749 protein-coding genes, 9 tRNA genes and 1 pseudogene (1 of these 759 only partly in view) are annotated in these 922746 nt (G+C 46.4%); 355 read left to right on the forward strand and 404 right to left on the reverse strand.

What is annotated here, in order from left to right:
* Positions 1–69: the 3' end of a hypothetical protein gene (locus GWR21_RS07225; RefSeq protein WP_162331077.1), read on the forward strand. It extends 522 nt beyond the left edge of the window; only the last 69 of its 591 coding nucleotides appear in the window; its start codon lies beyond the left edge, outside the window; it ends in the stop codon at positions 67–69.
* Positions 70–386: 317 nt separating this feature from the next.
* Complete coding sequence (locus tag GWR21_RS07230; RefSeq protein WP_162331078.1) at positions 387–1058, forward strand: YceI family protein; 672 nt, start codon at positions 387–389, stop codon at positions 1056–1058.
* A gap of 92 nt (positions 1059–1150) precedes the next feature.
* Here the strand turns inward: GWR21_RS07230 and GWR21_RS07235 are convergent, their stop codons facing one another.
* The 3 genes from GWR21_RS07235 to GWR21_RS07245 form a co-directional block, all read right to left on the reverse strand.
* Positions 1151–2626, reverse strand: coding sequence for a leucine-rich repeat domain-containing protein (locus GWR21_RS07235; protein WP_162331079.1), 1476 nt, complete (start codon positions 2624–2626; stop codon positions 1151–1153).
* A gap of 95 nt (positions 2627–2721) precedes the next feature.
* The gene (locus tag GWR21_RS07240; RefSeq protein ID WP_317165806.1) at positions 2722–3639 is read right to left on the reverse strand and encodes a helix-turn-helix domain-containing protein; all 918 of its coding nucleotides are present in this window, start codon (positions 3637–3639) and stop codon (positions 2722–2724) included.
* Positions 3640–3653: 14 nt separating this feature from the next.
* Positions 3654–4448 (reverse strand): SDR family oxidoreductase, encoded by a 795-nt coding sequence (locus GWR21_RS07245; protein ID WP_162331080.1) that lies wholly within the window; start codon positions 4446–4448, stop codon positions 3654–3656.
* Between the two features lie 136 nt (positions 4449–4584).
* On the opposite strand from GWR21_RS07245, the gene GWR21_RS07250 reads away from it, so the two are divergent.
* The 6 genes from GWR21_RS07250 (at position 4585) to GWR21_RS07275 (ending at position 9900) form a co-directional block, all read left to right on the forward strand.
* Positions 4585–5391, forward strand: coding sequence for a DUF5984 family protein (locus GWR21_RS07250; RefSeq protein WP_162331081.1), 807 nt, complete (start codon positions 4585–4587; stop codon positions 5389–5391).
* A 219-nt stretch (positions 5392–5610) separates the two neighbouring features.
* A complete protein-coding gene (locus GWR21_RS07255) occupies positions 5611–7776 on the forward strand; it encodes a pectate lyase family protein (protein WP_162331082.1) in 2166 nt (721 codons plus the stop codon).
* Between the two features lie 252 nt (positions 7777–8028).
* On the forward strand, positions 8029–8910 hold the full coding sequence (locus tag GWR21_RS07260) for an SRPBCC family protein (protein ID WP_162331083.1): 882 nt from the start codon (positions 8029–8031) through the stop codon (positions 8908–8910).
* Positions 8910–9374 carry a luciferase domain-containing protein gene (locus tag GWR21_RS07265; protein WP_162331084.1) on the forward strand — a complete coding sequence of 155 codons (465 nt, stop codon included), beginning with the start codon at positions 8910–8912 and terminating at the stop codon, positions 9372–9374. Before GWR21_RS07260 ends, GWR21_RS07265 begins: the two co-directional genes overlap by 1 nt.
* A gap of 182 nt (positions 9375–9556) precedes the next feature.
* On the forward strand, positions 9557–9709 hold the full coding sequence (locus GWR21_RS07270; RefSeq protein ID WP_162331085.1) for a hypothetical protein: 153 nt from the start codon (positions 9557–9559) through the stop codon (positions 9707–9709).
* Positions 9710–9726: 17 nt separating this feature from the next.
* On the forward strand, positions 9727–9900 hold the full coding sequence (locus GWR21_RS07275) for a hypothetical protein (RefSeq protein ID WP_162331086.1): 174 nt from the start codon (positions 9727–9729) through the stop codon (positions 9898–9900).
* A gap of 611 nt (positions 9901–10511) precedes the next feature.
* Here GWR21_RS07275 and GWR21_RS07280 read toward each other — a convergent pair.
* The 10 genes from GWR21_RS07280 to GWR21_RS07325 form a co-directional block, all read right to left on the reverse strand.
* Positions 10512–10585, reverse strand: a tRNA-Pro gene (locus tag GWR21_RS07280).
* Between the two features lie 204 nt (positions 10586–10789).
* Positions 10790–11380 carry a TetR/AcrR family transcriptional regulator gene (locus GWR21_RS07285; protein WP_162331087.1) on the reverse strand — a complete coding sequence of 197 codons (591 nt, stop codon included), beginning with the start codon at positions 11378–11380 and terminating at the stop codon, positions 10790–10792.
* A gap of 4 nt (positions 11381–11384) precedes the next feature.
* Entirely contained in the window at positions 11385–12974 is a 1590-nt protein-coding gene (locus GWR21_RS07290; RefSeq protein WP_162331088.1) for an ABC-F family ATP-binding cassette domain-containing protein, read from the reverse strand.
* A gap of 239 nt (positions 12975–13213) precedes the next feature.
* Positions 13214–13807 (reverse strand): hypothetical protein, encoded by a 594-nt coding sequence (locus GWR21_RS07295; protein WP_238430238.1) that lies wholly within the window; start codon positions 13805–13807, stop codon positions 13214–13216.
* Between the two features lie 244 nt (positions 13808–14051).
* Complete coding sequence (locus GWR21_RS07300; protein WP_162331090.1) at positions 14052–16562, reverse strand: phosphocholine-specific phospholipase C; 2511 nt, start codon at positions 16560–16562, stop codon at positions 14052–14054.
* Between the two features lie 20 nt (positions 16563–16582).
* A complete protein-coding gene (locus GWR21_RS07305; RefSeq protein WP_162331091.1) occupies positions 16583–19798 on the reverse strand; it encodes a TonB-dependent receptor in 3216 nt (1071 codons plus the stop codon).
* Between the two features lie 121 nt (positions 19799–19919).
* Positions 19920–20882: a FecR family protein gene (locus GWR21_RS07310; RefSeq protein ID WP_162331092.1), complete on the reverse strand. Its 963-nt coding sequence runs from the start codon at positions 20880–20882 to the stop codon at positions 19920–19922.
* Positions 20883–20939: 57 nt separating this feature from the next.
* On the reverse strand, positions 20940–21536 hold the full coding sequence (locus tag GWR21_RS07315) for an RNA polymerase sigma factor (protein WP_162331093.1): 597 nt from the start codon (positions 21534–21536) through the stop codon (positions 20940–20942).
* Positions 21537–22063: 527 nt separating this feature from the next.
* On the reverse strand, positions 22064–23236 hold the full coding sequence (gene rluF, locus GWR21_RS07320) for a 23S rRNA pseudouridine(2604) synthase RluF (protein WP_162331094.1): 1173 nt from the start codon (positions 23234–23236) through the stop codon (positions 22064–22066).
* A gap of 288 nt (positions 23237–23524) precedes the next feature.
* Positions 23525–24034 (reverse strand): hypothetical protein, encoded by a 510-nt coding sequence (locus tag GWR21_RS07325; RefSeq protein WP_162331095.1) that lies wholly within the window; start codon positions 24032–24034, stop codon positions 23525–23527.
* Between the two features lie 246 nt (positions 24035–24280).
* Here GWR21_RS07325 and GWR21_RS07330 point away from each other — a divergent pair, with 246 nt between their 5' ends.
* Entirely contained in the window at positions 24281–24562 is a 282-nt protein-coding gene (locus GWR21_RS07330; protein ID WP_162331096.1) for an RNA recognition motif domain-containing protein, read from the forward strand.
* Between the two features lie 220 nt (positions 24563–24782).
* Entirely contained in the window at positions 24783–25097 is a 315-nt protein-coding gene (locus GWR21_RS07335; RefSeq protein ID WP_162331097.1) for a hypothetical protein, read from the forward strand.
* Here the strand turns inward: GWR21_RS07335 and GWR21_RS07340 are convergent.
* The 9 genes from GWR21_RS07340 to GWR21_RS07380 all read right to left on the reverse strand — a co-directional run bounded on the left by GWR21_RS07340 (position 25090) and on the right by GWR21_RS07380 (position 37146).
* Positions 25090–26586 (reverse strand): acyl-CoA dehydrogenase family protein, encoded by a 1497-nt coding sequence (locus GWR21_RS07340; protein ID WP_162331098.1) that lies wholly within the window; start codon positions 26584–26586, stop codon positions 25090–25092. The two genes, GWR21_RS07335 and GWR21_RS07340, sit on opposite strands and share 8 nt — an antisense overlap.
* Before the next feature lie 320 nt (positions 26587–26906).
* The gene (locus tag GWR21_RS07345; RefSeq protein ID WP_162331099.1) at positions 26907–28685 is read right to left on the reverse strand and encodes an ABC transporter ATP-binding protein; all 1779 of its coding nucleotides are present in this window, start codon (positions 28683–28685) and stop codon (positions 26907–26909) included.
* Positions 28686–28799: 114 nt separating this feature from the next.
* Positions 28800–29702 carry a PD40 domain-containing protein gene (locus tag GWR21_RS07350; RefSeq protein WP_162331100.1) on the reverse strand — a complete coding sequence of 301 codons (903 nt, stop codon included), beginning with the start codon at positions 29700–29702 and terminating at the stop codon, positions 28800–28802.
* A 179-nt stretch (positions 29703–29881) separates the two neighbouring features.
* The gene (locus GWR21_RS07355; RefSeq protein ID WP_162331101.1) at positions 29882–30847 is read right to left on the reverse strand and encodes a DUF5996 family protein; all 966 of its coding nucleotides are present in this window, start codon (positions 30845–30847) and stop codon (positions 29882–29884) included.
* A gap of 147 nt (positions 30848–30994) precedes the next feature.
* Positions 30995–31786 carry an SDR family oxidoreductase gene (locus tag GWR21_RS07360; RefSeq protein WP_162331102.1) on the reverse strand — a complete coding sequence of 264 codons (792 nt, stop codon included), beginning with the start codon at positions 31784–31786 and terminating at the stop codon, positions 30995–30997.
* Between the two features lie 114 nt (positions 31787–31900).
* Positions 31901–32743, reverse strand: coding sequence for an AraC family transcriptional regulator (locus tag GWR21_RS07365; RefSeq protein ID WP_162331103.1), 843 nt, complete (start codon positions 32741–32743; stop codon positions 31901–31903).
* A 47-nt stretch (positions 32744–32790) separates the two neighbouring features.
* Positions 32791–33384 carry a YdeI/OmpD-associated family protein gene (locus tag GWR21_RS07370; RefSeq protein ID WP_162331104.1) on the reverse strand — a complete coding sequence of 198 codons (594 nt, stop codon included), beginning with the start codon at positions 33382–33384 and terminating at the stop codon, positions 32791–32793.
* Positions 33385–33540: 156 nt separating this feature from the next.
* Positions 33541–35826 carry a histidine kinase dimerization/phosphoacceptor domain -containing protein gene (locus tag GWR21_RS07375; RefSeq protein ID WP_162331105.1) on the reverse strand — a complete coding sequence of 762 codons (2286 nt, stop codon included), beginning with the start codon at positions 35824–35826 and terminating at the stop codon, positions 33541–33543.
* Between the two features lie 309 nt (positions 35827–36135).
* Complete coding sequence (locus GWR21_RS07380) at positions 36136–37146, reverse strand: SDR family oxidoreductase (RefSeq protein WP_162331106.1); 1011 nt, start codon at positions 37144–37146, stop codon at positions 36136–36138.
* Between the two features lie 343 nt (positions 37147–37489).
* Here GWR21_RS07380 and GWR21_RS07385 point away from each other — a divergent pair, with 343 nt between their 5' ends.
* Together GWR21_RS07385 and GWR21_RS07390 are read left to right on the forward strand one after the other, a co-directional pair.
* The gene (locus tag GWR21_RS07385; protein WP_162331107.1) at positions 37490–38839 is read left to right on the forward strand and encodes a glycoside hydrolase family 2 TIM barrel-domain containing protein; all 1350 of its coding nucleotides are present in this window, start codon (positions 37490–37492) and stop codon (positions 38837–38839) included.
* A complete protein-coding gene (locus tag GWR21_RS07390) occupies positions 38787–42572 on the forward strand; it encodes a glycosyltransferase family 2 protein (protein WP_162331108.1) in 3786 nt (1261 codons plus the stop codon). The genes GWR21_RS07385 and GWR21_RS07390 overlap by 53 nt, the downstream gene beginning before the upstream one ends.
* Before the next feature lie 66 nt (positions 42573–42638).
* Here GWR21_RS07390 and GWR21_RS07395 read toward each other — a convergent pair whose 3' ends face one another.
* The 6 genes from GWR21_RS07395 to GWR21_RS07420 all read right to left on the reverse strand — a co-directional run bounded on the left by GWR21_RS07395 (position 42639) and on the right by GWR21_RS07420 (position 53754).
* Positions 42639–44825 carry an alpha-N-acetylglucosaminidase gene (locus GWR21_RS07395; RefSeq protein ID WP_162331109.1) on the reverse strand — a complete coding sequence of 729 codons (2187 nt, stop codon included), beginning with the start codon at positions 44823–44825 and terminating at the stop codon, positions 42639–42641.
* Between the two features lie 79 nt (positions 44826–44904).
* The gene (locus GWR21_RS07400) at positions 44905–46371 is read right to left on the reverse strand and encodes a RagB/SusD family nutrient uptake outer membrane protein (RefSeq protein WP_162331110.1); all 1467 of its coding nucleotides are present in this window, start codon (positions 46369–46371) and stop codon (positions 44905–44907) included.
* A 21-nt stretch (positions 46372–46392) separates the two neighbouring features.
* Positions 46393–49734 (reverse strand): TonB-dependent receptor, encoded by a 3342-nt coding sequence (locus tag GWR21_RS07405; protein ID WP_162331111.1) that lies wholly within the window; start codon positions 49732–49734, stop codon positions 46393–46395.
* Positions 49735–50008: 274 nt separating this feature from the next.
* On the reverse strand, positions 50009–50956 hold the full coding sequence (locus tag GWR21_RS07410; protein ID WP_162331112.1) for a FecR family protein: 948 nt from the start codon (positions 50954–50956) through the stop codon (positions 50009–50011).
* Positions 50957–51199: 243 nt separating this feature from the next.
* Entirely contained in the window at positions 51200–53029 is a 1830-nt protein-coding gene (locus tag GWR21_RS07415) for an RICIN domain-containing protein (RefSeq protein WP_162331113.1), read from the reverse strand.
* 188 nt (positions 53030–53217) lie between these two features.
* Positions 53218–53754, reverse strand: coding sequence for an RNA polymerase sigma-70 factor (locus GWR21_RS07420; RefSeq protein WP_162331114.1), 537 nt, complete (start codon positions 53752–53754; stop codon positions 53218–53220).
* A 216-nt stretch (positions 53755–53970) separates the two neighbouring features.
* Between GWR21_RS07420 and GWR21_RS07425 the strand changes: the two genes are divergently transcribed.
* From GWR21_RS07425 to GWR21_RS07465, 9 genes are all read left to right on the forward strand, one after another.
* Complete coding sequence (locus tag GWR21_RS07425) at positions 53971–55230, forward strand: dihydroorotase (protein WP_162331115.1); 1260 nt, start codon at positions 53971–53973, stop codon at positions 55228–55230.
* Between the two features lie 15 nt (positions 55231–55245).
* Positions 55246–55785: a DUF4199 domain-containing protein gene (locus GWR21_RS07430; RefSeq protein ID WP_162331116.1), complete on the forward strand. Its 540-nt coding sequence runs from the start codon at positions 55246–55248 to the stop codon at positions 55783–55785.
* 51 nt (positions 55786–55836) lie between these two features.
* Positions 55837–56784, forward strand: coding sequence for a glycosyltransferase family 2 protein (locus GWR21_RS07435; protein WP_162331117.1), 948 nt, complete (start codon positions 55837–55839; stop codon positions 56782–56784).
* Between the two features lie 7 nt (positions 56785–56791).
* Complete coding sequence (locus GWR21_RS07440; RefSeq protein ID WP_162331118.1) at positions 56792–57925, forward strand: glycosyltransferase; 1134 nt, start codon at positions 56792–56794, stop codon at positions 57923–57925.
* 161 nt (positions 57926–58086) lie between these two features.
* On the forward strand, positions 58087–59106 hold the full coding sequence (locus tag GWR21_RS07445) for a GHMP family kinase ATP-binding protein (RefSeq protein WP_162331119.1): 1020 nt from the start codon (positions 58087–58089) through the stop codon (positions 59104–59106).
* Between the two features lie 27 nt (positions 59107–59133).
* Positions 59134–59709 carry a D-sedoheptulose-7-phosphate isomerase gene (locus GWR21_RS07450; RefSeq protein ID WP_162331120.1) on the forward strand — a complete coding sequence of 192 codons (576 nt, stop codon included), beginning with the start codon at positions 59134–59136 and terminating at the stop codon, positions 59707–59709.
* Positions 59706–60401, forward strand: coding sequence for a nucleotidyltransferase family protein (locus GWR21_RS07455; RefSeq protein WP_162331121.1), 696 nt, complete (start codon positions 59706–59708; stop codon positions 60399–60401). Before GWR21_RS07450 ends, GWR21_RS07455 begins: the two co-directional genes overlap by 4 nt.
* Positions 60402–60418: 17 nt before the next feature.
* Positions 60419–60958 (forward strand): D-glycero-alpha-D-manno-heptose-1,7-bisphosphate 7-phosphatase, encoded by a 540-nt coding sequence (locus GWR21_RS07460; RefSeq protein ID WP_162331122.1) that lies wholly within the window; start codon positions 60419–60421, stop codon positions 60956–60958.
* Positions 60959–61009: 51 nt separating this feature from the next.
* Positions 61010–61993: a hypothetical protein gene (locus GWR21_RS07465; protein WP_162331123.1), complete on the forward strand. Its 984-nt coding sequence runs from the start codon at positions 61010–61012 to the stop codon at positions 61991–61993.
* Positions 61994–62128: 135 nt separating this feature from the next.
* On the opposite strand, the gene GWR21_RS07470 is transcribed toward GWR21_RS07465, so the two are convergent.
* The 4 genes from GWR21_RS07470 to GWR21_RS07485 are packed head-to-tail and all read right to left on the reverse strand — an operon-like array spanning position 62129 to position 67884.
* Positions 62129–64672 carry a DNA gyrase/topoisomerase IV subunit A gene (locus GWR21_RS07470; protein WP_162331124.1) on the reverse strand — a complete coding sequence of 848 codons (2544 nt, stop codon included), beginning with the start codon at positions 64670–64672 and terminating at the stop codon, positions 62129–62131.
* A gap of 4 nt (positions 64673–64676) precedes the next feature.
* Positions 64677–65075 (reverse strand): hypothetical protein, encoded by a 399-nt coding sequence (locus GWR21_RS07475; RefSeq protein WP_162331125.1) that lies wholly within the window; start codon positions 65073–65075, stop codon positions 64677–64679.
* Positions 65076–65085: 10 nt separating this feature from the next.
* On the reverse strand, positions 65086–65949 hold the full coding sequence (locus tag GWR21_RS07480) for a DUF1835 domain-containing protein (RefSeq protein ID WP_238430240.1): 864 nt from the start codon (positions 65947–65949) through the stop codon (positions 65086–65088).
* Between the two features lie 21 nt (positions 65950–65970).
* Positions 65971–67884, reverse strand: a complete 1914-nt coding sequence (locus tag GWR21_RS07485; RefSeq protein WP_162331126.1) for a DNA topoisomerase IV subunit B — start codon at positions 67882–67884, stop codon at positions 65971–65973.
* 427 nt (positions 67885–68311) lie between these two features.
* On the opposite strand from GWR21_RS07485, the gene GWR21_RS07490 reads away from it, so the two are divergent.
* Positions 68312–68467 carry a hypothetical protein gene (locus GWR21_RS07490; RefSeq protein WP_162331127.1) on the forward strand — a complete coding sequence of 52 codons (156 nt, stop codon included), beginning with the start codon at positions 68312–68314 and terminating at the stop codon, positions 68465–68467.
* A gap of 223 nt (positions 68468–68690) precedes the next feature.
* Here the strand turns inward: GWR21_RS07490 and GWR21_RS07495 are convergent, their stop codons facing one another.
* On the reverse strand, positions 68691–69323 hold the full coding sequence (locus GWR21_RS07495) for a response regulator transcription factor (RefSeq protein ID WP_238430242.1): 633 nt from the start codon (positions 69321–69323) through the stop codon (positions 68691–68693).
* Positions 69324–69428: 105 nt separating this feature from the next.
* On the reverse strand, positions 69429–72494 hold the full coding sequence (locus GWR21_RS07500; RefSeq protein ID WP_162331129.1) for a sensor histidine kinase: 3066 nt from the start codon (positions 72492–72494) through the stop codon (positions 69429–69431).
* 204 nt (positions 72495–72698) lie between these two features.
* On the opposite strand from GWR21_RS07500, the gene GWR21_RS07505 reads away from it, so the two are divergent.
* The 4 genes from GWR21_RS07505 to GWR21_RS07520 all read left to right on the forward strand — a co-directional run bounded on the left by GWR21_RS07505 (position 72699) and on the right by GWR21_RS07520 (position 78087).
* A complete protein-coding gene (locus tag GWR21_RS07505) occupies positions 72699–73742 on the forward strand; it encodes a WD40/YVTN/BNR-like repeat-containing protein (RefSeq protein ID WP_162331130.1) in 1044 nt (347 codons plus the stop codon).
* A gap of 240 nt (positions 73743–73982) precedes the next feature.
* A complete protein-coding gene (locus GWR21_RS07510) occupies positions 73983–76376 on the forward strand; it encodes a glycoside hydrolase family 31 protein (protein ID WP_162331131.1) in 2394 nt (797 codons plus the stop codon).
* A gap of 541 nt (positions 76377–76917) precedes the next feature.
* Positions 76918–77304 carry a KGG domain-containing protein gene (locus tag GWR21_RS31340; RefSeq protein ID WP_202929067.1) on the forward strand — a complete coding sequence of 129 codons (387 nt, stop codon included), beginning with the start codon at positions 76918–76920 and terminating at the stop codon, positions 77302–77304.
* A gap of 195 nt (positions 77305–77499) precedes the next feature.
* Positions 77500–78087: a phosphatase PAP2 family protein gene (locus GWR21_RS07520; RefSeq protein WP_162331132.1), complete on the forward strand. Its 588-nt coding sequence runs from the start codon at positions 77500–77502 to the stop codon at positions 78085–78087.
* 192 nt (positions 78088–78279) lie between these two features.
* Here GWR21_RS07520 and GWR21_RS07525 read toward each other — a convergent pair whose 3' ends face one another.
* The 17 genes from GWR21_RS07525 to GWR21_RS07605 all read right to left on the reverse strand — a co-directional run bounded on the left by GWR21_RS07525 (position 78280) and on the right by GWR21_RS07605 (position 97484).
* A complete protein-coding gene (locus GWR21_RS07525) occupies positions 78280–78894 on the reverse strand; it encodes a toxin-antitoxin system YwqK family antitoxin (RefSeq protein ID WP_162331133.1) in 615 nt (204 codons plus the stop codon).
* Between the two features lie 249 nt (positions 78895–79143).
* Positions 79144–81084 (reverse strand): 1,4-alpha-glucan branching protein GlgB, encoded by a 1941-nt coding sequence (glgB, locus tag GWR21_RS07530; RefSeq protein WP_162331134.1) that lies wholly within the window; start codon positions 81082–81084, stop codon positions 79144–79146.
* Between the two features lie 269 nt (positions 81085–81353).
* Complete coding sequence (locus GWR21_RS07535) at positions 81354–83090, reverse strand: DEAD/DEAH box helicase (protein WP_162331135.1); 1737 nt, start codon at positions 83088–83090, stop codon at positions 81354–81356.
* 125 nt (positions 83091–83215) lie between these two features.
* Complete coding sequence (gene rimO / locus GWR21_RS07540) at positions 83216–84523, reverse strand: 30S ribosomal protein S12 methylthiotransferase RimO (protein WP_162331136.1); 1308 nt, start codon at positions 84521–84523, stop codon at positions 83216–83218.
* A 264-nt stretch (positions 84524–84787) separates the two neighbouring features.
* A complete protein-coding gene (locus tag GWR21_RS07545) occupies positions 84788–85663 on the reverse strand; it encodes a cupin-like domain-containing protein (RefSeq protein WP_162331137.1) in 876 nt (291 codons plus the stop codon).
* A gap of 216 nt (positions 85664–85879) precedes the next feature.
* A complete protein-coding gene (gene ftsY / locus GWR21_RS07550; protein ID WP_162331138.1) occupies positions 85880–86842 on the reverse strand; it encodes a signal recognition particle-docking protein FtsY in 963 nt (320 codons plus the stop codon).
* 232 nt (positions 86843–87074) lie between these two features.
* On the reverse strand, positions 87075–87248 hold the full coding sequence (locus tag GWR21_RS07555) for a DUF4295 family protein (protein WP_162331139.1): 174 nt from the start codon (positions 87246–87248) through the stop codon (positions 87075–87077).
* A gap of 127 nt (positions 87249–87375) precedes the next feature.
* Positions 87376–87558: a 50S ribosomal protein L33 gene (gene rpmG, locus GWR21_RS07560; RefSeq protein ID WP_012790733.1), complete on the reverse strand. Its 183-nt coding sequence runs from the start codon at positions 87556–87558 to the stop codon at positions 87376–87378.
* A 31-nt stretch (positions 87559–87589) separates the two neighbouring features.
* Positions 87590–87826: a 50S ribosomal protein L28 gene (gene rpmB, locus GWR21_RS07565; protein ID WP_012790732.1), complete on the reverse strand. Its 237-nt coding sequence runs from the start codon at positions 87824–87826 to the stop codon at positions 87590–87592.
* 248 nt (positions 87827–88074) lie between these two features.
* Positions 88075–88662: a carboxymuconolactone decarboxylase family protein gene (locus GWR21_RS07570; RefSeq protein ID WP_162331140.1), complete on the reverse strand. Its 588-nt coding sequence runs from the start codon at positions 88660–88662 to the stop codon at positions 88075–88077.
* Positions 88663–88755: 93 nt separating this feature from the next.
* Positions 88756–89310, reverse strand: coding sequence for a peroxiredoxin (locus GWR21_RS07575; RefSeq protein WP_162331141.1), 555 nt, complete (start codon positions 89308–89310; stop codon positions 88756–88758).
* 934 nt (positions 89311–90244) lie between these two features.
* Positions 90245–90979: a bacillithiol biosynthesis deacetylase BshB1 gene (gene bshB1 / locus GWR21_RS07580; protein WP_162331142.1), complete on the reverse strand. Its 735-nt coding sequence runs from the start codon at positions 90977–90979 to the stop codon at positions 90245–90247.
* Between the two features lie 40 nt (positions 90980–91019).
* Complete coding sequence (locus GWR21_RS07585) at positions 91020–91490, reverse strand: hypothetical protein (RefSeq protein WP_162331143.1); 471 nt, start codon at positions 91488–91490, stop codon at positions 91020–91022.
* Between the two features lie 156 nt (positions 91491–91646).
* The gene (locus tag GWR21_RS07590; RefSeq protein ID WP_162331144.1) at positions 91647–92267 is read right to left on the reverse strand and encodes a DUF4294 domain-containing protein; all 621 of its coding nucleotides are present in this window, start codon (positions 92265–92267) and stop codon (positions 91647–91649) included.
* Positions 92268–93404: 1137 nt separating this feature from the next.
* The gene (locus GWR21_RS07595; protein WP_162331145.1) at positions 93405–94409 is read right to left on the reverse strand and encodes an alpha/beta hydrolase; all 1005 of its coding nucleotides are present in this window, start codon (positions 94407–94409) and stop codon (positions 93405–93407) included.
* Between the two features lie 68 nt (positions 94410–94477).
* On the reverse strand, positions 94478–96994 hold the full coding sequence (gene ccsA, locus GWR21_RS07600; RefSeq protein ID WP_238430244.1) for a cytochrome c biogenesis protein CcsA: 2517 nt from the start codon (positions 96992–96994) through the stop codon (positions 94478–94480).
* A 97-nt stretch (positions 96995–97091) separates the two neighbouring features.
* Positions 97092–97484 (reverse strand): cytochrome c maturation protein CcmE domain-containing protein, encoded by a 393-nt coding sequence (locus tag GWR21_RS07605; RefSeq protein ID WP_162331146.1) that lies wholly within the window; start codon positions 97482–97484, stop codon positions 97092–97094.
* A gap of 319 nt (positions 97485–97803) precedes the next feature.
* Here GWR21_RS07605 and GWR21_RS07610 point away from each other — a divergent pair, with 319 nt between their 5' ends.
* The 3 genes from GWR21_RS07610 (at position 97804) to GWR21_RS07620 (ending at position 100969) form a co-directional block, all read left to right on the forward strand.
* Positions 97804–98862 carry an agmatinase family protein gene (locus GWR21_RS07610; protein WP_162331147.1) on the forward strand — a complete coding sequence of 353 codons (1059 nt, stop codon included), beginning with the start codon at positions 97804–97806 and terminating at the stop codon, positions 98860–98862.
* 160 nt (positions 98863–99022) lie between these two features.
* Positions 99023–99625, forward strand: a complete 603-nt coding sequence (locus GWR21_RS07615; protein ID WP_162331148.1) for a hypothetical protein — start codon at positions 99023–99025, stop codon at positions 99623–99625.
* A gap of 48 nt (positions 99626–99673) precedes the next feature.
* Positions 99674–100969 carry a radical SAM protein gene (locus tag GWR21_RS07620; protein ID WP_162331149.1) on the forward strand — a complete coding sequence of 432 codons (1296 nt, stop codon included), beginning with the start codon at positions 99674–99676 and terminating at the stop codon, positions 100967–100969.
* A gap of 79 nt (positions 100970–101048) precedes the next feature.
* On the opposite strand, the gene GWR21_RS07625 is transcribed toward GWR21_RS07620, so the two are convergent.
* Positions 101049–102188 carry an MFS transporter gene (locus GWR21_RS07625; protein WP_238430246.1) on the reverse strand — a complete coding sequence of 380 codons (1140 nt, stop codon included), beginning with the start codon at positions 102186–102188 and terminating at the stop codon, positions 101049–101051.
* 327 nt (positions 102189–102515) lie between these two features.
* Between GWR21_RS07625 and GWR21_RS07630 the strand changes: the two genes are divergently transcribed.
* From GWR21_RS07630 to GWR21_RS07640, 3 genes are all read left to right on the forward strand, one after another.
* Positions 102516–103400 (forward strand): hypothetical protein, encoded by an 885-nt coding sequence (locus GWR21_RS07630; RefSeq protein ID WP_162331151.1) that lies wholly within the window; start codon positions 102516–102518, stop codon positions 103398–103400.
* Positions 103401–103529: 129 nt separating this feature from the next.
* Positions 103530–105008, forward strand: coding sequence for a DUF5723 family protein (locus GWR21_RS07635; protein WP_162331152.1), 1479 nt, complete (start codon positions 103530–103532; stop codon positions 105006–105008).
* 87 nt (positions 105009–105095) lie between these two features.
* Positions 105096–106382, forward strand: coding sequence for a bifunctional folylpolyglutamate synthase/dihydrofolate synthase (locus GWR21_RS07640; protein ID WP_162331153.1), 1287 nt, complete (start codon positions 105096–105098; stop codon positions 106380–106382).
* Between the two features lie 70 nt (positions 106383–106452).
* On the opposite strand, the gene GWR21_RS07645 is transcribed toward GWR21_RS07640, so the two are convergent.
* The 5 genes from GWR21_RS07645 to fbp form a co-directional block, all read right to left on the reverse strand.
* A complete protein-coding gene (locus GWR21_RS07645) occupies positions 106453–107019 on the reverse strand; it encodes an NUDIX hydrolase (RefSeq protein ID WP_162331154.1) in 567 nt (188 codons plus the stop codon).
* A gap of 19 nt (positions 107020–107038) precedes the next feature.
* The gene (locus GWR21_RS07650) at positions 107039–107575 is read right to left on the reverse strand and encodes a YfiT family bacillithiol transferase (RefSeq protein ID WP_162331155.1); all 537 of its coding nucleotides are present in this window, start codon (positions 107573–107575) and stop codon (positions 107039–107041) included.
* A 36-nt stretch (positions 107576–107611) separates the two neighbouring features.
* On the reverse strand, positions 107612–108376 hold the full coding sequence (locus tag GWR21_RS07655; protein ID WP_162331156.1) for an ABC transporter ATP-binding protein: 765 nt from the start codon (positions 108374–108376) through the stop codon (positions 107612–107614).
* A 184-nt stretch (positions 108377–108560) separates the two neighbouring features.
* Positions 108561–109091 carry a CAP domain-containing protein gene (locus GWR21_RS07660; protein ID WP_162331157.1) on the reverse strand — a complete coding sequence of 177 codons (531 nt, stop codon included), beginning with the start codon at positions 109089–109091 and terminating at the stop codon, positions 108561–108563.
* Positions 109092–109189: 98 nt separating this feature from the next.
* Positions 109190–110194 carry a class 1 fructose-bisphosphatase gene (fbp, locus tag GWR21_RS07665; RefSeq protein ID WP_162331158.1) on the reverse strand — a complete coding sequence of 335 codons (1005 nt, stop codon included), beginning with the start codon at positions 110192–110194 and terminating at the stop codon, positions 109190–109192.
* Between the two features lie 179 nt (positions 110195–110373).
* Here fbp and GWR21_RS07670 point away from each other — a divergent pair, with 179 nt between their 5' ends.
* Genes GWR21_RS07670 through GWR21_RS07680 form a run of 3 tightly spaced genes read left to right on the forward strand, consistent with a single transcriptional unit; the run spans position 110374 to position 114319 of the window.
* On the forward strand, positions 110374–111639 hold the full coding sequence (locus tag GWR21_RS07670) for an aspartate kinase (RefSeq protein WP_162331159.1): 1266 nt from the start codon (positions 110374–110376) through the stop codon (positions 111637–111639).
* Positions 111640–111698: 59 nt separating this feature from the next.
* The gene (locus GWR21_RS07675) at positions 111699–111896 is read left to right on the forward strand and encodes a hypothetical protein (protein ID WP_162331160.1); all 198 of its coding nucleotides are present in this window, start codon (positions 111699–111701) and stop codon (positions 111894–111896) included.
* Positions 111897–111901: 5 nt separating this feature from the next.
* Positions 111902–114319, forward strand: a complete 2418-nt coding sequence (locus GWR21_RS07680) for an outer membrane beta-barrel family protein (protein ID WP_162331161.1) — start codon at positions 111902–111904, stop codon at positions 114317–114319.
* Here GWR21_RS07680 and GWR21_RS07685 read toward each other — a convergent pair.
* A complete protein-coding gene (locus tag GWR21_RS07685) occupies positions 114316–114756 on the reverse strand; it encodes a CBS domain-containing protein (protein WP_162331162.1) in 441 nt (146 codons plus the stop codon). The two genes, GWR21_RS07680 and GWR21_RS07685, sit on opposite strands and share 4 nt — an antisense overlap.
* A 193-nt stretch (positions 114757–114949) precedes the next feature.
* Between GWR21_RS07685 and GWR21_RS07690 the strand changes: the two genes are divergently transcribed.
* Positions 114950–116080: a glycoside hydrolase family 88/105 protein gene (locus tag GWR21_RS07690; RefSeq protein ID WP_162331163.1), complete on the forward strand. Its 1131-nt coding sequence runs from the start codon at positions 114950–114952 to the stop codon at positions 116078–116080.
* 40 nt (positions 116081–116120) lie between these two features.
* Positions 116121–118067, forward strand: a complete 1947-nt coding sequence (locus GWR21_RS07695) for a glycoside hydrolase family 97 protein (protein ID WP_162331164.1) — start codon at positions 116121–116123, stop codon at positions 118065–118067.
* A gap of 45 nt (positions 118068–118112) precedes the next feature.
* Here the strand turns inward: GWR21_RS07695 and GWR21_RS07700 are convergent, their stop codons facing one another.
* The 8 genes from GWR21_RS07700 to GWR21_RS07735 all read right to left on the reverse strand — a co-directional run bounded on the left by GWR21_RS07700 (position 118113) and on the right by GWR21_RS07735 (position 129902).
* Positions 118113–119918, reverse strand: coding sequence for a glycoside hydrolase family 35 protein (locus tag GWR21_RS07700; protein ID WP_162331165.1), 1806 nt, complete (start codon positions 119916–119918; stop codon positions 118113–118115).
* 183 nt (positions 119919–120101) lie between these two features.
* On the reverse strand, positions 120102–121535 hold the full coding sequence (locus GWR21_RS07705; protein WP_238430249.1) for a hypothetical protein: 1434 nt from the start codon (positions 121533–121535) through the stop codon (positions 120102–120104).
* A 780-nt stretch (positions 121536–122315) separates the two neighbouring features.
* Positions 122316–124013: a GMC oxidoreductase gene (locus GWR21_RS07710; RefSeq protein ID WP_162331166.1), complete on the reverse strand. Its 1698-nt coding sequence runs from the start codon at positions 124011–124013 to the stop codon at positions 122316–122318.
* Between the two features lie 76 nt (positions 124014–124089).
* Positions 124090–125787, reverse strand: coding sequence for a GMC oxidoreductase (locus tag GWR21_RS07715; RefSeq protein WP_162331167.1), 1698 nt, complete (start codon positions 125785–125787; stop codon positions 124090–124092).
* A gap of 51 nt (positions 125788–125838) precedes the next feature.
* Positions 125839–126414 carry a gluconate 2-dehydrogenase subunit 3 family protein gene (locus GWR21_RS07720; RefSeq protein WP_162331168.1) on the reverse strand — a complete coding sequence of 192 codons (576 nt, stop codon included), beginning with the start codon at positions 126412–126414 and terminating at the stop codon, positions 125839–125841.
* A gap of 161 nt (positions 126415–126575) precedes the next feature.
* The gene (locus GWR21_RS07725) at positions 126576–127331 is read right to left on the reverse strand and encodes a L,D-transpeptidase family protein (protein ID WP_162331169.1); all 756 of its coding nucleotides are present in this window, start codon (positions 127329–127331) and stop codon (positions 126576–126578) included.
* A 549-nt stretch (positions 127332–127880) separates the two neighbouring features.
* Positions 127881–129017, reverse strand: a complete 1137-nt coding sequence (hppD, locus tag GWR21_RS07730; protein WP_162331170.1) for a 4-hydroxyphenylpyruvate dioxygenase — start codon at positions 129015–129017, stop codon at positions 127881–127883.
* Between the two features lie 348 nt (positions 129018–129365).
* Positions 129366–129902, reverse strand: coding sequence for a TlpA family protein disulfide reductase (locus GWR21_RS07735; protein ID WP_238430251.1), 537 nt, complete (start codon positions 129900–129902; stop codon positions 129366–129368).
* Positions 129903–130324: 422 nt separating this feature from the next.
* Between GWR21_RS07735 and GWR21_RS07740 the strand changes: the two genes are divergently transcribed.
* Together GWR21_RS07740 and GWR21_RS07745 are read left to right on the forward strand one after the other, a co-directional pair.
* Positions 130325–130921 carry a TetR/AcrR family transcriptional regulator gene (locus tag GWR21_RS07740; RefSeq protein ID WP_162331172.1) on the forward strand — a complete coding sequence of 199 codons (597 nt, stop codon included), beginning with the start codon at positions 130325–130327 and terminating at the stop codon, positions 130919–130921.
* A 26-nt stretch (positions 130922–130947) separates the two neighbouring features.
* On the forward strand, positions 130948–132099 hold the full coding sequence (locus tag GWR21_RS07745) for an FAD-dependent oxidoreductase (protein ID WP_162331173.1): 1152 nt from the start codon (positions 130948–130950) through the stop codon (positions 132097–132099).
* A gap of 2 nt (positions 132100–132101) precedes the next feature.
* On the opposite strand, the gene GWR21_RS07750 is transcribed toward GWR21_RS07745, so the two are convergent.
* Both GWR21_RS07750 and GWR21_RS07755 read right to left on the reverse strand, forming a co-directional pair.
* A complete protein-coding gene (locus tag GWR21_RS07750) occupies positions 132102–132884 on the reverse strand; it encodes a fatty acid desaturase family protein (protein WP_162331174.1) in 783 nt (260 codons plus the stop codon).
* Between the two features lie 276 nt (positions 132885–133160).
* Positions 133161–134153, reverse strand: coding sequence for an aldo/keto reductase (locus tag GWR21_RS07755; RefSeq protein ID WP_162331175.1), 993 nt, complete (start codon positions 134151–134153; stop codon positions 133161–133163).
* A gap of 170 nt (positions 134154–134323) precedes the next feature.
* On the opposite strand from GWR21_RS07755, the gene GWR21_RS07760 reads away from it, so the two are divergent.
* Positions 134324–134530, forward strand: coding sequence for a hypothetical protein (locus tag GWR21_RS07760; RefSeq protein WP_162331176.1), 207 nt, complete (start codon positions 134324–134326; stop codon positions 134528–134530).
* A gap of 208 nt (positions 134531–134738) precedes the next feature.
* Entirely contained in the window at positions 134739–136649 is a 1911-nt protein-coding gene (locus GWR21_RS07765; RefSeq protein WP_162331177.1) for a WG repeat-containing protein, read from the forward strand.
* Between the two features lie 178 nt (positions 136650–136827).
* On the opposite strand, the gene GWR21_RS07770 is transcribed toward GWR21_RS07765, so the two are convergent.
* Positions 136828–137985: a homogentisate 1,2-dioxygenase gene (locus GWR21_RS07770; protein WP_162331178.1), complete on the reverse strand. Its 1158-nt coding sequence runs from the start codon at positions 137983–137985 to the stop codon at positions 136828–136830.
* Between the two features lie 863 nt (positions 137986–138848).
* Here GWR21_RS07770 and thrA point away from each other — a divergent pair.
* The 5 genes from thrA (at position 138849) to rpe (ending at position 145556) form a co-directional block, all read left to right on the forward strand.
* Positions 138849–141296 carry a bifunctional aspartate kinase/homoserine dehydrogenase I gene (gene thrA / locus GWR21_RS07775; RefSeq protein WP_162331179.1) on the forward strand — a complete coding sequence of 816 codons (2448 nt, stop codon included), beginning with the start codon at positions 138849–138851 and terminating at the stop codon, positions 141294–141296.
* 166 nt (positions 141297–141462) lie between these two features.
* Positions 141463–142398, forward strand: a complete 936-nt coding sequence (locus GWR21_RS07780) for a homoserine kinase (protein WP_162331180.1) — start codon at positions 141463–141465, stop codon at positions 142396–142398.
* 6 nt (positions 142399–142404) lie between these two features.
* Positions 142405–143712, forward strand: coding sequence for a threonine synthase (gene thrC / locus GWR21_RS07785; RefSeq protein ID WP_162331181.1), 1308 nt, complete (start codon positions 142405–142407; stop codon positions 143710–143712).
* 105 nt (positions 143713–143817) lie between these two features.
* Complete coding sequence (locus GWR21_RS07790) at positions 143818–144825, forward strand: tetratricopeptide repeat protein (RefSeq protein WP_162331182.1); 1008 nt, start codon at positions 143818–143820, stop codon at positions 144823–144825.
* A gap of 71 nt (positions 144826–144896) precedes the next feature.
* Positions 144897–145556 carry a ribulose-phosphate 3-epimerase gene (gene rpe / locus GWR21_RS07795; protein WP_162331183.1) on the forward strand — a complete coding sequence of 220 codons (660 nt, stop codon included), beginning with the start codon at positions 144897–144899 and terminating at the stop codon, positions 145554–145556.
* A 159-nt stretch (positions 145557–145715) separates the two neighbouring features.
* Here the strand turns inward: rpe and GWR21_RS07800 are convergent, their stop codons facing one another.
* Together GWR21_RS07800 and GWR21_RS07805 are read right to left on the reverse strand one after the other, a co-directional pair.
* Positions 145716–146096, reverse strand: coding sequence for a response regulator (locus tag GWR21_RS07800; RefSeq protein WP_162331184.1), 381 nt, complete (start codon positions 146094–146096; stop codon positions 145716–145718).
* A gap of 23 nt (positions 146097–146119) precedes the next feature.
* Entirely contained in the window at positions 146120–148333 is a 2214-nt protein-coding gene (locus tag GWR21_RS07805; RefSeq protein ID WP_162331185.1) for a sensor histidine kinase, read from the reverse strand.
* Positions 148334–148751: 418 nt separating this feature from the next.
* Between GWR21_RS07805 and GWR21_RS07810 the strand changes: the two genes are divergently transcribed.
* From GWR21_RS07810 to GWR21_RS07820, 3 genes are all read left to right on the forward strand, one after another.
* Positions 148752–149699, forward strand: coding sequence for a PhoH family protein (locus tag GWR21_RS07810; RefSeq protein WP_162331186.1), 948 nt, complete (start codon positions 148752–148754; stop codon positions 149697–149699).
* 213 nt (positions 149700–149912) lie between these two features.
* Positions 149913–150392 (forward strand): DUF4878 domain-containing protein, encoded by a 480-nt coding sequence (locus GWR21_RS07815; protein ID WP_162331187.1) that lies wholly within the window; start codon positions 149913–149915, stop codon positions 150390–150392.
* Positions 150393–150619: 227 nt separating this feature from the next.
* Positions 150620–151165, forward strand: coding sequence for an inorganic diphosphatase (locus GWR21_RS07820; RefSeq protein ID WP_162331188.1), 546 nt, complete (start codon positions 150620–150622; stop codon positions 151163–151165).
* A gap of 72 nt (positions 151166–151237) precedes the next feature.
* On the opposite strand, the gene GWR21_RS07825 is transcribed toward GWR21_RS07820, so the two are convergent.
* Entirely contained in the window at positions 151238–152011 is a 774-nt protein-coding gene (locus GWR21_RS07825) for a C40 family peptidase (RefSeq protein ID WP_162331189.1), read from the reverse strand.
* Between the two features lie 81 nt (positions 152012–152092).
* Here GWR21_RS07825 and GWR21_RS07830 point away from each other — a divergent pair, with 81 nt between their 5' ends.
* From GWR21_RS07830 to GWR21_RS07845, 4 genes are all read left to right on the forward strand, one after another.
* On the forward strand, positions 152093–152665 hold the full coding sequence (locus GWR21_RS07830) for a sigma-70 family RNA polymerase sigma factor (RefSeq protein WP_162331190.1): 573 nt from the start codon (positions 152093–152095) through the stop codon (positions 152663–152665).
* Complete coding sequence (locus GWR21_RS07835) at positions 152658–153761, forward strand: tetratricopeptide repeat protein (protein ID WP_162331191.1); 1104 nt, start codon at positions 152658–152660, stop codon at positions 153759–153761. Before GWR21_RS07830 ends, GWR21_RS07835 begins: the two co-directional genes overlap by 8 nt.
* A 154-nt stretch (positions 153762–153915) precedes the next feature.
* Positions 153916–154482: an RNA polymerase sigma factor gene (locus tag GWR21_RS07840; RefSeq protein WP_162331192.1), complete on the forward strand. Its 567-nt coding sequence runs from the start codon at positions 153916–153918 to the stop codon at positions 154480–154482.
* Positions 154483–154524: 42 nt separating this feature from the next.
* A complete protein-coding gene (locus tag GWR21_RS07845; protein WP_162331193.1) occupies positions 154525–154878 on the forward strand; it encodes an anti-sigma factor in 354 nt (117 codons plus the stop codon).
* 71 nt (positions 154879–154949) lie between these two features.
* Here GWR21_RS07845 and GWR21_RS07850 read toward each other — a convergent pair whose 3' ends face one another.
* Positions 154950–156197 carry a tetratricopeptide repeat protein gene (locus GWR21_RS07850; protein ID WP_162331194.1) on the reverse strand — a complete coding sequence of 416 codons (1248 nt, stop codon included), beginning with the start codon at positions 156195–156197 and terminating at the stop codon, positions 154950–154952.
* 128 nt (positions 156198–156325) lie between these two features.
* Positions 156326–158902 (reverse strand): DNA gyrase subunit A, encoded by a 2577-nt coding sequence (gyrA, locus tag GWR21_RS07855; protein ID WP_162331195.1) that lies wholly within the window; start codon positions 158900–158902, stop codon positions 156326–156328.
* Between the two features lie 404 nt (positions 158903–159306).
* Here gyrA and GWR21_RS07860 point away from each other — a divergent pair, with 404 nt between their 5' ends.
* Positions 159307–160632, forward strand: coding sequence for a saccharopine dehydrogenase C-terminal domain-containing protein (locus GWR21_RS07860; RefSeq protein ID WP_162331196.1), 1326 nt, complete (start codon positions 159307–159309; stop codon positions 160630–160632).
* Positions 160633–160750: 118 nt separating this feature from the next.
* Here GWR21_RS07860 and GWR21_RS07865 read toward each other — a convergent pair whose 3' ends face one another.
* Positions 160751–161443: an SIR2 family NAD-dependent protein deacylase gene (locus GWR21_RS07865; RefSeq protein WP_162331197.1), complete on the reverse strand. Its 693-nt coding sequence runs from the start codon at positions 161441–161443 to the stop codon at positions 160751–160753.
* 80 nt (positions 161444–161523) lie between these two features.
* Here GWR21_RS07865 and GWR21_RS07870 point away from each other — a divergent pair, with 80 nt between their 5' ends.
* Positions 161524–162375, forward strand: coding sequence for a phosphatase PAP2 family protein (locus GWR21_RS07870; RefSeq protein ID WP_162331198.1), 852 nt, complete (start codon positions 161524–161526; stop codon positions 162373–162375).
* A gap of 109 nt (positions 162376–162484) precedes the next feature.
* Here the strand turns inward: GWR21_RS07870 and GWR21_RS07875 are convergent, their stop codons facing one another.
* The 6 genes from GWR21_RS07875 to pdhA form a co-directional block, all read right to left on the reverse strand.
* Positions 162485–163462 carry a DUF4349 domain-containing protein gene (locus GWR21_RS07875; RefSeq protein WP_162331199.1) on the reverse strand — a complete coding sequence of 326 codons (978 nt, stop codon included), beginning with the start codon at positions 163460–163462 and terminating at the stop codon, positions 162485–162487.
* 66 nt (positions 163463–163528) lie between these two features.
* The gene (locus tag GWR21_RS07880; protein WP_162331200.1) at positions 163529–163942 is read right to left on the reverse strand and encodes an EVE domain-containing protein; all 414 of its coding nucleotides are present in this window, start codon (positions 163940–163942) and stop codon (positions 163529–163531) included.
* A gap of 24 nt (positions 163943–163966) precedes the next feature.
* Entirely contained in the window at positions 163967–164686 is a 720-nt protein-coding gene (locus tag GWR21_RS07885; protein ID WP_162331201.1) for a (Fe-S)-binding protein, read from the reverse strand.
* A gap of 120 nt (positions 164687–164806) precedes the next feature.
* Positions 164807–165298, reverse strand: coding sequence for a 6,7-dimethyl-8-ribityllumazine synthase (gene ribH / locus GWR21_RS07890; RefSeq protein ID WP_162331202.1), 492 nt, complete (start codon positions 165296–165298; stop codon positions 164807–164809).
* Between the two features lie 14 nt (positions 165299–165312).
* Positions 165313–166020: a tetratricopeptide repeat protein gene (locus tag GWR21_RS07895; RefSeq protein WP_162331203.1), complete on the reverse strand. Its 708-nt coding sequence runs from the start codon at positions 166018–166020 to the stop codon at positions 165313–165315.
* A 139-nt stretch (positions 166021–166159) separates the two neighbouring features.
* Positions 166160–167170 (reverse strand): pyruvate dehydrogenase (acetyl-transferring) E1 component subunit alpha, encoded by a 1011-nt coding sequence (gene pdhA / locus GWR21_RS07900; RefSeq protein WP_162331204.1) that lies wholly within the window; start codon positions 167168–167170, stop codon positions 166160–166162.
* A gap of 172 nt (positions 167171–167342) precedes the next feature.
* On the opposite strand from pdhA, the gene recF reads away from it, so the two are divergent.
* The 3 genes from recF (at position 167343) to GWR21_RS07915 (ending at position 170395) form a co-directional block, all read left to right on the forward strand.
* Positions 167343–168425, forward strand: a complete 1083-nt coding sequence (gene recF / locus GWR21_RS07905) for a DNA replication/repair protein RecF (protein ID WP_162331205.1) — start codon at positions 167343–167345, stop codon at positions 168423–168425.
* A 24-nt stretch (positions 168426–168449) separates the two neighbouring features.
* A complete protein-coding gene (locus GWR21_RS07910) occupies positions 168450–168737 on the forward strand; it encodes a DUF721 domain-containing protein (protein WP_162331206.1) in 288 nt (95 codons plus the stop codon).
* Between the two features lie 512 nt (positions 168738–169249).
* A complete protein-coding gene (locus tag GWR21_RS07915) occupies positions 169250–170395 on the forward strand; it encodes a papain-like cysteine protease family protein (RefSeq protein ID WP_162331207.1) in 1146 nt (381 codons plus the stop codon).
* A 255-nt stretch (positions 170396–170650) separates the two neighbouring features.
* Here the strand turns inward: GWR21_RS07915 and GWR21_RS07920 are convergent, their stop codons facing one another.
* The 6 genes from GWR21_RS07920 to GWR21_RS07945 form a co-directional block, all read right to left on the reverse strand.
* Positions 170651–171157 carry a DUF4252 domain-containing protein gene (locus GWR21_RS07920; protein WP_162331208.1) on the reverse strand — a complete coding sequence of 169 codons (507 nt, stop codon included), beginning with the start codon at positions 171155–171157 and terminating at the stop codon, positions 170651–170653.
* Positions 171158–171189: 32 nt separating this feature from the next.
* Positions 171190–171711, reverse strand: a complete 522-nt coding sequence (locus tag GWR21_RS07925) for a DUF4252 domain-containing protein (RefSeq protein ID WP_162331209.1) — start codon at positions 171709–171711, stop codon at positions 171190–171192.
* Positions 171712–171750: 39 nt separating this feature from the next.
* On the reverse strand, positions 171751–172257 hold the full coding sequence (locus GWR21_RS07930; RefSeq protein ID WP_162331210.1) for a hypothetical protein: 507 nt from the start codon (positions 172255–172257) through the stop codon (positions 171751–171753).
* A complete protein-coding gene (locus tag GWR21_RS07935) occupies positions 172247–172762 on the reverse strand; it encodes an RNA polymerase sigma factor (RefSeq protein ID WP_162331211.1) in 516 nt (171 codons plus the stop codon). The genes GWR21_RS07930 and GWR21_RS07935 overlap by 11 nt, the downstream gene beginning before the upstream one ends.
* Positions 172763–172943: 181 nt before the next feature.
* The gene (locus GWR21_RS07940) at positions 172944–173996 is read right to left on the reverse strand and encodes an ABC transporter permease (RefSeq protein WP_162331212.1); all 1053 of its coding nucleotides are present in this window, start codon (positions 173994–173996) and stop codon (positions 172944–172946) included.
* A 5-nt stretch (positions 173997–174001) separates the two neighbouring features.
* Positions 174002–175090 carry a BT_3928 family protein gene (locus GWR21_RS07945; protein ID WP_162331213.1) on the reverse strand — a complete coding sequence of 363 codons (1089 nt, stop codon included), beginning with the start codon at positions 175088–175090 and terminating at the stop codon, positions 174002–174004.
* A gap of 84 nt (positions 175091–175174) precedes the next feature.
* On the opposite strand from GWR21_RS07945, the gene folP reads away from it, so the two are divergent.
* Positions 175175–176041 carry a dihydropteroate synthase gene (folP, locus tag GWR21_RS07950; RefSeq protein WP_162331214.1) on the forward strand — a complete coding sequence of 289 codons (867 nt, stop codon included), beginning with the start codon at positions 175175–175177 and terminating at the stop codon, positions 176039–176041.
* A 29-nt stretch (positions 176042–176070) separates the two neighbouring features.
* On the forward strand, positions 176071–176883 hold the full coding sequence (gene cdaA / locus GWR21_RS07955; RefSeq protein WP_162331215.1) for a diadenylate cyclase CdaA: 813 nt from the start codon (positions 176071–176073) through the stop codon (positions 176881–176883).
* Positions 176884–177007: 124 nt separating this feature from the next.
* Here cdaA and GWR21_RS07960 read toward each other — a convergent pair whose 3' ends face one another.
* Together GWR21_RS07960 and GWR21_RS07965 are read right to left on the reverse strand one after the other, a co-directional pair.
* The gene (locus GWR21_RS07960) at positions 177008–177892 is read right to left on the reverse strand and encodes an FKBP-type peptidyl-prolyl cis-trans isomerase (protein WP_162331216.1); all 885 of its coding nucleotides are present in this window, start codon (positions 177890–177892) and stop codon (positions 177008–177010) included.
* A gap of 27 nt (positions 177893–177919) precedes the next feature.
* On the reverse strand, positions 177920–178924 hold the full coding sequence (locus GWR21_RS07965; RefSeq protein ID WP_162331217.1) for a DHH family phosphoesterase: 1005 nt from the start codon (positions 178922–178924) through the stop codon (positions 177920–177922).
* A gap of 161 nt (positions 178925–179085) precedes the next feature.
* On the opposite strand from GWR21_RS07965, the gene GWR21_RS07970 reads away from it, so the two are divergent.
* From GWR21_RS07970 to GWR21_RS07980, 3 genes are all read left to right on the forward strand, one after another.
* Positions 179086–179505, forward strand: coding sequence for a nucleoside-diphosphate kinase (locus GWR21_RS07970; RefSeq protein WP_162331218.1), 420 nt, complete (start codon positions 179086–179088; stop codon positions 179503–179505).
* Positions 179506–179609: 104 nt separating this feature from the next.
* Positions 179610–180515, forward strand: coding sequence for a site-specific tyrosine recombinase XerD (gene xerD, locus GWR21_RS07975; RefSeq protein ID WP_162331219.1), 906 nt, complete (start codon positions 179610–179612; stop codon positions 180513–180515).
* Between the two features lie 161 nt (positions 180516–180676).
* Positions 180677–181648 (forward strand): phosphatidylinositol-specific phospholipase C, encoded by a 972-nt coding sequence (locus tag GWR21_RS07980; RefSeq protein ID WP_162331220.1) that lies wholly within the window; start codon positions 180677–180679, stop codon positions 181646–181648.
* Between the two features lie 144 nt (positions 181649–181792).
* On the opposite strand, the gene GWR21_RS07985 is transcribed toward GWR21_RS07980, so the two are convergent.
* A complete protein-coding gene (locus tag GWR21_RS07985) occupies positions 181793–182659 on the reverse strand; it encodes a hypothetical protein (protein ID WP_162331221.1) in 867 nt (288 codons plus the stop codon).
* A 433-nt stretch (positions 182660–183092) separates the two neighbouring features.
* Here GWR21_RS07985 and GWR21_RS07990 point away from each other — a divergent pair, with 433 nt between their 5' ends.
* From GWR21_RS07990 to GWR21_RS08010, 5 genes are all read left to right on the forward strand, one after another.
* Positions 183093–183500 (forward strand): hypothetical protein, encoded by a 408-nt coding sequence (locus GWR21_RS07990; protein WP_162331222.1) that lies wholly within the window; start codon positions 183093–183095, stop codon positions 183498–183500.
* Positions 183501–183644: 144 nt separating this feature from the next.
* On the forward strand, positions 183645–184196 hold the full coding sequence (locus GWR21_RS07995; protein WP_162331223.1) for a hypothetical protein: 552 nt from the start codon (positions 183645–183647) through the stop codon (positions 184194–184196).
* Positions 184193–184996 carry a sensor histidine kinase gene (locus GWR21_RS08000; RefSeq protein ID WP_162331224.1) on the forward strand — a complete coding sequence of 268 codons (804 nt, stop codon included), beginning with the start codon at positions 184193–184195 and terminating at the stop codon, positions 184994–184996. Before GWR21_RS07995 ends, GWR21_RS08000 begins: the two co-directional genes overlap by 4 nt.
* Before the next feature lie 136 nt (positions 184997–185132).
* Positions 185133–185792, forward strand: a complete 660-nt coding sequence (locus GWR21_RS08005; protein ID WP_162331225.1) for a response regulator transcription factor — start codon at positions 185133–185135, stop codon at positions 185790–185792.
* A gap of 69 nt (positions 185793–185861) precedes the next feature.
* A complete protein-coding gene (locus GWR21_RS08010) occupies positions 185862–186704 on the forward strand; it encodes a DUF2911 domain-containing protein (RefSeq protein WP_162331226.1) in 843 nt (280 codons plus the stop codon).
* Between the two features lie 52 nt (positions 186705–186756).
* Here the strand turns inward: GWR21_RS08010 and GWR21_RS08015 are convergent, their stop codons facing one another.
* From GWR21_RS08015 to GWR21_RS08035, 5 genes are all read right to left on the reverse strand, one after another.
* Entirely contained in the window at positions 186757–188460 is a 1704-nt protein-coding gene (locus GWR21_RS08015; RefSeq protein ID WP_162331227.1) for a sodium:solute symporter, read from the reverse strand.
* 267 nt (positions 188461–188727) lie between these two features.
* The gene (locus GWR21_RS08020) at positions 188728–188892 is read right to left on the reverse strand and encodes a hypothetical protein (RefSeq protein WP_162331228.1); all 165 of its coding nucleotides are present in this window, start codon (positions 188890–188892) and stop codon (positions 188728–188730) included.
* Between the two features lie 24 nt (positions 188893–188916).
* The gene (locus tag GWR21_RS08025) at positions 188917–191394 is read right to left on the reverse strand and encodes a PIG-L family deacetylase (RefSeq protein ID WP_162331229.1); all 2478 of its coding nucleotides are present in this window, start codon (positions 191392–191394) and stop codon (positions 188917–188919) included.
* Between the two features lie 80 nt (positions 191395–191474).
* Entirely contained in the window at positions 191475–191804 is a 330-nt protein-coding gene (locus tag GWR21_RS08030) for a DMT family protein (protein ID WP_162331230.1), read from the reverse strand.
* A gap of 970 nt (positions 191805–192774) precedes the next feature.
* Positions 192775–193089, reverse strand: coding sequence for a carboxypeptidase-like regulatory domain-containing protein (locus GWR21_RS08035; protein WP_162331231.1), 315 nt, complete (start codon positions 193087–193089; stop codon positions 192775–192777).
* A 383-nt stretch (positions 193090–193472) separates the two neighbouring features.
* Here GWR21_RS08035 and GWR21_RS08040 point away from each other — a divergent pair, with 383 nt between their 5' ends.
* The 3 genes from GWR21_RS08040 to GWR21_RS08050 all read left to right on the forward strand — a co-directional run bounded on the left by GWR21_RS08040 (position 193473) and on the right by GWR21_RS08050 (position 198625).
* Positions 193473–194015 (forward strand): RNA polymerase sigma factor, encoded by a 543-nt coding sequence (locus GWR21_RS08040; protein WP_162331232.1) that lies wholly within the window; start codon positions 193473–193475, stop codon positions 194013–194015.
* Between the two features lie 144 nt (positions 194016–194159).
* On the forward strand, positions 194160–195167 hold the full coding sequence (locus GWR21_RS08045) for a FecR family protein (RefSeq protein ID WP_162331233.1): 1008 nt from the start codon (positions 194160–194162) through the stop codon (positions 195165–195167).
* A 14-nt stretch (positions 195168–195181) separates the two neighbouring features.
* Positions 195182–198625: a SusC/RagA family TonB-linked outer membrane protein gene (locus tag GWR21_RS08050; protein WP_162331234.1), complete on the forward strand. Its 3444-nt coding sequence runs from the start codon at positions 195182–195184 to the stop codon at positions 198623–198625.
* Between the two features lie 103 nt (positions 198626–198728).
* Here GWR21_RS08050 and GWR21_RS08055 read toward each other — a convergent pair whose 3' ends face one another.
* A complete protein-coding gene (locus GWR21_RS08055) occupies positions 198729–199670 on the reverse strand; it encodes an aspartate carbamoyltransferase catalytic subunit (RefSeq protein WP_162331235.1) in 942 nt (313 codons plus the stop codon).
* A gap of 85 nt (positions 199671–199755) precedes the next feature.
* Complete coding sequence (pyrR, locus tag GWR21_RS08060) at positions 199756–200277, reverse strand: bifunctional pyr operon transcriptional regulator/uracil phosphoribosyltransferase PyrR (protein ID WP_162331236.1); 522 nt, start codon at positions 200275–200277, stop codon at positions 199756–199758.
* Positions 200278–200412: 135 nt separating this feature from the next.
* Between pyrR and GWR21_RS08065 the strand changes: the two genes are divergently transcribed.
* Positions 200413–200892: a peroxiredoxin gene (locus GWR21_RS08065; protein WP_162331237.1), complete on the forward strand. Its 480-nt coding sequence runs from the start codon at positions 200413–200415 to the stop codon at positions 200890–200892.
* A 219-nt stretch (positions 200893–201111) separates the two neighbouring features.
* Here GWR21_RS08065 and pruA read toward each other — a convergent pair whose 3' ends face one another.
* Positions 201112–202746, reverse strand: a complete 1635-nt coding sequence (pruA, locus tag GWR21_RS08070) for an L-glutamate gamma-semialdehyde dehydrogenase (RefSeq protein WP_162331238.1) — start codon at positions 202744–202746, stop codon at positions 201112–201114.
* A gap of 279 nt (positions 202747–203025) precedes the next feature.
* Positions 203026–204115, reverse strand: a protein-coding gene (gene prfB / locus GWR21_RS08075; RefSeq protein ID WP_202929068.1) for a peptide chain release factor 2 whose coding sequence is annotated in 2 segments (ribosomal slippage) — positions 203026–204054 and positions 204056–204115 — 1089 coding nt in all. Because the reading frame shifts where the segments join, the coding sequence is not laid out codon by codon here.
* A gap of 89 nt (positions 204116–204204) precedes the next feature.
* On the opposite strand from prfB, the gene GWR21_RS08080 reads away from it, so the two are divergent.
* Positions 204205–205008: a tryptophan-rich sensory protein gene (locus GWR21_RS08080; RefSeq protein WP_162331240.1), complete on the forward strand. Its 804-nt coding sequence runs from the start codon at positions 204205–204207 to the stop codon at positions 205006–205008.
* A 156-nt stretch (positions 205009–205164) separates the two neighbouring features.
* Positions 205165–206817, forward strand: coding sequence for a glucose-6-phosphate isomerase (pgi, locus tag GWR21_RS08085; RefSeq protein ID WP_162331241.1), 1653 nt, complete (start codon positions 205165–205167; stop codon positions 206815–206817).
* Positions 206818–207045: 228 nt separating this feature from the next.
* On the opposite strand, the gene GWR21_RS08090 is transcribed toward pgi, so the two are convergent.
* From GWR21_RS08090 to GWR21_RS08110, 5 genes are all read right to left on the reverse strand, one after another.
* The gene (locus tag GWR21_RS08090; protein WP_162331242.1) at positions 207046–207471 is read right to left on the reverse strand and encodes a DUF3276 family protein; all 426 of its coding nucleotides are present in this window, start codon (positions 207469–207471) and stop codon (positions 207046–207048) included.
* 159 nt (positions 207472–207630) lie between these two features.
* Complete coding sequence (locus GWR21_RS08095) at positions 207631–209427, reverse strand: ABC transporter ATP-binding protein (protein ID WP_162331243.1); 1797 nt, start codon at positions 209425–209427, stop codon at positions 207631–207633.
* An 80-nt stretch (positions 209428–209507) separates the two neighbouring features.
* The gene (locus GWR21_RS08100; RefSeq protein WP_162331244.1) at positions 209508–210437 is read right to left on the reverse strand and encodes a phosphoribosylaminoimidazolesuccinocarboxamide synthase; all 930 of its coding nucleotides are present in this window, start codon (positions 210435–210437) and stop codon (positions 209508–209510) included.
* Positions 210438–210571: 134 nt separating this feature from the next.
* Positions 210572–211942: an exonuclease domain-containing protein gene (locus GWR21_RS08105; RefSeq protein WP_162331245.1), complete on the reverse strand. Its 1371-nt coding sequence runs from the start codon at positions 211940–211942 to the stop codon at positions 210572–210574.
* 170 nt (positions 211943–212112) lie between these two features.
* The gene (locus tag GWR21_RS08110; RefSeq protein WP_162331246.1) at positions 212113–212694 is read right to left on the reverse strand and encodes a DUF4142 domain-containing protein; all 582 of its coding nucleotides are present in this window, start codon (positions 212692–212694) and stop codon (positions 212113–212115) included.
* Positions 212695–212995: 301 nt separating this feature from the next.
* Between GWR21_RS08110 and GWR21_RS08115 the strand changes: the two genes are divergently transcribed.
* Both GWR21_RS08115 and GWR21_RS08120 read left to right on the forward strand, forming a co-directional pair.
* A complete protein-coding gene (locus GWR21_RS08115; protein WP_162331247.1) occupies positions 212996–213568 on the forward strand; it encodes a TetR/AcrR family transcriptional regulator in 573 nt (190 codons plus the stop codon).
* Between the two features lie 56 nt (positions 213569–213624).
* Positions 213625–214659: an alkene reductase gene (locus GWR21_RS08120; protein WP_162331248.1), complete on the forward strand. Its 1035-nt coding sequence runs from the start codon at positions 213625–213627 to the stop codon at positions 214657–214659.
* 334 nt (positions 214660–214993) lie between these two features.
* Here the strand turns inward: GWR21_RS08120 and uxaC are convergent, their stop codons facing one another.
* The 8 genes from uxaC to GWR21_RS08160 form a co-directional block, all read right to left on the reverse strand.
* Positions 214994–216427 (reverse strand): glucuronate isomerase, encoded by a 1434-nt coding sequence (uxaC, locus tag GWR21_RS08125; protein ID WP_162331249.1) that lies wholly within the window; start codon positions 216425–216427, stop codon positions 214994–214996.
* Between the two features lie 29 nt (positions 216428–216456).
* Positions 216457–218121 carry a UxaA family hydrolase gene (locus tag GWR21_RS08130; RefSeq protein WP_162331250.1) on the reverse strand — a complete coding sequence of 555 codons (1665 nt, stop codon included), beginning with the start codon at positions 218119–218121 and terminating at the stop codon, positions 216457–216459.
* Between the two features lie 12 nt (positions 218122–218133).
* A complete protein-coding gene (locus GWR21_RS08135) occupies positions 218134–219579 on the reverse strand; it encodes a tagaturonate reductase (RefSeq protein ID WP_162331251.1) in 1446 nt (481 codons plus the stop codon).
* A 51-nt stretch (positions 219580–219630) separates the two neighbouring features.
* Positions 219631–221523: a glycoside hydrolase family 88 protein gene (locus GWR21_RS08140; protein WP_162331252.1), complete on the reverse strand. Its 1893-nt coding sequence runs from the start codon at positions 221521–221523 to the stop codon at positions 219631–219633.
* A gap of 18 nt (positions 221524–221541) precedes the next feature.
* Positions 221542–223737 carry a glycosyl hydrolase family 28 protein gene (locus GWR21_RS08145; protein WP_162331253.1) on the reverse strand — a complete coding sequence of 732 codons (2196 nt, stop codon included), beginning with the start codon at positions 223735–223737 and terminating at the stop codon, positions 221542–221544.
* Positions 223738–223757: 20 nt separating this feature from the next.
* Positions 223758–225407 carry a RagB/SusD family nutrient uptake outer membrane protein gene (locus GWR21_RS08150; protein ID WP_162331254.1) on the reverse strand — a complete coding sequence of 550 codons (1650 nt, stop codon included), beginning with the start codon at positions 225405–225407 and terminating at the stop codon, positions 223758–223760.
* A 25-nt stretch (positions 225408–225432) separates the two neighbouring features.
* Entirely contained in the window at positions 225433–228393 is a 2961-nt protein-coding gene (locus GWR21_RS08155) for a SusC/RagA family TonB-linked outer membrane protein (protein WP_162331255.1), read from the reverse strand.
* Positions 228394–228722: 329 nt separating this feature from the next.
* Entirely contained in the window at positions 228723–230351 is a 1629-nt protein-coding gene (locus GWR21_RS08160; protein WP_238430254.1) for a glycoside hydrolase family 43 protein, read from the reverse strand.
* Between the two features lie 62 nt (positions 230352–230413).
* Here GWR21_RS08160 and GWR21_RS08165 point away from each other — a divergent pair, with 62 nt between their 5' ends.
* Positions 230414–231436, forward strand: coding sequence for a LacI family DNA-binding transcriptional regulator (locus GWR21_RS08165; protein WP_162331256.1), 1023 nt, complete (start codon positions 230414–230416; stop codon positions 231434–231436).
* Positions 231437–231445: 9 nt separating this feature from the next.
* On the opposite strand, the gene gap is transcribed toward GWR21_RS08165, so the two are convergent.
* Together gap and GWR21_RS08175 are read right to left on the reverse strand one after the other, a co-directional pair.
* Complete coding sequence (gene gap / locus GWR21_RS08170; protein ID WP_162331257.1) at positions 231446–232453, reverse strand: type I glyceraldehyde-3-phosphate dehydrogenase; 1008 nt, start codon at positions 232451–232453, stop codon at positions 231446–231448.
* A 21-nt stretch (positions 232454–232474) separates the two neighbouring features.
* Positions 232475–233479, reverse strand: coding sequence for a GlxA family transcriptional regulator (locus GWR21_RS08175; protein WP_238430256.1), 1005 nt, complete (start codon positions 233477–233479; stop codon positions 232475–232477).
* Between the two features lie 709 nt (positions 233480–234188).
* Between GWR21_RS08175 and GWR21_RS08180 the strand changes: the two genes are divergently transcribed.
* Positions 234189–234261 (forward strand) — tRNA-Phe (locus tag GWR21_RS08180).
* Here the strand turns inward: GWR21_RS08180 and GWR21_RS08185 are convergent.
* Together GWR21_RS08185 and GWR21_RS08190 are read right to left on the reverse strand one after the other, a co-directional pair.
* Entirely contained in the window at positions 234262–235107 is an 846-nt protein-coding gene (locus GWR21_RS08185) for a hypothetical protein (protein WP_162331258.1), read from the reverse strand. It lies immediately after the preceding tRNA gene.
* 15 nt (positions 235108–235122) lie between these two features.
* Complete coding sequence (locus GWR21_RS08190) at positions 235123–235668, reverse strand: hypothetical protein (RefSeq protein ID WP_162331259.1); 546 nt, start codon at positions 235666–235668, stop codon at positions 235123–235125.
* A gap of 82 nt (positions 235669–235750) precedes the next feature.
* On the opposite strand from GWR21_RS08190, the gene GWR21_RS08195 reads away from it, so the two are divergent.
* A complete protein-coding gene (locus tag GWR21_RS08195; protein ID WP_162331260.1) occupies positions 235751–236581 on the forward strand; it encodes an AraC family transcriptional regulator in 831 nt (276 codons plus the stop codon).
* 78 nt (positions 236582–236659) lie between these two features.
* The gene (locus GWR21_RS08200; RefSeq protein WP_162331261.1) at positions 236660–237670 is read left to right on the forward strand and encodes an NADP-dependent oxidoreductase; all 1011 of its coding nucleotides are present in this window, start codon (positions 236660–236662) and stop codon (positions 237668–237670) included.
* A 72-nt stretch (positions 237671–237742) separates the two neighbouring features.
* Here the strand turns inward: GWR21_RS08200 and GWR21_RS08205 are convergent, their stop codons facing one another.
* The 10 genes from GWR21_RS08205 to GWR21_RS08250 form a co-directional block, all read right to left on the reverse strand.
* Complete coding sequence (locus tag GWR21_RS08205; RefSeq protein WP_238430258.1) at positions 237743–238864, reverse strand: glycoside hydrolase family 76 protein; 1122 nt, start codon at positions 238862–238864, stop codon at positions 237743–237745.
* Positions 238865–238904: 40 nt separating this feature from the next.
* On the reverse strand, positions 238905–240704 hold the full coding sequence (locus GWR21_RS08210; RefSeq protein ID WP_162331263.1) for a RagB/SusD family nutrient uptake outer membrane protein: 1800 nt from the start codon (positions 240702–240704) through the stop codon (positions 238905–238907).
* 18 nt (positions 240705–240722) lie between these two features.
* Complete coding sequence (locus GWR21_RS08215; protein WP_162331264.1) at positions 240723–244100, reverse strand: SusC/RagA family TonB-linked outer membrane protein; 3378 nt, start codon at positions 244098–244100, stop codon at positions 240723–240725.
* 94 nt (positions 244101–244194) lie between these two features.
* A complete protein-coding gene (locus tag GWR21_RS08220; protein ID WP_162331265.1) occupies positions 244195–245130 on the reverse strand; it encodes a FecR family protein in 936 nt (311 codons plus the stop codon).
* Between the two features lie 342 nt (positions 245131–245472).
* Positions 245473–246066, reverse strand: coding sequence for an RNA polymerase sigma factor (locus GWR21_RS08225; protein WP_162331266.1), 594 nt, complete (start codon positions 246064–246066; stop codon positions 245473–245475).
* A 61-nt stretch (positions 246067–246127) separates the two neighbouring features.
* The gene (locus GWR21_RS08230) at positions 246128–247120 is read right to left on the reverse strand and encodes an MBL fold metallo-hydrolase (RefSeq protein WP_162331267.1); all 993 of its coding nucleotides are present in this window, start codon (positions 247118–247120) and stop codon (positions 246128–246130) included.
* A 45-nt stretch (positions 247121–247165) separates the two neighbouring features.
* A complete protein-coding gene (locus GWR21_RS08235) occupies positions 247166–248236 on the reverse strand; it encodes a serine hydrolase domain-containing protein (protein WP_162331268.1) in 1071 nt (356 codons plus the stop codon).
* 10 nt (positions 248237–248246) lie between these two features.
* Positions 248247–249371 carry a lactonase family protein gene (locus GWR21_RS08240; RefSeq protein WP_162331269.1) on the reverse strand — a complete coding sequence of 375 codons (1125 nt, stop codon included), beginning with the start codon at positions 249369–249371 and terminating at the stop codon, positions 248247–248249.
* Positions 249372–249534: 163 nt separating this feature from the next.
* A complete protein-coding gene (locus GWR21_RS08245; protein WP_238430260.1) occupies positions 249535–251100 on the reverse strand; it encodes a M1 family metallopeptidase in 1566 nt (521 codons plus the stop codon).
* Between the two features lie 19 nt (positions 251101–251119).
* Positions 251120–251542, reverse strand: coding sequence for a secondary thiamine-phosphate synthase enzyme YjbQ (locus GWR21_RS08250; protein ID WP_162331270.1), 423 nt, complete (start codon positions 251540–251542; stop codon positions 251120–251122).
* A gap of 133 nt (positions 251543–251675) precedes the next feature.
* Here GWR21_RS08250 and GWR21_RS08255 point away from each other — a divergent pair, with 133 nt between their 5' ends.
* The gene (locus tag GWR21_RS08255; RefSeq protein WP_162331271.1) at positions 251676–252521 is read left to right on the forward strand and encodes a universal stress protein; all 846 of its coding nucleotides are present in this window, start codon (positions 251676–251678) and stop codon (positions 252519–252521) included.
* A gap of 130 nt (positions 252522–252651) precedes the next feature.
* Complete coding sequence (locus tag GWR21_RS08260; RefSeq protein ID WP_162331272.1) at positions 252652–253845, forward strand: PAS domain-containing protein; 1194 nt, start codon at positions 252652–252654, stop codon at positions 253843–253845.
* A 67-nt stretch (positions 253846–253912) separates the two neighbouring features.
* Here the strand turns inward: GWR21_RS08260 and GWR21_RS08265 are convergent, their stop codons facing one another.
* Together GWR21_RS08265 and GWR21_RS08270 are read right to left on the reverse strand one after the other, a co-directional pair.
* On the reverse strand, positions 253913–254653 hold the full coding sequence (locus GWR21_RS08265) for a metallophosphoesterase family protein (RefSeq protein ID WP_162331273.1): 741 nt from the start codon (positions 254651–254653) through the stop codon (positions 253913–253915).
* Between the two features lies 1 nt (position 254654).
* Positions 254655–255398, reverse strand: coding sequence for a nucleotidyltransferase (locus GWR21_RS08270; protein ID WP_162331274.1), 744 nt, complete (start codon positions 255396–255398; stop codon positions 254655–254657).
* Between the two features lie 179 nt (positions 255399–255577).
* Here GWR21_RS08270 and GWR21_RS08275 point away from each other — a divergent pair, with 179 nt between their 5' ends.
* Positions 255578–256048, forward strand: a complete 471-nt coding sequence (locus tag GWR21_RS08275; protein ID WP_162331275.1) for a hypothetical protein — start codon at positions 255578–255580, stop codon at positions 256046–256048.
* 130 nt (positions 256049–256178) lie between these two features.
* Here GWR21_RS08275 and GWR21_RS08280 read toward each other — a convergent pair whose 3' ends face one another.
* The 5 genes from GWR21_RS08280 to GWR21_RS08300 all read right to left on the reverse strand — a co-directional run bounded on the left by GWR21_RS08280 (position 256179) and on the right by GWR21_RS08300 (position 262282).
* Complete coding sequence (locus GWR21_RS08280) at positions 256179–256988, reverse strand: alpha/beta hydrolase (RefSeq protein ID WP_162331276.1); 810 nt, start codon at positions 256986–256988, stop codon at positions 256179–256181.
* A gap of 144 nt (positions 256989–257132) precedes the next feature.
* Positions 257133–258092 carry a LytTR family DNA-binding domain-containing protein gene (locus tag GWR21_RS08285; RefSeq protein WP_162331277.1) on the reverse strand — a complete coding sequence of 320 codons (960 nt, stop codon included), beginning with the start codon at positions 258090–258092 and terminating at the stop codon, positions 257133–257135.
* 99 nt (positions 258093–258191) lie between these two features.
* Positions 258192–258737, reverse strand: a complete 546-nt coding sequence (locus GWR21_RS08290) for a DUF4269 domain-containing protein (protein WP_162331278.1) — start codon at positions 258735–258737, stop codon at positions 258192–258194.
* A gap of 152 nt (positions 258738–258889) precedes the next feature.
* Positions 258890–259768, reverse strand: a complete 879-nt coding sequence (locus GWR21_RS08295; protein ID WP_162331279.1) for an ATP-grasp domain-containing protein — start codon at positions 259766–259768, stop codon at positions 258890–258892.
* Positions 259769–259792: 24 nt separating this feature from the next.
* The gene (locus tag GWR21_RS08300) at positions 259793–262282 is read right to left on the reverse strand and encodes a glycoside hydrolase family 95 protein (RefSeq protein ID WP_162331280.1); all 2490 of its coding nucleotides are present in this window, start codon (positions 262280–262282) and stop codon (positions 259793–259795) included.
* Between the two features lie 436 nt (positions 262283–262718).
* Between GWR21_RS08300 and GWR21_RS08305 the strand changes: the two genes are divergently transcribed.
* Together GWR21_RS08305 and GWR21_RS08310 are read left to right on the forward strand one after the other, a co-directional pair.
* Entirely contained in the window at positions 262719–266798 is a 4080-nt protein-coding gene (locus GWR21_RS08305) for a hybrid sensor histidine kinase/response regulator transcription factor (RefSeq protein WP_202929069.1), read from the forward strand.
* A gap of 10 nt (positions 266799–266808) precedes the next feature.
* The gene (locus tag GWR21_RS08310; protein ID WP_162331281.1) at positions 266809–267378 is read left to right on the forward strand and encodes an SMI1/KNR4 family protein; all 570 of its coding nucleotides are present in this window, start codon (positions 266809–266811) and stop codon (positions 267376–267378) included.
* Here the strand turns inward: GWR21_RS08310 and GWR21_RS08315 are convergent.
* Complete coding sequence (locus tag GWR21_RS08315; RefSeq protein WP_162331282.1) at positions 267375–268451, reverse strand: TolB-like translocation protein; 1077 nt, start codon at positions 268449–268451, stop codon at positions 267375–267377. The two genes, GWR21_RS08310 and GWR21_RS08315, sit on opposite strands and share 4 nt — an antisense overlap.
* Positions 268452–268609: 158 nt before the next feature.
* Between GWR21_RS08315 and GWR21_RS08320 the strand changes: the two genes are divergently transcribed.
* The 5 genes from GWR21_RS08320 to GWR21_RS08340 all read left to right on the forward strand — a co-directional run bounded on the left by GWR21_RS08320 (position 268610) and on the right by GWR21_RS08340 (position 277873).
* Positions 268610–269080, forward strand: a complete 471-nt coding sequence (locus GWR21_RS08320) for a VOC family protein (protein WP_162331283.1) — start codon at positions 268610–268612, stop codon at positions 269078–269080.
* A gap of 349 nt (positions 269081–269429) precedes the next feature.
* A complete protein-coding gene (locus GWR21_RS08325; RefSeq protein WP_162331284.1) occupies positions 269430–272285 on the forward strand; it encodes a TIM-barrel domain-containing protein in 2856 nt (951 codons plus the stop codon).
* Between the two features lie 102 nt (positions 272286–272387).
* Positions 272388–275498, forward strand: a complete 3111-nt coding sequence (locus GWR21_RS08330; RefSeq protein ID WP_162331285.1) for a SusC/RagA family TonB-linked outer membrane protein — start codon at positions 272388–272390, stop codon at positions 275496–275498.
* Between the two features lie 18 nt (positions 275499–275516).
* Positions 275517–277079 (forward strand): RagB/SusD family nutrient uptake outer membrane protein, encoded by a 1563-nt coding sequence (locus GWR21_RS08335; RefSeq protein WP_162331286.1) that lies wholly within the window; start codon positions 275517–275519, stop codon positions 277077–277079.
* A 29-nt stretch (positions 277080–277108) separates the two neighbouring features.
* Complete coding sequence (locus tag GWR21_RS08340; protein WP_162331287.1) at positions 277109–277873, forward strand: hypothetical protein; 765 nt, start codon at positions 277109–277111, stop codon at positions 277871–277873.
* Between the two features lie 105 nt (positions 277874–277978).
* Here the strand turns inward: GWR21_RS08340 and GWR21_RS08345 are convergent, their stop codons facing one another.
* Positions 277979–278365: a hypothetical protein gene (locus GWR21_RS08345; protein ID WP_162331288.1), complete on the reverse strand. Its 387-nt coding sequence runs from the start codon at positions 278363–278365 to the stop codon at positions 277979–277981.
* A gap of 99 nt (positions 278366–278464) precedes the next feature.
* Positions 278465–280465 (reverse strand): glycoside hydrolase family 19 protein, encoded by a 2001-nt coding sequence (locus GWR21_RS08350; protein WP_162331289.1) that lies wholly within the window; start codon positions 280463–280465, stop codon positions 278465–278467.
* Between the two features lie 471 nt (positions 280466–280936).
* On the opposite strand from GWR21_RS08350, the gene GWR21_RS08355 reads away from it, so the two are divergent.
* From GWR21_RS08355 to GWR21_RS08380, 7 genes are all read left to right on the forward strand, one after another.
* Entirely contained in the window at positions 280937–281797 is an 861-nt protein-coding gene (locus GWR21_RS08355) for an alpha/beta hydrolase (RefSeq protein WP_162331290.1), read from the forward strand.
* A 112-nt stretch (positions 281798–281909) separates the two neighbouring features.
* The gene (locus GWR21_RS08360) at positions 281910–283163 is read left to right on the forward strand and encodes a PAS domain-containing sensor histidine kinase (RefSeq protein ID WP_162331291.1); all 1254 of its coding nucleotides are present in this window, start codon (positions 281910–281912) and stop codon (positions 283161–283163) included.
* A 21-nt stretch (positions 283164–283184) separates the two neighbouring features.
* A complete protein-coding gene (locus GWR21_RS08365; RefSeq protein ID WP_162331292.1) occupies positions 283185–284243 on the forward strand; it encodes a response regulator in 1059 nt (352 codons plus the stop codon).
* An 88-nt stretch (positions 284244–284331) separates the two neighbouring features.
* Entirely contained in the window at positions 284332–284715 is a 384-nt protein-coding gene (locus tag GWR21_RS08370; protein WP_162331293.1) for a hypothetical protein, read from the forward strand.
* 96 nt (positions 284716–284811) lie between these two features.
* The gene (locus GWR21_RS31875) at positions 284812–285240 is read left to right on the forward strand and encodes a MauE/DoxX family redox-associated membrane protein (protein ID WP_394367265.1); all 429 of its coding nucleotides are present in this window, start codon (positions 284812–284814) and stop codon (positions 285238–285240) included.
* An 88-nt stretch (positions 285241–285328) separates the two neighbouring features.
* Complete coding sequence (locus GWR21_RS08375; protein WP_162331294.1) at positions 285329–285547, forward strand: hypothetical protein; 219 nt, start codon at positions 285329–285331, stop codon at positions 285545–285547.
* Between the two features lie 62 nt (positions 285548–285609).
* Positions 285610–286674: a hypothetical protein gene (locus GWR21_RS08380; RefSeq protein WP_162331295.1), complete on the forward strand. Its 1065-nt coding sequence runs from the start codon at positions 285610–285612 to the stop codon at positions 286672–286674.
* Here the strand turns inward: GWR21_RS08380 and GWR21_RS08385 are convergent.
* From GWR21_RS08385 to rmuC, 8 genes are all read right to left on the reverse strand, one after another.
* The gene (locus tag GWR21_RS08385; RefSeq protein ID WP_162331296.1) at positions 286671–287957 is read right to left on the reverse strand and encodes a RagB/SusD family nutrient uptake outer membrane protein; all 1287 of its coding nucleotides are present in this window, start codon (positions 287955–287957) and stop codon (positions 286671–286673) included. The two genes, GWR21_RS08380 and GWR21_RS08385, sit on opposite strands and share 4 nt — an antisense overlap.
* 80 nt (positions 287958–288037) lie before the next feature.
* Positions 288038–291280: a SusC/RagA family TonB-linked outer membrane protein gene (locus tag GWR21_RS08390; protein WP_162331297.1), complete on the reverse strand. Its 3243-nt coding sequence runs from the start codon at positions 291278–291280 to the stop codon at positions 288038–288040.
* Positions 291281–291332: 52 nt separating this feature from the next.
* Positions 291333–292556 carry a FecR family protein gene (locus GWR21_RS08395; protein WP_162331298.1) on the reverse strand — a complete coding sequence of 408 codons (1224 nt, stop codon included), beginning with the start codon at positions 292554–292556 and terminating at the stop codon, positions 291333–291335.
* A 43-nt stretch (positions 292557–292599) separates the two neighbouring features.
* Positions 292600–293112, reverse strand: coding sequence for a sigma-70 family RNA polymerase sigma factor (locus GWR21_RS08400; protein ID WP_162331299.1), 513 nt, complete (start codon positions 293110–293112; stop codon positions 292600–292602).
* A 139-nt stretch (positions 293113–293251) separates the two neighbouring features.
* Positions 293252–293632, reverse strand: a complete 381-nt coding sequence (locus GWR21_RS08405) for a response regulator (RefSeq protein WP_162331300.1) — start codon at positions 293630–293632, stop codon at positions 293252–293254.
* A 28-nt stretch (positions 293633–293660) separates the two neighbouring features.
* On the reverse strand, positions 293661–297272 hold the full coding sequence (locus tag GWR21_RS08410; protein WP_162331301.1) for a response regulator: 3612 nt from the start codon (positions 297270–297272) through the stop codon (positions 293661–293663).
* An 86-nt stretch (positions 297273–297358) separates the two neighbouring features.
* The gene (locus tag GWR21_RS08415) at positions 297359–298039 is read right to left on the reverse strand and encodes a basic secretory family protein (protein ID WP_238430262.1); all 681 of its coding nucleotides are present in this window, start codon (positions 298037–298039) and stop codon (positions 297359–297361) included.
* 73 nt (positions 298040–298112) lie between these two features.
* A complete protein-coding gene (gene rmuC / locus GWR21_RS08420; protein WP_162331303.1) occupies positions 298113–299534 on the reverse strand; it encodes a DNA recombination protein RmuC in 1422 nt (473 codons plus the stop codon).
* 353 nt (positions 299535–299887) lie between these two features.
* On the opposite strand from rmuC, the gene GWR21_RS08425 reads away from it, so the two are divergent.
* Complete coding sequence (locus tag GWR21_RS08425; RefSeq protein WP_162331304.1) at positions 299888–300493, forward strand: porin family protein; 606 nt, start codon at positions 299888–299890, stop codon at positions 300491–300493.
* A 313-nt stretch (positions 300494–300806) separates the two neighbouring features.
* Here the strand turns inward: GWR21_RS08425 and GWR21_RS08430 are convergent, their stop codons facing one another.
* Genes GWR21_RS08430 through GWR21_RS08440 form a run of 3 tightly spaced genes read right to left on the reverse strand, consistent with a single transcriptional unit; the run spans position 300807 to position 304770 of the window.
* Entirely contained in the window at positions 300807–302501 is a 1695-nt protein-coding gene (locus tag GWR21_RS08430; protein ID WP_162331305.1) for a DUF885 family protein, read from the reverse strand.
* A gap of 11 nt (positions 302502–302512) precedes the next feature.
* On the reverse strand, positions 302513–303760 hold the full coding sequence (locus GWR21_RS08435) for an NAD(P)/FAD-dependent oxidoreductase (protein ID WP_162331306.1): 1248 nt from the start codon (positions 303758–303760) through the stop codon (positions 302513–302515).
* A gap of 8 nt (positions 303761–303768) precedes the next feature.
* The gene (locus GWR21_RS08440) at positions 303769–304770 is read right to left on the reverse strand and encodes a 4-hydroxyproline epimerase (protein ID WP_162331307.1); all 1002 of its coding nucleotides are present in this window, start codon (positions 304768–304770) and stop codon (positions 303769–303771) included.
* A 191-nt stretch (positions 304771–304961) separates the two neighbouring features.
* Here GWR21_RS08440 and GWR21_RS08445 point away from each other — a divergent pair, with 191 nt between their 5' ends.
* Positions 304962–308573, forward strand: a complete 3612-nt coding sequence (locus GWR21_RS08445; RefSeq protein ID WP_162331308.1) for a PAS domain S-box protein — start codon at positions 304962–304964, stop codon at positions 308571–308573.
* Here GWR21_RS08445 and GWR21_RS08450 read toward each other — a convergent pair.
* From GWR21_RS08450 to GWR21_RS08465, 4 genes are all read right to left on the reverse strand, one after another.
* Positions 308497–309225 carry a hypothetical protein gene (locus GWR21_RS08450; protein WP_162331309.1) on the reverse strand — a complete coding sequence of 243 codons (729 nt, stop codon included), beginning with the start codon at positions 309223–309225 and terminating at the stop codon, positions 308497–308499. The two genes, GWR21_RS08445 and GWR21_RS08450, sit on opposite strands and share 77 nt — an antisense overlap.
* A 34-nt stretch (positions 309226–309259) precedes the next feature.
* The gene (locus GWR21_RS08455; protein ID WP_162331310.1) at positions 309260–309577 is read right to left on the reverse strand and encodes a hypothetical protein; all 318 of its coding nucleotides are present in this window, start codon (positions 309575–309577) and stop codon (positions 309260–309262) included.
* A gap of 328 nt (positions 309578–309905) precedes the next feature.
* Positions 309906–312062, reverse strand: coding sequence for a DUF6055 domain-containing protein (locus GWR21_RS08460; protein WP_162331311.1), 2157 nt, complete (start codon positions 312060–312062; stop codon positions 309906–309908).
* 213 nt (positions 312063–312275) lie between these two features.
* The gene (locus GWR21_RS08465; protein WP_238430264.1) at positions 312276–314630 is read right to left on the reverse strand and encodes a TonB-dependent receptor; all 2355 of its coding nucleotides are present in this window, start codon (positions 314628–314630) and stop codon (positions 312276–312278) included.
* Positions 314631–314928: 298 nt separating this feature from the next.
* On the opposite strand from GWR21_RS08465, the gene GWR21_RS08470 reads away from it, so the two are divergent.
* The 4 genes from GWR21_RS08470 (at position 314929) to GWR21_RS08485 (ending at position 319126) form a co-directional block, all read left to right on the forward strand.
* Positions 314929–315624 carry a response regulator transcription factor gene (locus GWR21_RS08470; protein WP_162331313.1) on the forward strand — a complete coding sequence of 232 codons (696 nt, stop codon included), beginning with the start codon at positions 314929–314931 and terminating at the stop codon, positions 315622–315624.
* A gap of 159 nt (positions 315625–315783) precedes the next feature.
* Positions 315784–317229, forward strand: coding sequence for a circularly permuted type 2 ATP-grasp protein (locus GWR21_RS08475; RefSeq protein ID WP_162331314.1), 1446 nt, complete (start codon positions 315784–315786; stop codon positions 317227–317229).
* Between the two features lie 20 nt (positions 317230–317249).
* Positions 317250–318191: an alpha-E domain-containing protein gene (locus tag GWR21_RS08480; protein ID WP_162331315.1), complete on the forward strand. Its 942-nt coding sequence runs from the start codon at positions 317250–317252 to the stop codon at positions 318189–318191.
* An 8-nt stretch (positions 318192–318199) separates the two neighbouring features.
* Positions 318200–319126 (forward strand): transglutaminase family protein, encoded by a 927-nt coding sequence (locus GWR21_RS08485; protein WP_162331316.1) that lies wholly within the window; start codon positions 318200–318202, stop codon positions 319124–319126.
* 1 nt (position 319127) lies between these two features.
* On the opposite strand, the gene GWR21_RS08490 is transcribed toward GWR21_RS08485, so the two are convergent.
* The 3 genes from GWR21_RS08490 to GWR21_RS08500 are packed head-to-tail and all read right to left on the reverse strand — an operon-like array spanning position 319128 to position 322943.
* A complete protein-coding gene (locus GWR21_RS08490; protein WP_162331317.1) occupies positions 319128–320546 on the reverse strand; it encodes an APC family permease in 1419 nt (472 codons plus the stop codon).
* Positions 320547–320560: 14 nt separating this feature from the next.
* Complete coding sequence (locus tag GWR21_RS08495) at positions 320561–322009, reverse strand: aldehyde dehydrogenase (NADP(+)) (RefSeq protein ID WP_162331318.1); 1449 nt, start codon at positions 322007–322009, stop codon at positions 320561–320563.
* A gap of 1 nt (position 322010) precedes the next feature.
* Positions 322011–322943, reverse strand: a complete 933-nt coding sequence (locus GWR21_RS08500; protein ID WP_162331319.1) for a dihydrodipicolinate synthase family protein — start codon at positions 322941–322943, stop codon at positions 322011–322013.
* A 326-nt stretch (positions 322944–323269) separates the two neighbouring features.
* On the opposite strand from GWR21_RS08500, the gene GWR21_RS08505 reads away from it, so the two are divergent.
* Both GWR21_RS08505 and mgrA read left to right on the forward strand, forming a co-directional pair.
* Positions 323270–324145: an AraC family transcriptional regulator gene (locus GWR21_RS08505; protein WP_162331320.1), complete on the forward strand. Its 876-nt coding sequence runs from the start codon at positions 323270–323272 to the stop codon at positions 324143–324145.
* 114 nt (positions 324146–324259) lie between these two features.
* A complete protein-coding gene (mgrA, locus tag GWR21_RS08510; protein ID WP_162331321.1) occupies positions 324260–325255 on the forward strand; it encodes an L-glyceraldehyde 3-phosphate reductase in 996 nt (331 codons plus the stop codon).
* A gap of 105 nt (positions 325256–325360) precedes the next feature.
* Here the strand turns inward: mgrA and GWR21_RS08515 are convergent, their stop codons facing one another.
* Together GWR21_RS08515 and GWR21_RS08520 are read right to left on the reverse strand one after the other, a co-directional pair.
* Positions 325361–326134, reverse strand: coding sequence for a phosphosulfolactate synthase (locus tag GWR21_RS08515; RefSeq protein ID WP_162331322.1), 774 nt, complete (start codon positions 326132–326134; stop codon positions 325361–325363).
* A gap of 67 nt (positions 326135–326201) precedes the next feature.
* Complete coding sequence (locus GWR21_RS08520; RefSeq protein ID WP_162331323.1) at positions 326202–327146, reverse strand: EamA family transporter; 945 nt, start codon at positions 327144–327146, stop codon at positions 326202–326204.
* Between the two features lie 116 nt (positions 327147–327262).
* Between GWR21_RS08520 and GWR21_RS08525 the strand changes: the two genes are divergently transcribed.
* Positions 327263–327901, forward strand: a complete 639-nt coding sequence (locus GWR21_RS08525) for a CGNR zinc finger domain-containing protein (protein ID WP_162331324.1) — start codon at positions 327263–327265, stop codon at positions 327899–327901.
* A gap of 50 nt (positions 327902–327951) precedes the next feature.
* Here GWR21_RS08525 and GWR21_RS08530 read toward each other — a convergent pair whose 3' ends face one another.
* From GWR21_RS08530 to GWR21_RS08550, 5 genes are all read right to left on the reverse strand, one after another.
* Positions 327952–328818: an aldose 1-epimerase family protein gene (locus GWR21_RS08530; RefSeq protein ID WP_162331325.1), complete on the reverse strand. Its 867-nt coding sequence runs from the start codon at positions 328816–328818 to the stop codon at positions 327952–327954.
* 50 nt (positions 328819–328868) lie between these two features.
* Positions 328869–329078: a hypothetical protein gene (locus GWR21_RS08535; RefSeq protein ID WP_162331326.1), complete on the reverse strand. Its 210-nt coding sequence runs from the start codon at positions 329076–329078 to the stop codon at positions 328869–328871.
* 49 nt (positions 329079–329127) lie between these two features.
* Positions 329128–330537, reverse strand: coding sequence for an MBL fold metallo-hydrolase (locus tag GWR21_RS08540; RefSeq protein ID WP_162331327.1), 1410 nt, complete (start codon positions 330535–330537; stop codon positions 329128–329130).
* A 95-nt stretch (positions 330538–330632) separates the two neighbouring features.
* Positions 330633–331040 carry a response regulator gene (locus GWR21_RS08545; RefSeq protein ID WP_162331328.1) on the reverse strand — a complete coding sequence of 136 codons (408 nt, stop codon included), beginning with the start codon at positions 331038–331040 and terminating at the stop codon, positions 330633–330635.
* Positions 331033–331659 carry an ATP-binding protein gene (locus tag GWR21_RS08550; RefSeq protein WP_162331329.1) on the reverse strand — a complete coding sequence of 209 codons (627 nt, stop codon included), beginning with the start codon at positions 331657–331659 and terminating at the stop codon, positions 331033–331035. The genes GWR21_RS08545 and GWR21_RS08550 overlap by 8 nt, the downstream gene beginning before the upstream one ends.
* A 215-nt stretch (positions 331660–331874) precedes the next feature.
* Here GWR21_RS08550 and GWR21_RS08555 point away from each other — a divergent pair, with 215 nt between their 5' ends.
* The 3 genes from GWR21_RS08555 (at position 331875) to GWR21_RS08565 (ending at position 336549) form a co-directional block, all read left to right on the forward strand.
* A complete protein-coding gene (locus GWR21_RS08555; RefSeq protein WP_162331330.1) occupies positions 331875–332933 on the forward strand; it encodes a sensor histidine kinase in 1059 nt (352 codons plus the stop codon).
* A 156-nt stretch (positions 332934–333089) separates the two neighbouring features.
* Positions 333090–333803: a LytR/AlgR family response regulator transcription factor gene (locus tag GWR21_RS08560; RefSeq protein WP_162331331.1), complete on the forward strand. Its 714-nt coding sequence runs from the start codon at positions 333090–333092 to the stop codon at positions 333801–333803.
* Positions 333804–333939: 136 nt separating this feature from the next.
* Entirely contained in the window at positions 333940–336549 is a 2610-nt protein-coding gene (locus GWR21_RS08565; protein ID WP_162331332.1) for an outer membrane beta-barrel family protein, read from the forward strand.
* Between the two features lie 79 nt (positions 336550–336628).
* Here the strand turns inward: GWR21_RS08565 and GWR21_RS08570 are convergent, their stop codons facing one another.
* On the reverse strand, positions 336629–337030 hold the full coding sequence (locus GWR21_RS08570) for a hypothetical protein (RefSeq protein ID WP_162331333.1): 402 nt from the start codon (positions 337028–337030) through the stop codon (positions 336629–336631).
* Between the two features lie 137 nt (positions 337031–337167).
* Positions 337168–337590 carry a Dabb family protein gene (locus tag GWR21_RS08575; protein WP_162331334.1) on the reverse strand — a complete coding sequence of 141 codons (423 nt, stop codon included), beginning with the start codon at positions 337588–337590 and terminating at the stop codon, positions 337168–337170.
* 189 nt (positions 337591–337779) lie between these two features.
* On the opposite strand from GWR21_RS08575, the gene GWR21_RS08580 reads away from it, so the two are divergent.
* Genes GWR21_RS08580 through GWR21_RS08590 form a run of 3 tightly spaced genes read left to right on the forward strand, consistent with a single transcriptional unit; the run spans position 337780 to position 341119 of the window.
* Positions 337780–338979, forward strand: a complete 1200-nt coding sequence (locus tag GWR21_RS08580; RefSeq protein WP_162331335.1) for a glycosyltransferase — start codon at positions 337780–337782, stop codon at positions 338977–338979.
* A 35-nt stretch (positions 338980–339014) separates the two neighbouring features.
* Positions 339015–340112 carry a glycosyltransferase gene (locus GWR21_RS08585; RefSeq protein ID WP_162331336.1) on the forward strand — a complete coding sequence of 366 codons (1098 nt, stop codon included), beginning with the start codon at positions 339015–339017 and terminating at the stop codon, positions 340110–340112.
* On the forward strand, positions 340109–341119 hold the full coding sequence (locus GWR21_RS08590) for a glycosyltransferase family 4 protein (protein WP_162331337.1): 1011 nt from the start codon (positions 340109–340111) through the stop codon (positions 341117–341119). The genes GWR21_RS08585 and GWR21_RS08590 overlap by 4 nt, the downstream gene beginning before the upstream one ends.
* Here the strand turns inward: GWR21_RS08590 and GWR21_RS08595 are convergent, their stop codons facing one another.
* Entirely contained in the window at positions 341120–342556 is a 1437-nt protein-coding gene (locus GWR21_RS08595) for a glycoside hydrolase family 130 protein (protein ID WP_162331338.1), read from the reverse strand.
* A gap of 290 nt (positions 342557–342846) precedes the next feature.
* Between GWR21_RS08595 and GWR21_RS08600 the strand changes: the two genes are divergently transcribed.
* Both GWR21_RS08600 and GWR21_RS08605 read left to right on the forward strand, forming a co-directional pair.
* On the forward strand, positions 342847–343686 hold the full coding sequence (locus GWR21_RS08600; protein WP_162331339.1) for an AraC family transcriptional regulator: 840 nt from the start codon (positions 342847–342849) through the stop codon (positions 343684–343686).
* An 82-nt stretch (positions 343687–343768) separates the two neighbouring features.
* The gene (locus tag GWR21_RS08605) at positions 343769–345142 is read left to right on the forward strand and encodes a glycoside hydrolase family 47 protein (protein ID WP_162331340.1); all 1374 of its coding nucleotides are present in this window, start codon (positions 343769–343771) and stop codon (positions 345140–345142) included.
* Between the two features lie 59 nt (positions 345143–345201).
* Here the strand turns inward: GWR21_RS08605 and GWR21_RS08610 are convergent, their stop codons facing one another.
* Positions 345202–347628, reverse strand: a complete 2427-nt coding sequence (locus tag GWR21_RS08610; RefSeq protein ID WP_162331341.1) for a CshA/CshB family fibrillar adhesin-related protein — start codon at positions 347626–347628, stop codon at positions 345202–345204.
* Positions 347629–347931: 303 nt separating this feature from the next.
* On the opposite strand from GWR21_RS08610, the gene GWR21_RS08615 reads away from it, so the two are divergent.
* Entirely contained in the window at positions 347932–348837 is a 906-nt protein-coding gene (locus GWR21_RS08615) for an ADP-ribosylglycohydrolase family protein (RefSeq protein WP_162331342.1), read from the forward strand.
* A 5-nt stretch (positions 348838–348842) separates the two neighbouring features.
* On the opposite strand, the gene GWR21_RS08620 is transcribed toward GWR21_RS08615, so the two are convergent.
* The gene (locus GWR21_RS08620) at positions 348843–349580 is read right to left on the reverse strand and encodes a DUF434 domain-containing protein (protein ID WP_162331343.1); all 738 of its coding nucleotides are present in this window, start codon (positions 349578–349580) and stop codon (positions 348843–348845) included.
* A gap of 368 nt (positions 349581–349948) precedes the next feature.
* On the opposite strand from GWR21_RS08620, the gene GWR21_RS08625 reads away from it, so the two are divergent.
* On the forward strand, positions 349949–350704 hold the full coding sequence (locus GWR21_RS08625; protein WP_162331344.1) for a hypothetical protein: 756 nt from the start codon (positions 349949–349951) through the stop codon (positions 350702–350704).
* 126 nt (positions 350705–350830) lie between these two features.
* Positions 350831–351295 (forward strand): DUF4268 domain-containing protein, encoded by a 465-nt coding sequence (locus tag GWR21_RS08630; protein WP_162331345.1) that lies wholly within the window; start codon positions 350831–350833, stop codon positions 351293–351295.
* On the opposite strand, the gene GWR21_RS08635 is transcribed toward GWR21_RS08630, so the two are convergent.
* Genes GWR21_RS08635 through GWR21_RS08650 form a run of 4 tightly spaced genes read right to left on the reverse strand, consistent with a single transcriptional unit; the run spans position 351288 to position 354866 of the window.
* On the reverse strand, positions 351288–352034 hold the full coding sequence (locus tag GWR21_RS08635; RefSeq protein ID WP_162331346.1) for a lycopene cyclase domain-containing protein: 747 nt from the start codon (positions 352032–352034) through the stop codon (positions 351288–351290). The two genes, GWR21_RS08630 and GWR21_RS08635, sit on opposite strands and share 8 nt — an antisense overlap.
* Before the next feature lies 1 nt (position 352035).
* Positions 352036–352512, reverse strand: a complete 477-nt coding sequence (locus GWR21_RS08640) for a sterol desaturase family protein (RefSeq protein WP_162331347.1) — start codon at positions 352510–352512, stop codon at positions 352036–352038.
* 37 nt (positions 352513–352549) lie between these two features.
* A complete protein-coding gene (locus GWR21_RS08645) occupies positions 352550–353377 on the reverse strand; it encodes a phytoene/squalene synthase family protein (protein WP_162331348.1) in 828 nt (275 codons plus the stop codon).
* A complete protein-coding gene (locus tag GWR21_RS08650; protein WP_162331349.1) occupies positions 353361–354866 on the reverse strand; it encodes a phytoene desaturase family protein in 1506 nt (501 codons plus the stop codon). The genes GWR21_RS08645 and GWR21_RS08650 overlap by 17 nt, the downstream gene beginning before the upstream one ends.
* Before the next feature lie 261 nt (positions 354867–355127).
* Between GWR21_RS08650 and GWR21_RS08655 the strand changes: the two genes are divergently transcribed.
* Complete coding sequence (locus GWR21_RS08655; RefSeq protein WP_162331350.1) at positions 355128–356009, forward strand: MerR family transcriptional regulator; 882 nt, start codon at positions 355128–355130, stop codon at positions 356007–356009.
* Positions 356010–356065: 56 nt separating this feature from the next.
* Here GWR21_RS08655 and GWR21_RS08660 read toward each other — a convergent pair whose 3' ends face one another.
* Positions 356066–357052 (reverse strand): NAD(P)H-quinone oxidoreductase, encoded by a 987-nt coding sequence (locus tag GWR21_RS08660; protein WP_162331351.1) that lies wholly within the window; start codon positions 357050–357052, stop codon positions 356066–356068.
* 194 nt (positions 357053–357246) lie between these two features.
* Here GWR21_RS08660 and GWR21_RS08665 point away from each other — a divergent pair, with 194 nt between their 5' ends.
* The 4 genes from GWR21_RS08665 (at position 357247) to GWR21_RS08680 (ending at position 359676) form a co-directional block, all read left to right on the forward strand.
* Positions 357247–357813 (forward strand): chemotaxis protein CheB, encoded by a 567-nt coding sequence (locus GWR21_RS08665; protein WP_162331352.1) that lies wholly within the window; start codon positions 357247–357249, stop codon positions 357811–357813.
* Positions 357814–357847: 34 nt separating this feature from the next.
* Entirely contained in the window at positions 357848–357991 is a 144-nt protein-coding gene (locus GWR21_RS08670; RefSeq protein WP_162331353.1) for a hypothetical protein, read from the forward strand.
* 142 nt (positions 357992–358133) lie between these two features.
* A complete protein-coding gene (locus GWR21_RS08675) occupies positions 358134–358988 on the forward strand; it encodes a helix-turn-helix domain-containing protein (RefSeq protein ID WP_162331354.1) in 855 nt (284 codons plus the stop codon).
* 91 nt (positions 358989–359079) lie between these two features.
* The gene (locus GWR21_RS08680) at positions 359080–359676 is read left to right on the forward strand and encodes a short chain dehydrogenase (protein ID WP_162331355.1); all 597 of its coding nucleotides are present in this window, start codon (positions 359080–359082) and stop codon (positions 359674–359676) included.
* A 68-nt stretch (positions 359677–359744) separates the two neighbouring features.
* On the opposite strand, the gene GWR21_RS08685 is transcribed toward GWR21_RS08680, so the two are convergent.
* Positions 359745–360638: an SDR family oxidoreductase gene (locus GWR21_RS08685; protein ID WP_162331356.1), complete on the reverse strand. Its 894-nt coding sequence runs from the start codon at positions 360636–360638 to the stop codon at positions 359745–359747.
* 151 nt (positions 360639–360789) lie between these two features.
* Between GWR21_RS08685 and GWR21_RS08690 the strand changes: the two genes are divergently transcribed.
* Positions 360790–361356, forward strand: coding sequence for a Crp/Fnr family transcriptional regulator (locus GWR21_RS08690; RefSeq protein ID WP_162331357.1), 567 nt, complete (start codon positions 360790–360792; stop codon positions 361354–361356).
* A 9-nt stretch (positions 361357–361365) separates the two neighbouring features.
* Here the strand turns inward: GWR21_RS08690 and GWR21_RS08695 are convergent, their stop codons facing one another.
* The gene (locus GWR21_RS08695) at positions 361366–361623 is read right to left on the reverse strand and encodes a hypothetical protein (protein ID WP_162331358.1); all 258 of its coding nucleotides are present in this window, start codon (positions 361621–361623) and stop codon (positions 361366–361368) included.
* A gap of 170 nt (positions 361624–361793) precedes the next feature.
* Here GWR21_RS08695 and GWR21_RS08700 point away from each other — a divergent pair, with 170 nt between their 5' ends.
* Complete coding sequence (locus GWR21_RS08700; RefSeq protein WP_162331359.1) at positions 361794–363950, forward strand: GH92 family glycosyl hydrolase; 2157 nt, start codon at positions 361794–361796, stop codon at positions 363948–363950.
* A 123-nt stretch (positions 363951–364073) separates the two neighbouring features.
* Complete coding sequence (locus tag GWR21_RS08705) at positions 364074–364748, forward strand: DUF4253 domain-containing protein (protein ID WP_162331360.1); 675 nt, start codon at positions 364074–364076, stop codon at positions 364746–364748.
* Positions 364749–364768: 20 nt separating this feature from the next.
* Here the strand turns inward: GWR21_RS08705 and GWR21_RS08710 are convergent, their stop codons facing one another.
* A complete protein-coding gene (locus GWR21_RS08710) occupies positions 364769–365215 on the reverse strand; it encodes a YqgE/AlgH family protein (protein WP_162331361.1) in 447 nt (148 codons plus the stop codon).
* Positions 365216–365224: 9 nt separating this feature from the next.
* Positions 365225–365593: a winged helix-turn-helix transcriptional regulator gene (locus GWR21_RS08715; RefSeq protein ID WP_162331362.1), complete on the reverse strand. Its 369-nt coding sequence runs from the start codon at positions 365591–365593 to the stop codon at positions 365225–365227.
* A gap of 139 nt (positions 365594–365732) precedes the next feature.
* Here GWR21_RS08715 and GWR21_RS08720 point away from each other — a divergent pair, with 139 nt between their 5' ends.
* Both GWR21_RS08720 and GWR21_RS08725 read left to right on the forward strand, forming a co-directional pair.
* Positions 365733–366704, forward strand: a complete 972-nt coding sequence (locus tag GWR21_RS08720; RefSeq protein WP_162331363.1) for an MBL fold metallo-hydrolase — start codon at positions 365733–365735, stop codon at positions 366702–366704.
* A 57-nt stretch (positions 366705–366761) separates the two neighbouring features.
* Positions 366762–367967: a DUF1624 domain-containing protein gene (locus GWR21_RS08725; RefSeq protein ID WP_162331364.1), complete on the forward strand. Its 1206-nt coding sequence runs from the start codon at positions 366762–366764 to the stop codon at positions 367965–367967.
* A gap of 172 nt (positions 367968–368139) precedes the next feature.
* Here GWR21_RS08725 and GWR21_RS08730 read toward each other — a convergent pair whose 3' ends face one another.
* From GWR21_RS08730 to GWR21_RS08790, 13 genes are all read right to left on the reverse strand, one after another.
* A complete protein-coding gene (locus GWR21_RS08730) occupies positions 368140–370143 on the reverse strand; it encodes a GxGYxYP domain-containing protein (protein WP_162331365.1) in 2004 nt (667 codons plus the stop codon).
* A 312-nt stretch (positions 370144–370455) separates the two neighbouring features.
* A complete protein-coding gene (locus GWR21_RS08735) occupies positions 370456–372081 on the reverse strand; it encodes an alpha-amylase family protein (protein WP_162331366.1) in 1626 nt (541 codons plus the stop codon).
* Between the two features lie 52 nt (positions 372082–372133).
* Positions 372134–373735, reverse strand: coding sequence for a solute:sodium symporter family transporter (locus GWR21_RS08740; RefSeq protein WP_162331367.1), 1602 nt, complete (start codon positions 373733–373735; stop codon positions 372134–372136).
* Positions 373736–373741: 6 nt separating this feature from the next.
* Positions 373742–374761 (reverse strand): GntR family transcriptional regulator, encoded by a 1020-nt coding sequence (locus tag GWR21_RS08745; protein ID WP_162331368.1) that lies wholly within the window; start codon positions 374759–374761, stop codon positions 373742–373744.
* A 36-nt stretch (positions 374762–374797) separates the two neighbouring features.
* Complete coding sequence (locus GWR21_RS08750) at positions 374798–376978, reverse strand: alpha-galactosidase (RefSeq protein ID WP_162331369.1); 2181 nt, start codon at positions 376976–376978, stop codon at positions 374798–374800.
* 9 nt (positions 376979–376987) lie between these two features.
* Positions 376988–379003, reverse strand: coding sequence for an alpha-galactosidase (locus tag GWR21_RS08755; protein ID WP_162331370.1), 2016 nt, complete (start codon positions 379001–379003; stop codon positions 376988–376990).
* Positions 379004–379065: 62 nt separating this feature from the next.
* On the reverse strand, positions 379066–380628 hold the full coding sequence (locus GWR21_RS08760; RefSeq protein WP_162331371.1) for a RagB/SusD family nutrient uptake outer membrane protein: 1563 nt from the start codon (positions 380626–380628) through the stop codon (positions 379066–379068).
* Between the two features lie 20 nt (positions 380629–380648).
* Positions 380649–383774, reverse strand: coding sequence for a SusC/RagA family TonB-linked outer membrane protein (locus GWR21_RS08765; protein ID WP_162331372.1), 3126 nt, complete (start codon positions 383772–383774; stop codon positions 380649–380651).
* 588 nt (positions 383775–384362) lie between these two features.
* Positions 384363–385094: a hypothetical protein gene (locus GWR21_RS08770; protein WP_162331373.1), complete on the reverse strand. Its 732-nt coding sequence runs from the start codon at positions 385092–385094 to the stop codon at positions 384363–384365.
* A 9-nt stretch (positions 385095–385103) separates the two neighbouring features.
* Entirely contained in the window at positions 385104–386744 is a 1641-nt protein-coding gene (locus GWR21_RS08775) for a hypothetical protein (protein ID WP_162331374.1), read from the reverse strand.
* A gap of 568 nt (positions 386745–387312) precedes the next feature.
* Positions 387313–388356, reverse strand: a complete 1044-nt coding sequence (locus GWR21_RS08780) for a sigma-54 interaction domain-containing protein (protein ID WP_162331375.1) — start codon at positions 388354–388356, stop codon at positions 387313–387315.
* A 184-nt stretch (positions 388357–388540) separates the two neighbouring features.
* Complete coding sequence (locus GWR21_RS08785) at positions 388541–390535, reverse strand: sigma 54-interacting transcriptional regulator (RefSeq protein ID WP_162331376.1); 1995 nt, start codon at positions 390533–390535, stop codon at positions 388541–388543.
* Positions 390532–392841: a sensor histidine kinase gene (locus GWR21_RS08790; protein ID WP_162331377.1), complete on the reverse strand. Its 2310-nt coding sequence runs from the start codon at positions 392839–392841 to the stop codon at positions 390532–390534. Before GWR21_RS08790 ends, GWR21_RS08785 begins: the two co-directional genes overlap by 4 nt.
* A 359-nt stretch (positions 392842–393200) precedes the next feature.
* On the opposite strand from GWR21_RS08790, the gene GWR21_RS08795 reads away from it, so the two are divergent.
* Positions 393201–393587: a nuclear transport factor 2 family protein gene (locus GWR21_RS08795; protein ID WP_162331378.1), complete on the forward strand. Its 387-nt coding sequence runs from the start codon at positions 393201–393203 to the stop codon at positions 393585–393587.
* 76 nt (positions 393588–393663) lie between these two features.
* On the forward strand, positions 393664–397248 hold the full coding sequence (locus GWR21_RS08800; RefSeq protein WP_162331379.1) for a DUF4450 domain-containing protein: 3585 nt from the start codon (positions 393664–393666) through the stop codon (positions 397246–397248).
* A gap of 76 nt (positions 397249–397324) precedes the next feature.
* Here the strand turns inward: GWR21_RS08800 and GWR21_RS08805 are convergent, their stop codons facing one another.
* Positions 397325–398083: an SDR family NAD(P)-dependent oxidoreductase gene (locus GWR21_RS08805; RefSeq protein ID WP_162331380.1), complete on the reverse strand. Its 759-nt coding sequence runs from the start codon at positions 398081–398083 to the stop codon at positions 397325–397327.
* A 599-nt stretch (positions 398084–398682) separates the two neighbouring features.
* Between GWR21_RS08805 and GWR21_RS08810 the strand changes: the two genes are divergently transcribed.
* The 8 genes from GWR21_RS08810 (at position 398683) to GWR21_RS08845 (ending at position 403360) form a co-directional block, all read left to right on the forward strand.
* Positions 398683–398763: transfer RNA gene (locus tag GWR21_RS08810), tRNA-Leu, on the forward strand.
* Between the two features lie 97 nt (positions 398764–398860).
* Positions 398861–398948, forward strand: a tRNA-Ser gene (locus tag GWR21_RS08815).
* 7 nt (positions 398949–398955) lie between these two features.
* Positions 398956–399039, forward strand: a tRNA-Ser gene (locus GWR21_RS08820).
* A gap of 226 nt (positions 399040–399265) precedes the next feature.
* Entirely contained in the window at positions 399266–399694 is a 429-nt protein-coding gene (locus GWR21_RS08825; RefSeq protein WP_162331381.1) for a cupin domain-containing protein, read from the forward strand.
* A 334-nt stretch (positions 399695–400028) separates the two neighbouring features.
* A complete protein-coding gene (locus GWR21_RS08830; protein ID WP_162331382.1) occupies positions 400029–400583 on the forward strand; it encodes a hypothetical protein in 555 nt (184 codons plus the stop codon).
* A gap of 127 nt (positions 400584–400710) precedes the next feature.
* On the forward strand, positions 400711–401217 hold the full coding sequence (gene msrA / locus GWR21_RS08835; protein WP_162331383.1) for a peptide-methionine (S)-S-oxide reductase MsrA: 507 nt from the start codon (positions 400711–400713) through the stop codon (positions 401215–401217).
* Between the two features lie 394 nt (positions 401218–401611).
* Complete coding sequence (locus tag GWR21_RS08840; RefSeq protein ID WP_162331384.1) at positions 401612–402799, forward strand: chymotrypsin family serine protease; 1188 nt, start codon at positions 401612–401614, stop codon at positions 402797–402799.
* Between the two features lie 54 nt (positions 402800–402853).
* Positions 402854–403360 carry an immunoglobulin-like domain-containing protein gene (locus GWR21_RS08845; RefSeq protein WP_162331385.1) on the forward strand — a complete coding sequence of 169 codons (507 nt, stop codon included), beginning with the start codon at positions 402854–402856 and terminating at the stop codon, positions 403358–403360.
* A gap of 90 nt (positions 403361–403450) precedes the next feature.
* On the opposite strand, the gene GWR21_RS08850 is transcribed toward GWR21_RS08845, so the two are convergent.
* Both GWR21_RS08850 and GWR21_RS08855 read right to left on the reverse strand, forming a co-directional pair.
* Positions 403451–404449, reverse strand: coding sequence for a 2-hydroxyacid dehydrogenase (locus GWR21_RS08850; RefSeq protein WP_162331386.1), 999 nt, complete (start codon positions 404447–404449; stop codon positions 403451–403453).
* 352 nt (positions 404450–404801) lie between these two features.
* Complete coding sequence (locus GWR21_RS08855) at positions 404802–407066, reverse strand: tetratricopeptide repeat-containing sensor histidine kinase (protein ID WP_162331387.1); 2265 nt, start codon at positions 407064–407066, stop codon at positions 404802–404804.
* Positions 407067–407355: 289 nt separating this feature from the next.
* Here GWR21_RS08855 and GWR21_RS08860 point away from each other — a divergent pair, with 289 nt between their 5' ends.
* Positions 407356–408906, forward strand: a complete 1551-nt coding sequence (locus GWR21_RS08860; protein WP_162331388.1) for a T9SS type A sorting domain-containing protein — start codon at positions 407356–407358, stop codon at positions 408904–408906.
* A 120-nt stretch (positions 408907–409026) separates the two neighbouring features.
* Here GWR21_RS08860 and GWR21_RS08865 read toward each other — a convergent pair whose 3' ends face one another.
* Positions 409027–409629, reverse strand: a complete 603-nt coding sequence (locus GWR21_RS08865; protein WP_162331389.1) for a hypothetical protein — start codon at positions 409627–409629, stop codon at positions 409027–409029.
* Between the two features lie 52 nt (positions 409630–409681).
* Here GWR21_RS08865 and GWR21_RS31665 point away from each other — a divergent pair, with 52 nt between their 5' ends.
* Positions 409682–409804, forward strand: a complete 123-nt coding sequence (locus GWR21_RS31665; RefSeq protein ID WP_262888486.1) for a hypothetical protein — start codon at positions 409682–409684, stop codon at positions 409802–409804.
* Between the two features lie 38 nt (positions 409805–409842).
* Here GWR21_RS31665 and GWR21_RS08870 read toward each other — a convergent pair whose 3' ends face one another.
* Positions 409843–410922 carry a hypothetical protein gene (locus tag GWR21_RS08870; RefSeq protein WP_162331390.1) on the reverse strand — a complete coding sequence of 360 codons (1080 nt, stop codon included), beginning with the start codon at positions 410920–410922 and terminating at the stop codon, positions 409843–409845.
* A 534-nt stretch (positions 410923–411456) separates the two neighbouring features.
* Positions 411457–411663, reverse strand: coding sequence for a hypothetical protein (locus GWR21_RS08875; RefSeq protein ID WP_162331391.1), 207 nt, complete (start codon positions 411661–411663; stop codon positions 411457–411459).
* 277 nt (positions 411664–411940) lie between these two features.
* On the opposite strand from GWR21_RS08875, the gene GWR21_RS08880 reads away from it, so the two are divergent.
* Positions 411941–413245, forward strand: coding sequence for a hypothetical protein (locus GWR21_RS08880; protein WP_162331392.1), 1305 nt, complete (start codon positions 411941–411943; stop codon positions 413243–413245).
* A gap of 687 nt (positions 413246–413932) precedes the next feature.
* Here GWR21_RS08880 and GWR21_RS08885 read toward each other — a convergent pair.
* From GWR21_RS08885 to GWR21_RS08895, 3 genes are all read right to left on the reverse strand, one after another.
* Positions 413933–414685, reverse strand: a complete 753-nt coding sequence (locus GWR21_RS08885; protein ID WP_202929071.1) for a hypothetical protein — start codon at positions 414683–414685, stop codon at positions 413933–413935.
* An 87-nt stretch (positions 414686–414772) separates the two neighbouring features.
* Positions 414773–415816: an NADP-dependent oxidoreductase gene (locus tag GWR21_RS08890; protein WP_162331393.1), complete on the reverse strand. Its 1044-nt coding sequence runs from the start codon at positions 415814–415816 to the stop codon at positions 414773–414775.
* A 201-nt stretch (positions 415817–416017) separates the two neighbouring features.
* On the reverse strand, positions 416018–416923 hold the full coding sequence (locus GWR21_RS08895; protein WP_162331394.1) for a helix-turn-helix domain-containing protein: 906 nt from the start codon (positions 416921–416923) through the stop codon (positions 416018–416020).
* Between the two features lie 272 nt (positions 416924–417195).
* Here GWR21_RS08895 and GWR21_RS08900 point away from each other — a divergent pair, with 272 nt between their 5' ends.
* Positions 417196–420462 (forward strand): leucine-rich repeat domain-containing protein, encoded by a 3267-nt coding sequence (locus tag GWR21_RS08900; protein ID WP_162331395.1) that lies wholly within the window; start codon positions 417196–417198, stop codon positions 420460–420462.
* Positions 420463–420536: 74 nt separating this feature from the next.
* On the opposite strand, the gene GWR21_RS08905 is transcribed toward GWR21_RS08900, so the two are convergent.
* Positions 420537–421496, reverse strand: coding sequence for a helix-turn-helix transcriptional regulator (locus GWR21_RS08905; RefSeq protein WP_162331396.1), 960 nt, complete (start codon positions 421494–421496; stop codon positions 420537–420539).
* A gap of 205 nt (positions 421497–421701) precedes the next feature.
* Here GWR21_RS08905 and GWR21_RS08910 point away from each other — a divergent pair, with 205 nt between their 5' ends.
* Positions 421702–422268, forward strand: a complete 567-nt coding sequence (locus tag GWR21_RS08910) for an HAD family hydrolase (RefSeq protein ID WP_162331397.1) — start codon at positions 421702–421704, stop codon at positions 422266–422268.
* Positions 422269–422369: 101 nt separating this feature from the next.
* On the opposite strand, the gene GWR21_RS08915 is transcribed toward GWR21_RS08910, so the two are convergent.
* The gene (locus GWR21_RS08915) at positions 422370–424778 is read right to left on the reverse strand and encodes a S9 family peptidase (protein ID WP_162331398.1); all 2409 of its coding nucleotides are present in this window, start codon (positions 424776–424778) and stop codon (positions 422370–422372) included.
* Between the two features lie 226 nt (positions 424779–425004).
* Here GWR21_RS08915 and GWR21_RS08920 point away from each other — a divergent pair, with 226 nt between their 5' ends.
* Together GWR21_RS08920 and GWR21_RS08925 are read left to right on the forward strand one after the other, a co-directional pair.
* Positions 425005–425688 (forward strand): Crp/Fnr family transcriptional regulator, encoded by a 684-nt coding sequence (locus GWR21_RS08920; protein WP_162331399.1) that lies wholly within the window; start codon positions 425005–425007, stop codon positions 425686–425688.
* Between the two features lie 13 nt (positions 425689–425701).
* Positions 425702–425908, forward strand: coding sequence for a hypothetical protein (locus tag GWR21_RS08925; RefSeq protein WP_162331400.1), 207 nt, complete (start codon positions 425702–425704; stop codon positions 425906–425908).
* Here GWR21_RS08925 and GWR21_RS31755 read toward each other — a convergent pair.
* Positions 425880–427814, reverse strand: coding sequence for a sigma-54 dependent transcriptional regulator (locus GWR21_RS31755; RefSeq protein ID WP_162331401.1), 1935 nt, complete (start codon positions 427812–427814; stop codon positions 425880–425882). The genes GWR21_RS08925 and GWR21_RS31755 overlap by 29 nt on opposite strands.
* 8 nt (positions 427815–427822) lie before the next feature.
* Here GWR21_RS31755 and GWR21_RS08935 point away from each other — a divergent pair, with 8 nt between their 5' ends.
* The 8 genes from GWR21_RS08935 to map all read left to right on the forward strand — a co-directional run bounded on the left by GWR21_RS08935 (position 427823) and on the right by map (position 436414).
* Positions 427823–427999, forward strand: a complete 177-nt coding sequence (locus GWR21_RS08935; RefSeq protein ID WP_162331402.1) for a hypothetical protein — start codon at positions 427823–427825, stop codon at positions 427997–427999.
* 109 nt (positions 428000–428108) lie between these two features.
* Positions 428109–429110, forward strand: a complete 1002-nt coding sequence (locus GWR21_RS08940) for a SphA family protein (protein WP_162331403.1) — start codon at positions 428109–428111, stop codon at positions 429108–429110.
* 130 nt (positions 429111–429240) lie between these two features.
* Positions 429241–430269, forward strand: coding sequence for a VOC family protein (locus tag GWR21_RS08945; RefSeq protein WP_162331404.1), 1029 nt, complete (start codon positions 429241–429243; stop codon positions 430267–430269).
* Positions 430270–430312: 43 nt separating this feature from the next.
* Positions 430313–430741 (forward strand): nuclear transport factor 2 family protein, encoded by a 429-nt coding sequence (locus GWR21_RS08950; protein WP_162331405.1) that lies wholly within the window; start codon positions 430313–430315, stop codon positions 430739–430741.
* Positions 430742–431039: 298 nt separating this feature from the next.
* Positions 431040–433307 (forward strand): tetratricopeptide repeat-containing sensor histidine kinase, encoded by a 2268-nt coding sequence (locus GWR21_RS08955; protein WP_162331406.1) that lies wholly within the window; start codon positions 431040–431042, stop codon positions 433305–433307.
* Between the two features lie 163 nt (positions 433308–433470).
* Positions 433471–434511, forward strand: a complete 1041-nt coding sequence (locus GWR21_RS08960) for an alpha/beta fold hydrolase (protein ID WP_202929072.1) — start codon at positions 433471–433473, stop codon at positions 434509–434511.
* A gap of 97 nt (positions 434512–434608) precedes the next feature.
* Complete coding sequence (locus tag GWR21_RS08965) at positions 434609–435304, forward strand: class I SAM-dependent methyltransferase (RefSeq protein WP_162331407.1); 696 nt, start codon at positions 434609–434611, stop codon at positions 435302–435304.
* Positions 435305–435649: 345 nt separating this feature from the next.
* Positions 435650–436414: a type I methionyl aminopeptidase gene (gene map, locus GWR21_RS08970; RefSeq protein ID WP_162331408.1), complete on the forward strand. Its 765-nt coding sequence runs from the start codon at positions 435650–435652 to the stop codon at positions 436412–436414.
* 150 nt (positions 436415–436564) lie between these two features.
* Here the strand turns inward: map and GWR21_RS08975 are convergent, their stop codons facing one another.
* Complete coding sequence (locus GWR21_RS08975) at positions 436565–436948, reverse strand: hypothetical protein (protein ID WP_162331409.1); 384 nt, start codon at positions 436946–436948, stop codon at positions 436565–436567.
* A 131-nt stretch (positions 436949–437079) separates the two neighbouring features.
* Here GWR21_RS08975 and GWR21_RS08980 point away from each other — a divergent pair, with 131 nt between their 5' ends.
* Positions 437080–437271, forward strand: coding sequence for a hypothetical protein (locus tag GWR21_RS08980; protein WP_162331410.1), 192 nt, complete (start codon positions 437080–437082; stop codon positions 437269–437271).
* Between the two features lie 138 nt (positions 437272–437409).
* Here the strand turns inward: GWR21_RS08980 and GWR21_RS08985 are convergent, their stop codons facing one another.
* Both GWR21_RS08985 and GWR21_RS08990 read right to left on the reverse strand, forming a co-directional pair.
* Entirely contained in the window at positions 437410–437682 is a 273-nt protein-coding gene (locus GWR21_RS08985; protein ID WP_162331411.1) for a DUF4242 domain-containing protein, read from the reverse strand.
* A 128-nt stretch (positions 437683–437810) separates the two neighbouring features.
* Positions 437811–438383, reverse strand: coding sequence for a hypothetical protein (locus GWR21_RS08990; RefSeq protein ID WP_162331412.1), 573 nt, complete (start codon positions 438381–438383; stop codon positions 437811–437813).
* A gap of 275 nt (positions 438384–438658) precedes the next feature.
* Here GWR21_RS08990 and GWR21_RS08995 point away from each other — a divergent pair, with 275 nt between their 5' ends.
* The gene (locus GWR21_RS08995; RefSeq protein ID WP_162331413.1) at positions 438659–439219 is read left to right on the forward strand and encodes a hypothetical protein; all 561 of its coding nucleotides are present in this window, start codon (positions 438659–438661) and stop codon (positions 439217–439219) included.
* Positions 439220–439345: 126 nt separating this feature from the next.
* Here the strand turns inward: GWR21_RS08995 and GWR21_RS09000 are convergent, their stop codons facing one another.
* The gene (locus GWR21_RS09000) at positions 439346–439714 is read right to left on the reverse strand and encodes a hypothetical protein (protein WP_162331414.1); all 369 of its coding nucleotides are present in this window, start codon (positions 439712–439714) and stop codon (positions 439346–439348) included.
* Between the two features lie 463 nt (positions 439715–440177).
* Here GWR21_RS09000 and GWR21_RS09005 point away from each other — a divergent pair, with 463 nt between their 5' ends.
* The gene (locus tag GWR21_RS09005; RefSeq protein WP_162331415.1) at positions 440178–441314 is read left to right on the forward strand and encodes a TlpA disulfide reductase family protein; all 1137 of its coding nucleotides are present in this window, start codon (positions 440178–440180) and stop codon (positions 441312–441314) included.
* 124 nt (positions 441315–441438) lie between these two features.
* Here the strand turns inward: GWR21_RS09005 and GWR21_RS09010 are convergent, their stop codons facing one another.
* A complete protein-coding gene (locus tag GWR21_RS09010) occupies positions 441439–441693 on the reverse strand; it encodes a hypothetical protein (protein WP_162331416.1) in 255 nt (84 codons plus the stop codon).
* A 145-nt stretch (positions 441694–441838) separates the two neighbouring features.
* On the opposite strand from GWR21_RS09010, the gene GWR21_RS09015 reads away from it, so the two are divergent.
* Positions 441839–442879: a hypothetical protein gene (locus GWR21_RS09015; protein WP_162331417.1), complete on the forward strand. Its 1041-nt coding sequence runs from the start codon at positions 441839–441841 to the stop codon at positions 442877–442879.
* 39 nt (positions 442880–442918) lie between these two features.
* On the opposite strand, the gene GWR21_RS09020 is transcribed toward GWR21_RS09015, so the two are convergent.
* From GWR21_RS09020 to GWR21_RS09030, 3 genes are read right to left on the reverse strand one after another with little or no spacing between them, the layout of a single operon-like run.
* Complete coding sequence (locus tag GWR21_RS09020; protein ID WP_162331418.1) at positions 442919–443692, reverse strand: LytR/AlgR family response regulator transcription factor; 774 nt, start codon at positions 443690–443692, stop codon at positions 442919–442921.
* Positions 443643–444680, reverse strand: a complete 1038-nt coding sequence (locus GWR21_RS09025; RefSeq protein WP_162331419.1) for a sensor histidine kinase — start codon at positions 444678–444680, stop codon at positions 443643–443645. The genes GWR21_RS09020 and GWR21_RS09025 overlap by 50 nt, the downstream gene beginning before the upstream one ends.
* A 2-nt stretch (positions 444681–444682) precedes the next feature.
* On the reverse strand, positions 444683–445348 hold the full coding sequence (locus tag GWR21_RS09030) for a hypothetical protein (RefSeq protein ID WP_162331420.1): 666 nt from the start codon (positions 445346–445348) through the stop codon (positions 444683–444685).
* A 167-nt stretch (positions 445349–445515) separates the two neighbouring features.
* On the opposite strand from GWR21_RS09030, the gene GWR21_RS09035 reads away from it, so the two are divergent.
* The 4 genes from GWR21_RS09035 (at position 445516) to GWR21_RS09050 (ending at position 451733) form a co-directional block, all read left to right on the forward strand.
* Positions 445516–446226 carry an ABC transporter ATP-binding protein gene (locus GWR21_RS09035; protein WP_238430269.1) on the forward strand — a complete coding sequence of 237 codons (711 nt, stop codon included), beginning with the start codon at positions 445516–445518 and terminating at the stop codon, positions 446224–446226.
* Entirely contained in the window at positions 446223–447353 is a 1131-nt protein-coding gene (locus tag GWR21_RS09040; RefSeq protein WP_162331421.1) for a hypothetical protein, read from the forward strand. Before GWR21_RS09035 ends, GWR21_RS09040 begins: the two co-directional genes overlap by 4 nt.
* Positions 447354–447820: 467 nt before the next feature.
* Positions 447821–450388: an alpha-L-arabinofuranosidase C-terminal domain-containing protein gene (locus GWR21_RS09045; RefSeq protein ID WP_162331422.1), complete on the forward strand. Its 2568-nt coding sequence runs from the start codon at positions 447821–447823 to the stop codon at positions 450386–450388.
* A 4-nt stretch (positions 450389–450392) separates the two neighbouring features.
* Complete coding sequence (locus GWR21_RS09050) at positions 450393–451733, forward strand: glycoside hydrolase family 27 protein (protein ID WP_162331423.1); 1341 nt, start codon at positions 450393–450395, stop codon at positions 451731–451733.
* A gap of 16 nt (positions 451734–451749) precedes the next feature.
* Here the strand turns inward: GWR21_RS09050 and GWR21_RS09055 are convergent, their stop codons facing one another.
* From GWR21_RS09055 to GWR21_RS09070, 4 genes are all read right to left on the reverse strand, one after another.
* Positions 451750–452634 carry a helix-turn-helix domain-containing protein gene (locus tag GWR21_RS09055; protein ID WP_162331424.1) on the reverse strand — a complete coding sequence of 295 codons (885 nt, stop codon included), beginning with the start codon at positions 452632–452634 and terminating at the stop codon, positions 451750–451752.
* A gap of 122 nt (positions 452635–452756) precedes the next feature.
* Positions 452757–453785: an AAA family ATPase gene (locus GWR21_RS09060; protein WP_162331425.1), complete on the reverse strand. Its 1029-nt coding sequence runs from the start codon at positions 453783–453785 to the stop codon at positions 452757–452759.
* A complete protein-coding gene (gene pnuC / locus GWR21_RS09065) occupies positions 453778–454407 on the reverse strand; it encodes a nicotinamide riboside transporter PnuC (RefSeq protein ID WP_162331426.1) in 630 nt (209 codons plus the stop codon). Before pnuC ends, GWR21_RS09060 begins: the two co-directional genes overlap by 8 nt.
* The gene (locus GWR21_RS09070; protein ID WP_162331427.1) at positions 454407–456416 is read right to left on the reverse strand and encodes a TonB-dependent receptor; all 2010 of its coding nucleotides are present in this window, start codon (positions 456414–456416) and stop codon (positions 454407–454409) included. The genes pnuC and GWR21_RS09070 overlap by 1 nt, the downstream gene beginning before the upstream one ends.
* Positions 456417–456612: 196 nt before the next feature.
* On the opposite strand from GWR21_RS09070, the gene GWR21_RS09075 reads away from it, so the two are divergent.
* The gene (locus GWR21_RS09075) at positions 456613–457245 is read left to right on the forward strand and encodes a tetratricopeptide repeat protein (RefSeq protein WP_162331428.1); all 633 of its coding nucleotides are present in this window, start codon (positions 456613–456615) and stop codon (positions 457243–457245) included.
* Positions 457246–457464: 219 nt separating this feature from the next.
* Entirely contained in the window at positions 457465–459300 is a 1836-nt protein-coding gene (locus tag GWR21_RS09080; protein ID WP_162331429.1) for a glycoside hydrolase family 9 protein, read from the forward strand.
* 156 nt (positions 459301–459456) lie between these two features.
* Here GWR21_RS09080 and GWR21_RS31760 read toward each other — a convergent pair whose 3' ends face one another.
* The 6 genes from GWR21_RS31760 to GWR21_RS09110 form a co-directional block, all read right to left on the reverse strand.
* Positions 459457–460596 carry a TlpA disulfide reductase family protein gene (locus tag GWR21_RS31760; protein WP_162331430.1) on the reverse strand — a complete coding sequence of 380 codons (1140 nt, stop codon included), beginning with the start codon at positions 460594–460596 and terminating at the stop codon, positions 459457–459459.
* A gap of 159 nt (positions 460597–460755) precedes the next feature.
* Positions 460756–461178: a DUF1801 domain-containing protein gene (locus GWR21_RS09090; protein WP_162331431.1), complete on the reverse strand. Its 423-nt coding sequence runs from the start codon at positions 461176–461178 to the stop codon at positions 460756–460758.
* 34 nt (positions 461179–461212) lie between these two features.
* Positions 461213–461995 (reverse strand): MBL fold metallo-hydrolase, encoded by a 783-nt coding sequence (locus GWR21_RS09095; protein ID WP_162331432.1) that lies wholly within the window; start codon positions 461993–461995, stop codon positions 461213–461215.
* Positions 461996–462148: 153 nt separating this feature from the next.
* The gene (locus GWR21_RS09100; RefSeq protein ID WP_162331433.1) at positions 462149–464182 is read right to left on the reverse strand and encodes an OmpA family protein; all 2034 of its coding nucleotides are present in this window, start codon (positions 464180–464182) and stop codon (positions 462149–462151) included.
* Between the two features lie 36 nt (positions 464183–464218).
* Positions 464219–465196, reverse strand: coding sequence for a PorP/SprF family type IX secretion system membrane protein (locus tag GWR21_RS09105; RefSeq protein WP_162331434.1), 978 nt, complete (start codon positions 465194–465196; stop codon positions 464219–464221).
* Positions 465197–465281: 85 nt separating this feature from the next.
* Positions 465282–473744: a DUF7933 domain-containing protein gene (locus GWR21_RS09110; protein ID WP_162331435.1), complete on the reverse strand. Its 8463-nt coding sequence runs from the start codon at positions 473742–473744 to the stop codon at positions 465282–465284.
* A 488-nt stretch (positions 473745–474232) separates the two neighbouring features.
* Here GWR21_RS09110 and GWR21_RS09115 point away from each other — a divergent pair, with 488 nt between their 5' ends.
* The 5 genes from GWR21_RS09115 (at position 474233) to GWR21_RS09135 (ending at position 478301) form a co-directional block, all read left to right on the forward strand.
* A complete protein-coding gene (locus GWR21_RS09115) occupies positions 474233–474838 on the forward strand; it encodes a LuxR C-terminal-related transcriptional regulator (RefSeq protein WP_162331436.1) in 606 nt (201 codons plus the stop codon).
* A 140-nt stretch (positions 474839–474978) separates the two neighbouring features.
* Positions 474979–475368 (forward strand): hypothetical protein, encoded by a 390-nt coding sequence (locus GWR21_RS09120; protein WP_162331437.1) that lies wholly within the window; start codon positions 474979–474981, stop codon positions 475366–475368.
* A 15-nt stretch (positions 475369–475383) separates the two neighbouring features.
* Entirely contained in the window at positions 475384–475959 is a 576-nt protein-coding gene (locus tag GWR21_RS09125) for a hypothetical protein (RefSeq protein WP_162331438.1), read from the forward strand.
* Between the two features lie 263 nt (positions 475960–476222).
* Complete coding sequence (locus GWR21_RS09130; RefSeq protein ID WP_162331439.1) at positions 476223–477173, forward strand: bifunctional helix-turn-helix transcriptional regulator/GNAT family N-acetyltransferase; 951 nt, start codon at positions 476223–476225, stop codon at positions 477171–477173.
* Positions 477174–477233: 60 nt separating this feature from the next.
* Positions 477234–478301: a saccharopine dehydrogenase family protein gene (locus GWR21_RS09135; RefSeq protein ID WP_162331440.1), complete on the forward strand. Its 1068-nt coding sequence runs from the start codon at positions 477234–477236 to the stop codon at positions 478299–478301.
* A gap of 39 nt (positions 478302–478340) precedes the next feature.
* On the opposite strand, the gene GWR21_RS09140 is transcribed toward GWR21_RS09135, so the two are convergent.
* Positions 478341–480479, reverse strand: coding sequence for a glycoside hydrolase family 97 protein (locus GWR21_RS09140; RefSeq protein WP_162331441.1), 2139 nt, complete (start codon positions 480477–480479; stop codon positions 478341–478343).
* 243 nt (positions 480480–480722) lie between these two features.
* Between GWR21_RS09140 and GWR21_RS09145 the strand changes: the two genes are divergently transcribed.
* Both GWR21_RS09145 and GWR21_RS09150 read left to right on the forward strand, forming a co-directional pair.
* A complete protein-coding gene (locus tag GWR21_RS09145) occupies positions 480723–482339 on the forward strand; it encodes an alpha-amylase family glycosyl hydrolase (protein WP_162331442.1) in 1617 nt (538 codons plus the stop codon).
* Between the two features lie 131 nt (positions 482340–482470).
* Positions 482471–483313, forward strand: coding sequence for a universal stress protein (locus GWR21_RS09150; protein WP_162331443.1), 843 nt, complete (start codon positions 482471–482473; stop codon positions 483311–483313).
* A gap of 95 nt (positions 483314–483408) precedes the next feature.
* Here the strand turns inward: GWR21_RS09150 and GWR21_RS09155 are convergent, their stop codons facing one another.
* The 4 genes from GWR21_RS09155 to GWR21_RS09170 all read right to left on the reverse strand — a co-directional run bounded on the left by GWR21_RS09155 (position 483409) and on the right by GWR21_RS09170 (position 486067).
* A complete protein-coding gene (locus tag GWR21_RS09155; RefSeq protein WP_162331444.1) occupies positions 483409–483813 on the reverse strand; it encodes a DoxX family protein in 405 nt (134 codons plus the stop codon).
* 100 nt (positions 483814–483913) lie between these two features.
* Positions 483914–484825, reverse strand: coding sequence for a class I SAM-dependent methyltransferase (locus GWR21_RS09160; RefSeq protein ID WP_162331445.1), 912 nt, complete (start codon positions 484823–484825; stop codon positions 483914–483916).
* 113 nt (positions 484826–484938) lie between these two features.
* On the reverse strand, positions 484939–485481 hold the full coding sequence (locus tag GWR21_RS09165; protein ID WP_162331446.1) for a DUF4199 domain-containing protein: 543 nt from the start codon (positions 485479–485481) through the stop codon (positions 484939–484941).
* 112 nt (positions 485482–485593) lie between these two features.
* Entirely contained in the window at positions 485594–486067 is a 474-nt protein-coding gene (locus tag GWR21_RS09170) for a helix-turn-helix transcriptional regulator (protein WP_162331447.1), read from the reverse strand.
* A 125-nt stretch (positions 486068–486192) separates the two neighbouring features.
* Between GWR21_RS09170 and GWR21_RS09175 the strand changes: the two genes are divergently transcribed.
* Complete coding sequence (locus GWR21_RS09175) at positions 486193–486777, forward strand: phosphatase PAP2 family protein (protein ID WP_162331448.1); 585 nt, start codon at positions 486193–486195, stop codon at positions 486775–486777.
* A 351-nt stretch (positions 486778–487128) separates the two neighbouring features.
* Complete coding sequence (locus GWR21_RS09180) at positions 487129–487437, forward strand: hypothetical protein (protein ID WP_202929073.1); 309 nt, start codon at positions 487129–487131, stop codon at positions 487435–487437.
* A gap of 34 nt (positions 487438–487471) precedes the next feature.
* Here GWR21_RS09180 and GWR21_RS09185 read toward each other — a convergent pair whose 3' ends face one another.
* The 6 genes from GWR21_RS09185 to GWR21_RS09210 are packed head-to-tail and all read right to left on the reverse strand — an operon-like array spanning position 487472 to position 492235.
* Positions 487472–487957, reverse strand: coding sequence for a hemerythrin domain-containing protein (locus GWR21_RS09185; protein ID WP_162331449.1), 486 nt, complete (start codon positions 487955–487957; stop codon positions 487472–487474).
* 3 nt (positions 487958–487960) lie between these two features.
* On the reverse strand, positions 487961–488362 hold the full coding sequence (locus GWR21_RS09190) for a group III truncated hemoglobin (RefSeq protein ID WP_162331450.1): 402 nt from the start codon (positions 488360–488362) through the stop codon (positions 487961–487963).
* A gap of 9 nt (positions 488363–488371) precedes the next feature.
* Positions 488372–488785 carry a cytochrome C gene (locus GWR21_RS09195; RefSeq protein ID WP_162331451.1) on the reverse strand — a complete coding sequence of 138 codons (414 nt, stop codon included), beginning with the start codon at positions 488783–488785 and terminating at the stop codon, positions 488372–488374.
* Positions 488775–489050 (reverse strand): hypothetical protein, encoded by a 276-nt coding sequence (locus GWR21_RS09200; protein ID WP_238430270.1) that lies wholly within the window; start codon positions 489048–489050, stop codon positions 488775–488777. Before GWR21_RS09200 ends, GWR21_RS09195 begins: the two co-directional genes overlap by 11 nt.
* A gap of 18 nt (positions 489051–489068) precedes the next feature.
* Positions 489069–490055: a cbb3-type cytochrome c oxidase subunit II gene (locus tag GWR21_RS09205; protein WP_238430272.1), complete on the reverse strand. Its 987-nt coding sequence runs from the start codon at positions 490053–490055 to the stop codon at positions 489069–489071.
* Between the two features lie 29 nt (positions 490056–490084).
* Positions 490085–492235, reverse strand: coding sequence for a cbb3-type cytochrome c oxidase subunit I (locus tag GWR21_RS09210; RefSeq protein WP_238430274.1), 2151 nt, complete (start codon positions 492233–492235; stop codon positions 490085–490087).
* A 292-nt stretch (positions 492236–492527) separates the two neighbouring features.
* On the opposite strand from GWR21_RS09210, the gene GWR21_RS09215 reads away from it, so the two are divergent.
* Both GWR21_RS09215 and GWR21_RS09220 read left to right on the forward strand, forming a co-directional pair.
* A complete protein-coding gene (locus GWR21_RS09215) occupies positions 492528–492962 on the forward strand; it encodes an RrF2 family transcriptional regulator (RefSeq protein WP_162331454.1) in 435 nt (144 codons plus the stop codon).
* A 121-nt stretch (positions 492963–493083) separates the two neighbouring features.
* Complete coding sequence (locus GWR21_RS09220; RefSeq protein ID WP_162331455.1) at positions 493084–493371, forward strand: DUF542 domain-containing protein; 288 nt, start codon at positions 493084–493086, stop codon at positions 493369–493371.
* A 263-nt stretch (positions 493372–493634) separates the two neighbouring features.
* Here GWR21_RS09220 and GWR21_RS09225 read toward each other — a convergent pair whose 3' ends face one another.
* Positions 493635–494138 (reverse strand): GNAT family N-acetyltransferase, encoded by a 504-nt coding sequence (locus GWR21_RS09225; protein WP_162331456.1) that lies wholly within the window; start codon positions 494136–494138, stop codon positions 493635–493637.
* 114 nt (positions 494139–494252) lie between these two features.
* On the opposite strand from GWR21_RS09225, the gene GWR21_RS09230 reads away from it, so the two are divergent.
* From GWR21_RS09230 to GWR21_RS09240, 3 genes are all read left to right on the forward strand, one after another.
* Entirely contained in the window at positions 494253–494564 is a 312-nt protein-coding gene (locus GWR21_RS09230; protein ID WP_162331457.1) for a hypothetical protein, read from the forward strand.
* 50 nt (positions 494565–494614) lie between these two features.
* The gene (locus GWR21_RS09235) at positions 494615–495070 is read left to right on the forward strand and encodes a DinB family protein (protein WP_162331458.1); all 456 of its coding nucleotides are present in this window, start codon (positions 494615–494617) and stop codon (positions 495068–495070) included.
* Between the two features lie 130 nt (positions 495071–495200).
* Entirely contained in the window at positions 495201–497480 is a 2280-nt protein-coding gene (locus tag GWR21_RS09240) for an alpha-L-rhamnosidase-related protein (RefSeq protein ID WP_238430276.1), read from the forward strand.
* 6 nt (positions 497481–497486) lie between these two features.
* Here the strand turns inward: GWR21_RS09240 and GWR21_RS09245 are convergent, their stop codons facing one another.
* A complete protein-coding gene (locus GWR21_RS09245) occupies positions 497487–498248 on the reverse strand; it encodes a helix-turn-helix domain-containing protein (RefSeq protein WP_162331460.1) in 762 nt (253 codons plus the stop codon).
* A gap of 293 nt (positions 498249–498541) precedes the next feature.
* Between GWR21_RS09245 and GWR21_RS09250 the strand changes: the two genes are divergently transcribed.
* From GWR21_RS09250 to GWR21_RS09260, 3 genes are read left to right on the forward strand one after another with little or no spacing between them, the layout of a single operon-like run.
* Complete coding sequence (locus GWR21_RS09250) at positions 498542–499264, forward strand: protein phosphatase 2C domain-containing protein (RefSeq protein WP_162331461.1); 723 nt, start codon at positions 498542–498544, stop codon at positions 499262–499264.
* A 50-nt stretch (positions 499265–499314) separates the two neighbouring features.
* On the forward strand, positions 499315–499761 hold the full coding sequence (locus GWR21_RS09255) for an AAA family ATPase (protein WP_162331462.1): 447 nt from the start codon (positions 499315–499317) through the stop codon (positions 499759–499761).
* Complete coding sequence (locus GWR21_RS09260; RefSeq protein ID WP_162331463.1) at positions 499751–500518, forward strand: tRNA(His) guanylyltransferase Thg1 family protein; 768 nt, start codon at positions 499751–499753, stop codon at positions 500516–500518. Before GWR21_RS09255 ends, GWR21_RS09260 begins: the two co-directional genes overlap by 11 nt.
* 51 nt (positions 500519–500569) lie before the next feature.
* Here GWR21_RS09260 and GWR21_RS09265 read toward each other — a convergent pair whose 3' ends face one another.
* Complete coding sequence (locus GWR21_RS09265) at positions 500570–501469, reverse strand: EF-hand domain-containing protein (protein ID WP_162331464.1); 900 nt, start codon at positions 501467–501469, stop codon at positions 500570–500572.
* 322 nt (positions 501470–501791) lie between these two features.
* On the reverse strand, positions 501792–503396 hold the full coding sequence (locus GWR21_RS09270) for a Na+/H+ antiporter (RefSeq protein WP_162331465.1): 1605 nt from the start codon (positions 503394–503396) through the stop codon (positions 501792–501794).
* A gap of 218 nt (positions 503397–503614) precedes the next feature.
* Here GWR21_RS09270 and GWR21_RS09275 point away from each other — a divergent pair, with 218 nt between their 5' ends.
* Positions 503615–506137, forward strand: coding sequence for a GNAT family N-acetyltransferase (locus GWR21_RS09275; protein ID WP_162331466.1), 2523 nt, complete (start codon positions 503615–503617; stop codon positions 506135–506137).
* A gap of 39 nt (positions 506138–506176) precedes the next feature.
* Here the strand turns inward: GWR21_RS09275 and GWR21_RS09280 are convergent, their stop codons facing one another.
* From GWR21_RS09280 to GWR21_RS09305, 6 genes are all read right to left on the reverse strand, one after another.
* Positions 506177–507673: a T9SS type B sorting domain-containing protein gene (locus tag GWR21_RS09280; RefSeq protein ID WP_162331467.1), complete on the reverse strand. Its 1497-nt coding sequence runs from the start codon at positions 507671–507673 to the stop codon at positions 506177–506179.
* Between the two features lie 239 nt (positions 507674–507912).
* Positions 507913–508509, reverse strand: a complete 597-nt coding sequence (locus GWR21_RS09285; protein WP_162331468.1) for a GNAT family N-acetyltransferase — start codon at positions 508507–508509, stop codon at positions 507913–507915.
* Positions 508510–508620: 111 nt separating this feature from the next.
* Complete coding sequence (locus GWR21_RS09290) at positions 508621–511143, reverse strand: YfhO family protein (protein WP_162331469.1); 2523 nt, start codon at positions 511141–511143, stop codon at positions 508621–508623.
* Positions 511144–511330: 187 nt separating this feature from the next.
* The gene (locus tag GWR21_RS09295; RefSeq protein WP_202929074.1) at positions 511331–513043 is read right to left on the reverse strand and encodes a cytochrome-c peroxidase; all 1713 of its coding nucleotides are present in this window, start codon (positions 513041–513043) and stop codon (positions 511331–511333) included.
* 5 nt (positions 513044–513048) lie between these two features.
* Positions 513049–514611 carry a purple acid phosphatase family protein gene (locus GWR21_RS09300; protein ID WP_162331470.1) on the reverse strand — a complete coding sequence of 521 codons (1563 nt, stop codon included), beginning with the start codon at positions 514609–514611 and terminating at the stop codon, positions 513049–513051.
* 144 nt (positions 514612–514755) lie between these two features.
* A complete protein-coding gene (locus tag GWR21_RS09305) occupies positions 514756–515274 on the reverse strand; it encodes a 3'-5' exonuclease family protein (protein ID WP_162331471.1) in 519 nt (172 codons plus the stop codon).
* A 303-nt stretch (positions 515275–515577) separates the two neighbouring features.
* On the opposite strand from GWR21_RS09305, the gene GWR21_RS09310 reads away from it, so the two are divergent.
* Together GWR21_RS09310 and GWR21_RS09315 are read left to right on the forward strand one after the other, a co-directional pair.
* Positions 515578–516918: an AAA family ATPase gene (locus GWR21_RS09310; RefSeq protein WP_162331472.1), complete on the forward strand. Its 1341-nt coding sequence runs from the start codon at positions 515578–515580 to the stop codon at positions 516916–516918.
* Positions 516902–517504: an RloB family protein gene (locus GWR21_RS09315; protein ID WP_162331473.1), complete on the forward strand. Its 603-nt coding sequence runs from the start codon at positions 516902–516904 to the stop codon at positions 517502–517504. The genes GWR21_RS09310 and GWR21_RS09315 overlap by 17 nt, the downstream gene beginning before the upstream one ends.
* A 62-nt stretch (positions 517505–517566) precedes the next feature.
* Here the strand turns inward: GWR21_RS09315 and dusB are convergent, their stop codons facing one another.
* From dusB to GWR21_RS09335, 4 genes are all read right to left on the reverse strand, one after another.
* Positions 517567–518604, reverse strand: a complete 1038-nt coding sequence (gene dusB, locus GWR21_RS09320) for a tRNA dihydrouridine synthase DusB (RefSeq protein ID WP_162331474.1) — start codon at positions 518602–518604, stop codon at positions 517567–517569.
* A gap of 116 nt (positions 518605–518720) precedes the next feature.
* Positions 518721–520049, reverse strand: coding sequence for a hypothetical protein (locus GWR21_RS09325; protein ID WP_162331475.1), 1329 nt, complete (start codon positions 520047–520049; stop codon positions 518721–518723).
* 187 nt (positions 520050–520236) lie between these two features.
* Positions 520237–521346, reverse strand: a complete 1110-nt coding sequence (locus GWR21_RS09330) for a suppressor of fused domain protein (protein WP_162331476.1) — start codon at positions 521344–521346, stop codon at positions 520237–520239.
* 53 nt (positions 521347–521399) lie between these two features.
* Positions 521400–521543 (reverse strand): hypothetical protein, encoded by a 144-nt coding sequence (locus GWR21_RS09335; RefSeq protein WP_162331477.1) that lies wholly within the window; start codon positions 521541–521543, stop codon positions 521400–521402.
* A gap of 61 nt (positions 521544–521604) precedes the next feature.
* On the opposite strand from GWR21_RS09335, the gene GWR21_RS09340 reads away from it, so the two are divergent.
* Positions 521605–522924: a DEAD/DEAH box helicase gene (locus GWR21_RS09340; protein WP_394367266.1), complete on the forward strand. Its 1320-nt coding sequence runs from the start codon at positions 521605–521607 to the stop codon at positions 522922–522924.
* A gap of 227 nt (positions 522925–523151) precedes the next feature.
* On the opposite strand, the gene GWR21_RS09345 is transcribed toward GWR21_RS09340, so the two are convergent.
* Both GWR21_RS09345 and GWR21_RS09350 read right to left on the reverse strand, forming a co-directional pair.
* Positions 523152–523883 carry a hypothetical protein gene (locus GWR21_RS09345; RefSeq protein WP_162331479.1) on the reverse strand — a complete coding sequence of 244 codons (732 nt, stop codon included), beginning with the start codon at positions 523881–523883 and terminating at the stop codon, positions 523152–523154.
* Between the two features lie 21 nt (positions 523884–523904).
* Positions 523905–524915 (reverse strand): App1 family protein, encoded by a 1011-nt coding sequence (locus GWR21_RS09350; protein WP_162331480.1) that lies wholly within the window; start codon positions 524913–524915, stop codon positions 523905–523907.
* Positions 524916–524966: 51 nt separating this feature from the next.
* Between GWR21_RS09350 and GWR21_RS09355 the strand changes: the two genes are divergently transcribed.
* Both GWR21_RS09355 and GWR21_RS09360 read left to right on the forward strand, forming a co-directional pair.
* Positions 524967–525872 carry a diacylglycerol/lipid kinase family protein gene (locus GWR21_RS09355; RefSeq protein WP_162331481.1) on the forward strand — a complete coding sequence of 302 codons (906 nt, stop codon included), beginning with the start codon at positions 524967–524969 and terminating at the stop codon, positions 525870–525872.
* Between the two features lie 153 nt (positions 525873–526025).
* Entirely contained in the window at positions 526026–528476 is a 2451-nt protein-coding gene (locus GWR21_RS09360; protein WP_162331482.1) for a carboxylesterase family protein, read from the forward strand.
* 320 nt (positions 528477–528796) lie between these two features.
* On the opposite strand, the gene GWR21_RS09365 is transcribed toward GWR21_RS09360, so the two are convergent.
* Together GWR21_RS09365 and GWR21_RS09370 are read right to left on the reverse strand one after the other, a co-directional pair.
* Positions 528797–529636, reverse strand: a complete 840-nt coding sequence (locus tag GWR21_RS09365; RefSeq protein ID WP_162331483.1) for a hypothetical protein — start codon at positions 529634–529636, stop codon at positions 528797–528799.
* A gap of 22 nt (positions 529637–529658) precedes the next feature.
* A complete protein-coding gene (locus GWR21_RS09370; RefSeq protein ID WP_162331484.1) occupies positions 529659–530471 on the reverse strand; it encodes an alpha/beta fold hydrolase in 813 nt (270 codons plus the stop codon).
* Positions 530472–530710: 239 nt separating this feature from the next.
* Between GWR21_RS09370 and GWR21_RS09375 the strand changes: the two genes are divergently transcribed.
* Entirely contained in the window at positions 530711–531415 is a 705-nt protein-coding gene (locus tag GWR21_RS09375) for a DUF4397 domain-containing protein (protein WP_162331485.1), read from the forward strand.
* A gap of 74 nt (positions 531416–531489) precedes the next feature.
* Here the strand turns inward: GWR21_RS09375 and GWR21_RS09380 are convergent, their stop codons facing one another.
* Complete coding sequence (locus GWR21_RS09380; protein WP_162331486.1) at positions 531490–532257, reverse strand: hypothetical protein; 768 nt, start codon at positions 532255–532257, stop codon at positions 531490–531492.
* 321 nt (positions 532258–532578) lie between these two features.
* The gene (locus GWR21_RS09385) at positions 532579–533346 is read right to left on the reverse strand and encodes a 3-keto-disaccharide hydrolase (protein WP_162331487.1); all 768 of its coding nucleotides are present in this window, start codon (positions 533344–533346) and stop codon (positions 532579–532581) included.
* A gap of 322 nt (positions 533347–533668) precedes the next feature.
* On the opposite strand from GWR21_RS09385, the gene GWR21_RS09390 reads away from it, so the two are divergent.
* The 11 genes from GWR21_RS09390 to GWR21_RS09440 all read left to right on the forward strand — a co-directional run bounded on the left by GWR21_RS09390 (position 533669) and on the right by GWR21_RS09440 (position 550877).
* Positions 533669–534301: a hypothetical protein gene (locus GWR21_RS09390; RefSeq protein ID WP_162331488.1), complete on the forward strand. Its 633-nt coding sequence runs from the start codon at positions 533669–533671 to the stop codon at positions 534299–534301.
* A 3-nt stretch (positions 534302–534304) separates the two neighbouring features.
* Entirely contained in the window at positions 534305–535456 is a 1152-nt protein-coding gene (locus GWR21_RS09395) for an AAA family ATPase (RefSeq protein WP_162331489.1), read from the forward strand.
* Positions 535429–536157: a hypothetical protein gene (locus GWR21_RS09400; RefSeq protein ID WP_162331490.1), complete on the forward strand. Its 729-nt coding sequence runs from the start codon at positions 535429–535431 to the stop codon at positions 536155–536157. Before GWR21_RS09395 ends, GWR21_RS09400 begins: the two co-directional genes overlap by 28 nt.
* Entirely contained in the window at positions 536157–538676 is a 2520-nt protein-coding gene (locus tag GWR21_RS09405) for a hypothetical protein (RefSeq protein WP_162331491.1), read from the forward strand. Before GWR21_RS09400 ends, GWR21_RS09405 begins: the two co-directional genes overlap by 1 nt.
* Positions 538654–541485: a hypothetical protein gene (locus GWR21_RS09410; RefSeq protein ID WP_162331492.1), complete on the forward strand. Its 2832-nt coding sequence runs from the start codon at positions 538654–538656 to the stop codon at positions 541483–541485. The genes GWR21_RS09405 and GWR21_RS09410 overlap by 23 nt, the downstream gene beginning before the upstream one ends.
* Before the next feature lie 139 nt (positions 541486–541624).
* The gene (locus GWR21_RS09415; RefSeq protein ID WP_162331493.1) at positions 541625–542251 is read left to right on the forward strand and encodes a TetR/AcrR family transcriptional regulator; all 627 of its coding nucleotides are present in this window, start codon (positions 541625–541627) and stop codon (positions 542249–542251) included.
* Between the two features lie 7 nt (positions 542252–542258).
* A complete protein-coding gene (locus tag GWR21_RS09420) occupies positions 542259–543581 on the forward strand; it encodes an ABC1 kinase family protein (protein ID WP_162331494.1) in 1323 nt (440 codons plus the stop codon).
* Between the two features lie 695 nt (positions 543582–544276).
* The gene (locus tag GWR21_RS09425) at positions 544277–544852 is read left to right on the forward strand and encodes a discoidin domain-containing protein (RefSeq protein WP_162331495.1); all 576 of its coding nucleotides are present in this window, start codon (positions 544277–544279) and stop codon (positions 544850–544852) included.
* An 80-nt stretch (positions 544853–544932) separates the two neighbouring features.
* Positions 544933–548049, forward strand: coding sequence for a SusC/RagA family TonB-linked outer membrane protein (locus GWR21_RS09430; protein WP_238430278.1), 3117 nt, complete (start codon positions 544933–544935; stop codon positions 548047–548049).
* A gap of 64 nt (positions 548050–548113) precedes the next feature.
* On the forward strand, positions 548114–549928 hold the full coding sequence (locus tag GWR21_RS09435; RefSeq protein WP_162331496.1) for a RagB/SusD family nutrient uptake outer membrane protein: 1815 nt from the start codon (positions 548114–548116) through the stop codon (positions 549926–549928).
* Between the two features lie 10 nt (positions 549929–549938).
* Positions 549939–550877 (forward strand): hypothetical protein, encoded by a 939-nt coding sequence (locus GWR21_RS09440; RefSeq protein ID WP_162331497.1) that lies wholly within the window; start codon positions 549939–549941, stop codon positions 550875–550877.
* An 83-nt stretch (positions 550878–550960) separates the two neighbouring features.
* On the opposite strand, the gene GWR21_RS09445 is transcribed toward GWR21_RS09440, so the two are convergent.
* From GWR21_RS09445 to sppA, 4 genes are all read right to left on the reverse strand, one after another.
* Positions 550961–551458, reverse strand: a complete 498-nt coding sequence (locus tag GWR21_RS09445; RefSeq protein WP_162331498.1) for a DUF2911 domain-containing protein — start codon at positions 551456–551458, stop codon at positions 550961–550963.
* Between the two features lie 105 nt (positions 551459–551563).
* Entirely contained in the window at positions 551564–552106 is a 543-nt protein-coding gene (locus tag GWR21_RS09450; RefSeq protein ID WP_162331499.1) for an SRPBCC family protein, read from the reverse strand.
* 58 nt (positions 552107–552164) lie between these two features.
* Entirely contained in the window at positions 552165–553328 is a 1164-nt protein-coding gene (locus GWR21_RS09455; RefSeq protein ID WP_238430280.1) for an ABC transporter permease, read from the reverse strand.
* 107 nt (positions 553329–553435) lie between these two features.
* Positions 553436–555199, reverse strand: coding sequence for a signal peptide peptidase SppA (gene sppA / locus GWR21_RS09460; protein WP_162331500.1), 1764 nt, complete (start codon positions 555197–555199; stop codon positions 553436–553438).
* A gap of 90 nt (positions 555200–555289) precedes the next feature.
* On the opposite strand from sppA, the gene folK reads away from it, so the two are divergent.
* Together folK and GWR21_RS09470 are read left to right on the forward strand one after the other, a co-directional pair.
* On the forward strand, positions 555290–555781 hold the full coding sequence (folK, locus tag GWR21_RS09465; protein WP_162331501.1) for a 2-amino-4-hydroxy-6-hydroxymethyldihydropteridine diphosphokinase: 492 nt from the start codon (positions 555290–555292) through the stop codon (positions 555779–555781).
* 16 nt (positions 555782–555797) lie between these two features.
* Positions 555798–556421: a deoxynucleoside kinase gene (locus tag GWR21_RS09470; protein WP_162331502.1), complete on the forward strand. Its 624-nt coding sequence runs from the start codon at positions 555798–555800 to the stop codon at positions 556419–556421.
* Positions 556422–556529: 108 nt separating this feature from the next.
* On the opposite strand, the gene GWR21_RS09475 is transcribed toward GWR21_RS09470, so the two are convergent.
* On the reverse strand, positions 556530–557771 hold the full coding sequence (locus tag GWR21_RS09475) for a BaiN/RdsA family NAD(P)/FAD-dependent oxidoreductase (RefSeq protein ID WP_162331503.1): 1242 nt from the start codon (positions 557769–557771) through the stop codon (positions 556530–556532).
* A 171-nt stretch (positions 557772–557942) separates the two neighbouring features.
* Here GWR21_RS09475 and GWR21_RS09480 point away from each other — a divergent pair, with 171 nt between their 5' ends.
* Both GWR21_RS09480 and GWR21_RS09485 read left to right on the forward strand, forming a co-directional pair.
* Positions 557943–560396: an MG2 domain-containing protein gene (locus GWR21_RS09480; RefSeq protein ID WP_162331504.1), complete on the forward strand. Its 2454-nt coding sequence runs from the start codon at positions 557943–557945 to the stop codon at positions 560394–560396.
* Positions 560397–560474: 78 nt separating this feature from the next.
* The gene (locus tag GWR21_RS09485; RefSeq protein WP_162331505.1) at positions 560475–561614 is read left to right on the forward strand and encodes a lipase family protein; all 1140 of its coding nucleotides are present in this window, start codon (positions 560475–560477) and stop codon (positions 561612–561614) included.
* A 508-nt stretch (positions 561615–562122) separates the two neighbouring features.
* On the opposite strand, the gene GWR21_RS09490 is transcribed toward GWR21_RS09485, so the two are convergent.
* Together GWR21_RS09490 and GWR21_RS09495 are read right to left on the reverse strand one after the other, a co-directional pair.
* Positions 562123–563328 carry a hypothetical protein gene (locus GWR21_RS09490; RefSeq protein ID WP_162331506.1) on the reverse strand — a complete coding sequence of 402 codons (1206 nt, stop codon included), beginning with the start codon at positions 563326–563328 and terminating at the stop codon, positions 562123–562125.
* Between the two features lie 440 nt (positions 563329–563768).
* Positions 563769–563912, reverse strand: a complete 144-nt coding sequence (locus GWR21_RS09495) for a hypothetical protein (RefSeq protein WP_162331507.1) — start codon at positions 563910–563912, stop codon at positions 563769–563771.
* An 18-nt stretch (positions 563913–563930) separates the two neighbouring features.
* Between GWR21_RS09495 and GWR21_RS09500 the strand changes: the two genes are divergently transcribed.
* Positions 563931–564455 carry a YciE/YciF ferroxidase family protein gene (locus GWR21_RS09500; protein ID WP_162331508.1) on the forward strand — a complete coding sequence of 175 codons (525 nt, stop codon included), beginning with the start codon at positions 563931–563933 and terminating at the stop codon, positions 564453–564455.
* 60 nt (positions 564456–564515) lie between these two features.
* Here GWR21_RS09500 and GWR21_RS09505 read toward each other — a convergent pair whose 3' ends face one another.
* On the reverse strand, positions 564516–564980 hold the full coding sequence (locus GWR21_RS09505) for a YbhB/YbcL family Raf kinase inhibitor-like protein (RefSeq protein WP_238430282.1): 465 nt from the start codon (positions 564978–564980) through the stop codon (positions 564516–564518).
* A gap of 116 nt (positions 564981–565096) precedes the next feature.
* Positions 565097–565558: an NUDIX domain-containing protein gene (locus GWR21_RS09510; RefSeq protein WP_162331509.1), complete on the reverse strand. Its 462-nt coding sequence runs from the start codon at positions 565556–565558 to the stop codon at positions 565097–565099.
* A gap of 202 nt (positions 565559–565760) precedes the next feature.
* Between GWR21_RS09510 and GWR21_RS09515 the strand changes: the two genes are divergently transcribed.
* The 7 genes from GWR21_RS09515 (at position 565761) to GWR21_RS09545 (ending at position 581732) form a co-directional block, all read left to right on the forward strand.
* Entirely contained in the window at positions 565761–567125 is a 1365-nt protein-coding gene (locus GWR21_RS09515; RefSeq protein ID WP_162331510.1) for a right-handed parallel beta-helix repeat-containing protein, read from the forward strand.
* 389 nt (positions 567126–567514) lie between these two features.
* Complete coding sequence (locus GWR21_RS09520) at positions 567515–568714, forward strand: Gfo/Idh/MocA family protein (protein ID WP_162331511.1); 1200 nt, start codon at positions 567515–567517, stop codon at positions 568712–568714.
* A 29-nt stretch (positions 568715–568743) separates the two neighbouring features.
* Positions 568744–569334: a phage tail protein gene (locus GWR21_RS09525; protein ID WP_162331512.1), complete on the forward strand. Its 591-nt coding sequence runs from the start codon at positions 568744–568746 to the stop codon at positions 569332–569334.
* Between the two features lie 11 nt (positions 569335–569345).
* Positions 569346–570509 carry an ABC transporter substrate-binding protein gene (locus GWR21_RS09530; RefSeq protein ID WP_162331513.1) on the forward strand — a complete coding sequence of 388 codons (1164 nt, stop codon included), beginning with the start codon at positions 569346–569348 and terminating at the stop codon, positions 570507–570509.
* Between the two features lie 11 nt (positions 570510–570520).
* Entirely contained in the window at positions 570521–579166 is an 8646-nt protein-coding gene (locus tag GWR21_RS09535; RefSeq protein WP_162331514.1) for an Ig-like domain-containing protein, read from the forward strand.
* 20 nt (positions 579167–579186) lie between these two features.
* Positions 579187–580107, forward strand: coding sequence for a PorP/SprF family type IX secretion system membrane protein (locus GWR21_RS09540; RefSeq protein ID WP_162331515.1), 921 nt, complete (start codon positions 579187–579189; stop codon positions 580105–580107).
* Positions 580108–580748: 641 nt separating this feature from the next.
* The gene (locus GWR21_RS09545; protein WP_162331516.1) at positions 580749–581732 is read left to right on the forward strand and encodes a fatty acid desaturase; all 984 of its coding nucleotides are present in this window, start codon (positions 580749–580751) and stop codon (positions 581730–581732) included.
* Positions 581733–581785: 53 nt separating this feature from the next.
* On the opposite strand, the gene GWR21_RS09550 is transcribed toward GWR21_RS09545, so the two are convergent.
* Positions 581786–583741: a heparinase II/III domain-containing protein gene (locus GWR21_RS09550; RefSeq protein ID WP_162331517.1), complete on the reverse strand. Its 1956-nt coding sequence runs from the start codon at positions 583739–583741 to the stop codon at positions 581786–581788.
* Between the two features lie 202 nt (positions 583742–583943).
* Between GWR21_RS09550 and GWR21_RS09555 the strand changes: the two genes are divergently transcribed.
* A complete protein-coding gene (locus tag GWR21_RS09555) occupies positions 583944–584492 on the forward strand; it encodes a hypothetical protein (RefSeq protein WP_162331518.1) in 549 nt (182 codons plus the stop codon).
* 43 nt (positions 584493–584535) lie between these two features.
* On the opposite strand, the gene GWR21_RS09560 is transcribed toward GWR21_RS09555, so the two are convergent.
* From GWR21_RS09560 to GWR21_RS09595, 9 genes are all read right to left on the reverse strand, one after another.
* The gene (locus GWR21_RS09560; RefSeq protein WP_162331519.1) at positions 584536–585666 is read right to left on the reverse strand and encodes a glycosyltransferase family protein; all 1131 of its coding nucleotides are present in this window, start codon (positions 585664–585666) and stop codon (positions 584536–584538) included.
* 333 nt (positions 585667–585999) lie between these two features.
* A complete protein-coding gene (locus GWR21_RS09565; protein ID WP_162331520.1) occupies positions 586000–586527 on the reverse strand; it encodes a class I SAM-dependent methyltransferase in 528 nt (175 codons plus the stop codon).
* Between the two features lie 40 nt (positions 586528–586567).
* Positions 586568–586765, reverse strand: a complete 198-nt coding sequence (locus GWR21_RS09570) for a hypothetical protein (protein WP_162331521.1) — start codon at positions 586763–586765, stop codon at positions 586568–586570.
* Positions 586766–586887: 122 nt separating this feature from the next.
* Positions 586888–587463: a hypothetical protein gene (locus tag GWR21_RS09575; protein ID WP_162331522.1), complete on the reverse strand. Its 576-nt coding sequence runs from the start codon at positions 587461–587463 to the stop codon at positions 586888–586890.
* Between the two features lie 156 nt (positions 587464–587619).
* On the reverse strand, positions 587620–587754 hold the full coding sequence (locus tag GWR21_RS31675; protein ID WP_262888487.1) for a hypothetical protein: 135 nt from the start codon (positions 587752–587754) through the stop codon (positions 587620–587622).
* A 24-nt stretch (positions 587755–587778) separates the two neighbouring features.
* Complete coding sequence (locus tag GWR21_RS09580; protein WP_238430284.1) at positions 587779–588753, reverse strand: OmpA family protein; 975 nt, start codon at positions 588751–588753, stop codon at positions 587779–587781.
* Between the two features lie 233 nt (positions 588754–588986).
* A complete protein-coding gene (locus GWR21_RS09585) occupies positions 588987–589277 on the reverse strand; it encodes a carbohydrate-binding protein (protein ID WP_162331524.1) in 291 nt (96 codons plus the stop codon).
* Positions 589278–589424: 147 nt separating this feature from the next.
* Positions 589425–589498: transfer RNA gene (locus GWR21_RS09590), tRNA-His, on the reverse strand.
* Between the two features lie 295 nt (positions 589499–589793).
* Positions 589794–589867 (reverse strand) — tRNA-His (locus tag GWR21_RS09595).
* A gap of 107 nt (positions 589868–589974) precedes the next feature.
* On the opposite strand from GWR21_RS09595, the gene GWR21_RS09600 reads away from it, so the two are divergent.
* Entirely contained in the window at positions 589975–590535 is a 561-nt protein-coding gene (locus GWR21_RS09600) for a DUF445 domain-containing protein (RefSeq protein ID WP_162331525.1), read from the forward strand.
* 93 nt (positions 590536–590628) lie between these two features.
* Positions 590629–593112, forward strand: a complete 2484-nt coding sequence (locus GWR21_RS09605; protein ID WP_162331526.1) for an outer membrane beta-barrel family protein — start codon at positions 590629–590631, stop codon at positions 593110–593112.
* Here the strand turns inward: GWR21_RS09605 and GWR21_RS09610 are convergent.
* Positions 593107–593763 carry a protein-L-isoaspartate(D-aspartate) O-methyltransferase gene (locus GWR21_RS09610; RefSeq protein ID WP_162331527.1) on the reverse strand — a complete coding sequence of 219 codons (657 nt, stop codon included), beginning with the start codon at positions 593761–593763 and terminating at the stop codon, positions 593107–593109. The two genes, GWR21_RS09605 and GWR21_RS09610, sit on opposite strands and share 6 nt — an antisense overlap.
* Before the next feature lie 199 nt (positions 593764–593962).
* On the opposite strand from GWR21_RS09610, the gene GWR21_RS09615 reads away from it, so the two are divergent.
* Positions 593963–595687, forward strand: coding sequence for a phospho-sugar mutase (locus GWR21_RS09615; RefSeq protein WP_162331528.1), 1725 nt, complete (start codon positions 593963–593965; stop codon positions 595685–595687).
* 78 nt (positions 595688–595765) lie between these two features.
* Here the strand turns inward: GWR21_RS09615 and GWR21_RS09620 are convergent, their stop codons facing one another.
* Positions 595766–596263: a phosphoribosyltransferase family protein gene (locus GWR21_RS09620; RefSeq protein ID WP_162331529.1), complete on the reverse strand. Its 498-nt coding sequence runs from the start codon at positions 596261–596263 to the stop codon at positions 595766–595768.
* Between the two features lie 118 nt (positions 596264–596381).
* Between GWR21_RS09620 and GWR21_RS09625 the strand changes: the two genes are divergently transcribed.
* From GWR21_RS09625 to GWR21_RS09645, 5 genes are all read left to right on the forward strand, one after another.
* Entirely contained in the window at positions 596382–597704 is a 1323-nt protein-coding gene (locus GWR21_RS09625) for a (Fe-S)-binding protein (protein ID WP_162331530.1), read from the forward strand.
* Between the two features lie 27 nt (positions 597705–597731).
* The gene (locus GWR21_RS09630) at positions 597732–598511 is read left to right on the forward strand and encodes a (Fe-S)-binding protein (RefSeq protein ID WP_162331531.1); all 780 of its coding nucleotides are present in this window, start codon (positions 597732–597734) and stop codon (positions 598509–598511) included.
* Positions 598512–598577: 66 nt separating this feature from the next.
* Positions 598578–599003 (forward strand): 4-fold beta flower protein, encoded by a 426-nt coding sequence (locus tag GWR21_RS09635; protein WP_162331532.1) that lies wholly within the window; start codon positions 598578–598580, stop codon positions 599001–599003.
* A 24-nt stretch (positions 599004–599027) separates the two neighbouring features.
* Positions 599028–599651 carry an FMN-binding negative transcriptional regulator gene (locus GWR21_RS09640; protein WP_162331533.1) on the forward strand — a complete coding sequence of 208 codons (624 nt, stop codon included), beginning with the start codon at positions 599028–599030 and terminating at the stop codon, positions 599649–599651.
* Between the two features lie 44 nt (positions 599652–599695).
* The gene (locus GWR21_RS09645; RefSeq protein WP_162331534.1) at positions 599696–600202 is read left to right on the forward strand and encodes a hypothetical protein; all 507 of its coding nucleotides are present in this window, start codon (positions 599696–599698) and stop codon (positions 600200–600202) included.
* A gap of 64 nt (positions 600203–600266) precedes the next feature.
* Here the strand turns inward: GWR21_RS09645 and GWR21_RS09650 are convergent, their stop codons facing one another.
* Positions 600267–600998, reverse strand: coding sequence for an alpha/beta hydrolase (locus GWR21_RS09650; protein ID WP_162331535.1), 732 nt, complete (start codon positions 600996–600998; stop codon positions 600267–600269).
* 294 nt (positions 600999–601292) lie between these two features.
* Here GWR21_RS09650 and GWR21_RS31880 point away from each other — a divergent pair.
* The 3 genes and pseudogenes from GWR21_RS31880 to GWR21_RS09665 all read left to right on the forward strand — a co-directional run.
* A pseudogene (locus tag GWR21_RS31880) lies at positions 601293–601397 on the forward strand (hypothetical protein); the annotation flags it as partial.
* 121 nt (positions 601398–601518) lie between these two features.
* A tRNA-Gly gene (locus GWR21_RS09660) sits at positions 601519–601591 on the forward strand.
* 113 nt (positions 601592–601704) lie between these two features.
* Entirely contained in the window at positions 601705–602880 is a 1176-nt protein-coding gene (locus GWR21_RS09665; protein ID WP_162331536.1) for a tyrosine-type recombinase/integrase, read from the forward strand.
* A 463-nt stretch (positions 602881–603343) separates the two neighbouring features.
* Here the strand turns inward: GWR21_RS09665 and GWR21_RS31680 are convergent, their stop codons facing one another.
* On the reverse strand, positions 603344–603586 hold the full coding sequence (locus GWR21_RS31680; RefSeq protein ID WP_162331537.1) for a helix-turn-helix domain-containing protein: 243 nt from the start codon (positions 603584–603586) through the stop codon (positions 603344–603346).
* Positions 603587–604291: 705 nt separating this feature from the next.
* Here GWR21_RS31680 and GWR21_RS09675 point away from each other — a divergent pair.
* The 5 genes from GWR21_RS09675 (at position 604292) to GWR21_RS09695 (ending at position 609035) form a co-directional block, all read left to right on the forward strand.
* Entirely contained in the window at positions 604292–604600 is a 309-nt protein-coding gene (locus GWR21_RS09675) for a hypothetical protein (protein WP_162331538.1), read from the forward strand.
* A complete protein-coding gene (locus tag GWR21_RS09680) occupies positions 604548–605207 on the forward strand; it encodes a hypothetical protein (RefSeq protein ID WP_162331539.1) in 660 nt (219 codons plus the stop codon). Before GWR21_RS09675 ends, GWR21_RS09680 begins: the two co-directional genes overlap by 53 nt.
* Positions 605208–605965: 758 nt before the next feature.
* Entirely contained in the window at positions 605966–607279 is a 1314-nt protein-coding gene (locus GWR21_RS09685; protein WP_162331540.1) for a reverse transcriptase domain-containing protein, read from the forward strand.
* A gap of 107 nt (positions 607280–607386) precedes the next feature.
* Positions 607387–607812 carry a hypothetical protein gene (locus GWR21_RS09690; protein WP_162331541.1) on the forward strand — a complete coding sequence of 142 codons (426 nt, stop codon included), beginning with the start codon at positions 607387–607389 and terminating at the stop codon, positions 607810–607812.
* Positions 607809–609035: a hypothetical protein gene (locus GWR21_RS09695; RefSeq protein ID WP_162331542.1), complete on the forward strand. Its 1227-nt coding sequence runs from the start codon at positions 607809–607811 to the stop codon at positions 609033–609035. The genes GWR21_RS09690 and GWR21_RS09695 overlap by 4 nt, the downstream gene beginning before the upstream one ends.
* Before the next feature lie 145 nt (positions 609036–609180).
* Here the strand turns inward: GWR21_RS09695 and GWR21_RS09700 are convergent, their stop codons facing one another.
* The 3 genes from GWR21_RS09700 to GWR21_RS09710 form a co-directional block, all read right to left on the reverse strand.
* Positions 609181–610335, reverse strand: coding sequence for a hypothetical protein (locus GWR21_RS09700; protein WP_162331543.1), 1155 nt, complete (start codon positions 610333–610335; stop codon positions 609181–609183).
* Positions 610332–610844: a DUF4365 domain-containing protein gene (locus GWR21_RS09705; protein ID WP_162331544.1), complete on the reverse strand. Its 513-nt coding sequence runs from the start codon at positions 610842–610844 to the stop codon at positions 610332–610334. Before GWR21_RS09705 ends, GWR21_RS09700 begins: the two co-directional genes overlap by 4 nt.
* Before the next feature lie 87 nt (positions 610845–610931).
* Positions 610932–611150 (reverse strand): histidine kinase, encoded by a 219-nt coding sequence (locus GWR21_RS09710; protein WP_162331545.1) that lies wholly within the window; start codon positions 611148–611150, stop codon positions 610932–610934.
* Positions 611151–612249: 1099 nt separating this feature from the next.
* Between GWR21_RS09710 and GWR21_RS09715 the strand changes: the two genes are divergently transcribed.
* The 12 genes from GWR21_RS09715 (at position 612250) to GWR21_RS09770 (ending at position 627505) form a co-directional block, all read left to right on the forward strand.
* A complete protein-coding gene (locus tag GWR21_RS09715; RefSeq protein ID WP_162331546.1) occupies positions 612250–612945 on the forward strand; it encodes a hypothetical protein in 696 nt (231 codons plus the stop codon).
* Positions 612946–613130: 185 nt separating this feature from the next.
* Entirely contained in the window at positions 613131–614978 is a 1848-nt protein-coding gene (locus GWR21_RS09720; RefSeq protein ID WP_162331547.1) for a type VI secretion system Vgr family protein, read from the forward strand.
* A 14-nt stretch (positions 614979–614992) separates the two neighbouring features.
* On the forward strand, positions 614993–616387 hold the full coding sequence (locus GWR21_RS09725) for a DUF3289 family protein (RefSeq protein WP_162331548.1): 1395 nt from the start codon (positions 614993–614995) through the stop codon (positions 616385–616387).
* Entirely contained in the window at positions 616384–616872 is a 489-nt protein-coding gene (locus GWR21_RS09730; RefSeq protein WP_162331549.1) for a hypothetical protein, read from the forward strand. The genes GWR21_RS09725 and GWR21_RS09730 overlap by 4 nt, the downstream gene beginning before the upstream one ends.
* A gap of 6 nt (positions 616873–616878) precedes the next feature.
* Positions 616879–617661: a hypothetical protein gene (locus tag GWR21_RS09735; RefSeq protein WP_162331550.1), complete on the forward strand. Its 783-nt coding sequence runs from the start codon at positions 616879–616881 to the stop codon at positions 617659–617661.
* Between the two features lie 7 nt (positions 617662–617668).
* The gene (locus GWR21_RS09740) at positions 617669–621562 is read left to right on the forward strand and encodes a PAAR-like protein (RefSeq protein WP_162331551.1); all 3894 of its coding nucleotides are present in this window, start codon (positions 617669–617671) and stop codon (positions 621560–621562) included.
* 16 nt (positions 621563–621578) lie between these two features.
* Positions 621579–622694, forward strand: coding sequence for a hypothetical protein (locus GWR21_RS09745; protein WP_162331552.1), 1116 nt, complete (start codon positions 621579–621581; stop codon positions 622692–622694).
* A 146-nt stretch (positions 622695–622840) separates the two neighbouring features.
* The gene (locus GWR21_RS09750; protein WP_162331553.1) at positions 622841–624406 is read left to right on the forward strand and encodes a glycoside hydrolase family 28 protein; all 1566 of its coding nucleotides are present in this window, start codon (positions 622841–622843) and stop codon (positions 624404–624406) included.
* A 50-nt stretch (positions 624407–624456) separates the two neighbouring features.
* The gene (locus tag GWR21_RS09755; protein ID WP_162331554.1) at positions 624457–625197 is read left to right on the forward strand and encodes a hypothetical protein; all 741 of its coding nucleotides are present in this window, start codon (positions 624457–624459) and stop codon (positions 625195–625197) included.
* A 109-nt stretch (positions 625198–625306) separates the two neighbouring features.
* Positions 625307–625987 (forward strand): aspartyl/asparaginyl beta-hydroxylase domain-containing protein, encoded by a 681-nt coding sequence (locus GWR21_RS09760; protein ID WP_162331555.1) that lies wholly within the window; start codon positions 625307–625309, stop codon positions 625985–625987.
* Positions 625987–626937, forward strand: a complete 951-nt coding sequence (locus GWR21_RS09765; RefSeq protein WP_162331556.1) for a hypothetical protein — start codon at positions 625987–625989, stop codon at positions 626935–626937. Before GWR21_RS09760 ends, GWR21_RS09765 begins: the two co-directional genes overlap by 1 nt.
* Before the next feature lie 4 nt (positions 626938–626941).
* Positions 626942–627505, forward strand: a complete 564-nt coding sequence (locus GWR21_RS09770) for an adenylyl-sulfate kinase (RefSeq protein ID WP_162331557.1) — start codon at positions 626942–626944, stop codon at positions 627503–627505.
* Here GWR21_RS09770 and GWR21_RS09775 read toward each other — a convergent pair.
* The 3 genes from GWR21_RS09775 to GWR21_RS09785 all read right to left on the reverse strand — a co-directional run bounded on the left by GWR21_RS09775 (position 627450) and on the right by GWR21_RS09785 (position 630472).
* Entirely contained in the window at positions 627450–628400 is a 951-nt protein-coding gene (locus GWR21_RS09775; protein ID WP_162331558.1) for a hypothetical protein, read from the reverse strand. The genes GWR21_RS09770 and GWR21_RS09775 overlap by 56 nt on opposite strands.
* A 441-nt stretch (positions 628401–628841) precedes the next feature.
* Positions 628842–629717, reverse strand: coding sequence for a helix-turn-helix domain-containing protein (locus GWR21_RS09780; protein WP_162331559.1), 876 nt, complete (start codon positions 629715–629717; stop codon positions 628842–628844).
* Between the two features lie 260 nt (positions 629718–629977).
* A complete protein-coding gene (locus tag GWR21_RS09785; protein WP_162331560.1) occupies positions 629978–630472 on the reverse strand; it encodes a lysozyme in 495 nt (164 codons plus the stop codon).
* Positions 630473–631051: 579 nt separating this feature from the next.
* Here GWR21_RS09785 and GWR21_RS09790 point away from each other — a divergent pair.
* From GWR21_RS09790 to GWR21_RS09835, 10 genes are all read left to right on the forward strand, one after another.
* Positions 631052–631924, forward strand: coding sequence for a sensor histidine kinase (locus tag GWR21_RS09790; protein ID WP_162331561.1), 873 nt, complete (start codon positions 631052–631054; stop codon positions 631922–631924).
* The gene (locus GWR21_RS09795; RefSeq protein ID WP_162331562.1) at positions 631908–632528 is read left to right on the forward strand and encodes a response regulator; all 621 of its coding nucleotides are present in this window, start codon (positions 631908–631910) and stop codon (positions 632526–632528) included. The genes GWR21_RS09790 and GWR21_RS09795 overlap by 17 nt, the downstream gene beginning before the upstream one ends.
* 85 nt (positions 632529–632613) lie before the next feature.
* On the forward strand, positions 632614–634035 hold the full coding sequence (miaB, locus tag GWR21_RS09800) for a tRNA (N6-isopentenyl adenosine(37)-C2)-methylthiotransferase MiaB (RefSeq protein ID WP_162331563.1): 1422 nt from the start codon (positions 632614–632616) through the stop codon (positions 634033–634035).
* Positions 634036–634107: 72 nt separating this feature from the next.
* The gene (locus GWR21_RS09805) at positions 634108–635367 is read left to right on the forward strand and encodes a sigma-54 interaction domain-containing protein (RefSeq protein WP_162331564.1); all 1260 of its coding nucleotides are present in this window, start codon (positions 634108–634110) and stop codon (positions 635365–635367) included.
* Positions 635368–635421: 54 nt separating this feature from the next.
* A complete protein-coding gene (gene lptE, locus GWR21_RS09810) occupies positions 635422–635937 on the forward strand; it encodes an LPS assembly lipoprotein LptE (RefSeq protein ID WP_162331565.1) in 516 nt (171 codons plus the stop codon).
* Positions 635938–635985: 48 nt separating this feature from the next.
* Positions 635986–637326, forward strand: a complete 1341-nt coding sequence (locus GWR21_RS09815) for a hypothetical protein (RefSeq protein ID WP_162331566.1) — start codon at positions 635986–635988, stop codon at positions 637324–637326.
* Positions 637327–637337: 11 nt separating this feature from the next.
* On the forward strand, positions 637338–637685 hold the full coding sequence (gene secG, locus GWR21_RS09820) for a preprotein translocase subunit SecG (RefSeq protein WP_162331567.1): 348 nt from the start codon (positions 637338–637340) through the stop codon (positions 637683–637685).
* 65 nt (positions 637686–637750) lie between these two features.
* Positions 637751–638809, forward strand: coding sequence for an endolytic transglycosylase MltG (gene mltG / locus GWR21_RS09825; protein WP_162331568.1), 1059 nt, complete (start codon positions 637751–637753; stop codon positions 638807–638809).
* Between the two features lie 13 nt (positions 638810–638822).
* Entirely contained in the window at positions 638823–639785 is a 963-nt protein-coding gene (locus GWR21_RS09830) for a YihY/virulence factor BrkB family protein (protein ID WP_162331569.1), read from the forward strand.
* 788 nt (positions 639786–640573) lie between these two features.
* The gene (locus GWR21_RS09835) at positions 640574–641176 is read left to right on the forward strand and encodes a redoxin domain-containing protein (protein ID WP_238430286.1); all 603 of its coding nucleotides are present in this window, start codon (positions 640574–640576) and stop codon (positions 641174–641176) included.
* A gap of 76 nt (positions 641177–641252) precedes the next feature.
* On the opposite strand, the gene GWR21_RS09840 is transcribed toward GWR21_RS09835, so the two are convergent.
* The 3 genes from GWR21_RS09840 to GWR21_RS09850 all read right to left on the reverse strand — a co-directional run bounded on the left by GWR21_RS09840 (position 641253) and on the right by GWR21_RS09850 (position 647186).
* The gene (locus GWR21_RS09840) at positions 641253–643766 is read right to left on the reverse strand and encodes a M14 metallopeptidase family protein (RefSeq protein WP_162331570.1); all 2514 of its coding nucleotides are present in this window, start codon (positions 643764–643766) and stop codon (positions 641253–641255) included.
* Between the two features lie 68 nt (positions 643767–643834).
* Entirely contained in the window at positions 643835–644239 is a 405-nt protein-coding gene (locus GWR21_RS09845; RefSeq protein WP_162331571.1) for a toxin-antitoxin system YwqK family antitoxin, read from the reverse strand.
* A 172-nt stretch (positions 644240–644411) separates the two neighbouring features.
* Positions 644412–647186 (reverse strand): TonB-dependent receptor, encoded by a 2775-nt coding sequence (locus GWR21_RS09850; RefSeq protein WP_162331572.1) that lies wholly within the window; start codon positions 647184–647186, stop codon positions 644412–644414.
* Positions 647187–647384: 198 nt separating this feature from the next.
* Between GWR21_RS09850 and ggt the strand changes: the two genes are divergently transcribed.
* From ggt to GWR21_RS09880, 6 genes are all read left to right on the forward strand, one after another.
* Positions 647385–649085, forward strand: a complete 1701-nt coding sequence (ggt, locus tag GWR21_RS09855; protein ID WP_162331573.1) for a gamma-glutamyltransferase — start codon at positions 647385–647387, stop codon at positions 649083–649085.
* Between the two features lie 21 nt (positions 649086–649106).
* Positions 649107–649637, forward strand: coding sequence for a DUF1572 family protein (locus GWR21_RS09860; RefSeq protein ID WP_162331574.1), 531 nt, complete (start codon positions 649107–649109; stop codon positions 649635–649637).
* A 5-nt stretch (positions 649638–649642) separates the two neighbouring features.
* Positions 649643–650071 (forward strand): hypothetical protein, encoded by a 429-nt coding sequence (locus tag GWR21_RS09865; RefSeq protein WP_162331575.1) that lies wholly within the window; start codon positions 649643–649645, stop codon positions 650069–650071.
* Between the two features lie 7 nt (positions 650072–650078).
* The gene (locus tag GWR21_RS09870) at positions 650079–651125 is read left to right on the forward strand and encodes a pyridoxal phosphate-dependent aminotransferase family protein (protein WP_162331576.1); all 1047 of its coding nucleotides are present in this window, start codon (positions 650079–650081) and stop codon (positions 651123–651125) included.
* A gap of 2 nt (positions 651126–651127) precedes the next feature.
* Positions 651128–652006 (forward strand): TraB/GumN family protein, encoded by an 879-nt coding sequence (locus GWR21_RS09875; protein WP_162331577.1) that lies wholly within the window; start codon positions 651128–651130, stop codon positions 652004–652006.
* Between the two features lie 260 nt (positions 652007–652266).
* Entirely contained in the window at positions 652267–656982 is a 4716-nt protein-coding gene (locus tag GWR21_RS09880; RefSeq protein WP_162331578.1) for a translocation/assembly module TamB domain-containing protein, read from the forward strand.
* Positions 656983–657119: 137 nt separating this feature from the next.
* On the opposite strand, the gene GWR21_RS09885 is transcribed toward GWR21_RS09880, so the two are convergent.
* The gene (locus GWR21_RS09885; protein WP_162331579.1) at positions 657120–658322 is read right to left on the reverse strand and encodes a bifunctional 3,4-dihydroxy-2-butanone-4-phosphate synthase/GTP cyclohydrolase II; all 1203 of its coding nucleotides are present in this window, start codon (positions 658320–658322) and stop codon (positions 657120–657122) included.
* Between the two features lie 369 nt (positions 658323–658691).
* Between GWR21_RS09885 and GWR21_RS09890 the strand changes: the two genes are divergently transcribed.
* Positions 658692–661994, forward strand: a complete 3303-nt coding sequence (locus GWR21_RS09890; RefSeq protein ID WP_162331580.1) for a TonB-dependent receptor — start codon at positions 658692–658694, stop codon at positions 661992–661994.
* A gap of 91 nt (positions 661995–662085) precedes the next feature.
* On the opposite strand, the gene GWR21_RS09895 is transcribed toward GWR21_RS09890, so the two are convergent.
* On the reverse strand, positions 662086–663285 hold the full coding sequence (locus tag GWR21_RS09895) for a M12 family metallopeptidase (RefSeq protein WP_162331581.1): 1200 nt from the start codon (positions 663283–663285) through the stop codon (positions 662086–662088).
* A gap of 359 nt (positions 663286–663644) precedes the next feature.
* Here GWR21_RS09895 and GWR21_RS09900 point away from each other — a divergent pair, with 359 nt between their 5' ends.
* From GWR21_RS09900 to GWR21_RS09930, 7 genes are all read left to right on the forward strand, one after another.
* On the forward strand, positions 663645–664517 hold the full coding sequence (locus tag GWR21_RS09900; RefSeq protein WP_162331582.1) for a hypothetical protein: 873 nt from the start codon (positions 663645–663647) through the stop codon (positions 664515–664517).
* A gap of 15 nt (positions 664518–664532) precedes the next feature.
* Positions 664533–665372: a hypothetical protein gene (locus GWR21_RS09905; protein WP_162331583.1), complete on the forward strand. Its 840-nt coding sequence runs from the start codon at positions 664533–664535 to the stop codon at positions 665370–665372.
* Positions 665373–665518: 146 nt separating this feature from the next.
* Positions 665519–666226 (forward strand): alpha/beta fold hydrolase, encoded by a 708-nt coding sequence (locus GWR21_RS09910; protein ID WP_162331584.1) that lies wholly within the window; start codon positions 665519–665521, stop codon positions 666224–666226.
* An 83-nt stretch (positions 666227–666309) separates the two neighbouring features.
* Positions 666310–667425 carry an ATP-grasp domain-containing protein gene (locus GWR21_RS09915; protein ID WP_162331585.1) on the forward strand — a complete coding sequence of 372 codons (1116 nt, stop codon included), beginning with the start codon at positions 666310–666312 and terminating at the stop codon, positions 667423–667425.
* A 276-nt stretch (positions 667426–667701) separates the two neighbouring features.
* Complete coding sequence (locus GWR21_RS09920; RefSeq protein ID WP_162331586.1) at positions 667702–668802, forward strand: carboxylate-amine ligase; 1101 nt, start codon at positions 667702–667704, stop codon at positions 668800–668802.
* 17 nt (positions 668803–668819) lie between these two features.
* On the forward strand, positions 668820–669668 hold the full coding sequence (locus GWR21_RS09925; protein WP_162331587.1) for a type 1 glutamine amidotransferase: 849 nt from the start codon (positions 668820–668822) through the stop codon (positions 669666–669668).
* Positions 669669–669710: 42 nt separating this feature from the next.
* Complete coding sequence (locus tag GWR21_RS09930; protein ID WP_162331588.1) at positions 669711–670910, forward strand: hypothetical protein; 1200 nt, start codon at positions 669711–669713, stop codon at positions 670908–670910.
* On the opposite strand, the gene GWR21_RS09935 is transcribed toward GWR21_RS09930, so the two are convergent.
* The 5 genes from GWR21_RS09935 to GWR21_RS09955 all read right to left on the reverse strand — a co-directional run bounded on the left by GWR21_RS09935 (position 670905) and on the right by GWR21_RS09955 (position 675638).
* Positions 670905–672536 (reverse strand): FAD-dependent oxidoreductase, encoded by a 1632-nt coding sequence (locus GWR21_RS09935; protein ID WP_162331589.1) that lies wholly within the window; start codon positions 672534–672536, stop codon positions 670905–670907. The two genes, GWR21_RS09930 and GWR21_RS09935, sit on opposite strands and share 6 nt — an antisense overlap.
* Positions 672537–672901: 365 nt before the next feature.
* Complete coding sequence (locus tag GWR21_RS09940) at positions 672902–673210, reverse strand: rhodanese-like domain-containing protein (RefSeq protein WP_162331590.1); 309 nt, start codon at positions 673208–673210, stop codon at positions 672902–672904.
* Positions 673211–673269: 59 nt separating this feature from the next.
* Positions 673270–674085: a PASTA domain-containing protein gene (locus GWR21_RS09945; protein ID WP_162331591.1), complete on the reverse strand. Its 816-nt coding sequence runs from the start codon at positions 674083–674085 to the stop codon at positions 673270–673272.
* A 36-nt stretch (positions 674086–674121) separates the two neighbouring features.
* On the reverse strand, positions 674122–675111 hold the full coding sequence (locus GWR21_RS09950) for a D-alanine--D-alanine ligase (RefSeq protein ID WP_162331592.1): 990 nt from the start codon (positions 675109–675111) through the stop codon (positions 674122–674124).
* A gap of 179 nt (positions 675112–675290) precedes the next feature.
* Complete coding sequence (locus tag GWR21_RS09955; RefSeq protein ID WP_162331593.1) at positions 675291–675638, reverse strand: 4Fe-4S dicluster domain-containing protein; 348 nt, start codon at positions 675636–675638, stop codon at positions 675291–675293.
* Between the two features lie 92 nt (positions 675639–675730).
* Here GWR21_RS09955 and GWR21_RS09960 point away from each other — a divergent pair, with 92 nt between their 5' ends.
* Both GWR21_RS09960 and GWR21_RS09965 read left to right on the forward strand, forming a co-directional pair.
* Entirely contained in the window at positions 675731–676723 is a 993-nt protein-coding gene (locus GWR21_RS09960; protein ID WP_162331594.1) for an acyl-CoA reductase, read from the forward strand.
* Between the two features lie 323 nt (positions 676724–677046).
* Positions 677047–678585, forward strand: coding sequence for a trypsin-like peptidase domain-containing protein (locus GWR21_RS09965; protein ID WP_162331595.1), 1539 nt, complete (start codon positions 677047–677049; stop codon positions 678583–678585).
* Between the two features lie 149 nt (positions 678586–678734).
* On the opposite strand, the gene GWR21_RS09970 is transcribed toward GWR21_RS09965, so the two are convergent.
* From GWR21_RS09970 to proS, 3 genes are all read right to left on the reverse strand, one after another.
* On the reverse strand, positions 678735–679496 hold the full coding sequence (locus tag GWR21_RS09970; RefSeq protein WP_072363242.1) for a LytR/AlgR family response regulator transcription factor: 762 nt from the start codon (positions 679494–679496) through the stop codon (positions 678735–678737).
* Positions 679493–682387, reverse strand: a complete 2895-nt coding sequence (locus GWR21_RS09975) for a sensor histidine kinase (protein WP_162331596.1) — start codon at positions 682385–682387, stop codon at positions 679493–679495. Before GWR21_RS09975 ends, GWR21_RS09970 begins: the two co-directional genes overlap by 4 nt.
* A gap of 104 nt (positions 682388–682491) precedes the next feature.
* A complete protein-coding gene (proS, locus tag GWR21_RS09980; protein ID WP_162331597.1) occupies positions 682492–683967 on the reverse strand; it encodes a proline--tRNA ligase in 1476 nt (491 codons plus the stop codon).
* A 233-nt stretch (positions 683968–684200) separates the two neighbouring features.
* Between proS and GWR21_RS09985 the strand changes: the two genes are divergently transcribed.
* Both GWR21_RS09985 and GWR21_RS09990 read left to right on the forward strand, forming a co-directional pair.
* Positions 684201–685214: a hypothetical protein gene (locus GWR21_RS09985; RefSeq protein ID WP_162331598.1), complete on the forward strand. Its 1014-nt coding sequence runs from the start codon at positions 684201–684203 to the stop codon at positions 685212–685214.
* Positions 685215–685307: 93 nt separating this feature from the next.
* Positions 685308–686894 (forward strand): OmpP1/FadL family transporter, encoded by a 1587-nt coding sequence (locus GWR21_RS09990; RefSeq protein WP_162331599.1) that lies wholly within the window; start codon positions 685308–685310, stop codon positions 686892–686894.
* 107 nt (positions 686895–687001) lie between these two features.
* On the opposite strand, the gene miaA is transcribed toward GWR21_RS09990, so the two are convergent.
* From miaA to GWR21_RS10015, 5 genes are all read right to left on the reverse strand, one after another.
* Entirely contained in the window at positions 687002–687913 is a 912-nt protein-coding gene (gene miaA, locus GWR21_RS09995) for a tRNA (adenosine(37)-N6)-dimethylallyltransferase MiaA (protein ID WP_162331600.1), read from the reverse strand.
* A gap of 100 nt (positions 687914–688013) precedes the next feature.
* Positions 688014–688595 carry an IS1096 element passenger TnpR family protein gene (locus GWR21_RS10000; protein ID WP_162331601.1) on the reverse strand — a complete coding sequence of 194 codons (582 nt, stop codon included), beginning with the start codon at positions 688593–688595 and terminating at the stop codon, positions 688014–688016.
* Positions 688596–688714: 119 nt separating this feature from the next.
* On the reverse strand, positions 688715–690148 hold the full coding sequence (locus GWR21_RS10005) for a CCA tRNA nucleotidyltransferase (protein WP_162331602.1): 1434 nt from the start codon (positions 690146–690148) through the stop codon (positions 688715–688717).
* Between the two features lie 30 nt (positions 690149–690178).
* Positions 690179–690748 (reverse strand): L-threonylcarbamoyladenylate synthase, encoded by a 570-nt coding sequence (locus tag GWR21_RS10010; RefSeq protein ID WP_162331603.1) that lies wholly within the window; start codon positions 690746–690748, stop codon positions 690179–690181.
* Between the two features lie 3 nt (positions 690749–690751).
* Positions 690752–691882 carry a glycosyltransferase family 4 protein gene (locus tag GWR21_RS10015; RefSeq protein ID WP_162331604.1) on the reverse strand — a complete coding sequence of 377 codons (1131 nt, stop codon included), beginning with the start codon at positions 691880–691882 and terminating at the stop codon, positions 690752–690754.
* Positions 691883–691972: 90 nt separating this feature from the next.
* On the opposite strand from GWR21_RS10015, the gene GWR21_RS10020 reads away from it, so the two are divergent.
* The 3 genes from GWR21_RS10020 (at position 691973) to GWR21_RS10030 (ending at position 694365) form a co-directional block, all read left to right on the forward strand.
* Positions 691973–692785 (forward strand): 2,3,4,5-tetrahydropyridine-2,6-dicarboxylate N-succinyltransferase, encoded by an 813-nt coding sequence (locus GWR21_RS10020; RefSeq protein WP_162331605.1) that lies wholly within the window; start codon positions 691973–691975, stop codon positions 692783–692785.
* 171 nt (positions 692786–692956) lie between these two features.
* Positions 692957–694108, forward strand: a complete 1152-nt coding sequence (locus GWR21_RS10025; protein WP_162331606.1) for a glycoside hydrolase family 76 protein — start codon at positions 692957–692959, stop codon at positions 694106–694108.
* 173 nt (positions 694109–694281) lie between these two features.
* Positions 694282–694365, forward strand: a tRNA-Leu gene (locus GWR21_RS10030).
* A gap of 362 nt (positions 694366–694727) precedes the next feature.
* Here GWR21_RS10030 and GWR21_RS10035 read toward each other — a convergent pair.
* The 4 genes from GWR21_RS10035 to GWR21_RS31345 form a co-directional block, all read right to left on the reverse strand.
* On the reverse strand, positions 694728–695786 hold the full coding sequence (locus tag GWR21_RS10035; RefSeq protein ID WP_162331607.1) for a sensor histidine kinase: 1059 nt from the start codon (positions 695784–695786) through the stop codon (positions 694728–694730).
* Positions 695779–696444, reverse strand: coding sequence for a response regulator transcription factor (locus GWR21_RS10040; RefSeq protein ID WP_162331608.1), 666 nt, complete (start codon positions 696442–696444; stop codon positions 695779–695781). Before GWR21_RS10040 ends, GWR21_RS10035 begins: the two co-directional genes overlap by 8 nt.
* Before the next feature lie 361 nt (positions 696445–696805).
* A complete protein-coding gene (locus tag GWR21_RS10045; RefSeq protein ID WP_238430289.1) occupies positions 696806–697288 on the reverse strand; it encodes a toll/interleukin-1 receptor domain-containing protein in 483 nt (160 codons plus the stop codon).
* Between the two features lie 353 nt (positions 697289–697641).
* Complete coding sequence (locus GWR21_RS31345) at positions 697642–697782, reverse strand: hypothetical protein (protein ID WP_202929075.1); 141 nt, start codon at positions 697780–697782, stop codon at positions 697642–697644.
* A 527-nt stretch (positions 697783–698309) separates the two neighbouring features.
* On the opposite strand from GWR21_RS31345, the gene istA reads away from it, so the two are divergent.
* Positions 698310–699656 carry an IS21 family transposase gene (gene istA / locus GWR21_RS10050; RefSeq protein ID WP_162331610.1) on the forward strand — a complete coding sequence of 449 codons (1347 nt, stop codon included), beginning with the start codon at positions 698310–698312 and terminating at the stop codon, positions 699654–699656.
* 15 nt (positions 699657–699671) lie between these two features.
* Here the strand turns inward: istA and tnpC (GWR21_RS10055) are convergent, their stop codons facing one another.
* The 5 genes from tnpC (GWR21_RS10055) to tnpA (GWR21_RS10075) all read right to left on the reverse strand — a co-directional run bounded on the left by tnpC (GWR21_RS10055) (position 699672) and on the right by tnpA (GWR21_RS10075) (position 703744).
* Positions 699672–700439, reverse strand: coding sequence for an IS66 family transposase (gene tnpC / locus GWR21_RS10055; protein WP_162331611.1), 768 nt, complete (start codon positions 700437–700439; stop codon positions 699672–699674).
* 101 nt (positions 700440–700540) lie between these two features.
* Positions 700541–701770, reverse strand: coding sequence for a group II intron reverse transcriptase/maturase (ltrA, locus tag GWR21_RS10060; RefSeq protein WP_162331612.1), 1230 nt, complete (start codon positions 701768–701770; stop codon positions 700541–700543).
* 500 nt (positions 701771–702270) lie between these two features.
* Positions 702271–703005: an IS66 family transposase gene (locus GWR21_RS10065; protein ID WP_162331613.1), complete on the reverse strand. Its 735-nt coding sequence runs from the start codon at positions 703003–703005 to the stop codon at positions 702271–702273.
* 49 nt (positions 703006–703054) lie between these two features.
* Positions 703055–703411 carry an IS66 family insertion sequence element accessory protein TnpB gene (gene tnpB / locus GWR21_RS10070; protein WP_262888488.1) on the reverse strand — a complete coding sequence of 119 codons (357 nt, stop codon included), beginning with the start codon at positions 703409–703411 and terminating at the stop codon, positions 703055–703057.
* Positions 703412–703744 (reverse strand): IS66 family insertion sequence element accessory protein TnpA, encoded by a 333-nt coding sequence (tnpA, locus tag GWR21_RS10075; RefSeq protein ID WP_162331615.1) that lies wholly within the window; start codon positions 703742–703744, stop codon positions 703412–703414.
* A 44-nt stretch (positions 703745–703788) separates the two neighbouring features.
* On the opposite strand from tnpA (GWR21_RS10075), the gene GWR21_RS10080 reads away from it, so the two are divergent.
* From GWR21_RS10080 to GWR21_RS10090, 3 genes are all read left to right on the forward strand, one after another.
* Complete coding sequence (locus tag GWR21_RS10080) at positions 703789–704058, forward strand: hypothetical protein (protein WP_162331616.1); 270 nt, start codon at positions 703789–703791, stop codon at positions 704056–704058.
* 20 nt (positions 704059–704078) lie between these two features.
* On the forward strand, positions 704079–704819 hold the full coding sequence (gene istB, locus GWR21_RS10085) for an IS21-like element helper ATPase IstB (protein ID WP_162331617.1): 741 nt from the start codon (positions 704079–704081) through the stop codon (positions 704817–704819).
* Positions 704820–705235: 416 nt separating this feature from the next.
* On the forward strand, positions 705236–705571 hold the full coding sequence (locus GWR21_RS10090) for a hypothetical protein (protein ID WP_162331618.1): 336 nt from the start codon (positions 705236–705238) through the stop codon (positions 705569–705571).
* 127 nt (positions 705572–705698) lie between these two features.
* Here the strand turns inward: GWR21_RS10090 and GWR21_RS10095 are convergent, their stop codons facing one another.
* Together GWR21_RS10095 and GWR21_RS10100 are read right to left on the reverse strand one after the other, a co-directional pair.
* Positions 705699–706244 carry a hypothetical protein gene (locus GWR21_RS10095; RefSeq protein WP_162331619.1) on the reverse strand — a complete coding sequence of 182 codons (546 nt, stop codon included), beginning with the start codon at positions 706242–706244 and terminating at the stop codon, positions 705699–705701.
* Positions 706244–706708, reverse strand: a complete 465-nt coding sequence (locus GWR21_RS10100; RefSeq protein ID WP_162331620.1) for a hypothetical protein — start codon at positions 706706–706708, stop codon at positions 706244–706246. The genes GWR21_RS10095 and GWR21_RS10100 overlap by 1 nt, the downstream gene beginning before the upstream one ends.
* A gap of 166 nt (positions 706709–706874) precedes the next feature.
* On the opposite strand from GWR21_RS10100, the gene GWR21_RS10105 reads away from it, so the two are divergent.
* From GWR21_RS10105 to GWR21_RS10140, 8 genes are all read left to right on the forward strand, one after another.
* Positions 706875–707417, forward strand: a complete 543-nt coding sequence (locus tag GWR21_RS10105) for a hypothetical protein (protein ID WP_162331621.1) — start codon at positions 706875–706877, stop codon at positions 707415–707417.
* 1128 nt (positions 707418–708545) lie between these two features.
* Positions 708546–711086 carry a DEAD/DEAH box helicase gene (locus GWR21_RS10110; protein WP_162331622.1) on the forward strand — a complete coding sequence of 847 codons (2541 nt, stop codon included), beginning with the start codon at positions 708546–708548 and terminating at the stop codon, positions 711084–711086.
* 330 nt (positions 711087–711416) lie between these two features.
* Positions 711417–711749, forward strand: a complete 333-nt coding sequence (tnpA, locus tag GWR21_RS10115; RefSeq protein ID WP_162331623.1) for an IS66 family insertion sequence element accessory protein TnpA — start codon at positions 711417–711419, stop codon at positions 711747–711749.
* Positions 711750–712106, forward strand: a complete 357-nt coding sequence (gene tnpB, locus GWR21_RS10120; RefSeq protein WP_162331624.1) for an IS66 family insertion sequence element accessory protein TnpB — start codon at positions 711750–711752, stop codon at positions 712104–712106.
* A gap of 49 nt (positions 712107–712155) precedes the next feature.
* Positions 712156–713646 (forward strand): IS66 family transposase, encoded by a 1491-nt coding sequence (gene tnpC, locus GWR21_RS10125; RefSeq protein WP_162331625.1) that lies wholly within the window; start codon positions 712156–712158, stop codon positions 713644–713646.
* A 115-nt stretch (positions 713647–713761) separates the two neighbouring features.
* Positions 713762–713995, forward strand: a complete 234-nt coding sequence (locus GWR21_RS10130; protein WP_162331626.1) for an IS3 family transposase — start codon at positions 713762–713764, stop codon at positions 713993–713995.
* The gene (locus tag GWR21_RS10135; protein ID WP_162331627.1) at positions 713964–714299 is read left to right on the forward strand and encodes a transposase; all 336 of its coding nucleotides are present in this window, start codon (positions 713964–713966) and stop codon (positions 714297–714299) included. Before GWR21_RS10130 ends, GWR21_RS10135 begins: the two co-directional genes overlap by 32 nt.
* A 464-nt stretch (positions 714300–714763) precedes the next feature.
* Complete coding sequence (locus tag GWR21_RS10140) at positions 714764–715726, forward strand: hypothetical protein (protein WP_162331628.1); 963 nt, start codon at positions 714764–714766, stop codon at positions 715724–715726.
* 576 nt (positions 715727–716302) lie between these two features.
* Here GWR21_RS10140 and GWR21_RS10145 read toward each other — a convergent pair.
* Both GWR21_RS10145 and GWR21_RS10150 read right to left on the reverse strand, forming a co-directional pair.
* Positions 716303–718183 carry a DUF2075 domain-containing protein gene (locus tag GWR21_RS10145; RefSeq protein ID WP_162331629.1) on the reverse strand — a complete coding sequence of 627 codons (1881 nt, stop codon included), beginning with the start codon at positions 718181–718183 and terminating at the stop codon, positions 716303–716305.
* 34 nt (positions 718184–718217) lie between these two features.
* Positions 718218–718547, reverse strand: a complete 330-nt coding sequence (locus GWR21_RS10150) for a nucleotide pyrophosphohydrolase (protein WP_162331630.1) — start codon at positions 718545–718547, stop codon at positions 718218–718220.
* A gap of 375 nt (positions 718548–718922) precedes the next feature.
* Here GWR21_RS10150 and GWR21_RS10155 point away from each other — a divergent pair, with 375 nt between their 5' ends.
* Positions 718923–719531 (forward strand): DinB family protein, encoded by a 609-nt coding sequence (locus GWR21_RS10155; RefSeq protein ID WP_162331631.1) that lies wholly within the window; start codon positions 718923–718925, stop codon positions 719529–719531.
* A 168-nt stretch (positions 719532–719699) separates the two neighbouring features.
* Entirely contained in the window at positions 719700–720224 is a 525-nt protein-coding gene (locus GWR21_RS10160) for a DUF2004 domain-containing protein (RefSeq protein ID WP_162331632.1), read from the forward strand.
* Here GWR21_RS10160 and GWR21_RS10165 read toward each other — a convergent pair.
* The 3 genes from GWR21_RS10165 to GWR21_RS10175 form a co-directional block, all read right to left on the reverse strand.
* Entirely contained in the window at positions 720221–721126 is a 906-nt protein-coding gene (locus tag GWR21_RS10165; protein ID WP_162331633.1) for an alpha/beta fold hydrolase, read from the reverse strand. The two genes, GWR21_RS10160 and GWR21_RS10165, sit on opposite strands and share 4 nt — an antisense overlap.
* Before the next feature lie 23 nt (positions 721127–721149).
* Positions 721150–722034 (reverse strand): NmrA family NAD(P)-binding protein, encoded by an 885-nt coding sequence (locus GWR21_RS10170; RefSeq protein ID WP_162331634.1) that lies wholly within the window; start codon positions 722032–722034, stop codon positions 721150–721152.
* Positions 722035–722108: 74 nt separating this feature from the next.
* Positions 722109–722708, reverse strand: coding sequence for a Crp/Fnr family transcriptional regulator (locus GWR21_RS10175; RefSeq protein WP_202929076.1), 600 nt, complete (start codon positions 722706–722708; stop codon positions 722109–722111).
* 224 nt (positions 722709–722932) lie between these two features.
* Between GWR21_RS10175 and GWR21_RS10180 the strand changes: the two genes are divergently transcribed.
* Positions 722933–725494, forward strand: a complete 2562-nt coding sequence (locus GWR21_RS10180; protein ID WP_162331635.1) for an ATP-binding protein — start codon at positions 722933–722935, stop codon at positions 725492–725494.
* A 119-nt stretch (positions 725495–725613) separates the two neighbouring features.
* On the opposite strand, the gene GWR21_RS10185 is transcribed toward GWR21_RS10180, so the two are convergent.
* A complete protein-coding gene (locus GWR21_RS10185) occupies positions 725614–726213 on the reverse strand; it encodes a short chain dehydrogenase (protein ID WP_162331636.1) in 600 nt (199 codons plus the stop codon).
* Positions 726214–726323: 110 nt separating this feature from the next.
* Here GWR21_RS10185 and GWR21_RS10190 point away from each other — a divergent pair, with 110 nt between their 5' ends.
* A complete protein-coding gene (locus GWR21_RS10190) occupies positions 726324–726665 on the forward strand; it encodes a winged helix-turn-helix transcriptional regulator (RefSeq protein ID WP_162331637.1) in 342 nt (113 codons plus the stop codon).
* 172 nt (positions 726666–726837) lie between these two features.
* Here the strand turns inward: GWR21_RS10190 and GWR21_RS10195 are convergent, their stop codons facing one another.
* The 6 genes from GWR21_RS10195 to GWR21_RS10220 all read right to left on the reverse strand — a co-directional run bounded on the left by GWR21_RS10195 (position 726838) and on the right by GWR21_RS10220 (position 731537).
* Entirely contained in the window at positions 726838–727737 is a 900-nt protein-coding gene (locus GWR21_RS10195; protein ID WP_162331638.1) for a helix-turn-helix domain-containing protein, read from the reverse strand.
* A gap of 158 nt (positions 727738–727895) precedes the next feature.
* Entirely contained in the window at positions 727896–728429 is a 534-nt protein-coding gene (locus tag GWR21_RS10200; RefSeq protein ID WP_162331639.1) for a VOC family protein, read from the reverse strand.
* Positions 728430–728692: 263 nt separating this feature from the next.
* The gene (gene purE, locus GWR21_RS10205) at positions 728693–729187 is read right to left on the reverse strand and encodes a 5-(carboxyamino)imidazole ribonucleotide mutase (protein ID WP_162331640.1); all 495 of its coding nucleotides are present in this window, start codon (positions 729185–729187) and stop codon (positions 728693–728695) included.
* 5 nt (positions 729188–729192) lie between these two features.
* Positions 729193–730311 (reverse strand): 5-(carboxyamino)imidazole ribonucleotide synthase, encoded by a 1119-nt coding sequence (locus tag GWR21_RS10210; RefSeq protein ID WP_162331641.1) that lies wholly within the window; start codon positions 730309–730311, stop codon positions 729193–729195.
* Between the two features lie 770 nt (positions 730312–731081).
* On the reverse strand, positions 731082–731291 hold the full coding sequence (locus tag GWR21_RS10215) for a hypothetical protein (RefSeq protein ID WP_162331642.1): 210 nt from the start codon (positions 731289–731291) through the stop codon (positions 731082–731084).
* A gap of 39 nt (positions 731292–731330) precedes the next feature.
* Complete coding sequence (locus GWR21_RS10220) at positions 731331–731537, reverse strand: hypothetical protein (protein ID WP_162331643.1); 207 nt, start codon at positions 731535–731537, stop codon at positions 731331–731333.
* 109 nt (positions 731538–731646) lie between these two features.
* Here GWR21_RS10220 and GWR21_RS10225 point away from each other — a divergent pair, with 109 nt between their 5' ends.
* The 7 genes from GWR21_RS10225 to GWR21_RS10255 all read left to right on the forward strand — a co-directional run bounded on the left by GWR21_RS10225 (position 731647) and on the right by GWR21_RS10255 (position 738365).
* Positions 731647–732096, forward strand: a complete 450-nt coding sequence (locus GWR21_RS10225) for an SRPBCC family protein (protein ID WP_162331644.1) — start codon at positions 731647–731649, stop codon at positions 732094–732096.
* 336 nt (positions 732097–732432) lie between these two features.
* Entirely contained in the window at positions 732433–733263 is an 831-nt protein-coding gene (locus GWR21_RS10230; protein ID WP_162331645.1) for a hypothetical protein, read from the forward strand.
* Positions 733264–733456: 193 nt separating this feature from the next.
* Complete coding sequence (locus GWR21_RS10235) at positions 733457–734311, forward strand: hypothetical protein (protein ID WP_162331646.1); 855 nt, start codon at positions 733457–733459, stop codon at positions 734309–734311.
* Positions 734312–734562: 251 nt separating this feature from the next.
* Positions 734563–735429 carry an ABC transporter ATP-binding protein gene (locus GWR21_RS10240; RefSeq protein ID WP_162331647.1) on the forward strand — a complete coding sequence of 289 codons (867 nt, stop codon included), beginning with the start codon at positions 734563–734565 and terminating at the stop codon, positions 735427–735429.
* 4 nt (positions 735430–735433) lie between these two features.
* Entirely contained in the window at positions 735434–736999 is a 1566-nt protein-coding gene (locus tag GWR21_RS10245; RefSeq protein WP_162331648.1) for a hypothetical protein, read from the forward strand.
* Positions 737000–737142: 143 nt separating this feature from the next.
* Positions 737143–737754 carry a hypothetical protein gene (locus GWR21_RS10250; RefSeq protein WP_162331649.1) on the forward strand — a complete coding sequence of 204 codons (612 nt, stop codon included), beginning with the start codon at positions 737143–737145 and terminating at the stop codon, positions 737752–737754.
* Positions 737755–737984: 230 nt separating this feature from the next.
* Entirely contained in the window at positions 737985–738365 is a 381-nt protein-coding gene (locus tag GWR21_RS10255; protein WP_162331650.1) for a DoxX family membrane protein, read from the forward strand.
* 7 nt (positions 738366–738372) lie between these two features.
* Here the strand turns inward: GWR21_RS10255 and GWR21_RS10260 are convergent, their stop codons facing one another.
* The gene (locus tag GWR21_RS10260; protein ID WP_238430291.1) at positions 738373–739896 is read right to left on the reverse strand and encodes a DUF6377 domain-containing protein; all 1524 of its coding nucleotides are present in this window, start codon (positions 739894–739896) and stop codon (positions 738373–738375) included.
* A 488-nt stretch (positions 739897–740384) separates the two neighbouring features.
* On the opposite strand from GWR21_RS10260, the gene GWR21_RS10265 reads away from it, so the two are divergent.
* The 4 genes from GWR21_RS10265 to GWR21_RS10280 all read left to right on the forward strand — a co-directional run bounded on the left by GWR21_RS10265 (position 740385) and on the right by GWR21_RS10280 (position 746829).
* Positions 740385–743375, forward strand: coding sequence for a SusC/RagA family TonB-linked outer membrane protein (locus GWR21_RS10265; protein WP_162331652.1), 2991 nt, complete (start codon positions 740385–740387; stop codon positions 743373–743375).
* Between the two features lie 18 nt (positions 743376–743393).
* Positions 743394–745130 (forward strand): RagB/SusD family nutrient uptake outer membrane protein, encoded by a 1737-nt coding sequence (locus GWR21_RS10270; protein ID WP_162331653.1) that lies wholly within the window; start codon positions 743394–743396, stop codon positions 745128–745130.
* A 308-nt stretch (positions 745131–745438) separates the two neighbouring features.
* Positions 745439–745762 carry a hypothetical protein gene (locus tag GWR21_RS10275; protein ID WP_162331654.1) on the forward strand — a complete coding sequence of 108 codons (324 nt, stop codon included), beginning with the start codon at positions 745439–745441 and terminating at the stop codon, positions 745760–745762.
* A 62-nt stretch (positions 745763–745824) separates the two neighbouring features.
* Positions 745825–746829, forward strand: coding sequence for a helix-turn-helix domain-containing protein (locus GWR21_RS10280; protein WP_162331655.1), 1005 nt, complete (start codon positions 745825–745827; stop codon positions 746827–746829).
* Between the two features lie 96 nt (positions 746830–746925).
* Here GWR21_RS10280 and GWR21_RS10285 read toward each other — a convergent pair whose 3' ends face one another.
* Positions 746926–749904 (reverse strand): hypothetical protein, encoded by a 2979-nt coding sequence (locus tag GWR21_RS10285; RefSeq protein ID WP_162331656.1) that lies wholly within the window; start codon positions 749902–749904, stop codon positions 746926–746928.
* Positions 749905–750153: 249 nt separating this feature from the next.
* On the opposite strand from GWR21_RS10285, the gene GWR21_RS10290 reads away from it, so the two are divergent.
* The gene (locus GWR21_RS10290; protein WP_162331657.1) at positions 750154–752223 is read left to right on the forward strand and encodes a CehA/McbA family metallohydrolase domain-containing protein; all 2070 of its coding nucleotides are present in this window, start codon (positions 750154–750156) and stop codon (positions 752221–752223) included.
* A 101-nt stretch (positions 752224–752324) separates the two neighbouring features.
* On the forward strand, positions 752325–754244 hold the full coding sequence (locus GWR21_RS10295; RefSeq protein WP_162331658.1) for a TonB-dependent receptor plug domain-containing protein: 1920 nt from the start codon (positions 752325–752327) through the stop codon (positions 754242–754244).
* A 58-nt stretch (positions 754245–754302) separates the two neighbouring features.
* On the opposite strand, the gene GWR21_RS10300 is transcribed toward GWR21_RS10295, so the two are convergent.
* The 5 genes from GWR21_RS10300 to msrA (GWR21_RS10315) all read right to left on the reverse strand — a co-directional run bounded on the left by GWR21_RS10300 (position 754303) and on the right by msrA (GWR21_RS10315) (position 757286).
* Positions 754303–754842 carry a DinB family protein gene (locus tag GWR21_RS10300; protein ID WP_162331659.1) on the reverse strand — a complete coding sequence of 180 codons (540 nt, stop codon included), beginning with the start codon at positions 754840–754842 and terminating at the stop codon, positions 754303–754305.
* An 87-nt stretch (positions 754843–754929) separates the two neighbouring features.
* Complete coding sequence (locus tag GWR21_RS31685; RefSeq protein WP_262888489.1) at positions 754930–755064, reverse strand: hypothetical protein; 135 nt, start codon at positions 755062–755064, stop codon at positions 754930–754932.
* Between the two features lie 117 nt (positions 755065–755181).
* Positions 755182–755907: an SDR family NAD(P)-dependent oxidoreductase gene (locus GWR21_RS10305; protein ID WP_162331660.1), complete on the reverse strand. Its 726-nt coding sequence runs from the start codon at positions 755905–755907 to the stop codon at positions 755182–755184.
* A 142-nt stretch (positions 755908–756049) separates the two neighbouring features.
* Positions 756050–756562, reverse strand: a complete 513-nt coding sequence (msrB, locus tag GWR21_RS10310) for a peptide-methionine (R)-S-oxide reductase MsrB (protein WP_162331661.1) — start codon at positions 756560–756562, stop codon at positions 756050–756052.
* A gap of 22 nt (positions 756563–756584) precedes the next feature.
* A complete protein-coding gene (gene msrA, locus GWR21_RS10315) occupies positions 756585–757286 on the reverse strand; it encodes a peptide-methionine (S)-S-oxide reductase MsrA (protein WP_162331662.1) in 702 nt (233 codons plus the stop codon).
* 610 nt (positions 757287–757896) lie between these two features.
* On the opposite strand from msrA (GWR21_RS10315), the gene GWR21_RS10320 reads away from it, so the two are divergent.
* The gene (locus tag GWR21_RS10320) at positions 757897–758436 is read left to right on the forward strand and encodes a hypothetical protein (RefSeq protein ID WP_162331663.1); all 540 of its coding nucleotides are present in this window, start codon (positions 757897–757899) and stop codon (positions 758434–758436) included.
* Positions 758437–758538: 102 nt separating this feature from the next.
* Here the strand turns inward: GWR21_RS10320 and GWR21_RS10325 are convergent, their stop codons facing one another.
* The 3 genes from GWR21_RS10325 to GWR21_RS10335 are packed head-to-tail and all read right to left on the reverse strand — an operon-like array spanning position 758539 to position 760185.
* Entirely contained in the window at positions 758539–758769 is a 231-nt protein-coding gene (locus tag GWR21_RS10325; protein ID WP_162331664.1) for a thioredoxin domain-containing protein, read from the reverse strand.
* 6 nt (positions 758770–758775) lie between these two features.
* On the reverse strand, positions 758776–759660 hold the full coding sequence (locus tag GWR21_RS10330) for a dihydrodipicolinate synthase family protein (protein WP_162331665.1): 885 nt from the start codon (positions 759658–759660) through the stop codon (positions 758776–758778).
* A 21-nt stretch (positions 759661–759681) separates the two neighbouring features.
* Positions 759682–760185 carry a cupin domain-containing protein gene (locus tag GWR21_RS10335; RefSeq protein WP_162331666.1) on the reverse strand — a complete coding sequence of 168 codons (504 nt, stop codon included), beginning with the start codon at positions 760183–760185 and terminating at the stop codon, positions 759682–759684.
* A gap of 100 nt (positions 760186–760285) precedes the next feature.
* Between GWR21_RS10335 and pdxR the strand changes: the two genes are divergently transcribed.
* The 7 genes from pdxR to GWR21_RS10370 all read left to right on the forward strand — a co-directional run bounded on the left by pdxR (position 760286) and on the right by GWR21_RS10370 (position 767814).
* Entirely contained in the window at positions 760286–761707 is a 1422-nt protein-coding gene (pdxR, locus tag GWR21_RS10340; protein ID WP_162331667.1) for a MocR-like pyridoxine biosynthesis transcription factor PdxR, read from the forward strand.
* A gap of 225 nt (positions 761708–761932) precedes the next feature.
* The gene (locus GWR21_RS10345; protein WP_162331668.1) at positions 761933–762691 is read left to right on the forward strand and encodes a hypothetical protein; all 759 of its coding nucleotides are present in this window, start codon (positions 761933–761935) and stop codon (positions 762689–762691) included.
* 432 nt (positions 762692–763123) lie between these two features.
* Positions 763124–763834, forward strand: a complete 711-nt coding sequence (locus GWR21_RS10350) for a hypothetical protein (protein WP_162331669.1) — start codon at positions 763124–763126, stop codon at positions 763832–763834.
* A 30-nt stretch (positions 763835–763864) separates the two neighbouring features.
* Entirely contained in the window at positions 763865–765025 is a 1161-nt protein-coding gene (locus tag GWR21_RS10355; protein ID WP_162331670.1) for a DUF3095 domain-containing protein, read from the forward strand.
* Between the two features lie 132 nt (positions 765026–765157).
* Positions 765158–766180 (forward strand): sensor histidine kinase, encoded by a 1023-nt coding sequence (locus tag GWR21_RS10360; RefSeq protein ID WP_162331671.1) that lies wholly within the window; start codon positions 765158–765160, stop codon positions 766178–766180.
* A complete protein-coding gene (locus GWR21_RS10365; RefSeq protein WP_162331672.1) occupies positions 766161–766931 on the forward strand; it encodes a LytR/AlgR family response regulator transcription factor in 771 nt (256 codons plus the stop codon). Before GWR21_RS10360 ends, GWR21_RS10365 begins: the two co-directional genes overlap by 20 nt.
* Positions 766932–766941: 10 nt before the next feature.
* Positions 766942–767814 carry a helix-turn-helix domain-containing protein gene (locus GWR21_RS10370; RefSeq protein ID WP_162331673.1) on the forward strand — a complete coding sequence of 291 codons (873 nt, stop codon included), beginning with the start codon at positions 766942–766944 and terminating at the stop codon, positions 767812–767814.
* A gap of 145 nt (positions 767815–767959) precedes the next feature.
* Here GWR21_RS10370 and GWR21_RS10375 read toward each other — a convergent pair whose 3' ends face one another.
* From GWR21_RS10375 to GWR21_RS10385, 3 genes are all read right to left on the reverse strand, one after another.
* Positions 767960–768742, reverse strand: coding sequence for an alpha/beta hydrolase (locus GWR21_RS10375; protein ID WP_162331674.1), 783 nt, complete (start codon positions 768740–768742; stop codon positions 767960–767962).
* A gap of 154 nt (positions 768743–768896) precedes the next feature.
* Positions 768897–769673, reverse strand: coding sequence for an MBL fold metallo-hydrolase (locus GWR21_RS10380; protein ID WP_162331675.1), 777 nt, complete (start codon positions 769671–769673; stop codon positions 768897–768899).
* 110 nt (positions 769674–769783) lie between these two features.
* On the reverse strand, positions 769784–770902 hold the full coding sequence (locus GWR21_RS10385; RefSeq protein WP_162331676.1) for a Gfo/Idh/MocA family protein: 1119 nt from the start codon (positions 770900–770902) through the stop codon (positions 769784–769786).
* Between the two features lie 265 nt (positions 770903–771167).
* Between GWR21_RS10385 and GWR21_RS10390 the strand changes: the two genes are divergently transcribed.
* Positions 771168–773576 carry an ABC transporter permease gene (locus tag GWR21_RS10390; RefSeq protein WP_162331677.1) on the forward strand — a complete coding sequence of 803 codons (2409 nt, stop codon included), beginning with the start codon at positions 771168–771170 and terminating at the stop codon, positions 773574–773576.
* 59 nt (positions 773577–773635) lie between these two features.
* On the opposite strand, the gene GWR21_RS10395 is transcribed toward GWR21_RS10390, so the two are convergent.
* Both GWR21_RS10395 and GWR21_RS10400 read right to left on the reverse strand, forming a co-directional pair.
* On the reverse strand, positions 773636–775240 hold the full coding sequence (locus GWR21_RS10395) for a glycoside hydrolase family 71/99-like protein (protein ID WP_162331678.1): 1605 nt from the start codon (positions 775238–775240) through the stop codon (positions 773636–773638).
* 210 nt (positions 775241–775450) lie between these two features.
* Positions 775451–776800: a vanadium-dependent haloperoxidase gene (locus GWR21_RS10400; RefSeq protein WP_162331679.1), complete on the reverse strand. Its 1350-nt coding sequence runs from the start codon at positions 776798–776800 to the stop codon at positions 775451–775453.
* Positions 776801–777026: 226 nt separating this feature from the next.
* Between GWR21_RS10400 and GWR21_RS10405 the strand changes: the two genes are divergently transcribed.
* The 4 genes from GWR21_RS10405 to GWR21_RS10420 all read left to right on the forward strand — a co-directional run bounded on the left by GWR21_RS10405 (position 777027) and on the right by GWR21_RS10420 (position 781364).
* Complete coding sequence (locus GWR21_RS10405) at positions 777027–777812, forward strand: M15 family metallopeptidase (RefSeq protein WP_162331680.1); 786 nt, start codon at positions 777027–777029, stop codon at positions 777810–777812.
* 265 nt (positions 777813–778077) lie between these two features.
* The gene (locus GWR21_RS10410; RefSeq protein WP_162331681.1) at positions 778078–778824 is read left to right on the forward strand and encodes a class I SAM-dependent methyltransferase; all 747 of its coding nucleotides are present in this window, start codon (positions 778078–778080) and stop codon (positions 778822–778824) included.
* Between the two features lie 113 nt (positions 778825–778937).
* On the forward strand, positions 778938–780545 hold the full coding sequence (locus GWR21_RS10415; protein WP_162331682.1) for a T9SS type B sorting domain-containing protein: 1608 nt from the start codon (positions 778938–778940) through the stop codon (positions 780543–780545).
* 159 nt (positions 780546–780704) lie between these two features.
* Positions 780705–781364 carry a helix-turn-helix domain-containing protein gene (locus GWR21_RS10420; protein WP_162331683.1) on the forward strand — a complete coding sequence of 220 codons (660 nt, stop codon included), beginning with the start codon at positions 780705–780707 and terminating at the stop codon, positions 781362–781364.
* 61 nt (positions 781365–781425) lie between these two features.
* On the opposite strand, the gene GWR21_RS10425 is transcribed toward GWR21_RS10420, so the two are convergent.
* Entirely contained in the window at positions 781426–781950 is a 525-nt protein-coding gene (locus tag GWR21_RS10425; protein WP_162331684.1) for a hypothetical protein, read from the reverse strand.
* Between the two features lie 368 nt (positions 781951–782318).
* On the opposite strand from GWR21_RS10425, the gene GWR21_RS10430 reads away from it, so the two are divergent.
* The gene (locus tag GWR21_RS10430; RefSeq protein ID WP_162331685.1) at positions 782319–782513 is read left to right on the forward strand and encodes a hypothetical protein; all 195 of its coding nucleotides are present in this window, start codon (positions 782319–782321) and stop codon (positions 782511–782513) included.
* Positions 782514–782773: 260 nt separating this feature from the next.
* Here the strand turns inward: GWR21_RS10430 and GWR21_RS10435 are convergent, their stop codons facing one another.
* The 6 genes from GWR21_RS10435 to GWR21_RS10460 form a co-directional block, all read right to left on the reverse strand.
* Positions 782774–783532 (reverse strand): LytR/AlgR family response regulator transcription factor, encoded by a 759-nt coding sequence (locus GWR21_RS10435; protein WP_162331686.1) that lies wholly within the window; start codon positions 783530–783532, stop codon positions 782774–782776.
* 11 nt (positions 783533–783543) lie between these two features.
* Complete coding sequence (locus tag GWR21_RS10440; RefSeq protein WP_162331687.1) at positions 783544–784644, reverse strand: sensor histidine kinase; 1101 nt, start codon at positions 784642–784644, stop codon at positions 783544–783546.
* A 126-nt stretch (positions 784645–784770) separates the two neighbouring features.
* Positions 784771–786174 carry an efflux transporter outer membrane subunit gene (locus tag GWR21_RS10445; RefSeq protein ID WP_162331688.1) on the reverse strand — a complete coding sequence of 468 codons (1404 nt, stop codon included), beginning with the start codon at positions 786172–786174 and terminating at the stop codon, positions 784771–784773.
* A gap of 6 nt (positions 786175–786180) precedes the next feature.
* The gene (locus GWR21_RS10450; RefSeq protein ID WP_162331689.1) at positions 786181–789360 is read right to left on the reverse strand and encodes an efflux RND transporter permease subunit; all 3180 of its coding nucleotides are present in this window, start codon (positions 789358–789360) and stop codon (positions 786181–786183) included.
* Between the two features lie 23 nt (positions 789361–789383).
* On the reverse strand, positions 789384–790520 hold the full coding sequence (locus tag GWR21_RS10455) for an efflux RND transporter periplasmic adaptor subunit (RefSeq protein ID WP_162331690.1): 1137 nt from the start codon (positions 790518–790520) through the stop codon (positions 789384–789386).
* Positions 790521–790708: 188 nt separating this feature from the next.
* On the reverse strand, positions 790709–791359 hold the full coding sequence (locus GWR21_RS10460) for an NAD(P)-dependent oxidoreductase (RefSeq protein WP_162331691.1): 651 nt from the start codon (positions 791357–791359) through the stop codon (positions 790709–790711).
* A gap of 219 nt (positions 791360–791578) precedes the next feature.
* On the opposite strand from GWR21_RS10460, the gene GWR21_RS10465 reads away from it, so the two are divergent.
* The 7 genes from GWR21_RS10465 (at position 791579) to GWR21_RS10495 (ending at position 797496) form a co-directional block, all read left to right on the forward strand.
* Positions 791579–792460: a helix-turn-helix domain-containing protein gene (locus GWR21_RS10465; RefSeq protein ID WP_162331692.1), complete on the forward strand. Its 882-nt coding sequence runs from the start codon at positions 791579–791581 to the stop codon at positions 792458–792460.
* A 107-nt stretch (positions 792461–792567) separates the two neighbouring features.
* Positions 792568–792900: an ArsR/SmtB family transcription factor gene (locus GWR21_RS10470; RefSeq protein ID WP_162331693.1), complete on the forward strand. Its 333-nt coding sequence runs from the start codon at positions 792568–792570 to the stop codon at positions 792898–792900.
* A gap of 57 nt (positions 792901–792957) precedes the next feature.
* The gene (locus GWR21_RS10475; protein WP_162331694.1) at positions 792958–793800 is read left to right on the forward strand and encodes an arsenite methyltransferase; all 843 of its coding nucleotides are present in this window, start codon (positions 792958–792960) and stop codon (positions 793798–793800) included.
* 24 nt (positions 793801–793824) lie between these two features.
* Positions 793825–794241, forward strand: coding sequence for an arsenate reductase ArsC (locus tag GWR21_RS10480; RefSeq protein WP_162331695.1), 417 nt, complete (start codon positions 793825–793827; stop codon positions 794239–794241).
* 2 nt (positions 794242–794243) lie between these two features.
* The gene (gene arsB, locus GWR21_RS10485; protein ID WP_162331696.1) at positions 794244–795323 is read left to right on the forward strand and encodes an ACR3 family arsenite efflux transporter; all 1080 of its coding nucleotides are present in this window, start codon (positions 794244–794246) and stop codon (positions 795321–795323) included.
* A gap of 310 nt (positions 795324–795633) precedes the next feature.
* On the forward strand, positions 795634–796566 hold the full coding sequence (locus tag GWR21_RS10490; protein ID WP_162331697.1) for an AraC family transcriptional regulator: 933 nt from the start codon (positions 795634–795636) through the stop codon (positions 796564–796566).
* Positions 796567–796653: 87 nt separating this feature from the next.
* The gene (locus tag GWR21_RS10495) at positions 796654–797496 is read left to right on the forward strand and encodes an oxidoreductase (protein WP_162331698.1); all 843 of its coding nucleotides are present in this window, start codon (positions 796654–796656) and stop codon (positions 797494–797496) included.
* Positions 797497–797548: 52 nt separating this feature from the next.
* On the opposite strand, the gene hxsC is transcribed toward GWR21_RS10495, so the two are convergent.
* From hxsC to GWR21_RS10580, 17 genes are all read right to left on the reverse strand, one after another.
* Entirely contained in the window at positions 797549–798673 is a 1125-nt protein-coding gene (gene hxsC / locus GWR21_RS10500; RefSeq protein ID WP_162331699.1) for a His-Xaa-Ser system radical SAM maturase HxsC, read from the reverse strand.
* Positions 798673–800175: a His-Xaa-Ser system radical SAM maturase HxsB gene (gene hxsB / locus GWR21_RS10505; protein ID WP_162331700.1), complete on the reverse strand. Its 1503-nt coding sequence runs from the start codon at positions 800173–800175 to the stop codon at positions 798673–798675. The genes hxsC and hxsB overlap by 1 nt, the downstream gene beginning before the upstream one ends.
* A gap of 2 nt (positions 800176–800177) precedes the next feature.
* Positions 800178–800546 carry a His-Xaa-Ser system protein HxsD gene (hxsD, locus tag GWR21_RS10510; protein WP_202929077.1) on the reverse strand — a complete coding sequence of 123 codons (369 nt, stop codon included), beginning with the start codon at positions 800544–800546 and terminating at the stop codon, positions 800178–800180.
* Between the two features lies 1 nt (position 800547).
* Positions 800548–801270, reverse strand: coding sequence for a peptidoglycan-binding domain-containing protein (locus GWR21_RS10515; RefSeq protein WP_162331701.1), 723 nt, complete (start codon positions 801268–801270; stop codon positions 800548–800550).
* A 166-nt stretch (positions 801271–801436) separates the two neighbouring features.
* Entirely contained in the window at positions 801437–802174 is a 738-nt protein-coding gene (locus tag GWR21_RS10520) for an SDR family NAD(P)-dependent oxidoreductase (protein WP_162331702.1), read from the reverse strand.
* A gap of 443 nt (positions 802175–802617) precedes the next feature.
* Entirely contained in the window at positions 802618–803700 is a 1083-nt protein-coding gene (locus GWR21_RS10525; protein ID WP_162331703.1) for an alpha/beta hydrolase family protein, read from the reverse strand.
* 68 nt (positions 803701–803768) lie between these two features.
* On the reverse strand, positions 803769–805745 hold the full coding sequence (locus GWR21_RS31500; protein WP_162331704.1) for a TlpA family protein disulfide reductase: 1977 nt from the start codon (positions 805743–805745) through the stop codon (positions 803769–803771).
* 33 nt (positions 805746–805778) lie between these two features.
* Complete coding sequence (locus tag GWR21_RS10535; protein ID WP_238430294.1) at positions 805779–807155, reverse strand: RagB/SusD family nutrient uptake outer membrane protein; 1377 nt, start codon at positions 807153–807155, stop codon at positions 805779–805781.
* A gap of 19 nt (positions 807156–807174) precedes the next feature.
* Entirely contained in the window at positions 807175–810828 is a 3654-nt protein-coding gene (locus tag GWR21_RS10540) for a SusC/RagA family TonB-linked outer membrane protein (protein WP_162331706.1), read from the reverse strand.
* Positions 810829–810877: 49 nt separating this feature from the next.
* Positions 810878–811900 carry a FecR family protein gene (locus GWR21_RS10545; protein ID WP_162331707.1) on the reverse strand — a complete coding sequence of 341 codons (1023 nt, stop codon included), beginning with the start codon at positions 811898–811900 and terminating at the stop codon, positions 810878–810880.
* Between the two features lie 163 nt (positions 811901–812063).
* Positions 812064–812636 carry an RNA polymerase sigma factor gene (locus GWR21_RS10550; RefSeq protein WP_162331708.1) on the reverse strand — a complete coding sequence of 191 codons (573 nt, stop codon included), beginning with the start codon at positions 812634–812636 and terminating at the stop codon, positions 812064–812066.
* A gap of 124 nt (positions 812637–812760) precedes the next feature.
* On the reverse strand, positions 812761–813861 hold the full coding sequence (locus tag GWR21_RS10555) for a DUF695 domain-containing protein (protein WP_162331709.1): 1101 nt from the start codon (positions 813859–813861) through the stop codon (positions 812761–812763).
* Between the two features lie 196 nt (positions 813862–814057).
* Positions 814058–816493, reverse strand: coding sequence for a zinc-dependent metalloprotease (locus tag GWR21_RS10560; protein WP_162331710.1), 2436 nt, complete (start codon positions 816491–816493; stop codon positions 814058–814060).
* Positions 816494–816522: 29 nt separating this feature from the next.
* On the reverse strand, positions 816523–817947 hold the full coding sequence (locus tag GWR21_RS10565; protein WP_162331711.1) for a RagB/SusD family nutrient uptake outer membrane protein: 1425 nt from the start codon (positions 817945–817947) through the stop codon (positions 816523–816525).
* Between the two features lie 18 nt (positions 817948–817965).
* The gene (locus tag GWR21_RS10570; protein ID WP_162331712.1) at positions 817966–821580 is read right to left on the reverse strand and encodes a SusC/RagA family TonB-linked outer membrane protein; all 3615 of its coding nucleotides are present in this window, start codon (positions 821578–821580) and stop codon (positions 817966–817968) included.
* A gap of 250 nt (positions 821581–821830) precedes the next feature.
* Positions 821831–823012: a FecR family protein gene (locus GWR21_RS10575; RefSeq protein WP_162331713.1), complete on the reverse strand. Its 1182-nt coding sequence runs from the start codon at positions 823010–823012 to the stop codon at positions 821831–821833.
* Positions 823013–823102: 90 nt separating this feature from the next.
* Entirely contained in the window at positions 823103–823669 is a 567-nt protein-coding gene (locus tag GWR21_RS10580) for an RNA polymerase sigma factor (RefSeq protein WP_162331714.1), read from the reverse strand.
* Between the two features lie 234 nt (positions 823670–823903).
* Here GWR21_RS10580 and GWR21_RS10585 point away from each other — a divergent pair, with 234 nt between their 5' ends.
* Positions 823904–825016: a glycoside hydrolase family 130 protein gene (locus GWR21_RS10585; protein WP_162331715.1), complete on the forward strand. Its 1113-nt coding sequence runs from the start codon at positions 823904–823906 to the stop codon at positions 825014–825016.
* Positions 825017–825083: 67 nt separating this feature from the next.
* Here the strand turns inward: GWR21_RS10585 and GWR21_RS10590 are convergent, their stop codons facing one another.
* Positions 825084–826607, reverse strand: coding sequence for a family 43 glycosylhydrolase (locus tag GWR21_RS10590; protein WP_162331716.1), 1524 nt, complete (start codon positions 826605–826607; stop codon positions 825084–825086).
* Between the two features lie 546 nt (positions 826608–827153).
* Between GWR21_RS10590 and GWR21_RS10595 the strand changes: the two genes are divergently transcribed.
* Complete coding sequence (locus tag GWR21_RS10595) at positions 827154–828101, forward strand: ADP-ribosylglycohydrolase family protein (protein ID WP_162331717.1); 948 nt, start codon at positions 827154–827156, stop codon at positions 828099–828101.
* A 79-nt stretch (positions 828102–828180) separates the two neighbouring features.
* Positions 828181–829485 carry an alkaline phosphatase family protein gene (locus GWR21_RS10600; protein ID WP_162331718.1) on the forward strand — a complete coding sequence of 435 codons (1305 nt, stop codon included), beginning with the start codon at positions 828181–828183 and terminating at the stop codon, positions 829483–829485.
* A 57-nt stretch (positions 829486–829542) separates the two neighbouring features.
* Here the strand turns inward: GWR21_RS10600 and GWR21_RS10605 are convergent, their stop codons facing one another.
* The 3 genes from GWR21_RS10605 to GWR21_RS10615 all read right to left on the reverse strand — a co-directional run bounded on the left by GWR21_RS10605 (position 829543) and on the right by GWR21_RS10615 (position 831602).
* Positions 829543–829863 (reverse strand): hypothetical protein, encoded by a 321-nt coding sequence (locus GWR21_RS10605; protein ID WP_162331719.1) that lies wholly within the window; start codon positions 829861–829863, stop codon positions 829543–829545.
* Between the two features lie 90 nt (positions 829864–829953).
* Positions 829954–830772 carry an LA_2272 family surface repeat-containing protein gene (locus GWR21_RS10610; RefSeq protein ID WP_162331720.1) on the reverse strand — a complete coding sequence of 273 codons (819 nt, stop codon included), beginning with the start codon at positions 830770–830772 and terminating at the stop codon, positions 829954–829956.
* Positions 830773–830849: 77 nt separating this feature from the next.
* Positions 830850–831602 (reverse strand): LA_2272 family surface repeat-containing protein, encoded by a 753-nt coding sequence (locus tag GWR21_RS10615; protein ID WP_162331721.1) that lies wholly within the window; start codon positions 831600–831602, stop codon positions 830850–830852.
* 241 nt (positions 831603–831843) lie between these two features.
* Between GWR21_RS10615 and GWR21_RS10620 the strand changes: the two genes are divergently transcribed.
* Positions 831844–832674: an SDR family NAD(P)-dependent oxidoreductase gene (locus GWR21_RS10620; RefSeq protein WP_162331722.1), complete on the forward strand. Its 831-nt coding sequence runs from the start codon at positions 831844–831846 to the stop codon at positions 832672–832674.
* Positions 832675–832786: 112 nt separating this feature from the next.
* Here GWR21_RS10620 and GWR21_RS10625 read toward each other — a convergent pair whose 3' ends face one another.
* Together GWR21_RS10625 and GWR21_RS10630 are read right to left on the reverse strand one after the other, a co-directional pair.
* The gene (locus GWR21_RS10625) at positions 832787–833251 is read right to left on the reverse strand and encodes a hypothetical protein (RefSeq protein ID WP_162331723.1); all 465 of its coding nucleotides are present in this window, start codon (positions 833249–833251) and stop codon (positions 832787–832789) included.
* Positions 833252–833514: 263 nt separating this feature from the next.
* Positions 833515–837693: a two-component regulator propeller domain-containing protein gene (locus GWR21_RS10630; RefSeq protein ID WP_162331724.1), complete on the reverse strand. Its 4179-nt coding sequence runs from the start codon at positions 837691–837693 to the stop codon at positions 833515–833517.
* A gap of 118 nt (positions 837694–837811) precedes the next feature.
* On the opposite strand from GWR21_RS10630, the gene GWR21_RS10635 reads away from it, so the two are divergent.
* From GWR21_RS10635 to galB, 6 genes are all read left to right on the forward strand, one after another.
* Positions 837812–840745 carry a SusC/RagA family TonB-linked outer membrane protein gene (locus tag GWR21_RS10635; protein WP_162331725.1) on the forward strand — a complete coding sequence of 978 codons (2934 nt, stop codon included), beginning with the start codon at positions 837812–837814 and terminating at the stop codon, positions 840743–840745.
* Positions 840746–840762: 17 nt separating this feature from the next.
* Positions 840763–842355 carry a RagB/SusD family nutrient uptake outer membrane protein gene (locus tag GWR21_RS10640; RefSeq protein WP_162331726.1) on the forward strand — a complete coding sequence of 531 codons (1593 nt, stop codon included), beginning with the start codon at positions 840763–840765 and terminating at the stop codon, positions 842353–842355.
* Between the two features lie 23 nt (positions 842356–842378).
* A complete protein-coding gene (locus tag GWR21_RS10645; protein WP_162331727.1) occupies positions 842379–843437 on the forward strand; it encodes a SusE domain-containing protein in 1059 nt (352 codons plus the stop codon).
* A gap of 37 nt (positions 843438–843474) precedes the next feature.
* Positions 843475–844503: a glycoside hydrolase family 53 protein gene (locus GWR21_RS10650; RefSeq protein ID WP_162331728.1), complete on the forward strand. Its 1029-nt coding sequence runs from the start codon at positions 843475–843477 to the stop codon at positions 844501–844503.
* A 141-nt stretch (positions 844504–844644) separates the two neighbouring features.
* Positions 844645–847179 carry a cellulase family glycosylhydrolase gene (locus tag GWR21_RS10655; protein WP_162331729.1) on the forward strand — a complete coding sequence of 845 codons (2535 nt, stop codon included), beginning with the start codon at positions 844645–844647 and terminating at the stop codon, positions 847177–847179.
* Positions 847166–849607 carry a beta-galactosidase GalB gene (gene galB / locus GWR21_RS10660; protein ID WP_162331730.1) on the forward strand — a complete coding sequence of 814 codons (2442 nt, stop codon included), beginning with the start codon at positions 847166–847168 and terminating at the stop codon, positions 849605–849607. The genes GWR21_RS10655 and galB overlap by 14 nt, the downstream gene beginning before the upstream one ends.
* 391 nt (positions 849608–849998) lie before the next feature.
* On the opposite strand, the gene GWR21_RS10665 is transcribed toward galB, so the two are convergent.
* From GWR21_RS10665 to GWR21_RS10675, 3 genes are all read right to left on the reverse strand, one after another.
* Positions 849999–850493 carry a hypothetical protein gene (locus tag GWR21_RS10665; RefSeq protein WP_162331731.1) on the reverse strand — a complete coding sequence of 165 codons (495 nt, stop codon included), beginning with the start codon at positions 850491–850493 and terminating at the stop codon, positions 849999–850001.
* A 199-nt stretch (positions 850494–850692) separates the two neighbouring features.
* Positions 850693–852540 (reverse strand): glycoside hydrolase family 2 protein, encoded by a 1848-nt coding sequence (locus GWR21_RS10670; RefSeq protein WP_162331732.1) that lies wholly within the window; start codon positions 852538–852540, stop codon positions 850693–850695.
* Between the two features lie 362 nt (positions 852541–852902).
* The gene (locus tag GWR21_RS10675) at positions 852903–853661 is read right to left on the reverse strand and encodes a nuclear transport factor 2 family protein (protein WP_162331733.1); all 759 of its coding nucleotides are present in this window, start codon (positions 853659–853661) and stop codon (positions 852903–852905) included.
* A gap of 103 nt (positions 853662–853764) precedes the next feature.
* Between GWR21_RS10675 and GWR21_RS10680 the strand changes: the two genes are divergently transcribed.
* Entirely contained in the window at positions 853765–854622 is an 858-nt protein-coding gene (locus GWR21_RS10680) for a serine hydrolase (RefSeq protein ID WP_162331734.1), read from the forward strand.
* A 181-nt stretch (positions 854623–854803) separates the two neighbouring features.
* Here GWR21_RS10680 and GWR21_RS10685 read toward each other — a convergent pair whose 3' ends face one another.
* The 3 genes from GWR21_RS10685 to GWR21_RS10695 all read right to left on the reverse strand — a co-directional run bounded on the left by GWR21_RS10685 (position 854804) and on the right by GWR21_RS10695 (position 857064).
* Complete coding sequence (locus GWR21_RS10685; protein ID WP_162331735.1) at positions 854804–855052, reverse strand: hypothetical protein; 249 nt, start codon at positions 855050–855052, stop codon at positions 854804–854806.
* 121 nt (positions 855053–855173) lie between these two features.
* Positions 855174–855923, reverse strand: a complete 750-nt coding sequence (locus GWR21_RS10690; RefSeq protein WP_162331736.1) for a M57 family metalloprotease — start codon at positions 855921–855923, stop codon at positions 855174–855176.
* 400 nt (positions 855924–856323) lie between these two features.
* Positions 856324–857064, reverse strand: coding sequence for an SDR family oxidoreductase (locus tag GWR21_RS10695; RefSeq protein WP_162331737.1), 741 nt, complete (start codon positions 857062–857064; stop codon positions 856324–856326).
* An 82-nt stretch (positions 857065–857146) separates the two neighbouring features.
* Between GWR21_RS10695 and GWR21_RS10700 the strand changes: the two genes are divergently transcribed.
* The 3 genes from GWR21_RS10700 (at position 857147) to GWR21_RS10710 (ending at position 859442) form a co-directional block, all read left to right on the forward strand.
* Positions 857147–857746 (forward strand): Crp/Fnr family transcriptional regulator, encoded by a 600-nt coding sequence (locus tag GWR21_RS10700; protein ID WP_238430296.1) that lies wholly within the window; start codon positions 857147–857149, stop codon positions 857744–857746.
* A 104-nt stretch (positions 857747–857850) separates the two neighbouring features.
* On the forward strand, positions 857851–858594 hold the full coding sequence (locus GWR21_RS10705; protein WP_162331738.1) for a hypothetical protein: 744 nt from the start codon (positions 857851–857853) through the stop codon (positions 858592–858594).
* Positions 858595–858692: 98 nt separating this feature from the next.
* Positions 858693–859442: a lysophospholipid acyltransferase family protein gene (locus tag GWR21_RS10710; RefSeq protein WP_162331739.1), complete on the forward strand. Its 750-nt coding sequence runs from the start codon at positions 858693–858695 to the stop codon at positions 859440–859442.
* 84 nt (positions 859443–859526) lie between these two features.
* On the opposite strand, the gene GWR21_RS10715 is transcribed toward GWR21_RS10710, so the two are convergent.
* Positions 859527–862148: a putative LPS assembly protein LptD gene (locus GWR21_RS10715; RefSeq protein WP_162331740.1), complete on the reverse strand. Its 2622-nt coding sequence runs from the start codon at positions 862146–862148 to the stop codon at positions 859527–859529.
* A 359-nt stretch (positions 862149–862507) separates the two neighbouring features.
* On the opposite strand from GWR21_RS10715, the gene GWR21_RS10720 reads away from it, so the two are divergent.
* The 8 genes from GWR21_RS10720 (at position 862508) to GWR21_RS10760 (ending at position 872827) form a co-directional block, all read left to right on the forward strand.
* Positions 862508–864169 (forward strand): N-acetylmuramoyl-L-alanine amidase family protein, encoded by a 1662-nt coding sequence (locus GWR21_RS10720; protein ID WP_162331741.1) that lies wholly within the window; start codon positions 862508–862510, stop codon positions 864167–864169.
* Positions 864170–864376: 207 nt separating this feature from the next.
* Positions 864377–865375: an MlaD family protein gene (locus GWR21_RS10725; protein WP_162331742.1), complete on the forward strand. Its 999-nt coding sequence runs from the start codon at positions 864377–864379 to the stop codon at positions 865373–865375.
* Between the two features lie 8 nt (positions 865376–865383).
* Positions 865384–867480, forward strand: coding sequence for an OstA-like protein (locus tag GWR21_RS10730; RefSeq protein ID WP_162331743.1), 2097 nt, complete (start codon positions 865384–865386; stop codon positions 867478–867480).
* Complete coding sequence (locus GWR21_RS31355; RefSeq protein WP_202929078.1) at positions 867477–867755, forward strand: Na+/H+ antiporter NhaA; 279 nt, start codon at positions 867477–867479, stop codon at positions 867753–867755. Before GWR21_RS10730 ends, GWR21_RS31355 begins: the two co-directional genes overlap by 4 nt.
* 69 nt (positions 867756–867824) lie before the next feature.
* On the forward strand, positions 867825–868280 hold the full coding sequence (locus GWR21_RS10745; RefSeq protein ID WP_162331744.1) for a hypothetical protein: 456 nt from the start codon (positions 867825–867827) through the stop codon (positions 868278–868280).
* Between the two features lie 47 nt (positions 868281–868327).
* Entirely contained in the window at positions 868328–868849 is a 522-nt protein-coding gene (locus tag GWR21_RS10750) for a hypothetical protein (protein WP_162331745.1), read from the forward strand.
* A 108-nt stretch (positions 868850–868957) separates the two neighbouring features.
* Complete coding sequence (locus GWR21_RS10755; RefSeq protein ID WP_162331746.1) at positions 868958–870502, forward strand: NAD(P)H-hydrate dehydratase; 1545 nt, start codon at positions 868958–868960, stop codon at positions 870500–870502.
* A gap of 87 nt (positions 870503–870589) precedes the next feature.
* The gene (locus GWR21_RS10760) at positions 870590–872827 is read left to right on the forward strand and encodes a sodium-translocating pyrophosphatase (RefSeq protein ID WP_162331747.1); all 2238 of its coding nucleotides are present in this window, start codon (positions 870590–870592) and stop codon (positions 872825–872827) included.
* A gap of 177 nt (positions 872828–873004) precedes the next feature.
* Here GWR21_RS10760 and GWR21_RS10765 read toward each other — a convergent pair whose 3' ends face one another.
* The gene (locus GWR21_RS10765) at positions 873005–874006 is read right to left on the reverse strand and encodes a helix-turn-helix transcriptional regulator (RefSeq protein WP_162331748.1); all 1002 of its coding nucleotides are present in this window, start codon (positions 874004–874006) and stop codon (positions 873005–873007) included.
* Between the two features lie 450 nt (positions 874007–874456).
* Between GWR21_RS10765 and GWR21_RS10770 the strand changes: the two genes are divergently transcribed.
* The 6 genes from GWR21_RS10770 to GWR21_RS10795 all read left to right on the forward strand — a co-directional run bounded on the left by GWR21_RS10770 (position 874457) and on the right by GWR21_RS10795 (position 882353).
* Positions 874457–876835, forward strand: a complete 2379-nt coding sequence (locus tag GWR21_RS10770) for a TonB-dependent receptor (protein ID WP_162331749.1) — start codon at positions 874457–874459, stop codon at positions 876833–876835.
* Positions 876836–876856: 21 nt separating this feature from the next.
* Positions 876857–877726, forward strand: coding sequence for a DUF4249 domain-containing protein (locus GWR21_RS10775; RefSeq protein ID WP_162331750.1), 870 nt, complete (start codon positions 876857–876859; stop codon positions 877724–877726).
* Between the two features lie 74 nt (positions 877727–877800).
* Positions 877801–878418, forward strand: coding sequence for a hypothetical protein (locus GWR21_RS10780; protein WP_162331751.1), 618 nt, complete (start codon positions 877801–877803; stop codon positions 878416–878418).
* 269 nt (positions 878419–878687) lie between these two features.
* Positions 878688–879080, forward strand: a complete 393-nt coding sequence (locus tag GWR21_RS10785) for a BlaI/MecI/CopY family transcriptional regulator (RefSeq protein ID WP_162331752.1) — start codon at positions 878688–878690, stop codon at positions 879078–879080.
* 33 nt (positions 879081–879113) lie between these two features.
* Complete coding sequence (locus GWR21_RS10790; RefSeq protein ID WP_162331753.1) at positions 879114–881120, forward strand: M56 family metallopeptidase; 2007 nt, start codon at positions 879114–879116, stop codon at positions 881118–881120.
* Positions 881121–881225: 105 nt separating this feature from the next.
* Complete coding sequence (locus GWR21_RS10795) at positions 881226–882353, forward strand: C1 family peptidase (RefSeq protein WP_162331754.1); 1128 nt, start codon at positions 881226–881228, stop codon at positions 882351–882353.
* A gap of 135 nt (positions 882354–882488) precedes the next feature.
* On the opposite strand, the gene GWR21_RS10800 is transcribed toward GWR21_RS10795, so the two are convergent.
* The 14 genes from GWR21_RS10800 to GWR21_RS10865 form a co-directional block, all read right to left on the reverse strand.
* Positions 882489–882764, reverse strand: coding sequence for an acylphosphatase (locus GWR21_RS10800; protein WP_162331755.1), 276 nt, complete (start codon positions 882762–882764; stop codon positions 882489–882491).
* Between the two features lie 154 nt (positions 882765–882918).
* Positions 882919–883521 carry a 2'-5' RNA ligase family protein gene (locus tag GWR21_RS10805; RefSeq protein WP_162331756.1) on the reverse strand — a complete coding sequence of 201 codons (603 nt, stop codon included), beginning with the start codon at positions 883519–883521 and terminating at the stop codon, positions 882919–882921.
* Between the two features lie 298 nt (positions 883522–883819).
* Positions 883820–884581, reverse strand: a complete 762-nt coding sequence (gene tpiA, locus GWR21_RS10810) for a triose-phosphate isomerase (RefSeq protein ID WP_162331757.1) — start codon at positions 884579–884581, stop codon at positions 883820–883822.
* Between the two features lie 32 nt (positions 884582–884613).
* Complete coding sequence (locus tag GWR21_RS10815; protein WP_162331758.1) at positions 884614–885783, reverse strand: putative sugar nucleotidyl transferase; 1170 nt, start codon at positions 885781–885783, stop codon at positions 884614–884616.
* 66 nt (positions 885784–885849) lie between these two features.
* Positions 885850–886101 (reverse strand): type B 50S ribosomal protein L31, encoded by a 252-nt coding sequence (locus tag GWR21_RS10820; RefSeq protein WP_162331759.1) that lies wholly within the window; start codon positions 886099–886101, stop codon positions 885850–885852.
* 159 nt (positions 886102–886260) lie between these two features.
* A complete protein-coding gene (locus GWR21_RS10825) occupies positions 886261–886752 on the reverse strand; it encodes a YajQ family cyclic di-GMP-binding protein (RefSeq protein WP_162331760.1) in 492 nt (163 codons plus the stop codon).
* 160 nt (positions 886753–886912) lie between these two features.
* Positions 886913–887653: a head GIN domain-containing protein gene (locus GWR21_RS10830; RefSeq protein WP_162331761.1), complete on the reverse strand. Its 741-nt coding sequence runs from the start codon at positions 887651–887653 to the stop codon at positions 886913–886915.
* Positions 887654–887704: 51 nt separating this feature from the next.
* Positions 887705–888790, reverse strand: a complete 1086-nt coding sequence (locus GWR21_RS10835) for a hypothetical protein (RefSeq protein WP_162331762.1) — start codon at positions 888788–888790, stop codon at positions 887705–887707.
* Positions 888774–889325: a hypothetical protein gene (locus GWR21_RS10840; protein WP_162331763.1), complete on the reverse strand. Its 552-nt coding sequence runs from the start codon at positions 889323–889325 to the stop codon at positions 888774–888776. Before GWR21_RS10840 ends, GWR21_RS10835 begins: the two co-directional genes overlap by 17 nt.
* The gene (locus GWR21_RS10845; RefSeq protein ID WP_162331764.1) at positions 889325–889891 is read right to left on the reverse strand and encodes an RNA polymerase sigma factor; all 567 of its coding nucleotides are present in this window, start codon (positions 889889–889891) and stop codon (positions 889325–889327) included. The genes GWR21_RS10840 and GWR21_RS10845 overlap by 1 nt, the downstream gene beginning before the upstream one ends.
* A gap of 182 nt (positions 889892–890073) precedes the next feature.
* Positions 890074–892536, reverse strand: coding sequence for an outer membrane beta-barrel family protein (locus GWR21_RS10850; RefSeq protein ID WP_162331765.1), 2463 nt, complete (start codon positions 892534–892536; stop codon positions 890074–890076).
* Between the two features lie 300 nt (positions 892537–892836).
* The gene (locus GWR21_RS10855) at positions 892837–893262 is read right to left on the reverse strand and encodes a hemerythrin domain-containing protein (protein ID WP_162331766.1); all 426 of its coding nucleotides are present in this window, start codon (positions 893260–893262) and stop codon (positions 892837–892839) included.
* A 2-nt stretch (positions 893263–893264) separates the two neighbouring features.
* Positions 893265–894563: a prolipoprotein diacylglyceryl transferase gene (locus GWR21_RS10860; protein ID WP_162331767.1), complete on the reverse strand. Its 1299-nt coding sequence runs from the start codon at positions 894561–894563 to the stop codon at positions 893265–893267.
* Positions 894564–894744: 181 nt separating this feature from the next.
* Entirely contained in the window at positions 894745–895158 is a 414-nt protein-coding gene (locus GWR21_RS10865; RefSeq protein WP_162331768.1) for a BrxA/BrxB family bacilliredoxin, read from the reverse strand.
* A gap of 231 nt (positions 895159–895389) precedes the next feature.
* Here GWR21_RS10865 and GWR21_RS10870 point away from each other — a divergent pair, with 231 nt between their 5' ends.
* Together GWR21_RS10870 and GWR21_RS10875 are read left to right on the forward strand one after the other, a co-directional pair.
* On the forward strand, positions 895390–895845 hold the full coding sequence (locus tag GWR21_RS10870; RefSeq protein ID WP_162331769.1) for an Hsp20/alpha crystallin family protein: 456 nt from the start codon (positions 895390–895392) through the stop codon (positions 895843–895845).
* Between the two features lie 181 nt (positions 895846–896026).
* Positions 896027–896836: a hypothetical protein gene (locus GWR21_RS10875; RefSeq protein WP_162331770.1), complete on the forward strand. Its 810-nt coding sequence runs from the start codon at positions 896027–896029 to the stop codon at positions 896834–896836.
* A 505-nt stretch (positions 896837–897341) separates the two neighbouring features.
* Here GWR21_RS10875 and GWR21_RS10880 read toward each other — a convergent pair.
* Together GWR21_RS10880 and GWR21_RS10885 are read right to left on the reverse strand one after the other, a co-directional pair.
* The gene (locus GWR21_RS10880) at positions 897342–898739 is read right to left on the reverse strand and encodes a type III PLP-dependent enzyme domain-containing protein (RefSeq protein ID WP_162331771.1); all 1398 of its coding nucleotides are present in this window, start codon (positions 898737–898739) and stop codon (positions 897342–897344) included.
* Between the two features lie 231 nt (positions 898740–898970).
* Complete coding sequence (locus GWR21_RS10885; RefSeq protein ID WP_162331772.1) at positions 898971–899606, reverse strand: WbqC family protein; 636 nt, start codon at positions 899604–899606, stop codon at positions 898971–898973.
* A gap of 337 nt (positions 899607–899943) precedes the next feature.
* On the opposite strand from GWR21_RS10885, the gene GWR21_RS10890 reads away from it, so the two are divergent.
* Positions 899944–900399, forward strand: a complete 456-nt coding sequence (locus GWR21_RS10890) for an LEA type 2 family protein (RefSeq protein WP_162331773.1) — start codon at positions 899944–899946, stop codon at positions 900397–900399.
* A gap of 74 nt (positions 900400–900473) precedes the next feature.
* Here the strand turns inward: GWR21_RS10890 and GWR21_RS10895 are convergent, their stop codons facing one another.
* Together GWR21_RS10895 and pyrE are read right to left on the reverse strand one after the other, a co-directional pair.
* Positions 900474–900845, reverse strand: a complete 372-nt coding sequence (locus tag GWR21_RS10895) for a heavy-metal-associated domain-containing protein (protein WP_162331774.1) — start codon at positions 900843–900845, stop codon at positions 900474–900476.
* 68 nt (positions 900846–900913) lie between these two features.
* Complete coding sequence (gene pyrE / locus GWR21_RS10900; protein WP_162331775.1) at positions 900914–901561, reverse strand: orotate phosphoribosyltransferase; 648 nt, start codon at positions 901559–901561, stop codon at positions 900914–900916.
* Positions 901562–901599: 38 nt separating this feature from the next.
* Here pyrE and GWR21_RS10905 point away from each other — a divergent pair, with 38 nt between their 5' ends.
* Positions 901600–902226 (forward strand): NUDIX hydrolase, encoded by a 627-nt coding sequence (locus tag GWR21_RS10905; protein ID WP_162331776.1) that lies wholly within the window; start codon positions 901600–901602, stop codon positions 902224–902226.
* Between the two features lie 26 nt (positions 902227–902252).
* On the opposite strand, the gene GWR21_RS10910 is transcribed toward GWR21_RS10905, so the two are convergent.
* The 4 genes from GWR21_RS10910 to GWR21_RS10925 are packed head-to-tail and all read right to left on the reverse strand — an operon-like array spanning position 902253 to position 904606.
* On the reverse strand, positions 902253–902687 hold the full coding sequence (locus GWR21_RS10910) for a hotdog fold thioesterase (protein WP_162331777.1): 435 nt from the start codon (positions 902685–902687) through the stop codon (positions 902253–902255).
* A gap of 30 nt (positions 902688–902717) precedes the next feature.
* Complete coding sequence (coaD, locus tag GWR21_RS10915; protein WP_162331778.1) at positions 902718–903188, reverse strand: pantetheine-phosphate adenylyltransferase; 471 nt, start codon at positions 903186–903188, stop codon at positions 902718–902720.
* A gap of 6 nt (positions 903189–903194) precedes the next feature.
* On the reverse strand, positions 903195–903746 hold the full coding sequence (locus GWR21_RS10920; RefSeq protein ID WP_162331779.1) for an RsmD family RNA methyltransferase: 552 nt from the start codon (positions 903744–903746) through the stop codon (positions 903195–903197).
* Positions 903737–904606, reverse strand: a complete 870-nt coding sequence (locus GWR21_RS10925; protein WP_162331780.1) for a DUF3822 family protein — start codon at positions 904604–904606, stop codon at positions 903737–903739. Before GWR21_RS10925 ends, GWR21_RS10920 begins: the two co-directional genes overlap by 10 nt.
* 61 nt (positions 904607–904667) lie before the next feature.
* On the opposite strand from GWR21_RS10925, the gene GWR21_RS10930 reads away from it, so the two are divergent.
* The gene (locus GWR21_RS10930) at positions 904668–905999 is read left to right on the forward strand and encodes an MATE family efflux transporter (protein ID WP_262888496.1); all 1332 of its coding nucleotides are present in this window, start codon (positions 904668–904670) and stop codon (positions 905997–905999) included.
* 3 nt (positions 906000–906002) lie between these two features.
* Here GWR21_RS10930 and GWR21_RS10935 read toward each other — a convergent pair whose 3' ends face one another.
* The 4 genes from GWR21_RS10935 to GWR21_RS10950 all read right to left on the reverse strand — a co-directional run bounded on the left by GWR21_RS10935 (position 906003) and on the right by GWR21_RS10950 (position 909471).
* Positions 906003–906755 (reverse strand): tetratricopeptide repeat protein, encoded by a 753-nt coding sequence (locus tag GWR21_RS10935; RefSeq protein ID WP_162331782.1) that lies wholly within the window; start codon positions 906753–906755, stop codon positions 906003–906005.
* Positions 906756–906858: 103 nt separating this feature from the next.
* Positions 906859–907209 (reverse strand): dihydroneopterin aldolase, encoded by a 351-nt coding sequence (folB, locus tag GWR21_RS10940; RefSeq protein WP_162331783.1) that lies wholly within the window; start codon positions 907207–907209, stop codon positions 906859–906861.
* Between the two features lie 224 nt (positions 907210–907433).
* Positions 907434–908378, reverse strand: a complete 945-nt coding sequence (trxB, locus tag GWR21_RS10945; protein ID WP_162331784.1) for a thioredoxin-disulfide reductase — start codon at positions 908376–908378, stop codon at positions 907434–907436.
* Between the two features lie 235 nt (positions 908379–908613).
* Positions 908614–909471, reverse strand: coding sequence for a sigma-70 family RNA polymerase sigma factor (locus GWR21_RS10950; RefSeq protein ID WP_012793808.1), 858 nt, complete (start codon positions 909469–909471; stop codon positions 908614–908616).
* A gap of 329 nt (positions 909472–909800) precedes the next feature.
* On the opposite strand from GWR21_RS10950, the gene GWR21_RS10955 reads away from it, so the two are divergent.
* From GWR21_RS10955 to GWR21_RS10965, 3 genes are all read left to right on the forward strand, one after another.
* Positions 909801–910820 carry a threonine aldolase family protein gene (locus tag GWR21_RS10955; RefSeq protein ID WP_162331785.1) on the forward strand — a complete coding sequence of 340 codons (1020 nt, stop codon included), beginning with the start codon at positions 909801–909803 and terminating at the stop codon, positions 910818–910820.
* A 412-nt stretch (positions 910821–911232) separates the two neighbouring features.
* Positions 911233–913881: a valine--tRNA ligase gene (locus GWR21_RS10960; protein ID WP_162331786.1), complete on the forward strand. Its 2649-nt coding sequence runs from the start codon at positions 911233–911235 to the stop codon at positions 913879–913881.
* Between the two features lie 99 nt (positions 913882–913980).
* Complete coding sequence (locus tag GWR21_RS10965) at positions 913981–914445, forward strand: hypothetical protein (RefSeq protein WP_162331787.1); 465 nt, start codon at positions 913981–913983, stop codon at positions 914443–914445.
* Here the strand turns inward: GWR21_RS10965 and GWR21_RS10970 are convergent.
* From GWR21_RS10970 to GWR21_RS10995, 6 genes are all read right to left on the reverse strand, one after another.
* The gene (locus tag GWR21_RS10970; protein ID WP_162331788.1) at positions 914442–917249 is read right to left on the reverse strand and encodes a hypothetical protein; all 2808 of its coding nucleotides are present in this window, start codon (positions 917247–917249) and stop codon (positions 914442–914444) included. The two genes, GWR21_RS10965 and GWR21_RS10970, sit on opposite strands and share 4 nt — an antisense overlap.
* Positions 917250–917424: 175 nt before the next feature.
* On the reverse strand, positions 917425–918858 hold the full coding sequence (locus GWR21_RS10975) for an L-serine ammonia-lyase (RefSeq protein ID WP_162331789.1): 1434 nt from the start codon (positions 918856–918858) through the stop codon (positions 917425–917427).
* Positions 918859–918985: 127 nt separating this feature from the next.
* Complete coding sequence (locus tag GWR21_RS10980) at positions 918986–919492, reverse strand: FKBP-type peptidyl-prolyl cis-trans isomerase (RefSeq protein WP_162331790.1); 507 nt, start codon at positions 919490–919492, stop codon at positions 918986–918988.
* Positions 919493–919536: 44 nt separating this feature from the next.
* The gene (locus GWR21_RS10985; RefSeq protein ID WP_162331791.1) at positions 919537–920043 is read right to left on the reverse strand and encodes an FKBP-type peptidyl-prolyl cis-trans isomerase; all 507 of its coding nucleotides are present in this window, start codon (positions 920041–920043) and stop codon (positions 919537–919539) included.
* Between the two features lie 107 nt (positions 920044–920150).
* Entirely contained in the window at positions 920151–921785 is a 1635-nt protein-coding gene (gene groL, locus GWR21_RS10990; protein WP_162331792.1) for a chaperonin GroEL, read from the reverse strand.
* A gap of 58 nt (positions 921786–921843) precedes the next feature.
* Positions 921844–922125 carry a co-chaperone GroES gene (locus GWR21_RS10995; protein WP_162331793.1) on the reverse strand — a complete coding sequence of 94 codons (282 nt, stop codon included), beginning with the start codon at positions 922123–922125 and terminating at the stop codon, positions 921844–921846.
* Between the last annotated feature and the right edge of the window lie 621 nt (positions 922126–922746).

Consider the following 922746-nt stretch of genomic DNA (forward strand, 5'->3'; position numbering starts at 1 on the left):
AAAGAAGCACTGGAGCAAAGTAATATACCGGGCGTGCGCATATCTCCCTTTCTGGGATACGGGTGCTGATTCGATCATTCTTTTACACAGCATTTTCCTTATATAAGTGTAAAAATCACTACCTTATATTCCCAAACTGTGGCAGGGCACATGTGGGTATTGTAACAACCGATACACGAACAATGATATACAGGCACACTATGATGCGTTAACTACAGCCGATAAGGCAATAGGTGATAAGCTGCCCCCTACACAGTTGTTTTGACCATATCTTATCGCATTTTTGACGGTTAAATGTTCCTTTTTCATTCATCGCCCTTGTTGGTTGAATACAATTAACTAATTTAGAGGCTTATATATACTAATTAAATTAAATTTAGACATCTATGAAGCAAACAGTACCTGCTTTTATCCTGCTGCTGACTATGGCAGCTTGTGGTGGCGCCTCTACTGATCAGGCGAAAACCGAAGAAAAGAAAGAAGCAGCTGCAGCCACCGGCGTAGCTTACACTATTGACACTACTGCTACGTCTGTTCAATGGCGCGCTACTCACAAAGGCGGTTTCGCGCCTCGTTTTGGTACCATCAAAGTTACTGACGGTAGTCTGAACGTTGAGAACGGAGCACTGACCGGTGGTAGTTTTGAAGTAAACCTGAACAGCCTGACGACAGATCCAGCTTCTGTTACTGAAAAAGACAAAAAATCTACAGATCTGGATGGTCACCTGAAAAGCGCGGATTTCTTTGATGCGGCTAACCACCCAACTGCGAAATTCGTTATTACAGGTGTAACCGCTTATGACAGCACGAAAGAAAAAAGCCTGCTGCCTGGCGCTACTAACCTGATCAGCGGTAACCTGACCCTGAAGGACAGCACCCTGAACATCACTTTCCCTGCACAGGTAACTATCGCTGAAGGCGACGTTACTGCTAAAGCAAAGTTCATCATCGACAGAACTGCCTGGGGTATCAACTATAAAACTGAAGGTAGCCCTGAAAACTGGGTGATCAGCAAAGAAGTTGAGATCGGCTTCGACCTGAAAGCTGTTAAGAAATAATTGCTTACAGTTGGTTATAAAGAACCGCCTGGTACGATCTTGTACCAGGCGGTTCTTTTTGTTTATGAACGGCGGATGCTATAATCCTGTTTTCATTGTACTGTCACCCTTCCTTTACTCAACAGCTCTATGGAGGAACCGCCGTATCGCTGCAAAGCCTGATAGTAATCCCTGCCCACTCCTTCAACATGCAGTTCGGTTATAAATGGTAAAGCGGCAATTCTGCCCAACACTTTCTCCCAATTCACATTACAGTGATCAAAAGACCAGCGCTCCACCGTGGTGAAGATATCTGCTTCTTCAGGAACATCTTCCAGATCGCTATAGTACATGTCCAGAGAAGGCACGTAGATCCTGGGAGGCATTTTACGCCTGACTTCATTATGACGGCTGGGAAGCACTGTACCTTTTTCGAAAATATAACCATTAATACTGACAGCTGTCAGCATAAAAATAATCTTATCCACCGCAGGATGACCTGACATACGGTCCAGGAACTTATTCCTGTAAACAGGCGTATCAAAAAAGGTAGCATTATGCGCATTCGCCCATATCCTGAAATCGAATGAACCGAAGCGTTGATACAATTCTCCTGCTATCTTACGGATCGTTCTGTCGGGATGCGAACGCCATACAGCAGCCAATCCGGATAAGATGATCCTGTTAGCGCCTTCCTGCTCTATCTGTAAGAGGGCATTCAGACAATCGTCTGTATTACGGCTGATCAGTGATCGTAGTAATGCACGATTCACCATAGCATCTGTATTCCTTCTCAGTGGATATTGCTCCTCGTCCAGCATCACCTCATGCAGATGATCCACTGTGATCAATGGAATGCCCTTTCTGATATAGTGCGGGGATCTGTGCATGGCCAACGGGCTCAGAACCGCCATGACATCTGCCGCATTTTCATCTCTGGTTATATGAATGTTATACCTGGACAACTTTTGACTGATCTCCTTATCTCGTCCGAAGATATATTTCTGTTCCAGCAGCAGGTTGACTGGCTTTCCTGCCTGGATTGCGTCTTTCAGCCTATTTGGCCATTGTACATTGCGACATCGATAATCTGTCTGCAGATTGAGCCGTTCCAGCCGGCTTAGCTGCTTTGCCAGCGCTGGTGTAATCGCTGTAGCAAGGTCATATGCACTTCCCCGTAACGTCAGTTGTTGCAACTGCGGCAGCTTACGTTCAAGATCTGCCACGTCAGGTATATTTTTTAGTGGTACCTGCAGGCTTTGTAACGCACTCAGTGCAGCAAGACTATCTGCTTCCAGCAAGGTGCTGGTTTCCGTTATCGCAAGTAATGCCAGCCCCGGTATCGCACGTAACTTCGGCAACTCAGTATTCAGGTCCATTTCCTGATTAGCGATCTTTAAATATCTCAGGCGCTGTAAACTCGTAACAGACGATGGTAGCGAAGTCAGTTTAGAAGACCGGATATCCAACTGAGAGAGCCTCGGGAAACGTTTAAATATATCATCATGCAGGAGAGACAGGTCGTCGTCGGTGATCTTTATTGAGTGAGTATATTCACCGGCGGTTTCTATATCTGTAAAGTAGGACATTCGGGTATAGCGGATTTTCTAAGGATATATAGGTGTAAGTTAGTAATTTAATTCTGATTGCATACCGGACATCGCCACCTGTAGGACCACTGATATCAGTTAAATGACTGGCGGTATTCCAATGGAGACTGACTGGTTTTGTTCCTGAATAATTTACTGAAGGACTGCGGATGTTCAAATCCGAGTTCGTAGGCGATCTCACTCACTGATAAACTGGTCGTAGACAATTTCTCTTTTGCTTTCTCTATCAGTTTTTCATGAATATGCTGCTGTGCGTTCTGCCCTGTCAGCGAGCGTAGCATATCGCTCAGATAACGCGGTGACAACAGAAGTTGTTCGGCTATAAATTCCACCGTAGGCAACCCTTTACTGATAGCATCTGCTGTATCGAAATATTCATTCAATAATTGTTCCATGCGTGCCAGCAGGTCATGATTCACTGCTTTCCGGGTAACAAACTGCCGTTTATAAAAGCGGTTACTATGGTGTAGCAGCACTTCCAGGTAGGATATTACCAGGTCCTGGCTAAAGTCGTCAATAGGATTATTCAGTTCTCTTTTGATATGCTCCAGCACTTCCAGGATGGTTTGCTTCTCTCTTTCAGAAAGATGCAATGCCTCATTTGCTTCGTAGGAAAAGAAACCATAGTTCCTGATGCGCTGAGCCAGGGGATAATTGCGCAGAAAGTCGGGATGAATGAGGAATGTTACACCAAAGAACGCTGCATCTTTTTCAATGGCGATGATCTGATGAGGAGCAGTGAATACCATGCCACCCTCCTGATAGTCATAATAGCTTTGTCCATAACTCATCCGGCCTGTCATCAGTTTTTTATAAGATATCTTATAAAAATCAAGTACAAACGTTTCCGGTAACTGATCCACTGCGGTAGCGATCGTATTGTTGTCGATCAGGCTTACCAGCGGATGCAATGGACCTGATACGCCTAACAACCGGTGCAAGGCGGCAATAGTCTGTATTTTATGCGGAACAGCAGCGGCTCTTTTCATCATGCTAATTTACGGAATTAAATACCCAATATATTGCTGCGCATTTCCCGCCTGAAAGCTTCACTTCCAACTTCAAGGCGTCTTTCATATAAAATCTTCGCATCTTCACCTGCCACATACCTTACCTGGTCTTTTCCATCGGTAGCGGCCTCGTATACTACGGCGGCGATCTGTTCGGGCGTAGAGAACTTTTCCACGTCAAATAAGGCCCATAATTTCTTCATGTCTTCGTCATACGCCGGAAGTGACGCCGAGTCTATCGAACGACCACCAAAATCGGTCGCTATGCCTCCTGGAGCAACCGTCTTAACCCCTACATTGAACAGGCCCATTTCAAATGAAAAGCTTTCACTCCACCCTTCCAGGGCGAACTTGGTTGCATGATAGATGGACCCGAAAGGGAATCCGAATAAGCCCCCCATCGAAGTTGTAGTAATGAACAATCCACTCCTTCTTTCCCGGAAATAAGGTACGAAAGCCTGGCTGACACGCAGTACGCCGAACAGGTTCGTGTTCAGCTGACGTTCTATCTGTTCGCTGGTCATTGCTTCCACAGGTCCCATGAGACCATAACCTGCGTTATTGAACACCACGTCTACTCCAAGTGTAATTGCCTGCTGCACTGTCTCCGTCACCTGCGCCGGGTTGGTCACATCCATGGGCAGTAAGGTGACATTTTCCAGTGCTGCCAGTTCTTTTTCTTCTTCCGGTCTGCGCATAGTAGCAATAACATTCCAACCTTTCTGGTGAAATAACTGAACGGTTGCTCTTCCTAATCCTGTTGATGCGCCGGTAATAAATATTGACTTCATTATTATTGGTTTTGTGATACAAAGTTGCGCCGGATGGAAAAACCGGAGTAAGCCAAAATGCAGATAGATGAAGCCAAAATAACGCAACCGCACTTTTTATACTACCTTGCCGGTACTTTGACTTTTAATATTCTCTATGGCGCTCATTAACTTCAAACTCAGACATCCGGATAATATCATTCCCTGGGACGACGATACTGATACTACTATACATTGGCAGGGACTCACAGAAGGTGAATACTGGCTTGATCTGAATAAGGCTACGCTTTACGAATACACCCCTGAAGTGCTGGCTGGCGGTGATACAGACGATTCTACATATGTCGTTTATCAGCTTGACCGGCTGATAAACGACTGGACGGGCATATTCGAATCCATTGCAGCACCTGTACCAGACGCCTTTTATACCATTTCACGGAATCATCATTATTTATACCGGTTTTATGGAGCTGCTATGCACTGGTTCGACAGATTATCCGCGGATCCCTCTATGCATGCAGAAACCGATTATGAACAATATGATAAGACCATTGAATGGATATATAGCAGAACGCTGACCGCTCCCTATCTGGCATCCGACCCAGGCATCAGTTTCTTCAGGAACGGTGATTATCTTTCCATTGTCTGGCAGGCCGATCATGTGACGCCAGAGAATATTCCTGTATGGACGGCGCAAAACGGAGAAGTAGAAATGGCATACGACCTGTTTGTACATGAAATGGAAGATTTCGGCAAGCGCTTCTTTGACGCTATGGATGTACAGGTCCGGATAGCCGTAGAAAAAGACTGGGGAGCTACCCGCATCAATAAAGAGGCACTGGTAAAAGAACAGGAAGAAAGAAAAGCTGCATTTCAAAGAAAGCTGGGTATATTAAAGGGTCCGCCAGTTAAACATACAGATTGGGAATTGATCAATACCCTGGTAACGAAAATGTTTAGTTAACGCTTATCTGCCGTGGCAGCACCTGCGATGCGCTGGAAAGTAAAGACGATGTCTCAGTTGACGCATCTGTATATAAAAACGCCGCTATGATTAGAGCGGCGTTTTTATATACAGCACTGGCTGACTAGATAAATTCAATATAAAACTGAAGATTTATAATAACATGTTAGAAAATTATTTACCATCTTGGGAAACCTTAAAAATCTAATATTACACCACGTGAGAGCTACAAAAATAATTACCGCATTCACCGCATTGATATGGCTGCTATGCAGCTTTGTACCTTTTCATTCCCCTGATGCAACAAAGGAGGAGACTACAATAGCACATAAGATCATTTACAATAAGAAGAAGCATAGCATGACCCTGTCGTGGTCAGCATTCGGCTCTTCCGGAAACTATATAATTAGAAGGGGTGGCAGCCGGCTGGCAACTGATTTTGCGCAAGTAGGTTCGACTTCCCGACTAACATTTACAGATAACAGGCCCCATCCAGATAAATACGAAAATTATTATAAGATCACCCGTAATGACATCACTATCGTCGTTTCACTAGAGCAACAGCTCTTTGGTGATAATATGTATTTCTATGACAGGAAATATGAGAAAGCCGAAACCGCGCGGGACGAAATGAATGCGCATTTTGGCACGATTGGTCTCGGCGGAGCAAATGGCGAGTGGACTACAAAGCGTCAGGCATATTATTTCAAGTCCAATGTAAATGGTCAGACCTACGATCCAGGTGGTACCGGTTCGGCATCATCTGCAGCAGCTAATGCGATAGAACTGGGTTTCTATTCTCATATCGGTGGTTTAGGTAAGGTACCGGGAGATGTTAAACTGGGAGCTATATTCACCAGACCTCATCTTTCAGGTGGAGCAAATGCCACCTGTACATTCTGGCGTTCTGTAGAAAATGTGACCGTAATGCGGGATTTCTCCTGGACAGTTTCCCAGTCGACCAGTGCGCGGAGAATGCAGATTGAAAGCACGTCTAAATATATCTCAGATATTGGCAGCAATAATTTCTGGGGTAGTGGCGGATTTATCGCTGACGCTCATTATACGTCATCCAGGCCTAACTGGGGAGGACAACAACAATGGTATACGCGGAATACCGTTTTCCCGGCAGGATCAGGTGTGATGGGAGGTTCCTACAATATGGTCTGGCAGGGCTGTGTCAATCCACCACAAGCCGACAACGCTAACTCCCCTATTGCGGTAACACCTGTTATCAGGGAAAAACCTTTCCTTTTCATAGATAGTGATGGTGAGTATAAAGTGTTTGTGCCGGCCTGGCAAAGGGACAGAACCGGCCTTTCCTGGTCAGCGACCGATATGGGTAAAGGCAGGGTGCAGGACCTGCTTACCAACTGGTATATCGCGCGGGAAGGAGACACGGACGCTGAGATAAACAGGGCGCTGAGAGCTGGCAAAAACATCTTCTTCACACCAGGACACTATTCCCTGAACGCCCCCATCCAGGTGAATAGAAAAGATGCCATACTGTTGGGCGCAGGTATCGCATCGGTAACGCTGGAACCCACGGAGAAAAATACCTGGGGATGTATCTATGCTGATGATCAGGACGGTATTATCATTGCCGGCCTTTTGATGGATTCATTCAATAGTACAACATACCAGGTCAGAGTAGGTAATGAAGGAGCTGACGCAGATCATGCTGCAAATCCAATCATGCTCACCGATATTACCTGCAGGGTAGGCGGCGTACAGGCAAAAAACATCCAGATCCATACTTCCATGCAGATAAACAGCAATCATGTAGTGGGCGACCACTTCTGGCTGTGGCGGGCTGACCATGGTTCACAACCTGGCGGTAGTGCCCGTTGGGTAAGAGATCGCTGCAGGAACGGACTTATTGTTACAGGTGATGATGTTACATTGTATGCCCTGTTTGCCGAACATTATCAGGAATATGAAGTATTATGGCTGGGCGAACGTGGCAGAACCTATTTCTTACAGAACGAACCGCCATACGATGCGCCCAATCAGGCAAGCTGGAGCAGTCAGGGAGGCCGTGTAGATGGTTATGCTGCATTCAAAATCGCTAACACTATAAAAGAACATCGCAGCATAGGAATGGGGTCTTATGCAGTCTTCACGGGAACTGACGGCCACGTAAACAAGAAAAATGGTTTTGAATTACCTAATAGTCCCGATGTGATACTTGAAAAGATGTGTATTACCCGTTTTGCAGGTCCAGGTAATATACTGAACGTTGTAAATGGCACGGGAGGAAGCACCGCAACAGGTGTACAGCGTGTGGCATCGTACAACAATGGTACGGGGGCACAACCTTATGATGAAACATTTGATCTACCCGATCGTACATCCTATCCTGCCTATATTGTTATGGATAAATAATAACTGCAAGCAAATATTATATATCAAACGGCACCGTTTCACTAACGATGGTGCCGTTTGACATTTCTCCAGCCAGCTGACATTCCCGAATATGTACATGATGAGAAAAGAACAACAGACAGCTAATTGATATTTTCCAGCAGCCATTGGCCTATGATAATCAAGCACTATCAGCCATACAAAGTATTTTATTTTCAATAATTTCTGAAAGTTTGGAATAATTAATACATTTGAGGTATAAAACGCTATACGATGAAAGGCTACCTCATTTCAAACGTCTTTGCAGTTTGTGTAATGTGGCTTACCAAGCTATTTGTAATTGATGTCAATACACTTGTTTTCTCTGAATTTGTGACGCTTCCTATTCTAATGGGATTTATCTGTGCCTGGTTCTGGCGTGATAAGCAGCTTAGCACCAGACAGTTAATTGGCAGAGCGGTGTTAAACGCCGCTATCGGCATCGCATTAAGTGCTCTCTTCCTGGGAGAAGGCTTCATATGTCTGCTCATTGTCTCTCCCCTGATTATTGGATTCGTGATAACTGGTGTATTTGGAGGCAGAAGTATCTTTAAGCGCCGTAATGATACGCTGCACGTAAGTCTGTTCCTGCTGTTGCTCGTTAGTTTCTTCGCCGACGTTCGCATACATCATCATTATGAAAATATGGTAGCTGATACGATGGTTATAAAGGCGCCGCCATCTGAAGTCTGGAAATATGTTGTGGCATATGAAAAAATAGAAACGTCCGACAAATACTGGTTGTTCAGAATCGGCATGCCAAGCCCTGTGCAGGCAACGGCCTCTGGATATTATGTAGGAGCGGAACGCAAATGCATTTTCAGCAATGGCTATACATTTGATGAAAAGATCATTGCCTACGACGAGGAACGCAACCTCACCTTCGCTATTACGCAACAGCCGCGTGACCCTGAAATCATGGGACATATCGATATTCTGAAAGGCCAGTTTATCCTGCAAGATAATGGCGACGGCACCACCACACTCACTGGCAATAGCTGGTACAAGCTGCATGTATTCCCTGTGTGGTACTATGATATATGGGCTGAAAGCATTACCCGCAATGTTCATCTAAGGGTAATGGAACATATTAAAACACTTAGCGAGCAACACTAATGTTCCAGTTCGTTGTCAACTATCTTGGCTTCTTAAAATTCGTACCAGGCCTTCCACTGGTATTTGACGCCTGGCTGAAGCTATATATATTCATTACACACGCGGAACTGCTTAACTGGATGGATGAGATCTCCGGGGAAGTACAGCAGTGGCCCGGCGTGATTAGCCACCCTCATAAATATGGCGGTATACAGTTCGATTGTAAACACAAAGAAATAGGTCATTTACATAGCAACGGCCTACTGGATATGCCGCTCAACCGGCGGCTGAAGGCTATGTTAATACAGGAAGGACAGGTAGAAGACCATCATATGTTAAAAGGTACCGGATGGATTAGTTTTTACATTCGTACCGAAAAAGATAAGCAGTATGCACTGCGACTTTTAAAACTCGGATATGAGTGGAGGAAAGGAAATGGATTTTCTCCAATCGGATTAGATGGACAGGCGCTTAGCGGGTTTTAAGGCACAGGTGGTATCTGGTAGGTTTGAGAAATTGCAAGCCAGCCAACCTGCATGACAAATCAGGCTATTTTCGTAATTTGGCTGTACAATTTAAAAGCGAATTTTTATTAGATGGAACGACTTTATAATGGGCAGGATAAGGATTTATTATTACAGGTAGAACTGGAAAAATAAACTGGGAAATGATCAAGACGGGCTTTGGCGGCGGCAAAAAACTACCTGTTGCCATTCATGGCCTGCTTTCTGAAGATGAGGCTATTGCAGCCGCAAGCGAACAGGAGATCTGGAGGGAGATAGGGCAACGTGGATTTGTGTACGAATCTACTTACAAGTAGCCGCAATATTGGTGCGTATGCTACCACTATATAATCATTTACCGGCAGTACAGGCACGCCTTCGTGTGTTCTTCTTTGAGATATTGAGTTTGTTTTACATAGGGAAGAATGAAGCCCTGTTTACGGAACTTATCAAATCTTTTGAACCCGCATTACCACTCCCTATGGAATGGGCTGTTGACCAGCATTGAGAAACAGCCCGGATCGCACAATTCATACTGATACGTACCGGTAAGACCGAAGCCACTGAAAAATCACTGATGCAGGAAGGGGAGAATACTACACATTTCTCCGCAAGAAGAGGATACGCCATATTTTCATTATGCGCTTTTTACGAAGAACAAACAAATTGATAAGCTGGTTGATATTTTCGGTAATGCTTTTGTTAAGGAAACAAACGTATTCCTCCGGTTTGCAATGGCTGCACACCTGCTACTGGCAACCGGAGAAGAGGCGCTGGATAGCTGGCTAACCGAGTTACTGCTTGTATTGGCTGACCCAAAAACCATAGAATGATTTCAGCAGCATGATCCCCTGGGCAGGTAATGGCGACATTGTGGAGTACATTATGTTCCTACTTGAGAGGGCCAATCCTGCTACACTGGAAACGATCAAAAGCCGTCTGCATGAAAAATCATAATGTATTAATTCCGCGCCTGAACTACAGAAAGCAATAAAGAACAAATAGATTGTATCAAAATCAAAGGAAGGCCCGCAGAATAGCTTAAACGACTACCTGCCTTTAACGTACCCGAACAAAAAGAGGCTGTCTCTTACTTTTGAGACAGCCTCTTCGTGCTTGTCGGGACGACTAGATTCGAACTAGCGACCTCTTGCACCCCATGCAAGCGCGCTACCGGGCTGCGCTACGTCCCGAAACCGGTATCCGTTGATAATATCGACGGGATGCAAATGTAATAATATTTTTCATCTTTCAAAATTTAAAAATACTAATTTTTTGAAATCTACCGCTTCTTACGAATTGACAGTCAACGAGGTAGTCGAACTGTCCTACGTAAAACTACCAACTGCGTTTCCCGCGCAAAGCATCCACACATCCAGGGAAATACTTGCTAATTACTAAACCTTAAACAACATCCCCATAATAACCTTTCCCCGCTCATCTATCAGCTTCTGAAAATCTTTCGCTGATATCCTGAACATCTTTTTATAAAGCGGTGCCATGATCAATGGATAAGACAAAAGAGAAAACAAGTTCATCAGAAAATGGATGGGATTCATTTTCTCGATATTCCCCCTCTCCATTTCCTCAGCTGCTTCCTTTAAGTAAGATTTTACAGGGTCTGACTGAATATTAGTGATCAGCTTCTTACCAAAAGTATTCATCTCCGTGATCAGAAAAGTTTCCTGATACGGAAAAGCGATCATATCCTTGAGGAACACCTCAATGATATTCTCCGTCTTAGCTCTAAAAGTTCCTTCAGATACCATGCATTCGTCTAGGCGTTGGCTCAGTGCCTGCATCGCATCCTGAAATATGGCAGCAATCAGCTGATCTCTCGAGCGGAAATAATAATGTAATGCAGTTCTGTTAACGCCTGCTGCATCTGCTATTTCCTGGGTCGTAGCATGCAATTTTCCTTCCGCAAAAAGCAATTGTTTTGCGGTATCTTTTATAAGCTGTTCAGTGCCTGTATTTTTAAGCGGCATTTTTTTAAGTTAAACTGATCCTGTAATCAATTCCTATTTCGTCAATGAAATATTCGTCATGCGAAATTACTAACAAAGTACCTTTAAAATTCTTCACTGCCAGGGTAAGTATTGCTAAACTCTGAATGTCAAGATTATTCGTTGGTTCATCCAGGATCAATACTTCAGGCGCCTGTTTACCGGCCAGTAAACAGCTCAGTGATAATTTCATTTTCTCCCCCCCGCTCAATCCAGCACATTTTCTATCGAAACTCTCCCGGTCAAACTGTGCACATACCAGCAGTTCTTCTAATTCCTCTCTTACTAATCCACGTCTGTTATACTCCTGCATCTGCTCATAAATGGTCATTTCCGGATCAAGCATAGCATACTGCTGATCCAGATAAAAATACGAGAAGTCAGCACTGCTGTAGGTACCTTCCCACGGTTTCAGTTCGCGCGTGATGATCTTTAGCAAGGTGGTTTTCCCGCTCCCGTTCTCACCTTCGATCCTTACCCGTTCACCGGACCTGATCTGAAAACTGAGATGACTCCATAATGCGCTTTCAGTGTACCGGAAGTTAATATCCGTTATATCTATTAATAGCTCACCCGGGGTTATTTCGGGATTTCTAATATCGATTTTCAATGTTTCATATTCCTGTATCTGTGCTTTGAGCGCTTCAATATTATGAAGAAGGGTGCTTATCTTCTCCTCATGTGCATTTAACATTCTTGCCGTACTACGTTCAGCCTTGTTTTTTAAGCCACCGGCAATAATTTGTGGTATTGAATTGCTCAATCCATACGAACGACCCTTCAATTCCTGTTGTGCCCTATGATCAGCCATATCGCCGGCCTTGCGCGCTGACTCTTTCAATGCCCTGGACTGCTCGTTCAAACGCGCACGCAGTGCATTTACTTTTTCCATTTTTTGCTGCTGATAAAAATCAAAATTGCCCCCAAATACTTCAATCCCCTTTTCGCTTAGCTCTAATGTCTTATTCATAAGATTGAGCAATCTTCTGTCATGGCTAACAATAAGCATGGTAGATTTACTGTGGAGGATCATATCATACAACTTCGCGCGCATTCTCACGTCCAGGTGATTAGAAGGCTCATCCAATAAAATCAGGTCCGGGCTGTTCATGTCCATAGCAGAAAGAAAGACACGTGTTTTCTGACCACCGCTCAGGCTTCCTAATAACCGGTTCTCATTTATATTACCTAGTCCCCATTTTTCAAGAACCTTCCTGACGCTATTTTCAATATCCCAATCATCATCCAGGGCGTTAAAATAGCAGGGGTCAGTATCACCGTTTAAAATGGCATGTAACGCTCCAAGTTTTGTATCCGCCTCCATCGCCTTCGCAACAGACAATGCATCGAACTCTCCCAAATGCTGAGGTACATACCACGGCTTTTCGGACCAGCTAATCTCTCCGGATGTCGGCTGAAGCGCGCCTGAAATGAGACGCAGTAACGTCGATTTTCCAGCGCCATTTATTCCCACCAATGCCGCCTTTTCTCCATCATTTAAAATAAAGTTCAAGTCGTGGAAAAGCTCCGCATTATCCGGGTGAAGATAACTCAGCGATCTTATGATTAAACCCACAGGACTGTTTTGGATTTTAACAACTATGTCATTCTAAGAATGCAAATATGGTTAAATATTTATTTTGTTAGACAAAATTGTTTAAATAAAAATATAAATAACTGTAAATCAATACCCATACAACAATAGCGAACTAAATATCTCAAAAGTATATGTCAGAAATAAACTATCTGGCTCAAAGGAGAAGCGACATAATGAATGTCCGTTATCATTGGCATACCGTTCCCAACCGGGTCCATTCAAGAGACCCATGACCTCACGCTCTCACGAATATGCCACCGGTTATTATATTTTTCGATAACCAATAATTCTCCCTTACCACATTGGCGACCACATCTGAACTCATAATAAAGAATGCCCCTGGTCCTTTCCTCATTCATCACCAGCTTAGATATGCGCAAGATCCCTATCTCACAATCAGCATAGTGTTTATCTACCTCGGTAATTGGCAAAAGTCTCGATGTACACAAAGAAAAACCAGCGGGTCCATATTTAGTCTGTACCTGGTTCAAACTATCAATAACGGCCTGTGTATTACCGGAGACGCTCGAAATGATATCTATAAATTGTTTACTGTACTTGCCCGTATCCGCTTCATAGTATGCCTGATTATTGAAACGTGGTGTCATTATCGTATCCAGGTACAGAACGCATAATCTTAATGTATCTCTATAAATCTCATTCTGAAGGCGAATAACGTCCCGCCGGATGCTGACGCTATCTGCCGGTTGCTCTACCTGAGCTTTAAAGATCCTTTCTTCATCCTTTCCGAGGTAAAGATTGTAAAATCTCCTTTCCACCAGCTCGTTCATGACATCACTGTAAATATGCAATTGCTCGTCTGTCGTTTTACAATTACAGTATCGATATTCATCGCTGCACGATCCTAACACAAAAAATAATAACAGCAAAAAGAAAAAATTTCTCATGGTATAAATTACAATTCAAACATAAGATGCGGTTGCCAGAAAATTCCATACAAAAAGAGGGGCCTCCAATATTACATTGGAAGCCCCCTCTTACTACATTGATTTTCTGATATTTCTCACATTAGGACAATGGCCGCATCTTTATCACCTACACCATTCCTCCCATCAAAGGATCGGTCTGACTTACCTTTCCAGTTTCCACATGCCCGGCAAATACCTCAAACATATCCGTACCAGGTACACTGACCGTATAGTCATACCATTGATGGCTTCTTGCCAGGTTGAGTACTACTTTTACCGTCTCCTGTGGCGCAACTGTGCGTTTCACAGTACCGTTCTTATAGCTGTTATCCCTGATCTCTATGGCAACAGCCCTTGTATCATAATTGGTAATATTCACCATGATACTTCCTGTCAGTTCCGACTTGCTCTTCTTGCTCTTTTCATAAAGCGTCTCTATCTTCAGCTGCGGATTATTCCGGTTGCCCGCAAACTCACGATAGAAGCCATTGGGTGCATACACCCTGAGATGATAACGACCATCCTGAAAATCATTCAGTGCCCACTCATCTAACAGGGTATCACCGGGGGCAGCAGCATATTGCCATGTACGCAGCGATTCATGCTGATAAGGTTGCATAGCATACACCATGAACGGTGCACCGGCAGCACGTTCCCCAAAAGCGGTATTATCTGCGTTAAAGCCAATACTGTAGGTATTCTTCGCTTTGTTGAACTGACCATTCACCAGCAGCTCATACGGCGCTGCACAGGCCTGTCGTGTACCTTTCTCCTGCTTAGGGAAGTAGGGCGACTGTAAGTGGTCCTTGTTGATCTGATCTACTTCCCCTTCGGTCAGCGCTTTGAAGTTAGCCGGCACTTGTTTAAATTTGGAACTATAGATCTTCTCCATAAATGCCTGTTTATGAAGAAACTCCGGGCTTGCGATCTTCTCTCCTTTATAGGGTCTGAATGCAGACGTCAGGTCTCCGCAAACCGTTCTTCTCCACTGTGTGATATTCTCCTCTTTGATGTGTTTGTTGAACTTCTTTGCGAGGAAGTTTTCCAAAAACTGTAAAGAAGAAGTGTGATCGAACAGTTCAGAACAAACAAAACCACCTCTTGTCCAGGGGGACGCAATGATCATCGGTACCCGGTATCCGAGACCTATAGAACTTTCACGGATCCGGTCAGCTACGGCGGATGGATTGGTCTGCTGGTCTTTGGTCACAAAGTCCATCTTCGGATCAATACCCGCAGATACTTTACCGCTGTTCTCTTTATAGGGATTCGGTACCGCATATGGCGGTATATGATCAAAGAAACCATCATTCTCGTCATAGGTCAGAATGAAGATCGTTTTTTTCCATACCTCCGGGTTCTGCAACAGGATCTCCATCACTTCATTCACGTACCACGGACCAAACCACGGCTCGCCAGGGTGATCAGAGAAGTTAGCAGGTGACATCAGCCAGGATACGGTAGGCAGCGTACCATTCTTCACATCTTCGCGGAACTGATACAGGATATCGCCTTTTGGTACATTAAGGGCTCTATGCTCACCATCCTCCTCATATTTAATAGCAGTCAGCTCATGATAGTGAGGATCTTTACTGTTGACAGTAAAGGCCCTGGCATTCAGCTGACGCGCTGCTTCGGTAAGGTGGTGGTATGCATCCATTGTATACTGTTGCCTCTCCTCCTCTATTTTGGCCAGCAGTTTCTTTGCTGCTGCCAGTTTAAGACTGATCGCATCGGATACAGGTTCTTTTTCCAGTCGCGCTATCTCCTGCAGCATATTCTCTTTCTTCAGATCGAGATTGGTAACACTACCAGGATGCAGCCGGATATTATACTGTTTATAATATTCCAGTACATTGGTACCGAAATTACTGAGCCAGTCGTTTTCTTCTCCCTTGATGCCGAAACCCATCGTTACCTCGTTCTGGTACACTTTCCAGGAGATGCCATTCTCTTCAAGGCGTTCCGGATAAGTTTTCCAGTCCAGTTCAGGCGTTGCATAGTTGCTGACATTCCACAGATGCGCAATACCCGCAGGTTCGTTCTTTTCGCGCACAGTGCCTGTCATCCAGTAATGACGGTTAGGATGAGTACCGGTAATACTGGAACAGAAGTTATGGTCACAAATTGTGAAAGCATCTGCCAGTGAATAATAGAAGGGAAAATCAGCACGGTCGCAGTACCCCATGGTTAATGGTATATCAGCGTACTCTTTCCGGGAGGTCTTCTTTACATCCAGCCAGCGGTCATACTTGCCGTCATTACGGGCATCTGTCTGATCACTCCATCCATGTGGTGTAGAGCCCATCCAGGGCACTTTGGTGTCCATCGTGTTCAGACGGAACGGTACATAGGTCTGCCCCTCTTTGTTCGATTGTAACCATACCTTGTTCTTATTGCTCAGGCGGATAGCCCGGGGATCATTGAAACCCCGTACTCCCTGTAATGAGCCAAACAGGTGGTCGAAAGACCGGTTTTCCTGCATCAGGAATACAACGTGCTCAGCATCATAAAAGGTGCTGCCGAGTGCCGGATCAATAGCCAGTGCACGCTGTATTGCCGGAGGCATGGCACTGCCAAGGGCAGCACTGCCAGATAACAGTGCTGCCTTTTTAAGAAAATCTCTGCGGGTATCCATATTTTTCAATTGAACTTACTTTAGAATGAATAGCGAGCTCCCAGCTGTACCTGATATGGTGTACCGTTCTTAGTGGTCACACCCACGTTCTCATTTACACGATACTTATATGTTTGCGTAGCCTGATCAAATCCGTTTACAAAAAGCAGGCTCTGGTTACCGAGGTTATAGTTTACACCCCAGTTCTTGTTAAGGAGATTAGCAACGTTAAAAACATCAACACTAAAGGTCAAGCCCTGTGTTTTAAATGTTTTGAAAGTTTTCTGCAATCTCACATCAAAGGTACCTGCAAACGGATTAGAACCACCATTACGGTCAGCAATTTTGCCAAGGCTGTTACGGATATATTTTACTGCCCGGTTCTCCGGATTCGCGAGCACCTTCTCCATTGACGCCTTAATATCGGCAGGCGTGTTAGGGTTCGAAGGGTCGAATACAAAGGCCAGGTCATTATCGTCACCAGGACCACCCACAAAGTCGCCGTTAATATCTGCATCTACGGTCATAGAGTAACGGGTACCGCCGATACCTCTGAAAGTACCTGCAAATACGAAACCTTTCAGACTTGGTGTGGCGCCATACAGGACAAGCTTATGCCTGAACTGGTTATCTGAGTAGTTCATTTCTGTCATATCACGCGGATCAGATTTCACAGGTCTGAAGGTAGAGGTATTGGCAACGTTACCATTATAGGATGAGTTGTCTTTTGCATCGTTCAGGGTATAGCTTACGTTGAAATAGCCATCCTTATAATACCTGATACTCGCATCCACAATCATCGCTGCCTGTCTCAGCTTAGCCCCGTTCGTCAGCATCAGTGTTCTGCCTACTGCACTTGTTTTCCTACCCAATACGTTGTTAGTGGTACCAGTAGCCGTGATCGTATTGGCAGGCACGAACACTGCGCGGTTAGCCTCGTTTGACAAACGGAAAAACGGCTGGTCCACCAGGTTCTGATCAATGTATACATAATTGTTGCTGGTGTATGAATAAAGGAAATTCACCCCTACACGCAGCCAGTCACCTAAGATCCTGTTATAGCTCAGGTTACTTTTGAAGATAGAAGGCATCTTCAGATGCGGATCATTCAGATTAATGGTAGAGACGGTAGGAACGCCCGAGATCAGGCCGGGAGCAGTACCAGGATCTTTTCTGTAGGAAGGGAAGTCAGGTACCGGCACGAGACTGGGACCACTAGCCGGACGCGACACATCGACAGAAGCGACCATAGTACCGCTGTTCTGAATATTATTTACCTGTGCATAGTTTACCGGATAGGCTGAGAACATGCCGGCACCTAAACGTATAATATCGGTTTTGTTACCTTTCACATCCCACGTTAACTGTAAGCGCGGTTGAATTTTACCGGCATCAGTGATCTTACTGTCAGTACGCAAGCCGAAGGCTTTGTCAACGGCAGGATTATAGTCTGCCTGACTCAGGTACCCGGTGATGTCCCATCTTAAACCGATTAATGCTTCTACATGCTTTACCGGCTCAAACTGCACCTGTCCGAACACGGAACCATTCACAACCCATTGCTGCACGGATGGTATCCCTTTTAAAGGCACCTCTCTCGCGTAACGGGATGGATTTAGATTAGCGAAGTCTTCCAGGCTATTGAAGATGAAACGGCCGTTCTGCTCACTGGAAATATAGGTATCCAGGTAGGTGAGCGTATTATCCGTACCAAAGGTAAAACGGTATTTCCCTTTCGTCAGATAAGATGTATTCACCAGTTGCACCTGGTTCTCCAGGTTGCTCTCCGGGAAGAAACGTTGTCCTCCCAGCTGCACGGTTGTATTACCGAAAGTTCCATTCGGCAGAAATGAACGTACGGTAACAATTGCACGCGGAATGTTGGCAGCAGGCAGTTCGCTGTTAGGATAATAGTTACGTGTGGCTGTCTGGTACTGTACTTTCAGCTCATTGAGGAAGTTCGGCGCGAACTGTGTACGCAGAGATGCCAACGTACTGTTCTCTCTTGACTTAAAATTACCCCACACTTCAAACAAGTTGATAGTCGAGTTATCGCTGTTGCTATTGGGATTCTTCCAGTCGCTATAGTTATTACGGATAGTCAGACGGTTCTTTGCGTTGATCTGCCAGTCCAGTCGGATGAATAAGGTATTCGCCAGTGTCTTACGCTGAAACTCTCCTACCTGCTGATTATTACTCAGTCCATATTTCGTTCTTGCGATATTGAGCAATGTGTCCAGCGCGCCCCTGCTAATGCGATTTGCGATCACATCGTTATCGTCCTTCAGATCTGCAATATAGAAAGGTAGCTTCTCGTCCTGTCTGTCAAAAGCGGTAAAGAAATGCAGTTTATCCTTGATGATAGGACCACCCAGGCTGAAACCATATTGATTAGTCGTAAACTGCTGCTGACGCTTATTCCCGCGGATATCATACTGGCTGGCAAGGAAATCAGAACGGTAGTAATCAAACACGCTGCCGGTCAGTGTATTGGTACCTGACTTAGTGACCACACTTACAGCACCGCCACCCTGACGGCCCTGTGTCACATCATATACGTTGGTGATCACCTCAAACTCGCGGATAGCTTCCAGGGAAAGGGAATAAGGTCCGCTACCCAGTGCACCGGAAGTCAGGTTGTTCCTTGCGCTGGCGCCATCTATCAGGAAATTCGTAGAGGATGCCCGCTGTCCGCTGATATTTGTACCATTCGTAGTAGGCGCCAGGGCAGACAGGTTGTTAAAGTTCCTGTTCTGTGCAGGCAACTGCTGGATATTCTGTGCCGTGATGGCTGTACTGGAACCCAGGCGGTCGATTCTTTTAGTCAACGTATTCGCGTTGATGGTAATCTCCTTCAGATGGCTCACGGACTCCCCCATCACGAAATCAATGATGAGGTTATCGCCCTGGTTAACAGACAACTGATTTTTGATCTGTGAAGTGAAGCCCACAAATGCGGCTTTCACTGTATAAGGCTTTCCCAGCGGCAACTGGATAAAGGAGTATTTACCTTCCTTATTTGTAATAGTTACAGACTGGAATCCTGTAGACTCATTCCGTACAGTGACGGATACGCCAGCCAATTCCCTGCCATCCCTGGAGGTGATCTTACCGGAGATAGAGGCGTCAGTCGATTGTGCAGATGTACTGCCGGCAATGACCAGAAGAAGGAACACTACAGCTATATGGGCGATAAAGGAGTGAGAATTAATAAAACCCCTAAAGCGTTTTATCATTCTTTGCAGAAAAAATTGCATCTTGTGATGTTTTAATTAATTTTTTAATCAGTTAGTTAATTAAAATACAGGAGGTGGCTTCATGACCTCTTGCCAAAGCAAAAGTGTGTCACCACTTTTGCTTTGTTATTTGTATGTCCGCTTATTCCATGTGTCCTGCTGTTTTTGGTTGGATAATCAGATGTTGGCCATTCACGATCGTATAACTAAAGCTTGTCTGCTCCGTCAGCGTCTTTAATGTTCCTTCAAGGGATCTTTGACCGAGGTCAACAACATAAGTGGATGTGTCATTATCCGGATTGTTTAACTGTACGAACAGGTTGTATTTATCTCCCAGTACCCGAGCGATCTGCTGCAGTGTCAGGTGCCTGATTGTACTAACGGGCTTAATTTTGGAATTAACAACATTTGTATGCTGCACTATCTTGTAATCAGCCGAAGCCAGATCAACGGTCAGACACTGGTCTTGTGCCATTCCCTTTGCCAGTATCTTCGTACCTGACGGACCATCCTGCTCTACCCTGATCTTTCCGCTTACCACATCTATCTTAAAATCCGGCCGGTCGCTGTATGCAGAGATATTAAAAGAGGTACCCAGTACCTTGATACGAAAACCCTTTGTATACACAGTAAAAGGCCTTGAGGCATCCCTGTGCACATCGAAGAAGGCCGCTCCTTCCTCTAACGTTACATGACGCGCCGTTCCTGCCAGGAAAGCCGTTGCATAGCGGATAGTGGAATTGCCTTGCAGACGAATAACACTACTATCTGGTAAGGTGACGTTCTTAACTTCATTTTCGCCGGAACTAATTGTTGTCCATGTGGGTGTTGCGGGTACAACAGGATGCTGAAAATGTCTATACACCATCATAGTACTGATGATGAGCGCGAGTACTGCCGCTGCTATTTTCAAAGGAAGGAAGGAACGTTTACTTCTATATATAATATTGCGCTGTATACGGTCATAGATCTCATTACCTATCTCCGTTTTACGCATGCTACTACCGAATGCATCATAAGGCTGTGCATCATCTGTCTGATCATACCATGCTTTGGCCTGCCTGTCCAGTTGGTCGTCCTGCAAATAGTTGTTATTATCGTCCATATAATAACTCAACCACGCCGAACGAAAAAAGTACTTCGACCGAATGTTATCAGAATGTTACGGCTTTGTTAACAGAATGACAGCAATGCCTAAAAGATTGGCTGGTTCTGAATAGAACAACTGTGTTTTCTTACGTAACCGGTCAAGCGCCTGCGAGATATTATTTTTGATGGTCTGTTCGGAGAGTGATAGTTCTGTAGCTATTTCCCGGATAGATTTATTCTCCTGCCGGCTTAATACAAATGCCCGGCGCATTGTATCTGACATCTGAGAGATTTCATTATTGATAACTGCTTCCAGCTCTTTGGCCTCCAGGTCTGATTCGGGGGTATACTGTACCTGCTCATGCTGGAAATAGGTTTCTCTTGACAGGGAAGCGAGGTTCTTTTTATAAAAGCTGATAGTCTTATTACGTACAGCACGGTTGAGATAAGGAGCAAGACTGGTTGCAATAAAGATCTCTTTCCGCGACGTCCAGAGATTAACAAATATATTCTGAACAATATCTTTTGCAGCTTCTTCATCACCCAGCCTGCGATAGGCCATCGTGTACAACTCTGTCCAGTAACGCTCATACAGTACCCTGAACGCAAATTCATCACCCTTTCTCAAAGCTGTCAGCAACGAACTGTCTATATCTTGAACAACATGCATATGGTGCTCAAATATAGAGCTTGGGTAAAGGTTTATTATATTAAATTAAGGTTAAGTGATCTATCAATAAACAGGTTCGCTATGAATGAATCATGGTGAGATAACAGGCCAGCACAGCTACAACGCCTGTGTTATTTATGCCATAGGATATTCCAATACCTTTGCTCATTAATTACGTAGCGTTATCATAAGAAGGTATTAAAGATATCCTTGGTTTCTATGGAGGTTACTGTAAATACTCCATTGGATATGTTACCTCTATCAGTGAGGGCAAAACGAAGTACTTTGAAATAGAGATGAGCAAAAGTGATGTCATGGAAATATATCGGAGGAAAGGGGCAAACTTACAGAGCCTCATAAATGAAATAGCAGCCCTCAAAGAAGAGAAAACTACCCATCAAAATGATACCTGGCGGCGAAGGATAAAAGAGGCCGGTAAATCGTCTTAAAACCGTCATCGCCTCTAATACAACGCCCCGGTACGCAATGAAGCGGTACCGGGGCGTTATAGTTATACGTTATCAGTCCTATCTCCTTTTTTTCCTGGCTGCGTCTTTTGCTGGCTTTGCCGGACCAGCAGGCTTTCCTCTGCGTGATGAAGCTGGTTTCTGTGCCGGGCCTTCCTTCTTCCAGGACTTCTCCTGTACTTTACCTTTACCGCCAGACTGTGGCTTACCATCCTTAGCCGCCGGCCCCTCTTTCTTCCAGGACTTCTCCTGTGGCTTTCCTTTACCGCCAGACTGTGGCCTGCCGTCCCTAGGCGCCGACTTTCCTGCATCAGGCTTATGAGCAGCAGATTTAGTCCCCGCGTTGAAACCTGATTTGGACGGTTCCTTACCACTTTTCGGCTGTTCCTTTGTCTCAGCAGTGCCCCTGGATTTATGCGTGGATGTCCTGTTAAACCTGGAAGGCGCCTTTTCCTTTTCCGGAATAGGTGCTGCCGTCTTCTTTTTCCGCGCAGACGCACTACTGTCATCTGACACCTTACTGGAATCGGACACGCTGTCTTTCAGCTGTGCAACTTCAGCATCACTCAGGTAACGCCATTTACCTAACGGCAGTTTGTCAAGGCGAACGTTCATGATACGTACGCGCTGTAACCCTATCACCGTATAGCCAAGGTATTCACACATACGCCTGATCTGCCGGTTCAGTCCCTGTGTAAGGGTGATACGGAACGTCTGACGTCCCATCATCTGCACTTTACAGGGAAGCGTACGGGTATCCAGAATAGGAACACCCTGCGACATTTGTTGCAGGAACATTGTATTGATAGGCTTGTTCACCCTCACCACGTATTCTTTTTCGTGATTATTGGCAGCGCGCAGGATCTTATTGATGATGTCGCCGTCATTGGTCAGGAAGATGAGCCCTTCGGAGTCTTTGTCAAGACGACCGATAGGGAATATTCGCTGGGGATGATTAACGAAGCTGATAATATTATCCTTGATGTGCAACTCAGTAGTGGTCGTGATGCCAGGTGGCTTGTTAAGCGCCAGGTAGATACGCTTCTCTTTTTTGGCAGCTGTAATAAGACTGCCATCTACCTCAACAGTATCTCCGGGTTTATACCGGTTACCCAGCGAAGCCGGCCGGTCATTTAGTAGTACCCTGCCCTGTGTAATGAGGTTGTCGGCTTCCCGGCGTGAACAATAGCCGGTATCACTGATGAACTTATTTAAACTGATTGATTGGTCCAATGATGTAGTATATTTTAAGATGGCAGGCGAATACCTTCCAGATGCAAAAGTCGGTATTTGAAAGGAAAAAAATAAATCCTTTCAACGAATTGATTATCAATATAAAATATCAAAATAATGATCCCTCCATCTGTAAGCAACCGGCCGGACAGGATATAAAACACCACTGCCAGCTGCACATAACACATTAAACAACAAAGGGTGCCACACAATGCGACACCCCTTTGTATATAATTTCTCAGGCACCCTTGACGGGGGCTCAAATAAGCCGATGTTCCGGGAAAAGGATCATCTACGCAGCCAGTTCGTTATATGCGGATTTGAGATCCCTCCCCGGCCTTTTTTCCCGGCCTTTGCCATACCAACACTCTGCAGCATAAACATACCAATATACTCATTCTTACCGCAACTTTCCATTATATCATGGCTCCCACCTCTATAACCGTCGATATGAAAAACATAAGCAGGATCTATTCCCAGATGCATGCAGGCAGCATATGACCAGGCTATCGCCATTACTTCTTCCGCTTCCCGGTCCTTTCTTTTAATGATCGTCTCTGCAGTCAGGCGGGGACGGTCCACTGAAGGCACTACCGCAATATGCCCCGCTTCATGCAGGATATCTCCAGGATGCTGCAAACTATCTTTATCAATAACAATGTTACCGTTTTCAATCAGGAGCCCTGGCAGGAAACTCTCCTCGCCTATGCTTCGAAATGACGTTTGGATACCTACCTCATTCAGGAAAGCAACACATTTATCAAATGTGGCTATTTGGTCTTGTTCGTTGTATTCCATAACATGGAAGGTACGATTACAAATCCATATTGTTGCGAACACATTTGTATCAAACTGCCCACTATCGTCCACATCCATAACATCGGAAAATAAATAAATTAGGCAGGGGAATTAATAATACCTACCTTTAGGCGGATCAAATGTTTGAGTCTACCGGCACTTAGTAAGTAAGTTTCCTTTTTAGCCTTCTTTTTTACCACCTGCGTTACCTCAATCAACTAATTTTAATAATTAAAATCTCAAGAAATGGATATTTATGTATCTAATCTGAGTCCTTATGTCGCAAATGAGGATCTGATAAATCAATTCTCTAAATTCGGCGTAGTTAATTCAGCTAATGTAATCTTTGATAAATTTACTAACCGCAGCAGAGGCTTTGGTTTTGTTAATATGCCTAATGATGCGGAAGCACAAAAGGCCATTCAGGAAATGGATGGATCATCCGTTGAAGGAAAAACAATCGCTGTTAGTAAAGCCAGACCAAGAGAAGAAAGACCAGCAAGGTCTTACAATAATAATCAATGGTAAATTGATAAGGGGAAAGGGAGCATCTCTCTTTCCCTCTTTTATTTCATATCTGACCACGTTGCAGTAGCTATACCTTTTGTTACCCTCCTTCAGTTTATATTTCCGGCAATATCCTCCTACTAAGCCCACATAGCTACTGATAGACGCTATCGACCATTTATGATAACTATTCATTTCCGGTTGAAAAGACAGCCTTTTTCACACTAATAAACTAATACATATGTACAACAGAGATGAAAATCTTCTAAACGTCTTTGGCAATACAGCACTCTCCTTCCTGAATGCTGTTTACGCGGAGTTCCTCTTCTCCATCAAATACGTTGACAGAAGAAAAAACGAACATCTGGTACAGTCATCGACGATGAAATATATGGACAAACTGCGGATGAAGCTGGAAGAAAAAGCACGGGAGTACATTGCGACTAACAGAGACCTGTTAACCATTGACTGGTTTCATAAGAAACTCGTGTACCTCATCAAACAATATCTCCAGGAATTCCTGCAACGGACCCAATATTTAGCTGTTGCTATTTAATGAAGTCCAGCCAGTCACTCCCCTCCAGATAGTCATCTACCGGTGTTGCTATATTTTCCATTGAAAGATTGGATATCAGGTGAGCTATGTCCACCTTCATATTGCCAATACAACTCTGTACAAGATCCGACCTATAACCAACATCCTCCATTTCCAGTGTATAATCTGTACAAATCAGCCGGCTGATAATCCTACCCAGGTCTACCAGTTTCCGCTGTGTAAGTGTTTCTGAGATATGAAAGTCCAGCTGCTCCCTGAAATAAGGGGAGGAACGCTTTGTGAGCCTGAATGCTGACAAGAAAGCATACAGGTTCCTCACTTGCCCACGTTTCATATCTTTCATGACCATTTCCGCAATCTGGGTGTATAACATTTCATTAGACCCCTCGAAGATCTGAAAGGGTCTGCTGTCTACAATGCCCCGTCCTGCGATATGATTTATTTTATACCCGTTGGCCCCGGACAACTGCAGACATAACTGTGCCGATTCATGCATGAGATCTGTCACCAGCGCCTTCATACTGTTTGCCTCCAGTCCCTCGCCTGCAAGGCTATGCTCAATGCCACTCATGCTGCTGCTCTTATAACACATGGCCGAACAAATTGTAAAGGCAGTCTGAATACGGGACAACTGAAACTTAATAGAGTCCATTGCAAATAAATTGCTGGCGCCTACCATCCTGCTCTTCGTGTGGTCCATCGCCTCATCAAGCATACGCTTAATAAATCCCATTCCCATACCCGGAAACTGCATCCGGCTCCTGTGCAGTATGTCCAGCATCATCTTAATGCCAGTTGTTCTCTTGATCAGCTGGTGCGTTTTCGGCACTTCAATGTCAATCCTGTTCAATCCATAAGGGATCATGTACAAACCCAGGTTATTGAAATAAGATTCAACAATGACCTCCTGCTCCGGCGCACTGTTATCCGCAAGGAAAAAATCTATGTCTCTTGACAGATTGCCATTTCCCAGGTCCTTCCTCGCCGCTATCAACCAAAAATTGGCCTGACCGGTCAATCCCTGCCAGTGCTTCAACCCTTTCACAGTAAACGAATCTGTCAGTTCACGATAGGCAGTCGCCATATTCAGTGCATCACTGCCGAAATCAGGTTCCGTGATCATCAATCCACCCATACTTTGCTTGTGCAGGAAACTGTCAAATACCTCCTTCTTGATTTCGACATTCCCATATTTCGCTAACGGCTCCAGAAATAAGGCGATGTTAATACCAAAAGTTAAGGACAACGGTAAGGACTCGTAAGAAGCGGCTGACAGCAGGGATAAACATTCTTTTACAATACAACCACGGCCGCCATATTCAGTTGGTATCGCGACCGATAATGGCACCATATCCATGATATCCTTCCACATATGATCAGGTAAACCCCGCTGCAGGCTTAGTTGGTTGATATCATTAGACTCATAGAATATCTGCCTGAGTCTATATTCAAAATTTGCTATAAAATCATTAAGACTTGCATCTCGCATTACGGTTATCTTTAATTATCTCGGAATAAATTCAACTACAACGGCTAAAACATCTCTTTCGGTTTACAATACCAGGTCATTCACTGGTAATAATGTTCCCCTTCATATCACTAGCCGAAATAATGTGCCAGTTTTCCAGATAACCCTTTAGTGACGATCACGCCATGTGGAACAGCCCATTTTTAATACCCATGTAAAAACAAACAGGAGTATCAGCAGGATCAGTGCAGGCCACAAACTGACTTTACAGAATAGTGTAATAGTTGTAGGTTTAAGCAAGCATGGTCCGGCATTCCTGCCAGACCTTTGTTTTATAATTCTTACAGGAAATGCTTTCCCATGGTCTCCTTCTGGTGTTTCCATAATTCCTGGAAAACAGGGCTGTTCTGCCGTAAATCTTCAAAAGTGCCCTCCGCTACAATCCTTCCCTGTTCGAGCACATATACATAGTCAAAATGCGTCAGCAAATGCAGACGGTGAATTGAAGATATTACAGCTTTATCTGCAAATGCGCTGAACAACTTACTATAGATCATGACTTCCGTCTTCGGATCCACGCTACTCGTTGGCTCATCCAGCAATACCACCTCACTCTCACGTGCAGCGAGTATCCCACGCGCGAGTGCCAGCCGCTGTTTCTGCCCTCCGGAAAGGTTGACTCCCTTCTCGCGGATATCCGATTCCAGTCCCAGTGGCAGTTGCCTGATCACTTCCGTAAAATGCGCGCTTTCACATACCTCCTCAATATCGGCCTCACTGAATGGCAGACCAAGTGTAACATTATAGGCGATGGTATTCTCAAATATCTCCGGCTCCTGCGGAAAAAGCGTCACGGTTTCATTGAGCGTATCCAGTTCATATGATTTCCCGTCTACCGTAAGCTGCATACCGGGCTGCGGATCGTATAATCCACGGAGCAACGACAGGAGCGTACTTTTGCCACTGCCACTCTCTCCTATCAGCGCAATGCGTTTACCTCTGGGTATGTTGATATTCAACTGGTGTAAACTTTGCGGAGCGTGCTCACTATCATATGCGTCACGATGAGAAAAGCTCAGGTCTTTGATATTGATCTCCCGCCATGTATCTGGCAGGTCCGTCGGTGCATCCGGACGATGCTGTCTTTTAAATGCCTCGTCAATATTGGCCGCCGTTTGTACATAGGTGTTATACTGCGTAATATCCGTATATTGCCAGGCAAAATCATAAAACACACTGGTGAACTGATTGACATATCCCAGTAAAGTAACTAGTCCCGCTACGTAAAATACCGTTCCCGGCTTCCAGTATTGCAGAATGTAACCCACTGCTACCACACAATAAATGACCGTAATCAGCATATCTGCTACAAACCACTTCCATTCATTTACACGGATGTTCTTTTTAAACGGTGGTATTATATTATGTACCTTGGATAACAGACCGGTCTCCATACTCTTCTCCAACCGCAGGGTGATCACCGTCATAATGTTAGACAGACTGTCGAACAAGGTGGAAGACACCACATGCTCCTTTTCGTTGACCTCATCCAGTGTACGGATGAAGGGCTTGTCAAATTTAAAGAGTACCCAGATCGTGATCACGCCCAGCAAAATACCGATCGTACCAAATAAAGGTGAAAAATATACAATAGCGACAACTGAAAAAATGAGCTTCCCTACGGCCCGCAGGTACATAAAGCCATGATCAAAGAAGGTCTTCAGTGCATCGTACGCTTTACGTATACGATTAATAGTAGCACCACTGTGATGGTCCTGGTGCCACTTTACCGGCAGGTGCAATACCTGATGATACCTTTCCTGTAAAAAATTACGGCTTAGATTAAACGCGAGCTCACGTTCCATGATACGGGCAGGACCGTGAAAGCACCATTCAATAAATTTGAGCACAAAATAGCTGGCAGCGTATAAGAAGGCATAATGCAGGACCTGTTGTGTGTCCTGCTGGATCTTACTGATAAACCACCCCAGCAGCACCGGATATAAAGCGTTGATAATTGAAGAGACAACGAACATCGCATATACCAATACATATCGTTTTCTCTCTGTCCGCGCGTAGCGCCAGGCTGTGCGCAGCAGGGATACATATGGGTTTGCCATAGCAGGGAAATGTTAGAATAAAAATGCAAAGATATAAAAAGCAGCCAAAGTAGGCCGGTAGACCGGCACATCAGCATAGCTGAATCATCCCGCTTCGTTTAGGCAACCACAACGTTACCTGAAGGTATCTATAACGCGGGCATCTATCCAGTAAATATCCCTGCTGCTGGTGTAGAACAAATACTTTCCGTCTGCCGTCACAAAAGGACACAGCTCGTGCCCCGGGGTATTGATCCTGTCTCCCATGTTCTTTGCGTTCGTCCATGTACCATCACGCTTTCTGAAACTAATGTAAAGATCCCCCGCACCATATCCATCAGCACGCGCAGCACAAAAGATAAGATAGGATTCATCACCTGCTACAAAAACATCTGCTTCATAAGCTACCGTATTAATGGCGTCCGGCAAAGGAACAGGTTGCCCGAATTCGTCATTTACACAGGAAGCGGCATAGATATCAAAGTTGTCCGTTCTCTTCTCGTTCGCATGGCTATTGGATGAAAAATACATAGTGCCGCTATTTGAGAAAGATACGTAGTATTCATGCCTGCCGGAATTGATAGCTTTGCCTGCATTAACAGGTGCTGACCAGCGATCCCCTTTTCTTTTCACATACCAGATATCGTAATCCTTTTTATCGGCCGATCCGACTACTGGGCGATCAGATATAAAGTATAGCCTGTTTTGATCCGGAGACAACATAGGGTCATTATAACTAAATAAAGGATCAGTAAGTATTGTTACCGGTTTTGTCCATTGTCCCTTCTTCAGCTGCATGTACCTGATCTCCGCCCTGCCCTTTATATCAACAGCATAATAGCATTCGTGTCCGTCACGCGAAAAGACGGAACCAAATTCATGCTGATCCGGCAATGATATAACGCCAGGCGCAAATTTAACGGGCGTCATACCTGGTGGTGTTTCGCCTAAATATGCTGTAGATGACTTTATTGTTGTTTGCGCAAAGGCTTTGATTTGAGAGAGCAGTATGAGCACGAACAAAACTAGCTTCATCATGTATATATTGATTTTGGGGAATTAACACCTTATCGGAACCGGCAATGGCGACCTGCATCATTACGACCTGGTAAATGTAGTACTTTTTCTATATGCACTGATATACTGTAACAACCAGTAGATTTCAGGCCGAATAGCCACCTTAAGATCTACTAAGGATCATTCTTCTCCAAAACGGCTTATACCTGCTTAAAACAGCCGTATTCCTTTTCATATTTAGAAAGGTCACATTCCAGTGCTTCACGATCCCAGTTGGCCGTATTGGCACATGCCTCATAAGTAGATTCCAGAAAGGCCAGTAACGTCTCTTCAGGATGATCTGCCTGTTGTACCACATCGTAATGCAGCAGGTACTCCCCCATCTCTTTACTATAAAAAGCGCCGGCTGGCTGAACAGGCTGCTCTCCGAATGCCTCATTACCCGGATAACAATAAGAGTAGAACACCGGATGCGGATATTGCTCACTGCCTGACCAGAAGCCACAGGAGCTGACTTCCTTTGAATAAGATTCCTGCATCACCTCCGCCGGCATGTTAGGTGCCTGACCATGGTGCAAAGGCGCATCCCTGCCTGAGAACCTGGTAACCGCCAGGTCAAAAGCACCCCAGAAGAAATGTACCGGACTACACTTACCAGTAAAGCCCGACCTGAAACGCGTCAGTACATTGTGTACCCGTACCAGCGCCTGCCAGTAATCCTCCATTTTCAGCTTATCGTACGGACGCTGTTCATGATCCTCCTCGAAAGGGGTCGCCCCTTCCAGTTCGTTAGGCGTTGTGTAGATCGATAGCGTTACACCCGCCGCCGACAGCTTTCTGAACACCTCTTTGTAAAAGTCTGCCACTGTCCCTGGCGCCAACGCAACTGTTTCCCGGTTCCCTTTACTGGTGGTAATGATCAGCTGATGTTGCTGAAAGTCGAAATCCATCTGAAAGATCCCATGCTCATACGGCATACTGCCTGAGCTAAGTCCATGAGCCGTCACATACAATGTCACATGCCACGAATGATTTAACCAGGGCATCTTCCGGAGACGGATCTTTCCCACTATCTGCGTCCATAGATGGACCGCCGCCAATGTACCTTTCAGTTCGTCAAATTTCAATACAGGCCAGTTGTCCTGTTGTAAAAGTGATCCTTTCATAACTTAACTTTGAAAGTAAACAGTATCGTCTTACTGTAGTAAGTTACTGAAAAACAGAAGCATTATCTCAAATCACATCAACAGCAGGCCAGAATAAAAAAGCCGCCGCGCATTATGCGAGACGGCTACCTCCAGTATTACGACTCATTACACATTACCATAGCTGTTTGATTGTCCGCCGTCAATGGCTATTACCTGTCCGCTCACGTAGCTACAATCGTCGCTCAGCAGGAATACCACCAGCTTACCTACTTCCTCGGGTAAACCAAGACGTTTAGTAGGATTCGCCTGTGCATATATTGTTTCTGCTGCTTTCGGATCCGCAGGATTTACCTGTTTGAACGCCTCCGCAACCATTGGCGTCAGGATAGCGCCAGGAGCGATCGCATTCGTAAGGATGCCATCTCTGCCATATTCCAGTGCAGCGTTCTTCGTGATACCGGCAACTGCATGTTTCGTAGCCACATAGGCTGTCTGATTCATCACGCCTCTTATACCACCTACTGAAGCCACATTGACGATCCTGCCATACGATTGTTGCTGCATCACCGGAATGATATACCTCAACCCATAATAAACACCCATCAGGTTAATATCAATCACTTTCCTGAACACATCCAGGTCGTACTCCACCATTGGTGCCTGCCGCCCCTCAATACCTGCGTTATTATAAAATCCGTGTATAGTACCAAATTCCTTCACGGTATCGTCCACATACTTTTTTACAGCAGCTTCATTGGAAACATCTGCCACCGAAGTTAATATCTTTATATCTGGGTATTTACTCAGCAATTCTGCTTTCGCCTTCTCCAGGGATTCCGCATTATAATCCACCAGGGATAATATTGCACCATTCTTTGCAGCCTCTGATGCGGCTGCCAAACCAAGTCCCATTGCTGCTCCTGTAATTACGACTACCTTATCTTTTAAACGTCCCATCTATTTAGTTTTTATTGTGTGAAACAAAAGCTGATAAGGGACTAAAGTTCCCTGAAAAACAACGAAAAGTGCCGCACAATCTGCACGACCATTAGCACAATCTGAACATGATGGTTAAGATGGTATCCGGAAGCGGGGACTTTCCTTTTCTCTGAATTCCTCCGGCGTTATGCCGGTATGCTTTTTAAAAAACCGTGCGAAGTATGACTGATCGGTGAAACCAAGTTGATAGGCAATCTCCTTGATGGACATTTTACCATGAAACAATGCACGCTTTGCTTCTATCAGCAGTAACTGGTACAACAGCTGACTGATGGTCATCCCTGTCCTCTCCCGTAGGATCTCATTGGTCCTCTTAGGCGTCAGCCCGATCTGCTGCGCATAGAAGCTGGCAGATCTTTCCTCTGTATAATGTTCTTCCAGCAGGTAGAATAATTTGATGATGCGGCTGTCTTCTCCTGCGGTAACTGTTAACTGATGATTGGCAAAACGGTAAAGATGCCACAGAAAAACGGTAGTATATTTCAGGAGCAACGTAAGGTCGGACGGTCCGTTATTCTCCAGTACGATCAGATTGAACAGCTCAGCTAATGGTCCACACATCTGATCGGGGATAGCTATGCCATCATTGGCGAAAGGCAGGAATAGCTGCCGGAGGAACGGCTCTTCTATACGATGGAAGAATGAGGCCGAGAAGACGATCGTTTTTGCTTTAGGCAGCACTTTGGACGGAATGGAATGTACCTGGTGCTGCCCGATCAGGTATACCGCATTCTTCTTTATGGGGTAAGATTCGAAATCTATAAAATGTACGTCACTATCCTCCATAAACCAGATGATAGCATAAAAATCGATCCGGTGGCTGGGCCAGTGTTCTCCGAATGCCGTCCGCTGATCGGACGCGAGAAAAGGGAGCGCCGGTAAAGTATGCAGCGGAATATCGCGGGAATTTTTCATTGACTGCCAATTCCCCCGAAGGTAAATAATCTTCTGCCTAATCAATATTAATCATCAAGCCCCTCTCCATTGAGGATCTTCTGCAGGTATTTATCTATCCGCGACTCCCGCGTCTTAGACTGTTTTGCCTGAGAGAAATAAAACAGGTATCCACGTTGCCGGCCGGGCGTCAGCGCGTTAAAAGCCTTCTGCAGGGCCCCATTAGTATCCAGTCGTTGCTGAAACTCTGCCGGTACGGCATAATCTGCCGTCTCTTTCATGGCAACTTTCACACCTGCCTTCTCCAGGGCTATGGCTTCCTTTATATAGGCCTTGATGTCCGCTTCCTGCTCCCTGATCTGGCTGATGTCTGTAAATCTGAGCTGACGGGCTGACTGCACATTCTCTGTCTGCTGAATTAAGAGCCCTTTAGCATCCTTTAACAGCGCGCCTTTATGGAATAACAATGCACAGTATTCCTTAAATCCGTGAATAAGCACCACATTGGCGGACTGAAATGTATAACAGGGATGCATCCATTTATAATCCTCCCTAAGCAGGTTAATGTCAAGTATGATCTTTCGCAGCAAAGTCATTTCCTCTTTCCATCTGTTGGTTTTCGCCAGGAACTGATCAACTCTTGGATCTGTATTGTTTTTCATGATAGTAGTTAATTAAAAGGACAATACCATTAGTAGCCATTTGACTACAAATATATGCGTAACTATGTAACTAAACTACACATCGGTACTGATTTGTTTATGAAACGGAATTAAGGGGTGTTTTGCGAAGAAAGATAAATATGGGAGGGGCTGATATTAAACAACCTGACTGTGCCTGACAGACACACCTGCCGGATCTGTTGACAGATCGGGATTGGTGTAGAACTGACAGCCTGCTGCAAACCGCAGATCAAAACAAAGACCTTTGTTGTTGCGTACTTCCAACACGCCATCCAGCTGCTGGCTCAGCCCATAGATCAGGCTCATACCCAGTGACTGACTGGTACTGATATCATAATCTTCGGGTAATCCGATCCCATTATCTGCCACTTTCAGTATATACTCATTCTTTTCCTGCTCCAGGCTGATCACAATATTACCGCCACGTCCACCCGGAAACGCATACTTTATCGCATTACTTACTATTTCATTCAGTATTAGTCCCACAGGTACTGCCTGTGCAACGTCAAATTCAGCGGAGATAACCGCGAGGTTGAAATGTATCTTACCGGATGTATCGAAACAATCTTCCATGTAGTTCACCAGCTCCCTGACATACCATTGCATATTGATGGTGCTTAATCCTTCGGTCTGATAAAGTTTCTGATGTATCAGCGACATCGCATACATACGGTGCTGACTGTTTCTGATAGCCGTGATAGCAGCGTCGTTGTCCAGAAAGGCGCTCTGACTGTTCAGCAGACTAATGACCATTTGCAGGTTATTCTTCACCCTGTGATGAATTTCTTTCAGCAGCCATTCCTTTTCGTCCAATAGTTTTTTTAACTGCACCTGCTGACTTTCCAGTTTCCGGTTGGAATCTTTTTTCATGCCATATGCCTTATACAGTACAAGGCAAAAGGCAAATAACAGTATTACGGCGCCGATGATCACATAGCGGATAGTCCGTTCGCGATGCAGACTCTCCTGCTGAATACTATTCATGCGCTGCAGCAACAAAATGTCCTTATCTTTTTTCTCTGTTTCGAAGGCCATTTGTAGCTGCCCGATCTGGCGGCCGGTGGTCAGTGCCGCCAGCGAGTCTGATAATGTTTTGTATCGCTGATAGTGAGAAAGTGCACCACTCATGTTACCCGTTGCTGAATCAGCTCTGGATGCACAAAGTTCATATATCAACGTCCGGTTAATAGTACTGCCATATCGCTCGCGATCCTCTCTAAAGGCATCCAGATAAGGATACGAAGCGCCGAACCGCCCGCAAGCCTGAAGATATTGAGCGAGCGCCACACGTATCATCTGCTTTTGTACCCCGCTGATCATACGTTGATGATAAAACATAAGCAGGTTTCTGTAATAAGGTGAGGCGCGGTTGACATCATCCATCAGTAGATGAATTCTCATCGACAGCATATTAGAAAATATAGTATCCGGCAAGTCCATCATTGTATGGATCTTGTCAGCGACCTGCAAAGTATCCAGTGCCTGCTGATAATTACCTAAAAACTGGTCGCATTGTGCAATATTCAAGAGGAGATTACGTATAGCCGGAGAATCATTGGTGTTGCGCGCAGAGCGGAGCCCTTTCAGGTAATATCCCATTGCCTGATGAAGCGACCGGATATCGAAATAATTCATACCAAGCCGGTTATAGATAGCCGTCATCAACGTTGTCGTGGTATCCCCCAGCTCTTCAGCAGTCGAAACTGCCAGCTGATTATAACGTAATGCCTTCAGAAACTCTTCTGACTCAGCGTATACTGCCCCCATCAATGCATATACGCCCTGTATACGGGAGTGATTGATCGACTTATAGAGACGTAATGCCTCATTCAGTAATTTAATCGATTGTTCATATTGTCTTTGAATATGATAGAGATCCGCCACAAATTCGAGTATACGGGCCTCTTCTAAAACATGGTGTTGCTGATGATAAATGTTCGCTGCCGATGAATAGAACCTTATCTTTTCCGGCAGATCTGCCATGCTGTTGGAAAACGTTCCTCCCCATTCTATGAGTGCACTCGCATGTTCCAGCGGTCTGCCATTGGCACTGAGCATTTCCAGTGCACTTTTTGCCTCCACTTTTCCCTCCGCCGCCTTTCCTGAGAACCTCTTTCCTTTTGCCTGCATCAGCAAATACAGCCCCCTACCTCGCTGGTATTGATGCCTTTCACTGATCGTGCGTATGTATTCCGCTACCATCAGCAGACTGTCGCCTTCCCTTGGGCCCGCGTTATTTTTGGCGGCATAGTATTCGCCCTGTCGCCATAACTGCGAGATCAATGACGTGTCAAGTCTGTCCGTCTTAACACGCGCGGCCAGTCTGGTAAGATCATCACCTTTCTGGGCCACCACACCAATATTAAAGCATATCAATAAAAAAGAAAGCAGGTAAACTGTTCGGAGAGCAGTCCGATTCATGCGCATCCAGTTAGTCTTATGGTAATTTTGCAAGGTACATCGATCCCCGCGCATAGTATAGTCCTTGCTAATAGTTTCACTTGTCGCTTTCAACAGATTTCTTGTAATAATTACGGTTACATCTTCACCCCTTCTCCAACACATTCACCCCATTCACATCCAGGTTCCGCTCTCCCCTTAAACGACTACCTTCTTTCCCTATCGAATCTGCAACACCGTCTTTTCACGCGAATTGTTGCAACAAATCAATAAGGGCCGGTAGTTACCGGCCCTGTTGAGATAATAGGATGTTGTCTTAATGATATCGTCTTATGGCTGCCCGTGTCCCCCGGAAGAACCGTAGATCTGTCCGGTAGCATAGCTATTGTCACTGGCTGCCAGCTGCACATAAATAGAAGCCAGTTCAGCCGGTTGACCGGGACGTTTAAAGGGCGTATCTCCTCCGAAGTTCTTCAGCTTTTCCATTGTCGCGCCCCCGCTTACCTGCAGCGGCGTCCAGATAGGACCAGGTGCTACTCCATTCACGCGAATCCCTTTTTCTGCGAGTTGTTTCGCAAGAGATTTTACGTAGCTGGTAGTGGCTGCTTTGGTCTGTGCATAATCATACAACTCTGCTGACGGGTCTGATGCCTGCACGCTTGATGTAGCAATGATCACGGCTCCTGGTTTGAGATGAGGCAGCGCTGCCTTGATCGTCCAGAACGGTGCATAGATATTCGTCTTCATCGTGGCATCAAAGGCCTCGCTGGTGATATCCATAATACTCGCCTGCGTTTGCTGACGTGCAGCATTATTCACCAGTATGTCCAGCCCACCCAGCTGACGTACAGCTTCGTCTACCATCTTTTTACAAAAGGCTTCATCGCGCAGGTCACCGGGAATAGCGACGGCTTTACGTCCGGCTTTCTTGATCAGTTCGATCACTTCCCTTGCATCTTCTTCTTCTGCCGGTAAATAGTTGATGGCGACATCAGCACCTTCCCTTGCATAAGCAATAGCTGCTGCTCTTCCCATACCGGAATCTCCTCCGGTGATCAGCGCCTTCCTGCCGGCAAGTCTGTTAGCACCTTTATAACTGGTTTCACCGTGGTCGGGTCTGGGCTCCATTTTAGACGCCAGTCCCGGCCAGGGTTGCTGTTGTTCCTTAAATGGCGGTTTGGGATATTTGGTTGTAGGATCTTCTATCCCTCCTGCTGCCACTCCTCCTGCACCAGGTGCTCCCGCTGCACCGAGTCCGGGTGTGGCAACCATCAGCGACGCCAGTCCTGCGCTAATGCCTCCAAGAGCCTGGCGACGGGTATACAAATTTCTGCTGTCCATACAATAAACTTTGATGAAAGAATCACTGTTCTACACCAATAGCATTCAAAATATCGTACCAGCAGCAATGAATAGACCGAACACCGGCACCGGTCCGCTTATTTGTAGAAAACAATACCTATCAGCGTTTACAAGCAGCTACACTGTCACTGCAAATCGGCGTACGATCTCCCTGCAAACCAGTGAGCTCATCGGCATGATCGCGCGGGTTGTGAAGAACCATTTGTGCCTGTCAGTCTGCCAGCAGCCCGGCAATCTAACTATGGTTTTCCTGATGATTTTCATTATATTTATAGCACCAGTGAATGCTTGAAGTTGCTATAAAACACTTATCAGCTCCCGAATGACACCAAACAGAATCAAACGGTGCTTACTGTTACCCTGTATCCTCCTGTTCCTCGTGTATGGATGTAATGATAAAAGTACGGTCAGGTCTTCCGGAAAAGTGCATATATCCAGGGAAAATGGTAAGTACGTATTGTATAGGGACGGCGCTCCATTCATCGTAAAAGGAGGCGCCGGGTACACGAATATGTCCGCGTTGAAAGCAATAGGCGGTAACACCATCCGTACATGGGATACCACCAACCTGCAGGCCATTCTCGACGAAGCTGCTGCCCATGGGCTCGCGGTGATTGCCGGCTTTTATGTACCGGAAAGTAAATACATGTCGTCATTTTACCAGGACGACAGGAAAGTCGCCGCCCAGTATAATGCCTTCCGTGATGTCATTAAACGGTATCGCTCGCATCCGGCCCTGCTCATGTGGTGCCTGGGAAATGAAGTGGACTTCCCGTATAAACCGAATTACAACAGGTTCTATACGATCTATAATGCACTCCTGGATATGATACACCAGGAAGACCCCGACCATCCTGTTACCACCACCATGGTCAATTATCAGTTCCGGAATATTCTGAATCTCCGCCTGAAAGTGACGCAGCTGGACCTCATCTCCTTCAATACCTTCGGTGACCTTAAGAAACTGGAACGTAAGCTATCTATAAACAGCTGGCTGTGGAGTGGCCCTTTCCTCATCACTGAATGGGGCATCTACTCTCCCCAGGAATCCGGTACGACTGCCTGGAGTGCCCCCATTGAACCTTCCAGCACCCTAAAGGCTAAACATTACCACGAACTATACGCCGACTACCTCCCGGTAAACAATCCCCGTTTTTTGGGGGCAATGACCTTTTACTGGGGACAAAAAAGAGAAACCACTCCAACGTGGTACAGCATACTGGATCAAAACGGGACTAAAACAGCTATTGCCAGGGAAATGGAATACTTCTGGGCCAATAAGACCCCACCTCACCCACCTCCGGCAGTCGATCTGCTGCTGCTGAACGGGAAGAAGCCAACAGACAATATCTTTCTGCGTCCCGACACTGTACAAACCGCTGAACTGCAGCTGACCAACGCTGACAGTTCCCCGCTCCGCATTGTATGGAAAGTCACTGATGAAGATTTCGATCCTAACAACGTAATACCCCCGCTCGAATACGCCGCCGATATTACGCCGCATAACAGCGCCCGGATCACATTCCGCTCCCCGGGGAAGGAAGGCCCCTACCGCCTTTATTCATGGGTTTATGATAATTATGGAAATGTAACCACCGCCAATACACCCTTTTACGTAATTGGAAACAAAAGTAAAAACACCGGCCCGCATACTACGGCCTACAAGAACTGAACTGCTCATCCTCCGGTCCATCATCATCACCGGTATGATCAGTATGGGGGTACTGCTGTACCACCTGTTCCATGCTGCCAACATCGGGAATAAAACACTGTATTGGCTGCTGATGTCGGGCATCCTGTACTTCTGCCTGAAAATACTGCATGAATGGTACCACTATTTCTGCATTTCCATCCCACAGCCGCCCCCTTCTGAAGCAAGACCAACCGTCGATATACTGACCACCTTCTGTGCCGGTGAGCCGTATGAGATGATCCTGGAAACGCTGACCGCTATGCAGGCCATTACCTATCCCCATACCACCTGGCTATGTGATGAGGCAAACGACCCGTACCTGAAAGAAATGTGCCGGCAAATGGGTGTCCGCCACTTAACAAGGAACAACCGCAAAGACGCCAAAGCCGGTAATATCAACAATGCCCTGCAATACGCCACCGGTGAACTGTGTGTTGTAATGGACCCCGATCACGTACCTTCACCTGACTTCCTCGACCGCGTCATTGCCTATTTTGATGATCCCAGCATTGGCTTTGTGCAGATCGTACAGGCATACGGCAACGTCGGCGATAATATCATTGCCAAAGGCGCTGCTCAACAAACCTTTCAGTTCTATGGCCCGATGATGATGGCCATGAACACCTATGGCACCGTACAGGCAATCGGCGCTAACTGCACCTTCCGCCGGGCTGCACTGGATTCCATCGGCGGACATGCAGCCGGGCTCGCGGAAGATATGCATACCGCCATGCAGCTACATGCCAAAGGCTGGAAGTCGGTGTACGTACCGGAAGTACTGACGCTGGGACTTGTCCCCTCCACACTCTCTGCGTATTATAAACAACAGCTGAAGTGGGCGCGTGGTACTTTCGAACTGCTGATGGTCACCTATCCCAAACTATTCAGCAAATTTACCTGGCGACAAAAACTGCATTACGGCACCCTGCCTTTTCACTATTTATCAGGACTGATGTTCTTCATTAACTTCCTGGTACCGGTACTGTCATTAACGCTCGGCATTATTCCCTGTCAGTTCGATCTGCTTTCCTTCGGTATCGTCAGCCTGCCCTTTGTTACCAGTACCATCCTGGTACGTCACTTCGTACAACGATGGGTGATGGCGGAAGAGGAAAGCGGCTTTCATATTGTAGGCGGCCTGTTGCTGATGGGTACCTGGTGGATATACGTGTTAGGTCTTATATATACTATCATCAGGAAAAAGGTGCCCTATATTCCTACGCCCAAAGATGATAAGGAAGGCACCAGCTGGAAACTCTTTATTCCCAATGCCAGCATACTGCTGGTATCACTGGTGGCGATCATCTACGGCTTATGGCTGGACTGGAACCCCTATGCATGGGTGATGGCAGGTATCGCCTCCGTGAACTGCGTCATTATGCTGTTCAATATTCTGGCAGGTATCTGGAAAGGACGCATCACAGATGTCGCCCCGCAAACAACGATGGAGTTTTTCTATCACCATTACTATGCAACAAAGATCCGTCTCTGGAAATTCAGGCATGCGGCGTATGTGATCATGCGCCAGTGCGCCCTCTCACTGATGCTGCTCATTTGCTGCTGTACGGCCTGGCTCATCTACCAGGAAAGGCAACTTCCCGGCGGCGATAAGGCACCTCCGGCATACAAAGAAGCTGTCTTTTATACCGGCATATTCAGTCCGCTGGATACAACCGGCAATACCGCTATGGCTGCCCTGAAACATTACAACGTTGTTAAAGGCAGTCCTTTCAATATCGTGTCCTGTTACATCCCATGGGGCGACACGCCGGCCTGTTTACCCGACGATTCACTGATGCAGGTTATCTTTGCAGCGAATGCTGTGCCGATGATCACCTGGGAACCCTGGGCATCGCTGTTTGAAGATACCTCCGGCAGGCATTCCGCAGCAAAGGAACAACAGGTCATGGCCCGTATATGCAAAGGGGAATTTGATCATTACCTGTCTCAGTTTGTACAGGCGATGATCCATCTCCAGCGCCCCGTCTTCCTCCGGTTCGCTCATGAGCCGGACAATCCCGCCTATCCCTGGTCGAATGCCGGTGGCAACACGCCTGCTGATTATATAGCCGCCTGGAAATATGTACACGACTATTTCTTACAGGCAGGCGCCAGAAATGTGATCTGGGTATGGAATCCATGGAAAGCAACGGCGGTCGGGAAATACTTCCCGGGAAGGGAATACGTGGACTGGCTGGCCGTTACCATCCTTAATTACGGCAGGATGAACCCTGACAGGAAATGGTATAGTTTCAGCCAGTTATATGCACCTTTTCACGCGCAACCACTCTTCCGCTCCGGACTACCCGTCATGATAGCAGAAGCGGGGTCGCTCGCCACTGAACCGGGACAGAGCGGCTGGTTACAGGACGCCTTTGCTGACATGAGCAACCGTTTTACAGAAATTAAAGGGACGGTATTATTTAACAGCCGGTATGACCAGAATATGCCCGGCGCTCAGCGAGGTGCACTGGACTGGGAACTGATGGACCCCGCAGCTCCGTTATCATTGATCGATAACCTGCAGCAAAACAGTAGCGGACCTGTCAACGCCCGCGTCCTGTTACCTGCCGTCCATACTTCGCCATCCCCGAGGAACGCGATCCTGAGCGACACGATCCGGGGCGTTGTTTATTCAAAAGGCATTCCGTGGCTCCGCAATCGTCATACATTAACCAGACAGGTTATCGCGGCTGATTTCACACAGATGCGGCAACTGGGCATCAATACTATCCGACGATACGGTCCGGGGGTGTATGACCATAATATCTTTGCCATTGCTGAAAAGCTGCACATGCAGATACAATACGCCTTCCGCATGCCTGTACCTGAAAGAATAAACGGAAATGAAGAATGGCCTGAAAGCTTCATCACATCCGTAGTGAAAACTGTCAATGCCAATAAAGACAACCAACAGATCATCGGATGGCACCTGGGTAACAACTACTGGCAGGAACTCGACAGTATGTACATTAAACCATCCCTGCTATATCACCAGGACCTGTATATACAATGGCTGCAAAAGCTGGTGCGGCAGATCAAAGCTGCCGATCCGGAAAGACCTGTTACATTAGACCTTCCCGCAGGCCGGCAGTTTGCACTTACGGTGCAAACTATTGCTGATGCAATTCCGGAATTATCTGCTATCGGACTCACCGGCAATACAGATAGTAATCTCGTCAAAGCTGGTGGAGAGATCCCCTTTTTTCCCAGCGGTATCGGGGTAGATCGTTATATAGCCGGCAACAAAAAAGGCCCCGTCTATATTGATGCCTGGCAGGATATGCAAACCAGAGACCTCATCACATTTAACGGGCTGACTGATCTCCAGGGAAACTATAAACCAGCTGCACTACAACTGGCTCAAAAATGGAACCCTGCCTTCAAAGGTGCTACTCTGCCTGCTATTAAAATACTGAAACCGACAAAGATCACCGAGCCCGGAGCTGTTCTCATCTATCATGCACTGGTAGCTGAAAAAGGCACCTGGAACCTGGACGGCTATTTTGATCCGGCGCTTCATTTTGACTGGTACCTGTGTAAGGTTAATAGTGGTGGATACCCTGTCTATATGCGGCATGTAGGGTCGGGAGCTACCTTACACCTGTCAGTTCCGGATATGCCCGAAGAATATAGACTATACCTCGTAGCCGGTAAAGGAGCATTCGTTACCACCGCCTACGACAGGTTAAATACCCCATGGATAAAATAACACGCAAAAAAATAGCCACCCCAGGAATGGGGCGGCCTGTCCTAGATTAAAACAGAAAAATCTTTCTTACATGAACTTTCTATATTTCTGATGTAACTGTATCGCTTTCTTCACCGCGTCTCCCTGTGGCTTCACCGCATATTTATCATGCCCGTTCGCCCACTTCCATTCAAACTCCTTCACAGCTGTTTCAAATGCCTTTAAATCGGCCGGCTGTCCGCTTTTAAGGCTCGACTCCAGCAAAGTAAAGAACTGCTGCCAACGGGGCTTATAAAAGCCTTTAATCAGCCCATTCCACTGACGATTGGAATATTCATGCACCGGACTATGTTTATCACCCCATAAAGTGACCAGGTCCTTCGCATTGAACTCATAGAGATCACGCTCTGCATCGGTGATACCATTGCTGCGCGCATCACTCACCCATTTACCTAACAGGAAGCCTTCCTGTGTACCTAATAGTGCATCCATGTCATCCAGCAGACCGATAAACTGTGTGCTGTACTTTTTGAATGCGGCCAGGTCCTTTGCCTGATAGGCAGCGGCTATTTGCTGTTGCAGCGGACTGGCATAGTTGCCTAATGCCTGACGGGTCACATCAACGAGATCATATCTGAATCCTTCCGTTGGTTTCACCTTCGCTGCTGCGCTGATGAACAGGTCCCAGGCCGGGAGCATTTTCTGCCAGTCGTAGTTCAGTTTTGTCTTCACTCTTTCTGCGGCAATATCCAGTGTCGGTCTTGCCACAATGATAGACTCAGGCGCGCCTTCCGTAGGACCACCACTGTACACGGTATGATACAGTATCTGCCAGGCCTCGTTGATCGCCGCGTTCTCTGTATTATAACGCTGCCTTGCATACGATTGCAGCCATTCATCTACATTGATCGGCTGATCTCTCCATACGTTGTCTATCATCAGCTGGTATAAGGCAGGGTTCTGCTCTATACCTTCCGGTGTCAGACCAATACCATACATCTTGCCCGAAGCAGGATCGTGTAATGCATTTGCGGGATCGTGCGCAGCAGCGTCCATGCCGCCCCACATACCCGTGTTACCACCGAAGTTGTGCAGCATGTTCCAGATCCATGGCTTACCGTAGTACGCACTGGTATTCTTCCATTCGGGATGACTTTCGCTATACAGGTCCAGCACGATCATATGCTCGTTCGGCACGGCATTCAGTAATGCCTGGATCTGCTGCTGATGCCAGTAGCTGGAATTATAATGGAACATCCATCCCTGCATCACCCAAACCGCTTTCGGATCAGCAGCTACCATCGACTCATACACCTTACGGCTCATCGCATCCAGGTAGGTTGAATCACTGGTAGGCGGCACATTCTCATTGAACGTATCTGCTGAATAAAAATGGTCTGTCCCAAACGCTTTGGTTTGTGCTGCAAGGAACTTCTGTCCGATCTTATCAAACATCGGACTGTTCGGATCGAGTATATATACATCCGGGAAACCGGCGTCCCAGTTAGTTGGCTTCACGATCTCATTCGGATATTTCTCTTTAAATGCCGGCGGTACGTGTCCGGTAAATGCAGGTAATACCGGTGTCATCCCCATACTCCGCTCTGCCGCCAGGATCTCCTGCTGCAAAGCCTTATGACTATCTTTCCAGTGTTGCGGCAGCGGACCACCCCATTCATCAATATTACCCATCCACAGCCAGGAGAAATAAGCAGGACCACTGAAAAATTTGTCCAGTTCTGCATCCGTAAAGCCCATCTCTTTATAGACTTCCTGCCAGATAGCTTCTTCTCCGGTCAGCGCCAGCGGCATGTTGATGCCGTTCATGGCCATCCAGTCTATTTCCTGCTGCCATCTCTCCCGGTTCCACCAGGCCATACTATACTGGAACGTACAGTAGTTGATATAATAGCGGTACTTATATGGTGTGGTGTGGTGCTCTTTCACTTTCACGGCAGGGAATGTTGCCGGCAGTTGCAGATTGGTCCCGTTCCAGGTAATAATAGAATTACAATAGTTTCTGAGATAGTAGTTCAATGCTGACGCTACACTCACGCCGTTGTTACCACGCAGCACAATACTGCTGCCCTTACTTTCTATTTCAAATACATCCTTTCCATTGTCCGCAGGCAGGTATTCACAGATAAAAGAAGTGGCCCTGTCTTTCACTATTCTTTTTACGAACGCTTCTGTAGCGGCCTTATCTAACTGCGCTACAGCTGGTAATCCGGCTGTGCTGAGCAGTAAGGCTGCAATGATCTTTTTAAATTGCATGAAGAAACTACTTTAAAGGAAAACGGCGATACTGGCTACCGGCTGTTTTCACCTCCCGTTTGACGATTATTAGTTGTGATCAATAATTACTGTTTTGTATCAGCACTCCATTACTCTTGTCGATTTCAGTCTGAGGCAAGGGAAAATAATAATGCTTTGGCCGCACAAAGGTACGCGCTGGCACGAGAATATTATTATCCTTACCATATTTTGGCTTATTATAATAGGTCGTGATGTCGATCAACTGTGCTTTGTCCCAGCGCATCAGGTCCTGATGTCGTTCATTCTCACCACTTAATTCCATCCGGCGTTCATGGATCAGCGCTGGCATTCCCGCACCAGCTACAGGGTCCAGTCCTGCTCTTTTACGCACTTTGTTGATCTCCGCATCTCCTGCTCCGGCACCGGCTGTCCGTATTTTTGCTTCTGCTACCAGCAACATGATGTCCGCACTTCTCAGCAATGGTGTCTTCAGCGAATAGTTCAGTCCTCCGTTAGGTTTCCAGTAAGAGAACTTACGGAAGTGATAACCCGTTTCTGACATGTTCGCATTATAGGTAGCGATGGTGGTACCTATATTGATCTTATCACCAGGAGACATAATAGACACGGCCTTACGCTGATCATTCGCCTCAAACTCATCTACCAGTTCCTTCAGTGGCTGATGGAAGTTCCAGCCATTCCACTCGCGTGGGGTATAGTAAGTGGTAAAGTCTGAATAGCCCCAGATATCGCTGGTCTGCACAGCAAACAGCATCTCATCATTATTACTGGTCTCAGGAGTGAAGTTGGCTACATATGTCGGCGCCAGGTCATACCGGCCGCTGTTGATCACCTTCTCACCATAAACGATGGCCTGGTCCAGCTTTTCCCAATACATATACAGTTTACATAACAGACCCCAGGCAGATCCTTTCGTCAAACGGCCCCTGTCTGCACTCTCATAGGTATCCGGTAACAGGTCGGCCGCCGCGAGCAGGTCCGTCTGTATCATACTCCGCAGACTATCTATGCTTACCTTTGGTTTATTATAATTACCGGTCAATACATCATCTTCCGAGACCACTGGTGCTTCGCCATAGATCAGCATCAGTCGCCAGTACGCAAACGCACGCAGGAAGCGCGCTTCTCCCAGACAACGGTTCCTGATCGCATCATCCATCGTGGCGATCTTCGGAATGTATATCAACGCACTGTTCGCACGATTGATCATCTCATACTTCCATTTCCATCCAAAACGTACCTGTGCATTACCTGCATCATAGGTCAGGTTTTCAATGGCCACGTCTTCTGAGTGGTCACCGGCACGATACTGATCATCCGAAGGATCATCAAAGGTAAATTCCGCATGCCCGGTGAAGTCCTCTTCCAGTAATACGTTATAGATACCTGTCACACCGTTTATGGCATCTGACTGTGAGCGCCAGTAAGTAGCGGTTGTATAGGTACCTTTCGGTGTTACATCCAGGAGGCTGTCGCAGGACGTCATAGACGTGAATAACACTGCGGCTGTTATTAAAAGTTTATTACGGTTCTTTTTTGTCATGATCAGCTGGTTAAACGAAACTTAAAAATTCATTGAAGCGCCAAATGTGATACTTCTTGCCTGCGGATAGGTAGCCACATCCACCCCTCTCTGTTTATTCCCGTCGGTATAACCCAGTTCAGGGTTCAGACCGGAATAATTCGTGATGATGAACATGTTCTGCCCTGCCACGTACACCCGGATACCGGTGGTTGATCTGCTACCCCATACTTTGGCAGGAATAGTATAACCCAGTGACACATTGCGCAGCGCGAAATAGTTACCTTTTTCAATGAACCTGTCAGAAGTACGGTAGTTACCGTTATTATCATTCAGCGTCATGCGGGAGACGCTGTTGCTGGTACCTTCACCATGCCAGCGGTTCAGCTGTTCTGCATAGTAGTTATAGGAATAGGTCGGATCAAGCCCCTGCATTTTATCGGCATTGTACAGTTTTAATCCTGCTACACCGGTAAAGGACAGGCTCAGGTCGAAGCCCTTAAAGTTACCGCTGGCCTGCAAACCATATTGCATACGCGGATTAGGGTTACCCAGGTACACACGGTCGGCCTCTGTAATGGCGCCATCATTGTTGATGTCTACAAAACGTACATCTCCGGGTTTGATATTTCCTTTCCTGTTGTCTTTGGCGATGTAAGGATCATTGTCGATCTGTGCCTGGTTCTGATAAAGACCATCTGTTTTCCATCCATAGAAAGAAGCGATCGGCTGCCCTTCATAGGTACGGGAGATCTCCTGGTTCTGACGACCATAGTTGGATGAACCGATATAGGAATTGCTGGAGTACAGTCGGGTCACTTCATTCTTTAGCAGCGTCGCATTGGCGGCTACGAAATAAGTGAACGCTTTCTTACCACCCTGGTAAGATACTTCAAACTCCCAGCCGTGGTTGTTCAGGCGACCGATATTCTCATCCGGTACGGTAGATGTACCGTGCAGGTCCGGCTTGGCAGCAGGCACCAGCATGTCGATAGTATTTTTATTAAAGTAGGTGATCGTAGCATTCAGGGCATTGTCCAGGAAACCAGCTTCCAGGCTGATGTTCGTCATATGCGCCTTTTCCCACGTGATAGCCGTATTGGCCAGACTACTATTCCAGATACCGGTATAAGGGTTATCACCGAAGTTGTATTTACGGTTCTTGATGATAGTAGCGAGGTACTGGAATTCAGTCACGTTCTGATTACCCAGCACACCCCATCCGCCAGTCAGTTTCATGTTGCTGACAAAGTCCACATTGTTTTTAAAGAAGGCTTCATCAGAGATACGCCAGCCGGCAGAGATAGCCGGGAAGTAACCCCAGCGGTTGCCCGGTGCAAACTTAGAGGAACCGTCCGCACGCATGGTAGCGGTCAGCAGGTATTTGCCTTTAAAACTATAGAAGCCTCTTACGAAACTGGAGGCCAGGATGTTCGTCGCATAATAGTTACCCGCTGCATTATATACAATCGAACCATTGTCCAGTACCAGTACGTACGGTGATTCATCATCAAAGCCGTTACGCTGTGCACTGAAATAGTTACCGGTGTATTTCTGATAAGATACACCACCGGTCAATGTCAGCTGGTGCTTCTGTGCGAGTAGTTTATTATAGGTAAGGAATGCCTCCCCCAGGTGCTGGTTGGTGCTGGTGTTCGATTGTGTTAATTCCGCATCATCGCGTGTACGCACCTGTGTCAGCGTTTTAGGCAGGAAGTTGAAGGAGTTGCTCAGTGTTCCATCGAATGCGTAGTTCAGACGCAGTTTCAGGTCACGGACGATCTCCACTTCTGCGAACGCATTCGCCAGTATACGGTAGTTCTTCGTCCAGGCTTCTGTTGTTTCAGCGGTGAACAATGGGTTGTTGATATCACCCAGTTCATTACTACCCTGCGCGGAACCATAGTTGCCCAGTTCATCCTTTACAGGAATGGCCGGATTGAAACGCAGGGCGCTGAATACAAGACCGGTTTGTGAAGAGTAGGTATCCAGTGCATTGCCTTTACGGGCAGTCAGCTGCAGGTTCTCTCCTACTTTCAGGCGGCTGTTGATCCGGTGTTCTGAGTTAATACGTACAGTGTATCTTTTGAAATAGGTATTTGTGATGAGGCCTTTCTCATCGTAGTACCCCATGGAGAACAGGTAATTGGAGAAAGCGCTACCACCTTTGATAGACACGTCCGCATTGGTCACATGCCCCGTATTGAAGAGGGCCTTCTGCCAGTCCGTACGCTGTACGCTATAATATGGGTCCTGCCAGATAGCCGGTATGGACAGACCGTCATTGGTATAACGCTCTTTCTTCAGCGTCACCAGGTCCGGGGCCGTCAGCAGCGGCAGGTACCTGCGTACATTGGACATGCCACGATAGATATTGACAGACGTGTTCAGCTTTTCATTGTAAGTACCTTTCTTGGTGGTAATGATGATCACACCGTTAGCGGCGCGGGTACCATAGATCGCAGAAGAAGAAGCGTCTTTCAGTACTTCCATAGAAGCGATATCGTTATTGTTAATATCACTCAGGCCGGAAGTAGTGGCAGGTACACCATCGATCACCAGTAAAGGTTCAGAGTTATTGATCGTACCTGTACCGCGGATACGGATACTTGGTGTAGTACCGGGAGATCCGTCGGAACGAACGATATCAACACCTGCTACGCGTCCCTGGATGGCCTGGGCTGCATCACTTACCGGCAGGTTTTTGATATCCGCGCCTTTCACTGTGGAGATAGTACCGGTGAGGTCGCGTCTTGTCTGTACACCATAACCTACTACCACTACGTCATTCAGACTGGTGGTGCTGGTAGCGAGGGTGATATTACTCAGGTTAGCGAAAGCACTGAGTGTTACAGGAGAATAACCAATGGTCTTGAATATGAGAGAGTCACCTGGTTCCGCCTTGATCGTGAAATTACCATTGGGATCAGTCGTTGTTCCCCTGTTCTTTCCTTTCACACCTACTGTCACACCGATCAGTGGTTGTCCATTATCATCCTTCACCTTACCTTTTACGGTGATAGCGGTATCCGCAGGCAGGACCAGCATTTCATTGTCGCTGGTCAGTATGCGGATCACATTGTCCGTTCTTTTGGTAATGATGATCTGGGTTTTGTTCTGCTCAAAATTAAAGTCGGCGGAATGCAGTAACTGTGCCAGTACTTTATCTACAGGCATATTGGTCACCTGTATGCTTACCGGTGCGGCAGCCTTGATCTGTGATGAGTTATATACAAACCGGAAGGGCGTCGCCTGCTGGATCTTATCCAGGACGACCGACAGTTTCATGTTACTGGCAACCAGTGTCACCTTTACGGCCCTGATGTCCTGTCCGTCCGTACTATTAGCGAACAGGGAGAAAGAGCAGGTAAAAGCGATTATCAAAATATAAACAGAACATCGCATGAGAAATAATAAGAATTGGATACACGGCACCCGTGTATGCGCTGTTTTTTCCATAACTTTAGTACGATTTATTGTTAGTAAATAGTGAATCCAGGGTATGCAGGTTTGGCGACATGAAATACCCTGTGCAAGCGTTCCCTGTACTACGGTGCAGGGACGTTTTACATGTTTATGTACTGTTAATACTCTGCGGCATATGTATGTCCTGATGGTTTTTCGACTTCCTTAATTACATGACAATCCGTGGCGATGGTCACTGACAACCTTCCCCTTCCAGCGTTACAACACTACTGTCGGCACTAAAGGTGTAAGTGGCGTTGTTGATCTTACACAACAGATCTATTACACGCGAAACGGCTGATTCTTTTTCAAAACTGGCAGTGATCATACACTGTTCCAGTGCATTGCTGGCAAATACAACTCTTACATTATACTTTCTGTTGATGGTGCGGGCAATCTCTCTGAAAGACTGATCATAAAACTCCAGTTGTCCGCTCGTCCAGGCATGTGCCGTACCCGATTGTACCTCTTTCAGTACGGGCGATTGCCGGTCCGTATATTTTAGTTGTTTGTTGGATGTCAGTACTGTTACATTCTTTGTTTGTCTGTCTTCCAGCTTCACCTTCCCACTTGTTACGGTGATATAGAAGGGTTCATCCGGATACGCTTTGATATTGAAGGCAGTGCCCAGTACCTGTGTCGTCATGTTGCCTGACTGTATCACAAAGGGTTTCTCCGGATCACTTGCTACATCGAAATAGGCTTCCCCTGTAAGGTCCAGCCTGCGCTGGCCAAAGAACGGCAGATCAGTATATACCAGTTTGGTAGCAGCATTCAGCCATACCTTACTCCCGTCTTTCAGTGTCACAAACTGCGGACGCTGCTGTGCCCTGTAAACGTGCCTGTTGCTGAAGAACACCGTCAGCAGTGCTCCCGTAACCAGCAGGATACCGGTCGCTGCTACCTTCCATCGGGAGAGATGCTTCAGTAAAGACGGGCGTGACTGCTGTTGTGCGATCCGTTGGTCTATCCGGCTTTTCATCCGGGCTTCCAGTGCCATGTCCTTCTCCTCTGCTACTGTTATGGTCAGTTCCTCCTGTTCAAACGAATAATACCAGCTCTCCAGTAAGGCTTTTTCGTCGGCAGTAGCGGTACCGTTCAGGTACTTTGCAGTTAAATCCGTCAGCTGTTCTTTGGTCATAAAGTAAGGGCTCCCTGTTATATAGTGTAGGAAAATAGGGAATACCCTACCCTGGGGAGAAAAAAAATAAGGAATTAAGAATTAGGAATTAAGAATTAGCTGATAGAATGTCCTTTCAACTGGATAACAGGTGATACAGTTGAAGGATGATATTATCTGATATCTATGCAGTTCCTGGAGCCAGCATGTAATCAATCGTCTGGCAATTAAAGCCAATTCCTAACTCTTCCGGGACATTTTATGCTAGTTCTTAACGAACTTCTTCACTATTGTTTGATCATGCTGCCTGATAACGATCGTGTATACGCCCGGCGTCAACGCAGATACATCAATACTGTTAGTCAGCATGACCGTATTGATGATGTGTTGTCCGTTTATGTTGATTACAGATATGCGGGCACCTGCGACTTGGGGAGAAGAGAAGTAAAGGGTCTCAGTAACAGGGTTAGGATACAATACGAATGCTGTATTTCCAGGGACAGTCATCTTTTGTAAAGCAGGTATGGGCACTAATCTCCATTGCCCGCAGGTCTGACTGTTATTTCCCCACTGGCGAACATTGGCGCCATTCGAGAAGCTGGCGTCCGCTACTTCCACCAGTTTGCCGCTATGCTTCGGAATGATCTTATAGTAACCATCTCCGCTGCTGACGAATACAAATTGCTGGTTCAACCCGTTTACATTATCCCATTGATGCACATTGGCACCTTCATCTTTGCTTACGGCGTCTACATCTACCACTTTTCCGCTGGCTACTGCGGTGATCTTATAGGCACCATCGCCCAGATGTGATAACTGAAACTGCTGGTTATTACCACCTGCATATTCCCATTGCTGAATGTTTCCGCCATTTTCCAGTACCCGCTCCGCTGCCAGGTCCATATACTTACCACTGTTGCGGTTCTGAATAAGCCAGGTACCATCTAAGCCCGTTGAGCCGGTTGTTCTGATACGTAAGGAAGTAGTTTTGTCGTTAAAGCCATCCGCAACAAGGCAACTGACATTGCCCCTGTAAGTCCGGGAAGCGCCGGTAAAGTTCAGGTTTTCGTACACCGTTACCTCAAATCCTTCGGCTACGGTAAGACTGGATAACTGGTCATTTCCTATTCCCAGTGACTGTAACCTGCTCAGATCATAATCGCCTGCCTCCAGGCCATTTGCAAATCCCTTGTAATCACAATCATTATAGAAATTGGCCACTTCCTGCTGATTCTTAACACGGATACCGAAGATGGTGTTCACTCTGCCGGAAAGCTCCCGCAGGTTGATATTGTTGTCGTTGTACACCCAGTAAAATCCGCCTTTGGAGTTGCAGTTGTTTCTGGCACTGCTCATTTTATCAATGACTGTGGTGGCATTTTCATAGTACAGATCCCCGGTATGCAATTCGATGTTGTTGATATTCCAGTTACAGGGATTGTTGCCTGCACCACCTTCATACCACTGCAAATAGATCTTATCAACGGCTCCGCTACGCTGATTGTTGACATTGGTGGCCAGGCTTTGCCAGTAGGTCTTATTCATGTAAGGCGCCAGGGTCGTTTTATACCCGATGTCGGCAAGCATGACATGAAACGCTGTAGCCGAATTAACGTCATAGGCTTCTTCATCATCATTGTTGATGGCGTCTACGGATGGTATAGCAGCTTTTAACGCACTAAAATTACGGTATAATATACTGGCGGTACCGGTGCCCTGACTATTCACCAGGTTTCTGATATTGGTGTATGAATGACTTCCCCAGCCGCCGATGCAGGTTTCTACCCTGGTAATAGAAGTAACGCCCGTTTTAAGTGCATTGACATCAGCAATGTAATTCGGGTTAGTGGCACCAAATACATAGGTACCATTTGTACAGATGGTCTCTCCATCAGTCGTCAGATCACCGTTGGCCTCTACGGTGACGTTAAACAGGATGACATAGGTAAATCCTGAGGCTTTCAGATCAGCGATCGTATGGTTCCTCTCTCTGCGAAAATGCCCACCGACGTAGATGCCTGATTGTGCAAAGACGCACTCGCCGATGAACGCAGCCAATAATAATAGCAATAAGGGTTTGAAATTGATTTTCATAACGTTATATGAGGGATTTTAAAAAATCGGAAATTGAGAATCAGCAATTAGCTCGTGGAATGTTCTTTCTCCTGAAAAACGGGTTTTACAAAACTTATAACAATAATACAGAAACCTACGCAGTTCACATAATCAGGCTATTGGTCAATAGTCCGGCTATGGACGCCAATTCCTCCTCCCTGATTAACTTACAGCATCATATGCCTCAGCTGCACCTTCAACTGCCGTAACGCCCTGGTGATATGCTTCTCCACCGCCTTCACCGAGATGTTCAGTTTCTCGGAAATATGCTTATTTCCCATTCCCTGCTCCCTGCTGTAATGAAACACCAGGCGACATTTCTCGGGCAGGCGGTTGATCTCCCGGTTGATCTCGTCCCTGAGCAACCTGCTTTCGGCATCGGGCATTGCTACTGGTAATGATAACAGTTCTTCCAGGGAAGCGGTCTTAGTGGATGGCTGGGCAAAATGATGGAAAACGGCATATTTGGTCGCCGTAGCGAGATAGGTGTACAGGTATTGGATGCCGGCATGTTCGCGGGAAGCCCACAGGCTGGTAAAGATCTCCTGTACAATGTCCTCGGCGGCCTCACTGTCTTTCAGATGATAGAATGCTATAGCGTATAATTTACGCCAGTAACGCTGGTAAATTTCGTCGAAGGCTTTTGCGTCAGATTGCCTGACTTTCTGTAATAATTCATTGTCCTCCAATACGCTGTATGACATAGGCGCCCGTAAAAGTGCCTCAAAGTAGCAATAATAATTTTCAATTCCAACCCTGGCCTGGTCCGGCAGCGGCTGCTATCTCCTGCTACAGGCGTTTATTCCTATAAAATGAAAGTAAAATGTATGGATTTGCTCGGCCTAATACGAATTTCTCTTACTTTTGCAGCCGGTATTTTTTCCAGGAAAAGGTATAGACACAGTTAGCACAAGTAAAGCATGCAAATATTACTCAAAAACATTCAGGTAGTCGCACCATCGTCCCCATTTCACGGACAGCAGCAGGATATTTTAATCGAAAACGGCATCATCCGCCAGATCGGAAAGGACATTTCCGCTGCTCAGGCCCGGGTGGTATCGGGAGATAATCTGCACGTATCCCTCGGATGGACAGACCTTTTCGCTCATTTCAGCGATCCGGGTCAGGAATACAAGGAAGACCTGCAGAGTGGAGTTGACGCTGCTGCAAAAGGCGGATTCACCACCGTCATGATCGTGCCTAACACCCAGCCGGCCCTGCATACAAAAGCACAGATAGAATACGTGTTGAGCCGCACCCGTTACAGCGCGGTACAGGTATTGCCGATCGGCGCCGTGACCAAGAACCTGGAAGGTACTTCCCTGGCTGAGATGTATGAAATGAAGCTCGCCGGTGCAGTCGCTTTCTCCGACGGCCTGAAGCCGATCCAGTCTCCGGGCATCATGCTCAAGGCCCTGCAATATGTAAAGGCGGTTAATGGTACAATTATCCAGCTGCCTGACGATCTGAGCATCTCCGCACACGGTCTGATGCACGAGGGTATTTACAGCACCCAGCTGGGTATGCCGGGAAAACCTGGCATTGCCGAAGAATTAATTATCCAGCGCGACCTCGAGCTGGCGCAATATACCGACTCCCGTATCCACTTTACGGGCATTAGTACACGTAAATCAGCAGCACTCATCGCTGACGCGAAAGGTAAGGGTATTAAAGTGACCTGTTCCGTGACGCCTTATCACCTCTCGCTGACCGATGCCCACCTGGTTTCCTACGACTCCAACCTGAAACTGAACCCGCCGCTGCGCACCGCTGAAGATGTGCAGGCCCTGCGGGATGCAGTGAAGAATGGTGTGATCGACTGTTTTGCCACCCATCACCTGCCACAGGACTGGGATGCCAAACAGGTAGAATTTGAATATGCAAAGAATGGAATGATCGGCCTGGAAAGTGCCTTCGGCGTATATCGTAAGTACCTGCCGGAAGTATCTGTCGAAAGACTGATCGATATGCTCTCTATTCAGCCAAGGAAGATCTTCGGACTGCCGGAATTGTCACTTTCTGAAGGAGCGGCTGCCAATCTGACCATATTTGATCCTGAACAGGAATGGGTACTCACCACCGGGCATCTGGCCAGCAAGTCTAAAAATTCAGCGTATATTGGCGCGGATTTGAAAGGCAGTGTGAAAGGAATCATTAACGGCCAATATGCCCAACTTTAAAATAGTCATTCGTGTATGAGTAATGCAACATATCCTAATCCCGGTATCAAATGGGGACTGATCGCTGGTGCAGCGGTCATTGCTACCGGTCTTACCCTGTACAAAGTCGATGAACGTACTTTTTTCAGTCTGAAGTTCAGCGTTATCCAGCTTGGTATGTGTGCGGTATTCGCGCTGCTGGCCGGATGGCAAAAGAAACAGCAACTGGGAGGATTTATAGGATTCAAAGATGCATTGCAGCCTATCTTTACCACCTTCGTGATAGCTACGCTGATTGGCACGATGCTTACCTATGTCGTTGTCAACTACGTCGATCCGGAGTTACCAAACCGCATGAAAGCACTTGATATCAGAGATTTTGAGGCGATGAGACAGGCGAATAAAGCAGCTGGTATCAACAATGCTGATCTTAACGATGCCTTGACCAAGCTGCAGCAACAGGACTACCACATTACCTTCATAGCAAGCATGCTATCCTATTTTACCGGATTATTCCTTGACTTTGTGATATCTGCAATACTGGCGGCTATTATCCGTAAAAAGCAATTTGCGTAGATTGGCACTTAATTAGATAGACAAGCATTCTAAACACATTGTTATATAAATATGGATATTTCCGTAATCGTTCCCTTAAAAAACGAAGAAGAATCACTGCCTGAACTGACTGCCTGGATTGACCGTGTCATGCAGGAGCATCACTACTCCTACGAGGTGTGGATGATCGATGATGGCAGCACTGATAATTCCTGGGATATCATACAGCAACTGGCCGCATCTAACCCTAGCATAAAAGGTATCAAGTTTCAGCGTAACTATGGTAAATCCGCCGCCCTCAATGAAGGCTTCAGAGCCGCGCAGGGTGATGTGATCATTACCATGGATGCAGACCTGCAGGATAGCCCTGACGAGATCCCGGAACTATTCCGTATGATCAAGGATGACGGCTTTGACCTGGTAAGTGGCTGGAAAAAGAAACGCTACGACAGCGCCCTGACTAAAAACCTCCCTTCCAAACTATATAATTACACCACCACCCGCATGAGCGGTGTCAAGCTGCATGACATGAACTGCGGACTTAAATCATACCGCCGCAAGGTCATCAAGAGTATAGAAGTGTACGGTGAAATGCACCGATATATACCTGTTATCGCCAAATGGAACGGCTTCAGGAAGATCGGTGAGAAAGTGGTCGAACACCGTGCCCGTAAATACGGTACAACCAAGTTCGGTCTGGAACGCTTTATCAATGGCTTCCTCGACCTGGCTTCCATCATGTTCATCAGCAAGTTCGGAAAACGTCCGATGCACCTCTTTGGCGCACTGGGCACCCTTTCCTTCATTATAGGTTTCGTGATCGCTTTGTACCTGGCTTTTCAGAAATTTGCCTACGACCAGTTTAAGATGACCGAGCGTCCTATCTTCTTCCTGGCCCTGCTGGCAATGATCATAGGGTCCCAGCTGTTCCTGACCGGCTTCATCGCTGAACTGGTGACCAGGAACGCGCCCGAAAGGAATGAATACCTCGTGGAATCAATCCTTGATCTTACTAAATAATTAGCAGATGGGTAAAAAGAAAATCCTGTTTCTCGGACCCGCCTGGCCTTACAGAGGCGGATTATCAGCTTATAATGAACGACTGGCAGAAGAACTACAGAAGGATGCAGAAGTAGAGATCTGGACATTCACCGTGCAGTACCCGTCTTTTCTGTTTCCAGGAAAGAGTCAGTTTACGGATGCTCCGCAGCCAACGCATTTGAAGATCCGCAGACTGATCAATTCCGTTAATCCGCTGAACTGGATCAAGGTCGGCCGGATGATCCGGAAATGGAAACCGGATCTGATCGTTACCAAATACTGGCTACCCTTTATGGGTCCATGTCTGGGTACATTATTACGCCTCGGTAAAAGTAAACATACCAAAGTCGTTTCCATTCTTGATAATGTGGTACCACATGAGAAAAGACCCGGAGATGTAGCCTTCACTAAATATTTCCTGAAACCGGTCAATGCATTTATTGCCATGAGTCAGTCCGTACTGGATGATCTCAGGAAATTTGAACCCGGTAAGCCTGCGTCACTCATCCCCCACCCGATCTATGACAACTACGGTACGCCCGTATCAAAATCAGTGGCAAGAGAAACGCTGCAACTGCAACAGGATAAAAAATACATCCTGTTCTTCGGATTCATCCGCAAGTACAAAGGGCTTGACCTGTTGATACAGGCCATGGCCGATGAACGGATGAAGAAAGCAGATATTCACCTCATCGTCGCTGGCGAAGCTTATGAAGACCTGACGCCCTACAATCAATTGCTGGATACTCTGCAATTAAGAGACCGGGTGACCATGAATACAGACTTCATCCCTGATACCGCTGTAAAGAATTATTTCTGTGCTGCCGACCTGGTCGTGCAACCTTATAAAAGCGCTACGCAAAGTGGTATTTCTCAGATCGCTTATCATTTCGATAAACCAATGATAGTCACACGTGTAGGCGGATTAATAGAAATGGTGCCGGATGATATCGTTGGCTTTCAATGCGAACCAGATCCTGCGGATATCGCCACTGCTATTGAAAAATACTATGTCAACAACAGGGAGGCCGATATGACCGAAGCTGTGCGCAGGGAGAAAAAGCAATATTCCTGGGAACGGCTGGCAGGTGAAATTAACAGACTGGTAAGCAACAAATAAGAAAATATTTCAGTTTCACTAACCGGAAAGGCCTTTCAGGTCATTCCGGTTATTTTTTTGCGGATAAGACATATAGAATATTTTAACTTCTTTTAAACAAGATCGCGAAATATGCATGCGCAATTGTTTTATCTTGCAGCACTTATAAAAACGGAATTACTGTGATCTATCGTAGCAAAGCACCATTACGCCTGGGCCTGGCCGGAGGCGGAACAGATGTAAGCCCCTACTCTGATATGTATGGTGGCGCAATCCTCAATGCCACTATCTCCCTCTATGCCCGTGCAGCCATCGAGCCTATCGCCGAAAAGAAAGTATACTTCGAATGCGCTGACAGGAACGAGACACTGGTATGCGATGCTACCTTCCCGCTTCCGCTGGATGGTAAACTGGAGATACTGAAAGGAGTGATCAACCGTATCCACCAGGATTATGGTATTCCGTCCGGCTTTAAACTGACCACCTTTGTAGATGCTCCCGCAGGCTCTGGTCTCGGCACCTCCTCCACGCTCGTGGTGGCAGTGCTGGGCGCTTTTGCAGAGTGGCTGAAACTGCCGCTGGGTGAATACGATATGGCCCACCTCGCCTATGTGATCGAAAGAGAAGACCTGAAGCAGGCTGGTGGTAAACAGGATCAGTATGCAGCAACCTTCGGCGGTGTGAACTTCATGGAGTTCTACCACGATGACAAAGTGATCGTAAATCCACTGCGCATCAAGGAAAAATACCTTGATGAACTGGAAAATAATCTGGTACTGTACTATACCTCTACCAGCCGTCTGTCCAGTAGCATCATTTCCGAACAACAGAAGAACGTACACGAGAAAAAAGAAGCCAGCATTGAAGCCATGCACCACCTGAAAGAACAGGCTGTCATGATGAAGGAAGCCCTTCTGCGTGGCAGCATCGATAAGATCGGTGACATCCTCGACTTCGGTTTCCAGCATAAAAAGAATATGGCTAAAGGCATCACCAACACCCAGCTGGATGAGATCTATGAGGCAGCGAAACGTGCAGGTGCTTCCGGCGGTAAAATATCCGGCGCCGGCGGTGGTGGCTTTATGATCTTCTATTGCCCTGGCAATACCCGTTACAATGTGGTAGCAGCACTGAACGCCTTCGGCGGACAGGTAAAACGTTATCACTTCACGCACAACGGTGTGAACAGCTGGTGCATGTAATTCTACAAACGACAACTAGTTTATTCTATGAGCAACAATATCATCAAAACAATCCAGGAAAGCATCGCCGTAAAGCAGGCCATCTGTGAAGATGCGAACCTTGTCAATACTATACAGCAGGTATCCAATGTAATCACCAGCAGCCTGCAACAGGGCCATAAGATCCTGTTCTGTGGTAACGGTGGCAGCGCAGCAGATGCCCAGCATCTTGCCGCCGAGTTCTCCGGCCGTTTTTATAAAGACAGAACGCCGCTCTACGCAGAGGCACTCCACTGTAATACTTCCTACATGACCGCTGTCGGCAACGACTACGGGTATGACCAGGTTTATGCCCGTATCCTGCGTGGTATCGGTCAGCCGGGTGATGTACTGGTGGGTATCTCTACCTCCGGTAACTCGGTGAACATCCTCGAAGCATATAAAGTAGCGAAAGCCAAAGGCATGATCATCGTCAGCATGACAGGACATTCCGGTGGTAAAATGAAGGAAGACAGCGATTATCTGCTGAACATGCCTTCTACTGATACACCACGTATTCAGGAGTCACACATCACAGTGGGACATATCATCTGCGAAATCGTTGAAAATAATCTCTTCCCATGATCCAGGAGTGTATTGTTCTCGCCGGCGGACTAGGCACGCGTCTGCGCAGCGTAGTAGCCGACAAACCTAAATGTATGGCGCCTGTCAATGACCGGCCCTTCCTGTATTACCTGCTGCAATACCTGATCAAACAGGGTATTACGCATGTCGTACTCTCCCTGGGATATAAATCAGAACAGGTGATCGAGTGGTGCGAACAGGCCAACCTGCCGCTGACACTCTCCTATGCGACCGAACCTGCACCTCTGGGTACCGGCGGCGCTATCCTGAATGCCATCTCCCATATCAAGGGAGATGCGTGTTTTATTGTCAATGGAGATACCTTCTTTGACGTGTCTCTGGCGGACTTTTACAAGGTCCATCAGCAGGTACAAAGCAAACTGACACTGGCCTTAAAACCGATGAAACAGTTTGAACGCTACGGCAGTGTACAACTTGATGCACAGGGACGTATCACCGCTTTCCTGGAAAAGAAATACTGTGAAGAAGGACTGATCAATGGCGGGGTATACCTGACCTCCAGGGAATACCTGCAAAGTCTGGGTCTGCCACAGCAGTTCTCCTTTGAAAAAGAAGTGCTGGAACCACAGGTAAAAAATAATCAGGTATTCGGCTTTGTAAGCGATACCTATTTTATAGACATCGGAATACCGGCTGATTATGAGCAGGTACAAACAGATTTCCGCTCATAAAAGCCAACAAACAACATATGCAGATCGATGCTTCATGGACACTGTTCCTCGACAGAGACGGCGTGATCAACAATGAGATCAGGAACGGGTATGTACTGAGCTGGGATATGTTCCGTTTTCAGGAGGGTGTACTGCCGGCATTAAGCAAACTCGCGAAGCAGTTCAGCCGGATCGTACTGGTCACTAATCAACGCTGTATCGGCAGAGGACTGCTGACAACAGAAGGCCTGGAGGCCATCCATGCAAAAATGCTGGAAGCGATTACAGCCAGTGGCGGCAGGATAGATAAAATATACTATTGCCCGGATATTGACAGTGATAGCCCCTGCCGTAAGCCGAATGGTGGTATGGCGATGCAGGCGAAAAAAGATTTCCCGGAAATAGATTTCTCCAAAGCTGTTATGGTAGGTAATACCCTGAGTGATATGCAGTTCGGTAAGAACCAGGGCATGACCACCGTGTTCATCCCTTCTACCAAACCTGAACTGCCATTCCCTCATCCGCAGATGGATTACCGCTGTAACGGACTGCTGGAATTTTCTGCGCTCATACAATAATTTTGTATCATATAACGTAATAAGCGGGTAGTTTTCATCTTAAATTAGATTATGATCAGAGTCTGTTTTCTATTGTTATGCTCTTCCATCCTCACTGCTACCGGCCTGAAAGCCCAGCTTGTCAGGATCAGTGCTGCTAACGAGGCTATTATGCGTTCACAGCAGGATTCACTGAAGCTTCTTTCGGAAACCATCCTCCGCGGAAGAGACGAAGGTGCCAGACAGGTAGCGAATGACCGCTTTATTCCAAAACTGGTACAGGCGCTGAAAACACCTGGTTCCTTTTATTTTAAGTTCGACTCGCTGACCACTATTTCTATTCAGTATCCATCAGACAGCTCTTTCCGTATCTTCTCCTGGGGACTGGAACAGGAAACCAGCTTCTATCATCACTATGGCGCGATACAGATGAGAACCGACTCTGGCAACCTGAAACTGTTCCCGCTGTTTGACCGTTCAGATTACATCAATAATCCGGATACGATCACCAGTAATAAGGCCTGGTATGGTTGTATGTATTATAAGGTGCTGCACCGCCGCTACTTCAACAAGGACTATTACACGCTCTTTGGCTGGGATGCGAATAACATCCGCAGTCAGAAGAAGATGATCGATATGCTGAGCTTTAAAGATGGCGAGCCGGTATTTGGCGGACCGTTCTTCAGTTTTGCAGAAGACACTGTGCCTAAAAGGACACGCAACCGCTTTATACTGGAGTATAAAAAAGACGCGACGATCAGTCTGAGTTATAACCCGCAAATGGATATGATCGTGTACGATCACCTGATCTCCGAAACCAATCAGCCGGCCAAGCCTTCCACCTTCGTTCCTGACCTGGATTATGAAGGTTTCAAATGGAAAACAGGCAAATGGGTGCACATCGAAAAGGTCTTCCACGACGCACTGCCGCAGGGTCAGGTACCGGTCAGCAAGCCGATGAACCAGAAAGAGAAACGGATGACCAATCCGCGTACTGCGGAGGACATTAACAAAGAGATCCTGAAAAGTCAGCAGCAGAAAAGTAAAAAGCAATAACAACTAAAGGGCGCATCGGTAACAAGTGATGCGTCCTTTTTTTATGCGGCAAATACAAGCCGGGGGACTATTCCTGGCGAATGAAAAAGCCGTCCCGCGTTATGCGGGACGGCTATATGGATTGATAAGATATTATCAGAACAGTTCTCCCTGTCCCTGTGCGGTACCGCTTTCATCAGGTTCTTCTTCTTCAGAAGCCAGCTCTGCGCTGATCAGTTCTTCGCCTGTCAGGCGTGTGCCGACCGTTCTGTAGTTAGTGATTTCCACGAACTCGGCCAGGTTCACTTCTTCTTCATCGGGATTACGTTTCTTACCTGTTTTGAGCAGTACTACCGGTTCGGAGTGGGTAGTGACCATTTCCAGGTAGTTACCAGCACCTTCCTTGATGAACAGGAACTTGTTGTTCATCGTCTGCGTTTCGATCCTGAAACGTTTAGCGTTGAACTGTTTCTTGTCAGCATCGAAGTAGATAGCGGATACTACTTTCTCAGGATTGAACTTTTCGATGTATACCAGTTCATTTGGATCATAACGGTTGATCAGATCGAAGTTGGTCAGTTCATACGTACCATTTTTGAATGCTACAAAGATCTTATCATCACCATCGAAAGAACCGATGTAGACACCACGTTCTTCGGTGTTCAGACGGCCGATCTCTGCGTCGTACCAGAGTTTCTGGCCTGACAGGGTAGATACGCCCTTCTCTTTGAACTTGACGTTACGGATCGGGTATTTCGTTACCTGGTTACCCTGGGAGTTACGGCCCTTGATAGCGATGGTCTCGAAATACAGGTCAAACTCCTTGTTACGGGCAGCACAGTTAGGACTCAGGCGGATGCTTACTACTTCGGCTTCACCATTCGGATTGGCAGAGAAGTAATGCACCTTGGAGTTCTTCTCACCTTTCACGGTCAGGTCATATTCCTTATCACGCGTAATACCGGTTACATTAAAGCGTTTGGCATAGCTCATACCCGTCTTGCCATCCACATAGATCATGTTATAGGTAGTACGTTCATCATTCTTCCTGAATACATCGATATGGATAATATCCTTACCCACAAAGACTTTATCGGCGACCTTGGTAATGATCATCTTACCGTCTTTTCTGAATACGATGATATTGTCAAGGTCAGAACAGTCGGCGACAAATTCATCCTTCTTCAGTGAAGTACCGATGAAGCCATCTGCCCTGTTCACGTAGATCTTTGCATTGGCGATCGCCACCTGCTGTACCTGGATGGTATCGAAGGTCTTGATTTCGGTCACACGTTCGCGGCCTTTACCGTATTTCTTCAACAGGTTCTCGTAGTAAGCAACTGTAAAGTCAACGATATTCGCCAGGTCATGCTTTACGGCTTTGATATCCGCTTCTATGGTTTTGATCTGTTCGTTCAGTTCGTTGATATCGAGCCGGTAGATACGGCGTACCGGCTTCTCCGTTAGTTTCAGGATATCTTCACGGGTGATCTCTCTCTTCAGATTTTTCTTATAGGGAGCGAAGCCTTTATCGATCGCTACGATCACAGCTTCCCAGTCTTTATGTTTCTGTTCAAGTTCCTTATAGATACCTTTTTCGAAGAAGATCTTTTCGAGTGAGGTGTAGTGCCATTTCTCCTGCAGTTCGCTCAGTCTGATCTCCAGTTCCTTCTGTAACAAGCCCTGGGTGAATTCAGTAGAAGACTTCAGCAGGTCCGTTACGGTGAGGAAGCGTGGTTTATCTTCGATGATCACGCAGGCATTCGGAGAGATGGAGATCTCACAATCGGTGAATGCGTAGAGTGCATCGATGGTGATATCCGGAGAGATACCAGGCGCCAGCTGCACTTCAATTTCTACGTCCTTAGCGGTATTATCGACCACCTTTTTAATCTTGATCTTACCATTGTCATTGGCTTTTACGATAGACTCCATCAGTGCGGTAGTCGTCACGCCATAGGGTACATCCTTGATCAGGAGGGTCTTTTTGTCTTTCTCTTCAATATGTGCACGCACGCGTACCTTACCACCACGGCGGCCTTCGTTGTAGTTGGCCACATCTATCATGCCACCGGTCGGGAAGTCGGGGAAGATCTCGAATTTCTTTCCTTTCAGGTGTTTGATAGATGCTTCGAGCAGTTCTATGAAGTTGTGCGGTAATATTTTGGTAGATAAACCAACGGCAATACCTTCTGCGCCCTGCGCAAGCAGCAAAGGGAACTTCATAGGCAGTGCCAGCGGTTCGTTCTTACGACCGTCGTAACTCTGCTGCCATTGGGTGGTTTTTGCGTTAAAGCCCACTTCCAGCGCAAATTTTGACAGGCGCGCCTCAATATAACGGGGAGCAGCTGCGTCATCACCAGTACGTACGTCGCCCCAGTTGCCCTGGGTATCGATCAGCAGGTCCTTTTGACCCAGGTTAACGATCGCATCGCCGATAGAAGCGTCTCCATGTGGGTGGAACTGCATAGTAGAACCAATCACGTTGGCTACCTTATTAAAACGGCCGTCGTCCATTTCCTTCATCGCATGAAGGATACGACGCTGAACGGGTTTCAAACCATCTTCCACGCTGGGTACAGCACGCTCCAGGATCACGTAGGAAGCGTAATCGAGGAACCAGTTCTCATACATGCCCCCCAGATGGAGGATGTTATGTAATGATTCGTCTGTCGGTTGTGTATTATCGATGTCGCTCATAATCTTATTTATTGATCATCTTTTCAAATTCGTCTCTCCAGATGCGGATGGAATCTTTCCGTACGTCATCGAGGGAGTTAAGTTCGATGAAGCAGCAGTCTGTCACAGCTATCAGCTGGTGCCAGCAATTGATCTGCACTTCAATGCGTGCAGGCGCTTCGATCTGAATGGTCTCTATCCTGTTTCCGTTCAGGGGGCACCAGTCTATGCTGGCTTTGCCTGTCAACAGGTAAAGGACTTCCGGATTTTTATACGCAGCTTTTCCTTCATGGTAATGTTGTCCGCTGCTGCTACCAGCTTTTCTGTAACACAGAATAAAATCGCCGCTTCTGTCGGTATTCCATTCGTAATTACTGCCTCTTTCATCTTCTCCGCTAAGTTTAACGGGCGTTACTGTTACCATAGATCTGCTGTTAGGCGTTAGTTGTTCCGGAAGGTATTTTTACTTCAAAATCTTTAATCGTTTTCAGCTCTCCCCTGCTCTCGAGTTTGTCCTGTTTGATGAGTTCTTTGAGTCTCCATCCCAGGAACTGGTCCATTACCGGGTACTTCAGCTTACCGGTTACCAGGCCTACCACTTTCGATGCTTTCTGAAATTCTGCGGTACTTTGCTGTACGAGTTCTTTATCATAGAAAGCCGACGGCTCGCCCTTGATCTTTTTACCACCTTCCAGTAGCCGGATACCGGCGTTTTCATTCATCATCCTGCTCCATTCATCACCATCTATCTCAAATTCCGCGAGAGAAACCGGTCTGGCCAGTTTCTTTGCTTTCAGAAATTCTTTTGCGAGGATCTGATGCAGGTGAGTAGGATAGAACACACTTCCTTTTTCATTGAGGAAAGGAAGATTATTCAGATAGATAATATGGATACGTCCCTGGAAGTCGTATAGCTGACTCACCAGCCAGTAGTACCCACATACATCTCTGGCATTCTGTCCGGCCCAGATATAGACTTCCTGTTCCGGTTCACCCTTCAGCAGGGCTTTCAGCTGGCGTAGTTTTACCTGATCCCCTTTTTCCTCTTCAGGTTCAGGCACCTGTTGCAGGGCTTCAGGTATGAGTTCAGGCACTGGCTGCGGTTGTATACCTGCCAGTTGCATCCACCATTGTTTGCGGGCGGTCTGACCATCCTTTGTGTCCAGGATAAAAAGAGGACCTACTGAGAGGTCATCTTCGAAGTAAACGATGTCTCCCTTCAGTTGTTCATCCAGCTCAAAAGCAGCACTCAGTGCAGTAGCGGATGGTTCACCGAAAACGATATGTAGCAGTGCCATTGGTTTTGTGATAATGCTGATTTATTTGCGCTCTTCTTCTACTACTACGTCTACCAGGTCTTTCTCATAACGCAGGTTGCTGATAATGAATTCCTGTCGGGTCTGTGTATTTTTACCCATATAGTATTCCAGCAATTTCTGTATATGGGTGTCCTTGGAAAGGATGACTGGTTCCACTTTCATGTCATCATTAATGAAGTTGGCAAATTCATCCGGAGAGATCTCACCAAGACCTTTGAATCGGGTGATCTCTGGCTTATTGCCCAGTTTCCTGATAGCCTTTAAACGTTCTTCGTCGCTGTAGCAGTAGATAGTCTGCTGCTTGTTACGTACGCGGAACAGCGGCGTTTCGAGGATATACAGGTGACCATTTTTAACGAGGTCAGGGAAGAACTGCAGGAAGAAGGTAAGCAATAATAAGCGGATGTGCATACCGTCTACGTCGGCATCAGTTGCCACGACGATCCTGTTGTAGCGCAGGCCTTCCAGTCCTTCTTCGATATTCAGTGCGTGTTGGAGCAGATTGAATTCTTCGTTTTCGTATACGATCTTTTTGGTCAGACCAAAGCAGTTCAGTGGTTTACCCCTGAGACTGAATACCGCCTGGGTTTCCACATTACGGGACTTGGTGATGGAACCACTTGCAGAGTCACCTTCGGTGATGAAGATCGTCGTGTTGAGGCGTTTGGTTTCCAGATCGTTCTTATCTTTTCCGCTGATCTCTTCGTTCAGGTGGATACGGCAGTCGCGCAGTTTACGGTTGTGCAGGTTGGCCTTTTTCGCTCTTTCATTGGCCAGTTTTTTAATACCGGCCAGTTCTTTACGCTCACGTTCACTCTGCTCAATACGTTTCTTTAAAGCCTCTGCGGTAGCAGGATTTTTATGCAGGAAGTCGTCCAGGTGTTTGGACATGAAGTCCAGCACGAAAGCCTTGACTGAAGGACCATTTTCAAATACGGTCAGTGAGCCGAGCTTGGTTTTGGTCTGGGATTCGAATACAGGTTCCTGTACCCTGATAGAGATCGCAGCGCAGATAGACGCACGGATGTCCGTAGCGTCGTAGTCTTTTTTATAGAAATCGCGGATTGTCTTTACAAATGCCTCACGGAACGCAGCCAGGTGCGTACCGCCCTGGGTAGTATGCTGACCGTTTACGAAAGAGTAATACTCTTCACCGTATTGGTTTTCGTGGGTAACAGCTACTTCAATATCCTCTCCCTTCAGGTGAATGATCGGATAACGCAGCTCATCCTCGTTAGTTTTGCGTTGCAGCAGGTCTAACAGCCCATTTTTAGAAAGATATTTCTTGCCGTTAAAGCTTACGGTGAGACCAGCGTTCAGGAAGCAATAGTTCCAGATCTGGTTTTCCAGGAACTCCGGAATAAAGCGGTAGTTACGGAAAACGGTATCATCAGGTGTGAAGGTAACGAAGGTACCATTCGGTTCATTGGTATTAGCTTCCTTATGTTCTTTGACCAGGATACCCCGTTCAAATTCAGCCGTTTTCACACGTCCGTCACGATAGGATTCTACTCTGAAATAAGTGGACAAAGCGTTTACTGCTTTGGTACCGACACCGTTCAACCCCACAGACTTCTGGAAAGCTTTACTATCGTACTTGGCGCCGGTGTTGATCTTGCTTACCACATCCACCACCTTACCCAACGGAATGCCCCGACCGTAGTCGCGTACCGTCACGTTATGTTCAGTCACCTTGATTTCGATCTGCTTGCCGAAGCCCATGGTGTGCTCGTCAATACAGTTGTCAGCAACCTCCTTTAACAGTATATAGATACCATCGTCCATACTTGAGCCGTCGCCTAACTTACCAATATACATACCCGGACGCAGGCGGATATGCTCACGCCAGTCGAGTGACCGGATCGAATCTTCGGTATAGGCAGCAGAGAGATCTTTCTTATCCGTAGTAGCCATAATTATATAGAAATTCCAATTTACAGTTTGTTACAACAAGCGGACTATCAATGCACCATTTATGCCACCATTCTCAGGGTCCATTTTACCGGGGCATCTAGTCCGGGAAGCGAATTTACTAAAAGTTTTAGCAAAATCCGGTTGCTGGCAAAAATACAGGTTTCAGCGTATCATCCCAAGTATTAGTTATACAATATGCTTAAATAAATGAATAACAGTTAATTGAGGGCCCTGATATGGCCTTGCCAGTTTAGTGCCGGTCAGCACCGGTTTTGCCAAGATAATACAAATATATTTTCTTCGAATATCGACCTAATAAGAAAAACAATATCACACAAAAGTTTTCGGGCCAATTACTTTTTATATAGACAAATATTTTATATTTACAAACTAGTCATCTTTTTGAATATAAAACCTGTCCTAAACTATGAAAACTTCATTCCTGATCACACTGGCAACAGTGCTTTCCATTGCGCTGCTCATCACGTTCATGATTAAAAGGGAAGAACGCTCCATGAGCCAGCTCAGCGCACGATTCATCAAGCTTGTTCAGAAATTTAACTCCTGGCAGATGATGAAATAACAATTTTCAGTCATTTAATACGCTATTTCCTATGAAAACAGGGCTGCTATTTAAACTGGCCTGTTTACTGATCGCCTCAATGGTGCTTGCAGTGCATTTTGTGCGCAAAGCATTTGGTACAATGGGGACTTCTGACAATCCGGCAAAATAATTTATCAGTAAACAGCAAAAGGGCGGAAGATGATGATCTTCCGCCCTTTCTTGTTATAAGTAGAAATAACTGCTATCTGTTATAATATTTGTTAACTGCATCGGTACGGCTTCTCACGTGCAGTTTTTCGTAAATATTATGTACGTGCCGGCGTACGGTTTCAATACTGATAAATAGGTTGCTGGCGATTTCCTTGTATAGGAATCCTTTGGACAGCTGGTCGAGGATCTCTTTTTCCCTGGAAGTCAATGCCTCCAGTGCTGGGTTAGGCTTCGCCTGTTTCTGGAAATAGGCCACTACCCTACGGGCAATCTGTGAGCTCATAGGGGAACCACCTTCATGCAGGTCCCTGATAGCGCTTAACAGCTCGCTTGGTGGTGTCTTTTTCAGGATATAACCGCTTGCGCCGGCTTCCAGTGCCTGGAAGATCTTATCATCATCCTCGTATACCGTCAGCATCATGAAATGCATATCCGGGTACTCACCTTTTAAACGGGCTATACACTCAATCCCATTCATACCGCCAGGAAGATTAAAATCCATCAGCACTACGTTTGGCAATAAACCAGGGATCTGCTCTACTGCAGTCTCCGCGTTATTGAAAGCGCCAATACAAGCATACCCATCAGAGCCATTAATCAGCAATTCCATGGCTGTACGGATATCATGGTTGTCTTCAACGATCGCCACAGAAATGATGTCCATGTTATCCTGAGATTTCTTTTTCGAGTATACAGTCATTGATAATCAGTTGTTATGTTTACGAGAGGTCAACGTAATCCCACGTTTATGTTATGTTACAAATCTATATTAAATTAACGGGATATCTAGCAAAACTATCGTACCGTGATGCGATGTGATATCAGCATGACCTCCGACCGCCTGCATTCGCTTCTGAATGTTCTTCAAACCATTTCCGAACAATCTCACTTTCTCCTGATCAAAGCCTTTGCCATTGTCTTTGATCATAATGGTCATGTTCTTGTGCATCTCTATTTGTATCACTACTTCTGATGCCTGGGCATGTTTCACCACATTGTGTAAGGATTCCTTCACTGCCAGGTATATATTACGCCTGGTACCACCGCTTAGTTTAATGTTCGGGATAGTTTCCGGAATATAGAACTGGTGGGTGATGTGTGCGTGTTCCAGAAAATCGGCCGCGAAACTACGCATATAAGCGATCAGGTTTTCCAGTGAGTCATTCGAAGAGTTCATCGCCCAGATGATCTCACTCATCTTGTCTACCAGCTCTCCCGCCGCCTCTGATATACGTTCCAGCTCCTTCGTGGCTGAGGTATCGGTGATCTTACGCTTCGCAATTTCACTTAACAAACGGATCGTTGACAGCCCTGATCCCAGGTCATCGTGCATATCACTGGAGATCCTCGCTCTCTCCTGATCTACCGCCTGTTCTTTCTCCAGTTTCAGCTTCTCATGACGGATCTTGTAATCCAGGTAGAGCGTGGAGAAATAGTAAGCGACTCCCAACAGCAGCAGCAACAGCAGGAATCTGAACCAGAGCGACTGCCAGAAAGGAATACGGATGGTGATTTCCAGTGTGGTAGGCGTTGAATTTAAAATATCGTCGTTATTGGATGCTCTTACGTTGAAAGTATAGGTGCCGGGTCGCAGATTGGTGTAACGTGCCATTCTGAAGGCCCCCGCCTGCACCCAGTCCTCATCTGCACCGTCCAGTTTGTATTGTACCTTGTTCTTCAGCGGATTGGTGTATTCCAGTGGTACGAACTCAATAGCGATAGTGTTGTGATTATAAGGCAATTCTATTCTTCTCAGTAATGATAATGCAGTATCGGACTCATACGGTTTGTCCAGCACTTCCATACGCATGATCACCACTTTGGGTTTTGAAGTGTTCTTTTTAAAATCTTTAGGATAAAATCCGTTACTACCGCGGATACCACCGAAGAACAACTCTCCGTCTACAGACTTAAAGAAGGCCCCGGTGTTGAATTCATTTGATTGTAACCCATCTTCATAGTTATAGGTCGTAATCTCATCATCAGCAGGATTGATCTGTGAAAGACCCTTATTGTGGCTCACCCAGATCCTGTCTTTTTCGTCCAGCAGCACACCATAAAGATAGTCATTGATCAGCGCAGGATAGTCATAACTATTGTAGTGTTTTTTACGGTGGTTATTGTCATCAAGCACGAAGAGTCCCTTGGACGTGGCTAATAATAACTCTTTACCGGCGCGTTTGCTGATAGATTTTACGATCGTACCCGGAGGCAATGTAATGATCTCCCAGTTGGCACTACCGCTCCTTTTCACGTATGCTGCGACTTTGGTGCCGACATATTTATTGCCCAGCAGGTCTTCATAATAAGTGGTGAGTATCTCATCAGGGAACTCATGAACGATCGCTACTTTATAGCCACCACGATCGCCTGGCATGACCTGTAACAGATAGCGGCCATAGTTGAAATATACTTCTCCGCTGGTACGTTTGAACAGGAATGGATACATGTCCTCCTGCGGCGGCAAACCCAGTGCCGATACGTACTTCGTCAGGTCTTCAAATTTGCGGGTGTGTACATTGAACAGGCCAATGTGCATGTCTGAAAAATGGAACCACAGACGTTCAAAATCTTCTCTGCAGATCGCATTTAAATTTTTAGCAGGGAAGATATGTTTGCCGTTGTCACCAGGAATACGTTCGAGGAACTTCCCTCCTTTCTCATAGATATCTAATCCGTCGTTAAGCAGGCCCACATAGAGTTTGCCGTCATCATGCTTGTACACGGCCCTGACCATATTATGCGTGGTGGCAGGAGAACTATAAAGATTAAACACCTTCTTATTCGGAGAATATTTTTTGATACCATCCCCATCCGTGCCAACCCACATATTATCAGCCGCATCACGGTAGAGATAGGTGACCACGTTCCATGAGCGGGTTTCGGAACCGTTGAAACTCACGATACGTGTTACGATCTCATTACGTCTGATGTTATAGATCATGATGCCGTCAGTGCCACCGATCCAGATGTTACCTTTCTGGTCCAGTTCGAGGCATAATGGGCTGAAATTGGCATCCTTCGGATCACGCTGATCGAATGGTATATCTGTGTATTTGTTGAGTTTCTTATTGAAGATGATAAGATGGCCTTTACAGGCAATGATGAGCGAATCGCTGTTAAGATTCTTTAATACGGTATGAGAAGTGATACCGGGAAGACAATAAGTGGTGAGCCGCAGGTTTTTGGTGTTCATGGCCAGCAGTTCACCCGGTTCGAAGTTCATCCAGATCGTATTACCGTCCTTATACATGGCATTTGCGGCAATCCCCCGTTGTAACATGGGTTTAGGATAGAGGATAACGCGTTTCTTTGCATACGTGGAATCGTCAAGTATGTAGATGCCTTTGGATGGGCGCCATACCCACATACTGTTAGTAAGCGAATCCTCTCCTAATATCCTGAACTTATTGCCATTATCGCGCTCACCATTGTTTTCATACATCGTGTCTTCAAGTACCGTCTCAAAAGAGTTCTTGTACTCATCATACACGCTGATACCATAGTTATGGGTGAGCATCAGCTGATGCCTTCTGTTTCGGTAAAGAGAGTAGCCTTTATACCCTTTGAGGGCAAATCGGTTAATCAATGCACGTCCACCGTTGTTATTGCGGACTACGAGGTTTCCCTTCCCCTGTCCGGCCCGTTCCTGTAAACTAGGATTAAACCTGTATTCATTGAAACCATACCCGTCGAACCTGTTTATGCCGTCATGTGTAGCGATCCACATAAAGCCCTGGTTATCTTCCAGGATGTCATAGACAGAATTCTGAGATAATCCTTCATTAACGCCATAAGAATCGAAAATGTAAGGCTTATCCTGTGCTCTCAACACAGACACGGATAAGGTACATAGGAAAAAAATTAATAAGGTCCTCGTCATCTGCGCCCGCGATTGCAATGCTATTTAGTAATAGAGGTTATAAAAATACTGAGTCCACATAACGCAGTGCTTGCAAATATATAAATCTGCGGCACACTTTCTAATGATTTTGTATTTTTCTTCCTGCAACCTAACCCATTCAAACCGGAAAACAAGATGCATAATCAAAAAACAACAGCTACAGTGAAGGTTTTACCCAACAAAACACTTTTTTTTACCCTTACTTTTTTACTCGCCTCTTTTCAGGTCTTTGCCCAGCTCGGTTATCGCGTCCGGGTGGATAGTACGATACCGGTTAAAAGCATCCGGGCATTAAGCATTATCAGTCAGGACGTGGCCTGGGCCGGAGGTACCGAGGGTAAGGTAGGTCGCATGGACAGCACAGGAAAATGGCACTGGAACAGCATTCCGGGCTACGATACCTGTGACTGGCGTTCACTGGTGGCATTTAATGATCAGCGTGCGCTGGTCTTGAATGCAGGCGAGCCAGCACACATCCTGCTCACGGAAAACGGCGGTGAATCGTGGAAAGAAGTCTACACTAATACAACTAAAGGTATCTTCTTTGACGGAATGGCGTTTAAAAATGCGGCTGAAGGAATGGCCATAGGCGACCCGGTAGATGGGAAGTTCACCATCATTCGCACAAAAGACAGCGGTAAGACATGGCAGGCAGATCCGGCATCAACATCACCCGCTGCGAAAGAAGGCGAAGCCATCTTTGCAGCCAGCAATACCAGTTTACGTATACTTCCTGATGGACAGGCCTGTTTTGTTACAGGAGGAAAACACAGTCGCTTCATCAAAGGATGGGATGAATGGAAAGCTGTTAACTGGGACTTCACACAGGGCGAACCGGGTAAAGGTGCATTCTCTGTAGCCTTTGCAGATGCAGTACATGGCGTTGCCGTGGGAGGAGATTACACGAAAGATACTGTTACAACAAATAACTGCCTGATCACAAAAGATGGTGGAAAGAGCTGGCGAAAGGCCGTTCGGCCACCCGCAGGATACCGTTCATGTGTGCAACATATTCAGGGTGATACCTATATTGCTACCGGCACTTCCGGTACAGACATTTCCAATGATGGCGGGCTGACATGGAGCAGGATGATCCATGCGAAGTTTCATGTACTGGCGAGTTACCGGACATTTATCTGGCTGGCCGGTAGCAGGAAAATAGGCATGATGCGCATGTGACAGCAGTATAATAAAAAGGGGGTACTGGAAAAGCACCCCCGGAAAAAAATAGGTTAAAGCAAAAAGTACATTTAAACTCAAGATAGTTTATACACGAATATGTTACATTGGTATTTTAGCGAATGTGTTATTTTTACCAGTAAACGACTGGTTAACAGCCCCCACCGCTAAACCATGTTAAAACAATATTTTTTGCCTAATTTGGGTGGTGACAGGGAAAGGGAAACTTAAAAGCGATCTATGCAAGTAACAACCTCATCGGGGAAATATTCGGCGAAACATTACCCGGATACTATTAAAGACTGGAAAAAGGAAGGTAACTACTTCTATTTTTATACAACAGAAACCATCCTGGAAGTCAGGATCATCTCAGACAAGATCATTCGTTTCAGATATGCTGCAGACGGTAACTTCCAAAGGGACTTCTCGTATGCAGTGAGCGACCGGCTGGAAGAATCGCCGGTGAATTTCGGTCTGCATGAATTTGAAGAAAACTTCGAAATATATACAGAGGCCCTGCGCATTTACATCTCCAGAGATGATATGCGACTGACGATCACTGACCTGGAAGGATGTATCATCAACCAGGACGAACTGGGCTTCCACTGGCAATATTATTTGCAGAAAGGCGGTAAGATCGTTTATTGCAGCAAGCAGATACAGGAAGATGAGTACTTCTTTGGTATGGGAGATAAGCCCACAGATCTGAACCTGTATGGCAAGCGTATGGAGAACTTCGGCACGGACGCTTATGGTTTCCAGAAAGACACAGATCCGCTGTACCGTAATATTCCTTTCTACTATGGGTTACACCGTGGCAAGGCGTATGGTATCTTCTTCGATAATACTTTCCGCACTATTTTCGATTTCGGTAAAGAAAGAGAAAATGTATCCAGCTTCTGGGCGAGAGGCGGAGAAATGAATTACTATTTCATCTACGGACCAGAGCTGCTGAAAGTAGCAGAAGGTTATACCAGCATTACCGGTACAGCTGAGCTGCCACCTTTGTGGGCATTGGGCTATCAGCAATGCCGCTGGAGCTATTATCCGGATAAAAGGGTGAAAGAGATCGCCGCTGAATTCCGCAAACGTGAGATACCGTGTGACGTGATCCATCTGGATATTGACTATATGGAAGGCTTCCGCTGTTTCACCTGGAGCAAGGAAGGTTTCCCGGAACCAGCAGGACTGATCAGGGAACTATCAGATCAGGGCTTCAAAGTAGTAGTCATCATTGATCCGGGCATCAAGGTGGATCCGGATTACAGCATATACAAGCAGGGCATGCAGCATAACTACTTCTGTAAACGCCAGGACGGCGCGTTGATGGAAGGAGATGTATGGCCGGGTAAATGCGTATTCCCTGATTATACCAATCCGGAAGTGCGTAAATGGTGGGCCGGACTGTTCAAGGAACTGGTAGATGTGGGTGTCAGAGGTGTATGGAATGATATGAACGAACCCGCAGTGTTTGAAATGGGAACGTTCCCTGAGGATGTACGTCATGACTATGACGGAGAAGCAGTGAGCCACCGTAAGGCACATAATGTGTACGGACACCTGATGAGTAAAGCGACCGCAGCAGGTATGAAAAAGTACCTGATGCCGAACAGACCGTTCGTTATCTCACGCTCCTGTTATGCCGGCGCACAGCGATGGACATCTTTCTGGACAGGCGATAACGTATCCAGCTGGGATCATCTGTGGCTGGCATCTGTACAGTCTCAGCGTATGTCAGTATCAGGCATTTCCTTCGTAGGCAGCGATATTGGCGGCTTTATAGGTGAGCCGAGCGGCGAACTCTACGTACGCTGGATACAGCTGGCGGTGTTCCATCCGCTGATGCGTACACACTCGGCCAGTAATGAAACCGGATTTAACCAGGAACCATGGAGTTTCGGAGCAGAATACGAAACAGTGGCAAAGAAGTTCATACAGCTGCGATATACCTTGCTGCCTTACCTATATACCACTTTCTGGCAATACTCCCGATATGGTACCCCAATGTTGCGTCCGCTGGCATTCGTTGCACAGCATGATAAGCAGACTTACGACCGTACCCATGAATTTATGCTGGGAGACTCATTACTGGTCAGTCATGTGTCAGAGCCAGATATGAAAGAGAAGGAAGTATACCTGCCGGAAGGACAATGGTATTATTACTGGAACGACCAGTTATATACCGGCGGACAGATCATTAAAGTAGCTACTCCACTGGATGAAATGCCGTTATTCGTGAAAGCGGGGGCCGTAATTCCGAACTATCCGAAGATCCAGCATGTAGAACAACGCGACACAGAAGAGATGATCCTGCAGGTTTATTATTCAACAACCGAAACAGGCAGTTTCCTGTATGAAGATGCCGGCGATCATTATGGCTATAAAAATGGTCAGTATAATGACATTCGTTTCAAGCAGACATCAGATAAAAATCATTTTGCGCTGAGAAAAAAATATTTCGGTCAGTATAATGCAGCATACAGAAAACATAACATTACAGTACATGGTTTACCGTTCAAAGCGAAGGAATACATACTGGATGGAAAGGCTGTAAGCCTTACTCCTGCTAACTTTGCGGAGAATACAGTTAATATTGTTGTAGACAGGAAATTTGAAAATTTGATTATCCGATAGTGCAGCAGTAGTATGTGTTACTGATTATAAAACCCAAATTCTTCACAGAATTTGGGTTTTGTAGTTTTAAACCCTTACAAAAAAAAAGGGCACTGTAGATTGAGATCTTAGTGCCTTTTCATAACCTATGCCAACTTTAGAGTTATCCAAAATTAACATGTTATAACTTACACACAAAGCATACAAACGTCGTATAGCCAAAATGAACAAAATGAACAGAATCTAAGCTGGTGAACGGCTCAGCTTTATGTTAATGCGAAGTTACCAAGTGTTCACTACTTGCTCCAATATGCCGTTTCTTAACATTTCATTCACTTTCTATATTATTTAATTTCGGTTGTCGTTCTCACGCAACAGTTTGTTAACTCTACTCCACGTTATCACTAAAAATGTGAGAAATTTAAACGTGTAAAGTTGTTATACAATAGGTTAGACAACGTATATTCCATACGCGGCATAATAGTTGTGCCTACTTTCACGAATTCAATGCTGTTTCCTACGTTAGATGGAACCCATTTTTTAACCTTTCAAATTCATTCTTATGGCTGCAGAACAAAGCAATCACTTTACAGAGCAGGACAAACTGGAAAGGGAAAACCTCAATCAAGACCGTGAATCAAGAGAATCATCAGCAGACAAACAATCAACTCCCTCAGAAGACAAAGAGAAAACTACAAGCCGCAAAGATAAACGTGGTTTCGCATCCATGGATGCAGCTATGCAACGCGCTATAGCCAGTAAAGGCGGCCGCGCTGCGCATGCACAGGGTGTTGCTCACGAGTTTAATTCTGCCGAAGCCCGGGAAGCCGGACGTAAAGGCGGAGTTGCTGTCAGCAGAAACAGACAGCATATGGCTGAAATAGGTAAAAAAGGCGGTGAGGCTGCTCATAGAAAAAGACAAAAAGATAACACAAACTCTTCGGTGTAATACAAACACCTCCTCTCTTTCCACTATCAGGAACGCCCGGTAAGTATAAATGCTTACCGGGCGTTCCTTTTTTATATTTTTGTGTAGTATATTAATTGTTAAAACAACTTTCCTTTGCAAACACTTACTACCAACTCCCGGCGCCTATCTGCGTTCTTACTGCCCTACTGCATCCTACTCATATTGGTACTACTGATGAAAATACTTTTCTCAAAAGAAGAGATCTATTTTTTCATCAACGGACTACACTTCTCAATGGGTGATGTATTCTTTCCCTATGCCACAGAATTAGGTAGTAGTGTGACGGCCGTAGTCGTCTGCCTCTTACTGCTCTTCGTCAGCTATCGTAGCAGTCTGCTAATGGCTTCCAGTCTCATTGTGACCACTATCGTCAACGTGTCTCTCAAGAATCTTTTTAACGCGCCAAGACCGAGCGTTTACTTCGCCAATCATACACGGCCAATCTATTACGTGCCGGATGTGGAAGTGCTGTCAAACAATTTCAGCTTCCCCTCTGGTCATACAGTATGTGCATTTACCATCGCACTTGTCCTGACGTACATCACACCGAATAAAAAGATGGGCATTCTTTATCTGTTGTATGCCTTATCGGTGGCTTATTCCCGCATGTATATGAGTCAGCATTTCCTGGAAGATGTTACCGCAGGTTCTATTGTTGCCACAGTTATTACTTTCAGTTGGCTGACCTGGTTTGACAGAACACCATTTCTTCAGCAACCCGGCTGGAACATGTCCCTCAGCCGCAAGAAAAATGCTGCATAAAATAAAAGCTCCCTGGCCATAATGACCAGGGAGCAAAAGTATTTCTCCTCAGATGATTGGTTCTTTGCTTTAAAAATGTTTTGATTCGCTGCTCTTCTCTTCTTACTGAGACCTTTATATCTGCTACAGTCCCTTATACTTCTTAGTGCCCTTTGCTTCTAACTGAGACCTTTTTCTTACATGACCGGATAATTATCCTTTAGTGCCTTTTTTCTTCTGATGCTGGTGAGGTAGAGCAGGCGGCGGTGGTGGTGTGGCAGGCTTCTGTGTAGCTGCCGGTTTCGCGGGTGCTCGTGTAAATTCTTCCTCTGTCACTGGTTCTCCACGTCGGTAGTATTCTTTTATCATCTTACCTTCTTCGTCATATACTTTCCACAGACCGTGACGCTGGGAACTACCATCTCTTTTCACTTCTTCAAATCTTTCATCCCCGCTGATAGGATCCACAATTCTGAAATAGTCTACCTCTCCGTTGATATCCATCGCAACAAAAGAACCTTCTGCACTGATCTTACCATTAGGATAGAAATAACGGCTATAGCCATTCAGCTGTCCGTGTTTGTAGGTTTCTTCAGCGATCAGTGATCCGGATAAGGCATATTTTTTCCATATACCTTCTTTCAGGTTATCGACATAATTACCTTCCCAGGTATACCCGGGTTCTCCGCGGACCTCAGGCATCTCTTCCTGCCAGTCCCCCTGTTTACGCTGCTGCTCATCCACTTTGTTGACACGCACTTTCGGCATCTGTGCGAAAGCGGCCAGCACCATGAATTGCAACATTAAAAATACACTCAGTTTTCTCATAGGATTAATTTGTAACAAAAGTAGGTATAAAAAAAAACCGGCACAACAATGTTGCGCCGGCAGTATATAGTCATCTTTTGCTTATACCTGTTTGCCTATTTATGTAGCTTGATCTCCTGTACTTTCGTATTATCACCTCTCTCCACCTTCACGCCCGTAATGGTCGTGTCTTTGTAACCATTGGAAGCATTCACAGTAGTAAAATCTACTATATATCATCAATGCACGTATTATTAACCACTTACATTCCTAGCTATTTGCTCTTTTGAAAATAGATGCCCCTAATGGCGGGATACGTAACGGAAGTGCATGAGATTTTCCGTTTACAGGGCTCTCTCCGGCGGTTAATACGCCTGTATTTATAACACCGCTGCCAAAGAAGCGGGTATCATCGCTGTTTAATATTTCTTTCCACTGTCCTTCTCCGTCTATACCCAGCAGGTATTGCTCATGGGCCATAGGTGTCATGTTGAGCACCACTAAAATATCCTCCTTCGAATGATAGCTCTTACGCATATAAGCCAGGATGGAATTTTCATGGTCGGATACATTAACCCATTCGAAGCCATAGTATTCAAATTGCTTAATATATAATGCCGGTTCGGATGTATACAGGTGATTGAGGGCTTTCACATATTGCTGGAGCCCCTGATGTGAAATATGGTCCAGCAGGTGCCAGTCCAGTTCTGATTTATAGTTCCATTCTGTCGTCTGGCCAAATTCATCTCCCATGAAGAGTAATTTGGTACCAGGGTGGGTGAACATATAACTATACATCAGACGTAGATTGGCGAGTTTCTGCCAGTCATCTCCCGGCATTTTATACATCATGGGAGACTTACCATGGACTACCTCATCGTGGCTGAGGGGCAGCATGAAATTCTCCGTAAATGCATAGGCAATACTGAAGGTGAGCTGATCCTGGTGCCATTTACGATTGAACGGATCCCGCTTGAAATAAGCCAGCGTATCATTCATCCAGCCCATCATCCATTTCATGCCGAAACCGAGTCCACCCATATAAACAGGCCGTGACACACCATAGAAGGAAGTGGATTCTTCCGCAATGGTCTGTACATCGGGAAACAGTTTATAGATCGTTTCATTCATGTGTTTCAGGAATGAGATCGCTTCCAGGTTCTCCTCTCCTCCCAGTTCATTCGGTTCCCAGGCGCCTGTTTCACGGGAGTAGTTCAGGTGTATCATGGATGCTACCGCATCGACACGCAGCCCGTCTACGTGGAATTTATCGAGCCAGAACACAGCATTGCTTAACAAGAAAGAACGGACCTCGTTACGGGCGTAGTTGAAAATATAACTGTTCCAGTCAGGATGATAGCCTTTGCGCATGTCCGCATACTCATAGGTATGCGACCCGTCAAACCGGTACAGTCCATGAGCGTCATACGGGAAATGTGAAGGAACCCAGTCCAGTATAACACCTATTCCTGCATGATGAAAGGCGTCTATAAAGGCCATGAAGTCCTGCGGAGAACCATATCTTGCAGTAGGCGCATAATACCCCGTACCCTGATAGCCCCAGGAGCCATCGAAAGGATGCTCCATGACCGGCATCAGCTCTACGTGGGTGAAACCCATGTCTTTTACATAGGGGATCAGCATTGCTGCTATTTCAGCGTAGGTATAAAAAACTTCATGATCATTTTTATCAGGACGGCGCCAGGACCCCAGGTGCACTTCATACACACTGAAAGGGCTTTCCAGACTATTATGTTTCTTACGCTGTTCCATCCAGCGTTTATCTTTCCATTTATAGTCCAGTTGCCAGGCAACGGATGCAGTACGCGGCCGCAGTTCCCAGTAATTGGCATAAGGGTCACCTTTCCGCAGTTCTTCTCCGGAATTAGAGCGGATAAAATATTTATATAAGGCGCCTTTTTTCGCGTGTGGAACGAAACCTTCCCAAATGCCGGACTTGTCCCATCTAGGGTACAAAGTGTGACTGTAATGGTCCCATTCGTTGAAATCACCGATTACGGAAACATATGCAGCATTGGGGGCCCAGACAGCAAAGTAGGTTCCTTTCACGCCTTCATATTCCAGTGTATGCGCACCGAATTTCTCGTACAGGTGCGCGTGAATGCCCTCCTGAAACAACTCTACGTCTCTGGCGGAGAAAAGGGAAAAGGGTACAACTGGCTGTAACTTCGACTTTTTTGATGCTGTCATAATAGGGTACTGCTAAGAGTAACAATATAGCTTAAAAAGTAACATCCGCAAGTATCAGACCGGAAAGAAATCAGGATTGGAATCAGGAATTATTTATAATAAATACTTTTCGCTAAGTAAAACGCCTTTCCGTCGAACCGGTAAGACTACTTTATATAAAAATGGATGTCCTGAATGGCTCAATTGCCAATTCCTGATTAAAAGAAAAAGTCCGTAGAAACAGACCAGCTATTCCTACGGACTCACATGTAATGCTATTCAGACTAATACTAGTATCTTTTTCTGAAACCACCAGGGCGGCTACTACCGGCACCACCGCTGTTGCTTCCTTCCCAGCGTCTGCCGCTACCACCTTCACGTGGAGGACGACCACCGCCACCGGAACGACGTTTATCGCCATCCTGTGACATTTCGATACGTACGCTGCGACCATTGTATTCGGCTTTCTTGAAAGTTTCCTGGAATTTACCTACCACGTCGTTTTCCACTTCGAAGAAGGAGTAAACACCTTTCAGGTCAATACGGCCGATCTTGTTGCCACGTACACCGCTTGTGTCGCAGAGGTAACGTAACATATCGCCACGGGTGAAATCATCTACTGAACCCAGGTTGATGAACAGGCGGGTGAATTTGCCACCGCTGCTTCTGCGGTCGCCACCTTCAGCTGATCTTCTTTCTTCTTTCACGTTCAGATCAGGCGCATCCTGGTAGTATTCCAGGAACTGATTGAACTCGAGGGAAGCGAAACGTTTGATGATCTCTTCTTTGCTCATGGATGCAAATTCTTCGAATATGCGCTCCAGGTATGGTTCGATCTGCTCTTCGTTTACAGTTACGTTGTGTACTTTATGAACGAGGCCGAACAGTTGTTTTTCACATACTGCGAAACCATCTGGTACATCCACTTTAGTGAACTTCTTACCGATCACTCTTTCGATCTGACGGATCTTTCCGGTATCACGACCGGTGATGATCGCGATGGAAATACCGGATTTACCGGCACGTGCAGTACGACCGCTACGGTGCGTGTAGTTCTCTACATCATCAGGCAGTTCGTAGTTAATTACGTGTGTTACGTTATCAACGTCAATACCACGGGCAGCAACGTCAGTTGCTACAAGTACCTGTAATGATTTCTCACGAAAACGTTTCATTACTTTATCACGTTGCTGCTGGGTCAGATCGCCGTGCAGTGCATCAGCGTTATAACCATCACGGATAAGTGATTCTGCGATTTCCTGTGATTCGATCTTAGTACGGGTGAAGATGATACCGAAGATCTCAGGGTTGAAATCCACGATACGTTTCAGTGCCGCATATTTCTCACGTGGGCGTACCACATAATACTCGTGTTCGATGTTAGCGTTACCGCTGTTCTTATTACCTACGGTCAGTTCGAAAGGATCTGACATGTACTTCTGCGCAATGCGGCGTACTTCCTGAGGCATTGTAGCCGAGAATAACCAGGTGGTTTTCTCTTCAGGCGTATTGGATAATATATTGTTGATGTCTTCCTGGAATCCCATGTTCAGCATTTCATCTGCTTCATCCAGTACAACATAGCGTACATTGGCAAAGTTAACGGCCTTTCTTTCGATGATATCGAGTAAACGACCAGGAGTAGCTACAACGATGTGTACTCCTCTTTTCAGATCGCGCAGCTGCTGCACGATGCTGGAACCACCATAAACAGCGACGATACTTACATCACCCAGGTGTTTGCTGAAGTTCTTCAGGTCGTTGGTGATCTGAAGACATAATTCACGTGTTGGGCACAAAATTAATCCCTGCGGATGGCGTTGTTTTACGTCGATCTGCTGTAACAGCGGCAGGCCAAATGCTGCCGTCTTACCGGTACCCGTCTGGGCCAAACCTACAAAGTCCCTGTCTCCACCCAATAACACAGGAATAGCTTTTTCCTGTATTGGCGTAGGTGCGATAAATCCCAGGTCCTGGATTCCTTTTAAAATGGGCTCCTGTAAGCCTAAAGTTTCAAATGTAGTCATTGATTTGCTTTGATCAGGCTCCGTCGGGAGCCTTGGTATACTATCTCAGTTTGTTAAACTGATTAACTCTTAAAATTTAATTCTAATGCCGGTTAACAACCCTAATGGACAATCACTGGTACTGATCACACCAGTTCACCTTCCAGGTCATAATCGTATGCCTTGGTGATCCTGACATTAACAAATTCTCCGGGTTTCAGACGTTTACTGGTATTAATGATCACTTCATTATCTACTTCAACAGAGTCGAACTCTGTACGTGCCAGGTAACGGCCTGATTCTTTTTTATCTACGATAACACGGAACACCTGTCCAACCTTTTCCTGGTTCTTCTCCAGGGAGATTTCCTGTTGTGTTTCCATGATATCCTGTGCCCTGCGTTCCTTTTCTTCTGCAGGGATGTTATCTTCCAGATCATGTGCACTGGTACCTTCTTCGTGACTGTATGTAAATACACCCACTCTGTCCAGACGCATCTTCTCGAGAAAACGTTTTGTCTCTTCAACGTCTTCCAGTGTTTCACCGGGATAACCGGTGATCAGGGTTGTACGCAGGCAGATGCCAGGTACTTTTTCGCGAATAGCGGTAATGAGCTCCTCCATTTCGACGCGTGTGATCTGACGTTTCATGGATTTGAGCATATTATCAGCCGCATGTTGCAGCGGCATATCAATATACTTACAAATATTCGGGAATTCATTCATTACGTCCAGCACTTCCATGGGGAATTTGTGCGGATAAGCATAATGCAGGCGGATCCATTCAAGACCTTTCACCTGTGCCAATGCCCTGAGGAGATCAGCCAGTCTACGCTGCTTGTAAAGGTCCAGACCATAATAGGTCAGTTCCTGTGCGATCAGCATGATCTCTTTTACGCCAGAATTCACCAGTTTCTCTGCCTCTGCTACCAGTTGCTCAATTGGACGTGATACGTGTCCTCCGCGCATTAACGGAATAGCACAGAATGAGCAGGTACGGTTACATCCTTCTGATATTTTCAGATAAGCATAGTGGGTCGGCGTCGCCAACAGACGCTCACCGATCAGCTCTGCCTTGTAGTCAGCATCAAATTTCTTCAGGATCAGTGGCAGTTCCATGGTACCAAACCACGCATCTACGCCAGGTATTTCCGCCTCCAGATCTCCGCGATAACGCTCGCTGAGACAACCGGTTACGTATACTTTTTCCAGACGACCACGATTCTTTAATTCGATCTGCTCCAGGATGGTATTGATAGATTCTTCTTTGGCCTTGTCAATAAAGCCGCAGGTATTCACCACGACAATATTGTGATCTTTCTTAGCGCTTTCATGCACTACGTCGATTTCATTAGCCAGTAGCTGCCCGCTGAGCACCTCAGAATCTACCATGTTCTTTGAACAGCCGAGCGTAATAATATTAACCTTATCTTTCTTTAAAGTTTTTGTCTTCAAGCGCGAATATTTTAATCTGGCAAACAAGCCTGAGACTTGTCCGCTCACCGCCACGAAGACATCCAGACACGAATTGAAGAGAACAGCGAGACTTACTGTTATGTGACTATGAGCCTAAGTGGGGGTTATTTAACTAAAGAATTGCAAAGGTAAGATTTTATTGCGAATTGTCAATTACCAATTACGAATTGTATGTTAAAACAATATTTTGACAAGCCGCAATATATGATCAAATCAATATAACATCCTCTTTTTCAGCCACCATCAGCTGACTTCTTCCAATAGCCTTTCAGCTCTTCTCCTGGCGATCTTCCTTTTATAATGGTACCACCATTCAGGCGCCAGGCGGATCAGCAGGTTATTCATACCGCGCAGTCCTACAATATGATACAGCCCATTGAGCTTTCCCAGCAGGGTCTCATCGAGTGCCCGCAAACTCATAGCAAAACCACTGTCTATATATTCCATATGATGCCAGTAGCCGCCTGGCATAAAGAGCATATCTCCGTGTTCAAGAATGGTGGTGAGTCCCCTCGCCTTTTCCAGTGCCGGAAACTGTTTTGTGTCCAGGTGCTCATGCCAGTTCAGGAAACTGGCGGCACTTTCTACCGTAAAGGGCATCCGATAGATATAGGGCGCCTGGTTGTTTTCCAGCAGCAATACCCTTTTCCGGCCAACGAACTGTGTATGAAAGATATGAGAGAGATCAATATCATAATGCATGTGTGCCACTGACCCGGCCCCTCCGACGAATAACATCGGGTATTTCTTCAGGAAGCCTGACGCCAGCTGATCCGGCCAGGTGAAATCATTGACTATTTCGGGTGCATGCTGGAAAATGTTAAACAGGAAGATACGGAGCTGTACCGGCCCTTTCTTGACCATATCCAGGTACTCCCCGAACGTTATATAGGCATCTGCCCCATTCACCAGGGTTTTAGCCCCTGCCCTCTCATTGTTGTACAATCCTACTGTTTGGTGCCCTACTATCGATTTGAAGTAATCCCAGGTCCATTTCTGATAGGCCGGCCAGTTTCTACTGAGCCCCGTGATCACTACTGGTTTCCGTGGTTCATAATACTGTTTTCGGAATACTTCAGCTGAAATACTCTCTACGCGATCTATGGAGGTTAAATGCATAAAGAAGATACATTAATGAGTACGTGAAACAATAGATACGCCCCGACCTTGCACCGGAGGTGGTAAGTTAACTTAGTTCAGATCAATCAATGCAGTCAACCAAACACCGCAATAATAATGCCGCTGCCAACCGGAGATCAGCTGCGGGAAACATAGCCATAAAAAAAGAGGCCTCAGGGGGCCTCTTTCAATATCTGTAAATACCGGCGTGTCTTATTAGTCTTTAATACTGAACAGTGAATCTACAAACTCCTCTTTACTAAACACCTGGAGATCTTCCATTTTTTCACCGATACCGATATATTTCACCGGGATCTTAAACTGATTGGCGATCGCCAGTACAACACCCCCTTTGGCGGTTCCATCCAGTTTGGTAATGGCGAGCGCAGTTACTTCTGTTGCCGCCGTGAAATGACGGGCCTGTTCGAGTGCGTTCTGTCCGGTTGAACCATCCAGTACCAGCAATACTTCATGTGGCGCATCAGGGATCACTTTTTTCATTACACGTTTGATCTTGCTCAGTTCCTCCATAAGATGGGCCTTGTTGTGCAAACGGCCTGCTGTATCAATGATAATAACGTCCACCTCTTTAGAAGCGCCGCTCTGTACGGTATCAAAGGCAACGGCTCCCGGATCGGACCCCATTTGCTGCTTGACGATCGGTACACCTACGCGGTCACTCCAGATGGTGAGCTGATCTACCGCAGCGGCCCTGAAGGTATCAGCAGCACCGAGCAATACGCTCTTACCGGCTTTCTTAAAGTTATACGCCAGTTTACCGATAGTCGTCGTTTTCCCAACACCATTTACACCAACTACCATGATCACATAAGGCTTCTTGCCTGCCGGAATATCAAAATCGCGGAATCCGCTGTCCGGCGCATCTACCAGCAAACCTGCAATTTCTTCCTGCAGGATCCTGTTTAACTCGCTGGTGCCGAGATATTTATCTTTCGATACGCGCTTTTCTATTCTGTCAATGATCTGCACGGTCGTATCCACACCAACGTCCGCAGATACCAGCGCTTCTTCCAGGTTGTCCAGTACTTCTGTATCAACGGTGGCTTTACCTGCGATGGCACGACCTATTTTGGTGAGAAAACTATCTTTTGTCTTCTGTAATCCCTGGTCCAGGCTTTCTTTCTTCTCCCTTGAAAATAGCTTATTGAAAAAACTCATGGTTATTCTTTTGCGACCGACGCACCGGCATCAAGATATTATATTGACGGTAGTCGATTGTTAAGGCGTTAAGTTACAGAAAATACTCCATAATAGATGAGTATTGACTATTGGGGTGTAACAGTGAAGAGACAGTCTATCCTGCAGGATATAACTATTCATATCTTAACTCAACACAAAAAGCTGTCCGCCAGCGGCGGACAGCTTTTATAGTATAATTGGTAAAGCCGAATTACTTCTGGTTAATGTGCTCCACAACTTTATCCTTGTGCACGATAGCCTCTTTGAAAGAGTATGCACCGGTTTTAGGAGAACGAACAGCTTTAATAACTTTAGTCCAAACTTTGGATTCAGCTGCTGCCTTCGCGTCTTTTACTTTCGAGTTCTTAGATGCTGCTTTTGCCATAATATTTTTAAATTAAAAGTTAAAGTGAATCGTCAGAAGTTACCTGTTAATTGCTAATCGCGACCGAATGCATCAACATGCTACCGATTAACGCTCAACATTAACGCTCAACATTAACGATCAATTATTACTTAATTTCTTTGTGTACAGTTACCTTTCTCAGGATTGGATTGTACTTTTTCAGCTCCAGACGCTCTGGAGTGTTCTTCTTATTTTTGGTGCTGATATAACGGGAAGTACCAGGCTGACCACTGGTCTTATGCTCTGTACATTCCAATATCACTTGCACCCTGTTACCTTTCTTTGCCATTTTGTATACAATTAAAGTTGAATGCTAACAATTAGATATTTTCTCCAGCTGCACGCAAGTCCTTAACTACTGCATACAAACCATTCTTGTTGATGGTTCTTAAACCATCAGCAGATACTTTCAAAGAAATCCAGCGATCCTCTTCCGCCAGGAAAAAACGCTTTTTCTGCAGGTTAGGCAGAAATCTTCTCTTTGTCTTAATATTAGAGAAGGAAACATGGTGACCCGTAATCGGCTTCTTTCCTGTCACCTGACATACTCTTGCCATGATAGAAAAATTTTGGATTGCAAAAGTCGCTAAATTTTATCGCTTTTGCAAATTATTAATGTGCGATTTTATTAACAATTACGAATTGTGTAAATGTAAAGTACAATTCACGCCTCGTAAAATATTGAATATCAAAGAAATCCATTGACAGATTTGCTCGAATATCAAGATATCCACATTTTGAAAATAACACAAAATCAGCGATCTATTTTTACAACAGGGCCGTTTTATGCTTCTACTTTGCTGCCTTACAGCAGTACAATCAGACTTCTCAGCACAGCGCCCAATCTCACACTTTCCAGCACACGCTGCTGCGAAGTACCATGTTTCAGTAACGCTTCTTCATGCGAAGTTACGCACATTTCACAACCATTCAGTGCAGAAACCACCAGACTTACCAGCTCGAAGAACTCTTTGCCCAGCACCGGATTTGCCATGATGCTCATACGGATACCGGCAGGAGTAACTGTATAGTATTCTTTATTAACGAAATGACGGAAACGATAATACACGTTGTTTGCATTCATCAGGGAAGTACAGCTGTAGACTTCAGCAATCTCCTTATCTGTAGCTCCTTCCTGTGTAGCCTGCTTCTCAAAAGCAGCCTGCAGGGCAACATGTTTTTCATTGGCAGCTACAGACAGACCCAGCAGGAATGCTTCCTTTTTAGTCAGTGTAGACGCTGCTAATGAATTGGTAACGTTTATCTTAAGATCTTTCAGATAACGGGCATCTGTGTTAGCCAGACTGCGTAAGCGATCGGAAAGATGCTCACTGCTCAGCCCTACTGCTTCCAGTAACTGTACAGCCGTATCTGTATTTGAAGTTGCGAACATAATAATTATTTTTCAAATATCGGTAGAAAATAAAAAGTCCATAGCCGGACTGTCCTCCCAAAACAGGACGCTGACTATGGACCTTCAATAAAATTAAGCGTTCAGGGTAGCCTGACCTTTTTCCCAGTTACATGGGCACAGCTCATCTGTCTGCAGCGCATCCAGTACACGCAGTACTTCTTTCACGCTACGACCTACGTTCAGGTCATACAGTGATACCCAACGTACAATACCCTGCGGATCAACGATGAATGTAGCACGGTAAGCTACTTTCTCATTAGCTTCCAGGATACCCAGCTCTTCAGCCAGTGATTTGGAAGTATCGGCCAGCATTGGGAACTGCAGACCACGCAGATCTTCGTGATCTCTTCTCCATGCAGCATGTACAAACTCGGAATCAGTAGAAGCACCAATTAAGATAGCATCACGATCAACGAAATCCTGGTAATGTTTGTTGAATTCAGCAATCTCCGTAGGACAAACAAAAGTGAAATCTTTTGGCCACCAGAACATCACTAACCATTTACCGGAATTTTTCAGTTCCTCAGAGCTCAGTTCGTAGAACTCTTTACCTTTCTCGATAGATACTACTGCCGTCTTCTTGAACTCAGGAAACTGTGCTCCTAAAGATAATGTTACATTCTTCATTGTGCGTATATGATTTGTTATTTACGTTATATTGCTTTTATATATTCCCAGTGAGAGCACCACTATTACATTCACATAGATTCTATATGTCCTGTATGGTTATCCGGGTGCAAAATTGCGGGTATGTTCATTATTAATCAAATAGATTTTCAACTACCCCTTCATTGAAATTCTCTATATGCCCCCAAAAACTGCTCTCCTGCTGGTATTCCACTATTTTTTCTTTAAAAATAAGTGTCCTTAATACTTTTTTAACATAAAGTGAAGGCAAACGGAACAATTTGGCACGTTATTTAGTTATATATAGTACCCAAATTTCAATAATAAAATAAAACGACAGGCTATGAAACTTAAAAACGTACTCTTAGTGATCTTTACGATTGGTATTGCGCTCATTCCGTTAATTAAAAACGGTTTAGGTAAACATGATGAATTTGATGCAACCCAAGATCTATTCATTTAATGGTTAATGCGCAAATAGTGCCGTATCCAGTAACCAAGTGCTTTCCTAACAGAAAGCAGGCACTGTTATGCCGGTCAATTTATCGTAGAATGGGAAATCTATCCCATTTGCTGATTGATTATCAATGTTATTCTCTGCCAATTCACTAATATTTCATTAGTTGCCGTTGCGGGGATAACACCCGCATGACACTCAGGTATACGCTTCCACCTCAGGCAGGTGGATGTCAACAAAAAAGGAATTACGAATTATAATTAATTGGTAATTCCTATTTTGTTGCCCGCTCGTGAACAAGACTGTCATAATGACCATCATAAATCTACCGGATATCGTAAAACGACTACCGACAACCATCATAAAAAAGGCTTTCGCTACACTGCGAAAGCCTTTTTGCTATAATAGTATTTTACCTCAAAATTCCAGGTAGATTCCACATTTCATTGACACAGATGTTGTTAAACATCCACAGCGTCAGGTTACATTGTTAATCAGATCGCCGAAGCTCCTGATACCCAGCATCTTCACCGATTTGAATCCTTCCGCATAAGGTACACCTACCATCTTGCCAAAAGTGGCGTCTCTCGCTATCACACTTTCGAAAAATGCCGGAGAAGAAATATAGGTCTTCGGCTCATTATCCGCGGCTGGTGCGAGGAACTGGGTCTTATAAGCCCTTATTGCCTCTTTTTTACGTTCTATCACAGGTGTCACATCTACTACGAAATCAGGCGTCTCGTAACGGTCCTGCAGGAAATTAAAGACCTGTTTAGGCCTCCAGGGGGCCTGCAACGTACCCTTCTCATCCACGGTTTCAATTCGTCTCAGACCTGCCAGAAAACAGCTGTCTGCTATCAGACGGGCGGCCCTTCCGTGGTCAGGATGTCTGTCCTCAAATGCATTCGCCAGTACAATCTCCGGCTGATATTTACGGATCGCTGCGATCAGCTTCATCTGCTCCTCCGTATCATTACGGAAGAACCCGTCTTTCAGTCCCAGGTTATCTCTTACAGATAATCCCATTACCACAGCTGCGTCCGCAGCTTCCGCCGCCCTTATTTCAGGGGTACCACGCGTGCCGAGCTCTCCTTTTGTCAGGTCCAGTACGCCTACTTTCATCCCCTGTGCTGCATGTACCATCAGGGTACCTGCACAAGCCAGCTCCACATCATCAGGATGCGCAGCAATAGCCAGTATATCTACTTTCATCAGATATGTCCTTTCTTTTGGTGGAGTGCAAAGATAGTGCTTAGTTCGTCTTGGTGCGGATCATCACCATAGGGATATTCGTGTTACTACAGCCAACTCCCGTCGGCTTACCGTTTAACTCGCCGTTAAACATCACGTTAATACTGTCAATATCTTTCCTGAGCAGGGCTGCTAGCATCTGTTCCTTGCTGGTATTGATGAGTGACCCATCGAGCAGATACTGAAAAGAGCTATCATTGCCGGCCTTCTCCAACTGCTTTTTATATTCAGGTGATATTTCTGCGAACATCCGGGTATAGCGTTTCCGGGCAAAATCCACTGTCTCAATGAAGATGACACCGTTCTCCCCCTCCGGACCATATTTTTCCTTCAGCTTCTTGCCTTTTACAATATCTATCAGGGCTATCTTGCTGGGATCCAGTCCCTCCATTCCCTTTTTACTCAGTATACTGTCAACGAAAATAAGGGCGTTCTGCGGTACGCCAGGTACCGAACTCAGGTCTTGTGACATAGCTGCAGTTCCGCATATAAGCAGACATGCGATTATCAGAAATCTTAAATGCATACATGAATGTACGGCAGATTTGCCAGAAAGGCGGGGGACCTATGTAGAAGGGATTGTTAAAATGAGAAATGGTCAGCCATAATGATCAATTGACCAGAAGGGTTAATAGTTATACGCACGTGAACCTCTGTACATCTCGATCTCCTGCACGATGACCTCAATGTCTTTATCCTCCTGGAGATCATATTCACTCTTCAGGTTACCGCCGAAGAAAAAGGCAACTGTTTGCCACATACGGGCAGAGAACCCGCCTTTGAGCTCTTTGATGATCTCATAACAGTTCTCCCCTGTCTCACGACTGATCAGCTTCATGAGCACCTTGCCCTGATAAACAGACAGGTTTTCGAGCTTGTTGCCAAACTCAGCCTTCATCTTCTTCTCTATTTCTGCAAGGTATTTCTTCTTCTCCTTTTTATCATGCAGTGTCGCCAGGTGGGCATTCACATCTTTCAATATCCGGGAGGCTGATTTAGCGTAAGGATAGGTGACATATACCGCATTGCGCAAGCGCGTCCAGGCTTCCCGCTGTTTACGGAACTTCCTGGGTAGCTTTTCTACGACTTCGAAAATCTGTAAGGTGATGTAAGGAATGGTGTCAGAACCGACTACAATCGCACTCACTGCTATATTATCTGCCCCATGACGTTCCTGGGCATTTACCCTAAGGCCCGCAAAGCATGTAAAGCCGGCAAACAGGATGATGAAAGCGGTGAGACGACGCATAAACTCCTAATGTAATCTTAAAATTATACTAAAGATATGCTAAATAAATGATAGCTCACGTGAGCTGTAAAGCGAATAAATAAGATTATTAAAATATTAACGTATGCCAGTTGGCCGCCGGGGAAAAGCGTATTCATAGAAAAGCCTCTTCTGTAAATTAATTGAAATTAAACTTTAAGTAAACGATAGTATGGATTAATAATCAGCCAATTATGTAAATTAAGGAAGGAATGTATAGTAGGATCGTAGCACGTAGATAGCTGATATTCCCTACTACTATATTACGCAAAATATTTATCATCACCTATTATTAGTTGAAATTAAATTCTAACTAACCCGTGGTTAAGCCGGTTTTTTCATAGTGTCATGTCAATCAGTCGCTTTATCGGCTATCCAGCTGCTCAGGGTCAACACCTGCCCTCTCCTTCGACTAGCAGCTGTACGAATGAAGAAAAATCTACTGTAAACTGGTTTTCAATTCGTTACCTTATAATATTTGAATATTTATAGCCATTTTTCTATTCACCTCTACACACCTGCTACAACAGAAAACAAACTTTCATATCCTTCTGATTATCAAATATATAATACACTTTACTCAGTATTAAAATGGAACAGAATAGCCGCTGATTAACACTTAGTTGCATCCTAAGGCTGCAATCAACATCATTACGGTTTACCTGTAGTTCACACAACGTATCCTATCCACCTGCCATGCATTTTTCAACCTCCAAAACTGCAACTGTTATTCATACCAGCAGGGCACCAACAGGTCACTTCAAGGTCACTTAAAGGGCACTTCAATATCCCCTAGATATTGAAGTGCCCTTTAAGTGACCTTGAAGTGGCCTATAGATGATAACATAGTAAGCCGATCAGGACATGAAAAAAAGGCGGACGTATCACAAACATGTCTGATACGTCCGCCTTTTTAGTAAAAGCGATATTCACCCTACATACAAGATATTACCAAAATAAAATAGGCCTGCTATCACCTGTCGTGATCGCAGACCCTACTTCCCTGGTCTTTAATGTTTGCCGGATATGCTTATCAACTCAACCCTGGTTTTTAGGAAATGTACGTTAGAAGTGGTTGAATTTGTCTGTAAGCAAGATAAGGCTTTCTGTGTTTATCTTTTATCTCACAGGCACCAGCCCCAGCTTATTTTCAGCAAAGGCCTGTATAGCCTTCTCGACGGCAGGCACATCACCGGAGGTAAGATAACAACCGATCACATGTGCATTAGCATTCGGGATGGCTACCGCCTCTTTCAGTTGCGGGGGCGTACCCAGCTGATTATGCATCTCAAGGATAGCTGACACCTTTACGGTCCCGTCCTGATGGGTCGCATCACGGTAATAATAGAGATTAAGTACAGGCTGCCTGATACTATGAAACAGCCCTGGTTCCATCGTTGTCTCCAGCAGACTTTCCAGCTCCACTACTCCTTCCAGCCGGTATTTATTATACCAGTATTTACCTATTTCCGGCGTCTCTGACGGCGATTGCCTGTATTTTCCGTTACAAACCAACTGCGCCAGTTGTAATCCCCAGGGATTATTAGCCAGGAATGCCATATCATCATTGATCGCGATATTCGGAGACATATTGATGATAGCAAATATATCATTGGGGTAGGTAGCTGCCAGTTTCAGCCCCAGCGTACTGCCCGTGGAACATGTTACCAGGATCACCTTTTCACCCAAAGCTTTTCCAATGCTCAGTGCCTCCTTGGCGTCCTGCCACAGACCGGTGGCGGTCATCGTCAGCAGCGGTTCAGCAGTATCCAGGCCATGGGCATCCAGCCGGGACAGGAACAGGTTACAACCATATCTTTCCGCGAAATGACGGTGCACCGGGTCGCCTTCTTCCTGACTGGCAGAAAATCCATGGAGATATACCACGCTGTAAGGCGTCTTACGATGCAGGGAGTCATACCAGACGATCCGGGCTTCATTGTCAGGTTTCAGCTTGTGTCCCTGCTCTTTGTCACGGATATACTGATCCAGTGCGGGGGATTGCTGTGGTACGGTGGGTAATAGTGGATCGTACCGGGGAGTGGCGGGTCTTGGGCCAAGATAATATACGATTATCAGGGCAGCAACGACGATCAGGGATATTCTCAGCCAGCTGCTTTTCATGGGAGTTTGTGTGTTGTTTTATTCCGGGAGGCAGGATTAGCTGGCACCTGCCTCCGGGAATAAAAGCGTTATGACTGAATGGTTTTTGCCTTTGCCTTGTTCGCTTTCACACGTTGCACTATACTCATTACAAACCCAACTACCATCACCAGAATACCTAACCAAAGCACATTGATGTAGGGGAATATAAAGGCTTTCATCACAATATAATCTTTAAATGTATCCGATTCCTTCACCTGCAGCTGAATCTTCTTCTCTGTAGGCAGAATTTTCGAGAACTTAACATACAGTGATAATGGCGATACGGTATCTGCGACTGTCACATCATATTTGCTGTCACGGATCGCATAGATCGGCATCATATTGTACTGTTCGTTATTCTTCGTGAATACTTTCAGACGGGCACCTACTGCCAGGTCATTTGGCTGCGCCACATAATTTCTGTTCTGCGGCTGCGGCTCGATACCTTCCAGGATCATATAACCATTGGCAAAGAACACGGAATCGCCTGGTGCAACGGTATGTGTCGTATACTGAGCCGTATCACTCTTCTCATCCTTAATAGGTACTGCCGTGATATAGGTGAAGATGTCTTTTGTCAGATAATGCCTTGAATCCGGGTTAGGCGTCAGCTGCTGCTGTCCCTTATTACTCAGGAACGCGTCCGGATGCAGGGTGAATTTCTCGGTAATATTACCATTTTCCGGATTGCGGCGCTCATAACGCACCAGGTAATAAGTCTTGGCATCTCCTTCTGCCAGGGAATCTCCCGCGTAAGTCACGTGATAATCGCCCATCTGTACCGGGAAGTTCTTCGGCAGCATGAGGTTCTCTCTTGCATTCTCCTTGCTTTCGCTTCCAAAGAATCCGCCATCCAGCATTCTCATCCTGTCGATAGAGATCACTTCCTTCTTGGCAGAAGACACCAGGATACCCAGCAGGATCATACCAAAACCAACGTGTGCTACAGAAGCACCCGCCGCCCTGATCTTACCTTTCTGGCCGATAATGATATACGCACCGTTGGCTACGATCGCATACACACTGGAGAACAGCATGATGTAAACAGCGACCTGCATACCTGCGCCGTAAGCGTCATAGGTCATATTGCCGAAGATACCTATCAGGCCTGTGATCACCAGACTGATAACAGTCGGCACAGCGATCTTCTTCATAAAGAAGCCTTTCGGTGTACTCTTATATTTCAGATATTGTGAAATGGCGGTCAGCATACCTAATACGATCGCCACCCATATCTGTATCTGATTGAAATGGAAAGCGTTATCTGAAGGAGGTGCAATATCCTGCTTCAGTCCGAACAGCCCTTTCAGGTGCAGTCCGTTGAGTATCTTGTTCCAAACCGGAATAGATGTCGTAAAGGTGATCTGGATAGCAGAGATCATGAGGATCATCGATCCGATGAACAGCCAGAACTCACGGGTGTAGGTACTTTCTTCCCTTGGTGATCTTGGCAGTTCCTTCCATCTCATGAACAACAGTACAAAGGAAGGAATCACGAATACGCCCATGTATACCAGCAACTGTCCGCTCATACCCAGGTCCGTGAAGGAGTGTACGGAAGTATCTCCGAGTACACCACTACGGGTGAGGAAGGTAGAATACAGGATCAGCATAAAGGTGATAAAGAAGAAGAAGAAGGTTATTCTCAGGGAATCACCGGAAGACCTGAAAGCCAGCAGGGTATGTATACCCGCTACCAGCGTGAGCCATGGTACCAGGGAAGCATTCTCCACCGGGTCCCATGCCCAGTAACCACCGAAGGTCAGGGATTCATATGCCCAGGCGGCCCCCATCATAATACCGGTACCCAGGATCATTGCGGAGAACAGTGCCCATGGCAATGCCGGCTTGATCCATTCTTTATATTCTCGGGTCCATACACCAGCCAGTGCATAAGCAAAAGGCAGGATTGTGGAAGCAAACCCGAGGAACAGCACCGGCGGGTGGATCACCATCCAGTAGTTCTGCAGGGATAGGTTCAACCCGTTACCGTCTTTTATGAAATCGAGGTAGTTCGCATTAGCGACCCATGGCAGTCCCTGATTTTCCTCTGCCAGACGTAGCAGCAGGAACGGGTTACTACCCACACGGTATCCTAATATATAGATGCCGATGAGCATACTGCTCAGGAATACCTGCGCCAGTGATACGGTAGCCATGACAGGTGCTTCCCATTTCTTACCGACACGTAACAGGATCAGTCCCAGTACACTGTGCCAGATGGACCATAACAGGAAACTACCCTCCTGGTCAGCCCAGAAGCTGGAGAGCAGGTAGCTTACCGGCAGGTCGCGGGAAGAGTTACGCCAAACGTATTTGTATTCGAAATAGTGATTGTATAATGCATAGTACAGGCTGCCGAAGGTCGCGAAAACCGCGAAGGCCTGTATAATGAAAGCCCAGCGGGCCAGCTTCTTCCAGGATTCCTTTAAAATATCCTCTTTGGACTGTACCGACATGAAAAAGCTGATGGTAGCTACCATTGCCGCGATAAAAGCCAAAACCGCTGAAAAATGTCCAATCTGTCCGGGCAACAGATGCTCCCCTATGTATTTTGTATCCAAACCTGGTATTATTGAAAGCCCGCAGACGAAGCATCTGCGGACTGAAAATGAATAATATTATCTATGAGTGGTAAATGGTAATATATATAATTATATACTACATTTTGCCCATTGCCACCTGATCATCCTTGTATTTAGAAGGACACTTCATCAGTATCTTGCTGCATTTGAACTCTTCACCTGACATTTTACCTGTGAGCACTACGCTCTCAGCTTTCTCGAAGTCGGTTGGTTTTGTACCATAGAATACGACAGGTCTGGTTTCGCCTGTTTTATCAACTACATAAAAGCGGAACAGGTTGGCATCTTTCAATGGATCATACTCCATTGTCTTAGTAGAGTCCAGCTTTCCAATTACCTGAAATTCCTTTCCTTCTTTCTGTCTGGCCGTAGCAAATGTTTCATAAGTACTGAAATCGCCTGCTACAGTTACAATAACCCCTATAGCCACCGCTATCAGTACCAGCAGAACAATGTTAGATTTCTTCATATCGCAAATAATTCAGATTCTTCCTTAATGCATCCTTAATCAAAGTCAAGAGCCATACAACTTTGTTTTACGTCGATATACCCTCTTTGTCGCTAGCAAAATTACAGCAAAATGAACTTCAAGTGTCTTTTTTTACATAAAAGAGAACATGATCTTTATCATATAAATAGTAAAAAGCTGGACAGACCCAACTGTGGAGTGCATCTTATGGTCAAAGCATCATAAATTACTATCTTTGCGCCGGAAAAATCGTTTGTATGAACGGTTGATGCCTACGGGACCGCTTCAGGGCGGGCTCTTTTTATCAAATTACATTATCATGGCGGATTTATCTCAATTTGATCCCAATTCGGTAAGCCTCTTGTCCAACAACATCTTCGGCCTGCCTACAACTGAAGAGGAAGCGAAGCTGGTATTATTACCTGTACCCTGGGAGGTGACAGTTTCCTACACACATGGTACAGCAAGAGGACCTGAGCAGATATTCAAGGCTTCTCTGCAGGTGGACCTGTATGATTCAGATGTAAAAGATGGCTGGAAGAATGGATTTTTCATGCGCGATATCGACAAGCAACTGTTGCTGCGCAGTGATTACCTCCGTAAGGAAGCAGAACTTTACCTCAAATTTCTGACAGAAGGCGGAGATGTGTGTGAAAATGAATTTCTTAAAAAGACCCTGGTAGATGTTAATACCGGTACGGTTGCCATGAATGAGTGGGTGTACCGTCAAACGATGGAACTCCTGAACGCCGGTAAACTGGTTGGTCTTGTAGGGGGCGATCATAGTACGCCACTGGGCTATTTCAGAGCGATCGGCGAGAAAAAGGGAGACTTTGGCATTCTGCAGATAGATGCACATTGCGACCTGCGTAATGGTTATGAAGGGTTTCAATACTCTCATGCTTCCATTATGTATAATGCATTATTAGAGGTGCCGCAACTGACGAAACTCGTACAGATCGGTATCCGCGATTACTGCGAAGAAGAAGTTGATTATATTAATAACAGTAACGGGAAAGTGGTGACCTTCTTTGACAAGGACATCAAAGCCCGTCAGTACGAAGGAGACACCTGGAAGATGATCTGCGATGATATTATAGCGACCCTTCCGCAACAGGTGTATATCAGCTTTGATATTGACGGACTTGATCCGAAGCTGTGTCCGCGTACCGGCACGCCAGTAGCGGGAGGTTTCGAAACGGAACAGCTGTATTATCTGTTCCGTAAGGTGATTGAAAGCGGCCGTAAACTGATTGGCTTTGATCTGAATGAAGTGAGCACTTCTCATGATGAGTGGGATGCGAATGTGGGTGCAAGGGTGCTGTTCAAGCTGTGCAATCTGATGATACTGTCGAATGAATCAGGCGTTAGGGATTAAAAATCAGGAATTGGTTTAGCCTGACAATATGTAACACGTTTCAATATAGCGTTACTGTAACACGATATTGGAAAATGCAAAGTATTGATAGGATATCCAGTCTCTTATAAGCATACATTCCTAATTCCTGATCAATTCCTAATTCCAAACATGGTTGCTGATGAATGATAATATGAAACAATACAAGATAAGGATCCTTCACCCGAATACAGTTACACGCCTTCGCCTGCAACCTGTTATGCATGGCCTGGCAGGCATCCTTTTTTTAATGAATGGAATCGGCGCCTATAATGGTCCGACCCCTAACTGGGGAATGGCGATCTTCTTTATCTTACTGGGTATGGGAAGTCTGGTATTCCCGTTTATAATGAAACGCTTCCGCAATGTACAGGCTGCGAACAGCCTTGCCCGCCTGATCCAGGCATTTGTGAGCCTTACCGGTTCGCTGTACTTTCTGACGCATATGCAGCCACTGATCAGTGGTCTGTTGTTCCTGACGGGCCTGGCCTCTGCCTACATTGGATGGGCGGAGTACAAGATATTCCTGCCTTGTTTTGTAAAGATCGATATGATGGGCGTATTACTGCCAGGCACCTTTTCGGACAAGCTGATTGGCTGGAACCAACTGAATAACGTAATTTTGCGGAATGACCTGCTCACAATAGACTTCAAAAACAATAAAGTATTACAAGTAGAAGTGATTGACGAGGTAGGTGCGGTGACCGCAGAAGAAATGAACGCTTTTTTTAAAAGCAGGATCTGATAACGCACCAGACAATATTACAAATTCAACAAGAAACTATCTGATCATTTGAAACAGTCTCCATACATACTTTACTCTGACGGTAAAGGAAATATATTTGAAGATACGACCATGCTCACAACCGGCCGTAGTGGCTGGGATGCCTACCCGATTGACCCGGAGGAATGGATAGAACTGCCGGAAGGCGGTTCCCTGTACGAGTTGCCTGGTCGTCGTGGCATAGGTCTCAACGCGAAGACCGGAGAAATGGGGCTTTGTGATAAGGGATGGGCAGTAGCGGCCTTCATTCCACCGGCGCATACAGGGTTTTACCTGGCTGCCTACGAAACGATGCCGGATGCACCGACCCTCCCACTGTTCTGCTATACGGCAGTAGGCTGGCTGGATGGTAAATTCTACGTACCTGCTACGCGTATCGAACAGGACATTCGTCAGGAATGTGCCGGATTTGACGACAAGAAAGTGAAGCAGGGTGTAAAACAGCTGCTGGAAGCATATCCGCATAACAGGCTGGTACAGCACCTGGCTGATAACTGCGCATTGACATATCATTGTCCGGCTGCCCGTAACTACTTTATGGGTCGCTGGGAATGCCCGATCCCGTCCTCTCCTGCCTGTAACGCCAACTGTATCGGTTGTATTTCCTTCCAGCCGGAAGAAGAAACGATCGTATCAACACAGGACCGTCTGCGTTTCAAACCAACGGCGGAAGAGATCGTGGAATATACAGTACCTCACCTGGAGACAGCACCATTCCCGATCGTGAGCTTCGGACAGGGTTGCGAGGGTGAACCCCTGCTGATGTGGGAGACCATTCGCGAGTCGATCATTGAGATCCGCAAGCATACCCCGAAAGGAAGTATCAATATCAACACAAACGGTAGTAAGCCGGACGCAGTGAGAGAACTGTGTAAAGCAGGTCTGAACAGTATCCGCGTAAGTACCAACTCCGTACAGGAAAAGTACTATACACCGTACTACCGTCCTAATAACTACGTATTCGAAGATATCATTGAAAGTCTGAAAGTAGTACGGGATTTCGGCGGATGGACATCCATTAACTACTTCACATTCCCGGGTATGACCGATAGCGTGGATGAGTATGAAGCACTGCGTAAACTGATCAGGGATACCGATCTGAAGATGATCCAGTGGAGAAACTTCAATATTGATCCTGACTGGTACCTGGGTCGTCTGGGTATTACAGATCCGGGTGAATGTATGGGTATCAAACAGCTGCAGGACCTGATCCAGGAGGAGTTCCCTCACCTGAAATATGGTTACTTTAATCCGCCGATCGAACGGATCAAAGGTGATTATGAGAAAGACTTCGCACACTACTAAGCATCACTGTTAGTCATTATAAAAGGAAGGCGTTCATGTATCATGGATGCCTTCCTTTTATTATTATCAGCCCTGACGACTAACTTTTCACCAGTACTTCTACTTCCTTTTTATCAGCTACTTTCTTATACAACATATAAAAGCCCAATCCGGGAAGCGCACATAATGCGCCGGCACAATACCACCAGGCAGCAAAGCCAAAATGCCCTACCATGTAGGAGCCCAGGGTCGGCGCCAGGATACTGGAGATGGAGAAGGACATCGTATACAGCCCTGCGTATTGTCCGCGGTTATACTCACTGCTTCTTGTTACAAAGAACGAGTTCATAAAAGGAATACTCAGCATTTCCCCTATCGTGAAAAACAGGATAAAGAACAGACCAGTAGCGGCCACCGGAGGCAGCAGGTTGAAGCTCAGATATCCTATGCCGGCCAGTACCACACCACGTGTGATGAACAGCAGACTATGCATCTTACCTTCTATTTTATAGACCAGTACCATTTCGATAAATGCGACGAGTAATCCGTTCAGTCCCATGAGCATGCCGATATGGGCTTCTTCCATGTGTACGACCGATTTCAGGTACAAAGGTACCATAGTGGACAATTGCAGGAAGCCGGTAGTGAATACTACGATCAGCAGGACAAAGGTCAGGTAGATGCCGTCTTTGTACACGCTGGAATTATCTTTCACAGTCACTGCCTCCACTTCTTTTGTCTCTTTTGGAACAGCCTTTACCGGTGGCAGCAGTATGCGCATAAGCAGCACAGCGGCGATACAGGTCAGGCCATCCACCCAGAACAACAGGTGATAACTATAGCCGGCCAGTATGCCTCCCAGTGCCGGTCCGATAGACCACCCCAGGTTAGAAGCCAGTCTGTTAAGGGAGTAGGAACGGGTGCGGTTGGCAACGGAGCTATAAAAAGCAGTAGCTGCGACGTTTGCAGGCCGGAAGGCATCGCCTACACAGCTCAGGACAAAGATACAAACGCAGAACTGCGGCAGGGTGCGCATTTGTCCAAGTACCAGAAAAATGAGGCCCTGTAGTAACAGGCTCCAGAACTGTACGGGGTAAAAGCCGATCCTATCTGAAAGACGGCCACCAATGAACGATCCGCAGATCGCGCCCGTGCCGAAACAGGCCATGACGATACCTGCTTCAGGAACGGAGAAATGGAGTTGCTGGGTAAGGTATACCGTCATAAAAGGTATAACCATTGCGCCACTGCGATTGATTAACAAAACCACGGCTAACAACCAGGTAGAAGATGATAGGCCAGCATAGGCCTTTTTGTACAAAGAGAAAATTGGTGACATCCCTGAAGCTCTAAAGATGGTACAAAATTAGGTGATTAAAGTTGATGCAGGCAATAATAATTGTACATGAAAAACAGTTAGATAGTAAGCAGGCGGGTTACAACGGCCGACAACTGGGATAACTGACTTTCAGCGGGTTAGCAGCACGCTGCTGAGCGAGGGTAAGAAGAAAGCAGCCGGAAGGCCCGGAGGCTGTATACACTTTAAAAAATATCCTTACTTTTGGGTATGCCGAAAAAAGAAGACAATACAGAAAAGAATTTAAAAGCAGCCGGCGCCACAATTGCCGTACACGCATTAGTGTTAGTAGTGCTGCTACTGGCAGGATTCTCAGCACCTCCCCCGTTACCAGACCAGGACCTTGGTATGGAAGTAAATCTGGGTACTTCGGATGAGGGCATGGGTGATGAGCAGCCACTGAATCCGAATCCGCCGAGCAGCGGAGAGGCCAGTGCGTCCACACCTCAGAACGAGCCAGTACCTTCGGCTGACAATGCAACACAGGAAGACATTGCCACACAGGACGATGAGGAAGCACCGGAGATCACCAAACCGGAAAAACCGGTAGAGAAACCAAAGGAGACAAAGAACCTGGAATCTCAGCCAACTAAAACACCTCCTAAAAAGCATTCTGATAATCCACCTGCACCTGTACCTCCGGCACCGAAGCCAAAGGCCGTATATGCGGGGGGAAGTTCAAATAGTTCCAATAGCGGCAATAACGCACAGAGCAGTAATAACGCTACCGGTGAAGGCAATACCGGCAAACCAGGCGACCGTGGCCAGATCAATGGTAATCCGGACGGCGGCGGTTACACAGGTGGTGGTTTAGGAGGAGGACGTTCCGACTTCCGTCTTAATGGCCGTACGCTGCTGAGCAAACCATCACTGACCTACGAAGGTGATGAGTCTGGCTATATCGCCGTAAGTATCAAGGTGGACAGGCAGGGGAATGTCATAGCGGCCTCGCACTCCCTGAAAGGATCAACGCTGAATAACCCACGCCTGATCGACATCGCTAAACGTGCTGCCTCTCAGTTGAAATACAATGTGAATGCTGATGCACCTGAAGTACAGTTCGCACTTATAAGATTTTATTTTAAAGTACAATAATATATTTGAATATATTTGCATGGGAAAAGATCGCTGATCTTTTCCCATTTTCTTTTGTAGGGACCGCCAATAAACGGCCAGATATTTGCGTTATTGGTGAGAAACCGAACTGCCAACTAATTACTGCATATGCCATTTAGAGTAAAGCTGTTAAGACATCTACGACTGTTATTTATTGCCACTTCTTTTACTTTAGGAGCTTACGAAGCGCAGGCTCAGTTTACCCTTGGAGGGTATTCCAACAGCCATTATGCGGGGATCCATGGAGTGCCTAACAACCCTGCCAGTGCTGCCGGCACCCATTATAAATGGGACGTTAATATAGCAGGTATACAGGGTGGTGCAGGTAATACCTATATTCGTTTCCCGCGCTCTATTCTGCTACATCCACCGGATTCACTGCAGGCACTGAAACAAAACCGTGATTATTTCCTGGATACTGCCGCAGCCTCTACCAAAAAGCAACTGGCCTGGGGCAATGTGGATGTCATGATGCCTTCTGTACTTTATTCAATTGATGAATTAAGTGCAGTAGCCTTTACCTGGCGCGTGCGCTCTATGGCAAACGGCGGTAATATTACGACAGATGTTGCCAACTTCTTTGCACAGGACTTCCCGAACCCGGCTTTTGCCAACAAAAGGTACGATATGCCCTGGGCGAATGGTAGTTTCCACTGGTGGAATGAATTTGGTTTCAGCTATGCACGTGTGTTGAAAGATGATGGTAATACCGTCTTTAAAGCCGGTGCAACATTGAAACTCTTATCTGGTGTGGCTGCTGGTTATGCGCAGGTAGATAACGCTACGTTTGTTATGCATTCAAGAACGAATGGCGAGATCAATGATGGTACACTCAAAGTTGGGTACAGTGATGGGCTGGCTAACTGGCAGAATCCGGCACTGAGCAACTATAAACTGTTTGGTAATATGGGCGTGGGTATGGACGTGGGTATTACATACGAATGGCGTGCAACGGTAGACGGTCTGACCGGATATGATGATAGTCAATGGAACACTGAAGCAGACGATTACAGGCTGCGTTTAGGCGTATCGATCACTGACCTTGGTAGCATTACCTATAAGAAAAATCCTGGCAGCAGAGACCTCGACCTGCGTACGGAAAATGTGAACACCAGTGACCTAAGAGTACGCAAAGGGGAAAGCTGGCAGCAATATTATACCCGTATCAGCACCTACTTTACAGCGCTTCCTTCTGAAGATAAGTTCCGTATGAACACGCCTGCTGCGTTGAACATTACGGCAGACTATAACATTGATGGACGTTTCTTCATCAACGCTGGCGGACGTATGGCACTGAACGCCGGTAAATTTGATCCGAGCAAGACCTACATGATCTCCTACTTCCAGGTAACACCGCGTTACGATGCCCGTTACATTGGTGGTTATCTGCCATTAACCGTTAACCGCAGCGGACAGGTAGATGCAGGTGTAGGGCTGCGTCTGGGCCCCCTGGTGATCGGTTCTTCTACCATGTTGTCTAATCTGTTTCAAAAGAACAAGAACCGCCTCGACGGTTTCATAGCGCTGCGTATCATTCCTATCAAACGTGGCGAAGGTAAGGTAGGTTGCCCGGGCACTAATTTCTAATGATTTTTACTACCAATATTTATACGAGTTAATTTACATTTGGGGTCCGGAACAAACATTGTGTTTGTTCCGGCATACCAAATGTATATGAACTACCAGGAAACGGTTGACTACCTCTATCAACAGCTACCCATGTTCACCCGGGTAGGTGCGAGTGCCTTAAAAGCGGACCTCCATAACACGCTCGAGCTTTGCAAACAGCTGGGCGATCCTCAACACAAATTCAAATCCATACACGTCGCCGGCACTAACGGAAAAGGTTCTACCAGTCATATGCTGGCGGCCATCTTCCAGCAGGCTGGTTATAAGACAGGGTTGTATACCTCCCCTCACCTGCTTGATTTCCGCGAGCGTATCCGGATCAACGGAGAAATGATGTCTAAAGAGTTTGTCGTGGAATTTGTCAAACAGATACAACCCACTATCGAACAGCTGGCACCTTCCTTCTTTGAACTGACCGTAGCGATGGCGTTCGAATACTTCGCGCTTGAGCAGGTAGATATTGCGATCATTGAAGTGGGCCTGGGCGGCAGACTGGATTCTACCAATGTTATCACGCCGGAGCTTTCTGTCATTACCAATATCAGCTATGATCATATGCATATCCTGGGTAATACGCTACCTGAAATTGCCGGGGAAAAAGCAGGGATCATAAAAGCGAATGTGCCGGTAGTGATCTCTGAGACTCAACCGGAGATCCAGTCTGTATTTATTGATAAAGCGGCCTTCCTGGGCGCGCCTATCCATTTTGCAGACCGGGAATGGCTGTTACAGGAATCGGAGTTCTCACAGGGGCATCTGAGCCTGGGCGTCCAGCATACGCATAGCGGCGACATGAAGCGTTTCCATACTGATCTTACTGGCCAGTACCAGATGAAGAACATTATGGGCGTGTTATCGGCGGTGAAGGTATTGCAACAGGCAGGATGGGAATTACCGGAGCAGACGGTCTTCACTGCATTGGCACACGTGAAGAAACTGACGGGGCTAAGGGGTCGTTGGGAGATCATTTCGCATGATCCATTGACCATCTTTGATGTGGGGCATAATGAAGCTGGCGTCACAGAGATCGTGCAGCAGCTGAAGCATATGGTATATCGTCATCTGCATATTGTGACAGGATTTGTAAAGGATAAAGAAGTCCGCAAGGTACTTCCATTGTTTCCTGCAGCTGCGACTTATTATTTCTGTAAGGCACAGCTGCCAAGGGCGATGGATCAGCAGGAATTAGCGGAGATGGCGCATGAGAGTGGATTGAGAGGGCATGCGTATGAGAGTGTGCAGCAGGCATTCCAGGCGGCGAAGCAGCAGGCGCATAAAGATGATCTGGTGTTGGTATGTGGAAGCTTCTTCGTAGTGGCGGAGGTGATGTAACGTTTACAAAAAAAGGAACCGGGTAGATCAAATACATGACATACCCGGTTCCGATCATTAATAGCTTACACTAAGCCTTTTGTATCTTCAGCTCCTTCAAACGAAGCAACGCATAGAACAGACAGCTCACATGCAGACTTTGTAAGATCTGATTCTCCAGCAGCAGCTTTTCTACATCCTCAAGCTCCATTAATACCAGTTCGATCTCTTCATTCTCGTCAAGATCCTGCTCCTGCACCTTCTTTCCGCCGGTAGCCAGGAACATGTGGGTAAGGTTATTGCTGGAAGCCGGGTTAGGCGCTACTGCACCCAGTGAAATAATCTTTTCGAAGTCATACCCTGTTTCTTCCAGCAGTTCACGGCGCATAGCAAATTCAGGAGATGGATCTGTATCATCCATTGTGCCACCAGGTATTTCCAGTACGGTTTTACCGATACCCTGTCTGAACTGACGTACCATGATAATACGGCCGTCATCCGTGACAGCAACACAATTCACCCAATCATTGTATTCAAGCACATAATAGGGTTCCACTATTTTGCCCTGCGGCGTTTCACATTTGTCACGGCGGGCAGTCAGCCAGTTGTCTTTAAAAAGGTATTCCGAAGTTAACGTCTTCCAGTCTAATGATGCCATTGTGGTTGTTCTTTTGTGATTAATGCCAGTTGTTACGTTCTTTCAGTTTCTCTACGTGTGCAAGATGATGTTTACCATGCCATGAGTAGGTGGCAGCCAGTGTCTTTAGGGCAATGGTCTTACCACTTTCCGGATGCACGAATGTGCGGTTCCATTGTTCTTCCGTCAGGTTCTCCATAAGGTTGACCCAGCGGGTATGTAAAGCGTGTAATAACGTCAGGGAAACATTTACAGGCGTCTTCGCTACATCAGGCAATTCGGCCCAGGCAGCTTCGTCATATGCCTTGATGGTTGGATTATCTTCTGTCAATGCCCATTTAAAACGGGTCAGTGCCTGCGTATGACTATCTACCAGGTGATGTACCACCTGGGCGACGGTCCAGCCTTCAGGCCGGTAAGGAGTGGCCAGCTGGGCCGCATCAAGCGTCTGCACTACGATCTCTATCAGTGAAGGTAAATACCGGATATCGGTAATAAAACCTTTCAATGCCTGCTTACTGATGTCAGCAGGTGCTTCAAATCGTCCTATCGGATATTTCAGTTGCTCCAGGTCCATGGATGTTCAGTTATGTGAGAATGATGAGGAATCTAATTAGTCTTCCCTGAGTCCCTTTCCTGTCATGTGGATGAACACATCTTCCAGGTTGGCCTTCTTCACTTCTTTTTTACGCTCGAAACCACCTGCCACGAGCTGGTCGATGAGGGTATCAGGCGATTCCAGTGCAATGATCTTACCACTGTCTACTATTGCGCAGCGATCACAGAGAAACTCCGCTTCGTCCATGTAGTGTGTGGTGATCACGACAGTAGTACCCTGAGAGCGTACTTCCTGGATCAGGTCCCAGAGGTTACGTCTGGCCTGTGGGTCTAATCCGGTGGTCGGCTCATCAAGAAATATGATCTTAGGCTTATTGATCAGCGTTGTAGCAATGGAAAAACGCTGTTTTTGTCCGCCGGAAAGTTCTTTGTATTTGGCTTTGGCTTTATCCTCCAGATTGAAGGAGGCCAGTAATTCCCTGGGGTCTACCTGTTGGTTATACAAACCACAAAAAAGATCGATCAGTTCGGTGAGGTTCAGTCCCGGATAATAGCCGGAGCTTTGTAATTGTACACCTATCAGTTTCTTGATGGATTCCGGGTCTTTATCCAGGTCATATCCATCCACGATCACCTTACCGGAGGTCTTTTCCCTTAACGTCTCAATGATCTCTAAGGTGGTAGATTTACCGGCACCATTGGGGCCTAATAATCCGAATATCTCGTTCTCATACACATCGAAACTGATACCTTTAACTGCTGTAAAATCACCGTATTTTTTGACAAGGTCCTTTACTTCAATAATCTTCCTCTTTTCCATAGGACACTAAGATAGATAATTAGGAATTAGGATGCAGGAATTAAGAATTGGTCCGCAGAATGTTTTTTTTATCAGACAGATAAGCGCGAGACTTTCAGCCAACAAAAAAGGCGCCTCAGTTGTTGAAGCGCCTTAATATTTTACTTATAATCAGGCAATTAGAAGCAACAACTCCTAATTCTCCCTATTTCTTTACAAAGAACTGCGTGAAATAAATGATCCGTCCTTTCTCAGCCGTACCAATACCAATCATATTATAGTCTCCCAGCATATTCTTTCTATGACCAGGGCTTTTAATCCAGCCATCTACTACACCTTTTGCGTCCAGGTTACCATAGGCAACGTTTTCTGCTACGCCGGAAACGCCTTTGAATTTCAGTGTTGCCGCGTCACTGCGGATCTCGAACTGATCATGCCCGAAGCCTACTTTACCGCTGGCCATATTATCACTGTGCTTTTGAGCCAGCAGTGAACAGTATGATTCCAGTTTCAGTGGAGGCAGGCCTTTACTCGCTCTGAACTCATTGGTATAATAGAGGATGTCTTTAATCAGTTTGGCATTGCCGGCACCTGTCGGTTCTTCGCTAACAGGAGCAGGACCTTCTTTCACGGCAGTATTGCTTTTAGAAGGCACGGCTGACCGTGAGCAGGAAAATACGAAGAGATGAAATGTCAGAAAAAAAGCGAATACAGTAAAAGTGAGCTTCCGGTTCATAATGTGTATGGTAATAGATAATAAATATACAATTAGACAAATATAACTAGTGCAGGTTTAGCAATAGTTATACCAAAAGCTCATATTTATCTTTTTTTCTAACTATTGACTATTCGCTGCCATACATCCATCATGTTTTTAGACCCTAAAAATACCGGCACACGCTGGTGTAGTTTTGAGGGTTTAAGTTCGAGCAGCCGCTGTCTGCCTGTGGCCATTGCCAGTCCGCCTGCTTTCTCCATAATGAACGACATGGGATTGCACTCATAACATAAACGTAAACGCCCCCCGGCATATTTTCCAAAAGCCGGATACATAAAAATCCCCCCCTGGATGAGCGTGCGATGTACCTCTGCCACCATACAGCCCACAAAACGATGGCGGTAGATTTTACCATGAGCATCTTTGGCCAGGAAATAGTCGATAGCGTTCCGGATCTTGTCCTCATAGAGGTGATAGTAACCTATGTTGACTGAAAAGATATCACTTTCAGCCGGGCATTTCAGGTTGGGATGTGACAGACAGAACTCTCCGATGGAAGGGTCCAGTGTAAAGCCCTGCACACTGCGGCGGGTAGCATACACCAGCATGGTGGACGATCCGTAAATAATGTAGCCTGCGGCAATCTGGACATAGCCAGGCTGCAGGAAATCTTCCAGTTCACAAACAGAACCGGTAGGGGTCAGTCGGCGATACACGGAAAAGATAGTCCCGATGGAAACGTTGACATCGATATTCCCCGAGCCATCCAGGGGGTCTAACAGCACAACGTATTTAGAGTTCCTGGAGTGTTCGTCATCGAAGGCGATGAAGTTCTCTTCTTCTTCAGAAGCGACACCACAACAGTAAATACTGCTTCTCAGGGAACTAATGAACTGATCATTGGCAAATTCGTCCAGCTTTTTAACTTTCTCGCCCTGCACGTTGATCCTGCCAGCTTCTCCGAGGATATCGGCAATACCCGCCTTGTTGACCTCAACATTCACGCGTTTGGCCGCCAACCCTATATCTCTCAGTAAACCAGACAGTTGTCCTGTAGCGCCGGGGTAATTCCTTAATTCCTGGATAGTAAATTCGTCGAGGGTCATTACTTTTCTGTTCATATATAATGGATTAGTTTTCTCATAACAGGGAGCTGCCTCTGGCATTCTCGTCTCGTCAGCTAATTTACCGAAAAGAGACAGTTTTTAATGAAACTGTCATTTTCCGGTAAACAAATTTTAAAACAAATTTAAAGTTGTCTTACTTTGCCGCGTATTTTTTCACGGAAGATTAAGCATATATGAAGGTTTTCAAATTTGGAGGTGCAAGTTTAGAAAGCGTTGAACGTATTCAACAGGTAGCCACAATCGTACAGTCATTCCCGGATCAGCAGATCCTGATCGTTATATCTGCAATGGGTAAAACGACCAATGAGCTGGAAAAGGTGGCGCAGAACTTCTATCTGCGTAAGCGTGAAATAGCCGCCCAGTTACTGCATAACATTGAAGCGCAACACCTGGAAGTAGCAGAAAAGTTACTGGGTACCCGCGAAAATCCTGTTTTCGCGCAATTACAGGAATTCTTTACAGAAGCGGAATGGACACTGGGTGAAAAACCCGACCGAGCGTTCGACTACTACTATGATCAGCTGGTGAGTCTGGGAGAATTACTGAGTACCGCTATCGTCAGTGCCTACTTCAACCTGGCGGGTGTCAATAACACCTGGCTGGATGTGCGGGATGTATTCCGTACAGATGACACCTTCCGTGACGCAAATATTGACTGGGCAGTTACCAGCCAGCATGTACAGGAGAAAGTAGTACCGCTGTTCAAAAACACAAATATTGTGGTTACCCAGGGCTTTATTGGCAGCACTGACCAGAATGAAAGCGTGACACTGGGTCGTGAAGGCAGTGACTATTCTGCTGCGGTATTTGCCAATATGCTGAACGCAGAAAGCCAGACCATCTGGAAAGACGTGGAAGGCCTGAAAAATGCAGATCCGAAGTTATTTCCCAATACGATCAATATTCCGGAGATCACCTATAGTGAAGTAATCGAAATGGCTTTCTATGGAGCACAGGTGATCCATCCGAAGACCATTAAGCCACTCCAGAATAAACAAATTCCTCTCTATGTAAAGAGTTTCCTGAATAAAGATCTTCCAGGTACTGTTATCAAGGAAGAAACTGACACAAAGCAGTTACCGCCCATCATAGTACTGAAGAAAAATCAGGTATTACTGACCATTACTTCCCGCAATTTTGACTTCATCACCGAAGACCGGATCAGTGACGTTTATGAACGCTTCCACAAGCTCAAGATCAAGATAAATTTGATGCAGAATGCTGCCATTAGTTTCTCTTGCTGTATTGACAATAGCCCGGAGAAGATCGAGCAGCTGATAAAAGAGCTACATGATGATTTTAAAATCTCATATAACGAAGGTTTGGAATTACTAACCGTACGTTATAACCAGAACGGACTATTGGAAGAACTGAGTAAAGACAGGTCAGTCCTGTTGGAACAACGATCACTCATCACAATTCAGCGCGTACTGAAATAAATTTTCCTACCTTTTTGCAACCTTTTCGTCCTACGGCCGTCTTTTAAAAAACGACCTGCATGAAAAAGGTATCCATTTTTATTATTATAACCCTGGGTATCCTGGCCATTATTGCACTGGAGGGCAGGGCTTTGCGTCAACTGCGAACGGAACGGACGGGTGCCAACCCCGACATGCTCCCATTCTATCTGCTCTGTACCGGATCAGAATGGATCACGCCCGCATCGACCCAGCCTTGTCACCACTCTGAGATTTAAAACTTATGAAAAAGATATTACTAATTGTCATTCTGGCGTTAGCTGGAACGGGGACGATTTATGCCCAGCAAGCATCAGGAAAGATCACAATTAAGACTACGGAGACCAACGGGCAACCAGTTCCCTTCGCTAATGTACTGTTACGTCATGCAAAAGACTCTTCTCTTGTAAAAGGAGAACTGAGTGGACAGGACGGGAACACCTCCTTTGAAAAAATAAAAGAAGGTAAATACTTCATTCAGGTCACCTTAATGGGCTATACCAACGCCAGCACCTCCGCTTTTACTATCGACGCGCATCATACGCTGGTGCAACTGCCGGCATTAACATTGTCCCCTACTTCCAAAACACTGGAAGGCGTGACTGTCTCCGCTCAAAAGCCTTTTATTGAGCGTAAAAACGGTGCCACTGTACTCAATGTGGAAAGTAGCCTGGCTGCCTCCGGCGGTACTGCGCTGGATGTGCTGAAAAGAGCACCTGGCGTGCAGATAGACAAGGATGACAATATTATCCTGCAGGGCAATCAGGGCGCTACCGTCATGCTGGATGGCAAACTCACCTACCTGTCCGGCGAGCAACTGGCTAACCTGCTGAGAAGTCTGCCGTCTGAAAATATCTCTACCATTGAGATCATTACCAGTCCTTCCGCCAAATACGATGCGGCCGGCAGAAGCGGTATCATTAATATCAAGACCAAAAAGACTGTCATCACCGGGATCAACGGCTCCATTAATCTGGGTGTTGGTGCCGGTAAATATGGCTTCTATAATACAGGGATCAACCTGAACTGGCGTACCGAAAAATTCAACCTCTTCGGTAACTATAACAACGGGAACAGGGGATTCTTCCAGACCCGTTACATCAGAAGGAATATAGATGGTGACCAACCGGTAGAACTCATTACCGAATTCTTCAACAGACGCCGGTTTAAAAATAATAACTATAAGGCTGGGCTGGATTACTTCCTCAATTCAAAACATACGGTTGGAGTGCTTGTAAGAGGTTACAACAACTTTTTCCAGAATGATGGTATTGGTCGCAACCCTATTTCCAGCAACGGAAAAGTTGATTCCACACTTTATTCAAATACCCGGATCAGGAACAACTTTTCCAATGTATCATTCAATCTGAACTACAAGGGGCAGCTGGATACTTCAGGTACGGAGATCACCATCGATGCCGACTGGGCCAGATTTAACGATGATAACAATATGATGCTCAGTGATAGCATGTCCTACGCCGTTAATCCATGGCTGAACCACCATGCTATCCGCAACATGCCGTCCAATATTGTCACTATTAAAAGCGTGAAGGCCGACTTTACACATCCGTTCAACAAGAACACCAAACTGGAGACCGGGTTTAAGATCGCTGCTGTTAAAACGGACAATAATCTCAGGTATGACTCACTGGTCAATGGTAAATATGAACGTGCCATTACGCAAAGCAATCAGTTCATTTACACGGAGAAAGTATATGCCGCCTACGTGATGCTCAAAAAGCAGATCCATCATACAGACATCCAGGCGGGCCTGCGTGCAGAGCAAACAAAGTCTGACGGCTACTCTGTGACCTTGCAGTCGCACGTTAAACGCAGTTATCTGGACTTCTTCCCTACCCTGTCCGTAGACCAGAAACTAAGTGAATCACATAAGATCGGGGTGAACTATTCCAAGCGTATTTCCAGGCCTAACTATGGCGACCTGAATCCGTTTGTCTACTACATTGATAAATACAATTACTTCAAAGGGAATCCTTACATGCTGCCGGAATATACACATAAAGCAGAGCTGACGTATACTTTCAAACAGAAGTATGTGGCGGCAGTTTCCTACGGAATGACCAAAAACGTCGTACTGGAATATATGATACAGAACGATACCACCAAGGTAACCACCTTCTATGACAGGAACTTTGAGCGGAGTTATGTATACGGTATCACCCTGACCATCCCGATCGATCCATTCAAATGGTGGAACATCACCAATAACATCAATGCCAACCATACGGCATATGACATCAAGGATACATCAGTGAACCTGGCGACCAACACCCTGGGGCTGAATTATCAGACCACGCATACCTTCACATTACCGAAGGACTGGAAACTGGAACTGAACGGGTACTACGAAAGTCCGTTTGTCTGGGGTGTATACAAGATCAGATCGTCCTTCGCTATCGGCGCAGGCGTGCAGAAATCTTTCATGAACAAGAAATTCGTGGCAAAGCTGAACGTATCTGACATTACTAACAGGGAACAGTTCCGTGGCAGCGCACGGTTTGACAACATTGATATGTATATCAATAACCGCTGGCAGAACAGACGTGTAAACTTTGCCCTTACCTGGAACTTCGGTAACAGTAATATCAAAGCGGCCCGGGACAGAGATGCCGGTGCTGAACAACAAAGGGTAGGCGGTTAACGCGTACCCTTTATATAACCTTCGAGGTTGTCGATAATATATCGCTGTTCGTCGATAACATACTTTACAACGTCACCAATAGAAATCATGCCGACCAGCCTTAACTGGTCATCTGTAACGGGTAAATGGCGGATATGTTTATCCGTCATTTTTACCATACAGTCCTGAATACTATCGTCTTCCGTCACTGTAAACGGATGTTCCGTCATAATTTCCCTGATCAATGTTTCCCTGGAAGCCCTGCCTTTCAGAATAACCCGGCGGGCGTAGTCTCGTTCGGAGAAGATCCCGACTACTTTGTCATTGTCACTGAGCACCACCAGTGCACCCACATTTTTGTCCACTAACACGCTTAACGCGTCAAATACCGTATCATTTGGCTGAACCGAGTAAACAGCATGGCCCTTTACCCTTAGAATGTCACGCACTGTTCCCATAACGAGGCAATTTAGGAGTGATGAATGGAGGAATACAAACGCTATATTCCTAAGTTAACATTTTATGCCCGAAATTCCCTTTCACCCCATAAATTTTCAGCGCACATCTTGCATACAGTATTTTAATATATTACTTTACGGAATCGTTCGTTAAAAATCTGTTACTATTTACAACCCTGATAACTAGCATGATATGCGCAAATTGAGAATACACCTGGCAATCGTCGCACTAATAGGCCTACTGGCGCCGTGCAGCACTGTATCTGCTCAGAAGATCTTCAAAGACTGGCCGCTGGGGACTGATCCGGCTGCAATCGGATTATTTGTGGCCAATCATTATGTGGCCGGGCCATTTTCCAACTTTGGCAATCCCGGACCGCCTCAATCCATTACCTATCCGGAGGTATGCACCTGGTACGGAGCACTCCAGTTTGCGAAAGCCTCCGGTAACAAAGAACTTACCACCAAGCTAATCCAGCGTTATGAACCATTTCTCGCACAATCCCAAAGTCTGGTACCTAAACCAGACCACGTCGATCACAGCGTTTTTGGTACTATTCCGCTCGAACTTTATCTGCAAACCAATGAGGCAAAATACCTGGATGCGGGACAGTCCTTCGCTGACCAGCAGTGGCAGCTGCCGGCGAATCCGCAACCAAATCAACAGGAACTACAGTCCAAAGGACTCTCCTGGCAAACCCGGATGTGGATCGACGACATGTACATGATCACCATCCTGCAGGTTGAGGCCTTCCGAGCGACCGGTAATAAAGAATACCTGGACCGTGCCGCCCATGAAATGGTGGTGTACCTGGATGCTATCCAGCAACCTGAAGGGCTGTTCTTCCATGCCGCGGATGCACCATTCCTCTGGGGACGTGGGAATGGATGGGTGGCAGCCGGCATGACTGAACTGCTCAGCGCCTTGCCCGGCAACCACGCAGACCGTGCACGGATCATGGAAAGCTATAAGAAAATGATGGCTGCCCTGAAGAAACTGCAGGATAAGAATTACATGTGGCACCAGTTGCTGGATGATCCGAACTCCTTTGCAGAGACGTCCTGCACGGCCATGTTCACATTTGCACTTGTCACCGGCGTGAAAAAGGGTTGGCTGGATGAGAAAGAATATGGCCTTCCTGCTAAGAATGCCTGGACGACACTGGTAAAATACATCAATGAGTCAGGCGATATCAAAGACGTATGTGAAGGCACCAATAAGAGGAACGATCAGCAGTACTATCTGAACCGCTCCCGCGTTACCGGCGATCTGCATGGTCAGGCGCCTGTTTTATGGGCAGCAGCGGCACTGTTAGCTAACTGATGACAACGATACGAACGAAGCACTAAAATTTCCACTGATAATGAAGTACAAGGGCCTGTCCATAACGGGATTATTATTTTTCTGCCTTTCCGGCATCCATGCACAGCAGCGATACACCGTTGTATCGCCAGATAAAACAGTCACACTGACCGTCACAGTAGGAACTGCTATTACCTACAGCCTCTCTCAGGATAACAAGGAACTGATCGCGCCTTCCGTCGTGTCATTTAAGACAGATGCGGACAAGGCAGCCACCTGGAAGGTTAGTAAGTCGACATCCAGCGCTCATGATGGCATGCTTACGCCTGTGATCATGCAGAAATCAAAAACGATTATCGACAGGTATAACGAGCTCCACCTGGATTTCAGTAACGGACTGGCATTGGAGTGGAGGGCATATGATAATGGGATCGCCTGGCACTGGCTCACCAGCAGCAAAAAGCCGTATAAAGTGCTGGATGAACAGGCTGGTTTCAATATGGACAAAGATGGGCGTGCCTGGTATCCACAGGAGGACGGCATGTTCTCTCATAACGAACGTAAATACATTCAGTATAGGCTTGACAGCATTGACGAGCAGAAACTGGCTAGTCTGCCCGCCTTATTCGAAGTAAAAGGCACCAAATTACTGTTTACGGAATCCGGACTATTCAACTACGCTGGCATGTGGTTACGCGGACAGGGCGGCGGCCAGTTAAAAGCGGTATTCCCCTATTATCCGAAGGAGAAAAAAGTAACCAGCGACAGGGACGAGCAGGTGACCAGCCGTGAAAACTATATTGCTGCCGTTCAGGGACCACAATCCTTTCCCTGGAGAGTGGTAATGATCGCCCGTCAGGACGGCGACCTGCTGGTCAACCAGCTGGTATATCAGCTTGCCCCGCCAGCAACAGGAGATTACAGCTGGGTGAAACCCGGTAAGGTACAATGGGACTGGTGGCATTATAACAACATTTACGACGTTGATTTCCGGGCCGGCATTAACAATGAGACCTACAAATATTACATCGATTTTGCGGCTAAATATGGTATAGAATACGTGCTGCTGGACGAAGGCTGGTGCGATACCCGTGACCTGATGAAACTTAGCCCGGGTATCGATGTGAAAGCACTTGTTGACTATGCTAAAACAAAAAATGTCAACATCCTGCTCTGGACCAGCTGGCTCGTGCTGGACAAACAACTGGATATGGCACTGGACAAGTTCCGGGAATGGGGCGTTAAAGGAATTAAAGTGGACTTTATGCAGCGGGATGACCAGGATATGGTCAATTACTATGAAAAAGTGTCCAGGGCGGCCGCTGCCCGTCAGCTGATGGTCGATTTCCATGGTGCCTATAAACCCACCGGATGGTTACGCACCTATCCAAACGTCCTGACCTCCGAGGGCGTGCTGGGAAACGAGATCAGCAAATTCGCCGACTGGATAACACCCTCGCATACGACCACTATTCCCTTTATCAGAATGGCTGCAGGTCCGATGGACTTTACTCCCGGTGGCATGCTGAACGTCCAGAAGGACAGCTGGTCCGCCATTCCAGCAGAACCGCTGACCATGGGCACCCGTTGCAATCAGCTGGCCATGTATGTGATATATGAAAGTCCGCTGCAAATGCTTTGTGACCTGCCTACGCACTACTATCATGAACCGGTAGCAATGAACTTCCTGCAAACCGTACCGACAGTATGGCAACAAAGCATTGCCTTGCAGTCAAAAGTAGGCGAATATGTAGCTATGGCAAGGCAAGCGCCAAACGGTGACTGGTATATCGGTGCAATGACCAACTGGACGGCGCGTGAAATGAAGATAGATCTGTCGTTCCTGGGTGAAGGACAGTTTACGATAGACAGCTGGAAAGATGGGATCAATGCTGACAGAAATGCGAAAGACTGTAAGATGGAATCGGGGACAGCAGACAGTAAATCATCCCTGACCATTAAGATGGTGCAGGGCGGTGGATTTGTTGCAAGGATTCGTAAAAAATAACAGCAGACAAATAGAAAAGGGCAGCTTAACACTGCCCTTTTTTATTTAGTCGAGTTTCTTCTCTCCTTTTATAGTAGCTGCTTCCAGCTGATGCTGATCAAGTACGATGATCTCGTTCTCACCTTTCTTCAGCCATGGTGCCGGACAGAATAAGCGTTTCTGCGGACCGATCTCCCAGTAGCGGCCAAGATTATGTCCGTTTACCCATACCATGCCTTTTTTGAAGTTGGACATATCCAGGTAAGTATCACCGGTATTTGTCAGGGTAAATGAGCCCTTAAAAAACTCCCCTTCTTTCACCTGACCCGTCTTTGATGCCTGGAGTTGCTGTACGAACTCGCCCTTCATTGGTAAGCCATAGACTTCCCAGTTCATTAAGGTCATACCATTCAGCGTTACACGGTCAGTGATCCCTTTAAGGTCGATCATGGCCTGTGCAAAGTTGATGCGGCCCATACCTTCTACGAAGATCTCCAGTACCGGATCTTTCACTTCAGACTTTGGCAGTTCAATACTGTGCTCACCCAGTCTGCGGTCGATCTTACCTACGTATTTCCCGTTCAGGAATACCGTAGCGTAATCATGCAGTTCGAGGATATCCAGTTTACCACTCTTATGTCCTACCAGCGTCGTTTTATACACCATGAAACCATAGTCCTGTCCGTAGGCTTCAAAAGTCTTCGGTTGTACGGATTTCACCGCGGCGGGCAGGTTTTCCCATACATTGGTGAATGGCTTCAGTTGTATGTCAGGAATAGTAATGGTTGGAATGGCCTTTGGAATAGCAGGCAATTTCTTTTTTGTATAGGAACCGATCAGCTCACGGAGTGCCATGTACTTTGCAGTGGTATCCCCCTGCTCATTTATAGGGGCGTCATAGTCGTAAGACGTCAGGTCCGGCTCATAGCCCTTACCACCGGAATTGGCACCGGCAGTGAATCCAAAATTGGTGCCTCCGTGGATCACATAGAGGTTAAAGGAGCGTTTGGTATCCATCAGGAATTTCACTTCCTTCACAATACCGGCTTTATCAGGTCGGGCCCATTTCTCTCCCCAGTGAGTCAGCCAGCCAGGGTAAGACTCACTGCTAAAGGAGGGTACATCCGGATTTTGTTTTTCAGCCGCGGCAAAGTCACCTTCAGAACTTCCGGAATCCAGTCCGATAGCTGCACCAGGTACACTACCCGCTTCCAGCAAAGCGGGTACAGGGCCGTCAGCAGTATAGAAAGGTACATTGATACCGTTCTGGATCCACAGGTCTTTTATTTTCAGCATATACTCACGGTCATTACCGAAGCTGCCGTATTCATTCTCTACCTGTACCATCACAATAGGGCCACCATTGGTGATCTGCAAAGATCTTACCTGCTCAGCCAGCGTTTTGATATATCGTTCTGTAGCCGCCATATATCTTGGGTCCATGCAACGCACCTTGATGTCCGGTATTCTCAGGAGATAAGGTGGTAGTCCACCAAACTCCCACTCTGCACACACATAGGGACCCGGACGCAGCATAACCCACATACCTTCTTCCTGTGCTATTTTGATGAATGCAACAATATCCCTGTTCTCTGAGGTAAAGTCGAATTTACCTTCCTCTTGTTCATGGTAATTCCAGAATACATAAGCAGCAATGGTATTACATCCCATCGCCTTCGCCATCTGGATACGATGGCGCCAGTATTCTTTCGGAATACGTGCAGGATGCATTTCTCCACTGATGATCTGATAAGGTTTGCCGTCCAGCAGAAAATCCTTCTTCGCGAGGGCGAATGTGTGTTTGGACTGCGCGCTGGCACTGCCTATAAAAGTAAGCAAAGCCATTGCGCTCATGAATAGTACCTTTTTCATTGAGCCTGTAAAACTTGATTGAGAGGGTAAAATAGCGAAATCAGGCCGGAAATGGTACCGGTTGGGAAGATTGTGGGGTGATGAGGGAAAATAGTATCAACAGTATTATTATGAAAACACATTGTATTTTTCACAGTTTCATTAATACATTTCTCTTCGTTCCCGATCAGTTTAACTTCTCTGTTAAAGACTATATCCCAGCCTTAGCTTAACCGGACTTGCTGGTGGTGTATTCCGCTTCGCCAGGAAATCATACAATAACATAACATTCCCTTTGAGCCTGGCGCTTATTTTATATTGCTTACGAATACCCAGCAACGCACTTCCCTGCCACCCGCTCCACTCTCTTAGTTGACCGGCATGCATAATCGTCTGTACATAACGCCCCTCAAACCCTCCATTCACAAAAAAAATTTCTTTCAGCTTCCAGTCGAGAAAAGACCTCACTCCTACTCCCTGATGACTGATAACAATATCATCCCATCCTGTACCCAATCCTAATGTATACGAAGCACCAATACCAGCCATTCCATTTTTATGAAACCTATAACCTACCTGTCCTGCAAGATCAGCAGTAGCGGGGAAATACCGGCTGGTTTGCTGAAATTGCATATCACTTCCAAACGTTAGCCGTTGCAGAAAACGCTTCGTCTTCATGGGGTTCGGCTTAAAACCAGGCATATCTTCGACATTATCAAGATCCGGATATTTTCCCTTCAGCGCCTGCAGCTGCGCCCTTGCCTGTTCCATTTGCTGGTTCATAAACTGTCCGCCTGTGGGAGCACTACCCATTTGCTGCTCTAATAGCTGCGCTACCTGTGTCCGGGTCTGAACTCCCTCCAGATTATCAACAGTATTGTTCACTGTAAATCCTGGATAAAACAAGTCCGCAATTGGCCCCCCTCTCTGTATAAAATCGCGATATAGAGGAAGCCGTGTTACTAATTCCATCGCTTTCGCTACTACACGCTCCTTATCGTAGAATAGCTGCTTATATTCATGTACCTGCTGACTATAATAATATACCTCTTTATTCATCCTTTTAAGCGCTTTTGAGAAGAGATGATACTTCAGCAACTGTTCATGCAGTTCTTTCTTACGCCACCGGATGTATGCTTTGAGCTGATCCACGTGGTAGAACTTAGACTGAAGAGAAGCGATGCTTTCCATCACAGTAGACAACTGCTCTTCAGATACCTTTGATAACACACTACTATACGCAGGAAATATCACCATACTTCCCGGATTATCTGGAAAGCCAGTCTCCATGAACGGACCATCAATTCTCCGATACCTGCATATCGCACGCAGATGTCCAAGACTATCGATAGACCTGTTAAAAACCTTATTAGCAGCAGCTGTATCGATCTTCCATAAACGTGCTTTCATACGCTGCTCCTCTTTCTGCAAGCGACGCAAGAGCTTGTCTGTACGCCTGTCCAGCAGCTTCTCCACACGGGTGGATGTATGTTGTACTACTGCCAAATATTTATCCGGCAGCACGTTTATTTTTTGTACCACACTATCTGATCGCTCATGATAGCCTTCCACATAACGTACCCCAATAACGCTATACAGCGTGGTAAGACAACTACAGATGAAGATGCCGACATTCATTATTGACAATTTAAAAGCTGAACTGGTTAACAATTATTATATGTAAACACACCCCCTGATTACAGGCGTGTGATCGGTTAACATTCATCGCTGACACAACTTCGCTGACATGCACTACACAGCATACCCACTGTATATAAAATCAGCTGGCACTAACCATCAAATGGCACAGTCACTCCTCTGTATCAAACTGCTTACAGCAATGACAATACAGATAACTACAGACACAAGCCAGCGCTGATCAGCGATCGAAATACATTAAAATAAAGGAGAAAAATAAACAGGTGTTGGTTAACATCAGATGCGCTGCAAGAGCAATATACATCAACAAACCGATACACATTCATACTAAGGCTAACAATTCGTTTAGTATCAGTTTGCAAAGCAAATATAATGTAACGGATCATATTTGCAGAAATCCAATAAATTTTTTTTTAGCAGGATGATCTTTACCGGATGTCTTTCGTCAATTCCCTTACTACCTCAATAACCGGTTGTATACGCTCATCTCCCGTATCAGAAAATTCCAGGAGCTCTTTATTAATTCCCTCATATTGAGGGATAACTTTGGAACCTTTTTTATAATATAAATACAAGGTGTGACCATCGGCAAAGGCCTGTCAGCAAAACACAGATAATTGCCTGCCTTTATATCACCTAGCTGCTGCCGGAATCGCGCACGCTGTAGATCATCGATAATTAACCGTGATTCAATATTCACCCAAACAAAAAAGCCCGCCGGAATACACCAGCAGGCTTTCTTGTTCAATTTTCAACAAACTACAGATTTCCCTTCTTCAACTCCTTCACAGCATAATCACACGCTCTTGCGGTCAATGCCATATAGGTAATTGAAGGGTTCTGACAGGCGGATGATGTCATACATGCGCCATCAGTTATAAATACATTTTTCGCAGCATGTACCTGGTTCCAGCCATTGAGTACTGACGTCTTAGGATCACGGCCCATACGTGCGGTTCCCATTTCATGGATACAATGTCCAGGAGGTGGCATGCTGTCATACGTACCCACATTTTTCAGCCCCGCAGCTTCCAGCATCTCTTTCGCACTTTCTGCCATATCCTTACGCATAGCCATCTCATTCTCTTTGAAAGAACAGTCGATATTGAGTGTAGGCAGGCCGTATTTATCTTTCTTGTCTTTATTCAGCGTTACTTTATTCTCGTAATACGGAAGATGTTCTCCCCATGAACCGATACCAAAATTCCATTTACCTGGTTCAGACATCGACTCCTTCAGCGTAATGCCGATACCCTCGGAAGAGCTTCCACGGCCGCGCTCAGCGCCACCCTGGTAACCAAATCCTCTTACATAGTCGGTACGCTTCGTCGCAGTGCTGATGTTTCTGAAACGCGGAATATAGATACCATTTGGCCTGCGTCCGCTGCTATAATACTGATCTTCAAAACCATCATACTCACCGCCGGCGCCAACACCATAGTGGTGGTCCATGAGGTTATGTCCTACCTGCTCACTGTCATTACCAAAGCCGTTCGGGAAACGGTTGGAAACGGAGTTCAGCAGTATAGAAGCAGTACCCAGTGTAGAGGCATTCAGGAAAATAATATCCGCGTAGTATTCTATCGTCTGATTGTTCTGCGCATCCAGGATCTTTACCCCGGTTGCCTTTCCTTTCTTGTCATCATAGATCACTTCCAGTACGATAGCATCAGGACGCAAGGTCAGATTACCTGTCTTTGCGGCGGCGGGTAAGGTCACACCATTACTACTGAAATAGCCTGTAAAAGGACAACCACGGGCGCACAGATTACGGAACTGGCAGGGACCTCTGTCATGGTGCTTTTCGGTCACATGCGCTACACGTCCAATGGTCATGATACGATCATTGAACTTTTCTTTGATCCTGGCAGCAACATGTTTCTCCAGGCAGTTCATCTCCATTGCCTTCAGGAACTTACCATCGGGCAACTGTGGCAGCCCTTCCGCCTGACCGCTGATACCGATATATGTCTCCACATAGTCGTACCAGGAGGCAACATCTTTATAGCGGATCGGCCAGTCCACACCGAAACCATCCTTCGCATTCGCCTCAAAATCGATATCGCTCCAGCGGTACACCTGGCGGCCCCACATCAGGGAACGACCGCCTACATGATACCCACGGAGCCAGTTGAATGGCTTTATCTGATTGTATGGATTTTCTTTATCGTTGACCCAGAACTGCTGGGTGGCTTCGTCAAACGCGTAGCACTGACTCTGTATCGGGTAGTTCTCCCGTTGTTCGAGTGTGGTATTCAGCCGGTGTGGAAACTCCCACGGCGCTTTCATAGCTGTAGTGTAATCCTTGATATGCTCTACATTGCGGCCCCGTTCCAGTACCAGTGTTTTCAGGCCTTTTTCGCACAGCTCTTTGGCTGCCCATCCGCCACTGATCCCTGAACCCACCACAATCGCATCATAGGTATTCTCTTTCTCTGCTCTAATGTTGAGATGCATCGGTGTAAAATAAAATCAGGGAATATGGTGTCCGGCATATAAACGCCAACCCCTTATTCCCTGATATCTGATCGAATTAAATATTTCCTTTCTTCATTTCCTTCACAGCATAATCAACCGCTCTTGCCGTCATTGCCATGTAGGTCAGTGAAGGGTTTACGCAGGCAGCAGAAGTCATAGACGCACCATCGGTCACGAATACGTTCTTCACGGCATGCATCTGGTTAAAGCCATTCAGGATAGAAGTCTTCGGATCACGACCCATACGTGCAGTACCCATTTCATGGATCGCCATACCCGGATAGGAGCCGTTGTCATACGTCTTGATATCCTTAAAGCCAGCTGCTTCCAGCATTTCTGCAGCATCGTTCATCATATCCTTACGCATCTTCATTTCATTCTCTTTGAACTCAGCATCAAACTTCAGTACCGGCTGGCCCCAGTCATCTTTCACAGATGTATCCAGGGTTACCTGGTTATCTTCGTAAGGCAGACATTCGCCGAAACCACCCAGCCCCATGCTCCAGCTGCCTGGTTCAGACAGCATGTCTTTAAAGTCTTTACCTACGCCCATTTCGGCAATACCACGTGCCCAGCTTCCGCGGCTGGCACCGCCCTGATAACCGAAACCACGCAGGTAATCACGTTTGTCATTACCAATGTTCCTGTAGCGTGGGATATAGATACCATTTGCACGGCGGCCAAAGAAGTATTTATCATCAAAGCCTTCGGCACGGCCGGAAGCACCTGTACGGAAGTGGTGATCCATCAGGTATTTACCCAGCACACCGCTGTCATTACCCAAACCATTTGGAAAACGGCTGGAGGTAGAGTTCAGCAACACAAAGGTGGTACCCAGTGTAGAACCGTTTACGAAAACCACTTTCGCATAGTATTCGGTCATCTGTTTGGTGTGCTTGTCAATAACCCGCACGCCGGTCGCTTTACCCAGTTTCTCGTCATAGATGATGGAGTTAACGATACTGTCTGGTCTCAGCGTCAGATTACCAGTTGCTGTTGCAGCGGGTAAAGTGGATGACTGTGTACTGAAATAAGCGCCGAACGGACACCCTCTGCTACACAGGTTACGGAACTGACATTGTGTACGGCCAGGTAATGGCTTGGTAATGTTAGCTACACGTCCCATAGTGATCTTACGGGTAGGGAATGCCTTCTCTACTTTCGCTTTCAGATCTTTCTCCACGCAGTTCATTTCCATTGCCGGCATGAACTGGCCATCCGGCAGCTGAGGCAATCCTTCTGCCTGACCGCTGATACCTGCGAATTTCTCTACATAATCGTACCAGGGCGCCAGGTCCTTGTAACGGATAGGCCAGTCGACAGCGATACCATCTTTCAGGTTCGCCTCAAAATCAAGATCACTCAGGCGGTAAGACTGACGGCCCCACATGATGGATTTTCCACCCACGATATCGGGACGGTACCAGTCAAAACGCTTTACTTCATTATATGGACTCTGGGAGTCGTTAATCCAGTATTTTTCGTTGTGTTCACTGTATGGATAGTCGCGGCTCAGTTTAGGATGCGTTTCACGCTGTTCTACTGTCAGCCGGCCACGATGTTCAAATTCCCACGGGTTCTTGGTAGCCGTATCGTAGTCTTTGATATGTTCGAGTTTCTTTCCCCTATCCAGCATTAATACTTTGAAACCTTTTTCGGTGAACTCTTTTGCAGCCCATCCACCGCTTACGCCGGAGCCTATAACAATGGCATCGAAGGTATTTTGCTCCTGTGCTTTCGTATTCAGATTCATGGAATTCTTGTTTTTTTGTTGATACTATAAATCATCTACCCCGGAAAAGGCTTACATAGCCCAGGCTTTCTCTCCTTTGGTGTAAGGGATACAACCTTCAAATTTACCAGGTACCGGCACATAGCGCAGTGCTTTGGTAGCACCCGCTTCCGAAGTGAAATAACCGGTCAGGGTCAGTTCCTTCAGGATCTGGAAATAGTGGGTGGGATCGCCCTCTTTCTTATTCTCACGTTTATTGTAATCAACACGTTCCTTATCAACAGCTGTCAGAACAGTGTTCTTTTGTTCCGCGGTAAGGTCTACAAATGATTTCTTGAACTGTTTTTCACTCGCTTCGTCCACCTTCTTCAGGCCTTCCAGCACAACCTTCTGATCTTCAGGCTTATAACAGTCATTCAGCATCTTAACGATAAATTCATCCACCTTAGCGGCCTTCGCGCCCGGTGTGCTTGTCTCCGGAAGGATCGTCTCCGCTATTTCGGCCAAAATACTTTTGGTCTCGGGCGTCTGCAAGGCATAGTTAGCAGGGCCTTTCGGGTTACAGCCTTCGAGGGCTGATAACGTGGACGCGGAAATAGCGCTACCCAGTAAAAGGGCAACGTTCCGGATGGCTTCTCTTCTGTTCATAATAGTAAATTGATTTGACCTTTCGCCCTAAGTTTCAAAAAAAAAATGAATTATCATAAAAAAATAATTAAACGGAAGGTTAAAATACGGAAAATGTAAAAAAACGAAAGGGCGTTCCGCCTTAAACGAAACGCCCTTTCTATCCATTTTGTTGAGAATGATCAGAGTATATACTTTCCTTTTTCATCCACCAGAACCACTGGCAGCTTATGATGGGTCTCGAAATAGTCGTATGCATATTTCAGGTCCACCCAGAATTTTTCGGAAGAATTGTCTTTCAGGGCAAAGTTACCCAGGTAATCCATGGAACGTACATTGCCAAATTTCACCGGGAATACGTGCACCGGAATAAAATCCTGTCCCGCATTCTTTGCATTCACTGCCAGGATATATACTTCCTCGATAAAATCGTCTGTGAGTGGAATACAACCGATCGTCAGGCAACTACCATGGATGTAGATCTCACCACCCGGCTTCTTCGGGTCGCTGAGGATCTTATCTGCAAAGTTCGGATAGTTGATACCAAGTGACAGGTGATAGCTGCTGTTCGGATTAAAATCGTTGATATAGTAGAACCCTTCCGGTACCTGTCTGTCACCTTCCTTACGTTTAGGCCCCATTTTACCTGAGAGGGTACAAACACGGTAGGATTTGAACAGGCGGAACGTATCCGAAGCCTTATTTTTAACCCAGATCTCCAGCTCACTATCCAGCTTAAAAGAACGCATGAAGATATACTTAGCCGGATAGTCCAGCCCCTTCTTCTTAAATTCCTCTCTCAGTTGTTCTTCTTTATCCCTGTAGGCAGCTCCTACTTTTGGGAACATCTTCTGGTTATCCAGAAAAGATTGCTGCTGCTGGGCCTGCACTTTTCCCATTCCCACCAGCATTAAAACTGCTAAAACGACCTGCTTCATAGATATTTTAACACAATTTTACAAGTTCACATCATCTAAAAACTATCTTACGGGAGCATTTTCCGGAGGTTGCGCGTTAAAAGTTGTATATGCGAGATAGAACAGTAACAAAGCAAAAACCGCGTAAATAACCATACCTACCTTGCGGTTAGCGAAACGCAAAATGTAGTGGCGCTGGCCCTGGTAGATCAATACAGCGGTAATCATCTGAAAAATTCCTCCCAGCAAAAATAAAACTCCGAACAATGTTTGTACTCTCATAAGAAAACGATCTCTTATGCAAATTATTTTAAATTCCTGAACATTTCCAATACCATGAAGAGGGGATAATGATAATTCAGAATCAGGAATTGGTTAGTTGTGCAGGTGGTTAAGTGTGCTGGCTTTTCAGGGACTAAATAAAGGATTCGATATATAATAAAAAAAACGGATGACTTATAACAGGCATCCGTTTTTGAAAAACGACATTCAGTTTGCTCTTATGTCACACACCAGGCTTAATCCTGCTTCCCCAATTCTTAATTAAATAAGGCCCTTACCGGCCTTTTTCTACAAGTTTCCTCTCAATGCCTGCTCACGTTCGATCGACTCGAATAACGCCTTGAAATTGCCCTTTCCGAAGGATTTAGCACCCTTCCGCTGGATGATCTCAAAGAAGACGGTCGGACGGTCCTGCACGGGCTTGGTGAAGATCTGTAACAGATATCCTTCATCATCACGATCCACCAGGATACCCAGCTCTTTCAAAGGCAACAGGTCCTCATCGATCTGACCTACCCTGTCAAGGAGGGTGGCATAGTAAGACTCTGGTACAGTCAGGAACTCAACACCCCTGTTCTGCAGTTCAGTAACCGTATGGATAATATTATTGGTGGCGATAGCTACGTGCTGTACACCCGGGCCTTTGTAGAAATCGAGGTACTCTTCGATCTGGGATTTCTTTTTACCCTCAGCAGGCTCATTGATCGGGAATTTTACCCTGCCGTTGCCATTACTCATCACCTTACTCATCAGTGCGGAGTATTCCGTAGAAATATCTTTATCGTCGAAAGACAGCAGATTGCGGAAGCCCATTACCTGCTCGTAGAAATCAACCCATTTGTTCATTTCGTTCCAGCCCACATTACCCACACAATGATCTACATATAACAAACCGGTTTCTGTTGGCTGGTAGGCCGGTTTCCACTCTCTGAAACCTGGCAGGAACGCACCGTTATAGTTTTTACGCTCGATGAACAAGTGTACAGTATCGCCATAGATGTGAATACCACTCTTAACAATGGAACCAAACTCGTCTTTCTCTGTCACAGGCTCCAGGTAAGGCTTAGCCCCTCTTTTCACGGTTTCTTCGAATGCAGAACGGGCATCATCCACCCAAAGCGCCAGTACTTTCACACCATCACCATGCAGCTGAATATGATCTGCTATTGCATTATCAGGCTGCAGTGGCGTAGTCAGCACAAAACGCAGTTTGTTCTGCACCAGCACGTAGGAAACGCGGTCTTTCACCCCTGTTTCCGGACCGGCGTAAGCCAGTGACTGAAAACCGAACGCCGTTTTATAATAATGGGCCGCCTGTTTGGCATTTCCCACATAAAACTCAACGTAATCTGTACCATTTAATGGTAAAAAGTCCTGCACGTTCGCAGGAACAGCCGCAACGGCAGCATCTGATGTTGTATGCATAATGGATTGGTTTTAGAAAGTTTTGGTGTATGAGTCGATGGTTTTTGACTATACGTGAATAGTATGATTAACACAATGCTTCAGCACATTGCAGAAATGACAGGTAGAACCACAAATGGGCGCAAAAACAAATAAATAACACTGGAAATAATAGAGAACGCCCGTAAAGGCAGTATCATACCTGCGCTCAGGAGAGAACGGAATCCATGGCCAGCGTAGCCATCAGAAAATAGTACTTTCTGTGACGCTGATCGGAAATCTTATGGTATGTATGCAGGTGAAGCATAAATTAGTTGCTAATGCAATATTAGTATTTCGGTATATCAAATCCAAATAAATAACTGCCCGCTATTTCCGGATATACTGGCCGAAGTAATCAATGAACTTTTGGTTACCATAATCGGCTGCCCCCTCCTGTTTAAATACAATCTTACCGGTCTTGCCGATAATCACGGTTGTTGGGATGGAATTGCCCAGTAACTCACCAGGTATCCTGCTCTCTGCCACATATAGCGGCAGCTCATAACGCTGTTTGTCTATAAAACGTTTCGCTTTTTGATAGTTTCCATCTGTATCTACCGTCAGGAACACCACATTTTTGTCGTTCTTGTATTGTTTATACAGCGCATTGATAGCCGGCATTTCCGCACGGCAGGGCGGACACCACGTAGCCCAGAAATTCAGGAACACCACTTTCCCCCTCAGAGAAGACAACGTGAACGTATTACCATTGCCATCAGTCAATGCCAGGTCCGGCGCCATACTGTTAGCTACCGCATCCTCCTCCGGTACCGCCGGCTGGAACAGGCCCACCTTCATCAATCCCTGCATGACAGCCGCCTTCACTGAAGGATTGACAAGCATCAAAACAAGGAACAGGGTCATTATCCCCGTAGTAATATTTGATAAAGAAAATAACCGTTTCCAACCCATATAACGGATGTCTTTTACATAAAGTTACGACTTTTCGGAGGCAGACACACGGCAGTTATCCGACTCTTTTTCGGCAAAACCGCTTTCTTAACCCGCCCAGGTATCGGGTAGGTTTCCTCCTATTAGCTTCTTTGTAGTAGGCTTTAGGTAGGCTTTCTCTTCCGTTTCTCTTCCGTTTTAAAACGGAGGAGAAACGGAAGAGAAAGCCTACCTAAAGCCTACTATACCGATACCTGACCGAAGGTCTACTCAGGGTCAACCGAAGCAGCATTCACTCCGTTCTCTACCCATCCCCCTTCCTTCAAATAAAAAATTAGTAAGTAAATGAACGTTTACTTACCTTTGTGTCATCAGGGGAATAAATACCCATTGTCATGAGACCAAAGAACATCGAAAAAGAAGAAGCGATCCGTTCCATCGCCCTGCAGATCATCGCAGAAGAAGGCCTGGAAAACCTCAGTATGCAAAAGCTGGCGAAAGCCGCTAATGTATCACCCCGCACCATCTACATCAAGTACGAAAACAAAGAAGACTTTCTGATCAAACTATTCATTGATGAAGTACTCGCCTCGTACGAAAACGCCATGCTGGAAAACTTCAGTACGGACATGTCATTCGCCGAAGGAGTAAAAAAAATATGGACAAACAGTTTTAATTACTTCAAAGAGAACAGCCACCATTATGCATTAATGCAATACGGCAAATCCTCTCCCCTGCTCAATAAAGCCTATCTGGAAAGAGGCATCAAAGAGGGCGATTTCTTTGCGCCTGTTCATCAGTTCCTGATGCAGCACGTCAATACTGGCACCATCAAAAAGCTACCCGTACAGGTACTCAGAGCGCTTTTATTCGCGCCGCTCTTTGATCTTATCAACGAATATTTCGAACACCTGCAGCGACCCAAACAGATCATCACAGACAAAGTCATCGCCGACTGCTGCGAAGCAGTGGCGAAAGGGTTACTGCTATAACCAAATATTACTTCAAACAACTTCGTATGAACAACATTCGTAACAAAAAAATTGCCATCGTTGGAGGTGGCCCGGGTGGCCTTACCCTGGCCCGAATACTCCAGATGAGAAATGCAGACGTTACTGTCTATGAACGCGACGTCAATAAAGACGCCAGAGCACAGGGCGCGACCCTCGACCTCCACCATGAATCGGGACTTCGGGCACTCGAAGAAGCTGGTCTTATGGATGCCTTCAAAGCCAACTTCCGCCCTGGCGCGGACTTCCTCCGTGTCGTTGACAAACACGGAAATATACTGGAAGAAGATAACGACCGGCATGAAGGTCCTGCCGAAGCTTATCGCCCGGAAATAGACCGCGGACCATTGAAAAAAATACTGCTGGAATCACTACAACCTGGTACTGTTATATGGGACTGTCAGTTCCTTTCCCTCACTCCGGAAAAAGATGGATGGCAACTTCACTTTAAAGACGGTAAAACAGCCTATGCAGATATCGTGATTGCGGCCGACGGTGCTAACTCACGCATACGCCCCTACATCACAGATATTAAACCCTTCTACGCAGGCGTTACCATGGTAGAAGGCGCCGTTTACAACTCTGCGGAAAACAGTCCGCGCGTACACCAGTTACTCAACGGCGGAAAACTCTTTATTCTCGGTGATGAAAAAACACTGATCGTGAGTTCCAAAGGAGATGGTAGCCTGGTATTCTATACGGGTTGTAAAACAGCAGAAGACTGGGTAAAAAAAGCTGGTATTGATTTCTCCGATAAAGTGCAGGTACTTGCCTGGTTCAAGGCTACTTTTACCGGCTGGGATGATATATGGGATGAGTTATTTGAGCATGCTGCTGCTGCATTCATTCCCAGGCCGCAATACTGCATGCCTTTTGATCAGACGTGGGATGCCCTGCCTAACCTGACGATGTTAGGCGATGCCGCACATCTGATGCCGCCATACGCCGGTGAAGGTGTCAACATGGCCATGCTTGATGCACTGGAACTGGGTCTCTGCCTGACCAGCAATGATCACCCCGATACACGCAGTGCCATTGCTGCCTACGAACAGGCCATGCGGACGCGTGCTGCCGCAACCGCCGAGATGACCATGGTATCTACCAACGCACTACATTCGCCGGAAGCCTTCTCTTTCCTCCAGCAGGTCTTTGGTGAATAAGATCAAAATGTGTTTTTCTTCTCGAGCGCTGGCAACGCCTCGTCAATACGCCTGGCCAGCTCTGGCAGTTTGATCGTTGGTACTGCAGGAAAAAGGTGATGCTCCAGGTGGTAGAACATACTGAATGTAATCTTATTTTTCCAGCCACCACGCTGCGTTCTGGCCAGTTCCGGATGCTCCTCCGTATCGTGATGCACCGTCCATACAGCAAAGAATGCCATCAGCAATTCGCCGAAGAACATCACAATTACGTGGTATATTAAAAATGGGATCTTAAAATAAAACACGATACCGGCAAATACGGCTATTGCCAGCAACTCTGCCAGTACATTCCGTACATAATTTCTATTACCCAGCTGCAATGTCACCTTATGTATGAGGAACATATGCACGGGGCCATATAGAATAGCGCCATACCAGCTCATGCCAGCTGATTTTCCTTCATAATCATCATCTGACAAACAGTACTTGTGATGCCTGATATGATTGAACTTCACCGCATGAATAGATGCCATCATCAGTACACTGTTAGAGAAGAGCGTGAACCAGGTCAGCAGTTTATTCGTTCCCAGGGAATTGTGGAAACCATTATGTACCTGCCGTAACCCTGTCAGGAAAAAGAAGGCGGAACAGGGCAATGCCAGCAGGTAATAGCCTCCATACGCCAGCAGCCAGGAGGAAAACAACCAGGGTAATGTCAGGTTATTCTCTATCAGCATGTCCCTGATAGAGAGATCTCTGAGGTCTTTCCATGCGACGCGTTTTACGATCTCTGCATGTGTCATGTGTCCGGAGTTTAGTATAGGTTATTGCAAAAGTACTGTTCGTGCAACCCCGGCATATGATAAAAGTCAGTTCTGCAAAAAAAGAGGCTGTATAATAAGTAACTCGATGGCGCTGATGTTTCCTACAGACAAAAATTCTCCATCAGGTACCCGAATAAATTTGGGTAAAAGTTATTATGATACAGCCTCTTTCATGATTGACGCAAAACGGGCCCCTCCTTCCGGAACGGCCCGCTTTCTGTTCACTGCTCCGGCGACGGATAACAGTTATGCGTTCTATGCCAGCTGTAACTGGTACAGCCTGTCATTGATAAACTTGATCTCTTCAGCGCTCAGCTTCACATTGATCGCTCTTGCGTTTTGTATCGCCTGCTCCGCATTACGTGCACCGACCAGTGCCACTGTAATACCCGGACGGTCGATTGTCCAGCGGATCACCAGCTGCGCAAGTGTCACGTTCTTACTTTCTGCCATCGGACGGATCTGATCCAGGAAAGTATTGATACGGTTCAGGTTATCTGGCTGATAGAATCTGGAGCCGGCACGGGTATCACCCTCCCCAAACTGATGCCCCGGGCGCATTTTACCGGAGAGGATACCTCTCTGCAGCGGACTGTAAGCCAGTATCGCTTTTCTGTTCTCTATACAATAAGGCACCACCTCCTCTTCGATCTTTCTTTCTACCATACTGAATGGTACCTGATTGGAAGCTAGTTTCAACACGGCCTCTGCCTCCTTCATCTGTGCTACATTGTAGTTACACACGCCTGCCTCACGTATCTTACCCTGCTCTTTCAAGCGTAATACCGCTTCGAATGTTTCATCGATCGGTGTGGTAACATCAGGCCAGTGGATCTGCAGCAAGTCGATGTAATCAGTGCCCAGTCTCTTCAGACTGTTCTCACATTCCTCAATCACGCTTTCTTTTCCAGCGTACTTGTAAATATCGATCGCCTTGCCTTCGTTGTCTTTACTGTTGAATGCCAGTGAGCCTTTAGCCAGGTCCCAGCGCATACCGAACTTAGTCAGGATCTGTATCTTCGTCCTGTCCAGTCCCTTCAATGCCTCACCGGTCAGTTCCTCACTCAGTCCCTGACCATATATCGGTGCTGTATCAATAGCGGTAACACCTTCATCAACTGATGCCCTGATAGCATTCACGGCATCATTTGCCTCTATACCACCCCACATCCAGCCACCTATCGCCCATGCACCAAAAGTGATGGCAGATACTTTCAGCTCACTATCTCCTAATTGCCTGTATTCCATATTTCGTTTGATTTTTGACTATGTTAATACCTGTACTTTTTACGGCACCTGTTATACGTTTTATAACCACCGTAAAAATACCCTATCCTGCTGAGCACTCTTTACTACAAATTAAGATAGTGGTTATCAGCATGGCACAGATTTGGTGCCACTTTTTCAAAAACAAGTATATGACAAATATTAAACAGGGACAACAATCACCCGGTAATAACACACATAACGAACATATCTCAACCAATGGTAAAAAAGAGAGAGATGATGATATTTTCCTGCAGCCTGACGAAGATAATACCCTGCAGACGCCGGAAGAATTTGCAAAAGATAAAGGGAGCAGGCTGGAAGATGAAGACGAGATCAGTGTGAATACTGAAGAATAGTTATGAATGCGATTAACAGCTGCTCATCATTGCAGAAAAATTTCCGGAAAAAATAACGCTTCATTATAACAATCTTATATGATTGATTGGTATAAATCCCGCCAGCCGGCAGGATTTATACCAATTAAACATGTAAATTGGCGCATATATTAATAAAGGGACTATCGCATCACTGATGCCATAATTACACTATCCTATCTCCTATACCATGAGAAAAATGAAAATGCTTACTATACCGTTTTTGCTGGTGGTCAATTTTATCTACGCACAAACGCACCCACTTTTTAAGATCACACAGTATGATAAAATTGGTTACATCAATAACAGGGGCCAAACAGTGATCAAGCCTGTCTTCCTTAATGGTAGTGATTTTTCAGAAGGCCTGGCTGCTGTCAGAAAGGACGGAATGTACGGCTTTATTGATCAAACAGGGAGGTTTGTGCTACCACCCCAATATGACTATGCCCAGCCATTTTCACGTGGTACTGCTATTGTGTACCAGGACGGACGCCCGTCATTAATAAACAAAACCGGTCAGATTTCAATACCTGGCGCTTACGGGGAGCTTGTCTATATAGATGACAGTAAGGCTATTGTTACCACGACAACAGCCAAACGCGGGATCATTGATCTGCATACAAAGCAATTATTAGTTGATACTGTCTTTGAAACGATCGACACTTTTGATGGTGACATTGCAATAGTAAAAATGCCATTTTCAATTAAAACAGACGACAGATATCCAAAAACAGGTGTGGTCGATTATACCGGAAAAATGGTGGTTCCCCTTGGAAAATATGATGAGATCCGGCCCTTTACTGACGGCATAGCAGTGACACATAAGCACGCTAAAGGTGACAAAGCACGCGGTGCTGATGCAGTAATAGATGTGAATGGGAATGTGCTTTTCAGCAAACCGAGTGATTATACAACGCATATCGATGGCAGCTTTCATGAAGGAATTGGAAGGATATACTCACCCAAAATCAAGCAGGAAGCCAATGCGACTACATATAGTAAGGGGGAGTATAGCTATATCAACCTGGAAGGAGAAGTCGTGTTCCGCGATGGACCAGATTGCAACGCCCTTACACCATTTGCCAATGGGAGAACGTTTGCCAGTAACAGACGCAATCACTATATCCTGTTAGACAGGTCTTTCAAACGTGTAGGCCAGGAAGAGTTTACTGGACTTGGCGAGGGTGGATTTATGAACGGACTTGCTATTGTACGTAATAAGAACGGCCACGGTATCATTGATACTACCGGCCGCTTTGTTGTAGCAGCAAACTATGAGGATATATATGCGATCACCGGTAACCATTTCTTCTTTTCAGAAACACAGGATGCTCATGAGGTGGACGAGGATAAAGTACTGTATGGATTTGGCGATCTTAAAGGGCATGTGATCATGAAGCCGCAAATGGACCACTTTGACAGAAGAGGTTTCCGGGATGGCCTGCTGATGGCAGGAATAAACGGTAAGCTGACTTACGTTAACAAGCAAGGAGAAATCGTGTGGCAGGAATCAGAGAGAAAAACCCATGGGTTGAAACCACTCAATATTGATTACATGAACCGTGGTTATTTCAAGGCTTATTCCACCCCGGAAAGAGGGGATGAAGACTACCGGGCGCACAATATTCCAAAGCAGATAACTACGCCAGGCTTACCTGACAATAAGCTCGCTGTTACTATTGACACAACCAGGATAGACACCTTCCAGCAACAATTTGCAGGTATGCCGTTGTTTATCAGTAACACGACCCGCGATACCGTACGGTTCAATGCACAGGATCACCTTCTTTACATGACACTACAGGCACTGGATGCTAAAGGACAATGGCGGGATATCGAATATCTGCCGAATAGCTGGTGCGGGAACAGTTATCACCAGGTGGAGCTGGAACCTAATGCCGGCTGGGGTTTTATAATACCTGCGTATCAGGGGGAGAATACCACTTTGATGAGGGCAAAATTACTTTACATAGATAAGGACGATCCGAAAAAAAGTAAGGTGGTGTATAGCAATGAGATCAGGGCGGGTGTCAATCCTGCGCAATTCTGGAATAAAGCTGCGTATTATCCGGATGGGATCATGAACCCTTATGTAGATTAAACACAGGAACTATCATTACACCGATAGCTACCTCGGAATGACTTCCCTTGTAATGTATGTGATGCTTAAAGACCGATATATTCTCCGGCAAAAAATATACTGATTCAGATATACGCACTGGATGTCAGCAAGTATAACTAAGCCAGTATATTTTTAGCCGGAAAACGATACTGATTATTTACTCCGCCCAGCTCATTGTATATCGTTCATCCTCTATCTCCAGCGCTTCCTGCGTGATCTGCAACGGATGGAATGTATCTACCATCACCGCCAGTTCTTTCGTCTCCTTCGCTCCGATACTCTTTTCTACAGCACCAGGATGCGGGCCATGCGGAATACCACCGGGATGCAGCGTGATCATCCCTCTGGTAACATGCTTACGGCTCATAAAGTCACCATCCACATAATACAGCACTTCATCGCTATCGATGTTACTATGGTTGTAGGGTGCAGGGATGGCCTGCGGATGATAATCGAACAACCGCGGACAGAACGAACACACCACAAAGTTATGTGCTTCAAATGTCTGGTGGACTGGTGGCGGCTGGTGTACGCGACCAGTAATAGGTTCAAAGTCATGAATGGAAAAAGCGAACGGATATTCGCAGCCGTCCCATCCCACTACATCAAACGGATGATGCGCATAATGTATCGGATACATCACGCCTTTCTTCTTGATACGAATGAGGAAATCTCCTGCTTCATCGATCGTTTCCAGGTTCTGTGGCTGCCTGATGTCCCGCTCACAATAGGGTGCGTGCTCCAGCAGCTGCCCGTACTGACTCAGGTATCGCTTCGGATAACGGATAGGGCTGAATGATTCTACGATGAATAACCTGTTCTCAGTCGTGGTAAATTTTATCTGGTAAATGGTACCGCGTGGTACCATCAGGTAATCGCCATACCCGAAAGGTAGCTGTCCGTACTGTGTATGCAATACGCCGGCGCCTTCATGGATAAAGAGCAGTTCATCGGCATCTGCATTTTTGTAGAAATAGTCGGTCATACTTTGACGTGGCGCTGCCAGTACAATATGACAATCACTGTTGACCAGCACCGGCTTACGACTTTGCAGATAGTCATCCTGTGGCTGAATATTAAAACCCTGGAAACTACGATGCTTTAACATCTTCTCTTCCGCCACACGTGGCGCAACATTGTAGGGCTCATCCACCTTTACGATCTCAGTTGGTGGATGACAATGATACAACAGTGTGGAATTAGACGAAAAACCTTCTGTCGAAAACAACTGTTCTGAATAGAGAGTACCGTCAGGCTTACGGAATTGCGTATGACGTTTGTGAGGAACGTTCCCCAGTTTATGATAATGCGGCATGATGGATGGTTTTTCAGTCTGCTACCCGGCATAACAGACCGTGGAATATTGAATGACAATTATATGACAATATAATGTTTTGGTGACTGCGTTGCTGTCAACGGCAGATATGTTCGCTGTGATATGACGGGACAGGCACATACCCTGGTGCTGACAGGTATGCAGGATGGGAATAAAACCCCGGGAAAGTACTACCGGCTAACGATTCCCTCCAGCAGGAAGCAGTACTTCCAGCGGCGCTTATCTATATAATATGTGAAATTGCGGAAATAAGGCATGTCTAACGTGGTTAGGACAAATATAGGAATAATAAGATAGCAGCGCATCAGGTATAGCGCTTGGCCGTCGCTAGTTCGTCGCTTGTTCGTCGCTTGTAGCTCCACTGTCTACCCAGATGCCTGGGGAGATAGCATAAGTGATCACCAAGAATGCATGATTACAGGTAGATAAGAGAATAAATCATTCACAATGAACATTTTACTGATTATACTGTGCTTATTAATCACTCGTTAGCCGCGATCCAACTATCACAAACTTGTCCAGCCCGGCCCGTTACCCGGAAATTTTCTCAATTTCCCCGGGTCAATTTTAAATAATTTCAAAACTTTGACAATTCATTTGTTAATTCGAAACTAATTGCGCATTTTTGTTTGCGAAAAGTAAATTGTTTCAAATAGTGCTACCAATATTCACATACTTCACTTCTGCATCTCGCACCATCTCCGGGGCGGGCTTCAGCACTATTACAATTACATCTATTACAACCCCGCTGCGGGGTTAATATTCACATATCGTCCAACGACCACAACGAGTGGTACACCCGGAAAGGGATCAGGCATTTTTACGTAATAACATCATCACACATGCAAGTATTAAAATTCGGCGGAACTTCCATGGGAAGCGCCCAGTCTATAGAACAGGTTTGCAATATCATCCGTAACAAGAAACCCAACGGAAGATTCACCATTGTAGCTTCAGCCATGAGCGGTATTACCGACAAACTGATACAATGTGGCCAGCTTGCAGGACAAGGACAGGAACAATATAGAAACGTATTAGCAGAGATAGAATCAAAACACCTTGACACCATCCGTACCCTGTTTCCCATCACTGTACAAAGTGGCATCATCAGTCAGGTGAAAAAACGCCTGAACACCCTGGAAACACTGTGCGATGGTATCTTCCAGGTAGGTGAACTGAGTGCCCGGTCGTTGGATAAGATCATGAGCTTCGGCGAACTACTGTCCTCCTATTTATTGGCAGAAAAATTAAAGTCCGCCGGTCTCAATGCTGTTTGGAAGGATAGCCGCGAACTCATTGTAACTGATAATAACTTCGGCAACGCGGCCGTTAATTTCCTGGCTACTAATCACCAGACAGCCCAGTATTACCAGCAGCAGACTGCCGATTTCTTCGTACTGCCAGGCTTTGTTGCTGCCACCAGTGATGGAGAGACCACTACCCTCGGCCGTGGCGGCTCTGACTATACCGCGGCTATTATTGCTGCCGCTTTACATGCTGAAGTACTGGACATATGGACCGATGTAAGTGGTATGATGACTGCTGATCCCCGCATGGTATCACAGGCTATTCCTATCCCGCATATCAGCTACGAAGAGGCCATGGAGCTTTCTCACTTCGGCGCTAAGGTGATCTACCCTCCTACCATACAACCGGTAATGGATAAACGTATCCCTATATGGATCAAAAATACTTTTGCACCTGATGATTATGGTACCCTCATCCGCTCTCAGGACGGCGAAACGCATGTACACCCCGTAACCGGTATCAGCGGCATCCAGAAGATAGCCCTGCTGACACTGGAAGGTAGTGGTATGGTGGGCATCCCCGGCTTCTCCAAACGCCTGTTTGAAGCCCTGCTGACTGAGCGTGTGAACGTGATCCTGATCACGCAGAGTTCTTCTGAACACTCTATCACCGTAGGTATTCATGAAGCTGACATGCTGAAAGCCAAGACAGCGGTCGACAGCGAGTTCTCTCAGGAAATACTGGAGAAACGTATAGAACCGCTGATCGTCGAAAGAGATATGAGCATCGTGGCAGTAGTAGGCGATAAAATGAAAAATCACCATGGCACCAGCGGTAAACTCTTTGCTGCACTGGGTCGTAACGGTGTGAACATACGCGCTATCGCACAAGGTTCTACAGAAAAGAACATCTCTGTCGTGATCAATAAAGGGGATGTAAAAAAAGCGCTGAACGTCATACATGAAGCGTTCTTCGAAGAACCACTCAAACAGGTGAACGTGTTCATCGCGGGTGTCGGTAATGTGGGCGGCAAACTCCTCGAACAACTCAATCAGCAGCACCAGTTCCTGATGAACGAACTTGGATTACATGTACGTGTAACCGGCATCGCCAACAGCCGTAATATGGCCTTCGGCCATGAAGCCATCAACCTGCACGATTGGAAAAGCGCGCTGGATGCTGGAGAGCCATCTGACATGGCTGCATTTGCACAAAAAATAAAATCGCTCAACTTACGTAACAGCGTATTTGTTGATAATACCGCCAGCAAGGACGTAGCAGCTATCTACGGAGAGTTCCTGCAACATGGTATATCGGTAGTGACCTGTAACAAGATTGCCTGTTCTTCAGACTATGCATACTATAAAAGCCTGAAAGACCTCGCACGTAAATACAATGCTTCCTTCCTGTTTGAAACGAATGTGGGCGCAGGATTGCCAGTGATCAATACACTGAATGACCTGATCCGCAGCGGTGACAAAGTAAACAGCATTGAAGCAGTGTTAAGTGGTAGTCTGAACTTCGTGTTTAACAACTTTGTAAACGGCGCTTCCTTCCGGGAGGTAGTGAAAGCCGCACAGGACGAAGGTTACACTGAACCAGATCCACGTATCGACCTGAGTGGTGTGGATGTGATGCGTAAGATCCTTATCCTCGCACGTGAAAGCGGTGTGCAGATGGAACTCGAAGATATCACTAACCACTCCTTCCTGCCGAAAGAAGCGCTGGAGGCTCCTTCTGTAGATGCTTTCTACGAACAGCTGGATGTACATGCAGACCATTTCCTGTCACTGCGCGAAAAGGCCGATGCGGACGGCAAACGCCTGAAGTTCGTGGCCCGCTATGAGAATGGTAAAGCGTCTGTAGGATTGCAGAGCATTGCACCTGACCATCCGTTCTTTAAACTGGAAGGAAAAGACAATATCGTATTGTACACTACCAACCGCTATGCTGCACAGCCGCTGATCGTGAAAGGCGCCGGTGCGGGAGCAGATGTAACGGCGTCTGGTATATTTGCTGACATTATCAGATCAGCGAGATAAAATCAGTTAGGTAGGAGGAATTAAGCATGAGGGATTAGACTTCATGACAAGAATGTCTTGTTAAAAAACCATTCAATAGTCGTGACCGTGCAATTCAGAAACACAATTCCTTCAGCTCAATTCCTAATTCCTAATTCTTAATTGCTAATTAAAACTTATTCTCTTCATGGAATCAGACTGCATAAAAGTATTCGCTCCTGCCACTGTCGCCAACGTGGCCTGCGGATTTGACGTAATAGGACTGGCAATGGATGCACCCGGCGATGAAATGATCATGCGCAGAAGTGACAAACCTGGTGTGACGATTACTGCCGTACATGGCGCTGCTCTCTCTACTGATCCTGCACAGAATGTATGCGGCGTAGCCATACAGGCACTCCTGCAGAAGTATGGTCAGCCGGAAGCAGGTATCGAACTGGAACTCTTCAAGAACATTCCTCCCGGAAGTGGCATCGGCTCCAGTGCTGCCAGTTCTGCGGGTGCAGTTGTAGGTGCCAATCACCTGCTGGGCAATCCGTTCACACAGAAACAACTGGTCCGTTTTGCCATGGAAGGCGAGCGACTGGCCAGTGGGGCCGCACACGCCGACAATGTGGCTCCTGCTATCATGGGTGGTTTCACGCTTGTAAGAAGTTACAAACCACTGGACATTACCGGTCTGCATACACCTGCCGACCTATGGGTGACCGTTATACATCCGCAGATAGAAGTAAAGACTTCTGATGCCCGTGAAATACTCAAACAAAAAGTACTGATGACAGATGCGATCCGTCAGTGGGGTAACGTAGGTGCCCTGGTGGCCGGTCTTTATCAGGAAAACTATGACCTCATCAGCCGCTCACTGGAAGATGCGATCGTAGAACCGGTACGTGCGATCCTTATCCCTGCTTTTTACGAACTGAAAGTAAAATGTAAAGAGGCAGGCGCATTAGGTGGTGGGATCTCCGGTTCAGGACCTTCTGTTTTCATGCTGAGCAGAGGGGAAGAAACGGCCCGCAAAGTGGCCGCCATGATGGATACCGTATATGCTCCGCTGGGAGTGGATTATAAAATCCATGTTTCGCAAATAAACAGGGAAGGTGTGAAAATTACAAAAGTGTAAAGTCTAATGAAATATTTCAGTCTGCAGAATAAACAACACGTAGTATCTTTTGAAGAAGCCGTAGTACAGGGACTGGCGCCCGATAAGGGCCTGTATTTCCCGGAACGTATTCCTGCTTTTGACAAGGCATTCCTCGACGACATCGTTCATAAAAATGACCTCGATATAGCTTATGCTGCTATCCAGCCTTTCGTAGGGGACGAGATTCCCGAGGCAGTACTGCGGCAGATCATTGCTGACACGCTCAGCTTCCCTTTCCCTGTTGAAAAAGTACAGGATAATATTTATTCTCTTGAACTGTTCCACGGTCCGACCCTGGCATTTAAAGACGTAGGCGCCCGCTTTATGGCTGGTTGCCTGGGTTATTTCAGAAGAAATGATACGCGTCCGGTAACAGTGCTGGTAGCTACTTCCGGCGATACTGGCGGTGCAGTGGCCAATGGTTTTTACAACGTACCAGGGGTGCGCGTGGTGATCCTCTACCCTTCCGGTAAAGTGAGCACCCTGCAGGAGAAACAGCTGACCACACTGAATGGCAATATTACTGCCCTCGAAATAGATGGTACGTTTGACGACTGCCAGCGTATGGTGAAGACCGCCTTCCTCGATGGAGAATTACAGTCGCACGTGATGCTGACCAGTGCCAACTCTATCAACGTTGCCCGCTGGCTGCCACAGATGTTCTACTACCTGCTGGCATACAAACAGCTGGTGACCCGATATCCGGATGTGGTATTCTCTGTACCAAGCGGCAACTTCGGCAATATCTGCGCAGGTATGATGGCGGCGGCCATGGGCCTGCCGGTAAAACATTTCGTAGCCAGCACTAACGTGAATGATACCGTGCCGCGGTTTATGCAAACAGGAGCGTATACACCAGGCAAGGCTACAGCTACGCTTTCCAATGCGATGGACGTAGCTGACCCGAGCAACTTTGTACGCATCCTCGAGTTATTTGCCAATAGCCTGCCTGCATTGAAAAATAAGCTGACGGCCATGTCCTTCAGCGACAGCGAGACCGTCGCCACGATGGAACAGGTGTGGAAAGACGACCAGTACATGCTGGATCCGCATGGTGCAGTAGGTTATCTGGGGCTCAAGAAATACCTGGCTGACACAGGACTGGATAAAAATACAGCCGGTGTCTTTCTGGAAACAGCGCATCCTGTTAAGTTCGCAGATACCGCTCCGGCCTCCCTGCAGGATAAGATAGTAACACCTGAAAGAGTACAGTCACTGTATGCACTTAAAAAAGTGTCCGTACAGCTGCCTGCTGATTATAATGCATTGAAACAATGGCTGACCGCCAATTGATCCGGCACGTAAAGACGATCGATCTGAATGGCTGACCCGACAGGTCGGCCATTCGTCTTTTTATCATAACTACGCACTTTCCAGCATTTTTTATATAATTGTCTTATGAAATACCTGTTCCTCTTATCAATTCCCTTTTTCTTTTCCTGCCATTCCGGCAAGCAGGGTGATCAAGCTGTGACCGACAATGCTGATTCTGCCCTGTATGCCCCTACGGTATTGCCTTTGACCGATTCTATCGCGCAGTTTCCCAATAACGAAGCCCTGTACTTCCGCCGGGCACTGGTGCTATTCAATACCGATCCGGCTTTATCACAGCGGGATTTTGAGAAGGCCGCCGAACTGAAACCACAGGTAACCGACTTCTGGGCGGGTGCCGGAGAAGCGGCGCTGGTACTGGAACACTATCCGCAGGCCATTGCACATTTCCGGAAAGCGCTGGAAACAGCCCCTGGCTATCCTTATCTGCAATACAGACTGGCGACCGCATTGATAGAAGACAAACAATATACATCCGCCGATAGTGTCGCAGCTGTGCTGGCACAGTCGCCTGGTACCTACGATAAGGCCTACTACCTGAAAGCCAGGATCGCAGAAGAACACCGGGATACAACCCTGGCTATTACACACCTGACCGCCGCTGTTGAACATGCCGGCATGGCCAGTGACTATGATGCTGTTATGGAGCTGGGAGATCTGCTGCTGACAAGACGCTCAGCGGAAGCGCCTAAATACTATAAGCTGGCTGCCAGACTGGACACCATTCAGTCGGAACCTTTCATTGCCCTGGGGCAGTATTATGAGCAGACAGGGAATGACGCGGATGCCATCACGGCCTACAGGAATAGCATCACCACCGATCCGGATGATGAAAGAGCCTATCTGGCACTGGGTACGATCAACGTACGCAAAAAGAACTGGAAAGAAGGGCTCCGTTACTTTGACCTGGCTGCCAAGGCCTCTCCCAATAATGCAGAAGCCTATTACAACAGGGCACAGTGCCTGGAGCAGCTGGGCAGGAAGGATAACGCGATAGATGACTATATCAAGGCGCTGACCTTCAGGAAGGATTACCCGGAAGCGAAAGCAGCCCTGGAGAAACTAAAAAAATAAACAGTTATATTCGTAACGATGAAGCAGTCTCTGTAACGGAGACCTGATCCTTAATCTTTAAACGAGCGGCTTTGGAAAATAGAAACACATTTATCGCACCATCCCTGCTGGCTTCCAACTTCCTTCAACTGGGTAGAGAAGTGGAAATGCTTAATCGCAGCGAAGCAGACTGGTTGCACCTGGACGTAATGGATGGAAGATTCGTACCGAATATCAGTTTTGGCTTACCGGTCATTTCTCAGATCAGGAAGGCAACAACTAAGACCTGTGATGTACACCTGATGATAGAAGAACCGGAAAAGTATGCAGAGGAATTCAAAAAAGCGGGCGCCGATCTGCTTACGGTACATTACGAAGCCTGTACGCATCTGCACCGGAATATACAGCAGATAAAAGGGCTGGGCATGAAAGCGGGCGTAGCGCTCAATCCGCATACCCCTGTACACCTGCTTGAGAACATCATCAATGATATTGACCTGATACTGATCATGAGTGTAAATCCGGGTTTCGGCGGGCAACACTTCATTCCGAAAAGTCTGGAGAAGATCCGTCAGACACGTGAGATGATCAATCATCACAAAGCGCATGCACTGATTGAAGTAGACGGAGGGATTACACTGGATAATGCAGCCACTATACTGGATGCAGGCGCAAATGTGCTGGTGGCGGGTAGCTTTGTATTCTCTGCAAAAGATCCGGAAGCAGCGATTAAAGCGCTGAAACACGCATAATTAGTAATTAGGAACTGGGCTGATCACTTAGGACCTCTTATAAATGCAAAGCGCTCCTGACTGGTAGTCTGGAGCGCTTTGCTATAATTTAACTTACTTTAGTAGACTGAATTCCTGCTTCCTGATTATTTCCTAACCATCTTCCCTATATGAAGTGCATTAGCTCGCCTGTAGCTTGGTAATGATCTCGCTGGACAAAGGTTTTGTCAGGTAGCCCCTCACGAAGGAGTAGTTATCTACCTTTTTACGATCCTTATCGTCAATAGAAGATGTGAGTACAAATATGCCGATCTGTTTTGCAAGGTCTTTGTAAAATCCGGCATAATCGTTCAGGAAATCCCACCCATCCATGACTGGCATATTAAGATCAAGTAAGATCAGGTCAGGCAGTTGTTCCGCTTCAAATGAATACTGTCGCAGATAATCCAGCACATCCTGTGCATCGGAAAAAGCCCTTACCTGCTCTCCTATCCCCTGTCTTTTGATCATAATATTAGCGATCTGCTGATGAATCGGGTCATCATCTACGATAAAAATCATGTTGTGCAATTGCATACAGGGATTTATTCTGATTTAAAGGTAATAATAAATTTCGTTCCCTGACCGGGTGAACTCTCTGCACGAATACTTCCTCCCATCGCTTCCACCTGTGTTTTGGTAATAAAAAGGCCGATGCCTTTTGCGTCCTTATTCTTATGAAATGTCTTTCTGAAGCCGAAGAGCTTGTGTCCGAAACGTTCCATGTCAATGCCCAGACCATTGTCTTCAGCAGTCAGTACAGTATACCCTTTTTCCCGCCAGCTACTGAGATGAAGGCGGGGTTTATGCTCCAGCGTACGGTAACGGATAGCATTGGTGATCAGGTTCTGCAGAATACTGTCCAGGTACGGGCGCGGAAATTCCAGCGAGGGCGCATGCTCAAAATTAGTCGTGAGTTGTATGCCGCTTTTTTCGATATCCACGTATAAAACGTCTTTCACATGTTGAAGACGTTCTGCAAATATAAGCTCTTCACGTTCTACATCCACATCTTTCCTGATTTGCACTACGTCTACCAGGTCGTTGAGCGTTTCATCAATCTTGCGTATAACTTCCTGTATTAAGCTGAGGTATTGCTCCCTTTCGTGTTGTAACGTCGAATCGTTATGCATTTGCATCAGTGCTTTCAGATTGGCAATGGGCGCCCGCAGGTTATGGGAGGTGATGTGCGCAAAGTCTTCCAGCTGCTGGTTCTGGTTGATCAGGCTACGGTTTAGTTTATTCAGCTGCTTATTAGCGCGGAACAGGTCTTTCTGCATATTCCGGCTATCCGTAATATCGCGGATAAAAACGGATACGGTGCCATCACTCATCGGCGTGATCAGGAATTCGTACCATTTATAGCGCCGGGGAAAATAACTGCTGAACGACTGGGAGACATTACCTGACAGTGCAGCGGAGAAGCGTGTTTTAAACGGACTGGCATTCCCCAGTTCCGGCATAACACTGAAGATATTCTCTCCGGGAAACACTTGTCGGCCGGCCATTTCCTCTGCTTTCCTATTAACAAAGGAAAGGGTACCATCCTGTTCCATAGTGGCATATCCCATATCCACGGCATCAAAGAACAGGTGCAGCTGTTCAGTATTTCTCTGCAACAGGTTGTGCATCTGCCGCTTCTGTTTTCTATCGGTAACATCATTGACCAGTATGATGACCACCTGTTCCTGGTCTACAGGGTCCCGCAACGGGAACACGGTCAGATCCAGCCAGACTTCGCGGCTTTGGGCCGTCCAGCGGCTGTCCCTGGAGAAGTCGAGCTGTTTTTCTATGCGCAGGGTCTTATTATGCACCATTACATACATGAACAGTTCGTCCAGTCCGTATAACCGGGCAAACGGGTCACTCATCATATTGAAAGGAGCTTCATCCTTCCCTGTTTCGTACTGGAAAAACTCTCGTAAGGTCTGGTTGATCCTGCGGATATAGCCAAAGTGGTCGATCTGTATGTATCCTATAGGCAGGTGTTCTATGATCAGGTCGAGCAGACGGGCGCTTTTACGGAGTTGCAGCAGCGACAGCTGCTTTTCTGTAATGTCACACGTCATCATGACCAGCTCTGATACGCCTCCCTGCTGGTCGCTCACGGCAAAGACGGTTGCTTCGTAGTATGCAGGCAGGATGCGGGTCACACCATTGATGGCATGCTCCCTGTAACCGAGCTGCACTTCCGTGCTGATGGGCTGTCCGCTGCGGAGTGCGGCACTGAACAATTCCACCAGACCGGTTTCCAGGAATACCGGCTCATCAAACAGACAATATCCCGGCATCGAAAGCACCGGATCTACCCCCTCCCATATTTCCTGCTGGAGGTCATTGGCGTAGCGGTGGATACCATCCTGACTGAAATGCTGTAACCCGAACGGCAATGCCTGTAATACGGACGCCGTATCGGCGGGGCGACCTCCGGAGATGTCCGTACCAGAGAGCAGGTAATAGTTACCAGCAGCGGTCAGCTGCCAGCGGGCCCACAGGTGGTTATAGCATAACATCTCTACACAGGCGGGTTTGCCCATGTTGAGCAGGTGACATAGCATTGGCCAGTACACTCCTGCATTCTTTCCGATGACATCATTAAAATGTAAACTGGTTGTATTTCCTGCCGGATGAAATTCCCCCTCCGGTATCTGCAGCCACCCTGACGCCTGTTTATTTGCATACAAGAGGTTACCGTGCAGATCCAGTAACAACGCTGGCACAATGCCCGACAGCGCGTTACCCATAATGGCATTCATCATAAATCCCGAACGATAATCCCTTTAAAAATACTCAATATATGATTAAAAATGTCTATTCTTAATAACTATCTGGCAGGACGACAGCCTTTTGTATTATTTAAGGCCTTAATTTTGTTTTCCACTTATGTGGATTTCCCGTTTTCGGCATCTGTAAAAGGATGAATATCTTTGGCAGAAAGCAAGGGGCTTTGGCGTGGTTCTTGCCGCTGCTGATATATAGCTGCTCATCCTGGCATGGTATCCATATATCTCCTGCTAGTTTTAGCGTATGAAGGAAGGTTATATCAGGAGGCGCAGCTGAAGTAAAATCGTCAGACAAAGGTTACAAACTATAGGTTTCCAGATATGGGGTGTTTAAGGTATATTGCCTTACACACATCATATACTGCAACCTCAAACGTTCTAAATAAAATAGCACTTGACAGAATCAATTATCAGTTTAGACAGCATTAACCCTATCGAGTTCTTCGGAGTAAACAATGGAAAACTGGATCTGCTGAAAAAGAAGTTTCCGTTGTTAAAGATCCTCTCCCGTGGTACCCAGCTCAAGCTCTCTGGCGCTCCGGAAGAAGTAACCATAGCGCAGGAAAAAATCGGCCAGATCATTTCTTATCTCGAGCGTAACGGCAACCTGAGCGAGAACTACTTTGAACAGATTCTGGGTGACGAAGAGAAAGTCGACAATTTCAAAGACCGCAATGCCAATGAGATCCTGGTCTTTGGTCCTAATGGGCGTAATGTAAAAGCCAGAACAGCGAACCAGAAGAAAATGGTTTCTCTGGCAGACAAGAATGATATCATTTTCGCCATCGGACCTGCCGGTACCGGTAAGACGTACACGGCTGTGGCACTGGCAGTAAGAGCACTGAAGAACAAGGCAGTGAGAAAGATCATTCTGACCCGTCCGGCCGTAGAAGCAGGTGAAAACCTGGGTTTCCTGCCCGGCGACCTGAAAGAAAAGATCGATCCATACCTGCGCCCACTGTATGATGCACTGGATGATATGATCCCTGCTGACAAACTCAGTTATTTCATGACCAACCGCGTGATCGAGATCGCTCCGCTGGCGTATATGCGCGGACGTACACTCGACAATGCATTCATCATCCTGGATGAGGCGCAGAACGCCACCGAACTGCAGCTGAAAATGTTCCTGACACGTATCGGTGCTTCTGCGAAAGCGATCATCACTGGTGACCTTACACAGATCGACCTGCCTAAAAATCAGAAGTCTGGTCTGGAAAAGGCTACCCGTATCCTCAAAAACATTGATGGTATAGGGTACCTGCAGCTGGATGAGGAAGATGTGGTAAGACATAGGCTGGTAAAGGCTATCATACGCGCGTATGACGCAAACAAGGAGTAGGAAGGGCGTTAACAATTAACACTTCCTTAACAGCCTTTTAAGTATGTTCACGGCTTTAAACGTAAACTGTTAAAAGACTTTCTTGCCTATACCGGTTTACAGGGAAACCAACAATTTTCAAAAACAGGTACTAAAGCTGAAAAATTACAGGCTGCGGCCCCGCTGCTTTTTGTAATTTTCTACTTTCCTCCTATTTTTGTTAACTGTATTATAATGAACAATTGCATGACCAGTTATCTGCGCATTCTCACCTTGGTAATATTTTTCGGTACTGTACTTGGCAGTTGCAAAAAAAGTGCTTCTCCGCAGGAGGTAGCACTCAATTTTATGCACGCCATTCAGGAATCGAACTTCGATCTTGCCAGGGATTACGCAACCAAAGAATCGCAACAGGTAATTCAGCTATACTCTTTTTTTGATGCCCGTCGTAACGACTCAGAAAGGGAAAAAATAAAGAAAGCTGGTATAAAGGTGATTGAGACGGAAGAGAATGGTGACAAAGCAACCGTTACTGTATTGAACTCTTCTTCGCAGCAGAAAGAAAGATTGCAGTTAGTGAAAGAAAATGGCCGCTGGAAAATATCTCTCACATTCGAAAGTATTATTCCAAACTACTTGCCACCGGCAAGCGCGCCACTGGACTCAACCATGCTTCCACAGGACACTGCAGCTCCGCTCCCTTCTGTTAAATAAATTATTGTAAATCAATTCATAACTGTTTATTTTGCAGTAATTGCGAAATTACAGTTGAGTTCCTTATTTTTGCGCACGCGCCAGCAGGCTTATATTCTAAATTCCACATTTGCATACGGTAAATCAGTTGCCAGGGTCCCACGGAAAGACTTTGCGACGTTATATCTTTGCAATGCAGAATAAAAGCAGAGCGGGTGCCAAATAAATCATTTAAAAAAAACAAGTTGATGATGACGACGAACAATCCATGGCATAACGTCAATACAGGATCAGAAGCGCCGAACATAGTAAATGCGATCATTGAAATTCCTAAAGGCTGTCGCGCTAAATACGAACTGGACAAAGAAACCGGTCTGCTGAAACTCGACAGGGTACTTTATTCTTCCGTATACTACCCGGCTAACTACGGTTTTATCCCTAAGACCTACTGTGATGACCATGACCCACTGGATATCCTCATCCTCTCACAGGTGGACGTGGTTCCTATGTGTCTCATGGAAGCAAAAGTGATCGGCGTAATGCAGATGATCGACAATGGTGAGGCAGATGACAAGATCATCGCTGTTGCTGCTAACGATATGAGCGTGGCACACATCAATGACATTACAGAACTGCCGCCTCACTTTACTGCTGAGATCCGTCACTTCTTTGAAGAATACAAGCGACTGGAACACAAAACTGTAAAGGTGGCTGAATTCCAGAATAAAGCTGTTGCTGAACGTATCGTGATGGAAAGCATTGAGCTTTACAACAAAACTTTCGGTGAGAAATAATCAGAACGGATAACCGTAATAGAAAAAGCCCATAGCAGCAGCTATGGGCTTCTCTTTTTATATAAGGTGCTATTAGAAATAACGCTTGATGATCCGCAGCTTGTGCGTTCGTACGCCAGTGTCAATATTGGTAATACCCTGGTTGTCAATCGGATCTACGCGTACCTTACCGGAAGCATGTATAATCTCATGGTCATTCAGTAAAACGCCCACATGCGTGATACGCCCTTCTGCATTGTCAAAGAAAGCCAGGTCTCCGAAACGCGCCTCCTGGAGAAAATCTACTGTAGTACCCTGTGTAGCCTGCTGATAGGCATCTCTTAGCAAGGGAATGCCCAGCGTCTTAAATAACGTCTGCGTGAACCCGGAACAATCTACGCCAAAGACAGACTTCCCCCCCCACAGATACGCCGTATTCAGGTAGAGAAAGGCAGCCTTCCGCAACGCCTCCAAATTTACTAAGTTCTCCTTACCAATTATTGCCGGTTCCTCCTCAAACTGTACCGTCAATTTTCCCCAGTTCACCACGTCCGTTGTGCCATGTTTTATCACGCAGCCAAACGGGACCTGCATCGGCTTTCCGTTCAACATTAGCCCATTGATCCAGGAAGCGGTATAATGAGTATAGGGCGCATTAAAAAGGGTCGAATCGATCGTTTCCAGGTGATTGACAGTTGCCCAGCCTTCATACCCATCATACTGACATTTTACCTTCACCCAGCCATCTGTACCGGTGGTAATAATTTCACTGCATTCCCCGAACAAGGCTTGTGAGATAATTTCACTTTTGTGAGATTGCTCCGCGCGTAAAGGCATGACCGGAACAACAGTAATAGCATATGGCATATTAATTGTCTAAAATAATTATATGTCAAAAGACAACAAAATGAACTTTTTTGTCTTTTATATGTAAATATAGGTAACACTATGCTACAGCAGTTAACTAATTTATCAGATAAGGAATTGATTTCCCGGGCGAGAAAGCTGAAAGATCAGGAAGCAGAAGGTGTGCTCATGGAACGTTACAGCCACCTCATGGTCGCTGTTTGTTTACCCCATCTCAATAATGGACCCGCCACCGCTCCCGAGGAAGTCTACCCCTCGTTGCTCCAGCGGCTGAGCAATAGTCTGAAGACCCAAAGTATCCCGAAAGCCAATGAATGGATACACTACACGATCAGGGCGCAACAGGCCCAGACAGACCGGAACAATCCATTTTTTCCAAGTACGGCATCCAGAGAATTACAACAGGTCGAAGGCAGGGTCGAAAAAGCAGCCACGAATATGAAAGAGCAACAACAGCTCGCTGCATCTTTTGTGCGTGCACTTGAGAAACTACCTGATGAAGAAAAATATTTTCTGAAAGAATTTTACGTGAATAATAAGTCATTTGCAGAACTGGCGGAAACCAGACGGTATACTGTCGAGAAGACCCGGCAGTTACTACAACAGGCAAAGCAAAAAATGGCGTCCTTATTGATGAATGAAACCTATGAGTAACTTGGAAAACAATGAGAAAATACTGAAGATCTTCAGTAACATCCGCTGTCTGAACAGGGACCAGCTTCCCCGTTACCTGGACGGTCGTCTGACGGATGTCGAAAAACACCTGGTAGAACAACACCTGGTGGATTGCGACCTCTGTTTTGATGCATTGCAGGTACTCCAGCAACAACAATACAGGGACCAGTACCAGCCGCTCGCCGGAAGTATGCAGCAATTCATCCGGAACGGCATCAAACAGGTGTCCCATGCACATAAAGCCGAACGCTATCAGCGCCAGGAACAAAAAAAGGAAAGTTTCCTGATCTACTTCTGGGCAGTAGCAGGGATCGCCGCTGCTGCCGGCATCATCTACCTGATACAGCAACAGGGCAAGTTTAAACCGGCGGTAACGAAAGCTATTGCCAGTAATGCCGCGATGATCACTACTCCTGCAGCAACGCCGGCCGCTGTACAGGCAGCCGTTATCACACCTGCCCGTGCGGAGAAACCGGATACGGTAAGTCGCCGTCCTGTTACCACACCTGTGGCAATACCAGTGGCTACTGCTGTACCACCTGCACCAACGCCAGCAGTTCCGGCTACTAAACCTCCGATAAAAGACTCTGTGAAGGCGGCGGCCAAACCAGCCGCCACTCCGCTGGTAACCAAGGATAAGGACAGCGCTAAAAAACAGGCTTCTCCTGTTCCTAAACAGACGGAGGCCAGGATCGTACCAGATGACAAGGATACGCCGGCTGTGGCAAAGAAAACGGAGGAGAAACCTGAACCTAAGCCGGTGGCAAAGGAGAAGGAAAAGGAAAAGAAAGAGAAGGATGATGACAAACCTGCCGCTGCCTCCAGCAGTACGGATGAATTCCTGTATAAAGCTGCCATGGTGTATCACCAGCAGGGAGACCTGAATGAGGCCATTTCCCGGTATAAACATCTTTCAGGTAGTACCGGCAGATACGGTGAACTTTCGCGCTACCAGCTGGCCGTATGTTATCGTAGTAAGGGACAAACCGGCAAGGCCCGCCGTATGTTCAAAGAGGTAGTGCGCATGAATGGCAGTATGAAGGACAAAGCCCAGGCGGCCCTTGACAATTTATAGATCGTTCTGCTGAGTGCATCAGCCTCACATATCATACAAGTCCATAGATATCCTGTACAGGGATCTTCTATGGGCTTTTTTAATTGGCCGGCAATTTTTATGGAATCCCGTTGGGTAATGCATCTTAATATTATAAGTATTTTATCTTTATCCAGTGAATTATAAGAATAGTCAGGAATTAACAGATGAGGAACTGCTGGAACGGTTCAAAGCCGATGAGAACAGCAATTGGATAGGCATCCTGTTTGACAGGTATGCAGTGTTGCTGTTGGGTATGTGCATGAAATACCTTAAAAACGAAGAGGATGCGAGAGACAGTGTACAACAGATCTTTTTAAAAGTATTGGCGGACATCAACAAGCATAAGGTCCAGTACTTCCGGGCCTGGATCTACCAGGTGGCCAAAAATCATTGCCTGATGCAGCTGCGTCACAGAAGTCAGATCCGGCAGGAAGAAGTCAGTGAAAAGCATCTCAATGACCCTGCGGAACCTGCAGAAGATAAAGCCAGGTTCGTGGAGAAAGATAACTTGCTGGAAAATATGCAGTCCGCACTGGAGCAATTAAACCCGGAACAGCGTGTCTGTGTCAAACTTTTCTATCTGCAGAAACTATCTTACCAGGATATTACCGATCAAACGGGATATACGTTGTTGCAGGTGAAGAGTTATATTCAGAATGGAAAACGTAACCTGAAACTCCTTTTAGGGAAGCAGGGTTAACGAGGGAGATATGCAGAACAATAATTATCGAGAAAACATTTTATGAACGAAGAATATCAGGATATTTTCACCACGACGACCTGCCCTACGCAACAGCAGCTGCTGGACTATGTACAGGGCCGGCTAACAGGCGAAGCGCTGCATGAAGTGGAACTTCATCTGGCTGATTGTGAAATGTGCAGTGAGGCCGTGGAAGGATTATCTGCCTTTGAACAGAAAGAACAAATTCCCGTATGGTTACGGCAGATGAAATTGCAGATGCTACGTAACCTGCGTACCGGCAAACGCCGTAAACACCAGATCACTTACTTTACACAACTGGGCATCATTGTGATCGTGATCCTGTTCATTTTGCTGGCGGCATTCTGGACGTATCATTTCATATCGAATAAGTAACAATCACCTATATGCGAAAAAAAGTCCCGGCCTTTATGGACCGGGACTTTTTTATGTATCAATATGATTGATTACAGGCTTTCCAGCTTCTTCTTCACTGCTTCTACTTTAGCAGTTTCGTTTTTGATAGCATAGATCTTCTGCAGCGCATACAGACAGCTTTCGTAAGTCTGTTTGTCGCTAGGTTCCAGGCTACCTGCTGCAGAGAAGTTAGCATCCGCTTTCTCGAAGAAAGGCAGTGCCTGATCCATCAGACCAGTTACTTTAGTCTGCAGTTCTTTTGCTTTAGGCGTGTTCAGAGATTTGCTGTCCATTGCATTCAGTTCCTTGTTGAAACCTACTGCACGGTTGAAATAGAGTGCACCTAACTGGAAGTTAGCGGTTGCATCATCAGCTTTCAGTTCGATCGCTTTTTTGTAAGCATTTTCAGCTTTGGTCATCAGCTCATCGTAGTTAGCTGGTTTTGCTGCTTCACCTTTCTCATCCGCACGTGGATTAGCCAGGTTGTCTACACGGATACCGTAGTCCAGTACTGTCTGGAAATCGTTTGGATTTTCAGCGATCTTCTTTTCCAGCATACCCAGTAACTCACTGGTTTTACCGGTTTTGGAGTAGTACAGCATCTCCATATCGTTGAAACGTTTGTCCTTAGGGAACATTACTTTTCCTTCTTCGATAGTTTTAAGCCAGTTAGCGTTATCACCTTTCTCTTCGTAGGTCTGCGCCAGGATCACGTACAGTGCAGGCTCGGCTTTGAACTGAAGGTCAGCAGCCTTTCTCAGGAATGGCAGCGCCTCGTCTTTTTTACCAGCCTGGTTACCAGCGTAACCTGCGTAGAATACCATAGAAGTATCTGTAGGGATAGTACCACCCAGATTTTTACCATTGTAGTAATCAGCTACAGCAAAAGCGTCTTTGAAGTGAACGAACGCTGAATCCCATTTCTGGTCGTTCAGATTACCGTAACCTGCGTTACCGATGGTAGCGTACAGGTTAAACATACGGCGGTTCATTTCCAGCAAAGCTTCTGGCAGTTTAGCATTGATATCCAGGGCTTTTTTGTAGGCCTCGAATGCTTCCATTGCCTGTACAGGATCTTTCTTCTCAGTAGCTACTTCTTCGAAAATCTTTCCTTTTACATACCATGTTTTAGCCTCACCTTTAGTTTTTTCATTTTCCAGTGCTGCCTGAATATCGGCTTTTGCTTTATCATAATCTTTCTTGCCCAGCGCGTCATCCGCACTGTTCACCTTCGCACGTTGCGCGAATGCAACCATTCCTACTCCGCAAAAGATAAATGATACCAGTAATTTTTTCATGTTGCTCAATATTTTGTTGTTTTCTATAAGTATGGCGTTAGATTTTAATGCCTGTTTCAACCATAATAAATACAATCCACCGCAGGTTAACCATTAGTTCGCATTAAGAAATTGCGGTTTCCTGGTAATTATTCTGCAGGCGTTACATCTTCCGTTGCACCAGCCGGAGCATCTCCAGGTGTTGCTGAGCCATCTACCTGCTCATTTCCTTCCATACCTTCTTCAGCAAACTTATCCTCTTCCTGCTCATCCAGACGGGCGACAGCAGCGATTTCGTCGTTATCATCCAGTCGGATCAGACGTACGCCCTGGGTAGCACGGCCAGCTTCACGGATATCGGCAACTGCCATACGGATCGTGATACCGGACTTACAGGTAATCATCAGGTCATCCTTCTCAGTTACGTCCATGATAGCGATCAGGCTACCTGTTTTCTCTGTGATATTGATAGTCTTTACACCCTTACCACCGCGGTTGGTAATTCTATATTCTTCAATATCAGTACGTTTACCGAAACCTTTCTCTGAAACTACCAGTACAGTGCGGGATTCATCATCCTTATTTACACAAATCATACCAACAACCTCGTCCTTGTCGTTGTCTACCTCGATACCCCTTACACCGATAGCGCCACGGCCTGTGTCACGTACGGTATTCTCAGGAAAGCGGATAGCACGGCCACTCTTGATGGCCATCATGATCTGGCTGTTACCGTTGGTCAGTTTAGCCTCGAGTAACTGGTCACCTTCGTTGATCGTGATTGCGTTCACACCATTCTGACGTGGACGAGAGAAGTCTTCCAGTAATGTCTTTTTGATGATACCATTCGCTGTACACAGTACAATATAGTGAGAGCTGATAAACTCCTTATCACTCAGGTCCTTGATATCGATGATCGCTCTGATCTTATCATCCGTAGGGAGGTTGATCAGGTTCTGGATCGCACGGCCTTTACCACTCTTCTCTCCTTCAGGGATCTCGTATACTTTCAGCCAGTAACAACGCCCCTTTTCAGTAAAGAACAACATGGTATGGTGAGTAGACGCCACGAACAGGTGCTCGATATAGTCTTCCTCACGTGTTTTACCACCCAGCGCCCCACGGCCACCGCGTTTCTGCTGACGGTAATCATAGGCAGATGTACGTTTGATATAACCCAGATGAGAGATGGTGATCACCACGTCTTCTTCTGCAATGATATCTTCCATACGCATTTCACTCGCCAGGTACTGGATCTCAGTTTTACGCTCGTCTCCAAAACGTTTCTTTACATCTTCCAGTTCTTCCTTAATGATCTTGAAGCGCAGGCCTTCGTCAGACAGTATATCTTTCAGGTAAGCGATGAGTTTCATTACCTCGTCGTATTCTTCTTTGATCTTATCACGCTCCATACCGGTCAGACGTTGTAAACGCAGTTCCAGTATTGCTTTGGATTGGATGTCGCTCAGTTCGAAGCGGGTCATCAGACCTTCCTTCGCTTCATCCGGTGTACGGGATGAACGGATCAGCGCGATCACTTCATCCAGGTGATCCAGAGCGATCAGGTAACCCTGTAGGATGTGTGCTTTTTCTTCCGCTTTACGCAGGTCGAAACGCGTTCTGCGTACAACTACCTCATGGCGGAAGTCAACAAATTCAGCCAGCATATCTTTCAGGTTCAGTACACGCGGACGACCTTTTACCAGTGCCACGTTATTGATACCGTAAGATGTCTGTAACTCTGAATATTTATACAGCTGGTTAATCACCACGTTAGCGATCGCTTCACGTTTCAGATCGATCACCAGGCGCATACCATCACGGTCACTTTCGTCACGCGCTTCGGAAATACCTTCAATGATCTTATCATCTGCGAGCTGCGCGATCTTCTGGTGCAGTGCTGCTTTATTGATCTGGTAAGGCAGTTCATAGATCACCAGGCGTTCACGGCCAGCTTTGGTAGTTTCTACGTTCACTTTACCACGTACTACTACCCTGCCACGGCCTGTTTCAAAGCCCTGTTTCACACCTTCATAACCGTAGATAACACCACCTGTAGGGAAGTCCGGTGCCTTTACGTGCTTGATCAGGTCTTCAATAGTAATGTCACGGTCATCAATGTATGCAATCAGGCCATCTATCACCTCTGACAGGTTGTGCGGCATGATGTTGGTCGCCATACCTACCGCAATACCTGACGCTCCGTTGATCAGGAGGTTAGGGATACGTGTAGGCAGTACTGTTGGCTCTTCCAGGGTATCGTCAAAGTTCAGGGTGAAGTCCACTGTCTCCTTGTCGATATCTTCCAGCATTGCCTCTGCCATACGTTGCAGACGGATCTCCGTGTAACGCATTGCCGCCGGCATGTCACCATCCACCGAACCAAAGTTACCCTGACCATCTACCAGCATGTAACGCAGGCTCCACGGCTGGGCCATACGAACGATCGTATCATAGATGGAGGCGTCACCATGCGGGTGGAATTTACCCATTACCTCACCCACGATACGGGCTGATTTCTTGTAAGCTTTGTTACTGTTGTTCCCTAACTCATTCATACCAAACAACACGCGGCGGTGTACCGGTTTTAAACCGTCCCGGACATCCGGAAGAGCACGTCCCACGATCACTGACATAGAGTAATCTATGTAGGCCGTTTTCATCTGCTCTTCAATGTTGATCTGGATAATCCTGCCGTCTTGCTGATTTTCCGTATTTTCTGACATTATATTGTTGGTTTACAATTAATTCCCTTAAAAAATAAATAGACGCAAATATAGCCATTTTAAGCCGTATTCCGGCCTTTCTGTCATAGAATGTGAATAAAAAAGGAATTGTCATATTCTACAAATAGACTATGCGTTAAGAACAATTTCTACAGATAGACTATTTAATCCTTATTTTGCGTTGACTCCTTCAATTAATATTCCATATAACAGAAAAAAGGAATATTGGGAAAATAAAATATTGGCAAAGATTTTGTTTTTAATCCGGTGAAAATCAGACGGTCACGGACAGTTAACTAAAAACACGACTGGTTAAAACGAATTTTCCTGAAAATTCGAACATTAGATGGATGACCGATGTTAAATCCCTGTTCTGTTACCATATTAAAGATGAACAAATTAATATGAAGAATATACTCTTATTTGGTGCCGGTAAGTCGGCTACAAGCCTGATCGACTACCTGGTATCAAATGCTCCACGGCAAAAATGGCATATCACTGTTGCCGATCATGACCTGGCGCTTATTAAATCAAAAACCGGCAAGTCTTACTATGTAACCCCAGCAGCTATTGACATCCGGGATGAAGCTTCCAGGCAAAAACTGATTCAGGAAACGGACCTCGTTATTTCCCTGTTGCCACCGTCATTACATATTTTCGTAGCGAAAGACTGTCTGCAGTTCGGTAAAAATCTGCTCACCGCCTCTTACATCGATCCCGAAGTAAAAAAGCTGGAAAAAGAAATTGAAGACGCAGGCCTGCTCTTTATGTATGAAATGGGACTGGATCCCGGCATCGATCATATGAGCGCTATGAAACTGATCCACTCCATTGAAAAGAAAGGTGGTCAGATCTCTGCGTTCCGCTCCTACTGCGGTGGACTTGTATCACCTGAAAGTAACGACAACCCATGGCAGTACAAGATCTCCTGGAATGCCCGTAACGTGGTACTGGCCGGTAACTCCGGCGCTACCTACCGCGATAAGGGTAAAGTGAAGGAAGTTGGTTACCAGCACCTCTTCGATCAATCTAAAACGATCCATATTCCGAGCCTGGGCAAACTAGCCTACTACCCTAACCGTGATTCGCTGAACTACATCAGCGCGTACAAGCTGGATGAAGTGCCCACTTTTATGCGGGCGACACTCCGCTATCCTGACTTCTGCGAAGGCTGGAGCACGCTTGTGAAGCTGGGTCTCACTGACGATACTAAAAAAATACAGACCGATAATATGACCTACTATGAATGGGCCAGTCAGCAAACGGACAGTGACCCATCCATCAGTCATGAAGAGAATATAGCCAACTATCTCGGCATCAGCGCAAAATCAAAAATCCTGCGTCAGCTGAAATTTCTTGGTCTGCTGAACGGTGAAACTATTCATCTCGGCGAGCAGACAAATGCCTCCGTCCTCCAGCATATCATCGAATCTAAACTAGCGATGGAGCCTGCTGACAAAGATATGATCGTCATGACCCATGAGATCGAATTTGAAAGACGTGGTATGAACACCCGCATGCATAGCTATATGATCTCTGTAGGTGAAGACAACGTACGCACTGCAATGGCAAAAACGGTTGGTCTGCCATTAGGTATTCTAGCCAAACTGATACTCCAGGAAAAAGTTACCCTGAAAGGACTGCATATTCCTATTTCACCAGAGATCTATAATCCGGTACTGAAAGAATTGGAAGAGTTTAATATCAGGTTTGAAGAAAGCTTTGAGTAATTAGGAACTACCGCTAATAAAAGTTTCCGCTATACAGTAAAGGGCGCTCCTGGCTATCAGGAGCGCCCTTTACTGTATAGCGGAAACTCTAAGTATAAAAAATTCCCGATTTCTGATGCTATCCCGCCCAACTCTCCAGCGCCTTTATCAGATCCTCAATCCCTTCCGTCGCCGGCTTCTCAATCTTCGTCAGGTTCTTTCTTTCCTGCATAGACGGCAGCTTCTTATCTATCACATAACAAGGCACTCCATCCTCGAGGTAATCTACCAGTCCCGCAGCGGGATACACCACCAGCGAAGTCCCGATCACCGCAAATATATCTGCGGATAGCACTACAGCAGCAGCCTCCGAGATCCTGGGTACCGACTCTCCAAACCATACAATATCCGGACGTAACTGTCCGCCGTCAGGCGCCATGTCACCGATATTAATATCCCAGGTAACCGGGTAACTACGATGCTCATCCAGTACACTGCGCATCTTAAAGATCTCTCCATGCAGGTGCAGCACTTTCTTCGATCCCGCCCGTTCATGCAGATCATCTATATTCTGTGTGATGATCTCTACATCAAACTTTTCCTGCAAAGCCGCCAGGCCCAGATGTGCCGCATTTGGCAAGGCCGCCTTCACATCCTGACGACGCATGTTATAAAAATCCAGCACCAGCTGGGGATTCTTCTGCCATCCCTGCGGACTCGCCACTTCATATACATTATATCCTTCCCATAGGCCGTCACTGTCGCGGAACGTACGTAATCCACTCTCTGCACTAATACCGGCGCCTGTCAAAACTACCAATCTAGGCTTCATTTGTACAAGACATTTTTGATTTTTAAATATACGGGTTTTAACATTTACCGTAACTTTATCGGATAATTAAATAGCAGCAATTGAAGATTCTAAAGACGCTTATGCTGTGCGGCATGCTGTTACTACACCTGAACGCAGACGCACAGACGGACACTACCAACGTCCCCTCTACTGACAGTATGAAGACAAAGGAGGTTCACACCTTAACAGCCGCTGATACTACTATCCGTTACCGTATTAACGGTGCCTATCTTGGTAGCATCTGGGGAGACCTGAAATACACTGTTTCCCGCCCTGCACACTGGACAGGAAAGGACTTCACCCGACTTGGTATCGTATTGGGCACTGCTGGTGGACTCATGGCAGTTGACTACGAAGTGAAACAGTTCTTCGGACGTAACCACACCAATTTCTGGAACAGCGTAACCGGTCAGGTAGAGCCATTTGGTAATGCCTATTCTCCTTACCTGGTGGGCGGTATGTACCTCGCCGGTGTGATTGCCAAAGACAGGAAACTGGAACATATCTCGCTGATGACTGCGAAGTCCCTGCTGATCTCCACCCTGATCTATACCTTCACCAAATCAGTGGTAAGACGCGGCCGTCCGACCTACTACGACGATCCTTTTGTATACAATGCACCATTCTCCATGGATAAAAAACATACCTCCTTCCCTTCCGGCCACATGCTGACCGTAACATCAGTCGCGACGGCGCTGGCGGAGGCGTATGGAGAAGAACATCCGTGGGTGCCATGGGTGACCTATTCCATCGCCATCATGACGGGTACTACCCGCCTGTACCAGGAAAGACACTGGAGCAGCGATGTCTGGCTGGGCGCCTCACTGGGTTATTTTGTGACCAAAGGCATTTACAAACATCACCGTGCATTGGAACGTAAAAAAGCACTAAAGGCACTGGCTGACTATTAGTGTAACTGTATATCGTATAAGAAATGTCAAAGCCTGTAGTCGAAAGACTAACAGGCTTTGCGCTTTTATGGATTGTCAGAACAGACCTTTTATAAAATATACCTAACCGTTAGACGGCCATCGCCTTCCGTTGTCTTCTGCGTTTCATATATCTGCGCATAAAAATAACCGCCGCTGCCAGTGCCAGCATACCAGGCCACATACCTACCAGGTCGATCAGGAAGCTCAGGACATTATTCCATCCATCTTTTATAGAAAAGGAGATACGTGAGAAGAAGCCCGGGCCCTGTGGTGAGGTATTGGCAAACACCTGATAGAACGAAAGGTTAATGGTACTCATCGCCACGTTCTGATCTATGTACTGCAGACGTGCCTGTGACGCTTCTACTTCTTCGCGGATGCTTTTCAGCTGCTCCTCTACTTCCAGGATGTCCTTCACGGACTTCGCCTGCTTCAGGATTTCCAGATACCTTAATTCTACTTCCTTCTTCGCCTTCATGCGGGCTGCCACGTCGATATATTCAGCCGTCTTATCTTCAGCTGATACCGTCTTTACGATGAGTGTCTGCGCATTGCCGGATATCGCTTCCAGGCAACTATCAAACTTCTCGACCGGCACCTGGATCGCCATGCGCGTTTCCCAGGTAAATTCTGAGCGTTGCTCATTATCATCAATAATATCTCCGTGATAACGGGCTACTACTTCTCTTAGTTCCTTACGGGCATTATTGTAATCATTGACAGAATACCGTATTGTACCGGTTTTAATAATTTTCCTGGGGATAACCGCTGACTGAGCCAGCGTAGGTGCAGTAAATGCACCCGTATTGTTTGAAGCTTCGGCGGCCGTTACGTCATCTGCCGGGTGATGTATCGCTTCCTGTTCGTTATAACTATCCGGTGCCGACGCCCCATCAGTGAAGTTGTCTGGTGCTTTCAACTCCATCGCTTTATAGCTATTTCTATAAGCTGGATCAGCCGCTGCAGGTCCGGCTTTATGCCCGCACGCTGACAGCAAGCTAAAGCTACATACTAAAACAGATACAGGGATAGGGGTATTCTTTAAAATGAAACATCTTCCTGTCATAGGACAATATTTAGTGATAAATAATGCTATAACAGGAAGATGCAGTAAAATGGATAATTCCACAAATTATTTCTTCATATCACCCATTTCAAGAATGGTGTTGAATTCATCCTCAGTAACGGCGCAAACGGACAGGCGGCCCTGACGGATCAGCGAAAGGTTTTCCAGTCTCTTTTCGGCTTTCATCTGCGCCAGTGTTACCGGCGTTTTGAAAGGCTTCACAGGCTGCAGGTCTACCACTACCCAGTTCGGATCAGGCGTGGTGGGATCCTGATAGTGTTCCTTCGCTACCTTGGCGATGCCAACTACGGCCAGACCTTCATTACTGTGATAGAACAATACCTGATCTCCTTTTTGCATACCTTTCAGGTTATTACGTGCCTGATAGTTACGCACGCCATCCCAGAAGGTTTTTCCGTCTTTTACGAACTGGTCCCAAGAGTACTTGAATGGTTCTGATTTAACTAACCAGTAGTTCATTATCTGATGATTTAAAATTGCTGTTTACCAGCCGCTGGCCAGTACATCAGCGATATGCATAGTTTTAATATTCAGGTCATGCTTACGGATGTAACCATCCAGGTGCATCAGGCAGGAAAGATCTGTCGAAATGAGGTAGTCGGCCCCACTGGCTACAGCGTTGTTCACTTTCTGTTCGCCCATACCGATAGAGATAGGTTCAAATTTCACAGAAAAGGTACCACCAAAACCACAGCAGGTTTCAGACTCATTCATTTCTTTCAGTTCAAGTCCTTTTACTTTGGACAACAGCTTACGCGGTCCTTCTTTGATACCGCATTCGCGCAGGGCGCCGCAGGCATCATGGTAAGTCCCTACTCCGTTGAGTGTGGCACCGAGATCTGTTACATGAAGGACGTCTGTCAGGAACTCTGTGAATTCATAGAGGTTCTTACGCAGCATCTTTACCTCATTGTGTGCAGCGGAATTGTCAAACAGTTTGCTGTAGTAATTACGCACAAAACCTGTACAGGAACCGCTTGGTGCTACGATATAATCAGTAGTATGGAAATCCTTTACAAACTTAGTGGCAACGGCACGGGCTTCATCCCAGTAACCGGCATTGAAGGCCGGTTGTCCGCAGCAGGTCTGATTGGGATTATAATTAACGTTACATCCCAGTTTTTCCAGTACTTTCACCATATTGAAGCCTGTTTCCGGGAACAGCTGATCAACGAAGCATGGAATAAAAAGCTGTACGTTCATTGAGTTAGTTCTTTAAATAAAAGCCGCAGGCCAGCTGCTGGCTACAGGAATAGAAATATACCGGCTGAAACGGTATCAACAATGAACATCACATGGAGCAATAATGGGGCTATAGCTGTTTTACAGTTGACGCATCATGGAGATCATTTTCAGCGCCGTGATGGCAGCTTCCTCCCCTTTATGGCCATGTATGCCCCCCAGTCTTTCCTCGGCCTGCTGCATGTTATCGACAGTCAGTACGCCAAAGATAACAGGAACAGGCAATTCAATGTTTAACTGCATCAGACCTTCTGTAACACCTTTACATACATAGTCAAAATGCGGCGTTTCGCCTCTGATCACGCATCCGAACGCAATAATAGCGCCAGGTTGTTTATGCGTGCCTTTTGTACGTTCCCAGTATTGTTTGCAGGCGAATGGCAATTCAAATGCGCCTGGTACGATCACCTTAGAGATCTTTGATACGTTGTATTCGGCCAGCGATTTTTCACAGCCGGCTACCAGTTCGTTAATGACCGTATCATTCCATTCGGTATACACTATAACAACACTGGCATCCTCTGAATGGAGAATGCCAGCATCGTTCAATAAACTTTGATTATGTATTGACATGATCTGAATTAATATCAGTTATTGCTCACTTCACCGAGGCGCGCCAGGTATTTATCCATTTCACGGCCTTCAGTTGTCTGAGGATATTTGTCGCGGATCTGTTTGTACAGACTGATTGCTTCAGCAGGTTTATTTGCTTTTTCCAGGGCCATACCTGCACGGAACAGGTAAGTTGGAGCCGTCAGTTCGTTGTCGCTGTGCGCACCCGCTTTTTTATAAAATTCGATACCCTTTTCGGTATTGCCCAGTTCCATGTAAGCGTCACCGGTCAAACCGTAAGCCATTGCCTGTACGATCTGGTCGCCACCGTTGAAAGCTGTCAGCTGATCAATTCCTTTCTGGAATTCGCCCAGTTTCACGTAGCTCACACCAGCGTAATATTTTGCTAACTGACCTGTTTTGGTGCTACCGTATTTATCGATCACCTGCAGAAATCCTTCATAGTTACCGTCACCGTTCAGCGCCAGGCGGAAAGAATCTCTTTCGAAATACTGTTGTGCATGGAAGATCATGTTCTGCGCCTTCACTTCGTTAGGACCTTTGATGAACTTGCTGTAGGCAAAAGTACCGCCAACTACTACCACTACTACGAGCAGGGCTATGATGATGCTGTTTTTATTCTTGTTGAAGAAGTCTTCCGCCTTGTGGAGTGAGTCTTCCAGTTGGAATTCCTTAGAAACAGGAGTATTTTCAGCTGCGGTCTTATTTGTTGTTTCGGTCATTGTAATTGTGGTCGTTAAATTGTTATTTCTTTATTACGGTACAGGTTAGGCTGTTGTAAATTCCCGCAAATATAAAAAAGGTTAGCGAATCTACCCGTTATATTAAAACGGCCGGGATCGCTAACCTTCACTATATTATTTAGTCAACAATGAACGGGTAATCATCCTGAACATAAACGTCTTTCAGCAGTTCATCATCTGCGGGCCATGGAGACTCTTCAGCGAACTGTACGCAATGTTCAACTTCCTGTTTTACCTTCTCATTGATAGCTTCGATTTCAGCATCCGTAGCCCATTTGTTCTTTTGGATAGTAGCCAGTACCTGGTTGATAGGATCTTTATCTTTATACTCTTCTACTTCCTCTTTAGTACGGTATTTAGCAGGGTCACTCATAGAGTGGCCACGGTAACGGTAAGTCTTGATCTCCAGTAAAGAAGGACCTTCACCGGCACGAGCGCGTTTTACAGCTCTCTCGATACCTTCGTGCACCGTTTCACAGCTCATCCCATCGATAGTAGCACTAGGCATATCGTAGGCATTCGCTAACTTATAGATATCCAGCACGTTAGAAGTACGTTCTACCGAAGTACCCATCGCGTACATGTTATTTTCGCAAATGAAAATTACAGGCAGTTTCCACAGCATAGCCATATTAAATGTCTCATGCAGCATACCCTGACGGGCAGCACCATCACCGAAGAAGCAAAGTGCTACGTTATCTGTACCCTTATATTGCTCTGCGAATGCCAGGCCTGCACCAGTACCGATCTGCGCACCTACGATACCATGACCGCCGAAGAAACCTTTATCAGGAGCAAAGAAGTGCATACTACCACCTTTACCTTTGGAACAACCTGTTGCCTTACCATACAGCTCAGCCATACATTCGTCAGCAGTCATTCCTTTCGCGATCGCCAAAGCGTGGTCACGATAAGCAGTGATGAACTTATCATCCGGTTTAGTTGCTGTCATTGCACCTGCAGCAATTGCTTCCTGTCCTATATACAGGTGGCAAAAACCACGAATCTTCTGCATCCCATACAATTGGCCGGCTTTTTCTTCAAAGCGGCGCAGCAAGAGCATCAATTCATACCAGTACAAATATGTCTCTTTGGTGAATTTCGTCTTTACGTCTGTTTTTGTAGCCACTGTTTCTTAATTTGTCCGCAAATATAACAGGAAAATCCTAAAAACTAAATACTTTGCAACTTTGCAGAAAAGTACTGCCGGGAAACAGCCTTTTATGAGGCCCTGATTTCCAGTCCAGCGCGGATTACAATAATTTTATTTTTAATTCATAACTGATAATCAGAAGGTTATTTTGCTATCGCTTAGAAAGATATCTCTCGTCCAATTTAAAAATTACGCAGGAAAAAGTTTCAGCTTTGACAAACGCATCATCGGTATTACCGGGCGTAACGGCTCTGGCAAGACCAATCTGCTGGATGCTATATATTATATATGCTTCACCAAAAGCTACTTCACCAGCAGCGAGGCACAGAACACCCAGTACCAGACCAGCGGCTTCCGCCTGGAAGGCGTGATGGAGCGGGAAGGCAATGAAGGAAAGATCGTCTGCACACTCAAGGAAGGCAAAAAAGAAATTGCCCTCAATGAGGAGTACTACGAGCGCTTTTCTCAGCATATCGGTAAATATCCAGCGGTGATGATCGCTCCCGATGATGCCGAAATTATCCTGGGGGGTAGTGAAGAACGCCGTAAATGGCTCGATGCATTACTTTGCCAGCTGCACCCCGGTTATCTCGAACACCTCATCACCTATCAGAAAATACTCGCACAGAAGAATAGTCTGCTCAAGTCAATGAATGGACAGGGCGGCAGTCAGGATGCTCTGCTGGACATCTTTGACGAGCAACTGGTACACCATGGTACACCCGTCTTTGAATGGCGACGTGCATTCCTCCCTGGTTTTATCCGCCAGGTACAACAGTTATACGATTATCTCGCAGGTAAACACGAAACTGTCAATATTCAATACCTGTCAGGGCTGCACGATCAGTCGTTCACCGCCCTCCTTGCTGCTAACCGTTATAAGGACATGCAACTGCAACGCACCTCCGGCGGTATTCATAAAGATGACCTTCAGTTCCTGCTGGATGATCATCCTATGAAAACCAGCGCCTCACAGGGGCAACGGAAGAGTTTCCTATTCGCGCTCAAACTCGCACAGTTCGAAGTCATTAAAGAACATAAGAAATTTGCTCCTATCCTGCTACTGGATGACGTTTTCGAAAAACTTGACCAGGAACGGGTGACCCGGCTGATCAACCTTGTGAGCAGTCCGGTATACGGACAGGTCTTCATCACCGACACCCATGCTGCCAGAATATTAACCGCATTCAAAGAAAATGCAGATAACTTTCAATTAGTCGAGATGCAATAAGGATGAAATACGTATCTTTGCGGAATGCGCTACGGAATTACATCAATGGAGGATGCACTGAAAGATTTTATGTCGAAAAGCCGTCTCAAACCGAGGCTGACTGAAGTACGCATACAGGAAAACTGGGAGCAGCTGATGGGCAGAACGATCTCCCGTTATACAGAGAATTTACAGCTGATAGATGGCAGACTGCACATCGCTACAACCGTTGCTCCCCTCAAACAGGAACTCAGCTATTCAAAAGACCGTATTATCAAACTGGTGAATGAAATGCTGGGAGAACCGGTAGTAAGGGAAGTTATCGTAAGATAATTTTTACCTCTTTATACAATGCTGGGGCGTATCAATATGATACGCCCTTTTTGTTTGGCCCTTACATAGTGAGCTCCATCACCAGCTATACTGTTCCCGGGTAGCATCCTTTCTACTACCAGATCTTACCATTATACCCTTATTACACCCTAATCCCTCCCTTGACCTACGGACAAATACACGGGTATTGATGCTTTATAATAAGGATGCCAGACCATAGCAGAGTACTAATCAGCACTTTAAGCACCAAATAAAGGAAGCCCCCCTATAACGCACGTATTACCAGTAAATTACAGGAACACTCAGGTGAATACTGCCGGTTCTGCACCAGAAGACGTTCCCACTATGCAATTACTTAAACTGCCCTAACCTCCTGCCCTGCCCGCTGCCGCGAACTACTACTCATAAAATCGGGTATTTATACTCTTTTCAGATATACCGCAAGCCGATAATTTTGCTCTCACCATTCCACCACACAAGTATTTCTTTTTTAACCCCAAACATTTTACATCATGAGTTTCACCAATTTTCAGGAACAGGTTATTCAAAAACCTTTTGTACAGGAGTTAGCCATCTGGGACAAGCTCTACTCAAGCACTGTACTCAATTTTAACATGGAGGCACAGACACAATCCAACTGGTGTTGGGCAGCTACTTCAAAAAGCGTGTCTTTCTTCTATTCCGCTTTGCTGAACCCCTGGACGCAATGTAAAATTGCCTCCTCCGAACTCGGACAAACCTGCTGTACATCACCCGTTCCAGGCCCTTGCAACGTGCCCTGGTATCTGGACAAGGCACTCACCCGCACCAAAAACTTTGTAGAACTGAAATATGGTACCATGAGCTGGGAAGCCGTGAAAGAACAGATCGATGCCGGTCTGGTAGTAGGCACACGTATCGGCTGGTCTGGTGGCGGTGGACACTTTATGGCGATCTATGGTGTCTCTAAGATCTTTAACACCAAGTACTTCCATATTGATGATCCTATCTATGGTAAAAGCATACTCACTGTTAGTCAGTTCTCCACCAATTACCAGGGTAGTGGCACCTGGACACACAGTTACATCACGAAAAAACATTTTTACTTTATGTGGATCAAAGACCTCGTATTCAAACCTGAACTGCTCAAACCCATTCCGGAGGTTCGCCCGCTGGTACGTTTACAACGTCCCAATATTAAGGCCGATAAAACCGCTGCTGAACTGGAACTGAGCTTTGCGCATCACGCATACGTGGTCGGGCTGAAAGATATCGATAAAGATATCGCCATCCCGGAAAGACCAAGCTCACTGCGCATAGTAGAACTGGATCAGCGTAAACCGGTAGCCCTGTACGATCTCGCTACGACGGAAGAAGATCCTCATGTACTGCAGGTAAGCACAGATGATGATTACCTGAACCGCATAGAAACAGGTATGGAACAGATCAAATCCAGTCTACGGGAAAAACAGATTGAAGGCGAAATGAGGGTACTGAAATTCCCTGCACTGAACCTCGAAGCGCTGTGGTTACATACTGAAGGCAGAGAAAATGACCGATATTATCTGTTGCGTCACTTTGGCCAGGACGATGTTGTGCTGGATGAAGGCCGGTTTAAAGAACTGGTGCTGAAACAGAAGGCCGTGGTAGAAAAACAGGATGACCTAATGGGTGCGTAAGCTATCAAACGTCGGTAGCAATGATTGATGAATAACGACGGCACATAAAAGATGCGCCGCCTGTACTAAGCGCGTTCCCGGTTACGAGCCGGGAACGCGCTTAGTTATACAATAAGTGATTGTACTGCTATTGAATTAAACTGCATTTCACTACGTCCGCCATGGTGAAAAGCATAACCATATTACCCAATCAAATGCCGATCTACGCTGAACAGCGAATAATTATCGTCAGCCTATACGGCTATTTCCTGCGTCTCAGCTTTTCACAAATCCCTGTATCAACGCATTCACATCATCGGTATGCAGCTTCGTACGCAAATTCACCATCACGAAATCCGCTTCGTCCTGCACCAGTATTACCACATTCCCCAACTCATCATCTTTCCCCTTGTTCAGCATGTAAACCATTGCGCCTTCATGACGTACTTCTACCAGCGATTCAAATCCGTCCTTACTGATCAGTGTTTCTTTCAAACGTCTGATAGCAGTGATATCTATCAGATCTTTGCTGGCGCCTGCCAATGTATAGACTTTCACTTTATGCACCCTGCCCAGTACCCTCTTTATCTGGCGTGTATCTTCGTCTCCATTGGCGGGAATGATCCAGCTGGCTAATTTCAAAGGAACGCGACCGACGCCTATTCTCACGCCGGTACATTCACCCCGGTACTCACGATAAAAGGCGCGAAGCGATTTTTTCTGTGCCAGAGCAGGGCTTACGGCGAACAAGAGAACTATTGCAATGATAGCTATGTATTTCATAATGATGGGTTGATCTGTGGTGATTAAACGGGTTATCTTTTAATGTGCTTTAATTTGTCGAATCCTTCGATATTCATGCCGTTAGCCAGCTGACTGATCTCGGCCAGGTCGATATCGCCGATCAGGCTCATGGCCAGAAATTCGGTGTCGCTGCCCACCAGCATGATCAGTTCGGCAATATTGCCTTTCGCGTTCTCTTTTACCAGGAAGCGGAGATCATCCTTCCCATCCCGGACAGTCATTAGCTCCTCAAAGTCTTTACTCAGCATGGAGGAAGCTTCTTTGAACAACGCCGTTCCTCCCTTGGCATTTTCTTTGGCCAGCAGGCGCAGCCCCCTGATCCTTTTCACGATCTGCAGGAATTGCTTTCCATCAGGGGAATTGATATCCAGTTTGCTGAACATGCTGAACATCTTGGGCGTTACACTGATCAGGGTAAAGGTCTGATCATTTTCATACTTTTCAAAAAAACGATCGATGCCACTACCCTGCTGGGCAAAGATAGGCAGACCGGTGCCAGCAATGAGCAGCACCAATAACAAAAAGCGTTTCATAAGTTTTCTTTTTATGTCAGATTTTTAGAATGGCCGTAATTAATTTGCGCGGATCTTCTCCGCAGCTTCGTTAAAGTAAGACAGCTTCTGTACCTGAGATGTACCCTTGTTCAGATTGCGGGACAGTAAGGCCAGTGCTTTCTGTGTTGCAGCAAATGCCTCCTTCGGATCATCGTAGGTATCTTCTTCCATTGATCTTTCTGCCAGCACTGTCTCATGTCTGATCTGGAACTGCCTGGCTGAATAGCCCACACCCACTGCCATCAGTAATATAGCGGCATATTTCATCCAGTGATGCCATGCCATTGTTCTTACCACCCTTTTCGGAGGCGCCTGTGCGATCAGTGTGGCGATGTCAGGAAACGCAGGTACCGGAATGTCTGCTTCCGCTGCGAAGTAACCGAATAAGGGCTGCACTTCCTTCAGATCAGCGGGAAGGTCCTTCCTGTCTGTGCTGAAAAAATTACGCAATACTTCCTCTTCCTCCAATGAGGAGGTACCATCCCAATAACGGTCTAATAATTCCCTGATCCTGTTAAACTCCATACACTTGCTGTTTTTGTAATTGTTCGCGTACTGCTTTTCGTGCACGGTGCAGATTGATCTTCACCTCACTCATTTCTATCATCAGGATATCTGCGATCTCCTGGTAGCTGTACCCGTCAATATCTCTCAATTGTATTATCGTACGGTATTTATCTGGTAACGCAGCTATCACACGGTGTACCCTGCGCATCACGTCCTGTTGCTCTGTAGCCGTATGCGGATTCGCCTCGTGCAATGCCGGTACTTCACTGGCTCTATCAAGCTCCTCTGAACGCCTGTATTTCCTCGCCTTCATTTTGTCCAGCGCCAGGTTCCGCACGATACGCATACACCATGCCTCCATATTCTGCAAGTCAGGCATCCGCTCCTGTTGCTGCCATACCTTGAGCAGGGTATCCTGTGTTACGTCCATTGCATCTTCCTCATTTTCCAGTAGTCTGTAGGCAAAGCGGTAAAGCTTCTGCCTGACGGGAACTACCTGTGAAAGAAAGATTTCTAAAGACATAAATAACAGATTCCTTGTTCTAAGTTACGACTTGCGTTGTTGCCTCCATCTGCTGATCTCTTTTCCTTCCTTCCCGGATGCTACAGAGCGTTTACATAAAGAAGACGACCCGTCAAATACTTTGTTACAAAAAAAGGGAAAGTTTTTTCAGAATAAGGATAAGCCGCTATTAATAAGCGACTTACAATTTTATACGTGGGTCTATGATCGTGTAGAGCAGGTCTGCCAGCAGGTTGATCACCACAAAAATGCCGGCAGTAAATAATATAGATCCCATCAGTACGGGGAAATCAAACTTTTCGAGGGCGTCCACGGTGATCTTGCCGATGCCCTTCCATCCGAAGATATATTCAACAAAGAAGGCGCCTGCCAATAGTTCGGCAAACCAGCCGGTAATAGCCGTCACTACGGGATTCAGGGCATTCCGGAGGGCATGTCTGAATACGACCGCCCGCTGGGATAATCCCTTCGCATATGCCGTACGGATATAGTCCTGGTTCAGGACGTCCAGCATAGCGCTACGTGTCAGTTGTACGATAATGGCAAGGGGACGTATTCCCAACGTAACAGCGGGTAATATGAGATGGCGTATACTCAGGATGCGGCCTGCAAAGGGATCGGTCTCAAACAGACTACCCGTCATATGAAGGCCTGTATAATCGCTTAACACGAAACCAAAGAGATAGGCTACGACAATGCCCATGAAGAATGAGGGCGCAGAAATGCCGACTACACTGGCAAAGACCGCCCCTGTATCCATCCAAGTATTTTGTTTTACTGCGGATAATATCCCGAGTCCGATACCGGCGACAGTAGCAAACAACATCGCTGCTGCTGCCAGCACCAGGGTGCCAGGCAATGCTTCTGTCAATATTTCCCATACATCCTTTTTCCCCTGATAGGAACGGCGCAGGTAGGGGGTTTTTAGTACCAGGAGCCGGCCGTGTTGCAAATGGGCCAGTGTCAGGTAATGCATATTGTCTTCCGCAGCAGCGTTACTGTGTATGCCAACAGGCGACAGGTCATTTAAATATAAAAGGAACTGCACCGGTAAGGATTTATCCAGGTGCAGTTCCTTTCTTACATTCTCCAGCGATGTTACGTCCGCGCGCTGCCCCAGGGTCAACCTAGCCGGATCGCCCGGCAGTACGTTGAACAGGAAGAATACCAGTATCACTACTCCCAGTAATACCAGTACGCCATAACTGAGTTTACGCAGCAGAAATTTGAACATGCGGATTATGGTATATCGTTATAATGCCATTTGCCTTTGATCGTGCCTTTTTCCAGAAGGATCAGACAGGGATTGCTTCTACCAGCTGTTTTGATCGCGGTTCCGTCCATCTGAACAAACGGAAACTGTAATCCATGTGCAGTGGAGAAAGCTGAGATATCTGCTTTAGAGGAAGCGGTAACACCGTAAATGTAGATCTTTCCTGTTTTCGCCTGTTCCTGCAGTGCATGCATTTTTGCATCCCAGCCCTTACCTGCTTCATGGACGTTCTTTACAAGGAAAAGATAGATAGGTGTTGATTCTGACAGGATTGCCTGCGTCTGATCACCACCATCCAGGCCAGTCAGGATAAAATCCTTAATAGGCGCCTCTCCTTCTGCTTCTCTTACCAGTTTATCTTTACGGTCTACGAACACCCAGGTACTGTCGGACCATGGATAGTTAGCATCAGTGAACTCTTTCTGCTGACCATCTTTCTCATAGATCAGTACTGTTTCGTATTCTGCCGGACGCGCTCCCGGAGGCAATTTCATTTTTTCAGGAATGTTATTACCTACTTTATAACCCAGGCAGTCTACGATCGGCAGGTGTTCAAGTGTATACCATTGTATACCAGCTGCGAATAAAACGGAAACCAGTACCAGTGCGAATGTTAGCTTTTTGCCGAACAGCGGTTTAATTTGTTTCTGATAGATAAAGAGGATGAGGATCATCACCAGCAGGATGACATCTTTCCAGAAGGTCTGGGAAGCCGTCAGTTTGATACAGTCGCCAAAACAACCACACTCTTTAATCTCGCCACTGTATAATGCATAACCAGTGAGGAAGGTAAAAAATACGATCATGATCAACAGCAGGGAGGACACAAGACGCATGCGGAAGCCTAACAGCAACGCAGCCCCCAGTGCGATCTCCAGCGTATTCATAATAATAGAATAAGCCAGTGAATAAGGAGAGAGGAATGTCATATGCAACACCTCGAAAAACTCGTCCATCTTATAGCTGAGCCCCAGTGGGTCATTCGCTTTGACCAGACCAGAAAAAATAAACAAAACGCCAACGATAATTCTTAATAGGTTCAGGAGAAGTTTCATGGATAACTTTTTTTACCGGTGTTGATATACATAGTTGCAGATCACCACATTATTCTATTTTTGTGAAGCAAAATAATCAATAAAATGCAAAAGGATACAATGGAAGGGAAGAACGGCGAATATACTACGATCAATTGCCAGGGTAAGCTGCTTGATTTGTCCAAACCAGTTGTCATGGGTATTATCAACATTACAGAAGACTCATTTTTCGCAGGCAGTAGAACGCAGCATATTGATCTTGTACTGGAAAGAGCCGCTCAGCTGATAGCCGAAGGTGCGCAGATCCTGGACATCGGTGCACAGAGTACCCGCCCGGGCGCTGTCACTGTCGGTCCTGATACGGAACTGGAACGACTGGTACCTGCTGTGCGCATACTAAAAGAGCATTTCCCACAAGCCGTCCTCTCCATTGATACCTATTACGCGAATGTAGCAGAACAGACTGTTGATGCAGGCGCAGCCATCGTGAATGATGTCAGTGCCGGAGACCTGGATGCTGCCATGATACCGACGGTGGGCAGACTACAGGTGCCTTACATTGCCATGCACATGCAGGGTACACCTGCAAACATGCAGCAACAGCCGCATTACGAAGACGTGGTACAGGACGTGCTGGACTATTTTGTGCGCAAACGCGCGGAATGCCTGGAAGCGGGTATCAAAGATATTATTATCGATCCCGGATTCGGATTTGGTAAAACACTTGCCCATAACTATACCCTGTTAAAAAAACTACACGTTTTACATATGCTGGAATGCCCGCTACTCGTGGGGATCTCCAGGAAATCGATGATCTATAAACTGCTTGACAGCTCTCCTGCTGAAGCTCTCAATGGTACCACGATCCTGCATACGCTGGCGCTGCAACAGGGCGCGCATATTCTAAGGGTACATGATGTGAAAGCAGCCATAGAAGCTGTGAAGATCACACAGTATATGAATGCGCTATAGCATATAAATATTTGTTATTTTTACGATCTATGGAAAGCTTGTTTAGTTTTTACGGATATCGCTTTCACTGGCTGAACATACTGGACCTGGTAATAGTAATATTCCTCGTTATACAGCTGTACCGCCTGCTGAAGGGAAGCCTGGCCTTTAATATCTTCGTGGGGTTATTGATGATATACCTGGCGTACTTTATTGTACAACAGCTACACATGCCTATCCTGAGCACCCTATTACAGAGCTTTATCAATGTCGGACTCATCGCCATCATCATCATATTCCAGCCAGAGATCAGGAAGTTCCTGCTAGTGTTGGGAAAGAAGGCGCCACTGAGTAAAGACAGCTTCTTTACCAAACTGTTCCTGCCCGATAAGTTCAAAAGCTATAAAGAAGAAGAGAATATCATTAACGAAGTCATCACAGCCGTAGCCCGCATGGCCAGCAGCCGTACCGGAGCACTGATCGTGATCGCCAATACCTACCGTGTAAAGTTTGATACCGCATCCAGCATCGCACTTGACAGTAACATCAATGCCAAATTATTAGAAAGCATCTTCTGTAAGGGAAGTCCGCTGCATGACGGTGCATTGATCATTGTGGGCAATAAAATACTGGCCGCAAAAGTGATCCTGCCCGTGTCTGAAAATCCAAATCTGCCTACCCGTATCGGCCTGCGTCACCGCTCCGCTGTGGGGATTACAGAGCATAGTGATAACCTTGCTATCATTGTTTCGGAAGAAAGAGGCACCATTTCCTATGCACAGGATGGGAACCTCGTGCAGGAGATATCACTGGAGGAGCTGAAGGTGAAGATGTATGAAGTCATGGTAGATGGATATGCGTAAATAGTCCGGCTTCATCACCAGTTACTAATCACTAATTACTATTTTCTAATTACCAATTAAAGAAAAAGGATGTCCGCTGTAGCGAACATCCTTTTTCTTTATCAGCAGTTAATTGCTTTTTCTCTTAGTGACCTTGTTGCAGAGCGGCAGGAGCCATTGGAGCAGCGCCCGCACCTGGTTTACCTTTCACAACGTCTACCAGCTGTACTTCGAATACCAGTACAGAGTTAGCCGGGATAGGGCCACTGGACTGCAGACCGTAACCTAAAGTAGAAGGGATCAGCAGGGTAGCTTTAGCACCTTTCTTCAGAGAAGCGATACCAGCATCCCAACCTTTGATCACGAAGCCCTGACCCAGCGGGAATCTGATTGGCTCGATACGAGCCCCTGGTCTTAAAGTAGTGTCCAGGCTGGAATCAAATACTTTACCGTCAGTGAGGCGGCCGGTGTAGTGTACTACAACGGTATCACCAGCCTGAGGTTTTTCGCCTGTACCTTCCTGAGATACAGCTACGTAAACACCTTCGGGAGTGGGTGTAGCAGACAGTTTATTTTTATCCAGGTATTCTTTGATAACCTTATCGTCTTTTTCTTTCTGTTTTGCGCTAGTATAAGTACCTACTACTACGAAAGTCAAATTCAATTTATCACCTGCTTTAGCCATTGGTGGTTTCTGCGGTAAGCTATCGATAGGAATAGTGAAAGTTGCGCTATCGCCTTCTTTCAGCATCACCAGACCATCCATCAGGTCTAATTTATTCTGGGATTTAGTGATCACGAACGGAACAGGACCGCCTGCAACTTTACGTGATTCGATCATAACTGAATCGTTCAGGCTCTGGATAATGTTCAACAGTACAGTGTCGCCCAGCTTCAGCTGCGCGCCGCTTCCTGACTTATGAACAACGAAATCCACGCCACCTGGAGTTTTTTTGGCACCACCACCGGCACCGCAGCTAGCCAAAAACAGGCCTAACGCTGCAACTAACAACTGTTTGTTCTTTTTCATTTGACTGTATTAGTAGGATTGAATAACTTATTGTAATGCTTCTTCGTTCTCTTTAATGGCTTCGATAAAATGTTGTATGGTTTTTTCGAGTGTCTCAGAGCTGTGTCCGCCGGAAGCGTGGAAGTGTCCGCCGCCATCAAAATATTTCCTTGCGAAAGTATTTACGTCAAAATCTCCTTTGGAACGGAAAGATAATTTTATTTCAGAGTGACGGTCTATGATCAATGCCGCCAGCTTAATACCCTGGATGGACAGCAGGAAGTTCACAACTCCTTCTGTATCACCGGTCTGGAGGTCAAAACGCTTCAGATCAGTATATGGTATAGCGATCATAGCGGTATTGTATTCATAATATACCTCCATTCGGTTCAGCAGGCTATGTCCCAGGAACCGCAGCCGGTTTTCCAGGAAGTTGTCATAGATGGCTGAGTGAATGATCTCATGTTTCAGGCCACGGTCAAACAGATCGGCCACCATACGGTGCACCCTGGCAGAGGTGGATGCGAAACGGAAAGAGCCGGTATCGGTCATTGTTCCTGCATAGATGCACTGTGCCATGTTCTCATTGATCAGGTCACCGTCTCCCAGTTTATAGATCGTTTCATAGACCAGTTGCGCGGTAGAAGCAGCAGTAGTATCGCTGACGCCGTACTCGAAAGTTGGCTGAGGCTCCAGGTGATGATCGATCAGGATCTTGGTGCAGGCCATCTTTGTGAGGTAAGGCTCCATGCTTTTGGTACGATACAATGCATTAAAGTCCAGGCAAAACAGCAGGTCTATACCTTCCAGTGCCTTGAACGCCTTCTCCTGCATAGACTCAAAATCAATTACATCCTTGGCGCCCGGCATCCAGATCAGGAAGTCGGGATAGTTCGTCGGGGAGATAACGGTTACATCATGCCCTTTCTGTCTCAGATAATGATATAAGGCCAGCGACGAGCCCATTGCATCTGCATCGGGTTTCTGATGCATTGTTATTACCACTCTTTTAGGGGTCTCCAGCAAGGGCTTAATTTCCTCTATCCTCTTCATTCTTAACCTTTAAATATGCAGTTTGACCTGCTTTTATATTAACAATAAAATGTAACCGTTTCCTGACAAAAAATGAAGTGCGAAGTTCTCTTTTTTTTTATCACTAAACAAATTCTAGCTACATTTGCGCGCAAAATTAGTTAATTAGGAATTCTAAATATATGGCTAACAACAGAACTTTTACAATGATTAAGCCGGATGCCGTTGAAAACGGACACATCGGTGGTATTCTGAACAAGATCAACGCTGCTGGTTTCCGCATCGTGGCAATGAAAATGACCCGTCTTTCTTCTCAGAAAGCTGGTGAATTCTATGCTGTGCATAAAGAAAGACCTTTCTATGGCGAACTGGTAGAATTTATGAGCAGTGGCCACATCGTGGCTGCTATCCTGGAGAAAGCCAACGCAGTAGAAGATTTCCGTACCCTGATCGGAGCTACTAACCCTGCAAACGCAGCTGAAGGTACTATCCGTAAAGAGTATGCTGAATCTATCGGCCGTAACGCCGTTCACGGTTCTGACTCCGACGAGAACGCAGAGATCGAAGGTAACTTCTTCTTCTCCGGTCTGGAAAAATTCTAATTGACTAACCGGCAGCCCTCTGCCGGTGAAAAATATCAAAGGTCGTACGCCAAAAGCGGACGGCCTTTTGTTTTTTAGCATTCATCTTTATTATCTTGCTCATCATGTGGGATTCATATATCAGGGGGTTCCGGTCTTATCTGCAACTGGAACGTTCACTTTCGGCCAACTCCATCGAGGCTTACCTCCGCGATGTAGAGAAACTATCGCAGTACCTGCTTTCTGTCGGCAAAAACCTATCACCCGACCAGGTAGCCCTGTCCGACCTGCAGGAATGTGTCCAATGGATCGCCACTCTGGGTATGACTGCCACCTCGCAGGCACGTATCATCTCTGGTATAAAGGCTTTCTACCGCTACCTGCTGCTGGAGGATATTGTAAAGAAGGACCCTACTCTCCTGCTGGAAGCACCTAAGACCAGCCGTTTGCTGCCGGATGTACTCAGCTTTGAGGAAATAGAAATGATCATCGCACAGATAAAGGCAGGTACCCCCGAAGGTCAGCGGAACCGGGCCATTATCGAAACAATGTACAGCTGCGGTCTCCGGGTCAGTGAACTGATCAATCTGAAGATCTCCCAGCTTCACTTTGATGCCGGCTTTATCCGGGTGATTGGTAAGGGCGATAAGGAAAGACTGGTACCCATCGGTAGTGATGCTGTCAAGTACATCAATATATATAAGGAGGAGGTCAGGGTACATGTGCCGGTCAAGCCGGGACAGGAAGATATACTTTTCCTGAACCGCCGGGGCAGCGCCCTTACCCGCGTCATGATCTTTCTGGTCATTAAAGATCTGGTCGCAGCCGCAGGTATTGAAAAACAGGTATCCCCGCATACGTTTCGCCATTCGTTCGCCACCCACCTGGTAGAAGGAGGCGCTGACCTCCGTGCCGTACAGGATATGCTGGGCCATGAAAGTATTACGACCACAGAGATCTATACCCATCTGGACAGAGAGTACCTGAGAGATACCTTACAGCGTTTCCATCCCCGGTTCTCTCCTAAATAAGATCTGGGAAATAATCCCTATTATTACCGTATTGTTAACTCCGGTTTCGGGATAGTTGGAAAGTATTTATGGTGTGTCTTTAATATGTGAAGACCTGTAGCCGAGTGAAATCCTATTGGAAATTCTTTACTCCATATAAACCTTAAACCTACAACTACAAGATGAAAACACAACGTTTCATGCCCGTTGCCAGCCTGTTGCTGTCCACTGTATTCTTTACTGCATGTTCCAAAGAGGAAGTTTCACAACCCGCCCTGCGTGCTGACAATGAGGTAGCCATAACCGCACAGGCTACCGCTGTAGCGATGAACAGCTGGATGAGCGGCCTGGCTGACAATACCAGTCTTGCAGCCCTGTCTATCCCAGGTACCCACGACAGTGGTGCACGCACAGAACCAGTAGCTGGAACCGCAAAATGCCAAGACCTGACCATTGCACAGCAGCTGGAAGCAGGTGTACGCTACCTGGACATCCGTTGCCGTCACATTGGTAATGCCTTTGCCATTCACCACGGATCTATCTATCAGAACCTGAACTTCGATGATGTACTGCAGGCGTGTACCAGTTTCCTGACCAGCCATCCGCAGGAGACTATTATTATGAGCGTAAAAGAAGAGTATGACGCAACTGACAACACCCGTACATTTGAGCAAACCTTCGACACGTATGTACAGCAGTATGCCAGTTTCTGGTCTACCGGCGCTACTATCCCGACCCTGGGCCAGGTAAGAGGTAAGATCGTATTACTGAGAAGATTTGGTGCAACGGGCACGCCTAAAGGTATAGAAGCGACCAACTGGGCTGACAATACCACTTTCACCATCAGCAACAGTAATGCAACCCTGAAGATCCAGGACCAGTATGTAGTACCTGATAACAATGCTAAATGGACCAACGTGACGAACCTGTTCACGGAGGCTTTCACCCAAAGCAACAATACACTGTACATCAACTACACCAGCGGTTACAAATCACTGATCTTCAGTATTCCGAGCATTACCACTGTTTCCGGTAACATTAACCCGAGGATCAACACCTATTTTACCAGCGCAGCACATGGCCGGTATGGCGTAATTCCAATGGACTTTGTGAATGCCGACAGGGCGGGTCTGATTGTGAATACTAACTTCTAGGAATAAACGGAATACATAAAAAAAGCTACTCTTCAAGAACAGAAGAGTAGCTTTTTAATGTAATGAAATTGTGTATGTGCGGGTTACCAAACGAAAGACTGGGGCTTACAATACATAATATAGGTTAAATAGCACTTAAACTATTTAATGGTCTACCAGTGATGACTTTCGTCCGGCCACAGCCCAGTTGCTCAGCCAACCAGGTACATAACCCGATATTTTTCTGAAAGTGGACTCCCTGATGTTGATGTTGATCGTACTACAGGGGGCAACTGACTTTCGTCCTGGCATCATGGCCGTTCTGGGGTCTTCTTCCCAAATCAGCTGCTTATCGCGATATACCTTAAAATAGATATCCGGGCCCAGTTGTTCCCTTGGCTCACCAACCAACATTAAGCTGCTGGTCAGTTCTTTTTTGCTGAACCGGAGTTGATACCGGCCCTGTTCATCGGTACGCGCACATCCTAACAGACGATGGTTTCCGGCATTGTACGCTTCGAGTCTAAGTTGTGTTTGTCCCTCTCTGGTGTGTAGCCGCCTTACTGTGCCGGCAATTACCCAGGTACCATAATTGGCCCTAATTTGATTCCAGCTTTCCACTGGAATGATGTATGCATAAGCAGCGACGTATCGCTGTCCTGAACGTGTCCATTGCGGTATTACGGTACTCAGATGATAGTTGGTTTCCAACCCTCTGATGTCTGCCTGTTCGGGCATGTGGTGTATGCAGATGTCCAGTTCAAGTGGTTCCGTAAAAAGATGTAGTTGTTCCCAGGTCAGTCTGAAATTTCCTCGTTCGTCCAGTCTGGCTTCAGCGAGTAAGCGATCACGCTTCGCATCCACCTGTGCTTTTGTTAATTGACCTGGCCCGTAAAAAATATCCGTTTTGGGGTTATTTCTTTTGGGGTATTGGCCATCTGGTAAGTATACACGTAAACGCGCATTTACCAGAGGCTCCATGCAATCATCAGACATCAGTGCAGAAATGTTTCCGATTAACAGATAACACATAGCTCAAAGCTTTAAGAATTAAAAGAAGGGGTTAACATACTTAACCTCGTTCTGGCCGATATGGTGTAGCCGCTTTTTTCTCTGCATGTCTAAGCAAGGAAGAACAAACACGGGTAGAAAGGCCCATTTGCTATTGCTCGTATGAGTCAAAGAACTTAACCATAACTCACAGTGCAAAGATTGAAAAGTTATTTCCGGCAGACAAGCGTTATCCTACTGTTTTATAAGAATACGTAGTTCTACGCATTTTTCATCGGTATGTACGGGGCTGCTTGCGGTCAATGCGGTAGCATTCTAACTCTAAGCTACTGATTTACAATATATTTATACATTTACACAACACAACATGGTACAAAGATGTTATATACGCATAAAGTTTGTCAAGTGATTATTTGTAATAATTTTACCATCAACTTAAAACCACAGCACAACCATGGACATTCCTAAACATTTCCCCCCAGACACGGGCGACTTCATCTCCAGAAAGGAAGCCGACAGATTAAGGGACAATTACTTCAGAAAGAAACACAAAAAGCATGGCAATGAGTTCATTCAGGCTTATTTCTTCGGTAAGGAAAAATTACTTGAACTCCTTAGCTGTCAGGAAGATATCGCCGGTTTACGTATTTATTACGGTGACGATAGCGACCACGATGGAAAAGACGACAAGAAAATGGTCATCTATGCCGTAGACAAAGCAGGAAAAAACATCCTGTATAAGAAAAAACAACAACCTTCAGAGGTGAACTCTTTCATGGCCACAGCGGCAGCGAAAGGTAGCGATGAAGACGAAGGTGGAGCACTGGATAACGGTCTGCCTTGCCCTGCTGATTGTCCGTGAGTGGTTCATCAATTAAACCCAAACTAAGTGTCAATTCATCTGATTTTGTTTTACATTATGTGGGGGATCGAATGCTTGCTTTTGATCCCCTTTATAATTCACTTCGGCAAACTCAATAAAAGTAGCAAGTGGATTTTTTATTTTTTGGTATCCAGTATCATCTTTGCCGGCGGCTCAAAATTAATCGCGCAGTTATGGGGTAATAATCTCTGGTTTTATAACACGATGTATTTCATTGCGTTCGTAATACTCTCTCTTTACTTTCATGCAGTTATCAAATACAAGACCGTACGAAATACAATCCTGGGGATGATCTTCCCGGTGTTAGCTTTTGTCATTCTGGATTATGTGACTATAGAGGGACCGAACCAATTCAACTCATATGCCATATCTGCACAGACATTTATCCTGATGATCTACTGTGCGATCTTCTTTTATCAGCTGCTACGTGATGATGAACTGGTTAAACAGTCTGTTTTTATTAATTCATTACCCGATTTCTGGTACAATTCCGGAATTTTCGTTTATCACTGTGGTTATTTTCTCTTTTCCCTTGCTTATAACTTAATGAATTTTGGCTACCAGGGTGTAAAAGGCTCTACCCGGCTGACGCTCGCAATTACATTTATTGCCGGCATTATTCAGCTCGTCCTTTTGTATATTGGTCTCACCAAAGTAAAAAAGATCCGTTCATGATTTTTTCAGACCTGCTTATTATCGGGACCGCAGTGATGTTATTACTTAGTATCCTGGTGATCGTATTAGTCATCCTTCAGCAGAAACAGGTAATTCAACACAAGCTGGCCATCCGTGATAAAGACCTTCAGTTACAAAAAGAACGACTGATGGCGATTCTCCAGGGACAGGAGCAGGAAAGAAAACGTATCGCAGAAGATCTGCATGATGAAGTGGGGGCGCAGTTGTCCGTGCTTAAACTCAATCTGAACCAACTGCAACCTTTATTAAAAACCGGTAATGGAGAACTGGAACATCTGAAGGAAACCAAAGACTTTACAGATACGATCATACAGCATCTCCGCTTCATCTCGCAAAGCCTCCACCCACAAGCGCTTGAAAACCTGGGACTTTCCAAGGCCCTTGACTCGTTCTGTAACCTGATGAACAAGAACAAACAGGTAAAGATCTCGTTCAAGGACGAAGGGAACCCACACCACGTTGACATAGAAAAAGCATTGAATATCTACCGCGTTGTACAGGAACTCATCAATAATATTCTTAAACACGCTCAGGCTACTCAGATCGAAATAACCTATAGATGTAACAGTAATGGCCTGACGATCAATGTAATGGACAATGGCAATGGCCTTTTGCTCCGTTCGCTCGATAATTCCCGTCAGAAAACAGGCAGTCTGGGACTGAAAAACATTGAAAGCCGCCTCAACGTAATAGGCGGCACTATTGCTTACCTTCCGGGTATAGATAGTGGCACTAACGCCGAAATCAAAGTGGAAAATTATCAAAGCGCTGACGAATAAGACGAATTTTTCTAGCTTTGTCCTGTTAAATAGTTACCAATAGTATAAACGTGGATTTTATTCCCCGCTCCTGTCACATTATACTATTGGCGACACAAGGGACATTTCTATCAAAATACTTAAACAGCCTCCCCCTATGGTGAACAACATTAAGGTGGCCATTGCCGATGATCATAAGATCTTTCGCAGCGGCGTTATTAATACCCTCACCCCATATGAGAACATAAGTGTTGTATTTGAAGCTGAAGATGGGGCGCACCTGCTGCAGATAATGGAAGAACAACAACCTGACGTTATCCTGATGGACCTGAAGATGCCCAATATGGACGGTATTGAAGCCACCAAAAAAGTGCGCGAGAAATACGCAAATGTTAAAGTGATCGTACTAACCATGTATGAAGACGACAACTTCATTGTACATCTCATCGAAAATGGCGCTAACGCCTATCTGCTCAAAAATGCAGAACCAGGAGAGATCTATGAAGCTATCTGCACAACCTACGAAAAGGGCTTTTACTTCAATGAGAATGTAAACCTCGCCCTGCTCAAGAAAGTCATGCACAAGAACAAGCAACACTTTAAACCCACCTTCAGAAATGAAGTGCAGCTCACCGACCGCGAGCTGGAAGTCCTGCGTCTTATCTGTAACGAACATACGACCCAGGAGATCTCCAAGGAAATATTCCTCAGCCCACGCACGGTAGAAGGTCTTCGCCAGAAGTTACTGGAGAAGACCGGCGCTAAAAATATCGTCGGCCTGGTCATGCACGCTTTCAGAAACGGAATAATTGAATGATAAGTGGGTTGATGGTATGATAAAGTTGCCTCATCTTTGCAACTTATTAAACCACCAAACGAAACACATATGAAATCTCTGTTCCGTTACCTGTCAGCAGGTTGTTCTTTATTGCTGTGTGCACAGTTGTCTTTCGCTCAGGGCGTTAAAATGCCGGCTCCGAGCCCTGGACAAACCATCCACCAGGACTTCGCATTATCTTTTGTTGAAGTAAATTATTCCCGTCCTGCTACCAAAGGAAGAAAAGTGATGGGCGACTTAGTTCCTTTCGACAAAGTATGGAGAACCGGTGCCAATGGCGCAACTGTTATCACCTTTGGAGATGACATCAAATTTGGCGGTACCGATGTAAAAGCCGGTAAATATGGTCTGTTGACTATACCTGGCAAAACCGAGTGGACTGTGATCCTGACAAAAAGCCTGGATGTAACCAGCCCTGCTGCTTACAAGCCGGAAAATGATGTTGTTCGCGTAAAAGTGAAACCTACCGAACTGCCTTTCTCTGTTGAAAACTTCATGATCAATTTCGACAATGTAACAGCAAATTCTACCAGAATGATGCTGATCTGGGAAAAAACAATGGTTTCCGTTGAACTGGCTGCTGAAGTTGACAGCAAGATCATGGCACAGCTGGACGCTGCAATGAAAGGTGATAAAAAACCTTACTTCCAGGCAGCTACCTACTACTACGAAACCAACCGTGACCTGAAACAGGCACTGGCATGGGCCGAAGAAGCTGTAAAGGAAAATCCGACCGCTTTCTGGATCGCTACGCTGAAAGCACGTATACAGGCTAAAGCTGGCGATAAGAAAGCCGCTAAAGCAACTGCTGAAAAAGCGATCGAGCTGGCTAAAGCAGCAAAAAATGATGACTATGTAGTGATCAATCAGAAGATTATCGCTTCTTTATAAGTTGTTCTTTTTACAAAGCATGAAGCCCGGCAAACTGCCGGGCTTCTTTATTTTATACCAGTACTTTGCGCTGCTTCTTTCCAATTACCAGCTGCAGGACCGCAGCGATACCCAGGACCAGCAAACAGCCAATAGCATTGAGCCAGAGGAAGGAAACAATGTTCAGCAGATAGATAACAATTACACCTGCTTCAGAAATAATAGCCGCCCAGAATGTCGCAGATCCGCCAATTCTCTTGCAATAAAATGCTACCAGGAAGATACCCAGTATCACGCCGTAGAACAGCGATCCCAGGATATTAACAGCCTCGATCAAACTACCCAGCTGACTCGCAAACTGCGCTACCACGATACAGAAAATGCCCCAAAACACCGTCCACCAGCGCGACACAGATAAATAATGTGCATCACTTTCCTCCTTCTTAAACAACCGCTGATAGATATCGATCACAGTCGTGGAAGCCAGTGAGTTCAGTGCAGCTGCAATACTCCCCCAGGCCGCCAAAAATATTATTGCGATCAGCAGTCCGACCAATCCCTTCGGTAAATTATTCACCACAAAATGCAGGAAGATATAGTTCGTATCATTTGTATCTGCTGCCGGATCTGCCTTTTTGATGAGGGTGATCGCTTCCTCACGGGTAGCAGCAGAACGGGCTTCCGTGGCCTGTAATGCAGATTTCTTCTCTGCGATCACCGCTGCATCCCCACCTTTAATGGCTGCTGCCATTTCCCTTACCTGCTGTTCTTTGGTTGTCGCAAGCTGATTGTATTTATTTTCTACCACCCTGAAAGCTGCACCTTCTTCTGAATTATGCACTTTTTTGATCTGCGCCTCATTAAAAAATACCGGCGCCTTGAAATACAGGTAGAACACAAACACCATCGCACCGATCAATAGAATGAGGAACTGCATAGGTACTTTCACCAGTCCGTTCATCAACAACCCCAGACGGCTTTCCTTAACGGAACGGGCTGTGAGGTACCGCCCTACCTGCGACTGGTCCGTACCGAAGTAGGACAGCGCAAGGAAGAACCCACCTATCAGACCGCTCCAGATATTATACCTGTCTTTCCAGTTAAAGTCTGTGACGATCACATTCAGCTTATCCATCTTACCGGACACCTGTAATGCTTCCTTAAACCCGACATCGGCAGGCAACATATGCACCACCATCCAACCTGCCAGGAACATAGCGGCGAAGATGATCGCCAGCTGGAAAGTTTGCGTATAACTAACCGCCCTCGTTCCCCCCGATACCGTGTAAATAATGAGTAAGCCCCCCATAATCACATTGGTCAGGTAGATATTCCAGCCCAATAGTGAGGATAAGATAATAGATGGTGCGTAAATGCTGATACCTGTAGATAATGCACGCTGTAGCAGGAACAACCCGGATGTCAGCGTACGGGTTTTCAGGTCAAAACGTTGCTCCAGATATTCGTAGGCAGTAAATACTTTCAGTTTATGAAAGATGGGCACGAAGGTGATACATAAGACTACCATTGCCAGCGGCAAACCAAAATAATACTGCACGAAGCGCATGCCGTCAGTATAGGCTTGCCCGGGAGCAGACAGGAATGTTACGGCACTGGCCTGGGTACCGATAATAGATAATAGCACAATGTACCAGGGCATGGACTGGTTATCCAGAAAATAACCCTGCATGTCGCGTTGACCACGACTTTTCCATACGCCATACAGGATGATACCGACCAGTGTAACCACCAGTACGATCCAATCAGCTACGCTCATGAAAATACTTTAGTGAACAAATAAAATCCTCCAATCAGGAGTACCAGCCAGGCAATGACAAATGCATACCAGAGGCGCCAGTAATTGTAAGAGCCTTCTTCTTTCATAACAGATGGTGTTGTGAGATTAGGAATTGGGAACTAGGAATTGGTTTATCTGAAAAAATGTTATATCCCCAGATGATAACTACTGTTCCTCATTCTTTTACAAAAAGATGATTGATAACGTTGCAGGCACTTATGAAATATAATTCCTAATGACCAATTCCTAATTCCTCTTCTTTAGCATGTTTCCGCTGAGCAATCCCAATCCAAGGCCGATCAGCAGGCCAATATGCACTCTTTTGATCCCAAAACCTATGACCAGTCCGACTATAATACATAAGACGGCCATAATAGTGAGTCTCGATCCACTTTCACGTTTATTGCTCATGGGATGGTTTGATATATTTTTAGTCTATTTCTTTTTAGAAATAAGATTGACAAATAAACGGTAGGCGCCTGGCACACCTGCTGGCAGCTCCCTAAAAAAGGCCAGGGATGTATACACATATCTTCCCTTGCCGTAATCCGCTACCAGTGTGGAACCCTGTAATGCTTCCTCCCCTTTGTCATGCATGGCGAAGAGCTTTTGATAGGCAGGATCTGCCATTTGTGTAAAGTAAAGTCCTCTCTCCTGTATCCAGCCATCAAAATCGTGGTCGGTGATATGGTTAGGATAATGCATCACTTCACTCTGTGGCTGTAAAATAGTTACAGCTGCAGTTTCATCAGTCACACGGTCACGGGTAAGTGTAAACGGATAAGGACCGATATCAGTGGTCATCAGTGGAGAGCTTACATTATACTGTACCAGGTAAGTACCGCCGTTCTTTACGTATTCCATGAGGCGCGGCTGCAAGTATTTGATACGTGGATTGATATTATAGACTCTCACACCTGCTATGATAGCATCATACTGCTGGAGGTCACCGTTCATGATCTCTTTTTCATCCAGTAAGGTCACTTCGTAACCTACCTGTCTGAGCGAGGCAGCCACCATATCGCCAGCACCGGCAATGTATCCCAGTTTGCGGCCGTTACGCTGCAGGTCTACTGTAACCAGGCGGGCAGTAGCATCCGGGAAGATAGTGATGTCAGGAATATGATCGTAGGCAATCGTGCGTACACTCTGCGTGTATACTTTACCTTCACTGCGTACTTCAACACGTAGTGTATCCGTACGGTTGATACCGGCTACTTTAAGTGGGGCGATATGGAAGGTTACAACCGCTTCGTCTCCCTTTGCAGCGAGTTCATACTGCTGTTCTGCTTCCTGGCTGGTAAAGCCGGCAGGCAGCTGTAAACGTACGGTTCCCCTATTCTTTGCGCCCATTGCCCGGAGCTTGATCTGTACCGGCTGTGGCTGGGTCTGAGTGAAGACAAATACGTTGTTGTTCAGCGCTGCGACTACAGGCGGCGCCACTACCAGTGGCTCATATAATTCACCTTTAACGGGATCGGTAAATTTATATTGCACAGGCCTGGTAACTGTCAGCTGTTCCCCATTGATACGCAGTCTGATAACGGCTTCAAGTGCAGGCTTATTCTCCGGATATCCTACCAGCATAGCATCCCTGATGGTATAGATACCTATCGGATGTGGCGCCTGCAGCCAGTAAGGCTGCGATTCTTCCTGATTAGCCGGCAGTGTCATCATCTCTGCGATGGTACGCAGACGGTTATTCTCCAGCGGCAGTTTATTGAAGGTGGTGTCTTTTCCACCGAAAGTGATCTGTTCTACCGTGACATTCGTGTTACTGTTGCAAAGGAGCTGTACACTTCCCTGCATCGGTTGACCCGGAACAACGGTCTGGCTGTTGCTGTAGGCTTCCATCCAGAGACCGGCACATGCCGTTATCAGGTCTTCAGTTTCTTTCAGTTTCTGTGTACGCCAGTAGCCATCAGGCAGGGCTTGAATCGCTTTGCGGATGTCCAGCAGGGCAGGAACAGAAGCAGCGGGATCTTCTATGTTGAAGGCTGCCTGTGCTTTGTCCACCTTCTCTCCGATGGCTTTACCGCCAGGGATGCGGGACCAGGAGGTGTTGACACCATCCAGCAGACTATAAACAGGTTTACCACCTTTTATCGGCGCGAAATACTCATAGGAACTACCTCTTGAAGCCGGAACGCCAAAGCCCTGGCTTTTATGCTGGGAACGGCTTTCGGCCGCTATTTCACCATATCCCCTACCCAGCAGGTAATTGAAGGCGCCCACATTCAGCTCATATAATTTACCATCAGAATTATCGACAGTACCAGCCCAGTTGAAGGTGTTCCACATGATGCGGTGCGCCTTCCAGGGCTTTAAATGCTTCAGTTGTTCGGGGTAACGTGCAGGATCAGCGGCAGCTTCGAATGCTTCTTCTGCCAGCATTGCCGATGCAGTATGATGACCATGGCCCGCACGGCTATCTGGTGGGAAGCGGCATACGATCACGTCGGGCTGGAATTTACGGATCATCCAGACCACGTCTCCGAGGATCTTTTCTTTATCCCAGATAGTGAATGTCTCTGCAGGGTTTTTAGAGAAACCAAAATCGAGTGCACGGGTAAAGAACTGTTCTGCTCCGTCTATTCTGCGGGCAGCCAGTAGTTCCTGTGTACGGATCAGGCCGAGTAGTTCCCCCTGTTCGTCACCAACGAGGTTCTGACCACCGTCCCCTCTGGTGAGAGAGAGGTATCCGGTACGATATAATTTCTCTTTCGCCAGGAATCCCAGTAAACGGGTATTCTCATCATCAGGATGAGCGGCGATATATAACACGCTACCAAGCGTATCTAACTTTTTGAATTGCAGTTTTATGTCAGCCGCATTAATGACCGGAGAGCGTTGTGCCCATGTGGTAGCGGCGAATAGTCCTGAAATCAGTGTTAAACAGAATCCTTTAACCATTGCTTTTGTCTATTAAACAGTGGCCAAAAATAGTGATTAAATATAGCCGTAAAAGAAAATGTGATAAAAGGTGAAAATGTCTACTTTTTAAACATGAAGTAGACCGCACCAAGAATGAATACGAAGGACACCAGATAGTTCCAGCGTAATGGTTCCTTCAGGATGAAGATGGCGAAAAGACTGAAGACCGTTAGGGTGATTACTTCCTGGATCGTTTTCAGCTGGAAGCCGGTAAATCCTTCCTGTGCGCCAAAGCGGTTAGCGGGCACCATGAAGCAGTATTCGAAGAAAGCGATTCCCCAGCTGACAAGGATGACCTTCCAGAGCGGAACGTTTTCAAATTTCAGGTGGCCATACCAGGCGAAGGTCATAAAAGTGTTGGAAATCAATAGAAGAATAACTGTACGCATGAGATTTATGAATCAGATGCGTAAAGATAGCGGGAAAGAAAGAATTAGGAATGAGGAACGCGAATTGTGGATGGATCTGTTTGAGATATACCAGTACACCGCTAAGATATTTGAAACCGCTGACCGGACCGAAAAAATGTTGTCATGCGGGAATGTACTGCATCTTTTCGCACATTATACTGGGCGGAAGCGGGAAGCGTGGTATTTGATAACAGCCTGTAACCAGACATCGACCCTTAGTGAAGCGAAAACGACGGCTTCGTGTACTTTCTTCAGGATCGCTTTGAAATCCTTACTAACATTGTTGTATCTGTTATTGGCAAAGGCAGCATCTGTAGCTAGGAAAGGGGCATCCAGCTATACCTGACAGCTATAATGGCAGGGACCTATGGTCATGTTGTTTTTCCGGGTAATGTGTTGACGGGCTATTTAGGGATAGTACAAAGAGAAAGTCGATGAAGGTTAATGTAAAGAAAACAAGTTGGTAATCAATGTAAATAATGTTGCAGACGTATTATTTGCAGTGATGGGCATCAGGGAGGTGCTGATCATATATATTGGAGATGATATTACAGCTAATGAATAGCCAGCGTTGACGGGAGTGTAACGGAGGCAAATAGGACTATTTACTATTGATAATCAATTCAAATGGTGATCAACGGTGGTAGGTCTGGTGATCAATGAACGACTGATCAGTCACTATATTTTCGGATAATATGCTGGTTAACTATTCAGCAGGAACTAAAGTAAGCGCAGTAAGAAGAGAGTTATGTGAAGGCCAGCCATTAATAAAAAAGTGTTCAGCCAATACTATAATAGTCCAAAATACGTTTAATGACAACATCCTCGAATTGAAACTCTGGACTTTAAAGAAAAAAATAAACCGGCCCAGAAGAGCCGGCCGGTTGTTACAGGTCTCAACTTTCCTATCATGCTTAGGAGTTGTAAGTTTTAACGCTAAAGCGGTGTTTTAGTCCAGCTTTATTTCCCCCAGGTCTGTTACTTTGCCGTCTTCGACTTTCACATCTTTAAGGGTGGCGTCTTTATAAGGATCTTTAGCGTCGATAATCACGGTATAGGTTCCTGCTTTCGCAGGCTGTACTGAAAAAGCGCCGTCGGTAACTGGAGCTTTCAATGTGTCCATGCCTGAGATAGCCCAGACTTCGTCGGCTCCGTCTACCGGCGTCACTTTGCCACTAATGGTTCCCCCGTCAAAGGAATTGAAGGCCAATGCTCCAATAACCATGGCGACAAGTGCCGATAGGCCTAACTTTGTCGTTTTCATACAAATTGGTTTTAGGTTTCTTACAATATCGAAATGGTTATAAAAAACTCTTTAAACCGCACTTGTTTAGCAGGCGCCTGCAAAGTGCCGCTTTGTTCACTGTCTACATATACAATACATCCAACTTGATCCTTACCATTAGTCCTTTTGAAAAAAAAGTTTGTCTTTTTTTTAGCTTTTCGGCTTTTTCGCCGAAAAGCCTTTACTGTGGCGGATTTTATTTTCTAAGATTCTGAAATCTCTGGTTATGAATGCCGTTGGTCAGTCAATTGACCAATTAATAGATATAATAAACTAATTTTGCCTTGTTCTGTTTTTGATAGCCGACTTTAGTCTGTTGCAAATAGCAATTATAAAAAAGATTAGAAAAGATAAGTTACAGGATGCTGCCGCTCAACAATACAGATATAGTTAATGGGGTCCGGAACAGGGATAAACAGGTATTCGAAATTGTGTTCAATCAGTTTTCACCTTCCATGTTCAATATCGCATTGCGATACTTACGTGACCAGGACGAAGCACAGGATGTTGTGCAGGACGTGTTCCTGAATCTATGGCGCACGGCTGATAATCTGGACGAGCGTGCGCCTGTCCAGCACTATCTGGCCAGGGCTACGGTAAATACCTGCCTGAACCGTATTAAAAAGACCCAGAGACAGCAGCAATACACTAAAGAGCAGCAGTTCACGTCTACGGAATCGACTGTAGAACACCTCCTGCTGGAACATAAAGAATTGGAAGCCCAGTATTTATCTATCCTTGAGAAGCTGCCGGACCAATGCCGCCGGGTATTTGAAATGAGCCGGTTCAAAGGATTGTCTCCTACCGAAATTTCCCAGCAACTGAACATTTCCATCAACACCGTCTATACGCATCTTACCACTGCATTGAAAAAAATCAGACTTGGTCTGTTAAACCAGCAGTAAGCGGACAACTTTACTTTATATTATCTGTTTAGCACCTATATATATTATTATATAGTAAAACCTGAAAACGGATAGCCTTCCTGAAAAGGTTTTTTTTAAAAGGACTAATGGTAAGGGTATTTTTGATTGTATTAATATTAAGAGATGAAACAGCAACCTGATATCGATGTCGTTATCCGCTACCTGGAGGAACCAGGGCATGAGGAGCACAAACGTTCACTGGATGAATGGTTGCAGCTAGATGCTGCTAATCTGGACATCTTCCTGGAAACAAAAGCATTGTGGCAGGGAGAAGTTTTACCAGCTACTGGCTCCTACGATATCGCCCATCAATGGCAACTGTTGGATGCACAACTGACAGCTACAAGTCTACCTCCTGTTACTGTTACTGTTCCACCGGTACAGGCCGTTCCGACACCATCCAAAGGCAAGGCGAGAGCATTGGGTACCAGTACATGGTGGGCAGCAGCCGCTGCTGCTATCGTGATCGCTGCGGCGGTGATCATCTACCGCCAGCCTGCCTATATAGCGCAACAAACCGCTCAGAATACAGATAGTCTTTTACTGCCGGACGGCACCCGCTTATATCTGAATGCACATACCAGTGTGAAGTACCCCCGCAATTTTCAGAAGAACAGCAGGGACATATTTGTACAACAGGGTGAAGTATTCGTAGATGTTAAGCATATGCCGGAGAAACCTTTCTCCGTTCACCTGAAAAACGTAGACATTGAAGTGCTCGGAACCTCTTTTGATGTAAAAGAGACCAAACAGGGTGTGAAAGTCTTCGTTCAAAGCGGAAAGGTGAAAGCTATATACCGGAACGGTAAAAATGCTGTCATCCTCACACCCGGTGAAGAAGCAGAAATGCTCCTGGCTGGTACCACGATCAGTACACGTCATCACCGGAACAATAATCCTATAGCCTGGAAAACAGGTCAGCTGACCTTCGTAGACGCTCCGCTCTCCGAAGTGGCAGAAATACTAGAAGATTACTATAAGGTTAATATTGTTCTCAAAGGGGAAGGCCTGGCAGACAAAAAATTGCTGGCTACTTTCCATAAAGAATCTCTCACCGAGGTACTGGACATTCTGTCTAAAACATTACAGGTACAGGCAGTACAAAAAGATAGCCTGGTAGAAATTTATTAGTCGTCCGGAGGAAAATGCAGGTTACGACACGAGCATTCCGTAAGGCGACTTACTATAGGCGCTGGTGCATACTACTTTTTTTAGTATGCCTGGGGCTGTCATTTTCCTATTTATCCTATTCCAACCCCGCTCCTTCCACCATCATTGCCTTCCAGAATGGAGATTCAATTAAGGTCACACTGAAAGTATCCAGGACCAGTCTGCGGCAGGTTATTCGCCTGATAGAGAAGCAGACAGGCCTCACCTTCGCTATATCTTCCACCGTACTCGATAACGCCCGCTCCGTCACCATGGACGTGCGACGACAACCACTGACGGTGGTACTACGCCGTCTATTTGCCGGCAGCGATTATGTATTCGAGATCAGAAACAAACAAATTATCGTGTATCCCGACGAGGAAACAACTGTTACGCCCGGTACGATACGCCGGCCGGTTAGCCCCGAAGCTGAACGGTTTGTCATAACAGGGCTAATCACTGATGGTGAACACCCACTTGCTGGGGTATCTATCCGGGAAAAAGGCACACACAATGGTGCCAGCACCAATGAAAATGGTCGCTTCCGCATGGCTGTCACCAACGGACAAGCCGTCCTTCAGTTTTCCCTCATTGGCTATGAACCGCGTGAAGTCTCCCTGCGTGAACGTAAAACCCTGGAAATCATTCTTCAAAACGACACCAAAACACTCAATGACCTGGTTATTATAGGCTATGGACTGCATACAAAAGCCAATATCACCGGGGCTATCACCAAAGTGGAAGGCCGACGGCTGAAAAGCAGACCAGTCACAAACGTGATGGCCGCCCTGCAGGGGACAGCGCCCGGATTGCTGGTCACCCGTAACAACGGACAACCTGGCAAGGAAGGATTTAACCTGCAGATCAGGGGTGTTTCCTCAGGTAATTACAGCGAGCCCCTGGTGCTCATAGATGGAGCTCCTGGTTCAATCTCGCTGCTAAACCCTAATGATATTGAATCTATTTCTGTACTAAAAGACGCTGCGGCTGCCTCTATTTATAGCCCGTTGGCAGCGGCAGGTGTGGTACTGGTCACGACCAAGCGGGGAAAAAGCGGGAAACTGACGGTCGAATACAGCAGCCTATTTGGTATTGAACGCCCTATTTCCCTTCCCAGACGAATGCATTCCTGGCAGGCCGCCCCATTACAGAATGAAGCAGCACAAAATGCGGGACTCTCACCTGTCTGGTCCGCACAGGATATTAGTCTGATGAAGGACCCGGAGATTAACTTCCTGCCCCGGCTGGACGGTACCCATAACTTTAACTACTACGATGATGTTGATCAGCTGCGTAACGTTGCCCGTAATAACAGTACTACCAGCACCTATACGATCACAGCAAAAGGTGGTAATGATGATCATCAATACCTAATCTCCATGGGACAATTCTCAAGACAGGGATTATTCAATACCGGCTGGGATAAAACCTCCCGTACTAATATACAGGTCAATTTCAATAACCGCTTCAGCGATGTCCTGAGTCTGGAGACCAGTCTGCAGTATGCCAAAAGTAACACTCTCTCACCTGGCTGGCGCGTAGACGGTAATTACGGCATTCTTAACTTTTTATATCAGTCACCGGCGAATGTGCCGATATACGTGCCTGGTACGACGAATTATACCACAGGGTACAATGGCTTTGCGCTATTGAAAAATGCAGGTAAACGTGACGAAGGGACTTCCTATACGGATGCGGTCTTTACGCTGAAAGCAGAGAATTTATATAAGGGGCTTACACTGAAAGCGGTGTATAGTCCGCAGCTGACCACTACTCATGACGGACTTGGAAAGCGCACTGTTAACTTCTATAACGGGGATGGATATGTAAATAGCGTCAATGATCCCAACTCATTGAAAAGAGGATATCTCATGGAGGTACAGCATAGTTTACAATTGCTGGCAGACTATGACCTGTCCGCAGGGAAAGCCCACACTGTACATATTCTTGGCGGTTATGCCTATGAGAGTCACTATCAGCATCAGCGGGTAAGAGCAGCAGCAAATGCGACTGATAATGAACTGGCACAGTTGTCTTTTAATCATCCTGAGCAAACGGAGCAAAGGCATTTTAAAGGCGCGGGTTCGCTGGCATCTGTATTCACCCGTATCAATTACAACTACAAAGACCGTTACTTATTAGAAGCGAACCTGGTAGGTGCCCAGTTGACGTACAACAGTACACAACAGAAGAAAATGCAGCGGGAACATCTGTTCCCTTCCTTCTCTGCGGGCTGGCGGCTGAACAATGAAAAATGGTTTGCTTCAGCGTTCTCTTTCTTTGATGAGTTCAAGTTACGCGTGTCCTGGGGCATGCTGGGTAACTTCAACTGGCGCAGCGGGTTGAATGATTTTAACTATCGCGATCAGATACTGCATCCTACATCCTACCCATTGATGGCTTACGAAGATAATGAGCGATACATACCAGGGAATAATAACTGGGAAACAGTTACAACAACGAATGCGGGGCTTGATCTCACGTTGTTCAAAGGCAGACTAAATATCAATGCAGATTACTTTGTAAAGCATAACGGTCGTATGCAGATCGCGGAACAGACCTTCCCACAAGTAAACTGGCTGCAACCCGGGTTTTATAATGCTGTGTTGCGTTCGTGGGGATGGGAGCTGAATATTGGCTGGAGAGATAACCGTGGGCCGCTCAGTTACTGGGTGAATGCGAATATTTTCGATGATCAGAATAAGATCTTAAGGGTGAGTGGGCCTTCTGCATGGCTGAATGGCATCAACCGCGGACTTCCCGGACTGCCTTACAATGCGATCATTGGCTATCAGGCAGCAGGATACTTCCAGGCCCCAGCAGATGTAGCGGGGCATGCTTACCAGGAAGCGACGACAGGACCAGGTGACATCCGTTATGCCGATATTAACAACGACGGGAAAATTGACGGGGGGAGTCACACCAAAGATGATCATGGCGACCTGGTCTACCTGGGCAGCTCTCAGCCGCGCTACTCTTATGGTTTCGATGCGGGTTTTTCTTCCAAAGGATTTGATCTGTCCATCTTCTTTCAGGGAATCGGCGCGCGGAAAGTGCTGATGCCGGGTAAATATGCTATGCCATTTGTGAATGGCTGGCAACAGCCCTGGCTGATACATGCTGACCACTGGACACCATCTAATCAGGATGCAGCCTTTCCAAGGCTATATGCCGGCTATAATCAGAATGTGGTGTCTAGTTCCTTCTGGGTGATGAATGCATCCTATATTCGCCTTAAAAACCTACAGGTGGGCTATACTTTCCACTTTGACAGAGCTCACCCGCTGATTAACAGTTTACGGGTTTATTTCTCCGGGCAGGACCTATGGGAGATCAATAAAATGCGGATCAAATACTATGATCCTGAACAGGCAACGAATATTGGTTATCAATATCCTTTCTTCCGCTCATTTACGCTGGGGCTGAATGCTAATTTTTAGCTGCGCACCTCTTCCCGACACAATCCCCCGGCAGGACTTCCAGACAATAAAAAAGGGTGAAAAGCCTAAGCCTTTCACCCTATGTATTTTTACGATAAGATAATTATTCTACCAGTTTACCGGATTTCTTTCCTGACAGCAGATATAGCACTGCCATACGTACGGCTACACCATTTTCTACCTGGTTCAGGATGATGGAGTGACCGGAGTCAGCCACATCGGAATCCAGTTCCACGCCACGGTTAATGGGGCCAGGGTGCATGATCACAACTTCCTTCTGCAGGCTATCCAGCAGTTTTCTGTTCACACCGTAAGCCAGGGAATATTCCCGCAGAGAGGAGAACAGTGGCGTATTCTGTCTTTCGAGCTGAATACGGAGGACGTTTGCGACATCGCACCATGCCAGTGTCTCGCGGATATCATAGCTGACATTTACACCGAGGGCTGTTTCCATATGTTTCGGTATTAGTGTAGGCGGACCTACCACTGTCACTTCCGCACCTAATTCCTTCAGGCAGTAGATATTGGAGAGTGCCACCCTGGAGTGCATGATATCGCCGCAGATAGCGACCTTCTTACCGGCCAGGCTGCCTAGCTTTTCTCTGATAGAGAAAGCATCCAGGAGCGCCTGTGTAGGATGTTCATTAATACCATCACCAGCATTCACGATAGGTACATCAATATGTCTGGACAGGAAGTGAGGCGCACCGCTGGCGGAGTGTCTCATTACTACCATGTCTACTTTCATAGACAATATATTGTTGACCGTATCAATGAGCGTTTCACCTTTGGAAACGGAGGAGCCTGATGCAGAGAAGTTCACTACATCTGCGCCCAGCCTTTTCTCAGCGAGCTCGAATGAAATACGTGTACGGGTCGAATTTTCGAAGAATAAATTAACGATGGTGGTATCCCTGAGCGAAGGAACTTTCTTGATCGGTCTTTGTAAAACCTCTTTGAACTGATCAGCTGTTTGGAAAATAAGTTCAATATCCTGGCGCTGCAGACCGCGAATTCCGAGAAGATGATTTACTGATAATGACATTTAAGATGCAAATATAAATGACCTGACTACAAATCCCAAAATCAAAATCAGGATGTGATGAATTCAGCACATCCATCTATGCCGGTTATTCAAGGATGACCTCGTCTTTACCATCACGATCGGACCAGCGCACCTTCACTTTCTCGGAGATGATAGCGTCTACGGTACGACCTGTATAATCAGCCTGAATAGGCAGCTGGCGTGTAAAGCGGCGATCGATCAGTACCAGCAGCTCAACTACAGACGGACGACCAAAATCGAGCATGGCGTCCAGTGCCGAGCGGGTAGTACGACCGGTGTACAATACATCGTCCACCAGGATCACTTTTTTATTTTCCAGGGAAAAATCAATCGTTGTTTCATTGGGTACATGCAACTGCGTATTGAAATCATCTCTGTAAAAAGTGATGTCCAGTTTCCCGTAATTGATATGTACTCCGGGCAGTAATTTTTTCAGGGTGTGATAGATCCTGTCTGACAGGTAGATCCCTCTCGGCTGCAAGCCTATCAGCACACTCTGTGAGAAATCCAGATGATTTTCAATCAACTGGTGACAAAGCCTGTCTATCGTTATGGCCACCTGGGTACCATTCAATATGGTCTTCAAAGTTTGCGGATTTAAAGGGTCAAAAATAGGGATTAATAGCCGGTCAGAAAAGTTTCCGTCCTATTTTCTATTTCGTACGTACATTTATCGCCACATATGCAGCAGAAAATAACAACCATACTTATAATCCTATCTATGATTTTATTTGGTAAAGCCCAGGGCCAGCTGAAAGCTGGCGACAAAGTACCTCCTTTTACATTGCAGGACCAGAACGGTCAGCCATTTGATATCAGTGCTGTACTTGGTAAGCAGCCGCTGATCATCTATTTCTATCCTAAAGACGAAACGGGGGGCTGTACGGCAGAAGCCTGTTCCTTCCGCGATTCCTATGAGCAATTTACCAGCCAAGGAGCCAAAGTGATCGGTATCAGCGGAGACAATGTGGCTTCCCATAAGAAGTTTGCCGAGCATCACCGATTGCCGTTCACGTTACTGGCGGATGAGGGGAACAAGGTGCGTAAACTGTTTGGCGTACCGAAAAAGCTGTTTATTCCGGGTAGAGTAACTTATGTGGTAGATAAGCAGGGTGTGATCACGTATGTGTTCAATAACCTGATGGATGGCCCGAAGCATGTGACGGAAGCACTGGAAGCGCTGAGGAGGATTTCCAATTAGGAATTGAGCAGTAATAGTAATAGTCTTTCTACAGTTTACGGTACTGCTTAATTTAACTGATATTAATATAAGAGGGCGTCCGCTATAGCGAATGCCCTCTTATATTTTTAAGGATGATCATTAACGAATACAATGAATATACATACACGCTGCTCTCCTAATCTGTAACACTGGTCTTCGCTGCATTGCAATTCCTGATTCTTAATTCTCAATTCCTGATTATTTGTCTTCTTTCAGGAACGGGTACCTGTAATCGGTCGGCGGTACCAGTGTTTCTTTCACCGTTCTTGCACTTAACCAGCGGTAGAGGTTCAATGCGGAACCGGCTTTATCATTTGTACCAGAAGCGCGTGCACCACCGAATGGCTGCTGACCAACTACTGCGCCGGTAGGTTTATCGTTGATGTAGAAGTTACCAGCTGCATTCACCAGTTTTTTAGTTGCCTGGTCAATAGCGTAACGGTCCTGAGAAATGATAGAACCAGTCAGTGCATATGGAGATGTTGTGTCAACAATATCCATGATCTCTTCGAACTTATCTGCTTCGTATACATAGATGGTCAGCACGGGTCCGAAGATCTCTTCGCACATGGTTACATAGCGCGGATCAGTTACTTCGATGACAGTAGGTTCGATGAAGTAACCTTCTGCCTTACTGTAGTTACCACCAGCAATGATCTTCGCTTTCGGATCTTTCTTTGCATTCTCGATGTAGTTAGCGATCTTATCGAAAGAGCGCTCATCGATCACGGCGTTGATAAAGTTGCCGAAATCTTCCGTGGTACCCATTTTCATGGTTTTCAGTTCAGCTACCAGTTTTGCTTTTACTGCTTCCGCAATGTTGGAAGGCAGGTAAGCGCGGGAAGCCGCGGAACATTTCTGGCCCTGGTATTCGAATGCGCCACGTGCGAGTGCGATGGCGGTAATGTCAACATCTGCCGACTTGTGTGCCAGGACGAAATCCTTACCACCGGTTTCACCTACGATACGTGGATAGGTTTTGTATTTGTGGATGTTGGTACCGATCGTCTTCCACATTTGCTGGAATACACCGGTAGAACCAGTGAAGTGAATACCAGCGAAATCAGGATGACTGAATGCAATCTCACCCAGTACAGGACCATCTGTGTAGATCAGGTTGATCACACCATCAGGCAGGCCCGCTTCTTTCAGCACCTGCATGATCACGTGAGCAGCCAGCACCTGTGTGTATGCAGGTTTCCATACCACTACGTTACCACACAGGGCAGCAGAAGTTGGCAGGTTACCGGCAATAGCGGTAAAGTTAAAAGGCGTGATGGCTACAACGAATCCTTCCAGCGGGCGGTATTCCAGGCGGTTGTGGATACCCTGCGGGCTGTAAGGCTGTTGTTTATATATATCAGCGAGGTAGTGAACGTTAAAACGGAGGAAGTCAATGAATTCGCAGGCGCTGTCTATTTCAGCCTGGTAGGCATTCTTACTCTGACCCAGCATGGTAGCCGCATTAATGTGGTAGCGGTACTTGGTAGCGATCAGTTCAGCTGCTTTCAAGAATACAGCAGCACGCTGTTCCCATGGGGTGTCGGCCCATTGTGTACGGGCAGCCAGGGCGGCAGCGATAGCGTCTTTTACATGGCTGGCGTCACCTTCGTGGAAATGCCCCAGTTTATGCTTTATTTCGTGAGGAGGACGGATGTCAATAGTCTTACCTGTACGCACTTCTTTATCACCGATATACATCGGGATATCAAAAACCTGTGCTTTGAAGGCAGCCAGTTGCTTTTTCAGCGCTTCCCTTTCGGGGGAACCTGGTGCATAGCTGTACACTGGCTCATTGGCAGGTGCAGCGAATTGGAAATAAGCATTATGCATTCTCAGATGTTTTTGTTTTCGATCTTGTTGTTTCTACTACTTATCTGTAAGTATAGTTGCTAATGTTGTAACGTCATAACGCGCGGCAGTTGAATGTCTCTTCTCTGGCAATTGGCTGGGCCGGCATGTCATGAATGTCAGCGGCACGTCTGCTGCACGGGTCTGACGGGCTGTTGTATTACTTGTCTGTTGTTTTTCAACGTGCCATATAATATGCAAAAGTGCTGATAAGTTGAGCGAAGTCAATTTATCAGCACATGGCATATGGGCAAAGTTACATTATTCTTCTCCTTTGGCCATCATCAGGTAAGCCTTGATGAAACCCTCCAGTTCGCCATCCATTACAGGTTGTACGTTACCTACTTCATAATCCGTACGATGATCTTTGATCATCTTGTAAGGATGGAATACATAGGAACGGATCTGTGATCCCCATTCGATCTTACGCTTATTAGCGTTGGCGGCATTTTTAAGTTCCTCCCGTTTGCGCAGTTCTTCTTCATACAGGCGGGATTTCAGCATTGTGAGCGCCTTTTCACGGTTCTCACCCTGCGTACGAGCCTGCTGACATTCGATAATGATGCCGGAAGGAATATGCTTCAAACGCACGGCGGTTTCCACCTTGTTCACGTTCTGTCCGCCTTTACCTCCTGAACGGTAAAACTCCCATTCCAGGTCGGCCGGGTTGACAGCGATTTCAATGGTATCATCCACCAGTGGATATACAAATATGGAAGCGAAAGAAGTATGTCTACGGGCATTGGCATCAAACGGAGAGATACGCACCAGCCGGTGCACCCCGCTTTCCGCTTTCAGCAACCCATAGGCAAAGCTGCCATCGAATTCCAGGGATGCTGACTTAATACCAGCGCCATCCCCGTATTGTACATCGATCTCGGATACTTTCCAACCCTGCTTTTCTCCGTACATCCGATACATACGCAACAGCATCTCGGCCCAATCCTGACTTTCGGTACCACCGGCGCCAGAGTTGATCGTAAGCACTGCCGGCATCTCATCTTCCGGTTCGTTCAGTGTTGATTTAAATTCCAATTCGTCAAGAGCCACAGTGGCAGCCTGGTAAGCCTGTTCTACCTCTTCCTCGGTGGCTTCGCCTTCCTTCTGGAAGTCAAGTAGTACAGCACTATCCTCGATAGACGTCTGCACGTTTTCGTACATGTCTACCCAGAACTTATTCACTTTGATCTCTTTCAGAATCGACGTAGCCCTGGCGTTGTCGTCCCAGAAGCCGGGGGCTAACGTTAATTGTTTGTCATTTTCTATTTTGGCTATGCGGTCCTGGACGTCAAAGAAAACCTCCCAGGACATGGAGACGGTCCCTCATAGCTTTGAGTTGTTCTGCTGTCATAATGGGCGCAAATGTAAGGAAAAAGGGGAACAATATTTGCGGGACTTTTAGCATATTAATTCCCAGTCAATTAAAAACTTTTTCTATCTATGACGACCACCCATAAAACCCCTTATTATAAAAACAGTGCAATTTTCAATACGATAGGGTTCATAATGGTGATTGTTGTAAATACGCTGGCCAGCCTCGGTATCATTAATAACAAGGATACGGGTGCAATCTCTGATAAATACGACAATCTCTTTACGCCAGCTGGTATCACTTTCTCAATCTGGGGCCTCATTTACCTGACATTACTTGGCTTTGTCATCTATCAGTTATGGCTGGCTTTTTCCAAAGGCCGTACGCGTGAACTGACCGTATTTATGGAACGGTTACGTGGTTGGTGGCTGATCAGCTGTATGGCCAATTCCTGCTGGCTGTTCGCCTGGCATTATGAGCTGCTCCCTTTGTCTGTACTGCTGATGGTGGCCCTGCTGGTATGTTTGCTGGCTATTCACCTGAATTTTAATATTTCCCTGCCCCGCGCTACCTCCTGGACGGAAAAATTACTTATACATGTACCCTTCAGTCTTTATCTTGGCTGGATCTGCATTGCGACAGTGGCAAATGTCGCCGTATTCATGGTGTACCTGGGATGGAACGGCATGAGTGTGCCGGGGACTATTTTTCTCATATTGTTATGTACTGCCGGAGCAACGTTGCTGATTATACGCAGGCATAATATAATCGTCGGACTAGTGGCCATCTGGGCGCTTTATGGTATTATTATAAAACGGCAGTCAGCCGGTGGCAGCGCAGCAACTCCCATTATCTATGCCTGTATCAGCGCAATGGTTATCATTGTGCTTAGCAGCATCTGGCGGGTGATCACTAACAGGAGATTGTCATGATCCATGTCTTTATACGCTTTTCCCTTGTATATTTTACTGAAACCGTAGCTGACAGTTCCTGAACGGGTTATCTTTAATATTGGTTCTTCTTTCCGGCCTATTGGTCTACGACTATGTAACTATTTTATTACTTTTGATACCATAAAATGCGTTTTTATGTTCCCAACGATTAATCCTACTGCTACAAAAGCCTGGCAACAGCTGGAGCAGCATGCTACCAAGATGAAGGAAACGCACCTGCGCGAGCTATTTGCAAAGGATGCAGAAAGATTCAACAAGTTCACTCTTTCTTTTGAAGATATACTGTTCGACTATTCAAAGAACATCATCACAGAAGAATCGCTTCAATATTTACTGCAACTGGCGAAAGAAACCGGTGTTGAGGAAGGTATCAAAGCCATGTTCAGTGCAGAAAAGATCAACGCTACCGAGAACAGGGCCGTATTGCATACCGCACTGCGTAACTTCTCCGGCCAGCCGGTTACACTCGAGGGTAAGGATGTAATGCCAGAAGTACAGGCCGTACTGAATAAAATGGAAAGCTTCACAAAGCGTATCCATAGCGGAGAATGGAAAGGATATACCGGTAAGCCTATACGTTACATCGTTAACATTGGTATAGGTGGTTCTGACCTGGGTCCTGTGATGGTGACTGAAGCCCTGAAACCTTACTGGAAAGAAGGTATTCAGCCTTACTTCGTATCCAACGTAGACGGTACACACATTGCTGAAACGCTTAAAAAAGTAACGCCGGAAGAAACGCTCTTCCTGATCGCATCTAAAACATTTACTACACAGGAAACCATGACCAATGCATTGACTGCACGTCAGTGGTTCCTGGACTGTGCCAAAGATGAAGCTTTCGTAGCCAAGCACTTTGCGGCGCTTTCTACCAACGAAAAAGCTGTTAAAGCATTCGGTATCGATCCTGCTAACATGTTTGAGTTCTGGGACTGGGTTGGCGGCCGTTATTCCTTATGGTCCGCCATCGGTCTGAGCATCTCCCTGACGGTAGGCTTTGATCATTTCAAGGCGTTGCTGGAAGGTGCACATGCGGTAGATAACCACTTCCGCACCACACCACTGGAAAAGAACATTCCTGCTATAATGGCCCTCATCGGCCTGTGGTACGGCAACTTCTTTGACACTGCTACTGAGGCGATCCTGGCGTACGACCAGTATATGCACCGTTTCGCCGCCTACTTCCAGCAGGGTAATATGGAAAGTAACGGTAAGTATGTAGACCGTACCGGTAAACCAGTAAGCTATGAAACAGGTCCTATCGTATGGGGCGAACCTGGCACTAACGGACAACACGCTTTCTATCAGCTGATCCACCAGGGTACCCGTATCATTCCCGCCGACTTCATTGCACCGGCTATCAGCCACAATGCGATCGGCGACCACCACGTAAAACTGTTGTCTAACTTCTTCGCACAGACAGAAGCGCTGATGAACGGTAAAACGGAAGCGGAAGTGCGCGCAGAACTGGAGAAATCCGGCCTGAGAGAAGATGAGATCAAGCAACTGCTGCCTTATAAAGTCTTTACTGGTAACAGACCAACCAACTCTTTCCTCGTAAAACAGATCACGCCAAGAACCCTTGGTTCACTGGTAGCAATGTACGAACATAAGATCTTCGTACAGGGTGTTATCTGGAACATCTACAGCTTTGATCAGTGGGGGGTTGAACTGGGTAAACAACTGGCTAATAAGATCCTGCCTGAGCTGGAAAGTGCTGATCAGGTGACCAGCCATGATGCATCTACGAATGGGCTGATCAATGCCTGGAAACAGATGAAAAAATAAGTTTGATTGTATAATTGAATAACGATGAGGGGCTCTGGAAACGGGCCCCTTTTTAATTAGGAATCGGGGAATTAGAAATTGGTTGGCCGGAAGTGATAGAAGGCTTTCATTCAGAACAAATGGAGTACGGTGAATACCTGCTACTTGGCGAACGGGCATGGGCATAAAAAAACCTCCGGAGAAACCGGAGGTCTTATATATCATCAAATAAAATGATCTAAAATAAAATTACCATTTATCTACATCCTCTGTGTGAGAAGATGCAGATGCAGCAACAGGTGCAGCTGAAGCAACAGCAGCTTCCACTACCGCTTCTACAGAAGATTCACCTTCGCCATCTTCGTCATCACGTACGTAGTCATGGTTGTAGGCATCAAAATCGAAGTCGGGCATCAAATCAGTTTTCACATAATTGATGGTCTCTGTCAATGCATTCAGGAACTTGTTGAAGTCTTCCTTGTACAGGAATACTTTGTGCCTGTCATAACCATTGTCGTTAAAGCGTTTTTTGCTTTCTGTAATGGTCAGAAAATAATCATTTCCACGAGTGGTCTTTACATCAAAGAAGTATGTTCTTCTTTTGCCCGCTTTCAATCGTTTAGAAAAGATACTGTCATTATTTCTTTCCTGCTGATTGGTATTTTCGTACGCCACAGTTGATAGATTTAAGTTGTTAACGAATCAAATCCTTTTTCCAATAAGAAACAAATATACTATTAGTTTACAAATATCAAAATAATTTTAAATGATTTTGAAAAATGATAGAATACTCCTTTACCTACTGATTCACAGGTATATATAAGAATATGATTACTATTCTATTATAGGCTCCTCTTCGCCGGATTGCTGACGGGCGTACAGTTCCGCGTAATAACCATTCAATGCTAATAATTCACTATGCGTACCGGTTTCGACTATTCTGCCCTCATCCAGTACAATGATCTTATCAAATTCGAAGAGTGCAAATATGCGGTGGGTAATGATTATAGCGGTTTTATCTTTCAGATACGCGTACAGGTTACCAATAATTTCTTTCTCGGTACGGGCGTCTACGGCCGATAAGCAATCGTCAAACACGAGTAGATTGGGGTTCTTTATCAGCCCTCTTGCAATGGAGATACGTTGCTTTTGTCCGCCACTGAGTGTGACGCCTCTTTCCCCTACTACCGTATCAAATCCTTCTGTAAAGCCCAGGATATCTTTCTCAACTGATGCCTGACGGGCAGCAGTCCTTACTATCTCAGGCGTTGCTTCGGGCGTACCAAAACGTATATTATTCTGTATCGAATCTGAGAAAAGGAATACATCCTGTGGCACATAACTGATCTGGCTACGCAGGCTGTCCAGTTTCACCTGGCGGATGTCACGACCGTCAAGCAGGATCTGTCCCTCCTGCGGATCATACATACGGATCAGCAGCTGGGCGAGCGTAGATTTACCGGAGCCGGTACGGCCGATAACCGCTACTTTCTCTCCGGGCCTTACTGTCAGATTAAAGTCTTTGATGGCCTGGATACCGGTATGCGGATAGGTAAATGATACCTGTTTAAACACTACTTCTCCCTTGATGTCCAGGTCGGTTGCACCAGGATTATCCTTAATAGCGGGTTGTATATTGAGAAATTCGTTAAGACGTTGCTGGCTCGCGGCAGCACGCTGGATCATCGATGCCACCATTCCGATGGAAAAGAAGGGGAACATCAGCATATTCACATAGATGACAAACTCGGCCAGGTTCCCTACTGTGATATTGCCATGGATCACCTGAATACCACCAATGAATATGGTAATAACCACACTCAGCCCGATCATAAGAGCCATACTTGGCTGAAACAACGCATCGGTTTTAGCCAGACTCACAGAACTGATCTTATAGGCTTCGCTGGCCTGTTCAAAATGTTTAATACTGTCTTCTTCCTGCACATAGGATTTGATCACCCTGATACCGGAATAGGACTCCTGTGCGATAGACGTGATATTGGATAGTTCGGCCTGTATACGTTCGCTTTTTCTGTGAATGATATGGTTCACATAATAAATGATCACTGCAAGTACAGGCAGTGGCGACAAGGTATATAATGTCAGCATCGGATTGACGTCCAGCATCAGGTATACAACGATCACGATCATAAAGATCGTACGCGTAGCATACATGATAGCGGGGCCAACGTACATGCGTACCCTGGATACATCTTCCGTAATGCGGCTCATCAGATCGCCGGTACGGTGCATTTTAAAGAAGTTAAGGTCCAGCAGCTGATAGTGCTGGTAAATTTCGTTCTTGAGGTCGTATTCAATGTAGCGGCTCATCACAATGAGCGACTGCCTTTGCAGATATAGAAAGAATCCGCTGAGCAATGCGAAGAGGAGAATACTGATACCGTAGAAAGCGAGTACGCTGGTGAATTCACTGCGGAAAGCGGCTTTGAGTCCGGTATCACTGAGCAGGTTATAATTATCGAGGTTCTGCGCCAGCAGGTCAAATATCTGCCTGACCATGATCGGCTGAAACACACTGAATACAATGGACACGATCGTACAGGTCAAACCTGTAAGGAATCTCCATTTGTACTTTACAAAATACTTGTTAAGCGTGGCCAGGTGTTTCATATTAGTCTATAGTCAAATATCCGTCGTCACTAACAGCCGGGGAAGGCATAGTTCATGCCTCCCCGGTGTCGTCAATATGCTTATAATGTCTTCAGTGTTTCGATGATCTTCTGTTCAGCAACTGCTTTGGAAACATCTTCCTTTACAAATTTCTGACCAGTGATGTTCTCGAACAGTTCGATGTAACGTTCACTTACCGTGCTGACGAATTCGTCCGTCATTTCCGGCACCTGCTGTCCGTCTTTACCCTGGAAGCCGTTAGCCATCAGCCATTCACGTACAAACTCTTTACTGAGCTGTTTCTGCGCTTCTCCATTCTTTTGTTTTTCCTCATAGCCTTCTGCATAGAAGTAACGGGACGAATCGGGGGTATGAATTTCATCTATTACGTAGATGGTATCACCGATCTTACCAAATTCATACTTGGTATCTACCAGGATCAGACCACGTTGCTTCGCCAGTTCTCTGCCACGGGCGAACAGGGCAAGGGTATATTTCTCAAGTTGTTCGTATTCTTCTTTACTTACGAGGCCCTTACCAATGATATCTTCACGGGAGATATCTTCATCATGACCTTCATGTGCTTTGGTAGTCGGTGTGATGATAGGAGAAGGGAAAAAGTCATTTTCCTTCAGGCCTTCCGGCATAGTTACACCGCACAGTTCACGTTTGCCGCTTTTATAAGTTCTCCAGGCGTGACCTGTGAGATTACCGCGTACGACCATTTCCACAGGGAAAGTCTCACATTTCAGGCCAATTGTAACATTTGGCAGGGGAACGGACTTTACCCAGTTTGGAACGATGTCTTTGGTAGCATTCAGCATGATAGCAGCTACCTGGTTCAGTACCTGACCTTTATAAGGGATGGGACGGGGTAACACTACATCGAACGCAGAGATACGGTCGCTTGCTGCCATTACCAGCAGTTTATCATTAATGGTGTAAACGTCCCTGACCTTTCCCTTATAAAAAGCCGTCTGACCGGGAATCTGAAAATTTGCCTCTGACATGAATAAATTATTACCTAGTAAAAATGATTAGATGAAAGCCTTCACTTACAGGACGTTGACAAGGAAATCAACAGCCAGTTTTGCATTCAGGTCCGCAAAAATACTTTAGGTTAAGGGATTTATAACAGATTCGTCTAAGAAAACTTCAAAAGCTCTGTTTCGTGGTTGCCGGCATGTGAATGAATAAGGTTCAGAATGTACTCATTCTCAGGATACTGGGTCAGCCATTCCTTGACCTGTATCCCTTCAGTAATGGCAGTATCCCGCGGAATATAACCCATGCCATAGAAACGTCCCTTTTCCATCAGGATACAGCTTTGCTCCCATGGATCCCTTCCAGTCCCCATAATGGCGAAAGAAGGTTGTTGCTGCTGCATATGTATAATGGCAGCCTTCACGCGGAGGTTATAGGTTTCAGGTGCTTCTTTTTTGTCACAGGCACCGCGGCAGGTATGATCGGGTATCGGGGAACAGATACCGGTACCTTTTTGCAGGAAGCATAACCGCGGACAAAGATCAAATTCTCTGATCAGTCCCCGCAGCATCTGATGTCCCTGCACCAGTAATGGGAATGCATGCAGTGGTAAGGAATATTTACGACGCTTCTCAATAGCCAGACGCAGATAACCGTCCTGATCTTCGAAACAATAGAAGCCGTACCTGAACTCGATATATTTCTGCGAATAATTATAAATTGGCCATAGCCGCTTGATCTCCACACTTTCCAGGATATGTGCCATCAGTTCCGTACCAGTCACCTCGTGCGAAATACTATAAATATTACGGAGGAACTCCTGTCTCTTTCTGCCGGCGCTATTACCCGTAAAATGGCTATTCACCCGCTTGCGGATATTCTTGGCTTTACCCACATACACCACCTTCCCCTTCTGATCATGGAAATAGTATACGCCTGGCAAACCAGGCAAACCAGTGACCTGCTCAGGAGGCAGATTCGGAGGTAGGAACTGCTCTTTGGAATGAGCGTTCAGGGCATGTGCGATGGCTTTTGTGGTGTCCTGCTGCAGCAATAGCCCGAACAATTGTACCGTGGCAGCTGCATCACCAGATGCGCGGTGACGTTGTGTAACGGATATCTGCAGGGATCTGCACAGATTTCCCAGGCTATAGGAAGGCAGCCCAGGAATGATCTTGCGGCCCAGTCTGACAGTACACAGCTTTTTACTGCGCAGCTGATAACCTGCCTTAGCGAGATGATATTGAATAAAGGAATAATCGAAATTTACGTTGTGTGCTACGAATATTTTATCCTCCAACAGGGCATAAATATCGGCAGCCACCTCATCAAAGGTGGGCGCTACTGCTACCATTTCGTCTGTAATACCTGTCAGAGCTTGAATATACCGGGGAATAGGCAGACCAGGATTGATCAGCGTTTCATACTGCTGTAGGATCTCCCGTCCGTCGTAAATATAAATGGCTATTTCTGTAATGCCATTTGCACTGGCGTGTCCGCCTGTGGTTTCTATATCAACTATTGCGTACATAACTCTCCACTCGTCCAAACAAATATAAACACAAGTTGCAACGTGGAGAATTATTTATAAAAAAGAAGAGTTGTTAGCCTCCAGGAGCGACATTCTCGAACTCAACCATCACAACAAGTCACCGGAAACTAACAACTACTTATTTTATGAGGCAAATGCTATACGCTGCCTTATTTCTTTGCATTCTTCATGGCTTCCTGGATCGCCTTCGCAGTATCCTGGTGTGCCTTCAGGGTAGGCAGCGTGTTACCAGCCCATGTTTTCAGATCCGGATCAGTCAGGCTCTGAGAGGCATCTTCAAACATTTTCACATCCTTATCATGATCGTTGACCATCATGTCAATGAAATGCTTGTCGAATTCCTTACCGGATAATTTACTCATATCTCTCAGATGTTCACTATAATCTGACCCTACACTATCAGGTAATGTGATATTCTTACTTTGTGACAGTCCTTTCAGTTCGTCGCCTGCCTTGGAGTGGTCACGTACCAGTAATGCGCCAAAGTCTTTGATACGCTGATTAGTACCCTTCTCCTGCGCCAGTTTACCTGCCTGTACTTCTAACATACCACCATCGGCAGCTTTTACGGCAAAGTCTGATGATTCCTTATCTACAGGTGCTGTTTCCTTATTTACTGCCTGAGCACTGTCTACAGCGTCTTCATGTTTGGCTTCTGTGTTTCCGGAGTTACAAGCCTGAAACATCCAGGCGGCCAGCATAGTAGCGGCAATAAAAGTGAGCTTTTTCATGTGTTCCTTTTTGGTTTAACAATTAAAGATGTATCAGCTAACGTGTCTACACCGTTACGACTGATATCAGGCAAAATTGGTACCATGCCGGCTCGTGCAGATCCCGGCTATAGTTGTCTTTCCCGCCTAAAAGCCCTACCAGTGAACCTTCCACCTATACAGACTGTACTATAATGATTGTCAGCCCCTACCGCAGATATATAAGGTTATTTTGTAGATTGATTTCCCCGTTTCCACTATTCCAGAACGGTCGTTCTAAAAATATTTTGGAACATTCATTCTATTATTCTATTTTTGCATCATGGCACGCAATAAAGCATTCGATCCTGAGGAAAAGCTGGAAAAAGCAAGGGATCTCTTCTGGGAGAAGGGATACAATGCTACGTCCATGCAGGACCTTTGTGAGGGTATGCAATTGAACCGGGCCAGTATATATGATACTTATGGCGACAAACACGCCCTCTTTCAACAGTGTCTGCAGAACTACGCGAAAGAGAAGCTGTTTGACTACAAGCAATGCTGTGAGAAGGTAACACCACTTTCGGCTATTGAGAGTATCATACGTAGAGCGGTCCATAACAGGAAAGAAGGGAAATCCTGCCTGATGGTGAAGACATCTTTTGAACTGGCTTCAATGGATGAAAGCATAAGAAGTATAGTACAGGAACAGGCAAGGCAAAGCATTAGCGTATTACAGGAACTATTGGAAAAGGCGCGACAGATGAATGAGATACCAACAGAAAAAGATCCGGCCACACTGGCACAGTTCCTCTACGCAAGCTTCAGTTCAATCTGGTTAATGGACGTATTATTCGGTGATAAAGCAATGTTGGAGCACATGGCTGACCATATATTACATAGCATTAGGCATTGATATTTTTTTACTCTTTTTTGGAACAATCATTCTGGAATTATTTAACTGAAAGACCCATGTACCCAACATTATTATCATCCGCTACTATAGGCAATTATGCCATTTCTAACAAGGTGGTCATGGCGCCCGCCTCACAAAAAAAACGTCAGGTTCCTGCGGGCGTTCCCAATGAACTGATGGTAAATTACTACAGCCAGCGAGCCAAAGCCGGTCTGATCATAGCAGAAGGTACCGGTCCTGCAGAAAATGGTATGGGCCAGGCGCACATGCCGGGAATATATAGCAAGGACCAGATCAAAGGATGGAAAAAAGTAACAACGGCAGTACATGAAAACGGCGGCCGGATCTTCCTGCAGATCAAACACACAGGGCGTATATCACACCCTGCCAATATGCCGGCAAAGGCTGATATCATCGCTCCTTCAGCTATCGCGGCGAGAGGAGAAATATGGACGGAAACGTTAGGATGGCAGCCGCACGCTACACCAAGGGCGATGACAACTTCAGAGGTAGGGAAAATGGTCCAGCAATATGTAAAGGCAGCAACACAGGCAATAGAAGCAGGTTTCGACGGAGTGGAATTACACGCAGCGCAAGGATATCTGATGGACCAGTTCCTGCACCCTGATACCAATCAGCGTACCGACAAATACGGCGGCAGCATTCCCAACAGGGTGCGTTTCATTCTGGAAACTGTCGCAGCTGTCAGCCATGCGATCGGCAGGCATCGTACAGGTATTCTACTGTCTCCCTACAGTCAGGTCAACGACCTGCAGCATCATAGTGAGACAGACGCCACTTACGCCTATCTGACGGATGGACTGGATACGTACGGATTATCGTACATCCACCTGCTGACAGAACCAGCAACACCGGCTACACTGATCGCGGGTGTGCGTTCCCGGTTCAACGGCACACTCATTCTCAACGGCGATTATGATGCCTTACAGGCAGAACACACGGTACAGAGCGGACTGGCAGACCTGATATCTTTTGAGAATCCATGTGTGTCTTCGCCCATCACCGGTAAGTTTGAAACGACGGCGAGCGAGCCACTGAAAAAGCCCAATTACGCTTGTGCGAATTGTTAATATAAAAGTGAGAGTTGTTTAGTTGTTTACACTTCCGTAACGGTAACCCCGTTGCGGAAGTGATTTCTTCAGGTATATTCAGGATCTTAAGTGAAGGATATATTTTTAGTACGTTTCAGATAAAGACCTGGAGAAAAAGCACGAGATGAGTTCCCGGAGAAACAATTCTCTATAGTCCCGGAGGAAGTATAAAATAGGCAACATCTGTTTAGCATCAGGTCAAGACGAATACAGATCGGATTTCCATAAAACAGCTTCAGCAATACATGCAGACAAAGCCTATTTTATACTGACCAGTGGATTATTTCTGTTCCCGCCTTCCGGCGGGTAATTTTTATCTGGCAACACCCGCTTCTACCGACAGCTCCTTCCAGTTAAAGTATTGCTGTGCGTTGTAATAACAGATGTCCTTCACTACCTTTCCTATCCATTCCACGTCATTTGGCAGTTCACCATTCTCTACCTCCTGGCCAAACAGTTCACATACTATTCTCCTGAAATACTCATGACGCGGATAAGATAAAAAGCTGCGGGAATCGGTCAGCATACCTACGAAGCGGCTCAGCAATCCCATATTTGACAATGCATTGATCTGTTTGATCATGCCATCTTTCTGATCCAGGAACCACCAGGCGGAACCAAACTGCACCTTCCCGGCCACTGAGCCATCATTGAAGTTACCGATCATCGTTGCCAGTAGTTCATTATCAGCCGGATTCAGATTATAGAGTATTGTCTTCGCCAGTTTATCCTGGCTGTCAAGACGATCCAGGAACTTCGCCAATGCTTTCGCCTGTGAAAAATCGCCAATGGAGTCCCAGCCAGTATCGGGACCGAGTAAATGCATCATGCGGGAATTATTATTCCGCAATGCACCCAGATGATACTGCTGTACCCATCCTTTTTCCCAATCCCATTCTGCGAGTTGCAGTAATAGCGCAGACTTGATCTGTCGTGCTTCCTGTAAGGTCAGTTTGTTGCCACTTCTCACCTTCAGGAAAATAGCATTGATATCTTTTTCCTGAAAGTCTTCTGCATAAATTTCCTCGATCCCATGATCAGATACAGAACACCCCTGTGTTGCAAAGAAATCATGTCTGCTCTTCAATGCATCCAGCAGATCTGCATATGTGTCGATAGTTATGCCGGAAGCTTCCTCCAGTTTACCGAGATAGCTATTATACTTTTCAGGGTCATCAACATTCATAGCCTGATCAGGACGGAAGGCCGGCAGAATAGGAACTTCAAATCCATCCTGTCTGAGCTGCTGATGATATTCCAGCGTATCTGCCGGATCGTCTGTTGTACACACCAATGCTACGTTCATTTTACGCAATAGGTTGCGGGTACTGAATGCCGGCGTCTCCAGTTGTGCACTGGCATTGTAGTAGATATCTTTTGCTGTCGCAGGGCTCAGTATGTCATATATATCAAAATAACGTTGCAATTCAAGATGTGTCCAGTGATACAGCGGATTACGCAGGGTATATGGGACCGTGGCGGCCCACTTTTCGAACTTCTCCCAATCAGACTTATTACCAGTGCAGTAATTTTCGTGTATACCGTTTGTGCGCATAGCCCTCCACTTGTAGTGATCGCCATACAGCCATGCCTGGGTAAGCGTACCAAATGTCGTGTCAGCAGCGATCTGCGCAGGCGGAAGATGACAATGATAATCGATCACGGGCATCTCCTTTGCATAGTCATGATACAGCCGTTTTGCGGTATTGTTTGTCAGGAGAAAATGTTCATCCAGGAACTTCTTCATTATAGACAGTTTTTTTAATGGTTAGCAGATTACAGTGACACCCCTCTTTTCCAGGGAATAAAATCATCCTGGCCGTTAATAACGGACTTTGCCTTTGTGATACCACTGGCCACATCAATAACATAGTTCAGGATACGTTCTCCTGCTTCGGAAATAGACTCTTCTCCGTCGATGATAGTACCTGTATTGATATCAATAATATCGGGCATGCGCTGATAGAGTTTTGTATTGCTGGATAGCTTTATCACAGGTGTCACCGGATTACCAGTAGGGGTCCCGAGACCTGTAGTGAATAGTACAATGGTGGCGCCTGCGCCCACCTCAGCAGTCGTAGACTCCACATCATTGCCCGGTGTACAGAGCAGATTGAGCCCTGGTTTGCTTACCTGCTGTGGATAATCCAGTACGGCAGCTATAGGGGATGTGCCACCTTTTTTTGCAGCACCAGCCGATTTAATAGCGTCTGTAATGAGGCCGTCCTTGATATTGCCGGGCGAAGGATTCATATCGAAACCCGAACCTGCTTCTTCCGCACGACGCTGATAGGCACGCATCAGATCAATGAACTGTAATGCGTCTTTTTCGTCTACACAGCGATCGCTCATTTCCTGCTCTACGCCACATAATTCCGGAAATTCTGACAGGATTACTGATCCGCCCAATGCCACCAGCAGGTCGGATGTATAACCGATCGCAGGATTAGCAGAGATACCCGAAAATCCATCAGAACCACCACATTCCAGTCCGATACATAGTTTTGATAACGGCGCTGGCTGACGGGTTAATTTATTGGCTTCGATCAGTCCGGCCATCGTCTGCTTTACCGCTGTTGTGATCAGTGCCTGCTCCGTTCCGGTTTGCTGCTGATCGAGTATATACAAGGGTTTACTGAACTGAGGCGAGCGCTTACGGATCTCCTCTTCCAGCATGGTGATCTGTGCATTCTGGCACCCCAGACTAAGCACAGTGGCACCTGCTACATTCGCGTGGGTGATGTATCCGGCCAGCAGTCCGCAAAGTGTCTGTGCATCCTGCCGGATACCACCACAGCCACCTTCATGTGTCAGGAATTTAATACCATCCACATTTTCAAAAAGACGCCGCCGGGTATTATCGCCTGTATCTTCTGTATATATTGTTTCCAGGATAGCGGCGGCATCTGCCCCCTCCCTGTATTGCTGTGCGAGCTGGCGCGCGAAACCTGCATATTTCTTTGGACGGCCATATCCTAATTCTTCCATCAGTGTTTCTCTGAGTACTTCCACATTCCTGTTCTCACAAAATACCATCGGTATCACCAGCCAGTAATTACCGGTACCAACACTGCCATCTGCCCGCTGATAACCGTCGAATGTGCGGTCTTTCCATTTGGAAACATCTGGTATATGCCAGGCTGTTTTACGCGCTTTTGCCAGCTGAAAGTCACTGGCGGCATGTTTTACATTCCCTACAGTTATCTTTACACCGGCAGGCAATGCCTCTTTTGCACGACCCACTAATACACCATACATGGTGATCGGGTCACCCGGATTCAACGCTGTCTCTGTGAATTTGTGTTTTGCCGGTACATCTTCTGCTAATGTGTATACCTGGCCGTTGTCCTGTACTGTCTCTCCCTTTTTCAGGTCTGTCAGCGCTACCACTACATTATCCTGCGGATGCACTTTGAGGACTTTCCTTTTCAATCCCGTCATATGCTTGATTATTTATGCGATCGTTGTTTCTTCTGATACTCTTCTGACTAGTGAGGATGCCCCCTCGTTCAGTAACGCTCCTAACATGACGGTAACAGCATGTGCAAAGCCTGGCAGTTGCGCCAGATCAATGCCCCACAACGCCTGGTTTCTCAACACGGTCTGTACCAGTACGGCTGGTTCCAGCTGTTGCCATTTCTCTTTAAAATAGCCGGCATGATCATCAGTAACCTGCCCATCACGCATGAACAGCAGATAGGCCGCAAACCCAAGTGCCATCAGGGCCGGCACTTCTTCCAGCCGCTGATAATGACGCACCAGTATAGGTATGACACGCATCTTCATTTTGGATGTATACTGCATGGTAATGCTCAGCCAGCGATGCTCAATGTACGGATTCCTGAAACGGTCCAGTACACTACCCGCAAAACGCAGTGCAGCATCTTCACGTATTGTCACATCGGTGATAGCCGGAACTATTTCATGTTGCATGAGGGCAGCTATACAGCTTTCCATGGCAGCATCCTCCATTGCATCTCTGACTGTTTCGAATCGTGCCAGCACGGCCAGCCCGCAGGTCAGCGTATGTGCCCCATTGAGCAGGCGTAACTTCAGTTCACGGAAGATATTAATATCGGGCGCCAGTACAACACCACTATCCGCTACTGAGAATGATAATAGCTGACGCACCCGTTCACTATCTGTCTCTATTGCCCACAAAGCATACGGTTCACACATGATCATCAGTTTGTCCTGATACCCTAATTGCGCTTCCACCGCAGCCTGTGCTGCCGAAGGAAGGGCACCAGGAACGATACGGTCCACCAATGAGTTGCAGACATGATTAGCAGTGCTCAGCCAGTTTATGAAGTCGCCTTCCAACTCGTTCTGATGTGCCAGCGCTAGTAATATATCCCTCAGTTTCGTTCCATTATCAGGAATCAGCTCTGTAGGTACAATGACCATTCCCTTGCTGATATCTCCACCGAAATGCTGATAGCGGCGTAAGAGGAATGCCAGCAGTTTGCCAGGAAAAGATGCAGGTGGTGCTGCATGCACATCATCATCGGTCAGCGTGATCCCTACTTCCGTCGTATTGGAAATAATGATCTCCATGTCCGGATTGGTAGCACAAGCCAGTATGTCAGACCATTCTCCTGTGGCAGATAATACCCTGCTGATAGCATCATTGACAACATATTCTTCCACCCTCCTGCCCTGCTGAATACCCTGAATACACTGCGTATAGAGGTGATCCTGCTCACTGTAAGCATCCGTACTTCCCTTATCAGTGGACTTCACTACTACGATACGACCATTAAAAAGATCTGCTTTATTAGCCTTATCGATGAAATAGTCAGGCAATCCTCGTAGTAGTACGCCCGTACCAAATTGCAATACTTTTTCGGGCAATACAGGACGTTCCTTTCCTTTCAAAAACTGTTTGTTCAATTGCATATTTCTTGTTTAATGCGTCAATGCACCACTACCATCGACAATATTTAGTAATCATTTGTGCGACGCCTGCTTGAATAGCCATTCAGTCAGGTCTGTAGCCGCCTGATAATTCTCAAAGGACTCCGGCAAACGGCGGCCATCCAGGTACTCATTATAAAACCAGGGATCACCTACGGCGAATACAGCACCCTTACCCACTTTAGCAGTGGCCATGATCACATCTCCCTTATCTGTATAGAGTGCTTTGGCTGGCTGTTTCAGCTCCAGTGTAGAGATCTCCTTGATGTATATTTTCTTTGTATTTGCAAATACGCTATTGCCGGCAGGGATAAACAGCGCGCCCTGCTCCCACTGTTTGCCTTCCACGTGATTGCGGCTGTCTTCTTTAAAGTGAATGCCGAATTTATCTGTCAGCGTGTTAAAGGTTTTTATCTCAGAATTGCCCGCGTCATTCTGCAATACGACCAGCACGCCCCCCTGCTTCACCCAGTTGGCAATAGCAGTGGCATGTGCTTCTGTCATATAGTTGGGTTTTACTGTTTCCTTTTCTGTATCAGGATCAACCATGATAAGTATATTGGATTTTGCAAGACTCGCAGCAGTCGGCGCTTCAGTCAGTGTAGTTGTTACAGCGCCCCGGTTATGAAAAATATGTCCCCAGAGAGAAAAGCCTCCGTTGTCATTTTCATTCCATACATAGTGCCATGATTCCTGCTGACCAGTGATCCCTTTTCTGAATTCGTTATTGAAGAAGTTATCAATTGTAACGGTGATATTTTTTCCCGTTTTAGGAATAGCCGCCTGTTCCATTTCATTCGCAGCCATCATATATGCACCTACACCTTTGGGGTCATTCGTCACTACCTTTTCACTGAGATAATATGCATAACTGCCATCTCTGTAAGGATCACCACCTAGCCCCGCTACACTCACCGTTCCCTCCAGATTAACGCCGCCTTCAGGTGCTGTGCGGATAAACCGCTTCATGATACCTTCATAACCTTTTGCAGCCACCGTATTGTAAGTAGCAGGCAGGTACCCCAATCTGACACCTTTGGCAAGTGTGTACACGAACATGCAGGTGGCGGATGCTTCCAGGTAATTACCTTTCGCACTGGCCTTATCCAGCACCTGGTACCAGCATCCGCTGGAAGGGTCCTGGTATTTCTTAACAGCTACTGCCATACGGTTCAGGATCTTTAAGAGACTATCTCTGCCTGGATGTGCCGCAGGATAATATTCCAGGGCATCTACCAGTGCCATACCGTACCATCCCATTGCCCGGCCCCAGAAATTCGGAGAACGTCCGGTATTCTTGTCGGACCAACGTTGTGCGCGGGACTCGTCATATCCGTGATATAACAGACCCGTTTTATCATCACGGGAATGTTGTTCCATCAGCACGAACTGACGGGTAATATCTTTGAAGGCAGCTTCATCATGATGCATGGCTGCGTATTCTGCATAGAACGGCTCTGCCATATACAGACCGTCCAGCCACATCTGATATGGGTATCTTTTCTTGTGCCAGAAGCCCCCTTCTTTTGTCCGAGGTTGCTTATCCAGCTGCGCTTTCAGTTTGTCGGCGGCCAGTTTATACTTTTCCTCATTAGTCACCTTGTAGAGCATCAGGAGTGAGCGACCATTCTTGATATTATCAATGTTGTAATCTTCTGACTTATATGTTCTGATTGATCCGTCTTTCTCGATATAGTGGTCTAATCCCTTCTGGATAAAACGAAAGTACTTACCATCTCCGGTATTCTTCCATAATCCGGTAAATCCTTCCAGCACAACACCCTGATCATATGTCCAGTGTGCATGTCTGCCGGCCAGCTGCAATGAGTCCCCCCATATCCGTATCATCGTTTCCGCCATCTTTGCTGATTGTGCAGAAACAGCTACGGGCAGGAGCAATAGAAGCGTGTGCAATAGTTTCTTCATACCGTATACTTTAATGAATTATCTTTTACTAATGTCCAGTTTCACCTGTTTGCTATCCTGCACATTGATCTTCCCATTATCGGTAGTAATGAGCGTTACATTGGTCATGTTGATATTGCTCCCAACGATACAATCGCCTGCCTTCTTTGCTTTGATCGTGATATCTTTCAGATAGATATCGCTGATCGGCATTTCAGGCAGTCCGCGTATGAAGATGGCTTTTTCAGCACCGTGGCATACGACATTAGTGATATGGAAATCTTTGAACTGTGGCGTGGCTTCTGTCACAGGGAACAACTCTACCTTTGGGGCATCACGCTTTTCTCCTGACAATGGCACAGGGTCTTTGGCCATATAATACATGTCGAAGAGGATCGCTTCTGCAGGTATATCTTTCATGTTGATGTTATTCACGTAGATCTTCTCTACGATACCACCACGGCCACGGGTAGTTTTAAAACGCAGGCCGATGTCGGTACCAAGGAAGGAACAGTTGGAGACATACAGATTACGTGCGCCTCCCGACATTTCGCTGCCTACTACAAAACCACCGTGTGCATGATATACCGTGCAGTTATTGACGATCACATCTTCTGTAGCAACGCCGCGTTTGCGGCCCTGTTCATCGCGGCCGGACTTGATACAGATGCCATCGTCACCTACATCAAACGTACAGCCTTCGATGCGTGCGTAACGGCAGGACTCCAGGTCAACACCGTCGCCATTCTGAGCATACCATGGATTTTTAGCATATATATCTCTTAAAGTAATATGTTCCGTCAATAAAGGATGCAGGCACCAGGCAGGTGAATTCTGGAAAGTAACACCCTCCAGTAACACATATTTACAGCTGGTGATGCTCAGCAAATTCGGACGCAGGAAGTCCTTGATATCGTCATAATCCGCCAGCGTTTTACCTGGCGCTATGACACCTGCCAGCTTGGTGTGCGACCCCTTCTGTGATTTCGCACTGGGGTACCAGGTCTTTTTATCTTCTCCTTCGATGCCTCCGGAGGCTAATAGTTTCTTCCATTGGGATTCAGTGAGTTTATCTTTCTTGACAATACGCCAGGCATCACCACCGCCATCGATAATTCCTTTACCGGTAATAGCGATGTTCTCTGCATTTACGGCAGATACGGGTGCCTGACAACGCATTGCCCGCAACCCTTCATATGTTGTCTCTACCAGGGGATACTGATCAAAGTCGGTCGTAAACTGTAACAGGGCATTAGGCGCCAGGTACAGGTTCACATTACTTTTCAGTACGATCGGGCCGGTAAGCCATAAACCCGGAGGTATCATCACAACACCACCACCATTCGCACTGGCTTTTGTGATGGCGTCATTGATGCTTTTGCTGTTCAATGTCACTCCGTCTGGTTTCGCGCCGAATGCCGTGATCATCAGGGTATCTCTTTTGAAGTGTGGCTCATAGATCTCCGGCAGATCAAAGCGGTACTTCCCTTCAAATTCGGTTTGTGCAAGATACCTTTCCAGTCCGATGTGCTTCTCCCTGATCTCCCTGGCTACGAGTCCGGCCACGAGGGTCGCACCGTAGGTATTAAAATGAGTATTGTCGGTCACACCATTAGGCAGGGCCGTATAATGCCCTGCCGGTGTTGTCTTAAATAATTTTTCCGAACCAGCCACTCCATGCTGTACCAGTAGCGCTTCACTGCTTTTATGCAGATCGATCAGCGGTACTTTATAGCTGGCAGCTATCTCACGCACCACACCCGGATATTCCCCGTGCTGATCAACGAAAGTGCCTTTTTCATCAAATTTTCTGCGTTGTACTGGTGTGACCAGTACAGGATTCGCACCTTTTGCACGAACTTCCTTCACGAAACGTATCAGATTATCCTTATAAGCGCCTTTAGGAGCCGCAAAACGAGTGGAGTCATCCTTTTTGGAGTCATTATGCCCGAACTGGATAATCACCCAGTCGCCAGCCTTTAATTGTACCAAAACACTATCCCAGCGATGCTCATTAATAAAACTTTTGGTACTGCGGCCATTCACAGCATAGTTTTTTACCGTTACGCCTTTTTGCAGGAACAGCGGGAACAGCTGTCCCCATCCTCTTTCGGGATTATCGGCCAGGGGCTTATCGGCCATGGTAGAATCTCCGATCATAAAAATACGCGGCGGATCGTCTGTCGGTATCCAACTGATCAAAGGAAAAAGCAGCGCCAATAGATACAACTTCATGAGCTTTCGGTTTAATGATATTACTGATAGTTTGGATTCTGTGTAAATTCGGATTTGTTGGTCACCGCATCGATCTGGTCCTGCGGTATCGGGCGTACATTATGGAACGCCTGGAAATTCTTCGCTGCGTCTGCGTTATGAGCAGCGATCTGCGCGCCCAGTTTGCCGGTACGTTTCAGGTCAAACCAGCGGAGCTGTTCTCCGGCCAGTTCACGGGCTCTTTCTTCCAGCACGAATTCAACCGTCATCATAGCAGCGGATACAAGCATTTCAGCTTCATGTCCCGGTAATGCCGCGCGTTTGCGCAGTACATTTATATAGTCTGCTGCCTTGCCGGTATTACCCAGTCTGATCTGTGCCTCTGCGGCGATCAGATACATCTCGGCGAGCCGGATGATATAGGCATCTCTTGGACTCTGTTCCTCATTCATTGAGGCACGGGTAGGATCATCAAACTTCTGCAGGGAAACATAGCGGGTACGGTCTTTACCTCCGCCGTTTGCATAGTAGCACATATTCCTATCGTACACACGGTATTTCTTACCGGCTGTATCAGCATTTGTTACCGCATATTTCGTGCAAATAATAGCGGTATCTCCCAGCTTCATTCCTGCAGGTGCTGTTTTTGTGTTGTTACACAACCATACACTTTTGAAAGTGGCGTTGTAACGCGCGTCCGCATTTTCATTGAACAGATCGAGCAGGTACAGTGTCGGCATATACCTGTTGAAGGGACGCCCATTGAGCACATCACGCTGCATACCTGGCAGGTCATCATATTTCATGGTAAACATCAGGTGACCGTTATGTGCACCGCGGGAGTGACCATTAGGATATAAAGTTGCGTCCAGTCTGTCATCAAACACCAGGTTCTTCATATAGTTAACGGCCCATACAATCTCTTTGTTCTGCAGGTTATCCATACGCCACAGGTCCGCGTATTTGGGTACAAGGCTATAACTGTAATTGCTGATCACGGAATCAGCCAGTGCTGCTGCACGGTCGTTCATACCGCGGGTCAGGTACATACGCGCCAGAAATGCCTGTGCAGCAGGTTTGGTCACACGACCATAATCGCTTGTAGTTACAGGCAAATTCTTTACAGCGACATCCAGATCCCTGAATATCTGTGCATAGAACGTATCTACCGGTGTACGGTTAGCAGTGGTCTCCACTCCTTCTGTTTCTTTAACAGTAAAATGCACGCCACCCCACATTTCAACGATATGCCAATAGTAAAAAGCACGCAGGAAACGTAGTTCTGCGTCACGCATGATACGTTTATCCTCTGCAAAACCAGCATTCCCAATTCTTCCCAGGCCGGTGTTACATAGGTTGACGGCAGCGTACAGTTGCCTCCATAATCCACTCATTACACCATTACTTGCCTGCAGATTGATATACTGTGTGAGGTCCGGGTATTTATCACCCGTACCACTGGTCCACAGATCGGTACCCATTTCGGAAATGCTGTACCCCTCTTCTTTCCCATACCACCAGCGGTTATAGGAATAGGCTGCGCTTACAAGTGTTTCGAAACCTTCAGGGGTACTGAATACCTGGTCAACAGTCAGACCGGACGGGTTATATTCTTCCAGTTGTTTATTACATGCGGCCAGCAGACCAGCACCTGTAATGAGTATGATAAAAAGATTTATATAGCGTTTCATGGCTTTATCAGGTTAATTTGAATAATCAGAATTCTACGTTCAGACCAGCTACGTACATTTTCGTCAGCGGATTGCTCAGGTCACCACCTCTCTCCGGATCATAGTCTTTCACTTTACTGAAAGTGAACAGGTTCTTTCCTGTGACATAGAAACGCAGATTGGTCATGTGCAGCGTTTTCAGTGCAGATGCCGGCAGGTTGTAACCGAGGGAGATGTTACGGATCTTTACAAATGAGCCGTCTCTGTACCCCAGTGTTCTGATGAACGGTGTACCATCTCTGGACACACTGGCATTGGGACGAGGGTAAGCATTGGTTTCATGCTCAGGCGTCCAGTAATCCAGCGGAGCACTGTTTTCCAATCCCTGCGGATCAAACTTCGCGGAATATTCTGAGTTGATCCACTGTCCGATACGGGCGAACACGTATACGTTCAGATCAAAGCTTCCGAAGCGAATGTCGTTATTAAAGCCACCACTCCAGGTAGGCACCTGTCTGCCGAGAATAACGCGGTCCTGTGAGTTCAGCACGCCGTTGCCATCCTGATCCTTTACTTTGATATCACCCGGTTTGTAACCGAATTTCGCGGCCGCATCTGCTTCTTTGGTCTGCCAGATACCAGTCTTTTCATAGTCGTAGAACACTCTTACCGGATAACCGATAAACCATCCGTTAGCAACATCATTGGTGTTAGCGTCAGCCAGAGCTACTATCTCTTCCTTGTTTCTGGAGAAAACGATATTGGATGTCCAGGTGATAGCTTTACTTCTTACGTTGGTTGTATTGATGCCAATTTCTATTCCTCTGTTCCTGGTTTTGCCTATGTTCTGTATCACGGTGCTCACACCGGAAGAAGAAGGCAGTGTTCTCTGCAACAGCAGGTCCCTTGTTTTTGTGTCATACACGTCGATCGTTGCTCCTATCCTGCCATCCAGGAAACTCATATCCACACCGATATCGGTAGTGGCAGACAGTTCCCATTTCAGGTTCTTGTTACCGATCTGGCTGCCGATACCATATGCCAGTGCGGAATTGGTATCATCATACGAGAACGGGATCTTGCTCAGGTAACTGGCGGTAGCATATGGCGGCACTGCATCATTACCAGCGATACCATAACTCGCACGTACCTTCAGATCGCTGAAGAGACGCTGTCCGCGCATAAAGCCTTCATCAGATATGCGCCATGCACCAGCTACAGAAGGGAAGAATGCCCATTTATTGCCTGCAGCCAGTTTAGAACTACCATCAGAACGGCCTGTCAGCGACAGGAGGTATTTACCTTTGTAATTATAGTTGATACGCCCGGTGAACGAGATCAGTTTATTAGCCATATAGCTTGAACGAACAGCAATGCCGCTCACGTTGTTCTGCATGGCGTAATATAACTGAGCAGGCAGCAGTTGTCCTTCCCCCTGCAGGAAACTGGAGTCACGCTGATCAGAGAGTAAGCTCGCAACTCCTGTCGCACCGAATGTATGATCGCCCAGTTTCTTTGTGTAGTTTAATACGTTCTCCCAGCTGATGTAACGTCTGCTGCCGCTGTTATACTGTGAGCGGGAAGCAGAAGCGGTAGAACGTTCTATTGTATTTTTGGAAGCAAAGATCCCGGTACGGGCATTATCTACTGTCACACCCAGATTGGAGCGGAATGACAACCCGGCGAACGGCGCCAGTTCAACATATGCGTTCACAAAAGTGCGGGTGATGCGGGCATTGTTCTGGTAAGCATTAGGTTGCTCGTCGGCCAGCGGATTGATCATAGAGCCCATATTCGGGAATAAGATCAGGTTACCATTTTCATCGTATGGCGTATTCAGCGGTACGATCTTATTCGCCTGATTCAGCGGATCGCGACGGTTGTCTTGGTTATAGTAGGTCACCTGACTCTGCATACCTACTTTCAGGTAATCATTTATTGTCTGGTCGAGGTTCAAGCGGGCAGAATAACGTTTGAGGTGATCGAGCTTGAAGATACCTTTCTCGTCAAAGTAATCCAGGGACAGATAAACTTTCGTCTTTTCGGAACCACCGGAGACACCTACCTGATAGTCCTGTTGCAAACCATCATGGATCAGCAGATCGGCGTAGTTTGTCCAAAGGTTATTTTGTATAGCGGCTACTTCCGCAGCGTTGAAGATCAATGGGTCATCGGCTTCTGATTTCCATCTGCCGGTAGTGCGGTTGGCTTCTCGTTTCTGCGCTACATATTGCGGACCTGTAGACATAGCAGGATAACCGGCTACCTGAGAGAGCCCAGCGTATGTATTCACGCTGACACGTGGTTTTCCGGATACGCCTTTTTTGGTAGTGATGATGATGACACCGTTCGCACCTCTTGAGCCGTAAACAGCGGTAGAGGAAGCATCTTTCAGTACTTCCATAGATTGGATATCATTCGGGTTGATATCCTGGATATTTTCATATTGTACACCATCAACGATGTACAGCGGACCATTGTCCGCACGGATAGACCTGTTTCCTCTCACCGTAACATTCACCTTTGCACCAGCGGCTCCACTGCTTTTGGTGATGTCAACGCCTGGCAGTTTACCTTGTACGGATTCCATTACGTTGGTAGATGGTACTTTTTTCAGTTCTTCTCCTTTCACAGAAGTGATGGCACCTGTCAGGTCACGTTTCCTTACTTCACCATAACCTACTATGACCACTTCATCCAGTTGTTTATTATCTTTTTCCAGTTTTACTACGATGTTACTGTTACCATTAATGTTTTGCGTAACTGTCTGATATCCCAGATAACTAATCAGCAGTACAGCGGCTTTTGAATCGGGAACGGTAAGGGAAAATGCGCCGGTGGCGTCTGTTTGTGTACCTGTTGTGGAACCTTTCAGCTGCACATTTACCATAACAAGCGGTTCTCCGGTAGCAGCGTCGGATATCCGCCCTTTAATTATGTGGTTTTGAGCAAATGCAGCTCCGGCACTGACCAGCAAAAGCCAGTAGATCAATAGCAGTTTTTTCATAACGTAACGTGTTGTTATATGTCTTCTAAAATTGGGTATTTTAAGTCCGCAACGGATTGTCAATATTGCTACAGTGGCAATACGAGTGGTACTGTTTTTCTCAGTTCATCATACCGGTACCCCGAAACAATTCTACGCCGATATTCATTAATACGGAAAGGATTGGAAGGATTTATTTACGCAAACGTTTGCGAACAAGAAGGATCAGGAATTGGAAATGGTGCCAAAAGGGTTGTCATGTAAAGTAAAAAGCGCCCAGACCAGTTTCTACTGGACGCTTTTCTAAAAATAAAGTAGGTTATTATCCCATAATTTCCGGTTCTTAATTCCTAATTTACCCTGAACCAGTCATAGTCTGCAAAACCAGCATCATTGATCTGCGTATTACGCGTGCAGAAGATACCGACCTTCGCTCCTACCCATCTTCCCGGTTGTGCTGTGAATGGCTTGCCTGCATCGGTAAACTGTACCCCATCCAGACTATAGCTAAAACGGCAAACAGCATCCCTGCCCACCTTCACACGGAACCAGCAGGTGTTGCCAGTGATGGGCTTCAGTACTTCCTGCTCTTCTTCTGCGCCCTTGTCTGCTTTCAGACAGGACGCGTACACCAGTTGCAGGGCATTATCTTTCTTTATGAGTGAAATACTCGCGTAATCCACCCCGAATATAATCAGACCTGTTCGTTCGCCTTCCAGGGAAGGATTGGGCGTAAAGGAACATTTTGTGGTAACAGTGAAGGTATCGGCAGGGAACTTTTGCAGCAGCAGATGAGGTGCCTGCCAACAGTTACGGGAGGAGTCAGGCATTTTTGCGGAGAATAAACGCAGCATGCCTTTAGCAGGATAGGTCATCATCCAGGTGGCTACCGGGTTTGCCTGCCATTGCCATTGCAGCCCCAGGGATGCGCCATTGAATTCATCGGACTCTGGCGGTGTCATAACCGGCATACCAGCCAGCGGCTTTTTCCATGTCATAACTGGCTCCCCTTTTCCATCTCCGTCGGGGTCTATGCCTATTACTGGCCAGTTATTGATCCACTGCATAGGCTGTAAATGTACCACGCGGCCATAGGCATTCTTATCCTGGAAGTGGAGGAACCAGCTGGCCCCTGAAGGCATATCTACCCAGGCCCCCTGATGCGGCCCATTTACAACACTTTTACCCTGGTCCATTACGATCTTTTCCTCATATGGGCCATAAATATTCTTTGAACGCAATACCAGCTGCCAGCCTGTACTTACGCCGCCCGCTGGAGCGAAAATGTAGTAGTACCCATTACGTTTATACAGTTTCGGGCCTTCCAGTGTGGGATGTGCCGGATGACCATCAAATATGAGTACTCCCTCATCAGTAACAGCTGTACCTGCTTCGTTCATCCGGTTGAGGGTCAGGATGCTCTTAATGCCAGCACGGCTGCCGGCAAAGGCATGTACCAGGTATACCTTCCCATCATCATCCCACAGCGGACAAGGGTCTATCAGTCCCTTTCCAGCTTTCACCATCACAGGGTCGGACCATGGACCTGCGGCATTTTTTGCCTTGATCAGGTATATACCAAAATCAGGATCAGGGTAATAGATATAAAATTCTCCCTTATGATAACGAATAGAAGGGGCCCAGACACCATTGCCATGCTGCACCTTACTAAAATGAGCAAATGGCGGCTGGCGGTATATGGCGTGTCCTATCAGCTGCCAGTTGACCAGGTCCTTTGAATGCAGGATGGGTAACCCGGGTGCTGCATTGAAACTGGACGCAGTCATATAGAAATCGTTCCCTGCCCGGCAAACATCAGGGTCAGAATAATCGGCATTGAGCACCGGGTTTTTATAGGAGCCATTCCCCAGATCAGCTACCCAGGATAGGGAGCGCTGCTGGCCATGAGAAAGGGCATGGAGGCACAAACCCACTACAATAAAGAGCAGCTTTTTCTTCATCAGTAAAGCGTTTTTCATACGTGTTAGAATGACACTAATATAGTATAAAATAAATTATAAGTATATTTACTCATTACGTTATGAAATTTGAAGCTGCCACTATAAAAGATATAGCCATTGCGCTGGGGTTATCTACCTCTACAGTGTCCCGTGCCTTACGGGACAGTCACGAGATCAGTACTGCCACCAAACAGCTGGTACTGGAATATGCCACGAGGATCAATTATCATCCGAATCCCATTGCGCTCAGTCTCAAGGAAAAAAGAAGCCGTTCTATCGGTGTGATCGTCGCAGAAATTGCCAATAGCTTTTTTTCCCAGGCCATTAATGGTATTGAGTCAGTAGCGAAGGACAAGGGGTACAATGTTATGATCTCCCAGACGCATGAATCTTTCGACAAGGAAGTAATGACACTGCAGTACCTTGCATCCCGTTCGATCGATGGTCTGCTGATCTCTGTATCCAGTGGAACAGAAAATCTTGATCATCTGAAAGCCTTACATGAAAGAGGATTTCCTATTGTGTTCTTTGACCGTATTGTAGAGGAAATACAGACGCATAAGGTCATGGTAGACAATTTCAGGGGCGCCTATGATGCAACCTTACATCTGATCAACAAAGGATATAAGCATATCGCGGTCATTGCCGGACCAGAGAACCTGTCTATCAGCCGGGAACGTATTGCGGGTTACCGTGAAGCGCTGGCCCATACAAGAGTGAAACCTGGTAAGGCGCTCATCAAATATAGCCGTTACGCCGGTTTACAGTTGCAGGAAGTAGAACAGGCCGTGAGCCAGCTACTAAAGCTGCGCCCACGACCTGATGCTATTTTTACGGCGTCAGATAAGCTGACCACCAACTGTATGCGGGTGTTAAAAAGTAAAGGCATACGCATCCCACAGGACATTGCCCTGGTAGGTTTCTCTAATTCTGATCTGATAGAATTGCTGCATCCGCCCCTGACAGTAGTCAGGCAACCGGCTTTTGAAATGGGGCAGATCGCCACCAACCTGTTATTGCAACTGATAGAGAGTAAAAAGCCAGTGAAGGAGTTCGAACGAAAGATCCTGAACACCAGTCTGATCGTACAGGCATCCTCGTGATCTGCAGTGTTATGCCTGTGCCGGCGTAAGACGCTGTGCCAGCTGCACGGTGAGTTCGGCGATACGGTTGGATATACCTACTTCATTGTCGTACCAGGCAACAATCTTCACCAGATTACCGATGGTGCGTGTCAGCGAAGCATCTACTATAGAAGAATGTGTATTGCCAAGAATGTCAGCGGATACCAGTGGCTCTTCCGTATATTCCAGCACACCCTTCAGTGTAGTGTCCGCATGATGTTTGAACAGTGCGTTGATTTCTGCCGCGGAAGCAGGCTTCACAAGATTTAATGACATATCTGCAATAGAGCCATCAATCACAGGTACCCTGTAAGAGAAACCGTCCATTTTACCTTTCAGTGCCGGTAACACATCCCCGATCGCTTTCGCAGCACCGGTCGTAGTAGGGATGATCGACTGAGTGGCAGCACGCGCTCTGCGATAGTCTTTATGCGGTCCGTCCTGCAACATCTGATCCATTGTAAACGCATGTACAGTACTCATGTAACCCGAAGCAATCCCGTATTCTTTATCCAGCAGATATAATACTGGCGCGATACAGTTAGTCGTACAGGAGGCAGTAGATAAGATTTCGTCTTCATCTGAAATGAGCGCATCATTCACACCAGCCACGATCGTCTTGACATTACCAGTTGCTGGAGCGGTGATCAATACTCTGCCAGCACCAGCGGTGATATGCTGCTGTGCTAACTCTCTTTGTGTGAAACGACCGGTAGATTCTATAACGACATCTATACCCAGTTCGCCCCATGGCAGTTTTTCCGGTGATCGTTCATTCAGCAACAAGATCTTTTTCCCGTTCACCACCAGGTATTTATCATCGTGTGTGACAGTACCCGGGAACTTCCCGTGCGATGTATCATATTTCAGGAGGTGCGAGAGCAACCCGATATCTGTAAGGTCATTAATAGCCACTACTTCCACTTCCTTCTTATCCAGTAAAGTTCTGAGTGTCATTCTACCTATACGTCCGAATCCATTAATCGCTACTTTCATCGTAATATATTTTTTAAGTGATCAATCAACAGTTTGTAATGATGTTCTGAATGTGCGCCGGTAATCGCTGGGCGATACCATCATATGCCGCATAAACGTACGCCGCATGGATACCACTCCTCCAAGTCCGCAACGTTCTGCAATCTGCTCCATGCTCAGGTCACTGTCTTCAAGGTATTTCCGGGCCATTTCAATGCGTAGTTTCTCTACGAATTTGGCAGGCGTCATACCTGTCTCTTTCAGAAACACCCGGTTGAAATTGCGCAGGCTCATACTACTGTGCTCCGCCAGTTCCTCCACTGTCAGGTCATCCTTCAGGTGCTGCATCATCCACGGTTGCAGTTTACCGGCAATGGAGTTCTCCATGGCATGCGTCTTCATGAGCGTACTGAACTGCGACTGATAGCCGGTACGCTTCAGGAACAACACCAGCTTACGTGCAGCAGCCAGCGCTACATCCCTTCCATAGTCTTCTTCCACAAGCGCCAGTGCGAGGTCAATACCAGAAGCGACGCCACCTGACGTGTACACATTTCCATCCCGTGTATAAAAGGGGTTGGTATCCACCCTGATATCCGGATAACGGCGTTGAAAGTCCTGACTGAACTCCCAGTGTGTCGTGGCCTGTTTACCATCCAGGATGCCCGCTTCTGCCAGTGCGTAGGTCCCTACGCATACAGATCCGATACGTCTCATTCCAGGATAGGCGTCGTGCAGCCAGTCACAGAACTTCTTACCTGTTTCCAAGTTACGGATGGAAAAGCCAGCCACTATCAGTGTATCTATCTGACGGCCAATCTCATCGACCCTTACCGGACAGGTAAATTCGATGCCACTATTGGTGGCAATCTTTCTTGTGCTGAGTGGAGAGGCTAAAAGGATCTCGTATCCGATATCACCGGCGGCAGCGGTCTCATTCAGCATTCTGTCAGCAGCGGTGAAGACGTCCAGTGGGCCGGCGAGGTCCAGCATGTAAGTACCTGGCATAGGTACGATGACGATAAGTTTTTTACGTTTTTTCGGCATATAACTGCTTGAACAACACAAATGTAAGATTGTTTGAGATTGGCACAAATGCCATAAATGATACAATTTGTGCCAAATAAAGATATACAAAAGCCACTTCGGTGTTCATTGCCGCTCATGATAGCCAGGTCCGCGCGTATGTCACTGCGATAAGGATGTGAAGACACCAACGATGATTCATCAGATGGAGGTATCTCTGCCAACATGCAAGAAAAAAACACGCTTTTGACGTCTTCCTTCAGGCCCTGAATACTATTAATACAATAAGCAGTTTCCCTTATAAGAGAATTACATTGTGCATGTGTACAAATTGCCAAGAAGCAAAAGAATACTACGGTGAGGAAATACTTTATAAGTATTATGATTAAACCGGTATTAACGTTATCGCCTGTATACTTTTTCGGCCACTACGATAAAATAATTTTTTTTATATTATAAACTTATATAGCTTTGCCTTCATGAAACAAGTAATATCATACAACATCGCGTTTAGTTTCTTCCGTGTCGGAAGGAACCAGGCTATTGTATGATGCTAAACATAAACGCATTGAACGCCCGCTTGGTTATTCCAGGCGGGCGTTTTTTTGTGCCTGTAGCAAAGATGGTCTATGCGCTGGTCTGAAAAACCAGAGATGTGGGATCGTTACCCAACTGACACACACTATTACAGCTGAACAGGGTCTCAGTTGTAAACAACATACACGTATACGTGCCTGTAGCAAAGATGGTCTATGCGCTGGTCTGAAAAACCAGAGATGTGGGATCGTTACCCAACTGGCACACTATAATCTATATTCAGCCTTTATCCGGGTCATCTCTTCGATGATGTACACGCGCGCATCCTCTACACTCAGCCTTCCTACATCCGGGAGGTTATGGGACATCGCATCAAAATAATATTCTACCAGGTTTACAAAATCATCATCCGCTAACTCCTGTTCCATGAACGCATCCATATCAGCAACGATACCCTCCTCCATATACCAATCCGGCCCTTTCACCAGATATCCATGATCAATATGATCATTTTCCAACGCCACTTTTAACGCCTTCAGATAAATACGAAAGAACTGCTGCCTGTCCATATTCACTGGTGCAAGCCTTTTCTCAACAGTTGTGTTATGGCAATAATACAGCAACACACCATTGACCAACGTCCACAACATCACCCCTACTCCAAGTCCTATGGCACTCGTTCCATACATTGTCGCATTGATCATAACTAACCCACTCAATACCACCGCATACAAAATCTGTATCCAGGTCAGCCTCACGCGTAAAAGATATTTCGTCAACAACATAAACAACAGGGAACCTACACTCCCTGACAGCACATTAGCATAGAAAACAGAGTGCTCACCGGAGAAGATCCATACACAACCATGATATATCCCGGCAGAGCAGGCGAGGTGAAGCACTTTAATAAAGCCACTGTATTTATATGTGGCAAGCCGTTTATAATCACATGTTATCAAAGGAAATGTCAATCCTGGCAGGAACATCATCAGGAATGCAAACAAGATCTTCTCCTCTTTCCACCAATTTATTGACCAGCAAAGCATAAAATAAAGCAATGCACTTGCGATTATAAATCTGAGCCTCGGCATCCTGGCTACTAATAATTTCATCGTAAGGGTATTCAACTATTGTGCAAGCTGCTCCTGCCGCTCTCTCCCATTATAAAGCATCATCCCTCCATTCACCAGCGTCCATAAGGTTACAGCGTATCCCACTGCCCAGCCACGCTCCGTAAATATCCCCGGCGGCGCAAATGACAGTCCACTCAGTAATCCTGCAATTAACATCTGTACCATGGATAACTCCATCTCCAACAGATAGTGCGTCAGTACCCGATATGCAAATGATCCCCATACTCCTGCCACGACACCTGCCCATCGCCATTCCACTCCTAGCGACCATATGCCGGCACCAAATAAATAGATGGCAATTGACAAGGTGATATGAATGATTAACATGGTAATACGACTACCTGCAGGCGCCAGTTTCCTATAATCACACGTAAGTAAAGGGAAGAGTATCCCCGGCAAAAATATCAGGGCCATTAACCATTGCTGTTTAAAGGTGTCATCGCCTTCGCCTAGCAAGGTAAAAAACAGGTAAAATAATGTAGTGAACAATAATCCCTTCCAGGACCTCATTTTTCGGGTAGCAGCTTCTAAAAATTTCATAGCAGGTTGATCTATCCCAAAGATAATACATGGTAACAGACAAATATATCCTCCCACACAAATCATTTCATACATTTGTCCCATGCAGACAACTGACGCTTATATAACCGGTCATATTCCTGTCCCCGCGGAATGGGAACAGGTCTTTGCCCCATTCTACTATACGCTCAATCAGCAGGCATCGGCTGTCAGCAAGTTACTATCCCCTACCTTCCAGACTATCCTGGTATTCAACTTCGGCGCCCCTATACAGTTCAGTCCTGCTGATGGTCATACACTCCCGATCGACAAGAGCATCGTCATTGGACCACTAAAATTCGCCCATGCGTATACCATACCCGCCCATGGCGAAATGCTGGTGGCCAATTTCAAACTGGACGCCTTCTACCGTTTCTTCGGCAAACACCTGCGGTCATATGCCGACTTCCTGTTACACCCCGACGATATAATGGGTGAACACTGCTTTGCCACCCTGTGGGAGGAACTGAAAGCCCTGCCTGACATGCAGCAGCGCGTGGACTGTATACTCGACTTCTCCGCCGGTTATCTCCGGTCACGCGATAGTGGTTCAGAAGACATCGTCAACAAAAGCGACGCCGGTGGTGTTGTTAATCCGGTCAAAGAGATCGCTGATAAACAGGGACAAAGCGAAAGGAACATCCAGCTGAAATACAAAAAGTACCTCGGCTATAGTGCGAAGGAAATGAACCGGTATCAACGTTTTAAAAAGATACTAGACCGGCTGCAGGAGCTGTCCCAACATAACACGATCGACTGGTTCGAACTCGTGCACGAAGGCGGCTATTATGATCAGAGCCACCTGATCCATGATTTCAACCACTTTTTAGGCCTTTCTCCGGCCCAATATCTGAAACTGCAGTCCTCAGTATGCATCGCCAGTGGACGCGCTTAATTGGCCTTTCATTTACCTTTTTCTATTTTTGTTCAGAAAGACACCGCTATCAACCAGTTGAATGTAACAATGCATCACATGAAAGCAATTATTCTCAAACAATTAGGTAGTTCAGATAATTTTACCCTGGCTGACGTAGACTCTCCCCAGATCAATGATAATGACGTACTTATAAAAATCGCTGCTACTGCATTTAATCCCATCGATTATCAGATGCGGTCCGGCGCCAATGAAAGCAAACGTATACACTCTCCCATCCTTGGCAGGGAGTGCTCCGGCACCATAATAGCGAAAGGTAAATCTGTCAGGCACTTCGAACCGGGCGACGCTGTATTCTGCGCTTCCGGTAGCATGGGGTCCAATGGCACCTATGCGGAATACATCAGCGTTCCTCAGCAGATTGTAGCCGGGAAACCGGCCAATATCAGCTTTGAACAGGCCGCCGCCCTGCCCGTCAGTGCACTTACCGCCCTGCAATGCTGTAACCGCCTTAAAATATCGACAGAAGAGTCGGTCTTCATCAGTGGTGGCGCCGGTGGCGTTGGCCTCGTACTCATCAAACTACTCCTGTCCCAGGGTATCGATAAAATTGTGACTACCGCTGGCAATACTGCCAGCAGACAACAACTGATCAACGCCGGTCTTAGTGATAAGCAGATCGCCGACTATACATCTCCGAATGTCATTTCCGCTATCATCCAGGGCAATAACAACCAGCTGTTTGATTACACAGTTGACCTCGTGGGTAACCGTATGTCTGAACTATGCAGCAACATCATACGACTCAATGGCACCTACGCAGATGTCACCTCTTTCTCTACAGAACATGCAAGAGAGAACCTTTTTAACATTGGCGCTGTCATTGTCAACATATCCAACTATGCCTATAGCCTGAAAGGCAATTTTTCCTATTATGGGGAACTGCTTGATCGCGTCAGGAACCTGGTAGAGAAAGAGATCATCACGCCTTCTCCGATAAATGTACTGGGTGACTTTAGCGTCGTGACAGTGAGAAAGGCACATGCTATGCTGGAACAGAATGAAACGAAAGGACAGAAGCTTATCATGCGCATCAGTGAAGACAATTAGGAATAAAAAAAGGATGCCAATGCCGTGGAGCTGACATTTGACACCCTCTTTATTTTGAACTATTAGCCTCACTTATTTTTCCGGCGGGCAAACCTGCATAAATTCAACTGCACTACTTGCCTCATAGGATTGTACAATACCTGTCGGACAAGGGATCTTGTAATTCCTGTGCATAATACCTCTCGCTACATCTCTGTTTCCCCATGCCGTATTAATGTTCTTCCTGATCCATGGCAGATATTGTGCCTGATCCGCATCATTGACCAACGTCAGCAGGTAATGCGCCAGGATCGCTTTTAATACACCCTGCTCATTCCAGTCTCCCTCTGCCGGTAAAATACCATCCGCATCGGACATTTGCTGCTGGGTATAATCTGCCGCCTTCTTTGCATTCTCCAGGTAAGAAGTCTGCCCTGTCGCTTTATATAACATCACAGCAGCACCAATGAAAGTACCCTGGTTATAGGTGTAATCAGACCAACCCTTATTACCCCTGATATTGTTATCGGCCGCACGACCAGTCGTACTGTCTGTCAGATTAGCCAGCGACCAGCTATACAGGTCCTTTGCCTTATCGAGGTACGCCGTCTCCTTCGTGATGTTAAACAATGTCATCGCAGCGATCACGGTAGGAAAATTGATACAGGAATTCTTACCGGTGTGATTGAAGTCCCACCACATACCGCCTTTCTCATTATCATAAGATTCCCTGTATACATACTGGAATCCCTCAATAGACCGGTTCAGGTATTCCTGGTTGCCAGTGATCTGATGAGCGCGGGCCAGTGAAATGATCCACCACATCATATCATCGTAGATGAACCATACTACCTTGTTGCTCCAGTTATACTTATCGTAACGGTTATATCCTCCCTGGTACAGATCATCGATCATCTTACGATGTGCGGCATCTCCGGTACGCTTGTAGGTATCCATGATCAGGTCCCAGTAAACAGCCTGTGTCCAGATGGCGCCGATATCCTTTTTCTCCGTATTTGAATAATACAGTTTATCTGTCGTACTATAGAAATACTGATTGAAGGTGTTAAACGCCGCCGTCGCATCTTTTGAGGTAAAGGATACTGGCGGCAGTACAGGGGTCTCCTCATTCACAGGCCCCCGTGCATTGCTCTTGCTGCAGGAGATACTGATCAGTATCACCACAACGGTAAACAGAAAGTTGAGACGCTTCATTGTTGTTGAATATGTTAGCATGATAAATGGCATAATGTGATTACCAACCCGGATTCTGTATCAGCTCCTTATCGTTATTTACGTCGTTAGACGGTATCGGGAAGAAATAGTGGCGCTTGTTAAACACACGTGTTTCAAACACGACTACCTTCAGGAACTCCGGCAGGTCGGAACCTATATTCAGTCCGTACATTGGTCCGTTCTGTGTCTGCTCTCCTATCTTCCAGCGACGTACATCAAAGAAACGATGGTTCTCAAACGCCAGCTCTACCCTGCGCTCCTTACGGATCGCTTCTCTCATCGCTTCCCCACCTGCTGGCGCCGGCAGTGTTTCTGAACCATATTGCGGAACACCCGCTCTTTCGCGGATCAGGTTCAGATATTGCAGCGCTTCCGGATTGCCGGGTGCTGCCTCATTGATACATTCCGCATAGCTCAGATAGATCTCTGCCAGCCGTACCAGTATTACGGAACGGTCGTTCACATCCCATTTACCCATACCCATCGCCTTACGTACAATGTAGCCTGTCGGTGAATAGTCGCCGCCGCCAGTCTGTTTACCCGAGTTGCCTGTGTTATATAAACGGGTCGTGATCTCTCCGAAGGAAGTATTCAGCCAGGTGCTGCCGTCAAATGTAATGTTCACATAGAAACGAGGTTCCCGGTTCACCCACTGATTGTAGATCTCTTTCTCATGTGTATCATATGGCGTCTGGAACATAGAATACCCTTCTTTTCTATAACCTGACTGCGGATCATCAATGCTTCTGCCATTCGCCGTAAAGAATGCGTCTACCATGTTCTGCGTCGCACCTAAGCCACCACTACCCTTCACATCACGGGAACTTGCCCCGTTATGGTACGGTGTCAGCTCATATTGCCTTGGACCAATAGAACTACCTGGTCTTGCGAAGATCACTTCCTTGTTCCAGTCTTTCAGTATCACGTTACGGCAGGACAGATACGGATCGAACGCACCACTTGCGTTATTCTCACGGTAAAGATCATAGGTACCTGGTACAAAGGTGGTCAGGAAATTCTTATACGCATCTGCCGCTACTTTCCATTTATTCGCATCATATGTCTGACTGATCAGTTGCTTGCCATCTCTGTTCACCATATCAGCCAGGTCTGCATTGCCATTGTATAACGGACTGGCTGCATACATCAGTGCATTGGCGCGGAATGCCATCGCTACACCTTTTGTGATACGACCGTAGTCTTCTGTTCTGGACTGCACAGTCGGCAGGTCTGCTGCTGCTTTCTCCAGCTCTGTCGTAATATAGGTAACACACTCATCAAAGGAGTTACGTGGCAACTGGATATTCGCATCCACGGCCGGCACCTGATCGCCTAGTATGACCACTGGTCCGTATATACGGATCAGGTAGAAATAATACATCGCTCTCAGCGCTCTCGCTTCCGCTTTGTACCTTTTGATCAGATCGGGTGACAGATCTGTGATCTTGTCCGCATTCTCCATGAATACACCCGCTGCTCGGATACCACGATAGAAATTACGCCAGTAGTCGCCTACGAAACCTGAGTTCGCATCCCAGTTACCAATATTAATATCATTAGACCTTACAAAGCCCCATACGAAATCTGCTTCGTCAGAACCACCGGTCCATACCCCGCGATTACTTTCAGAACCGGCGTCACGCTGACCAAATTCGTCCGGCACACGACGGTACACGTCTGCCAGGAATCGCTCCGCGGTTCCCCAGGTCCTGAAAGTTTCTTCAATAGTGAGCCTATCATCTGGTACCTGATCCAGGTACTTTGAGCAGGAAGTGGACATGAGTCCCAAAACGAGGAATGTATATAATAGCTTTTTCATGATCAGTTGCTTGTAACGTTAGAATTTCAGATTCATACCCACGGAGATCGTTCTGATATTTGGATAGGAAGACCCATTATCCGTGTTCAGCTCAGGATCCCACAGTTTGAACTTGCTGAAGGTAAACAGGTTGATTCCCTGCACATATACCGATGCGGCACGTAAGCCCGTTCTGCTCATCAATGTTGCCGGGAAATTATAAGCCAGCTGCGCTGATTTAAGACGCATGAAACTTACATCCTTGATCCACCAGGAACTGGCCTGTGTGTTATTATTGTTCTCCGCTTCGCCATATGCCAGTCTGGGATAGAATGCATTCGGATCGGGATTATCCACAGTCCATCTGTCTGTAGCGATCGCATATGCATTGGTCACACCGCCACCACCATTGAACGGTATGATCGCTGACCCTCTCAGCATCCTGTCTGCATCAGCAACACCCTGGAATAATAAACCGAAACTGAAGCCCTTATAACCCAGGTCAAATCCAAAGCCATACACGGTACTGGGTACATCACCACGACCGATCTTTGCCACGTCGTAACTATTGATGATACCATCATTGTTCAGGTCTTTGTATTTAATATCTCCCGGTTTCACTTTAGATTTATCTCCCGGTACAGCACTCTTATTCACTTCATCTTCGCTGGCAAATAATCCATCTGCGATATATCCGTAGCGGGCCAGTACATTGTTACCTCTGTGTTCCATCCATGGGTAGTTCTGTGGCGGACGGTCATCTTCGACCAGCCTGTCTTTGGTATAGGTGATGTTACCCCTCAGTTTCACATCCACCTGCCCGAAACGTGTATCGTATACCAATGATGCATCGAAACCTTTATTATCTACAATACCCAGATTCGCATACGGCTGGTTTTCCAGTCCCATAAAATCCACGCTCGAAGCACGTTGCAGGAAGATACCGGTACGATGCTCCCTGAACAGGTCTACAATCACCGACAGCTGATCATTCAGCGTACGGAACTCGATACCCAGATCCTGCTTGTTAGATACTGACCATTTTACATTCGTAGCATAACGGTTGATGTTAATACCACCTACAAATGTTGGCACCTGGCCATACTTATAAGCATCATTGTAAGTACCCAGATTAGTGATATACAGAAACCTGTCGCCCGCACTACCCAGACCGGTATTACCATTGGAGTAACGGAATTTCAGAAAGGTGATCGCTTTCTTCAGCGGCTCAAAGAACTTCTCTTCTGACGCGATCCAGCCTATACCTACTGCCGGGAAGAAACCAAAACGGTTGCCTGGTGCAAATAGCTCAGAACCATTGTAACCAGCATTGAGTTCCAGGAAATATTTATCTGAATAAGAATACGTCACCCTACCTGCCAGCCCCAGCGACCGCTCAGGAATAGAGCTAATGAAATCACCCGCCAGTGCATTCGTTCTGTCACTGGAATAGAACAGGGCCAGTCCACCTACGCGGTGTTTACCATAGCTTCTGTCATAGTTCAATGATGCTTCCGTATAGAAACGACGGCTGGTCTGCCTGTTGTTTGGACTATTATCAAATCCCAGGTACTGGTTACCGGTATATGTTTTTACCAGGTTCAGTGAGCCATCCGGTTTGTATGGATTCGTCATGTCTGGATAGTAGGTATCTTCTCTCTTGGAGCGGATGATATAGTTCTGGTTGTAGGAGTCAAACGCAAACATCACACTGGCTTTCAGGCCACGTGTTAAGCCATCGAGGTCCTGTGTACCTCTGATGTTGGAATACAATTGATTGCGGAACTCGTTCGTATAACCTCTTCTGGTGAGGTCTGCATATGGGTTACGAAAGCCTCCGTTGGATGACTGACCAGGTACAAATCCACCCGGATACATAACAGGGTATGCTACAGGAGCAGCATCCATGGCACTCTGGAAGATATCACCAGAAGAGATACCCGGATAGTTGCCGTTAGAAAAATATCCCTGCAGTCCCACATCCAGTTTGGTTGTTTTAGTTACACGCAGGTTCAGATTAGAGGTAAAATTATACCTGTTATATTTCATGGATGAATTATAGTTCGCCAGTTCGTCGGTCTTCATAAAACCTGACTCATTGTAATAACCCAGCGATACATAATATTGTGCATTCTCCACACCACCACTGGCATTGAGATTCGTACTGCGGGTATGACCATACTTATTGAACACTGCATCCATCCAGTCTACGTTCGGATACAGCAGCGGATCTTTACCATCGATAGTATGCTGGATGTATTCTTCTGTATATTTTGGATGCTGATTTCGGGTGGTCAGTGCTTCATTTGCGAGACGCATATAAGAGATACCGTCCAGCATTTTCGGACGACGGGTAAACGTATTTACACCCTCATTATAGTCCAGATAGATCTGCGGTTTGCCGATCTTACCAGTTTTGGTTTTGATGAGGATCACGCCATTTGCACCACGTACGCCATATACAGCAGTACCTGCCGCATCTTTTAGCACTGTAAACGATTCCACATCTTCCGGGGAAATGTTGTTGATAGAACGTTCTACCCCATCTACCAATACCAGCGGACCAGAATTATTACCATTCCCGAAAGTAGAGATGCCACGTATCCATAGGTCGGCGCTACCTCTTCCGGGCTCACCGGAACGCTGTACACCTACCACACCGGCGATACGTCCTGCCAGCATGGTGCTGATATTGGCAGTAGGTTGTTTGAACTCTGCCGGCTTGATCTCTGACTGTGCTCCTACCAGGCTCACTCTGCGCTGTGTGCCAAAACCAACTACTGCTACTTCACCCAGTGACTGACTGGCCACCTTCATACGCACCTGCAGATTCGTTTGTGTACCCACAGTCACTGTAGCTGTTTCGTAACCAATGAAGCTGAACCCGATCACGGCTTCACGCGATTGCACAATGAGTTTAAACTTACCGTCAACGCCGGTGGAAGTCATAGTAGTAGAACCGCGTACGGCTACGCTGACACCCGGCATCGGGCTACCGGCTTCGTCGGTTACCACGCCTGATACGATGATATCTTCACGGTCAGTTCTGATGTGAGCTACCGCGATATTTTCATCTGCACGGCTGATGACAACTATATTATTCACCTCTCCAAAACCCAGTTGCTTGTTACGTAGCAGCTGTTCCAGCACTACGTCGAGTCTTTGGTTAGAGAAAGAACAATCCGGTATTGAAATAGATCTTAACAGTTGTTTGTCGTACGCAAACGTAACTTTCGTGGAAGAATGCAGTTCCTGTATAGCTGCATCCAGTGATCCGCTTTTAAGCCGGATGGTAACATTAGTTTCTTTCAGGATCTGTCCCTTCCCTGCGTAGGCTGGCAGAATGAGAGACACGCTGAGTAACACGAAGACGATGGACAAAGCCCGTCTTCTGAAGGTCGTGGCAATTTTTTTCATACGTAGTTTAGTCGTTAGAGTGTTACAGTAGTTGGCGCCACCTCACAGTGGTTGCATATAGTTTTTTGGCGTGATAATGCCTGTTCTGTTGGTTTTATTCATATAATAGTACCTCGTGGCCGGTCACTTTTATTTTCAGACGATGAATGGCAGCCAGTACTTCCGCGGCTTTCACAGGTTCCATCGTGGCAGACAGTTCTGTGGTATATCTGGTATCGCGGATACGCTGCACCTGGGTGGTCACCGTAATACCGAAGTTCTTCTGCATCAGTACCACCATATCATTAAAGGAAACATCATTTAACACAAGAGTCCCCTGCTGCCATTCCAGCATATTACGATCCAGGGTTTCCAGGTACGTACTGTCCTTTTTTCGGTCATAGGTCAGAGCCTGGTCCTTTATCAGCGTAGCCGCTTTTCCGCTTTCCCGGGCTACACTTACCTTTCCTTGCGTTACTGCGACACTTACACGGTTCAGGGAAGCATAGGCAGAAATATTAAAAGAGGTACCTAATACCGTCGTCGTCAGCGGGCCGCTCTGCACGATAAACGGTATTGCTGGGTCGCCTTTGACATCAAAGAACACCTCCCCGTCCACGATGTCCAGTTTTCTTTCCCGGGTCATATCAGCAGGAATACGGACGGTAGAACCGGCGTTCAGGAGCAAACGTGAACCATCAGTCAGCTGAATGGTCTTTTTCTCTCCTATAGCGGTAGAAATAGTGGTGTACGGGGAATCCACCGCCTTCCTGGTCAGCAGGTAAGCAGTGATGCTGCCGGCAAGCAATAACGCTACAGCGGCCGCGGCAGCCAGGTTCCTTTTGGGATAGTGGACTTTCCGGATATGTATCTCGGGTTGTATAGTCCTCCATATCTCCAGGCGAAGGTTTTCCTCTTCCTGGGAACTTAACGTGTTTACTGGCTCATTATCAAAGGATTCGTACCAATATTCAATAACCGTGGATTCTTTCTCCTTTGCCTGGCCCAACAGGTATTGACGGAGGATACGTTTCAGTTTCTCAGTTTGCAAAATGTGGACGTTTTAATAGCTTATCCGGAAAAAGAGGGTTTGGTACTAGTCTCCAGGAAAATATTTTTTCGGGGATGCTTCCGGAACATGTCCACCGTTTCGCCGTCGCTAGTTCGTCGCTTGTTCGTCGCTTGTACCTTCACTATATAGGCATACCTGTCCGGGTACCATTTCTGGTACCCGGACAGCGCTGATCACATCTTATATGTGGTTTGTTCTGTTCTCGATCTAATTGTGCTGGTAGGGCGTTGATCTTATTTTAACAACGTAAGATGAACGCAGTACCAGCACAGTTAGTGCCGATACTGATAAATGAAAGGACCGCGAGCCATTAAAGGGTAATTATTTAACCTGGCAGAAGAGGTAGGCTACCAGGAACACCCACTCCCCGGAAGAACGCTCCTTCAACGAGTTGCGTACCCGGCGAAGGGCGTCAGTTAGTTGGTTCTTAACCGTTTGTTCGGAGATATTAAGCCTTCTGGCGATTTCGGCTATAGAGAGGTCTTCTTCCCGGCTCATCCGGAAGATTTCCTGCATACGCGCAGGCAGCTGGCCGACGGCGGCGGCTATATTAGCCGACAATTCCTTTGTTTCCAGCAGGTCATTGGTCTCCTGGCTGTCCAGTATATCAAAAAAGGACAATTTCTTAATTTCAGCCGTGCTAAAGGCATAGTGACTGATCACCCGGTACTTGATAGCGGCGTGCAGGTATTTGGTAAATTCCCCCTCCTTAAATGACGGTATCTCCTGACGTCTGCGCCAGAGACTAAGCATTACTTCCTGTACGAGGTCCTTGGCATCATCGGGATCTACACGCTGGCAAGCCCTGGTATACAATGATTTCCAATAACGGTTGTACAGGATCTCGAAAGCAGCGGTATCATCTTCTTTTAGCAGCTGCAACAACTCCACGTCACTGATATGCGTTTCGAACATCTTGAACTTCGTGAGCCGTAAAGAAAATGCGAAATATGCAAGAAAACAAATGAATGCCTGCTCATATCGGTAATTTTTCTCCAATTGCCCTATGTTCCAGCTTTCCATGGATCGACCCCTGCCGTTCCAGCTGTAACAGGTGAGCAATAGGATCTCCGACTGGCTCATCCGCGAGGTCAAAAGTGCCGTAGTGCATAGGGATCATCACACGGGCGTGCATATCATTAAAGGCACGTACCGCATTCACAGGAGATACATGGCTTTGTGCCATGAACCATTCCGGCTTGTACGCTCCAATGCCAATGATGCAATAATCTATTACTGGAAACAGGCGGCCCACATCTGCAAAATGACCACCATAGCCTGAATCCGCCGCAAAGTAAATCGTCTTTCCGCCGCCCTGCAATACAAAAGCACCCCACAACTGACTATTCTCATCCCTGAGTCCTCTTTTTGTCCAGTGCCTGGCTGGCAGATAATACACACGGATACGATCATCCGTCTGATACTGTTGATACCAGCCAGCTGTCTGGATCTTTTCACTATGGGTAAGTTTATGCAGCAGTCCCTCCATTTTCAGTCCGGTGAGATAAATGGCCTGCGAATTGTTTGCCGACACCAGTGCCAGACTACGCCGGTCGCAATGGTCCAGGTGATTGTGGGAGATCAGGACATAATGCAGCCCTTTAATGTGGGAAGGGTCAATCGGAAATGGTGCGACCCTTTTTACCATCGTCACATTGTAGAACACCGGGTCGATCAGTATGTTAACACCTGCCAGCCGGATAAAGAATGACGCATGTCCCAGCCATACGATACAATCTTCCTGGCTATGGAGAAAATCTTCGTTATGGTCAATAGCAGGCTGCCATACTTCCGCCTTCTTCTCAGCCCGCTGCGGATTGCGTGACAACTTCCATTTCAACACATCTGTCAGCGAGTAAAGATGCGGATACTCATAGTTTGCAAACCGGCCTTTATCATCAACTGGCGTCCCTTTCCATTCAAATGGTAATTGCATGCCGGCCAATGCCGGATTTGAAACATATTCCATAACTGATATTGATTCGTATCAGCCAAATATACGCTTTCGCCGTAGTTATCTGCCATAACGCAGAGAGAGCTCTTTCAGCAATACTGCAATACCTTCCTGTGTCTCAGCAGTAGCCGCATTGGTAAAGACCACATATGCCCGGTCGGCTTCCCTGATGACCTGCACTTTAGTGATGAATGCACCTGCATTCCCTTCGTTGGTGGCAATATGATGCCCGGTGACCTCATCGATGTTGCCGAACCAACCATAGGAAAATACCGGCATGCCAAACAGCAGTTGCTCAAATGTCTTCTGCGGCAGCAGGTTGCTCTTTCCTTTCAACCCTTTTAATTGTAACTGAATAAAACGGGTATATTCATCCAGTCGTACATTAATATTTCCTGCCGCCAGCAGCCAGTTCATCTTGTAACTCTCTGCTGGTGGTAAAGGACGCAGGTCGGCGTCATGCCCCCACGGCTGGAGTGTATCTTTTAGATTAGGATAATCAAACCGGAAATCGATCTGTAACTGTTTTCCCAGGTCATTCACCAGTTCTTTATAGGACTTTCCTGATGCTTTTTCCAGCATCAGTCCGGCCACAATATAGTCCACGTTGGAAGGTGTCAATCCGTTGTTAGTCTTCATCGGCTCCTGCGTCAGGAAGTCGGCCGCCAGCTGCATACGCTGCTGTGCATAGTTGCCATGCAGGTCTTCAAATGCAGGTTTAGGTGTATTGTAGGTGTATCCCTGTAATTTCCCCCTGAAAGTAAGGAGGTTAGCCAGTGTAACAGTATCGTAGACATAACGGGTGCGCCATCTCAGTTCGGGGAAGAGCGACAGGATGGTTGTGTTCCACTGGATCTTCTTTTCCTTCACCAGCTGAGCCGCAATAAAAGCGGTGATGGCCTTGGTATTGGAACCGATATGAAATCTATCATCTGATTTGACTGTATAACTGGTATTAAAACGCTGCACACCGGTGGTATGGCAGACCAACACACTGTCAGAAGAAATAACGGCGAAGCCGAGAGCGGGAATACGGTACTGCTGCCGAATACTATCGGCGAAGGTTTCAACAGACTGGGCACGGATGCTGCCTGTCGTAAACAGCAACAGCAGCGGTAATAAAAGTTTCATGGGAAAGGGATCAGTTGGTATATGTTTTTATCTGTAAACTGGACGGACCGGTCATTTGCACCCTGACACCGGTATAGGTCAGTAAACCTGTCTGCTTGTTCCTGCGGAATACAATGACGTCTCCGCTGATCTGGTTAGCAACGATCAGGAACTGGCCGGTAGGATCAATAAGGAAATTACGCGGATGATCACCTAATGTAGACTGGTATGCCACAAATGTAAGGCGCCCGTCAGGCTGAATACGATAGATAGCAATATTATTTTCTTCACCGCGGTTGGAAGCATAAAGAAATAATCCATCGGGGGAAATATGTATGTCGGCACTGTTATAATAACTGCGTGGTCGATCGTCGTGTGTCAGGATACGCTGCAGGCTGTCCAGTCGTCCATCCTGATAGCGGTAGATAGATATCGCACCGGCCATTTCTTCGATACAATACGCGAACTGTCCATTGGGATGGAATGTAAAATGCCTGGGGCCACTCCCGGGCGTTGCGCGTATAAAACTGTCTTCCCGTAACGCCTGGTCAGCGGTTGCATCAAAGCGGTAACGCCTGATCTTATCAGCGCCCAGATCGGTAGCGAAAACATATTTATAATCCGGTGAGAAGACGGTTGAATGTATATGTGCGCTTTTCTGTCTGTCTGTAATGCTACTATCCTTTATATAAAAAACGGTCACAGACGGGCTAATCCCTCCGTCTGCCAGCAATGGATGTATAGCCATACTACTGCCTGTATAGTTCCCGTTTACCAGCCAGTGACCCGTCTTATCGATAGCAAGGTATACAGGATTATCTCCCCCGCTACCCTGTTTACTAAGGAATCTGATCTTCTGTTGTTTGCTGTCAAATGCATAACTGCTGACAGTACCCATACCCGCCGTCCTGGTTTCGCTACAAGCGTAGATGTATTGACCATCATGTGAGAGAATAAGATAAGAGGGATTCAGCATGCCTGCGAATGTGCAGGCCGGTTGCAGCTGGCCGCTCTGCATATCCATACTGTAGACATAGATACCATCTTTCTCTTTGGCGTCATTATAGGAGCCGACAAATAAATAGGTTTGCTGGGCATAGCCAGTCATATCGAGAAGCATTGCCAGTAACAGCAGTAGGGAGGATCGTTTTAACAAGGTAATGAAGTACTTTATGGGTCAGGAATTGAAATGCCCGACAAAGATACTGTTTGTCTTATTCCATTTGCAGACTTTTTGCCGGATTTACGACAGCAGCTTTAATTGACAGTAGGAACAACACCGGTATGATGGCTGAAACAATACCGGTGCTGTCAGGTGATCATTTCCAGTCGTCTTTGATCAGCAGGTTGATCTCCGGATCTATCTGTATCTCTTCTGCACCAGGTACACGCACGACCGTGATACGGTCTTTGATGGTGATATGCTGTAATGCTGAACTGCCGGTTGCTTTAAACTCCAGAGGGAACGTAAACAGGCTATCCTGTTTCTGCTCTATGATCATGGTATGAGGTTCGGTCCCTTTGCGCACAGACACTATTGGCATGCCAGGCGTATACAGCCATTGCTGAAAGAAGGTACCGAGATCCTGGCCGCTGGCTTTTTCCATTTCCCGCTTAAAGTCCTGGGTATTGGCATTACGGCCGTTATAGGCAGCGAAATAGGCGCGGATACCTTTCCAGAAAGCAGTATCGCCTACCTGACGGCGTAACATGTGCAGTATCCAGCTTCCTTTCTGGTAACTGTTAGCGTTCAGCAGCTGCATGTACCCACCCTGGCGGGAAGTATCTATAACAGGTGTGTGTCTGCGCGCAGCAAAGCTGACTATCTTTTTACGATCAGTGCGGAGTTCCTCCTTCAATGTATCAGTACCGTACTTGTGCTCCATATACACCAGTGTCATGTACGTCGCAAATCCTTCGCTCAGCCATACGTGCTCCCAGCTGGATTCCGTCACAGCATCACCGAACCATTGGTGTGCTACTTCATGTGCGATCAACTCTTCTATGAATTTTGATCCGACAGATCCCTCCTCATAGAAAATAGTACTGGCATTCTCCATCCCTCCAAACATCGTCTTAGACTGTACATTAGCGAGCTTTTTATAGGCATAAGGTCCGATCTTGTCTATGAAAAACTGTAGTATTTCCACGGCTTTGGCATAATCCTGAAAGCCTTGTACCTTATTTTCGGGGAATACATAACTGTATACAGGAATATCTGTTACATCGCCGGAATGATCTACAGCGAAATCCGCTACGCCTACTGCGAATACTTTGGTAGGCAATACAACGGTTTCTGCATAGCGGGTCCTTTTCAGTTGTCCGGGTAGTGTAGTCTCTTCCTTCTTAAGACCGTTGGCGATCACAGTATAGTGAGCAGGCGCTACGACGGTAAATTCAACAGTGGCCTTATCGGAAGGATGATCAATAGAAGGCAGCCAATAGTGTGCACGGTTAGGCCAGTTATCAGTGAAGAAGGTGCGTTTGCCAAACTTATTGGTAGAAATGATCATCCCGTTTGCAGGGATACCACTGTAGGCTATACGGTAGGTATGTATCTCTCCCTTCTTCGCGCGGACTGTCAGACGTACACTTTCACTATGCTGTTTAAAAGGCACCTTCACTTTTCCTTCAGTCACAGCCGATATAGCCATGCCTGTGTCTCTGGAGGAACGGCCGACGAGATCAAGGGAGAGCTCAGGGACATCCTGGGTAAAACGTACAGTGATGGCCGTAACAGCACTGATCTTATCAGTCTGATCATTTAAGGTCAGGAATATGTTATAATGTTGTACATCGGCCCTGACATCCTGTGCCATGGTTAAGCCGCCTGTTCCCAGCAACAAAAATATGGCGGGTAACAACTTGCTGTATATATTCATCATGCTATAAATATCTTTTTTATTATTCTCCCCAAAGTGTGATCACGAGCCTCCTGTTACCGCCGGCGTTGCGGTGTTCACACAAATAAATACCCTGCCAGGTACCAAGTGCAAAATTACCGTTACGGACGGGGATCATTACTGAACTACCCAGCATGGCTGCTTTCAGGTGCGCAGGCATATCGTCGGAGCCTTCATAGTCATGTGCGTAGTCAGGATCATTCTCGGGTACGGCTTTGTTAAAATACATTTCAAAATCCTGTCGTACTGTCGGGTCAGCATTCTCATTAATGGTGAGGGAGGCCGAAGTATGCTGGATAAAGACCTGGCACATGCCTGTTTTGATCTCCCTGAGCTGCGGAATGGCCTGCAGCACCTCTGTGGTGATCAGGTGAAATCCTCTTCTTCTTTCCCGTAAAAGCAATGTTTCCTGGTATATCTTCATAATCTGCACTTTATTTACGCTGCGATAAAATAGCCTGGGAGGCGCCTTTAGCCGGAACCACAGACACCAGCATATTTTTTTCTGATTTAAGCAGGACAAACTTAACTTAGTATAAGAGAAAAATGAAATCGTTATGAAAACATTACTGATTCCCGTTGATTTCTCCGCTACCTCAGACAACGCCGTGAATTTTGCCATCGAATGGACGAGGGCATACGGATACAACCGGATCATCCTGCTCAAAACCTTTTACGATACAGTATTCGACCATATAGTGGTCTCCGCTGAATATGCACCAGTAAGCCCTCATTACATGGCCAGAGAGCGGGAACAGGCTGCAACCCGCATGGAAGACCTTTCCCGGGAAATATCCCTGAAAACGCGCGGTGTGGATGTTATCGCCATGGTCAGCGAGGCACCCCTGTTACGGGCTATCATGGAAGTGGTCCGTGAAGAATCGCCTGAGATGATCATATTGGGCAGTGACAACTACCGCTATTCCAGCGGCAGCTTTATTGCCGGTAACCTGATCTCTATCGCAAAAGCCAGTCCTGTCCGGGTACTGATCGTACCATCCACCTACACATATAAACCGGTAGAGAACATCCTGGTGCCTTGTGACTACAACATGCTGGATTCCCTGAACAAAGTGAGAACACTGGAGATCCCACGCCAGTGGAAAAACAGTAAACTACTGGTACTCAATGTAGATCACAAGGAAAGATATCTCAATCCGGACGACCAGTTGAAAGCGGCCGAGCAGCATATACATGAAAGACTACAAAATTACCCGCACGAGATCTGCTACAGCAACGATAAAAATATCATCAATGGTATTCTGAGTTTCATCCAGCAGCGTCATATACAACTGATCATTTCATTACCAGGTAAACACAGCTTCCTTTATTATCTGACCCATAAAAGCATTTCCGACGCGATCTGTCGCAATGCCCAGGAACCCGTGCTTATATTGAAATAGTCCCCCCCTGATTTCAGGTATTTTCCTTAAAAACAGCAACTCATTTGTCTAATTGTTAATATGTATATTTAATTAATTCGTTATCTTTTCGCCCGAATAAACCATTATGCCTACAGGAAACCGATCATTTATGGAAAAAGGCTTCACCCTCCGTGCCTTGTTGCTCGGGAGTGAACGTGAGTTTTCCTTCGGGCACCGGATATTCAATATGACCTGTGTGATCACAATGGTCATTCTCTCCACCTTCATTTGTGTCAATCTCCTCATCCATGAAATGCAGGCTGCACTGCTGGTCAGCGGGTTGTTTTGTTTGCAGGTGTTCTACTACATACTCTCGCGTAAATTCAGGCACTACCGGAGGATCATCGTCTGGTATGTCATATCGGTTTACAGTGGTCTGATTTGCAATTATTACCTGAATGCCGGCATTGACGGTCCGAGTCTGCTGTTATTTTATACCACCTTTCAGCTGGCACTGAATGTCACCTCCAGAAAACGATATATCCTGTGGATGATCTTAAGCTTGCTGATCCCGGCTGGACTGATCTTTACAGAATTCTATTTCCAGGGGTCGGTGGGTGGCTTCTACGAAAGTAAAACGGCCAAAACGATCGACCTGTTTGGTTGTTATGCACTAGCACTCGTTTATATCTTCTTTGCCAGCTACAGCTTCAGAAAAGAACTGGACGTGCAGCATGAAAGGGAGAAAAGATCCGGGGCGGAGCTCATGGAATACGGCATCAGGTTACAGGCGTTCTTTGAAAGTCTGTCGGATACATTTATCCTGCTGGACAAAGAGATGAAGATCATCTACTTTAACAAAGCAGCACTTGATCTTTCCATCGCAGAATATGGCAGGAAAATAGAACCCGAGCTGGCCATTGATCAATTCGTGCACGAATCGAATAAAATGTCTTTTTATCATGGGTTCAATACGGCGCTCAATGGAGAACCGATCACCATCGATTTCCGCAGGGAATATTCCGTAAAAGAAACCTGGTGGCAGATCACGTTCAATCCTGCGCGTAATGAGCGGGATGAGATCATCGGCGTTACTACCGTCATGAAGGATATTACGGACGCCTACCTGTACCGGCTCAGGATCGAACGTAAGAACGATCTGCTGGAAAAGATCGCATTTATACAGGCGCATGAGCTACGTGGTCCGCTGACCTCCGTACAGGGCCTTATAGAGCTGATTAAGGACGAATATCGTGAAATGGACCTGGTATACACTAAAAAGCTGGAAGAGGGGTTAAACAGGCTGGATGTAAAGATAAAAGAGATCATTGCACTCTCCTCTGACAGAAATGATATGACATAAAAGACCGGCATATAGCAGGCCTCTTTGCTCTACAGACCGTTTGTTATCTCCGGGAAGTTAGATATAATTATACCTCCAGTATATAGTAAGGCATCTCATAACCGGCTTTTACAAGGACAGGCTTTGCCACGTTGTATACGCGTACGCCACCTGTCAATGTACCTTCCAGCGTCCCCATATGTGCATGACCATGAAAGACCGCAGTTACCTCCCGGCGGGTGAGCGGTTCTGCCAGTCTGGATGAACCCAGAAAAGGGAAAATAGCTTCCGGTTCTCCTTTAACAGTTTCCTGGGTAGGTGAATAGTGTAATACAGCGATCTTCTTTAAATGTTCATGCTGCTGATCTATTCTGGCCAGGGCGCGGTCCAGATGTAACGCTTCATCTACTGCCTCCTGTACGAAGGCCTTCATGGCATCTTCTCCGAACATCGATAACATGAAGTTATCAAAACCACCACCGAAGCCTTTAACACCAGCAAATCCAACATCGTTGATGACGACCGCTTCCCCGTCGAGAATATGTACATTTTCATTTTGCAATGTTTGCCGGATTAATTTCTGCCTGCCTTTTTCATAGTCGTGATTACCTAACACAGCCACTACAGGTATTGTACATGCTTTCAGTTCATCAGCCAGGATCTTTGCCTCGTTCTCATCTCCTGTATTAGTAAGGTCACCACAGATCAGCAGGACATCCGCGTTACCTGAAACATGTTTAAAATAGTCAGTCCATTTGTTCTTGTCCATATCTGTAACATGAATATCAGCTACAGCAGCAATCCTTACTTTCTTGTTTTCAGCATCCATATCAAACCGTTTTTATAGTCATCCCCTTATAGTGCCAGTCGGTAACATCGACCGCATATTGTGTCTGATCTATGAGCGGACCTCTGCATACCTTTTCAACACATGCAGGCAGGTCGTACTGTTCATGCGCACGTTTCATCAGTTCATCAAACAACCAGCGCGGTACAATATCCGCATAGTCGGAAGGATAAACGAACTGGAAGTTCAGTATTTGTGACAGGAGCAGGTGCCAGTGTGGATCGAGCCGGTGTAGCAATCTTTGCCAGTCCAGCTGTTTCCCATAACGTAAGAACACGTGATTCACATCCGCACCATCAAAGCGTTCCCTGTTCTGTATAAAGACCTTACTCCATATCATCTCTTCCGCTCCTATGAGCTTCACGGCATGGTCCATCACTACTGCTTCAGTAGCATGTGCATACCAGCTCTCATCTACCACACAGATGTTGTTCGTACTACTAAAGATGATATCAATGTAATAATCATCTTTAAATACTTTTGCCAGCCATCTTACATCGGTTAATTCTATCTGGTAACCATGCGAAGAGAACAGTTTCAGTATCTCGGTATACTGCGTTGGCATACAGAAAATATCCAGGTCTTTTGTATCCCTGTAAAGTCCTGTATAACTGAACAGGGCAAATCCGCCCCCCAGCATAAAATCAAGCTTGCTTTCTACCAGCAGCCCTAATGCTTCCCGGTAGAACAGCTGTGCAACGTCTTTTTGTTCTTCTGTCATCATCATACCTGACATGCCTAAAAAACTGTGCCGTTGGACAGTGTAAGCAGTCTTATCAGCGGAAAAGCTTTTCTTGTAACGCTTGACGCGAAACATACCCTATACACCTGTAGCAAATAGTTTTCCTGATCTGTGAAGATTTCACCCCATTTATTATATCTTGGAGCAAACATTAATATCTCACCATGAAATGGATTCCACTTCTCGCAATGGCAGTGACATTGCTGACATCCTGTGACAACAAGACAACTTCACCCGCTGCGGCAGCAGGTGAAAGATCTCCTGTTTCCGGCACCTGGAAATTGATCAATGCCAAGCGGATCGAGAAAGGTGATACGACGATCACTGGTCCTGTAGAAGGACAGGAAACTATCAAGATCTTTAACGATAGCTATTTTGCATTTTTTACACATGACCTGCAGCATGGTGCAGACACGGCAAAAGCGGTGTATGGCTCAGGTAGTGGTACCTATACGCTGGTGGGCGATACGTATAACGAACATCTGGAGTATTGCAGCGCGCGGGGATGGGAGAACAAGGATTTTTCTTTCAGGATGACATATGGTAAGGATACGATCGTACAGACAGGCGTAGAGAAAATTGACAGCCTGAACATCGATCACGTGATCGTGGAAACATATGTACGGATACGTTAATCCTGCATTCACATACAGTAAAAGCCCCCGGGACATCAGACTTTACCGGGGGCTTTTTCATGTTTATGCGTATTCTTCAGATTAGCTTAATAGGTCATTGGCAATAGCATGTGCATCCCAGCCAATTTGTTCAATGAGCAGCGTCAAGCAGTTGCTGAATGTGACGCATATATTCGTCGGCATTTGTTTTCATCGCCGCCAGATGTGCGCCACTATAAACATATAAGGTTTTGGCTGCCGGAGCAGCATTATATACTGTTTCCACCTGCTCATATGGCACCTCCCTATCCTCTTTTGAATGCACAAACAATACAGGGGCTTTTATAAACGTGATATCTGTTTTGGCGGCATAGGGTACGGTCAGGAACTGCCTGATCATGTCTTTTTGCTCAGCCGGGGCATAGGCGGCTGCCAGATCAGTAAAAGAGCTCACCGTACCGTCCAGTATCAGGGCCGTGACCTTTGCCCCGTTATCCCTTGCCAGCTTTACAGCTACCTGTGTGCCAACGGAGGCGCCAAATAGTAGCAGCTTTGTTCCCTTCACCTCTTTTCTTTCCAGCAAATAATCCAGTACCCGCTGTCCATCAGCTGCGATATTAATATGAGACGGCTTACCGGTACTTTTACCATATCCCCGGAAGTCGATCATGAATACCTGAAAGCCGGCGAGTACCAGCGGCTTTATCATGTATTGGTAGGAAGTCACATTCCCCCCTGCTCCGTGAAAGAATAATATAGTGGCTTTAGGACTCCCTGCAGGTGTGATAAATAGTCCGTTCAGGATAACAGAATCGACAGGCAGGTTAACTTCTTCTACCCGCAGGGAGGAGTCAAGGGGTTTCCAGGTTTTGTTAGGGAAATAGAATTTATCATCAAACTGTGCTTTCAGGAATTGAGAGATCAGCAATAAAACGGTGAGCAGAAAGAAGCCTTTTTTCATGTCGTTATACTTTTATACACGTCCCGGGTTATCCGGCACTGATGTAAAAGTAGCAGGAAGCCGGAAATGTTTTTTCCAGAAGTGGCCAACTGCACAGGGTTTGGGGCGAATTGCACAATTTGGGAGCAATGGTATACCTCCCACCTAGCTCACAGGGGTGGACAGCACTGCCGGACGATTGGCAAGGCGCTCTCTAAGCGTTGCATTCAGACTCCGGGATACAGGAACAGTGTCTGGCAGTCCGGCTATATGTAGCCGGTATCCCTGTGCTGTGCCACTAACCCCGGTTACAAGGGACAGGTTCACAATAGCCGTTCTGTGGCAACGCCAGAAGTTAGGATGGGCTGCCACGACCTCAGTTACTTTCTGCAGACTGGTACGGATCAAAATTTGACTTAGCTCCTGACTATCAATATAAAAGAGACGGACATAATTGTCGGCAGAGGTAACAGCCAGCAGGTCAGCCGGTGCTACTGATACCGTATCCTTCCCATTCTCAGCTATAAAAGACAATGTTGGTGTAACGGGAATGGCGATCGTCTCTTCAACAGGTAACGGAGGCGCTGCCTGGATCACCTGATTGATAGCCACGGCTTTGTGACGATAACGGCGTAACAGGCGAGCCTGGTTAATAATGACACTGGTAGTAGCCGGGGCGGTCCCGATCACTGCCGTATACATCACCATGAGGAAGGCCTCCTTCCAGGAATAATGCCACTGCCCCGTCAGCATCATCACGCCTATGTTAGTCAGGGCAATCGCCACAATAATGACTACTGTCCATAAAGACTCCCTCGCTATTGTCCAGCGCTCCTCACTAAAATAGCCCGGAAATGCTTTGAACAGCACACCATAATAAACACTTACGACCGCAAATACGGTAGCTGCCCCCTCGAGACTACCCAAAAAGGCAGATATTAATGCGGCGTCTGCTGATCCACCCAATATGGCAGAAAGCGTATCACGCTGACCATTAAACGGCCGCAGAAAGAATAAAAACAGGAAAACAGCCACACTGAGCAAGATGGTCATGACCCATTGTCTGCGACGGGTGTCAGGTAATGGGTAAGGGCGGCTGAACAAAACGACAATTTTCTCGATCATGGATGCTACATAAGATTTGGACGCACATGATAATTAAATTTTTGCACATGTCAGGCAGGCTAACTATGAGAACGTCCTGCATCGGTGGATAAACGGGATCTATGGGCACGCTATCGCTTCCAGTTTCAGCAACTCCAGATAAGGATCTCCTTCAATACCCAGCAGTATACAAAATGCAGGCTCTGTTTTATAGCCTTCTTTTTTTAAACGAATCACTTCCTGTCGTAAAGGGTCTCCGTGCTGTTGTAGTAACCAGTGTTCAATCACCATATGCCGGTACCCCATCTGTTCGCGCACAGGAATCGCCTGTGCAAAGATTTCGATAGGGTAACCTCCTTTATTAAAATTAGCCACTACACAAGCGTGACCATATATTTCTGATTCACTGACTGAAAAATTTGCCTCGTCACTGAACAGCGCCGTAACGGTCTGTTTAAATACCACGCTGTCTGTAAATGAACAAAGGATGTCCAGGTCACTTCCGGGTACATCAACCGCAATAGGGATTGTCCCCGCCAGCACAGGAGAATAGGCAGACAATAATTCCAGTATATAACTATCCTTCAATAGAGAAAACACTTCCTGTTGCGCAGGTGTGCCGTGCTGCAGATAATCGATACTGAAAAAATCTATAGTGCTGTTCATGTAGTTTGCCTCTATTTTATGTTAAATGTCTGTATTAAAATGATAGGATAGAAGGTATTAACTACAACAAATATACAGAAATACTACCCGCTGAAATGCAGCAGCCAGACTGCTAATAACAGTCTGGCTGCCCGTATTCATGCATAATATGTTCACTTAAGTACCTTATCCAACGCTGTTATATACCTGGCAAAACTCTCCTCATCAAACGCCGTATACAACAATGGCTCTATCAGCTCCAGTTCCATCAGCATCAGCTTACCATCCGCCAATACACCGTCTACTCTGGTATACAACGCACCGCCCGCGAAACGACGCACCAGTTCAGTCGCTTTTCCAATCACTGCCGGCGCCGGCGTTACCGCATGAATACTCGCCCCATATTGGGGCTGTACCCTGAAGTCACCGGCTTTCGGCTTTTTCACGATCGTATGACTATATGCCCCTCCAAAGAACAGCATAGACCACTCACCTTCATGAATCTCATTCATAAAAGGCTGTGCAATGAATGCTTCCTTCGGCAATAATTCCTTTAACGGATGATGATGCAGATCCGTCTCTCCTGCCACGAGGGTGAATGTATTCTTCGAGCCACCACTGACACAGGGCTTAACAATGATCTTCTCTGCCCCTAGTCTGTCGAACAGTTCAACCAGATCAGTGATGGTATCTTTTTCGAGGAACACAGAAGGAATAATATCAAACCCTGCATCTGCGATCTCTTGCAGATAGTGTTTATCTGCATTCCATAACACCATTTCCGCAGGATTCAGCAACTGCACTCCTGCCCTGGCCAGTTTATGCAGCCATGCCCTGAACTCATTCAACCGGTTGTGATAATCATAAGGCGATTTCAGTATCACCACTTCGTAATTCGTCCAGTCTGTGTTTTCATCTTTCCAGTCCTCTGCCGTGGCCTCCCATCCTGCTGCTGTCAATGTATGCAGCAGTTTACGATCTTCCGTCTTCGCCATATCAAACAGATTGGCCGGGTCTTCACATATTAACGCTAATCGCTTCTTATCTGACATGCTATGTTATTTTCAAGCTGTTGTTTATTCTGCTGCCAGCAAAGTGTACACACCACCCGCTACTGTTTTCAGCGCATACGGGTAGCCCGCTGACGGATCCTTTGGTTTCATTGGTGCCAGTTGCGCGTTAGCAGAGTCCTTCAGTCTGTTCTTCGCCAACAGGTAACAGGTACCGGCCTTCTTTGCATAAATCGTCACACGTACAAGCTTCCCTTCTTTCCAGCTCATATCGATGGTATGTGCGCCGAAAGCTTTCAAACCTTTTACATCCCCCGTCGCCCAGGCGTCCGGTAATGCAGGCAGCAACCTTATCATACCACTCTGTCCGTTCAGTAACATTTGCGCCATACCTGACGTACCACCAAAATTACCATCTATCTGGAACGGGGGATGCGCACAGAATAGATTCGCATAGGTACCACCCGCGTTATGCATATCCACGGCACCTTTACCCGTCAGTGTCAGCAGTTCACGCAGCAGTTTATAGGCATGGTTACCGTCTTCCAGTCTTGCCCATGTATTGATCTTCCAGGCTTTACTCCATCCGGTGCCACCATCGCCCCTGATCTCCAGTGTGCGTTTGGCAGCATTCGCCAGTTCCGGCGTGGCTGATGGAGAGATCTGATCACCCGGGAATAAGCCATAAAGGTGGGATATATGACGATGTTCTACCTCTCCGGAAGGCCAGTCTGTAGACCATTCCTGCAGACTACCATCTTTTCCCACCTTAAATGGATACAGGCGGTCAGCAGCGACCTGCAGAGAGTCCCTTAGCCCGTTATCGATCTTCAGCACTTCTCCGGCTTTGATCACATTGGTGAACAATTCGCGGATAATAGTCATGTCCATCGTACTGCCAACAGATACGGATTCCTGTGTGCCATTCGCCAGTAAAAATTTGTTCTCCGGAGAAGTGGCTGGTGCCGTTACCAGATAACCGGAAGCAGGATCTTTTACCAGCCAGTCCAGACTGAAGAGCGCAGCCGATCTCATAATAGGATAAGCGGTATCTCTCAGGAACTGCTCATCACCGGTATAGCAGTAATGCTGCCAGAGGAACTGACATAACCAGTTACCTCCCATCATCCAGTTTGCCCATTGCGGGTCTCCTTTACCTTTATCACCCACCGGATTAGCTATGGCCCATATGTCTGTATTATGATGGGCAACCCAACCTCTTGCCTTATAGAATTCCTGTGCTGTATAGGTACCGGTTACAGATAATTCTTTCAATAGTTTGTACAACGGACGCTGCATTTCACTCAGATTGCAGACTTCCGCCGGCCAGTAGTTCATTTGTGTATTGATGTTAATGGTATAGTTAGAGCTCCACGGAGCGCGCAGCTCTTTATTCCATACGCCCTGCAGATTAGCCGGAGCTGCCAGGGTGCGTGAACAGGATATCAGCAGATAACGGCCGAACTGAAAATACATGCTTTCCAATGTAAGGTCCTTACCACCTGCAGTATAACGACGAAGTCTTTCATCAGTGGGCAGGGCTGACCGATCCTCACCGGTCAGGTGCAAAGATACCCTGTTAAAATATTGCTGATAATCCTGCATATGACGTTTCAGCAGATGCGTATATGACAATACAGCTGCTTTCTTCATCTGTCCACCAGCAATTGCCTTCTCATCGAGTCCTTCACTATCCGGACATTTATCATATCCATTGAAGCTGGTCGCCGCTGTCAGCAATAAAATGGCTTCCGTGGCATTGTTTACTGTAATACCCGTCGCATCTGTTGTGACTTTGCCATCGGGGCTGATCACCCGCATACGCAGTTCGTAACGCATACCATTACAACTGCCTGGCGCTTCGTATTTGATTGGCTCCTTATTATAATTCACATAACTTGGATCAGCTTGAGAAGGCGCCTTTCCCCTCATGACAATTTCCTTCGCACCGGTCACTGTATTCTGAAAGTGTAGCTGACTGGAAGGATCTGCCTTAAAACTGAGGGCGCCTTTTTTGCTGGCCTTCAGTCTGATAACAATCACCTGATCGGGTGCGGAGATAAACATTTCGCGGGAGTAGTTCACGCCCCCGCTGGTGAAACGGGTGGTCGCAGTAGCGTCGGCAATATTCAGGTCACGATAATACTGCGATACCACTGTATCTGTCAGCTGCTGATGAATACGGATATCTCCCAGCGGAAGGAATGACTGAGAATAAACACCCTGCATTTTACGCAGGATACTATCTGCTTCATGATATTTTTCCTGGAACAATGCTGCTCTGATAGCAGGCAGGTGACTCGCCGCTTCCGGGTTTACACTTTTACTAACCGGACCTCCTGACCACAATGTCGCTTCATTCAGCTGGATTAATTCATCCTTCGTGCCTCCGAATACCATTGCTCCCATCCGGCCATTACCTAATGGAAGTGCCTGAGACCATTCGACTGCTGGTTCCTTGTACCATAGCTTTAACGTTTTACCTGTCTGCTGTGCGCGTAACTGACCTGCTGCCAGCGCGAGTATCAGCGATAAAGAGAGACCTGTCTTTTTCATATCGTGAAAGAAATAAAATTATCCGTTAATAAGCAAGTTTAGCCTTTTTAGCGGGTGAATGCAAACGATTGCGCAAAAAAAGAGAACAAAACCTTGGTTATCACTTAGCGGGGCATTACATTTGTTGTGTCATCATATATTACCGGGAACAGGTGAAGTTGACCCTAACAAAGTGAGCAAAGTGAACAGGGTCCCGGCTTATAGCTGATCAGCCAAAGAAACATTAGCAGAACATCCGACATAATTACATTATATTCAGTTAAAATAATATTAAGCATAGATAGCTAAACTTTTTATGGACCTGAGTACCATAACGTGGAATTTTAGCACAAAGGTCGAATTCTTTCGACCTTTCTTTTTTTATTTACGGCAGAGGTTCTATATTGTAGGATCGACATTTAATTGAAGACATCTAATATCCGCGTTAATTACAAAAGTGATCAAACGACAATTCATTTTATTGCTGCTGGTGTGTTTGCCAATGCTGCTGAGAGGACAAAGCATTTCTTCACAGTACCAATTAACCCGGATAGATCTGACACAGGGACTTTCCAGCAACCAGATCAACTGCATTCTCAAAGACAGTCAGGGCTTTATGTGGTTCGGTACTGTATCTGGTCTGAATCGTTTTGATGGTTATAATTTAAAAGTTTTCCGGCAGGCACTCAGTGACACTACATCTATATCTGATAACTTCATCACCAACCTGATGGAAGGCCCGGAGGGACTACTCTGGATCACGCATCGCAACGGACAGAATATCTACCATCCCGAAAATGGTACATTTCAGCGCAACGTACGCACTACACTCCAGCAATACGGCATACCGGGTGATTCCGTGAGCCAGATCATGAAAGACAACACCGGTACTTACTGGTTTGTTATGCCAAAGAACGGCCTGTTCACCTACAACCCAACGACACACCACACAAAAAAGATCGCACTGAATGGTAACGCTGCTGCTGCCGTTGCACAGGATCATACCGGTCATATCTGGATATTGCATACAAATGGGTATCTCGAGCAGCTGGATGCGCGTACACGCCTTTCAATGTTCCACACGACGCTGCCTGAACAGAACGGCCGTAGTAGTCAGCAGGACTATCAGATGATGGCGGATGCTGATGGGGATCTATGGATATTTAGTAATACCGATGTACAGGGCGTCTACTATTTTAATCAGCGTACGGCCTCCTTTACACACTATAATCAGAACACCGGGACGCTGCGGCTCAATAATAATATTGTACGTGGTGTTGTACAGGATAATCAGGGCCTGATCTGGATAGGAACGGATCATGGTGGAATTAATATTATTGATAAAGACAGACAAACAATTGAATATCTCGTCAGCAATGGTGAAAATCCTAAGAGCCTGAGTCAAAATAGCATCAATGCGCTCTATCGTGACAACACAGGTATTATATGGATAGGTACTTATAAAAAGGGGATCTGCTATTATCATGAGAATATCGTCAAGTTCCCGCTTTATCAGCATGAACTATTCACTGCCAACAGTCTCCCCTACGATGATGTGAACCGGTTCGCAGAAGATACAAAAGGTAACCTGTGGATAGGCACCAATGGTGGAGGCCTTATTTATTACGACCGCAGCCGCAATACCTATAAACAATATTTACACGATCCATCTAATTCAAATTCCCCCAGTGGGAATGTTATTGTCAGTCTGTGGATAGACCAGCAGCAGAAACTCTGGATCGGTTCGTATTTCGGTGGACTGGATTGCTTTGACGGCTCCCGTTTTATCCACTATAAACATGATGCAGCCGATCCTGCCAGTCTGAGTGACAACAGCGTATGGGAAATATTTGAAGACAGCCAAAAAAGACTGTGGGTAGGTACACTCGGCGGAGGGCTCAATATACTTGACCGCGCTACCGGCCACTTTATCCATTACCCCAATGGTGCACCTAATTCTATCCGATCCCCCTATGTCTCGTCATTGCTGGAAGATAAAGCCGGCAATATCTGGATCGGTACTGCCGACGGATTAGACATCATGAACAATGCGGGTAAATTTTCTCATTACAGCAGCATTGACAAACAAGCCGGAGGGCTCAGTAACCGCAATGTGATCTGCCTCTATGAAGACAGCCGTGGATTGATATGGGTAGGCACCCGTGAGGGGTTGAATGTCTATGATCCTGTAACCCGGCAAATTAACATACTCCGAAAAGAAGATGGTCTTCCCGATAATACAATCCTCAACATTCTTGAAGACAGTGACAGCACATTATGGATAAGTACGACCAATGGCATCACAAATCTCAAGCTATTGCAACGCACGCCCACCTATAAGATCAGCTGCAAACACTACGATGAGTCAGACGGTCTTCAGGGCAGGGAGTTCAATGAAAATGCAGCGCTCAAAACACGTAAGGGAGAGTTTATCTTCGGCGGTGGTAATGGGTTCAATATCTTCAATCCACACCTGATAGCCATCAATACCACGATTCCGCCGGTAGTCCTGACCGATTTCCAGATCTTCAACAAAAGCATGGAACCTGGTGAGCAGATCAATGGCCGTGTATTACTGACACAGTCCATTACCGGCACACGACATATCACACTGAAATACAGGGAAAACGTCTTCTCCATCGCATTCGCAGCACTGAACTATTTCCATCCGGAAAAAAACCAGTATGCCTATATGCTGGAAGGCTTCAATAATGATTGGCTCACGGCCGATGGTACCTTACGCAAAGCGACTTACACCAATCTTGATCCGGGGGAATATACCTTCCGCGTCAAGGCATCCAATAACGATGGCATATGGACACCGGCACCACTGGAACTACACATTACCATCCTCCCTCCTTTCTGGAAAACACCACTGGCATTTATCCTTTATGTACTGCTGATCATTGGTGCACTGATCCTGGCCAGAAGGGTTGTACTGGAAAGAGAAAGACTGCGCTCCCGCATTGAACAGGAAAAACAGGAAGCGCAACGTGTCCATGAACTGGACGCCTTAAAGATCCGCTTCTTCACCAACATCAGCCATGAATTCAGGACACCTTTAAGCCTGATCATCACGCCGCTGGAAAAAATCCTGGGGAAAGGTGTAGAGGCGAATATCCAGCAACAGCTGGTGCTCGTACAACGCAATGCCCGGCGGCTGCTGAATCTGGTGAACCAGCTGCTGGACTTTCGTAAAATGGAGGTGCAGGAGATCAAGCTGCACGCCAGCGAGGGGGAAATTGTTTCCTTCATTAAAGAACTGACCACCTCTTTCTCCGATCTTTCGGAAAAGAAACAGATACACCTGGACTTCCATAGCAGCGTCAGGGAACTGCATATGCTGTATGATCCAGACAAAATAGAAAAGATCATTTTCAATCTGCTGAGCAATGCTTTTAAATTCACGCCTGAACAGGGCAATATTTCTGTGGATATGCAGCTGCAACATGGTAATACGCTGGCCATTATGGTAAAGGATAACGGTATCGGCATACCAGCAGATCAACAGGAACGTATCTTCGAAAGATTCTTTCAGCATGACATTCCCGGCTCACTGGTGAATCAGGGAAGCGGTATTGGCCTGAGCATCACACGTGAATTTGTCAAACTACATGGTGGTACGATCACCGTGGATAGCACTCCTGACATGGGTAGCACGTTCTCTATCCTGTTGCCGGTTAAGGGACTGACCACCCAGCCAGTCACCCTTGCACCTGTCAGCACCAATATACTGCCAGCAACAGCACTTACCACTGCCCATACGCCCGCTCCCTACACTGGTAAAAAGCCAGTCCTGCTGTTAATTGAAGACAGTGAAGACTTCCGGTTCTATCTGAAGGACAACCTGGGCATGCATTTTCATATCATTGATGCCCCTAATGGGAAACTGGGCTGGGAGATCCTGCAACAAACCATCCCTAATCTAATTGTCAGTGATGTCAATATGCCGGAGATGGATGGCCTGGAACTCTGCCGGCGCATACGGCAAACCCAGCGTTTAGCACACCTGCCCGTCATTCTCCTGACTGCCCGCGCAGCCGAAGAAGATCAGCTGGAGGCACTTGATAACGGCGCCACAGACTATATCACCAAACCATTCAACTATGAGGTGCTCCTGTCCCGCATCCGGAACATTATATCGCAACAGGTATCATTGAAAAAGACTTTCCAGCAGCATATTGAAGCGCATCCCGAGGAAATAGCCATTTCGTCACAGGATGAACGCTTCCTTCAACAAGCCCTGCAGATCGTAGAGAAGAACATCTCTAACCCTGATTTCTCCGTAGAGGAACTGAGCCGGGAACTGCATATGAGTCGCGTGTCGGCCTATAAAAAACTGTTGTCCATCACCGGGAAGACTCCCCTGGAATTTATTCGCTCTATCCGTCTGAAAAGGGCGGCGCAGTTATTGGGTAAGAGTCAGCTTACGGTAGCTGAAGTAGCTTATGAAGTAGGATTCAATAATCCTAAGTATTTTGCAAAGTATTTTAAACTGGAATTCGGCGTTTTGCCTTCAGCCTATAAGAACACTTAAAACGGAACTTATGCAGGTACTCCTGAACAAACTAGATCATTACCTGAGCACCAAACGCGCTGACTATTATGCGACCTTACAACCTGGTTTATCATCAGCCGAGATAGGCGCCCTGGAAAAAAAATATAATGTTACCCTACCTGTTGATCTCTGTGCGTTGTATCAATGGAAAAACGGACAACGCGAAGACGCACATGCCTCCTTTGTTAACAACTCCATGTTCCTCTCGCTGGAACATTCGCTGGAATCGGCCAAAGAGCTGACCAGCATGATAGGAACTGATTTTGAGATGGAAAACTGGTGGCATCCGGCATGGATACCACTGTTTGACAATGGTGGCGGTGACTATATTTGTTATGATACTGTAGGGGTGTTCACCGGTATCAGGGGACAACTGATCGAATTCTGGCATGCGGATAACGACCGGGATACCATTGCTCCTGACCTCACTTCCTTTATCGTCAGTCTTAACAAGCTATATGCGACAACTGATCCGAAGGATTTCGATGAATATTTCGAAGTAAAAGTACCCGAAGGCTACCCTAAAGGCAACTACGCCGGTGAACCAGGCAGGCGCTAAAACAATTCTTCCGGCAGATTGTACAATCTTACTTCTCCTGAGTTATGGGTTAGTAGTAACTGGCGTTGTTTATTAACACAAACGGTCACGATCTCTCCGGCGTAATCAACGATCTGTTTTGGATCCCTGGTAGGCCGTCCTGCCAGGTCGTATGCCCTGATCTCACAACCTTCAGGTAACAATTCCCCGATACATTGCATAGTAGCCCGCTCGATCAGCATCAGCCTGCCAAAGCGGGTGAACGCCAGCAGGGTCTTGTTACTGATATGCAATACGACGTATTCCAGGGAGTCATTATCTTCCTGAGACGGATACTCGTTCCTGCCATCAAACAGCTGATCTTCCTCCAACCGGGCTATCTCCTGTATGTCAGGATAGCTATATATCTGTATAGCGCCCTCCACGTGCGGCGCCGTCACCATTTCTGTCCCGTCCGGAGAGAACGTGCCTACAATCCTGTCCCATACCTCATCCAGCACTTCACACACGATCTTACCTCCACTGAAAGCCGCGCGGTAAAGCACATTGTCATCCTGTCCTGCGGCCGCTTCTATAATCACCGCCTGCTCATCAGGTGTCGGGTAGATCACATAACTATACTCCTGGTTACCTTCCATCATCCACGTATCCTGCACTTTGTGGTCGGACATACGTACTACATATAGTATGTCATTTTCCAGAGCGGAACTGGCAGGTACAATAAACCAGATCAGTTTCCCATCGGCAGAGAACGTACAGGTTGAACCGAGGAAATTACCCCATCCTTCATGAGGGAATACCCATGTGAGATTTCCCTCTCCATCCAGTATGCGGATCGTTTCATGACCGGATATTGCCATCAGGTTGCCAGCGGGATTTGTGGTAATAAGACAGTTCACATAGTCAACAGTATGTGCCTGGAGATCTTTCTTCCAGACCTGACGGAGCTCTTTATCCAGACGTATGACATGCGGGTCCTTATTGAAGTTAAGCAGATAACCACCATCGGCAAGTTCTACGATGCTGACAGGGTTTGCCTCCAGCGCCAGACGCCGGTGTATATTGAGTGCTATGCGGGTAAATGTCTTTTCCATATCTCAGGGCTTGCTGCAAATTACCGGTAATTGATGGTATTTCAAGCTATCACATCCCCCGTCCCGATTGCCCCGTAAGGAAGTCCTCTTTACACCGCTCCTGAATATCCCTGTATCAGTAAGTTTGTGCTATCAAAACACCCAAAAAAATAATCACTATGCAAAAGATCACTCCTTTCCTGTGGTATGATGGTCAGGCGGAAGAAGCGGCAAAACTATACACAGAGCTTTTTAAGAACTCATCCATCAGTAAGATCAGCCGTTATCCGCCAGGCGTGCCGGGGCAGGAAGGAAAGGTAATGACGGTGGAGTTTACACTGGACGGCCAGGAGTTCATTGCCCTGAATGGTGGTCCGCATTACTCTTTCACCCCTGCTGTGTCGATGTTTATTAAATGTGAAACGCAGGAGGAAGTTGACCGGCTATGGGATGCGCTTTCTGAGGGTGGTACCCTCGATCAGTGCGGATGGCTGCGGGATAAATTTGGCCTCTCCTGGCAGGTGGTACCGGAAGGCTTACAGGAACTACTGCAGGATAAAGATCCGGCCAGGGCACAACGAGCGGTAACGGCGATGATGCAGATGAAGAAACTGGATATCCGGGCATTGCAGGAAGCTGCAATAGGATAATACACATCTTTAACGAAAAAGCCTGCTGGTCAGACCGGCAGGCTTTTAATTTTTGCTAATATATTGTCAACCCAGTTGTCTTCCTCTTCGGCGATGATAAGCGTCCCTGAGTCATCATCTCCTCTATCTGACCTCACAGATGTCCCTGTCAACCGCCTCTTTTAACAAATAATACCCCTCCTTTTAACAAATTCCCCAACCCTACATCCCTTTTAGTTAACATTTGACACCCTAATCTAAAACAATCCCCTCCCCCCGGTCTTATACCGGACTGTTAAATTTGCCAGCACACGTTAGTGATAATATACCATTCGCAGCCAACAAATCGCAATCAGACAATTCCATCGATATGAAGAAAAAAAGACTTTTTTCGGTCGTAGCATTTACTTTCTGCCTACATCTCGCCTATGCAGGAAACATCGAAAGGCTTAAAGACGGATTACTGGTAAGGTTAGAAAAGACAACCGCCGGAGGAGTAAAGCAGGTAAAACTGCAGGTCATCACTGATAATATCATCAGGGTAACCGCCAGCCCGGCCGATTCTATTTCTGCTACCCCCAGTTTGATGGCCGTCGTTACAGGTACAAGGGAAGTGAAATGGTCAAGTGAAGAGAAAAACAACCATGTCACACTGAAAACCAGCACCTTAACGGCCAGCGTTGACCTGCGCTCCGGTGAAGTGGTGTTCAGCGACCTGAAAGGCAATATTATATTACAGGAGAAAAAGGGAGGCGGAAAGACTTTCACTCCGGCAGTCATAGACGGTAAACCCCTCTATAAACTGCAACAGGTTTTTGAATCGCCTGCGGGAGAGGCATTCTATGGTCTGGGACAACACCAGACCGGTCTGATGAACTACAAAGACCAGGATGTGGACCTGACACAATACAACTCTGTCGCTGTCATCCCTTTCCTCTTATCCAGCAAACAATACGGTATCCTCTGGGATAATTACTCCATCACCCGCTTCGGTGACGACAGGCCATACGAACAGCTGAGCAGTTTGCAGCTGACTGACAAGAATGGCAAGTCAGGTGGTCTGACTGCGACCTATGCCATGCGGTATAAACCTGACAGCATCTTCCTCCAGCAACAGGAATCGGCTATTGACTTCACCTTCCTTCCTGACCTGAAAAGAATGCCGGCTGGCTTTCCTATGAGTAAAGGTGTGATCACCTGGGAAGGCAATATCGCCTCTCTCACCGGCGGCCTGGAAAAGTTCTACATGACCACTTCCGGTTATATTAAGGTATGGATTGACGGCGAACTGAAACTCGACAAATGGAGAGAAGGCTGGAACCCTGGCCCTTCTGTATTCCGTCATCAACTGGACAAGGGTAAACAACACAAAATAAAAGTTGAATGGATCCCTGAATCTGATCAGGCATTTGTGGCTGTCAAACATCTCTCCCCTACTCCGGCGACCTTACAAAATAAAGCCGCCTTCACTTCTGAAGCAGGAGAAAAGATAGACTACTACTTTGTCTATGGTCAGCAGATGGATGATGTCATTACTGGTTATCGTACCATCACCGGTAAAGCCAGCATCGTACCAAAATGGGCGCTGGGTTACTGGCAAAGCCGTGAGCGTTACAAGACACAACGGGATGTGATCAGCACTGTCCAGGAGTTCCGTAAAAGACAGATCCCGCTCGATAATATCGTAATGGACTGGTCCTACTGGCAGGAAAATGCCTGGGGTAGCCAGGATTTTGATCCGGCACGCTTCCCTGATGCAAAAGGCATGATCGACTCCCTGCACAATATCTACAACACACATTTTATGATCTCGGCATGGCCTAAATTCTATAAGGACATTCCTAACTATAAACTGTTTGATGAAAAGGGCTGGTTGTACAAACAGAGTATCAATGATGGTATCAGAGACTGGATCGGACAGGGCTATGTATCCACCTTCTATGACGCATTCAATCCGGGCGCCCGTCAGCTGTTCTGGCAGTTACTCAGCAAACATCTGTTCAGTAAGGGCGTAGATGCCTGGTGGCTCGATGCTACTGAACCAGACGTACTCTCTAACGCTACTATAGACTACCGTAAACAACTGATGAACCCAACTGCTTTAGGGCCATCCACTCAATATTTCAATACCTATGCATTGCTGAATGCAAAAGGTATCTATGAAGGTCAGCGCCAGGAAAAACCTGATCAGCGCGTATTCATCCTCACCCGCTCCGCCTATGCTGGTATGCAACGCTATGCAGCAGCTACCTGGAGCGGTGATATCGCTGCCCGTTTCGATGAGCTGGCCCGCCAGATCCCTGCAGGTCTCAACTTTGGTATGTCTGGTATGCCCTACTGGACAACTGACATCGGCGGTTTCTATGTAGAAGATAAATACGACCGGCCGGACCCTAAAGGAGCCGACCTGGAAGAATGGAGAGAACTGAACACCAGATGGTTCCAGTACGGCGCTTTCTGTCCGCTGTTCCGCTCCCACGGTCAATATCCTTACCGCGAACCATTTAATATCGCACCGGATAACAGCAGGGAATTTAACTCAATGGTGTATTATGACAAACTGCGTTATCGTCTAATGCCATATATTTATTCCCTGGCCGGTCATACTTACCATAATGGTTATACGATCATGCGTGGTCTGGTGATGGATTTCGGTAAAGACACTGCTGTACAGCACATTGGTGACCAGTTCATGTTTGGTCCTTCTCTGCTGATCAATCCCGTATATACTTACAAGGCACGCAGCCGTAGGTTATACCTCCCTGCCAATACCGGCTGGTACAATCTGTATGACGGAACTTATACGGAAGGTGGACAATATATTACCGCGGATGCGCCGCTGGACAGGATCCCCCTGTACGCTAAAGCCGGCAGTATCATTCCGTTCGGCCCTGCTATGCAGTATACCGCACAACGTCCGGCTGATACGATCACCTTGTACGTATATACCGGCAGCAATGGCAAATTCTCCCTCTATGAAGACGAGGGCGTCAACTATAACTATGAAAAAGGACAATACAGTACAATTCCTTTCAGCTATGATGATGCGAACAAAACATTGACTATCGGCAAACGGGAAGGTACATTCCCGGGCATGCTGCAACAGCGTACGTTCCGCATTGTGAAAGCAGGTAAAGATAAACCAGTGAGCATGGATTTTGACAACCCGAATGCCATCGTAATCAGGTATGACGGTACAGCAAAGAAGATTTCACTTAAAAACTAACCACGTAAATGATAGAAAAGAACTTTTAAGTATTAACACGTTGTGAATGTAATTCACGTATACCATCAGATAAAAACATCCCGTAACTAACATTCTAACATTATGAAAACTGCGTACAAAATCAGAGATTTTGTGACTGCCTGCATGATCCCCGTATCATGCGGTTTAAGCAGCACGCTGCTATTAACCATGTTATCAGGCAACGTGGCAATGGCGCAGACTCCTAAACGAGCACTCTCCGGTAAAGTCACTACCGGAAAAGATAATAGCCCGCTTCCCGGCGCCAGCGTACGTATCAAAGGTACCAACAACGGTGCGATCACCGATGGCAATGGCAGCTTCAACCTGCAGGTGAGCGACTCCGATTCTCTCGAAGTATCCCTCGTAGGTTTTTCCAAACAGGTACTCTCCGCCAGAGGGAAGTCCACAATGACTGTCAATCTCAGCGAAGGTGCTACCGGACTGGATGAGATCGTGGTAGTAGGTTACGGTACCGAAAAGAAAAAACTGGTGACGGGGGCTATCGATCACGTGAACACGCAGCAACTGGAACAGAACCACGCCCTCCGTGTAGACCAGGCCTTACAGGGTCAGACTCCCGGCGTACAGATCACAGCTACTTCCGCTCAACCAGGTGAAAGTATGAAAGTACGTATCCGTGGTACGAGCACTGTAGGTAATGCCGATCCGCTCTACATTGTGGATGGTGTACCCACCTACGACATCAGCTACCTGAATGCTTCTGATATTGCTGCCATGGACGTACTGAAAGATGCGGCATCTTCCGCGATCTATGGTGCAAGAGCAGCCAACGGTGTAGTACTCATCACTACCCGTAAAGGCCGTGCCGGCTCCATGAAGATATCTTACGACGCTTACTATGGCACGCAAAATCCATCCCACAAAGTCTCCCTGCTAAACGCGCACGACTATGGTGTGATCATGAATGAGATGGCCATCAACTCCGGCGGCCAGCCTTACTTCACCATGGACGAACTGGGCAAACTTGGTAAGGGTACCGACTGGCAGGAGGCGATCTATAATAAGAACGCTCCTATGCAGAACCACTCACTGAGCTTTGCCGGTGGTAATGAGACTTCTGTATTCTCATCTTCCGTTGCCTATACCGAACAGGAAGGTATCATCGGTGTGAACGGTCAGTCCAAATTTGACAGGCTTTCCTTCCGCATGAACAGTGAGCATAAAATGTATAAGGACATCATCATCTTTGGTGAGAACCTGACCTATACACAGTCACGCAAAAGAGGTATCGGTGTAGGTAATATCTACAACAATGCTATCCGCTCTGTATTCAGTACCAGTCCGCTGTTTCCTGTATATGATGCTACTGGTAACTACGCTAAGTCTTCCTTTAATGTAGAAGAAGCTAACCCGGTTGCACTGATGGACTATCAGAACCAGAATAAGGATAAGACCAACCGTATCATGGGTAATACCTATTTACAGATATCTCCCATTAAAGGCCTGACGATCCGTACTGACTTTGGTATCGATATGAGCAGCACTGATTCCAGAAGCTATACGCCGATATATAACCTGTCTACTAATGTGATCAATGAACATTCACGTGCTACACAGGGTATTTACCGTACCAATTCCTGGAACTGGGACAATACCATCAACTATCAGCGTGATTTCGGTAAACATAACATCGGCGTACTCGCTGGTATGAATGCAAACGAAACCAAAGCCAGTTACCTTTACGGCTACAAGCAGGACCTGACCAAAACCGGTCTTGACAACGCTGTGATTGACAATGGTACCACTGACAGTACCCAGCGGATCTACGGTGCTGACAGCGCTGCCACCATCTATTCCTACTTCGGACGTCTCAGCTACTCATATGCGGATAAATATATGTTCACCGCGGTAGTCAGGTCTGACGCCTCTTCCCGCTTTGGCCCGAACAATCGCAGAGCATACTTCCCATCCTTCTCCGTGGGTTGGGTACCGACCAATGAAGACTTCTTCAAACCTAACTGGCTGGACTTCCTGAAGATCCGTGCCGGCTGGGGACAGAACGGTAACCTGCCTACCGGCTACTTCCAGTACCTGTCTACTATTTCCACACAATATCTCGGATACTATTTCGGTAGTGGCGACAACCCTTACATCGGTGCTGCCCCTATCAAAATATCCAATCCTGATCTGAAGTGGGAAACATCCGAACAGGCGAACATCGGCTTTGATGCGAACTTCCTGAACGACTTTAATCTGACCGTAGATATCTATCGTAAAACAACCAAAGACTGGCTGGTACCTGTAAATGTACCTGCGGTGTCAGGCGCATCTACAGTACTGATCAATGGTGGTGATGTACGTAACCAGGGTGTTGAGATCTCTCTCGGTTACAACCATACGTTCAATAAACTGAGTGTTGGTATCAATGGTAATATGGGCATCAACCGCAATGAGATCACCGATATTCCGAATAAGGAAAAGATCATCAATGGTGCAACAGCCATCACTTACCCAAGCATGCCTGAGTTTTACCGCGCACAGGTAGGTTTCCCTATGGGTTATTTCTATGGATATAAAACCGCAGGTATCTTCCAGAATGAACAGGAAGTCAATGCCTACGTATCCAAAGATGGTAAGAAGATCCAGCCGAACGCACAGCCAGGTGACGTACGTTTCCAGGACCTGAACGGCGATGGTATCATTGACAGCAAAGACCAGACACAGATCGGTAATCCATATCCTAAATTCACTTACGGTATCAATATCAACCTGGGTTATAAAGGATTTGATTTCTCCGCTTCCCTGTATGGTACACATGGCAATCAGATCTGGGATGGTACACATGATTTCTCCCGTCCGCTCAGTAACTACTCTACCGAGATCCTGGGCCGCTGGACAGGTGAAGGCAGCTCTAACCGCCTTCCTCGTGTAACAGATGGTGCTGAACTGAACCAGAACTGGATCCGTTCTTCCGACCTGTACGTACACAACGCTTCTTTCCTGCGTGTAAAGAGCCTGAACCTGGGATACGATTTCAAACAGCTGCTGCATGCAGTGCCGCTGAGTCAACTGAGATTATACGTTTCTGCTACCAACCTGTTCACCTTCACCCCCTATAAAGGTGTAGATCCTGAAGTAGGTTATGGTCCTACAGGCTGGGCTTCCGGCATTGACCTGGGTACCTATCCGCAGCCTAAATCAGTACTGGTAGGTGTGAGCGTTAAATTCTAATCCGGTAAATCATTCCACATGAAAAAGATATTTGCATCCATAATAGCCATCTCACTCTTTACTGCCTGCAGTAAGGAATTCCTGGAGCGCTCTCCTATCGATGAACAGACAGAGACCTCCTTCTATCAAACGCCCGACCAGGCATTACAGGCACTGGTCGCTGTGTACAATCAGCTGAACATCGGTGACTATGACAATATCCACCTCGTATCGGAACTGGCCAGTGACAACTGCTTCGGTGGTGGTGGTACTTCTGACCTGGTATGGAAACAGTGGGACCGCTTCCAGGAGGCGTCCAATATGAACCTGGGGGTATGGCAGAAATACTATACCGGTATTTACAGGGCCAACGTACTGCTGTCAAAGATCGACGGTGTGAACTGGGGTGCCGACAGTACCCTGAAAAACACCTATACAGCAGAAGCACGCTTCCTGAGAGCATACTTCTATTTCGACCTGGCCCGTTTCTTTGGTAATGTACCAGTAGCCACCAAGCCACTGACCGTATCAGAATACAACATGCCACAGGCTACTCCTGCTGAGACCTATAAACTCATTGCAGAAGACCTGAAGTATGCAGCAGAACACCTGCCTGCTACTGCTTACGCAGGCATCCCTACGTCTAATTACGGACGGGTGACCAAATGGGCCGCCCAGGCACTGATTGGCCGTGTATTCCTCTATTATACCGGTTATTATAATCAGAATGACCTGGCGGGTGTTGTCACAAAGTCACAGGCTATCGGTTACCTCGATAACATCATCAATGCAGGCGGTTATGGCCTGGTAGATAGCTTCCCACGCCTGTGGCAGGCTTCCGGCAGCTCCTTCGCAGGTGAAGACAATAAAGAAACGATCTGGTCTATCAAATTCACACATAAAGGGCTCGGTAACTGGGACCAGCACAATGGCAACCGTATGCAGGTGGATATTGGTATCCGCAGTCAGGTACTCAATCCCTATTACAAAGGATGGGGCGCTGGTACGGTAACCGCTAAATTATGGAATGCCTATGATGGTGCTGATACCAGGAGAAACGCTTCCATCATTTCAATTGAAGACGAAAACCTGACGGCTTACGCTGTCGGCGACCAGTCCCAGTATACTGGTTACTTCTGGAAAAAATACATGCCGCTGAACGATGGTAACGCTGACAGCAAGGGGGGAAACTTCCAGATCGATAACTATTTCGATGACGTGATCATCCGTTATGCCGATGTATTGCTGATGTCAGCAGAGCTGAACCTGGATGGTGATCTCGCTAAGGCACAGCATTATTACAACCAGGTACGTGACAGGGCATTCCTGAACACTACCAGCAGAAAAACACTGACTACTGCGGAAGGTAAGAAACTGATCATGGAAGAACGCAGACTGGAATTTGCACTGGAAGGATTACGTTACTGGGATCTGCTGCGTCAGGGTATGACCGTTGCAAAAGCTGCGATCGACAACAGTAGCACAGACGCGCAGTTCAATGTGACCTTCCGTCCGGAAACACAGGGATTGTTCAAAATACCGGAACAGGAGATCAGCCTGTCAAGTGGCGTATACAAACAAAATCCAGGATGGGCTAACTAATGTTGAATCATTCCACTAAAAACAGTATCATGAAAAAGTTTATCACCTTATCCCTGTTCGCGTTATCTGCGGTACTGGTTTCCTGCACGAAGGAAGATGAAGAAAGCATGGAAGGACCTGGCGTCACCAGGGAGCAACTGAAATTTTCCGTTACCCAGGAACAGGGACACGACAATATAGTTATGCTGAACAGCCTCACAGAAGGTAGCTACATCCCATTCTGGGAATATACCGGCGGCTTTTCTAAGAATAAAAAAGATACGATCAACCTGCCTTTTGCAGGCGACTATACCATCCGTTATACGCTCTATACACAGGGCGGACCGATCGCCGACTCTGCCAGGATCACCGTATCCAACAACGACCCTGAGTACTTCGCCAGTCCGTTGTGGAAACTGCTCACCAATGAGCAGGCTGGTAAGACCTGGGTATGGGCAACAGATATCCCGGGAGGTATCTGTTACGGCAATGGTTCAGGTGGTGCTACTGCGCCGGAATGGTGGCAGAATGGTATCGCTTACCTGACGGAACAGGGCGTGGCGGCAGATGAGATGACGTTCGATCTCAATGGCGCCAAGAACTACAGCCTTACACATGCAGGCAGTGCTAAAAAAGCACTGTTTGAACTGGATACGCTAAACAGAACACTGAAGATAACAGGTGGTGATATCATCCTGGGCAATAAAGTCACCTACGTGATCGTAAAACTGACTGCCGACGAACTCACACTGGCACAACAGGGTGATGGATGGAGAAACATCTGGATGTACAAAAGGAAAGGATTTAATTATTAGTTTTCGGGATTTTAGATGGAGAGGAAAAGGGATGAGGTTTCGCACCTCATCCCTTCTTTTTTAACTTAAAACACAGCACGCCCCACCGGCGCTGCTGATATCTTTTTATTTGATCACAACGGTATCTGTTACGAATTCATTCTCTCCGGATACAAACTGCAGATAATAAGTGCCTGCCTTCTTTTCATTGAATTTGTAGGAAGTTGTACGGATCGGCATATCCATCGTACACATACAGCCTTTGTACACGGCTTCTACAGTAATGGTACGGGTATTACCGTTGTTCTTCTCTATAAACTTGTTAAACTGGCCACAACCGCCACTTACCTGGAAATGAACAGTAGTGGCACCATCCTTCCCTGCTGCAGCCTTTTCAATACGCACAACATTAGCAGGTGCGTATCTCAAACAATCTGTTGCAGGTGCACTTGTCTTCTTGCTACATCCGGCCATGACAATACCAGCCAGGAGAATAAAATTAAATGATCTCATGAAAGTTAATTTACGCCCTCCTTCCAAAGGAAAAAGGGAACTGTAGCCTAAACGTACAAGAAGCCCATTAGGTTACAGTTCCCTTAAAAATTTAATGTTTTAACGTATGCGCACGATCTTCCTGGTACCCGCTGCACCACGTCTGCCGCTGTCAACTTTCAGTATCCATACGCCGGATGGCACCTTACTGATATCCAGTAATACCTGCTGTGCCACGTTACCTGTCGGAAGTACTACCTGTTGCAAGGCCGGCTGCCCCGTTTCTGCATGCAGCAGGGACAACACTAATTTATCTTTTCCGGCACCATTCACTGTGACGGTCAGTGTGTTGCCCGTCACCGGGTTGGGATACGCTTTCAATGTCTCATCTGTCACTGTGAGCGCCTTTACAGCAGCCATGTTTATACTACCAGCAATGCCTGCCGGACAGTTACTTATAAATGTCCATGGTTTCGCATCTCCTGTATTGATATCAGGCTGGTCGCCCTGTGTCCACCATTTTGCCTGGTAGATCTTGTTACCATAGGCAACGCGGCTACCCTGTGTATAGACACCGCCGGCAGTCCATCCGGCTACGCCACCGCAGGACTGCCCTGTTCCTCCGCCATCACCACCGTTTCCATTACAGTTCCCTAGTACTGCCCAGGTGCTGTTAGTACCGGGTACATCGCCACTGCCTGCCCACCACTGATTGCGATAGATCACGCTATTGTAACGCACGATATTACCCGCCACATCGTAGATCCTGGCAGCATCCCATGCTGGCAGGGATGCACAACCTTCGAAGGTCTGACTGTTCCATATGGTAAAACTGATCGTAGTCACGACTGAATCTTTTCCCGTGCGCAGGCCCACGGCTGTTACCGTATGCTGCCCATAACCTGCAGGCGTCCATTGTACGCTGGTACCAGCCAGGCGCAGTCCGCCCACTTTTATAAATACCTGCGTGATCTCATTTCTGGGATCATTTTTCGTCACCGTAAGGGTTACGGGTGATAAGGCTGTTACCCCGACAATTCCGTTTGCCGGTGACGTAAATGTCAGTCCGGTGAGCTGTGCACACTCCCCGTTATCGATCGCAAAACGGGCCATATTGGCGCAACCACAGTTCGCCGTATTATTGCCACCATTGAGTTCCATGCTCACCTGCTTGATGCCCGTATAACGCTGATAGTGCCCGATACGACCAAGCACCTTTGTGTTTTCCGTACCACTACCGCATTCAATTCCACCGTTGATAATGTTAACAGTGGCGCCAAATCCGGGGATAATGCCACCTGCTGTCTGTGCTGCTGTAGGCGTCCATTTACCCGGCACCATCACATCGTGACAGGAAGGCTTCGGATATTGCTGTGCCATCCAGAACCAGATGCCGGTCTGAAAAGCGATGATGCCGTCCTGTATCACTTTCTCAGGATTAGCGAGCAGCACGTTCTTATCGCCGAAGATGAACTCACTGGCCTGACCGTAGTTGTAGTTCCAGCTTAACTGGATCGGACCACGACCATGATAGGACTTACCTGCTGCCGGTGGATACTGCGTGCTTGTCTCACGGTAGCCGATATTGGTCGTACCTTCATACCCGACTTCCTCACGGAAGTAAAGTCCCCAGGCGTATTGTCCGCCGGGTGCTGTTGGCCAGCCACCTGTCGTTTCCTGTGAAATATTCGCCAGAAAAGCCATTAGCTCCCTTTTACGGGCAGTAAGGTCTCCTTCTGCAGCAAATGTTCCGTAATCAATTTCTTCGCGGATAATGGTCCCCGTAGACGTATTAAAGCCGGCATCCTGGCGGATGATCACAGCTGCACCCGTTGTCTTGTCAACACGGGTCAGTTTATACAGATTGGTGGCACAACGTCTTTCAGCAATGATCTTAATGTTCGCCATTCTTCTTACCGCCTCGGTGAAGTTGGCATAAGAGTAAAAATCCTTCGCCGCAGTAGTGGGTAATGTACCACTACCGGTGCGGTCATCCGGATTAAAGCGGTGTGGAAATATAACATCCCATTCTGCACTGGTAATGACATCCGTGAGCGATTGGGAGTAGGCTGCAGACATACAGCCGAGCAACAGTAAAACAATGAAACGTGCTGTTTTCATAGAATAGTGGATTGTGTACCCGGTGGTACGATGATTATTTTGAGTCATTACAAATATACCAAATCATGACCGTGCGCAGACGGCAGTGAAACGCTCTTTAATACACTGGTTATTAATAAATTACAGACAGCGCCATGTCTTAAACATTAAACAGCTGGCAATCAGTCAGCTATCCCTATTACAATGAATGAATGGATCGCTCGTATTTCCCCGCATTCTGCAAAATGCGTAGAACTACGGTTGACGGATATGCGCTAACGTTATAATTTTACACCCAGATTAACCCCACGTACTAATTGTCTGACAGTTTTTTAGCCCCAATCTTATTTTTTTTTTAGCCCTGAATATTAGCCCCAAAATTAACCCCTCTTTTTCCCCCCTGCCGACCGGAAGTTTCCTATCCCGCTTTCTGCGGTGATACTTTTTTATGCAGGCACTTTTATTTATTTTGTTGCCTAAACCCTTCCCGGTATGAAAAAGGTATTTTATCTGCTGTCACTCTCATTATTTGCTATGCAGACATTTGCACAAACAAACGAAAAAGACATCATTCACCTGTGGCCCGGCTCCGTACCCGGAGAAACTGCGCCAAAGAAGGCAGCTGTTCCGACAAAAGACACTAGCAGGGGCGTCATCAGACTAACAGATGTTACTGACCCGGTCATGCAGGTGTTCCTGCCGGAAAAAAGCAAGGCTAATGGAGCGGCGGTAGTGATCTGTCCAGGTGGCGGATACCAGATACTGGCTATTAACCTGGAAGGCTATGAGGTAGCCCGCTGGCTGAATGAGCAGGGCTATACAGCTTTCGTACTGCAATACCGGGTGCCACAGAAGCAGGAAGGCGCTTTACAGGATGTCCAGCGGGCCATCCGGATCGTACGCAGCCGGGCGGGTGAATGGAACCTGCAGAAAGAAAAGCTAGGTGTACTGGGCTTCTCCGCAGGTGGTAGCCTGAGCGCGAGAGCAAGCACGTTATATAATAAAAAGACGTATACTCCCATAGATGCAGGCGACAGTGCTTCTGCCCGCCCCGATTTTGCTTTACTCATCTACCCTGCCTATCTTGACCAGGGTCCCAACCATACACTTACGCCGGAATTGCAGGTAGACGGTCATACACCCCCTACCTTCCTCTTTGCCACTGCTGATGATCCGTATGCCAACAGCGCATTGGTAATGGCCGGGGCTTTACGGGAGGCAAAAGTCCACGTAGAGCTGCATATGTATGCCAAAGGCGGACACGGCTATGGCCTGCGCCCTGATAATAAAGCCGGACTGGCCTGGAGCTTGCTGGCTTCCCACTGGCTGGAAAGAAATGTCAGGGAAAAGTGAGCATTATCAGTCATCCGGATGACGGTCATCATATGAGAGCATGCTCCTTAGGTGGAATTTTACAGCCTATAGAGTATATTTACCGCATATTCTTTAACGGTAAGTATCAACTATGAAGAAGAAGTGGACCAATAAGCTGATGACTATGTTCTCCGGCAATAGCATTTACAAAAAAGAATATAATAAAGAGCTGCAACGTTTTGAAGCCCTCTTTAACTATGCCAGTATCGGCATCCTGGTAACCAACGAAAAAGGGCAGATCGTGCTGATCAATGACTTTGCCCTTAGGCAGTTTGGTTACGAAAGGGAAGAGCTGATGGGAGACTATATTGAAAAGCTGATGCCGCAACGCTTCCGCCAAAGGCATGTGGGACACCGTGATCACTATAATCATCACCCGCAAAGCCGCCCTATGGGTATTGGTCTGGACCTCTTTGCCGTTAAAAAAGACGGTAGCGAGTTTCCCGTAGAGATCAGCCTCAGTCAATATCGGCATGACGAAGGTTCTTTTGTGATCGCCTATATTAACAACATCACCGAAAGGAAAAAGGCGGAAGAAAAGATAGAAAAGCTCAATAATGAGCTGGAACATAAGATCAGTGAACGTACGCAACAGCTGACCACCGCCCTCGAGCAACTGGAACAATCCAAACAGGAAGTGATGACGGCGCTGGATAAAGAAAAGGAACTCAGCGAACTGAAATCCCGCTTTGTGTCCATGGCCTCGCATGAGTTCCGTACACCACTCAGCACCATCCTGTCGTCTGCATTCCTGGTCAACCAGTACACCACTGAAACCGAACAACCCAAGCGCGCTAAACACATCCAGCGTATCATCTCTTCCGTCACACTGCTGACGGAAGTGCTGAACGACTTCCTGTCTGTGGGCAAAATTGAGGAAGGCGGTGTCCAGGTGCGTACCAGTACCTTCGATATCCAGCAACATATTAATGGCATCATCATGGAGATGCAGGACATTGTACAGGAAGGTCAGCGTATTCAGTACACGCACAACGGCGCCACATCTGTACAACTCGACCCCTCGCTGCTGAAACATATCCTGTTGAACCTGCTGGGCAACGCCATCAAATTCTCTGGGAAACATACTGTTATACAGGTATCTACCGAACAAACCGGAAATGATGTAATATTGAAGGTGAAAGATACAGGTATCGGCATTTCCCAGGAGGATCAGCAACACCTGTTCGAACGTTTTTTCAGAGGAGCAAACGTCAGCAATATCCAGGGTACCGGACTGGGATTACATATTGTGAGCAGGTATGCAGAACTTATGAATGGGAACATCACCTGTGAAAGTGTCCTGAATGAAGGAACGACCTTCATCGTCACATTCCGGCAACTATAACTAAAAGGAATAGTACTATAAATGAAAACGATCCTGCTGATAGAAGATAATGACGATATTCGCGAGAATACTGCAGAAATACTGGAACTTGCCAACTACAAGGTCCTGACGGCTGAAAATGGGAAAACCGGCGTGGAAATGGCACTGGAGCACCTGCCCGACCTGATCGTATGTGATATTATGATGCCTGTGCTGGATGGTTACGGCGTGCTTCACCTGTTACAGAAACACGTGGAAGTCGAAGACACTCCATTTATATTCCTGACCGCCAAAAGCGAACGCGGAGACTTCCGTAAGGGAATGGAAATGGGTGCAGATGATTATATAACAAAACCATTTAGCGGTACAGACCTTCTCAATGCAGTAGAAAGCAGATTAAAGAAGTCAGAACTAAAAAAACAGGTTTTACCTCCGGATATGGAAGGAATACAACAACTGCTGTTAACAGCGACAGGCACCAATCCTTTGAAAAAACTAATGGACGAGGGCAACACCGACAGGTACAAGAAAAAACAACTGATCTACCAGGAAGGTAACCGTCCTACCAGTCTCTATTTTATCCAGAAAGGCCGCGTAAAGACCTATAAGGTCAACAACGATGGTAAAGAACTCGCTGTCAATCTATACAGTGCCGGAGAATTTCTCGGGTACGTTGCTTTACTCGAAGGCAGCAATTACCATGAAAACGCAGAAGCCCTGGAAGCATGTGAACTGACGGCTATCCCCAGAGAAGACTTTGAAACGCTGATCAATAACAACCGTGATGTAGCGCAGCAGTTTATCCGCCTGCTGGCCAAAAACATTACAGAGAAAGAACAACAGCTACTGCACCTGGCCTATAGTTCCCTGCGTAAAAAAGTAGCAGAAGCCCTGCTCTTCCTCAAGAAGAAATACCATCACGTGACTGATCAGCCGTTCTCTATTGATATCTCCAGAGAGAACCTTGCCACGATCGCAGGCACTGCGACGGAATCGATGATCCGTACACTGGGTGATTTCCGGGATGAAAAGCTGCTGGAAATAAAACAGGGTGTGATCACCATTCTGAATGAGCAGAAACTCGCCAACCTGGTGAACTAATGATAAAAATCAGTTTTTCCGCTGATGCGGGTCCTGTGCTACAGTTCAACAACAACCTATCTTTACATCAGATAAGATAGTTTTAGTAATGGAAGAACTGCTGCATGAATTAACGGCATTTAAAAAACAACTGGCGGCGCTCGAAAACCGCAATATTGCGCTGAAGACGCAGCTCGCCCACATTTTGCAATATCATTTTGACCGCTCCCTGCTGGACAGGCTGGAATATTTTCATACCACCTTCCTCCAGCAGGACACGCGGTTTGAAGCCCTCCGCGGAGAACTGGCATTACAACAGGCATGGGTCAGTGAACCCGATATCAATGCTATCAATTATGATAACATCCGCACCCACCAGGTCCATATCCGCGCTAAACTGAAGAACATGGAGGCTGATCTCCAACAGCTGATGACCAACTTCCTTGATTACATCCAGGAACACTTTCCCGCTATACCCAAATCCACACTTTAAGTACACACATATCGTCCCAACCCACACGCGATCTGTTCCGATAAAATACTTATATGATTTAGAAAAATATCCTATATTACAGAAGCGTTATATCCTATGTCTAGAAAATTGTTATCCGATATTTTATCAGCCTTACTGGTGTTCCTTTTTATATATACCGGTATCAGTAAGTTGCTGGATTATAGCACATTCCGACGGCAACTGGGACAATCGCCTTTCATCACGCTATATGCACCTATAATTGTTTGGGCATTGCCATTGGGGGAAATTATCATTGCGGGACTGCTATTATATACCCGCACACGTCTACTGGGGTTTTATCTGTCGTTTTTTCTAATGAGTCTTTTTACGTTCTATCTGATAGCTATGCTACAGCTTAGTTATTTTATTCCATGTTCGTGCGGGGGCGTATTACAGCATTTATCATGGAATGCGCACATTGTTTTTAATATTGTATTCGTCGTATTATCAACTATTGGGGTACTGCTACACGCAAGACAATTACGTACACAATCTGCTATCTGATCTCTGAAACAAAACGGCGTTTAATACAGGGGGAGCCGAAAACCTTCAGAACAGAGTAGGCATATCAATTATTTAAGTAAAACACACCATGAAAAAGACACTTTCTTTAGCGTTTTTCGCTGCCGTATGCGCAGCAGGTACTGCCTTTGCAGGTAAATTACAGGAAGATACCCAATGGCTGCTGAACGATGATTCAGTTGTATACGGTACTGTAAACCAGGTAAAAATACTCTATTGCACAGGCGCCAACAATGTACAATGTGCAGTAAGCCTGACTGGTGTTACCACCATCATCAGAAAAAGCTAGCCGATTACCTATTAAGGCAGGAAGGGTTTACAACAACCTTCCTGCTTTGCTATTAAACCTTTATGAGAAAACACATCTATACCTTACTGTCGCTACTTGTAGCGGCTTTTCTTATTGTTGTCATATTAGTACTTACTGCGCCTGCTCCCAACAAACAACCTAATGGGTTCAAACGCGATTATCTGCAACCATCCGCACTGAGCACCATTACGAAGATCCCTACCGGTAACAACATACTCGATATCATAGGCGCTGATGATAGCCTGTTCTACTTTTCCATAACAGGCAATCCGTCCATGGTCATTGCTTCTACCTTAAAAGCTGATGCAGGCATAGATACCCTCCGGCTACCAGTACCTGCATCGATCAGCGACTCAGTAAGCGAATATTTCTTCTCCCAGCGTTGCAATGATCGTTTTATTGTCTTCGGTTATAACATACCATCTATCTATAGTATGCACCTTTCAGATACCAGCCGGCACACATATGCCGTCTTCTCAAGAGGTGGCTTTTCTCAGGGCTATGCATTACGCGATGGTAAACATTTCGTACTACGTAAACTGCACATCGAACAGAAAGACCAGTTATTTATACGGGTGAATCTGGATAATGACAGCATACTCACTGAAAACAGTCTTTCCGAATTACACCGGGATGGCGGCATGAGTACAGATGGTTCACTGACGTATGACAGAAGCACCGGCCTATTCACTTACATCTATTATTACAGCAACCGTTTCTTCACGTTTGACAGCACCTTACAGCGAGTGAATAATGGTCATACTATTGATACCTTCGCCACATCGAGATTCACATTGGCCACTAATAAAGACGAATCAGGGCAGGTATATATGAATGCAGGTCCGGACATGATGGTCAATGGGTTCAGTTGCGCCGACAATGGCATTCTTTATGTACAGGCGAAGTTAAAAGCGGATAATGATGAAGACGCCCTCTTCGGCGCACATACAGTGATCGACCTGTATGAGATCAGTTCAGGAAAATATATAGGCAGCTACTATCTGAATATACCTGCACGTACCAGGATCAATCAGCTTTTTGTACAGAGAGATAAACTGATCGTGCATAGTGCAGATCATATCTTTGCGATACAATTACCCGACTAATAACCATCATTCTGACGAAGGTGGGGGTTCCTATTCAGTTCTTCCTGTGGAATAGGGTATAATGCGGCGGTCGTTTTCCATCCGGGTTTTAATGCGTGCATGATAGAATCGAGATGACCCGTACGACTCAGACTGATCCAACGATCGCCCCACTCGGTAAAGAGCTCCATCCGGCGTTCTCTATCGACGTATATCAGGCAGGAATCCCGCATGGTATCTGCACGCAATGGCTGCAAGCCGGCGCGCGACCTCAGTACATTCAGATCCGCAAGGGCAGCGCCTACATTATTTAACATGGCCTGTGCTTCCGCACGTATGAGGTACTGTTCTTCTATCCGCAGTAACATCACATACTCCTCTCTTCCCGGAGCCGCAGCTGTCCTGTTACGATATTTGCAGGCATGATGATACAATGTACCTCCATAAGTAAAGGAACCGGTCCAGTATGTCCTTCTCTTATCACCGGTTTCAAACGTCTGCATGAAGTCCGTCGTAAACGGATAAAAAGACAAACTACCCGTCGGGTTTACAGGCAGGAAGGTTTGTCCGATAAAAGTATATCCTTCGTCACGCCATAGCTGTAAAATAGCCGGACGGCTGTTACGCAGGAACACGCTGTCTGGTGAGACCAGCGGGGTATAATCTCCTGAGTTGATCACTTCCGAAGCAACGGTAATGGCATCCTCCCACCTCTCACGTTGTAAATAGACCCTCGCCAGTAGTGCCTTAGCGGACCATTTGTTGGCCCTCACCTTCTCTCCTGCTACATAATAAGGCGCCAGTACAGCGCTGGCATAGGACAGGTCAATAATGATACGTTTATATACAGAGTCAATATCAGCCTGTGATGCCAATGCCGTTTCATTGACATCAGTCGTCGTGACGAGGGGTACCCTGCCCCAGCAGCTGACCATATAATAGTAACAGTAGGCACGCAGGAACTTTGCCTCGCCTTTGAGTTGCCGTGCCTTTCCTGTGGATAGCCCGGTATGTGTTTCAATACCTTCGATCATGGCATTCGCGCCGTAAATGATCTGGTATATTTTTCTCCAGCTGGCCAGTATCTGCATATCTTCTGCAGGGATCGCATTGTTCACATATTTCAGCTGACTGCTGTTCAGGGTGGTCAGTTCATCGGCTGTCATGCCGTTGATAAGGGGCAGGATATTACTCGGGAAATAATCTGACAACTGAAAATACAGGTTTGCTACCGCAGCATCTGCGAGCCGGTCATTGGTATAGACATCCTCCGCCGGGATCTCGTCCGACGGTGAATCCACCATGATCAGCTGCCTACAGGAAACTGTCAGTAGTAAACAAGAAACAATAAAATACAATACGCGATACGACATCTCTCCTCCGCTTATAATGTTAACTGAACACCGCTGGTCACAACCCTCAGCGGGGGCATCATCATCTGTGTTTCCGGATCTGCCCCCTGATAACCAGTTAGCGTAAATAGGTTCTGCCCCTGCACATATATCCTGCACAACTGTAGTTTCAATTTCCTCATCACCGTTTCCGGCAGGGTATACGAAATAAATAAATTCTTCACTCTCAGATAAGACGCATCCTGGTATACGGCGTTGGATGAGACCAGCTTACTACTCTGGTCAAAAGCCAGATTGCCAGCGGTAACCGACGCCCGGGGTATATGCGTAATGTCACCCGGTTGACGCCATCGCTGCAAACTTTCGGTCAGCTGATTGGCAAATTCTCCCGGACGTATGGCAGGCATTACCCCCTGCTGCCTGATGAATTGCAAAAAGATACCGAGATTGAATTGCTTATACCGGAAATCGTTCTGAATACCACCATAATACGCAGGATCTATATTGGCGATCGTCACATTATCAGTGAGGGCCGATAACTTACCATCCTTATTGACATCTTCAAACTGCACGATGCCCGTCTGGGGATCAACACCTGTGAAATGGTATCCGCGCAGGATATTCAGTGACTGTCCGATCACGTAGGCATTCGCATAGGAAGATACAGCGAGGCTCTGGAATTTCTTCAGTTTATTACTGAAGAAAGAGATGTTAGCGGTAGTGGTCCAGGAGAAATCCTTATGACTGATATTGTTATTGCGTAATTCAAATTCCCAGCCGGTATTTTCAACAACGGCGGGCAGGTTGGCCTGATAGCTGGTAAAGCCCGTTACCCCTGGCAACTGATACCCTACCAGCTGGTTGCTACTACGGTTACAGTATTTAGCTGCGGAGAAGAAGAGTTTGTCCTGGAAGAAACCGAGTTCGATCGCTGCCTCCATTTTAACATTCTCTTCCCAGCTGTATTTGTCATCCGCAATACGCAGCGGATACAGTGTATTATCTCCCTGGTAGCTACTACCAGCGCCATAGTTACGCATGTACTGATAATCCGTGATCTGATCATTGCCCGTGATACCTCCGCTGGCTCTCAGTTTGCCATAGCTTAGCCAGGACATGCGTTTGGAGAATGGCTCTTCTGTGAACACCCAGGCCAGTCCGACGGAACCGAAATCTCCGAACTGCCTTCCCGGACCAAAACGGGAAGAACCATCCCGGCGGTAACTGACGTTCACCAGATATTTATGCTGCCAGTCATAGGTGAAGCGGGTGAAGAAGGAGATATACCGGTAGAGGGCATAGGTATTGGGCCGGCGGATAATGGTATCAGCCTCCTCGAGTGTATGCATGGCGGTTTCATCAGTATATCCCTGTCCGATGGCCAGCGTGCCATTCCTGGTGGTTTGCTGCCAGGTACCACCTACCAGCGCATGCAGGTGACCCTTTCCAATACCGACCGTATAATCGGCCTGTGGCTCTACGATGAAAGACTCTCTTCTGTTCTGGGCAGAGCGGATGAAACTCGTAGGTGCATTATTGGGATGCTGGGAAGACTGGGGGAAAGAAAAAAACTGCTTCATGCGAATGTCTGACACACCCAGGCTGGTCTTTAGGATAAGGCCTTGCAACACGCGGTAGCGCAACACCATGTTCCCCAGCAGGTTATTAGTCTGGCTGCTGGCCCGTTGTTCCAGATAGGCCTCCGGATTATCAAACTGCGACCCCCAGTAGAAATGTCCGGTACTGTCAAACAGCGGAAAATTCGGCGGCAGATTGTAAAAGGTAAAGATATCACTGGCGATGGTCTTGTTCTTATCGGCCAGGAAACTGGCCGTCACATTCGCTTCCAGCCTGTGTTCAGGATGGTGATGCTGAAAGCTGACACGCATGCCGCCCCGGCGATAACTAAGGTCGGCTGGCAGTACCGAGCCTTCACGATGGAAGTTACCCGCTGCGAGAAATGTATTATAATTATTCCCTTTAGAGAAGGTCAGCTGCGCATTCGTAATGGGCGCAGTTCCACCCATTAACCTTTTAGACCAGTTGATATTTTGCGTCGTATCCCACAACATCAGGTCGGGAGCACCGGCAGCCGACGGCTGTACGCGATCATTCACAAACGCTTCTCTCCGTATGGCCAGATAGTCGCTGATATTCAGCATAGACATCTCACCGGTGGAAACGCCGATACCTGTACGTACGTTCAGGTCCAGCTTCCGCTTACCTGGAGTCCCTTTTTTTGTGGTGATCAGCACGACACCATTCGCGCCCCTGGAACCGTAGATGGCAGTAGCATCTGCATCTTTCAGCACATCAATACTTTCTATGTCTGCAGGATTGATACTGTTAAAAGGACTGATGCGCCCTGCAGCACCATATAGATCTTCTGTAGTATTAAGTGGCGTAATATCAAAGGGCACACCATCGATGATAAAAAGCGGATCATTGCCGGCAGCAATAGAGTTGCGGCCACGGATAAACAGTTTGACCTGTGCACCGGGTAGTCCGCTGGTAGTAGTGACCTGTACACCAGGGATCTGTCCCTGCAATGCGGAGAGTACATTCGTGACCGGCTGTGTTTCCAGCTGACTGGCAGTCATTCTGCTGACAGCTCCTGTGAGCAGGCGTTTACTGCTGGACCCATATCCGATCACGACGGTTGCGTCGAGCGTATTCGTCGCATCGGCCAGCTGTATTTCATGTAAGCGTACACTATGGAGCAAGGTATCTATGGTACGATACCCCAGCGAAGAAATATGTATGGATGCCGGTGAAGGAATATTAAATAGTTCAAACTCGCCGGCGGCGTTTGTGGTAACACCGCGGGAGGTGCCTGTGAGGAGAACGGTGGCACCCGGAATAGGCTGATCGTTAACATCTGTTACGCGCCCTCTTATAGTGACCACAGGTCTATCATCCGGCGCAGCTGTGGTTTTATTCCCGGTTGCAGCTACCTGCAGATAAATACGTTTGCCTTGCCTGATCCAGCTGACACGCCTGCTCTTTAGCAGGTGATTCAGTACATCCTCCAGAGACGCATTTTTGTAAGAGAGATCCACCCGCTCATCTCCGTCTATAATGGCATTATCAAATACGAAATAATAGCCCGTCTGCCGTGCGATACGTTTAAAAACTTCATTCAGTGGAATTTTTTTTCCGGAAATAGATATCCTGGAACTATCCGCTGCATCCTGCGCTACCAGTAAGGTAACCGGAAACAGCAGACAGCACAATACCAATAGGATCCTGATCGCCTTACAAACATGCTTTACCATCTCATACGTTTATGGTACGGATATTATAGGTGGCTTTCGAAACAGATGTGGCTTATTTTGTCCTAAGATATATCTTATCCTCCGTAATACGATAGGTTATGCCGGATGTTTTGTCGAGGCTTTCAAGAAATTCAGTGACCGGCTGATCCCGTTCTATGACACCCGTTAGCATCTTACTGGCCAGTTCCGGGTCTTCAAATGTCAACCGCTTGCCATACCAGCGGAATAATACAGCCTCCAATGTCCCCAGTGGCTGATTATAATATGCATATTCTCCTTTTCTCCAGGCCAGCGTGATATTTTCATCAAAAGGCGCCTCTTCCTGGCGATAGCCATTACGGTATATTGCCTGCACACCGGGCGTAAGATAGAGCATGTCGCCATCGCCGGTATTACTCATTACGCGTCCGGATACCAGTGACGTTGTGATGAGCGACTCCGAATACGCGTTCACGTTAAAAGAGGTACCCAGTACAGTGACAGAGGTGCTGGGGGTATGTACGATGAAGGGTTGATCCGCTTTCTCGGCGATCTCAAAATAGGCTTCCCCTTCCAGGTATACTTCCCTGTGATGGCCATCAAATGAGAAAGGGAATTTGAGGCGGGAGAAGGCATTCAGATGAACGATGGAGCCATCTGACAATTCTACTTTATAGTCCTTACCGGTTGGTACGAACAATGTGTTCCACCCACTGGTACTGCTGCGCGGCTGGAAAGACAGCCTATCCGCACTTGGGTGCAGAACGGCCTTTTTTGTATTGATGTTGGCAGCAACGTCACCTGTCAGGCGAACGGTATCACCATCCTCCAGCAGCAAACGTACATCTCCCCAAACAGGAAGTGCGGCAGCCAGTTCAGTACCATGATCCCCTTTTACGGAAGCAGAGCGACCGTCCAGCAGATAATATCCACCAGCAGCGATCAGTATGGTTACCGCGGCGGCGAGCCACCATGTATTGCGGGAGCGGGCTGTAACAGTAGGATCAATAGCAACGACAGGGGTTGTGCCGGCGATACCAGGCACTTTCTGTGTACCTTTTTTCTCTTCATCGGCATGCAATAAAGACAATACACTGCTCCAGGCCCTTTCGTTATGAAGATCGTTCATAAAATCGGGGCCTACGGTGTCGCGGGCACCTTCCAATTCTTCAAGACAACGGCGTACATTCGGATCTACCCGGGCAATCTGCTCCAGGTAACGGTTGTCCTCATCGCTGATGTCGCCACTCAATTTCTCGAGTATCAGCTGAAAGATATGTTCCTCGTTGTAACTCATGTGGGATTACTCATTACGGGCAATAGGTTTTCGTTGGCACTACTCATCTTATCCGGCGTATCAGGGATTTTAGGGCGTCAGTACATTTGCTTTTCAACTCCTGAATACATAATAGTATAGTAGACAGATCCGGTCGGAATCCTTCTTCTGATGGCATAGATAAACTGATTCCCATGCTAACATCCAACATCACTGGCCTTCTCCGATGCAGCGTGAAGTCCTGTAAAGGCAATAATACCGGCTGCATCAGTAAGAACCCCGGGTCATTCGATAACCGGTTATTAGAGGAGCCTTTTCTCAGGATGTTCACACAACTGTTGTGCACCAGCCTGTAAAAATAGCCTCCTACCGAATGTTCTATTTCCAAATATAACTTCTCTTCCCAAACCTGCACAAAAAGATGTCTTACCAACTTCTCTGCGTCTTCCATGTTGTTCAGCATCATACGCGCTTTCAGACAGAGCGGCTTATAATATTTCATAAAGAAATACTGATAGGCTTTTATTTCGCCCTCTTTAAGTGCGAGTAGCATTGCCGAATCATCCATTTGCTGCATACAGAGATGTTTTGGGATAGTTAACAGTAGTCGGCTGTAAATATCCGCTTTCCAGCAGCGCAAAAGAGTTAATTACATGTTAACACGCATATATTATGCATTGTTTCACAGGTGAAAGATAACTAATATTTGGGCTTTATCACATATTGAATTTATTTTTCAGGAGCTCCAGCAGGATATCCTGATCGATGGGCTTGGATACATACTCGGACGCCCCGGCTGCCAGGCATTTCTCCCGGTCCCCCACCATAGCCTGTGCCGTTACTGCAATAACGGGTATAGTGGCCAGTTGCTGATCCGCCCGTATCATCTCTAAAGCTTCATAGCCATCCATTTCCGGCATCATCATGTCGAGCAGGACCACCCCGATATCCGGCTGGTCGGTCAGTAATTGTAACCCCGTCTGTGCATCCATCGCGGTAATACATTCATATCCTTTGGCTTTCAATACCATACGCAATGCGTAGATATTTCTTGTATCATCGTCAATGATCAGCACTTTTTTGGAAGAGGATCCCATGCGGTTGTATATTCTTTGTCTTTTAATGTTAACGGCTCGCACTATCATACAGCCAGACCCGTAATAACGAAACCAGCTGGTCTATATCCACCGGCTTCGAGATATAATCTGACGCACCCGCCTTTATGCATTTCTCACGGTCGCCCAGCATGGTCTTGGCTGTTACGGCCAGTATCGGCAGATGCCGGTATTTCGCCATATCACGGATAGTCCGGATCGTTTCATAGCCATCCATTTCCGGCATCATCATATCCATCAGTACGATGTCTATCTGCGGATTATTCTCCAGCTGCTGCATCGCTTCTTTACCATCCAGCGCCGATATGATCGTCATTTTATGTTGCTCCAGCGCTTTGGTCAGCGAGAAGATATTGCGCACATCATCATCCGCGATCAACACTGTTTTACCCTGCAATACTTCTTTCAATGGCATTTGCTGCTTTCTCACAGGCTTCTGCTGTCCTGTCTTTTCTTCTACCAGGTGCAGGAACAGGGCTACTTCATCCAGCATTCGCTGATAGGAATGTGCGGTTTTGATCACGATAGAGTCTGCATACTGACGGATGCGGTTCTCCTCTGCACGGGAAAGGTTCTTACCTGTAAAAATAATAATAGGCAGGTTTTCCAGTCCCGGGTTACTCTTCACTGTTTCCAGCGTCTCGTACGCATGCTGGTCAGGTACACCCATATCCAGGATCACGCAGTTAACATCTTTCTTATGTAAAGCGGCTACGCTGCTTGATATATTACCAGTGATCTCCGTGCTGACGTTAAAGTTTTCCAGGAAGAAGGCCAGCGCCTCTGCGTGCTTGGGATTTTCTTCCACGATCAGCACTTTCTTAGGATTCCTTGTCAGCGCATTTTCCAGCTGCTGGAAGATCTTCGGCATCTGTTCCAGTGCCAGTGGTTTGTTGATGAAGTCCACTGCTCCTTTCTGCAGACTTTCCTTCTTCGCTTCCAGGGATGAGATGATATGCACAGGAATAGGACGGGTAACCGGATTAGATTTCAGTGCTTCCATCACCTGCCATCCACTCTGTACGGGTAGTACGATATCCAGCAGGATAGCGGCCGGCCGGTAACGCTGCGCCATTTCAATACCATGGTCGCCACGTACAGCTACGATACCTTTATATCCCCGTTTACGGGTGAAGTCAAGCAGGATCCCTGCATACTTGGTATCATCCTCTACGATCAGGATAATTTTATCGTTTGGTTTGAGATTGTCACGATCGTCCGGAATCTCCGTTGGGATCTCTGTCGCGATATAATCGTCTTTCTTTTCTTTTGCCTTGACTGCTTCTTTGTAGACTTCCTCTGCCTGTTGCTGGGTAGCTGCTGGTGCAGGCGTTTCATTTACTTCCTGCGGACGAACAGGTATTGTCACAATAAACTCACTGCCATGGTCAGGCTCACTTTCCAGGCGGATCTCTCCACCGAGCAATTTCGTCAGCTCACGGCTGATGGATAATCCGAGTCCGGTACCACCGTACTTACGCCGGGTAGATCCATCGGCCTGCTTAAACGCTTCGAAGATGACCTGTTGCTTCTCCGCCGGAATACCGATACCAGTATCTTTTACGGTAAATCTCACCACAGAAGGGTCCTGCGCAACCGTACTTACCTGTAAGGTGACCGATCCTTTAGCTGTAAACTTCAATGCATTTGATAACAGGTTCTTGAGGATCTGTTCCAGGCGCATTTTGTCTGTTTCTATGAGTGCGGGACCATCTGCCATTACCTGTACATTCAGTGCGAGGTTCTTTTCACGGGCAATCGGTGCAAACAGGGCTTCCATGTCTGCACAGATCTCATGCACGGGCACCGGTGCATATTCCAGGTCCATCTTACCCGCTTCTATCTTAGACAGATCGAGTATTTCATCGATCAGGTTAAGCAGTCCCTTTCCGGAGCTCTGGATCACCTGCGCTGATTCTATCTGATCATCAGTCAGGTTCTTTTCCATGTTCTCAGCCATGAGACGGCTTAATAACAGAATAGAGTTCAGTGGCGTACGTAGTTCATGCGACATATTCGCCAGGAACTCAGATTTGTATTTAGTGCTGATCTCCAGCTCCTCTGCTTTCTTCTGTATATCGAGGTTACGTTCTACGATAACCTGGTTACGGTCTTCCAGCAAACGGGAACGTTCTTCCAGTTCCTGGTTGGCCTGCTGCAGTTCTTCCTGCTGTACGCGCAGTTCTTCTTCGGATGCCTGCAGTTTCTGGGCCTGTGCTTCCAGTTCTGTATTAATGTTTTCCAGTTCTCCGTGCTGTACCTGTAATTCTTCTGATTGCGCCTGTGTCTCTTCCAGTAATTCCTGCACGCGGCGGCGGTTCTCAGAAGTATTGATGGCGAGGCCGATATTATGCGTGACGGACTCCAGGAAAGCCAGGTCATTCGCCGTATAAGTGATCAGTGCGGCCAGTTCTATCACACCTCTTACATATCCTTCATAGCGGATAGGTACAGTGACGATATTACGCGGACGGATCTCTCCGCTGGCATAACTGATAGTAATATTTTCAGGGGTAATGTCAGAGAGTAACAGGGTTTTGCCACTGGCGGCACATTGCCCTACCAGTCCTTCTCCGATTGGAATTTCAATCCGGTTGGCTGTTTTGCTCATGGCAAAGCTGCCGGTCAGGTATAGTCTTTCGTTAGGGCCCGTGAGGTACAAGGCAGCTACCTGGCTATGTGTATATTCCGCGAGGAACGCTACGATATCTGAAGCGAGGATCTCCACGTTCTTCTCTCCTACCATCGTGTTTGATAATCCTGCGATACCTGTCTGGTGCCATTCCTTATCGGCCAGCTGACTAAAGGAACTTTCCAGTGACTGGGCCATTTTATTCAGCGACACGGACAAACTGCCCAGTCCATCTTTTTCTTCGTCATTGACCCGGATACTATAGTCGCCGGCAGATATTTTTTCTGCAATCCCCCGTATGATATTGATACGGCGGGTGATATCCCTGTCTTTTTCTTCCAGTGCATCCTGCAGGCGGGAACGTTCTTCAAAGTCCCTTTTTACACGTACGTAGAAAACAGAAGTAATGAGCAGGGCTAATATAGCGGCAATGACAATGAGAACAGGTGTATAACCGGAAATGCGGTTGAGGTTCTGTGTACGGACAGCCAGGAGTTTCTTTTCCCGCTGTTCCATGGTATTGACCAATGTGCGGGCATCATTCATGATATACCTGCCACTCTGCAGCGTATCAAAGCTGATGGCCTTTCCCGTTTTACGGTTATTGATCGACTCTCTCAGCAGTGACTGACGGCGGATCACCAGTAGACGGAGCTGCTCCACACCGATCTGTTGTTCGGGATTATCTGCTGTCAGCTCTTTTAATGCATTGAGATTATTTTGTACGCTGTCATACGCACCTCTGTAAGGTTCGAGGAAGTTTTCATCTCCTGTCAGCAGGTAACCCCGCTGGCCGGTCTCAGCATCCTTCATATAGGACAGTGTGCTTTCGAGTCTGAGTATCACGGTATTGGTATGATCTACCAGGAAGGAACTCGACAGGAGATTGCGGATACTAAAAAAAGAGGCTACTGAACTCACGACGAGCAGTAACAATGATACACCAAATCCTATCAGCAGGTTTCTTTTAAAAGTAGCTTTCACTTTCATCCTTTATAGTTAAAAAAACGCTGTCACTGCACCGGGCGACAGCGCATAAAGGGTCCTGCCCCAAAAGGGACAGGACCTTCAAAAATTTAAATCACCGGGTTAGCGGCATATTCTTTCCACAGATCGTCAAGGGTGCTACCTGTGAGCGCCTTCCATATCTCATCTGTGTATTTTTTGCTACGCATTGCGGAATCCAGTTTCCCCACTATGTCCCTGTTCTTGTGTTTTACAAGCCAGGCGAAGAAGCGGGCAGTGATGCGGTAACTGTTCGTATAGTGCTGCTTTTCATTAAAGGGCGTCAATGACCAGTTTGCGCCGGCATTATCTACCCCCATGGTATAACGCACATAATCGGCGATGCCTTCGGTGATCCACCAGGGACCAGCATGTGCAGGATAAGCCTGTACGATGTGCATCGCTTCATGCGTTACGACATCAATATCACCAGGGTGGCTGCGGAACCAGGCAGGATTAAAAGTAACTACATCTCCGCTGGTAGCAGCTACGCCATCATAAGCGGGATCAATAATAAAAGCTACTTTTTTAGCTGTCTTCCTGTTGTAGCGGGCTGCCTGCTGTGGATATACCGTAAAGAAAGTCTCGATCAAACGCCTGCCCACCGCGGTATCAAAATCGGGCGACTTGTTTGTGTATTCGAGCGTATAGCCTTTACGGGTGATTGTTTCCGCCTGCTGCGCATGTGTCAGCATGGGTAATGAACACAGGGACAGGCATAACATCCCCATCGTTCTTTTCAGACCTTGCATTGAGTGAACCATTAATTACGTGGTGTGTGTTTAAAACAAAAATAAATCACCCACAAAGTAATCAATAATTGCCTTACAAGGTACCCTCCTCATCACCCGGTAAAAAATCTTCCTGTTGCAGTCCGGATTGCCGCACGCTTGACTCAACCGGTTTCACGTCCGGCAGCGTATGCTTCAGCGCCGGCCCCAGATTATACAATTTCCGTGCCTGTGGAACGAAACGGCTTTCGAGTGATGCCACGGCATCGTTATAGTGGTTAACAACGGTTTTCAGACTACCGCCGATGTTAGTGAAGTGTCTTAATAAGACATTCGTACGGTTGTACAGTTCAATACCTGCAGACCTGATATCCTCAATATTCTCGGCTACATGCAGCTGCTGCCATACGAAACCTACGGTACGCAGTAAGGTGATCAGCGTTGTAGGTGTGGCAAATACGACCTTATTACGTATACCGTCTTCAATCAGTGTTGGATCGGCCTGCAGGGCGGCACCGAATGAAGATTCGATCTGCATATAAAGGATTACATAATCTGGTGAGTGCTGCCACTGGCTCCAGTACGCCTTGGCACTCAGCTGTTTCAGGTGCTCACGTACAGCAGCAGCATGCTGATTGAGCAGTACCTTACGCTCTTCCTCATCTTCTGTTTCAAAGGCTCGCATATAAGCGCTCAGCGGCACTTTTGAGTCTACGACAATGGTCTTTTTTTCCGGCAGGCGAATGATCATATCAGGACGTAACACCCCTTCCTCTCCATTGACAGATACCTGTTCATTGAAATCGCAATGTTCCGTCATGCCTGCAAATTCCACTACCCTTCGCAGTGCAATTTCTCCGTAACGTCCTCTGATATGCGAGGTTTTCAGGGCGCTCACCAGGCTGTGAGTTTCCTTCTGTAATTTCTCTGTACTCTGCTGCACACCAAGTATGAACTGATTGATCTGTCCATACTGCTGCTGACGGCTGCTCTCCAGCTGACGCATATTTTCGTCAAAGCGGTTGAGTGTCTCCGACAGCGGTTTTACAAGTGCGTCAATGGCCTGCTGACGTTTCTCCAGTTCACCTTTTGCATCGACTACCTGTGTTTCAAGAACAGACTTGGCGAGGGCCACAAAAGAGGCATTATTATGCTTCAGCGCTTCAGAAGAAATAGCATTAAATGCTTCCTTCAGTTGCTCGTTGGAACGGTCGATAAACTCCTGCTGTTCACGCAGCCGGTTTTCCGCTTCCCTGAAACGGGCTTCTCCGTTACTTTCTATGCGGATCGTTTCTTCCTGCATGATCTGCAAACGGGCATTCAGCTGATCGATCTCTGATTGTTTATCCTGTATTTCCTTCCGGAGTATACCTGTTGACTGATTGAGGGCAGACAACTGTGTTTCCAGAACGGCATTGCTGGTCTTTAACTGATGACTCCTGGAGACAACCCTGATAACCGCTCCCAGGGCGGCACAGGAGATCAGGGCGAAAATTGCTATGATAAGATGATCCATATTCGGCCAAAATTAGGAATTAAGAATTAGGAATTGGGAATTGCGGTGCGTCTATTATTAACAATGTCATTATGGAGAGATAATAATTATAGTGACATGAAGGGAAGCGTCCGCCAGGCAGTAAAAGATACTTTTCTGCTATTCGTCGATAATAACACGGGTTCTGTCCTATTACTGGCACCCTGCTTTAAACCCCTGGCACTAAACGACATCTAACCTCGGGTAAAACTTTTGGGACATATTAATTATGATCTAGCATGAATTACGTATGTTTGCCCGCGAATTTTTTAGCCTGAATTGCGGACAAGCTACGTAATTCATTTTTGATCATCTGTAATCGTCAAATAGTATCTATGAAAAAAGGATTATTACTGGCAGGAATCCTAGCAGTAATTACAGGAACTGCAGCCAATGCACAACGTGTAAATTACGGGTTGAAGGCGACTTTATTAGTCTCTAACATCAAGGGAGAGGGCATTAATCCTGGCTCCAAACCAGGATTTCAGGGCGGCGCCTTCTTTGAATTTAACCTGACTAAGGACAAGAAGTGGGGTATCCAGCCGGAATTGCTTTTTACACAGACCTCCGCTAAAAAAGGAAATGACTTTGCACAGAAGTACGTGACCTATCATAACACGCAAGGCAGAGAAAAAGTTAAGATCAGTGCTGTTACTGTTCCCATCCTGGTACGTTACACACCAATCCCTGCGCTGACCTTCAACCTTGGTGCTCAATACAGCAACCTGTTCTTCATTGATGAGAACCTGATAAAAGGTAACCTCGATGCTTTCAAAAAGAATGACATCGGTATCGTTGGTGGTGCACAGGTTAATGTGGCAAACGTTCGTTTCATTGCCCGTTATGTAAAGGGGGTAGCAAATATCAATAATATTCCTGCGCCTCAGTATAACTGGAAGACCAACCAGTTCACACTGGGTATCGGTATAGCTTTCAAATAACTACGCCCGCATACGCGGCCCTTATACAGAGAGGGTGTATCAAAACTACTTTTGATACACCCTCTTTTTTATGCGCAAAAATGTCCCTCCTGATCTTTTTACTTCGCCGTCACCTACAGGTCACTTAAAGGTCACCTCAAGGTCACTTCAATATCCGGGGGATATTGAAGTGACCTTGAGGTGACCTTTAAGTGACCTTTTAGTGCCCTTTTTGTATAAAAAACAGGACATATAAAAGGGCCGGGTGTATCAACATTTATTGATACACCCGGCCCTGTATGGTGATATGGTTGTTTGTCAGATGTAAAACCGTCTATAACTTATAAAAACGCCAGTTCGTTTTAAAGTCCTTTCCTATCGGCTGATCCGTCAGTATCGCCCGCAGCATTTCCACTGGCAGCGCGTTTTCCTTCATCACGGCATCGTGGTACTGCTGATAGGTCATTTTACCACTGTCAACCAGCTCTTTCTTAAGCGCCATGAACTGCAAACCGCCAATCATATAGGCAACCTGGTATAAAGGGCTGTAATCGCCTTTAAATGACCGGCGTACTTCACCGGCAGCGTTCGCCCGCTCGTGCCCTACCCTGTCTACCAGGAAATCTATACATTGCTGCGGTGTCCATTTACCCAGGTGGTAGTTGAGCGAGAACAGGATACGTGCGCAGCGATGCATCCGCCAGAACAGCATACCGATACGGTCCTCCGGAGAGCGGGGGAACTTCAGGTCCCACAACAGCATTTCCCAGTATAATGACCATCCTTCCACCCAGAAAGGTGTCTCGAAATTACGATACGTCTTATAGCGGTTGTTCATGAACTGTTCCAGTGCATGCCCCGCAAATAGTTCGTGGTGTACCGTGGCACGGGAGAAATGCGGATTATTGCCCCGCATGCTCATCAGCTTATCGGCTTCGTCCATGTCATTGGTCGGATAAGAGATACTGAGCACTTCGCCGCCTGTAAAGAAGGGGTTCACCAGCTGTCTTTCCGGCGTCATCATGATCATACGCCAGGTCTCCTCTGCCACCGGCGGGATGGTAATAAGCTGCTTTTCCTTCAGGAAGGCCATAGACTCATCATATATTTTCATGATAGCGTCTGGCTGTTCTCCAGCTGGAACATACGTGTTCTTCACCTTTTCCATGGCCTTGTGCCAATCCTTTCCGAAGCCCATTTCCTGGCTTGCCTTCAGCATTTCCGCATCGCAGAAGGCAAATTCCTTATTAGCAATATCGATGAGTTCTTCCGGAGAATAGGGGATCAGCTCATTCTGCAGCTGTCGCACCAGCTCCTCTCTTCCAATAGGATAACCGACAATACCGCTGCCATCATCCTTACCACCCGGCAGGGTCTTTATCTGTTGCTGCCAGCTATCTCCATAGGCTTTAAGTACACTATCCAGTTGTTTATAGGGAGCGGGCACCCACCAGGTGAACATGGGATCATAGTCATCATAGAAGTTGTATATACTGTGAATAGCATCCTGCAATCCTTTGGTGACGGCGGCTCCGCTGCGTAACAGGTTGATGTTAATCCCTTTTGCACTGCCCAGCTGTTTAGCTTTCGCCTGCAACGCTACCGACATGTCCCGCAGGGTACCTGCCAGCGCCTGGGCATCCTGTTTTGTGCCACGCCTTCTGAGCTTTTCGGCTGCATATATTTTATCGGCCAGCGGAAACCAGTCTGCCACCTGCCTATACTCACTCCCTTCTACTTCCAGCAGGCGCAGTTCCTCCTGCAGCTTCATTTTAAACAGCACATATTCCACACGTTCCCCGACCGTCAGTTTATCAAAGGAAATACCGTTCAGCTGCAGCAGGTAGTCCGTGTTAAAGGTTTTCAGCCGTTCCGTTCTCTCCGGTGAATACGCTATCCGGTAGAAACGCAGGAGGCTCCCCTTATCAGCATCATAGTGCTGCTGTAGCGTCATCATGTCTTTTTCCTGCGCGAAGGTACGGCCGGCAATGAGACATCCGGCTGTTAACAGGCAGTAAATAAATTTCATCATTAATACTTTTAACTGAATCGTTCAACTTTAAACGGAGCGATGTCCATAGATACGGGTGCTTTGGTCACCAGTTCCCCAACCAGCTTACCGGTCGCGGCACCCAGACTGATACCCAGCATCGAATGCCCTGTAGCGACTGTTACATTCGGATAGCGTTCCAGGTTACCGATGTGCGGCAGGCCATCAGCGCTGCAGGGACGGTAACCGAACCATACCTGATCTGCCGGAGGCAAAGGAATATCATATGCCGGGAAATAACGTTTAACGGATTCCAGGATGCCTTCCACCCTTTGCATACGCGGAGGTGCGTTCAGTCCGGTGATCTCCATGGTACCACCAAAGCGTATCTTATTCCCGTTCATGGGAGAAATAGCTACCCTGGCCTCACTGAGGATAACGGAGTGCCTTACTTTATATGGCGCATCCTCTAACGTCACTGAGTAGCCGCGACCACCTACCATCGGGATCTTCAGTTGCAGTTCCTTTGCAAGATCCCGGCTCCACACGCCGGCAGCCACCACAATATGATCTGCAGCATACACATTCGTAGCAGTTCTTACGCCTTTGACCCTATTACCTTCATTGATAAATCCGGTCACTTCCTCCTTTCCCCTGAACTGTACGCCCCGGCTGCGCAGATAGGTCATCAGACTGTGCATCAGCTGATTGGGATAGAGCTGTGCATCACCGGGAAAATAAACCGCCCCAAGTGCATTGATAGCCGTATCAGGCTCCATCTGCTGCAGGGTGGCCCTGTCTATAAGACGGGCGTCTATGCCAAGCGCATGTGCGTCTTTTATGGTGTGTTCCGCGTGATGCGCGTTTTCTTCTGAGTTAAAGAGTTCCAGCATTCCCTGCGGATCGTAGGAGAAATCCAGTCCGGGAATATGTGTCCATTCCTCATACAGGCGTTTGCTCAGCAGGGCAATATCTCTCAATGGTACAGCAGCGCGTTCCACATGTTCCTTTGTGGCACTCTTCATAAACTGCCATCCCCAGCTGATCATGCTGCGACTGAGACTGGGTTTGATGTAAAAAGGACTTTTAGCGTTGAGCATCCATTTGAGTCCCTGTCTGACGATACCCGGCGTAGCCAGTGGCACGAAATGACTGGGGCAGATGTACCCTGCGTTACCATAGGAGCATCCCTGCTGCATATCCGTTCTGTCGATCACGGTGACCGTATATCCTGCCTGTTGCAGATAAAAGGCACTGCTCAGGCCTATAATTCCTCCGCCGATAATGAGTACTTCCATATTGCTGTTTAAATCACCTGTAATCCATATGCATATGGATCATCCTCAGGATCTATTGTGATCGTGTTGTATCCGTATATTCTGGCCCAGCCTTCGATACCAGGGCGTATAGCAGGCACACCTGCCACTGTGGTTTCTTCTTCGATGGTGCCGATAAAACGGGAGCCAATGATGCTTTCATGAATGAAGTGGTCACCTTTTTTCAGTTTTCCCCTGGCGTACCACTGTGCCATGCGGGCGGAGGTGCCGGTACCGCAGGGAGAGCGGTCAATGGCCTTGTCTCCGTAGAAGACAGCGTTGCGGGCTGTGGAGGTCTGATCCATGACCGCGCCGGTCCACAGTACGTGAGAACAGCCGTTTATATGAGGATTGTCCGGGTGTATGAAGGTGTGCTTTTCATTGATGCGTTTACGCAGTTCCCTGGCCCAGCCGATCAGCTGAGAAGCTGTGTAGTGTTCCAATCCGGGGAAGTTCTCCTGTACGTCCACGATGGCGTAATAGTTCCCTCCATAGGAAACATCCACAGTTAGCGGACCAAGATCCGGGCATTCCACGACGATATCTGTAGCGGCGAGGTAGGAAGCTACATTGGTGAGCTTGACGCTTTTTACTTTTTTACCCTCCTGCCTGTATTCGATGAGGACTAATCCTGCGGGCGCTTCCATTCGCACAATACCTGGCGTTTTCGGCTGTATCAGTCCTTCTTCCAGCGCAATGGTGATCGTACCAATCGTACCATGTCCGCACATAGGGAGGCAGCCACTGGTCTCGATAAAAAGAACACCTACGTCGTTAGCAGGATCATGTGGCGGGTAAAGGATGCTGCCACTCATCATATCATGACCACGCGGTTCGAACATCAGCCCTGTTCTTATCCAGTCATATTCCTCCAGAAAATGGTTCCGCTTCTCGCTCATATTATTTCCGTGGAGTACTGGTCCTCCACCGGCTACCAACCTGACGGGATTGCCACAGGTATGTGCGTCTATGCAAAAAAATGTTTTCTTCACGTGTTCCTTGATTCTGTTTAACGATTTGGTTGATCACCCTTTGTTCAAAAATACCCGATGGGGATGAATGGCATATTACAGGTTTTCACCAATGGTGTGCAGAAATTAACATAAATCGGCGAGAAGAGCAGGGAATTCCTAATTCCTAATTCCCAATTCCTAGTTATATTGCATCTATAGTTCCATGTCATATGAATGAGAATGCTGCCCCAAACAGTGAGAAAGAAAGATTGAGAGCACTCCAGGAATACGGGCTGCTTCAACTGATGCCACAACCGGCGTTGGACCAGTTCACCGAACTGGCGCCACTTGTCTGTGAGTTTCCCTTTGCCGCTATCTGTATTGCCGGCATTGACGCGCAGCTGATCATCTCTGCCACCCCGGTACCTGGTGTGCGTGAAACCGCTATCGGCTGGGGATTCATGCAGCAGATCTTCCACAAACAACAATTCACCGAAGTCACGGATACGCTAAACGATCCGCTCACCCGTGATAATAAAGCGGTACTTGAATTTCCACATATCCGGGCGTTTGCAGGCTTTCCGCTTACAGACAATAAGGGACAGATGCTGGGTGCTTTCTATGTGATGCATACCACGCCGGCTGCGCTGACAGGCGCACAGCGGCAGGCATTGTCTATTATCGCGGAGAAGATCACTGAAACCATACAGGCGAACAGGCGGAAGACGGAAGAACAATATTTCACCAAACTCTTCGACCTCTCAGAGGGACTTATCTGTGTAGCAGACTTCTATGGCCGGCTGCGCCAGTTCAATCATGCATTCACTACCCTGCTGGGCTGGACGGATGCCGACCTGCAAAGCATGTCTGTGCTGGACCTCGTTCATCCGGAGGATGCAACCGGTACAGCTAAAGAACTGGAACACATGAGCGCGGGCGAATCCACCGTGTTCTTCCATCACCGGGTAAGGACAAAAGCAGGCGGATACAGGTATATTCAATGGGTAGCTACGCCAGAGCCGTTAACAGGCAACATCTTTGCCATGGGCAGGGATATTACGAATGAAAAGATCAAAGAGCAGGAGCTGATAGAAAGTGAGACAAACGCGCGTACGTTCTTTGAGAATTCACTGGGTATGATGTGCAGGCACGACCTTAGCGGCAAGATCACCTACGTCAACAAAGCCAGTGCCGACAGCGTGGGCTACAGCATTGAAGAGCTGACACGTATGACCCTTTATGACCTGGTACCCGGCCAATACCATCATGCGCTGGGTGAATACCTGATACAGATCAGAAAACAGGGGAAAGTGACGGGGCTGATGCATACACAGCACAAGAAAGGACACATCCGTATCTGGTTGTTCAACAATGTGCTGATCAATGACGGAAAAGGCAACGCCTATGTGATCGGGAACGCTGCAGATATTACAGAACGGCACGAACTGGAAACTGATCTGAAACGCACCAAAGAATTGCTGGAAAGCACAAACCGCGTCGCCCGCATCGGAGGATGGGAATTTGAGCTGGATAAAAAGGAGCTGCAGTGGTCGAATGTGACCCGTGAAATTCATGAAGTACCGCTTAATTACCAGCTGACGCCTGAGAATGCATGGGTCTTCTATCAGGGAGAAAATAAGATCATACTGGATACTGTAGTATCGGAGGCAATTGCCAATGGTACTCCCTGGCAGACAGAACTGCAGATAAGGACCTATACCGGCAGAATGTTATGGGTGCGCACGATTGGTCAGGCGGAATTTGAAAACGGCGTCTGCAAAAGATTATATGGCACGTTCCAGGATATTGATGAAAAGAAAAAGGCAAGCATTGCGATCCAGCAATCCAGGCAGATGCTGGAAAATGTGCTGCAATCAGCTTCAGAAGTTAGTATTATTGCCACAGATCACGAGGGCATTATCACCCTGTTCAACAAAGGCGCGGAGCGACTGTTAAACTACCATGCAGACGAGCTGACCGGGAAACAGTCCTGGGAGATACTGCATGCCGAGGAAGAGATCGCCAACCGTAGTATTGAACTGTCTAAACAATATGGCAGGGCTATTCAGGGCTTCCGCGTGTTTGCGCACGTTCCTGACCTGGAGGGCTCAGAACGTCGCGAATGGACTTACATCCGGAAAGATGGCTCTGCGATCATTGTCTCCATGGTGGTCACTCCTATCCGGGATAATGCCGTCATCACTGGTTACCTGGGAATAGCGGTAGATATCACCGAAAGAAAAAAGGCAGAACGCGACCTCAAAGAAGCAAAGTTACAGGCAGAACACGCCAGCAAGGCGAAGTCGGAGTTCCTTGCCAATATGAGCCATGAGATACGCACGCCTTTGAATGGCGTGATCGGATTCACGGACCTGGTGATGAAAACCGTGCTGACCGATACACAACAGCAATATATAGCCATCGTTAATCAGTCCGCCAACTCCCTGTTAAGCATCATCAACGACATCCTCGATTTCTCCAAAATAGAAGCCGGCAAAATAGAACTGGACATCGGCAAAAGTGATATCTATGAGTTCAGCAGCCAGGCAAGCGACATCCTCAGTTTTCAGGCACAGCAGAAAGGACTTGAAATGCTGCTGAACGTATCTACTGATCTGCCAAGATTTATGTGGGCGGATATGGTGCGGCTCAAACAGATCTTATTAAATCTGTTGGGGAATGCAGTCAAATTCACCGAAAAAGGAGAGATTGAATTAAAGATAAAGCCAATCGCCTACCCTTCCAGCGACCGTACTACCATCCGGTTTGAGGTGCGTGATACGGGTATCGGCATACGGAAACACAAGCAGGAGAAGATATTCGAAGCCTTCCTGCAGGAAGACATCTCCACGACCAAACGTTATGGTGGTACCGGTCTCGGACTCAGTATCTCCAATAAACTCCTGGCACTGATGGGTAGTCATCTACAGCTGGAAAGTGCACCGGGAAAAGGCAGTACCTTCTTCTTTGACCTGACGCTCAAAACGGAGGACGGAGAACCTATTTCCTGGGAAAAGATTGACCTGGTACAGCATGTACTCATTGTGGATGATAATGAAAACAACCGCATCATTCTGCGCAAAATGCTTCAGCTGCGGAACATTACTTTTGATGAAGCCGCGAATGGTATAGAGGCCTTACAGTTCCTGATGACGAAACAACAATATGACGTTATTCTCATGGATTACCATATGCCCGTGATGGATGGTATTGAGACCATCCGCAAGATCAGAGAGAACTTCGGAGACCTGGAAAAAGAACCGGCCATCATCCTGCTGCATAGTTCTGCGGATGATGAAAAGCTGATCAGGGCCAGTGAGGAACTGCATGTGAATCAACGGCTGTTAAAACCGATCAAAATGCAGGAAATGTTCCATGCATTGTCACATCTGTACATAAAAGGAGATACTGAAAACAGCTACCAGGTGGATATTGAAACAAAGAAAATAAAAGGGAATATCAGGATATTGATTGCAGAAGATAATCCGATCAATATGCTGCTTGCCAGTACGATCATCCGGAAGATCGCTCCGGCAGCACATATCATTGAAGTCAAGAACGGAAAGGAAGCTGTGGAGAGCTGTGAGCAGCAGATGCCCGATATGATCTTTATGGACATACAGATGCCGATTGTCAATGGGTATGAGGCGACAGGGCGGATCAGGGAAATCAGTACGCGGGTGCATGTGCCCATCATCGCGTTGACGGCGGGCAATGTGAAGGGGGAACGGGAGAAGTGTATAGCGGCAGGGATGGATGATTTTGTCACAAAGCCGTTTGTGGAGAGTAACCTGGTGGTGGTGTTTGAAAAGTGGCTGACGCGGAAAGTGACGGGGAAATAGCATCCAGTAGTTTCTGAAACCTCACATCACAATGTGAACCCACCACATGCTGTCCGATCACCTGTCCAGCACCGTCGAGTTCCAGCACCAGGTTGTCGTAATATGTATTACGCATGAAAGAGAATACCATCATTCTGATCACGATAAAATTACGGTCATTATAGATAAATGCACCCAGATGTTCAGGTACAAGGACAGGACTGTTATCAATAGCGGATGTCAGTTGTATGACCTTTCCATTGATGTTTAGTACCAGCCTGCTACCTGCAGTAATGACTGGTATTGCAGAGAGATCCCTGGGCGTACTAATAGCGTCAAGTTGCTCCACCTCGGACCGCATATACAAGTTACACAGAACGCCATTAATGGAATCCTCAATATACACCATCCTGATACTGTCATTCACGATATAGGTAGCAGGTCTGAGTGCTTTTTCCCTGTAAGATTTATCAGTGGTTCCCACATTGCAGGTGTCTGTGTTGGAAGCATCATTTGACATATCCTCGTCAGCCGGAGCATCAGTAAACGCCGGTTCAGTAATCGTGTCAGTAAGATGAATCGTATCTGTGACAATCTTATAGTTACCTGACGGGTTATTACAGGATATCAGCGTGCAGGTGCCTAATAAAACTAAAAAAAAGGAGGGTCTCATGCCAATTCTAATTAACATTGGTTTCATTCATCAATCATCCCACATACTTCCATTCCGCGTGTGCTGCTGCGAAGCCGTAAAATAACCAGTAGATGATACAACCGGCTATCAGTGTGATGAATCCAGCTATCATAAAGCTCCAGAACCAACGGGTTTTCCCCTTCAGAAACAGCAGACTGGCTGTGAGATAAAGCACACCACACACAATCACCGCCTGACCGAAGAAATCCCAGTATACAGGTTCAGGATCAAGAAAGGTACTGGCACAGGTAAGTCCTGCAAATGCAGCGAAAGCGGTGAGAAGCGCTATTCGTAAAGATATGCTGATGCGTGGTGTAAATAATAATTTCATAGATGATAATAGTCTCCAACTTCCAGTGTTTGTAGTTTTACTGCCCCTGACTTTGTATTTATCAATATTAATTGTCCCCTATTTGCCTCTTTCGTCTGGGTCGATTGAGCATGAATACGTCCCGCCATGAATAATACAGGCAACAACAATATCATAAAAAGCTGACTCCTGTTTAACATAGGCGTAACAGATTAGGATGCACTATCCGGCATAATGTAAGCCGGTAGCAATAATCGACTCAATATACAACTTAAAACGGAGAAGAGACAAACGTATAAAAAAGGCACTCCAATGAATAGGGAGTGCCCTTTTTTATAAAACAATTTACTTATCTGCTGATAACAACCTTTCTGGTAAACACCGTCTTTCCACTGATCTTCAATATATACACACCAGGCTCCAGTTTCTCCGCATCCGCATTTAACGTAAAATTCGGCGAAGCCTTTATTCGCTTATTCAGCACCACGGTACCGGCACTATTGTACAGTGTGATCAGTACATCCTCATCAGGAGAGAAATTGCGCAGACTGACATTGATCTGCTCACATGCCGGATTAGGATATACCACCACCTCTTTCTGTGCACGCACAGGTATGTGTGCTGCCGCAGCGGTACAGGCCACGCTACCAGAGAAAGCCATTTGTGTATCGGTAAACTGGGTATAACCGGCATTCACATCGACATTGGAAGTATGAGAAGCCGTGAGTCCATCACAGTTATTACGGCCATTATTTGTATGTGGCACCTGGAGATATACGCCTGCTGTACTACAGCTGGGGATTTCTGCATCCCCTCCTACTGTCACCCCCGATCCGAAAGCAGCACCCCATTCCATCGCATTCCCCTTTATAATAGCGGTGCCTGATATGGTACAGTTATTCAGGATAGCGTTCTCACTTACGTTGGCACTTCCAGAAACGGTGCCGTTCCATACATTGGCATTACCGGTTATCACCGCATTGTTCTGTACCGTTGCATTCTCCACCCAGGCAGTACCGTCTATTCTGGCATTACCAGATACATTAGCGTTACCTAATACGATCGCTCTGGGTCCTACATAAGCCGTCGCTGCTACAGTAGCTGTATTCGCCACCCATCCACCTCCATTGGTATGTACATGACCATTTGTTTTATAGGCAGCCCGGAAGTTAGTCTGATAGCCTTCCGGAACAGCATTCGCGATCCTTAATTCGTAGGGATATCTTTTTATCTTAGGAAAACCAGGCTCCCATACATAGGAAGTATGCGTGGTGGGTGCTCCCATGACTACCAGATATAGTCCTGTCTCATTACTGTTCATCTGAAAACTGATCTGACCATCATTCGCGTTACTCAATGCCCCGTAACGGGATACCGTACCATCGGCATTGGTCGCAACAAAGCCATATCTCCAGCCGGCGGTACTATTCACTTCCGTATGTCCTTTGAACTTAACCGTTACATTACGGGAGCTACAGGTGGTATATAAAGGAATGATGTTATAGCCATAGTCCTGCGGGGCGAAGGCATCAGGTACCACATAGCGGTTAGTAGTAGCGCTGATCTGTGTGAGCATGGTATACAGGCGCCATATATAATGCGGCTCTGACGTTTTCAGGGCTTCCCTGGCACTTCTCATGATGTTACCGAAGTTATTGCTGGTATAATCGTATGTCACTTCCCGTTTGGCATAGTTATACAGGAAATCGTTCAGCTGCGACTGATTCCAGCCTTTGAGCCGGCGGTACGTGATCAACGGATGTTCATTCGCAAGCGACTCTTTCCATAGTCTGTTCACCATTGTAATACCGTCTGTATCCTGAATAGTATACAGCCATTTGAATGTACCATAGTGATGGCGGGTAGAGCTCAGGTGAAAGCTCTGCGTACCCATCCAGCGGGGCAGGTCATCACCGGCAAAACGTGGGTACATCTGCGTACGCATGTAATTGGCATGCGCTTCCCAGAAGAAGCCGGCCGGCTCCCAGCCTACATAACCGCCGCCTACTGTATTCTCCTGGATAGAGATCATCCCCTGCAGTGCATGTGTGAGCTCATGACTGATCACGGCGCCATCGCGGGTGGCATTGGGATGTACCCACATGGCGCCGATGGTATTACCATAGGAACCACCAAATGCCCAGCCGGAAGGACCACCGGAACCCCAGGTATCATTCATTACGATGATGATCTTGTACTTACCCAGGTTAGTGGTCGGCGCATCAGAACAGAAACCCAGCTGCGTGACAAATTTAGTGTAGATCTTTTCCAGGGTATCACAAACGGACTGCGGATTGAACCGCAGGTTCACATCGGAATAGGTAGCTGGATTCGTACCCACGACATTGCCCCAGAATACAACAAAATTGGTTGATTGATATGACTTGCTGTAAGACCAGGTATTCAACGGGGCGGAAGAAAATTCCGATGGAATGAAGACAGTTTTTTGCGCGAAAGTGCTGCCCGTCAGTAACAGGCATAGCAATAACAGTACATGTGTTTTCATGAATGTGTTTTTTAATGACGACAGTTAACAATTGACCAGTGGAATCGGGCTACAGGGGACTAAGGGTTTTTCTACAGGTGTATATGACGAAAGTAAAATTAACGGAAATGGATATGGCCGTCATGACAGATATTAACGTATATGGACAGGATTTTAACAGAAACAGCCGGCGTAAATATGCCGGCTGTTTCTGTTATATACTATCAATGACTATCAGAACTTATAAGACACCGTACCGGTAAACGCTGTCGGCGGTATCGGATTGATGCTGTAATTTTCGTGCACGTAATAATTATACGTATTAGTGATGTTAGATACTTTCGCCATTACACCAAAACGTTTGAAAGAATAACCCGCACTCACGTCCAGGGTAGAGAATCCCGGCACAGAGATCAGGCGGTTATACTTCTGGGTCTGATTAATGGTATTATTCCATCCGGCGAAACGTTGTCCGATATAGTAATACCCTACGCCCAACTTCAGCCCCTTCAATTTAGACTGCTGTAAAGTATAAAACACACTTGCATTACCGGTATGATTCGGATTGCCTACCAGGCGTTCTCCTTCTACCGCACCACCTGTTACACCACTGGTGCTTTCGATCGTGATATTATTGTAGCTATATCCCGCAATTACATCCAATCCTGGTAATGGATGACCAGCGATATCTACTTCCACACCACGGCTGAGGGTCTTACCGATCAGCGCTTTCAGGTTGGCGTTGTTATTAGGCGTAACGCCGTCCTTCTGGAAAGGCGAGGTCTGCGCATAGTTATTATTTCTGATCTGATAAGCAGTAACGTTCACAGAAAGTTTACCTCCCAGGAAATCGTTCTTGATACCTGCTTCATACTGGTCGATCACAGATGGCTTCAGCGCATTACTGTCAATGTCTAAACCGTTGTTAGGTGTAAAGGAGTTAGCATAACTTATAAATAGCGCTGTACTTTCAATTGGTTTGTATACCAGTCCTAAACGCGGAGAGAACGCATGGTCATATTTTGCCTTCGTCTGCGAGGTGGTATTGGTTTTCATATCGAGTGTGGTAGGCGCTTCATTCTGCAGATAAGAGAATCTTACACCCGCCAGGAAATTCAGTTTGCTGTTGATCCTGATCAGGTCCTGTACATAGACACCGAAACGGTTGATAGGTGTGGTCACACTTTTGATCCTGGATGCATCGGGTACATCCGTACGAGCGGTGTACAGCTCAGGATGGAGGATATTAATGGTATCGTAAATAGTCGGCTGATTGTAAGAGAACGCTTTTGTATAATAACGATCACCGTCTACACCTGCGAGTACATTATGTTCCAGTCCACCGGTCCTGAACTTACCGGTCAGGTCAACCTGTGCCAGGTAGTAGTTTTCTGAGTTGAAGGCCCTGTTCAGCGGACGCGCCCATTTGCCATTGGCGTCTGCCTGTATCCTTTCCACTGCATAATAATCCCTGCTATAGCGCTGGTAGGTAAGGGTACCATTCAGCGACCAGTTGTCATTCAGCTGATGTTTAATAGCTGCACCGGCAGACGATTGCTGTGTATGTGCATACTGCCATGGTGTACCGAAAAAGCTGTTCCGTGGCACATCTGCTATCCTGGTATTATCCAGGGAGCCGATACCGAAATCAGGCGTAAAGTCATGTTTCAGATAGTCACCCTGTACAAGCAGCGTTGTACGTTCATTCAGTTTGAACAGCAGCGATGGGTTGACATAATAACGTTTGGAGTGTACCTTATCACGATAGCTGTCGGTGGTTTCAAATGTACCGTTTATACGATAGGCGACCTTGGATGACAGAGGGCCATATACATCAAATGCAGGCTTCAGCAGACCGAAACTACCGGCACGTACATTCACCTCACCACCAAAACTGAATGACGGTTGTTTGGTCACCATGTTCAGTACTGCGCCCGGAGAAACATTCCCATAGAGGATGGCAGCACTGCCTTTCAGTACTTCTACTTTTTCCAGGGAGCTCATTTCAGGCATCACACCGGAGTTCACACGGGCGCCGTTCTTAAACATATTGCTGCTGGAAAAACTATATCCTCTTGCATTAAACGCCTCCTGTGTACCGGCACGGGTGGAGGCCATATATACACCATTTACATTCTTCACGACATCACTCAGGCGCTGCACCTGCTGCTCTTCAAGCACCTCATGTCCGATCACCGCAACCCCTTGTGGCAGGTCGATCGCTGCTACAGGTAGTTTACCAATGCTTACAGGACGTTTATTGATGGTGCGCGTCCTGTTACCTTCCACGACGATCTCATTCAGCTGGGCGGAAGTTGCTTCCAGTGACAACGATACATCTGCTGTCTGATCGGCGACGACAGTAACCGGTGTATGCAGGGTTTTAGTACCTGTGCAGGAGATGATCAGGACATACTGGCCCGGTTTAATATTTCTCAATACGAACACACCTTCTTCCGTGGTGACGGCACCCTTCCTGGTGTCTTTCAAGCCAACTGTTACAAATGCAGCAGGCTGTCCGTCTGCAGAACTGATCTTCCCTTTAATATGGCCGCTTTGTGCAAATGCGGCAATATTGATGAAAGCCAAAGTAAGAATTAGGTATATCTGTTTCACGCTGTGGTAAAATTTCCTGCAAAGAAAGACTACATACACTACTTAAGCAGGTCGGATCAGGAAAAAAAAACAACTATCAGCGGAGATAGTGAAGCATATAAAAAACAGGCAACATGGCATTCATACTTCCTACAGAATCATTTACCACAGCGGACTTTACCAGCTCAGAAGGATAGTTGCCCCATGACGCACCGGGAACTTTTTCTGTGACAGGTACCTGTACCTCCTCAAAATTCAGAATTGATTTAGAATTGAGGAATAATATTGTGGCATGAAAATACTGATCATTGATGGCGATGTGTCTTTGTCGCAGGTAATGATCTCCTGTTTATCAGCCGAAAATTATATATGTGAGTATGCAAATACCTACAGAAGGGCTCAGGCTAAGATCACGATGTATGAATATGACTGTATTTTACTGGACCTGGACTTGCCCGATGGCGATGGATGCAAACTGCTGGAGGAAATCAAGAATAGAGACAAGCACGAGGGAGTGATCATCATTTCCGCACGGCAATCATATGAGGATAAGATCAGTGCGCTCAAACGTGGCGCAGACGACTATCTGACCAAACCATTTTACATACCTGAGTTATCAGCCAGGATATTCGCTGTTATCAGAAGAAGAAAGTATAACAATTCCAATGTTATCAGGCAGGACGCACTGAGCATTGACCTCCTGGCAAAGATGGTATATGTGAATGAAACACCTGTACCCCTTACCAGAAAAGAGTTTGACCTGCTGCTGTATTTTATTGGCAATAAAAACCGGGTATTGTCCAAGCAGGAACTGGCCGAACAACTTTCCGGAGACATTGCTGGTATGCGGGATGATCATAATGTCATTTACGCGCATATCAAAAACCTGAAGAAGAAGCTCCAGAAAGAAGGTGCAGGCAATCACCTGAAAACAGTGTATGCCACCGGGTATAAATGGGAAAACAGCGAAGCTGATCAACATATTTAAATATAAATCATATAACCATTTCACACATCTAATTACTTTATAAATAGGCTCAACCAGATATTTCTTTGCATTTTTGTCCTAACTGCTCTGATTTTTCACCTCAAAACATTAAATTGAGGGTAATACCCTTATACTTACTAACCCGTTAAATCCACTGGTATGAGCCTGCCACCTTTACTTGAACATTACGAGAACGGCGCCGGTATATGGGATGAGATGTGTGACCGGCAACAAATAAGAGAGCAATACCATCGGATCATGGCCACCCTGAAACAATTCTCCGTCAGTGACCTGCACAGGAAAGACAGGCTGGCGGGAGAACTGTTTATGAACCAGGGCATCACTTTTACGGTATATAGTGAAGATGCCGGCATCGAACGTATTTTCCCTTTTGACATCATTCCCCGCATTATTACCGGACTGGAATGGGCGCATATCGAAGCCGGTATCAAACAACGGCTGAAGGCCCTTAACCTGTTCCTCAAAGACATCTACAATGAACAGCTGATCCTGAAAGATAAGATAGTGCCGGCCTCCCTGATCGCCACCTGTCCCCATTACACCCGGGAAGTCTTTGGTATTAGAGTGCCCCATGATATCTATGTCCATATCTCTGGTATCGACCTTATCCGGGGAGAAGACGGACACTTTTATGTACTGGAAGATAATCTCCGTACGCCCTCCGGTGTCAGCTACATGCTGGAGAACCGGGAAGTGACCAAACGGATCTTTCCCGAACTACTGGCCGAAAGCCATGTCAGACGGGTAAGTAACTATCCGCTGCTCCTGCATGAGATCTTACAGCAAATGGGGCCCGGGCAACTGTCTGACCCGCGGGTAGTGCTCCTGACACCCGGTATCTACAATTCTGCCTATTACGAACATACCTTCCTGGCACGCCAGATGGGGATCACACTCGTTGAAGGCAGAGACCTGCTGGTCAACAATCATAAGGTTTACATGAAGACCACAGACGGGCTGGAACAGGTACATGTCATTTACCGCCGGATCGACGATGAGTTCCTGGACCCGCTCATGTTCCGTCCAGACAGTGCACTCGGTATTCCCGGACTAATGAGCGCTTACCGTCTGGGGAATGTTGCGATTGTCAATGCCATTGGCAATGGCGTAGCAGATGATAAAGCGGTCTACGCCTATGTACCGGCTATGATCCGGTACTACCTCAATGAAGAGCCGATACTACCCAATGTACCTACCTACGAAATGAGTAATGCGGATGCGAGGCATTACGTATTTGAAAACTATACCAACATGGTCATTAAACGTACGAACCAATCCGGCGGATATGGTATGGTCATGGGTAATAAGGTATCGCCGGAGGAATGGGTGAATGCCAGGGCAGCCATCGAAGCTGATCCCCGTAGTTTTATTGCGCAGCCCATTATCCGGCTGTCAACTGTTCCCTGTTTCATAGATGGTACTTTCCAGGCGAGACATGTAGACCTTCGCCCCTATGCGCTTTGTGGTCCACAGGGTGTACGGATCGTACCCGGCGGACTTACGCGTGTTGCCCTGCGTAAAGACTCCCTGATCGTCAACTCCTCCCAGGGCGGAGGCAGTAAGGATACCTGGATTATAGACTGAACCTAAAATGATTGTTATACATGCTAAGCAGGATTGCTGATTCACTATTCTGGCTCGCCCGTTATATGGAGCGGGCCGAAAGCTTACTACGCGTTACGTCCACACATAATCTGCTATCACTTGATAAAGACGTGAATGGTCCGCTCACATGGAAACCTGTACTGGAAACATTCACCAGCGCATCATCCGAAGAGATCAGTTCCATCACGCACAACAGCGGTGCTGCACTGAAGAAACTACTGACAGATACGGCCAATCATAACTCCCTGAAATCCATTATTGGCAAGGCCAGGGAAAATGCCAGAGGTATCCAGGACTATATTACCAAAGAAGTGTGGGAAGAAGTCAATTCCTTCTATCATCTCATCAACCAGCCATCAGTAGACAACCGGCTGTCCAATTATGAAGCGGCCGACATCCTCGATCTCTTTACCCGTCATTCCGTACTATATACCGGCATTACTGATATTACCATGGCGAGGGGAACCGGCTGGGGATTTATGAACCTGGGCAAATACATCGAACGGTGCATGGAGACGATCGTGCTGACCGATAAACAGTATGCGCTCAATCAGTACCGGGTAGACGATGCCAAGGATATCATGCACTGGCGGCATCTGCTGATGTCTTTATCCGGCTATGAACTGCATCTCAAGACATACCGCTCCTATCAGTACACACATGATGTACTGCACCAGGTATTATTTAATGAAGATTTTGCACATTCGGTTATATATTCGCTGGGTAGAATTGACAGGCACCTGCAGGATGTGACCAAAGGACATATCTCTGAAGAAAATGCAGTGCTCATCAGGAATTTCGGACGACTGTATGGTAAGGTGAAACACCTGGAGATCGATGATCTCAACAATAAAACGCTACAGCCGTTCCTGGATACCTTACGACATGATCTCCTGCAATTCACTACCCTTCTCAGTCAAAAGTTTTTCTCTTACGCATAAATCAGCATATGGCTATTTTCAGAATACATCATATTACGAGGTACGAGTATGACAGACCGGTCAAAGAAAGCGTAAATGAAATAAGGGTCTTCCCATATAAATGTCAGGACCAGGAGATATTACAACATGACCTGCTCATCACAGGACAGCCGGAAGTACAGACGTTCACTGATTACTGGGGCAATAAGGCAGGGAACTTTAATCTGCTGCCGCCGCATAAGATAATGACCATAGAAAGCAAACTGCTGGTACGTACAACAGCCTCCTCTCAGTTACAGCTGAACTTCCACTCTACCTTCGCACAACTGGAGCAGGAAATGACGGATAGCCTGCAGTTACTGGAACTGGCACGTCCTGATATGATCAAAACGCAACGTGCTATTGATAACATCATTACGGTGATCGGGCAACCGGGTAAAAGCGTTGCTACTGTCACTGAGCATTGCAGCGAATACATCTTCAAGAACTTCAAGTACCTGAAAGGGATCACCAATATAGAAACAACAGTGGACGACATCCTGCAGCACCGTGCCGGTGTGTGTCAGGACTTCGCACACCTGATGCTGCATATACTCCGTTCCTGCGGAATACCCAGCAGGTATGTCAGCGGATATATCTGTCCGAATAAAGACGGTATGCGCGGAGAAGGCGCCACGCACGCCTGGGTGGAAGCCTGGATACCCGGATATGGCTGGGCCGGGATCGATCCGACCAACAATATCTGGGTAACCAATAAACATGTGAAGTTATCTGTAGGACGTCATTTTAACGACTGTAGTCCGGTGAAAGGTACCTTCAAAGGCCCCGCCAGACAAAAACTCTCGGTGTTCGTCGCCGTGGCGTATGAAGATGGAAAGACTTTTGAAGAGACCAATGATGTACACCTGCATGGAAACACAGCAATCGCACCAGAACAGTATGCCGGTCAGCAGTAAATTATGCCTTCCGGCTCCATACTGCATAATACACCGGTATACCCAGTAATACGATACACAGTCCGGGCCATGTATAAAGCGGTTTATAGACCAATAGCGCCACGCAAATGACACTGGCGGACACTATGTACAATAATGGCAAAACAGGGTAGCCAAACGCCTTATATGGTCTTGGAAGCTCCGGTCTTGTCCTGCGCAGCCGGAAGATACCGGCAATGGTAAGAATATAGAAGATCAGTACGGCAAAGATAACGTAGTCCAGCAGCTGATTGTATTTACCGCTCAGGCATAACAGGGATGCCCAGACACATTGGATCCATAACGCCCTGGCGGGAACGGCGTTCCTGTTCAGCTTACCCAGCTGTTTGAAGAAGACGCCATCGTTGGCCATGGTATAACACACCCTCGCACCTGAGAGTATCAGTCCGTTATTACATCCGAAAGTGGATACCATCAGCAACCCGGCAATGATATAGGTACCTTTCTCTCCAAAGATCTTAACGGCAGCAGCCACCCCTACCCTGTCATTCTCTGCAAACGCGATCTCTCTCAGCGATAATACACCCAGATACACCAGGTTAGTCGCTACATAGATCACTGTTACGATCAGGGTACCCAGGAACAAGCTTCTGCTGATGTTACGTTCCGGTTTTTTGATCTCGCCGGCTATGAAGGTGACATTATTCCAGGAGTCACTGCTGAAGAGACTTCCCACCATGCTTCCGGCTATTGCACCAATCACCGCAAAGCCAGCACCCGCATAGCTGCTCAGGTGAACAGCGGATGCATCCTGTGTGAGTCGCTGCATACTAAATCCTGTTGCCCAGTTGGCATCCCAGATATGCTTCCTGGCAGCGAAACATCCGAATAGCACCAGGGCCAGTAATGCAGCGATCTTTGCCAGTGTAAAGCCCGTCTGGATCCATTTACCTTCCTTTACACCAAGCGTATTGATAAAGGTCAGTAAAACGATCAGCAGGATAGCGGTTAGCTGTGCAGCAGATATGGTGATAAATCCCAGATCGGCCACAATATGCTTCTCACTCAACACCGGGAACATATAAGCGGAGAACTTGGCAAAAGCCACACCTACGGCAGCGATAGAACCGGCCTGTATCACCGTGAAGAAACTCCAGCCGAACAGGAAGCCGGTCAGCTTGTTAAAAGCTTCCTTGAGATAGACGTACTGTCCGCCGGCATGGGGGAACATACCGCTCAGTTCTCCGTAGCTCAGGGCCGCTGTTAAGGTCAGCAGCCCTGTAATGATCCATATCAGCACCAGCCAGCCGGCCGAGCCTACAGTGCGGGTGATATCGGCGCTTACCAGGAAAATACCTGAACCGATCATTGAGCCGGCTACAATCATCGTAGCGTCCAGCAGTCCGAAGGACCGCCGGAAAGATGTTGGTTGATCTGACATAGGGTGGTAGGTGTTTATCGTACAAACTGGTTGTCCACCTGGCGCCATATGCCCAGGGGATTCGCTGCTTTCAATGCATCGGGCAGCATATCATCCGTAAAATTCTGAAAACATACAGGTCTTACCCAGCGTCGGATAGCGCTTGTTCCGACGGAAGTAAAACGCTGGTCGGTAGTAGCGGGGAATGGTCCGCCGTGTACCATGGCAGCACATACTTCCACACCGGTGGGTGGGTTATTGAGAATGACGCGGCCTGCGAGCGTAGACTGTGTCGTAATGACGTCTTTATACTGTGCGGTATCTGCAGGTGTGCCGACAATGGTGGTGGTCAGCTGACCGTGCAGACTTTTCAATACCGCCACCAGTTCAGCTTTGTCTGCGCACACTACCATCAGTGAATATGGTCCGAACAGTTCTTCCTTCAACGCAGGATTTGTCAGCAGCGCCTTACCGGTCGTACGTGCCAGCGAAGGCCAGGCTTCGAGTGCAGCCGGCGGTGCTGATTCGCTGACTAAAGTAACACCGGCAGTTTCCAGCATATGGCTGCGCCCTTTAGTGTATGCTTCACAAATACCCTGGTGCAGCATCTTCTGTGGAGCAACTGCTGCGATAGCAGTCCCCAGCTGGCTGATGAAATCTTCCAGCGCCTCGCTTTTCAGTCCGAGTAAAATACCCGGATTGGTACAGAACTGCCCCATACCAAGGGTGATGGAAGCTGCAAAGGTCTGCGCCAGCTGCGCCGTCTGTGAAGCCAGGGCATCCGGATAAAAGACCACCGGATTGATACTGCTCATTTCTGCGAATACAGGAATAGGTACGGTCCGCTGTGCGGCGTAATCCAGTAAGGCTTTACCTCCCTGGAAGGAACCCGTGAAACCTACCCCTGTGGTGAGGGGATGCATCACAAGTTCACGGCCGGTGGCATTCCCGTCTCCTGTCACATGCTGTACCGTATGTGCAGGCATCCCGCTTTTACTGATCGCATGGGTGATCGCTTCAAAGATCATGAGTGAAGTACCCGGATGTGCAGGATGTCCCTTGATGACAACGGTTGCTCCTGCTGCCAGTGCGCTCGCTGTATCTCCTCCTGCCGTAGAGAAAGCAAAAGGGAAATTACTTGCTCCAAAAATAACCACAGGCCCTACCGGTAATAACATCCTTCGTATATCAGGACGGGCAGGTGTATGCTCTGGTCGGGCGGTATCTATCACCGCTTCTACCCAACTTCCTTCTCTGATCAGCGTAGCAAACAGCTGTAGCTGGGAAGTAGTACGGGTGATCTCTCCGTTAAGCCGGGCAACAGGCAGATTCGACTCTGCATGCGCCGTTTCGATCAGCGCTTCTCTTCGTGCATTGATCTCCGCAGCAATCGTTTCAAGGAAGGTAGCCCTGGCGGCAGGCGTGGTATACCGGTATTCCTCAAAAGCAGCTGCGGCCCGCTGCATAGTATCATCTATCTGCATTTTATACAATCAATGAAGGTTCAAGTGTGAGATATTCCGGAAGTACTGGTCTGTTGGCGATGGCGGTATCTATCACCTTCAGTATTCTTGCACGTTCTTCACCTACCAGTGCGAGGCGCGGTGCTCTTACGATTTCACTACCAAGACCAGCCTGTTGTTCTGCCAGTTTAATATATTGTACCAGTTTAGGATGCAGGTCCAGTTCCAGCAATGGCAGGAACCAGCGGTAGATCGCCAGTGCTTCCGGAATACGGCCGGCTTTCGTCAGTTTATAGATAGCCACTGTCTCAGCGGGGAAAGCGCATACAAGTCCGCCGACCCAACCGTCAGCACCCAGTATCATTTCTTCCATGGCCAGTGTATCCACCCCACAGAGAATACTGAAACGCTCTCCGAAACGGCTGATCATACGGGTAACGTTAGATACATCGCGGGTTGATTCTTTCACAGCCTGTACGTTACTGTATGCCTGCAGCTGATCAAATATATCGAGCGTCACTTCGATCTTGTAATCAACCGGGTTGTTATAGATCATGATAGGCAGCTCCGTTGACGCAGCGACTGCCTTGAAGTATTCGGCTGTTTCGCGTTCATCGCTTTTATAACGCATAGGCGGCAGCAGCATCAGGCCTTTAGCGCCCCAGGAAGCAGCTAGTTTCGCCTGTCTGATCGCTTCACTGGTTGATCCTTCTGCAATATTCATGACAACCGGGATCTTTCCCGCGACCTGTTCTACTGCATACTTCGTCAGGGTTTCTTTTTCAGCGGTAGTGATCACACTGGCCTCACCCAGCGAGCCGCCTAAAATTACACCATCAATACCGGCAGCGATCTGGGCTTGCAGGTTCTTTCCGAACAACGGCAGGTCCAGTTCATCAGCGGCTGTAAACTTTGTGGTAAATGCGGGAAATATTCCTTTCCATTCAATAGCCATAGAAGAACAATTTTTGTCAAAAGTATCAGAAACGACTAAAGACTACCTATCTGATAGTAATCAATTATTACCTGATATTAACCTGTTTTTCAGGGCTACTATTCATATAGTCCGGGAGTTAACCTTTTTTTGACCCAATGTGTTATTTTTTTGCAGAATCCGGGTTAAAATTTGTAATATTGGTACACAAGTAATAATTGTAAGTTTCACACTCATTAATATACAAGTATTAACCAAAGTCGCTTGTAATCGCACGTAAGAAAGAACAACAACCTGTAAAAACATTCCGGCAAGCCAACTTGCGCTTACTATTAAAATTGCTACCGATGAAAGTGTTACAGTTTACCATACCTGTTCCGCTGGACAAGTCCATCATTGTACAAAAGGATGTACTGCCGTATTTCTATCCACATCTGCACAGGCACCAGGAGATCCAGCTTACCTGGATCCAGCAGGGTGAAGGTACCTTAGTGGCCGATAACAATATGCACCCGTTCCGTTCCAATGAGATCTATTGGTTAGGTGCCAATCAGCCGCATATCTTTAAAAGTGAGGCGTCCTATTTTCAGCCCAAAAGCCGGAAGAAGATAGTGGCACTGGTGATCTTCTTTAATCCTGACGGAGAGCTATCCGGATTTTTCAGTCTGCCTGAGATCAAGGTCCTGAAGAATTTCATCCAGCAGCACCAGTCCGGGTTTAAAGTACCGCCTGAGCATGCAACTGATATTTCCAGCCGTATGCTGAAGATCACCAACAGCTCCGGTGCGGAGCAGCTGTTACAGTTCATCGAATTACTGAAGCAGTTGTCCGGTTGCCCGGATATTAGCCCGTTGTCTTCTGGTCAGCGCGCACAGCCTGTCAGTGAACATGAAGGTATCCGTATAGGGAATATCTACAATTACATCATGCATCACTATGACAAGCCAATCACGCTGGAAGATGCTGCCAAACAGGCTTGTATGACACCGCAGGCATTCTGCCGCTTCTTTAAAAAGCATACCTTGCATACGTTCGTATCGTTTCTGAACGAGGTCAGGATCAATGAAGCCTGTAAAAAACTGACAGACGGCAGTTATGATAATATTGCTACTGTTGCATATACCTGTGGTTTTAACAGTATCACCAACTTTAACAGGGTATTTAAATCGGTCACGCAGCAGTCACCCAGTGATTATATGAACAGTTACTTCCAGAGCGTCTAACGCAGCACATAGCTACTCTTTTAATTAATAGTGACCGGCACTTCCCTGCCCGGATAAGGGAATATGCATTTTGTTACAAATAGCACTATCTTGTACGTCCAAAAAAACCACATTATGAGTGCTTATATTCCTGCAGGTGACCGGTACGATAGTATGATATACAACCGCTGCGGTAAAAGCGGGATCCGTCTTCCGGCTATTTCACTGGGCCTCTGGCATAACTTCGGGTCTATAGACAATTTTGAGAACGGCCGTGCAATTGTACGTCGTGCGTTCGATAAAGGTATCACCCACTTTGACCTGGCCAACAACTATGGTCCGGTACCTGGATCTGCTGAAGAAAATTTCGGCGCTATATTACAGAAAGACTTTAGGGGGAATCTGCGCGATGAACTGGTGATCTCTACGAAAGCCGGCTATCATATGTGGCCTGGTCCGTATGGAGAATGGGGTTCCCGTAAGTATGTGCTGTCCAGCCTTGATCAGAGTCTGCGTCGTATGAAGCTGGATTATGTAGACATCTTTTATTCTCATCGCCCTGATCCGGATACCCCGATAGAGGAAACGATGGGCGCGCTGGATACTGCCGTCCGTCAGGGTAAGGCATTATACGTGGGCCTGTCCAACTATACCGCAGAACAGACAAGTGCAGCACTGGCTGTGTTAAAATCACTGGGCACACCCTGCCTGATCCATCAGCCTAAATATTCCATGTTTGAAAGATGGGTGGAAGGAGGACTACTGGATGTGCTGGAAGCCAATGGCGTGGGATGTATTCCGTTCTCTCCGCTGGCACAGGGACTACTGACCGACCGTTACCTGAAAGGTATTCCGGAAGGCTCCAGAGCGAGCAAACCAAGTGGGTTCCTGAAAGCGGACCAGATCACACAAGACAAGCTGGATAAGATACAGAGCCTGAATGCGATCGCACTGAGAAGAGGACAGACACTGGCGCAGATGGCACTGGCATGGCTGCTGAAAGATCAGCGTATTACAACAGTGCTGATAGGGGCAAGTTCAGTAGATCAGCTGGATAATAACCTCGGCTCGCTGAACAAGGTACAGTTTGATGCAGCGGAATTAGCCGAGATCGAAACAATCCTGAAATAAGATCATTACAGAAAATAAAAAGAAAAGCTTTTGCCATAAATGGTAGTGACATATCAGTGCTGGATATATTAAAAAAGGCCGGACATCACCGGCCTTTTTAATCACTTACCTGATCCCTTCCAGGAAAAAATGAAAACTATCACCCCGTAATCCAACCCGCATCGCTTCCAGGGAAATCACTTCATTATATGCGATGTTCCCCAGATTCGCATTACATCCCATCAGCTCAAGGAAATACAGTTGCTGGTCTTTTCGAGGTGCTTCCCAGATGATCTTCTCCCCCGAGATCTGTGTCAGGATCTCCTGCACCAGTCCTTCCCTCACTTCACCGGAGTCGCGGTACAGACCAACGGTACCTGTTTCCCTTGCTTCCGCAATAATATATTGCGACCCGGCAGATAGTTCCGTCTTGATCAGTTCTATCCATTTGTAGGGAGGAGTAATATGCTCACGGTCCTTATCTTTTGAACCGATCTCACTTAATACAGTACCCAGCTTCGCCAGCTTTTCTATATAGCCGCATTTCTCTGCATGCGGAATAGACAATGAACCATCCGATACTTCAAAGTAATTGATATCATACTTCTTAGCTACCTCGATATAGTCATTGAACTGGTTGCGGATGATGAACGCTTCCAGCAGTAATCCACCGAAATAAACGGGGATATTATAAGACTGATAAACTTTGATCTTTTCATCAAGATTGGGTGTAACGTATGCGGTGCCGAAGGCCAGCTTGACCATATCCACGTGTGGCGCAGCTACGGTCAGGAAGTCTTTTGTATCCTGCAGGCTCAGGCCCTTGTCAGTCACCATTGTAATACCAAATGAACGAGGTTGTTTTGTACGTTCAGGGATTTTGTCCAGGTTAAAATTCATTTTCCTAAAGTTTTGCTGCGATTTACTTCCTTTAATTAACTTCCGGACAAAGGTATTCAAAAAATGATCAGACCCGTTGCCGCCTGAAAGATAGTTTGTAGCTGGGGAAATTAGTTAACAATACACCTACCAGGATCACAAACATACCCGATAGCTGCATACTACTGAGCGTTTCATTTACAAAAGCCCAGCCCATCAGCACCGCCACTACGGGATTAACGTAAGTATGGGTGCTGACCAGTGCAGGCGGACGCACTGTTATGAGCCAGGTAAATGCCATATAGGCGATGAGGGAGCCAAAGAAAACAAGATATAATAATCCGCCCCACGCCACTGCCGGTACCTGCTGTATATTGAAATGCGACCACTCTCCTGTCACTATGCTGAGTAAATTACTGGCCATCGCCGCCGCCAGCAACTGTATACCACTGCTCATGGCATTCGGCACCTGTCTGCTCAGCTTCCCTTCTGCATATAATGCTCCTCCTGCCCAGCATATCGTTCCTATCAGTATGACACCATATCCGATCCACTGCATAGACACGCCTGCTGCCGCTTGCGCCCCACTATCTCCTCCTCCGAAGAATAATATAATACCTGCAAATCCTACTAACAGGCCCGTAATAATAAAAGGACTACTGAAATATTCCCGCCAGCGTTTCCGGTCGGCCAGCAGAAATACAAAAGGCTCCGCTGCAATCACGATCGCAGCCTGTCCGGACGTCACGTATTGCTCTGACCAGGCCACCATCCCACTCCCTCCTACCAGCATTAGTATACCGCTGATAGCACATACCCTGACCGCTGACCATCCCGGCCAGGGTGTTTTCTTTAACAGGCACCATCCGAGCAACAGAACTGCCGCTATCACATAACGCAGTCCTGAAAGCATAAATGGCGGAAATCCCTTCAAACCATAAATAACTGCCAGGTAGGTCGTACCCCAAACGATATAAATAGCCAGAAAGGCCAGTATGATCAACCATTGTGGGGCATTCCGTTCAGCATTCATTCTATTTATTTTACCTGTTAAAGCATGTTTACTGGTATAAAAATAAGGAAATTTTATTACCAGTAAATTTACTTTTGATAGTAATCAAAGCAAATGCCGTATTTTTGAGTAAGCACATGAGTAAAGAAAGATCCATAGCTACCCTGCCCCTCGATGGCGGCGCCCTCTGCTTTCATTTTATCAATACGGTAAATGCATGGAGGGGCATCAACCTGCACGAATATCTCGGCAGCTATAAAGACGTTATCGCCTGGTGTGAAAAAGTAGATATACTGGAAGACGCACAACGGCAGGCGTTACTTCAATATGCGGCCAAAGACGAAGCAACTGCGGGTACTGCCCTGCAGCAATTAAAGAAGTACAGGAAAATGCTGTACCAGTTCTTTTCCGGTATTGCAGAAGATGATGGGGCTACACTAGCCCCGGGTGTACTGGAGAAATTCAATAAAGCGCTGACAGGTGCGCTTTCACGCCTGCAGTTCATTCCTGCTGACCAGGGCTTACAGGCCACCCTCAAACAGGACTATACGGACCTCATGGCCCCGCTGTGGATAGTCATGAAATCGGCCTATGATGTGTTAACTACAGCTGAACATGTGCGTATTAAGGAGTGTGCGACCTGCGGCTGGATCTTCCTGGACCTGACTAAAAACAACAAGAAGCGTTGGTGTAGTCCTACCAGCTGTGGTACAGCCGATAAGTCCAGACGTTATTACCAGCGAAAAAAGGAACAATCGGAAGAAGAGCTAAAATAAAACGGGGTACCGGTCAGACCGACACCCCGTTACTTTTTTATCATACTGGCTTAGTAAGTAGTAACAGTCCAGCTTCTCTCGAAACGTTTACCTGCTTCCAGTATATGAATGCCTTCCTTGCCGGTGATATCGCCGGTTGCATTTACGCTGTCAGCGATTCCGTTCCAGGGCTCAATACATACAAAGTCCGCATCTTTTGCTGCCCAGATGCCCATATAAGGAAATCCGTCATACTGCATTTTCAGTCCGCGGGGTGACTTATCACTTTTCAGCTCCATAATGTTTGACGCCAATGTCTTAAACACGAGTGCATCTTTATAGAACAGGGAATGTTTCAGTGACAGCTGATGCGTTTTCACCAGGAATGGTTCAGGCGTCAGTTCTATCAGGCCGTCATCGGACAATGGCCATACACCGTCATTCTCCTCCTGGTTAAAATGCAGATAGTAATCCTCGTAGGAAGTACCTTCTGTCAGCGGCACCTTAAATGCCGGGTGTGCACCTACAGAGAAATACATCGTGTCCTTACCCGTATTTTCCACTACATACGATACTTTCAGGGAAGTATCATGCAGGGTGTATATCACATGAAAGCGGAAATGAAACGGATATACTTTTAATGAATCTTCCGAATCGGTCAGCGTGAAAGTCAGCTGATCAGCCGTATGCTCAGTCACCGTGAACACCTTATCACGGGCGAAGCCATGGCGGCCAAGCGTGTAGCTTTTTCCTTTATATGTGTAAGTATTGTTCTTTAGTGTTCCCACTATCGGGAATAACACAGGGCTTTTTTTCGCCCATTCTGGTCCGGCATGCCACAGGTATTCCTGCTGAAGGTCCTTACGGACAATGTGCTGTAACTCCGCTCCTTTCTCTGCAACAACTACCTGTAGCTTATCGTTCATTAATTCAGGCATACGAAACTTTTTGTCTTCAAAAATAACCATTCGTACGCTTATCTGATGCCTTATTTTTTACGGCCACTGATGACCAGTACCAGCCCTACAGCTGCCACGATACCACCTGCATAGGTAGGCCATCCTATCCAGCGGTTTTCAGTTTTATTCACTTCAAGCGGACCAAGGTCCACTACCTTTTTTTCCTGTTTTACAGAGAAGCCACGGATGATGATCATGGCAATACCAGCAATAATAAGAATGAGACCAAATGTTTTCATGTGTTGCAGATTTTATACTGATGATTAAACAAGACACATGCCAGCCCATCTATCGGAACGATGGTTCCAGATGGTCTGTCAGCAGAAAATGTCCGTTATCCCGGATGCCTTTCAACCCTCCTTTCACATCCACCAGGTTGTGATACCCGCGCGTACGCATAATGGAAATGAATATAACAGAGCGATAACCACCTGCACAATAAACATAATACAGTTTCTTTTTATCCAGGTCTACCCGTTCATGAATGTACTCCAGCGGAATATTAATGGCACCAGCAATATGCTCTATGTTGAATTCATTCTTCCTGCGAACGTCCAGCATATTCACCGGCAGCCAGGTCTGACGTACGGCCAGCTCTTCGGGCGTCACCACCACTATACCATCTGTGGGGCCGCCGCTTGCTTTCCAGGCATTGTACCCTCCTTCCAGGTAACCGATCGTATTATCAAAGCCGATCCGCGACAGGCGGGTCACTACTTCCAGCTCCCTGCCTGCATCTGCAATAAATAAAATAGGTTTATCTCCAATTGGTATCAGTGTACCTGCCCAGGGGGCGAAATTGCCATCCAGTCCGATATTGAAGGAACCGGGTACAAACCCCTGTACAAATTGCTCTGGTCCGCGGGTATCCAGTATCATAGCACCCGTTTCTTCGGATAGCGCTTCAAAGTCGGCCGGTGACAACGGACGTACGCCACGGGCGATCACTTCTTCCACATTTTTATACCCCTGCTTATTCATCTTCACATTCATCGGGAAATAAGCAGGCGGCGGTGTTAATCCTTCTGTCACCGCCTGTATGAACTCCGCCCTCGTCATATCCTCCCGTAAAGCGTAGTTGGTACTTAACTGTCCCGCAAGCGTGTCAGTACGCTCCTGACTAATCACCTTTCCACAGGCACTTCCTGCCCCATGTGCCGGATAGATAGTAATATGCGGAGGTAACGTCATGATCTTCGTGCGGAGGGAATCATACAGTATCCCTGCCAGTTCATCCCTGGTCTTTCCGGAGGCTTGTTGCGCGAGATCCGGCCGCCCCACATCTCCGATGAAAAGCGTATCTCCTGAAAACAGGGCCGTTTCCCGCCCGGTTTCATCCAGAAGCAGGTAGCAGGTACTTTCCATAGTATGACCGGGAGTATGTAGTACCCTGATCTTTACATCGCCGAGTGTGAGTATTTCCCCATCAGTTGCTATATGTGCCGGGAAGGCTGGTTGTGCCCCCGGACCGAATACGATGGTGGCGCCTGTAGCAGCTGCCAGGTCGAGGTGACCGGATACAAAATCGGCATGGAAATGCGTTTCCAGCACATATTGTATCACGGCGTTATCGGCTGCGGCCCTGCTGACATAAGCGGCTATATCGCGTAATGGGTCGATGATAGCAGCAACGCCATTGCTCTCAATATAATAGGCCCCATGCGCAAGGCAACCTGTGTAAAGCTGTTCTATTTTCATGATTGACAGTACTTGTACGACAAAGATGCGCCTTAGCGGCAAGGAGGAGGATGACGGCCATCAGATATCATCCTGATTTTGATACAGTAAATAGCCTATAGCTGTTCCGCGCCGACGAGCAGCTCACGGATCATGTTCTTTCCGATTGGTTTAACGAGGTAACCGGACAGGGAAGGAAACTCTCTTGCCCGTTGCAGATCGCTTTCATGCGTAGAACTGGTAAGGATATATACCCGGATATGTTTGCCAGCGGGTATGGTCAGCCGGACAAATTCGGCCAGAAACTGCCAGCCGTCCATATACGGCATATTCACATCCAGTAGGATAAGGTCCGGTAATTCGTCCGGATGGTCAAGGTGAGACTTAATAAACTGAAGGGCCTGTTCCCCATCTGTAAACTTCTGGACACGCTCTACCAGGTCCAGGCGCTCAAAGTGCTGTCGCATTACAAACTGAAATAATTCATCGTCATCAACAATGCAAACATTCTTAACTTTATTCATCTTGCTGTAAGGTGTATTCGCGGTTATTAAAATAAACGTAGAAGCTGCTCCCTTTTTCTATTTCACTTTTGACTTCAATATTGCCTGCAAACGTCCTAACCTGATTTCTGATCTTATATGGGCTTGTGCCATTGCTTTCGTAACCGCGGTGAAACTTCTTCTTATATCGGAATAGCTGTTCCTGATGTTTTTTCAGGTCAATCCCTATGCCATTATCCTCTACCACCCATACGATACGGCCCTCCTCCTTCCAGGTACACACCGTTAGTTCCGTTGACATACCTGTCCGGGTGCACATCATTGCATCATCGATCAAATTAAATAAAATATTTTCTAAATATACTTTTACATAATTAATAATGGGTAGGGCGAGAGTTGATGTCACATGTGCATTTTCTTCAACAATCTGCGGACTATGCACCGACCACACCTGCCTGGACATTAGTTCGGACCCGCAATCTGAAAATGAACTTTGCTTATATACCTGTGACTTCATCTTTTCCTTCTTATCATGCGGGGCACTCAGGATAGACACGGTCGCCGCCTGCCTATGCAGCAGCCATTCTTCAATAGCATCTGCTACTGCCTGCCACCGGTCATTTGCATGACCGGTCTTCATTAATTCATAGTTATTTTGACACACCGGGCTGATAATATCGGATTAATTAAAGGTTATTCCTGGGGTTTGGATATGCTTGTCTTTCTAACTCACTAATAGACAGCAATATAAAGAAAAGAACCAGTTTGCCGCAAAAAAAACCATATTCATCTCAATATTTCCGGGTTATATTAATTTTTTTGGTTCTTTTGAGGTGATTAATGCTAATAAACCGGATGACTACAGTTGTTAACGATACCAGGCAAGCCTGGTATTCCAGGAAATGGGCGCAGGTATTCCTGCATGCTGTCGCCTGGATCACACTTTTTTCGCTGCCCTATCTTTTACGCCCTTCACCCGATCAGCATCGCGGCCCTGACCCGGACGAGCATTTCTGGCATTTCCATTTCATCATCAATGCCATTATCCTCACCCTGTTCTTCTATCTGAACGCTGCTGTGCTGATCCCCAAACTGATCTACCGGAAAAGATACCTGCAGTTCACCGGCGTGCTGCTCCTGCTGTTCGCTTCGCAGGTATACTTCAAATATATCTTCGTGCAGGCATTCATCTCACACAAACAATTCGATCTGAAGCCCACCATCCTGTTCACCTTCTTCACCCAGCTGTTTATTCTGGCCTGTAGTACGGCCTGGCGGATGATCAGGGATAAAATGAATGCGGACAAGCTGGCCAGTGCGAAGGAAAATGAGAATCTGAAAACAGAACTTTCCCTATTGCGCTCGCAGGTGAGTCCTCACTTTATGTTCAACGTACTGAATAACATGGTGGCACTGGCCAGAAAGCAATCTGACCAGCTGGAGCCCTCTCTTATCAAACTGTCGTCGCTCATGCGTTACATGCTGTATGAAGCTGATGAAGACACGGTCGCGCTGGAAAAGGAAACCGATTACCTGCAGAGTTATATTGATCTCCAGCAACAGCGTTTTGGGGCTAAAGTGCAGGTCAACGTATCTATGCAGCTGCCGGAACAGGGTTATGAGATAGAACCCATGCTGCTGATCCCTTTTGTGGAGAACGCTTTTAAGCATGGAACAGGACTCATCCAGGATGCGCGTATAGATATTGAATTGCGGGCCAGCCACGGATTACTACAGTTTTCCGTCAGGAACAAATACAATCCGGAGTTCACCGAGATCAAAGATAAAACCTCCGGCATTGGACTCACAAATGTGAAACGCAGACTGAATCTGTTGTACAAAGATGAATACCAGCTGCTGATCAATAAGAAGGACGGATGGTTTGTGGTATCTTTGCAATTACATTTACATTAAATGAATTACGCATTAACTTTGCATGTTGCTCAAGCATGGGAAATGCTTCCGATGCTTCAGGAAAATAGCTATCTGGCCCATTTGCAGACAAAGCAGGCATATCGGTGTTTCCGGCTAACCAATTCCTAATTCGTAATTCCTAATTCCTAATTTTCTATGCATTTACGCTGTATAGCTGTTGACGATGAACCGCTTGCCCTTGACCTCCTGGAAGATAATATCCGCCAGGTACCTTTCCTTGAACTGGTGGCCAAATGTGCGGATGCGTTCGAAGCTATTAAAGTGCTGCAGGAAACTACTGTTGACCTGATCTTCCTCGATATCCAGATGCCTGGGCTGACGGGGCTGCAGTTCATACAAAGCCTGTCGCACAAACCTATGATCGTCCTCATTACGGCTTATGAAAAATACGCACTGGAAGGATTTGAACTGGATGTCACCGACTATCTCGTGAAACCGGTCAGTCTGCCGAGATTTATCAAAGCCTGTAATAAAGCCAGAGAACTATACCAGCTGAAAAACCAGCAGATACCAGCGGCTCCTGGCACCACACCGGAATTCTTTTTCGTCAATTCAGACTATAGTCTGCTGAAGATCAATATCGCCGATATCATCTGGATAGAAGCATTAAAAGACTATATCAGGATACACCTGACCGGCGCTGCCAAACCTGTCGTGACGCGTATGCCACTAAAGCAGGTAGAAGAACAGTTGCCCCCGGCCCGGTTTATCCGTATACATAAATCCTATATTATTGCTGTCGCTCATATTACCGCTATTCGCAAGAACAGTGTTTTTATCGGCACAATGGAGCTTCCTGTAGGAGATAACTACAGGGAAACTGTAGCCGCCCTTACCGGCACCAGATAAGCCCTTCGGAGCTTATCATGTGGCTATACCCAACGCTGTATTTCCCGTTTTTTGTCGCGTTATTTCCTGTCATTGTCTCATTTGCTATGTATAATGGAAGTACGCTATTAGTTTTGTGTTTATAAGAATGTTACTTATGCAAAGATTTTTCTGGCTGTTCGCCATGTTGACCTTTTCTTGTTACGTATCTGCGCAGCAGCGGCCGGGAGGCCCCGGCGGCGCACCTGGCGGATTCGCGGGAGGTAAACCACCCAGCATCGGCCGCCTCTATGGTAAGATCCTCGATAATGAGGGTAAACCGATGCCTTATACTTCTGTGATTGTATTCCAGAACAGAGTAGATTCTGCTACCAATACCCGTAAAGATATCCTTATTAAAGGCGTTATTACGCAGAACAATGGTGAGTTCAACCTGGAAGAGCTGCCCATTATGGGGCCGCTGATCCTGAAAATATCAGCTACCGGTTTCAAACCTTATGCGCAGACCGTCTCCTTTATGTCTAAAAAGCCGGCCCCTGGTACGATGCCGTCTTTTGATAAAGACCTGGGGAATATCAAACTGACACAGGACATTAGTCAGCTGCAGGGCGTGACCGTCACCGCATCCAAACCGCTGATGAAAGTGGATATGGATAAAAAGGTGTTCAACGTAGAGCAGAATATTTCCAGCGCCGGTGGTACTGCACAGGATGTCATGAAGAACGTGCCTTCTGTAAATGTGGACATTGATGGCAATATGACCATGCGTAATGCAGCGCCACAGCTCCTCATTGATGGCCGTCCTACTACCCTCACCCTCGACCAGATCCCTGCGGACGCGATCGAAAGTGTGGAAGTAATGACCGCTCCGAGCGCCAAATACGACGCTTCAGGCGGTGGCGCCGGTATCGTGAACATTGTACTGAAAAAGAACCGTAAAACTGGTTATAATGGTAATCTCCGTGCGGGTGTCGACAAACGCGGCGGCATCAATGGCGGCGGTGACTTCAACTTACGTCAGGGCAAATTTAACGTGACTGCCAGCGGTATGATCAACCAGATGCGCGACCGTACTACCGGTAAGACCGACAGGCTGGACATCGCAGATGATCCGAATATCCATACCCTGCAGCAGAACACATCTAAAACCAATGGTGGTTTTATGTTCGGCCGCCTGGGTCTTGATTATTTCATGACCAACCGTACCACCTTGTCCATCTCTGGTATTAAAGTACACGGTACCTTCAAGCCTTCCAGCATACTCGACATCGACTCTGACACCATGTATAACGGTGGTGCGATGACAGCATTTTCCCGCAGAAATACAGCGGGTAAACGTGAGTTCAATGGTAACGGTCTGGTACTCGGCATGAAACACCTCTTCCCTCACGAAGGTGAAGAACTCACAATTGATGCGAACTACTTCGGTGGTAAGAATACCAACCGTTCCGATTACACAACCGACTACTACAATATCAAAGGTGGTGCTGTCACCAGCAATGAACGTGAAAAGATCAATGGTGACGGTAAGATGCGTAACATCACGATACAGTCCGACTACGTAAAACCGTTAGGCGCTAAAAGCAAACTCGAAGCCGGTTTACGTGCGAACCTCCGTCATATCGAGAACAACAACTATAACTACCTGTTCAACGAAGCGAGCGACTCATATGACCTCACTTCCGGTAACACCAGCAACTATAAGAACGACGAAAGCATCTATGCCGCCTATGCGACCTTCAGCAGCAGTATCCATAGCTTCAGTTATAAACTGGGTCTGCGTGGTGAGAGCTCCAGGTACGATGGTGAACTGATCCGCACTGGTGAAAAGTTCAGCAACAGCTACCCTGTCAGCCTGTTCCCTACCATCTTCCTGAGCCAGAAACTGAAACATGACCAGGAAATACAACTGAGTGGCACCCGCCGTATCAACCGTCCGAACTTCTTCCAGCTGATACCATTTGCCGACTCTACTGACAAACTGAATATCACCAAGGGTAATCCGGGTCTGATACCTGAGTTCACACAGTCCCTCGAACTGTCTTACCTGAAGACATTCAAAGGCAACCATACCTTCCTGGGATCTGTATACTACAAACACACAGATAATACCATCACCAGTTTCATAGACCGTCAGACTGACGCTACTACTGGTAACACGGCGCTGATCAATACCTATATCAACGCAAGCAGCAGCTATACGACCGGTGCTGAGATCACAGTACAGAACTATTTCACCAAATGGTGGGATATGTCCACCAACATCAATCTGTACAATTCCCGGATCAATGCAGCGGCTAATGCTGCCGCGCAACAGGATGCACTTTGGAGCGTATTCGGAAAGATCAACAGTAACTTCAAACTGCCTAAAGCGTTTGACCTGCAGCTGACAGGTACCTATCAGTCCAAAACTAATCTCCCGATCAATACTAATACCGGCTTTGGTGGCGGTCCTCCAGGTATGGAAGCGCAGAGCGCTTCTCAGGGTTATATCCGTTCTTTCTATGGTATAGATATCGCACTGAAAAAGAGCTTCCTGAAAACCAAAGCGCTTTCGGCTACACTGGCTGTTAGTGATATATTCCGCTCCCGTAAGACCAGTCAGTACTCTTACAGCGACTACTTCATCCAGAACTACGAACGCCTGAGAAACCCTCAGATGATCAAACTGAACATCGCATACCGCTTCGGTAAGGTAGATGCTTCATTGTTCAAACGGAAGAGTTCAGGTGCCGGGAACCAGGGTATGATGGACGGAATGCAATAGAAGACTCCCTGACGTACTTATAGACAAAAAGCGAATAGCCTTGAGGCTATTCGCTTTTTGTCTATAAGTACGTCAGGGATTAAGCGTTCATAAATTCAAGATCGAAATAATACTCTCTGCAGTCAACAGGATTGACATAGATCGATATCTGTTTATGCCTTTCCAGCAGGAAATTGACCGTCATGCGGTCCTTGTAGATGTAAGGACTCAGCAACTCCATCCGCGTATGCTGATCGGGGCGGTAAGCGCATGACAGATAACAGATCTCCCGGGCCCTCATCTCATCACTACGATGTCCTATAAGGCCATCCAGCATATGCACTTCCAGTCCGTCGCTGTCAGCTCTTTCCTCGTAATAGTTAGAAGTAATAATGGTACAGTCCTGTACATTCACCATGATCCTGCTCCCTGTAGATTTAAGGAAGGCATGAGGTTCCGGCGGGCTTGTGGGGAACAGCAGTCCTATGATTCTCTTCAGCATAATACAATTGCTTTTACAAGTAAGATCAAGGCTGGCATTGGTTAGACCTCTGGCTGGTATGGACAGATCCCGGCTGATTTGCAAACAGCCCGTCCGCTGTTCGCAGGACGGAACTGTGCTGTTCTACTCAAATATCGTTAAATATCTTCAGAATCGTATACAATCACCTTTTTCCACACGGAAGAACACTCCTCTATAAATTTCAGGTGTGCAGGATCGGTTTGATAAATATCCTGCTCCGCCTTGTTCCTGAAGAACAGTAGCCACGATACCTGATAAGAACGCTCTATCACGTCGCGGTTAGTCGTGGATGGTACGCCAATATGATGCTGCTGGATGGTTTTTGCGCCTTTCGCCAGCTTCTGCAATCCAGCAATGAGTTTTGCTTTGTCCTCCTGGCTCTCCGGGTTGTTCAGCCAGAAATAAACGTGGTGTACAAATACCTTCTGTACGGGCGCGGCTGCTGCCATCGCAACGCCTCCTGTCATACCTGCCATACCGGTCACCGCAGCCGTCTTACCGGCAGCAGATAAAAATTGTCGTCTGGTTTGTTTCGACATAGGGTCAGTTTTAGTACAGAAAAATAGTAAAAATATCAGAATACTGGTGCCAAATCTGACTGGTTCGCTTTTTGCAATCTACGAACGGAGGAATTTCCCCAAAGTAAGACACCGTTAATGATCCCAATGCCCTGTTTGCCCCTTACCCAATGTTAGTTCTATATCTGATACAGCGTTAAAAAATTACATATGGACACATTCGACATGAAACCGGAGATACTCTTCGTGAGTACGTATTCACCGCGTAAATGTGGTATTGCCACTTTTGCGGAAGACCTGACAAATGAACTCACACATCTGTTAAAACATGAGTTTGAGATCAGTATATGTGCATTAGATAAACGGGCCAACACAGAAAATTATGCTGCTCCGGTTACGATGGTCATGGATGGCTGCAGACTGAACTCCTGTATTGCCGGTGCAGAGGCGATCAACAGGAATCCTGCTATTAAGATGGTGGTGATTGAACATGAATTCGGACTGTTTGGTGGAAACATGGGTGAATACGTCCTCGCCTTCCTTTCCCTGCTCACAAAACCCTTCATCATACGCTTTCACACAGTGCTACCCGACCCTGAAGTAGAAAGGCTGAAGCTGGTCAGAAGCATCTGTATGCTGGCGGATAAGGTAATGATCATGACGAAACATTCGCATCATCTGCTGACAGAAGAATACAATATTCCGGCAGACAAACTGGTGATCATCCCGCATGGTACCCACTTCACACCTGCCGCTAACCGCGTTGAACTCAGGAACAGGCTGCACCTGGAAAATAAAAAGATCCTCACCACCTTCGGTCTGCTCAGCCCAAACAAAGGCATTGAGACAGGTATCAGGGCAATGGTGAAAATAGCTGCGGAATTTCCAGATGCCATGTACCTCATACTGGGTACAACCCACCCCAATCTACTGGAAGCAGAAGGGGATACTTACCGCGAAAGCCTGGAGCAACTGATCCGGGAAAATAATCTTACCAATAATGTAAAATTGGTAAATGATTTTATTCCTACCCAGCAACTGTTGAATTATCTGTCTCTGACAGACATCTACCTGTTCACTTCGCGTGACAGGAACCAGGCCATGAGCGGTACATTTATGTATGCGATGAGTGCCGGTTGTCCCATTATTTCCAATTCATTTGTACTGGCGGAAGAAATGCTGGATGCAGAAACCGGGATCATCATTGAATCCGGTGATGAAGATGCACTGGCGGCAAATGCCATTTACCTGTTCCGCAATGAACACGTGCGCCAGGAAATGGGTAAGAAAGCGTTTATGAAAACCAGGAGTACCATGTGGAGCACGGTGGCACGTAAACATGCCATGCTGTTCTATGAACTGATCAAAAAACAACATCCTACATACGATAATAATATGGCAGCACTGTAACCACCGCCATGTATTGTTTCACCAAAAAGAATTACATGCGATCGCATTTACAGACAGCAGTCCCCTTCCCGGAAACGGTAAACATGCCACCGGAAACGGCATTGCCACCGTTCCATCCGGAACACCTGCTGAATATGACAGACACAACAGGCATTATTCAGCATGCGCTGCGTATTACCCCTAACAGGAAAGAAGGTTATTGTACAGATGACAACTCACGCGCTCTCCTGCTGACAGCCATGGCATGGCAGCATGGACGCTATCCGGAAGCGCTGAAACTGATGTCCGTCTACCTGAGTTTCATTCATTATATGCAGATGGATGACGGCTATTTTCACAACTTCATGCGCTACGACAAGCAGATCATATTTGACGGCAGTTCGGAAGATGCCTATGGCCGCACCATGATGGCCCTTGGTTACCTGGTGGAACATGGCCCTTCCCCACAGCTCATCAGAACTGCGGAAGACATCTTCCTGAAGGCCGCCCCTCATCTGGACGGACTAATCTCCCTGCGGGGTATTGCCAATAGCCTCATCGGCGTATGTTCCTTTGCAAGATCACACGCGTCAGGCACACAGCTGATCAATAGTATCGTGCATATGGCCGACAAACTCGTACATGAGTATAACAGGTACACTGATGATAGCTGGTGTTGGTTCGAAGAGGTGCTGACATACGATAACGCCATCATTCCACTAGCCTTACTGCATGCCTTTGAGATCACACGACAGGACGCCTACCTGCACATTGCGGAGGAAGCGATCAGTTTCCTGGAGTCGAAGGTCTTTCATGATGATATCCTGTATCCTGTGGGTAACAATGGCTGGTGCAGCAAAGGTGGTACCACGGCCCTGTTTGACCAGCAGCCACTGGACGCTATGGCCATGGTACTGTTCTATCAGCAGGCGCTGCATGTCACAGATGATCAGCAGTACCTGTATAAAATGAAACAATCGTGGCAATGGTTTATGGGGGCCAATGCATTAGGTCTCCCATTGTACGATGAGCAGACGGGTGGTTGTGCTGACGGCCTGCAAGCTGACCGTGTCAATGAAAACCAGGGTGCCGAAAGTACGCTCTCCTTCTGGATCTCCTATTTCGCCGTCGCCAAATATTACACTGATAAATGAAAATAGCTGTTCTGGCGCCTATCATCTGGCGCACTCCCCCACGGCAATATGGGCCGTGGGAACAGGTAGCTTCCGTCATGACGGAAGGCCTTGTCAGCAAAGGACTGGATGTTACCCTATTCGCTTCAGGCGATTCCATTACCAATGCAAAACTCTCTTCCGTCCGAGAGCATCCCCTGGGTGATATACCCGGCGATTTTAAAGTATGGGAATGCCTGCATATTTCCGCACTGATGGAAAGGGCCAGAGAATTCGATCTAATACATAATCATTTTGATTTTTTGCCGCTGACATGGTCCCGGGTGATCCACACCCCGATGGTGACCACCATCCACGGATTCTCCTCTCCCGATATTATACCCGTTTATAAAAAGTACGATGACTCCACACACTATGTGTCGATCAGTAACAGCGACCGCCATCCATCACTGACCTACATCGATACCGTCTACAATGGACTGAATACAGCGTTGTTCTCTTTTACGGCTACGCCGGATGATTATCTGCTGAGTTTTGGAAGGATCCATCCAGAGAAGGGAACGCATCTTTGCATTGAGATTGCAAAAGCAGCGGGTAAGCGACTGGTCATCTGCGGACTGATACAGGACGAAGCCTATTTCCGGGAGAAAATAGCACCTGAGATTGATGATACCACTGTTATTTATAAAGGGAATGTAGGTCCGGAAGACAGGAACAACATACTGGGTCGTGCTACAGCACTGTTACATCCTATCCTGTTTAATGAACCGTTCGGATTAAGCGTCGCAGAGGCTATGCTATGTGGTACGCCCGTCATCGCCTTTGAGCGGGGTTCGATGAAAGAGCTCATTACGGACGCTGAAACGGGTTTTCTTGTACAAACTACCGAAGAAGCCGTGATCGCCGTTAAAAAGGCAGAGAGTATTCGCAGAAACGACTGCCGCGAACACGCTCTGTCCCGTTTCAGTCAGGAGACAATGGTCTCCCGTTACATCGATGTCTATGAAAGGATATTGGGAAAGCGCTGACTATTTCAGCAGCGCTTTCAGTAACTTATCTAATGGTACACTGGCAAAGGAAGAAGCATAGTCTGATACCGCATACGGAATGAATACCTGTCCTTCATGTATCATTGCCCCGCAGGAATACACCACATTCGGCACATAGCCATCACGCTCATCTTCTTTCGGCATCAGCAATGGATATTGCAGGCGGCCCAGTTCCCTGGTAGGATCGTTGAGATCAAACAGTGCCGCTCCCAGGCAATACTTACGCATAGGTCCCACGCCATGTGAGATGATCAGCCAGCCTTTCTCCGTCCACAACGGCGACCCCGCATTACCGATCTGTACAAATTCCCACGGATACTTCGGACGTTGCAGCAACTGCGGCTCCTCCCAGTCGTACAGGTCATCGGAGAACATAATGTAATTATTCACGCCATCGATCCTGGACAACATCGCATATTTCCCGTTGATCTTCTTCGGGAAGAGCGCCAGGTTCTTATTGACCGCCCCCTTTCCATACAGGGGATGCACTTCAAAATGAATAAAATCGCAGGTCTTGATCAGCTTTGGCAGTATAAAAGTGCCATCGTAGGCAGTGTAGGTAGCATAATAAGTGCAGGAACCCTCTTCATCAATAAACTTCACAAAACGGGCATCTTCAATGCCGTTCTTCTCTGTATATGTAACCGGAAAGATGACCCTTTCTCCCAGCGTGGTATGATGTGAAAAATGAAGTTCATAACAGGCATCTACCAGTTCAAGTACGTGTTGTTTCATCGCCTGCTGATCAGTGGGATCTTTGATACCCCGCAGGGAGTTACGCAGGATCACGTCTATTTCTGAGTAGGTAAAATCATCTGTCAGCTGATGCAGAATGCCTACATGCAGGTCTTCCGGCAGCCGTAACTGTGTAAGCTGACGGGCAAAGTGTTCTTTATCGTTGCGTTTTTCCCCCGCTAATTTCCCCTCCTGCAGGAATTTAGCCGGTTCATCCAGGGTAATATTGCAATCTTTATCAATAATTCCCTGGCGGAATACGATAGAAGAGATATGACTTTCTCCTGTGGCGCGGAAGCTGACGATCACCCGCTTCTCTCCTGGCTGCAAACCCGACTGGTCAGGCGCCTCCACCACAGAAGGATTAAACAGTGCGGCGGCTTCGAGGGAGTATTCCATCGTGAAATAAGCGCCCAGCAGATGCTGGCGCTCTTTTGTTACCTTCATACCAGACGGTACAAGATGACTGATCCGGGAATAATGATTATCAAATACGTCATGGATGTTTTTATACCTGCAGGAAAACTCTTTAAGCACACCGTCCAGGACTTCACATACCATCGTTTCCTCCATATCCACCACTTTGTTAATGATCTGTAGCGACCGTTCATTTCCGGAGTTGAAAAAGCGGGGAATTACTCTCGTAAAATCAGGGTTGATCCTGATATTTTTTCTCGTCATGCTTAACATACGTAACAATCTACAGGGTTAATAAAAGATATGTACTAATAAAGATAACTCTTTTAATCGTAAGCGCTTACAGCGTATTCACGTGTCACCGTCACCGTTCGTATTTACAACCAAAATGACCTATCAGCCAACAATATCTGCGCCAGTGCGTCTGAAAAACAATAGTTTTTATACCCACCCGCACTAAAAGCGACTATCCGCGGTTAATCCAATGTTATTGATCACCCGCGGCAGGCACATCTGCATAAAATTTTCCTACCTTAGCCCGTCAGGGGACATTTATGAAAGTTACCAGGTTCTTACTACGCCACTTCCTTACAGGAGACGAGATTTTTCATCTGTCACGCATTAAAATATGCTCACGGGATGACATCTCTCTTCATAATCACGACTATGCCGAAATCTTCTGGATAGAACATGGCAATGGTACGCATCTTATCAATGAGGGAAAAATGCCCCTCAACACCGGCGATCTGGTGATGATGCGACCTGAGGATCAACATACCTTTTGCTCCGGTCGTCAGGGCTTTACTATGATGAACCTGGCCTTCCCCATGAAAACCGTGCAGTATTTCCGTAAAAGATACTTCAACGGCTCAGAAGATTTTTTCTGGAAGAAAGGCCCACTGCCCTATCAGGCCACCCTGGACACAGCTGTGATAAGAAGCATTACGCATCTGGCGGAAAAGATGTGGAAGCATCAGGACTCCGCCATCTACCTGGACAGCTTCCTGCTGTCTTTGTTCAAACTGTTACTGCCTACTGAAAATCAACCGGATAACCAGGATATTCCTGCCTGGCTCAATAATGCGATCCAGCAGTTCCCTGCCCAGCCAGATCTGTTCCGTCTCGGTGCAAGAGGCTTTGCATCTATCTGTGGACGGCACATAGACTATGTGAACAGGACCGTACGCAAGTCATATAATAAAACGCTTTCCACTTTGATAACGGAACTGCGTATGCAGTTTGCTGCCAGACAGTTAGCCATCACCAACTCTCCTATTAAGAGTATCTGTCACGACTGCGGATTTAACAACCTCGGACATTTCTATAAACAATTCCAGCGTATCTATCAGCAAACACCTTCTCAGTACCGCGAACAGCATCAGCGGATGTCCTAGATCGTTATACCGTAAAAAATATATTTGTTAGCGCAATAGTATGAGCGGTTTATTACTTTCGCAGATTATAATTTAGCACCCGATGAAAAAATGCATTATGGCTGCCACAGCCATGATCAGTTATCTGCCTATGAAAGCCCAGTATGCGGAGCTATCGAATAGCGTAAAGCAGGATTTTGCCAGATCCTGGGAGGCCTATAAACGATACGCATGGGGGCATGATGTGTTATTGCCACAGACGAAGACCTATACCGACTGGTATGAGCAACCGATACGCATTGCGCAGATCGACGCCTACAGCACCATGAAAGTAATGGGTTTGCAGAAACAAGCCAGAGACATTGAGAAGTTCGTAAGCGATAGCTGCAGTTTTAATATAGACGTTAACGTAAAGACATTTGACGTGAGTAACCGCGTACTGGGGGGATTATTATCCATGTACGCCTACACACATCAGCCAAAGATACTGGAACGTGCAAAAGAGGTGGGTGACCGGTTATTACCAGCTTTCAGATCGCCAACAGGTATACCCTACTACTGGATAAACCTGAAGACCGGCAAGGTCAAAGGAGAAAAAGTAAACACTGCGGAAGCAGCTGCCTATACGCTTGAAATGGGCATCCTGAGTTACTATACAAGGGACCCGAAATACTATCAGGCAGCGAAGAAAGCCACTGCAGCTGTATTCGGAAGACGCTCCGCCATCAACCTCACCGGTAATGTCATTAACTGCGAGACCGGCGAATGGCTAGAAACCATCAGTTGTATCGGAGCCGGCGGTAGTGCCTATTATGAATCGATGCTAAAAACATGGCTGCTGTTCAAAGATCCGGAGCTGAAAGATATGTGGGAGAAAACGATCACTGCCATCAATCAGTATGATGCCGAAGAAAGTGATTCCGCGATCTGGTACCGCAGAACAGATATGTACACAGGCGAAGTGAAGAACACCACCATTACCGCCTATGATGCTTACCTGCCATCACTGCTGTGTATCGATAATGATGCAGATCAGGCCGCGAAAGTACAGCGGACATGGAACAGGCTATGGCGACAATACGGACTGCTGCCGATGATATATGACTATCGCAGACAGCACGTGACGGCGGCAGCATATGAACTGAACGGAGAGATCATGGAGTCAGCATGGTATCTGTACGATTACACAAAAGATACGGCGTATCAGCAGATGGGCAGGGAGTATTATAATAGCCTGTCCGCGTATTGTAAAACAGGGCCTGCCTTCACCGGTGTGATGGATGTGAGAAGTAAACAGCAGCAGAATAAAATGCCGGTTTATTTCTTCGCTACTACCATGAAATATCTGTATCTGTTATTTACACCCGACAGCGGACTGAATACACTGGAATATGTATTTACTGCGGAAGGAAATCCATTTAAGATAGCAGATTTTAAAGAAGCCGAATGCGCGAAACGCTTAGGCATTGACGAGTAAGTTAACCAGCACTATAAACAGGAAGAGGCTATCTCATTATTGAGATAGCCTCAATTATTTTAACGGGCCAGTATTACCGTTCCTTTGCGCAGCACATCCCCACATACGGTCTTAGCCCTGATCATATACACATAGGTACCTGCCGGCTGTGCCATGCCTTTAAAAGTCCCATCCCAGCAGTCGCCGGGGTACCGCGTACTGAAGACCATATTTCCATGCCTGTTGAATACATTGAACTCAAATGTATTTGTCTCACCCCAGAACTTCAGTCCGAAACAATCGTTACGGCCATCGCCATTCGGTGAAAATGCAGAAGGTACCGGATAACGGGTAAACGACAATGCAACGTCTACATTCACCGTGATCGCTTTTACTTCTGTACAGCCATTTTCATCCATGACCGTCACTTCATAGGTGGCAGTCTTTAAGGGAGACACCACGGGATTGGCCACCAGGCTGTTGGATATAGCAACAGCAGGCGTCCAGCTATAGTAGCGGCCGCCAGTTGCTTCCAGTATAACTTCCGGATGCGCACAGTCGATATCGCCCGATTTCACAACACCGGCTACCGGTAACGGATGCACCTTCACAGGCACCATGAACGTATCGGATACCGCACAGGTATGATGTTCCATGTATACTTTAAAAAGCGAATCACAGGTAGGCGCAATTGTGATCATCGGGCCATTCGCTAACAGCGAATCCCTGTCAGTGTACCACCTGTATACATCGCCTCCTTTACAGACAACATCGATGGTCTGTCCGAGACATGCTACAGGCGTATCAGGAATGACCCTCATTTCCGGTGCCGGATTCACAACTACATTGATCACGGCCTTACTCGTACAACCATAGATGGTTGTGGCGGTAGCAGTGTAAGAGGTGGTGACAACAGGTGTAGCAACAGGATCGCTGATAATGCCATTGCTCAGTGAACTGTCGGGCGACCAGCTATAGGTCGCGGGAATATCAGAGATAGCATATAGTTGTACTGATTTACCGGCGCAAATAGCAGTATCACTTCTTTTATTAAAGACAGGAGATGGATTTACATGAATGGTCAGACTGGCAGCACCCGGACACCCCTCAGCGTCCACACCATTTACAGTATAAGTAGTGGTGACCATTGGCGTAGCGAGCGGATTTGGAATAGTATCGGCAGAGAGCCCTGTTGAAGGCGTCCACTGATACTTCACGCCACCACTGGCGTTGAGCTGCGCAGGCTTACCAGCGCAGAGCACCATGTTGGACAGTGTATTGATATTCGCAGCGCAGGGCGCCTGAATAGTGACAAGATAGTCTTCTACTTCCCCATCAGGTGCAAAGCCGGCAGGTGTGCTGACAGACCGCTGGTCGGTTGCTATCCGGAAGCGAAAACCATATTGTGGCATTCTTCCTTTGATAAAACCATCTGGCAATCCTGTCCAGCTTAGTGTAGCATTGGTGGCATTCGCAGGCACCACGGCTGTGACCATTTCCGTCCTCTCAAATACACCGTTCCTGTTGTAGTCGAACCATCCGCTGATGTATGCATTTCTGCCTGTTGAATTATGCAGTGGTAACGTCAACGTATATTCGCCGTTTCCGGTGTAGTCGGGAAAAGCACTGAGCGCCTCTTCATCCGGGCCATGCAGATTATCCTCTGTCATACCGGCCGGATCTGCATCACCCGGTACACTGCCCAGGTATAATGCGGACTGCAGGTTGGTGAGCGGAAAAGGAACTGCATAATTACAGGGTTGCTGCGTGGCATATACGAGTTGATGAGCAGCATACCCGTAACTGGCAGGCAGGTCACCTTCATCTGTCTGCGATATGATACCCAATGCGACAGCACTGCTACCATGGCCGGTACGAAGCAGACCGACATCCAGTCTGAAGGATGTAACAGCCGGAATATCAGCAGCAATAACGGGCAGTTGCCCGATACCTGGTGTGCCGCCATAGGTATCGGAAATGGTGGCAGTTGCCGTACCACAGCCCACCAGCGGATTATTCACCTGTGTAGAGGTCCTGAAGAACTCTATTGTACGCCAGGTGCCGGCAGATGTGGTCAGTACCAGCGATTCCAGAGTGCTGCTCGCTTCCGCATCAGCTGCCACCAGTGTACAAGGTGCTGGTCTGCCATGACGTGTAGCACTGACAGTTATCGTAAAGCTACTGTTAAAGAAGTTGTTAGGTGTCCATAAGGCAGGTTGAATGGTTGTATCTGTGAAATCGTATAAGCTTTTCAGTAACGCACCATTCCAGGTATTCATCTTTTTTGGGGAAACAGGCGTCCCGGCTACATCCGAGAGGGTGAAGGTCACAGAAAGGCCATCTGCGGTGATAAATGTTCTGGTCGCGCCGTTCTCTATCTTCATACCTGACCAGTCCATCCACCACACAGCATCTCTCAGATGACCGGTACCGGCGTCAGCGAATTGTGCAAATGACTGGGTATGAAGCAATAACAGCAACGATGGTAGCAATAAAAATCTTGGCATTCGGTTTATATATTATAGGGACGTTTTTCAAAAGATAGATATAGGTCTCCGGCTAACTGTTTCATTCTCACCACGTAAGCCCAAACGTGCTACTACAAAGGCTTTCAGGCAGGCTTACGTGTAAAATAGTAAATAAAATCATAATTCAAAAGAGAGTTTCCCGTCCAGGGACATATCCTAAAAACCGTACATCTGCAGAGGTTGTGCAGGAGCTATCGGTACTATAGTTTTTGTTGAACGGTAAGCGTTTCCCCGTTTTATGGTACTTTTTCCTACTTTTGGCACCTGCTATCTGCGAACACTATGTATACACCCGATCTTCACCGTGCCAACATATCACTGACAGGTCTTTCTGTAGGCGATGCTTTCGGAGAAACCTTCTTCGGCAAAGAGGACGTTATCATGGAAAGACTGCATCATAAAACGCTGCAGGAAGGCACCTGGCCATTTACTGATGATACTGTGATGAGCATTGGTATTTACAGAACACTAGTCAGCTATGGTAAAATAGACCAGGATGCGCTGGCAAAGATATTTGCAGATAATTACCTGCTGGACGCTTACCGGGGTTATGGTGGTACGGCACATGCTATCCTGAAAGCCTTTGCTGCTGGTCAACACTGGAAAACAGTGAGTCAGCAGCTGTTTGATGGTATGGGCTCTATGGGGAATGGTGCTGCGATGCGTTCCGGGTTGATAGGTGCGGCCTTTCATGAAGATGCAGCCGTTGTAACAGCACAGGCGATCCTCGCGGCAGAAGTGACCCATTTCAATCCGGAGGCGGTTGCCGGTGCAGTGGCAGTGGCGCTGGCTGCGTGCATATGCGCCCGGCATCCGGCCGGTACATTAACCCCTGCTGCCTTCTTTGATTTTATAAGCCATCATACCCCCGAAAGCGATCTGAAATATAAGATCCGGAAAGCCGCAACATTGCCGGCACATTATGACATCAGGACAGTGACAGCTATCCTGGGAAATGGCATTAAACTCATGGCGCAGGATACAGTTCCTTTTGCCCTCTGGTGCTGTGCGCACCACCTGTATGATTATGAAAAAGCACTGTGGACAGCGGTATCCGGCCTTGGCGACAGGGATACGATCGCTGCCATCGTGGGTAGTATCGTCGTGCTATCTGCCGGTATAGAAAGCATACCCCGTCAGTGGGTATTGCAGAGAGAGTACCTGGAAGACTCGGCCTTTTTCAGTTAACCTGTTCAGGCGCCGGACTGCACTATACGTAGCTCCCGGTCGTGCAGCTGCGCAATGATATAGGCACCCAGATTGAACCAGGCGACACAATCATCCAGTACCCAGGCATCTGCGCTACATACAACAGCGTGGCTGTCAATAAGGTATTTATCGGGAGAGGTCTCCAGTCGCGCGTCCCAGTGAAAGCCGCGCTGTTCAGCGATCTCATAGCACATACCTTTCATCTTTCCACTATTGGACACCGGCGCATCGAAGATCCAGGTGACATTTGTGACACCTAGTTGCTGCAGGGCCTCCCCTACCAGTCGCAACACCTCTTCCGTCTGACTGACCTTCCGGTAAGCACCGTGTACGGAAGATATATCGCGGAAACAACCATCCAGTCCCCTGAAAATATACCCACCCGACAACGCCGTTTCCAGCAGTATCAGGATATTGAACGCATCCAGTAATACTTCCTTTCCTTTCAGGTCAGCCGCTGATAATTCTTTGTTCCGTCTGTTCCTGAGCTGAACATCCGAACATGCCATGCCCTGGAGCGCCTGCTGCTGGCGTTTCACGAGCTGATATCTGTTACCCACCAATGCCAGGGCGGCCTTAAAAGGATAGTCCCTGCTGAGCAGAAAACAGAGGTCCTCCAATGCCTGCTGCATATGTTGCAGTGCTGCCGGCTGACCAAATAAATGACTATCTTCATGATGTTTCTCTCTATCTCTGGCTGTAGGTGATTGTTGGTTATCCATAGTGTCCCGCGATGGTATTTCAGCGCCTCCGGCAACAAAGTAACGGATTACCGTTAATCTTTTAAAAAATGATCAGTCTTCATTAAGTATACTTTCGGTTTAGTATTCATCAGGTAAGCTTTCTCCTCCGTTTCTCCTCCGTTTTAAAACGGAGGAGAAACGGAGGAGAAAGCTTACCTGATGAATATAAACAGATCGGAAAAGACGCGGTTGTTCAGCGTACAATTCAGTATTTCCCGCAAGTTTTTTCCCGGGTTTTCTGCTTAAATTTGAGGTATAAACAACTACTTCAACAATCCATAAAACCTTACTGATTTCAGGTTTTATTCAATATAAATTTTGATTTTCTTTCTGATTATTAATTGAATATGCGGTTTACGACGATACTGAGATACATTGTTATAACGGCACTGCTACTGGTAAATGCACCATCCTTCTGTCAGGTGCAACCCGGCACCTACAAAGTGATGATCGATACGTCAGCGCTGACGGCCTATGACACATTGATGGGGACTGATTTCTCATCACTGGTCATCCATCGTAAACACACATTCACGTATAAATTCAATAGAAGTGCAAGCTGTTTGCTGTGGTACCAGGCGGATGGTAAGTGGGAAACCAGAAAGGATACACTGATACTGACTGACGATGTAAGTAACTACATTCCATCCATCAGGAGCAGTGATACCAATAATGGGAAAGAGACGAGTATCCATGTGGTAGATGAAGACAGACAGTCAATGCCACACATGAAAGTGGCGTACAGATATTATAACAGTGAGGATACGTTAGTCGCTTATACGGATGGCGACGGAAAGATCGTCTTTAAAGACCTATTCCCTGCAAGGGTCAGGCAAAAGCTTCCCGGCGGATTTATTGTAGTAGACGATATCGAATTTAAGATATATGGCTACCGTGAGGGGAAATACAGTCCTATAGGTAATTGCTTCATTAACCAGGGTACCCAGAAGGAATGTACGATCGTAAAAAACACAACTCCCGTGAATGCCATACGGCAAACCTATTATCAGATAAACGGAAAAGAACTCAGATTTCTGTTTGTAACCTATGACAAAGAGAATTTCTTTCCAACGCGCCACATGATGGGAAGTTTTTCTATGTGATGACCGGCTGTATATCCCGCATCAGAACGCATTCAACAATACACTGCTCACAAAAAACATCTTCCGTTGTGACAAAACCAACAGATAGTGATCTATCTTTGAAGCTGTGAACAGCTAATGTGATACATGTATTCTAAACAGGAAGTTTCCAAACTTAAACAGGCATTCTGGACAACATTCGGCAAGTATATGAAGCCAATACTTTCAGCTGATGGTGAGATCATCAGCTGGTCCAACTATAAAACAGGCATTCCGGGTATCAGCTTTAAAATGGACGCTGACAACCAAACTGCCAGTATTGCCATCGTTATCTCCCACACAGATATAACACTGCACCGGGAGTTTTACAATCAGTTCCTTCTGCATAAGACCATGCTTCAGGCTACGCTGGATGAAGATGACTGGCATTGGCAAAAGGAGACGACGGATGAATACGGACGCCTGGTCAGCACCATCAGTAAACAGGTAGATAATATATCCGTACTGCGGCAGGAAGACTGGCCCACGGTCATTTCTTTCTTTAAACCGCGTATTATCGCGTTAGATGAATTCTGGAGTATGGCAAAATATGCCTTTGAGGCGGTTATGTAAGCGGATGTACTTTATCGGCAGCCTTAGCCGGATGTTCATACCTGACAGCGGCCCCTCTGACAGATAGCAGGTATTCATACATGGCCACCTCTACACCGATCAGGAGCAGACCATATGCAATGTCCTCCAGCGGGATAGTCATTAATCTGGGACCAGCTATTTCCAGCGGATTATACCATACTACCGGCTCCGCGATCCATGAGCCGGTAAGCAGACCGTTCACTACCAGGAATGGCAACAGCATCAGGCCATAGCAGATATAGAAACGACCGGTCCAGCTTCGCTTAGTCAGGAAGCCGGTCCAGAGAACGAACAGCGACATGAGCAATAGTGTGGCGAATGTGTAGATATGTGCTGAAAACCAGAAAGCGCCTGCTACACCGATCATCAGTAACAGGCCGGATATGACGGTGGATGCCCTGTGCGACATGCGGAATGACGGCCACAGACTAAATATGCAGTGATATGAAAAAAGACATGCATAAGGTATGCAGAGGAAGAACAGTACTTCTTCCAGCGGCAGATTAAAAAAGTACACACCCATCACATATTTCGGATTGAAGCCCCATACCCCTGCCGATGTAAAAAAACAATCCCAGCAAATGAAAAGCAGTCCCGGAAATAACATAGCAGGCCACAGAAAGGGCCATTGCTGATAGAACTTCAGCCTTGGATGAAAGGAGGCTATGAAAGGAACGATCAGGGAGCCTATGTCTATGGCCAGGTAAGTGTACTGCATCTCAGGAATATGTTTTCTCTTTCTTTATAGCATCTATCAGGTAACGCGCGGGAAAGCATAACATCCCGAAACATTCTCCTTCCTCCTTGCCGATATGTTTATGATGCATCTTGTGTGCCCTTCTTAACGCACGCAGATAAAAATTATCGGTGTGACGTAACCAGCGGAAACGCTGATGCACAAAGATATCGTGCACCAGGAAATAGGTGGCGCCATACAAGGTAATACCACTGGCAACAGCAATAAGGTAAGGCAGATGATATAACGTTCCCAACAGGAAGAGTAGCATGCCTGGTATGGCGAAGATGAGAAAGAAAAAATCGTTCTTTTCAAAAAAGCGGCCATCGTCTTTGCGATGATGGTCCTTATGCAGCGACCATAGCAGACCGTGCATGATGTATTTATGAGTAAACCAGGCGACCATTTCCATTGCAACAAAAGCAGCCAGCCCGGTCAGGATATAGAATAATAACTGCATAACCGGTTTTTTTTATCATCCGTTCAATCATCCAATGTTATCTGGGTTGCAGTAACATTGTTTGTAACATAATGCCGATCTTATGACTATTGGCCACACGGACGCGGGCAGTCATGATCTTCTGTGGAGGCAGGTTACGGATCTTGTTAAACAATACTTTATAATACGCATATGCCAAATATACCCCTTTACGAGAAGAAAGTGGTAATGCCTTGATACCGGCCAGTGCCTCATTAAAATCCGCTTCAATTTCCGCCTCTATAGCGGCCTTTTCTGCGCAGGAAAAGTTATTGAGATTGACCTGCGGAAAATAATGGCGGCCCAGTTCCTGGCTGTCGGTACGCACGTCCCTCAGAAAGTTCACCTTCTGGAAAGCAGCCCCCAGCTTCATCGCCGGATATTTTAGCTGCTCATATAGATCATGGTCTCCGTTAGTGAATACCCTGAGGCACATCAGTCCTACAACTTCAGCCGAACCGAGGATATATTTTTCGTAAATACTCCTTGTGTAAAAATGCTGGTGGAGGTCCATTTCCATACTGTCCAGAAATGTATCCACCAGCTCCTGTTCTATATTATACTGATGTACTACATGCTGAAAACTGTTTAGAATAGGGTTGAGACTGATCTTCTCCCTGATAGCGCGATAGGTTTGTTCTCTGAAATCATTCAGTAACGTTTCTTTCGGATAGCCATGAAACGAGTCTACTATCTCATCAGCAAACCGCACGAACCCGTATATACCATAAATAGGTGCATGAAACTTCCTGGCGAGCAATTGTATACCAAGGGAGAAAGAGGTGCTGTAGGCCTTCGTAGTGAGTTTACTGCAGGCGGCACTCACACTGTCAAATAACGCTTTCATGGCTAAACGCTTTTTGTTTAGATATATGATCTGCTACCAGTTGTCCTGAGATGATGGCCGGAGGCACACCAGGACCCGGCACGGTAAGCTGACCTGTAAAGAATAGATTGTTGATTGTCTTATGGCGGATAGAAGGCTTGAGAAAGGCTGTCTGTCCTAATGTATTAGCGAGTCCGTATGCATTGCCTTTGAAGGCACTGTAATCAGACATAAAATCGCTGCACGCATAACTGCGGGAATAAACGATATCATCGCGGAATGATTCACCGCAAAAAGCAGCTGTCTTATCAAGCACATATTGGAGATATTGCTCTCTGATAGCAGGTGTATCTGTGAGTCCCGGAGCGGTAGGTATGAGGATAAACAGGTTTTCCATACCATCCGGAGCAACAGTACTGTCTGTTTTAGACGGACAGCATACATAAAACAACGGTTTCTCCGGCCATTGAGGTGTTGTGTATATTGCTTCCGCATGCGCGCGGAAATCATTTTCAAAGAAGAGGTTGTGATGACGCAGGCGAGGCAACTTACGGCCCACGCCCAGGTAGTAAATGATGCAGGAAGGCGCCATGACACGTTTTTCCCAGTAACGGGCGGTATAGTTGTTATAACCTGATGGCAACAACTGCTGATCAGTATGATGATAGTCCGCCGCCGATACGATCACATCTGCCTCAAAACGCCCCTGATCGGTTATGATACCTGTGATACAGCCATCATTTACCTCCATACTGTTGACAGTTGTATTCAGCTGAAGCTTTACGCCCATTTCAACCGCGAGTTGAGTAAAAGCCTTTACAAGTTCATACATCCCACCCACAGGGTACCAGGTACCAAGGCGTATATCAGCATAGTTCATCATGCTGTACATAGCGGGGATACGTTCTGGCGTTGCGCCCAGGAACAGTACCGGAAATTCTATGATCCTCAGTAGTCGTTCATCTTTAAAAAACTTTCTCGCATGACTACTAAAAGACTGCAACATATCCATACGCAAAAAAGAACGGATTACTTCTGCATTACAGAGTTCGCGGATGTGAAGGCCTGGCTTGCTGACGTAAGCAGACATTGCCGTGTTGTATTTGTATTCCGCTTCCTGCATAAAGCTTCTCAAGCGGGCACCGGCGCCGGGTTCAATATGCTCAAACACCTTTTGTAACTCACTGAAAGAGGCAGGCATATCTACCTGTTCGTGTGCACCGAAAATAACCTGATAGGAAGGGTCCAGCCGCACCAGATCGAGATAGTCGTCTATACACCGTCCATGCCTTTTGAAAAAATCAGCCATTACCTCCGGCATCCAGTACCAACTGGGCCCCATATCGAATGAAAAGCCCCCTTCTTTTAGTACCCTGGCTCTACCTCCTGTCTGATCATGCTTTTCTACCAGGGTCACGTCGTATCCCTTATCAGCCAGACTAATAGCGGCAGATAAACCGGAAAAACCGGCACCGATGACAATAGCAGTTCTGGCTGTATTTTGTTTCACGTTTTAACTGATTTCTTAAACAAATGTATTGTTTAACTTTTAAAATAAAAAATTAAACAAAATTATTTTGGCGATGATAAGCTTCCTATTGAGGCAGACTCTGGCACTTGAGGTATTGATTATCAATATTATAATATAATTTCACTGGTACTATCGCGGCCAATACCAGGTATAAAATATTAGTTTTGGAGAGGACGATGAGCTGCACTTTGTTTAATCAGTCTGTTAATATGTTACCTTGCACTCCGAAAAACGGTGATTATGGCAGCTGAGAAGTATTCCATAAAAGACCTGGAAAGATTATCCGGGATCAAGGCCCATACGCTTAGGATCTGGGAAAAGCGATATGGCATCATTAACCCGGAACGAACGGATACAAACATCCGTTATTACGGCAATGAGGAATTAAAGAAGATCCTGAACATCAGCCTGTTGAATCAGCATGGCTACAAGATTTCCATCATCAGTGAAATGAGTGAGGGAGAGATAGCGGAAAAGGCAGCTGCGGTAGGATTGTTCGGACAACAGGAAACAACGGATGAAAGTCTGCTGCTGAGTCTTATCGAAATGAATGAGATCCTGTTTCATAACACCTTCTCTGCACTGGTGATGAAACACGGATTCGAGCATACGATCGTCAATCATATCTTCCCTTATTTCCGCCGTATTGGTATTATGTGGCAGGCAGGCACGATCAATCCTGCACAGGAACACTTTATCTCCAACCTGATACGCAACAAGATCATCCTCGCGACGGAGTCGCTGACCCGTACTGCAGGTCAGCAAAAAGCCCTGGCGCTTTTGTTTCTGCCGGAGGGGGAGTTACATGAGATAGGGTTATTGTTTTATAACTATGCGCTTCGCGCAAGAGGCTTCCGGACGATCTATCTCGGACAGTCAGTACCTCACAACAGCCTCTCCCGTGTGATCAGTACCTGTAATCCTGACCTGATCGTAACGGGTATGACGAACCCGGTGAATGCTACCGATTTCCTTACGTTCTCTCACGAGTTATGCAGGACATCCCCTGGCCTGAAGATCTATTTTACAGGACCAGTGCCGGCAGGAGCTGAAGGGAAACTGCCGGCGAATGCGTTTACGGTAGATGACCTGCTGGAGTTAATGGAGTTGAGAAGGAAATAGCCGTTGTTGAATAGTTTCATCTGAATATTAAACAAAAAAGGGCATTGTTTCTACACTCAGCGGCTATTGGCATCAGTGGTGACAAGGATGATCTTACCAATATGTTCGCTGCTTTCCATGAGTTGATGGGCAGCGGCAGCTTCCTGGAAAGGGAAGGTTTTGTAGATAACCGGTTTGAATTTGCCGGCCGCCAGTAAAGGCCAGACGCGTTGATGAATGTCGGCAGTGAGGGATTTCTTATAGGCATATTCCCTGGCGCGCAGGGTACTGCCGGTAATAGTAAGCCGCTTGCGCATCACAAGCCCCAGATCCAGTTCAACACGGTTACCTCCCATTGTATTGATATATACCAGACGCCCCTCTTCCCGTAAAACACGGATGTTCTTAGGAAAGTATTCTCCACCAACCATGTCGAGTATTACATCTATGCCTTCGGTAGCGAGAACCTCTTCAAAATCGGCTGTTTTATAATTGATATAGTGGTCAGCGCCCAATGCGATGCAGGCGGCTCCTTTTTCCGCTGATCCTACAGTGACGATCACTTTGCTACCCAGGGCATGTGCGAGCTGAATGGCAGTTACGCCAATACCGCTGGAGCCTCCATGTACAAGCAGCGTCTCTCCTGGCTGAAGTGCGCCCCGCTGGAAGATGTTAGACCAGACAGTGAATATTGCCTCCGGCAGACTGGCCGCTGCCGCAAAGCTGTACCCTTCAGGAACCGGAAGGCACTGACCTTCCTTTACAGTGACCTGTTCAGCATAACCACCACCGGCTAATAATGCACACACCTTGTCTCCCCGCTTCCATTGGGTCACTCCTTCTCCGCAACTTATGACCACACCGGCCACCTCCAGTCCCGGTATATCAGCAGGTACGCCCGCTGGTGCAGGATACTTCCCCTGCCGCTGTGCGACATCTGCCCGGTTAATGCCAGCTGCTTTGACTTCAATCAATACCTCTTCCTTCCCTGGCTGCGGACTGGTATAGTCCTGCCACTGTAAGGCATCTGGCCCACCTGGCTGTGTGATCACTGCTGCTTTCATATGGTCTGTTTTTATCGTTTATACAATAGCCGTAAAGTTAGCGTAAAGATATCAACGGGCGCATTCAGGGAAACAGGGTTTTCTGGTATGATATTAGCCAATACGATACATAGCACCGGATAAAGAATAACCGGATACACACCGGATCTTTTGTCCGCATGTGCATTATAATCACCCCAAAAATGTCCTGTCGAATGAGTTATACCTATAATGTAGTTGGTATCGGATCTTCAGCCGGCGGGCTGGCACCTCTGAAGATCATTTTTAACCAACTTCCTCCTGATATCAATGCTGCGATCATCATTATTCCCCATCTGCTGGCTAATATGCCCAGTAATCTCGGAAAGATCTTACATACTGTAACCGGTATGCCCATTATGAAGGTAGAGGAAAATACCCATCTGAAGAAAGGTGTCGTCTATGTACTGGGAGAAGGGCTGGTGATGACAATAAAAGATAAACAGCTACAGGTACGTCCGCGCGAGGCATCTGAAAAGATCAATAAAGCAATTGATCACTTCTTTATATCGCTCGCAGAAGAAGCGGCAAACAAAAGTGTAGGTGTAGTGCTGTCCGGTGCGGGATATGATGGCATAGAAGGCGCCAAGGCAATTGAAGATAAACATGGGCTGGTGATAGTACAGGAGCCTTATACAGCTGAATTTCCCCTGATGCCGCAGGCACTCATCGCTAACGATCATCCTGATTATATCCTGACGCCCGAAGATATTGCATACAAACTCGGGAAACACTGCCGCTAGCCTGGCTACCGGAACGGCCCTTCCCTATCTTTGCATGACCAGCCGGCCATCGTATGGATCACCGGGCGCAGGCTTCCCTGGTGGTAAACTGACGGCGGATCTCTTTGCCAGCCGCGCTCCGGTAGACGGCTCCATTAAACTGGGAACATTCGCCAAAACATACGCAGCGCAGTACTGACCAACACTTTATTATAGACAGTTCCGGCGAATATTTGTCGGAACTATCGTTTATGGCCCTGGCATTTCTGAAGGACCAGAAAAGTGAGTACATTTGAACGGACATTTTCCCGTATTTGTTCAGTACTTTCAGCTTACATTCAATGGATCGGATACCTATCAGACATATTCTAACCGCATATCAGCAGGATTACTCACAACACTTCAGCATACGGGATGTACAATCGTTACTGGATGGTAAGGATATGCAGCAGGAGCTGCACCGGCACAACTTCTTTTATGTGCTGGTGATCAGGAATGGAGAAGGACATCATGAGATAGACTTCGTCTCCTACCCTGTTGGTAACCATACCGTGTTTTTTATACGCCCCGGGCAGGTGCATCAACTGTTTCTCAAAGCGGGTGCTACAGGCTATCTGATGCAGTTCAGCGAAGGCTTCTATGCTACACATGATCAGCATTCACGGCAATTGCTGCGCAAGGTATCCGGTATTAACTATCACCCGCTGGACGAAGATAAGTTTGACAACATCTCCGGTGTATTAAAATATATCTTCAGAGAATATGTACGCCGCCAGAAGAAATACGAAGAAGTGATCCATGCTAATATGGATATCTTTTTCATTGAACTGATACGTGCTACCTGCAATGACTCCCTGGAAACAGAACAATTTCATATCCAGGAAAAGCTGGACACCTTACTGGACCTCATCACCTTGCACATAGCGGAATACAAGCAGGTAGCCCAGTATGCTGCACTCATGCATCTCTCTCCCTATCAACTCAATGCCGTCACCAAACAGACGCTCGATAAGACCTGCTCGGAAGTGATCAATGATTATATTATACTGGAAGCTAAACGATACCTGCTGGCAACTGATGAACAGATCAATAATATAGCGTGGCGCTTAGGCTATGAAGATGTCTCCTACTTTATACGGCTGTTTAAAAAGCAGACAGGACATACACCTGATATGTTCCGGAAGAATTTGAGATAAGTGCGGCAGGAGTTGATGATTGTCCTATCAGTGCAGGAAGTGAGTGATATACCTTTGATAAAAATTACTCATTAACGCAAATTTTTATTCAATGAAAATAATCATCATCGGCGCTTCCGGCACTATTGGCAAACAGGTAGCCACCTCACTGGGACAAGAACACGAGATCATCAGGGTAGGCTCTAAAAGCGGAGACATACAGGCAGATATCACATCACCGGAAGCTATCAAGCGTATGTTTGAGCAGGCAGGTCCATTTGATGCACTGGTCAGCACAGCAGGCGATGCACATTTCGGTCCGCTGAAAACAATGACTGACAAGGAATTCAGCGTCGGCATCAACAGTAAACTAATGGGGCAGATCAACCTGGTACTGATCGGACAACATTATATCAAACCCAAAGGCTCCTTTACACTCATCTCCGGCGTATTATCACAAGACCCTGTACTGAACGGTGCCAATCCGGCAGCAGCCAATGGCGCAATAGAATCCTTCGTACGGGCAGCTGCTATTGAACTGGAGCACGGTGTGCGGATCAACGCCGTATGTCCTACTGTAGTGGAAGAGTCGCCAGCGTACTTTGCCTTTTTCCCGGGACACATACCTGTACCCATGAAAAAGGTGATAAACGCGTACCATAAGAGTATATTGGGAGCCGGTACGGGTCAGGTGATCACTGCATTGTAAGTGAACATTTTACCTAGAATAGATATACAAACTAATAAGCCGGAGGTAAGTATCCTCCGGCTTATTAGTTATTTACCGAAATAAGTACCGTGTTCCAGATCGGCTAACAGCCCTGGTTGGGTGGGCTGCCAGTTTAACCACGCCCGGGTCTGTACACTGGTAGCAGGAACGTCCAGTCCGGCGAACATGCTCAGCCAGCCAAAATGAGCCGCTGCTTGCTCCCGTGATATCGAGACCACTGGCAGATTCAACTGACTGCCTATCACTGTTGCAATGGCTTTAAAAGCAACCCCTTCATCGTGCACTGCATGAAACACAGGACGCGCTTCACCTTTCTCCAGTATCAGCCTGTAAGCGCTGGCAGCATCGAGGCGATGTACAGCGGGCCAGCGGTTTGCTCCATCCGCTATATAGGCAGCAACACCTTTCTCACGGGCTACCTGGATCAGGGCAGGCACGAATCCACGATCACCGTCACCATGCACGGAAGGCGGTAGCCGCAGAATAGATACATTTATGCCACGGGCAGCAAGGGCAGCCGCGGCTTCTTCGGAAGCAGCCCGGGGTACATGCATCGCACTGGCAGGACGATCCTCTTCTGCAGCAAAGCGATCCTGTACGACAATAGCAGTCCCAGAGGTAACGACCAGCGGACGATCAGTGCCCGCTAATGCATTGCCCAGAGCCTCTATAACGTGCCTGTCATCTTCACAGTTGTCCTTATACCTGGAAAAGTCATGATTGAAAGCTGTATGCACCACACTATCTGAAGCGGCCGCCCCCTGTCTAAGACTTTCAAGGTCTTCCAGGGAACCGCGGTGTACTGCGGCGCCCGCAGCTACAAGGGCCTGAGCCGCCGCGTCGTTACGAGCCAGCCCGAGCACTTCGTGACCAGCTTTGATTAAGTCCTGAACGATCGCCGAGCCGATAAAACCGGTCGCACCGGTTACAAATATCCTCATGTTGTTATTGATTTGATGAAAGCCACATTTACAACACAAAGTTGCGCTGGCTATGACCGTCGGACCAAGGTCATTTGACACAATTTTACGGTGTCATTTGACCTAACTTCGCTAACTTCAATCACAATAATCAGAAAGGTTACCTATCAAGATGTTCGAAAAGTTCGCCGCTTATATCACTTCTCAGGCGCCCATTACCAGTGATGCACTGGACATGATGCGTTCGCTGGCCGTCATGAAAAAATTACGGAGGCGACAACTCCTGCTGAACGAAGGAGAAGTGTGTCTATATAAAACATTCATTGCCAAAGGACTGCTGAAGACCTACCGGCTGCGGGATGACGGGATGGAAACGATTCTCCGGTTCGCTCCTGAAAACAGCTGGACCACCGATCATGACAGCTTCATGCGGCAGATACCTTCCCAACATTATATTGAGGCGCTGGAAAGCACCGAGGTCATTTGCTGGACAGCCGACAGCCTCACCAAAATAAGACAGGCGATTCCTGCTTTTAAGGCGTATTCAGACGCCATCATCACCGATTCGCTGAACGCTTCCTATGAGCGCATTTACATGAACCTCAGTTATACTTCAGAGGAAAAATATGAGCATTTTGTGACGGCATTTCCAGAGGTATTCAGGCGGGTACCATTGCATATGGTAGCATCTTATCTGGGGGTGTCGAGAGAGACGCTGAGCCGGATCAGGCGGAAGTAAGGGAAGAAATCAGGAATTGGTCAATTCCCTCAGACACGCCAAAATAGCTTCATCCTGAAAAGTACCTATCCCTGCTTCCCTGTTCCTCTCCAGTTCATTAGTACCGGTTTGTTTCATTCTTTCAGCGATCCGCTCAGGCGTCATCCATTTGTTGAGCGGCATCTCGATATCCGGTGTATTAAGATGTATGAGTCTCCATTTAGTCATTGAAGGGTCTCTCTCCCAGAGCATAGGGCCAGTGGCGATGATGCCTATTTTAAAATTCATCTGAGCAATATTAAAGGGTACAGGTCAATAAAACAAAGTGATGATGCTTACCTTTCATAAAAGCATTCTGCAAGTTTCTAAAAAAAAGTTAGGAATTGTGTGTTCCAGCATCTATTTTTCCGGCACAGGTCCATTTTATATGAATATTTCCACAAACAACTTTCACTGTCATGAGAAAAGGTCTCAACGGTCTCAGCACCCTTTTATTGCTATCTTCACTGGTCCCGACGAGTAGCAGGGCGCAGACGACACCGGCGTATACGAAATACGTTAACACATTCATTGGTACAGCGCCGTTAACTGATCCGAAGATCCTGGGGTATACATTGCCCGACGGCTGGAGATCATGGGCCGGACTCACCTTTCCGGGGAGCTCATTGCCTAATGCCATGGTGCAGTTAAGTCCGATGACGGAATATGGTTCCGGCGCAGGCTATGAGTATGAAGATAACATTATCTACAGCTTTACCCATACCAACAAAGGTCACTGGAACCTGTGCAACATTCCTGTGCTGCCCCTCTCCCATCCCGGAGAGAAGTTCCAGTCCAGGTTTTCACACCAGAAAGAAAGCGCAGCACCAGGCTATTACCAGGTATACCTGGATGACTATGGCGTGGATGTACGCCTGACTTCCACCCTGCGTTGCGGCTATCATCAGTATGCATTTAAAGATGACGCTGACAAACAGATCCTGTTTGATCTGGCGAAGTCCAATAACAGGATCTCCGAATGGAAGATCGAGCAGATAGGTGATAATGCCGTACAGGGGTATCAGCGGGCCGGCTCCAATATTTACTTCTATGCTGTCTTGAATACAAAGATCACTCAGCTGGAGAAAAAGGCAGAAAGCGATCCTAAAGGATATGCGATCGTACATCTGGCAGATGGCAATAAAGGCCCTGTCGAAATGAAGATAGGTATCTCTTTTGTGAGTGCTGAAAATGCAAAACAGAACCTGGAACAGGAAATCGGTAACCGCTCTTTTGAAGACATTCGTAATACGGCCACTAATACATGGGAAAAGCTGCTGTCCACTATTGAAGTAAAAGGCGGCACAGACAAGCAGCGCACCATGTTCTATTCCTGCCTGTACAGATCATTCCTCTGGCCGGCATTACGCAGTGATGTCAACGGCGAGTTTCATGATGCAAAAGGCAATACGGCAAAAGCCGACTTCAACTATTACACGGAGCCTTCCTTGTGGGATACTTACAGGAATAAAGATGTATTACTGGGTATGATCTCTCCCGATGTCACGCTGGATGTGATCAAGTCGATGAAAGAAGTAGGTGATAAAACAGGATTTATTCCTACCTTCTTCCATGGCGATCATGGTACATCCTCTATAGCCGGCGCCTACCTGCGTGGTATAGACAATTTCGACATCAAAGGTACCTATGCAATATTGCTGAGGAATGCCAATGTCGATAAAGGCGCCAGACCCTTTGTAAAAGAGTATATCGAAAAGGGATATATCTCTGATCCGGATGTGAAGAACCCACATGTGGAAACAAAGGCAAAAGCCGGGGTATCCAAGACACTGGAGTATTCCTATGATGATTATTCACTGGCGCAGATCGCAAAGAAACTGGGAGACACAGCCAACTATCGTATACTGATGGCACGTTCCAAAAACTACCGGAACATGTTTGATCCTTCCACTAAGTTCATGAGAGGAAGACTGGAAAATGGTGAGTGGATTAAAAACTTTGATCCGCAGTACCCTTACTATGAATACATGTACAGGGAGGCTAATGCCTGGCAGGTATCCTTCTTTGCTCCACATGATATGAAAGGACTCATACAGCTGTACGGCGGTGCAACACCTTTTGAAGCCAAACTGGATTCCCTGTTCACCGTGCCATGGAATCCGAAGCATATCGCGAGGAATGTAGAGACGATGATCGGCCAGTATTGTCATGGTAATCAGCCAGACCATGAAGCTCCATTCGCATACTATTTCATCAATAAACCGGAGAAATCCCAGAAGATCATTGATACGATCCTCAATACGCTGTATGGTGTGGGAGACGATGGGATTGCCCTGTGTGGTATGGATGATGCAGGTGAAATGTCCGCTTGGTATGTACTGTCAGCAGCTGGTCTGTATACTTTCTCTGCCACCGATCCCGAATACCTGGTAACGGTACCGCTGTTTGACGAGGTAAAATGGAAGACCAGCACAGGCAAAGTATTGACCATTACCCACGCTGGAACAGGCCGCAAAATGACTGGTATTAAAGTAAATGGTAAAACGATCAAAGGATATTTTGTGCCGGATGAGCTGTTTAAGAAAGGAGGAAAGATTGAAGTAGTGACAAAGTAGTCTATTATCACAAATAAAGTAAACGCCCCGTCTGTTGATTCACCTGACAGACGGGGCGTTCACTTTATTATCCAGCACGCATAAAATATTTATTCTATTTTTGTGCCAACCTATTTTTTTACTATGAAAATGCTATTAACCACTATCTTTCTGGCGACTACTTTCTGCGCCTGCTCTTCATCTGACAACAACAACAAGCAATCTGCCAACAAGGATTACACACTAGCCGATTCCATTCATTTTGATCATGCGATCGTTGACGATCTCAGGAAAGAAACTGACTCTTCTTTCACCAGAATGGTAGCTTATGTGGATGATCTGGGTATTGACATTGAAATAGACACCTTATATCCTGATGGACTGCTATTTAATCACGACGGACAAACATCCGCCGAGCTGGTATTACGCCTGAAGGACAGCTTTCGCAAACGCGGCTACTTTATCTTCAGGGCGGAGCAACATTTCGGATATCAACCGGATAAAATTGCTGTATTGAAATCCGGTGACCAGTTTGACATTCTAAAGTACAGACGTACCGATGGCGCCAACTACAGTATCAGCAATGACAGCGTCATTAATAAACTAAAAGAGTGGAACAGTCGCTTTCCTTTCGAGATCATAGGCGCTGACCGTGACATGGTAGAAGCGCAATTCATCCGCAAGCCAGCCGACATGGAGGCATTTGCAAAAGAGGTATACACTTTCTGTCCGGATATCGTAGATCAGGGTACGGAAACAGTGGAACGCCTGGCAGAAGAAATGAAGCAGTCGAATGTATTATATCTATGGTGGGATTAATTAATCCCACTTTTTTTATGTCAGTCCTCAAATATTTTACCGCTGAAGACCAGTTCCCAGCTACCTTCTGCGATCTCGTCATTCAACTCCTTATGATCCCAGCCGCAGTAGCCAATGAAGACCTTGATATCTTTCGCTGTTAAGATACCGGTATTGATATATAGCACGGCAGTTTTGAAATCGCCCCCCACGTAGATATTATCCTTTACATGCTCCCCTCCTTCGATCAGGTCAGGGCGCTGGTGTATAAAGAACAGGTGTTCCTGGTCAACGGGGCCGCCTTCGTACAAGGGGAAAGGCATGCCTTGTCTGAACTCCTCCAGCTCATTCAGCTTACGGGGGAATACCTTATTGACCACAAACCCCATGGCTCCGTTTTCATTATACTCTGTGATAAAGATGACGGTACTCTCGAAAACAGAGTCATCCAGGAGAGCGGTACTGTTGATAAAAATGCCAGGCTTCATGGCGTAAAGTTAGCAATTAATACTTTGAACAGCCATTTCCGGTGTATCAGTATGTACGGTAGCATACTGGCGCCCCCAGGCTTCCATTGCTTCCAGCAGGGGTATCAACGAACGACCTGTTGCTGTGAGGAAATACTCTACTTTAGGTGGCAGCTCAGGATACACTACTCTGGTGATAATACCATGCTCTTCCAGCTCCCTCAGCTGCTGATTCAATACCTGCCGGGACGCCTTCGGATTGTATGCCTGTAACTGTCCAGGGCGGTTAATCCCTTTATAGATATTATACAATAAACAGGGCTTCCACTTACTCCCGATAATATCCATTGTCACTGCCATTCCGCAACTCAGATCTTTCGGTATTTTATGCTCATACATACACGGCGCATTTTACCAGCAAAGATACACTCCCTTCCCGAAACCGGACATACGCATAATTTTATGCGTATGTCATAACGGGCTGCGTACTTGTCTTTTCCGGTGTACACCTTCACCTTTGCGGAAAAAATATAACATCATGAATGTACACTTTCAACTGATCTGGAGAACCGCCATCATAGCGGCACTTATCACTATCAGCCATGCGCTGCACGCACAACAGTTAAAGGCGCCATTGGAGCAGGCAGGGTACTATCGTATTCAGGTAGGTGATTATGAGGTCACCGCGCTCTCCGATGGCACAGTGCCTATTCACTTACATGAACTGCTGACTAATGTAAGTGATAAGGAAATAGACAGCCTTTCGGCACTCAGTTTCCAGACGGCCACAGCAGAAGCGTCCGTCAATGCATACCTGATCAGAACAGGTGGTAAACTTGTTCTGATAGATGCCGGGACAGCAGAATTATACGGACCTACATTAGGGCATCTTCCGGAGAGCCTGCAGAAGATCGGTGTGTCACCTGAGCAGATTGACGCCATCCTCATCACACATATCCATACAGACCATACAGGGGGATTAATGCTGGGAGACAAGATGATGTTCCCTAATGCCACCATATATATCAGCCGGCCGGAGACGGACTTCTGGCTGAGTGAGACAAGCAGGAAACATGCACCTGAAAGGTTACAGAAATGGTTTAAGGAAGCGGCAGATAAGGTTGGTCCCTACATGGCCGCCGGCAAAGTAAAAAACTTTGAATACGGGCAGGAGCTGCTCCCTGGTATTACACCATTGGCCACACCGGGACATACACCGGGACACACCTTTTACTCACTGGAAAGTAAAGGAGAGCGTATGCTGTTCGTCGGTGATATTATACATGCGGCGGCGGTACAGTTACCGTCACCTTCGGTTACCATCACGTTTGATGTAGATCCTGGAGCTGCAGCTGCACAGCGTATCAAAGCATTTAAAGATGCAGCAGCAAAGGGGTACTGGGTGGCAGCCGATCATGTCTCTTTTCCGGGCGTGGGACACCTGCGGGCACAGGGAAATGGATTCATCTGGATACCGGTGAATTACAGCACACTGGGGAATGGGCAGTGATAAGTGTAAAGATTTATCTAATTTTACGATACGCCATTCACCTAAACCAATTTCTTCATGGACACCTGTGTTGCGGCCATCAAAAGCCGCCGTATCGAATCTATTGACTTATTACGGGGCATTATCATGATCATCATGTCGCTGGATCATGTACGTGACTACTTTCATGCCTACTCCTACGTGTATGATCCTACGGATCTGCAACACACTACCGGACCTATTTTCCTGACAAGATGGATCACGCATTACTGCGCACCAACCTTTATGCTGCTGGCCGGGATCTCTGCCTGTATGTATGGCGCGAAGAACGGCAAGAAAGCATTATCCTATTTTCTCTTCACAAGAGGGCTCTGGCTGGTGTTTGTTGAACTGTTCTTCGTCACACTGGCATGGACGTTCAATCCGCATTACCCGGTATTTATACTCCAGGTGATCTGGGCTTTTGGTATCGCCATGATACTGCTTTCCCTGCTGGTACAATTACCACGAAAGGTGTTACTACCACTGGGCGTATTACTGATCGCTGCACATAATATGCTTGATAATGTACATGTACCTGGTGACAGCATTCCTGCTTTCATTTGGTCAGCCTTACATGACCCTAACTTTGCTGGCTTTCAGTTCGGTCCCTTCCATCCGATCATCGGATATCCGGTGCTGCCATGGCTGGGCATCATTACCTTCGGTTATTGTGTGGGTAGTCTCTACACACCAGCAGTGACACCTGAAAAAAGAAAGCAATGGCTGCGTAACCTGGGACTGGGCAGCATACTGTTGTTTATCGTATTACGCTGGATGAATATCTACGGAGATCGTTCACCGTGGTCTGTGCAGGACAACTGGCTACTAACGCTGTTCTCTTTCGTGAATACGACCAAGTATCCGCCGTCATTGCTATTCATACTGATGACCACAGGCCCATCCCTGCTGTTCCTCGCGTATGCCGAGCGACCACTCAATAAGTTAACGGCTGCACTGACCGTATTTGGCCGGGTGCCGATGTTCTTCTACCTGCTGCACATCCCCCTGATACACGGTCTGGGTGTACTGGCTGCGGCACTTTCAGGACACGGTGCTGCCAGCATGGTAGACCTTACTACCTGGGTCACGGCCAATGACCAACTGAAAGGATACGGATTTTCCCTACCGGTGGTGTACGGCGTATGGGTACTGGTGATCGCTTTGTTATATCCGCTTAGTCTGTGGTTCAGTAAATACAAGCAGGCGAATCAGGCGCATAAAAAATGGCTGAGTTATTTTTAGAAAACAGCCGCAAAACCGGTGGTGTGCTGGATGTATCCAACACGGTAGAAGCAAAAACTCCCACACGCGGCAATAACACAAGCCAGCAGTACATACCAGCACCCGTATAAAAAAAGCATGTAGTCCCAATGAGGAACTACATGCTTTTTTATGATAGTCGTCCGTCATACTTTTACTGTGGATCCACTGGCAATCCATTCGCCTCACGGAGCAACTGGAACAGATGATCCGGCCTTACCACCACATGATTGGCATTGAGGGAATTAGCTACGTTTTTGAAGCTTGTAGGCGTAACATTTGTCCATGGCTGTGCCTGAATAATGATGAAACGCGGAGAAGCGCCATTCCATCCTGCGGCAGCTGAAGCAATATGGTCTTTCATGGCCTGTTCACTGGTACAATAGTTACAGGACAATGCCATTCCGGGCATACTGTTATTGTAGATGGTCAACCCGCCACCTGTGTTCTGCGCGGTCAATCCTAAAGTAGAAGGCGCAAAGGAGGCGAAGGTCTGTCCTACATGCTGATTAATACCTCCTGTAATGGTGTTCCAGATGGTCACTACGCGGAATCCGGCCCGCTTATTATAATCCTCTGTTTTGGCAACAAACTGGTTCAGGCGCGTCTGGTCCGGCCAGTTATTCGGATAGGTATATCCATATCCAGAAGGACCAGAGATCAGGTTATCATTATTAGTGGCACTTTGCCAGTAATAGTTCAATGCCCCCGGCATGGCGTCCAGCATAGCGGGCGATACCGTCCATCCTATCGGCACAGCACCACGGTCCGGGTTATTCCACAGCTTGCGCATCAGGTGTTCTACATACTGAAGGTTGTCGCCATCACTCAATATGAACGCCACATACAGTTTGTTCTGCAGGGTCGGTTTTGCAGGGATGGGCTTAGGTATAACCGTTCTTGACATACCACTGTGTACGGTCAGATTGGTAGACCAGTCACTGGCTATCGTCGCAATACCATACTGTGAAGCTCTTTGTACACCTGGCGCCTCTTCCGGCCACCAGCCCATATAGTTGGCACCAGCCGGCATGGAACTCAGGAAGCTGTTCAGCAGCTCACTTTCTCCGGCCACATCAGGGTCCAGCCAGATGGTAGCAGCACCGATCGCAACAGCATACTCTCTGAGTGCTGCCTTATGTGCATCAGGATTTAAACCTATCAGAACGCGTTTATCCACGTTAGGCCAGTAGGTGTTATACATGGTCTGGTAGACCTGTAGTTTGCTGGTGAACTGCCCACGCAGATCAACCAGGATAGGCAGGTTGTAAGGAGCGCTGGTCAGCCGGGACAGCAACACCGGCGATACGATCAGGGCATTCCTGTTTTTGGCCAGTACAGTGGCCAGGTTCACGGTGTGTATCTGGGAAGGATCATATACGATCAGACCCGAGATCTCATTGCGGTATTTGGTGATCAGGTCCCATTTATTACTGGTTTCGGTCCAGTTCAATCCGAGGGATTGCAGCCAGGTATACTGTCCTTCTGCAAACGCATCTCCTTCATAGGAAAAGAGGCGGGGCTGTACCCGGTTCACGATGCCTTTGAGAGAGGCAAACAGGTACATTTCAGCAGAAGAACCGTTTTGCTGCACTGCCACCCAGTCTACCTTCGTATAGGAAGTGCCACGCCAGTAAACGCGCAGCTCTATGGACTGGTTATTAGCCGGCATGGTGAAGGGCAGTGTGATGCTGGTGTAATCACCGGCAATGGGGAACTGCCTGCGGGTAACTGCCCTGGAAGCCAGGATCTGACCGGTAGTCGCATTCCTGACGTCGATATCTACCACAGGATCATCATTAGCGGTGTTGTTGTCTACTTTCATCCTGAACTCAGCGACATTGGGGCCGGCAGGAATACTCATATCATAAGGGCCGTAGATCATGTGCTCATCGGCCTTGTCGATACCCGTCTGACAAAGCCAGCCGTCTGTTTCGAGTCTGCCGGTCTTGTGGCCGAGTGACGCGCCCTCTCCTTCCCAGCGGGTGGAACTCTCGCGTAAGATAAACAGGTCCTGGGTCTGGGCTGTAGCAGGAAACGATGGTAATAACTGTCCGGAAGGCCATGATAACTGGGCCTGTACCGGCAGTACGAACAGGTGCAATACAATAAAGAGCGCTGTTGCCAGGCGAACAGCCGGATAAAATGGTTTGCTCATAGGTTAACCCTTTAAGAGTGAATAAATTAAATGGACACTGAAAACGCAGTAAAGTATAGTGCACGTGGAAGCAGGATACTTTTCACCGGATAGTGCGTTTGGTTATTTTGAATCAGATTATCAGGCTGAAAATACAAAAAAACGCTAACGAACAAAGATAATTATAAGGACTGCGAACGGGATGCAGATACCAATGCGATTTCAGGCCCAAAGCCACTCCTATACAGGGTTTTCCGTTATAGATCCCATATTTCCGGCAGCGATTGAGCATGTGATCAAAGCCGGGTGCCGGACGAAACTGAGGTGATACAGTCAGCTGCCTGCCCGGAACCAGCGGTAGCCATATGCTTCCAGTGTAATGGTATGCCTGCCTTTATCATCTTCTATACTCTCAATATTACTGAGCAGATCGATCAGCCGGCGGGTACCGGCCTTCTTCGCTGAAAACACCAATTCCTGTGGATTGTCGCTGAAGTTATGCCAGATGAATAAACGGCGGCCATTCCACTCGTAGCGCATCCCCAGTATATGATCAAAGCCGGTATCCTCTATTGCCCACGTCCCCTTGCCTATCTCCGGGCATTCCCTTCTCAGTCTGATCATGGCTGTCATCCAGTTAAGCATCGAGCCCGGGTCCCTTCGCTGGGCTTCCACATTAATATGTGTATAGGAGTAATAGCCATCATCGATAACCGGGTGGATCAGTTTGTCCGCCTTCGAGAAGCCGGCCTGGTAATCGCCGGACCACTGCATAGGCGTCCTGACACTATTCCTGTCATCCAGTGCGAGGTTGTCCCCCATTCCCAGTTCATCACCATATCTCAGTACCGGTGTGCCTGGCAAAGAGAACATCAGACTGTATGCCAGTTCATTCTGCTGGCGGCTGCCCAGCATAGGGCCCAGTCTCCGGCGGATCCCCCGGAAATATAACTGCATATTCTCATCGGGTGCAAAACGGCTGAACACTTCATTTCTTTGCGCTTCAGTTAGTCTGCCGAGGTCCAGCTCATCATGGTTGCGAAGAAAGTGTGCCCATTGTGGTACGGCGGATTGCAGCCTTGTTTGTTCGAGCGCTTTTATCAGTGGTTTCGTATCGGTGGTCGCGAGTGCATAGAACAAGTACTGATTGACAAAGAAGTTAAACATCAGGTGGATGCCGTCATTCTGTTCTCCGAAATAATTCATCGTTTCCCTGGGTAATACATTGGCTTCTCCGAGTAATACCGCATCTCCTTTTCGCCATTGCAGGAAGCGACGCATTTCTTTCAGATAATCGTAGTTCATTTTACTCTTCTTCTTTCCGGGTGCAGGTGACTCGAGTACAAACGGTACTGCATCTACCCGAAAACCAGCTACGCCCATCTGCAGCCAGTAGCCCATGATGCGGAAGATCTCTTCCCTCACCTGTGGATTGTCTGTATTGAGATCCGGCTCGAACTCATGGAACCGGTGAAAGTAATAGGTACGGCTTTGCTTATCCAGTGTCCAGGTAGCACGCTGCACACCGGGGAATACCATGCCCTCATTCCAGTCGGACGGCTTTTTGTCCGACCATACATACCAGTCCCGTTTGGGACTATCTTTTGAAGAGCGGGCTTCCTTAAACCAGGGATGAAGGTCAGAAGTATGATTTACTACAAGGTCGATGATCACCTTAATACCCAGTTGGTTCGCTCTGTGCATAAAATCCACAAAATCGCCACTGGAACCATGCCGGGGGTCAACACCGTAATAGTCCTGGATATCATACCCGTTGTCCTTATTGGGAGTAGGCTGGAACGGGGCCAGCCATACCGTGTCAATGCCCATCGCGTGCAGATAGTCCAGGCGGTCGCACAATCCTGCGAAATCGCCGATGCCGTCGTTATTGCCATCCATAAATGTTTCCAGGTCGAGGCTATAGATAACGGAGTTTTTATACCAGAGATCTTCCATCATTATTCAGGGTTTGGGCTACAAGAGAACAAAAGCAATGCCTGAAGCGCCGGCACTACGGACGGGCCAGGCCCCAGGGAGAGAAAATCACAAACAATGCTACCATTCCCAGTAGCAGCAGCGCCGTATATACATGCCGGCGTTTCCAGGGTTGCAGGTCCACCACATTGTTCCATTGCTGTACGAAAGGTTCCTTCCGGGGATAAAATGCAGCTACTATTATCATCAGGATAACTGTCAGGACAAACAGTACAGCCAGTACATGCAGGAAGTGCAGACCAGTATCCACAAGTAACTGGGATACTGAGTAGGTAACAATAAAGAACGTAAGGCCAATTTTAGCCGCAATAGCGGGCATTCGCTTGTGCAGGAGGCCCATGATAAGGATCGTGAAAATCGGGACGCTAAAAAGGCCGCTAACCATCTGAATATAGGTATACAGTCCCTGTTGGGCAAAAACGATAAAAGGGGCGATGGTCATTGCCAGCAAACAAACCAGCAGTTCGAAACGCCTGCTGACCCTTACCAGCTGCCGCTCACTGATCTCTTCCTGCCGCCATGCCTTGAATGGTTTGTAGAGATTGAGTACAAAGAGCGTACTGGTACTGTTCAGCCCCGCATTAAAGGTGGTCAGGGCGGCGCCAAAGGTAATGGCAGCTATAAAACCTGTCAGTACCGGCGAGGATACATCACTCACTATTTTAGGAAAAACTTCCGCTGTATTGGTCATTGACGGATAAAGCAGTACTGCGATCAACCCGGGTATATTGAGCAGCAACGGAGAAATGATCTTTCCCACACACGCCACTGCAATTCCCTTCTGACTTTCTGCCAGACTCCGCGAAGCCAGGGCCTGCTGTACGATATACTGTTCTGTGCCCCAGTAGTAAAGGTTCACCAGGAACATCCCGGTAAAGATGGTCGGAAAAGGCACGGCATCATGCGGACCGCCAATCGCATTGAAATGATCTCTCCGGGCAGCCAGCAGCATATCCATCCCGGTACCGGCGGAACCATGTCCCAGGTACTTCAGGGCGGCATATGGCAGTAAGATCCCTCCGGCAAACATGCCTATTCCCAGCACGGTATCCGAAATAGCCACTGCTTTTAATCCACCCAGTACGGTGTACAGGCATCCGATGAGCCCAATGAGCCATACCAGTATCCAGATCGTAGCCCAGTAGTCCAGGTGCAGGGCGTCAGATACGCGAAACAGGCCATTAAATGAAATCGCCCCACTGTACAATACAGAGGGTAGCATGTTCACAATATAACTGACAAGGAAAATAACAGATACAAAACGTTTGGTACCGGTGTCGTACCGCTCCTCCAGGAAATCGGGTGTAGTGGAGATCCCGCTGCGCAGATAGACTGGCATGATAAACTCAGAGACCAGCAGCATGGCAAGGATGGAAGACATCCCCCATGCCATCACACTCATGTTATTAGTATACACCAGTTCATTCTCTCCGATAAACTGTACCGCACTGATATTGGTAAAGAAAAGAGCGCCACCGACCACCAGGAATCCCAGGTTACGGTTAGCGAAGAAAAGGCCGGATGCTGTCTGCAGGTTCTCCCTCCTGGTTTTATACCAGGAGATCAGTGCAACCAGGAGGGTCACCAGCAGAAAACTCAATAACGCACCGACATTCATATATCATCAAAGGGAATTACGTCTGATCAGCTTTGTAGGCAGCACCTCCTGCAACGGCTCCCGGCTTACGACCGCCCGGGCCGCCCGTTTACCCATCTCACTGAAGCTAACGGAATACGTAGTAATACCATTACCGACCAGCTCTTTCACCGGCTCGTCGTTGTGGGAAAGGATGCCGATATCCCTGCCCGGCTGTATATTCTTTGCGTTGCAGTCTCTCAACAGGTTCCAGAGCTCCGCATTCTCGTTCACGTAATATACAACTCCTTTCTGTACTGAACCGGGTTCATACTCCCGCTGCACCTCTCCTTTGATATTGTATTCTTTTGTAAAATGCTCAAATGACCTGACAATTTCAGGCGGAAACAGGGAATCCGGATTATGGAAGAAGACCATCCGGTCATATTTCGCGATCACGTCGGCCAGCTGCTCAAAGACAGCATAAGAGGACTTCTCAAACTCCTGCACCACATAGTGAAAGTCTCCCTCCAGCGGCTCATACCGGTCAAACATCAGCAGTTTCTGACGAGGGATGGTATTCAGGAGCTCCCGGGTACGGGGATGATGGATCGGAGAGATCACATACATACCGTAATGCCTGTTCTTCACCATTGAGAAGACGGTCTCAAATACTTCTATGTTACCATGATGGAAGAATACGTCCAGGTGTACATCCGGACCCAGTTCATTTCTGAAGCTGCGATAAAACTGTTCCTGGAAGGTGTCTATGGTATACATCAGCAGCGCTATCTTTAGCGACTGCCGCGTATTATCATCTGAAACAAAATAGCCTAGCCTGTTCTTGGACTCAATAAGACCGCGGTTCTGTAGTTCACGATAGCCCTTGATCACCGTCTCCCGGGCATAGCCCAGTCCGGAGATCATGGCATTCACAGAAGGCAGCGGATCACCTACAGAGATGATCTTCTCATTGATCGCATTCACAATACCCTCCACAAACCGCTCATGCTTGGAGTAAGAAGGGATCTCGTCCAGCTCCTGTATCTTTTCCAAAATTGTCTTCATTCCTGCATCATATTTGTGTTAATCCGACAAAGGAGGTTACTCTGCAGCTTCCAGTTCCAGTATACGGCTATGCAATTTAGTAGAAGTAAACAAATCCAGCCCTATTTTCATCAGGTAATCTCCGGAATATACTTTTCCATTGAATGCCTCATCCGGTTGTGCACCCGGCATCAGGTTGATTTCCTTCACCCGGTATTTAGCAGCAGGATCCAGTCCCTGGCATTTTACTGCCACCAGGTTCTCCGAGAACAACGGGAATACGTCATAGGCATATACGATGGCCTGTTTCCTGGATTCACTTACATACATCATGGCAGTGTGGTTACCATCATATGGTGATACCAAACGGTACTGGTCGCCATTATAGTTAACATCCTTCAGGCGCTCGTAGTTGGCCACTGCCGACTTACAGAATGCCTGCTCTTCCGGACGCATGCCCTTTACATTGATATCAAAACCCAGTTTACCCTGCATGGCCACATCAACGCGGAACTTAATATTCGCATCATGGTTCCAGCTGGTCACGTGTGCTGCGATCGCCTTGGACGGGAAGAACTGAGAATAGCCCCACTGGATGAACAGGCGCTGTACCGGGTCGGTGTTATCACTTGGCCAGAACTCGGTGAAATAACGCAGACCTTCATAGTCGGTACGTCCGCCACCGCCGGAGCAAAGCATCATCGGCAGATTGGGATACTTTTCCTTAATACGGTCCAGTACCTTGTACAAACCACGCACATAATCTACATACAGGTTATTCTGGCGATCTTTCAGATACGGAGAATATATATTGGTGATCGGACTGTTACAATCCCATTTCAGATAAGCCAGCTGTGGGTTTTCTGTCATCAGGTGATCTATCACACCGAAAACATGCTCCTGTACCGCCGGATTGCTCAGGTCCAGTACCAACTGATTACGGAAATAATAACGCTCCCGGTTAGGCAGCAGGATCACCCAGTCAGGATGTTTCTCAAACAGCTCGCTCTTCTGACTGACCATTTCCGGCTCTATCCAGATACCGAACTTCACGCCTGCATCCTTCGCACCTTTTACCAGGGCTGGCACACCATTCGGCAGTTTGGCAGTGGTAGGCTGCCAGTCACCCAGTCCCTGTGTATCACTGTGACGGGGATATTTGTTAGCAAACCATCCGTCATCGAGCAGGAACATATCTACTCCCAGGTCTTTCGCTTCTGTAAAGAGGTCATGGAGCTTCTGCTCATTGAAATCAAAACCGGTCGCTTCCCAGTTGTTCAGCAGGGTCAGACGATCGCCCTTACCATCTTTCAACTGATAATTACGCGCCCATCTGTGCAGGTCGCGGCTACCTTTACCTGTGCCCTGTCCACTTAATGTAAAGATGAAAGACGGTGTCTTGAATACTTTACCCGGGTCGAGTGTATAATCGGATGCATATGGATTGATACCTGATACTACCCGCAGGTTATTTTCATTATCTACTTCGAATGTAAAACGGAAATTACCTGTCCATGCCAGGGTACCCATCAGCACTTCTCCCTCGTTCTCACGCGGTGCCCCACCGAGGCCCACTGTGAAGAAAGGAGATACATGCATGTTCGCACGGGCGCCCAGCTTGGTATCCACTACCTTCTTGCCGAAGCTCAGTGGCACCGTGCTCATATTGACCTCTTTCGCCCAGTCGCCGCTGAATTCAGTCAGGAAGTACTGATTGCGTTTCCAGTATAACATGGAAGAAGCGTACTGGCTGATGTTCACCGGTTTCTTTTCGGTGTGACTGATCTCTGTCCAGGACTCGATAATGTTGTCTTTGGCGAAAGTGCGGTAATACAGTTTTACCTGTACCGGGTATAACACATCTTTCAGGATGATGGTTGTTTCTGTCACATCATCGGATACCTTTTTTGCGGTATGTGATACATACTGTAACACAGTGGCCTGGTTACCATCATTATGACGGATGCCGAATGCCGGTTCGAAATAGGTCTCAGTGCCCGACACCGGATAGGCTTCCCAGGCCTGTCCGTCACTGCGGGACTTCATTTTAGCTGTCAGGAGACTGTAGTCATCCGGCACAGCGAGACGGGGCCCGAGATAGAGTTGATACAGACGACCGTTTTGTGCTGTCTGCAATACGAGTTCCGTTTCTCTTGTGGCGATGTGGATTGTTTCCGACTTGGCTGCCAGGGTTATAACAGCCAGGAAAAACAAAATGGACAATAGCTTCTTGCTCATGGATACAATTTATTTACCAGCCCGGCGGCTGTTGATTTTCAAAAAAAGAACGTCTTTAGCCGGAATATGAAAGGTCTGCCCTGCATTCACATCGGTGTGCGACCAGAGGTCACGTACACGGTACTGTTTTGCAGGATCAAGGCCCAGTCTTTCTAATGGCAGCTGTATACTGCGTGGATCTTCGGTATAGTTGAAAATGGCATACCAGGTATTACCTTTGGCATCGGTCAGCACGAACTGGTCTTCTGATCTTTCACCAGTACCTTCTACCGGACGGAAGCTGCGGCCCATAGCGGCGGCATTTACTTCTGCATTGGTTAAAAACTGTTTTGCTTTTCTTTTTCCTTCCTCACTGCCACCCTTACTGAAATCATCACCAGTGATGAACAGTCCTGTAATAACAGCCGAGGTAACGCGGGCACGGTTCTCTCCTTCTGATGCCTGCTGCAGCACAACGTGGTCGGCATCATTGAACTGATAGATATGATTGATCCACCAGCCGTAAGATACTGCGTTCAATGTATATTCTGTATCCTTAATTTTATTCCATGCATCACAGGCAATACGGCGGGACTGTGCATACTGCGCAGGGAAGATAGGCGCGATAGACAGGTTAATATACATATCGCCGAAATATTTATCCAGCAGTTGCATACCATAGTTATAAGCGGCTATCCCTGATCTCACTTCCGGTTTGTACCACTTGTCGGCATTGATCGCGCCATGCGCCATAAAATCCACCTTCACATACTCGAAACCACAGCGGTGAAAGAGCTCGGATACTTTTTTCATCCTGGCTTCTATCGCGGGATGGGTCGGGTCAATCGCATATGCACCGTCTATATCCTGTGGTTGTCCATTGGCATACAAGTATACATCTTTGAATGCATATTCCGGCGCTTCTTTGATATTAGCATCCGGACGTTTACCCCAGTCCGTAAAAGGCGTCCAGTAAATACCAGCTATCTGACCATTGGCTTTACAATGTTTGACAAAATCCTTCAGCTGCTCTTCCGTGAAGCTATCCCATCCTGAGTCCAGTCCGATCACTACCGCACCGTCTTTATTGGCGAAATGATCAGGCTGTAAATTGTCATGGAAGAAGTCAGATACTTCCAGTGCTTTCTGATAGTTAAGATTGAACTGCAATACACCCCAGCTGTTCCAGCCTATCGGCATAGGCTTCTTCCAGGGCCTGCGGGGTGCGATCTTCGCATTGGCAGCGCCATACGCATCCATACCATCACGCCAGTCTGCAAACACGCCCACCAGTACCTTTGGAGAGCGGATCGTTTGTCCTTCCTGTGCACCATGGGGCAACAGATCACGGGTCGTTTCATCCGCCACACCACCGTAGCAGGTGAGTGTATAGGCATTGCTATTATCGGCTTTATTCATCGTAACAGCCGACTTCCAGAAGTCATGCTCTACTGAACCGACCACTAATCCACGACGGGTAGTACCATCGAATACTGCGGTTACTTCATAGCTGGTCAGCGATGAGAAGTTCAGCGGGTGAGACTGAAAACGGATCCATTTATCATTATCAAAAGGAATGAACAACGCACGTTTTTCACCGGCGCCCAGTGCCGGGGTCAGATCGGTCAGGTTCACCGGCGCCATGTAGTTAGACGCAACATTCCCTGAGCGGGCCACCACAGTAAAATCAGTCAGCAAATAATCCTTACCTGTATACTGATAGAAAGATTGCACGAGTGTGGGCAATTGCTCATCAGTATAGGTCACCTGCACCAGTGCGCCCGTACCCGATACGTTGCGCATCTGCCTTACCGCCAGCGCATTGCTGGCGTAGTCCTTTGTAGTGATCAGCTTTCCGTTCCACTTGTAGGAAGCGAACAGCTGAAGATCTACATTGCCGGCAGCATTTTGCAGGCGAACGGTCTTACTGGTTTTGTCGTAAATAATTTTCCATTCTACCGGTGTAGCTGCATGTATAACACCAGACAGTAGAAGCATGAACACCGCTAGTAGCAAACGCGGAGAGACCTGTAATAACTTTTTCATAATAATGATAAAAGCAGGCCGGTTGCTATGCGCAGCGGCCTGCTTCTTTTATAGATAAAAAATTAATTGTAGCCTGGATTCTGATCAGCCGGTGTGATGTCACCGTTGAGTTTCATTTCTGTATCCGGAATCGGGAATATGGTATTGAAGTCCTTAATGGTACCTGACAGTTTTGTCCATTTGTTACGTGCTTTTACGTATTCGACAAACTTACCGGTACGGATCAGGTCTATACGACGCCAGTCTTCTGCAAACAGTTCGCGCATACGCTCGTCCATGATAGCAGTACGGAACGCATCCTGCGACAGGGTCTTCCATTTTCTCTCATCCGGCAGCACACCACCCCAGGCACGCGTACGCACCTCATTGACTATATTGATCGCTTCAGGTGTACGACCCAGTTCATTCAGACACTCTGCATAAGACAGCTTTACATCTGCCAGGCGCAATACAGGGATATTCTTACCGGAGTTCCACATATTATTGATCTTGTTATCAGCGTGTTTGTCAGTACGGAAATCTTCATACTTCTTCACGTGTGGCAGCAGTTCATCAAAATCATTACCAAGATCTTCCCATCTGATAGGATCCAAGGTAGGTGTTTCACCGTAATAAGTGAAATCGTACCGGATACTTTCGAACCTGCGCTGGTCTCCCGGCTCCCAGATGCCACCACTGTCGACGGATGAATAGGCATACTGTGTAGGTACTACCTTATCATAACCGGAGTAGAAACAACCGTCTCCAAAGAAAGCCTGTACAGCGCGGGAACCTATCTGGAACTGTATTTTATTGTTATTCGGGTATACAGGACTGAACTGGAATTCCAGGATGGCTTCTGTTGTATTAGGCTTGGTATAATCCCACAGGTCTTTGTAAGGTACCAGGGAATAATCAGCCATCATTTTCTCGAAGCAGGCAGCTGCTTTTGCGAAATCACGCAGGCCGGTAGAAACAGGAGCTGACATATAGGCCTTGCCCAGCATGGCCCATGCAGCACCAGCGGTCGCACGACCGGCGTCATTGGTCTTCGGACAGTTATCCGCAGCGCGTTGCAGATCAGCAATAATAAATGTCCATACGTCTTTCAGCGGCTGACGGCGGAAGCCGAGTTCCCCTTCACGGCTCAGGTCGCGGATAGGAATCTCTCCCCAGTACATCGCGAGCTGAAAATCGAGAAAACCACGTACGAAAGAAGCTTCGCCGAGCAGCTTTGCTTCACGCGAACCTGGGGTTACATCGCCTGTACCCAGCCCTTTAATGATCTTTGCGCTTTCATTGACCATCGGCCAGCGGATGTTCCACTGATTAGCAATATGGTTCAGGTTTGAGTTCAGGTTACCATCATAACGGTCCAGCCCCCCCTTCTGCGCATCACTTTTCATCTGAAAAGCGCCCTGCTGGATCTCATCGGTACCCATCATCATGATCAGTCCCTGTTCATCTGTGCGGACTGCCTTCCAGTTGGCATAAATACCTTTGAGACTTGTTTCCACCAGATTTACATCAGAATATACCTGGCTCTCATCCAGCTTTGTGGTGCTCCGCTCATCCAGGAAGTTACTGCAGGAGGCAGAGAACATCGCTAATCCCGCTACGAAGCTGAGTTTTATAGTGCGTTTCATAATAATCTAACAATTGAAGTTTAAAAACCTACATTCAGACCAAATACATACATTTTTACCGGAGGATAACCGTAGTCGCCTGTTTCCGGATCCATACCCTTGTACTTGGTAATACAGAACAGGTTAGAACCAGTTGCATACACACGCAGGTTGTTCAGTTTCCACTGGCCCAGCATTTTCTCCGGCAGGTTGTAAGACAGTGTCAGTGCAGACAGACGCAGGAATGAAGCGTTCTGTATCGCATAGTCAAGGTCGGAAGGATTGTAACGGTTGTAACTGGTATTAGCGATCACACGCGGAATATTGGTATTGGTGTTCTGCGGCGTCCAGCGGTTCAGCAGGTCAACAGAAGCCATGCTCTCTCCTACGCTGTTGATCAGCGTTTCATAGTAGCTGCTGATCTTTTTAGCACCATAAGAGTAAGTGAAGTTCGCGTTCACGGCGAATGCCTTATAAGACAGGTTAGTAGAGAAACCACCGTAGAACTTAGGGTCCATTTTTGCTACGACAGTTCTGTCGTATTGATCTACCACCTTATCAGGTACGCCATTCGGACCGGAGATGTCTTTAGCGAACAGGTCGCCCGGATTAACGGTCTTACCGTTGTAGTTGATGCCTTCCCAGTCTTTCCTGTTGCTTTCCTGTGCAATACCACCCGATTCCAGTGTATAGATCGTATGCAGGGATCTGCCGAGGAATATGTTGTTATCGCGCTGAATAGCGTTTTCGTACAGGTTATAGATCACAGTAGCATCCCCATACAGTTTTGTTACCTTGTTCCTGTCAAAAGAGATGTTGCCACCGATGTTCCAGTTGAAATCTTTACTGCGGATCACATCACCATTTACAGAGAACTCAATACCCTTATTGTTCACACTACCGATATTTTCCCACTGTTGGTTGTAGCCTGTAGTGCTGGCCAGGGAACGTTTCAGTAACAGGTTATCGTTATTGATGTTAAAGAGGTCGGCAGTGATGTTCAGTCTTGATTTAAAGAAACTCATGTCAACACCCAGGTTGCTCTGTTTCTGTTTTTCCCAGGTGATATCCGGATTGCCACGAAGACCATCATTAGCGATCAGGGCATTGCCGTTGTCAATTTTGGAGCCATACAGTGTCTGGAACACGTAGTTGTTGATATCCTGGTTACCTACCACACCATACCCTACACGCAGCTTCAGATTACTGAACAGCGACTGGTCTTTCATAAAATCTTCCTTGATCACATCCCAGGCACCAGATACAGAAGGGAATACCCCCCAGCGGTTGCCGGCAGCAAAGCGGGAAGAACCATCGTAACGGGCAGTGGCAGTCAGGTGATATTTATCTTTGTAGCTGTAGGTAACGCGACCCAGGTAAGAAAGCAACGTGTATGCATAGAAATCAGAACCCAGTACGGATTTCTCAATGGCGGCCGCACCGCCTATGTCATTGTACCCAAGGTCATCACTCGCGAAGCGGTCACCCTGCGCTTTGGTGTAGTTAGACTGGCGTCTGCTGGCACTGGTTCCTACGAGTGCAGAGATGCGGTGATCATTGGCGATGGTAGTATTATAAGTGATGGTATTATCCCACTGCCAGTAAGTATCGCTCCATCTTTCATGTTTCGCACGCGCATCACCGTTATACTGACGGATCGCTTCCTGGATATTATGTGGCGTAAATTCAAACCAGTCCTGTGTACCATAATCCATGGAGTAGCTGGAGCGGATATCCAGACCTTTAACCGGCGTAATATCAATGTAGTTCGCACTGGTGATACGGTTACGGGAACGGTCACGTTGTACGTACAATGAGTTGAACGGGTTATAGTCATTATTATTCTGCTCACCGTGAGAACGGTAGTAGATAGTCAGGTAGTCGTAGGTATACCGGGTAGCAGGATCGCGGTATGGATCATAGTTCAACAGCGGATTCGCATTCAGAGCCTTGTTATACACGTCATCAGATGGCATGTTATCGATGGTACGGGTGAAGCCGGTGTTGGTACCTACTTTCAACCATTTTTTCACATTGTATTCCGCATTGAAACGACCGGTATATTTATTCTGTTTGGTAGTTTCTATCACACCTTTCGTACCGGCATAACCGAGGCTGAGATAGAATGTACCACGATCAGAACCACCAGAGAAACCAACCGCATGATTCTGCTGGAAGCCCTTGCTGGCAATCTGATCCAGCCAGTTATAGCTCTTGCGGCTGTTGTAGGTATCAAACTCCTGATTAGAGAAAGCGATGTTCGTTTTCATCAGGGTGTTGTCAATGTAATCCTGGCGGTTCGCATTCGGATTGTCTTTCAGGTAACCATTGGCATAGGCATCGGTACGCAGTGCGAACAGTTGCTCCGCATTCATGGTCTTAGGTATCCTGGTAAAGTCGGATACACCTGCCCAGCTATCATAGGTAACAAGGCCGTCTCCACCTCTGCGCTGGCCTTTCTTGGTAGTGATCACGATCACACCGTTAGCACCCCGGGACCCATACAGTGCAGTGGCAGAAGCGTCTTTCAGTACCTGTAAAGACGCTACGTCATTTACGTTTACCGCGTTGAAACCACCCTGGTTATTCTCCATGATCACACCATCTACCACGTAGATAGGAGAAGCCCCTGCATTGATGGTATTGATACCACGCACCCTGATGGTAGCATCATCACTTGGACGGGTTGGTGCGCTCACAAAAACACCAGCAGCCTGCCCCTGGAGGGCCTGATTGATGTTGGTAGCAGGACGTTCGAGTAATTTCTTCGAATCTACGTTAACAACCGCACCGGTCAGGTCCGATTTCTTCATACGGGCACCCACCACCACCACCTCATCTACGTTGGCAGTAGCCTGTGGCATCTTAACACTGATGGCAGCAGTGCCATTAAAGGGCACTGTCTGTGTTTCAAATCCTAAAAAGCTACATTCAATTGTACCATTGGTAGCATCTGTATTCAGTGTGAAGGCACCTTTAATGTCAGTAACAGTCCCGCTTTTAGTCCCTAAAAGTTTGACCGATACGCCGGGAAGCGGCTCCCCTTTGATGTCAGTAACAGTACCGGTAAGTTTGCCGCTCTGGGCAAAAACGGGCATCGCGCCGGTCAGCATGGCTATGAAAGACAATAGCATCCACAGCCTCTTCGAAGCATTTCTTGCATGCATAACGTGAAGCATAAAGTGTTTAGTAAAGATTCTTTTTAATGACAGGTATAATCGCTAATTGGCATTCTCATGAAACGTGAACGCTACATTTTGTGAACGTGAACTTTGCATTTCGATTTCAGTTTTCTTTTTCTGCATAACATTCCCACTCAGCATTAAACAGCTGATTATCAGTCCCACCCCTGGTCTGATACTTGGTTTGTTCTAGTCTGGTCTACCTAACAAATATAGGGTTAGTTTAGATATTTCAAAGTTTATTTTTTTGAATGGTATCTGTATGGGGACATCCTTTCTGCCTATCGTAACAATGGTTGGGAACTGCCTGGGCCATGTGGGTCAACGATCATAATCTACTGATATACAGCCTAAAATAGGTACCAATATTGGGCAAAACGGGTTCTGATCGGCTTACTTTCCAGGCACTTATACGTTACCTAAAGGGCACTTCAATATCCGGGGGATATTGAAGTGCCCTTTAGGTGACCTTGAGATGCCCTTTTGGTAACGATGTCGTAACGAGATCAGACACAGATCAGAACGCCGCCCGGATTTACAACGGACGGCCTTTCTCAGGTATCATATCATACTTTAATAGGTGTTCATATGCAGATTGACGGTTGTGGTGCTCCCATCCCCTGCCGTCGCCTGCGCATCGCAAAGTATAGCAGTGACGTTATAGAAACCACCGGAGACATACACCCGGGTTCCTTCAGCAATGGTCCAGACCCTGCGTCCGTCACCTACTTCCACGATGGCGCGTCCCTGTGGGATATGCTCGTCGTCAAACAACCCGGTGATATAAACGCCGGGCTTGATCTTCCCATCCTGTACGCCCAAATTCATGCGCACCCACATCAGGCCCAATACGGAAGCTGTCATCTCATACCGGTTGTAATAGTCGTTTTCATAGTCACCTGCACTTGGCAGGAAAGCAAGTGCATTCCCAATCCTGAGTGTCTTGTCTTCCAGCTGACAGGGCGCCTCCGCACTACCTACTTCAACCGGTGCCGTTTCCATCGAATAGATACAACCTCCTTCCGTGATCACATCGACCTTGTATACTCCGGACTCAAATCCTGAGGCAAAAGGGATCTCCGGATTCACCGATGCTGATCTGAATTCATTGGGGCCCGTCCATATGCATTTGTATATGTTGCTGACGCCAGCGACAGTAAACTTCAATGTATCACCCACCATCACCGGACTGTTTGTTGTAACGATCACTTTGTCCTTTCCTTCGCAGTCAGGTTCTTCCTTGATACAGGAGGTCAAAGTGATAACTATGAGGGTAAGATATAGGAATAGGGTATTCTTAAGCATGGGCAACTGTTATTTAACTGAAGCAATTCTTCCTCCGAATACGAGTCCCCAGGTCAGGCGAAAGTACAGCTGATCATTTATTGCGGGCATACGCAGTCCCGGGTTCATCCCCGCCTCTGCACCGATCTTCAGACCGAAGTTCCTTCTGTAGCAACTGATCACCTGCGCGCCTATTCTTGCGCCCACCTTCCTCAGTGGCGTACCATCGAGATTAATACGCTGCGGGATACTTTCGTGTACCTGGGTCCAGTTATCCCGCACATCATGCCAGTAGACCATATCCTGTAAACTTAGTTGATGTGCATACAAGATATCGAAATACAGGTCGCTCTGTGCAGACTCCCGTCTGCGTCCATGATAATCCGGATCATTAAGCTTGATCTTCATATCCCAGAATGTGCTCCAGCCCACGCCGAGTGTAATAATGCCGGACTGTAGCATCGCAGATGAAGTTGGCAGGTTGCTGAATTGCTCCGGATACTCAGCCCCGGGATATTGATAGCCAGGGGTCGTCGTCTGGTACGGAATACCACCATTGACGCTATATTCCTGGATCCTGTTATCAATAATATATCCCATTCTGGCAGTCAGTGCACGCATGACCTTTCCTTGCACGCGACCTGTCTCTATCGTACCCATTGAGTTCCTGCCCATCGTCAGGTGATAGGCTCCTTCCCTCATAAACCGCAGTACAGGCACTTTCACCTGCAGATCCAGCCGGGTGGCCTTTTTATATTTAAGCGGTATACCATAGCTCTGCCAGTCGGATGGTTTTGTTGCGCCATTCTCACCACTCAGATTATCTACGTAAGCAAAGTTGTACTGGGCAGAGATCCCCACGTCACTTCTGTATGTGTAATACGCACCGATACCGGCCATAAAATTCAAGTTGGTCTTATTCAGATCCACCGTTAGTGGCGTAAGTACAATACCCACCATTCCTGAGTTCTGCGGTGTATTTCTCAGCTTCACATAGTACACAGTATCTCTGTATTCAGGGTAAAGATCCTGCTGCGGGTCTTCATGCTTCTCTTCCGCCGTTTCAGGTGTACCTGTACGGGCTGTTTTGGCTGCCATCCCCTCCTTAGCGGAAGTATCCTGCGCTGGTGCTTTGTAGTATTGGGCATTGTAGATGTTGAAAGATTCCCGCAGGTGTCCTTCTGCCCGTTTGCTATGATACCATTTCAGGCCAATACCAGAAAACATCATCGTACCGCCTATTCCCATCCGGATCCACATGGGCGCCGACTTCTCTGTTTTGGCAGCGGCGACTACGCCACTGAAGAAGATGAACGAACCTCCTACGAGGCCGGTCACCAGCTGATAGTTACCCCGCCTGCGCTGCTGGTTCATGAGGTCCAGCTGCTCACTGGCAAGTGGCGCTTTCGTATAGTAGCGGCGGAGTATATTTCCATGTCTGTCAACAGGTACCGGACGGGCATCATTGATCCTGACACCGGGTATATACACGATCTGAGTGCCGTATTTCTGCGAGTAATATTCCCTTTGAGCAAAAGTGAGTTCCAGTTTGGTCGTATTAGCAGGCTTTTTAAACAGGGGAACTTTCTTCCTGGTCGTATCCGACTGGGAGAAAGCTAAAACGGGTATACCCATACATAGCAGCATGAGCAGCGTTTTGCGAACATTCATAGGTAAGGCGACAGTTTGATATAGGCATTATTGAACAGGGCAAAAGTATAACTATTATGATATACATTACAAAAGATCAGTTATAAACCAGGTACTTACCTCCCACAGGCGGTAAAAATGAAAAAGCTGCCCACCGGAAGTGGACAGCCATTCACTCATTTTCTTCAGGATCTCATCTTCCCTGCGGCGAACCTGGCAGACTATCAAACACGGCTCTCGCATCCGCATGTTTGGTAAAGTGGTAACCGCCTTCACCTGACGAGAAGGATTGAATTCATTATATAAAGGCTGCTGCAATGTCTTTCAGTGCGTGTTTGTTGGACACATAGGTAATATAACCGGCAGTCCGGAGGCTGGTCGGCCGAAACAACACAGTATAGGTACAACGGCGTGTACGATTCCTTTAATGCTCATTATTGGTCCCGCGACAGATTGGCTATAGGCTGCAGTCATGATGTCCAGAAGAAACGGCATCCCGGCATTACCTATATCCCGGAATGGGACAGCGTATCAGGTCGGTTACATATATTCTTCATCATGGTACCTGCAAGTGCTGATGTAACTTTTTTCAGGCGGAGAATTTTCTTTTAATGCCTAGTTTCTTCATGCGTGACAATAATGTGGAAGCATTGATATGTAGCAGGGCAGCGGCACCTCCGGGTCCATGGATCTTGTTATTACAGATGGATAATGCTTTTAGTATATGATCAATTTCATTTTGTGTGATGGTTTTGATGGTATCGGACATTGCAGGCGGATTATTATTCTGCAATGTCGAAAAAACAGGGCATTCTATCAGGTCCTCACTACCACTTAGCAACACACTACGTGCAATGATGTTTTCCAGTTCCCGGATATTACCCGGCCAGTGATAGTTCATCAACGTGTACAGGTAGCCAGGGGGAATATGACTGATCATCTTTTTCTCACGTGCACAGTAGCGGGAGAGGAAATAATTTGCCAGGGCAGGAATATCAGTGCGTCTTTCCCGAAGCGCGGGAAGGGTGATCGGAAAGACATTCAGGCGATAGAACAGGTCGATACGGAAGCGGCCGGCCAGTATCTCATTTTCAAGGTTACGGTTAGTAGCGGCAATGATCCGTACATCTGCACTAATACTTGTTTTTCCGCCGATGCGTTCAAATTCTTTCTCCTGTAATACCCTTAACAATTTAACCTGTAATTCGGGCGGCATCTCCCCTATTTCATCCAGAAAGAGTGTACTCCGCTGCGCCATCTCAAACTTGCCGATACGCCTTTCTATAGCGCCGGTAAAGCTGCCTCTCTCATGACCAAACAGCTCACTCTCGATCAGGTTAGCAGGTAATGCGCCACAGTTGACTTTGATCATTGGGCGATCCCGGCGTTCTGACTGACGGTGAATAGCCTCCGCAATAAGTTCCTTTCCTGTACCGGTCTCTCCGAGGAGCAGTACAGAACTCTGAGAAGACGCCACTTGTGCAACCAGTTTCATTACCTGGAGGATAGCGTCACTATCGCCGATAATATCATGTTTTAACGGAGAAGCCGACTTCCTGCCTGTCACAGGAGCCAGGCCCGTGTACCGGAGCTCCCTTACCAGATGGTCGTGTTGGGTGTTAGCATACTGCATGGTAATAATAGTTTGATGTGTAGCCTATGCAGTTCGATTTGTGTGCCAAAATGAGTGACAACATCATACAACTTTTATCCCTTGCTGAGCGTGCCTTTCAGGCGACCTCCCGCTATTCGCTCCAACAACTGCCTCTGAAAATTTCGGAGTATCGCGCATAAACGCCTCCGAAAATTCCGGAGATTCAGACACCGGTAGGTTTACCCTGGAGGATGTGCATCTTCTTGATACCCAGTTTTTCCATCCTGGATTCAAGCGTGGTTGGTTTTAATTTCAGGAGTTCGGCAGCACCACCGGTACCGCGGATGCGGCCGTTGGTCTTCCGGAGGATGGATAGGATATACTCTCTCTCTGTTGCCTGCTGCAGCTCCCTGATATGGTCCAGACTTTGGGATGACATATTTGCGGAGTGATCCGGGGAAGGCAGGACAGTGAGTTCCCTGAGGAGTGATCTGCCCCATTGTAACGGACTCCGGCCGTCATTCAGTACGAGAGCCTGTTCAATCAGGTTCTCCATTTCGCGGATGTTACCCGGCCAATGGTATTGCAGCATCTCTTCCAACGCTTCCGCTTTGATACCCAGAAAAGGTTTACCGGTTTTCCTGGCCATTTTCTGTCCGAAGAAACTGGCCAGCAGGGGAATATCTTCCGTGCGTTCACGTAAAGGCGGCAGAAGGATGGGAAAGACATTCAGCCGGTAGTAGAGGTCCAGACGGAATTTGCCGGCAGAGATCTCCCTTTCCAGGTTACGGTTAGTAGCCGCGATAATGCGTACATTGACCTGAATGGTCTGGTTGCCACCGATGCGTTCTATTTCCTTCTCCTGTAACACCCTGAGTAACTTAGCCTGCAGATCAATGGGTAGTTCCCCTATCTCATCGAGGAATATGGTACCACCCTGCGCCAGTTCAAACTTCCCGATACGCTTTTCCATGGCACCGGTAAAGGCGCCTTTCTCATGACCAAAGAGCTCACTTTCTATGAGGTTGGCAGGCAGCGTGGCACAGTTCATTTTAATGAGCAGTTTATCTTTGCGTAGCGACAGATTATGAATCGCCCTGGCCACCAGTTCCTTGCCGGTGCCACTTTCCCCCAATAGCAGCACGTTGGTATCCATCGGCGCCACCTGGCTGACCAGATCAAATACCTGCACCATTTTACAACTGGTCCCAATGATCTCTTCGAAGTTGGCTGAGGTCTTCACTTCTTCCTGGAGATAGATATTCTCCCGCTTCAGTTGTTCCGTCAGTTTCTCAATTTCTTCAAATGCCAGCAGGCGGTCCATTGCTAACTGGAGGGATGGCTGCAGACGCCTTAACAGCTCAAGATGATCGGCGGTATACGTATCGGAACGGCGGCTGTAGAAAGAGAACAGGAACATGCCTTTCCGGGTCATGGAAAGTGGTATTTCCAGGTGACTGTTCAATCCGAGTTTTTTTGAGAGCAGCCGTTTAACAGGTACACGTCTGCTGAGTGATTCAAAGTCTGCCTCATTGAATACTTCACCAGGCGATATAGTAGCCTCATCGGACAGGGCGCTTAACTCTTCCGACGTTGCGCCGATGAGATTTTTCAGATCGGGAAGCTGAATGGTTTGATAGTCATCAAAGCCGATACGGAAATAACTGCCGGCACGGAAGGCCTGTTCGCCGGGCTGGATCAGTCCAAACAATGCGTAGTCAAAAGGGATCACATCCTGTAAGCGGGTGGCCATCTGCCGGAGCCGTTCCGTCAATACAGCAGTTCCTGTGAGCATATTAGTCAGATCGACCTGCAGGGACTGTTCTCTTCTGAGCCGGGCTTCTACGCCATGCGCATGGCGGTATTGGGCAATTTCAAGGGTAGCAAGAATATCTTTCTTACGGAATGGCTTGACAAGAAAGCCGTACGGTTGTGTGACAGTAGCAGCTTCAAGCACCTGCTGGTTATCATTAGCAGAAAGATAGATAAAAGCGATGCCTTTTTCTGACAGCACGGCGGCGAGGTCGATACCACTCTTTTCTCCCTTCAGGAAAATATCCAGCAGGACAAACATGGGCTGGTGTAGCTCCAGCATGTCCAGCGCTTCCTGGTAAGAATCAGCGATACCACATACCTCAAAGCCGGCTTCCAGCAATAAAAGCCTGAGATTATTCGCGACAATAAACTCATCTTCCACTATCAATATTTGTTTCTTCATGCCTGTAGTGATTGCGTTCCTTCAAAGATAATTTTCAATGTAGTACCGTGGCCGTTCAGTAGTTCGAAATGCCCGTCGATCTGTTTGGCTAATCCACGCATGAGACTCATACCCAGTGACTGACTATTCCGCCAGTCGATGTCTTTGGGGAAGCCAATTCCGTTATCACTGATCTGCAGCAGGATATTACCGCTATCCGTCTTCTCCATATGGATATTGATCTCTCCTTCTTTCCCATTGATAAAGGCGTATTTGACAGCATTGGTAAATGCCTCGTTGATGATGAGACCTAAAGGCACTGCCTGCGTCACATCCAGATCTACAGGTACAACAGAAAGGTGCACGCTGACGCTGTCTTCTATACCAAAACTATCAGAGAGATAGTCGGTCAGTTCGCGGATATATGCAGGCATGGAGATCTTTGTATTCAGGCGGTTGCTCTGATATAGCTTCTTATGGATCAGGGAGATCGCTTCCACCCTGTGCTGGCTGTCATTGATAGCGTTGAGGGCCACTTCGTCTTTCAGGTAGATGCGCTGGGTATCGAGAAGGCTCATGACAACCTGGAGGTTATTCTTAACGCGGTGGTTGATCTCTTTTATCAGCCATTCTCTTTCAGTGAGGAGTTTGTCTTTTTCGGCAGTGATCTTTTTCTCGTCTTCTATATTCTGCGCGAGGATGATATTCTGCCGGTTAATTTCATCCTGCTTATCCTGTAATAGTCTGTTAGCGCGCCGTTTCACATAATAGCGGTTAAATGCCAGTAGTAACAGCAGTAATAACAGGCAGGAGGCCACCAGCATCACATTCCGGAGGACGACACCTTGCCGGATCGTTGCCTGTTGCAGCCGGGATTCTTTTGATAAACTGGCCAGTTCAGTATTCTTCTGTTCAGTTTCATATCGTACCAGCATTTCACCTAAATGTTTGTCTTTGATATCTGCCTGCAGCGCGTCTGACGCATCCTTATACAACCGATGTGCGTTCAGGGCCGCAAGGTAGTTGCCTTTTATCGAATCCAGCTTATAAAAGATCTCCCTGTTATCCATGATATACCGTCTGGCACTGATGTCTGCCGCCATTTTATACGCGCTGTCACCAAAGAGGGCCGCATCATTATACTTGCCAAGCTTGTAGGACAACTGGGCAGCTCTCGTCAGGAATAATGTTCTGTCAAGCGGGGTGTATGCCCATTCATCATTCTTACGTAACATCAGCGCCAGTGCTTTCTGCGCTTCTGCATATAATCCGGCGGAATAGTAGACATCGAGATAAACCAGCTGCAGGATACCCAGCCGTGCTACCTCTTCAGGGCGAAATGAAGCGAACCTCTTTTTGATGAGTGCAACTGCTTCGGATGCGTGTCCCCGCTCAAGCAGGCTTTCAGCCATACCTGATATGAGTGACACCTCTACGTTTCTCATCATTTCGACATTTCCTGGTTTCATTGATCCAAGGGCCTTCTCAAAATAATAATAAGACTTTTCATAACTGTACATCCAGCTATAGATGATGCCCAGGCGCTGATAGAAAGTAAAAAGCAGGGAAGTATCAGCTGTTTTAAGACAATTCTGCAATGAAAAGTTCGCGTACTCGAGTGCCTTTTTATAGTCACCCTTCATGTAGGAAGCATGCGCAAGCAGGTCCGTGGTATAATGTATCCTTGTATCTCCGAGTTGCCGCTGCAATGCCAGTACGGATCGCAGTTCATTGATACCCTGATCATATTTCCCCATGACCAGATGAATACTGGCGATCCCTTTCAGACAACGCATTTCCCGCTGACGGTCGCCTGCTTTTCTCAGATATATCAAAGCCGAATCGTACAACAATAGCCTTGCCTGCTTATCATCGGTCTCGGCACCCATTTCCGCTTTAAAGTAATACGCTGTGCCAAGGCCCTGTGTATCTTTTGCTGCACGAAATGCGGCGAATGCCTGGGGCATGAGTTCATTGCGTTTATCCCTGTTTCCCCTGTTGAAGTAGTAGTTGGCCTCCCACAGGAAACTGCCACCTATACCGCGACCGTTGTCGAGCTTTTGTGCCAGCTGACGACAGGACGCTGTATTCTGGAAAAAAGCAAGGGAATCTTCCGGGGTGTTACCGTTTAAGTCACATTTCAATAATAAAGGGGGCATGAGTGCCAGGCGCCGGCTTATCCTGCCGGTATCAGTAGTGGCAGCATCAAGCAGTTGCTTCAGACTGTCTATGCGTCTGTCAAGTGCCTGCTGGGCACGTAGCTGTCCGGAAACAAAGAACAACGACAAAAGCGTTGCCAGAAAGCATTGTAAAAGTTTAGTCCGCACGGTATAGTTTTTTGGGTATAGATTGATTAATGTCAGATCGTTCTCTAATATCATGCTGAAAGGCCGACGCGACTTGTCCCTCTATCGTCGTCATAGTATAACCGGATGCTGATCACCTCATTGAATTGCTACAACACAATTGCGTCACTAATAATGGTCTTTTCTAAAGATACGGTGAATTTGGAGAATTCATGGAGGACTCCGATAACTTCGGAGTTTCACCAAACAGCCGGGGGGAGTTATTCTTATCATGTCCGCATCAACAGTGGGATTGATCAGATAGTACTATATATGTCATGGATGGTATAGTAATTGTGCACCGGAAATGAACTTACACAAAGATTACCAAATCGGCCAACATGCATTCTCCGTTACAGCACATTACCGAAGTCTATAATGCTATGGAAACAGGAAACATAGGAAAACTGATCACCATACTATCCAACCCCATACATGTATACACTGCACACTGTATGGGAGGCAACTCGTTCGGAAGAGAAGGTATACTAAGGCAGATCTCCACATTCTACAGACCTGGCGCCGGTATCAGTAAGACAGTAGCACATCTCATTGAAAAGGGGCATATGGTCATCGCCCTGGGCACTATCTGTATAAGCAGCAGCGGCCAGACCATTGAGACCATGCCCTTCGCCGATGTATGGAGCTTTGACGAAGAGAAGATCAGCGGGGTGGTATGCTATTACAGAGATGCGGAGCAGCTATGTACGCACCTGTCGAAAGTATAGGACACCCGTCCCGGATTGAATGTGTATCTTTCAATAGTAACAACCCACCCTAACAATTAAGTTCCTGTTTTGAAAAATGATCCGGTTCAGACTATACTTCCTGACGTTGCTGACTTTACTATCCACACAAGTGTCTTTCGGACAACGAAGTTCCTGGCATGGCATCACCCGTGCACTGCATTACCGGCCAGAAGGGGCCGACTTTGTAAAAGTACAGGGTACGCGGCGTTTCAACCGTGCATTGTATGGCACCAATACCGCTTTTAGGGCCGAAGCAGGCGATCTTCCTGAATTTGCATTATACATGCCCGGAATGGGTGGAAACCTGAAATTCGGGCTTATTGATGGCCAGCAGAGTAAATGGCTGACGGCTGCTCAACAGATCAGCACCCGTTACCGGCCGGGGGCAATGGAGTATACTATAAAGGATACGCTACTGGGAGATGGTATACTGCACCTGACAGTCATGGCCCTTGCTGACGGCGAAGGGATCATAGTACGCACTTTCTTCAAAGGCAGCAGAAAAGATATCCGGCTGGTCTGTACCTTCGGTGGTGCCACCGGCAGGAAGTTCTCCCGTGACGGTGACATTGGGGCCGATCCGGAGTCTTCATTCTATCTGCAACCAGCCTATTGCGCAGATAACATATATAGCATTCACCATCATACCTTCCGTCTGACATATGCAAAAGGCGCAAAAGCGCTGATGGGCATCTTCCCGTCTGCGGCCACGTTGACCACCCGGAACGCACAGCAACAGGAAACACCCGGCAGCCTGTCTGCCACAACCGCGGGTAGCCAACCGGTACTGATGGCCATTCATCCGCTGACACCGGGGGAAAAACTGTTCTTCGTGATACAGCGCCCTGACTCCCTCTCTCCGGTAGATTACAAGTCCCTGCCCGATCGCTTCATTCAGGCAGCTGCAGCCAGGGAGGCATTGGCCGGACGCGTAAAAGTCAACACACCTGATCCCTATATCAATACGCTCGGCGGCGCCCTGGCAGTCGCAGCTGATGGCATCTGGGAACAACCCACCTATCTGCATGGCGCTGTCGCCTGGCGAATGCGCTTAAATGCCTGGAGAGGTGCCTATGTTGCCGATCCGCTGGGATGGCCGGAACGTGCGGCGCTACATTTCAGGAGTTATGTAAGATCGCAGGTACTGGAGCCGGAGACAGCTCCTGTTGTCATGGATACACTGCTACATCTCGCGCGACACCAGGAAAAGATGGGAAACGCACTTTTCAGTAGTGGTTATATTTCCCGTAATCCTAATGATAATACCAGACCACATCACTATGACATGAACCTGGTGTTTTTCGATCAGCTGCTGACGCATTTTCACTATACCGGCGACAGGAACTTCCTGCGGGAAATGTGGCCTGCCATCAAAAGACACCTCGCATGGGAAAAGCGGAACTTTGATAAAGATGGCGATGGCCTGTACGATGCCTATGCCGCGATCTGGGCAAGTGATGCCCTGCAATACAGCGGAGGCGGCGTCACACATAGCTCTGCCTATAACTACCGGGCGAACAAACTAGCCGCGCAACTGGCAAAATTACTGGGAGAAGATGGCACCGCGTATGAACAGGAATCCCGGAAGATAGTACAGGCTATCAATCAGCAATTATGGCTTCCACAATACGGATGGTACGCAGAGTATAAAGACCTGTACGGATCACAACTCCTGCATACCTCACCAGGACTATGGAGCATCTACCATGCGATAGACGCAGATGTACCGGATGCATTCAGGGCGTATCAGGCATTACGGTATATTGACAATGAGATACCCCATATACCTGTTATAGCTGACGGATTACCCCATCGGGATCTCTATACCTTATCGACCACCAACTGGCAGCCCTACGACTGGTCACTGAACAACGTAGCACTGGCAGAAGTGCTGCATACCGCCCTTGCCTACTGGCAGGGAGGAAGACCGGAAGAAGCCTATAAAATCTGGGAAAGCATCCTGATTGAAACAATGTACCTGAGTGCAAGTCCGGGAGGATTTGAGCAACTATCTTTTTATGATGCGATGCGGGGAGAATTATACAGAGACTTTGCTGATCCGATAGGGATGGCAGCCCGGTCGCTGACAGAGGGACTTTTCGGTATCAGGCCGGATGCACTGCATGATACGCTGACAATAAAACCCGGATTGCCCGCTGCCTGGAAATTTGCAGCATTACAACTGCCTCATATCAGTTTTGATTTTAAGCGGAAAGGAAATACAGATACGTACATATTGCAACCTTCCTTCGGCAAACAAATGCATTTGCGATTCCAGTTGCCCGCCTATAGAGATGCAATTAAAAGCATCACCATCAATGGACGTAAAGCTGCCTGGCAACAAAGTGGAGAGTCCGTAGGACTGCCCTGGATTGAGATCGCAGCCGGGAAATATCCGCGGTATGAGGTACGTATTGAATGGGAAGGAGTGGCGCCCGATACAGTACGAGAGATGATACAGCTACCTGGTCAGCCATTACAGCCAACGTTTCACAACGCCCGGCTGCTTGCCATGAAAGACCCACAGGGTACAGTTGTTCCTGATAATGGTTACCGGTATCATCATTCCGCATATAAAACTGTGTTCTGTAAGGTACGTCAGGGTATGCTGACATGGTGGTTGCCTGTACATGTAACACTGAAGGCGCATGTACAGATCATCGCTGCACACGAACAGTATACACCAGGATTAGTATTACAGTTAAAAAATAACGGAGCGCCTGTGAAAGGTACGCTGATGATGAACAAGGGGGCCACGGCCTACACAGAGGTGGTTACTCTCGATACAGGCCTGAGTAAACCGATCTATATCCCTGCAGCGCATGTAGCATCGGGCAGTAATCTGGTAAGATTTGAATATGCCGGTGGCAGTTCTCAGCAAATGATTGTCAACTGGACAGGGAAGATCACACCTGCCACGGTGTATGAGAAAGTGGACCTGACGCCCTATTTTAACGATACTGTTACGCATATTTTCCGCAATCAGTATCTGCATCCGCGACCAGAAGGTCCTACCTTACAGCTGCCCTGGCAGGGAATAGGCAACTGGTGTTATCCGCTCACAGATGCAGTCATTGATGATACGGGACTGCGGGTAGTGGCGGGTAGCCGGCATGCGCTCTTCCTACCCAATGGCATTGCGTTGCAAACACCAGGGGTACCAGCGAAGAACATCGCATTTACCTCCCTATGGGACAATTATCCGGATTCATTGCGTATTCCGCTAACGGGTAAAGCCGCACATGCATATCTGCTGATGGCTGGCAGTACCAATCCAATGCAGACACGCATGGATAATGGGGAGGTGTTATTTTACTACGAGGACGGTACGATGGACAGACTGCCGTTACGCAATCCGGAGACATGGTGGCCTATAGAGCAGGACTATTTTACTGATGACGCAGCATTCTATACCAGCGCACCAAAGCCATACAGACTGTATTTCAGATCAGGGGCCATCAGCAGAACATTTAACCAGTTCACTCAGATCAAAGGTTTCTCCAATTATGCAGTTGAGGGAGGCGCCGGTACCATACTGGATATACCGCTTGATCCGCAGAAAGCACTCAGGGAGATCCGGCTAAAAACACTGACAAATGATGTAGTGATCGGGCTGATGTCCGTAACGCTTGTGAGATGATTCGTATTGCCTAAAAGCGTCGCCTGCATCAGCAGATACAGGCGACGCTTTTAGGCTGGCACCTGGTGGCGTGCATTTACAATACCATACCACCCGCCACCTCGATACGCTGTCCATTCACCCAACGGTTACTTTCGGATAAGAGGGACGCGATCATTGGCCCGATATCTTCCGGAACACCGGGACGGCCGAGGGCAGTCATACTGGACACCATTTTATTCACTTCCGGGTTATCTCTTACAATGCCACCACTGAAATCAGTTTGTATAGCGCCCGGTGCTACTGTATTCACCGTAATTCTGCGCGGACCGAACTCCTTCGCCATATAGCGTGTCAGTACTTCTATTGCTCCTTTAAGAGAAGCATAAGGACCGCTTTCCGGTACACTGACACGGGTAAGGCCGGAAGAGATGTTCACTATTCTACCACCGTCATTGATAACAGGCAGTAATTTTTGTGTGAGGAAGAACACCCCTTTGAAGTTGACATTGAAGAGCAGGTCCAGTTCTTCTTCTGTTGTCTTCTCAATGGAATTGTGGTGAGAGATACCCGCATTATTGACCAGAAAATCTATCTTCTCCGCGCCTAATGCAGTGAGTGCAGTCTGTACCTCTTTGACAAACTGATCAAACGTGGCGAGTTTACCAGTATCGAGTTGTAACGCAACGGCTTTCGCACCTGTTGCAGCTACCAATGCCACCACTTCATCTGCTTTATCTTTACTTCCATTGTATGTAAAAATGGAATGTACACCGTCTTTTGCGAGACTGAGTACTGTATTGCGGCCAAGTCCCCGGCTGCCTCCTGTTACCAGTGCGATCTTTTGTGTGCTCATCTGTTGTTCGTTTTATGCTGATGTAATTTGTTACAGCAAAATTACATCCCGGAAGCAGGGCGTTGTTTGCGTAGATCAATCCATCATTTGTTAATTTCAATCCATTCTGTGGTGAGGTACGGGGCGCTTCTTTCTTCTTATCCTCCATTGCCGGAAGTATGGATTAAGCGTATACCCCGGACCATTTATTACTTTCAAAAAAAGTCTAATAAAAATTTTGCTGCATAATAAAATACTCCTAGCTTTGCCACCATGAAAACAATCACATTATATAGTTTATCCTTGTCGTCAAGCAGTTCATCGGCTTGCCGGGTAGACGTATAGTGTTATCATATAACAATATTTAAACGCCTCCTGGTCATTCCAAGAGGCGTTTTTCTTTTGCCCCTGTGTTTAGTTAACCGGTTTCACAAGGGCAGTCTCCAGGATTGATAAGCGTTTCAGCGACATGCTACGTGATACGCATCACGCAGTCAGGCTACTTATTTTCTTAACTACGTGTATTCATTACAGGTACAGTATTCATATGCGCATACCTCACCTGTATCCTTGTAATGCAGTATTTGCTAACCGGTTTTTTATATCATAAAAAAATGACTTCTTCTGTGATGGAAATGGCATACATGAGGGCTTTAAAAGCCCGTGCTTGCAGCATGCGGGTTCGAGTCCCGCCAGAAGGACAAAGATGAACGTAAAGTACAGTACTGTGCCAGTGAAGGAAATAGCAGGATCCCTAACGGGATTGCAGGTGAAAAACCTGCTACGTTCATGCTTTCCGGAGGATAGGCAAATGTTGGTTTGTTGCGGCATCCTGCTAAGATGTTCCGGTGAATAACCGGCGACGGTTCGATTCCGTTGTCCTCCGCTTTGATGGAAGATTGCCAGAGTGGTAATGGCCCAGTTTTGAAAACTGAGCGCGGTACTATCCGACAAAGGTTCGATCCCTTTATCTTCCGCGCGTGTAGGGTAAGCAACACATCTGTTGCGACCTGTTTAACCCCGGCCCCGGACATTGCTCCGGGGCTTTATTATTGCTATGCGTCCGGTAATTTCGCTGTCCCGATTGTCTCACTCACGGACCATCCTGTCCGGTTCACGGACCTCGTGCTTGTTTGCAGGCACCTTTACGGAATATCTTTACATCATCAATCATAACAACAACATTCACACAAAAACATACACATGAAAAAGCATTTCATACTTACAATAACCCTGGTTGCCGGCCTTGCCGCATTACTGATATCCGGACGGGCCAGCGCGCAGCAGGCAGCAGTTAAACGTACGGATCTGCAGCGGCATGACCTGAGTACACCAGGCAAAGAAACGGTGCAGGCACGTATTGACTTTGCCCCTGGCGCAGCATTTGGTAAACACAAGCATCCGGGAGAAGAGATCATTTATGTGATAGAAGGCGCTCTTGAATATGAGGTTGAGGGCAAGGCTCCAGTGGTACTGAAAGCCGGAGATGTATTATTCATTCCTGCGGGAACCATACATGCTGCCAGAAACGTTGGCAACTATAATGGAGCAGAACTGGCTACCTATGTAGTTGAGAAAGGAAAACCATTAGTAGTGATGGATACTACAGCAGTATCCGGTAAACGTCCCTGAGCCGTTGTCAGGCTGTTGCCCTGGTGTGTTCAATGATAATGAGGCAGCAGCCTGGTATTAACCGTGCATGCAATTGTACGCAGCCGCCTCCGCGCGGGTTTTATAATTCAGTAAAGAATAGGCAGGTGAAAAAAGTGTAGAACAGGGGACCTTATATAAACAGGGATGCCGCATTACGGCTGTCAAATCTTATACAGGTTAGGCTAAAATAATGTAGCTTAGATCACGCTTATCAAATAGCACCTGACCCGATACCTGTTAAATATATGCGCCATCAGTTCCCTACGATGCGATATGCAGTGGCGGTTTATGTTGCTTTTAGCGCGCACTTCATATGAAAAAATATCTTCTGTTTATACTCATTACAGCGCTGGGGGCACATTGCACCCACCCGGAAAACGTGCCCGGACAATCGGCAAGCGCGAGCGCCACGATCTCAGATACAATACAGGTTGCTGACCTTAATACTAATAGTATTTCAGGAACGAACACTTCCAGTAAGATCAGAGATACGGGCATTCTTATCAATGACACGATCCCGATCGCACTGGGGATATTTACAAAAGACGCTGCGGAAAGTAATATTGATAACAACGACCCGCTGGCCATTGAAATAAAGAAATGGAGACTGGACACCACTCAGATCAAAAGTATACTCAAAGGCTTTAAACCAGTGAACGGCCCTGATATTCATTATCGTTACCTTACTTTTTACCCTCAGATGAGCGGAGAGGTAACGATCAACGGGAAAGTCTACCGGATGAATATCAATGCTGGTTCCTACTTCTTCCTGACAAATAAGGATACCTCCTATTTATTCGGAGATGAAACAAAGCGATTCAGAAAGCTCTTTCTGACCGGAGCAGATGAGGAGCGCTATGACAATTGAGTAACTGGCATCAAATTATTATTGACAGACTGGCAGAATCAGTACTAATCAGGCCGCAAACTGCTAAATTGGCCGTCCATATTTCCCTGGCATAAATGATGCTGCTAATACTAATAAAACGAAGATTATGTCAAATCAAACTGCAATATTAGCCGGTGGATGTTTTTGGGGAGTTGAAGAACTCATCCGTGCAGTCCCTGGTGTGATCAAAACCAGGGTTGGATATACCGGGGGGGAAGTGCCTAATGCCACCTATCGCAACCATGGTTCCCATGCTGAAGGTATCAAAATTGAGTTTGACCCGAATCAGCTGTCTTATCGCCAGCTGCTCGAGTTCTTCTTTCAGATCCATGACCCTACCACACTGAACAGGCAGGGAAATGATATAGGTACTTCCTACCGCTCGGCTATCTTCTACCTGAACGATGAACAGAAAGACACTGCAACAGCGCTCATCAGTGAACTGAATGCAGCTCATATATATGGCAAACCGATCGTTACCCAGGTAGTACCTGCAGCCGAATTCTGGGATGCAGAAGAAGAGCACCAGGACTATCTGCAGAAACATCCTTTCGGATATACCTGTCACTTTATCCGTCCGGAATGGCAGTTAAAGACCAGTGACGCAAAATAATCAAATAATATGACCGCCTGGCGGATCACTTTCTTATCAAGGCAGCCTGTTCATACAGGCTGCTTTTTTTTATTCGCAGCACCTACCCTGACTCACTGATACACATCTTCCGGCAGCAGCACCACAGCACTCACTGCAACGTTCTGAAATTACTTTCCGCTGTGCACAACGGCTTGCTATTTTGGAAAACAATATTCTTTCCTTCGTATAGCTGATCAAATTACTTTTGTTCTAACGTCAACCTATATACATGCTTATCGTCGGAACCATGAGCGCACCACTCTCATTAACAGCAACGGAAACCTGTTACGGTGACTAAACTGTATATCAATTAACAATAGCATCAGTCATCTGTTCAGCAGACATTTTTCTAACTATAAAAACCCCTTCTTTTATGAAAATGAAGACCTATCTGGCACTGTTGGGCATTGTTTTGTCCACCCTGTTCTTTACCTATTCCTGTTCTGAAAAAGCACAGGACCTGCCCCGCAAACATTCCGGCGTGGAAACATTCACTGAACGCGATGCTAATCCGCAATGGCAGGCCATTCAGTACTACAACAGGATCAACGAATCATTTGGCTTATCCGGCGACAAAGACAACAGCGCAGCAATCGCCAGCCTGCCTGACTACTATGGCGGTGCATTCATCAATGAGCAGAACAAGCTGGTGGTGTATGTAACCGGAGATCTCGCTACTGCCAGCGAGAAAATCGCGACCATTACCGGCAGTAAAGAAGTGATCGTTCGTGCCGCGAAATACTCTTATAAAGAGCTGACCGGTATTATGAACAATCTGAACAGGATTAAACAACAGGAAGCAGGCAGAGTAGCTATTTCCGACTTTACTACCTGGTACCTGTCAGATGCAGAGAACAAAATAGTGGTAGAACTGGAAAACTTCAGTGATGACAAGATCAAAGCATTTAGAAGCAATATCCTGCATTCAGCCGCTATTGAATTCAGGAGATCAAACGGCAGGATCAAGCTGGAAGCGACACTGGATCCCGGATGTAAGGCAGCGGTGAACAGCACCGGTACCAGCTACGGCTCCTTCAGCTTCAGAGCAAGACGTACCTCGGACTCTAAGAAAGGAGTGGTAACAGCAGGACACGTCGTATCTGTTGGTGATGCGCTGTATTACAGCGGTACGGTGATCGGTAACTGTTCCCAGTCTAACAATTCCGGTTCAGTGGATGCTGCCTTCGTTCCTGTGAACGACACCACCAACTATACCCCCAGCAATACACTGTGCGGCACGGCTACCATACTATCTGTTTCTACCAGCCTACCGGGAACAGGTACACTGGTGAACCTGAGGGGCGCCACCACGGGCACATCTTCCGGCAATATCATCAGCACCAATGCCAGCACAACCAACGCCTCTGGTGTTGTCTTTACGAACCTGACCAGCGCAGACTATACCAGTGACGCCGGCGATAGTGGTGGCATCATTTATACATACGTAAGTGCAACCAACACCCGCTTTACTGTTGGAATACATAAAGGCGCGAATGCCACCACCAAATTTTTCACCAAAGCAGGCCTGGCATTATCCACCTTAGGAGTTGCCCGATACTAGGCAAATAGTGTTGAAAGGATATTTTTCGTAATATAGTCGTCAAATTACCTGCTTATGCGTATTTCACTGTATTACTTAATTGTCCCTGCGTTCATCCTTGGTAGTTGCGGTACTGGTACTAATTCCGGCTCCAATGTGCCGGCTGACAGCACCTCCGCAGACACCATTAATCATGCTGCTATGCAAACACCTGCTCCCTCTAACACACCCGGCATCTCCGACAGTATTACCATGACGGTAACGCCTGTAACTTTTAAAGCCGGGAAAGTCGGGAAAGCTAAACTGACCATTACCAACAATGCTGCACAGGAGATCTCCTTCGGTGATCCCTACAAAGTAGAGTTCAACAATGGCGGTAACTGGGATAAAGTCACCATGTTTGACAGCGTGATGTTCACGGCTATGATGCATTCCGTAGCGCCAGGCAAGTCCCAGGACTTCAATATTGATCTGCAGCCAATGCCGCATGATTATCAACCCGGCGACTATCGCATATTGAAAGGTGCTCAGGCGGGTGATCAACCGGTGCAGCTGACTGCTACATTTTCCGTAGGAAAATAACCTGTGTGAAATGTATAAAACGAAAGAGCCGGCAGACGATGATCTGCCGGCTCTTTCGTTCTTATAATGATGACTGAAAATAGTCTCCTGTCATACCAGTATCCTGTCTGCCGCAGGCGTCTCTCCCGCCGCAAATGCTGCGATACTACTCAATGTGGTATCTGCTATCTGCGCCAGCGCCTCATTTGTTAAGAAAGCCTGGTGACCGGTAACGAGCACGTTCGGAAAACTCATCAGCCGTTGTATCATATCATCTTCGATAATAGCGCCGGAAAGATCATGGAAGAACAGTTTTTCTTCCTGCTCATAGACGTCTATGCCTAAATAGGCAATTTTACCCGTTTTAAGCGCCTCAATGGCATCTTTGGTATTGATCAGTCCACCGCGACTTGTATTGATGATAGTGACGCCCTTTTTCATCATTCCGAGGGTATTTTCACTGATCAGGTACCGGTTGTCGGGTGTCAACGGACAATGCAAAGACAGGATATCGGCCTGCTGCAAGACTGTTTCAAAGGGAGCATAGGTCACACCCAGTTGTGCAAGTCCCTCATCCGGATAGAGGTCGTAGGCCAGGACCTTACAGCCAAAACCCAGCATGATCCGGGCGAAGGCACGACCGATCTTACCAGTGCCGATCACGCCAACCGTTTTACCGTAGAGGTTAAACCCCAGCAGACCGTTGAGTGAAAAGTTCTGTTCCCTGACACGGTTGTAGGCCTTGTGCGTTTTTCTGTTAAGGGTTAAGAGCATGGCAACTGCATGTTCGGCCACAGCTTCGGGGGAATAGGCGGGAACGCGGCATACGCGGATACCCTGTTGCCGGGCTGTGTCGAGGTGTACATTATTGAACCCCGCACAGCGCAGGGCAATGACCTTTACGCCTTTGGCTGCGAGGGCTTCGATAACTTCAGGGGTCAGGCGGTCGTTGACAAAAACACAGACAGCAAAAGTGTTCTCATCAACGGCGTTGACGATGTGAGGCCCAAGATGCGTATCAAGGTATTCCAGTTCGAGATTATGATGGGTGTTATGATGATTGAAGAATTGTTTTTCGTAAGGTTTGGCAGAGAAGAAGAGTGTCTTCATGAGATCGGGTTTGAGTGTGCGGTATAAAGGTAAGGAGAATTTGAGCTTCCCCGTGTGATTGTTGTCATGAGTTGGGGATGATAGCTGTCATAGGAGTTGTAGGTTATGCTCCATAAAGGTAACGGTATCCGGAACGCTCATCCGCTCTAATGATCTCAGGTGAGCGACTATACCGCCCCGGCAGGTGTTCTGGTTAGGCTGGAATTTGTTTTCCGGACGATGTCATATAGTATCCGGTTAAACTGCGGATAGTGATTGTAATGGATGCAGGGGAACAGATAATGGGCTGTATGATTGCTGAAGCCCCAGGGATGAAATTAGCTGTTGCAATAAATGAATGATGCTTATCGTCCTATTGATACACCGTATCGATCTTAAAACTCAGATAGAGCTGAACGCCTGTATTCCCATCAATACGCAGATCGCCGTCCAGCTGTGCACTCAATACATCGATCAGTTCAAAACCGAGTGACCGGCGGGATTTCAGATCAAAGTCTGGCGGCAGACCTACACCATTATCTTTCACAGCAAAAAACAGTTGATCATCTTCTATGACCAAACTCACTTCAACGAGCCCGCGCCGGGTATCCGGAAATGCATATTTAAAGACATTTGTCACGGCTTCATTCAATATCAGTCCAAGCGGAATAGCAACGCCTACATCCAGCTCCACATCCTCTACATTGAGATTAAAGCGAACACGTTCACCGGAGCTGAAACTGTCTCTCAGATAATCCAGGACCTCATAAATGTATGTTTTAATATTAACGAGTCCCTGTTCCTCTGTCTGGTATAACTTCTGATGTATAAGCGATATTGATTTTAGTCGGTGCTGACTGTCGTTGATAGCGCGGATAGCGTCCTCGTTACTCAGATATTTGCTTTGAGAGTTGAGCAGGCTCATTGTCAGCTGCAGATTATTCTTTACCCGGTGATGTATCTCTTTTATCAGGAATTCCTTCTCATACAGCAGTTTGTTCTTTTCTCCGAGTGCTCTTTCGAGAGAATTATTAGCATCACGTATTTCGGTCTGCTGATGCTGGAGCAGCTTATTTGTTTTGATCTTGCTCCAGTATCTGTTCAGTAATAATCCCAGCAGTAACGCCAGCACTATACAACCAGCCATGATCACGTTTCTGACCAGTGTCGCTTTTTCAAGTGTTTTCTCCTGAAGCGCACCTTGTTTTCTTAACAGCTGATTATCTTTTTCCTTACTGGCCACATCAAACTTTGCCTGCATCTCCTCCGCCTGTTTTACTTTTTCCAAAGTAAAAGCGGAGTCGGTGAGTTCGTTATAACGTTGAAGGTGCCGGAGGGCGGACAGCATATTCCCATTGGCAGAATCCAGTCTGGATTGCAGCAGGCTGATGTCCCGGGTCGTTTTCAGGTTCCAGTGTCTGGGAACATGTGTCACCATGCGGTCAAGGTAGACAGCTGCCTTCTTAAATTGCTGACGATCGAAGTAGAACTGGGTGATCTTGGCGAGGTTCCGGTTTATATCTGTTCCGTCATCCAGTTCGTCTACATATTGCATATAGTAAGATTCCGCACGGGGATAGTCTTTTAATGCCAGGTAACAGTCAGCGATCGAGAATGAAAGGTCTATCTTTTCATTTTTACTTATCGGTGGTCTTTTCTCTTTCACCAATAGTAAATACTTTAACGCTTCGTCAACTTTATGGTCTTTGAGCAGTTGATCTGTCAGTTCACTAAGTATATGATAAGTTAATGCAGCAGCGGGATTATGGAGCTGAAGAAGTAATGACTGTTTTAAATAATACTGGCTTTTGGCGTAATCGTTAGCACCCTGATAAGCGGTAGCAAGTCGCCAGTACAGAAAACCGAGCATATTATAGTCACCCGCCTTTTCCGCGCTCTCTATAGCCGCCATCGCATATTGCTGTGCCTTGGCAAAATCTCCTTTCCAGTGTGTTACAGCCGACAGCAGATCATACGTATAATAGATCCTTTCATACTTCAGTTCCTTGTATATAGACAGGGCTACATTGAGTTCCTGTTCGGACTGTTCGTATTTTCCCTGATTCAGGTGTACATCTCCAATTTCTTTGAGGGTTTCCGCTTCCTTCAGGCGGTTCTTCAGGGATTTGTACAAGGCCATTGCGTTTTCCAGGTAAGTCAATCTGGCCGTATTGTCCCCGTCATTCTTAGACATTTCTATCCAGAGAGTGGCTTCCTGTTCTTTATTGCCTGTCTCTTTACAAAATGTAATTCCACTCAGAAAAGCCGCCCTCGCCTTTTCGGGAGAGCCGTTGTGGTAATGGAGGCTCCCCCAGCTCATGGCCATGTCCGGCTTCAGTTCACCCAGCTTTCGCTGCACAATGATCTTTTCTGCCTCGCTGAAATATTTTGTGGCACTGTCAATATCTTCTTTGACGCTCCCGGGTTTATCCTCCCAGTGTTGTCCCAGTGTGATAAAGATCTTTGCTTTTATAGCATCCTGAGGATGCGTATAAAGCAGGCGTTGCAACTCGGACATCGGCAAGGCGTAAAAGTCCGCGACAGTCATGCGGCTCACATCCTGCGCCACACTTGACAAATTAGCAAGCAGGAACAGGATGACCATCCGGAAAACGGTCATAATTATCTTGTGATGCATGTGATGTAAAAGTTTATTAGTCCCCGACCCTACGCTGTTAATAGCTGACACTTTTAAATGATTCCAATGGCTGCAATGTGACAACTCAATGACAATTAATTGTCTGTTTCACGGTTAAAAATATAAAAAAAGATGGCATAAACAACTGATATGCTGGCTTAAAATTTGATGGGCTTTAGTAACATATTTTGTACCGTTCAAGGGCAGTTAACGCCAGTCCCACATATTAACCTGATATAACCGCTGAATTAAGACAGACACTTATTCATCAAACCCCTCTTATCATGTCATGATGAAAACTTTACTTTTCCTCACGTTATTCTTATGCCAGACCACGCTGGCTAACGCCAGCAATAAACCAGCAGCACGCTGGTCGGTCAATGCCTGTTCAGTGACAATCGATTGTGGAGACAATGCGCTGCTGATCGCTACAGTCAGCGCCGCGGAACGCAGGTATACCCTTACCTGGAGCACAGGGCAACGTGCGCCGGTTATTAAGGTGGCGCACTCCGGCAGGTATACTGTCACGCTGAAAGACAGCAAAGGCATGATACGCGCCCGGGACACCGTAGTGATAACCTTACAGAACCCGGTTGAAGCGAGTATAAAAGTACGGAGATCCCCCTCGGGCGATACATTGGTGGCTTATCCGCAGTATAAATATCTGCCCATATATAAGTACCGGTGGTACCGGAATGACACGCTCCTCAGGGTGTCTTCTCCCGTTTATCCCCGGCCGGTCAGCGGTGTATACAAAGTGGAAGTAACAGGTCTGATGGGTTGCAGGGATATTTCTGCTCCGCTGGTTTACCAAAAACCAGATGCACTTACTGTCGATTTCAGCTACACCCAGGGCGGATGTAGCGGTGAGGAACTCGCCTTCCTGCCTATAGTGAATACTACTGATTCCATTATCAGCTACCAATGGAACTTTGGCGACCAGCAGACCAGTACCGTACGCGATCCGGTGCATCAGTTCATCGAGGGAACATATACAGTGTCTCTGGCGGTTACAACACTGGGAGGACTGACGGACACTGTAAGCAGACAGGTGACCATTCCACCGGTACCCCGTTGGGAAGTGAGTATTAAACAAACGCCTAACGCCTGCGGAGATGCCGTTACTTTACAGGTCATCACTTCTCCGGAGGTCGATATCATCGAATGGAATGGTTTGCCCGGCCCTGCCAGTATCACTGTGGACAAGTCAGGGAAATATACAGCATTTGTGTATGACAGCTGTTTCCAGTTCCGGGGGGCTGCTGAGGTGGATGTGACGGTTACGCCTGCATTTTATGCGGAGATCAGGCGTATCCCTGGCGTCGAGGGACCAGATACGCTGGTGGCGGCCGTTGCGGGAGGAGAAGCCTTCCCCACGGGTATCCCACCCGCAGGTTACTTCTTTACCTGGTATAGGTATGGTGCTGTAGTCTCAGCACCTGAGCCGTGGATAACGCCTGCTGTAGCTGGAGACTACAAAGTATTGATTGAAACACCAGCTGGCTGTTCTTCCCTTTCCGGTGGATATTATTATTCTCCCGCCAACGCATTCCGGCTTGGGAATCTGCCTCCACAGAACGAACCGGGAGCCACACTCTCCGGCGTCAGTATCCAGGCATATCCTAATCCCAGCAGCGGACAGGTATATCTGAAGTTTGACAAACCACTGGATAAACAGGTGACTGTACAGGTGCTGGACATGCAGGGACGTATCAGGTATGTACGCACCACACAACAACAATTACAGTTGCTGGACCTTTCGGGATCACTTCCGGGGCAATACTTCGTCAGGATAACAGGCGATGGTATGCAACGTATACTGCCTTTGATCATACAGTAAGTACGCTTGCCATATACAGCAGTCATCTCAGATAAAGAGGTGGCTGCTTTTTCAGATCATACGGCCGGGTGGCAACTGAGATCCGCTATCGGAAGCAACAGCTGCCACTCAGCCGCTATGTTATTTTAATAATCCTTTAACTGCTTTCAGCAGGTCATTATCAACAGTTATATATCCCGGGTAGTAGATATTTTTTCCACCGATCTTTACAGAAGGTTTCAGTTTCAACACCACAAATCCACTGCCTTCACGGGTAAACATATCCGTCAATAACTTGTTGATTCCTTTATCATCATTGTTAACACCAAAAAGGTTAGCAGAAAACCTGAAAGGAATGCTGGCAGTTCCGTTGTTTTCAAGTCTGATCCCCTCGTTCACTTCTCCTTCAACAAATGGCTTACCCTGAATTTCTATCAGGTATTTAAACGCACCTATGTTAGCCACCTTTCCGTTAGGGTTGCTTACTTTCATATTGACTGTTGCGCCCAAAGGCAGGTCTTTTCTCAATAAGGCGAGGGCAATTCCCGGTAATGATGCGATGGCGCCATTGCCGGAACTCAGGATACTTTCCGGCGCCTTGCCGGCAATCTTCAGATCAGTTACTGACTCAACATCATACTTGTAGCTTTTCAGTACATCCACCTGTGTAGATGGATTCATGATACCGCAGCCAGTCATTACAAATACCAGCAGTAGCAATAGTGGTGCTTTCCTTACGTTCATCTGTTACTTATTTTTTTCGTGCACGAATGTAGCGGCAGGCGATGATATGGCCATGAAGGAAAGCGATGAAACGGACAAAATGCGCGACGAAGTGCAGCAATGGCTATCGCATGCAAATATCGCACTCATCCTGTATGCGCCTCATGCCTTTCGTCATCAGCTGCATACAGAATAAGTACGATCATTTTTCACTGTTCAAATCTACTATTCTAACTAAAACATAAGTTTTCCGCTGAATGGATCAATCGTGGTGGCTTCAGGCAAAATGCCTTCGATATGCGGGATATCTGTCACGCTCATAATTTCACGGCTAAAAATAGGGGTAGGCAGTGCTGTTCCCAGGAAACCTGCTCTGGCAGCAGATGCTACTGCTACCGTTTTATTCCGTTCGTCTACGTGCAGGTATTGACGGAACAGGAAAGCACGGCCATCACGGGACAGCGGTACCAGGTTGCGTTGTATATATACAAATAACTGTCCTTTGTAACACATGCCCCAGGGAGCCGGAATGAGGGTCTTGCTGCCGTCCTGGTTAAGAGAGAACACCTTAGACCAGTTAGCCTCGAAAAGCGGCTTAAATGCTTTCACAGAGGGCGCATTATTAATAAATTCATTGTAGCTCAGATATACACCATCGGTATAATTGTCCATGTTATATGCGGGGGCATCAAAGAGATGCAATTCTCTTTTATTGATTTCTTCCCTGGCATACTTGTGGTTCACCGTTGTTTGTTTATCTGCTGCTACCATCAAAAGATCAATGGCCTCGCCGATATACTGGCTAAACCGCTTTGTGACATCGGCGCCCTTTCTTTCCAGCACCGTATCAAACGTGCAGGCCAGCTGGTAAGACAGCTGATCGTCCGACCGGAAAGCATCTGCTTTGAGACGTACGAACGCTTTTTCTCTACCTATCCCTGTACGTTCACCTATACGGAAGTATTTAATGACGAGTAACAGATGTGGTGCTTCGCTTTCATATTGCGCACTGTAACCGTCATGAATATAATCACGGATGTACTGCTGTAAAGGCCTGTCGGGACGCGCTTCCCTGAGTTTATTAGTAACGCCTGTCTGTACGAAACCCAGACGACTGGTATCGCCATTGGCAATCATCACTTCAACGTCTCTGACTGGAAATGTACATTGATACTTTTGCTGTAATGCGGGATTTAGCCTGATAATAATAGATTCCGGCGCATTCACGGTATTGCGGGATTCTGTATCAGTGGACTGAGCAAAGGCTACGGTACACTGTACTGTAAAGATGGCAAAGGCAATAGATAATTTCATACATCATACTTTAGCAACCTCACGAGGGACATTGCAAAAGTAAGCACATAATCATATAAGCTCTTGTTAAGCACTGGTTAATGTGAAAAGATACTCCTTACAAAGATTTATTCGCTGTCCTGCATTACCTGCATTATTTTCATATAGACAAAAAAGTATCGGGATGTGTTAAATATCCATTGCTATATACAGCCACGGTTCTATTTCGGCACTGGCGCTGTCATCCGGAAGGGCGACTGCTGTAACAATAGCTATTTATACCTTACTGTCCGCTAATCTGTTGGCCAGACACGATCGTAAATCTTCTATTTCATGAACTGCCCCGTTCAAATAATTTGTATCATTGTCATGATAGGCCTTCAGTATAGAAAACGTTTTGTATTCAGGGAGCTCTACAGGCAGACTATCTTTCACCCGTAAATATTGCCCCATAATAACATCTCTCCGCTGAATTTGCGCACAGTTATTCCGACACGAAAACGAGCATAATACAAAGAAAAGGAACGCATACTTTTTCATAGGATATAAGTATTATCATTGTTTACAAAAAGACCGATGTATTTTCATACCTACATCATCCTGTCCAATGAGACGAGTTATATCCGTCATCAGGAAGTTACGCCAGTGTAACAGTTTTCCCTCCCTCACATATCTGGTAAGTACCTCAAGGACCTGTGCGGTATCTGTAACACCAAAATCCTTTATCAGCGTATCCTTGATCTTTGAGAATTTAGGTACCATCTGACTCCGAAAAAAGTTTCCCGGACAATTCCTGTAATGTTGCTTTTGCCATAACTTACTGATTGGTTTAACAAACATATGGAGCATTTGTATTTCCACACAAGTTATTTAATTTTTACTACTTGCTGTTGAAGTGTTATTAAACGAAGTATTGATGTGCTGAGTTTGGGGCTTTGATATTTGACTTTCATAGTGATCATTTAATAAATAGATGATACTTTCGTACATACTTAATGACTCCCAAGGGGATTAAATACGAGACTGACGACTATCTTCTATGAAAATACATTTAATATCGAGTACTGCCGGTACATCAGGCGCAGGATTAAAAGGTAATCTACACTACTTTAACAGACTCATTGAACATACATTACAGGTATCCGGCTTTCAATCTTCCTTTGAACGAATGTCACTTGACCTGGCATATCCGCCCATGTATATATCAGCAGGCATAGTTGGTATGGAAGTACAATTCAATACCAACTATGCCACACTCCCCTATTCCAATATCAACAGGAGATATAAAAGCATCAGTATTAAATTGGAGGCTCCTGAATTTTCAGAGCATTTTCAGAAAGCCGCATCCCTGGAACATAGCCATAGATTTGATATAGAGGCCAGCTACAAAGATATTCCTGAAACAGCGCTGGCGCATATTTTAATTGACAAGTATAGGGCAGCACTGGACATCCTGCAGCCAGAGCTTAAGAAGGGAGATGTATTTGATATTGCTGCTTTCAGACGGGTATTGTCTGCAATAAAGGAAAAGATCTCACCAGAATATCTGGAGATGGTGTCAAAAGAGCAGACAATTAGCGCGCAACAGGATATGCTCAATAAGACGGAACGCAAGCGCCAGGAAAGAATGGATAGAGTCATGGCAGCTACTACCCTCATACGGGATATCAGGATGTATTTCAGCTACCAGCTGCCACAGCGTTTATTTTATCTGAGCCGGTATACAGATCTTGTGCTCCGGCAACTGATCAGCAAGGACTTCAAATGCCCTGGCTATCATCACCTGTACATATCGATTGGAAATACAAGAGAGGAGGCATTAAAAAAAACGATCGTTGCAGAAAACTGGTTTACCTACGGAGTGGCAGTGCTTAAAGAAGCCGCGTTAATCAAAGCTGATCCGGAGGAGCAGCATACGCTATATTTACATGCACTCCAGGAAGGACTGTTGGACATCGCCCACTTAGACAAACTCAGTACTGAAAAGATCAGGGAGGCTGTTCGTGAGGCGAAAGAAATAGGTGTATTATCTGAAACCCTTTTTAAGGCAAAGGAGAATAATAAAATAGTATTTGCTATTTCTACGAGAACTATTTTAGGAGGAACAGCAGAAGAGATCTTCTTCACCATACATGACAAAAGTACTGGCAGGACGGCAAGATGGAAGTTTGGAGAGGAAAATATTTACGTAATCGGCGGCTGGTTTGGGACGATCAATGTCACTAATAAAAAAATTACTATCAAACCGAGGGCACATATGGACCTTGTATTAAAAGGAAAGCAAAAAATAACCGAAATTGACGTTGAAAAGGAATTAGCCGACCGGATGAAACTAGGAGCATAATTACCTGACAATCAAAACGCCGCATGACATCGCGTATGATCGACAATCCGAGAAAGTACGGAAAGGTCATTCAACATGGTGGCTGCTTGCCGGGCGCACCCCTATCCGTCTTTGTTCTGACAAGTATTGCTATGGATTTTGTGGGTCTGGTAAAAAATACTGTATATTAGCCTGACTGATCTTTTACTCTTCCCTTGACTTACTTTTATTACAGATAGCATTGAGCAGTCTTTGAGGTGGCTCCTGTTACACGAATGTAGTCGCATATAAATTGGGGTTTTATATGCGACTTACTATGAGCCGCTTGAAGAGAACAGCCCATCGATTGGGCTACCAGGGAAGCCGAAAGACCGGGAAACGCTCAAGAGCGACCTCCGGGAGCTCGGTTATTCTCCTACATTAGCTGGATAGAATGACCGTCAATCGGGTCAAAAGTAATATCAACGTTACATAAGGATATGAACAATACTGTACAAAAGGCCGATGGTACCCAAAGAGAAATATCGTGGGAGGAACTCAATCAGCTGCAAAACGATATCTTATGGATATTCGATGAAAACAGCGGAGACTTTTATCCGTGTGTACTGTGAGAGAAAGTTAGCCGGCAAACAATAGTCATCACTAAAAAGAGATGGTATAACAAGTAGCGACTACCTGATTATACCATCTTACTAAAGCGATAATTATTTATTTAGGTAAGCTGTAAGTGACCTTACCCTGTTCATCCAGGAAGTTGAGTCTGGCAGTACCATTAGAGTCTACCAACATCTGCAGTCTCGGCTTACCCATACGATCAGCCAATGTTACCATAGCCGTCTTCGTATCATCCTTCCCTACAAAGACGCGTTCAGCGACAGCCTTTACCCCTTCCCTGGGTACCATTAATTTCTTTAACAGCGCTTCCTTTTCCGGACTGTCGGGCAATTGCTGTGCTTTCTTATACACAGCACGCCATTCCGGCCAGATTGGATGGGTTTGCCAGTCATCAATATGCAAGCCTGTTTTCTGGTCACCATTGATATCCTGATAACTCAGGTACAGCACCTGGTTTGAATTATACTGGTCGAATGATAAGTGTCCGAATGCCTGGTACTTACCAGTGCTGTCAGCAGCACCCGTAAACACTAAACCTCCATTCTCTGTACCCTCATCGTTGAAAAAGATCATCCCTGGCCTGGTACCGCCCGGAATAGGTGGATTCAGTGGTTTTCCATAAAACAGGTTTTCCGGGGAGCGACTCTTATTAGAAATAACCATTCTTAACTGGCCATTCGCTTCCACTACGTTGATACGTTCGACGTTGATTTCCCTGAATCGTTCAATACCAGATCTGGTAAAGGCAAATAATCCGGTGATAACTAAAAGTAAGGTGAGCATAAACGAATAACGTCTGAGTCTACATACTTCCTTCTCCATGCTGGCTAATCTTTCTTCCATCATAAAATACAGGTTATTGATTTTTTATTGGAAGCAAAAATAACTATAATCCGAACAAGCGCAGAAGCCGGAGGTATTTTAACTGACTGCTCACGCGACAGTAAGTACTATCTTACCACGGATGTGCCCGCGGGCGGCACGTTCGTGGGCTTTCCGTGCATCGGGCAGCGGGAATGTGCTATCAATTGCCACGCGGATCGCTCCCTTTTCAAACAGTCGTGCTAATTCCGAAAGCTGCCTGCCGTCAGAACGTACCTGTGTCATGGAAACAGTAATACCACGTGTTGCTGCCTCCGCCGCATCAGAAAAACCCAGAAATACCGGAAATAAAGCACCTCCCTGTTTCAGGGTACGCAGGAAACGACCGGTGGTTGGACCACCAAGTGTATCAACGACAAGATCAATATCATTGAGGATCTCTTCAGGAGCAGACTTCGTATAGTCGATAAATTCATCCGCTCCCAGTTCATGCAGAAAAGACGCATGGCTACCTGATGCAATGGCAATCACATGTGCGCCCTTCCATTTCGCTAATTGTACCGCAAAGTGCCCCACACCTCCGGCAGCACCATTGACAACCACTCTCTTCCCATCAAGTGGCACAGGATGATGTCTTTCCGGTTGAAGCGGATTCTGCACATCATGTCCCAGTTCGATCAGAAACTGCCAGGCCGTGAGCGCGGCCATTGGAGTGGCTGCTGCCGTTATGTGGTCCATACCAGCTGGTTTATGCGCAAGATCGGATACAGGTGCGGCCACGTACTCCGCATATGCGGCACTCACGCCAAAACTCGGGAAACGGACCATGCCAAATACCTCATCACCAATGGAGAAAGTATTTACCCCTGCAGCAACAGCCACTACAACGCCCGATACGTCTGACCCGGGAATGATAGGAAAAGGCATCGAAGGTCTCCATTCGGGTGGCAACATTTTGTATCCATCACGCAGGTACCAGTCGGGAGGATTAATACCAATCGCATGGACGCGAATCAGTACTTCTCCCGACTTCAGTTCCGGTACTGGTGCATCCTCGTAACGTAGTACCTCGGGACCACCGAATTCATGCAGCCGGATGGCCTTCATCGTTACTGCACTATTAAGATTATCCAATTGCTGTTCATGCTGTTTCATTGTGTTATATTTTTTATATGATAAGTTTTAAGCAGGATGTGCTGTCGTGTGGAAGAAAGTAATGGGAATAGGAACAGCGCTCCGCATAAGCTACCGCGATTTGTAGCCTTACAGATAAATGATCCTGATGTGTAAATGGAAAAGAATATCCTGTTCCGGTGTAACAGTTACACCCGAATAGCTGATCCTATGTTTTACTGATCAATTAAATGATTTCCTGAAAACGTTCGGCGCAAGACTGGTGTAGCGCTTAAATAATTTATTAAAGGACTGCGGATGCTCAAAACCTAGTTGGTAGGCAATTTCAGCAACCGTGAGCCGGGTAGTGCTCAGAATCATTTTAGCCTTTTCGATCAACCGGTCGTGAATGTGCTGCTGGGCGCTTTGCCCGGTCAGGGTTCTAAGCATATCAGTCAGGTATCTGGGTGAGACCTGCAGGTGCTTCGCCACCTCGGGTACGGTGGGAATACCTCCCGACTGCTCCGCAAACCGGTTATCGAGATAGCTATCCATCTGGGTGATCAGATCATGATGCACGGCTTTGCGGGTAAGGAACTGACGATTATAATAACGATTACTGTAGTTAAGCAACAATTCAATCTGAGAGACCAGTACGTCCTGGCTGAAAGCATCTGTATTATTATCCAGTTCATCCGCAATATTTTCAAACAGTCCGGCAATCACTTTCTTCTCCTTGTCTGACAGGAACAGTGCTTCATTGACCGCATAGGTGAAGAAGCCATACTGCTGAATATGCTTCCCAAGGGGATAATTCCGGATCAGATCAGCATGGAATAACAGGATATAACCGTCCAGGCAACTCTCCTCGCCGGACATCGTCACCAGCTGGTTCGGCGCTAAAAAAGCCATACCGCCTTCCTCAAAGTCATAATAATCCCGGCCGTATTTTATTTGGCCGCTGAAGTCCTTTTTGAAAGAGACTTTATAAAAATCGAGCAGAAAACTATGCCCGACCATATTTCGGCTGCCTTTCTCCTTGTCATAGTTCACCAGTGCTACCAACGGATGCAGCGGTTTAGGCATGTCGAGATCACGCATGAACTCAGAAATACTTTTATATATGATTGGCGAAGGTGTTGTTTTCATGGCCTGGATGCAATTAAAATTACCGTTAAATACGGAAGAGTTGCTTTGCCTCTTCCACATCACAAAGGTCTGTAAAGACTGCCATTAAAAGTTAGCCTGAATGGTAAAAAGTGTAGCCTGGATAAATGCAATTAGTTATTTATATTACTTTTATTATCTTCATTGCGTGAAATAAGTACCTGTGAAAACTCCATAAAAAACACGCCATCTGCGGGCTGTAAAAGCCTGCATTGACCATAAAAGATATCACTATTTAAAAACCTATCAAAGAAATGCTCCAGTACTTCGAAATGCAGGAAGGGACATCCTCAAAATTCTGGGAAATATCATTGCATGCCAACTCCATTAGCACCCGATACGGAAAGATCGGTACCCCGGGTAAAACCACACAAAAGGATCTTCCAGACCCCATTAAAGCCCAACAGGAATACGACAAGCTTGTAAAGGAGAAGACCGGGAAAGGCTATCAGGAAGTTATACGGGATGGAAAAACGTTATCGCCCGGTGACTATACCATCATTTCTGAAAAAGAAGCAGTGCAGCAATATCAGCTTGATAAATACATCAATGGCCTGTATGATGACGGCGGTAATTATATGCTGTATAAAGGTGATGTAGTATTCAGCGGGTCGCTTGATACCTATAAACATTGCGCTGCCATCAAAGAGGATATATATGGCATTATCGTAGAAGGCAATCTAACCGTAAAAGGAGTGATATTCCAGCCGGATATGGATAACGGAGAACATCTGCTGGTGACCGGCAATCTTCACGCACAAAGTATCAACAAGGGAGGCGGCGAGTTCTACGTGAAAGGAAACCTGACGGCCGACCAGACCATTTACGGCTACTACAATCATGGAGAACTGACTGTAGAGGGAAACACCCAGGCCGTAGCCATCTTTGCCGATGATCATTCCTTCACATTCAAAGGTGAGGTAGATGGTGTTGTGGTTGGAGACTATGAGATACAAGGCGCAGATATTGCATACAATGAGATCACTGTGCTGCGACCTGAACTGGTTAAAAAAGAGGAATACGCCGACAGTAATAAGATCTCCAGCTACATTAATAAAGGCAAACACATCCTCAGGGATCAGTTCCTGCCAGCCGCTCAGGATAAACAAGCAGCTAAGCTGTCCGAAGCGGTCGCCTTCTCCGCTCAGCCACAGATAATCACACTGGAAGCCGCGAAGGAAAAAATTGATATGAGTAACTATGGTCCGATAGCAGACATTCCTTTTGACCGGGTATTGTATTTCGAAGGTAACCTGTCTGTAGATGAAGATCTGAGTGAAAAATGGGCAAAGGCTGTCCTGGAAAGCCTGGGACAACCGACGGATGTGGAAGACATGCTGATACTCGTTAACGGCGCGTTGACAGTCAAAGGAAACATACTGCCGGGTGATGGGTCCTATCCTTGTTTACTTGTGACTGGAGATGTCAAATGTGATGTCATTTACAGTGAAAATGAATTCATCCATATTGCCGGAAATGCGGATATTCAATACGTGCTGGATGGCTATTATAACGCTGGCAGCATTACGATCGAAGGCGTTACAACGGTACCGTATGTATTAAATTCTGACCATCAGATGACCATCACGCCGAAAGGTGCAGTGCTGATAAATTACTTCAAGGATACCCATGACCTCTTTAGGTATGACTACACCATCGCCGACTTTCCGGAGATCATGGCACCAGCTGTCCTTCAGAACGATAAGTTTGACAAGGAGGCTTTCATCAGATTACTGAAAGCTAAAAAGGCGCCGGTATTAAAAAATGCACTAACGGCAAGACAGCTCATACAACGGGCACTTGATAAAACAAAAGCTACCTGGTCAGATGTAGAGGAACTCGATCTGAGCGACCAGGCAATAAAGAGATTCCTGCCGCCCATTACAGAACTGAAGTCGCTGAAGAAATTGACCTTAAATGGCAACAACATACAATCATTGCCTCCGGAAATAGCGGAAATGACAGCGTTGGAAGAGCTATATCTTCAGAACTGTGGTTTAAGAACGTTGCCGGAAGAGCTGATCAGTCTGAAGCGTTTACGAGTGCTGGACGTATCCAGGAACAGGGACTTGGTATTGCCCACCACGCTGGGTAATGTGACTTCCTTACGCGTCCTGAATGTGTCAGGCTGCCCGGGGTTTGCCATCAGGGCAGGTCTCCCCTATCTGGAAGAGCTGAGATGCGAACAATGTACGGGCAGTGAGCCGGTTGACTTTCCGGAAGCCATCCTGGGATGTACGGGACTGAAACGACTGTTCATGAACATGAACGCTATCAAACACATACCAGCAGCACTGGCTAATCTGACACAACTGGAAGAGCTGTACCTGGACAGTAGCCTTTGTTTTGTAAATGAATTACCAGACCTTTCGGGGTTAAAGAAACTGCGGATAGTGCATGCATCAGGCATTTATAAGTATGCCAGCAGTCCGCTGCCTAAAGCAAGTCTGTTAAAAGGGTTCTTCCATATTACCTCTCTTGAGGAACTAAAGATAGATCTTTACCGCAGGTGGCTGGAAGACCTGACTCCCGAAAAGTTCAAAGAGATAGCGGCTAATCTGTCGCATGACCCTGAAAGATTACAGGAGCTCTTAGATCTGCAGGCTGAAAAAGCAGATTATGGGGATGGAAGAATGGTTGGGCATTTAAGAAAGCCGATGACGGCTGCACATCTGGAAGGTATCGGCGCATTGCAGCAATTGCGCATACTTGATCTCAGTGATAATATGCTTTCATCATTGCCGGAAGAAATCTACCACCTGCCAAATCTACGTTCCCTGAATCTGAAAGGTAATTCGTTTCAGATAGCAGATCGTCTGAGGATCGCAGAAAGATTACCAGCAGTCGAACTGGATCTACGGGAGAACTGGACGGCAACTGAGATCATTGATACCGATGCCGCCAAAAAATGGAAAGAGACCGCTGATCTGATCGAAGAAGGCAATAGGCTGTGGTTCAATTACGCAGGTAATCCCATAAAGGCAATCTCCGTATACAACAAGGTGCTGGCTAATTTCAATGAGGGAAAGGTAAAGGATAAATACCTGTTATTATATACCCACTACCTGATAACCAATGCATGTAGTAACCTGTCGGCGGACGCTTTATATAACACCCTCTCAGCGGAAGAAAAACGCCGCTACAGCCTCCTTTGTATTGAAACAGGTTTAAAGGCACTCTCCCTGCTACCAGCTGAAATACTGCATAATACCGATATGGGTGCATTTCACAGAGAGGTGATCCGTATAGTAGCCAATGCGGTCGCATGGGAAATATTCACGATCTATGAGGATAAGGAGCACACAGAAGAGGCGCTGGCACTTGTTAACCGTGCAGCCGCCTGCGTGGAAAACGAAAGCCAGTATTTTATCTATGACTCTCAGGCCCGTATCCTGTTACGACTTGGTCGGCAGGAAGAGGCCTGGCAGATCGTGAAGCGAACACTTGAGCACCATAGATACTTCAGCCATTTTGATGACCTGAAAGAAACGAAAGAATATAAAAAGTGGTTGAAGAAATAACCTATTTTAAAAACAGCAGCGCCATCCTACTCCTGAAGGCGCTGCTACTTTTAAACCTGGGCCGGCGTCATTCACTACATTTTTGAATACTTCTTGGGTTTAACACCGATATGTTGCTCAAAGACCCTGGAAAAATGACTGAGATTTGTGAAACCAAGCTGGTAGCCGACCTCTGAGACTGTCAGCCTTCCATCTTTTAACAACCTTGCTGCTTCCTGTATTCTGCCGGCCTGATAATACTCAAAAACACCTTTGCCAAAGGTCTGCCGGAAGAGCTTTCGCAATTTTGGCTCGCTCATACCCGCTTCTTTCGCCAGTGAGGTGATGTTTGGTGGTTCTTCAGGACGTGATTGTAAGTGGGTCTTGACCTTATATATCGCTTTAATATCATCGACATGCATATTACTGGCGGGCACTTCGGCCCGTTGCATTAGCAGGGCAAATACATGACACAGCAATTCTTCACACTTCAACCTGTAATAATAGCTTTCCAGACCGTCCGGAACAGGCTGCCCGAGCATTGCGCCGGCCGTATGAATGATGGGTGCAGAGATCCCCGTTTCAAATACAAAATTATCTCCTGCTGCTAAAACACTTGACACTACCGGATGGTCTATCTGACCAAAGAGCTGTTGAAGATATTGCCGGGCAACAGCAATTGTCACACTACCGAAACTCGTATTTGAAGGCATGGCGATGACAGAAGAAACAGCATGCTTACAGATCAGGATATTGGCCTGTTCCGGCAATAGTCGTTCATCCGGCTGCACTATCGATGGGAGAATGCCACTTAATAAAAAAACGATGTCCTCCTGCCCTTCTGCCAGCTCATTTGTACGTTCAATATACACCTCCTCTCTGAGGTAATAGTTCCGGATCATCATGCGCAATTCTTTCCCCCAGCCAAAGCCGGTTATGTACCCCAGCCCCTTGTCTTCAGGAATATATATGAACCGCCCCTCTGCCACGGCACCGATAGCGCGGGCAAACTCCTTTGCAATACCAGTCCCTTTATCAGTGATCGCTATTTTCATTTACGACTATTATAGTATCAATTACGGTTATTTTAACCGCAAAAGTGAGAATAATTTTGCTGGTAAATAATTTAAATCCGAAAATATCATGTGTCAGCCAATAGGAAGGTAGCCATGTATGGTGGTGGGCCAGGGACCCATTGTCAACATTAGTAAGTATCTTGCACGTGTTCATACTAATGATGATCCCTGAATACCTTCAGCTATGCCCGACAAATCAGACAAACTACTGATACTTGATCTTGATGAAACGCTGATACATGCGACCACTGCTCCCCTGACCATCACTGCGGATTTTCAGGTTGATGCTTTCTATATTCATCAGCGTCCCGGAGTTGCACGGTTCCTGGCAAATATATCCCCGCATTTTACATTAGGGATATGGAGTTCTGCAAGTGATGAATATGTAACTGATATCGTGAAAGCAATCACACCACCTGATGTGGAATGGGCGCTCATTTGGGGCAGAAGCAGGTGCACCATGAAAAGAGATTATACGCTGGATGCATATTACTTCGAAAAAAAGCTGGAGAAAGTGAAAAAGAAGGGGTTCCGGCTGGAGCAAATAATCATTATAGATGATTCTCCGGAAAAGTCAAGAAGTAATTATGGCAATGCCGTGTATATTGAGCCCTTCACCGGAGATAGCAATGATCAGGAGCTGACATATCTGTATGATTATCTGTTAACATTGAAAGACGCAAATAACATACGAACGATAGAAAAGAGAGGTTGGCGATCCAGGACCTGGCCTTATGCAACAATGCATTAATGAAAGAACGGTATAATTAAGTATTACCTGCTTAATCATACCGTCCTCCTTCTTCTATTAAGTAACAGCGGGCTTAAAATATGCTACTAAAAGCACCGTTCTTATTTGCCTGCGTTCTTCACATATTTTTCCAACCAGGCATGCTGCTCATACAGCATATGCAGCAGGTTTTCCTTCCCCTTATATCCGTGTGCTTCATAAGGCAGCACCACATAGCGTACGGTACCACCATGTCCTTTCACGGCATTGAATAAACGCTCGCTCTGAATTGGGAATGTGCCCGGGTTGTCATCCATTTCACCATGGATCATCAGCAAAGGCGTTTTGATCTTATTAGCGTAGCTGAATGGGCTCATGGCGCTATACAATTCCGGCGCCTCCCAGTAGGTACGCTCCTCATTCTGAAAACCGAAAGGCGTTAAACTTCTGTTGTACGCACCGCTGCGGGCGATACCCGCTTTAAACAGGTTCGTGTGAGCGAGCAGGTTCACCGTCATAAAGGCCCCATAGCTATGTCCGCCGATCGCTACACGGTTGCTGTCTCCTACTCCCATTCCGGCGAGTTTATCTATCGCCGCCTCCGCATTCATTCTCAGCTGATCAATGAAATTATCATTCGGCTTCCTGGAAGAGTCGGTGGCTACGATCGGCATTTCAGCATTGTCAAGCACGGCGTAGCCCTGCGTTACCCAGAATACTGGACCACCATAACTTACCATGGTGAACCGGTATTGAGAACCCCTGATCTGTGCGGCATCTGCTGCGCTGTTGAACTCTCTCGGATAGGCCCATATCAACACCGGCAGCGGCCCCTCCTTTTTAGCATCATAATTTTTAGGCAGGTATAGGTCACCCGTAAGGTCTACACCATCCGCCCTTTTATAACTGACCTTCTGTTTACTGATGCCTTCGAGTTGCGGATAGGGGTTCGCGAAAGCAGTAATGGGCCTGTCGGCTACGCGCAATACCAGGTTTTTGATGTAATAGTTTGGCATATCTTTCTGTGATTCGCGGCGGGTCAGCAAGACCAGTTTCTCGGCGTCGATCACATCCGTCACCATTTCGAAAGTTCCTTCCGGACAACGCCAGATAATTTCGTTCTGTTTTGTGGTCAGATCGAATTTAGCGAGGAATGGCAAGTCGCCTTTAGGAGAACTGCCTACTGTATTATTCATCAGCAGCTTCGTACCGTTGTCAATCAGTTTGATAACCTGCCTGCCATATTTATTCTTCTCTGTTACTGGTGTACCTGGATTGTTATATGCATCGGTCGTATTGCGTTCCATCAGCAATTCCAGTTGGCCGTTTGATGGGTTATAACGGCTCAGGCGTATAGCCTGTTTACTTTGCAGGCGTTCGCTTACCAGTGCCAGCTTATCATTTCCCCAGCTGGTACCGCTGTACCGCCAGGAGGTCTTAAATAACTCGCTGGCCGCTCCGGTGAAGGGGGCGCTGAGTGCGTACACAACGTCGTGAAAATCCTTTTTACTTTTGTAAATACCACTATCTAACGGCACACACCAGGTAATGGTCGCTGGCTCGTCATCACGCCACTCGAATAAACGTGGGGCATTGAGCACATTATCATAACCAGCAGGAGATAATTCTGTAGAAGGCAACGTTGCTATTACTTTCAGCACCTTACCGGTAAGATCGGTCACACGAATGGAAGCATTAAATCCATATGCGGGTACCAGATACGAAAAAGGTTTGTTGATAGTACGGGTCAGCAGATATTTTTTATCAGGGGATAAGCTATAGGCGTTATAGATAGCCGGTTCTCCTATCTTAGTTTCCGTGCCATTCACATTTTTTACCAGTTGCGTGGTAGCATAAAAAGCAAACAGCTCTTCATCATAAGGGGATTTGATCAGATCCTGGTAAGTGCGGCTGGGTGCTACCTTACCGAGATTCTGCTGAATGGTGGGACCAGCAGGCATTAATGACCTGGCAGGAGCAGCAGTAGCCGGCTGCAGAATGGTTTTATACAGTAAGGTATGATCATCCATCCAGATGAAATGATCGCCCAGGATCACGTTCAGTGGTTGTTTGTTTACCCTGGTAGCCTTATGGGTAGCAATATCGATCACATACAGGTCAACCGCTTTAGCGGAAGTATTGATAAAGGCGATCTTCTTTTCATCCGGACTCCACACCACATTGCCAGCCAGCATGTTTGCAGGCAGTCCGGTAACGGCAAATTCCCTGTTGGCATGAAGGTCTTTCAGTTTGAAATGATTGATGTAGGTCTGTCGGCTCGGTGCAAAGTTGCCCGGATTAATACGTTGTCCGGCGATACGCAGTTCCGGCTGGGCCAGTTCTTCTACTGATGGATAACTGTTGCGTTCCATCACTAACATCCAGTTACCCTGACCATCGACGCTCACTGCGGGAGTAGGATTAGCGAGCAGCAGGTCCGCAATTTCCTTAGGCGGGGTTTTATATCCTTCATCCTGGGCATAGCAGGCATGTGCAATAACAAATGAAATCAATAAAAACAGCGTTCTCATAAATAGCGATTTGGTTGAATTGCGCACAATTTAGGCGGGAAAGCGCTTATATGTGTCAGAAAAAGTATGAATGGAAACGATGTAGTACCGGCAGCAGATTTTCGCCTGATCGTTCGAACTTTTCTGATATTTCGTAATGCGGTTGCTTCATTCATGCATAACAAAATGGTTATCAGCACACTCCTAATATGGCACCCGTTTCGTACCCTGGTAGTCAAAATGATATATGCAAGGATCTAAACTTTATGTTGCCTCCCATCAGACTGTTCGCTCAGATATGTCTGTAGTTACTGCCAAGCCTGGATTTACCTCCTCTTTGAACAGGTCCTATGCGATTTTTTTCAACATGATAGCCATTCATACTGGCATGAAGCTCAGTGACAATGAGCAATGCCTGGTGATGGAAACACTTGGGACACGTCGCCTGCGGAAGCGGCAGTACTTTGTCCAGGAGGGAGATATCTGCAGACACCTGGGCTTTATCATACGCGGAGCCGCCCGCACGTATTCCATCAATCAAAAAGGACAGGAAACCATTCTTTACTTCAGTACAGAGAACAACTGGCTGGGAGATAACGACAGCTTTAGAAACAATCGCCCATGCAGTTATCATATTGAAGCAATTGAAGATACCGATCTGCTCATCGGAAATCGTCAGGGCCTCGATACATTGCGCACTGCAATACCAGCCATCCGGATGTTTATGGATTATGACCACTCCCGTCAGCTGGCGTTCAGTCATCTGCGGATCAATACAGCGCTAAGTATGAATGCCGAGGAAAGATATGCTGATCTGCTATCTAACTGGCCGGAGTACTCCAGGCGGTTCTCCCAGAACATGATCGCTTCTTTTCTTGGTATACAACCGGAAACGCTCAGCCGTATCCGTAAAAACTGGCGGGGATGTTAAATAGCTGACAAAGATGCGAAACCGGAGCATAGCATCACCAGGCGCCGGCAGGAGACAACTGGTACAGGCCAATAATAAGCGCTCACTGATTTCCATGAAGCAATATGCATTCTCTGAGCAAAATGACATCGCCATGGTGACCATCATAATCGGGTTGCTAAAAACGCTCTTACCTTCTGCAGTACGCCTGGTTACTGACGGAAATAAGTGTCTTTCTTGATACCTAATTTTTTTATCCGGGAGGCGAGTGTACTGCCTGGAAGTCCCAGTATTTCAGCGGCACCACCAACACCAAATACCTTCCCGTTACATTTCTTAAGGATCGTAATTATATGTTCTGCTTCCATCCTGGAAAGTGTCTGATCTTCCTGTTCTTCAGGCATCATGGTATTCTTTAGTTCCGGCAGATCCGTTTCGCTGATCGTGTTGTTCTTACATCTGATCAGCAACCTCTCCATTAGATTTTCAAGTTCCCTGATATTACCAGGCCACTGATAGGCCTGCAGCTTCCTGGTGGCCGCTGCGCTCAGAACGGGCGCAGGAAGGCGTCCGATCCGTATGGCAATCTGCTCAAGAAAGGAAACGCTTAATAAGGGAATGTCTTCTTTTCTTTCTCGCAAGGGAGGTAACGCGATCGGAAATACATTCAACCGGAAAAACAGGTCGAGCCGGAAACGTCCTTCTGCTACTTCTTTTTCAAGATGCTTGTTTGTAGCAGCGATAACACGCACATCCACCTTTACGGTTTTACTACCTCCGATATATTCAAGCTCTTTTTCCTGCAAAACGCGTAGCAGTTTACCCTGCAAAGGCATGGGCATTTCTCCGATCTCATCGAGGAACAGGGTACCGCCATCTGCCATTTCAAATTTCCCGATCCGCTTATCTGAAGCGCCTGTAAACGCCCCCTTTTCATGTCCGAACAGCTCTGATTCTATTAACGCTGCCGGTAAGGTAGCACAATTCACGACGATAAAAGGCCGGGCACGCCGGGAAGAGAGCTCGTGAATACTTTTGGCCACCAACTCTTTGCCTGTACCACTTTCACCGAGTACCAGTACTGAAACAGGCGTATGTGCGACTGTCTGCATATCGTCCAGTACCCTCAGCCATACGGGGCTATTGCCAATCAGGTGCCTGAAATGCTGATCAGCCGACAAAGAGGCGGACAGGGCCACTTTCTTCCTACTACCAGAACCTCCGGCAAAACTCGTATCGAAATTGTGCAGTTTATAAAACAGGTCGGTCAATGATCGTTGTACGGCAGATAATAATGATAAATGTGCAGCGCTGTAGGCGTCATATCGCTTATTGTAGAAGGCCAGGCGCACGCCGATACTACCAAGAGTAATAACGAAGGGAAGGTATGACCGTATATCATACCGGTGATGAAGGGCATTTTCCAGTCCTTTCACTTCCAGTAACGCATCAAAAGACGGCTGATTATGGATATCGTCAGCGACAAACGGTCGCAAAGCCTGTCTCTGTACCGAGATTTTAGGCTTGTTGAGCACTTTCGGTAGGTCCTGGTTGGAAATAACCTGGTATTCGTTAAATCCTATTCTCAAAAAGCTATTCCCTTTTGTTAGATTTGTAGCCGGATAAAAGAACTCGTAATACATGAAGTCGAACGGCACAAGCGACTGAAATGCAGCCGGAACGAGCTCCAGAGTGTGAGCGCTCTCCAGATTACTATCAATGATCTGACGTATCTGATTCTGCACTGACATTTCACGTTGAGCAATCACCTCTGTGTGTTGTCTATGCTTATTACGCGCAATGTCAAGCATCATCAGCAGGTCCCTTTCTCTCACCGGTTTTACCAGAAAACCATCCGGATGTGTCTGTTTCGCCAGCTCGAGTATCTCCTGATTGGTACTTGCTGACACATAGATAAATCCGACGTTCCTTTCTGTGAGAAATACGGCAAGATCGGTTCCCATGGCATCGTTATGCAGTAATATATCCAATAGTACCCAGGTAGGACGATATTGCCGGACGGCCTCTTTAGCGTCTTCGATCGTGTCTACTATAGCGCAAATGCTATGGCCCGCCTGTTCCAGCATAAGCCGCAGGTCATTGGCTAATACATATTCATCTTCTACAATGAGTATATTCTCTTTCATATGCTATCGTGAGACATGGTGTCATCCATCCGGAGAAGGTCTCTCCTTATTCATTTCCACACAAAATAGTAAACTTTCCTAATGCTGTTCCTTCATTGGCTGATGTCACCTGCGACTCTCCGCTGAACATCGCACCTACGGACGAGAAGCATCCTGTTCTAACCACTGTGGCAATGGACCATTAAGTACAGGGCAAAGTTTCAGATTAATACGCACAACGACGTTGACATTTGTCAATACTTTTTTCTGGCTTTTATCAATCTTCCGGGCATATGGGCGATTTAGGTTTGCAACATGAAAAGATATATCACTGCCTCACTATCCGGCATCTTGACTAAAATAAGCGTCATTTCTCCGCTAACCATACGAACACTTACCATATCTGTCTTTGCCGTGATGGCGTTTTCAGGACATATGCATGCGCAGGCGCCAACATTACCACCCACCAACCTGGGACTAGCCAACGTTTTCGACGGTATCGCCGGCAAGCCCGGTTTCCTCTACCAGGGATATGTACAGGCCTTCCAGACTCGTGGCATCTACGACCAATACGGTAACAAAGCGGCTACTGATCTAAAGATCAATTCCCTCGTCACGTTACATCAGTTCATCTGCCTGTCAAAGGTAAAAGCACTCGGCGGCAATCTGGGCTTCACCGTGATAGTTCCTGTGGCACAGGTGAGCGCATCCAGTATCAATACCGGCGCCCCCGCTGCAAACCCGAAAGTATGGGGAGACATTATTACAGGCGTAGCCGTTCAATGGTCTGACCGCAAATTATTTGGGAAAGCCTTCTCTCACCGTACAGAACTGGATGTAAGCATACCTACCGGCGCCTTTAATGACGCCTATGCCATTAATCCATCCGCACACCTGTACTCTTTTGGTATGTATCATGCCTTTACCCTTCTGGTGAACAAACAGCTCAGCGTCAGTGCACGTAACCAATTCAATTATAACACCCGCATTATTGACAGCAAAGCACAACCAGGCACTTTCTATAATGGCAACTATTCCGTGGATTATACCATTCTCCCAGGATTGAAGGTCGAAGCGGCTGCTTACTATTTACACCAGTTCAATCAGGACCGGTATGATGGTCACAGTAATTATTATGCCACACAGTATGGAATTACTGATACCCGGGAACGTGTGCTCGGCTATGGTCCTGGCGTCGCTTACTTCTTACCGGGAGGCGGTCTGATGGAGTTGAAGGTATTTTCTGAAACCGCCGCGAAGAATCGTCCGGCAGGTTGGAGGCCGACATTGCGTGTAGCCATTCCTTTAACCAGGTAATGTCACCAACCTTCAGGCGGTTCTCTTGACATTTATCAATGTCTTTTCTTACTAAAAGTCAATGTAGAACAACGCACGATATTCCAACTTTGTGTTATCAAAATCATTAGTAATAAATAAAACAACCATCATGTCACAGATAATATCTACTACAGTAAAAGATGCCAGACTTAGCCAGTACGCCGGTAAAATACTGGCCTTATTCGCCATCGTACTTGCAACAACATTTCCAGCCATTACGGCACGGGCGCAGGATAAGGCGACCCTGTCAGGCGTCGACCATATCGGTATCAATGTCCCTGATCTGCCACAGGCCGTTCAGTTCTTTTCTGATGTGCTGGGCTTTACCGCTGTCACCCAAATTGGCCCGGTATCACTGGACAGCAATTGGAAAAACATGAACCACATGCACGCCGGTACGGGACCTGTTACTATTAAAATGACGAGAGCCGGAGATGGCGCCAACATTGAGCTGTTCTATTATGAGAAAAATGAAGGCAGCCAGCAACAACCTGGTGGCGACGATATCGGCGCAACCCATATCGCGTTCTATACGCCGGATATTAAACAAAGCGTCGCGTATCTCAAGTCTAAAAAGGTAACCTTCCTGGGCGAACCATTTACGATGCCTGTGGGAGACACTGAAGGTGAAACCTGGGTATACTTTCTGACACCGTGGGGTGCTAAAATGGAACTTGTATCCTACCCGAATGGAAAAGGTTACGAGAAAAAACATCCTGCTATCAGGCTATGGTCGCCCGCTGCAAGTACTGAAAAGCCCGCCGCCAATGATACACTCAGCAAGGCACAGTTACAGCAGCTGGCAGCCACACATCTGCAGATCTGGAACACCAGAGATGCGGCTACCCGTCTGACCAGGCTGGAAACACTTTATGCCAGTGATGTTGTCTTTGTGGATGCAGCTTACATCTCTACCGGTTTAAAAGAGCTTAATGACTTCATTGGTCATCTCCAGCAACAGCATAACACCTTCAACTTCTCTCTGGCAAGGATCGATGCTAATCATAATGCAGTTCGTCTCTTCTGGAACTATGGAGACAAGGCTCATCCGGCAGCTGTTAAAGGCATGGACCTGATGCTGGTCGAAAATGGTAAGATTAAATCACTGCACGCCTTCCTGGATACAGTGAACAAATAACAAATCAATATATCATCTATTAAAACCATTCAACTTTGTAATTATGGCAACTCAATCCACCAATGAACAGATTGTCCGTGACCTTTACCAGGCTGCGGAAGTACAGGACGCGAAATTATTTGCCTCCATGTTCACACCAGATGGCTACTTCTGGGACGTTTCAGCCGGAAAAAAATACTACGGGGAAGACATCGGTTTAACCGTTGATATCTACGCCAAGGCGTTCCCTGATATGCACCGGGAGCTGTTAAAAGTGTATGTGCAGGACGAGCAGAATATGGTGATGGTAGAGCTTACCTTAAACGGTACCCACAAAGGGCCGCTTATGTTACCATCAGGCACCATCCCTGCTACCGGAAAAACCATCAATACGCCGTGTGCGGACTTCTTTCTGCTGGAAAACGGGAAGATAAAATCCTTTCATTGTTACACAGCGGCCACGATCCTGTTAAAACAGATTGGCATAATGTAACACAAGGTTTCGTAAGCTTGCTATTGATGAAAGCAAGCTGTAAGCATGACGAATGTGATATCAAATAAAAGGGCCGCTCTTGTAAAAAGGCGGCCCTTCGTGTTATCCGAAAAAGCCCCTACAACAAATGTTGGACATATAATTAGTCCATTGATGGCTATATTCGCAGCTGAACAATGAAAAGCAGGTAACTATATAAACAGTTTCCTATTGCTGCTGCCAATTAAATCTGCAGTATTTAACTTTTGTCAGCACACATTGCAAATGCATGTAAATTTTATACCATACTTTGAGAACTATGCGCGCCTCCACTGCCAGCAGATTGATCTTTATTTCATTCCTGATATTTATCTGTAGTGCTTCCAGGCTCAATGCCCAGCAGGATGCTGTTGTAAATGACCTGTTGCGGGAACTTAAAAAAACCGGGGAAGACAGTACCAGGGCGGCAGTACTCAGACAGCTCGCCGGCTATTATGTCAACAGGCCGGGAGAAGCCGCCGGTGATCTTAACGCTGCTATATTGTATGCCAATGACGCGCTGACAATTAGTAGCCGGTCTAAGTCAGTGAATGGCATGATCAGCAGTCTGGTATTACTCTCTCAGATAACAAGAGAGCTGAAAAACACCGATAAGGCAAAAGCATATATCGACCAGGCATTAGCACAGGTGCCTAAAACCAATCAGGCAGTGGTAATAGCTGATGCTTATCTTGAAAAATCAACCCAGTTTCAAATTGACCCGGAAGCAGACCTGAAAGAAAAAACGCACTACTATGGTCTGTATCTTGATCTGCTGACGAAGATCAGTCCGGGCACCCTCAAATTAGCCGACGCCCTCAAGTATTACGGAGACCTGCTCAACTATGGCCGCAACCCGCTCAAAGCAATGCGTTTTCTGAAACAATCACTTGCTTTGTATCAGCAGTTACACTATGAACGACTGCAGGACATTTATCATCTTATCGGAGCTACCGCCAGCCGTCTGGGTAACACACGGGAAGCGATCGTGCATCTGTTATCCGCAATGAAAATTGCAGAAAAATATCATGACACGACACTGGTCGCTTTTAATATCTATCATGACCTGGCAACCAGCTACAGTGCGTTGAAGAATCCGGCACAGTTTTGCTACTACCTCGAAAAGGCCATGTATATTGCCCGGAAGATTGACCTGGAACTGGAATTATTTGCAGCAGCGGAACTGTCAGTCGGGTATACCAGCTTGGGCAGGTACAGGGAAGCACTCACCTTGCTTGAAAAAGCAATTAAGCGTTGCCCGGAAAGTAACCGTGATCTGCTCGCTATATTAAAAACGCGCCTTTGCGGCACTTACACACAGCAGCATTCCTATGATCAGGCACAGCGGCTGTTCCATGAAGCCAGTGCACTTGTTGAACATGCGGACATACAGGCAGCTACAAGGATCATGCTTGCTGACATTGGTGTAAGTTTATTCTTTGGATTAAAGGACTTTGCCAGGATGGAAAAGAATATCGAGCGACTTGAATTCTTCAGACAGTCCGACAGAACATTTATCATCAGAAGCAGGATCGAACTGTATCGCTTCCAGCTTGACTCTGCCCGGGGACGCTATTTCTCGGGAATAGCCCATTATCAACGCTATAAAATACTGACTGATTCTATCACGAATATAAAGCATGACCGCCAGCTGGAACAGTTACACCTGGAATACGAAACGGAAAAGAAAGACCAGGATATTGTGTTAAAAGCCAAACACATCTCACTGTTAACACTGGAAACAATGCACCAAAAAGAGCAACTGCATAATGAAGCCATCAAAAAGAACTTCGCCTACGGTGTAGGGGCACTAACGCTGTTGTTAATGTGTGTCAGCTTCTGGGGATATAACGTCAAACGACGCTCCAATGAACAGCTCCGGGAACAACAGTTTAAGATCAACCAGCAGAACATTACGCTTAAACAGCTGCTGGATGAGCGTGACTGGCTCTTAAAGGAAGTACATCACCGGGTCAAGAACAACCTCCAGATTGTGATCAGTCTGTTAAACTCCCAGGCATTGCATTTAAGCAACGAAACGGCCAAGCAGGCATTACGTGAAAGCAAAAACAGGATGCAGGCTGTTTCCATCATCCACCAGAAGCTCTACCAGTCAGAGAGCTTCTCAGGTGTTGATATGACGTACTATGTGGGTGAATTGCTTGACTTCATACAGGATAGTTTCTCTGTCCGTGATAAGGTTGAGATAAATGCTGACCTGGATTGTGCAGAAATGGATGTTTCACAGGCAGTTCCTGTTGGCCTGATCATCAATGAGGCTATCACCAACGCAATTAAACATGCCGCGCCTTTTGTCCGGCATCTGGTCATCCATGTCCGTCTGCATTGCGCTGACAATAAAGTAGCATTGACGATCTCCGATAATGGTCCGGGGATGCCTCCAAACGTTGATCCGCTACGCTGTTCAACCTTCGGCATTAATCTGATGGTAGGCTTAGTACGCCAGCTCAGGGGAAAGATCAACTTTGTGCATAGTAGCGGCACGACAATAACTATGGAATTCGAACAAAGCCAGATCCTGGCTTGATTAATCATCTGACCGGACATCTGCTGATAATAGATCAGTCATCTTTCATTGATATTAATCAATAAAGAATTTTAACATTTGTCAATGTTCGCCCGTATGCTGTTGAAGACCTTTGCACAGGAAGGATAAACCCTTCATATTGTTCAAGGCTAAATACAGTCGTATGAAATTCTTTACAAAACAACTACTCAGCAGTAGTATGTTGCTTACACTCGCCGGATTTTTAATGCTGCCGCATCCTGCTTTTACACAGGGAGGCCCCAAGGTAGCCACCAGACATGTTTACGATGGCGCACATATCAATAGCGGCAAGATCGCTGACGAAGCACTGGTAAAACAACTACCCGGATTCACCAATAAATATGCTGCTGTGAACGGGATAAAAATGCACTATGTGATTGGTGGCACAGGTAAATTGCTAGTGTTGCTTTCCGGATGGCCACAAACCTGGTGGTCATTTCACAAAATGATGCCTTCACTCAAGAAAGACTATACCGTCATGGTAGTAGATTACCGTGGGATGGGAAGCTCCTCCAAACCCGCAGCAGGCTATGATAAAAAAACCGTTGCCGGCGATGTATATGAGCTCATCAAATCGCTGGGATACCAAAAGGCCTATGTGGCAGGCCACGACATCGGTGCTCAGGTAGCTTTTAGTATGGCTGCCAACCATCCGGATATGGTAGAAAAGCTGGTGATGATCGATGTTCCACATCCGGATGAGACCTTTACGGCTATGCCTATGCTCCCGGCTATGGGTACGCCCACGGACACACTTGATCCTGCCCGTCCCTATGTATGGTGGTTTGCATTTAACCAGCTGAATGGTTTACCTGAAGACCTCCTGGAAGGACGTGCAGCTATTTTCCAGAAAGCGATCTTCCATTACCTGTTAAAAGACGATGCCGCTATGTCCGAACTGGATCGTGCGGTATATGCCGGCGCATATAATAGCCGAGAGGCCATCCGTGCGGGTAATGCGTGGTATCAGACATTTACCAAGGATGTTGAAGACTACAAGAAATATGCAGTATTGAAAATGCCAGTCCTGGGACTTGGGGGCCCGGGTTATGATTGGCTCAGATTTGTGCTGCCTAATAAAGCATCAGATGTGAAAGTTATCAAAGTGAACAACTCAGGCCATTTTGTACCGGAAGAACAACCCGAAGTCGCCGTCGAAGAAATAAGGCATTTCCTTAATTAATACAGCCGTTGAGTTTTAACAAGCCAATAGGTGTACCTGCTGGATCAGTACATAGACCTATTGGCCAACATCTAATTTGTCATCCGGGAAACTAACCATGAAAAAACGTATTCATAAAATCCTGCGGCAATGGGCAGTCACGTTCATACCCGAAATACAGGCAACCTTCGCCAGGGATATTTCGTTTGCTCGCTCAGTGAAATCGTTGTCCACCACAGCAGATTATATAGATGAACATATGTGGGATGTTCCTTCCGTAGATCATCATCTGCTTGTGCATGATACGGCCATCAGTCATATACAGATCGCCAATGGCCTGATACTGGAGTTTGGCGTGTTCTCTGGCAGTACGATTAACCACATTGCCACACACCTGCCAGATACCAGCATATTTGGTTTCGACTCATTTGAAGGTCTTCCGGAGTTCTGGCGTGACGGTTTCTCCAAAGGCCATTTTGCACTGAATCAGTTGCCAACAGTTGCGCCAAACGTGACCCTTGTAAAAGGTTGGTTTGACCAGACGCTGCCTGACTTCAAAGCAAAGTATGATCAGCCGGTTGCTTATCTCCACATAGACTGCGACCTGTATTCTTCAACTAAAACAATATTCGATCTGTTAAAAGATAATATCGTGGAAGGTACTGTGATCGTGTTTGACGAATATTTTAACTATCCGGGCTGGATGCAAGGCGAGTTCAGGGCATTCCGGGAATTTCTTGAAGAAACAAAGAAGAGTTACAAATATCTTGTCTATAACCGTATGCACGAACAGGTAGCGGTGATCATTACCTAACGGGACGATTCACTTCCGGCAGGAAATAGCAGGTGCCTCATCCCACCCCACGGTACTACTATTGTAATTATTAAAGAGGATCATTGGCTTTTGCAGACCAGTGATCTGATTTATAATAACCATCATCCTATATTTACAGTACAAAGGTCGATCTTTGCATGATGGGATCATTTGTTTAAAGGCACAATCTGGTGTGTCTAAAAGGTCAGATCAAGTGATCGGGCCGGCGCATGCATTCACTTTCGTTATGCAAACCCATTTGTTTGTCTAACGGCCTATTACACTTATTTTGGAATAATGAAAACAGACATTGTATCTTTCAACTTATAAAACAGCCAGCAACATATGTCAATATCTAAAGAATCCGAGTTATTGGGAATGCAGAAAGCGAGCGAAGCCGTTGCATATACCTTAAAAGAAATGAGGACCTATGCCCAGCCAGGGATGAGCACAAAAGAACTGGACGAGTATGGTGCGAAGATCTTATCTGACCTCGGTGCCAAGTCAGCACCTTATCTTACTTACGGATTTCCGGGCTATACCTGCATCAGTGTAGACAATGAATTCTGTCACGGAATACCTTCTGACAGAAGGATCCTGAAAGAAGGAGATCTGATCAATATTGATGTTTCCGCGGAACTGGATGGGTTCTGGGCGGATAACGGCGGGTCATTTGTACTGGGTGACGATATTCACCAACACCAAAAGCTGGTAGACGCATCAAAAGCTATATTGCAGAAAGCGATCAGTCATATCAGAGGGGGCGTTAAGATCGCCGATATTGGACATCTGATGGAAACGGAAGCTAAAAAGAGAGGTTTTAAAGTGATTAAAAACCTGGGCGGACATGGTATCGGAAGAGGGCTGCACGAAGAACCAGGGGAATTGATGAACTATAAGAACCGGTTTGATCTTAGACGCTTTAAAAAGAATTCAGTAGTGGCGATTGAAACGTTTATTTCCACTACATCTACTTATGCCACAGAGTTGAGTGACGGATGGACGATGGTGGGTAATAAGGGTGGTTACATGGCCCAGCATGAGCACACGATCGTAGTGACGGACGGACAACCGATCATCCTGACGGAGATGAATGGAATATTAAATTAGCCCGTATTTTTATCACACATCAGTTCTTTGTTCAAACCGACACATGTAAGGTTTCTACTGAAATAAAAGTATCGGAGAGAGCTCGTTCAGCAACAACGCTTCTCCAAAAAAAAACACCGCAACTCACGTTGCGGTGTCCCCTGTTCTCTCTTATGATTTATAATAGTTCCTTTTAGCTTCCAGCACCGCCTGATCACGATCCCGTTTAAAGGTTCTGATCTGAGACCGGCGTTCCTTACCTGTCAGGTCTTTATCTAACTTAACAGACTCGATCTTGTCTGCATAATCATTCCTGATATTTGCGACCTGTATATCGAGTTTGGTCGGCTGATAAGGTGCCGCCGCATACGGTGCCCCGTAAGGGTAGCCATAAAAACCGAATGGTGAGAAATAAGGACTATAAAACCCACCGCCTACAACTACTGTAGTCCTGGGATAAAATCCACCTCTAAATCCACCTCCATGCATGGGAGGCATTGCTGAAGCTACTTTAACCATGGCTGTCAGAACTAATACTGCTATTATCTTTTTCATGATTGTTGGTTTTTATGATTATTTGACAGTGTTTAATTAAAAAGATTTAATGCCTCCCACAGGTTTAGCATACTGTTAACAGTCAGGCCCGTCCGGCAACTTTTGTATCTTTACCTACTTTTATCATCACTATGCAACATCCTGTTACGTTACTTATACCGGAGAAAACCGATGTGGAGTCTGACCAGATCGTACTGGCCTGGCAGCAATGCGGAGGCGAACTAAGAAGATTGGGAAGATACTGGGTCAAAGATGAACAGCTGAGAGGACGGAATATAGCTATATATGGCAATCAGGAAACATCAGCTGAAGTAATATCCTGATTGGTCAGTTAAAGAAACAAGCCTGATCATACTTTGAGCTTCACCAGCCCCTGCACTCATGTATGACTATATACAAATGCGGCCGGGAATAATACTTCCGGGCCGCAAACTATATACTACCTAAAACCTTCAGGAGAATTATTCTGCCGTCGTAGGATCAATGATCGTCCTGATCTCATTGATGGCATTAGCAGGAAAACCTCCTTTCTGCGCATGTTCCCGGATCATGTCAGCATTAGGAGCAATGTAAACACAATAGATCTTATCACCCGTAACATAACTCTGTACCCACTGGATCTCCGGCCCCATATTCCTTAATACATTACAGGATGCCTGGGAAACGCCTTTCAGTTCATCGGTAGTAAGCCGGCCGGCTCCCGCCAGCTCACGTTCAATTACATATTTCGGCATAGTTGTAGATTTAATTTGTGTAACTATCAGATTGATAACAATCCGGGCGCCTTTTAGTTCTCTGTTGCAAAACAAAAGCCCTTCAGCTGCGAACAACTGAAGGGCGATTAGATCCTGGCAAATACCTCCTACGGGCGGCCTTTCGGCTTAGGAATCGCTTTATTCCTTCCATTCGTGCCCACTGGATTGGCAATAAATGTCCCGTTTACCTTTTTATCAATTTTCTCGGTATATTCCGCATCATATTCGATTCTGCCTTTCCTGATTTCGTAAAACTTCGCAGGCAGATAATAGATCGAATCTGCTGAAGGATGTGGCTCCGCTAGTTCACTACCACCAAATTCCAGCAGTCCGTCATGGTCCCAGTCCTTAATATCTGAGCTAACAGTTGTCAGGATAGAATCCGCAACGGAATTGTTAATGCTGAATACATACAGCCTGTTCTTCTTTGGCCCTGCCTTCACGTCCAGGAACAGGAAAACATTTCCCTTATCTTCTTCAATGCGGTTCCGTTTACTGGCGTAATTGATACTGTCTTCTGCAAAATGAAAGGTCTTATTACCGTTCACAATGATGGTACCCTTGTACACTGAAATCTGCTGCTGCTTACTACTGGTAAAACTTAATCCTGTCTTAGGCTTCTGAGCCAGTACCGGAAGGCTCACCAACAATAGCATACAATATCTGAGTCTGAGACGCATAATGATATTTTTAAATTCAAGCCTGAACTTAAGCAAATTTTGCGGATTTAATATGCTAAGCGCTTTTTTAAAAGGAGCAGCTGGCAGGCTTTGCAGATATTTTTCGGCATCCGATATTAATTCGTTAGCTTCACAATCAATTCATACTCAATATATCTGAGACTGGCATTACACTAGTGAACGGCAATACAACCTGACTGTTACTCCAGATCAACCACCTTCGGGCACACGCAACATTTACACCAGGCAATCTGTCACTTCTTAAATACCACAACATGAAAACTGTTCTGCTCCTGCTATGCATTACTGCATTGGCCACTGCCTGCAATCAGCAACCAGGCAAATCTGAAAGCGGTTACACTGATACAGGTAATACTGTTGTCACTACTACCGATGCGGCACTCGACTACCCCTATAAAATGAGAGAATCCTACAAGGACTGGCAACCTGGTGATAAGAAAAACGGACTGCTCGTCATGAAAATGCTGAAAGCATGGGAAACGAAGAACCTTTCTGAATGTGCTTCCTATTTCGGAGACAGTGTATACTTCAATATGGACTACTTCCGTAAGGTAGCCAGGCATGATAGTCTGCCGGCCATGCTGGAGGAATCCTGGGCCAACTATGCCAGCGTAAAACTGGATGTGGATGACTGGGAATCCGTTATCTCTAAAGACAAAAAAGAAGAATGGGTGACTATCTGGTACAAACAAACCTGGATAGATAAAAAAGGGAAAACAGACTCACTCGCTATTGTCAATGATGCTAAGATAGCGAACGGAAAGATCGTTGTCTTCGATGAAACGATCAGGCATTTTCCAACAGCGAAGAAATAGGCACATTAACACCGTACAAAAGATATGTGCAGCTGAGCCTTCAATGGTAATAACTGTAAAAAGCATAAAAAAAGCTGCCAGTAGTCCGGCAGCTTTTTTCTATACGCTAATTTCGTTTAGTCTGGATTACATCTTCATGCCACCTTCAATCACACCGGTGAGTTTCCTTGTCACCAGCTTGTCTCCATCATAAAAAGACACAGTAGCAGAATCTTTGATCGTGAACTGAGAACCTTTCCAGTAACTAACAGTTCCTTTAAAATTATCCAGCTTCAACAGCTGTCCGGTTGCATTGTTTTGTACCTGTATATATGCAAGTGAAGTAACTTCTTCTTTCGAAAGATTTATGTAAAAAGTGTAGTAGTAATCTGCATCTTTCTGATATCCGATCTCAGTAAAAGTCGCTTTAATTTTCGCATCCGCTGCTTTCCCAAAAATTACAGACAACGTGCAAACAACAGCAAAAAATAACAGGTAAAGTGCTCTCTTGTTCATAGACCTAGGCTTATATTGATAAAATGTTTTCAGAACCCAGATACAATTTAACAAATAATTATATATAAAATAAGCATTTATTGTTTATGGGGATAATTTTTTTCTCTGTCAACGGGGTAAATACACAAAAAGAGCAACACAAACACTGATTATCAATAACTTTCCTACTCGAACCGGTCACCGTGGCCGGGAAATATTTTTTCCCGATATAGGGGGTCCCTCTCCCCTTTTAACCGGCAGAGACCAAAGCAGTTACGATCCCGGAGCACCTTTTTCAGCGGGCTTTCTGAAATCCGGGGTCGCCCCTACGAAAAATAAATACTTTAAAAATTTCTTTAACGCTTGTACGCATATCATGCATTATTTGTTGTCATATAGGAAACGAATAATTTAATTGATAATGCGCATTTGTCTTTTTGATTATCTACAACATTTCATATAGCATTTTATAAAGGATATACAGATGAACAGAATTTTGATGTTTCTCGTAGCGAGTTTGATATCTATGCCAATGTTTGCGCAGGCACCATTTTACATCAGAGGACAACTCGGGAAACTTCCAGCTCCGGCAAAAGTTTATATAGGCTATTCAGTAGATGGAGATATTGTATATGATTCTGCAGATATAGAAAAGGGACAATTTAAAATTATGCAGTACGTGCCTTACCCGGTAAATGCGCTGCTGATGGTAAGTAGGAACGGTGAACCAGTAAATTTCTTCAGCGCGAAAAATGTAGCGCATGTGTATGTCGAACCTGGCGCCAGCATGTGGCTGACTTCAGATGAAGACATCGCCAATTTTGAATCAAACGGATGTAAGTCGCAGGATGACTACGCAGTATATCTGCAATACATGTCTGACATCAATGCAAAGCTCGATGCCCTGACTGCTGAATCATCCAATACCATGTTCTCCGACGTAAGTGCAACCGGCATAGCGGCAAAGAGGAACTATATGGAACGCTTCCGTGCGACGATGGAAGAAAGGAAAACGAGGATGAAAGAATTTATCATTCAGTATCCTGAAATGTATATCAGCCTGGATATCCTGGAAGAATACGCTGGTGCATTCATCGACCACAACGACGTGGAACCACTTTACAAAGTGCTGAACGAAAAGACCAGAAAAACCGTAAAAGGTAAAGCATTCCTGAAGAAACTGCAGGAGTCTAAACTGGGTGCTATCGGTACTGATGCGCCTGACTTTTCTCAGAAAGATCCGGAAGGTAATAAAGTATCTCTTTCGTCATTCAAGGGAAAATATGTACTGCTGAACTTCTGGGGTAGCTGGAACTCCGCTTCCAGAATAGAAACCCAGGAACTGAAACAGATCGTTAAACCTTTCGATAATAAACAGCTGGTTGTGATCAACGTGGGACTCGAAGCACGCAAAGAGCACTGGAATACTGCGATCGCTGAAGACAAGCTCACTGGATACAATGTATCCGATCTGAAGTTCATGAAGAATGAGATAGCACAACTGTACAGAGTATCCGCTGTACCACAGAACGTGCTGATCGGTCCCGACGGCAAGATCATAGCAAGGAACCTGAAGGGGAAGCTGCTGGAAGAAAAGCTGACGGCTTTAATAGCGAAATAATGATGATGTATACAACAGTGGACGACGTGACAAACGGAAACGCTGCTTTTAATTTTGCGACAAGTGAAAAGGGCCTCAGTTTAAACTGAGGCCTTTCCTTTTTTATCAAAGCTTCTTTTTACTATTAACAATGCCCCGGCAAAGGTATATTGTTAACCGCGATCAGGCTATCCAACCTGATCACCAGACCATTGTCCATACGCATGTACTCTACCTTGTTGAGCGCATACACATCCTGAATACGGGCGTTCACCTCATGCTCCTCCCCCGCTTCATCCCGGAAATGGATCAGACACATCGTCCTCATTGTCGCCCAGGCCTCCAGACGATCATAATAATTACAATCAATAGGCTGGTAGGAATTGTTGGCTGCATCCATACAAATGTGTTTTAAAGTTGGCTTAATATATGAATTTCCGACCATTTAATATCCGCTTCAGACCGCTCATAAATGCTTAACAGTGCAGTCGTCCGTGTTGTTCAACAAGTTTACTATTTTACGTCAACAATACAAAGACGATACTATGAAGACATTGTTCCTATCCTTCTGCCTGCTGGCTTCCGGCTTCCTGATGCCGGTCAATGCACACCAGCCGGCAACAACCGATACTACCACCCACGGTGATGCTCCTGCTCCTGTAGCAGCTGTTAATCTTACCATGTTCGGCCGTGGTATTTATCCTGGTGATGATACCACCTATGCTCAATTAAAAACATCCGGTTTCACTACCGTCATCCTTTCCAGCTTCTACATCCATTCCAATGGTGATGTATATTCCGGTGATGATCACAAGGAGCCTATCATCCATGATGGGAAATATGTAGGTAGTAAAGAATGGCTGCAAAGGGTCGCTTCTCTCAAGCAGGCTCCTTCTACCGTTAGCCGCATAGAGATCCTGCTGGAAGGAAGATGGTTCAATCAGCCGCCAAATACCTATGACTACATACAGGACTGGTATGACGCCAGCAAAACCGTTCCGGGCATTGTAACCGGCATTGGTACGAACAGCACATTATATAATATCTGTAAAATATTTAAAGAAGATATTGGTGTTGATGCAGTATGCATTGATGATGAATCCGTCTACAACAGTCTCTCCATTGCTCAACTGGGCGAGATGATCGGACAACTCGGTATGCGGATGACCCTCTGCCCGTTCCGTAAAACGGAATTCTGGAAGGACGTGATCTGCCGATCCAAACCTGGACTCATCGATGCGGTGTATCTCCAGTGCTATGACGGTGGCAGAAACAATGTGCCGGGCCAATGGCAGCAGAAGCTTAACACCGGCCTGCCTATCTATCCGATCTTCCTTTGCCGTGGCGCTTTCAGTAACTGCGGACCGGTACACAACAGTAAATCACCTGCTGATATCAAGGCAGAGATGATCCGCTTCAGAAAAGACTATCCCGGTATGACAGGTGGTGCCATCTGGCAGCTGGCCGATGTAAAAAGCTATATCAGGAATAACTGTGCGGTACAGGACCCACAATCAGGTAGGGCTGTTTCTGTCAGTCAGTATGTAACTGATCTGAAGAATAGTTTACAGGAAGGTCTGGAATAATATAAAAGGGCTCCGGAGATTGTACCCGGAGCCCTGCCCTCAGGGCAGCAATAGCTTGCTTTTCACCGTATCATTATATGTGTTAGACGTTTTTATCCGTGCACCTTGCTTATCATTCATCAATAGTATAAACGTCCCCTTAAAATATTTCTGTATCTCACGTATCTTCAGTTTGTTAACAATAAAACTCCGGTGCACCCGCACAAATACCGCTGGTAACCGCTCCTCAAGATAGGTCAGTGATATATCGATTAACTGCTCTTCTCCCTCCGTATGTACGACCACATATTTCTCTCTCGCTTCCAGATAAACAATATCATTCACCTGTACCAGGTAGATCTTATCTCCTTTCTTTACCGGTATCGTACTGATACGCGCTTCTTCCTGCTGCTCCCGTAACATCATTTTCATCTTTGATAATAATGCCACCTCATTGCCGGTACGCTGTGACACCCTTCTGATCGTCATATCCAGCCGGTCTTCTTCCACAGGCTTCAGCAGATAGTCTAATGAGTTCTTCTCAAAAGCGCGGATCGCATATTCCTCATAAGCGGTGACAAACACGATCATCGGTGCATAGGTCAGCTGATCAAGCACCTCAAAGCCATCAAAGGCAGGCATGCGGATATCCAGGAATACCAGCTCCGGCTGAAGACTATTCATCATTGCCACCGCAGCAGCACCATCCATTGCCTCTCCGACGATCTTTATCTGCGGATAAGACTGTAAGGCTTTCTTCAACCGGTGAATAGCAATCGCTTCATCATCTACCAGCAGCGTGGTGATTGTTTCCTGGAATAACGAGCCGGACATATTTATCTGGAGTATTATTAAGTTCTAAAGTATAATTATCTGCATATAGCAGCTTCAGTTTATTCATCACCATCTGCAATCCCATACCCGTTCCCGGTATAGCTGGAAACCCAGGCCCTGAATCTGCAATGACGATCACCAGTTTCTCTTCTTCAGTATGCATACGTACATGAATAAACCCATCAGTAGCCTGGGTCTCTATACCATGTTTGATCGCATTCTCCACCAGCGGTTGCAGGATGAAAGAGGGCAGCTGTATATGTTGTACGCCGGGTGCTGTCTCTATGTGATAATGCATCCTGTCGCCATACCTTATCTGCTGCATATGCAGGTAGGTCGTAATGATATCCAGCTCATCGCGCACACTGTGGAAGGTCGTGCTATCCTTGTTCAGCGTGAACCGGAAGAACTTCGACAACAACAGCACCAGCTCTTCCGCCTTCGCAGGATCCTCAGGTATCAGTCCTGCGATCGTATTATGCATGTTATATAAAAAGTGCGGATTGATCTTTGCACGCAGCAGCTCCAGTTCAAAAGCCGTTTGCTGTTGCTCGAGCTGTAACAGCCGGTATTGCTGTTGCAGTATCCGTGCATTCGCATGGTTCTTCCACTCTTCACTGATGTATATCGGTATCGCCGTCACCATCACGATCAGCATGTTCAGTATATAGATACTACCTGCGCTGAATGGCTGATACCCTGTACCAGCTATCCGGCCGTATAACATTACCGTGATCTCTGTTCCAATAAGGGCTGCCGCTATCAGCAACATGATCATTATGGTGATCTTCTGCCATTCGGCAGATATCCGGCAGATAAAAAACTGCCGGTAATAAATGACCAGCATCATCAGCGAACCTATACACACACTGGATATAACGGATACGAATATCCGTATAATCCTGTGATCAAAAGTAAAGTAGAGATAGCTGCCAAATGCCCCTCCTATCAGGATGCAGAGTAGCAACGTTCTTATTGCAGCACGCATAGTCAATGTGTCTGAAGTACGGGTTTACGCTGGAAAGACAACTTTCTGCCGCCTAACCTGATAAAGATAACAATAACGCAAGTCAAACCAATCACAGAGGGCATAAACTGACTATAAGGCTTGAACTGCGGAAGCATCGTCCCTCCGAAAGCAGATAGCAGGGCACTCAGTGCACTCATCATCTTGTATACATGCTCATAAATGGCGGCCCGTTTTAACGTGGCAACCGGGAGCAGTCCCCTGGACAGATCGTATACCGTCACCAATACCAGGTAAGCCAGTCCGGAATAGATGATCACCGGTGACCAGTACACACCGGACTGCTGAATATAATGCAGATAACCGCCTGTTAATGCGAGTACAAGAAGCGGTACCACATAGTCCAGCATCGCCAGCGGTTTACCCAACCGGCGCAAGACCCTGATACCACTGAAACAATTATACCCCGCCGTCAGTGTCAGCACCAGCAGGAACATGTTCCGGTTGAAGATGAATACTCCTGCCAGCCCCGTGGCTGTTACAATGATCATCGCGTACATAAAATACCGGCCGAACTGCGTATGTTTCCCCCGTCGCTTGGTCACCATCAACGCCCCTATTCCAGTCAGTAATCCGATGCTGGCCGCCATCACATGGATGATAATATTGCCCTGATGTAATATTTCCATAAAAGAATAATTTACCGGCAAAGCAAGGATATCCTGCACCCGGACACAATGTAATTCCGACAGAAAGGGATATATACCGATGAATTGGTTAAATGTTTCCTAAAATGATCCAATCACCATCCGCATATTGGTCAACCGCACGGTATTCATACTATATTTAAATCGTAATGAATGATCCGGAGCAGAGCGACTATTCATCAACAACAGTACCGGTAGTGTCCTGCCGGCCATCACCCAACCATATGCTGCGGATTACGGACTTTAAAAAATCATACCACCGCCAGCCCGTACTGAATATTCCTTCGCTTCACCTGAATAGTGGTATTCACTGGATCAAAGGAGTGAATGGTTCTGGTAAAAGTACCCTGCTGAAGGCTATCGCAGGAATTATTGATTTCTCCGGGGATATACTCCTGGAAGGGATCAATATCAGGCAGCAGCCGGTCCCCTATAGAAAAAGCGTCAACTTCGCGGAAGCAGAGCCCCTCTTTCCTGAATTCCTTACCGGCAGAGAAATGATTTCACTCTTCACCACTGCTAAACAAGCTCCTCCCGGACAGGCAACCGCCTATCTGGAGCGTATGCAGATGCAGGGGTATCTTGATCAGCCGTTAGGAGGCTATTCAAGCGGTATGCTAAAGAAGCTGTCGCTGGTACTCGCCTTCCTGGGCCATCCTACCCTCATCCTGCTGGATGAGCCCTTGATCACACTGGATGCCGCATCCCTCGATATGCTCTACGGATGGATCAGGGAAAAACACAATACACAGGGTACATCATTTATACTCTCCTCGCATCAGGCAATAGAACAAACAGCTTTGCCTGTCAGTAGTATACTGGAAACAGCCCACCAAACCGTAAAACAGCTTCCCGGATGATCTCACCGCTTACCCGTGTCCTTATCAGGATCTTCTCAACCGGCTTTTACCGGGCCAACGCCGGACTATTGCTGTCTTTCTTTGTCATCATTGTGAGCTATACCATCCTGATCACACCTGCTGGTACGATGCCGCATGAGCTGTTTGAGTTCTCCCAGCTGATCGTTATGCTCACTTTTATCAGCAGCCCGGTCACCCTCAGTATGATCTTCCTGGTATGGCTGTTATATACCGTGCGGAGCTGGCAATATGTGGCGGCACAGCTGACCTTACCGGAAAACGGCTTCCTGTTCTACAGCAGCACGTCACTTTCCTGGTTCAGACAACTATCCAGCTGGTGGTGGATGCAATTTGTCATTACGCTACCGCTGACTTTATACGGGCTGCTGGCGGTGGTATTCGGCATTATCCATCATCATTACCTGTACCCTTTCCTTACACTCATTTATCTCGTGTTGCTAATGACAGTCAGCGCCGTGATCTACGTAAGACTGGCCAACAAACTGTCAGCCGGCGTACCAGAGGTGCTCGCCTTCCGGTGGCCCGTTCGCTGGCCTACCCCCTTTTTCAGTCTCTTTCTCTACCAGATCGTACACCGGCTAAAGACAGGGGGCATCATCACCAAAGTGCTGTCGCTCTTCTGCCTGTCAAGCGGCGTATACGCACTGGCCAGCAATAACCGGCATGATCTGCGGGTAGCAGGACTGGTCGTGCTTACAGCAGTCACGGCTCACCTGTACCTGGTCTACCAGGAACACCGGTTTGAAGGTATGATGCTTCCCTTTGCCCGGAACTTTCCCTACAGCCGTAAACAGCTGTTCGGCTACGCGGTATTGCGGTACCTCTTATTACTGACGCCTGAGATCCTTGTGCTTTTTATACTGGAATCGCCCTTACAGGCCACACTGCTCACGTTATATGCGGTCAGCACGTTGCTGCTGTTCCGAGGCTGGCTGTACCTGACGGGTCTGCAGATGAATATTTACCTGTTGGTAGCATTTATCATGTACATCCTGCTGTTCTGGCTGATCATGTACGGATACCTCTGGCAGTCGGCGGGTATAAACCTCCTGCTGGGCTATCTATTCTTCTATTTGAGATACTACAGGCCCCGCCCGGTCGTGTAAGAAAAACATAGCTCCCTTCTATTTTCAACAAGCTATTGGCCTGGCATGCGCCAGGTATAGGTCAGGGTTGTCCGCCAACGGTGGACAACCCTTTCATTTACAGCTAAACAGCCTGATGTAAACCCCACCTGATCGGCTTATCATCCGGTCACTTCAAGGGCACCAAAAGGGCACTTCAATATCCCGGGGATATTGAAGTGCCCTTTTGGTGCCCTTGAAGTGACCGAAAAGTACCCTGTTCGTATGGAGATCAGACGGGGATCAGGAAGGCAGGTAAGCGTGTATAAACAGCTGTTTCAGACTACCTTTCTGCTATCGTCCGGCGTATACATATAAGCCCCTGATAAAATATGTTGCAGACATATTGATAGATGGTCTTATCGAAAGACAGGACGAAGCCACTATCACTTAATTGTCATTTTAACACTTTATCATTATCTTGGGATTCGCTTTATAATTCCACAATAATGAAACACTGGTTATATCTCGCTTTATTTACCTGCATAACGCATAGCGTTTCGGCTAAATACGATCCGGACTCTGTCTATCTTTTCTCCTACGCCACAGAGAAGAACAATCACCACAACGGCCTTCATTTCGCCTGGAGCAGGGACCAGCAGCAATGGTACCCTATTGGCAATGAATGGGGTTATCTTAAAAGTGATTATGGTCGCTGGGGTGCGGAAAAAAAGATGATCGCCCCTTACCTGATCATCGGACCAGATGGCAACTGGCATTGTGTATGGGGACTGAATGACAGGGAGCATGTCTTTGCCCACGCGGCCTCTCCCGACCTGATACACTGGAAACGCCAGAGTTACCCCCTCATGAAGGGCGGCAACAATGTACTGGCGCCCGTCATCTGGTATGATGCTACCCGGCAGCATTACAGTATCGTTTACAAAACCAGTGAAGGGCAATATTATCAGACGACCACCAAAGACTTCGTTACCTATACGCCGGCAGCAGCAGTTCCTGCGGCAACATATACCAGCAATCAGATAGCTGTCGACCTGCCCGGCGGAAAGGCCACCGGACAGGTACACCGTGTACCCTGGAAAGTAGCCAGTGAGCTGATCCGGACATATGAAGGGAAGCAATATAAGATCACCCAGTACAGTGAGTCATCTGCACAGGACAGCGCCCGCTTTGCCGGTATTAAAAATGTAACCGCTGCTATCAGTATCCAGCCGGAAAAAGCAAAGCCGATCAGCGATCTTTTGTTTGGCGTATTCTTTGAAGATATCAACTATGCGGCGGATGGTGGTTTGTATGCTGAGCTGATCCAGAACCGGGACTTTGAATATGCGCTTTCTGATAAAGAAGGGCGTGATAAACAATGGACCCATACCCATTCCTGGACGCTCCAGGGTGAACAGACGGCTTTTTCTATTGATTCCACCGCTCCCGTGCACGCCAATAACCGTTTCTATGCCGTACTTGATACGAAGGTACCCGGGGCAGTACTGACCAATACAGGCTTTGACGGTATTGCTGTTAAAAAGGGCGATAAATACCGGCTGTCATTATTCAGTAAGCAACGAAACAAACTACTGGTAAAACTGGTGAGTAAACAGGGTGCCATCCTCTCACAGGCTACGCTTACGCTCAGTTCTTCCAACTGGAAATCATCCGCTGTTACACTGACGGCGAATGCCGATGCGCCCGATGCGCACCTGGAATTACAACCATTACAAACAGGCCGGCTGGAACTCGATATGATCTCTCTTTTCCCTGAAAAGACATTCAAGAACAGGAAGAACGGGTTGCGGCCTGATCTCGCTCAGACCATTGCCGACATCCACCCCCGTTTCATACGATTCCCGGGCGGATGCGTTGCGCATGGTGATGGCCTTGGCAATATGTACCGCTGGAAGAATACCATTGGTCCACTGGAAGCCAGAAAGCCTCAGCGTAATCTATGGGGGTATCATCAGTCGGCCGGACTTGGTTATTTCGAATACTTCCAGTATTGTGAAGATATTGGTGCCGAACCTCTGCCTGTGGTACCCGCAGGCGTACCCTGTCAGAATTCCGGCGTTGGCGGAGGCGGTCAGCAGGGAGGTATCCCTATGGCCGAAATGGACGATTATGTACAGGAAGTACTTGACCTGGTAGAATATGCCAATGGCGATATCAATACCACCTGGGGCAGAAAACGGGCGGAAGCTGGTCATCCGGCGCCGTTCCATCTGAAATACATCGGTATCGGTAATGAAGACCTTATCACAGATGTATTCGAAGAAAGATTTACCATGATCTTTAAAGCCATGCAGGCAAAACATCCCGGGATCACGGTGATAGGTACCGTAGGTCCCTTTTACGAAGGTACTGACTATGAAGAAGGCTGGGCACTGGCCAGACAACTGAAAGTCCCTATGGTGGATGAACATTACTATGAAACCGCCGGCTGGTTCATCAACAACCAGGACTTCTACGATAAATACGATCGCTCCCATGCGAAGGTATATCTTGGAGAATATGCCGCACATCTGCCGGGGCAGCAGGTGAACCTGGAAACTGCCCTATCAGAAGCGATCTATCTTACAGGTGTGGAAAGGAACGGGGATGTGGTCAGTATGACTTCCTACGCCCCTCTACTGGCCAGAGAAGGGCATACCCAATGGAACCCTGACCTGATCTATTTTAATAACACCAGTGTAAAGCCGACCACAGGTTATTATGTACAAAAGCTGTTTGGCACGAATACAGGCAATGAATATCTGCATGGCACAGTGACACTTTCTGATCAGCAGCCGGCATTGAATAAACGGGTGTCCATGTCGGTCGTACGCGATAACCAAACAAAAGATGTCATCATTAAACTGGTCAATATTTCACCTTTTAATATTACGTCGGATATCGATCTCGGCGGACTGTCTGTTGCCGGCACGCAAGCCTCTCTGACCGTGCTGCAGGGGCGCCCATCTGCCAAAGATGTGGTACCTGTTGTGTCAACGCTCACAGTTGCGCCGCAGTTTCAAGCAGCGATGCCGGCGTATTCATTCTCAATTATCAGGATCAAAACAAAGTAGAACAATGAAATCACTTTTTTTATGGGCCTTACTACTGACAGGCTTTACCACGTTTGCACAAAAAAAGCAGGATTTTCACACCTGGGCCGCTACGCCACCAATGGGATGGAACAGCTGGGATTGTTACGGTCCGACGGTAACGGAAGCCGAAGTGAAAGCGAACGCCGACTACATGGCTACTCACCTGAAACAGTACGGATGGAAGTACATTGTAGTGGACATTCGCTGGTATGTGGCTAATGACAAATCACATGGCTATAATGAGAAAGATCCTGATTACAATATTGACCAATATGGTCGCTTTCAACCGGCTATCAATCGTTTCCCATCTGCCGCAGGCGGAAAAGGATTTAAGCCACTGGCTGATTATCTGCATAGCAAGGGACTTAAATTTGGTATCCATATCATGCGGGGAGTACCGGTAGTGGCGGTTAACAGGAAACTGCCGGTCAAAGGCACTAATGTAACAGCTGCCGATATTTACAGTGACCAACACCAGTGTAAATGGCTGCATGATATGTACACCGTTGTTCCGGGCAAAACAGGCGCGCAGGAATATTACAATTCCCTGTTTGAGCTGTATGCTTCGTGGGGACTGGATTTCATCAAGATCGATGACCTCTCCGCGCCTATCTATTTCACAGAAGAAATCGAGATGATCAGGAAAGCTATTCAGCGTACCGGTCGTGAAATTGTATTAAGTACATCACCGGGAGAAACGCCGGTTGCACAGGCAGCGCACGTACAACAGCATGCTAATATGTGGCGTACGGTGGATGATTTCTGGGACAACTGGCCTCACCTGAAAGATCATTTTGAGGTATTTGATCGCTGGAATAAATGGCGTACAGCAGGCGCATGGCCTGATGGAGATATGTTACCACTGGGACGCATCGGTATCCGTGCAGAAAGAGGAGAACCACGCATGAGTGCATTTACAAAAGATGAGCAGTATACCCTGATGACACTCTGGACGATCTTCCGTTCACCGCTGATGTTCGGTGGTAATCTGCCGGACAATGATGCATTCACACTGTCGCTGATCACCAATAAAAATGTATTGCAGGTATTAAATAACAGTGCGAATAACCGCCCGCTTTTCAATAACAAAGAGCAGGCAGCGTGGACAGCCGATGTACCTGGAAAATCCGCTAAATACCTGGCAGTATTCAATAAAGCAGATAAGGATGCTGCCGCTGTTGCTGTTGATCTGACAACTATTGGTATTACGGGACAATATACTGTCACAGACCTCTGGACAGGAAAAGTGGTGGGGACATTCACAGGTAGCTTTGCACCGGAGATCCATCCGCATGGCGCAGGACTTTACAAGATCACTCCATAAAGAAAATGGCCTGTTATCAGGCCATTTTTTTATACTGGTTAGGGCTCATGCCCACTTCTTTTTTAAATAAACGGGAGAAATAAGGGAGATTCTCAAACCCCAGCAGGTAAGCGATTTCAGCCACACGCTGGTCTGCGGATCTCAGCAGATTCTTCGCTTGTGAGATCAGGTAAATGTGGATCAGTTCGATAGCCGTCTTACCTGTTTCCTGTTTCAGCAGGTCGCTCAGATAGCGGGGCGAAAGATGTAGTTGCTCCGCCATATAGTTGACCGTAGGCAATCCTTTATCTTCTATACTACCCTCCTTAAAATAATTGGCGAGTGTTTCGTTGAAGCGGGAAACAGTCTTTCCGGATAACGTTGCTCTGTTGATAAACTGGCGTTTGTAAAACCGCTGGGAATACTGCAGCATGGAACTGATATGTCCGAGGATGATGTTACGGCTGTATTCGTCCTGTGTGCCGTTATACTCTGTTTCTATTTTGTGATACAGCTCCCACATGATCTGCTCTTCGCGTGGCGACAAATGCAGCGCTTCATTGACCTCATAGTCGAAGAAGTGGTACTTTGTGATCTCTGCATACAGTGGATGTCCGTTCAGATAATCCTCATGCAGGAATAACAGAAAGCCATCTTCTTCAAATTCCAGTCCTTTCATTTCAATGATCTGGCGGGGGCTGCTGAAATACATGGAACCGCTCTGGTTGTCGTAGTTCGTCCGGCCGTATTTGAACACGCCGGCCTTCAGCTTTTTGAACCCGATCATATAGAAGTCACTGGTAAATTCCCGGTCACCGATCGTACAGGTTTTATCACAACGGGTGATGCTGAGCAAGGGGTTTTCCGGTAAGGGAAAATTGTTTGCCCGGTTCAGATCTGCGAGATGCCTGTAGTGTACCATATTATCAGATTATATACCGCAAAAGTAGTGGCTATATACCAGCATTATTTATACAAAAGTCGGTAAAAAAGGTACATATTGAGGAAGGGCCGTCTTTGATACGGTCCCTTCCTTTATTTACTTTATGCAGGTAACGGCTTTTCTGCCAGCTGATACCAGCTGGTTATTTTTCTTTGCATGAGTTGTTCTACCAGTACGACGGCCTGCTCAAAACGCTCTTCCCAGTCAGAACCGGTCACTTCTTCACAGGTAATGCCATATCTGTCCAGTACCCTGCGATGTGAGGCATCGAGCCTGTTACGGTCCCCTTCTCCCAGCCTGGTACCATCCTGCACGTAAGGTGCATCTGCATTCAGGTAGATATACAGATCGGCCCTGTTGCTTTCGAAGATATCCCTGTCTACAGACAGGGCTGTGTTGTAGGCAAACTCTGCATAGGAAAGCGTGATATGGATATTGGTGTCAACGATCACCAGTGGACTGTTAGCCGTTGCTGCGATGTCAATACGTCTGGCATGCTCGGTAGCGATATTATACAGATCGTTGATACTAAAATCATTTGAATCTGCGACAAGATCTCTGCCGGCTTCCATGACAGCCGTACCGTTGAAATGCGTGGCCAGTCTGCCGGTTAACGTTGTTTTCCCTGTTGATTCGGTACCGAGGAGCACCACTTTGGTTACCAGGGAGGATTTCACTGTATCCGGCAGGTATTGCCATGTTCCGGGCAGGTTGTTCCTGATCCTTGATGCAGATACCGGGTATTTGCGTTTATCCATATCAAAAGGGATATGGGTGATACCCATAAAGCCGGCCACCAGTTCGCCATAAGGCTCCGAAGTCACGATGAGTGAATGGTGCGGGAAGATGATCTTAAATTGAGCTGCCCATAACTCGGAAGCGAGGGCTGATGTTTCAGATGTATTGGGTAATATCCTTTCGTCATATTGATATACCAGTACTTTCACACGGGGTTCCTCACGGAATGTATGTTCCAGCCAGACCTGACGTACACGTGCCGGAAGCGTTTCCCGGTTACTGCAACAGATCAATACAGACAGTTCATCACAATTCGAGAGGGCAAACCTGATCATCGCTTCATGTCCCTTGTGAAAAGGCATAAATTTCCCAAAAACAAATCCTTTACGCATATTTCAGTTGTTTCCTCCATTGTAGCAGGCCAAAGGTGGCCAGCCCCAAAAATATTATATACTCTAATGATAAAAAATAAATCTCTTTAATAAGATACAGTACGATACTCACTATATCGACCACGATCCATAATACCCAGGTTTCCACACGTTTCTTTGCCAGCAGGAAAGTAGCCAGTATACTTGCCATCATCACAAAAGAATCTGCAAAGGGATACGTAGCCGGCAAAGGAAAATACCCGGGCATCCAGCGGTGGAACTGTTGTATAGTCACTCCCATGATAACAGTACCCGCGAATAAGACAACTGCATGGATACCGGTCATGTTACGCGTCATACGGGTTACCGGTAACGTTTCGGTTGTATGCCGCCAGTTGTACCAGCCGAAGATCGTCACAACGAGGAAAAAAACCTGAAGTAACATATCGGCATAGAGCTGTACCTGAAAGAACAGGACAAACAGGGCGATCTCATTAAAGATACCGGTTGGCCAGGTCAGTACATTCGCCCTGGATGCATAATACACGGATATCAGTCCGAAGACCGTGCCTATCAGTTCTATGTAGCTGACGTTGTATCCCAGTATACTAAAAGCGATGTGCTGTACATCAAAGAACGTCATCAGAAACTGTATTTAAATGCAACATACACATTACGCGGCGCCTGTACAAAGTATTTACGTGTACCATCCGCTTCTACATAACCATCGTTATAGTATTTAGCGCTGGTGATATTATTGACGAACAGTGTTAGCGTGCATCCACCAAGTATATATTGTGCTCTTGCATTCATCAGCGTGTAACTGTCGGCCATGGCTTCATTGGCAAAGTCGATATAGGCATGACGCTGATACCTTCCGGATACAGCGAGAACTGTACGTTTGTGCTGCCACGCAACTTCCTGGTTGAAGATCAGAGCGGGTGTCAGTATCGGTGTAAAAGTTGTTGTCTGCTCTTTAATACGACTGTGATTGAAGGCCGAATTATTTGTAAAGGTAAATGTCTTTAGCTGATAAGCCGCATGTAATTCGACACCGGCGCGATAACTACTCTTCACTTTATTGGTCAGCAGTAGTCCGTTCGGGCCTATCTGCCCGTTTAACACGATCTCATTATCAAAGTTCATGTAGTACCCGTTGAGGTCGAGCACCAGGTTATTCCTGCGGAAACGAATCCCCAGTTCATGGTCAGTAACCGATTCGGCATCCTGGTTATAGATCATGGCCTTACCGGTACTGTCGGCTGTGAGATCATCATTTCCGCCGAAAATATCATTACGTGTTGGTTCCCGGCTGGTACGACCGATACTGTAATACATTGTTACAGCGGATCCTGCGGTAAAGTTCACACCTGCCTTCGGATTCAGGAAGTGCCAGTCCATCTTTTCAAACGGCACACTGCCTTCATAGTCGAAGGTTGTATACCGGTATTGCAGGTCACCGTACAGATTAAATTTCCCGATGGCATATTCTATTTTGCTGAAAGCACTGATCTCGTTCTTATGGCCACGGTTCTGGTACAGTTCGCCCAGCCAGTTGTCAGTACCGGTATGCCTGCGGGTATACAGATTTCCATGTACGCCGGAGGTCCATTTGAAACGATCGCAGGTCAGGGCGTAGTTACTGAAAAAGCCACCGAAGTGTGACAGGAAACCATAGTTAAAGAGGTTACCATCGGGTTTCAATCCCAGGAAATTATTAAGATCGAAATCATACCCGCCTTTCAGATAGGTGTAATACAGGCTGGAAGTTATGGTCGCATGCGCAGTGGGCCGCCAGACATTTTGCAATTGTACCAGTCCCTGAAAGAAACGGTCTTTTTCATCGCGGGTATTGGCATTGGAGCGGCGATCCCTGGCGATCAGGGTATCGGCCACGGCCAGCCAGGCCATGCCATTTCGCTGATGCCCGGCCATGACATTCAGTTTCCAGGTACTTTTATCGTAATACAGTCCGCCGCTGACAAACACTGACTGCGAATTATTGAACGCATTGTATTTGTATCCATCCGTATAGACCTGTGAGGCCCTGACATACAATGACTTTCTGTTGCTGATGGCGCTCTGGTGTTCAGCAAATACCCGGAAACTATTATAAGCGCCATATCCGGCACCAATGGTGGTACTGGCGGTCTCTCCTGCTTCCGGACCAAACAACTGTACACTACCGGCGTAACTGGCAGCGCCGTTCTTGGAAGTACCAACACCACGTTGTATCTGCAGGCGGCTGACAGAATTGAGGATATCCGGGTAGTTGGAAAAGTAAGCGCCCTGGTCTTCCGGCTCGTTTAACGGCATACCGTCCAGCGTGGTATTGATACGTGTCTGGTCCATGCCTCTGAGCCGGTAGTAGGAATAGCCCTGCATATTACCGGCATCGGAATACACGGTGACACCCGGGGTTTCTGATAGTAGAAAAGAAGGCTCCTGGCCGGTATTCTTTTCGTCCAGTACCTTCATGTTGAGGTCCTGGTAGGTGACGGGCGTCTTGTTGCCAGCCTGATAGGTCACAATGACCTCCTTCAGCCTGCGGGTACTATCTTCATTATTTGTTGAAGTGGTCTGGGCATTGGCTAACAAAGACAACAACAATAGCGGTACGGTGGAGCGACTCACACGACTAAAAGATTCCATAGGATAAAAAATGTAATAATTACACAAATATATTAAGACGAGCCCGGAGATTGCTTAACATGTTCGTGTTAGTTAGGTAAATAGTTGATACACTGGGTTAAAATAATCACTAAATTTATTTCACAGACAAGTGACGCCTTTGTCGATGCTGCCTTTAACCTATAACTATGGCGTATTTTATCCCAACTGACGCGATATGAAAAGTGATACACCGCTCGTTAAAAAACTGGAACAAAATAGAAAATTCCTTTTAGGCTATCACCTTGCCTTTGAAACAACAAGCCAGCGCAAGAACTGGCGACACATTGTTATGCTTTGGTTCTCAGCTGCTTCTCAGGGTCACAAAAAAGCACAGTTCTATCTGGCCGCCTGTTACGACAACGGATGGGGCGTACAGAAAGACATCTCAGTGGCTTACAAATGGTACATGAAAGCTGCCTTACAGGGACATATGGAGTCTCAGTACAATGTAGGTTTCTTCTATCATTCGGGAGAAGTGGTAAAACAGGACGGTAAAAAAGCGGTGTACTGGTACCAGCTGGCTGCCGCCCAGGGCGATACTGAAGCGCAGCGTGACCTGGGTTTCTGTTATTTCTACGGACAGGGAACAGAAAAAGATGTGGCAAAAGCGATCTACTGGTACAAAAAAGCCGCTGGTAAAGATGACCCGAAGGCTTTGTATAACCTGGGGCTCTGCTATAAACATGGCGACGGCGTCGGCATCTCTCAGCGCTGGGCAAAGTATTATTTTGAAAAAGCCGCCAGGTTGGGAAATAATGCCGCATCCCTTCAGCTACGGGAGATCATGCGCTCCAGCCAGTTGTCCTAACTGCTACTTATTATCCGCCTGACAGGCCGTATAACGGCCAACACCGTGCCTCCGCCCGGTGCAGATGAAGCTGCCCCCGGCGAGGGTACCCCATGATTTTAACTGAAGAGGATCACGCCTCAAAAAAACAGGTTTCTACCGGATCGATCTATTATATTAGGGTAACGTTATTGTATCATCCGCAGACATTGATACCTGTTCTTTAATCAAGTTAAAACCATGAGATCTTTACTTACCCTTCTCCTCTCTGTGCTCCTGTTGCTACCTGGCATATCACGGGCACAGTCGACTAAGATCGTTACAAACCACGTCGGTTATGAATTCAGTAAACCCAAACATGCGGTATTGCTGGCCACTACCAGACTGACCGCTGGCAGTACAGCACTGGTAGACGCCAGTACCGGCCGGCAGGTATACACCTGTAAAACGGTATACAGCGGTCCGGTAGATCAATGGAAAAACTGGCTGTTCTGGACGATCGACTTCAGCGACTATACCACAGCAGGGACTTATTATCTCAAAACAAACATTGGCAGACAATCTGTCCAGTCCTATCCTTTCACCATCGGCAAAAATGTGCTGGAACAGTCCACCCTGTCTGATGTAATTTATTATTTCAAAGGACAGCGCTGTACAGGATTGTTTGACCAGGCGGACCGCCATCTGCAGCTGGCTAACCAGAATGGAGACCCCATTGACGCCCACGGCGGCTGGTATGATGCCAGCGGAGATTATGGCAAACATCTCTCACATTTATCCTTCTCCACCTATTTTAATCCACAGCAGGTATCGCTGACAGTATGGAGCCTGCTAAAAACATATGAGCTGCTAAAAGCCAAACCGGGTACTGACTACCGTCAATATACCAGGCGTATCCTGGACGAAGCACTGTATGGCGCCGACTATCTCGTACGGCTCAAAACACCCAACGGCTCTTTTTACCGTTCTGTATCGGCGCCTGGCCCGGGTAAACTGGCTAAAGACCGTGTGATACGTCCGGAGGATAAAGGCTATCGCATCAAACAATCCAAAGAACAATCCTTTGGTAGCGGCAGCGGTACCGGTGGAGCATCTAACAACTGGCGGAGCTATCAGTGCAGCTATCGCTCCGGCGCCGGACTCTCTGTCGCAGCACTGGCTATTGCCGCTACCTACGATACGGCCGGGGAATTCAGCAGTAAAGATTATCTGAAAGCCGCAGAAGATGCCTTTACCTTCCTGGAAAAGGAAAATGCACTGATGACCAATGATGGTAAGGAAAACATCGTAGATGATTACTGTGCACTCACCGCTGCGACAGAACTGTACAAAGCCACCCGTAAGGATAGTTATCTGCAGGCAGCCATTCAGCGGGCTAACCAGCTGAAAGCACGTCTTGTCAGCAATAACAAATACAAGCATTATCTCCGGGCCGATGATAAGGACAGACCATTCTTTCACCCTTCTGACGCCGGATTACCGATCGTGAGTCTGCTGTATTTCTATCCACTGGCACCTGCAGACTTACAGATAGCTTTGAAGACTGCTATCAAACAATACCTGCAATATGAACTGGCACTCACATCAGAAGTAAATAATCCGTTCGGTTACAGCCGCCAGTACACAGAAGACACTGCCGGTATCAGGAAAACCAGCTTCTTCTTCCCACATGGCAGTGAGGCCTCTCCATGGTGGCAGGGGGAAAACGCACGGCTTGGTTCACAGGCGACAGCTGCAAGGATGGCTGCACAGCTATTCCGTGATGATAAGCCGTTTCATGACAGTCTGGAGAACTTTGCACTGGATCAGCTGAACTGGATACTGGGGCTCAATCCGTTTGACGCCTGTATGCTACAGGGTACCGGACATAATAATCCGGCGTATGGATTCTTTGGAACATTTGAGTATACGAATGCACCCGGGGGCATTGTAAATGGAATCACTTCGGGCCTGGAAAACGAAAACGATATTGATTTCAATCTTCCTTATGCCGTCACGAAGAAGGACTACGACTGGCGGTGGGCGGAACAATGGTTACCGCATGCGGCGTGGTATTTACTCGCAATAAGCCAGTGAGAACCAGGAATAGTGAATGGTGCATCAGGAATTGGTTAGTCTGATAATAGTAGTTGTCCGACTCGCTAGTTAAGCCATAAAAATAGGGAGACCGGTATTACTACCAGTCTCCCTACTACGATCGGGAATTCCTGATTCCTGATTCTCTATTGCTGATTATTTAAACAGTTCTTCCAGTTTCGCATTCAGCGACTCTCCTCTCAGATCTTTACCGATCACCTTTCCATCAGGACCGATCAGGAAGCCAGCAGGAACACCGGATACACCATACAGGATACCCGCTTCATTACCCCAACCTTTCAGGTCAGATACGTGGATCCATGGGATACCGTCTTTTGCGATCGCATCTTCCCATTTCTTTTGATCGCTGTCCAGGGAAACACCCAGGATCTCAAAGCCTTTCTCTTTATACATTTCGTACTGCTTTTTCAGATTTGGGTTTTCTGCACGACATGGGCTGCACCAGCTTGCCCAGAACTCGAGCAATACAGTTTTACCTCTCAGGTCTTTCAGAGAAACCGGTTTACCGTCCACACCCTTCATGGTAAAGTCGGGTGCTTCAGCACCGGGAGCAGTCAGCTTCACAGATTTGATACGCTGATCCAGTTCCTTTCCTTTCTTGGAGGTGCGGTACTTTTCATTCAAAGCATTGTATACAGGAATGATGTCGTCCATGTCTCTCCTGGTATTTGTTACTTCTGATAATGCGATGAGTGCAAACACGGAATTAGGATGTTCCTTCGCAAACACCAGCTGGGCAGCATTCCTGTCAGCATGACGTTTACGGAAACGGCCGTCTACCTCTTTCATGAAGTTAGAGTCAGCACGTTGTTCAGGTGTACCGGCCGAAAACTCCGCATTGGCCCATTTGGTGATGGTCATCACAGTACCGCCGATCACTTTGTTGTAGGCGTCTTCTTCCGCGTGCACCTTGGAACCTTTGAAAACAGCGTTTGCCAGTGAGTCTTTAGAGGTAATGGTAAACTTCTCCGGACCGAAGTTAAAATAGATGGCATCACCGGTGTATACGGCTTTCATCTTTCCATCACCGTTATGCGCCAGCGCCATACGGCAGGTAGCGACGCCTTCCAGTTCGCCGGTAAAGGTGAAAGTACCATTGACAACATCAGCGGAATCTTCCTTACCCCCGTTGTTGAGGAGATCGGTCCAGTCGAAATACACCCTGGCAGGTGGATTGAGCTTGCCTATTTTACCGGTGATCGTAAATGTCTTTTTGGATTGGGCGTTTGCCAGCATAGGTAACAAGGCCGCAAAGAGCAAAAATGTTTTTTTCATGGTTGATAATTGGTAAGTGGTTGGTTGAGCGCTAATCTAACAAATGAAAATTACAAAGACTGTTAATAAATATTAAATGCGCTATATGCTTGTCTGCGTTCATTTTACAACAGTGACAAACGGGATTAGCCTATACAACGGGTATACTAAGGGCGCAAATTATTTATCCGGATACTTCTGCTGCAGATAAGATACCGATTGTTTAATCAGCTGTGCCAGCACATCAGGATCAACGTCTGATAACCTTTTGATATAGAGACACCCCTTGGCTGCCTTGTGTTTGCCTAACTTATTCAGGAGCGTGGAATTCTCAGCCAAGCCAGGCATCAGATACAGGCTGATATTTTGTTTACGGGGAGAGAAACCGACCAGGCAGGCATCGCCACTATGCCCACTGTCATAAACATAATGGTACTTTCCGAAGCCGACGATTGCAGGCCCCCACATTGTTGCTTTAAAACCGGAGGCCTTTTCCATGAGACGGACCAGTGCAAGGCAGTCCTGTCTGACCTGTTCATCGGTTACTGCTGACAGGAAATCATCCACTGACTGCCCGGTTGGTTTGGTTTTCTGTTCTGCCATAAAAGGGGATTGAGTATATCTACCTAAAGTTAGGTCAAATCAGCGTTCTTTCCCCCGGCTGCAGTAAGACCATCCGGTTACGGGTCAGGGGATCAGTCGCCAGTATTTGCAGCAGGGCAGCCGTCTGTTCCTTGAAATGTGTCCAGCCACTATGATGCACCGGAATGATCTTGTACGGGCGTAACGCTGCTGCCGTCTTTATGAGTCCTCTCCCGTCCATGGTGTATGCTCCGAAGCCTGACAGGTACCGGAACTGTACAGCGCCCAGGTTGAAAATACCAGTATCTATCTGGTAGCGCCGGCCTACTTCTTCCAGGCCGCTGAAATACACCGTGTCACCTGCGATGTAGATCACACCGTTTTGCTGCCCGTCGTATTCGATCACAAAGCCGGTTACCATACCGGATATAAACGCAGGGATCCAGCCAGGACGATGCTGGGCAGGGGTGGCAGTGATCCGCAGACCAGGCACTTTGTCAGTACGCACGGTATGCGTCTCCCAGGTCGCCAGACCTGTCACATTGTTCATTCTGCGGGCAGCGGCCGGCGTAGAAATGACGTACGGAAAGTTTGTGGTAAAGGCGCGGCCTTTATGATCGAGGTTGTCTTTGTGCTGGTCATGGCTCAGGAGAATGAGGTCAATATCTTTGAGTCCGTCAGCGGGCAGTGCCGGCTGTTGGGTTTTACGGGACACCGCGCCGAAACCATGGTAGTAAAGTCCACCGGGACCATCCAGTGTAGGGTCAGTCAGGATCTTAAAAGTACCTATTTCAAGCAGGATACAGGCGGTATCTATGTGGGTGATATGGATATCCATCAGCCGGAGAGTTATTGAGCCGTAAAGCTATCAATAAGGGGCGCAACCGGCAATGTAGAAACGGGGCATTTCCTTGTACATCTGTAAAAAAACAATTGCCCCTCTTTTGAGGGGCAATACACACAACACTATATAGGGATCACGGATAGGTCATTATTGTTCCAGCACGGTGAACTCAGCTCTACGGTTAGCCTGATGTTCAGCTTCCGGACAGGTCACGCCATTAGCACAACGGTTGACGAGTTTTGTTTCACCATAACCTTTTGCGGTGAGGCGGATCTTATCAATGCCTTTATGCAGGATGTAGTTCAGCGTAGAATTCGCACGACGCTGTGACAGTTTCAGGTTAGAGTTATCATCCCCACGACTGTCGGTGTGGAACGACATATCTACTTTCCAGGAAGGATGTGCCTTCAGTTCCGCGATCAGTTTATCCAGCTCCTTCGCTACGTCCGGACGGATATCCGCCTTACCCAGGTCGAAATAGATATTCTGCGCATTGAACTTACCCGTAAGGTCTATCTTACGTGCCGGCCCCACCCCTTTCGCAGGTACAGGATCTTTAGGCTTGCCCGGCACATTGTCAACTTCTATCTTTTCCAGATAGAGGTCGCGGTGTAATACGGCGGATTCGGTCAATCCCTTCGTAGTCACCGCAACTCCCATTTCTGGCTTGTAAAGGGCTTTCTGCCCGTCCAGCACATAGGCTGTTAAACTATCCAATGCAAAATGAAAATTACCTTCACTGTCTGTTGCCGCTTTGTACACGCGACCATTTTCTTTATTCGCCAGGGCGACTTCCGCATCTGCCAGTGGCTGACTGGTCTTTTTATTCAGTGCTTTACCCTCCAGACTGAATACCAGTATTTTCGCCGGTGTAAATCGGTACAGGTCATCACTACCTTTACCACCCGGCCTGTTGGAAGAGAAATAGATCGTATTGGTACCGTTATAGCTCGGTGCAAAGTCATCCTGTGCACTGTTCACCGGCGCACCCATGTTACGGGCTAACCAGGTACCTTTTTCTTTCACTGCGCGGAATATATCGAGACCGCCCATACCTGGACGACCGTCCGTAGAGAAATAAAGTACGCCGCTCTCATCGATCACAGGAGAACGTTCATTGCCTGCTGAGTTGATCTCAGGGCCCATGTTCACCGGTGCCTGCCACTGATCATTTGCATCCCGGGTACTGTAGTAGATATCGGTACCACCATTCCCTTTATCGCCGTAGTCGGCTACAAAGTAGAGTGTTTTACCATCAGCCGTAATGAACGGGTCACCCACGGAATAGTTGAATATTTCATTGAAAGGAACAGTTGGCAACTGTTTCCAGGCATGGCTGGCAGTATCCCATTGCTGTCCGCGGATCTCTACGTTCAGGGTATACGGTTGTTCCTTACCTAACAGGGATCCTTTCTTTTGTGCCAGTTCGGTCACTGCATAGTATAATGTTTCACCGTTAGCAGTATAGGAAGCGTCCGCACTGTGGTAATCGCCGTTCACGTCTCTTACCAGTGGTTTGGTGGTACCACTGTCCAGTCCATTACTTTCATACAGGTGCAGGTAACTATTACCAGTATAGCCATAGTACTTCCTTTTGATATTGCTGACGTTAAACAGCTTATCATGACGTACAGCGTCATACGGACGATCAGAAGCAAATACGATCTTTCCGTCACGGAAGGCGGTACTCCAGTCGGACCATTCACTGTTCAGCCCTTTGAGGTTTTCGAGGTCGCCTCTTACCGGTGCAGACAACCACTGTGCAGCGCTGTCACAACCTGCTCTCATACTTGCGGCAAGTTTGTCATCCGGTGTTTTGCCCAGGTAACCATTCAGTACTTCCCTGGCAGTGCTATACTGCTCAGTGTTCATCAGTACAGCTGCGTAGTACAGTTCGTCGGCCGCCGTATGCTCAGGCATCGCTACCAGCTTCCCGTACCAGGTAGCTGCTTCGGGATAGTCTTTCAGCAGGCGGTAACTGGTAGCCAGCCCACGGACAGCTGCTATGGACTCCTTCTTCTTAAATGCCTTTTGATATAATGGGATCGCTGCTGCGTAGTTATACAACATAGCCTGCTCATTCGCTTCCTTTATAACGTATTGCCCACTTGCCGTATGCAGCATTCCCGTTACCAGCAAGGTGCTCAACAGTGCAGGAAGGGTGTAGTGTTTCTTATTCATATGCTACTATGATATCTTTTTTGATAAGGGATACGATTAAAAATATCGTGGTGACAACATCCTTGCTTTAGGGTTGGCCCAGGTATAATTGATCGACACCTCATGCGTAGAAAAGCTGTTCGCGCCTGTTCCATTCGTAGTCTGATCGTATGCATAACCAATACGCAACTTCTCGTTGATGAAGAAGTCAACCATACCGGCAACAGCACCTGACTTACTGAGAGAATTACTGATCTTATCCTTGTTGAATACCGCAGTACGGTAGGAAGCACCGATCCAGAGTTTTTCATGGAACAACACAAAAGCATTCAGGTCAGCACTGGTAGGACCAGCGAAATCCTCTTTCACGAGAATGGAAGGCTTGAGGGATATATTCTCTGACAGCGGTACCAGGCAACCAACGGTATAAAACATATTTGGTTTCAGGGGCAGATATGTTCTCAGTTTGTCGGATTTCTGGAAAGAGCCGGAGATGATATTATCCGCAGATACGCCTGCATAGAAACGTTCGCTGTTATAGAAGATACCCACTCTTGCATCCGGCATCATGGAAGTGCCTTTCGCATTCATCAGCAGGGCATCATTCTGGGAGGCTGGATTCAGGGCTCTCAGGTTCAGCTGTTGCTGGATAAAACCCACACTCAGGCCGATAGCGAGGCGTTTATTCCCATCAGCATCCAGGGGTAAACGGTAAGCATATGTACCGTAAAGGGCAGTGTTCTTCTCAGCACCCAACTGGTCATTTACCAGCTGCAAACCAACACCCACGCGGCCATCATTCACGACGCCATCAACAGCAGCAGAAAATGTTTTCGGAGCACCGGGAAGACCTGCCCATTGCGTACGGTAGAACATATTGAGGTTCCACTGTTCTTTATAACCAGCATATGCAGGATTGATGTACAATCCATTGAACATATACTGACTGAATTGCGCGTCATGCTGCGCATGTGCCGATTGGAATGATAGGAAGAATAATATAGGTAAAATGATCTTGTAAAACTTGCTAGTCATAATCTCTTATTTACTGATTAAAGGGGAGATGGCAGCTTAATGACAAGACTGCCGGCAGGCGCCGGCAGCCTTGTGTTGCTGATTGTTATCGCAGCAGCATGATATAACCGTTGTAGGTATGCCACTGTCCATTGGCGTCCAGCCCCTTCAAAGTATAGTAATATGTACCTGCGTTCAGACCTTGTCCATCCCATTCACCCTGGTAGTTCTGCTTTCTGTAAAGCACGTTATTCCAGCGGTTGTAGATAACGATCTCGTTCTGCACGAATTTGTTCAGTCCTTTGATCACGAGCTTATCGTTGCTTCCGTCACCATTCGGAGTAATGACGTTTGGCACATTGATCTCATCCGGAACGATGTTCATATTTACAGTCGCCACATTACTCCAGCTGCCATGTTCATCCTGCACTCTGTACGTGAAGGAATCCGGACCGTTGTAACCTTGTTCAGGTGTGTATACCACTGTGCCATCCTCGTTAATGATAATAGTACCATGCGCAGGTTGCTGTACGATCTCTACCGATTTAGGATTCAGCGGAGTAGCCACATCACCTGGCTTGTCATTTTTAAGTACCGGGATAGTCACCGGATTATCAGCCCTTACATCACCATAGTCATCCTGGTCTGCCTCTGGTAAAGGTTCCGCAGCCACAGCCGGAGCTGTACAAGCGGCACATGTCGGCGCCGGATCACTGGTTTCGCTGCTCACATCTACTGTGTTCACCAGCGCTCCCTGGAACGTTTCAGGTGTTTTCACCACTACCTCATAAGTTACCACAGACTGGTCAGGCATCAGTGCGATCGTCTCATTCAGATCGCCTGTACCACTGGCATTTGGCAGTGTTACGGTACCATTGGTCACCGTAGCTGTCCAGGCAGCGATCGTAGTACCGGCAGGTGCCAGGTCTCTGATATTTACTTTGGTAGCTGGTGCAGGGCCATTGTTCTTAACCGTGATGAGGTAAACCACCTCATTACCAGCCACGAAGTGCTGCTGAGAAGGATCTTTCAGTTGTTTCGTCACTTCCAGATCGGCAGCCTCAATCGGCTTCAGTGCTGCAGTTGTGCTGGTATTGTTCGTCTGATCTTTATCTGTTGTCGTGCTGCTTACAGTAGCTGTATTTGAGATATCACCTCTGAAGTCAACAGGTACGGATACAGTCACGCTATACCGTACAGCCGTATTGGCTGACATGGTCACGATCGTTTCATCCAGATCACCGGTACCATTGCTATGAGGCAGTGTTACAGCACCGTTGGTCACGGTAGCGGTCCATGCGCTGATAGTGGTACCAGCAGGAGCGATATCTTTTACGTTTACGTGCTGAGCGGCTGACGGGCCCGCGTTGGTCACATCGATGGTGTATACAATTGTACGTCCTGGCACATATGCCTGTTCACTAGTGGTTTTAGCGATCTGAAGATCTGCTGCTGCCGTTACAGGAAGTGCAGGTGTCGTCGTGGTGTTATTAGTCGTTACCGGATCAGCGGTCTGACTGTTTGCAGTCGCTGTATTGCTGATCATAGCAGCACTATAGTTATCCGGCAACAGCACAGTAACATGATAGTCTACTACTGCACCAGCAGGCAGGCTGGTGATAACAGCATCCAGGTCACCGGTACCACTTACATCTTTCAGGTCGGCAGCACCATTTACGACAGTAGCCGTCCATACACCGATCGTAGTACCAGCAGGCGCCACATCTTTCACGTGTACAAGTGCAGCAGCGTCAGTACCATTGTTGGTAACTGTGATCACATATACCAGTGGTTTACCTGCGATCGTGCTGGTCTGTGTAGCATCCTCAAGTTTCTTCGTGATGGCTACATCAGCTTTCGCAGCATCAGTTAATGCAGGACTGGTGCTGGTGTTATTACCAGTTGACGAGTCAGGCGTTGTACTGCTCACAGTCGCTGTGTTGGTGAGGTTACCAGTATGATCAGCGTGTACCTGCACACCTACTTCATATCTGATCACGGCACCAGCGGGCAATACTGCGATGGTTTCATTGATATCAGTGTTACCGTTTCTGTTAGGCAGGGTTACCGTACCATTCAGAATGTTCACTCCCCAGTAGAAGATATTGGTACCAGCAGGCGCCACATCTTTCACGTTCACATTGCTGGCATCAGAAGGACCGTTGTTCTTTATAGTGATATAGTAGAATACCTGATCACCTGGTTTAAAGGTGGTCTGTGCGGCATCCTTCAGTGTCTTCATTACTTCTACATCAGCACTGATGGCAGGTATCAGTGTTTTGGTCGTGCTGGTATTATCCGCAGGATTTGCATCCGTTACGTCACTACCAACAACAGCGGTATTGCTGATACTACCTTTGAAAGAGGAAGGCGTTTCCAGTTTCAGGTCATATTTCACAACACTACCGGCAGACATGGTGTTGATCACCTCGTCCAGACCGAAGGCGCCGTTCATATGAGCAGGTGTTGCATTACCAGATACAACAGTGGCAGTCCAGGAACGGATCGTCGTACCAGCAGGTGCAACATCTTTCACTGTTACGTTCTGTGCATCACTCGGGCCGTTATTGGTGACAGTGATGGTATAGTCGATTGCTGTACCAGGCGTATAATTTGCCAGCGCAGCGTCGGCAGTTGCTTTAACCACAACCAGGTCTACCTGACGAGTCCCGGTAATAGGCGGCGTTGTGCTGCTGTTATTAGCCGGAACATTATCAATAGCAGTTGTTGTGGCAGATGCAGTGTTAGTTAAGTTACCGGTCACATTAGCATTTACATGTAATGTTACGGTATAGGTTACCGCGGCACCATTTGGCATCTTAGCGATAGTCTCATTCAGGTTGCCGGTACCATTGGCATTCGGCAGTGTCACAGTACCAGTTGTTACGCTGGCCGACCATGCAGAAATAGTTGTACCGGCAGGTGCGGCATCTTTTACATTGACATCAGCAGCATCACTCGGACCGTTATTGCTTACTTTGATAGTATACACCACATCCTTACCCGGTACATAAGTAGTAGCCGCAGTTGCTTTTACAACCTGGATATCTGCTTTAGCAACAGCAGGAATGCCTGGGGTGGTACTGGTATTGTTAGCAGGCGTGTTGTCAGTAGCATCGCTGCTGACAGTGGCTGTATTGCTTAGATTACCCGTAAAGCCGGATGGCGTAGCGATTGTAACTGTGTAAGTGACAACAGCACCATTTGGCACCTTCGCGATGGTCTGGTTGATATTACCCGTACCGGAAGTAGCTGGCAGGGTAACGGTACCGTTGGTAACGGCGGCAGACCAGGATTGGATGGAGGTACCGGTTGGTGCATTATCGATCACTTTTACATTTGCTGCATCACTTGGACCATTATTACTTACAGTGATCGTGTATGTTACATTTTCACCAGGAGCGAAGGTAGTAGCAGCAGTAGACTTCACTACAGACACATCCGCTTTAGGCGCCGGTGTGATACTGGTTGTAGTGCTGCTATTATTACCAGGTGTGTTATCAGTGGCATCACTGCTTGCGTTAGCAGTGTTACTCAGGCTACCAGTGAAGCCGGATGGTGTGGCTACAGTAACGGTGTATGTTACGACTGCGCCATTCGGCATATTCAAGATAGTCTGGCTGATATTACCAGTACCGGAAGTAGCTGGTAAAGTTACGGTACCATTTGTTACAGCCGCAGTCCAGGAGGTGATAGTGGTACCAGTTGGTGCATTATCAGTCACGACTACATTTGCTGCGTCACTTGGACCGTTATTGGTAACGGTGATCGTGTACGTTACATCTTCACCAGGAGCGAAGGTCGTCGCGGTTGTAGCTTTCACTACAGCAATATCTGCTTTAGGAGCAGCAGGGATGCCAGGTGTACTGCTGGTATTGTTACCAGGTGTATTATCCGTTGCATCGCTGGTGGCAGCAGCAGTATTACTCAGATTACCAGTGAAGCTGGATGGCGTAGCAATAGTAACCGTGTAAGTTACCAGTGCACCGCTACTGAGATTGGCGATCGTCTGGCTGATGTTACCAGTGCCGGCAGTAGCTGGCAATACTACAGTGCCGGTAGTGACGGCGGCAGTCCAGGACTTGATAGTGGTACCAGCTGGTGCATTATCAGTCACGACTACATTTGCTGCATCACTTGGGCCATTGTTGGCAACAGTAATAGTATACACCACATCTTCACCAGGCGCAAAGGAAGTTGCAGTAGTTGATTTTACTACAACAATATCCGCTTTGGATGCCGGTGTGATACCAGGCGTGGTACTGCTGTTATTAGCAGGTGCCGGATCAGTCGCATCACTGCTTGCGGAAGCGGTGTTGCTCAGGCTACCGGTGAAGCCGGAAGATGTAGCCACCGTAACAGTGTAAGTTACTACAGCAGCATTTGGCACGCTCGCGATAGTCTGATTGATATTGCCAGTACCGGAAGTAGCTGGTAAGGTTACGGTACCGGTGGTGACCGCAGCAGACCAGGACTTGATAGTCGTACCGGCTGGCGCGTTATCAGTCACGACTACATTGGCCGCATTACTTGGACCGTTATTCGTTACGGTAATAGTATATACCACATCTTCACCAGGTGCGAAGGTGGTCGCGGTAGTTGATTTTACTACAGCGATATCTGCTTTAGATGTCGGCGTGATGCCAGGTGTGGTGCTATTGTTATTAGCAGGTGTATTGTCAGTGGCATCGCTGCTTGCAGCAGCAGTGTTGCTCAGGCTACCGGTGAAGCTGGATGGTGTAGCTACAGTAACGGTGTATGTTACAACTGCACCATTCGGCATATTCAGGATAGTCTGGCTGATATTACCAGTACCGGAAGCTGCCGGTAAAGTAACTGAACCGGTTGTCACAGCGGCAGACCATGAAGTGATAGTTGTACCGGTTGGTGCGTTATCAGTCACGACTACGTTTGCTGCGTCACTTGGACCGTTATTGGTAACGGTGAAAGTATATACCACATCCTCACCCGACGCGAAGGTAGTCGCAGTAGTAGATTTTACCACAACGATATCCGCTTTAGGAGCCGGCGTTAAACTGGAGGTGCTGGTATTATTAGCTGTTACATTGTCCGTTACATCATTGGTTACCGTCGCAGTATTGCTCAGGTTACCAGTTGTATTGGCATAAGTCGTTACTACTATAGTATAAGTCACCTCTTCACCTGGAGCCAGGCTGGCAATGATCTCATCGATATTACCAGCACCGCTTACAGCAGGCAGGGTTACTGTACCTGTAGCAGTAGCCACCCATTCTTTAATAACGGTACCGGCAGGGGCGTTATTTACCAGGTGAACGTTTTTCGCATCACTTGGACCGTTATTCGTGATTTTAACCGTATAGGTATATTCTTCACCCGGTGTATAGGTGGTGCCGGTGGAAGTAGCAACTACTGCAACATCTGTTCTTGGCGCAGGGCTGATAGGTGTTGTAGTAGCAGTATTGTTGGCAGTATTATCATCCGTTGCAGTAGTGGTGACTGCAGCTGTGTTGCTGAGCGTACCTGTGAAGTTGGATGGCGTAGATACTGTTACGCTATAAACAGCCTGTCCACCATTTGGTAAACTGGCAATCGTCTGATCGATATTACCGCTACCGGACGTAGCAGGCAGAGTAATTGTCGCCGGATTGGCAACGGCCGTCCATGATTTAATAATAGTGCCCACGGGCGCATTATCCGTTACGTGCACAGCTGGCGCATCCCATGTGCCGTTGTTTGTCACCACGATAGTGTAGGTCACGTCTTCACCAGGAGCAAAAGAAGTAGCGGCAGTGCTTTTACTGATGGCTACATCTGCTCTTGGATTCGCAGCGATCGGTGTGGTGGTTGCAGTATTATTTGCAGGTGTATTATCTGTAGCGGGGCTGCTCGCAGACGCCGTATTGACGAGGTTACCGGAGAAAGTACCCGAAGTTCTTACGGTGACAGCATAAGTTACAGATGAACCGCTTGGCATGCTGGGAATGGTCTGATTAATCTGACCCAAACCACTATTTGCAGACAATGTCACGTTGCCCACCGTGCTTACAACGTTCCAGGCAACAATGGTGGTGTTGGTAGGCGCATTATCTATCCAATTCACATTCATCGCATCACTCGGACCGTTATTGCTAATGGTCACGGTATATACTACATCTTCACCAGGAGCTAAAGTAGTAACGGCCGTCGTCTTCGTTACCTGTATATCTGCTTCAGGAGCCGCGGTGATCGCCGGTGTTGTGCTGGTATTATCAGCAGGCGTGTGATCATCCGGAGAGCTTGCGCTGGCCGTGTTTTGCAGGTTACCGGTGAAGCCGGAAGGAATTGTTACCGTTACCGTGTAGGTAACCACCGCATTAGCCGGCAATGTAGCTATTGTTTGATCGATATTCCCGGTTCCACCTGCAGCAGGTAAAGTACCCGTACCGGTGGTGAAAGCAGCGGTCCATGCGGTAATTGTAGTACCGGCAGGTGCATTATCTGTAACATGCACACCTGTAGCGGGTGTAGGGGAGTTATTCGCTACTGTAAATGTATATGCCACTGTTCTACCAGGAACATAAGTGGTAGCAGTGGTTGTCTTGGTGACAACAACGTTCGCGCTTGGCAATGCTGTTACACTGGTGTTATATTTAATATTATTACAGGTCTCAGTCGTACCGCCGTTCTTACATTCGACATGCGGATCAGTGGGAGGTACGGATGCATCCGGGTTGGTTGCATCGGGGTCAGTTACGTCTTTCGGACGCATGATGCTACTCTCAAGATTGATAGCACCACTTGCAGTAGCCGTACCCGTAACTGTGAAGGTGATGATACAGCCATTAGGCATGTCCAGGAGTGCAGCATAGTTACCGGAAGCATCAACAGCAGGATTGACAACACTACCACAACCGGTGGAATATGTCACATTGGAGAGGCTGCCGATAGCGAAATTAGAAGGTGCCTTTATCGCAAAAGGCGCACCGGTCACATCACTGGGACCATTGTTGACAACAGTAACCGTATAGCTTACAGTTTGTCCTACGTACATCTGCGTGGTGCCTGGTACAGTAGTAGTGATACCCTGCACCGCCAGATCAGCCTGAACGATATTCAGTGAAGTATTCCTGGAAGCAATGTCACCCAGCACATAGGTCCAGGTATCCATTGTTCTGTTGTTACCGAAATTGGAGCCCCATTTATGGCCATTTGTGTTACTGGATAGACCTGTTCCTTCGTTACCATTAATAAGCGGATTACTGGCAGTAGCATCAACAGTGAAAGTAGAATCCGCCCAGTATACGATGTCTGATTCCACAGTCACATTATCAGTTGCCATCTGCTCAATGATCAGACCATTAAAGTTGTCTTCCACATCGATAAAAGGAAAGTGGATCTCAGAACCCTGTAACTGTACATTAGCCGTAACATTGGCAGTACCTAATGAAGGCGACACATTGGCGCCGTCCTTGCCATCCCAGAAAACACTGTTAGGGCCAGCGAGTGCTGTACCCGTCATTTTTCTGGTCACAAATGACCCTGTACCCTGTAACGTAATACGATACGTTCCGGTTGTATTGGCGTTAAAAGTGATATAGGCACCTTTACGGCTTACCTGTCCGGAAGTTCCTTCCACGCCGTCCACAGCAATGTTGGAGATCGTAGGTACGACTCTTGCCGGATTCAGCCAGACTGTTTTTCCGCCTGCCATGGGTGCCGTCGCTGGCATTGTTTTATCAGGCGCCTGGTAAAACATTTTCTGCGTTACACTGATCGTACCATCATCTTTTCTCGGGTCCCAGGTGTAAACATTCGTACCCAGGTTGATACCATCGACACTTTTATATAATGGCAGGTCACTATCAGCGCCTGATTTAGTCAGACCTCTGTTATTGACAAAACCAACGAAACCAAGTCCATTGGAGCCGTTGTTATTTACTTTAAAAACATAACCATCTTTTGTAAGTACCCATAGCTTACCACGGTAATCACCATACTGCACGTACATGTTCAGTACGTTGGTATAGACCCTGCCGGGCTTTATTACACCACCACTGGTCCTGACAGTGATATCCCATGCACAGATCGCACTACTGGAGGGAGATTGGGTCCAGGCGGCGTCTGCCTGCCAGTTGGCGCCTACCCCTTCCTGAAGGTTATTGGCGGGGCTTGTAGAGAGCAGTTCTACTTTCCACAAACCTGTCTGACCGGCTCCGACCACACGGGTGAAAGGCGTATAACCTGATCCCGACCAGGGACCAGCCAGCTCCTGTGTCCTGTTGGCAATGTTGCCCACCGTTGCCGATCCTGTTGTGGAAGAATACACGGTACCATCAGGTGCCGTAAAAATGATCTGCCCTGAGCCAATTCCCTGGGCACTACTGGCGGCAGCAAGCGTCTCACCTGCAAGCATATATGCATAGTGGACACCTGTGGTGGTAAGGGGCCATCCGCCTTTGGTTGCGCTGGACGAGACGAGGCATGCGCGCCCGCCTCCTGCACCGGCCGGATACAAATCCTTTGATCCTTCGGCATGGCTTTTCTGTGTGGTGAATAAGCCAGAAAGGAGTAACAAAAAGGCAAATTTTGCTTTGTAAAATTTATCCATCTGTATTGAATAAGTGAATCAATATCTCCGCCGGCTGTCTCCGTACGGAAATAGTTTTCCTATCAGGAACATCAGGTCCCTGCAAGTATGTAGAATTGTGTTGCGATAATAACGGCATGTACAGGCACATAGGATACACGTCAGGTATGTCCTTTACATTTCTCTTTCCGTCTAAGGTTCTCTTTACATCACGGGTTTCCTGTTCACAGGATCGGGTTTTGTAAGTTTTCTCTTATCAACAACATAGTATCTTAATCGTATTCTCGGTATAGTATCTTTGGTAGCTACACAGAACTCCCTTAAAAAAGGATATTTCTGCGGGACAAAAGTAACTCATACCAACTACAGAGATGCATAGTAAATATTTGACATGTTTGTAGTACTATTACTACACGCTGTCGCCGGGCACTACAAAACAAATTATTCTAACTTTGACGGATATGCCAAAAACCGGCTAGTAACCATATACCTATTTATATCCATAGTGAATGAACTATATCCTGATTACCCATGAACCCACCATCAAGCGTTGTGGCCTGTCTCAGATTATTTCCATGCTACCCGCACCGGTAACCGTATTGATGATGGAAACAACAGCCGAAATGATATCTGCTATGCAACGACAATCATTTGACCTGCTCATATTAAGCAAACACCTGCCCGGGAACGATACCAGTCTGATGAGGATGGTAAGGGAAAAATATCCGGCTACAAAAATGCTGCTCTTCTCTTCCCGCGAGGAAAAACAGGTGATGGTGGATGGTCTGTTTGAAACAGCGGACGCGTATCTCAGTAAGCATTCCACAGAAGAAGATATTATGCTGGCCCTCTCCGCACTGGTACCAGGACGTCCGCGTATAGCACCATTGAGACCTGCATTTACCAATCCGCTGGAACAGCTTTCTGCCCGGGAAATTGAAGTCATGAATTTGCTCTCGCAGGGGCTGCCGCTACTTAAAATAGCAGCTCAGCTAAAATTACAGCTGACCACAGTCAGCACCTATAAGACACGGATCTTTAAGAAGCTGGAAATCAACTCCATCGTTGAACTACTGGAGAAGATGAACATCTATGGCGCACGTAAGTTCGCTTAGTAGTGAAAGCCCCTGTAGCAGGGGCTTTCCTATGATAAATTAAATTTCTATCATTTGAATAATAGTTTTAACTTCATAGTCTGTCCGTAACCCCGGTTTACATCATAACATATTATTTACGCCCCAAAAATCCCCGTTCAATGGAAAAGCCATTAAGAATAGTCATTTATCTTGTTCTTGCCTTTACTGTTATCAACGCAGTCATTACTTTCTTTGAGAAAAGCCAGTTAAAACAAATACAGAGAAACATAGAAGCCTCCCAAAGAAATATTGACACTGCACTGAACTACATTAATGCGTCGCGTGCAGGACTGGACTCTCTGCAAGGTGATGTAGATAAGTTTAAATACTACATCAAAAACATTCAGACGAATGTCTCTATTCTTAATACCAAAAAAGAAATAGAGGAAGCTAAGTCCAATGCCAGACTAAAAGATTCCATCGTTATTCTGAAAGAGAAAGTGCAAGGTTTCCAGCAGGAACTGAAAGCGACAGACAGTCTTCCACCAATAGTTGTCAAACCCCTGTAAACAGACATAAGACATATGAAACCATTATCTATCCACCACAAGCTGCTGCTTGCCATCTGCTGTTGCCTTGCCATGCAGCAAGCCTATAGCCAGGGTACGCTAAAAACATTTAAAGACAGCTCCGGCACTAATGTATACAGTATTTACAGGGGGGATACCCTGTTGATTCAATGTGATACTGCATTTGTTGTAAACAAGAACACCCTCAGCATCTATAAGAAGTTTTACGACAAAACACGCCAGAACAACTCCTCCTTCAAAGGTATCATGGACAGCTACGAGCATATGATACACGAGCAGGATACCATGCTCAGGGTAAAGGAATTCTACTATCAGCAACTGAAACAGCAGATGGATTCCGTTACTAATAACTCGCTTGCCTTTATGGACAAAACAAGCCTGAGTCTGCAGGGCATCTCTTCCTCACTCGATAAAGCCACTACAAGCCTCGTTGAAACACAGCGGTTACTCGAAGACTCCAGGAAAATGCTGGAAGAGGAACGTAAAAAGCGTAACTCCCGGGCAATCAAATTTGGTATAGGAGGCGCCGTGATCGGTGCATTGATCACCGCACTGATTACGGCGAATTAAGCGTTCAACCCCCACTATCCTATTCTGTATGGACCTGTGCTGGCGCTGCCGCCCTCCTTGGATGTGTCAGCAGGTACAGATGGAGTATCGATAACCTGTTCTAAGTCTTTTCATTTTTGCGCTTAATATAAGCCTGCCGGTGTAATTGCCGGCAGGCTTTTTATTGCCCCGAAAGGCCTAAAAAAGATTTTCTATAACTAATTAAACCAACCTGCCTATATTTGCGTAACTAGTTACATAATTATTTACATAATCTCCCAGTTATGAGCTTTTACGACACTATCGGCAAACTGGCACTTGGCAGCAGACTTCGCCAGCTGACCGACATGATCACAGAAGATGCCACACAGATCTACGGGTTATATGACATTGATATGAACCCCAAATGGTTCCCGGTGTTCTATGTCCTGTCCAAAGGAGAAGCGAAGACCATCACCGCTATGGCGAAAGAGATCGGCCACTCCCACCCTTCCGTGAGTAAGATCATCAGTGAAATGGTGGATAAGGGCCTGGTGAAAGAAAAGAAGGATAAAGCCGACGGCCGCCGCAACATGGTTAGCCTGTCAGCCAAAGGAAAGGAGATCACCGAAAAGATCGCTGCCCAATACGAAGATGTAAATAATGCTATTGAGGCAATCTCCGCCGATACGCGTCACGACCTCTGGAAGGCCATTGGCGAATGGGAATTCCTGCTGGAACAGAAAAGTCTGCTGCGCCGTGTACAGGAGCAAAAGAAGGACCGGGAAAGCCGGAAAGTGCAGATCGTCGTCTACACTCCCGCCTATCAGCAGGCATTCAAAGACCTGAACGTAGCATGGATCTCGACCTATTTCAAGATGGAAGAAGCCGATTATAAAGCGCTTGATAATCCGCAGGGATATATACTGGACAAAGGCGGTCATATCCTCGTTGCTTTATATGAAGATAAACCAGTAGGTGTGTGCGCCCTGATCAAAATGAACGATCCGGAGTACGACTATGAACTGGCTAAGATGGCAGTATCTCCCGCTGCTCAGGGCAAAAGCATTGGCTGGTTACTGGGCAGTGCCATCCTGGAAAAAGCCCGTTCACTGGGTGCAAAAAAGGTATACCTGGAAAGTAATACCATCCTCAAACCAGCCATCAGCCTGTATCACAAACTGGGATTTGAACGGGTGATCGGTCATACTTCACCATACGAACGCTGCAACATACAGATGGAGAGAGTGTTATAAGATATTATATCCCCGGAAACTATTATTTGTAGTTTCCGGGTTATCTTGTATTTTTCCCCCATGCAACGTAACAATATCCTGCTCTATGGAGCAAATGGCTATACCGGCGAACTCATAGCCCGCTATGCCGCCCAATATGGTCTGCAACCCATCCTCGCCGGCAGGAACAAAGCTGCTGTAGAAGCCCTGGCAAAAGAACTGCAACTACCTTTCCGCATTGTTGAACTGCATGATAGTAATGCCCTCAAAAACGCTCTTGAAGATATTGCCCTGGTCATCCAGGCCGCCGGCCCCTATCACATCACGGCACAGCCGATGATAGACGCCTGTATCGCTACCCATACCCACTATATTGATCTCAACGGAGATCTCGATGTATTTGAGCTGCTGCAGGGGTATGATCAGGCGGCAAAGAATAGTGGTATCATGGTATTGCCCGGCGCTGGTTTTGACGTCGTACCTACTGACTGTCTTGCTCTCTATCTGAAAGAACAGCTACCTGATGCCCACGAACTGACGATCTCCTTTGCTGTCATAGGCAGCGCATTATCCCGTGGTACCTCCATCAGTACCCTGCACAAACTCGGTACGCCTGGCGCAATCCGTAAAGCTGGTAAGATTGTCTATGAGCCGATGGGTAAAAAGGGCATGTCTGTGCGTTTCCCCGGTTACCGGAAACCTGTATTTGTCATGAGTATTCCCTGGGGAGATATCAGCACCGCCTGGTATTCCACCGGCATTCCCAATATCACGACCTACACTGCCATCAATAAGTTTGCCTGGTACTTCCTGAAAGGGCAGTCCGTCTTTAACTGGCTACTGAAAACATCCTTCATGCGCAGCATCATCATGGGTATACTCAAAATGCAGTCTGCCGGACCCGATCAAAATATCCGCGATAAAGCTACCAGTCATATCCGTGGAAAAGTGATCAATAAAAATGGTGCGTGTGTGGAAGCCTGTATGGAGACACCTGAAGCGTATTCGCTGACGGCGTTCACCATACTGGTCATTGCAAGGAAAATTATCAACGGGGAATATAAACCCGGGTATCAGACGCCTGCCAGTGCCTATGGCGCGGACCTGATCATGGAGATAGATGGTGTAAAACGAACGTTATTAAAATAGACATTAAAAAAGCCCGCTGGTAGCAGCGGGCTTTTTACTTTATTTCTTCTTCAGTGCCTTTATGGCGGCATCATCTGCCTCTACTACACTGATAGCATAGCCGCCGCCTGGTGCACAGGCCTGTGATAATGTTGATTTGCTGGTCACCACCATCTTCCTGATGGTATATGCTTTCGGATTCTTCGCATAATGCGCATCCTTTGCATCACTGTAGATAGTCGCAATGTATTTCTTGCCAGCGTCCAGATAATCAAAGCTGATCTTAGACACTCGTCCGTTCTCATCGCAGGTGCTGCCTACAAACCAGCTACTTTTACCTTTTGCCTTGCGTGCAATGGTGATATAATCACCCGGTTCCGCCTCCAGAACTTTAGTATCATCCCAGTCTACCGCTACATCTTTGATAAACTGAAAAGCATCCATGTACTTGCGGTAAGTCTCCGGGAAGTCGGCCGCCATCTGCAACGGGCTATACATCGTTACATACAGGGCCAGCTGACGGGCCAGTGTACTGTTCACCTTCGATTTATTATCAGGATTGTACTGGCTGATATCCATTTCGAAGATACCTGGTGTGTAATCCATCGGACCACCTATAAGACGCGTAAACGGCAGGATGGTCGTATGATCAGGATTGTTACCGCCGAATGATTCATATTCTGTTCCACGCGCAGATTCCTGTCCGATGAGATTTGGATAGGTACGGGAAAGACCGGTCATATGCACAGCCTCATGTGCGTCAACCATGATACGGTATTGTGCTGCTTTCGTGATGGCAAACAGGTAGTGGTTCACCAGCCACTGACCGTAGTGGTGCTCCCCTCTTGGAATGATATTGCCCACATAACCACTTTTCACCGAATTATATCCATTATTTACCATGAACTTATATGCTGTATCAATGAATCGTTCATAGTTACGTACGGAGGAAGAGGTCTCATGATGCATAATGATCTTAATACCTTTGGAAGCCGCGTACCGGTGCAGTTCCTGCACATCAAAGTCGGGGTAAGGGGTGATGAAGTCAAATACGAAATCCTTTGTTTTGCCGAACCAGTCTTCCCATCCCTGGTTCCATCCTTCTACCAGTACCGCATCAAATCCGTGTTCCGCTGCAAAGTCAATATATTCCTTGACATGGGCTGTATTCGCACCATGCTTACCGTTCGGTTTAGTTTTGGAATAATCCGTCACCCCCAGTTGTACATTCTCAATGTCTGTATAGGCCCAGGTGCTTTTTCCTGTGATCATTTCCCACCATACGCCTACATACTTTACTGGTTTGATCCAGGAGGCTGCGTCCGCAAATTTCGACGGCTCATTCAGGTTATATACCAGTTTGGACATCAGGATATCTCCAGCCTTGTCACTTGCAATGATGGTTCTCCAGGGCGATTTACAGGGTGCCTGCAGGTATCCTTTGTCACCAACAGCATCTGGTGTCAGCACTGATTTCAGGATGAAGTTCTTATCATCCAGTTCGAGTGACAACGCAGCATATTCTATCAGTGCAGCCTCATGGATATTGATATACAGACCGTCTTTACTCTTCATCATCAGCGGTGTTTGTAATCCGGTGGGTGAGAAAGTGGTCTGTGATGCATTGGGCGTAACAGCATCCTTCATTTTGCCTCTTACTTCTGACAGATCAGATGTCACGGTGCTATATTCCTGTGTATCGTAATCGCCGGGCAGCCAGAATGCTTTGTGATCTCCTGCCAGGGCAAATTCTGTTCTCTCCTCCTTAATCACGAAATAAGCCAGGTGTCGCTGCTGTGGAAATTCATAGCGGAAACCCAGACCATCATTGAACAGGCGGAAACGTATGATGAGCTGCCTGTCCGTCGATACCTGACGCAGGTCAACTTCCAGTTCATTATACTGATTACGGATCTCTTTTACTTCACCCCATACTGGCTTCCAGGTCTCATCGAAAGAACTCGTCTTATTGCCGGCTACCTCAAAGCTGTCGATGAAAGAGGCATCCCCTTTGAGCTCAAGCCCCAGGTGACTGGGCCTGATCACATCTTTCCCTTTGTAGGTCAGCTGATAAGTAGGCTTTCCGTTATCCTTTATGGAAAATGTAAGGTGGAAATTTTTGTCGGGAGATGTCAGTTCCTGTGCAGTTGCCATTTTCAACAGAAAAAGGCAACAGATAAAAATAGACGTTTTACGCATGCTGTGTGTTTTAATATAGACTTTGTATGTCCGGTCAATAACGTGAGAGGCTAATTTCGCGGCAAGATAAGAATTGTCCGCCAAGTCCACTTCACTATTCAATAATATCCTGTCAATCAGATAACTGGCGCCAACTCCTCCTTTCCGGTCCCTGGTCCCCTAATTCCCACTGCTGATCCCGGCGGGTATATTTCTGGCAAAAATGTTGTGAACACTTAGCGTATCATCAAAACCTCATCAGCAATGGCAACGATTTACGACAAATGGTGGCAGAAAGGAGTTATTTACCAGGTATACCCACGTTCTTTCCAGGATAGTAACGGTGACGGTGTGGGCGACCTGAATGGTATTACCGGCAGACTGGACTATCTGCAATGGCTGGGAATAGATGCTGTGTGGCTCTCTCCCATTTATCCGTCTCCTATGGCTGACTTTGGGTATGATATTGCAGATTACACGGGTATCCATCCCCTGTTTGGCAATGAACAGGACTTTGACAGGCTACTGGAAGAAGTACATAAAAGAGGCATGCAGTTATTACTGGACCTGGTACCGAACCATACCTCCGATCAGCATCCCTGGTTCCTGGAGTCCCGCTCTTCCATTGACAATCCGAAAAGGGACTGGTACATCTGGCACGATCCCCTCCCGGATGGCGGTGTGCCTAATAACTGGCTGAGCGTATTCGGTGGTGATGCATGGGAGTGGGATGCAACAACCCAGCAATACTACTACCATGCGTTCCTGAAAGAACAACCGGACCTGAACTGGCGTAACCCGGAAGTGCAGGAGGCCATGCTTGACGTGATGCGATACTGGCTTAAAAAGGGCGTGGATGGCTTCCGCGTGGATGTAATGTGGCACATGATAAAGGACAAGCAGCTAAGGAATAACCCTGTTAATCCTGACTATGAACCTCATATGGGGACTTATTCCCAACAACTGCCTGTATATTCCACAGATCAGCCGGAAGTGCATGAAGTAGTGCGTAAAATGCGGGCCGTGATGGAAGAATTTCCCGGAGATCGTGTGATGATCGGTGAGATCTATCTTCCCATTCAGCAGCTGATGGCGTACTACGGGGTAGACAACAAAGGCGCGCACCTGCCTTTCAATTTCCAGCTGTTATCACTGCCCTGGCAGGCATCTTCGCTGGCCATCGCTATTGACCAGTATGAAGGCGCCCTGCCTGATCAGGGGTGGCCAAACTGGGTACTGAGCAATCATGACCAGCATCGTATTGCCAGCCGGGTAGGACAACTACAGGCACGTGTAGCCGCTATGCTGTTACTTACCCTGCGTGGTACACCGACGATCTACTACGGCGATGAAATAGGGATGCGTAATGTAGCTATCCCGTTTAACGAAGTACAGGACCCGCAGGGACTCAATATGCCGGATAAGAACCTGAGCCGCGACCCATCCCGTACGCCTATGCAATGGGATGCCAGCACCAATGCCGGTTTTACAACAGGTACTCCCTGGCTACGTCTATCTAAGACCTGGCAGCGGGTAAATGTACAGGCACAGGAGGAAGACCCTTTTGCTATACTGACGCTTTACCGGCAACTGATAGCACTTCGCAGAAAAGAACCTTCACTGCATGCAGGCGATTATAAACCTGTATACGCTGACAACCAGGTATTGGCATTCATCAGGCAGGATGAAGGACATCCGGCATTCCTGATCGTGCTGAATCTCACGCACCTGCCCTGCTATTTCAGACCACCGCATTTCACTTTTTCGGGTATCGTGGAACTTGCCACCTTCCCGGAGAACAATGGCAGTGTGGTAGAAAATACCCTCAGTCTGGACGGAGATGAAGGTCTCGTAATACGCCTGGATAAATATGCCGGGTAATACTATTTGACGTACTATTTATCCCTGCTATGAAGAATATGATGGCTAAACACTAAAAGCACGCTTCTCCGTCGGAACATGCCAACACTGGCCTGATTTTTATGCCTGTTTTACTATCAAAACCTGATCGCATGCAAACGATACTCATCCTCACGGACTTTACCGATGTAGCACTACAGGCCGCCCGTTACGCTATTCAACTGGCAAAACAACTACACAGCACACGTATACTTATTCTAAACGCCTACCAGAGTTTAGAACCGGTAGCAAACGTACCTGTTACACCGGAATTACCTATTGTACAGGCCAATCCTGATCAGCTTTATAAAGACAGCACTTCGCAACTGGAGCTATTACGTAAGCGCCTGGAACCTGAAGCTGGTGGGCTTACTATCAGTACACTGGCAGAAGATGACATCCTGGAAGAAGCAGTGAAAAAGGTAGTTGTAAAAGAAAATGTGGACCTGGTTGTGGCAGGTATTGCAGATAAATCCAATCTTGAGAAATTCCTGATAGGCAGCCATAGCATCCGGATCATGGAAAATTGTAGCTACCCGCTGGTGATCATTCCGGAAGATGCCCGGATGGTACTTCCGCAACGGGTATTATTAGCGGTGGACTTCGACGTACTCAGAGAAGGGAAGGCATTGCCCGGACTGGTTGCATTTCTCAACAGTCTGCAGCCTGAATCGCTGTTCGCTGTTAACATCGCCGGTAAGGAAGAGGATGCAGCAACCGCCAGGCAGGACATTTCACACCTGCATCAGTTGCTAGACAAATACAATACCTCGTTCCATTATCTCGACAACAGCAATGTAACTGAAGGGATCACCGAATTCGCGGCGCACAACAATGTAGCACTGATCATTACCCTGCATGAAAAGAAAGGAATACTGGCGACGCTTTTTCAGAAGAGTGTCTCTAAACAGCTTGCCTGGAACAGTGATGTGCCTTTGCTGATATTGCCTGCATAAGCGTATGTGAACGTTCATCCTGCCTGCCTCCGGGATATACCTGCTGTCCTGAAAAGTATCTTCCGGATTAGCAGTATGTATGCCGGATGATGGTATCAGCTCACTGCTACCCTTGGGGATGAAGTGCGGCCTGCAGCATCATATCGCTTCCAGGCATAATAAGGCACAGCGACTATCAGCAGGGCCACCACAGGTGCAATCAGCTCTCCTGCAGGATCCCCTACTGCCACTCTTGAACAGAAGGCGCCAATAAAATTGATCACGAAACCTGCATAGGCCCATTCCTTGATCGTCTTGAATTTAGTCTGAATAATAGCGATAGCACCCAGTACTTTAGCGGTGCCGAAGATGGTCATAGCATATTCGGGATAACCAAGATGTTTCATAACAGCCACTCCTGTTGCTTCATGTGCAATTCCGGCAAGGCCGTCCGCCAGCATCATCAGAGAGAAAATACCAGTTGCTACCCAATAGAAAATGCTGATCTTGTTTGTTTTCATAATTGTAAGTTTTATGATGCAAACATATCAGCATTTTCTGATAGATATCATGTGTGGATCCGACAGTCTGAGGGGGTATTCAGGACATTCCTGTCATGCACTAATTCTTCGTGAATACTGCGATGATATTAATACCGTCGATCCATGGAGATAAAGCCTTTACAGCCAGCTTATAGATAGGACGGGGCACGATGGACATGAGTCCGCCGAGGACAGGACTCGTCTCTTTATAATAGCTACGCTGTGCCACATACCATGGTTTCGCATATTCTTTTGTATTGCTCAGCGGCTCAACAATGATGTCCAGCGGCGTGATATTATAGAACTTCGGCAGTTCAGTGAATGCCTTCCTGTTCCATAAACCTGCATGATGTGGCGGCAGGTTCAGTGTTTGCCACTTATCCTGTTTGAACATATAAGGGTTGTTGTTAGGTACCCCTATGATCAGTTTACCACCTTTTTTCAGCGCCTTGATCGCTGCGTCCAGGAAACTTTTCACCTGGTAGATATGTTCCAGTACCTGGAAGCAACATACTACATCATATGTATCCGGATGTGCAGCCGCATGATCTTCAATCATTTCGTTGTACATACGCAGCCCTTTCTTCTCCCCTTTTGCAATAGCATCCAGGTTCAGCTCCAGACCGATCGCATCAATGTTCGCCTTTTTCAGCTGTTCCAGGAAGAAGCCGTCTCCGGCGCCTATTTCCAGTACTTTCTCACCAGGTTTGATCTGGCTGATCGCATACTTGTGCTCCCATTTATTGGTAGGATAATAACCCTCGTTGTCTTTATTCAGGTCGGCGTAGAACTGACCATCTCCCAGTATGCCTTCCGGTGCATAGAACCGGTAGCCCGTCTCCGTACACTCATACAATTCCACGGCAGGTACCCCTTTGAAAAAACGACGGGTATCTACGTTCAGTTTATCCTCATAGATCTTTACAATTGATTCGGTCGGAAAGGTTGTGATTAATTCGACACGGTTACCGCCTGTAACAGGACTCTTCATACAAGTAATGCTTTTTTATAATACCGGAAAATTTTCCAAGGTAATGAAAACATTTAATATTTATCAATACATAATGTTCTTTCATTGCTCCACCTGTTACAAGAAATGCGCCATTAATTGCCTGATGCCCCTGATGATCTGCTTGTACGGCGCTTTAAGATCAATGCACTGATCAGCGCTACTACTGTCCCCAGCGGCAGTACTTCCGTATAGGTAGCCAGGATCACCCCAACCGGCGTTTGATATACGCTACGGAAAAACGCGATATCCTTCTCCGTACCGGCCAGCTGCGCAGCCGTCGCCCCGTCCTCTTTCGCCTGTCTAATCAGATGTGCGGCATACCTGTCAATGAAATCGGGTATGAACAGATAATATTCCACCAGCCAGACAGCCGTATAACAGGTCGATGCTACCAGTGCAATGAAAAATCCCACTTTAAATGCTTTCCCAAAAGTGATGACACCCTGACTGTATCTGTCCCGGTAGTTCCTGATACCCACAAAAATGAAGGAAAAAGCGACCAGCATGCCCGCATATCCCAGTAGCTCGTTCCCCTTAAAATCAGGATTATAATAACAGGCCAGGGTCGAAGCAACCATCATAGCGGTAACGATCAGACCAGCAATAACACCAAAGATCAGTACGTTCTTTTTCATAAGTTCAAGATTAAATGATGGGAGCAAATATGTAGTATCCCTGCCTTTCAAGGTTCATACTTTAGGGTGATTTTCCTGTAAAACTGATTTTTCACCCAAAAGGTTGATATCACTAGGGAATGATATTCAAACGCTTAGCTTTTTCGATAGCCTGCGTTCTTCTTTCGACATCCATTTTGGAAAATAGTCGCAGCGAGTGGGTCTTGATAGTATTGAGGGATAGGTATAGTTGGTCGGCGATCTCCTGATTACTGCATCCGCCTGCCATAAGCTGCAGCACTTCCAGCTCTCTTTTACTCAGGTTCAGGTCTTTCAGCGCTGCTTCATTCAAAGAAAAAACAGCCGGCTTTTCAATAAACACTTCTTTCTCGACAATCACGGTTTCAACCTTCGGCCGGGCCAGCTTCAGGGCCAGCCAGATTCCCAGCCCGGTGAACAGCAGGGCGATCGCTCCCACGTACACCTCAAAGGCATGATCAATGATCACCAGACGGACCTCCAGCCATTTCAGTAAAAATAACAGTACCGCCAGCAATGTGCCGTACAGTAAGTTTTCCCTGTTATTTTTTACGAATTGAAGTATCATCATATCTGGTTAAAGACTTTCTTCAAAATTAACCATTTCTCCGGGATCACTATACGTATTTACCCGCATTTATTTAGTATTTTCATCTTTATCAGCAGGTAATTACTAATCACATAAGACTGGATATGAGACAATTATACATCATGTTGCTAATACTGGCAAGCACCCTTTCCACTGCCGTTGCGCAGTCCGGACTGCAACGTTTTGACGACAGGACCCTGGAATATCTGGCGGCAAAAAGAACACCCTCCCAAACAAAAGGCTGGCTGCTTATTTCCAACACCAACGACTATGTGAACGTGGCCATTCCGGCCGGACTGCTGGTAGCGGGTATCATCGACCACAACCCGGACATGCGCCAGAATGCGCTATATGTCGCCAGCAGCACCGCCACGACCTTCCTGCTCAACACCCTGATCAAAAAACTTGTAAAACGGCCACGCCCGTTCATTTCCAATACACATCTTACCGCTGTCTATCAGCCTTCGTCCACCTCCTTCCCTTCCGGGCATACCTCTTCCGCTTTTAGCTCTGCCACCGCACTGGCCAGGGCCTACCCGAAATGGTATGTCATCGCACCCGCTTTCCTGTGGTCTGGCGCTGTTGGTTACTCCCGCATGTACCTGGGCGTGCATTACCCCACCGATGTCACCGCTGGCGCCCTGCTGGGGGCAGGTACGGCATTCGGAATGGGCTTCATCAGACCGTGACATTTTTATAGAGATACCAGTTAACAACATACATTCTGGGCTCGGTTGAGTATTAGTGAGGTAAGCTTTCACCTACGTTTCTCTTACGTTTTAAGACGTAGGAGAAACGTAGGTGAAAGCTTACCTGGAACTCACCTGAAGACATCCTAAAACATACTGAACACCTGCCCAATACTTACCCAGGTACGACTGTCCACCCAAAATGTCCCGTTTCCCCCTCCTCAATGTCCTTTTTACGACCCAGGCAACCAATAGGTTTCACATATTTTTGTAGCCGGCAGGTACCATACCGGCAACTATTGCCCGCTGGCAGCACCTGAAGCATACCTACAACCCGCAATTTTTGTGTATATGATAGAAGTATTTAAAACCAATGTGCAGACCAGGAGAGATGCCTCCCTTATCCTGGAACAGATACACAAAATACAACCTGGTTATGACGCCAATTTCGACCTGGATGACTGTGACAAAATATTACGTGTGGAGTGCGTTTATGGTCCTGTTGACGCACGGTGGATCATTCAGCTGCTGCTGGAAAGTGGATTTACCGCAGCCATACTGGAAGATGTGATATATACTGTCAGTAACGCCATTACTGAAACCTTGTCATCTCCTTTCCGCTATAAACAACCACCGGAGCCTGCGAACCCACTTGTATAATACAGGCAGGGACTACCACTCCGGCTGGTTCTTTTTAACTTTTTATCCAGAACTCGTCGGGATACTCATCTTTGAAAACTGTACCATGTTCCCCGGCGAGAACGGCACCTATTTCCGCCAGCTCCGCCGCCGGTAAGGTAGCCTCGAGCAGCGGGAACAGCTGTCGTTCTTCCAGTCTGATATGTGCTTCCATTGAGTCAGCAAACTGTTTATACAGCCTGACATCTTCATCCCCGTCCTCATTAATAAGCCCTATCAGTTCGCGCATGGCGGCATGTTCTGTCAATGCCTGTTTGCACAAGGCATCATCAGAAGTGTTATACAACAACTCCTCTTCTGCCCTGAAATGCGACGAGAGATGATTTTCCCAGAAATAAAGAATATACCGCCATATCCTGTCCGTCTCCACTCCATACTTCAACCCCTCCCGGATCTTCCAGGCGCATTGCAGTCCGGCGTGATGCTCTCTTGACAACGGCATCAGCCAGAGACTACGTTTGATCGGCTTGTTGTCTCCCATGGTTCATTGTTTATTGTTCAGCGGAAAGCCCTTCATGGACTGCATGATCCTGGCAATGTTACTGGCCCTCGCCTTCGCATTATCCGCCACCTCGCCCCGGAACAGGCTATCGACTGTACCAGTAAAGAGTGTCAGCCACTGACCGAAGTGACGCGGATCAATAGGCATCGGCATGTGCTTGGTCATCGGGTCCCCTTTGTACCTGCCGGTATACAGTAACATCGTACTCCAGAAGTTGCACATCGTTTGGAGATGCGGCTCCCATTCACCAGCAATAGCGTCTTCAAATACCGGCCCCAGTAAAGCGTCAGCCCTTACCTTGTCATAAAAGGTATGTACCAGCTGCCTGATATCTTCTTCTTTCTGAATGTCCGTTAATTGCGGTCCCTTCTCTACATCTGCCATAATAATAATTTACTTGTTCAATAACTCCAGCGGTGAGGTAACGCAGTAATAAATTGCCCATCCCACGAAAGCGATCAGCAGCACAAACACCCAGAAAGGAATGCTCTGTGGCGTCTCACTGCCTATGATCAGGAAGTTACGCTGATCCCCTTTTCCGTAGGCATTGATCATCACCGGGACCACCCCGTCCACTACAGCGTTCTCCGCAATCCCTTCTATTGAAATAGCCGGACCATTCCGCACTTCAAACGGAACCAGTCTTATACCTTCTTTTCCGGCGGGATCACGACTGACGATCTTCAATGTATGTTTACCATCCACCAGCCTGGTTGTATCCAGTTCAAAGTTAACGGGAGATTCCAGAATAGCAATCGGTTTCTGATCGTCATCTATGAATATGTATATAGTACTCTTATCTTTCATAGCTACTGTTGTTCAGGATAAATTGTTTGATGTGATCTGCCGACTTTTCTCCCGGACGTATCAACCATTTCACAGAATAGAATAATGTGAGCAACACGATCACGACCATGACCAGTACGATCACGTAATCCCATTGACTGTCGGGCGTCCTGCCATGTGTAAGTCCGCCGGGTACAACAGCCTGCTTCTTTTTACAGGCATCACATGCCATCGCTATGTTGTAGCCACCGGTGAGCAGCAATGCCGAAAATATGTGCTTCTTCATCATCGTCTTTTTTAAGGGTTACTTAGCAGGTGTTGTTGTTTTGATCTCTTCCAGGAACTTACGCACCTGCTCTACGGTGACTTTGGGTGCATTATTGCCCCAGCTGGTACGTTCATGGTTCATGATAGCAGTGACCTCTTCGGCGGTGAGGTTTGCATTCGTGCCAACAGCCGGCATAATACCAAAGCCTTCACTCACACGACCATCATAACCATTCATGATAATAGTAGCGAACTGCAGCGGTGTGGGATCGAGTACGATCTTGCTGTCTTTCAATGAAGGGAAGGCGCCTTTCAGTCCTTCACCGTTCTGCTGATGACAGCTTTGACAGTTATTGGCGTACAGTGTCGTGCCATCCGGCGCACCGGCTGCAGCACCATCCGCAGCAGCAGTGGCAGCGTTCTTTCCATACAGGAAAGACGGGGTCTCTGTACCATCAGGCAGTTTTATCTGTTTGAGCTCCTGTAAGTAAGCGACCAGTTCCAGGGCAGCCGGCGTCGCTACAATGACGGTACCGGACACTCTATAGTCATCAGGTATTTTCACTACAACATCCTTTTTGCCCGCTTCTTTTTTTTCTTCAAATAACCAGGGATATGCAGGCATAACAGATGCAGGTGCTACTATCCGCGGATTGAACAGATGTGTAAGATGCCAATCCAGGCTTGGCTGACGGTTACCGACATCCGTCAGGTCCGGACCGGTGCGTTCCGTCCCCATCAGTGTAGCTGTATTCCGCCAGAAATCAGTACGATGATTATCGGCATAGTCAGCCGCAATACCTGGTCTGCCACCCCATTTCTTATCCATCTCTACATTACGTACCTGTTGCGTATGACAGGCTACGCAGCCATTGCTGACAAATAATGCTTTCCCTTTTACAGCCGCAGGACTCAATGGTTGCGCCTCCGGCAGCGGGGCATTGTTACGCTGATTATTCATCGCCGGTATAATAGCAACAAACAGGGTGAGTATAACAAATAACAGGAACGCTGTCCTGTACAAACTTTTATGATTATCAAAAAACTCCATAACTACAGCGTTGTTTCTATTTCAGAATAGGATTGATTTAATGTTTCGATAGCAGGCCCTTTTGCCTCAGCCGTATCATCACCCAGGATCATCTTATACAGGTTGTATGCAAAGAAGAGGTGAGACAACCACATCAGGCTACCGCCTATTGCACGCCAGAGCCAGTAAGGCGCCATCATGATCACGCTGTCTATAAATGGTTTTCCCTGCATCCACATGATACCTCTGAGTGTACTGCCATACATAAGTGGGACGGTATAAAACATCAATCCGATCAGTGCAAGCCAGAAGTGCGCCCCCACCGTTATCTGTGGTGCTTCCTTACCTGACAACCGGGGCACTACCGCATAGATACCTGCCCATAGGAAAAAGCTGACAATGCCGTACATGGTCAGGTGTGAGTGAGCAACGGTGAAGTCAGTAAAATGCCATATCAGGTTAGTTGTACGGAAGGCTTCCGCAGTGCCCTGCAATGATCCGGTAAAATAAAAGATAATGCCTACCAGGAAGAAGGGTAACGTATAACTGGAGGACACTTTATACCACCCACCGCGGAAGGTCATGATAAAGTTGGTAGTACCCGCAGCCACAGGAATGATCATACCGACAGAACCAACAATGGCCACTGTTTGCAACCACCAGGGAATTGCACTGAATACAAAATGGTGTGTGCCGATCAGTGTATAAAAAAGGATCTGTGCCCAGAAAGCCAGGATGCCGAGACTATAGGAGTAGATAGATCTATTTAATTGCTGTGGCAGGAAATAATAAACAATGCCCAGCGTAAACATCATAAACCACATGCCTACACCCTGATGCATATAATACCCCTGTACGATCGTCTCGCCCAGACCGTCCTGCCAGAAGGGAACATAAGCCACTACGGAGATCACGAGTGCAAATATGATGGCGGCAACAATGTACCAGTTAGAGATGTAGATCTCTTTCGTTGTTCTTGCCGCGATAGTTTTGATAAAGTTGTTGAGTGTGATCACGAGACCGATACCAAACAGTAATTGTATTGGCCAGATATATTCACGGTATTCGCCGCCACCGTTGTTAATACCAGCCATCAGACTGATCGTACCGAGTACAACTGCTGCATTGATCAGGATCAGCGACCACCATGCGTGTTTCATACTGGCGAGCGGCACATTGCTGACACGTGGTACTACATAGTGACCCAGACCGAGCATCCCCAGGGAGGCCCATCCCCAGAAGACAGCATTGGTGTGTACAGGACGCAGCCGGCCGAAACTCAGCCAGCTCAAATGATCGACATCAGGATGCACGAATTTTATACCGACGTACTCGCCTGCTGTAGTACCAAATACCAGCCAGCATGCAGCACAGCCCAGGTACCACATGACGAGACGTGATAGCTCCGGATCAATGGAAGGGCGGGCCCTTGCGCGCTGCTTCTGTGCAACGATGGAGAGACCTTTATGGATGTTGATATTACCCACCAGTCCTTTTGCATCCTCTGCCTCTTTCTCACCCGCCAGTTCTTTATTGCTTAACTGATAAGCCAGCGCTTTTCTGCGTTGTTCCAGCGCCTGTTCAATGATCGGATCGTCGGGAGAAATAAGATATTCCGTAAAAGCCATGATCTCTTCCTCATTCCTTTCCCTGTTCCGGCGGCGGATCAGTGCGGAGACCTTTACGGCCATAAGAATAACACCTGCCACGATCGGCACCAGCAGCAGGATGAGTGTGATGATGATACCTGTTTCCTGTAGCAGGGAGGAAGGCCGCGCGTCGACCTGTTGCGCGGTAGCAGGCAGGGCGAACCACCCACCGGTTAATACTAGTAAGAGCAGGGACTTTATGGTACCGCCACCTTCCTGCTGTTTCTTTTTCTTCAGTGCAAGATAGGCATCAATACGCCTACTGCTTAATGCGCTGATATATTCAGAAATTGTGGTCGCATTGAAGCGTGCAGGCGGCTGATCTGTTTTCTCGCGCATGATACTGGTACGCACTTTCAGGGAAACAGCCACGACCAGCAGAATGGTCACCAGCAGCAGTAAAATAAACAATAGCCCGTCTGTTGAGTCAGCAGAAAAGAAAGCGCGTCCCCGGATATTGGCAAATAGCGGTATCGGTATTACCGTCAATAAGACAGGTAATACCCGCATGAATAGATTAACCATGATAAAAAATATAACTGAGTGTCTTCTAATGTGTCTGTTTGCTTTCCATAACAGGCGTTGTGTCAGAAAGTAGTGCTACGTAGATGATTTCCGGAAGTTTCTGCAGAAGAGCATACTGTTTCTGCAGACCAAAGGTAGGCATTCCCCTTTATTAAAATACTAAATTGTCTTTTATTTTTTATGGATTCTGGTGTACATTTCAAGCCACTCAGCCATTTAGGAACAGTTTATAAAAGATATTTTTGTCTTTTATTTTGAAATCAGCGTATCTTTGTAAGTATAAACGTAAAAGATGTTTTCAAAAACATGTGAATATGCCATTCGTGCTATGATATTTATTGCGCAGAAATCGAAAGATGGCAGTAAGATAGGTATCAAGGAAATTGCAAAGGGGATTGATTCTCCGGAGTATTTCATTGCCAAGATCCTGCAGGAGCTTGGCAGGAAGGGCGTAGTGCAGTCACTCAAAGGGCCTACCGGAGGATTCTACCTGGATAACAGCGCCCGTAAAACATCACTCGCCACTATTGTGAAAGCCGTAGATGGTGACAGTATTTTCTCCGGCTGTGGTCTCGGATTAAAACAATGCTCCGATAAGTATCCCTGTCCGCTTCACCATGAGTTTACAAAGATCAGAAAGGATATAACCAACGTACTGAATAAGACCAGGGTCGGTGATCTCCAGGAAGAGCTTGACCAGCGACTCACTTTCCTTCGCAGAGATTGATTTGAACAAGTATAGGATAACCGTATTTAACTATGGAATAATAAAAGATAAAAAGGTATTAAATAAATAAGATACCGCTATATACTACACCTCGTTTTCACACACTTTTAAAAACATAAAGATGAATACAACACATACACCGGAAGTAACCGGCGGACTGACTGTGGGCGCCATTGCCGCAGGTGATTACCGCAAAGCCGCCATCTTCGGGAAATATAATATTGACTTTTGCTGTGGTGGTAACATTACGCTGGAAGAAGCTGCTACACAGGCTGGCATTACAACTGCCGACCTGATCGCGGAGCTGGATGCAGTTACACAAAGTAGTGCCTTACCTGCTGAGAAAGACTTCATAAATCAGGAAGTGGATACACTCATCCGGCATATTGTGCTGACACATGGAGAATAATATCTTATTTCCAAAAGCAATAGCGTTGGGCAATTAAGCATTCGGAGTTGGGAATTGCGACTTAACGCACCTTCCCTGCCATAACAGTTTTGTCTAATAAAGAATCTTTACATAAGCTTCTTCGAGGTACGTGAAATAAAAAGGCGCTACAATTATGCAGCGCCTCTTGTGTAAGATCTTTAGACCAATGATGAGGAAGACATGTAATTCAGGGAAAACATTTACAGACAAAAATCCCCAATTACTAATTCGGTTCCTGATTCTTAACTTCCCATTCCTAATTCCGGATTCTTCTCCATCGCCTTCTCTACTCTTTCTTCTACAGCGGTTTCTATTGTGTATTCAAACACCTTCTGCTGTTTGTATTCCACGAAACCTGTCTTCAGGTAAAAAGCATGCGCGCCATCCCTGATCACATTACTGCGTACCCGCAGTTTTTCAATGTTCCTTTCTGCAGACCACTTCTTAGCTTTCTCCACTAGTAATCTACCAATACCTTTTCCATGAGCATTACGGGATACAACCAGTCCGCCGATTTCACAAAACGGCCCTGATTCGAGACGAATGGTATAGAGTACATGAATCCATCCTAACACGGTCTCGCCGTTAACTGCGACATAGGCTACATCACAGATACTTTTGTCGATAGCCTGGATGTAAGTGATGGTGTCTTTAACTGATGTGGGGTAACCTAGTTCTGCTGATAAAGCTGATACCTGCGTAGCATCTTTTACAGATACGTGCCGGACATAAATCGCACCGTTCATTTACTGCTTATTTATCTTAAATAATTTTTCAATATAATTGAATGGAATAAAAGTAATCATTTTCATGCTTGGCATGGCATATTTCTTGGTGTTATTTATGGCAAAAATAGTGCTATGGAAACAACACATGAAATTAAAATTATCCCTGTAGATTACAATTCGGCGGAAATGCCTGATGCTGTTACAAAATATAAACCTATCCTGGTGAAGGACGGCGATGACTACTGCTGTTTCCTCGGCGAAAGACCCGAGTATGGCGTGTATGGCTGGGGTAACACTCCTGAGCTGGCCATCATGCACTGGAACCAGAAGTACCTGCAAAAAACCGTTGAGGGCGCATTATTTTCTACTAAGAAACCCTTACCGGAAGAGATACATAATACAGATATCGTGAAAGGCTACCTGTACCGTAGAGTGTCCAATTAATGCAACATGCCGTAGAAAAAAACGTATCTTGCATAAAGGTAATTTTTCATATGGCTACAATCACAATATTAAGGCAACTCTTCAACCGGGATCTGATTAAGCTCAAATCTGAAATTTCCTTATATCAACAGGAAACTGCTATCTGGAAAACCGACGCCAACATTGCCAACTCAGCAGGAAATCTCTGCCTGCATCTCGTAGGAAATCTGAATACTTATATCGGTGCGCAATTAGGCATGTCTGGATATATACGCGACCGGGAAGCGGAATTTTCCGTGAAAGATGTACCGCGCTCCGAACTGCTGCAAAAAATAGCGGACACAATTACAATTGTTGACCACACCCTGGCGGGACTTACAGCTACACAGCTGGAAGAGGAATACCCTATTGTGGTATTTGACGGAAAGACCACTACAGGATATATGCTGATGCACCTGGCGACGCACCTGGCATATCATCTCGGCCAGATCAATTATCACAGAAGACTGCTGGACACAGGTAAGTAAAAAGAGAATTATAAATTCATACGGAATAGTTAATAATTAGTATTTTGCTGTGAAGACAGGATTGTCATGCACTCATCTGCCTTTACAACAAAATATTATTTGTTAATCACGCTATGAATTATGTTCCCTTATGCTAATGAAATTTTCATCAGGTATTTTATTATTTACGCTCAGCTTCCTTTACTCTTCCGCGCAACAAACGCCCTCCCCCTCTTCATTAAGAGTCGATCTTTTACTACATGCGGATCGTGTGTATGACCAGGGATTACTCACTGATCTCTCTTTGGAACAGGCGAGGCTATCAGGTGGGAAACTACAGTTTTGTCAGGTCAATAGCCGCTTTCCTGTATTCTCGTGGGTCATTTCTGCGAAATATCAGTCCGCCTGTCAGGTACTGGTGGCCAGCCGGCCACAGCTACTAACAAATGACGTTGCTGATATATGGAACTCAGGGCGCATAGAAAGCGACAGGAACATTGGACTGACATATCGTGGTACACCATTACAACCTGCTACTGTCTATTACTGGAAAACGCGTTACTGGGATAATACCGGTAAAGCCAGTGCCTATTCAGACATACGATCATTTTGCACGGGCGCACAACTGGAAGATGCAGCACTTCCCTCATTTGTATTGAGAAAAACACATCAGGTACCGACGTTCGTCAAACAGGTTGATACCAGTACATTGTATGATTTTGGTAAAGACGGCTTCGGTCAGATAAAACTGTCTGTCAATGCTCCACATACAAATGACACACTAATCATCCACCTGGGTGAAGCACTTACACCCGACGGACATATTAACAGAACCCCTCCGGGCACAGTACGTTACCGGATGATCAAATTACCACTCCGTCAGGGCTTACATAGCTATCAGCCAGCAATACCATCAGACAAAAGAAATACAGAAAAGAATGCCATCCTGATGCCTGCGGATATCGGAGAGGTACTCCCTTTTCGATATGCGGAGATAACAACAGCAAAAGATCGCTATACGACAGACAGTGTATCGCGTTATCTTGTCACCAGTGATTTCGATGAAGAGGCCAGCACGTTTACGTGTTCAGACAGTAGTCTCAATACGCTCTGGGATCTGTGTAAATACACGGTTAAAGCAACTTCCTTCACCGGCTATTATGTGGATGGCGACCGGGAACGTATTCCCTATGAGGCAGATGCACTGATCAACCAGCTGTCTCATTATGCGACAGATGCGGAATTTGTGATGAATAAGAGAACACTGGATTACCTGATCTATCATCCTACCTGGCCCACAGAATGGTCTTTACAGAATGTGCTGATTGCATGGTATGACTACCTGTATTCCGGCGACCTCCAGCTGGTGAGGAAATTATATCCTGCACTCAAAGCAAAATTGCTGAGTGACCTGGCGAGAGAAGATGGATTGATCAGTACCCGTACCGGCAAACAGACACCTCAATTCCTCGCAGCTATTCACTACACACCATTCAATGCCAATCCACACCTGAAAGATATTGTGGACTGGCCGCCACCGGGTTTCGGAGGACCAGCGGTTGCAGGAGAAACAGATGGTTTTGTCTTCTCAGATTATAATGCGGTAGTGAATGCGTATTATTATGCAGCACTGGAAGCGATGGCTAAATTAGCCAAAGCACTGGGACATGTGACGGAGGCGAATTACTACAGTATTGAAGCCGCCAGAGTACATAAAGCGTTTCAGTATGCGTTCTTTGATGCACAGACGAACCTGGTGAGAGATGGAGAACTCATTCCGCACAGTTCACTGCACGCTAATTTCTTTGCGCTCGCATTTGGATTAGTGCCGAAAGAGAAAGTTGCCCCTGTCCTGGCTTTCATACATTCGCGTGGCATGGCATGCAGCGTATATGGCGCCCAGTTCCTGCTGGATGGACTGAGCAGCTGTGATGACGCCGTGTATGCACAACAGCTGTTAACATCTACAGAAAAAAGAAGCTGGCTGAATATGCTCCGTGAAGGTGCTACCATGACCATGGAAGCCTGGGGACAATCCTATAAACCCAATCAGGACTGGAATCATGCATGGGGTACAGCACCAGCAAACTATATAGTCAGACATCTTGCAGGTATACAGCCATTGACAGCAGGATATGCGACGGTGCTGATCAGACCACAGCCTGGCGCTGTTGCACAGGTCAGCATGAAACAGCGCACTATCCGGGGAGACATTGAGGTGAGGTTTGAAAATCAAACAGGGCATTTCATATTGCAGCTTACATTGCCGGGCAATACGAACGGACGTGTGTGTTTACCATTCAATTCAGCGGATGCGCAGGTGAAGATGGATGGAAAAATAATAAAAGCAGTATACAAGGAAGGATACTACCAGATAGATAATGTATCTGCGGGACAACATCTATTCGACGTGCATACAAACCCCCAATAACAGGAACTACCAGAAAAGGGACGAACGATAAAACGCGCGTGGTGTTTTTCCGGTAAACGCCCGGAAGTCTTTGATGAAATGGGACTGATCGAAATACCCGGCATTATACGCCACTTCCGTTAATGTGGTGTCATCTGCTTTTGTGATGACGGATCTTAATCTGACGATAGAGGAGAACTGTTTCGGAGAAGCACCAGTGATCTTCCTGAATCTTTTTTCAAAAGCATCCTGGCTGATGTGCAATCCGTCCAGTAACTCCTTTATTCTGAGATGGCCATCATGTGCAGTGATCCGCTGTATAGCTGTCTGTACCAGCATGTCAGGCTGTGACTGCCGCCATAATCTGAGCAGGAACTGTTGCATCAGATCAACCTGTGTGGCACGATCGGCGGCTTCCATTAACTGCTCACGGATATCTGCTAAAGCCTGGCGGCCAATGAAATGATCCAGCGATACAGAGGCACCGAACAGTTCATGCATAGGCATCCTGAAAAAGGCGGCGGCGCCGGCAGAACGGAATACTACCAGCAGATTAGCGGTGTTGCCAGCATAGTACAAAGAGCGGGCAGTCTTCCGGAGACCTCCCAATACAGCAGGAGCCAATACACCATCATCACTGGCGTTCACAGCTCCTTTCAGACGAAAGGCCATTACCAGCGAAGTGTCGGGTAATACGTCATTCCTTACCTCATATTCGCTCTCTATGATCAAGAAAGAGCGGATAAAGGGGCGTAGGGTAATGACTGGTATATATTCCCGGATCTGCATAGGATACTAATTAATGCTTTTTTCTTTACATCGGGTGATCAACGACCTATTCCGTCCCTCCCGCCACAATCATAACACTATGAACAGACAGGGCGAACAAACCAGTTAATCTATTGACTTCCAACTTACTAATCTATTGAGTATCACGGTAACAGTAAAATCTGTACTTCACATACTTTGACGCATTCATGACGGAACGACACTACGGAAAGAGACGAATCAATGAAGGGAATATTTTATCCGGACATAATTATTTACTTTACCCGGGGGAATCACTATTTTTGCGGCGCTTTATGAAGATATATACAACACTGCAAAGAGGACGATATCATCCGATCAATTGTGAGGATTATCTTTTCTACGACAACATTAACCCACATACGTTTGTTGCCGCAGTGATGGATGGCAGTACAATGGGTAGAGACAGCCATCTCATTTCAACACTGACCGGCAAATTGTTAAGAAAGATCGTAAAAGCGAAAAGCTATGCGGACTTGCGTTCGCTTGTCAATGTATCTGCGGAAGAACACCTGGCCGATATTGCCCGTCAGTTGTTCCAGGAACTGAATATCATCAGGAATCAGGTACAACTGGAACGGTATGAACTGATGACCACCCTTATTCTGCTGGTATATGACCAGAAGATAGACAAGGCAGTACTCCTAATTGTCGGCGATGGCGCTATCTGTATTAACGGCAATATCAGCATCTTCGATCAGGACAATAAGCCGGATTATATCGGTTATCACCTGGCCGAACATTTCGACAGCTGGTATCAGCGTCAGTATCGTCTCACATTCCAGCATATCAGGGATATTAGTATCTCCACTGATGGTGTAGCATCCTTTACCCCGATTAAACCGGTTGTGGCGGAGTTAGATCCCATCCGGTTCCTGCTCGTAGATCAGGAAAAGTCAGAGACGGATGAAATGCTGAATATGAAATGTAAAGCGCTGGAACACCAATTCAATATGCGGGCCACTGATGATGTAGCGATCGTCCGGTTTATCCGCTAAGAGCGGCGGCAGGAAGCTTTTACGTACATTAATACCCCAATACCTATATCATGGAAGCAATTATTTTCTGTGGGATACAGGCTACCGGAAAAACCGGGTTCTACGTTGCCCACTTTCTTCAAACGCATGTCAGAATATCGCTTGATCTACTGAAAAGCAGGTACCGGGAAGACCTGTTCCTGGAAGCATGTGTCAAAGGTTCTCAACCGTTTGTAGTTGACAATACCAACCCATCCAAAGCCGAAAGGGAAAAGTATATTTCGCTTGCTAAACAGCATAAATTCAGGGTAAAAGGCTATTATTTCCGATCTAGTCTCACCGACGCACTGGAGCGGAACAATCAGCGCGCGGGTAAAGCCCTCATACCAAAGATCGGGGTGCTGAACACATACAAAAAACTGGAAATACCCGTGATGGAAGAAGGATTCGATGAGTTACACTACGTCGAATTAGAAGAAAATGGTTTCACAATAAAAACATGGGATCATGAAATTTGATGAACTGGACAGTAAGATGCGTATCTACGAGACCGCGCATGACAGCTGTGTGCTGCCGGGCATGTACATGGTAGCCCGTATTGATGGCAGAGGTTTTACCAAACTGACGAAAGAGGTGCATCCTTTTGACGCGCCTTTTGATATACGCTTCCGCGACTATATGGTTGAAACGGTAAAACACCTCATGAACAGCGGATTCAACGTCGTATATGGCTATACACAAAGTGATGAGATCTCGCTTTTATTTCACCTGCAGGAAGGCGCCTTCGGACGTAAACACCGGAAGTATACTTCTATTCTTGCAGGAGAGGCCAGTGCCAAGTTCTCACTGCAACTGGGTAGTATGGCAGCCTTTGACTGCCGCCTCTGCGAACTGCCTAATCAGCAGCTGGTCGTGGATTATTTCAGGTGGCGGAATGAAGATGCACACAGAAATTCGTTGAATGCACATTGTTACTGGCAATTGCGTAAGGATAATCATACACGCCAGACTGCCACACAGACTATCGAAAAAATGAGTACAGCAGATAAGAATGAACTGCTGTTCCGCTACCATATCAACTTCAATGACCTGCCCTCCTGGCAGAAAAGAGGTATTGGTATATATTGGGCGGACGTGGAAAAGGAAGGTGTTAATCCGAAGACAGGGGAACAGGTAGTTGTGAAAAGAAGGGGCCTGTATGTGAATGAGGAACTACCGATACGCGATGAATATAATGCCTTCGTACAGCAACTGATCCATAGAAGCGAACAGTAATGTAACAGCGCATGCTCCGCCATGAAGACATGCGCTGTTATCCTTTCGCTACTACTTACCTGTAGCTTCACTTCTCTTTTCCCACTGACTTTTTCTGTATGCGGTCATCTCATCTTTAGTGATATAGGCATCACCATTCGCATCGATCGCACTGAATTTCTCTTTCAGATTAAAGCGGCCACTCTCCTGTTTATCGGCTTCTGCTTTACTGATCTTACCATCTTTATCTGTGTCCAGCTTTTGAAAAGGACCTTCATGTTTCACGCCGGGACGCGGCCCATGACCATTTTTCTTACCGAACGCCATCAGCTCTTCTTTAGTGAGATAGCTATCGTTATTGGTATCGATGGCGGTGAATTTCTCTTTCAGGTTAAAGCGGCCCTTGTCCATTTTATCCGCTTCTGCCTTACTGATCTTACCGTCTCCGTCGGTATCTGATTTTTTGAAGAAGTCACCACGTTGACCACCGGGATGATGACCACGTCCATTCTTCCTGCCATACGCCATCAGTTCTTCTTTAGTGAGATAAGCATCTTTGTCAGCATCTATGAGCGCAAACTTATCTTTCAACTGAAAGCGGCCGGTATCCTGTTTAGCAGCTTCTGTTTTGCTGATCTTACCGTCTTTATCTGTATCCAGTTGCTGGAACCAGGCGGTATGCTGACGATGCTGGCTGTGACCATTCTTTTTCCGGTAAGCTTTCAGTTCTTCTTTATCTATGAAAGAATCGCTGTTGGTATCGATCTCACCGAATTTTTCTTTTAACTTCCCTTTCTCCATTTTGTCAGCTTCTGCTTTACTGATCTTACCATCTCCGTCTGTATCTAATTTCTGAAACAGGCCTTCATGCTTTGGTTTGTGTTGTCTGTCAGCCGGCCGTTCCTGCGCATAGGTTTTTACGGTTGTAAAGGCAGTTACCAGTATTGCAGCGGCAAAAAATCTTCTAATCATGACTGTGGGTTTTGGATTTAAAATTTTGTTAAATACTCACATGTAGCGTACATGCTCATTCTCCATATCAGCTATACCTTGTTCGCTATAGTGTTATTCTTTTGAGCCGTTATTACTTCCTAAGTTTAATCTGGAAGAGCAGGCACATCTGATCATGACTGACACATATTGAGACAAGCCAGACCACGTAAATCCAATACAGTAAATAGTCTCAGCAGATCAAGAGAACACTTTTCACCATAAAATGCTTAACAGTATTTAACAGTGGTTAGAAGTAGTTAACAGAAAAAAACGGAGAATTCCTATTTCCGCATTCCTAATTTTACTCATATTGCCGTGTAACTTTCTCTTCTGCAAGGTCCAGCAGGGAGAAATGCTTGCGGATGAGTTCTTCATTAAATTCTTCCTTGTGATTCAGTTTCTTTAGCATCTCCCTTTGCCCGCCGATCAGTTCATTGAATACCGTTCTGTAACGCATGATAGCATTGCGCCTGTTACCATCAGTTGCATGCGTTGCTGCGTAACTCTCCAGAAAGGTATAATCATTTTCCAGGGTAGCACGTAGTTGCCGCAGGAGCTCATTTTCCTCCACATCTATTTTATATTCATTATCGAGCAGTTGTAATGCCGTATAGGAGAGTTTCTTGCGGATCAGTACTTCCTGTTCAACATCGGACATCTTATAGTCGGTTTCTTTCAGTTGCAACTTCCTGATCACCCAGGGAAGCGTTAACCCCTGCAACACCAATGTTACCAGTATTACAACGAAGGTGATGAACAGTATCATGTTACGCTGGGGAAATGGCTGTCCGCCTGCCATTATCGGTATAGACAGGGCTGCGGCCAATGACACCACGCCACGCATGCCCGTCCAGCCGAAGGCGAATGGCATTTTCCATCCGGGGCTGCTGTCGGCAGTCTTAATAAATCTGCTGATGAAAATCGTGAAAACAGATGCGCCCAGTGCACAGAGCACACGCGTAATGATCACTACAACCGAAATGACCACACCGTACCAGATGGCCTGCATCAGTGAACTTTCTTCCAGCTGATTGACAATGACGGGGAGCTCCAGTCCGATCAGCATAAATACGATCCCGTTGAGTACAAAGCCAACGGTTGCCCACACATTAATACCCTGTAAACGGCTCAGGTGACTGAGAATGGACTGTTGCCTGCTGGACATGAAAAGTCCGCCACTCACCACGGCCAGCACACCCGAGAAATGTAATTCTTCCGCAACAATATACATGACATAAGGCGCCACAAACGTCAGTACAGTATCAATACTGGCCGTTGTAGGCATCCAGCGGTGAATAGCATAGAATACCAGTGCGACAGCCAGTCCCGTGGCGATCCCCATGATGATGACCACAAAAAAACTGACGGCGGCCTCCTGAAAAGTAAAGGAGCCAGTCAGTACTGCGACGAGCGCAAACCGGTACACGATCAGGCTGGATGCGTCATTCATCAGACTTTCCCCTTCTATGATGGTGACCAGTCTTTTGGGCACATCGAGCGTTTTCATCACTGTCGTAGCTGATACTGCATCCGGTGGAGAGATAATCCCCCCCAGCAGGAATCCTAACGCAAGGGTAAAACCGGGGATCAGGCTGTGAGACACAACAGCGATCACGGTGGATGTCAGCAGAATAATGATGAAAGCAAAAGAGCCGATCACCCGCCGCCATTTCCAGAAGTCTTTCCAGGAAGTATTCCAGGCCGCATCATATAACAGGGGTGGCAGGAATAACAGGAAGATCATCTCGGGATCTATAGAGGTGTCCGGCAGGCCGGGAATCAGACTCAATGCCAGTCCACCCAGTACCAGCACGATAGGATAAGAGATCTTTAAACGCTGGGCAAGCATTACCAGCAGGAGGATGACCAGTAATAAGCCGATGTACAAAACGAATGTAGAATGCATGAGACTAAATTACGAATTAGGAACCAGGAACAAAGAACAGGAATTGGTTAGCCTTTCGTATTTTGTATTTTGAAGATGGACAGCTCGCCGGTTATTCAACCTTTACAGACAGGTATTAGCCTTTTGCTACCGGCGTTCAGACAACCGGCAGTTGCAGCAGCATAATTCCTCATTCTTAATTCCTAATTCCTGATTACATTTGACTAACAGACGATTATATGGAACATCAAGATATTACTATAAGAACCTCTCTCCGTACCGGCGACCTGGGTTATGTCGCCTACATGCACGGAAGGATCTATAACCAGGAGCTGGGTTATGGCTTTAATTTCGAGCGCTATGTGCTGGAAGGATTACTGGAGTTTTCACGCCAGTATGATCCACAGAACGACCGGGTATGGATCTGTGAGTATAAGGACCGGATTGTTGGCTTTTTAATGGCCCTTAGCCGGAGTAAAACTGTGCAGCTAAGGTATTTTATCATAGAGCCCGATTTTCGTGGATATGGGCTCGGAAAACAGCTGATGGACAGGTTCATGGCATTCATGGACGAACAACAGTTTGACCACGCCTATCTCTGGACAACCCATCAGCAGGATACGGCGGTATCACTCTACCTGCGCCACGGCTTTGTACTGACCGAAGAGAAGGACAGTAACGCGTTCGATACGCCGCTAACGGAGAAAAGGTATGACCTGTTCAGGACCCCTAATCCGTTGCTGCAACCCTTTGACACGCCTTACGGACTTCCTCCCTTTGATAGTATTGTACCTGCCCGTTACCTGCCAGCGTTTGAAGCTGCCATGGAGGAACACCGTAAGAACATCGCACAGATCACCAGTCTGCAAACACCTCCCTCCTTTGCAGATACCATGGAAGCGTTTGAAAAGAGTGGTAAACTACTCCGCACGGTCAGTGCTGTATTTGGCAACCTGACATCTGCCAATACCTCTCCCGAACTGGAGAACATCTCCCGTCAGCTGGCCCCGATGCTGGCTAAACACGGAGACGACATCTATCTCGATGCAACCCTTTTCAGCAGGATCAGGGCATTATATGAAAGACAGGATGCACTGGAACTAACCGGTGAACAGGCCAGACTGCTCGAAAAAACATACAAGGACTTTGTACGCAGTGGCGCTAACCTGTCGGCAGACGAACAATCCAGGCTCCGCGAGATCAACAAACAACTGTCACTGCTGACCGTACGTTTTGGGCAGCACCTGCTTGCTGAGACCAATCATTATGAAATGATGATCACTGATGAGAAGGACCTGGCAGGATTACCCGCGTCACTCATTGAAGCAGCCGCCCTCTCCGCTAAAAGCGCGGGAAAGGAACATGGCTGGCGCTTTACCCTGCACAACGCCAGTGTAATGCCATTCCTCCAGTATGCTGATCAGCGGCACCTGCGCCAGGAAATATATGAGGCATACATCAACCGCTGTAACCACAATGATGACAGGGATAACAAAGCGATCGTTACCCAGCTGGCCGCGTTAAGAGCAGAGAAAGCACAATTACTGGGATACGCCTCTCACGCAGACTATATCCTGGAAGAGAATATGGCCAAAACACCGGCCAAAGCAAATGAGCTGTTACAGCAACTATGGACAACCGCCTTACCCGTGGCCAAACAGGAAGCCGCAGAAATGCAGGCCGTTATGGACAGGGAAGGCAAAGGTGAGCAACTGGAAGCCTGGGACTGGGCATACTACGCAGATAAAGTCCGTAAAGAAAAATACAGCTATGACGCGGAAGCATTACGCCCTTATTTCAAACTGGAAAATGTACGTGATGGCTTATTCTTCACCGCACAGCAACTGTATGGCCTGCGCTTTAACCTGCTGAAGGATGTACCAGTCTATCACGAAGAAGTATCTGCTTATGAAGTACAGGGGAAAGATGGTAAACTGGTAGGATTGCTTTACCTGGACTTCCATCCGCGCAGCTCCAAACGTGGCGGCGCCTGGATGACATCTTACAGGAAACAGTCCATCGGGAAAGATGGCCGTGTTGCGCCGATCATCTCCATCGTGTGTAACTTCTCCAGACCAACGCCTACGCAGCCGGCACTACTGACTCCGGATGAAGCGGAAACTTTCTTCCACGAAGCCGGACATGCCCTGCATGGTTTATTGTCAGATGTGACCTACGAGACACTGTCAGGTACTTCCGTGCCGCGCGATTTCGTAGAACTGCCTTCACAGGTCATGGAACACTGGGCGTTTGAACCAGAAGTGCTGGCACAATACGCTAAACATTATGAAACGGGAGAACTGATACCAGATGCGTTGGTAGAAAAAATGAAAGCAGCCTCCAAATTCAACCAGGGGTTTGCCACAGTAGAATATCTCGCTGCCTCCCTGCTGGATATGGCTTACCATACGTTACCGGCAGGCAATAACATCATGCCACTGGTGTTCGAAAAAGAACAGATGGACAAGATCGGGCTGATCCCACAGATCGCACCAAGATACCGCAGTACCTACTTCCAGCATATTTTCGCAGGCGGCTATTCTGCCGGATATTACAGCTACATATGGTCTGAAGTACTGGACAGCGATGCATTTGCCGCATTTAAGGAAGCAGGTAACATCTTCGATACCGCTACCGCTGATTCATTCAGAAAGCATATATTGGAAAAAGGGGGTACGGAAGAACCGATGCAATTGTACACCGCTTTCCGTAAAAGAGAGCCGGATGTAAAATATCTCCTGCAACACAGGGGATTAGAATAATACCTCATGGTGGCCGGTAAGACCTGCGGGAATTGCCGGCTACCTTATTATAATAACGGTACCTGTTTGTTTCATCTGCTGTTGTTTACCAGCTGTATAGGTCACCATCCACAGATAGGCGCCTGCCGGTAACGGAACGTCTTTATAATCTCCCCTCCATCCGCTTGTCACGTCAGTAGTAGTATATAGCAACAGGCCCCAGCGGTTGTATACCGATAGTCTGAAATCACTGATCCGGTCAAAGACTTTTATTCTGAATACATCATTGATACCATCACCATCCGGACTAAATGCGTTGGGTGCATATATCGCACAGGGATGCGTGGCTACCGGAACATCTATGTTACCGCTGATCGTGCACTCCTGCGCGTCCGTGATATGATAAGTGTACATACCACTGCTCAGATTACGCGCGATACTATCGGTCATTGCCACTATTCCCGGAAGGGAATACGTATAAGGGGGTACACCTCCTTCGGGAGTAAAGATGATCTTTGCATCATTAGCCCCGGCACAGCTCATGCCTGTTACGATATTATTATCCGAAGAGAAAGGCGGTGGTTCTGGTATCAGGAGGTTGTGTAATGTATCAATACAGCCCCTTGCATCCCGGATCACAATACTGTATGTACCGGCATAGAGCTGATCAAACTCTGGCGACAACTTCACATCGGGCATACTGTTCAACATGTATTGATATGGCCCGGTGCCACCTTCTGTATGCAGCAGGATCTTATTCTGTGACTCCCCTGCACAGCCTTTCGGGATGATCGTCGCATTACCGTTAAACTCAGTTTCATGCACCACGATCGTATCACGCACGTCTACTCCATTCCTGGCGTGGGTCACCAGTACATAAGTGCCGGCAGGTACATTATCCAGTATGCTGCCGGTAACGCCCAGCGGCTCCCAGGTGAATGTAAATGGTGCGTAGGTACCTGTAGCACTGGCCACTATACGTCCGTTACTCATCCCCTTGCAGGGTGGTTCCTCTTTATAGGTCACCACCGGTAGTTCACGCAGCGTATCCGCGAGATGATCAATTGCCAGCGCAATACCATAATCATTGTTACATGCGATGCGGACATCGCCGCCTACTACGATATAGGGATAATCGGCGTGTGGTGTAAACTCCGCTGTGAACCTTTTCCATTCAGTATTATAGAAAGGCCCTGACTGCCATAACAGTTCAAGTGTATCTGTCAGCGTTACACCCCCATAAATAGCCAGTGCCCCGTAACAGGTGGCCGAGTCATACCCACGGGCAAAGACCAGGTCCATTGAAAGCCGGTACGTCCTTCCCTGCTGCATATCTTTATTCAGTTTCTGAGCAATGGCTTCCAGCCAGTATGCACTTCCCCGGAAAGCGGCGTAGGTCGCACCATCAGACGCCGGTTGGGTAACACCGGTAATACCAGGTTGTACATCAGGTGTAGAAGATACCACAAGCCACTGGCCTGGTGCACGGTATTGCGCAGGAACGCCTTCCAGGGATGGATTACGGATACCGATGTCCTGCGCCTGTAGTGCTGCCAACGGCAGAAATATACTCAGTAGTAACAGGCAGGCACGTGCTACAGACCGGAATTTTCCGGCAGACAGGTATGGAGGATATTGTCTATTAATAGCTATTGCAGTCAGAATAAAGGGTTTAGGCAAAAACCTATCTCATCGCATGATTCACACAGGATGCAAAACTACTATTAATTGATAATTTTTCATAATAACTTATCAGGCAGCAGGACTAACATAATAGTTACTGCTGCGCCAGGCTGTTACAGTTGTTTATGCAGACCATCTTTCACATGACCGAACCACTCATCTTTCAGGATGCTTAATATGATGCTGCTTCTCCTGGAGCCATCTGCATTGGCGGCACAATTGCGTAAGATACCTTCCACGGTGCAACCAATACGCTTCATCGCCGCAATACTCCTTTCATTCGTATGCGCAGCACGGAACTCTACTCTTTCCATATCGATCCTTTCAAAAGCATACTGCAACAGTAAAAACTTACAATGCTTATTCAGACCTGTACCCTGGAAGTCTTTCCCATACCAGGTGTACCCTAACTGCAACATACTGTTCTTCAGCTGAATATCATAAAAGCGGGTACTACCCGCGTAACGCTGTAACTGCTTGTCAAATACAATAAAGGGGTACTCTTTCCCTTCCTTCCGGGCTTCTGTGGCCGCACGGATATACTCCCGCATACCGCCGGGACCTGTTGGTGGCACAGTAGAGAACTTCCAGATCTCCGGTTCCGTGTTGACAAACGGTATAAGGTGGTCATCATCAGCGAGTACGAGTGGACGCAGGATCACTCTTTCATCCTCAAGAACGACATGATCGGAGACATTGAATTGTGCCATTTTAATTGCTTTTCAGATACGTGAACACAAATATACTGGATCAGGGATAAATGAAAAGGCCGCCCTGTTGATCAAGGCGGCCTTTTCGTTTATCATCATCAGTGATACTGACTATGCTTTTGCTTGTCTGCTTTGTCTCCACAGCACAAAGATGCTGGCTGCAATTGTTAACCACAGCAGGATATTCGCGATATACACGAGCGTCTGACCCGTGTAGTAGGAAGCAGGTTCAAATCGGAACTCGATACTATGCTCTCCTGCCGGAACGGCAATACCACGCAGGATGTAGTTCACATTTGCGTAAGTTGTTGCCTTACCGTCAATGTAAGCCTTCCATCCTTCCGGATAGTAGACCTCACTCAATACCGCAAACTGATTGCTCTTAGCGCTGGTCGCGTATTTAATAGCATCGTTCTCGTAGCTTACCAGTTTAATGGTAGCCAAGGAATCAAATACCGGCTGCTCGCTACCTGCCACCTTGAAGGCATTGTCCATGATCATGGTATCCTTCGGGTTCAGATGATCCAGGGCTTTGATCGCTTCAATAGGGCCATTTACATAGCTGATATGTTTGATGAACCAGGCAGCGCCCAGGGCATCCGGATTACGCTGTACAACCGGTGCTGGCTGTTGCTGGTCCTGGGAACGGGTGATCACGTAACGGGTATCCAGCATATTGAGCAGTCCCATATTCAGGCCTACGCCTGGTTTAGCAAACTGGTTCTCAATGATATCCTGGTACATACGCAGTTTCGCGGCATGGTAACCACCTACAGAACGGTGGTAGTAGGAAGTGATCGCATCATTGAAAGGATCACCTGTAGACAGGTTTAATACCCTGTAGTGAGGGTCTTTATCCTGCAGGATCTCCTGGTCAGCTGCCGTTGGCGCAAAGTTACCCGCCTGGTAGCTGGAAGCGTCCTGGTAGTTTTGTTTATTCAGGTATTTGTTAGCCACTACCAGCAGGTCGCCTGTGTTCAGTACGATGAACACACCCACAATGATGGCCGGCTTGATCTTATCTTTCATGTACAGGTAGAACAGACCGATGATCACCGCCCAGATCCATAACAGATGGAAGATACCGGAACCAAACATGGCCTTTCTGTCCGCGATCATACCATCCAGGATCTGGCGAGCCAGATCAGCACCTGCCTGTTGCGTGAAGCTATCCATGATCTGTGTATCATAGGCGCCTTTATAATCATTGAAAAGGTACATCAGTACAGCCAGTACAATGACACCGCCGCTTGCGTAGATGATCTTCTTAAAATGCTGTTGCAGTAATGTTCTCGCATTCTCCGCATACAGTACCTTGTCAACTGCCAGTACAGCCAGCAGTGGCAACAGCAGCTGCGGGATGATCAGTGCCAGTGAGTGTGCTCTGAATTTATTGAACAGCGGCAGGTGATCAAATAACACCTTGTTGAATCCAATGAAATAGCTACCCCATGAAATGAAGAGCATGAAGACGATAGCACCGAGGATCCACCAGCGGGTTACATTACTGACAGAAACACCGGCTTCACCGATGCCTAAAACTAAAAATCCTATTACTGCCAGGAGACAGATCATTGCACCGCTGTATGGAGGGCCTGCCGTGAATGGCGATACGCCACCCCAGTATCTTGGCAGGCTGGTTGCCAGCTGACTGGCCTGCGCTTCCGGAATGTTCTGACTGGTCAGTTTTTCAACAACTTTGGAATCAGCGTCCAGGTGTTCACCGGATCCGCCACCGAATGCACCAGGCATAGCGAGTACAAAGGTCTCTCCTACGCCAAAGCTGTATTGAAAAGCATAGTTTTCATCCAGGCCTTTCGTTTTAGTCTGCGTTAGTTTACCATCCTCAGAAAGATCTACTGTTTTACCACCACGCATGGTGTATTTGGAATACTCGTAGGTGGTCAGCAGGCTCTGGGAAGTATTACCCACACCGATCAGACCTGCCAGTATAGCGAGTGATAAAGAGATGACCAGGTGTTTGAAATCGCGCTGCATCACCCAGTTGATGATATATCCTACGGTCATGATGCCCAGGGTGATCAGCAGGTAGTAAGTCACCTGCGGGTGTCCTGCTCCAATTTCCAGCGTAGCAAAGAGTGCAGCCACCGCCAGACCAAGTATATACTTTTTCCGGAAGATCAATACCATACCTGCCAGTAAACCAGGCATGTAGGCAATCGCCAGCATCTTGGTTTCGTGACCTACGGATATAATGATCGGATCATATGTTGCGTAGGCGAAAGCAAGGCTACCCAGTACTGCTGCCAGTACATTCACACGATAGGCCATTCCGAGGATGTAAAAGCATAAACAGGCCACGAAGAAATAACTCGCGGGTTTAGGCAGATACAGCTGTATCATACGGCCAAAGTCAGGCAGGAGTGTTTTTGTATCCATGGTCACCTGGTAGTTAGGCATACCACTGAACAAATGCGTGTTCCATAAAGGGAAATGCCCGTGGACCGCCTTATAGTTAAAGGCATCCTGCGCCATACCTTTCCAGTGCACAATATCGGTCTGCTGCAGCACCTGCCCTTCCAGGGCGGGACTACAATAGACCAATGCAACGATCAGAAAGACGGAAATCGCAATTACATGAGGGATGATCTTCTTCCAGGAAAAACTGTTCATAGATCTTTGTTGTTTACAATACGGTTTTACGGACAGACATAAATTCTTCTGAATCAGCGAACTCGTATACGCCTATGCCGTTGTTTGAGATGATATTGATTCTTATACTATTATTTAAAATAATAATGGGAGGCAATTTATGCTTAAATGTTAATCTTTCAAAGTGTTATAGCGGGGTCTGGGGTATTTATCTGTCAGTCAGCGCCTCCATAAAAGCGATCAGTGCCTTTTTTTCTGCTGCTGTCAGCTGTAGGGGCACGGCGGATAAGGTCTGGTTGGGCACAGACAGTCCGATACCATTTCCACCGCCTTTATCATAAAAATCTATTACCTGTTCCAGCGTCCGGAATGCCCCGTTATGCATATAGGGAGCGGTCACCGCCGTATTACGCACAGTGGGTGTCTTGAAGGCACCCCTGTAAAAGTGTATCGGGAAAAAGGCCAGCCGGCCACTGTCAAAATCGGCCACCGGATGTAACAGGTCATCATTTGCAGGCGTTCCCAGCACTTCAAATTCTGTCCGGTTGTAAAGTGGCGGGATCAGGCCGTTAAATAACGGCACAAAATGACAGGTAGCACACTGTGCCTTGCCCATAAAGATATTGGCGCCCGTTTGCTGCTCCGCAGTCAGGGCCCGCCTGTTTCCCGCCATGTACTGGTCAAAGGGAGCATTAAACGGAGCCAGCGTACGCAGGTATGCTGCGAGGGCCGCCTGTACCTGTGGCAATGTCAGGGAATGATAGGACGGGTGCCGGTGCAGCCGCTGTAAAAGTGTATCATCGCGGCTATCCATTTCCTGCGGACTATGCAATACCTGCAATACCTGTTCTTCCAGGCTACCGGCCCTGCCATCCCAGAATTGTGAATACTGGTAGGCAGTATAGTGTAACCCCGGGGTATGTCTCGGCAGCATACCATTGCCCGTAATGACAGTATTCCTGGACAATCCATCTGTGAAATACTTCTCCGGCTGATGACAGGTAGCGCAACTACGGGTATAATTACCAGACAATGCCTTCTCAGAGAATAGTTTTCTGCCCAGGGCTGTATCACCGCTCATACTGGTATGTGGGAACTGGGTTTGTGGCAAAGTTTGTGGACTGAACAGGTCCTGTTGTTTATGCAGCAGTAATCTTTGCAGCGGCAAAGCATCATTCACCAGAAAGGCTAAACGGTCAAAGCTGTCAAAGTCAGGATGGGCGTCCAGTCTGTCAATCCCCTGCCGCAGATAATATCCGATACTGTCTTTCTTCAGTACGCCCGTATAGGCCATCAGTACCGTATCTATCGCCTTTAATGCAGCAGCCGCCTCCGGGATACCACTTTTCAACAGGGGGGCATCGTAACCGGTGATGTACAGCGCCATGATACGTACCAGCTCCTGTTGTATACTTTCCATTACCTGCTGATCTGTAACGGAGAACTTGTATAATAATGCGGGCAGGTCCTGTGCAGTTTGTACGAGCACGGTGGCCTGTGCTTCCAGCTCGCTTTTACGGTCAAACACGTGCGGGTCGTGGAGCAGCGCTTCCAGCTGTTGTAAACCTACAGGTTCTTCATATTCGATGTAGGGCTCTTCTATTTCATATTTGGCAGGAGCATTAAATACATAAGCCTCACTGGTAAAGAAATATTCCAGGAAAAAAGCGATCGCCTTATAATGTATCCTGCAGATGCGCAGCGATTGACGGGCCGCAAACAGGGAGGTACTATCTCCTGCTTTCAGGGTAGCTATACTTTGCCGGAGTTGTAGCGTGCTGGCGGCAAACAGCGGTTGCTGCCGCTTAAAGTATGTAATTGTATTTTCTGCGATTGCAGACTGGCGTTCGCCTTGTGAAGTGAACACTACCACTATTGACAGTAATGCAAGTACACAGGTGAACGCCAGCTTACGTCTCATATATATTATTTAGCAATGATCGTAAATGTGTCTTTCAGACAACCTTCTTTATCTGTCACCGTATATTCAGTTTTACCAGCACGTGGTGCTACAATAATACTGCGTGTTTGTTGTCCTTTTTCACTCCACTGATAGCTACCCGTAAAGGAAGCAGTCAGGGTCACCTTACTTTTCGCTTTTACGTGTAATACATTGTGTTTATTCACTTCTTTCATGTACGTAAAGCGGTCACGGATCACACCATCTGCACAGATCCATTTCAGGTCAAGGCGGTTACCCTGTACTTCCAGCAGTGTGGCACCACCATCAGTGGCATTGGCATACTGCATGGCTTTATGCGGATAGCCGGGTTGTGTACCACCGAGTTTACCAGCAGAGCCGCTCAGTACATATACAGTACCCTGATTGCTGGCGTCTTTTACATAAGGGCAGGAATTGTCAGCACCATCATATGCACCGGAGGACTGGCTCAGGTTATGTGTAGCAGCGCTGAAAGTCTCCTCCATACCATAGTGTCCTTTGATCAGGCGGGTACGCTCGTAATCATGGCTATGTCCACACAATACCAGGTCTACACCATAGCGCTCTAAAATGCGGATGAAGTTCTCCCGGATGTGTACCAGTTCATCTTCAGTATCAGAGTTGTGAGAACCCATTGTATACGGAGGATGGTGCCAGTAGGCGATCACCCATTGTCTGTTCTTATTGGCTTCCAGATCACGTTTGATCCATTGTACCTGCGGGCCGAGAGTATCATACAAACGATATTGATCTGCTTCTTTTCCGTAGGAGTCTAACGACAGGAAGTGGATGTTACCGACGTCGAAGGAATAGAACGCCTGTGTATTGGAAGCCACACCACCTGACTCTCCTTTGGTGGGCATGGAGAAGTTCTGGTAGTAGGCAGTCTGATGTGTACGTTGTGCTGTTTCAACAGCGCCGGGGAAATCCTGATCATTATAATCATGGTTACCTGGCGCCGGGAACATCGGGTATCTCTTTAACAGATCGTCTTTGTATACGTTGAAGAATTTTGCCTGAAATTCAGCATCTGTGCCACTGTTATAGGCATTATCGCCTAACAGTATCCAGGCGTCCAGGTAGTGCTGTCCGAGGTAACTCAGTACGGCGTTCTTTACATTACGCTGGTTAACAGAATTATTACCGCAATCACCGAATGCGCCGATACGGTATACGCCTTCTTTCCCACGTTCAGGCAGGGTGTAGAAATAGTTGGCACTATCTCCCTGAAAGATCTTTTTAAAATCGCCTATCTTATAGAAATAGCGGTGATGTGGCTGTAGGCCGTCGAGTCTTACGATATGTTCTGTAGTCAGGGCGGAATCATTCACCTGCTGCGCTGTTTCATCGGATGCAGCGCCATATAGCACACGGCTGCGCGTAGCCACGTTCGTGCGCCAGCGGAGTGTGATACTATGATCTGATGCAGCCTGTAGGTAAGGTCCGCGGATCAGTTTTACCGATAAATCATCTTCTGATTGTGCTGTTGCTATCAGACTACCAGCCATTAAACCACCCAGTAACAGGCAGGATCGTAATATACCCATCATCAAAATTTTGTGCGAGGTACTCAATTTAAAATTTTATCCGGCTATATAACGTATGAATTTATTGTTAAATAAAAAAGACCGCATGCATGCAGCCGTTCCGGCGTACATACAGCGATCTGCCGTATTTGATGTTAAGAATGCCTAGAGCTTAATTTTCAGCCCCATTTCCTCTTTCATTGTCAGGAGGGCTTCTGCGTTACCTTTCGCGTCATCCACGGGATGGTGGGTATGTCGCGTTCTACGCAGGTGTTTAAAATTTTTAAACGTATCCAGTTCTATGCCTTTGTACAGGCTACCCAGGTTCTGGGAGCTGAAACCAAAAGGATTTTCACCCAGGAAGTGATGGAAGTACCAGCAGATGAACATCCAGTCGAAACCGTTATTGTCACTGATGAAAATAGGACGATCTTCTGCCACTTTGTTGATCCAGGCTTTAAAATCAGCCATCACCTTACGGGGATCGTTAAAAGAAAGGGTTTCCTCTCTTGAGTGCCCGGATACCGCCAGTGCTTCCGGAATGAACTTCTCTGAAATGGGTTTTAGTTTACCGTAGAATGTCTTATTCAATGTATTGTCTACTCTGACCGCACCAAATGAGATCATTGAATAATCACCGGGAATAGGGCCATCGCTTTCCACATCAACCATAATGTAGGCCATGTTCTTTCGTTTTTAAAGTAATAAATTGATTTTGACAGGGATATCTCCTGTGTGCGTTCCAGTCCCGGAAGGAGCCTGCGGATACTGTTTGTCTTAGCCGGGGTTAGGTATAGAGGATCTTCAGGGTGCTTATTGGGCTGAAATAGTGTTTATAAACGGGGGCAAAGGTATGAAGATATTTTTTAATAGCAAAGGCAACTATCTAGCAATCTGCAACGAAATATTCGTTATAAACAATGTATTTTTTGGTAATTATGATAAATAGCCTGAATTTTATAACATATATTACGTAAAAATACTATTATGTTAATCAGATTCACCGTAGAAAACTTTCTTTCTTTTAATGAAGAGACTGAGTTTAACATGCTTGCCGGTGATATTAGGAGGCATCCAGACCACGTAGTTAAGCTCCCGAACATTGAATTACTTAAAAGTGCTGTTATTTACGGAGCTAATGGAGCAGGCAAAAGTAATCTGTTCCGGGCACTATCTCTCTTCCGTGAAATGGTACTTGGAGGTAATATTGATATTATTACACATGACCACTATTTCCGGCATGAACAAAATAAAGAACAACTGACCACATTTGAAGTTGAGTTCATCATAGGCAAAAAAGGATATGCTTATGGCTTGTCTTACAATGCCGGAGTGGTTAAAGAAGAATGGCTATATCTACTACATTATGGCAAAAAAGAGGATGAACTTATATTTGAACGCACTGTAAATAATAAAGGAAAACAAACATTAAAACTATCTCCGAAATATACTAAATCCTCCAAAGAAAAACTCCGCGTAGAGTTTTATCAAGAAGATGTCTTAAAGAATAGTAACCTCTTTATTCACTTAACTAAAGATAAAAAGTTCAAGGAAATAACGGTAGCATTTGAGTGGATCACAGAAGCAATGTTGATAATTTTTCCGGGAAGCAAGAATTTCAACTTTATCAATACATTCCTTAAAAATAAGGATTTCAAAACATTTATAAATGAAACGATTTTTAGTTTTGAAACTGGCATAAATACATTAGATGTTCAGTCCATCCCTTTAAATGTTTATTTTGGAGAAGATAACATCCCTGAGAGGGAACAAGTATTAAAAGATATTCAAAGCGGAGAAATATTACCGGTTGGATCGACATGCAATGCAATTGCATTGATGGAGAATGATATTCCTGTTGTTAAGAAGATAATCTCATGTCATGTTAACGAAAGAGGAGAAGAGGCTGTCTTTGAATTATGGGAAGAATCAGATGGCACCCGAAGGCTGATTGACTTTATTCCTTTGATATACTTCCTGGTGACATTACCTGTCACTGTGATTATAGACGAAATCGATCAAAGTATACATCCCTCTTTATTAAAAGATTTTATCACTAAGGTGCAACAAATTCCCAATAAAAAAGGTCAACTCATCATCACTACCCACGAATCAAACTTACTCGATCTCGACTTGTTCCGTCAGGATGAAATATGGTTTGCAGAAAAGAACAAAAACGGAGAAAGTCATTTCTATCCTTTGAGTGATTTCAATGTGCGTCCTGATCTTGATATCCGTAAAGGGTATCTATCTGGCAGATTCGGCGCCATTCCTTTTCTGGGAAATTTAAAAGATCTTAACTGGGATAAATATGCCGAGAAAGAATAGGGAATATAAAAAGGGAGCACCACACAGAGATTGCCGGAAATTCATCATTGTAGCTGAAGGGGAAAGAGAAGACGAATATTTTCGCTATTTCAATAATTTAAACAGAAGAGTAAAAGTTGAAATTGTGGAACGTGATGGCGGTAAATCTGCCGCAAAATATCTACAGGAAAGAATCGCTACTTACCATACTAAATTTGGCATAGAGCCGGAAGATCTTGTATGGTTTGTACTGGACGTTGATAAATGGCCAAGGCGGGATATAAATGAGCTGCATCAGCATTGCACGACAGATGCAAACTGGGATATAGCCATTAGTAATCCTTGTTTTGAAGTGTGGTTACATTACCATCTGTTAAAAGCGATTCCAGTCAATGTTAAAACTCCCGGACAGTTAAAGACGAATTTAAATAAGCTACTACCAGGTGGCTACAATAAGGAGACATTCGCTAAACAGATAAAAGTGGCAGCCACTAACGCAGGAAAAGCAGATGAGCATAAGGACCATTACTTCCCGGAAAAGAATAACACGAAGGTCTATGTGCTGGCTAACCAGCTATTGCAATTCTTAGGAAATAACTGGCAATAATAAAGCTCCAAAAATCCATTAAACACCACCTCCACATGGACTCGTCCATCATTCACATCCTCTTACAACGCACAATTCTCATGATAATTCACCAGCTGAATAGGCTTATGCTCAAACTCAAATCCAGCATACACGCGTCCTATCTCATCCAGTACATCCACTACGGCCGCTGACTCCACCGGTGTCACCAACCGGCTCCTGAATCCTTTAAAATCAGGCAGTCCTTTCAGATAACTAAAATAGTGTTTACGCATACTGAATATACCAGGTCCTTCGCCGCGCCATTGCACAGATTTCTCCAGCTGACGCTTACACACGTCTATCCGCTCCTGCAGCGTTGGCGCAGGTAACAGCTCTCCCGTCTGTATGTAATGCTTCACTTCCCGGAAGATCCAGGGATAACCGATAGCAGCGCGACCGATCATGATACCGTCTACCCCGTAGCGATGCTTGTATTCCAGTGCCTTCTGCGGACTATCAATATCTCCGTTCCCGAAGATGGGAATATGTATTCGGGGGTTATTCTTCACTTTAGCGATCAGTTCCCAGTCGGCCACGCCCTTGTACATCTGCGTACGGGTACGGCCATGTATCGCCAGGGCCTTGATACCGACATCCTGCAGCCTTTCTGCCACCTCTTCAATATTCTTGGTATCCTCATCCCAGCCAAGGCGCGTTTTCACGGTTACAGGCAGATTAGTGGCATTTACACAGGCTTTGGTCAGCCGTACCATCAGGTCGATGTCTTTCAGTACGCCTGAACCGGCTCCTTTGGCAACGATGCCTTTTATCGGACAACCGAAATTGATATCCAGCAGGTCCGGCTGCGTCATATCTACAATCCTGGCGGCCATCGACAGCTTATCTTCATCTCCGCCAAAGATCTGTACCCCTACTGGACGTTCTTCGTCAAAAATGGCCAGTTTCCGGCGACACTTCTCCGTATCCTTCACCAGACCTTCACTGGAAATAAATTCCGTATACATCAGGTCAGCCCCGTTCTCCCGGCATACCACTCTGAAAGGCGGATCACTCACATCTTCCATAGGCGCCAGTAACAGCGGGAAATCAGGCAGCACAATATTGTCGATCTTTACCAAGGTAGTTTATTTATAAAAATGGAGTGCAAATTTACGAAAAACAGGGCAACCACCTGCCGGATAAAAAAATAGCCCGGTAGGTATACCAGGCTATCTTATATGCTTCTAATATTCAATTAGTTCAGGAACACCTGGTACTGTAACACAAAACTCCCCTTACGGTCAATCTTGAACGCATCCGGCGCCACGGCATCACTCTGGTATACCGGACGGCTCTGATACGCCAAAGTCAGTTTCGAGGTATGTCCTTTCAGTAACCAGTTCACACCACCATCCCAGTAAGCCATATTATCCCGCAGTCTGTCGTAATGTGCATACTGCAGAGACACGTAAGGCATCAGGGTGGTCTTGCCTATCAGGTTGTTTTTGAACTTATAGCCCACCTGGCCGTACAACAGGTTACCTGTGCCAAAGGAAGGATAGCCATTACCGCTGCCATTGAGGATCTCCGGCTTATTATTACCGGTTGCCGGGTTCATGGTCGACTGATTACGGATATAGCCCTTGCCCCAGTTAAAGTTGATATAAGATGCATAAGCGCTGATAGCCGTACCTGTAGTGGCATTGATAGGTGCATCATAGTAAGCATCCACCGCAAAGTGCTGCAGATTACTTTCAATCGTGTCATTGTTGTTACCGGCGCGCCACATCGCATCCGGCTGGTACTGAAAACCTGCGCCTATATTGAATACACGTTTTGTACCGAGGTAGGTGCCGGTAGTGTAAGCGGTCGTATTGGCTTCCTGGTCCAGGAACTGCCATTGGAAGTACCCATGCACCTGCATCTTGGCCGGTTTGGCGGAGAACGTAGCAAACTGACCTACTGCAGAAGAATAACCTGCTGCTTTCAGCGGCGACATCGGACTGCTCATTGCTACCCGGTAATCCAGTTTACCCAGCTTACCTTTAGCGTAGATACTCAGCTTTCGCAGGAACTGATCAGTAACATCATTAGTGCTCTGTTCAAATAATGGCGCGTCAAGCCCCAGAATAGAACCTACTGACGGTGCAGAAAAACGGCTCAGGCCATTCCAGGCAGTCAGCCCTGCTCCCATAGAGAGGTGCTTTCTTACGATCTCATATTCCCCCATGATATCATGGATAAAGAAACCCGCTTTTCTGTCAGAAGAGTAGTTGAAGTTATTCATACCGATCTGAGAATAGATGAATACCCTGTCCGCTATCTGGCCAAAAGCCTGGAAACGGGCCCTTCTGATACCGATATCGGTAAAGTTATTCTTCTCATAACCGTTGATCGTGGAACCGGGGTTCAGATCCGTATTTCTGAGCCATACCTGAGATACCAGTGTGAACTTGAAGTAATTACTGCCATCTTCATTCAGCCAGATCTTACCATCCCTGAATCCCTGAGCAGACGCACTCAGCGCGCTTCCGCCTATCAGCAGCATACATGCTGCCAGCTTCGTGAGTTTTTTGATGTACATTTCCTATAAGCGTGTTTGTCGTTTCCGATTGTATACAGTGTAAATGAACGTACTCTTTGTCCGTACAGGCGGTCGTTTCCGGTTTTCACAGCTGACAAAGAATTACTGCTACGGCATTGGTTATCCGATGTATGTGCTACAGCCAGTTCCTCCGGCAAAAATACGTGGAAGCCGGTCGGGCTTTTCCTCAGACGATGGCGTCTCTCTTTTTCACAATATGCGTAATATCTTCCTGGATCATCTTTTCCAATAGTTCATACCCGCCGTTGGCTTTCTGATGCGCATATTCTCTTTCTGACAATGTAACAGGACTCACCCAGAAAAGATTGACCTTATCCCCATACATTTCCGGCATGTCGATACTTTCACCCGTGTAAAGTGCCGCAGATAACACCAGACTTTCAAATGGTGCCGGCAGTTTACTGGAACCAACGGTATGCCCCTCTCCCAGCCAGCTGATATGTCTCCATGGAATATCCGCTATGGCAGAGATACCTTCTGCCATTTTCATGATCTCTTCCTCGGTGTAATCGTCTTTGCTGACAGCCAGCGCCAGTTCCATTCTCCTGTATGCAGGTGCTGTCTCATTGTACAGGTAAGACACCCATGGCATAGAGCGGATACTCACCCCCATCGTCAGGAAGTAAACGATGTTATCTTTTTCAAACTTACCAAGTGCCATTGGCGGCCATTGGTTATTATCTATAGCAAAGTATTGTTTTATTTCTCCGAATTGCTTTTCGTACGCACTAATGAACTGCTGCTGTATCACCGGCCACTGTGGCGTTTCCGTATCTTCCCATGTCTGACGGAAGCGTATCGCTTCTGCGACACGCGCATGTTGTTCATTTTTGCCAGGCGCGCCCAGGGGGAATACAATCGCATTGCCATCTGCGCCTATACAATCTGCCGCATAGGCCGCAGGATCTTCTGCATACAGGCTCCATCCGGGAATAACACCGAGTATTTCCCCATCGTACAATACAGCAGCGCCGTCTTCTTCAGGCATCCATACAATGGATATCAGTGCTGCCTGTAATGGTTCCTTTCCTTCCGGATGATTACAATACTGCGCTTCCAGCATAGGCGCATCACCATTTGCCATGGCTACACTGTCCCTTTGGGCAGGGCCAGGTTGCAGATTGCGCAGCCAGCAGGCCCGCATCCGGTATTTCTTGCTCTGCAATTCAGCAGGATACAGGTAAAAATAAGCTGTCCGTTCGTCCTGCTCTACTACCGCATACATCGTATAGCGGCTATTCGCTTGTTCTATCAATACTGTTGGTCCGTTGCTCATAATTACGCAAGATAGTCACTTATCCCTAAAACATGCCACCGCATATCATTTATTTAGTGTACCTTTGCGTCACTTTTATTCTCTTCCTTCACTGCTTTTGCAGTTACCTTCAAAACATTGTGCAGGCTTGCGAGTAAGGCGGGTAAAGTGTCAGCAGCATTCATCAGGACCAGTTCCACCGCTGACAGCCTTACCACTATTGATCATCAAAAATTAAAGATTTTGTCATTTGAACAGTTAAGGCTTATAGAGCCCGTTTTGAAGGCACTCGAGCACGAGGGCTATACCGCCCCCACGCCTATTCAGCAACAGGCCATCCCATATGTACTCGAAAAGAGAGACCTCCTTGGTTGCGCCCAGACCGGTACCGGTAAAACAGCCGCATTTGCTATACCCCTGCTGCAATTAATGCATGAAGACCAGCAGCAACAACCTCGTAAAGGCCTTCGTAACATCAAGGCGCTGATATTAACACCTACCCGTGAGCTGGCCATTCAGATCCACGAAAGCTTTACCGCATATGGTAAGTTCCTCGATCTGAAAAGCCTCGTGATCTTCGGGGGTGTGTCACAACATGGTCAGGTAGAAGCCCTCAAAAGAGGCGTTGACATCCTGATCGCTACACCTGGTCGCCTGCTGGATCTCATCAGTCAGAACTATATTACCCTTCGGGATATAAAGTATTTTGTACTGGATGAAGCCGACAGAATGCTGGACATGGGCTTTGTACACGACGTAAGACGTGTGATCATCAAACTGCCTGAACAGCGTCAGTCCCTCTTCTTCTCTGCGACTATGCCGCCTGAGATCCAGACGCTGGCTAAAACCATTCTCCGTAATCCGGCAAAAGTGGAAGTAACCCCTGTATCATCTACAGCGGAAACGATCACACAGTCCGTTTACTTTGTGAGCAAAAATGATAAACGCAACCTGCTGCTACATATTCTGAAAGATGCATCTATCAAAACACTACTCGTATTTGCCCGTACCAAACACGGTGCTGACAGAGTGGTAAAAGATCTGAATAAGGCAGAGATCACGGCGGAAGCGATCCATGGTAATAAATCACAGAATGCCCGTCAGCGTGCGCTGAATAATTTCAAATCGCAGCAAACAAGGGTACTCGTAGCCACCGATATCGCCGCCAGAGGTATCGATATCGATGAACTGACGCACGTTGTCAACTACGAACTGCCAAACGTTCCTGAAACCTATGTACACCGTATAGGTCGTACCGGTCGTGCAGGCGCTAACGGTATCGCTATCTCCTTCTGTGAACCGGAGGAAAAAGCATTCCTGAAAGACATCCTGAAACTGATCGCTGTTGAAATACCCGTAGTCACTGCGCAGCCATTCCATAATGGTGACAGCCTTTCTACACCAGCGCCAAAGCCTGCTCCACAGCAGAAGCCCAAGCCACAACACCCGAGAGATAACAAAGGTGGATTTTCCAGGAACAGACAGGGTGTAGTGAACCCAAGAGGCGCAAAAGGAAATAGTGGCGGTAATCGCAATGGTGGTGGCAACAGTGGTGGTAATGGACAGCAACAGCGGAGAAAACCACAACAGCAGCATTAATCAGGAATGAAAAATGAGGTATTAGGAATTGCCATGCTGCAAGCGCATGTGATGTCTTAAATCCTCATTGATTTCTTAGCGTAATGATTTCTTTACAATAATACAACAGGGCACTTCTATATACTGAAGCGCCCTGTTTTATTTTGTGTATACAATACAATACACCTTCCTTATATCATGCTCCATCTTCGCTGCATGGCAACTCCCGATACCTGGCTCCCAATTTCCTAAAAGTATCGTTCAAACGTCAATCCATAACTCAGTAACAAATTCTTCCTCCCCGTTCTGTTCAGCTTATTATACGTCATCGTCGCTGTAAAACTCAGCCATTTCCTCAGCAGCACTGATAGATTGGACGTAGACCGGATATTATAATCACTTCCCAGTGAGAACGAGTTTTGCAGGAAATGTGTCCCGTCAAGTGTCACAATATCAAACATCACAAACTTATACATCACCCGGAAAGAATTACGGAAAGTATGATACACATCCCGGATAGTATCCTTCAGGAACAGATCACTGTTTTCAAACAATATTCCATCACTCAGGGAAATATAGACATTCTTCTTATCCACTACATTATATGCAATGCCAGCGCCACCCTGAAAACGGTCATTGATCTTCAGGGATATACTCTTGTCATAGTTGGCCAGTCCCCAGTAATAGATCTGTTTTACACCGCGCAACAGACTGAAATCAAGTGATGACGCAAAGTCATTGTTTGTGATAACGCCATCCTGCTTACCATAGATCCATCCACCACTTCCGTTCAGTGCTATTTTCTTTTTACTGATACCTATCTTAAAGTTATTATTCAACAGGTATGACCTGCCATCCTGTGTAGAATTGATGGAACCCGTAGATGCTGCTCTCGCATAGTAATGCACAGAATCACTGTATTGTGCGAAGGAGGTGATATAACAGGCCAATGTCAATAACAGCGCGCAAACATACTTCATAAATAATCTCATTCTTTTTAATCATGTAATCAGTCCAATCTTTTTTGAATAGTCCATTGCCTCACTGCTATGTTTAAAATAGCAGCAGGGAATGCCTCTGGCCATGATCACATCAGTAACTTCCTTTGTAGCTGCATACCGGCTGTCACGTACATGCCGCAGATATACCGCGAGTATCTGTGCCGGAAAATGTTTGGTGATCGCTTCGTATATCTGCGGGTCCTCCTGTGTATCGTCTCCCAGTAATACAAATCGCATATGCGGATAGTGTTTGAGGATACGGCTGATCCTCGTAAACTTGGTCACATGTTTCTGCTGTCCGCTCTTGAGTAATTTCCATAAAGGCTTCAGTTGACTCAGTAAAAACACGCCTTCCGGCAGTCCATGCATCCGGCAAAACTCACGTATATACGCATAAAGGTTCCACTCGCTGCTGGATACATAAAAGAACGGCCGTGGCATTCTGCCTTTATTATCCGCATCACTCAGCATCCGGTAATGATTCACTACACCTTCAAAAGGCTTACGTGTACGGGCATTGCGTGTAAACAATACATGCAGCCTTTTAAAAAGCGAGGCAGAATGTGAGACAAGGAAAGTATCATCTATATCAGAAATACAACCAAACTGACTGCGATGTGGAATTATCACTACACCCATCACACGCGTTACCGGGCTTTCCTCCACATTCACGATACGCACTTCCACAGGATGATCTCCCGGATCAGGCATCACATCCGGTTTCCATTGTAAGTGAAAAAAACCATCCCCTTCCGTCACGCCCGTAATGGTTTGCCCCTCCCATACCAGCTCCACTGTAGCGCCCTTCCTGGGCCTTACCATGAACAAACGTATCAGGGCAAAGGTATTGACAAGGAAAAACCGGCTGTAATGTGTACGTGGCAAAGGTCCACGGTCCAGTACATGACCAAATATTTCCAGTTGCTCGGTACCGCCCACACCATGATAAACTTTGATATGTGTGCGTGCTTCCAAACCCAGCCAATGTAGAATTTTATTCCATGCAGACATTCAGGCGCTTATTTTGCAATAACAGGAAAGTATAACCACGAGTAAAAGCACATGGCGCAAACATCACCTATGCGGCTCCGGCTACTTTTTGTGATCAATCCAGTTTCAGGCGGCAAAAAGAAGGCCGATCCTGAAACAATTATCAAAAATTATTTCCGCGACAGACCGGAAGACGTCAGCTTTTTCCTGCTGAACGGGCCAGAGCAGTCACTTTCAGCTGCTATAAAAAAAACGGGGCCCGATCGTGTGATCGCTGTTGGCGGAGATGGTACTGTCAAAATGGTAGCTGAAGCCCTGCTGCATAAAAACATTCCCATGGGCATCCTGCCCGCGGGATCTGCCAACGGCATGGCAGCTGAACTATGTATACCGGCCGACTGGGAACAGGTGCTTGCACTGATATGCAATGAACAGCCTTCCACTGTAAAAGATATTGACCTGATCAGGGTAAATAATGACATCTGCATTCATCTTAGCGACGTAGGTCTCAATGCCCTGCTGGTAAAGAATTTCGAGCAACGGGGTATCCGGGGAAAACTCGGCTATGCACTCTCCTCCTTCAAAACATTATGGCAGAGCAAACGGCTGGCCGTACATATCGAGAATAATAAACTCAGTCTGACCCGCTACGCACATATGATCGTACTGGCCAATGCACGCATGTATGGTACCGGCGCCTGCATCAATCCGGATGGAGACCTGACTGACGGCTTGTTTGAAGTGGTGATCCTGAGAAGACTATCTATTCCCGAACTCCTGAAAATGCTGTTCAGGCACCGACCCTTTGACCCTGCTAAAACTGAGGTGCTGCAGGCCCGCCAGGTTACTATCAGTACACGTAAAAGAGCGCATTTCCAGATAGACGGAGAATATATGGGCAGGATCAGACAGGTGACGGCCACTATCCTGCCGAAGGCGTTAAAGGTGATCATACCCGTCCCTGTTGACGCCGGCTAAAATCATATCAGTTATTAAGGGGAAAATACCAGCTAAAATGTAATGTCTGCGGTACTTCCCGCAGGATATACCATTCCTCCCGCATCCTTTCCATCCGTCAATATATTGCAGCTATTTGCAGCACGATGTCTATTTTGTATGCAAATAATTTATATGCGGAAGATACTACTGCTCCTGGCAATGCTAGTGCCGGGATACGGCCTTATTGCCCAACAGACCTATGAATTTAAAGACGGATTGATCAGCGGTCCCTGTCACCAGTATGGCCGAACGGCCCTGTTCACAGATCAGCTGGCATATGAACTTTGTAACGGTCAGCTGAAAACGCCACAGAACGGCGCTCCCTCCTTTGCTGACGAGAAAGGTGCTGCACAGCACTGGCAAACTATTACAGCTGCTGCAGATGGTGCCTTTACCGGTCGCCAGATCAACAATGGCTATCTCTATGTTTCCTACAATGCGCCTAAAGCACAAACGGCTATCCTGAACATCGCAGGGCACCAGATGGTATATGTAAATGGTACCCCGCATGCGGGCGATATGTACCGCTACGGCTGGATGTACATCCCTGTGCAGTTACGTCAGGGTAACAACGAATTTTATATCCGTACCGGCCGCAGCTGGGGCAGACAGGGTATTAAAGCGAAACTCATGTTCCCTGAAAAACCGGTATACCTGAGCATCGCTGACTCTACGATGCCGTTCGTCGTAAAAGGTAACAGCAACAGTAACCTCTGGGGCGCCGTCGTTGTTGTCAATACAACTACACAGGCGTTAAAAGGACTGTCTGTCACGGCGAAGGTAAATGGCGTAAATGTAACTACTTCTCTACCCGACATCGCACCGCTTACTACCCGTAAAGTTGGTTTTAAATTCGATGCGACTGCATCTGCAAAAGACGGCAGCTACAATTGTACACTGACGCTGGAAGGCAAACAGGTGAACGATACAAAAACATTCCCCTTAACGGTTGTTACTAACAAAGACCATTACAGTAATACATTTGTCAGCGATATTGATGGTAGCGTACAATATTACGCTGTATCTCCACAGGCAAATCCTGATGGTAAAGCACCGGCCTTCTTCCTGTCCGTACACGGCGCTGAAGTACAGGCTATCAACCAGGCAAGAGCGTATAAATACAAAGACTGGGGTGTACTGGTAGCTCCTACCAACCGCCGTCCGCGTGGCTTTAACTGGGAAGACTGGGGCCGTCTCGATGCACTGGAAGTACTCAACATCGGCGTGAACACCTTCCATCCTGATCCGTCCCGTATCTATCTGACAGGCCACTCTATGGGCGGACATGGCACCTGGTACCTGGGCGCAACCTTTGCCGGTAAATGGGCAGCTATTGCACCATGCTCCGGCTACCCAACCCTGATGGGTTATGGCTCTGCTGATGGACTGATCCCCGATTCTCCGCGTAACAGCACCGAGCAGATATTACTGAGAGCCAGCAATCCAAGCAACGTCTTCAAGTTAGCGAATAACTACAAGGCAGGTGGTGTGTACATCCTGCATGGTGACAGCGATAAGGTTGTCTCCGTAGATTACGCCAGACAGATGAAAAAGATCCTGGCCGATTTCCATAAAGATTTCAGTTACTATGAATATCCGGGTGGTGAACATTGGTACGGTGATACCTGTGTTGACTGGGGTCCGCTGTACGAGTACTTCAAATGGCACACTATCCCGGCAGATACAAGCGTGAATGAAATTGACTTCACCACGGCAAATCCCGCCATTTCAGCGGTACACCACTGGGTACGCATCCTGCAACAGCAGCATACCCTGGAATACAGCCGTATCCAGTTAAGCAGGAACAGTGCACGCAACACCGTTACAGGAACCACCTCCAATATCCAGACACTGGCTATTGACCTGAAGGACGTTCCTGTGGGCAATACCCTGCGCATCGCACTGGACGGCAATCCTGCAATCAGCTACACCCGTCATGCCGGTGACAGTCTGCTGTACTTACAGCATGGCAACCAGTGGGCGATCGGTACTGCACCAGCAGCTACCGACAAGGGCGTTGTACGTAACGGTACTTTCAAGGAAGCATTCAACCATCGCATGGTATTCGTATACAGCACAGGAGGTACACCGGCTGAAAATGAATGGTCCGTAAGTAAAGCCCGTTATGATGCCGAAACCTGGTATTACAGAGGTAATGGTGCAGTTGATATCGTAGCAGATAAAGACTTCAAAGCAGCTAACTACCCTGACCGCGGTATCATCCTTTATGGTAATGCTACTACGAATAAAGCCTGGAATCAGTTATTGCAACAGGCGCCGGTACAGATCACCCGTGGTAAGGTAACGGTGGGTCAGCAGGAATATGCAGGCGATAATTTCGCAGCGTACTTCATGTGGCCAAGAGCAGACAGCAAAACAGCATCCGTTGCGGTGGTAGCTGGTACTGGCCTGGCAGGTATGCGTGCAGCAGATGCCAACCAGTACTTCGCAGGTGGCAGCGGTTTTCCCGACTATATGGTCTTCAGCACTGACCTGCTGAAAGGAAATATGCAGGCAGTGAAAACAGCTGGCTTCTACGATAACAAATGGCAGCTGGACGAGACTGAGCGTATTAAGAACTAACGGATTCATGATACTACCCGTGAAAAGAGCGTTCCCCTTCGGAGGAACGCTCTTTTTGTGCCCTTTAGCACCTCTTCTGGAACCGTGCTGATCTCTATACCTAATAAGCACCAAAAGGTCACTTCAAGGGCACTTCAATATCCCGGGGATATTGAAGTGCCCTTGAAGTGACCTTTTGGTGACCTCCTGATGACCGGTAAATAAGGATATCAGTTGTGCTACAGGCACCGGCTTCATCAGCGACTGTACAGGGGTAAAAAAAAGCCGCCTCATGTGATACATGAGACGGCTCTTTTTTATGCTGTAAAAAGGTGTTTAAATCATTCTAATTCAACCGGTAACTTCCTGAAACGCCACAGCTTACCCTTCCCCATGGCCGGCATGCACGACACCTCAAAGTTCCCGTCAGGCAGTATCCAAATCATAGCTTCCAGACTGCTGTCGGGCGAGGCGAACAACTGCATGGCCATTCCCATGATCTCGTCCCTGTTCTGTGCCCGCTGGATCAGCGCTGCCATAGCTCCGGATACGGTCGCTGGCGCCAGCTCCCCTCCCTGCGGCAGCTGCAGCAGGCCTGCGGCAGGTATATTCATCCAGCCGCTATGCCCTTCGGCACCGATAAAGACGAGGGCTTCGGGCAGGGTATTGAGCACTGACAGGTACCGCGTAATGGCCGCTTCAGCAGCCTGTTCTACCTGTGTCTGGCGACAAACCTCCTCTATCCGGATACGTACCACCTCTATGAACTCCCTGAAGACCGGTTCACAATGCCGCGTTTCGCTCCATCCCAGGATGATTAAGACGTTTATGCCGCCCTGACGTACCGGTAGTAGTACGGCAGAAGAAAGAGCCTGAAAAAGGTCCTCAAATGCGTTTTTCTCAGGTATCCCGGTCCAGTAGACCGGCCGATGTCCACCTCCTTCCATCAGGAGCTGGATAGGCCCGGGGTTAAATATAAGATCGTCCAGGTAAAAGGGACTCGCATCCTTCACCCGGGCAGTATAATTGTCTTCAAAATCCAGTTGCAGGGACATATAGGCCCCTGTCAGTTCTCTGAGTAACGCTACACTGAAAGATAAAAAGGAACGGATGTCTCCCCGCCTGTCCCATTCATTTGTCTGGCTGATAAATGTAAGCGCTTTTCTTTCCCAGGTTGCCACTATGTGCGTTGTTTATTGGTAGTCATATAAAAGTACGGATGGCACTGATCACCTCTTCCGGAGCGACGATATGTGGAAAATGTCCTGTTGCGTTCACTACGACCTTCCTGCTACCTGGAATATGTTGTTCCAGGTAATCGCCCACTACAACTGGTACGGCCACGTCATCGGCGGTCTGTATAATGAGGGACGGTATAGTACAATGCGCCAGATCTTCACGATGATCCATCTCGAAGATAGCTTTTGCTACTGATAATGCAATGTCAGGACGTATGGCAGATAAGGTCGCGGCAAAAGCTTCTGCAAAATGCGGCTGGTCAGGATTTCTCATCACAAGTGCTGAAAAACCACTGGCCCAGGCATAGTAATTTGTACTCATTGCATTGTATAGACCAGTGAGTGCTTCCATATCAAATCCACCGGTATAAGCGGTCTCCGTATCATTCAAATACCGCGGACTACTACCGAGCAGTACCAGTTTATCGAAGTAGTCGGGGTACTTGTTAGCCGTCAGCAAACCAATCATTCCGTTCACCGAATGACCTACATAAATAATGTTAGATAACTGTAAAGACTTAATAATATCAGACAGGTCTGTTACATATCCCTGTATACCGCTGTAACGTGAGGGGTTGAAAGCATCAATATCAGCTTTACCACCGCCAACATTATCAAACAATACAATTTTATAGTCCTGCTCAAAGGCTCTTACCAGTGCGGCAAACGCGGTCTGTGAGGAACCAAAGCCATGGCCGAAGATGATAGTCTGTAATGCGTCCTGTTTTCCGCAGATATGAATATTGTTTTTCTTTATTACACTTGCTGTGATGCTCATATGATATGGAATGTGGTGGATGGAGCGTTATCCTTCTATTGCTAAAGTACGTAAATTCTACGGTTCAACAGACGTGCATCATCTGAGGAATAAAAAACAGGGTGTACAGGACAAGATGTGTAAAATTACCCATAAACGTGGAGTATTGCGGGGAACGTGGTACTAAGAAATTTCCAATGGCACAGTTTATGTTTTTAAGGGTATAAAATCATTGTTCATTTTTTAAAAGCTCCAAAGTTATGACACCTCTGAATTATGCCAGCAAGGGTCTGTTAGCCACGTTAGCCCTGACAGGAATGTTTGCGTTTTCATCATGCAGTAAAGATGATGACGATACTACTGTTGACCCTGATGCAACTGTCAAAATTGTGAACGTTTTACCGGATGCGGGACCTGTAGATGTATACAATGGTTCCAGTAAACTTAATTCATCTTCCATCGGCTATGGTGAAGCTACCGGTTATCTGAATGTGAAGGACGGCGATGCCAGATTTGATTTCAAATCAACCGTGACAGGTAGCACTGTACTCTCTGCTCCTGTTGACTTTGACGGCGGCAGTTACTCATTGTTCGCTGCCGGCGAAACAGATGGTAACGCGACTGTAGGTATCCTTGCGAAAGATGATCTGGGCGCGCCTGCAAGCGGTAAGGCAAAAGTACGTTTTGTACATGCCAGCAGTGATGCACCTGCTGTAAATTTCCTGCTGAATAATAACGCAGTTATAAGCAGTGCAGGTTTTAAATCAGCCAGTGAATTCAGAGAAGTAGATGCAGGTACCTATTCACTGAAACTGAATAATGCTTCAAGTGGAGAAACTGTGATCACCCGTGATGGTATTGTGATGGAAGCAGGTAAGATCTACACAGTAGTAGCACAGGGACTGGTTAGTCCCACACCAGTAGTTGAGCAGCCTTTTTCTCTCAATATTCTGGCGAATAATTAATTATCGGCGGAAGCAAAAACACAAAAGCCGTTCGCATAAAGCGAACGGCTTTTGTGTTTTTATAACGTTCAGTATTACCACTGTAATTCAAAGGTACCACCGCCACTTATTACGTAAGTTGCTTTCTTGTTGCCTTTGAAAGTGATCATACCACTGTAGCTGAATGCATTGCCTTTGCTGTCTTTACCAGAGATCTTCGCAGTAGCAGTACCAGATACGATCATGTGAGTAGTTTTGCTAACCTTTATATCAGTTGATTCATAGTGGATCTCACTGGTGTAAGACGGCATGTCAGTAGTCTTTGATTCCAGTTTACCAGTAGCGTCATATTTCTGACTGATCTCCCAGTTAGCACTGTTCGCGCCGAGACCTCTCAGCGTATATTGAGAAGCGTAAGTGCTTGAACTGGAGAACTTCTCCATACCCAGTGAAATAGTACCGTTTGCTTCGAAATTGAATGCAGATGGAATATCCTGAAGACATTGAAGACCATAACTCCAGTATAGGGCATAACTAAAGCTGGTTCCATTGCCATTGCCGGAAAATGCCACCGTGTCCTTTTCTGTTTTACCACAGAAATCACTGAGTCTTCCGCCTTCTGCTTTTCTTGCTTCCAGTGCAGATACCGTCAATGTTGAAGCTTCGATCTGCGTAACCAGACCACCCTGGGAGGTTACAGACTGTGACACCATTACGGCGGCATTCTCGTTAGTCACGCCTGGAGTAGCTTCGTCTTTATCATCCTTTGAACAGGAAGTTACGCCGAAAGAGATACCAGCAGCTAAGAACATTAATAACAGTGTAGATTTACCTTTTGCGAAAGTGAGGTTTTGTCTTTTCATAGAATGAGACATTTGGAATTTAATGATGATGATGTATAATGATTGATGCTTTTCGAATAATTCACATTAATTGCTGCATACTTCCCTTTCACAAATCTATATCAATATATATTTAAATCATAATATAAACGGATATTTTACAATTCTATTGTTGCCCCTGCTTTTCGCACTTATAATATAACTGATAATCAATAATAAATATTGCTACATGCAGTAAAAAATACCATCGGGTAATGCCGACGGTCAATGAGTTTATGACAAAAGAAAATCGCTTTCACCTAGGCGAAAGCGATTGACTGTCTTTATAGCGACTATTTAATACTATAATTCTCTGATCCAGATATTTCTGAAGCTCAGTGGCTCACTCTTATCGCCGTGAGACTGCAGCTTGATCGGACTAGGGCCATGTGCCTTATTGTAAGACGCCTTGCCGATATATCTTGTAGGACCTGCCAGCTCTGTATTGTTCTGCACCAGTACACCATTGAAGAATACAGTTACACGGGCAGGAGACTGCACGGAGCCATCAGCGTTGAAACGTGGCGCCGTCCAGATCACATCATACGTTTGCCACTCACCTGGTTTGCGGTTAGCATTTGCCAGTGGAGCCGTTTGTTTATAGATGCTCGCCGACTGACCGTTCACATATGTTTTGTTATTGTAGTTATCAAGGATCTGCAGTTCATAACCATCATCACCGCTACCTGTGGAAGCCAGGAACAGACCGCTGTTACCTCTGCCCTGCCCTGTACCGGTGATATTCTTAGGTACACGCCATTCCAGGTGCAGCTGATAATTATTGAAGGATCTTTTCGTCTGAATGTTGCCGGTAGATTTATCTACTGTAAATATTCCACCTGCGACTTTCCATTTTGCTGCCTGGGTCGTATCGTTTACAGATACCCACTGGTCCAGGTTCTTACCGTCAAACAGGATGATCGCGTCGGAAGGCGCATCTGTATTTACTTTACCGGGTGTAACAACCGCTGGTACCGGTTCCCATACTTCTGTATCCTCCGGTTTCGACTGCGCAAATAACGTGGCAGAGAGCACAACAGCTGCGGCTGTTGTAAGCGTTTTCTTGTACATGATCACAATAATTTAATTCCCTAAATTAAAAATAGATATCACAAATAACAATCCGGCCATCATATTTAAGTCTTTTTTCTGATAAGCGTCACCCGGCGTGATAATGCCATTATCCATATACCATTATATTTGCATATAAATACATTAGTCGTTATCTTCGGTTTGTAATGATAGTATGTTGGAGAATGATTGTTCATGTTGACCTCACCGGGACTATCAGGTCACAGGCAATTGCCCTGATCCGCACTCACATAATCCTTTGACTATTAAATATTTTTCAGCGACGGTTAGCGCCGCAGCCGGTACGCCATATTCTTATACAATGACACTGAGCGAATTTATATCATCACTGATCAATAAAGGAGAAGTCATCGTAGCTCCCGCTCTCCAGCCATTTGACACGGACGATCTCCGGGTCGCCCGGATCCATCTGGAGCAGCACTATACGGACGACGTCAGTGAAGTGCCGGGACAAGCTCCCGCGTATGATCCGGAGGCCGCTATATGGGCAGCCGGTTATCTGTACAGGACCGTACAGTTCCTGTTACTCAGACACCTGGATGCATCGGACATCGAAGCGCACCTGCCTCCTTTTACTGGGGTGCAAACGCCTGCGGCTATCTATTCCGCTGATCTGTGTTTACGTTACCTGCCGGATATATTCCTGCTGGCAAAAGGCATCTCTCCGGAAGATCCATTGGTCGTTACACTACAGGCCATGACATTACAATGGCCACTATCGGCGGCCGCTATCCCGGGCGTCGTATCAGCAGACCTGTCGGCCGTACTGCAACACCCGTCACTGACACGCATGTACACAGACAGGATCATCCTGGCAAAAGACTTTGACAAATGCACACATCCGGCCTGTCTTCCTCTTGTAGCGGAAGCCCTGGGCGCATACAGTGCAAAATTCTGGCCGCAATTTAAAATAGACCTTACTGCTCATAACTAACATATGCAACCTGTAACCTTTGAATCACCGCTGGTAGACAAACTGAATGGTATCCTGCAACGCCTGAAAGGCACATTCGTAGGAAAAGATGATGTGATAGACCTGATGGGTATCTGCCTAGCAGGCAGAGAGAACCTGTTCCTGTTCGGTCCTCCGGGTACCGCCAAAAGTGCCATTGTACGTGAACTATCCCGCCAGCTGGATGTGCAGACATTTGAATACCTGCTCACCCGCTTCACAGAACCCAACGAACTCTTTGGCCCGTTCGACATCCGTAAACTACGCGACGGCGAGCTGGTTACCAATACCGAAGGCATGTTGCCGGAAGCATCGCTCGTATTTCTCGACGAGCTGCTGAACGCCAACAGTGCTATTCTGAACAGCCTGCTCATGGCGCTGAACGAAAAGATCTTCCGCAGAGGTAAAGAAACACGCGAACTGCCGGCCCTGATCTTCATCGGCGCCAGCAATCACCTGCCTGAAGATGAAGCTCTCCAGGCATTGTTTGACAGGTTCCTGCTCCGTGTACGTTGTACCAACGTGGACCCCGCCATGCTGAATAGCGTACTGCAGGCAGGCTGGGGATTGGAACAGGCCGCGACCAATGGACAGGAAGGTATCCCCGCGGCGGACCTCCGCACCCTGCAGCAGCTCACCACCACCGTGGACCTGAACGCTGTAAGACCGGATTACATTATGCTGATACAGCAGCTGCGCAATGCGGGTGTACAGATCTCAGACAGACGTGCGGTGAAACTCCAGCGCCTGATCGCAGCCAGCGCCCTGCTTTGTAAAAGAACGACAGCCATCCTCTCCGACCTCTGGGTCCTGCGTTACATCTGGGATACAGAAGAACAGGTGGAGATCATTGCCGGCATCGTCAACACCGTGATCGCACAAGCCGCCACACATCCGCAGGAACATCCCCGCGCGAACAACAGTGGTACGCCGGATGCAGAAACACTTTACAGTGAAGTGGAAGAGCTGCATCAGCAATGGGACGATCCTGCTGCTACACCGGCGTCCCGTGCACAGATCAAGGACAGGCTGCGCAGCATCACCAGCCGCTGTGAATGGATCAGTAATGCGACACAACGCAACTACGTACAGGAACCCATAGATGGACTATGGAAGAAGATAATGCAAACAGCATGAAAGAAATGATCGTTGTGTTGTCAGCAGACAACATGGAATCACTTGGCAGTATACGTACCTGGCCTGGCCTGCTGGTGTCACTATCCGGTGATCAGATCTGGGTAAGAGGGATACCACCTGACGCAAATGATATACGGTTACGTAAGTTGCCTGCCATACATACCTACCTGGCCGATTTCCAGGAACGTTTATTCCTCCCCGGTAAACAAACACCGCATGATGCACTGAAAAGAATGACCTGGGAATCGCTGGCTTCTTTTATAAAAGTGGAACTGCCGGTATCTGCCTTACCAGGATCGACAGCAGGTGTATTTACTATAAAACTGGCACCTTCCGCACAGCACACAGAACCGGCGGGCATCATCACCTCCCTGGAACACTGGAAAGCCTATGCGGATAGCGCTCCGCTGATCAGGTTACAGGGACTGGTCTTCGCTGCCTGCGGGTCAGGGGAAGTACTGATCATGGGCACGCCGGTTCCGCCGATACCCGGTCAGGCATTCACGCTGCATGATCAGCTGTTATTGCCTGCGGGATATGACTTCGATCCACCGGCAGCAGGCGTGTTCATTGCGGCACATTTTAAACAGGAGACCGGGACTTTTATACGCTATCATCGCGATGGCCGCTGGGAGAAGATCCCGGGGAGTAGTTTCGTACATGCTACCAGGAGTGCCATACGCCTTACCAACATTGACTAATGAATAAGAAAGACTGGAGTACAGCATATTTTGAGTCAACAACCAACTACTTCTGGCGCTGGGCGCAGGAAGAAGGAACAGGGAGCCTCGTTGTTGAGACAACGGTTCCTGCTATCACTATTTGCTACTGGGAGGAACTTTTGAATGACCTGCAGTCAATGACGGGGCATCTTCCACCGTTGTCTGTTCTGCTGATGACCATGGCCATCGGCAAAACAGATGAGGAGCATGCGACTACCCACTTCACCCGTGAGTCTGTACAGTTACATCTTTTACGCCCCATCATGCGCAGGGATACCTGGTCAGAATTGCTGCCACTTGAAGAACTGAAAGAGCTGACGGCAACGATCACCAGTTTTGTACAACGCCTGCATGCTCTTCCCAGGAGATACTGGCAGGGAGATGAACGGCACCTGTTATTCAAAACACTTTTTGCATGTACGCCGGCGGAAATGTCTCCCAAAGAGGCGCACGAAATGCTGACAATGTTCCGGGAAACAGGCATGCTGCCTTCTCTTAATAAACGTGCTGAAGAATACAAGATTGAACAGGCCAGAACGGATGCCGGGTTCCTGAAAATGATCCTGGAACAGTATCCCGACAGTGACGCGCTGGAAAAGGCGTTAAAGGCTGCTATCATGCCTCCGCCACCACCTCCTCCTGCTCCGATCGAAGTGCCGGAAAAGCTGCCGCTGCCTGCGGACGCGAAGGAGTTGTCATTACTGCAGCTACTGGCAGAAGATGACCGGACGGCGTATATCGCCCTGCTCACCCAACGCCTGCTGGCGGCATTACACCTGCCAGCACATATGCCGCACGCCGGAGATATCACCGTAGGTGGTGTTGCTGATATTACCAATAAGGGCACGATAGACAGACTGCTGATCAGTGAACTGGCCAATGAAGATGACGTACTCATGGCAAGGCTGGCAAATAATGAAGCACTATATCTGCGCCGGGAAGAAGTGCCTGACAACGAGCCACCACACCGGTATATCCTGATCGATAAAAGTATCCGGATGTGGGGAACTCCGCATATACTGGCAATAGCTACCGGACTGGCCTGCGCGCTGGACAACAAACGCGCTGCGGCTATACATGCGTTTGCGCTGACGGGTGACACTTTTCAACCCATTGACCTTACAGAGAAAGATGATATTGTCAGAACGATGCACCGCCTGTCTCCTGCCCTGAACAGCGCAGCGGCATTAACGGCATTCAATATGACGCATCCGCTCACGATGAGTGATGAATACTTCCTGATCACCAGTGAGGAATTATTTAATCAACCTGCATTCCAGCAGGCCTTTGCTGCGTTAAGAACAGTGAACGGGTTTCTGATCACTGTCAGCAGAGAGGCGGACGTACTGGTATACAGGTATATGTCCGGCCACCGGAAACTACTGCGTACGTCAAAGATCAACCTGGACCCACCCAAAGCATTACCTAAAAAAGCACCGGCGAAAGATGCTTTCAGGGGAACGCCTACTGTAATGGACGTACCGAAATTCCTCCAGGAGTCCCCACTGCCCCTGCTGATGGCAGCAGGCAGTCTCTATCGTCATTCGAATAGAAGTGCATCAGGACAGGAAGGCTATCTGGCACTGACCGAACAACGGCAACTGGTATTCTGGCCGGACCGGAAAAAAGGCGGATCAGAGATCATGTCCCTATTCCCCGAAGCCTATGCGGAAAAATATTACTTCGGATATACCGGCGCACATTATGTCTTTTCCTTCCAGGAAAAACATAGCCGGAACATCAAACTGTATCAGTTCTCGCCCGAGACGCTTGAACTGATCGAAATACCGGTCAGTATGACGCTGCCTGCCACACCGGAAAGGCTGTTTGATGACCTGTATGATACCAGGACCCACCAGTTTATATTCACCAGGAACCGATGGAAAACAGACCTTGTGACACTGGATGTGTATAGTGGTTTGTTAGCCGCTGATCAAACCCGGACATGGGAGGTCGTTAAAAAGGAACTTGATGAAGAGAAAAGAAAAGCGAATCTGAAGTATTATGTGCCTCCACCAGTAGCTCCGCAATATTTCACATTCATATCGGCACTCAAATCCATTAAGATAAATAAGAAGGGGAATCTCGTCATCAATGGTAAACATGAGCTGACCTTTGTGCCCAACAATATGGAGTTTGTGCTGACACACGGACCTGTTGAAGCGCGCGATATCGTATTGACAGCGGAGAAACTGAAATTAAAAGACCTCCGGCCACCGCTGCTGCGTTATAACTGGCCCGACGGCAGTGAGCTATGGTTTGACAAAGCGCGGCATATGCTGTACCTGCGGAGCTCAGACAAAGCAATCCCGGAAATGGCGATACCACTGGTGATACAGACACAGACAGCCTGCTGGGCATCAGATGGCGTTATCTGCGGAAATCCCTACTTCCGGCCGAAAGAAGTGGAGGTCATTACCGTCATGGACTTCCATGAGAAATATTTCAGACCATTTATAAACGTAATTCAGCAATATGCTACTGCAGCTGCAACCTGATATACAAACGCGGCATAAAACAGCTGCCGCTTTCCTGAGAGGCAACTCACCGGAACAATGGTTCCGTGAGATGAATGAATGGCAGATACCACTACAGCATCTCACCGGACTACTGCTGCCTGCACATAAAAACACCGTGGAACCGGGAGGCTTGCTGGTTATCTTTAAAAATGATATTCCTGCTCCCGATAAGATCATCCATGCATATGGTGTGATTAACGACAACCTGTTTATTCCGGTAAATGCACAGATCATACCTGCCGTTACTGCGGAAGAAATGAAGGAGCTGCTGATATGGCACCGCCAGGTAATGCATCCGGGGATTGGTTTCATTGGTTATGAAGCAAGAGATGAAAGACCACTTTCCTCCTTCATTACACCAGGTAGCGAGGTACAACGCTCCTGGGGACATGCACATCCGGGATTACCACTACTGGCGCCACTTACCAGCATTGGTGTGGCAAGGTCGCAGGAGGAAGAGATCAGTGACATGCTGGGCATCTACGAACAACGGCCGCTGGATGAATTACCAGAAGACGATACACCCCTGACTGACGATCATATTGCGTCGGAAGACAGACGGTCATTTACTGACAGGGAACTTCCCTCCTTCTTCCGGTACAATCCGCTGGGTATCATGCTGGCAGCCATCTTAGCCGGCCTGGCTAAGCTGTTTTCTTTCGGCGGCCGCACCTTTATGGGTATGGGACGTGGCGGCTTTTCCCGTGGTGAAGGCGATGGAGGCCATACATTCGGCCGTTCCCGTAAACGGAATGGTCCTGATGATCTGAAAAACTTACAGACAAAAAGAGACCGGGAACTGGAACGATTACTCCGGTTATTTGATACGAACCTGTCAGAAGCCTTAAAGTTTGCGATTCCCCTGCAGGACAATGGGGCCGGTAGAGGAACGGCCAGTCCTTCGGCACGGTTAGGAGAAAGATCTACCGACTTTAATATGGGTTCACTGTTCAGCAACAGACCCGTAGACGGATGGTCCGTTGGGGATGACCATGGAACACGACTGCGGCAGAAATATGAGGAACAGGCAAAGAAAGCGACAGAAGATGGTAACCACCGGCAGGCGGCCTACATCTATGCACATCTGCTGGGCGACCTGAACCGGGCAGCCAAAGTACTGGAATGGGGCAGGTTTTATCATGAAGCGGCTACCCTTTATCTCAACCATCTTAAGCAGCCACTGGAAGCCGCCAGATGTTATGAGGAGGGCGGATTACTGCTGGATGCCATCAGGATCTACAAGGAACAGGAGAAATTTGAGAAGACCGGAGACCTGCTGATGCAGTTGTCACAGACAGGTAGTGGGCAGCAATATTACCAGCTGGCGACAGATAGGTCCCTGCGCAAAAAGGACTTTCTGGATGCCGCACGTATACAGCACGATAAACGCAAAGATCCTGATGCCGCCTGTGAGACCCTCCTGAAGGGCTGGCAGATGAACTATGATGGGGTGAAATGCCTGAACAGGTACCTGAAAATCAGCAATGAGCTGGATAAAGAAAGGTTAGCGGAAAAGATCGAACTGGTCTACACAGAAAAAACAGCGCCTGTCCAACTGGAAACCCTGCTGGACACCCTGATCGGTTTCCGGCCTGATATGAATGATGCCGCCAAAGATACCACCACAAGGATCGCCTTTGAGGTAATAAGTCCGCTGGTTGAAAAAGGAAAGGAAGAGAAGCTGGAAATACTGAAAAAAGTGCTGCCGGGAGATAAGCAGTTATCATCCGATATTCAGCGCTACCTGCACCGGAATAAATATCCGGATGCACAGATGAACATGGAGCATAGTTTCAAACTGCGGGAAGACATTGAATGGTGTGGCGCGACGTCCGTCAATAACCAGCTGGTGTTTGTAGGTATGAAAGAAACCCGGCTGTTTGTGGTGCGGATGCTGCCGAATGGCCGTCAGCAGTATTACTCCTGGGAATCGAAACACCTGGCAGATAATTTAGACAGGAAACGGAAAGTCATGCTTTATCCCTACTTCCCGGTCAGTGGCGACAACCGTTACTATAGACAGACCATGTTCCTGCAAACAGATCGTGGAGTGATAGACCTGGGAAAGCTGGTATTGCCTGCAGAAAAACCGTTTGAAGGAACGATCGTGCTGGATACAACCGATTATTCCATTCATGGGGATATGCAGGGTATCACAACAGATAAAGATGAACAGGTCATCACCCTGATGACCGATAAAAAGAACGGACAGGCAATATTACGCGATTTTCACCAGGATGAGGAGCTGCAGCAGGTCAGATGTTATAATGCGGAGGACAATTCGCCGGTGATCATCCCTAAAAGGATTAAAAATACAGTAGATCTGCAACTCTATGGTAATGAACCATTTTTCACCTGGTACGGCAACAGACTGTACCGGTTCAATTCGATCGGAGAGACTGAGATCCTGAAAACAGCGGCCGCCATTGATAACCTGGCCATCTATCAAACCGTCAGGGCCACTACACTGGTGGTATCTACAGCAAAAGGATGCTACTGGGTCCTGGATGATAAGGATGGCTTCAGGGTGATCACCAGCAACTTTACCGCCGAGCCGCATACCGGCCCCTGGAAGATGCTATCCGACGAACGACTGGTAATGGCCAATAAGACCACAGGAGCGACCGTCTATGAGTTTAACAATAAAAACGGGGGAAGAACGGTACAGCAGCTGAAAACCGCCTCCGCCATCAGATTTATCCTGATGATGCACCATCCTGATCAGGTATTCCTGGTTGATGACAAAGGCAGGACGTCCCTGCACGAAATCAACGCTTCAGGAAGATAGCCAATTTAAGTTTTAATTAACGTTCGGGGTGGACGGAATGATCTTAATCCGGCGTTTGTGGCGTAAATTTGTAATAGCGGATTATGCTACACGCACTAATCTGCCGTCATGTTTTTACTTACACGCCAAACCCTGGATCATGGATAAAAAACTCATACGCGACGCTTATAAAACTTACTGGCTGGAAAATGGTAAAAAGCCTGTTTCTGTGTATACCTTCTGTCAGCAGCTGGAGATCTCAGAAACAAACTTTTACGACAGCTATTCCTCATTTGATGCACTGGAGAAAGACATCTGGCGCGCCTTCCTGGAAGAGACACTGGACAAGCTGAAGGAGGACGAGATCTATCAGAACTATTCTGCCCGGGAGAAACTGCTGACTTTTTATTTCCTCTGGGTACAGACATTACGCGAAAACAGAAGTTATATTTTACAGCAGAAAGAGCAATACCTGGTACCAGGTCTGCACCTGGACAAACTGGAAGCCTTCCGTATCGCGTTTTATGACTATATCCGTGCACTCATCCTGGAAGGTTATCAGACGGGTGAGATCAAGGAACGTAAGTACATTTCTGACCAGTATGTACACGGTTTCTGGTTACAGGCCCTGTTTGTACTGCGTTACTGGACAAAAGATGACAGTGACCGCTTTGAAATGACAGATGCTGCCATCGAAAAAGCCGTTAATCTGAGCTTCCAGCTGATCAGTTCCAATACGCTTGACAGCATACTGGACTTTGGAAAATTCATGTTTGCAAGGAAATAATACGGTGATGAAAGAACAAACTAATATCCCTACCGGAAAAGTTGAACGTGCCAGCAAATTTGTTACGACGGGATTAAAAGTAGGTACCAATTACCTTAAACATTATACAAAGAAACTTATTGATCCTTCTATTAGCAGAGAAGAGCTGCATGCCGACAATGCAGAGGACATTTACGACACCCTCAGCAATCTGAAAGGAAGCGCATTGAAAGTTGCGCAGATGCTTAGTATGGACCGCGGCATGCTGCCAAAGGCTTATTCAGAGCGTTTTGCCATGTCTCAGTACAGTGCCCCTCCCCTTTCCGGCCCGCTGGTGATCAATACATTTATAAAGACACTGGGCAAATCTCCTTCCCAGCTATATGATAAGTTTGAGATGCAGGCGTCTAATGCAGCGTCTATCGGACAGGTGCATAAGGCCGTAAAATGGGGGAAGGACCTGGCGGTGAAGATCCAGTATCCGGGAGTGGCGAACAGTGTTAAATCCGACTTACGTATCGTAAAGCCTTTCGCCATGCGTATCGTAGGAATGACAGAAGTGGATATGGACAAGTACTTCCAGGAAATAGAAGGAAAGCTGCTGGAAGAAACTGATTACCAACTGGAGATAAGACGCTCTATAGAAGTATCTGAGAAATGCGCGCATATTCCAAATCTTGTATTCCCGGTATATTACCCGGAACTCTCAAGTGACAGGATCATTACGATGGACTGGCTCAAAGGGTTCCACCTGAAAGAATTCCTGGAACGTGATCCGTCTCAGGAAGCACGTAATCAGATCGGACAGGCACTGTGGGACTTCTACCAGTTCCAGGTACATGCGCTAAAACAGGTACATGCCGATCCGCACCCGGGCAATTTCCTGATGCGGGAAGATGGTACTGTAGGTGTGTTTGACTTTGGTTGTATCAAGGAAATTCCGGAGGACTTCTACGTTAATTACTTCCTGCTGACCAATAAAGAGGTACTGAAAGATGAAGTAAGGCGTAGAGAGATCTATACGAACCTGGAAATGATCCATCCGAGTGATACCGAAAAAGAAGTGGTATTCTTCTCAGGGCTGTTCCAGCGTATGATCGATCTGCTGACGCTTCCGTTCACCCAGGAGGAATTTGACTTTGGCAATGAGTCCTATTTCACGGAAATATATGCCTACATGGACTACCTCTCCAATCTGAAGGAAGTAAGAGAGTCCAAGGTAGCGAGGGGTTCCCGACACTCGCTGTATGTGAACAGAACGTATTTCGGCCTGTATTCTATCCTGAGTGACCTGAAGGCAAAGGTCATCACCAATGAGGCACGTATCCAGACAATGATGCACCCGGCATAAAACCCGGCTGATGACATATATTTAACAGCACCGGCATGGTCAGTATAGTCTTTCAGGTTATACAGATCGTGCCGGTTTTTTGTTTAACATGTAGTGCTGCATATATGATAAATTATCTGTTTTTAAACTTTTTTTAACAAAACTTAACACTCCGATAATACATAAACAATTGTTAATCAGTATTATTATATGATCATTAAAAGTCCGTTAACATTCTGTTAAAATCCATTAACAGGTTTGGTAAATAAATCCTACTATTTTTATAGGGTCAGGTAAACACGCAGGTTCACTTATCGAAAGGTTTTTAGATTAAGTAATGCAGATCAATGAATTGGTCCCTGGTGCTGAGAGATTCCAGTTTTTGAGAGAGAAGGCAAAACCAAAATTAAAAGTAGAAAGATAGCGTGTTATCAGCCTATGCCGGATAATAACTCTATCCCTAAGGAATAGCTAGTTCGTCGTTATAAAAATTAAATCAGCCACAAATGGGGGAAGTAGGTCGTCTTATATCTCTGTAAGTGAACAAAAGCAGTAATGCTTAATTATTTTTTCTTGTGAACGTCTCTGTACAAACGGGGACAGGCTGTCATCTGCCCTATCGTGTCCACACACGACAGGAACAGAACAGGATTCTTATGCGCCTTAATGAACAATGCTGACTAAAACAAGCAATTCAAGCCAAAATCGATATGAACATGAAGATTTACAAACTAACCAACATTAAAGCTCTGGTCTTCCTTGCGCTGATAATGGCGGTGCTTACAGGATGCGACAAAAAGAAAGAACGCGTCTATGAATTACTACCTCCTGATCCGGAAACCGAAAAAGACCTCACTGAACTGGCCATCAACATGACCGTAAGCATTGAGAACTCTGGTGGTGCTAACGCTGGCGAGGGTTCCAGGAAACTGATCGACAATGACCTCGATTCCAAGTTCCTGATCTTCTCTTTTGATCCGACCTTCTACATTCAACTGGAATATGATATAGCAGAGCGACTGGATGCATACACACTGACCTCTGCAAACGATGCGGATGGCAGAGATCCGAAAAACTGGAAAATACTGGCTTCAAACGATAAGGCTACCTGGACAGAACTGGACAATCAGACCAACCAGGCATTCGACGCTAGAAGGAAAACTGTACGTTATGAATTCACCAATAGTGAGAAATTCAAATACTACCGCTTTGCGATCTCTGAGCTGAAAGGTGGTACAAGTGGTCTCTTCCAGCTGGCTGAATGGCGCGTGATCAGAAGACCACAACAATAACAAAAAAAAAGTCTTATCGGAGTAGCATCATGACCGATCTGTCCCTGATAATATTTCCATAATCAACCAAACAAAGCACTATGCTTGGAAATTTTAAAAAGTCTCTTACGATGGGTGGCCTATGCCTGTCGGGTCTATTAGTCACTACGGCGGTTGTCGCACAACAAGCCGAAAAGATCACCATCACAGGTAACGTAAAAGATGAGCTGAGAGCTGTGATGCCTGGCGTTATGATCATCAACCAGACTTCCAAGGCTGGCGTTCCTACTGATGAAAAAGGTAACTTCTCTATCAATGCAAAAAGAGGTGATACCCTGGTAGCACGTCTTGTGGGATATGAACCTTACCTGTTTGTAATCAACAAAACAATTGATTTTGATATTACCCTGAAAGCCACCAACAGCTCCCTGAATGAGGTAGTAGTAGTGGGTTTCGGCCAACAAAAAAAGATCAGCCTCGTTGGTGCACAGTCTTCAGTAAAAGTGGAAGACCTGAAACAACCGGTAGCTAACCTGAGTGCTGCACTCGCTGGCCGTATCGCTGGTGTGGTAGGTGTTCAGCGTTCCGGTTTACCTGGTTCCAACAGTGCTGACCTGTGGATCCGTGGTATCTCTACCTTTAACAAGTCTGGTAACAATGCCTCTCCGCTGATCGTAGTGGATGGTGTACAGGGTCGTGATATCAATACCTTTGATCCGGAAGATATCGCTTCCTTCACGGTACTGAAAGATGCGGCTGCTACCGCTGTATATGGTGTGGCGGGTGCAAACGGCGTTGTGATCGTTACCACCAAAAAAGGTATACCCGGCAAAGCCAATCTGATGTTCAACTATAACCATGGTATCACTTCTTTCACCAAGGTACCTGAACTGACGGACGGTGTGATGTACATGATGCTGCGCAACGAAGCACAGCGTAATACCGGCCTGACTCCAGAGTACTCCAACAATACTATCAACTCCACTATTCTGAAAGAAGATCCGAACTTATATCCGAATGTGGATTGGATGGACGCGCTTTTCAAAGACGTGAGCCAGAACAGACGTGCTAACTTCAGCGCGCGTGGTGGTACTGATGCATCTGCTTACTATGTGTCTCTCGGCTACTACGATGAAACGAGCTTGCTGAACACAGACGCCCTGCAGAGCTATAATGCATCTACCCGTTACAAACGTTACAACTTTACTTCCAACGTAAATATGAACTGGACCAAGACCACCAAATTTGATCTCGGTATCCAGGGCTATATTTCCTCTATGAACCAGCCTGATGTTGGACCTGAAGACGCGTTCCGTAACGTGATGCAGACCAACCCTGTGCTTTATCCGATCATGTATCCGGGTAACCTGGTGCCAAGTGTGAACTCACAGGGTGCACAGCCAAACCCATATGCGCAGATCACACAGACCGGTTACAGGAACACCTTCTCTAACCAGGTATATTCCAATGCACGTATCTCTCAGGACCTGAAAATGATCACTCCGGGATTATCTGCTTACGGTTTATTCTCATTTGACGTATATAATACACACCAGATCCGCCGCTACCGCAACAGAAGCGCGTACCTGATCAACAAGGCGCGTCCTTACAACGCAGATGGCAGCATCAACCTGAACCTGATCTCTAATGGTAGTGATGACCTGAAGTACGAGCGTGGAAACAACTCTAACCGTCAGTTCTACGTAGAGGGTGCAGTGAACTATGACAGAAACATCGGTAACAAAGGTCACCTGACTGCCATGTTCCTGTACAATCAGCGTGAAGAAGTGCAGGCATTCGCCGGTGACGTAACCAGCTCACTCCCCTACCGCAGCATGGGTCTGGCAGGTAGAGGTACTTACTCTTACGATGACAGATACTTTGCAGAGGTGAACTTCGGTTACAATGGTTCCGAAAACTTCGCACCAGGCAAGAAATTCGGTTTCTTCCCATCATTTGGTGTGGGTTGGGTGATCTCTAATGAAGCCTTCTTCGAAAACGCGAAACAATCTGTTCAGTTCTTCAAACTCCGTTACTCTGATGGTAAAGTAGGTGATGGCGGTAACGGTGGCCGTCGCTTCGGTTACCTGACACTGGTTGCTACGAATCCTAATGGAGATGATGTGGGTATGGACTTCGGTAAGAATGGCGCCATTATCGGCAGAGATGGTACTGTCATCACTGACTATGGTTCCAATGTAACCTGGGCTACCTCCCACAAACAGGATTTAGGTATCGAGATCAGAACACTGAACGATCACCTGTCCCTGACAGCAGACTTCTTTAAAGAAAGACGTTCCGGCGTATTCCTGCAGAGAGCTTCCCTGTCTACTTTCATTGGTCTGAACTCTGCACCATGGGGTAACCTGGGTATCATCGAGAACAAAGGTATCGACGTAACCCTCGATGTAACTCCGGTGAAGATCGCCAAAGACCTGACGATCGATGGTCGTGCGACTTTCTCTTACAACAGGGATAAAGTAATTGAAAACGATCAGCCGGTACAGCCTTTCCCTTATATGGAAAAACGCGGTACTAACTATAACTCTACTTACGGTTATGTAGCAGAAGGACTGTTCGTTGATCAGTCAGATATCGACAAACATGCGAACCAGTCCATCTTTGGTACCGTACACCCTGGTGATATTAAATATGCTGACTTAAACGGCGACGGTATTATTAATGCGAACGACGTTAAACGTATCGGTAATGGTGATGTACCAACTACTATCTACGGTTTCGGTCTGAATATCACCTACAAAAACTTCTACATCGGCGCATTCTTCCAGGGTGTTGCAGGTGCTGACAGACTGCTGGGTGGCGATGGTATGATTCCATTTAACAACAGCACCGGTCCGGAAAGAAGTAACCTGTTTGCTATCGCAGAAGACAGATGGACAGAAGCTAACCCTAACCAGAACGCCTTCTACCCTCGTCTCGCTTATGGTAACGCAGCTAACAAGAACAACTCTCAGACTTCCAGCTGGTGGATAAAAGACATTGATTTCCTCCGTCTTAAAACCGCTGACCTGGGTTACAACCTGCCTAAGAACGTGTTGAGAAAAGTAGGTATGAAGAATGCACGTGTATATATACAGGGTCTGAACCTGTTCTACTGGAGCAAATTCAAACTGTGGGATCCTGAGCTGAACACCAACAACGGTACCAACTACCCGAACGTAAGATCTGTAAACATCGGTGTGCAGGCTAACTTCTAAACCAGGCTTTGAATTACCCGGTATCGTGTATAACGGGATATGTGACAATGTCAAACACTAGCAAATGAAAAAAGTATTCTTAATATTCGCTGCTGCAGCAGCACTAGGTATCACCTCCTGTAAGAAGTATCTTGATCAGGTACCGGATGACGTACTGACCATAGATGATATATTCCAGTCAAAAAGCAATACGGACAACTTCCTGGCAAACGTATACTATTCACTGCCAAACGAACTGGAACAGCGTTTTACAGGTAATGAGAACTCCGGTGCATGGCATGCGGCTTCTGATGAATCCAAATACAACTGGTCGTTCAACTATACCAATAACATGAACACCGGCGCATGGGCCAGCACAGATGGCAACGTAGCCACCTACTGGACTAACTTCTACAAAGCGATCCGTAATGCTTCTTATTTCATACAGAACATTGATGGTGCGAACAGCGTAGAAGTAGATGCCGGCATGAAAAAACAATACAAAGCGGAAGCCCGTGCCTTACGTGCGATGTATTATTTCTTCCTGGTAAGAACTTACGGTCCGGTGATCATGCTGGGCGAAGAGCCGGTAGATATCAATACACCTGCCACTGACCTTCAGCTGAGCCGTTCACACATTGATACCTGTATCAACTTTATTGTAACGGAACTGGATAAAGCAGCTGCTGACCTGAGCGCTGATATCCCTGCAGGTGGTACTGAATATGGCAGGATCACCAGTGGCGTGGCTAAAGCCTACAAGATACAGGCCCTGATGCTGGCTGCAAGTCCGCTGTGGAACGGTAACACCGACTATGCAAACTTCAAGAACCGTGACGGTGCGCCCCTGGTAAATACCTCTTATGATGCTGCAAAGTGGACAAGAGCCGCTACTGCTGCGAAAGAATTCCTGGATACCTACGTACCAAGCCAGTATGACCTGTTCACTGCTACCGGTGCTGACGCATTCACTGCTGCGTACAACTCCTGCCGCCAGGTAACTACGGTAGAGTGGAATAAGGAATGGATCTATGCACGTTCTAACTCAGGCAGCTACATGCGCTATGACAGAACGCCTTTCCACGCAGGTTTGCCAGCTAACCAGCACGGTGCGGGTGCACACGGTGCGACACAGGCAATGGTAGACGCTTACTTCATGGCAAACGGCCGTCTGATCTCCGATCCTGCGTCTGGTTATGTAGCCAGTGGTTTCTCTTCCTTTAAAGCGCCTTTCGACAACGCTGCAAGAAATACCTTCAACCAGTGGGTGAACAGAGAGCCGCGTTTCTATGTAGGTATCACCTACAATAACAGCTACTGGCTGTTCCAGGAAGGTTCCAATCCGATCATCACCAACATGGAATTCAACGGTAACTCCGGCAGAAGCCAGAGTACTTCCGACGTATCTCCTACCGGTTATATTGTAAGGAAAGATGTAATGCCGAATGATAACTCCCGTGGTGCACTGATGCTGAGATTAGGCCAGATATTCCTGGACTATGCGGAAGCCCTGAACGAATCTGCTCCGGGTAGCACTGACATCATGAAGTATGTAAACCAGATCCGTAGCCGTGCTGGTGTACCACAATATGGTGCTGGTGAGGGTATGATCCCTGCGCCAACCTCACAGGATGCTGTTCGTGATGCGATCCGTGCGGAAAGAAGAGTTGAACTGGCATTTGAAAGCCCGCGTTATTTTGATACGCGTCGCTGGAAGATCGCTAAAACAACTAACAACGGTCCGGTGTATGGTATGAATATGAACGGCAATGGTAGTGAGTTCTATCAGAGAACACTGATCGAAACACGCATCTTCACTGACAAAGACTACTTGTTCCCTATACCTAACACCCAGATCCTGATTAATCCGAACCTGGTACAGAACCCAGGCTGGAAATAATTAAACTCCTATGAAAATGCTATTTTTCAGTTTGACGCTCCTGGGTCTTTTATCCGCCTCCTGCAAACAGGAAAAGGAAATTATAAAACTCACAGGAAATCCAACCGATCCCAATGCTCCTTCTTCCACCTGGAAGGAGCATTGGTTCGAACACAACCAGCTGGTAAAGCTGGTCTCCTACAATGATGAAGTAGGCGTTTACTACGATGACGATGTGCCTAAAGACATCACCTGGCCGCAAAGAACCATGACCGCCATCTGGAAATACACCAAGGCAACTTACGGTAACTTCGGACAGGACAAAGACAAACGTCTCTCTGTCATCCTGCATTTCAACAAGTACGGCGGCGGTCACCCGGCCACCTTCTTTGATGCCAGCCATGACAACCGTAATATGATCGATGTAGGATCAAACAACCCATGGACAGACAGTACCGGATGGAACCTCGACATCGTGGCACATGAAGTCGGACATATTGTGGAAGGCGCCTCCAAAGGCACTCACAACTCTCCGGCCATGGCTATCTGGCACGACAGTAAATGGATGGAGATCTATCAGTATGATGTGTATAAGAACCTGGGATGGGAGCAAGAAGCAACCCGCTGGTACAATGATAAGATGAATGCGGTTGACAACTACCCGAAAGCGGGCACACAATGGTTTAAGAACTGGTTCTATCCTATCTATCGCGACCACGGAGGCAAAGATGTGCTGAATGGCTTCTTTACCCTGTTATCAAAGCAGTTCCCTACCAGAACTATCTCTCTGGGCAAGGAATATACACGCGACATGAATATGGGTGAATTTGTTCACTTCTGGAGCGGTGCGGCGAAAACCAATCTGAAACAGCTGGCACTGGATGCATTCGGCCCTAATGACGAACGCGGACAGGACTGGGTAGCTCAGTTTGAACAGGCGCAGAAAGACTTCCCTAACATCACCTACTAATCACCTTTGTTGTTTCGTTTTTTATAAAAAAAGCGTCTGCTGAATAAGCAGGCGCTTTCTATTTTAGCTTACATGCTGTTGTCTTATTTCACAGGCACCTCAACATGCGCGTCATCCCATTCAACAACTACCTTGCTGGCTGGTACAGTGATGGTGAGCTTTTCAACCGGTGCACTGGTTTTGGTAGCTTTCGCTTTTACTTCCAGTACGTTCTTGCCCTTGATCTCCTCATATTTATAAGCACCCCACTGTTTCAGTTCGCTGTTCAGAATGAATGTCCATTCATTCGCTTCCGGAATAGCGAATAAAGTATAAGTACCCGCTTTTACCGCTTTACCGCCAAAGCTGCCATCCTTCGCAAAGGTGATCTCCGTCGCCTCGTTAGCGCCTAAACGCCATACTTTGCCATAAGGCACCAGCTGACCGAAGATAGCCCTGCCTCTTTTGGATGGCTGGCCGTAGGTGATCTTTACATTTTTTCCTTCAGCAGTCACGCGTGGACTTTGCGGAGCCTTCTCCTGTGCGGATACAAAGCTGCTGGTACCTGCCAGCAATGCAAAGAATAAGAGAACGTGTTTCATAGTACTATGTTTGTTTTACTGATCAGTAATTTCTATGAAAATACACTCTTTCAATCAAACATCACTACCGCCCATAATAATTAGGAAGCACGGCTGTACCGTATCCTACTTCTTCTCGCAGATCGTCCTGAGCTGCGTGAGCCCGGATTCCAGCTGAGGACCGGTCAGTTTATCTGCCAGGAACCCTCTCAGTTTCCACCAGGGCAATAACCCCAGTTCGGTTTCCAGGCGCCATTGAATAGCCGTACCCTTTCCGTCCGCCGAAGGCTTGAGCTCGAATGCCGCAGTCATCGGTTTCATACTGCTGAATGTAAGATCACAATACACGCCTTTGGCAGGATTGCTCTCCCGGATCATCACAGTACCTGTAACCGGCTTATCATGCTGGGTACCCGACCAGGTATAACCAGCACCCTTTCCTGTCGCTGGTCCGGTATAGTTAATTTTCTGTGCTACATCCGGCGCTGCCCAGGGATTCCAGGAAGGCCAGGTCTTCAGGTCATTGATCTGACCATATACCACGGACAACGGCGCGTCTATCACGCCGGAACGCTCAACAATGGCCTTAGATGGGAATAAAAGAGAGGTAAGGAATATTAGTATTCCGAAAACAAGGCCGCTTAGCAGCAATAATTTAATAAATCGCATATCTGTTACTGGTTTCTCCGGGTCAGCTGACCCACTTTCTGAAAAGCTGTCCTCCTGGTTATTCCCAACGGAATACCTTCACAGCCACAATATATACCACTACACCCCATGCAGCGATCACGCCCAGCTCGAAGCCTACGTTCCAGATGTGCAGTCCTTCAAAGGCAACTTTACGGAATGCATCATTCAGATAGGTCAGCGGCATAATCCGGCATATGGGCTGTAACCAGGAAGGGAAAGAATCAACAGGTACAAAGGTACCTGCCAGCAGGAACTGCGGCAAAGTGATCACATTTGCAATAGGCGGGATCGTGCTTTCACTCGTAGCGATCCCACTCACCACAAACCCAAAGCCCATAAAGACGACCACCCCGAAAGCCGTTAATAACAGCATTTCCAGGAATGTACTCCATCCATGCACCAGTGTAAAGCCGAAGGCAAAGTAACCAATAGCGATGATCAGAATGGCTCCTGCCACCTGGAATACCAGACGGGCAAGTGCCTCACCCAGCACTATGTACAAGCGACGAATAGGTGTGGCAAAGAAACGTTTTAATACCAGCGTCTGTCGCAGGTTGAAGAACAGGAAGGCCGTGCTGAACACCGCAGCACTCAGCAATGAGAAGCTGAGCAGGCCAGGCAGGATGAAATCGATCGTACGGTAACGACGGCCGGGTAGTACTTCCACCGGGGCCAGTTTCGCCACGGACTGCCTTGGATAATAGCTGTCATCTGCCTTATATATGACCCCGGTCAGAATAGCATTAAACAGAGAGATCTTGTCTACTGCCGCTGTAGAGGTCTGCACCTTCACATCGCAGGCAGGTGTATTCCCGCTGGAAGTTTGTGAAGTGATACGGATAATAGCGGTAATATGCCCTTTCTTCAGGTCCTCTTCCATCTCCGCAGCCGGTTTGCCGGTTTGCAGTTTCAGGCTTTTCTCCTTTGCCAGCTGCCTGTACAGATAGCTGGTCGTATCTGTGGCCGCATCCACGCCTACTTTTACCGACACACCGCTATCGCCGATAAATCCAAACACCAGGATGAATACCAGCGGAAACCCAAGACTGAAAATGACCGCTGAAGGACTTCTTAATATTCCTATCAGACTTGCTTTGGACATCGCTAACAGCGCCTTCCATTGATTATATTTAACCGCCATACTTACTTTCGCTGGATCTGTTCTTAAAAAATCGCCTAAAACTACTATTGTTTTACCCATTTCCATAAAAAAACCTGCCGCAAGCGGCAGGTTTAATATTATTTTAAGTACGCCGACAGGCATTTTCCTGTCCTGCTGCCAATAGCTAATTAGTTGTACAGCAGCCTTTATCTGATTTCCATCAGGTAAGGCAGTTTCGCCTGCACCTCTCCGCTCATTTCTTTCATTTCCCTGATCTGCTGGTACAATTTATACTGGTCGCCCAGCTCCGCCTTCATGGCATTTTCTACGCTCGCACTGGCGCCGAAGCTACGTACCATCCGGGAAATTGAGGCATCTGTTTCAGGATATTCACGCAGGCGGTAAGACGACACCTTCGCCAGTTTAACTGCGCATCTGATCGCATCATTGATACCACCGATACGGTCCACCAAACCTAATTCTTTCGCCTGGATCCCGCTCCATACGCGCCCCTGTGCGATGCTGTCCACCACAGGACCGCTCAGTTTACGACCTTCTACCACACGTCCCTTGAATGTGCTGTAAATGCTGTCTACTGAGTTCTGGATAAATTTCTTCTCCATTTCTGTCAGTGGGCGGGAAGTATTCCCCAGATCGGCATACTGAGCTGTTTTCACCCCATCAAAGGTCACACCCAGTTTATTCTTAAAGAATCCCTGCAGGTTAGGCAATACAGCAAATACACCGATAGAGCCGGTCAGGGTATTCGGCTGTGCAAAAATGGAATCTGCCATACAGGAGATATAATAGCCACCGGATGCGGCATAATCGCCCATTGATACGACCACTGGCTTGCTTTTCTTCGCCAGCACCAGTTCACGCCAGATAGATTCGGAAGCCAGCGCGCTGCCTCCCGGTGAATTCACACGGAACACGATCGCTTTGACATCTTTATCCTGTCTTGCCTCGCGGATGATCTTAACGAAATGGCCACTGCTGATAGTAGCTTCTTTCTCGCTTTCTCCGCCAACGATGCTACCCTCTGCATAGATGATAGCGATTTTATTGTCAGCACCTTTGTTTTCGGTCAGGTCAGTAGCGCTGGTATATTTGGAAAGAGACACAAAATTCACCTCCTCATCTCCCTTGAGGCCCAGTCTGGCTTTGATCTCGTCCATTACCTGGTCGTTGTATTTCAGACCGTCCACCAGTTTGTATTTCACTGCGTCTCCTGCTTCCTGGATCAGGCCTTCGTTGGCATAACGGTGGAGGGTGGCGGTATCGATCTTGCGCGCAATACCGATGTTTTTGAGGAAGTTAGCATACAGCTCACCCAGATAGGCGTTCGTCTGAATACGGTTTGCTACGGTCATTTCTGTTTCACGTAAAGGCTCGGTGGCACTTTTGAAACGGCCATCATAGAAGATCTGTGGCTGGATCTCCAGTTTATCCAGTGCCCCCTTCAGGAAGGTCAGCTGGGTAAAGAAACCGCCAAATTCCACGCCCCCTTTCGGGTGTACATATACTCTGTCGGCCAGGGAAGCCATATAATAGCTCTTCTGGTCCATCACCTCGCCATAGGCATAGACGAATTTGCCTGACTGTTTGAACTGCAGCAGTGCATTACGGATCTCTTCACTGGTGGCAAAGCCGTTGCCGTTGCCTTCGGCCTTGAGATAAATACCTTTTATGTTATCGTCCGTTTCAGCATGTTTAAGGAGACGTACCAGGTCATATACGCCAGGCACTTCTTTCGGTTCCTGACGGATGAGGGCATTCAGCGGATTGGATACTTTCTGTTCGGCATACTGCTGACTGGTCTCCAGGACCAGCACACTGTTAGGCGACAGGGTAACAACTTCGGGGCTGATAGCGCTACCTATTGCGCCCATCAGCAGGATCACTCCCAATATGAGGATCACTACAAAGGCCAGCAGCGTGGCAAAGAAAATTTTAAAAAAGCTACGCATTATAGAGGATTTAATTTTAAAAGACAGACAGGTCGTCTTCCTTTTTTCCAAAAATAAAGAATATGTCTACTTTTGGGCCGTTGAAGATACATGAATAAAGCAATATTACTTATAGGTGGCAATCTCGGAGACCGTATCGGAAACCTCCGGGAGGCAGTAGCGCAAATAGAGAAGCAGGTCGGTAAGGTAGAAAAGCTATCCGCCCTTTATGAAACGGCAGCCTGGGGCGATGTAGCCCAACCGGATTACCTGAATCAGGCCCTTTTGGTATCAACCGAAATGGATGCACGAACGCTTTTGCATACCGTCCTGGCAATTGAACATCATATAGGCCGCGTACGCAGGCAGAAATGGGGCGCACGGGTGATTGACATTGACATCATTTTCTATAATGATGCGATCATTAACGAGCCTGATCTGAAGGTGCCGCACCCACAGATGCAGTTCAGGCAGTTTGTACTGGTCCCTCTGGAAGAGATACTGCCCGACTGGGAACATCCGCTACTCCGTCAGTCAGTCCGTAAATTACTGGAACATTGTACAGACCAGCTCCCCGCCAGAAAATACGAAGGCGTACGTTAAACTATCTAACCGGCACATGAAATACAACTACATTACAATAGAAGGGAATATCGGCGCAGGGAAGACAACACTGGCCACCAAACTATCCGCTCACTTTGGTGCTAAACTGATCCTGGAAGAGTTTGCAGATAATCCCTTTCTGCCTAAATTCTATGAAAAGCCGCAGCAATATGCTTTCCCACTGGAGCTGTTCTTTATGGCCGAACGATACAAACAGCTGAAAGACATGCTGCAGATGCAGGACATGTTCAGTAACCTGGTGATTTCAGATTATCTTTTTATCAAGAGCCTGTTATTTGCCAAGATCAACCTGAAAGAAGAAGAATACGCACTCTACCAGAAGCTGTTTGATATTATCAACCCTCAGCTCATACAACCCGATCTGCTCATCTTCCTGAATGCACCGGTGGCCAAACTCCAGCAGAATATAAAACACCGGAACCGCTCATATGAGCAGCAGATAGAAGATCAGTACCTGAGTAATGTACACGATATGTATATGCAGTATATCAGGCAACATCCTGTTCGTGTACTGATGGTGGATATGACAAAGACTGACTTCGTTAAAAATCCGGGCGACTTTGAGACACTGCTGCATGCCCTGGATACAGATTATGAGCCAGGCATACACTATTTGTAGCACCGGGAATCGGGAACTGGTTCGCCTGTTAATTTAAAAGGGTGTCTTATATATTATAAAGCACCCTGGCATTTACTATTATTAATTATTAGTACTTATTATTAATTGTTAGTGCTCATTATTAATTTTCTGTACTATACTGCTGGCTGCGATCCATCCGCTGGTCCAGGCATGCTGAAAATTGAATCCGCCGGTGATACCGTCCACGTCCATGACCTCTCCGGCAAAAAACAATCCCGGTGCCAGCCTGCTTTCCATGGTGGCAGGATCTATTTCTGACAATTGCACACCCCCACAGGTTACGAATTCTTCTTTGAAGGTTGTCTTCCCTTTGACCGGGCACTCCATGGCTGTCAGCAGCTTCACCAGTTTATGCTGGTCTTTTGCCGGCATATCTGCCCAACGTACATCTTCTCCAATTCCGGACTGTTGTAAAAGGAAATGCCAGAGCCGCTGTGGCAGTCCGAAAGGGTTCTTATGATGCATTTTCTGTCCACCGAGTGAAAACCGCAGATCCTGCATTTCGTCGCGCAGGCTGTTCTCGTTAAATGCAGGCAGCCAGTTCACGATCGCTGTAAACTGATATTGTATGGCGCCGAGATCACGGGCCCCCCACGCAGACAGGCGCAGGATACAGGGGCCGCTCATACCCCAGTGCGTGATCATCAGCGGACCGCGCTCCTGTAATTTCGTACCTGCTATTTTCACATGTGCTTCTTCCACACTCACCCCCATCAGTGCCGTAATAGGGTTACCAGGCATGTTGAACGTGAACAGTGATGGCATAGGAGCCACGATCTGATGCCCTGTGTCCTGTAACCAGGCAAACTTTTCTACCTGGGCATAACCGCCGGCAGCGACACATACATAATTGGCTTTCAATGAGCTACCGTCCTGCAGGGCAACATTCCACACCTTCCCTTCCCGGGTCAGGGCAGTCACCCCGGCATTCATTTTAATCTTTACCCCATATTTATCAACCTCCCTCAGCAAACAGTCTATGATCGTCTGGGAATTATCTGTAACGGGAAACATCCTGCCGTCCGCCTCTGCCTTCAGTGACACGCCTCTTTCCTTAAACCAGCTGATCGTATCAGGCACAAAAAACCGGTTAAAGGTCTTTTTCACGAAATGCTGTCCTCTTGGATATCGTTTCGACATGTATGAAATATCGGGGGCATTATGGGTCACGTTACATCTTCCACCGCCTGAAACCTTCACTTTGGATAAAAGTTTACTGCTTTTCTCTATCAGTATGACTTCCAATTGAGTATGAAGACGTGCGGCGTTCACCGCACAGAAAAAACCGGCTGCTCCGCCACCAATAATTACTAATCTATTGTTTATCATGATATTACAAATCCAGTCATGCAATATTCGCATTCCCGCCGCAATAATAAATCAAAGCCGGGATATTCTAATTTATTCTGCATCAATAACATTTTTTGCATATATTAATTTTTCACGCTATTTTGCATATTATATTTTTTGATACTATATTGTCGCAAAATGTTGTTCCACATGCAATCTGTGTTCTCTAAAACAAAAAAACGCTTTAAGTGGCTCCTCCCAGCATGCATGTTGGGGATCACAGGTGCCCTTGCATTTTATCCTGCGGACGAGTGGCAGGATAAAATCACCGAAGCCTTGGAACTGTACAGCAAACGCTTCCCCCAGGAAAAGGTTTACCTTCAACTGGACAAAGACTACTATGCCGCTGGGGAAACCATGTGGTTCAAAGCGTATGTTTTGCTACAAGGCCAGCCATCACTTTCTGCTACCAACCTATACGTAGAGCTGGTTGATAAAGGAGGAAATGTGGTAAGTAAAAAACTGATCTCCATTGGTGGTGCTACCGGTTCCGGTGCATTTGAACTGCCGGAGAGCCAGAAAGCCGGTCAATACCAGCTGCGTGCCTACACCGCGTGGATGCTGAACTTTGACTCGGAATATCTCTTCTACAAAAGCATTGAAATATTCGATCCGTCTAAACCGGTTGGCCCTTCTCAGAAGCCGGCTGCTACCGATTTTGCGGTAAACTTCTTCCCCGAAGGCGGTAACCTGATCGCTGGTATTCCCGGCCGTGTGGCTTTTAAAGCCATCGACCAGCAGGGTTTCCCACAGGAAGCGAACGGTATCATCCAGAACCTGAAAGGTGAAACAGTAGCACAGCTGAAGACCACCCGTGATGGTATGGGTATGTTTGAACTGACGCCGGCTGCGGGTGAAACCTACAAGGCCCTGATGCAGACCAGTAAAGGCCTGCAGAAAACGATCCTGCTGCCTGTAGTGAAAACTACCGGTGTCGGCATGAAAGTCTTCAACAAAGGTGCCCGTATATTCTACACGACCACTCCTGCCTCCAAAGATAACCCGATGTACAATAACCTGATGATCGTTGCGCAGATGCAGCAGCACATCGTGTACAAGGCAAAACTGAATGCAGGTGAAGGTCAGATGAGCGGCTTCATCCCGACCAAGGAATTACCTTCCGGTATCCTGCAGCTGACTGTATTCAACAGTGATGGCGTGCCAATGGCAGAAAGGCTGGCTTTTGTAAGAAAGAACGACTTCCTGTCTCTTGGTTTACAGAACATGGCCATCAATACACAGCCAAGACAGAAGAACACGCTTGAGATCAAGATCCCGGACACCATGCTAACAAGCCTGTCCGTTACGATCACAGATGCGGACAACATTGTTAAAGACCAGGATGAGAACAATATTCTTTCTAACCTGCTGCTGACTTCTGATCTGAAAGGATATATCGCTAATCCTGCACAATATTTCAAAGATGCAGATCCTTCTACCCTTGCAGGTCTCGACCTGGTGATGATGACGAACGGATGGAGAAGGTTCACCTGGGAGAAAGTGCTGCATAACTACATGCCTGACATCAAGTATCCTTACGAACAGGGTCTGCTGCTGAAAGGTATCGCTACTACCAACAAAGGTGCATCTGCACTGTCTAATGGTAAAGTAGACTTTATCCTGAAACAGCCGATCGATACCTCTACCGCATTCTCTTCCGTTACTACTAATGACAAAGGTGAATTTGCTGTAGACCGTCTGCAGTTCGTGGATACCATCAACGTATTCTACCGTGCGAACGATCCGAATAAAGCATGGAAAGATGTGTCTGTGAAATTCGAACCACACTTCTTCGAATCCAGAGAACCAGTGACACTGCCTTATCCATTCAGAAATAATGTGGAGATAGAAAGCAGGGTACTGAGCACCTATCTCTCTACCGTTGCTGAGAACAGTGCAGTAAGCAGATCTATCCGTAACAAACCGATCTTCCTGAAAGAGATCAACGTGCGTGAAAAACGCCTCAGTAAAACTGAAACTGTTGAAGCCCGTTACGCAACCGGTATGTTCAGCGCAGGCGATGGTTATGCATTCGACCTGACCAAGGATGAACCAGGTAGTCTAAGTATCTTCCAGTACCTGCAGTCTAAAGTACCTGGTCTGACGGTTAACCTGGCTGATCCTGTCGTGGGTCCTACGATGCAATGGCGTGGTGGTCCTCCGGTACTGTTCCTGAATGAAATGCCTACCAACATCAACATGCTGAGCAACATTAACATAGGCGATGTGGCATTCATTAAAGTACTGCGTCCTACTTTCGTAGGTGGCTTCGGTGGTAGCTCAGGTGCGATCGCTGTATACACGAGAAAAGGTGGTGACAGCAAGAACGATGTGGATACACGTGGATTCGAAAAATACAGAAAAGCAGGTTACGATATCGTGAAGGAGTTTTACGCACCTGATTATACTGTACGTAAAGAGATCCACATCCTGCAGGATAAAAGGCTGACCCTCTACTGGAATCCAAACCTGATAGCGGACTCCCTGACACACACTGCAAAGGTATCCTTCTACAACAACGACTTCACAAGACGTTTCCGCATTATTGTGGAGGGTATGGGTGAAGACGGATCACTGGGACACACAGAACAGATCTTGCAATAATCCAAGGCTCCGGCTGATAAATAAATAGTCCATAGTTCAACACTATGGACTATTTTTATTTATACAACATGCCAGGATATGAACAATCTCGTAAACAGGATACCGAAAGGCTGGCAAGCCCCCCATCATTTATTGGTGTTAATACTCACCGGCTGCCTTTGCATACTGCTATCCCAAAACTCTTCCGCCCAACCTCTTAAGCCAGGCTTTGACGCAAAGGAATATCTTGATATGCTCAGCATAGATTTCCTGCATGCAGACACACCCTGGACAAACACACATCTTATACCTCCTGCAAACGCGCAGCTGGTGTACCGCTCACCTGAAACCGGCTTACATAACCGATGGGATCTCTGGCTGCGGGATGATGGTGTGGCCATCGTTAGTATACGCGGAACAGTGGGTAACAAAGAATCATGGATGGAGAACTTCTTCGCAGGTATGATTCCCGCAACAGGACAGTTCCAGCTGAATGACAGTACAACTTTTAAATACCGGCTGGCGAAGGATGAAAGAGCCTATGTACATGCCGGCTGGACGCTCGCACTGGCCAGTATGGCACCCGACATTGTTGCACATATTAAAACCTACTATAAAAAAGGATACCATGCATTCCTGATCTCCGGCCACAGTCAGGGTGGTGCCATCAGTTTTCTGCTACGCTCCTATCTGCAATACCTGGACGATCCGGAGTTTCCGAAGGATATTGTCTATAAAACCTATTGCAGTGCAGCACCTAAACCTGGCAATCTGTACTATGCATACGACTATGATTACATTACCCGGGATGGCTGGGGCTTCCGCGTAGTCAATGCGAGAGACTGGGTACCCGAAACGCCTTTCTCGTTACAGACCACTAATGACTTCAACACCCCAAATCCTTTCATGGGTGTAAAAAGAGCGCTTAAAAAACAAAATTTCTTCGTGCGGCTTGTCATAGGAAGCATGTATAATAGACTCGACCGCAGTAGTAAAAAGGCGAGCCGTCGTATGCAGAAAATGCTGGGGAAAAGATTGTCAAAACTGGTGAAGAGAGCTGTTCCGGGTTATAGCGCGCCTCCTTTTACAGGCAGTCACAATTATCATCCCGCAGGAACACCTGTTATACTGTACCCGGATGCAGCGTATGATAGCAAATATATCTTTGATGGAAAGAACCTTTTTATCCATCACATGTATGCGCCCTACCGGGAGTTGACAAACAGCATTTATCATTGATAAGGCACCTGTCATTTTGATCTGTAACACGCAGCCAGTCATGCTAATTTCTTTGTTAACAATGGGTTAACTTTTAGATTAACCTGAAATTAACAGTTCAACTTTTTTTTCGGGTTATGTTTGTATCGATAAAAGCAAAAGCACGTTGTCCTTTACTGCCAGGCCTCTCATATAAAGCGTATGAGGGCTTGGGTGGTAAGGGAACAAAAATCAACACCTCACACAACGATTTCATCATATTACTTACATAGAGATTACTAGCAAAATTTATTAGCAGCACCCTGCAATATGGCTCAAAGTATTAGAGGGGGAATAATATAGGCTAAATATACTTTACATGACCATGAATAAGACTATAGTGGTCACTCTAAATCAAAAACCAACTAACAGAAAAGGTCTCGTTTTCACGAGACCTTTTTCCATATTCCGAAATAAAAACAGTCTTATTACCACAAATCATTTAAAAACAGGCATATCCACAATAAACAGATGGTTAAATACAGCTGAGCTAATCCTTCAGCTTATGGAGAAAAGTAGACAGCTTGAATAACAGCTCATCCTGCAACCCCGCCCTCAGCTTAGCTTCTTCATCCGTGATACCTAGTTTTTTCATTCGCTGATAATAGCCGTAAGAGCCCCCGATCAGTTCCAGACATTCTTCGATCTTGCCCCTGATCTCGGCATCCTTGCTCTTCTTATCATACTCCCTCCGGGACAGTATCCTGTCAATGAAATAGAGATTATCCTTTGTCTCTACCCATTTGCCTCTAGACAGATGTTGTGGCTTGTAGACCTCCAGGTAGCAGTCGTCCAGCTGCAAAATCTGGCCGAATTCAGCCCTTACGTCAATGGCAGCAGACTTATCCTTTTTACTACCTGACATTAGCTTTTTGATGAAGAGATTGATCTCGCTACCCAGTTCTCCGCTGGCCATTAATATTTGTGTCAGCTGTGAAAGCTTCATCACCATGGTCACACGAATATACCGGCTACCCGATTTCAGTTTACCGATAATACGCGGCGTTTGCTGCTCGTCCAGCAGGATATCTTCCACCTGCAGCTTGCTAACCATGCGCAGGTTTGGCGTATAACCCTCGGAAGCAGGCAGTGCAGCTTTACCGGCGGTGCCTGCATGCTGCTGTTTAAGGGTCTGCTGAGCGAAATCATCTATAAAGCGGAGGTCATGTCCTTTCATACGATGATACAATTCATGGGTATTATAGTTGACGATCCGGCTCAGCAGCTGGATATCGTCCCACGCGTCAGCGTATTGCACTTTCTTCAGTTCATCCAGCACATCTGCCGCGATCACATTCCTGCGATACAGTAATTCGCCTATCAGAAAAACGGAGTAGTCATTTACCGGGTAACCCAGTTCAGGCAGGAGGTCGTATGGCGTCCTTTTTTGCTCCTTTGCCTGCTCCAGCTGTTCCTGGTCAGACACAACCGGAGCCAGCAGATATTTGCGCGCAGCAGTCTTCAGTTTCTTACTCACATAGTCAAGCATATGATCATTCACTTCCCGCTGACTGACAAAGTCATGCAGAATCTGCACAAAACGCTTGGAGGCAGGCAAGCCGAACTGCAGCAAAATATCATTTTCCATATCCGGCACACTCGCTCCATCTACCTGATCCCGACCGGTTTTAGTCCGCGTTTCCTGCCGCTGGCAGCGCTGATAATATTCCTGTAATTTCAGTTTGAGCTTATCCATATATTATCTGATTAAATCAATACTTGATACCTCTTCCGGTCGGTATGACAATAGATCGTCAGTCCGGTGGACGGAATAAGGGTCAGGACAGCACTTTTGACGAACACTGGCGCTCGCTTCAGTACAATTCCTTGTATTACAATAAGTTATTCAATGGGAGTAGTATAGTTGATCTAATGGGAAGCATGCAAATATACACCTTTTGAGGTTTAGGCCCCAATCAGCTCTGTAATCAAATTGTAAAGCAATAAGCTGGCTGATCATGACGCTGGCCCGCTCCCACAGGGCTAAACGGTCGGGTATCCATTCAAGCCGCCACTAATACGAATTGTGCGTCACTGAAATTTATCATAGGGTTTTCCTTTATATGTGGTAGTCCAGCCATCAGGCTGGTCGCGATCGTATTGAGCTTATAAACGGTGCAGAACAGCAGGCGGATGCTACGGCGTACTGGGGGGTGGCCAGGAGGTCTGGCGCATCCTGGCCGCCGGGATCTCCTGCGCATTACGTTTACCTTTCATGTAAAACTCACTGGTATAGTATTTGGCCTGCTGCTTAGTGATTATTGTCCACGAATTGATCATCTCAAAAAACGTTCAGTTATGCAGATACAATCTAACACCTTTACAAATTCCAGACTGGAGTTATTCTTCTCCACGATGCTACAGGAGATCTACTGGTCAGAACAACACCTGGTCAATGTACTGTCTACCATGACTGCCGCAGCCACCAATACGGAACTGATCCAGGCATTTGATCAACATAAGCAGCAGACGCAGGAGCATGTCAGAATAGTAGAAAAAGTATTTGACATGCTGGGCATACCTGCGGAAGGAGAACCCAGTATGGGACTTCAGGGGCTCTTTGATGAGGGATGGCAGGTAATTGATGAAACAGAGGAAGGTTCCGCACAGCGGGATGTGGCACTGATCATTGCCGCACAAAAGGTGGAACATTATGAGATCGCCTGTTATGGTAGTCTGGTGACACTGGCCAGCACCCTGGGAGAAACGGAAGTTGCCGACTTGTTAAGAGGTATTCTGACAGAGGAAAAAGAGACGGATGCATTGCTGACCATTATCGCAGAAAGTAAGATCAATGAACAGGCAAGTGAGGAGAGTTTGTAATACACAAACTGCATTTACGAACAATGATCGTCATCGTTCGTAAATGCAGTTTAACATGGATTACAATCCCTTTTTACCATACGTTCCCATCAACACTCCTTCCGCAATTACATGCCCTTCAATGGCCGCTTTAAGCGCCGCTTTATCTGCTCCGCCATCCAGGTCAAGTTTCACATCAAGGGCATATACATGGAAGTAATAACGATGCGTACCTGAGGGCGGACAAGGTCCGTAATAGTTACAGTTCCCTCCACTGTTTTTTCCGCAGATACCGGGTACCGAATCACCGCCTATCATGCTGGAAGCAGGAGGAATGTTCCATACCAGCCAGTGATCGAATGTACCATTCGGTGCATCTGGATCTTCCATGATAATAGCAAGTGTTTTAGTTCCCTCTGGTATCTGTTCTATCTGCAGTGGTGGATTCACTTCTTCGCCCTCACATGTGTACTTCAGCGGGATCACACCTTCATGATCGAAGGCACTACTCGTGATTTTCAATGTTTTTGCTGTATTGTTTTCCATACACAGCCATACAAAAAAATCAAGCCAGACTGAATGTGCAGTATTACAGTGTCTCAGACTGGCAAGGGGGGTAAGGCTGCTACATTTAAACCAGCAGAATGTGGATGTTGTAGAGACTATTCATCAATAAGCACTGCCAGCTCTTCTATAAAGGAACGTTGTTTTTCCAGGATCTTCTCCCTCGCTTGTTCCAGTGTGAACCAGGCCCCGCGGTCTATCTCCGGGAAAGACCGCATCTTCCCTGAACGGGGAGGCCATTCCAGGTCAAAGTAGTTGCTTACAATGCTGTCAGCATCCAGCGCTCCTTCTACCGCCCAGCAATGTACCGTCTTATGCCCTTTCTGTCGGATGGTGGTCAGTTGTATAAACCCGCCTGTTGGCCGGTAACCCGTCTCCTCCTCGAATTCGCGGATAGCAGCCTGAAGCGGCTCCTCCCCTTCCAAATATTCTCCTTTCGGGACCGACCAGCTGCCCAGGTCTTTTTTAGCCCAGAAAGGGCCTCCCGGATGCCCTAAAAAGACTTCCAGCTGTTTATTGTGACGACGGTAGAGTAATATGCCTGCGCTTTGCTTTGCCATACATCAGCGTAATTAACAAAAAATAGCTCATAAAGCGTTATATGGATCAGCAATCCAAAAACCATACAACAATATACACCATTCGGGAGTTATTAATAATCAGGAACTAAGCCAGCCCCAGTCAACAAAGATGCATCCGGAGAGCAGTTAAATTGATGAACAATTGTTAATTACACTAATTTTGCGCTACTTTACACATACTATGATTGTAGCAACCCTTCTGCGTCTGGTAGTTAGTTTTACTACGGGACCTGTACTAACTCCAGACGACTATACGGCCCCTTTATCCCTGATAGACACGGTATCCACTTATGCCAAAGAACATACATTGACTGCGGATAAGAATGGACGACTGATTATCGACAATAAAAATAACACCTATCGCCCGGGAGACGTTCTTCAGCTGAAAGGCAATTTTAAATCTGTACTCATTTCTAATATGAGCGGCACGGCGGCTAAACCTATTGTCATCCGCAACTACCGGAATACCCCGCTTACCGTCGGCGAACCAGACTGGAACGGTGGCAGCTGGTCTGCCGCATTTGAACTGAACAATTGTCATTACATCCGGCTGGGCAGCATGTCGGACAGGAACCAGTTTATTATCAATGGTTCGGTACAACCTGCCCGCGAAGCCTATCGTGCCTTGCAGATAGGTAATAAGACAGACAATATAGAAGTCTGCTTTCTGATAATTAGAAATGGAGGCAACGGAATTGTGGCTAAAACAGACCCTGTTAAAAGCGACCCCAGTACGGCATACCCACGTTCAACCATCCGCAACCTGTCAATACATGACCTGACCATCACGGACACGAAGAATGAAGCCATGTATATAGGCCATACGGCCACTTACTGGGACCATACCATTAATCAACCCTTCTATCAATCCCCTTCCCGGTTTGCTGCAGGGCATGACTACGTACAACCTATCAAATGGGAGAATGTCAGGATCTATAATAACCTGGTAAGGAACAGTGGGCTGGATGGGATACAGACGGCGGCTATTGATGGACTCGAAATCCACAATAATGAGGTGACGAACTGGGGGACACAGCATAATGCCGCACATAACGGAGGGATTCTTATTGGCGGACGCACGACCAATACCAACACCCGTGACAACTATGTGCATGACGGCTGGGGAGAATTTTGTCAGTTCTATGGCTCGGGAGAGAACAGCGCGACCCATATCATCAGCAATAATCTCTTCATCAATAACCAAAGTGACGGTATCAGCATGAGAGGTACGGAGAATGCCATTGTGAAGATCACAAATAATACCATCTCAGGAACGAAGGGAAATAGTCTCCGTATTAACGGATATACCGGCATGAAGGGTAAGCAGATCGTAAGCGGGAACGTATTTATATCGCCTAACGGTGGCGTGAATATTGGCAGCAGGAACTATGTGTATGTGGAAGTCGGTGGAGATGCTGTTGAAGGTACCGGAGAAGAGGAAAATAAAAAGTTTCCGTCAGTTACCGCTGCCCGTGTAAATACGCAGGACTATTATAAACCTGTGGAAGGCTCGACAGTGAACAAAGCCGGATACAGAAAGAATTAGCCGTAACCTTACCAAACGGCTTTAGCAGATACTGAGCGCTCCTGCCATTATAGGCCAGGGGCGCTCCTTTATAGTAGCAAGCTCGCACCATAGTAAATTCCCAATTCCTGATTGCCAATTCCCGATTTAATTAGCGCTCCTATTTAGTGTTTTAATTCATATGCCCTATAATACTCATAAAAAAAATATTTCTTTTCTCAAAAAAAGAACATATATCTTTGCCCCTTATAATATAACATATTGCCACAACCATAATTTTGACCCTAATCTATTGAAAACCGAACGTTTCTAGGAACAGAAAAACGAGAGACGCCATTTCTTCTATTATTTGGAACCTAATCAGCTGTTACAAAATAAGAAAGCCCTAAAACAAACAGGAATAGTTCCTTATGCATACAACCAGTAGAAGGCATTTTTTGAAGAATGCCGCCATTTTATCCCCTGTGCTTACATTTCTGCCATCCTATCTGACGGCAGGAACAGGTTCCCGTTTACGCACCGGTTTTATAGGTATGGGTCCCTGGGGACAGCAATATCTTGCGCAGGCATTGATGCACAAAGATATTGACGTCAGGGCCATCTGTGACACCGATCCGGCCGCTATCCGTGCCGGGCTGCAATTGTTCGACGACGCTGCGTACACTCGTCCCGAAGTTTACAAGGAAAGCTATAACGACTTATTATCCCGAAAGGATATTGATGCCGTTATTATCGCTGCACCGTGGCAACTGCACTATGAGATTGCCAGGGCAGCCATGCTGGCAGGCAAACACGTAGCCTGCGGCGCTATCATGGGTACTACTATCGAAGAGCACAAAGACATCGTTCGTATCAGCGAAAGAACAGGCCTGCAGTACTTTACCCTGGACGAGAACAGTTATCGCTCCGACCTCCTGGCCGTTACCAATATGGCAAAAGAGGGCGCATTCGGTACGCTGGAATCTATCCAGGCTGGCGCACGTCACGACGTGCTGGCTGCTAAAAACGAAAAGACAGCCTCCTCCTACCCTGTATATCCGGCTATTGCTGCTGGCAGAATACTGGGTGTGGAGAAGGACAATCCATTCGTTTCCCTGCAGGTGGTGACACAAAAGCAGGATTATGTAGTGAATAATCCGCATCCTAAAAAAGGGCATGACCGTCTGTTTATCAAAAGGGGCGAGATCAGGACCATCTGTCTGACCACTAAAAAAGGCCAGACCTTATCCCTTCAGATGGAAGCTGCACATGAGCAGCCCATTTCCACTGGTTTCCGTGTTAATGGGACAAACGGAAACTGGGTAGATGTATTTAATAGTATTTACCTCAAAGACCAGCACCCTGCCACACAGGTATGTGATGCAGGCAAACCTTATCTTCTTCCATACACAGAACAGGCAGACCTGCAACGTTTCAAAAAGGTCGCCAACGATGGATGTGCAATGGCTTTACAATCGTTCGTAAGCGTCATCAGTCAGCCATCCAAACAGGAGCCGCCTGTGTATACAGCAGCCGCCAATAGTCTGATCGGTCCTATGGCCGCACTCTCCGCTAAAAGAAATGGCGCTGTTGTCGACTTCCCTGATTTAACAAACCCACCTATTTATTAATTAGTAAACAATTCAATAAACACAATCAAATGACAGAACCGTACATCGCGATTATTTTGCTTTTTGCCGGTAACTTCCCACCGCGGGGCTGGGCTTTTTGTATGGGCCAGATCCTTTCAATTGCACAGAATACTGCACTATTTTCCCTCGTAGGCACCACGTATGGTGGTAATGGTCAAACCACCTTCGCATTACCTGATCTCAGAGGTCGTGTACCAATCGGTCCTGGCCAGGGTCCTGGATTACCTGCATACAATATGGGTGAAATGGGCGGCGCACCGACGCACTCGCTGATCATCACAGAAATGCCTGCGCACAATCACGTTGCTCAGCCTAACCTGACTGCTACTCCGTCTGCTTCTACAGCTGCTGGTACAAGTAATACCCCAGGTGCTGCGTTAGTACCGTCAGTATTGCCATCGTTTGGCTCTGGTCCAGCTGCACAACAGATTAAAGGCTATACTACCCAAGACAATACAACAACCCTGGCTCCAGGCGCTGTTAGTGGTTCTGTAACCATTGGTATTGCAGGAGGCAGCCAGCCACACAATAACATGCAGCCATACCTGGGAATATACTACATCATTGCCATGGAAGGCGTTTATCCTAGCCGTAACTAATTAGACAGACTATGCCATCAACGCTTTCTATTGGATTCCTTACTCCCTATTCCGGTGTATATCCCTATTACTCTGCCCATCTTGTAACAGGATGGCTGATTGGTATGGGCCTTGATCCCGCGCGACAGAAAACAGTGCAGTTTACATCAGAGTATACCCATATGGGAAGCGCTGAAGCATCTGTTAATGCGGTCCGAAAGCTGCTTTTTTTCAACAATGTGGATGTTATCTCCGGTCTGGTTAGTTATAAGATCATGCCGGAGATCATTCCGTTGGTGGAAAATACAAAACGCCCGGGTTTCTTCTTTGATATGGGCGAGTATATTCCACATTTCCCTTACCTGAGCCAGAGTGTATTTTATGCCTCGCATCAGCTGTGGCAATCACAGTATGCATTGGGACAATGGGCACAGGGCAAATTCGGGGATGGCGGTTATATTATTGCGCCGGCATATGAGGCAGGTTATCACCTGCACAGTGCATTCAGGGAAGGCGCGGCAACAGCAGGCGGAAAGCAGGTTAAAATGGCTGTATTACCAGCGGACCCTAACGATCCTAAAAAACTGGATCTGGACGAACTCTTTGCAACACTCGCCAAGGACGGCCCCTCCTATGTGCATGCCATCTTCGCAGGCACCATGGGTGCAGCATTTCTGCAAAAATGGATACAGAGCGGGTTCCATAAAAAGATACCGTTGCTGATCAATGAAACGATGGCCTATGATGATGTACTGGAAGATGTGAAACACATAGACCTGGAACTTTACACCTCCATGATGTGGATGCGTGAGGACCAGCGGCCGGCCAACCAGCAGTTTGTAAAGAAGTTTGAAAGCATCGCAAAACAACCGGCCAACATTTACGCCCTTATGGGATATGAAGCCGGACTGGTATGGAGGGAGTTGTTGCCCCACGCCCTCAAAAAAGACTGGGATACGGTAAAACAATTACTTAGGACCACTATCATAGATGGCCCGAGAGGAGCGAAAAACTTCTACCCCGCATCCGGATTTGCGCTGCCTTCAGCTAACATTCTAAAGATCAGTACAGCTGGTAATAAAATCAATAAGTTAATTATTGACCAGGGGACAGGTATGCGCTATGATGCAAAAGATTTTGAGATGATTCATAACGAATCAATGTCTGGTTGGCAAAATCCCTTTCTCTGTATTTAACAATCTCAATTATGAGTGACACATTTACAAAATGTATCAACAGGCTACTGTTGGTACTATTCTTCATTGTATCCGGTGTCACGGGTTACGCGCAATATAACAAAAGCGCACTCGAAACCGGATACTACTACACAGGGATCGCCCGCAATCAAAATGGCGACCTTTTCGCGGTGCGAAGTAACGCATCGGGGAAATATGATGTAGTAAAATATGCTGGCGGTGCTGGCGCCGGTAACATCATCTATCAGAACATAGATGTTGATCCGCCGACAGCCCCATATGGCATCGCCGTCAATTCAGGTGGTGACGTATTTGTTACCAGTATGAATAGTGCGGTAACAGGCTGGGAAGTAGTCAAACTGACATATCCCTCCTATGCTCCTACCAAAATATTAGGCAACAATGGCAAATATATCACAGGGTTAGCCATCGATAATAACGATGACCTCCTCACCCTGGAATACGAAGGCGGCAGGTATACAGTAAGACGGTACCCCCACGGAAATGAAAACTCCGCGGGTACAACCGTGTATGCTACAGGTGTTCCTCTTGGAGCGCCGCCCTATCCGTCAGCGATCGCTGTAGACTCCCGTAATAACATCTACTTCGCCGACTTCCCCGCCGAAGCTCGTGGTATCATTAAAGTGAAGGCTCCCTTTTACACAACTGATAGCATCATAGCTAATGGCCGTGCCTTCTCAGGACTGGCAATAGATAACTTTGATCGTATCTATGCTACCGAGATCGTTTCTTCTACTGCAAGTTCCATCATAAGGTGGAACGATTCAAGCTTTACAACCGCTACGTCTGTTTACACCAATCTGCATAATTCCCCCGGGTCCTATCCCGGCGGCGTACAGCCGATGGCGAGTGGTAAGATCTTCGCTACTGATGGTGTAGACCAGGAAATCGTACAGCTAACACCTCAGACCACGCAGATCATGCAGGTCAAAGGCCTGACGGCGAATCCGACTGCAGCTAATAGCCTCAGCTTCGAGGTGGTGTATAGTGCTGCTCCTTCCGGCATAGGCGTCGGCTCATTCTCCCTGACCACTACCGGCGTTACAGGTGCCAGCATCAGCAGCATCGCACCGACTGCGGAGGCTAACAAGTACAATGTATATGTGGCTACCGGCAATAATTCCGGCACAATACGACTCAACGCCAATGCAACTGGTATCACTCCTACAGTTACAAATGCTCCAATGAGCAGTGCAACTTACACCATTGACAAGGACGCACCTTCCGGTAGTTTCACTATCAATGGCGGAGCAGGATATACGAATAATCCAAATATAGTACTGGCACTGACGGCAAGTGATGTAACTACATCAGTTAACAGAATGTCGTTCTCCATTGATGGTGGATCCTATACTACCAATGAGACTTTCGCCACAAGCAAGAACCTTACAATACCTGCTACAAGCGCTTCGCATACAGTAGATGTAAGGTTCATTGATGAAGCAGGCAATGCATTACAGGTAAGCCGGAACATTGTCTATGATGACGTGCCTCCTGCGACTCCTGTCATCACAGCTAATCCTGCGGCATTGACCACTTCAGGCAATGCTACATTTACTTTCACAGGCGAATCAGGCGCAACTTTTGAGGCGTTACTGGACGGTGGCGCTTATGCAGCAGCTACAAGCCCTAGAACCTATACAGGTCTGGCAGATGGCAGTCACACTTTCTCAGTGAGAGCAGTCGATCAGGCAGGTAACCTGTCTACCACTCCAGCCACCTATACGTGGACAGTAGATGCTACCGCACCGGCTGTTAGCAGTGTAAGTGTTCCTGCGAACGGTTACTACCGTGCTGGTATGGACATGGACTTCAAAGTGAAGTTCAGTGAAGTAGTGAATGTCACCAATGCAGCAGGTAATCCTTATATCAACATCATCATTGGACTGACCACCGTACAGGTACCCTATATAAGCGGTACGGGTACAGATGAACTGACGTTCAGATATACCGTACAGGCAGGAGAAAATGATGCAGATGGTATTGCGGTACAACCTGACCTGCGCCTGAACAGCGGCGCTATCAGAGATGCGGCAGGTAATGGCTACGCTGGTGTGCAGACTATGCCACTGGCCGGTGTAGCGTCTACTACAGCGGTACGGGTAAATACTTCTATCCCGTCAGTAACGCTGAGCAGTGCTGCTAATGCAATACTCAATGCACCGTTCTCCATTACTGTTACGTTCAGCGAGGCAGTAACTGGTCTTGTAGCTGCTGACTTCACCCTGACCAATGCAACGGCAGGTGCTCCTGCCACTTCCGACAATATCACCTATACCATACTGGTTACGCCAACGGCACAGGGTGCGGTAAGTGTTAGCCTGCCAGCTGGTACTGTTGTGAATATCGGTGGTAATCCGAATACGGCATCTAATACGATCAACCGTACATTCGACAATATTGCTCCAACTGTAACATCTGTAGATGTACCAGCAAATGGGTACTACAATGCAGGTAAAAACCTGGATTTCACTGTTAATTTCAGCGAAGACGTTGTAGTGACCGGCACACCACGTATCGTACTGGTTGTTGGATCAACATCTATTGCTGCCGACTACATTGGTATGAGCGGCACAAATGGCCTGATCTTCCGTTATACGGTACAGAGCGGCCAGCAGGATATGGACGGTATCCAGGTGACCGGCTTTACACCAAATGCATCAACAATCAGAGATGCAGCAGGTAACAACGCCAACACAGCCCTGAATAATGTAGCTAATACTACACAGGTAAGAGTAAACACGACCAGCCCAACGGTTACACTGTCTGCTCCGCTTACACTCACGAATGCTCCATTCACCGTAACGGCTGCATTCAGTGAAGCGGTGACTGGCCTGAATGCAAGCGACTTCGCTGTTACAAATGGTACCGCGGATAACCTGCAGACAAGCGACAATATCACCTATACAGTAACCATCACTCCTGCTGCGAATGGTGCCGTTACAGTACAATTACCTGCGGCTGCGGCTGTCAACATCGGTGACAACCCTACCCAGGCTTCCAATACCGTAAGTGTTACTGCTGACTTTACTGCTCCGGTAGTAACATCCGTAGGTATTACTCCTAATGGTTTCTATAACGAAGGACAAACACTCGACTTCACTGTTACTTTCAGCGAGGTGGTGAACGTAACTACTGCAGGTGGTACACCATATATGGCTGTAAACTTAACCAGTGGCGTTCAACCAGCTGTTTACAGTGCAGGTTCAGGTACTAACACCCTGACCTTCACTTACACAGTAGTAGCAGGCGACATGGATATGGACGGCATCACACTTGGTGCGGGCATATCTCTTGGTGGTGGCGGTACAATTACTGACGCTGCCGGCAACAATGCGAACCTGGTACTGAATGGTGTTGGTAATTCCAGCGGTGTGTTTGTGAATACAAGCCATCCAACGGTGACTATCAGCGCTGCAGCGCCTTCATTGGTAAACGCTCCGTTTACGGTAAACATCACTTTCAGTGAAGCTGTAACAGGTTTAACAGCTACCGATTTCAGCATCGCAGGTGCCACGATCAGTAACATACAGACGACAAATAACATCACCTATACCGCGCTGGTTACACCAGGTGCCGACGGTAACTATAACCTGAGTCTGCCGGCTAACGCAGTAGTCAATATTGGCGATAACGGTAACCAGGCGTCTAACACCTACACCTTCACATACGATGCAACTGCACCTGTTGTAACAGGGGTAGCTGTTCCTGTGAATGGTTATTATAAAGCAGGTCAGACACTTGACTTCATCGTAAGATTTGATGATGATATCATCATCAATACGACCGGTGGTAATCCAACCCTGTCACTGACTATCGGCACTGCTACAGTAAATGCTACCTATACAGGCGCAAACGGTACAGATGGTCTGAACTTCAGCTACACCGTAGCAGATGGCGACCAGGACATGGACGGCATCACAGTAGGTACGCTGGCCCTCAATGGTGCAACCATTAAAGACGTAGCTACCAACGATGCGAACCTGACACTTAACAACGTGGGTAACACTTCGGCTGTAAGAGTGAACACCACGCATCCGACAGTAGCACTCTCTACGAATGCAGTTTCACCAACTAATGCCGCCTATACTGCGACTGTCACCTTCAGCGAAGCTGTTACAGGTTTCGTAAGTGGCGATATCACAGTAAGCAATGCAACATTAGGTGCAGTTAGCACTACAGACAACATTACCTACACCGTACTGGTAACACCGACTGCGGATGGCGCGGTAAGTCTGACTGTTCCTGCTGATGCAGCTGTTAACATCGGCGATAACGGCAACTCCGCATCTAATACCCTGACCCTGACTTACGATGTTACAGCTCCGGTTGTAACTTCCGTGACTGTTCCGGCAGATGGCTATTATAAAGCGACACAACAGCTGAATTTCATTGTAAACTTCAATGAGAACATCACTGTTAACACAACAGGTGGTAACCCAACCCTGTCACTGACTATCGGTGCGGCTACCGTGAATGCTACCTACATGGGTACTTCCGGTACAAACGGCATCACATTCAGCTACATCGTACAGAATGGTCAGGAAGATATGGATGGCATCACAGTAGGTACACTGGCACTGAATGGCGCGACCATTCAAGATGCGGCTACCAACGACGTGAACCTGACACTCAATAGCGTAGGCAACACTGCCAACGTAAAAGTGAATACGACGAATACAACTGCTATACTGAGCACACCAGCTACACTGGTAAATGGTGCATTTACTGTAACCGCTACCTTCGGCGAAGCAGTGACAGGTCTGGTGGCTGGCGACTTTGTCACTACAAATGGCAATGTTACCAACCTGCAAACAGCAGATAACATCACCTACACCGTTACTGTAACTCCAACTACAGACGGTGCTGCCACTACAGTAAACCTGCCGGCATCTGCTGCAGTGAATGTGGGTGGTAATCCATCACAGGCGTCCAATACACTGACTGTCAATTACGATGCAACTGCACCAGTAGTAACAACAGTAGGTGTTCCTGCAAATGGATATTACAAAGCAGGCGATGTGCTGACCTTCACTGTTAACTTCAGTGAAAACATCACCGTAACCGGTACCCCTTCACTGGGTGTGACCATCGGTACTGCCACTGTTGCCGCTACCTATACAGGTGGTACTGGTACAAACGCGCTGACCTACGCATACACAGTAGTGAACGGCGACCAGGACATGAACGGTATCGAAGTAGGTACACTGTCTCTGAACGGTGGTACGATGAAAGATGCTGCTGGCAACAATGCGAACGGGACTCTCAATAGCGTTGGTGCTACTACCGGCGTATTTGTGAACACAACGCATCCGACAGTAACCCTGTCAACCACTGCTCCTTCACTGGTGAACGCACCGTTCACAGCGACGATCACTTTCAGCGAAGCTGTAACAGGTTTCGCAGCGGGTGATATCACAGTGGCTAATGCTACACTGAGTGCAATAAATACTACAGACAACATCACCTACACCGTGCTGGTTACACCAACTGCGGATGGTGTGGTTAGTCTGAATGTGTCTGCTGACGTAGCCGTTAACATCGGAAACAACGGCAACTCCGCTTCCAATACCCTGAACCGAACCTTCGATGGTACTGCTCCGGTAGTAACATCAGTGAGTGTGCCTTTACCTCGCTATTATCATGCTGGCCAGGCGCTGAACTTCACCGTTCATTACGACAGTGATATCAGTGTCAACACCGCAGGTGGCGTTCCAACCATTTCGCTTGAAATCGGGTCCGTTATGGTAAACGCTACCTACACTGGTATGGACGGTACAAACGGGCTGAACTTCACCTACACGGTAGTGAATGGTGACGAAGACATGAACGGTATCATAGTAGGTACGATGGCGCTGAATGGAGCTACCATTAGAGATGCGGCCACCAACGATGCGAACCTGATACTGTTTAATACTGCCAACACTTCGGGCGTCCGGGTAAACACCACACATCCGACGGTAGCTATTTCTACTACTGCTCCGGCATTGGTGAACGTTCCGTTTAATATGACTGTCACATTCAGCGAGGCTGTTACTGGCTTTACTGGCGCTGACATCACTGCCACCAATGCAACTGTCGGCACGCCGGCTACTACAGACAACATCACCTACACCGTACTGGTTACGCCAACTGCGGATGGTGCGGTTAGCCTGAATGTGCCTGCTAACGTCGCTGTGAACATTGGAGACAACGGTAACTCCGCTTCCAATACCCTGAACCTGACGTACGATGCGACCGGTCCGGTAGTCACTTCCGTAACAGTTCCGGCAGATGGTTACTACAACGAGGGTAACACACTGAACTTCTCTGTTACATTCAACGAGGACATCGCAGTAAACATTCCTGCAGGTAATGATCCAACACTGTCTATCATCATCGGTACAGCCACTGTCAATGCTACCTACACAGGTAAAACAGCTGCAAACGCGCTGGGCTTCAGCTACACTGTAGTAGATGGTGACCAGGATATGGACGGTATCACTATCGGTACCCTGACACTGAATGGTTCAACCGTTCAGGATGCAGTTAATAACAATGCGAACCTGACACTTAACAACGTAGGTAACACTACAAATGTTAAAGTAAGCACTGCCAATCCTACTGTGACGCTGTCCACAACAGCCACACTGGTGAACGCTCCGTTCACGGTAACAGCTGTATTCAGCGAACCAGTAACGATCCTGACAGCAAGCGACTTTGCCGCTACAAACGGTACAGTATCTAACGTGTCAAGTACTGACAACATCACTTACACCGCCACTATAACACCAACTGCCGATGGCGCTGTCACCGTACAGATCCCGGCTAACGGAGTAGTTAACACTGGTGGCAACCCGAACCTCGCTTCTAATACTGTCACCGTTACAAACGATGTTACAGCTCCGGTTGTAACGGCCGTAACTGTTCCAGCCAATGGTTATTACAAAGCAGGAGACGTGCTGAACTTCACTGTTAACTTCAGTGAGAACATCACAGCAGCTACAACAGGCGGCACTCCTTATCTGACAGTCACCCTGAGCACCGGTACAGTAAGAGCTGGCTACACAGGTACAGCGGCTAACGCAGTTACCTTCAGCTACATCGTACGTCCGGGCGATATGGATCTGGATGGCATCACTGTAGGCACCATCACCCTGAACGGCGGTACATTCCAGGATGTAGCGACCAACGATGCGGATGTGACACTGCACAACATCGGTAACACTACCGGCGTGTTGGTACACACTGCGTCTCCTTCAGTACAGTTGTCTACTACCGCGGCTTCCCGCGTAAATGCACCATTCACTGTAACTGTTACCTTCAACGAAGCAGTGACCGGTCTGGCCATCGCCGACTTCACCGTTACCAACGGTACTGCTGGCAGTCTGCAAACAGCAGATAACATCACTTACACAGTAGTGGTAACACCAGCTGTTGACGGTGCTGTAACCATCCAGCTGCCAACCGGTACAGTGGTGAACGTTGTTGGTAATGTAAACACAGCATCCAACATCCTCAGTCTGACCTACGACGTAACAGCTCCTGTTGTTACAACGGGTCTGGCATTTGAAACGCTGGAAAGAAGTGCAGTAGGTGCTACTGTCGGTACTGTAACCGCTACTGAAGTGGCAGGCACCCTGCAGAACTGGACTATTGCAACTGACGATTCTAATGGCGCCTTCGCTATCGACGCGAATGGCAACATCACAGTGAAAGACCAGGCGAAACTGAACGCTAAGGCAAACAGCACTGTCACCCTGACTGTTACAGTCAGCGACGGACTGAACACCAGCGTAGCAACACCGGTTACTGTGAAAGTACTGCCGGTGAATCTGGCTCCAAGCCTCGATCCGATCAGTGATGAGACTGTTTGTCCTTCGGACGACATCCACACGATCAACCTGAACGGCGCTTCCGCAGGAGAGGCTGCACAGACCTTCTCCTTCAGGATCAGCACTGATAAACCAGCTAACTTCGACCAGCTGAGCGTTAGCTCAACTTCAGGTCAGGTTACCTATCAGCTGAAACCTACAGCTACCGGAACAGCTACTGTTACTGTTACTATCCAGGATAACGGCGGTACAGCTAACGGTGGTGTAGATACGCTGCGCCGTTCATTCACTATCACTGTAGCTACCCTGGGCCAGGTAGACATCACCAGCGATAAAGGCAACTCCATCTCTAAAGGAGATGTGGTTAACCTGACCGCGACCGGTGGTACTATCTTCAAATGGGATAACGCAACTGGCATTATCAGTGGCCAGAACAGCGCGGTACTGGTAGTAAGACCAATGGAGAACACGACTTACCGTGTGACAGTAAGCAACGCTGCAGGTTGCAGTAACACTGCTGAATTCACGCTGAATGTAGTCGAAGACTTCAAGGTGGAAGCGACCAACCTCCTGACGCCAAATGGTGATGGTGTGAATGATAAATGGGTGATCCGTAATCTGGACAGCTATCCTGATAATGAACTGAAGATCTACGACCGCGCAGGCCGTCTGGTTTACACACGCAGGAATTACGCAAATGAGTGGGATGGTACCCTGAACGGCAGTCCGCTGGGCGAAGGTACTTACTACTACATCCTGACAATTCAGGGCGGTGCTAAAACAGCAAAAGGTTATATCACGATTATCAGAGACAGAAGATAACCCCCGTAATAACAATCATTATGAATTACAAACTAAAAATACGTTCGTTAATTGTCAGCAGCCTCTTGGCTGCTGGCATTAGCCAACAGGCAGGTGCACAATCTCTCAGTAATGCACAGGCATTGCTGGAGCCTTCAGGCACCCAGTATTTTCAGAACCAGTATCTGAGTAATCCGGCAATGGCTGGTATTGAGGCAGGTGTACATATCAATGCCGCCTACCGCCGCCAGTGGACCGGTATTGATGGTGCGCCTACGACAAAGTTCTTCTCTGCAGATGCAGCGATGGGTAACAGGGTCGGCGGTGGCGTACACGTCTTCAATGATGTGGCGGGTCTGATCAACAGGACGCGTGTGGCAATGACTTACGCTTACCACCTGCCCCTGACCAATCCTGATCAGCAGCTGCATTTCGGTCTGTCGCTGGCCTGGAACGTTCAACGCCTTGACACCAAAGCTGTCAACGGTGATCCGAATGATCCTTCCATCGGTGGATTCAACCGCCGCGATAACTATTTTGAGGCGGAATACGGTATGGCCTATACCGACACCAAACTAACGTTGCAGGCGGCTATCCCGAACGTGAGAAGTCTCTTCACAGGCGATAATAAAGCTGTTGATGGCGGTGGTATCTTCTTTACCGCTGCATCCTACCGCTTCGCAGTGAATGAGTCTGTCAGCTCCATCGAGCCGAAGATCTGCTACCGCGGTGTCCGTGGATATGACAATATCCTGGATGCAGGTGTGAACGTATCTTTCCTGAATGATGTGGCGAACGTAATGGCTATGTATCATACTTCAAAAAGTCTGACGGCCGGTATTGGTGTCAACATCCTGAAAACTGTAGGTATACAGGCTATGTATACCACACAGACAGGTGGCATCAAAACCTATGTTGATGGCACCTATGAAATAGGCGCAACTATCAACCTGTTCAAATAAGGTAAGATTGATAAAAAGGCCTGTCCTGTTTTGCAGGGCAGGCTTTTTTTTGTCCGGGCAATTCCCGGGTACCAGAGGCCGCTTACCTGAAGATGGCGGAAGATTAATTGCCATTTTTGTGCTTTGTTCAGGGGACAGTCAGAGGAAATGGCAAAAAAGTATTACCCAGATCCTGGGTGTAAGACAACAAACGCCTGATATACAATCAACTAGTATCAAATAACGGCTTCAGGTAGTACTAGCGACGAACTAGCGGCGAACTAGCGACGGCCAAATGATGATGTATCCTAAAGGGAATCCTTTCCATTTCTGATATTATATTAACAGCCAAAATTACTGTTAGCCGCTCTGGCAGCGTACTCCTCAATATGCTCTTCTACGTGTAGCCTCATCCCTTATTTTATAGCAGCAGCCTGGTTCTTCAACCAATTGCCCCTTCCTGATTCCCAATTCCTAATTCGCCATCTACCCGGAATGATAAAAAATTCATAATTTTATTCCGTCAATTGCAAGTCCTGTACCTTTTTTGAAATAATTTCGTCAACTTGTAACGAGATTTCAATCTATTAGGCGGGCGACACTGTAAGGGGTCCTGACCATACTATGAAACCGTTCAAAATATAAGAATTACAGCTAAAAATATGAGTAATAAACCGACAGACTTCACGTGGAGTAATGAGCCGAATCCGCATCACATACGTGTTAGACAGATTCTGAAAGAACATCCTGACGTAAAAGAACTTATAGGGAAAAACCCCTATACAATATATGTGATCATTGGACTGGTGGCAGCTCAGGTGGGCCTTTCATACTGGCTGCGTGACGCTTCCTGGTGGCTGATCATCCTCGTAGCATATGGTGTGGGTGCCTTCATCAGCCACGCGTTGTGGGTGATGATCCATGAAACCAGCCATGGTCTTATCTTCAAAGGTAAAGTACCAAACTTACTGGCAGGCATCATCGCCAACCTTCCGCATATCTTTGCCAGCTCTGTATCTTTTCAGCGTTATCACCTGAAGCACCATGCGCATCAGGGAGAGCATGATCTGGATGCTGATCTGCCTGACTTCTGGGAAGCGAAACTGGTAAGTAACAACCCTTTCAATAAAATGCTCTGGTTCCTGTTTTTCCCGGTGTTCCAGATCACCCGTACAGCGAGACTCAATATCTCCCTGTTTGACCGTTGGGTAGCCATTAACTGGGTGATCCAGCTGGCATTTGACGTGGCAATCGTTGCTTTCTTCGGACCGAAAGCCCTGATCTATATGCTGATCAGCTTCTGTCTTTCTGTAGGTCTGCACCCACTGGGCGCACGCTGGATCCAGGAGCACTACCTGACCCTGGACCCTATACAGGAAACATACAGCTATTATGGTCCATTGAATACAGTAGCGTTCAACGTGGGCTTCCACAATGAGCACCACGACTTCCCTTCCATTCCATGGAACAAGCTACCGCAGATCAAACGTAAAGCACCTGCTTTCTACGACTCCCTGCTGTCACATCAGTCCTGGACGAAGCTCTTCTTTACCTTCATTTTCGATCCTAAACTGTCTCTCTACTCACGTGTACTGAGAAAGGAAAAGGTGAAAATTGCGAAAGAAAACGAGGCTGCAATAGCATAAATTTATTTCTATAAGGGAAAGCGCGTTACACCATCGGTGGACGCGCTTTCCCTTTATAGTCCCTGCCGGATAGTGAACGTATATGTACCACTGGCAGCCTCTCCCTTATAGACCAGTAAAATCCGGGTGATCGGCTGGCGGGACCAGTTATCAGTCAGCCGCTTCTCATCGGGTGCCCTGCAGTCCATTTGCTCCGTTTTCAGCGTCCATAGCTTAGGATCATAGTTTAATTCAACCATCTGCCCATTGGGTATTTTAAAGCGTATGATACCAGCCTTTGATAGATCTAACCCACATACCGTCATGAATGTCTGGGTGAGCTGATGAGGGGCATCTGACAAAGAGAAATTGTCTGCAACAGTCACTATCCCCTGTTTTCTATCCATCCTCACCTCCCTTACCCAGCGATTGACACCCGCCTCTGCCGGATAGGCACCAGCGATATCCATATGCAAAACGGCGCCACTGTCATCTTTTCGGTATTGCACCTCTTTTGCGCCGAACTTCCTGCCCTCCTTTTGCTGCATACCATTAATAGTGGGCAGATTATGATAAGCTGAGCTATTATACCAGAGCTGGTATCGTTCCTTCGAAAAAGTCTTTGCAGTGTAGGTGCCTAGTCCCGCGTCAATGATTACCGGCTGGCCAGCTGCATATACAATAAAATCTCCTACATCATTATGGTTATGGCTTTCACCATTATGACCACCATGAGTAGCTACAAACAATCCATTATCTGCCCTCGTCGCCATCAGCTGAATACTCTCCAGCCATACATCTGGTATCACAGGTTCTTTCCCTTCGCTCGCGGAGCAATCTTTCCAGGCCTGCATATTAAAAAGCATGCGGGGCTTAGCGAAATCGCCGTTAACAGGATTCCTGACGGGATACCGGTGAAAGGCCCAGGCACCGAAATCCCGCATTACAGGATCGCCCATATTCCTGCCCATACGATACAGCAATAGCCCGTCAGTGGGTATTACAGGAGAGGCATCGGCTACGTTGATATAGTAGTTGCCAGCGATGTGCATTTTGTAAATGTAAGCTGCCATATTGCTGATGATCGGAGCATCATAGATCTTCAGTTTACCACTGGTGGCACTCTCCAGTATAGTGAGCGCATCGAATACACGTCCTGTAGCGCCGGACCAGTATACAGGCCCTTCATCCACAGCTCCATCCTCCCCGATAAAATTGATATAATGATCCAGCAGATGGAGGGCATGTTCCAGTTCGCTGATACGGCGGTCATTGTTCTTTTCCAGCAATAACAGGCTGGTCATCCAGTTACTGATCACCCAGGGGTTCCAGTTATTGATAGGATATTCTTTTGTACCTTTTTTCAGATAAAAATAGCGGTCACTGTCTTTCTCCAATGGCGTCAGCATTCTCCTGTTCACTTCATAGTAAATACGTTTACGCAGCAACGTAGAGTACTTATCCAGCTGCTTGCCCAGCAGGTAGTCCGTCAGTGCCAGTACAGTGGCAGTCTCGCTGACAAACAGGTCCACGGAAGGATCTTCCACATCCACCAGGTCAATACCTGCTTTCTGCAGGTACAGATGTCCGGGAGCCCCCCAGTAACTTTCTTCGCAAACAGACCACACACCATTAATAACAGCCGTCAGAAAACGGCCTTTTTGTTCAATCGCTTCAGCTACAGCCATCGCAAACAGCTGATCTCTCTTTCTGAAAGACATTTCTTCATATCGGGAGCGGTCTCCGTTCTTCTGATATTCCATCATCATGGATGCAGGGATCGCCACGAAAGGTATTTTCAGATATCCTTCCGCCAGGCGAATAATGCTTTGTTGCACAGAATCGGGCAGCAACCTGTTCCAGGCAGCCGCATCAGCAGGAAAAGGATGCCATTGTCCGGCCGGCAATAATGCTGCGGCAATCTGAGGTCTGGTGAACTGACTTAAAAGATTCCGGGGTTCCTGTGCTGCAATACGGTGGGGCAAGGCGCTAAGCAGTACGAACAACAGCAGGGATAAAAGATATTTCATCGGGTGTTATCAGAGGATTGGAAGGCATCCCCGGGCCTTTTTGATCTGTCAAATATAAGATTACGGACTATATTATCGCTCCAACAATCGCACCTCCTTCCTGACCGACACGAAATGCCCGTTGACCGAATCCGTAGCATCCAGCCTGCATCACACAGGTATCTTTGTAATGCATTCCAGAAACACACTAAATGAACTACTCATGAAAAGGACACTTATCACAGCGGGTGTTTTGTTACTGTCAGCCATGACAACTTTTGCAAACAATACCCCTGGTAACAACGAAGACAGAAAAAGCAGAAAAGAAGCACGCAAAGAAGCACGTAAAGCGGACAGGAACACTGTCAGTGATTTCACTAAAGGCCAGTTCTACGAGGACTTCCCGGCGGCCACTAATATACGTTACGAGAAGACGAACTATTTCGATGAAGTAGCGTTCACGCTGAACGGCCAGCGTGAAAGAGCCTACTACGATATACATAACCAACTGGTAGGTACGACTGAACGTAAGGCATTTACAGATATACCCGAAAATGCACAGCGTGAGATAGAGAAAAAGTATAAGGACTACAAGATAGACAGCGTGCTTGAGTATGATGACAATGAAGTGAATGATACGGACATGACGATGTTTGATACAGCGTTTGACGGTGCCGATAATTACTTCGTGGTACTCAGAAAGAGCAGTGAACTTTTAATCGTGAAGGTTGATATGGCGGGGAATGTTTCCTTCTTCAAATCGATGAAGTAAACATGAGAAAGGCGGTCAGGTGACCGCCTTTCTCTTTTATGAATTACTGTCTGGTGACCAGTACGAGGTTGCCATGTGGCTTTTCCTGCAGACTGTCCAGGAATATTTCGGATACCTGATTAACAAAATAAACAGGCTCTTTCTTTTTCAGCTTTCCGGCATCATCATCGGCATATACTAACTGCTCTTTAAAAGGGAAGTCCAGTCCGGTCATATCATCGTCGGGACGCTCCCCTCTGAGTAATACCGGCAACCCATGTTCAAGCATAGCCATTGAAGAACCACTTTTTCCGAAGAGTGCATAATCAGCCCTTGATATACCGATGTCCGCCTGCAGCATATGATTGGAAACGTCATCAGCTGTTAAAAAGCCACAGTCGATGACATTCTTTTCCCCCAGCGCCTGTTTAGAAATGTCCATCGCTTTTTCCTTATGGGTCCCTCCATCGCCGAGTATCTTCAGACAGATCGTACGGCCGGTTTTTTCTCCGATCGCCGTCAGAAATGCTACCTGTTTTCGAAACTCATCCAGCGCGCCGGTAAAGGAGCCGAAATGAATAGCGGTAAGGTTATCTGACTTGCCTTCTGCTGTTGGCATACTAGTAATAGGTATGTTACTGAACAGCGGGATCAAACTGACATCTTTCCAATCCAGGTTCTTTTTGTAGATACCGATAGAAGTGGTCACAGACTCAGGTTTAAGCGTCAGCAGCATCTGGCGGATAAGCACCTTTTGCATAAAGCCGTGCACTTTCAGACGGAAATCACTGTACCCGTACAAACCTACCCACAGTTCATGGAACATGATATGCCATTTGATGTTGGCTCCCAGGCTTTTCAGCCGGCTATTAAACAGCACGGGCAGGCCCCTTTTTTCAAAGGAAAAAGGTACGTACTGCAGGCTTACCCAATCCGGTGCAAACTGGCTGATGTAATCACGTGCGTAATCAAATCGTTTACGTTCGGTCATTGACGAAGGTATACGAAGAACAGGCACGCTGATCTCATTGCTCACTTGAGTTCCGAGATACAGAGATTGCAGCTTTCTGTCATTCAAAGCAACTATGGCGACGTCATGCTGTTTACGAATTAATTCGCTGGCAAGCCGTCTTGTATAGTCACCCACACCATCACGGCCAGGTTCAAGAGAACCACATAGAAAAATTATCTTCACACTACAATCAGTTATGGGTTATTTGATGGGGCATAATTGTTAACCTATCGTTTGCATATGGCGATCCATCATCCGGATGAATCAGGTTACAAGTTACTGTGGATTAGTAAATTACCGATAGACGCGTGGGTAACCAGACAGTAGAATAAGGCTTTAGGAAGGGACGATTGCTTTTTCTCCTGCCATAAGACGACAGAGATCTATCTGGTTACGGATAAAAACGAATTACCATTTATGAAAAAAAATATGTTTCGCTTCAGGTGAGAACTAGTTAAAAGCGAATCATATTACCATGAAATCATATTTCATTCGTCACTCAAAAAAGTAATGACATTACCGGCTAATCAGGGCAGTATATAAGTTGGCCCTACCATATACAGACTGCCGTTCTCTCATTTTAGAGACATGAGAAAATCCCTGTTGCTGGAAAAGTCTCTCCAGTGAGATATAACTTAAGGGATAAGGCACCCACACAGGAACGGGGATATCTGTATCATACTCTACAATGAGTATGCTGCTATTCACCTGTAATACCGTCTTCAGCTTTTCAAGAAAAGCAGGCTGGTCTTTCACATAATGCAATGCATTAGCCATGATGACACCATCCAATGCGGCGAAGGGCAGCGCCTCTTCAATAAAGTCCGCCTGTATCATCTCGACCTGGACACCGGCAGGCAACTCTATTTTCCCATTAGACGGTATCTCCCTATCTACGGCATAGATAGTACTGCCAGCGGGTAAATAATGCGCGAGCGCGGCTGTAAATGTACCGCTGCCACAACCGAGGTCAGCCCAGCGGACAGGAGACGCGGCTGACAATACTTTATGATGGATAAACCGAATAGCTTCCTGTATCTGCATGACGACACAAAGTAATAAATAACAGGAAGCAATAACGGGTTTATTCCCAGTGTTCCTGCATTTTCTGATAATTCTTTTTGCTGACTGTTGAGTGTTTTTTAGACCGTGAATGACCACGTTTCTTTCGGGCATTGATGTTATTCACCAATGAATTCTTTACGCCGAGCTTATTCTTACGGGTACTTCCCTTCTTCGTGGTAGCACGCCTTTTCCTGCCGGACTTTCTTGTTGTTGCCATATCATCTGTTTAGGACAATAGTGAACAAAAAGCATTCCGCAGTGCGATCCGGCCAACTGCCTGGTGTGCCTGAACTGCCCTCATTACATACTACATAGGGCTGCTGGCAGCGGATGCCCTTGCTATTGTGACATCGTGTTAAAATGCCGGATACTGGAGCTGACCGCGCGTTTTGCATCCCTTATGAACCCGGTATAGTGCAGGATCTCCTGGTGCAGGATTTCACCGTTATCAAGTAATAATACGAGTTTGGTTCCCTCACTGGTACCTTTTCTGCGAAGAAAATAAGTACCCAGGATCTGTTCCCATGTAAAAGACCTGCCCTGCAGTGACATCCCCGCATACGATATTTCCATATCCCATTCCAGGTTGATCTTCATAAACAATCGCCAGTAGAAAATTCCTACTAACAGCCAAACCCCAACGCCGGTGACCATTGTCTGTATAGATTGCTCCTCATTAGTATTAAATACACCTGCTATGACCAGGCCAGAGAAAAACAGGACGATCAACAGGCGTCCCAACCGGTAAGGCAGGCTTTCCCGGAATATAATACGGCTACTACCTGTAGCAATAGGATAACTGTAATCATGGACATAGCGTTCAGTAGGTTCTATAGTGGGTTCGACCTCAAAAGCATATTCCTGTTCATAGAAAATATTATAACAGCGGGTTTTAAGCTCCTCTCTGGTTAGCATAATAAGTATAAGGCAAAGATGTCTGACAGTTCGTGTATAACAATACAAAGTATAGTCCCAAACATAATGCTTTTTCTCAAGATCTTTATCTCTGCTCCTGTACCATCACCATTCTTTCATGCAGGCGTTTGTAGTGCTCTACGTAATAGCTGATGTTCATGATGCAATGTCGCCGGTAGACCTGATCCGGGGCTTCCTTCCGGCGATTTTACTGAAAATGTTCTGTTTCGCAGCTTCTTCTTCATATAGCTTCGCGTAGGCCTTTGCCTTCAACGCTTCTCTTGTTTCCATAGGGGGTGTTGGGCGTTAGGATCGTTACTTATTAAGCTGATAAATTAATACTTCTACGCGCATATTTTTTAATTTTTCTTCCCTGGTCTTCGGGTCCGGATACAAAAGTTCCTTATTTCCTACACCCATCGCCGTTATTTTTTCCTTAGGCACACCATTGTCGATCAGCATCTGCCTGACCAGTTCTGCCCTGTCCACTGACAATTTGAAAGGAGCGCTGTTAGGTCCCATGATGATGTATGTCGGATAGTTAACATGGCCCCTGATTTCAAACCGGTGAGAAGGGAAATTCTGCAACAGGCGTTTGGCAATGCGTTCCACTTCATATACCGAAGAAGGCTCCAGGATGGCCTTATCAGAGACAAAAAGCAGATTAGGGATGTCCAGTTTCTCTGTTGGGATGCTGGCAAGCTGCAGACTATCAGCTTTGGCCTTTATATCGGCCATGGCGGTCGGGCGCTTAGCCGGAAAGGTCGTGGAAGGTCGCCGGTTATCTCCTGAAGATGATTCGCCGCTCGTGTTACTGAACTTTTCTGGTAAACGCCGGATAGATTCAGCTGGGGCACTTGTTCCCGCTAGCGGCTGCGGATCAGCAGTCAGACGGGTTGTTGCGCTATTCCCGGATGATGTCTTTTCAACAATAGCAGCGGGCGCACCTATGCGGGCCTCCAGGGAGATCACGACACAACGGTTCAGCGAGTCCGTATGATCCACCGGCGATAATTCGCCCTGATTGTGAGTGGTAAATTTTATACCGGGATAAAGTTGTTTCAGATAAGCAGCAACCGCTTTTATCCTGGCCGCCGCGAGGCTATTGTTATAGGCAACGCCGCCGACAGTATCGGTATGACCGGAAAGTAAGGTGTTAAAGTGCTGAGGACTGACTGACCGTAAAGTTTGTTTAGCTGTTTGGGATAAGCCGGCGCTGGCAAAGGGAAAATAAACGACAATCTTTTGCTGGGCATATAGGCATTGCGTCAGGATTATAAGCAACAGCACAATGCTGTATTTTTTAAACATAGGTTGGGTGTGATTTGCGGCACAAGGTAAGATATCTTCCTAAAAAAGGAATTCAGCAAGGCGCTGTAAATATAGGCACCCCTTTCCGTTTCAGCTATACCGGGAGGCTTTCTGAGAGGCCGGTCAGGGCGGCAAAGAGCAGTGACTTCATGGCTAACATAAAAAGGAGCCGTGTAATGGTGTACACCGCTCCTTTTACAATCTTACTCAAATCAAAAACATGTGCCCTGATCTTCCCAGGGTCCATCAGGATAGACACCAAAACCTCTTGGTGTATCTCCCTGTGTCCAGGATCTGGCGCGGAACAAGCGACCATTATACTTCACATAACTGCCCATGACATAGGCTGTTGCAGATACCCAGGCAGCTGTTTCGCTACAGAGATCAAAAGTTTGATTTACTGAATGTGGGGTGACGTTGTTGCCGGCTTTTAGGGTGGTTATTGAGGGTGTGGTGATTCCGACCATCAAAAGGGCTACGGCATAGTGCTTTCTCATTTTCATAGTGGAGTTATTTATATGAAAGTTACAGCCTCACAACGCAGTCTATTTGCATTCGGGAATTACTTACAAATTCAGAATGAAACGATTAATAACGTTCCCGGAGAGAAAACAAAAAAGGCAGCACTTATCGCGCTGCCTTTTATACCGGGTGGATGAAGGGTCTCGAACCCTCGACCCTCAGAACCACAATCTGATGCTCTAACCAACTGAGCTACAACCACCGTTTGTGACCGTTTTGTTTCGATCGGGGTGCAAAGATAGCAGAAGTTTTTTATTTACCAAATAAGAATAATATTATTTGTGAGAATAACGTGTTCTGAAGTGTTCAATGTACCTGCAGACCGCAATGGAAGCAGTCGTGCAGACTTTAGGCTTACCGACATATCTACCTGGTAGTCCGCATTCAGCATTGAACACAAGGTCGTGATAATACTTGTCTGATTCTTGTGTATTGGGCATAGGAACAGGTATCGGGATAACAAAAAAGGCAGCACTTACGCGCTGCCTTTTATACCGGGTGGATGAAGGGTCTCGAACCCTCGACCCTCAGAACCACAATCTGATGCTCTAACCAACTGAGCTACAACCACCGTTTGTGACCGTCTTGTTTTGATCGGGATGCAAAGATAACAAAGATCTTTTCGATCTTCCAAATATTTTCTGTTTTCTTTGTAAACTTTTTTTCAAACACTGCACTATGTCATTGTACCTTATTCCTTTCCTAACGGCCCTAACCGGCTGGTTTACAAATAAGATAGCCATCAGCCTGTTATTCAGGGCGTTTTCAGAACGACAACAGAAATTTGCTGATCAGATAGGAAAATTCGTAGCCGATCAGCTTTTCTCTTTCGATGATATCCGCCACCAGCTTACCGAACCAGAGAAAATAAAGCGTATGATACCCGTTGTGGAAGTACATATGGATACTTTCCTCAGAGAGAAATTACCGGAAGCCATGCCTGTTTTTAAAATGTTCATCGGAGATAGTACCATTCAGCAGGTAAAAACCGTACTCGTTGACGAACTGGATAAAATGTTCCCTGAAATTATTGATCAGTATCTGCAACATACTGCCAAGGAACTCGATGTACAACAGCTGGTCAGCAGAAAGATCATGAGCATCTCCGCCAGCCAGGTAAAAACACAGGTGCAGACCTCCCTTCGCCGCGAACTACGCATCGCACAACTGGCAGGCGCTATTTTTGGCTTCCTGATTGGTTTACTCCAACTATTGATTGCCCTACACCACAGCAACTGACCACTCATCATAAATAGCAATAGTTTAAATATGAGATAGATATTTTTGTTCTGGTCTCAATAATTAAGGTCTCAAACAATACCCTTATCCTGCATGCTGAAACGTATTCTGCTGTCAGCGTTACTATGCTATGCCGGTACAGCTATGGCTCAAACCGGTCAGAATTCCGCAAAATTGATTGGTAAAGCATTAGATGCCGTTACCGGAAAACCCGTCGAATATGCTTCCGTCGTATTGTTACATACAGAAGATTCATCTGTCGTAACAGGTATGTATACTCAGCCTGACGGCGATTTTACCTTCAACAATGTGGCTACCGGCAACTACGTGCTGCGTATCACCTTCATGGGGTACGATAAACTTGTAAAGGCAGTGAAGATCGTTCCTAACAAGCCTACACAGTTTGCGGGCACTATCCGGCTACAGCCTGCTGGCAAAGTGCTGAACACCGTAGAGATCAAATCAGAAAAGCCTGCGTTTTCCATGCAGATAGACAGGCAGGTATTTGATGCCGGCAGTATGATCACCGCAGAAGGTGGAACCGGTACTGACGTACTCAAAAATGTACCCAGCGTAGACGTTGATATTGATGACAATATTACCTTAAGGGGAAAGAGTGTAACTATATATGTTGATGGTAAGCCCTCCCCTTTCGGAGATGCAAAGACCGCCCTGCAGATGATACCTGCATCTACCATAGACCGTGTAGAGGTGATCAACAATCCTTCTGCCAAGTTCGAGGCACAGGGCGGCGGCGGTATTATCAATATCGTGCTCAAAAAGGATAAAGCGATCGGGTACAACGTCATGTTCAGCGGGGGCGTTGCTACCCGTGGGCAGATCAATGGTAGCGCCAATGCTAACCTGCGTATCCGGAAGTTCAACTTCTTCGCCAATTATAACGGCCGGTATGAAAGTCAGCGGGGATACGGCTACAGCAACAGACAGAACCTGATCACAGATAGTGCTGGTACCGCCTTCTTCACCCAGGACAGCAAAAACAGGAACCGCAGTGCGGGTAATGGCGGACGTATCGGATTGGACTATTACTTTGATGACTACAACACTATTACCATTTCCCAGGGACTGAACCTGAATACCAGTAACAGTGCCGATGATATCCTGCTGAACTATATGGATATCAAGCAGTCCTCCATTAAAACAGGGGAACGTCATAACAATAGCAGCAGCCGTAATCCTAACAATAATACCAGTCTGAACTTCCGGCATACGACCGACAAACAGAACGAAGAACTGACCGCATATATCAGTTACAGCAATAACAGGGGACGGAACAACAGTAACTATAATACCCTGTATCAGTTTGCCAACGGCACTACACCTGACGACAACGACATCCAACGTAACCTGGGTATTTCGAAGAATCAGTTCTGGAATATCCAGACTGATTATACAACGCCGGTAGGCAGGAAAGGTAAATTCGAGACAGGCGCCAAGGTGACCCTGCGCAGTAACGACAATGATTACGACGCACAGCTGTTCAATCAGACCACCCAGCAATTTGAAAAAAGCCTTACCCTGTCAAATACCTACTACTATAAAGAAGACATTTACGGGGGGTATGTAAACTTCTCCAATGCGCTTGGGAATCTGGGTTACCAGGTGGGCGCCCGTGTAGAACAAGCCTATCTCCATGGATATTCCTATACGAAGGATACCTCGGTGAACAACCGTTTCCTCAATTTGTTCCCAAGCGTGTTCCTGAAGTACAATCTGCCACATAATGAGAACCAGAGCCTGATCTTTAACTATTCCACCCGGGTGGACAGACCCGGATTTGACCAGCTGCTGCCTTATGTCAACAACTCAGATCCCCAGAACATTCGTACAGGTAATCCTGAGCTGAAGCCATCGCTGACCCATAAATTTGAAACGAACTACTCCAGGTATTTCCCGAACACCAAAGATTATCTGAACACAGGGGTTTACTATTCGCAGGCAAATGACGACATTGACCGGATCAGCTTACTGGATACGGCGACGGGTGTAACTACTACCCGGCCCATGAACCTGGCGACAGATAAGGACTGGGGTGCTAACTTCACTTATAATCTGCATATTGTCAGGGGGTGGAATGTGACCACGAACCTGAATATGGAATACAGTAAACTGACCGGGGCCAACATTAATAATGAATATGTGACCTATGGGGTGACGGTGAATTCCAATGTTCGGCTGCCTGCTAAGGTGAGTGTACAGGTCAATGGTCACTACCGTTCTCCGAGGGTGCAGCCACAGGGTACCTTTAAAGCCATGAACGGGATTGATCTGGGTATCAGAAAGGAGATGCTGAAAAACAATGCACTTGCCATTGCCCTGAATATATCAGATATCCTGAACACACAGAATTACAGCTCACACTATGAGACCGCGTCCTTTATACAGGATTATACCCGTAAAAGGACCACCCGTTTCATCAGACTGAACATCCGTTACCGGTTTGGCAAGATGGACCCTGACATGTTCAAAAAGAAGAAGAAACAGGAGATACCTGAAGAGGATACTGACGATAAAGAAAGAGAAAAGGATAAAAAGCCTGCTGACACCAGACTATAAAGTCTTACCTGCCAGCATGGGCACAAAAGAAAAGTTATCAAACATTTCCTGGTCGAACTCCGTATCGCTGATCTTGGTGATGCGAAGCATACGCTGCACTTCATGACCACCTACCGGAATGACCATTTTTCCCCCGGGCTTGAGCTGTTGTAACAGTTTTTCCGGGATCTGCGGGGCGGCGGCCGTCACCAGCACCTTGTCAAAAGGCGCATAGGTGGGCAGGCCCTCATAACCATCGCCATAAAAGAAGCGGATTGTAGGATATTTTGACTTAAACGGGAATTGCTTTACCAGGTCAAATAGTTTTTTCTGACGTTCAATAGTGAATACGTTGACTTTCAGCTCTGCCAGTACGCAAGCCTGGTAGCCGCTGCCTGTTCCTATTTCAAGTACTTTCTCATAGGGTTTCAGGTCCAGCAGCTGAGATTGATAGGCAACAGTATAGGGTTGAGAAATGGTTTGGCCCTCCCCGATGGGGAAAGCCCGGTCTTCATAGGCTATGCCTTCAAATGCCGTGTCCAGGAAAAAATGCCGTGGGATATTGTTAATAGCTGTTAATACCTGTTCGTCAGTAATGCCTTTCTGTCGGATACTATCAACCAGCTGTCTGCGCAATCCTTTTTGTTTGTAAGAATCTTCGTACCGCCTCATGGGCGCAAAATTAACCAATAGCCACAATTTTTAACTAGGTGTGGAATAATTCTATTTATCAACAACTCCTTTTTCCCCGAAAAGAATACTTGGTTTGAAAATTGCAGAGTTCTGTACCCGGTTTTTATTTTGTCCGGATTTTAGCTTTAATTTACAAACTTGTTTTTGATATAATAAGAAAACAAACCTTAATCGTTCTATGGATAATATTATTGAAAGTAAGGTATCACAGTGGCTGAATGGCCAATTTGACGCGGATACCGTAGCTGCGGTCAAAAAATTGCAACAGGAAAACCCCGATGAACTAGCCGATGCATTTTACCGTAGCCTGGAATTTGGCACAGGTGGTTTACGCGGCATTATGGGTGTGGGTACTAACCGTATGAACAAATACACGGTTGGTATGGCTACCCAGGGATTTGCCAACTACCTCAAACAGGCCTTCACCGGAGAGATCAAGCTCGCTATTGCCCATGACAGCCGTAACAACAGCCGCTATTTTGCTGAAGTAGCAGCTAATGTACTGGCAGCCAACGGCATCAAGGTGTACCTGTTTGAAAGCCTCCGTCCTACCCCCGAACTGTCTTTTACCATCCGTCACCTGGGTTGCCAGGGAGGTATTGTACTGACAGCTTCCCACAATCCAAAAGAATATAACGGTTACAAAGCCTACTGGAACGATGGTGCACAGCTGGTACCTCCTCACGATAAGAACGTTATCCGTGAAGTAGAAAAGATCGCTTCAATTGATGAAGTGAAATGGTCAGGCGGAGAAGCCAACATCATCCCGATCGGTAAAGATGTGGATGAGGCGTACCTCCAGGTACTGAAAAGCCTGAGCATCCAACCCGACGTGATCAAAGCACAACACGACCTTAAAATAGTTTATACCCCGATCCATGGTACCGGTATCACCCTGGTGCCGGAGATCCTCAAACGTTATGGCTTCACCAACGTACACGTGGTGGAAGAACAGTCTACTCCGGACGGTAACTTCCCTACAGTAGTATATCCTAATCCGGAAGAGTCAGAAGCGATGAGCATCGGTCTGAAGAAAGCAAAAGAACTGGATGCGGCGATCCTCCTGGGTACCGATCCGGATTCTGACCGTGTAGGTATCGCTGTTAAAGACCTGAAAGGAGAATGGGTACTGCTGAATGGTAACCAGACAGCTGTACTGTTGTTCAACTATATTATAGAAGGCCGCAGACAGAAAGGTCTGGCAGGTGATACCGATTACGTTTGTAAAACGGTGGTGACCTCTGATCTGATCGATGTATTCGCAGCACGTAATAACGTGAGCTGCTACAACGTACTGACCGGTTTCAAATGGATCGCTGATCTGATCAGGAAGAAAGAAGGTAAAGAAAAGTTCATCTGTGGTGGTGAAGAGTCTTACGGTTACATGATCGGCGACAGTGTGCGTGACAAAGATGCGATCGCTTCTGTAGCCCTCATCTGTGAGATGGCTGCCTATGCACTTAGCCAGGGCCGTTCACTGTATGAACAACTGATAGATATCTACGTTAAATACGGTTATTATAAAGAAAACCTGATCTCTATTACCAAAAAAGGTATGAAGGGAGCAGAGGAAATTGCTGACATGATGCGTGGCTATCGTGAGAACCCGCCAAGCACTATCAACGGCTCCAAAGTGGTTACTTTATACGACTATGAGCTGCAGCAGGTAAAAGACCTGAAAACAGGCGATATTAAACCTATCGATCTGCCGAAGTCCAACGTATTGCAGTTCTTACTGGAAGACGGCAGCAAGATCTCTGCACGTCCTTCTGGTACAGAACCTAAGATCAAGTTCTACTTCAGCGTTAATCAGCCGCTGGAAAATGCAGCAGGTTTTGATGCAGCTACCAGGGCGCTGGATGAGCGTGTACAGCACATCATCAAGGATATGAAACTGAAATAATCTTTTGTATAAAGACAGTCCCGGTACGACCTTACAGGAAGTACCGGGACTTTTTATTGATGGATAAGAGTAGTCAGCTTATACGAGGTAGGCCAGCTTGATATCTTCATTCTCCATTTCCACCATCACCATATCCTGGAGGGTAGTGGCCAGGGAATAACCTACAAAATCCACTGACAGCGGATATGACTTATGCTTACGGTCTACGAGTACAGCCGTTTGTATCTTTTTAGGAAGGAACTGCAGGAAAGGCTTCAATGCATACAACATAGTACGTCCGGAATTGGCGACGTCATCCACCAGTACGATCACGCGGTCATTGAAATCTATATCTTCAGAAAGCGTTACTCCTTCAGGACGCTGTTTGTTCAGGTCCAGGCGTAATAACCTGATACGCAGTGGAGAGATCTCCTGCAGTATCGCAGCAATTTTTTCAGCCAGGATCATTCCCCTGTCCCAGATACCCGCAATGATCAGTTCCTGTTCATCACTGTTATGTTCGTAGATCTCGTAGGCGATACGTTTGATCTTCTTCTCTATCACATCCTGGGTCAGGATCACATTCTTAGTTTCCATGTTAGTCATTTAACGGGGTAAAATTAGGAAAAAGAGTCCATAGTCAACAAAGAGTAGTCGATGGCGGATCATCTATTTTTCGTTACATTGCTATAAATTAGGAAGTCAAATCTGACGTATGCATATAATTCAGGAGCTTTTATTTGTAATTGCCTTTGGCATTGCTGTATACCTATTTTACAGAAAAGCCAGGCAGATCAGGCAGAACATACTGCTTGGCAGGGACGTATCATTGAACGACGACCCTGCCGCACGCTGGAAGAACGTGTTACTACTGGCATTCGGACAGAAGAAGATGTTTCGTAACCCCCTTGTTGCTGTCCTGCACTTTTTCGTATATGCGGGTTTTCTTATTATCAATGTTGAGATCCTGGAGATCATCCTGGATGGCATCCTGGGTAAGCACCGGCTCTTTGCACCGTTACTGGGCAGCCTGTATCCGGTGTTGATTGGTTGCTTTGAGATACTCGCAGCCCTGGTCACCATTGGCTGCGCGATCTTCCTGGTGCGCAGGAATATTGTAAAGGTGAAGCGCCTGAATCAACACGAGCTGGACGGCTGGCCACGTTCTGATGCGAATTATATCCTGGTCACAGAGATCGTACTGATGCTGCTGTTCCTGACAATGAACACCGCCGATCAGGCCCTGCAACTGCGTGGACATGAACATTATATCAATACCGGTACCTTCTGGGTAAGCGGTTATTTTGTACCACTTTTCAGCGGACTGTCGGACGGTGCCCTTATTGGCATTGAACGGGGTTGCTGGTGGCTGCATATACTCGGGATCCTTGCATTCCTGAACTACCTTCCCTACTCCAAACATCTGCATATTATACTCGCGTTCCCGAACGCCTATTATGCCGATTTACGTCCTAAAGGCAAGGTGGAAAATATGCCGGCCGTTCAGAAAGAAGTGCAGTTGATGCTGCAACCTGAACTGGCTGCGGCAGAAGCACCTGCCGCCGACATTCCTAAGTTCGGGGCCAAAGATGTACCTGACCTGACCTGGAAGAACGTACTGGATGCCTATAGCTGCACAGAATGTGGCCGCTGTACAGCCGCCTGCCCGGCTAATATCACGGGAAAGAAGCTGTCTCCTCGTAAGATCATGATGGATACCCGCGACCGTGCCGAAGAAATCGGTCTGCAGATCGCTAAAAGCGGCTCCTTCACAGAAGATGGCAAAACACTCCTCCGCGATTATATAACCGAAGAAGAACTGCGTGCCTGTACTTCCTGCAATGCTTGTGTACAGGAATGTCCGGTCAGCATCAACCCGCTGCACATCATCCTGCAACTGCGCCGTCACCTGGTGATGGAAGAATCCAGTGCGCCGCAGGAATGGAATATGATGTTCAGCAACATCGAAAATAATATGGCCCCCTGGAAAATGAGTCCGGACGACCGGGACAAATGGGCGGTCGAAATGAATGGATAAAAGCGTTAAACTGATAACTGATATAACATGCAAATAAAAACGATGGCCGAATACTTCGCCAATGGCGAAACACCTGAAATTCTGTTTTGGGTGGGATGTGCCGGCAGTTTTGATCAACGTGCACAGAAAATTACCAAAGCCTTTGCCACTATCCTTGATAAAGTCGGCGTCCGTTTCGCTATCCTGGGTAAGGAAGAAAGCTGTACCGGCGATCCGGCGCGCAGGGCAGGCAATGAGTTCATTTTCCAGATGATGGCGCAGAATAATATTGCTGTGCTGAACGGTTATGAGGTTAAAAAGATCGTCACGGCATGTCCACATTGTTTCAACACCTTACGTAATGAATACCCTGAGCTGGGAGGTCATTATGAAGTGATACATCATGCGACTTACCTGCAACAACTGATCGATGACGGAAAGATCCGCATGCAGGAAAGCGGCTCTTTCAAAGGTCGTAAGATCACCTATCACGACTCCTGCTACCTGGGACGCGCTAATAACATCTATGAAGCGCCCCGCAAAGTGCTGGAAGCACTGGACGCAGAACTGGTAGAAATGAAACGTTGCAAAAGCAATGGACTCTGCTGCGGAGCCGGAGGTGCACAGATGTTCAAGGAAGAAGAGAAAGGTACTACGCGTATCAACTTTGAAAGAGGCAGGGAAGCGGTGGACACCGGCGCTTCTGTCATTGCTGCAAATTGCCCTTTCTGCATGACGATGCTGACAGATGGCGTAAAAGAACAGGGAAAAGAAGATAACGTGCAGGTGCTGGATATTGCAGAAATGATCGCACAACAGATGGTTTAAATCTATGTCATCATATTTGTCCCCTGAAATAAATTATTTCAGGGGATTTTTATTTAAATTCTACCTATGAAACTGCTGTACATCTTTGTGCTGTTACTTTCCTTTGGTGCTGTCCGTGCACAGGAAGTAGGGCTGTTCAATAAAGATGGCAAAGCCATCGCCTACATAGATACCGCTGACAAGGATATGCCTGTTTACCTTTACAATGGCAAGCCAGTCGCCTATCTTGACAAAGACAATATATACGGCTTTAATGGTAAACACCTTGGCTGGTATGACAAAGGTTTGGTCAGGAACCAAAAAGGAGAAATTATCGGGGCCAGTAAAGAAGCTTCTAACAGGTATACGGAATATGAGCCGTTCAAAAGCTTTAAACAGTTCAAACCGTTTAAAACATTTCCCGAGTTTCCGCCTTTTAAAGTGATCGGACAGCTTTCCTGGACAGACGACTCATTTGAAAAATTTCTACTGGCTGGCATGTCAAAACAATGACAGCTATCCGCTTAATCAAGGAACATGTATATACCTTCACTTAATAAAATGGACGACCGGCAGGAGATCGTTGCCTTCATGCAGCGTTTCAGCTTTGGCACGATCATTCACAGTATCGATAATGTGCCGGTTGCCACTCACCTGCCCTTTCATATTTCCGAACGGGAAGAAAAAATATTTATCACCGGGCATTTCGCCAAAGCCAATGATCAGTGGCAGTGCCTCGAAAAGGGTCGTTCACTAGTGATCTTCAGCGAACCACATGCCTACATCTCTCCTTCTAATTATGAAAAGTTACAGGAGGTACCTACCTGGAATTATCTGTCCGTACATGCATACGGGCAAGCCAGGATCATTACGGCACCAGCGGAGGTAATGCACCTACTGGAAAACAGCATCCAGGACTATGAGCCTGCTTATATGCAGCAATGGCGTGACCTTCCGGATGCATTCAAGCATAAGATGCTCCATGGAATAGTGGCTTTTGAGCTTGCTATTGATGACCTGCAGGCTAAAAAGAAGCTCAGCCAGAATAAAACGCTTACTGAACAGCGTAATATCATTGATAATCTGTCCAATAGCCCTGATAGCAATGCCGTGCTTACCGCAGCATACATGCGCAAAAGACTGGATGGGCACGCAGGCTGACCACCATCAGCAGGTGGAAGTCATTTTTTTGGTAATTTTGGGCTATGAAACAGGAAATCAATCAACTACTACCGGCAGACTTTCACCCGTCTTCCCGGGTCTGGATATATCAGAGTAACCGCCCTTTCCAGGAAAGGGAATCCGCAGAGATACAGGAGCAGCTGGATCAATTCGTAGCCCACTGGCAGGCGCATGGCGCCCCTGTAAAGGGTTGGGGCAAGCTGCTGTTTAACCAGGTGATCATACTGATGGCTGATGAGTCTATGACGGCTGTCAGCGGATGCAGCACTGACAGCTCCGTTCGCATCATCAAAAGCATTGAGCGTCAATATGAAGTGAATATGTTTGACAGGTTGTTGCTGGCGTTTGTAGTAAAAGAGAAAATCCAGTTGCTGCCAATGCAGCAGGTGCCTTATGCGCTGGAGAAAGGATTCATCGATGAGAATACGCTGTACCTGAATAATACGGTGCTGACCAAAGCAGAACTGGAGCAGAACTGGCTGCAGCCGTTGAAAGAGAGCTGGCTGGCGAAGAAGTTTTCACTGGCATAAGTTATTGAAGATATTAAAGGATATCCCGGAGTGTGCTGACATTCCGGGATTTTTGTTTGTATACTCACCGCCCAATGAACGCCAGCATATGCTGCAAGGTGGCCGCCTGTTGTGCTTCCCTGCTGATCGTAGCCCGATTGTCATTCAGTTGAAAACCGTAATAACCAAATTGCGCATGATTAGCACCAGCGATGTGTACAAATTGAGTGGTAGCTGGCAGTTTTGCCTTATTGGCCATTATCGACTTCTCATCAGCAACCCCGTCTTTGTCACCCCAGATCTTCATTACAGGAATATTACTATCTGCAATAGAAATATCCCGTGGATGCGAGCTCGCTATCAATATCAACTTATCAATCACTCCAGGGTTTTCATACACAAATTGCGCCGCCATTTTTGCGCCCTGAGAATGGCCTGCCAGGATATAAGTCAGGCTGGTATCAGCAATCAATCCCAATTCCTTTGGAATCGTATATCCCCTGGTAGCAAGCCTCCACGGCATTTTTATGAGATAGACCTTCATGCCGCTATCTGCTATTTTCCGGCAAAGCGGGACATAGGCCACAGGATCGACCAATGCACCCGGATAGAAAAACAAGATCTTCCGGGAGGGTGTGGCCGGAGCGAACAGGTAAAACTGGTCTTCCTGGTATACGCTGACAGCCGGGCTGCTTTGCAGGTCTTCTTTGGGAACATTGTGTGCCTGCACAGCATACGCCAGCCAGAGGGTAAAGAGCAGTCCTGCAGTTACCCAGATTGTTTTTAAGATCTTTTTGAACGTCCATTTTCGGGTCATAAAATGGGGGGTTAGGTGTTATGTGAAGTACCGAATATTTTAGGGTACAGGTCGGGAGAATGCCCCGGTGATTGTGTCAATGAAGATATCAAAATCTTCGCTATGATGTACCTCTCGTTACTGACTGCTTCGTGGATATCGACTCCACATTCAATAATACAGCTGCTCATTGTGTAAATGTTCCTTTTTGTAAGAGATGCTTATTGATTTAGCTGTCGCAATCTATTGGTTCACAGATAATGAAAATTAAAAGCAACTAAAAACGGAGAAGCCGTACTTGAAATCAATGCGCAGATGGCAGGACATTTTGAAAAAATACAGGAAGCGGCATTACCAGCAGATGCCTTTAAATATCTGAATGGTCCTGCCATCATTTATCCATTTTTACGGAGGCATGTTTATTCGTTAATCTGCAAAGCCGGACTGGGGGCAATGATGTTACCTGCTGTCAGTTTCCAGCCCAGGTAGTTGCCGATAGTTTTGTTATGTGGAGAATATTGCATAAATTTTAGGAATGTAAGCGGGAATAGCTCAGTTGGTAGAGCATTAGTTTCCCAAACTAAAGGTCGCGGGTCCGAGTCCCGTTTCCCGCTCAGATGAAATCCTCCAGAATGTTGAATAGTAGCATTCAGGGGGATTTTTAGTTTTGAGCCTAGCTCCAATTAATAACCCAATGTACCCTCTTACCTTCAATTTGGGTATCAGAATGGGCATCAAAAAAAAAACCTCCAGAGGAGGCATCAGTATTGAAAATTTCAGAGGAAGAATTAGACTACGCTTGCGTTTAAATGGAGAAAGATACGCTTTGAGCTTACCTTATGCATACTTGCCAGAGAATATGCACCATGCTACCGTTAAGGAAACGGAAATTAAATTGGATATACTTAAAGGCTGTTTTGATAGTTCGTTAGAAAAGTATAAGCCTGTCCCCACTCCTGCTACATCCGTTCCTCCCAAGCCGGCCATTATCTATGCACACGATTTAGCCGGTAAATTCGAAGACTGGACGGTACAAATCAGAAATGTCAACATTGATAACTCTTTCGACTATCTATGTACAAAGCGTCTACTGGAAAGTTGGAAGAATGTTCCTATTGAAGATATACCAGCCCAAATGGCCGCAAAGAACTGGGGAGTAGTCACCTACAATAGAAGGCTTAATTTCCTACGAAGTTTCTTTACATGGTTACAAGATACAGCAGTCATTTCATTCAATCCCCTATTACACATTAATAGGCGAAAATCAGGCAGAAAGAAAGCTAATGAGCGAAGGAAACCGCTAACCGAGGAAGAAATCGGCAAATTATTACAGGCGGTAGAAAATGATACCTTTTGCCCGAAACGATCTGCCTATAAACACTCACATTATTATCAATTCCTGAAATTTATTTTCTTAACAGGTATCCGAAATGCTGAGGCAATAGGATTGCGAGTTAAGCATATCGATTTTGAAAGCAAACAGGTAGAAATCTCAGAGACCTTCGCCCGTACTATAAAAGGCACCAATCATGCTGCCAGAATCACTAAAGGAACCAAAACGGAGAACGTAAGATACTTACCTTTAACAAATGAACTAATCACAATCCTGGAGCCCAATGTTATTGACAAAAACCCTGACTCCTTTGTTTTCCTTTCTCCGAAAGGACTATCCATCGATGACAGGATGTTAGGAAAACGTATTTTAAAGCCCATCCTGACGGCTTTAGGCATTGAGAATAGAGATCTTTATGTCGCCCGACATTCCTTTGGCACAAGGGCTGTTCAGCAAGGAATGGCGATAACAGATGTCGCGTATTTGATGGGTCATAGCACGATAGAAACCACTATACGTAACTACGTTAGTGTTCAGAAAAAGGCTATAGCGCTGCCAAAAATGAATTAAAGCAGGTAACATAATTGATCTTTAAGGTAAGGGAATTGGGTACAGGTAATAGCTATTGAGTATCAAACGCAATACACTCCTACTGTGTGAAATGTTGATTATAAACGACAATATTGGCTATTCTGCAAACTACTATATGAAGATGCTTATTTTGACTATTTCAGCAGTTGAAGCTACTGTTTTTGTTGGGTAATAGGGACGAACTATCGCCAACCTCCCTTTTACCTAATAGGGTTAACGCGTGACGCTTAGCGCTTTCGAACCGATGCATCGGTGAAGGAGATTTGCGTTGCGCGTGATCGCTTAGCGCTGCACAAAGCTCCGAAAAATAAATAAGAAAGTCAATTTGTTCAAAATTTCTTATGATGTAGGTTATAACCTACATTTTTTATCACAAAATCGGATGATCTGCCAATTAGTACAAGGAAAAGTAGGTTATAATCTACTTTTATAAATGAGTTGACTAAAGCGGATTTTTAGGCAAGAAGTCCTGGGGAGAACAGTTAAAGATTTTTGCCAACTCGTTTAAATGCCGAATATTATATTTATCTCTCCGCTTACTACTTTCAACATTTGAAACGAAGCTATCAGCCATACCCAGATGTTGAGACAAATCTATCTGCTTTAACTGGGCTTCTTCCCGGCGTTTCTTCACGCTTTGTATAACGTACATATCTATATCCGAGGCATGAGGCTTAGTTTCCATTGCTATTTTTCGTAAAGCACGAACAATGTGAATAACTTATCAACCGGACATGTCCGGTTTTAATATTTTTTATTATCTTTACTAAATAGCAATTATGACATGAATACATCTTAATAGCATATTCATAGAATTAAAATACTATAAGCGTGTTTGCTTTGCTTTCCGTTGCTGAAAACTGCGACCTTTCAAAAAACTACGGAGAGAATGAGGTAAATCGCCTATACTTGCATTGGTGTAGGCGTTCTTGTCCCGTAGTAGGGTGTCGCAGCCCTTCAGCACGATAAGAACTAACCTGCACCATTTTTATTTTCTTCAAGGTTAGCCCATCACGCCCTGTACATTCCATCAACTTCCATTTACAAAACTGAATTACCAGATTCTTATCGGTATATGGGTAAAGTCATGCCACTATCTTCTGTCCTCAACAATATTGAATATAGATCATTGACTCTTAGAAGCATTTTAAGGGAACAGATATGCGCGGAACTCGGCTGGTCAAATACAGAATATTATAACAGGCTAAAGATCCCGGATATAATTAATCATAGAAAAATGAATGTCAATTCAGCTTTAACACACGACGAACGTGTTAAAATACAAATAATTGCCAGAAGACTACTATCCGATTCTGGCCCAGATATGGCTAAACCCGCAGGCCACATCCTCTTACGAGATTTACAAACCAACACTTAATCAGAAAATATCATGACAGAAAGAAAACATCACCAGCAGTATGAAAATCCTGGCAATCTACTGTATGACATGAAATTACTGCTAACGGAACTACCGTTGAAATTTCGTGAAATAACCTCCCATGAATGTGCATGGAGTCTTCCAACTTACTATCGGAAAATGCGACCATCGACAAATGAAGGCAATACAAGCTCTAATCTCTCCAATGCAGAGGTTAGCATGGTTTTCACAGTAATGGACGGTATAGTAAATGATTTTGTAAGAGAATATGAAGAATACAAAGCGGAAAAGCAGAAAAACATATCCGAAATGGACTCCTGATAAGGAGTGGCTTGATAGACATCCAAGGAAAATTTTAAGCACAACTAAGGGTAAAGAACTATCAATGTCCTTTAGAACGTTATATGATCAACTGAATAGTGCCAGTCATATCTATGAGCAGCATATCAATGCCGCTCGTTCTCTTCTATTTAAGAAGCTTCTAAAAATCATAAATTGTATTCATGATTATGAAGAAATTCTTTCCACATGTGATTGGAATCTCAGAACTCCGGTTTCAATACAAAACTGGGGAAGTGTTTCTGTTAGTAATCTTTTGGCAGATAGTGATGGACGATTTTTCGAACTGGTACGTAAATTAGACAGAGACCGTCAAGACGTATTAAGGAATCTTTTTCATGCTAAACCCAAACGGAAAATCATTTCCAGAGAGCAAAATCTCCTGAAAAAACTGGACCAACATATTAGTGCATTTAATACTCGCTTTCGCGATAGTGTATGTCATGAATGCAACTGGTCAATTGGAACTTATTACAGGAAAATTCGGAAGTTTAATTGCCATTATCTTTATCAGGGAGACTATACATACTCAAACTTATCGAACGCCAAGAAAGAAATGATAATAAAAGTCCTTACCGAAGAAATATAATAATCTCTGGGCAGTTATGATGAAATATGGCATATAACGTCCTTCTACAGAGCCTCTCATTCAAAGAGTGGATAGCTAACCATAAATTTCACTTACCCTTTAATGACAAACGGTCGTCAATTTGCCACAAAGACACGACAAGATGTCAGTATGATATTTTGTTCTTTTTTGGTCTAGTTTTTGCATCAGTCCGCCTCATGAGAGCTTGTCACGAGAAGGCGTAAGTCATCTTTTGGCACGATTGCCCAAGGACTTCATAGACTTGTGTTGTTAATTAGGACTCTGTTCTATTGCATCAAGTTTATCTGTTCCATGTGTAACCTGATGGAATCCGCTATGCATGACGGCATACCTATAGATATAGTGGAAGCAGGAGCCTTTAAAGAGGGCGCGCACAGGCAATCGGTCATTGTGGATAAAAAATTTTGTTGATTCAAAAAAATCCTCACCTTTACAGATGAAACATCGTTTACAGTCTGCTACTGGTACTCGACAGACTCAAAAAACGCGATCGATAGTACCCCATCCAATTCTAGTCTTTGTGAACAAACAAAGATGGTATTTGTCACGAGAAGGCGTAAGTCATCTTTTGGCACGATTGCCCAAGGACTTCATAGACTTGTGTTGTTAATTAGGACTCTGTTCTATTGCATCAAGTTTATCTGTTCTAGCTTACCGTAATGCTGTCATGCTGATATTTCTATCAATCTAAGGACATTACAATAAATAATAGGAAACGAAGCTATCTATTCGCCTATATGCTACTACAACAATTAGCTCCAGAAGAATTTCTCTTAGATAAAGCCTGGAGATTTATAAATAAGGATAACCTCGAATCATTCGGAATTTCCGGCGAGACGATCGCAATTTTTAAAGCTAATCTAGCAACAAAAATCCCATCCATTTCAAAGCAGCTGATTACTAAGGAATACAAGTTCTCTCCGACAAGAGCTTATGTAATTCCCAAAGACAATGGCAAGTTAAGACCCCTTCAAATTCCTGAAGTCAGAGATAGAGTGGTACTTAAGGGTATAGCAATCATTTTAGAGGATATTTTAAACCCATTATTGTCATTCAGCAAAGACTACAGCTTCGCATATCAAAAAAAGATGGGGGTAAAAGATGCGGTCTTGAAAATGGTTGAATATTACAATCAAGGATACACTACAATCTTAGAAGCTGACATAAAAGACTTCTTCCCATCGGTTAATAGGATGGAGCTCCTTAACACACTTTTTTCCCATCTTACAGATGACAGTTTAAATGATTTGATAACTCAGGGAATTAGTCAAAAAATAGACGGTCTTGACAAGATTGAGTCTAGACACCGGAAATTATTTCATAATAATGGTATTCCTCAAGGAAATCCCCTTTCACCGCTTTTTTCTAATCTTTATCTGCGACCATTCGATGAACGGATGATCAATGAAGGATTTAAACTGATCCGTTATGCAGATGACTTCATCGTCATGTGCAAAGATTCTGAAGAAGCTCACAAAGCATGGAATATAGCAAGTGAAGTCCTCGAAGGACAGCTAAAACTAGAGTTACACAAACTAGACAATAACCCTGGCTCAAAAACCAGAATAGTTAAGCTTCCCGACTACAGCTTTTCTTTTTTATCCGTCGCTTTCGACGGAACCTCTATATATCCAAGTGTTAAAAGTGTTGAACGCTTTATCCAAAGAATTAATAAATTATGTAATCTACATACAGAAAGTCCTGATGTTTTAACATTATTAACAAGAATGAAGAATACGTTGGACGGATGGATTTCCGCATATAGCTACACAGAAGTAGAAAGACGTATTGATCAGATTGATAATGCAATAAACGAGCAGATACTAAATGCACTAACAAGACTCGATTGGCACCTAAAAGCCAAAACCCTTGGCAAAGTTCCTTTAAAACAGAGAAAACAAAAATTGTCAGGTCAGGTTATTTCAAGCAGGCAACGAACCAATTCAGGAGTTCCACAGTGCAAAGATATTTTAGAAAGAAGACGGGAAGAAGACATAAAGAAAAAGGGCACCCAAAAAGAACCGCAACCTATAGAAACAGTTACTCAATAATCACTGCTTTAGCATCCGATATTATACCTTATCTTGCTGTTGAAAGCAGGAGATATTAAAATCACATAAATCTCCATTACCAAACAATTATTCCATACCACTGAACTATGAGTTATAAATTCCCAAGTGTAAAACTAAATAAGCAAGGACTCTTTGGACCTACTCAAAGAAAACACTATTATAAACCCGTTACCTATCACAATAAATCTGCTAATAATAACCTGCATAAAACCAAATGGGTGTTAAAACAAAACGAGCAGTATGAGGCTTTTCGGGTTTCTGACGAAGCGGTGTGGCATTGCGATAAGAATTGCGGTTTGTTTTCAATTCTCAATAAAGGTGAAGTTATCCAAGGCAGTAATGATGAACGACTCTCTTTCTTTCCTACCCCGAATAATTCGATCGATGCATGGCATGGCTACCCAGTTGACACAAGCCAATATGAACCAAGTACAGAGCTAGTTGACAGGTGGTTTGAAGAAGCTATTATTGATGAAAGAATTAGAATTAAAATACTAAAAGCTCAACTATGAAAACAATAAAATTTTCTATTGAGGTCAACGCGATCGACAGCTACATATACAGTGGTCACATTTTCCTTGTGCTAATTGATGGAAGACTTGTTTTTGCTCCGCTTAGTAAGATAATGTGGAGATTAGTTAGTAAATATCCTGAATTCGAAAATTTACTGAGGCTTTCCTTCCAACGCAATGACTATCTTTCGAATAAGCAAAGCGACTTATTTTGGGGCGTTGGACAACTTAGAAATGTATTCGCTAAACTCTGGGAAAAAGCAACTGAAGAAATAGACTTTCTAATAGAATTCAACGAGGAAGATTTCAAAGTTATTTCGGAGATACCTTCAATGCCCGTGCTTGATATGAAATTATATGCAATGAGGATGTATGTAGGGTGTAAAGAAGGTCTTTATGAAATATTGTTAAATCCAGAAGAAGATAAATATACTTTACACCCCTCGAAGCCTGAAAAGAGATTTGATGTAAAAGTCACAAACCTTAATGCTAAATCAGGTGAAGTAATAATATCAGCAAATAATGATGGCCTTTTCCATGGCAGTTTTTTAAATGAAAGAAACAAACTTCGCGTAGAAGAAAAAGCAGTCGCTAACAAATCTATCAGAACTGGTTGGTCTAGCTATGACGTAATAAACTATGATGCCCCCAGCTCATTTGAATATTTTGTAAATGAAACAACGCCGATCAAAGAGAAACCAGCATACTCCAAATTTGATGAATTTACCGAAAGAAAAAGAATAACTGAATTCGGAAAATCAAAGTTCGGTGTGTCTCAACTTCTTGAAAGATCAAATATTAGAAAAGATGACATCAGCTATTGCTTCAATAGTTCAGGAACAGGCTTCTTCTTTTTAAAGGATGGAAGATTCGTCAATATCAATCTAAATAAAGACGATAAAACAGATTTATATTTCAAATCCAGAACTAATGACTTACCTACACTTGAATCCTTTCCAAGCAAATCGAATCGGCCAATCTCAACATGTATAGTACCAAGAGGATGTGTTGTTGAATTTTTTGATAAAGTTGTACTCTATCAAAATTCAAAAGCAAAAGTAATTGAGACGTCTCCAACTATAAATATACGAACCTATCCAAGTTCAATTCGATATAAAAATTTAATAAGCGTAACAAAAGATGACTATATTACTTTGCATTCAATTTATCCATTCGTTGAAGAAACAAATGATTTTAGGTTAGATACATTAGATTTTGAATAGTGCAGTGTGAGTCAGCTCAAATTACGTCGTCACCTATCAAACGTCTAAATATACTTGCGACTCAAAGTACGCCCCAATTCATGGCGATATTCCGTGTTATATAAACAACTTACACACAGTAACTATATGATATAACTTTAACCATTTAATCAATTACTTTAAATGCCGGATTATCAATGTATCGCTGCCGGTTTTGTGTCTTTAAGTTTCCTGTTATTTTTATATTTTTACCTTCCTCGAATGCCAGCATGGCTTCATGCAAATTCTTCCCTTCCAAGATCACTTTTGCACTAACAGCTTTTTCATCATCACTTATAAACCTAAACGTGATCTCTCCATCTTGCCTATTGCTTATATCAGGATTCGCTCGAATTTGGGAAATTTTCCCTACGTAATCACCTTGTGTTTCTATTACATTGGGTCTCATACGCTCGATAATTTCTTTTATTGGTTCAATATAATCACGTGTTAATGATACCAAATTAGGCACATTTGTAGGAGGAGGAATTGTTGGGGCCCAACTCGCCAAAATTTCGATATTTGCATTTTGTGTTAGCTCATTTAGTTCGACTATCGATTCCAAAAAATTACCACTGATAAGACTCTCGTTATCCGCCTTAATTAGATTATCTAAAGACCCTTGCTCGATATTTCGCTTTACCGTTTCTATCGAAGTCATCAAACGCTTAGTTACTTTACGAGTAAGAGATTCAACCAAGGCATCTTCTGATGAGAAAAGGGATAGTTGTACAGGTCTTTCATCATCAGACGGTTTTATGAAAGGACAAACAATAGAAGCAACATAACTACCTCGTTCACTCTGCCCTAGAAAACAAGCATCGATAAATTGCAATGCTGATTTATAAGCGATACGTTTATGATATAAAGATGGAACTATTATATCACTTGCCGAGCAAAGCAACGATTTTTTTGCGCTTTCTAATAATTCAAACCCTGTCTTTAATGGAATAAGTCCTATTTGAGTTGATTCATCGTCAACTCTATATCTAACAATATCAGCCGGGGGAGCAATCAAATCATTGATTACCTGCCACTCGTCTCTATTCTCATATAAAGCAACTTTCCTTATTGCAGAAAATACTGTCTGCCGATAATCGGCAAATTCACGGGATAACGGCAGCATTATATCCAGTTTCGAATCGTCATTGGGGGAGAAAAAAATGGCTACTGACTGATTATTTGTTGGCATTTTTTTCCATCCTCTAAGCGATAAATATTGTTGCAAAGTCGCGAAGCTGACGTTATCAACTATATCCAATATTTTTTGGTTATATGTCATATTCTTTGCTGCTTAGATACCTTTATCATTAGATCTGTTAATGTGCTTGGCGAAAATATATTTACTGACGGCAAATATATCGTAACATTAGTTGTATTTGCACTATCTGGCAGCCCATTGAGATTCACATAGTAAGCACAATTTCTTATTATCAAATCATTAGGAGAATGTGATAACCAATCTATCCTATTGCTGGGTAAATGTAGAACAACTAAAATTCTAGGCGAAAGAACATTTGCACGCAGATCATCGTAATTCTTTAACGGTAGGGAAAAAGGATAATCGCTATTAGCATTCAAAGTTAAATTTTCCGTCGCCTTTAATTGAATTTTCAGGTCTGGTGATCTTACTGTTGAAGAGCCTGGAACCAGCCAGCCATTGCATGTTATCGTAACATCAACACTGTCAAAATCTGTCGTTGTATCTTCGCACGCGAAATTGCAAGCGGCTGCAACAGCTTTGACATAAGCGATACTGAGATGCTCCTTTACTTTATTTTCTGTTAGCATGCTTAAATTTCATTTGGATTCCCAATGAAGAGTGAGCGTATACAAATAGGGACATTAAGCAAATAATGTTCATTAATGCAAATCGCACTATCTGTTTTTATACCCTAGGGCTGTCGCTATTGCCTCTAATCCTGTTGGATGGGCATCTGTAGAAGATATAACGAAAGCACGTTTTAACAATTCATTCTGTTCTGCTTTTAATGCCAATGTTAACGCCTCAAAATCAGTTAGTTTGTAACCTTCTTTTAACTCCTTCGCTATCTCTTTGACATCTGAGGAAATATTAAAGCCGTGTGCAAGCCCCATAAGAATAACATTTATTGATATATAATAAACAAGTAAGTAGGGAAATTACTAAATAAATGAACATCATTAGCATATTGCATTAACATCTATTACATACCTTCTCTCAAAGAGGGAGCCTTTCTCCCCTCCCCCATACACACCTCAACCTTGGTTCCCCCGCCCTTATTAGGAATTTCCATTTCAAATGATGGATAGATACATCCGGCGAAAGGAGGTATAATAACGGGCTAAAAATGGCCTACTCAACATTTCAGAAATACCTGTATATATACAGAATATCGCATTTTCATACATAAAACTTATTGCTTTATATAGCATTTTCAACGTTTCATCATTACCTTTGAGTCAGTGAAAAAAGTATATTATAAACTACTTCACCTACCGCAAACAATATTTTGGGTTACATTTTTGGGTATCATATTATTGGTAAAAGGAAACTATCCACACTCACCGAAGAAGATTCCATTCAAATTCAGCCTTTTATGGAATAGCTCAGTTGGTAGAGCATTAGTTTCCCAAACTAAAGGTCGCGGGTCCGAGTCCCGTTTCCCGCTCAAAAATCTTCCATAATACGCTGGCATAACAGGAGTCAGGATTTCTGCCCGCAACCCTCGGCACACTCCACATATCCGGGGCACCAAGGCGGTAGCCCGGTTTGACCATACACCTGCAGGGGTAATAACAGCAGGCCAGCAGCCAGGAGTTTCTTCATTTTCATCGGTATTGGGGCTGCAAGATAACAATACAGCCTAAACCACGGCGAGTCCATCCCCACTAGTACAACTTGTTACAAACATTCGGTTTACCTTTTGTCAAGCATTCATCAGGTAAGCTTTCACCTCCGTTTCTCCTCCGTTTTAAGACGGAGGAGAAACGGAGGTGAAAGCTTACCTGATGAAGACTAAACCTAATCCTCACAAGAGCAAACAACCTACTAAAGACATACCTAAACCATGCAATACAAAACCACCTGTTAACCAGCAATAACACAACTATTAAAAATCATTACATTTGATGTATGAGCGGGTGTCAGCGGTGACGCTCTCAGGAGAAGCTTTCACCCCTTCCTGAAAGCACCCTTATGCCTAAATCAGCTATCTTGAAATATATACTCCTGTTCTTACTCTCGCTGAGTGCCTGTACCCAACCTGCTCCCGCACCAACAACCCACAACAGCGAAGATAAGCTGCATCAGACCGAACCGCCCGGCCAAAGCCATGTGACCCGGAATGGTGACACCGCCGTTCTCCGCACCGCCATCAATAACCGGAAGATCGAAGTATTCGCGATTGCAGACTCCCTGCTCCGCCTCTCACAGGAAGGCGAAGCAACTATCACCATTCCTTTTTATACCGAATTATTTGCCTATTGTGATACCATGGACATCAACAGGGATCACCAAAATGACCTGTTCATTTATGGTCATCCTAACATGCACGGCCAAATGTCACCATATGTATTTTTAAGCAACAATGAAGGAAAACTACGCTACCGGGAAGACCTGAGCATCTGCAACCTATGTTACGATACCGCCACTAAACAGGTCATTAGTTTCTACATAGGTGGTGTATTCAGTGACCATACCAAAGATGCATACATCTGGAAAAATGATAGCCTGCAATTGGTTCGTGGTGCGTCAATAACAGTTATACAGGAAGGCGCCGCTATGTTCGACAGACTGCAATTTTATAAGGGAAATAATCGAAAAGTGTATCGTACTGTAATAGAAAATAGTGGAGCCATCTGGGATACCGCCGTTTTTAAAGAATACCCTTCCATTTATTTTCGTGATTAATTACCTGAAAACATACCGCCAGTGAGCGTCATTTCAAGGCCCTCACTGGCGCAGCAACCATTCCCCCTCCTTTCCCACCGCGATAAAAGTTCCAACACCGGTTTCCCCAATATTTTATATATTTATCCTTTGTTTGCACGAATAACCTATTTAGTTAACCACATACCATATCAATCTGAAAACGAATGGCCTTATACACTCAAACCGCAGTGTCCATAGGAGATCAGGAATTCCGGCAATTTCATGAAATCCACCTCTCCCAATCCATAGAGGGACATCACCAACTCACATTCAGTATCGGTTATGACTGGCTGCTGAAAGCGGGCAAAGACCCTGTATCTTCCGGTAAATCCTTTCTCGGGCAGGAAGTACGTATGTCCGTTCAGGCAATAGAAGGCAGTAACGACCTTAAACCGCTCTCCTTTAATGGTATTGTCACCGCAGTTACCTTCGGAAAATCCAGTAACGGCATCAATGGCCACTGTACCGTCGTGGCTTCCAGTCCGACGATATTACTGGACGGTAATCCGCATATCCAGTCATATGAACAGCAGGACCTCTCAACTATTGTAAGTACCGTTCTGAAAGCCAGCAGTGCCCATCCGGGTGGCCAGGAGATCAATCCTGTGTATAGTGGCAAACTGAAGTATATCGTGCAGTACCGGGAAAGCGGATATAAGTTCCTGCAGCGCCTGGCCCAACGCTATGGCGAATGGTTCTTCTATAATGGTCAGCAGATCATCTTCGGGAAATATCATCCGCAGAAAACGGTCCTCTATCACCAGGTCAACCTGGTCGATTTCAGTCTTACCTTACGTACCCTGCCAAATAAAGTCGCCCTGAAAGGACTGGAATACCGGCAGTATTCGTTTATGGAAAGTAATACCAGTAGTGTATCAACCGGCGGAATAGACAGTCTCACCCAGCATGCGCAGGCCCAAAGCGATAAACTATATACCAAACCTTCACAATACAAAGTGCCTTATGCCTTCAGCGGTAATGCGAAGGAAGAACTGGCCATACTGGCTAAACGCCAGAAACAATCACAGATGGCTCAGATGGTCGTGGTCAACGGCCGTAGTAAATGTACCGCGCTCCGTTTAGGCGATACCATCAGCATACAGGAAAATATCTTCTCTACTGAAGACCACGGAGAATATATGATCACCGCACTGGAACATCACTGTGATGGGAACGGCGAATACTATAATCTCTTCGAAGGCATGCCGCTGGCTGCTGCTGCGCCGTATCTCGACCTGGACAATATTCCCTTCTGTGAAGCACAAAGCGCTACCGTAATAGAGAATTTTGATCCTAAGGGCCTGGGACGTATCCGTGTCCGGTTCAGCTGGCAGAACGGCACTTCCCCCTGGATACGCCTGATGCAGCCGCATGGTGGCGGTGATAAAGGCTTTTACTTTATACCCGAAGTGGGGGAAGAAGTATGGGTGGATTTTGAAGGTGGTAATCCGGAAGCTCCTTTTGTTACCGGATCGGCCTATAACGGCAACGCCAAAACCAATTTTGGCGATACGATGAATAATGTGAAAGTGATCAGTACCCGCAGCGGTCATACAATAAAACTGGACGACTCCAGCGGACAGGAATTTATCACCATTGCCGATAAAGGTGGGAACCTGATCGTGATGGATACTAACGGACAGAATATTTCTATTACTGCTCCCGAGACTATCAGTATCAACGCCCGTAATATCACGATCCAGGCAGGAGAAAGCATTGATGTCAATGCCGGCATGAATATCACGAATGCCGCCGGCATGAACATGACCCACTCCGCCGGTATGAATATCCTCCATAACGCAGGCGACAGTATGAGCCAGTACACTGTCAATGATTACCGGCTAAGCGCCACCAACATTACGAAAATAGCCATGGAAAACATGGATGTACAGGCAAAGAAAATTGAGAAGACCGCCGAAGAAATGAAGGTAGACAGCTCCAAAGAAGAGATGACCATCAACTCCGGCAAGTCCGTCGCCATCAAAAGCGCAGAGAAATCAAAATTGTTCTGATCCAATCTTGTACCATGAGCGAAAATAATGTTGGCAACATAGTTGTCATCAGTAAAAAATATAGGGAGAACGGTGAAAATATACGGTGGAACAGTGCTGGAGAAACCTCCCTCCGGTCAGGTAAGCGTATCAGAATGGCCGGTAAACAGGACGGTGTCACATTTCACAAAAATGATCCGGTCACACTGAACGCAGCTACCCCTGTCAAAGTGTTAAAGGTGACGGGGCCAAAGAGTGTGGTCAACCATAACACCTACGAGTTCCAGGCGACTGCCTTCAGTGAACAGGTACCCGATAATCAACTGATGCTGGTACACTGGGCCTACTCATTTGATGGCGGCAAAAACATTGAACCTTTTAAAACAGGTACTACCCGCGCAGAGAAGGGTATCGCCTATAAATCCATCACCGTAGCCGGTAATAGCCAGGACAAAGAAGTCAGTGTCTATGCCTTCTTCCGTAAGCCAGACCCTAATGTAAAGGTCACTTCCCAGGTGATCTACCTTCCTCTCGTCGTAGATGCCTATCGCGTACCCGGCCTCAACGAGGATGGTGCTGATATCGCCAATGATATGGCCTATGGCAAAGGTAAACCTGCCAAACCGGTATATAGCGCCGGAGAACTGGCCAGCTACAAGGCCAGTTACCTGGACAAAGGATTTGATCCTGCTACGGATGCAAAGTTTGCTAATGCGGATACAGCAAACAAAGGCATTTACAATGAACAACAGGTGCTGGACACGGGTGCGCTCATGCGCTTTTCCAACAGCACATCTTCTGATGCCAGTCTGTTCAGACAGTTCAGAGATATGGTCGATCTCATGGCCAGAGGGGGACTGAACGACAACATCCATAACATGATCGACAAGTTCGAAAGGAATGAAGGCGGCGTTTATGAGAATGCAACGCTGACGGCCGCTGTACAGGCTAATCCGTCCACCATCAGGTTCTGTACCGGTATTGAAGATGAAATGGCCGACCGTATTAAAAAAGCCGGTGGTGACCTGAGCACCATGGAGGATAAAAAGATCTATTACGGGAAAGAAGCGGGGTATAACCAGCAACACCCCTACGGACATCCCTCCTTTCCCTATAGCAGGGATTACAACCTGGTGAAAGGACTGACCATTGCCATCAATGACGTGTGGTGTTATAAGGTCACGCTGACTGCATTTAAGATCACCGGCAATAACTATAAAGCTAAATATGAAGTGCTGCTCTGGGACCATTTCGGTCTGGACCTGCCGGATATGCAGAAATTCTATGCATACGGCGCCGGCTTCCGGGCCTGGTTCCTCCTGCAACACGTCAGGGGATATAAACCTTTTCTGACCAGGGTACGGTTTGAAAAAGAGTTCACCGGTAACATCACTGAAGGCGCTGCCGAAAGGAAAAATAAAAGAAAATGAGCGTACGTATGATCCTCTTATGTGGCATCCTGATATGGAGCAGCTGCAACAACAGCAATACCACGACAAAGTTTATTTATCTGCCTAAACTGGAACATAAAGGCATGGCTGATATCGACCTGCAATTAAAGCCCGTGTGGTACCAGTATGCCCTGATAGAAAATGCACCTGATAATATTGACAGTCTGCAGCACCTGATTAAACACTATAGCGACAGCATTGTGAACAAAGCCGCTGTAGAAGGACATTACGCCAGGTACTTTATACAGTTCTTCAATCACTCCGGCAATACGGAAAGCTACACGAAAGGTAAAGACGATTTCTGGGACACACATAATGATCTGTCGCAGGAAATGGAGGATTATCGGGGTGAATACCGCTATGAAGCCTGTCCGACCGATTCCCTCCGCGGAGTATGGTCAATAGAAGTAAAATCAGGCGATGTCTTCCAAAGAGATACTATCCTCAATAACTGTAAAAATTAACCCTTTATGTCACTGTTTTCAGTCAGAAAAATGTTTACTGGCAAGGCAGCAAGAAAAGTGACCGTACATGCCCCCCGCATTTATACGGTAATGTTAACCTATAAGGGTAGCGCGACTACCCAGCTGAAGTTTAATATGGAGATCTGCCGCATGACGGTTGATGATGACAGGAACCATTACTTCCAGATCTCCCGGTCAGCAGTACGCGTCAATGATGAAGAGACAGCCGATTATATCGCTGCTGATCTGGCAGCACAATGCGGCAATGTTTTGTATCCGTTACAGGTACAGATCGGACAGGATGGAAATATGACCGGCATACTGAACCATGCTACCATCCTGCAACGCTGGCAGGACAAAAAAGAACGCCTGAAGCAATACTTTACCGGACCAGATGCTCATAGCTATATTGATGCCACCAGTGATACCCTCGCGGAAGAAGGCAACCTGATCAGCGCTATCCGTCATGATCTTTTCCTGGCCGCATTCTTCCATGTGCAGTTCGCCGGCAACCGTACCGGCTTCAGGGTGCCCTACCATCTCTTCCCATTTGAAATACCCGTGATGTATGAAGCGACACAGACAGGCAACAGAATGACCAACAATTTGCGTCAGTCGGGCCGCCAGGAAAACGGACGCGGCACCATGGATATACAATATGCCTTCCACCGGATCCATGGTCCTGTACAATCGCTGCAGGCACAATGGGATGCCGACCGGCAGGAAAAATATTTACAGATCTCATTGACGGCAAACTGCGTCAATAGCGATGATCATAGCATAAACTGATTGTAGTATGGCCGATAAACATTTTGTCGTACAGGGAGCCACATGCCAATGCAACTTCGGCGGCTCCCCTGATAGGCTGAAAATATCCGCTAATGACCGTGACTATATCAACGATGTAGATGGCAGTGCCAAACCTATTGCCAGTAATAAAGATATAGGGCAACCACTGGAGGCAAAGACCTTTGGCACCTGCTCCATTACCAGAAGCTCGTGTAGTCCCGCTATCACCCAGTGGCAGGGATTCTATGAAAAAGTAACACTCACCAACGGCGGTAAGATCCTGACAGAAAGCAGCAAGGCTATCTGCTCCGTATCCGGTTCGCCCTGTATCTCCATCACCTTCCACGGGCAAAGCGCAGCGGTTAACAGTACACATTTTGATAATGTAGAAGTAGAGACACTGACAGCACTTAACCCCATGGCGCCTAAACCGGCGAACAACAAGGAGATACCAAAAGTAAAGTCCATCACCGGAAAGATCGCCTCCCGTACACCCTCCCTGGAAGTAAGCAGTGGTACATCCATACCCGTGCTCACCGCCCGTATGAACGAATCAATGGTCTTCTCGGTCAAAGATTATTATAATCCGGCGAAGGCAGATAAAGAAAAGGTCAGCTGGAAAATATATAAAGGACACAGTTTCGAAGCAGAAGCGATGAGCTTTGCTGAAACAGGTCCGGAACTACAGATGAACTTCGATGCAGCAGGCAAGTACCGGGTCATGGCATATGGTACAGCAGGTACCGATACAAAATGTACGATTGATGTAACTGTAGCCATCAATAAACTGAAAAATGATATTGAAATCGGTAGCGGTATGGGACGCCTGGTGGGTAAAGATTACCGGGTGAGAAGGGGTGTACCGGTTAACATTGCCGCCAGATACGAGATCACACCTGCCTTACCCGCAGAAAGGCAACTGGTGACCATGCAGGTTACCGATAGTCAGGGGAACATTATTGCCGCCGGCGAACAGGGAGAAGACACGATCACCTTCACGCCAGCCAACGGGGCCGCTGCCTATAAAGTCATTGTCAGTATGGACGGACAGGTCATTACCAGAGACCTGACATCCGAAGGGAACGGTGTTGTTGCCATCAAAAGTAATCCGGCAGCAGAAGTAGTACGACCAGGGACTTCCATGAGCTTTCAGGTCACAGAGATGACCTACTTTACCCAGCTGCAGGAATTTGAGACCACCGGCATCAAATGGCAACTGAACGGAAAAGACGTCGGCATCGGCCAGTCCATTACGCTCAGCGGTGATCACTTCACCAGAGAAGGGAACTATGTGGTCGAAGCCTATGTGATGAAAGCAGATGCCTGGGATGCGAAAAAAGGTGTCCCCTCCTCCCGCGACCAGAAAGATGACTGCCGGTTTGCAGTGAAGAAAAACGAGATCACCGGTATAAAGGTGGAAAGTGGTGGAACGAAGTGGGTAGTGGGGAAACGCTATACATTGGAAGCGCAAACCCTCATGCCTTACCAGGCGTTACTGGACGGACCGGTTACCTGGTCGCCTGCTGGTAGCCATAGCACAAAGGCAACCGGCATCTATGCAACGAAGAAAGGTAAGGTGGTGGTCACCGCTACACTGAACGGAAAGACCAAAAGCCTGGAGGCAGATGCAGATATGGCCGAAGTAACTACCTGGTATTTTGGAGATAAAGACAGTGTGTACAAACCTAAGGCCGGCTGGAATGAGACATTAAAGATCGTCATTACCTGCCCTCCTGCTGCCGGTGAGACGGTAAATGTCCATATCCTGGAAGCTGACCGTACCAACTTCAATTATATAAAAGAAATACCCAACTGTAAGTTTGATGCGAATGGCGTGCTGCATGCTGATCTGAATACCAATGACCTCAAACCAGCATTGAGTAAACTCTATTTTGAGGGAGATGAATACGATGTATTATTCGCTATTCAGTCGCAACCGAACGGGATACAGTTTGCCAATATGAAAACAGTCGCCGCTAATGGTAAAACGTTCCTCTTTCCACAAAAACAAAGTAATCTGCGCGGCAGCGAACTAGGGAAATATGTTTATATCAGCAAGGCGAAAGAGGTGGTCAGTGTGAACTTCTTTGACAGCACCAACTACCCTGCCTATAAAGTGTATAAATACGGAGAGAAAATAAAGATCCGGGGGCAAACCCGAAACCTCGCCGGGGACGAACTCACCTTACAGGTATGGCATAATGGCTATAAACAGGAAGATAAGATGGTGATGGAGCTACACGGTAAGCCGGACGACAAGGAACTGCTGGAAGTAGAACTGGATACCGGCAAACTGAAAAGCGGCAACAAAAAGATAGACGACGGACTACGCAGCTATTTTGTTATCATCAAAGAGAAGAATGGAGACAGCTTTAAATTCCCTAAAGAAGTAGCGGATGCCAACACCTTCAATCCGAAGAACGTCAGCTTTTATCAGCATGTGAAGTTGTCTGACGCAGCGGCTGATAATCTGAATAAAATGGCGAAAGATATCGCCCCTGCCGTACTGGGCGAAGCACTGGAGAAAACGGAGAATAAGACCGGCTGTCCACGTTGTAATGAAAATATTACACCTGCGATGCTGAAAAAGGTCTTTAAAGAGGCAGATGACGCCACCCTGAAAACGGTCGCAGATACCTACAATAAATACATGCGTGAGATCGGGATGAATACCTGCTGGAATAAGGCCCATTTCTTTGCACAGGTATCTGTAGAATCGGGTCCCAAACTGCACATGCAGGGCGGAGAAAGCTTCAACTATTACTGGAAGGAACTGGATGATCACTTCCCCCCTTTTCGCACACCGGAAGGACAACAGAAAGCGGAATTATGGGGGCGCCCCGTACAAAAACCAGCCATCCCTGGTGTGACCAAAGAAAACGAAAAGAACATTGCCAATTATATCTATGGCCCCGATGCGGCGAAAGGAAAGGAACTGGGTAATACCGGGGCGAACGACGGCTGGAACTTCCGCGGGAAAGGGCTGATCCAGCTGACCGGCCGTACCGCTTATGAATATGCCAATACCTATACCAAAAGGGAGAACGCGGATATTATTACCAATCCGGATCTGGTCGTATCAGATGTGAAGATCGCGGTACTCTCCTCTATGGCATTCTGGAAATGGAAAGGACTACAGGAGAAATCCAACGGACAAACAGCCGTCAACCCTATCAGCATCAAAGTTGGTAAGAATGTGGTGAAGAGCAATGGCTCAGATGCCTATTCAGAGAAAAAAGAAGCATTCGATAAGAACACGTCTGTTTTGTTTAAGGTGAAAGAGTGTACCTACGGACTTGTACCCGATGGAGATAACAACCGCTACAAAATTGATGTCGATGCCTTTAAATATGAGTTGGTGCAAAAGAATGACGCCTCTAAACAATATCAGTTCGATGTGTATGTGGGCGGTAAGTTAACGGCTACCATTGTCAGGAACGTCAATGCCAAAAAACTCCTGCCGTTCCCCGATACAGGGCCTAACTGGGGACGTTTCGGCGGAAGGGATGGCGGAGATGATAACTACTCCGATCCAAAAGTGGCAGCAGCAACACTCGGCTTCCTGTATTCATTGCCTAAGAATAATTACACCGGCATGTTATATTTCAATGATATGTCGGCCAGCGATCAGCGTAACCTGGGACACAAGGGACACGTACACGGTGATGATATTGACTTCCGTTACCCGGGAAGTACTGCGGAAGCCGGAGAAGTGTTATGGTCAAAGGCAATGCTGAGCTACGCAAATGAAGAAAAATTTGTGGAGGCGCTGGAAAATATCCTTAGTATTGCCGGCAAGTGGGGCTTCAATACCAACTACGCCTACAAATCAGGGATAAAAGGCACGAAAAATGCAGCGTTCAGCGTGCATCAGAATCACTTCCATATTGGATTACGATAGACTATAATAAAGAAACATGAAACAACTTCTAGTCATTATGGCCTTCTTGTACTGTATGGGTTGCCAGTCGTCGGAAACGAACAGCAGCACAGACAGTAGCATCAATGATAGTAAAGCAGACACGATAAAGCCCGAAGAAAAACTATACGATATGAATGCTGCGGCAATCAGAAAACACATGGAGCTGCAAAAGCACCTGGAAGATGAGCACAACAGGACCAGTTATACCGCTACAGATGTGGACATAGCCATACCGCTACTGGCAGCTGCACTGAAAGATAATAAGTTCGTTACGCTGTCTGAAGAAGCATTCCAGCAGAAGATCAGGCAGATCTTCGGAGAAAGCGCCTTACAGACAAATTATTGTGGCGCGAAACAGCATGATCAGTTTATCACATTGCTGGCCAGGGAAAATGGCGATGAATTTGATTATACAGAAGATAATGTCATGGTGTCAAAAGCACATCGGTTTATCTTCTCCATGCCGTTTCTGGGTGATTTTATCACCTTCCGGGATAGTACACATTATGTATTCAACCTCTCTCAGGTGCAGATAGCCAGGAACCGCTACCTGCTGAATGATAATAAAGCTGACCTGGCATACCTGCTGGCGGAAGATACCTTGTTCATTAAAAGCCTGGTATTACATTTCGGTTACACCGCAGATCAGAAGCTAAATGATGTGGCGATGCATGATATCGGCAGAGCGGATGACAATGAGATCATCAAAGTATGTGAGTATATCTTTGTAAAGGACTGTAAGGGGCAATTGCAGATCCGGGAAGGATTGCTGCAATGGATCACCGCACATGCAGATGCCAACGAGGCAAGGATGGCCTTTGCGCTATATGAATATGCGATATTATTGTATTCAGATGATGCAGAACAGGCGTTACATAATCAGCCGCGTACTTACTGGGACAAAGACCAGAAGCGTAAGATCGCATCCTATATTATCAATACCTGGATGCCACTGAATGAAAAATATGCAGCGGCTAATCCGGCGAAATGGTCCGTGGCAAATCTGATCGACAATCTGGATGTATACGATAACGGGTTGCAGGAGTATATTGTACAACAAAAATATTTCTCACTGCCCTATCTGCAGAAGGAGATCAGCGCAAGACAATAGACCTGAAAGTATACGACTATAATACCATTACTCCTCCGGCACAACCGGAGGAGTTTTCTTTTACAGACAACGGTCTGTTCCACCGCCCAACAAACAAGTGTCAAATAAACAATAATAATTACCTATCTTACCTGCAAATTCCGGTTATGAAAAAGCTACTGGCAGTTACCCTGTTATGCTTCAGCCTGTCGGCCCCTGCCCAGGTGAAGGTACATATTCCCACGATCGATGAAGTAGGCGCCACAAGGCTACCCGCTGATATCGCCCCGGTTCATGCTCCTTTCTCCCTACCGGCATTCAAAAAACCTGTATTTCCGAAGTATGCTGTTACGATCAAAGGAAAGGGCGATTCACAAACAAAAGAGATCCAACAGGCTATTGACGCTGTTAGCAAACGTGGCGGTGGCACCGTGCATATTCCGGCGGGCAACTGGCATTCAGGTCGTATCACATTAAAATCCAACGTGCAGCTGCACCTCGAAGAAAATGCGGTACTGCATTTTGGTGGAGAGATCAGTGATTATCTGCCGGTTGTATTCACCCGTACAGAAGGTGTGGAAGTGATGTCGCTGGGCGCCTGTATCTATGCGAACGGACAACAGAACATTGCCGTAACAGGTAAAGGGAAACTGGTCGGACCACCTGCCAGCTGTCCTGTCAGGAAACAGGTAATGCGGCAGGATGTGATAGAAAATGTGGTAGCGGCCAATAAACCCGTAACAGAACGCATTTATGATGGACATAACGGCGGCCCGGTCTACCTCCCGATGTTCGTTTCTGCTGTCAATTGTAAAAATGTGTATTTAGAGGGCCTGCAACTGGAAAATACCCCCTTCTGGAATATAGTACCCATCTACTGTGACAACGTCATTATAAGGGGCATTACTGTCAATTCTGTGGGTATTCCCAGCGGTGATGGTATCGATATAGAATCGAGCAGGAATGTGCTGATAGAATATTGTACCTTAAATTGTGGTGATGACTGCTTTACGCTGAAGGCAGGCCGCGGAGAAGATGGACTACGGATAGGAAAGCCGACCGAAAATGTAGTGATCCGTCATTGTCTGGCACGTCAGGGACATGGTGGTATTACCGTAGGCAGTGAAACCGCGGCTATGATCAGGAACCTGTACGTACATGATGTGGTATTTGATGATACAGAAGTAGGACTCCGTTTTAAGACCAGACGTCCGCGCGGAGGTGGTGGAGAACACCTGTACTATGAACGTATCCGCATGCGCCTGCGGCTGGATGCGTTCAGATGGGACATGCTGGGCGCAAGGATGTATGTAGGCGCACTGGCCGACCGCTTACCTGCGCTGCCGGTGAACCAGTTAACACCAGTATACAGGAATATCTTCGCTAAAGATATTGTGGTGGATAGTGCCAGGGCACTCGTACGGGTGGATGGTATACCCGAATCACCTATGACCAATTTCCGGCTGGAAAACGTAGAGGCCCATTGCAGTAAGCTGGTACAGAGTATAGATGCGGACAATATTATCATTTCCAACGCCCGGATCTATACACCAGATTCACTGATGACACTAGTAGACAGCCGGAACGTTACTTTTGACAAAGTACACATCATCAATCCCACCAATAAAATTATCACAAACCTGTCCGGCGACCTTACCAATAATATCCGGTTCACGAACTCTGTTCCCGCCAAACCGGAAGGCTGGGACACGAATACCTGGAAGAAAAATTAATGCTTTAAAAGTTATCTTCGCCTTGTTGAAAGAATAACAGCGCAGATCGTATGTTGAAAAAACTATCCCTGTTGGCTTATCTGATAAGCCCTATTATTGTATTATCATCCTGTGAAAATAAACCGCTGGCAAAAAAAGATCAAGCCTCTGGAGCTATCTTTTCCGGCGATTCCGGGTATCTGACAGAAAAAGTGATCATTCCCTATGTTGTGGCTGAAAACCTGCTGGACACAGCCAGTCCTTCCCGGAAGAAGACGCCTTTAAGTGATAGCCTTATCATGGGGAAATACTATCGCCACCACGATCATTACATGGTCTGCATCTTACATCCTGATGAACCATCCAATGGATTGATACTATTTGAGACAACATCAGCAGGACATCCCACCAATGTACAACTGTATGGCCATGGTATTTACAACTATTGCTGGGAAAATGGTGATATTGCTTTTGGAAAATTACAGGACTATTTTTATCTGATAACCTGCCGTACAGGTATGAGTTACAACGGTAAAGAACGCTATCTATTTAAGGAATTATACGCACAGAACCATGTAAACCCTATATTAGAGTTCTCCTGGGACGGCCATCTGCCATCCGCAGAAATAGATTTCCAGCGGTTAACTTCACAGATCACGATATCTAATGACAGCGTCATTACTGATTACAGAATGATACACGGCAAACGAAACAGACAATCAGATACCATCTGTGAAGAACCTGTTGATAGCGCCAGGTGGTGTATGTCATCCGGGACGGGAAATGGAAGGCTACTGACAGTTCCCGCCTGAGATGGTGGTTATATTAGGCGCTTATCTGAATACATTTAAAAATACCTTAATAATTACGGCTGCAAAAATCAATTTAATCGCCTACCTTAGCCTTACCTTAACATTTCCAATGAATTACATCAGGTTCTCCCATACCTACAACCACCAACAGCTGTGCACAGAACTGGAAAATGTGCTACAGCAGGACTGGCCCCTTCACTTCAACACCCGGGATTACGACGGGGAATGGAGAAGTATTTCCTTACGTTCCGCAACCGGCAATAGTCAGGATATTCTGGCACATCCGGACGCTGTCTACCAGGATACACCAGTACTGGCGGCCATGCCGTACGCCAGAGAGATCATCGATTCCTGGCAATGTGAAAAGGAGGCCGTAAGACTCCTGTCACTGTCCCCAGGCAGCGAGATCAAACCACATAAAGATCAGGGATGCGGCTACCGGAATGGCATTTTCAGGATACACATCCCGATCGTAACCAATCCGGATGTGTACTTCACCCTGGAAAACGAAAAACTGCATCTGCCCGCCGGAGAATGCTGGTATATGGATTTCAGCTGCACACACGGTATCGTGAACAAGGGGTATACCGCCAGGGTACACCTGATCATGGACTGCGTCCGGAATGAATGGAGTGATCAGCTGTTTGCTGCGCATGGTTATGATCTTGCTGATAATACGCCCGCTGCCAGGATGGACGCTGCTACGCGTGCCGCTATGATCGCAGAACTGGAAAGAATGGATACAGATACCGCCCGGCAACTCATTGCCAGCTTAAAAGCAGAAAACTAATGCAGCAACCGCCTATCCGTAACTGGATACCCTATAAACTCAGCTATGCACAGCAACAATGGACCATCAACTGGCTGGACCTGGGCTACTACCGTATGAACCATCCTTTTTTTGATGAAACCATTGCCGTATGCAGGCACAGACAGGCAGAGCGGTCTTCGCTGAAGAGCATTTCTACTGCTGACTTCCTGATGGATGCCTGTAAAGCGCTCTCCCATCTCTCCCCTTCTGCGTTTGTCTTTCATGTATCCCGCTGTGGGTCCACCCTTCTTTCACAGGCGTTTTCCACATCACCTCAAAATATTGTGATAGCAGAAGCCCCTTTACTGGATGAGATACTGCGCAGCCTGGAAAAACAGCCGGACCTCCCACCACAACAACGGGAAAGCTGGTTTAAAGCGGCCGTCAGCCTGATGGGACAGCACCGGAATTTCAGCGAGACGGATTATATCATTAAACTCGACAGCTGGCATATTCATTTCTATGAACTCCTGAGAGCATGGTATCCGGATACGCCCTTTTATTTTCTGTACCGCCGGCCCGACCAGGTCGTCGCCTCTCATGATAAACGCAGGGGCTTGCAGGCCATACCAGGCATGATCTCTCCTCAGTTGCTGAAAGCAGGTGATCTTTCACAGTTTGCAGGCGACTTTAACCGGTATACGGCGAAGGTGTTGTATGAATATTATTTAAAGCTACAGGCCATCCACGCGTTGCATCACCCTCTAAATGGTTTCTTCGACTACGCTGATGGTGTACAGGATATGATGAAGGCATTCAGTGATTTCTCCGGTATTGCGATAAAAGATGCAGAAGAACTCAATAACCGCCTTAAATACCACAGCAAATATACGGGTGATGTATTTAAAGCAGAAGCAGCAGCAGATGCCAGTTATTTTTATGCAGATAGCCATGCTGCGTATGAACAGTTACGCGCACAGATAAAATAATCAGATGGGACAAATCATTCAGTTCACCGGCCTTTCAGGTGCCGGCAAAACCACCCTGTCAGCAGCACTGCTGGAATGGGGACTACAACAAAATATTGCCATCAAGCTGATAGACGGAGACGTATACAGGCAAACGCTGTGTAAAGACCTGGGATTCAGTAAAGCTGACCGGCTGGAAAACGTAGCCCGGCTGGGGGCTTATGCGGCCTCTATTGCTGCGAACTATGACTTTGTCATCATTGCGGCTATCAATCCGTATGAAGAAGGCAGGAACAACCTCAGCGAAAAATACAATGCAGCTTTAATCTGGCTGACATGTGATATTGAGACACTGATCAGCAGAGATCCGAAGGGATTATACAAGAAGGCGTTACTACCAGATGGGCATCCAGACAAGATCCATAATCTGACCGGACTGAATGATACGTTTGAGATACCAGCCAGTCCGGACCTGATCATAGATACCGGCCTTACAGACAGTGCGCAGGCACTGGCGGCGGCCGTTCAATTTCTTAGTCGACGGTTACACCGGCAGGACCCTGCGACACATAACCTTTCCCCCATTTAAAGACATAGCGCCTCACCAGGGTGAAAGTACCTTTCTTCCTGGTCTTCGCGTAAGGTTGTACTTCCTCCGGCAAACTCTCAATATCTCCGGCTACGTATGTTCCTTTCATCGTGACAATGATATCGCGGAAGAAACGTTTGTCACTTTCAGGAGCATTATAAGTACAGGTCCACGAAGACAGCTCTTCGTCATCGCCACCTTCCGTGCTTTCTGCACCATATACCGCAAGCACTTGCTTGTAGGTACCGCCAGTACCGGCAATCAGGAATAATGTAGTCCGGAATGGACCGCCACCCGGACCATTCTGCGATTGCAGCATAAAGGCGTACTGGTCATGGCCTATCAATACAGGTGCCGGTTTCGGGCATTGGGAAAAGGCGCCGTAGGCGCCTACAGCCGGCTGGAAGAACTTCAGGGACCATACCTTTCCCGATAATGAGAACTTTGCAATACCCAATGTGCCCCCCCTGAAACGAACGGTCTGCGCACCATCAGCATCGTACTCGGAATGATTAAAGGTGAGCATCTTGTATTGCGTACCGGCGGAGTCTTTGTAACTGATCACATTAAGTAAACGAGTAGCGGTACCCGCCTCATAGGGGAAATTATACGGCTCATCCTCATTCGTATCATTATATCCTTTCGGCTTACAGGACTTACATTCCCAGTTGATCAGCTGATCCCTGTAGGTTGAAGAATGTTTAAGATCGTAGTATTTCCCGGGGAATAACTTTTGCAACGTTTTTATACCATCAAACGGATCAGGCACTTCCAGCACACGGGTGGGGGACAACATGGTATCCGGGATGTTCTTCAGTTCCAGTTCTCCGTCCTGGGCGAAGCAGCTCATTACAAGGGCGAGGCTGCAACATAGGCTAATGATTAATCGCTTCATAGTCATATAAAAGTGGGCGTAAAGGTAATCGTTTATGCGTGATCCTGTGCTCCCTGAAAACTGTGATTTACATCTTTAGCGCTACGCAAGGCCGGGACTGTAATCCAGGGCGAACGATCAGGCAAAAAGAATAGCGCGGTCTTTTTTCATATGATAAGGGCTAATGTTGTGCCGCTGAAGGTACAGAAACTACGGGTCTCTGCCCGGCACAGGCTGGCGATATACTAAAAAGTACTGATTTGCTGCGGATGATGTGAATTTTTAGTATATTGAAATTACTTACAGCAGACTGACTAACAAACAATTCCACAATTATGCATTCCACAACAGCGAACGCGCACGTTCAACAACAGCGGATGGCCCGCAAAATCTGGATCGAAGTGGCATTAACAGCTATCCTTGCAGTAGCGGCGGTATTGCTGACGCTTTAACCATTAAGACTCAGTAACGAAAGCTTTTCCTGAACTCCTCCGGTGTTTGTCCGGTGTATTTCTTATAAAATTTCGTGAAATAGGAGTTATCAGCAAAACCCAGCTGGTAGGCAATCTCCGTGATCGTAGAATCCTTGTTTACCAGCAGGCGTTTAGCCTCCAGGATGATCCTGTTACGGATCAGCTCACCCGCGGAGGCCCCCAGGGTGCTTGTACATAGCGCATTCAAATGATTGGGGGTAATGAACAGTAGTTCTGCATAATCCTTCGGCAACTTCAGTGTCGTATAATTCTTCTCTATCAGTTTCTGAAAATTCTTCAGCAGTATATAATTGTACGTATTGGTCTGTACGGGCGATCGCTCAAAACTGACACGTCCGATCCGGATGAACAACTGCAGCATCAGTACCTGGATCATATCGACAGAGAGGCGGGCCCGCTGTTCACGCTCCGAGATCAGGTCCTCGAAGATCGCGGTCACCGGTCCATGCAGGCTTTCGGGAAGATCTATCACAGATTCCTCCACATCTCCGCTGAAAAAGGGAAACTGTTCCAGGTAATCCGGCTTTTGCAACAGCGACTGAAGAAAGCTCACAGAGAAATTGATGATATACCCGTCTACTTCCCCTTCAAACTGCCATCCATGTACCTGTCCGGGGATCATGAAATAGATCTGGTAAGGCTTTACTGTAAATGTTTTAAAGTCGATGGTATGTGTCCCCGCTCCTTTTGTAAAAAGCGTGACGTGATAGAAGTTATGCTTATGCGCTTCGCGCAGATTCTCATGTACACTCAGGTAAGGCGCGAACCTGCTGATCTGTATATCATCATCTTTGTATCCGGTTAGCGTACCCACGTCGTACACCGGAAAGGCCTTTTTCACCATGCTGATTCACTTGAAATAAGTGGATATTGTTTATTGCGTCGCTGGCAGCAACGGCAGGCGAAATTAATCAATTCATTGGGGAAGTGGGTAATGACAGGAGGAGAATAACAATATCAGGAAGACAGCACCAGCATGGAGAGACAGGCCGCCGGAGTATGCCTTGTCACTATACTGGTGAGTAGTTGTGTGGGGCATACCCTGGTTAGCACCATCTATATCAGGACCGGCAGGAACGGGTAAAACCTACCGGGTAATATCAATTAATAATCGAAGTATTCTACCTCGCCGCTCATGTAGAGGTAAGCTTCAGCTTTACGTCTTCGGGTCAGACCGTCCAGCACCTTGCCACCTGACATGTTCCATTTCAGAAATTCTATTACAACGGAAGGATCTTTGGGGTCGGCCTTCACCACTTTCAGCAGGGTACTGTCACCCAGCCCTTCAGCGATACCGTTCTTATTCATATCGCTACCTACATTGTACGCAAAACAAACCAGGGCATCGAACTGCTGTTGTTTCAGTTTTATACCGGCAGTCAGTTTATTAACATCGGCTACGAAGCCTTTTTTAATATTTGCGAACAGCGTGTCAGCGCGTTGCTGTGTGATCACATCTCCTTTTTTAACTGCTTTTCCGTCTTCGTAAACAGTGTTACCCCAGCCGATAGTCCAAACACCTTTACTGTCCTGGTATGAGGTCAGACGGCATTTCTCGAAATGTTTAATGAGCTTTTCACCTTGTGCGCCTAATTCCATAGTTTGAGATTAAAATATTATAAATGTGAGGCGCTAAAGATATAATAATATTATTATTTATCAAGAATAAGAGTATCACAGACTCTATATATTATCGAATATCCGCATTCTTTATCCTGCCCATAATTATGGTGCAGGTCTTTTTAGACTGTGATGAATCGTAACACGTAGCACTTTTGTCCTGAATGCCCCCTGAAGGGACTTTCTTATAGTCTGATATAACAAGCGACGAACTAGCGACGAACTAGCGACGGCCAAACAATGTGTTAAACAGTGGTTCGAAAATGCCCGCTGGAAACTCTTTTTATAGCCGTCACTCTTTTTCAGATGCGGTATAATAGTAGATGTGTACCTGCTCATGAAAAGACTGGTGCACTTCTATGCTGATTATGAGGATCATATAATCCGGGCTTGTCATATTATTTTTTAAAATAAGGGCGGCAGATTTCACCGTGGCAACACTTTTTTTTGTAGACTTGTGGTAAGATTCAGGGACAAACTTTTCAGCACCACCCCAATAGAAAATCTGTCAATTAGCTATCAAAGTTTACTATTTATATCCTCTTATTTCTCTGTACTATGAGCGAGGAACTGTTGATGCAACTAATCCCCTCAGTACCGGCCAATCCGGAACTGGCGATCGTATTTCCATTACAGCTTACCTACCCAGTAAGCAGCTATGTGTTATCAAATGGTATTTTACCTGCCACCTGTTGCGGGATCGTCGTGTTATGGATCGTTGTTATGATAAAGCGGCTGGATGTTTATGCAAAGCGTCAACATGAATTGTTACTGCAACTGGAGCAGCAGCAGGCGATGATGGCTACCCAGGAAGTCAATATCCAGGAAGCGGAGCGAAAAAGGATTGCCGAAGATATACATGATGAGATCGGAAGCAACCTGGCCGCCATCCGGGTCAATCTGCAAAGTCTGCATTACCGGACCGCACAGGATGAACAGCAGGCGGGTTATCTGTTACGGCTGATAGATCAGACCAGTGTGAATGTGAGAAGAGCCGCCCACAACCTGATTCCTCCTCACTTCGGACATGTGCCACTTACAGATATCCTCCAGTCCTATTTTGGTTTGCTGAACTCACCCGAAGTCGTTTTTCATTTCTGTGCCAATAAATACCAGCCCTGTTTTAATCCCAGGCAGGAACTGTTACTCTACCGGATTGTCATGGAGCTTACCACAAACATTATCAGACACGCAAAAGCATCGGCAGCCACTGTTCAGCTGCTTTATTATCCTGACTATCTGGAAATACTGGTAGAAGACGATGGGATCGGTCTGCCGGCCTTTACCAGCAGTTCAACAGGGATCGGTCTTGCCGGCGTAAAAACCAGGGTCGGATCCCTGGGAGGAAATCTGCACATTGATTCAGGCATTTCAGGTACAACCTTTATCATTCATATTCCCGTAATTCCACAACATGCAGCCTCCTGTTAATATCGTCCTTGCAGACGATCAAACCCTTTTTGCAGATGGCATCCGCTCACTGCTGGAACAGGTACCCAACATTACCGTACAGGGCATCGCTCCGAACGGTCAGGTACTAATAGAGATGTTACAGCAGCTTCACCCCGATCTTGCCATTCTGGACATCAATATGCCAATACTCAACGGACTGGAAGCTATGAAGCAGATCCGGCAGGAAATGCCGAAGATCCGGACTATCATTCTCTCCAGTTACAATGATCCTCACCTGGTATCGCTGGCCCATAGTTATGGAGCGAACGGGTACCTGGTGAAGACGTGTGATAAATATGAACTATTACAGAGCATCGGCCAGGTGTCGAGGGGAGAGAACTGTTTTCCGAAAATGAGCCGGATGCAGGAACCGGAACCGCCACCTTTCCGGGAATTCAACCTCACCCGGCGAGAAAAGGAGATATTACAGCTTATTAATCAGCAACTTACTAATCAGCAAATCGCTACGCATCTTTATCTGAGCATTTACACGGTCGAAACACACCGGAAAAATATTATGCAGAAATTGCAACTGAAGAGTCCCGCTGCCCTCACCCGTTTCCTGCTTGAAAAAGGGCTGTAACCAGTAGCCATCCTACCTATCATGCCATTCTGTCATTTTCGGATTTAATTGCTTAGTTTTGCTATCCTAAAATTACTAGAAAAGGATGCTGGAACAGGTTACAAAAGTGCATGACGAAAGTCGCCAGGGCGAGGCTTACTTGCCAGTGGCCGAAGAATCACAGACTTATACAAAGAAATTCTATATAGAGAGTTATGGTTGCCAGATGAACTTCAACGATAGTGAGATCGTGGCATCCATCCTGAAAGAAGAGGGATTTGGTCCTACCCGTAATGTGGAGGAAGCGAGTCTGGTATTGCTGAATACGTGCTCTATCCGCGAGAAAGCGGAAACGACCGTACGCAGACGTTTAAATGAGTTCCGCGCCATCAAGCAGCGTAACCCGGAACTCCTGGTAGGCGTGCTTGGTTGTATGGCGGAACGACTGAAGGCCAAACTGCTGGACGAAGAGAAACTGGTGGATATGGTCGTCGGCCCTGATGCCTACAGGACCCTGCCCGCCCTCATTGAAGAAGCAGAAACAGGTCAGAAAGCCGTAAACGTACTGCTCAGCCGTGAAGAGACCTATGGCGATATCGCACCGGTAAGACTGGACAGCAATGGGGTTACTGCTTTCGTGTCGATCATGCGTGGCTGTAACAACATGTGTTCCTTCTGTGTAGTACCGTTTACACGCGGACGTGAACGTAGCAGGGACAAAGCATCCATTCTACAGGAAGCGACCGATATGTTCAACAGAGGCTACCGTGAGGTTACCCTGCTGGGCCAGAACGTAGATTCCTACTACTGGGTCAATCCGGAAGATAATAATGACATTACCACCTTCGCTAACCTGCTGGAAGCCGTAGCACTGATCAGCCCACTGCTCAGAGTACGTTTCAGTACATCTCATCCGAAAGATATTACCGATGAGGTATTGTTCACCATGGCGAAATACGAGAACATCTGTAAGTACATCCACCTGCCTATGCAGAGCGGAAGTACACGTATCCTGCAACTGATGAACCGTACCTACACCAGGGAATGGTATATGAAAAAAGTAGACCGCATCCGCGAGGTACTGCCTGGCTGTGCATTATCTACTGACGTGATCACCGGTTTCTGTACAGAAACAGAGGAAGACCACCAGGATACCATGACCCTCATGGACTATGCCCGTTACGACCTGGCCTACATGTTCTTCTACTCTGAACGTCCGGGTACACTGGCTGCACGCCGTTACCAGGATGACGTACCAGAGGAAGTGAAGAAACGCAGACTGTCGGAAGTAGTGGAACTCCATCGCGGACAAACGCTCAGGAGTATGCAGCAGGATGTTGGTAAAACGTTTAAAGTACTGATTGAAGGCGTATCCAAACGTTCAGAGGAGCACCTCTTCGGCAGAACAGATCATAACAAAGTAGTGGTATTCCCGAAAGAGGATTTCCGCAAGGGTGAGTATGTATGGGTGAAGGTAGATGATTGTACTTCCGGCACATTACTGGGAACTTCGACAGGAAGAGCATAAAAGACAAATTAATTGGATCACAGCACTATTTACAGTGCCTGACGGCCTGTAAGTGGGTAAATTGAGGATGATATGGATAATAACATACAGTCCATTAAAAACAGGTTTGGCATTATAGGTAACTCGACTGCATTGAATTATGCATTGCAGGTAGCAGCACAGGTGTCTAATACGGACCTTACTGTGCTGATAGTCGGGGAAAGCGGCGTTGGTAAAGAAGCGTTTTCAAATGTTATCCATTCACTAAGTGCCCGTAAACACAATCCATTTATTGCCGTCAACTGCGGCGCTATCCCGGAGGGAACGATCGATTCGGAGCTGTTCGGACATGAAAAAGGTTCCTTCACCGGCGCGGTAGACAGCCGTAAAGGATACTTTGAAACAGTGAACGGTGGTACCATCTTCCTCGATGAGATCGGGGAAATGCCACTGGGTACGCAGGCCCGCCTGCTGCGCGTACTGGAAACAGGAGAGTTTATCAGGGTAGGTTCTTCCAAAGTGCAGAAAACAGACGTACGGGTGGTGGCAGCGACCAACAGGGACCTGCTCGATCATACCCAGGCGGGTAAGTTCAGGGAAGATCTTTATTACCGTCTGAATACAGTGCCGATCAGGGTACCCGCCCTGAGAGACAGGAAAGAGGATATTCCGCTGCTGTTCCGTAAATTCTGTGTTGACTTTTCAGAGCGTTATAAGACACCGGCGATCCAGCTGGATGACGAAGCACGTAACATTCTTGTGAATTATCCATGGAGAGGTAATGTACGTGAGCTGAAGAATATGGCAGAACAGATCTCTGTGCTGACCCAGGACAAACTCGTCAATGCACACGAACTGAGAAGGTTCCTGCCAGAGGTGACGGAAGCCTCCAGACTGCCTATGATCGCGGCACCAGCAGCTAAAAGTAACGGCGACTTTGCCAACGAGAGAGATATTCTGTACAAGCTGTTCTTTGACATGAAGAAAGACGTGACAGAACTGAAAAAGATGTTCTTCGACATCCTGCAGAACCCTGCTGTCGCACATGCCGGCAATTTCCAGGATAATCACGTATTACACAGCTTCCATCCGCAGCAGGAAGTAACAACAGCAGCAGTATCGGTACCAACCGCTATTTCATCGCCGCAGCCGATCATTTTACAACAGGATAATAACAAGATAGATCACCACGAAGAGGTGGAAGAAACATTATCCATTGCCGACAAAGAGAAGGAACTGATCGTCAAAGCCCTGAAAAAACATAAGGGCAAAAGGAAAGATGCAGCACTGGACCTCGGTATCTCCGAAAGAACGCTGTATAGAAAATTGAAAGAATACAACATTAATGAATAAAGTGGTTGTCTGCCGGGCATACCTTTCCCGGCAGGCAGCCTTAATACAAGCACGATGATCAGATTACTTCAGGGAATAGTTACCATCAGCTTATTACTGGTACTGGGAGGATGTTCTGTTAAATACTCCGCTACCGGTGCGAGTATCGAACCAGGCGCCAAAACAGTGAATGTTCGTTTCATTGAGAACAGGGCACCTATCACCAATCCGACTATGAGCCAGAACCTGACAGAACGTTTACGTACGAAGGTACAGGCACAGACCAAACTGGTACAGATCAATGAGGAAGGAGCAGATTACGAGTTCAAGGGAGCAGTGACCAGTTATTCCTTCAGCAATGCCGCGGTAACGAATGTTGACCAGGCAGCTACTTCCAGGCTGACGGTGACGGTTAACATCACATTTGTTAAAAGAATAGGCGACAAAAAAGGTTATACGCAAGCATTTACCCGTTCGGCTGACTTCTCGGCTTCCCAGCTGCCAAGTGCAGTAGAAAACGGGCTGCTGGAGAATACTATTCTGCCGCAGATCGTAGATGATATTTTCAACAAAGCGTTTGCTAACTGGTAAGTATTACAAAAACTTTCGTATTTAACTTTTTTTCATATTTTAGCAGATATGACCGCAAACAGGATCGTCCAACACATATTCCAGCAACCTGATATTAAACAGGTTGACGAGTCCGCCCTGGAGAGGCTGGTGTCTACTTATCCGTACTTTACAGCTGCCCGTCTGCTGCTGGCACGCAAGCAATATACGGTACATAAGAACCTGCTGTCACCGGCAGTAAAGAAGGCACAGCAGTACAGCAACAACATGCATTACTTCTACCGTTTTGTCACAACAGACGAGAAAAGCATGGCCGTTGCAGAGCCGGTAACAGCGCCGGTTGAGACAGCGGAAGTGTTGGCTGTCACGCAGCCGGAAACGGCACCGGTTGAAGTACCGGTACCTGTCAGTGAACCAGTGGCAGAGGTGGTAGCACCCGCTCTAGCACCTGCTACAACGGCTCTACCCGCTACAGCAGAGCCGGAGGCAGTGACAGCACCCATCAATGCGCCAGTAGCTGAAGAGATCATACCAGCTCCGGCAGAGACGCCTGAAGTACCGGTAGCCGCAGCTAAACTGGTGACGCCAGCCCCCGTAGTAACGGCGCCAATACCGGAAGCGATCACGGAAATACCGGTTGTGGAGACACCTGCACCTGATCCGATCCCTGCATTTATACCAGAAGCGCCGGTTACGGCAGCAACGATCGCCACAGAACAGATGGCCAATCCGGTAATGGAGATCAATATACCCGTAGCAGAAGCTGTATCTCCTGTTGCGGAAGTCCCCGCAGCGGAAGTGATGGCGCAGGAAGAAGAGATCACGGTCACTGAAGAAGAGGTTATTGCAGCACCTGTTCAGGCAGCCGCAGTAACAGAGACGCCAGTACAGGCAGCGACTCCTGCCGAACCGGTATCAAGACCTTCAGACGAGACAGATTCGATCAAGATATACCCACTGGACACTTCCGCTCCGGCAGAAGGCGCACTGACATTCCAGCCTTTATACAGTGATGACTATTTCGCGTACAAACGCCTGAAAGATCCTGTAAATGCAGAGACACTGAGTGATAAAGGTGCGGCAGAAATGAAGAGCTTCACTTCCTGGCTGAGAGAGATGAAAGACACCTTTGCGGAGAAAGCCAGCAAGAAATGGTACCAGGAACAGATGCATCGCAGTTATGAGGATGCAAATCCGGAAGTATCAGAGGCTGTTGAGAAGATGGCGATGAGCTCTATTACCCTTAATAATGATATTGTTTCTGAGACACTCGCAGAGATCTGGGCCCGCCAGCAGCAGTATCAGACAGCAATACTCATATATCAAAAATTAAGTTTGCTTAATCCCAACAAAAGCGCTTATTTTGCGCAAAAGATTAAGGAACTTCAGTTACTAACAGAAAAAAGCTAACTTATAATACTATGTTATTGATTTTCGGCATTTTAATCATCCTGGCCTGTGTGCTTTTGGGCTTCTTCGTACTGGTACAAAACCCAAAAGGTGGTGGTTTAAGTGGTACATTAGGTGGATTTGGTAACCAGGTGATGGGTGTACGCCAGACTACCGATGTACTCGAAAAAGGTACCTGGATACTGTCTGCCATCATTGCCGTACTGTGCCTGACATCTTCCCTGTTCGTTACAAAAGGTATTGCTCCTGACACCAGGAAATCTATCATGGAACAGAATGTAACTGTACCTCCTGCTCAGGCACCTGCTCCGGCTAGTACTCCGTTGCCAGCACCTGCACCGGCACAGCAATCTAAATAATTCTCGCTGTTAAGCTATTTCAGAACCTCGCCCTAAAAGCGAGGTTTTTTATTGAATACCATCCTATGGCAAAAAAAAGCAACGCAAAAAAGAGTCAGACTAAGAATGTATGGATGAAACGTTTGCTGGTGGCTGCCGCTGCAATTCTGGCCGGCCTGCTGGTATACGTAGGATATCGTGTGTTTGGACCTAATACAAAAGCCTTTGGCGACAGCAAATTCTTCTATGTACGTACTGGCAGTACCTATAAAGCAGTGTTAGACGGACTGGAAGAACAGGAGATCATCCGCAGCCGCACCAGCTTTAACTGGGTAGCGAAGGAACTGGGTTATCCCAACCGTGTAAAAGCTGGTAAGTACAAGATCAGCAGGGGCATGAGCAATTTTGACATCGTTAAAATGCTGCGTTCCGGTCGTCAGACGCCTGTTACCCTGACCATTACTAAACTGCGGACCAAGCAGGACCTGGTAAAAAAGATCTGCTCTAACCTGGAAGCAGACTCCGCCACCTTCCGTGCCCTGTTAAGCGACCAGGTATACCTGCGTCAGTTCGGGCTGGACACCAACACGGTAATGAGTGCCTTTATGCCGAACAGTTACCAGTTTTACTGGAACACCAGCGCCGAGAATGCCTTCAAAAAGATCGAAAAGGAATCTGCTGCTTTCTGGACAGATGCCCGTAAGGCGGCTGCCCAGCGACTGGGACTGACACCGGTACAGGTGACCATCCTGGCCTCTATTGTGGATGAAGAGACCAACAAAAATGATGAGAAACCACTTATTTCCAGTGTGTACCTGAACCGCTTCCGTAAAGGTATGCGTCTGCAGGCCGATCCGACCGTGAAATTCGCTTTACAGGACTTCTCTATCAGAAGGATCAGAGAAGGGCATATTGCCTTCGAATCGCCTTACAATACCTATCAGGTGACCGGCCTCCCTCCGGGTCCGATCTGTACGCCTTCCATCAAATCAATAGAAGCTGTACTGAATACACCGGAAACTGATTATATCTATTTTTGTGCGAAGGCTGATTTCTCCGGATATCATGCATTTGCTGCTACCTACGCTGAACACATGAAAAATGCGCATGCATTCCATCAGGCGCTCAATGCGAGGGGTATATAACCAGTCATAAACAATGCCATTCAGACCAGAACAGATCATCTTAGCATCCAGACCTTTCCGTAAACTGGTAAGCATCAGCAAAACGCTGGTATTGCCAGGTTTCGAGGGAGTGCCGCTGTATGATGTGATCAAATTCTTTCTGAAAGAAATGCATAATCAGAGCCTGGGGGAAAGGGCAGCAGCTATCTCATTCAACTTTCTGCTGGCCATTCCCCCATTCTTTATCTTCATGTTCACCCTCGTGCCCTATATCCCTATGCAAAATGTAGAGGCAACGTTGTATGAACTGGCAGAGGATGTTACTCCTAATTACAATACCTACATCATCATACGCGACATGATCCATGACTTCCTGTACACACACCGTAACGGGTTGCTGTCTATTGCCTTCGTCATGGGATTCTTTGCTTCTTCGAATGCGGTGATGGGGATCGCCAGATCGTTCAATAAAAAGCTTCCGGGCTTCCGCCGGCGGAAGTGGTGGCAGAAGCGTTTAATGGCGCTGAAACTAACCGTCATTCTCATTCTGCTGCTGTTGCTCACTGTCATACTGATCATCGCGCAAGGCACCGTACTAGACTTTGTATTCAACCGGCTGGGTATTACTGATCCGCGGATCCTGTCGTTGGCTGATGTAGCGCGCTGGGTGCTCATAGGGTTGCTATTCTTCTCTATGTTGTCAGTCATTTACCGGTTCGTACCGGCAACAACAAAGAAATGGAAGTTTATTACTGCAGGATCGACGTTTGCTACGGTGCTGATGATATTGGTGACAATATTGTTTTCATTCTTCGTGAATAATTTTGGCAACTATAACAAGATCTACGGATCTGTTGGAACGATCCTGATTCTGATGTTATCCGTGTATTTTTATTCTTTTATTCTGCTGATAGGATTTGAGCTCAATGCGAGTATTCGTATCCTGAAAGAAATTGCAAATATGCGGAAAGAGGATCTGCCGCAGGAAGTGAAGTAAAGGTTTTGATCTGAAAACTTAAGAACAAAGACAGCCTGCGACGCGATATCGACCCTTTGTGACGTGGAAACAACAGCCCGTGTACTTTGTTGAAAACCGCGTTGAAATACTTGCTGATATCGTGATATCGGTCACAGCCCAAGGCAGCACCCATCACAGGAAGCGCCCCCTCTCCTGTTGTACCGGCAGTTGTGACAGCAAATAATTTACCCGCTAATCCTTTACACTGAACAATGTCAGGTTTATAAAAGCCTGATAATACGGAAAACTTCACACATGGTAGGAAAGTACGCTTGCGAATACACATGTACACTGCCAGGCGGCAAAACTCTCGCAACGTACCTGCAGCCCTTCACCGTAAATTGCCTGAAGAAGGGCTACTGGTTTGAGTAAAACTATGATCATTGAAATAACGGGGTCGAAAGATCAGGAGATGGAAGCTGGCATTGTAATCAGATGGTTTTCAACCCAATGCATGCGCAGACAAACTGAATGGTGCCTACAGAATAGTACATTCCGGATGTAGGTTGGCCGTGTTTTTTACGATACAAAATATTGGATGTCAATGGGTATAAACCTGCAAGAGCGATGGTAGGACGAAAAGGCTGAAATCCTTACCCGTGGGAGGATTCTGGGCAAAGAGATGTGAAGAATAAAGGGCATAAATTAGATAAAAACATCACATATTTTGTATCTTTGTAATGGAATCTCAGGTCGGTTCCAGGCATTGTTTCACCTTTTATGCCAACATGTATAAAAGGGATGTAGTTAACCTGAAACCTATATTTATGAAAACACTTAACTGTCTACTTTTGATCAGCGTCTGGCTTGTGGCCATGCGTTCCCCTGTTGATCTCCCACTGGAGATAGGCGCGCCGTTGCCTAAGGCGGACCTGGTATTGCAGGACTGCTCGGGTAAAGAGATCACATTGAATAAAGCCAGGATGAATAATGGTCTGCTTGTAATGTTCTCCGGCAATACCTGCCCATACGTTGAGCGCAATCAGTTGCGGACACAGGAAATATGTAAGTATGCGCTTAGCAATAACATCGGCGTGGTGCTGATCAATTCCAATATCGCTGGTACTGATGAAAAAAGCGTGCTGACGGCGATGAAAACATATGCGAATGGTCAGCAGTATAACTGGTATTATGTAGTCGATAAAAAAGCGGAATTAGCGGATGCTTTCGAGGCGAATCATGCGCCGGAATGTTATCTCTTCAATCAGCAGGCAAAACTGGTTTATAAAGGCGCTATTGATGATAATCCGGGGAATGCAGAAGCAGTGAAGATGCGGCATTTGCATACGGCGATCAATGAAATGCTGGCAGGGAAAACGGTGAAAGTGAATGCTACGACGGCACTGGGGTGTAATATCAAGCGGTTTTAGCGAAACATAGAAAAAAGCCTGGCAGCATGATACATCTGCCAGGCTTTTTCTGATAAAACACTTATCCTTATTATGTCTACCAAACCATAAACAACGCATTCCCGAATAACAGTTTCCCATTCTCCCAGAAACTCCTGAATAACGGATCATCTGCCATCATCACGATCCTGCCCTCTCCCATTTCCTTTACACCAAACAGCAAACCATCTTTCAGCTTCTTACGCGTCTCCGTACCTACGAACCCACTGAGATAATTATCCTTCTTAATGATGCCGACATTCCAGCCGCCATCTTCGAGATAATCATATATCCTGCTGTCCTGTTTAAGGGTATAATAAACCGCAGGAAAGCCGAAAGCCAGCGGATGGGTATTATCTAACTGTACTTTGTAAATGGCGCCGGGAATAGCCTGTTTTACTCCTTCCCTTTCACGGTTGGCATAAGACTTCAGGAGTGTGTAGTCATCCTTTTTCTCCTCCTTGTCTTCTTCCGTTTTCTTCAGGTGAATACCCCAGTCCAGTGAGGCGATCTGCGCCAGTGCCTCCTGCATAACGATCAGTTTACCACCAGCGTTGATCCAGTCCCTTAGCTTATTGGAGATGTCTTTATCTGACAGATACCTGTAGTTACCATCGGGAAGGATCAGCACATCCAGGGCTTTCCAGTTGATAGCAGGTAGCTGCTTTATATCCACGACTGTCAGTGGATAATTGATCTGTTGCTCAAAGAAATGCCATACTTCTCCTGCCGCGAGGGAAGAGACGCCCTCGCCCATTACTACAGCTACCCGGACCGGCTTGATGAAACGGACCTTTTCCGAGCCGAAGTCCACTCCTTTTTCCACGAACCCCGTGGCAACTGCATCCAGGGTTGTTTTATAGGTATTGGCAAGATGCACGACCTGTTCGTCAAACTGTCCGTTGGCGGCCTCATTGCCTGAACGGGTGATGATCAGTGTGCCGGCCGGAAATGTTTTACCACCTGCCATGAAATCACCTTCTGCATATCTTACGCGAATACGTTTCTGCAGTAATGCGGAAAGAAAACGCACGTCCTTGATGCTGTTCCAGCGTGCCAGGTAAGCATAGGGACGGGTAGCTACGAGTGCTGTGTTTACAGTTGTCTGCAAACTATCCTTTGCTGGTGTGAGTAACTGCCGCAACGCGTATGTCTGCAACCCGTAAGCATAAGGTAACGACCATGCGGTGATATCATAGGTAACTGAATCGGATAAACGGGAATCAGGTTCAAACAACACTTTCAGCAAATTAGACCTGGCCTGTGCGGCACTGATCACCATGTCTTCCTTATCGATAGTGAAGTTTTCCGTTTTGCCATTGAAATAGTTAAATCCGTTAGCCTTTCCTACAGCAGCACCATATCCGAAGCGGATCCCGTTTTTGTTCAGCAAAGCCCCCAGGGAAGCCAGTTTTTCATTATTCCCCGCTGCTTTCACTACATATGACAGATAGGGGCCATCCGGTGTATGCACCGCATCATAAAAGTATTTCGAAAATTCTTTCAGCAACTGTGCTGATTCCTGTGAAGCAATTTCAATAGTAGATAAACCTGTCGTACGGTGATGTGCAATACGCTGAGATAAAGTCAGTGTATCACCATCCTGTTTCAGTCCGGCAAGACCGGCCCTTCCGCCGCCGCCCTGTTCATAGGTCATACCGATAGCACCATTGTAGGTAGGATAGGTATCGCCATAACTGGGATAAAACATATCGAAAAATTCTTTCGTAAAATACAGCCAGCCTTCCTGATCGAAATAACGTGCATTGTTCTTTCCGATCAACATCTGCATGCTGCGCTGCCAGGGTTTGATGATGTCATGAAATGGCTCCGCTGCCGGCGCAAAATAATAAGGCGCATCGATCGACTGTTCATGAAAGTCTACATGCACCTGCGGCATCCAGCGGCTATACTGAACAACACGCTGCTGCGACTCGACCTGCGTTTGCCATGCCCAGTCCCTGTTCAGGTCAAAGTAATAGTGATTGGCCCTACCTCCCGGCCACGGCTCGTTATGCTCTCTTGCAAACAGCAGGGGATCTGCATAACGGGTATGCACCTGGTTGTAAAAATTGACATAACGTTCCCTTCCATCAGGATTCAGGCAGGGATCAATCAGTACTACGACATTCTTCAGCCATTCCTGCTGTTGTGTATTGGCCTTGTTCGCCAGCATGTACAGCGTGATCATCGAGGCCTCTGTAGATACCGCCTCATTACCATGTACGTTATAACTAAGCCATACAATGGCAGGATCACCGGCGGCAGGTTTCCCGGTGCCATTAGCAATGTCAATGTTGTGTTGTCTGATCTGCTCGATTTTGCCGGTATTCTCGGCAGAGGAAAGGATCGCCAGCATCAGCGGACGGCCTTCGTAAGTAGTACCGTACTGGATCAGCTGCATGTTGGGTGTCACAGCGGCGACAGCTTCGTAGTAAGCTAATACGCGATAATAGGGCGTGAATTGTGTCCCGAGCGCATAACCCAGAAACTGATCAGGAGTAGGCAGTGTCTGGGCATACCCGATCTGTATCATGAGCAGTATAAGGGATGATAGCAGGAATTTGCGCATAATATGCTTCTGTTTATTTACCTAAGGTAAACAATTGCAGACTTATACGCGGAGATTGTGTGGATGGGTTAACGGGGTTCTATACTTTCTCCTATCAGACCGAAATACTGGACGCATTCCAGTTTACCATCCTGCCGGTAATAGCGGAACTCTCCTACCCGGTTGTCCTCATGCCAGTGGCCGGTTTCAGATAAGGTACCATTCTCATAAAAGACAGTACCCGGTCCCTCTTTATGTCCGTAATGGCGGAAAAACACTTCTTTTACTTTACCATTGGTAAAGTAAACCTCAACTTTCTCCTTATTGGGATCGTCTGAAAAACCATATACCTTCCAGCGTATACTGCCGTTTTCCTCACGCATCACCTGGCGCAATAGTTGCCTGTTAGGTGCTACGGTATCCGTACAACTCCAGGCGCCTGTTGTCAGCGATAGTAATGATAATCCTGAAAGTAATCTGCTGTATTTAGTCATAGAAATATGTTCACCAGGCCTACAATGCTGGTATTGCCCTCTAAAAGCCCTACCCAATATATACAAATATCCTAATATAAAGAAAGTGCAGGTAACAAAAATCGCTTACACAATTGTATAAGCGATTTTCGTGCCTTTTTATTGTGTTGACTAATATTTGATATTCACAATGTTATAAATTCAGTTCCAGTCTTGCGAACAGGAAACGTCCATTGTAACCAAACTGGGTCGCTCTCCTGGAATACCTGAACTGATTATTTGTGGTATTGGCTGGGTTCGTTACCAGATCGGGATATACATCCAATACGTTGTTTGATCCGGCACTTAGTTTAAGCGCAGGCGTCAGCTTATAACCAACAGCCACATCCGTCACCACCTTTGCAGAGAACGTCTGGTAGAAGTTAGGATCATTGGTTGCTTCTTCCACACTGCCGAAATGCACGTTACGCAGGAAGGCGTTGAACTTGCCGATATTATAGGATAATGTCAGGTTCACTTTTTCACGGGGCACGCTTCTTTCCAGGTAAATGCGGCTTGCCCGGCTGAAGTAGATATGCTCTTTTCCCTTTAGTTTTTCAGATGCCTGGATATCACCTACCCGCTGCGTATAACTATAGGTACCAGACAGGTCAGCGCGGAAGGTGCCTGTTCCCAGTCGGGTGCTATAAGTCAGTACAAGGTCTATCCCTTTCGTTTCCGAGTTGATGGCATTCGCGAAGAAAGCCGCCCTGTTGGCATTAGCAAGGGACAGTAACTGGTATATTTCCTTATCGATCGCTGATGCAGTATCTGCATTACTACCCGAAAACTGGTCCGTATACACGATACGATCATTAATTCGGGTGAAGTAACCGTCCAGGGTCAGATTGAATTTTCCGAAACTACCGGTGAAGCCTGCACTGACGCTTCTTGATTTCTCCGGTTTCAGTTCCGGAATACCCAGTAGTTGTGCCGGGCGACTGTCGTTGGTGAAAGTACCTACTTCATACGGCACCCCATCTACGAATAATGTTGATGTGGAAGAATAGTACCGCTGATGCAGGGATGGCGCCCTGAAGCCCGTACTGGCTGATGCCCTGATAGCAGTTTTGTCACTCAGCTTGTAACGGGTGGTAAGTTTACCATTTAAGGTACTGCCAAAGTCATTATAATTTTCAAAACGCAGCGCACCGCCAAGCAGGAAGGCACGGGAGAAATTTGCTTCAACGTCCAGGTAACCAGCTATAGCGCTGCGGGTCGCCTTGATCGCGTTTTCAGGACGGAAACCAGGAAATACCTGCGCACCACCAGGTCTTGCAGAACCGTCAGGACCGAAAATAGTGTTAATAGCGCCCTGAGGGTCCGGTATCAGGATATCATTGCCATTAGCATCTGTGCCGATCCTGGTAGCGCGGCCATAATCTGTATAAGAGTTCTCTGCCCCGGCTACCAGCTGATATTGTTCAAACCGGTGTTCTGCACCGAAAGCAACATCCACACCCTGGAGCACATCCAGCCGGCGGGAAAAATCGAGGTTGGTAGTGTTCTGGGTGAAGACCGGCCCTCCACAGGTAAAGCGTGTGGGAGACGCCTTTTCCAGCGAAGCATTCAGCGAGTTCTCCACTTTGAAGCCGAACTCGTTACGACCGTAGGTGTTACTAAAGTCCACTTTCCAGTCACCAATATTACCCCGTATACCTCCAGCGAAAGAGCGGTCGTAGATATCACTCTGGATCTGCGGCAGGAATCCCAGCGGATATATTTCTATGATGTTCCGGCTATCATGTGGCAACCGGTATACTCCGGCAGCGTTCCCATTGCGATAACCGACTCCTCCGAAGAAATACACTTCTGCATTATTCTCCAGCGGTATGCTGGCATTCATAAACAACTGCGCACTGCGCAACCTGGACTGCCCTGCACGCATACGGATATCATTGCGGGTAATGTTGTTGGCGACCAGAAAAGAGTCTGTCTTGTCCACACCACCGGGATATGTTCTGTAGATCGCCCCGACCCACGGTCCTGAGCGGTTAGTGTAGTTACGGTAGTCGTAAGAACCTCCGAAATTGATGTAACCACCTTTCTGTCCGACAGGAATACCATAATTGACACCCGTCTGAACGGTCTGTCCGTCGATATTGTCATCCGCCTGGGCCGTCACATTAGCACCGGTAGTGACGTTGACAGTCAGTCGGTTGACCGTACTTTTCAGTATAATATTGATCACACCAGCGATCGCATCAGAACCATATTGTGCGGCAGCGCCATCACGAAGTATCTCCACACGGTCAATTGCGGCTGTTGGAATACTATTCATATCTGTACCAACGGCGCCACGACCGAACGTACCGTTCACATTAACCAGGGCCGTATTATAACGACGTTTACCATTTACCAGCACCAATACCTGATCAGGACCAAGCCCGCGGAGAGAAGCAGGATCAATATGGTCTGTACCATCGGCCACCGTCTGCGTACCGGAACTAAACGAGGGTGCTACGTAGTTGAGTATCTGGTTAATTGACACCTGTGGGGCATCCGCAGCGATCCTCTTGATATCAATGACATCAACAGGCACAGGAGTTTCTGTTTGTGTACGTGGCAGGTTACGGGAACCCAGTACGACCAGTTCATTCATCGTAGTACTGGCGGCAAGTACCACATCAGCGGTGACTGTTTGTCCCGCGGCAACGGTAACTGTTTTTCGCTGCGGGACAAATCCCACATAACTGATGATCACCGTATGCGTACCAGGCACTATCTCGACAGAGAAGCGTCCCTGCGCATTGGTGTATCCACCTTTATTGGAATGCTCAATATGTACAGTAGCATTGGCCAGCGGCACTTTGCCATCTGTAACAGTACCGGTGATGGTGCCTGTCTGGGCATAAGCGGCTGTTGACATGCATAGAAAAAGAAGAATGGGAAGCACACAGCTTCGCAGGCGGGTTACAAAGTGTAACATAGGGTCTGATTTAGATTTTAGGTTTAAAAGATGTCGGTTATCCGGGTTTATGGTGCTTTGAGTTGTTCTTATTGGTTATGATGCGCTACATATATCGTCACGGGCCTATGTCTACCTGTAAAATACTAATTTGGGAGCGCATTTTATAATAACTTGCAAATATTCCATTCACGATCATTTAAGGAAAAACCCATAGACATGCGTAGTGTTTTAATATTACTGGCTATTACCATTACCAGTGTGGCTTATGCTCAACAGCGTCCCGTGAAGAATGACGCATATCATTACAAAATTGAGAAACAGGTCATTGCTTCAAAAGGGGCGGTGGTATCGGCACATCCGCTGGCCAGTCAGGCGGGACTTCAGATGCTGCAACAGGGCGGTAATGCCGTAGATGCTGCCATTGCCACGCAGCTGGCGCTGGCTGTTGTGTACCCGGCCGCAGGTAATCTTGGCGGAGGAGGGTTCCTCGTCGCACATCTGAAAGACGGTAAAGATATCGCGATTGACTACCGGGAAAAAGCACCGGCAGCGGCATCCAGGGATATGTACCTCGATAAAAAAGGTAATGCCAATACGGCATTGAGCCAGGATGGACATCTGGCATGCGGCGTACCAGGTACGGTAGCAGGACTATATACTTCACTGCCTTACGCGAGACTAACCATGCAGCAGCTGATCGCACCTGCTATCCTGCTGGCCGAAAAGGGCTATGTGATCACGCAACGGGAGGCCAATGCACTGAACAGGAATCAGGATAATTTTAAACGTTTAAATACCCAGGGCAACGCTTTTGTCAGGAACAGGGAATGGAAAGCAGGTGATACCCTGATACAAAAAGACCTTGCAGCGACATTGAAAAGGATCAGGGATAATGGCCGCGCGGGCTTCTATGAAGGAGAGACCGCCCGTCTGATCACAGCTGAAATGCAACGCGGACATGGTCTGATCACTACTGCTGACCTGAAGGCGTATGAAGCCAAAGAAAGGGCCGCCGTTACCTTTCCCTATAAAGCATACCAGGTCGTAACCATGCCCTTACCTTCCAGCGGAGGCGTGGCTTTACAGCAGATGATGGGAATGGCAGAGAAGTATCCGCTGAATGCATGGGGCTTTCATTCTGTATCAGCTATGCAGCTGATGATAGAAGTGGAACGCCGCGCCTATGCTGACAGAGCCAAATACCTGGGTGATCCGGACTTCGTAAAAGTTCCGGTAAAACAGCTGACATCAGCGGATTATCTGCATGCCCGCATGGAAGATTATGATCCCCAAAAGGCAGGTAGCAGTAAAGAGGTGACTGCCGGTATGGTATATGAAAGTAAGGAGACAACACACCTTTCCGTGATGGATGCAGAAGGAAATGCGGTATCAGTTACCACTACGCTGAATGGCGGTTATGGCTCCAAAGTAGTAGTGGGTGGAGCCGGCTTCTTCCTCAATAATGAAATGGACGACTTCAGTATAAAACCAGGTGTACCTAACATGTACGGACTGGTAGGTGCAGAAGCTAACGCAGTCGCTCCCGGCAAACGTATGCTGAGCTCCATGACGCCGACGATCGTACTGAAAAAAGGAAAACCTTTTATTGTAACCGGTACACCAGGCGGCTCTACGATCATCACATCCGTCTTCCAGACACTGGTAAACCTCCTTGAGTTTAACTTATCAGCGCAACAGGCAGTAGATGCACCAAAGTTCCATCACCAATGGCTGCCGGATGAAGTAGTCGTAGAAGAAGACTTTGATCAGACACCGCTGGACGAGTTGAGACGGATGGGCTACAAAATAGAAAGAAGCAGTCCGATAGGCCGTGTTGAACTCATAAAGGTCAATGAAAGAGGTCAGCTGGAAGCAGTAGGCGATAAGAGAGGTGATGACAGTGCTGCCGGCTATTAACAACCAGTTAAATCATTTGTTATGTTAGGAGAGATATTTCTGGATAGTGCCTTAAAGAGGCTGAACTATTACAAATCACTGGGTGACCAGACCATTGCCGTACTTACAGGAGAGCAGCTGCACTGGCAGCCGGAAGGAGCGCCTAACAGCATCTACCTGATCATCAGACATATGAGTGGTAACATGCGGTCCCGCTGGACAGACTTTCTCCACAGCGATGGAGAAAAACCATGGCGTAACAGAGACACGGAATTTGAAGAAGACGATGCATCAGTCGCTGCTATCCGGCAGTTATGGGAAGACGGATGGACCTGTATGCTGGATGCAATTGCCGCCCTGACACCAGCAGACCTGGAGAAAACCGTGTATATACGTAGCGAGCCGCACATAGTGCTTGACGCCATTAACAGGCAGCTGGCGCACATCCCCTATCATGTAGGACAAATTGTGTACATTGGTAAAATGATTAAAAAAGACGACTGGCAGAGTCTGTCCATTCCTAAAGGGAAATCGCAGGACTTTAACAACGATATGTTCGGAAAAAAACAGTAATAACGATGCAGATCCAAACAAGGATAACCATTTTTGCAGCTATAGTGGCTGTTGTACTCAGCGCCTGTAACAGCAGCCGTACAAACGAATTGCTCATACACAAGAAATGGCGTGTATACGATGTTGTTGTGCCAGCTGACAATGCATATGATAACACACAGATCACACAGGCGATCGATCTGAAAAGAGGCTATTATACGAATGTGTATTATCAGTTTCTTGACAATAACCTGTTCATCGCCACTATTGACAACAAACCAGATTCAGGCAAATATAAACTGCTGAGTAACGGTAAAGTGATATCTGTTACCGGCGCCAATGGACTCCGTTCTTCTGAGAACCTGGTCACTGTCACCAAACTGGATGAGACACATTTTGACATGAAGGTAAAGTCCGGTGAATACTACTTTATTCTGAAAACAAAAGCTGAGTAATACACGTATGCAGGCACAGTTCACCCATACGACGCCCACCAGTACGACCCATATTGCCGGAAAAGAATATCTCTTCTTTTCCGGTTTTTCTTATCTGGGACTGCATAGTCATCCTGACTTCCAGGCGTTGCTGAAAGAAGGGATCGACCGGTATGGTACCGTGTTCATTTCATCCAGGATTGCCAATACCCGGCTGGAGCTGTACGAAGAACTGGAGCATGCGCTCGCTGTATTATTAAAGCAACAGTCGGCTGCCACCTTTTCATCAGGCTACCTCGCTTCTCAGGCAGCGGCACAATATGCAGCCACACAAGGCGAACTACTATACGCACCCGGTGCACATCCGTCCCTGTGGACTGGTAAACCGGCCATACCGACAGAGAGCTGGGCAGAATGGGCTGTCAAAACAACAGCAAAAGTAAATGCACATCCTGATCATACATTCGTGATCATTGCAGATGGCGTCAATCCATTGACCAGTACCATTAACGAATTCAGCTGGCTGAGCGCAATAAGACGACAGCTATTGGTCGTAACGGACGATTCGCATGGCATAGGAATTGTCTCAGAAGAAGGCAATGGTATTATCAGCCGTTTACCGCAACATGCGGCAGTGCGGTATCTCGTGGCAGCTTCACTGGCAAAGGCTTATAGTGCGCAGGGAGGAGTGATAGCCGGCCACGCAGCGGATATTGCTGCTATCAAAAGAACTACTTTGTTCACAGGAGCAACGCCGATGATGCCTGCCAATGCGTGGGCATTTCTGCAAAGCTTTCCGTTACATGCAAAACAGCGGGCGCTGTTGCAGCAGCAGATACAGTACTTTGAAAGGCTGACAGCAGATAAACCTTATCTGTATAACCCTTTTCATCTGCCTGTATTTCTGCTGAAAGGCCGTAACGGCATTGAGCAATACCTGCTGGACCATGACGTTATGATCTCTTCATTCGGGTATCCGCGTCCGGACAGCCCGGCCATCAACCGGATCATTGTTTCCGCCCAGCATACGGAAAAAGATCTCGAGGTATTGAATGCATTACTCATAAACCAATAGGTATGTTACTTAAAAAGATCGGTACGTTGCTGCTTTGCAGTTTCTCGTTGTTAACCGCCAATGCTCAGCAAAAAGCCAGAGAAAAGTCTTCGCTGTTGTGGGAGATCTCCGGTAAAGACCTCAAAAGTCCTTCCTGGCTGTATGGCACCATCCATATGATCTGTGCGGAAGACCTGCATTTTTCGCAGGCCACACAGGATGCACTAAAGAAAGTCAAATCATTATACCTCGAAATCGATATGTCGGACCAGGAAGAGATGCAGTCCCTGCAATCGTCCCTGATGATGCCGGAAGGCTATTCGCTCAAAGCACTGGTGAGCGAAGCGGAATACAAGCAACTGGCTGACTGGTGCCAGGATTCACTCCATACCAACATCGCGGCACTCGACAGGTTCAAGCCGCTGGTACTGCTATCCCTGGTAGCAAGACAGCACTTTACCTCCAGCTGTCAGCACCCCGCCTCTTGCGAAGCAGAGCTGATGAAAATAGCCCAGACCCAACAGTTGCCGGTACATGGACTGGAGAAAGCGACAGACCAGGTGGCCATTTTCGACAGCATCCCTGATAAAGATGAGGCGCAGATGATCCTCAAAACGATCGGAGACCCTGTAAAAACACAGGAGATCTACAGTAAAATGATCAAAGCATACAAGGCACAGGATATTAATGCGCTCAGCGTATTGATGGCCGAGACTGAGGATATGGTCCAGTATAAAGATCTTCTGCTCGACCAGCGGAACCGCAACTGGGTGCCCATCATTGCCAGTGAAGCTGCGAAAGCACCTACCTTCTTTGCCGTAGGCGCCGGACATCTGGGTGGTAATACTGGTGTAATTGAGCTGTTACGCAAACAAGGTTATACTGTAAAGCCGATACAATAAATTGTTAAATCATTGCTATAATTCCCCGTATACAGACTAGCAGCGCGGCTCCTGCGTTCTCATTGGAATGCCATCAACACTACCGGACCAATAAATCGTTGTTCCCACAGACTATTCAGCTATGGACTATGGACTAATTCAACTATTTTTGCCGGATTAAATCTCGCTGCCTGAAAAAAGTACGTAAAATATTACTTGTTATCCTCCTGAGTTTACTCGGGCTTGTTATTCTGACAGGCGTCCTTGTGAATATTCCGGTCGTGCAGAATTTCCTTGTGCATGAAGCGACAAGCCGGTTATCTGAACAACTGAAGACAAAGGTGGAAATAGAACATGTCGATATACGGCTGTTCAACAGTCTGCGGTTGGAAGGTACGCTGATCGAAGACCGCCATAAAGACACCCTGCTTTATGCCCGGGTACTGCAGTTACGTATTACTGACTGGTTCTTTTTTCAGGAGAAGCCGGTATTGAAATTCATCGGTCTGGAAGATGCGGATGTGAACCTGATACGGCACAGGAATGATTCTTTATGGAACTATCAGTTTATCATAGATGAATTCAGTGTCCCGGCAGATACCACGCACAGGAAGAAGGAAGGCAGTGGCGGCGTATCCCTCGATCTGCGTAAAACTGACCTGCGTAATGTACGTGTTAATCAGATCGACGCCTGGATCGGTGAAGATATGCGTATTGCGGCTAAACGCATTTATCTCGATGCGAAGAATATAGACCTGAATCTGCATAACATTGACATACAGGAAGTGACGCTTGATAAACCTACGTTTATCATTACCCGGTATCCCGCCTCCCCTCTCCGTAAAAAGAGACCGGCGCCACCTGCACCTGAACTTGCAGACACAGCTGCTATCCCGGCATTACGCTGGAACAGCGCTAACTGGAAATTGCTGGTAAAAGAGATCTCCATCAAAGACGGTACATTAGGCGTGGATGATCTGGAAGACCCTACGCCAGTAGATGAAGGTTATTTTGCACCGAATCATATCCGCTTTAATAATATCAACCTGGCGCTGACCAATACCAGTATAGTCAAAGACAGCATCCTGGGTGATCTTACGATGAGTACAAAGGAACGGAGTGGGTTCCAGGTAAAGAAACTGACCGCCCGTTTTAAAATGTCACCGGTGGAAATGGAGTTCTCTCACATGGACCTGCTGACCAACCGTAGCCATCTCAGGGACTATTACACCATGCAGTATGCAGATATCAGTGACATGAACGACTATGTGAATGCGGTGTATATGCGCGCACATATCGTCAACAGTAAGCTGCATTCTGACGATATCGCCTATTTCGCACCGATACTGTCCGACTGGAAAAAAGAGATCTTACTGAACGGTGATGCAAGAGGTCCGGTGAGCAACCTGAAAGCAAACAATATAGAACTACAGGCAGGTACTACCACCCGGCTACTGGGAGGTGTTGAACTGCGTGGACTACCGGATATTAATAACACCTCCATTGATTTCCATGCGGATGAACTGATCACAACGGGTGCTGATATCATCAGTATCGCGCCTGAGTTAAAGAATACCGAACCGCTGCAACTCGACCGGCTGACCAATATCCGCTTTGCGGGAAGTTTTACCGGATTCGTGAGTGACTTCGTTGCTTACGGTAAGTTCCAGACAAACCTGGGTAACCTGAACTCGGATATTAACTTCAAGACAAACAGGGACGTACCGGTGTATTCAGGTAGTCTGACCACCGACGCCTTCAATGTAGGAAAACTGCTGGACGTACCCGAACTGACCAGTATATCCCTCAATGCGAAGCTGAACGGGGAAGGTTTTAACTTCAAAACATTGAAAGCAGCGGTTGACGCAGATGTACAGCAGATCACCGTGAACGGTTACTCCTACAGTAATATCAAGACGAAGGGGGACATGAACCGTAAGTTCTTCAATGGTTCCCTGATAGCCAATGACCCTAATCTCGACATGGACTTTGCCGGTACGATCGACTTCAATGAAACGGTGCCGGTGTTTGATTTTGATGCGGACATCCGTCATAGCAACCTGCGTGCCTTACAGCTGACCAAAGATTCCATCGTCTTACAGGCACAACTGGCACTCAACTTTGCGGGTAGCAATATTGATAACTTTAATGGGTCTGCCAGGGTTTATAATGTGTCATTGTTCAAAGATCAGCGGAGACTGGAATTTGACTCCCTGAATGTATCCACACACGTTGAAAATAATGAGAAGGTACTGGCGATACAGGGTAGTGAGATCGGCGGTTATGTGAAAGGTAATTATAGTTTCATGCAATTACCAGCCGCATTTCAGCTGCTGGCGAACAAATATTATCCCAGCTATTTCCCTACTGCCCCTAAAGACAGTATCCGGCAGAATTTCTCCTTTGCCTTTAACCTTGGTAACGTAGACAAACTGATCCGCGGATTCACCAAAGATATTTCCGGATTTGACAATTCCACTATACAGGGAGCGCTGAACACGATCAATGGTGGACTTTCCCTGAACGTGAATGTGCCACTGGCCTCTTACAGGAACTTCCATTTTGAGGACCTGCAGCTGAAGAGTACCGGTAACTTCAATAAGATCGATATCAGTACCAGTATAGGTAAAGTCTCTTCCGGCGATAAGGTGTGGCTGCAACATCCGTTGATCCTGGCTAATTCCGGCAAGGACACTTCCTATATCAAAGTAGACCTGCAGGCAGGGGACTCCTCTACCCTCGACGGTTTCTATGCCAGAGTGGTAACGGTGGCCGAAGGTATAAAAGTGAATTTCCTGAACAGTGCCTTTACCGTCAATGAGCGGCAATGGAATGTCACTCCGGGTAATGAGATCTACTGGAGTAAAGACTTCCTGACGATCAACAACCTGCAGGTAACCAGGAATGAACAAAGTATTACGGTGGAAACCAATGAGTTCAATCCGGATGAGTCCCGATTCCTCATAAACCTGAAGAACCTGAATCTGGCGGACGTCATTCCTTCCCAGGTGACCAGCATGCGTATAGAAGGTTTTGCAGATGGCAGGCTCGACATCTCCGACCCTACACATAATCTTGCCGTAGAAGCTAATATCACGACCAGTGAATTACGCATAGACAATGACTCTATCGGACTCGTAACTTTTGAAGGCAGTTATCAGCAGGAGACAGATGACGTCACCTTTGCCGTGCGTTCAGAGAACAAGGGTAAGAACTTCTTCGCAGAAGGGCTGGTAGGTGTATCGGAAACCAATAACCGCCTGGAAGCCAATGTGGAGTTTAATGGAACGTCCCTTAGTGTACTGGACCGTTTTGTGAATGAATATGTGACGGAGCTGAAAGGCAACCTCACCGGCAACCTTAAAGTAGCTGGTACGACCAAAGTACCATCCGTACGAGGTAACCTGCGGGCAGATAATGTAGGCGTCAGGGTCTTGTACCTGGGTACAAATTATACCATTCCAAAACTCAACGTGAATATAGATGACAACCTGATCGAGTTTGGCAACTTTACGATCGTTGATAAGAATAATAGTAAGGCCAGTGCCAGCGGCTATATCTCGCATGACCATTTTAATAACCTGAACTTCGACTTTGACGTGAATGCCCGCAACTTCGTATTCCTGAATACAGGTGCGGCAGACAGTGACCTGTTCTATGGAGAAGTGATATCCGATGGTAAGGTGTATTTCTCCGGACCACTCCAGGATCTGCAATTACGTATACAGGCCAGACCGGGCAAAGGCACACACTTCTATCTGCCATTATCTGACAGTAAAGACATCGGCCGGTCCGACTATATCACATTTAAGACCTATGGAACGGAGCTGAAAGAAGAGAAGAAAAAGAAGAAAGATAACGTCAAGCTGAATGTAAAGCTGGATATTTCAGCCACACCAGATGCGCAGATCGATGTGATCATGGATGCCGCTTCCGGTGATATGATCACGGCGAATGGTACCGGTAATCTGCAGATCATGGTTAATACCGAAGGAGATTTTAACATGTTCGGTAATTACGAGATCAATAGTGGTGAATATATCTTCTCCTTACAAAGGCTGACCAGCTGGAAGTTTAAAATCGACAGGAACAGTACCATTACCTGGAACGGCGATCCGACAGAAGCGAAGGTGGACATCCATGCGAAATACAATTTACCCAAAGTCAGTCTGTACAACCTGGTAGGTACCGCATCTACGGCGAGTGACAAACTGGCTACCCGTACAGAAAGTGTGGACATCCTGATCAACCTGCGTAATGAGCTGATGAAGCCAGACATTACCTACGAGATCAATCTGCCGAATGTAGGTTCCCTGGCCTATGAGAGCGGCGTAGCGGCTAAGCTGCGTGAGATCAACCAGGACCAGAACAAGGCGCTCCAGCAGATGGCGGGACTGCTGCTGTTCAATCAGTTCCTGCCGGAAGACCCTAACTCGGCCGGCGGTGCAAACGTGGCTACCACAGGTAAAAACAGTGTGGGACAAGCATTGAGTGCCCAGGCATCTGCCATTCTGAATAATATCACCGGCGTGCTGCTTAAGAACAGCGGTATCGGTATAAACGTCAACTATCGCGCCTATAATATTGGGAATCAGGACAATGCCTCCCTTGACCGTAACCAGGTAAGTGCGGGTGTGACCAGTAACCTGTATAACAACAGGATCAGGTTGTATGTAGGCGGTGACTATGACTGGGGTAAAGCCAATACTTCGGCCAATGCGAACCGCTTTGCGGGAGACTTCCGTGCAGAATACCTCCTGACACCGGAAGGCCGTCTCCGTATCAATGCATTTAGTAAGTCAGATTATGATGTATATAACCTGGTGAACCGTAACAAGGCAGGTCTGGGGATATCTTATATACGTGAGTATAATAAGTTCTCTGAGCTGTTCAATGAGCGTAACAGAAGGAGGATGCTGGATTCGATGCGAAGAGCGGAAGCCGCCAGACAGGAAGAGCGGGAGAAGGAAGACAGTGTAAAGAGAATGGGGAATTAGGAGTTGTAGTGCAGCGAAGATTGGTTCGAAATTGACATGCAATGTCATAATAAATAAAAGGCGTCCATTATAAGTGGACGCCTTTTATTTTATATGCAGAAAGCTGAAGTCGTAATTCCCGATTCCTGATTTCCCGACTATCCTCTTAAGATCTCATGTCCTAACTTATCTCTTTTAGTCTTGAGATAGAATTCGTTATGAGGGTTTGGATGTACCTCGATGGCTACATTTTCCACGATTTCCAGGCCGTACCCTTTCAGACCGGCTCTTTTACGAGGGTTGTTGGTAATGAGGCGCATCTTGGAGATGTTCATATGGCGCAGGATCTGTGCTCCTACACCATAGTCGCGTTCGTCCATTTTGAAGCCCAGTTCCAGGTTAGCCTGAACGGTGTCGCGGCCTTCTTCCTGCAGCTTATAGGCTTTCAGTTTATTGAGCAATCCGATACCACGGCCTTCCTGGTTCATATAAAGGATCAGGCCTTTACCTTCACGCTCTACCATTTCCATGGCTTTATGCAACTGTTCACCACAGTCACAGCGGAGGGAATGGAGGATATCACCGGTCACGCAGGACGAGTGGATACGTACCAGAACCGGTTCGCCTTTCTCCCAGTTGCCCTTTTTAAGGGCCATATGAGTTTCACCGGAGTTCAGCTGCTTAAAGGCAACCAGTTCAAAGTCACCATATTCTGTTGGCATATGAACACTTACCTGTTCTTCGATCAGGGTCTCCTTTTCGAGACGGTACTCGATCAGGTCTTTTATAGAGATGAGCTTCAGGTCAAACTTCGTAGCTATTTCGCGCAGTTCCGGGAGGCGGGCCATGGAACCGTCTTCGTTCATGATCTCCACCAGTACACCAGCAGGTTCGAATCCGGCCAGTCTGGCCAGGTCGATGGTTGCTTCTGTATGGCCGGTACGACGGAGTACACCACCACTTTTTGCTTTCAGGGGGAAGATGTGACCTGGTTTACCCAGTTCTTCCGGACGGGTATTAGGGTCTATCAGGGCCTGAATGGTTTTGGCGCGGTCGTGGGCAGAGATGCCAGTGGTACAGCCGTGACCGAGGAGGTCAACAGATACGGTAAAGGGCGTCTGGTGTAAAGCAGTATTATCGCGCACCATCATTTCCAGCTTAAGCTCATCGCAGCGTTCTTCCACGAGCGGCGCACATATTAAACCACGGCCATAACGGCTCATGAAATTGATGATCTCTGGCGTTACATTCCTGGCTGCTGTGATAAAATCCCCTTCGTTCTCTCTATCCTCGTCATCCACCACGATTACCAGCTTACCATTCCTGATATCTTCTATGGCTGATTCTATTGTATCTAACATAGACCTTTATTAAAGATTAATGTGCAAAGTTATGGGAAAATAAGAACTGTTCCCCTGCTTTCTGGTTACCAAAAGGTAAGCCAATACATATATTATTATATACATATCAGTGTAAAGTAGCCAAAATGGCAGATTTTGAAGCGTGCGCTGCCTTCATTTAGGTATGTAAAAGATTACCATTCGATCTTTTAGAAATTCCGGGGCGATTTGTTGAACAAACTCGATTAAAAGCCTGTTTAAACAAACAACTATCCAAAATTGTATCGTCTAACCGAAATAAGGTCAATCGCTTAACAATTTGTTAATTTCAAGTTAAATTCTGTAAAAATTTATTTATCACCTTTGCATCATAAATCAAACTGCTCTTATATGGGATTTAGAAGACTACTATTTACATTCATTGTTCTGTTCAGCACAATTACTTCGTTTGCGCAGGTAACGACCAGTAGCATGACTGGTAAGATTATCGGCCCCTCGAAGGAAGCGTTGCCCGGGGCTACTGTTGTTGTGATCCATCAGCCCTCAGGTACCAAGTACGGAACAACGACCGATGCGGAAGGTTTCTATCGTATTCCCAACATGAACGTTGGCGGTCCCTACAAAGTAACTGCTAGTTTTATCGGTTACACTGAATTTACTCAGAGCGACATATTCCTTGCACTGGGTCAGCCGTTCAGATTAAACATCAGCCTTGGCGAAAAAGCCAGAGACATTAAAGAAGTGACCGTGGTTGGACAGAGAAGTACTGTGTTCAGTTCCAGTCGTAAGGGTGCGCAGACTACCCTGAACCGCACGCAGGTGGAAGCCCTGCCTTCTGTAGGTAGGAACCTGACTGATTTCGTACGTTTAACGCCTCAAGCCAAATTGACTAAAGACGGTAGCGGTAACCAGACGATCTCTATTGCCGGTACCAGTAACAAGTACAACGCAACTTTCGTAGATGGCGCGGTACAGAATGACGTATTCGGTCTGGCAGAAAATGGTACCAATGGTGGTCAGATCGGCATTTCTCCTTTCAGCATTGACATCATTGACCAGTTCAACATCAACGTATCTCCTTTTGACGTAAAACAGGGCGGTTTCGCTGGTGGCGCGATCAACGCGGTAACCAAAAGCGGTACTAACGAGGTAGAAGGTTCTGCTTACTACTTTGTACGTAATGAAAGTCTGGCAGGCAAAACGCCGACTAAAGACGAAGCAAAACGTACTAAACTCGCTGACTTCTCTTCCAAAACATACGGTGCACGTTTAGGTGGTCCAATCATCAAGAATAAATTATTCTACTTTATCAACGCTGAGTGGCAGAAAGAAAACCGTCCACAGCCTTTCGCATATGAGACTTACCTAAACGGTCGTCCTACACCAGCGTCTCAGGCACAACTGGATGCGCTTCAGGCGAAACTGCGTGCAGATGGTTATGACCCAGGTGGTTATGAAAACACTGAAAACACGCTGGATGGCCGTAAATTTTTCGCAAGGATTGACTGGAATATCAACGACCATCACAAATTCACTATCCGCCACCAGTATACTCACGGTGAAAGCCTGAGTCCAGGCAAATCCAGTGCAACCTCTATTACTTTTTCTAACAAAGGAATTTCCTTCCCTTCTACCACTAACGCAACTACTGCTGAATTGAAAAGTCAGTTTGGTAACAGAGCGTCAAACTCATTATTACTGGGTGCAAACTTTGTTAGAGACGACCGTGGCATTACTGGTTCACCATATACATCTGTGTTTATCACAAGAGAAGCGATCAGCTTTGGTACTGAAGAATTTTCTGCAGCGAACCTGCTGAAACAGGACGTACTGACACTGACTGATAACCTGGAATTATACAGAGGAAAGCATACGATCTCCCTTGGTACTAGCAACGAGTTCTATAATATGACTAATGTGTTTATTGGTCAGAACTATGGTTCTTATACTTTCGCTACGCTGGATGACTTCATGCAGGGCAAATCTCCTACCCAGTACAATCGTTCATTCTCTGCTGTAGATAAAACAACCGGAGATAACACCAATGGTGCGGCTAAATTTAAAGCATTACAACTCGGCCTGTACGCGCAGGATGATTACCAGGTAAATGACCGTTTACGTTTGTCTCTGGGTGTTCGTGCTGACCTGCCTATGCTGCTGACTGACCCTGCTGTAAATACAGACTTTAATACAAACGTCCTGCCTCAGGTAATCGCTGCCGGCAAATGGGATATCAAAGGTGCTCAGACAGGTGTTAAACCTGATGCTAAGCTACTTTTGTCACCACGTTTTGCGTTTAACTGGGACGTGAAAGGAGACCAAACCACACAGATCCGTGGTGGTGCAGGTATTTTCACCAGCCGTATTCCATATGTATGGTTAGGTGGTATCTACAACAACAATGGTGTTACATTAGGTGGTATGAGACTTAACTATGACTCCACAAAAGCTACGGGCGGTACCAACAACCCTATCCCTTTCATTTCAGATCCGTTTGCACAGCCAAGTATCACCACTTCTCCGTCTGGAAAGATCGATATGTTTGCGAAGGATTTCAAATTCCCTCAGGTATTCAGGACCAGCATCGCTGTTGATCAGAAATTACCTTGGGGTATGATCGGTAGCTTAGAAGCTATCTACACAAAGAATATCAACAACGTTGTATACTATAACCTGTCATATGTTCCATCAGGTAAAACTGTAACAGGTAACGGTGCTGATAACCGTCCTATCTGGAAAAATGCTGGTAAAGCAGCATTGGGTAACTATACGGACATCATGTATGCGGATAATACCAGTAAAGGTTATTCTTACAACCTGACTGCTCAGTTGCAGAAGACCTTCCATAGTGGTTTCAATGCAATGGCTGCCTATACTTACGGTCGTTCCAAGAGCATCAACGATGGCCAGTCTTCTCAGAACTCGTCTCAGTGGAGAGTTCCTAACATCAGAGGTCGTAACGATATAGACCTGGGTAATTCTATTTTTGACCTCGGTTCAAGAATCATTGCTTCCGTTACCTATAAAAAAGAATACCTGAAACATTTCGGTACTACTGTTAGCTTATATTACACTGGTCAATCCGGTGAAAGATTTGGTTACGGTTACAGAGATAATGGTAACTACAACATCGTAGGAGACAATAACGGTTCCAGCGACAGAGGCCTGAACCTGATATACATCCCAAAAACCGCATCTGAGATCAATCTGGTATCTTATACTACCAAGGTTAATAACGTAGATGTGGTTGTTACTCCTGAACAACAATGGGCTGCGCTGGATGCATTCATCAATAACGACAAATATCTGAGCAAAAACAGAGGTAAATATGCGGAAAAGAACGGTTTGAGAACTCCGTTCACACACATTTTTGACCTGCACATAGCACAGGATATTTACATCACCCAGAAAAATGGGAAACGTCATACGTTACAAGTCTCCTTCGACGTATTCAACCTGGGTAACATGCTCAATAATAACTGGGGTCGTATGTATACTACCCGTTCAGGTATGAGTTACAACAACTACGGTCTGATTGACTTTACCGGTTTCGCATCTGATGGAACTACTCCAACATTTAACTTCAAATCGCCTGCTAAGAATGATGGCAAAACTGTAGCAACAATCGATGATTTCGGTTTACAGTCTGCTCGTTGGCAGGGTCAGCTCGGTCTCCGTTATATATTTAGATAACCGGAACTGAAGTGAATAGCGAAGGGCTAAAAAGTTAAACACTTTTTAGCCCTTCGCTATTTAGATGCCCTGTTCTATCCAGACTTTATGATTAAGGCTTAGATGGAATATATTGATCAACCTGCCAGAACTCTTCATAAGTATAGTTGTTACCACTTATATATTCTACTCTGTAGAGATCCTGCCCAATCTTCAATCTACTCGTTCCTGCCGGTACTGTAATATCATAATAATCAATAATAGGCGACGTAGCATTACTCCAAACAGTCGTTTTTTTAACACGTATTTTCCATGGTACACTCTGTGGCTGAGGGGTTGTAAACGTCAGATCTGAATAAACAGCAACGTAAACATCATACGTGTATTCATACCAATCGCTGCCGGAGTTATATTGATAATTATCGCGGTCTCTAAGAAAACCCGGACGATTGTACATATAGTTATATGTTTCAATATCTCCGATTGACAATCCGGTCCGCTGCACCGTGAAAGTCGACCCATCTAACCGGGTTATGGTCGGCTGACCATTTTTAGAGAATGAATTTGAACCATACAGCATGACTGAACCAAAATCAAAGGTGCCAATCTGAAATCCAGGCAAGCCTGCCTGGGAGTAGTATTTGTAGAATTGAGGCTCCGCTCCATCCTGAATATTACCGCCCTTCACTACAATATAGTTATCCCTGTCCTCACGCATTTGCTCATGATAAAAACCAATCGCATGGCCGATTTCATGTATGGCATTTCCTTTTGTACAATCTGCTCCCATAGAAATTACCTGACGTCCACCCATCATACCTACCGAGTTTGAATAACAACCATCACCCTCAAAGAACTCTATATAATTAGCCTGATTCGTTCTTTGGACAAACGTAAGATTGGTAACAGTTTGCCAATGCGTAATTGCTTCTGTCACCCTGGCCTGATTAGGCAAGCTGGGGTTAATCGTGTAGTAAACAACGCGGTTAGGCCAGAACTTGGCAATGTAAGATTGCCCTGTCCTGCCAGTGCTGTCACTATTATCTATCTGCCTTTGTAAACGATCCACCTGTTCCTGGGAATATACAATGTCTCCTCCAAGAATGTATTTATCATTCTTCTTGACAAGCGTCACTTTCACATCGCCCTTCTTATCCTTTAAATAAACGACCTCTCCGGGAATGTCTTTAAATGCGACTTCATTCTCACACTCACATCTCTTTTCCGGAGCAGTGCCCGGGTGTTGTGACTGGGATAAAGTATCCTGCTTTCTACAAGCTATAAAACAAACAATAGTAAGCGCTAAAAGCAATGCGCTTCGCTTAATAGGGTTGCAAACCATTTTTTAACTTTGATTATTGATTAAATAAATATCAGGTGAACATAGGTTGGGCATCTACAAACAATTCGCCTAATGGGATCTACCACAAATATAGGATTTTCTAACCATTATTAGTATGACTGACTACAACTAGCACAAAAATGTACAACATGTATTCACCCCCATTATTCCCTCACTCTGAGTCACTTACCTTTAAGAACTCTCCACTAAACAAAAATTAACCCGAAATTCCCCCAACACCCCATACACACATAAAAAAATACATATATATTTGCCAATGATTTGCCTTTAAAAGCATAATCATTATCTTAAACTGTACCCTTTTACCTATGAGGAGACTCATGCTGCCAGCAGTATTATTTGCCACCCTGTTTTTATCCTGCAAGAAGGACGGGCAACCTGCTGAAACGTCCCTTGAAGTCCACGACAATAAAGCTATGACCCTGATCTTCAATGAAGACGATCTTGGCGAGTTCACCATTCTCAGTTATTCCAACACCTTCATCAACTATTTTGTCCAGAGTAATACAAGAGAAAGCTTCTACCTGAGGCAGGCTCCCGCATATGATTCCTCCGGCAACTACGATACAAGGATCGCTAAAGTAAATGCCAATACAGCGGCAGATGCTTCTATCCTTCTGCTGACAAGCACCTACACTTACAATCAGTCCGGCCAGCTGCTCACCATCAACCAGGTCTCCCCTACTACCGGAGAGAAACTGAGCTATGATAGTCTGGTGTATGCTGGCGAAACAGATAAAGTACTGCTGTCCGCTATTTACCATAGCAGAAAAACCGGTCCTTCGGCTTTTTCCTTCTACAGCAAGGATGTGGTGGTAAGAGATAACAAGGATAACGTCATTGCCCGGCATATGCTGGCAATGGCAGGTGGAAGAGAAACGGATACACTCAGTACAACTGTCTACACCTATGATGATGCAAAAGCAATGATGCATCAACCAGGAGGACTTTACCTGTTTGATCTGAAAGATGGTATTACCTGGTCGTCTGTTAACAATCCTGTGACAGAGGAAACCTATTACCCTGCAGGTGACTCCGTGGTAACTATCACGAACGTATACACTTACGACAGTGATAAATATCCTTCCAAAATACGACGCACCAGAAAAACCATTTATGCCGGCGTTGAGGTGTATAATCAATCATCAAAATATGCTGTCAAATATCAGAATCTGGATTAATAAGAATACTTGCCCATGATTAGACTTCTACTCGCTACACTTACATTTACTTTGTTACTATCGGCATGCAGCAAAAACGAAGGCCTGCAAGGAGAAAAAGTATTTTCTGGTATGAATAATACCGAAAGTGGATATGATGTGTCTTATGACTACGATAAACATAAAAGAGTGGTGGGTGTCACTGTAAAAGACCTGAATAATAACCCCGAGAACTATCATTCTGAAATGATCAGGTTCGACTCTACCGGCAGGATTTCTTTCACTTACGCCTCTGAAGACCAGTTGAGCTTTGGCAGAATAGCCAAGCAGATGGAATACGATACATCAGGTAGCATGCGTAAGATCAGACTGTATTCCTACTATAGCAGCCTGGTGGATGGTTATGATAGCCTGGGCTATGATAATGCAGGGCGCGTCATTGCGGTATATCATTATAAAATAGACGGCATTGTTGCTCCCTTCCTGCTTACCAGGAAAGATGTACTGGAAAGAGATGCTAAAGGCAATGTAACCACCCGTTATTCTACACCTGTCTACCGCAATGTAGAAAGCAAAGATGTGACTGTTACTACATATACCTATGATGACAGACCCAACTACCTCGGTAGTTCCTTTTCCCATTTCATCCTGAACCAGGAAGAAAATGCAGGCTGGTCCTCCGCCAATAATGTACTGACAAAAACGATCAGATATCCGAAAGGCGATACCATAGTGACCTACACCAATGTGTATACCTATGATGCAGCCAATAGGCCAACTGCCAGGGATGAGAATAAAAAGATGACCGTTGCCGGCAATCTGACATCCAATGTCAATACGCACTACCAAATGGTGTATAAGATACTGGACCTGTAGTGATCCTGTCCGCTTTAACCTGCACCCAATATATTAAGTCAGGGAAAGCGTCCGCCAATGGCGGGCGCTTTCTTTTTTATGCAAGTCCTGACAACATCAATTCTTCAGGCAGGGGCGGTTAACTTTTTTTCATTATATTTATAACGATGCTGGAACAACATTACAAATGGCATTCGCCGCACCTGGGCCATGAATTTGAGATGCTGGTATACGGAGATGAGGGCTATCCGCTGATCCTCTTCCCAACTTCTATGGGAAGGCATTACGAGCATAAGGAAAGAGGACTGATCCAGGCGCTGCAATGGTTTGTTGACAATCAGCTGATCAGAATTTACTGCCCCGACTCTGTTGACGCCCAAAGCTGGTATAACATACATGTAAATCCCGCAGAAAGAGCCCTCCATCATGTGAGATACGATCAGCTGCTTCGGCATGAAGTGCTGGAAAAGGTGACCGAAGAAACAGGCATACAGCGTATTGCAGTAGCAGGTTGCAGCTTTGGCGGATATCATGCCGCTAACTTTGCCTTCCGTTACCCCGAGCGGGTTTCCTACCTGTTCAGCCTCAGTGGCGTGTTTGACGTGAGGTCCAGGCTGAATGGCCATTATGACGACAATGTATATTTTAATAACCCTGTCGATTTTATGCCTGAGAACCCGCATGAAGCATTATGGCGCATGGGGATCATCCTGGGTGTGGCAGAACAAGACATTACCCGTAGCCAGAATGAGACCATGTCCGGCATCCTGCAGCAAAAGGGCATTATGCACTGGCTGGACGTAAGGCCCAATAAGACACACGACTGGCCTACCTGGCTGGAAATGCTGCCTTACTACCTGTCCCTCATCAAATAGTGCCCCGACTGTTGGCGCGAATATTGTTTTTCATCGGCGGCTGTTGTAAACGACGGATAACCAAACAGTAAAACTCATTACAGATGAAAAAAATAGGACTCCTTTTCGGCCAGGAAAACGGCTTTCCTCAGGCTTTTATTGATCGTGTGAATGATAAACAGGTAGACGGAATCACAGCAGAAGCAATATCCATTGACAAAGTGATACAAGGTACCCCTTCCGGCTATGCTGTCATCCTTGACCGTATCTCACAGGACGTTCCCTTCTATCGCACCTGGTTGAAACAGGCGGCCCTGGACGGAGCAGCAGTGATCAACAACCCTTTCTGGTGGAGCGCGGACGATAAGTTCGTTAATAATGAACTCGCCCACCGCACCGGCGTAAAAGTACCCAAAACAGCGCTCATCCCCTCCAGAGACCTGCCACTCAACACTACCGACCAGTCTTTCAGAAACCTGGTATACCCCTTCAACTGGGACGCTATCTTCGAACATATCGGTTTCCCTGCCTACATGAAGCCTTACAATGGCGGAGGCTGGAAACATGTGTATAAAATACATGACCGTGAGGAGTTCTTTGCACAACATGCGCGTACAGGACAACTGGTCATGATGCTACAGGAAGAGATCAAATACGAATCTTACTACCGCTGCTATTGTATAGGTGGCAGATATGTCCGTGTGATCCCTTATGATCCTTATCAGCCGGAAAATCAGCGCTATCTCACAGAAGATAGTGGTGACAGTACCCTGCTGAATACCATCGCCGACCAGGTAGCCCGCCTGAATCAATACCTCGGGTATGATTTTAATTCGGTGGAAATCGCTATCCGTAACGGCGTTCCTTATGTGATCGACTTCTGGAACCCGGCACCTGAAACCAATGAAAAAGTGATCGGTACAGAGAACTTTGAGTGGGTGGTGGAAACAGCTGCTATCTATGCCATCCAACGTGCACAACAGCAAACGGAAGGTACTGACAACCTTACCTGGGGCAATTTCCTGCAACAGGCTGTTCACGGTCAGCAAACAGCTATCGTACCTGGTGCAAAGAAAGCGGCCGCTAAAAAGCCAACTGCCATTTCTCCCGCCAAACCACCAAAAGATACTATGGCATTGAAAGAGCCGAAAGAAGAAAAAGAAACACCGGCGAAAAAGACGACGGTGAAGAAGACTGCCAAGAAGAAGGAAGAGAAATAAGACATAAAAAATCAGGAACCAGGAATTAGGAATCAGGAATTGCGTATCACAAAGGTGTATATTAAAATCCTGGTTCCTAATTGTTTATATGTCCCCATACACTCATTAAGTCGTACACTGCCGAAAATTAAATAGCATAAAAGAGCACGTTGCTCAAAGACCAAAAAGAAAGAATAACTTTGGGAAGAGGAATTAAAAAGGGAACCATCATGTGAATGTGCAGAACAGTTATGTTCAGTTCCTGATCTTTAATTCCTAATTCCTAATTAAATTTTCATGCTCAACAACTTCACCCTCGGTATTGAAGAGGAATACATGGTTATGGACCCTGAAACCAGAGAACTCCGTTCCCATGAACAAAAGATCGTAGAACAGGCCCACAGGGTGCTCAGAGATAAAGTAAAAGCCGAGTTTCACCAGGCGGTGGTCGAAGTTGGTACACAGATATGTGCCAATATAGATGAAGCTCGTGAGGACGTATCCATGCTGCGTAAAACCATTGCCAACATCGCAGGTGAACTGGGTTTCAGCATAGGTGCTTCCGGCACTCACCCCTTCTCCAAATGGCAGCTGCAGCATATCACAGATCATCCCCGTTACTTCGAGATCGTGACTGAAATGCAGGATGCCGCCCGCTCCAATCTCATCTTCGGACTACACGTGCACGTGGGCATGGAAAACAGGGAAATGGCCCTTCATATCGCCAATTCCGTACGTTATTTCCTTCCGCATGTGTTTGCCCTGAGTACAAACTCCCCTTTCTGGGAAGGCCGTAATACCGGGTTCAAATCCTATCGCACGAAAGTCTTTGATAAATTCCCCCGCACGGGCATCCCCGACTACTTCGCCAGTATTGAAGAATACGACAGGTATATTCAGCTACTGGTGAAAACCAATTGTATCGACAATCCCAAGAAAGTATGGTGGGACCTGCGTGTACACCCTTTCTTCAATACCGTGGAATTTCGCATCTGTGACGTGCCGTTAACCGTAGATGAAACCTGTACGGTCGCCGCACTGTTCCAGGCCGTTTGTGCAAAGATCTATAAACTGCGGATGCAGAACCTGAACTTCATCATCTACAACCGCGCACTGGTCAATGAAAATAAATGGCGTGCCTCCCGCTATGGCATTGATGGTAACCTCATAGACTTCGGTAAAGAACAGGAAGTCAACGCCAGAGCCCTGATCCATGAACTGCTCGACTTCGTTGACGATGTCGTTGATGATCTGGGCAGCCGCCACTATGTGCAGCGTACCCTGGATATCCTGGAGCGCGGTACCGGTGCTGACCAGCAGCTGAAAGTCTTCGCCGGGAGCAATGATCTCGTATCTGTTACAGACTTCATCACAGAGAGCTTTCTCAAAGACTGCTAAACCTGTACCTTTGCAGTATGAGTCCGAATAAGCAGCAGTGGAAAGTTGCCGTCCTGGATATGTACGAGCAGGTACCCAATGAGGGCATGCGGTGCATCAGAGAAATATTGACCGGTTATGCAGAAAAGCATCAGCTGGACATGGTATTTCATGAGTATGAAGTCCGGATAGCGCAACAGATCCCAGATCTCTCCTACGATATCTACATCTCTACCGGCGGCCCTGGCAGTCCCCTGGACAGTGAAGGCAGCGAATGGGAAGCCCGTTATTTCCAGCTGATGCACGATCTCAGACAGTGGAATCAAACCGCTGCAGATAAGAAACAGATATTGCTGATCTGTCACAGTTTTCAGCTGATGTGCCGGCACCTGAAGTTAGGCAATGTATGCCGGCGCCGGTCGCCCGCATTCGGCGTATTCCCCGTACATAAAACTTCAGCAGGCGAAGGCGAACTGGTGTTCAGTGAACTGCCGGAACCATATTTCATTGTCGACAGCCGTAACTGGCAGGTCATAGAGCTGGATCAGCAGCAACTGACCGCAACTGGCGCACAGGTGCTCGCCATTGAAAAAGAAAGGCCACATGTCCCACTGGAAAGAGCCACGATGGCGATCCGCTTCAGCGACTACTGCATAGGAACACAGTTCCACCCCGAAGCCGATGCCACGGGTATGCGCATGTATCTGATGCAGCAGGAAAAAAAGAACCAGGTGATCACCAACTATGGTGCAGAGAAATATTACAGCATGCTGGAACAGCTCTCCGATCCCGACAAGATCATGCTGACCCATGATGAATTTATTCCCGCATTTCTCAATAATGCTATTTTTAAACAGTCCGTTTCAGGCAATAATATTGAAGTGTAAGCGTGTCTTTTTGTACCGGCCTTTGGACTTCAATTAACAATTATGATCCCTTCCATACGCACCGCATATAACCATCAGTTCACGCATCAGCAATACCAGGACTTCCTTGATGGCATGGCTTCGGAAGCAGGTGAAGCCGCTGTATTCAAAGTAGCGGAAACGCCTGTGTTCATTCCGGCACAACTGACCGCGCAATTAAAGCAGGCATGTGATGAGATCATCGCCGTGATCATGCGTCCCGACTTTAAAGAACTGACGCGCGATGCCATCCCTCACCATCTCAAAGTACCACATGAAAATGATCATCCGCATTTCATGGTCATCGACTTTGCAGTATGCCGTGATGATGATGGAACGCTCACGCCCAGACTAATAGAACTACAGGGATTTCCTTCGTTATATGCCTTCCAGGAACTGATGGCCCGGCAGTTCAAAACACATTTCAGCATTCCTGATACGGTAGATAATTTCTTTAACGGATTCAATGGGGACAGTTACTTTCAGCTGCTGAAAGAAGTGATTGTGGGTCATTATCAACCGGAAGAAGTGATACTACTGGAAGTAAAGCCCGATGAACAGAAAACAAGGATCGATTTCTATTATACAGAACGGAAACTGGGCATCAAACCTGTTTGTATCACAGAACTGATACAGGAAGGAAAGAAACTGTACTACGAAAATAACGGCAGAAAAATTCAGATCAGACGCATGTACAACCGCGTGATATTTGATGATCTGCACAGGCAGCAGGACAAGCTGGATAAACACGTCAACCTGTTCCAGGACCTGGATGTGGAATGGATCACACACCCAAACTGGTTTTACCGTATCAGTAAGTATATCCTGCCTTTCATACACAGTGAATATGCCCCTAAAAGCTGGTTCCTGAATGAACTACCTGTTATACCATCTGACCTGGAAAATTATGTACTGAAGCCATTATTCTCCTTCGCAGGACAAGGCGTATTAATAGATGTTACGCTGGCAGATATCGATAAGATCACCGATCCGGAGAACTGGATACTGCAACATAAAGTGCAGTACGCGCCGGCAATAGAAACACCTGAAGGCCCTGCGTATTGTGAAATACGAATGATGTACGTATGGCCTGATAACAGCCCTGCGCCATTACTTGTACACAATCTTGCCAGGATCAGTAAAAGCAAAATGATAGGTGTAACACAGGGTCAACCACAGCGCTGGACCGGCGGTAGCTGTGCCTTCTTCGAAGAGGCGTTATAAACGCTGTTTATCTTTCAGTAACTGTGCTTTCAAACGCTCATAGCTGATCTGCTGCAATGCTCTTTTACTGTCAATCGCCTGTGCAGCAGCGGTAGCAGCACTTTGTCCGAGTATCATAAACACTGGTTCCATTCTCACCGAACCATAGGCAATATGTGTGCAGGACAAACAAACCGGTACCAGCAGGTTCTCACAATCGGCCTGCTGCGGTATAATGGAACGGTAGCTGATGCGATAGGGCGTTGGTATTTCCACTCCGATATCTCCTTCATTCTGCACAGTACCATCTTCTTTGACATATCGCTGTGTGTTATGAGAATCCAGGGTATAAGACCCCATTCCTACAGGGTCATTTACCGGAGCCCTGCCTAATACTTCATTTTCCGTCATAGTCCCCCACCCTTTCATCCGTCTCGCTTCGCGGATATAGAGCTGATGCGGCCAGTTACCTGTACCTTTAAATTCATCTGCTGCCAGCCCCCATTTGCTCATCCGGCTACGGATGGGTTCCGGTACTTGTGTGTCAGTCGCAAGAAAATACAGTAATCCTTTCTGATATAATGTATGATCTGCAATGATAGCTTTTCTTCTTTCATAAGAGGCATCCGGATAGTCATAGTTCATCCCGATATAATCCATGCTGAAAGGTCCGTGGTTATTAACATCTGTTTTATGATTGGGGATAGGATCAAATTTATTGAACACCTCATTCCAGCCGGTGGCGAGCACGCGTGACAGCAAGGCATACCTGGTCGAATCATACCCTTCCGGCCGTTCAAAAGGAATGCGATTGGCAGGTAGGTCTGTGAGGCATAACCGGAAGCAATAAGCCTGTATCCGCTTGTCTCCGGCACCTTTCTCACCTGGCGGCTGATCTGAGATAAAGGGTAATAATCCGCTGGAAGGGTCGCCCGGGGTCCGATAGGCACTGACAGGTGTTTTAAAATGGTGGCCGTGCTGGAATACATCTGTTTGTATGCCCGCCCATTGCTCATTATAATCACTGACCGCCTCTCTTCCTATACGATAAGGCACACCGGCAGCCGCCATCAGGTCTCCTTCATAGGTCGCATCTATGAACATTTTACCACGCACGGTCTTTCCGCTCAGGGTTTTGATCGCCGTGATACGGTTTCCCTTTTTGCTGATGCCATTATCCCTGTCCAGCCATTCATTACGGTAGACCGTGATCCTGTATTCTTTCACGAAGTCTTCGAAAACCTTCTCTGCTACATGCGGCTCAAAGATCCACATGGTACGCTCAGCCCCATCAATAGCCGGGGTACCCTGACCTTTATTGCCATAAGCGGATTGCTCCTGCCATTGCCAGGTGCCGGGCAACTGGTATTGCTGGTAAATACGATGGTAGAATTCCCGTGCCAGTCCGCCGATCACTTCTTTGTTACCTGTGTCTGTGAAACCGAGTCCGCCGGAAGACAATCCACCCAGATGGGTATCAGGCGAAACGACGATGACCGACTTTTTCAGACGAACGGCCTGTACCGCAGCCGTAACAGCGGCAGACGTACCTCCGTAAATGACAATATCAGCTTCAGCAGTGGTCTGGGCAAAGATGGTGGTAAGCAGTGAAAGGCAGCAAAGGCATGTCAGGAGTGAACGTTTCATACTCGTGGATGGGTTTTAGGCAATGGAGCCGGTCAAAAATAATGATTCGCTTTTATATTTTTTCATTCAGCATACATACATCAACCGATAAGCTTACTAAATGGGTATTAATACGTCACTATAAGGTCACCTCAAGGGCACTTCAATATCCCGGGGATATTGAAGTGCCCTTGAGGTGACCTTGAAGTAACCTTATGGTGATAAGAGCGTATGCTGATCAGCAGCCTGCCATCACATAAAAAGGAGGGGTTGTATTAAGTTAAATGTGAATAGGTTATGGGAATAAAAAAGCCTTCCGGGCAGTAGTTCCGCGAAAAGCGGAGTACGCGCCGGAAGGCTTTGTTCTATAATATTATCTGACGGGATTATTTACCGAACTGATCCTGCCAGGCCAGCATGCCGCCAGTCAGGTTCTTGACATTGGAGAAGCCCATAGTTTCCAGGATCATGGCTGCCTGTCCGCTACGGCCACCGCTGCGGCAATACATGATCACTTCCTGGTCTTTCAGTGATTCCAGCTCATCTACCTGCATGGCACGGATGTCTCCCAATGGTACCAGTTTACCACCGATATTGAAATCTTCGTGTTCGTGCGGTTCTCTTACGTCCACGAGGTTCAGCGTTTCACCGTTATCGAGGCGCTGTTTCACTTCTGCTGCGCTTATATTTTCCATGGCTGTTATTTTTAAAGGTTTTTGATTTGTAAAGCAATATTAAGGTATTACCCGAACACTTAGCGTTCCTCTACAGGCGGTGCGACAGCAGCACTATCTTTTGAAGGGCGGGTAGCGGAAAGCCAGATATCTATACTTTCCCCGGCACGCACCATATTCAGTTCGTTCAGGCTGTTCTTACGCATCGGGATCTGCTTCACTACAAATGCATTCGCGGTATCGGTCACGGAAGGGTCGATGATCACGGTACCCAGGCCGAGGTTGCTGGCACTCAGTGTTTCTCTGGCTTCCAGATAGGTCATACCGACCAGGTCCGGAGCAGGGTTCTCAGTATTACCGGTACCACTGCTGAGAACAAGGGTGATATTGCTACCTTCAGGAATGTCCCTGCCTGCTTTTACAGGCTTACCGTTCAGCAGCTGCTGGAGGACGGTGTTGGTAGCAAAGTCCGGCTTGTAAATGGTATCACCCACATTCAGGCGGAGACTGTGCAGGGTCATCTCGGCACTCCGGAAGGTGAGACCGGTCAGGTCCGGCATCTGTACCATTGGCGGAATTACCTTATTAACAGTCAGGTAGATAGTACGACCTACTTTCACAACGGAACCTCTGGCAGGCGTTTGCTCCCATACAGCGAGTCCGGGCAGACTATCCACATAAATAGAATCTCTTACGTCCACACCAAATCCTTCTTTTTCGAGGATCATAGTGGCTTCCTGTATATTTTTCTTGTAAACGTCAGGTACGGTAAGGGTATCTCCATGCTTTGTGATCACTCCCAGTAAAGCAAAGAAAAGTAGCCCCAGAACGGCAAATATCCCTATGGCTACCAACAGGTTAATGCCGAAGGAGCGTTTAGTGATTGAATTGAACACAGATTATATTTTAACGTTAAAATGAACTCAGGCCAGTTATTTCCTCAGGCATTCTTCAATTAATGTGCCGTAAAACTCCTGCAGGGTCATACCGGCAGCTCTTACCTGCTGAGGAACGATGCTGTTTTCCGATTGTCCCGGCATCGTGTTTACTTCCAGGAAGAACAGACGATTCTTCGCCTCTTCCCAGATGAAGTCCATTCTGACAATACCACGGCAATTCAGCTTATTATACAGTTTTTTAGCGGTTTCCTGGATCAGGGCAACCACTTCATCCGGTGCCTCCGCAGGCGTTACTTCCCTGGATATACCTGGGGTATATTTCGCTTCATAGTCAAAAAACTCTTTGCTGCTGATGATCTCAGTAACCGGCAGAACGGTAAATTGTCCGTTGGATTTATACAGACCACAGGTGATCTCTCTACCTTTCACAAACTCTTCTATCAGGATCTGTACGTCTTCATTGAAGGCTTTTTCAATAGCTGGCGCCAGTTCTTCCGCAGTATTCACTTTAGACATACCGATGCTGCTGCCACCTTCTGCGGGCTTTACGAACACAGGCAGCGCCAGTTCCTGCAGGATGGCATTGGTATCGAAAGGTTGATCTTTGAAGATATGTACTGATTTTGAAACATTTACAACGCCCAGGGAGGCCACCACCTTGTTACAGTAGCTTTTATTGAATGTCAGTGCAGAAGTGACCATGCCACAGCTGGTGAACGGAATGCCGAGCATTTCAAAATACCCCTGCAGACGACCGTCTTCACCTGGCGTACCATGTATACCTATGAAAACAGCATCAAAGATGATCTTGTTCCCACTGATCGTCAGGGTGAAATCGTTTTTGTCTACCGCGATCAGCTGACCATCAGGACCTGTGTAGTTCCATCCATCGTGGGTAACAGAGATCTTATACACATTATACTTGCTGCTGTCAAGGTGTTTCTCTATTACGGCTGCACTTTTAACGGAAATTACATATTCACCGGAGTATCCACCGGCTACCAGGGCGATGTTCTTTTTCATATATAATTTAATAATAAGCGGATAAAGTTAATAGAAAAATAGTGGATGTGCATTTTTTTTAGGCTAAAAGAAAAGGGAAGAAAGTTTTGATCCTTTCTTCCCTTCAGGTGCCGGTATGCGTGCCGATGATTATCGATGACCAGTTACCGGGTAGTTCCTTATGCTTCCTATATATGATATTACATATGTAATTTTTCCTTCTTAGCCAGCAGCTGATCTACTGTCTCCTGGTACATTTCGTCCGGAACGCAACAGTCAACAGGACATACTGCCGCACACTGAGGCTCTTCATGGAAGCCCTGGCATTCTGTACATTTGTTAGGTACGATGTAATAATTGTCTACAGCAATTGGCGCGTTACGCTGGTCAGCATCCAGAGAGGAACCGTCCATCATCACGTACTGGCCCTTAATGGAAGTACCGTCAGCCATCGCCCACTCAACGCCACCCTCATAAATAGCGTTATTTGGGCATTCAGGTTCACAAGCACCGCAATTAATACATTCGTCTGTTATCTTGATTGCCATAGTATAAACTTTTTGTTTAAGTAGTAAGCCATTAATTTTGCAGACAAAAATAGAATATCTAGGTTTAAAAAGTTAATTATTTATACAGATTCATGAGCAGTACAGAAAAAGTAGCAGCCTTAGTGCGCTTAGGTCAATACCTGTCAGGGAACGATCCTGCGTTACAGGCTGTGAAAGACCGGGCATTTCAGGCTAACGGCTGGTTCACCCACGAGTTTATAGATTTATCTCTGCAAAATATTTGCCGTTATTATCTGGACGAAGCCCGGCTTAACAGCTGGCTGGCCGGTTATCCGTCAGGCGCTTCTACTCCCCGTTCAGTCGGGATAGTAGCAGCCGGCAATATTCCGCTGGTAGGCTTCCATGACTGGCTGTGCGGCTTCCTGAGCGGCCATCAGGTACGCCTGAAGCTGTCTTCCAAAGATACCGTGTTGATGCAGCATGTCATTGATAAGATGAGGGAATGGTATCCGGAGTATGCACAGCAGACCCTTGTACAGGATATGCTGAAGAATTGTGATGCCTATATTGCGACCGGCAGTAACAACTCCGCACGTTATTTCGAATATTACTTTGCACAGTATCCGCATATCATCCGTCGTAACCGTACGTCTGTTGCCATTCTGGACGGCACTGAAACACCGGAGGAACTGGAAGCGCTGGCAGATGATGTGATGTTGTATTTCGGTCTGGGATGCAGGAATGTGACCAAGATATTCGTACCTGATGAATACAATTTTGAAGCACTGATCAAAGGCCTGCGTAAATACGCACACCTGGCGGACCATCACAAATACAAGAATAACTACGATTATAACCTGGCGCTGATCCTGCTCAATGGCTCGATGTATATGGCCAATGACAATATCATCCTGCAGCAGTCGCCATCCTTCTTCTCTCCACTCAGTGTGCTGCATTATAGCCATTATGCGGATAAGAACGTATTGGCAGAAGAACTGAAAGCCAGCAATGACCTGCAATGTATCGTAGGACATGGCTTCACGCCTTTCGGCAGTGCGCAGCATCCTGATTTGTCCGATTATGCGGACGGTGTGGACACCATGCAGTTCCTGACAGGTTTATAACCCTACTACTTTCATACCTGTACGGGCAGCCTTCTCTACCGGAAAGCTGCCCGTATTTATTCCAGCCGTGTCCTGTGACACTATACGGGAACAGCTACTGCAAATATGACTGATCTGAGAGATAACAGACATAATCTTGTCATGAAAAACAACAATTTGTCAGCCCCGGCGTTAAGATCATATTAACTATTCATATAAAAATGTGTTAAAGTAAACGGAGTTAAACACATTGACTGGTGCACCCCTTAAATTTGTACGACAAGGCATGTAAATTGTTATTCATTCCTTATACAAAACTTTCAAAAAATTAAACAACGAAACATATGAAATTCGGGCAAATTGCGGCAACTGTTCTTATCAGCGCGGCAACTGCTGTTGCCAGCCTCTATGTGTACAGCAGGTACCAACCCCGGCAGACGGGCCCCTATCAAAATGGATCTCAGGATATCCCTGTTAATTATGCCAGCTACATGCCTGGCGCGAGCACTAAAAGCGCGACACCACCAACTGATTTCAGCCAGGCAGCAAAAATCGCTGTTCCAGGTGTAGTCCATATTAAGACGAAGATCAATCCGAAGCAGGTGACTAACAACCTGCAGCGGAGGAGAAGCGTATTGCAGGACCTTTTCGGAGATGATTTCTTCGGAGATGAGTTCCAGGGAGAAGGCGGTGGCCGTAAGTATTACATCCCCGGCCAGATGGCTTCCGGTTCAGGTGTCCTGATCTCTGATGATGGTTACATCATTACCAATAACCACGTGGTAGATGATGCAGATGAAATAGCAGTAACGCTGAATGACTACAAGACATATAAGGCGAAAGTGATTGGTACTGATCCAAACACAGACCTCGCAGTGATCAAGATCGATGCAAAGAATCTTCCTTATCTGCTGTATGGTAATTCTGATGATGTGGAGATCGGTCAGTGGGTACTGGCGGTAGGTTATCCGTTAAACCTGGAAACTACTGTTACGGCTGGTATTGTGAGTGCGAAAGCGCGCACGATCGGTATCAACAAACAGGTAAGAAAAAATGCCATCGAATCCTTCATCCAAACAGATGCCGCAGTGAACCAGGGTAATAGTGGTGGCGCATTGATCAATACAGCTGGTGAATTGATCGGTATCAACTCAGCCATCGCTTCTCCTACCGGCGCTTACGCAGGATACTCCTACGCTATTCCGGTGAACCTGGTGAAGAAGGTAGTGAATGACCTGATGAAGTATGGTAACGTACAACGTGCCTACCTGGGTATCTATTATCAGGATCCTACCAGTATTCCGGAAGAAAGATGGGAAGAGGCAGGAATCAGAAGAGATATCAATGGTGTAGCGGTAACAGGTGTGGTAGAAACTGGTTCTGCAGCAGCTGCAGGTATTAAGAAAGGAGATATCATCACTGGTATCAATGGTGTACAAACGCCTTCCATCCCACAGATGACAGAGCAGATCGCACGTTATAAACCAGGTGACAAGATCAGCATCAGCTATATCCGTGACGGCAAGGCATACACACAGTCTACCGTACTGAAAAACGCAGATGGAACAACCGATATCGTAAAGAGCAGCGTACTGGATGCACTGGGTGCTGACCTTTACACACTCAATAAAGCGGAAGCAGCAAGAGTAGGTGTACGTGGTGGTGTATATGTAGATAACATCAGCAGCGGCATACTGAAAAAACAGACGAATATGAAGAGGAGCTTTATCATCTTGAAAGCGGGCAGTCAGCCGATAGCATCAATAGAAGACCTGAAAAAGGTACTGGATAAAGAGAAAAAAGTACAGCTGGAAGGTGTATACCCTGAACTGAATGGTGTATACTACTACAATATCGATCTGGCTAACGGACAAGAGTTTTAGGATTTCATATAGGTTTATAGGTTAAGGATGGATAGTCCCGGTGAGATGCCGGGACTATCTTTTTTTCAGCACCCTGCGGCGCCGCTATAAATGCCAATAGACGCCATTACAGCGCCTTTATTGAGTGAGATAATAAGTCCTTATTAATTTTACAGGTTGATCACACCTTTCAATTGTGCGAAAAACTCATCTTTCTTACGGGAAGAAATAGGAATGTTTTTCTGATCGCTCATTACCACGGCTGTACCCAGACCTTTGATGATCTTTACAATGTGGTGAATATTGATAAGGAAGGATTTGTGTACGCGATAGAAACCTTTATCGGACAGCATCTCTTCATACTCTTTCAATGATTTGGAGATGAGGTGAGACACGTTGTTGATCAGCTGTATTTTGGTGTAGCTATCGAAGGCTTCACAATAGATAATGTCTTTCAGGTCAATCACATTGTAGCCGTCATTTACCGGAATAACTATCTTAGAGAAAGCGTTATCATTATTTTTAACGTAGTCCTTCAGGATAGACGCAAGTTCATTGAGGCGTCCTTTTTTGCTTTTCTTTACTTTTTCCAAAGCATCTTCCACCTCACTAACCTTGATAGGTTTGAGCAGATAGTCTAAGGCGGCGAATTTGATCGCCTGTAATGCATATTCCTGGAATGCTGTAATGAAAATGACTTCGAAGTTCAGGACAGGGAACATTTCCAATAGTTGGAAACCATTATGAGGCGGCATTTCAATATCCAGAAACAAGACGTCGATCTGGGTATTCTTAAGCATTTCCGCCGCGTCATGAATGTTCTGCGCCTCTCCCACTACCGTAACATCTTTACAGTAATTCTCCAGAATATTTCGCAAAATATGGATGTTGCGGACTTCGTCGTCTACGATCGCAGCTTTAATATTACTCATAACATCTTAACAATGGGAATCAGTATTTCAACCAGGGTACCCTCCTTATTGCCGAAACCAGACTTAAATTTATCAATTATTTCCAACTTTCCAACATTTCCATTAAAAGATTTTATAATCTGCAACCGTTCTCTAATCACGCTCAGAGCAGTGGATTCATGCTTTACCAGGCGGCCGCTTTTGATCTCATTTGCGCGGTCCCAGCCTATGCCGTCATCTTCCACGGAACAGTATAACATATCCTCCCGGAGTACAAGTTTCACCTCCAGTCTGCCGCTGCCGTTTTTAGGCGCCAGTCCATGCTTGATAGCATTTTCCACGATCGGCTGGATGATCATCGGAGGGATATATATCGTATAATCTTTCAGGTCATCCTGTAATACAAACTGGTAAGTGAACACATTGGCAAAGCGGATCTTCTCCAGTTCAATGTACCGGGTCAGAAAGGCGATCTCTTCCTCCAGGGAAATATGCGATTTCCGGGAATTATTCAGCATCTGCCGCATCAGGGTGGCAAAATCAGCCAGGAAGTTCAGTGCCTGCTTCTCTTCTTTTTCCATGATCAGGTGTTGCACTGAATTCAGGGAATTGAAGATAAAGTGAGGGTTCATCTGGTTGGTAAGCGCTTTGGCTTCCAGTTCGGCGATCCTCCTGTTGTATTCGGTCTTGCGCATTTCTGCCCGCTGGATCCTCCGGATCACATCCCGCAGGATGAAAGCAACCAGCGTCAGCCCCAGGAGTATCACGATACCCCTTGCCCACCACTGCTGGTACCAGCGCGGCAGTATCGTCACTGAGATCAGGACCGGCTGGCTCCAGTTACTTCTGTATTTTCTGGCCCTGATCTGCAGCTGATAGGTGTCTGGCTGCAAGTCAGGGAAGGGCACGATATTCGACATCGTCGAGATCCAGCCACTGGAAGTATCACTGGAAAAGTTATATTGGTACTCTACCAGGTCAGGCAGGTCATAGGCGATAGCGCCGAATTCCACTTCAAAGGATGCCTTCCGCTGATACATCAGCACAAACTTCTTACCTGGCAGGTAAGTACTGTCGCCGTAACGTACATGGTTCAGGTAAATAGCCGGAGGAACGGTGTCCATTGGCATCTTATCGTCGTGGAAATAGCTCAGGCCATTGGAAGTAGCGATATACAGGATACCCTGCTGGTAATATACACCACGGGTATCATCACTCATCAGTCCTTCATTCGAAGTAATATTGCGGATCAGGCTTTGTGTGTTGACGTCTATAACAGATACCCCCTTATTCGTAGAGACATACAGCCGGTCCAGGCCATCATAGTATAACTGCTGGCAGATGTCACTGACCAGTTTATCGGCGGTGCTCAGGTGTCTGATCACCGTATTATTCCGCAGTACATAAATACCATCATCACTGGTTCCGATCCAGAGATTGCCGTCAATCCATTTCAGGTCTTTCACGCTTTTATGGAGAGCGGAATCAGTGCCGGGTATGCGTAATGTACGAAGCGCATCATTGCCATAGAATAATCCGGCGTTGGTGCCTACGTAATAAGCGGAGTCGTTGATACTGGCAATAGATGTGATCAGATCATCTTCTATGCCCACACTATAGTCGTCACAGATCACCTGGTCTTTGGTGACCACCCGGATCTTTCCGTTAGGGCTAATATCTACATCTTTCAATGTCTTGATCCGTTTCAGCAGGGAAGCTTTTTGCTGCACAGTATTGAACGTGAACAATCCATTGTCAGCACCGATCAGCATTTCATTTTGCTTGTATGGCAGTATGCTGAGGATACTGTTCCTGCCACTGGTGGTATCCAGATTGAACTGACGGATGCGGTTATTACTATCAATGGTGTTAAGCACACCCGCGTTCTGTCCAACGAGCAAGGTGCCCGTCTTCGGATCTCTGGCAATACTGAAGATGGAGTGGGAATACAGTCCGTTGGTATTGTCGAGATAATTGAAGTAAAAGTTCTTGTAGGGGATATTGTAAACACCATCACCGAAAGTTGTGATCCAGATATTACCATCGTGGTCTCTGAGCAGGGACGTGATGTAGTGGTTCTGTAATAACCGGACCGGATTTCTGGCGCCTTTGAAAAAGTCTTTCAGAAAATAGAGCGATCTGGGTGTTCCGATCCAGAGGTTATCGTTGTCGATACAGAGGTTGCTGATCTCATCACGGATCCCCCAGTCGTTACCATTGAAAAAGCAGAGCGCTTCCTGTTTACTGTAGGTAAAGAGATTGTTATCGATAACGATCACCGGATTTTTACGTATCCGTTGTATGACTGGGCTGGTCAGCGGAAACGGGCAGTTATAAACGATCTTTTGATCGGGATTATTGACATCTTTCAGACTGGCCATATTAAAGTATGGCTGCAGGGGTTTGAAAATGGTATCGTTACGAAGGAAGTAAAAAAGGTCAGTAGGCTTGGCGCCCAGTTTATCGTAGGTGGTCTTTCTGCCGCTGTACTGGATGATCCTGTTATCCGAATTAAGGAACCAGATAAAGCCGGCATAATCTTCAAACATGAACTGCATGTACTGGCCGCGGGTATCGACATGCAGGGAGGAATCATTCTTACCGGTATGGATGGTGTAATTCCAGAAGAAAGAGGGTAATCCGTTCAAAGTAGAGAACCAGACGCGCCCTTTTGAATCGGCGGAGAGTTTTACGACGTCATTGTCGGTAAGGCCGTCTTTTTTAGAGTAGTTGCGAAAGCGCTTGCCGTCAAATTTACTGACGCCGGTAGGCGTAGCAAACCAGATAAATCCTTCCTTGTCCTGAACGGCAGCGTAAACAGTTGCGTTGGCGAGACCATCCTTTACGTTATAATTACGGACCATGAGCCCCTGAGCGACAGCATTAGAACCTGTGCTCAGAACCATTAACATCCACCACAAGAATATATAACGGACCTTAGGCATCAAGAAGGGTCGGATTTTGATTAAGAAACCGGCAGTACTGCTGTAGCTGGTACTGCCGGCGAGTCTTTTAATTAATATGCGCGAGCAAAGAGAACGCGTTGAGTAGAAGGTTTACCTGTCAGGATACAGGTACCAGCCTCCAGTTTGTTGTTCAGCGGAATGCAACGGATCGTTGCCTTCGTCATCTCTTTGATTTTCAGTTCTGTTTCAGTTGTTCCGTCCCAGTGTGCAGAGATGAAGCCGGTTTTCTCATCCAGCAGACGCTCAAACTCTTCCATGGTGTCAGCAGGAGTGATATGTTCATCTCTGAAAGCGAGTGCTTTGCTATACAGCTGTTGCTGAATTTCTTCCAGCAGTGCTACGATACGGTCAGACAGTCCGTCGAGAGACAGGCTTTCCTTTGTTTTCATATCGCGGCGGGCTACTTCAGCGACGTTGTTTTCCAGGTCGCGTGCACCTAATGCGATGCGAACAGGAACGCCTTTCATTTCGTATTCCGCAAATTTCCAACCTGGTCGGTTGTTATCGGAATCATCATATTTCACACGCACACCAGCTTTTTTCAGCTGTGCCATGAGTTCAGACACCTTTGCATCTATTTTGCTCTTCTGCTCATCACCTTTATAGATAGGTACGATCACTACCTGCAGTGGTGCGATACGCGGAGGCAGTACGAGACCATCATCATCACTGTGTGCCATTACCAGCGCACCGATCAGACGGGTAGATACCCCCCAGGATGTAGCCCATACGTAATCCAGTTTATTCTCTTTATTGGAGAATTTCACATCGAACGCTTTGGCAAAGTTTTGTCCGAGGAAGTGGGAAGTACCCGCCTGCAGGGCTTTACCATCCTGCATCAATGCCTCGATACAGTAGGTATCCAGGGCACCTGCAAAACGTTCAGCAGGAGATTTTACCCCTCTTACTACCGGCAGTGCCATATAGTTTTCAGCGAAATCAGCATATACTTCCAGCATCTGTTTTGTTTCCGCGATAGCCTCTTCAGCAGTAGCGTGCGCGGTGTGACCTTCCTGCCAGAGGAACTCTGCGGTACGCAGGAAGAGGCGGGTACGCATTTCCCAGCGTACAACGTTCGCCCACTGGTTGATCAGCAATGGCAGATCACGGTAAGACTGGATCCAGTCTTTATAAGTATTCCAGATAATTGTTTCAGAAGTAGGACGAACGATCAGTTCTTCCTCCAGTTTTGCGCTTGGATCAACAACCATTCCCTTACCTTCCGGGTCCTTCATCAGACGATGATGGGTTACCACGGCGCATTCAGTTGCGAAGCCATCCACGTGTTCCGCTTCTTTACTCAGGAAGCTTTTAGGGATGAATAAGGGGAAATATGCGTTCTGATGTCCTGTCTCTTTAAACTTGGCGTCCAGCACGTCTCTCATGCCTTCCCAGAGTCCGAAGCCATATGGTTTAATTACCATACAACCTCTCACTGCAGAATAATCTGCCAAACCACCTTTCAGAATCAAATCATTGTACCATTGTGAATAATCTTCAGAACGGGCTGTGATCTCTTTACTCATATTATAATTCAGATATTTATAATTCGCTCTAGCACAATATATCAATTTGGCTTAATATTTGCACTAAATATATTACCAAAAGGTAAAATGTCACAAACCTACATGAAAATCAGAAACGTGCAAACAGTTTGCTAAAATATTATGAGTGGTTAGATATTATTGTAGCATTAACCTTTCTTTGAGTTAAAATTAGTGTAAATTTACTATAGTAATCAGGCTAAAAAATTCCGACAATGAAATCACTTCCATACCTTGCTTTGTTGGCGGCGCTTGCTTTAAGCAGCTGCTCTTCAGCATATAAAACCACGCAGACGCCGGACGACGTGTATTATTCACCGAGAGTAAAACCCGACTATGGTAATAGCAATAATCGTGATGATGATCGCGTTAGCTATGCTGACACGAATGGTGAGGGCTCCTATGTAACTTATGAGGATGAGGACCCGGGAGACTATTCACGTCGTATCAACATGTTCAACCGTAATTACACGGGCTCATACTACGATTATTATTCACCGAATGTATATTCTGGTTTCTATGGTAGTCCTTACTACGGCAGCGCCTGGGGCATGAACAGCTTCTATGGCGGTGGCTGGGGTAATCCTTACTATGGTTATGGTTCCTGGGGACCATCTCTGAGCATTGGCTTCGGCTATGGCTGGGGATGGGGCGGCGGTTACTATAACCCATGGAACTCCTGGGCGTACAACCCATGGTACGGTGGCTATTACGGCGGATACTATGGTGGCTACTACGGTTACCCTGCATACTGGGGTGGCCACGGTGGTGGATACTATGGCAGCGGCTATTATCCAGGTCGCCGCACCCGTACAGGTTTTGGCAGCAGCTATCCTACCAGGGTAGTTAGCGGTGGCAGAACAACTGATCCGGGTGGCCGTACTTCAGGAACAGATTACACTCCTTCCAGAAGGGGTCGTTCTTCCAGTCCGGGAGGCCGTGTTGTAACAGGCGATAATAACAGTGGTGGCCGTAACAGTGGTGATGGTTATTACACACCAAGAAGATCTTTCACCCCTTCAGCAGGAGAACGTCCGACAGGAGGTAGCACAGGTGGTCGTACGGTAGGTTCCGGTTCATACAATCCACCAGTAAGATCTTACCAGCCGGTTCAGCAACCACAACGTTCCTACACGCCTTCTCCATCTCCTTCCTACACACCGAGATCCGGTGGTGGTTCCGTTGGTGGCGGCGGTGGTGGTGGTCGTGCCGGCCGGACCAGAAACTAATACTAAAAATGATTTGATCATTGATATTATTACTAAAATGTACCCTGGTCAAAAGCCAGGGTATTTTTTAACCCTTACCCTTAATTCTACTATATGATTAAAAGAATGGTGTTCGCCATTGCACTGACAGGGACAAGCCTGGCCCTGCATGCCCAGACGATAGACGATGTTTTGAAATTCAGCACAACTTCACCTGCCGGTACGACAAGGGGGCAATCTATAGGTAGTGCACTCGGTGCGCTTGGGGGCGAACCATCTTCCCTGTATGTGAACCCGGCTTCCGTCGGCTATTTCAGGACAAACGACTTCTCTTTTACAGTAGGTCTGCAGAATATATCCAACTCAGGGACTTACCTGGGTACCACTGATAGTGACAACAAGTTCATCCCGCTTGTTTCCAATATCACCATGATCTATGGTGGCAAAAGGAAAAAGCCGGATAGTAAATGGCAGAACTTCAGCTTTGGATTTGGTTTAAACCGTACGCAGAACTATAACCAGCGTACCTATTACACCGGTGAATCCAAAAACTCATCTTTGTCGCTCAACTACTACCTGGATGCGGAAGCAGCTGGTGTAACGAATCCCGATGCACAACTGGGCGGTGACCAGACGATCGGTTCACTGGCACACACTTCTGCACTTGCCTACAGCACAGGCCTGATCTCTCCTTATCCTCCGGTTAATGGTCAGTGGGATGGTGCCTTTTATTCTGCCGCACAGGCGACAGACCGCAGCATTCACGTAAGGCAGGAAAATATGGTCAATGCCAGAGGCGGTTCCAATGAGCTCTCATTTGCCTTCGGTGCTAACTACGATGACAAACTGTACCTCGGTGGTAGTTTGAACGTTCCTACCATCACCTATAAGCATGACAAGACCTGGAAAGAAACGAACCTGAACGCGACACCTACAGACCTGAATAATTTCGCGGTAACAGAAACCCTGAAATCAGAAGGTACAGGTTTTAACGCGAAACTCGGTGCTATTTTCAGACCCGTAAGACCACTGAGTCTGGGTGCTACTTTCCATACACCGTCCTGGATGACTTTCACTGATACCTACAGGACTGATATGACCACTTCCACCAAGACATTTGGTGTACTTGACTACTCTTCTACTGATACTAACAACGGATTTGAGGACGAATCAAAATATACGATCAGAACACCATGGAAAGGAGTGTTAAGTGCGACTTACCTGTTCAGTCCTTCAGCAGATACCAGGAAGCCAACAGGCTTCATCTCATTTGACTATGAGTATATGGACTATGCATCTATGAAAATGCGTTTCCGTAATGATCAGTCATTTGATAAGGAGGATTCCGACTTCCGCAATGATGCTATTAAAGCGACGTACAAAGGTGCATCCAATATTCGTATAGGTGGAGAACTGAAACTGCATGTTGTTGCATTCAGACTGGGTTATGCACTGTATGGCAGTCCTTATCAGAATGGTGCGATTGATGGCAAACGTCAGTTTTATACTGGTGGTATTGGCTATAGGAATCGTGGTTTCTACATGGACCTGGGCCTGGTGTATGGTAGTAATAACCGTACAGATCAACCGTATGTACTGGCTGAAAATGCTGATCCGGCTGACAACTATGCTACTCCGGCACCAGCTCAGATCAGGAGTAAATCAACAAATGTCAATGCAACTTTTGGCTGGAAGTTCTAGATAATTAGTTAGCAATTTTTAAATAAATAAAGCCTGAATACAGGTGGGATAACCTCCTCCTTATTCAGGCTTTTCTTTATACCTTAACTATTGCTTCAATGTTAGTATCAGCGAAAATCGTTCGAATTCTTAATTCTTTCCACCACCTCTTCCAGCAATCCCGTACCGCTTTCGAACCACGTAAAGGCGGGGTCCTTCCGGAACCAGGTCAATTGTCGTTTGGCATACTGACGGGTATGAATAATGATCTGCTCTACAGCTTCTTCCCAGGAGATCTTGCCATCCAGGTAGTCAAAGACCTCTTTATAGCCGACCGTTTGCAATGCATTATGTTCCCTGTAGGGAAGTACAGCGCGCACTTCATCCAATAGTCCTTCAGCTACCATCACCTGAACCCTGCGGGCGATATTGTCATGGAGCTTTTCCTTTGGTAGTGTGATAGCCGTTTTTATGATATTAAAATCACGTTTTACCACATTCCCTGTACGGAAAGTCGTGATAGATTGTCCGGTGGCGTATAAGACCTCTAATGCCCTGATCAGGCGATGAGGGTTCTGTATTTCAGCAATCGCATAAAAGCCGGGATCTTTTTCCTGTACTTCCTGTTGAAGCCATGACATTCCTTCCTGCTCGTAACGTTCCTGTATAGACTGACGAACTTCCGGCGGAGCAGCGGGAATATTATCAATACCTTCAGTAAATGCCTTTATATATAATCCGGTACCACCGCACATAACAGCGACGTCATTGTCTTTCCAGACTTCAGCAGCATAATCAAGCGCCAGCTTTTCATAAAGACCGGCATTGACTTCTTCCTGTATAGAATGAGAATTAATAAAATAATGGGGGACGGTCTGTAATTCCTGCGGGCTGGGTTTAGCGGTACCGATGCTTATTTCCCGGTAACACTGGCGGGAATCTGCAGAAATTACGGCAGTATTGAAGTGTTGGGCCACTTCTATTGCCTTGGCAGTTTTACCAGCTGCTGTAGGACCAGCGATGATAATTATTGTCTTCAATACAATTTGAAAAATTAGGGAATAGCGATTAGGAATTAGCAATTGGAATGCAGCCTGATAACGCAATATTCCTAATTCTTAATTCCTAATCCCTGGTTAGTTAGTACATATCGTCGTTGCCCTGATCTTCACCACCGCCGTCGTCATCACTGTCGTTATTATCATCTTCTTCCCCTTCTTCTCCGAAGCCGTCTTCACTCATGCCCTCTTTATTGAGGTCATATTTCTCTTCCATCTCAACGAGTTTATCGCCAACGAGACCTTTGGTACCGTACTGACTTGGTGCCAGACCTTCTTTTCTGGTGCAGAAAGGATAGGCAATTTTTGAGTTTTCGTCTTTTGACACACCGATCAGCTCTACCAGGAACGTCCAGTTCTTCGCATAGTCATACAGGTAGATGAACTTCTGGTTAGGTGTTTTTACAGCTGCGGCGATAGGCGTATCTTCCATTAATAACGGTTCAACCTTCCGTGCAGCGCCATCCTGTTCAAGAATGATCTCTCTGCCCCGTTGCCAGTTATCATTGCTACGGAAAAAAGTCGCTTTATGTTTATTGTCAAATTCGAATGACTGTAAAATAGTTTGATGAAATTGTAAAAATGTCTGGTCCGGCTTAATGGAAATGTCCCTATACACACTTTCATCTTCTTCCCAGTAAACTCTGAATTTCAAAACAGGCATGCCAATAAAGGATTTTATTAATAATCTGGTACTTCAGGCCAAGGGGATATCCGCAAACATCACACCTAATCCCGAAACGGGCAGTGTTAACATTGATTAACACTACTAAATTAACATTTTTATTTAACTGGAGTCAAATCCAAAGATTTCGCTTTTTCAAGCAGAAAAGCGTAGGCTGCATCGTAGGTATTAGGAATCACCCCATCCAGGATCGCCTCACGGATAGCATTTTTCAGGTCACCGACCACTCTGCAGGGCGACAATCCGAATGTCTCCATGATCATTTCTCCGGTTACAGGCGGCTGCCAGTTGCGGATACGGTCACTCTCCTCCACGTCTTTCAGGCGTTGGCGTACCAGTTCGAAGTTCTCCAGGTAGCGCTTTACTTTTGCCTTATTCTTAGAAGTGATATCGGCTTCACAGAGCATCATCAGGCCCTCTATATCATCGCCGGCATCAAACAGTAATCTGCGTATAGCAGAGTCGGTTATATTCTCCTTCGTAACACTAATAGGGCGCAGGTGCAATTCTACCAGTTTCTTTACCAGCCGCATGTTCTCATGCAGGGGCAATTTCATCTTGGTAAATATGCGGGTGACCATTTTCCCACCAACCGCGTCATGCCCATGGAATGTCCAGCCATGTCCCTGTTCAAAGCGTTTAGTGGCAGGCTTTCCTATATCGTGCAATAACGCGGCCCAGCGCAACCACAGATCTTTGGTATTGCGTGATATATTATCCACTACCTGCAGGGTATGGTAAAAGTTGTCTTTATGACCTTTACCGTCTACCGTCTCGACTCCTACCAGGTCTACCATCTGCGGTAGTATTATTTTCATAATACCTGCTTTGTAGAGCAGGTCCAGCCCTACGGATGGCACCGGAGACAGCATGATCTTATTAAACTCATCGCTGATACGCTCCTGGGAGATGATCTTTATACGGTCCGCGTTTTCTTTGATCCCTCTGAAGGCCTCGTCTGAGATGGTGAACTGCAGCTGAGAGGCAAAGCGGATGGCACGCATCATCCGAAGCGGATCATCGATGAATGTCTGTGCCGGTTCCAGGGGCGTTCTGATAATTTTTGCTTCCAGATCAGCAATACCGCCGAATGGGTCTACCAGACTGCCATAATCGGCTTCATTGAGACTGATTGCCAGTGCATTAATAGTAAAGTCCCTGCGCAGCTGATCATCCCTGAGGGTGCCTGGTTGTACGTCGGGGTTGCGGGATTCCTGGCGGTAGCTTTCTTTTCTGGCGCCTACAAACTCAATTTCAAGATCATTCCATTTTACCTGGGCGGTGCCATAGGTTTTGAAGAAACTCACTTTGGCATTATCAAAGTATTCAGCGACTTTATGCGCGAGGGCGATGCCATCTCCTACACATACGACATCCATATCTTTAGTACGTCTGTCCAGTATCTTATCCCGCACAAAGCCTCCGATCAGGTAGCATGGCGTACCCAGTTCCCGGGCAGCAATGGCTATCTGTTCTAACACTTTTCGTTCCTGCAAAGTACAGGGAATATCTATAGGCTTTCTGCTGATCATAAACGAATAAAACGGCAAAAATAGGTTTTTTTATCTGATCACCTGAACACTGCCGTCTTTCAGCAGCTTAATGATCCTGGAGGCGGTTGCCGGGGTGGTATCATCCTGACGCCAGGACACCACATGATCAACTCCATTACGGATTTCGGCCGATACATCGGCGAAGGTGGCTGGTGATGGCGCACCACTTATATTGGCAGAAGTAGAGACCAGCGGTTTTCTGAGACGTTTGATCAGGTGGCGGCAAAAGGTATCCTTTACAATACGGATAGCCACAGTACCATCACTGTTGATGACATTCGGAGCGAGGTCAAGGGCACCTTCGTAGATAACGGTTGTCGGCCTGTCAAATCCGGCAAGGATATCTGCAATATCCGGAGCTGGGTGCGACACATATTTCAGCAGGTCTTTTACATCTGCCAGCAGAATTACCAGGCTTTTTGCCTCGGGCCGTTGCTTCAGTGCATATACCTTCTTCACCGCCTCTTCATCCGTTGCATCACAGCCGATACCCCAGATGGTATCCGTGGGGTAGAGTATCAGTCCTCCGGTACGTAGCACCTGGAGAGACGCAGTCATATCATTTTCAAACTCCATCATAACTTATAAACTTTCGTAGACTTTCATTACGCCGGCAGCACATCTTTCGCGGCTGAACAACTGGGCATGGGCCCATCCTTTTGTTTTCATTGTTGCTGCTAATGCGGGCTCCCGCAATACTTTCTTCATAGCATCGGCGATAGTCGCCGGCTGTAAGGGATTTATATACAACGCTGCCTCACCAGCGGTTTCACCGAAACAGGAGCCTGCGGAGGTAATGACCGGTGTATGGCTCCAGAGCGCTTCGAGAATAGGAATACCAAATCCTTCAAAGATCGAAGGATATATCAATGCTTCGGCTCCCTGGTACAGTAAAGGTACGTCGGCATCTGCAAGCCGGGCTTTTTCATTCAGCCAGATAATCCGGTCTGCCATACCATGCTTTTCCACAAAAGCTTTAACTTTTTTCTTATAACTGCTGCCACCACCCAGAACGACCAGCGGCAGGTCCACCTCTCCTTTCAAATGCAGCATGGCCTGGATAATTCCCAGCAGATTTTTACGTTCTATCACCGAGCCGACGTATAGGAAGTAAGCCGCTGGCAGCCCGTACTGTTCTTTCATCTGCCGGATATTTGCTACACTGTGGTTCACTGCAAATGATTCATCACAGCTTTGGTATACGACGTCTATTTTTTCTGCCGGTGTTTTATAATAGTGAATAATGTCCTGCTTCGTTTGTTCACTGATAGCGATGATCCTGTCTGCATACTGGCAGGCGTATTTAGCTTTCCGGCGGTATGTCTGTACGTCTATCGGATTGTATTGTCCGGGATAACGTTCAAATATCAGGTCATGCATGGTAACAACACTTTTCACACCACTGGTGTGAATGCCGAAAGGGATTTCGTGGCTTAGTCCATGGTAAATATCCATCCCTTTCGCTGCCAGCTCTCCTACCACATATTTACTTCTCCATGCACTACGGAACCAGCGGTGGAGTCGCTTTTCGGGCAGGACAGACTGCATATTGGCAAAAGCCTCCGTTTTATACAGCGTAGTCAGCTTAGGCGCATAGAGATAGTAATTGTGCTGCGGATAATAGGTAGCCAGAGAACTTATCAGTGTGCGGCTATAGTTTCCCAGTCCGGTATTATTCTGGTAGGCCCGCTTCGCATCGAAGGCAATATTCATAGCAATGTTTAAAGGGTTGTAAAGGTAAGGAATCGCTGCCAGCTTGCAACTACTAACATGTTTTGCTTATGTTTGCAAAAAATTTCAACGATGGAGCTACAAGAATTAATAAAGGCGGCCTGGAACGATCGTAGTCTGCTGCAGGAATCACAGTACAGTGATGCAGTAAAATGTGTGATCGAGGCTGTTGACAAAGGCAAAACAAGAGTGGCGGAACCAGGGGAGAATGGATGGAAAGTGAATGAGTGGGTGAAACAGGCCATTCTGATGTATTTCAGTATTCAGCCAATGGAGACCATGGAAGTCGGTCCTTTCGAGTTCTATGACAAAATGAAACTGAAATCCCGTTATAAAGACCTGGGCGTACGTGTTGTTCCTCATGCAGTTGCCCGTTACGGTGCTTACATTGCAAAAGGAGCGATCCTGATGCCTTCCTATGTGAACATCGGTGCTTATGTTGACGAGGGTACCATGGTAGATACCTGGGCGACAGTAGGCTCCTGCGCACAGATCGGTAAACACGTTCACCTGAGCGGTGGCGTAGGTATCGGTGGTGTACTGGAACCCCTGCAGGCTAGCCCGGTGATCATCGAAGATGGGGTCTTTGTAGGCTCCCGTTGTATTGTGGTGGAAGGTGTGATCGTAGAGAAAGAAGCAGTACTGGGTGCGAACGTGGTATTAACCCAGAGTACCAAGATCATCGATGTAAGCGGTCCGGAACCAATTGAGTATAAAGGTCGTGTACCAGCACGCAGCGTGGTAATTCCGGGTACTTATACCAAGAAATTCCCTGCTGGTGAATACCAGGTTTCCTGTGCACTGATCATCGGTCAGCGTAAAGCGTCTACAGACCTGAAAACCAGTCTGAACGACACCCTGAGAGAATTCAATATAGCTGTATAAGCTGTCTGAAAATATGCAGAAAGCCGTCCGCCGTAGGTGGACGGCTTTTTTTTATACCCCTTGTAAGTATTTTTCTGTGTTTATCTGTCCTGTTAGGGAGCAGATCGAAAACCCGGATTCCACGAATATTTCCACGTCTTTGAGTACCCTTTATTCATAAAAATGAAAAACATGAAAATTCCACCGATTGCGGCACTACTCCTGGCCCTTACTATGGCCGGCTGCGTAAAAAAGGAGATCAGCGATCCTGAAAAATTATCTACGGCCACGACCACCCAGGGTGTCGTCAGCGCTGCTGCCGTACAGCCCGTACGATCCGAAGCCCTGCTGGCAATGCAATGCTACAACAACGCATTTTATAACCAGTATGGCACCTATGGTCCGTCGTTCAAAGCGTACTACTATTCTGATGTCACCCGTACCGGCAGAATGGACTTCTGGCGGCAGGCAGAAGCGATTGAGACCCTGATAGATGCCTACACCATCAACAATGATGCAGACCTCAGAAATAAGATCGTTTACCTGTATAATGGCATGCGGGATGCCTACGGTTTGCTATGGACATCCAACACCTTCAATGATGACGTCATCTGGGGCGCCCTGATGTGCGTACGTGCTTTTCTCATTACCAATGATGGTGGCATGAAGGATATGGCGAAAAACAACTTTGACATGGTATGGAACCGCGCCTGGGATAACAACCTGGGAGGCGGACTATGGTGGACAACAGCCAACAACACTAAAAACGCCTGTGTAAATGCGCCTGCGGCCATCTGTGCGATGTACCTCTACCAGGTCACCGGAGATGTGAATTACCGGAATAAAGCAAAGATGATCACCGACTGGATGGTGAGTCGCCTATATACTTCCGCTACCGGCGAAGTAAAAGGCGCGATCAATGCAGCAGGCACGATCACCGAAGGCTCCCGTAGCTATACGCAGGGTACTTTCATTGGCGCCTGCAGTATGCTGCACAATGCCTATCCTTCTGCTAATTTCAAGGCGATGGGGCAAAAAGCCATGGACTACACGAAGAATAATATGTGTAATGCACAAGGGCTGTTGCCTGACGAATATGACTGTGATGACTGTCAGGGGTTCAAAGCGATCTTCGCCCGCTGGGCATGCAGATTTGTGAAAGATCATAATTTGCAGAGCACCTACGCTGCGTGGCTGAATTATAATGCAGCAGAAGCCTGGACGTACAGAAACACCAATGGACTAATGTGGGGACAATGGTGGAGACGGACACCCGACAGTTACCTTAATTCATTTGAAACAACGAGTGGGGTGGCGATGATGAATGGCGTTTGGTTGTTTTAAAGTAAGTTGAATTGAGATTACGGCTATATTTATTTCATTTTATAATAAATAAATATAGCCGTAATGCTTATCTATCAAACAATTATGACTACGTAGAGGAAAAATTTTAAATAAAATTTGGCAGATTAAGAAAAACGCGTACATTTGCACTCCCTGACACGGAAATCAAAGATGCCCAGATGGCGAAATTGGTAGACGCACTGTGTTCAGGTCGCAGCGCTCGCAAGGGTGTGCTGGTTCGAATCCAGTTCTGGGCACAAAAAGTACAAAACCCGCTCTTTGAGTGGGTTTTCTGTTTTAAGCCATAATAGCCATTTCATAAGTTATTTATTATCAAACAATAACAGGTTCGAATCCGGATTCAAGGATTAGCTCGAGGATGACGTTTGGTGCTGTGGCTCAGAGTCTGTTATCTGAAAAAACCAGCTTTTCTGCGAAGATCGAACCAATGATTTGTTTTTTGCCGATCGGGGCCCGTAGGGATACAAATTACCTTCGCCTAACGTCAGTCAATACTTCCTACATTTACCAGAACGAGATAAAAATGAATAAAAAAATGGCTGACAGAGGACAGCCATTCCAATTTATGTGATAATCGATATAATTATAAAAGATTACCTCAAGAGGCTGATTTATCACTACCATCTATGCGAAAGATTATTCTAAAAATATTCCATTCATAAGGCACACCACCCAAAAATTTACTAGACTTATCGACATTATTAAGAACTATTAACTGAGCGCGATTCATTTCAAGAATTTTATTTACTAAATGTAGACCAATGCCATTGCCTGACTTCCCTTCTTTTTTCGCCTGACTTCCTGAGTAATTTTCCTCAAGTATTTTCAATTTCTCATCCTCCTCAATTTTTAAGCTTAACATTCTGAAATCTATCGAAAATTCTTTCTCTTTATTTGAGAAGCTAATGTCAATCGTACTACCTGGCTTAGCATACTTTGTTGCGTTCTCGATTAAATGATAAAATGCAACATGCATTGACTCATAGTCTATATATAATTTATCATAATTCTCCTGAACATTTACGTATATATATTGGTCTGTAAAATCAGGAAAGAAGATATATAGCAAATTAAAAATAACCTTTCTAACCGGATGATACCGTGGCTGAAGAATAGGGTCCGTCTCGTATAGTTTCTTAAATACAGAAAACTCCGTCTTCATCGATGCATTGTTCTTCGCAATTCTTAGAAATGTCTTTGCTGCTTCATCAGGCTGAGCGAGTATTAATCTTTCAATGTTCTTGATTTGATTGAGATAATTTTGCGTCAATGTTTCCTGTGGTATTAAACTGTACAGATCTTGTATTGAGTGCGCATTAATTGATGTAAGGTTGTGTATAAGTCGCTTTATTGGTTGATTGTATTCTTCTTGTATTTGCTTTTTCATCAGGTTAATCTCATCTCTCAACTCGTCATATATAGCAAGTTTTTCTTTAAAAATCCTCGAACTCTTTATGAGGTCATATTCATTTGTACAAGCGAAAGTAAGCGCCTTGCAATTTTGAATTTTTGCGATCCTTCGTTTCTCTTTAAAACTATCACATGATTCAATTGTTTGCGAACCATCTTCTGCCGAACTGATACAGTTTTTGCAACTGACAGGTAATGTTGAAAACAAAACAGAACCATTTTCTTCCGTAATATACTTATCAATCATTAGGATAAATTTCTTTACTATACTGTTCTACCAAAGACTGAAATTCTAATGGTTCTGCATTTTTAGGTAGAAACGAATCAGCTTTCCTTAGCGCTTCATGGAACCTATCTCCAGTATTTTCTGCTGAGTATATTACGATCTTCTTAGAGGGATATTTCTGCTTTAAATTTAATGCAAGTCCAAGTCCTTCATCTTTACAATCTAAAGCTTTACCTACACCTTGAATATCAACGAAAACAATATCGGCATCCCTAATGACAAGATCATCGATATTTTTGATATCCTTAATCGCCTTAATATTTATCCAACCAGATTTTTTCAAAATTTGAACTACTCGAAACTTAGTATCGTCATCAATAAAAATAATCTTCGTCAGTGCCTTTCGCCGTTCTAAACTTTGTCCACTCCCGTCGTTGTCCATTCGACTCAATGGCTTAATTAATGGATCTTGGCTAGTAAAATTAAAAACCGGCGATATAACAGTTTCAGTGTTTCCAGAATTCGATGGTGATATAACGAGTGATGGCTCTTCTTGACCTTTTTCTTTCTCGCCGTTTTTTTTCTTACTTGAAACTCTTTGTGCTATTACTCCAATAACGATCGCTGCGGAACCTGTAAACATTAATTTGTAGATATTCTCTTGCAAGAATTCGAGCATTCTATTGACAATTTTGGTGATAAAATCTTATAACTGTGGTGTACCTCTACGTGGAGTGAGGCGGCATGGAATAAAGCGAATGTACGAAAAAGCAGTTTGTGATAAAAAAAAGCTCGTAAACGTTAAATTTTTCTTGGTAAATACAACATTTTTCGGAATTTGAGATTTTTGGCCGTAATAACATAACACTTAATCTTAATTTGATTTTCATCAAAAGATATTGTATTTGCCGAATATCAATCAGTATTGAGCGTTCGAATCGCTAAAATTGATCTCTTATTGAAGCCTCACCTACAAGCAAAACGCCGGAGATAATGTCTCCGGCGTTTTTGTTTATCATTAAGAGAACACTGTAACACAGCTAAAGGACGATTACCAACTCCGCTATCTTGGCTGCAACTTCTACCATCGTATCCTCTGAAGTACTAAGACCACTTCGCGAACCAAGCAAGGGACTTACTTCACGTAGGGCTTCATAATTTGTGTTATGTACAATTGGAACAAGTAGATCTCGCGCCAACAGAGCCGAAAGTTCTTTGTCAGCGATTCCCTCTCCCTTGAGGCGCTGCAATAGCGAAGGAGTTACCAACACGATTCCTATTCGTGACTTCACCAATCCCTTATCAATTTCGCGAAGCAAAGGTGAACCCAACAAGACGTCTTTTTCACTAAACCAAACAGAGACTCCTTTAGACTCAAGCAGATCGTGAAGCTCTTTGGCAGGACCTTTTCGGTCGTCCCATGCGTGGCAAAGAAAAACATCACGAAGCTCTGGTATGGTTGATCGTCTTTCAACATTTTCACGAATAGGTGTGAGTGTCCGCACCTCAGTAGGTGTGTACATAATGGTAGAACCGGCTCGCGACCAACGTGGCTTAGTGCTTTTTGCAGTTGTAGTTCCGCTGCTTCGGCTACTGAATTTCTCCGACGAAGAGTAAGATGATGAATAAGATGAGGGCGAACTATAGCTGCGATAACGATTACCACATGCGGGGCAGTCTGCTGCTGCACTCGCTGTACGATGTCCACGTACTGGCGCAGTACATCTAGCCATAATGTTAAATTTTAATTTGATCCAATTATTAATTGCTCAAGCTGTGAAGGAAGTGTATAACCAGGTTTCTCCAATATTTATCCAACCATCACGCTGTGATATAAGCGTCATATTTATGGCTGTTCCTCTGTAATGTCCCAGTATTAATCCTTTGGCTTATGTTTGTGAGGTTTTAAATCATGATGTTTAGGTTTGTTCGGAGGATCGACCCATATTCTCTTATCATCTTTACCATCTTGCTTTTTAGGTTTGGGGCCTGGCTTAATTGCTTGGATTTTTTCCATAACAATAATTTCTTTGAGGTCAAAAATTTTAAACGAATTTAGGTATTAAGGTCATACAAAGACAAAATAAGAACAGGGGAAAAATCCTGTTTTTAAATATTGTTCAAATTCCATATGATCTTCAAGTTGCTTATAATCAAAATTAACTGGTTCGTAAACTTTCCGCTACTGGGCACGTAATGGCTCTGTAATCAATTGATTTACAGAGCCATTTTTAATTTATGCTTGTCAATTTTTCACAGGTTTTAACCCTTTCTACCATTATTATTGACAGTCAATTGACAAGTGTAGATTCTGGACCATGTTGACCCACCGTTCTGATTTATGTTGACCCACCATTCTGGGATGCTGACCCACCCATAATTATTAATAAAACAGCTAGTTGCCAAATAATTCTGGGATGTTGACCCACCTGGGTTGCTGTGTTGGATTCACAGCTCGGATTGCCATTCTGGCATGTTGACCCACCTGCGGACAGTCATTAGTAAGGGCTTTTGTTTATTATTTGCTCCTAAAAATGTGGGAGCATGGCACAAACGCCCATTGCAATGGAACAATTAAGACAGCTTTTACAACTTCATAATGATGGAGTTGGAATACGGGAAATGGCACGCCGCATAGGTATTAGCCGCAATAGCGTGCGTAAATATCTGTGTCTACTCTCTGATGATTCTACTCAGGAACAGCCTCCGGATAATAAGACCCTTGCTGAAAAGGCGTATACCAATGACAATACCGTTCATGATATGCATCGACTTGAACAATTGGTTGTCCATTTGAAATACGCCCAGGGAGAATTAGGTAAAGTTGGAGTCACCCGTCAACTGCTTTGGCGGGAATATTTACAGCAGCATCCTGATGGATACGCTTACAGCCATTATTGTCATCACCTTAACCAGTATCTGAAGAAACTGGATGTGACGATGCATATGGAGTACTCCATAGCTGATATGATCATGATCGACTTCGCAGGTAAAAAGCTCCATTATATTGATCTTGCTACCGGAGAACTGGTCGAATGCGAAGTGTTTATCGCAATTCTGCCTTTTAGCGGACTTATCTTCTGTGAGGCAGTACGCAGCCAGCAAACAGCCGACTTCGTTCATTGCATCAACGCTATGCTGTTATTCTATGGAGGAGCTCCTAATACGATTCTCTGTGATAACCTAAGAACCGCAGTAAAGCAGCCAAATCGCTATGAACCATTGTTTACTGATATCTGTACGCAACTCAGTGAGCATTATACCACTACCTTTAGCGCAACCAGACCATACAGCCCACGTGATAAAGCGATGGTCGAAAAAGCGGTAAATATCATTTATAACAACGTATACGGCCCACTCAGGAAACGGGAGTTTACCAGTCTTAAGGCACTTAATGCGGCTGTGCATGAACAATTACTGCTACTCAATAATAAACCTTATAAAGGCACGCCTTACAGTCGCTGGCATTATTTTGAACAGCAGGAACAATCCTCTCTGAAGCCACTACCGCCCCAACCGTTTAGTGCCAAAAAAGTAGTGCAACTCACTGTTCAGCGTAACTATCACGTACAGCTCTCAGAAGACCACAGGTACTATAGTGTTCCCTATGCCCATGTCGGTAAAAAGGTTAAAGTGCTTTATGATCAACGGACGGTGGAAGTCTATCTGGATCACCAACGCATTGCACTACATCGAAGAGACGGTCACAATAAAGCATATACAACACTGGCCGAACATATGCCGCCTCATCACCAGCGTATGCAACAGATCAAAGGATGGAACCGCGAGGATCTGTTGCAACAGGCAGCTCGTATTGGGACATCGACCCATCAGGCAGCAGGCATAATGCTTGAAAACAGTGTAAGTATCCGGAAGACAGCACCTATTTAATGACTTTGGAGAGCGTTACTTTTGCTTCGTGATCCAGATATGAGGTAGGAGCTCTTTGACTCTGTTGATAGGATGGTCGTTAATGACCGTTAAAACGTCCTTTAGCCAAAGGCTGGGATTAATGTTATGTAGTTTACAGGTTCCGATCAGGCTGTAGAGCATTGCAATTCGCTTTGCTGATTCATGGCTCCCGGCAAAGAGGTAATTCTTTCGGCCTATAACAGTCGCTCTTATAGATCTCTCAGCCGCGTTATTATCTGGATGTAGCTTTCCATCATACACGAAGGCACAGAGTTTATCCCAGCGTTTTATACTATAGGCGAGGGCTTTTCCTATCGGGCTTTGTGGAAGTACCTGCTTGTATTGGTCTTCCATCCAGCTTCCTAATTCCTTCAGTATAGGTAAGGAGTGCTTCTGTCTTGAAGCTGCTCGTTTTTCATTGTCGTGATTTAACGCCCTGCTATCGCGTTCAATCTGATAGACGAGCTGTAACTGTTCCAATACATGTTTTGCTCTTTCCTGGTCGCTGTAAATAGCGTCAGAGAAGTACCTTCTTGCATGAGCAAGACAGTGGATCAATGTTATATTATTGGTATCAACAATGCTGTTATATGCAGAGTAAGCGTCTGTTTGCAGCGTACCATAAAAATCTTTCAGCATTTCTGCGGGTCCTTCCCGGCCACGTCCGGGTTGATAATCAAAGACAAGCAGCTTGTTAATACTATCCTGATAGAGCCAGTAATACCCCCGATGAGTACTCCCTTTCTTATCCTTGTCAAGCACTGGTACCGAGTCGAGTAGGCAAGGGCATTTCAGCCCAAGCCTCTCACAGCACCGTGCGTGATAGTCTCCCATCACACGGCGCTTCCAGATTAGCAATACAATTAATATGGGCGAATAAATGACCAGTGTTCAAATAATCGGGGATTGGTTTCGTAGACTCTTACAAGCCATCTATGCGCCCGTCCCTTTCCAAGCTTTCTATTTTCCATTATCCATCTTACCAATTTTAGATTTAGCCAGTACCACAATCCATGTGTTGTCCACTTTGAGTATACACAATAATACTGATACCATCCCCTGATTTTAGGGTTTAGTATCCTTGCGATGTTCAAAATCGTGCCTTGGAAACGTCTTCTTACTACCTCTCTCACTTTTTGCCTAACTGCTTTTTTAGACGAGTCACTCATACACGGAAAATACATAAGTTTCCAGCCATTCTTAGTTGGTCTGCCTAATGGTCGAAAAGTATAACCCAGAAAGTCAAATCTTACACTTCGATGTGCTTCAGTATGTATATGATTTTTGCAGTAAACTATACGCGTCTTTTCCTCATTCAGCATCAACCGACAATCTATCATCCTCCTGGTAATTGCACCTTTGATGAAATTTGCCTGTTTTTCTGTCGTACAGTGTATAATTGCATCGTCACAATACCGTTCAAAAGGCATGTTTGAGTGATTCTTTTCCATCCATTTATCAAATACAAAGTGAAGGAAGATGTTAGCTAGTAGCGGGCTTATTACTCCTCCCTGAGGAGTGCCCTTTTCCCCACGTCTAACTTCTCCGTTACACATAATTCCAGCCTTAAGCCATCGCTTAATATACATTAGAATCCATTTCTCTTTTGTATACCACTCGATTGCCTTCAACAACAGTTCGTGATCTATACTATCAAAAAACGCTCGAATATCAATATCAACCACCCAACTATAATAACCACACCGTGCAGTGGCTTTCTCCAAGGCCTGATGTGCATTCTTACCGGGACGATATCCATAACTATCCTCATGGAAGCTGCCTTCCACGATAGGTTCAAGATAATTTTTCACAACCTGTTGAGCTATGCGATCTGATATTGTAGGTATGCCAAGAATACGCACACCGCCAGATTTCTTTGGAATTTCAACGCTTTTCACAACTGGCGGGTAATAACATCCAGATGTCATTCTGTTCCAAATCCGGTATAGATTCTTTGACGCATCAATCGAAAAATCTTCTATACTTTCTCCGTCGATTCCACCACTTGCATTATTTTCCTTTACTTTCTTGTAAGCATCCAGTACCATTTTCTTGGTCACCGGATGTTGCTTTGTTTCATAATAATCAATCATCCATTTTACTGTTGTTGGTTTTATAAAACTAATCTGGCTAAGCCCTTCCCTCCACAGCCATTACAGCAGCTTCAATAGTACTACGACTTAGTCCGCCTCTGTACAGGATATTGGTATTTAACCTTGCGGTGTCTCCGCTTGAATTGTTCCCTTTGCACTCCTGTACAAATTCCCTTGTTCCATTAAATCGCCTGATTTAGTGTCCTGCTACCTATGTACCGCCTGTCATCTAGCCAACACCAGGTTACTGTCGCTAAACTTAATTTGTAGGTAAGAAACTGTTACCTGCTTTCGACAGAATAAGTGCGATATCGATACTTTACTATGGCAGTTCACTTTCGTTCAGCTCACTAAATCTTACCTGACAGATTAATTCTGCCTTTTCCCCTATCGCTCAACACCTTTTCCTTTCGTCCAAAGCATCATAGGGTGGTTTGTAAGGTATGCCTGTCATCCCTTACGGTGGGCCTGCCACCATCAATCTAACAGCATGTAACTTTTCATGTTACTTCAAGGCACACTGTCTCATCAGCCTGCAAATAGTCAGCGTTGAGTACTTCTGTTACCAGCGCTCTGTAAATAGGAGTAATTAACGCAGCTGTCTTAGCAAAACCATCACTCAGCGTTGAGTATGGTAGCTTTATACCATCTCTTTCCAGACGTTGTTGCTGGCGATGCACGGGGAGATGATCGCAGATCTTCTCAACAACCAGTTGAGCCAGTAAGCCTGGCCCCATCATCGATTTTGCAACTGGTAATGTTGGCAAAGGTCCAACAATAATTTTTGACGACGTCTCATCCGCAGATGGGAGAAGGTACTTGTTACGGATGTAACGGACTACATAAATTTCAGCGGGTTTGTATTCCAGCACTTCAGTTTCAGTGGTGCCAATATGTTTACTACCAGCTGGTATATGGTCCGGATCTATAATTACATCTTCTCTTCGTAAGTGAGATGGTATGGTATGACGGCTATCTCTCCCTTGAGTCGCATCTTGTTTTACAACTTTCACATAAGTCACCTTCTTTGCTTCTAACACGTTGCAAACAGCAGCAGATTGTTCTGTTGGAATATCGAGTGCCAGTTGATTCTTATCTGCGGGAATAAATCGCTCCTGGCGAACTCCGAAAATCATCTTCTTGAGCTGATTCAATTCATGCTGCAGCTGCTCAACCTTGTTGATGGCAGACTCATAGAGCTGTTTGTAATCATTATCTTCTGCTGACGTACTCATTGCAATTGCAATGTTATCACATGTAAATCAATTATTTGTTAGCGCGATGTTAATGATCGGCAGATTGTCGAAAATACCGCCTGCGGTACTGGACTTTATCCATCTGAATGCCTTGCAGAATAAGCATCAATTGTGTAGAAGTAAGCGAGGATTGTACGCCACCTGGTTTGGGAATCTCAAATGTTCCCTTCTCAAGCCGCTTGTAATAAATCGCAAATCCATCTTGCTGCCATTGAAGTAGCTTGATATGTGTAGCTCTGCGGTTAAAGAAAATATAGACATCTCCGGTTAAAGGATCCAGATGCATCTGTTGATTGACAATAGCCGCCAGTTTGTAAAAGCTATTACTTATCATGATTGGCCGAGTATACAGAAAATACCTGCATGAGGACGAGAGTGCCAGCATTTATTTACTGTTTAGTAGCTCTTTTAGCATGTCTGTATTGACCGCCGAATGAAAAATTATCCTGTTACCTGATAAAGATACCACCTCCGCGAATGGAAGTGCAATATCTGGTATACTCGCCTTAGAAGGTGTCAGCTGAATGAAATGTTTTCGTCTGGGAACTTTTGCAGGAGTGGCAAACTGCTTCCTCCAGTTCTTGAGCATGGAGACCGTGATTCCATGATTATCACAAAACACTTGCATCTTTACGTTTGACTGGCTCCATTGCATCGCGATATTCTTCTTCTCCGATATTGTAAATGAACGTATCGTGGAATTATTGGATGGTTGCATACAGCGCATATTTAAACAACGCAAACATAAACCCTCAGACTTACATGCCGAAGATGCTGTCTACCGGAACCTTACAAAACAGTATCTATATCGAGCAGAACTACAAAGCCTGCTTTGGAATGTTGATGCTGCAGAAGAAATATGGTTCAGACAGGTTAGAGGCTGCCTGCAATAGAGCATTGACTGGCACTCGCGTAAACTATACGCTCATTAAAAACATCCTTGAGAGAGGAATGGATAAATCGGTTCCTGCTTCAGAAGTATCATCTATACCTCTGCATGATAATATAAGAGGTAAAGACCACTATCAATAATCAGTAAATAATAAACAAAAATGAACACGGCACAAACACTCCAACAAATGCAATCACTTCGCCTACAGGGCATGTTCCAGGCGTATCAGACTCAATTAGACCTACCCATGAATCAACAACTTGAAGGTCATGACATGATTGCCCATCTGGTACAATCAGAAGAGCAAAATCGTCTTAATGAGAAGACCGCATATTACCTGAAACTGGCCAAGCTGCGTCTGCCAGCAACCATTGAACAAATAGATTGTAGTCCCAGACGCAATTTAAGCAAACAGCAGCTCGCACTACTAAGTGAGGGCCGCTATTTACAGCAGGGAGAGAATGTACTGATTACAGGCGCAACTGGTTGCGGAAAAAGCCACCTGGCATGTGCCTTAGGGCATCAGGCATGCCTTCAGGGTTATAAAACAACTTACTTGAACATGAACCGTCTTATTGAGAAGGTCACCTTATCTAAACTTGACGGATCCTACATTAAACTGCTCAATCACCTGGAACGACAAACCTTGATCGTGCTGGACGACTTTGGCTTAACGCCAATGACACAGGAAATCCGGCTTACATTGCTCCAACTACTTGAAGATCGCTATGGTAAGAAAAGCATCATCGTCACATCACAACTACCGGTCTCTAAATGGCATGAGTACATTAACGATCCAACGTTAGCTGATGCAATCCTTGACAGAATGACAGCAAATGCACATCGTATTGAACTAAAGGGAGACTCTATGAGGAGAAAAAAGGCATCTGAGAATCAGTAACACATCGTATTTTTACACAGCCTCAAGCTCTTACTTTTATTGCCTGCTTCGCAGGTGGGTCAACATCCCAGAATAGTGGGTCAACATGACCAGAATTTACAACAAGCAGCATGACAAGCAGAAATTGTCGAAACTCACAACAGATTCCCGTCTTAAATGCTCAATCGGGAAATTACAGACATTACTCTCAGCAGCCGAAAATCGGGCGCGTTTTAAATGGCAGATCTAAAAATGTAAACTTGTCAGTCCTGACAGGAGTACAGGAAAAATATCTGAAAATTTCTTCTCCCCCCTTTTCCCCTCTTATTACCTCTTTCTTTCTGCTCTCCCTGGAAACAGTTCATTTAAGACCACAACACTGTGCCACGGCACGCACATTGATCATCGTAAACCTATAACCCAAAAGCCACAACGATATGAAAATAGGATCTTACCTAAATAGAACAAAGGACAAAAGAATCTACTTTTATGATTATGGGCGGAAACCTGGACAACGACCAGGACTAGGAGTATTTACTTATGCCAAACCTAAGACCCAAACTGAAAAGAATCATAACAAGCAGGTATTAGATTTAATAGAGGTTAAGAAGAGCCAGACAATAATAGAGCAGCAGTCAATTGGCACTGCCTATATTCCCCAACATAAATTCAAGGCAAACTTTCTCGATTATTACGAAGAATACATTGAACAACATAAGGTCGATGGTAATCGAGCACTGCAAAATAGCTTTAAACCTCTAAAAAATGTATAGCCTAATAATTAGAGAAAAAATACTTTTATCAAGACTTACAAAGTAGCTAAACTCGTTATTATTATTTTAAGATAATACTACGTATTAAGATGATAGGATGTATATTTTTAATGCCGCACGACATGTACTAGTTAATACTTGATCTAGCACTTTTTTTGCTATAATTGGTGTCCGTTGTTTTGCTCTTAATCCTAATGCTATCAACTGCCTCTTTTAACGACAAATACTCGGTCTGCAATTGTATAGTTGTTCTTTCCGTTTTATACTGTCTTGTTCTAAGGCTATCAATCTGACTTGTTAACTGCTGAATGGCCTGATCAGGATGTGTTGATTTCTCCTTACCTATAAAAATGCTTGTTATAAAAAAAATTAGCCCTGCTAAACAGAAGAGAGCCTGCCAGTTAAATGCATCTTTGGTGGTGTGAATATACCAGTTTCCACTATAGCCGTCGACCCTTGCCTTATTAATTCCCTTCCCACCAGCAACTATACTTGCCACAAAGGAAATAAAGGACAAGCCAGCTAAAAAATAATACCAAAAATGAACCTCTCTTTTGTCAATTATAAAAACTGCAAAAGCCCCCAGCACTGTAATCATTGCCAACGCAGCACTTATTAGCTGCGAGCTAATTGTAATGCCGATATTTACGGCTTCTCTCTTATCTTCATTCATTATCCCCAGATTTCAATTCTTGTTGTACGAAGTTGTGTCCAGATACGATTTATAGCCTCCATAATTGCGTGACCGCTAATATCCTCCCCGAACTTCGTCACCGTGTTAAGCAATATTGTATTAATGTCCGATTTGATATCATCTATAAATCCCCTGAACTCTTTATTTGGGTAAAGGTTATTTCTGGATGTTCCTAAAACTTCGAGTACTGGCCTGATGATAAGTTGATGAAAATTCACAAGCAAGAAATACCGGGCATCTGCTCTTAGATGCCTGGCATTAACTGACTTGTCTATCGCATCAATCAACTCCTGTATTAAGCTTGCCTCTGTTATGCGCTCACCGCCAAGGGAAAACATTTCACTCCCCAAATACTTTCGATGATCGGTTAGGCTGTCAATGCTTACAGACGAGCTATATGTCTCATATAATCCTTGATAAGCATTATTGAATTCTTTATTCATAGTACAGTAACTAGTGTTATAGCTATGTAAATTAATGATTTTTCCAACGCTTTATCACCACCGACTCAAATGATTTTATTTAACGAACACATGCAATCGTTTAAATTAAAAATGTATATTGTGATATTGGCCTCCAAAGAACTATCAATTCCCATATATCAAACCAATGACTACTTACATAATTTTAAGCTCTCTTTTAACCATTTTACTATTAATTATCTGCGGCTATTTACTCTATCGGCAAAAAGAGGTAGAGAGTAGTATAAACACAAGCGTAACAACCAGAAATACTTCAAATCTTCATACAAACCCTATTAACTGGAAGGTGCGTCTCCTTATTATTATTGCAATAATTCTTGTAATAGGCTCGTTTTTCGCCCCCATTATATTTACCCGATCTGCTGCCAGCACAGATCTTATCTTTTTGCAAACTGGTCAAATTGGTGATACTATTGGAGGTTTAATGAACCCATTTATCACCATAGCCGGTGTAATTGTAACGGGGCTCGCGTTCTACATTCAGTACAAAGCCAATCTTCAGCAAAGAGAACTCTTTATGCTGGAGCTGGCAGAAAACAAAGATCAGTTGCAGAAGCAGATTGAGAATCAAAACAACCAAAATAAGATTCAACAGTTTGAATCACAATTTTACGAGATGCTAAAACTGCATAGAGAAAACGTAACTGAAATGAAGATTGAAGGCCGATAATCCTGTAGTACCAACAATAGGTAGGAAGGTAATGATATTCGAGGGAGACAGTATTGATTATTATGGAATCTTAGTTTATCAGTCTGATACTATAGATCAAAAGATCACCACTGTTCGGAATCATTTGAAAAATAATGGCTTTAAAAACACAGAAATCTTTCTTTCGACGGAAAGTAAATATTATCTGATTGTTTATGGTTTTGCTTGCCTTGGTAATAAGACTAAGAGGGTAACGCAGCGAATAAAGAAATTGATGAATAAGGAAGAACTGCCGATTAAACCCATCGATTTGACAACCATATCCCAAGAAGGATTTGTTGTTCATCCACCTACCTCCAATTCAATATTCCAATATTTTAAACCGCGAATACTAGTTGCCGAAAAATCCTAGTATCACAATAATCGAGGTCAAAGGCGTAATTTTTCGCACACCGGAAAAATGTAAACTGTTAATAACCAGAACCAGTTGGTTCAATAACACTCCGCCACTGGGCACGAAAAATAGGGAATCCGCTCTAGTAGCGGATTCCCTATTTTATGTAATTTCCCTCTATTTTTTATTAATTGATTGTCAATCCATAACAGGTTCGATTATCGTTCATCTCTTGTAGCAGAGATTCAGCCCCATTTCCTGTCTTATTTTCTATTTCTCAATACTAAACATAATAGACTTGAAAAACCGGTTTTTTCCCCATAGAAGTTTGTTTTTCCATTAAAGCGAAATACTTAAATTCGTAATCGCTAAGTTTCCATCTTTGCTCTGTTGTCTTATTTTGATTTTAAATAACTAATCACGGCGTTTTTATATCAACTTTCATATTCCCGAATAAAACTTTATAACTAACTATCAACCTGAACCTTTAAAGAGGCTATTTTCTAGATCATTTACAAATGAACACAACAATTATTTATTGAAAGTAGCAGTTCAAAGAAAAATGGGGCTATCATAAAAGAAATTACAACTAGCTCACCTAACTTAAATTCGTCCAATATACATAAAGACTTCGGGGAGCTATAAGATCAACTATTAACTGTTGATCTAACAGTTCCGTCTGAAGTGGATATATAGATTATAAGCATATAAAATTTCGTAGAAATCGAAAAACTAAACCCCTTAAAAATAGATGTATGGTAGATTTTAAAAAGAAACTAGGCAAAAAAGAACCCGAAAAGAAAACTGATCCCATTGAAATTTATAAAAACTTAGATCGCAGCAGCATAACGGGACCGTTAAGACCCGGACAGGAGAAAATTTTATCTACGTGGTATCAATCTCATGTCAATGATAAAGACCTGATTATTAAACTTCATACAGGAGAAGGTAAAACACTCATAGGCCTATTAATACTTCTCTCGAAGTTAAATAACGGGTTAGGTCCTGCACTATACGTTTGCCCGAATGTTTATCTCGTACAGCAGGCATGTGCTGAAGCAGCAAAATTTGGGATTCCATTTTGCGTTATTGGGGATGACGGGGTTCCAGCAGAATTCTTGGATGGTCAACGTATTTTAATAACTCATATCCAAAAATTATTTAACGGTAAGAGTATTTTCGGTATCGGGAACAACTACACTCCCATAAAAAATATAATTCTAGATGATTCACACGCATGCATAGACGCAATAAAAAGTTCTTTCACTATAACCTTAAAACGCGGCTCTAATAAAGCATACGAAAAATTCACAGCTCTGTTCGATGAAGATGTTAATAAGCAAGGTGAAGGCCGCTGGCTTGAAATAAAAGATGGTGACAATGACTCTATTATGCCAATACCATATTGGGCGTGGATAGAAAGAAAAGACGAAGTACTGTCTATATTAAATGAATTCAAGGAATTAGACGAGGTAAAGTTTGTATGGCCCATCATAAGAGATCGCATCGCCGACTGTCAAGCCTTTATAACAGGCAGTCAAATTGAAATTTCTCCATATTTTGTTCCATTACATGAATTTAACTCTTTTAATAAAGCAGAACAACGAATACTAATGTCAGCAACAACTCAGGATGATTCCTTTTTTATAAAAGGACTGGGATTTGATGTTGACGCAATAAGAAATCCGCTAACCAATGGAGGGAGTTTATGGTCAGGTGAAAAAATGATACTTCTTCCTTACCTAATAAACGAAGAATTTACTAGGACGCGAATAATTAATGCTGTTGCTCCCCCAAATGATTCAAGGAAAGTCGGCTTTGTATCCTTGGTACCAAGCTTTCAAAAATCAGATCATTATAGAGATTTGGGAGCAAAAGTAGCATCCACAAAATCAATTTTTGAAGACGTAAAACTGCTTAAAAGTGGAAGTGCTCGAGAAACATTAGTTATTGCTAATAGGTATGATGGAATAGATCTCCCTGATGACGCGTGTCGGCTATTAATTATTGACTCATTGCCTATCTCGACTTCGTTACTGGATAGATATGAGGAAATGTGCCGGGTGAATAGCGAATTGATTAATATAAAGGTTGCACAAAAAATAGAACAGGGGTTGGGAAGAAGTGTTAGAGGTGAAAAGGATTTTAGCGTAATTCTACTAATTGGTCCTGATTTAGTAAAGTTCGTTAGAACTTCTCGTACAAGTAAATTATTCTCAACCCAGACACGTAAACAGATCGAGATAGGACTGGAAATTTCAGATGAGGCAAGTAAAGAATTTGATGAGAACAATATGATGAAAGTTGTAAACGACCTTATCAAACAATGTCTTTCAAGAGACGAGGGTTGGAAGGAGTTCTATATAGAGGAAATGAATAAAATTAAAACCGATCCACCTAAAGAAAACTTGTATCACATATTGAAACTGGAGAGAGATGCCGAATTCGCCTTCTATATGAAAAGACCAGATAAGGCCTGTGAAATTATGCAAAAAATAGTGGATAATTTCTCCGATAACGATCAACGAGAAGAGCGAGGTTGGTACCTTCAGCAACTGGCCCGTTATAAATACTTCGTATCGAAAACCGATTCAGCAAAACTACAAGAATCTGCATTTTCGAACAATACAAGTCTCATGAAACCTCTAAATGGAATAGCCTATAAAAAAATGGAGTATATCAGTGGTGAGAGGCTAAAAAGAATTAAAGACTGGTTTAAACAATATGTTTCATACGAAGAAGTGTCACTAGCGGTCCAGAATATTTTAGATAATTTCTCCTTTGGCCAACCGGCAGAAGTTTTCGAGCGAGCACTAGATGAATTAGGCAAAATGCTAGGATTTGTATGTCAAAGACCGGATCAGACAATAGGAAAAGGACCGGATAATTTATGGGGAGGTGTCATGGACAAATTCATCCTTTTTGAATGCAAGAGTGAAGTAAAAGCTGAAAGAGAATCAATCACAAAACATGAAGCGGGTCAAATGAATAGTCATTGCGGATGGTTCAAAAAAGAGTATGGAGATGAAGTACAAGTAACCAATATTATGGTAATCGATACAAAAGATTTATCATACTATGGAGATTTCACACATCCTGTTGTAATTATGCGTAAGGGCATGCTCAATAAATTTAAGCGTAACATAAAATCTTATATTTTAGAATTTCACAAATACAGTATTCACGAATTGGATGATGATACAATTCAAGGTTTCCTAATGCATCATCAATTGCTACCAGATAATATGGTTTCATATACTGAAAAATTCAAGCACCTTAGCAGCAATCCCCGGTAATAGATTCGCCGTCAAAATCTATCTTATAGTACTAACCCCATAATAACTAATAACAATTGGTTCGAAAGCGCTCCGCTACTGGGCACGTAATGGCTCTGTAATCAATTGATTTACAGGGCCATTTTTAATTTATGCTTGTCAATATTTCACAGGTTTTAACCCTTTCTACCACTATTATTGACAGTCAATTGACAAGCAGAAATTCTCTTACTTCACAACAGATTCGCGTCCTAAGTGGTCAACCGGGAAATTACAGTAAGGTTCCGGTAGACAGCATCTTCGGCATGTAAGTCTGAGGGTTTATGTTTGCGTTGTTTAAATATGCCCTGTATGCAACCAACCAATAATTCCACGATACGTTCATTTACAATATCGGAGAAGAAGAATATCGCGATGCAATGGAGCCAATCAAACGTAAAGATGCAAGTGTTTTGTGATAATCATGGAATCACGGTCTCCATGCTCAAGAACTGGAGGAAGCAGTTTGCCACTCCTGCAAAAGTTCCCAGACGAAAACATTTCATTCAGCTGACACCTTCTAAGGCGAGTATACCAGATATTGCACTTCCATTCGCGGAGATGGTATCTTTATCAGGTAACAGGATAATTTTTCATTCGGCGGTCAACACAGACATGCTAAAAGAGCTACTAAACAGTAAATAAATGCTGGCACTCTCATCCTCATGCAGGTATTTTCTGTATACTCAGCCAATCATGATAAGTAGTAGCTTTTACAAACTGGCGGCTATTGTCAATCAACAGATGCATTTGGATCCTTTAACCGGGGATGTCTATATTTTCTTTAACCGCAGAGCTACACATATCAAGCTACTTCAATGGCAGCAAGATGGATTTGCGATTTATTACAAGCGGCTTGAGAAGGGAACATTTGAGATTCCTAAACCAGGTGGGGTACAACCCTCGCTTACTTCTACACAATTGATGCTTATTCTGCAAGGCATTCAGATGGATAAAATCCAGTACCGCAGGAGGTATTTTCGACAATCTGCCGATCATTAACATCGCGCTAACAAATAATCGATTTCCATTTGATAACATTGCAATTGCAATGAGTACGTCAGCAAAAGATAATGATTACAAACAGCTCTATGAGTCTGCCATCAACAAGGTTGAGCAGCTGCAGCATGAATTGAATCAGCTCAAGAAGATGATTTTCGGAGTTCGCCAGGAGCGATTTATTCCCGCAGATAAGAATCAACTGGCACTCGATATTCCAACAGAACAATCTGCTGCTGTTTGCAACGTGTTAGATGCAAAGAAGGTGACTTATGTGAAAGTTGTAAAACAAGATGCGACTCAGAGGAGAGATAGCAGTCATACCATACCATCTCACTTACGAAGAGAAGATGTAATTATAGATCCAGACCATATACCAGCTGGTAGTAAACATATTGGCACCACTGAAACTGAAGTGCTGGAATACAAACCCGCCGAAATTTATGTAGTCCGTTACATCCGTAACAAGTACCTTCTCCCATCTGCGGATGAGACGTCGTCAAAAATCATTGTTGGAACTTTACCAACATTACCGGTTACAAAATCGATGATGGGGCCAGGCTTACTGGCTCAACTGGTTGTTGAGAAGATCTGCGATCATCTCCCCGTGCATCGCCAGCAACAACGTCTGGAAAGAGATGGTATAAAGCTACCATACTCAACGCTGAGTGATGGTTTTGCTAAGACAGCTGCGTTAATTACTCCTATTTACAGAGCGCTGGTAACAGAAGTACTCAACGCTGACTATTTGCAGGCTGATGAGACATCGGTACCAGTGCTCGACAAGGATAAGAAAGGGAGCACTCATCGGGGGTATTACTGGCTCTATCAGGATAGTATTAACAAGCTGCTTGTCTTTGATTATCAACCCGGGCGTGGCCGGGAAGGACCCGCAGAAATGCTGAAAGATTTTTATGGTACGCTGCAAACAGACGCCTACTCTGCATATAATAGCATCGTTGATACCAATAATATAACATTGATCCACTGTCTTGCTCATGCAAGAAGGTACTTCTCTGACGCTATTTACAGCGACCGGGAAAGAGCAGAATATGTATTGGAACAGTTACAGCTCGTCTATCAGATTGAACGCGATAGCAGGGCGTTAAATCACGACAATGAAAAACGAGCAGCTTCAAGACAGAAGCAATCCTTACCTATACTGAAGAAATTAGGAAGCTGGATGGAAGACCAATACAAGCAGGTACTTCCACAAAGCCCGATAGGAAAAGCCCTTGCCTATAGTATAAAACGCTGGGATAAACTCTGTGCCTTCGTGTATGATGGAAAGCTACATCCAGATAATAACGCGGCTGAGAGATCTATAAGAGCGACTGTTATAGGCCGAAAGAATTACCTCTTTGCCGGGAGCCATGAATCAGCAAAGCGAATTGCAATGCTCTACAGCCTGATCGGAACCTGTAAACTACATAACATTAATCCCAGCCTTTGGCTAAAGGACGTTTTAACGGTCATTAACGACCATCCTATCAACAGAATCAAAGAGCTCCTACCTCATATCTGGATCACGAAGCAAAAGTAACGCTCTCCAAAGTCATTAAATAGGTGCTGTCTACCGGATACTTACAAATTACAGGCATTACGCCTGGCAACGGAGAATCAGCCACCCCTTAAATGGCAGGCTTAAAAGTGTAAACATGTCAAGACTGACACGTAGGGGCAATTGTTGGGATAATGCCGTAAGTGAGAACTTCTTTAAGATCCTCAAGTCAGAAACAGGCTTTAATACGGTTTATGAGTCTTTTGAGACGGCTGAAAGAGAAATGTTTGAATTCATAGAGATCTGGTATAATCGACAAAGAATACACTCCCTATTGGGTTATATGACACCCGAAGAATTTGGAAAATCAATTATCAAACAAACAGCTTAATGATTTGTCCATTATTTTGTTGCAAATCCACCCATTAAAAGAACAATGTCATCAAGGAAAAGGCAACCGGGTTATAACAATTAACCATCATCTAAATTATCTACGAAATAAGGCCGATAAGCGTCTTAAGACCAACCGAGGAATCGCTAAACGTAAACAGCGTTGTTATGATGTTGAACCTGTGTTTGGTAATATCAAGCACAATCATCACTTTAAACGTTTTATGCTACGAGGCATTGAAAAAGTGACTATTGAGGCCGGATTATTGGCTCTGGCGCACAATCTAAGGAAGAAAACTGCCTAAGAAAGGGCCGAAAGAGCCCAAAAACTAGTTCCCACCTCCCTAAGCCCGTCATATATTCTTACTGGATAAAATTAAGGCTCCGCATATATGACTACGTGTATAGCGCTATACAAAAGAAAAAACCGCCTCAATTATTATTGAGACGGCTTCTTTCCTTTTTATAGTCGTCTGAGCCTGCTCTGGGCCTGGTTATTATTTATCCAACCCTTTAATATCCTGAAAAAAAGAAATCCTAAGTATTACAGAGAATACATAAAAATAACCATCGTATGAATTGCGCCTTCACCCCGTTGATCAGGAAGATACTGGTATTCCTGCAAAACCTCCACCATCACGGTGGCCCTATTTCTTGGGCACTAGCAGACTATAGGTGATAATACCGGAAGAGGTAAAATCTTGGGAAAATGCATTATATTATACCGTTAATCATACATATAACCCTTCACCCCCCTCAACCAATTATGATGAAAAGATCATTGTACCCGATTCTGTTACTATTAATGATTTTACTTGCCTGTAACAAAGAGACCGCCGACCAGGTAACTTTAGCACCTGTAACACAAGCTAATGTTCCACTGGAAGCTGTTCTGCCTGATCAGACAGTTTCCGATGCCTTCAACACCGAGTTTGCCGCCGCCGAAGACCTCTCCCTGGGAGATGTTTTCTCTCCGGCTTACCAAAATACGCCATCATACCAGGCATTGTTAAACGCCAGTGTTGAAATTTTACGGAAAGCCAATGGATTGGACTCGTTGAAGTATTATCTCGGTATTACGAACGACAACGATCCCCATCTGATCATTGCCGCTAAGCTTATCAATGACTTGTACCTGGAAGGACCTCCTGAACCGGAAGCGAATTTGCGCGGCGGCGGCAGCAGTATCCTGAAATGCCTGGGAGAAGCATTGGGGCTGCCGGTAGGTGAGATCCTGAGCGTTGCCGGCAGTATGACAATGGCTGAAATAGGTACTGCTATTGGTGCGATGGGCTGGAGATGGTTCGCCTCCACCATGGTAAAAGTGGGGATCAGAGCAGCCTCCGGAGCAGGTGCAGTATTGATGGCGGCCACCTTCACATGGTGTATGATCTGGGAAGAGGACATGGCTATCGATCCTGACCCTGTGAACTGGAACCCTCCCGGTACCACCAACCCACAGCCCGATCCAACCTACACCATCGCTGAGTTCTACAATTACATTAATGCCGTTACAGAATGGTTCTATGCCAGCCATGCCGGTGGAGAGGAACCTATACCTGTTCAGCTATTGGGAGGTGATCTCATTCTTGCAATTGATAATTTTGGACAGACGCCGGGTGCAGGTCCGCAGGAAGTCATGGAATATACCTCGAAACCCGGATTTATCAGTCAGCTGAAACAGTATGTACTTAACGGGTATACTGGTGAGCCATTACCTGATACTGAATAAGCACGGAAGTAGATCAGTTCTTGTCACTTGTCTGGGGCTGACCAAAAAGTCAAAAAGGCTTTTAGGGTCGGCCCTTATTTTTTGACCGATTTTATAGTTGATTTTTTGTAGTGAACAAACGAAGAGGGATTGAAATGAAAGAAAAGTGATTATCCGCGCCAGTTTTGTCTTCTAGGCGGCAGGGTTACGCTTCATGCACAAAGCAACCTTATCACCATAATATGAGAATCCTGTACATCTATTTCTGACATTATTTTGCAGAGAGTAAAAAAGCTTCTATCTCTCTATCTATATTTTTATTCCAACCCTGTATTTTGGCCGTCAATTCATTACAGGCTTTAACAACATCATCTTTAGCGACATCGATATTATTAAGCGTCAATCTATAAGATATCAATTCTGTAGAATCAAAACCCGAAACCTCATGCTTCTCCCCGTTCCAATCATATTGTATTCTACAACCTTTTCATTGTATTGCCAGCAACAAAACAGGCACCATATTTCTGACCATATTAAATCCTACCCTTCGGATTCTTTCTATAATATTTCTTCGATCTATACCAGCTAATATAAATCCTAGAATCCTATGTCATGAAAGTCTCCACCCAGCCTTGAACTAAAGTAGGCCAAAGTTTCCCTGTCCGTACAATAAACATAACAACCCTTCATTCCCCTGGTCATTAAAGTCCGATAAGTATTTTTAATGATCTTATCCAAGAGCTTTGCTCCCTCAACCGGATCCTGCTCAAGCATCTTCTTATATCCACGAACCGAGGAATCATTCTTAGAACGCTTATGTGGATTCGTAATAACCCGCCCATTTCTTACTATAAAATCATCCCCGATAATTACCCCGATATAGTCCACCTCCAGTCCCTGGCAAGTATGAATACAGCCAATTTCATTCACTGAATCCGGACTGATTATCCAGAGACTTCCATCTACCTTCAAATTCCATTTCATCCCAAAATCGAATGCTGGTATAACCACGTCGTTGACGGTCGGGTCATTCTTACTCTTCCAATCCCAGCAATAACCAGCGACGATACGAGCTTTATTATTAATCTGGTTTTTCTCTACAATGGCATGTTTAAGCGCTACCGGCGAGTCAAATACCCTGAAGTCATAATTAATACCTTCTAAGGAATCATTAGCTGTTTGACGAACTTGTAAAACATTGTCCAGCCAGGCAATGTATCCATCCGCACCTCCACAGCGAAATTGTGACTTCAATTCCATTTCCTGAACATTCGCGCCCGCAAGTTTTGCCCACCTATATATTTCCTCTACGGATCCAATGTCCTTCAAATGGATTCGCTGGTCTTCATCCATGAAAAACACGGTGAATTGAGAGGCATGGATAATCTCTTTAACCTGATTGACACCCTCATTCCCATATAATCCAGATTTTTCATTTAACCGGTGTGCTTCATCTACAATAAGTGTGTCATACTGATTAGCCTTCGAGGTAATATATGCTCCGGAACCACCAAATAAATTCGAGATTACACTCTTTCGAAGTGAGCCCGTCAGTTTTTGCTCATATACGGCCCTAGGCGCCGCATTTTTAGATACATATTTCGTTAATAATCCACGGCTTGTTAGCTCCACTAACAAATTAATTGCAACAACTGATTTCCCGGTTCCAGGACCACCTTTGACAATTAATACTTCCTTTTGATTAATATTTGCCTGTGCCGACAGCTGCAATACCGTTTCGTAGATTATCTTCTGATCATCAATCATAATGAATTCCCGGTTGCCGTTAAGCATTGCCACCATACTATCAGCGAGCATTTTTGACGGCCTTACTCTCCCCTGGTCAATTCTATACATGATCTTACGATCATCACCATACTTTATATGTTGCTTAATGAAATTTCTAAGTTTCTGAGCTTCCCCTTTTAAAAACAGTGGCGCCTTGTCAATATGATCCTGATAATGAGGATGTAAGATAACGTCGTCTGCCACGTAATTATGTAGATATGCACAGGATTTTAGCTGTATATCGTCCTTCTCAACCGTCTCATTAAAATTTGCAAGTAAGCTTGCATACGTCCATGCCTGGTAGGATGGATGTGTACATTCTCTGATACGACCACCTACAAAGGAATTTATTACTGCGTCCTTTAATGACAATGTAGCCGTAGACCACTGCTTCAATTCGACAAGCACAACATAGTCCTTATTATTATCCCCTTTGCCTGTGAGTATAAAGTCAATTCTATTTGAGGTTTGTGGAATCTGAAACTCTATCGAAATACCACAAGTTTCCGGGATATCTGCATCATTCAAAACCTTGTCCATATATTGCATGGAGTTTCGCCAGGAAAGTACTTCCTGAGTTCCAGTTGTACGATTTAGGTTTTGTTTGAAAAAATTTAATATTTTGGCTTCTATACAGTCATTTAGCACGTCTTCTGAAAAGGACGCCTTAGTTGCCTGATATACAATCATAATTAGAGGTTAAACTTTGTAAGAAACTCAGAGGTTAGAGTTCATCATATTTTTTTGCTGAGCCCCGGGCTTTATCTATAGGATACTTCTCAGCATTCTTCCTGATTTTATCCAGTACGATCTGGTTGATATTTAAACCGTACCGCTCTGCCAGTAGAATCGCGTAAGCAAATACGTCCGCAAGTTCTTCCTGTATCTTTTCTTTATCAGCATCTTCTGCTTTTTTCCACAGAAACAGTTCGTTAAGCTCAGCAGCTTCAACAGACAAGGCGAGGGCTAAATCCTTAGGGTTATGAAATTGCTCCCAATCGCGCTCATTTCTAAACTGAACTAAAGCTTTTTGTAAGTCCTTCCAATTTTCCATATGCAATTCAAAATATCATGAAAGTAGGTAAAAAATAGAAATCAGGTACACACAACAAAGAAAACTACATAAAATGATCAATTTAATATTAACAGTCTTGTCTCATGAGTTTAGTAGGTCTTTATGGAGATCGTGGCCGGGTTCTCTTCAGCCAGCAGTCTGGTGTCATTGATAGCCTTAACTATTGCAGTGACTCCCACTCGACCACCTTTACCAATAATGTAGACGCCGCCTATGAAGTATCGGCAATGCCATATCGCCAAGACCAGATCCATTATTTGGCCGGATCACCCCTCTTTCTGTCTCTTCTGCCCCGCCAGAAAATCCGGCGCAGGCTTTAACTTTGTCTTAATATTCATCAACAACCCTTCAAGTATGAAACAGACAGTTTTTCTTGCAGTCATCCTGGCAACATTTGCCTTTATAGCACCCAATAGCCCCCTTACCAAAAAGGAACGGAAAGCCGCTATTGATTTATTGAAAAGCACCGAGAATGACCTGTTGGGGGAAGTGAAAGGACTTAGTGAGGCACAATTGAAATATAAACCTTCACCCGACCGGTGGAGTGTTGAGGAATGTGTGATCCATATTGCCACTACTGAAGAGATGTTGTGGCAAGCGACAGATGCCGGTATCAGGCAACCCGCTAATCCTGAGAAGCGTTCCGAAATAAAGATGACAGATGAGCAGCTTGTCAAAGGCGTAGAAGACCGCTTACAGAAACGGAAAACATCCGACAACCTCAAACCTGAAAACTCATCTTTCAAGTCTATGAATGAAGCACTGGAAAGCTTAAAAAACAGTCGCGGAAAGCTTACCGCTTATGTTAAGTCAACCGCTGATGACCTGCGCAACCATGTGCTCACCATGCCTTTTGGAAGCCTGGATTCCTATCAGATGATATTGTTCATCGCTGCCCACAACGCCAGGCATACGCAACAAATAAGAGAAGTGAAGGCCGATGCGGGCTTCCCTAAAAACTAGTTCCTTTTACTTCGTATAAAAAACCGCTTACACTCTGTATAAAGCTTACCTCCATGCTGCATAAGAAAACCTGTAAGTCAACACTTACAGGCTTTCTTTATGCATTTCAAAAACTCTTAGCCCTTAGTTTCTACCGGCTATTACTCCTCCATCTACATCCCTGAAATTATGCTATACAACTTCCCTTATTTCGGCGATATTAACATATCTGATCTAGAGGAATACTATTCACTGGACATTACATTGCTGGAAAAGCCGGTCAGTATTGACATGAATTTTATTGAGCAAGCTATAGATCAGACGTTGGCCAACACGACCCATACATTTCTGGAGAACCTGGCGCTTTATAGAGAGCAAACAAACAAATACATCTACCAGGACTTCTTTGAGAGAGCTGGCGAAACGCATCCTTACATCACAGATATGCTGGAGGAGCTGGAGGACGCAGACTTATTGAACATGGAAGACGACCCGGCGAAAAAGGCACAGTATGAGCGCAATGGCTTTGATGACAGATCCGTGTACCTGCTGCAGAAACTACAACTCAAACGCATCGGATTATATCCGGATAGTGATGACTATTTCGCAATTTTCGATTATACCTTCGATCTTGATGGAAGCCCCTGCAATCAGGTACTGGTCGTGATAACGGATCACAGGGGCGTGCCACAGCAGGTAGACTGGGAGAGCTAGCTGCAGTATGCCAGTATGATCTCACTAACTTCCTGTGGATTTTCCTCGAAAATGTAATGGCCGGTTAACGGGAGATGCACCAACTTATAATTTTCTGCTATCAAGGGTAATGAGTACTGATAATAACCATATGAGACATTGCTGGCGATACCCAATACCGGCATTTTTAGTTGCCGGTAAGCCTTTGCATGCTCAATATCTTCATTAAACGTCTGATACCAGGCATTAGACGCGCGTATTCGCTCAGGTGAGTCATATACAGCAGCATAAACTTCTCTCTCAAAATCAGACATTTTGGAATCGTCTGTCATCACGTAATGAAACAACCAGTCCAGCAGGTAGCGATATCTTCCGGCCAGTAGTTTCTCCGGAAGCTCTTTCACCTGGTTAAAACCCATCCACCACGTATATGGACGTTGGTTGTCGATCTTATCCCCGAAGGTTCCCTGTGCAGGCATCAGCGGCATTTGCATCATGCCCTCGTTTGGATGCAGACCGTCTGCCAGCAGCAAACGTGATACTACTTGTGGGAAATTGAAAGCAAGACTGCATGCCACCATACCTCCTATATCATGTCCGATCACGTTGACTGGTCCCAGCTCAAGCTGAAGAATTAATTCGTAGATATCTGCGGCCATTGTCTTCTTGTCATAGCCTGTTAATGGCGTAGCTGAACTACCCATACCACGGATGTCTACCACGATAACCCGGAAGTATCTGGCTAAATCCGGCGCTACCCTGTGATAAGAATACCATGTTTGCGGCCATCCCGGAAGACAGATCAATACGGGGCCCTGTCCTCCGTCAACGTAGTGCAGTTCTGTTCCGTTGACAGCTGCCATATGATTGGTGAAGCCATCCCACTGTTTGATCAGTTGGTCATCTTCATATATTTCTTTCATATAAATTGTTTTGCAATGGGGAGTTAATTCAAAGCGGTGGCTATTGACTGCCAGGCAATGCCAGGGTAACGGTTATTGTCAATTTCAGTATGTTGAGCAGCAAACATGCTATATAGATATTGCATCTGTTGCCACACCGGGTATAATGCATGTTCCCCTTCAGGCTGCTCCTTGCGAATTTGGCTGATATAAGAGGAAAACGCTTCCAATGTTCCCCGCTCCCTGAGGTCGAAGCTGCTCCCGAACAACTGCTTTGCAACGTCTGCCAGTTCTAACGGACTGATTTGCGTTCCCGCAATCCGTAAATAGCGTGGTGTGGAGTCGTCCAAAGCAGCAGCTGCAGTATATGCGGCGGTATCATCTACTGTAGTAAAATCAATTCGCCAGTCCAATTTACCTGTGAAATATTCGATCCTGTGTTCTTTTGTATTGAGCAGCGGGATATCATATTTTAACACATGAGTGAATGCCCCGTTAAAAATGGACGTAGCGCGTATGTCGCTTTGGTCGATAATTGACTGAAAGGTTTTTCGAAGATCAAAGTTCCTGTTATCGCCTGGCTGAAGTTTCGTATAGTCGGTGCAGAAGTCTGAGGGAATGAAGCGGGGCACTCCTGCTTTTATAGCAGCCTGTAGTAAGTGGGATTGTGCGGTAACAATGACATCGTGCAACCCTGCTAAAGCAGATACAACGCAGGATACTCCTTCACACGCAGCAACGAGTCCGCTGATGTCAGACAGCTCCGTTTGAATAATTTCCACACCCATGTCCCGTAAACGGGAAATCTTAGCGCTTTTACTTTCAGGCCGTACTATCGCCCTGACAACGGCGCCTCTCCTTTTCAATTCAATGCATACCTTACTACCCAGGTCGCCGGTGGCTCCGGCAACTAAAATAACCTTATCCATAATGAGTTCATAATTTGAACTCAAAACTATGAACCATCAACATGCAGAAAACTACCAAATGGTAGATAATCATCTTAACGCAGATTTTTACGTATCCTACTTAGGGCATTCGGTGTTATGCCCAGATAAGAGGCAAGCTGTCTGACAGAAATGAGCTGCATAAAACCAGGCTTTTCGAGAAATTCCAGGTACCGCTCTTCCACAGTCATTGTCTGAAAACGTATAATTTCATTTATCATTCTGACTGCCATAGCTTCCCAGGTCTTGCGCCCGAATTCCTGCCATATAGGCAACTCCTGATATAGTCTATCCATATCCTGTTTAGTGATACAATATAATTCAGCAGATGCCACTGCTTCGATATTGAATCGCGTGGGCAACCCGGGATGTAAACTGGATATCTCCGTGAAAAATTCATTGGGCTGAACGATCCATGCCGTCAGTTCGTGATTGTCCGCAAAGAAAAACCTTAAAGCACCGCTATGCAGGAAATAGTACTCATTTGCAATCTGCCCCCGCTTCAATAAAAGGTCTCCCCTGTTAACGGACTTAACATAAAAGCGGCTCATGATCTGTTCAAGATCGATATCGTCTATTGTAACCTTTGATTTAATATAGGCGCTTAGTTCCTGCATCTTATTGAATACGGATTTACTTACCGGGCAAATTTCCATGTAATTATCCCGTTTGGTAAATATAAAATTTAGTGAAGACTTTTCCGGTAACGCATACCCATATGTAGCGTACTCTGGGATAATCTGACTTTCGTATTACATCCATACACTTTACAATCAAGGTGTTCCCAATGGTTGTACAGTAGGAAAATATAGGATCTTTTGATCGGTGATAACTGACTTAGTAGAACTTATACTATATTCATTGCTTCAAAATGCATCTTATGACATCACCCGTCTCCGACAATCATTCCTCCATACCAGTTTTTCTGGAGGCTGGTAGCGAAATGCAACGACGGATCAATGAATTAGACTGGTCGGCCACTCAGCTGGGGCCGATTGCAAACTGGCCGCCATGTCTTCGGACCACGTTGGGAATCATGCTTAATTCCCGTTTTCCCATGTTTCTTTTCTGGGGTGAAAAACATATCTGTTTTTATAATGATTCTTATAAACCGTCTCTGGGCAGGGAAGGTGAAGGCAAACATCCGGGTGCACTTGGCGGCATGGCAGAAAATGTGTTTGCAGAGATCTGGCCACTGGTAGGGCCACAGATAGTGGATGTAATGAGTACAGGCAGGGCTAACTGGTTTGAAGACGTACCTGTTCCAATGAGCAGGAACGGAAGAATTGAGGATATCTACTGGACCTACAGTATGAGCCCTGTTATAAATCAGGATAATACAATTGAAGGGGTACTTGTTGTCTGCACAGAAACATTGGAAAAAGTACAGCAACGACAGGCGCTTGAATGGAGTGAGTCACGTTTTCGGCAGCTTTTCAATTCCAATATTATCGGATTTATTACATGGCGCCTGGATGGTGAGATAACAGAGGCAAATGATGCATTCCTGGATATGACCGGATATAGCCGGCAAGATCTGGAGAACGGTCATATCAGCTGGTCTAATATGACGCCCCCCGAATGGACGAATATCACACAAAAAGGATTGGATGAACTGGAAAAACATGGATATTTTGCACCATTCGAAAAGCAATTCTTTTGTAAAGATGGCAGCAAAGTGGATGTACTATTGGCAGGCACCTTTTATAAAGATTCCAGATCTGAGGGTATCGCATACATCCTGAATATATCAGAAAGAAAGAAAAATGAACACCTGATCGCGTTTCGTCTTCAGTTAGACGAAGCATTAAGAGGCCTGACAGATATACAGCAGATACAATATGAGGCTGCATGTACACTTGGAAGATATTTTGGAGCACACCGGGTAGGTTACGCAGAGGATTATGGTGATGGCCAACGGGTGCGGGTAACACGTAACTACACCAATGGTATTCAGGGTATTGAAGGTATTTACTTTTATGATGATTACGGTCCTGCCCTACTCGATACATTGAAAAAAGGACTGACAGTCGTAAGAAGTGATATCGCCAATGATCCCTCTTTAAGTGAAAGGGAAAAAGAGGCGCACGCCGTACTGGAATTAGGCGCAACTGTGAATGTACCACTGACAAAAGATGGTAAACTTTTCGGTATCCTGTTTCTGCATTATAAAAATGCATATCACTTCAATAAAAGTGAAATTGCACTGATAGAAGAAACTGCCCAAAGAACGTGGGCAGCTCTCGAAACAGCCCGGGCACAGGCTGCACTGGAGGCTTCTGAACAAAAATACTATACCCTTTTTGACTCAATTGACGAAGGCTATATCATCATTGAATTAATTTACGATGATGCAGGAAAACCGGTCGATTTCAAATACCTTGAGGTTAACAGATCTTTTGAACGACATACCGGCCTTAAGGATGCTGTCGGCAAATACGGCCATGAACTAACCCCCAATACTGAAAATGTATGGTTTGAGACATATCACCGTGTCTTAAAAACAGGGGAGCCCGTTCGCTTTGAAGAGTACAACGCCTTCACCAATAAATGGTATTCTACATTTGCTTTTGCCATTGGCACTTCAGGGGAAAACACTATTGCCATCCTCTTTAGTGACATTACGACTACCAAACTGACAGAACAACAACTACGGGAAAATGAAAGCAAACTGCAACTGCAGGTAGCTGCAAGAACTAATGAACTTTCAGCAGCCAATGCCGCCCTCCGGCAAATCAACAGTGAACTGTCCCGTACAAATACTAATCTTGAAGAATTTGCACATGCAGCGTCTCATGATCTGAAAGAACCAATTCGTAAAATAAGATTCTTTGCAAACCGCTTAAAAGAAAGACTTGAATCCAGATTGGCCGATGAAGAAGCGTATCTCCTTAGTAAGGTAGAAAGCGCAAGCCTTCGCATGGACGCGCTGGTAAACGATCTGTTAGTGTATTCGCATCTGGGTCACCAACCTATGGAACGCGAAATGGTTGATATAGACGTCTTGTTAAGTCAGGTACTGGAAGACCTGGAGCTAGACATTGCAGAAAGCGGTGCAGTTCTCCGGACGCATCAGCTTCCCAAAATACAAGGGCATAAACGCCAGCTGCAGCAACTATTTCAAAACCTGATAAGTAATGCTATTAAATACAGGAAACCGGATGCTGTGCCTCGTATCACGATAACTGCAGCTGAGACTTCTGTAAACGATAAGCAATACATATGCCTTTCGGTTGCCGACAACGGTATCGGCTTTGATATGAAATACGCCGACGTGATTTTTAAGTTGTTCTCGCGACTCCATGGTAAAAGTGAATATCCAGGTACAGGTATTGGGCTATCCATAGTTAAAAAAGTCGTTGAAAATCACAATGGCTTTATTGAAGTAGTCACTGCGGATAATCAAGGCGCCACATTCAAAATTTATCTACCCATCGGGTAACGGAAACGACAGCTGCATCTCAGAAAGATGCAGCTGCCGTGTTGTGTATTTACCTTTGAGCTGACAATGCTTTCAGCAATTTACCACAGCATATCTTCGTACGTTTGTGTCCAGGTATCTTATCCTATTACAGGGTAAGTCTGTCCGGTTTGCGCACCCAGGACACTCTTCACATAAGCCTGCCCTACTCTATGCATAGAAGCCGGAATATTACCCGGGAAATAAGGGAAATATGCAGGAGCTGCCTCCACCACTCCCGGCGCTACAGCATTAATACGGATACCATTCTGTAGTTCTATCGCTGCTGAGCGGATAAAGCCGTCTATAGCTGCGTTTACTGTACTCACAGAACATCCGAATGGAACAGGATCATTGGCTAAACTGCCAGACGTCAGTGTAAAGGAGCCTTTGGCCGAAATATACTTTTGGCCGATTAGAACCAAATTTACCTGAGACATGAGTTTACCATCAATGCTGATCCTGAAATTTTCATCTGTCATATCTGAAAATGGCCCGAAATACCCATCACCAGCTGCGCATATTACTGCGTCAAAAGAACCAACCTTTTTATACATCTCATCAATAGAGGCCGGATCGCAAATATTAGCCTGAATATCGCCACTTTTCAGACCCACTTTAATGATCTCATGTGCTGTTTCCAACGCGCTGACAATAGCTGATCCAATTACTCCTGCCGCTCCAATAATAATAATTTTCATAAAATTCCATTGTTTAGAACTCAAAGCTAGAGCAATGCTGTACATTTGTCAAGTAGTTACCTTTTTGTCACGTAATGACATTTTGGTAGTAATTGAACCCAGACGTAATCATGGAAGAAAAAAAAGTTGAAATATTAACACACGGCGCTGCTGAATGTCCGATCACTGCCACTATCGATGTAATAGGCGGTAAATGGAAACCTCCAATCATCTGGTTGCTGTTGAGAGGGCCGATGCGCTTCGGTACTTTAAGTAAAACAATGCCTGACATCGCATTAAAAGTACTTTCGCGACAACTAAAGGAACTGGAAGCAGATGGCATCATCACCAGAAAAGCTTACCCCGAAGTACCTCCAAGGGTAGAATATGCCCTTACTGAAAAAGGTGAATCATTGCGACCCGCATTAACTATGCTGTCTGAATGGAGCGAGACGCATATTTTAGGGAAATAGTGAAGTAGCGGCAGCGCGTTCAGGTTCGGTTAGAATAGAAACATGAGCCTTTTCCCTGTTTAGTTTTTTCTTTAATAACAATTAATGTACTGTAAACAAAATAGAGTCGAAGAAAAGAATAATTCCGTCATGCGTACGGCCGGTTTATGCCAGACTGTAGAATGTGCAATATTTAATTTCCATGCTTACTGTGCTGTTTACGAAAATCCAGTGGCGTATGCCCCGTTTCCTTTTTGAAAAATTTATTGAAATGTGTAGGTTCCGAGAAATGTAAACGATAAGAGATGCTGGAAACATCTTCATCCGTATACTTTAGCAAGTATTTCGCTTCCTCTACCCGTCGTTGTGAAATATAACTTTTGGCTGTTCTTCCGCTGGCCGCCTTGATCGTTTGACTTAAATGATTCGGTGTAATATGGAGCATCGCGGCATAGTCTTCCACCATGAACTTAGTGGCAAAGAACTTATTGACGAGGTAATGGAATTTAGATGTAATGATCAGTGATGCTTTATCCGAAGCTTGTTTGATACTGTTGGCCTCATAGACTCTGCGGACCCGCCATAATATGGCCTGAAAACAAGCTCGTATGACCTCAGTATGATAGTGACCCGCTTCCTCCTGCTCGTGCAGTATTTGCTGATAAAAGGAAGACAGGTGCTGAAACGCTGTATCATTGATCCGGAAAAGATTGACCTCCTGAATATTAAAAAAAGGAAATGCTTCCAAAAAATTCAGCTCACTTTTGAATTGCATGAACTCCGCCTTAAAAAAAGTGCAGAAACCAGACCAATTCCCTTCTTTTCGGAAGCTGGTCACCTGCCCGGGTGCAACACAGATTAATGCGCTTTCCAGATCATCGAAATGCCGATCATTTATATCAATGCTGAAATTTTCCGACCCAAAACTGAGCGCCAGCGTGAAAAAATCTGAACGGTAGGCAGGTAATGACCTCATATCTTCATCGACGCTGCTCATCTTGAAACAATGAAAACCAACATTACTCGTTCTCAGTGATGAGCCAGTTACCTCATGTAATTCGTTAAATTGATGATAAACAGGAATGGTTCTCATGATTAATTTGAAAGGTTATTGATGCAAAGGTACATGGCCTTTTGTCATGCTATTTCATATGAGAAAATAGATATCATGTCAGTGAATGCGAGGTGAGAACACCCATGTTTATATAACAAAAGTGTCCTCCACCCGACTGAACTAATCCAGCATAACATTTAGCACGCTAAGAACGTCCTTCGTATTTTGAATGCCTCTTCCAATGACTGTTGAATATAGGCAATTCCATTGATCGCTTCGGGACTGGCAGCACGTTGAGCAACTTTCGCATCGGTGAAATCAACATCCGCTGTTCTCTCGTTAATCCATAACAGGTTACCAAAAGGATCTAACACCCGGCAAACCTTCTCGCCAAACCAAAGCGGTGTAATTGCTGTGACGGACGTAGCGCCGAGCGACAAAGCATTCCGATAAGCTTTTTCTACATCTTTAACGTACAGGTTCAGAAAGGTAGGCGTCGCTCCCCAGCCCTCACGGGCATCAAACAGCATCACCATCGCGTCCCCTATTCTTACTACCACATGAATGATCTTTCCATCGTCACGGGTTATCCTGCTATTGGGTACTTCCTCACCATCAAAAACTGCTGTTAAAAATGCAATCATTTTGTCTGTATCAGGGGATATGATCCAGGGCGTCACCGCTGTGTAGCCTGCTGGCACTGTACTGATATTCTGTTTGTTTACTGACATTACATATAAATTTGCTGCAAAGCTCAGCGATTAAATGGCCTGACAATAACCTAAAAATGGGGAATGATGGCGAAAATCTTGGTTAAATAGGTACATTCACGAGATCGTACAGGACGTGGATAGTGAGATCAATGCGATAGGTAGTAAAGCGAGCGCTTAAAACCGCCTGCACCTATCAATGATATTAAAAAACCCGTCTCAAATAGTATTGAGACGGGTTTTTCGTTTTAGACAAGGACAAAAGGCAAGGTTGTCATCGTGTATCAGGAACGATCCAGGGTCTCATTCTGCTTAGCGACCTTATCGTTATTTTCTTTCTTCATGGCAGCCAGTTTTTGTCTGAGTTCACTGTTGCTGATACCCAGCATCTGAACGGCCAGTAAACCGGCGTTACGGGCACCATTAACACCTACGGTAGCCACAGGTATATCACCAGGCATTTGTACAATAGACAGCAGAGAATCCCAGCCATCCAGAGAGTTGGAAGACTTGATGGGAACACCTACAACAGGTAAGGTCGTGATAGCTGCCACCATACCAGGAAGATGCGCTGCGCCACCGGCACCTGCAATGATGATTTTCAAACCACGCTCTTCTGCGGTAGCCGCATAATCAAACATTCTTTGCGGGCTGCGATGCGCCGACACAACGTTAAACTCGTAACCTATGCCGAATTTCTCTAACACCTCAATTGCCTGACGCATAATAGGCGCATCAGAACTACTGCCCATAATAATGCCTACTTCTACCTGTTTCATATATCTTAATTTAAAATTTTCCGAATGGTTGCAGCCTTCGCAACAACGCTTTCCATTGTGCTGTCTGCAATAGTAATATGACCCACTTTTCTGCCTAACCTGATGCCTTTTTTACCATACCAGTGAACATGTGCACCTGATATAGCCAACAGGGAACGGAACTTTTCCGCCCTGTTTTCACTCAGCGCCTCTGTTTCCAGTATATTCAGCATCAAAGATGGTAAACGAAGCGCGGTATCACCAAGCGGCAAACCTAATATAGCACGAAGCAACTGCTCATATTGCGATGTTATGCTGGCTTCTATCGTATGGTGACCACTGTTGTGAGGTCTTGGCGCCAGTTCATTTACCAGGATCTTATTATCCTTGGTTATGAACATTTCCACCGCAAGAATCCCTACCAGCTTTAACGCATCGGCAACCCTTTCAGCCAGGGCCACAGCTTCTTCCTGCATTCCTTGCGGCAGTTGAGCAGGCGCCACCTGGGATTCAAGTACAAACTTCTCTTCTGAAAAGACCATCATCACCGGATCATAGCACCTTACATCACCCTGTTCATTTCTTGCTACAATTACTGCGATTTCATGCTTAATATCTACCAACTCTTCCAGCACGGATGGCGCATCAAAAGCGGTGGCGATATCCGCAGTTGTCTTCAACATCATCACGCCGTAACCATCATAGCCATCACGACGTTTTTTCAGACAACCCGGTAGCTTATTTTCTAACTTATGGAGATCATTCCTGCTATCAACCGCCACCCCTGGTACTACGGGTATATTATGCGACAACAAAAACTGTTTCTGGGTATACTTATCCTGGATCACCCTGATACTGTCAGGAGTCGGGAAAACCTTCTTCCCCTGCTTCTCCAGCTCAAGTAAAGCGTCGATATTAACAGCTTCCATCTCGATCGTGATCACATCCAGGTCCTTTCCGAACGCCAGTACTGCTTCATACGATTTCGGATCCGCACAGGTAAAAGAAGACGTATAACGGGCACAAGGCGCATTTGCGTCTTTATCCATTACTGAAATGCTGAGGCCGAGATCGATGGCATGCCTGATAAGCATACCGCCCAGCTGACCGCCTCCTAATATTCCTATTTTCAAATTTTCAAGCATAATCTTCAATTGGGATGCAAAGGTATAAAACTATTGCAAATGATCGCTATCCCATTCTATTCCAAGGTTGCGCTGACGACCGCCTTATACCTGCCAGGGAAAATCCGTTGCCAGGGAAAGGAGACAACGCCTCCAAACAAGCCCTGAGCCGCTTCCCATCTTTCGTCCACCCTATACCTCCAGGACGCGACGCATGTTATTTTACATTGATTTATAATAGTATATATATAACAACCCTAATTAGTTATTCGTATCTTTCCCATTACCGGGAAGGTTCAGGACCAATTATGTCGTAGTCCCTGATGTCAGCACTTTTTGTATTAAAGGCATATCCTGCTATAATCACAAACTCGTCTCTGTTTACATACATGTCCGGAGCAACCAGATTATCTTAATTGGCGCTTGCCGGCTGAAAGCCCCACGGTTCATAGGTACACATGACTATACCCTATGCCTACACGACTCTCCTGCATCGCGCCTGCCACACTTTCCGCTGTGTTAATTACAGGCTGCCAGTCAAAAAACCTGCTTCAACGCAGCAGCTTTTTCAACAGGAAAATTTACAGTTACCTGGAAAGATGAAAATGAAGGACGGGACCGCCTGTTCATTTACAGGTGAATGGTTTGGTTACAAGACACAGAGAGAATGGCACAACACTGCCTGTCTGCTGGTAACAGCTGCATAATCAGCCGAACCTGCAGGCAATAAGAAAAATATCTCACAACAACATATTGTGAGATCAGGCATAACGCAACTATAATTTCATCAGTTAATGATGAGTCTGCGGGTGTAACAGCTTATAAAGCTCCTGCTGAAGATCCTCGTTCTTATGTTTATTCAGTTGTTCCGATTCAATCTCATAAAATCCTGTCTTCTTACCTAATGTTCCAATAACGAAGGAATGTCCGGCCTGAGCGGGTTCACCGGTTTGGGGGTGCTTTTTGGAAAGCGTTACAATTACATCTTTTGCTTTTGACATGTAGTGAATATAACAAAAAAACGGCACATTCTGACTGATTTACAATGTTTTATTCAGATCAGGAGTTAGCGTCTCCTTCTTCCTGAAAATATGGGTCAGCCGTTGCCAGCAGTTCTCCCGGCGCGCTGTTCTTGCTACGATAGTATAAGCCCCGGTCGTGTAAGTACCTGGTGTGGTCGCAAATCCCCCCTCAAAATGTCGGATACTGCCACCGTCAACGTCAGATTTTCCCGCCACCTTTGTCATATCAGCGCTAATGATCAAACACGCCAGGTAAAACATAAGTGGAGCAGCAACCACTTTAAAAACGGGCGAAACCGAAAAGCCAGACGAGTAGGAAACAAAACAACATCTTATGGCAAACAACGCTGTCTCACTACACAGAATGCTCAAAACATCTCCTGAAAAATTATACCGCGCATTTACAGAAGCACCCGCCATCGCTTCATGGCTACCTCCTTATGGATTCGTCTGCATCGTTCATGAAATGAATGCCGTCGCCGGAGGTACCTATAAAATGTCCTTTCAAAACTTCTCTACCGGTAACAGTCATTCATTTGGTGGAACTTTTCTTGAACTCAAACCAAACGAATTCCTGAAATACACCGATAAATTTGATGACCCTAATCTGCCAGGTGAAATGATCACCACTATATGGCTGCAGAAAACCATCGCTGGCACCGATATAAAGATCACCCAGGAAGGTATACCCGCTGCCATTCCTGCTGAAATGTGCTACCTCGGCTGGCAGGAATCACTGGAAAAGCTCGCTAAACTGGTAGAGCCTGAGATTCCGGACGCCTGAGATTGCGTACCCTGACATCTGCTAACCATTATGTCAAAGAACTGATCACCGCACGCCACCGTGCGACCGTTTACGCTATTCGCTGCAGTGCTGCATTTGCTACACCAGCAAGACCTAAACGCATTACTTTCAATATCGAAAATCTGTAAGGATCTGCTACAAACTTTGAGGAAAGGTGACAACACCTTCGCCATCTCACCCGCAAAAAAATCTTAATGATATTTGAAATAATTAATATATTTGCAACGCAATACAAATACGGAAACCAATTGTTACCTGTGTTTTAAACCCTTAACCTTTACTGCATACACATTTAACCAGATATATAATAAACCTATGAAGAAGTTACTCTTGAGTGCTGTCGCACTTGGACTGTTGTTTACTGCCTGTAAAGACGACGAAACCAACCCTACACCTGAACAAACCAGCATGAAGCTGTGGGCGACATCTATCTCTGCAACCGATAAGATCTCTATTCAGTATAATGCAGACAGACAAATATCGCTGTACCAGCTGGAAATGCTGGATGAGAACAGTTCCTTGTTCATCAAGCCTATATACGAAAATAACAGGATCACCTCTTTACTGGCCGGCTCAACCGCTAACGCCATTACGAATAAAGCGATGACTTACAAGTACAACGACGCCGGGAAAGTATTATCTGTTGATTTTTACGATGATAGTGATGGCTCATTAAACCAGTTCGATAGTGTCGCATACAATGCAGCTGGCCGTGTAGCAGCTGTGTACTATGCAGAAAAGACCTCTGCTGAAAAACACCTGGGCTTCTACAGGAAAACCGTGTTTGAATGGGATGCAAAAGGTAATGTGACCAGGCAACATAAGATCTCCATTGTAGACGGTAAAGAATCTACCGATACAACCACTACCGTATACACCTATGACGATAAGGTGAATCATATCGCAAAACAGGCAGACTTCTACCTGTTCGACGTGGAAGAAGTAGCATCAGAACTCTCCGCCAACAACATCGTGAAGGAAGAAACAGTTAGCGGCGACTACAGGTATCTTGATACTGCTACCTATACCTATGACGCCGACAATTATCCTGTTACACGTAACAGCACCTATAAAATATTCGGACCTGATGGCAAGGAAACGTATTCCCGCACCGAAAGTACAACACTGACGTACATCAGGAAGTAAGTAGCTGCGGAACAGCTGACAATTGATCAATTAGAATAAAAAAGCGCTGTAAACTAATAATTTACGGCGCTTTTTTTATTCCCCCTTCCCTTCACCTGGCTGTTCCCCCCGTGAAGACAAGCACTTATCACGGCAAGGATTTTATCTAAAATCCCAAACAATTCTTCATCTTTGATAAAATCTAATTAAAAAAATGAATTATTACCGATCGCTCTTGCTGTTGCTCCTGATTGGCATTACCCAGGCTAGTTCTGCACAGAAGAAGGTATTGCTTAAAATGGCATTCACGCCTAACAAAACGTATAAGACGGAAATTGTCAACCTGATGGACATGGAAATGAATGTCAAAGGGGACTCCGCCATGTTAGCCCAGATACAGGCAAGTGGCATGCAACTGCCTATTATTATGAAAATGAATCAGGTACTGGGTACTACCACCAAAGCGGGTGCGGAGCGGGCTGATAAAAAAGTACCGCTGCTCATGACGTTCGACAAGATGGAGGTTAGCCAGACTGTAGGCGGACAGGAAAGCACTCAGAATACTAATCCTTTTGCCAATGCCATCATAGAAGGCACCGCGCTGGAAGACGGAAAGATCGCGATTGATACGATCAAAGGCGAAATAGATAATGCGCTGAAAGCCTCTCTCCGTCAAACGGTGACCACTATGCAGGCAAATATCAAATATCCAAAGGAAGAACTGAAGATCGGCGATTCATTTGACCAGGAAATGCCAATGAACATCCCTATACCGGAAGCGAATATGAAAATGATCATCGCCATAAAGTATATATTGAAGGAGATCAAAGATGATAAAGCGATATTCGACCTCAAACAAACCATTAGCATGGATGTAAATATGACAGACAAGAACAGCAACGCAAATGGTATCGGAAATGGTACAGGTACAATGACCTACAATATCAGCAAGAAGATCGCAGAAGAGTCTGTTTCTGATATTAAATTCCAGTTTGAATTCAATATATCTGGTTTAACAATGGCTGCCGACTGTAACGCGAAGACAACTACAAAAGTGACTGTTGAATAGTCCCATCTGTAAATACATGAAGCAGATGCTTCCTGCATATTTGCAGATAGCAATCTTATAAAACAGAAATGCTGTATCATGTTCCTGGTACAGCATTTCTGTTTTCCGGCAGCTGACCGGTCCATTTCGTCACACCAATACGGCCTTTTGTAACAACAACGCCACAACGGCCACTATTACACCGTATAAATTCCTATTTTGCTCAAGAACCGGCAGACGCCGTACAATAAATTTTATCAACCGCAGTACCTATGAGCTTAGAGATTACACACCTCACTAAAAAATACAGCAAGGAGAAAAACGGCCTGACCGATTATTCCATTACCATCAATAAGGGCATACTTGGCCTGCTTGGTCCGAATGGCGCAGGCAAATCCACCCTGATGAAGATCATCGCCACTATCAGCAAACCAACCACCGGCACCCTGCTGCTCAATGGAGTGGATATCGTTGCCAATCCGGACAGCATCCGGAAAATATTAGGTTATCTGCCCCAGGATTTTGGTGTATATCCCAACCTGAATGCATATGAGTTCCTGGCTTATATAGCCGCCATGAAAGGTGTCGGCGGCAAAGACCTGCATAAACGGATAGATATGCTGCTGGAAGGTGTGAATCTGACTGCCCACGCGAAACGTCCTATAGGTAGTTATTCCGGTGGTATGAGACAACGCATAGGCATTGCTCAGGCACTCCTGAGTGATCCTAAAGTATTGATATTTGATGAACCGACCGTCGGATTAGACCCTGAAGAAAGAGTCAGATTCCGGCAGCTTATTGCTGACCTGGCGGACGATTGCATTATCATACTCTCCTCTCACATCGTATCCGACATTGAAACCATTGCAGATGATGTAGCGATCATGAAGGATGGGATACTACTGAATAAAGCGCCACAGGCCGACATCATAAAACTGGTAGATGGTAAAGTATTTGAAATAGTCGTCAGTAATGATCAGGTGAACACCCTCCGCGCACGGCAGCAGGTGATTGACACCATCCGGCAGCAGGATAAAACACGCGTACGGTTCATCGGCAAAGCCGGCCACCCTGGCGCAACACCGGTTACTGCCACACTGGAAGATGCATATTTGTTCCTAACCCAAAATAACAGCTAAGCGCTTGAAATACATTTACAGCATTATCAAAGCCGACTATCTGCAACGCACACGTAGCTACGCCTTCCTTATTGCGCTGGCTATTGGCTTTTACGCAGCATACTCTTTTGTACCTCCGCCTGCGGCCTCCTATACAACATTGAACATACCTGGTTTCAGAGGAGTATATAACTCCGCCTATGTTGGCCACGTTTCAGCCATGATGACCACCATCATGCTGTCCCTATATGGCTTCTTTCTGGTACACGGTGGCATCAAAAAAGATATTGATACAGCAGTAGGACTAATTATTGCCACTACCCCCATCACCAATTTTGAATACCTGCTCAGTAAAATGCTCAGTAATCTGCTGGTACTGCTCACCATTACCGGCTGTGCATTTATGGTCAGCATCGTGCTGTTCTTCATACGCACCGATGGCTCACCTTTTATACCGGGTCATTTCATTATACCATTCCTCTTATTTGTTGTTCCTGCGATGTTCCTCATTGCCGCATTGGCAATTGTGATCGAAGTGATCGTAGTACGCAGGCCCATACTCCAGTACATTGCCTTCTTCTTCCTCTTTGGTGTACTGATGAGCAATGCAAGTACACAAAAAAATGATACACTCGGTATCATGACCGATCCCTTTGGTATACGCATACTGACCAATAGTATCAAAGCGCTGGTCAATACACAGTTTCACGAGCATATTGAAAATGTCAGCCTGGGCTTTATATCCGGTAAGAAAGCAACGGTTATAAAAATATTTGAGTGGAATGGCGTCACGGTCACCCGCCTCTTTCTGCTTAGCAGAGGCATCTGGATCATGATCGCTATTGCACTTACTTACTGCTCATCGTTCTTATTCCATCGGTTTGACTCCAGGCCATTGATCAGTAAGCAGAAAAAGGCAACAGGAGATGAACCGGTATCAGCACCACTGGGTATTGATATGGCCTTGCTACCGCCACTGGTAAGCGACTACGGCATACTGCCATTCATTAAAACAGAACTATTGCTGCTGATCCGTAAAGGCTCGAAGTGGTACTGGTTAGTGATCATCGGCTTGTCGGCCAGCATGCTGTTTGCACCGGTCACTATTTCACACTTATACCTGCTTCCGGTACTATGGTTCCTGCAGGTCACCCGATGGTCGGACCTCGCCACTAAAGAAGAGGCCAACGGTATTCATTATTTCACCTACGCCTCCTACAAACCGCTGCAACGCATGCTGCCGGCGCAGATACTGGCAGGTATCATACTGGCGGTTGTACTGGCGTTACCTTTAATAGTGCGGTACCTCCTTGCCCTGAACCTGCCAGCTGTGATCGATATCATTAACGGCGCCATCTGCATTGTACTACTGGCCGTATGCCTGGGCATTGTCAGCAAAGGAAAAAAGTTATTCGAAATATTGTTCTTTCTAATGACTTACATCCTCATCCAGCACGTACCGCTCGTTGACTACCTCGGCGCCTTGAACCATGATCACCATGCCCTGTATATAGCAATTATCGCCGCACTGAATATCTTCCTGCTGACGGTTAGCCTCTCAGTAAGAAAGTACCAGCTAAGACATTTATAGAAAATACGTCCCTTACAGCACGCCGGAAAGTATATCTTTCCGGCGTTGCCATTTCCACAGGAGGCCGCTGTTACGCCAGGCGTCTCCGCAACAATCACCTCCGGCATTTGGCGGAGAACAACTTTCATTTTACTTTAGCAGGTATGAGTTATTATATCCGTATCCTGGGTACTGAGAATCCAGATATTCATTTAGATGACATTTTAGAAGCGCTGAACGATGAAGGCGTTTCGGGCAAGATAGGTGCGTTTAAAAATGAACTGCCGGAAAAATGGACCCGCTTTGAACTAAGGAACGAAAAAGATAAAGTATTGGCCGTGGTAGAACGGGATGCCGTTAAGGCGGATGGCATGGGCAAAGAAGAACTGGATGAGTTCAGGGAAACGATCATGGATTTTCAACCGGCAACAGCTGCCAAATGGTTAAACAACTTCTTTGACCGCGTGACTGTTATCTACGCATTCAGACTTTTGCCACTGGCACTGGAAGAAGAGAATTATCCCATTGTCACTGCTGCTCAATCCTTCATCTGGGAAAAAGTGAAAGGGATTTTACAGGCGGATGATGAAGGTTTTACCAATGAAGAGGGCTATCATATTCTATGGCAGTTCGGTGATGACGAAGAAGGCCCATGGAGCTGTGCGGTATTAAATGCTGACGGCAAATGGGAGAATTTCAGCATGGAACTGGGGGATAAGGAACAACAGAAAGCCTTTAAACAGGGTCAGGTACCTGCGGGTGCCCAACGGCTGTAACATAAAAGTCCGCTCTTTCTTACCGGAAAGAGCGGATCCATCACCCTAAAACGCCTCCACGCTCAGGTCATTCCCCCTTAAACTGAACAAAGTGCAGACCTGTGAACTTTCAGATACAGGGAGCCGTTAATATTATCATTGTTATTCCGCAACCTTATTCAAAATAATTTCGGGAACCAATTAGTTGCAAGTATGTTTGCAACCGCACGGTATCAATAAATACACTGGTTATGAAAACTAAGATCCTTTTCGTTTTATGTCTGCTAACAGGCCTCATGTTCATCAATGCAGGTCTTGATAAGTTCTTCCACTATATGCCAATGCCGAAGGACATGCCTGAGAAGATGGTAAAGGCAGGGGCCGCATTCATGGAAATAGGCTGGCTAATGCCGTTAGTCGGCGCTGTTGAATTACTGGGAGGGTTACTGCTGATTTTCAGAAAGACCAGGGCACTGGGAGCGATCATACTCCTGCCAGTCCTGGTGGGTATATTGTTAACCAATATTACCATGGCACCCTCAGGACTCCCGATCGTATTAACGATAACGGTGATCATTGGTTGGGTGATCATCGAAAACAGGGAAAAGTACCTGCCCATGATCAGAGGATGATCCTACATTACCCAAAGTAACTGCCATCCGTAAACTCAATCTCCATAATGCGCTGCTCAAAATCATTCGCAGGCACCAGCGCCCGGGACTTCACCCGGGTCTTATAGGTATACACCGTGCTGACGCTGTAATCCAGTATCTTGGCGATCGCTTCCTGCTCGTTTATGCCCAGACGTATCAGCGCGAATATCCGGAGTGTGGCATTCAACGTCTCTCCTGATTTAGGCCAGATCTGATCCTCCTTTTTCAGCAACGCATTAAAAGAGGCAATGAAATTAGGGAACATGGTTAGGAACACACTATCGAGCATGCTATATAACTGTCCTTTTTGTTCATCGATCTGAATGGTATTTAAAAACTGGCTGGCATCCTTATACTTACCAAGTTTAATGCTATGCAGTGTTTGATGTTTGATCTTATCCAGGGTCTCTATATATGAGGAGCAGGTTTTAAGCACCAATCCTATCAGTTCCTCTTTGATCCTGGAAGATTCCCATAGTTTCTCATTGAGATGTTCCAGCTGCTTGTTTTTCTCTTTGATCAGCTGCTCGTCTGCCTTGATCCGTAAGAACTGCCGCCGGTAAATGACCAGCAGGAAGAACAATACGACGGCCACGATCAGGAAGAGCAACAGCCCTATCAGCAATTTGTCCCTTTCGTGCTGCTTGTCATTGATCAGTTTACCTGCGACCAATGGCAGGATCGTCTCAATCTGCACGGTCCTGTTGCGCGCACCATAAAACCGGGCACTGCGTACTGCTTCCTGCATGAATACATAGGCGTCTTCCGTCCTGTGCTGCTCAAACAGCTCCCGGCCCAGTAAGAAGGTGGCCTGGGTCTCTTTAGTAGACGAACGGATATCATGGATGGCGGCCAGCGCGAGAAAAAGCACCCGGTCCTGGCCGGTATAGGCATAACTTACCCGGGTTGCTACCATCGCAATCCCATGCTGAGATAATGGCTGTTTGATAATGGCATCGTAAAAATAGTCCGGCGTCAGCTCCGGATGCGCGGCCCTTTCTGGCAGGAAGGCAAGATCTATCGTCTGCTCAAAAGCGTTAGAGGGTGTCACCTGCTCAGCATCCCGGAAGTCCCGTTCTGATTGCCTGCGGTAGTCAGGCGCCAGATGCGCATCATTCTCATATTCTGCTATACCGGCATTCAGCCGCGCCCGCAGGATAAGATAATCCGTCCGCAGACTATCTGACAGCTCATTAATATTGATGGCGCCGGTAATTTCGAAGGCTTCTTTATAAAAACCCGAATTTGACAGTATCCCTATAAGTAGCAGCTTACTACGGATCAGCTCACCCTCCTTGTGAAACTGCCCGGCAATCGCGATCATCTTCTTCACATACACAAAAGCAGAATCGAACCGGAAATACCGATACTCCTCAAAGATCTTTGAACAAAGTTCATACTGCCTGGCCCCATCTGTATTTTCTGTATGAAATAACCGGATCCGTAAACGATTGATCCGCTCCTCTTTCGCGTGATCGTAGGCTTGCTCCCTGGTGAGTTCGGATTTCAAAACGGCTAACAGACTATCAGATCTCTTGTTTTGTGATCGTACATGCAAACTCCCTAATAAAAAAAATATGACAAGTAATATCTTATTCATAACGATATGAGACCTCATTGAAGTAATATAACACCCCCTTACTGATGACAATTTTCTGGTCATTGTTCCTGTCCGAAAAATAATCAACCCGCCATTAAAAACGTAGTATCGCCTATTAAAAAGACTACTTTCTTGCTGTTCACCTGATAAAAACTTTTCATATACCTCTAGATTTTTCCATACAAACAGCGCACTAATATATTGATTATCAAATCAAACATCTCTTAAAAGGTTAGATTTTTCCGTTTACTGTCCCGCCTCCGGATGACGCGCCTGTTTCGTGCACTAATTTGCTCCGCCAACTCAAATGCCATGACTGGCATGGGGCATCACCAATCATCAGCTGCAGCGATGAACGATGACACTTCTGCGTTTATGAACTATTTAAGCGGTCCATTATGCTACTAAAAATTCTACGGTTATTATGTTGTTTTACCCTGACTTTTGCCCTCACCTCTCAGGCATTCGGACAAAACAGGGTCCTTGAAGGAAAGGTAATTGATTCCGCTGCTTCAAATCCGGTACCCGGGGTCACTGTGAGAATTGTGGGAACACGTTCCGGTACGACCACCGATGCCAATGGTTCTTTCAGGTTGACGGTAACAGCCGCCGACCGCCAACTGGTCTTTTCATCCATTGACTACGACCCAAAGACTATTTCCATCACTGATCAGAATAACCTGGTGATTAAACTGGCTCAATCCAGCCGATCACTGAAAGGGGTAGAGGTAGTCAGTGTAGGTTACGGCACCATGGACAAAAGAGAGGTTTCCAGCGCTATCACCCACGTTAGGGCGGAAGACCTGAAATCTGTCGCGGCTAACAACCCGCTGATGTCCCTCCAGGGAAAGGTGTCCGGATTAACCATTTCCAATACTGCCACTGCCGATCCTAACTCCTCCCCCAGCATCCAGCTGAGAGGTGTATCATCACGCAGCGCCGGCCTCGGTCCGCTGTACGTTATCAATGGCGTTCCGGGTGGTAACATTGATAATATCAACCAGAATGATATTGAATCGATCGATGTCCTGAAAGGTGGTGCCGCGTCTGCTATCTACGGTACCCGTGGTAGTAACGGGGTGATCATCATCACGACGAAAAAGGGCACCGGCAGTTCCCAACTGATATACAACGGGTACGTGAGTGCTGACTATCTCACGATGGCGCCAGACCTTTTAACACCGGAAGAGTTCCGTACTAACAGGGTCAAGGCGGCTTCTCCCAGAGGAATAGACTATGGTGGTAATACGGACTGGATGAAAGCGGTGACACGCTCTCCTTCCTACGCACAGAAACACACGTTACAGATCTCCGGCGGTAACGCGAATGACAATTACTTTGCTTCTGCGGATTATCGCAATGCAGATGGTATCGACCTGCGGGCTTCTAAAAAAGAATATGGCGCCCGTCTGAATGTCAACCATACCTCAAAGGAAAACGTCTATTCAGTGACCCTGAATGTGGCGCCCAGGTACATGAAGACGAGCAATGCCGACCAGGGCAACTTCAATAACGCGATCACCATCAACCCAACTATACCGATCTACGACAGCTCCGGCTATCGCTATATCAACACCGGCTTCTTCGCCAATAACCCGGTGGAAAATGCACGGCTCATCAAAAGTGAGGCGGAGATCAAACAACTGGACATCAGCGGTTCCTTTAAGGTAAATATCCTTAAAAACCTCAGTTCCATGCTGACTATCTCCAATATCCGGTCGTCCTACAAGAACCTGAACTTCAGACCATCGACGCTGACTACGATCGTTCATTCCAACCAGACGACCAAAACCAACTACGCGTCTCAGGAACAACAGGATAACAATCAGCAGAATATCGAATGGACGATCAACTATGCACTCAATCTGAAAAGAAGCCATTTTAAAGTACTGGGGGGTTACTCCTACAGCTACTTTGATTACCAGGCTTTCAGTGCCAATAACTACGATTTCCCGTTTGACACATTCCTGTGGTACAACCTCGGTTCCGGTACCTGGAACGGTGGTGACAAGGGTAACGGACAAAACGCCGTATCCTCCACCCGGAATGACTCACGCCTGGCAGCGTTCTTTGGCAGGATCAACTATGACTTCGATAATAAGTATATCCTGACACTGAGTCTCAGACAGGAAGGCTCTTCCAAGTTCGGCGCCAGTAACAAATGGGGTAGTTTCCCGGCCGTATCAGCCGCATGGCGCATCTCAGATGAAGACTTTCTGAAAAATAAGATCAGCTGGCTGAACGACCTGAAGCTGAGAGCCGACTATGGCGTAACGGGCAACCAGGATTTTGATAACTATAAGTCTTTACTGCTGTACGGCGGCTATGGCTACTTCCCATTCAATGGTACTACCTACCAGGTATACGGTCCGTCACAGAACGTGAATCCGAACCTGGGTTGGGAAAAAGCCATTAACTTCAACGTTGGTCTGGACTTTGAGCTGTTCAGTAACCGTTTATCCGGTTCCGTGAACTATTACGTGCGCACAAACAAAGACCTGTTGGGTAACTATAACGTACCGCTTCCGCCTAACCCACAGTCACAGACGTTCACAAACGTGGGTACCATGAAGAACTCAGGCCTGGAGGTACAGTTAAGTGGTGTAGCGATCCAGCGGGAAGCGTTCAGTTATAACATATCATTTACCGGCGCCTACAACAATAACAAATTCGTCTCTTTCTCCAATAAACTCTACCAGGGTGCACCATTCCAGGATGTAGCCGGATTACCTTCCCCAGGATCTCCCGGCAATATCCAGCGTTTGCAGGAAGGTCACCGTATCGGTGATTTTTATATGCTGAGATCAGCAGGGGTAGATGAAAACGGTGCGCTGCTGGTATACAGGAAAGACGGTACCATCGCGCCAGCTAATCAGGCCAACGCGGACGACAAACAGTTTGTTGGAAACGGTCTGCCGAAATTCACGGCCTCCCTCGGTAATGTGTTCCGCTATAAGAACTGGGACCTGAACCTGTTCTTCAGAGGCAATTTCGGTTACAAACTGTTCAACATGCAGGCGTTCTACATCGGCACACCAGCTACGCAGTCTGACGCCAACACCTTACGATCAGCCTATGATCCGAAAAGTAAGTATGCAAAGCTGACCAATTCAGCGACGACCTCCCTGGCATCAGACTATTTCCTGGAATCAGGTTCTTTCGTCAAACTGGATAACGTCACGCTGGGTTACAGTCATGACCTCAACTCCAAATATATGCGGGCGTTCAGGGTATATGCCTCGGCGAGCAACCTGCATACCTTCACCGGTTTTACCGGTGGTGATCCGGACCTGTACCGTGTGAATGGTATCACGCCAGGCGTAAACGAGAATCTGAACTTCTATCCGGCTACCATCCAGGTACTGGCGGGTGTGCAGGTAACCTTCTAACCTACTAATCGAACTGAGATGAAATTCAATTATAAAAGATATATCACAAACGCCGCACTGGTGACCGGCTTACTGCTGGGCGGCTGTACAAAACTGGACGAAACGGTGTATGACAGAGTGGACCAGGGCCAGTTCCTCACCAGAAGGGATGACGTGATCAGGGACTTTCTACGTCCGTTTGAACATGCCTACTGGAGTATCCAGGGGAATGACCTGTATGCGGTTGGAGAAAACTCAACAGATGAGATAGGCACTTACAACCGGCAGGGTGACTGGCAGGACGGAGGTTATTATGCGCGTATGCACTACCATACCTGGACCACACAGGATGGCTTTACCAACGGCGCCTGGACAGCCTTCTACCAGGGCATCGTACTGGCGACCAACTCCCTGCAGGACATGGAAGCCATCACAGATCCGGGTAGGCTGAACATCACGCCGGCGGAACTGGCAGATTTCAAGGCAGAACTCAGGACACTGAGAGCGTGGTTCTATCTGAGAGCATTTGACTTTTACCGGAACATTGAGATCGTGAAGGATGTGAAGAACACCACGACAGGTCACACGCAATCGACTCCCGAAGAAACATTCGATTACATCGAATCGGAGCTGAAAGCTGCATTACCCGACCTGCCGCAGCGGGCGACGCTGGGTGAGAAAGGTATCGGCCGGTGGACACAGGCCGGTGCTGCCGCTATACTGGCACGCCTGTACCTGAATGCTGAAGTCTATGTTAAAAAAGAACGTTTCAGTGATTGTGCGGCGATATGCCAGGACATCATCGATGGGAAATATGGTAGCTATCAGCTCGATACCCGCTGGGATGCCCCATTTGACTATACTAATACAACGCTGAATTCAGAGTTGATATACGGCTTCCCTTCCAGTTTGTCGCGCACACACTGGCAGTATGACGGAGGCATGTACTTCTGGGCAATGACCTATGACGCCGCCCCGCTGTACTGCGGCTTTACTGACTTCGGACAGTCTAACCCACGCTTCGCACTCCAGCCGGGCAGAAACGTAGATAGTGTTGAATACACCCATCAACTGGGTAAACCATTTGTGAAGTTCCAGCGCTATCCTGATGACTACCGGCTGAAACTATATAAGAACCTGGGTGGCAGTAAACGCGAAGGTATGTTCCTGTACGGATACCTGCCGTTCCAACGCACAGTGAATGGTAACCCGGTTACGGATACCGTTCGTGGTAATAAAGGGTCTTATCCTTTGTTTATCCGTGATCAGGTGGGCTGGTTCCTGGATGCAAAGCCTGGTCAGCCGGTAACTGATAAGGAATCCAACATGAATCATGCTGACCATAACTCCGGTGTGTTCTTCCTGAAATATCCGCTGTACCCAACGCCTGATCCAAACAGGCTGACATCTGCCTATGCAGAGATCCGTTTATCCGAGATCTACTATACACTGGCAGAATGTAAATACAGAGCGGGTGATAAAGCAGGCGCCGCCACGTTACTGAATGCCGTGCGTACACGTAACTACCCTGCTGGCTCACCAAGCCTGTATAAAGCAGATGGCAGTCAGCTGAATGACCAGGAGATGCTGGATGAATGGGGCCGTGAGTTCCTGGGTGAGAACCGTCGCCGTACAGACCTGATCAGATGGGGGGTGTTCAACACGGGTACCTGGTGGGACAAAAAGCCCGATGCAGATGACCATACAGCGATCTTCCCCATTGGCCGCGATATTATGGGTGCGAATCCGCAGTTCAAACAGAACCCCGGATATTAAAAAGACGGTGGTCCCTGACCTGGAGGCGGGGACTGCCCTATATAATAAGAAGAGCCGGAGCGTTTACTCCGGCTTTTCTTATTAATAGACACCACCCGGAAGGGTATGACCTGTACTTTCAGGCATATCGTAAATGTAAAAAGCAGAACATCAGATGCAAAGTTGAAAATGACTTCTTAAATTGACACCCCTACCCTCATTAAGACAATCGTACAAAAAAAATAAGCCGCTGAATTTATTTGTTACAAAATTATAAATGGTTGTCTTCGCCATCCCCCAATTTTGCGTCTTAATCACAAACCACCATTATGTTAAACTCACAGATCAGTTCCGCACGGGACATCGAGGCATTGCGTCAGGCCAGAGAAGCATTTAATCAGAACGAATCCTACGTTCAGCGATGGTTCATGTTTAAAATGGCTACAGGCTACGCTGCCATCAGTATTTTATCCTCCATTGTCATCATTTCGGGAGGGATCTTATTTAATCACAGTGATTTTCCTGCCCTAACAGTTACACTGGCAGGAGCAGCACTCTTTACGGACGCATTGGGAATCGTATACACCGTATGGAAAGTGATACTGAATCCACGGTCAGTTCCGCGACTGGAGCCTGTTATAAAAATTCCTTAATCACCCATGTTACCAAACCATTGAAAGTGCAACTCGACATTTCAGAACCCAAATGTTTGATCATGCACAGAAAGCCTGGACTGATGGAGTTCACTCTTGCTCCTCATCAGCAACATCTTATCAAGAGTGTCAGAACTATAGAAAATGGTATGGAAGGCTGCATTAAAGGTAGTGTAGTGAAGATCATCGAAGGTGATTTTGGTTATTTCCGCATGGAAATAATAGCGAATGACTCCTTTATCATCTGCCGTCTGCGTGCTAACCTGACACAATCCATTGACATCATTCCATTCACCACAACGCCCATATCATGCTGGTATGCGACCTTACGTGGCGTTGTAGCAGCCACACTGGCAGGAAAAGGATCTGTTACATTGAAAGAACAGGAGCACAGAATGTATTTTATCCCTGCAAACGGAGCGAATACAGCAAAATTTCCCGTAGGGGAATATGAGGCCGTCTATGTATCTTTTTCAACAGCATTCCTGGACAGTTTTATCAAAGACAATCAGGAATTCCATGAGATCTATGACAGAAAATGTAAACAGTCTGACGAAGGCACCACGTTGCCGGAATTTGACCTTTTACTCGACGTGTGTGATGTGCTGCAAACGATCTTCAACCATGACCAGCATACCAAGAAGTTTAACGTGTGGCTGGATTTACAGGTGCGCAACCTCCTGTTCCACTATTTTGAGGCACTACTCACGAAAGACGTGCAAAGTGGCATACCTGATCCGTTTAAAAGACTCAAAGACCATATTGATAGCAATATAGGCGCAAATCTTAGGATCAACACAATGAGTAAAAGCTTTATGTTCATGAGTCGTGGACGCCTTAACCAGTTATTTGAAGCAAAGATGGGAATAGGGATTAAAGAATATATCAGACGGGAATTACAACGGAAGGCGGAGTACTTTTTGTCCAGTTGCCCCAAAATGACAATCGCCGAAATAGCTTTCACATTGGGCTATAACGAGCCGTCATATTTTTCGACCCTGTTTAAACAATGGACAGGCATGCGCCCCAGCGATTACAGAAAGGGCTCGGCATCCAATGCAGCGTAATAGTAGCAGATAAACGTTTACACCAGTGAACGGTCCATCTGACTGTTCACTGGTTTTTGTTATCAGCATATACACGAATAGTCCGCTTCCACGATATTATTTCTTATGATGGACGGAATAGTGATTATCCTCCAGGTCCAGTGATACCCTACCTTTCCCACTTCCTGACAACGGTCTTATCATGGTGGGATTTCCATTTACATATATACGCAGGTTAATGCCAAGGGCCGCCGCCACTAATCTGGGCGCCAGGTCGCCGGCATTGCCTGTCCAGGCACCTTTGGTCCTGATCACACGAATGAGATCAAAGATATCAACGCCGTTTTCATACGCGTAGGTGGCAACGTTTTCTAAATTCCGCTCATCAAGCATCCAGTCTACTGTAGTATTTCTGATCTGCTGTGCAGCCTCGGGATCTAACTTACCCGTCTGAGCCTGTACAATGGCATTATACAGGCAATCTCCATCTAATGGAGTGCCCCTGTCATTGTTGAGTATTTGCAGCAATTCCATATACCTGCGTAGCTCTGTCTGTTTGCTCAATGCCGTCAAAGAAAATGAAAACTGCTGCTGATTACTTTGTATCCCCATTTTAATACTACTAAAAGAAGAGGTAGAGGGGAAGGGCGTTGATAATGCAAAACTCATTTTATTGGTATCACTATTACCCAGTTTACTTACATCCAGCTTGCGCTTCTTATTGGGCTTAACCAACGATGGATTGAACACCTCACTAAACGCCTTTTTCTTCCTCTTGACGCTGAAACCATCATACTCACCCTGAAAATCTGATAACTTCAGTCCCTTTTTAGCGCTTTTATCCTGAACAAGCCTGTCTACTACCGATGTGAGCTGTCCATGGCTTTGCGGCACTTTCCCACTTATTAACGAGGTATATGCTATACGTGAAAGGTCTGTCTGAATACTGGCGCCTTCGAAGTCTGTGAGATAAGATATTCCCCTTAGCGGATGACGGTTATTCTGCGTATCCATATTTAACCGCGATATGACGTCTTCTTTACTTTCGTCCAGCAGCTTATGCCCAAATATAGGTGGGCGTTGATTCATTTCAGGGATACTGTCTTCTTTATCTTCCTTCAGGCCAATAAAAGGCTCAATATTATCTATCTTAATATTTTCTTCTGCTTCTTCATGTCTCTTTCCATAATAATTATCCAACTCAAAAGCACCAAAGGAAGGTAATCTCCTGCCCAGATCCGTGTACTCTGCACCATCTTTCCCAAACATGAGCACATCTTTTCTTTTGTCACTTATTGCCTGAGACGGCTGGTATTCCTTCGGCAGGTCCTTATTCAGCAATACTGAAAAACCGTCAAGGAATAAATTAGGTTCGGGGGCGTACGGTAATAACGGATGCACTCTTGATAAACCAGTTCTCATCCGCATGTCTTCTTTAATATTCTTCTCAAATTCCAACCGGAATTTAGTTGCTTTCTTTTCATCATTTAACTTCTTTAAACCGTTCTTGTTTCCTGCCAGTTCTTTTTCAAGCTTTTCCCTCTCCATGACTACCTCCTTTATTTCTTTTCTCACTTCCCGTAACTCCTTTAATATACGCTTCTCTTCGGGAGATCTTTCAGGCGCTTTTTTAACTTCATCCTTCTCTTTCTCTCCCTTTTTAGGGACTGTTCTCCGGACAGGTACCTTGGATGGTGTCCTGGATGGTGTCTTTCCTTCATTGCCCTTCTTCACGACCTTTTGAGGTGGTGTCTTTCCACTGATCTTTTTCTCTGGTATTTTCCCGCCTGATGTCTGCTGCTGTTCCCTCTTTTCTGTCTCTTCCTGTAATTCCTTTTTTTTCTTCTCCCGTTCGTCGACCAGTTCTCTTCCTCGTTGATTGAGTGCCTTAATCTGTTTTTCAAGCTGACCTATTCTCTTCTCCACCCTGGATTTGGTATCCTCCATTAACGTCTCCGTTGGCCGGTATCCACCGGTGATCATCAGCGGACGAAGCGGCGGCAATGACTGCATCTCTACCTTGTTCTCATCTTCTGTATTGTCGCTGAATAGTGGCATATAATCCTCCTCCATCTTCTCCCCTGTCTCTATCACTTCGTCGCTTCCTGCCATATCAACATCTTCATCCGTAAACGCCAGTGTCTTCTCGATATACTTAAAGATATGTTCTCCTGAAGGCACTGTCCTGGGTGCTGTATCTGCATCCTGTATTGATACGTAAGGGTGATAATTATTCCTGATGAATGTCTGCAGTAACAAATGGGTTTCCGCACTATGCAGCACATTATTCCGCATCGTACCATACGGGAATTTTTTTGTGCCGAATGTGGACGATACGACTGCAATAGGAATATTGAATTTATTAATGATTTCCTGCACGGCTTCCATCGCCTCCGTTAGCTGTTTCGCATTCTTTTTATGTGCGTTCAACCCTATCACTATCCCGATACGTCCGCTTTTGACCATCTCCTCCATATCCTTACCATTAATGACATTCGTTATAAACGCTTCTATACTGTCAGCCTCTGTGTATGGAAGTATAGTATTGACAATAAAGGCAATAGGGAACTGCTTTTCTATGCTCTCCTGCAGTTTTTCATTGTAGTTAGTTCCATCGACCTGTTTATACTCCTCCTTTTCCGGTTCCTTCTTTTTCTTTTTGGGTTTCTCTTCCTTCCCTCCTTTCTTCTCCCCGGTAGCATTGTTAAAAGCCTTGTTCTTTTTTGTGACCAGTTGAAAAACATTACTTTTCAACGGGCCAACGCCTTCCTTCCTTTGGGTTACCAACCTTCCTTCTGCATAACGCAACTGTAGTAACACATTATTTGTTACCGGCTGCCGGGCAAGCTGAAAAGGTGGCAGGGCAGTGTCATTAGCATTCCCGGGCGATTGCGATACACGTTGTAATACAAACCTTTCCACCGGCTCACTTTGCTCAGGCAAAACAGCTGCCTGCGTCTCGCGCGATGCATGTAGTACCGGCTTTGGCTGAACAGCGCTAACGGCGGGTCTGGAAACGGCGGCTGAATGATCACTACCGGTGGCAGCACGGCTAACGGATGGCTGCTGCTTTTGCTGGGAATCATTGGATGGCATCAGATAAGGTAGTTGTTATGAAGGGATCGTTTTCTTCCAGCGAAATTTACAATATTTCAGACAAATGCGACTGTTTTGATCACTCACCTCATATTGGCACAAACATGGGCAGGTATATAAAGCATATGAACCACCATGCTTAGCAACTGTTAACAGCATGAAAAGTTGGCGCTGAATACACAAATGAATCCTTGCACTTCCATCTGTGATGCCCTATCTTGAGCAACTAAACCCACGAATCATCCACGCATGAAGGTACTCTTATTACCCATTCTTCCACTATTCATGGCCCTTTTCGCCGTAGCACAGGTAAAGGTCGACCTGAAAGACTATCATAAAGCGAACGGTGCTGTAGTTACGCAACAGGGCCAGTCATTACTGATCACCTGGCCCGCAGGCAATGCAACAAAAGGAAAGGTCGTACTTGATCTCACTCCTGCCCAGCCGCTTTTTAAAACCCTGTCGCTCGGCGGGCAACAGATCTCTGCTGGTATAGATCCCGCATTTGTACTAACGGTAGGCAAAAGAGATCTGCTCTCACAGAATGGCTGGAACATCTTCTTTGATAAAGTGCCTGACAGGCCCTATAACAGCTATCCGCTGACGATCAAAAAGACTGCTGTCTCTGTAAGGACGGAAGGTAGCCGCACAATCGCGCGTATAGGCCCTGTTTCGGCCGGAAAGTTCTCCGGTAACCTGGAAGTGACGTTTTATAACGGAAGCCCGTTATTCAATGTCGCTGCGGTGATCAGTACAGAGGCACAGGCGAAGGCCATTGTCTTTGATGCCGGGATGATGAGCAAAACACCTGACTGGCAACAGATATCCTGGATGAATACCAGGGATAGTCTTCAACAGGCTGCTGTTACCACCAGTGATACTGCCCGTCACCTGGCGGTGAAATACAGGGCTATTACCGCCGCGGGCAAACAGGGCGCCATGACGGTCTTCCCTCCCCCACACCAGTATTTTTATCCGCTGGATGAAGCTTTCAACCTGGACTTCACCTGGTATGGCAATCAATACCGCCACATGGTCAATGGCTATGGCATCGGCATACGGCAGGAACTACAGGGTGACAAGCGCTTCGTACCCTGGTTCAACGCGCCTCCCGGCACACAGCAACGCCTTAACTTCTTCTGCCTCCTCAGCCAGGAGCAGGATACCGCTCCTTTCACTGCTGTGAAAGCCTTTACGCACAATGACCGGTATGTGCAGTTACCCGGCTTTAAAACCATGTCCAGTCACTTCCATAATGAGTTCGTGATGAACGTCATCATGGCTGGCAAACGGGTGCCGGAACATCCGGAATTTGTCCAGGTCTTCAAAGACATGGGTGTCGACATTGTACACCTGGCGGAGTTCCATTATACAGCTGATCCCCGTGGACCAGATGACAAACGCCTGCCACAGCTGAAAGCACTGTTTGACCTGTGTGAAAAGCAATCCGATAGATCATTCCTGTTACTACCCGGAGAGGAACCCAATGAGTTCTTCGGCGGTCACTGGCTGAATTTCTTCCCAAAACCGGTATACTGGGTGATGTCCCGCAAAGCGGAACAACCTTATGTGGAAGACAAGCCTGGTTACGGTAAAGTATATCATGTAGGCAATAAGGAAGAGATGTTACAGCTACTGAAAGATGAACAGGGACTGGCCTGGACGGCACATCCGCGTACCAAGGGTTCTGTGAATACGCCTGATATTTATAATCATGCAGCCTTCTTCCAGTCCGACCGCTTTATGGGTGCCGCCTGGAAGGCGATGCCGGCTGATCTCTCCCAGCCTCGCCTGGGCAAACGTGTACTCGATCTCATGGATGATATGAACAACTGGGGTGTTAAAAAGACGGTCATGTGTGAAGCTGACCTCTTCACCATCACGCCGCACAACGAAATGTATGCGCACATGAACGTCAACTACCTGATGCTGGACCAGCTGCCCGCCTACAAAGACAGCTGGCTGCCTGTGCTGAATACCATGCAGCACGGACGTTTCTTCGGCAGCACCGGGGAAGTCCTGATGCCTTCCCTGCAGATCAACGGACATGTGTCGGGCGACAGCCTGCAACTGCCTGCCGGCGGACTGGCCACGATTGACCTGAAGCTCCGCTGGACCTTCCCCATGAATTTTGTCGAGATCATTTCCGGAGATGGCGAAAAGGTATACCGGGAGAAGATCGCCCTGACAGATACAGAAGCTTTCGGAGAGAAAAGTTTCCGGTTCACCAGCAAACTGGCTGGCCGGAAATGGGTGCGTGTAGAAGCCTGGGACGTGGCTGTAAACGGGGCCTTCAGTCAGACGTTCTGGTTGTTATAGGCAACCGAAGCTATCATGACCGGCAAAATGTACTGGAAGCATACGCTGTATTTAATGCTGTTTTTTCCTGTACATTTGCCGGTCATTAGCAAAACGAACCAATGTTTTCGAAATCAACCTTACCCCTGGCTGCCAGTATCTTATGCTCGTTAGCACTGCATGCTCAGGAAAAAATCAGTGAACTGGATCCGGTAACCGTTACCGCCACTGTCAATCCTGTGGCTAGCTCCAAAACGGGACGAAATCTATTTGTTATCAAGGGTGAAGATATTGCGAGAATGCCGGTACACTCCATCGACGAGGTACTGCGCTATATACCTGGTGTGGAAGTACAATCCAAGGGCCCTATGGGGGCGGGTAGCGATATTGTGATCCGTGGTGGTACCTTCCAGCAGGTACTGGTCATCGTGGATGGGGTACGCGTCAACGACCCTAATACAGGCCATTTCAGCAGCTATATACCCGTAAATCCGGCAGAAATAGATCATATCGAAGTACTGAAAGGCGCTTCTTCCGCTATCTATGGCTCCGACGCCGTAGGCGGTGTTATACACATTATCACAAAAACATTCGCACATAATGCTGCCAGCACGCCCGGCAAAAAGATCACTGCGGGGGTAACCGGTGGTGCATACGGCCTGTTTAATGCCAACGCCAACGCTTATTACAGCACGGACCGGCTGGCAGTGAACATCGGCGGACAAACCAACAATGCGGATGGTCAGCCGTTAAGAGGCATTGATGGTTATTTCCACCTGCACACCGTCTCCGGATCGGCCAGCTACCGGTTGTCGGACAACTGGAAACTGTCTTACCGCCTGAGCTATGACAGCCGGAAGTTCGCCGCACAGAACTTCTACACCACTTTTGCCTCTGACACGGCGAGTGAGCAGCTTTCTACCTGGTGGCAGCAGTTAAACTTACAGTATCGTAAGGATAAGCATGCTTTCAGCCTTTCAGCTGGTTACAAGAATATGAACGACCACTACGTGTATAATCCTGTTTCTGTTGCCAATGACAACCGTAGCAAACTGTTTCAGTCACTGGCTATCTATGAGCATCAATTCAGTGATCATATCAGCCTGATAGCCGGCGGTCAGTTCCAGCAAAAAAACATCGTCTCTAACGACAGGGGTAACCATACCGTAAATCAGGCGGCTGGCTTTGCCTCCATGACAGCGACATTATGGAATGCGCTGACGCTTAGTCCGGCGATACGCCTCGACTGGGATGAAGGCAGTGGTTCCGAACTCGTTCCTCAGTTAAACGCCAGTTACCGGACAGGCAGGTTCCAGGTGAGAGGAAGCGCGGGTAAGACTATCCGTAACGCGGACTTCACCGAGCGTTACAACAATAATAATAAGCCACTGGTTACCAGCGGTAAGATCGGTAACCCTGATCTGAAAGCAGAAGGCTCCTTCAGTTACGAAGCAGGTGCCGACTACTTTGGTAAACACCTGCGTGTATCATCTACCCTGTTCCAGCGCAGGTATAATGACCTGATCGACTGGACCACGACGCCTTACGCCAATATGCCCTACAAAGGCAATCTCTCCCCTACCGGTACCTATTCCCTGGCCACCAACATTTCAAAGATGGTCACCAGTGGTCTGGAAGCTGATATTCAGTGGTCAAAGACCTATCATGCTAAACATACGTTCTCTGCTACCGGTGGCGCCACCTGGCTGTATTCCGATATCCGGGAAGGACAATCGTCCTTCTATATTTCCTCACATGCACGCTTCCTGCTGAATGGTATGTTACAGTACCGCAATCAGCTTTTTGCGATCAATGTGAATGGGCTGTATAAAGTGAGAGATCCGCAGTCTGCCGCCAATATCAAAGGTGCTGTTACTAAAGAATACTTCATAGCAAATGTGAAAGCAGATGTATTCCTCATCAAAAACAAACTGAGCGTATCTGCTGAAGTGGATAACGTATTCGATAAATCATATGCAGACCTTACCGGTGCACAGATGCCCGGTCGCTGGGTGATGGGTGGCGTACGACTGACCTTATAGATAATACATTGCCAGCAAAAAAGCGTCATCCGGAACGACCCGGATGACGCTTTTTTGATTACTTCACGCCTTTCTCCGCGTCCCAGTTATGCGCCTGTTTACGGATATACAGTATCTGTCCGGTATGATAGGCATTATGCGTATTCATGTTCGCAATATTCCCGTACCAGGATTGCAGCTTTGCTTCATCGGCCTCCTGGATCGCCTTTTCCCAGCCATCCATGACTTCCTTCAGCTGCTGCACCGTACTGGCCCAGGATGCTTCGGTAAAAGCATCAAAGGTTTCATTATTGTTACCATCGAAAGCGCTCTCCTTTTTTCCATTAAACTGATCAAGTAAGCGTTTATTCCAGAAGACCAGGTGGTGGGTCAGTTCGCCGACGGAGTGAACCGAATCGGCCGGCCTCCAGGAGGCCTGTCTGGCGGTAATTCCTTCTATACCTTTAGCAACAGGAACGAACCATTCCTGTTGGGTCCAGGTGGTTTTAAACTGTGCCAGTAAGATAGATTTCAGGGTAGCGGGCGGCCTGGTCTCCCTGACCTGGGCGATAGTTTGCTGAAAGCAGCATAAGCCGACCAGCAGCAGCAATCTGTGCATAAGCTAATAATTTTTCAGGGGTTAAAGTTTCAGCAAATATAAGCTTATCTCATCATCGCACTGCCAGGTATACATACCAGATGCGACTTATGGTGCGCCGAATATACAGGTGTCCGCGGCCTGTTGTCCTGCCGGCGTAAATTCTAATACTATCGCTGTTACAAATGCCGCGAGCAGCACGATGGCTACAGCTATCTTCCAAATTTCTGTTCTGTGTTTCATGAGAGAAAGTTACGTGTATGAAAATAACAATGGAACAAGTGATCCGTTCAACCGGACATATCATTCCGCCAAAGGGGCCATGCTCATGTTGAAAATCGGGGTGATCACCTCATACCGTCAGGGCAACTTAGCCACTAATTGTTCAGGCATCCATTTCAGTATCGTATAGATCATCTTCCATTTAAATCCGGGTACTATAATAAACCCATTGCCCGCTTCTACCACTGCCCTTGCAATGAAATCCGGCTCCAGCATCAGCGACTCAGGCAGCGCAAGTCCTGCGGTCATCTTACTGCGGATATAACCAGCTACGATCACATTCACCGTGATCCTCCGCTTAAACAGATACTGCCTCAGCCCTGCCAGGTATTGTGTGAAAGCAGACTTCGTACTACCATAAATAAAATTGCTCTTCCTTCCGCGCACACCGGACAAAGAAGAGAGTCCGACTATCCTTTCCAGGCGGACATTCTCTTTATCCATCGCAATGATATTCAGTATAGAGACGGCGCCTGCATAATGTACCTGCATCATCCGGAAACTACCGGGAAAGTCGAGCAGCGCGTCTTCATTGTTTTTGAGATAACCGGCCGCATACACAACAATATGAGGCTTCTCTGGTAATTGTTGATAGAAAGCAGCATGACTATCGAAGTTTGCCGCATCAAAATATAAAATGGTGACCAGCTCTTTCAGGCGCTGGTGCTGGCTAACAAACGATTGTAGTTCATCGGTACTGCGGGAAGCGGCTATCATGCGGAAGCCTTTATCTGCGTAGCGAAGCAGGGCTGCCTTTGCTACATCGGAGTTAGCGCCAAGGATGAGTACTGTTTTTCTCTGCATAAGACTAATATAAGCACTCCTGATCAATCTGCCACACTACTTTTAAGCAAATGCCTGAATTGGGTGGTAAGCCTGTTTTTATCTTCTTATCAATAAAAAAAGCCGGCACTTTCATGCCGGCCAAACTAACTTATCAATCTCATCACAGTCCCGGTTCAAAATCCAGCGACACGGAATTCATACAAAACCGTTTATGCGTAGGCGCCGGACCATCATCAAAGATATGCCCCAGGTGAGAATTACATCTCGCACATTCGACCTCCACACGATGCATACCATATGAATTATCGTCCTTGTAGATCACACTGTTTTCACGTACCGGCTCAAAGAAGCTGGGCCAGCCGCAGCTGCTTGCAAACTTTGCATCTGAACGGAACAGCTTATTACCACACACAGCGCAGTAATAAGTGCCTTTGGTGTCGCTGTCCCAGTACTGACCGGTAAAAGCGCGCTCTGTACCCTGTTCACGGGATACATTGTACAGATCGGCCGGCAGGATCTTCTTCCATTCCGCATTGCTTACATTCAGGTGCGTCGTATCAGTACGCGAGTAGTATGGATTGCTTTCCTTGTTCATATCTTTCTTCTTTTGTGCATTACCCTGACAAGCCGTTAGCAGCAGGGCAAAAAACATAATTACAAAACCTGCTTTCATTGTATATGGATTTTATCAAACATCATTCCTGTTTCAGTTTTCCTTTAAAAACCTCTCTGAACTTATCTCTCTTCGGTTTTACCACAAACTGGCAGTACGGCACACTCGCATTCGATTCATAATAGTTCTGATGATAATCTTCGGCGTTGTAGAACTTCGTGTACGGCGTTACCTCAGTTACAATCTCATCGGGGTAAGCCTTTTCTTCATTCAGCCGTTTAATGTAGTAGTCAGCCAGTTTGTGCTGCTCAGCGTTGTGGTAAAATATAGCAGACCGGTATTGTGTACCCTCATCATTCCCCTGCCTGTTCAGCGTGGTGGGATTATGCGATACGAAAAAAGCAGCCAGCAGTTCATCGTAGGAAATTTTTGAAGGATCGTAGATGATGTTGCAGGCTTCCGCGTGCCCCGTCAGTCCTGTACACACCTGTTTGTAACTCGGATTAGGCACGGTGCCACCGGTATAACCAGAGGTCACGCTGGTCACACCCTTTAACTGTTTAAACTGTTCCTCCACACACCAGAAACAACCGGCAGCAAACGTTGCCGTGTCACTTTTACTGGTAGCTGCCTTTGCCGCACCGGCCTTTTCCATTTCTTTGAATGTATTGCTTTTGCTGATGTCGGTATGTGACTGCCCACATGCCCAGAACGGTGCTAAGAGCATCAGGAATAAATAACTACCTGCCTGTTTGATCATTTGTCGTCCAATAAATGTTTTCATCTTTTTAATTTTCTACTGCCTGAAAAAATGTGTCCATCACCCTTGTTCCTATCTATATGCCCGGTGGACATTCCCGGACGTTCATTATGTAGTGTCTCTCTAATAAATACGAGAAATTAAATCGGCCGTGCTGAGAAAAACGTCTTTTAGATCAAATTTAACAAGACCATAACTTTTTGTCTAACAGCGTTAAATTAAAATCCAATCAGGACAAAAATACCCTGTAGTAAGAACACTGGCCATGACAGATTTACACTTTCTGATGTAAAATTTTCCCGTGGGATGAAATTTTTATAGTGAATGAAAAACCTACCCAACCTGCTGGAGAAGCACGCGCGTTAAAAGTGACTTATTGGAATAACATACGCTGCTCATTACCGCAGGTGGTGTATCAATAGCATTTGATATACCCCCTGCTTTTTTAGCACCTGTTAGTAATCAGATATTCAATCTCTCCCATCATCAATATATCATCTAAAGGTCACTTCAATATCTCAAGGATATATAAGTGACCTTTAAATAACGTACTAGTACTCAATTTATATGAATACCAGACAAATACTAGGAGACAGGTAGTACCTTAGTATAAACAACCTCAAAAGCAACTATTATGGCCATTGTTAAAGACAATATCCTGCTGCAGCTCGTCCGGGGCACAATAGGCAGACAAGTCACCATCTACGAACGGAATGGACAGATCATTATGGCGAAAAAACGCCGCCCGTCCAATAAAAAACCAACGCAAAAACAGCTGGAAGCGAGGCATAAAATGCGCATAGCAGCGGACCTGGCCAGAGACATGATGAATGACCCTGCGATAAAGGCCTATTATGCGTCACTGGCAGGGCCAGGACAGAATGCCTATAACATGGCCGTGAAAGATGCATACCGCTCTCCCGAAGTGCAGCAAATTCGCCTGGAAGATACGGCTGTTGTTGTGACAGCAAAAGACGACTTCCGGGTTGCCGAAGTGAAGGTCCAGGTAGTAGATACCGATGGTGTGATCACTGAAAGCGGACCTGCGGTTTTAGGAAGGAATGGCATAGACTGGTACTATCAGGCAACCACATTGCCGCCAGGCGGAAAGATCGTGATAGTAGCAGCAGACCTGCCAGGGAAACAAACCGTAAAAGAACTACCCATCAGCTAAAAAGAAGCGTCCGCACACTTCCCGGCATTACATCAGCAACAAGTCAGAAGAACAGAGCGCCCGTTTGTGACGGAACGCCCTGTCGTACGATATAGATAAAGGCTACTTCAGGTCTTCTATGGATGCACCAAAATTGATGTGCAGTACATTACCGTTGGGCAATACGAGCGCAGGTACCGACTTTACACCTGCTGCATCCGCATCCTTTACCTTGCTCTTCTCTGATCCGAGATGTACTACCTCTACCTGCGCGGCAGGGATCAGGTGAAGAATATCCTGTTCTGCGCTTACACAAACCGGGCAACCTGCATGATAAAAAACTGCTTTTTCCATGTTATCTTAATTTTTAATGTTTGATATAATAGTGTTTAAGATCGTGTTCTCATTTTCTGTGAGCGGCTTCAGCGGACTTCTCAATTCGCCTGCTTCCACGCCATATAGTTCCAGCCCTGCTTTAATCGCCCTGGGTAATCCCGTATTGACGATGAACTTTAACAGGTCCACCTGCTGATAGAACAGCTCCCTGGCAGTACTGTAGTCATTTTGCTGAATTGCGTCAAATAAGGCCGTATTCAGCTCAGGTATCAGGTTCGGCGCAGCGGTACACCAACCTGTAGCACCTGCTGCAAAGGCAGATAGCGCCAGTGGATTGGAACCGTTATAGAAAGCCACCTCTTCTCCCAGTTCTCTTCTCAGGTAGTGCATACGTTGCACATCCCCGGTGCTCTCCTTGATCATGGTTACATTCGGTATCTCCAGCAGGCGTTTTAAGAGCGCAGGAGACATGTCCACCCCTCCTGTCGCCGGATTATTATACGCCATCACCGGAATCGAAATACGGGACGCTACCGCGTCATAATGTGCCACGACTTCATCGTCGGTCAGTTTCCAGTAACTCATTGGGATGATCATCACTGCCGAAGCACCTGCTTTCTCTGCAAACCGGGCATGGTAAATAGTTCTCTCTGTCGTAAGATTGGAAACGCCCACCAATGTTGGCACCCGGCCTGCTACCTGTCTGATGGTCGCTTCCGTCACTGCTTCCTTCTCTTCATCCGTGAGATAAGGTAATACACCTGTACTCCCCAGCGGAGCAATGGCATGCGCGCCTGATACTACCAGCCTTTCCACCAGCTGCTGAAACAACGGAATATCTACCTTCTCCTGGCGGTCAAACGGCGTGATCGCATAGGCTATGACGCCTTTCAATAAAACATGATCCATGCATTTTTACATTTAAGTGGTTTACAGATCCCTTCCTTCTTCTTCCCGCAATGCCACTCCCAGGTTCTGCAACTGCGGAGCATTCTCACAGGCAATGTATTTTGCGGGTAATGCATCGCTGAGATTCTGATGCCTGTGCCAGGCCCAGGAAGGAATGTACACCGCATCTCCTGCCTCCCATTCCACACGCTCGTCTTCGATCTCTGTCCAGCCTTTCCCTTCAATGACATACAGGACGGTTTCATAGGTATGACGGTGACGGTTGGTCTGCTGACCGGGTAACAGTCCCCCGATGGTCATACTCACATTCCTGCTCGGCAGATCGACAAAGAACACCGGATGTTTTCTTTCCGTAGAAAACTGATCGTGCTCACCTGCACGCTCAACATTTTTGTGTATCAGGTGAGACGGCTTTACGAATGTTGGCCTGGCATACGTACGGTGAAAATCCTTTGAACTGAATGCCTGTTTTTCCTCCTTTGCTGACTGATCAGGAGCTGCTGGTGTGGCTGTTGTTTTAGACATAGTTTATATTTTTATGTTGATGTTTTCTGATTGCATGACAAAAGTAGTGTAGCTTTGGACCAGCAAACTGATACAGTTTTTACAAAAACAGCTAGTCCAGATGTTAAGACCTTGGCAACTCGAGATACAATTGGCCCCCCAGTCGGATAAGGCGATATACCTCCAGATCGCGGATGCCATCATCAGGGATATCCATTCCGGTCGCCTGAAAGCGGGCGACGCCCTGCCAGGCAGCAGGAACATGGCGCAGCTCCTGCACATCAACAGGAATACAGTGGTAGAAGCGCTGAATGTGCTGATCAATGAAGAATGGGTGGTATCTAAAGAGCGGAAAGGTATTTTCGTGTCAGAAACACTACCGTCCCTGTCAGGCGCCCGACGATCTTCATCCACACCAGTATTACCGGAAACCACTAAGGGACAACGGTACCATATCCAGTTCGACGATGGTCATCCGGATAGTAAGATCGCGCCGGTGGCCGCACTGGCCAGGGCCTACCGGCAACTGTTCAACCGGAAAGCCCGGTGGCAGCTGATGGGATACGCGGATGAATATGGTGACCCGGAGTTCAGGAAAGCGATCGTACATATGCTGAATCACCAACGCGGACTGGGCATTACTGACAATGCCATCTGTATTACACGGGGCAGCCAGATGGCGATGTACCTCGCATTCCGTTGTATGATTGAAAAAGGGGATCATGTCATGGTAGAAGATCCCGGCTATAAACCCGCCTGGAAAGCAGCGGCTGATGCCGGGGCAAAGCTGTTACCTGTCCGGGTAGATGAAGAAGGGCTGGTAATAGCAGATGTGATGGCCCATCTGCAGTCACGAAAGAAGATAAAAGCGCTCTATACCACTCCGCACAGACAGTACCCTACCACGGTGACGTTAAGTCTGCAAAGGCGCTTACAGCTCATCCAGCTGTCCAATGACTACGGATTTACCATTATGGAAGATGATTATGATAATGAATTCTGTTTTGGCTACCGGCCTACGCTTCCGCTATCCAGCTTCCGGGAACTGAAAAGTTATATTTATATCGGTACCATGAGTAAGGTAGTGGCTCCCGCATTACGCATCGGCTACCTGGTCGGCAATAGTGAGCCGTTTATTGAAAAGGTCGGCGCACTCAGGAAGATCATTGACGTACAGGGCGATAATATCATGGAGCAGGCCGTATTACAACTGATCAAAGACGGCACGATCAAGCGACATATCAGAAAAGCGACCCTTCACTATAAAGCCAAACGAGATGTGACGGCGGATCTGCTGGAAAAGCACCTGCAACACAGGGCTGATTATAGCATACCCGAAGGAGGACTGGCGTTCTGGCTTACACCGAAAAAAAGCATCAACTGGCAGCATGTAAGTGACAAGCTGCTCAGCAAAGGTATCAGGATCATTACGCCTGATAACTATAGCATTGACACACCCGTGAATGGTATACGGCTCAGTTATGGTGCACTATCCGAAGAACAGCTGGAAGAAGGCATTACAGAACTGGCAAAGCACCTGTAAGGGCGTTGGCGGTTCCGGCATGGCATGAGCTGTAAATACGGCACCTGAATTGCATTTATTGGGCACAGGGTTCCTTCTTTTATTCACTGATAATCATGCACGGGGTTTCATATCTGAAATACAATATCTCCTAAGTCCGGAATAAGAGAATGAATTACCTTGCAATGAACAAACTCCCATATACGAACTAATCATCCATTCTAACTAATCTCCATCAAAGTAACTATGAGAAGAAAACTGATCGCCATCTTAGTATTGGCCGCTACATTCCTTACCGCGCAAGCGCAGGAGATGACCACTGAACAGCAGAAGGTCATTGCTAATTTCATCAGCAACGTTAAACAGCAAAATAAGGAAGCATTGGCTGCGAGCGTTAAATTTCCATTGAAACGCGACGCCCCTATTCCGCCTGTTAATAACAAGGAGGAATTCCTCGCACGCTATAATGAGATATTTGATGAGTCATTGACCAAAATGATCGTGTCTTCCCGGCCCGAAAAAGACTGGACAGCGATGGGCTGGCGTGGTATCATGCTGGAACAGGGAAAAGTATGGCTGGATGATGATGGCGTGCTGATAGCTGTGAACTATCAGTCAACGATTGAAAAAAGAAAACAGAAAGCACTGGTTAAAGATGACAAAAAACAACTCTATAATACGGTAAAAAAATACGACAGACCTACTTACCTGCTGGAAACGAAAACGCACCGCATCCGTATAGATGATCTGGGACATAATAATTACCGTTACTCCTCCTGGCGCCTGCAAAGTAAAATGAGTGAAAAGCCCGACCTGGTGATTGAAGATGGCGAGGTATTCTATGAGGGTACCGGTGGTAATCATCATTATGAGTTCAGGAATGATGGCTACCTCTATAGCTGTGTATTTACGCTGCTGGGCGCAGATGACAGATCGCCTGCTGTACTGACCATATCCAAAGATGGTAAAGTACTGTCTACGCAGCCACTCACCGTTATCAGATAGACATAATCACACCAGGCATTTGCCAGGCAAACAGCAGCTAATTCATTACGGTATTTTCCTTCGGGGGCATTTCTTACTGCAATGCCCCCTTTTTCATGCTTATATCACTTTTTCAACATGTGAATAATCCGAATAACTTTTCCAAAGAAGTTATTTACATTTGCTTACAGTAAAGCAGACACGTAAAGTCAGATTAATTATTCAAGCCCCGGGCCGTCATCAATAATCAACCAAGAATGAGTTTATCATGTGAAAGGTTCTTTCGCATTTTTCCTTCGTAGACAAGCACCTGCTGATTAGCAATATTCAATATATCTGAAGCACAGATTATGACATAATTATAAACAACGGCTTTTGCCGGCTTTATTTCCGCTGTATACGGGGAAGTCTGGCGTTTATCTCAATACTATTTTCAACCTCGAATCAATTCCGATGAAAAACACGCGCAAACGATTCCCTGCAAAAGGGTTATCCCTCTTATTTATTACCGCCGTATGCTGGCTGAGTACCATTACTGTAAGTCTGGCACAGAACGTTGATCCTGCACAAAGTATGAAAAAGCGTATTCCGTACACGTTAAAGATCAATAAAGGTTCCTGGTGGGTAGGCGGCGGACTGGGAATCACGGGTTCCGTTACACCGATGGGACAATACATTGGTACGGCTGCACAGCTTTCCGCAAAAGCTGGTTATCATGTAATAGACAAATTGTCTGTCGGCCTGAGTGTGACCGGAGCACTCAGTATTGCCAGCAAAAAAAGCGCAGGGGTATACAACAGAGGCCTCAATGTACTGATGGGGCCTATCGTTCAGTATATGATCCCTGTATCCAGGTCCATCTTCCTCCAACCGATCATTGGCGCCACCTGGGGCCCGATGGGTATCAAGTCCATGGTCTCTCCGGCAGGTGCTGAAGAGCAATATGTCAAGATCAAGGGACATGCATTCTGTGAACTTGCAGGTATCGGACCGTTTTTTGAGGTAATACCAGGTAAAGCCAGTTTCGGCGCCCAGTTCTTTGTAACATCCATACAACAAACCACTAACGTGTATACAGATGGTGGTGAAAAGGTACCAGGCACACAGATAAAAGACCGGAAGACCGGCCCTGCCATGATCATGGAATTCCGGTTACACTTATAATATTCAGACAGAAAGGGGCAGCAGCAGCTTATGACAGTCAACAATGATCAGTTTTATACCAGGTTACCGGTAAACCATATTCCGTTGAGCGAACTGCTGATGGAAGAGCATCTTTTTTACCGCATACCGGAAGACTGGCATGTGATCATTACAGACATCAAAGGCTCTACAGCAGTCGTGCAAAAAGGCCTGCACGAGACTGTCAACCTGGTGGCTACAGGTAGCATCGTAGCCGTGCTGAATATCAGCTTCAAAGCAAATATTACCGTTCCTTTCTTTTTTGGTGGCGATGGAGCCACCTTTATCGTGCCCCCCGCTATCAAAGAGGCGGCTATCAAAGCGCTCCTGCTGTATAAAAACAATACGCAGGAGAGCTTTGCTATGGACCTGCGGATCGGTACTGTACCGGTGAGCGAAATATATGCTGCCGGGCATACTTTACGGGTGACCAAATTCACCAGCTCCGGCAACTTCCACATCCCGGTTATACTGGGTGACGGACTACATTACGCCGAAAGGCAGATCAAAGGCGAAGACTATATGTTGTCCGGAGATTTATCCGCCGGTGAAGAGATAGACCTGAGTGGAATGCAATGCCGCTGGGACAAGATCAAACCACCGGAACATCATTATGAAGTCGTATCGCTGATCGTAGTGGCTACAGCAGCAGAAAAACAGGCAAAGGTTTTCCAGCAGGTCATTACACATATAGATAGGATCTATGGCACGCCTGATAAAAGGCAGCCGATCTCTATCACACAGTTGCGGCTGAAAAGTACGTTTGCTAAACTGGGACTGGAACTAAGGGCCAAATTTGGCAGAAAAGGAATGTTGCGTCTGTTGCAGACCTGGCTCACCAACATACTTGGGCAGCTTTACTTCCGCACCAGGCCCGGCCGGACATATCTGACACGCCTCATTGAAATGTCAGATACACTCGTGATAGATGGAAAGATCAATACCGTGATCACCGGTACGGAAGTGCAACGCCGGCAACTGGTACTGGAGCTGAATAAACTCGAAGCAGCAGGCGAGATCTATTATGCCTTTTATGTGAGCAGGGAATCGGTGATGTCCTGCTATGTACGCGATTATAAAGACGAACATATCCATTTCGTCGACGGCGCCGAAGGAGGCTATACCCATGCCGCCGGTGTTTTAAAGCTAAAAATTGTCCACTTCTCCTCCTGATTTGTCTGCCTCCCTGATTCGTACTATCTGTTCATCTGCCAGGGCACTACCTTTGAAGAAAGGCATGTGTGTGGTTTATAACCTACCTTTGACCTTACAGCAACCGTTTTTCCTTAAAGCCAATTCATTACAGTGAGTAAGAAACGCGCATTTAGAGTATCCCCGCTGATCATCTGGCTCAGTTCAATTTCACTCGGACTGCTGGCCTCTGTGCCGAAGATAGCGGAACACCATTTCAATGCCAGGGAAGCATTGGTGAACACGGTGATCACCGCTGTCTTTGCCTTATTTGTATGGTATTATAACATTTATACATTGCCGACCTATTCCAAAAGAGATATCTATAGGGGCATCTCTGTGACAAGACTGTTACAAAGCCTGATACTGGGGATAGGTGTAATGTTACTGCTGGCATTTGCGCAACAGATGCTGGTGGAAACACTGAGTTTCGGTCCTGTGATGCTGATGGTGGAAGTCAGAGGGATCTTTATCAACCTGATGTTCTATATGTTCCTGCACCTGCTGTATCAGAACTATCAGAACCAGCGGGTAAGCATAGAACTGGAACGTACCAAGTCAGATAACCTGGGCGCACAATATGAATTGCTGAAACAGCAGATCAATCCTCACTTTCTGTTTAACAGTCTGAATACACTGAAGACAATGATCGAGGTCAACGACAAACAGTCGGTAGATTTCGTACTGAAATTATCGGAGTTCTACCGGTTTACACTGGAAAGCCGTAAGCTGGACCTGATCCACCTGTCAGAGGAACTGGAGATCATCTCTGCCTATATGTTCCTGCTGAAGGCACGGTTTGAAGATGGTATCCATATGAAGACCGATATCCCTCCGGCATATAATAATTCAATGATTCCGCCATTTACATTACAGCTGCTCATTGAGAACTGCGTCAAACACAATGTGGTATCACTGGAGGAGCCACTGGAGATCAGGTTGTATGTGGAAAAGGATTTCATCGTTGCCGAGAATGACCTGCAACCGAAAATGGAGTCGGAAGTATCTATGCATGTTGGCCTCAGCAACATCAGTGAAAGGTACCATCACCTGCTGGACAAAGAAGTTATTATTGAAGCAACAGATAAAGTATTTAAGGTAAAATTACCGGTCATCTATGAACATACTGATTATTGAAGACGAAGTAAAAGCAGCGGCATCGCTGGCGGCACTGATCACGAAGATCAGGCCGGAAGCAACCATTGTATCGAAATTGCAGAGTGTGAAAAGCAGTGTAACATATCTGTCTGAGCAACCGCATCCTGATCTTATTTTCATGGATATACAGTTGTCGGACGGCTTATGCTTCAACATCTTTAAAGCGGTCAGGGTATCCTGTCCGGTAGTTTTCTGTACCGCCTTTGACGAGTATACGCTGGAGGCATTTAAAGCCAATGGCGTGGATTATGTACTGAAACCTTTTTCACAGCTGGATATTGAAAATGCCTTTAAAAAAGTAGATGAACTGAAGAACTTCTTTCAGCAGCATGCACAGCATCCCCTGCCGCAGCTGAATGACCTGCTGGCCAAAGTAGCCCCGCCTGCGGGAAAGAAAAATTTCCTCGTTTTCAAAAACAACAAGTACCTTAATATCGCGACGGAGACGATCGCGTATTTTTATATCAAACATGAAGCGACGATGATCAGGACGTTTGATCAGCAGGAATACAGCGTCAATCAGTCGTTAGATCAGATACATGCGCAGTTGTCGCCCGATCAGTTCTTCCGGGTGAACAGGCAGTACCTGGTCAACTTTCATGCGATCAAGGAAGTGGAACACTACTTTGCCAGGAAATTACTGGTGAACCTGAGTATTCCTACTCCTGACAAATTATTGATCAATAAAGAAAAGGTACAGATATTTCTGACCTGGCTGGAGAACAGGTAAGCAATCACTTATGACAACGACAATATCTGCTGACATTACGAACCCGGTTGATGGCAGCCTGGGTTTCACGATGAAAGATTTCAACATGGACGCCGGCTTCAGCGAAGTGCAGAAGATCGGCCTTTTTTCCATTATATGGATACTGGAAGGAAACGGTACTTTAAAGGCCGATTTTACGGCTTATGATCTGGCAGCAGGGTCAATGATGTTCTTTGCTCCTTTTCAGCCCTTTCAGATCAGGGGAGACGATTTAAAGGGTATCGTGATGCATTTCCATCATGACTTCTTCTGTATCATCAAACATCACCGGGAAGTCGCCTGTGACGGTATCCTGTTCAATAACATTCATCAATCCCCACTGGTGAACATTCCGGAACATGAACGACCGATGTTCCTTCAGATCATGGACCAGATCAAACAGGAAGTGCAGGTGCCCGGCCTCGCACAGCATGACCTGATCATTTCCTACCTGAAGATATTGCTCATCAACGTGACGAGAATCAAAAAATCACAGACGGATGTACAACAGCCCTTCAGTGAAAAGAGTACAGAATCAGTATTAGTACATTCCTTTAAGACTTACATAGACCAGTATTACAGGGAGAAACACAGTGCGGGTGATTATGCGGCACTGCTGAACACCTCTGTTAAAAACCTGGGAAGAGTGGTGAAGGAGTTTTATCAGAAGACACCTACCGATATGATCGCGGAGCGAATTATCGTGGAAGCGAAACGCGAACTCTACCTGACTGACAAGCCTGTTAAGGAAATAGCGTATGACCTGGGCTTTAAAGATGAGTACCACTTCAGCAGGTACTTTAAGAATATTATACAGACTTCTCCACAGACGTATAGGAACTCGCTTAAAAAGGCATGGGGGTGATCTGCATTAGGAACGAGGAGTTGCTACCATAATACTTTGCCGCTATATACAGTGTACCACATATAAATGACAGTGCGCTTTCAATGATTGAAAGCGCACTGTCATTTACATTGTTACAAATTAATATTCAATTCCTGATTCCATTTCACTTCCCTTCTGCCGCAGCTATGATCACACGCGCCACCTCTTCAGGTTTGGAGATGAACACTACATGGCTGCCTTTTATTTCTGTTACTTTGGCACCGGAGCGTTTGTACATGTTGCGTTCTACTTCCGGGAGGATGCTTTTATCTTCGGTTGCCACGATTGCGTAGCTGGGTTTTGTTTTCCAGGCAGCAGCTGTTACCGGCGTGCCAAAGCTGGCACCAGCGATCGGTTGCTGGGAAGCGTACATAAAGTCAGTCTCTGATCTGGGAAGATCACCGGCGAAGCCGTCATGGAACTTAGCCTGGTCATAGTATACAAAGCCTTTATCGTCTGGGGCCAGGATACCATTTTCAGGAGCCGGAGGCATGGAAGTCGCCCACTGGATAGTATTCTCCCCTTTATCAGGCTGGAAAGCGGCTACATATACCAGGGAAGCTACTTTATCATGCGTGCCGGCCTGTGTGATGACGGTACCGCCCCAGGAGTGACCTACAAGTACGGCAGGACCATCCTGCTTGTCGAGGATACGGGTGGTGGCATCCACATCATCCTGCAGGGAGGTCAGCGGATTTTGTACAATAGAGACATGGTAACCTTTCTTCACCAGTATATCATGCACTTTCTTCCATCCTGAGCCATCTGCAAAGGCACCATGTACGATCACTATATTTTTAGTTACTTTTTTCTGAGCGAAGGCAGTGGTGACTGCTGCGAAGTTCATCATAAGTGTCATTGCTGCCAGGAGCATACCGCCTAAATACCATTTGGATGTTGTTGTCATTGTGTTGTTGTTTTGTATGGTACAAAGTTGCGGCAAAGCGTGCTGCCGGGAAATGACTGTATTTCCATATGAGATGGATATTTTTCCTGCATGAGAAAAGCCCTGTAAAACACCAGCTGATGTCTTACAGGGCTTTCACCTTATCCGGCTGTTGTTATAGCTTCGGATACCAGTTGCGCAGGCGCACTTCTATATTCCGCTTGCCGGCATCTACTTTCTCTTTAAAGGCATCCACATCGCTCAGACCTTTTGCACCTCTGTAATGATAAGGGTACACGATCTTTGGTTTGAATGACAGTACGGCGCTGGCCGCCTCGGTCACATCCATGGTGTAAGGCTGGTTCATACAAACGAAAGCCACATTGATGTTCCGCAGGTTACGCATTTCAGGGATACCCTGGGTATCGCCGGAAAGGTACACCCGTACACCACCCACGGTGATGATGTAGCCGTTACCCCTGCCTTTCGGATGTCTTGATTCCGCCGTCTCAGGCAGGTTGTACATCGGGATCGCATTGATGGTGATAGCGCCCTGTGTAGTAACGCCAAAGTTCTTTAATACAATAACGGATGGTTTGTACGCGGCAGGCAGTTTGTCTGCTACAGCCGGTGGTACGATCAGTTTTGTATTGGCAGTTTTCAGTTTACCAATGGCAGTAGAATCAAAATGGTCACCATGAATATCTGTAATGAGGATGTAATCAGGTGCGGCCAGTCCTTTGAACAGGTCTTTATTACCGGCAGGATCTACATAGATAACCGCTTTATCTACCGTTAATACCACACTGGCATGTTCAACGGGCTGGATAACCAGCGGACCTTTGCCGGTCTTAATAGTGTCTGGCGTACTGAGTTGAGCACTGGCGTTTCCTATAAATGCCGCGAAGCAGGAAACAAACAGGCTGAGTCTGATCGTCTTTGTGAGGGTCATAAAAAACAGTTTAATATATAGAGCGTTACATTCATTCTCCGTGTCTACACAGCAAACTTACATTAAAAAGCAGCCAGAACTTTATGCTGGCTGCTTTTTAATGCGCATCATTATTTCAAAGCTATTTTCTTCCCTGTTTTTACTGCTTCATAAATAGCGTCCATGATCTTCAGATCACGTACGCCTTCTTCTCCATTCACCGGCACCACAGGTTGCTTGCCATGCAGAATAATGTCAGACATTTCTTCCATTTGCAAGGTCTGATGTACCACGACAGGCTGATTCAGTTCTCCCTTGTGGGTACGCCCTTTAATAGGCCCGTAACCGGTAGAAGGCTGCATTTCTGCAAATCCCTTATCACCATTCAGAAAGAATTTATCCAGGTTGTTCATACTATAGGTAGATAGGCAGGAAGCCACTGCCCCGCTGGGAAATCCCAGCTGGAACTGGATCGTTTCATCCACACCGGGTTTAAACTTCTGTGGATCTGTTTTGGTTTCCTGGGCAGTTACCCATACCGGCTCCTCACCTATCATATAGCGTGCGCCATTGAGTGCATAGATACCGATATCCATCAGGGAGCCGCCGCCTGCGAGTTCCTTGTTCAGGCGCCACTGACCGGGATCACCAGCCTTGAAACCACATAGTCCCTGGAAGAAGAGGATCTTCCCGAACTCTCCTGCCTGGCGCATCCGGATCACTTCCAGCGTATGTGGTTCAAAGTGCATACGGTAGCCTACCAGTAATTTGACGTTCGCTTTCTTACACGCATCCACCATTTCCTGTCCTTCTTTTGCATTCAGGGCCATCGGCTTCTCACAGATCACATGTTTACCAGCTTTGGCCACCCTGATCGCCTGGCTATGATGGAGGGCATTGGGTGTAATGACATACACGGCATCGATATCCGGATTGTTTTTGATGTTGTCAAAGTTATCGTAGTTGTAGCAGTTCTTCTCCGGAATACCATATTTCTCCTGCCAGGCTTTGACCTTGGAAGGCGTACCACTGATCACGCCTACCAGCTTCGCCTTTTTACAATCTTTCATCGCCTCGGCTACCCGGGTGCCATATCCACCCAAACCCATAATGGCCACCCGCAATACCGGTCCATCATACGGGGCTTCTGTCATATCAGGCAGTCCTGCCATACCCAGACGGGGGATCACGGTTAATGCGAGGGCGGAAGCAGTAATTTTGTGCAAAAAGTGTCTTCTTGTGTTCTTCATAACAAGGGTTTGGGTTTTATGAAAGATGTGTCTAAGTAAGATATTCAGAAAATCAGGCTTCTGCAACCCGTTCATGTAAATCTTCTCCCGCAATTTCTATACCTGACCGCCCCGGCTGAAAACGGACACTGACTATATCAAAAGCGGACAGTCAGGCGGCCCCGGACGAACTCAATAAACTCATTATCAATATCTTCATAAATTGGCATTCTGTTGGGGTCCCTGCAGTGTATATTAGCCAGGATTATTCCCTAAATGAAAACACATGTTCAAGTATTACTATAAGATCGCTACACGTAACCTCTGGAGGAACAAGGCTTTCTCTGCCATTACCGTTATGGGACTGGCTATCGGACTGGCCACCTGTCTGTTGATCGCGTTGTTCGTGACAGATGAACTAAAATATGATGCCTATATCGAAAAAGCCGACAGGACCTACCGTATCAATGCGGACTTCCTGGTGAACGGAAGTGTTTTCAGGGAACGGTATTCCCCTGCGTTACTGGGGGGCGTACTGCAACAGGATTTTCCCCAGGTGGAAAAGTATGTAAGGCTGCTCCAACATGACCATATACTGGTACAAAAGGGCGATCAGACCCTGATCGAGGATGGCATCTGTTTTGCCGACTCAACCGTGTTTGATATGTTCAGTCTGCAGATGATAGCAGGTAACCCCGTAACCGCCCTGCGTGCACCTAAGTCAATTGTCCTCTCAGAGAGTATGGCGATGAAATACTTCAACAGCATTGACATTGTCGGTAAATCTATACATACAGATAATATCTACGACTATACGATCACGGGAGTGATCAAAGATGTTCCTTCCCAGGCACATATCCACTTTCACTTTTTAAAAGCGATGGCGGAGCAGGAGTACAGCAGAGAGCCACAATGGATGGCGGATAACTTTACCACCTACGTACGTTTACGCCCCGGCGCCACACAGGAACAACTGAATGGTTACCTCAGGATAGCCACCAAAAAGTATATGGAGGACCAGCTGCGAAAGCTCACGGGGAGTGGTCTTGCTGACCTGGAAAAGAAAGGTGGTCATTTCGGATATACCACCATTCCTGTCAGAAAGATACATCTTTATTCAGACCTGGTCAGTGAGCAGGAACCATCCGGGAATATACAGTATATCTATATTTTCATCATTACGGCTATTATCATCCTGATGATCGCCTGCGTGAACTTCATGAACCTGTCCACTGCCCGGTCAGCCGGCAGGGCGAAAGAAGTAGGACTGCGTAAGGTAATGGGTTCTCAGCGGAGCAGCCTGATCATACAGTTCCTGGCAGAATCTGTTATTACCAGCTGCTGTGCTATGCTGATCGCTATTGTCATCGCCGCATTATTACTCCCCTATATGAACGACCTGTCAGGAAAATCCCTGCGTATCACCGTGACTTCATTAACCTGGCTGCTGCCGCTGTTATTACTGATCGTAGTGGTAGTAGGATTGCTGGCAGGCAGTTATCCGGCGTTCTTCCTCTCTTCATTCGAACCGGTGAAAGTTCTTAAAGGAAAATTATCTTCCGGCTTTAAAAGCAGCTGGTTGCGGAACAGTCTGGTCACCTTCCAGTTTGTCACCGCCATATTGCTCATTGTGGGTACACTGGTCATCTATCATCAACTTAGCTACATCCGGAACAAGCAACTGGGCTATGATCGTCAGCAGGTGCTGGTATTGGGCAACACACAGTCTTTGTGGATACACGCCAAAGGATTTCGCGATGACGTACTGAAGCTTCCGGGCGTCACGGCAGGTACGATGACAAACACGTTGCCTACCGAAGCGAATACGAATACGAATGTATACTCAAAGGATGCCGCCAGAAGTGAAGGACAGGTGATGGGGATTAACGAGTGGTACATTGACACCGATTATTTTGCTACGCTGGGCATAAAGATGGCAAGCGGAAGGAATTTTTCACCGGATATGCCAACAGATACCAATGCGGTGATCATCAATGAAACAGCGGCACGGCTGCTGGGGTATACTGATTTCACCGGCAAGTACCTGTATAGAGGTGACCAGAAAATGCCGGTAATAGGTATTGTCAAAGATTTCAATGCCGGTTCTTTACGGAATAAGATCCCACCTGCTATCTTCACATTGGGTGAATTCACTGCAAGGATGGCTTTCCGCGTCAATACCACGGACCTTCAGCAAACTATCAGTAAAATAGAACAGTTGTACCACGCGAGACCCATGATGCAGGGGCAACCGTTCACCTATTCATTCATGGATGATGATTTTAACAGGTTATACCAGTCAGAAGAGCGTACCGGAAAGATCTTCATCTCTTTTGCTATACTGGCCATTGTGATCGCCTCCCTGGGTGTGTTTGGACTGATCACCTATGCAGCGGAGCAGCGTACCAAGGAGATAGGCATCCGGAAAGTAATGGGGGCGTCTGTATCCAGTATTGTGGCGATGCTTTCGGCCGACTTTATCAAACTGATCGCACTGGCAACGGTGATAGCCGTGCCACTGGCATGGCTGCTGATGAATAAATGGCTGGAGAACTTCGCCTACAGGATCAATATCAGCTGGGTGGTATTTGTACTGTCTATATTGCTCATGGTCATCGTAACACTGGCCACGATCAGCATAAAAGCCATCAGGGCTGCACTGGTCAATCCTATCAAGAGTTTACGTTCTGAATAACATAACAGGAAAGGCCGGCCACGATGCGGTGGCACGGCCTTTCCTCCATATATACGATATTAGGGCTGTAACGTCCACTGACTGCTTTCAAAGTTTGCAGGTACATTGGTACACTGCGCCAGTCCACTCTGATTCTCCAGGTTCAGGTAAGTGTTCTGCCACTCGCTTCTCAGGCGGGTATACCCATTATAGCTTTCCAAAGCCCAGTAACTGCTGTAAAACGTATCAGGCACATTACTACTCTCCACATAGCTGTACAGGTGCTCTATGTTCAGGTAATTGCCCGTAGCGGCGTTCTTAAAACGGATATGTCCATTGACCGTCTCCTGTATCCAGCGATACTGATTACCGGTGTTGCCGGTGCTATAACGTACCTGCCCGTTCTGTTCATACAGGTAAGTGTTTAACCACCTGTTCCTGATCAGTACACCATTGGCCGGAGGATTACCCGGGTCAGTGCCACCACCGATACTGTTTAAGAGGCTTTCTGCATTGGCGACCTGCAGATCCGCCAGGAAGGAGAACACCTGATTTAACTGTTGCTGCACGCTACCGTTGCCCGCATATTGTTTCCTGTACTGGTACAGCCGGTAGATGACTTCGAGTTCATGCAAACCGAAGGGCACACCCAGCTTTTGTTGCATGACGGTCAGGAATGAAAAGCCAAATTCATCTGTCGGTTCAATGATGGTGCCTTCGCCATAATCGTTCCAGGTAGCAAACTGAATGATCTGTACACTGGACGCCAGTGCCTTGTCCAGCATGGTGGAAAAGGTCGCCGTTCCATTGTGCGGGATCTGCCAGGTAGGACCGTCAGCACCACCAGCCTGATAGAATGACCTGAAGCCTGGATAAACAACGCCTATAGACAACGGGAAGCTCGCAGCCTGGGTATAATAACGGTCTACTACACCCGGATGCTCCTGGTAGATCCAGGGAAACTCGCCTCCGGCGTTATTACTACCTACTTCATTAGTGAACCCGAACAGCGGAACGATCTTAGGACGGGGATTAATACCATTCAGGATCGTGTTCCACTCTGCCGGCTGATGGAAGGTGATAGGACCAAAGTTCAGGACGACCGGTTCGTTGTTAGCATTACGCAGGTAGTTCCCCTGATTGAAATAGTTGTTCTGCATATACACGAAGTCCGCGTTGGCATTTGCGGCCATACCAGGGTCCCAGTTCCTGTCCTCATGCACGATGGAGAATTGCAGGCCAACAGCATTCAGCTTACTGATCAGCGCATTGGAGTTGGCCAGGTTGTCCGTATAATCGTATCGCTGTCTGGTACCCGGCCAGTCAATGAACACACCATCTGCACCGGCGTATTTCATCAGTAACAGCTGATATTCGATGATATCAGGATCGGCGGAAGCATAAGGGCCGGTCTTAGGATAGAAGTAAGCAGCGATCTGTCTCTTTCCATTGACGATGATATCCGGGTTCTGGGTGTTCATCTTCCAGTGGTAACCCCAGGCGCCCCTGGAAGCCGGTGTTTCAAACCAGGGCATCCAATGGATAAAGATCTTCTTACTGGTGGATTTGGAGACAGGTACTACAGCTTTCGTATCGGCTCGTAACGATGGAATTTCCTGTTCGGGTAACGATTTGTTACAGGCGAACATAAACAAGGCACACAGTGCCCATAATAGCGTTCTCATTTGAGGGAAATTTGATGAGTAAATAAATGGTCCTTTTGAGAATTGGATTGATATGGCTTTTCCGCGGTGAAAATAACTACCATCCCTCAGGTGACATAAAAGTATATGTAAAATATAGAAGAAAAACGGATAAATAATAACCAATGAACTAACAGTCAGACTGTTACAGGAGAGGCGCTATGATGAGAATATAGACGTACTGAATTACACTCAATACCTCAGTCCCATCACTCTCCTTCCTACCTCCTCGCCTGTCCGGGCACCGATCTCACTATCAAATTCATAATGGATGCCGCCATAGATCCTTGAAACCGCTGCTTCATCCACCATCTGCTGAAAATTACTGAAAGCGCGTGGGGCGAAGCCTTCCGGTACTTTCTGGTTATCGGTGAAAGAGAAATGATTGCCAAAGAAGCCTGCCAGCACAGTACCGGCGGCACCACTGAAACTGGCATGTCCGGAAGTATAGGATGGAAATGGCGGTGTGACGATCAGCGGGCCCCAGGCAGCGTCTATGTATTGCCGGATATAGGTAATAGGGCGCAACAGGTTGTATTTGTATTTATACTTCCAGCATACGATACCAGCGTCGTTCACGCTGATGCCTGCCTGTGCGAACAGGGTGGCAGCTTTTGTCAGACTAAGTCCCTGTTCAGTGATCAGTTGTGCAGTGATAGCGAGTAAATGTCCCGGAGGCGTAAAGGTACCACCACCATCTGCCCAGTAAAGCGCAATGGTATTCTCTTCAGGCGTCAGGGTATTCACTTTCTGATACACATGATAGGCTTCCTTGTAAAAGGCAGCAGCAGTATCGGTAGAAAAAGCGGGGTGGGCGATGCCAGCCGTCTCCGGATAGCGGGGCTTCACCAGTAGTCTGTTATTGCCCCAGTAAGGTAAGAGGGCACGCTGGAATGCGGGCGGGGTGGGCACCCAGAATGCGGGTCCTACCGGAGGTACGTAGTCGGTTGGGAACCCATTCAGGTACCCGTCCTTACCACCATCAGTCGTTGACCAGGCATAAATGGCGGCAGCCACTGATTTCCCGAAATCAACAGAACGGTTCATGACACTGGCGTCACAGCCGCTGGCAGCAGCCAGTCTGTTCGTACTGTCCAGTGCGTTGATGAGGGCTACATTTGCAGGACTGGCAGTAGGGTATAACCTGGTGATGATGTCAGACAGCGCACTATTTGCGGCGATCTCCCAGTTATACTGTTTCCCTCTTTCAGGACGGGGTACGTAGTTCAGGGCGTTTAGTTGTCCGCTAAGCGAATGACCATAGCGGTCGCTCCATACCACGGCTTCATGCAGGGCGATACCGGTATATGCCAGCGCTCTGGCTGCGACCGGCGGTGTAAAACCAGGGGTCTCCCTGATCAGTTTAAACTGCAGCTGATACCAGGATACAGGTACAGCGGCAGCGGAAGGGGTATTGCCCGACTGTTCAGTAACGGCAATAATGTTTTCAGGAACGGGTGCCTGCTCCTCTTTGCTACAAGCGGCAACAACGAGGATGAAAAAGAGATAGATGTACCACGAACGTACAGAATGAATGGTCATATTAACGGGGGTTTTAAGCGCCTGGAATTTACAGGTGTATGAGGGAAATGAGACGGCAGTGTATCACAGATAATGTGAACAAAATCACCGGCTGCTGATAAACAAAGCGGTGAAAAAATTGTATCTTAGGAGTATTGTTTTCAACCTCAGTAAGTACATCCAACATACATATGTAAGCACGCACATTACCACAACCCCATTATATCACCAAAGCCCCCATTCCAACATGATGGAATCACTCAAACTCATCAGGATCAACAGTAGTGGTCCTATGGTAACGAACTGGCAGTTCTTCCTGATCGGGCAGCACCTCTATGAAGGAGAAGCCGACGGGATATTTTCCCAGGAAGTACAACTGGCAACAATGGCGTTCCAGCGCAAACACGACCTGCAGCCGGATGGTGTTGTTGGCAACAAAACATATGGTGTCGCTATGCAGTTAGGCTTCGACGGCATTGTGGACGACAGAGACGACAAATCCGGCCCGGATTTCCCCAAACCACCTGCCTTTAAGCCATTGGTATCAAATGACGAAAGGGCCGCTGTATTTGGCCGGTTTTCGTATGAATCTCACCCGCTCCCTGGTAACGCTGAAAATATCAGGATCACGGATGACTGGATCAGCAGGAATATCGTCATGTTATCTATTCCGCAACTGACCAATATCAAGGGCTCGGACAGGGTACAGTTTCACAGGAAAGCAGGCGACCAGCTGGTGCGGCTATGGCAGGACTGGGAAAATGCGGGACTCTTACCTTTGATACTTACATGGGGCGGTTCATTCGTACCGCGCTTCATAAGAGGTAGCAGAAAAACACTCAGCAATCATTCTTTTGGGTCTGCATTCGATATTAATGTTGCCTGGAATCCATTAGGTGCGATGCCACCCCTGGTAGGACAAAAAGGATCTGTCAGGGAACTGGTACAGATCGCCAACGGGAACGGCTTTTACTGGGGAGGACATTTCACCCGGAAAGACGGCATGCACTTTGAAATCGCACAGATAAAATAGCCGGACTTCGTGCACTTGTAAGAGACTGTTATCGCTGCATAACAGTCTCTTTTTTATTGCCATCGGTTGAAAAACCAGATACCTGTATTACCGCTCAATTTTTGTCCGCAAATGAGGGTAAAGATGTCCGTAAATGATGTGGCGATATCCCTAAGCGTAACGAACTTACACATGACAACTAATTGACGCCCCCGTACATACCGCAACACTCCAACAGATGAATATTCATTAACAGATACACATTTAATCATTAAGCGCTATGCATATGGAATACAACAGACTTGCCGACATCAAGCGTTTAGAGTTTATTATTCGCACACTGAAACAACATTTACCTGAAGGCGCAACTGTACTGGACGTGGGCTGTGGCAACGGCATCATTGCACGTGGTCTGGGTAATGAAGGCTTCAATGTATATGGTATTGACGTAAGTCAGAAAGCCATTGAAAAAGCCCGAGCACTCACTGATAATACCAATGTCCGTTTTGACGTTATCAGCGCAGAAGCCCTTGTGGCTGATGGACAACGCTATCACGCAGTGATATGCAGTGAAGTACTGGAGCATCTTAATCAGCCAGAAAAACTACTGGACGTATTGTACCAGTCACTGACAGACAATGGTGTACTGATCGTCACCGTACCTAACGGTATGGGTCCCAGGGAGGTGCTCGTTACCAAACCCGTTATTGCCCTGCAAAAGAAAGATAACTGGGTATGGAGGTGTATCCTGAAAGTAAAAGGCGCAATGGGGTACAAAGGTACTACTGTTCAATCAGATGCAGATGATCTCACACATGTGCAGTTCTTCAGTAAAACATCACTGGAAGGACTGGCCAGGAAAACACACTTTAGGATCGTACGTTTTGGTAAAACAAACTTTATTGACGATGTTTTTCCTTTTTCTTTCTTCACCAAAAAAATAAAATTGTTGCAAAAATGGGATGGTGCCATTGCGGAAGTACTTCCATATCAACTCACTGGAAGTTTTGTAACAGTATGGGAGAAGAATTAAGGGGTGTAACATGCTCTTTTAATTGAACAAAAAAGCAGAACAGTATGGCCTTTTAGCGTGCATTGTCATGGTTTTTATGTAAGTTTGTATTACCTATACCCGTAATATAATCTATGAAAACCTTCAGTGTACACTTCAACATACTGAAAACCATTATCGTATCTTTATTGATCACGCTACCACAAGCAGCCCGGTCACAAACAGATCCAATTTATCTGCAGAATCCTTCGTTTGAAGGACAACCGACGATAAATGGTATACCACCACCATGGTATCAGCGGTCTGTCAACCTGATCGCATATACGTTACCGATGGGTTCCAGTAATGAGATACCACCTTCGGAAGGTAAGACCTATGCTGCATTACTGGCTGCCTCTGAGAACAATACATCTGCAGGTCATGCTGTATGGACATCGATCGGTCAGCAGTTATCCAAACCGATAGAAGCGGGTAAAGCATATCTGATCTCTTTTGATATGGCATTAATGCCTGAAGATGACAGAAGTGATGGAACAGCGGCTACTTCAACAGCGCTGGCCATATTAGGGGCTGACTCTGAAGCGGATATAGGGGAGCGCATCTGGTACTCAGGTGCTTACTACGATAGAAAATGGAAAAGATTCACAGCAGTACTGAAGCCCAAAAAAACCTACGCACATCTCCGGTTCGAACCTTATGTAACTGATTATGATGATACCTGTTATGTTGTAACATTCCTTGACAACATCTCCATGATCGAAGAGACACTCAACTTTGATGTACATGCTGAAAATACCTGTTACGGACATAGCGCAGGAAAGGTATCCGTAACAATGAATACCCATGACAAAGACAACTATAGCTTCCGCTGGCAACCAGGCGGATATACTACACAGGAAGTTGCTCAATTGCCGGCAGGCGTTTATACTGTTACGGTCACTAACACAACGAAAGGTTATTCAAGAGCGGAAAGCATAGAGGTCAGACAATGGGATATAAACATTGATCCGAAAGTCACGCCCATCAGTTGTAACGGAGAATCAGACGCTGCTATCGATGCCAATGTAAGTGGCAGTAAGCCGCCCTATAAATATGCTTTGGTCAATCAGTCCCCTGAGCAGGATTCTCCCGTATTCAGTGAGCTGCGCGCGAACTATTATACATTGAAAGTAACGGATAGTATGGGCTGTTATAAAATGCAGCCGGTCAACATACCGAATCCGCTTATTTTACAGGTGAAAGACGCGATAGCCAAGCCGCTCTCCTGCAGCAGCGTAAGAGATGGTCAGATCATTCTCAGTCCTTCCGGAGGTACTGCGCCCTATCACTATAGTATTTCAGATACAGCCACACAGACCGACAATCGTTTCCATCATCTTGATGCAGGTAGTTACCATTACAGGGTGAGAGATGATCACAATTGTATGGTAGAAGGAAATATTACTGTTGAGCGGGGAATGAATGACTGTGCTATCTACATGCCTACCGCATTCAGTCCGAACGGCGATGGTAAGAACGATCTGTTCAAGGCACGTATGCAGGATGATGTGACGGAGTTCCGGATGACCATCTTCGGCAGATGGGGACAACTGATCTATGAAACGACAGACCCGGAGTCCGGATGGGATGGAAAAATGAGGGGAGCTGATCTGCCTCCGGGCACATATGTATGGAGAGTTACCTATACAGACAGTAAAAAACAACAGATGCAGCAGCAGGGTACACTGACCATGTTCAGATAGTATGCTGACAAGATAACTGGAGGCGTTCACCCTGGTGAACGCCTTTTTTATTAACATACAATACTGCTACCTACATATGAAAAAAGATTATTTACGTTGATAGCCGCCGGGATTGCAGTTAAATGACGTAACTTAATCACTGTTAATCACTTAACCTGTATGCAACTGGTAGTATTCGCGGCGCTGCACTTTGAACTGGAAGCTTGTGCAACTGAAAACCAACCCCCACAAGGTACAGCCCCGTTACAATTGTTACTTGAAATGATACGTGCTAAACAAGTGGCCGTCATACCTGCATCCATGCATGATACAACAAACAGTACACCACCACCTGTGACGATCAGTCCTGCAATGATGCATTATCTCGATCATGTATCTGAACCATTGATGGGCGGGCAGATGCCTGGTTATGCATTAAGGACGGTCAGTATAGAACTACTGACAGAATACCAGGAGAAGCAGGTGTCCGCATTAAGTGCGGAAACAGCGCTTGCTACAACGATGATGCTGATCAGAAATGAAGTGATGCTCTATCCGAATATTCATGTGCATAGCCTGCGCTCACTGGCGAAGAAACACTTCATTAATGAGAAATCATTAAGCAGGGCATTCTCCAAAACCTTTGGCGTGAAGATCAGTGATTTCATACTGGAACAGGTGATGCAACGTGCAAAGTATCTGCTGGAGAATACAGACATGACCGTGGCTGATATTGCAGACGAACTGGGATACAGCAATGACTATAACTTTTCCCGTACCTTCAAAAACATGTACGGCGCCTATCCGGCGATGTCCCGCAAGAAAACACCTGACAGTTAGATCATTCTTCAATGATAGTAAATGGGATAGTAGATGGATAATTGAATAGTGCCAGGTGTCCTTACATACTGAACTCTTCGTAGAATGCCTGCTTTGTCACAGGATTATACCAGAGATACTGCCAGAAACCATCTTCCTCACCTGCTTTGTAAGGCACCAGGTTTTCAATAGCGTCCTTGTTCCACCACTGCGGGCAACCTGTTATATACAATCCTTTATCAGTAGTATCCGTAGACAATTCCATGCCGTTCTTTCTGATGATCCTGTTGATGGTTGACTGCTCACAGGTAAAAGACATCAGGACGGAATTATCTATGCCCATCACATGGCCTGATGTGAACAGTTCTTTCACATCAGGCGTAACAGCTGTTTCCAGATGTTCTCTGAAACGCTGCTTATTATCGTCCGTATCGGGCGTTGAGGAATGGTAGGTAAGCGCATCTTTATCTGCGGCATCGCTTATCAGGTCATGCTGTTTTCCCAGTAACTGCACCTCATCACGTTTTACTTTTCCACAAGAGAAGACAGTCATAGAGAATGACAAGAAGAAGAATGTAAACAACAACCGGCCTGAATGCTTTTTCATACGATAATTTGAAAGGGAATCACAAATATCATTGCCACCACCGCAGTGTATCTGCGTACACGACTGAACGATCTGTATAGGGAGGTACTGCCAGTTCGAACACCTGTCTCGACACTACAAATATACATATGAAATATTAGAATATCATCTTCCCGGCCGGTTGTTTTTCGCTATCTCCTATTCTGTCCCTTCTTCCAGGAATGTACTCAGATTTTTGCCGAAACGATAGACTATTGCTATTCAAAAAACAACCAAAAAAAGGAAATAGCTGCAGGGAATAGTCCTTATTTCAGGGATATCGGCTACATGATTGTAGTCTGGTATTATATTTGCCCGTTGACAATAAGGAAGTATTAAAACATTACACTATGCGTACTAAAAGCAGATCTGTACTGATGGCATTATTGTGTTGTCTATGGGTCGTATTCACCATTTCCTCATGCGCTTACGAAGCTACACCAAAAGGGCATCCACATGGTATGCCGCCAGGCCAGGCTAAAAAACTTACCGGATCAAAATCCGCCAAGCCGTTTGCTCCCGGTCAGCAGAAAAAATATCATTAATGCACCGGATGTACCGGTGATACCGGTACATCCGGCATCATCTATTCTGGTTTTTTAATGCCTCATAGACCACCCCCGTCGCGATGGCGCAGACGGCATGGTGCCATACGTCTGTTCCGATCATTTCCGGCTTCTCTTCCGTCACTGGCGGCGCTACTACTCTTTTCGCGGGCCTGCACAGATCCGACGCCGGCATGTACAGCAGCTAAGAAGTAGAGAAAGACTGGATTCAACGCGCGAGAGGAGATAGTTGATGTTTGTTACCTGTCAAGCCATTGTTTAAACAGGGGTACCTTCTCTCTGCTGATAAGGATCTCTCTTTCAGCATCCCGTTTCAGGACAACGCGCAGTTTGCTGGTGGAATAAGTCTGTATCTTATCGATGCTGTCCGCATGAATAATATGCTGCCGGTTGACACGGAAGAAGACCTGTGGATCCAGCTGCTCTTCAAGTTCTTCCAGGGTGAGGCTGACAGGCACATGCGTACAGTCTTTCAGGACGAGATGGGTACCTGCCAGGCTATAGCAGATGAAGTCAATATCAGTGACAGGAATGGTCCTGTATTCATCACGAAAAGGGATCATAAAGCGGGTACGGTAAGTAGCCTCTTTTTTACTCAGCAGTTCCAGCAGGTGCTTCATCAGGCCATCCGTATCGGGTTGCTGTTTTACGGCCTTTACCTTGTTCAGTGCCTGCTGCAGGTCGTCTCGTTCAACTGGCTTTAAGAGATAATCTAAACTATTCACTTTAAAGGCACGGACAGCATATTCATCATAAGCGGTGACAAAGATGACCGGGCATTGGAACCGGATGCTGGGAAAAATATCAAAGCTTAGCCCATCAGCAATACGGATATCCATCAGTACCACATCGGGATGTTCGTTCTGCTGAAACCAGGATACGCTTTCTGTAATGGTATCGAGTACGGCAATGACTTCAATGCCAGGATCGACATCGGTCAGCATTTTCTTCAGTCGTGTAACGTTGGGTTTTTCATCTTCAATTATGACTACCTGCATAGTTATTCTTTTTAGAGATCAACCAATGGTAAGCGCACGAGAAATTCTTTCCCGGTATCATCGATCGCTACTTCCTTTTCAAAGAGCAGTGCATAGCGCTTTCTGATATTTTCCAGCCCCAGTCCGGTAGAAGGCAGGGTGTGCGGTATCAGTTGAATATTGTTTTTAACGATCAGGTTATCCCCTTCGTCATAAATAGTGATATAGAGTGGTTGCTGTGCGGAAGCGATATTGTGTTTGATCGCGTTCTCTATCAACAGTTGTAGTGTAATGGGAGGTATACCACTGATCCTGTTCGCATCAGAGACATTGACACGGATGTTCACATTGTGGCCATGTCTGATCTCTATCAGGAAGATGTAGGACTGAATGAATTTCAGTTCCTGGTTAAGGCTAATCACGTCGCTGTTCAGGTTAGCGATCATATAGCGGTACACCCTGGACAGCTTTTCCAGGAAAGAGTTAGCCAGCTGTGGCTCCTCTTCTATCAGGGCAGACAGTGTACTGAAATTATTAAAGAGGAAGTGAGGGTCGAGTTGCAATTTGAGCGACTGTAACTGAGCCTGCATAGCTGTTTCCTTTAATTTTGCAGCATCCAGCTGCAACTGTGCGGCTTCCAGCATGGATGTCTTCCAGCGTTTCAACAGATAGTTACCGGTATGCACAGCACTGATCAGGATGGATACCAATCCACAGATAACATAGAACGGCCATTGTTCTGCTTTGTCGATCTTGTCCAACTCTTCCTGCGGCGGCGCACAGCAGTAGAACAAGGTATACTCAAGTACGTTCAGCAGCGCAAACACAGCTATTAACACCGCTATTGTCTGGAAGACGAATCTTTTCAATGGTTGTCTTTCCCACGGGACCCATTTATCCATCCACCTGGCAGCAGCGAGACTTACCTCTGCAATTGCCCAGGAGATGATCAGTGCAAAGAACAGTTCAAGTGTCCTTCTGGGACCAGATAGTCTGGAAACGTATTCCCAGTATTTGCTGAACGGGTTGATCACGTAGGAAATGAACATGTATAGTATAAAAGCCAGCGGGATCACTAATACCCGGTAGTATTTATCGAAGAGTTTATCCTTGTCTGCTTTGGTGTTTACCATTTGGAACGAGAAATTAAATTAGGAACCAGGACTGAGGATACAGGCTGTTGACAAAGCAACCATTCCTGATTCCTAATTCCCAATTCCTAATGAAGTACTGAAGGTAGCCAATTTCCTGCAAGCGCTCTATTTCCAACCGCCGCCTAACGCGCGGTAGAGATCGATGGCTGCATTGAGCTGATCGCGTTTAACGGCAGCTAGGTCCAGTTCACTTTGCAGGGCATTACTCTGCGCCGTGATCACTTCCAGGTAGTTGGCCATACCGTTTTGAAACAGCAGGCTGGCATCGTGCGTAGCAATTTCCAATCTGTCGACACGTTGCTGTGTAAAAGTGTACTGCTCTTTCAGCTTGTCCATTTTTGCCAGCGCATCACTCACTTCCTGTACAGCAGTAACGACGGAGCGCCTAAACTCAATCGCACTCTTTTCCCATTCTATCTTAGCTGTTTCCCATTCTGTTCTTAATTGCCTGCGTCTGAATACAGGTTGGGTGATACTGCCGCCTACTGTTTCAAAAAGGCTGCCCGGAATATTTAACCAGTTATTGATCTTAAATGAATTTACGCCTACGCCTGCGGTAATGTTCAGCGCCGGATACATGGCAGCTTCCGCAATGCCGGCACGAGCGTTGGCTGTTTTAACCGCCATCTCTGCCGCTAGCACATCTGGCCTGCGCGAGAGCAGCGTGGCTGGAACACCGGCAGATAACAAGGTGTCAGTCACGATATCCTGGAGCTTATTCCTGACGATCGTGCCGGGCATCTCACCCGTCAGCATCTTCAACGCATGCTCCTGTACAGCGATCTGCTGTTCTATCTGCGGAATAAGCGCCTTCGCTACACGGAGCTGGGCCTCGGTCTGTTCGATGGCCAGGTTGGTTACCATACCTGAATTGTATTGCAACCGGATAATACGCAGGGTACTATCGGTCAGCTGCATGTTCCGGTAGGCCACTTCACGCTGTGTATCCAGCATGAGAAGATTATAGTAGGCCTGTGCGACATCGCTTACCACGCGTGTCCTCACCGCTTTGGCCGCTTCGGTAGATTGCAGGTAAGTTGCCAGGGAAGCTTCTTTTAACCGGCTGATCTTACCCCAGGCGATCACCTCCCATGACAGGGAAAGACCGGCGTTGTAGTCATCCATGTAACGGGTACCGATGAACTGTTCTGACAGGGAGCCGTTCAAACTGTTTTTAGAAGGCCAGTTACGCGTACCCTGTACCTGCAGGCTCAGGTCAGGGAGGCGGCCCAGGCGGGCTGATTTCAGAGAAGCACCGGCAGACTCGATGTTCCTGAGTGCGATCTGTGCATCAAAGTTCTTCGCAATGGCACTGTCGATCAGTCTGAGGAGCGCAGCGTCCTTAATGAACGACTGTACAGGCAGTGCGGCGATGTTGTTCGTATCGGCAGCTGATTGTCCGCGAAACTGCGCAGGCATATCCACCGATGGTCTGGTATACTCCTTCCCTACCTTACAGGAGGTAGCGGTGACAGCCGCAAGACCTATGATATATAAGTATCTGTTCATTGTTGATTAGTGTTGCATTTGAGCATGGTGTAACTTCACATGATCTGTTGAAGGATCAACCGGCGGTTTACGGGAAACCTTTTCCTGGAGGTACTGGAAGACCACAAACAGCACAGGAATGATAAATACGCCCAGGATCACGCCCGTGAGCATACCTCCGGCAGTACTGATACTGATAGAGTGGTTACCCTGTGCGGAAGGGCCTTTAACGGTCATCAGCGGTAACAGACCGGCGATGAATGCCAGGGACGTCATGATGATAGGTCGTAGCCTCAGTTTAGCCGCTTCGATAGCAGCAGCCACCAGTGACTTACCCGCCTTCCTTCGTTGTACAGCAAATTCAACTATCAGGATGGCATTTTTAGCCAGCAGTCCTATCAGCATCACCAGGCCTACCTGCACATAGATATTGTTATCAATACCTGCCGCACGGATAGCCAGGAACACACCGAGGATACCTGTTGGGATCGAGAGCAGTACCGCCAGTGGCAGGATATAACTTTCGTACTGGGCAGCCAGCAGGAAGTATACGAAGACAAGCGCCAGCGCGAAGATCACGACCATCTGGCTACCAGAGAGTTTCTCTTCACGGCTAAGCCCCGTCCATTCGTAGCTATACCCCGCAGGCAGCTTAGATGCCGCCAGCCGCTCTACTGCATGGATCGCATCACCGGTACTGTAACCGGGTTTCGGGATGGCGTTGATCGCAATGGAGTTGTACAGGTTGTAACGGTTCATGGTTTCAGGACCGTACACCCGTTTCAGTTTGACGATGTTATTCACCGGTACCATGGCACCTTTATCGTTTTTCACATACATGCTTTCCAGACTTTCCGGTACACTGCGGGCTTCAGGATCGGCCTGCACCATCACACGGTAATACTTACCAAAGAGGTTGAAGTCGGATGCCTGGCTGCTACCATAGTTAGTTTGCAGGTTACGCATCAGGTCACTGATACTGACACCCAGTTGTTTGGCTTTGACAGCGTCCACTTCGAGCTGGAATTGCGGAAAATCGGCACGGAACATGGTGAATGCGACAGCTATTTCAGGTTGCTGCATCATCTCACCAATGAACTGATTGGCCGTCTGACTGAATTTGTCGATTGAGCCGCCGGTACGGTCCTGTAACACCAGTTCCAGACCATTGAAGCTACCGAAACCAGGTACGGTCGGGAAAGTAAAGACCGCAAAAGTACCTTCCCTGATCGCAGATAACTTCTCTCCTATCAGGGCAGTTACCGCATCGATCTGCTGTACGTCCCCACGTTCCTGTATAGGTTTCAGTTTCATGAAGCCCAGGGCATACGCAGGGCCGGAGCTGTTACTCAGCAGGTTGAATCCTGAGATCGTCGTAGCCGATTCCACTGCCGGGATGCTACGCATGATACTATCGGCACGTTTCAATACAGCCGTTGTACGGTCAAGACCTGCACCAGCTGGTAAATTGAGCGAGATCACCGCGAAGCTACCGTCTTCATTCGGAATGAATCCTTTCGGCGTACTGTTCATCAGCCATATGGAAACCCCCGTGATAGCAGCGAGTGCCCCTAATCCGATCCACCTGAAACGGACAAGCGATCTTACTCCACGGGTATATTTGCTGGTCACCGCATTAAAGCCCTTATTGAAAGCAGAGAAAAACCGTTGTTTAAAACCTTTCTTCCCCTTAGCTGAAGGGTCCGCATGGTTGTTCTTCAGCAGTAATGCACACAGCGCAGGACTTAGTGTCAATGCATTGAATGCGGAGATCAGGATAGCCACGGCCAATGTAAAGGCAAACTGACGGTAGAACACACCAGTAGGCCCTTCCATGAAACCTACAGGGAGGAAAACGGCGGTCATCACCAGGGTGATGGAAATAATAGCGCCGGAGATCTCACTTAATGCAGAGACAGTAGCAGCTCTTGCACCGAGGTGTGAACGTTCCATTTTACCATGTACCGCCTCCACGACGACGATCGCATCATCCACCACGATACCAATGGCCAGCACCAGTGCGAAGAGCGTCAGCATATTGATAGAGAAACCCAGCATCTGCAGAAAGAAGAAGGTACCCACCAGTGATACCGGTACCGCGATAGCAGGGATGAGGGTGGAACGGAAGTCCTGCAGGAAGATGAACACGATCACAAATACCAGGATGAATGCTTCGATCAGGGTATGTTTTACCTGCTCGATAGAAACATCCAGCTGTTCTTTGGTGCTGAAGGTCGTATGGTATTTGATCCCTTTCGGGAAAGTTTTGGCCGCCTTCTCCATTGTCTCTTCAATAGCCAGCTGGATCGCATTAGCGTTGGAGCCATTTGTCTGGAACACTGCCATGGTAACGGCATCATTTCCATTCAGGCGGTTGTCTGTAGTATAGTTAGCCGCCCCCAGTTCAACACGCGCGAGGTCTTTCAGGTAGAGAACAGAACCGTCCGCATCTGCGCGGACTACGATATTTTCAAACTGGTCCGGCTGATTAAATTTACCGGTGTAGTTGATCACATAAGACAATGGCTCCTTACTGCCTTCGCCGAACTTACCGGGAGCTGCCTCCAGACTCTGATCCTGGATAGCGTTGAGGACATCGGTAGATGTCACATTATGCGCAGCCAGTTTCGCAGGGTCCAGCCATACACGCATGGAGTAGTCCTTCGCACCGAATATTTGTACCTGTCCGACACCTGAGATACGTTTCAGTTCAGGCACCACATTGATCTTGGCATAGTTCTGCAAAAAGGTTTCGTTATACGAATGCCTGTTTTCACTATACAGGTCGAGTACCATGATCATACCGTTCTGCTGTTTGGTGGTAGAGACACCCGCCTGTATCACTTCGGCTGGCAGCTGACTGGTTACCTGGGAGACCCTGTTCTGTACATTCACAGCTGCCTGATCGGGATCAGTACCCAGTTTAAAGAATACGCTGACAGTAGCGGTACCGTCATTACTGGCAGTGGACTGGATATAGGTCATGTTCTCCACGCCATTCACCGCCTCTTCGATGGGCGTTACGACAGAACGTAGTACAGTAGCGGCATTACCACCGGGGAAGGTAGCGGAAACAACGACACTGGGTGGTGCGATGTCGGGGAACTGGGTCACTGGCAGCCGGCTCAGTCCCACTAATCCTAATATCACGAGGATGACAGACAGTACAGTAGCCAGTACTGGTCTCTGAATAATTTTATTGAGCATAGATTCTTAGGCTTATTGCTTTGTTATTTCTTTGCAGCAGGTTTCACAACAGCACCTTCGGTGATTGTTTCCAGACCTGCGGTTACTATCTTATCACCTGTTTTTATACCATCCACCACAATGAAATTGTCAGCGCTTTTACCGGCAATGACAATGGATTGCCTTTTCACTTTGTTACTGTCTGCCAGCTGGTACACGAATAGTTTATCCTGCATCTCCATGGTGGCAGATTGCGGCACCAGTACCACTCCATTATTCACCTGTTCGATACGTACCTTACCGGTATTGCCAGACCTCAGTACAGCCGCGGGATTAGGGAAAGTAGCACGCAGGCTGATCGCTGCGGTGGTTTTGTTGAACTGTCCGTCTACCATTTCAATACGTCCCTTTTCGGAGAAGTCATCTCCATTAGATAGTACGAGCGATACAGGGCGCATATGCTTCAGTTGTTGTTGTAAAGTAGATCCGGTCGCTCCTTTGCTGAAGCGGATGAAGTCATTCTCACTCATGGAGAAGTAGGCGTAGATCTTACTGATATCGGATAAAGTGGTTAATGGTGCGGCATCTGAACTGTTCACCAGGTTTCCTGCTCTTTTGGGGATCCTTCCTATATAGCCGCTTACCGGGGCTTTGATCAGCGTAAAGTTCACATTCACCTGTGCAGCTGCTATAGCAGCCCTGGCCTGTTCTACGTTTGCTCTGGCAGTTTGTAAATTGGTCTGAGCGGTTTTCAGCTGGATATCTGACACTACTTTATTTTCAGCCAGTGGTTTCATTTTTTCCACTTCGAGTGCTGCATTTGCTTCGGCTGACTGCATCGCACGCAGGGAGGCCATATCTCTTTCGAGTTGTGCCTGGTAAGGCCTGTCGTTGATCTTAAATAATGGCTGGCCGGCAGTCACAAAGCTACCTTCCTCTACAAATACTTTCTCGAGATATCCTTCTACCTGTGTACGCACATCAACATTCTCCTTTCCTTCGAGATTAGCGGCATATTCCCGTACGGTCAGCGCAGTAGTAGTGTCCAGTGTCAGCACCGGCAGTTCCGGAACCGGCATAGATTGCGCTGCGCCTTCATTGGCTTTACCGGACTGACAAGCGTTTAAGATGGTCCATATAGAGAGGGACGCGAGCAGTACCGGCATTCTATTGTTACTCATATTCCTGATTAAGGCAGATTTTTCGTATTGCCGGAGCGAAGATCTGTTGGAATGAGGGGGGATCAGGAGGGGAATTGGGTGAAGTGGAAAAAAGGGGGGATGAAACGGAAAGAATTAGGAATTAGGAATGTGATCATTTAACGGCACTGATATCTTCGCTGCATTATAATTCCTAATTCCTAACTACACTAGTATCCGATAGTGAAACGCTCGTTATGATGCTGAGGCGTTTCCAGTTCATTGATCATTGCGACTGCGTAGTCTTCTACGGAGATGTTGCTTTCGCCTTTGTCATTTACGATCAGATCGTCTTTACCAAGGCGGTAGTTGCCGGTACGTTCACCCGGGGCAATATTGCCTGCAGGGGAGAAAAATGCCCAGTCCAGGTTTGTTAATGGTTTTAACTGATTATAATACACTTCAGCAAGGCCCTTTACACCTGGCATAATGGCTTCCGGTAGCACGCCGGTGTCCATTACGGTAACACCAGGTTTAACGTACAGGGAGCCTGCGCCACCTACTACGAGCAGACGTGTAACGTTTGCCTGCTTAACAGCGTCGATAATGGATTTGTAGCCGGTTAAGGTGTCGTTATAGATGTTCGGATTACCCCAGCCAGGATTGTATGAGCTGATGACAGCATCAGCGCCTTTGATGATGTCGGTAAGAGCAGCAGCGTTCTGTATATCGGCAGCAATGACTTTCAGGTTTGAGTGGGTAGTGGTGACTTTCTCGGGGTGGCGGACGATGGCGGTGACCTGGTGGCCTCTTGAGAGTGCTTCGTTTAAGATAGCTGAGCCCACGAATCCACTGGCGCCGATGAGTATAATGTTTGACATGTTATAATTGATTTTTTGTTTCACAAAGTTCCGGATAGTTGGGGATTGGGTAAAGGTAAATTTAGGACTTTAGATGATACTTTTGGGAAGTCGCGTTTTTAGGTGTGGTTTATTATCATTGCGGGTTCACAATTATAGATCTATGAACGTATGTTAGTGATCATATTGTGATCTGGATAAAACTTACGACATTGCTGCTTTAACAGCAGGTTTTACTATATGGGGCGTCGCACAAATGCAGGTACGGATATAGCCAGTTACCAGTTTAAGGATGGGTTACCAGTGGAATTTGAACTGATCTCACTGGGGGAACTTTATAATAAAAATAAGGTGGTGCTGACTACGCCACACCGGGCATCCTTTTACCATATTCTATGGTATAAGAAAGGCGGGTTCGATCATATGGTAGATTTTGAACCCGTGCATATTGAGGATAATATGCTGCTGTTCCTGAATAAGGATATTGTACACTTTTATGATAGTGTGGCCGATGTAAAGGGTAAAGGCATTTTATTTACAGATGCTTTCTTTAGTTCTACAGATGAAGATATGCGGATGCTGAAAGAGACGATCCTGTTCAATGATCTGTTTGGTGTTTCTGCTATCAGGTTGTCCGGGGGACATACTGCTTTTAATACATTACTGGGGCTGATGGAAACAGAGGTAATGCGGTCACCTGATGCATATCAGGGTAAAATACTTAGAAATCTGCTCCACAATTTCATTTTGGAAGCCGAAAGGGTACGGCGTACACAGGGGTTTAAGGAAATAAAAAAGGGCGCAGATCTGGATTATGTGTTATTGTTTCGCGATCTGCTGGAATCGCATTTCAGGATACATAAGCAGGTGAATTATTATGCGTCTGAATTGAGCGTTACTGAGAAACGCCTGACACAGGCCACCTCCAAAGTCCTTGGTAAAACATCCAAGCAGATGATCGACGACAGGATTATGCTGGAAGCAAAAAGACTACTGGTTCACTCTACGGACACTATTAAAGAAATTGCTTATCAGCTGGGATTTCTTGAGCCTACTAATTTCATCAAATACTTTCGCAAACATAGTCAGCATACACCAGTTGAATTCAGAGAGCATATGTAGAACGGGTCCCCCAACATGCCCCGGAAGGGCTGACTATGCAAAAAGAAATATTTTTAGTCCGCTATTGTATTCTCATTTATTAATCGTAATATTGCGATGAGGTATTTATGGGCACATCAAAGACAGATCTATTTACAAAAGAACAGAATGAAATGGCTGCTATGGCGAAAGCGCTGGCGCACCCGGCACGTATTGCCATACTACAGTACCTTGTCAGGAAGAATGCCTGTGTATGCGGCGATCTGGTGGAGGAACTGGGGCTGGCACAGGCGACTACTTCACAGCACTTAAAAGAGCTGAAGCAGGCAGGTATTATACAAGGGACGATCGAAGGAGTGAGTGTTTGCTATTGTATCAATCCGGATGTATGGCAACAGTATAAGGCGCTGTTCAACAGCTTCTTCCAGGACGTGAACCTGATGGGTAATAAGTGTTGTTGATTTTTTTTGCTTTTATTCATCGTAATATTACAATAATACACTTTAATCTTACATGTTATGTCTACTGACCAGCAAATAAAAGAGATGGTAAGGCAGAAGTACAGTGAAATTGCCTTACAGGACAAGACAGAGAATCAGGCGTCCTGCTGTGGCGCCGGTGGTTGCTCTACGGAGGTGTATAATATCATGAGTGATGATTATACGACGATGCAGGGGTACACTGAAGATGCGGACCTGGGACTTGGATGCGGATTGCCTACGCAATTTGCACAGATAAAGAAGGGCAATACCGTTATTGATCTGGGTAGTGGTGCAGGAAACGATTGTTTTATTGCCCGTCATGAAACGGGCGACAATGGTAAGGTGATCGGCATTGACTTTACACCTGCGATGATTGAAAAAGCAAGGGCGAATGCAGATAAGCTGGGGTATAATAATGTGGAGTTCAGACAGGGAGATATTGAAAAAATGCCGGTAACGGCTAACACAGCTGATGTTATTGTCAGCAACTGTGTGCTGAACCTGGTACCTAATAAGGACGGCGTATTTAAGGAGATCTACCGGGTATTGAAGCCAGGAGGACATTTCAGCATCTCTGATATCGTATTGGAAGGAACACTACCTGCTGCCGTTCAGCAGGCGGCTGAGATGTATGCCGGCTGTGTATCAGGCGCAATACAACAGGCGGAATATCTGGGTCTCATCACCAGCAATGGCTTTACTAGTGTAACCGTACAAAAAAAGAAGGCCATTATGGTCCCGGATGATATATTGTCTGCTTACCTCTCTCCTGAAGAAATCAGTCAGTTCAGGAACAGCGGGACAGGCATTTACAGTATTACCGTATATGCAGAAAAGCCGGCAGAGCAATCCTGCTGCGCACCCGGATGCTGCGATTAAACAATAGAACCACAATTCAGCTATATGAAGAAAATTCTGGTACTCTGTACCGGCAACAGTTGTCGTAGCCAGATCGCGGAAGGCTACCTGAGATATTTCGCACAGGAGAAGGCAGTAATATACAGTGCCGGTGTAGAGACACATGGCGTGAATCCCCGTGCGATCGCTACCATGCGTGAAGACGGCATTGATATCTCCGCACATACATCCAATAATATCACCGAGTACAGGGATGTTGATTTTGACTATGTGATCACCGTGTGCGATAATGCAAAAGAGCGTTGTCCGTATTTCCCCGGCAATGCGGAGAAGTTCCATTATAACTTCCCGGACCCCGCAAAAGCAACAGGTACTGAAGCCGAGATCATGGAGCAGTTCAGGGTTGTCCGCGAACAGATCAAACAGTATTCAAAAGACTTTATAGAACATCATTTTTCCTGATCATGAGCGATCAAAATTGTCATCCGGCCGGTGGAAGGAAAAAACTTGGATATATAGACCGCTATCTCACATTATGGATACTACTGGCCATGGTGATCGGTATCGGCATCAGCTGGTTCCTTCCTGATTCATCTGCCTTCATTACTTCCTTTTCTTCAGGTAGCACCAACTTACCCTTAGCGATAGGTTTGATCCTGATGATGTATCCACCGCTCGCGAAAGTAAAATATGAAGAAATCGGAAAAGTATTCCGCAATGTGAAGGTACTCGGCATTTCATTGTTACTGAACTGGATAATAGGCCCGGTGCTGATGTTCCTGCTCGCTATCATTTTCCTGCATGACTATCCGGCGTATATGACCGGTGTTATTCTTATCGGGCTGGCACGCTGCATTGCAATGGTCATCGTATGGAACGAACTTGCAGACGGCAACCGGGAGTATGCCGCAGGACTGGTAGCATTGAACAGTATATTCCAGGTATTTCTATATAGTGTATATGCCTATGTTTTTTTAGACATTTTACCCCCCCTGTTCGGGTACACAGGAATTTCAATCGGTGTAACACTCAAAGAGATTGCTGAAAGTGTGCTGATCTACCTGGGTATTCCTTTTGCAGCAGGCATCATCAGCCGGTATCTGTTATTAAAGATCAGGGGGGAGCAATGGTTCCGGGAGGTATTTATTCCTTTCATTTCTCCCGTCACCTTAATAGCCCTGCTTTTTACCATTATAGTCATGTTCAGCCTTAAAGGAGCCGTCATTGTAGCATTACCAATGGATGTATTACGTATTGCCTTACCGCTGGTCATCTACTTTGCCATTATGTTCTTCATTAGTTTTTTTGCCGGGAAGGCGGTTGGCGCCGATTATTCTCAGAGTGCAGCGATCTCGTTCACTGCTGCCGGTAACAATTTTGAACTTGCGATCGCCGTGGCCGTAGGTGTGTTCGGGATCAGTTCCGGTCAGGCATTGGCGGGTGTGATCGGCCCCTTAGTGGAAGTACCTGCGCTTATAGCCCTGGTAAAGGTGGCATTCATATTACGCCGGAAATACTATACAAAGCCGGCTTTAGATCAGTAGCTATTTTTTCAGAACCTATGAAATAGCTGATAGTGGAGAGAAATGGGATGTTCCTGCTGAAAATACAGGGCCCTTCCTACAGAGCAAGGGGAGCGCATGATACGCTCCCCGGTACTACAAGAAAAAGGCAAAAGTTCCATGATGTGGTAATACAAATAAAGTTAGCAGGTATTGGTGCATGCCATCCGCAGTTTTAGTATTTATCAGAATATTTTTGGAGATAGAGAGAAATACCTGTGCCCGGCAGTATCTTGTCAGTAATACCTGATAATGATACCTGCCAGGCACAGGAATCGCGTACCTTTGCCTTATGGATCAATCAAACATCCCCCGGCTGGAACTGGAAGCATTTACGCAGGTGAACTTTAAGGTCCCGTTCCTAAATGTGGAACAGTATCCGTATGATGCCAGCTACTTCAGCATTAAGAACCGGCAGCAGCATCCCGTAAAGGATTATATTTCGCCTAACCGCCGGCAGTTCTATAAGATTTTCCATATCACTTCCGGCACCGGCATACTGACCGTCGGCTTACACCAGTATTTTATGAGTGCCGGAGACATCTCATTCCTGCATCCGGACGAGATCATGTCCTGGCAAACGACATCCGCAGAAACAGGCGGACATTTCTGTCTGATCCACCCCCACTACTTCGAACAGGCCACACATCTCGTACAGCTCTTCAGGCAATACCCCTACTTTAAACCAGCGCAGGCAGTTGTACAATTATCAGATAATCAGTCTATTAAAGTAAATCAATACTTTGAAGCGATCCTTGCGGAAGAAGAAGGACAAAATGAAGACAAAAAACAAGCGATCTTCCTGCATCTGCAACTGATACTACTCGAAGCACAACGGGCGGGGAAAAACCTGGCGGACGTAGCCGTTCCCGATAGCTACCGGTATATACATGGCTTCCTTTCCCTGCTGGAGTCCGCTTTCCAGACAGACGGAGCAGATACACCTGTTAAGATCAAAACAGCTGCTGAATTTGCAGAACAACTGCATGTCCATCCCAACTATCTGAACTCGCTGGTAAAGAACCAGACCGGCAAGCCCCTAAGGGAACACATCCAGGAACGGCTGCTATATGAAGCAAAGGTATTGCTCACACAGACGGACTGGGATATTAAAAACGTCAGCTATGTGCTGGGCTTCTCAGAACAGGCAGCCTTTACTTCCTTCTTCAGTAAAAAAGCGGGTATGTCTCCCTCCCGGTTCCGCGAGAAGGCAATGGCCGTGTGAATATTTGAAACTCGCAAATATACCTGTGGTTTGAATAAATACACTCCGGACCAATGTTAGTTCCTTTGTATCATAAAATTTTAAACAATGGGAAATCAAGGAAAAACATGGTTTGTAACCGGCGCCTCTCAGGGCATAGGACTTATACTGGTAAAACAATTACTGGCGGAAGGATACCAGGTAGCTGCCACTGCCCGTAACCTGGACAACCTTAAAAAAGCGGTAGGCGACACCTCGGCACAGTTCCTGCCACTGCAGGCTGACCTGGCCAATGAAGAAAGTGTACGCACAGCGGTGAAAGCAGCTGCTGACAAATTCACCACTATTGATCACTTAGTGAATAATGCCGGTTTCGGGCTGATTGGAGGGATTGAAGAGACTTCCAGTCAGGAAGTACAGGCGAGCTTTGATGTGAACGTATTCGGCCTTTTAAACGTCACACGCGCGGTATTACCTCATATGAGGGCAACCGGTGCAGGTCATATCTTCAATATCTCTTCTGTGTTCGGATTGATCGCTGGTGCCGGATGGGGTATCTACTGCGGTACTAAATTTGCCGTGGAAGGCATTTCCGAAGCCCTCGCACAGGAAGTAAAACCCTTTGGTATTCATGTGACCATCATAGAACCTGGTTACGTACGTACGAACTTCCTGAGCAGCAACTCCATCGCACATCCGGCACATCCGCTGGCAGATTATACACAACTGGCCGAGGAAAGACGTAAACACCAGGAAGATATACCTGGCAAACAGATCGGCGATCCGGAAAAGGTAGCTGCTGTGATCATCAGTACTTCCAGACTGAGTGAACCGCCATTGAGATTGCTATTAGGATCAGATGCCCTGCAGTTCGCCAACTACAAGGTACAGATGCTACAGGCAGGTATCGAAGCAAATAAAGAAGTGACATTGTCCACTGATTTCAGATAATGAGAAGGCACCACCACCCATTAGTACCTGTCATACAGGTGCCAATGGGTGGTCAGTTAAAAGCAAGTATACCCCTGCTATGCATTTTCATACCCGAGGCAAAAAAGCCGCCACATTTCTCCTGCATCACACATCTGCTGCATTCCTCATGATAGACGTTCTTCCAGTCGGAGATAGATCTTCTGGTATACTCCCACAACTCACCAGGTGTGACACATAACTGTGCATTGTAAACAGATACATTCATCCCCATGTCAGCCAGATAAAGTACGGCTGCTGACAATTCCTGCTGATAGTCCTCGGGATCGATCCACAATTTCCGGATATTATGAGGCGTATACCCCTGGTGTTCCAGTCCCATAAAGGCGACATGCTCCGCAAATGGAAGATTCTTATAAATGAATTTTGCCAGCTTGACCAGTCGCGGAATAGTTTGCTGATGCAGCACTATTCTCAGCTCCACCCTTACATTTTTCTTCGCGAGGTTATACAGTCCCCTGACTGTTTGATGAAAGGCATCTTTTGCCTGTACAATGTAGTCATGCTGCGCAGGATAATCTGAGTAAACCGGTATCCCAAACATAAGCCGGGAATAGTTCATCTCTCCCATCCGGTCAGCCATGCCCTGCCAGGCAAATGATCGTCCGTTAGTAAGGCAGTGTACTTCTGTATCCGGCAGCTCCTGCTGGATCTGTGTCAGTAATTTAAAGAACCGGTCGCCCAGTAAGGTAGGCTCTCCTCCAGTGATACCCAGTTCCTGACAATCCTTCGGAATAAGCGGGATAGTCTGGCTATGCAGCTGATAGAGATAATCTGTGTCATCCCTGTCCCTCGGAGGTTGAGAACACATCAGGCAATTACTGTTACATCTTTCTGTAAACAGCAAAAAGTTATGTGCAGAGTTCACCCTATAGGCGGTGTTCACCACACCATCGGAATGCGCCACAACAATATCCCCTTCATGCAGATGACTGGTATCCGCAATGGAAAAGACACCGGGAGAGGAATCAGCATACAGGGGAGGCAGCCCGGACAGCACTGCTTTATACCTCCTCATCGTCTCATGACTGTACGCATCACTGATCAGTATTTCCGCGTTGCCGGTGGCGGAGAAAGTCACCCGTCCGACTACAGGACGGTCTATACCATGTGGAATACCTTTTGTTTTCAGTAACATCAGCTTTTACCTGTTATCCAGCTTCTAAATACTTTTTCAATCCTTTTATCCTGTTCCATCAAGGTGATGAGATGTTCGATGATCTGCATATTCCGCTGACAGAATGAATTGTCCGGCCTGTAGCCGTACATATCGCCCTGTGTGGCATAGTTGAAGACAGGATCTGCCCCGCAATAGCCCTGAAAGGCGCATGCTGAACATCCCGGGAGGGACTCGTTCACCATGACATCTGTCAGTGCCTGTGTTTTCTCTCCGTAAAAGACCTCCCTGTAAGAAGTCTCTCCCAATATGCCCAGTCTGAAAGTAAAGTCTTTCATTTCGGCCAGCATCCTGGATTCGTCAGATGCATATATTGCACCGTCATAGTTGAATACGATCACGCTGTTGATTAACCCGGCGGGCGATTGCAGATCAACATATCCCACAGGGAATGGCGTTAGTAGTTTCTTCAGTATGATCGCAGCATAATCTTCCCGGATAAAGTATCCGTTCAGATTATGTTCAATAATTTTATCCAACGCTGTTTTATAAAACTCCAGGAAGCGGCCTGTCTCATACCTGTTCCGGTTAGCACTCATTGTGGCAAAGCCATAGGGGCTTATCGGACGAAGAAAGATATTACGGAATCCCAAAGCCACATATTCGTCTACGATCTCCACAGGATAGTCGAGGGAGCGTCTTGTATTGGTGGTCAGTGCCGATACGTTATCTTCTCCCAACACTTCCCTGCATCTGCGGATACCATCAACGGCCAGCTGATAACTACTGGCATTGGGCTTATGCCTGTTCTTATCATGAATGAAAGCGGGACCATCCAGGGACGTTGAGATCAGTATACTGTTTTCCTTACAATAGGCCAGCATCTCATCTGTGAGCGGTGCCAGGTTGGTACAGATCACATAGGTCAGCTGCTTCCCATGCTTTACCGCAGCTAGTTTGGCTTTTTCAACAGCATATACAATATTATCGAATGCCAGCAGCGCTTCCCCACCCTGAAACTCCATTGTCAGATTCCGGCCTGGAGACTGCATCATCATGTCTATCCCTGCATCAATATGAGCGCGGCTCATGTCATATTTATTCCTGTCACTGGTTACCCGCGATACCTGGCAATAATGACAGGTATGTTCACATCTCAGACTGATAACAAAAATATGCAGTGAGGTAAAATGGTCGAGAAAGGATTTCTTAGTCCTGTAGCGGGTAGCGATCACTTCCAGCAGATCAGGGACCGGCTGTTCAGTAATAAAGAACCCGGCAACGAGATCTTCATACAGTACCTTATCTTCCGGCTGCGTGCTGTCTATTCTCCGTTCAATAATGCGTGCACATGTGCCGGCAGGCAGCACCATGTAATCGCCGATCTCATTGACAAGGATCTCTCTTTCATCCGGCAGCCGGTGAAAGCGGAATGGTAATAATGTATAGCCGGTATCAGCAGTATAGTGATGGCTGTCTTTGAATTTTCGGGTCTGCCGTTCCTGCAGGAACACTGTTTCCATAGTTAAATACTTTGAGGATCAAATCCAACGGGGTCAGTCACACCTGATGCAGGCAGGTCCTCCTGGTCATAATATGCAAATGCTTTAGCGATCAGTAGTTCTCTGATCGTCTTTGTTTCGTCCGACACGATCTGCCGTAATTTAAAATCCACGAGATCTCTCCTCAGCCTGGAGATGACGTAGTCCCAGTCTGTAGTAGCGGACGCCTCTTTCGGGGCTATCGTACACTTTAACTGAACCGTGCTGACTTTCGTTATTTCCACCTCGTAGTTATTAGTATACCAATAGAGGCATTTAAACAATACGGGTTCAGGATATACCTCCAGATCGACAATGGCGGTCAGGCGATTGTCCATTACTTGCAGCTCCATTTTATTTATTTCTTAAAGCGTTGAGTGTTTTTGCATCCACAATTCCATTGGCCACCAGGTTATGCTGCTTCTGGAACCGGATCACGTTCTGCTTCGTCTGGTTTTTAAACAACCCTGTCACAGGCATATCGCTGCTAAAACGGGCGAGCAGTTGCTGTAGCTGCTTCACATCATTCCCCTGACATCCCCATTTCAATATGCGGTCTCCCAGTTGCAGCTCCGCTGTTTCCTGCCCATATTCAACGGTCGCATGATTTGTCATTGCGTCTACTTTAGGCGTATACACCAAAGGACGACGGGCTGCACCGCTATTTAAAATAGTTGTTTTTCGTGCTGATGATCCGGAACCGGCTGTACTACGAGAGGGCTGGGTATTATAGCTTGCTGAAGAAGAGGAAGAAGATGAGGATGATGAGTAACTCCCCGAGCTGTAGGAAGAGGAATAATGTGATGAATGCGAGCGGTGTGATGAATGTGACCGGTGCGAGCTATGAGAGCGGTGCATCAATACAAAACTGTTTTCCGGATTTGATACATTCAGCTTTAACACCAGTTTGGGCTTTAGTACATTCTTATGCATCTCAACGCCTATGTTCTTATCACTTTCCATTTCATAGTGATGATTCGCGGTCGCGTTTGTGCTGCTGAGGGTACTGAATGCAGCTGTTATGACAGCGAGGCTTTTTCTGATAAGGGTGTTGAAACCGAATTTTTCTTTATTCATGGGGGATAATGTTTGCTTCCTGTTGCATGTCAAAAGTAAATGACCGGCGTAAACGAAAAAACAGGAAAAATCCCCTTATTTGATCCATCGGTTTTCAGATCACTGCACATAAAAGAAAAGCCGGCAATAAATACATTGCCGGCTAGAAAACGCTCTGCTACCATGATTACCAGGAACTTACCCGATCGGCAGCAGCGATATCCTTACTGAAAAACATTCCTGTAGGACCATCTGCTTCCATCACAGCGTAATCAGCTACAAAAGCGGCAGCATCTGCAACGCTACCAGTTCCTGTATGGTGATTGAAGTCCGTTGCTGTATGACCAGGATCGACTACATTCACTTTAAAACCTTTATCCTTCAACTCATAGGCCAGTGCAATCGTATAGGCATTCAGCGCACTTTTAGATGGGCCATAACCCGCTATCTTATAGCTATAATAGACCCAGGATGGATCGTTGTGTAAGGTCAATGATGCGAGGCCTGAAGTGACATTCACGATCACTGGCTGTTTGCTGTCGTACATTAATTCCAGGAAGGTCTGTGTGACAGTGATCACTCCAAAGAAATTGGTGTCAAATACCTTACGCAGATTCTCCACAGGTGAGGCAACAGCCGTTTGTGGAAACTCACCTAAGATACCGGCGTTGTTAATGAGGATATCAAGGGTTCCGGCGTCTTTAGCAATAAATGCTTTGGCCTGCATAACCGATGCCGGGTCAGTTACATCCAGCTGAACAGGAATGATCTGTTTAGTACCATCTTCGTTCAGTCGTGCAGCGGCTTCTTTACCATTATTGAGATCACGGCTGCCCAGGTAAACACGGTAGCCCTTCTCCGCCAGTAAACGAACTGTTTCATAACCGATACTTTTATTTGCTCCTGTAACCAGTACTGTTTTCATGTGCTGTAAATTTTGTGCGTTAAAAACATGTGTCTGAAACAATGCTTTCATTTCTTTCACATCTGTTTCGATGCACCAAAGGTCCACATCCGGCACCGGATAACATTTGCCATTTGGCAAATAGCAGCACAGTTATTTTTGTTATCAGTCTTCCCTTACTCCCACTTTAAAGCGTATAACCCGCTTGTAATCAAACAGAATATCAATATGGACCAGTCCCTGATCAGTGGCCGCGCAGTCAAAGTTATCGTCCGGTTTAAAGCGGATAGTAGCCGGAGAAGTACAACAGTTTCGGCCCAGAAACGGTGAATATTGCAGAAGAAAGAAAGTGGCTACACATCACAGTTTAATGATAGTTTGATAGAATAAGCCAGGCGCTCCGGACTAAGTGTCCGGAGCGCCTGGCTTATTCTATCAAACTATTTATTCCCAGTAGATCACTGCTAATTACTCTTTAGCCATTTCACCATCATGTCCAGTACTTCTGGTGCAAATTCCTCCTTCAGCTCATATACCTCACTATTCGTACATGTGTTGCAATGCTGGAACAGGTGATTTAGTCCCGGTGCAGTAATGGTCTTTACATGCTGATTGCCGGATGTATGTTTACGAATGTAATCAAAACTGGTAGCCGCATCTACCATGATATCCTTGTCTCCGTTGATAGCCAGAAAAGGTACGCGTACCTTCTCCAGGAACGGAGCAGGATCAAAACGGATATGGTAGCGGTACCATGGACCGGTGGCATTCATGACATATGACTCCATCGGGAAAAAGAACCGTCCTTTATCGTTAGGGTCCTGGGGATGAGTGGCCATATAGATACTGTCCTGCGTCTGCCATATTCTGAATGCTGAACGCATATGCGCCTCCAGATCCGGAGACTGGGCGTAGGTATATACCGTATCAAACATGAAGGCGTTTATACTGTTGAACCGGTATTTCTTCTGATCAGAAATAGGGGCCGTATTAACGATCAGTTCATTCTGTCTTTTCACTGCCTGCAGACCGGGAGTAGCCAGTCCGGCAAGGGTGATAATGTATGCCACATCATGGCTTTCCGCGGCAGCGATATAGGCCGCAGCACCACCTTCGCTATGACCGATCAATCCGACCTTTTTGCTGTTGATGCCTTTCTGTTTCATCAACCAGTGCAGACTGGTCAATGCATCTTTTGCAAAGTCAGCGGTGGTGGCAGTTTCATACTGACCAGTCGTCTCTCCTACACCACGGTCATCCACCCGGAGTACAGCAATCCCGTTCCTCGTCAGGTTGTCGGCAATAGTGAGGAACATCTTATGTCCGGCCATCGTTCCGTCCCGGTCCTGTTTCCCCGTACCGGAGAGTAACACGACTGCCGGGCAATTCTTTTTAACAGCCGGTAATGTGAGCGTACCACCAAAACGGATACTGCTGTCTGCATTATAGTACTGCACATGCACAGACTTATAAGGCGTATCGACAGCACTGCTGGCAGGCTGGAAGTACGCAGGTAAAGTGACCAGTAAACTATATAGAAAGTTCATATGTGCTAAAATTACAGGAGAGCAGATGAACTGCTCTCCATTATTTCTTTACTTTGTTTTATCAACCATTATTTCATCTCCCGTGCGAGAGACACCATCGTGCTGATCTCATCGGCCAGCGCGCTTGGGCTACCATAGTAACCCACCTGTGCAAAACGGATATTACCGTTGGCATCGATCACCACTTTGAAAGGTATACCTGACGTCTGGATGGCTTTTGCATACCCTGCGTAAGCTTCTTCTCCGTTATCAAATAACACCTTAAATGGAAATTTCTTTTCTTTGATGAATGCTTTCACCTTTTCTTTATACTGTGGATCTCTTTCCTGTGTATCTACGAAGTAGAACGCTACGGAAGGATCATTTTTGAAACGCTCCTGCGCCATCTGCATGCCTGGCATTGCTGCTTTACACGGGCCACACCAGGTCGCCCAGAAGTCCAGTATCACCACTTTGCCTTTCAGGGACTCCAGTGATACTTCACTACCATCCATCTGCTGCAATTTAAAAGGTATAGCAGGCTGATTGATCATCCCTTCCCTGATATGTTCTTTCATCAGCTCCATGGTGTGTGCGTCTTTCATAGAAGCGATCCATCCATCAAACCCATCGGCATTCTTATGTGTAGCAAGGTATTCTTTCTTCAGCAGTTCGAATATTCTGCCGGAAGCCTGGTTCACACGTACGCTGTTATGCAGCAGGTTCGATAATTCCTTTTTCTTACCGGCTTTCAGGAACAGTTCTGCCTGTAATTCGTTCAGCTTCGCTATGCTATACTGAAAACGTTCCTGCGACTGAGCAGCCAGTTCCATCGCTGCGTTATCCATGCCTATTGCATGGAGAATCTCCGCGTGGATAATATAATCTCTGGCAAACATTCTGTCACATTCTTCTACCCATTCTTCCGGAGAGAAATACCAGGACGATGCAGGACGATGTGATTTGAAGTAATTCACCTGTTCCATGATCTTTGCGGCCGCCGGATATACTTCTTTCGCCGACTTTGTCTTCCAGTCATCGTAAGGTATTTCTATCAGTTTATAGTAAGCAAGTGCCAACGCGCTCAATGGAGCCGTAGTCGCATATTTTGGCAACAAGGTAGAGTCATTGGTAGCGATATAGTTGGCAAATATATTCCTGTACACACGATCATAATTGATATCCGCCAGTTTATCCAGGGCATAGTCCTGTGGATAATCCTTTACAAACTGCTCATGCAGGGCGAGGCTCTTTTTCTGATCTCTTTCACGGGATAGTGCCTGATATGCCTCTTTCTTGTTCACGATGCCTTTAGGATAACGCTGGCGCATCACATTACGTAATGAATCAGCCTGTCCTTTGTTCTTCATGTATTGCTCTGCGATGATAGACAGCTGATACAATTCCATTTCCGTGTGATTGGGTACATGCAGCAGGTAGTCAGCAGCACGCTGTACACGCGGCAGCGATTCTGTTGCGCCACCTTCCGGCATCTCCATATTGCTATACGCTTTTATAAAAGCATAGGCAAGCGGACGGGCCGCCCCCTGCTGGTAACTTATTTCCTGGTTCAGCCAGAAATAAAACGCGGTATCGCCTATCTGGAAATCCTTGTAATAGCCCGGAACCCCCATATCATATTTAGTGGCACGGAGCATCCCCCAACCGGCATAAGCACCTTTATACTGCATACCCGGCTTCGCATTCATGATCACATAGCCAGTATCATGATAGTTATCCGTTACTTCACCTGCCCTGAATTTGAAGGCGATCATACCAACGGTAGAATCTGTCACGACATCTGCTTCATATACATTGTTAGCTGATTTCTTCAACGGCAGATCTTTCGCTGACCATTGATACAGCGTATCAAAATAGTATGCGACTGCCTTAACCGGTTTACCTGTTTTCAGCATCGCACTGTCCGGGCGATAGGTCAGATGCACTTTATCTCCCACACCCGGGCGTTCAGGTGAGTAGGCCAATCTCTCTTTGTGTGTTTGTGCAGTTGCATTGAACGCGGCGGACAAAGCCAGCAGCACAAAAATGTTTCCGGATAATTTCATTGATTTCCTTTTTTATAATTCACTGATCCCTGATTAAGGATTCTGTTGTAACTCCGGGTTGAGTTTGATATAATATTGAGCTATCGGGAATGTGTACCTGTTACCGGATGGCTCCAGGGTGTACGTAACACCCTGCCAGGTACGTGTATATGTCTTTGTGAACAGCGGATCATCTTTGAGACGACGCTGGTCAAACCAGGGCAGGAAGCGACAGAAGAACTCACGGCGGCGCTCCTGTACCACTTTAACGATGGCATCATTTGCATCGGCGGCGCTTAACGCTACATAGTCCGCTGGCTGGAAACGTTTCTGTCTCAGCGCATTCACCAGGTCCATTGCAGCACCTGCATTACCAGCTCTGGCCAGGCTTTCAGCCTTGATCAGCATCATTTCCGGTACAGAAGTACCGATGCTGCGGTTCTCATAATTGATCCTTTCGTAAGAGAAGAAACGACCAGTATACCCGGCACCAAGCATAGAAGCAGCATCTGCCGTGAACAGCTGGTAACGCATATCAGCAGGCCCCAGTAAGTCAAGCAGTTCCTGACTGAGCCTCAAAGTTGTAGGTGCCCACGAAAATGACGTACCTGCAATTTTACCCAGAATCGTCTCAGGATTGCTTCTCCTTAACGGCACTGTACCAGTGGTAAGATCAAGTAATGTGGACTTGAGGGAAAGCGCACTGTCCGCATAAAGCCCCGCTGCAGGATAATTGCCCATCAGTAAATACATTCTGGCCAGTAATGACCATGCAGCAGCTTTACCTGGTATGGTATTATACTGTGTAGCACGTGGAAGCGACAGCGCCGCTGTTTTCAGATCGGCCTCAATACGGCTGTATACCTCTGCAACTGATGCGCGGCTCAGCGATTGATCCAGCGTAGGTATCAGCAGTAGCGGCACACCCAGATCGGCTGATGCGGTAGCTGCCTTATATGGTTTCCCATATTCGTTCACCAGGTTGAGATAAGCATCTGCCCGGTGTGTTAATGCCTCGGCCACCAGCGCAGCCTTTTCTTCTGCGGTACCATCAGCGACACCGGGTACTTCCGCGATGATCACGTTACTATTATAGATAGTGCTATAGTAGGCTTCCCAGTCCCTGTCTCTGTCCAGTGAGTTTTCATAGATCGGCGACTGCCAGTTATAACAGTTCCTGAAATACAGGGTGTAGGTAGAACTGGATGCACCTACCTGCTGGTCATTATCTACTATATCCACATCGGCCGAAGCGATGTCAGGCAGGTAACCACCAGTTTCAAATGAACCTGTGTTATTGAGGAGATAACGATAGTTAACTAACTGGCCAGGAATAAGTGAACCCTGGGTTTTTATATCGACATATTTGGAACAGCCGGCAGCCAGGAACATCGTTCCGAGTGCTGCAACTGCTATATTTAATTTTTTCATCATCAGGCTTTTTCAGTGATTATAAACCAATGTTGATCATCAGACTGTAGTTTCTGGTTGGTGGCAGGTGCATAATGTTGCTTGCCAGTGTCGGAACGAAGTCAGGATCCAGTCCCAGATCATTTTTCTTCCAGAGCAGACCGAGGTTACGCACAATACCACTTACGCGGATATTCTTTGCAAACACTTTTCCTGCCAGCGCTTCCGGCAACTGATAGGCGAGAGATACTTCGCGGAAGCGAACGTAACTGCCAGACTGCACATTGGCATCTGAGAATGCATATCGGAATGCTGCCTGACTGGAATAAGCATTACCCATTACAGGCACGATCGTCTTTTCTTCGTCACCTGGCTGCCTCCAGCGGTCAGCAACGTCGCTGGTCAATGTATAGAAGAATCTTCTTGCACTTGGATAGTTGTTCACAGCTGGTTTCAGGAACACGTTACCAAGGTTATAGGTGATCAATGCATAGAGTGACCAGCTTTTATAGCGGAATGTATTGTTCACAGAACCATAGTAAGGTGCGGAACGACGACCCGCATATTTCAGCGCATCCACACTTGTCAGGTTCTGATTCGGCAGCAGTTTCTCTCCTTTTTCGTTGTAGATCTGTGTCAGACCGGTGTTACTCAGGCCTGCGTTTCTGTATACCCACACGGCATCGTTAGGATATCCATCGAGTACCGCATTGGACAGGCTGGAGAACAGTGACGAAGTGGCCTGAAAACGGTTATCTGTGATCTTGTTGTTATTGTAAGAGAAGTTCACACCCAGACTCCATCCAAACTGCTTGCTGTCAATGATCGCACCATTCACTGCGACGTCTATACCACGATTATTCATTGATACACCATTTCTTTGCAAGCTGTTGGTAGAACCGAGATAAGTTGGATTGATCTCCAGGTCATAGATAATATCTTTCCCGTTCTTATTATAAACCTCAAACATACCGCTCAGTCTTCCGTTGAACAGGGAGTAATCAATTCCGACATTCGTCACATACGTGCTCTCCCAACGAAGTCCCGGGTTAGCAAAACCGGTAATGCTGGCGTAAGGAAGGTTGGTCTGTAAGTCGGAAGAACCGAGGGAGATATTGGTGAAAGGACGCAGCTCACGGTTGATGTTACCATTCACACCATACGTACCGCGCAATGTCAGATTAGTGATCCAGGTAAGGTCCTTCATGAAATCTTCACGGGTGATATTCCAGCTGGCGCCTGCTGACCAGAACGGACGGGCCCTGTATTTTCTGTCAAGCCCGAAGTTATTGTAGTCGTCATAACGTACGCTACCTGACACGGTATATCTTCCCATCAATGTATATGCGGCATTACCGAAGTAAGACAGGAAGCGGTTTCTGCGATTAGTCTGGGTCGGGCCCTGACCAAAAGAACCGATACCATCTACAGTGTTGTAATAAGTCGCATAGTTCACCGCCTGCTGAATCCCTGTCTCCGGATTGTAGCCATACAAGGTGAAGGTGGAAGCACCACCGTTTGTTTCGCGGGTCTCAGCACCAGCCAGTGCATTCAGTTCATGAATACCACCAAATCCCTTATTGAAGGAAAACTGCCCTCTGATGCTATGGTTGTTCTGGGTGGTATAGTTATTCATAAAGATAGCACCATCAGGCACATTGTGTACCAGCCGCCCACCCTGGATAAGCGTACCCAGGTTATAAATATTGCGGGTGTAGAATGAATTAACATCGTTCAATACTTCATTCTTAAAGTTCACACGTTCTGTTGCATAGGAGCCTGTAAATGTCAGGCCTTTATAGATTGGAATATTCAGGCTCAGGGTACCTGAGTAGTTATTATCGGATGCGCTGTTATTCACCAGGGATAATTCATTCAGGTAGTCGTATGACCAGTCTTTATATCCCAGGTTTTCCAGTGAGTCAGCATAGTGTTGACCTATGTTATAATAATATTTGGAATGATTACCGTCAGCACCAACAATGCTATTGTAAGGCATAAAGGTATTCGCACCATTCAGCAATACACTGGCGCCACGGCCATTCTGTTTATAGTTAAAGAAGGAACCTTTCAGGCTCAACGACAAGGTGATCTTTTTAATGATCTTCAGCTCCTGGTTGGCGGTCAGCGTGATCCTTTCTCCGGAGCTACCCACGTTACTCGGTCGTTCTTTGGCATAGGAACCAGATACGAAATAAGTATGCACATCGGAACCGCCACTTACAGACAGATTATAGTTCTGGCTGGTCGCGCTCTGCATCAGGTAATCCTGTACTTGTCCATAGTTGTTTATACCACCCAGTTGTGCTGCTCTTGCATCATACTGTGCCTGTGTGATCCTTCCGCTACGCAGCTGGAAAGCCAGGTCAGTACCTTCAGTCACATAATATTTGATACCCGAAGTATACGGGTTATATGTAGCGGCATTGATAACACCTTTATCTACCATCTCTTTTTCAAAATCCAGCATCTGAGCAGCATTCATGAGCGGCAGATAGCTGATGGAAGGTCTGGACTGCGTACCAAGACCTACAGAAAAGTTAACCGATGGCATACGCATCCTGCCTTTCTTGGTAGTGATCACGATCACACCATTCGCGGCACGGGAACCCCAGATAGAAGCAGCTGCGGCATCACGCAGGAAAGTGATCTGCTCAATATCGTTTGGGTTCATTGTTTTCAGGTCCAGTTCAGTAGGAAAACCATCCACTACGATCAGTGGCATTCTTTCACTTCTGAGGGTGGTTGTACCCCGTATATTCACACCATAATCGTTCTGGCCGATCGTCCTGGTATTACTACCGATAGCTGGCGTAACGTTATCATATACAAAACTGTTATCGCCGGCAGTCACCTGCATCTGTAAGCCAGGCACCTGTCCTTCCAGGCGTTGCAGCACGTTGGCGGTTGGGATTTTCTCCAGTTCTTTTGCGGTCACTACACCGAATGAACCAGTTGCACGTTCTTTAGGCAGGTTCACATAACCGGTAGAAACGACTTCAACAGGTTTGAGATAACCGGTTTTGTCTTTAAGTTTCACATCATACCAGGTCGTTCTTGACAGCTGAATATCTTTTGTTTCGTAAGCAATACAGGACACCTGCAAACTACGTGCGGTCAATGGCGTATTGATCACATACTCACCCTGTGGATTTGTCAGCGTCATCACATTTGTACCTGGCACTCTTACAGTAGCGGAAGTGATCGGGGCATCATTTTCATCTGTTACAGTGCCCCTTACGGTACGAAAATTACTTTGTTCATCTTCACCCTGGCTGATCTCCACCTGAATAGTCCTTACCGGTGGCTGACCGGGAGCTGCCTGTGACTTTGCAGCTTCCTCCGGTACCACCTGGCTGGTTTTTGATTTATCTTTTGATGCAGGTTCTGCAGCTTTACTATATACAGCGTACTGCGTACTACTCAGTTTCCTGAACTGCAAATGGTATGGCTTCAGGATAACATCCAGATAAGCTTCTACATTCTTAAAACTGGCGTTGGGCAATAAGGCAGCTGTCTTATTGGTGACCAGTTCATCTTCATAGATAAAAGATACATGAAACCTTGAAGAGGCATTTTTAAGCGCTTCTTTCAGCGAGATTCCTGGTTGATTTTGGCGGGTTACGGCAGCAAACATCTGCAAACTGCAAAATAGCAGGCAGCAGAAGGCCGCAACCTTTTTCAGATTGATCATGCCCTGTTGTGATTTTGATTAAAAAACTTGTCCCCTGTTCGTTAGCTTCTTAGTTGGGTGTGATTATGATGGTTGAGTCACCCATTTGTGATACGTCAGCGTGTAGTATCAATGCAAGCGCGTTAATTAAAACCTGTTTATCCTTCATATCGATATCGCCACTGATCTTTTTATTAAGTAAAGCGGTATCGGTCAGTTGAATATGATATCCCCAGTCGTCTTCCAGTCTTGCGAACAGATCAGCCACACTGGTTTGTTCCAGTTGCAGCTTCCGTTCCTGCCAGCTTGTATAGCTGCTGACCGGCACTATCTTCTTCTTCAGTTCTTTCTTATTATACGTGGCGAGTTCGCCGGGACGGGACAGCAGTTGCTGTTCGCCCGCTGCTGCAACCATCACCTTCCCGGTAGTGAGCATGACATCACTGATGCCTCTGCGGTTGCGCACATTAAAGGACGTGCCTAATACCTGTACATCGAGATCGCCGCTATGTACCTGGAATCGTTGGGAAGCATCATTGCTGGCGACAGGCTTTACCTCAAAGAAGGCTTCTCCTTTCACCCACACTTCCCTGGGGGAGCTGCTGCTCCACTGTTCACTGTACCGGATGCTGGAATTACCATTCAGTTTCACCCTGGTACCATCCGGCAGGGATACATCTTTTACTTCTCCGTAAACAGATGCAATATTGATTTCATTGTTCACCGGACGGAATATTATCCATACCGCTACCGCCAGTGCGATGACCGCTGCGGCTGCCATCCAGATGCGAGTTGCGGAGCGTACCGTTGTTGGCCGCGGCCTAACCGGCTGCGCCTGTGGCAATGCCTGTAAAATGCGTTTCCAGCTATCTTCCTGCTGTTGTGTAGTAGGCATGTCTGCAATGACATACATGCTACGTGCAATAGCAGCTGCCCTGTCTACATCAGCCACCTTTTGCGGATATGTCTGCATGAAATTCTCCCAGAACCTGCTGCCAGCTGCATCAGGAAACCTTACCCATTCAAGGAAGTAAGGGTCTGCAGCCAGTTGAATGGCAGTAAAGCTGGCATAGTAATGAACGGAGCGTTTCATTCTTGTGATTCGATTTTGGTAAGCGTTTGTATATAAAAGAAGGAAATACACTAAAAGTGCCCCACGTTTCTTGATTTTTTTTTAATTTTTTTTGAAATAGCTGGAAAATGAGAAAGAAGAGGAGGATCCAGTGGGGGGCTAAATGGACATATCAGGCTAAATATCAACCTCTTAACAAAGACAACAACAGGACTATAGCGGGTCCGCCCATAATTTCCTTCAGAGAAGCCAGTGCACGGGCAGATAATTTGTAGGTGGCCCTGACCTGCATATCCATGATTTCAGCGATCTCCTCAAAGGAACGGCCTTCGAAGAAGCGAAACCAGATGATCTCCCGCTGACGGGCCGTCAATTGGGTAAGTGCCTGCTGGATCTGGCGGGACAGCATAGCGGCGTCCTCTCCTTCTATAAACCGGGCATCAAACCCCAGTTCAAAGGAAAAAGGCAATTCTTCTTCCTGGTAACTGGTATGCTGCTGCTCCTTGAGAAGACGGAATAAATGGTTACGGAATGATTTAAACAGATAGAGGTGGAACATGGAGTTGACCGTCAGGCGTTCCCGGTACTTCCATAAGGCGATAAATGTTTCCTGCACAGCGTCCTCCACCAGGTGCGTGTCACCGGTAAATTTCTTTCCATAGTTATATAAAGCGGCGTTATATTGTTTATATAATGCTTCAAGACCTTTTACATCACTATTTCTGACCGCATCCCATAATAATTGTTCACCTGACAAACCGTACAATTTTAAATTTACAGTGCAAGACGTATAAATGTACGGGGAAAATTAGAAATTAGGAATTAGGAATTGGGAATTAGACATTGAAAGCGGCACTTCCGGTTCCTGATCCCTGATTTTCTCAGACCCGGAATTTATCAAAAGAACGCCAGTATTTATCCTTGAAAACACTTAAGTTCATACTAATATTTTCACCATATTTATCCTGTATTGCATCAAACACTTTGCAAGGCAGACGGAAATCTTTGCAGGCCATATAAACCTTCCGCTTGTTGCCACCTGTTTGTCTGCCGATACTTAAATACCCCTCCACATCAGGCAATTGTGCTGCCATCTCATCCTCAATCTTATCCATCAGCTGGTACACCGGTTTATCGGGCATACCGTTTGTCCGTGTCCCCTCATACTCCATTGTAAAGTCGATGATCCAGGGGTGCGATGCTTTCCCGTCCCAGTCCAGCAGGGTACTATTGACGATCATCACCAGCGGTCTGCCGTCTTCCAGTTCTCCGTTCAGGGATGCATACATGTCATCTTTCATATTATGGCGTACGGCATCGTATTTTTCCACGAACTCTTTCTGCCGCCAGTTCAGATATCCTTCCAGTTTTTCGATCGGTATCAGCTCCTGTACAGCCCCGTCCGGACCTTTTACGTCCAGTGAGTCAATAATAGTAATAGAATTCAGCTCCCCAAGATAGTTATCCAGGTAATTATATACACCCAGGGTAATATCCCTGTTGTTCTCCGCGGTAAAGTCCTGGTGGATGACGATAATCTTAATTTCATCGGGGTAATCCGGTTGTTCTTCCGGATAGAAGGACAGATTGTCTTTGGAAAATGTATACCCGGCCATTTCAAGGTTGAAATTACTGATGGCGGTGGGCGGTTTTGAAGGTGTAAATTTCCAGCCCAACATGTGCGGAGCGGCGGCAATCAGTTCTTCTACAAAATAGATATGGCGGAAGTTACCTTCTGCGGTGAACACCACTTCCACAGTATTGGCGTCCAGCATACCAGCCAGCAGGTACACACCTTCTCTCAGCTCTTTCAGTTTAGAAAACAGTGGCTCCAGAAAATCTCTGTTGACATCCTTTCCTGACTGGATAGTTCTATGAAAGCGCTGTTCATCCTGCCGGAACCACTTCCAGAACTCCGCATAGTTACTAATCGGTTTTTCCGGCGTACTGAATAACGCTTTAATTTTTTTAATCAGCTTCATACGTAACACAAAAATACCTCATATCGAGATAAATCCCGCTTATTTTGTTCACTTCCCGGTCAGTCAGCAGGTGGTATAATTTCCCTCCGGTACCTTATGCCTTAAATACAATGCGTACCTCATTAAAGTTCACACCAATGAAGAAAGCCGGGCTGGAGAACCAGCGCCGGCGTTACATTCATCACTCTATATACTATTATTTGTCATCGCCCTTCAGGGCTTTGTCAATCGTTTTGATCATGACCGCTTTGTGTGCCTGATTGATGGCGCCCGGCGCATTGCTGAGCATCAGCTCTGCTTTCAGCTGCTGCAGGTGTGTAATTGCGTACAGATGTGCATCACTACGCTCTACGTTGCTCAACAGTCGGCCTTCTTTAGGCTTCGCTGTATTCACTGCCATTATCAGCTTCTCCACGTACATACGCTGCAGATTCCTGTAATAGATATCCTTTACAGCATCGCCCGTTGGTGTTTTCCACATCGCCTTCTTCACGTCGCTCAGATACGCTGTCACAGTATATGCTTCTTCACCATCCGCGTATTTCTGCATCATGTTGTACATGAAGCCGGCATTCAGGATAGTGGTCAGCATATTATTCTGCAGCGTTGCGATCTCGTCCATCTCGTTTGTCTTCAGCCGGGCTGTGATATGCTTATCGTACAACCACAATGGCGGTTCCATGAGGTTACGTCCTATAAAGCTGATCGCCTCTTTTACTTTAGCCCTGGGAATCCGCTCATACACATTACCTGCCTGTTCCGTGCTCTTGGCGGTAACATACTGTCCGCCGATATACTTCATCACATGGTACAGGTACCTGGTATACTGTCTGACCACGCCTTTATACATGCGTTCCAGATTGGCATCCATGTCACCATCTTCCGCTGTCCATTTAACCAGCTCAGGCACGACCCTTTTCAGGTTACGGATACCATATTCATTGGCCACCATTACGTTGTCTCCGAGATCTTCCGACTGACTTCTCGGATCTTCGCCTTTACCTTCACCACCAAACCACAGGCGTGGATTAGCGGCCAGGCTGTCTACGATCCATTTGTTCAGGATCTTGCTGTCTTCATACTCATCAGCAGTATTGAAGAGCTGCTTGTATCCCCACTGAACCGCCCATTTATCATATGCACCGATACGCGGATAGAGGCCCGCCTTACCGATATTATCTTCCGGCTGTGCTACATAGTTAAAGCGCGCATAGTCCATGATAGACACGGTATGCCCATTAGCTTCCACCCACGCTTTATCTCTCAGTTTCTCTACCGGTGTCTGGCTGCTGGCGCCCATGTTATGACGCAGACCGATCGTATGCCCTATTTCATGTGAGGACACAAAACGGATCAGGTCTCCCATCAGTTCATCATCAAACTCCATCTTCCTTGCACGCGGATCATTCGGACCCACCTGGATCATGTACCAGTCATGGATCAGTTTCATCACGTTATGGTACCAGCCCACATGGCTTTCAATGATCTCACCGCTACGGGGATCACTGATCCTCGGACCATATGCATTGGGTATAGGAGAGGCCAGGTAGCGGATAACAGAAAATCTGGCATCTTCCAGACTCATCGTCGTATCATTTTCCGGCCATTCCTTTGCAACAATGGCGTTTTTAAAGCCCGCCTGTTCAAATGCCTGCTGCCAGTCATTTACGCCTGCGATGAGGTATGGACGCCACTTCTTTGGTGTACCCGGATCAATGTAGTACACGATCTGTTTTGCCGGTTCAACCAGTTCACCACGTTTATATCTTTCTACATCTTCCGGTTTAGGTTCGAGGCGGTAACGCGCGATCAGGTATTTCTCCTGTGTCGCCTGCGCACCTTCATCAAAGAGGATAAATTTATTTGCCATATACCCTACCCTTTCATCGAACAGACGCTTGCGCATCGGCTCTTTAGGCAGCAATACCATAGAAATATTCAGATCCAGTGTTACGAAGCCGGACAAAGCGGCACCCGGTATGGCCACGCCTGATGTAGAGTAGGTACGGGTGGTCTTTACCTCCACGTTGATCGGATAAGCCTTCACGCTGCTGATAAATGTACGGTCATCAGCAGGGCTACCGAGCTTCATATCATTCTTTACTTCAGGATCGAGGGACAATGCACCATTCTCTTTTTTGAAGAAGTCGGTTACATCGATCACCATGTTCCCGTTAGGGCTGGTCGTTTTGATATCAAAAGCGGCAGCGATCGGCTTTACAGCAGAAGCCTGTACGGCCTTTGCCAGCGCCTGGGTGGTGTCTTTCACACGTACGGAAAAGAGGTCCACACGCATGAACAGCTTATTGGCCGGGCCTTTTTCAAAATAGATCGTGCGCTCATTGGCCTTTTCACCAGCGTATACGCCTGACAGCTCCGGTGTGCCGACAAATCGGGTCACTACCAGGATATCCCTGTTCAGTAATGAATCAGGTATCTCGAAGTAATATTTATTATCGACAAGATGTACAGTGAACATTCCCTGACGGGTCACAGCATCTTTTGTGATGACCTTCTCATAAGGCATGATCTTGCTGGCTTTAGCAGAATCTCCGGCCGGTTTGCTTTTGTCCTGGGCATGGACTGCCATTACCATGGTGAGTAATGACAGCCCCATCGTAATTCTCTTCATGTTGGAACTTGTATGTTAGATGCTTCTCCTTACCAGGGAAGTGTTTCGTTAGTGTTCAATGTCAGTGAAGGATTTTTCTTCAGTACATCCTGTGGGAAAGGAATAATGTACATATACGAATTTGGCGGCAGTTTGTACTCCTGCTGCGGTACGGTCGTATTGACAAGCGGGAATTTATGCACGACCGTTTTAGCATACTCGGGTTCTGTATTCAGCCTGCGTAGGTCCCAGAAACGGTTGAAGCCGAACAACAGTTCCTTTCTTCTTTCACTGATGATGATCTCCATCGTTTCCCTGATGGTAGCAGGTGTTTCCAGGTGTGCTTCTGTAGCGTTCACAATACGTTTGGCACGCAGCTCATTGATCAGGCCCATTGCCGCAGACAGATTATTCTGACGGGCATAACATTCCGCCAGCATCAGCAGTACTTCCGGCGTTCTCATACCTACTGTAACTGTGAAGTATTCGGTAAACTTCACATTCCAGTAAGCGGTGTTTGAACCTATATCCAGGAAGGAACGGTTGGTGGTATTGAAGAAAAGATTGAATCGCGTATCAGTTGCACCAAACAGGTTTCTCAGTTCGGGGCTGATAATGTTCACGTACGCGATATTCATTTCATTACGGCCAGTCATGTAAACATAATTGAGTACCTCCGGGTTATTACCTGCTGTAATAGGATTGGTAATGCCACCGGTAGCCGCATAATTCACCAGGTCGAATATCTTATTGTTAAACGACATAGATTGCTGTGCAGCCGCTATACATTTGTCCCATTCACGTTTGAACAGATGCACTTTTGCTTTCAGTGCCCAGGCATATGCCAAAGAAGGATGATATTCATCCAGTGGAGTCGCCTGCAGATAAGGAATGGACTCATCCAGGTCTTTCTCGATGAAAGCATATACTTCTGCTACAGTAGATTTCTTTGGCTGTGCTTCCAGGTCATATTTATCCATAATACAGATACCTCCGTCTGTCGATGCCGTTTCCGGCACATAAGGACGACCGAAAGTATTCAATAATACAAAGTGGTCAAAAGCGCGATGTACCCTGGCCTCTGCCTTTGCCAGCTTCTTCATGTTCTCATCTCCTTTACTTTCGTCCACCAGCGTAATGATCATGTTCCATCTGTTGATGTACTTATAAGCCTGGTTGTAAAGAGAAGACGACGGCAGTCTGTTGACGCGGTTCTCAGTTGTATCGAAAGTGAAGTTGATGATGTCCATACTCTTCAGTACACCTATCACATTGGACTCTTTCATCCACTGGTCATCCACGAGATACTGGAAGTTATTGATAGGATACCCTCTGTTAGGAAGGCTGACCATGTTGTAAAAGTCCTGCGTTGTTTCTACTACCTGCTGACCTTTCGGTACGATGTCGAGATACTTATTGCACGACAATAAACCTGCAACAAGCAATATATATATAAAGTGAATACCTGATTTCATACGTTAACGATTTTAAAATTAGAAAGTAACGGCTGCACCAAAAAGGAATGAACGCTGCGTTGGCAGGTTTCTGGTACCACTGTTAAGACTCATTGTCTCAGGGTCCATATCATCACCGGCCTTGCTCCACATCCAGAGGTTGTTAGCCTGGGCAGTGAATTTCACATTTTTAGCATACAGCCGCTTACACAGCTGTTGTGGCAGGGTGTAAGAAAGGTAAAGGTTACGCAGCTTCACAGAAGTGGCGCTTACCACCTGCACATCAGAATAGCGCCAGTAGCTTGAAAGTGTAGCCGCATAGCTCTTCAGTGCATCAGGGTAGTCAAGTTCCAGCCTTGGATTACCGTTCGGATTCGCATCTGTATAACGGTCAGCCAGCTGACGGTTCTGCTGGGAAGTACCGGAGAAGTCCATCGCATCTCTTCTCATCTGATGACCACCATAGAAAGCGAGCATTGCACCGATCTCCGCACCTTTGTAGCGGAAGCTCTGACGGAAGGACCCGTTAAACTTAGGTATCAGTGTACCGACTCTTACATTAGCCAAAGGGCTGTTGACCTGTCTTACATTAGTGGGATTACCATTGGCATCAAAAGTCACGTTCGGCTCACCTTTTTCATCCAGTATGTAAGGATATCCATTGATCATACCAGCGTATCGGTATGCATATACGGAGTTAAAGGGCGTATTGGCGTAGTAATAGTTTGTCGGAGATGAGATATAAGAGTAACCCGAAGTAGTACTGTTATTTACCTCTTCTATGCGGTTCTTATTGAAAGCGATCACAAATGAGGACAGCGCGCCAAAATCTTTCTTATTGATCCATTGTGAAGACAGGTTTAACTCTATACCGCGGTTACTCATCGCACCATTGTTGATACTGATAGAGGACGCGCCTACAGTTGGATCAAGATCTGATAATGCGATCAGGTCAGAACTATATTTGCGGTAATAGTCTATGCTACCTCTGAACAGGTTATTCAGTATAGCGAAGTCCGCACCAAAGTTAACCGTCTCTGTTTTCTCCCAACGCAATTTCGGATTAGGCATTCCCAGGATATCTACGTATTGCAGTTCGGTAAACAGGTTATCACTTCTTAATCTCGCAGTAAGATAAGGAGATGAAGTCTGGTCTACGTTACCATTCACACCATAGGTAGCACGTACTTTCAGAAAATCCAGCCAGCTTACATCTTTCAGGAATGCTTCGTTGGTAGCGTTCCATCCTGCACCAATTGACCATAAAGGACGGTTCCTGTATTTAGGATCAGTACCAAAAAGATCCGTTTTGTCTACCCTTGCACTGGCTGTCAGGTTATAACGTGTCTGGTAGGTATAAGCGATATTACCATAATAAGACACAAAGCGGTGACGCATTTCCGTCTTATTAGCACCTGGTTGGTAACCCAGTGTAGTATTGCCAAACAGATAACTGTTAATCCCCGATTGGTTCAAACGGTACCAGTCTGTCTGAACTGAAGTCAGCGTCACCGGATCATACCCATATCTCAGGTCACCTACATTCACAGGGGCGCGGGATTGTCTCAACTCAAAACCAGCAATAGCTGCCAGGTCATGCTGCCTGCCATCAATAGTAAAGGAGCGATCAAAATCCAGCTGTTGTCTGAATGTAAAGTTTTCTGCCTGTTTATTTAACTGGTAGAGACGACCGTTATAAGGGATTTCGTGTGTGTATATATTTGTAGTCGTATTGTAGGTGGTCATTGCATTATAGAGATAACGCATTCTGTAATCATCCTTATCAGCGAAATTATACGACTCTCCTTTAGAAGTTTCATACTGGAACTTCAGACTATACTTCAGTCCTGCGAGCAGCGTCGCATTCACATCCGCAAACGTACGCAATCGCAGTTGCTGCTCTTTGCTTCTGCTATTATTCAGTTCGTTGAGCAGATTAAAATCGAAAGACTTGAACTGGGTGTTACCCACCAGCTGGTCGATAACAGTACCGTTCACTGCATCAGAAGAACTGAAGCCATCTTTGAAGTTGGCGTACTCCTGCGTTACACTATTGCCATTTTCATCGACGATGCGGGTATAGCGGGGCTGTGTGGTGTAGTTGGTATAAGTATTCTCAGAGCTCACGATCTTGGAATATGCACCATTCGCACCAAACGTAGCATTAAACCACGGACGTGGAGAGAAAGTGGACTTCAGGTATACATTCAGGTTCTCATCCGTGTTATTACGAATAAGCTGGTTGTTGCCATCATAGTTGATAGAGAAATAAGTATTACTCTTCTCTGAACCTGTGCTTAATGCAATATTGAAACGCTTTCTCGCCTGATTCTGCCACACATTGTCGTGGAACTGCTGATAGTAATCATAGTTCTTTAAATCTTCGATGGCGGCATCCCTGTCATGCGCGCTGATCTGACCGAGGCTTTCCTTTCTGTACAGGTTATACAGTGGAGAAAAGTATTTAATGGTATTACCACCTACACTACCATAGGCATTAAACAGCTGTTGAGCATTGGTATACCGACGCAGTTCAGCTGCATAAATATCCTTCTCATAATCCACCATCTGTGCAGAAGTAGCGTAATGCATTTTGCTCAGATCAGGACGTTCTGTAATGAAGTAGTCTGCATTTACAGAAATATTATATTGACCCCTTTTGGCTTTCTTGGTATTTACGACGATCACACCGTTCGCGGCTCTTGCACCATAGATAGATGCAGCAGCGGCGTCTTTCAGTATAGTGACTGATTCGACGTCATAAGGATTGATCATATCCAGTGTATTCTCTGTCAGCAAACCGTCCAGTACGATCAGCGGATAGGTCCCTACAGAGTTGGAAAAAGTACTGAGACCTCTCAGGGTAGGCTCCCCTCTATACAGGCTCAGGCCAGCAGCCTTTCCTTCCAGCGCAGCGCCCAGGTCGGGATTGATCTGTGCTTCCAGGTCTTTCCTTTCTACAGTTGTGTATGCACCGGTCGCTTGCTCTTTAGATATTTCCTGGTAACCGGTGTTAGTGATCGCAATTTCACTCAGTGATTTTACCGCCAGCTTTAAAGTGACGTTTAACATCAGACTACCATCCTCATTCAGTGTAGACTCGACGTTCTTTACAGCCATCTTTTTACAGCAGATCCCCACAGGTACGGTCACAGACTCATAACCAATAGACGTAAACAACAGCACCGCATCATCATGCACACTGCTCAGCTTATAGAAGCCGGAACCATTGGAAGTAGTACCGAACACCGCGCCTTTTACCTTTACGGATACACCCGGCAGCAGCTGTCCCTTGTCGTCTCTTACGAAACCACTAATAGCAGGAAGGATCACTTCCGGAATGTCTGCTACTGTATTCTCCTTCGCAGGAGCGTTGGTAACAGCACGTTTGGTAATGAAAATAGTTTTGTCTTCGAGAGAATAACCGAGCGCGCGCTGAGTGAGTATCCTGTCAAGGAATTCATTCAGCGGCATGTTGTGTGCACTCACCGTTACCGGTGCCGTTTTCTTTACGACGTCAGGATTGTAGAGTACGACATAGCCTGTTTGCTGTTTGACTACACCAAAGATCGTTGATAGCGGAACGTTATTGCCGGAATAGCTGATGACCTGTGACCAGCTCGTGGCACTTACCTGCATTAGAAATGCGAACATGAAAAGAACATTCAGTTTCACTGTCTTCACTGTTTGTGGTGATAACCGGAAAGTTCGCCGTTTGGCGGCAGGCATGGCATGCCCGTTCCGGTTACATAAAGCATAAAAAAACATACTTTTGTAACGGTTTCTGGTTGATAATGACAAATAAGCAGTATAGGACCTACTTGTTGTTTAATTATGTAGACCGGAGGCTTTCCCCGGAAGTGCTGGAACACTTCCGGTTTTTATTTAAGCCAGGTCATCATGTTTAAGGATAGATAGTAATCTTTTGTCCCTCGATTTTAAAATTGACCCCCATGGCAGCCAGGCCTTTAGTTACCTGCTGCAGACTTAAATTTCTTTGCATTTCCCCTGTAAATGCGATGTCCGGCACTTTGCCCGCAAAGACCACCTGTACATCATACCATCTTGACAACTGGCGCATCACTTCCGGCAGACCGGCCCTTCCGTTGAAGATAAACAGTCCGTTCTTCCAGGACACTGCCTGGTCAAGGTCTGCGTGTTTCTCTACGTCAATACGATCAGTGGTAATGGCAGCCTGCTGTCCCGGCTGAAGTGTAACGGTGTGTGAAGCTGTGCTGATTTTCACCGCCCCCTCTAGTAAGGTAGTTCTGATACTTTGTTCATCTTCATAAGCATTAATATTAAAGTGAGTTCCCAGCACTTCGATAGTGCTTTGCTGGTTGACCACAACCCTGAACGGTATTCTGTTTCCTTTTGCGTCGGCTTGTCTGGCAATTTCGAAATAGCCTTCTCCGGAGAGATACACGACACGTTCTCCCTGCCGGAAAGCGGCAGGAAATTTAATTGCTGATGCTGCATTCAGCCACACCTTACTGCCATCGGGCAATGTGAGGGCAAACTGCCTGCCGCGGGGTGTGGTGAGCGTATTCAGTGCGTTGTTACTACTGTTTTGCCCATCCACTATCAGCTCCCCTCCTTTCTTACTGATGCCTTCACCGGCACTCCCACCGATCGCGCCATCCCCCTGGTTATCCAGTACCACCTGTTGTCCGCCGGCCAGTGTGAGGATAGCACCATCGTGTCCCGGAGCGATCTCCCTGGTAGTGACGGTGGCTACCGTGCCAGATTTCACAGGCGCATTGCTTCCCCGGAAAAAATAGATGCTACCTGCTATCACGAGTGCAAGCACCGCAGCGGCCACTCCATAGAAGTACCGACGTACAGGCATTTGGCGGGTATGGCCTCCTGCAATGGATGCAAACACCGTATCCAGCCGCTCATCACTGATGTGCGTCGCTTCAGGCGCTACTGCTGCCAGCTGCTCCATATGTGCGACTATCAGCTCCCTGTCAGCCCCTTCCAGCAGGAACGTTCTGAGTTCGCTGGCTTCTGCAGGACTGGCAGTACCGGCATAGTACTGATTAATAAGATATATGATCCGCTCTTCGCGTATATTTTCAGGCATATTTTGGTTGTGGTTGAAAAGAAGTATAAGCCCCCTTTAATTGTAATAACGTTTGAAGGAAACAGAGGGACTACTCAACATTAAAAAAAATTAAAAAAAGATGCGGGTGGCGTCATTCATGAACTGCCTGACTGCCTTTAAAGCTGTTACCAGCTGGTTTTTCACGGTATTTTCAGAAATATTCAAATATTGGGAAATTTCCTGATGGCTGAGTCCTTTCAGGCGGGATAACTGGAAAATGGTACGGCGCTGAGGGGGTAAACGGTCAATCGCCTCATGCAGCAGGTGATTACTTTGTACACCTTCTATATAGTCTGTTACATTATTGGAGGAGGGCTCTCCGGGGGTGGCGGATAATAAGTGGAAGAATTTTGCTTCATTAGCGGCTTTCCTGATATAATCGTACCCCAGGTTGGCAGCCACACGGAACAGCCAGGGGGCTGAGTAACCTTTCTCACCAAGGGTCTCACGATTTTCCCACAAACGGGCAAACGTCTCCTGTACAATTTCTTCTGCGACAGGATCAGACTTTACAGTCTTGAGCACGAAACCATATAATTGCCTGTAATAATGGTAGTAAACCTTACGGAACGCAATCTCATTTCCTTCCCCAATCTGCCTGAATAATAAAATTTCATTATCTATAGGAGGAGCCATGACCGCATAAAAGTAATGGTTTTTAGCAGGAAATTATAGCAGGAAGAAAGAAGTAATCAGGAATGGGGAATGGTTAAGTCTTACCAGACCATAAAGCTTCCGCCAGTACAATAGGTTCCTTATTTGTGAATTTTGATTATTTTGATGGAGGTTTAATATGCTTACCCAGATCTTTAAATAGAACAGTCTGTTAAATTACAGACTGACATTTGAAGCCGTAATTCCTAATTGATTATGAAAAGCCCACGTCTCCTTGTATCAGCCCTGCTATTCATCAGCCTGTCCGCTTCCGCCCAAAAGCTACCCGACTGGGCGATCGGTCCTTTCGTAAGGCCTCCGGGCGTGAATCCCGTCATAGCACCCGATTCCACTACCCGCTTTTACGACCCGTTACGGCAGGAGCCGGTGGACTGGGAAAGCAACGACACTTTCAATCCGGCTGCCGCTGTCAAAGACAACCGGGTCTATGTCATGTACCGTGCAGAAGATCGGTCAGGCATCGGGATCGGACATCGTACCTCCCGTATCGGACTGGCAGAAAGCAGTAATGGCACCAGCATGAAACGTCTGGGTAAACCGGTATTGTTTCCGGATAATGATGAACAGCGGGAATTTGAATGGACTGGTGGATGTGAAGATCCTCGTGTGGCAGTTACAGAAGATGGCACCTATCTGATGCTATATACCCAATGGAATAAAAAAGTGCCGCGGCTGGCAGCTGCCACGTCCAAAGACCTGAAACACTGGAAGAAGCATGGTCCTGTTTTCCAGGACGCCTATAATGGCCGTTTTCATAACATCGCCTCCAAATCAGCATCCGTGCTGACCACTTTAAAGAATGGCCGGCTGCAGATCGTGCCACACAATGGTAAATACTGGATGTACTGGGGTGAAAATCATGTGTATGCAGCTACGTCAGATAATCTCGTTGACTGGGTCCCCGTGGTAGATGAACAAGGTAAGTTGAAAGAGCTGGCTTCTCCACGGAAAGGTTATTTTGATAGTCACCTGACGGAATGCGGCCCTCCGGCTATACTAACTGACAAAGGCATTGTGCTGCTGTATAATGGTAAGAACCGTTCCGGTGCAGACAGCGATACCAGCTATACTGCCAATTCCTATTGCGCTGGTCAGATGTTGTTCAGTGCAACAGATCCTTCCAGACTGATCACCAGACTGGATAAACCGTTTATGGTACCGGTGGAATCGTTTGAAAAAAGCGGACAATATCCTGCGGGAACAGTATTTATAGAGGGGCTGGTCTATTTCCAGCACAAATACCTCCTGTATTACGGCTGTGCCGATTCAAGAGTAGCAGTAGCTGTCTACGACCCGGCAGGTAAATAGCCTTGCATATATTACGATCAGCGGCTGTATCAGCCTTTGCCATACAGCCGCTGTTGCATAGCCATTACTAAGGAATGATCTGCCAAAGCTCCGCATCATACTGGTTCTCGTACCACTGTTGCAGCTTGGTGCCCGGCGTCTGGTTGCTGTTAGGTACATCCAATGCCAGCAGGCTCCTCCGGTTGATCAGTTTGAAATACCCGTTCCCCATATCCTGTACTCTCCAATGCTGTGCGACGTTCCCATTGTCCGTCCACTGGATCAGGATATTACCTGCATTGAGGGAACCACCCGCATTATCCAGGTTTAAGCCGGAAGCGACGTTGGTGATCTTATAATAACCGTTCCCGAGACTGGTGAAGACCCATTTCTGCGCCGTGTTGTTGTAGTCCGTCCACTGCTGGATCTGCAACCCGGGGGTATTGCTACCACTGGGCACATCCACGCACTGCGAGGTCACCTTGGATTTGATCCTGTACGTACCATTAGCGATGGGCATGGCATATTCCGGTCCTGTAGATGGTGATGGAACAGGAATACCTTTTTCTATCGGATATCCGAAATAAGGGGTGTCACCGTCCCAGGAAAACTGCTGCGCCATCACTCTCCGGTCCCAGCCGGCGCCATCATAATTGGCCGCGTGATACACGATCCAGGACTGAATGCCATCAGGCGATTTTACAAAAGAGGCATGCCCCGGGCCGAATACATTGCCAAACCTGGAAAAGGCAGGTGTGGATTGCTTGGTCCAGGAAGACTTTGACATGAAATTACCATTGGTGCAGGTTAGCCTTCCCAGGCAATAATCGTTCGTCCAGCTGCCACTTGCGGAGTAAATGATATGCACGGTGTTACCACTGCTCAGTGGTGTCGGACCTTCATTCACTGTAGGGGTACCTACCTGTTCCCAACCATAGTCAGGTCTTGAGATCTCCACTCTCTCACCGGAAATAGTGTAGGGATTACTCATCCGGGCAATGTAGATATACTGGGAGACATTAGTGGTACCCTCCCATCCGGACCAGACAAAATACGCCTGTCCGTTAAAGTCAAACGGAGAGCCGTCAATCGCCCAGCGGTCGGTGGTCGGGGTCAGTTGTGCTTTATACGCATAACTGCCGGCTAAAGGATCATTGGCATCAGTGCCCCCTTCCAGAACGTGCATCCGGTGGTTGGCATTATTGCCATTATCAGCAGCAAAATAAACATACCATCTGCCACTGCGGTAATGCAGTTCCGGCGCCCATAGGTTGGATGAATACATGGTACCGCCGGGTGGTGTGTAAATGTAAGTTTTGGATTGCTGCAGGAGGTTTTGCAATGTAACGGAGCGGGCTATCCATAGCCGGCCCCCATCGGAACCACAATAGTAGTAGTACCCGTTTACACGGATTACCCATGGATCGTAATAACTCCCATTGTCAATAGATGGCAGGGCATTGGTGAACAGCGGGGAGGCAGCCAGGGCTACAACGCCTTTCATGCCGGCAGCGCCGTCGGGCTTAGCGGCTTCCTGGATGGTTTTGTTACAACTCTGACAAACCAGTAGTACTGATAACGCGGAAAGGACTAACAAATGAAATTTTTTCATTGCTGTTAATTTGAGGGTTTATAATGATAACGGTCTCTCAATATGTGAACGTGGAATAAATCGTCTCTGGGGTTAACAATGCAGGATTTGAATACTACACCAAAATAAAAGAACTTTCGGACAATTAATAACTATTTCAGCTGCACCTGCAGGCTACCGTCAACAATGCCGGCTAAATCAGACACCACATCGCCTCATATATACATCTCTTTATACACAAGACAACCCATACAACTAGTTACTTTTATACCTCAATGAGAATGTGACAATCATAAAAATATTCCACCATGCAACTTACTTATTACGGTCATTCCTGCTTCTCTGTCTTCGCAGGTGGCAAACATTAGAAGAAGCCATTGAAGCCGCCAGGCTCGTGCATGTAAAGCAAGTACTGGGAGTGCATTATGATACCTTCGGCTTTATACAAATAGATAAAGCAGCAGCGACAGCCGCGTTTGCGGAGGCAGGCATACAATTATATCTACCAGCGATAGGTGAAACTATAGAACTTTCCTGCTAACTTGGCATGGTTAAATCAATAACATCGTGTCAAATAAAAGCCCAATACCTACACGCCGTGAACGGTTTGAAGCGGCAGTGCTGACTGGTGCTATCGGCGATGCATGGGGCGCGGGTTATGAAAACTATGTATCGCCCATACAACCGAAGACGTTCTACCTGCATCCTGTCGAGACAACTGCACCCACCTGGATGCTGACAGATGATACACAACTCACACTGGCATCGTGTGAAGCACTGACGGATGCACGCGGGTTTAGTCCACAAGTACTGGCGGAACACCTGGTCCGCTATTACCGCGAACAGCGCATTGCCGGAATTGGTGCCAGCACATTAAAAGCCGTACAGGAATTATCCGCAGGCGCTCACTGGAGCCAGGCAGGCAGGACCGGAGAATATGCAGCAGGGAATGGCGCTGCTATGAGAATAATGCCACTGGCCTTTTACGATAATATTTCAAGAGACGATATCCGTGATAGCTGCCGCATCACACACAGAAATGATGAAGCATACGCAGGAGCACTGGCGGTCGTGTTAACCCTGCGGGCAATATTGAACGGAGCCTGGACAGGAGAAGAAGATCTCCTGGATATGCTGATACAACAGTTACCCGATACAAATGTCAGAGACCGGTTCATTACCATCAGCGCATACAGTGGTGTACCCACCATACCAGCTGTTGCCGCACTGGGTAATAACGGCTATGTGGTAAACTCTGTTCCTTTTGCCATATTTGCAGCCACGCGGGCTTACACGATGGGCATTGAAACCATGTTACAGGCAGTTATTGATGCGGGAGGTGATACTGACACCAACGCTTCTATCGCCGGACAAATAGCAGGATGCCTGCTTGGTATAAAGGCCATTCCATTATCACTGCTGGAAAAACTACAGGCTTTACCAGACTATCCGTGGATGCAGCGCATTATTACGCAGACTATCAACAGCTCTCACTTTACCACTCATCCCAGGTAATAATTAATTAATACAAAGCCTCTATCGGGTGGAATATCTTTGCGCGTCATATAAAACGCCGGCTAGTAAATCAGAAAATATGAAAAAAGGATTTGTTTTAGGTATGCTGATGCTGCTCTCACTCAGCACCTTTGCCCAACAGGCACAACATGTGGTATTAATAACGATAGACGGACTCCGTCCCACCTTCTACACAGACACCCTCTTTCAAGCACCACATCTGCATGAGATTGCGGAAAACGGCGTGTATGCGAGACGCGTTAACAGCGTGTTTCCATCTATGACCTATCCAGCACACACTGCTATTGTAACAGGCGTATGGCCGGTGAAGCATGGCATCTACTTCAATAACATGTTCAATCCGAATGGTCCTTCCAATGCACCTTACTGGAACGACAGTTCGATCAAAGTACCCACTATATGGCGTCAGGCGCAGCAGAAAGGGTTGAAGGTGGCCGCGCTTTTGTGGCCGGTATCTGCTGATGCACCTGTGATGTATAACATTCCGGATATCGGTAGCCTGGGCGACAGCGTACGGGAAGCCTATTCAAAGCCTGCAGGTTTTATTGCTGATCTCAAAAATAATGTATTCAACAATGCGGACCATATTGAATATGGCTACGATCATAATGTGGCGAAGATCGCTTCCTACGTGATCAAAAAAGACCAGCCCAACCTGATGACCATCCACTTCTTTTCTGTTGATCATTATCAGCACGAGGAGGGTTTGCACGGTGATAAGGTAATGGCTGCCGTCGCAGATGCTGACAGCAGTGTAGGCATGATCATCGATGCGCTGAAAGAAGCGGGTATATGGGAAAAGACCGTGCTCATTGTCACCGGTGACCACGGTTTCCTGGATGTAAACACAACTGTCAATCCGAATGTATGGCTGGCAAAAGCGGGCCTGATCACTGATGTGAAGAAAGACGACTGGAAAGCACAGTTCTACGCTGTAGGTGGTTCCAGCTATCTGTACCTGAAAGATAAAAAGGATACAAAGACATTGCAGCAGGTGAAAGACATCCTGGCAGGATTGTCGCCTGAAGAGCAGGCACTGTTCCGTATCATTGACCGTAAACAGATCAAAAAAGTAGGCGGTAATCCGGAAGTCGCACTGGCACTTAGTGGTGAGAAAGGTGCTTCGTTCGGAAATGCGGTAAAAGGGGAAGCCGTGAAACCGGGACATGGCGGCGCACATGGCTACTATCCTGATTCCTGGCAGATACGTACCGGATTTTTAGCGTGTGGACCTGGCATTGAGAAAGGGGGGGAAATTGAAGAAATGAACCTGCGTGATATTACCCCGGTATTAGCCAAAATATTACGGATCTCTATGCCGGGAGTTGATGGAAAGATACCAGCCGGATTGATGACAAAGTAACCTTAGCAAATATAAAAACAAGAAGGCGACTGCATTATGAGTTGCCTTCGTTTTTATTTAATACTTCTCTTCCTTCTCATCGCTGGTTTGTTTATAAAAAAGCATCACCACTACTGCCAGTGCTCCCATTATCATGGTACCCATTAAGACATGAGCAGCTATCAACCCACTGGTGCTTAACACAGCTGCGGTCAGCAGAGAATGCATGATAAATGCATTATACTGTCTGGTTATCAGAGAGCGATTTACCAGAAATGCATATGTCAATACCGTAGCGAAGCAAGCACCTTTCAATATTACAAATGGAAGATCGAAGAGATTAATAAATGCCAAAATAAATAAGATGCCATATGCCATCATTGTTTTAATATCAAACATATTACTGCTTAACCGTTTTATTTCTATAATTAAAATACGTGATATATAAATGAAAATCTGTTGTACGGATGCCTTATTTAATCTAATACACTACGACCGTAGGTGCATGTTAAAGAAAGGCAGCATGCGAAAGCCTTTAGGATTATTCTCCACGATGTTAATCAGACCAAACTGCACGCCTTTAAGCTTATTAGTTTGATTACATATGCCGATCGACACGCCGTTATGCGCAGCTGATATATTGAGCAGCCCCAATTGCATTCCATTCTGCTTGTCAGCCTCATTATACACACCGACCGATAATCCATTATGACAATCCGTTCTATTGATGGGCGCGATTGTCATCCCATGGATTTTCCCCAGACGAATAGCAATAGCGGCTATCGCGACACCATTTACGCGGCTGATCAGCTGAGCCGTATCCGGAAAGATACCCTTAGTGACGAGCGAGAGCGAGAGACCGTTCAAAGTATCAATCATACCTAAAGCAGCTACCCCCAATCCATTTATTTTATCACTAAGAACAAACGGAGCTACGGCGATACCATTTTCATGCAGCGCCACCTCAGCGAGGCATGCGGCGGAAATACCATTATTCTTTTCCAGCACAGAAATACTCGCACACAATGATATACCGTTTGCCACATGCGTGGCGGGTGGTCCCATCCATTCCAAACGATCACAAACACTGATATCGAGTATATTCGTCCGTTTCACTTTGTAGTTGAGCGCGTTAATTCTAATGCCGGTATATACTGCTGCATTACCGACACCAAGGCCGGCACGAGCGCTTCCAAGGCTGAGATAATTATTAAAAATCCAATGGCATGAATCGGACGTGTGTTGACTAAATGACAATATGGGACACAAAAAGGTCAACACAAACAAAAAAGATACTTTTCTATACATAGGTTACAGGAATAACATGAAACTTACGCTTTTGCTGTTGATTTCAAAAATCAGGGCAATGTACCATAGGCTGCCCGCTACTTCCTTAAATGCATGTTAAAGAACGGTAAACGCCTGAATAATCTCGGATTGTTCTCCGCTATATTGAACAGTCCTACCTGTATACCTCTCAGTTTCTCAGATTTATTATACACGCCGATAGATACCCCTCTAAGTACTTCTGATTTATTCATAGCAGCCAATGCAATGCCGTTCACCTGACTAAGATTTAACAACCATCCCGCGATAGCTACCCCATTGACCCTATTGTTATGCTTCTTAAAATCCATCGACGTCAACGCACACAAGGAGATCGCCAATCCATTCACGGTATCCACTCTTGTGAACATCCCGCTCAGGCTTATCCCGTTCTGTTTATCCAGAATATTCGCAATACCTCCGATAGCTATCCCGTTTTCAGTACCTATAAGATTTAAAATACCTCCGATGCTGATACCATTGCTTATTACTACCATATTGTAAATAACGGCCAACGATATACCATTACTCGTATGCTCGGTATCAGACTTGTCATCGTGATTATACACACTTACATCCAGTCCGTTGGTACGCCTGACCTCACTATTGACAACGTTGAATCTGAGTCCGGAGTAAAGTGGCGCATTGCCAAAACAGATACCTGCTTTTTTACTTCCCACACTGAGATGTAATTGCGGAACGGTATCGACCGGAGACGGGTAAAGACCATAAGAAAATAACGGGCACAAACAGGCCAACAATACAAAGTTGTATAACGCTTTGAGCATAGCTATAGGAATAATATCAAACATACACTTTTATTTGTTAACTCCTGGACCTAGGTAGCACTTCAATATGAAACGGCCGGACCTGCCGCTAACCGAACATCGATCACTGCCAAAGGTGATGCATCTGTAATGGAGAGAGATGCGCCGGTGTAAGTACTTTCCTCTTCCGTCGTCCATCCTCAATTTGGTTACAAAGTCACGCGATTCGGTTACGTACAGGAAAGTAGTACGCCTGATCTTTGTATCCAACTTAAAAACAAAGGATATGACAAATAAGATCTGGTTTATAACAGGTACCTCAAGAGGTTTTGGAAGAGTATGGGCAGAAGCTGCATTAAAACGTGGAGACAAAGTCGCGGCTACTGCACGTAAGTTACCCAGCATTGCCGACCTGAAAGAAAAATACGGAGATAATGTGCTGACACTGGAACTGGATGTGACTAATGCCGCACAGGCACACGCTGCTGTAACCACTGCACATGCACACTTCGGCAGACTCGACATCGTATTGAACAACGCCGGCTATTCACTTGTTGGCACAATAGAAGAGGCCAGCGCTGATGACGTACGTGCCATGTATGAAACCAATATCTTTGGTGCCCTTGCCGTGATCCAGGCAGCCCTTCCGCTGCTGAGAAAACAAGGTAGCGGACATATCATTGGTACCTCCAGTAACCTGGGACATGTCACCTTTCCGGTGATTGGCTATTACGCTTCCTCCAAATGGGCTTTTGAAGCCATCCATGAAAGTCTTGCCATGGAAGTGAAATCGTTCGGTATCAATGTAACGATCATAGAGCCTGGCGCCTACGCAACGGAATTCGGCAGCAAGGATTCACTGAAATTTGCTGCCGGGCTTGATGTCTATACTGATTTCAAGAACCAGTTCTTCGGGCAATTGCAGCAATTGGAAAGAGGCGATCCGAATGCCACACCGGAGGCATTATTCAAGGTGGTAGATGCCGAACAACCACCATTAAGGTTCTTCCTCGGCAGTAACAACCTGGCTGACGTACGCGCTGCGTATAATGAGCGACTGGCCACATGGGAAGCATGGCAGGATGTAGCTGCTACGGCACAGGGAGAGAAGAATTAGTGATCAGGAATTTCCGCTGATAAAAGCCATTTATACTAGTAAAAAGCACTCCCGACAGAATGGGCAGGAGTGCTTTTACTATATCGTCAGGAACATTGTTTTTGCTCAATTCCTAATTCCCAATTGACTTGAGCATTTGTTTAACCGCCCCCAGGTGATAGGCCGCATGTGGTAACATGGCCAGTGTGCCTTGCACTAACTGTGGGTTCGACCAGTCCTTAACACCCTTGATAGCGAGAATGAGCTGCTCATAGGCCTCACGCAGGTCCCTTTGCAGTCTTGCCCACTGTTCTTCATCTACTGCATGTACTTCCCAGCTTTCTTCCCAGTTACCTACGGGTTTTTCTCCCTGATAAAACTTCAGTGCAAAATAAATACTCCAGCGCAGGTGTTCTGTGTGCGAGGCAACTGTGGTACCGCCTTCTACGAGTGGGGTCGACGCCTGCTGCGCATTGATAGTAGCAATCGCAGCGCTAAAGCCATGACCAGGTTTGGCATCAATGACCCACGAGTGCTCAGTTGTACCGATATATACTTCCTGCAACAGTTCCAGTAAAGGTTTGAGTACGGTTTCCATATCTAAGATTTAGACAGATAAGGCATCAAATTTACTGCCAGGGATAAGAGGACGCCCCTCCTATATCCAGGTAGATAAGTTGATAAAATAATACCAGAAATAGCCTTTCAGACACCAATGCCCGTTCGTCCCTTGGCCGTCGCTAGTACTGCGCTTGTTCGTCGCTTGTTCGTCTAAAAGACCACCTAAGTACACTATGAACTGTAAACCAACAAGTTAAATCTTTCCACCATTCAAACCAGTGATACTTTTTTAGCTTTATATTATGGCTTTAGTTCCTGCAGGAACTGGGTAGGTGTTTTACCAAATTCTTTCTTAAATGCTTTGGTGAAATAAGACTGCGTCTGAATACCTATCCGCAGGATCACTTCTGATAATGGCACGTCTTCATGTGACATAATATGCGCTGCCTTTTTCAAACGGATAGTGCGAACAAAATCGCCTGTAGACTGTCCCGTAAGCTGTTTTATTTTCTGATAGAGATTCGTTTTACTCATGCCCATACTACTGCACAATACACTGATGTCAAAATCAGGGTCCATCAGGTGTTCGTCTATCTTCTCCAGCAAGGTCTCCATGAATTCTTTATCCTTCGTGGAGTTCACCAGTTCTTTGGCTTCATAGAAATAATCTTTCAGGAAACGTTCACGCGATTTCTTTCGCTGTTCCAGTGTATTCTTAATTGTGATGAGCAGTAGTTCCAGACTCAAAGGTTTTCCGAAGTAAAAATCGGCACCGGATGCTGCGCCTTCGATATTGGACGACAATGCCGTTTTAGCGGTCAGCATGATAAAAGGAATATGGCTGGTCTCCAGGTTTTCCTTTACCAGCTTACAGAAGGCGATGCCATCCATCACCGGCATCATCACATCACTGATGATAATATCCGGCATGGCTGCCTTTGCCTGTTCGAATCCCTGCTGCCCGTCGGCTGCTTCGATAATACGGTACAATGGTAAGAGAGCACCTTTCAGGAACTCGCGCAGTTCACTGTTATCATCAACGATCAGGATGGTTGCTGCTGCTGTAGTACCTGTTTCGTTGACCGCTTCCGTCTCGACTGGCGGCGCAATGGTGTAACGCTGATTAGAGATCAGGCTTTCCAGTTGCCGGGCAGTCTTCGCCGGGTCGCCTATCCATCTTTCTCCTTCTGAGTAATCGGCTTTATGAAAAGGAACAGAGATAATGAATTCAGTGCCCTGCTTACGTTCGCTGTACACACGTATACTGCCTTTATGTAAAAAAGTAAGGCTCTTCACAAATGCCAGTCCGATACCTGATCCAAGATGATTTTCATTCACACGGAAGTAGCGCTCAAACAAATGACTGATCGACTCTTTCGAGATACCTGTGCCATTATCCACCAGACGGATATGCAGGTACTGCGCTGCGTTGTACTCATTCTGTAATACCAGTTCATGCGGAAATGATGGTTGCACGCCATCCATGGATCCCCGCATTTCCAGCGTGATCTCCCCTCCTGCCGGCGTGTATTTAAATGCGTTGCTGAGCAGATTGTAAATGATCTTCTCCAGCACCTGGTTATCAAACCAGGCTTCTGCCGGCGGATTGACTGTACTGACAGTAAAACGGATCTGTTTTTCTACGGCCCATTCCCTGAACTCTTCGGCTATCTCTTCCAGGAACAGCGTGGGATTCGCGGGCATCACCTTCAACTGTAAAACGCCTGATTCTACTTTCCGGAAGTCCATCACTTCATTCACAAGGTCAAGCAAACGGTAGGCATTTTTCTGCATCAGTTTGAAATAATGCAGTTGTCCGCTGTCTTTGGCATCCCTGATCATCTTTTCCAGCGGGCCTAATATCAGTGTCAGCGGGGTACGGAATTCGTGCGAGATATTGGTGAAGAATTGCAGTTTGAGCTGATGTACTTCTTCCTTTTTCTTCTCACTGATCTTTTTGAGTTCAGTGGCCCGGCGGAACGCCAGAATGCGGTAAATGATGTATAATATCAGGGCAGAAAGCAACAGCATAAACCACCAGGTACGCCAGAAGGGAGGGTGAATGACAACGATGACCGCAGTATCTTTTTCATTCCATACACCGTCGCTGTTAGTAGCTTTCACATGGAACACATAGGTACCAGGATTCAGGTTGGTATACACCGCCTTCCTCTCATTGCCTACGTAATTCCAGTCCCTGTCCCAGCCGTCCAGTTTGTAGGCATACTGGTTATTCTGCGGTGCGGAATAATCCAGTACCGCAAAACTGAAAGAAAATGAGGTCTGTGTATGATTAAAACTGACCTTATCGGTCATACTGATATCTTTCAATAATGGAGAACCTTTCCTACCCGGCAACATGCGCTGATTATCTACCAGCAGATCGGTAATATAAACAGGCGGCGTAAAGGTGTTGGTGTGGATCTGCCCGGGATAGAATGCGTTAAACCCATTGATACCGCCGAATAATAATAAACCGTCCCGGCTTTGCAGATAGGCATTTGCTTCAAACTCCAGACCTTGCAGTCCGTCGCCGGTGTTATATGTTTTGAAGGTATGTTTTTCGGGATGATAAGAGATAATGCCTTTAGCGGTAGATATCCAGAAATATCCCCCTTTATCTTCAGCAATACCTTTTATAAAGGCAGTACCCAATCCCGCGTCACTGGTGTATAGCGCAAAGCTGTCAACCGCCTCATTATACAGATACAGGCCGTACTGCCCGGCCCATAGCCTGCCTTTATGATCTGTGAACAGTACACGCAGGTCAGGCGTTTTCTCGCCAGTGGTAAAGTACCGGGTTATTCTCCCCGTTGCCGGATTGTAGCAATTCAATCCACCATCATCCGTACCTATCCAGATACGTCCTTTAGGATCTTCGATCATGGAAACGGCATTCCGGCCTGATAATGCGGTGCCTCCGCTACCTGTAAACCGTTTAAACTGCTTTTTCTCCGGATCATAGATATTGACACCGCCATAGTAGGTGGCGACCCATAACCGGCCTTTACGGTCTTCCAGCACTTTCTGGACATAATTGGAACTGATGCTCTGCTGATCGGATGGATTGGTCAGGAACCTTGTAAAACTTTCATTGTCCGGATGGTAGAGATTAAGGCCACCACCCCAGGTACCTATCCACAACCGGCCGGTCCTGTCCTGGGTGATACTAAGCACCTCATTGGAACCGATGGTGTTCTTTTTAAATGCATTGTATTGGTAATGCCGGAAAGTCTGCGTTTTACGATCGAACAGGTTCAGCCCACCGCCATCTGTGCCAATCCAGATACGTCCCTGATCATCCTCACAAAAGGCCTTCACATCATTGTAGCTCAGGCTGTTTTGTTTGACATCCTGTTGATACAGCGGGAACTTCTCTGCGCCGGGTACATATATATTAATACCACCCCGGTGTGTGCCTACCCATAATATGCCTTGTTTGTCTTCAAAGATGGCGGATACGGTACGTTGAGATAAACTTCTGGGATATTCCGGTGCATTCTGATAATGATAAAATGTATTTTGTTCCTGGTTAAGCAGATCAAGCCCTCCGTTGATGCCGCCAGTCCAGAGATGACCTTTACTGTCACAGAGGATAGCCCGGATCTGATTGGTGGACAGGCTGGCAGGATCCTGTTCGCGGTGGGTATAGGTATCAAACGCGCCTGTACCGGGATGAAAACAGAAAAGTCCATCTTCTTCGGTACCTATCCACAAATTTCCCTTATCATCTCCTTTGATCGTCCGGATAGCGTTGGTATCTATCACCGGAAGAGGAAGGGAGAAAAAAAGATCCCGCTCCCCGTCGAATAATGCCACTCCCTTTCCGGTAGCTAGCAGCATAGTCCCTTTATTATCTTCCCATAGCCCGTTGATCCTGTTGTCAGGAAGACCGTCTTTGCCCCCTGGTGTGGCCCTGTAATGGGTAAAAGTGCCCGTTTTTCTATCCAGCAGGTCAAGTCCGCCGCCATCCGTACCTACCCACAAACGACCTTTCGTATCCTCATAGATACAAGTCACCTGGTTGTGTCCCAGGCTTCGCGGATCACCTGCTTTATGCCGGAAACGGGTGAAACTGTTCTTGCGGGCATCAAAGCGGTTCAACCCATTCTGAGTAGCTACCCAAAGGTTCTGCTGGCGGTCTTCATAGATGTATTTAATATAATTGTCGCTGATACTGGTGCTGTCTTCCGCACTGTATCTATAGACAACTACCTGATAACCATCATATTTATTCAACCCATCCCGGGTACCGAACCACATAAAGCCCCTGCTATCCTGGAAAATACTCTCCACCGTGCTGTTAGACAGCCCCTGTTCATTGGTCAAATGTCTGAAATGAAGCACCGGTGCCTGGCAAAATGCCGGCAGGCATGCCGGGGTCAGTACCGGCAAAAAAGCATAGCGAAGTGCCATGACTGAACGTGTCAGACAACGACCGGAAAAGCGGAAAAACGCCAGGGATAAAGCGTGGAACATACTCACAATGCCAAAATTAGATCAATAGAACCAAAAAAATGTCTGATAGAATAACCCCCTCCAGGCAGGCTATTTTACTTTGCGAACCTAAAATACGGCCAAAATAAAAAATGCCACGATGAAAATTAGCAAACGGGGATTCCACGGTATCATCTATCTTATTGTTGCCATGTTCTTTGGGCTGTCAGCAGCTGCCCAGCAATCCGTAAAAGGGACGCTCCGGTCTGCCGCCGGGGAAGGTATCCCGGGGGCGACTATTGCAGTCAAAAAGACAGGCACTGTAGCTATTGCCGATTCTGCCGGCCACTTCACCATCAAAGCATTGACAGGCGATACCCTTGTCGTGAGCTTTGTGGGTTTCAAAAAGCAGGAAGTCAGGGTACCATCTTCCCTGACAGTACACATTATTTTGCAGGAGTCTGTCTCCACCCTGAGCGACGTGGTGGTGATCGGGTACGGTACCCGTTCCAAAAAAGACCTGACCGGGTCTATTGCCACCGTCAGCTCCAAAGATTTCCAGCAGGGAGCTATCACTACGCCCGACCAGCTGGTAACGGGTAAGGTGGCCGGGGTGGTCATCACCCCAAGCAGCGGCGCACCGGGTGCAGGTGGTACCATCAGGATCAGAGGAGGGGCTTCACTGAATGCCAGTAACAATCCGCTGATCGTTGTAGATGGAGTACCACTGACCAGCGAAGGCGTATCCGGCGTGTCCAATCCGCTCAGCCTGATCAATCCGAATGATATTGAGACATTCAATATCCTGAAGGACGCATCTGCCACTGCCATTTATGGTAACAGGGCCTCCAACGGAGTGATCATCATCACGACCAAGAGTGGGTCTTCCGGTAAACTGAAAGTGACCTTCAACACCGTCCTGTCTGAGTCTGTCAGAAGAAATGCCGTTGATGTGCTCAATGGCGACCAGTTCAGAGCGCTGATCGCGGAAAAAGGTAATGACGAAGAGAAGGCCCTGGTAGGTAATGCTACTACCGACTGGCAGGATCAAATATTCCAGAAGGCTTTCGGTGGTGACTATAACCTGGGTCTGTCCGGCGGTATCAAACGCCTGCCTTACCGCCTGTCTATCGGTCATACTTACCAGGATGGTATCCTGAAGACCAGCAACATCAAAAGGACTTCGGCTTCCCTGAACCTAAACCCGACCTTTTTTGACAACACCCTGAAAGTGACCGTCAATCTGAAAGGGGTATTCCAGAAATCAAGGTTTGCCAATGAGGGTGCGATCGGTGCTGCTATCGGATTCGATCCTACTCAGCCGGTGTATTCCAGCAATAAGTATGGCAACTTCTTCGAATGGCTGAACCCTTCTACAGGTATTCCAATAGAGCTGGCCACCAAGAACCCGCTGGGTCAGCTGATGCTGAACTCCAGCCTGAGTGACGTCTACAGGAGCATTGGTAATATCAAGGTGGATTACACCCTGCCATTCCTGCCGGCACTGACGGCGACAGTAAATGGTGGCTATGACATCTCCAAAACTGAGGGGAATGGATTTGTACCGGCTTACGCCGCGCTGTCCTACCAGAGAGGCGGGTCCATGACACAGTATTCGCAGAGAAGAAAAGACAAGCTCTTTGACTTCTACCTAACATACAACAAGGACCTGAAGGCATTGGCCAGCAAGTTTGATGTCACTGCCGGTTACTCCTACCAGGACTTTTTCCGGGGCAGCCCTGCCTATCCGGTAAGAAATGCCAACGGTGATGTGATCAATGTGCCGGTAGCAGATTCCAGCCGTAACACGCTCCTCTCCTTCTTCGCACGCGCCAACTATACGTTGCTGGACCGTTACCTGCTGACCGCCTCTTTCCGTCGTGATGGTTCTTCCCGCTTTGGTCCGGCCAATCACTGGGGTAACTTCTCCTCTGTGGCGGCTGCATGGAAGATCAAGGAAGAAGCCTTCCTGAAAGACGTGAACCTGTTCTCCGACCTGAAAGTACGTGTAGGTTATGGTGTGACTGGCAACCAGGATATTGGCCTGGCGTATCCGTTCCTCCCTATCTATACACAGGGGGCCAACAACGTACAATATCCATTCGGCAACGGTCCTTACTATACCTATCGTGCGGAAGCATATGATCCTAATATCAGATGGGAGCAGACGGCTGCCTGGAACGCTGGCTTAGACTACGGTTTCCTTAAAAACAGGATCACGGGTACCCTGGATTTCTATTATAAGAAAACCAAAGATCTCCTGGCAGATATTCCAACGGCCGCGGGTGCGAACCTGAGTAACCATGTGCTGACCAATGTCGGTAACATCGAAAGTAAAGGTGTGGAACTGGCGATCAATGCGACAGTGATCGACAAACAGCAACTGTCATGGAAAGCAGGCTTCAACATCAGCTATAATGAGAACAAGATCCTGAAACTGTCTAATGTATCCGACTCCAGTTCTGAAGGCATCCTGACAGGTGGTATCTCCGGTGGTACCGGTAATAGTATTCAGATCAATACGGTCGGTTATGCACCGCAGACCTTCTATGTATATAAACAGGTGTACGGCCCTGATGGCAGACCGGTAGAAGGTGTCTACGAAAAACCAGGGGAAGGCAGCAACATGTTCTACAGATATAAATCTGCCAACCCTAAACTGACCATGGGCTTTACCTCACAGTTCAATTACCAGCAGTGGGACCTGTCTTTCGTATTGCGCAGTAACATCGGCAACTATGTATACAACAACATCCGTTCAGCCGGTGGCGCATACAACAGTATCCGTACATCTATGGGTTACATGGGTAATGTCAATGCCGACTACCTGAACTCCGGATTCAGCAACAGCCAGTACTCTTCCGATTACTATGTGGAGAACGCGTCTTTCCTGAGAATGGACAACCTGTCGCTGGGATATAATTTCGGTAAGATCCTCCGTAATACAGCTACGCTGCGTGTAAATGCGATCGTACAGAACGTATTTGTGATCACTAAATACAGTGGTCTGGATCCTGAGATCTTCGGTGGTATTGACAACAATCCTTATCCGAAACCACGCATCTATTCTCTGGGTATCAACATCGCTTATTAACCTTGAAACAAAGGACCATGACTATCAAATCACTATCAATTATAACTGCCTGTGCCGCTATTATGGCGACTACGGCCTCCTGTACCAAAGACCTGAACCGTCTGCCGTATGTGCAGGAGACATCAGAGACTGTCTATAAAGATCCGGTAAAAATAAAAGGTGTACTGGCCAAACTGTACGGCAGTTTGTGTCTCAGTGGACAACACTATGAAGATAATGGTCTGTCAGACATCATCACCGACAATACCGGTACCAACGTATTCCTTCGTAACTACTGGCAGTTACAGGAGCTCACTACAGATGAAGCGGTGATCGGATGGAACGACGGCGACCTGCTGAGTTTTCATAATCTCAATTTCACACCTGATGGGAAATATGTGAAAGTATTATACGATCGTATATTCTTTGGAGTGGCCGCGTGTAATGAGTTCCTGCGTCAGACGACCGAAGAGAAGATGAGCAGCTTTCCTGCGGATGTGGCAGCAGATATACAGGAGTACCGTCTTGAAGCACGTTACCTGCGTGCGTTTTATTACTGGACAGCGATCGACATGTATGGTAAGGTACCATTTGTAACAGAAGCAGATCCGGTAGGTGCATTTCAGCCGAAACAAATATCCAGGGCTGACCTGTTCACCTGGCTGGAGAAAGAGTTACAGGAACTGGAAGGTCTTCTACCAGAACCACGTACCAATGAATATGGCAGGGCCGATCGCGGTGCCGCATGGGCATTATTAGCCAGGCTGTATCTGAACGCAAAGGTGTATACCGGTACAGAAAAGAATACAGAGACCATCACTTATTGTAATAAGCTGATGAGTAACGGTGCATATTCACTGGCAGCAGATTACGCACAGTTGTTCAAAACAGATAATGACAAGACGAATGAGATTATCTTCCCGATCCTGGCAGATGGTGTGACATCCCAGTCATATGGAAATACCAGTTTCATCGTATTGGGATCGATCGGCGGTAATATGAACGTAGCAGACTATGGCATGTCGACAAGCTGGGGCGGTATGAGAACGACCAGGGCGATCGTTGACCTGTTCCCCGATCCATTCGGGACAGTAGATAAACGTGCCATCTTCTACACCAGCGGACAAAACCTGGAGATCAGTGATCTGGCCAGCTTTAACGACGGCTATGCGGTACCGAAGTTTACAAACATGAGCTCTACCGGTCAGCCGGGATCGGACCCTACCCGGAGATTTACAGATACTGACTTCCCGATGTTCCGCCTGGGTGAAATATACCTGGCTTATGCAGAAGCAGTGGTACGTGGTGGCAGTGGCGGCTCAACAGCTGCAGCCGTGAACTATGTGAACCTGCTGCGCAGAAGAGGCTACGGGAATAATAACGGAGATATCAGTGCCAGTCAGCTAACGCTTGATTTCATTCTCGCAGAAAGAGGCAGGGAACTCTATTGGGAAGCCAAAAGAAGAACAGACCTGGTGCGTTTCGGCTTACTGACAAGCGGCAGTTATGTATGGCCGTTCAAAGGTGGCGTAGCGGCAGGTACGGGTGTACAGGAGAAGTATAACGTCTTCCCTATCCCGACTACAGACAGGATCGCCAATCCTAATCTTGTTCAGAATGATGGCTATTAATGGGTCAACTGTAAAACAATTGTATGAAAAAATTCCTCGCTTATATTTTATTGGCACTTCTCTTTACCGCATGTAAGAAAGATGAAGTCAGATCAGTGTATACGCTGCCGGCAGGTACACCCGCTTTCAGCAGCAGCATTCAGTCAGTCGTACTGGACAGCACCAAAAAGAACGACGTCGCTGCCGCCTTCTCCTGGGCGACAGTCAGCTATGGTATCCATGCAGATGTGACGTACTCGCTTGAGTTTGATACCAGCAACACGCTGTCGCATGCGATAGCATTTATTATGAATGCAGATACCGCTAAACGTTATACCGTCGCAGAACTGAATGCCATCGCCTTACAGACCGGACTCGAAGGCGGAAAGGCGGGCACGCTCTATGTACGCATGAAAGGAGAAGTAAGGCAGAATGGTACTTCTACCAATCCTTCTACCATCCCTGTTACTTATTCTGCCATCTTAACGATCACCGTCACCCCTTATGCACCAGGAAATATCGCGCGGATGTGGGTACCGGGAGAATACCAGGGATGGAATGCAGGTACCGCACCCACCATTGCAGATGCAGCGGGTAAAGGCGCATACGAAGGCTATATCTATTTCCCTAACAACGCGAGTGGCAACTATACATTCAAGATCACGACCGCCCCTAACTGGAATGATCCGGCCTGGGGATATGAAAGCAATACCAAAATGGTAAAAGGTGGCGGCAATTTATTTACACCCGGTGAAGGATATTTCCTTGTCAGGGCAAATGTCAATTCGAGAGACTGGAGTACGACACTGACCACCTGGTCGCTCGTCGGCGACGCCATAGCTGACAACTGGGAAACAGATATTCCGATGACCTATGATGTTGCTTCCGGTACGTGGATCGCTGCTTCCGTAGCGGTGAAAGGTTCCGGTGGATTTAAGTTCAGGGCCAATAAAGGATGGACGCTGAACTACGGCCCTACAGATGGTAAACTGGTACAGGATGGCGGTAACATCTCCGCACCTGGTGGTGTGGCGGGTAACTATAAAGTAGTGTTGAACCTGAGTGAGTCAGGCCATTACACTTACACGATCACTAAACTGTAAGCAACATCGATTGTTTTACATCAAGCCAAAGAAATCAATGAAAAGACTACTGATAGCAACAGGCATCCTGGTAATGGCAGCCATGAGTTGCCGGAAATATGACATGCCGGGTAACATTCCCACCACCAATCCCATCCTGGAAAACATGGTGCGTGGGGCAGATGTGAGCTGGCTCACAGAAATGGAAGCTGCCGGATTAAAATTCTATGATACCACCGGCAAACAGACCGATGGCATGCAGTTGATGAAAGACATCAACATGAATGCGATCCGTCTACGTGTATGGGTGAACCCGGTGAATGGGTATAACAACACAGCGGATGTATTGGCGAAAGCCACACGTGCACATGCATTAGGCATGCAACTGCTGATCGACTTTCATTACAGTGATTCATGGGCGGATCCAGGACAACAAACAACACCTGCGGCCTGGGCCAGTCAGGATATCACCGCCCTGCAGACATCTGTCTATGAGCACACCCGTTCTGTGCTGACAGCATTGAAAGAGAAGAGCATCATCCCTACGTGGGTACAGGTAGGTAATGAGACCAACAATGGTATGTTATGGCCGCTCGGTAAAGCATCTGATCATATGGATAACTTCGCCCTGCTCATCAATGCAGGTTACAAGGCGGTGAAAGAGATAGATAACAACATCAAGGTCATCGTACACCTGTCCAACGGTTACGATAATGAGCTGTTCAAATGGATGTTTGACGGGCTGGTGGCAAATAAAGCCAACTTCGATGTGATCGGTATGTCGCTGTATCCGGCTACTGCTGCATGGCAGGTGCCTAATCAGCAGTGTGAAGCGAACATGCGGGATATGATCTCCCGTTACAACAAGGAGATCATGATATGTGAGATCGGTATGCCGGCGACATCACCGGTAGCAACGAATTACTTTATCAGGGACCTTTATACAAGAATCCATAACTTACCGGATGGCAAAGGCCTCGGCGCGTTTTATTGGGAACCACAGGCGTATAACAAATGGCAGAACTATTTGTTAGGTGCTTTTGATAACAGCGGTAAGCCGACATTTGCGATGGACGCGTTCAAATAATCAGGAACTGGGAATGAGGAATGAACAGAAAATGCCTCCGAAGACTATAAAGCGTGTCACGCTATTCCTGTGTATGCAGGCAAGATCAGCTCAATACCGAAGTCCTGATTCCCATTCCCGATCCTCTCAATCTTCAGCACAATGAAAAAAATAACAGCATTATTATCCGCCCTCCTCTTCGCTGCTTCCGTCACTGGCCAGCTGGTGTACGTAGACAAGAAAGGCGTATTACGGTATACAAAAGATCAGACGGAAGCTATTTTCTTTGGCGTGAATTATACATCGCCCTTTGCATATGGTTACCGTTCGCATAAAGTGCTGGGTGCTGATCTGAAAAAGGCGATCGACAATGATGTGTATCATCTGGCACGACTCGGCGTAGATGCTTTTCGTGTGCATGTATGGGATACAGAGATCACAGATGCCAATGGGAACCTGCTGCAAAATGATCACCTCGACCTTTTCGATTATCTCATCAGCAAACTGAAGGAAAGGAATATTAAGATCCTGCTGACACCTATTGCTTTCTGGGGCAATGGTTATCCGGAGCAGGATGAAAATACCGGTAGCTTCTCCTATATCTACGGAAAGGAAAAAGCCCTGGTAAATGATACCGCTATACGTGCACAGGAGAACTATATGAAACAGTTCTTTGTACATGTCAATCCTTATACAAAGCTGTCTTATAAGAACGATCCGGATGTCATTGCAACAGAGATCAACAATGAACCGCATCATAGCGGTCCGCTGGCTGGTGCTACGAGCTATGTGAACAGGCTGGCAGCGGCTATCCGTAGTACCGGATGGAAAAAACCGGTATTCTATAATATCAGTGAGTCCCCATATTATGCCGGTGCGGTGGCTACTGCGAATATTGATGGCGTAAGCTTTCAGTGGTATCCGACGGGGCTGGTCGCTAACCGTACGTTGCAAGGGAATCTGCTGCCGAATGTAGATCACTACAGGATCCCGTTTGATACAATACCGGCCTTTGCCAACAAAGCAAGAATGGTGTATGAATTTGATGCAGGAGATGTACTGCAACCGGTGATGTATCCGGCGATGGCGCGTAGTTTCAGGACAGCGGGCTTTCAATGGGCGACACAGTTTGCGTATGATCCGATGGCGACGGCTTATGCCAATACGGAGTATCAGACACATTACCTGAATCTGGCATATACACCCGAGAAAGCCATCAGTTTGCTGATAGCAGGTAAGGCCTTTCATCAGTTAGCACGTAATAAAAGCTATGGTACTTATCCGGCAGATAGTGCATTCGGTAATACCAGGATCAGTTATGCAGCGCAGCTGAGTGAATGGGTAGCCCCGACTGAATTTTATTACACCAGTAATACAAACACCATTCCTGCTGATGCGGCAAAACTGGAACACGTAGCTGGTACAGGCTACTCTCCTGTAGTACAGTACAGCGGCACCGGCGCTTACTTTCTTGATAAAGTAGAAGGTGGGGTATGGCGACTGGAAGTGATGCCAGATGTATTACAACTGCGGGATCCTTTTGAGAAAGCTTCGCTATCCAAGGAAGTAAGAAGAGTACAGTGGAATAGCCAGTCTATGGAGATCAGTTTACCTGACCTGGGAGATGACTTCAGTATTGCGGCGGTAAATGAAGGAAATACCTGGCAACCCGTTGTAAATGGCAAAAGTATACATGTTTATCCGGGGACTTATCTGTTAGTAAAAAAAGGCCATAAGGCAGCTACGGGTAAGAAGATCAATGGTGTGATAGCCCTGCATGAATATGTGGCGCCACAACCGGTACGGACCGACCTGGTGGTGAGCCACCAGCCGCTAAAGGAAGTATCAGCAGGTCAGCCGTTAACGATCCGGGCCACTATTGCCGGTATTGATAGCAGTGCACAGGTATGGGTGGAAGGAAGCCGGTTGGGAGGAGAATGGCTGAAAGCAGAAATGAAGCTGACAGGCCCTTCCCGATATGAGACCACCATACCTACATCCGCGCAGTTGACAGGTATACTGCAATACAGGCTGATCATCAAACAGGGCGATCAGTTTATCACCTATCCTGGGCATCATACCAGTGATCCGCATGCGTGGGACAGTTGGCAACAGGATACCTGGGAGACATTTATTACTGCGCCTTATACAATGAGCTTACTTAATGCTACGAGTGACCATGATATCATCACACTGCCTTCATACACAAAGAACGCCTACACTGCTGGCAGCACGCCAGGTCAGCTAGCCGTCCGTTTCGATGGTCGTGGTACTAAAACTGACACGATCACGGGTATCAGCAGGGCGGTACAGGTACGGTTGAAGAATTCATCCAGGGCGAAGATGGTTGTTGTACGTGCGAGAGTCACTAACAGTAGTCAGGCTGAAGCGAGGATTGCATTGGTCGGCAATAACGGGGCGGCTGTTGCTGCACATTTTCAGCTGAGCGATACTTTCCGGGATATTGAAATACCTATTGATCTCTTTAAGAAAGATGAAGTGTTACTGTTACCAAGACCCTACCCTGGTTTTATGCCGTTGTGGTTTAAAACAGCCGCCATTTTCCCTGGTATCGGCGAACTGGATAAGATAGAGATCAGTAATCTGCCTGCGAAAAATCAGGGTACACAGGCCCTCCCGTATTACATAGAAATAGAATCCGTCTGGTTAAAATTAGTTGAACATGTACAGATATAAAACGCCGTTGCTGCTGGCAATGGTATTGATGAGTGTAAAAGGAATGTCCCAGGCGCGGCAGGAGTATCTGCTGGAGAAGAACTGGAAGTTTGCCAAAGGAGACCATCCGGAAGCCGTAAAAGAGGCGTTTAACGACAAGGGATGGGAAACAGTGGCCGTACCGCACGATTGGGCAATAAAGGGCCCCTTTGACGGCAATAATGATTTACAGAAAGTACAGATCGTACAGAACGGAGAACAGGAAGCGAGTATGAAAGCAGGTCGCACAGGTGGCCTGCCTTTCATCGGCGCCGGATGGTATCGCCGTTCGTTCACGGTGCCGCAGTTTGCGCCGGGTAAAAGAGCCGTTTTACTGTTTGACGGCGCGATGAGCAATGCGGAAATATATGTGAATGGCAAAAAGGTAGGTACCTGGCCTTATGGGTATAATTCTTTCTCTTTTGATATCACGGACTATCTGCATGCCAAAGGGAATAACACCCTGGCTGTGAGACTGGAGAACTTTGAACAGGCCTCCCGCTGGTATCCCGGCGCAGGTCTCTACCGCAATGTACACCTGATCGTCACGAACGATACGCATATCCCCGTATGGGGCACCTATCTCACGACGCCGGCTGTTACGAAAGACAGCGCGACTGTGAGACTACAGACAACCATTGACCGTAGTAAAAAAACAGCGGTTATTATAAAGACAAACCTGCTGGATGCCAGCGGGAAAGTGGTCGCATCTGCATCTACGCCGTTACCGGCGGATAGCACTATTGCGACACAATCGTTCTCCGTTGCACATCCTGCATTATGGTCTCCCGAAACGCCCGTAATATACAAGGCCGTCACACAGGTATATGAAGGAACACAGTTAAAGGACGCGTATGAAACGCCATTTGGTATCCGCTCCATCGAGTACAAGGCAGGAAAGGGTTTTCTACTGAACGGTGTGCCCAGGAAGTTCAAAGGTGTGTGTAATCACCATGACCTGGGACCGCTCGGAGCGGCTATCAATACGGCGGCCTTACGCAGGCAGGTACGCTTGCTGAAAGACATGGGCTGTGACGCCATCCGTACGACGCATAACATGCCGGCACCTGAACTGGTGCAGCTGTGTGATGAAATGGGTATCATGCTGATGGTGGAATCATTCGATGAATGGAAAGCGCCTAAAGTAAAGAACGGCTATAGCTTGTATTTCGATGAATGGGTAGAGAAAGACCTGGTCAATATGCTGCATCATTACAGGAATAATCCGTCTAACATCATGTGGAGCATCGGTAATGAAGTGCCTGATCAGAGCTCTGCGAATGGGAAAGATATTGCCCGCCGCCTGCAGGATATTTGTCACCGCGAAGATCCTACACGCCCGGTCACCGCGGGCATGGACCGCTTTGATGATGCGATCAATAAAGGGTTTGCTGCTGTGTTAGATATCCCAGGGTTTAACTATAAGCCACAGCGTTATCCGGAGGCGTATTCCAAATTGCCACAAGGTTTTCTCATGGGGACGGAAACTGCTTCTACCGTGAGTTCCAGAGGGATCTACAAATTCCCGGTGGAGTTTGCGAAGAATAAGATGTATGATGATAACCAGTCTTCTTCTTATGACTTTGAAGCCTGTTCCTGGTCGCAGGTACCGGATGACGAGTTTGTACAACAAGATGATCTGGATTATGCGATAGGTGAGTTTGTATGGACGGGTTTTGACTATCTCGGAGAGCCAACGCCGTATGATTCCAAATGGCCGTCGCATAGTTCTTACTTCGGGATTTTCGACTTAGCGGGGATACCGAAGGATCGGTTTTATCTGTATAGAAGTAAGTGGAATACGCAGCAGGCCACGTTGCATCTCTTGCCGCATTGGACATGGCCAGGCAGGGAAGGACAGGTGACGCCGGTGTTCTGTTATACGAGTTATCCGTCGGCGGAGTTGTTTGTCAATGGTAAGAGTATGGGGCGGTTGTCCAAGGACACATCCAGTCATCAGAGTCGTTATCGTTTGATGTGGAAGGATGTGGTGTATCAGCCTGGTGCTATCAAAGTAGTCGCGTATGACGTCGCAGGAAAAGCGGTGGCGGAGGAAAGTGTGAAGACAGCCGGCGCGCCGCATCATATTCAGCTGGAAGCGGATCGGTCTGTGTTAAAAGCGGATGGGAAGGATCTGGCCTATATTACGGCGAGTGTTGTAGATGCGGAGGGGAATCTTTGTCCGGATGCGGGGAATTTGTTACAGTTTGAAGTGACGGGAGCGGGTAGTTTTAAGGCGGTAGCGAACGGGGATGCGACGAGTTTGGAGGCGTTTCAGGAGCCGAGGATGAAGGTATTTAGTGGGAGGTTGGTGTTTATTGTGCAGGCTGGTGAGAAGATGGGGAAGGTGAATGTGGTAGTGAAGGCTGATAAGATACGGTCTGCGTCTTGTGGGCTATCGGTCAAGTAAAGGATTAGATAAAATGGCAGGAGGCATCTTAACTAGAAGCCTCCTGCTTTCTTACATATTATTGGCAAAGAATGGTTTCTTTAGTAGTGTCAATATTCCTTTTTAAATACCTCTCATGATATGTACATAATTTATTTGAAGATGTACATGAAGTAATAATAATGCTTGAAGTTAGTACGCTTAATTTTCACTCGTCTGATGGATTATATTTTTCTTTAACTTTTCCATTTCCAGGCAGATTACCATGGATCCTCAAAGTCATCGTCAAATAGAACAAAGTTTAAATATGCTTTCGGACGACCAGATTGACAGGCCATCACCTTAACCCGCCTGGGAGGTACAGAGACGATCACTATTCCGGTGTGGACAGGACCGTCCTACCTCACAGCCACTACTTTTGCTTTTTAAGCTTTTTAACTATTTGTGCCGCCTGCGCCCGGGTATTCCTCCGTTTCAGGTTCATCAGCTTATGCACAATACCTGCGACCAATCCGGCGCCTACGTACAGTCCCAGGGTCAGTAACTGGGTCTTTCCTGTTTCATTGCTATACTCTTTCGACAGACCAATCTTCCCTGGCAGCGCAAGGGCGCCGATGCCGGCCATTAATCCCAGTGCAGCACCCGTCAGGATACTGTTCTTAGGGTTCATACCCACCAGGGCATAATAACCGGCATTACCCGCGATATCACCCATCATTGTGGAATAATAAAGCTTCTTCTTACCAGGTACCTCCATGCCCGCACTATCCAATGTCTTACCCAGTGCTTCCATGCCCAGTTTATCCATCCGGGGCGCATGCGACACATTGTTTTTTAATGTCTGATGAGCCACTGTCAGCGCAACAGCACTTACCAGTCCGCTAGTCATTGATGCTACTGTTTTCATAATCTTCTTTTCAGTATAAAAGACAAAAAGCGGGCCTTTACGGACTAATAGCTGGCCGCCACCACCTGCCTGTTGATGTACATCCTCAAATAGCGGTTTTTAAGGACAATACAGCCATGTTCAGCCTGGTGGTGATGTATAACGAAGAAGGCGCACCAGTAATGAACTGATGCGCCTTGTTTCTATAAATAAATAAGTACTATTTCACCAATGCGGGATTATACAACTTTGCATTATCCTCACGCAGTTTGTCTACCGGGAACTTATCCACCTTACGATCATAGGTCATAAAACCATTGATCTCTCCCTCTACATCTGTCGTTTGTGTATACACTGCTGCTGACAGCCCTAACGGGATCAGCTGGGCAATTCTCTTCGTGAAGTCCTGGTAACGTCTGAACATATCCTCAGAAGTCTTGAAAGACTGGTAACCCCAGTTCTTGTTCTTCTGCCAGGTGTGTCCTTCTACCGGCAGGCCGAGACCACCAAACTCACCCAATACCAGGATCTGCTTAGCACCAAAGAGCTCCGGACTTGGCATAGCAGGATGCGGATAGTTATGTAAATCAAGGATATGACCAGTGATATAGAAGTTACCACCACTGGCGCTGTTCACCAGTCTTGACGGATCTTTCTTCATGGTCCATTCAGTGATCTCTACTGTCTTAAACTGTCCCCATGCCTCATTGAATGGTATCCATACTACGATACTGGGATAGTTATGCAGTGCATCCATGATGGCTGTCCACTCCTTACGATAATAGCCTTCCGATGCAGGTGTACGGTCTTTGTCGGTCTGATTATCCAGGATACCAATGCGGTTCTCCCAGCCATTACCTCTGTCGCCGCTTGGCATATCCTGCCACAGCAGCATACCTACCTTATCACAATAAGCATAGTAAGTAGCAGGTTCTACTTTGATATGCTTCCGGATCATGTTAAAGCCCATTTTCTTCAGCTGATCAACATCATATATCATCGCTTCATAAGTAGGCGGTGTGTATAATCCGTCAGGCCACCAGCCCTGGTCCAGCGGACCATACTGGAACAGGAATTTATTATTCAGCATCATCCGTTGAATACCCGCAGCATCTTTTGCCATGGATATTTTACGCATTGCGAAATAACTTTTGATCGCATCAACAGGCTTGTTGTTCCGTACGAGTGTCACTTTCAGGTCATACAGGAAAGGGTTGGACGGAGACCACAGTTTTTCATCTGATAAGGTAATAACCGCTGTTTCCTTTGCGCCGGTCTGTTGCTGTGCAACCACCTTACCGCCTTCCAGGACTTCTATTTTCAGGTTATCACCAGCCTGCACGTTCTGTACATCAGCGGAGATCGTAAGGGTGTGTTTGTCAATATCCGGTGTTTGTTTGGTAGAAGCGATGTATGTCTTTGGAACAGCTTCCAGCCATACCGTTTGCCAGATGCCCGTTACCGGCGTATACCAGATGCCTTCTGGTTTTACCACCTGCTTTCCCGCTGGCTGCGGACCCTCATCTGTCGGGTCCCATACGCGTACCGTAATGTCCTGTTTCGCACCTTTCTTCAGGAATGCAGTGATGTTAAAGCTGAAAGGATCATATCCTCCTTCGTGTTTACCAACGCTGGTACCATTGACGAATACCTCGGTTTGCCAGTCAACGGCGCCGAAGTGCAGCAGTACGTCCTTGTTCTTCATTCCTGCAGGAATGCTGATCGTGGTTTTATACCACAGCAAGCTGTCCTTTCCCACATTACGTCCTACGCCCGATAATGCAGATTCTACCGCATAAGGTACCAGGATACTACCATCATACTTAGATGGCTGTGGCTGAGATTTTTCAGTAATAGCATAACTCCAGAGACCATTGAGATTTTGCCAGTTGTTACTTCTAACCAGCATCGGACGTGGATATTCAGGCAAAGGTGCTTTAGGATCTACCTTTTCTGCCCATTGGGTTACAATTCTGTCTTTGATCAGCTGCCACTGTTGCTGCCGCTGGGCTTGTACAGCCGAAGCGATGCAGACAGATGACAACAGACAGGATACAAGTTTTTTCATACATGATAGATTGTGGGGGCTAAATCTAATCAAATGTTTTGAAAGGTGCTAGTCCCTTATGCACAGGTCTTTCCGTTTAGAATCCATTAACAATTCCCTATTCCGCAGATATGATGTACATTAAGGTAAATATCCACCTATGTTCAAACGCCTCCTTTCCCTCACCTTTTTACTGTTAATCTTTTCAAGTGCATGGGCGCAGCGACCTACTGCAGAAGACTATCAGATCTATTCCCTGTTAATTAACACTTATACCCAAAGACCTGATTCCATAAAACAGGTCCGTCATGTATCGATCGTACGGAATTTATATATGGGAGGTGAACCCCGCTCTTTGGCTGAAGATATTCAAAGCGACATCCTTACTTCACCCGGTTCAGCACTTCTGCTGCTACACCATTTTCCTTTACCGTCAGTTTCTTTTCTTTGTCAAATTCGAATGTCAGATCACGTTCTTTATCAAAGAAAACACCTTCCTTTTCAGCGAAGATGCTGAACTCCTTCCCTCCTATTTTTAGTATTAACTGCCCATCCTTCGGAAATATTGCTGCATCGGCTGTTTGAGGTCCTTTATACCTGCCTGCATATGTTTGCAGCAATGCTGCCGGCAACAGTACAACCTTTCTCCTGCTATGATATACAGCGGGTCCGTGGTCATAGCTCAGTACATTTTTCATCTTCCATTGTCCGTCTCTCTTTAACCAGAGATGTGTAAACTTTGCCTGTCCGTCTAATCTGGGTCCCTTACCTGTTTCCACGATATAAAACACATGTTCTCCATGCAATATCGCTCCATAAATAACCTGGTCTTTCTTCAACGGAAATACCTTATACGATCCTTCTACCGGCTCCCGTTTCAGATGCCAGCTGTTATTACCGCACAGGTTCTTACTGAATGTAGCCGCCAGAGAAGCCAATCCGATATTAGCGCCTCCCTTGTCATGATAGAATTCTACATCCTCTGTAAAAAAAGAAGCCATCGCCGTTGTGTCACAGCGGTTGTAGGCATCCCAGAACAGGCTATCCTGTTTGGTGATCAATGCCAATAAATCCTGATCGGTTTGCTGGGCAGATAATACCTGGCAGCAGCATAATAAAAGAAAGGAAAGGAATGTCTTCATGGTAACCGGGGTTTATACTACAAATTATGTATAAAACGGTGATCATGCAAATATGTGAAAATACCAGACCTGTTTTTTATCTTGAGTAAAACGTTAACATATCATGATCAGATACCTGCTGTTATTCCTCCTGCTACCTGTATGCGCGTTCTCCCAGCCCGACCGTAAGCTGGAAAAAGGTTTACGGGATATTATTGCCGGCTTTCAGGGAGATGTAGGCATTTATGTCAGGAATCTGAAGACCGGCCGCTATGTGGATATCAATGCGGATACGATCTTTCCTACGGCCAGTATTGTAAAGGTACCTATCCTTGTAGGTGTATTCGACAAAATTGAAAAAGGTGAGCTGACCTATCATCAGCCACTTATTTACCGGGATTCTATCAAATATGGCGGCTCCGGACTGATGCAGTTCTTTAAAGACAGTACAGAGACAGAACTAAGCGTACTGCTGGCCCTGATGATGTCCTACAGCGATAACACGACCTCTCTCTGGAATCAGGCATTGGCTGGCGGCGGACAACGCATCAATGAACTCATGGCACAATACGGCCTGACAGTGACCCGTGTCAACTCGCGCACTCCCGGTAGGGAAGCATTCAGGACCACTTACGGATGGGGCATGACTACACCCCGTGAGATGGCGGAACTGGTGGTAAAGATCAGAAATGGTGCAGTTATCAGTAAAGACGCTTCTGCCAGGATGTACCGGCTGATGTCACATGGCTATTATGATGAAACAGGGTTGTCGCAGATCCCTCCGTACGTGCAGGCAGTCCATAAAACAGGCTCGGTAGATGCCTCAAGATCAGAAGTCATCCTGGTCAATGCACCGCATGGTGAATATGTGTTTTATGTAGGTACGAAGAACAACAAGGATCAGCGCTGGACGGATGATAATGAAGCAGAAAAACTGATCATAAAGATTTCGGGATATCTGTGGAAATATTATGAGAATTAGGAATTAGGAATTTCCTGTACCAAATGCCAGTTATATTAACCAAAAGCGCTCCCGGACACTGGTGAAATGCCTCAAAAGTGTGTAATTTTTGAGGGCAATTCTCCAATATCCAGGAGCGCTTTTTATTATGTTGTCAGGAACTTTGTTCTGCTTAATTCCTACTTTCCGGTTCCGACTTCTGCTAGCATTCTGAATAGTCAGAAGAAAACTTCCCATTGATAGCATACAGCTTATCAATCCTGATCTCCGTCTGATCTTCCATTTTCAGCCATTGCAGACCATCGCGTTCAAAGACGCTCTCGATGAATCCATTCGCACGGGTAACACCACTATCTTCGTATAAAATTCCTACCTTTTCCTTCTTCTGAAAAAGCTCCATAACATATGGATAAAAAGTACCGCCTGCCGGAATTGTTTCTCTCTTGTCCATGGTGATCATTTTTTGATAATACAAATCTACCTATTACCCGTGATAGGTTACACTATCAACCGTAAAAAGTATAAATAGTGCCAAGATTTGTATAAATCATCCAACAGGAAGGAGAAGGATATCACGGATACAGCACCTGTGCTGCCTGTTTATCTTTTGTTGACAGCACTGTCGCGCCGCTGCCGCACTGACCACCATTCATCAGGGAGGAAGCATCCGTACCACCTACACCAGGAACAGATGTAGCGGATGATTCACCGATGGAAGACCAGTTGGTATGTCTGAAAGAAACGTTGTGACCCATTTCATGACAGATCGTGCGGGCGCGCTGTGCAAAGCTGTTGCCGGCAATATAGGCTTTATTGATACGGATCGTACTACCTGCGCGGCCACCGGAAGGGAAAGTACCTGAGCCACAAACACCGGAACCCAGGTTACTGTCTACGATCAGTACATCATAGGAAGAACCTGTTACGATGGTCCAGTTAATAGAACAGCCGGAGATAGCATTCCACTGAGCGATCGCGGAAGAGATCTCTGAGTTCATAGACGTCATAGAAGCATCTACTTTGAGACGGATGTTCACCACATTAGCTGCTGATACCAGGCTACCGGTATAGAACTGTTCTGTCTTTACCTTGCCGCTCGGTACTTCCATGTTTTTAGGGAAAGAGATGTCACCTTCAGCAATAAATTCATTTTCTTTTTCTACTACTTCGCTATCCGGGAATCCCAGGTCACGGATGTAGGCGCGTACTTTTTGTGCGTTGTCATACTCTGTCTGTGGTGCATCAGGACCTTCAGCAGATTTTTTACAGGCTGTAAAACAAATAGCCAACAGGATTACCAGCGGGAAAAACATGTTTTTCATGTTACATTTTGGTTTTTTAGTGAAAGATTAGGGTAAGAAATAAGCGTTTTTTTTCGCGCAGAACAGCATCACCATGCAGGATACATGGCGCATTACAGGGAAATGTCATTCCCGTATCAATAAGGATCAATACATCATACTACAGCATTTATGAAATGTCAGGTATACTTCAGGCTCTCAACAAAAGTTCTGCGAAATGTTTGACAGTGCTACGATTTAGATTTGGTTTGACAGATTCGGGTTTCAACAATGTTACAAATATTTATTGATGAATAGAAGTGCTTTAATTAGGCTGATGAGAGCAAATATCAGTGGAATGTGTTAATACGTGTGCTCAGTTAAATACATTTCCTCCCTTCCGGCGCATACCAGGGAGGAAATGTATACTACAACGTGCTGCCTATATCAATACACCACCGCCATCGACAGTGATGATCTGTCCTGTGGCAAAATGCTGTTGCATCATATAGAGGAACGTTTGTGCAATATCATCCGGCACGCCAATCCGTTTTGATGGAAGCGCATTACCAATGGTTGTGAAAAGGTTTTCCCTGTCGGTTTCCGGCATACCGTTCCAGAGATTGGTTCTTACGATACCAGGGGCTACAAGATTCACCCTTACAGGTGCCAGTTCTACCGCCATGGCACGGGTAAAGCCCTCCATGGCACTACAGATACTGGCAGCGACGCCCCATCCGGCATTGGGGCGCTGCCCTGCAATACCGCCGGTCAGGTTAATAGAACCGCCTTTCCGGATATGCGGAGCACCATATTTTACGGCCGCGAAGGCACCCCAGTAACGCACGTTAAAGAACCGTTGTGCATCTGTCAGTACGGTACTGCCGATCTCATTTAATACCAGGTTTTCCCCGGCAGTATATACCAGGTGATCAAAGGGGCCGATGCCATCAAAAAAAGCCTGAATATTTGCCTCCTGTGCAAGGTCCACAGCATACCCTTCACTGCCCGCCGGCAATTGTTTCAATGCCTCATTGATCCGCACCTGATTGCCTGATACGATCACTACTTTCGCGCCTGCTGCCGCTGCAGCGATAGCAGTTGACAGTCCGATACCTGAACTGGCACCGAGGATCACTATACGCTGGCCTTCCAATGTCTGTCTGTTTGTCTGTTTCTCCATGATTACACTTTCTTTTTTTTGATACATCAAAGGTCGCCTGCGACAAAATTGATCTACTGAACAAATGGTAAAAACGGTTTAAATGCATCAAATTCCAGATATTTGTTACATGGACAACCAGCTACTTCATTACCTGCAACTCGGGCCTTCCTTTTCAGCAGCAGACCGGCAGGAGATCGCAGATGCATTTGAACAAAAGACTTTCCGGGAAGGGGAAGTGCTCTTTCCGTCAAATCATATCTGCCGTCAGTTGTTCTTCGTTTGCAAAGGAGTATTAAGGATACTGGTATTGGGCGATAACGGAAATGAAGTGACCCACTATTTCATCAATGAAAACCATTTTTGCACGATCCTGAACAGCTTTAATCAGCAGGTAGCTGCGCATGAATCTATTTTAGCTGCCTGCGATGCGGAAATAATGGCCATAGACCGGGACCGCCTGCTGGCGTTGTACGCTACCTATCCATTGCTGAAAACAGCGGTGGACCAACGTATCCAACAGGCCCTGCTGGAAAAGATCAATACACGCAATGCTTACCTTGGAATGGATTCTTCTGCACGGTATCAGCGCTTCCTGGAAAAGCAACCGGATGTAGCCAGCAGGGTACAGTTGCGAGATATTGCTTCCTACCTGGGCATTACCCCGCAATCCCTCAGCCGGATCAGGCGAAACAGGTTGTAGATAAGCCATCCATCCCTATCACCAGCCTGTTCATCTAAAATGAAATGTTAATATTATCCTGTATTCTTGCTTATCTTTTTTCGCTGTCATAGATTGAGCCTGCAATGAGTAATTCTACCCTACTACTGAGAACATTATTGATAATCATACTTGTCCTGACCGGCAGCATTGCCTCCGCACAGCAGATAAGGGTATATGGTACCGTGTATGACCGTACGGGACGATTCGGTATGCCATCGGTAAGTGTTATGAATTCGGCAGGTGGAGGTACTGTAACTGATTCACTGGGACGCTACAGTTTAAAAATGGATAAAGCGGACTCCATCAGCTTCTCTTACCAGGGAAAAGCCACCATGAAGATCCCTGTTACAGAAATACCCCCTAACAGGCCGTTTGACTCAAAGATACATGTGGATGTGACCACACTACCCACCGTTGTTGTAGAAGAGAAAATAAGGAGCTATCAGGCCGATTCTATCGCCAACAGAATGGAGTACCAGAAGGTATTTAACTTTCATACGGATTATATCACTACCGGAAGTACCGTTGTCGGGTTAAACCTCGACGCATTGCTCACCATGCGTAAGAACAGAAGAATGGACAAGTTCAGGAATGAACTGGAAGAGCTGGAGCGCCAGAAATATATAGACCACCGGTTTAACAGGGCACTGGTGAAAAAGCTCACGGGTCTGGATTCTACTGCACTTAACTCATTTATGGAGCGATACCGGCCTACCTACGAACTCCTGTTCACTTTTGATACCGAATACGACTATTTCAGGTACATCAAAGACCTGGGACGTTATTTTAAACACGACTGGAAACAAACCCATCCGGATCCCCACTGAGCCCCTGTTAAAAAGACCTTCGGACAGATACGCGTTTATAGCTGATAGTCGCTATATTTATACAATAATACCGCGACTTGAGATTAACTATCACGACTATGAAATGGCTTAAGAATGTCCTGGCCAGGTTGTATGCTATTTACGCACTGCTCTTGTTTATCTGCTCCATGCTGATCATGCTGCTGCCTATGTGGCTGGTCTCCCTGCTTCCTTTTCCCCGGAACATACGTTATTTCATGGCCCTGGGCCGTGGCTGGATGTATATATTCATGCCACTGCTATGCTGCCCCGTGCGTGTGAAAGGCAGGAAACATTTTGATGCTGGCGGTCCGTATATCATCGTGTGCAATCACAATTCCATGATGGACGTACCCGCTACAACGTATGCGATTCCCGGGCCCAGTAAAAGTCTGGCGAAAGAAGAAATGAAGAAGGTGCCTATATGGGGTATTATGTACAAGGTAGGCTCCGTACTGGTGAACAGGCACGATCCGGAAAGCAGGAAACGCAGTGTGGCAGAAATGAAGGAAGTGCTGCAGCACAATGTAAACATGCTCCTTTATCCTGAGGGTACCCGGAATAAGACAGATCAGCCACTGAAATCCTTTTACGACGGCGCATTCGCCCTGGCGATTGAAACGCAGCGCCCCATTCTGCCGGCAGTGATCTTTAACACCCGTAAAATACTGCCACCCGGCAAAGCTTTCTATGCATTGCCACATGCGATAGACTTTCATTTTCTGTCTCCCGTCAGCACAACAGGGCTCACACCCGATGATGTGGAATTATTAAGAGAAAAGGTGTTTAAGATCATGTGGGACCACATTGAACAACATCAGTCAGCATAAACTTAACTGTATATAAAAGCAAGAGGGGCGCATATGATACCATATACGCCCCTCTTGCTTTTATATCTTTTGCTATCCGGGTAGCTACAAATCGTAGAACGTTCGCGATCGGTTGATCCTCAGGTCTCTCAGGATGCCTGATTTCGGACTGATCGTGATGCTGAACTGACGGTAAGTACCGATCGGCACCAGGTTGATCGACATCTGCCAGCAGTGAAGGTCACGGGAGATGTACATATTGGTGTAAGCGATCTTCCTATCGGAGAAGTTGTAACCACTGCTCAAACCGATCTTCCATTTTGGTGTCAGACTGAAGTCACCGTTGAAGGAGACATATTGCTGGAAGGAAGATACCAATCCTCCGGAATCCGCCTGAATTTGTTTCGAATAGTTTAAGCTATAGGACAGATCGACTTTCCACGGAATATCAAAGTCCACATACTCACCCGGATTCCTTCTCACCTGCTCCAGCTGACGCTGTTGCGCCTGGAAGGCCGCATCTGTGCTCTGGTCATTCTCTATATTATTGATCTGTTGTTCTTTCTCCTTGCTTTTTTTATCGGATGAGGTGAAGGAAGTGCTCATGGCAATATTTGCCTGTGTCAGACGACCCAGGCTGAGCTTACCTTCCTGCCATACATACCTGTCGATACGGACACCTCTTGCATTCACCTCATAAGGATCCAGCGTACCACTGGCCGAAACGTTCAGTTTATCAAACAGGTTGGTACGTGCATAGAGGCTGAACGGAGATAACTTATATTCTTTCGCCAGCAGGTTATAGGAACCATTGATACCAAAACCATCCAGCAGTTTGATCTTCTTCTCCTTGTTGGCGGAGGTATCTTTCTTCGAATAGACCTTCATTTCCAGGTTGTTATCCAATCCGAAGGAGATCGATCCGGACCTGCCTTCTGAAGGTACGCCGACAGAAGAGCTGGTAAAGTAAGATTGTCTGAGGCTGTCACCGTCCCTGTTATACTTCAGGGTATAGTATGCGGCAGCGGCCAGGTCAGGCGCATAACTTGCACTGATCGTAGGCCTCATCACGTGTCTGATGGCCTTCACCTTGGAAGTTTTGCTGAACTGGTACATACCATATATAGCGGTAGACAATGAGACACTTGCACTGGCCTGACGGGCGCTGAAGAAGCCTGACTGGTAGGAGGTATCAATACCGCCGAGTGAATCTACCGACACACGTTTATTCGGATTCCACTGTCTGATCGTTTTCTTAGTAAACCAGAATTCTGAATAGCTTACACCCGGAGAGAGGGTAAAGTTCTTCATCACCGGGATGGAGAAGGAAATAGGCACGCTATGTTTTACGCCGGATTGTAATGCATCGAACATTTTCGGCTTACCAAACACAGAATCTTTAAACTGTACGCTGTTATTCAGTGTACCATTATAGCCTATACCCAGTTTATGATACCATTTAGCCCTGCCCACCACTTCTTTCGGCTGGAACGGGTACAGCGTATTCATGGTGAAGGTGGCAGAAGGGAACGAGATATTTACATCCCTGGTGCTCAGGTTCTGGTAATGTGATAAGCTGGAGGTAAAGTTGAAAGGCTTACCCTGCCAGGTCTTTGAAAAGTTGATCGAGGAACTCAGGTTATTGTTCACACGGCTGGCATAGTCATACACGTTAAAGGTGTTAAAGCTGGCCGTACCGAAGTTCACGCTGGCGCCGAACGTAACACCCGGACGGGCCTTACTGTCCATACTATGGTTCCAGGTGATGCGGAAGTCGCGTGAGCGGCTGAATTCTTCTTTTACAGAAGGGTCTCCCAGGCGGGTGTTAGAGAAACTCAGCGTCAGACCACCATTATAATGGTATCTTTTACGGTAGGTTGGGCTGGCAGTCAGCATCCAGCTACCGTAGGAGTAGATATCTCCCCGCAGGGTCATGTCAAAGTTCTCTCCGAGACCTACATAGTATCCACCATTCTGTAAGCCCATTCCTTTTTGCGCATTCACGATATAACTTGGCACCAGGATACCTGATTGTTGTCCATGTGTGATGGGGAATATGGCAAAAGGTATAAATAATGGTGTAGGCACCCCTTCAATTTCCAGGTTTGCCGGACCGGAGATCACCAGTTTGTCGGGGATGACCTTGATCTTACGGGCATTGAACTGGAAGTGTGGGGTGTCAAGGTTACAGGTCGTGTAACCATTCCTATAACCGAAGATACTGTTATCAGCTTCACGTTTCGTCTTCTGACTCAACACATATCCTTCCCCATATTGTGACCGTGTATTGATGATCATGGCCCGATGTGACGCGATGTTCACCCTCAGCGTATCAGAGTCGAATGCTTGTCCGTTATCTTCCAGCTGTGGGCGGCCATATGGTTTACCCGCAGTATCAGAGGCAGTAGTTGCTTCCATTACACCAGTAGCCTGATCATACATCATACGTTCGGCGTTCAGCGTGGTTTTCTGGTACTTGGTATTAGCAGTACCATAGAAATAGAAACGTTTGTCCGGCACGAGGAGTACGATAGAATCCTTAGCTTTATAGGTAATAGGCGCTTCAAGACTGTCCTTTGAGATCTTCGGCACATACAGACTATCTGTACCGGTGCTATCAGTACTGACAGGGAAGCTGTCAGTAATAGGCTCTTCAGCAGGTACAGGGAGCGCGGGCGCTTTCGGAATAAGGGAATCACCGGCCCGGCGACTGGTATCGCGTGGCACAGTATCTGTGAAACTTTTGTTAAAACGGACTCCGGCATTTGGCGCGGGAGTTGCTACTGCGTTTATTATAAAAGGAACGACAATTAAGATACCCACAAAAAGCGGGTATATCTGTCGTAAAAACTTTTTATAATTATTTTTGTAATTCAGGTGCATGTGTTAAGCGGGCACAAACCTACAAGATTTTAGACAAATTATTATCAATTGTAAAACGAATTTGAGTGCCAGGCCAAACAAAGCATCCGGTCATTTATCGACGACAAAATACGAACGACTGTTCATGGATCAAAGCGGACGCTGCGATCTTTGCACAATTTAACACAATACTAACGCCCATTAAATTATATAAAAACTGAGTCATGCGCTGGAACCGATTTTGGATCTTTTTAGGATGTGCCATCTTTCTCGGCACGATCCTGCTTTATGCTACGAACCGACCGTCAATAGGTAAAAAACAAAATCCTCCCCTCAGGACTATCGTGATCGATCCGGGCCATAGTGCCCAGACACCTGGAGCCCGTGGTAAATACTCCACCGAAGAAGGGGTTGTACTGGACGTCGCGCTGAAACTGGGGAAACTGATAGAGGAGAATATGAAGGATGTACGTGTAGTTTATACACGTAAAACCAGGAATGCCCTGGGTTCTACCCTCCGTGCCGACCTGAATGAGCGGGCGATTATTGCCAACAGGGAAAAAGGAGACCTTTTTATTTCGATTCACTGTAACTCTGCCGGCCCTACCCGCAAAGTAACCGGTTACAAAACCGTTTATGTGAAGAAAGGCAAAAAGAAAGTTCCTGTAAAAAGAGCGATCTACGCCACCTCTCCCAGTACTGCACAGGGTACCGAGACCTATGTGTGGGCTACCGGAAAGAACAATGCCAAGACAGAATCACTGAAAGAAAGCTCTGTAATCATGCTGGACGCCAATTCGGAAGATGCGAATTCCGTATTGGATATGTCTGATCCTGAAACCTTTATATTATTGAACACCCTCCGTAACGCCTATTTTGATCAGAGCCTCCGACTGTCTACGCTTATTGAAGATGAATTTACCGGTGTAGGCCGTATCAGCCGTGGCGCCCGTCAACGCGATGAAAAAGGGATATGGGTACTCCAGGCGACCGCTATGCCGAGCGTACTGGTGGAACTGGGCTTCATCAGCAATCCGGAAGAAGAGGATTACCTGAACTCTGACAAGGGGCAATTGGAAGCTGCCGGCTGTATATTTAAAGCGATCAAAAAATATAAGGATGAACTGGGCCGTTACAGTGCGCCGGAAGACAGACAACAGGTATCTCCTGCTTCCGAATCCAGCTCTACCGGTTCGCCAGTCACTTACAATCCGAGATCAAGGACGAACAAGAACAGCAGCGGCAACAGGAAACCGGCCACCGCTATAGCCGCCAAAACGCCTGCTAAAACTACACCTAAACCAGCTACCCGTCAGGTAGCTGCCCGCAGGGAAGAACCCAGCAGGGCATATAAGTATGACATACAACTACTGGTCAGCGACAAAAAATACACCCGTGACGCCTCTATTTTTAATAAACTGAGAGGCACCATCCGGAAGGAACAGATTGTCAGGACCAATAAATATAAATACATCTGGGGCAGCTTTAAGTCCCAGACAGAAGTAAATGCTGCTTTGCGTCAGGCAAAGCAGCTTGGCTTCCGGAAAGCAGTGCTGGTAGGTCAGGGGAATGATAAAAAACAGCTGGCCGCAGCAACGCCAGCCCCTGCTACCCCCAGGAGCGTACCGAAGGTCAACTTTAAATATGATATCCAGTTAGTTGTCACCGAAAAAAAATATACCCGCAGCGCTCCTGTTTTCAAAGACCTTCGTGGTACTATTATCAGAGAGACCGTAGTCATCAACCGGAAGTCACTTAATAAATACACCTGGGTGAACTTCAAAACAGAAAAAGAAGCCAGCGCTGCACTTAGTAAAGCAAAAAAAGCCGGCTTCTGGAATGCGTCCATCATTAGTGCCGACAACAACCGTATAGCCAGCCGATAAGCCCCTGCCCTACCCCGTTACACCACGACATTTAACCCACCCCACGATCTCCTTTAATAATATATACCTTACTTTTTTCCCGAAAAGCTGCATATTTGCCTGCTGTTCAACAGAACGGTATCAGATCTGGTATTGACGCCCGGCACTCCGATTGTGATTGCCCGCAACCTTTTTTGATTATTTTTGTAGCAACGTATAACGTATTCTATGCTTAAAGTATCTAATGAAACCAAAGTGGGCGTTCTTGCAGCTGTCTCGATTGCGCTGTTAATTTTGGGTTTTAATTTGTTAAAAGGTAAAAGCCTTTTTTCAACAAGTAAGAAAATTTATGCTGTATATACCCAGGTAAATGGCCTTCAGCCTTCTGCTACCGTACAGGTAAACGGACTGGTAGTGGGTAGTGTGGCTAACCTGGAGATCATGGATAAGAATGCAGGCAGGATCCTTGTAGAACTGAGGATCACTAAAAAGATCGATATCCCTCAGAACTCTGTAGCACGCATTTCCAGCGACCTGCTGGGTACCAAGACCGTGCAGATAGACTTTGGTAACGCCAATGCCTATCTTCAGAGCGGCGATACCATCTATGCTGCTGTAGACGGCTCTATTACAGATGCACTGAAAGAACAACTCAACCCGCTCGTAAAAAAACTGGAGGGTACCCTGGGTTCCGTAGATTCTGTACTGATGACTGTCAATTCCATCTTCGATCCGGGTACCAAAGGCAACCTGCGCGAAGCGATCGCTCACCTGAACACCACGATGAGCAACTTTACCCAGACTTCCGCATCCCTTAATCATCTGCTGGATCCTAAACATGGTAAAGTGACGGCGACCTTCGACAACCTGGAAGCACTGACAGCCAATCTGAAAAACAATAACGACAAGATCACTGCCATATTGGGTAACGCAGAAAAAACAACTGCTGCCCTTGCCAACGGGGAACTGGATAAAACACTGGGAGAATTACACCAGCTGTCTGTCCGCCTGAATGAAACGATCGCAAAACTCAATAGTACAGACGGTTCTGTAGGCCTGATGCTAAACGATAAGAAAGTGTATAACAATCTGCAGAATTCACTCGGTAACCTGAACAAACTGCTGGAAGACCTGCGCGTAAATCCAAAACGTTATGTGCATTTCTCACTGTTTGGAAAGAAATCAAAAGTACAGCCCATACCATCTGACACCGCTAAGGCACTATAATCTTGAAAATGCACCAATTAGCAAAATGCGGGCTTGTCCTGGCCGGATTGTTTCTCGGAGGTATGTTCACTGTCAAAGCGCAGGATACAACATCCGCCCGGAATGATACTACCCAGGTGATACATATCATTCAGTCTGATAAACTGAATGTACTCACGAAAGAAAACGCACAACTGAACAGGTTCATAGGCAATGCCATTTTCCGTCAGGGCAATACTTTATTCTATTGTGACAGCGCGTTGATCAACAGGGCCACCAACGTACTGGATGCCTATGGTCATATACATATTAACCAGGCCGATAGCATTCACATCTACGGAGAATACCTTCACTATGAAGGTGATACCCGTATGGCCACACTGCGCGATAATGCACGCCTGACCGATGGAAAGGTGACACTCTCTGGTCCGGAACTGCAGTATGACATGAATGCCCGCATCGGTACCTATGTCAAAGGCGGTAAACTGGTCAATGGCTCCAGCGTGCTGACCAGCCAGGAAGGTTATTACTATGCCGATACCAAAGACGTTTACTTCAATTATAACGTATTACTGGTCGATCCGCAATACACCCTGACCACCGATACCTTATTGTATAATACCGGAACGAAAATAGCCACCATCATCGCTCCTACGACCATCAATGATGGCAAGACGGTGATGTACACGACCTCGGGAGAATATAATACAGAAACCGGTGAGGGTAACTTCGACAGCAGACCCACCATTGAAGACAGTACTGCCACCATCACAGCCGACAGGATCACGATGGATAAGCGTACCGGTCTGGCCTATGCTGTTGGTAATATGGTATACCGGGACACGGCGCAGAAAATGACCCTGTTGTCCAACTACGGCACCGTAAACCAGGTGGAAAAGACCATCCTGGCAACCCAGCATCCGCTGCTTATCATGGAACGCGATAACGACACGCTCTTCATGACCGCAGACACACTCTACTCCGGTATTATCAAAAAAGATACCTTCACAGTAGCTCCGGTAAGGGCCTCCACGGACTCCGTTGCAGTAACAGAAAAAGCACCTGCCCGTGTAAAGGCCCGGCCACCGGCGCTGCCGAACATACCGGCAGGGATGCTTCCGGACGATACCAGTGCCTTTGCGAAAAAACTACGGCAGGCCGCAGGCGACAGCAGCAAACTGGTACCGGTAATGGTCGCTCCACCGGATTCTGCGCTCGTTCCACTGAAAGAAAACGCACTGGCAAAGCTGAAAGAGAAAGGCGAAGCATTGAAAAAAGATAGTCTGGCAGTAGCCGACGTGAAAGAACAGGTTATCAGTAATATTGATACTGCGCTGGCAATAGCCAAAGATACCTCGAAAGTGTTCAGACCTGCGGGTATTTCACTGGCGAAAGATTCACTGAACAACCTGAAAGCCAGGTTGCTCACACCGAAAGACACCGCCGGTTTAGCACAACTATCCGAAACTGCTGATACCAGTTCCAATGCAAACGATACTACCGAGATCCGGTTCATCAAAGCATGGCACCATGTACGTATCTATTCCGACTCCCTGCAGGGTGTGGCGGACAGTATCTATTATTCCGGTAAGGATTCCATCTTCCGTTTCTACAGAAACCCTGTACTGTGGGCGAACGAAACACAGCTGAGCGGAGATACGATCTTTATGTACACAAAGAATCAGAAGGCGGACAAACTGCTGCTGGACCAGAATGGTCTGATGGTAAAAGAGTCCGGCCCGAATATGTATAACCAGATCAAGGGCAACCAGATCACAGGCTACTTCACCGGACAGGCCATTGACTGGATGCATGTGGACGGAAATGCAGAAAGCATTTATTACGTCCAGGATGATGATAAAGCCTACATCAGTGTGAACAGAACGCTGAGTGGTGTGATCAACATCTACTTCAGGGGAGGTGAACTGAATACCATTTCATTCATCAAAGATCCGGAAGGTACCATGTATCCGTTCACGCAACGTCCGCTGGACCAGATGCAGCTGGAAAACTTCCACTGGGATATCAAACGCCGGCCTAAGAGTAAATACGAGCTGTTAGGTACAGCGGAAGACGTGAAGAAGCCTGCGGAGGAAGTTCCTAAAAAAGAGGAGGACGAATTTTGATAAAGAAATTTTTATCACCGATCTACGAGTTTTTACAGGATAGCCGTGCAGTAGGAATCATTTTGATCATCTGCACGGCTTTTTCTTTAATCCTGGCTAACAGTACATGGCAAACCGCTTACCTGGCCTGTGGCATCGGATTTACCATGTCCATTTTCATTGCCACCCTCGCCTATACGTCAGCCGACTGGCAGGTCACTTCGAAAATAGCCGTCATAGCGGCTTCGCTGGCATCAGGACTATTAGGATACTGCTATCTGCGGATAGTAAAATGAAAAATATTTTTAATAGGAAGATAATAAACTGCATCTTGGCACCGTTATTGCGAAGCAATGCAATAATTTATGAAACGTCTGTTCATAACCCTGCTGCTTGGAGTGTGCGTTCACACAGTGACTGCACAAACAAAAGGTAATCCGCAATTGGGATTACGTCTGGGCTTGCCGTTCGGTGGTACCGCACGTTATTTTTTTAATGATGCGAATGCCGTCGAAGGTATAGCCGGCGTGTATTCCGGGACCTTCACAGTGACCGGCCTCTATGAACACCATTTTGACCTGTCCCCGCAAACAATTCAGGGCTTCGGATGGTTTATAGGAGGCGGTGCACATCTGGGAACCCGCAAAACGGATGGGAATATGAAATTTATAGCGGGCGTAGACGGTATAGGAGGAATTGATTATACATTTCCTTCGCTGCCAGTAAACCTAAGTCTTGACTGGAAACCAGCTATCCACTTCAACACCTCTTCCGACCTTACAGATTTCGCTGTATCTGTCAGGTATACATTCGGAAAATAAAACAGCCTGAAAAACCTTATACGCAATTCTTTTAAACAGTTATAATTATGAAACAAGTTGTGTTATTATTTAGCCTGATCACAATGATGGCAGTGACGGCAAATGCACAAAGAAGGGGCAATTCCGGATCTTTTGGTTATGAAAATGCTGTAGGTCTGAGAGTGAACCCATGGCTCGTAGGCGGTACCATTAAGCACTTCTTCACAGGTCCCCATGCGATTGAAGGTTTGATAACAACGAATGTTAGTAACAGAAGAAACGTAACCTTCACCGGCCTGTATGAATACCATATCGCTCCATTCCCTAAACCAGAATTTCACCTGTACTTCGGTGGTGGTGCACACGTGGGTATCTATGACCGTCGTGACTACAACTATGACGATTACTGGAGACATGGTGATGGTACTTACGTAACAGCTGGTCTGGACGGTATCGTAGGTCTGGAATACAAATTCAAGAAAATTCCGTTACTGGTGAGCGCTGACCTGAAGCCTTACTTCAACTTCAACGGTGGTACCCACTTCGTTGGAGAAGAAATTGGTGGTGCATCTGTTAGATACACATTCTAAGCGATCGACTGAACAATAAACAATATTAGAGCGACCATACCGTAATACGGTGTGGTCGTTTTTTTTTTGCTTATATTTATAAGCTATGCCCTCAGGCACATCGTCACCATGAAAATATTCACAGCACAGCAGATCCGTGAAGCAGATGCTTACACGATCTCTCAAACGCCCATCAGCAGCCTTGATCTCATGGAGAAGGCAGCCATTGCCTGCACGGCATGGATCTGTCGCCATTACAGCGAGGATACACCGGTATATATCTTCTGCGGAATGGGCAATAACGGAGGTGACGGACTGGCCATTACCCGCCTGCTGCGTAACAGAGGGTACGACGCCCATGCATATGTGTTACACCATAGTTCCAAAACATCTGCGGACCATACAGCGAACCGGCAGGCATTGCAGCAGCAATATCCATCTGCTATTCATGATATACCGGAAAATGGGTTGTTACCCCGTCCTGACGCACATGCCCTGATCATAGATGCCATTCTGGGAACAGGGCTCAGTCGTCCGGCAGAAGGCTGGACCGCTGCCATCATCGATCAGCTGAATGAACTCAAAGCTGCCCATCATATCGTTGCGATCGATATTCCTTCCGGTTTACAGGCAGATGCTTCTTCTCTTCACACGCCTGTCATCAAAGCAGATCAGACACTTAGTTTCGAGTTTTATAAACTGGCATTCCTGTTACCTGAAAATGCAGGTTATGTAGGGGAAATATGTATACTTCCGATAGATCTTTCCCCGGATTATATTGCGCAAACCCCTTCCCGTTTTAATATCACCGATACCGTCCAGATAAAGAACATTTACCGTCCGCGCAAACCATTTTCGCATAAAGGCACTTTCGGACATGCACTGTTAATAGCAGGGAGCGAAGGCAAGATCGGCGCCGCCGTACTCAGCGCAAAGGCGTGTCTGCGTGCAGGCGTGGGACTGCTGTCGTGCCATATTCCCAAATGCGGCTATGAGATCATGCAGATCTCAGCACCAGGGGCGATGTGTTTCATTGATGACCAGAAAGACCACAGCTCCAGTTTCCACAATCATATTCCTAACGCGGCGGCAGCAGCAAAGTATAAGACCATTGGTATTGGTCCTGGTCTCGGTACAGCTGCCGGCACCTGCTGGGCATTCGAAAAACTGCTGGACCACTATCAGCAGCCCATGGTTATAGACGCTGATGCCCTGAATATACTGGGTGGGTCTCCTGCCCTGCTGGATAAAGTGCCTGCAGGTTCTATCCTGACACCACATCCGAAAGAGTTTGAAAGACTGTTCGGCAAAACGGCCAATGATATGGAGCGGCTGCAGGTGTTATCAGATCATGCTGTTAAGAGACACCTGCACATCCTGCTGAAAGGCCGCTACACGGCAATGGCCTTTCCTGATGGCTCCATCTGGTTCAACACGACCGGCAACCCGGGTATGGCGACCGGGGGCAGTGGCGATGTACTCACGGGTATACTCACTTCGCTGCTGGCGCAGGGTTATCCACCGGAAGAGGCGATGTTAATGGGCGTATGGCTGCATGGGCGCTCCGGCGACCACGCAGCAGCAGAATGCTCAGAAGAAGCCATGATAGCGGAAGATATTGTTGAGTTCCTCGGAAAGAGCTTTCTGCAGCTGCGTAAGGACCACTCCTGTTAGCCCATTTTCACCCCATTTATGGCATCAAATCCCCATCATTAATAATCGATAAAAGGTTATATTTATAGAATTGTAAAAACCACGTATATGAATATCGTTTACCTCGTTCCTTGTTTTGGACTACTAGCTTTGCTATTTACCGCTATCCGAAGTTCCTGGGTATCCCGCCAGGACGCCGGCAATGAAAAAATGAAAGAAATTGCCCAGTATATTGCAGAAGGAGCAATGGCATTTCTCAAAGCCGAATATAAGATCCTTACCTATTTTGTAATTATAGCCGCACTGCTGCTAGGCTATATGGGCGCTACAAATCACAACTCTGACTGGACAATTGCCATCGCCTTTATTATAGGCGCAGTTTTCTCTGCCACCGCAGGTTTTATCGGAATGAAGATAGCAACCAAAGCGAATGTACGCACTGCACAGGCGGCGCGTACGAGTCTTTCCAACGCACTGAAAGTGTCCTTTACAGGAGGTTCCGTGATGGGAATGGGTGTAGCCGGTCTCGCCGTACTCGGACTTGGCGGATTGTTTATCATCCTGAAAGCGTATTTCGGCGCCAACGCCAATACAGAAGAAATGATCAGGACGATCGAAGTACTGACCGGCTTCTCTCTTGGCGCAGAAAGCATTGCCCTGTTCGCACGTGTAGGCGGTGGTATTTATACGAAGGCAGCGGATGTCGGTGCTGACCTGGTAGGCAAGGTAGAAGCCGGCATTCCCGAAGACGATCCGCGTAACCCTGCTACGATCGCGGATAACGTAGGCGATAACGTGGGTGATGTGGCTGGTATGGGGGCTGACCTGTTCGGTTCGTATGTGGCAACAGTACTGGCTACCATGGTATTAGGCAGTGAGATCATTTCCAATGATAATTTCGGCGGCGTAGCCCCTATTATCCTGCCAATGCTGATCGCAGGTATCGGTATTGTATTTTCCATCATCGCTACCTTATTCGTAAGAATATCTGACAACGCCGGATTGAACACAGGTGTGGTGCAAAGAGCACTGAATATGGGCAACTGGGGATCTATCATCCTCTCCGCTATTGCGAGTGCTGCCCTGGTATATTATATCCTGCCAGCGGAAGCGATCTACCTGAAACGCGACTTCGTAGAAGGCACCAGCGAACTGAAAGCCGGTAGCAAAGCCATTACACAGAACGGCGTAGTGGGCGCCATCGTTGTTGGTCTGGCCGTGGGTACGCTGATGAGCCTCATCACGGAATATTATACAGCAATGGGTAAACGTCCTGTGCTGTCTATTATACGTCAGTCTTCGACAGGTCACGCGACGAACGTGATCGCTGGTCTGGCGGTAGGTATGGAATCGACCCTGCTGCCGATCATCGTACTGGCCGCCGGTATCTACGGTTCTTTTGCCTGTGCAGGTTTGTACGGTGTGGCCATCGCCGCAGCAGGTATGATGGCCACTACAGCGATGCAGCTGGCTATTGATGCCTTTGGTCCTATCGCAGATAATGCAGGCGGCATCGCGGAAATGAGCGAGTTACCTAAAGAAGTACGTGAAAAAACCGATATCCTAGACGCCGTAGGTAATACCACAGCGGCTACGGGAAAAGGCTTTGCGATCGCTTCCGCAGCACTGACAGCCCTGGCGCTGTTTGCAGCATTCGTAGGCGTGGCACGTATCAATGGTATTGATATTTACCACGCAGATGTGCTGGCAGGCCTGTTCGTTGGCGCCATGATCCCGTTCATCTTCTCCTCCCTGGCCATCCGTGCTGTGGGGGAAGCAGCAATGAGCATGGTGGAGGAAGTACGCCGTCAGTTCAAGGAAATACCAGGTATCATGGAAGGTACTGGTAAACCAGAATATGATAAATGTGTGGCCATCTCCACGCAGGCATCCATCAGAAAGATGATGCTGCCGGGAAGTATTGCGATCATCTCCCCTATTGCCGTAGGTTTCATCTTCGGCCCTGAGGTACTGGGCGGATTCCTGGCAGGAGCGACCGTGAGTGGTGTGTTGATGGGTATGTTCCAGAATAATGCCGGTGGCGCCTGGGATAATGCTAAAAAGTCCTTCGAAAAAGGCGTTGAGATCAAAGGCCAGATCTACTATAAAAAATCAGAGCCACACAAAGCGTCTGTAACCGGCGACACCGTGGGCGATCCGTTCAAGGATACTTCCGGCCCGTCTATGAATATCCTGATCAAACTGATGTCTATCGTATCACTGGTAATTGCTCCTACACTGGCGGAATTACATGGTACTGCACCGAAGGTGGCGGTTAAAAAAGCGCCAGCTACCGAGCAGGTAACACAGGCAAAAACAGCAGCTGCTGTACTGGCCAAAAAATAGAATAATCTACTCACATAAGTAAAGGGTGTTCCGCTGCGGCGGAACACCCTTTACATTTTTATCTCACCGGAGCCGGGTATATTCGCCAGTTACCACTGGTGCACATTCGGTTTAGTAAGTATAAACAGCTACTAAACCGGTACCCGACTGAGTTCGTCTATGCAGGCAGGCTGAATACTATTTTATCTTGCTGGGACTTACCCCAAATTTCTTTTTGAAAGCGATGCTGAAGTGCTGCACGGAAGAGAAGCCCAGTTCATCTGCTATTTCGGTCATAGAAGATTGCTGGCGCAGGATCATTTTTCTGGCATATTCCATCCGGTGGTCATTGAGGTAACCAAATACGGTATTATCAAAAAGCTGACGGAAGCCATTTTTTAGTTTGAACTCGTTCAGTCCTGCCATTTTGGACAGTACAGCCAGAGAAGGAGGCGTGTGCATACTTTTCAGCAGCAGGTCCCGGGCATAGTACAACTTCTCTTTTTCAGCAGCTGATATTTGTTGCACCGAACTACGTATCTGTTCTGTACGTTCATACTGTTCGCATTGCAGGGCAAGTAATTCTAGTACTTTGGATTGCAGGAACAGCTTCTTTATACCTCCGGTGAACTGGCACCGGCGTATTTCTTCCAGTACCATCATCATGCGGGTCGTGATGGGCGGATTGTTCTTTCTGTTCAGATATATCATCCTGTCACCGGCGACCTTGTCAGCCAGCTGGTCGAGGACCCTGCCGTTATTGACTGCCAGTTCGAGAAAACGTTCCTTTGAAAAACTCAGGGATATCATTTCAAAATTCCGCTGTTTCTCCACATCCGTGTTTTCTGCAATAGTAGGATTATAGAACAGGTTATGTTCCAATGACTTGTAACGACGTTTGGCAAAGTCGCCCAGTTCCATTCCCGGACCTGTCTCAAATTCGCCGTTCAGTACAAACATTAACGATATAGTAGAGATATGTTCTGTAGTAGTGATGTGGAGGTTCTCGTATACATTGGCGCCTCCGATAGCTATATGATAGCCGTCGAAATAGATCTCCTGGAAATCGCCATCAGCAAAATTTAAGTTCAGCGACTGTACATCTTCTATCAGAGAAGGGGAACGCAGCTTTTCCAGCGGAAATTCCTGCTGGTCAGTATAGATTATTTCGCTGGCGTCATTTCTGATCTGGATGTCCATAAAAATCCTTTAAATATAAATTTTAATCCTTTTCGTGTAACAGTTATACGGACAGAGACCCTCACTTTTGCACAAAAATATTCCATAACATTTAATAATAATAGTCATGGTGGTCGGAATATTCCGTACAAATATATGTACACAACAGGACAAGCATACGATTATAAAGGCGATACGGGCTCATTTTAATATCAACGACTGCACCATTGATACTGAGGACTGTGATAAAGTCATGCGTATAATACCAGGACCATTGCCTTTAGCAGAGAACGATGTCATTCTATTCATCCGTAGCATGGGTTTCCATTGTGAGATACTGGACTAAATTATCCAGTTTTAAAAAATACGTATTTACCACATAGGGGTGATCTTATATCTTCTCGTCATATATGCGTAAACAAAAAATGTTATAGCCACCTATCCGCTATTAAACAATTACAAGTACCTTATATGAAGACGAGATTACTTATGCTGCTGGGCGTATGCCTGCTGCTTATGCAGGTAACCTATGTACATGCACAACAAAAATATACTGTAAGCGGTTACGTAAAAGACCAGCAAAACGGCGAAAGCCTGATCGGGATCTCTGTATCCAAATCGGGCACCAGTCTGGGTACAGTGACCAATGAATATGGTTTTTATTCCCTGACGCTCCCTGCTGGCGATCATGATATACAGTTCTCCTATATTGGCTATGCGCCCACCAAAATGCACGTTTCCCTGAAGGGCAATAAAACCCTGGATATTAAACTGGAGAAGTCGAGCAGTCAGCTGAGCACTGTTACAGTAACGGGTAACAAGCAGGAGAAAGCGGTCAATACACTTACCACAAGTCTGAACAGGCTGGACATCGCACAGATGAAGAAGATGCCTACGTTTATGGGGGAAGTGGATGTACTGCGTTCTATTCAGACATTACCAGGTGTGAACACGGTAGGTGAAGGCGCCAGTGGCTTCAACGTACGTGGTGGAGCTGCTGATGAGAACCTGATCCTGCTGGATGAAGCCCCTGTATATAACTCGACCCACATGCTGGGTTTCTTCTCCGTATTCAACCCGGATGCAGTAAAAAGTATCAATCTGATTAAAGGCGGTTTTCCGGCCGAATACGGCGGTCGTACCTCTTCAGTACTTGACATACGCATGAAGGACGGAAACAACCAGAAATTCAACGTAAATGGCGGTATCAGCAATGTATTCAGCCGACTGTCCCTGGAAGGCCCGATCAAGAAGGATGAATCTTCCTTTATCATCGCCGCCCGCCGTTCTTATATCGACATCCTGATGAAGCCATTCCTGAAGGGCGATATGAAAGATACCAAGCTGAATTTCTATGACCTGACAGGTAAGGTGAACTTCAAGCTGAATAAGAACAATACGCTGTTTGCCAGTGGTTATCTCGGCCGTGATGTATTTGGTTTCGGAACACAGGTGAATATGAACTGGGGGAATAAAACAGCGACGGTACGCTGGAACCACGTGTTCACCAACAAGACCTTCCTGAACCTGACCACCTTCTACAGCAACTACGATTACAGTCTCGACTTCAACAATGAAAGTGATAAAGGCGCCGGCGAGGCCAGCCAGCGTTATAAATGGACATCCAACATCATCAACTATGGTGTAAAGCCAGCCTTCACTTATTACATCAATACACAGAACAGTGTGCATTTCGGTCTGCAGGGTATCTACTATACTTTCAAACCAGGTACAGGTACGGGTATCGAAGGCGATGAAACTTCCGTGAAGCAGTTGACACAGCAACATGGTCTGGAAGCTGCGGCTTATTTAGATCACGAGTGGAAACCAAGCAGTAAGTTCGGTGTACAGTACGGTGTGCGTTTATCTTCCTATCAATACCTGGGTAAGGGTACTGCCTACTACTACAATGATACGACACCGGGCATCCGCAGAACACTGACCGGTACAAAGGAATACGGTGCTAATGAAGTGATCAAGGCGTATGCTTATCTTGAGCCAAGAGCAACAGCCCGCTATGCGATATCGCCTAACCATGCGCTGAAAGCTTCCTATGCACGTACCACACAGTTCATGCACCAGTTGTCCAATACCGCCTCTCCCACCCCGCTGGATATCTGGACACCGAGCACCAACAATATCAAACCGCAGGTAGCTGACCAGTATACCCTCGGATATGTGTACGACGCGCCTTCGAATGTATTTGAGATCTCTGCAGAAGCATTTTACAAAAACATGGAGAATCAACTGGACTATATAGACAATGCAAACCTCCAGCTGAATCAGCAGATAGAGGGAGACCTCCTGCAGTCACACAGTCGCTCTTACGGTCTGGAACTGATGGCTAAAAAGGAATTAGGTAAAACAACAGGCTGGATCAGCTATACATTGTCCCGCTCTGAAAGACAGACCACAGGTATCAGCAAGGATGAATGGTTCCTGAACCGCTACGACCGTACACACAACCTGAACCTGGTTGTAACTCGCGAATTATCAAAACGCACATCTCTTTCTGCCAACTGGGTATATGCGTCAGGTACACCAGCCACCTTTGCTGACAGCCGGCTGGAGTTCCAGGACTGGGATATTCCGTACAACAGTACTGACAAGCGTAACAACTACAGACTGCCTTCTTTCCACCGTCTGGACATGTCGCTGACTGTAAAGGGTAAACAACTGAAACGCTGGAAAGGTGAATGGGTATTTTCCCTGTATAACGTATACGGACGCAGGAATGCCTACACGATCTACTTCAGGCAGAATGAAGACGATGCATCCAAGAAAGAAGCAGTACGCCTGTCTATCATTGGTTCAATCATCCCAGGCATCACCTACAATTTCATATTCTAACATCCTTTAAACACAATACAGATGAAAAAGATCAGACTCGGCATATTACTGGCGATAGCAGCAGCCTTTACTGCCTGCGAGGATGTGGTAGATCTCGATATACAAAAAGGCACCTCCTATCCGGTGCTGGATGCATGGATCACTACTGAACCAGGTGTACAGAAGATCAGGTTCACCAAATCACTGCCTTACACAGATCAGACGCCGGCGCCGGTTATAGGAGATGCCGTGATCACGCTACTGGATGAGACAGCGAATAAATCATACCTGTTCACATTTAAGGATGGATACTATAACTATGATCCGGGAGATAATGAAACAGTAGGCGTAATAGGACATGCGTACAGACTGAGAGTAGAATATAATACTGAAGTATTTGAAGCGGTGGACACGATTAAAAGGATCACACCGATCGATTCCATCTCATACGAGTATCAGACAAAGGAAGAGAATTTTGTATCTGAAGATGGTTATGTAGCGAAGTTTCATGCGAAGGACATTGAAGGAGGCGTGGATTATTACTGGATGCGTTCCTACATAAATGACCTGCAGCATAAGGTGGGCGATGCGTTCTCCGTGGATGGATATTTTGATCAGAGTGTGAAAGATGGCGCGTCATTCATTCTGCCGATACAGGAAGCCGTGACGGACTTCGACAAGCCATTCCAGAAAGGTGAAAAGGTGATCGTAAAACTGCGCTCTCTTACCTATCAGAGTCATTTCTTCCTGACACAGGTAGAGGAACAGCTATACTCCGGCGGCCTGTTTGCCAAAGTGCTGGAAAACGTAAAATGTAATGCCATCAATGTAACACCAGGTGGTGGTAAATCCAGGATACTGGGCTTTTTCGGCACCTCGGCCGTAAGTAGCAAAGAACGCATAATAGAGTAATTTCTCAACTAATATAGCCGGTCATGGGCAAGCATCATGGCCGGCATCTTCCAAACAATCTTAAGCTAAATTTTATGAAAAAGATCTTATCAGCGCTGCTGGTGCTTGTTGCACAGCAGGCGTGGGCACAGCATGCCACAACTGAAACATTATTCTCTTCCAAAAAAGGTAAGACAACAATAGGCGCATATGGCGTCCCTGCAGCTAAATTTACACCCATTGATGGTAAATTTGGATTGCTGACAGGCGGATATGGCGGGGTATTACTGAATGGTAAGATCATGCTGGGAGCAGGCGCTTACTCCCTGGTGAATAATGTGGAAATGCCGGTAGTGAACACAGGTGGTTACAAGGAATATGTCAACCTCTGGTACACCGGTTTTGTAGCGGAATATATTCACAATTCCGACAAACTGGTACACTGGACAGCCGGCACTCTCTTAGGTGGCGGAGGCGTGGGACGCCGGGAGAAATGGGGCAGTGACTGGGATGATCACAACAATATAAGTGATGCCAGTGGATTCTTTGTCGCAGAACCATTCGCGAACATTGAGGTGAATATCACGAAGTTCCTCCGTCTGGATATTGGTGCATCTTACCGTTACATTGCAGGTTCCAATACCATCGGTATCACTGACAGCAAATTAAGCGGCCCATCTGTACATGTAGGGCTGAAAGCAGGTAAATTCTAAAGAAGCTTACCAATAATCAATGTTTTCTGAAAGGCATATTTGTCCATCTTGCTGAACGATTTCATGCAGATGGGCAAAATGCCTTTCTCAATTAATTGAAAGTCCGGTACAACCCCGAATAAAGAAATATTTATTGTCTTATATGAAGACACTTACAGTAATGCAATTCCTAATTTTTTAAAAAAACTCCCCCACAGATTTGGCAATTACGAAAACTATCGTACATTTGTTTACGAAGATATTCGTAGATCAATAATCATTGAAAATAAATGAGTACCGCTAAAAATTATAAGCCTACAGAAAGTGAACTGGAGATCCTGAGTATATTATGGGAGAAGGGCACAGGTACAGTGAGGGATGTGCACGAGATATTAGAAAAGAACAAGGACGCCGGCTATACAACCACCCTTAAACTAATGCAGATCATGCATGAGAAAGGGCTGTTAAAAAGGGATACCAGCAGCAAGACACATGTCTATGAAGCTGCCATTTCCCAGGAAAGCACACAGCAACAGTTACTGAACAAGATGATAGATACGGTGTTTAATGGATCAGCGACCCAGCTGGTCATGCAGGCACTGGGTAATCACCGCTCTTCACAGGAAGAGCTGGATAAGATCAAGCAGTATCTGAATGAGATAGAGCAACAACAGAAAAAGTAAACCCGGCGCTCCGGCGCAACTAATACCACTATCATGACTGCACAACTCCCCTTCACTGCAGATCTGATCCAGGCCTTCGGCTGGGCACTTCTGCATTCTTTCTGGCAGGGCTTCTTCATCTTTGCCTGTTTACGTCTTGTGCTGTACCTGTGGCCACAGGCGGGAGCTAACATCAAATATAACCTGTCTTACATTTCACTGGCAGGCATATTTACCTGGTTTTCGGTCACACTATGGCAGCAGATCGAGGCAGTCAGGAAGGTGCACGCGGCAGCACAAATCATGATAGAGACGGGCGTCCGGCAGACTGGTGCGATAGCTGTACCAGAGATCTACAGAAGTCAGTCGCAACTGACTATACTGTTCCCTACACTTGAAATGTGGCTTCCTGTCCTGGTCGCTATCTATGTGGCCGGCGTGGCAGTGATGACCATCAAATTAACGGCTGACCTGCTGCAACTACAGCAGATCAGAAAGAAGCAGGTGTTCCCTATTGATGAAATATGGGCGCATCATCTGGACAAACTGAAAACTCAGCTGCGCATTCCCCGTAAGGTCAAACTGCTGATCTCTCAGTACATACAGGTACCGGTGATGATAGGTTTTCTGAAACCTGTTATCCTGATGCCGGCCGCCATGTTCAACAATCTCACAGCAGAACAGCTGGAAGCGATCCTGGTACATGAACTGGCGCATATCAAACGCAATGATTATCTACTGAATATCTTCCAATCCATCGTTGAAACCATTCTGTTTTTTAATCCTTTTATCTGGTGGATCTCCAAGAACATCCGCCTGGAAAGGGAACACTGCTGCGACGATATTGTGCTGAAACATCAGGTACAACCGTTGCATTATGCCAAAGCCCTGGTAGCATTGGAAGAATACCGGTTAACAGTCAATGCACTGGCCATGGCGGCGGCAGACAACAAACAACATTTATTTCACCGCATCAAACGCATCATGGAAATGAAAACTAAAAACATCAATTATACGCAAAAATTACTGGCTGTCATGATCATTGCAGTTGGTCTTGTATCCATTGCCTGGTTAAACCCGCCACGCAAAGAAGAAAAAGCTGAAAAGAAGGAGGCCACAAAAGAGAACGTTTTATCTTCACCTGTAAAAAGCGTGGCCGGCACCCCTATCCTCTCGCATGTTGTCAACATCACCCGCTTCCTGCGTGACACTGTGCCAGCTGATAAAAACGACAAAGAAACAGCCAGAGAGCGTGCCAGGGCACAGCTGGAAATTGCCAACGCCAGTATGGAAGCCGCGAATGCCGGCATGGAAGCTGCCAAAAAAGCCATGGAACAGATTGACTGGAACAAGATGAACGCAGATGTGGCCAACGCCATGAAGAACGTTGATTTTAACAAGATCAACGAGGAAGTGAATAAGGCAATGAAAAATATTGACTGGAACCAGATCAATACGGAAGTGACCACTGCCCTGAAAAATATCAACTGGGATGAAGTAAATGATGACATCAAAAAAGAGCTGAAAAATGCCGAAGGTCAGGTAGACCCTAAAGTCATCCAGGAAAGCGTTCGCATAGGCATAGAAAGTGCCAGAACCGCCCTGTCAGCCCTTAACTCCGATGAAGTGCGTAAGAGCATGGAAGAGGCTAAAAACGCCGTAAACAGCGAGGAGTTTAAAAAAGCAATGGACAACGCCCGCCAGGAAATAGAAAAAGCCAAACAGGAGATCAAACAGTCGCAGAAACAGATCAAAAAACAGATCGTCATCAAGAATAAAAATGGTGTGATCGAAAAAACAGAGATGGATGAGGAAAATGGAAGGATTGACGAGTCCTCTTCTGCAAAATATAAAAATATGATCAAACAGATGGCTGATGATAAACTGATCGATACAGATAAGGCATATACCATCGAAAAGAAAAATAATGTACTGACCATAAATGGCGTACGTCAGTCAGACGATGTACTGAAGAAATACGCCGATGTTATTGGTAAAGCCGACGAATTGACTATCAAAGGCAAAAAAGGCAGCCTGAATATCAACGTGAACGAACATTAACCTTACTTTTTCCGCCATTATATTGCGCTACTGCCGTTCATACAGCAGTAGCGCTTTTTTTAGGGCTTTACCCCTTATCTTTAGGTATCAAACCTCACCAGACATATGAGAATATCCGTTACATTATTGGCGCTGGTTTTTACCATGCACAGCCAGGCACAGGAGATAAAAACATTAGAAGAGATCAAGATCACCAGGAATAACCCCTATACTCCTGTAAAAGATCAGGCGAATACGGGCACCTGCTGGTGTTTTTCCACCACTTCTATGATAGAGTCGGAAGGTCTGCATGACGGTCAGCCGGCACTGGACCTCTCCGAAATGTTCACTGTACGTAATATCTACCTGGAGAAAGCGGAAAACTATATCCATAGACAGGGGTATACCCGATTTGATGAAGGTGGCCTGGGACATGACGTACTGCATGCAGTCAGCGTGTATGGTATTGTGCCGGAAACAGTATACAGTGGCCTTGTGGCCGGCCGTATTTCGCATGATCATGCAGATATGGTGACTGAACTGAGAACCTATCTTGACAGCGTCCTGAAGGCTAAAAAGCCTATTTCTGCTGACTGGAAAACGGGCTTTGTTGCCATCATGGATAAACACCTGGGCGCCCCGCCGGCGACTTTTAACTATAAGGGACACTCCTATACGCCTAAAACCTTTGCTAAGGAGGTCGTGAAATTCGATGCGGACGACTATGTGAGCCTTACTTCCTTTACACACCATCCGTTTTACAGTCCTTTTGTAGTGGAAGTGCCTGACAATGTATCCAACGGTGCATATTACAATGTACCGCTGAATGAAATGATCAGCATCGCAAAGAACGCGGTAGAAAAAGGATATACTGTGCTATGGGACGCGGATGTCAGCAACCGCGGCTTCCTGGTAGGTAAAGGGTATGCATTGCGTCCGGTGGAAGATTCTTCCATGCGCAGCAGTGTTATTAATCCTGATGTGGAAGAGAAAGCTTATTCTCAGGAAGAACGTCAGCAGTTATTTGACGGACTGATCACCCAGGATGATCACCTCATGCATATCACAGGTATAGGCAAGACCGGAAAGGGAAAGGAATTCTTCATTGTTAAGAACTCATACGGTAGTAAGGCTGGCCCTTTTGACGGATTTATCAAGGTGTCTATTCCTTATTTTGCGATCAATACTATTACGATCATCGTTCCGAAAGCCGCGCTGGAGAAATCTTTGAGTGGAAAGCTGGCGGTGAAGTAACCAGGATATTAACATTTATACCATTAAAAAGGGCAGCCAGGTGAATGTACCTGACTGCCCTTTTTAATGGTAGTTTGTTTGAGGGAAATCTTAGCTTGAGTGCTTTATGATAAGATGGATAACTGGATTACTGTATCAACGTATTACTTCAAATGCCTGATAATGCTGTAATGGTGCGACTGTGATAACCAGCTCTGTCACTTTAGCGAAAGCAGGCCCCTGCCGGCACCATGCGATGAAAGATTCCATTTTATGCTCCTCTCCTTCGGCCATTATAAATACATTGCCGTCGGGTAGATTCTTCACCTGGCCGGTAATACCGAGATCGTCTGCGGTACGCTTAGCACTTGCTCTGAAGTATACGCCCTGAACTTTTCCTTTTACCAGGATCTCTTTGTGTATTTTTTCCATATTGACGCGTTGATGCTGGGTAAGTAATACAAATCAACCTCAGTCGTTACCTACCAAAACTACAAACAGCCCGGTAAAAGGAAAAATTAAATTGAATAGAGCGGTTAACAAACAGGGGATAAAAGCCGATAAGAACAAGTATATATGCAATCCGTTATGCAGCATAGTTGAACAGGTTAACTTCCTGCTGAACAGCCTCATCACCGAATATAAATTCCTTTACAAGCTCATAATTTCCACCGATTGCCGGCTTACGTAACAGCATGAAGCTTTTACACTGGAAGCTGCGTACAAAGACCTGATTGGAAAAATGGTCGAATACACGATCGAATTCAGGTGTTGTAATGGCCCTGGCAATAGTAATATGCGGCTTAAACGTTCCCGGCTTTATATCAAACTCATGGAGTATTCGCTTATGCAGCTCAACGAGGGGTTTGGGATTGGCTACATTGACATAAATAGTACGTTTGTCGGGCCCATGTTCAAAATGGTCAAACTTTGAAGTATACAGCGTGAAGCCTGATTGCCGTTTGGCAATTTCATCCAGCATATGAACGAAATCTTCCTGAAATCTTTCAGGGAAAACAGATCTGAAAAGACTGATATGCGCGTTAGAAAAGCGACTTCCATACATGCCCAGCTCCTGGGCTACTAATTTCTTTAACGTGGCTACATCGTTAGCAATATGAGTTCCCGGGCTTACTACCAACAGGTAATCATACTCCTGTTCAAATGCAATGTTGTTATTTGTATGCATAACCAAGTAGTTTTAGAATTAAGATGTACTGGTTACTTGAATATTGACATTACAAATATAGGAAACCCTGATTAGAATACTAATATTTTTAGCATTTTAATACTAAATATTTTTGCTTTTATGATTAAAACATTGACAATAAGCCTATTATAATTAGCAGAACATGTTCTAACTGCATCATTTTCTTAGCATTTTACTATCCCGTTCACATGTTCTCCTGAGAAAAACGTGTTTTTAAGCACAAAAAAAACGGACCGGTAAGCTACCAGTCCGTTTATGTAATCAATTTACTATGGATTTATCCCAGATGACTAACGATAGCCAGGAAGTCAGCAGCTACCAGAGATGCCCCCCCGATCAGACCACCATCAACGTCAGGACAAGCGAACAGTTCAGCTGCGTTAGAAGGTTTTGCACTGCCACCGTACTGGATAGTCAGGCGTAATGCAGCTTCTCTGCCATATTTAGCAGCAACCTGTGCTCTGATAAACGCGTGCATATCCTGTGCCTGAGCAGCGCTTGCTGTCAGACCTGTACCGATAGCCCAGATTGGTTCGTATGCGATAACAACATCTTTCAGTTGCTCTTCGGTCAGGTGGAACAGGCTTTCTTCGAGCTGTTTTGCTACATAGTCGTTCTGTGTTTCTGCCTTTCTGATCTCCAGCGGCTCTCCACAACAGAAGATCGGCTTCAGGCCATTTGCCAGTGCCAGATCAACTTTCTTTGCCAGGACAGCGTTGGATTCCTGGAAATATTCTCTTCTTTCCGAGTGGCCCAGGATCACATAGTCAACACCAATAGAGCTCAGCATTTCAGCAGATACTTCACCGGTATATGCACCAGATTTTTCAGATGCACAGTTCTGCGCAGCCAGGTAAAAACCAGGCGTATTTTTCAGTAATGCCTTTGCTTTCAACAGGTATGGAAAAGGCGTGGCCAGTACCACTTCCTGTCCATCTTTCAAACGCAGGCCAGCCTGCAGAATGTCATTGATCAGCTGTTCTGCCTGTCCGATGGTCAGGTTCATTTTCCAGTTTCCAGCAACGATTTTTTTTCTCATGTCTATCGCTATATTGATTTTAAAAAGTGTTGTTAATCGTCCGCGAACTTGGCAAACAGAAATTCAAGTATCTGCTTGTCCGTCTCTGTCATTTGTTGTCCTTTGAACTGCATCCAGGTTTCGATGTCGCGTAGTGCCTGTTCTATCCGGTAGCGTTCTACTTTATCCGCCCCCCCCCATGAAAAAGAGGGTACAAATTTAGGAGGGAAACCAGCTCCGAATATATTACAGGAAGCACCGATCACGGTACCCGTATTCAGCAGGGAACCAATGCCGCACCGGCTATAGTCCCCCATCAGTAAGCCACATTTGGTACCGGCAGCTTCCGCGCTGTTCAGTGCTTCCACCCATACCCTTACTGTACTGCCATTATTCTTCAAATTAGAACAGGTGGCATTAGCACCCAGGTTGCACCATTCTCCGATCACCGCATCACCCAGATAACCATCATGTCCTTTATTGGAATATCCGAACATCACCACATTCTTGATCTCTCCTCCGCCGACACTACCAGGCCCCAGTGTAGCGGCTCCGTATACCTTCGTGCCCATTTTCAGCACGGCCTTCTCTCCCATTGCCAGCGGTCCTCTTACGAGACACCCTTCCATGATCTCTGCGTTCCGGCCAATATAAATAGGGCCGGTCGCTGCATTCAGGATGCTATGCGATACGACTGCTCCTTCTTCCAGAAAAATATCTGCCGCATTAGTGATCTTATTGGTATCACTGAGTGGAGCAGACGTACGACCGGCAGTCAGCAGTGCAAAATCACTACGGATCGCCTTGTCGTTTAACAGAAAGAAGTCCCAGGGCTTCCTGACAACAGATATTTCGCCAAGATACTCTTTTCGTTCTATAGGTGCTGCATCCGGATCACTTCCTGCTGTCACTTTCGCCAGTAATTCCTGTTCTTTGTAGAGAGACTGACCAGGTTGCAATGCAGCAATAGCCTGTAACAGCGCCTCATTGGGCAGCACATTGCCCCGGATCATGACTGCCGGTCTGGTCTCATCTTTTTTAATCGGATATTTCTGTTGTAAGTATGGAACAGTGAGGTGACTGGTGGGGGCATTCAGCCAGCGTTCCCATTTTTCCTGGATGGTCAGTATACCAATACGGCAGGCTGCCACCGGTCTTGTGTGAGTGAAGGGATATAACAACTCTCGTGCGGGTGTGTCAAAAAGAATGTAATTCCGCTCCATAGGGATAAAAATAAAAAATCCCACCGAAAAGCCGATGGGATTCTTGAAAATATTTTAGCTGCCTGATTAGGCTTTCTTAGCGTAACGCTTGTTGAACTTGTCGATACGACCTGCTGTATCCACCAATACGTTTTTACCAGTATAGAACGGGTGAGAAGTATTGGAAATTTCCAGCTTAATTACCGGATACTCGTTGCCATCTTCCCAGGTGATAGTTTCCTTAGAAGGAGCGGTAGAACGGCTTAAAAATGTAGTACCGTTAGACATATCTTTGAATACTACAAATCTGTAGCTTTCTGGATGGATTCCCTGTTTCATCTGAATTTGTTAATTTTCTTTTTGTTACCAGATGCAACCCCGCATATTCATTCTTCGTAATGCATGATGAATGCCATGCTTGGTTTCATACCAATATTATTAGACAGGTTGCAAAGGTAAAATATTTTTTATAAAAACAACACATGAAGGCTAAAAATTTTAGCTCTTCATATTTACATACTGGAATGGAATACCTAAGTTCGCTTCTTTTACCTTCTGTATAACTTCCTGTAAATCATCTATTTTTTTACCTGTTACCCGCACAATATCGTCCATAATGGCCGCCTGTACCTTCAGACCGGCATCTTTGATCAGCTTCACAATTTTCTTGGCATCTTCCTGTTTGATCCCATTTCTTACAGGAACGTCTTTTTTTACCACCTTACCGCTCTGGTAATGTTCCTTGCTCAGGTCGAAGATGTTACCATCCAGCCCCTGTCTCATCGTACGGCTGATCAATACATCTATTACCTGATCCAGTTTCATATCGCTGTCTACTTCTATAACCAGTGCCAGGTCCTTTTTATTCAATTCTATACTTACATGCGAATCTTTAAAGTCGTACCTGTTGGTAATTTCCTTTTTCACGGTGTTTACCGCATTATCAAGTGTCTGTGTATCCACTTTGCTAACAATATCAAAGGATGGCATGTTGAAATATTTTATATCTGTTAATTACTTAAGGGCTACAAATATAGATCATTACTTGCTAGTAATAAAAAACCCCGGGACAATACCCGGGGTACGTCAACGGAATGCCTTCCGGTAACAGGCTGCATTGTATTCTGCTACAAGCAGCCAACAACTATCTTTATTCGATCCTGGAGATCTTGGCTGAGCCGGAAGAACTCTGATTGATCACGGGTGTTCCTTTGTACCGCACCTTCGCCATACCCGATACTGCTACATTCAGTTTCTTGTCTGCCGCGATATCCAGCTTACCGGTACCAGAAATATTCACCTCCGCATTAGATGCCTGCAGGTCCAGGGCTTCTACATCCGCCGTACCTGATATGTCGTATTTCGTAGCGGGAATATTTCCTTTCAGATTCAGTTTGGCAGTGCCTGATACGCTCACGTCCAGGTTACTGGCCTTCAGGTCGATGGCTGTATTCGAAGAACCGCTGAAGGAAAACTTCACATCGTTACCTTTCAGCTGACCTTTACTGTAGAAACCACCGTTTCCACTTGATTTCAGTTCTTCCAGCTGATCGATCGTCACATAAATATTGATCGTTTTTGTAGGCCTGATATCGTATCCTTTTTTGGTCTGGATCTCCAGATCATTTCCTCTCACCTTTGTTTCGATCAGCGGTAACAGGTTATCATCTGCCTCGATCCTGATATCGCTTTTAGCGCCAGGCGTGATATATACATTGTAGGAACCGGACGTAATGATACTTCTGAACTGCCCCTGATCACGGGATTCAGATCTGATATTACCGCTACCGGTTACCTTTTCATTGTTAATTTTAATTGTAAAGGCTGACGCTGCGAACGTGAACAGCACTAGTGATACTGGCAACAGCCAGTGTAAACGTAATGTTTTCATACATGAGATTTAACGATGAAGGATGTTATATAATCGATCCGTATTCCGCGACTAACGGCTTTCGAACTGTACGTCACTGTAGACGCCGTTTATTACCAGTGTACCAGACCGGTCATCTGCGCCGGAAGTGGAAGCCGAATATGTTACCTGCGAATTCTTTCTGATATTAGTGACATTCTTCAGGGAAAGCTCTTTTGTAGCTACATCTCCCTGGTTCAGCTGGATCTTCATATGCATATCCAGTCGTTGCGGTATACCTATTTTAATATCAGTATAGGTCAGGCTCAGATCGCCGCCTTTAAAACCTGTGCTGAGTGCTTTCACGGACAGATCTCCATACACCAGCTTACCTGTCACTGCTGATTGCAACTCTGTAAAACGGAAGTCCGTGTAGGTATTCCTTCCATCAAAGGCACCTACCTTATTGATGTTGTATTCATCGTAATTACCGTTGGTAGTCAGTTCGCCTACAGTACCAATATTGTATTCGCAATAGTTGGACCTGGCGGTCAGTTCTCCGATAGCATCACTCTTAAGATTGGAATAGTTTGCCCTGATGCTTACTTTCTCACCCTTTCCAATACGTCCGCGGTCACAGTAATTCAGGTTCAGTTCCAGCATTCTCTCTGCCTGTTTAATATCGTAATTACAATAGTTCAGGCGCATACTTGCCGGGAAAGAAAGCACATCCGTGATCACATCTCCGAAGTTGTTGTCTATCATCAGTTTGGCCAGTCTTTCGGGCACATACATCTCGTAGTCAATATTTACATAATCCTTGGAGTCTTTCTTACCACCCCAGGAAAACCACTTACTGCCTGAGGCAGAAGGGTTGTACTGCGTTTGCAGACTGGCATTATTACCGTTGTTGTTGACGTCGATCTCTACCATGTTGACGATAGAAGTCGCTTCTTCTACAGTCTTTCCAAAACCAGTGATGGTGATGGTGGCTTTTACCTCATTTTTATTCCAGGTATGTACGATGATCTTTCCGTACTTGCTGGCCACGCTCAGTGTTGTATTCGGATTCGTGCTGAATTCCTTTACGATTACCTTTTTAAATTCACTGTCTCCTTTCTTGCCATAGGTGAATATGGGAAGCAATAATAATAACAGGATACTAAATCTCTCTTTCATAATTTGATTGCTTTTGGCTTACCGGCTGTTTTTCCCGCAGCTCTTCTAATATTTTATCCAGCAGGTCCAGCTTCATCTGATAATAGCGGACCATTGCAGCTTTAATCCTTTCATTACCCGGATTCTGCATCAGTTCTGTTTCCAGCATCTGATAAGTTTCATTGCGTAATTCCAGTTCCTTACGGCCGACACTGTCCAGTCCGAGCACTGATGCCGGGTAACTTTTTATTGTCTGCAGACGCTGTTCTATCTGCGAAGTGTAATATGTTTTGGCTTCCTGCATTTCAGGCGACACGTTAATAAGGTGCTGCGATTTTTTCATTTGCAGAAACTGGTAGATCATAACACTATTGACTACCAGCACCAGGATGGCGGCAGCTTTCAGCCAGTGACGGCCGATCATCTGTATCACCCTGTTTTTCTTACGGGGAACCAGCTGCTCTTCTAACTGTGCCCAGATCCGCGAAGGGGGTCCGGCTTCTTCAAATTCCTGACGGTGTTGCCTGACAAAATCTTCAAAACTACTTTCTGGCATCAGCGTATTAATTTTCTTTGTTTTATAATCTGTCTCACTTTATCCTTCGCACGCATGTACTGTGTTTTCACTGTTGACTCAGAAATGTCCAGCATGGAGGCGATTTCTCTATGTGAGTACTCTTCAAATATGTACAAGTTTATTACGGTACGGTAGCCATGCGGTAATACGTGTATCGCATCTTTTATAGCTGCTACCGTCCATGCAAAATCATTTTCGTCTACGATCGTTTCTTCTTCTACATCTATATTGTCCACTTCCTCGAAATATACTTTCTTTCTACGCAGGTGACTTAAGCAATGATTCACGACAATACGTTTGATCCATGCTGTTACGCTACCTGCATTTTCCAGCCGTTCTATATTCTTAAACACCTGCATAAAGGCCTCCTGCAAGGTATCTTCGGCATCTGCCTGATTCCCTGTCATACGCAGACAGATATTATACATTGCTGCAGAATAAGCGTTGTATAACTCACGAAATGCGTGTGTGTCTCCTTTTTTACACCGGGACACCAGGTGGTCTGTTATGGCTGTATTGTTCAAGTTGTTGGCTGATGCTTGCATTATAAAGACATTATTTTGGAAAAAGGTTGCACGGGGAGAGAATATTTTTTGCAAAACGCGGAGAAAGGCATTTATTCAATCACAATAAGCTAACAATCAGTCTCTAACATTTAAAAAAAGGACGCAACCTGAGAACAGGTCACGTCCTATCCATCCTTATATATACCTAAAAACAGGTCAGATTAGTTCCCGTCCTTCACACGGCCCTGTTCGTCTTCCAGGCCGGTTTTGCGGGCGCGGGCTGCTTTCACATTGGTATTTCCGAAACGGTAGTTGAATGTCAGTCTTACCTGACGGCTTTCCCATTTACTGCTAACACCGGTGTAGCGGCCACCATTTTCAAAGTTTCCACGGAAGCGCTGAATATTGAACACATCATTTACGTTCAGCTTCAGACTTCCTTTTTTATTCAGGATCTGTTTGGAGAAACCCAGGTCAACAGCACACATATGTTTCATTCTGAACAGTCCTTCATCAGCGATCTGCGGAGACAGATAGAATACACTCACTTCGGCACTCAGACCTTTAGGCAGTGTGAATGTCTGTTGTGTACGGCCCATGAAACCACCGCTGGAAATATTCACAGACTGGTTATCTACGACAGTCTGGAACTTGTTATAGTAGGCAGACATGTAAGTGAAACTGCTCCACCATTTGGTGATGGTCACCGGGAATGACACGTTCAGGTTCACGATATCAGATTTCGCCACGTTGAGATACTTGTAACGGATATTCAGTGTATCACCTGTTACTACGTCTTTGTCTGCTTCAACGATCTGTGTGATCTTATCTTTTGTATGTGTATATCCGACAGAGGTGGTCAGGAAATGTTTGAACGTATGTGTGAACTCGATACTGTTTGCGTATGATGGTTTCAGATATGGGTTACCTGAGATCAGTGTATATCTGTCAAGGTAGATCTGAAACGGATTCAGGTCTTCGTAATCAGGACGCTGCAGACGGCGGCTGTAAGAGAAGCCCAGCTGATGGTCTTTACTGGCATCATAGCTTACAAATACACTTGGGAACAGGTTGAAATAGCTGGTATCAGTCACCTGGTTCATCGTGATAGAATTACCTTCTATATTGCTCTGCTCAGCGCGCAGTCCCAGTTGTACGTTTACCTTTTTAAACTGTTTCTGATAGTTGATGTAAGCAGCGTTCACGTTCTCCTTATAGATAAAGTGATTGGAACGGTTTCTGTCATACACCCAGTTACCATTACGCAGTGAGTCAAATTTTGCATCGTTATCGGTCTTCACAAAGCTCAGTTTAAAACCAGCCTCCAGTTTTGCCTGGTTACGCAGCGGTTGAACATAGTCGGCCTTGACTGTTTTAATGTCGATGCTGTTAGGCTGACTGTTACGTGTAGAGTCACCACGCATATAGTCTTTGCCGCCAGCATCCCAGATAGTAGAGAAGATATCATTTCCACGTTCTTCTGAGTTACGTGCATAGTCCAGGTCAATGTTCAGCTCTTTACCAGCAGTATCCAGAATGGTCTTGTAGTTAACGTTATACGCAAAACGTTTCCAGGTGCCATCCATATTGGTATGTGTTCTCAGGGTAGAATCGACTCTTGTACCATCACCTATTTTAGTAACTGCTTCTGCAGGTTCGCTGGAATTTCTGAAGCCTGCGTCTACCATCACACCAATAGTATTTCTCTTGTTGATGAAGTAGTCCATACCCACTTTAGCACCATGGTAGTCTGACTTTCTTTTTCTTTCATTGTCCTGGTCAAAAACAGTAGGTCGTCCTTCGATACTACCTGTGCGGTACAAACCAAGGTGCTGCTGGTTTTCACGGTGATTATAGTTATAGGAACCATAGAGATTGAATTTCTCATTACGATGGTTCAGGTTTAATGCACCACCATATTTTGGCGTCAGACCATATGCGCCGAATACAGATACGTTACCGTTACTGCCGACCATTCTGTTCTTCTTCAGTTTGATGTTGATGATCCCGGCGTTGCCAGCTGCGTCATATTTGGCGGAAGGATTGGTGATCAGTTCAATTTGCTCAATATTGCTACTGGGCATACTTTTAAGCAGCTGCGCAACGTCCTGGGAACTCATGTTAGTGAGCTTGCCATCAATCATGATAACAACCCCACTTTTACCTTTCAGATTGATATTATCATCTTTATCTATAGAGACGCCAGGTGATTTTTCCAGTACTTCCATGGCAGTACCACCTGCGCCGACGATGCTGTTCTCAACATTGACGATCATTTTATCGGCTCTCTGCTCGATAAACGGCTTCTTGGCTGTCACATTTATTTCTTTCAGATTCTTGGCATCTGCGCCAAGCACGAGCGACTCGATGGATACCGGCGTGTTACCTTTTACTTCAAAAGGTTTACTGTAAGCTTTGGTCATGCCAACATAAGCTGCGGCGATGAGGTACTTACCCTGTTTTACCTGTTCGAACTCATATTTACCCTCGATATCTGCGACAGCGCCTTTTACCAGGGAGGAATCTTTTGCTTTCAGTAACGTAATAGTTGCAAATTCTACAGGTTTTTCACCTGCCTGTAATACCCGGCCGGAGATCCGGGCTGTTTCGATACTTTGTGCCTGGATGGTTTTAATGCTACACAGAAGTAAAAATGAGGCCAACAATGTAGTGGTCGATTTCATATAAGGAGGATTTAAATTTATTATAGGTTTTAAACTAGCTATTTATTTACATAGAACCGTTCTAACTACAGAACCTTTCTTAAACAACTACAGTGTAAAGGTAGGTAGTTTGCATTGCATAGTACATAGTTTTACACAAACGGTTCCCAAATAGGGATGATTGGTAAAAGTTTGATAAAGTTTTTAGGAACTTATACTAAAGACGACTGAGATCAGCTTTCGTTGCAGAAAAAAAATTATAACAATAAAAAAGGCGCTGCCTGGTGGCAACGCCTTTATAATATGATGTGAAGATCCTGCTTATGACCATATGATACTTTCCAGTATATGGGGTAGCAGGGATTGTATCTTTTCAAAAAGTAGTCTTTCCTCCTTTCTGATATGTAATTCAAGACTGCGGGCCAGTACGTCCATCGCAGCGATCATATCAGTATTATCTGTCAGCGCGCTGTACATACGGGAGATCTGCTGGTGCTCCAGGATGAGCTCCTGAATCAGCTGATCTATTTCAGGATGATGACCGGTACACATTTCGAAAAGGTATTCTTCCTTCTGGATATGCGGTACCATGATTTCCTGGAACACTTTTACAATGTAGGCCAGCTTGGCATTGGTTTCTAGTGGGAACCCCTCATAAGCTGCTGCGTCATTCTTCAGATAGCGGCAAACGAATAAGAGACGTTGATGTTCCTGCGATAAGGGTATCAGGACTGGATGTCTTTGCATAATCAGACTGCTGGTTTTGCTGCTTTATTTATTTTGCGGCAATACCAGATCAAACCTGCACCACCAATCACCATTAAAGAGGAGATGATCTCAGCCTGTGTAGGGTGAAATCCGAAGATGTCATACTTAGTATTCACCCTGATCTTCTCAACAAAGAAACGCTCTAAACCATTGAAGATAAGATAGATACCAAAAACCACACCTGGTACGGTCACTCTCTTACGTACGGCATATAATATACCGAACAATATCAGGCAGGCGATAATTTCATACAATGCAGTCGGATAAACAGCTACTGGCAATACACTGCAATATTTTCCTGTGCAGCCAGCCATCTGAACCCCTTCATTAATTACGTTATGTGGATAACCGTATGCGAAAAACCAGTCCGGCAGGAAACTCAGTCCTGCAGGCTTAGGAAAAGGTGCATGCGGAATATGTTCGATACTTGCATATTGTCTGGAGAAGAATTGCTGACTTGCCTGCACCATTTGCTGGAACCTGGTAGGATCAGCTGGCACGACTTTACCTGCAGCATCTGTTACATAACTGCTGTTATAGATACCCCAGTCACCGTCCCCTGAGAAGTGACATCCCATACGGCCAATAGCATATGCCAGCATTAGTGCCGGCGCTGAACTATCAATCAGCTGCCACACATTAATCCCTTTCCTGACAGCATAACGAATGATCACTACCGCTGCTACGATAAGACCACCGTAGAAGGTAAGTCCACTGAAGGAAAGCAGGGAACCGATCGGGTCCTGTGAAAAGTCATTCCAGTTTTCCAGATTATGAAATATCTTGGCGCCCAGCAGTCCGGCAACAGCCGCCATTACGATAATGTCAGGTACACGCTGGTGGGGCATTACAATAACAGTCTCTTCTTTCGGCGTGGCTTTCTCCTGTTTTTTGCCAGTGCGGAATTTGCTATAGGCCAAAATGCCACCAAGCAGTAAACCACCCAGCACACTTCCTTTAGCAGATAACATATATGATTGCAGGTCCTGAGAAGCCTCTGCCCAGTCTAGTGCCAGTCCGAGTATTTTAAATCCCAGAATAAATCCGAGCACGCCGTGGAACAGTACCTCTCCAGCAGTAACCGGTTTGCCGGTAATGATAGTCTCAGGTACACCTTTCAGCCAACCTAACTTTTCCCTTCTTTTCAGTTCATTGGTCAATACGTAAGCACCAGCCAGGAAGGCTATAGCAACAAAGAATCCGAATGTTTGTAACAGTTTGAATACAGGGATTTCTATGCCAAAAAGGTCTTTAAACGCGTAATATAGATTAGGATACATGGCAAAAAAAAATTGGTGATCTGAATTTTCCTATGAACAAAGCCGAATTAGTCAAACGGAAAATCAAACCACCAAAGTAAGCTGTAAAAATTACAAATTCCAAATCATAATCCCTTTTTCTATTGCGTAAACAATATATTAACAGACAACAGGGAAAGGATTATGATCCGGAAACTTGTCCTTAGCAATATTCTGCGAAAGCGTCCACCAGGTTTGCAGCGATCATCTGCGCAGGACGTCCTTCAATCATATGACGCTCAATAAAGTGAACCAGCTGTCCATCTTTAAATAAAGCGATAGCAGGAGAAGATGGAGGATAAGGCAACAGGTGAGCGCGGATCTGCTGGATCGCAGCCAGATCAAAACCTGCAAAGCTGGTAGTTAATCTGTCTGGTTTCTTCTCACTGTGAGCAACTGCCAGTAATACACCTGGACGCGCGCTACCTGCGGAGCAACCACACACGGAATTGATCATAACCAGGGTAGTACCTTCTTTCTTTAAGATCTCATCCACTTTCTCAGGTGTCAGCAATTCTTCAAAACCATTATCTGTTAATTCTGCCTTCATGGGCTTTACTAGTTCTGCTGGATACATATAACTACAATTTTTTTTGTTCGATAGTTTTGACAAAGTTAAATCATTCAGCAGATAAATAGAAAAACTTGAATAGATATGACTATATGTCATATAAAATAACTACATACAGACAAAAAGTCTCTTCTATAACAGTGTTTTATAGCAAAATAGCAGCTTTTATGCCATGGTATTCCATTTGCATATACCCAATTGTTCAAATTTTAAAACAAACTCAAAAAATTATAAGTTATGACATTCGTAAAATTCAACCAGGCTCCTGCAGTAAAATCTTTCAACGGATTAGTAGAAGACATCTTTAATAATGCAGGTTTCAACAGATTCCTGAAAGACGACGTTCACACCAATGATTTTTATGGTGCTTACCCTCCGGTGAACATCACAGAAACTAAAGAGGGCTATCAGGTAGACTTACTGGTTCCTGGTTTCTCTAAAGAAGACATTAAGATCAATCTTGACAACAAAGTATTGAGCATCAGCGCAGAAAAGGCCCCCGAGCAGAAAGACGAAAATCAGAAACAATTACGCAGAGAATTTAGCTTCCGTTCATTCAAACGTTCCTTTACGGTAAATGAGCAGGTGGATGCTGAAAAGATCCAGGCGAAATATGAAAATGGCGTACTCAGATTGCAGCTGGCGAAGAAAGAAAAAGTGCAGGATGCAGCAAAAGCAATTGTAGTTGAATAAGTAGAAGGGTTGGATAACGTGTGAAAATCCCCTCCCCTCCGGGAGGGGATTTTTTTATTTATAAGGCATAGCCGCCATTCAAATAATTCACACAAACGTTGAAGAGTGAAAATCTTTTTAAAGGATAATTTGCTCATATAACCGTATGGCTATGCTGCAGTTGACGAATAAAATATATTTAATGGCTTTAAACACCTACCGCACAATAGGGAATGCAGTGATTGGCAAGGTGTTACACGTTACAACGGACTCCAAAGACCGGTGTAATGCGAGGCTGTTGTTTGACTATGTATTCTTCCATCTGCTGCTTTTGATCCCTAAATACCTGATTGGTCTCTACACACGAAATACAACGGAACTGTTATTAAGCACTGCATTCCTGGTGACACTCATCAGTTGTCTTTTACTGGTCAGAAAAGGTGTGCCTGTCAAGACCATCAGTATTCTTGCTGCATTCCTTACATTGATCATCCCGGCAGCGTGTTCTTTTCTAAATAGTCAGGACCTGTCTCCCAGATATTCTATGGTATGGATCGTCAGCATCCTGTTCTGCTATATTGCGACAGACATAAGAGCTACACTCATACTGGGTGGTCTGCTTTGCGGTTACCTGTCACTGGTAGCCTGGATCCAGGTGAATCATATTAGTGTATACAGTACACCTGGATTCACGCCGGAACAAAGCCTGACGTTCAATCCTATTCTGACCGCCTTTTATATATTATTCCTGATCCGCGTATTGGGGGCGCATTATAAGAACATCTTTATTACTGAACACGAACGCACCCTACAGAAGCAAAAACAACATTCTTCCCTGCTGAGCCAGCACCTGACGAAACAGTTTATTATCCTGAAAGGACTGTCCCGTTCAGGCAAATCAAAATATCTGGACGGTAACAAGGAATTACTGGAAGCCTGTCTTGTAGAAATTGAAAAGCAATGTGAGACGGCTATCAGTTATCTCGATAACGGGACACCCTCAGATAATTAAGGTCAAGTCCGCAGGGTACACTTCCGTGTGAGCACTTTCCCCCAATGATAAAGAAGTGTTAAAAAAATTACAACTTTCGGGTATTTCTTAGGAGTCAGGCCGGTCATATCTTTGTGATGTAAACAACAGGGTTCTATTATCCCTATACACCGACTGATATCCCTATACACCGACTGCGTCTTATCTCCCTGTACACCACAACCTTTTATCCCTTCGCTGGTCTTATTTTCCTTTATGCTTTGATGGTAAACCTATGCCATGGAAAGGCTCTTCTGCATAAGGGGAGCCTATTTTTTTTATTAATAATCAGGAATTAAGATTGGAATTGAATACAGCGAACACAGGGGAATGAATTCGTACAGATTACTTTTTCTATTTCGCTTACAGCTGTATCTGTAAAATAAAACGGACCTGAGTGGGGAAGAAATGCTAGCGTTCTAATTGTGGCAAAAAGAAACCCCGCGAAAAATCGCGGGGTATTTCAGTGGATTACTAACCCATTTTTTTAATAACCCAAAATCTTCAACATACTTTGGGCAGTTTGTTCCTTGGCATAGAGCCAGTCTTTCAGTTGCCCGTTTTTGTCATATCCAATGACCACATGTTTCGGTGAAGGGATCAGACAGTGTTTGATACCGCCATATCCACTTAACTGGTCCTGATAAGCACCTGTATGAAAGAAACCAATGTATAATGGTTCCTCTCCACCTACTTTCGGCAGGAACACCGCATTTATATGTTCTTCAGATGTATAAAAGTCATGTCCATCACAGGTCAGCCCGCCCAGATGTACCTCCTGGTACTCCTGATCCCACTTATTAATAGGCAGCATGAGGAACTTTTCACCGATACCCCATGTATCAGGGAGGGTGGTAATGAAGGAACTATCGATCATATACCAGTTCTCTCTGTCGTTCTGTGTCTTCTCGCCTACCACACTGTATATGACAGCGCCACTTTCACCTACTGTGAAGGAACCAAATTCAGTATAGATATGCGGAACGGCTACCTTGTTCTTCTTACAAACAGACTTAATATTGGCAACGATCTCGTTTACAATGTAATTGTAATCGTAATCGAAACCCAGTGAATGTTTGATCGGGAAACCGCCACCGATATTGATACTATCCAGCTCAGGGCAGATCTTCTTTAACTGACAGTAGAGGTTTAACACACGGTTAAACTGGCTCCAGTAGTAAATATCATCTTTAATACCCTTGTTCATGAAGAAATGCAGCATTTTCAGCTCAAATCTTTCATTCCCTTTCAGCTTATCGATATAAAACTCCAGTACATCACGGGAGCGAATACCTAATCTGGATGTATAGAAATCAAAGGTAGGCTCTTCCTCTGCTGCGATACGCAAACCGAGTTTCGTCTTATCCTTTGTACGTACAAACTTCTTATAATCCTCCAGTTCCTCTTTGTTATCCAGTACCGGAATCACATTACGGAAACCAGAATTGATCAGACGAGCGATCGCTTTGGTATAAGGCTTGGTCTTAAAACCATTACATATAACAAACGTATCCTTGTTGATCTTCTTCCTTTCATACAACTTCGTTATAATATCGATGTCATACGCAAAGGAAGTCTCGATATGAATACCATGCTTTAGCGTCTCCTCCATTATAAAGGAGAAATGCGAACTTTTGGTGCAATAACAGTAGTAGTAGTTGCCGTCGTACCTGTTCTTCTTAATTGCATCCTGGAACATTTTCTTCGCCTTGTTGATCTGCATACCGATTTTCGGCAGATACGTCAGCTTGAAAGGTGTTCCGTACTTGTCTATCAAAGCCTTGATATTCACCCCATTAAATTCCAGGTAGTTATCCTGAACATCAAAACCTTCCTGTGGAAATTCGAAGGTTTGGTTAACGAGATCTGTGTAGGTGCTGTTCATTTAAACCTATCAAACGTTTTAAGGATTAGTAAAAAGCCATCACAACCCTCGCTGGAAAACTCCTGGTTTACACACCTACGTCAGTTCGGAACCCAGCAAAATTGGTTGCAAAGCTAAATATTTTGTGTTATTAGCCGGGCAAAAAGTTTCTTTTTTTTTAAAACGGTTAAATATTATGCTAAAACGTTACGTTTCAGTTTTTTATCACGTAATCCGCATCATATTTCACCGCTATTTGATCAGCTCCAGACTGCGCTTTCCTTCACAGAAAATCAGGTCCAGAATACTCATGTCGGGCAGGAAACCAACGCGGTCCTGAAACACCTGAGTATACCTGACGGTGTCCTCCCCAATCTCTTTTTCAGACGGCCTGATCACATCCCTGGCATCCGTAATATGGCTATCAGCTTCATAAGATTTCCTATACTCCTCGGTGAACGCTATCGGCATTTGAACACCAATAATTCTATTGGCCCATTCCAGACAGGTGTTGTTCCAGTCCAGCAGAAATGATACCGGTTTTTCATATAATGCTCCCAGCTCGTCCTCATAATACTCAAACCAGGGAGAACGACGGTAGGCAGATACGAGCGTCTTCCAGTGTAATGCCTGCCAGCGGTCAGCATTGCTGATACGTACATCCTTCATGACCGTCCGCTGGTTTTTTCCACGCGCCAGCGGAACGCTTAACAGTATACTTCCGTTCGGTCCTGCTATGTAGCAACGGTTCCGGTAACTCAGCTTCTGGTAATGTTCATGCTGCTCTATCTGCAGGTTATCGTGATTTGTTAAAGCCTTGTAGAAGGAAATACTTGGAAAATACTGTGTTTCAATGAGTAATGTCCTCTTACTTGCGTCAGCTGCCATGTAGTCTATATTGGTAAATTATCGCTAAAAGTGTATGTCTCAATAAGTTAATTAGTCTGTGTTTTATTTCCTGGTAAGTACCATTAAGTTTATGATACACAGCTCATAGTAGCATTATAAATATACTAGCCCCTTTAGCATGCTTCTATTTCACCGAAAAGTTACGAAGGCGCAAATTTACTAAACTAATTAGTACCTTTTTTGTTCAATTTGCCTACAACCGTCTACTTAAAGTAAAATATTAAGGTTGTGATTTTAAAGAGGTTAAAACTTTCCTAATTCCCGGCCACTGCTTTTGCCATCTCTGGGGTTTGCCGTAGGTTTGCCAAAAATCTTCATGAAGTTTTTAAGACTCGGCATTATCATTCTAACAATCTGGGGCGTAGCAAGTTCATGCGAGAAAGCGAAAGATCTTGAGTTTGTAAGAGTAGCAGGTATTAACTTTGACAATCTGGGCTTTTCCAAAAGTATTGTAAGGCTGACCCTCGCTTATTACAATCCGAATAATTTCAAACTGAAATTAAAAGACGCTTCTTTCGATCTTTTTATGGATGACAACCTCGTTGGTCACTCCCTCCAGGATACAATGATTGCTATTCCGGCCAAAGACACCTTTTACTTTCCGGTCAAACTGGAAGTGAACATGGACAATGTCTTCAAGAATGCGCTGGGCGCCCTGATGAATAAAGAGGTGACCATTAAAGCAACCGGAAACTGCAAAGTGGGTAAAGGCGGCGTCTACCTGCCCTTTCCTATCAAATGCGAAACAAAACAGCCGCTTAAGTTTTTCTGATCATAACCGTGTAAAACTAAAAAGGCCTCGTTGCAATGCAACCGAGGCCTTTCTTTTTAATACGTTCTGTAGTACTAGTGTTTCTTATCACTATGACCACCATCTTCCGGCTTCTTACAGCAGGTAGGCAGTTTAGTGTAAGATTCTTCATTAGCAGTTACGTTATCTGCATCGTACCCTGCATTCGCAATAGCAGTCTTAACGTTCTCTATATTAGTACGATCGCTGAAGAACTTCACAGTGGTAATGCCTTTCTTGAAATCTACTTTAGACGTCTGAACGCCTTCTTCTCTTGAAAGGTACTTTTCTATGCGATTTTTACATTGTTCGCACTGCACAGTTGGGGTACTGATCTTAGCTGTTACCAGTGTACCCTTCTTAGTCTGAGCCACTGTAACGCCGATACCCGCAAATAATAATACCAATACTAATTTGATGATACGCATAATTTACTTTTTACAACCCTAATATAACGAATACTTATTAACTGAAAGGACGTTTTGGGAAGAATGGCTTACAATGCTGGTGTTGCATTCCATTTGTCCGGTGCACTTCTCCACGCTTCCAGCGTAGCCTGCTCTTCCGGAGAAACCATTCCCTTCTCAACTGCCAGTTCTATCAGCGCACTGTAGTTGCTCAGCGAATAGAAAGGCACTTTTGCTTCCGCGAATGCTTTCACAGCAACATCAAATCCATAGTTGAAAATAGACACCATACCAATCACTTCTCCACCCGCAGCACGGATCGCATTTACCGCTTCAAGGCTGCTCTTACCGGTAGAGATCAGGTCTTCCACCACTACCACAGGCTGTCCTGGCTGCAGCACACCCTCGATGAGGTTACCCATACCATGTTCTTTCGCCTTTGCCCTTACATATATAAAAGGCAGTTTCAGCTGATCGGCTACCAGCGCACCCAATGGAATACCACCGGTAGCTACGCCGGCCAGTACTGCTGCATCCTGGAATGTTTCAAATACCACATTGCATAACTCTGATTTCACATAGTCGCGCACATAAGGGTAAGATAATATCTTACGGTTATCGCAGTAAATAGGCGATTTCCAGCCGGAAGCCCATGTGAAAGGCTCGGAAGGACGTAATTTTACTGCCTGTATCTGGAGCAGTTTCTCTGCTACCTGTTTTTCGCTGATCGTACTCATAGTGGCAAAATTAATTAATTACAGTTTACATTTGCGACATGCAAACAGATACTGTTATTTATCTTAATGAACGTCCCCTGCTGATCACCGCTACTCACCAGGGTATTCCGGAAAAATACAAGGATGCTCCCTTGTATACGGAACCGGACGCTGCTACTGTAGAATCGGTATTACAGGCCCTTGAGACGGGAAAATCAGAAGCTGCTATTTTCATCCACCCGGATGCACCAGCCCTGGTAGAAAAAGTGAAAACATATTTTCATGTGCTGGTAGCTGCCGGCGGTCTGATCACCAACCAGGAGGAAGAAGTACTACTGATGTTCCGCCGTGGTAAATGGGACCTCCCGAAAGGCAAACAGGACCCGGGCGAAAACCTGGAAACAGCCGCGATCAGGGAAGTAGCCGAAGAAACCGGCCTTCACAATGTGACCTTAGAACATAAAATCGGGGAAACCTTCCATTTTTATACCTGGAAAGAGAAAAGGACGCTGAAACATACCTATTGGTATAAGATGAAATTCACCGGCACCGAACTAACCGTGCCTCAGATAGAAGAAGATATTATCGATATACAGTGGATTAAACCGGAGCACCTGGGAAAATACATGAAGTTCTCTTATCAGAATATTATCGACGTCTTCACAAAAGAAGGATATGCGATATAAATTTTAAAGGCTTAATGCGTACTGCATTAAGCCTTTTTATCTCTTACAGCCACAGTTAACCGGCTGATACATATCAGTTTATTATCATCATCGCAAATACGGATATCCCACACGTGTGTCGTTGCACCTATATGCAATGGCTTTGCTATAGCATGGACGTACCCATCAGTCACTCCCCTCAGATGATTCGCATTAATATCCAGTCCTACACAGATCTGTTTCTTCGGATCGATGATCAATGAAGAAGCCACACTACCCACTGTTTCTGCCAGTGCTGCTGACGCGCCGCCGTGCAGTAATCCGTAAGGTTGTCTTGTACGCTCATTGACTGGCATAATCATACGCAGATAATCCGGTCCGATCTCTGTAAATTCCATACCCAGATGCGCAGACATCGTATTTGCACCGCTTTCGTTCAGTTGGTCAAGGGATACATTCAGAGAGTGCCATATCGGTTTCATGAGTGCAGACGCATTAAAAGTGAAAAATGGTTATGATCTGAGCTGACGGAGGATATTTGCAGGCAGCAGCTGTGAAGCATCTCCGCCATAGCGCAATACATCTCTTACCAGTGAAGAAGCAAGGGTAGAATAACGGGGTGAGCAACTCAGAAAGATCGTCTCAATATTTTCATCCATCATCCTGTTCACGTCGGCAATCGCCTTCTCGTATTCAAAGTCACCGATACTACGGATACCACGCAATATAAACTGTGCGCCGATCTCCTTACAGGTTTTAACGGTTAGTCCCTCATAGGAGATCACCTTAACCTTCGGACGGTCGCTATAGATCTCGCGTATCCACTCCATACGCTGTTCCAAAGGAAACATGGGGGTTTTGGCAGAATTGACACCAACACCTACCACTATTTCATCGAAAAGGTCCAGTGAACGGTCTATGATATCAGTATGTCCAAGTGTGATCGGATCAAAAGTGCCCGGGAATAAGCAAATACGTTTCATGCCTGTTTATTTTTTCAGCTCCTCCCTGTTGATGAAGATCGAAAAGATCGTCGTACCATAGTTACGTTCACTACGGTAGTATGAGTAATTCTTATAGTTATTGCGCGGAGTATGTTCCAGTACAAACCACCCTTCCGGTTCCAGCAGCCCGCGTTCAAACACGATCAGCGGCAGCTGATCGATCGTAGTAAGGGCATACGGTGGACCGGCAAAGATGAAGTTGAACTTCTCCGTACACTGTTCAAGATATTTGAACACGTCCATACGCTGCAATTTCAATGGCACCTCCAGTGACTGCGCTGTTTTCTGTATGAAATCAGCCATATTCGGATCTTTCTCCACAATAGTCAGGTCGGTCACTCCTCTTGAAGCCAGCTCATAGCTGATACTACCTGTTCCACCGAAGATATCCAGCGTTTTCAGTGATTCAAACTCCAGGTTGTTCTCCAGGATGTTGAATAGTCCGCCTTTTGCAATATCTGTTGTAGGTCTGGTATGCGGCATGTGTGCTGGCGGCTGAAACCGCAATCCTCCCTTCTCTCCGCCGATTATACGCATAACGCCATCGCATAAAGATTGTTAAAGTAATAGCCCGGGATCTCTTCCATTTTCGGAATGTACCAGAAGCCCGACAAACGCGGCATCCATTCCAGCTTAGGTATAAAACGGCGCAGCTCCTCATGGATCTGCGAGTCGGACGTTACCGCCCCTCCTACCTTTACCTTCACCAGTTGCTCGTCGAGGCCTGTCTGACGTAATATATTCACCAGGTGATATACCACGTCCAGTCCTGTCTGGCTGGATACGTCCTGCTGTATCAGCAGTTTGCCAAACCTGAAAATGGTCAGTGAGAACTTATGCTGCTGAATATCAACATAAGCGACGCCATTGAGTTCCAGGAAATCATTATCAAAACGATAAGACTTCAGTAATCCCGTATTAGCGTGGATCACTTTGTCTGTCGAAAATTCTTTTCTGAGGAAGCCCATTACATCCTTGTCCACCGAATAGATATTCACCAGCTGCTGCTCGCTCAATACATCTGCCAGCACCAGTTCCTGGGTCTGTTCAGGGTAAATAACATGCAGATAGTCCTTTTTCAGGGATGGATTATAGTGCGGCTCCGGCACTAATGTACTGTTAACGCCATCAAAGGCCAGCTGTACCAGGTTGAAATTGGTAAACAGCAGCTTGTCTGCATCGAATATCTGTTCAATCATCTGCAGATCTGCGGTAGCAGTCTTCTGGGGCAGAAAATGATAAGATTTCAATGCCAGGAACTTTTTCGCTGACGGATTGTACACCACATAACTGAACGTCCCCTTTCCTATTAGAACAAGCAGCTGGCAGGAAGTTAGGTCCGTCTCGAGCAGAGAAGCATCATCCGCAGCAAAGGCTGGATGAATTTTATAAGACACAGACATTATTAATACATTAGATATGGCACAATAATAACCAAAAAACGTGACTTTTGCTCCTATGCAGTTTGAAGTATCCACACGGCAGATTATAAAAATCGCCGCTCCTATATGCCTGGCTCTCATTATTCCACAGATAAATCATATGACTAATACAGCTTTCCTGGGTCGGCTGGGGGAGTTTGAGCTCGCTGCAAACGGGATTGCAGGTATTTATTATCTGGTGATGTACATGGTCGCCTATGGCCTGAATAATGGTTTACAGGTACTGATCGCCCGACGTGCCGGCCAGCTGAATACAACAGGTATCGGGCAACTTTTTTCAAATGGCATACAACTGGGACTTGCGTCTTCGTTTCTCGTGATCGCACTGACGCTGTTCCTGGCGCCCTGGTTCTTCTCCCAAACATTGCACAATCAGCATATATACGAAGCCGCCCTCTCTTTTATACGTATCCGCATCTGGGGACTCCCCTTTCTGATGCTGTTAAGCATGGCGAACGCCTTTTATATAGGAAGTGGTCACTCGAAAGTGCTGGCGGTCACCTCTTTATGCCAGGAGATGGTCAATATCTTTTCTGATTATGTACTGATCTTCGGAAAACTGGGATTACCGGCAATGGGACTGAACGGGGCAGCCGTTGCCTCTGTGCTGGCGGAAGGTACTGGCCTGTTTGTCGCCTACGCTATTCTGTTCGGGAAGAGTTACCATAAAAAATACCTGCTATTCACCTATCTGAAGCCATCCTGGCCCATCATGCGCAGCATCCTGACCATATCTGCTCCACTGATCGTACAGTTCCTCTTCAGCATCGGCAGCTGGTTTATCTTCTTCATTTTCATCGAGCACCTGGGTGAGCGCCCGCTGGCCATCTCCAATATGCTAAGAAGTATCTTCGGATTTTTTGGTGTCTTTACCTGGTCTCTGGCCGCCACCTGTAACACAATGGTCAGCAACGTGATCGGTCAGGGTAAGTCAGAACTGGTCTTTAAAGCGATCAGAAAGATCGTGGTCATCAGCCTGATCTGTGCTATAACCGTATGTATACTGGTGAACCTGTTTCCGCATACCATCTTACAGATCTACACAACAGATAAACCACTGATCGCTGAAGCCATTCCATCTGTACGTATCATTACCCTCAGCACCATCCTGATGGCTGTTTCAGGTGTGGTACTGAGCGCGGTGACCGGTACCGGCAATACAAGGATCAACCTCGGCATCGAATTCGCCGCGGTCATTGGGTATCTCTTATATTGTAGTATTGTAGTAGAGCAGTGGCGTAGTCCGCTATATATCGCCTGGCTGGCTGATTTCTTTTACTGGACCATCATCTTTGTACTCTGCTTCCTCTACCTGCGAAGCGGCAGGTGGAAAGCAAAATCCATCTGATCATTACTCCATGGCTTCCAGCATCTTTTTACAGGCAGCTTTAACAGCCGGATCATCCTGGTAAATGGGACGTAAAGTAACGGCCTTTCTCAGTATCTCTATCGATTTCTCCAGCTCTTCCTTGTCCTTATAGGCTTTGGCAAGATCATGGTAGTTAACCAGCAGAGAAGCGTCCAGCTTACGGCATTTCTCGAAATTGGCGATGGCATTATCCAGAGAACCTTCTGGTAGTCCGCCGAACAGCACTTTGGCCGCGGCTTTTTCCAGGGCATTCATATTGGCCATGTCATAATTCAGTTTGCCGAGCACATAATAGGCTTTAGCATAATTCGGGTTGAACTTGATCGCCAGTTCAGCGTACCTTTTCACCTCTTTATAGGCAGCTACCTTCTCCTTCGCCCCTTGTGTAGTAGCGACGCGACCTAACGCCACAGCCATCACATAGTTGGCTTCGGCATTCTCAGGTGCCAGTTTGATAGCCTGTTCTGCATAATTCTTAGCCTCTGTATAACTACGTGTTCTCTCGTCTTTGTCAGTCGCTCTGCTTCCCTCACAGGCACTCAGTTCACTGGCGCCTGCCAGGGCCGCAATATTGTCAGCCTGTACTTTCAACGCGTCTTTGTAAAGGGCCAATGCAGCAGGCTCCTTCATCTGTTTCTCCAGTTGTCTTGCCTGGTCGACCATTTCATCGGCAGTCTGTGCATAGGTGAAAGCGGATACCAGCAATAAAGCAGCGAATGTAAATACCTTAAACATAGGGCGGAATTTTACACATGTTAAATTAACTAAATTTAACGCTTTATCTACAGACAGTCCATACCACATATGTATTAATCTGTTTGTGGAGGGAAGCGGTTATTTAGTAGTTCTTTTCAAGCGTTACTATGGAGTTACGTACGGAAGCGCCCATAGGTGGGTTCATTTTTTTCAGAGAAATAACAGCACGCTTAATTTCAGGATATTTCTCTTTTACAGCATCACTGATGCTGTATACAACCTGCTCCAGCAGCGGCTGCGGGATGGCCATGATCTTCTTAACAACGTTATAAAGTCCCTGGTAATTAACAGTTTCAGAGATCGTATCGATATGGTGCGTACCGGGAATAGTGACAAACAGGTCTACGACAAAATCATTTCCAATCACGCGTTCTTCGGGATAAAGACCATGAAAGGCGCGGAAAGTGGCTTGTTCGAGTCCAACTGTAAGCATTATTAATCAGGAATTAGGAATTAAGAATTGGGTATTGAGCAGCCTTTAGAATATAAAAGCAGGATGGCTTGCCTCGGTGTTAATAATAATCTGGGAAACATCATCCTGCGGCATAACTAACCTCAATATCCATCACATGACTATTGTAAAAGAAATTAGGAATTACGAATCAGGCAATTAACTGAAGCTCAATTCCTGATTCGTAATTCCTAATTCCCAATTAATTATAAACCCATGGCAGATAAATATCTTTCTGCATCCAGGGCAGCCATACAGCCACTGCCTGCAGCAGTTACTGCCTGACGGTAGATCTTATCCTGTACGTCACCGCAGGCGAATACGCCTTCCAGATTAGTACGGGAGGAACCCGGTACAGTTTTGATATACCCCTGCTCATCGAGTTCCAGGTAATCCTGGAATATATCAGAGTTTGGCTTGTGACCGATTGCGACGAAGAAAGCGCTTACCGGAACGGTAGTTTCTTCGTTCTTGGCAGTGTTCAGCAGGCGAACAGCTTCCACTTTATTTTCACCTAATACTTCCTGGGTTTCAGTGTTCCAGTATACAATGATGTTGGAAGTTTTCAGTACACGGTCCTGCATTACTTTAGACGCGCGCATTTCATGGCGGCGTACGATCATATGAACGTTGCTACACATTTTAGACAGGTAAAGTGCTTCTTCGGCAGCGGTATCACCGGCACCGACGATCGCTACTTCCTTACCACGGAAGAAGAATCCGTCGCAAACAGCGCAGGCAGATACACCGCTACCGTTCAGACGTTGCTCGGACGGCATTCCAAGCCATTTAGCGGAAGCACCGGTAGCTATGATGATCGCATCAGCGGTCATTACTTTGGATTCGTCTATTGTTACTTTATATGGTTTGCTGCTGAAATCTACAGAAGTTGCCATACCAAAGCGGATATCCGCACCCATGCGGGCAGCCTGTTTTTCGAAGTCCACCATCATTTCAGGCCCCTGAATACCTTCAGGATACCCCGGATAGTTTTCTACTTCTGTGGTGATGGTCAGCTGACCACCTGGCTGAATACCCTGATAAAGTACAGGTTTAAGATTTGCTCTGGCTGCGTATATGGCGGCAGTGTACCCTGCTGGTCCGGAACCTACTATCAATAAATGTACATGTTCCTGTTGGTTAGTTTCCATGCTTACTATGTAATATTAATAAGGTATAATGATCGTTTATGAATGTCCGTATCTGTACCGGCTCACATGATAATTAGCGGAAAACGCTTTAATGATGTGGTCTGCAAAAATACGTATCCCCATAAAATAAAAAACACCGGCTATAAAATTACAGCCGGTGCATCTATATAAAGTTATAGATCTATGATTTGAATAGCAACTAAATGCCTATCCTCTTCTCCTACATCCTACCGGATTAACCCAGGTAAGATTTCAGTGCTCCGCTGTAGCGGGCTTTTTGCAGCCTTTTAATGGCGCGTTCCTTAATCTGACGAATTCTTTCCTTTGTCAGGTCGTACTTCTGACCGATTTGTTCAATCGTTGCTCCATTCTCTCCATCCAGACCAAAGTATGCGTTGACGATTTCCGCTTCGCGGGGGCTGAGAGATTTCAGCACACGGCGGATCTCTTCACGCAGTGAATCACGCATTACATCATCATCAGTGATATCGCCACCTTCCAGCAGGTCACCCATAGCTACGTCTTCTGCTTCGTGAACAGGAGCATCGAGGGACATGTGACGGGTATTGCTCTGGAAGATATTGTTGATCTCAGATTCAGACATTTCCAGGATCTCTGCCAACTCTTCAGTTGACGGTTCTCTTTCATTTTCCTGCTCGAAAGCCATGTAGGCCTTGTTAGCTTTATTGTAAGTGCCGATTTTATTCTGCGGCAGACGAACCAGACGGCCCTGTTCTGCTAAAGCCTGCAGTATGGACTGACGGATCCACCACACAGCATAAGAAATGAATTTGAACCCTTTCGTTTCATCGAACCTCTGCGCAGCTTTGATCAGGCCTAGATTGCCCTCATTTATGAGGTCGCTGAGGCTTAAGCCCTGGTGCTGATACTGCTTTGCTACTGATACCACGAAACGAAGGTTTCCTGTAGTTAAACGTTCAAGAGCCTTCTGGTCACCCATCTTAATGCGTTGCGCCAGAACAGTCTCTTCCTCAGGTGTTAACAAAGGGATCTTTGAAATCTCCTGCAGGTATTTTTCTACCGCCTGAGAATCACGGTTTGTGATCTGGGTGGCAATTTTAAGTTGCCTCATATTGAAAGTTTATTAGTTTATAAATTGAATAACATCAAAAGAATTTTTTTGTTGAGATATTTTAAATAATTATCTTACAACCTATTCCACTCTTCTAACATTATCGTTTTAACAAATTAGCCTGCAAAGATCGTGCTAATACCCCACACTGCCAAATCCTTTTCAAGCCATCAATTTCTTATAACAAAGTACTCCATATAAACGATATTTAATAGCCCTTTATTAGGTATTTTCGACGCTTTAATTAAATTTTAACAATTGAAAAATAATCAACTTCAGATTATTAACTTCACTAATTTATTGTCCAATACATTGCAAATTCTTCAACGATGATTATTGATTTCAGGAGCGATACTTTCACTAAGCCGACTCCCGGAATGCTGACAGCTATGACTGAGGCAAATACCGGCGATGATGTATACGGCGAAGACCCTAGTGTAAATCAGCTGGAAGCCATGCTGGCAGCATATTTTGGTAAAGAAGCCGCCATGTACTGCCCTTCCGGCACCATGAGTAATCAGATCGCTATTAAAGTACACACCCAGCCCGGTGACGAGGTGATTTGCAGTGACTTAGCACATGTGTATATTTATGAAGGTGGTGGCATCGCGTTTAACGCCGGCTGCCAGGTACGTGCGCTGGAAGGCGACCGCGGCATGATCACCGCTGCACAGGTAGCCGCAGCCATCAACCCCGATGACGTGCACAAAGCTACTACCAGCCTGGTTTGCCTGGAAAACACCTCCAATCGTGGTGGCGGATGCTGCTATGATATTGAAGAGATCACCCGCATCAAAAACGTGTGCAGGGATAATAACCTGAAACTCCACCTGGACGGGGCCCGGCTGTTCAATGCACTCGTGGCAACCGGGGAAAATCCGAAGACTTTCGGGGAGCTGTTCGATAGCATTTCTGTCTGCCTCAACAAAGGAATGGGCTGCCCGATGGGATCTGTCCTGCTGGGGAGCGCAGCGTTTATCCGTTCCGCACGCCGTGTAAGGAAAAAACTGGGCGGCGGATTAAGACAGGCTGGCTATATGGCAGCTACCGGACTTTATGCCATGGAGCACCATATTGCCAGATTGGCAGAAGATCATTTGAATGCCAAGCAGATTGCTAAATACCTGCTGCAAAAAACATTTGTCGGTCATATGCTGCCGGTCGAAACCAATATCCTCATCTTTGATGTGAAGGATGGCTGGACAGCTAAACGCTTCGCCGACCACCTGAAACAGGAAGGTATCCTGGTTTCTCCTATCAGTGAAACGCAGCTACGTATCGTACTGCACCTGGATATTACCCCGGCAATGGTGGAAAAGACCTGTGCGGTGATATCAGCAATGGAGTAATCCCTTAACAAGATACAAACAGAAAATGGCTGGCAACTGCAGATATGCAGACCAGCCATTGTTATTATTCTACATTCAACCACTCTCTTTGACAATCAACCGAATCAGCTCCTTCGCCCCATCCGCCGCAAGTCAGGAGGTAGCCGTTTATGGCGACAGATCAGCCCAGATGATTCGGTTAATAACAATATATTTTTGGGGTCACTGGATGGAAACATTTCCTAAGGTGCCGTAAATCTACGCAGCCCAACCGGCAGGCACAACTGCCAATGTATACCCGGCCATGATTTTCTCGTATCCGGACGTTTTACGCTGAAAAGTGAGGAAAGGTAACTTCCCCGCTAAAACAGACGTGCTTCCAATCGCTTAATCTCTTATTTTTGCACACTTATATAAATGATATATCGCTAGCATGGAACTCTCAAAAAATTACACGCCTGCTGCTATTGAAGGCAAATGGTACCAGCATTGGATGGACAAAGGTTATTTCCGTAGTAAACCGGACAACCGCCCTCCTTTTACCGTTGTGATCCCTCCTCCTAACGTCACCGGCGTCTTGCACATGGGGCATACCCTGAACGAGACGGTCCAGGATATCCTGGTGCGCCGTGCCCGTATGAGCGGATTTAACGCATGCTGGGTCCCAGGCTCTGACCATGCTTCCATCGCTACCGAAGCGAAGGTGGTGAACATGCTCAAAACCGAAAAAGGTATTGAGAAGTCACAGCTGACTCGTGAAGAGTTCCTCAAATACGCATTTGAGTGGAAAGAGAAATACGGCGGCATCATTTATAGCCAGATCAAGAAACTGGGATGCTCCTGCGACTGGGACAGGGTGACATTCACCATGGACGATCATTATTATGAAGCGGTTATCAAGGTGTTCGTAGATCTTTACAATAAAGGTCTCATCTACCGTGGCGCCCGTATGATCAACTGGGACCCGAAAGCGAAAACAGCCCTGAGTGATGAAGAAGTACAGTATAAAGACATCGAGGGTAAACTGTACCATGTTCAATATGCTATCACTGATTCTGAAAATAACCTGACAGGCGAAGCGATCACCATCGCTACACAGCGACCTGAAACCATCATGGGCGATACCGCTATCTGCGTAAACCCTGATGATGAACGCTATAAACACCTGGTTGGCCACTTTGCGATCGTACCCCTGGTAAACCGCAGAGTACCTATCATCTTCGATACCTACGTAGATAAAGAATTCGGTACAGGCGCCCTGAAAGTGACACCTGCTCACGATATCAATGACTACAACCTGGGACTGAAACACAACCTGGAAGTAGTGGATACCCTGAACGATGATGGTACCCTCAGCCCCGCTGCTGGTGTATTCATCGGTGAAGACCGCTTCAGAGCTCGTAAAAAAGTGATCGCTGCATTGGACGAACAGGGTCTGCTCGTAAAAGAACAGGCATACACCACCCGCCTTGGCTACAGTGAGCGTAACCCTGATACTGTGGTAGAACCCCGTATCAGTACCCAGTGGTTCGTGAAAATGGCGGAACTGGCCAAACCTGCCCTGGATGCCGTAGTAGATGGTGATGTGAAGATCCATCCGGGCGATCGCTTCCTGGCGACCTACAAATACTGGATGGAGAATGTAAAAGACTGGTGTATCTCCCGTCAGCTCTGGTGGGGACAACAGATCCCTGCGTTCTATGCACCAGACGGCACCTTTGAAGTAGCACATAACGTAGATGCAGCGATCGCACAGTTCGCAGCGAAAGGTGCTACCTACACTGCTGCCGACCTCCGTCGTGATGAAGACTGTCTCGATACCTGGTTCTCTTCCTGGCTGTGGCCAATGGAAGTATTCAATGGTATTTCCCAGCCTGACAACGAAGAGATCAACTACTACTACCCTACCAACGTACTGGTAACCGGACAGGATATTATCTTCTTCTGGGTGGCCCGTATGATCATGGCTGGCATGGAATACAAACAGGTTAAACCATTCAGTGATGTTTATTTCACCGGTATGGTAAGAGACAAACAGGGACGTAAAATGAGTAAGTCGCTGGGGAACTCTCCTGACCTGCTGGAACTTATCGACAAATATGGTGCGGATGCCGTTCGTTATGGTATCATGATCACTTCTCCTGCCGGTAATGACCTGTTATTTGATGAGGCAACTCTCGGACAGGGTGCCGCTTTCGGTAACAAGATCTGGAACGCTCTGAAACTGGTGAAAATGTGGGAAGCACGCGTGGCACCAGGTACTGAAAACGCTGATAATAACTTTGCTGTACAATGGTTTGAAAACAGACTGAATGAAGTAAAAGCACAGGTGAATGAGCTGTTTAAAGACTTTAAACTGAGTGAAGCCCTGAAAGTAGTTTGTCACAACCTGATCTGGGATGATTTCTGTAGCTGGTACCTGGAATGGGTGAAACCTGGTTTCGAGCAACCTTGTGACGCAGGTGTTTATGCAAAAACGGTTTACTTCTTCGAAGAACTGATGAAATTACTGCATCCTTTCATGCCGTTCGTATCTGAAGAGATCTATCAGGCACTGAAAGAACGCGCAGAAGGTGATGACCTGATGATCCAGCAGTATGCTACTCTGGCAGCTAGTGACGCTAACATCCTGGCAGAAGGTGAACTGGCGAAGGAAGTGATCACCAGCATTCGTGATGCACGTACCAAAAATCAGCTCAAGGTAAAAGATGAAATAGTAGTACACATTGATACCCTGCAGGAAGCAGCATTCGCAAAAATCGAAGGCCTGCTGTCCAAACAGGTAAATGCAAAAGCTATCAGGTATACCAAAGAACCAGTAGGCGGTTGCATCAACGTAGTCGTACAAAAAGACAAGTTCTACCTGGAAACAGAAAAAGAACTTGACACGACCAATCTGAAAGCAGACCTGGAGAAAGACCTGATCTACCAGCAAGGCTTCCTGGCATCGGTAGAGAAAAAGCTGAGCAACGAAGCATTCGTAAGCAGAGCCAAACCAGAAGCGGTAGAAGCAGAGAGAAAGAAGAAGGCTGATGCCGAGGCTAAGATCGCAGCCATTACGGAAAGTTTGAAATCTTTATAATTTTCAATATCGCCCGGACGTTACTATTCCGGGCGATTTTTTTATATCCCTGTTTATTCTATGCGTAAATGTTATCTGATTTCGGGAATCCTTTTGTTCATGGCAAGTATGCCGGTATTAGCGCAAACCGCCAAGCCTAAGAAACCTGCTGCTAAAAAACCTGCCACTACAACCAGTACCACCGGTACTAAAACAACCACACTCCGCTTCCGTACCACCTGGGGTATATTCCTTCCTGACTCCCTTCCACGCCCTGAGATTATTAAACTGCTTGATTCTCCGCTGGTAGTGAGAGACGAAAAGAATAACAAATATCCTGTTGTATCCTTCCAGTTCACCTACGAGAAAAGGGAACCATACCTGAATGATACCACCGGCAAACCCGGCTTCTATACCGAATTTGTCGGCGATGACTTCAAGGGTGACCGCCTCCCTCCCTTCTGGGTAGAGCGCATCAAAGAGATGCTTGAGAGAAATGAGGTATTCTATTTCGATAATATCATTATCAAATACACCGGCGATAAATTATACAGAGCTCCCAAGCTCAAATTCAACGTTCGCTAATAACTGAACAACTGCTGTAATGGCAGTGTGAATGAGAACCTTTGGGTTGCGTTGTCAATAGGGTCCTTGTCAAACAGGTGACTATAACGCACTCCGAAGGTGAAAGGGATTTCATTGCCTATTTTGGTATCGAACAGAAGCTCTCCACCAGCAGATCTATATTGCGTGCTCACCTTGCTGATGAAGTTATAGGCCCTGCTGTAATCATAGAACACATTGCCCCTGATCCGCATCAGGTAAAGAATATGTGCAAATCCCCAGTCAGGATAGGCGATCGGGAAATGATAGTTCGCGCCCAGTTTATAGATGTGCTCATAGAACGGCTCATTATATCCACGGGCATAGGCGAAATTATCGGAGAAAGAATAGTTGCGTGACGTATCCCGCTGCTGCCAGGCACTCTGCAACACCAGACTATGACTTGGTAATACACCTGGCAGGTACAGGTCTAATCTTGCGAAAAGCTGTTCTGCAAATACATTGGTCAGCGAACGGTTATACTGTAAAGCAAGGTATTGTCCGAAGTGAGAATAGATATGTTGTCTGGCCCGGATGCGCTGGTTATTGAATACCAGTGTATTGCCGATATATTGTATGCTCGGATTTGTAAAACGGAATGCTCCCTGCGGAAATCTCTCCAGATAATGATACATCGAAGATACTGACAAACTGCGGCTATACAAACCGGAAGATAACGTCAATGGTATCGTGAACCCGCCATGAAAATCCAGCTCCTTCCAGTATAGACGGCCTTTTCCGGAAAAAACGTCAGACCGGTCAAAGGTATATTTAGCCCCTGCCTGCAGATATGGGAACAGGGCGCCATAGATGAAATCTCCCGTGAAGCCGGAACTTCCTTCATTACGATTATAGGTATATCCCAAAGCTGTAGAAGCCGTGTTCAGCACGTTATCGCCGTACAGCGTCACACTGTAGTTAGGATCGTCGAAGGTAGGTAGCCAGCTGTGGAAGTTGAACAGGTGTGTACTCTTCGCATACTCCTTTACCTCATTTTTCTCATCTGGTACTTTCTCTAGAATATTGCCCCCTTCCTGGAAATCAGGCTGTAACCAGGCACTATGATAGCTACGTCCTGTATCGATCGGTTGCCAGTCTTTCGGCGCCAGCGGCGCCGCATACAAGGCATATCCTTTCGTGCCGAAAGCACTGTATACTACCGTCTGCGACTGGCTATCCACCGCCGCATGCAGCACGCCGTTTGGATGTGCGGTAACCTGCCAGATCTTTTTAGCTGACATCGTCAATGCATAGATATTATCCACATCCTTATACGCAGCGGTGTAATACACCGTGTCATGGCGCACGGCCGGAATACCCAGGACTGTAAATGAGAAAGGTGTCAGCAATTCGCGCTCCCCCGTAGCCAGTGACTGACGTATCATGGCCATTTCTCCTCTGTTATTACGCACATTACTGATGATCCATTGTTCATCCGCAGAAAACTTAGGATAAGTGTAATACCAGTTATCAGGATTCGGTAGCGTATTGATTACAGCGCCCGTTTGTCCATCCAGCAGCTGCAGACTATATTGCTGCGAGGTGGCCGTAGCGACTGCCACGATGCGTTTACCATCTGCAGTGATATCAGGGGAAAAGTAACGGGAAGTATGGGTGAGTGTACCAGTACGGCCGGTTGCCATATCATGGACCTTTACAACAGAATAGTCCTTCCAGGACCAGCGTGGATGAAAACGGGCTTCCGTCCATACGATCCGTCCATTTCGATAACTGAAATAGTCATCGAAATGGATACCCGGGCGGGTCACCAGTTCCTGTCGGCCAGTGCTGTCAAGCAGATAAAAACCTGCCAGCTTTTTGTAGGAATCTTTATAGATGAGCCATTCACCTGGCTTCACCGGATAAATATATTTGTAGTTTGTAACAGTTGGTGGTGCTTCCATCAATGGTGTACCTGGCTTACTTTCTTTACTGGCGTAAGTCTCCCAGCGCGGCTGATATTCTTTCAGCATCGCGCGATAGAAACCAGTCACGTTGTTACCCGTGCGTCTTTTCAGGCTCCGGGACAACGGATAAAATAATCCGCGGTAGCGCACTGCATCTGTTGTTACATCTTTCCAGAAGGTGCGGCCGTAATGTTCACGACCATACATGCTCATGAGATATCCCAGTGGATAATGATTGGGGGTAAAGTCTACATAAGAGCCATTCCTGACTTTCATATAACTATAGTCCCTTTTCTCAAGCGCGAGCGCCCTGAAGCCATCGAAGAAAGCAGGCAGTCGTCCCCTCCCCTGCATACTCAGGGCTGTTTCCATTGTCACAGCATCTCCTTCCCAGAACCAGTTAGGTACAGCTACACTGGCAAAACCGGCTAATCCCAGTTCTCCGAATACACGATAGGCAACCCGGGTCAGTCCCTGGTTAAAATTGCGATATTGTAATACGTGCCGGTATTCATGCACTGCCAGCTGATCTTCCCATTTCAATGAACCCAGATCAGCAGATGCCGGCGGTGGTGTCAGATAAAACTCAGAGCGGAAAGGCCCCATAGCGACATAACCATTGGATTCCAGTGTCTGATGCTGCAATACGATATTCACTTTCTTGTTCCGGTTCCCGATTGAGCCGCGGTTATATCGATCCATATAATGGATCAGATTTGCGACCCGTTGTCCCTGTTGTTCCAGTCCGGCAGGAAAAATTACACGGGCGGTATCAGAATTGATCTGACGCCATTTTACAGAAGGAGGATTGCCGCCGAATGATTGTGCCATTGCGGTAATGGGGAACAGGAGTAACAGTAGGCACGAGAAAGTTTTCATATCAATTGCAGGTATAGGGAACAAGATACGGAGTAATTAGGAATTACGAATTAGGAATTGATTAGCCTGACTACATTAATTATCAGGCAATTAACAAATGCCAATAAACGAACGCCATAAACAGCCGTGCTGTTTATGGCGTTCGCAAATTCCCTGGTTCCTGGTTCTCAATGATCTAACATTCCGGAAGGCTGATCGGTATATTCACCGCCAGGCCACCATCAGAAGTCTCCTTGTATTTACTGTTCATATCCAGTGCCGTATCCCACATGGTCTTTACCACCGCATCGAGCGATACTTTCGCCAGTTCCGGGTTGCTCTGCAACGCCAGCTGGGAAGCAGTGATCGCTTTGATCGCGCCCATGGTATTACGTTCTATGCAGGGTACCTGTACGAGTCCGCCAATAGGGTCGCAGGTCAGCCCCAGGTGATGTTCCATGGCAATTTCAGCCGCCATCAGTACCTGACGCTGAGAACCACCCAGGCATTCAGTTAATGCCGCTGCCGCCATGGCAGAAGACACACCGATTTCCGCCTGACATCCGCCCATTGCGGCGGAGATAGTAGAGCGTTTTTTGAAGATACTGCCGATCTCGGAGGCTGTCAGCATAAACTGCATGATCTTATCATCCTGATTGCCATCACAGAAGGTAATGAAATACTGTAATACAGCGGGGATGACGCCTGCTGCACCATTGGTAGGAGCTGTTACCACACGGCCGAACGAGGCATTTTCCTCATTCACAGCGAGCGCAAAACAGCTGACCCAGTCCAGCGTATAAGCGAAGTGGTTACCACCTGCACGAATAGCGTCGATCCAGGAATTATAATCAGTGTAGGTACGTCCTTTCAGTAATTTTTTATTCAGTGCTGCCGCACGTCTGGCCACACGTAACCCTCCGGGTAATTCACCCGCTGTATGAGAACCCCGGTAGATACACTCTTTCATGACACGGTAGATATTCATCACGCCGGCCCGGGTTTCTGCTTCCGGTCTCCAGGCATGTTCATTTTCCATGACGAGTTCGGAGATGGAATACCCTGTTTTGATACACCACTGTAACAGCTGACGGGCAGTATCAATTGGGAATGGCAGGTCTACCTGTGCAGCACCTCCACCCTGTGTTTCACCTTCTTTCAAGACAAATCCGCCACCAATGGAATAGTAGGTAGCAGCCTGTTGTTCGCCATCATTAAAGGTAACGAGGAAGGTCAGGGCGTTAGGGTGATAAGGTAAGGATTCATCAAACAGGAACGTGATATCCTGCAGGGGATCAAAAGTCACGGGATGAGTGCCACCCACGACCATTACTTTATTTCTACGGATGTCGTCAATTTTACTGTTGATCTGATTAACGTCAAACGTTACGGGGTCATCACCACAGAGGCCTAACTGTACCGCAATATCAGTACCGTGACCATGACCGGTCTTGGCAAGAGAGCCGTACAATAAAACGCTGACATGTTCTATGGAACTGAGTTTTCGTCCTGTAGCCTGAACTTCTTTCAGGAACTGCAGGGCGGCCCGCCAGGGGCCTAACGTGTGTGAGCTTGAAGGACCTACGCCTATCTTAAAGATATCAAATACCGAAATGCATTCGTGTGCCACGAGGTAGAATTTCGACAAATGTAAGGGGAAAATAGGGATAGATTATTCCTCAGGTGGGATTGTATTACAATATCATTACTAATCACCAATCCTCAATAACAAAAAAGGGCCTTCCGGCCCTTTCCTGTTATTGAGGATTGGTGAGGTCCACTAATTCGATATCAAATATCAGCGGCGAGTTGGCCGGTATGCCGTTCTGTGCCTGACGGCCGTAACCGTAGTAAGAAGGCAGGTATACCCTGATCTTGCCGCCTTTGGTGATCCTGGTCAATGCAAACTGCCAGCCTACGATCACCTGTCCTACATAAAACTCACGGGGAGTTGTACCGGTAGAATCAAACACTACATCTGACAACAGTTTACCAGTGTACAAAGTCTTCACTTTTGTATTGCTGTATTTTACGCTGTCAACGCCATTACCTTTTGCAGAGATATTGTAGTAAATACCACTTAAAGAGTCCTGAACAGCTGTCAGGCTGTGTGCTTTCAGGTATGCCTTAATTGAATCGACATCCTTGTTAAACTGTGGTGTTGGATCATAAGCTTCGCCCTCATCTTTACTACAAGCGGCAAAAAATACCATCATCAGCGCTGCTCCGATCAGGAACAAATGTCTCATGCTAAATCTTTTCATGAAGTGCTCGGATTTATAATATTGAGATAATTAATTACAGAGGATTATTTAAAGTCTACGAGTTCCACGTCGCATACAAGAACGGTATTAGCAGGTATAATATTACCTACGGACACGTTACCGAAGCCCAGCGGAGAAGGGATGATCAGGAATATCTTTCCTCCTTTACCTATTTTCCGTAATCCTATCTGCCAGCCCATGATATGGTCTTTCAGGGCACGGCCATCGAAATTGGTACTGCCGAAAGAAGCATCCAGCAGGGAATCTTTCAGGTTACGGCGGGTATAATTCAATGTGGGAATAGAATTGAGCGTCATTAAGGCCGAAGGGTCTCCAGGGTTTTCTATTTTATAATAGATCCCACTGAAATCACGGTCCAGGGAAAGGTTGTTCGCCATCATGTATGACTGGATAGCGGCGTTCTGCTCCTGCATGATCCTTTCGCCATCGGTGACATCGTTGTAGGTGTCGGAATATTCATTTTTTGAGCATCCGGTGATCAGGACAAGTGAAAATAAAAGATAAAAAGCGGCGCGTAAATGTGCGTTCATACAATTATAACGGCGAAAAAGACCTAAAGTTACAGGAAGCTGCTAAAAAAGGAAAGGGTATCCGCGATAGCGAACACCCTTTTCCCTTATATTTTCTGGATACTATATTAGTAGTCCATACCCATTCCGTGACCACCGTGCGGAGCAGGGGCAGCAGATTTAGGTTCTGGTTTGTCAGCGATCACACACTCAGTGGTCAACAGCATACCTGCGATAGAGGAAGCGTTTTCCAGTGCGATACGTGTCACCTTAGCAGGGTCGATAACGCCAGCTGCCAGCAGGTTTTCGTATACTTCGGTACGAGCGTTGAAACCGAAATCGCCTTTACCTTCTTTCACTTTCTGTACTACGATAGAACCTTCGATACCAGCGTTAGCAGTGATCTGACGCAGTGGCTCTTCGATCGCACGTTTAACGATCGCAACACCTGTCTGTTCGTCAGCGTTTTCACCTACAACTGTATCCAGGCTTTCGATAGCGCGGATGTAAGCAACACCACCACCAGGAACGATACCTTCTTCTACAGCAGCACGGGTTGCGTGCAGTGCATCGTCTACGCGGTCTTTCTTCTCTTTCATTTCAACTTCGGTAGCAGCACCTACGTACAGTACAGCCACACCACCACTCAGTTTAGCAAGACGTTCCTGCAGTTTTTCGCGGTCATAGTCAGAAGTAGTTACTTCTATCTGCGCTTTGATCTGATTGATACGAGCCTGGATAGCTTCTTTTTCACCTCTGCCACCTACGACAGTAGTGTTGTCTTTATCGATAGTTACGGATTCAGCACGACCGAGGTAGCTCAGGTCAGCATTTTCCAGTTTGTAACCTTGCTCTTCGCTGATCACGATACCACCTGTCAGGGTTGCGATATCCTGCAGCATTTCCTTTCTTCTGTCGCCAAAGCCCGGAGCTTTAACTGCAGCAACTTTCAGCTGACCACGCAGTTTGTTAACTACCAGGGTAGCCAGTGCTTCACCTTCCAGATCTTCAGAGATGATCAGCAGCTGCTGGCCGTTCTGAACGATTTTTTCCAGGATGTGCAGGATGTCCTTCAGGGTGCTGATCTTTTTATCGTAGATCAGGATGTAAGGGTTCTGCAGCTCAGCGTGCATTTTTTCGCTGTTGGTGATGAAGTATGGAGACAGGTATCCGCGATCGAACTGCATGCCTTCTACTACTTCTACAGTAGTATCAGTACCTTTCGCTTCTTCAACGGTGATTACGCCGTCTTTGGTCACCTTGTTCATCGCTTCAGCGATCAGCTTACCGATCTCAGCGTCGTTGTTAGCGGAGATTGCAGCAACCTGTTCGATTTTTTTGTTGTCGTTACCAACTTTTTCAGCCTGTTTAGCCAGGTTTTCGATGATCACTTTAACAGCTTTATCGATACCGCGTTTCAGGTCCATTGGGTTAGCTCCAGCAGCAACGTTTTTTAAACCTTCGCCGATGATAGCCTGTGCCAGAACAGTAGCAGTAGTAGTACCGTCACCAGCAATGTCAGCGGTTTTAGAAGCAACTTCTTTCACCATCTGTGCACCCATGTTCTCAATCGGGTCTTCCAGTTCAATTTCTTTAGCTACGCTCACACCATCCTTGGTTAAGCTCGGAGCACCGAATTTCTTCTCGATCACTACGTTACGACCTTTTGGACCCAGGGTTACCTTCACTGCGTCTGCCAGGGTGTCTACGCCCTTCTTCATTTTATTGCGGGCATCTGTGCTAAAAAATATCTGCTTTGCCATAATAGCTTTGTGTTTTTTTTGAGTGTTTTGGTTTTGTCTGTCAGTTCAACGCTTGTGATTAAACAATTGCTAAGATGTCAGATTCACGCATGATTAAGTAATCACCACCTTCGATGCTGATCTCGGTACCTGCATATTTGCCATATAATACGGTATCGCCAACTTTTACAGTCACTGGCTCATCTTTCTTACCAGGACCAGCTGCAACAACAGTACCTTTCTGTGGTTTTTCTTTTGCAGTATCAGGGATGATGATACCACCAGCTGTTTTTTCTTCTGCGGCTGCGGGTTTCACGATCACCCTGTCAGCTAAGGGCTTAATACTTAAATCTTTTGACATATACTTATACTTTTTAAAAAGGTAAGATGATTTGTTTTTGTGCTGTTGGCACTTCGATAATTGTGCCAAGGCAATTTTATGGTCAAATTTTCAGTTCTTCCGCACCGGCAGCTAAGCTGCACTGACAAAAATGCCATTTTTTCAGATAAAACCTGACAGAATCAGTATGCAATTGCCCGTTTGTGATCCACCAGCCCCGGGTAACGGCCGGTGTGCTTCGCCGTCGCTGGTTCGACGCTTGTTCATTCCTCTTCAGACGAACACAGAAAGCCGGCATATTCAACTGTGGAATTTCACTACACCAGTGTATTATCCTGAAAAGTACTATTCTTTTAGCTAATAATACGCATCCTCTCCAGATATACAGTCACCACCGCAAAATAATCAGCCAGGTATTAAAATGACGATATGTCCTATTACCACATTCCCGGCATCTCTTTCCCCCACCCTTCCTGACACGATCAGCACACCTGATTGTCATATTTTTTCCTGTAAATCTCTTTAACACAACATTATACAATGATTATCAACAAGATAAAGTCAATCTTTCACAATTATCCCTGGTAATTCTTATTTGTCAACGCCTATTATGCCCATTTTTCCCTAGTTTTGCGCCCTCAT

The organism is Chitinophaga agri, from assembly GCF_010093065.1.
GTDB classification, from domain to species: Bacteria; Bacteroidota; Bacteroidia; order Chitinophagales; family Chitinophagaceae; genus Chitinophaga; species Chitinophaga agri.

Bases quoted from the DNA above. Each gene is read 5' to 3' on its own strand.
- GWR21_RS09000 (WP_162331414.1), bottom strand. From the start codon at position 439,714: ATGAACAAGAGAGCACTTTACCTGTTATTTTTTGCTGTTGTTTGCACG.
- GWR21_RS08715 (WP_162331362.1), bottom strand. From the start codon at position 365,593: ATGTATGAGCATAAAATACCGAAAGATCTGAGTTGCGGAATGGCAGTG.
- GWR21_RS07555 (WP_162331139.1), bottom strand. From the start codon at position 87,248: ATGGCAAAAGCAGCATCTAAGAACTCGAAAGTAAAAGACGCGAAGGCA.
- GWR21_RS09485 (WP_162331505.1), top strand. From the start codon at position 560,475: ATGAACAATCTCGTAAACAGGATACCGAAAGGCTGGCAAGCCCCCCAT.
- GWR21_RS08295 (WP_162331279.1), bottom strand. From the start codon at position 259,768: ATGTCAGATAAGAAGCGATTAGCGTTAATATGTGAAGACCCGGCCAAT.
- GWR21_RS10230 (WP_162331645.1), top strand. From the start codon at position 732,433: ATGAAGAAGTTACTCTTGAGTGCTGTCGCACTTGGACTGTTGTTTACT.
- GWR21_RS10450 (WP_162331689.1), bottom strand. From the start codon at position 789,360: ATGCTCAATAAAATTATTCAGAGACCAGTACTGGCTACTGTACTGTCT.
- GWR21_RS07835 (WP_162331191.1), top strand. From the start codon at position 152,658: ATGAGTAACTTGGAAAACAATGAGAAAATACTGAAGATCTTCAGTAAC.
- GWR21_RS10955 (WP_162331785.1), top strand. From the start codon at position 909,801: ATGATTATTGATTTCAGGAGCGATACTTTCACTAAGCCGACTCCCGGA.
- GWR21_RS10880 (WP_162331771.1), bottom strand. From the start codon at position 898,739: ATGAACAGCACCTACACAGATCTCGTTAACCAAACCTTCGAATTTCCA.
- GWR21_RS09180 (WP_202929073.1), top strand. From the start codon at position 487,129: ATGATAGAAGTATTTAAAACCAATGTGCAGACCAGGAGAGATGCCTCC.
- GWR21_RS09550 (WP_162331517.1), bottom strand. From the start codon at position 583,741: ATGAAATATCTTTTATCCCTGCTGTTGTTCGTACTGCTTAGCGCCTTG.
- GWR21_RS08175 (WP_238430256.1), bottom strand. From the start codon at position 233,479: ATGCCGAAAAAACGTAAAAAACTTATCGTCATCGTACCTATGCCAGGT.
- GWR21_RS08110 (WP_162331246.1), bottom strand. From the start codon at position 212,694: ATGAAAAAGCTCACTTTTATTGCCGCTACTATGCTGGCCGCCTGGATG.
- GWR21_RS09620 (WP_162331529.1), bottom strand. From the start codon at position 596,263: ATGGAAACTAAGAATGTGATCCTGACCCAGGATGTGATAGAGAAGAAG.
- GWR21_RS09770 (WP_162331557.1), top strand. From the start codon at position 626,942: ATGGGACAAATCATTCAGTTCACCGGCCTTTCAGGTGCCGGCAAAACC.
- GWR21_RS08300 (WP_162331280.1), bottom strand. From the start codon at position 262,282: ATGAAAAAGACAGGTCTCTCTTTATCGCTGATACTCGCGCTGGCAGCA.
- GWR21_RS09295 (WP_202929074.1), bottom strand. From the start codon at position 513,043: ATGAGACGTAAGCTGGCGTTCACCTGTGTACTTGCATTACTGTCAATA.
- GWR21_RS07745 (WP_162331173.1), top strand. From the start codon at position 130,948: ATGAACAACATTCGTAACAAAAAAATTGCCATCGTTGGAGGTGGCCCG.
- GWR21_RS07490 (WP_162331127.1), top strand. From the start codon at position 68,312: ATGAAAACTTCATTCCTGATCACACTGGCAACAGTGCTTTCCATTGCG.
- GWR21_RS10215 (WP_162331642.1), bottom strand. From the start codon at position 731,291: ATGTCAAAAGCAAAAGATGTAATTGTAACGCTTTCCAAAAAGCACCCC.
- GWR21_RS10180 (WP_162331635.1), top strand. From the start codon at position 722,933: ATGACATCACCCGTCTCCGACAATCATTCCTCCATACCAGTTTTTCTG.
- mltG (WP_162331568.1), top strand. From the start codon at position 637,751: ATGGCAAAAAAAAGCAACGCAAAAAAGAGTCAGACTAAGAATGTATGG.
- GWR21_RS08105 (WP_162331245.1), bottom strand. From the start codon at position 211,942: ATGTACGCAATAGTTGATATAGAAACCACAGGCGGACACGCCAGTGCA.
- GWR21_RS10545 (WP_162331707.1), bottom strand. From the start codon at position 811,900: ATGAAACGCTCCGTTCATTACTATGCCAGCTTTACTGCCATTCAACTG.
- GWR21_RS08495 (WP_162331318.1), bottom strand. From the start codon at position 322,009: ATGCAGATAGATGATACTATGCAGCGGGCCGCAGCTGCTTTTGAGGAA.
- GWR21_RS31875 (WP_394367265.1), top strand. From the start codon at position 284,812: ATGTCTAGAAAATTGTTATCCGATATTTTATCAGCCTTACTGGTGTTC.
- GWR21_RS08025 (WP_162331229.1), bottom strand. From the start codon at position 191,394: ATGGTTAAAGGATTCTGTTTAACACTGATTTCAGGACTATTCGCCGCT.
- GWR21_RS08355 (WP_162331290.1), top strand. From the start codon at position 280,937: ATGAAAAAGGTATTTTATCTGCTGTCACTCTCATTATTTGCTATGCAG.
- GWR21_RS09575 (WP_162331522.1), bottom strand. From the start codon at position 587,463: ATGCTAACCAGAGAGGAGCTTAAAACCCGCTGTTATAATATTTTCTAT.
- GWR21_RS08245 (WP_238430260.1), bottom strand. From the start codon at position 251,100: ATGATGAATATATACAGCAAGTTGTTACCCGCCATATTTTTGTTGCTG.
- GWR21_RS10790 (WP_162331753.1), top strand. From the start codon at position 879,114: ATGACTGCACAACTCCCCTTCACTGCAGATCTGATCCAGGCCTTCGGC.
- GWR21_RS07820 (WP_162331188.1), top strand. From the start codon at position 150,620: ATGATGACGACGAACAATCCATGGCATAACGTCAATACAGGATCAGAA.
- GWR21_RS10655 (WP_162331729.1), top strand. From the start codon at position 844,645: ATGAAAAAAATAACAGCATTATTATCCGCCCTCCTCTTCGCTGCTTCC.
- GWR21_RS10905 (WP_162331776.1), top strand. From the start codon at position 901,600: ATGCAAACAGATACTGTTATTTATCTTAATGAACGTCCCCTGCTGATC.
- GWR21_RS09735 (WP_162331550.1), top strand. From the start codon at position 616,879: ATGTCACTGTTTTCAGTCAGAAAAATGTTTACTGGCAAGGCAGCAAGA.
- GWR21_RS08015 (WP_162331227.1), bottom strand. From the start codon at position 188,460: ATGAGCGTAGCTGATTGGATCGTACTGGTGGTTACACTGGTCGGTATC.
- GWR21_RS09910 (WP_162331584.1), top strand. From the start codon at position 665,519: ATGCTGGAACAACATTACAAATGGCATTCGCCGCACCTGGGCCATGAA.
- GWR21_RS10140 (WP_162331628.1), top strand. From the start codon at position 714,764: ATGAAAAGATCATTGTACCCGATTCTGTTACTATTAATGATTTTACTT.
- GWR21_RS09795 (WP_162331562.1), top strand. From the start codon at position 631,908: ATGCAGCCTCCTGTTAATATCGTCCTTGCAGACGATCAAACCCTTTTT.
- folK (WP_162331501.1), top strand. From the start codon at position 555,290: ATGAATAAAGCAATATTACTTATAGGTGGCAATCTCGGAGACCGTATC.
- GWR21_RS09315 (WP_162331473.1), top strand. From the start codon at position 516,902: ATGCCGAGAAAGAATAGGGAATATAAAAAGGGAGCACCACACAGAGAT.
- GWR21_RS10395 (WP_162331678.1), bottom strand. From the start codon at position 775,240: ATGAGAACGCTATTATGGGCACTGTGTGCCTTGTTTATGTTCGCCTGT.
- tnpA (WP_162331623.1), top strand. From the start codon at position 711,417: ATGCAACCAACCAATAATTCCACGATACGTTCATTTACAATATCGGAG.
- GWR21_RS10645 (WP_162331727.1), top strand. From the start codon at position 842,379: ATGAAAAAATTCCTCGCTTATATTTTATTGGCACTTCTCTTTACCGCA.
- GWR21_RS10235 (WP_162331646.1), top strand. From the start codon at position 733,457: ATGAATTATTACCGATCGCTCTTGCTGTTGCTCCTGATTGGCATTACC.
- GWR21_RS08975 (WP_162331409.1), bottom strand. From the start codon at position 436,948: ATGAAAAAGATAATAGCAGTATTAGTTCTGACAGCCATGGTTAAAGTA.
- GWR21_RS10620 (WP_162331722.1), top strand. From the start codon at position 831,844: ATGACAAATAAGATCTGGTTTATAACAGGTACCTCAAGAGGTTTTGGA.
- GWR21_RS10080 (WP_162331616.1), top strand. From the start codon at position 703,789: ATGCCGAAGATGCTGTCTACCGGAACCTTACAAAACAGTATCTATATC.
- GWR21_RS10110 (WP_162331622.1), top strand. From the start codon at position 708,546: ATGGTAGATTTTAAAAAGAAACTAGGCAAAAAAGAACCCGAAAAGAAA.
- GWR21_RS09450 (WP_162331499.1), bottom strand. From the start codon at position 552,106: ATGCGATTTATTAAATTATTGCTGCTAAGCGGCCTTGTTTTCGGAATA.
- GWR21_RS08040 (WP_162331232.1), top strand. From the start codon at position 193,473: ATGCTGCCGCTCAACAATACAGATATAGTTAATGGGGTCCGGAACAGG.
- GWR21_RS08055 (WP_162331235.1), bottom strand. From the start codon at position 199,670: ATGTCATTATCAGTAAATCATCTTCTCGGAATTCGCGGTCTGCAGCGC.
- GWR21_RS08120 (WP_162331248.1), top strand. From the start codon at position 213,625: ATGTACCCAACATTATTATCATCCGCTACTATAGGCAATTATGCCATT.
- GWR21_RS07830 (WP_162331190.1), top strand. From the start codon at position 152,093: ATGCTACAGCAGTTAACTAATTTATCAGATAAGGAATTGATTTCCCGG.
- GWR21_RS07990 (WP_162331222.1), top strand. From the start codon at position 183,093: ATGGACATTCCTAAACATTTCCCCCCAGACACGGGCGACTTCATCTCC.
- GWR21_RS10890 (WP_162331773.1), top strand. From the start codon at position 899,944: ATGAAGTTTTTAAGACTCGGCATTATCATTCTAACAATCTGGGGCGTA.
- hxsB (WP_162331700.1), bottom strand. From the start codon at position 800,175: ATGGAAACAGTGTTCCTGCAGGAACGGCAGACCCGAAAATTCAAAGAC.
- GWR21_RS08905 (WP_162331396.1), bottom strand. From the start codon at position 421,496: ATGAAAATAGCGATCACTGATAAAGGGACTGGTATTGCAAAGGAGTTT.
- GWR21_RS08555 (WP_162331330.1), top strand. From the start codon at position 331,875: ATGACTACAGTTGTTAACGATACCAGGCAAGCCTGGTATTCCAGGAAA.
- GWR21_RS07335 (WP_162331097.1), top strand. From the start codon at position 24,783: ATGTACAACAGAGATGAAAATCTTCTAAACGTCTTTGGCAATACAGCA.
- GWR21_RS09585 (WP_162331524.1), bottom strand. From the start codon at position 589,277: ATGAAAATGAGAAAGCACTATGCCGTAGCCCTTTTGATGGTCGGAATC.
- pyrE (WP_162331775.1), bottom strand. From the start codon at position 901,561: ATGAGTACGATCAGCGAAAAACAGGTAGCAGAGAAACTGCTCCAGATA.
- GWR21_RS08260 (WP_162331272.1), top strand. From the start codon at position 252,652: ATGGAAAAAGGCTTCACCCTCCGTGCCTTGTTGCTCGGGAGTGAACGT.
- GWR21_RS08350 (WP_162331289.1), bottom strand. From the start codon at position 280,465: ATGAAAACAGCACGTTTCATTGTTTTACTGTTGCTCGGCTGTATGTCT.
- GWR21_RS09115 (WP_162331436.1), top strand. From the start codon at position 474,233: ATGAACTATATCCTGATTACCCATGAACCCACCATCAAGCGTTGTGGC.
- thrC (WP_162331181.1), top strand. From the start codon at position 142,405: ATGAAATATTTCAGTCTGCAGAATAAACAACACGTAGTATCTTTTGAA.
- GWR21_RS08255 (WP_162331271.1), top strand. From the start codon at position 251,676: ATGAAAACATTACTGATTCCCGTTGATTTCTCCGCTACCTCAGACAAC.
- GWR21_RS08735 (WP_162331366.1), bottom strand. From the start codon at position 372,081: ATGATGGAAGATCTCTGGTATAAAAACTCCGTTATCTATAGCCTCGAC.
- GWR21_RS08080 (WP_162331240.1), top strand. From the start codon at position 204,205: ATGACGACCACCCATAAAACCCCTTATTATAAAAACAGTGCAATTTTC.
- GWR21_RS07765 (WP_162331177.1), top strand. From the start codon at position 134,739: ATGAGAAAAATGAAAATGCTTACTATACCGTTTTTGCTGGTGGTCAAT.
- GWR21_RS07415 (WP_162331113.1), bottom strand. From the start codon at position 53,029: ATGAAAATCAATTTCAAACCCTTATTGCTATTATTATTGGCTGCGTTC.
- GWR21_RS10290 (WP_162331657.1), top strand. From the start codon at position 750,154: ATGAAGGTACTCTTATTACCCATTCTTCCACTATTCATGGCCCTTTTC.
- GWR21_RS08265 (WP_162331273.1), bottom strand. From the start codon at position 254,653: ATGGATGCTGAAAACAAGAAAGTAAGGATTGCTGCTGTAGCTGATATT.
- GWR21_RS10220 (WP_162331643.1), bottom strand. From the start codon at position 731,537: ATGACAAAGGTGGCGGGAAAATCTGACGTTGACGGTGGCAGTATCCGA.
- GWR21_RS08945 (WP_162331404.1), top strand. From the start codon at position 429,241: ATGTCACAGATAATATCTACTACAGTAAAAGATGCCAGACTTAGCCAG.
- pnuC (WP_162331426.1), bottom strand. From the start codon at position 454,407: ATGACGTTCTTTGATGTACAGCACATCGCTTTTAGTATACTGGGATAC.
- GWR21_RS08330 (WP_162331285.1), top strand. From the start codon at position 272,388: ATGAAAACTGCGTACAAAATCAGAGATTTTGTGACTGCCTGCATGATC.
- GWR21_RS08770 (WP_162331373.1), bottom strand. From the start codon at position 385,094: ATGCTTAAGAATACCCTATTCCTATATCTTACCCTCATAGTTATCACT.
- GWR21_RS07275 (WP_162331086.1), top strand. From the start codon at position 9,727: ATGCTACCACTATATAATCATTTACCGGCAGTACAGGCACGCCTTCGT.
- GWR21_RS09110 (WP_162331435.1), bottom strand. From the start codon at position 473,744: ATGGATAAATTTTACAAAGCAAAATTTGCCTTTTTGTTACTCCTTTCT.
- GWR21_RS07480 (WP_238430240.1), bottom strand. From the start codon at position 65,949: ATGGCACTGCTACATATCGTTTTCGGTGAACCATCCGCTACTGCACTG.
- GWR21_RS08000 (WP_162331224.1), top strand. From the start codon at position 184,193: ATGATTTTTTCAGACCTGCTTATTATCGGGACCGCAGTGATGTTATTA.
- GWR21_RS10415 (WP_162331682.1), top strand. From the start codon at position 778,938: ATGAAAACCTTCAGTGTACACTTCAACATACTGAAAACCATTATCGTA.
- GWR21_RS09920 (WP_162331586.1), top strand. From the start codon at position 667,702: ATGCTCAACAACTTCACCCTCGGTATTGAAGAGGAATACATGGTTATG.
- GWR21_RS08880 (WP_162331392.1), top strand. From the start codon at position 411,941: ATGAAAATACATTTAATATCGAGTACTGCCGGTACATCAGGCGCAGGA.
- GWR21_RS07350 (WP_162331100.1), bottom strand. From the start codon at position 29,702: ATGATGAAGCTAGTTTTGTTCGTGCTCATACTGCTCTCTCAAATCAAA.
- GWR21_RS10910 (WP_162331777.1), bottom strand. From the start codon at position 902,687: ATGAAACCGATATGGCACTCTCTGAATGTATCCCTTGACCAACTGAAC.
- GWR21_RS08885 (WP_202929071.1), bottom strand. From the start codon at position 414,685: ATGATGGAAGAAAGATTAGCCAGCATGGAGAAGGAAGTATGTAGACTC.
- GWR21_RS10760 (WP_162331747.1), top strand. From the start codon at position 870,590: ATGAATATCGTTTACCTCGTTCCTTGTTTTGGACTACTAGCTTTGCTA.
- GWR21_RS08360 (WP_162331291.1), top strand. From the start codon at position 281,910: ATGAAGAAGAAGTGGACCAATAAGCTGATGACTATGTTCTCCGGCAAT.
- GWR21_RS08005 (WP_162331225.1), top strand. From the start codon at position 185,133: ATGGTGAACAACATTAAGGTGGCCATTGCCGATGATCATAAGATCTTT.
- GWR21_RS10960 (WP_162331786.1), top strand. From the start codon at position 911,233: ATGGAACTCTCAAAAAATTACACGCCTGCTGCTATTGAAGGCAAATGG.
- GWR21_RS10330 (WP_162331665.1), bottom strand. From the start codon at position 759,660: ATGGATCATGTTTTATTGAAAGGCGTCATAGCCTATGCGATCACGCCG.
- GWR21_RS09525 (WP_162331512.1), top strand. From the start codon at position 568,744: ATGACAGAACCGTACATCGCGATTATTTTGCTTTTTGCCGGTAACTTC.
- GWR21_RS08140 (WP_162331252.1), bottom strand. From the start codon at position 221,523: ATGAAGAAACTATTGCACACGCTTCTATTGCTCCTGCCCGTAGCTGTT.
- GWR21_RS08725 (WP_162331364.1), top strand. From the start codon at position 366,762: ATGGACACCTGTGTTGCGGCCATCAAAAGCCGCCGTATCGAATCTATT.
- GWR21_RS08640 (WP_162331347.1), bottom strand. From the start codon at position 352,512: ATGCAGTTATTATTCTATATCCTGACCGGGCTGGCTGCTTTTGTTGCA.
- GWR21_RS09755 (WP_162331554.1), top strand. From the start codon at position 624,457: ATGTTGAAAAAACTATCCCTGTTGGCTTATCTGATAAGCCCTATTATT.
- GWR21_RS10555 (WP_162331709.1), bottom strand. From the start codon at position 813,861: ATGAAGCTGATTAAAAAAATTAAAGCGTTATTCAGTACGCCGGAAAAA.
- GWR21_RS31340 (WP_202929067.1), top strand. From the start codon at position 76,918: ATGGCTGCAGAACAAAGCAATCACTTTACAGAGCAGGACAAACTGGAA.
- GWR21_RS08960 (WP_202929072.1), top strand. From the start codon at position 433,471: ATGAAATTCTTTACAAAACAACTACTCAGCAGTAGTATGTTGCTTACA.
- GWR21_RS09930 (WP_162331588.1), top strand. From the start codon at position 669,711: ATGATCCCTTCCATACGCACCGCATATAACCATCAGTTCACGCATCAG.
- GWR21_RS10370 (WP_162331673.1), top strand. From the start codon at position 766,942: ATGACAACGACAATATCTGCTGACATTACGAACCCGGTTGATGGCAGC.
- GWR21_RS10090 (WP_162331618.1), top strand. From the start codon at position 705,236: ATGAAAATAGGATCTTACCTAAATAGAACAAAGGACAAAAGAATCTAC.
- GWR21_RS10835 (WP_162331762.1), bottom strand. From the start codon at position 888,790: ATGAAAGAGAGATTTAGTATCCTGTTATTATTATTGCTTCCCATATTC.
- GWR21_RS07330 (WP_162331096.1), top strand. From the start codon at position 24,281: ATGGATATTTATGTATCTAATCTGAGTCCTTATGTCGCAAATGAGGAT.
- GWR21_RS07625 (WP_238430246.1), bottom strand. From the start codon at position 102,188: ATGGTTATACCTTTTATGACGGTATACCTTACCCAGCAACTCCATTTC.
- GWR21_RS08855 (WP_162331387.1), bottom strand. From the start codon at position 407,066: ATGCATCACAAGATAATTATGACCGTTTTCCGGATGGTCATCCTGTTC.
- GWR21_RS09985 (WP_162331598.1), top strand. From the start codon at position 684,201: ATGAAATCACTTCCATACCTTGCTTTGTTGGCGGCGCTTGCTTTAAGC.
- GWR21_RS09745 (WP_162331552.1), top strand. From the start codon at position 621,579: ATGAAACAACTTCTAGTCATTATGGCCTTCTTGTACTGTATGGGTTGC.
- tnpC (WP_162331625.1), top strand. From the start codon at position 712,156: ATGAGTACGTCAGCAAAAGATAATGATTACAAACAGCTCTATGAGTCT.
- GWR21_RS07655 (WP_162331156.1), bottom strand. From the start codon at position 108,376: ATGGAAAAGAGGAAGATTATTGAAGTAAAGGACCTTGTCAAAAAATAC.
- GWR21_RS09480 (WP_162331504.1), top strand. From the start codon at position 557,943: ATGCAATCTGTGTTCTCTAAAACAAAAAAACGCTTTAAGTGGCTCCTC.
- GWR21_RS09060 (WP_162331425.1), bottom strand. From the start codon at position 453,785: ATGCGTAAAGGATTTGTTTTTGGGAAATTTATGCCTTTTCACAAGGGA.
- GWR21_RS07355 (WP_162331101.1), bottom strand. From the start codon at position 30,847: ATGAAAGGATCACTTTTACAACAGGACAACTGGCCTGTATTGAAATTT.
- GWR21_RS10345 (WP_162331668.1), top strand. From the start codon at position 761,933: ATGAGAAGAAAACTGATCGCCATCTTAGTATTGGCCGCTACATTCCTT.
- GWR21_RS09025 (WP_162331419.1), bottom strand. From the start codon at position 444,680: ATGCGTGCTGCAATAAGAACGTTGCTACTCTGCATCCTGATAGGAGGG.
- GWR21_RS09380 (WP_162331486.1), bottom strand. From the start codon at position 532,257: ATGAAAAGACAAAACCTCACTTTCGCAAAAGGTAAATCTACACTGTTA.
- GWR21_RS10045 (WP_238430289.1), bottom strand. From the start codon at position 697,288: ATGTACACACCTACTGAGGTGCGGACACTCACACCTATTCGTGAAAAT.
- cdaA (WP_162331215.1), top strand. From the start codon at position 176,071: ATGGAAAGCTTGTTTAGTTTTTACGGATATCGCTTTCACTGGCTGAAC.
- GWR21_RS08720 (WP_162331363.1), top strand. From the start codon at position 365,733: ATGAATGTACACTTTCAACTGATCTGGAGAACCGCCATCATAGCGGCA.
- GWR21_RS09950 (WP_162331592.1), bottom strand. From the start codon at position 675,111: ATGAAAAAGAACATCGCCCTGGTAGCCGGTGGATACTCCGGTGAATAT.
- GWR21_RS08365 (WP_162331292.1), top strand. From the start codon at position 283,185: ATGAAAACGATCCTGCTGATAGAAGATAATGACGATATTCGCGAGAAT.
- GWR21_RS08615 (WP_162331342.1), top strand. From the start codon at position 347,932: ATGTATACACCCGATCTTCACCGTGCCAACATATCACTGACAGGTCTT.
- GWR21_RS09790 (WP_162331561.1), top strand. From the start codon at position 631,052: ATGAGCGAGGAACTGTTGATGCAACTAATCCCCTCAGTACCGGCCAAT.
- GWR21_RS08335 (WP_162331286.1), top strand. From the start codon at position 275,517: ATGAAAAAGATATTTGCATCCATAATAGCCATCTCACTCTTTACTGCC.
- GWR21_RS09330 (WP_162331476.1), bottom strand. From the start codon at position 521,346: ATGAGCAACGGACCAACAGTATTGATAGAACAAGCGAATAGCCGCTAT.
- GWR21_RS08850 (WP_162331386.1), bottom strand. From the start codon at position 404,449: ATGAAGACACTCTTCTTCTCTGCCAAACCTTACGAAAAACAATTCTTC.
- GWR21_RS09780 (WP_162331559.1), bottom strand. From the start codon at position 629,717: ATGGTGAAAAAGGCCTTTCCGGTGTACGACGTGGGTACGCTAACCGGA.
- GWR21_RS09195 (WP_162331451.1), bottom strand. From the start codon at position 488,785: ATGAAAGATAAGAGTACTATATACATATTCATAGATGACGATCAGAAA.
- GWR21_RS08795 (WP_162331378.1), top strand. From the start codon at position 393,201: ATGCATTCTCCGTTACAGCACATTACCGAAGTCTATAATGCTATGGAA.
- GWR21_RS10130 (WP_162331626.1), top strand. From the start codon at position 713,762: ATGTCAAGACTGACACGTAGGGGCAATTGTTGGGATAATGCCGTAAGT.
- GWR21_RS07645 (WP_162331154.1), bottom strand. From the start codon at position 107,019: ATGGCATCATTAGACTGGAAGACGTTAACTTCGGAATACCTTTTTAAA.
- fbp (WP_162331158.1), bottom strand. From the start codon at position 110,194: ATGAACAGAAAAGTAATGACCCTCGACGAATTTACTATCCAGGAATTA.
- GWR21_RS09150 (WP_162331443.1), top strand. From the start codon at position 482,471: ATGCAAACGATACTCATCCTCACGGACTTTACCGATGTAGCACTACAG.
- GWR21_RS08435 (WP_162331306.1), bottom strand. From the start codon at position 303,760: ATGGAAGTACTCATTATCGGCGGAGGAATTATAGGCCTGAGCAGTGCC.
- GWR21_RS08620 (WP_162331343.1), bottom strand. From the start codon at position 349,580: ATGGATAACCAACAATCACCTACAGCCAGAGATAGAGAGAAACATCAT.
- GWR21_RS10765 (WP_162331748.1), bottom strand. From the start codon at position 874,006: ATGGACATCCAGATCAGAAATGACGCCAGCGAAATAATCTATACTGAC.
- GWR21_RS08565 (WP_162331332.1), top strand. From the start codon at position 333,940: ATGCAAAGATTTTTCTGGCTGTTCGCCATGTTGACCTTTTCTTGTTAC.
- GWR21_RS07425 (WP_162331115.1), top strand. From the start codon at position 53,971: ATGCAAATATTACTCAAAAACATTCAGGTAGTCGCACCATCGTCCCCA.
- GWR21_RS10750 (WP_162331745.1), top strand. From the start codon at position 868,328: ATGAAACAAGTTGTGTTATTATTTAGCCTGATCACAATGATGGCAGTG.
- msrB (WP_162331661.1), bottom strand. From the start codon at position 756,562: ATGAAAGCAGGTTTTGTAATTATGTTTTTTGCCCTGCTGCTAACGGCT.
- GWR21_RS07435 (WP_162331117.1), top strand. From the start codon at position 55,837: ATGGATATTTCCGTAATCGTTCCCTTAAAAAACGAAGAAGAATCACTG.
- GWR21_RS07925 (WP_162331209.1), bottom strand. From the start codon at position 171,711: ATGAAACGCTTTTTGTTATTGGTGCTGCTCATTGCTGGCACCGGTCTG.
- GWR21_RS31675 (WP_262888487.1), bottom strand. From the start codon at position 587,754: ATGGAAACAAGAGAAGCGTTGAAGGCAAAGGCCTACGCGAAGCTATAT.
- GWR21_RS08470 (WP_162331313.1), top strand. From the start codon at position 314,929: ATGAAAATACTGATCATTGATGGCGATGTGTCTTTGTCGCAGGTAATG.
- GWR21_RS09990 (WP_162331599.1), top strand. From the start codon at position 685,308: ATGATTAAAAGAATGGTGTTCGCCATTGCACTGACAGGGACAAGCCTG.
- GWR21_RS08020 (WP_162331228.1), bottom strand. From the start codon at position 188,892: ATGAGCAATAAACGTGAAAGTGGATCGAGACTCACTATTATGGCCGTC.
- GWR21_RS08750 (WP_162331369.1), bottom strand. From the start codon at position 376,978: ATGAGCAAGAAGCTATTGTCCATTTTGTTTTTCCTGGCTGTTATAACC.
- GWR21_RS07510 (WP_162331131.1), top strand. From the start codon at position 73,983: ATGCAAGTAACAACCTCATCGGGGAAATATTCGGCGAAACATTACCCG.
- GWR21_RS07410 (WP_162331112.1), bottom strand. From the start codon at position 50,956: ATGACCAAAGAACAGCTGACGGATTTAACTGCAAAGTACCTGAACGGT.
- GWR21_RS09010 (WP_162331416.1), bottom strand. From the start codon at position 441,693: ATGGATGCAGCCAACAATTCCTACCAGCCTATTGATTGTAATTATTAT.
- thrA (WP_162331179.1), top strand. From the start codon at position 138,849: ATGCAAGTATTAAAATTCGGCGGAACTTCCATGGGAAGCGCCCAGTCT.
- GWR21_RS07400 (WP_162331110.1), bottom strand. From the start codon at position 46,371: ATGACAAAAAAGAACCGTAATAAACTTTTAATAACAGCCGCAGTGTTA.
- GWR21_RS08190 (WP_162331259.1), bottom strand. From the start codon at position 235,668: ATGAAATTTTTAGAAGCTGCTACCCGAAAAATGAGGTCCTGGAAGGGA.
- GWR21_RS10800 (WP_162331755.1), bottom strand. From the start codon at position 882,764: ATGGAAAAAATACACAAAGAGATCCTGGTAAAAGGAAAAGTTCAGGGC.
- GWR21_RS09685 (WP_162331540.1), top strand. From the start codon at position 605,966: ATGCTACTACAACAATTAGCTCCAGAAGAATTTCTCTTAGATAAAGCC.
- GWR21_RS07660 (WP_162331157.1), bottom strand. From the start codon at position 109,091: ATGAACCGGAAGCTCACTTTTACTGTATTCGCTTTTTTTCTGACATTT.
- GWR21_RS09970 (WP_072363242.1), bottom strand. From the start codon at position 679,496: ATGAGTAATATTAAAGCTGCGATCGTAGACGACGAAGTCCGCAACATC.
- GWR21_RS09090 (WP_162331431.1), bottom strand. From the start codon at position 461,178: ATGGCAGAACAGAAAACCAAACCAACCGGGCAGTCAGTGGATGATTTC.
- GWR21_RS07740 (WP_162331172.1), top strand. From the start codon at position 130,325: ATGAGACCAAAGAACATCGAAAAAGAAGAAGCGATCCGTTCCATCGCC.
- GWR21_RS09255 (WP_162331462.1), top strand. From the start codon at position 499,315: ATGGAAGCAATTATTTTCTGTGGGATACAGGCTACCGGAAAAACCGGG.
- GWR21_RS31760 (WP_162331430.1), bottom strand. From the start codon at position 460,596: ATGAAAAAAACATTTTTGCTCTTTGCGGCCTTGTTACCTATGCTGGCA.
- GWR21_RS09290 (WP_162331469.1), bottom strand. From the start codon at position 511,143: ATGAACAGTTTTTCCTGGAAGAAGATCATCCCTCATGTAATTGCGATT.
- GWR21_RS08645 (WP_162331348.1), bottom strand. From the start codon at position 353,377: ATGAAAGCGTTATTTGACAGTGTGAGTGCCGCCTGCAGTAAACTCACT.
- GWR21_RS10375 (WP_162331674.1), bottom strand. From the start codon at position 768,742: ATGACAACAACATCCAAATGGTATTTAGGCGGTATGCTCCTGGCAGCA.
- GWR21_RS08540 (WP_162331327.1), bottom strand. From the start codon at position 330,537: ATGAAAATAGAACAGCTTTACACAGGTTGCCTTGCGCATGGGGCCTAT.
- GWR21_RS10775 (WP_162331750.1), top strand. From the start codon at position 876,857: ATGAAAAAGATCAGACTCGGCATATTACTGGCGATAGCAGCAGCCTTT.
- GWR21_RS09730 (WP_162331549.1), top strand. From the start codon at position 616,384: ATGAGCGTACGTATGATCCTCTTATGTGGCATCCTGATATGGAGCAGC.
- GWR21_RS08345 (WP_162331288.1), bottom strand. From the start codon at position 278,365: ATGAGATCATTTAATTTTATTCTCCTGGCTGGTATTGTCATGGCCGGA.
- GWR21_RS10065 (WP_162331613.1), bottom strand. From the start codon at position 703,005: ATGAGTACGTCAGCAGAAGATAATGATTACAAACAGCTCTATGAGTCT.
- GWR21_RS09665 (WP_162331536.1), top strand. From the start codon at position 601,705: ATGGGCATCAAAAAAAAAACCTCCAGAGGAGGCATCAGTATTGAAAAT.
- GWR21_RS07375 (WP_162331105.1), bottom strand. From the start codon at position 35,826: ATGAATCGGACTGCTCTCCGAACAGTTTACCTGCTTTCTTTTTTATTG.
- GWR21_RS09900 (WP_162331582.1), top strand. From the start codon at position 663,645: ATGAGGAGACTCATGCTGCCAGCAGTATTATTTGCCACCCTGTTTTTA.
- GWR21_RS07850 (WP_162331194.1), bottom strand. From the start codon at position 156,197: ATGAAAAAATTACTGGTATCATTTATCTTTTGCGGAGTAGGAATGGTT.
- GWR21_RS07465 (WP_162331123.1), top strand. From the start codon at position 61,010: ATGATCAGAGTCTGTTTTCTATTGTTATGCTCTTCCATCCTCACTGCT.
- GWR21_RS10020 (WP_162331605.1), top strand. From the start codon at position 691,973: ATGGAGCTACAAGAATTAATAAAGGCGGCCTGGAACGATCGTAGTCTG.
- GWR21_RS08395 (WP_162331298.1), bottom strand. From the start codon at position 292,556: ATGAGTTACAACGAGGAACATATCTTTCAGCTGATACTCGAGAAATTG.
- gyrA (WP_162331195.1), bottom strand. From the start codon at position 158,902: ATGTCAGAAAATACGGAAAATCAGCAAGACGGCAGGATTATCCAGATC.
- GWR21_RS07685 (WP_162331162.1), bottom strand. From the start codon at position 114,756: ATGGGAACAGTGCGTGACATTCTAAGGGTAAAGGGCCATGCTGTTTAC.
- GWR21_RS10840 (WP_162331763.1), bottom strand. From the start codon at position 889,325: ATGCCAGAAAGTAGTTTTGAAGATTTTGTCAGGCAACACCGTCAGGAA.
- GWR21_RS10350 (WP_162331669.1), top strand. From the start codon at position 763,124: ATGAAAAACACGCGCAAACGATTCCCTGCAAAAGGGTTATCCCTCTTA.
- GWR21_RS08430 (WP_162331305.1), bottom strand. From the start codon at position 302,501: ATGAAATTTATTTACTGCCTGTTAACAGCCGGATGTCTCATTGCCGGC.
- GWR21_RS31345 (WP_202929075.1), bottom strand. From the start codon at position 697,782: ATGGAAAAAATCCAAGCAATTAAGCCAGGCCCCAAACCTAAAAAGCAA.
- GWR21_RS10700 (WP_238430296.1), top strand. From the start codon at position 857,147: ATGCATCAAATTCCAGATATTTGTTACATGGACAACCAGCTACTTCAT.
- GWR21_RS10170 (WP_162331634.1), bottom strand. From the start codon at position 722,034: ATGGATAAGGTTATTTTAGTTGCCGGAGCCACCGGCGACCTGGGTAGT.
- GWR21_RS10690 (WP_162331736.1), bottom strand. From the start codon at position 855,923: ATGAAAAACATGTTTTTCCCGCTGGTAATCCTGTTGGCTATTTGTTTT.
- miaB (WP_162331563.1), top strand. From the start codon at position 632,614: ATGCTGGAACAGGTTACAAAAGTGCATGACGAAAGTCGCCAGGGCGAG.
- GWR21_RS08370 (WP_162331293.1), top strand. From the start codon at position 284,332: ATGGAAGAACTGCTGCATGAATTAACGGCATTTAAAAAACAACTGGCG.
- xerD (WP_162331219.1), top strand. From the start codon at position 179,610: ATGTGGGATTCATATATCAGGGGGTTCCGGTCTTATCTGCAACTGGAA.
- GWR21_RS08460 (WP_162331311.1), bottom strand. From the start codon at position 312,062: ATGAAAACACATGTACTGTTATTGCTATGCCTGTTACTGACGGGCAGC.
- GWR21_RS09905 (WP_162331583.1), top strand. From the start codon at position 664,533: ATGATTAGACTTCTACTCGCTACACTTACATTTACTTTGTTACTATCG.
- GWR21_RS09765 (WP_162331556.1), top strand. From the start codon at position 625,987: ATGCAGCAACCGCCTATCCGTAACTGGATACCCTATAAACTCAGCTAT.
- GWR21_RS10515 (WP_162331701.1), bottom strand. From the start codon at position 801,270: ATGAATAAAGAAAAATTCGGTTTCAACACCCTTATCAGAAAAAGCCTC.
- GWR21_RS09505 (WP_238430282.1), bottom strand. From the start codon at position 564,980: ATGGAAAACAATACAGCAAAAACATTGAAAATCACGAGTAGTGCCTTC.
- GWR21_RS09390 (WP_162331488.1), top strand. From the start codon at position 533,669: ATGACACTGAGCGAATTTATATCATCACTGATCAATAAAGGAGAAGTC.
- GWR21_RS10440 (WP_162331687.1), bottom strand. From the start codon at position 784,644: ATGGTAAACACCAAAGCAGACAAGGATAAACTCTTCGATAAATACTAC.
- GWR21_RS09705 (WP_162331544.1), bottom strand. From the start codon at position 610,844: ATGCTAACAGAAAATAAAGTAAAGGAGCATCTCAGTATCGCTTATGTC.
- GWR21_RS07910 (WP_162331206.1), top strand. From the start codon at position 168,450: ATGCGCTACGGAATTACATCAATGGAGGATGCACTGAAAGATTTTATG.
- GWR21_RS09250 (WP_162331461.1), top strand. From the start codon at position 498,542: ATGAAGATATATACAACACTGCAAAGAGGACGATATCATCCGATCAAT.
- GWR21_RS08375 (WP_162331294.1), top strand. From the start codon at position 285,329: ATGAAAAAGACACTTTCTTTAGCGTTTTTCGCTGCCGTATGCGCAGCA.
- GWR21_RS07930 (WP_162331210.1), bottom strand. From the start codon at position 172,257: ATGGAGTTTAACAGGATCAGGGAATTATTAGACCGTTATTGGGATGGT.
- GWR21_RS08145 (WP_162331253.1), bottom strand. From the start codon at position 223,737: ATGAAGTTGTATCTATTGGCGCTGCTTTTTCCTTTGATCAGTTGGATA.
- GWR21_RS10320 (WP_162331663.1), top strand. From the start codon at position 757,897: ATGGCCATTGTTAAAGACAATATCCTGCTGCAGCTCGTCCGGGGCACA.
- GWR21_RS10095 (WP_162331619.1), bottom strand. From the start codon at position 706,244: ATGAATGAAGATAAGAGAGAAGCCGTAAATATCGGCATTACAATTAGC.
- GWR21_RS07395 (WP_162331109.1), bottom strand. From the start codon at position 44,825: ATGCAATTTAAAAAGATCATTGCAGCCTTACTGCTCAGCACAGCCGGA.
- GWR21_RS07470 (WP_162331124.1), bottom strand. From the start codon at position 64,672: ATGAGCGACATCGATAATACACAACCGACAGACGAATCATTACATAAC.
- GWR21_RS07325 (WP_162331095.1), bottom strand. From the start codon at position 24,034: ATGGAATACAACGAACAAGACCAAATAGCCACATTTGATAAATGTGTT.
- GWR21_RS07505 (WP_162331130.1), top strand. From the start codon at position 72,699: ATGCATAATCAAAAAACAACAGCTACAGTGAAGGTTTTACCCAACAAA.
- GWR21_RS08665 (WP_162331352.1), top strand. From the start codon at position 357,247: ATGAGTTATACCTATAATGTAGTTGGTATCGGATCTTCAGCCGGCGGG.
- GWR21_RS09435 (WP_162331496.1), top strand. From the start codon at position 548,114: ATGAAAAAAGTATTCTTAATATTCGCTGCTGCAGCAGCACTAGGTATC.
- bshB1 (WP_162331142.1), bottom strand. From the start codon at position 90,979: ATGAAAGTAGATATACTGGCTATTGCTGCGCATCCTGATGATGTGGAG.
- GWR21_RS07245 (WP_162331080.1), bottom strand. From the start codon at position 4,448: ATGAAGTCAATATTTATTACCGGCGCATCAACAGGATTAGGAAGAGCA.
- GWR21_RS08050 (WP_162331234.1), top strand. From the start codon at position 195,182: ATGCAGGTTACGACACGAGCATTCCGTAAGGCGACTTACTATAGGCGC.
- GWR21_RS08455 (WP_162331310.1), bottom strand. From the start codon at position 309,577: ATGAAATTATTATTTACACCACGCATCAGCATATCTTTACGAATAGCG.
- GWR21_RS10870 (WP_162331769.1), top strand. From the start codon at position 895,390: ATGACATTCGTAAAATTCAACCAGGCTCCTGCAGTAAAATCTTTCAAC.
- GWR21_RS09270 (WP_162331465.1), bottom strand. From the start codon at position 503,396: ATGCATTCTACATTCGTTTTGTACATCGGCTTATTACTGGTCATCCTC.
- GWR21_RS09125 (WP_162331438.1), top strand. From the start codon at position 475,384: ATGAAACCATTATCTATCCACCACAAGCTGCTGCTTGCCATCTGCTGT.
- GWR21_RS08745 (WP_162331368.1), bottom strand. From the start codon at position 374,761: ATGAAGACAATTTTGGAAAAGATACAGGAGCTGGACGAGATCCCTTCT.
- GWR21_RS07770 (WP_162331178.1), bottom strand. From the start codon at position 137,985: ATGCCGCATTATCATAAACTGGGGAACGTTCCTCACAAACGTCATACG.
- GWR21_RS09845 (WP_162331571.1), bottom strand. From the start codon at position 644,239: ATGACTAAATACAGCAGATTACTTTCAGGATTATCATTACTATCGCTG.
- GWR21_RS09675 (WP_162331538.1), top strand. From the start codon at position 604,292: ATGACAGAAAGAAAACATCACCAGCAGTATGAAAATCCTGGCAATCTA.
- GWR21_RS10525 (WP_162331703.1), bottom strand. From the start codon at position 803,700: ATGAACTTTCTATATAGTTTACTGGTCACTTTACCTGCGTACTTCCAG.
- GWR21_RS10560 (WP_162331710.1), bottom strand. From the start codon at position 816,493: ATGAAGAGAATTACGATGGGGCTGTCATTACTCACCATGGTAATGGCA.
- GWR21_RS10815 (WP_162331758.1), bottom strand. From the start codon at position 885,783: ATGGAGCGGAATTACATTCTTTTTGACACACCCGCACGAGAGTTGTTA.
- GWR21_RS07805 (WP_162331185.1), bottom strand. From the start codon at position 148,333: ATGATGAATGCCATTATGGGTAACGCGCTGTCGGGCATTGTGCCAGCG.
- GWR21_RS08290 (WP_162331278.1), bottom strand. From the start codon at position 258,737: ATGAACAGCACTATAGATTTTTTCAGTATCGATTATCTGCAGCACGGC.
- GWR21_RS09600 (WP_162331525.1), top strand. From the start codon at position 589,975: ATGTCATTGTACCTTATTCCTTTCCTAACGGCCCTAACCGGCTGGTTT.
- ggt (WP_162331573.1), top strand. From the start codon at position 647,385: ATGCGTAGTGTTTTAATATTACTGGCTATTACCATTACCAGTGTGGCT.
- GWR21_RS08410 (WP_162331301.1), bottom strand. From the start codon at position 297,272: ATGAAAGTGAAAGCTACTTTTAAAAGAAACCTGCTGATAGGATTTGGT.
- GWR21_RS09305 (WP_162331471.1), bottom strand. From the start codon at position 515,274: ATGGCCTACATTATGGTTGATGTGGAAAGCGATGGCCCTATTCCCGGT.
- GWR21_RS08655 (WP_162331350.1), top strand. From the start codon at position 355,128: ATGGCAGCTGAGAAGTATTCCATAAAAGACCTGGAAAGATTATCCGGG.
- pdxR (WP_162331667.1), top strand. From the start codon at position 760,286: ATGTTAAGACCTTGGCAACTCGAGATACAATTGGCCCCCCAGTCGGAT.
- GWR21_RS09840 (WP_162331570.1), bottom strand. From the start codon at position 643,766: ATGCGCAAATTCCTGCTATCATCCCTTATACTGCTCATGATACAGATC.
- GWR21_RS10745 (WP_162331744.1), top strand. From the start codon at position 867,825: ATGAAACGTCTGTTCATAACCCTGCTGCTTGGAGTGTGCGTTCACACA.
- GWR21_RS09740 (WP_162331551.1), top strand. From the start codon at position 617,669: ATGGCCGATAAACATTTTGTCGTACAGGGAGCCACATGCCAATGCAAC.
- GWR21_RS09725 (WP_162331548.1), top strand. From the start codon at position 614,993: ATGAGCGAAAATAATGTTGGCAACATAGTTGTCATCAGTAAAAAATAT.
- GWR21_RS09035 (WP_238430269.1), top strand. From the start codon at position 445,516: ATGAATGATCCGGAGCAGAGCGACTATTCATCAACAACAGTACCGGTA.
- GWR21_RS07815 (WP_162331187.1), top strand. From the start codon at position 149,913: ATGAACAATTGCATGACCAGTTATCTGCGCATTCTCACCTTGGTAATA.
- GWR21_RS07315 (WP_162331093.1), bottom strand. From the start codon at position 21,536: ATGCATGTTGTTCAAGATATAGACAGTTCGTTGCTGACAGCTTTGAGA.
- GWR21_RS09005 (WP_162331415.1), top strand. From the start codon at position 440,178: ATGAACAGAATTTTGATGTTTCTCGTAGCGAGTTTGATATCTATGCCA.
- GWR21_RS10195 (WP_162331638.1), bottom strand. From the start codon at position 727,737: ATGAGAACCATTCCTGTTTATCATCAATTTAACGAATTACATGAGGTA.
- GWR21_RS08700 (WP_162331359.1), top strand. From the start codon at position 361,794: ATGAGAAAAGGTCTCAACGGTCTCAGCACCCTTTTATTGCTATCTTCA.
- GWR21_RS31685 (WP_262888489.1), bottom strand. From the start codon at position 755,064: ATGAAACACAGAACAGAAATTTGGAAGATAGCTGTAGCCATCGTGCTG.
- GWR21_RS08980 (WP_162331410.1), top strand. From the start codon at position 437,080: ATGCAACATCCTGTTACGTTACTTATACCGGAGAAAACCGATGTGGAG.
- GWR21_RS10445 (WP_162331688.1), bottom strand. From the start codon at position 786,174: ATGAACAGATACTTATATATCATAGGTCTTGCGGCTGTCACCGCTACC.
- GWR21_RS10780 (WP_162331751.1), top strand. From the start codon at position 877,801: ATGAAAAAGATCTTATCAGCGCTGCTGGTGCTTGTTGCACAGCAGGCG.
- lptE (WP_162331565.1), top strand. From the start codon at position 635,422: ATGATCAGATTACTTCAGGGAATAGTTACCATCAGCTTATTACTGGTA.
- GWR21_RS09830 (WP_162331569.1), top strand. From the start codon at position 638,823: ATGCCATTCAGACCAGAACAGATCATCTTAGCATCCAGACCTTTCCGT.
- GWR21_RS10575 (WP_162331713.1), bottom strand. From the start codon at position 823,012: ATGCCTGAAAATATACGCGAAGAGCGGATCATATATCTTATTAATCAG.
- GWR21_RS10605 (WP_162331719.1), bottom strand. From the start codon at position 829,863: ATGTTTGATATTAAAACAATGATGGCATATGGCATCTTATTTATTTTG.
- GWR21_RS08325 (WP_162331284.1), top strand. From the start codon at position 269,430: ATGAAGAAAAAAAGACTTTTTTCGGTCGTAGCATTTACTTTCTGCCTA.
- GWR21_RS09310 (WP_162331472.1), top strand. From the start codon at position 515,578: ATGTTAATCAGATTCACCGTAGAAAACTTTCTTTCTTTTAATGAAGAG.
- GWR21_RS10720 (WP_162331741.1), top strand. From the start codon at position 862,508: ATGCGCTGGAACCGATTTTGGATCTTTTTAGGATGTGCCATCTTTCTC.
- GWR21_RS10155 (WP_162331631.1), top strand. From the start codon at position 718,923: ATGAAACAGACAGTTTTTCTTGCAGTCATCCTGGCAACATTTGCCTTT.
- GWR21_RS09835 (WP_238430286.1), top strand. From the start codon at position 640,574: ATGAAAACACTTAACTGTCTACTTTTGATCAGCGTCTGGCTTGTGGCC.
- GWR21_RS10100 (WP_162331620.1), bottom strand. From the start codon at position 706,708: ATGAATAAAGAATTCAATAATGCTTATCAAGGATTATATGAGACATAT.
- GWR21_RS08390 (WP_162331297.1), bottom strand. From the start codon at position 291,280: ATGGTAAAGCATGTTTGTAAGGCGATCAGGATCCTATTGGTATTGTGC.
- GWR21_RS10145 (WP_162331629.1), bottom strand. From the start codon at position 718,183: ATGATTGTATATCAGGCAACTAAGGCGTCCTTTTCAGAAGACGTGCTA.
- GWR21_RS07845 (WP_162331193.1), top strand. From the start codon at position 154,525: ATGAACGAAGAATATCAGGATATTTTCACCACGACGACCTGCCCTACG.
- GWR21_RS07340 (WP_162331098.1), bottom strand. From the start codon at position 26,586: ATGCGAGATGCAAGTCTTAATGATTTTATAGCAAATTTTGAATATAGA.
- GWR21_RS10535 (WP_238430294.1), bottom strand. From the start codon at position 807,155: ATGAAAAAATTAAATATAGCAGTTGCAGCACTCGGAACGATGTTCCTG.
- GWR21_RS10285 (WP_162331656.1), bottom strand. From the start codon at position 749,904: ATGCCATCCAATGATTCCCAGCAAAAGCAGCAGCCATCCGTTAGCCGT.
- GWR21_RS07235 (WP_162331079.1), bottom strand. From the start codon at position 2,626: ATGTCCTACTTTACAGATATAGAAACCGCCGGTGAATATACTCACTCA.
- GWR21_RS10300 (WP_162331659.1), bottom strand. From the start codon at position 754,842: ATGCACAGATTGCTGCTGCTGGTCGGCTTATGCTGCTTTCAGCAAACT.
- GWR21_RS09530 (WP_162331513.1), top strand. From the start codon at position 569,346: ATGCCATCAACGCTTTCTATTGGATTCCTTACTCCCTATTCCGGTGTA.
- GWR21_RS10860 (WP_162331767.1), bottom strand. From the start codon at position 894,563: ATGTATCCTAATCTATATTACGCGTTTAAAGACCTTTTTGGCATAGAA.
- uxaC (WP_162331249.1), bottom strand. From the start codon at position 216,427: ATGAAGAAGTTCCTGGATGAACATTTTCTCCTGACAAACAATACCGCA.
- GWR21_RS07945 (WP_162331213.1), bottom strand. From the start codon at position 175,090: ATGAAACTTCTCCTGAACCTATTAAGAATTATCGTTGGCGTTTTGTTT.
- GWR21_RS08685 (WP_162331356.1), bottom strand. From the start codon at position 360,638: ATGAGGATATTTGTAACCGGTGCGACCGGTTTTATCGGCTCGGCGATC.
- GWR21_RS08215 (WP_162331264.1), bottom strand. From the start codon at position 244,100: ATGAAAAAAATTGCCACGACCTTCAGAAGACGGGCTTTGTCCATCGTC.
- GWR21_RS07495 (WP_238430242.1), bottom strand. From the start codon at position 69,323: ATGGACATCATTTCTGTGGCGATCGTTGAAGACAACCATGATATCCGT.
- GWR21_RS09325 (WP_162331475.1), bottom strand. From the start codon at position 520,049: ATGTACATCAAAAAACTCACGAAGCTGGCAGCATGTATGCTGCTGATA.
- GWR21_RS10435 (WP_162331686.1), bottom strand. From the start codon at position 783,532: ATGCAGGTAGTCATAATTGAAGATGAAAAACCCAACGTTACACGACTG.
- GWR21_RS10640 (WP_162331726.1), top strand. From the start codon at position 840,763: ATGACTATCAAATCACTATCAATTATAACTGCCTGTGCCGCTATTATG.
- GWR21_RS10305 (WP_162331660.1), bottom strand. From the start codon at position 755,907: ATGCAGAGAAAAACAGTACTCATCCTTGGCGCTAACTCCGATGTAGCA.
- GWR21_RS08710 (WP_162331361.1), bottom strand. From the start codon at position 365,215: ATGAAGCCTGGCATTTTTATCAACAGTACCGCTCTCCTGGATGACTCT.
- GWR21_RS10630 (WP_162331724.1), bottom strand. From the start codon at position 837,693: ATGTTCCACGCTTTATCCCTGGCGTTTTTCCGCTTTTCCGGTCGTTGT.
- GWR21_RS10980 (WP_162331790.1), bottom strand. From the start codon at position 919,492: ATGAAAAGATTTAGCATGAGACATTTGTTCCTGATCGGAGCAGCGCTG.
- GWR21_RS08955 (WP_162331406.1), top strand. From the start codon at position 431,040: ATGCGCGCCTCCACTGCCAGCAGATTGATCTTTATTTCATTCCTGATA.
- GWR21_RS07535 (WP_162331135.1), bottom strand. From the start codon at position 83,090: ATGACTACATTTGAAACTTTAGGCTTACAGGAGCCCATTTTAAAAGGA.
- GWR21_RS08320 (WP_162331283.1), top strand. From the start codon at position 268,610: ATGCAAAAGATCACTCCTTTCCTGTGGTATGATGGTCAGGCGGAAGAA.
- GWR21_RS07285 (WP_162331087.1), bottom strand. From the start codon at position 11,380: ATGCCGCTTAAAAATACAGGCACTGAACAGCTTATAAAAGATACCGCA.
- GWR21_RS08785 (WP_162331376.1), bottom strand. From the start codon at position 390,535: ATGAAGAAACAAATATTGATAGTGGAAGATGAGTTTATTGTCGCGAAT.
- GWR21_RS10625 (WP_162331723.1), bottom strand. From the start codon at position 833,251: ATGGAAACCGTACTCAAACCTTTACTGGAACTGTTGCAGGAAGTATAT.
- GWR21_RS07735 (WP_238430251.1), bottom strand. From the start codon at position 129,902: ATGACCCTGTTCCTTGTTTTGATGCTTGTCAATCCTTCAGTGAAGGCG.
- GWR21_RS10010 (WP_162331603.1), bottom strand. From the start codon at position 690,748: ATGATGGAGTTTGAAAATGATATGACTGCGTCTCTCCAGGTGCTACGT.
- GWR21_RS09605 (WP_162331526.1), top strand. From the start codon at position 590,629: ATGCTGAAACGTATTCTGCTGTCAGCGTTACTATGCTATGCCGGTACA.
- GWR21_RS07360 (WP_162331102.1), bottom strand. From the start codon at position 31,786: ATGGGACGTTTAAAAGATAAGGTAGTCGTAATTACAGGAGCAGCAATG.
- GWR21_RS08675 (WP_162331354.1), top strand. From the start codon at position 358,134: ATGGATCGGATACCTATCAGACATATTCTAACCGCATATCAGCAGGAT.
- GWR21_RS09545 (WP_162331516.1), top strand. From the start codon at position 580,749: ATGAGTAATAAACCGACAGACTTCACGTGGAGTAATGAGCCGAATCCG.
- GWR21_RS09865 (WP_162331575.1), top strand. From the start codon at position 649,643: ATGCAGATCCAAACAAGGATAACCATTTTTGCAGCTATAGTGGCTGTT.
- GWR21_RS10175 (WP_202929076.1), bottom strand. From the start codon at position 722,708: ATGGAAATTTGCCCGGTAAGTAAATCCGTATTCAATAAGATGCAGGAA.
- GWR21_RS08900 (WP_162331395.1), top strand. From the start codon at position 417,196: ATGCTCCAGTACTTCGAAATGCAGGAAGGGACATCCTCAAAATTCTGG.
- GWR21_RS08870 (WP_162331390.1), bottom strand. From the start codon at position 410,922: ATGAAATTATCTATTGCCTTTGCCATCTTTACAGTACAGTGTACCGTA.
- GWR21_RS10430 (WP_162331685.1), top strand. From the start codon at position 782,319: ATGCGTACTAAAAGCAGATCTGTACTGATGGCATTATTGTGTTGTCTA.
- GWR21_RS07760 (WP_162331176.1), top strand. From the start codon at position 134,324: ATGACAAATATTAAACAGGGACAACAATCACCCGGTAATAACACACAT.
- GWR21_RS09160 (WP_162331445.1), bottom strand. From the start codon at position 484,825: ATGAAGAGTCCTGTTACAGGCGGTAACCGTGTCGAATTAATCACAACC.
- GWR21_RS08860 (WP_162331388.1), top strand. From the start codon at position 407,356: ATGATGAAAACTTTACTTTTCCTCACGTTATTCTTATGCCAGACCACG.
- GWR21_RS09785 (WP_162331560.1), bottom strand. From the start codon at position 630,472: ATGGAATTAGGCGCACAAGGTGAAAAGCTCATTAAACATTTCGAGAAA.
- GWR21_RS07545 (WP_162331137.1), bottom strand. From the start codon at position 85,663: ATGCATTTAACCTCCATAGATCGCGTAGAGAGTATTTCAGCTGAAGTA.
- GWR21_RS07610 (WP_162331147.1), top strand. From the start codon at position 97,804: ATGGCGGATTTATCTCAATTTGATCCCAATTCGGTAAGCCTCTTGTCC.
- GWR21_RS08230 (WP_162331267.1), bottom strand. From the start codon at position 247,120: ATGGAATATGTTTCAAATCCGGCATTGGCCGGCATGCAATTACCATTT.
- GWR21_RS09345 (WP_162331479.1), bottom strand. From the start codon at position 523,883: ATGAAGTATGTTTGCGCGCTGTTATTGACATTGGCCTGTTATATCACC.
- GWR21_RS09615 (WP_162331528.1), top strand. From the start codon at position 593,963: ATGGATAATATTATTGAAAGTAAGGTATCACAGTGGCTGAATGGCCAA.
- GWR21_RS08740 (WP_162331367.1), bottom strand. From the start codon at position 373,735: ATGAATGTCGGTGCGTTATTGAGTTTTCTGCTGGTGACCCTCCTGGTT.
- GWR21_RS08415 (WP_238430262.1), bottom strand. From the start codon at position 298,039: ATGCAAGGTCTGAAAAGAACGATGGGGATGTTATGCCTGTCCCTGTGT.
- GWR21_RS09690 (WP_162331541.1), top strand. From the start codon at position 607,387: ATGAGTTATAAATTCCCAAGTGTAAAACTAAATAAGCAAGGACTCTTT.
- GWR21_RS09965 (WP_162331595.1), top strand. From the start codon at position 677,047: ATGAAATTCGGGCAAATTGCGGCAACTGTTCTTATCAGCGCGGCAACT.
- GWR21_RS10000 (WP_162331601.1), bottom strand. From the start codon at position 688,595: ATGCCTGTTTTGAAATTCAGAGTTTACTGGGAAGAAGATGAAAGTGTG.
- GWR21_RS07965 (WP_162331217.1), bottom strand. From the start codon at position 178,924: ATGAAGAGGATAGAGGAAATTAAGCCCTTGCTGGAGACCCCTAAAAGA.
- GWR21_RS09220 (WP_162331455.1), top strand. From the start codon at position 493,084: ATGAATACAACACATACACCGGAAGTAACCGGCGGACTGACTGTGGGC.
- GWR21_RS08515 (WP_162331322.1), bottom strand. From the start codon at position 326,134: ATGAATTTTAACCTGGACAAAATCCCTGAACGTACAAAACAACCTCGT.
- GWR21_RS10965 (WP_162331787.1), top strand. From the start codon at position 913,981: ATGGCAAGTATGCCGGTATTAGCGCAAACCGCCAAGCCTAAGAAACCT.
- GWR21_RS07715 (WP_162331167.1), bottom strand. From the start codon at position 125,787: ATGAATCTGAATACGAAAGCACAGGAGCAAAATACCTTCGATGCCATT.
- GWR21_RS09960 (WP_162331594.1), top strand. From the start codon at position 675,731: ATGAGCAGTACAGAAAAAGTAGCAGCCTTAGTGCGCTTAGGTCAATAC.
- GWR21_RS10590 (WP_162331716.1), bottom strand. From the start codon at position 826,607: ATGAAAAAATTTCATTTGTTAGTCCTTTCCGCGTTATCAGTACTACTG.
- GWR21_RS10670 (WP_162331732.1), bottom strand. From the start codon at position 852,540: ATGAAAAAACTTGTATCCTGTCTGTTGTCATCTGTCTGCATCGCTTCG.
- GWR21_RS08315 (WP_162331282.1), bottom strand. From the start codon at position 268,451: ATGGAAAAGACATTTACCCGCATAGCACTCAATATACACCGGCGTCTG.
- gap (WP_162331257.1), bottom strand. From the start codon at position 232,453: ATGAAAGTAGCGATTAATGGATTCGGACGTATAGGTAGAATGACACTC.
- GWR21_RS08445 (WP_162331308.1), top strand. From the start codon at position 304,962: ATGAATGAGAATGCTGCCCCAAACAGTGAGAAAGAAAGATTGAGAGCA.
- GWR21_RS10855 (WP_162331766.1), bottom strand. From the start codon at position 893,262: ATGCAAAGACATCCAGTCCTGATACCCTTATCGCAGGAACATCAACGT.
- GWR21_RS07260 (WP_162331083.1), top strand. From the start codon at position 8,029: ATGAAAGGCTACCTCATTTCAAACGTCTTTGCAGTTTGTGTAATGTGG.
- GWR21_RS10705 (WP_162331738.1), top strand. From the start codon at position 857,851: ATGAGTAATTCTACCCTACTACTGAGAACATTATTGATAATCATACTT.
- GWR21_RS09430 (WP_238430278.1), top strand. From the start codon at position 544,933: ATGCTTGGAAATTTTAAAAAGTCTCTTACGATGGGTGGCCTATGCCTG.
- GWR21_RS07570 (WP_162331140.1), bottom strand. From the start codon at position 88,662: ATGTTCGCAACTTCAAATACAGATACGGCTGTACAGTTACTGGAAGCA.
- GWR21_RS07920 (WP_162331208.1), bottom strand. From the start codon at position 171,157: ATGAAATACATAGCTATCATTGCAATAGTTCTCTTGTTCGCCGTAAGC.
- GWR21_RS08895 (WP_162331394.1), bottom strand. From the start codon at position 416,923: ATGAAAACAACACCTTCGCCAATCATATATAAAAGTATTTCTGAGTTC.
- GWR21_RS07385 (WP_162331107.1), top strand. From the start codon at position 37,490: ATGACACCAAACAGAATCAAACGGTGCTTACTGTTACCCTGTATCCTC.
- GWR21_RS08450 (WP_162331309.1), bottom strand. From the start codon at position 309,225: ATGAGACCCTCCTTTTTTTTAGTTTTATTAGGCACCTGCACGCTGATA.
- GWR21_RS08205 (WP_238430258.1), bottom strand. From the start codon at position 238,864: ATGAAGCGTCTCAACTTTCTGTTTACCGTTGTGGTGATACTGATCAGT.
- GWR21_RS09055 (WP_162331424.1), bottom strand. From the start codon at position 452,634: ATGGTACACTACAGGCATCTCGCAGATCTGAACCGGGCAAACAATTTT.
- GWR21_RS07450 (WP_162331120.1), top strand. From the start codon at position 59,134: ATGAGCAACAATATCATCAAAACAATCCAGGAAAGCATCGCCGTAAAG.
- GWR21_RS08385 (WP_162331296.1), bottom strand. From the start codon at position 287,957: ATGGTGGATTCACCGTCGGACGAGATCCCGGCGGAGGATGTCTATACC.
- GWR21_RS08875 (WP_162331391.1), bottom strand. From the start codon at position 411,663: ATGGTACCTAAATTCTCAAAGATCAAGGATACGCTGATAAAGGATTTT.
- GWR21_RS09145 (WP_162331442.1), top strand. From the start codon at position 480,723: ATGGCAACGATTTACGACAAATGGTGGCAGAAAGGAGTTATTTACCAG.
- GWR21_RS10755 (WP_162331746.1), top strand. From the start codon at position 868,958: ATGAAAATATTCACAGCACAGCAGATCCGTGAAGCAGATGCTTACACG.
- GWR21_RS08985 (WP_162331411.1), bottom strand. From the start codon at position 437,682: ATGCCGAAATATGTAATTGAACGTGAGCTGGCGGGAGCCGGCCGGCTT.
- GWR21_RS09475 (WP_162331503.1), bottom strand. From the start codon at position 557,771: ATGATAAACAATAGATTAGTAATTATTGGTGGCGGAGCAGCCGGTTTT.
- GWR21_RS08490 (WP_162331317.1), bottom strand. From the start codon at position 320,546: ATGTCAGATCAACCAACATCTTTCCGGCGGTCCTTCGGACTGCTGGAC.
- GWR21_RS09750 (WP_162331553.1), top strand. From the start codon at position 622,841: ATGAAAAAGCTACTGGCAGTTACCCTGTTATGCTTCAGCCTGTCGGCC.
- GWR21_RS09775 (WP_162331558.1), bottom strand. From the start codon at position 628,400: ATGAAGCGATTAATCATTAGCCTATGTTGCAGCCTCGCCCTTGTAATG.
- GWR21_RS09015 (WP_162331417.1), top strand. From the start codon at position 441,839: ATGAAGACATTGTTCCTATCCTTCTGCCTGCTGGCTTCCGGCTTCCTG.
- trxB (WP_162331784.1), bottom strand. From the start codon at position 908,378: ATGGAAACTAACCAACAGGAACATGTACATTTATTGATAGTAGGTTCC.
- GWR21_RS07485 (WP_162331126.1), bottom strand. From the start codon at position 67,884: ATGGCTACTACGGATAAGAAAGATCTCTCTGCTGCCTATACCGAAGAT.
- GWR21_RS10580 (WP_162331714.1), bottom strand. From the start codon at position 823,669: ATGGCTCCTCCTATAGATAATGAAATTTTATTATTCAGGCAGATTGGG.
- GWR21_RS09130 (WP_162331439.1), top strand. From the start codon at position 476,223: ATGAGCTTTTACGACACTATCGGCAAACTGGCACTTGGCAGCAGACTT.
- GWR21_RS09185 (WP_162331449.1), bottom strand. From the start codon at position 487,957: ATGGGAGACAACAAGCCGATCAAACGTAGTCTCTGGCTGATGCCGTTG.
- GWR21_RS08705 (WP_162331360.1), top strand. From the start codon at position 364,074: ATGAAAATGCTATTAACCACTATCTTTCTGGCGACTACTTTCTGCGCC.
- GWR21_RS08280 (WP_162331276.1), bottom strand. From the start codon at position 256,988: ATGAAAAAAGGCTTCTTTCTGCTCACCGTTTTATTGCTGATCTCTCAA.
- GWR21_RS09045 (WP_162331422.1), top strand. From the start codon at position 447,821: ATGAAACACTGGTTATATCTCGCTTTATTTACCTGCATAACGCATAGC.
- GWR21_RS07880 (WP_162331200.1), bottom strand. From the start codon at position 163,942: ATGAACTACTGGTTAGTTAAATCAGAACCATTCAAGTACTCTTGGGAC.
- GWR21_RS08285 (WP_162331277.1), bottom strand. From the start codon at position 258,092: ATGATCGAGAAAATTGTCGTTTTGTTCAGCCGCCCTTACCCATTACCT.
- GWR21_RS10475 (WP_162331694.1), top strand. From the start codon at position 792,958: ATGTCTACTGACCAGCAAATAAAAGAGATGGTAAGGCAGAAGTACAGT.
- GWR21_RS10695 (WP_162331737.1), bottom strand. From the start codon at position 857,064: ATGGAGAAACAGACAAACAGACAGACATTGGAAGGCCAGCGTATAGTG.
- GWR21_RS31680 (WP_162331537.1), bottom strand. From the start codon at position 603,586: ATGGAAACTAAGCCTCATGCCTCGGATATAGATATGTACGTTATACAA.
- GWR21_RS08100 (WP_162331244.1), bottom strand. From the start codon at position 210,437: ATGTCAGAGGCAAATTTTCAGATTCCCGGTCAGACGGCTTTTTATAAG.
- GWR21_RS07475 (WP_162331125.1), bottom strand. From the start codon at position 65,075: ATGGTAACAGTAACGCCCGTTAAACTTAGCGGAGAAGATGAAAGAGGC.
- GWR21_RS09805 (WP_162331564.1), top strand. From the start codon at position 634,108: ATGGATAATAACATACAGTCCATTAAAAACAGGTTTGGCATTATAGGT.
- GWR21_RS09265 (WP_162331464.1), bottom strand. From the start codon at position 501,469: ATGATTAGAAGATTTTTTGCCGCTGCAATACTGGTAACTGCCTTTACA.
- GWR21_RS08475 (WP_162331314.1), top strand. From the start codon at position 315,784: ATGAGCCTGCCACCTTTACTTGAACATTACGAGAACGGCGCCGGTATA.
- GWR21_RS09440 (WP_162331497.1), top strand. From the start codon at position 549,939: ATGAAAATGCTATTTTTCAGTTTGACGCTCCTGGGTCTTTTATCCGCC.
- GWR21_RS08400 (WP_162331299.1), bottom strand. From the start codon at position 293,112: ATGCAGCAAATGGATGATTCGGCAATGCTACTCGCACTTAAAGAGGGC.
- GWR21_RS07960 (WP_162331216.1), bottom strand. From the start codon at position 177,892: ATGAAAAAGAACAAACAGTTGTTAGTTGCAGCGTTAGGCCTGTTTTTG.
- GWR21_RS10185 (WP_162331636.1), bottom strand. From the start codon at position 726,213: ATGAAAATTATTATTATTGGAGCGGCAGGAGTAATTGGATCAGCTATT.
- GWR21_RS07755 (WP_162331175.1), bottom strand. From the start codon at position 134,153: ATGGAATACAGGCAATTAGGAGATAGTGAGCTGAAAGTATCTGCCATC.
- GWR21_RS07575 (WP_162331141.1), bottom strand. From the start codon at position 89,310: ATGAAGAATGTAACATTATCTTTAGGAGCACAGTTTCCTGAGTTCAAG.
- GWR21_RS08950 (WP_162331405.1), top strand. From the start codon at position 430,313: ATGGCAACTCAATCCACCAATGAACAGATTGTCCGTGACCTTTACCAG.
- GWR21_RS10710 (WP_162331739.1), top strand. From the start codon at position 858,693: ATGAAATGGCTTAAGAATGTCCTGGCCAGGTTGTATGCTATTTACGCA.
- GWR21_RS08990 (WP_162331412.1), bottom strand. From the start codon at position 438,383: ATGCGTCTCAGACTCAGATATTGTATGCTATTGTTGGTGAGCCTTCCG.
- GWR21_RS08150 (WP_162331254.1), bottom strand. From the start codon at position 225,407: ATGAAACGCTATATAAATCTTTTTATCATACTCATTACAGGTGCTGGT.
- GWR21_RS08480 (WP_162331315.1), top strand. From the start codon at position 317,250: ATGCTAAGCAGGATTGCTGATTCACTATTCTGGCTCGCCCGTTATATG.
- GWR21_RS09360 (WP_162331482.1), top strand. From the start codon at position 526,026: ATGCGGAAGATACTACTGCTCCTGGCAATGCTAGTGCCGGGATACGGC.
- GWR21_RS10610 (WP_162331720.1), bottom strand. From the start codon at position 830,772: ATGTATAGAAAAGTATCTTTTTTGTTTGTGTTGACCTTTTTGTGTCCC.
- GWR21_RS07800 (WP_162331184.1), bottom strand. From the start codon at position 146,096: ATGATTTTTATCGTAGATGATGACCCGATTCATCAGCAGATCGCTAAT.
- GWR21_RS09455 (WP_238430280.1), bottom strand. From the start codon at position 553,328: ATGGGTAAAACAATAGTAGTTTTAGGCGATTTTTTAAGAACAGATCCA.
- GWR21_RS10805 (WP_162331756.1), bottom strand. From the start codon at position 883,521: ATGCATACAAATAACAACATTGCATTTGAACAGGAGTATGATTACCTG.
- GWR21_RS07935 (WP_162331211.1), bottom strand. From the start codon at position 172,762: ATGTCTTTAGAAATCTTTCTTTCACAGGTAGTTCCCGTCAGGCAGAAG.
- GWR21_RS09240 (WP_238430276.1), top strand. From the start codon at position 495,201: ATGCTAATGAAATTTTCATCAGGTATTTTATTATTTACGCTCAGCTTC.
- GWR21_RS07725 (WP_162331169.1), bottom strand. From the start codon at position 127,331: ATGAAGCAGGTCGTTTTAGCAGTTTTAATGCTGGTGGGAATGGGAAAA.
- rpmG (WP_012790733.1), bottom strand. From the start codon at position 87,558: ATGGCAAAGAAAGGTAACAGGGTGCAAGTGATATTGGAATGTACAGAG.
- GWR21_RS10160 (WP_162331632.1), top strand. From the start codon at position 719,700: ATGCTATACAACTTCCCTTATTTCGGCGATATTAACATATCTGATCTA.
- GWR21_RS08570 (WP_162331333.1), bottom strand. From the start codon at position 337,030: ATGCTGAAGAGAATCATAGGACTGCTGTTCCCCACAAGCCCGCCGGAA.
- GWR21_RS08250 (WP_162331270.1), bottom strand. From the start codon at position 251,542: ATGAAGATATACCAGGAAACATTGCTTTTACGGGAAAGAAGAAGAGGA.
- GWR21_RS09200 (WP_238430270.1), bottom strand. From the start codon at position 489,050: ATGAAGAAGCACATATTTTCGGCATTGCTGCTCACCGGTGGCTACAAC.
- GWR21_RS08610 (WP_162331341.1), bottom strand. From the start codon at position 347,628: ATGCCAAGATTTTTATTGCTACCATCGTTGCTGTTATTGCTTCATACC.
- GWR21_RS09140 (WP_162331441.1), bottom strand. From the start codon at position 480,479: ATGCGTAAAACGTCTATTTTTATCTGTTGCCTTTTTCTGTTGAAAATG.
- GWR21_RS09100 (WP_162331433.1), bottom strand. From the start codon at position 464,182: ATGAATAAGAAACACTACACCCTTCCTGCACTGTTGAGCACCTTGCTG.
- GWR21_RS10930 (WP_262888496.1), top strand. From the start codon at position 904,668: ATGCAGTTTGAAGTATCCACACGGCAGATTATAAAAATCGCCGCTCCT.
- GWR21_RS10820 (WP_162331759.1), bottom strand. From the start codon at position 886,101: ATGAAACAGGGAATCCATCCAGAAAGCTACAGATTTGTAGTATTCAAA.
- mgrA (WP_162331321.1), top strand. From the start codon at position 324,260: ATGAGTGCTTATATTCCTGCAGGTGACCGGTACGATAGTATGATATAC.
- GWR21_RS09885 (WP_162331579.1), bottom strand. From the start codon at position 658,322: ATGTTAGATACAATAGAATCAGCCATAGAAGATATCAGGAATGGTAAG.
- GWR21_RS08500 (WP_162331319.1), bottom strand. From the start codon at position 322,943: ATGGCTATTGAATGGAAAGGAATATTTCCCGCATTTACCACAAAGTTT.
- GWR21_RS08405 (WP_162331300.1), bottom strand. From the start codon at position 293,632: ATGGGATCCTCTTCCAAAAAAGTGCTGATCATTGACGATGATACAAGA.
- GWR21_RS07860 (WP_162331196.1), top strand. From the start codon at position 159,307: ATGAAGAATATACTCTTATTTGGTGCCGGTAAGTCGGCTACAAGCCTG.
- GWR21_RS08600 (WP_162331339.1), top strand. From the start codon at position 342,847: ATGAAAGTTACCAGGTTCTTACTACGCCACTTCCTTACAGGAGACGAG.
- GWR21_RS07265 (WP_162331084.1), top strand. From the start codon at position 8,910: ATGTTCCAGTTCGTTGTCAACTATCTTGGCTTCTTAAAATTCGTACCA.
- GWR21_RS08690 (WP_162331357.1), top strand. From the start codon at position 360,790: ATGTTCGAAAAGTTCGCCGCTTATATCACTTCTCAGGCGCCCATTACC.
- folB (WP_162331783.1), bottom strand. From the start codon at position 907,209: ATGCTTACAGTTGGACTCGAACAAGCCACTTTCCGCGCCTTTCATGGT.
- GWR21_RS10455 (WP_162331690.1), bottom strand. From the start codon at position 790,520: ATGAGTAACAATAGAATGCCGGTACTGCTCGCGTCCCTCTCTATATGG.
- GWR21_RS10585 (WP_162331715.1), top strand. From the start codon at position 823,904: ATGAAAAGCCCACGTCTCCTTGTATCAGCCCTGCTATTCATCAGCCTG.
- proS (WP_162331597.1), bottom strand. From the start codon at position 683,967: ATGAGTAAAGAGATCACAGCCCGTTCTGAAGATTATTCACAATGGTAC.
- GWR21_RS09445 (WP_162331498.1), bottom strand. From the start codon at position 551,458: ATGAAACACGTTCTCTTATTCTTTGCATTGCTGGCAGGTACCAGCAGC.
- GWR21_RS08340 (WP_162331287.1), top strand. From the start codon at position 277,109: ATGAAAAAGTTTATCACCTTATCCCTGTTCGCGTTATCTGCGGTACTG.
- GWR21_RS10615 (WP_162331721.1), bottom strand. From the start codon at position 831,602: ATGTTTGATATTATTCCTATAGCTATGCTCAAAGCGTTATACAACTTT.
- GWR21_RS08310 (WP_162331281.1), top strand. From the start codon at position 266,809: ATGCAGGTACTCCTGAACAAACTAGATCATTACCTGAGCACCAAACGC.
- GWR21_RS09490 (WP_162331506.1), bottom strand. From the start codon at position 563,328: ATGGATAAGCTCAAACTGAAATTACAGGAATATTATCAGCGCTGCCAG.
- GWR21_RS07895 (WP_162331203.1), bottom strand. From the start codon at position 166,020: ATGACCGAAACAACAAATAAGACCGCAGCTGAAAATACTCCTGTTTCT.
- GWR21_RS07980 (WP_162331220.1), top strand. From the start codon at position 180,677: ATGAAAACACAACGTTTCATGCCCGTTGCCAGCCTGTTGCTGTCCACT.
- GWR21_RS08635 (WP_162331346.1), bottom strand. From the start codon at position 352,034: ATGCAGTACACTTACCTGGCCATAGACATAGGCTCCCTGATCGTTCCT.
- GWR21_RS07250 (WP_162331081.1), top strand. From the start codon at position 4,585: ATGGCGCTCATTAACTTCAAACTCAGACATCCGGATAATATCATTCCC.
- GWR21_RS08035 (WP_162331231.1), bottom strand. From the start codon at position 193,089: ATGAAAACGACAAAGTTAGGCCTATCGGCACTTGTCGCCATGGTTATT.
- msrA (WP_162331662.1), bottom strand. From the start codon at position 757,286: ATGAAAACATTTATTGGACGACAAATGATCAAACAGGCAGGTAGTTAT.
- GWR21_RS10005 (WP_162331602.1), bottom strand. From the start codon at position 690,148: ATGATCAGCAGAAAGCCTATAGATATTCCCTGTACTTTGCAGGAACGA.
- GWR21_RS10150 (WP_162331630.1), bottom strand. From the start codon at position 718,547: ATGGAAAATTGGAAGGACTTACAAAAAGCTTTAGTTCAGTTTAGAAAT.
- GWR21_RS10040 (WP_162331608.1), bottom strand. From the start codon at position 696,444: ATGCTCGAATTCTTGCAAGAGAATATCTACAAATTAATGTTTACAGGT.
- GWR21_RS09500 (WP_162331508.1), top strand. From the start codon at position 563,931: ATGCAGATACAATCTAACACCTTTACAAATTCCAGACTGGAGTTATTC.
- GWR21_RS09680 (WP_162331539.1), top strand. From the start codon at position 604,548: ATGAAGAATACAAAGCGGAAAAGCAGAAAAACATATCCGAAATGGACT.
- GWR21_RS10210 (WP_162331641.1), bottom strand. From the start codon at position 730,311: ATGCTTGAAAATTTGAAAATAGGAATATTAGGAGGCGGTCAGCTGGGC.
- GWR21_RS10295 (WP_162331658.1), top strand. From the start codon at position 752,325: ATGTTTTCGAAATCAACCTTACCCCTGGCTGCCAGTATCTTATGCTCG.
- GWR21_RS09890 (WP_162331580.1), top strand. From the start codon at position 658,692: ATGGGATTTAGAAGACTACTATTTACATTCATTGTTCTGTTCAGCACA.
- GWR21_RS09925 (WP_162331587.1), top strand. From the start codon at position 668,820: ATGAGTCCGAATAAGCAGCAGTGGAAAGTTGCCGTCCTGGATATGTAC.
- GWR21_RS10845 (WP_162331764.1), bottom strand. From the start codon at position 889,891: ATGCAAGCATCAGCCAACAACTTGAACAATACAGCCATAACAGACCAC.
- GWR21_RS07300 (WP_162331090.1), bottom strand. From the start codon at position 16,562: ATGGATACCCGCAGAGATTTTCTTAAAAAGGCAGCACTGTTATCTGGC.
- GWR21_RS09940 (WP_162331590.1), bottom strand. From the start codon at position 673,210: ATGGAAAATATAAGCGCAGCAGAAGTGAAACAGCGCCTCGATAACGGT.
- GWR21_RS07370 (WP_162331104.1), bottom strand. From the start codon at position 33,384: ATGAAAAACAATACAGATCCAAGAGTTGATCAGTTCCTGGCGAAAACC.
- GWR21_RS07940 (WP_162331212.1), bottom strand. From the start codon at position 173,996: ATGTTCAAATTTCTGCTGCGTAAACTCAGTTATGGCGTACTGGTATTA.
- GWR21_RS08995 (WP_162331413.1), top strand. From the start codon at position 438,659: ATGAAAACTGTTCTGCTCCTGCTATGCATTACTGCATTGGCCACTGCC.
- ltrA (WP_162331612.1), bottom strand. From the start codon at position 701,770: ATGATTGATTATTATGAAACAAAGCAACATCCGGTGACCAAGAAAATG.
- GWR21_RS09155 (WP_162331444.1), bottom strand. From the start codon at position 483,813: ATGAAAACAAACAAGATCAGCATTTTCTATTGGGTAGCAACTGGTATT.
- GWR21_RS10325 (WP_162331664.1), bottom strand. From the start codon at position 758,769: ATGGAAAAAGCAGTTTTTTATCATGCAGGTTGCCCGGTTTGTGTAAGC.
- GWR21_RS10025 (WP_162331606.1), top strand. From the start codon at position 692,957: ATGAAAATTCCACCGATTGCGGCACTACTCCTGGCCCTTACTATGGCC.
- GWR21_RS08165 (WP_162331256.1), top strand. From the start codon at position 230,414: ATGAAATTTGAAGCTGCCACTATAAAAGATATAGCCATTGCGCTGGGG.
- istA (WP_162331610.1), top strand. From the start codon at position 698,310: ATGGCACAAACGCCCATTGCAATGGAACAATTAAGACAGCTTTTACAA.
- GWR21_RS08030 (WP_162331230.1), bottom strand. From the start codon at position 191,804: ATGCGTACAGTTATTCTTCTATTGATTTCCAACACTTTTATGACCTTC.
- GWR21_RS07520 (WP_162331132.1), top strand. From the start codon at position 77,500: ATGAAAATACTTTTCTCAAAAGAAGAGATCTATTTTTTCATCAACGGA.
- GWR21_RS10565 (WP_162331711.1), bottom strand. From the start codon at position 817,947: ATGAAATCAGGTATTCACTTTATATATATATTGCTTGTTGCAGGTTTA.
- galB (WP_162331730.1), top strand. From the start codon at position 847,166: ATGTACAGATATAAAACGCCGTTGCTGCTGGCAATGGTATTGATGAGT.
- GWR21_RS09860 (WP_162331574.1), top strand. From the start codon at position 649,107: ATGTTAGGAGAGATATTTCTGGATAGTGCCTTAAAGAGGCTGAACTAT.
- GWR21_RS08765 (WP_162331372.1), bottom strand. From the start codon at position 383,774: ATGCATGCAAGAAATGCTTCGAAGAGGCTGTGGATGCTATTGTCTTTC.
- GWR21_RS08425 (WP_162331304.1), top strand. From the start codon at position 299,888: ATGAAAAAAGGATTATTACTGGCAGGAATCCTAGCAGTAATTACAGGA.
- GWR21_RS07230 (WP_162331078.1), top strand. From the start codon at position 387: ATGAAGCAAACAGTACCTGCTTTTATCCTGCTGCTGACTATGGCAGCT.
- GWR21_RS08605 (WP_162331340.1), top strand. From the start codon at position 343,769: ATGAAAAAATGCATTATGGCTGCCACAGCCATGATCAGTTATCTGCCT.
- GWR21_RS10725 (WP_162331742.1), top strand. From the start codon at position 864,377: ATGCTTAAAGTATCTAATGAAACCAAAGTGGGCGTTCTTGCAGCTGTC.
- GWR21_RS10420 (WP_162331683.1), top strand. From the start codon at position 780,705: ATGCAACTGGTAGTATTCGCGGCGCTGCACTTTGAACTGGAAGCTTGT.
- GWR21_RS10920 (WP_162331779.1), bottom strand. From the start codon at position 903,746: ATGCGTATAATCGGCGGAGAGAAGGGAGGATTGCGGTTTCAGCCGCCA.
- GWR21_RS08775 (WP_162331374.1), bottom strand. From the start codon at position 386,744: ATGAATGTTCGCAAAACGCTGCTCATGCTGCTATGTATGGGTATACCC.
- GWR21_RS08695 (WP_162331358.1), bottom strand. From the start codon at position 361,623: ATGAATTTTAAAATAGGCATCATCGCCACTGGCCCTATGCTCTGGGAG.
- GWR21_RS08010 (WP_162331226.1), top strand. From the start codon at position 185,862: ATGAAATCTCTGTTCCGTTACCTGTCAGCAGGTTGTTCTTTATTGCTG.
- GWR21_RS09630 (WP_162331531.1), top strand. From the start codon at position 597,732: ATGCAAATAAAAACGATGGCCGAATACTTCGCCAATGGCGAAACACCT.
- GWR21_RS09975 (WP_162331596.1), bottom strand. From the start codon at position 682,387: ATGTTAATGGTTCTGAGCACAGGTTCTAATGCTGTCGCTCAGGGGCTC.
- GWR21_RS10570 (WP_162331712.1), bottom strand. From the start codon at position 821,580: ATGTTCGCATTTCTAATGCAGGTAAGTGCCACGAGCTGGTCACAGGTC.
- GWR21_RS10270 (WP_162331653.1), top strand. From the start codon at position 743,394: ATGAAATTCAATTATAAAAGATATATCACAAACGCCGCACTGGTGACC.
- GWR21_RS09650 (WP_162331535.1), bottom strand. From the start codon at position 600,998: ATGACCCGAAAATGGACGTTCAAAAAGATCTTAAAAACAATCTGGGTA.
- GWR21_RS09915 (WP_162331585.1), top strand. From the start codon at position 666,310: ATGAAAAAAATAGGACTCCTTTTCGGCCAGGAAAACGGCTTTCCTCAG.
- GWR21_RS09645 (WP_162331534.1), top strand. From the start codon at position 599,696: ATGAAACAGGAAATCAATCAACTACTACCGGCAGACTTTCACCCGTCT.
- GWR21_RS09415 (WP_162331493.1), top strand. From the start codon at position 541,625: ATGGATAAAAAACTCATACGCGACGCTTATAAAACTTACTGGCTGGAA.
- GWR21_RS10650 (WP_162331728.1), top strand. From the start codon at position 843,475: ATGAAAAGACTACTGATAGCAACAGGCATCCTGGTAATGGCAGCCATG.
- GWR21_RS10385 (WP_162331676.1), bottom strand. From the start codon at position 770,902: ATGAAGAACACAAGAAGACACTTTTTGCACAAAATTACTGCTTCCGCC.
- GWR21_RS08780 (WP_162331375.1), bottom strand. From the start codon at position 388,356: ATGCAGTATGCTAACACCCAACACGACCATCTGGTAAGGGAGCTCCGG.
- GWR21_RS08115 (WP_162331247.1), top strand. From the start codon at position 212,996: ATGGCACGCAATAAAGCATTCGATCCTGAGGAAAAGCTGGAAAAAGCA.
- GWR21_RS10355 (WP_162331670.1), top strand. From the start codon at position 763,865: ATGACAGTCAACAATGATCAGTTTTATACCAGGTTACCGGTAAACCAT.
- GWR21_RS07970 (WP_162331218.1), top strand. From the start codon at position 179,086: ATGGCTAACAACAGAACTTTTACAATGATTAAGCCGGATGCCGTTGAA.
- GWR21_RS09400 (WP_162331490.1), top strand. From the start codon at position 535,429: ATGGAAGAAGATAATGCAAACAGCATGAAAGAAATGATCGTTGTGTTG.
- GWR21_RS10275 (WP_162331654.1), top strand. From the start codon at position 745,439: ATGTTAAACTCACAGATCAGTTCCGCACGGGACATCGAGGCATTGCGT.
- GWR21_RS07615 (WP_162331148.1), top strand. From the start codon at position 99,023: ATGAATGATAATATGAAACAATACAAGATAAGGATCCTTCACCCGAAT.
- GWR21_RS08200 (WP_162331261.1), top strand. From the start codon at position 236,660: ATGAAAGCAATTATTCTCAAACAATTAGGTAGTTCAGATAATTTTACC.
- GWR21_RS10015 (WP_162331604.1), bottom strand. From the start codon at position 691,882: ATGAATATTGCCTTCGATGCGAAGCGGGCCTACCAGAATAATACCGGA.
- ribH (WP_162331202.1), bottom strand. From the start codon at position 165,298: ATGTCAATACATAATCAAAGTTTATTGAACGATGCTGGCATTCTCCAT.
- GWR21_RS09070 (WP_162331427.1), bottom strand. From the start codon at position 456,416: ATGGAATCTTTTAGTCGTGTGAGTCGCTCCACCGTACCGCTATTGTTG.
- GWR21_RS08545 (WP_162331328.1), bottom strand. From the start codon at position 331,040: ATGAATAAAGTTAAGAATGTTTGCATTGTTGATGACGATGAATTATTT.
- GWR21_RS08505 (WP_162331320.1), top strand. From the start codon at position 323,270: ATGAAAGTGTTACAGTTTACCATACCTGTTCCGCTGGACAAGTCCATC.
- GWR21_RS09385 (WP_162331487.1), bottom strand. From the start codon at position 533,346: ATGTACAAGAAAACGCTTACAACAGCCGCAGCTGTTGTGCTCTCTGCC.
- GWR21_RS08730 (WP_162331365.1), bottom strand. From the start codon at position 370,143: ATGAGCAAACCATTTTATCCGGCTGTTCGCCTGGCAACAGCGCTCTTT.
- GWR21_RS10520 (WP_162331702.1), bottom strand. From the start codon at position 802,174: ATGAAAACAGTACTGGTTACAGGAGCAAATAAAAGTATCGGTTATGAA.
- GWR21_RS09050 (WP_162331423.1), top strand. From the start codon at position 450,393: ATGAAATCACTTTTTTTATGGGCCTTACTACTGACAGGCTTTACCACG.
- GWR21_RS09470 (WP_162331502.1), top strand. From the start codon at position 555,798: ATGAAATACAACTACATTACAATAGAAGGGAATATCGGCGCAGGGAAG.
- sppA (WP_162331500.1), bottom strand. From the start codon at position 555,199: ATGCGTAGCTTTTTTAAAATTTTCTTTGCCACGCTGCTGGCCTTTGTA.
- arsB (WP_162331696.1), top strand. From the start codon at position 794,244: ATGAGCGATCAAAATTGTCATCCGGCCGGTGGAAGGAAAAAACTTGGA.
- GWR21_RS09875 (WP_162331577.1), top strand. From the start codon at position 651,128: ATGTTACTTAAAAAGATCGGTACGTTGCTGCTTTGCAGTTTCTCGTTG.
- GWR21_RS10950 (WP_012793808.1), bottom strand. From the start codon at position 909,471: ATGAGGCAACTTAAAATTGCCACCCAGATCACAAACCGTGATTCTCAG.
- GWR21_RS10190 (WP_162331637.1), top strand. From the start codon at position 726,324: ATGGAAGAAAAAAAAGTTGAAATATTAACACACGGCGCTGCTGAATGT.
- GWR21_RS07875 (WP_162331199.1), bottom strand. From the start codon at position 163,462: ATGACAGGAAGATGTTTCATTTTAAAGAATACCCCTATCCCTGTATCT.
- GWR21_RS08925 (WP_162331400.1), top strand. From the start codon at position 425,702: ATGCGAAACCGGAGCATAGCATCACCAGGCGCCGGCAGGAGACAACTG.
- purE (WP_162331640.1), bottom strand. From the start codon at position 729,187: ATGAAACAGGTAGAAGTAGGCATTATTATGGGCAGTAGTTCTGATGCG.
- GWR21_RS09120 (WP_162331437.1), top strand. From the start codon at position 474,979: ATGGAAAAGCCATTAAGAATAGTCATTTATCTTGTTCTTGCCTTTACT.
- glgB (WP_162331134.1), bottom strand. From the start codon at position 81,084: ATGACAGCATCAAAAAAGTCGAAGTTACAGCCAGTTGTACCCTTTTCC.
- GWR21_RS08825 (WP_162331381.1), top strand. From the start codon at position 399,266: ATGAAAAAGCATTTCATACTTACAATAACCCTGGTTGCCGGCCTTGCC.
- GWR21_RS10830 (WP_162331761.1), bottom strand. From the start codon at position 887,653: ATGAAAACATTACGTTTACACTGGCTGTTGCCAGTATCACTAGTGCTG.
- GWR21_RS08920 (WP_162331399.1), top strand. From the start codon at position 425,005: ATGCAAGGATCTAAACTTTATGTTGCCTCCCATCAGACTGTTCGCTCA.
- GWR21_RS09495 (WP_162331507.1), bottom strand. From the start codon at position 563,912: ATGATCAATTCGTGGACAATAATCACTAAGCAGCAGGCCAAATACTAT.
- GWR21_RS09135 (WP_162331440.1), top strand. From the start codon at position 477,234: ATGCAACGTAACAATATCCTGCTCTATGGAGCAAATGGCTATACCGGC.
- GWR21_RS08185 (WP_162331258.1), bottom strand. From the start codon at position 235,107: ATGAAATTATTAGTAGCCAGGATGCCGAGGCTCAGATTTATAATCGCA.
- rmuC (WP_162331303.1), bottom strand. From the start codon at position 299,534: ATGGATCATCTTATCATAGCAATTTTCGCCCTGATCTCCTGTGCCGCC.
- coaD (WP_162331778.1), bottom strand. From the start codon at position 903,188: ATGAAACGTATTTGCTTATTCCCGGGCACTTTTGATCCGATCACACTT.
- GWR21_RS08680 (WP_162331355.1), top strand. From the start codon at position 359,080: ATGAAAATAATCATCATCGGCGCTTCCGGCACTATTGGCAAACAGGTA.
- GWR21_RS08590 (WP_162331337.1), top strand. From the start codon at position 340,109: ATGAAAATAGCTGTTCTGGCGCCTATCATCTGGCGCACTCCCCCACGG.
- GWR21_RS10635 (WP_162331725.1), top strand. From the start codon at position 837,812: ATGAAAATTAGCAAACGGGGATTCCACGGTATCATCTATCTTATTGTT.
- GWR21_RS09020 (WP_162331418.1), bottom strand. From the start codon at position 443,692: ATGTCCGGCTCGTTATTCCAGGAAACAATCACCACGCTGCTGGTAGAT.
- GWR21_RS10825 (WP_162331760.1), bottom strand. From the start codon at position 886,752: ATGCCATCCTTTGATATTGTTAGCAAAGTGGATACACAGACACTTGAT.
- GWR21_RS10495 (WP_162331698.1), top strand. From the start codon at position 796,654: ATGGGAAATCAAGGAAAAACATGGTTTGTAACCGGCGCCTCTCAGGGC.
- GWR21_RS10410 (WP_162331681.1), top strand. From the start codon at position 778,078: ATGGAATACAACAGACTTGCCGACATCAAGCGTTTAGAGTTTATTATT.
- GWR21_RS09570 (WP_162331521.1), bottom strand. From the start codon at position 586,765: ATGGCAACAACAAGAAAGTCCGGCAGGAAAAGGCGTGCTACCACGAAG.
- GWR21_RS09870 (WP_162331576.1), top strand. From the start codon at position 650,079: ATGCAGGCACAGTTCACCCATACGACGCCCACCAGTACGACCCATATT.
- GWR21_RS31500 (WP_162331704.1), bottom strand. From the start codon at position 805,745: ATGAAATTATCCGGAAACATTTTTGTGCTGCTGGCTTTGTCCGCCGCG.
- istB (WP_162331617.1), top strand. From the start codon at position 704,079: ATGAACACGGCACAAACACTCCAACAAATGCAATCACTTCGCCTACAG.
- map (WP_162331408.1), top strand. From the start codon at position 435,650: ATGTCAATATCTAAAGAATCCGAGTTATTGGGAATGCAGAAAGCGAGC.
- GWR21_RS10240 (WP_162331647.1), top strand. From the start codon at position 734,563: ATGAGCTTAGAGATTACACACCTCACTAAAAAATACAGCAAGGAGAAA.
- GWR21_RS07710 (WP_162331166.1), bottom strand. From the start codon at position 124,013: ATGCATCTCAACATTAGAGCAGAGAAAGAGAATACCTATGATGCGATT.
- GWR21_RS10540 (WP_162331706.1), bottom strand. From the start codon at position 810,828: ATGATCAATCTGAAAAAGGTTGCGGCCTTCTGCTGCCTGCTATTTTGC.
- GWR21_RS09210 (WP_238430274.1), bottom strand. From the start codon at position 492,235: ATGGTTAATCTATTCATGCGGGTATTACCTGTCTTATTGACGGTAATA.
- GWR21_RS09215 (WP_162331454.1), top strand. From the start codon at position 492,528: ATGTTTTCAAAAACATGTGAATATGCCATTCGTGCTATGATATTTATT.
- hxsD (WP_202929077.1), bottom strand. From the start codon at position 800,546: ATGGAGCTGCAAGTAATGGACAATCGCCTGACCGCCATTGTCGATCTG.
- GWR21_RS10795 (WP_162331754.1), top strand. From the start codon at position 881,226: ATGAGAATATCCGTTACATTATTGGCGCTGGTTTTTACCATGCACAGC.
- GWR21_RS09245 (WP_162331460.1), bottom strand. From the start codon at position 498,248: ATGCAGATCCGGGAATATATACCAGTCATTACCCTACGCCCCTTTATC.
- GWR21_RS07430 (WP_162331116.1), top strand. From the start codon at position 55,246: ATGAGTAATGCAACATATCCTAATCCCGGTATCAAATGGGGACTGATC.
- GWR21_RS09395 (WP_162331489.1), top strand. From the start codon at position 534,305: ATGCAACCTGTAACCTTTGAATCACCGCTGGTAGACAAACTGAATGGT.
- GWR21_RS09375 (WP_162331485.1), top strand. From the start codon at position 530,711: ATGACACCTCTGAATTATGCCAGCAAGGGTCTGTTAGCCACGTTAGCC.
- GWR21_RS07365 (WP_162331103.1), bottom strand. From the start codon at position 32,743: ATGAAAAATTCCCGCGATATTCCGCTGCATACTTTACCGGCGCTCCCT.
- GWR21_RS08830 (WP_162331382.1), top strand. From the start codon at position 400,029: ATGAAAAAATATCTTCTGTTTATACTCATTACAGCGCTGGGGGCACAT.
- GWR21_RS09520 (WP_162331511.1), top strand. From the start codon at position 567,515: ATGCATACAACCAGTAGAAGGCATTTTTTGAAGAATGCCGCCATTTTA.
- GWR21_RS10600 (WP_162331718.1), top strand. From the start codon at position 828,181: ATGAAAAAAGGATTTGTTTTAGGTATGCTGATGCTGCTCTCACTCAGC.
- GWR21_RS07380 (WP_162331106.1), bottom strand. From the start codon at position 37,146: ATGGACAGCAGAAATTTGTATACCCGTCGCCAGGCTCTTGGAGGCATT.
- GWR21_RS08630 (WP_162331345.1), top strand. From the start codon at position 350,831: ATGTATTCTAAACAGGAAGTTTCCAAACTTAAACAGGCATTCTGGACA.
- GWR21_RS09510 (WP_162331509.1), bottom strand. From the start codon at position 565,558: ATGGCAAAGCAAAGCGCAGGCATATTACTCTACCGTCGTCACAATAAA.
- GWR21_RS09350 (WP_162331480.1), bottom strand. From the start codon at position 524,915: ATGTCTGCATGGAATAAAATTCTACATTGGCTGGGTTTGGAAGCACGC.
- GWR21_RS09555 (WP_162331518.1), top strand. From the start codon at position 583,944: ATGAAAAGGACACTTATCACAGCGGGTGTTTTGTTACTGTCAGCCATG.
- GWR21_RS09285 (WP_162331468.1), bottom strand. From the start codon at position 508,509: ATGGCACAATTCAATGTCTCCGATCATGTCGTTCTTGAGGATGAAAGA.
- GWR21_RS08840 (WP_162331384.1), top strand. From the start codon at position 401,612: ATGAAAATGAAGACCTATCTGGCACTGTTGGGCATTGTTTTGTCCACC.
- GWR21_RS07675 (WP_162331160.1), top strand. From the start codon at position 111,699: ATGAAAAAGGTATCCATTTTTATTATTATAACCCTGGGTATCCTGGCC.
- GWR21_RS08865 (WP_162331389.1), bottom strand. From the start codon at position 409,629: ATGAACGTAAGGAAAGCACCACTATTGCTACTGCTGGTATTTGTAATG.
- GWR21_RS07750 (WP_162331174.1), bottom strand. From the start codon at position 132,884: ATGACACATGCAGAGATCGTAAAACGCGTCGCATGGAAAGACCTCAGA.
- GWR21_RS08800 (WP_162331379.1), top strand. From the start codon at position 393,664: ATGATCCGGTTCAGACTATACTTCCTGACGTTGCTGACTTTACTATCC.
- GWR21_RS08660 (WP_162331351.1), bottom strand. From the start codon at position 357,052: ATGAAAGCAGCAGTGATCACACAGCCAGGTGGGCCAGATGCCTTACAG.
- GWR21_RS08580 (WP_162331335.1), top strand. From the start codon at position 337,780: ATGGACACATTCGACATGAAACCGGAGATACTCTTCGTGAGTACGTAT.
- GWR21_RS07585 (WP_162331143.1), bottom strand. From the start codon at position 91,490: ATGTCACAAGACCTGAGTTCGGTACCTGGCGTACCGCAGAACGCCCTT.
- GWR21_RS08535 (WP_162331326.1), bottom strand. From the start codon at position 329,078: ATGAAAACATTTGGTCTCATTCTTATTATTGCTGGTATTGCCATGATC.
- GWR21_RS08550 (WP_162331329.1), bottom strand. From the start codon at position 331,659: ATGAAGACCGGTCATGCAAATGACCGGTGGCAGGCAGTAGCAGATGCT.
- GWR21_RS07310 (WP_162331092.1), bottom strand. From the start codon at position 20,882: ATGGACGATAATAACAACTATTTGCAGGACGACCAACTGGACAGGCAG.
- GWR21_RS09235 (WP_162331458.1), top strand. From the start codon at position 494,615: ATGGCTACAATCACAATATTAAGGCAACTCTTCAACCGGGATCTGATT.
- GWR21_RS07630 (WP_162331151.1), top strand. From the start codon at position 102,516: ATGCCGAAAAAAGAAGACAATACAGAAAAGAATTTAAAAGCAGCCGGC.
- tnpB (WP_262888488.1), bottom strand. From the start codon at position 703,411: ATGCTGGCACTCTCGTCCTCATGCAGGTATTTTCTGTATACTCGGCCA.
- GWR21_RS07590 (WP_162331144.1), bottom strand. From the start codon at position 92,267: ATGCGTCGTCTCACCGCTTTCATCATCCTGTTTGCCGGCTTTACATGC.
- GWR21_RS08130 (WP_162331250.1), bottom strand. From the start codon at position 218,121: ATGACGGGATTGAAAAGGAAAGTCCTCAAAGTGCATCCGCAGGATAAT.
- GWR21_RS08065 (WP_162331237.1), top strand. From the start codon at position 200,413: ATGATTTTATTTGGTAAAGCCCAGGGCCAGCTGAAAGCTGGCGACAAA.
- GWR21_RS10365 (WP_162331672.1), top strand. From the start codon at position 766,161: ATGAACATACTGATTATTGAAGACGAAGTAAAAGCAGCGGCATCGCTG.
- GWR21_RS10465 (WP_162331692.1), top strand. From the start codon at position 791,579: ATGGGGCGTCGCACAAATGCAGGTACGGATATAGCCAGTTACCAGTTT.
- GWR21_RS10035 (WP_162331607.1), bottom strand. From the start codon at position 695,786: ATGATTGATAAGTATATTACGGAAGAAAATGGTTCTGTTTTGTTTTCA.
- GWR21_RS10785 (WP_162331752.1), top strand. From the start codon at position 878,688: ATGAGTACCGCTAAAAATTATAAGCCTACAGAAAGTGAACTGGAGATC.
- GWR21_RS07420 (WP_162331114.1), bottom strand. From the start codon at position 53,754: ATGTCATACAGCGTATTGGAGGACAATGAATTATTACAGAAAGTCAGG.
- GWR21_RS10405 (WP_162331680.1), top strand. From the start codon at position 777,027: ATGATGGAATCACTCAAACTCATCAGGATCAACAGTAGTGGTCCTATG.
- GWR21_RS09625 (WP_162331530.1), top strand. From the start codon at position 596,382: ATGCATATAATTCAGGAGCTTTTATTTGTAATTGCCTTTGGCATTGCT.
- GWR21_RS08940 (WP_162331403.1), top strand. From the start codon at position 428,109: ATGAAAAGATATATCACTGCCTCACTATCCGGCATCTTGACTAAAATA.
- GWR21_RS10480 (WP_162331695.1), top strand. From the start codon at position 793,825: ATGAAGAAAATTCTGGTACTCTGTACCGGCAACAGTTGTCGTAGCCAG.
- GWR21_RS10335 (WP_162331666.1), bottom strand. From the start codon at position 760,185: ATGTCTAAAACAACAGCCACACCAGCAGCTCCTGATCAGTCAGCAAAG.
- GWR21_RS08670 (WP_162331353.1), top strand. From the start codon at position 357,848: ATGACCAGCCGGCCATCGTATGGATCACCGGGCGCAGGCTTCCCTGGT.
- GWR21_RS10105 (WP_162331621.1), top strand. From the start codon at position 706,875: ATGACTACTTACATAATTTTAAGCTCTCTTTTAACCATTTTACTATTA.
- GWR21_RS10675 (WP_162331733.1), bottom strand. From the start codon at position 853,661: ATGAAGACATTCCTTTCCTTTCTTTTATTATGCTGCTGCCAGGTATTA.
- GWR21_RS09410 (WP_162331492.1), top strand. From the start codon at position 538,654: ATGCTACTGCAGCTGCAACCTGATATACAAACGCGGCATAAAACAGCT.
- GWR21_RS08915 (WP_162331398.1), bottom strand. From the start codon at position 424,778: ATGAGAACGCTGTTTTTATTGATTTCATTTGTTATTGCACATGCCTGC.
- GWR21_RS07650 (WP_162331155.1), bottom strand. From the start codon at position 107,575: ATGGACCTGGAGCAACTGAAATATCCGATAGGACGATTTGAAGCACCT.
- GWR21_RS10225 (WP_162331644.1), top strand. From the start codon at position 731,647: ATGGCAAACAACGCTGTCTCACTACACAGAATGCTCAAAACATCTCCT.
- GWR21_RS08910 (WP_162331397.1), top strand. From the start codon at position 421,702: ATGCCCGACAAATCAGACAAACTACTGATACTTGATCTTGATGAAACG.
- GWR21_RS09105 (WP_162331434.1), bottom strand. From the start codon at position 465,196: ATGACTAGCAAGTTTTACAAGATCATTTTACCTATATTATTCTTCCTA.
- GWR21_RS09955 (WP_162331593.1), bottom strand. From the start codon at position 675,638: ATGGCAATCAAGATAACAGACGAATGTATTAATTGCGGTGCTTGTGAA.
- secG (WP_162331567.1), top strand. From the start codon at position 637,338: ATGTTATTGATTTTCGGCATTTTAATCATCCTGGCCTGTGTGCTTTTG.
- ftsY (WP_162331138.1), bottom strand. From the start codon at position 86,842: ATGAGTTTTTTCAATAAGCTATTTTCAAGGGAGAAGAAAGAAAGCCTG.
- GWR21_RS07705 (WP_238430249.1), bottom strand. From the start codon at position 121,535: ATGAATGTCGGCATCTTCATCTGTAGTTGTCTTACCACGCTGTATAGC.
- GWR21_RS09815 (WP_162331566.1), top strand. From the start codon at position 635,986: ATGACCGCAAACAGGATCGTCCAACACATATTCCAGCAACCTGATATT.
- GWR21_RS09640 (WP_162331533.1), top strand. From the start codon at position 599,028: ATGTATATACCTTCACTTAATAAAATGGACGACCGGCAGGAGATCGTT.
- GWR21_RS09275 (WP_162331466.1), top strand. From the start codon at position 503,615: ATGGAACATCAAGATATTACTATAAGAACCTCTCTCCGTACCGGCGAC.
- GWR21_RS10730 (WP_162331743.1), top strand. From the start codon at position 865,384: ATGCACCAATTAGCAAAATGCGGGCTTGTCCTGGCCGGATTGTTTCTC.
- GWR21_RS08595 (WP_162331338.1), bottom strand. From the start codon at position 342,556: ATGACGAGAAAAAATATCAGGATCAACCCTGATTTTACGAGAGTAATT.
- hppD (WP_162331170.1), bottom strand. From the start codon at position 129,017: ATGCATACAACATCAGATGCTGCCGTTGCGGCTGTTCCTGCGAACGTG.
- GWR21_RS07635 (WP_162331152.1), top strand. From the start codon at position 103,530: ATGCCATTTAGAGTAAAGCTGTTAAGACATCTACGACTGTTATTTATT.
- GWR21_RS09405 (WP_162331491.1), top strand. From the start codon at position 536,157: ATGAATAAGAAAGACTGGAGTACAGCATATTTTGAGTCAACAACCAAC.
- GWR21_RS10390 (WP_162331677.1), top strand. From the start codon at position 771,168: ATGTTCAAGTATTACTATAAGATCGCTACACGTAACCTCTGGAGGAAC.
- GWR21_RS31755 (WP_162331401.1), bottom strand. From the start codon at position 427,814: ATGAAAGAGAATATACTCATTGTAGAAGATGAATATGTATTAGCCAAT.
- GWR21_RS08585 (WP_162331336.1), top strand. From the start codon at position 339,015: ATGCGATCGCATTTACAGACAGCAGTCCCCTTCCCGGAAACGGTAAAC.
- GWR21_RS09370 (WP_162331484.1), bottom strand. From the start codon at position 530,471: ATGAGCATCACAGCAAGTGTAATAAAGAAAAACAATATTCATATCTGC.
- GWR21_RS07455 (WP_162331121.1), top strand. From the start codon at position 59,706: ATGATCCAGGAGTGTATTGTTCTCGCCGGCGGACTAGGCACGCGTCTG.
- GWR21_RS09030 (WP_162331420.1), bottom strand. From the start codon at position 445,348: ATGGAAATATTACATCAGGGCAATATTATCATCCATGTGATGGCGGCC.
- GWR21_RS10470 (WP_162331693.1), top strand. From the start codon at position 792,568: ATGGGCACATCAAAGACAGATCTATTTACAAAAGAACAGAATGAAATG.
- GWR21_RS08485 (WP_162331316.1), top strand. From the start codon at position 318,200: ATGGCTATTTTCAGAATACATCATATTACGAGGTACGAGTATGACAGA.
- GWR21_RS10380 (WP_162331675.1), bottom strand. From the start codon at position 769,673: ATGACCCTCACAAAGACGATCAGACTCAGCCTGTTTGTTTCCTGCTTC.
- GWR21_RS08160 (WP_238430254.1), bottom strand. From the start codon at position 230,351: ATGAAAAACGCTTTACTGATGAAGAAAAAGCTGCTCTTTATTGTAGTG.
- GWR21_RS09700 (WP_162331543.1), bottom strand. From the start codon at position 610,335: ATGACATATAACCAAAAAATATTGGATATAGTTGATAACGTCAGCTTC.
- hxsC (WP_162331699.1), bottom strand. From the start codon at position 798,673: ATGTTACTGAAAACAAAAGGTATTCCACATGGTATAGACCGTCCTGTA.
- GWR21_RS07700 (WP_162331165.1), bottom strand. From the start codon at position 119,918: ATGAAAAAGGTACTATTCATGAGCGCAATGGCTTTGCTTACTTTTATA.
- GWR21_RS09075 (WP_162331428.1), top strand. From the start codon at position 456,613: ATGAAAAGTGATACACCGCTCGTTAAAAAACTGGAACAAAATAGAAAA.
- GWR21_RS07440 (WP_162331118.1), top strand. From the start codon at position 56,792: ATGGGTAAAAAGAAAATCCTGTTTCTCGGACCCGCCTGGCCTTACAGA.
- GWR21_RS07605 (WP_162331146.1), bottom strand. From the start codon at position 97,484: ATGAAGAAATCTAACATTGTTCTGCTGGTACTGATAGCGGTGGCTATA.
- GWR21_RS07915 (WP_162331207.1), top strand. From the start codon at position 169,250: ATGAGTTTCACCAATTTTCAGGAACAGGTTATTCAAAAACCTTTTGTA.
- GWR21_RS09355 (WP_162331481.1), top strand. From the start codon at position 524,967: ATGGCGCAAACATCACCTATGCGGCTCCGGCTACTTTTTGTGATCAAT.
- tnpB (WP_162331624.1), top strand. From the start codon at position 711,750: ATGCTGGCACTCTCATCCTCATGCAGGTATTTTCTGTATACTCAGCCA.
- GWR21_RS07670 (WP_162331159.1), top strand. From the start codon at position 110,374: ATGAAGGTTTTCAAATTTGGAGGTGCAAGTTTAGAAAGCGTTGAACGT.
- GWR21_RS08275 (WP_162331275.1), top strand. From the start codon at position 255,578: ATGAAATGGATTCCACTTCTCGCAATGGCAGTGACATTGCTGACATCC.
- GWR21_RS10970 (WP_162331788.1), bottom strand. From the start codon at position 917,249: ATGAAAACTTTCTCGTGCCTACTGTTACTCCTGTTCCCCATTACCGCA.
- GWR21_RS08575 (WP_162331334.1), bottom strand. From the start codon at position 337,590: ATGTCGAAACAAACCAGACGACAATTTTTATCTGCTGCCGGTAAGACG.
- GWR21_RS09040 (WP_162331421.1), top strand. From the start codon at position 446,223: ATGATCTCACCGCTTACCCGTGTCCTTATCAGGATCTTCTCAACCGGC.
- GWR21_RS09850 (WP_162331572.1), bottom strand. From the start codon at position 647,186: ATGTTACACTTTGTAACCCGCCTGCGAAGCTGTGTGCTTCCCATTCTT.
- GWR21_RS09080 (WP_162331429.1), top strand. From the start codon at position 457,465: ATGAGATCTTTACTTACCCTTCTCCTCTCTGTGCTCCTGTTGCTACCT.
- GWR21_RS08520 (WP_162331323.1), bottom strand. From the start codon at position 327,146: ATGAATGCTGAACGGAATGCCCCACAATGGTTGATCATACTGGCCTTT.
- GWR21_RS10865 (WP_162331768.1), bottom strand. From the start codon at position 895,158: ATGTATCCAGCAGAACTAGTAAAGCCCATGAAGGCAGAATTAACAGAT.
- GWR21_RS07680 (WP_162331161.1), top strand. From the start codon at position 111,902: ATGAAAAAGATATTACTAATTGTCATTCTGGCGTTAGCTGGAACGGGG.
- GWR21_RS09300 (WP_162331470.1), bottom strand. From the start codon at position 514,611: ATGGGTATATTACGATCCTGCCTGTTACTGGGTGGTTTAATGGCTGGT.
- GWR21_RS08755 (WP_162331370.1), bottom strand. From the start codon at position 379,003: ATGAAAAAGTTATTACAGGTCTCTCCGCGTTTGCTACTAGCGGTGTTC.
- rpmB (WP_012790732.1), bottom strand. From the start codon at position 87,826: ATGGCAAGAGTATGTCAGGTGACAGGAAAGAAGCCGATTACGGGTCAC.
- GWR21_RS07525 (WP_162331133.1), bottom strand. From the start codon at position 78,894: ATGAGAAAACTGAGTGTATTTTTAATGTTGCAATTCATGGTGCTGGCC.
- GWR21_RS08195 (WP_162331260.1), top strand. From the start codon at position 235,751: ATGCAGACAACTGACGCTTATATAACCGGTCATATTCCTGTCCCCGCG.
- GWR21_RS07270 (WP_162331085.1), top strand. From the start codon at position 9,557: ATGATCAAGACGGGCTTTGGCGGCGGCAAAAAACTACCTGTTGCCATT.
- GWR21_RS10935 (WP_162331782.1), bottom strand. From the start codon at position 906,755: ATGTTTAAGGTATTTACATTCGCTGCTTTATTGCTGGTATCCGCTTTC.
- GWR21_RS07825 (WP_162331189.1), bottom strand. From the start codon at position 152,011: ATGCCATATGCTATTACTGTTGTTCCGGTCATGCCTTTACGCGCGGAG.
- GWR21_RS08625 (WP_162331344.1), top strand. From the start codon at position 349,949: ATGCGGTTTACGACGATACTGAGATACATTGTTATAACGGCACTGCTA.
- GWR21_RS10425 (WP_162331684.1), bottom strand. From the start codon at position 781,950: ATGAAAAAGCATTCAGGCCGGTTGTTGTTTACATTCTTCTTCTTGTCA.
- GWR21_RS07240 (WP_317165806.1), bottom strand. From the start codon at position 3,639: ATGATGAAAAGAGCCGCTGCTGTTCCGCATAAAATACAGACTATTGCC.
- GWR21_RS08525 (WP_162331324.1), top strand. From the start codon at position 327,263: ATGAGTAAAGAAAGATCCATAGCTACCCTGCCCCTCGATGGCGGCGCC.
- GWR21_RS10850 (WP_162331765.1), bottom strand. From the start codon at position 892,536: ATGAAATCGACCACTACATTGTTGGCCTCATTTTTACTTCTGTGTAGC.
- GWR21_RS09420 (WP_162331494.1), top strand. From the start codon at position 542,259: ATGAAAGAACAAACTAATATCCCTACCGGAAAAGTTGAACGTGCCAGC.
- GWR21_RS10165 (WP_162331633.1), bottom strand. From the start codon at position 721,126: ATGAAAGAAATATATGAAGATGACCAACTGATCAAACAGTGGGATGGC.
- GWR21_RS09710 (WP_162331545.1), bottom strand. From the start codon at position 611,150: ATGGGGCTTGCACACGGCTTTAATATTTCCTCAGATGTCAAAGAGATA.
- GWR21_RS08805 (WP_162331380.1), bottom strand. From the start codon at position 398,083: ATGAGCACACAAAAGATCGCACTGGTAACAGGAGGCAGCCGGGGACTT.
- GWR21_RS10665 (WP_162331731.1), bottom strand. From the start codon at position 850,493: ATGAAAACAGTAGCATCAATGACTAGCGGACTGGTAAGTGCTGTTGCG.
- groL (WP_162331792.1), bottom strand. From the start codon at position 921,785: ATGGCAAAGCAGATATTTTTTAGCACAGATGCCCGCAATAAAATGAAG.
- GWR21_RS09540 (WP_162331515.1), top strand. From the start codon at position 579,187: ATGAATTACAAACTAAAAATACGTTCGTTAATTGTCAGCAGCCTCTTG.
- tnpA (WP_162331615.1), bottom strand. From the start codon at position 703,744: ATGCAACCATCCAATAATTCCACGATACGTTCATTTACAATATCGGAG.
- GWR21_RS09425 (WP_162331495.1), top strand. From the start codon at position 544,277: ATGAAGATTTACAAACTAACCAACATTAAAGCTCTGGTCTTCCTTGCG.
- GWR21_RS07345 (WP_162331099.1), bottom strand. From the start codon at position 28,685: ATGGCAAACCCATATGTATCCCTGCTGCGCACAGCCTGGCGCTACGCG.
- GWR21_RS09190 (WP_162331450.1), bottom strand. From the start codon at position 488,362: ATGGCAGATGTAGAGAAGGGACCGCAATTAACGGACATTCAGAAAGAA.
- GWR21_RS08760 (WP_162331371.1), bottom strand. From the start codon at position 380,628: ATGAAACGCACTATAAAACTCAGCTTCGTAGCGGGATTAGCGATGTTC.
- GWR21_RS10255 (WP_162331650.1), top strand. From the start codon at position 737,985: ATGAAAACTAAGATCCTTTTCGTTTTATGTCTGCTAACAGGCCTCATG.
- GWR21_RS09260 (WP_162331463.1), top strand. From the start codon at position 499,751: ATGAAATTTGATGAACTGGACAGTAAGATGCGTATCTACGAGACCGCG.
- folP (WP_162331214.1), top strand. From the start codon at position 175,175: ATGCAAAAGGATACAATGGAAGGGAAGAACGGCGAATATACTACGATC.
- tpiA (WP_162331757.1), bottom strand. From the start codon at position 884,581: ATGAGAAAAAAAATCGTTGCTGGAAACTGGAAAATGAACCTGACCATC.
- GWR21_RS07865 (WP_162331197.1), bottom strand. From the start codon at position 161,443: ATGAAGCCTAGATTGGTAGTTTTGACAGGCGCCGGTATTAGTGCAGAG.
- GWR21_RS10200 (WP_162331639.1), bottom strand. From the start codon at position 728,429: ATGTCAGTAAACAAACAGAATATCAGTACAGTGCCAGCAGGCTACACA.
- GWR21_RS10280 (WP_162331655.1), top strand. From the start codon at position 745,825: ATGCACAGAAAGCCTGGACTGATGGAGTTCACTCTTGCTCCTCATCAG.
- GWR21_RS09165 (WP_162331446.1), bottom strand. From the start codon at position 485,481: ATGAAAAAGAACGTACTGATCTTTGGTGTTATTGCTGGTCTGATCGTT.
- GWR21_RS10885 (WP_162331772.1), bottom strand. From the start codon at position 899,606: ATGGCAGCTGACGCAAGTAAGAGGACATTACTCATTGAAACACAGTAT.
- GWR21_RS09230 (WP_162331457.1), top strand. From the start codon at position 494,253: ATGGAAACAACACATGAAATTAAAATTATCCCTGTAGATTACAATTCG.
- GWR21_RS10490 (WP_162331697.1), top strand. From the start codon at position 795,634: ATGGATCAATCAAACATCCCCCGGCTGGAACTGGAAGCATTTACGCAG.
- GWR21_RS09610 (WP_162331527.1), bottom strand. From the start codon at position 593,763: ATGAGGCGGTACGAAGATTCTTACAAACAAAAAGGATTGCGCAGACAG.
- GWR21_RS07695 (WP_162331164.1), top strand. From the start codon at position 116,121: ATGAAGTACAAGGGCCTGTCCATAACGGGATTATTATTTTTCTGCCTT.
- GWR21_RS10895 (WP_162331774.1), bottom strand. From the start codon at position 900,845: ATGCGTATCATCAAATTAGTATTGGTATTATTATTTGCGGGTATCGGC.
- GWR21_RS08965 (WP_162331407.1), top strand. From the start codon at position 434,609: ATGAAAAAACGTATTCATAAAATCCTGCGGCAATGGGCAGTCACGTTC.
- GWR21_RS10995 (WP_162331793.1), bottom strand. From the start codon at position 922,125: ATGTCAAAAGATTTAAGTATTAAGCCCTTAGCTGACAGGGTGATCGTG.
- GWR21_RS08560 (WP_162331331.1), top strand. From the start codon at position 333,090: ATGCATTTACGCTGTATAGCTGTTGACGATGAACCGCTTGCCCTTGAC.
- GWR21_RS07640 (WP_162331153.1), top strand. From the start codon at position 105,096: ATGAACTACCAGGAAACGGTTGACTACCTCTATCAACAGCTACCCATG.
- GWR21_RS10685 (WP_162331735.1), bottom strand. From the start codon at position 855,052: ATGGACAAGAGAGAAACAATTCCGGCAGGCGGTACTTTTTATCCATAT.
- GWR21_RS09095 (WP_162331432.1), bottom strand. From the start codon at position 461,995: ATGGATATCCATATCACCCACATAGATACCGCCTGTATCCTGCTTGAA.
- pgi (WP_162331241.1), top strand. From the start codon at position 205,165: ATGTTCCCAACGATTAATCCTACTGCTACAAAAGCCTGGCAACAGCTG.
- GWR21_RS10875 (WP_162331770.1), top strand. From the start codon at position 896,027: ATGGCTTTAAACACCTACCGCACAATAGGGAATGCAGTGATTGGCAAG.
- GWR21_RS09175 (WP_162331448.1), top strand. From the start codon at position 486,193: ATGAGACAATTATACATCATGTTGCTAATACTGGCAAGCACCCTTTCC.
- GWR21_RS09760 (WP_162331555.1), top strand. From the start codon at position 625,307: ATGAATTACATCAGGTTCTCCCATACCTACAACCACCAACAGCTGTGC.
- GWR21_RS10400 (WP_162331679.1), bottom strand. From the start codon at position 776,800: ATGACCATTCATTCTGTACGTTCGTGGTACATCTATCTCTTTTTCATC.
- GWR21_RS08095 (WP_162331243.1), bottom strand. From the start codon at position 209,427: ATGAAACACCTGGCCACGCTTAACAAGTATTTTGTAAAGTACAAATGG.
- GWR21_RS09720 (WP_162331547.1), top strand. From the start codon at position 613,131: ATGGCCTTATACACTCAAACCGCAGTGTCCATAGGAGATCAGGAATTC.
- GWR21_RS08135 (WP_162331251.1), bottom strand. From the start codon at position 219,579: ATGCAATTGAACAAACAGTTTTTGAAAGGAAAGGAACGTCCTGTATTG.
- GWR21_RS07305 (WP_162331091.1), bottom strand. From the start codon at position 19,798: ATGCAATTTTTTCTGCAAAGAATGATAAAACGCTTTAGGGGTTTTATT.
- GWR21_RS08225 (WP_162331266.1), bottom strand. From the start codon at position 246,066: ATGTTCGAAACGCATATCAGTGACGTGGAGTTGTTGCAGCTGCTAAAA.
- GWR21_RS09225 (WP_162331456.1), bottom strand. From the start codon at position 494,138: ATGAACGGTGCGATTTATGTCCGGCACGTATCTGTAAAAGATGCTACG.
- GWR21_RS08890 (WP_162331393.1), bottom strand. From the start codon at position 415,816: ATGAAACAGCATGAACAGCAATTGGATAATCTTAATAGTGCAGTAACG.
- GWR21_RS10985 (WP_162331791.1), bottom strand. From the start codon at position 920,043: ATGAACGCACATTTACGCGCCGCTTTTTATCTTTTATTTTCACTTGTC.
- GWR21_RS08210 (WP_162331263.1), bottom strand. From the start codon at position 240,704: ATGAAAAAGCTATTATATACATTCCTCGTTTTGGGACTCATGTCCACT.
- GWR21_RS09170 (WP_162331447.1), bottom strand. From the start codon at position 486,067: ATGATACTTCAATTCGTAAAAAATAACAGGGAAAACTTACTGTACGGC.
- GWR21_RS10250 (WP_162331649.1), top strand. From the start codon at position 737,143: ATGAGTTATTATATCCGTATCCTGGGTACTGAGAATCCAGATATTCAT.
- GWR21_RS07985 (WP_162331221.1), bottom strand. From the start codon at position 182,659: ATGTGTTATCTGTTAATCGGAAACATTTCTGCACTGATGTCTGATGAT.
- GWR21_RS07720 (WP_162331168.1), bottom strand. From the start codon at position 126,414: ATGAACAGAAGAGAAGCCATCCGGAACGTTGCCCTTTTACTGGGTAGC.
- GWR21_RS10460 (WP_162331691.1), bottom strand. From the start codon at position 791,359: ATGTCAAACATTATACTCATCGGCGCCAGTGGATTCGTGGGCTCAGCT.
- GWR21_RS07690 (WP_162331163.1), top strand. From the start codon at position 114,950: ATGCGCAAATTGAGAATACACCTGGCAATCGTCGCACTAATAGGCCTA.
- GWR21_RS08845 (WP_162331385.1), top strand. From the start codon at position 402,854: ATGCGTATTTCACTGTATTACTTAATTGTCCCTGCGTTCATCCTTGGT.
- msrA (WP_162331383.1), top strand. From the start codon at position 400,711: ATGTCAAATCAAACTGCAATATTAGCCGGTGGATGTTTTTGGGGAGTT.
- GWR21_RS10265 (WP_162331652.1), top strand. From the start codon at position 740,385: ATGCTACTAAAAATTCTACGGTTATTATGTTGTTTTACCCTGACTTTT.
- GWR21_RS08045 (WP_162331233.1), top strand. From the start codon at position 194,160: ATGAAACAGCAACCTGATATCGATGTCGTTATCCGCTACCTGGAGGAA.
- GWR21_RS07885 (WP_162331201.1), bottom strand. From the start codon at position 164,686: ATGAACGTACAGCTTTTTATTCCATGCTTCGTTGATCAGCTGTTCCCG.
- GWR21_RS10770 (WP_162331749.1), top strand. From the start codon at position 874,457: ATGAAGACGAGATTACTTATGCTGCTGGGCGTATGCCTGCTGCTTATG.
- GWR21_RS31665 (WP_262888486.1), top strand. From the start codon at position 409,682: ATGAAGGAAAGCGATGAAACGGACAAAATGCGCGACGAAGTGCAGCAA.
- GWR21_RS09635 (WP_162331532.1), top strand. From the start codon at position 598,578: ATGAAACTGCTGTACATCTTTGTGCTGTTACTTTCCTTTGGTGCTGTC.
- GWR21_RS09535 (WP_162331514.1), top strand. From the start codon at position 570,521: ATGAGTGACACATTTACAAAATGTATCAACAGGCTACTGTTGGTACTA.
- GWR21_RS07460 (WP_162331122.1), top strand. From the start codon at position 60,419: ATGCAGATCGATGCTTCATGGACACTGTTCCTCGACAGAGACGGCGTG.
- GWR21_RS08155 (WP_162331255.1), bottom strand. From the start codon at position 228,393: ATGAAAAAACTGCTATTGATCTACTGGCTTTTGCTGGTCAGTGCCGGA.
- GWR21_RS08380 (WP_162331295.1), top strand. From the start codon at position 285,610: ATGAGAAAACACATCTATACCTTACTGTCGCTACTTGTAGCGGCTTTT.
- GWR21_RS09565 (WP_162331520.1), bottom strand. From the start codon at position 586,527: ATGCAGATACAGGAAGCTATTCGGTTTATCCATCATAAAGTATTGTCA.
- GWR21_RS08530 (WP_162331325.1), bottom strand. From the start codon at position 328,818: ATGCCTGAATTAATGAACGATAAGCTACAGGTAGTTGTTGCAGAGAAA.
- GWR21_RS07790 (WP_162331182.1), top strand. From the start codon at position 143,818: ATGAAATACCTGTTCCTCTTATCAATTCCCTTTTTCTTTTCCTGCCAT.
- GWR21_RS09515 (WP_162331510.1), top strand. From the start codon at position 565,761: ATGATTGTAGCAACCCTTCTGCGTCTGGTAGTTAGTTTTACTACGGGA.
- GWR21_RS08270 (WP_162331274.1), bottom strand. From the start codon at position 255,398: ATGATGATGACAGAAGAACAAAAAGACGTTGCACAGCTGTTCTACCGG.
- GWR21_RS07595 (WP_162331145.1), bottom strand. From the start codon at position 94,409: ATGAAAAGCAGCTGGCTGAGAATATCCCTGATCGTCGTTGCTGCCCTG.
- GWR21_RS08235 (WP_162331268.1), bottom strand. From the start codon at position 248,236: ATGAAACTTTTATTACCGCTGCTGTTGCTGTTTACGACAGGCAGCATC.
- GWR21_RS10680 (WP_162331734.1), top strand. From the start codon at position 853,765: ATGATCAGATACCTGCTGTTATTCCTCCTGCTACCTGTATGCGCGTTC.
- GWR21_RS09695 (WP_162331542.1), top strand. From the start codon at position 607,809: ATGAAAACAATAAAATTTTCTATTGAGGTCAACGCGATCGACAGCTAC.
- GWR21_RS09935 (WP_162331589.1), bottom strand. From the start codon at position 672,536: ATGAAACGTTCACTCCTGACATGCCTTTGCTGCCTTTCACTGCTTACC.
- GWR21_RS07780 (WP_162331180.1), top strand. From the start codon at position 141,463: ATGGAATCAGACTGCATAAAAGTATTCGCTCCTGCCACTGTCGCCAAC.
- pruA (WP_162331238.1), bottom strand. From the start codon at position 202,746: ATGCATAATGCTTATTTCCAATTCGCTGCACCTGCCAATGAGCCAGTG.